The following is an 886,473-nucleotide window of genomic DNA, read 5'->3' as shown; positions in this document are numbered from 1 at the left end:
GTGACCGAGGAGCTGTGGGATTGCGTTCAAGCCTTCGTTAAACGACGTCAACAGGGGCCAAGGGATCGAGTCAGCGACACGCCTTCGTTGTTAGCCGGGTTGTTGTATGCCTCCGACGGACAGCGCATGTTGCCGCACTACACCAAGAAAAAGAACGGTCGGATGTATCGGTACTACGTGCCCTATCTGCATAAACGGAGGAACGCTGGCGCGGCGCTGGATGCCAGTCGAACCGATATTGGCCCCATCCCTGCAGGTGAGATTGAGAAAGCTGTGCTTGAGCAAATTCATCTCATCTTGAAACAGCCCGAGCATCTGATCGGCGTGTGGAAGTCGTGTCAGAAACATCCGCAGGGTTTCGGTCTTGGCGAAGATGAAGCCATCGTCGCGATGCAGCGCATTGGTGATGTGTGGGATCTGTTGTTCCCGGCAGAGCAAAAACGCATTGCGACCTTGCTCATTGAGCGGGTCAATATTCACGGTCGGGGTCTGGATATTTTGTGGCGCGATGATGGCTGGATGGGGTTGGGGGTTGATGTCACGACTCATCCATTTGTGCAGGAAACCCATGAACTGATGCGGGAGAGCGCTCATGCATACAACGCCTGAAGAAACGGCTTACAAAGGCAATCCTAGGCTGCGCGCCGTCCGCATTGAGGTGGGCCAGGATGTCCGTGACTACACCACCGGGAGTCAGCGCGTCACGGTCGTGCCGCTGACAATTCGTCGCAAGCAAAATCGCATAGTGCTGACACCTCCGCCCAATGGTGTGTCGTCGATGAAGTCTGGCGGCATGGATGTTTCGATGATCAAGACGCTGGGTAAGGCCTTTTATTGGCAGCGTCTTCTCGATGAGGGCAAATGCCCCACCGCCACGGATTTGGCGCGTGTTCTAAAGCTGGAGCCTGGCTGGGTCGCCGAAGTTTTACGGATGACCATGCTGGCGCCGGACATCGTCGAAGCCATCTTGGCCGGGGATCAGCCACGGCATCTGAATTTGCAGACGCTGCGTGGTCGACATGACTTGTTGCCACGGGACTGGGAGGAGCAACGGAAGTTGCTTGGGTTTTCGGCTTGAATCGGGGTGAAGTGATTCATTAACAAGGCAAGGGAGGTCATCTTGACTTGTTAATGAGTCGGGTTACTTGACTTTGTCTTGATTCGGCAAGACAATGGCCCATTAACGTTGCATTGTGCTACGTTGTGATTCGTTAATGGGTCTTCGTCATGGTTAAGCCAGTCTCCCGCCCTTTCTCTCAGTACAGCCTTGATGCGCTTGCGTTGTTGGGTCAACTCGTGCGTGAAGCCCGTATGGGCAAATCCATGACCACGACCGATCTGGCGACTCGCGCTGGTATTTCACGCGCCTTGCTGCAACGCATCGAACGCGGAGATCCTGGGTGTTCCATTGGCGCCGTCTTTGAGGTGGCCACCCTTTGTGGCGTGCCGCTGTTTGATCAGGAGCAACGGCAGTTGACCACCCATCTGGCACTGCATCGAGAAAAAATGGCCTTGCTGCCCAAAGCCGTGAGAACGCGTTCTAAGGGGGTTAAAGATGACTTCTGAGAAAGATGCCCAGTATTCAGAAGCCTACGTCTGGATCTGGCTACCGGGTGCAACCGAACCTGTGGTTGCAGGCTTGCTTACCCAACAAGGTGGGCAGTTGGTTTTCAACTACGGTCGCAGTTATCTGGCCCGTCAGGATGCCATCCCGATCTATGTGCCAGAGTTGCCGCTCCGCCCCGGAATCCTTCCGCTTTTGCCGGGGTTGAGTATGCCCAGCTGCATTCGCGATGCATCGCCGGATGCATGGGGGCGTCGCGTGCTGATCAATCGCAAACTGGGGATTAAAGGGGTGAATGCCGCCCAGGTTGAACTGGACGAGTTGACCTATTTGCTGGAGTCCGGCTCTGACCGAATCGGCGCGCTGGATTTTCAGCAGTCGGCGACTCAGTACGTGCCAAGGCACACGCAGCAACCCACGTTGGAGGAACTGCTAACAGCTGCCGAGAAAGTCGAGCGGGGTGTGCCGCTTTCACCCGAATTGGATCAGGCCCTGATGCATGGCACTTCCCTGGGCGGAGCCAGACCCAAGGTGTTGATTGAGGATGGCGCGCGCAAGTTCATCGCCAAATTTTCTGCGAGCAATGACCTCTACAGCGTGGTCAAAGCAGAATTCATTGCCATGCGTTTGGCCGACGAGGTGGGGCTCCATGTCGCGCCTGTGTATTTGCGCAGCGCTCTTGGAAAAGATGTCCTGTTGGTGGAGCGCTTTGACCGGGTGAGGTCTGATGGCCATTGGCACCGGCGCGCCATGGTGTCTGCGTTGACGATGTTCGAACTCGATGAAATGATGGCAGCCTATGCCAGTTACGAAAAGCTGGCAGAGATCATCCGCCACCGGTTCACTGATCCAAAGGCGACCTTGCGGGAATTGTTCTCTCGAATCGTCTTCAACATATTGTGTGGCAACACCGATGATCACGCACGCAACCATGCGGCATTTTGGGACGGACATCAACTGACCTTAACGCCTGCCTACGACATTTGCCCGCAATCGCGCTCAGGGCATCAGGCTTCGCAAGCCATGCTCATCCGTGGCGCAGAGCGAACCAGCCAAGTGGGGGCATGTATTGCTGCCGCATCGGTGTTTCTGCTCAACCAGGAAGAGGCCATCCAAATCGTCAATCATCAGGTCAAGATGATTGAGCAAAAATGGCAGGCCATCTGTGACGAGGCGGCCTTGAGTGAAGTGGACCAGGCGTTGTTCTGGCGCCGCCAGTTTCTGAATCCCTTTGCCTTTCTCAACGCCCCCGACGGCGTACATGTTCCGTTATCGGGCTGAGATCAACCAGTTGGTCATCTTGCAGGAATGAACGGCGAGCCAAGTGCTCGCCGTTTTCATTTGTGGCGACGCATTGGAGAACATGAAGTTTCCGTCTTGTTCTCCAATGCGTCCCTCGTATGTTCTCTACCCGAAATCTCCAATGACACCTGTTCCTCAACAACGTCAAAGGAGTATTTCATGCCAGCAAAGGCAACCTCACTTACCCGATCAGCCCATGAAGCGATCAACACCCTGTCACCCGGAGATCGCCGGGTACTCAACGAGAACGAACTGGCCCAGCGCTGGGGCATCAGCCCCAAAACACTTCAGCGCTGGCGCAGCGAAGGTCGTGGCCCCAAGTATCTGAAATTGTCCAAGCGCGTGAGCTATGCGCTCGAGATGATTTTGGATTTCGAGAAAAACGCTTTGCACGTTTCGACGTCCGAGCGTGTGACGGCCTGAAGGGAGGACAGAGATGAATGACTTGTCCATTTTCCCCGCCGACATCGCAGAGATGTCCGTCTCGCAACTGGCCAACCTGCCTGCGCAGCAAATGGTGGAGGTTGACACCAACCTTGACCAGGCCATCGCCTGGCTCAAAGCAGCCCGGACCAAACTGGATGCCGCTTTCGACCAGCGCTTTGGCGTGCAAGGTCGCGAGAGCCTCCACGCCTCTGGCCGTGACTTCGGGACGTCTCACATCAAGGCCGACGGTTTGCATGTGAAGTTCGATTTGCCCAAGAAGGTGTCGTGGGACCAGAAGAAGCTCAAGACCATCGCCGAACGCATCGTGGCATCCGGTGAGGCAGTTGAGAGCTATCTCGACATCAAGTTGACGGTGTCTGAGACCCGGTACACGAACTGGCCTCCCGCATTGCAGCAGCAATTCGCCGACGCACGAACCGTCGAGGCAGGCAAGCCCTCTTTCCACATTTCCCCTGACTCGGAGGTCTGATCATGAAACAGCAACTTGTCCCATTTGATTTTGAGGGCAGCCAGGTCCGTGTGGTCACCGACGCACAAGGCGAACCATGGTTCGTGGCAGCCGACGTCCTGTCGACTATCAGCCTTGATCGCAAGGCACTTGAGCGTCTGGACGACGACGAAAAGGGTGTGAATTCAATTCACACCCCTGGTGGAACCCAAGAAATGACCACGGTGAACGAGCCCGGGCTGTATGCCTTGGTGCTCGGCAGCCGTAAGGCCGAAGCCAAACGCTTCAAGCGTTGGGTCACCCACGAGGTGTTGCCTGCCATCCGCAAGACAGGCTCCTATGCCGTGTCCGCCATGGCCGCATTACCCACACCGACCCAGGACCGTGTCACTTCGCTGCTTCTGATTGGGGACGCTGTGGCCAAGGTGCCTGGCGTCAAGGTGGGCATCGCCATGGCGGCGACGCTGACCTGCATTCATGAAAACACCGGCCTGGCCATCGAGACATTGCGCCGTGCGCTGCCCGCAGCCAACGAGCCGATCTGCTCTCTCAATGCCACACAACTGGGCAAGCTGGTCGGCCTCTCGGCCAAGACCACCAACATGCGCTTGGCCAACCTGGGTCTGCAGGTGCGCAACGAGCGTGATGAGTGGGGGCTGACCGAACCGGGTGAGGCATGGGCGGAAGCGATGCCGTACTCGCGCAATGGCCACAGCGGTTACCAGATCCTCTGGAATCCGAGCGTCGCTCAAGAACTGCGTGAGGTGGCGTGATGGGACTTCCAATCATTACCGCTGATCAGCGCCTGCGCGAGAAGAAAGGCGTCAAGTTGGTTCTGCTCGGCAAGAGCGGCATCGGCAAGACCACACAGCTCAAGACCCTGCCTGAAGACAAGACCTTGTTCGTCGACCTCGAGGCCGGAGACCTGGCTGTCAAAGACTGGCGCGGTGACTGCGTGCGCCCAACCACCTGGCCTGAATTCCGTGACCTGGTTGTGTTCTTGGCTGGTCCCAACCCTGCACTTCCACCTGAGGCTCCATATTCGCAGGCGCACTACGCGCATGTCTGTGAGCAGTACGGAGATCCTGCTCAGTTGGCCAAGTACGACTGCTACTTCGTGGACAGCATCACGGTGCTGGCGCGACTGGCATTGATCTGGGCCAAGACACAACCCCAGGCTATTTCTGACCGCACAGGCAAACCTGATACCCGTGGTGCTTATGGCTTGCTGGGCTCGGAAATGCTGGGTGCGCTCATGCACCTGCAACACGCACGCGGCAAGCACGTCGTGTTCGTGGCCATCTTGGACGAGCGCCTGGATGACTTCAACCGCAAGGTGTTCGTCCCGCAGATCGAAGGTTCCAAAACGGCAGCCGAACTGCCCGGCATCGTCGATGAGGTCGTGACGCTCGCAGAGATCAAGAGCGATGACGGTGAGCCGTATCGCGCCTTCGTGACGCACACGCTCAACCCCTATGGCTTTCCGGCCAAAGACCGTTCGGGTCAGCTCGAAATGCTCGAACCACCAAACCTGTTCGCGCTCATCGAAAAGTGCGCAGCCGCAACCCAACCCCAAAACATCAAGGAGTAAACCATGTCCGCCTGGAACGATTTCAACGACGCTGAACAACAACAATCTTTTGACCTGATCCCCAAGGGCACGGTGGCACCGGTGCGCATGACGATCAAGCCCGGTGGCCATGACGATGCAGCTCAGGGCTGGACGGGTGGCTATGCAACCCAGAGCTTTGAGACGGGCAGCATCTTCTTGGCCTGTGAGTTCGTGATCCTGGACGGTGAATATGCCCCACGCAAGATGTGGTCGAACGTCGGCCTGCACAGCTCCAAGGGTCCCGCTTGGGGAAACATGGGTCGCACCTTCATCCGTGCGGTGCTCAACTCCTCGCGCAACATCCAACCGCAGGACAACTCCCCGCAAGCCGCTGCCGCGCGTCGCATCCAAGGCTTCAATGAGCTCGATGGCATTGAGTTCGTGGCGCGCATTGATGTGGAAAAGGATGGTCGCGGTGAGATGCGCAACGTTGTGAAGATGGCGGTGGAGCCGGATCAGACGGATTACCCCCGTGGGGCGACATCGGCTGCACCACGTCCTGCCGTAAGCTACCAAGCACCTCCTGCCAGCAGCGCACCCGTTCAGGCGCAGGCTCAACGCGCACCTGTCTCGGGCAAGCCGAGCTGGGCTCAGTAAGGAGGGTTAATGAAATGCTGGGTCTGCAACAGACAGGCCCGGGGTTTCGGTCACACCGACAACCGTCACGGTGTGGGCAATCCCCGGCGCTACCCAATCGACTGGGTTTTCTGCTCGAAAAAATGTCAGGACGTGTTCCATGCGATGTACGGGAACTGGCAGCGCGTGCTCGATGGGCGGATCGATATCAAGGAGGTCACCATGATCGATCCCTCTGATATCGAACTGGCCTCAATGAAGAAATGCCTCAAGGCATTCGGAGAGTCGGCTGGTGAGATTGGTTTTGCCAAACTCCTGGGCGATTACTCGGAAGCAGAAGCACTGCGCGTCATCGATGCCATCGTGACGTGCTGGACCGACGCCATGCTGGCGCACCACGAGCAGTCGAAGTTTCCGCCTGTGCGTGGAATGCAACCGACGCTCGATCCTCTGGCGCACCCGTTTGCCGACTTGGAGGATGACTTGCCCTGGGTAGTGGAGGGAGAGAAGAAATGATGGACTTCAATTCATCCTCCAGCATCTCGGGCCAGGTTAGCGCGCTGATCGATGCGGGACTGCAAAAGCGTCAAGCTGAGCAACGCCCAAGGACTTACCTGGGAGCGTCCCGTTTGGGCGTCTCCTGTGAACGGGCATTGCAATACGAATTTGCAAAGGCCCCCGTAGATCCTGGTCGTGAGCATCCTGGTCGACTGCTTCGCATCTTCGAGCGCGGCCATCTATCTGAAGACAGCATGATCAAGTGGCTTCGCGACGCAGGTTTTGATCTGCGAACGACGAAGGCTAATGGTGAGCAGTTTGGCTTTGCTGCACTGGACGGTCGACTGGCTGGACACATTGATGGCGTGATCGTCGGCGGTCCCGATGGCTTCAAGTACCCCGCCTTGTGGGAGAACAAGTGCCTCGGTTCCAAGTCGTGGCGTGACCTCGAAAAAAACAAGCTGGCCATCTCCAAACCGATCTATCACGCTCAGGTGGTGCTTTACCAAGCCTATCTGGAGCTGCACGAGAACCCTGCGGTTTTCACGGCGGTCAACGCCGACACCATGGAGATCTACACCGAGCTGGTGCCCTTTGATGCGGCGCTCGCGCAGCGCATGTCTGACCGTGCGCTCAAAGTGATCTCTGCTACCCAGGCGGGCGAGTTGCTCGTTCGCGCCTATCAAGACCCCACTCATTTTGAATGCCGGATGTGCGCATGGCAGGACCGGTGCTGGAGACAAAACAATGACGGACGTTAATCAAATCCTGACCGAGCGACTGGTCGATGCACGCGAGGCAGCGTTCTGCCTGAAGCTGCCGATGTACCTGCTCACAAATCCCAAAGATCGCCAGCGTCTTGGCCTGCCGCATTACCGCGTCGGCAAGATGGTCCGCTTCAAGGTGAGCGAGCTGATGGCTTGGATGCACGCGCAAGCGCAAGCAGAAGCCGAAGCAAACGCCGAAGCAAAAGCGCAGGGAGAGTCGTCGGATGCTTGATTTCAATGACAACGACTCACCCACGCACAAGGACACCGATGCCACCCGTGAGCATTTGCGTGCGGCGTTGATCGATCGCCTGGAATCGGTGCTCAGCACCCTGTTTCCCGCAGGCAAGAAACGTCGTGGCAAATTTCTGATGGGTGATGTGCTGGGCAGCCCCGGCGACAGCTTGGAGGTGGTGCTCGATGCAGAGAAGGCGGGACTGTGGACCGATCGCGCCACCGGTGATGGCGGTGACATCTTTGATTTGATCGCAGCCTACCTGGGCGTCGATGTGCAGACCGACTTTCCTCTGGTGTTGGACTACGCGGCAGACCTGGTTGGCCAGGCTGCTCCTGTCCACACCCGCAAGGCAAAGAAGGAAGCACCGGTCGATGAGCTGGGACCCGCCACAGCCAAGTGGGATTACTTCGATGCCGATGGCCACCTGATCGCCGTCGTGTACCGCTACGACCCACCCGGGCGCAAGAAGGAGTTCCGACCATGGGACGCCAAGCGTCGCAAGATGGCTCCACCTGATCCTCGCCCTCTGTACAACCAGCCGGGGATGGTTGCGGCTGAGAGAGTGATTTTGGTTGAGGGCGAGAAGTGCGCCCAGGCATTGATCGCCGCTGGCATCACTGCCACGACTGCCATGCATGGAGCCAATGCGCCGGTGGACAAGACCGACTGGTCACCGCTGGCAGGCAAAGCGGTGATGGTCTGGCCCGACCGGGACAAGCCGGGCTGGGAGTACGCCATGGCTGCGGCGCAGGCGGTGTTGAACTCGGGCGCGATCTCATGCGAAGTGCTTTTGCCTCCCGACGACAAGGCCGATGGCTGGGATGCAGCGGACGCTTTGGTCGAAGGCTTTGACGTCAACACGTTCATTGCCTCTGGGCCGCGCATGTCCGTGAAAACCACCAAGGCCATGAACACCAACGACGCCACGGTGTGGGCGACCGACGATGCATTGACGTTGGCGTTCACCTCCCGTTACGGCGAGGAGTGGCGCTATTGCGCGGCTTGGGGCAAGTGGCTGGTGTGGACCGGTTGCCGCTGGCAGCCCGATGAGACTTTGATGGCACATCACCTTATCCGCAACATCTGTCGTGATGCTGCGCTCAAGGTGGACTCGCATCGCCTGGCAGCCAAGTTGCTGGCAAGCAGTACCGTCGGCGGTGTTGATCGCATGGCTCGATCGGACCGTCGGCATGCATCCACCACCGAAGAGTGGGACGCAGATCTGTTCTTGCTCAACACCCCCGGTGGCGTGGTGAACCTGAAGGTGGGCGTGACGCGTCCGCACGACCGAGCCGACCGCATGACCAAGATTGCGACGGCTACCCCGAAGGGCGACTGCCCGCAGTGGAAGGCCTTCTTGGCCGATGTGACCGGCGGCGATGTGCTGTTGCAGGAATACCTGCAGCGCATGGCGGGTTATTGCCTGACCGGAGCGACCAGCGCCCACGCATTGTTCTTTCTGTACGGCACCGGTGCCAACGGCAAGTCGGTGTTTGTGAACACCTTGGCCAGCATCCTCGGTGACTATGCCACCAGCGCACCCATGGACACCTTCATGGACGCTCGGGGCGACCGTCACCCGACCGACCTGGCCGGTCTGCGCGGCGCACGCTTCGTGGCATCGGTCGAAACCGAGCAAGGCCGTCGCTGGAACGAGTCCAAGGTCAAAGCCATCACGGGTGGCGACAAGGTGTCGGCGCGTTTCATGCGCCAGGACTTCTTCGAGTACATCCCGCAGTTCAAGCTGCTGATCGCAGGCAACCACAAGCCCTCAATCCGCAACGTGGACGAGGCCATGAAGCGGCGTCTGCATTTGATCCCGTTCACGGTGACGATCCCGCCCGAGAGGCGAGATGGCAGGTTGACAGAGAAACTGTACGCGGAGCGTGACGGTATCTTGGCCTGGGCGGTCGAAGGCTGCCTCGCATGGCAGCGCGATGGCTTGCGTCCACCCGAGTGCGTGGTTTCAGCAACCGAAGAGTATTTCGAAGCGGAAGACGCCCTGGGTCAGTGGATGGACGAACGATGCGATGTCGTCAAAGAGGCAAAGACCGGCTCATCGGATTTGTATGCGGACTGGCGCGAGTGGGCCGAACGCGCAGGCGAGTACGTGGGATCTATCAAGCGGTTTTCTGAGCTGTTGATTACCAGGGGTTTTGAAGCAACGCGCCTTCACGGGGGCAAGCGGGGATTCAAGGGCCTCCTTGTCCGCCCCAAACCCTACAGCCGCAACTATTACGAAGCCAATGAATGAACTTGGTGACGGATGGTGACAAGCCTACTGATTAACCCCTCACGCGTGCGCGAGCGCACATATAGAGGAATAACCGGCAGGCCAGTCACCATCTGTCACCACCCCGAAATGGAGTGGAAATGAAAACGACGATTCTTGCCCTGGATTTGGGCACAACGACTGGCTGGGCCTTGATGGGTTCAGACGGTCAGATCACAAGCGGCAGCCAATCTTTCAAGCCCCAACGCTTTGAAGGTGGTGGCATGCGGTTCCTGAAATTCAAGCGCTGGCTCACAGACGTCAAGCAATGCACCACAGGCATTGACCTGGTCGTGTTTGAAGAAGTACGCAGGCATGTGGGTGTGGATGCTGCGCATGCATACGGTGGCTTCATGGGCCAACTGACAGCCTGGTGTGAGCACCATCAGATCCCCTACGAAGGCATACCGGTCGGCACGATCAAGAAGCATGCAACCGGCAAAGGCAACGCAGGCAAGGAAGAGATGATCACAAGCGTTCAAGCGCGAGGCCACCAACCTGTAGACGACAACGAAGCAGATGCGATTGCGCTGGTCTACCTGGCCCGTGATCGTCAGATGACGCAGGAGGTGTGAGATGAAAGTCCCCGCACAACCCTATCGCTGCGCTCTTGGACGAGTGCAGCCTGTCGTTACAGATCTGGATGCCGTGAAGCGTTCAGGCTGGCGTGAGCAACACATCCTGGTCATCTCTGACCAAGACGATCGACTCGACTTCCTCGAGCGAGAGTTCATCCGTCGCATTGGTGAGCGCCTCTATGGCCCAGGAGGCAAGCATGGCTAAGACGATCACCATCTGGACTGTTGACGATGTGGCCGCACGGTTTAGCGATGCAGCTCACACGTCATATCGCCTTCCACCCGTGCGGGTTCAGGGGTATGCCAGCCCTTGGATGAGCTTGGCCATGCAAGTGCCCAATCGCTACCCTGACCCCGAACGTGTTTACCGCCCCATGCCACCCGGTCCTGAGGCAGTGGAACGCATGCTCGAGACCATGCGCTGGGTTCAGTGGCTGGAGGAAGAGCAACGCCATCTGGTGTGGATGCGGGCCAAGCGTTACGAGTGGCATCAAATCGGTAGACGCTTTGCTTGCGATCGGAACACGGCAGCCAGGCGTTGGAAGAAGGCAATGGAGTTAGTTGTTGAGCGGTTGAATGCTCAGTTGCATTCTTTATCATCAGGTGATACACTTGGCTATGCGTGAAGACCACGGAATAGCCACCCTCATCGACCTCCATGATCAGATCATTGATCAAGGGGGTGGGTATTGGATCAAGATTGAGGCATGGGTCGTTGTTGTTTCGGCGGACATTCCGCACGGGATTCGCTATTCGCTGACATTGCATGAGCCCTATGGCAAACGAATTCTTGGCTATGACAATGCCCATGCGGTAAAGCCACCCAAGAAATTCAAATATGTGGGAACACGATTGCCGTATGACCACAAGCATCGGCATGTCAGTGATAAAGGTGTGCCCTATGAGTTCAAAGACGCACACCAACTTTTGTCAGACTTCTTTGTGGAAGTTGACCGCGTGTTAGAGGAGGTTAGGAAATCATGAAGACGATCGTTGTTGGAATCATGCCGCAAGAAAAAATTCGCGAACGCGTGCTGGCCATCGCTCGTGGTGACTACAAGCCCAAAGCTACTGAACCCAAAATCTGGTTCACCTCAATGCGTTCCCTGGCAGAGGTCTTGAGCGATGACAACCGTGCCTTGCTGAAGGTGATACAGGACGCCAAGCCACAGTCCATCTCCTCATTGGCTGACATCACTGGACGTAAGCCTGGCAACCTTTCTCGCACATTGAAAACAATGTCGAACTACGGCTTCGTTGAGATGAAGCGAGAGAACAAACATGTCCGTCCAATCGCCAAGGGTACGGACTTCCGCATCGTTGCGTGATCGCAAGTCGCCTTCTATATTTTTGGAAAGGAGCTTTTATGACTGACAACAAAAACAAGCGTGGGTCGCCAGACAGCAAGCGTATTGATGTCAAAGATCCGAATGAGCTTCGTTATTGGGCACAGGCGCTTCACGTCCCCAAAGAGCAGGTCATTGATCTCGTGAAGAAGCACGGTACGTCGGCACAGAAAGTACGCGACGCATTGAAGAAATGAAATGTCCTGTTTGCGGCGCAGCGGAATTGATCCACGACACTCGCGACATACCCTACACCTACAAGGGTGCATCCACCGTCATTGAGGCGGTAACGGGCGATTTTTGCCCTGCATGTGATGAAGCAGTTCTGGATATGGCCGAATCAATACGTACCAGTGAATTGGTGTTGAAATTCAACAAGGAAATCAACGCGGCATGACTGAGAAAAAGCCTTCTGAAAGCCAACTTGATCTGACGGCTCAACGTGCTGATCAGAATCGTCAACACCTGCGAGGCTTGTTGTTGGCTGGCGCTTCATCCCTGCCAACTCAAACGGCTGACGGTGCTTACTTCGATGCTCTGCATGACCGGGTTCGGGAAAGTCCGACCACGTAAGAAGGTATCGCATACTGGTCATCATGTCCCGATCGGATGGCCTCGGCACGCTCAAGTAAACAGCCAATGGGACGTAATTTGAGGATTTGTGATGAAACCCGCTGCTTTTAAAGCAACGACCCGCTTGGACGCAGAGGCGAGCCGAGCCTTACTCGAGGTGGTCGGTCGGGTTAGCTTATCTGAAAAACGACGCTCAGAGCTGGCCGCTTTTGCCGAAGCGGCTCGTCAAGCATTTGTCCGGCCTTTCCCCGCCAAAGCAATCAAAGAGGAGCTTTGAGCGCGATTACCTCTGCGAGTAATTTGGCGCGTTTCAAAGCATTTGTGCGGAAGAATTGCCCTTTGTGCGGGGATGAGCGGGTGAAGCACCGTTTTTCAGGTGCAGCATTTCACCCCGATTGAGCGTACATTTTCAGCTACGGTGTGGAAAGGAGTGCAGGACACTCCCTCCCACAAATTTCTGGGTCCTTCCTCGCCAAATCCCTATGCGGGGGGCAAAGGCCCGAGATTTCGATAGCGACAGATTCAAAAACCGGGTTTGCAGTTCGCACCGGGTTTGCACCTCCCCCTCACCCCCCCAAGGACTTTATGACTCCCGAGATCAGAATGATCGCGGTGGATGCGCTCATCCCTTATGCGCGCAACGCCCGTACACACAGCGACGGCCAGGTGGCTCAGATTGCAGCATCCATTGCCGAGTTTGGTTTCACCAACCCGATCCTGTCGGATGGTGAGCGCGGAGTGATTGCTGGGCATGGCCGATTGATGGCTGCCCGCAAGTTGGGGCTCACAGAAGTGCCCGTGATCGAGTTGGCCCACCTGACGCACACCCAGAAGAAGGCATACATCCTGGCTGACAACCGGATTGCCGAGAACGCAGGATGGGATGAAGAACTCTTGAAGTTGGAGCTTGCTGAGTTGCAGGCTGCCGAGTACGACCTGGACCTGATGGGTTTCAGTGATGAGGAAATCGACAAGCTGCTCAATGGCGATGAACAAAGCGATGGTCTGACCGACGAAGACGCAGTACCGGAAACTCCAGTAGAACCGACCTCAAAGCCGGGCGACCTGTGGATCCTCGGCAACCATCGCTTGCTTTGCGGCGACTCCACGGTCTTGGCAGATGTGGAGCGCCTGATGGATGGCCAACTGGCAGACATGGCATTCACCGATCCACCCTACAACGTGGACTACGGCAACAGCGCCAAGGACAAGATGCGCGGCAAGGACCGACGCATCCTCAACGACGCCTTGGGCGACGGCTTCTACCAATTTCTCTATGACGCCTGCGTCAACCTGCTGGTGGTCACCAAAGGCGCGTGCTATGTGTGCATGAGTTCATCGGAGCTACACACCTTGCAAAAGGCTTGGCTGGATGCTGGCGGCAAGTGGTCGACTTTCGTGATCTGGGCAAAGAACACGTTCACGCTGGGCAGAGCTGATTACCAACGCCAGTACGAACCGATCTTGTACGGCTGGAAACAGGGAACAGATCACTTTTGGTGTGGCGACCGAGACCAGGCAGATGTCTGGTTCTACAACAAGCCGCGCGTCAACGATCTGCACCCGACCATGAAACCAGTCGAGCTGGTTGAGCGAGCCATTCGCAATTCGTCCAAGAGCCGCGATGTCGTTTTGGATCTGTTTGGCGGCTCCGGCACCACCTTGATTGCGTGCGAGAAGACGGGGCGTCAAGCTCGCTTGATTGAACTCGATCCGAAATTTGTGGACGTGATCGTCAAACGCTGGGAGGACTACACCGGCAAGAAAGCCGTTCGAGAAAACGGTGGTTCAGAACTGGACCAGGCACCTCAGGCCAATGAGCAAGGGGCGGCGGATCAGCTGCAGTCTTGATCAATTCCGCTTTGGATCACAAACCCGGTGAGGTATGGCAGCCCTTTGGGGATGCCGTAGCTGCGCTGAGTCAAGCGTCCAATTTTCCAACTCATCCATTTCTCAATGGCCTCAGCGACGGCCTCGTGCATGTCATGGCTATTCAATAAGGCGTCTTGCACCGAATCGGCGAAGTGGCGGCCATGGCTGCTATCCAGAAACACGCGGATAGATTCAGGCGGCCCACCGGTGGCCTTGGATATTTGCGCCATGGCAATGGGCCAGGCGATGCTGGCGTGTCCGCCCATAGTTCCCCAAAAGCCCCACGACTCGTTTTCAGAGGCGGGGATTTTGACGAAGTCATTTGCTTGTGAAGATCGCATGGCTCAACCCAATCGAGCAACGTAGCGTGGGTAATCCCCGCCAGACGGATCGATGAACAGATAGGGGCGACCGGGCGCTTGAACTTGGACGCATAAGCGCCCTTGTCCCAAGTAGCCGCCCTTGCCCTTGAGCCAGTCGCGCGACTTAAAGAGATTCATCGCGAATCCGTCGAACTCTTCGGGTTCCATCTCGCGGACCTCGGTGACGTAGACGATGTAATCGCCGCTGCCTGCGATGTCGTTGATGTCGCTGGGTTTGCGTCCGAAGGGTAAGCGGATGCTCAGTTCTTGAACCTCAATCTCCTGGCCGTCGAAATCCACGGTCAAGGGTTTGCATTCGATGTTGAGGGTGATGTTATTCATGTGAACCTCAGGCAATGCGATAGGTGCGTTGTTGGCCATCGGTTTTCTCGGAAACGATGCTCAAACCGAGCTTTTTTTTCAGGGCTCCGGCCATGCAGCCCCTGACCGTGTGCTGTTGCCATCCGGTGGCCTGGACCATCTGCTCGAGCGTTGCCCCCTCCGGACGCTGGAGCAATTCGATCAGCGTGGCCTGCTTGGTGCCCTCTCGTTTGGAGGGTGTTGCCTTGGCTTCGATCGCAATGCCAAGGGCGCTGCGCCCTGCGTCTGTGATTGCAAATCGCGTGGTGCCGCCCTCGGCTTGGCTGTGGGCGGCAATGAGATTGGCGTTGGCCAGAGATGTCAAAACCTTAAGCCGCGCACCCCCTTTGAGATTGGCCGGGAATTCGGTCAGCAAGTGCTCTGGATGCTGGGCCGCTGCGGTGAGCAGATTGGTTTGGGTCTCGGAGAGTTTCATGGTTTTTCCTTTAAAAAATGGTGATGTGATGAACGCTTCATTCCGCTCGCTTATCAAGCGATTTCTGAATCTTTTTTCTTCCCCTGTTGCTTCTTCGTCTGTGCCTGCAGGCCAGCTTGATAAGCCGCTTGCAGAGCTGCCTCAATCCCCCAAACCGACACGTCGTGAAAGTCCAGCCGGTCCGAGTTCTGCGTCTGCAGCGTCTGGACAAAAAGGTGCTCGCGTGCGATCTGCTCCAAAAGGCAAGAAGGCGCGTTGATGGCGTTGGTGGTTTTCTTGTGGTTCATGCGGCGCTCCAAAAAACGTTGATTGATGACCGTATGAACGCTTCATTTCCGAACAACATCAAGTCAATTTCTTAGCCAGACTCTTTCACTTGGGTATGACCGATCGACTCTCAATTCGGGCCTATGCGCGCCACCGAGGGGTGTCCGATACGGCGGTGCGCAAGGCCATCGAGGCCGGGCGGATTACCCCCAACGCAGACGGCACGATCAATGCAGCGCAAGCCGACGCTCAATGGAGCAAAAACACAGACGCCGCGCAGCAACGGGGCAAACACAAGCCCGTCTCCAATGAGGCGATTGCGGGAATACGGGAAACGCTGGGTGAATCAGCGGGCGCGTTTGAACCCAAAGGCGGTGGCACTACCTTGCTGCAGGCCAAGACCGCCAATGAGGTGCTCAAGGCGCAGACCAACAGGGTTCGATTGGCCCGCCTCAAAGGTGAGTTGGTCAATCGTGACCAGGCCGTTGCACACGTTTTCAAGATGGCGCGCGCCGAGCGCGATGCCTGGTTGAACTGGCCTGCGCGGGTGGCTGCGCAGATGGCCGCTGACCTCAATGCCGATGGGCATACCTTGCATGTGCTGCTGGAAAAAGCCGTGCGCAATCACTTGATCGAACTGGGCGATTTGTCCGTTCGATTGGACTGAGCCCTGATTGGGGCTTGAGGCTTTACGGAATGCAGGAATGTGTTGGAACACTATGACGGATTTGATGCCATTGCTGAGGCGTGGCGCGAGGGGCTCACCCCCGACCCACTGCTGACCGTGTCTGAATGGGCGGATCAGTACCGAGTGCTCTCGGGAAAGTCGGCCTCGGAGCCGGGCAAGTGGCGAACCAATCGCACGCCCTATCTCAAAGAGATCATGGACTGTCTCTCGCCGACGTCACCCGTCGAGCGGGTGGTGTTCATGAAAGGCGCGCAGGTCGGCGGCACGGAGTGCGGCAACAACTGGATTGGCTATGTGATCCATTTGGCCCCTGGTCCCATGATGGCTGTTGCGCCGACGGTCGAGATGGCCAAGCGCAACTCCAAGCAGCGGATTGATCCACTCATTGAAGAGAGCCCGACGCTCTCTAGCTTGATCGCCCCCGCAAGGGCGCGCGATTCAGGCAACACCATCCTGGGCAAAGAGTTCCGTGGTGGCGTTCTGGTGATGACGGGCGCAAACAGCGCCGTGGGTCTGCGCTCAATGCCAGTGCGCTATTTGTTTCTGGACGAAGTTGATGGCTACCCGGGTGACGTTGAAGGAGAAGGTGATGCGATTGCACTGGCTGAGGCTCGAACCCGAACCTTTGCACGCAGAAAAATTTTCATTGTCTCGACGCCAACAATTTCTGGATCGTCGCGCATCGAGCGTGAGTACGAACAAACAGACCAGCGCCAGTTCATGGTCCCGTGCCCGCACTGCGAGCATGAACAAGTCCTGGCCTTCGAACAATTGATCTGGGAAAAAGGACTGCCCGAGACAGCGCACTACAAATGTGAGTCGTGCGAGCAGCCCATTTACGAATACCAAAAGACCGAGATGCTCGAACGGGGACGGTGGCAGTCAGCGATTCCGGATTACGTGGGCAAAACGGTGGGGTTTCACTTGTCCAGTCTGTACAGCCCGGTGGGTTGGCGCAGTTGGGCCGACATTGCCGCAGCCTGGGAAGCGGCGCAAGGATCTGCAACTGCCTTGAAAGCATTCAAAAACACAGAGCTGGGCGAGACCTGGGTCGAGCAAGGTGAAACCCCTGAATGGGAGCGTTTGCTCGAGCGCCGTGAGGACTATCGGATCGGCACCGTCCCACTGGGGGCGGCTTTGCTGTGCGCCGGGGTGGACGTTCAGAAGGACCGCATTGAGGTTTCTGTCTGGGCATTCGGTCGGGGCAAAGAAGCCTGGTTGGTGGAGCACCGTGTGCTGGCAGGCGACACCTCCCGCGAGGCGGTCTGGCAGCGACTGCGCGAAATGCTCGATGAGTCGTGGACGCATGCGTCTGGGGTGCAGTTGCGCCTCTCGCGCATCGGTTTGGACACTGGTTTTGCCACGCAAGAGGCCTATGCCTTCGTGCGCAAGTTGCGTGACTCCAGGTTGCTGCCCATGAAGGGCGTGGCCCGGGGCGCTGCTTTGGTCGGATTGCCGACGGCGGTGGACATGACCGTGGGTGGCAAGAAGCTGCGCCGGGGTGTTCGGGTCTATTCGGTGGTGGGTGGCATTGCCAAGCTGGAGTTTTACAACCACCTGCGCAAGACCCTGGAGGTGACCGAAGACGGCGAAATTCTGTATCCCGCTGGGTACATCCATTTGCCCAAGGTCGATGCCGAGTTTGTGCAGCAGTTGTGCTCAGAGCAGTTGGTCACGCGCCGGGACCGTAATGGTTATCCGGTGCGTGAGTGGCAAAAGATCCGCGAACGCAACGAAGCACTTGATTGCTACGTCTACGCACGGGCCGCTGCTAGCCTCGCTGGCCTGGACCGATATGAGGAGCGTCATTGGCGCGAATTGGAAAAACCGCTGGGCATAGCAGGACCACCTGAAGACGCCCAATCAACCAAGCAAGAAGCCACCCCCAGCGGTGGCTTCGTTGTTTCTAAAGGACCACAACGCGGCAGGCGCTTGATTCGCAGCCGTTGGATGAACTGATGACGACCTATACCCCTGAACATGCCCAAGCGCTGCGAGAAGCCATTGCCAGTGGCGAGCATCGGGTGACTTACGACGGCAAGACCATTGAGTACCGCACGGTCTCCGATCTCAAGTTGGCCTTGGCCGAAGTTGAGGCAGCGCTGGCATACGACAGCGGTAAAACCAAGACTCGACAAATCCGGGTCACCACATCTAAAGGGTTCTGAGATGGCCTTTTGGAAAAAACTCACAGCCTATGTGGGCTGGAATTCCGTTCACGAGGCTGCTGGCTCAGGTCGCAGGTCTCGTGTTTGGAATCCTGGTGATCCGGGAGCTGTCTCGGCGATGCTGGCCACGGGCAACCAACTGCGGGTCAAGTCTCGGGATCTGGTGCGCAGAAACGCCTGGGCGGCCAACGCGGTCGACAGCTTTGTCTCCAATGCCATCGGCACGGGGATCAAGCCGCAATCCTTGGTGGATGACCCCAAGTTCCGGGAGAAGGTTCATGCGCTGTGGTGGCAGTGGGTGGAGGAAGCAGACAGCAACAACCTCACCGATTTCTACGGCCTGCAGTCACTTGCTTGCAGGGCGATGGTCGAGGGCGGTGAATGCCTGATCCGCATCCGCAATCGGCGGCAAGAGGATGGCCTGAGTGTGCCGATCCAGCTGCAGATTCTGGAGCCCGAGCACCTGCCTTTGAGCCTGAACACGATCAGTGCATCGGGCAACCCGATCCGCAGCGGCATCGAGTTTGATGCCCTTGGGCGTCGGGTTGCCTACCACCTGTACCGCGAGCATCCGGGTGACCCGAGCTTGACGGTCAACGGCAACGATCTGGTACCGGTCCCAGCTGAGGAAATCGTCCACCTGTTTCGCCCCCTGCGACCTGGACAGATTCGCGGCGAACCCTGGCTGTCGCGGGCCTTGGTCAAGCTCAATGAGCTCGACCAGTACGACGACGCAGAGTTGGTTCGTAAAAAGACGGCGGCCATGTTCGCTGGCTTCATCACGCGTCAATCACCCGAAGACCAACTGCTGGGCGAAGGTGAAGCGGATGAAATGGGCGTGGCTATGACGGGTTTGGAGCCGGGCACCTTGCAAGTCCTGGAGCCCGGTGAGGACGTGAAGTTCTCCGATCCGGCGGATGTCGGCGGCTCCTACGCGGAGTTCCTGCGAGTGCAGTTTCGTGCGGTCGCTGTGGCCATGGGGATCACCTATGAGCAGTTGACGGGCGATCTGTCGGGCGTGAATTACTCATCGATCCGTGCCGGTCTCCTAGAGTTCCGTCGCCGATGTGAAGCCATCCAGCATGGCGTGATCGTGCATCAGATGTGCCGCCCGATCTGGCGTGCATGGATGGATGCCGCAGTGCTCAGTGGCGCACTGACAGCGACGGGTTATGCCAAGAGCCGTCAGTCCGCCAAAGCATGGCAGGCAGCGAAATGGATCCCGCAAGGCTGGCAGTGGGTAGATCCCGAGAAGGAATTCAAAGCCCTCCAGCTGGCCATTCGCTCCGGTTTGATGAGCCGGTCTGAGGCCATCTCTTCCTTTGGCTACGACGCGGAAACGATCGACAAAGAGATCGCGGCAGATAACGCACGGGCTGATGCGTTGGGGCTCGTTTTGGATACGGACCCCAGACAAGTGGCCCGCAATGGTGCGACCAACTCGGCTGCTCCCTCGCTCCCACCTGACTCACCAAGCGCGTCCTTGGTGGATCAGCAAACCTGAAACCAGAGGACTTATGAACCACATCTCGTCGATGCCACATTTGGCATCGCGAATCTTTGGCACGCCCCTACTGATCCACCCCAGAAAACTGGATGTGATTCTCTCGGTGCTTGGCCCCCGTTTGGGAGTGGCCATGTCAGATGATTCGCAACAACTCATAAAGCACTTGGCTGCGCAGGCCCCGCCTGCCAATCCAACCTCGTTGACATCGAACATCGCAGTCATCAGCGTGTCCGGCACTTTGGTGCGGCGAGCGGCAGCGGTCGATGCGGCCTCGGGCCTGACCAGTTACTCGGCCATTAGTGCGCAGCTTGCGCAGGCGGTTCGGGATCCTGCAGTCAATGCGATCTTGCTGGACATTGACTCACCAGGCGGCGAAGCCGGTGGTGCGTTTGATCTGGCAGACCAGATCGCGGCGGCTCGGCAGATCAAACCCATCTGGGCCGTCGCCAACGACGACGCATTCTCCGCAGCGTATGCCATCGCGAGCGCAGCCACCCGGGTCTATGTCACCCGAACCGGTGGTGTGGGCTCTGTTGGCGTGATAGCGCTGCATGTGGATCAGTCCCAGCGGGACGCCATGAGCGGGCTTCGCTACACGGCGGTGTATGCCGGGGATCGCAAGAACGACATGTCGCCTCATGCGCCTTTGTCCACCGATGCGGCGCAAGCCCTGCAGGCCGAAGTGGACCGGCTGTATGGCCTGTTCGTTTCGACGGTCGCAGTCAATCGAAACCTTTCTGCGCAAGACGTTCAAGACACCGAAGCCGGACTGTATTTCGCGCAAGACGCGATTGATGCCGGTCTGGCCGATGTGGTCGGGACGCTTGACGACGCACTGATCGCTCTGAGTGAAGAGCTCCAAACGAAAACGACATCCATCGCGCGAATTCAAGGTTCGGGCCGCGAGATGGGGATCTCCACGCCCGGGCCGTCCATGAAAAGGAGTGTTTGCATGCAAAACGATGCAACCCAAACTGCCGATGGGCAGACCAACCAAGAAGAGCAACACCAACCAGCCGACCAGACGGGCACTGGGCCTGCACAAGATAGCGATGCCGCGCAAAGCACGGGAGATCAACCCGGCGCTCAGTTGCAAGTCAGTGCCGTAGCCCAAGGCCACGACATCAAGGCGGCCAGTGCCCAGGTACTTGCCATTGCCGAGATGTGTCTTCTGGCGGGCAAGTCCGAGATGACGGCGGCACTGATCGAGCGTGGTGTCTCGGTTGACCAGGCACGCAAGGAGCTGTTGGCGGCCAAGGCCTGTGGTTCTCCCGAAATCTCCAGTCGCATCTTGCCCGAGGCAGGAACCCAAACCCAAGCCAAGCCCGAAGACAGCCCCGTCGTTCGTGCGGCGCAGCAGCGCGCTCAAAAGCAGCGTGACGCAGCGCAAGTCACCCACCGTTAATAGGAGAACCTGATGACTGCCATTACCAATGACCTCACCTTGGGCGACCTGCTCAAGTACGAAGAGGAAAACCTGTACTCCCGTGACCAGGTCACTGTGTTGTCCGGACAAAACCTCAAGCTCGGTGCCGTGATTGGCCGAGTCAGTGCGACCCAAAAGGTCAAAGCCCTCGACCCTTCGGCAACCGATGGTTCCGAGGTTGCCGCTGGCGTGGTGCTACAGAGCATCGATGCCAGTTCTGCAGAAAAAACCAACGGCCTGATCGTTTCGCGTCAAGCCATCGTGGCCGATCATGCGCTGATCTGGCCTGCTGCCATCACCACGGAAGAAAAAACCGCAGCCATCGCTCAGCTCGAAGCGATCGGCGTCCTCGTTCGCCAAGGAGTCTAAGCAATGAACAATCCTTTCCAGTCCCCCGCGTTTTCGATGACGGCGCTAACCGCTGCCATCAACATCCTGCCTAACCAGTTCGGCAAGCTCGATCAGATCAACCTGATGCCTGCTCGCCCTGTACGCTTTCGCCAAATTGCGGTGGAAGAGCGCAATGGCGTTCTCAACCTGCTGCCTACGCTGCCTGTCGGTGCCCCTGGCACGGTGGGCAAGCGTGGTCGCCGCACGCTGCGCTCGTTCATCATCCCGCACATTCCGCACGACGATGTGGTGCTGCCCGAAGAGGTGCAAGGCCTGCGCGCCTTCGGCTCTGAAACCGACACCGAAACCATCGCGAACGTGATGGCCGAGCATCTGCAGTCGATGCGCAACAAGCACGCCATCACGCTGGAGCATTTGCGCATGGGCGCACTCAAGGGCGTGATCCTGGACGCGGATGGCTCAGTCCTCTACAACCTCTTCGATGAGTTCGGCATTGAGCCCAAGGAATTCAACTTCGCGCTCAACAACGAGAAAACCGATGTCAAGAAGAAGTGCCTGGATCTCAAGCGCTACCTTGAGCTCAACCTCAAGGGCGAATACATGACCGGTGTTCGCGTGCTGGTCTCGCCGGAGTTCTTCGATCTTCTGACGGCTCACCCCAATGTGGTCAAGGCATATCAGTGGTACCAGGAGAGTCTGGCGCTGCGTGCAGATCAACGCACGGGCTTCACCTTTGCGGGCGTCACCTTCGAGGAGTATCTGGGCCAGGCTTCCGATGTGGATGGCAATGTGCGCAAGTTCATCGCTTCTGGCGAAGGCCATGCCTTCCCCGAAGGCACGGTGGATACCTTTGCCACGTACTTTGCACCGGCTGACTTCAATGAGACGGTCAATACGCTGGGCCAGCCCCTGTACGCCAAGCAAGAGCCTCGTGAATTTGGTCGTGGCACGGATCTGCACACGCAGAGCAATCCGCTGCCGATGTGCCATCGTCCGGGGCTCTTGGTCAAGCTCCTGGCCAGCTGATGCCACGCGATCCGTTTGCCTTGGGTGTCAAACGGCTGTTCGCAAGTTTGGGATCCCCGGCGCAGTACTGCACTGTGGCTGGGGAGACCATCGAACTCAAGGTCATCAGCAAGGCACCGGATTCTGTACAGGAATTCGGCCAGTCACATCTGGCGGTGACCTCGTATCGGTTTGACTTGCAAGCAGCCGATGTTGCCCGGCCTCAAGAGGGCGATCGCCTGACGTGGTGGGGTGTCATTTACGTGATTCAAGGCGATGCGCTGGTCGACCGTGATCGTTTGATCTGGACGGTGAGCGCCTACCCCTTGCCTGACTATCCCTCGACGGCGAGATCAGCATGAGCGTGAAATCGGGTGTGAGATTACTGGCTACCCTGCAGGGCGATCTCTCCAAGATGATGGCGCAGGAGCTGAACTCAGCTCGGGTGGCGGTGACCACAGGCGTGCGAGAAGCGACGCAAGGGCTCAAGAGTGAATTGCGCTCGCAAATCGAAGGCGCTGGTCTGGGCTCGCGTCTGGCCAATACCTGGCGTGGGGAGGTGTACCCGAAGGGCCGCCCCAGCTTGGGGTCGGCGGGGCTTGTGTACAGCCGAGCGCCTGTTGTCGTTGCGGCGCACGACCAAGGTGCGTTGATCCGTTCGAAAAATGGATTCTGGCTCGCCATCCCGCTCCCTGCAGCAGGCACTGGGCCACGCGGCAAACGCATGACGCCTGGTCTGTGGGAGCGCATGCGCGGTCAACGACTGCGCTTTGTGTATCGCTCGGGCAAACCGTCGCTACTGGTAGCGGACAACTTTCGGGCCAAAACAGGCAAGCGCGGAGGCTTCGCGGCAGCATCTGCCTCCGCTCAGAAATCAGGACGAGGGCTGACCACAGTCCCCATTTTTTTGCTGGTACCGCAAGCCCAACTCAAGAAGAAATTCGACATAGCCAGTGCTGCCCAGCGGTGGCAAGACAGGCTGATGGTGTTGGTCACGCAGTCGTGGCCAGAAGAAAGTTCGGACACATGAAATGACGATCAAAACCAGCCAACGAGAAGCGGCGCTGGGGGCTTTATTCACGCTGTTGGACGGCCTAGCCCTGCAGCCCAATGCCATACGCAGAAACTCATCCTTGCCGGAGCGGCTCAGCGAGCACGCCATGGTGTTCTTGCGAGATGGGGACATGACTCAGGTCGATGTCACCTTGTCGCCTGTGACCTATTTGTGGGAGCACGCGGCAAGCATCGAAATCTATGTTGCGCACCCTGAGGCATCTGCCAGAGACGCGCGCATGGATGAATTGCTTCATGCGCTGGGCACCCTGGTCTTGGCCGATCCGACCTTGTCTGGACAGATTGACCACACCGAAGTGATGCCGCCCAAATTTGAAGACGTCACACCCGAAGGGTCTGTGGGCATCAAGGCCTGCACGCTGGACGTGGTGATGCATTACGCGAGTAGCCATCCCTTGGCCTGATCGCCTCACAAACTTTAACAACCTGGAGATTCACCATGGCTCGTGCATATGGCGCGAACGCCAGCCTATTGGCTGCGTTTGAACCCACCTATGGCAACACACCGACCGGAGACTTTGGAAAGATTCCATTTGTCTCCACCACCTTGGGCTCAGAGCAAGGCCTGATTGCTAACGATCTGATTGGCCTAGGTCGAGACCCGAGTGCGCCCATCCGTGACGTGATCAAAGTCGAGGGTGACATCGTCATTCCCATCGACCTTCGCAACATCGGCATGTGGCTTAAAGCGCTGTTGGGAAGTCCAGTGAGCCTTGGAGACACCGCGCACACCCACACCTTCGTTTCTGGCAACTCAGGTCTGCCAAGCTTGTCACTGGAGACGGGACTGCCGGACATCCCAGCGTACTTCTTGGCCTCGGGCGTGATGGCCAACTCATTGCAGGTGAAGTTCGCGCGCTCTGGCGCAGCCGACGCCACCTTGGGCCTCATTGCCCAAGGGGAAGTCAAGCGAACCTCCAGCGCAGACGTGACGCCCACCACTTTGCCGATCACCCGCTTCAATCAGTTTCAGGGTTCGATCAAAAAGAATGGCCAGGCCCTGGGCAACGTGGTCGCCGCGCAGTTGACCTATTCGAACAATCTGGCGCGCATCGAAACGATTCGCTCCGACGGAAAGATCGAAGGAGCCGATCCCACAGTGGCCAGCTTGACGGGCAACTTGGAGGTGCGTTTTGCGGATACGGAATTGATCGACGCTGCAACCAACAACACCCCGCTGGAGTTGACCTTCAGCTATGTCATTGACGCAACCAAGAGCCTGACCTTCATAGCGCATGAGGTCTACCTGCCTAAGCCCAAGCTATCGATCTCTGGCCCCGGGGGTATTCAGGCCACCTTCGACTGGCAGGCTGCCAAGAACACCGCAGCCGGTCACATGCTGACCGTGCAACTCGTCAATGACGTGGTTGCGTACTGAACTTAAAAGGCAAAAATGCTCAAACTCAATCTGAAACGTGAGCCGTATTGGCTCGACCTGGTTCAAGGCGTGCGCATCAAAGTCAAGCCTGCGACCACTGCGCTGGTCATGGCAGCTCGCCATGCAGCGGCCCTGATCGATGGCAAAGACCACACTGCAGCCGGAGAGCGCACGGCCACCCTCATCACCGAGTTGGCCAAGGCTGCCATCTTGGCTTGGGAGGGCGTGGGTGACGACAAAGGCAAAGCCGCAGCCGTCACGCCGGACGGCATTGCTGCGCTCATGGAGCTGTGGCCAGTGGCCGATGCCTTCGAGCGTGAATACCTGGCCGCGCTCTATCTCTTGGACGCTGAAAAAAACGGCTGAAGGCCCGCACCGAATGGCACTTCGGTGGCGGGGCAACGTACTGCGAGGCATGCGAGACGACCTGTCCTGAGTGTCCGTACCGGGTGAATTCACCTAGAACCGAAGAGGGCTGGCAGGCCCTTGCGGTGCTTGATGTCTGTTCATCCCAAGTGCGCGCTGTTCAAGGCGCAGTACTGGGCATGGACTTCAACGCGTGGATGTCTGCCAGCCATGCCCTGGATGCAGACCCTGCTGCCATGACCCATTTATTCCCTGCCGTTGAGGCGGGCCTGACTCAAGCATTGAACAAACCATCTCCGGACAACCCAAATGGCTGAACGTAACCTATCGATTCGACTGGCTGTCATTGACGGCGGCAAAGTCAAAGCTGAACTGGCAGACGTGGGCGAAGCCGGAGAGCGATCGCTCAAAAAAATCGAGTCAGCATCGCAGCCTGCCTCTGCCGGTCTGAACCTGTTGTCCAAGGCGGCCAACGACGCTTTCGTGCGCATGGAGGACGCCACTTCACGCCTTGGGATGCTGGGCAGTGTGCTCGGTCGTCTTGGCCCCGCCGGGTTGATCGTGGGGGCATCCGTTGCTGCGCTCGGCTATGGCATGCATCAGCTGGTTGTTCCGGTTGCTGAGGTGGGCGAAGAGCTCAACAAGCTTTCTCAGAAAACCGCTGTTTCGGTCGAGGCCTTGTCGGCACTGTTGTATGCCTCCGAGCTGTCGGATGTGAGTGCTGAGAGTTTGACCAAGGCGCTTAAATTTCTCTCGACTGCCATGTTCGATGCCAAGGTCAAGGGTGGCGAAGGCAGTGCTGCGCTCAAGGCGTTCGGTGTGTCGGCGCTGGATGCGCAAGGGCAGATTCGACCAACTGAGCAGGTGCTCTTGGATCTGGCGGAGAAATTCGCAGCCATGCCCGACAGTGCAGAAAAGGCGGCGCTCGCGGTCAAGCTGTTCGGTAAGAACGGTCTGGACATGATCCCCATGCTCAACCAGGGGCGTGATGGGCTGACTGAAATGATGGAAGAGGCCAAGCGGCTCGGGCTGGTCATGTCTGCCGATGCAGCACGCGCTGCAGAGGAGTTCAACGACAACATGAAGCGTTTGCACGCGGTCAACGAAGGCGTGCAGCGCCAAATCGGTTCCGCGTTGCTACCGATCTTGGCGGACCTGACGGAGCAGATGTTCCTGGCCAAAACCGAGGCCGGTGGTTTCACGAGCGAGTTGCAGGCCATCACGCACAACCGCCAACAGGTTTTGTCCTTTCTAGAGGAAGTAGCGACCGGGTTGGGCTTCATTGCCGAGTCAGCGGTGCTTGCCAAGCGCGTGATCAGCCAGCCTTTTGACAGTCTGCAGGTTGTCGCCAAGGACGTGGAGACCTGGATCAAGACCGACATGCTGCGCTCCATGAAAACCATGGGCTATGACGAGACGCAGATCAATGCCGAAATCGCCAAGTTGCAAGCGGCGCGTGATCGGTTCGTCGAGGCTGCAAACGACCGATTGACGCATCTGACGGACAACCCTGGCTACGTCAACAAGATCGAAAAGTTCTTCGATGAGCAACGCCGAACGGTGCGCGTCATGGGGCAAAAGTTTGTCCTGGAAACGGCAGAGCAAGCTGCGCAGGTTCAGAAGATCTATGACGAGTTCTTGCCCAAGATGCCTCGTAAAAGACCCAGTGGGTTAGACCTGTCTGGCTTTGAGAAGAACAACGAAGGCTTGCAGTTTCTGAAGCAACTGGAGCAGCGTGCTCTGCGCGTCACCCAAGGTGAAGGTACTGAGTTGCGCGCACGGGCCTTAGAGCTGGAACGCAAGGGCTACGCAGGTGTCGTCAAGGAAGCAGAAAAGTACATCGAGGCCATCGAGCGGATGGAGAAGCAGAAGGAGGCCGACAAGAAGTTTGAGGAGTACGAGAAGGAGCTGCAAAAGGTTCATCAGATCACCGAGAACTACATCGGCAACAACCGCCTCAAGCAGGAAGAGTTGCAGTTGAAGCGGCAGCTTCTGGATGTCGGCGAAGTCGAGCGCGCTGCGCTGCAGACACGCTTCGATATGGAAAAAGCCGCTGTCATGGCGTTGCGCCAGGCTGAGCAAATCAACGATCCAGGACTCAAGGCCGAGGCCATCGCTGCCATCAACGACGCCTTGGCGCGGCAGTTGCCGATCGTGGAAGAACTCGCACGTGCCAACGTGGAATACCAGCGCAGCTTTGACTATGGCCTTCGTAGTTCCCTGCGCACCTACATCGAGGACGCGACCAATGCGGCCAAGCAGGCTGAACGTGCCGTAACCGGTGCCTTCAAGTCCATGGAAGACGCGATGGTTCAGTTTGTGACGACCGGCAAGGTGGACTTCAACAGTCTGGCCAACTCGATCATTGCGGACCTGGTACGCATCCAGATCCAAAAAATGATCACCTTGCCTTTGGCCGGGTGGATGAGCGGACTGAACCTGTTTGGTGGTTCAGGCGGCAACGGGTTGGGCGGTGCATTCCCTGCTGGAGCTACGGACCTGATGTCGGGCGGCACGATGGTGGCGCACACCGGTGGCCTGATTGGCAGCGATGTGCTGGCCACACGCACTGTCGGGCTGCAGCACTTCGATGGCGCTCAGCGGTTTCATACCGGTGGCTTGGTGGCGGGTGAGGTGCCCATCATCGCGCAGCCGGGTGAGGCGGTTTTCACGCAGGGGCAGTTGCGTGCACTCGGTGGCGCTTTGGCAAAAAACAATCCGTCGCCGGTCAAGGTGCTGGTGAATGTGACCAACCATGCGCCAGGCGTAGACGCGAGAGTTCAAACCACCCAGCAACCCGACGGTAGCACTCGGCTGGATGTGATCGTCGAGCAGATCGAGGCGCGCATGAATCGTTCCATCAACCAGGGTGTGGGTATTGCCCCCACGCTTGAGCGTCGCTATGGGCTTAACCCAGCGGTAGGAGCTTTGCGATGAGTGATGTGACCTTGCCTGCTGGCATCCCTGTTTGGCCGGACACCTTGCCGCTGCCGCGCATCGAGGGCTATGGGCTGGCCCCGCAATCGAATGCGGTGCGAACGGATATCGATGCCGGGGTGGCTCGGATGCGCTTGCGCTCCACTAGCACGCTTTATCGGGTGCGTGCGGAGTGGCGTTTCTCGCAACAGGCGTTTGCCGTTTTTGATGCCTGGTGGATGCATGTCCTCAACCAAGGCGTTCTCTGGTTTGCGATGCCCTTGGCGGGTGGCTTGGGTGTTCAGGCGGTGCAGTCCCGGTTCATTGTGCCGTGGGACACCGAGCTGTTGCCTGGCAACCGCTGGCAAGTCAAAGCGCAATTGGAAGTGCAGGAATTTCCACGGCTCACTGCCGATGAGACCCAAGTTGCTGCGGTGCTGGGGCCAGACGCCATTGCGCTGGGAGAGCGCCTGCACACCTGGCTCAACCAATCCATGGCGGCTGCTGATTACTGGTAGATCAATTAAAGGAACCCAATCATGACCCTCAAGACCCGGCTGGATGAAGCTGTGGGAACGATCGAGGGGGATGCCCAACTGCTCCATGAGATCGTCCACGGGAATGATCAGACGACCGTGGCCACGGAAGGTGGCCAGGTCAGGAGCGTGGCCAACGTCATTCATGGAGTTCAAACCCAACTCGATGCGTCCCGCCAAGATCTGACCAATCAGGTGGCCACGGCTACCCAACAAGCGAGTAATGCTGCTCAATCGGCTAGCAGTGCTTCGACGTCGGCCACAACAGCCAGTACCAAGGCAAGTGCGGCCAGTGATTCTGCAACCAGTGCGGCAAGTTCTGCGACGGCTGCGGCGACTTCGGCAACCACTGCCAGTACCAAAGCCAGTGATGCCAGCAGCAGCAAAACGGCTGCGGCGACTTCGGCGACCAATGCCGCAACCAGTGCCACCAATGCCGCGAGCTCGGCAACAGCGGCGGCAGCCTCGGCCACCACCGCAACGCAAAAGGCCAGCGATGCGGCCACCAGTGCCAGTTCGGCGGCGAGCTCCGCCTCCACGGCCAGCAGTAAGGCAACCGATGCACAGACCGCTTTGGCCTCGGCTCAGTCGCAGGCTTCGTTGGCGTCTGACTGGGCGCAAAAAACCGCTGCAACCGTTGACGGCACTGGGTATTCGGCGAAGTATTGGGCCGGTCTGGCAGCCAACTCGGCAGCCGTGGTGACCACCAATACGGTGATTCCGGCTGAAGTGTTTGCAGGGGATGGCGTCAAGACGGATTTCACACTCAGCCATCCCGTGGCCTATCCGGGTGCTGTGTTGGTGACGGTGGCCGGAGTTCCTCAAGCCCCGATAGATTCGTACTCGGTCCCCGCCAGTACAACCCTGCGCTTTGTGTCCGCACCGGCGACAGGTGTGGGAATCAGTGTTCGATATCTCGACAAGGAAGCTCAATCTGGCGCAGCGTCTGCACAGGAGTGGGCCACCAAAATCGGCGGTGTAGTCTCTGGCTCGACGGAATATTCGGCCAAGTACCACGCCCAGGCAGCTGCTGCGAGTGCCAATTCGGCATCGTCGTCTGCGACGGCGGCATCTGGTAGTGCAACATCGGCAGCAGGCTCAGCAACCACGGCCACGACCAGGGCTGCTGATGCTGGGACTTCGGCCACCAATGCGGCAATTTCAGCCACCACAGCCAGCACCAAAGCCAGCGACGCTGCGACATCGGCGACCAATGCAGCCAACAGTGCCAGCGGGGCATCTGCCTCTGCAACAACAGCAACGGCTAAGGCCACCGATGCAAACAGCAGCGCAACAGCTGCAGCAAGTTCGGCCAGCAGTGCATCTGGCAGTGCCATTCTGGCGCAGGATTGGGCGACCAAAACGACAGCCCCCGTCAGCGGCAGCGACTATTCGGCCAAGTACTACGCGCAGTCGATCTCTTCTTCAGCATCAACCGCCACGCAAAAGGCAACGGATGCGGCGGCCAGTGCGACAGCTGCGGCTGGTTCAGCAAGTACCGCCTCGACCAAAGCCTCGGATGCCGCAACGTCGGCGACCAATGCAGCGACTTCTGCCAGTTCCGCCAGTACGCAGGCGGCTGCAGCGGCAACCTCAGCCACGAATGCGGCGGGCTCCGCTACTGCAGCGGCAGGTTCTGCCACTACTGCAAGTGGTAAAGCGACGGACGCAGCCAACAGTGCCACAGCGGCAGCAACCTCGGCCAGCAACGCCAGCACGAGTGCCAGCAATGCGGCAACTTCGGCCACGTCGGCAGCTGGGTCAGCCACAACGGCAACGACTAAAGCTGGGGATGCAACGGCGAGTGCTACTGCAGCGGCCAATTCGGCGACTGCGGCGGCAGGCAGTGCCACAAGCGCAGCAGGGTCGTTGACGGCATCGCAGGCGCAAGCCGCTCTTGCTTCTGATTGGGCGCAAAAGACCACCGGTACGGTCGACGGCAGTGGTTACTCAGCCAAATACTGGGCAGGGCAAGCGGCAGGATCGGCAGCAGCGGTGACGGCCAATACGGTCATTCCCGCCGATGTGTTTACCGGCGACGGCGTGAAGACTGATTTCACAATCAGTCGGCCCGTTGGATATCCCGGCGCACTGATGGTGACGGTTGCCGGGGTGCCTCAGGCACCCTTGGATGCCTACACCACACCAGCCACGACAACGCTCAGATTCAGTTCGGCTCCTGCCAGTGGCGTGGTGATCAGCGTGCGCTACTTGGACAAGGAAGCGCAGTCAGGCGCAGCCGCAGCCGAGGAATGGGCGAACAAGACATCGGGGCCTGTTTCTGGCTCGACCGAGTATTCGGCCAAGTACTACGCACAGTCCATTGCCGCCAATGCGGCGACGGCCAGTCAGCAAGCAACCAGTGCCGCGAATTCGGCTGCGGCGTCGGCTGGCAGTGCGACCGCATCGGCGAACTCTGCGACAGCATCAGCAACATCTGCCACCCAAGCTCAGAGCTACATGAGTCAGGCGCAGGGGTATGCCGCTGCAGCGGGCGGCTCCAGCGTCGCTCCACAGGTCTTTACCGGCAATGGTTCGGCTACTGACTTCAGTCTGAGCACTGCAGCGTCCAGCGTCCACAAATTGATCGTGACGGTCAATTACGTGGTGCAGGACTCACTCGATGCCTACGTCCTGGTCAATTCCGGGGCGACTTTGCGATTCACATCAGCACCAGCCGCCAGCGCGCGGATTGTGGTGCGTTACATCTAACTAGGAGAAATCATGGCGATTACGCGCATCCCCAAAGCGGGGCTGGATGATGCCTTGCAGAACGAAATCAATGGCAAGTTGGACAAGGCCGGTGGAACCATGACGGGCTCCATCACGATGACCAATGGAGCCTTGTTTAAGAGCAGCGTCACAAGTGATGACGCTCGAAATACGGGCTACAAGATGGCCGACGGGCAGGACATCGGAGAGATGAATCGCTCAAGTCAGTACTACGACGACCGGGCCACCAACTGCAATGGATATCTGCCTAATGGCAACTGCGCCAGTAACGGGTACTGGAATCCACCCAATGGCAATTGGTGGACTTGGGGTGTGAGCGGCGTGCCGACAGGAAACTGTGCCAACTGGGGCAGCTATGACGGTGCAGGCGGCACCTCTCAGGTCTTCAACGCGGTGTCGGTCGGATTCAACTACGACGGGTACTACGAAGCCGCCAATGAGATCGGTGGTTCTGAATACCACCGTTGGTACCGCAACTGCAACTGTGGATCGTTCAACTGCCGAACCAATTGCAATTGCAACTGTGCATGTTGCGGCTGCTGCTGAGGAGACGCGATGAAGGTCTATATCACCCGTCCCCCGGCCTATGCGAGCTCGCCAGATCACGTGGTTCGAGTCCTGGTCGATGCGCCAAAGCAACGCGTAGGCGTGGAGATGTGCATTGTTTTTTCACCCAATCCCAGCGAACCAGTGCCAGATGATGGGAGCGTTGTCCAAAGCGGTGACAAGTTCTACAAGGTCATCGCTGCCAGCGAGTTTGACTATGAGCTGCTCAAAAGAAGTACGGGGTGGGCGGATCGTCAAGCCTGGCATCTGACATTCCGTTGGGATGTCCGGTCGTTCACTGATCCGATCCCGCTCTACACCTATTCCATGGCCACCAAGATGTCGGCCCCAGAGTTGTCCCGAACGACTTACCAAAACAATCTGTCGGTGGGCTTTGTGGTTCCGTTCTCGGACTCGGCCTTTGAAGACTGTGCTGTGACCGTGAACATCAACCCCGATGTGAACAAAGGCGATTGTGTGGTGATGGGCGTGGACGCCTCGGAAATCGAACGTACCGACTATTCGGCGAGTGCCCAGGTACGGGAGTTGATCCTTTTGCCTGGTGTCCAGATATCAGCGCCAACGAGCTGTACACCTGACGCCCAGGTCAACGTCCAGGTGCAAGTGCTTGATGCGAATGACATGCCTATTGAGCACGATGCTGAAATCTTTCTTGAGGCGGTCAATGGCTACCTTCCAAAGACCCGCATCAAAACAGTCAACGGCCAGGCAAGTGTCCCTTTCATAGCCTTGGGCCTTGTGGCGGGAGATTCAGCACGGGTCAAAGCCGGTTTCAAATATTTCAGTGGTGCTTCTGATGTCTCCATCCAGATCCATGACTAAGGAGCTGTTTGGAGCAAGGGTATATGTCGGTCTCCATCCATTTCCAGATGACGTGATGCTGGAGATGCGCAAACGGGCGCTGGCTTCACACGAGAGCATTAATCCTCATGGCATGCCATGGTCTCGATGCACACGGGAGAGTTTGCATGTCGTCGAACCATTTCAGCAGGTTGCGGAATTGATCGAGCAGGTGGTCGAGACCGAGTACGGATGCAGTGTGAGCCACCTGACTGGACGAGAAGTGGTCATACAGAAAGGGCAATGCTTGCCGCTGCACTGTGAGGACACCGATCTGTCAGCGGTATTCGTGCTGAGTACTGAAGCCAGGGCGAATCCTGAGCGCAGTGATTACTCCGGCGCATTCGTTTTGGTCAATCCGAGTGGAGCGTTTGGATTTAAGCGCCTGCCATGGGAGGGGCTGAGATCGGAAATGATTTATCCGGCAGCAGGAATGCTGTTGATTTTCCCGAGCTATCTGGCTCACCACACTCACCCCTACAACGCACAGGAGCCAGCGGTTGAGTTGCACTTCGAACTCAACGTGGTCGACAACCATGCCCATCAACGTTTACGACAACCCAGTTTCCCCCGAACTCTGTGAAGCAACGCGAGCCTGGCTTTTGTCGCAAAGCCCCATCTTCGGATGGCGAGCACACGCGAATGCACCAGGCGTGTTCTGGCATCGCAATTTCGTGTTGCCAGGAATACATCAACACCACTATGACGATGGTGCTTGGAATTCTGAGCTGAGTTACGAGGCCTTTTGTGCGTCGAAAAGCCCCTTGGCTGAGGTTGCCGAGATCGTTCGCCAGCAGCACTTTGGCGGAGAGGCCTTCACTCGGATCTGGGCTAACTTTCAGTCCTTTGGTGACGAGTCAGCATTTCACAGGGACTTCCCTGTGCAGTACGCACGGACTGCCCGCACAGCCGTTTGGTATCCAGTGATGAACTGGGAGAGGGATTGGGGTGGAGACTTCATCACGCTTTCCGAGGATGGAGAGGTCGATGCCTGCGCATTGGTCAAACCCAATCGACTGGTGGTGTTTAACGGGACGCAAACGCATGCAGCTCGTCCGATTTCTCGCTACTGCAGCGAGCTGCGAATTGCAGTTTCATTTGGATGTGAGGTGATCAATGCTTGAGCATCTATGGAGCACCCCAGTTCTCCATGAGGAATCGCCCTTCACCATGGACCAGCTCGAGGAGTTGAAGCAATTCACCACGGAGCGATTTCGCAATCACAAAGCCCATCCGCCTCGTCATGCATTGCCTGATGTGCCCGTGAAGTTGCGAACGCAGCTGAATCTGTTCTTGCCTGATCATGAGATGCATGCCCCTGTGGTCTGGTTTGAATTCAAACGCTGGGTTGATCGCACCTACCGCGCCTATCTGAAAGAGGCTCATGGGATTGGCAATGTGGACGAGCTGGAGGTGCTCGCTCGGTGCATCCCTGTTTGCTACCAAAAAGGCATGCGCGCGCAGCCCCATTACCACCACACGGGCGATCATGTGCTGTGTCTGTATTTAGATTGCGGCAACGACCGAATACCTCCTCAGGACCGTGATAGGACGGTCGGAGATGGTGAATTGCTCCTACAGGATCCCCGCCCCATGGCGGGGTTTCCATTTTGGGAGAAGGTTCGCTACATCGAAACATCTCCCGGCCTGGTCGTATTGCACCCATCGCGGGTATGGCATGAGACCAACCCCTTCAATGCCCCAAGCGGTCAACGCACCTTATTGGTCGTGACCCTGCGTGTGGCGTCCCACAACTACACCGAGCTGTACACCCGGCTATGAGCCGATTCGGAGATGACGATGATTGAGAAAACCATAGACCTCGTTGATGACGAGCATGTTTTGTTTACTGTGACGGTAGTCGAAGGCGAGCGCATCCGCTCCCGTCGTGAATACCACTTGGCCAAGTTCGCCCACCAAGACGCTGCAGAGGTTTGTCGTCAGGCTTGCCCCGAGGCTTTTGCACAAGAACCGTCGGTTCAGAGTGGAGGCATGTGATGGCCAAGTTCACATTGCTGGCACGCGATCGTGCCAATTCACCCGTCACTCTGATCTACGACAACCAGACCAGTGAATTGCTCGATGGGGATCTGATGCCTTGGCCTCTACCGTATGTGGAAAAAACCTTGTCGGTTGGTCACATTGAGGCGATCAGTCAGACGATGCCAGGGCGCAAAGAGAGTCCGAAAGTTCTGAAAATTCAGCTCGGTCTCTCATGCAACTATTCGTGTGACTACTGCAGCCAGCGATTCGTCCCTCATGCTGAAGAAACAACGCAGGCAGATGTGCCGCAGTTCTTGCATCTGCTCGAATCAAGTCTTGAGAGGGCTCCAGAGCGCATTGAGTTCTGGGGTGGAGAGCCGCTGGTCTACATCAAGACCTTGCGTCCATTGGCCGAAGCCTTGCGACAGCGATACCCGGCTGCTTCATTCAGCATCGTTACCAACGGCTCTTTACTCAACCCCGAGGTCAATACTTGGCTTGATGTGATGGGATTTGGGGTAGGCGTTAGTCATGACGGGCCAGGACAAGCCGCTCGCGGCCCAGATCCGTTGAATGATGAGGCGAGTCGCGAAGGAATCATGGATTTGTATCAACGACTTGCACCGAAGGGGCGTATTTCGTTCAATGCGATGGTCCATCGAACCAACACCAGCCGGGAAGAAATCGCCAAATTCTTCCTGCAGCTGACTGGTGACTCATCGTTGTCAATCGGCGAAGGTGCTTTTGTCGATCCCTACGATGCCGGTGGCTTAGCCAACTCGATCCAGTCTGAGCAGGAGGCATTTGCATTTCGACGTCAATCGCTTGATGAAATCCGTCGTGGTCGTATCGTCCATTTGGACGTGGCTCGATCCCGCATGCAGGAATGGGCGCGCAGTATCTTGGAGCGTCGTCCTGCCAGCGTATTGGGGCAAAAGTGCGGGATGGATACCGCGAATCAAGTCGCCGTCGACCTTATGGGTAATGTGCTCACCTGTCAGAACGTGAGCGCGGTTTCTGTTGCACCCAATGGGCAATCACATCACATTGGCCATCTCTCCAATCTCAAAGCAGTAGCGCTCAACACATCGACACACTGGTCAAAGCGTACTGAATGCCTGAATTGCCCAGTGCTTCAGGCTTGTAAGGGCGCTTGCATGTTCTTGGAAGGGCCGTTGTGGACAGCCGCCTGCGACAACGCGTACTCGGACCATGTGCCGTTCTTTGTGGCTGCCATTGAACACCTGACAGGGTGTGCCGTTTATCGTATCGAAGGCGATTTACCAGAGGATCGAGCCGACGTTTTTGGGTTGAAGTCGCAAGACCAAATATCACCGCGCCGCAAGTTCATCCCGATAGAGGTCTCGAATGCCTGATGCCGCACTCTCTGAGGCGCTTCGGGAAGCCTATGCAAGTGCTCCTAGTGATGTGGTCATACTGCATACCCTGGAGATCCGACATCCGGACTTCAGGGATGAAGCGGGTAACTCGACCGCTATCCGGGTAGTGCGTGATCAGCAAGACTTATTTGCAAGGCTTGAGGCGTCAGCGCCGATCAATGCGGGCCACCAGGTTCGCTTCGTTGCCATGGGCTTTGAGCTGGATCTGCCGCCGGTGGATATCGCGCCAGTTCCCGAAATCGCGATCACCCTGGACAACGTCACCCGGGAGATCGTGAAGCACTTGGACGAGGCATCGGCTTCGGAGTCATCCATTGAAGTGACTTACCGTCCGTACCTGTCCAACAATCTGAGTGGTCCGCAGATGGATCCACCGATCACGCTCGTGATCACCGAAGTTGAGGCCGACGTGCAGCGGGTCACTGCCAAGGCACGCATGGCGGACATTGGAAACAAGACATTCCCGTCACGCCTGTACACCGCAACCGAATTTCCAGGATTAGCCCGATGACAGATGAAGATTCACCGAGTTGGGCGATTCAGTACATCGGTCGTCCGTGGATAGCAGGTGAGAGAGGCCCCGAGTCATTTGACTGCTGGGGCCTTTTTCTTTGGGTCCAGAAGACCCACTTCGGTCGTGACTTGCCGGTGATCCCGGTGGACGCGCTGAATCTGCGAACGGTCCTTCATACGTTCAGAACCCACCCTGAGCGGCAGCGTTGGGTGGCAGTCGATGTGCCCAAGCAGGGCGATGCAGTGTTGATGCGTCAGTCTCGACACCCCGTACATGTGGGCGTGTGGGTCGATGCGGACGGCGGTGGTGTCTTGCATTGTGCCCAGCAAATTGGCGTGGTGTTTCAACAACTGAGTTCTCTTGCTAGTCACGGCTGGCAGGTGGAGGGGTATTACCGATGGAAGGAATTGCCATGACAGGCGTTTGCATGTCAGGCCTACCCAGTCCTGGACTGGTCATTTGGATGCGAAATCCGTTCGAGCCCAGTGATCGGCAGGTAAGCCATGTGTTTGGTTCGCCCACTATCGCTCAATGGATGAGTCGTGATGGCATCGAGCTCGATCAGCCCACCTTGATCCTCAAAAACGGCCAGCCGGTGCTGATGGCACACAGGGCGGTGACACCGATCGATGCGGGTGATGTTGTGGCGTTGGTCACTCTGCCGCAAGGAGGTGGAGGTGGCGGCAAGAACCCGCTGAGAACTGTGCTCATGATCGCCGTCCTGGTGGTTGCAAATGCATATGGCGGCGCTCTGGCTGCTTCGATGGGGTATTCAGGCACGCTGGCCACGGCGGTAGCGTCCACTGCGATCGCCGTCACGGGTTCTGTGTTGGTCAATGCGTTGGTGCCATTGCCAAATCAGTCTTTGCCCTCGGCATCGGCTAACACGACATCCCCCAGTCCGACCTACTCCTTGCAGGCGCGCGGCAACTATGGACGTCTGTCGCAACCAGTCCCCGTGATTTATGGCCATCATTTGGTGTACCCGGACCTGGCTACCATGCCCTATACCGAGTACGAGAACAACGAAGAGTATCTCCATCAATTGCACGTTATCGGTGTGGGCCAGTTCCAGTTTGAGGAGCTGTCCATCGATGACAGCCCAATCAGCTCGTTTGCCGAGGTGCAGGCTCAGGTGATTGAGCCTGGTGGCCAGAACACCTTGTTCAACCCCGATGTGGTCACGGCCCCAGAGGTGTCCGGGCAGGAAATGATTGCTGTCAGCGACGCCGGTGCCATCGTTGGTCCCTTTGCCCTGAACCCTGTGGGCACACTGATCAATCAGGTTGGTGTTGATGTGGTGATGCTTCGCGGACTGTATTACGCCAATGACAGCGGTGCATTGGAGAGCCGGTCGGTGCAATGGCGGGTTGAGGTACGAAGCATCAACGAAGATGGCGATGCCACCTCAGGCTGGCTCCATGTGGCTGACGAAACCTACTCAGCCGCCACGAATACCGCACAACGCTTGTCGTTCAAGTATTCGGTGTTGCCTGGGCGTTATGAGATTCGCCTGCAGCGCCTGGATGCGCGGGACACCAGCAACCGAGCTGGTCACGAGCTGCGTTGGGGCCAGGCCAAGGGCTATTTGGCGGGATCGAGTCTGCCCACTGATCTGACCTACTTGGCACTAAGGATGCGCGCGACAGACAACTTATCGCAGCGCTCATCTCGACTGGTCAACTGTCTGGTGATGCGCAAGCTCTCCATCTGGAACCCGAGCACTGGATGGTCTGCACTGCAACCCACTCGCTCGATTGCGTGGGCGTTTGCAGATGCGGTCAAGTCCAGCTATGGCGCAGGGTTGCCTGACCGGCAGTTGGACTTGGAGGCCTTGGCACGGTTGGATGCGGTGTGGTCGGCGCGCGGGGATACCTTCAATGCCGTGTTCGATCAGAACCAGACGGTGTGGGACGCCTTGGGACAGATTGCGCGGACGGGGCGTGCTGTGCCGTTCTTGCAGGGTGGGATTGTTCGCATCGTTCGCGATGAACCCAAGACCATCCCGGTGGCGCTCTTTTCTGCACGAAACATCGTGCGCAACAGCCTGAAGATTCAGTACCTGATGCCAGGCGATGCAACAGCGGATGCAGTCACGATCGAATATGTCAATCCCAAGAGCTGGAAACCCGATGAGTTCACAGTGGCCTTACGTGGATCCCAAGCTGCCAAGCCTGCGCGTGTGAGGTTGTTTGGCTGCACCGATAAGGCGCAGAGCGTGCGTGAGGGGAAATACATCGCAGCGGCCAATCGATATCGCCGAAGGATCGTCACCTTCCGGACCGAGTTGGAGGGTTTGATCCCGACCTACGGGGACTTGATTGCCATCAGCCATGACATTCCCCGTTGGGGCGTGAGTGGCGAGGTCTTGAGCTGGGACGGCGAGACGAAAACCGTGCGATGTTCTGAGCCGCTGAGTTGGCAGTCAGGAGCCGTTCACTACCTCGTTCTGCGAAAGCCCGATGGCTCGGTCTCCGATGCAATAGAGGTCACGTCGGGCTCAACTGTCGCCCATGCTGTCCTGAAAACCCAACCCGGCTTTGAGCCACAGGTCGGTGCTGACCGAGAGCGAACGCACTTTGCTTTTGGTGTGGGCCAGTCCTGGTCCCAGCTGGCGCGCGTCATGAGCGTTAAGCCTAGGGCTGAGCAGGTCGAGCTGACTTGCGTGGCCGAGAACGCGTTGGTGCATACCGCCGATCAATCCTGATCTGAACCTGATTTTTGTAACCGCCCGCCGAGGAGCAATCACGGCGGGTTTCTTTTTTGGAGAAATGAATGCCAGAACCGACAAGTAGTGGGGTTGCCGGAGCAGCAGTGGCCTACAAGGCGCTGGGAGGAACAGCAGCCGCTGTCGCGAGCGGGGCCACTTTGGCTGCCGTGGTGGTCATGCTGATGACCCCACCTCGGAATAAGCGGGAGTGGGCCGTCGGCTTGATCAGCACGGTGGTGTCCAGCATCGGCGGCGGTGCATTCACCGTCGAGCACTTCGATCTACATCACTGGGCGTTTTCAACTATCGGACTGTGCGCCATGGGTGGATTGATCTTTGCCTGTGGCCTGCCAGGATGGGCGATGGTGCGCTGGACCTTTGCTTTCATCGACAAGCGTCGGGATGACTCGCTTGATGCGGTGGCCAAGGACGTGAAGGAGCTGCTATGAAGCCGATTGAGTTCATCGCAATGATCGGATCTTCCGCGCAGGCTACTGCCAAACGCACGGGGGTATTCGCCAGCATCACGATCGCTCAGGCGGCCCTGGAGTCCGGTTGGGGTGAGTCGGATCTTGCTAAGGTGGGGAAGAACCTCTTTGGCATTAAGGCCGATAGCCGTTGGCGGGGGGAGACTTTGATCTTGCAGACCAAGGAATTCATCCGTGGCCAGTGGGTTGTGGTGCCTGCCAAGTGGCGCAAGTACGCCAGCTGGCAAGAAAGCATCGATGACCACGCAGCCTTTCTCAAGCAAAACCCACGCTATCAGCCGTGCTTCCAATGCCTCAAGGCAGAGGCATTTGCACAGGCACTGGCCAAGGCCGGGTATGCCACTGATCCAGGCTATGCCGACAAGGTGATCAATTTGATGAACCAACACAAGCTGCAAGCTCTGGACGGAGGTACGCCATGAGCTGGGTTTCCAGATTCATCTACGCCAACTGGAATTACCTGATGGGCGGTTTCGTGCTGCTGATGGTATTCATCTGCGGAGTTCAGATCGGAGAGTCCCGAATTCAACGGGAGTGGAATGCCGAGAAGTTACGAGTGGCGTTGGTCGTGGCTAAGCAAGAGCAACGCGCCGCTGATGTGCAGCAATCTCAAAGTCAAATCAATCAGGAGATTTCGAATGAATTTCAGACAAAAAAGGGCATATTGGCTGGCCTGCGGCCTGCTTGGCGTGGCGGTGATATCGGGCTGCGCATCCAGCCCAGCCATGATCCCAGCACCTTGCCCGCCGTTTCCGCCATTGCCGCAGGAGTTGAAGCAGGCGCCGCCGACGCTGTACCTGATTCCGCAGGCCATGCGAACAGTATTCAGTGTGAGCAATTAGCCCGAGATGCGGCTCAAACCACCCTGATGGTTTTGGAACTGCAGCAATGGCATGCCAGGCAGGCGGCAGCTGCAAGTGCGACCACACCATAACCCTGTACTTGGTACCTTAGACCCCGTCTTCTCGTTCCCATTTCCCATGGGCGCGACGAAGGCGGGGTCTTTTGTCGTTTCAGCCCAGAATTGACTTGGCTTCTGTTCGAAACAGAGCGTTCATGCTGGCATGGAAAACAAAGACCCAGCCAAAACGACCAGAATCCTGAGCAGTCAACAAGCAGCGGATCGCATGGGCTTGCCGGTGCAGGCCCTTTACAAATTGCGCGACGCCGATGAGCGCCTCTCTATCTCGCAGACTGGCTTGCAAATCGGCTACCAGCTCGACGACATCCAATCCTATGAGCGCAGCGAAATGCAACAGCTGGTGGAGACCGCGCTTGCCACCGAGCGGCCACTGCCATTGATTCGTGCCATGGCGCAGCTACTGCGTTCGCCTCTACCGCCTGCTCAAGAAGCGCCTGAAAAAGCACCGTCACACGCGGTCAAAACATTACCCTGTCCGGAGCCACTTAAAGCAGAACCTGAACCAGAGTTGGTGCTTGCGGTTGAATCAACGTCACCGCCGGTATCCACCGCCCATCACACGATGGATTGGTTTTTGGTACGCAGCAAGCCACACCAGGAGACTGTGGCGTTGACCAACCTGACTCGCCAAGGCTATGAATCGTACCTGCCGATGTTCGCAGCAGAAAAAATCGTGCGCCGCAAAAATGTCATTGTGCAAGAGCCCATGTTTGCGCGCTACCTTTTTGTGCGTTTGGACACCACCGGACAAGGGCAGAGCTGGAGTCCGATTCGCTCCACCATCGGGGTGAGTGAATTGGTCTGCTTCGGCAGCAAAGCGGCGAAGGTCGACGAGGCCTTGATTGCCATGCTGCGGGAGCGAGAGGCTTGGCAGAGCGAACAGCCCAAAGCGCTTTTTTCGGATGGGGAGAACGTCGTGATTACCAGGGGAGCATTCGCCGGTCTGCAGGCGATTTATCAGATGAACGACGCTGAAGGTCGGGCGATGGTTCTGCTTGATCTTTTGAGCAAACCGGTGGCCATGAAGATCGACGCAGCCAGCCTGCGCAAAGTGGGCTGAGTGGAAATGAGATTGGTCGCTTTATTTCCACACCTTTGTCGGAATGGACTTGATAGCTCTTGGCCTTCGAAGCAAACATGTCCGAAACAAAAATGCCACGAGAGAACATGACTTTGAATGAAAACCAAACCTTCCGCGCAGCGCAGTACGTGCGGATGTCTACCGAGCATCAACAATACTCCACCAACAACCAAGCCGACAAGATACTTGAGTACGCCCATAAGCGTGGTATTGAGATCGTGAGGACCTATGCTGATGAAGGTAAAAGCGGCCTGTCGATCGGCGGGCGGGCTTCTCTGCAAAAACTGATTGCCGATGTCGAATCTGGCGAAGCGGACTTCAATCTGATACTGGTCTATGACGTCAGCCGCTGGGGGCGATTTCAGGATGCAGATGAATCGGCGTATTACGAATACATCTGCAAACGCAACGGCATTGGCGTGGCTTATGTGGCTGAGCAGTTCGAGAACGATGGCTCCCCGGTATCTACCATCGTCAAAGGCGTCAAGCGCGCCATGGCGGGCGAGTACAGCCGGGAGCTCTCGGCCAAGGTATTTGCAGGCCAATGCCGCCTGATTGAACTGGGGTTCCGGCAAGGTGGCCCTGCCGGATTCGGTCTACGTCGGGTACTTGTCGATCAGACTGGTGCGATAAAGACCACCCTGAAAGCGGGCGAGCACAAGAGCCTGCAAACCGACCGGGTGATTCTGGTGCCAGGCCCTGACCACGAGGTGGCCACCGTCAATCAGATCTACCGTTGGCTGCTTGAGGATGACCTGCCCTTGGGCGAGATTGCCCACCGGCTCAATACCATCCCTGTCTACACCGATTTGAACCGGCCCTGGACATACAGTACTGTGCGCCAGGTGCTCACCAACGAGAAGTACATCGGCAATAACGTCTACAACCGCCACTCCTTCAAACTCAAGAAGAAGCACGTCGACAACCCGCCGCAAATGTGGATCCGCAAGCAAGGTGCATTCGAAGGCATTGTCTCGGTCGACAGTTTCATGGCCGCTCAGGAAATCCTGACCGAGCGCAGCCGACGCTACTCCGAAGATGAGTTGCTTGAGCATTTGCGGGCCTTGTACCAGGAGCGCGGCACCTTGTCGGGGTTGATCATCAATGAGGCGACCGCATTGCCCAGCGCCGCCACCTACATCCAGCGCTTTGGCAGCCTCAGCAAAGCCTACGAACTGGTGGGTTTTCGCCCTGGACGGGACCTGGAGTTTCTGGAAATCAACCGCCGACTGCGCCAACTCCATCCGGAAATCGTGGCGCGTACCGAGCACACCATTTCCGAGTTGGGCGGTGAGATCTGGCGCGACCCTAAGACCGATTTGCTGCATTTGAACCAGGAGCTGGTCATTAGCCTGGTGCTTGCGCGCTGTCAACAAATGCCCAACGGATTGCAACGCTGGCGCATCCGGTTTGACCCCAGTCGCTACCACCCGGACATCACCGTGGCGGTGCGCCTCGACCCAGGCAATGCGTCCGAACTCGATTACTACCTGTTGCCGCAACTTGATTTGCCCAGCCGGGAACTGCAGGTCACGGCCAGAAACAGCGCTGAGATCGAGTGTTTCCGCTTTGACGACCTCAATTTCCTCTACGGCATGTCAGAGCGGGAACGCTTGCAACGCCGAATTTGATCAACCCCAAGAAAGGAGCCTGCCCATGACCACCAACCATCATCCACAGACAAGGAGGGCATCATGTTGACCGGTACACCTGAATCCGTCGCCATGATCCCCATTGCGCGGATCGAAGTGTTGAACTCGCGAGAGCGCAACATGAAAATCTTCGAGGAGATCGTCGAGAACATCAAATCGATTGGCCTCAAAAAACCCATCACCCTCACCGAGCGTAAAGGTGACGATGGCCAGCCCAAATACCTGCTGGTCTGCGGCGAGGGGCGGCTGAACGCGTTCCGAATCCTGGGCGAAACGCACATCCCCGCGCTAGTGGTCGATGTCAGCGATGAAGACGCCTTTATCATGAGCCTGGCCGAGAACATCGCCCGGCGCGGCCACCGACCGCTGGAGATCCTGGCAGACATTGAAATCCTGCGCAAGCGCGGGTATGACGCCGAAACCATCATCCAGAAAACTGGCCTCTCACCGAAGTACGTCAAAGACATCGTCTTCCTGCTCGACCAGGGTGAAGAGCGCCTGATCGAAGGGGTGCAACGCGGTGCCATCCCGCTGACCACGGCCTTGGAAATTGCCCGCGCCAAAGACGACGACGAAAAGCTGGGGGACATGTTGCAAGAGGCCTATGAAAACGGCCAACTCAACCGCCGTCAGATCATCGAGACCAAACGCCTCGTCGAAAAGCGCCAGGCTTTTGGCCCAGGGTCCCCGAATGCCGGTCAGATTAAACCGCCCACTTCGAGCTACAGCCTGGTGCGCACCTACCAGCGGGAGGTGGAGCGGCAGCGCAAGATGGTCTTGAAAGCCGAGCACGCCCACCAGCGCCTGCTCCTGGTCGTGCAGGGCCTGAAAAAACTGTTTGCCGACGAGCACTTTGTGACCCTGCTACGTGCCGAGGGGCTCGACACCTTGCCCAAGTACCTGGCTGAACGCATCGACAACCTGAAAGGAATTCCCGCATGAATCTCGCGACCAACACCCAAGCCAACATCATGCCCATGTACCCGGGCATCGACCAACCCGGTGATGTCGACGATGGCCCGAATTTGCCCAAGGCCCCGCTCAACACTTTGCTGGGGTTTGATTTGGAAACCTACCAGATCCCGCTGGACACGCTCATGCCCAGCAAGCGAATCCCCGACGGGGTGATGAGCACCCGAAAATACAAGCAAATCGTCTCGTCCATCCATGAAATCGGTTTGATCGAGCCGCTGTCGGTGATCCAGCATGACCCGGCCAAGTCGGAATTTGTCCTGCTGGACGGCCATTTGCGGGTGCTGGCATTGAAGGACCTGGGTATCCATGAGGCTCCTTGCCTGATCGCCAAAGACGATGAAACCTACACCTACAACCACCGGATCAACCGGCTCTCCACCATTCAAGAGCACTACATGATCCGCCGCGCCATTGACCGGGGCGTCAGTAAAGAGCGCTTGGCCCGGGCCTTTGGTGTGAACCTGAGCTCCATCAACCGGCGCATCAACTTGCTCGAAGGCATTTGCCCGGATGCCATTGCTCGGCTGCAGGACAAACAGTTCACGCCTGACGTGACCCGGGTGCTGCGCAACATGAAGGCCGCCCGGCAAGTGGAGGCGGTGGAACTGATGATCGCCAGCAACACCATCACTGTGGCCCATGCCGATGCCTTGCTCAAAGCCACGCCGCCAGAACAGCGCACCGACTTCAAACCCGCCGAAAAGGACAACAAAAAAGCCCCTATCGAGCAAATCGTCATGCTCGAGAAGGAGATGAGTCAGGTTCAGACCCAGTACAAGGACGCTGAACAAAATTATGGCTCAGACTTACTGAACCTGGTCGTGGCCAAGGGCTACTTGACCAAGCTGGTCGGTAACGAGGCGGTCAAGAGCTTCATATTCCGGCATGAGCCGGAAATCCTCGAGCAGTTCGAACTGGTGGTGAACACCGTCAGTATGGAAGAGGCGGTCCAACAGCAGCAGGAGCTGACGGGCGAGATTGAGGACGACCTGGAGGGTGAGACTTTGCTGGTCGATGATGCGCAAGACGACCACCTAGGTGGTGCCGATCTGTCCGAAAAGGAGGGCGAAACACGCTGATATGACCAAAGTCATATGCGCCAAGCATTATTGATACCCTCACGAAGGAGAGTAAAATTACTCTAACAAAGATAACCTTCGGGGGTGGCGATGCATTGGTACCTTGTCCATACCAAGCCAAGGCAGGAAAAATGCGCTCTGGAAAACCTCGAGCGCCTGGGGTACGAGTGCTACCTCCCGACCTTCCCCAAAGAAAAGCTGTTGCAAAGTGGTGTGGCCATCGCCGACGAGCCCTTATTTCCGCGCTATCTGTTCATTCGCCTGGGTCAAGGCCATACCGACCAAAGCTGGGCCCCGATTCGCTCTACCAGGGGCGTCAGCCGCTTGGTGCGCTTTGGAGTGAACCCCGCCAAGGTGCATGATGGCCTGATCGATTGCTTGCGAGCAACAGAGGCCGCTGTGCAAGCGAATCCCGAGCCGTTGTTCACCTCGGGTGAACAGGTCAGGCTGACCGACGGGGCCTTCGCTGGCATCGAAGGGGTCTACCGCATGACCGATGGAGACCGTCGGGTCATGGTTCTGATTGAGTTTATGGGCAAGCCGGTGGTTGTGAAGGTGGATGCGGCCAGCTTGCAGAAAGTCATTTAGTCCGACTTTGGGCGACAAAAGAACGGCATCACCGGGCAAATTCATCGATTTATCAAAATCTCTTCTTAAAGTTACATGAATGTGAGACAATCGTTCGTCAGGTGAACGCGATTTGGCACAACAGCCATCCCTCTGTCTCACTCGGATTCCCTGACTGCTTTACCCCTGACCGCGCTTGCTGATCGTGAAACAGCACGGCGGTAGCGTGTCTGAACCGACCCGGTGTCGACTTGAGCCTTATATCCCCTGTACAACGACTCGCTGGTTTCCAAGAGGAAATCCAGTTCGAAGTCCTGCGTCGTCTGCATCAAAGCCCTGATCTCAGCCAGCGAATCTTGGCCAAGGAGCTGGGCATCAGCCTTGGCAGCATCAATTTCTGTTTCCAGGCCTTGGTGGAAAAGGGCTGGATCAAGATGCAGAACTTCAGTCAGAGCAAACACAAATTGCGCTATGCCTATCTGCTGACTCCAACGGGTATCGCGGAAAAATCCAAACTCACCGCTGAGTTTTTGAGGCGTAAGACTGCGGAATATGAGGCACTGCAGGCCGAGATCGACACCCTTAAATCAGAGATGGCATCTGCTTCGTTACAAGAAGAAGCGGGAATCAAAGCATGAATATTCTCCTGACTGGCGGAACTGGTTATATCGGCAGCCATACAGCGGTTGTGCTGTCGCAGCTGGGGCACAAGGTGGTCTTATTCGACAACCTGTCTAACAGTGAGGAAACGGTGCTTGAAAGACTCGCACAGATCACAAAGCAACAGTTTCCTTTCTTTAATGGTGACGTCCGCGATACTGATCTGCTGAAAAACACGCTTGCAGACAACAGCATTGATGCGGTCATCCACTTCGCGGGGCTTAAGGCAGTTGGCGAATCTGTTGCAAAGCCTGTCGACTATTACGCCAACAACGTACAGGGCACGGTCAGCTTGCTGCAAGCCATGCAAGCGCAGCACATTAAAACACTCGTGTTTAGCAGTAGCGCAACAGTTTATGGTCAGCCGCAGTACTTGCCGCTTGATGAAAGCCATCCCACCTGTGCCACCAACCCCTATGGCCGCAGCAAGCTTCACATTGAAGAGATACTCAATGACGTTGCAATATCGGACCCTCAGTGGCGTATTACCTGCCTGCGCTATTTCAACCCGGTGGGAGCACATGAAAGTGGCTTGATAGGTGAAAATCCAAGCGGTATTCCAAACAACCTGATGCCTTACATTGCGCAAGTGGCCACAAGGCAGAGAACTGAACTAAGTATTTTTGGCAACGATTACCCCACGCCTGATGGCACAGGTGTGCGGGACTACATCCATGTCATGGACTTGGCCGAAGGTCATGCGGCGGCATTGAACTTTTTGACCCAAAATCTCGGATGGCATGCCATCAATATTGGAACAGGAAAAGGCTATAGTGTGCTTGAGATAGCGAGGGCCTTTGAGAGCGTGTCAGGCATAAAATTGCCCACCATAATTGCACCGCGCCGCGCTGGCGACGTGGCAGAGTGTTACGCCAATCCTGTAAAGGCGAAAGAGCTCTTGAAGTGGGCAGCCAGACGGTCCTTGAACGATATGTGTGCTAGCACATGGCGGTTCCAACAGTCTGCTGAGAAAAGAGAAAACTCATGGACTCATGAGTGATGATCTCTAGTTGCGCAAATTTTTAGCAAAGAAGGTTTCTTATTTTCTCTTGGCGCATTAAATGTCCTGCCGCCTTGTTGTTTTAGCCCGTTCCAATTCACAGTCGGCGGCACCGGTGGTCGTGGCACGCCTCTTGGCAGCGGAAATGGCTCGCCAGGGGGTGAAAGTCGAATTACGTCACCTTGCGACGTGCGGAGAATTGATGCCCGGCGAGCTGCCATGGCGCGCCTCTATGCTCGACGCACTAGTACCCGGTGACGTGGTGCATACCCACGGCTTGCGCCCCGATCTGGTTATAGCGGCTGCGCGGCTCCGAGGCCGATTGAAACCAGGCGTACGCTGGATTTCCACCGTACATTGCGATATTCCTAAAGACATTGGTGATCTTGTCGGCGCGCGTCTTGGCCCTTGGGTGACTCGTTTGTGGTTAATGGTCCTCCGTCGCGCCGATCGGGTGGTGTTTCTCTCAGAGGCAGCGCGTAACTCAGCGTGTCTGCCCGACGATCGTACCAAGGTTATCACTAACGGATTGTCGGCCGAGGTGCCCGTGCCTGCGCACGAACCGCCCCCCGCGATGCAGGCGTGGTTGGGGCAGATACCCAAGGGCGCTACGGTGATCGCTACATTTGCCGTGCCACGGCCGCTAAAAGGTATTGAGCTAATGTTGCAGGCGGTGGCCGCCTGTGCTGATTTCCATTTTTTCCACGCTGGCGATGGCCCTGGCCTGCATACCTTGCGCAAGATGGCGCAGTCTATGGGAATCGAGCGACGTTGCCTGTTTCTGGGTTTCGTGCCGGCGGCGATGAATTTGCTGCCGTACTGCGACGTCTATCTAAATTGTTCCAGTTCGGAAGGTTCACCACTGTCGGTGCTTGAAGCAATGCGGGCTGGTGTGCCGGTGGTCGCACCGCGAATAGGCCCCTTTACTGAATTCCTTGATGTCCCGCCTCTGCGCCTTTATCGACCCGGCGAGGTCGATGATTTAGTGCATTGCATTTTGGCTACCAAGGCTATGCAAGGCGACGCCTCTGTAGCCGTACGCAGTATTTTCGAGCAGCGGTTCACGCTTTCCCAAACTGTAAAAAGTTACCTTGAGCTCCTTGCTGACTAAAAGTCTATGCCTACGCATGTTCGCCTTAGCGTCTGCAGGGCTGTGTGGGATCTTCGGCCTTAACGGTGAGTTGTCTTCCGCCACAACGTGGGGTAGTCTTGCGCTGGTGTTGGGCTTAGCGCTGGAGACGCTGCTGGCGCGCTGGCAACTTACGCCGATGTTGTTGCTGCTATCGGCTACTACGCTCTTCCTCGGTTCGCGCCCTTTGATGGTCGCGCTGGGATCCGAGGACGGCAAGTTACTCGAAATGATTGATGTATTTAGTCCATATTATTTCCACTATGACCACGCGTATGTCGCAGCGCAACTGTTCCTAGTCAATGCTTGTGTGCTGCTGGCTCTAGTGGCGTTGGTTGGTCGCAAAACTCGTTCCCCAGGAAGAGACCTGCGGCGACCAGCCCACGAGGCTATAGCAGCAAACGCCTGGCGCTTCGGGTTGCTATTGCTACCATTTGCCGTCTGGGAGGTGATGAGCAAGCTCCAATTTGCAATATCTAACGGCTACGTAGCCCTCTATACCGCCGCGTATAGCGCGAACCCTCTTGTGACCGTGGTGGCCAAGCTCTCGCCTAATTTTTTACGATCACCTTGGCCTATACAAGGGATCGCACCCTCGCTCGCCGTGCCATTATCATCACGGTGCTATTGTTGCTGGTCAAGCTTGCCACGGGCTTTCGCGGCGCCTTTGCAGTGTGGATTTTAGCTTTTATGGTCTATGCAATCCACCGCTTCCGCATCCGCATCAATCTGAAGTATTTGGCACCTAGTTTGATGCTGTCGGTGCCTGTGCTGTTCCAGGGGTTAATGTATTCACGCGATGGGATCGCTTTCGGGGCCAATATCGGTCAACTAATGTACCTTTTCTTTCAGCAGCAGGGCGTGACTTACGGAGTGCTGCCGCTGACGGTCGAGTATGCGACTAGTCATGCTTGGGGGTGGGGCAGTGTTTGGGCTTTTCTCTCTGCGCCAGCGAACCTGCTGTCGCAGATCTACCAACTGGCCGCAGGTGATTATCAGACCTACTGGGGCTCGGGCAATAGTCTTGAGCTACTTTCGGTAACGAACAGCTTGTCGGCCAAGCTCACTGCATATCTTGACGGCGAGCAATTCCTACTTGGGCGCGGTGTTGGAGACTCCGTGCTGGCCGGGGTCTATCTAGTTGCCGATGGCTCTATGTTTTTCGTGTCCATTGTCTTGGCTCTCTACTACGTGATTATGTTGCGTCTGCTTGACTTCCGACGCACTGGGCTTGTCGCCCTGCTAGCCTTCTATATCGCCAGCTCCCTGTTCTACAGCCCCCGGGCAGACGGTCTGTCTACTCTGCCGCTGTACTTTACGTCACTTTTTCTACTGGGCTCGTTGCAGCTAGTAAAGCGTACGCCACGGTCTGTTCAACGACCAGATTCAAACGACCCCTGTCTATGAATGACACCAACCACAGCCTGGGCGACATCAGCGTTGTATTGCCCGCCATGGCGCCTGACGCCTATTTAGAGGCTGCATTGCGCTCGCTAGCTGACCAGACACTCACTCCGGCCGAAGTTCTGATTGTCGGACCGGTCAAGTACCACGCACATTACGCCTCGTTGGCGGCTCAGTGTTGTCTTCCTTCGGTACGCCTGCTCGCAGATAAGGGGGCTGGTTTGGCGGCAGCTCTGATACTGGCGATTGGTGAATGTCGATATGAACTGATTGCGCGGATGGATGCCGACGATATCGCCCACCCAGAACGCCTGGCCCGCCAGCACGAAGCCATGATGGCGGATCCTAAGCTGGCAGTCTGTGGTACTGGAATCCGGTTGATTGATCAGAGCAGCCGCCTAATGGATATACGTGGGAAGGGCGCCGGGATTCAAACGCTGCGCTCGTTAGATCTACTTTTCCAGAATCCATTGGTGCATCCCAGCGTGCTGATGCGCCGTAGCCTGGTGGCTCCTACAGGTTTTTACCGCAAGGACTCTATTGCTGAGGACTATGACCTCTGGCTGCGCTGTGCCGGCCGAGGTCTACGTATGGCGCTACTCGGTGAGGTCTTACTGGACTACCGGGTACATGATGGACAGCTCTCGCATGCTGCTTCTGGGCTTTTGCGTGCGAGGCAGATTGCGGGTGCGGTGCGTGAGAGCCTAGGAGGCCAGCATCCAGTTGGCGTCTGGGTCGCAACTGCTGTTTGGGTGACACGGGGTGTCTTCGTCGAAGTCAAGAAACGGCTCTCGGCCGGCGGAGCACGCTGATGCGTTTGTTTTCGTATATGGCATTCGACCGTATGCTGCAGCTAGGATCGTCATTTGGAGCTCTGTTGCTCGCTGGTGGCGCTATGCCTGCCGAGGACTTTACGCGCTGGAGCGCAACGGTGGGTTTATTTGCCTCACTGTCTGCTTTCCTTTACGCCTTCCCGGCTGAGCCGCTGGTTCGCTCGCTGCTGCGTCGGCCGAGTCCGTTGCATGCCGCGCGGCTGCTACTTATGAGCTTGCTGGCTCGAGGTGCTTGGTCGCTTGCCCTGTGCCTAGGCGTCTGGGCGTGGTGGCAGATGGTGCCTGAAACTCCAGTGTTCTCGCGCGGTGCGCTACTGGTGCTGCTTGCCTGTGCGGCGCTGGCTGAAACGCTGGCTTTCGCGGTGACTTTGACGCTACGTGCCTCGGGCCTGCAAGTCCTATTACAGGCTCGGATGTGGGGGACAGTCGGCAAGATTGGAGGCATAGCCCTAGCCGTCGCGTGGTCGGCGCCTCTGATTTGGCTAGCTATCGCTTTCAGTCTCGACGCAATGGTTATTGTGTTTGTGTGCTGGCGCCTGGACCTGCGCCGTCGCCCCTCCTTTGTACGGCAGGCGGTAGGCCTCGCCTGCAGGGTCCCGGCCCGAAGCCTGAGTACTCTGGCAGTTAGGGCCTTCAGGTGCGCCTTATTCTCGACAATGTTGGTGATGACCTATAACGCGCTGCTGCGCAGTGACCGCCTCCTTTTATCGCAGAGCTCCGACCCGCAAGCACTGTCGGCCCAATCGGTGAGCATGCAGTTTATTGATCCTGCGGTGATGTTCTTCTCGGGATACATTAACAACCGTTTCGTTCAGGGCAGTGGTGTGACCAGACTTCAGGCAATGCAATGGCTGTGGGCCCTGTTTGCAGGCGGCGCAGTGGCTTCAGTATTCGGCCCCTGGATACTCGGCTGGTTGCCGCGCAATCTGGCTGAGGTCGGACCACGCTTCGCCCAAGCAGCCTGGCTCTTGCCAGCCTACGGGACCCTATCTCTGGCTTTCTATGCGCTGTACTATCGCTGTGGCGATCGCGCCGCCGCCTCAGCACTAATCATATTCGCTCTCGCCCAAGCAGCACTGCCAGGGGTCGCAGGGCTGTTACCTAATATGGTGGCGCAACCCTACTTGGTGCTTTGCTTGCTGACGCTGGGCGCCTTCGCCCTGCTCTTGATGCTGACACCGGTTTTTCCTCGTCGGGCTGGCGGTAACCTATGACTGCAGACTTTTTCCAAAGAAAACTATGAACACTGATAAATATATCCCTCCAGTCTCTCTCATCGCCGGCGGTGCTGGGTTTGTCGGTGCCAACCTATGTACCCTGCTGCTTGCGGAAGGACGTACAGTGGTTGTGGTTGATAACTTCTGCCGCGGCCATGAGCGCTACCTCGACATCGCACGGTCCACTGGTGGTGTACTGAAGGTGATAAGAGCCGACCTCTCTCGACGCAATGAATGTCTGACTGCGTTCAGCGAGGCCAGCGAGTTCGGTCGCATCGTCGAGGTTTGGCACTTGGCTGCCAACTCAGACATCCCCGCCGGCGTTGCTGATTCGGATGTCGACCTGAAGGACACTTTCCTCACCACCAGCGAGCTGCTGCGTGCGATGAAAATTAATGCCGTACCCGATCTTTATTTTGCATCCAGCTCTGCCATATACGGCGACCTAGGTGAGCAGTCGCTGCATGAGGCGATCGGACCGGTGCTGCCGATTTCTAATTACGGTGCCATGAAGCTCGCGTCTGAGGCGCTGATCAGTGCAGCTGCTGAAAGCTTCTTAGAGCGCGCATGCCTTTTCCGCTTCCCCAACGTAGTGGGCGTGCCTGCCACGCATGGCATCATTCTTGACCTCATACGCAAGTTACAAGCCGATCCTACGGTGTTGCCGGTTCTTGGGGATGGCTCGCAGCGCAAAGCCTACCTGCACGTGAGCGATCTGGTCGATGCCATGCTCTACATCGCTCGTCGGAAAGACACAGGCAAGATCCTGCCGATCAACATAGGGCCGATGGATGAGGGTGTCTACGTCCGCTGGATCGCTGAGCAAGTCGTCGCTCGCGTAGCACCGGCCGCCCGCCTGGTATTCGGAAAGGGAAATAAGGGCTGGGTTGGCGATGTGCCGCGTTTCCACTATTCCGTGGAGCGCCTGGTGAGTCTGGGCTGGAAGCCCAGACTGGATTCGACTGGTGCAGTGCTACGTGCAATTGAGGATATCGTCCGCCAGGAAAGCCAATGAGCCTGGAGCTATTAAAGAGTGATAAATCTCCTCGCGTTTCAGTCGTGGTGCCTTGCTTCAACGAAGCGCCGGATCTGATCCGAGAAAGCCTTGGCAGCCTGCGTGCCCAGAGCTTCACCGACTTTGAGTGCCTCGTCATTGACGAGAGTACGCAGCCCGAGCGTGCCGAAGCTTGCCGTGAAGAATGTGCACGGGACACTCGATTCACCTACGTGCATCCAAGCGTTAGGCTTGGTTTGGCGGCAAGTCTGAATCTGGGCGTAGAGCTTTCTCGCGGGGAGTATGTCGCACGCTTCGACTCAGATGACATCTGCTTGCCAGAACGCTTGACGCTCCAAGTCGGTTTCCTAGATGAACACCCCGAGATAGATGTACTTGGTGGCGCGATGGACATTATCAACGAAGCTGGTCAGACCATCGCGACACGCCTCTATCCATGCGAGCCAACGGCGGTAGAGCGGCGGATGCAGGTCACGAATGCCATTGCTCACCCGACGGTGATGGCTCGCCGTCAGGTGTTTGAGCGGCATGGTCACTATGACTCGTCCTTTCGCTTCTCCGAGGACTTGGAGCTTTGGTTACGCTGGTTGAACGCGGGCGTGACTTTTGCCAATCTGCCGCAGGTGCTGATCCGCTACCGGCAAAACTCGACCAATCGCTCCGGCGCGCATTGGCAATACAACCTACGGGCGCGACGTCGCCATCTTTCGGCTAATTTATTGCCCTATCGGCTTATCGGCATGATCGTAATCTTGGTTTGGATAGCTGTTCCGGCCGGACTTAAGGATCAACTCTTTCGCAAGATAGTCTTTTATCGAAACATGTAACCATGAATTCCAATGCCTCTACCAACGTCACTCCCAGCGATGCCAATGGCTGCACGGTCGCTATCCTAGCAGGCGGCCAGGGCACCCGACTAGCCTCGCGATCGGGCAACATGCCTAAGCCAATGATCCGAGTACTCGGGAAGCCGCTGCTGCAGTATCAGATTGAGGCCTGTCGCGATGCTGGCTTTACTGACATTGCTTTACTAGTTTACTTCCGCTATGAAGCCATTAAGGAATATTTCGGTGATGGTTCAGCCTTTGGCGTGCGTATCCACTACTTGATTGAGAAACACCCGCGCGGCACGTCAGGTGCGCTGCGCGACGCCCTGCCGTATCTTGCTAGCCGATTCCTAGTTCTGTATGGCGATACCTACCTCGACGTCGACTTGCGGCGTCTATGGGAGCGACATGCCAGCTCGAATGCTTGTGCCACGCTGCTCTTGCATCCGAATGATCACCCTCAGGACTCTGACCTCGTCGCGCTCGATGCACTTGGTTATGTCCTTGAAATTTTCCCTTATCCGCATCCTAACGGTCTCGACCATCGGAACCTTGTCAATGCGGCGCTGTATGTGCTCGAGCGAGAAGGACTGAATGAGTTTACTCCGGCCGAAGGTAAGGCAGATATTGCCAAGCACACGTTCCCAGCTATGTTGGCCGCAGGCAAGCGAATTTTAGGTTACGTGACGCCTGAGTATATTAAAGACATCGGTACGCCTGAGCGCCTCGATAAGGTCGAGTACGACATCGTCGCGGGCGTGCCGGATAGACTGTCGATGCGTACCCGAAGGGCGGCAGTCTTCCTCGACCGAGACGGTACATTGATCGAGGAAGTTGGCCACCTTAGACACCCGGACCAGGTTTGCCTGTTGCACGGCGCAGCCTCGGCGGTACGTCGTCTAAACCGCGCCGGCCGCCTGTCGGTGGTTGTGACTAATCAGCCTGTGCTCGCCCGCGGCGACGTGACGCCGAAAGATCTGGAGACTATCCACGCACGCATGGAGTCATGCCTGGGCGCAGCTGGCGCCTACCTAGACAAGATCTACCTCTGTCCACACCATCCTGACCGCGGTTTCCCAGGGGAGGTTCCTGAGCTGAAAGTGGTTTGCGAGTGCCGCAAACCTGCGCCAGGCATGCTCGACAAGGCTTGTCGTGAGCTTAACATTGCCCGTAGTGATAGTTGGATTGTCGGTGACAGTGCGGCCGACATTGAAGCAGGCCGTTATGCTGACGTACGAACTATCCTAGTTCGAACTGGCCACGCTGGCAGTGGTGACCAGTTGCCTCTGCGACCCGACTATGTGATGCCCGATCTCGCGGCGGCTGTCGATTGGATTCTCGAAGGTCACGCTCGTACTGCGCGATCACTTCTACCACTTGTGCAGCGTGCGCAGGAGGGAATACGGGTAGTTTTAGTTTCAGGCCAGGCCCGTGCTGGCAAGAGTTCGGCGGCTCAGGTTCTCAAAGAACAAATCACAGGGCTCGGTCGAACGGCTCACGTGATCCCGCTGGATGCTTGGCTAAGACCGGATGAGCAGCGTCCCGAAGGTGCCGGTGTTCTTGCCCGCTATGACCTGGGGGCTGCCTCTAAAGCACTAGCTGGCATCGCCGTATCGGCCTCGCGTGAGACCCTGGTCACGCGGGTCAACGACCGCCGTTCCAAACGCTTCTTCCGACACAGCCTGCAGCATTCGATCGGGCCGAAAGATTTGATAATTATCGAGGGAGTGCTGGCGTTCCACCTCGCCCCAGCGTTGTCGGCGATCCCGACGCTTAGTTTGTTTGTAGCAGTCGATGAGCAGACCCTGTTGTCCAGGTTGGAGGCGGATTACGCTTGGCGCGGCTTTGATGCACAGGCTATCCGTGATTTGCACGTTTCCCGCCTGGTTGACGAGGTACCCATAGTGGCTGCCGGCGCAGCCTCGGCTGATTTCACCCTTTCTTTGAGCCCATACGTATGATTGTTAGTAAAACTCCATTGCGCATGAGCTACGTGGGCGGTGGCAGCGACCTGCCAGCCTACTACCGTGAGGAACTTGGCGCAGTTCTGTCGACTTCTATCGACAAGTACATGTATATCTGTGTCAATCAGAAATTCGACGGTCGCATAAGGGTTAGCTACACGCGGACCGAGGATGTACAGACCCGTGCTCAGGTTGAACATCCACTGGTGCGTGAGGCGCTTGACATCGTTGGCATCGAAGGTGGTATCGAGATTGCTTCGATGGCAGACATCCCGTCCAAGGGTTCAGGACTGGGTTCCTCTAGTTCATACACCGTGGGCTTGCTCAACGCCCTATTTGCCTATCGCAACCAATTCGCCTCTAAGGAGCGCCTGGCACAGCTCGCCTGCGATGTCGAAATTGGCCGCTGCCGCGAACCCATCGGAAAGCAGGACCAGTACGCAGCGGCGTATGGAGGCCTGAACCTGATTCGTTTTCACCCTGATGAGAGAGTCTCGGTCGATCCAGTGATCTGCGCGCCGGCTTTGATGCGGCAACTGGAAGATTCCACACTGGTGTTCTTCACAGGACGCACGCGCAGTGCCTCAGCAGTTCTAGCCGAGCAGTCGCGAGCTATGCAGACTTCAGACCGCCGTGCACTGATGCGCCGCATGGTGGAACTGGCCTTCGAACTTAAGAGGGAGCTTGAAGGCGGACATCTGGAGAACTTCGGTCCCATCCTCGACGAAAATTGGCGCTTGAAGGCTCAGTTGAGTAGCGGCATTTCGGACAGTCAGATAGATAATTGGTATGCCTCTGGAATGGCTAATGGCGCTGTAGGCGGTAAGCTGCTCGGAGCAGGCAATGGGGGTTTTATGATGTTTTATGCGCCACCTGATCGGCATGAGCAGATTAAGGCTGCGCTATCCGGCTTAGAGCCTGTTAAGTTCCGATTTGACCGCTCTGGTGCCCAAATCGTTCACTATCAACCAACGGAGTAATATTTATGACAATAAATTTCAGTATCGGGCGCTATTTCGAAGCGCACCAAATCCTGGCAGGAAAAATTGATAAGGAGGCGCTTCAAAAAAGCATTGATACCGTTAAAGCTGCATTTGAAGCTGGTAAGAAAATTATTACTTGTGGGAACGGTGGAAGCGCCTCAACAGCCTCTCATTATATTACCGACTGGAACAAGATGGTAAATCTTGCGACTGGTAAAAAGTTTCGTGGCGTTTCACTTTGTGACAACATTGGTTTGGTAACAGCTTATGCCAACGATTTGAGCTATGACGACGTTTTCTCAGGGCAGCTCGCGGCAATTGCCGATGAGGGCGATTTGTTAATTGCTATTAGTGGCAGTGGAAATTCGCCAAATGTTCTGAAGGCTGTTGAATATGCTAAAGGGCATGGGGTTAATACGTTGGGTATTGTGGGCTATGATGGCGGTAAGCTAATGCCTATGGTGCAACACGCATTCTTAGTTCCTTCATTTGATATGCAGCTTTGCGAGGATGTTCACCTGATGTTTGGCCATATGGTTATGAAAACCCTGTGTGGTAGTGGCATTAGAAACTAAACTTAAACTATATTTAGAAAATCAGGTGGTCAAGGGGGTATTGTGCCCATTTTTATGGGATAGAGATCCCGAATTTGCGAAGCGTCGGTAAAAGCTTATTGATTTATATCTGAGCATTCTTGAAACGAGCGAAAATTATTAGCATGATGTTAATTACTGGTGCGAGTGGCTTTGTGGGTAATGCCTTATGTCTTGAGGCCGTTTCTCGTGGTTTAACTATAAGGGCTGCAAGTCGTTCTGAATCTACATTTCCTTCGGCTATTGAATGCGTGTTTGTGGAGGGTATTAATGGCAGCACAGATTGGCATGATGCGTTGACGGGTTGCGATGTCGTAGCGCACTTGGCTGCCAGAGCTCATGTGATGCATGACACCACAGCTGAACCATTCACCGAGTTTCGCAAGGTAAATGTGGATGGCACTTTAAATTTGGCTCGTCAGGCGGCAAGCGCTGGTGTTAAAAGATTTGTGTTTATAAGCTCAATCGGCGTTAACGGAGCAGAAACTTTCAGTACGCCATTTGTCACACAAGATGAGCCGGCCCCTCACTCACCTTATGCGGTGTCCAAGCACGAAGCAGAGTTGGGTTTGAGAGCGTTAGCTCTTGAAACTGGTATGGAAGTTGTCATCATACGTCCCCCGATCGTTTATGGTCCAAATGCTCCAGGTAATTTTGGTTCGTTGATACGTTGGCTGAGCCATGGGCTCCCGTTACCCCTGGGCGTCGTTACCCAAAATCGCCGAAGTTTGGTGGCTCTGGCTAACCTGGTGGATTTGATTCTGACTTGTATGCAACACCCCAAAGCTGCAAATCAAACATTTTTAGTCAGCGACGGAGAAGACCTCTCCACAACTGAGTTGCTGCAAAAAATTGGTAAGGCCATGAACCGCCCAGTGCGCTTGCTACCGGTGCCTGTAAGTCTTTTAGCCTGTGCAGCCCGTTTGCTGGGCAAAACGGCTGTGGCCCAAAGTTTGTTGGGCTCATTGCAAGTGGACATCAGCAAGACCTGTACTTTGCTGGATTGGAAGCCTCCCGTGTCGGTGGATGAGGGGTTGCGCAGAGCGGCCCAGCAAGGGTTGTGATGTTACGGCTATTTGATTTTTTGTTTTCTATAACGGGGTTGGTAGTTGGAGCGCCGGTGCTGATCGCTATCTATGTGGTTGGTCTGTTTGATACGGGTTCACCACTCTTTCGTCAAGAGCGGGTTGGCCGGGACCAAAGACCTTTTATTTTGGTTAAGTTCCGCACAATGCGACCTGATACCGCCTCTGTAGCTTCGCATTTGGCTGATGCGGCGGCTATCACGCGTTTGGGTGCATTTTTGCGTCGAAGCAAACTTGATGAATTGCCGCAGCTCTGGAATGTACTGTGGGGAGAAATGAGTTTGGTAGGCCCGCGGCCCTGTTTATTTAACCAGCTGGAGTTGATCAACGAGCGAGCGGCTCGAGCTGTATTTGACGCAAGGCCTGGCATAACAGGACTGGCCCAAGTAAGCAATATTGATATGTCCACGCCTAAGCTTTTGGCAGAGACTGATGCTCGCATGCTGCAAAGTCTCGATCTGAGTTCGTATTTCAAATACATATTTATGACGGTAGGAGGCAAAGGAGCAGGAGACAGGGTGAAAACAAAATGACCGACTCAGGACTCAGGACTCAGGACTCAGGACTCAGGACTCAGGACTCAGGACTCAGGACTCAGGACTCAGGACTCAGGACTCAGGACTCAGGACTCAGGACTCAGGACTCAGGACTCAGGACTCAGCGGGTTTCACATCATGGGTGAAATCATGATACGAGCTCTTCGTCGCCTTGCTGTGCCCGTGTTGGCCATTCCTCGTCCCGTCAAACGCGGGTTTGTGTTGGCACTTGACGCGAGTCTGTGCGTTTTGACCGTGTGGCTGGCGTTTTACCTGCGCCTTGGGACGTTTGTGCCGATGTCCAGCGTACCCATTTGGCCTGCCTTGGCATCGGTGGTGTTGGCGTTGCCTATCTTCATCACCTCTGGGCTCTACCGGGCTATTTTCCGTTACAGCGGGCTGCCAGCCATGGTGGCGGTGGCGCGTGCCATGTTGCTGTACGGGTTGGCGTTTGCAGGCATTTTCACGTTCTATGGCGTGCAAGATGTACCACGCACCATTGGGTTGATCCAGCCCTTGCTGTTGCTGGTGTTCATGGGGGCTTCGCGCGCTGCCGCCCGTGTGTGGCTGGGCGGGCTGTACCACCAGCATTTGCGCAAAGCCGCCATGCCCCAGGCCTTGATTTATGGCGCTGGCAGTGCCGGTCGGCAATTGGCATCGGCCATGGCCAACAGCCCCGAAATGCGCGTGGTGGGTTATTTGGACGATGACGATCGCCTGCATGGGCATGTGCTCAATGGCTTGCCCATCCACAACCCAGCCGACTTGGCAGAAATCTTGGCCGAGGCCTCGATCACCGATGTGCTGTTGGCCTTGCCTTCCGTTTCGCCTAAGCGACGCAACGAGATTCTGGATGCACTCAAATCCCACAAGATCGCCGTGCGCACCTTGCCGGGCTTGAGCGACATCGCCACCGGCAAAGTAAGCCTGAGCGATGTACGGGACTTGGACATCGACGACCTGCTGGGCCGTGAACCGGTGATGCCCAATCACCTCCTGCTGTCTAAGAACAACCTTAACAAGGTGGTCTTGGTCACTGGTGCAGGCGGCTCCATTGGCAGCGAACTGTGCCGCCAGATTCTGGCTGTTGGCCCCGAAAAGTTGCTGCTCGTTGATCTTAGTGAATTTGGGTTGTACGCCATTCATCAGGAATTGGAACAGCGACTCGCCGATAAAAAGACAATCCTGGTCCCTTTGCTGGCATCCGCCCAAGACGAAGACCGCATGCGCGAGATCATGTCCACCTGGCACCCGGACACGGTTTACCATGCAGCCGCCTACAAGCACGTGCCCTTGGTGGAGCACAACCCGGCAGAGGGCATCAAGAACAACGTGATGGGTACCTTGCGCACCGCGCAGGCCGCCGCAGAAAACGGCGTGGCCGACTTTGTGCTCATCAGCACCGACAAGGCCGTGCGACCGACCAACATCATGGGGGCCAGCAAACGCCTGGCAGAAATGGCGCTGCAGGCACTGGCTGCGACCAAGCCGGGAACCAAGTTCAGCATGGTGCGCTTTGGCAATGTGCTGGGTTCATCAGGCTCGGTGGTGCCCAAGTTCCGCCAGCAAATTCGGGACGGTGGGCCGATCACGCTGACCCACCCCGAGATCACCCGTTACTTCATGACCATCCCCGAAGCGGCCCAGCTGGTCATCCAGGCAGGGGCCATGGCCAAAGGGGGTGAGATGTTTGTGCTGGACATGGGCGAGTCGGTCAAGATCATGGACTTGGCCCGGCGCATGGTCGAGCTCTCTGGCCTGACCGTGCGAGACGAGCAGCACCCGGATGGCGACATCGAGATCGAGATCACCGGTCTGCGCCCCGGTGAAAAGCTCTACGAAGAACTGCTGATTGGCGACAACCCCAAGCCGACCTCGCACCCCCGGATCATGAAAGCCCATGAAGACTTCATGGCCTGGGCAGATTTGGAGTCCAAGTTGCGCACGCTGGAACTGGCGCTGAGCGTGAACGATGTGGGCGTCATTCGTGCCGTGATAGTGCAACTGGTTCCCGGTTACACCCCCAACGACGAAATCGTGGATTGGGTCCACATGGAACAAGAAGCCGATGCGGATCGCCTGGGGCTTGGGAATAGTTATTGAATCGGAACCAAGCCGATTCGATCAAAAAATAGGGACTGTCTATGACTGAAGAGAATGCACGAATTGTTGAGGCAACCGGTGATGAAATCAATATTTGGGAATTGATGGAGCACCTCAAGTCTGGATGGCATTGGTTGGCGGGTGGTTGTGCGGTTGGGCTGCTGGGAGCGACGGGTTTTCTGATGCTGGTGCCAGCCAAGTACGAGGCAACAGCAGTCATTCAACCAGCAACAATTGGCATGATCGTTGCGACGACGACGACGACGACGACGACGACGACGACTGTTGAGCCTGTTGCACAAACCATTGAGCGTTTAAAGCTAGTGACCTTTTATGGCGATGAACTTGTGAAGACATGCCAGGCAACTTCAGCCAAAGACTTGGCAGAGGATGTGAAGGCTTCTCTCGTAAGGGGAAACACGCTGCTTTCTGTTGGCTATCGTGCCAATTCCGTGGAGACAGCTCAGTCCTGTGTGGCAAAGATTGTTGGCCGTTTGGCGCAGTCGCAATTAGAAATTTCGTCCCCCCTTATTAAAGAATTGGAAAATCAGTTGGCTTCCACGAAGCAGCAGATAGAAGAAGCGGAGCGATTTTTAGCGCAGAACGAGAAACTGCTCTCGCCTGCCGCAAATGGCGCGGTGTTGCTCATGTTGAAGCGAGAAGAGTTGATGAATATGAAAAAACTCTATCGCGAGCAGCGCCTCCAGTTGATTGAGCCGCTCACTCGGCCTTTACAACTGCTAGAGCCGATATATGCTCCTCAAAAGGCTGTTTCTCCGAAGAAGCTGCTAGTCGTTGCCGGTGGATTGATGGGTGGTTTTTTTGCAGGACTGCTCGCCCTTTTTATCAATCGCGGCTGGCGTCGTTACAAAGCAATGGCGGTTTAATTTCGAAGGATTTTGGAGATGAATGAACAAGGATTTTTCGAGCGCATCCGTGATGGCGTGAAGTCGTACCTGAACCCGATGCATGGCACAGAAGACTGCCTGCTGTTCATGATCGAAGAAAACGTCAAACCGCGTGACACCGGCACGCTTTTTGTGGCGTGCGGGAACAAGACTGTGTTCGAGGTACCGATTCTGGCGCTTTACGGTTCGGACCCCGAGCCCGTGCTCTCAAAGCTGCGCATTCATGCAAATGCCCTGCGCGCTTGTTCGTTTCCCAGGATCGAGTTCAGGAACGTGTCTCCCTGGCTGCAGGGCGAAATCCAGAAAACGCTTACTGGCTTGCAGGTCGCCGCAACTGCTTGACCGAGGGCTTTACGCTTCCCGCTCTTCAATCCAATGGGTGTCGGGACCATACGCCTCATTGCCTGACTCCATGATGATGGTCAATTCTTTACGGATTTCGGGATTGTCGGGCGTCCATAGTCCACCTTGAATCGGCTCATTGACCAGGTTCTCTCTGCCCACAATGCTCCACGCGAGTCGGATTTCGTTCATGGTGACCTCGCCAGTTGATCGACTTGGATTGGATTATCGACTTTTGGGGGTGGAACCGCTATATGAACCTTGAGACGTATCTGTCGGTTGGATCCGCAGTGGCAGCGTTCATTTCGGCAGTGCTGTGGGTCGTCGCTGCTCGAGCGAGCGAGCCCCATGATCCCAAGCCTGACAAGGATGGATGGTTCCCAGCTTCGATTTTGGTCGAGGGCGATGACTTTATCGAAACCGTGAAAAAACAGGGTGAGTGGAATCGTTGGGCTGCCTACGCGGCAGCGTTTGCTGCTGCCTTGCAGGGGACTTCAATTCTGATTCCAGTATTGATCGAGTGGGCAAAATGAACTGCCCCAAGTAGTCAGAACGCCACCTGCGGGTGGCGTTCGTACATGATGCGAGGAGTTCGGTCACATCATTCGCGTAAGCCCAGGTTGAATATTGCCAAGTTGGATGATTCGAGGTGGCGTCTGTTTTTTGCTTTCAACTTCTGCCGTGCGTTGACGTGCCCAGCTCAAGATTTCCTCTAGTTTGAAGCGCACCATTTTCCCAACGCGATAGTGTGGCAGGCCAATCTTTTTGCGTTCACCAGGGTGCGTCAGCAGGTAAAGCGGGATGTCAATCTTGGCGGCAATCTCTCGGGCGGTCAGAAAGCTCGGGTTGTTAAATTGCTCGGGGTCGCAAGTGACTCCATCGGTTGACTCGTGTAAGGATTCAAACTCGAAGGTCAAAATTTCATCGATGGGATACGAAACCCGTTTCGACAGCTTGAAGTATTTGGGGCCGCGTCCTTCGCACCGCCAGCGTTGCAAGGTCTTGGGGCTGATCCCCCAGCGAGTTGCAAGCTCGTTTTCGTTCAGGGTGATTTTTTGGCCAAATTGAAATGTGTCCATTGGGTTGCTCCAGTAGTTGCAGGGATGACCATTCATGCGTACTGGCGGTAGAAAGCCAAGTGGAATGTGGCCGAGTTGCTGAAATCTGACTGATGTTTCTCTTCTCAAAATTGCTGTCCGCCGTCACGCAGCCGATGTTCTGGTTGGCCCTGTGGTGGGCCATTGCCCTGCTGGTGTCGAAGCGTTGGCGCAAACCAGCTGTGGTGATGCTTTGGACTGGCTTGGTTGCTCTTGGCCTGCTTGGATTCCAGGCGATTCCAGATGCTTTGCTGCGTCCGCTGGAAAATCGCTACTCAATCCCTGCGGCGGAATCGATTAATCGCCATGTCGGAATCATTGTGCTGGGTGGTGCGACCAATCATCCAGACAGCTTTGTCGCCCATGGCCAAGTGCCCCTGGGGGAGGCCGCAGAGCGCATGACCGTGCCGGTCGGTTTGCTGCAACAGCACCCGAAGATGGAGCTGGTGTTTTCTGGTGGAGAGGGACGCTTGGTGACCACAGGCGTGACCGAGTCAGAACTTGCCCGTGTGTTCTACAAAGAGCAGGGCGTGAACATGGAACAGGTCAAGCTGGAAGACGGGTCACGCAATACCCGTGAAAATGCTCAGCAAGTGGCCAAGCTGCTGGGCGACCGATGCAAGTCGCCGTGGTTGCTCGTCACATCGGCTTGGCACATGCCGCGCTCGATGGCGGAGTTTGAAGCCGTTGGATGCAATGTCACGGCATACCCTGTGGACTTCAGAACAGGCGATACAACTTCGCTTTCTGAATACTCGATGGCTCATAGCCTGCTGCGGTGGCAGGTTGCGTTGCATGAATGGCTGGGATTGTTGGTCTACGGCGTGACCCGATAGCCAAAAATCCGAACAATCTAGTAGGTGGTGGATCTAAGCTGTCTTGGACTTTTCTAGCTAGTGTCCCGAGAGCTTACTGCCACACCCGCTATCGTTTGGGATGAGCGTTTGGCGTAGTGCTATACTCCACCACCAAACAGAACCCTAGCAGCAGCAATGTTGCTAGGGTTTTCTGCTTTGTGCGAGCCTGCGTTTTGCACGACAGCTGTGGCTTGAGTGGTCAGATTGAGTTGCGCTGACTTGGGTTGAGCGCAGGTGACGCAACCATCAAGAAAAGTTGTCAACCTCTGGCAGGACGGGTCATCAACCAAAAAAAAGCCGCTGTGAAGCGGCTTTTTCTTGAGCAACTGAAATGATCAGTTGCGGTTGTCGCGGTAACCGCTGCCGTAGCCAGTGCTTGGCTCTTTGGGCTTGGAGATGTTCACCACGATCGAACGACCGCTGACTGACATGCCATTCAAGCCAGTGATGGCTGCTTGTGCTTCTTCAGCGCTGGACATTTCAACAAAGGCAAAACCTTTGGAGCGGCCGGTATCGCGGTCCATCATGACTTTGGCCGACAGAACGCCGCCAAATTCAGAGAAATTTTGACGCAAGCTGGCGTCGTCGATGGTGTAAGGCAAATTGCCCACGTAAATTTTGCTGCTCATGGTTGAGCCTTTCAGAGAGGTGGCGTGCAGGTTTTGAGGTAAAGCCTGCATGCAGGAAATGGCGGTTTCTTGAAGGATTCCGCCGGGAAAAGTGCGTCGCCTGACGGCGTCAGCACATTTGTTGGGGTGTGACAGGGCTTTGAAGCCAATCGCGAGTGGTGATGTCAATCACGCGATCGGCTTCTTGTCGAGTGGCGTGGCATTCGAGCCGAAAGGGCGCGTGTTTCAAAACCCAGCCTGCAGACGCAAAGCGTTGCGGGGTGTGAGTGCCAAGGCCTGAATTGAAAATGCTTGTCGTGGGCAAAGCGACTGGTGAGCCCGTGCGTATGGAAATGGAGGAAATCAAAGTCAATCAAGTCGCAAGCCGTCCAGGGGCTGCGCAGAGCGGTGAGAAAAATCAATGGCCTGCAGCTCAACAGGACATGGGTTCGAGGTCAATCGATACTGTGCAGGGTGCAGTGAATCACTGCCATCTGCGGATGCCAAAAACGGGTCAGGCAAGGAAATATTATATTTCCAAAATGCATATCTGTCAATTTTTTTATTTCCAATGGTTTTATGCAGACAGCTCAGCCCGAACAACCGTGTGCTGGGGATGGGGGCGCTAAGGTCCTGTTGCAGACAAGGTGTTCTTCATGGGGGACAATCTTGTTGCCAGTATGTTCTGGCCAATTTTGCTCAGGAGTGTCCGATGCTTTCACCTTGCATGTCTTTCAATTCCAGCCGCCGCGTCTTCATGATGCAAGTGGCTACTGCTGCCAGCGCTGTGATGGTGATGGGTGAGGCTTCTGCCCAAGCCATGGTCGACGAAAAGGATCCACAAGCTGCTGGCTTGTCCTACAAAGCCGATGCCACCAAGGTGGACAAGGCCAAAAATCCAAAATTTGTTGCTGGATCCAACTGCGCCAATTGTGCGTTGTACCAAGCCAAGGCTGGCGCTGCAGCAGGTGCTTGCCCCTTGTTTGCAGGCAAGCAAGTGGGAGCCAAAGCTTGGTGCTCTGCTTGGGCCAAAAAAGCCTGATCAGCCATGGTGCCTTTCGGGGTGTCTACCTGATTCAAACCGCCCTCGGGCGGTTTTTTTGTACCCGTCGCACTCGACTCAAGCATCGTGCAAGATGCCATCTCGCACTTCGAGCGCCCCGCTGCGCTCCAGCTCGGCCAACATCATGTCAATCCAGGTGCTTAAGGTGTGGCCTTGACCAAAACGTCTGTGCAGGTCATTCATGTAGGGCACTTGCAAGGCCCAGTCGCTGAACTCGGCTTTGGAAATGCGACCCCATTCCAGTAATTTGAATTTGAGCAGCACTTTGGTGCCGTAACGCGCATGGCGCTCTGGGTTTTTAGCAAAACCTTCCAGCTTGCTTCGGGCCAACGCCAAGGCTTGGGCAACTTCGGTGAACACAGCGCCATGCCCAGGAATGATGGTGACCGGGTTCAGTTGCTCGATCAAATCGAGTGTTTGTCCTACTTCATCAAATGCATCAATCCCCACCAGTTCGGGGAACACCACGCCAAAACCGTTCTGCCAAAGCGCATCGGCCGACATCAGCAAGCGGTGTTCAGGTGCGAACAAAATGACCGAGTGTGGATCGTGCCCCGGTGCTGCGTGGACTTCCCACGTTGTGTTGGCCCAATGGTGGCTGCTGCCGGGCTGGAGCAAGCCTGTAAATTGAAATGGGGGGCAGTTTTGCCCTGTAGGTTTGTAGCTCAGCGCGTCTTCACACCAAGTTTTGACATCAGGTGCAGAGCCGGGCGGTATCCAGGTTTGCAGGGCTGGGTAGCGGGTTTGCAGGGCATGGTTGCCGCCGCAGTGGTCGCTGTGCAGGTGGGTGTTGGCCAGTTGGTCCAGTGCCCTGCCCTGCAGAGCATGCTCGACCAAGGCCAGCGTTTGGGCTTGGTGCGTGACGTAGCCGCTGTCCACCAGCGTGGCACTGTTCGCGTCGCACAGCAGAACGTTGTTGGCGGATAGCCAGCCGCGTTCCAACACGGTCACGCCTGCAGGCAAAGAGACAAAGGCATGCATGCGCTTGCTGGTGCCTTATTTGTTGCTGCGCAATTCACGGCGCAGGATTTTCCCGACGTTGGATTTGGGCAATTCATCGCGGAATTCGATGTATTTCGGGCGTTTGTAGCCGGTCAGGTTTTCCTGGCAGAAGCGCGACACGGTTTCTTCGGTGAGCAAGGGGTCATTGCGCACCACAAACACCTTGATGGTTTCGCCTTGCATGGTGTCGGCAATGCCCACCACAGCGCACTCTACGACGCCAGGGCAAGTCGAGATGACGTTTTCCAGCTCGCTCGGGAAGACATTGAAGCCGCTCACGATGATCATGTCCTTCTTGCGGTCAACGATGCGCGTGAAACCCTCCTGGTCCATGATGCCGACGTCGCCCGTCCGCATGAAGCCATCGGCGGTGAAGGTCTTTGCGTTTTCTTCGGGCTGGTTGTAGTAGCCCGTCATCACGTTCGGACCCCGAATGCAAATCTCACCCGAGCTGCCAACGGGCAGGCTTTGACCGGCATCGTCTTTGATGGCGATGTCGATGCTGGGCAACGGCAAACCGATGTTGCCGCTGAAGTGGGTTTGCGTGACGGGGTTGTTGGTGCCGATGGCGCAGGTTTCGCTCATGCCCCAGCCTTCGATCATGGCGCTGCCTGTGGCGGCTTGCCAATGGCGTGCAGTGCCTTCAGAGGCGGCCATGCCGCCTGCCTGCGTCAATCGCAGCGAAGAAAAATCGATCGTCTTGAACATCGGGTGTTGCATCAAGGCGTTGAACAAGGTGTTGACGCCAGGCAGCATGTGAAACGGCCGCTGCTTGAGCACATCAATGAACTTGCCGAAATCCCGTGGATTGGGCACCAAGGTCAGGTGAGAGCCTTGGCGGATGGCCAGCAAGCACAGTGTCAAAGCGAAGATGTGGTACAGCGGCAAGGCGGCGATGCTGTTGACTTTGCGCAGATCACCAACGCTGGACAGTGCCGGGGTGAACCAGCCTTCGGCTTGCAAAATGGCCGCCACAATGTTCCGGTGGGTCAGCACAGCCCCCTTGGACAAACCCGTGGTTCCTCCGGTGTATTGCAAGAACGCAATGTCATCCAGCGTTTGAGGCGTCGCTTTAAGGTTCAGGTGACGGCCCTTTGCAATCGCTTTTTTGAAGGTTGTGACCGTGCGGCCGCCGTCGAGTGGCAACTCGAACTCGGGCACCATTTTGGCCAAATGGCGCACTGCAAACGTCATCCAGCGGCCATACCAAGCCCCCAGCAAATCGCCAATCGAGGCGACCACCACATGTTGAATATCGGCGTGCTCAATCACTTCCTGCAAGGTCGCAGCAAAGTTCTCCAGAATGACAATGGTCGTGGCACCCGAGTCTTTCAGTTGGTGCTGCAGTTCTCTGGCTGTGTAGAGCGGGTTGACGTTCACGCAGGTATAGCCGGCGCGCAGGATCGCTGCCATGGTCACGGCAAACTGAGGCAAGTTGGGCAGCATGATGGCCACCCGGCTGCCTGGAGCCAAGCCTTTGTCTTGCAACCAAGCGCCCAAGGCTTTTGAGAGTTCGTCCAGCTCTTTGTAGCTCATCCAGCGGTCCATGCAGACTGAAAACGGGCTGTTGCCGTGCTCACGGAAAGCCGTCTCCAGCAAGTCCGTCAAGCTGCTGTATTGGTTGGGTTCGATGTCGTGTGGGACACCGGGTGGGTAATTCTTTAGCCAGATACGTTCCATCGCTTGATCTCCTAGATTGCCCCATTGTGGCCATCTCCGCGCCAATGTGTGATCGGGCAATTCCTGAGTAAGGCCCGTCAACGTCTCAAAGGCGACAAACAAACGGCGCAGACAAATCCAAGTGGCTGGGTACGGATTAAGGGAAAACCCGTATAGTTGCACCATGTCACCTTTAAACCCCCGTCCAGGACTTTGGCGCCGACTTTGGCGACGTTGGGTGGCGTGCGTCGATATCGGGGCACATGTTGGGCGCGGCTCTGCGCGATCTTTTGGAGGCTGGATTCCCATCCGGTCCTTGTCGCCACGCCACAAGCCGCGCATCCTGAAACATTTGTTGTCTTTGGCACCCGAAGACCGTTATTTGCGCTTTGGTTATCCCGCGACCGATGAGCAAGTTGAGCGCTATGTGTTGGGCTTGAATTTTGACCGTGATGAGATTTTTGGGGTGTTCAATCGCCGCCTGGACTTGGTAGCGATGGCCCATTTGGCCTTTTCGGTCGATCCGCAGTGGGCCACTTGTGCCGAGTTCGGCGTGTCTGTGGCGTCACATCAGCGCGGCAAAGGTTTGGGTGCTCGTCTTTTTAACCATGCCGTGATGCATGCCCGCAACCAAGGGGTGAGCATGATCTTCATCCACGCGTTGAGTGAAAACGTGGCCATGCTCAAAATTGCGCGCCACGCCGGGGCCAAGGTGCAGCGCGATGGCAGCGAGAGCGAGGCTTACCTGAGCTTGCCCGAGGCCACGCTCGACAGTCAGTTGAGCGGCATGATGCAAGAACAGATGGCGGAGCTGGACTACCAATTGAAAAACCAGGCCCATCAATTCCGCGAGTGGTTGGCCACCGTGCAAGAGATTCGCCAGGGGGTGCGTCAAGCACGGCACAGTTCGCATAAGCCATAGTTTGGTGGTTTGTCATCTGAATCCGCTATCCTAGAGTCTTAGCCATAACAGCATGTCCTGCACTCCCTGACTGTGTCCGACCCCCATCCTGCGCGCCACCCCGAGCGCGAAGACAAGCGCAGTTTTCTGCAAAAGCTTGCCGAATTCATCCATCCCGGCCCTGACTCTACCGACGAGTTGATCGAAACCTTGGCCGAGGCCGAGGACAACCACATCATCAATGCCGAGAGCCGCCTGATGCTCGAAGGTGTGATTCGCATGGCCGACATGACGGCGGGCGATGTGATGGTGGCCGCCCCCCGGATGGATTTGCTGGACATTGAAGACCCGTTTGACCAGTTGCTGCACCAGGTGATTGAGACCGCGCACTCGCGTTTTCCGGTTTTTGAGGGCGAAAAAGAAAACATCATCGGCATCTTGCTGGCCAAAGACCTGCTCAAACTGCAGCGGGCCCCTGAACTCAACATCCGTGCCTTGCTGCGCCCGGCGGTTTTTGTGCCCGAGAGCAAAGGCCTGAACGATTTATTGCGCCAGTTCCGCGACAACCGCAACCATTTGGCGATCGTCATTGACGAGTTTGGCCGCACGGCAGGCCTCATCACCATCGAGGATGTGCTGGAGCAAATCGTGGGCGAGATCGAGGACGAGTTCGACATCGCCGATGACGAGGGTGATATTTTTGGCTTGCCTGACCGCAGCTTTCGTGTCAGCGGCGACACGTCGCTGGACCGCGTGAGTGAGGCTTTTGGCGTGAATTTGCAAGAGGCCCGAGAAGACGCAGAGGGCCCGGACTTTGACACCATTGGGGGTTTGATTGCCCATGAAATGGGCCATGTGCCGCGCCGGGGCGAAATGTACATTCTGGCGGGCCTGCAGTTTGTGGTCTTGCACACGCGTGCTGGCGCTGTGCGCTGGTTCAAGGTGTCGCCTGTTTCCGCGTTATCCACCGCCGAGCCCAAGGCATGAACTTCGGCCCTGAGCGAGCGCGCGGCCTGATGACCGTGTGGCCCGCTTTGGCCGGTGCCGCGCAGGCTGCGTCCATCGCCATGCCAGGCAGTGGCCAGGCGCAGGGTTGGCTACAGGTGCTGAGCCTCGCGGTCCTGGCCGCGGGTTTGTCTCGCACCGCACGGGCCCATGCCGACCACGCTAAATCCATGCTTCTCAAGCGCGCCGCCTGGCAAGGCAGCGTGTTTGCCGCCGTTTGGCTGGCGGGCTGTTTTTGGTGGTTGTATGTGTCCATGCACGACGTGGGCGGTTTGCCTGCGCCCTTGGCGGTGCTTGCTGTAGTGGCGCTGGCGGCGGCGATGTCGCTGTTTTATGCCCTGGCCTGTGCAGTTTGGGCGGGGCTGTCGCGTCATCGTGTGTGGGGCGCTCGGCCTTGGGGGCTGAGCGTGTTGTTCGCGGCCACTTGGACGCTGGCCGAACTCATGCGCGGCCAGTGGTTCACCGGCTTTCCTTGGGGGGCGGGCGGTTATGCCCATGTGGATGGCGTGCTGGCCGTCTGGGCCCCGTGGGTGGGCGTGTATGGCATGGGGGCCATCGCTGCTGCGCTGGCCATGCGGCTGGCACTGGCTGGCGTGGGCTGGCGCGCTGCCAAAACCCTGATGGGCGTGGGTGCCTTGTCTTGGGCTTTGCAAGCCTGGGTGCCTGCTTTCACGACATCGGCTGGGGTGGGGCAGGTGGAGCTCCTGCAAGCGAATATTTCGCAAAACACCAAGTTTGACGCAGGCAGTGGCATCCGCGATGCCTTGCAGTGGTACGACGCGCGGCTGCGAGAAAGCCAGCAGCCCTTGGTGGTGACGCCAGAAACCGCTATCCCTTTGCTACCCCGGCATTTGCCCGAAGGGTATTGGGCGGGTTTGCAGCAGCATTTCGCGCAAGCCGGTCGACCGCTGGCGCTGGTGGGCTTGCCTTTGGGCTCTTTGTCCGAGGGTTACACCAACTCGGTGCTGGCGCTGGGGCCGCAGGCGCTGCAAGGGCCGGGCGCTTATCGCTACGACAAATCCCATCTGGTGCCTTTTGGCGAATTCATCCCGCCCGGCTTTGTCTGGTTTGTCCGGCAAATGCAGATTCCGCTGGGTGACTTCCGCTCTGCGGGCCCCGAGCAGCCTGCCATCGAATGGCAAGGCCAGCGCTTGGCGCCCAACATTTGTTACGAAGACCTGTTTGGCGAAGAGTTGGCCATCCGCTTCAAAGACCCGGCCACAGCCCCTACCGCCTTGGTGAACGTGAGCAACATTGCCTGGTTTGGCGACACCTTGGCGATTGACCAGCACCTGAACATTTCGCGCCTGCGTGCCATGGAGCTGGGCAGACCCATGCTGCGCGCCACCAACACGGGGGCCACGGCCATCATTGACCATCAGGGTCGTGTGACGGACCAATTGCCACGTTTTACCCGGGGGAGCCTGGTGGGCCGTTACGAGGGGCGTCATGGCCTCACTCCCTTTGCCCGTTGGGCTTCGGCTTGGGGTTTGTGGCCGCTTTGGGGCTTGTGTTGTGCCGTCCTCGGGTGGGCGTTTTTGAGGCGACAAAGACCGTAAAATCAAGGGTTCGCGCAAAGTTTGCGCCCATCCAACCTCCGCCAGCTCGCTGCTGGCCTGCTCAGGCCATGTTGACCTTCCAGCAAATTATTCTCAAATTGCAGCAATACTGGGATGCCCAGGGCTGCGCCTTGCTCCAGCCCTACGACATGGAAGTCGGCGCGGGCACCAGCCACACCGCCACGTTTTTGCGCGCCATCGGCCCTGAGCCCTGGAAAGCCGCCTACGTGCAGCCCAGCCGCCGCCCCAAAGATGGCCGCTATGGAGAAAACCCCAACCGCCTGCAGCACTACTACCAGTTTCAGGTTGTGCTCAAGCCAGCGCCCAGCAACATCCTGGAGCTTTACTTGGGTTCGCTGGAAGCGCTGGGCTTTGATCTGAAGAAAAACGACATCCGTTTTGTCGAAGACGACTGGGAAAATCCCACCTTGGGTGCCTGGGGTCTGGGCTGGGAGGTCTGGCTCAACGGCATGGAAGTGACGCAGTTCACCTACTTCCAGCAAGTCGGCGGCATCGACTGCAAGCCGATCACCGGTGAGATCACCTATGGCCTGGAGCGGCTGGCCATGTATTTGCAGGGCGTGGACAACGTTTACAACCTGAAGTGGACCGACACCATGAGTTATGGCGACGTGTACTTGCAAAACGAGCAGGAACAATCCGCCTACAACTTCGAGCATTCGGACGCCGACTTCTTGTTTGTGGCTTTCAGCGCCCACGAAAAGCAGGCACAGAACCTGATTGCCAAGCAGCTGGCGCTGCCCGCCTACGAGCAGGTGCTCAAGGCCGCACACACCTTCAACCTGTTGGATGCGCGTGGCGCAATCAGCGTGACCGAGCGCGCCGCCTACATTGGCCGCATCCGCAACCTGGCCCGCAGTGTGGCGCAGAGTTATTACGAAAGCCGCGAACGTCTGGACTTCCCGATGGCCCCGCGTGAATGGGTTGCCCAAATGCCCAAGAAAGCCGCGTGAGGGAGAACGACATGACGATACAAAATTTGCTGGTTGAACTGTTTGTCGAAGAGCTGCCGCCCAAGGTGCTCAACAAGTTGGGCTTGGCCTTTTCGGGTGTGCTGGCCGAGCAACTCAAGGCCCAGGGCCTGGCGGGTGCTGATGCCGTGGTGACCGCATTTGCATCGCCCCGCCGCTTGGCCGCGCATGTGACGGCTGTGGCCGCGCAAGCTGCCGACAAGGCCGTGCAGCAAAAGCTGATGCCTGTGGCCGTGGGTCTGGATGCTGCTGGAAACGCCACGCCTGCCTTGCTCAAAAAGCTGCAAGCGCTGGGCGCTGACGTGAGCGATTCGGCTGCCGCTGTGGCCGCGCTCAAGCGCGCCCCCGATGCGTCCGGTAAGGCGGGTGCCGAAGCCCTGTTTTACGACAGCGTGGTCAAAGGCGCTTCGCTGCAAGTGGGCTTGCAAAAGGCGCTGGAAGAAGCGCTGGCCAAACTGCCTATTCCCAAAGTCATGCAGTACCAGCTGGAAACCGATTGCGAGTTACCCGGTTGGACCAGCGTGAATTTTGTGCGCCCTGCGCACAGCTTGATCGCCTTGCACGGTACCGCCGTGGTGCCGGTCAAGGCCCTGGGCTTGACCGCAGGCAACAGCACACAAGGCCACCGCTTTGAAGCCAAGGTCTCGCCCGTGGTTTTGCCGCACGCCGACCAGTACGACGAAGTGCTCAAGCGCGATGGTGCGGTCATTGCCAGCTTTGCCGAACGCCGTGCCGAGATCGTGCGCCAGCTGAACGCGGCCGCTGCCCAGGTGGGTGGGGGTGCGAAGCCCATCGAAGACGACGCCTTGTTGGACGAAGTGACCGCCTTGGTTGAGCGCCCCAATGTGCTCACCTGCCAGTTTGAGACCGAGTTTTTGGGCGTCCCGCAAGAGTGCCTGATCCTCACGATGAAGGCCAATCAGAAATACTTTCCGCTGCTCGACGCCTCCGGCAAGTTGACGCACCAGTTTTTGGTGGTGAGCAACATCAGCCCCTCAGATGCCTCGGCGGTGATCGGCGGCAATGAGCGCGTGGTGCGTCCGCGCTTGGCCGATGCCAAATTCTTCTTTGACCAAGACCGCAAAAAGTCGCTCGAATCGCGTGTCGAAGGCCTGTCCAAGGTGGTTTATCACAACAAATTGGGCACGCAGGGCGAGCGCATGGCGCGGGTTTGCGCCATTGCCAAGGCTGTTGGCCTGCAAGTGGGCGGTGATGCATTGGCGCAGCAAGCCGAGCAGGCAGCCCGCCTGGCCAAGACCGATTTGCTGACCGACATGGTCGGCGAGTTCCCTGAGTTGCAAGGCATCATGGGCGGCTACTACGCCCGTCACGATGGTCTGAGCACCGAGGTGGCCGAGGCGATCGAAGACCACTACAAACCCCGTTTTGCGGGCGACGAGTTGCCACGCAACAACGTGGGCTTGGTGGTGGCGCTGGCCGACAAGCTCGAAACCCTGGTGGGCATGTTTGGCATCGGCAATGTGCCCACGGGCGACAAAGACCCGTTCGCGCTGCGCCGTCATGCACTGGGCGTGATCCGCATGCTGATCGAAAAAAATGTGGCTTTGGGCTTGCCCGAGTTGCTGGCGCTGGCCATCCCCGTGTTCGGCGACAAGATCACCGATGCTTCGGGCGCGTTGATCGACTTCATCTATGACCGCTTGGCCGGCAGCTTGCGCGAGCAGGGCTTCAGCGCCCAAGAGGTGGATGCTGTGATGGCGCTGCGTCCCGCCCGTCTGGGTCAGATCGGCCAGTTTTTGTCCGCCGTGCGGGCCTTTGCCGCCTTGCCTGAAAGCCCGGCCCTGGCCGCCGCCAACAAACGCATTGGCAATATCTTGAAAAAAGCCGGTGAGGTGGACGCCCATGTGAACACCGCATTGCTGCAAGAAGACGCCGAGAAAAACCTCTACGCCGTCATGCAAAAGCTGTTGCCCGAGTCGGAAGCGCAGTTCAAGGCGGGCGACTACACCGCCAGCCTGCAGACCTTGGCTGCGCTGCGTGCCCCGGTCGATGCCTTCTTTGACGATGTGATGGTCAATGCGGAAGAAATGGACCTGCGCCTGAACCGCCAGGGTCTGCTCAAGTCGCTGCATGTGGCGATGAACCGTGTGGCAGATTTGTCGCGCTTGGCCGCCTGATCAAACCACGGCCATGCAAATCAAACTCGTCATTCTGGACCGCGATGGCACCATCAACCGGGCCAGTGACGAGTTCGTCAAATCACCCGAAGAGTGGCATCCTTTGCCCGGCTCCTTGGACGCGATCAGTCGTCTGAACCATGCGGGCTTTCATGTGGTGCTGGCCACGAACCAGTCGGGCTTGGGCCGTGGCTTGTTTGACATGGCCGCGCTCAATGCGGTGCACACCCACATGCTCAAGACCTTGGCCGCAGCGGGCGGCCGCATCGATGCCATTTTTTACTGCCCCCACGCCCCAGACGAGGCTTGCGCCTGTCGCAAACCCGCTCCTGGTTTGTTGCAGCAGATCGCAGAGCGTTACGGCATCGATCTGGCGGGTGTGCCTTATGTCGGCGACAGCCTGCGCGACATGCAAGCGGCGCAGACTGCCGGGTGCGTGCCGCATCTGGTGCTGACAGGGCGATCTTCTGATGTGCAAGGCCAGACGTTGCCGCCCAGTTTTCCGGCCCATACCCGGGTGCACGCCGATCTGGCTGCCTTTGTCGATCACCTCTTGGGTGACGCTTCTTCCATGTCGCTGACTTGAATCGCCCTTGTCCATGAAACTTCTTCGCTCGATCGCTCACCTTGTGTGGATGGCCATCACAGTCATCCCTTGGGCGCTGTTTGTGGTCGTGGTCTCTTACTTTGTCAGCAGCACCCGCCTGTATTGGATTTGTGCTGGCTGGCTGCGTCTGGCGGTGAACAGCGGCACCTGGATTCTGGGCATTGAAAACCGCATTCAGGGCATGGAGAACTTGCCCCAAGGCAGCAAAGACCCAGCGGTGTTGTTGGTCAAGCACCAGTCCACTTGGGAGACCTTTGTGATGCCCGCGATCATGCCGCACCCGCTGGCCTATGTGTTCAAAAAAGAGCTGCTCAGTGTGCCGTTTTTCGGCTGGGCCATGGGTCGTTTGGACATGATCCACATTGACCGCAAGCAGCGTTCGCGCGCTTTTGCCAAGGTGGTGCAGCAAGGTCGTCGCCTGATGGAAGAGGGTGTGTGGGTGATCATGTTCCCGGAGGGCACGCGCATTCCCCGTGGCCAAAAGGGCGAATACAAAAGCGGCGGTGCCCGCTTGGCCATTGCCGCGGGCGTGCCGGTCATTCCGATTGCGGTCACGTCGGCGCGTTGCTGGCCGACCCGCGCGTTCGTCAAGACCCCGGGCGTGGTCGACATCTCGATCGGCAAAGCGATTGCCAGCGAAGGCCGCAGTGCCGAAGAATTGATGCTCGAAGTCGAAACCTGGATCGAGTCTGAAATGCACCGCCTCGATCCCGAGGCTTATCCCGTCGCCACTGGCCTCTGAGTCGGCACAGGGCGAACCATGCGAGCGCCTTTGCAGTTTGTGCTGGATTTTTTCACGGGTGGCGATCCCGTGCAGCCCAAGTCCGTCACGCCTACCGCACAGCCCAGCGGGCTGAGTGCGTCGCCAACTGACCGTGCAGCTGACCGTTCTTCGCCAGCTGTCGATCAGGGCTTGCCCGGTGATGCGCAGGTGCCTGCCCCCATCGGGTTCACCCACCCCGCAGCCAACCGCCATGCGCAGTTGCAAGATGTCGTGGTGTCTTACCGCTTTGAGCGCTCGCGTCGCAAGAGCATTGGCTTCATGGTGGGGGCCGATGGCTTGGTGGTGCGCGCCCCCAATTGGGTGACGTTGCGCGAGGTGGATGCCGCTGTGCAGGAAAAAGGCCCGTGGATCGTGGCCAAGCTGCAGCAGTTCAAAGAGCGGCAAACCGAACAATTTCAAAAAGCCATCGAATGGCGTCATGGTGCTGAAGTGCCATTTTTGGGGCGCACCGTGCAGTTGTGTGTGCTGGAGCGCGGCGTGGGCCGCGTGCACGGGCAAGACATCGCGCCCGATCAAATTTTGCCTGTCACGGTGCCGCCAGGTGCTTCGGTCACGCAAGTGCGCGATGCGGCTCAGGTCTGGCTCAAGAGGCAGGCCAAGGCCTTGTTTGAGCAGCGCCTGCAGCACTTTGCGCCGCTGTTGGGGGTGCGCTGGCTCAAGCTCAGTTTGTCGAGTGCCAGCACCCGGTGGGGCAGTGCGCGCAACGATGGCCACATCCGCTTGAACTGGCGGCTCATCCATTTGCCTATCAGCCAGATCGACTACGTGGTGGTGCACGAGTTGGCGCATCTGCGCGAGATGAACCACAGCCCCCGCTTTTGGGAAACCGTGGGCGAGGTCATGCCCGACTATGCCCAGCGGCGCAAAGCCCTGCGCCAAGCGCCTGTGGACTTGGCTCAGGATTGAGCGGTGCTGAAGCGGTAAATGCCATCAGTGCCGCGGTGGCGCAGCAGCTTGCCTGCCAGCCACAGCAAGTTCAAGTGGGCCACGGCTTCGCCGATGGCAAAGGTGGTCTGGTGGACATCCAGCGTCCGTTTGAAAATCAAGGGCAGCACATCGTGCGCACTGAGCGCTTGTGGGCTGCAAGCTGCCAGCAATTCATCCAGACGGTCATGGTGGTGAGCATGCAATTGCGCAATGCGTGCAGCCGCGCCTCTGAAGGGGCGGCCATGCGAGGGCAGCACCAAGGTTTCGTCCGGCAGATGCGCCATCTTGTCGAGTGAGTCCAGAAACAGCTGAAGCGGATTGCTGTCGGGCTCCATGGCGTACACGCTGACGTTGGTGGAAATCGAGGGCAGCAACATGTCGCCGCTGATCAGCACCCCATGCTGTGCATCGTGCAAAGCCATGTGCTCGGGCGAATGACCAAAGCCGCTGATGCATTCAAATGCGTACTCGCCAACCTGGACCGTTGCTCCGGCCATCAAGCGGACATAGGTGCGCGGTATTTTCGGCACCATGCTGGTGTAGTAGCCCACCCGTGACTTGACCACTGCCAATTCTTCGGCCTTGTTCCAGCCGTGGGCGGCAAAAAATTGCACGGTGGCATCACCCCCGAAATTGGACACCCCCGTGCAGGCCAGCAATGCCGATTGGTATTCGCTGGTGCTCATCCACAAGGGCGCCTGCCAGCGCTCACACAGCCAGTGCGCCAAGCCCATGTGGTCGGGGTGCATGTGGGTCACCAGCACGCGCAGGATGGGCAAACCTTGCAGCACAGACGCTTCAATGTGCAACCAAGCTTCGCGGGTGGCGGGGTTGTCGATGCCGCAGTCCACCGCGGTCCAGCCCTCTTGCACCACGCCCGCTTGCGTGGGGTGCGGCCTGCGGTCACGCAACAGCCACAAGTTGATGTGGTTCAGCGCAAATGGCAGGCCCATGCGCAACCAGAAAATGCCCGGCGCCACCTCGATGGCCGCGCCCAATGCGGGCAGCTGTTCATCGAGAGGGTATTTCAAGGGGGCAGCCATGGGGAGCGGCTCGGCGCGTGCCGCAGGCATTTGCATCACGGGCGCTGTGGGCAAGGTGGACATGCGTCAGGTCGTTTGGGTTAGCATTCGGAACATTGACGTTAACGTAACGTCAAACATGAATTTGCATTCTAGGGGGCGGTTTTTGACCCAGCTGTCTCTCTTGTGCAAGCCAGCGAAGGACCCTGTACGCCATGGCGAACACTTACACGATCAGCGATTTGGCCCAGGAATTTGACCTGACCACCCGCGCCATCCGTTTTTACGAAGACATGGGCTTGTTGGAGCCCGAGCGTTCTGGGCCAGGCGGGCGCAACCGGGTGTATTCGGCCCGCGACCGCACCCGGCTGAAACTGACCTTGCGGGCCAAACGCCTGGGTTTGTCGCTCACCGAGGCCAAGGACCTGATCGACATGTACGACAGCCCGCGTGATACCGGCCCACAGCTGAAAAAGTTTTTGGTCGTGCTGGCCGAACACCGTCGCCAATTGGAATCGCAACTGGCGGACCTGGAGGCGACGCTGGACGAAGTCAAAACCCACGAAAAAGAAACCCGCAGTTTGCTGAACAAGACGTCCAAAGCCACCGGTCAGGCTTGAGTTGGGGTCTGCAGCGCAACGTGATCCGCGCATATTTCTAATTGACGTTGACGTAAACGTCAATTAAAGTCCGGGCTTGACTTGACCACAGGATTCATGTGACCACAGCCTCTTCTCCTCACGAGCGTGTTGCCCTCAGTCTGGCCCGTCAGGGCATGATGACCCACTTGGGGGTGCGCTTGCTGTCGGCCACGCCCGGCCAGGTGGAACTGGCCCTGTCCTACAGCGACAAGCTCACCCAGCAGCAAGGCGGCTTTCATGGGGGTGCCATTGGCGCACTGGCCGACATTGCTGGGGGTTATGCCGCCCTCACCGTGGCCCCAGAGGGCATGGAAGTGGTCACAGTCGAATACAAAATCAATTTTTTAAACAGTTTCCAAGGCGGTGAAATCCGGGCCATTGGCAAAGTGCTCAAAGCCGGTCGACGAGTCATCGTCACATCGGCCGAAGTGGTGCACATCGATGCCGATGGCAAAACATCGCCCTGCGCGGTGATGCAGCAGACCGTGGCACCCGTTGCCCAAACGTATTAACCCCTGTTTTTTTAATCACAGCGCATCGCGCTCAAGCCCCACAGCCCCTAGGAGCCCTCCCATGAACAACCTGCCTGGCCTGAATTTCCAACTCGGTGAAGACATCGATGCCCTGCGCGACGCGGTGCGTGACTTTGCGCAAGCCGAAATTGCCCCGCGTGCGGCACAGATCGACCGTGACGATCAATTCCCCATGGACCTGTGGCGCAAGATGGGCGACTTGGGCGTGTTGGGCATCACCGTGGGTGAGGAATACGGCGGCGCGAACATGGGGTATTTGGCGCACATGATCGCCATGGAAGAAATCTCGCGTGCCAGCGCCTCCGTGGGCCTGAGCTACGGCGCGCACTCCAACCTGTGCGTGAACCAAATCAAGCGCAACGGCACGCCCGAGCAACGCGCCAAATACCTGCCCAAGCTGATCAGTGGCGAGCACGTGGGCGCATTGGCCATGTCCGAACCCGGCGCGGGCTCGGATGTGCTGAGCATGAAACTCAAGGCCGAAGACAAAGGCGGTTACTACCTGCTCAACGGCTCCAAGATGTGGATCACCAACGGGCCCGATGCCGACACCTTGGTGGTCTATGCCAAGAGCGAGCCCGAGCTGGGCGCTCGCGGCGTGACCGCCTTTTTGATCGAGAAGGGCATGAAGGGTTTTTCGATCGCGCAAAAGCTCGACAAGCTGGGCATGCGCGGCAGCCACACGGGCGAGCTGGTCTTCAACAACGTGGAGGTGCCCGAGGCGAATATTTTGGGCGGCCTGAACAATGGCGCCAAAGTGCTGATGAGCGGCCTGGACTACGAACGCGCGGTGCTGACGGGTGGACCGCTGGGCATCATGCAGGCCGTCATGGACAACGTGATCCCCTACATCCACGAACGCAAGCAGTTTGGCCAAAGCATTGGTGAATTTCAGCTCATTCAGGGCAAGGTGGCCGACATGTACACCGTGTTGCAAGCGGGTCGCTCGTTTGCTTACACCGTGGCCAAAAACCTCGACTTGCTGGGTGTTGAGCATGTGCGCCAAGTGCGCAAGGATTGCGCGAGCGTCATTTTGTGGACGGCCGAAAAAGCCACCTGGATGGCGGGCGAGGGCGTGCAGATTTTTGGTGGCAACGGCTACATCAACGAATACCCGTTGGGCCGCCTCTGGCGCGATGCCAAGTTGTACGAAATCGGCGCGGGCACCTCAGAGATTCGCCGCATGCTGATCGGCCGCGAATTGTTTGCCGAAACCTGCTGAAATCCGCAGTCACAAAACGGCATTGCTGCACTGCGACAATCAAGGCATGAGCACATCACTACAGCACCTTTTTGACAACAACCGGGCTTGGGCCGAGCGCATGGTCACGGAGAACCCCGCGTACTTCTCGCGTCTGGCCAACCAGCAAAACCCCAAATATTTGTGGATCGGCTGCTCGGATAGCCGCGTGCCCGCCAACCAGATCACCGGCTTGGACCCGGGCGAAGTGTTTGTGCACCGCAACGTGGCCAACGTGGTGGTGCATTCCGACCTCAATGCCCTGTCGGTCATCCAGTACGCGGTCGATGCCCTCAAGGTGGAGCACATCATGGTGGTCGGGCACTACGGCTGCGGCGGTGTCTTGGCCGCCACGCGCGGCACCCGCGTGGGCTTGGCCGACAACTGGCTGCGCCACGTGCAAGACGTGCGCCTGCGCCACCGCCAGCGCCTGAACCATTTGCCCCAAGAACAGCTTGAATCGGTCATGTGCGAGATGAACGTGATCGAGCAAGTGGGCAACGTCGCCTTGTCCAACGTCATGCAAGACGCCTGGAGCCGGGGCCAAAAAGTCACCGTGCACGGCTGGATTTACGGCCTGGACAACGGCTTGGTCAAAGACCTCGGAGTCACCATGAGCAATGCCAGCGAAGTGGTTAATGTGTTTCGCAGTGCATTCAAGCGCTATCCGCGGGGCGGCATGTGAAGCCCATGACGGACATGCGTGGCGTACACCTTCAGGCATCTTTCCTTTGTGGCTTCAGCCAGCGAAAGTTGATTTCTTTTTGAATTTTTTGGAGAAACCCCATGTCCGATCCCATCGTCATCGTCAGCGCTGCCCGTACCCCCATGGGCAGTTTTCAAAGCGACTTCGCCAGCCTGGCTGCCCATGACCTGGGTGGCGCGGCGATCAAGGCCGCAGTCGAGCGTGCAGGCATCAGCCCTGAACTCGTTACCGAAGTGTTGTTTGGCAACTGCCTGATGGCTGGACAAGGGCAAGCCCCTGCGCGTCAAGCGGCCTTCAAGGGCGGCTTGCCCAAGAGCGCTGGTGCCGTGACGCTCTCCAAGATGTGCGGCTCGGGCATGCGTGCGGCCATGTTTGCGCACGACATGCTGGTGGCCGGCACACACGACGTGTTGGTGGCGGGTGGCATGGAAAGCATGACCAACGCGCCTTATTTGATGCTCAAAGGCCGCAGTGGTTACCGCATGGGCCACGACCGCATCTTTGACCACATGATGCTCGATGGTCTGGAAGACGCTTACGAGCCAGGTCGCAGCATGGGCACCTTTGGCGAAGACTGCGCTGCCAAATACAGCTTCACCCGCGCCGAGCAAGACCACTTTGCCACCACCAGCGTGCAGCGTGCCAGGGCCGCCACCGAGTCGGGTGCCTTTGCTGCAGAGATCACGCCCGTCACCGTCAAAGACCGCAGCGGCGAGCGCGTGGTGTCCACCGATGAAGGCCCCGGCAAAGTCAAGCTCGACAAGATCACCAGCCTCAAGCCCGCCTTCAAGAAAGACGGCACCATCACCGCCGCCAGCAGCTCGTCGATCAACGACGGTGCCGCCGCCATGGTCTTGATGCGTGCCAGCACCGCGGCCCAACTCGGCTGCAAGCCCTTGGCCCGCATCGTCAGCCATGCCACTCACGCGCAAGAGCCTGAATGGTTTGCCACGGCTCCGGTGGGCGCGACGCAAAAGGCACTGGCCAAAGCCGGCTGGAAAGTCGAAGACGTGGACCTGTGGGAAGTCAATGAAGCCTTTGCCGTGGTGCCCATGGCGCTCATGAAAGAGTTGAACGTGCCGCACGACAAAGTCAACGTCAATGGCGGTGCCTGTGCGTTGGGTCACCCCATTGGCGCGTCCGGTGCCCGCATCATGGTCACGCTGATCCATGCGTTGAAAGCACGTGGCTTGAAACGCGGCCTGGCCACGCTGTGCATCGGCGGTGGCGAGGGCACCGCTGTTGCCTTGGAACTGATCTGAACGAAAGAGACCCATGCTGCTGACCCCTGACCAGGAAATGATTCGCGAAGCGGTGCGCGACTTTGCCCAGCGCGAGCTGTGGCCCCACGCCGCCGAATGGGACAAAAAGCACCATTTCCCCAAAGATGTGCACAAGGGCCTGGCCGAGCTGGGCGCTTACGGCATCTGCGTGCCCGAAGAGCTGGGCGGTGCGGGCCTTGACTATGTGACGCTGGCGCTGGTGCTCGAAGAAATCGCGGCTGGAGATGGCGGTGTGAGCACCACCATCAGCGTGACCAACTGTCCGGTGAATGCCATCTTGATGATGTACGGCAATGCCGCCCAAAAAACGAAGTGGCTCACGCCCTTGGCCCAAGGCCAGATGCTGGGCGCGTTTTGCCTGACCGAGCCGCATGTGGGGTCCGATGCCTCAGCCCTGCGCACCACCGCCGTCAAGGATGGCAACGACTACGTCATCAACGGCGTCAAGCAGTTCATCACCAGTGGCCAAAATGGCGACGTGGCCATCGTGATTGCCGTCACCGACAAAGGCGCTGGCAAGAAGGGCATGAGCGCCTTCTTGGTGCCCACCAGCGCCCCGGGTTATGTGGTGGCGCGTCTGGAAGACAAGCTGGGCCAACACAGCAGCGACACCGCGCAGATCAACTTCGACAGCTGCCGCATCCCGGCTGAAAACCGGATAGGCCAAGAGGGCGAGGGCTACAAGATCGCCCTGTCGGCACTCGAAGGCGGGCGCATTGGCATTGCGGCTCAAAGTCTGGGCATGGCTCGCAGCGCATTGGACGTGGCGATCGATTACGCCAAGCAGCGCGAAAGCTTTGGTACCGCGATCTTCAACCACCAGGCGGTGGGTTTCCGTTTGGCCGAATGTGCCACCCAACTCGAAGCGGCGCGTCAACTGATTTGGCACGCGGCCAGCCTGCGCGATGCCGGTCGCCCTTGCCTGAAAGAAGCCGCCATGGCCAAACTGTTTGCCAGCGAAGCGGCCGAAAAAGTCTGCTCAGCCGCCATCCAGACGCTGGGCGGCTATGGCTATGTGAGCGATTTCCCGGTCGAGCGCATCTACCGCGATGTGCGCGTGTGCCAGATCTATGAAGGCACCAGCGATGTGCAAAAAATCATCATCCAGCGTGCGCTTTGACGCCTGTAAAAAAGCCCATCGATAACGGGAGAAAAAATGCCGATCACCAAAGGTTTCCAGGCACTCGTTGATGAGGCCATGGCGCAGGTCACGACGTACAGCGTGGACGAAGTTCGGGCCCGTCTGAACGACCCGAACGTGCAGATCGTCGACATTCGCGATGTGCGTGAACTTGAGCGAGAGGGCACGGTGCCCGGCGCATTGCTCGCGCCACGCGGTATGTTGGAATTTTGGGTCGACCCGGCGTCGCCGTACTTCAAACCGGTGTTTGCCGACGAAAGCAAGCACTTCATCTTGTTTTGTGGGGCTGGCTGGCGCAGCGCCTTGGCCACCAAAACCCTGCAAGACATGGGCATGACCAATGTGGCCCACATCGACGGTGGTTATGCCGCCTGGAAGAAGGCCCACGCGCCCATGGTCACGCTGGCGCAGCACAAGGCCGAAAGCGCTTCGCGAAAAGGCGCTTGATGTCCGACCTGCAAAACAAGCCTGTGAATTTGGCACCCTGTCCCTGCTGCCGCACCAACGCCAAAGGTCAGGCACTGCGTTTTGATGCTTGCTGCGGCCTGTACCACGCTAAGCCGAACGCCCCCGATGCCGAAAGCCTGATGCGTTCGCGTTACAGCGCTTTTGTGCGCGGGGATGTGGACTACCTGTTGGCCACTTGGCACAGCAGCCAGCGGCCCGCCGAATTGACGCTTGAAGCGGGGACCCAATGGCTGGGTCTGGAGATCAAGCAGCATCGCCAGACCGGTCATGACACCGCTGAAGTGGAATTCGTCGCCCGCTTCCGTGTGGGTGGCAAGGCCGTGCGCCAGCACGAACGCAGTCGCTTCGTGCGCGAAGACGGGCGTTGGTACTACGTCGATGGCGATGTGCTCTGAGCCTTTATGATTCGCCGCATGAACTTTGAAGCCATTTTGTTTGACTGCGACGGCGTGCTGGTGGACAGCGAAGCCATCACCTGTGGCGTGCTGCGCGACATGTTTGAAGAACAAGGCTGGCGCATGACGCTGGCCGAGTGCATGCAGCGCTTTGTGGGTCACACCGTGAAAAGCCAGCGCGACACCATCGAGGCCCGCACCGGGCAGCCTTTGACCGATGTCTGGCTGGAGCAGTTCTTTGCCCGGCGCAACGAGCGGTTGACGCAAAGCATCACAGCCATCGACGGCGTGCACGAAGCGGTGGCGCATTTGCATGACCACTGCCAGGGCCGCATCGCAGTGGCCTCGGGCGCAGACCGTTTCAAGGTCGAGATGATGCTCAAACAAGTGGGCTTGATGGACTTCTTTGAAGGACGCATATTCAGTGGGCACGAAATGCCTCGCAGCAAACCGCACCCCGATGTGTACTTGGCCGCGGCCGCACATTTGCAGATCGACCCTGCGCGCTGTCTGGTGATCGAAGACAGCACCGTAGGCATCACGGCGGGCGTGGCCGCTGGCGCGACGGTGTGGGCGTATGCCCAGCCGCCCGCTGAGCATGAACCGCTGCTGCAGGCGGGTGCACAGCGGGTGTTTGCCGGTATGCGCGAGTTGCGTTTGGCTTGAATCTGCCCCGCTTGGGTGCCGTTCAAGGTGTCCTGGCTTGCCGGAAGTCTTCGGGTGTTTGCCCCGTCCAGGTCTTGAACGCCCGCATGAAGCTTTTTTCGTTTTGAAACCCCACTTCTGAAGCAATCTGTTTGATGGCACGCGGCGTGCGCAGCAGCAGGTCCTTGGCCAGGTCGCGCCGCACCGCGTCTTTCAGTTGTTGCAAGCTGGCCCCTTCATCTTTCAGTTGCCGGTGCAGGGTGCGGGCCGACAAGTTGAGCCAAGCGGCCAGGTCATCGGCATTGCGAGTGCTTTGTGGGTGTTCGGCCAAGGCCTGGCGCACCTTTTCTACCAGCAGGCGGTCACGCCGATAAGGCCGCACCGTGAGCAACAGCGCCCGTTGCAGCATGCGTTGCAATGCGGCTTCGTCTCGGCGCACGGGCAGGCTCAGGTAGCCCGCATCGAACTGCAGGCTGTGCTCGGCCGTGTTGAATTGGGTGGGGCCGTCAAACAGCACGCGGTAACTGTCTGCGTGTTGCGGTGCGGCAAATCGCAGGTTGGTTTGCCGCAGCGAAATGCGCGAGTCGGTCAGCCAGCAGGCCACGCCCAGCACGTTGCGCAGTACCGACACCACGCAAAATTCCTGTAGCGCCCCCAAGGCTCTGTTTTCTTGCAATTGAAGACTGACCACGCCCTGTTCTTGGTTGATCTGCAAATGGATGTCGTCCGTCAGCAGGCCGTGGTGGCGGCACCAGCGCTGGAGCGCCACGCCCAAGGTGGGCGCGGTCAGCGAGGCCCGCACCAGCATGCCGTAGCTGCCCCAAGGCAGGCGGCGGCTGAACCAGCCCAGCGCCTCGTCGTCCAGTTCGCGCATGGCGGTGGCGGACAGCCACTCCATTTGTGTGGCGGTGATGCGTGCTTCGGTTTGTTGGAGTGAGCTTGGCGCAATTTGTGCCGTCGACAAGGCTGTTCTGGGGTCCAGGCCACGTTGTGTGTAAGCCATCACGATGGCTTTTACAAAGGCCATCGGGGTCTCGGCACGGCCAATGGCATTGGGGCTGGGAAGGGCGCTGATCGCGGTACTCATCGTGGCGATGATTGTGGCACGATTTGCAACCCAATTGACGCCATGCCAGACGCCTGCAGGCGCTAAGCTGGCGGGCATTGCACGATCGATGCGACCGCTGGGCGGTGCCGAGCGTCGCGCAGCCAAGGAAGCACCATGACCGTTTTGCACTCCCAACTGAACCCGCGTTCGGCTGATTTTCAGGCCAATGCCGCAGCCATGCGTGGCCTGGTCGATGACCTGCGCGCCCACCTGGAACGCGTGGCCCAAGGCGGTGGCGAGGCCCCGCGAGCCAAGCACACCGCTCGCGGCAAGCTGCTGCCGCGCGACCGGGTACAAATGCTGCTCGACCCCGGCACGCCCTTCCTCGAAGTCGCGCCACTGGCGGCCTTGAACATGTACAACAACGATGCGCCCAGTGCGGGCGTGATCGTGGGCATTGGCCGCGTGAGCGGGGTGGACTGCATGATCGTGTGCAACGACGCCACGGTGAAAGGCGGCACCTACTACCCGATGACAGTGAAAAAGCACCTGCGGGCGCAAGAAATCGCCCAGCAAAACCGCTTGCCCTGCATTTATCTGGTCGACTCGGGCGGGGCCAACTTGCCTAACCAAGACGATGTTTTTCCAGACCGCGACCACTTTGGCCGCATCTTCTTCAACCAAGCGAACATGAGTGCGCTGGGCATCGCCCAGATCGCGGTGGTCATGGGCAGCTGCACGGCGGGCGGCGCGTATGTGCCCGCCATGAGCGACGAGACCATCATCGTGAAAAACCAAGGCACCATCTTTTTGGGCGGCCCGCCTTTGGTCAAAGCCGCCACGGGCGAAGTAGTGAGTGCCGAAGATTTGGGCGGTGGCGATGTGCACACCCGCCTGTCGGGCGTGGCCGATCACTTGGCTCAAAACGATGTGCACGCACTGGCGCTGGCGCGTCAGGCTGTGAAAAACCTCAATGCCCAAAAGACGCCGCACATCACCACGCACGCCAGCGTGCCCCCACAATTCGATGCACAAGAACTTTATGGCGTGATCCCCACCGACACGCGCAAACCCTTTGATGTGCGCGAGATCATCGCCCGCATCGTGGACGGCTCTGACTTTGACGAATTCAAATCGCGCTTTGGCACCACTTTGATTTGCGGTTTTGCCCGCATCGAAGGCATGCCGGTGGGCATCATCGCCAACAACGGCATCTTGTTTTCTGAGTCGGCTTTGAAGGGCGCGCACTTCATCGAGCTGTGCTGCCAGCGCAAGATCCCGCTGGTGTTTTTGCAAAACATCACCGGCTTCATGGTCGGGCGCAAATACGAAAACGAAGGCATCGCCCGCAACGGCGCCAAGATGGTCACCGCCGTGGCCACAGCGGCCGTACCCAAGTTCACCATCATCATTGGCGGCAGCTTTGGCGCGGGCAACTATGGCATGTGTGGTCGCGCTTTCGGGCCGCGCTTTTTGTGGATGTGGCCCAACGCCCGCATCAGCGTCATGGGCGGCGAGCAAGCGGCCAGCGTGTTGGCCACCGTCAAGCGCGATGGCATCGAGGGCAAGGGCGGCAGCTGGAGCATGGAGGAAGAAGAGGCCTTCAAAGCCCCGATCAAACAACAGTACGAAGACCAAGGCCACCCGTATTACGCCACTGCCCGCATTTGGGACGACGGTGTGATCGACCCCGCCGACACGCGCCGCGTACTGGCCTTGGGCCTGAGCGCCTCGCTGAATGCGCCGATTCCTGAAACCAAGTTCGGCCTGTTCCGGATGTGATGGGGTTGCCATGACGACAGCCTTGACCCTTTCCACCCAAAACAGTGTGCACACCATCACGGTGTCGCGCCCCGATGTGCGCAATGCCTTCAATGACGAAGTCATTGCCGATTTGAAAAGCGCTTTCCTTTCTGTGGCGCAAGATGCCAGCGTGCGCTGCGTGGTGTTGGCCGCTGAGGGGCCTGCATTTTGCGCAGGCGCAGACCTGAACTGGATGCGCCGCATGGCCGATTACAGCCGCGAAGAAAACCTGGCCGATGCGGGCGAGCTGGCGGCCATGCTGCGCGCCATCTACGAATGTCCCCAGCCCACCATCGCCCGTGTGCAGGGCGATGTGTATGCGGGCGGCATGGGCTTGGTGGCCGCGTGCGACATGGCCGTGAGTGTGGACACGGCGAACTATTGTCTGAGCGAGGTGAAGCTGGGCTTGATACCGGCCACCATCAGTCCCTATGTGATCCGTGCCATGGGCGCGCGTGCGGCGCACCGCTACTTTTTGACCGCTGAGCGCTTTGGTGCCGCCGAGGCGCACCGCATTGGCTTGGTGCACGAGGTGGTGACTGCCGATGCGCTGGACGCCCAAGTGGCCGAACTGACGCAAGCACTGGTGAACGCGAGCCCCAATGCGGTACGCGCTTGCAAGCGCTTGGTGCAAAACGTGGCCGAGCGCGAGATCAACGACGCGCTGGTGGCACAGACGGTGGCGGGCATCGCCGAAATCCGTTCAAGTGCCGAAGGCAAAGAGGGCGTGCAGTCCTTCTTGCAAAAGCGCAAACCCCAATGGCTGGCTTGAGGAAGCAAACATGTTCAAAAAAATTCTGATCGCCAACCGTGGCGAAATCGCCTGCCGCGTGGCAGCCACCGCCCGCCGCATGGGCCTCAAAACCGTGGCCGTTTATTCCGACGCCGACGCCAGCGCCAAGCACGTGCAAGCCTGCGACGAAGCCGTTCATGTGGGCGGCAGCGCACCCAAAGACAGCTATCTGCGCTGGGAGCGGATTTTGCAAGCCGCCAAAGACACCGGTGCCGAGGCGGTGCACCCCGGCTATGGTTTTTTGAGCGAGAACGAAGACTTTGCCAAGGCCTGCGCTGCAGCTGGGCTTGTGTTCATCGGCCCACCGGCCTCGGCCATTTTGGCGATGGGCTTGAAGGCCGAATCCAAACGCTTGATGGAAGCCGCGGGTGTGCCTTTGGTGCCCGGCTACCACGGCGCAGACCAAGACCCAGCCTTGCTGCAACGCGAAGCGGACCGCATCGGTTACCCCGCCCTCATCAAAGCCAGCGCGGGCGGCGGCGGCAAAGGCATGCGGGTGGTGGAAAAGTCCGAAGACTTTGCCGCAGCGCTCGCGAGTTGCAAACGTGAAGCCATCAACAGCTTTGGCAGCGATGCGGTGTTGATTGAAAAATACGTGCAGCGCCCGCGCCACATTGAAATCCAGGTTTTTGGCGACACGCAAGGCAACTGCGTGTATTTGTTCGAGCGTGATTGCTCGGTGCAGCGCCGTCACCAAAAGGTGCTCGAAGAAGCCCCTGCCCCTGGCATGAGCGATGCCCTGCGCGCACAAATGGGCGCAGCGGCGGTGGCAGCGGCCAAGGCCGTCAACTATGTGGGTGCGGGCACGGTGGAGTTCATCGTCGAGCAAACGGCCTATGACCAACCCGAGTCGATGAAGTTCTTTTTCATGGAGATGAACACCCGCTTGCAGGTCGAGCACCCGGTGACCGAAGCCATCACCGGTCTGGACCTGGTGGAGTGGCAGTTGCGCGTGGCCAATGGCGAGCCCTTGCCTTTGCGACAAGACCAGCTGCGCATTCAGGGCCACGCCATTGAAGCGCGCATTTGCGCTGAAAACCCCGACAACCATTTCTTGCCCGCCACGGGCACGCTGCAGGTCTACCGCAAGCCACAAGCGAGCAGCTTTGAGCGTGCGAACATGAGCGACACAGGCGTCGCGGTCCGCATCGACGATGGCGTGCGCGAGGGCGACACCATCAGCCCGTTTTACGACTCCATGGTGGCCAAGCTGATCGTGCACGGCGACACCCGCGAACAAGCGCTGGCACGGCTGGACACCGCATTGGCACAAACCCACATCGTGGGTTTGAACACCAATGTGCAGTTCTTGCGCCATGTGGTGCGCTCGCCCGCTTTTGCCAAGGCGCAACTCGACACGGCGCTCATTCAGCGCGAAGCGGCCGTGCTGTTCAAGCAAGACCCGGTGGGTCTGGCAGCAGCTGCCGCCGCAGTGATCGCCGCGACCCTGTATGCGGAGGCCGATGTGAAAGGGAACGACCCGTTCAGTCGCCGTGACGGCTGGCAGTCGCACGGCACCACGCGCCGCCGATTTGAGCTGGAGTACGACGGCCAGCCCGTGCGTGCGGTGCTGACTTATGGCGATGTGCTGCGTTTGCAGGTGGGGGAAGGGGTTGAAGGGCGGGAGTCCGCTTTGCAGTTCACGCCACAAGGCGATGGTTTGTGGGTGCAGTTCAATGGGGTGCGCACTCACAGTACGGTGCACGCACAAGGCGAAGTTCGCCATGTGTTCACGCCCCAGGGCGCAACGCGCATCACCGTGCTCGACCCGCTGGCCCATGCAGGCGAAGCCGCGCAAGAGGGTGGTCGCCTCACAGCCCCCATGCCGGGCAAGGTCGTGTCGTTCGCGGTCAAAGCGGGCGACAAGGTCAAAGCGGGGCAGGCACTGGCCGTGATGGAGGCCATGAAAATGGAGCACACCATCAGCGCCCCCCAAGACGGCACCGTGGCCGAACTGTTGTATGCCCCTGGCGACCAGGTGGCCGATGGGGCGGAGCTGCTCAAGCTGGCGGTGTGAGTCGCTGGCTGTTGTCCCACGTGACAGCCCGGTTTGGCGCTTGCTGACAAAATCACGCCATGAAAATCACCATCTGTTTTACTGGCCTGTCACCAGAGCCTTGGGTGCAAGGCCTGCAGCAAGCTTTTCCGCAGGCTGCGGTTGATGCATGGGCCCCTGGCGCAACGCAAGCTGACCACGCCATCGTTTGGGCGCCGCCTCAGCAGTTCATCGACGAACAAGCTGGGCTGAAAACCCTGTTCAACATCGGTGCGGGCGTGGACGCCTTGCTGCAGCTGCGTTTGCCGGCCCACCTCAAGGTGGTGCGTCTGGACGACGCAGGCATGTCGGTGCAGATGGCCGAATACGTGTGCCACGCGGTGATCCGGCATTTTCGCGAGTTCGACGGCTACGAAGCTGACACCCAAGCAGGCAAATGGTCTTACCGCAAGCCGCGCAACCGCGCCGATTTTGCAGTCGGTGTGATGGGTCTTGGCGTGCTCGGCGAGCGTGTGGCCAAAGCCTTGCAGGTGTTTGACTTTCCGGTCAATGGTTACAGCCGCAGCGCCAAAAACCTGCCCGGCATCCGCTGTTTCAATGGGCCCCAGGGCTTGCCCGAATTTTTGGCGGCCACGCGGGTGTTGGTCAATCTGATGCCGCTCACGCCCGAGACCGAAAACATACTAAACCAAGCCACGCTGTCGACATTGCAGCCCGGTGGCTACGTCATCAACGTGGCCCGTGGCAAGCACTTGGTCGATGACGACTTGATCGCCCTGATCGACAGCGGCCATCTGGCCGGGGCCACGCTCGATGTGTTTCGCACCGAGCCACTGCCTGCCGACCACGTTTTCTGGCAACACCCGAAAATCACCGTCACGCCCCACACCTCAGCGCGCACCCTGCGTGAAGAAAGCATTGCGCAAATCGTAGGCAAAATCCAGGCTTTGCAGCGCGGGCAGTCGATCAACGGTGTGGTCGATCCCCAGCGCGGTTATTGAAAGTTTTCCACATGTCATTGCCCTCACGCGTTCAACTCATTGATGTTGGCCCCCGCGACGGTCTGCAAAACGAAAAGCAGCCAGTGCCTTCCGCCGTCAAGATTGAGTTGGTGCACCGCCTGCAGGCCGCAGGCCTGAAAGAGATCGAAGTCACCAGTTTTGTCAGCCCCAAGTGGGTGCCGCAAATGGCCGACAACGCCGAGGTGATGGCAGGTATCCAGCGCCAGAGCGGCGTGCGTTATTCGGTGCTCACGCCCAACTTGCAGGGTTTTGAAGCGGCCCTCAAAACACAGCCTGATGAAATCGTGGTTTTTGGTGCGGCCAGCGAGGCCTTCAGCCTCAAAAACATCAATTGCTCAATCGCCGAAAGCATCGAACGGTTTGCGCCCGTGGTACAGGCGGCCTTGGCCGCTGGCATCGCGGTGCGCGGTGCCATGAGCTGCACCGTGGGTTGCCCCTACGAGGGCGATGTGGCCCCTGAGCGTGTGGCGTATCTGGCGGGTTTGATGAAGCAAATTGGCGTGCAGCGCGTGGATGTGGCTGACACGATTGGGGCGGGTACGCCACTCAAGGTGCAAAAGGCCATCGAGGCAACGCAGCAGCATTTCGCGGTAGACCACATTTGCGGCCACTTTCACGACACCTATGGCCAGGCGCTGTCCAACACGCTGGCGGCGCTGCAAATGGGCGTCTGGAATTTCCAATCGTCTGTGGCCGGTTTGGGAGGTTGCCCTTATGCCAAAGGGGCCACGGGCAACGTGGCCACTGAAGAGGTGATTTACATGCTGCACGGCATGGGCATTGAAACGGGGATCGATCTTGACAAGCTGATCGACGCGGGGGCGTTCATCAGCGACTTTCTGGGCCGCAAAACCCAGTCGCGGGTGGCCACGGCCATCCTCAACAAACGGGCGGGCTGAAGCATGTGCGGATCAGAACTCCATGCGCTGCCCGAAGGCGTGCAGCGCGTTGCGCAGGCCTTGCAAGACGCTTCGCACCCCCATGTCCCGGTCATGCTCGATGGTGCGGCCCGCACCGCACAAGAGGCCGCCGATGGCCTTGGTGTGCAATTGGGCCAGATCGCCAAGAGCGTGATCTTCAAGCGCAAGGAAGATGGTGTGGCCGTGTTGGTGGTCACTTCCGGCGACCGCCGGGTGGACGAAAAGAAAGTGTCGGCCTTGGTGGGCAAGATCGGTCGGGCCGATGCCGATTTTGTGAAAGCGCAGACGGGCTTCACGATTGGTGGTGTCTCGCCCGTGGCGCACCTCAAGCCGCCAGTGACCTTGCTCGATCAGGACCTGTGGCGCTTTGACGAAGTCTGGGCCGCAGCCGGGCACCCGCACGGCGTGTTCCGCTTGCAACCCGAAGACCTGAAGCGCCTGACGGGTGCACCACTGGCCGATGTGGCGCAAGTCGCATCTGAGGCAGCTGATGCACCCGATTCAACAAAGGTACGTGCATGAGCCAGCACTATTGGAAAAAACTCAGTGAACGCGCCGAGCAGGTGTTGGCCGAGGCGATACCGCCTGCACCGAATTCGGTGCCATCGCCGTGTGTGTCGTTGTGCTTGATGCACCCCAGCGCGGGCTGGTGCGATGGGTGTTTGCGCACACTGCCCGAAATCGGTGGCTGGAGCCGGGCCACCGACGAAGAAAAGCGCCAGGTCTGGGCGCAAATTCCCGAGCGTTTGCGCCAGCGCCAAGCGATGGACCGCTGACGCGTTTGATTTTTTGGGCACTTGGCACCACACCATGAAAACCATTCATTTCTACCTCGACTTTATTTCTCCTTATGCGTGGCTGGCCTTCGATGCTTTGCCCCAAGCCTTGCAGGGCATCAGTTACCGGGTGGTGCACAAGCCGGTGGTCTTTGGTGCCATGCTGCACCACCACGGCCAGTTGGGCCCGGCAGAGATCCCCGCCAAGCGCGACTGGACTTACCGGCAGGTGCAGTGGCAAGCCCGCGCGCAAGGCACGCCTTTGCAGCTGCCCGCCAGCCATCCTTTCAATTCTTTGGGCTTGTTGCGGTTGGCCACGGCGTGCGATCCGGCTGGCGAGCCCAACCGCTTCGTTTGCGAGAAGATTTTTCGGCATGTGTGGTGCACCGGCCAAGAGGCCGCCGATGCCGTGCGTCTGGCTGCGCTCAATGCCGATCTGGCTCCTGTGGCCGATGTGGGCAGCGCCGAAGTCAAGCAGCGCCTGAAAGCCAATACCGACGAAGCGATCGCGCTGAACTTGTTTGGGGTGCCCAGTTTTGTGGTCGATGGGCAGGTGTTTTGGGGCAACGATGCCTTGCCTATGTTGCGGGCGTACCTGCAAGAGGACCCTTGGTTTCAGTCTCCGGAATGGACCGGGGTGGGCCGATTGCCCGTGGGTATTCAGCGCAAAGTCTGAGTTTTGTAGTCTGAGCGTGCTCGGTTGGATACAGTCGGGTATGTGCCTCAAACTTGATCTGGGGCAAGCTCTGCACCTCAATGGACTGTCATCATGGCAGCGAAGATCCCCATGAAACTGGCCCTGATTTCTGACATCCATGCCAACCGTCAAGCCTTGCAGGCTTGCCTGGCCCATGCGCGCCAGCAGGGCGTGGATCAGTTTGCCTTTTTGGGCGATCTGGTGGGATACGGCGCAGACCCTGTGGCGGTTCTCGACGAAGTGATGAACTTGGCCTTGCAAGGGGCGCTGGTGCTGCTCGGTAACCACGATGAAATGGCTTTGAATCCCCCTTCGGCGCAAGGCGCAGAGGCCACCCTGGGCTCACAGAGTGCACAGTGGACACACGAGCAGTTGAGCGCTGCACATCGGGAATTTTTGTCGCATTTGCCGCTCACCGTGGCGCAGGATGGGTTGTTGCTGGTTCATGCCAGCGCCGACCATCCGGCTTCGTGGCGCTATGTCGATGGCGAGGCTGCTGCAGGGCGATGCCTGGATCAGGCCTTGGCTAAACAACAAGGGCCGCACGTTTTGGTGGGGCATGTGCACCATCAGACGCTGTATTACCGAGGGGCTGGTCGCAACTTGATGCGATTTGACCCGACACCTGGCACGCCTGTGCCCACGCCTTTGCACCGGCCCATGGTGGGCTGTGTTGGTTCATGCGGTCAGCCGCGTGATGGCGATGCCCGCGCCATGTACGCGGTTTACGATCGCACGCTTCAAAAAATCACGTTTCACCGGGTGTCCTACAACCATGCCGAAGCCGCGGCTGCGATTCGACTGGCCGGATTGCCGGCATATTTTTCACAACGATTGGAGCGTGGACGTTGAAACTTTTGAATCCCGGACACCTGATCGATGGCTTTGAGGTCGAAGCCTGTTTGCATGCCGGTGGCATGGCCCACATTTACAAAGTGGTTTACGCCCCTTCGGATGACGGGACGCGCCGAGCAGCCGAGTTCCCAATGGCCATGAAAATTCCACGCATGACAGCGGGCGATGGCGCGGAAAACATTGTGAGCTTCGAGATTGAGTTGCAAATTTTGTCCGAGCTCAAAGGACCGCATGTGCCGCGTTTTGTGGCCGCCGGAGATTTGTCCCGAGTGCCCTATCTGGTGATGGAATATGTCGACGGCCATACCCTGCAGCATTGGCTCGACCGTCGCGAGACTTTGACGGTGTCCGAGATGGCGAGCCTAGGGGCTGCCACGGCGTGCGGCCCACAGTCTGCACCAGCAAAACGTGTGTCATCTCGACTTGAAGCCAGCCAATGTGCTGATTCGCCCCGATGGTTCTGCGGTCATGTTGGACTTTGGTTTGTCTTGCCACGCGCACTACCCGGATTTGCTGGCCGAGGAGTTGCGCAAAGCCGTGGGCTCGCCTGTCTGGATCTCGCCCGAACAAGTGGTTGGGGTGCGCGGGGATCCACGCAGCGACATTTTTGCCATTGGGGTCATGCTGTATGAATTGACCACAGGCGAGCTGCCTTTTGGTGAACCGGCGACCGCAGCAGGCATGCGCCAGCGTTTGTGGATGGACCCGCCACCGCCACGAAAACACCGCCCGGATTTACCAGAATGGCTGCAGGAAGTGATCTTGCGTTGTTTGGAGCCCGTGGCGGCTGACCGTTACCCGTCGGCATCTCATCTGGCGTTTGATCTGACCCATCCAGACCAAGTCACCGTGACCGAACGGGGTCGAAAAATAGAGGGCACTGGCTTTTGGACCCATTTCAAGCGCTGGGTTCGTGCCAGTGGCATGGCGTACCGTCCAAGCCCAGTGCCTGTGCAGCAAATTGAGCAAGTGCCGATCATCATGGTGGCGGTGCCGCACCACGATGTGAGCGACGCCACGCTGTATTCTTTGCGCGAAGCTGTGGCCCGTTCCATGGGCATTCGTCCCGGCGCTCGGTTGGCTTGCGTGACGGTGATTTCGCCGGGGTTGACCAGCAGCACCGATGCGGAAAAAGGCGAGACCCAAGTGCACCGCTGGCATTTGAGTCGTTTGCAGCAATGGGCCCAAGCGCTTGACCTGGGCGGGCACCAAACCTCTTTTCACGTGCTCGAGTCGGGTGATGTGGCGGACGCCTTGCTGCGCTATGCGGAAGGCAATCAGGTCAACATGGTCATCATGGGGGCCGCAACGCATGGTTTGCAGATGCAAAGGGTCTTGGCCACGGTTCCGATCAAGGTGGCCATGCAGGCGCCCTGTACGGTGATTCTGGTCAAGCAAAGTCTGCCCTTTGAGCGCTTGGCCGAAGTCGCCGTCTGAATGGGTTCAATGCGATGAAGGCGGCGCTTGTGCCTCTTCATCTTGAACCTCTTTTTCCCAGCGGTTAACCAGCCATGCGTTCACCACAGTGATCAGCAAAAAAAACAGAATGCTGCCTTGCGCAGCCACCCAGAAGTTGAGGGTCCAGTCACCGATGGTGAAGTCCAATGCCCTTGCAAACCAAACCCAACCAAAGCCCACCAACGCCCACGCCAGATACAAAACGCCTGTCAAAAAGCGAATTTTCAGGCGTGCAGACTGTGATTTTGGGGTTGCCACGGGTAATGAACGGTGGAATCAAGAAATGGAGTGGCCATTATCGGTGGGCGAAGCGCTAGGGATTACCCGTGAAAAACAGCTCATTTTCACAGTGCGGGAAAAATACCAAGGGTTTCTACTTGTAATGTAAGTATGTGTTGGCTCGCTGTCAGATGCGGGCAAGTGCTGCACCCAAGAATCGCGCTCAAGTCTCCGTGTCGGGGACTCTTTTTTGGAGACAGCTTCATGGCTACAACTGAACCCCGTCCGATGTCGGCGGAAGAGAAGAAGGTAATTTTTGCCTCTTCTCTGGGTACCGTCTTTGAGTGGTACGACTTTTACCTGTACGGCTCGTTGGCCGCGATCATTGCCAAGCAGTTCTTCAGCGGCTTGGATGAAGGTTCTGCCTTCATCTTCGCTTTGTTGGCGTTTGCTGCCGGCTTCATCGTGCGTCCTTTTGGCGCAATCTTCTTTGGCCGTTTGGGCGACATGATCGGCCGCAAGTACACCTTCCTGGTCACGATCCTGATCATGGGTGCATCGACCTTCATCGTGGGCATCTTGCCCAACTACGCCAGCATCGGTGTTGCCGCTCCCGTCATCCTGATCTGCCTGCGCTTGCTGCAAGGCCTGGCTTTGGGTGGTGAGTACGGTGGTGCTGCCACTTACGTGGCCGAGCATGCCCCTCACGGCAAACGCGGCGCCTACACGGCCTGGATCCAGACCACTGCGACTTTGGGCTTGTTCCTGTCGTTGATGGTGATTCTGGGCACACGGACCATCATCGGTGAAGAAGCCTTCGCTGACTGGGGCTGGCGCGTTCCGTTCCTCGTCTCGATCATCATGTTGATCATCTCGGTCTTCATCCGCTTGAGCATGAACGAATCGCCTGCTTTCGTGAAAATGAAAGCCGAAGGCAAGACCTCCAAGGCCCCATTGGCTGAGTCTTTCGGTCAGTGGAAAAACCTGAAGATCGTGATCTTGGCCTTGGTCGGTTTGACTGCTGGTCAAGCTGTGGTCTGGTACTCGGGTCAGTTCTACGCTTTGTTCTTCTTGACGCAGGCCCTGAAGGTCGACGGTGCAACCGCCAACATCATGGTGGCGATCTCCTTGATCATCGGCACACCCTTCTTCGTCATCTTTGGCGCCCTGTCTGACAAGATTGGCCGCAAGCCGATCATCTTGGCCGGTTGCTTGTTGGCTGCGTTGACCTACTTCCCTGTGTTCAAGGCACTGACCAAGGCTGCTAACCCAGACCTCTATGCTGCTCAAGCCGCATCGCAAGTGGTGGTGATTGCTGATCCAGCCGAGTGCTCGTTCCAGTTCAACCCCACAGGCACCAAGAAGTTCACTTCTTCTTGCGACATCGCCAAGCAACGTTTGGCTGGCGCTTCGGTGAGCTACTCCAACGAAGTGGCACCTGCTGGTACACCCGCCATCATCAAAGTCGGCGAGACCGTGGTGAACGTCAAGTACACAGCTGAAGATGTTGCTGCTGCCAAGGCCAAGGCCGAGGAAAAGCTGGCTGCTCTGAATGCTGCTGAACCCAAAGATGCCAAGGCCATCGCCGCTGCCGACAAGTCTGTCAAAGACCTGAGCAACGAGAAGACCGCTGGTGCGACTTTGCTGGCTTCGAATCTGGGTGCCGCACTGAAAGGTGCGAACTACCCTGTCAAAGCTGACATGGCTAAGTTCGACAAGGTCACCGTCATCATCATCCTCACTTACCTGGTGTTGTTGGTGACCATGGTCTACGGTCCTATTGCCGCCATGCTGGTCGAGATGTTCCCAACCCGCATCCGTTACACCTCCATGTCCTTGCCTTACCACATTGGTAACGGCTGGTTTGGTGGCCTGTTGCCTACGACTGCTTTCGCGATCGTGGCCCAGACCGGTAACATGTACAACGGCTTGTGGTACCCCATCATCATCGCCGGTGCAACCGTCGTGATCGGTGGCTTGTTCATCAAGGAAACCAAAGACGTCGACATCTACGCCGACGACTGATCGATCTTGTAAGCATCCCGGGGTGACTCGGGTGCTACATTCTGGGCCTTCCCTCTGTGGAGGGCCTTTTTCATTATTGGAGTTGAACTATGTGGAAAATTGCTGTTGGATTCGTGATCTTTGCTGCCTTGGGAATTTACGTGATCAGCAAGGGCGGTGACAAGTTGGACATGAGCGGTGAAAAGCATGGCGCTGACGCTATCCACTCAGAGCCAGCCAAAGCCGATGCACCTGCTGCCGCGCCCGCACCCGCTGCAGCCCCTGCTGCTGACGCCAGCGCTGCCAAGTAAGCACTGCTGACTGCGGGCACCTGGCTTCGGCAAGGTGCCAAGACCCAAAGCCACGCAGTCGCGTGGCTTTTCTTTTGGGCATCAGACATGTCACGGTCCGCGACCTAGAATGTTTGGCCTCCACCGAATAAAGCCAAGCATGCCCCAAGGTCTCATCCGCATCCGTGGTGCCCGTCAGCACAACCTCAAAAACATCGATCTTGACATCCGCACGGGTGAATTGACCGTGGTCACCGGCCCCAGCGGTTCGGGCAAGTCGAGTCTGGTGTTTGACACCTTGTATGCCGAAGGCCAGCGCCGTTATGTAGAGACCTTCAGCGCCTATGCGCGGCAGTTTTTGGATCGGATGGACAAACCCGCGGTGGACAAGGTCGAAGGCGTGCCGCCCGCCATTGCGATTGACCAGACCAACCCGGTGCGCAGCTCGCGCTCGACCGTGGGCACCATGACCGAGCTGAACGACCACCTCAAGTTGTTGTTTGCACGCCTTGGCCAGTTGTTTGACAAGGACACTGCACAAGCCGTTCGGCATGACACCCCTGAAACCATTTATGCCGAGCTGGCCCTGCGTGCGGCGCAGGCGCAAGACCCGCGCCTTTACCTGACCTTTCCGGTCGAGTTGCCCGCCAACACCAGTGCCGAGCAGGTCGAACAGTGGTTGTCTGCCAGCGGTTTTACCAAGGTGCAGGCCGAGCGCGAGGTGGCCACACCCACCGGCCCGCGCAAAGTGCTGGACGTGATTGCTGACCGTTTTCGTTTAGGCAAGGCCGAAAAAGCGCGTGTGGTGGAAGCCATTGAGGTGGCCCTCAAACGGGGTGGCCGCCTCAACGTTTACGTCGAAAAACAATCGGGGTCAGACTCCAGCTTGTCTTCGGCATCTTCTGACGCGACGTTCGACCTGTGGCGTTTTTCTACAGGCTTGCATTGCCCCGAAAGCGATCAGCGTTACACCGACCCGATCCCGTCGATGTTCTCTTTTAACTCTGCGGTGGGGGCCTGCGAGACTTGCCGGGGTTTTGGCCGTGTGATTGGGGTTGATTACGGCCTGGTCATTCCCAACGAGAAGCTCACTTTGCGGGCGGGTGCGATCAAGACCATCCAGACCCCGGCATGGAAGGAGTGCCAGGACGACCTGATGCGCCACGCCGAAACAGCGGGCATCCCGCGTGACACAGCGTGGGACAAGTTGACCGCCAGTCAGAAAGATTGGGTTATCAAGGGTTCGCCCGAATACAAGGGCAAATGGAACCAGCAGTGGTACGGCATCAAGCGGTTTTTTGAGTACCTGGAAAGCAAGGCCTACAAGATGCACATCCGTGTGCTGCTGTCGAAATACCGCAGTTACACCGAATGCCCCAGTTGCCAAGGTGCACGGCTGAAGACCGAGAGCCTGCTTTGGCGCATCGGTAGCCACAGCGATGCCGATGGCGTGTTGCCGGTTGAACAGCGCTTCATGCCCACGGGGGTGAAGTGGACGCGTGCGCAACTGGAGGCCCTGCCGGGCCTGAGCTTGCACGACATGATGATCATGCCGCTCGATCGGCTGCGTTTGTTTTTTGACCGGTTGTCGGCTTCTGGTCATTTGGGGCAGGCTGCTGCGGGTACGGCAGGGGAGGCTCTGGCCGGGGATGGGCTGGGCTCCTCATACGGCGGGGGTACGCCAAAATCGTCACCCAGCCCATCCCCGGCCGAAGCCGTGGGGGCGGGTGCGCAAACACCAGCACAAGCACAGGCAGCAACAGCAACAGCGACAGTGAAAACTGAGAGGGCATGGGACACTCGATCCACCACAAGGTCTGCGTCAGAGCGGGGGGCGGGCGACGATTTTGGCGTACCCCCGCCTCATGAGGAGCTCGCCCCCCGCTCTGACGCGGACCGAAGCGCCGAACAAACCACTGCAGCGAACCGTTCTGATGCAGACCCAAACGCCGAAGAAACCACTACAGCGAACCGCTCTGACACAGAACGCAACGCCGAAGAAGCCACCGAAGCCAGCCAGGCCAAAACCCAAGGCAAAAGCGCAGAACAAAAAGCCCTGCAACTCTTGCTCGAAGAAATCACCACCCGCCTGAAATACCTGTGCGACGTGGGCATTGGCTACCTCACACTCGATCGTCAAAGCCGCACGCTCAGCGGCGGCGAGGTGCAACGCATCAACCTGACCACGGCCTTGGGCACCTCGCTGGTCAACACCTTGTTTGTGCTCGATGAGCCCAGCATCGGCCTGCATCCGCGTGACATGAACCGCATCACCCAAGCCATGCACCGCCTGCGCGATGCGGGCAACACCTTGGTCGTGGTCGAGCACGACCCGGCAGTGATGATGGCCGCCGACCGCATGATCGACATGGGGCCTGGCCCCGGCGAGCGCGGTGGTCAGATCGTGTTCGACGGCACCACCGCCGACCTGCGCAACGCCGACACACTGACCGGCGCGTACCTGGGCGGGCGCAAGCAAGTGGGCCTGGGCTTCAAGCGCATGGTGAGTGACAGCACACCGCGTTTGATTTTGGAAGGCGCACGCGAGCACAACCTGCAAAACATCAGCGTGGACTTTCCGCTGCAACGCTTGGTCACCATCACGGGCGTCAGCGGTTCGGGCAAGTCGAGCTTGATCCAGGACGTGCTGGCTCCGGCGTTGATGCGCCACTTTGGCAAAGCCACCGAAACCCCCGGCGCACACGACCGCCTGTTGGGTGCTGACCACCTGAGCGATGTGGTGTTTGTGGACCAGTCACCCATTGGCAAAACGGCCCGCTCCAACCCGGTCAGCTATGTGGGCGCTTGGGACGCGATTCGCGAAATTTTTGCCACCGCGCCGCTGTCGCGCCAACGCGGCTACACCGCCAGCAAGTTCAGCTTCAACGGCGGCGATGGCCGCTGCCCCACTTGCGGCGGCTCGGGCTTTGAGCACGTCGAGATGCAGTTCTTGAGCGATGTGTATTTGCGCTGTCCCGATTGCGATGGCAAGCGCTACCGCCCTGAGATTTTGGAGATCACCGTGGAGCGCCAGGCTTTGGGCCCGGCGCAGGCGCGGCACCTGAACGTGGCCGATGTGCTCGACCTCACGGTGAGCGAAGCCGCCGCCTTGTTCGCGCAAGACCGCGATGTGATCCGCGCCCTGCAACCCATCGTGGATGTGGGTTTGGAATACGTGAAATTGGGCCAGCCCGTGCCCACCTTGTCGGGCGGCGAGGCGCAGCGCCTCAAGCTCGCCGGTTTCTTGGCCGAAGCGGCCAAGAGTGCCTCTAAAAGCCGCCAAAGTCTGGCACGCAAGGGCACGCTGTTTTTGTTCGACGAACCGACCACGGGTCTGCACTTTGACGACATCGCCAAGCTCATGCGGGCTTTGCGCAAGCTGCTTGAAGCAGGGCACTCTCTCATCGTCATCGAGCACAACCTCGACGTGGTCCGCGCCAGCGATTGGTTGATCGATCTGGGGCCAGAGGGCGGTTATGCCGGTGGCTTGATTGTGGCCGAGGGCACGCCAGAAGATGTGCGCCAACATGCGACCTCGCACACGGGGCTGGCGCTGCGCGAGTACGCCGAGTCGATGGGGGAGGTGTTGGGTGTGGCTGAGCGTTTGGGTTCTGATGGGGGCGAGTTCGATGTTCTGGCTGGGCGGTCGGGTGTTCGTGGGGGCGAGGCTGCGGTGTCAGCGGGTTCCTCATACGGCGGGGGTACGCCAAAATCGTCACCCGCTGACGCCGCAGCCTCGCTGGCGAGTGTTCGAGGTCGCGATGGCACAGGGGCACCCTTAATGCCTGCCAAACGTGCACCGGTGTTGAACAACCACATCCAGATCGTCAACGCGAAAGAACACAACCTCAAAAACCTCAGCGTGAACATTCCGCGCGGCAAGTTCAACGTCGTCACGGGTGTGAGTGGTTCGGGCAAATCCACCTTGGCGTTTGACATCCTGTTCAACGAAGGCCAGCGTCGCTATCTGGAAAGCCTGAACGCCTATGCGCGCAGCATCGTGCAGCCCGCAGGCCGCCCCGAGGTGGACGCGGTTTATGGCATCCCGCCCACCGTGGCGATCGAGCAGAGGCTGTCGCGCGGTGGCCGAAAATCCACCGTTGGCACCACCACCGAGGTCTGGCATTTCTTGCGTTTGTTGTATGTGAAGCTGGGCATCCAGCATTGCGTGCACGACAACACCCCGGTGCAGCCGCAAACGCCCGACAGCATCATCGCGCAGCTGATGACGCAGTTCCGTGGCCAACACATTGGCTTGTTGGCGCCGCTGGTCAGCAACCGAAAAGGCGTTTACACCGAGCTGGCCGACTGGGCGCGTCCGCGTGGCTACACGCATTTGCGCGTCGATGGCGACTTTTTGCCCACACAGGGTTTTCCGCGCATTGACCGTTTCAAAGAGCACAACATCGAGTTGCCCGTGGCCAGCCTTGATGTGCTGCCGGCGAACGAGACGACGCTGCGGCAGGCCTTGAGCAAAGCGCTGGAGCATGGCAAAGGCGTGGTGCACGTACTGAGCGATCTGGACGGCTTGCGTGAAGCCATGTTTGAGGGCCATTCCACCGCCCGCATCGGCCAGCACCGCGTGTTCTCGACCTTGCGCGCCTGCCCGGCGTGCGCCACCTCGTATACCGAACTCGACCCGCGCCTGTTTTCTTACAACAGCAAGCACGGCTGGTGCCCTGACTGTGTGGGCACGGGCGTGAAGCTGAGCAAAGACGAGCGCAAGGTGTTTGACGACTCGGTGCGTGACGACAAAGACAAAGGCCGAGAGCAAACCTTTGCCGAGCCGGAAATCGAGGATTTGGCCGATGTGGCTTGTCCCCGCTGCGAAGGTACCCGCTTGAACGCCACCGCGCGTGCCGTTCGCCTGGGCGTTGCGCCTGGTCAAGGCTGGCGCATCACCGACATTGCCAGCTTGTCGGTCAGCGATGTGAGGCTGTGGGTGGGGCAATTGCAGCTCGCCGGACGCGATGCCGACATCGCCCGCGATCTGGTGCCCGAGATCAAGAGTCGACTCGAATTCCTTGAAGAGGTGGGTTTGGGTTACCTCACGCTGGACCGGGGTGCGCCCACCTTGTCGGGTGGCGAGGCGCAACGCATCCGTCTGGCCGCGCAGTTGGGCAGCAATTTGCAAGGCGTTTGCTACGTTCTGGACGAGCCGACCATCGGCCTGCACGCCCGCGACAACCAGATTTTGCTCAACGCCTTGCACAAGCTGGGCGACAAGGGCAACACCTTGGTGGTGGTGGAGCATGACGAAGACACCATCCGCCGTGCCGACCACATCATTGACATCGGCCCTAGCGCGGGCAAGCGCGGAGGCCGATTGGTGGCCGAAGGCTCGGTGGCCGACATCACCGCCGCCGCCGATTCGCAAACCGGCCGTTATCTGCTGCATGCGATGAAGCATCCGATGCAGTTGCGACGTGTGGTGGATGCTTCTTTGTGGGGCGATGGCGCGGGCTCCTCATACGTCGGGGGTACGCCAAAATCGTCGCCCACGCCATCACCCCACAAAGAAGCTGCGGGTGGTGTGGATTTGCAATGGCTCACCTTGACGGGCGCCAATCTGCACAACCTGCGCCAAGTCGATGTGCAGATCCCTCTCAAGCGTTTGGTGGCCGTGACGGGTGTGAGTGGTTCGGGCAAGTCCACATTGGCGCGCGACGTGTTGCTGGCCAATGTGCAGGCGCTGGTCAGCCAGCGTTCGACCTTTGCGGGCCGCACCGCGCAAGACGCTGGCCAGCGCGTGCCCTTGACCGCGTGCAGCGATGTGCAAGGCTTTGAGACGATTGACCGAGTGCTCGAAGTCGACCAGACACCGATTGGTAAAACGCCGCGCTCTTGCCCGGCCACCTACATTGGTTTTTGGGACACCATCCGCAAACTGTTTGCCGAAACCCTGGAGGCCAAAGCGCGAGGCTATGCTGCCGGGCGCTTCAGCTTCAACACCGGTGAGGGCCGCTGCCCGAGCTGTGAGGGGCAGGGCCTGCGCACGATTGAGATGAGCTTTTTGCCCGATGTGAAAGTGCCGTGCGAAACCTGCCGTGGCGCACGCTTCAGCCCCGAGACATTGGCCGTGACTTGGCGCGGCAAGAGCATTGGTGATGTGCTGCAAATGGAGGTCGATGAGGCGGTGGACTTTTTTGCCACCATGCCCAGCATCGCGCACCCTTTGCAGTTGCTCAAAGACGTGGGCTTGGGCTACCTCACCTTGGGCCAGCCATCACCCACTTTGAGTGGGGGCGAGGCCCAGCGCATCAAGCTGGTGACCGAACTCACCAAGGTGCGCGACGAAGTGGGCAAGCGTGGCAACAAAGCGCCGCACACCCTGTATGTGCTGGACGAACCCACCGTGGGGCTGCACATGGCCGATGTGGACAAGCTCATCAGCGTGTTGCACCGTTTGGTCAATGCCGGGCACAGCGTGATCGTGATCGAGCACGATCTGGATGTGATCGCCGAGGCTGACTGGGTGATTGACCTGGGGCCAGAAGGCGGCAACGCCGGGGGCCGCATTGTGGCGGCCATGACGCCAGAGGCCTTGGTGCATTTGGGCACCCACACCGGTGTGGCCTTGCGGCCTGTGTTGGCGCGGGTGTGATCAGCCCGCCACGCCCAGCCGCCACAGCGAAGTGATTTCGGCTGAGCGGGCGGCGTGCAGCGGGTCGCTGGCGTCTTGGGCTTTGGCATGCACAGGCTTCACGTCCATGCGGCCCAACACCTCCAGGCCCGCGTCTGCGATCCAGCCCAGCAGGGCTTCGCGGGTGCGCAGGCCGAGGTGTTCGGCCAGATCCGACAAGATCAACCAGCCTTCGCCGCCTGTGCACAGGTGCGCGGGCAAGCCCGTCAGAAAACCTTTGAGCATCTGGCTGCCTTCGTCGTACACCGCTTGCTCCAGCAGCGTGGTGGGTCGCGCGGGCAGCCAGGGCGGGTTGCAAACCACCACGGAGGCTTGGCCTTCTGGGAACAAATGGGTTTGCTGCAAGGCCACTTGATTTTGCAGGCCCAGGCGCTGCAAGTTGTCCAGAGCGCAAGCCAAAGCGCGTTCCGACATGTCGGTGCCCACCACGTGGCTGGCACCGCGCCGTGCCAGCACAGCGGTCAAGACGCCTGTGCCCACGCCAATGTCAAAGGCCACCGGGTGGGCTTGAAAGGCTTCGGGCATGGGTGCGTTGGCCACCAATTCGACGTATTCGCCACGCACCGGCGAGAACACGCCGTAATGTGGGTAGATGCGCAAGGCCTCGCCCATGGCGGGCACTTCGACACCGTTTTTGCGCCACTCAAACGCACCGATGACGCCTTGCAAGCTGCGCAGTGAAACCACCGAGGCTTGTCCATCGGCTGGGCCAAATGCCTGCACACAGGCGGCTTTGGCATCGGGTGCACGGCGCAGGTCAATGCCATAGTCGCCATTCAATTCAATCAAGACCTGGCTCAGGATTCGCGTGCGCTGCGCTTGTGCCTGGCGGTGGGTGTGGAACACCGCACCTGGGATCACGGGTGCATTCGGGTCTTGCTTTTTAGCGCGAACCTTTTTGGGCTTGTCGATGCGGCGTGTCAGCGCTTGCAGCATTTGCCGTGCGTTCTGAAAATCGCTGCGCCACAGCAAACCGGTGCCGGCACAGGCCAGGCGATAGGCCGTGTCGGCGGTCATGGTGTCGTCGGCCAGCACCACGGTTTTGGGCAGCACTTGGTCGGAGCGCCACAGGGCAGAGCGTGGGGTGTCTTTTTCAGACCAAGTCAAAAGGGTGGGGGCGTTCATGCGCGGGTCCAGTCAGTGTGTGTTTGTGTGTATCGAGCAGATGGCCACGAAAGTGTGGTTTTCAGGTCTGACCTGTCAGCAGGTGCCGGGTCAGCTCTGCAAAGCCTGCGCCGCGTTCGCCTTGGGTGATGTAGCGCGGCGGGTGCGTCAGCTGCGCTTCAAAGCGTCGGATGTTGGCCACTCCCACAGTGTGTGGAAAGTGTTCAAACATCACTTGGTCATTGGTCGAGTCTCCCACATAAATCCAGCGGTCGATTTCGGCATCCAGATCACGGCCCCAGAGTTCACGCACGATCCAGCGTGCCCCCGTGAGTTTGCTGTGCGTGCCCAACCAGCCGTTGATGTGGATGCTGCTGACGGTGGCGGTCATGCCTGCCGCTTGCATGAGCTGCACCACCTCATCGATGGCGGCGGGGGGCAAGTGCGTGAATTCGCTGTGGTCGATGGCGATGTCGGTTTCTCGGCCTGCGCTGTCTTGTGAGCGGCAAGCCCCGCTCACCGTGCGCTCAATGTGCGCCAGCACAGCCTGCATACGGTCGAAGTTGGCGCTGCGTGTGGCCGCATCCTGTTGGTAAATCTTGTGCAAACCCTGTTCGGCTGAATGGCGCAGCCCGACCGCGCCATTTTCGGCCACGATGGCATCCACTGGCCAGCTTTTCGCAAAGGGTTCGCTCCAGCCCACGGGGCGCCCGGTGATCGGCACCACCTGCAGGCCCGCCGCCTTCAGGTCAGCCAAGGCTTGCAAGGCATCGGGTGTGATGCGCCCTTCGGTGGTCAGCGTGTCGTCGATGTCGGTGAAGATGCCAACGATTTTTGGGGGTGAGAAAAGCTGCAGAGTCTGCATCAGCGGTGTCAGCCCGCGCTGCCCAGCGCCAGGCCGGCATGCTCGCGCAGCGGGTGGAAATGGATTTTGGGGAAGCGCTCTTGCGCCAGGCGCACGTCGTAGGGGCTGGTGCACAAGTAGGCCAGCGTGCCCGCGGCGTCGAGTGACATGCGCTGCGGGTAGGCGTTGGTGAACTCGCGCAACTCCGCCGGGGTGTCGGCGGTGATCCAGCGTGCGCCGGTGTATTGGCAGCCTTCCAGGCGCACGTCGCAGTCGTATTCGGCTTTCAGACGGTGTTGCACCACCTCAAATTGCAGCTGACCGACCGCGCCCAGCAGCATGGGGCCGCCGATTTCGGGTTTAAACACCTGGATCGCGCCTTCTTCGCCCAGTTGGTCGAGGCCGGTTTGCAGCTGCTTGGTGCGCAGTGGGTTCTTCAAAATCACGGTCATGAAGAGTTCGGGTGCAAAAAACGGCAGGCCGGTGAATTGCAAGTTGGCCCCATCGGTGATGGTGTCACCCAACTGCACGCCGCCATGGGTGGTAAAGCCGATGATGTCGCCCGCGTAGGCTTCGTCCACCGCTTCACGCCGTTGCGAGAGGAAGGTGACCACGCTGGTAGGGCGCAGTTCTTTGCCCGTGCGCTGCACTTTGAGTTTCATGCCCGGGGTGTATTTGCCAGACGCCATGCGCACAAAGGCGATGCGGTCGCGGTGGTTGGCGTCCATATTGGCTTGCACCTTGAAGACCACACCCGAGAACGCGCTGTCTTCGGGCTGAATCTCTTTGACCACGGGCTGCTTGTTGACCAGCAGGTTGCTGGTGCGGGGGCGCGGTGGCGGTGCCAGATCGACCAAGGCGTCCAGCACTTCCATCACGCCGAAGTTGTTCACGCCGGAGCCGAAAAACACGGGCGTTTGCTTGCCCGCCAAAAAGGCGGCTTCGTCAAACGCGGGCGATGCGCCGGTGGCCAGTTCCATGCTGTCCATGGCGGTTTGCCACTCCAGGCCAAAGCGCTCGGCCAGTTGGGCTTGTTCGGTCAGCGGGATGGTTTCGAAGTCTTGCGGCAGGCGTTCGCTGCCCGAGTCAAACACCGTCATGGCCTGCGTGCGCAGGTTGATGATGCCGCCAAACGATTTGCCTTGGCCCACAGGCCAGGTCATGGGCACGCAGGGCATGCCCAGCTCGCGCTCGACTTCGTCCAGGATGTCGAGCGGGTCGCGCACTTCGCGGTCCATCTTGTTGACGAAGGTGATGATGGGCGTATCGCGCTGACGGCAGACTTCGATCAGGCGGCGGGTTTGTGCTTCCACCCCGTTGGCCGCGTCGATCACCATGAGTGCCGAGTCCACGGCGGTGAGCACGCGGTAGGTGTCTTCCGAGAAGTCTTTGTGGCCGGGCGTGTCGAGCAGGTTGATCACGTGGTCGCGGTACAGCATCTGCATGACCGAAGAGGCCACCGAGATGCCGCGCTGCTTTTCGATTTCCATCCAGTCACTGGTGGCGTGGCGTGAGGCCTTGCGGGCCTTGACCGAGCCGGCGATCTGGATCGCGCCCGAGAACAGCAGCAGCTTTTCGGTGAGCGTGGTTTTACCCGCATCGGGGTGGGAAATGATGGCAAAAGTCCGGCGGCGCCGGGTCTCGTTGGCGTAAGTCACAAGGGGTCCTGAGGTCATACGGGTGGCAAAGCTGCCCCCGTGGTGGCCAAGCCCTGACGGGCTGGCGGAGGGGTGATTTTACCGGCTGACTTCGTGCGACTGAGCTTTCTTCGTATAATTGCCGCTTCCGAGGAGCGTTGCAGCGCCCCCTGGCTTTGAACAAAGTCGGCAGCGGGGCGTGAGGCTCGGAACACTTCAACAGCAACGACGCTCATCCACTCGACGTGCGGTGAGCCTGTTTTTCCCATTCAGTGCTTTCATCCACGCGTGTGGTTCATTCACATTGCTTTGGAGCTTTTCACATGAATGCACGTTTGAACACCACCATCAACGCCGATTGCGTGATCGCCGACATCGGCTTGGCCGATTGGGGCCGCAAAGAAATCAAGATCGCTGAAACCGAAATGCCCGGCCTGATGGCCATCCGCCAAGAGTTCAGCAAGGCCCAGCCTTTGAAAGGCGCCCGCATCACCGGTTCCTTGCACATGACCATTCAGACGGCTGTCCTGATCGAAACCCTGCAAGCGCTTGGTGCCAATGTGCGCTGGGCTTCTTGCAACATCTTTTCGACCCAGGACCACGCCGCCGCCGCCATTGCCGCTGCCGGCACGCCGGTGTTCGCCATCAAGGGCGAGACCTTGGCCGACTACTGGGACTACACCCACCGTATCTTTGACTTCGGTGCTGCCAATACCGAAGGCGAAGGCCCCAACATGATTTTGGACGACGGCGGCGATGCCACTTTGTTGATGCACTTGGGCAAGCGCGCTGAAACCGACGCTTCTTTGATCGCCAACCCCACGAGCGAAGAAGAAACATGTCTGTTCAACGCCATCAAGGCCAAGCTGGCGGTGGACCCAACCTGGTACAGCCGCAAGGGTGCTCAGATCATTGGCGTGACCGAAGAGACCACCACCGGCGTGCTGCGCCTGAACGAAATGGCCGCCAAAGGCAGCCTGATGTTCCGCGCCATCAACGTGAACGATTCGGTGACCAAGAGCAAGTTCGACAACCTGTACGGCTGCCGCGAATCCTTGGTGGACTCCATCAAACGTGCCACCGACGTGATGATCGCTGGCAAAGTTGCGTGCGTGGCCGGTTACGGTGACGTGGGCAAGGGTTCTGCCCAAGCCCTGCGCGCTTTGAGCGCCCAAGTCTGGGTGACCGAGATCGACCCGATCAACGCGTTGCAAGCTGCCATGGAAGGCTACAAAGTCGTGACCATGGAATACGCCGCCGACAAGTGCGACATTTTTGTGTCGGCCACCGGCAACAAAAACGTGATCCGCTACGAGCACATGGCCGCCATGAAGGACGAAGCCATCGTTTGCAACATCGGTCACTTTGACAACGAGATCGACGTCGCGTCCTTGGAAAAGTGCCAGTGGGACGAAATCAAGCCCCAAGTCGACCACGTCATCTTCCCTGATGGCAAAAAGATCACCTTGTTGGCCAAAGGTCGCTTGGTGAACCTGGGTTGCGCTACCGGCCACCCCAGCTTCGTGATGTCGTCGTCGTTCGCCAACCAAACCATCGCCCAGATCGAACTGTTCACAAAGCAAGACCAGTACGATGCCGGCAAGGTCTATGTGCTGCCCAAGCACCTGGACGAAAAAGTGGCCCGTTTGCACCTCACCAAAGTTGGCGCGATGCTGACCGAGTTGAGTGACGAACAAGCCGCCTACATCGGCGTGTCCAAAAACGGCCCTTACAAGGCAGACACTTACCGCTATTGATGGGTGTTGCATCGCGCGCAGCGCTGCAAGCCAGTGATGGCCTGTGCTGCGAGCGATGGCTGCGCTTCTTGTTTGCCCAACTCAACCCCTCTCGTCAGAACCCCACCGAATGCGTATTGATCAACTTCTCGTCGAGCGCGGCCTGGCCGCTTCTCGTTCTCAGGCACAGCGACTGATCGCCGGGGGCGTCCAGTGGCAGCAGCCCGACGGGACGTGGCGCGCCATTGTGAAAAACCGCGATGAGGTGCCTGAAAGCGCTGCCCTGGAGTTGCTTGATGACGCCGAATCGCGCTACGTGTCGCGCGGTGGTCTCAAGCTCGAAGGGGCTTTGAAGGTCACGGGCGCTCAGGTTGAAGGTTTGCGGTGTCTGGATGTGGGCCAAAGTACAGGCGGTTTCACCGATTGCTTGCTGCAGCAAGGCGCTGCGCAGGTGGTCGGCATTGATGTCGGCCATGCCCAAGTGCATCCGCGCATTCGCGAAGACGAACGTGTGGTGTGCATTGAGGGTGTGAACGCCCGCGAGCTGGAGCCCGGAGACGAGCGCGTGCCCGATGCACTGGAGGGTTTTGACCTGATGGTGGGCGACGTCTCGTTCATCTCGCTCACTTTGGTATTGCCTGGCGTCGTGCATTTGCTCAAACCCACAGGACAGTTGCTCATGCTGGTGAAACCCCAGTTTGAATTGCAGCCCGGTCAGGTGGGCAAGGGCGGCATTGTGAAAGACGAGAGCTTGTATGGCTTCATCGAAAACCGTGTGCGCACTGCCCTGACCGATCTGGGCATGCAAGTGACGGCTTGGTTGAACAGCCCGATTGAGGGCGGTGACGGCAACCGTGAATTTTTTGTACAGGCCTGCTGGCCTGACCCGGCTGCGGTGCTGCCCGCACGCGAAGACGCCCGCCTGGCGCACGAGGCCGATCTGGCCGCCAAGGCCTATGCCAAGGCCAACGACTATTGAATTTTGGAAGGTGTTGTGATGTCTGGTTTGAAGTTGCCCATCAGCTTGGAGTTTTTCCCGCCCAAAACGCCTGAGGGCGCAGACAAGCTGAGAGGCGTGCGCGAGAAGCTGTACGCACTGAAGCCTGAATTTTGTTCAGTGACTTACGGCGCGGGCGGCTCTACGCAAGAAGGCACCTTTGCCACCGTGGGCGCGATCCTGGCTGAAGGCGTGGCAGCGGCTTCGCACTTCTCGTGCATTGGTGCCACCAAGGCTTCGGTGCGCGCCGAGTTGGCCACGCTCAAGGCCATGGGTGTCAAGCGCTTGGTGGCTCTGCGCGGCGATTTGCCAAGCGGCTATGGCGCAGGTGGCGAGTTCCATTACGCCAGCGATCTGGTGGCGTTCATCCGCGCGGAGACCGGCGATGACTTCCACATCGAAGTGGCGGCCTATCCCGAAATCCACCCGCAAGCCAAGTCACCAGAGTCCGATTTGCAGGCCTTTGCCACCAAGGTCAAAGCCGGTGCCAATTCGGCCATCACGCAATATTTTTACAACAGCGATGCGTATTTCCGCTTTGTGGACGATGCGTACAAACTGGGTGTGGATGTGCCTGTCGTGCCCGGCATCATGCCGATCACCAGTTCGTCGCAGTTGCTGCGCTTTTCAGACGCTTGTGGCGCAGAGATTCCCCGTTGGATCCGTTTGCGTTTGCAAGGTTATGGCGACGACATCGACTCGATCAAGGCGTTTGGTCTGGATGTGGTGGCCGACTTGTGTGAGCAACTCATCAACGGCGGCGTACCTGCTTTGCACTTTTACACAATGAACCAGAGTGCAGCCACGACGGCTATTTTGCGTCGGTTGTGAAGCGCACACAGCACGCTTCTTTGACGGACATGGTTGACATGAACCAAGCTCAGAGAAGATGGCGCTGCTTCGCGCTGAGAGGTTTGATCAACCTCAAATGAGCGGTGGCGGTTTGGACATCCAATGAACTTGAGCACAAAGCTCTTCTCTTCGTTCATAAGGAAAGTCAACATGAAAAAACTCACCATCGTTGCAGCCGTGCTGGCTGCTTGTTCTGCGACTGCCGCCATGGCTCAAGCTTCGGGTGAAGGCCCTTGGTTGGTGCGTGCCCGCGCTGTGCATTTGGACATGGCCAACAGAGACGGTACGGGGCTGGGCTTGTCGGTCAATAACAAGACCATCCCGGAAGTGGATGTCAGCTATTTCTTCACCCCGAACATCGCGGCCGAGCTGGTCTTGACGGTGCCCCAAAAACAGACCGTGTCCTTGGGCGGTGCACCGATTGGCACGTTCAAGCATTTGCCTCCGAGCTTGCTCTTGCAATACCATTTCACAGGGCTGGATGGCTACAAGCCCTATGTCGGCGCGGGCGTGAATTACACCAAGATCACCAGCGTTAATCTGCTGGATGGCGGCGCGACATTGGATGACCACAGCTGGGGCGGTGCTTTGCAAGTGGGCATGGACATTCCGTTGGACAAAAACTGGTCCCTGAACTTTGACATCAAGAAGGTGTACATCCGCTCTGATGTTTTTCTCGGCACGGCCAATCAGGGCACCTTGAAGCTCGACCCCGTTTTGGTGGGGGTGGGTCTCGGGTATCGTTTTTGACCTGGACTTTGGTTCAAAGCAAAACGCCCTGCAATGCAGGGCGTTTTTGATGCTTTTTAAAACAGACCGTGCATCAACGTTCGTCGAAGCTCACCACCACCCGCTTGCTGGTGGGGTGGGCCTGGCAGGACAGGATGAAGCCTTGCTCGACCTCGGGCTTTTCGAGTGTGAAGTTTTTCTCCATTTCGGTCGTGCCTTCGACCACTTTGCAGCGGCAGGTGCAACACACACCGGCTTTGCACGAGTAGGGCAGGTCCAAGCCCAATGACAAGGCGATGTCTAAAATTTTCTCGTTCCTGTTCATCGGCATGTCATAGGGCTTGCCGTCCAGCACCACCGTGAGCTGCACTTCGCCTGCATCGCGTGTGGCTTGGTGACCCAGCACGGCTTGGTTGCGCTGCTCTGGCGACAGCGCATCCAGTGTGGGGGAGCTGAAGCGCTCGGTGCGGATGCGTTCGGCCTTGACGCCTGCGTTCAGCAGCGCTTGCTCGGTGGCCTCGATCATGGCTTCCGGGCCACAGACAAAGACTTCGTCCATGCTGCCCACGGGCAAGAATGCGTCGATGATGGCGCGCACTTTGTCGCCATCGATGCGGCCTTCTAGCAAGGGCACCTCTTGGGCTTGGCGAGACAAGATGTGGATCAGTGTCAGGCGGTCGGGGTAGCGGTCTTTCAGGTCTTGCAGCGCTTCGTTGAACATCACGCTGTCCATGCGGCGGTTGCCGTAGACCAGGGTGAACTTCGATTCGGGAAGGTCTTCGAGCGTGCTCGATAAGATGGACAAGATGGGCGTGATGCCTGACCCTGCGGCAAAGCCCACGCGGTGAATGGCGCGGGGCCTTTGCACCACAAACCGGCCATCGGGCGGCATCACGCGCAAAGTGTCACCGGCTTTGAGTTGGGTCGCAGCCCAGTTGGAGAACACACCACCTTCGACTGGACGGATGCCCACTTCGAGCACGCCTTGTTTTTGCAGTTGGCTGTGGGCCGAACTGATGGAGTAGCTGCGGCGCACATCCTCACCGCCGATGCTGGCACGCAGGGTCAGGAACTGACCGGGTTGAAAGTCAAAGCGGCTGCGCAGGTCTTGTGGCACGACCAGTGAGATGGCGACAGCGCCTGCAGCTTCGGGTGCGACGCGTGCAACTTGGAGGTCATGAAAGCGGGTTGCGGACATGGTGCTTCACTGCGGCAAGGCAGCTCAGTAAGGTTTGAAGTAATCGAATGGTTCCATGCAAGCCAGGCACCGGTAAAGGGCTTTGCATGCGGTGGAGCCGAAGTGGGAGGTTTCGGTGGTGTTGGCCGAGCCGCATTGCGGGCAGTGCACCACCTCGGGTTTGGCGCCGCGCGCCGCAAACTGCACCACGTTGGCGCTGCCTGATGCTTGGCTGGCGCAGGCGTGTGGTGGGGCGATGCCATAAGCGCGCAGTTTGTCCTTGGCGACCTCGGTCATCCAGTCGGTGGTCCAGGCCGGGGCCAGTTGCGTGACCACACGGCCTTGCAGCCCATTGGCTTGCAGCAGGGCTTTCACATCGTCCTCGATCTGGCCCATGGCCGGGCAACCGCTGTAGGTCGGCGTGATGACCACTTCCAAACCCGCTGGGCCTTCGCGCACATCGCGCAAAATGCCCAGCTCGCGCAGCGTGACGACCGGGATTTCCGGGTCGGTCAGCGATTCGAGCAAGCCCCAAGCATGGGCCACAGTGGCTGTGCGTGGGGGCGAAATGTGGGGTGGCATTGGCGTGGGTTACCAGGTCGCTTGCGGGTGCGCGCGGGCCAAGCTTTGCATTTCGGCGAGCACAAAGCCCAGATGTTCCGAGTGCATGCCTTGCTTGCCCGTGGGCACAAAACCGCCTGCGGCGGGGCGTTGCAGCGTGGCTTCTTGCAGGGCTGCGTCCACGATCTGGTTCCAGTCGTTTTGCAGTGCCGCCATGTCAATGCCGGTGCCGTTGGCCAGCGCCGCAGCTTCTGAGGGGCTGGCGGTCCAGAACTCTTGTGTGTAAGACATGAATTGGTCGAGCGAGGTCTGTGCTTTGGCGTGCGATTCGTCGGTGCCATCGCCCATGCGCACCAGCCAGTCACGCGAATGGCGCAGGTGGTAGCGCACTTCCTTGAGCGACTTGGCCGCGATGGCCGCCAGTTGGGCGTCTTTCGAGCTTTGCAACTGGTCCCACACCAGCACCATCAAGCTGCTGAACAAAAAGTTGCGCACGATGGTGCTGGCAAAGTCGCGATCGCCCGCCGAGGTCGGGGCTGTCAGCGGCATGTGGGGCAATTCACACAGCGTGTAGTTGCGAAAATCCGGCACATCACGGAAATAAGCCAGCCTGTCTTCGGTGGCGCCGTCGCCTTGCAGTTCGGCCGCGTGCTGGTACAGCATTCGGGCCTGACCGATCAGGTCTAGGCTGTTGTTGGACAGCGCAATGTCTTCTTCAAGGATGGGGCCGTGGCCACACCATTCGGCGTTGCGCTGTCCGAGGATCAGCGCGTTGTCGGCCAAGTGCAGCAAGTATTCAACGGGTGCGTTCATGGTCGTGCTCACATGTGGCCGACTTCGTCGGGGATCACGTAGAAGGTGGGGTGGCGGTAGACCTTGTCGCTGGCCGGATCGAAAAATTCAGGCTTGTCATTGGGCTCGCTGGCCGAGATGCTGGCCGAGGGCACCACCCAGATGCTCACGCCTTCTTGGCGGCGCGTGTACACATCGCGTGCCATTTGCAGCGCGTGCTCAGAATCGGACGCGTGCAGGCTGCCGCAATGCTTGTGCTCGAGGCCTTGCTTGCTGCGGACAAAAACTTCCCACAGGGGCCATTCTTTCAATGCGGAGGTGCTGGTCGTCGTGCTCATGCTGCTTCTTTCTGTTGGCGCGCTTGTTGTTTTTGGGCGTGGGCCAAGGCGGCTTCGCGGACCCAAGCACCATCGTTCCAGGCCTTGACGCGGGCACCCAGGCGTTCCTTGTTGCAAGGGCCGTTGCCGTTCACCGTGGCCCAGAACTCATCCCAGTCGATTTGGCCGTAGTCGTGGGCTTGACGCGCTTCGTTCCATTTCAGGTCGGGGTCGGGCAAGGTCACACCCAGCACTTTGGCCTGCGGCACGGTGGCGTCCACAAACTTTTGGCGCAGGTCGTCGTTGCTGATGCGCTTGATGCCCCAGCGCATGCCTTGCGCGCTGTTGGGGCTGTCGGCGTCGGGTGGCCCGAACATGGCAAGGCACTTCCACCACCAACGGTTCACCGCGTCTTGCACCATGGCTTTTTGCTCGGCCGTGCCTTGTATCATCACCAAGAGGGCTTCGTAGCCCTGGCGCTGGTGAAAAGACTCTTCCTTGCACACACGCACCATGGCGCGGGCGTAGGGGCCATAAGAGCAGCGGCACAGGGGCACCTGGTTCATGATGGCCGCACCGTCGACCAACCAGCCGACCACGCCCACATCGGCCCAGTTCAGCGTGGGGTAATTGAAGATGGAGCTGTATTTGGCCTTGCCGCTGTGCAGGGCGTCCAGCATTTGGTCGCGGCTGGTACCCAAGGTTTCGGCGGCGCTGTAGAGGTAAAGACCGTGACCACCTTCGTCTTGCACCTTGGCGATCAGGATGGCTTTGCGCTTCAAGCTGGGTGCACGGCTGATCCAGTTGCCTTCGGGCAGCATGCCAACGATTTCGCTGTGCGCGTGCTGGCTGATCTGGCGCACCAGGGTTTTGCGGTAGGCCTCAGGCATCCATTCACGGGGTTCGATGCGGCCGTCGGCATCGATGCGGGCGTCGAACTGGGCCTGCAAAGCGGCGTCTTGCGCATTCAGGGCTTTGGGAACGGCCTTCAGGCCGACCGACTTGGCGTCGTCGGAACCGTCCGGGACGCTGAAAGATTGCGTGTACATGGTCTACTCCTGCGCCAAACAGGATGGGATGATCGCGGCGCGGGTGCCAGTATATCAATTAACCGACCGATCGGTCGGTTAATTTAAGTGCTGCGGGGTCAGTGCTTTCCCTGAGCTTGGTGGCGTGGCAGTGCCTGCCCGGTCAAGACGATTCGACCTGCCAGTTTTTGCCGGATCCACGCGCCAAGGCGGGGCCCACCATATCCAGCGCTTTGCGGATCTGGTCTTTCAGGGTGAAGGGCGGGTTGATGACAAACATGCCACTGGCCACCAAGCCGCCAACATCGTCAGGCCCCCGGCCAATGGACAAGGTCGCGTTGAGCCAGGGTTTTTGGGACTGGTTTGCCAAGGTGCGCAAGCGTTTTGGCAAGTCGTGTGCTTCGGGGCGTGGAATGATGGGGTACCAGACCAGATACGTGCCAGTTGAAAAACGCTTCAGGTATTCCTGAATGACGTTGGCGACTTTGGCGTAATCCGATTTGATTTCGTAGCTGGGGTCGATCAGCACCATCGCCCGCTTGGAGCCCGTGGCCGAGGCCGGTGGTGGCAGGAGTTTTTTGAGGGCTTCAAAACCATCTTCCCGGCTGACGGTGATGGTGCGCCCGGCATCAAGCTGCGCAATGTTGGAAGTCAGCGACTTGCTGTCTGTCGGGTGCAGCTCGAACAGGCGCAAGCGGTCTCGTGACTCGTGGCGCATCAGTTTGTGCATCAAAAAAGGCGAGCCGGGGTAAATTTTGGCTTGCCCGTTGGGGTTGAAGCTGGCAATTTGTTCCAGGTAGTCTTGCACTGGTTCTGGCAGGGCATCGAGCTTTTCTGCGGCCCCCAAGAGCTTGAACAGGCCGTCTTCGGCCTCAGCCCCTTTTTGCGAATAATCGCCGTCCAGTCGGTACAAGCCGGCCCCGGCGTGGGTGTCAATCAGGGTGATGCCTGCCTCTTTTTGCATGAGGTGGCGCATGGTGGCCAGCAAGGTGATGTGTTTGAGCACATCCGCATGGTTGCCGGCGTGGAAAGCGTGTCTATAACTGAACATGCTCCGATGGTAACCAATAAGCTTCCCAAGAACTGCCCCGCAAGTCCTTGATTTTTCGTATAATGGCAGGCTTCGCAGCGATTTAGTGGCCCCGCGGCGAAGACGCCAAGACCCTCAGGGTCGAAGCAATCTCCCACCTAAGAGGTTCCCAACAGAGGAACACCGACCGTGGAAAAGGGCCCGACAAACCTTTCTTTAAAGAGAAAACTCATGACAACAACTTTCAGCGCCAAACCCGCTGAGGTCGTGCACGAGTGGTTTGTGATTGACGCGACCGACAAGGTCCTCGGACGAGTAGCCAGCGAAGTTGCTCTCCGTTTGCGCGGCAAACACAAGGCCATTTACACGCCTCACGTCGACACCGGTGACTTCATCGTCATCATCAATGCTGCCCAGCTCAAAGTAACTGGCACCAAGACGATCGACAAAATTTATTACCGCCATTCCGGCTACCCTGGCGGCATCACTGCCACCAACTTCCGCGACATGCAAGCCAAGCACCCTGGCCGCGCACTCGAGAAGGCTGTCAAGGGCATGTTGCCCAAGGGCCCACTCGGTTACGCCATGATCAAGAAACTCAAGGTGTATGGTGGCGCTGAGCACCCACACACCGCCCAACAGCCTAAAGTGCTGGACATCTAAGGAGCCTTGAGATGATTGGTGAATGGAACAATGGCACAGGCCGTCGCAAATCCAGCGTCGCCCGCGTGTTTCTGAAAAAAGGCACTGGCAAGATCACGGTCAACGGCAAGGACATCCAAGCCTACTTCGGCCGCGAAACTTCGATCATGATCGCCAAGCAACCCCTCATGTTGACCAACCATGCCGAAACTTTCGACATCATGATCAACGTGCACGGTGGCGGTGAATCCGGTCAAGCCGGTGCATCGCGCCACGGCATCACCCGCGCTCTGATTGACTACGACGCAACGCTCAAGCCTATGCTGAGCCAAGCTGGTTTTGTCACTCGTGACGCTCGTGAAGTCGAACGTAAAAAGGTCGGCTTCCACTCAGCCCGCCGCCGCAAGCAGTTCTCGAAGCGTTAATCCGCTTTTCCTGTTTCGCCAAAAAGCCGCACCGGTTCCGCCGTGGCGGCTTTTTGCTTTTGGGGCGTGCGTCTTGGGTCTTTGGCCTGAAAAGCCCCCAAACCCAGTAGCGTTACTGGCCGCTCTAGGCGGTAATTCCCGACCAACGCGCTATACTATTTGGCATTGAACCCGGAGAAACACCATGAGCGCTGTTGCTGAAAACATCCAGACCGAAATGCCTACCCCGATTGTCTTTACCGACAGCGCGGCCGCCAAAGTGGCTGACCTGATTGCCGAGGAAGGCAACCCCGATCTGAAATTGCGCGTGTTTGTGCAAGGTGGCGGCTGCTCGGGCTTCCAGTACGGTTTCACTTTTGACGAAATCACCAACGAAGACGACACGACCATGAGCAAAAACGGTGTGTCGCTGTTGATCGACGCCATGAGCTACCAGTACCTGATTGGTGCTGAGATCGATTACAAAGAAGACCTGCAAGGCGCGCAGTTTGTGATCAAGAATCCGAACGCCACATCCACCTGCGGCTGTGGTTCGTCTTTCTCGACTTGACCAGATGAGCAGGCGAGCAGTGCTCGCCTTGTCTCAACGGGGGTAAATGGCCCCCAACACACGGGCGCCTCTGGCGCCCGTGACGCTTGGCAGGCTCGCTGTCTCGCGCCGCATGGTTTTGCAGGCCAGCCAGGCAAAAGCCGCAGCCTCGACCTGCAAGGGCGGCAAACCGCGTGTCTCGCTGCTGATCACTTTCAGCAGGGGCAAATGCAGGGCCAAGCGCCTCATTAGCTGACCGTTTAAGGCACCACCACCACAAACGACCAAAGACGCTGCTTCGTTGGCGTGCTGTTTCACATCGTTGGCACACGCCAATGCGGTGTATTCGGTCAATGTGGCCTGAACGTCAATGGCTGTTATGTCTGCGTGGTTTTGCAAATGCTGGGCCAACCAGGCAGGGTTGAACAAGTCTCGACCGGTGCTTTTGGGGGGCGTGCGCTGAAGGAAGGGGTCGGCCAGCAACGCCGCCAGCAAGGGGGCATTGATGTGGCCTGCTGCGGCCCATTCCCCGTCTTGATCAAAGGGCTGGCCTGTGTGGGTGGCGCACCAGTGATCCATCAGTGCATTACCGGGACCACAGTCCCAGCCGGTGACCAACGTACCGGGTTTGAGCACACTGAGGTTGGAGATGCCCCCGATATTGAGCACCGCCACGCAAGCATCAGCCTGCGCAAACACGCCGTGGTGAAAAGCCGGCACCAGTGGTGCGCCTTGACCACCCGCAGCCAGGTCGCGGCTGCGGAAATCCGCCACCACATCGATGCCAGTGAGTTCGGCGAGCAAAGACGGATTGAGCAGTTGTATGGTGTAGCCGACGGCGGGCTGTTGACGAGTGGCGTCGCTATCAAATTCAAGCGGGCGGTGCCGCACGGTTTGGCCGTGTGCGCCAATGGCCGTGATGTTTGGGGATCTCAAGCCAGCTTGCTGCAACAAAGTGTGCACCACCGTTGCATAGTGGCGTGCGATCTGGTTGCCCACCAGTGCGCTGCGGTGCAATTCATCGGGGCCGCTTTGGTTCAGGGCCATGAGTTCGGCTTTGAAAGGTGCATCAAAAGCCACAAAGGCATGGGCTTGAACTTGCAATTGCCCTCGTGCGTCCATGCGTGCCAGCACGCCATCGGCACCATCCAGTGAAGTGCCTGACATCAGGCCTATGAAATGTTCAGTCATTTGGATGGTTAAAGCAGGCGGTACTTGCGCGGGGTATCTTCCCGCGAAAAGATGAGGGCATGTCGCGTGGGGCGGTCATGGCATCAAAAAAGGGCCTTTCGGCCCTGGATGGTCACTGTGAAGTGACTTCTCTCATTTGTGCAGCCGCCAGCAGTTGCGCCTTGGCTTGCGCTGCAGCGGACTTGAATCGCGCCATGCCAGCCGGGCTGAGTGGTGTGCTTTGGGCTTGCTGAATGACTTTTTGCGGGTCAACGTGTGTGCCGTTGACTCGGAATTCGAAGTGCAGGTGAGGGCCTGTAGACCAGCCCGTCGAGCCAACGGCACCAATGGCTTGTCCTTTTTGAACAGTTTGTCCCTTGCGTACCTGGATGCGACTGAGGTGGGCATAGACGGTGGAGTGGTTGTTGCCATGGCGAACAATCACTGTGTTGCCAAAGCCACCTTGAACGCCCGCAAATTCGACCACGCCATCGCCCACCGTCTGCGCAGGTGTGCCGGTTGGGGCTGCATAGTCGACCCCCAAGTGGGCTTTCATGGTTTGGAATATGGGGTGCAGACGCATGCTGAAGCCACTGGTCTTGCGGGAGAAGGCTACGGGTGATGCCAAGTAGGTGCGGCTGAGACTTTTGCCGTCGATGCTGTAGTAGTTGCCTTTTTGGCCAGGCTCCTGGTGCCATACGGCTTCGAAGGTCTTGTTGCCATTGTTGAACTCGGCTGCCAGCACGCGACCCGTACGCACGGGCTCGCCGTCTGCCTCCAGCACCTCGTAGACCACCGAAAAGCGGGCTCCCTTGCGCAAGTTGCGATGAAAGTCGATTTGGTTGGAAAAAATCTGCGTCAGCTGGCCAATCACGGCATCAGGCAAGCGGGCTTCATCCGCAGCATCGTAAAGAGAGCTCGCCACAGTGCCACCCGTCATGCGGACACTGGTGTTCATTGGCGAGGTTTCCAGGGCCGCTTCCAGGCCTTGGTTTGTGCGCTTGATGGCCAAGCGCTGGAAGAAGGTGTCCGTTTCGTTGTTGAGCCAACGCACGTTGAGATTGAGCAAGCGCTGTTGTCCGTCGGCTTCAGCTACGACGGAACGGCCAGCCTGTTTGAGGGCCTGTTTGGCCACGGGGTTTTTGCGCAAGAAATTAGCCGCCTCCGGGTCCACCAGGCCCAGACGGCGCAGCAAGCTTTCGGGGGTGTCCGATGAGCGCGTGCTCTCGGTGCGCGACAGGCGCATCTGAGTCAGATCCAGAGATTGGGCCTGCTCTTGCAGTCGGTCAATCTCGACGGGCACGGTGAGTGTGACGACAGGTTGATCGGCAATATCGGGCCCCAAGTTGGCGATGGCGAATGCGCCACCACCGCCAGCCAGCAAAACCGAGGCCAGTGTCGCGCTGATGGCTTTGGGGTGGCGGCTTAACCAACGGGTTAAAGCCTGCAGCGTGTGTACGAGTTGGGGGTGTTGTCCGTCCAGCCAAGTCAGTGCGCGCTGGGCGGTCATCAGCACTGCGCCGAGCACCGTGGTGCAAAGGAACAAGAAGCCAATGAACAAGGAGGCCAGTCGGGACTGGATGGAAGCGAGAAAATGCATCAATTCGGAAGTGTTTCGTGTCGACCAAAGCTTTGGCGATATGGCGACACGATTTGTACAGTCAGCGCGCCTTTAAAATGGGCGATCCGGAGATAGCCAGTCATTGTACCGTTCTATACCCATTTGACTTTAGAAAAAACCCTTATGAATCAAGCGCTTGTTACAAAATTCCCGGTCACGGACAAGACCCGGAACGCTTTGGAAGTCACTTTGCGGGGCTGCGAGGAGCTGATTCCCAAGGAGGATTGGTTGCAAAAATTGGCCAAATCCGAAGCCACGGGCGTGCCTTTGCGCATCAAACTGGGCTTGGACCCCACGGCCCCCGACATCCACATTGGCCACACCGTGGTGCTCAACAAGATGCGCCAGTTGCAGGATTTGGGGCACCAAGTGATCTTTTTGATCGGCGACTTCACCAGCCTGATCGGGGACCCTTCGGGACGCAACAGCACCCGCCCGCCGCTCACCCCTGAGCAGATCAAGGCCAATGCTGAAACCTATTACAAGCAGGCCAGCCTTGTGTTGGACCCCGCCAAAACAGAAATCCGCTACAACAGTGAGTGGTCGCTACCGCTGGGCTCTATGGGCATGATCCAGTTGGCGGCCAAGTACACGGTGGCCCGCATGATGGAGCGCAACGATTTCCATGACCGCTTCAAGGCCGGCACGCCGATTTCGGTGCACGAGTTCCTCTACCCCTTGATGCAGGGCTACGACTCGGTGGCCCTCAAAAGCGATCTGGAGTTGGGCGGCACCGATCAGAAGTTCAACCTGCTCATGGGCCGCCACTTGCAGGCCGAGTACGGTCAGGAGCAGCAATGCATCTTGACCATGCCGCTGTTGGAAGGTCTCGATGGCGTGGACAAGATGTCCAAGTCGAAAAACAACTACATCGGCATCGCCGAAGAGCCCAACAGCATGTTCGCCAAGGTGCTCAGCATTTCTGATGTGTTGATGTGGCGCTGGTTCACCTTGTTGTCATTCAAGTCCATGGCCGAGATCGAGGCTTTGAAGCAAGAGGTGGCAGGCGGGCGCAATCCCAAGGACGCCAAAGTCATGCTGGCCAAAGAGATCACGGCGCGTTTTCACAGCGCAGCGGCCGCCGATGCTGCCGAGCAGGATTTCATCAACCGCAGCAAAGGTGGCGTGCCGGACGACATCCCTGAAGTGTCTTTGTCGGGCGCGCCCATGGGCATCGGGGCCTTGCTCAAGTCGGCGGGTTTGGCTCCTTCGACCACCGAAGCCGGGCGCTTGATTGAGGGCGGCGGTGTGCGTGTGGATTCGAGCGTGGTCAGCGACAAGGGCTTGAAGCTCGAAGCGGGCACCTACGTGGTGCAGGTTGGCAAGCGCAAGTTTGCCAAGGTGACGCTGTCTTGATCAGCCGCCAGAACCCGCAGGTCTTCATCGTCGGTTCATTTTCCAACGGTATCCTGCCAGCATGAAAAGCCTTGATTCCTGGATGACGCCCAAACGCATGCTGTGGGCTTCGGTGCTGGTCGCGTTGATCACCATTGGCCTCAAAACAATGGCTTGGTGGCTGACCGACTCGGTTGGTTTGTTGTCGGATGCGATGGAATCTCTGGTCAACCTGGCCAGTGCCATTTTTGGTTTGATGATGGTCACCGTGGCGGCCATGCCTGCCGACGAAGAACACCCCTACGGGCACCACAAAGCCGAGTACTTTTCTTCGGGCTTCGAGGGCATCCTGATCGTGGTGGCGGCACTGGGCATCATCTGGGCCGCCGGGCATCGCGTGTTTGACCCGCAACCCATCGAGCAAGTGGGTCTGGGTTTGGCGCTGTCCGTGAGCAGTTCGGCCTTGAACGGTCTGCTGGCTTGGCTGATGTTTCGTGCTGCCAAGCAGCACCGGTCGCTGGCGCTGGAGGCCGATGCGCGGCATTTGGTGACCGATGTCTGGACGTCTGCCGGGGTGGTGATGGGTATTGCGTTGGTCAGCGTGACGGGCTGGCTGTGGCTGGACGCGGTGGTGGCCATTGGCGTGGCCCTGAACATTCTGAAAGAAGGCTGGCACCTGATTTGGCTCTCTTCGCAAGGCCTGATGGACGAAGCCCTGGAGCCTGAAGTTTTGGCCGAAGTACAGAAGGTATTGGACGGTTTTGCCCATCAGCGCGGCGAGACCGAAATCATCCGCTTTGACCACCTGCACACCCGCAAAGCAGGGCAGCGTCGCTTTGTCGATGTGCACATGCACATGCCCGCCAGCTGGACCTTGGGGCGAGCGGCTGCCTTGCGGGGCAGTGTGGAGCAAGCCCTCATGAGCGAAGTGCCCGGCTTGCGCGCCACCATCCAGCTTTTGCCCAGCGACGTGGAAGCGCATTTTCACGACACGCGGGATTTGAAATGATCGCGGTGCTGCAACGGGTGAGTGAAGCCAGTGTGCGGGTCGAGGGGGCCGTGATCGGCCAAATCGGCGCGGGCTTGCTGGTGCTGTTGTGCGCCGAAAAAGGCGACACCGAAGCCGTGGCCGATCGGATGCTGGCCAAAATGCTCAAGCTGCGCATCTTCAGTGACGACGCGGGCAAGATGAACCTGAGCGTGCAGGATGTGGGCGGCGGCTTGCTGGTGGTCAGCCAGTTCACGCTGGCCGCCGATATGGCGGGCGGCAACCGACCCAGCTTCACACAGGCAGCAGCGCCCGAAGACGGGCGGCGCCTGTACGCGCACTTTGTGGCCCAAGCCCAGCAAGCGCACCCTCGGGTGCAGACCGGACGCTTTGCGGCTGACATGAAGGTGTCCTTGGTCAATGACGGGCCCATCACGATCCCGATGCGCATGAGCGCTTGAACGCGGCCACGCGTGTCGATCTGCAGCCACCATGCCCGCCCCCGATAATCGGGGCATGACTGCAAAAACACCAGACGCGAACGCCGTTCGCTTTGCCCAGCTCCAGCTGGCGCCCGCCACCCTCCAAAATCTCGAACAACTGGGCTACACCCAGATGACGCCCATCCAAGCGGCCAGCTTGCCGCTGACCTTGGCCGGGCAAGACCTGATTGCCCAAGCCAGCACCGGCAGCGGCAAAACCGCCGCCTTTGGCCTGCCCCTGATCGAACGCTTGCAAAGCGCGGGCTCACCCAGCGCGGCGATTCAAGCGGTGATCCTTTGCCCCACACGCGAGTTGGCCGACCAGGTCACACAAGAAATCCGCCGCCTGGCCCGCGCTCGCCAGAACGTGAAAGTCGTCACCTTGTGTGGTGGTGTGGCCTTGCGCGGTCAAACGGTGAGTCTGGAGCACGGCGCGGATGTGGTGGTGGGCACGCCCGGCCGCATCTTGGACCATCTGGAGCGCGGCTCGCTCAGCTTGGCAGGCGTGAACACACTGGTCTTGGATGAGGCCGACCGCATGCTGGACATGGGCTTTTTTGACGACATCGTCAAGGTGGTGCGCCAGTGCGCCAAAGACCGCCAGACCCTGTTGTTTTCGGCCACTTACCCCGAAGGCATTGCCAAACTGGCCGCGCAGTTCATGCGTGCGCCCCAAACCGTCAAGGTCGATGCGCAACACAGCGCGCACAAGATCCGACAGATCTATTACGAAGTCAGCGAGAGTCAGCGCTTGGACGCGGTGTCGAAATTGCTGGCGCATTTCCGCCCCGAGCGCACGCTGGCGTTTTGCAACACCAAACAACAGTGCCGCGATTTGGTGGCCGTGTTGCAGGCGCAGGGCTACAGCGCCCTGGCACTGTTTGGTGAGTTGGAGCAGCGCGAACGCGACCAGGTGCTGGTGCAGTTTTCGAACCGCAGCTGTTCGGTGTTGGTGGCCACCGACGTGGCCTCACGCGGGCTGGACGTAGAGGGCCTCGAAGCGGTGATCAATGTGGACGTGACGCCCGACGCTGAAATCCACATTCACCGCATTGGACGCACGGGGCGAGGCGATGCCGAAGGCTTGGCCCTGACGCTGGCCAGCATGGACGAGATGGGTTCGGTCGGCAAGATCGAGGTGATGCAGGGCCGCGAGTCCAAATGGGAGCCGTTGTCTGGCTTGACGCCTGCTGCGGGCGGGCCCTTGCAGCCGCCCATGCGCACTTTGCAAATCGTCGGTGGCCGCAAGGAAAAAATCCGCGCTGGCGACGTGATGGGGGCTTTGGCCGGTGAGTGTGGCCTGACCCGCGAACAGGTCGGCAAGATCAATGTGAACGAGTTTTCGACCTATGTGGCGGTGCAGGCTGCACTGGCCAAAAAGGTGGAGTCTCAGTTGTCACACGGCAAGATCAAGGGCAAGAGTGTGAAGGTGCGGTTGCTTTGAATTCGATGGGAGAGCGGCGAATGGGGCGATGCGGCGGTCACCTCATGACGGGGTACCGAAAATCGGTGACCGCCGCATCGCCCCATTCACCTCGGTGGTCATTCAAAATTCAAGAGTGGTTGATGTGCACAACGGTTTCGGTTTGGGTAGGGCCGGGTGACGATTTTCGGTACCCCGTCATGAGGAGCCCGGCCCTACCCAAACCGAAACCTCACTCCTTTACCGATAGGGGTTCTTCAATCCCAATCCCGCCAAGATGTCGATTTCATAGGCCTCCATCTCCTCAGCATCGGCCTCGCTGGTCTCATGGTCCCAGCCCTGCGCGTGCAAAGTGCCATGCACCAGCAAATGCGCGTAGTGCGCCGCCAGCGTCTTGCCTTGCTCCTTGGCCTCGCGAGCGACCACCGGAGCGCACAGCACCAAGTCGGCCATCACCACGGGTTCTTGCTCGTAATCGAACGTCAGCACATTGGTGGCGTAGTCTTTCTTGCGATAACTCTTGTTCAGCTCGCGGCCCTCATCTTCGCCCACGATGCGAACGGTGATTTCGGCGTCGTCCGCCAGCGCGTGGCGGATGGCGCGGGTCACGGCATGGCGGGGCAGGGCGGCGCGGTGGCGGGCTGCATAGGGAATGTCACCGAATTGCAGGGACAGTTGGAGTTGTTTCAGGGCCATTGTTTTTCGGGTGTCGTTCAAAGTGGGGGCGGAGCCTGCGTGGAAAAGGTCGAGATGTCGCAGCTGCGTCAATCGTCGGTGGGCAAAGGTTTGCGTCGGGTGTTCACACCCGCGCGCATGGCAGCACTGCCTTGTGCATCGTAAGCGTCCACGATGCGGGCCACCAGCGGGTGGCGCACCACGTCAGCGCTGCTAAAGCGGGTGAATGCAATGCCTTTGACGCGCTTCAAGACACGCTCGGCGTCAATCAGGCCGCTCAGTTGGCCCTTGGGCAAATCAATCTGGCTCACGTCACCCGTGACCACCGCCTTGGCACCAAAGCCGATGCGGGTCAGGAACATCTTCATCTGCTCTGTGCTGGTGTTTTGGGCTTCGTCCAAAATCACAAAGGCGTTGTTCAGCGTTCGTCCGCGCATGAAGGCCAGCGGTGCGATCTCGATCGCGTTGCGCTCAAACGCTTTTTGAACTTTGTCGTAGCCCATCAGGTCGTACAGCGCGTCATACAAAGGGCGTAAATACGGATCGACCTTTTGCGACAGGTCACCGGGCAAAAAGCCCAGACGCTCACCGGCTTCCACCGCCGGGCGCGTCAGCACAATGCGCTGCACGCTGGCGCGCTCCAGTGCATCCACCGCGCAGGCCACGCCAGATACGTCTTGCCAGTGCCCGCCGGGCCAATGCCGAAGGTGATGTCGTGGCTGGCAATGCTTTCCAGATAGGCCGCCTGCACCGGTGTGCGGGCCTTCAGGTCGGTGCGGCGGGTTTGCAAGCTGGGCAGGTCGGCTTCTTCGCCGCCGCTGTCGCCCACCAGCATGAGCTGCACCATGTCGGGTGCAATCGGGCGGTCGGCACGTTCGTAAATGGCCTGCAAAATTTCCATGGCCCGCAGGGCCACCGCTTTGGGTCCGTCCACCTTGAACTGCTCGTGGCGGTGTGCAATGCTCACTTGTAAGCCCGCTTCGATGGTGCGCAGATGGGCATCCATCGGGCCGCACAGGTGCGACAAGCGGGTATTGTTGTGCGGCGTGAAGGTGTGTCTGACGATCAAGTGGATAATCCTGTTCGTTGTGGTTTCGACCGGTTTGTTGCAGGCCGTGGAGCCTTGATTTTCCTCTATACCGCGCAACCCAAGGGCTCCCCTCCATGATTGGCAAACTCACCGGCATCCTGAGCGACAAAAACCCACCCGAGGTGATCGTGGACTGCCATGGCGTGGGCTACGAAGTCAATGTGCCCATGAGCACCTTTTACAACCTGCCTGCCACGGGTGAAAAAGTCAGTCTGGTCACGCATTTTGTGGTGCGCGAAGACGCGCAAATTCTGTATGGCTTTGCCAGCTTGAGCGAGCGCGAGGCCTTTCGCCAGCTCATCAAAATCTCGGGCGTTGGTCCTCGCACCGCCTTGAGCGTGCTGTCGGGCATGAGCGTGACCGATTTGGCCCAAGCCATCACGACGCAAGAGGTCGGGCGGCTGGTCAAAGTGCCCGGCATTGGCAAGAAGACCGCCGAGCGTTTGTTGCTGGAGCTCAAAGGCAAGCTGGGCGGTGACTTGGGCGGTTTGTTCGCTGTGAACACCAGCGATGCGCAAAACGACATCCAGCAAGCACTCATTGCCTTGGGTTACAACGACAAAGAAGCCGCTGCCGCCCTCAAGAGCCTGCCCGTGGATGTGGGCGTGAGCGAGGGCATCAAGCTCGCGCTCAAAGCCTTGAACAAATGAAGACGAACTGAGCCATGAGCATCCGCACCGACGATTTCGCCCCGCAACCCGAAGCTCGGGTCATTTCGGCGGCCCCCGTTTCCCACCAAGAAGAGGCGATTGAACGCGCTCTGCGCCCCAAGCTGCTCGACGAATACGTGGGCCAGGTCAAGGTGCGTGAGCAGCTGGAGATTTTCATCAGCGCCGCCAAGATGCGCGAAGAGCCTTTGGACCATGTCTTGTTGTTTGGCCCGCCGGGCTTGGGCAAGACCACGCTCAGCCACATCATTGCGGCCGAGCTGGGGGTGAACCTGCGTCAGACGAGTGGGCCGGTGCTTGAAAAACCCAAAGATTTGGCGGCGCTGCTGACCAATTTGGAGCGCAACGATGTGCTCTTCATTGACGAGATCCACCGCCTGTCGCCCGTGGTCGAAGAAATTTTGTACCCCGCGCTGGAGGACTACCAGATCGACATCATGATCGGCGAAGGCCCGGCGGCCCGCAGCATCAAGCTCGACCTGCAACCCTTCACGCTGGTGGGCGCGACCACCCGGGCCGGCATGTTGACCAACCCGTTGCGCGACCGCTTTGGCATCGTCTCAAGACTGGAGTTCTACACGCCTGAAGAGCTGACCCGCATCGTGACCCGCAGCGCCGGCTTGCTCAAAGCGCCGATTGACCCGGAAGGCTCGTTCGAAATCGCGCGCCGTTCGCGTGGCACGCCCCGCATCGCCAACCGCCTGCTGCGCCGGGTGCGCGACTACGCCGATGTCAAAGGCGACGGCACCATCCACAAGGGCATCGCCCAAAAAGCGCTGGTCATGCTCGATGTGGATCCTGAAGGTTTTGATTTGATGGACCGCAAACTGCTCGAAGCCGTCATCCACCGCTTTGACGGCGGCCCTGTGGGGCTGGACAACATCGCCGCCAGCATCGGCGAAGAGCGCGACACGATCGAAGACGTGATCGAGCCATATTTGATTCAGCAAGGCTATTTGCAGCGCACCCCGCGGGGTCGCATGGCGACCTTGGCGGCTTTCAAGCATCTGGGCGTGACACCGCCCAAGTCGTTTGGGCAGTGATGAGGGATGGGTCGATCGACGGCGTCAGCGCCGGTCATCTTTCCCCGATCGCCAATGCATGTTCGGGCAGAAGCCGCCGCTCGCACGTCTTTATCTTGCCGCTTAGACGGTTGTTTCGTCCTTGCCCAGCGACTCCAGGTGCGAGGTGTCGCCCCAGCCGACCAGTGACAGGCCTTGCGGCGTCCACAGCAGGCGGTTCACGGCGGTGTTGGTCAGTTGCCAGGTGCGCGGTGCCTGCAGCGCCAATCGGGTAGCGGCGCGGTACAGGATGTCCAGCACGCCGCCGTGCGCCACCAGCACGATTTGCTGGCCTGGGTGCCTGGCGGCCAGTTCGTCCACCGTGTTGACGATGCGTTCGCGCAGCACCATCAGCGATTCGCCTCCTTCAGGCGGCGTCCAGTCGGGGGTGCGCTTGCGCCAGTGCCAAGCGTGCTCGGGCAGTTCAGTCTCGATCTCTGCAAAGGTGCGCCCTTGGAACGCGCCAAAGTGGCGTTCGCGCAGGCCTGTGTGTGTGTTCACGCTTTGGCCGAGAAGCTGTGCAATCGCTTGGGCGGTGGTATGGGCACGAGACAGGTCGCTGGCATAAATGGCATCGATGGCATCGCGCTGCACCAGCGCCCTGGCCAAATGCTGCGCTTGGCGCAGGCCCACATCGTTGAGCGGGATGTCAAGATGACCTTGCAACCGTGTGTCCACGTTCCAGTCGGTCTCTCCGTGGCGAATTGCCAAAATGCGGGTGGGTTCCATGAATTCGATTTGGGTTCAACGGTTCAGCGCGGCAGTTCGATGTTCACCCGGCGCAAGCCTGCGGGCGGGTTGGGGAAGTTGGCCAGTGCGGCTTGGAACAGCGTGGCAAAAATCGGCACGCTGTCGCTCCATGGGCCAGCATGGCTGGCGCGGGTTTCGTAGACCACTTGGCCTGATTTCAAGTCGCGCATGATCACGCTGACCTCGCGGCGGTACTGAGTGGGTGGCGGAAATCGCATGCCCGTGCCCAGTCCGATGTGCGAGCCAGCACCAATGCCAATGCCAATACCCACGCCGACATTGCCGTAAGGTGTCCAGCCCGGCCCGATCGGGCGACCCCAAGGATCAGCTTGGTATTGGGTGCCACTGAAGCCCACCATCACGCTCAGGCTGGCGCTTGCATCGTCGCGCACCAAGCCCACGGCCGTCATGGCCGCCTGGGCTTGTTGTTCGGCCAGTCCGGCTTCGGGGTTGTTGGTCTGTGAAGGCAGGCGCTCAAAACGGTACTTGGCGCCCTGCAGGCTCATGCCCGGCGGAACTGCCGCCACGGAAACCACATCGCTGTCGATCAGGCGCATCGAGGCGCAGCCCGTCAAAAGGGTCAAGGCCAGTGCAGCCAAGGCCACTGAAAAACGCCGTGAGAGCTCTTGTGTTGCCTTGTGCATGGCGCACCTCCTGGATTTACATCGAGACCACTTGAATGCCGGGCAAGCCGGGTTCGGAGAATGTCTCTTCGTCAAAAGCCTTGTCGCCGTCATCCGATTCGATGCCAGTGATCTTCAGGTCCTTGAAGTCGTGCAGCTTGGCGTCCATCAAGTGCGAGGGCACCACGTTTTGCAGGGCTGCAAACATGTTTTCAATGCGGCCAGGGTGTTTCTTTTGCCACTCGCGCAGCATGTTGCCCACTTGCAGGCGTTGCAGGTTTTCTTGGCTGCCACACAGTGTGCACGGGATGATGGGGAACTGTCGGTGCGCTGCCCAACGGATCAGGTCGGTTTCGGCCACATAAGCCAGCGGCCGGATGACCATGAATTCGCCGTTGTCGCTGACCAGCTTAGGGGGCATGCCCTTGAGCTTGCCGCCAAAGAACATGTTCAAAAAGAAGGTTTGCAGCATGTCGTCGCGGTGGTGGCCGAGAGCCAGCTTGTTGCACTTCAGCTCACGCGCCACGCGGTACAAAATGCCTCGCCGCAGACGCGAGCACAGGCTGCACATGGTTTTGCCTTCGGGGATTTTGTCTTTCACGATCGAATACGTGTCCTGCGTTTCGATGTGGTATTCCACGCCCAGCTCTTTCAGGTAAGCGGGCAGGATGTGGTCGGGAAAACCGGGCTGCTTTTGGTCGAGGTTGACCGCCACCAGCTCAAAGTCCACCGGGGCGCGGGCCTTCATCTTGAGCAGGATGTCCAGCATGCCGTAGCTGTCTTTGCCGCCGGACATGCAGACCATGATGCGGTCGCCCGCTTCGATCAGGTTGAAGTCGCTGATGGCTTGGCCCATCTGGCGGCACAAGCGTTTTTCGAGCTTGTGGGTTTCGCGCTCGATCTTGACGGCTTTGGCCGCCGCTGCACTGGCTTCGGCTTCGGCGTCCACCCAGGTGTTGTCGGTTGTTGTGTTCATGGGGTTCACCACTGTCCTGTTTCCATGCGAATGGCCACTTCGCAATCTTCAAAAATTTCAAGTTTGGCAATCTTGACGCGCACGCCCAGCACGCCAGGCAGCTGCATCAGGCGATTCGAGAGTTTGCCGATCAGCGTCTCCAGCAAGTTGATGTGCTCTGCCGTGCATTCGTCGATGATGATCTTGCGCACCTTGCGGTAATCCAGCACATGGTGGATGTCGTCGTCGCTGGGCAGCAGGGGCTGCGTGCCCAGGTTCAGCTCGGCATCGACCTGAATCGGCTGAGGGTCGATTTTTTCGTGTTCGAGGATGCCCAGGTTGGCGTCAAAGCGCAAACCAGTCAGCTCCAGTGTTTGGTGTCCGGCAGGGGTTTTCATGAGGCTGGTTTGATCTGGAAAATTTCGACCCCGACGGCTTCACAGTCCGGGTACACATCGGGTTTGCAGGTGGACAGGCGCACCGCCTGAACCTGCGGGTGCGCGATCAGCTCGCGCATCAGGTCATCGCACAGGGTTTCTTGCAGCACCACATGCCCGAGGGCGATGCGCCGGGCTATCACGTGTCGGATGAAGTCATAGTCCACCACTTCAGACAGGTCGTCCTGTGTGGGTGTGGATGCGCTGTAGGGCACGAACAGTTCGACGTTGAAGACGATGCGCTGTGGGCCGAGTTTTTCAAAGTCGTGTGCGCCAATGCGCACGTCCACCGTGTGGTTGCGCAAAAAAAGGCGGCGGCAGTTGAGCGCCAATTCGGTCATGGCCGTGTTCAGTTTGTCGCTCATGACGCGTCTTTCGGGTGGGGCGTGTCGGCCAAGAACATCACATCGCGTTCCAGGGGCACCAAATGCTGGCCGTTGTCCACGCACACCGTGGTGCCGGTGATGCAAGGGTTTTGTGCCAGAAACAGGCAGGTGGCGGCCACCTGAGCTGGGTCGATCGGCTGGCGCATCAGGTTCACGCGGCTGGCGCGGTCAAAGTTGTCCTGCGTTTGCGGGCCGCTCAAAAACATCAGGCCAGGTGCCACCCCGCACACACGCAAAGGGGCCAGGGCCTGCGCCTGCAAGGCCACCGAGCGCTCCAGCGCCAGTTTGGAGACGGTGTATGAAAAATAGTCCGGGTTCAGATTGAACACCTTCTGGTCCAAGATGTGGATCACGCTGCGCTGGCCGGGCGTGGCCTCGGGTGCGTTTTGCCTTGCCATCAAAGATGCCAAAGCCAGTGGCGCGATCAGGTTCACCTCCAGTTGCTGGCGGGTGCCGGTCAGGTCTATTGCAGCCCCGGTGTCGGGCTCGAACAGCGAAGCGTTGTTGACCAGGCAATCCAGCGGTCCGTGGCTTTGCGCAATGCGGGCCACCATGCGTTCGACTTCGGCGTGTTCCGCCAGATCGGCCTGTACCAATTCGACGAAAGCCCCTTGGGCACCCAGTTCGGCCTGAAGCGCTTGCGCTGCCGTGGCCGAGCTTTGGTAATGGCACCACACGCGCCAGCCCGCCGCCGCAAATTGGCGAACGATCTCTGCGCCCAGGCGGTGAGCGCCTCCGGTGACCAGAACTTGTTTCATAAATGGTGGCTTGTTGCTAACTTGTGCTGTGTGCTGTGTGCTTGGGGTGTCACCCTGAAAAAGATCGGGGATAAACGCCTGTTTGTCACCTCGGACTTGGCCCGAGGGCATGCTTGTCGGTTCTTGGACGTCGGATCGCGTCAGGCATAACAAGGCATGAAACAAAACGCCAATTATCGGGCAAGCGGCCCATGCTGGAGTTCATTCGGACCAAAACCCTGAACGCCTTCGGCGACAATCCTCGGGTGTCCACGCCCAAGCCCACCCCTTCTTGTGAATTGACCCAGCGCATCCACCAGGCCATTGCCCAAGCGGGTGGCTGGTTGGGGTTTGACCGCTTCATGGCCATGGCGCTGTATGAGCCGGGGCTGGGGTATTACACCAATGCGCTGCAAAAGTTCGGCGCCATGCCCTCTTCGGGCAGTGATTTTGTGACCGCGCCCGGCATCTCGCCCCTGTTTGGCCAGACCCTGGCTGTGCAGGTGCGCCAGGCGCTGCAGGCCACGGGCACCGACGAGATTTGGGAGTTTGGCGCAGGCACGGGTGCATTGGCGTTGCAGTTGCTAGACAGCCTGGGCGACGACCTTGCCCGTTACACCATCATTGATTTGTCGGGCACTTTGCGGGCCCGCCAGGCCGATACCTTGTTGAAATATGCCGACAAAGTGCGCTGGCTCGACAACTGGCCCAAGGCCATCGAGGGCGTGGTGGTCGGCAACGAGGTGCTCGATGCCATGCCGGTGCATCTCTTGCAGCGCAAAGACGGCGTCTGGCACGAGCGCGGGGTGGTCAGCGCAGGCCAGGGTTTTGCTTGGCAAGACCGCCCGACCGACTTGCGCCCGCCCATCGACATCGAAGGCGAACACGACTACCTGACCGAAATCCATCCGCAGGCCGAGGCCTTCATCACCAGCCTGGCCGAGCGGCTGTTGGCGGGCAAGGGCGGTGCGGCATTTTTCCTTGATTACGGTTTCCCAGAGGCCGAATACTTTCATCCTCAGCGCCACATGGGCACCGTCATGTGCCACCAGCTGCATCAGGCCGACGACAACCCTTTGCTGGCCGTAGGCCAAAAAGACATCACCGCCCATGTCAATTTCACGGGCGTGGCGCTGGCCGCGCAAAATGCCGGGCTGGCCGTTTTGGGTTATGCCAGCCAAGCTTGGTTTTTGTTGAACCTGGGCTTGGCCGAACGCATGGCGCAAGCCTCTTTGGCCGAACGCAGTCAAGCTCAACGCTTGGTGAATGAGCATGAAATGGGCGAGCTGTTCAAAGTGATCGGTTTGACCACCTCGGCCGATGGTGTTGCCCAGGGCTTTGCCCGGGGTGACCGGTCGTATCGCCTGTAACCGGCAGCAAGGAACAGCATGTTGCGTTGGTTGATTGTGGTGTTCCTGGCGCTGGTCATCTTCAGTGGCCTGCAGCCGTGGCTTCAAAAACTGGGTTTTGGCCGTTTGCCGGGCGATTTCCGCTTCAGGCTGTTTGGGCGGGAATGGTTTATCCCTATCACCAGTACCTTGCTCCTGAGCATGTTGGCCGCGGCGGTGGCCCGCTGGTTGTGAGTCGGAAAGATTGCAAAAGCACTAAAACCGTGAACGTGGTACAGTGCGGCACGCCATTGGCGACTTATGCCCATCTCGCTCTTTCTGAGCCGATAGCGCATCCCGGCAGAGGGATGCCAGTCTTGTCCTCCACTGTGCACATCGCCCGCCATGCTCATTGAGAGCTGGGCCCAGACGATTTTTTGCTTCCTTTTGACGCACCTCTGCACGGTGATGTTCTGTGGCAGACCCCAGGGTTTGCACATCGGGGGCGTTTTTTGGCACCAGGACATGCCAATACCCTAGCCGCTGCAAAGCCCCAAGAGGCATTCAAAGCGGCAAGACCCCGTTAGTTAAAATACATGACCATTCATTACTGTTCACACCAACCCATCTCCATGGGAAAATTCCGAATTCAACCGTGCTCCAGGGCTTTGCCCAATGGCGCATTTGGCGCGCAAGTGTCCGTGGCCAGTGGCCGTGGTAGCGCCAGCACCGACCGTGTGATGCGTTTTGTGCCCGAATTTGCAACACCTGCCGCCGCCAGCCAATACGCCCTCGATGAAGGCATGTTGTGGGTGGAGCGCCAGACCTCCAAACCGATCCTGCTTTGAGAAAGACGTTTTAAATGGCTAAAGAAGAACTGATTGAACTGATGGGCGTGGTGAACGAAGTTTTGCCCGATACGCGTTTTCGTGTGACGCTGGACAACGGCCACCAATTGATCGCCTATTCTGCGGGCAAGATGCGCAAAAACCACATCCGCATTCTGGCGGGTGACCGTGTGACGCTCGAGCTCTCGCCTTATGACCTGAGCAAAGGCCGCATCAGCTTCCGTCATTTGGCTGGCCGTGCCCCGATGGCACCACGCCGCCCACCTGCACGCTAAATAAGCAAAGGACTCTGAGTCCACATTGGGCGTGCTTTCACCGGCACGCCCTTTTTGCGTTCAAGCGCTTATTTCTCGCCCATGCTCATGCTCATGGTCTTGCTCAAAGGCTTGATCAGGTAGCTCAGCACGGTGCGCTCCATGGCTTTGATTTCCACGTTGGCCGTCAAACCAGGGCGCACTTGAATTTGACTGGCTTTGTCGCCTTTGAACTCGGTGCCCGTGATCATGACGCGCACACGGTAGTAGGTCATGGGGCCTTGTTTGGTTTCTTCGGTCAACACGTCAGGGCTGATGTAACTCACATTGCCTTGCATGCCGCCATAAATAGAGTAATCGTAGGCGTCGAGTTTGACGCTGGCCGTCTGGCCGATTTTCACAAAGCCGATGTCTGAGGGCAAGATTTTTGTCTCGACAATCAGGTTGTTGCCACCGGGCAGCAATTCCATCACCGTGTCGCCCTGGCGCACCACGCCGCCCAAGGTGTTGACCTTGATGTTATTGACCACGCCGTCCACAGGGGCCACCAGCTCGGTGTGCTCCAACAAGCTGGTGCGGTCATTCAATTGCTCGGTCTGTGTACTCAAGTCTTCTTGGGTCTTGGTCATCTCAGCCTGTGCATCTTGAAAATACTTGTTGCGCTTGCTCGTCAACTGCGCCCCAATGTCGGCGCTGGAACGCTCCAGGCGCAAGAGCTCAGCCCGACTGACGTCGCCTGAGGCTTCGAGCAGGCGGTTGATTTTCAATTCATCGTCGGCCAGCGCCAGGATTTTCTTCAATGCACTGATCTCGTCTTTGAAAGCGCGTTGCCGCTTGTTGAACAGTTCGGTCTGGTTTTGAATGTAGCTGGTGTAAGACAGCAACGAGGGATCGAACTGCAAGGGTTTTTCAAAGATCTCAGCTTGGAGTCTGGTCAGGGTGATGCGCAAGGCGGCCACCTTGGCCTTGGTGTCAGATACGGCCGCTTGTGCGCGCTCTTTTTGCATGGTCGCCAGCAGTTGGCCTGCTTTCACCAGATCACCTTCTTTCACGTGCAATTCGGTCAAAATCCCGCCATCAGGGGATTGAATAATTTGCGTGCGCTCTGCCGCAATGATTTGGCCTTGTGCTCGCGTGACTTGGTCAATTTTTCCAACCGATGCCCAAAAGACCGCCGCAATCAGCGACAGCATGAATACCAACAAAACGGCACGCGAACGGTGAGGTGGTTTGAAGTCGCCGACCGGCATGGGCGACGTGGCAGGTTTGGCGGTCACGTCGCTGACGGGTTCTGAATGCAGGCCGACGCCCAAGGGGGCCGGTGCTTTGGGCAGATTGGAGGGGGTCAATGACATGTTCAGCTCGCAGGTTGCGCATTGGGGCGCTGTTGAAGTTGTTGCAGCACCGTGTCGCGCGGGCCATCAAGGACGATCGAGCTTCCGGCAACCACAATGATCCTGTTGACCAGTGCCAAGGTGCTGGGTTTGTGGGTCACGATCACGAGGGTTTTTCCTGCACGGGCTTCTTCTGCCAATACGGCCATGCACTGGCGCTCTTGCGTATCGTCCATGGTGGCGGTGGGTTCGTCGAGCAGCAAGATGTCGGGCTTGCACAAAATCAAGCGGGTGAAGGCCACGAGTTGCTTTTGTCCATTGCTCAAGCCTTTTCCGCCTTCCATGATGGGGCGCTCCAGGCCTTTGGGGTGGCTGCCGACGATGCGGTCCATGCCGGTGCGGTTCATGGCGGCAAAAATCACTTCATCGCCAGGGTCGGGCAGACCGATCAGCAAGTTCTCGCGCAAGGAGCCTTGGAACAGGCGGTGGTCTTGCTGCAGGAAACCGATTTTTTGGCTCAGCAACTGTCGGCTGATGTGACCCAGCTCCAAGCCATCAATGCTGATGTTGCCTTTTTGCGGGCTGTACATGCCGCTCAGCATGCGCAGCAGCGTGGATTTGCCTGCGCCAATCGGGCCGACAATCGCAATGCGTTCGCCGGGTTTGATTTCCAGTCTGGGCACCGCAATCACGGGTGGATTTTGGCCATAGGCGAACTGCACATCGGTCAAAAGGTAATGGCCTTTGATGTGGGTTGGCACCAAGGGGTGCTGGATGCCGTGGTTGTCCGATTCAAGGGTGTACAGGCGCTCTAGCCCCTCCAAGGCCGCGCTGGCGTGGGAGTGCTGCACCAACAAACCCGGCAAGGCCATGATGGGTGCCAAAATGCGTCCGCTCAAGATGGAGCACGCAATCAACGCACCCATCGTCATGTGGCCTTGCATCACCAGCAACGAACCCACCACCACCAAGCCGGCATAGCTCATTTGCTGCAGCACGACAGACAGGTAGCCCACATTCTCTGTGGCACCGCGCATGCGCAAGTCGCCTTGAATGGTCATCTTGTTGTAGTTGATCCAGCGGGACAAGAACTTCCAGCCGCCCGAACCGGCCTTGATGGTCTCAATGCCTTCTACCGCCTCGACCAGCAGACCGGTGCGCATATTCGACAGGGCGGCACTTTCTCTGGCCAGGTCTTTGACTTGGGTGCGAATTCTGAGCCCCAAGAACAGAGCCACGCCGCCAAACACCAGTGGCACCAGCGCCACCAGAGGGCTGGCGATCAAGGCAATGATCACCAAAAACAACAAACTCATGGGCAAGTCGATCAGGGTGAACAGGGTGTTGGCCGTGTAAAAACTGCGCACCTGTTCATACCCCCGCAATTGCCCTGCCAAACTGCCGACCGAGCTGGGTACCTGGTCCACGCGCAGGCTGAGCAGCTGCTGGAACACTTCACGCGAGAGACGGTGGTCAACCCCTGTAACCACATAATCCATCAAATGGGATCGGGCCAATTTCATGGCGTATTCAATCAAGATGCTGAGCAATACGCCTGTGCTGAGCACCACCAAGGTGTATTCACTGCGAGACGGAATCACGCGGTCATAGACCTGCATTGAAAACAGTGAGGTGGCCAGTGCGATCATGCCAATGAAGGCCGAGGCCAGCCCCGCTTCAATCATCGGCAGTCGATGCTGGCGCAGGGTCTGTTGCAGCTGCTGAGCGAAGGTTTTCATGGCAGGCTTCTCACCCATGGCCTGCGACAGTTTGTGCGCATCTGCTTGCGCGTTGAACTTGATCAAGGCCACTTGGCCTTGTAAGGCTGTGGGTGCCAAGCTGTGCTGCCCATCCGCATTGACCAAGATCCACTGGCCTGACGGATCGCAGTCGACCAAGACGACCCAGCCCAATTGAGCGGTGTGCCCCAGCAAAGGCAGGTGGGCGCGATCCGGTTGATCCATGTACAAGGGCGCTTGCAAGCCCATTTGGGATGCGACTTTTTGCAGCTGCAGCATGGGCGCGTCTGCCTGATCCAGGCTGGCCACACTGGCCCTGAGCGCTAAGACGTCGGCGACAGCGCCTTGCATTTGCGCCATGCGCAGCATGGCCCATTCAAGTTGAATTTTGTTGATCATGGCTGTGCCGTGGCTAAGGTGTTGGGGTCCATATTGATGTCAAGTCGCAAGCGCGAACCGACCAAGCTGGCTTGAGCGTCGACCAGCGCATATTCGTTTTGCGCCAGTTCGCGCACTTGGTTGAGCAGGTCCAGCCAGGTTTTCCGGTTGGCCTGAAACTGGCGTTCAAACGAGGCCAGCACCATGTCGGCACCCGAAACTGATTTTTCGAGCGCCGAAATTTGGGCATAGGCATTCAGGAATTCTTCACGGTCGTTTTGCAACGTTTCCTGAATATCCTTCATCGCAGTCGCTACGCCTTGATCGGATTTGGCGATGCGCTTGGTCAGTGCTTCGGCCTCTACTGCATTGGAAAATCCGGCGCCGGGTGAGTAGCTCAAACCTGCAAAAGCCACCGCTGAGTTGTTGGCGTTGAAGGCATTGTTGCCAACCGGTTTGTCTACGCGCACATACAAATGAGGCCATTTTTCGGCTTCTTTGGTGCGCAAGCGGTTTTGCGCTGAAACCACATCGCTTTTGGCGATCTGCACCGACGGCGAGCGCGTGGCCAAGTCCACCCAGTCGGTTTGCTGCAACTGTTGAAGAAATGCCACCGAGCTGGGCAATGCCGGAAATGGTGCCAAGGTCGGCAAGCGTTCACGCAGATTCACTTCGCCCGACAGTTGCTCCAGTTTGAGCAGTGCCACTTTCAGGTTTCTTTGGGCCGCATCCAATTCCACCTGCGTTTGCAGATGGCGGGAGTTGGCCAACACCAAGTCAATGCTGGAGGAGGCTTCAGCGTCGACACGCCGTTGCATTTGCACTCTAAAACCGTTGAGCCGTGCCATGGTTTTTTGCGCCACTTGCACGCGGGCATGGGCGGCTCTCATGGCTTGCCACGCCTGGGTGATTTGCAGGAAAAGTTGTCTTTGCTGCAATTGCACTTTGAATTGGCTGATGAGCACCTGGTTTTCGGCCTCGGTGACCCGCGATGAGTTCAGTCCACCATCCCAAATGATTTGCTGTACGCGCAAACTGCGTGACGGCTGCGACGAGGTGTTGCCGGTGTTCGACTCCAACACCGCAGAAAAAGTCGGCCAACGTTGACGTTCTACGGCTGTGACATCGATTTTTCCCGCATCCGCTTCCAAACGCGCCGCGACCAACAAGGGGTGACTCTGTTGGGCCGCTGCATACAACGCTTGGATCGTGAGGGCTTGCGAAGTGGGTGCTGGCATCGAAGTTTGGCCCCATGCGGGGCTGATGCAAAGCGCGATGCCTAGCCATCCCGTGCTCACCAAGCGCAGCTTTGCTCTTTTACTGAAGCTGCCGATGTTCAATTTTTGAAATCCCATGTTCATACCTAGTCTCAGACATCAAGCGAGCCGTACTCATGGTGAATTCGCGCAAAAAAGAAAATATAAGAAAATTTTTCAAGCTTAATTATAGCGAATTTGTATTAAAAATAATTCAAAGGCGGATTTTGATTTTTTTGGCAATTTGCTTGCGAATTTCCCATGACTTTGGGGTTTTTGCCCAGCGCAGACGTCGTCTGTGGTGTGTGCCATGGCCCTTTTGGGCATGTCCTTCCGCTTGGGTTGGTCAGGCCGTGCTCGATCACGATGGCTGGGCCAAGCTGCAAAGCCCTTGAATCGAGCAGCATGCCCCCCAAATAAGATCAAACACAGGGGATTTCATGACCGCCTCAGCCGACGCCTTGCACATTGTTTGTCCGCATTGCCACACCACCAATCGGGTGCGTGTGGCCGATATGGGCCATGCCCCCGATTGCGGACAATGTCACAAAGCCCTTTTTGACGGACATCCGCTGGCGCTGGATGCAGCCACTTTTGACAAGCACATTGGGCGCAGCCAAGTGCCTGTACTGGTGGATTTTTGGGCGCCTTGGTGCGGCCCTTGTCGCATGATGGCCCCTGCTTACGAGCAGGCGTCAAGCCTTTTGGAGCCCCAAGTGCGGGTGGCCAAACTCAACACCGAAGACGCACAGGCCATTGCCGCCCGCTTCAACATCCGCAGTATTCCCACCTTGGCCTTGTTTGTCGGCGGCAAAGAAGTCGCCCGGCAGGCCGGGGCATTTCGCACGGCGCAAGACATCGCTGATTGGACACGTTCGCACCTTTGAGACGGGCGTGCTCGTCAATGCGCCTTGCGCGCGATGGCCTCGATCCGTGCTTGGGCGATTTGCGCACCAATCTGAGGGCCTTTGAGGCCCTGCGCTGCAGCAGCTTGGGCAATGGGGGCCGTATCCACCGAGAGTGCCGCTTGCTGGGCTTGCCGCAATCGCTCGGCCTGCGGGTAAGCCGCTTCTTCAAAACCCAAGCGCCCTCGCGCATCGCATTCGCAGGCTTGCAGTACACGCTCAAAGCGCTCGGCTTGGCGGATGGCGTCGCAGCGTTCGAGCAGGCGCATCAGGGCCTCGGGGCCCAGTTCTGCGCTGCGGTGGATGTTGCCGTGCTCACGCGCTACGACCTCGGCCAGTTCTTTGCTGTCGCTCGGCACGCGCAGGCGGTCGCACACCTTTTGCAAAAGCCTGACGCTGCGGCCCTCGTGGCCGATGTGGCGCGGCAGCACGTCGGCAGGCGTGGTGCCTTTGCCCAGGTCGTGCATCAGGCAGGCCACGCGCACGGGCAGCGGCATGTTCAGCCGCGCGGTCATGTCCATCACCAGCATCATGTGAACGCCCGTGTCGATCTCGGGGTGGTATTCCGGACGCTGGGGCACGCCCCATAGACGGTCCAGTTCGGGCAGCAAGACCTTGAGCGCACCGCATTCGCGCAGCACTTGGAACATGCGCGAGGGTTTGTCGGCCATCAGGCCTTTGGCCAGTTCCTGCCAGACGCGTTCGGGCACCAAGTGGTCAACTTCGCCGTCTGCCACCATGGTCTGCATCAGTGCCATGGTTTCCGGCGCCACTTGAAAGCCGGTGAAGCGGGCCGCAAACCGGGCCACGCGCAAGATGCGCACCGGGTCTTCGGCAAAAGCCGGGGTCACATGGCGCAATTGCTGGGCTTGCAGGTCGGCAAGGCCGCCCCACGGGTCGATGATGTCGCTCAGCCAGTCTGGTGCGTGGGGCGTGTTGTCATGGCCTGTCGGCGCTGAAGCTTGGGCTGACGTTGAAGCTGGTGCGGGCGTTTGCAGGCACGCGGCCACGGCCTCTGGCACCGCCATCGCGTTGATGGTCAGGTCGCGCCGGGCCAGGTCTTCTTCGAGCGTGACGCTGGGATCGGCCTGCACGGCAAAGCCCTTGTAGCCCCGCGCGGTCTTGCGCTCGGTGCGGGCCAGTGCGTATTCTTCGCGCGTGCGGGGGTGCAAAAACACCGGGAAGTCTTTGCCCACTGGCGTGAAGCCCTGTGTGGCCATCTCCTCGGGCGTGCTGCCCACCACGACCCAGTCCCGGTCCTGCACTCGCAGGCCCAGCAGCGCATCGCGCACGGCACCGCCGACGGCGTAAATCTTCATGGGGAGGTTCTGTTGGCTCGCGGCGACACTCAACGCGCCACGCGGAAAGGCTCTTCAAAGTCGATGAAGTCCTTTTCGGCCAGGGCGTCGTCGATCCATGCTTTCACGCCGGGCAGGGCGCACACACGCGCCATGTAGGCTGCCACATCGGCAGGCACCGGCAGTGCATAGGTCTTCAGGCGCATGACCACGGGGGCAAAGTAGGCGTCGGCTACGGAAAATTCGCCAAACAGCATGGGGCCACCGTGTTCTTGGAGCAGCCCGCTCCACAGCTTGCTGATGCGTTCCAGGTCGGCACGAACAGCGGGTTTGTCGCGCAAGGCAAGTGCCCCGATCTCGGGCAAGTGCGCTTCGATGTTCATCGGGCAGGCGCTGCGCAGACCGGTAAAGCCACTGTGCATTTCTGCGCAGATGCTGCGGGCGCGCGCACGGGCAGCACGGTCATGCGGCCAGAGCTGTTTTTCAGGGAATTGCTCGGCCACATATTCGGCAATCGCCAAGGTGTCCCAGACGGCCAGACCATCGTGCACCAGCACGGGCACTTTGCCCACCGGGTTGACCGCCTTCATGCTGGCCTTGAAGTTGGAGTCGGGCGCGAAACTGTCAAAGCGGACATAGACCTCTTCAAAGGCAATGCCCGCCTGGCGCAACAGCACCCAAGGGCGCATGGACCAAGACGAGTAGTTTTTGTTGGCAATGTAAAGCTGGATCATTTTTTTCAGTCATTCAGCGCCCTGCGCCTGCGCGCCAGCGGTTTAATTTGCTGCGTGGTCCGCGATGACCCAAATAGCCGGGGGCCACGCCTGCAGCACTTGCTGCGCTGATGCCCAGCGCGGCCAGCCCCGGCAACTGACCCGTGGTCACGTTGTCCACCTTCATTGACGCCAGGTTGTCCCGGCTCATGAGCGGTTCGCCCGGTGCCAGTTCCATGGCCGCAGCTTGCAGCCAGCCCACCCAGTTTGGCAAAGGCAAAACAGGGCGACCTTGGCCGTGGTTGACACCGGCCCATTGACCGGCCCGTTTGACCAGATCGCCCAAGGTCAGCACATCTGGCCCGCACAGATCAAAGGTCTGGCCGACGGTGTTCGGCTGTTGCAGGCAAGCCACCACGGCGCGTGCCACGTCGGCCACCCACACGGGCTGAAAGCGTGTGCCACTGCCCGCCAGTGGCATGAAGGGCACCACGGCCTGCAGGTCGGCAAACAGGTTGAGAAATTTGTCTTCGGCCCCAAAGACCACGCTGGGGCGCAACACCGTGAGCTGCAGCCCCCTGCCTTGCAGTGCCGTTTCGCCTCGCGCCTTGCTGCGCAAGTACATCGAAGGGGCTTGCGCTTCGGCACCCAGTGCACTCACTTGCACCAGCCGCTGCACCGAAGCTTTTTTCATGGCGCTGGCGATTTTTCCGGGCAATTCGACGTGCACTTGCTCAAATCGTTCTTCGTTGCCATGCAGCACCGCCACCAGGTTCACGACCGCATCGTGCCCGGGCATCAAGCGGGCCAGGTCGGCTTCCTTGTGCACCGAAGCTTCGATCACGGTCAGCCCGGGCAGGCTTTGTACGCTGTTGGCATTGACAGCGCGGCGGGTGGGCACAGTGATCTGCCAGCCCAGCCGGGCCAGCTGTTCGCAAACATGGCGACCCACAAAGCCGCTGCCCCCCAAAACCAGAATGCGCGGCATGTTCATTTTTTCAATCCCTTGTTCAAACCTGTGGCGGCCTGCTGCATCGCTTCCATGGCCTGCTCGACGATCTGGGTGCGCCAAGCATCGGTGTCCACATAAAACGCGTCCATCAGATCCTGTTTGATCTGCTGACGCAACGCGGCAGGCGCTTCGGGGTGCAGTTGCAGCCAGTGGTCGCCACGCAGCGCGTGCATGACTTTGTCTGTGGGCTGGGTGCCATATTCCATGGCGATGCCGGTGTACTCGGCCTGCGGACATTCCTGGTAGGCCGACATCCACATCAGCCCGGTGAGCATGGGAGATGTGGAGGAGCCGTCATAGATGGAGGTGATGCCTTGGCCCCACCAGGCTTTGGCACGGCTGTAGGCTGCCGCGTCGTCGGCACACGCAAAAATGCGCTCGCCCACACCGCTGGGCCCCAAGCCCGTGTGCAGATCGATCCAGGCCAATTTTTTGCAAGCTTGGCCGTATTTTTGCAGCACCTTGCGCAGCGTCAGGTTGCTCCAGGTGGGGGCTTGTCCTCCAAAGAACAGGCCGTCCGGGAATTCGTGCTGGCCTTTGGAGATAGCGGCCTGAAAGGCTTTCATCCCTCGCTCAGCGATGAACTGGTTGGTTGCCGCAGTGTTGGCGGCATCGGGTGGCCACACTTCGGGCAACAGCAAGGGCTGGATTTCGCGGTAGGCCGGGTTGTCCGGCAGCGCTTGCGCGAAGTCTTGAAAGTTGCGGTTGATGTCCACGTTTTCGTGGGTCACGCGCCGCACATGCGAAAACCCGTGCGGGTTGAGCGCGTGGATGTAGAGCACCGCCACACCCTGGGCTTTGGCTGCTGCACGCCAAGCGGCGTTTTGCAGGGCATGGACTTGCACGCCCGAGCCGCAATAACCCTCCACCCCGTGGCAGGCGCTGCTGATGATCAGCAGCGCTTGGGCGCCGGGGGCACCATCGAACACCACGTCCATGGCGAGCGCTTCAGCGTCCCGGCCTTGGAGAGGGTGGGCGTGCGAGTCCACCGACAGGCCTGCCGACTGCGCCGCGATCAAGAATTTTTGTCGGGCTTGGGCATAGCTGCTTGAAAAGCCGCTCTGGACATCGGACATGGGCGTTCCTGAAGGGGTTTATTTTTGTGTCGGGTTGGCCAGCCACTGAGTGGCCAGTTCCACCCAGTAAGTGCCGCCCAGCGGGATCAGGTCGTCGTTGAAGTCGTAGCTCGGGTTGTGCAGGGTGCAAGGGCCACCGCCATGGCCCATTTCGCGGTGCGCGCCATCGCCGTTGCTGATGAAAACATAGGCGCCGGGTTTCGCCTGCAGCATATAAGAGAAGTCTTCTGCGCCCATGGTGGGCTCTTGGTCGATCACATGCTCTGCGCCCACGATGCCCGACATGACTTGGCGTGCAAAGTCGGCTTCGGCGGCGCTGTTGATGGTGGGGGGGTAGTTGCGCTCGAACTCGAATTCGCACTGCGCCTCAAAGGCCGCGCAAATCGACTCGGCCACTTGCTTCATGCGGGTCTCGATCAAATCCAGCACCTCGATGCTGAAGGTGCGCACGGTGCCTTGCAGTTCGCACGAATCGGGCACCACGTTGGTGGCTTCGCCCGCATGGATCATGGTGACCGAGATCACGCCCGCGTCCACCGGTTTTTTGTTGCGGGTGATGATGGTCTGAAAGCCTTGCACCATTTGGCAGGCAATTGGCACCGGGTCGATGCCGTTGTGTGGCAAGGCCGCGTGGCTGCCTTTGCCCCGGATGGTGATCTTGAACTCGTTGCTGGACGCCATCACCGGGCCTGCGCTCACGGCAAAGGTGCCCACGGCCGCGCCTGGCCAGTTGTGCATGCCGTAAACCGCCTGCATCGGGAATTTTTCGAACAGACCGTCCTTGATCATCTCGCGGGCACCGCCGCCGCCTTCTTCGGCGGGCTGGAAAATCAAATACACCGTGCCGTCAAAGTCGCGGTGCTTGGCAAAGTGCTTGGCCGCCGCCAGCAGCATGGCGGTGTGGCCGTCGTGGCCGCAAGCGTGCATCTTGCCCTGGTGCTTGCTGGCGTGGGCGAAGGTGTTGAACTCTTGCATGGGCAGTGCATCGATGTCGGCGCGCAGGCCGATGCCACGCCCGCAAGCACCACCATCACGCCCATGCACAATGCCCACCACGCCGGTGGTGCCCATGCCCCGGTGAACGGGAATACCCCAGTTGGTCAGTTGCTGGGCCACCACGTCGGCCGTGCGTACTTCCTGAAAGCACAACTCAGGGTGCGCATGAATATCTTTGCGAATGGCCGCGATGCTGGCCGCGTCGGTGAGGATGGAGTCGATGATTTTCATGAATACAGTCTAGCGGGACTTGCAGACCTTTGCCAAGCTGCAGCCTCAAATGTCCCGACTGTCACCTTGGCGGCTGGAACCCCGTGCAAAATCGGGCAAATACTGATTCTCGACTTGTATGCGTAATTCACCGACTTCAAGGCCTTGGCGGGCTGTGCTGGGCGCCCTAGGGACGCTCTTTTTTCTGGGCGTCGCGTCTGCCTCGCCTCAACTCAGCTGCCAGGTGACTTACGCCGGCACCACCCAAACCGTGCTGGCGCGCCCTGTGGCAGACCCTTACCCCGTGCCCTCGGTGGACATTGGGGGGCGTTTCTGGTTCAAGGCGGTCATGGTGGGTGATGCCGACCACATCAACCGAATCTTGTTGTATGCCTATCAAGACGCCAAGCCCCACCCGGTCTTGGTGCACCAAGCCAAATACCTGCCGCCCTACCCACGCAGCTCGCAGCCTTGGGCCATCACGGGGCAGCAGCATGTGTATGCCGGGCCACTCGAGCGGGAATTGATTTACAGCTGCACCTTGGAGGGGCTGACGCCATGAACATTGGCTTGGGACTTGTGTTGGCTTGTTGTTTGGGGGCCCCAGTGTGGGCGCAGTCTGGCCCTGCTGCAGACCCCACCGTGAGCGTGGTGTTTGCGGGCGACACCGTGCTCGATGACGCCCCCGGCGCTTTGATCGCCCGAGGCGGCGACCCCTTTGCCCCGTTCGCAGCGGTGTTTGCTGCCGCCGACATCCGCATGGCCAATTTGGAGTGTGTGGTGGCCACGGGCGGCAGTGCGGGCGATAAAAATTTCACGTTCCGGGCGCACCCGCGTGTGCTGCCCGTGCTCAAGACCCATTTCGATGCGGTGGCGCTGGCCAACAACCACTCGGGTGATTTTGGGCGCGAGGCATTTGCCGAGATGCTGGGCCTGCTCGATCAGGCGGGCTTGGGTAAGCTGGGGGGCGGGCGCAATTTGTCGCAAGCCCATGCGCCTTGGGTGGTGGAGCGCAAGGGCTTGCGGATCGCTTTCTTGAGCTACAACGAATTCATGCCACGCAGCTTTGAGGCCGACCACGATGCCCCGGGTGTGGCGTGGAGTGAGGATGAACAGGTGGTGGACGACATCCGCCATGCGCGTCGGGTGCACCGGGCGGATCTGGTGATCCCCATCATGCATTGGGGCTGGGAGAACGAACGCGTGGCCAATGCCCGCCAGCGGCAACTGGCGCGTTTGATGGTCGAGGCCGGGGCCGATGCCGTGATCGGCGGCCACCCCCATGTCACGCAAGACATCGAACACATCCAGGGCAAGCCCGTCATTTACAGCGTGGGCAATTTCGTGATGAAAGAGACCGACAACGACCACCAGCGCCGAGGCTGGGTGTTGCGCCTGGATCTCGATCGGCATGGGGTGCGGGGCTTTCACACCCATGTGGCCCAAATCCGCATGGACGGCGTGCCCGAGCGCGATGGCCGTGCAGCCAGCCCTTGTTGGCAGCGTGGCGATGCGGCGGTGGGGCAGTGTGTGGCGGGGCAAAAAGCCCCGGCACCTTGAAGCGGCAGGGCGTTGCCTGCCGGGCTGCGCGACAATCGGCTTTTGACCAGCCGCCTGCCCCCAACCATGAACCCCACTCCTGCCACTGCCGTGGTGCGCGGCGCTTGCCCGCACGATTGCCCCGACACCTGTGCCTTGCTGACCACGGTGGAAAACGGACGAGCCACCCAAGTGCAAGGCAATCCGGCCCACCCCATGACCGACGGCGTGCTGTGCACCAAGGTCTCGCGATACGTCGAGCGCACTTACCACCCTGAGCGCTTGCTGCAACCTTTGCGCCGTGTGGGCCCCAAAGGCGCGGGCCAGTTCGAACCCGTGGGCTGGGACGAGGCGCTGGACGCCATTGCCCAGCGCTTGAAAAGCATTGCCGCACGCGACCCGCAAGCAGTGCTGCCCTACAGCTATGCAGGCACCATGGGGCAGGTGCAAGGTGAATCGATCGCGGCGCGGTTTTTTCACCAACTGGGCGCTTCGCTGCTGGACCGCACCATCTGCGCCTCTGCCGGTGCCGAAGCCTTGACCCAAACCTTGGGCAACAAGGTGGGCATGAAGGTCGAGTTTTTTGCCGAATCCAAGCTGATCGTCATCTGGGGCAGCAACTCGATTGGTAGCAACTTGCACTTTTGGCGCATCGCCCAAGTGGCCAAGCGCCAAGGCGCCAAGCTGGTGTGCATCGACCCCCGGCGCAGCGAAACCGCCGACAAATGCCACGAACACATCGCCCTTCGACCCGGCACCGATGCCGCGCTGGCGCTGGCCGTGATGCACGAGTTGATCGTGCATGGCTGGCTCGACCAAGACTACATCGACCGCTACACCTTGGGCTGGGATGCTTTGAAGGCCCGTGCTTTGCAATGGACACCTGAACGCGCCGCCGAAGTCTGCGGTGTGCCGGTGGCGCAAATCCGGCAATTGGCACGCGACTGGGGCAGCACCGCGCCAGCGGCCATTCGCTTGAACTACGGCATGCAGCGTGTGCGCGGTGGCGGCAATGCGGTGCGGGCGATCGCGTGTTTGCCCGCGCTCACCGGCGCTTGGCGGCACCGGGCTGGCGGCTTGCTGCTCAGCAGTTCGGGCCATTTCCCGGTGCGGCGGGCGGCCTTGCAGCGGCCCGACTTGCTGGGCGAGCGACGCCCCCGCACCCTCAATATGACAACCATTGGTGACGACTTGTTGCGCCCGGCATCGTCGGCTTTTGGCCCGTCCATCGACGCCTTGATCGTCTACAACAGCAACCCAGTGGCGGTCGCCCCCGAATCGGGCAAGGTGGTCCAAGGCTTTGCCCGAGACGATCTGTTCACCGTGGTGCTGGAGCATTTTCAGACCGACACCGCCGACTACGCCGACTTCATCTTGCCCGCCACCACCCAGTTGGAGCACTGGGACATCCACACCAGTTACGGCCACACCGATGTGCTGCTCAACCGCCCGGCCATCGCGCCCGTGGGCCAAGCACGCACCAACACCGACATCTTCCGGGCGCTGGCTGCCCGCATGGGTTTTGATGACCCGTGTTTTGCCGAGAGCGATGAAAGCCTGTGTCGCAGCGCCATCGGCGATGGGCAAGATTTTGAGCAGTTGCTGGCGCATGGCTTTGCCTCTTTGCCACTGCCCGATGCGCCGTTTGCACAGGGCGGCTTTCCAACGCCTTCAGGGCGCTGCGAGTTTTTCAGCCAGCGCCTGGCCGATCAGGGCTTGGACGGCTTGCCCGACCACTTGCCCAACTACGAGCTGGCCACGCCGGGTGGTCGATACCCGCTGGCCTTGATCTCGCCGCCTGCCCGCCACTTTCTCAATTCCACCTTTGTCAACGTGCAAAGCCTGCGCGACATCGAGGCCGAGCCTGTGCTGGAGATGCACCCCGAGGACGCAGCGGCTCGCGGCATCGTCGACGGCGCGGTGGTGCGGGTGTTCAACGACCGGGGCATCTACCACTGCAAAGCCAGGTTGAACCAGCGTGCGCGGGCGGGCGTGGTCAATGGCTTGGGCGTGTGGTGGCGCAAGCTGGGCCTGAATGGCACCAATGTGAACGAGCTGACCAGCCAGCACCTGACCGACCTGGGCCGTGCGCCCGTGTTTTACGACTGTTTGGTGGAGGTGGCCGCCGAAACCCCAACGTCCGTGCAGATGACCGAAAAACCCGAACAGAAAGCGCAACATGCCTGAGCTGAAAATCGAACGCGAACACGCTTTGGGCCTGGCCGGTGCCCGTGCCGTGGCTGAGCGCTGGCGCGAACAGGCCGAGCAAGAGTGGGGCATGGCGTGTGTGTGCGAGCCAGGCGAGGCCACCGACCGCATGCGCTTTGAACGCAGCGGTGTCAGCGGTGAGCTGACGCTGAGCGAGTCCCGCTTTGACCTGCATCTGAAGCTGGGTTTTTTGCTGGGGGCCTACAGCGGCAAGATCGAGGAAAAAATCCGGTCCAATCTGGACGCCTTGCTGGGGCCCGCGCCGCCCGCCTGATCCTTTGTGCGCGGCCTGGCGACGCCGTGCGCCTCAGGGCAAATCCTTGTTCACCTCGGTGGTTTGTGCGTTGCGCGGCCCCACTTGGCCTAAGCGGGCTTTGAGCGACTGCGGCTGGCGCGTCAAGATGGCGGCGTAGTTGGTGGTGTTGGACAGCACTTTTTTCACGTAGTCGCGCGTTTCTTGAAACGGGATGTTTTCGGCCCAGATGGCCGCTTCGAGCACGGGGCCATTGCGCCAAGTGCGCGATCGCCCTGGCCCGGCGTTGTAGGCCGCAGTGGCCAGTGGCATCGAGCCTTCAAAGTCGTCCAGCACCAGCTTCAAATAACCCGTGCCAATGGCCACGTTGACTTCGCGGTCGGTGATTTGGTCAGGGGTGAAGCTGGTCAAACCGATTTTTTTGGCAGTCCATTTGGCGGTCGCGGGCATGACCTGCATCAGGCCCGAGGCGCCCACATGCGAGCGGGCATCCATGATGAAGCGGCTTTCTTGCCGGATCAGGCCATACACAAAAGCCGGGTCGAGTCGGATGTCACCTGCTTTGCGCACCACGATCTCGCGCAGCGGCATCGGAAAGCGTTGCTCAAAATCAATGGCCTCTTTGGTTCGGTCGCTGGTGTTGATGCAGCGGTCCCACACTTGGCGCTGGCAAGCCAGATCGGCGGCAGCCAAGAGATCGCGGTCGTTCATGCCGCCCGGGGTGTGCAAGTTGGTGCTGTAGTTCCACTCGCGGTTGCCTTCGGGGCGCAGGCCGATCTGGATGGCGTACAGGGCGCGTTGCAGTCCGGGGTTGATCAGGGCTGCGGCTTTTTCTTGCGGGTTGAGTGCGATGGGCCGTTCAGGCAGGGTGATGGCCTGGCCCAGTTCTTCGAGCGCCAGTTGTTCGTAAAAACCCCTCACGCTGGCGATGCTCCGCAGCAGACCTTGGGCTTCTTGTTTTTGGGCGTTGTCTTGCGCCGTGGCGCTCAAGGCGCGGGCGCGCCAGTAAACCCAAGTCGGGTCTTTTTGCGACTCGGGGCTCATGGCCTGGGTCGCGGTCAAGACCTGACGCCATTGGCCCATGCGCAAAGCGGCGCGCACTTTCCAGCTCAGCAAGTCGTCGTTCAGGTCGCTGTCTTTTTGCACCTTGGCAAAGTGGCTGCTGGCGTTGTCTTGCAGTTTTTGCGCGGCCTGTTTGCCAATCACGCCCCAAGTCCAGTTGCGTTCTTCTTGGCTCAGTTGGATGGACCAGCGCCGATTCAGCAAATCGGCGGCTTCGTCGGGGTCTTTGGCGGCCAGCCTGATCAGGGCCAGCACCGCCAGCTCTTTGCGGTTCTTGGTGATGGCGATGATGCGTTTGTCCAGGTATTTGGCTGGGTCGGCATAGATCAGGGCCACTTGTTCGGACAAACGCGGTGCTTCGATGTCGACCGCTGCTTGGGCCGGGCGAGGGCGGTTGGCGTCCATGGCCAGCCGCGCCTTGCGCCAAAGGTCCAAGCCATTGATCTGTTTGCCCGAGTGCAAATGCTCGGCCACATAGGTGCAGCCATCGTCGGCTTCGCGCAGGGCGTACCACAGGCGCTTGGCTTCTTCGGCCACATCGGCCTTGCTGTTCATGGCCTCGGTGGCCAGGGCGTAGCAGCGCACTTCGCGGTCATCGCGCATGCGGTAGCGCGGGTATTCGGCGGTGAAGTTGGCCCAGTCGCGGCGCTTGCCCAGTTGCAGCAGCCAGTCGGTGCGCAAGCGGTCTTCGTAGTAGCTGCCGGCATAGCTTCTCAAGAAGCTGCGAATCTCTGATTCGGGCGCGGTGTCGAGGCGGGCGCGCATGTCCCAATAGGCGGCCAAGGGCTCCAGCACATGGCCCCGGGTTTGGGGCAGCAGGGCCGACAAGCGGTTTTTGTCGCCTTTTTTGAAGGCTTGGCCCATCTCCAGGATGACGTCATCGCCCTTGTTGGCGGCCTGCACTTGGGCATGGGCGAGGGGGCTCCAAAGGCCTGTCATGGCCAATGCGTAAACCAGTGTCAGAATCTGAGTGAATTTCATGGGTCGATTATGGACAAAGCTGAAGCTAAAAAAGCCTTACGAAAAGCCTTGATTGAAGAAAGGCTGAACCTGCCCGACCGCCTGACAAGGGCCGAAGCCTTGCAGCGCGTCATGCGCATCTGGCTGTTTGACCGACCCGACACCGTGATCGGGGCCTATTGGCCCATCAAGGGCGAATTTGACCCGCTGCCTGTGCTGCACCGCTGGAAAGAAGACGGCGAATTGAATGGCGAGCCCCAACGCCGCCGCATTGGCCTGCCTGTGGTCAACAAGCTGCACAAAACCTTGACGTTCCACACCTGGTACCCCGGCTGCGCCATGGAGGAAGACGCCTACGGCATCCCCAAACCCAAAGACACCGAAGTCATCGTGCCCACCTTGTTGTTTGTGCCCTGCGTGGGCTACGGCACGGGCGGTTACCGTTTGGGTTATGGCGGCGGTTTTTACGACCGCACGCTGGCCACGCTGCAACCCAAGCCCTTCACGGTCGGTTTGGGATTTACCCAAGGCTTTGTGGACGACTTGGAGCCCGAAGACCACGACGAGCCACTGGATGCCATCTTGAACGACAACGGAGTGGTGTGGCCGGTTTGAGGGGTCAGTCCGGCGCGGCCAGGGTGTCAGGGTCGGGCACATCGCCAATCGCCAGGCGTGTTTCTGAGGCCTGCAGGCGCAACCAGTCACAAAAGGCGCGCACTTCGGGGCGCGTGCTGCTGCGCGTGGCGATCAACAGCCAATAAGCCAGCGGGGAATTGAGCCGCATGCTGGGTAACACTTCTACCAAACCGCCCTGCGCCAGGCTTTCGGCCACCAGTGGCAGGCGGGCCAATGCCACGCCTTGGCCGGTCAAAGCCGCTTGCACTATCTGGTGGGCGTAGTTGAAGTACAACCACCGCGCCGGAGACAGGGGCAGTGCTTGGCTGCTGCCCCCTGGGGGGCGTCGTGTTTCGGTGTGGGGCACCGGGCTGGCGCTGCCAGCGCCACGTCCATAGGTGTCCAGCCAGCGTTGCCAGCTGAGCCATTCCATGTGCCGGGTGCGGTAGGCGTCGCCCGATTCGATCAGCGTGCAGCGCATCAGGTCGTCCACGTTCTGGATGGGCTGTTGCTTCAACAACCAGGGGCTGGCGACCACCGTGAGCTGTTCGCCGAACAAGCGCTCGGCTCCGCTGTGTGGCGAGCGGGTGGCGTAGCGCAGGGCCAGATCGACATCGGTGTTGTGCATGTCGATGGCGGCATCGGTGGCGTCGATGCGGATGTCGATGTTGGGGTGGTCGCGCTGAAACGCCTCCAGCCGTGGGATTAGCCACATGCTGGCAAACGAGGCCCAGGTGGTGATCGAAACGCTCTGGCGTCCGGTGCTTTGGCGGATTTGCCGCACCGCCAAGTCGATGCGCTCGAGCGATGCGCCTGCAAAACGGTGCAGCAAGCTGCCCGCACTGGTCAGCTCCACCGAGCGGGTGTGCCGCAAAAACAGCGCGGTGCCCACCTCGTGCTCCAGCGCCTGAATCTGCCGACTGACCGCGCTTTGGGTCAGGGCCATTTCTTCGGCGGCCACCCGAAAGTTCAGGTGCCGGGCGACTGCGTCGAACGCCCGCAGGTAGCTCATCGAGATGGGGCGGGTGCGGGCAGCGGGAGCGGAACTGGGTGGCATGGTGACGTCAATGATACGGGTGCAGCACTTTGCCATTCATGCTTTTGGCACATCAATGGGTCACAGAGTTTTCATTGGACAGTGAATGCTTTGGCTTGCATCATGACTTGGCCGACGCAGTTGTCGGTGTTGAATCAACCCAGGAGATGGCGATGTCTGAACCCGAGCTGTGCGCTTCTTTGCAAGACTGTCAACAACTGAAAACTGCCCGCCGGGCAGGCACTTGGCGCCTGGCTCCCCAGCATGCCATGAGCCTGTTGCCCCGCAAAAACAGTCAATTGCTGATTGTGCAAGGATGCGCATGGATCACTTGGGAGAAACCCATTGAACACTGGGCCCGAACCGATGGCGACCATTTTTTTGTGGCTGGTCAAATCATCGACGTGCCGGCCGGAGCCCGCCTGGTGATGGAAGCGCGTTACGCCCATGAGGCCCTGCACTTTGACTGGCGGGAAATGCCGCCTGGGCTGGTGCTGCACCGATCTTCTAGAGCCAGCGTGCCCGAGTTGGCGCGGCAGTGGGGCCAGGCCTGGGGACAGGTGGGCTGGGCCACGGCCCGCCTGGTGTGTGGCCTGTGGCACGCCCGCTTGCAGGGTCGGCAGGTCGGCGACTTGCCGGTTTGAGCCGCAGGCCTGAATGGGGCTTGAACGGCATCTGGGCGGTGCTTGAGCAGCGTCTGACCTGCGCATGGTGCCATGGCTGGCAGAATGCCGCCATGGCCCGACCCAAATCAGCAACCCACGACATCAAGCGCGACGCCATCCTGGACATCGCCGCGCAATGCTTTGCCCAGCGCAGCTACCCTGCTGCCAGCATGAACGAGATCGCCGCTGCCTGCGGCACGTCCAAGGCGCGGCTGTACCACTATTACGAGAGCAAAGAAGCGATCTTGTTTGACTTGCTCGATCGGCACACCCAGCGCCTGCTGGCGCTGATTGCGCAGACCGAGGCCACGGCCCAGCGCAAAAACCTGGACGAACGCGCCACCCTGCACGAGCTGGTGCGGGCGTTTTTGCAGGAATATGAAACCTCGGCGACCCGGCACGCGGCCTTGCTCAATGACACCCAGTTCTTGAGCGATGCCCCCGATCCGGCCTTGCCCTCTGGCACGGTATCGCCGCGCGAATTGATCCTGAACCGCCAGCGCGACATCGTGGCCGCCATGACCCGCTTCATGAAACGCGCCTATCCCGAGCGCCTGACCCCCACCAACCAAACCGCCCTGACCATGATGCTGCTGGGCATGATCAACTGGACCTTCACTTGGCTGCGCCCAGGCGGCCCCATCAGCTATGCCGCCTTTGCCGATGAAGTGATCTCCATGCTCGAAAAGGGGCTGGGTTGAGTGGGGTGAAATTCAACAATGCGTAACGCATTTCGTTTAGGTAAAATTCAGCCCATTCATTGACCGGAGCCATTTTCATGTCCCAAGCCCCCAACAAAGCGCCCGCCAAGGCCCCTGTTAAAGCCTTTGCCAGCCAGGCCGACCTGAGCGAAAAAAAGATCACGTTCGAGCAACTCAGCCCGCATTGCTGGGCCTACACCGCCGAGGGCGACCCCAACTCGGGCGTCATCATTGGTGACCGCTTCATCATGGTGAGCGACGCCACGGCCACGCCTGCCATGGCGCAAGACCTGATCAAAAAGATCCGCACCGTCAGCGACCTGCCCATCAAATATGTGCTGCTGACCCACTACCATGCGGTGCGCGTGCTGGGGGCCTATGCCTACGCGGCCGAAGGCGCGACCGAGATCATCGCCAGCGAAGGCACGCTGGACTTGATCAAAGAGCGTGGCGCACAGGATATGAAAAGCGAGATGGAGCGCTTTCCGCGCCTGTTCCGCGGCGCGGACAGCATCCCGGGCCTGACCTGGCCCACCATGGTGGTCGGTGGCGGCAACCCCACAAAAGGCGAAGTGCCCGGCAAGCTCAGCATCAACCTGGGTGGCGTGGTGGTGCAAATTTGGCATCCGGGTCCTGGCCACACCCGTGGCGACACGATCGCTTGGGTGGAAGAAGAAAAAGTGCTGTTCTCGGGCGACTTGGTGGAATACGAAGCCGGTGTCTACACGGGCGACGCCCAACTCGAAGAGTGGCCCGCCACCCTCGAAGCCCTGCGCGACTTGAAGGCCGAGTTCATCGTGCCGGGCCGTGGTGAAGCCATGAAAGGCAATGCCAACGTCAACAAGGCGCTGGACTACACCCAGCGCTGGGTGACCACCTTGTTCCAAGCGGGCAAAGAAGCCGTGGCCGGCAAAATGGACTTGAAAGCCGCCATGGCCCACACCCGCAAGAGCATGGACCCGGTGTTTGGCCATGTGTTCATCTACGAACACTGCTTGCCGTTTGACGTGACACGCGCCTATGACGAGGCCAGCGGCATCAAGAACCCCCGCATCTGGACCGCCGAGCGCGACATGGAAATGTGGAAAGCGCTGCAAAGCTGACAAGCCATGGATACCCGGTCAAGCCGGGTATGACACAGTCTTTTGGCCCCATTTGTCACCCTTGACTTGATGAGTGCCCATGCTTCAACGGCCATGCATACCCGGTCAAGCCGGGTATGACAACGTTTTTTAGCCCCACCTGTCACCCCCGCGTGACAAAGCCTTTTAGCCCCATTTGTCACCCCCGACTCGATCGGGGGTCTGTGTTTTTGGGTGGTAATGCCTGTTGGTCCGCGCAGGCCGAGAGGCCGCGTGCTCAGGGTTTGATCAAGTCCCGGATATCCCTGTCGTAGGCGCGCAGCCTGCGAGCCACTTGCTGGCGTTGCTCGGGCGTGGCGGTGTTGTGCAACTGGGCCAGGTTGTCACAGGCGCGTTGCGACAGGCTTTGCATCATGGTGCGCTGCCCGGCGTCGGGCGGCAACAACCAGCGCTGCCAAACGCCCCATAACTGCGCTTGTGCTTGGGCTCGTGTCATGCCGTCTTGGCTGATGCGCTGCAAAGCCGACAGCAAATCCTGCTGGCGGCGCTGCCGGTCTTGTCTGCCCCACTCGGCGGTCCAGGGCGACTGTGCCAGTTGCGTCTTGATCAAGCCCTCTTGAGCCGGGTTCAACTCGCCATAAAACGAGCGGTAGCGTTCCAGTGTTTTGTCCAGTCGGCGCTGCAGCCGTTCGCTGGTGTTGCCTTGCAGCCACTCCTGTTCCCATTCTTCGTTTTGGCGCTCCCAGTGCCGTGCCATGTGGCTCAACTGGCGTGGTCCCAAAGCCATGGCCACCGGGGCCACTTGCACCACGGCCTCGCGCATCAAGGTGTCCAGTCGGGTTTGTACATCGGCCCAGACGCCGCACACCTGTTCAGACTGCACGGGGCCTGCGGTCAGTGGCAGCGCGCGTTGCAGCAGTTCGGCATAGGCGGGCAGCTCTTCGCGGCGATGCCATTGGTGCAGCTGGTCAAGGGCCTCTTTGGCCCCCTTGGACTGAGCGCCGCTGAACGATACCGTGCTGTCCAACCACCAATAAGACAGCGTGGGCAGTTGCTGGTAGCCCAGCTTGATGGTGCTGCAACCTTGTAGCAACACCAAGCAAAACACAAGCAGGGTCCGGCGGATCAATTGAAGTCCTTCACAGCGAACGACCAATCCTCAAAATGCCCCGAGCTTGTGTTGCTCACTTTATCTTCCAGGGCCAGCCGTTTGACTGCACAGTTTTGCATCGTCCAGTGCCAATGGGCAAGCCAAAGTGATGATCGCATCGAAAGCTCCGCATGGTGTCAATGGCGTGAATGCCTCAACAAGGTGCACCCAAGACCGAAGCCGCGATTGTCCATCAATACAGATCCCGACACTTCCTTGAGTTCAAGCGATTGACTGGCGCCGTCAATCAAGCCCTTCAGTCACCGGGTTGACTCTGGCGATAATGCATACCTGTATTTGCAGCCGCTGTTTGGCCACTTTAGAAAGTCGTTCATGAGCTTGAACACCCCGTTTCCCATTGATGTCGTCGTGATGGCCGCTGGCAAAGGCACGCGCATGAAAAGCCGCCTGCCCAAGGTCTTGCAGCGTTTGGCTGGCGTGCCGCTGGTGCAGCATGTGCTGAACACCGCCGCGCAGCTGAACGCGCGTTCGGCCGTGGTCATCACCGGGCACGGAGCCGACCAAGTCGAGCCCGTGTTGCTGGCCCCCGGTCAGGCGCTGGCGGTGCAATGCGTGCGCCAAGAGCCCCAGTTGGGCACAGGCCACGCCGTGCAACAGGCGCTGCCCGCGCTGGCCGATGATGGCGTGGTGGTCATTTTGTCGGGCGATGTGCCGCTGACGCAGGCGGACACCCTGCAAGCCCTGATCGCCCAATGCGGCGGTGACAAGCTGGCGCTGCTCACCATCGACTTTGCCGACCCCACCGGTTATGGCCGCATCGTGCGCGGTGCTCAGGGCCAAGGCCTGGGCGATGCGGTGCAAGCCATCGTCGAACACAAAGACGCCAGCGACGCGCAGCGCCAGATCAACGAGGTTTACAGCGGCATCATGGCCGTGCCTGCCAAATTACTCAAACACTGGCTGGGGCGCATTGACAACCAAAACGCCCAAGGCGAGTACTACCTGACCGACGTGGTCAAGTTGGCCGTGGCCGACGGGGTGCCCGTGGTGGCCCACAAAATTGCCGATGCGCTGCAAGTGGCTGGCATCAACAGCCCGGTGCAACTGGCCGAGCTGGAGCGTGCCCACCAGCTGCGCCAAGCGCACGGCCTGATGGCGCAAGGCGTGCGCCTGCAAGACCCGGCCCGCTTCGATTTGCGTGGCCAGCTCGATTGCGCGCAAGACGTCGAGATCGATGTGAACTGCGTGTTTGAAGGCCGCGTGGCCTTAGGCGAAGGCGTGAAGATCGGCGCGAACTGCGTGATCGCCAACTGCACCATCGCTGCGGGCGCGGTGATCCACCCCTTCACCCACATCGATGGCGAAAAATTGGGCGTGTCGGTGGGCGAGGGCGCACTCATTGGCCCCTTTGCCCGCCTGCGCCCAGGTGCGCAGTTGGGGGCCGAAGTGCACATTGGCAACTTTGTCGAGGTGAAAAATTCCACGATGGCCCAAGGGGCCAAAGCCAACCACTTGGCCTATTTGGGCGACGCCACCGTGGGCGAGCGCGTGAACTACGGCGCGGGCAGCATCACCGCCAACTACGACGGGGCCAACAAGCACCGCACCGTGATCGAGGCCGACGTGCACATTGGCAGCAACTGCGTGCTGGTGGCCCCGGTGACGATTGGCGCAGGCGGCACCGTGGGCGGCGGCTCGACCATCACCAAGAGCACCGAGCCGGGGGCTTTGAGCGTGGCGCGTGGCAAACAGATCAGCATCGCCCATTGGGCGCGGCCGCAGAAGAAGCCCAAGCCTTGAGCAGATGCACGTGGGTCAACCCCGCTCGCACACGGGGCCGTCATGACCGCGAAGGCGGGCATCCATCGCCGCCAACCACGGATACCCGATCAGCCCAGGTCTGACAAGAGTGGTATCGAATGCGGCAGCGACAGTGTGCGTTTATTTGAGCACCGGCCAAGTCGTTGTGAACTTGGCCCGTTTGGTGGCAAAAAAAGCCTTCACATTGCGCACATTGGCGTCTTGCGTGAACAGGGCTTGGCTGATGGCCAAATAGTGCGGCATGTCGCGGGCCTGCACCACCAGCATGAAGTCTGGCCCCGGCGAGACGCGCCAACACTGCTGCACAGCATCTTGGGCCACGGCCCGCGCCTCAAACGCGTCCAGGTGCTCGCTGCCTTGCTTGTCCAGCGACACTTCCACCAGGGCGGTCAGTCCGTGGCCCAGGTGGGCGCTGAGTTTGTCGGCATTCAGCACGGCCATTTGCCGCTCGATCCAGCCCGCATCCACCAGCCGCTTGACGCGCCGCAAGCAAGTGGGGGGCGACACATTCACTTGGCGGGCCAAAGCCACATTGCTCAGGCTGGCATCGTGCTGAAGGCTGTCCAGCAGTTGCAGGTCGATGGCGTCGAGTTCAATAGATTCCATGGATGGTATTTTATTGAAATTTAATTTCATGGAGATGATTTCATGAAATTAACGATGATTTGGATTTGATAATTGATCTGAAATTTCAAGCCAGCAGGTCTAACATCGCCGCAGTCCCATTCCAACACCATCTTCGGAGTTCCCCCTATGTGTGGCATCGTCGGCGCAGTCTCTTCTCGCAACATCGTTCCCATCTTGGTGCAAGGCCTGCAACGGCTCGAATACCGGGGCTATGACTCTTGCGGCGTGGCCGTTCATGCGGCCAGCTTGGGCGGCGGCACGGGCGGCTTGCAGCGTGCACGCAGCACATCGCGTGTGGCCGAGCTGATGGACCAAGTCAGCGCCGACCACATCGAAGGCGGCACCGGCATTGCCCACACCCGTTGGGCCACGCATGGCGCACCTGCCGTGCACAACGCGCACCCGCACTTCAGCCACGGCACGGGCGCGGCCGACGGCAAGCCGGGCAAGGTGGCTTTGGTGCACAACGGCATCATCGAAAACCACGAAGAACTGCGTGCTGCTCTGCAAGCCAAGGGCTATGTGTTTGCCAGCCAGACCGACACGGAAGTCATCGCCCATTTGGTCGACAGCTTGTACGACGGCGACATTTTTGAAGCCGTCAAAACCGCCATTCGCCAACTGCACGGCGCGTATGCGATAGCCGTGTTCCACAAAGACGAGCCGCAACGTGTGATCGGCGCGCGTGCCGGATCGCCACTCATCTTGGGCGCGGGCCAAGGCGAAACCTTCTTGGCCAGCGATGCGATGGCGCTGGCCGGTGTGACCGACCAGATCGTGTACCTGGACGAGGGCGACGTGGTCGACATCCAGCTGGGCAAATACTGGGTGGTGGACCGTGACCACAAGGCCGTGACCCGCGCTGTCAAGACGGTGCACGCGCACAGCGGCGCAGCCGAACTCGGGCCATACCGCCACTACATGCAAAAAGAAATCTTTGAGCAGCCCCGCGCCATTGCCGACACGCTCGAGGGCGTCGAAGGCATCACGCCCGAGTTGTTTGGCGACGGCGCGTACAGCACCTTCAAGGCGATTGACAACGTGTTGATCTTGGCTTGCGGCACCAGCTACTACAGCGGCTGCGTGGCCAAGTACTGGATCGAGGCGATCGCCAAAGTGCCCTGCCAGGTCGAGATCGCCAGCGAATACCGCTACCGCGAATCCGTGCCCAACCCCAACACCTTGATTGTCACCATCACCCAAAGTGGTGAGACCGCCGACACCCTGGCCGCGTTGCGCCACGCGCAAAGCCTGGGCATGACGCAGACGCTGACCATCTGCAACGTGTCCACCAGCGCCATGGTGCGCGAGTGCAAACACGCTTATGTGACCCGCGCCGGGGCCGAGATCGGCGTGGCCTCGACCAAGGCCTTCACCACCCAACTGGCTGGGCTGTTTTTGCTCACGCTGGCGCTGGCGCAGACCAAAGGCCGCTTGAGCGACGAAGAAGAGGCTGGGCACATCAAAGCCATGCGCCACCTGCCCGCCGCGCTGCAAGCCGTGCTGGCGCTGGAGCCGCAAATCATCAGCTGGGCCGAAGAATTTGCCAGCAAAGAAAACGCGCTGTTCTTGGGCCGGGGCACGCACTACCCCATCGCGCTCGAAGGCGCTTTGAAGCTCAAAGAGATCACCTACATCCACGCCGAAGCCTATGCCGCAGGCGAACTCAAGCACGGCCCGCTGGCGCTGGTGACCAGCGCCATGCCCGTGGTCACCGTGGCCCCCAACGACCAGCTGCTGGAAAAGCTCAAAAGCAATATGCAAGAAGTGCGCGCTCGCGGCGGCGTGCTCTATGTGCTGGCCGATGGCGACACCAAGATCGAAAGCAGCGAAGGCGTCAACGTCATCCGCATGCCCGAGCATTACGGCGTGTTGTCACCCATCTTGCATGTGGTACCGCTGCAGCTGCTGTCGTATCACACGGCTTGCGCAAGGGGGACGGATGTGGACAAGCCGAGGAATTTGGCCAAGAGTGTGACGGTGGAGTGAAGCGAAGCGCTTGCTTGTTTGCCGTCAAGCGAGACCTTTGAATTTTTTCCTGTACGATGCTCCTCATGTTTTTCATCGCCCCATCTTCCGCCGCATCCCGAGCCGCACGAGCCCGTCGCTCGTTGCCGTGTGCTGCGCGTGAGGTTCGGATGATGGTGTAAGACCCCCATTTTTCAGTTTCCCCACCAAGGCCACGGCTCACCCCCGTGGCCTTTTTCTTTGTCTCGTGTTTTCTTTAACCCCTCAGAAAGGACTTTCCCATGACACCCGAACCGCAACAGCCCAGCCCTATGTCGCCGTCGTTTCAGCATTTGATGCCCGTGACCGAACGCCCTGCGCAGGTCTTTGTGCGCGGCCAAGGGGCGTGGTTGTGGGACGCGGCGGGCACGCGTTATCTGGATTGGCTGCAAGGCTGGGCGGTCAATGCGCTGGGGCATTGCCCACCCGAAGTGGCGCAGGCCTTGCAAACTCAGGCGGGGCTGCTGCTCACCCCCAGCCCGGCCGTGCACAACCTGCCTTCTTTGCAATTGGCCGAGAAGTTGTGTGCACTCAGCGGCATGGACCAGGTGTTTTTTGGCTCGACCGGGGCCGAGGCCAACGAGGGCGCGATCAAACTGGCACGCAAGTGGGGGCGTTTGCATCGGGGTGGGGCGCACGAAATCATCACCTTCGACAACGCTTTTCATGGGCGCAATCTGGCCACCATGGCTGCCAGTGGCAAAGCGGGTTGGGATGCGCTGTTTCCTCCGAACATGCCCGGCTTTGTGAAGGCGCTTTGGAATGACATCGACTCGGTCAAGGCGCTGCTGAACGACAAGACCGCCGCCATCATGTTGGAGCCTGTGCAAGGCGAGGCCGGGGTTCGGCCCGCCACACAGGCATTCCTCCAAGCACTTCGCCAGCTGTGCGATGCGCAGGGTGTGCTGCTGATCTTTGACGAGGTGCAAACCGGCTGTGGCCGATTGGGGGCACTGTTTGCGGCCCAGCACTTTGGGGTGCAGCCCGACATCATGACTTTGGGCAAGGGGCTGGGCGGTGGGGTGCCGATATCGGCGGTGTTGGCGCGTTCGCATGCCTGTGTGTTTGCGCATGGCGATCAAGGCGGCACTTACGCGGGCAACCCGCTCATGTGCGCGGTGAGCCTGGCGGTGATGGACACCTTGAGCCAGCCCGCGTTTTTGGCCCATGTGCGGACGATGGGGGCTTTGCTGCGGCAAGGCTTGCAGTCTTTGTCTCAGCGCTGGGGCTTGGGCGAAGTACGCGGCGTGGGCTTGTTGCTGGCGCTGGAGTTGGGCAGTGACCGCGCCGCAGAGGTGGTGCAGGCTTGCCGCGAACGCGGCTTCTTGGTCAATGCCGCCCGTGCGCATTGCCTGCGCATGATGCCCCGGCTCAACAGCACCGAGGCTGAAATCTTGGAGGGGCTGGCGGTGCTCGATGCGTCGCTGGCGCAGGTCTTGGCCCCTGCCATGCAGAACGCTTGAGGCGGCTGGGGACGCAGGCCAAAGTCTTTATAGTTGCGGCTTTGCATTGAGAAAGTCACCTGGGCATGAAGCCTGTCTTGCGTTCCCTCCACGGCAGCGATGCGATCTGTGTGCAGTCCTCGGGCGTTCACGGCAAAGGCGTGTTCGCCACACGGCATCTGGCCGCAGGCGAGCGGATCATTGAATATGTGGGCGAGGTCATCACCATGGCCGAGGCGATTGCGCGTCACCCGCACGATGCCAGCAACCCCGACCACACGTTTTACTTCCATCTGGACGATGGCCGGGTGATCGATGCGCTGTATGGCGGTAACGATTCCAAATGGATCAACCATTCGTGCCGCCCCAATTGCGAGCCCGACCTGGTGAAGGGGCGCATTTTCATCAAAACCCGCAGGCCTGTTTACAGGGGCGAAGAGCTGACGTTTGACTATGGCTTGTTCAGCGACGAGCCGATGACCGAAGCGCTCAAGGCGCGTTATGTCTGCCGTTGCGGCGCGGCCAAGTGCCGGGGCACGATGCTTTCAACAGACTAAGTGGGCGTGCCGGATCGAGCGTTGCGCTCAAACCCCCGTCACCGGAGGTGGAGGCGGCGGCGTTTTGTTGGCTGGCTTGTGCTGTTCGCTGTGCGCATGCGCTGGTTTGGCGCACACGCGTTGAAGCAGCAATAACCAAGCGGGTTGCTGCATGGCCTGAATGCACAGCGCGCGTGACACCGCCAGGCGTTGTTCGGCAGACGGTGGCGTACTCATGGCTCTTGGTTTTGGCGCAAGGCCAGAATGTCCAGCGCAATTTGTGCTTTGAGTTTGCCAAATGGGCGCGCCACCTTGACGCGCCTGGCACGCGCCCAACAGGCCAACGAGAACAGACCCAGTGCCAAAGGCACAAACCACATGAGCCATGCACTGTGCGCATTGACCTCAGGCAATGCAGTCCAGAGCAGCAAGGACACCCCTGCCAAAAAGACCCCAAGCAGCAAGCTTGCCGTGCCCAAGGCATAAATCAGCAAGCGGGTTTGCCAAGCCCGCACATGCAGCGCCCATTCCTCGGATGCCAGATCGGCATAGCCGTGGGCGTGCATTATGAGCAGGTCCGGCGACAGCAACAAAAGCTTGAGCAGGCGCTTGTTCATCAATGGGTGCGTGAACGGATCAGCCAACTCACCAGTGTGGCCACTGCGGCGCCTGCGCCTGCCGCAATCAATATTGATTTGAAGGGTGCGCAGTGAATTTGATGCTCGGCCGTGGCGGCGATCTTGCGTGTCTTTTGTTCCAGCAATTTCTCGGCCTCGACGGCCGCGTCCCGGCTGTGATGGGCCATGTCGCTGATGCTGTCAGACAGACGATCGGCCAAGCGTTCAAAAGCCGGTTTGGATTCGTGCGCCGCAGCGTGCATGCCAGCCGCCGTGCCTGCGCCTGCAGCAGCCATTTTTTCTTGAGGATTTTGAGGGTCTGTCATGAGAACTCGCTTTGTCGGTGGATTAAAAACAGGCCTCCACCTTAAAAGCGACAGACAGCAGCGTCTGTTGGCTGACGCACTCAAACTCAGTCTTCAGGCCTTTGTTGGCGCTTTTGATCGCGCAGCATAAACAGGTACAGGCTTTCCACCTTGTCGCGGGCCCAGGGCGTTTTACGCAAAAATTTCAGGCTGGAACCCACGCTGGGGTCGTGTGTGAAGCAGCGGATCGGGATGCGCACACCCAGATCGGCCCAGCCGTAATGGTCTGCCAGTTGGGTGACGATGGTTTCCAGTGTTAAGCCGTGCAGCGGGTTTCGCGCTTGCTTGAGGTCAGGTGATGGAGCTTGCATGCCGTCATTGTCCCTTGATTTGGACAGCGTGATGCAGCACACGGAAAGGCTCGCAACCTTGTCTTAAATTGCCATCAGCAAAACAAGCAACTTGGCTGGCTTGAAACCGATGGAGCGTTTGAACATGGACCCGACCGCGCTAGCGACAGCGACCACAGGCCAAGGCTTTGAGTTGACAGCAGACCAGTTGCGCAAAACGGTCGAGCCCGACACCTTGGGTTTTTCTGACACGTCCGAGTTGCTGGACCAAGGCGTGCCCTGGATTGGACAAGAGCGCGCCAAGCAAGCGGCCCAATTTGGCATGGGCATGACCGAGCCGGATTACAACCTGTTTGTATTGGGTGAGGTGGGCAGCGGCCGCACAACGCTGCTCAGCCAGATGATGCACGCGCAGGCCGAACAGCGTCCGGTGCCACCCGATCTTTGTTATTTGCACAACTTTGACGAACCCGAGCGCCCCCGTGCGCTGCGTCTTCAGGCCGGGCAGGGGCGCGTGCTGCGCCAGTTGCTGTTGCAGTTGGCCAAGCGCTTGCAGACCGAGGTGCCGAAGCGCTTGGGGCAAGATGATTTCAAGGCCGAAAGCCAGCGGATTGAGGCGTCTTACAAAACCGAAGAGGACCGTGGTTACCTGGCCCTCAGTGCTTATGCCGAGTCCCACCACTTTGCTTTGATGCGCGATCAGGGGCACATGGTGTTCACTTTGAAAGACGCACAGGGTGAGCCGGTCACAGCGGGCAAGGCTTTGGCCTTGAGCCAGGAAAAACGCGCTGAAATAGATGTTGCCGAAGCTTCGCTCAGAGACGAGATCAGCCGCTACCTTGAAAAAACGCGAGCCATGGAGCGCGTGATGAACGAGGGCTTGTCTGCGTTGCGCAGGCAAACCCTCAAGCCCATGCTGGACCACGAAATGCAGGTGATCCGCAATGCGCTGAATCAACCTGTGCTGGACAGTGTCAAGTTGGGTGCATTTTTAGAGCAGATCCAGAACTGCGTGCTGGAAAACGTAGAGCTATTTGAGCCTGGGGATGACGAGGATGTGCGCTTGGAGGCGCTGGCTGCCGTGTTGTCGCTGTTTCGTGTCAACGTGGTGGTGGACAACCATGCGTTGCAAGGGGCACCTGTCATTCGTGAAGACAACCCCTTGTTCAGGATGTTGTTTGGCAGCATTGAATACGAGTCGGACAGTGGTGAATTGGTGACCGATTTTTCTCGCATTCGTGCGGGCAGTTTGCTGAAAGCGCATGGCGGATTTCTGATGCTGCACCTGCGTGACTTGTTGGCCGATTCGCATGTGTGGGAAAAATTGCGCCGTTTCATGCGCAGTGGGCGCGTGCAAATTGAAGAGCCCGGCATGATGTATGCGCCCATGGCTGCGGTCTCACTGGAGCCCGAGGCGGTGGATGTGGATGTGAAGTTGGTGCTGGTGGCTTCGGTGGATGAGTACTACGCGGTGCAAGAAGCCGACCCTGAGTTTGCCCGGCGCTTTCGCTGCAAGGTCGATTTTGCCGAGAGCATTCCGGTCACCAGCGCATCGGTTCACGCCACGGCGATTTTTGTGGGCCAGATTTGCAAGCGGATGAAGTTGCCGCATTTTTCGGCTGCGGCGGTCGCGGCCTTGATTGAAGAAACCCACCGCGAGGCCGAAGACCAGGATCGACAAAGCGCGATCTTCGCTTTGGCCGAGGCCTTGGTGATTGAGAGCGCTGCATTGGCCAGGCAGCGCGACATGCCACAGGTGGGGGCAAGCGACGTGAAGAACGCCAGGCAAGCCCGGATTCACCGCCACAACTACCCAGAGCAACGCCTGCAGGAAACCATTGTCGATTGTGAACGTTTGTTGGTGGTGTCTGGCGAACGGGTGGCGCAAATCAACGGCCTCACGGTGGTGGATTTGGGGGACTACCGGTTTGGCTTTCCCGTGCGGGTGACGGCCAGTACCTATGCGGGAGAAGAGGGCTTGCTCAACATCGAGCGGGAGGTCGAGATGTCTGGTCCCATCCACGACAAAGGGGTGCTGATTTTGCACAGCTATTTGTCTTCCTTGTTTGCCCACATTGCGCCGTTGGCCATGAATGCCGCCGTGGTCTTTGAGCAGGAATACAGCGGAGTCGAGGGCGACTCGGCTTCATGTGCCGAGTTTTATGCCCTCTTGTCGAGCTTGTCGGGGTCGCCCATGCAGCAAGGCATCGCGGTCACAGGCGCAGTCAATCAGCATGGCGATTTGTTGCCTGTCGGTGGCATCAACGAAAAAATAGAAGGCTACTTTCGGAGTTGCGAAAGCCTTGGCTTGACTGGCGATCAAGGGGTATTGATGCCCCGGCGGAACCTGCGCCATTTGATGCTGGATGAACGGGTGGTGCAAGCGGTGACCGCTGGGCGGTTCCACATCCATGTGGCCGACACGGCCAGCGAGGGCATGGCCCTTTTAACCGGCATGCGTTTTGGCGTGTTGGGGCTTGGGGGGTACGACGCGGACAGCGTGTTGGGGCGTGCGCAAAAAACCTTGCAACGCTTTCGCCATGCCTGTGAACACTTAGGTAAACCAGCCGTCAATCCAAACCACATGCGGCACCTCAAGCACAGCATTTACCGCTGAAGATTTCAGCGCTCATTTTGAGCGTGCCGATTGAATGGGAAAGACAAAAAACACTACCTGTTTTTAGGGGCTCACTGGTTTTTAAGTAGCTTGGCTCATTGATTCAGACGATTAAAGAAAAAGACAGATCGCCATATTCTGAGCACAAGGATCAGGTGATTCCTTGCTTGCTTAAGAGAATTTCTTGGTCCGTAAAACTATGAAAAGGACGATATTCATGTGCATTAATCTTGTGCTTGCCGATCCATATCCAGTGATGCTGGAAGGCTTGACCCACGTTTTTGAAAACACGCCTGATTTTGCGGTCAAGGCCTGCGTGACGAATGGCGATGCAGCGATGAAGGCCTTGTTGGAGCACGAGCCGCACATTTTGGTGATGGACTTGTCCTTGTCTCAAAAAAGCGGCTTGGCTGTGCTTGAGGAAATCAGGGCACAAAATTTGAAGACCCACCCAGTCGTGTTCACGGGTGCGCCGATTGGCGAGGTGATGCGGGCGCTGGACCTGGATGTTCCTGGCCTGGTGTCCAAAGAAAAATCAAAACAAGTGCTGATACGTTGCATCAAGTCTGTGCATCAAGGTGGCCAATGGCTGGATCGTGATTTGACTGTCAAAACGATGTCTTTGCTGCTTGAGCAAAAAAAGAAAAATGAACATGCATCGCATCTTTTGACACCGCGTGAAATGACCGTTGCACGCATGGTCACCGAGGGGTGGCCGAACAAGAAAATTGCCAGCAAACTGTTCATCAGTGAAGGCACGGCCAAGCTTCACTTGCATCACATTTATCAAAAACTCAACTGCCCTGGTCGCATGTCTTTGCAGCGTTATATGCAGTCGAATGGTTTGGTTTGAATTTTCATTCACACAGACAGAGCCTTGAAAGGAATGAACATGAGCCACGAAAATCAAATGCTCGAAAAAGCCTACGCTGAAAATATCGGTGACCACTACCGGCGTGCGTCGGATGATTTGCTTCATGCCTATCAGCGCAACAAAGAGGCTGCACGGCACCATGAGGCGGGGGCGTTCAAGGCTGCCCTGCACCACGCGAAGTTATCCAAACACCACTCCTTCAACGCCCACGAACATTTGAAAGAGGCACTCAGCATCAGTGAAAAAATGAGCAACTTGGAATTACCGGTCGCTGGAAAGTCCGGTGCCACTGGGGGAGGCTTGGTTCAGTGATGCTCAGAAATTATCTTTCTTGCTATGTGTCAAGCCGCACAGTCAAAGCTGAATCGGGTGGATACACTTTTTTTAACGCCTACTGCAATTGAAAGTTGAAATATTTTTCCCATAGTTGTGAGGCGCAACAAACTGTTTGACTTTTCAATGCTCATATTTTTCGGTCCATATTAGGAGCAACTAGCATGTCAATTCGAGTATTGCTTTCTTCCAAGCACAAAGTGGTTTCTGAGGGCATCGCAGCGGTCTTGCGTACGCACCATGACATGGATCTGGTGGGTATTTCCGATAACGGCGCGACGACCAATGCCTTGTGTGATCAGGTCGATCCCGATGTGGTGTTGATTGGCATGCAAGCCAACGACGCAAAAGACATTGAGTTGATGCATCAGATCGCGCACCATCAACCGGTCAAAAACATGGTGGCTTTTTCTGGCAACTCGGATCGCAATTCCATCATCGAAATACTCGATGCAGGCGCGAAAGGCTATGTCTCGACGACCAGCAGCATTGATGAGTTGCTGTCAGCGGTTCGCGCTGTAGCGGCAGGCCGTGTGTATTTGTGTCAGACCGCTGCCGCTGAAATGATGGAGAGTGTTCGCAAGGCCAGGTCTGGCGATATCACTTCGACCGGGCTTGGCGGCCGTGAAGGGCAGGTCCTGCGCTTGATCGCCGACGGGTATTCGTCCAAAGAAATAGCCCGTAATTTGCAGATTGCCCCCAGCACCGTGGAGGTCCATCGCCGCAACATCATGCGCAAGATCGGTTTGCACAAAGTGGCCGATTTGACGCGCTACGCCATTCGCAACCAGATGGTCTCTGTCTAGTTGTTCCTGCGTGGCGACTTCAGTGGTTTAACTTGATGTAGTTGTCTTGGTCATTTTTGATGATGTCGTAGCACTCGCATGACCTTTTTTCGAGAGACTTGCGGTCGTGCACAACAACATGGCCACGTGTGTAGCTGATGGTGTTTTCTTCCATCAATCGATGTGCTGCTTGCGTTATCCCCTCGCGCCTGACACCTAAAAATTTGGCCATGAGTTCATGCGTCATGGTGATGTCGTTGCCGTCCTGTCTGTCCAACACCATCAAAAGCATTCTGCAGAGTTGCTGCTCAAGTGTGTGGTGTCGGTGGCAAACAGCGCCTTGAGACATTTGAGTCATCAGGTTTTGTGTGAACCTCAAAAACACCTTTTGTACGGCATTGCCTTGGTTGAAGCTGTTCAACACCACGCTCAAATTGATTCGAATGGCAGATCCTGCTTTCAGGACAACAGCGCTGTTGTGAGGTTTGCTGGCACCCATCAACAAATAGATGCCGATCACGCCTTCTCTGCCAATGATGGCCACGTCGCTGGAAGAGCCGTTTTCCAGAACATGAACCCATGACACGATCGCCGTCAGTGGAAAGTACAGGTGTCTCAGTGCGCGGCCAGGTTCGTAGAGCACTTGACCTGTTTCTAAGTCGACACGCTCAAAATGCGGAACCCATTCTTCATGAACTAATTCTGGTAAAAATGAAATAATTTTATTTAAATCAGTGTTTTTATTCATGAATCACAACTTTGATCTATTTACTTTAATAAATATAGCAAAATTGATGAGCCATATGTTCTTTGTCGAACAAATCTCCCTCTCCTTGCAAAGGAGAAAGATCCAATTTGTTAATTTAAATTAATCTGCCGGGTTTCAGAGATTCTGAGCTCACAGTTGGTTGCAAACCGGCCAAATTGAGAATGTTGAGCACACCTCTTTGGTAAGCGATCAGACCCCGCTCTTTCAGCTCACCTGCTGCCAGCGTGATGCTGACACGTCGGACGCCCAGCATCTGTGCCAAATGTTCGTGTGTCAGGTGCAGCTGTTGCATTTGTGCGCGTTCTGCAGACAAAGCCAACCACCGGGCCAAGCGGGTGGTGACATCTTCGAATTGAACAGACGCCGATATGGCGGCAATGTGTTCAGTCAATTGCCACAAATGCTGTGAGATGACCCACAACATGCCGGGCCGTTGGTGCAGCAGAAGTGCGAAGTCGGCACTCTCTGCCATCCAGGCGCTTCCGCTGGTTTGCACAAGAAAGTGCAGGTTCTCTGAGTTGCTGTCCAGCACCGAGCCCAAGCCGATGGCGCCTTCTGAGCCGACCAAGCCCACAGCCAATGCGTTGTGCGCTTTGTTTTTGACGAGCAGTGCCACGCATGCGCCCGTTAAAAAATAAATCTTGGGTGTTTCATGGTGCACAGGTTTGCACAAAATTTGACCTGCAAACAGTTGAACCGGTTTGCAGATGTTCTGCACCCGGTTTTGATCTTCCTTTGAGAGTTGAAAGATGATTCCGTTGGTCAAAAGCGTCACTGAAATATACCCGTGTGGCAGGTTTTTTTAGGTGGGTTGCTGAGAGCGCGGCGTGTCATTGTGTGCGCTTTTAAAAAGCCCAACCAATATTTGCCATGAGTTTTGCAAGTTGACCATATACCGCCCCAAGAGCTGTGTTCGATAAAGAACATAAAATAAAAATGACCCCAATCATCTAACCCACAGAGTTTGAATACCCGTCAAAACAGGTGCCAGAAGTCATGCATATGCCGACTGAAAAAATGAAAAACACATTGCTGTCTCTGATGCTTGCAGACAGCGGTGCGGTGCCAGCGTTGAAGGTGGACTGCGTGCCATTGCCGGTGGGACTTCTGGCATCAGAATCTGACTTTTCAGTTTATTTTCCTGTTGATGCGTTGATCACGCTGGGGCCTGCACAAGTGACACCTTCGGCGCGGGGTGTCGTTGCGCTTGTCGGCCAGCATGGTTGTGTGGGGCCATTGCAGAAAGGCGCGGCACGCATGCAAGCCCATGTGATGGTGGCGGGGCACGCCTACCGCGTGAACTGGACGCCTGTGCGTGACGATCCCGCGCGTTATGCACCCTGGTTGTGGCACCAAACAGCGGCCATGCAAAGACGGGTCAGTCAAATCGCCCAATGGTCATTTTGTGTGCAGCATCACACGCCCATGCAGAGTCTGAGCAGTTGGCTTTTGCATTGTTTAGCGCAACACCCCCATGCCGGCCTGACCTTGAGCCTGAATGCGCTGCCGCAGTCCATGAGGCAATGGGTCGACCTGTCCCAAGCGGGCGCAAGGCGGGCACCTGATGCATTGGCTTTTAACGTGCGCGATGGGTGTTTGCGCATGCCGTCTGCCCCCGATCTGGCCGCGCTGGCCTGCCCCTGTCACGCGCAAATGTCGAGCGACGTGGCGTCCGCTTAGGGCCTTGTCTGCGGCGAGTGCTGTGCAGTGATGTGCCTTGCCAAAGACTCAGCCACTTTGATGCCGTCCACCCCCGCAGACAAAATGCCGCCTGCGTAACTGGCCCCTTCGCCAGCCGGGTACAGGCCTTGGGTGTTGGTGCTCTGGTGGTCGTCGCCACGCGGCATGCGCAGCGGTGACGAGGTGCGGGTCTCGACGCCTGTCATGACCGCATCGGCCATGTCATAGCCGCGGATCTTGCGACCGAACACCGGCAACGCCTCGCGCATGGCGGTCACGACGTAGTCGGGCAGCACATCGGCCAGGTCGACCAATTTCACGCCGGGCTTGTAAGAAGCTTGCACGCTGCCCCATGCCGTTGATGCGCGTTGTGCCAGAAAGTCGCCGACCAATTGACCGGGGGCTTCGTAGTTGCTACCGCCCACTTCAAAGGCGCGGCTTTCCAGCTGACGCTGCAACACGATGCCCGACAGCGGGTGGCTGGCGGGCGGTTGCTGGCTTGCGAGTGCCTGCGCCTCTTGTGCCAGTTGTGTGCCGTCGTCATGGCCAAAGGCGGCTTGCCAGGCTGCAATGTCCAGCGGGTAGTCGGGTGGGTCAATCGCCACCACCATGCCCGCATTGGCATTGCGCTCGTTGCGTGAATATTGGCTCATGCCGTTGGTGACCACGCGACCGGTTTCGCTGGTGGCGGCCACCACGGTGCCGCCGGGGCACATGCAAAAGCTGTAAACCGCTCGACCGTTTTGTGCGTGGTGCACCAGTTTGTAGTCGGCAGCGCCCAGCAAGGGGTGGCCCGCATGGCGGCCCCAACGCGCTTGGTCGATCACGCTTTGCGGGTGCTCGATGCGCACGCCAATTGAAAAGGCTTTGGCCTGCATGGCCACACCACGGCGGTGCAGCATGACAAAGGTGTCGCGCGAGCTGTGGCCCAGTGCCAGCACCGCGTGGCGGGTGTGCAGGGTTTGGCTTTGGCCTGTGTGCAGGTCTTGCACTTGCAAGCCGGTCAGTTGGTGGCCTTCGGCGGTGGTTGACAGCAACACGTCGCTGACACGCTGCTCAAACCGGATCTCGCCGCCCAGCGCGATGATTTGCTCGCGGATGTTCTCCACCACCTTGACCAGCTTGAAGGTGCCAATGTGCGGGTGTGCGGCAAACAGGATGTCGGCCGGGGCACCGGCCTGGACAAATTCATCCATCACCTTGCGGCCCAGGTGGCGCGGGTCTTTGATCTGGCTGTACAGCTTGCCGTCTGAAAACGTGCCTGCGCCGCCTTCGCCAAACTGCACATTGCTTTCGGGGTTGAGCACTTTTTTCCGCCACAAGCCCCAGGTGTCTTTGGTGCGTTCGCGCACCGGTTTGCCGCGCTCGAGCACGATGGGCCTGAAACCCATCTGCGCCAAGGCCAGCGCCGCAAACATGCCGCAAGGGCCAAAGCCCACCACCACCGGCCGCTCGCCCTCTTGCATGCCAAAGCCTTGCGGCGCTTGGCAGGGCGCATGCCAGGTCATGTCGGGCGTGGGCTGGATGTGCGGGTTTTGCTCGAACTGCTGCAGCAAGCTGGTTTCGGCCTGCGTCTTGCTCAGAGCGATGTCCACGATGTACACCGCCAACAAATCGGCCTTGCGTGCGTCAAAGCTGCGCTTGAACACCGTCAGCGTGGCGATGTCTGCGGCGGCGACGCCCAGCGCTTGCGCCGCCAATTGGCGCAAAGCGGCCTCAGGGTGGGGTGTGGGCAGGCGGTCTTCGTCGGTTTCGCTCGGCGCATCGGCGGCGCGGCGCACTTCGACGGGCAGGGCCGAGAGGGGGAGTTTGAGTTCTGAAATTCGGATCATGGCAACCTCTGTGGCTTGTGGTTATCAAGCAAGAAGCCCATTTTATCTGCGGTGCTGCAGCCACATGCTTGGGGTGCATGTCATTCCTGACGCAATGCGCTCACCCCTGGCGAAGACCCGGGGTCCATCTCCGCCGCAGCCATGGATCCCGGATCAAGTCTGGGATGACAACAGGGTCAAGTCTGGAATGACAAGGGGGTCAAGTCTGGAATGAGATGTTGACGTCAGAGGACTCAAGCGGGCAAGAACCCTTCAATCGACAAATAGCGTTCACCCGTGTCGTAGTTGAAGCCCAGCACCGTGGCCCCTGCGGGCAATTCGGCCAGTTTTTGCGCGATGGCCGCCAGCGTCGCGCCGGACGAGATGCCCACCAACAGGCCTTCTTCGCGGGCCGATCGGCGGGCGTATTCGCGTGCGGCTTCGGCGTCGACCTGGATCACACCGTCCAACAAGGATGTGTCCAAGTTTTTCGGAATGAAGCCCGCGCCAATGCCCTGGATGGGGTGGGGCGCAGGAGCGCCGCCCGAGATCACGGGCGAAGCCGCCGGCTCGACCGCGAAGACCTTGAGGTTTGGAAACTTGGCCTTGAGCACACGGGCCGTTCCCGACAGGTGGCCGCCCGTGCCCACACCGGTGATGATTGCGTCAATGCCATCGGGAAAGTCGGCCAAAATTTCTTGTGCGGTGGTGCGCACATGCACCTCGGTGTTGGCGGGGTTTTCAAACTGCTGGGGCATCCACGCGTCGGGGGTGTTGGCCACCAGCTCTTCGGCGCGGGCGATGGCGCCTTTCATGCCTTTTTCGCGCGGGGTCAAGTCAAACGTGGCGCCATAGGCCAGCATCAGGCGACGGCGTTCGATGCTCATGCTGTCGGGCATGACCAGCACCAACTTGTAGCCTTTGACGGCTGCGACCATGGCCAGACCAATGCCGGTGTTGCCCGAGGTGGGCTCGATGATGGTGCCGCCGGGCTTTAAGGCGCCTGACTTTTCGGCGTCTTCGACCATGGCCAGCGCAATGCGGTCCTTGATCGAGCCGCCGGGGTTGCTGCGCTCGGACTTGATCCAGACATTGGCGTTGCTACCAAACAGGCGGTTGATGCGCACATGCGGTGTATGGCCAATGGTGTCGAGGATGCTTTGGGCTTTCATGGGGTTTTCCTGGCTGATACGTTCAATGAAAAAAATCATTGTGCGTGAAAGTTCAGACACTTGGCGGTATGAGCTTATGCCCGCAGGCGATAATCACCCCGTGAAGCTCGCCAGACCGTCGCTGGTGCAAGACCCGAAAGGGTGCACTGGAGGAACGTCCGGACTGCACAGGACAGCGTAGGAGGTAACGCCTCTCCACCGTGAGGTGAGGATCAGAGCAACAGAGACGAGCCGATTGAGTTCGGGTGAAACGGGCAATCTCTACGCGCAGCAATACCAAGTAGGCCTTCCTGAAGTGAGGCGGTTCGCCGCATCGCTTCTCCCTGTGGTTCCGCGGGGTGAGTTGGCGGGTAGGTAGCATCGAGCCGGGTGGGCGACCCCCGGCCCAGAGTAATGGCGGTCACACAGCGGGCAACCGTTGTGCACAGAATCCGGCTTATCGGCGAGCTTCACACTTTTTCGATGGCCCAAGCCAAAGCCCATGCCCAAGCTCATGGCACCTGTTCGGTGTCCCGACAACAAAAAACCCGCCGAAGCGGGTTTTTGTGTTTTGGCGGCGCCAAGTTCAGCCGCGTGAAGGCATCAAGCTGCCCGCCAACGCAAACACCGAATTGGGCGCGGTGATCTTCAAGGTGCTTTTGGGCTTGGCGAACACGCCGCGTTTGATGGCCGCTTGGGGTGCTGGCTCGACGGTGACGCCCTTTGTCCGTTGCTCAGCCACCAATTGGCGCAGGCTGATGGATTGCAAATGGGTCAGCATTTTCTCGTTCAGGCTGGCCCACAGATCGCTGTTCATCCAGCCGCCATCGGCTGCCGCTTCTTCGTCAGAAGGCGCATCGACAGCGCCCACGATGTCGGCCATGGTGATTTTTTCGGCGCTGCGCGACAGCGAATAACCGCCGCCGGGGCCACGGGTGCTCTCGACCAAGCCTTGCTGGCGCAATTTGCTGAACAGCTGCTCCAGGTAGGACAGCGAAATTTGGTGACGCACGCTGATGGCGGCCAATGACACGGGGCCGCGGTCTTCGCGCAGCGCAACGTCAATCATGGCGGTGACAGCAAATCGACTTTTGGTGCTCAAACGCATGGTGTGCTCCTTTCTGCGTTGTACAAAGCCTTTTGGGGCTTTGCTGGGTCACAGGCTGTGGGTTCGCCGTTGTGACTGATCAGTCATTTTCTCAGACTTATCCTCTAATTGGGGATTGCCCGTTTCAATTCAAGGGTAAATCCTGTGTATTTTTGTCGGAAATTGATTAGAAGCGCTCGTAGCCTTCGAGCTGGCGCCACTGTCCGGGTTCCAGTGGGGCCAAACTGAGCCGGCCCACCCGCTGACGGCGCAGGTCTTGCAGCGGACATTGCTGGTCCAGCCAACGGCCCAGTTCCTGCCCGTCGATGTCTTTGCCTGCGATGCGCAGCACGGTCAGGGTGTCGGTTTGACGGTTGATGCTGGCGCGAATGCCGGGGCCGTTGAGGGCTTTCAGTGTGGCCTCGTTCACAGGGCCATCCAACGTGGCCATCCATTCTTGTTCCATCGGGCTGCGGCGGTCTTCCAGGTGGCGCAGCACGCCCACATCGTCCGAAAAAATACACAAACCGCTGGCGGGTTTTGCCAAGGGCAAGGGCATTTGCATTTTGGCCAGGCGTTCGTGTCCCCAAATGCCGGGTTGGGCGGCTTTCAGGCCCACTGTGTCTTGCAGCCAGGCCAGATTGGCCACCCGGTCGGCAGGCTTGAACAGCACCAAGGTCATGGGGGCCAGGGCGGCCATGGAGACCAGGCGGTTGACGGAGACGGTTTGTTCTTCTTGCACGCGCCGGGCCGGGTCGGTGACGACTTTGCCTGCGACCTGCACACCGCCAGCCACGATCAGGGCTTCGGCTTCGCGGCGTGAGCAGTTTTGGTCGGCGGCCACGCGTTTGGCCAGGCGAATGCCTTCTTCAGAGGAAATCATCAAATCTTTCAAAAAATCTTAAGTGGCTTCAAGACAGGGCTTGCTCGCGGATGTGGTCTACATGCGCTTGCAGTGAGCGTGCGGCCACGGGCCACAGGCGGGAAGGGACGTCGTCGTAAGCTTTTTCGACCCATTCTTGCAGGCTGCCTTGGGGCAGGACCTGCATGGCGGCGGCGATTTTGGCCTCGCGTTTGAGGCGGTGGGCCTTGAGCTGTGTGATGGCTTGGTGGGCAAAGCCCAGCACATGGCCGTGCGCGGGCAAGATGAATTCAATGTGGCCCGCCTCGCAGGCCGTGGCCAGTTTGTCGAGAGAATCCAAATAGTCGCCCATGTGGCCGTCGGGTGGGTCGATCACGGTGGTGCTGCCGTTCAGCACGTGGTCGCCTGAAAACAGCAGGCCGTCTTCTTCGAGCACCAGGCACAGGTGGTTGGCCGCGTGTCCAGGCGTGTGCACCACGCGCAGGGTGTGCGTGATCTCGCCTTCGACGCCTGTGCCTTGAAGCAACAGCTTTTCGCCGTCGGCCAATTCGCGATCGGGGGCGAAGCGGCTGTTGGCGCGGGCCGTGGGGCGTGAGGCCAAGCCCAAAATGGGCGGCTTGTTCGTGCACAGCGCTTGCAAGGGGGCCCCGCCGGGTGAGTGGTCCGGGTGTGAGTGGGTGCACACAATGGCTTTGATTTGCCCGCCCGCCGCCCGCCACAGCCTTTGCAGGTGCTCGTCGTCGGCCGGTCCTGGGTCGATGGCGATGAAGCCGGTGTTGGGGTCGCCCACCAGATAGCTGTTGGTGCCAGGGCCGGTCATCACGCCGGGGTTGGGGGCGGTGAGGCGCTGCACGTTTTTGAGCAGCGACACACTTTGATCGGTCTGCCAGTCCAGGTGGTGGTGGATCTGGCCATCGGGCGTGACCAGGGCCAGCTCGCCAAAGGGCGGCTCGTGCTCCATGTAACGCGCTTCGTTGCCCGCCAGCCAACCGGCCCGGGGGCAGCTGGTCCACAGCGGTTCGTCGTTCACGGCGCAGGCTTGCAGCACCGCGTCCACGTTGGCAAAGGCCTGCAGGCGTTCGAGCGTGCGGATGGTCGGGAAGATGATGTAGAAATCGCCTGCTTTGTGACGGGTCAGCGCGTCGACCGGGCGCACCCAGACGGGTTCAAACTGTTCGGATTCGTCGGCCACCGGCGTTTGGCCTTCGGGCATGCGGGCCACCAAAAACGGCACGTCAAAGCGGCGCGGCAAGTCGCGGTCGGTGATCCAGTGGGCCAACACAAACACCTGGTCGGCCGCCAGCGTCAGGCCTTGGGCTTGGCACTGTGCGGCGAAAGGGGCTTTTCGGTCAAGCTTGGCGATGTCGGTGTTGTCGGCCCAGCGGTCATCGGCGTGGCGTGCCAACAAAATCCCCAGTTCTTCAAAGCTCTCGCGGATCGCGGCGATGGCTTGGGTGAGGTGCAGGTCGCTTTGTGTGGGGCGCCGGCGTGCCATGGCATGGGCTTGCGCATCGGCTGTGTCCACGCCACCACCTGGAAACACATAGGCGCCGGGGGCAAAACTGGCCGTCATTGAGCGGCGTGTCATCAGCACCTCGATGCCTTGCGGGCCATCGCGCATCAGCAGCACGGTGGCGGCTGGGCGCAACGGGGCGGGTTCGCGTTGGGGATGCAGGAGTTGGGATGTGCGTGCCATGCCCCATTATCGGGCCGGGATGCGCCAGGGCTTGCCCGGTTCTGGGCAAGGGCAAAGGCGATAATCGCGGCCATGCACATTCGCTTTACCAAGATGCAAGGGGCCGGCAATGATTTTGTCGTGCTCGACGAGACGCGTGGCCGCCTGGGCCTGAACGCGGCCCAATACCGTTTTTTGGCCGATCGCCACTTTGGCGTGGGGGCTGACCAAATCCTGACGGTGCGGCCCTCGCCTGCGCCCGGACTGGACTTTGAATACGTGATCCACAACGCCGATGGCGGCGAGGTTGAGCACTGCGGCAACGGGGCACGCTGCTTTGTGCGGTATGTACGCGACAAGGGGCTGACCGACAAAACCACGGTGCGTGTGAAGGTGCAGCAAGGCGAGATCGAGCTGCGCATGAACCCCGATGGCCGCGTCACGGTCAATATGGGTGCGCCGGTGTTTGACTGGGAACGGGTGCCGTTCAACCCGATCGGCCTGATCAGCGACCAGGTCAACGGCTGGCCCGTGTTTGACTTGGCGCTGGGCGATCAGGGCATGGCCCGTGTGGGCGTGGTCTCTATGGGCAACCCGCACGCGGTGCAGCGCGTGGACGATGTGGACACTTTCCCGGTGCTGGCCCAAGGCCCGCTGATTGAAAATCACCCGGCTTTTCCCAAGCGTGTGAATGCGGGCTTCATGCAGGTGGTCTCGCGCAGCCAAATCAAGTTGCGGGTGTTCGAACGCGGCACGGGCGAGACCCTGGCTTGTGGCACGGGCGCGTGCGCGGCCGTGGTGGCTGGCATTCGCCAAGGCTGGCTAGACAGCCGCGTGGACGTACAGACCCGCGGTGGCTTATTGACCATTGAGTGGGCAGGTCAGGCAGACAGCCCTGTGCTGATGACCGGGCCCGCCACCTCCGTGTTTGACGGCGACATTCACATACCTGACACCTTTTGAATTTTTGGAGCCACGACATGACCACGCCCGAACCCATGAGCCCGATCACCGAAGACGACATCGCCGACTATTTGGTGAACACGCCTGATTTTTTCGAACGTCACGCTTCTCTTTTGGCCACGGTGCAACTGACGCACCCGCAAAGCCACCGCACGGTGGGCTTGCAAGAGCGCCAGGCGCAAATGCTGCGTGACAAGATCAAGGGGCTGGAGCACCGCATCATGGACATGATCCGGCACGGCAACGAAAACATGATCCTCACCGACAAGCTGCACCGCTGGTCGTGCGAGCTGCTGGTCACGCCCCACGACCAGCTGGCCGGGTCGGCGGTGGACAACATCCGCGAGCTTTTTCAGGTGCCCCAAGTCGCTTTGCGTTTGTGGTCTTTGCAGGGCGAACACGCCCAAGCGGCTTATGCCCAAGGCGTGACCGAGGCGGCGCAGGTGCTGGCCACATCACTGGACCGGCCTTATGTCGGGCCGAACTCGGGTTACGAAGCCGTGCAGTGGCTGGACGCGCCGGCGCAAGCGGCCTCTTTGGCGCTGCTGGCCTTGCGTGCTGCTCCTGGCCAGCCTGCTTTTGGCTTGCTGGTGTTGGCCTCGCCTGATGCCCAGCGCTTCAACAGCCAAATGGGCACTGATTTGCTCGAACGCTTGGCCGAACTGGCGGGCGCGGCCTTGTCGGTGCTGCAAAAGCCGCAGGCCTGAGCCCATGTCGCAGGTGCAGGCCACCGACCCGCTGGTGTCCCGCTATCTGGACCATGTGCGCTTTGAAAAGCGCCTGGCCGAGCGCACCTGCACCTTGTACCAACTGGACTTGATTCGCCTGGCCGACATGGCCGCCGCATCCCATGTGCTCTTGCTGCAGGTGCAAACCGGGCATATCCGCCGCTGGGTGGCGCAAATGCACAGCGCCGGGCGCAGCGGTCGCGGCATCGCCCTCATTTTGTCGGGCTGGCGGGGGTTTTACACCTGGCTGGGGCGCGAAGGCCTGGTTGCACAAAACCCGGTGGCCGATGTGCGGGCCCCGCGTGTGGCCAAGCCTTTGCCCAAAGCCTTGGGCGTTGACGAGGCGGTGCAATTGGCCGAGCACGAAGAAGACAACGACGACCCTTGGCTGGAAGCCCGCGACGCCGCCATGGTCGAGCTGCTGTATGGCTGCGGCCTGCGCATCGCCGAGCTGACCGGCTTGGACGTGGTGGCCAGCACCGAAGCCAGCCGGGCAGGGCGCGGCTGGATCGACCTGCAAAATGCCGAGGTGCAGGTGCAAGGCAAGGGCAGCAAGCGGCGCACGGTGCCCTTGGGCCGCGCCGTCATCGAGGCGCTGACGCATTGGTTGGCCGTGCGGCCCCAGTTGCCCGGCATGCTGACGCAGCCTACCAAGGGGGCGTCCAGTTTGGCGCTGGCGCTGTTTCCCGGGCAGCACGGCACGCGCCTGACGCCACGCGGCGTGGCACAGCGCCTGAAGCGCCGCAGCCTGTTGGCGGGTCTGGCCACCCCGGTGCACCCGCACATGCTGCGCCACTCCTTTGCCAGCCATGTGCTGCAGTCCAGCGGCGATCTGAGGGCGGTGCAAGAGCTGCTGGGACACGCCAACATCAGCACCACACAGGTCTACACACGGCTGGATTTTCAGCACTTGGCCAAAACCTACGATGCAGCCCACCCCCGGGCCAAGCGCAAATGAAGTCTTGATCCTTCAGAGCGCGTGTGGCGTGAGGCCAAGCCTGGCGTGCAGGCACTGCGCTTGAATTCGTCGCTAAACTCCCCAACTCTTGTTTTCTTGTCTTGAAGTGGAACCTCGCCATGTCTCTGATCCCCACCACCATCCTCACCGGCTTTTTGGGCGCGGGCAAAACCACGCTGCTCAAGCGCGTGCTGACCGAGGCCCATGGCCAGAAGATCGCCGTGATCGAGAACGAGTTTGGTGAAGAAAACATCGACAACGACATCCTCGTCTCGGACACCAACGAGCAAATCATTCAGATGAGCAATGGCTGCATTTGCTGCACCATTCGCGAAGACCTGCGCGTGACTTTGCAGTTGTTGGCCGCCAAGCGTCGCAAGGGCTTGCTCAACTTTGACCGCATCGTGATCGAGACCACGGGCTTGGCCGACCCCGGCCCGGTGGCGCAGACCTTTTTCATGGACGACGAGATCGCCGAGACCTTTTTGCTCGATTCCATCTTGACCTTGGTGGACGCCAAACACGCGGCCCAACAATTGAATGATCGCCAAGAGGCGCGTCGCCAAGTGGGCTTTGCCGATCAGATCTTCATCAGCAAGGCTGACTTGGTGTCTGCCTCTGAGCTGGATGCTTTGCAGCACCGACTGAAACACATGAACCCGCGTGCGCCGCAAAAAGTGGTGCATTTTGGCGAAGTGGCGCTCTCCGAAGTGTTTGACCTCAAGGGCTTCAACCTGAACGCCAAACTGGACATTGACCCGGACTTCCTGAAAGAAGACGACCACGCGCATGGGGAGCACTGCGACCACCCGTCGCACCAGCATGACCATGACCATGAACACGGCGAGCACTGTGATCACCCCTCGCACCAGCACGACGATGCTCATGAGCATGTCCATGGTCAAGGCCATCACCACCACCATGACGACGACGTGAAAAGCTTCGTCTTCCGGTCCGAGCGTGCCTTTGACCCGGCCAAGCTGGAAGACTTCTTGGGTGCGATCGTCAACATCTATGGCCCCCGCATGCTGCGCTACAAGGGTGTTCTTAATATGCGCGGCACCGAACGCAAGGTGATCTTCCAGGGCGTTCACCAATTGATGGGCAGCGATTTGGGGCCGATGTGGGTCGATGGCGAAGTCAAAACGAGCAAGATGGTATTCATTGGCATCGACTTGCCCAAAGACATCCTTTTGCAGGGCCTGGAGCAGTGCCTGGTTTGACCTGTGCCTGGATATTGACGTGCAAGGTCGGTTCACGCTAATTCGCGTGAACTTGCCTTTAATCGACAAGCTATCGTTTTTTGATCGTTCTTATCGTTACAATCGCCCGCCTGAAGCCCCCCTTTTAGGGCAGGCTGGTGAACCCCATAAGGTCTATAACAAGGGTTTGAAGTACAAATGAACAGGTTTTTCAATCGGTTGCTGCAGTGTGGCAAGAGGTTTAGGCCTGCCTTTTCACACGGCTAGGAGACAAGACGTGAAGACCTCGACTCAAAAAACAACGACCAAAGTAACTGCAGCCAAGGCACAATCCAAGGCTGTACCGGTTAAAAAAGGGGTCGCCAAGCCCGTGGCACCTGCTAAAGCGGTGGCCAAGCCAACAGCGAAGCCAAGTTCTTCGGCCGCATCGAAAACCAAAACGGCGGCACCAGCTTCCAAGTCAAGCAAGTCCCCTCAACCCTTGACGCCAGCCCCCAAAGCAGCGCCCGCGAAAACCAAACTTGTTGCATCGGCCCCTGCAAAGGCCGTTGCGGCAGCCCCTAAGCCGACCTCTGCCCCCAAGGCGAAGGCCGCACCCGCGCCGTCCCCTAAAAAGACGGCCTCTGTACCTGAAGCGAAACCTATGACTGTTAAAAAAGTGGCGACACCGACTCCCCCGGTCGCCCAACCTGCCGTGACGGCGGTGGCGACACCTGCTGCGCCTGACCAATTGATTCGTGCAACCCGGCCATCCGCACGTTTGGCTCAAATCACTGTGCCTTCCTTGCCTCAGGCGGTGGCCTCTACCGCCGCAAAGGCCAGCTTCATGCCGAGTGCGCCTGTGGCAACGGTTTCAGCCCCTTTTGCGCCGATCAAAAAGGACCCCAAGCTGGCCAACAACTGGAAGTCGAAACCGGTGGAAGAATTGGTCGATGCCGAACTTCTGGCCATGCCCGACACGGAATACATGAACAACGTGCAAATGGCGTATTTCCGCCGCAAGTTGTCCATCTTGAAGCAGGAAATCCTGAACAGCGCAGGAGCCACTACCGAGCACTTGCGTGAAGACACCGTGGTGGTGCCTGACCCGGCAGACCGTGCCACCATCGAAGAAGAGCACGCGCTGGAGCTGCGCACACGCGATCGCGAACGCAAGCTGCTCAAGAAAATCGAGCAATCCATTGGTTTGATTGATTCGGGTGAATACGGTTACTGCGATGAAACAGGAGAGCCTATTGGCGTGGGCCGTTTGCTGGCCCGTCCTACCGCGACCTTGTCTTTGGAAGCCCAGCAACGCCGTGAGTTGAAGCAAAAGATGTTCGGAGACTGAGCCGCGACCGCGCTGTCTTCGCATCCTAAAAAACCCCTGCTCAGGGGTTTTTTTTCGTCCGCATGAAGTTCGACCCGCTTAAAAAAGACTTTTTGCAGGGGCCGATTCAAGTGCATGGTGCAACACCGTGCAAGGCGTCATGCACCCCAAGTCCCCCTGTTTGTCACTGTATGGGACGTGCGTTGCGTGAGCATGTGGAAAGCCGTTACCAGGCTGCGCAGCACATCACGAGCGCTCAATGAAACAGGTCGAGGATGCCAGTTGAAATGGGCGAGATTGGTAGCAATGACTTTGGTTACTCTTAAATCTGGTATGTAGAATTTAATGGGCCACAAACAATTAAATTGATATATTTTGATTAAAATCGGTTAAATCTACACCGTATCAAATCGACCAATTTCACAAAAAGACGCCGTATGCAAAAAATCATCGCTACTTTGACATCGCCAGAAGGTGTTGTGACTCATCAAACCTTGGTCAAGCCCACAGGTCAGCCCGTTCAACTCAATGTGCCTGCTGGCAGCAAGCTTGACTTGCAGGTGCAAGGGCAAGCCCCAGGCAAAACCCTCAAGGCTGATGTAAAGCCGGACCTGAAGCTCAAGCAAGTGGGCAACAAATTGTTGGTTGAGGGTGACGGCGAGGTGCTGGTGGAAGTAGCCGATTTTCATGCAAACCCCAATTCGTCTGTTGGAAGTCTGAGCTGGGATGCTGCCGCGCTGCCCGCGGGCACCACTGCTCAGAACGTTGAGGGCACGGCCACTCCTGAAGTTATGGGCTCGAGCGTGTCCGAGGCGTCTAATGCGATGTCTTTTTGGGGTGGCTTGAGTGCACCTGCTGCTTTGGCTATTGGTGGGGTGGGTCTGGCGTTGGCCTCTGGCGGGGGTAATGGCGCGACGCCAATAAGCACCCCTGCCGCGCCAACCCTGTCCTTGGCCGCTGCCAGCCAAGTTTCGCCCAGCCAGACCAGCGCCACCCAGCTGGCCAAGCCGACCTTCACGGGTACGGCGCAAGCTGGTGCATCGGTCAGCGTGTACGACAGTGGCCTCTTACTGGGCACGGCGGTAGCCAATAGTTTGGGCGTTTGGAGTGTGACCAGCAGTTTGGATCTGGGGACGGGCAGGCACAGCAATGTGTACGCCGTGCAAACCGATCCGGCTGGCAACGTCAGCCCTGCATCGGCTGTCTATGCCGTTACCGTCTTACCTGTTGTCACCGCACCGTCCGCCTTTACCTCGCCCGCCGCCTATGTTTTTTCGATCAGCAGTGGCGATATCAACGGTGACGGTTCGGTCGATCTTCGGGTGAGCGCACAAGCTACGGGCGACGCCTTGCTGAAGGGCGATGGTGCAGGTAGCTTCGTAAACCTTACGCACAGCATGCCCGTCAAGTTGCCCAACACGGTGCATAACACTGCTGCTACGGGAATGGTGGACTTCAACGGCGATGGGCGTATGGATGTGATCACCCTGCCTTCACTCAACCAAGCCACAGCGGCTGAGGGCGCTTTGAGCCAGTCTTACTTTGTGAACCGGGGCGGCGCTGATCGTTTGATCAATGTCGCCAATGCCGCCGATGCTTACCTGCGTTCCAACGCTTCGGGTTTTAACGGTTACAACGCAATGAACCTGATGGGTGACATCAACGGTGACGGCTTCTTGGACTTCTCGGTCGGCTACTACGACACGGCCATGGCCAAAGGCAACATCAGCTACATGTTGTCAACCGGTGCGGGTGTGTGGCGTCAGGTGTTCAGCTTTGATGGCACGCCAACGCCTTCGGTACAACTGCCATCAGCTTTGTCAGTGGACCTCAATGGCGACGGTCTCTTGGACCGCATCACAGTCAACGTCAGCACAGGTGCGACCGCAGGCGATGGTTATGCATGGTTGGCCAATGCCCAAGGCGGTGGCTATACCTTGTCGGCCTCGACCACTTTGGCGGCTCTGTACCCATGGTCTTCCGGTCGGTCTATGGCGCTCAACGCACCGGCTGACTTGAATGGCGATGGTTTCTTTGATCTGGTGGGTGCCAACGGCAAGGTGTCTTATGGCAGTGCCAACGGACAATTCGCGGCACCTGCTGCCGTGACCGTGACTGGTTTGGGTGCTGCCAATGCCGCGTTGCCATGGCAGACCTTGGTGGCTGACGTCAATGGTGATGGGCGTCTGGACATGGTGTATGCCGAAACCGCCATCAAACTGGTGGTGGCTTTGGGCAATGCCGATGGCACTTACACCAACGCCGCTGCGACCATGGGTTGGGAAGTGGGAGCGGACTTGAATGCTCAGACCACAGGTCTGCAGTTGGTTGACCTCAATGGTGACCGCAGTCTGGATTTCGTGATGATGGGGACCAACTTGGCCGGTCAGACAGTCGGTCAATCGTCGGTCAAGCTCAACACCACCGCAGTGGCAGAGAACACCTTCTTGCGCGTGATGGTGGCCAATGACCACGGCGGTCAAGACGCCTACGGCGCGGTGGTGCGCTTGTACGACAGCGCCACCGGGGCCTTGGTGGCCATGCGCAGTGCCAGCAGCAGCAGTGCCTCACGCAATTCCAACTTTGGCAGCTACGGCGCTGACTTCTTTGGTCTGGACCCGGCCAAGACCTATGACGTGGCCGTGGTCTACCCCGGCAGCGACAAGCAAGTGACCGTGGTCACGGGCAAGGCGGGCCTGGGCGTGTCGGGCATCAACGGCGCAACGCTCAACGAGATCGTGGACAGCAGCCTGACGGGCGTGAGCGCAGGCGGCAAAGACGTGGTCTGGGTGGCCAAAGAAAACCGCGGCACCAGCACCACGGGTGGCTACTGGCAAGGTGCCAACCTGGCCGACCAGATGGTGGGCGACAAAGGCAACGACGTGTTCAAGCCCAACGGCGCACGCGCGGGTGAAGTGGGCGACACCCTGACCGGTGGCGGCGGCAACGACCGCTTCGTGTTCGATGTGAAGGCCACGCTCAACACGGGCGCGACCATCACCGACTTCACCGCCACGGCAGGGGCCGAGGCCGACAGCATCGACGTTGGCGCATTGCTCACGGCGCTTGGCTACACCGGAGCCCGCACAGCGGCAGGCGTGGCCGACTGGATCAAGCTGGTGGATGTGGGTGGCAAGACCACCGTGCTAGTGGATGCCCACGCGGGCACCGCAGGTGCGGCCTCGGGCTTTGTGGATCTGGTGACGCTCAACGGCGTGAGCGGCAAGAGCTTGGCGCAACTGGTCTCAGGCGGCTTTGTGCACCTGGGCGGGGTGCAAGTCAGCGGCGTGTTGGCCGACCAAACGGTGACCGAGGCGGCCTCGCAAGCGGGCGTGCAACTGGCCGCGGCGGCAGTGGTGGCTGCAGAAGGCGGACAGTGGGCGGCAGGCTTTAGCGGCGGCAAGCTGGTGGTCAGCCTGTCGGGTGCGACAGCGGCAGACAGCTTGGGCTTTGACACCAGTGTCAACAGCGTGGGCTACGACAGCGCCACGCGAGCGGTGAGCATTGGCGGTGTGCAAGTGGGCACGGTCAGTGCGAGCGACAACGGCGTGGGCGCGGTGGGCAAATTGGCCATTGCGTTTGACTTTGCAGCGGCAGGAGCCAGCTACGCCACAGAGGCGCAGCAGGCCCAGGCAGTGCAGGCCGTGATGCAGTCGCTCAAGCTGACATCGGCGAGCGAAGCGCCGACAGCGCTGGACCGTGCGATCACGTTCACGCTGACCGATGCACTGGGCGACACGCTGGATGTGTACAGCGGCTTGCGCATCACGCCGTTGGCCGATAACGCGACTTTGGGCGGCGTCAATTACGTCACAGGTACTGAGTCGGTGGAGACACTTGCCGGAACGGTGGCCGATGAAACCCTCATGGGTTACAACGGTGTGCCCACAGCCGCCAACCTGGCCAGCTTGAACACGGCCTTGACGTTTGGCGATACCTTGACCGGTGGCGGCGGCAAGGACACGTTCAAGTGGCTGAGCCAACAGCTGATGAACTCGGACGCTGGCGACAAGATCACCGACTTTGGCCTCAAGGGCGGCACGGGCTCCGGCCAGGGCACAGCCGAAGCCGACGTGCTGGACTTGTCTGCTTTGCTCAAGGGTTACACCGGCAGCAGCACCGTGTCTGACTATGTGCAGGCGGTGGCTGTGGGTGGCAAGGTGCAGATTCAGGTGGACTTTGATGGCAAGGCCAATGGCAGTGCGTTTGAGAAGACCTGGTTCATGACGCTGGACAACCTGAGTGTGGTGGGCGCGGACGTGCAGGCCAACAGCGCGACAGTGACGACGCTGGCCAACTTGGTGCAGCAGATGGTGGCTGACAGCCAGTTCAAGCTGCTGTGAGCACGATGATCACTGCAAGGTGATTGCAGCCACTCAGGCGGCATAAAGGACCCCCCAACGCTGAGAGGCGTTGGGGGGTTCTTTATTGAGGCACCCGTTGGTGAACAGCATCGGGTCTTGAGGCGGAGTCATATTTTGAGAGGATGCCGCTATCAGTAAGAAGTCAAACCGTTTTTACCCGAGGTGCGCGAAAGCGCCATTCAGCTTTCCTGAGGGGTGACCTGCCAGTCCTGCACGACTGGGCCGGTCGCTTCCCGCCAGCACGGTTTTGCGGATGTGGAGTCAATGCATCCGCCGCATGTGGGCGGCTAGCGCGCCTTGTTTATAGGGGTGCTGGTGTCCAACTGAGGTCATGTCGAGTCAAAAGCGGGCTTTGTGCATTTGATGTCTTAACTATTTTTAGTTTTTAACATCCTTCACAGGTTACTTTCATTGCCGCTTGTAAGTGCCTAATTTACATGGAAATTTCCCCTGTTGGTACGTTCGATTTCAGCGCTAAGCTATTGATTTCATTGAAAAAAATCGATCTATACCGGTTGAGTTGCATCGAATTCCTGATACAGTGCAAAAAAGTGCAATTAAGTGGGGAAAAGTGTCCCTGTCTGCATTTTTCAACTGAGAAAAGGTCGTTGTCGTGTTTCAAGGGGCTTCATCGCTGAGTCTGGATGCCAAAGGGCGGTTGTCTGTACCGACCCGGCACCGTGACGTCTTGAGTGCCACAGCACAAGGCCAACTGACCATCACCAAGCATCCCCATGGTTGTTTGATGGTGTTTCCCCGCACCGAGTGGGAGAAGTTCCGCGAGCGCATTGCCCAGTTGCCCATGTCTGCCCAGTGGTGGAAGCGCATTTTTTTGGGCAATGCGATGGATGTCGAGATGGATGGCACCGGACGCGTGCTGATTTCGCCCGAGTTGCGTCAGGCCGCCGGCATTTCCAAAGACACCGTGTTGCTCGGTATGGGCAACCACTTTGAGTTGTGGGACAAAACCACCTACGACGCGCAGGAAGCTGAGGCCATGCAGGGCGAGATGCCCGATGTGTTCAAGGATTTCTCGTTCTGAACGCCATGACCGACCTTGTACTGACCCACACCACTGTGCTTTTGAACGAGGCGGTGGACGAATTGCTCCAGGCTTCAGCAGGAACCGATGGCGCTTATGTCGATGCCACCTTTGGTCGAGGCGGTCACTCTCGCTTGATTTTGTCGCGCTTGTCGGCACAAGGGCGTTTGCTGGCTTTTGACAAAGACCTTGAAGCGATTGCCGAAGCCGGGCGCATTGACGATGCCCGCTTTTCGATCCGGCATGAGGGCTTTTCCAACCTGGGAGAGTTGCCACCCGCCAGCGTCGATGGTGTGCTGATGGACTTGGGCATCAGCTCTCCCCAAATCGACAGCCCCGAGAGGGGTTTTTCTTTTCGTTTTGAGGGCCCGCTGGACATGCGCATGGACACCACGCGCGGCGAAAGTGTGGCCGATTGGCTGGCAGCAGCCACGGTGGATCAAATCACGGAGGTGATACGTGACTATGGCGAAGAACGGTTTGCTTTTCAGATTGCAAAGGCGCTTGTGGCTCGCCGACAAGAGCGGGGCCCAATTTCAACCACCTCCGATTTGGCCCAGCTCGTGGCTGACACGGTCAAAACTCGCGAGCCGGGCCAGAACCCTGCAACGCGGACATTTCAGGCTTTTCGGATTTTCATCAACGCAGAGCTTGCGGAGCTCGAACAAGCGCTAGAGGCCAGCCTGCATGTGCTGGCCCCTGGTGGCCGTTTGGTGGTGATCAGCTTCCATTCGCTGGAAGACCGCATCGTGAAGCAGTTCATCGCCAAGCATTCCAAAGAAGTGGTGGATCGGCGTGTGCCCTTTGCGGAACCCGTGAAGATGCGCTTGAAAGCCTGTGGTCGCACTCGCCCAAGCGAGGCCGAGGTGCGCGGCAATCCGCGTTCGCGCAGCGCCATCATGCGCATGGCCGAGCGCACCGAGGTGCCCGCGTGACCCGCTTGAGTATTTTTCTGTTGCTGGCGGTGATCGCCAGCGCGCTGGCATTGGTGCACAGTCAGTATGAGACGCGGCGCTTGTTCATGGCGCTTGAGTCTGCCAACAAAGAAGCCAAGCGTCTGGCTGTAGACCAGGATCGCCTGCAGGTCGAGCGCCGAGCGCAAGCCACGCCTTTGCGTGTGGAGCAAATCGCACGTCAGCAGTTGCAAATGCGTGCGGCGTCGCCTGCCATCACCCAGTATGTGTCCAGCCAGGACGCAGCGGCTTCTGGGAAAGAGGCTCGCCCATGAGCCGCAGCGTCCAACTTTCATCCAGCCCTTTGCTGGCCAGCAAAACACCGGTTTGGCGCAGCAAATTCATTGTGGCTGCCATTGCTTTGGGCTTCATGGGCTTGGTGGCTCGTGCGGCTTATGTGCAGGTTTTTGCAAACGATTTCTTCATTCGACAGGGCGAAGTCCGGTTTGCGCGAACAATCACTTTGCCGGCCAACCGGGGCCGTGTGCTGGATCGCAATGGCATGTTGTTGGCGTCAAGCGTGCCTGCGCCCAGCATCTGGGCCAATCCTGAAGACATGGAGCGCGACCCGGCCAAATTGCGCGAGCTGGCCCGCCTGCTTGAGTTGACGCCTGCCGAGTTGACCAAAAAACTCAAGGACGATGAAAAAACCTTTGTCTGGTTGCGCCGGCAACTGGATGAGTCGGTGGTCAAACAAATTCTGGCGTTGGGCATCAAGGGTGTTTACGACATCAAGGAATACAAGCGCTTGTATCCCGAAGGCGAAGCGGCGGCCCACATTGTGGGCTTTACCAATGTGGAAGACCAAGGCCAAGAAGGTGTGGAGCTGATTTTCCAAAAGCAACTGTCTGGCAAGCCGGGTTCGCGCCGTGTCATCAAAGACCGCTTGGGCCGGGTGGTCGAAGACGTGGGCGAGGCGGTGCCGCCCGTTGATGGCGAAGACTTGCAGCTGAGCATCGACAGCAAAGTGCAGTTCTTTGCCTACCAGAAGTTGCGCGAGGCGGTGCTGGAGCACAAAGCCAAAGCCGGCAGCGTGGTCGTGCTGGATGCCCAGTCGGGCGAAATTTTGGCGTTGGCCAATTACCCCAGCTATTCGCCGGACAAGCGGGTCAACCTGAGCGGTGAACAACTGCGTAACCGGGCTTTGACAGATACTTTTGAGCCGGGCTCGACGATGAAGCCCTTTGCTGTAGCGCTGGCCTTGGAAAAAGGGCTGGTCAAGCCCGAAACGCCGATCCAGACGGCACCTGGCCGCATCACCATCACGGGCTCAACCATCACCGACGCGCATCCGCATGGCGTGCTCACGGTGAACGAGGTGATTCAAAAGTCCAGCAACGTGGGCACGGTCAAGATGGCCATGCAAATGCAACCGCGAGAGATGTGGGAAATGTATGCCCAGGTCGGCTTTGGGCAAAAGCCGCAGTTGCCGTTCCCGGGTGTGGTCAGTGGGCGTTTGCGCCCTTACAAAACCTGGCGTCCCATTGAGCAGGCCACCATGAGTTATGGCTATGGCATTTCTGGCAGCTTGTTCCAAGTGGCCAGGGCGTACACAGTCTTTGCCCGCGATGGCGAGGTGGTGCCAGCGACGCTGATGAAAGCCGACAACCAGGTGCAGGGTGTGCGGGTCATCAGCGCGGAAAACGCCAAAGCCATGCGCAAGATGCTGCAGATGGCCGCAGGCCCTGGCGGCACGGCCCAAAAAGCGCAGACCATGGGTTATTCCGTGGGCGGCAAAACCGGCACCGCACACAAACAAGAAGGCAAGGGTTACGCTGGCAAAAAATACCGGGGCTTTTTCGTGGGCATGGCACCCATTGAGGCCCCGCGCATTGTTGTGGCCGTCATGATCGACGAGCCCAGCAATGGCCGTTATTTTGGTGGCGATGTCGCCGCGCCTGTGTTCAGCCAGACCGTGCAACAGACCCTGCGTTTGATGGGTGTGCAGCCGGATATGGCGGTCAAGCCGCAGATCGTGGCCAAGTCGGTCGAGGAGTCTTTCTGATGCAGACGCTGCACAGCGCCCCCGACGCGGCCCTCTGGTTGCGCAGCCGCGTGACGGGAGCGTTGCGCACAGACAGCCGCAGAGTGCAGCCGGGTGACGCGTTCATCGCCTGGCCTGGTGCGGCGACCGATGGGCGTCAGTATTTGGTGCAAGCCTTGGCACGGGGTGCCACGGCCTGTTTGCTCGAAGAAGAAGGGCATGCCCCTTGGCTGAAGGCCTTGCCCGATGCGTCGGCCAATGCCGATCGCCTGGCTGTCATGAAGGGCCTCAAGGCCCAGACTGGTCTGGTCGCCGATGCGTATTACGAACAACCAAGTCAGGACTTGCAAGTGCTGGCCGTGACCGGCACCAATGGCAAAACGTCTACGGCCTGGTGGCTGGCCCAAGCCTTGGCTTCGCCAGTGTTGAATCAGGCCTGCGGCTTGATCGGCACCTTGGGTGTGGGCCAATTGCCCCATCTGGTGAGCACCGGCATGACCACCCCCGACCCGGTGCTGATGCAGCGGCAGTTCCGTGAGTTTGCCGATGGCGGTGTGACGCATTGCGCCATTGAAGCGTCTTCGATCGGGCTGGCCGAGCACCGCTTGGACGGCACTCAAATTCGCGTGGCCGTTTTCACCAATTTCACGCAAGACCATTTGGACTACCACGGTGACATGGCCCGCTATTGGTTGGCCAAAGCCGCTTTGTTCGGTTGGTCCGGTTTGCAGGCTGCCGTGGTCAACATTGACGACGCGCAAGGCCGCTTGTTGGCTGGGCAGTTGCAAGGCGGCTCGCTCGATGTCTGGACTTGCTCGCGCAAGGGCTCGGCCCGTTTGCAAGCCCGCAGTCTTCACAGTGCCGAGGGTTTGGCGTTTGAAGTCGTCGAAGGTGCCGATGTGCAGACTTTGCGCACAGGCCTCATGGGAGACTACAACATCGACAACCTGTTGGGCGTGATCGGCAGCTTGCGTGCTCTGGGTTTTGAGTTGGCGCAGGCGGTGCAAGCCTGTGCGCATTTGACCGCAGTGCCGGGCCGCATGCAGCGCGTGCTTTCCGGCCTGCAGGACATGTCGACACAGCAAGGTGAGCAGCAGGTCGAGCAAGGCCTGCCCTTGGTGGTGGTGGATTACGCGCATACACCCGATGCGCTGACGCATGCGCTGACCGCTTTGCGTTCGCAAGCTGCGGCGCGTGGCGGCCGCCTGTGGTGCGTTCTGGGTTGCGGCGGAGACCGCGATGCCCTGAAGCGCCCCATGATGGCGGCAGCCGCCGAGGCGGCAGCCGACCAAGTGATGCTGACCAGCGACAACCCTCGCTCTGAATCGCCGGAGGCCATTCTGGCTGCGATGGTGTCAGGCTTGAGCCGCCCTGCGCAGTCGCTTATCCAGGCAGACCGTGCGCTGGCCATAGCCCAAGTGGTGGCACAAGCCGCTGCACAAGATGTGGTGTTGGTGGCTGGCAAAGGCCACGAGACTGAGCAAGAGATCATGGGTGTGCGTCACCCGTTTTCGGATGTGCTGCAGGCACAAATCGCTTTGCAGCAACGTGCAACGCGGCACCAGGGAGCGACCGCATGAACGCCCTGAATTCCAAAATGAACCTGAAGCTCGACCTGGCGTTGAGTTGGCTGAGCCAAGCACGCGGCGTGAATATTCAGTCTGTGACGGCCGATCGCGTGCACACAGACAGCCGCAGCTTGCAAGCGGGCGACTTGTTTGTGGCTTTGCGCGGCGAGCGCTTTGACGGTAACGAGTTCATTGCGCAGGCCAAAGCGCAAGGCGCGGTGGCCGTGGTGTGCGAAGCCTCGGGTGAGGCGCAAGCGATGGCACACGATTTGCCGGCGTTGGTGGTACCTGATGCACGCATCGCTTTGGGCGAATTGGCCGCAGGCTGGCGCGCGCAGTTTGATTTGCCCGTGATTGCCGTGACCGGCAGCAACGGCAAGACCACCGTGACGCAAATGATCGCGTCCATCTTGCGTGCGCATGCGGGCAAAGACGCCTTGTCTACGCAGGGCAATCTGAACAACGACATTGGCGTGCCGCTGACCTTGTTCAACCTGCGGGCCCATCACCGCATTGCCGTGGTCGAGTTGGGCATGAACCACCCTGGCGAAATCGCCTATTTGTCCAAGCTGGCCCAGCCCAACGTGGCCTTGGTCAACAACGCGCAGCGTGAACACCAAGAGTTCATGGGCACGGTCGAAGCTGTGGCCCATGAAAACGGGGCTGTGCTGCAGGCCTTGCCCCTTGAGGGTGTGGCGGTGTTTCCGTCCGATGACGTTTACACACCCATCTGGCAGGCGTTGTCTGGTCACCGAGTGCAGCGCTGCTTTGCCATGGCCTCTGCCAATGAGGCCGACGTGCGAGCCACCGTGGTGGTCTGGCAGTCCGGAGCCTGGCAGTTCACCCTTAAAACGCCAGAAGGCACCGCGCCCGTGCGCTTGCACATTGCCGGTCGTCACAACGTGAAGAATGCATTGGCGGCCAGTGCCTGTGCTCTCGCAGCGGGGGTGCCATTGGCCGTCGTAGCGCAGGGCCTGTTGGCCTTTGAGCCAGTCAAGGGCCGTTCGCGTGCGCTGGTGCTGCACAGCGGCGGTGCCGACATCACCTTGATCGACGACACCTACAACGCCAACCCCGACTCGGTCCGCGCCGCCATCGACGTGTTGGCCGAGTTGCCCGCGCCGCGTTTGCTGGTGTTGGGTGACATGGGCGAGGTGGGCAACCAGGGCCCCGAGTTTCACGCCGAGGTCGGCGCCTATGCGGCTGAGCGCGGCATTGAGTCGCTCTTCACCCTGGGTGATTTGTGCGTGCACAGCGCACAGGCATTTGCTGCGGCTCGGCATTTTCCGGACATGGCCAGCCTGCTGGCGGCCGTTACCGCTCAGGTCGGCGAGTTTCAAAGTGTGGTGGTCAAAGGCTCGCGTTTCATGAAGATGGAGCGCGTGGTCGAAGCCTTGCTGTCAATCGGTGAGGCGCACCACACTCAACACAACAACAAAGGGGAGGCCCATGCTGCTTAGCCTGGCCCAATGGTTGCAAAGTTTGTCCCCGGAGTGGGGCTTTTTGCGTGTTTTTCAATACATCACTTTCCGTGCGGTGATGGCCGCGATGACGGCGCTCTTGATCGGTCTGGCTGCTGGCCCCTTTGTGATCCGTCGCCTCACATCGCTCAAGATCGGTCAGCCGATCCGTGGCTACGGCATGGAGTCGCACTTGGCCAAAAGCGGCACGCCCACCATGGGCGGCGTGCTCATTTTGTTGTCCATCGCCATCTCCACCTTGTTGTGGTTTGACCTTTCAAACCGCTTTGTCTGGATCGTGCTGGTGGTGACGCTGGCTTTTGGTGCCATCGGCTGGGTGGACGACTGGCGCAAGGTGGTCAACAAAGACCCAGAGGGCATGCGCTCGCGCGAAAAATATTTCTGGCAGTCGGTGATCGGCTTGTTGGCCGCGCTGTATCTGGTGTTCAGTATTTCTGAAGTCTCCAACCTGCGCGTGCTGGACCTGTTTGGCAAATGGGTCATGTCTGGTTTTGATGTGAACTTGCCTCCTAAGGCCGGTTTGCAGGTGCCGTTTTTCAAAGAGATCAATTACCCATTGGGTGTTTTGGGTTTTGTGCTCATGACCTATCTGGTCATTGTGGGGGCCAGCAACGCCGTCAACTTGACCGATGGCCTCGATGGTCTGGCCATCATGCCGGTCGTCATGGTCGGCTCGGCCCTGGGCGTGTTTGCTTATGTGACGGGCAGCTCGGTTTACTCAAAATACCTGTTCTTCCCGCACATTCCGGGTTCGGGCGAATTGATGATTTTCTGCGCTGCCATGGCGGGCGCAGGTTTGGCATTTTTGTGGTTCAACACCCATCCGGCCCAGGTCTTCATGGGCGATGTGGGGGCTCTGGCGCTGGGTGGGGCTCTGGGCACCATCGCGGTCATCGTGCGACAGGAAATCGTGCTGGCCATCATGGGCGGCATCTTTGTGGTCGAGGCTTTGTCGGTGATGGCCCAGGTGGCCTATTTCAAATACACCAAGAAAAAATACGGCGAAGGTCGGCGCATCCTGAAGATGGCTCCCTTGCACCACCATTTTGAAAAGAGCGGCTGGAAGGAAACGCAAGTCGTCGTGCGTTTCTGGATCATCACCATGCTGCTGTGTCTGGTCGGCTTGTCGACCCTGAAGCTGAGATAAGCCATGCAGCTCCAAGGTCAACACGTTCTGATTCTCGGTTTGGGTGCTTCGGGCCTGGCGATGGCCCGTTGGTGCGCCCATGCCGGGGCAGACGTGACCGTGGCCGACACCCGCGAGACGCCACCCCAGCTGGCCGCTTTGCAGGCCGAGTGGCCAGCTGTTCGATTTGTGGCCGGTCCATTTGTGGGCAGTTTGGTTGAAGGCACTTCGGTTCGTGCCGTGTTTCGCAGCCCGGGTTTGACCCCTGAAGTGGTGGCCCCGGTGGTCGACGCGGCTCAAGCCATGGGCCTGTGGCAAGGCGGTGAGCTGAGTTTGTTCGCAGCGGGTTTGCAGGATTTGAAGGACCGCTTTGGCTATGCCCCACAGGTGCTGGCAATTACCGGTACCAACGGCAAGACCACGGTCACATCGCTGACCGGGCAGTTGGTGGCGCGTGCCGGCAAGACGGTGAAAGTGGCGGGCAATATTGGCCCCACACTGCTCGACACGCTGACCGAAGCCATGGCGCAAGCCCAGTTGTGGGTCGATCAGCAAGCCGATGCACACGAGGCAGAACGGCTGGCCGAGCTGACATCCCAGTCCGACGCCCAGTCGCCATTGCATGCCCCTGAGCCAGTCAGCCAAGAGGTGATCGAAGTGGTCCAGGACGAGCCGCACGATCCGGCCGCCGCGGATGACGACGAAGAGGCTCCGCTGCTGCCGATGGCCCCCGTTGCCCCTGTCGCCGTTCACCCCATGGCGCAGGCCTTGCCGCAAGTCTGGGTGCTGGAGTTGTCCAGCTTCCAGCTCGACAGCAGCGACGGATTCGAGCCGACCGCGGCTACGGTGTTGAACATCTCGCAGGATCACCTCGACTGGCATGGCTCCATGGCGGCGTATGCCGCCGCCAAGGCCCGTATTTTTGGGGCACAAGCTTTGATGGTGCTCAACCGCGAAGACCCGCAAGTCATGGCCATGCGGCCCGCCCCTGTGCGCGTGAAACTGCAAAAGCCAGTAGAGCGTGCTTGTGTGACCTTTGGGGGTGACATGCCCCAGCGTCCCGGTGACTTTGGCATTGAAGTGATGAACGGCATGACCTGGTTGGTGCGTGCGCTGGAAGCTGACGAAACGCGTCGCCGTCGCAAAGACGAAGCCGAAGAGCTGCACATTCAACGGCTCATGCCCGCAGATGCTTTGCGCATTCGCGGACGGCACAACGCCGTCAATGCACTCGCTGCCTTGGCCTTGGCCGGTAGTGCGGGCTGTGCTTTGGGCCCCATGTTGTACGGCCTGCGCGAATACCGGGGTGAGCCGCACCGCGTGGAGCCTGTGGCCATCGTGGGCGAGGTAGAGTATTTTGACGACAGCAAAGGCACCAACGTGGGGGCCACCGTGGCCGCCCTGCAAGGCCTGGGCGCTGACCGCCGAGTGGTGGTGATTCTGGGTGGCGATGGCAAAGGCCAAGACTTTGGGCCCTTGGCCGATCCTGTCACGCGTTTTGCCCGTGGCGTGGTGCTGATCGGGCGTGATGCCCCGCGCATTCGCGAAGCACTGCAAGACCTTGGCGTGCCCTTGCACGATGCCGCAGACATGGCCGATGCCGTGGCGCAAGCGGCGGCGATGGCACAAAGCGGTGATGCTGTGTTGATGTCCCCTGCTTGTGCAAGTTTTGACATGTTTGACCACTATGGCCACCGTGCCGAGGTCTTTTGTCAGGCTGTGGCCCGCTTGGCCGAAGCGGCTGGTGTGACGATGGAGGGCGGACTGTGAGCGAAGTCTTGTCATTCAGTCAGCGCATGCAAGCCGGTATGGCGCGCATGGCCAGCCTTTTCACAGGTCGTGTGAGCGGACAAGGTGCCAGTTCACAGGGTTTGCCGGTGAATCTGGGCAGCTACGACTTTGCCCGCACGGCCTCTGGGTCCTCGACCCGCTTGCAAAGCGTGGACCAGGCATTGGTTTGGGTGGTCGTCGCCTTGCTCATGTGGGGCATGGTGATGGTGTATTCGGCGTCGATTGCCATGCCGGACAACCCCCGTTTTGCGCGTTACGCGCAGACCCATTTCTTGACCCGGCATGTGATCTCCATGTTGGTGGGCAGCGTCATGGCTTTGTTGGCCTTTCAGGTGCCCACAGAAACCTGGGAAAAAGTGGCCAGGCCTTTGTTTGTGATCGCTCTTGTGTTGTTGGCCATGGTGCTGATCCCTTTCATTGGCAAAGGCGTTAACGGTGCGCGGCGCTGGATATCCTTTGGCATCATGAACTTTCAGCCTTCCGAGTTGGCAAAGTTCGCCACCATCATTTATGCGGCCGATTACATGGTGCGCAAGATGGATGTGAAAGAGCGGTTCTTCCGCGCTGTGTTGCCCATGGGGGCTGCCGTCGCACTGGCCGGTGTATTTTTGCTGGCCGAACCGGACATGGGGGCCTTCATGGTGATCGCCATCATTGCCATGGGCATCTTGTTTTTGGGCGGCGTCAATGCCCGCATGTTCTTCCTGATCTTTGCTGTTCTGGTGGGCGCCTTTATGGTGATGATCGCCGCATCGCCTTGGCGCAGGGAGCGTATTTTTGCCTATCTGGACCCCTTCAGTGCCGAGCACGCTTTGGGCAAGGGCTACCAGTTATCGCATTCCTTGATCGCCATCGGACGCGGCGAAGTGTGGGGTGTGGGCTTGGGCGGGAGTGTGGAGAAACTGCACTGGTTGCCCGAGGCGCACACCGATTTCTTGTTGGCCGTGATCGGTGAAGAGTTCGGTTTGGTGGGCGTGTCCTTGGTGATTTTCCTGTTTTTGTGGCTCAGCCGCCGCATCATGGTCATTGGTCGTCAGGCCATCGCCTTGGACAAGGTTTTCTCTGGCCTGGTGGCGCAAGGTGTGGGCATCTGGATCGGCTTTCAGGCCTTTATCAACATGGGCGTGAACCTGGGCGCTTTGCCCACCAAGGGTTTGACCTTGCCCCTGATGAGTTACGGCGGCTCGGCCATCATGATGAATCTGATCGCCGTGGCGGTGGTGTTGCGCATCGACGCAGAGAACAAACAGATGATGCGTGGAGGGCGCTCATGAGCACCAAATGCGCATTGGTCATGGCGGGCGGCACCGGGGGGCACATCTTTCCGGGCTTGGCTGTGGCCGAGGCTTTGCGAGATGCAGGCTGGCGCGTGCACTGGTTGGGCGCACCTCACAGCATGGAAAGCCAGTTGGTGTCGCCGCGTGGTTTTGCGTTTGAGGCCGTTGACTTTGGCGGCGTGCGTGGCAAAGGCCTCAAGACACTGGCCGTGCTGCCTTTCAAACTGTTGCGTGCGTTCTGGCAAAGCCTGCAGGTGGTGCGCCGTGTGCAGCCTGATGTGGTGCTGGGCCTGGGCGGCTACATCACATTTCCGGGCGGCCTGATGGCCAGCCTGTGGGGTAAGCCTGTTGTGCTGCACGAACAAAATTCAGTGGCAGGCCTGGCCAACAAAGTGTTGGCGCAGGTGGCCGATCGCGTGTTCACCGCTTTCCCCGGTGTTTTCAAAACGGGTCAATGGGTGGGCAATCCACTGCGCCGGGCGTTTACTGAGCAAGCCAGCCCAGCCCAACGCTTTGTCGGGCGAACCGGCCCTTTGCGGGTTCTGGTGGTGGGCGGCAGCTTGGGGGCCAAGGCCTTGAACGACATCGTGCCGCAAGCCTTGGCTTTGTTGCCTGCCGCAACGCGCCCTGTGGTGACCCACCAAAGCGGGGCCAAACAAATCGAGGCGCTGCGTGTCAACTACGCGGCAGCGGGGGTGCAAGCTGACTTGACGCCGTTCATCGACGACACGGCCACGGCGTTTGCCCAAGCCGATCTGGTGATCTGCCGCGCAGGTGCCAGCACGGTGACTGAAATAGCGGCTGTGGGTGCTGCGGCCTTGTTTGTGCCGTTCCCGTTTGCGGTGGACGACCACCAAACCACCAATGCGCAGTTTTTGGTCGCGCAAGGTGGTGGCTGGCTGGTGCCGCAGGCTGAGTTGACAGCGCAGGCGCTGGCCGACCGATTGGCCGGACTGAGTCGCGAGAGCTTGTTGGCCTGTGCTGAAAAAGCGTACGAACAGAAAAAAACGAATGCCACTCGGGAGGTTGTGATGGCTTGTGAGGAGTTGGCAGCATGAAACACGCCATTCGAAAAATCCATTTCATCGGTGTGGGCGGCTCGGGCATGAGCGGCATCGCCGAAGTGCTGTTGAACCTCGGCTACCAGATCTCGGGTTCGGACTTGTCGGACAGCGTCACGCTGCGCCGCTTGGCGGATTTGGGCATCGAAACGCATGTGGGTCACACGGCCGACAACGTCAAGGATGCCGACGCCGTGGTCACTTCCACTGCCGTGAAAGCCGACAACCCCGAAGTGCTGGCAGCCCGTGAGCGTCACATCCCTATCGTGCCCCGCGCCGTGATGCTGGCCGAGCTGATGCGCATGAAGCAAGGCGTGGCCATTGCGGGCACGCACGGCAAAACCACCACCACCAGTCTGGTTGCGAGCGTGCTGGCCGAAGCGGGTCTGGACCCGACCTTTGTGATCGGAGGCCGCTTGAACAGCGCGGGCGCCAATGCCAAGTTGGGCACAGGTGACTACATCGTGGTGGAAGCCGATGAGTCCGATGCGTCGTTCTTGAACTTGTTGCCCGTGATGGCCGTGGTGACCAACATCGATGCCGACCACATGGAGACTTATGGCCATGATCTGGCCAGGCTCAAAGCGGCGTTTGTCGAGTTTTTGCACCGTATGCCTTTTTATGGCACCGCAATTGTGTGTTCGGACGATCCTGGCGTGCAGTCGATCGTGAACGACATCGCCAGGCCCGTGACGACCTATGGTTTGAACGAAGGTGCCCAAGTGCGTGCTGTGGATGTGCGTGCCGAGCATGGCCAGATGCACTTCACGGTGCAAAGGCGCAACGGCGTGATCCTGCCCGACCTGCCTCTGGTACTGAACTTGCCCGGCAACCACAACGTGCTCAACGCGCTGGCCGCTGTGGCCGTGGCGGTGGAGTTGGGTGTCGATGATGCGGCCGTGCAGCGTGCACTGGCAGGCTTCAAAGGTGTGGGTCGTCGTTTTCAGCGTTATGGCGATGTGGCTGTGCCCGGTGGTGCAGGGCATTTCACCGTGATCGATGACTACGGCCATCACCCGGTCGAGATGGCCGCGACGCTGTCAGCAGCCCGTGGCGCGTTCCCGGGTCGTCGCTTGGTGTTGGCGTTTCAGCCGCACCGTTACAGCCGCACCCGCGATTGCTTTGAAGATTTCGTGAAAGTCATTGGTCAGGGTTGCGACAGCGTCTTGTTGTCCGAGGTCTACGCTGCAGGTGAAGCTCCGATCGTGGCCGCGGACGGGCGATCCCTGGCCCGAGCCCTGCGCGTGGCGGGCAAGGTGGAACCCGTATTCGTCGATGCGATTGCCGACATGCCGCAAGCGGTACTGAGCAACGCCCGCGATGGCGACGTCGTGATTTGCATGGGTGCCGGCTCAATCGGTGCGGTGCCTGCCAAGGTGGTTGAGTTGGGAGGTGCCGCATGAGCGTTTTAAATTTAGGCAAGGTCGCCGTTCTGATGGGAGGCCGCTCCGCCGAGCGCGAAGTGTCCCTGATGTCGGGCCAGGGCGTGTTGCAGGCTCTGCGGGCTTCGGGTGTGAATGCCCATGCGTTTGATCCCGCTGAGCGAGACCTGAGCGAGCTCAAGCGCGAAGGCTTTGACCGTTGTTTTATTGCTTTGCATGGCCGTTATGGTGAAGACGGCACGGTGCAAGGTGCTCTTGAGCTGCTGGGCATTCCCTACACAGGTTCTGGCGTGATGGCATCCAGCATTGCCATGGACAAGACCATGACCAAGCGCGTTTGGCTGGCCGAAGGCTTGCCCACCCCCAACTATGTGCTGGTACGCCGTGAGCAGCTGGGCAGCGTGTCGATGGATGGCCTTATCCAGGCCTTGGGCTTGCCCATGATCGTGAAGCCTGCACGCGAAGGCTCGTCGATTGGGGTGAGCAAGGTTGAGAAAATCCAGGACTTGCCTGCGGCATTGGCGGCGGCAGCGCAATGCGATGCTGACATCCTGTGCGAGCAATGCATTGTGGGCGACGAAGTCACCTGCCCGGTCTTGGGCGAAGGCGACAGCAGCCGCGCTTTGCCGGTGATTCGCATCGTGGCCCCTGCAGGCAATTACGACTACCAGAACAAATACTTCACCGACGACACCCAGTACCTGGTGCCCTCGGGTTTGCCCGCTTCGGAAGAGGCTGCGATCGAGGCCTTGGTTGTCAAGGCTTACCGGGTGTTGGCTTGCCGGGGTTGGGGCCGCATCGACGTGATGATTGACGCGGCAACGCGCCAGCCCTACCTGCTGGAGATCAACACCTCGCCGGGCATGACCGGTCATTCTTTGGTGCCCATGTCCGCCAAGGCGGCGGGCCTCAGCTACGAAGCCTTGTGCTGCCAGTTGCTGGCTGCGGCTTCGTTGGACCATGTGCAGGAGGCTCGCGGGTGAAACCCACACTGCCATTGCCGCTGGATATCCGGCTGATGAACATGACAGCAGCCTTGCTGGTGATGGCGTTCGTCTTGCTGATTCTCGGGGGCGGGGCCTGGTGGTTGTTGCGACACCCGGTGTTTGCGATCCAGGCGATCACCGTGCAGGGCGAGGTCACGCGCAACAACGCGGTGACCTTGCGGGCCAATGTGATGTCGCAATTGAGCGGCAACTTTTTCACCATCGATCTGAAACGCACACGCGAAGCTTTTGAGGCCGTTCCTTGGGTTCGGGGTGCTGTGGTGCACCGGGATTTTCCAAACAGCTTGAGGACGGTTCTGGTCGAGCACCAGCCCATGGCGCTTTGGGGCGATGAGGGCACCAACAAGATGGTGAACCAGCAGAGCCGCGTGTTTGAGGCGAATGTGGAAGACGTGGATGTGGAGCACTTGCCGCGTCTGAAAGGTCCGGATGCGCAGTCGCAGATGGTGGTGCAAATGTACCGTCATTTGTTGCCGATTTTTGAGGCCATGGACATGGGCATTGAACAGCTTGAGCTGACGCCACGAGGCAGCTGGCGGGTGCTGACAGACGGTGGCGCACTGCTGGAGTTGGGACGGGGAACTGAAGCGGAAATAACAGCTCAGTTGAAATTGTTTTTCAAAACGCTCTCGCAGGTGACGGCCCGTTATGGGCGCACGCCGACCTCCCTGGCGGGGGCGGATTTGCGGCACAAAGATGGTTATGCCTTGCGCTTGCGTGGTGTGACCACGCTGGAAGCAGTGGGTCCCAAAAAGCCTTGAGTGATCAAGACAAAAGAATGAAACGGAAACGGTGATTCAAATGGCAAAAGAATACAAAGATTTGGTCGTGGGCTTGGACATTGGCACCTCCAAAGTGATGGCAGTGGTGGCCGAAGTGATGCTCGATGGCGGACTCAAAATCGCTGGCTTGGGGATCGCGCCGGGCAATGGCCTCAAGCGCGGCGTGGTGGTCAACATCGACGCCACGGTGCAAAGCATCCAGCAGGCGCTCAAAGAAGCCGAGCTGATGGCTGACTGCAAGATCACCCGCGTGAACGTGGGCATCACGGGCAGCCACATTCGCGGCATCAACTCCAGTGGCATGGTGGCCATCAAGGACAAGGAAGTCACCCAGGCCGATGTGGCTCGCGTGATGGAAACGGCCCGTGCCATCAACATCTCGACCGACCAGCGCTTGTTGTTGGTGGCCCCTCAAGAGTTCGTGATCGACGGTCAGGAAGTCAAAGAGCCCATTGGCATGAGCGGCATGCGCTTGGAAGCCAAGGTGCACATCGTGACGGGCGCACAAAGCGCGGCGGAAAACATCATCAAATGTGTGCGCCGCTGTGGCCTTGAGGTCGACCAGTTGCTGCTCAACCCGCAATCGTCGAGCTTGGCCGTGTTGTCCGAAGACGAGCGTGAATTGGGCGTGGTGTGTGTGGACATTGGCGCGGGCACCACCGATGTGGCCATCTTTGCCAACGGCTCGATCCGCCACACCGCGGTGATCCCGATTGCCGGAGACCTGATCACCAGCGACATCGCCATGGCCCTGCGCACCCCCACCAAAGATGCCGAAGACATCAAGGTTGAAAGCGGTTATGCCAAGCAGTTGCTGGCCGATCCGGATGCGCAAGTCGAAGTGCCTGGTCTGGGTGACCGGGGTCCGCGCATGCTGAGTCGCCAGGCGCTGGCCGGCGTGATTGAGCCGCGCATCGAAGAAATTTTCTCGTTGGTGCACCAAGTCATCCGCGAGTCGGGTTACGAAGAAGTGCTGTCCTCGGGCATCGTGCTCACGGGCGGCAGCGCGGTCATGCCGGGCATGGTCGAGTTGGGCGAAGATATTTTTCTCAAACCTGTGCGCCGTGGCCTGCCCAAATATGCAGGTGGCTTGGCCGACATGGTCAGCCAGCCCCGCGCAGCCACCGTGATGGGCTTGCTCGAAGAAGCCCGCTTGGCCCGTCTGCGCGGCTACAAAGTCACACAAAAGAAGAGTTCGGTGAACAACGCTTTTGGCCGATTCAAAGACTTCATCGTGGGGAACTTCTGATGAACTGGAAAAAACGCTTTCAGGCCAGAGGCAGCCCACCGACATGCCGACCGTGTCGATGTTGACACCCCTTTCCCGAACAAAAAAACGTATTTAGAAAATCCAAGCAACTGCAAACAATCTCAGGAGTAGCACCATGACCATCGAAATGATCCAAACCGAAGAATTCAACCAAGGCACCCAAATCAAAGTGATCGGTGTCGGCGGCGGCGGCGGTAACGCTGTCGAGCACATGATCGAGCGCCAAGTCCAAGGCGTTGAATTCGTCTGCGCCAACACCGATGCGCAAGCACTTGCGCGCAGTGCGGCACACCGCTTCATCCAACTGGGTCAAACCGGTCTGGGCGCTGGGAGCAAGCCCGAAAAAGGTCGCGAAGCCGCTGAGAGCGCCGAAGCCGACATCCGTGCCGCCATCGAAGGCGCGCACATGTTGTTCATCACCGCAGGCATGGGTGGCGGTACGGGCACGGGCGCAGCACCTGTGATCGCTCGCATTGCCAAAGAGATGGGCATTTTGACGGTGGGTGTGGTGACCAAGCCGTTTGAATTTGAAGGCGGTCGTCGCATGTCCAATGCCGATATCGGCATGCAGGAACTTGAAGCCAATGTCGATTCGCTGATCGTGGTGTTGAACGAAAAACTGCTGGAATTGCCCGGCGGCGAAGACATGACACAAGACGAGGCTTTTGCCCACGCCAACGATGTGTTGAAAAACGCTGTTGGCGGCATTGCCGAGATCATCAACGTGCCCGGCCATGTGAACGTCGACTTTGAAGACGTGCGTACCGTGATGGGTGAGCCAGGCAAAGCCATGATGGGCACAGCTGCAGCCAGCGGCCCGGATCGCGCCCGCATCGCGGCCGAGCAAGCCGTGGCTTGCCCGCTGCTCGAAGGTGTGGACTTGTCGGGTGCCAAGGGCGTGCTGGTGTTGATCAGTGCCGCCAAGGGGTCTTTGAAGTTGTCCGAGTCCAAGCAGGCGATGAACACCATCCGCGCTTACGCTTCGGAAAACGCCCATGTGATTTACGGCACAGCCTACGACGAAAGCCTGGGCGACGAGATCCGCGTGACCGTTGTGGCCACGGGCCTGTCCAAAGCCGGTGCACGCCGCACAGCGCCTCCCCTGCAAGTGTTGCGCACAGGTACCGACAACATGCCTTTCGCCATGGGTGGACATGACGCCGTAGCACCTTCGTTGAACACCCCATCGACGTTGTCTGCCAGTGGCATGAACACACCCGCCATCTGGCGCAGCAACCGCACGCATGCGGCGGCCCGAGTTGATGGCATGGCCAACGCTGGCATGGACGACATCGAGATCCCCGCTTTCTTGCGCAAGCAAGCAGACTGATCTGCAGATCTGACGGTTATTTCAGGTGCTTTGGGGCCTGACGGGTGCTTGCCTGTCAGGCCTCTTTTTGCTTGAGTTCAAACGAGTGGGTGGCAGAGCTTTGGAAATGGCTTTGGGTATGGTCCGTCCCGGTATGTTCCCCGGGGCCGTCGGGCTCGTCGTCGCTTCGCGCCTCAATATCGCCCGCCAGCCCCGGAGAGCACACCGGGACTGGTGTGTTGGCAAAGTCGGCCCTAAGCGCCAAGTTCAATGCCTTGTCAGCACCACACAACCCCATGCAATTAAAATAATTCCATGCTCGCTCAACGCACCCTCAAAACCTTGACCAAAGCCGTCGGCGTGGGTTTGCACAGCGGCCAGCGTGTCGAGCTGACCCTGCGTCCCGCAGCCCCCGACACCGGCATTGTGTTTCGCCGGATCGACCTGCCTGAGCCGGTCGATATTCCCGTCAACGCTGAGGCGGTGACCGACACCCGCCTGGCCTCCACCATTTCGGCAGGTCAGGCCAAGGTCTTGACGGTCGAGCACCTGATGTCGGCCTGTGCCGGTTTGGGGATTGACAACTTGTATGTCGACATCACGGCCGAAGAGGTGCCCATCCTGGATGGTTCGGCTTCTTCGTTCGTCTTCTTGCTGCAAAGCGCAGGCGTGGTCGAGCAACAGGCTCCCAAGCGCTTTGTGCGCGTGCTCAAGCCTGTGGAAGTGTCTGAGGGCGAGGGCCAAAACATCAAGTGGGCGCGTTTGACGCCCTACCACGGCTACAAGCTGAGCTTCGAGATCGATTTCCGACACCCTGCCGTGGACTCGACCGGACAGCAGGTGGTGTTTGACATGTCCGAAGGTGTGTACGCCCGTGACATTGCCCGCGCCCGTACTTTTGGCTTCACCAAAGATGTGGAAATGTTGCGTGCCAACGGACTGGCTTTGGGGGGCGGCTTGGACAACGCCATCGTGATGGACGATTACCGGGTGCTCAATTCGGACGGTTTGCGCTACGACGACGAGTTCGTCAAACACAAGATCCTCGACGCGATGGGCGATTTGTACATTTTGGGCAAACCGTTGTTGGCCTCGTACAGCGCATTCCGTTCCGGTCATGCCATGAACAACCAGCTTCTGCGGGCCTTGCTGGCCCAGCCTGATGCTTATGACATCGTGAGCTTTGATCGGCCCAGCGAAGCGCCACGAGGCTTTGCTGCACTGCAGCCTGCCTGGTGAGCCGGCTTAACGCACGCGCCAAATTGACCTGGATCATGGCGTTTTGTCTGGTTTGGCCATGACCCGCACCACGCACCTGCTTTACCTGCACGGTTTTCGCTCATCGCCCCAGTCGATGAAGGCCCGAAAAATGGCGGAGATCGTGCAAAACCAGCACCCTGACGTGACTTGGTGGTGCCCGTCGTTGCCAGCTTCTCCCCGGCAGGCCATGGCCATGGTGCTGTCGGGCGTGTCGGCGTGGCCGCGCCAGCACATGGCGATCATCGGCTCCTCACTTGGTGGGTTTTATGCGGCTGTTCTGGCCCGGCAGCTGGGCTGCCCGGCTGTGTTGCTCAATCCGGCTGTGTATCCGTCGCGTGATTTGGCCCGCCACATTGGCGAACACCCTGCATGGCACGATCCCGCGCAAAAAATATTTTTTGAGGCGACGCACGTACAGGAATTGGTCGATCTGGAGGCCCTGACCCCGATCGACTCGAGCCATCCACCCTCAAGCCTGGCGGTGATCGCCAAGGGGGATGAGGTGCTGGATTGGCGCGAAATGCTGGCCCGGCACGCATCGGGCCAAGTGCGCCTGTTGGAGGGCAGTGATCACGCGCTGAGTGATTTTGACGATGTCCTGCCAGAAATCTTGGAATTTCTTCACCTGGCCTGAGGCCCGGCCCCTGTCAAGGCGGCAGCGCATGGGAAAATCGGCCCATGTACGCATTATTTGAAGAAGCCGGCAAATTCATGGCCGGACGCATCCTGTCCGAAGCCGAGGCCTCCGCTCAGGTGGAGCTCGATTCGGGCAAACGGGTCAAAGTCAAGGCAGCGCAAATGCTGCTCAAGTTTGAAAAACCAAGTCCCGCTGCGTTGCTGAGCGAAGCAGCTGTCCTGAGCCAAAGCATTGAGCTGGAGCTGGCCTACGAATTTGCCTCGGACGAGGAATTCGGTTTTGCCGATCTGGCCAAAGATTACTTCAGCGAGGGTGCCAGCACGGTGCACCAGGTGGCCGCCTTGCTGCGCCTGCATGAAGCGCCGCATTATTTTCGCCGTGGTGGCAAAGGCCGTTACCGCAAAGCGCCGGCCGAAATCGTGCAACAGGCCTTGCTCGCGATCGAGAAAAAGAAGCAGCTTCAAGCGCAGATCGAGGCTTGGTCAGCCGAGTTGGTGGCCGGCGTGTGCCCGGCCCCGATCCGCGAACAGCTGTACAAAATCCTGTTCCGTCCCGACAAAAACACGCCCGAATACAAAGCCGTGGTTGAGGCCAGCAAAGCCAGCCAGACAGCGCCTTTGGACTTGTTGCAAAACGCTGGGGCCATCGCTTCGGCCTGGGATTTTCATTGGCAGCGTTTCTTGTTCGACCTTTTCCCCAAAGGCACGGGATTTCCGGCTTTGCAGGCTCCGGCCATCCACGACGAATTGCCGCTGGCGCCGGTGCAGGCTTTTTCGATCGACGATTCACACACCACAGAAATCGACGATGCTTTGTCCTTGCAAGGCTTGGGTACCGGCACCGTCACGGTGGGCATTCACATTGCCGCGCCCGGCCTGGCCTTGACGCCAGGCAGCGCCATCGACCAGTTGGGGCGTCAGCGTTTGTCCACGGTGTACATGCCGGGCTACAAGATCACCATGTTGCCCGATAGCGTGGTGCAGGCCTACACCCTGATCGAAGGCCGTGATTGCCCCGCGGTGTCTTTGTATGTGACCTTCAGTGAAGCCGATCTGGAAGTGCTGAAGACTGAAACGCGCGTGGAGCGGGTGTCCATTCTGGCCAACTTGCGCCACGACCAGCTTGACCAAACCATCACCCGAGAGTGGCTGGAAAGTGCCGAGGCTGAAACGCCCGCCGATTTGCCGGTGGACCGCCCCACGTTGGCGTTTTACTGGCGTCTGGCCCAAACCCTGAAAGCCCGACGAGAGGTGGTGCGCGGCAAGCCCGAGAGCTTCAACCGACCAGATTACAGCTTCAAGTTGGACCGACCCAGCAACGACGTGCCACCCACGGGCGAAGAGACGGTGTTGATCGGTGTGCGCCAGCGCGGTGCGCCGCTCGATCTGATGGTGGCCGAGGCCATGATTTTGGCCAACAGCACTTGGGGCCAGTGGATGGCCAGTTTTGGCGTGCCCGGTATTTATCGCAGCCAGGCCAGCATGGCGCCTGGCGTGAAGGTGCGCATGGGCACCAAGGCCTTGCCGCATGCCGGTATTGGCGTGCCCAGCTATGCCTGGAGCACATCGCCCCTGCGCCGCTACACCGACTTGGTCAACCAGTGGCAAATCATCGCGTGCGCGCGCCACGGCGCAACCGCGGCCTTGGCCGCGCCCTTCAAGCCGAAAGATGCCGAGTTGTTCTCCATCATCAGCGGCTTTGACGCGGCCTACAGCGCCTACAACAGCGTGCAGTCGAGCATGGAGCGTTACTGGACGTTGCGCCATGTCGAGCAGCAGGGCATTGAAGAGCTGGAAGCCAGCTTGGTCAAGGAGATGGGTGGCGGCAGCTGGTTGGTGCGGGCTGACAGTTTGCCGCTGATGTTCAGTGTGATGGGCGCCCAGGGTTTGATGCGCGGTGCGCGTGTGCGCGTCAAATTGGGGCAGGTCGACTTGATGGCACTGGATGTCAATGGCACGGTGACCGCGCACCTGGATGCGCCTGTGGTGTCGGCAGACCAAGAGAGCGACGAGGCAGAAGAAGACGAAGCCATGGCCGCAGGCCCACTCACCATCGCAGTCGATCTGAACGACAGCACGCAAAGCGATGGCGCTTGACGAGATTCAGCCCTTTGAAACAGGGCTTGTCTCGCGTCTGAAACGGGCGTTTACCCGCCACACCTTGTGGTGGGCCATCGGGTTTTCGGTGCTGCTTCATGCGGTGCTGATTGCTTGGCGCTTCGCTGATCCGGTCAGTTTCAATCGCGTGTTTGAAGACACGTCGCTGGAGGTGGTTTTGGTGAACGCCCGCAGCGACAGCCTCCCCGAGCGGGCGCAGGCCATTGCCCAGGTGCGGCTGTCGGGTGGCGGTCAAGCGCCTGGCTTGCAACGGGCCAGCACCCCTTTGCCACCTTCGGCCGTCAACGAATCGGGCACCGACATCGGGGCCATGCAGCGCCAGATTGAAGCGCTCAAGCTGCAGCAAATGCGCTTGTTGACCCAGCTTCAGCAAGAGTTGTCGGCCTTGACTCAGGAAAATACGGGCGAAGATGCCCAGGCACCTGAGCGTCAGGCCAGACAAGAGCGCCGGCAGCAATTGACCCGGCAATTGGCCCAGATCGAACCTCGGGTGGAAAAAACCCAAGGCGGCCCCCGCAAGCGGTACATCAGCCCAGCCACCCAAGAAGCGGTTTACGCCCTTTATTACGACAAATTACGGCGCACCATCGAAACGCGTGGCACCCTCAATTTTCCGCAGGTGGGCGGGCAAAAACTCTACGGGCAATTGAGCATGGTGATCACGGTCGATGGCCGTGGGCGACTGGTCCAGACCGAGGTGGTCAAGACCTCTGGTCAGCCTTTGCTGGACCAGCGGGCCGTAGCGATTGTGCGCAGTGCCGCGCCATTTGATGCGTTCAGCGCTAACATGCGGCGGCAGGCCGATCAGATTGTGGTGGTCACACGTTTTCAGTTCTCCAAAGATGGCAGCCTGGAAACGCGCATGTTGGCCGCACAACCCCGGCAGCCATGACCCGTTTGCCCTCTTTTTTAGACCATTCAGACAAAGGACATTGATGCGCGCTTTCGGACGTTGGTGTGTGCTGGTTTTGCTGGCTTGCTTGGCTTTGCAGGTGTTTTTTGCGTTGCGCATTGCCAGCATGGCGGTGTTGTCGCCTCAATCCACCAGCTTTGAACGCTCGCAGGTCTGGCAAATTGTGACCCGGCAAAGCCGACTGCCTTGGCGGCAGGAATGGGTCGACCGAAAAAGCATATCCCCCAGCTTGCAGCGGGCGGTGATCGCCTCGGAAGACAGCGTTTTCTCGCAACACGGCGGTGTTTGGTGGGAGTCTCTGGAAAAAGCCTGGGAAAAAAACGCCAAGGCCAAAGCCGTGGCCGAGCAACGTGCCCAGCGCCGACCCGATGCCAAGACACCTCACGTCAAAATTGTGGGCGGCTCGACCATCACCCAGCAATTGGCCAAAAACCTCTTTTTGTCTGGCGAGCGCACCTTGTTGCGCAAGGGCCAAGAGATGCTGATCACCCTGACCTTGGAGACCTTCCTGTCCAAGCAGCGCATTCTGGAGATTTACCTCAACAGCGTGGAGTGGGGGGAGGGGGTTTTTGGGGCCGAAGCGGCCGCGCAGCATTACTTCAGAAAAAGCGCCGCCCGTCTGAGCGACTGGGAGGCCGCTCGTTTGGCGGTCATGTTGCCCCGCCCTCGTTATTTTGAGCAGCGCGCGCAATCAGCCTATCTGGCCAGTCGGGCCGAAACCATCATGGCCCGCATGGGTGACGTGGTGTTGCCATGAGCACCTTGACCACCCCTGCACCCCAAACCCTGCGTATTTTGGGCATCGACCCTGGCTTGCAGACCACCGGGTTCGGGGTGCTGGACATGACAGGCTCGCGCTTGCAGTACGTGGCCAGCGGCGTGATCGAGACCACTCGCGAGGAAATGGGCAACCTGCCCGCCCGCCTGAAGGTGATTTACGACGGCATCCGCGAAATTCACGCCCGTTACCAGCCCGATGTGGCGTCGGTCGAGATTGTGTTTGTCAACATCAACCCGCAAGCGACCTTGCTCTTGGGTCAGGCACGGGGTTGTTGTGTCACGGCTTTGGTGTCTTGCGACCTGCCGGTTGCCGAATACACGGCCTTGCAAATGAAGCAGTCGGTGACAGGTCACGGGCGTGCCGCCAAATCGCAGGTTCAGGAAATGGTCAAGCGCTTGCTGCAGCTGCCAGTGGTGCCGCGCCAGGATGCCGCCGATGCTTTGGGCATGGCCATCACGCATGCGCACGCCAGTCCGTCCATGAACAAACTGGCCGCCCAAGGCGTGCTCAATCGCAAAACCCATGGCATGTTCCGCAGCGGGCGAAGTCATTGACCTGATGGCCTGGCCCATTTTTAAATTCAGCCTGAGATAATCCGCGCCATGGGTTCCGTCATTCACAAACCGACGCTGTTTCAGCGTGCGCGCTATCTGCTCAAGGGCTTTGACGGCCCTTTGGCGTTCGCCGTGTTCATGCTCGCCTGCGCCGGCTTGTTGATCATGTTCTCGTCGGGTTTCGACCATGGCACCCGTTTTGTGGATCATGGCCGCAACATGCTGCTGGCGGGGGGCATCATGTTTGTGGTGGCCCAAATGCCGCCGCAAAAACTCATGGCCTGGGCTGTGCCTATTTACACCGTCGGGGTGGTTTTGCTGGTGGCGGTGGCCATTTTTGGCATCACCAAAAAAGGGGCTCGGCGCTGGGTCAATCTGGGGGTGGTGATCCAGCCGAGCGAAATTCTAAAAATCGCCTTGCCCTTGATGCTGGCCACCTGGTTTCAAAAACGCGAAGGGCAACTTCGGCCCTCGGATTTCGCCGTGGCCTTGCTCATCTTGGGGGTTCCGGTCGGCTTGATCATGAAGCAACCTGATTTGGGCACCTCTTTGTTGGTGTTGGCGGCGGGCTTGGCTGTGATTTTTTTTGCCGGACTGCAATGGCGCTGGATCTTGCCGCCTGTGGTCTTGGGCTTGGTCGGGGTGGTGGTGCTGGTGGCCATGGAGCCCACCTTGTGCGCCGATGGTGTGGACTGGCAGGTGTTGCACGAGTACCAGCGGCAGCGCGTTTGCACCTTGCTTGACCCCACGCGTGACCCCTTGGGCAAGGGTTTTCACATCATTCAGGGCATGATCGCCATCGGCTCAGGCGGATTTTGGGGCAAGGGCTTCATGCAGGGCACGCAGACGCACCTGGAGTTCATTCCAGAGCGCACCACCGACTTCATTTTCGCCGCGTATGGCGAAGAGTTTGGGTTCGTCGGCGGCTTGTTCCTGATTTTCTGGTTCTTCTTTTTGGTCTATCGGGCGCTGGTTATCGCGGCCGAGGCGCCCACGCTGTTCAGCCGTTTGCTGGCGGGCAGCATGGCCATGATTTTCTTCACCTATGCTTTTGTGAACATGGGCATGGTCAGCGGCATCTTGCCGGTGGTGGGCGTGCCATTGCCCTTCATCAGCTATGGCGGCACGGCCATGGTCACCCTGGGTTTGGCCTTGGGCATCTTGATGTCGATTGCGCGCGCCAAACAGTTGGTGCAGACCTGAGCCACGCAGCGGAGGCGACCAGCACGGCCCCATGTTGCGGGGATCACTGGCCCATGATCCACACGAAGATTTTTTGGGCTTCCGCTTGGCTGACCACGGGGCGCTCCCAGCCGTTCGGCATGGAGGTGGTGGAACCCCAGTGCTGACCGCCTTGCTGTGTGCCATACAGGATGGTGGTGGTCAGCATCTTTTCTGCCACCGAGTTGCCGTTCCAGCGAAAGGCAATGCGCTTGAACGAGGGGCCGATCATGTCTTTGTCGACGGCATGGCATTGCAGACACTGTTTTTCCTGAACGAGCGCGAGGTTGGCGAAAGCGGGGGCGCTGGCGAGCAGTGCCATGATGAGTCCGACACGTGGGATCTTGGCCATGAAAATCTCCTAGGGTGGTGAATGCCAGCCCCCATTTAGTCAGCGTGTCCCATAACCGTCTGTGTGTTGCACCTCCATTTCACATGAGTACCCCGGCTTCATGCGTCGTTTGATGCAAGCGACGCCTCCTGGGGCGCTGTACGACGTGGCTCAAGCGCAAGCCACTAAAGAGCACGCAGGCAAGGGGTTTGCTCAGTGCCTACAATGCTTCCCATGATTTCACGCGAACCTACCATCGAACGCCTGGCCACTGCCAGGGCCCTTTTGCTCGAACCCTTTGGCTTGGATGAAACCCACCTGAGCCGGGCGCTGGCCGCCATCAAGGCGCACCAGGTCGATGACGCTGACTTGTATTTTCAGTACACCCGCTCCGAAGGCTGGAGCCTGGAAGAGGGCATCGTCAAAACCGGCAGCTTCAGCATCGACCAAGGCGTGGGTGTGCGGGCTGTGTCATGCGAAAAAACCGCGTTTGCCTACTCGGACGACATTTCCGAAGCCTCCTTGATGGACGCTGCGCTGACCGTGCGCACCATCGCGCAGGCCACGCAAAACAAGCGCATCAAGGTGCCTGCCCGCAAAATCTCTGCCAGCCGTTCGCTCTACCCTTCGCTGGACCCGATGTCCACGCTGGACAGCACGGCCAAGGTCAATCTGCTCGGTCGTGTCGAGAAAATGGCCCGCGCCAAAGATCCCCGTGTGGTGCAGGTCATGGCGGGCTTGGCCACCGAGTACGACGTGGTCATGGTCGCCCGTGCCGACGGCACACTGGCCGCCGATGTGCGTCCCTTGATTCGCCTCTCGGTCACGGTCATTGCCGAGCAAAACGGCCGCCGTGAAGTGGGCAGTGCTGGCGGTGGCGGTCGCTTTGGCCTGGCTTACTTTGACGATGCCATGGTCGAGAGCTACGTTCAAGAAGCCGTGTCGGCCGCGCTCATCAACCTCGAGGCCCGTCCTGCGCCTGCAGGTGAGATGACGGTGGTGCTGGGCAATGGTTGGCCTGGCGTGCTGCTGCACGAAGCTGTGGGCCACGGTCTGGAAGGCGACTTCAACCGCAAAGGCTCTAGCGCCTTCAGCGGCCGCATTGGCCAGCGCGTGGCGGCCAAGGGCGTGACGGTGCTGGACGACGGCACAATGGCCGACCGTCGTGGCTCGCTGAATGTGGACGACGAGGGCCATGCCAGCCAAAAGAACGTGCTGATCGAAGATGGCATCCTGCGCGGCTACATCCAGGATTCGATGAACGCCCGACTGATGGGCGTCAAGCCCACGGGCAACGGCCGCCGCGAAAGCTACGCCCATGTGCCTATGCCACGCATGACCAACACCTACATGCTGGGCGGCGACAAAACCCCCGAAGAAATCGTGGCCAGCATCAAAAAAGGCCTGTACGCCACCAACTTTGCGGGCGGGCAGGTGGACATCACCAGTGGCAAGTTCGTGTTTTCGGCCAGCCAGGCTTACTGGGTGGAAAACGGCAAGATTCAATATCCTGTCAAAGGCGCCACCTTGATCGGCAGCGGACCCGAATCGCTCAAGAAGATCAGCATGATCGGCAACGACATGAAGCTCGACTCGGGTGTGGGCACCTGTGGCAAAGAGGGCCAGAGCGTGCCAGTGGGCGTGGGTCAGCCGACTTTACGCATCGACGGCTTGACCGTCGGTGGCACGGCCTGAGCATGGGCCTGAGCTGATGTCGCTTGGCGGGTTCGGGGTTTGTCCCTGTGCCCGCTTGTCAGAAACCGTCATTCAGCTGTGCTACATTGAACCCATGTCTTCGCGCATCGCCTTTTACTTTTTTTATTTTTGGTTCTCAGTCCCCGGCGGACGAGAGGCGAGCGCATAAGCACCCGAACATCTCGATACATACCGCCGGAGCCTCAAAGCCCGGCGGTTTTTTTTCACCTGTTTTTTTCAATCTGAGGAGTCCACGATGAACGCCAAAACCGCAGCCCCAGACGCTGGGTATCCGAATGCTGTTGACCGCACCGGCCAGACCGACGACGAACGCATCAAGGACATCACCGTGCTCCCACCGCCCGAACATTTGATTCGGTTTTTCCCGATTGCCGGCACCGCCACGGAAACCCTGATTTCCAAAACCCGCCAATCGATCGCCAACATCGTGCACGGCAAGGACGATCGCTTGCTGGTCATCATCGGCCCTTGCTCCATCCACGATCCGGCGGCGGCACTTGACTACGCCCGCCGCCTGAAGCCCTTGCGTGAAAAATACGCCGACACGCTCGAAATCGTGATGCGCGTGTACTTCGAAAAACCCCGCACCACCGTGGGCTGGAAGGGGCTGATCAACGACCCCTACCTCGACGAGAGCTACCGCATCGACGAAGGCCTGCGCATCGCACGCCAGTTGCTGATCGAGATCAATCGCCAGGGCCTGCCCGCAGGCAGTGAGTTTCTGGATGTGATCTCGCCTCAGTACATCGGCGACCTCATCAGTTGGGGTGCTATCGGTGCGCGCACGACGGAAAGTCAAGTGCACCGCGAGCTGGCTTCGGGTTTGTCGGCCCCCATCGGCTTCAAAAATGGAACGGACGGCAACATCAAAATCGCGACCGACGCGATCCAGGCTGCAGCGCGTGGGCACCACTTTTTGTCGGTCCACAAAAACGGCCAGGTCGCCATCGTGCAGACGCAGGGCAACAAAGATTGCCATGTGATTTTGCGGGGCGGTAAGGCCCCCAACTACGATGCCGAAAGCGTTGCAGCTGCGTGCAAGGAGCTCGAAGCGGCCAAGCTGCCGGCCACCTTGATGGTGGACTGCAGCCATGCCAACAGCAGCAAAAAACACGAGCGTCAGATCGACGTGGCCAAAGACATCGCGGTGCAGATCAGCGGCGGCTCACGCCAGGTGTTTGGCGTCATGGTCGAGAGCCATTTGGTGGACGGCGCCCAGAAGTTCACCCCCGGCAAGGACGATGTGTCGAAACTGACCTACGGCCAGAGCATCACCGACGCCTGCATCGGCTGGGACGACAGCGAAGGCGTGCTGCAAGTGCTGTCGGATGCGGTGAAGGTTCGGCGCGCCCGCTGACCTTCGCGAGCGGGGGCTTGCTCCCGCGAAAGACCCGGCGGTTCAGTGGGTTTGCAGGGCTTGCAGGGCTTGCAGCAACTTGGCATGAATGCCGCCAAACCCGCCATTGCTCATGCACAGCAAATGGTCGCCGGGCTGCACTTGCGCCAGCACTTGGGCAATCACCTCATCAATGTTGGCGCCCACTTGCGCTCTCGAGCCCATGGACGCGAGGGTGGCTTGGGCATCCCAGTCCAGCCCACCCGAATGGCAAAAGGCCAGGTCGGCTTCTTCCAGGCTCCAGGGCAGTTGGGCTTTCATGGTGCCAAGCTTCATCGTGTTGCTGCGTGGCTCGAAAATCGCCAGGATCCGGGCCTTGCCCACCTGGCGGCGCAGGCCATTGACGGTGGTGCGAATGGCGGTGGGGTGGTGGGCAAAGTCGTCATAGACGGTGATGCCACCTCCTTCAAATGGGACGGTGCCGCGCACTTCCATGCGGCGTTTGACATTTTCAAACGTGGCCAGTGCTTGCGCCGCTGTGGCGGGGCTCACGCCCACATGCTCGGCTGCGGCGATGGTGGCCAGTGCGTTGAGTTGGTTGTGCAGACCGCCGATGGTCCATTGCACATCGGCCACCGTTTTTCCGGCTTGAAGCACATTGAAATCCGACGGTTCTCCTTCGGCAACAAAGTCGCTGACGGTTGAGCCAAACGTGCGTACTTCGCTCCAGCAGCCTTGCGCCAGCACGCGGGTCAGGCTTTCTTCCAACCCGTTGACGACCACGCGGCCCGAGCCGGGCACGGTGCGCACCAGGTGGTGGAACTGACGCTCGATGGCGGCCAGGTTATCAAAGATGTCGGCGTGATCAAACTCCAGGTTGTTCAGGATCGCGGTGCGCGGGCGGTAGTGCACGAACTTGCTGCGCTTGTCGAAAAATGCCGTATCGTATTCGTCTGCTTCTATGACGAAATACTTTCCACCACCGAGCCGCGCCGAGACGCCGAAGTTGAGTGGCACGCCACCCACCAGAAAGCCCGGTTGCAGTCCAGCTTGCTCCAACACCCATGCCAGCATCGAGGTGGTGGTGGTTTTACCGTGGGTTCCCGCCACCGCCAGCACATGCTTGCCTTGCAGCACGTGCTCGGCCAGCCATTGCGGGCCGCTGGTGTAGGGGGCGCCAGTCTCCAGAATGGCTTCCATCAGAGGAAATTTGGGGTTGCCATCGCCTAAGCGAGCACGGCTGACGACGTTGCCAATCACGTACATGTCGGGCTTGAGGTTCATCTGATCAACGCCAAAGCCTTCGATCAGGTCGATTCCCAAGGCCCGAAGTTGGTCGCTCATGGGCGGGTAAACGCCTGCGTCACAGCCCGTGACCCGATGACCGGCTTCGCGTGCCAGTGCTGCCAAACCACCCATGAAGGTGCCACAAATGCCCAGAATATGAATATGCATAGGGGGATTTTAGGGGGCAGCCACCCGAGCCTCGCATTCACACGGGCACAATCGACGCTCATGAACGATGTCGCTCTTGAAATCGCTGCCACCGCTGCTCGTATGGTGGTCGAAGAAGGCTTGGCCTTTGGCCCGGCCAAGCACCGAGCACTCAAAGAGCTGGGCTTGCCCAGCCGCACCGCCTTGCCAACGAATGATGTGGTCGAGGCCGAGGTGCGCGACTACATCGCCCTGTTTTGCGCCGACACACAACCTGGGGAGTTGCAGGCTTTGCGCGAATTGGCGCATGTCTGGATGCAGCGACTGGCCGAGTTTCGCCCGCATTTGGGTGGTGCGGTGTGGCAAGGCTGGGCCACGCGTTTGTGTGACATCGACTTGGCCTTGTTTTGTGATGACCCTAAGTCGGCCGAAATCGCGTTGATTAACCGGAACGAGCGCTACGAAGTCCAGACGGTCCGTGGTCTGCACGGGGACGATGTGGATGTGCTGAGCATGCACAGTTTTTGTGAAGCTTTGAACGAAGACGTGGGGGTGCACCTGCGCATTTACGACCTGGACGATCTGCGCGGTGCTCTGTTGCCTGATGCCCAAGGCCGCTCGCCCAGAGGGGATTTGGCGTCATTGAAGCGGCTCTTGGCAGCATGAATGACAATTTGTACATGAACAATCAAAGCTTTGGCGCTTCGAGGCGCAACCTGGTTTTAGGTGCTGGTGCAGCGGCTGCCGTGGCCGGCGCTGGGCTGGCCATGTGGCGTTACGCGCCTCAAGCGGTTTCTGACCCGGCGATCCACCCGTTTTGGGCACAGCAGTTTGAAACCCCATCGGGAGAGATGCTGGGAATGGCCGAATTCAAGGGGAAGCCGTTGTTGCTGAACTTTTGGGCCACTTGGTGCCCCCCTTGCATCGATGAGTTGCCCATGATTGACGCTTTTTGGCGTGAACATGCTGCCAACGGTCATCAAGTGGTCGCGGTGGCCATCGACCAGCCCAGTGCTGTGCGCCGCTTTTTGGTGCGCCAGCCGTTGGGCTTCCCCATCGCCATGGCCGGTCTTGCGGGGACCGATCTGTCCAAATCATTGGGCAATGCTGCGGGTGGGTTGCCGTTTACGGTATTTTTCAAGGCAGATGGCAGTATTTGGCGACAAAAGATGGGGCAGCTGTCGCAAGATGACTTGGTTCAATGGCGCGCTGCTGCTGCTTGACCTCGGCAGCGGCTTGTTTGGCCGTGGTTTTGACGAACAATTCGAGCGAATTTTTGTGAATTAAAGCTTCAGTGGCGCTGAATAGGTGCAGTTTTGAGCCGTTTTGATGAAAATTGGTGTAAATTCGATCCATTACATGTGCTTACAGCAATGGAGGATCTATGGATTTGCGCAAACTGAAAACACTGATTGACTTGGTATCGGATTCCAATGTCTCGGAACTCGAAATCACCGAAGCCGAAGGCAAGGTTCGTATTGTCAAAAGCATGGGTGTTGCTGCTCCCATGGTGATGCAACAAGCGGCACCGGTGGCCATGATGGCGGCACCCGTCGCTGCTGCTGCGCCTGCAGAGCTGCCTGCCGCGCCAGCCGGTCACCCCGTCAAATCGCCCATGGTCGGCACGTTCTATCGCTCTTCCAGCCCTGGTGCTGCGCCCTTCATCCAGATCGGCTCAGTGGTCAAGGAGGGTGACACTTTGTGCATCATCGAAGCCATGAAAATTCTCAATGAGATCGAATCCGACAAGGCCGGCACTGTGACGCAAATCCTGTGCGAAAACGGCCAGGCGGTTGAATACGGTCAGCCTTTGTTCATCGTCGAATAAGCAAACGGGGATTTCATGTTCAAGAAAATCCTGGTAGCCAACCGCGGTGAGATCGCTTTGCGCATCCAGCGCGCATGCCGAGAGTTGGGTGTCAAAGCGGTCATGGTGTACTCCGAGGCCGACAAAGACGCTAAATACGTGAAGTTGGCCGAAGAAGCGGTTTGCATTGGCCCTGCTGCTTCTGCTCTGAGCTATCTCAATATGCCCGCCATCATTTCGGCTGCCGAAGTGACCGATGCCGAGGCGATTCATCCTGGCTACGGGTTTTTGAGCGAGAACGCCGACTTCGCCGAGCGCGTCGAAAAAAGCGGCTTCCAGTTCATTGGACCCACGCCCGAGTCGATTCGCATCATGGGTGACAAGGTCTCTGCCAAGCAAGCCATGATCCGTGCGGGTGTGCCTTGCGTGCCTGGCTCTGAGGGTGAATTGCCCGATGATCCGGTTCAAATTCGCCGCATTGCCAAATCGGTGGGTTACCCCGTCATCATCAAGGCTGCCGGTGGTGGTGGTGGTCGTGGCATGCGCGTGGTACATACCGAAGCGGCCCTGATCAATGCGGTTCAGATGACCAAGGCCGAAGCCGGTGCTGCTTTTGGCAACCCTGCGGTCTACATGGAAAAATTCCTGCAGAACCCAAGGCACGTCGAAATCCAGATCCTGGCTGACAAGCACAAGAATGCGGTTTACTTGGGCGAGCGCGACTGCTCCATGCAGCGGCGTCACCAAAAAGTGATCGAAGAAGCGCCTGCGCCGGGCATTCCTCGCAAGCTGATCGAGAAAATTGGTGAACGCTGCGTGGCTGCCTGCAAGAAGATCAATTACCGCGGTGCCGGTACTTTTGAGTTTTTGTACGAGAACGGTGAGTTTTATTTCATTGAGATGAACACCCGCGTGCAGGTCGAGCATCCGGTGACCGAATGGGTCACGGGCGTGGACATCGTGAAGACGCAGATCATGGTGGCAGCCGGCGAAAAACTGCCCTTCACGCAAAAACAAATCGAAATCCGTGGCCATGCCATCGAGTGCCGCATCAACGCTGAAGACCCCTTCAAGTTCACGCCATCGCCTGGTCGCGTGACGTCTTGGCACATGCCCGGCGGGCCGGGTGTGAGGGTGGATTCACACGTTTACAACAACTACTTCGTGCCCCCGAACTATGACTCGATGATCGGCAAGTTGATTGTTCACGGCGACACCCGTGAGCAGGCCTTGGCTCGCATGCAGACCGCCTTGAATGAGACGGTGATCGAAGGCATCAACACCAACATCCCGCTGCACCGCGAGCTGATGGTGGATGCCAAGTTCATGCAAGGTGGCACCAATATCCACTACCTTGAACACTGGCTGAGCCAGCACAAACGCTGAGACTGTATGTTTGAACTGAGCTTGCTGTGCCCGGAAGACCGGGTTGACGTCTTGAGCGACGCGTTGGATGCCCTCGACGCCTTGAGCGTGTCGGTCGAAGATGCCGATGCCCAAACCCCTGCAGAGCAGGCCTTGTTTGGTGAGCCCGGCATGCCACCCCCCAAAGACGGTTGGCAGCGTTCGCGCATGGTGGCCTTGTTTGCACAAGAGTCTCAAGCCCAAGAAGCGGTTCAACTGTTGTCGGCACAAGACTTTTTTGAAGGCTGTCGTGTCGTGGGTGTTCAAGCCGTTGCCGATCAGGACTGGGTGCGTTTGACCCAGTCGCAGTTCGCGCCGGTTGAAATCACCCCCGATTTTTGGATTGTGCCCACCTGGCACGAGCCGCCAGCACAGGCGAGGCAGATCATTCGTTTGGACCCCGGCCTGGCTTTTGGTACAGGCACGCATCCCACAACGCGCATGTGTTTGCGTTGGATTGCACAGCACGGCGTGCAAGGTCAACGTGTTCTGGATTACGGTTGCGGATCAGGCATTTTGGCCATCGGTGCTGCGAAATACGGTGCCCTGAACATCGATGCAGTGGACATTGACGAGGCGGCTGTGACGTCCACGGTCTTGAACGCCGAAGCCAATGGCGTTGTCCTGCTGGCTGGCTTGCCTGACAAAGCAAAAGGGCAGTACCAAACGGTGCTCGCCAATATTTTGGCCACACCACTCAAAGTGTTGGCTCCGCTGTTGTGTTCTTATGTGGCCTCGGGCGGTTCCTTGGTGCTTGCGGGCATCTTGGAGCGCCAGGCCGATGAACTCAAGGCCGCTTATGCACCGTGGATTGAACTCGTGGTTGCTGACAGCGAAGACGGCTGGATACTGATGACCGCGACATCGCCTGCCGCTTCGGCTTGAGCACCACAGTGCAGACGTGGGCCATGATCCTGAACTTGTCATGAGCTGGATTACCCGCTGCCCGGCATGCGGCACAAGCTACAAAGTGGTGTCCGATCAGATCAAGATCGCGCAAGGCTGGCTGCGCTGCGGACAATGCCAACATGCTTTCGACAGCACAGGGTTGGTGGTGGTATGGCCCCACCTCATTCCAAGTGCCTTTGGTGTGATGCCTGTGCAAGAAATCGATGACCGCTTGGTGATCGAACAATTGTTAAAACAGGAAGACCGTTCGCCGCCCCAGTCCCCGCCCCCGTCGCCAACAGCGGTTGTGGCCTCCTTTGAAGAAGCGCTGTCGACTTTCAGCCCGCAGCTTCCCTCGGTTTTGCCGCCCGAAGCCTTGCCTGCGCTTTCGGGGGAATCGGTTCTGTCCGCCACACACCTGACGGCATCACACCCACCGCGATATTGGTGGCCGATCTCGGCTGTGCTTGCGCTGCTGTTGGCGCTTGCGCACCAGTGGCTCTGGATTGAGCGGCATATGCTGGCTGCAACGCAGCCGAGTGTTGCGCGCGTTTTGCATGCGGCCTGTCGTTTTCTCGGTTGCGAGATCTCGCCAGTGCAAGTTCGCGATGGTGTGGTGATAGAGAACTCCAGTTTGACGCCGACCGACGGTGGTTTTTTGCTCAGCTGGACTGTCCGCAACGCCACATCGCATGCCTTGCAGATGCCGGCACTGACGTTGACGCTGCTGGATGCGCAAGACAAAGTCCTTGTGCGGCGTGTGTTGTTGGTGGCACAACAGGGTGCGCCGGGTGCTTTGGCCCCTGGTCAAGTTTGGGATGGCCAGCTGAATCTCTCCCCCGAAGATGGCTTAGCGCCATCGGGTTATCGGCTTTTCAGCTTCTACCCCTGAGCCCTGCGGCTTGAATGCCCGTATCCTGCGCGGCACCTGAAGGCCGCCCACAAAAAAGCCCAACACCGTTTCCAGTATTGGGCTCTAGCGCTACTTGCGTCTAACGGTTGAATCAGGGCTTGGCGGCCGAAGGAAACGGCCATGCAGCTTGTGGATTCAGTGTTGTCTGTGCAGCGGGGGCAGCGGGTGCTTTAGATGCCTTCTTTGCAGCAGGTTTTTTAGCAGCTTTTTTCACAGCCGGCTTTTTGGCGGCTGGCTTTTTAGCGGCGGTTTTTTTAGCAGCTGCTTTTTTAGCTGGAGCAGCTTTCTTTGCGGCTGGCTTTTTAGCGGCAGCAGCTTTTTTGGCGGCTGGCTTTTTAGCGGCAACGGCTTTTTTAGCTGGAGCAGCTTTTTTGGCGGCTGGCTTTTTAGCTGCTGCTACTTTTTTAGCGGCTGGCTTTTTGGCTGCAACGGCTTTTTTAGCTGGAGCTGCTTTTTTAGCGGCTGGCTTTTTAGCTGCTGCTACTTTTTTAGCGGCTGGCTTTTTGGCAGCGACAGCTTTTTTAGCTGGAGCAGCTTTCTTCGCTGCGGGTTTCTTGGCTGCGGCTACTTTTTTAGCAGCAGGTTTCTTGGCCACAACGGCCTTCTTTGCGGGAGCAGCTTTTTTTGCCGCTACTTTTTTTGCAGTTGCCATGATTTTCTCCTTGATCAAGTTGAGAACTCAACGAAAAGGGAACGCTTGGTGCTTGTTGGTTTGCACAAAGCGATCCATGGTGCTGAGGAATCCCCCAACACCATGAACGCGGGAAAGCCACACGGCTCAATGCTTGAATGCATTGTGGCGTGTGGCTTGAAAAGGGGTTTCATTCGAGGGGTGTTCAGAAGATCAGTCCCAGGACAACGCCCCGCCAGATTGGTATTCGATGACCCGGGTTTCAAAGAAGTTGCGTTCTTTTTTCAGGTCAATCATTTCGCTCATCCACGGGAACGGATTCTCTTCGTTCGGGAAAAGCGCCTCCAAGCCAATTTGGGTGGCACGGCGGTTGGCAATGTAGCGCAAGTAGCCTTTGAACATGGATGCGTTCATGCCCAGCACGCCACGTGGCATGGTGTCTTCGGCATAGCGATACTCGAGCTCGACCGCTTTGATGAACAGCTCTTTGATTTCGGCCTTGAACTCGGCGGTCCACAGTTGGGGATTTTCGAGTTTGACGGTGTTGATCAGGTCAATGCCGAAATTGCAATGCATCGATTCGTCGCGCAGGATGTACTGGTACTGCTCGGCCGCGCCCGTCATCTTGTTTTGGCGACCCAAGGCCAAAATTTGCGTGAAGCCCACGTAGAAGAACAGGCCTTCCATCAAGCAGGCAAACACGATCAAAGACTTGAGCAAGGTCTGGTCGGTTTCCAGGGTGCCGGTCTTGAAGTTCGGGTCCATGATCACGTTGATGAACGGGATCAGGAACTCGTCCTTGTCGCGGATGGACTGGACTTCGTTGTAGGCGTTGAAGATTTCACTTTCATCCAGACCCAGCGATTCCACAATGTATTGGTAGGCGTGGGTGTGGATGGCTTCTTCGAAGGCCTGACGCAGCAAAAACTGACGGCACTCGGGCGCTGTGATGTGGCGGTAGGTGCCCAGCACGATGTTGTTGGCAGCCAGCGAGTCGGCTGTGACGAAGAAGCCCAGGTTGCGCTTTACGATGCGGCGTTCGTCTTCGGTCAGACCGTTGGGGTCTTTCCATAAGGCGATGTCGCGGTTCATGTTCACTTCCTGCGGCATCCAGTGGTTGGCGCAGGTGGCCAGGTATTTTTCCCAAGCCCATTTGTATTTGAAGGGAACCAGCTGGTTCACGTCGGTCCGACCATTGATGATGCGTTTGTCGGCCGCATTCATGCGGCGTGGGCTGGCTGTTGAAGATGCAGCAGCAGACGCTGTGGTTTCATCAGCGCCAGAAAAAGAGGGCATCGCAGGTTGCGATGCAGGTTTGACTTGTTCGTCCCAGGACAACATAAAAAATTCCAGTTCTCAAATTATGAAAGCAAGCGCACGAAATTCAAAGAAGCGATTCACTTTTTCGACACGCACAACTGTGAAGTGTTGTTCAATTGCATCGCACTTGGCTTGTCACAGCAAAGTGCAATGCTTTTTAGATCACTGGCAAGCTTCACAACCTGGATCATCGATCGCGCAAAACTTGACGTCGGTGGCTGGTGTCGCGTTCATTTGCGCTTGTGCTGAAGCTGCTGCGGCGTCCAATGCACTCATGCTTGAAGATGGCGCACCCGATGAAGAGACTGCGTTGTGTGAGCCGGCTTGCACGGTTGATTTTTCCACTTGCGTAGCGCTGGATGTGCGCAGGTAGTAGGTGGTTTTGAGACCGCGCAACCAAGCCAGTTTATAGGTGTCATCCAGCTTTTTACCCGACGCGCCTGCCATGTAGATGTTCAAGGATTGCGCTTGGTCAATCCACTTCTGACGGCGTGCAGCCGCTTCGACCAGCCACGTGGTTTCAACTTCGAACGCAGTGGCGTAAAGGGCTTTCACTTCTTGGGGGACGCGATCGATGGGGCGCAGTGAACCATCAAAGTGCTTCAGATCCATGACCATCACGTCATCCCACAGGCCCAAGCGCTTCAAGTCGCGCACCAGGTAGCCGTTGATCACAGTGAATTCACCTGACAAATTGGACTTGACCGACAGGTTACCAAAGCAAGGCTCGATCGAGGCATCGACACCAATGATGTTGGAGATGGTGGCGGTGGGCGCAATGGCCACGCAGTTGGAGTTGCGCATGCCGTCCGCTGCGATTTTCTTGCGCAGAGTGTCCCAGTCCAGTGTCGAAGAGCGGTCGACTTCGACATAACCACCGCGCTCACGCTCCAGCAGTTCCAGTGTGTCCAGCGGCAAAATGCCTTGGTCCCACAGTGAGCCTTTGTAGGTGGCGTATTGACCACGCTCTTTGGCCAGTTCGGTTGATGCCCAGTATGCGTAGTAGCAAATCGCTTCCATCGACTGGTCGGCGAACTCCACAGCCGCTTGTGAGGCGTAAGGGATGCGCATTTCGTACAGCGAATCCTGGAAACCCATCAATCCCAGACCGACAGGGCGGTGGCGCATGTTGGAATCACGGGCTTTCTTGACGGCGTAGTAGTTGATGTCGATCACGTTGTCCAGCATGCGCATGGCGATCGTGATGGTCTTTTTCAGTTTGTCGTGGTCAATGACTTTGCCGGTGGGGCTGTCTTTGAGGTGGCGCGACAGGTTGACCGAGCCCAAATTGCACACGGCGGTTTCGGTGTCGCTGGTGTTGAGCGTGATCTCGGTGCACAGGTTGGACGAGTGCACCACGCCGACGTGCTGCTGTGGTGAGCGCACGTTGCAAGGGTCTTTGAATGTGATCCAGGGGTGGCCGGTTTCAAACAACATCGACAGCATCTTGCGCCACAGGTCGGTCGCAGGCACGGTCTTGCTGGGTTTGATCTCGCCGCGCTCGGCTTTTTGTTCGTAAGCCACATAGGCTTTTTCGAAGGCCAAGCCGAACAGGTCGTGCAGGTCAGGCACATCGGAGGGCGAGAACAAGGTCCAGCTGCCTTTTTCCATGACGCGGCGCATGAACAGGTCGGGGATCCAGTTGGCCGTGTTCATGTCGTGCGTGCGGCGACGGTCATCGCCCGTGTTTTTGCGCAGTTCCAGAAACTCTTCGATGTCCAAGTGCCAGGTTTCCAGATAAGTGCAGACCGCACCTTTGCGCTTGCCGCCTTGGTTCACGGCCACAGCCGTATCGTTCACGACTTTCAGGAAAGGCACAACGCCTTGCGACTCGCCGTTGGTGCCCTTGATGTGCGAGCCCATGGCGCGCACGCGGGTCCAGTCGTTGCCCAAGCCGCCGGCAAATTTGGACAGCAAGGCGTTTTCTTTGATGGACTCGTAAATGCCATCCAAGTCGTCTGGCACGGTGGTCAGGTAGCAGCTCGACAGTTGTGAGCGCAAGGTGCCGCTGTTGAACAGCGTGGGCGTGGAAGACATGAAGTCAAACGAAGACAGGATTTCGTAGAACTCGATGGCACGGGCTTCACGGTTGATTTCGTTGAGCGACAGGCCCATGGCGACGCGCATGAAAAACGCTTGCGGCATCTCAATGCGGTTCTTGCGAACGTGCAAAAAGTAGCGGTCATACAGGGTTTGCAGACCCAGGTAATCAAATTGCAGGTCGCGCTCTGGCTTGAGGGCCGTGGCCAGTTTAGCCAGGTCAAATTGCAACAGTTTTTCATCAAGCAGGTCGTTGTCCACGCCTTTTTGGATGAATTTCGGGAAGTAGTTGATGTACTCCTCGGCCATTTGGTCCTGAGTCACTTCCTTGCCCAAAATTTCCTTGGCAATGGTGTGCATCAACAGGCGCGCGGTGACGTAGGTGTAGTCCGGGTCTTTTTCGATCAGCGTGCGCGAAGCCAGGATGGACGCCTTGTAAACCTCTTCCATGGGCACACCGTCGTACAGGTTGCGCATGGTTTCGGCCACGATGGGCTCAGGGCTGACATCTTTGCCCAAACCGGCACAAGCGTTGACCATCAGGGATTTGAGGTAATCCAGATCCAACGCGACACGCTGGCCGCCATCAATGACGTGCAGACGAGGCTCGGCGGTTACGGGGGTCGTTTCTTGTTGATGCTGGACGCGCTCTTGTGTGCGACGCTCGCGGTACAGCACATAAGCGCGTGCGACTTCGTGGTTGCTGCTGCGCATCAAGCCCAATTCAACTTGGTCTTGCACGTCTTCAATGTGGAAGGTGCCGCCGCCTGGACGTGAACGAACCAAAGCACGGACCACGTTTTGGGTCAACTCTTCGACCACTTCACGAACGCTGGCCGATGCGGCACCTTGCGTGCCGTGTACAGCCAAGAACGCCTTCATCAGTGCCACGGCGATTTTGTTCGGCTCGAAAGGCACCACAGCGCCATTGCGGCGAATGATCTGGTAGTGGGCCAGTGCTTGCAGGCCGGGAACGCTGTTTTGTCCTGCTTCAGGCTGGCGCATCAGGGCTGGTGATGGTGTGGCGATGTTTTGGTCTGTTTGCATGGTCATTTCTTTGAATTTTGATGATCTTTGGGTCCGGGGCAAGGCGCTTGAGCGGACATTTCGTTAGGGTGTGAAAATTTGTAATAGACACTATATCTGGTGTCTGGCATCTGCACAAGCCACTACAGGTAGTGTACCGGGCCGTTTTGCCCGCTTGCTCGAAATGGGCAAATAAATGTCTGGCCAGCCGTTTGGGCCTGTGTCTTTCATGTTCTGAAAAGATGCCCGCAAAGGCTTGTTTTTTCAGGCTTTCAAGCGGCCAATTCAGGCCCTATGCGGCTAGCCGAGCACATTTCGCTTTGAAAGCCTTGATTTGAGTGTTCGCTGGAGTGCGGGTGGACAGTCGGCCTGAAACGCGCCGCCCATTTTTGGTGCAGGGCGATACCGTGAAAATATTTTTCTGCCGTGGCTAGCAGGCCGAAATCAGGGAAAAACCTGAGGCGAAAAATCCAACAGTCGCTTCATGTGCGCCCAGTCGAAGCCGGGGCCTGGGTCTTGTTTGCGACCGGGGGCAATGTGTTCGTGCCCGGCAATGTGTGCGATGGGGTAGTTGCAGCGCAGCTCATGGCACAGCTGGGCCAAACACCGGTATTGGGCATCTTCAAAAGTGTCGCCTTCCAGGCCTTCGAGTTCGATGCCGATCGAGTCGTCGTTGCAGTTGGTCCGTCCACGGTAGGTCGACTGACCCGCATGCCAGGCCCGATCGTCGCAGCTGACGAATTGCCACAGGCTGCCATCGCGGCGTATATAGAAGTGTGACGAGACCTCCAGCCCCCGGATGGACTGAAAGTAAGGGTGCTCATCCCAATCGAGCCGGTTGGTGAACAGGCGCTGCACCGCATCGCCACCGTATTGCCCGGGCGGCAAACTGATCGAGTGGATCACCAGCAGATCAATGCAGGCTGGGGTCGGGCGTGGGCCGAAGTTGGGGGATTCGAGCCGCTGAGCTTGGGGGTGCCAACCTTGCTTCCAGGCTGAGGCGGCGCTGTTGTCGCAAGCAGGCAGGTGCATGGCCTTTGAGGTGTCAGCCCGGGTTGCGGTCTTGCGCCGCAGCGCGATGCTCGGCGCTGCAGTAAAGGCCTTTTTGCCCCGTGACCGCCTCTTCGTGGGGCAAATGGATGCCGCAGTGGGCGCAGGTCACCATTTCGGAGGGCTTGGGCGCTTGTGCTGTTGGGCCGGGTGCGGACTGTTTGGCGGTCCGACCTCGCTTGAGCGCCCAGATCACCACCAAGACGACCAGCAATAAAAACAGGTACTTCATCCCATGCGTCCCAGCAAAATTTCCATCACAAACCGGGAACCTGCATAAGACAGCAGCAGCAAGGCGGCCCCGATGTAAAGCACCCGCACGGCCCGGCGACCACGCCAGCCCCACTGGCTGCGCCCGATCAACAGCATGGCAAAGGTCAACCAAGACAACAGGGCAAAAATGGTTTTGTGGTCCCAGCGCCAATGGCCTTGTCCTTGGCCGTAAAGCGCGTCACCAAACAAAACACCGGCCACCAAGGTGGCGGTCAGCAGTGCAAAACCCGCAGAGACAAAACGAAAAGTCAGGCGCTCGAGCGTCAGCAGGGGCAAACCATTGTCGGCATCTTGTGCCAAGCGGATGTCGTGCTCGGCACGCGTCATCATCCAGGCATGCACCACGGCGGCGGCAAACATGCCGTAAGCCGATAGGCCCAAAGCCCAGTGCAGTGGCAACCAAGCCGATGCTTGGGCCGACAGCGGCGTGCCCGGAAAAAACCAGGCGAGCACGACAGCCAAGCTGCCCAAGCCCCCCATGGCCCAGCGGGCTTTGAACTTTGGGAAGAACTGGCTCTCCACCATGTAGGCGGTCACGACCAGCCAAGCGGTCACTGAAATCGCAGGCGCAAAACCAAAGTGAACCGGGCCAGACAGCAGACTCAGCAAAGCCACCGCATGGGCGATCCAAGCCAGCCAAAGCAGGCGGCGAGCATGCGCGTCATTCAGCCGCCCAGAGGCCAATGCAGGAAACCCATAGGCCACAGCGGCCAGCGCGGTGGCAGGCAGCATCCAAAATGGGGGACTCGCTAAAATCATGGGTCCGAGTTTAGCCTTTCAGGTGCAGCCACAGGGGCTTTGCCATCATGCTGAACCGGTTATTTCTGGATTCCCTCCCATGGCCTCCGCCCTGACCGACAAACTCTCGCGCCTCGTCAAGACCCTCAGTGGGCAGGCGCGCATCACCGAATCCAATGTGGCCGACATGTTGCGCGAAGTGCGCATGGCCTTGCTGGAGGCCGACGTGGCCCTGCCCGTGGTGCGCGACTTCATCGCCCGCGTGAAAGACAAAGCCCTTGGACAAGAGGTGATGGGGGCGCTCAAACCCGGCCAAGCCTTGGTGGGTGTGGTCAACCGCGAGTTGGCCGCCACCATGGGCGAGGGGGTTTCAGACATCAACCTGGCCGCTCAACCGCCCGCCGTGATTTTGATGGCGGGTTTGCAAGGTGCGGGTAAAACCACCACCACCGCCAAGCTGGCCAAGCACCTGATTGAAAAGCGCAAGAAGAAAGTGCTCACGGTGTCAGGCGACGTGTACCGCCCAGCCGCCATCGAACAGCTCAAGACCGTGACCGCGCAAGCGGGGGCCGAGTGGTTCCCCAGCACGCCCGAGCAAAAGCCGATTGACATCGCACGCGCGGCCATCGACTACGCCCGAAAGCATTTCTTTGACGTGTTGTTGGTGGACACGGCGGGCCGTTTGGCCATTGACGAAGCCTTGATGGCGGAGATCAAGGCGCTGCACGCCGAATTGAAGCCTGTCGAAACCTTGTTCGTCGTGGACGCCATGCAAGGTCAAGACGCGGCCAACACGGCTCGGGCTTTCAGCGACGCACTGCCTTTGACGGGCATTGTGCTGACGAAACTCGATGGTGATTCACGCGGTGGTGCTGCGCTGTCTGTGCGCCAGATCACAGGCGTGCCGATCAAGTTTGCCGGCACCAGCGAGAAGATTGACGGGCTGGAAGTGTTTGATGCCGAGCGACACGCTGGACGCATTTTGGGCATGGGCGACATCGTGGCGCTGGTCGAGCAGGTCACCGCAGGGGTGGACATGGAAGCCGCGCAAAAGTTGGCGGCCAAAGTCAAGAGTGGTGGCGGTTTTGACCTCAACGACTTTTTGGCGCAAATCCAGCAGATGAAGCAAATGGGCGGCCTGTCGAGTCTGATGGACAAATTGCCATCGCACATGACCGCCAAGGCCGGTGCCATGGACATGGACAAGGTCGAAAAAGACATCGGCCGCAAGCAAGGCATCATCCACAGCATGACGCCCAAAGAGCGCAGCAAGCCCGAACTGATCAAAGCCACCCGCAAGCGCCGCATTGCCGCAGGTGCCGGTGTTCAGGTTCAAGACGTCAACCGCATGCTCAAGGAGTTTGAGCAAATGCAAGACATGATGAAAAAAATGTCGGGCGGCGGCATGATGAAAATGATGAAACGCATGGGGGCCATGAAAGGCATGATGGGCGGCGGCGGGGGCTTTCCCGGCATGCCACGTTGAGCATGGCAGGCCATCCGAAGATGACGCGACTGTTCATTTACGGCACTTTGTTGCCCGGACTCCGATTGCAAGCTGAAATGCAGGGCGCGCGTTTTGTGGACACAGCCCAAGTGCCAGGTCGCTTGGTGGATGTGGGGCGTTTTCCGGGCTTGCTGGCGGGTGCAGGGTCCGTCACCGGCGAAGTCTATGAAGTGGATGACGCGCACCTGGCCCGATTGGATGGGGTGGAGGGCATGGTGCGAGGCGACCGTGAGGCCTCGCAATACTGGCGCGAAGCCGTCACCGTGCTCAGCGGCACGCTGCAAGGGCAGTCTGTGCAGACCTATGTGTACAACCGCCCGGTAGACGGCTATACACCCATCGCGCACGGTGACTACCGCCGCTACATCCGCGAAGTGGGCCGCGAATCCTGATGGTTTTCAGGTCGGCAGCTGTGGCCCCGATCCGCTGGCCTCAACCCTTGATCACCAACTCGCCGCGCAGCGAATGCGACAGGCCTTGGGTGATGCGCACATCGGCCATCTGACCGATCAGGCGGTCCATGTGGGGGCCGCCAGGGAAGTTGACCACGCGGTTGCACTCGGTGCGGCCGGCCAGCTCGGTGGCGTCCTTGCGTGAAGGGCGCTCCACCAAAATGCGTTGCACCGTGCCCACGCGGCTTTCGCCAATGCGCTGCACGTTTTCTTCGATGGTGGCTTGCAGGTGGTGCAGGCGGCGCAATTTTTCGGCGTGTGGCGTGTCGTCGTGCAGGTTGGCCGCAGGCGTGCCGGGGCGGGGGCTGAAGATGAAGCTGAAACTTGTGTCAAACCCCACGTCGGTGATCAACTTCATCATCTTGTTGAAGTCGTCCTCGGTCTCGCCGGGAAAGCCCACGATGAAATCGCTGCTGAGCGACATGTCGGGGCGGATCGCCCGCAGCTTGCGGATGGTGCTCTTGTATTCCATGGCGGTGTAGCCGCGTTTCATGGCCATCAAGATGCGGTCCGAGCCGTGCTGCACCGGCAGGTGCAGGTGGCTCACCAGTTTGGGGATCTTTTCGTAGGCGTCGATCAGGCGCTGGGTGAACTCGTTGGGGTGGCTGGTCACGTAGCGGATGCGCTCGATGCCCGGCATGTCGGCCACGTATTCCAGCAGCAGCGCAAAGTCGGCGATCTCTGATGTTCCACCCATCTTGCCCCGGTAAGCGTTCACGTTTTGGCCCAGCAACGTGATCTCTTTCACACCCTGCGCGGCCAGCCCCGCCACCTCGACCAACACATCGTCAAACGGGCGAGAGACCTCTTCGCCCCGGGTGTAGGGCACCACGCAATAGCTGCAATATTTGCTGCACCCTTCCATGATCGAGACAAAGGCTGTGGCACCGTCCACCTTGGCGGGTGGCAGGTGATCGAACTTTTCAATCTCGGGGAAGCTGATGTCCACCTGCGGGCGCTGCTTGCGCTCGCGCTCGGCCAGCAGCTCGGGCAGGCGGTGCAGGGTCTGCGGGCCAAACACCACATCCACATAAGGTGCACGCTTGATGATCTCGGCGCCTTCCTGGCTGGCCACGCAGCCGCCCACGCCAATCAGCACGCCCTTGGCTTTCAGGTGTTGCACCCGGCCCAAGTCGCTGAACACTTTTTCTTGCGCCTTTTCGCGGACCGAGCAGGTGTTGAACAAAATCAGATCGGCCTCGTCCACGTCCTGCGTCGGCTCATAGCCCTGGGCCGCGCCCAGCACATCGGCCATCTTGTCCGAGTCGTACTCGTTCATCTGGCAGCCAAATGTTTTGATGAAGACCTTCTTGCTCATGCGGCCTCCACGTATTCAAGGGAGGTGATGAAGTCAAGGCAAAGCAAAGAACGCCAAAGTAAAGCACGCCCGGAGAGGGCCAAAGTGCAGCGGTTCATGGTGTAGATCCAGAGGCTGTGAAAAAGAAAAAGCGCACATGCGCTTTGGAAGCTGCAGATTATCGCAGGCGAGCCTCTGTCAGTTACCAGTGACCTCAGCGGCCTTTGGTTTGTAAAACATCGGATACGCCCTTTGCACCGTCGGGCTGTCATAGGCCCAGCTGTGGCATTGGCCCAAATGAAAAGGCGGCTTGGTCACGGTGGGCTGGGGCATACCCGCCAGTTCAAGGCGCTGCCATTGGCCGGACGGCAGGGTCTGGTAAGCGGCGGTGGCCATGTTGAAGAGCATTTCGCGCAGGTGGGTGCAGCCTTGGGTGCCGCCCACGTGTTCGTTGATGACCTTGCGCCAGCCCGGGCCCATGGTGCAGCCGATGAGTTTGTGCATGCCGTGCGGCGCACCAGCACATTCGGGGTGCGGAATGTCGTCCATTGACGTGGCAACGTCCTGAATGACCATGTGGTCGTTCAGAGTGACGCGGATTTTCAGGCCGTGAATGGGGTCTTGGGCCGGGAACGGGCGTTCAGTGGACACCCGAAAATCATAGGTTTTGACGTCTGTCAGCGCTGCCTCGATGTCCCACAGGCCGTCTTCGCGGTCAAAGCCTTGGTACACCACGGTTCGCGTATGTGACAGTTTTCGGGGGGTAGGGGGTGGAAGTGCCAATGGAAATCTCGCAGGTCTGATGTTCAATCTTTCAATCATAGCCACGCAAGAACCCAGAACATGTCCCTCTTTTCCAAATCCACCCTCCACCCTGCCGCTCGCCGTCAGACCATCGCCGATGCCTTGCGTCGCACGGCCATCCGCTTGCCAGCCAAGACCGGCATTGTTTGCGGGGCCACCACTTGGACGTATGCCGAGTTCGATGCGTTGGTTTCACGCTTGGCCGCAGGCCTGGCCAGCATCGGCGTGGCCGAGGGTGACAAAGTGGCGGTGCTGGCACGCAATTCACATGGGTTTGCGGCCTTGCGCTTTGCATTGGCACGCCGTGGCGCGGTGATGGTGCCGATCAACTTCATGCTCAAAGCCGAAGAGGTGGCCTTCATATTGCGGCATGCGGGCGCCAAAACCCTCGCCACCGACAGCGGTTTGGCTGAGCTGGCGCAGGCTGCGGCCCAACTGGACACGGCAGTGGCCCAGTTCATTTGGCTGCCTTCCGAAGACCCGAGTCAGCCAGTCCCAGGCATGCACCGCTTTGATGTGCTGGTCGCTTGCACCGACCCGCTGCCCGATGTGCAACTGGGCAGCGGCGATGTGGCGCAGATCGTCTACACCAGCGGCACCGAATCTTCACCCAAGGGCGCTCAGCTGACGCACGATGCGGTGATGTGGCAGTACGTCAGCTGCGTGATCGACGCCGAAATCGCCGAGGCCGACGTGGCCTTGCACGCGCTGCCGCTGTACCACTGCGCCCAGCTCGATGTGTTTTTTGGCCCGGCCATTTACATGGGCAGCACCAACGTCATCACCTCCAAGCCCACGCCTGACAAGCTGCTGCCCATGCTCGATAAGTGCGGCATCACCAGCTTCTTTGCACCCCCCACGGTGTGGATTGCGCTGCTGCGTTCGCCGTTGTTTGATGCGGACAAGCTCGCCAAACTGGCCAAGGGTTACTACGGCGCATCCATCATGCCGGTCGAGGTACTCAAAGAGCTGGCCTCGCGCCTGCCCCAAGTGCGGCTGTGGAACCTCTACGGCCAGACCGAAATCGCCCCACTGGCCACTCTGCTTGGCCCGGATGACCAGCTGCGCAAACCGGGTTCGTGCGGCAAGGCGGTGCGCAACGTCGAAACGCGTGTGGTCAACGAAGACATGCAGGACGTGGCCGTGGGTGAGGTCGGCGAGATCGTGCACCGCTCGCCGCACCTGATGCTGGCTTATTTTCACGACGATGAGCGCACCCAAGCCGCGTTTGAGGGCGGCTGGTTTCACAGTGGCGATTTGGGCACCATCGACGAAGAGGGCTACATCAGCGTGGTGGACCGCAAGAAAGACATGATCAAGTCAGGCGGTGAGAATGTGGCCAGCCGCGAAGTGGAAGAAATGATTTACCGCCTGCCGCAAGTGAGCGAAGTGGCGGTCATTGGCCTGCCCGACCCCCAATGGGTGGAAGCGGTGACGGCGGTGGTGGTGCTCAAAGTTGGGCAGGTGCTGGACGAGTCCGCCGTGATCGCGCATTGCGCCCAGCACATGGCCAGTTTCAAGACACCCAAGCGCGTGGTCTTCACCGACACGCTGCCTAAAAACCCCAGCGGCAAACTGCTCAAGCGGGATTTGCGGCTGCGTTACGCATGAAGCCCTTGCAATCATCCCGGGCTTGACCCGGGGTGACATTTGCTTTGTTCCGTCATCCCTGACGCGATCAGGGCGCCATGGTTTTGGCTCAGCGATCAGGGAAATCCCCGACTAAATGTCCCATGCATAAGACTTGAATGTCCTATTGACAGGACAATGGGACTGTTTCACGATGGCGCTCATGGATGCCCATTTGCCCTTGCCCAAATACCACCAGATTTATCTGGTGCTGCGTGAGCAGTTGCGCGAAGGTCGGTTTGACGCCGGGCTGCCCGGTGAGCTGGCTTTGATGGGGCAGTTTGGCGTGGCGCGGGTCACGGTGCGTCGTGCTTTGTCCCAGCTGGCCGAGGAAGGGCTGATTCGGCGTGAACCCGGACGTGGCACGCGGCCAGTGACGGCGCGTGCACAAGAGGCACAGTCGCAGGCTTCGACCATGGCCACGGGACAGCAGGCCCGTTTGACGGGTTTGCTCGAAAACCTGGTCACCATGGGCATGCGTACCCAGGTCAATGTGTTGTCGGTGGAGCGCATGCGTGCCCCGGTGGATGTCGCCGCTGCCCTGAATTTGCCCGGCACTGCTTGGGTGCAAAAAGCAGAACGCGTGCGCAGCACACCCGAAGGCCCTTTGTCGCACATCACCACTTGGGTGCCGGATGCGATTTCTGCTGGCTTTGGCAAACGTGAGTTGGCGCAAAAACCTATTCTTGTGTTGCTCGAAGAATCGGGCGTCAAGGTGGGTCGGGCCGAGCAAACCATTTCGGCCCGTCTGGCCGATGTGGGCATGGCCCGGCACTTGGATGTTTCCGTCGGATCGGCCTTGCTGGCGGTGCGGCGTTTGATTTACGACGAGGACGAGCGTCCCGTCCAATGGCTGCATGGCTTGTACCGCCCGGACCGGTACGAATACCAGATGCAGTTATCCCGCGTTGGCAGCATTGATGCCAAGGTTTGGGTAAGCCAAGAGCTGTCCGCCAACTTTCATTGATTTTTTTAAAGGATGTTCTCATGACCACACGTCGCCATTTCATGGGTCAGTCCGCTGTTGCGGCCTCGGCACTCGCGTTTCCTTTGGTCGGCGGGGCGCAGCCCAAGCCCATCAAAGTCGGTGTCTTGCACCCCGTCACAGGTGCTCTGGCTTATTCGGGCCAACAGTGCCGCATGGGCGCCTTGATGGCCATCGAAGACATCAACAAGGCGGGTGGTATCAAGTCCTTGGGGGGCGCCAAGATCGAGGCCATGTTGGGTGATGCCCAGTCCAGCCCACAAGCGGGTACAGCAGAAATCGAGAAGATGAACGAAGCCGGTGTGAGCGCCGTCGTAGGTGCATTCGCTTCGGCCATTTGTCTGGCCACCACGCAAGCCGCAGCCAAATACAACCTGCCCCATGTGGTCGATGTCGGTGTGGCCGACCAGATCGTTGAACGCGGCCTGAAAAACACCTTCCGCTTTGGTCCTGGCTACAAAAAGTGCGCCGAAGTGGCCGTGGCCAGCCTGCACGCCCTGAACACTGCCGCAGGCAAGCCCGCTCGCACCGTGATGATCGTGCATGAAGAATCGCTGTTTGGTACAGGCACAGCCAACTTGCTGGCCAAAGAGCTGCCCGGTTACGGCTACGAGGTGAAAGAAATCATCAAGCACGCCAACCCCACGCGTGACTTCAACAACATCGCGCTGCGCATCAAGCAGGTCAACCCCGACATCCTGATTCCAGCCAACTATTACAACGAATATGCATTGCTGGTGCGCACTTTGCAGCAGCAAAAGATCACACCCAAGGCCATTTATTCGGTGCTGGGTGGCGCAGCGTCGAGCTACAAGTTTGTCAAGGAGTTCCCGGAAGCGGCCAACGGCATCATCGACTGCAACCACTGGTTCAACCCCAAGGACAAGCGATCGGCTGAACTCAAAAAGCGTGTGGAAGCGCAAGGCCAGTTCTTCAGCTACGAAGTGTTCATGACCTACACCGCCATGATGCTGCTGGCCGATGCGATCGAACGCGCCAAGTCGCCCGACCGCGCCGCCATCATCGACGCGCTGGCCTCGAGCAAGTTCCAAAATCACATCATGCCCTACGGTCCGACACAGTTCGTCAATGGTCAGAACATGGGCGCACAGCCGTTGATGACCCAAGTTCACAAAGGCGATATCAAGGTCATCGTGCCACGCGATTACCGTGAAATTGAGCCGATTTTCCCACTCAAGGCCTGATCTGCCCTGAGCAGAAAAAACACCGATGCTCGACTTGAACATCCTGTTCCCGTCTGTGCTGAACGGCATCACCACAGGTGCCGTTTATGCGCTGATTGCGCTGGGACTCACGCTGATTTATGGCGTACTGCACATCATCAATTTCGCGCATGGCGCGGCCTTGATGGTGGCGCTGTACGGCGTGTACATGCTCAAGGAAAAACTCGGCATCGATCCCTACATGGCCTTGCCCATCATGGTGCCCGCCATGTTCGTGCTGGGCTATGCGCTGCAACGTGGTGTCATCAACCGCGCCAGCCATGGCAAGGATGAAAACATTCTGCTGGTCACGCTGGGCGTGTCCATCGTGCTGGAAAACCTGGCGCTTTTGTTTTTCAAGTCCGACACACGCAGCATCGAAACTGCGTACACCCTGACCACCGTCGAGATCGGCCCCGCATTCATTGCCTTGCCCAAGTTGGTCTCCTTTGCGGGGGCTTTGGTGGTGTCGGTCGTGATGCTGCTGATCGTGCAAAAAACCGATCTGGGTCGCGCCATTCGTGCGGTGTCCAAAGAAAAGCAGGGTGCCCGTTTGATGGGCATCGATGTGGACCATGTCTATGCCATGTGTTTTGGTTTGGGCTTGGCCAGTCTGGGCGCTGCGGCTTGCTTTTTGATGCCAGCCTATTACGTGAACCCGCAGGTGGGCAATGGCTTTGTGCTGGTGGCTTTTACCATTGTGGTGTTGGGCGGCATGGGCAGTTTTGCGGGGGCCTTGCTGGGGGGCTTGCTGATTGGCGTAGTCGAGTCGCTGGGCGGCTTGATTTTGGGTGAATCGCTGGGACAGGTGGGTATTTTTGTGATCTTCATTGCGGTGCTGATGCTGCGCCCACAAGGTTTTTTTGGAGCGAAGGCATGAAAGACTTTCGCCGCATTGCCTTGTTTACACTGGTCATCGGGGTCATTCCGTTTTTCACCCAGTCGGGTGTGATGCTCAACTTCGTCATGACCGCGCTGTATGCCTGTTTGCTCTCGCAAGCCTGGAATGTATTGGGCGGTTTTGGCGGACAGTTTTCGTTTGGCCATGCGCTGTTTTTTGGCACGGGCGCTTATGTGCAGGCCATTGCGCAAATGCAGTGGGGCCTGAGCCCTTGGGTGGCCTTGCCGCTGGCCATGGCCTTTGCAGCAGGTGTGGGCGCATTTGTGGGCGCGGCCTCATTTCGCTACGGCCTCAAGGGTTCGTATTTCGCGTTGGTCACGTTGGCCTTTGCCGAAGTGTTTCGCATTTTGGCCACTTCGGTGCCGTTTACCGGGGCGGGTGTGGGCCTGATGCTGCCGCTCAAGGAGTCGGCCGCCAACATGCAGTTCGCCAACCGGGCCGGGTTCATCTGGCTGATGCTGGGCTTGGTCACGCTGGCGCTGTGCATCACCGCTTGGCTGCGTCACTCGCGCTTTGGCGCTTATTTACAAGCGGTGCGCGACAACGAAGACGCGGCCCGCGCCATTGGCGTCAACCCCTTCAGTGTCAAATTGATCGCAACGGTTTTGTCGGGTGGTCTGATGGGCGCAGGCGGCGCGTTTTATGTGCAGGTGTTTCAATACATCGACCCGGGCATTGCCTTTGGCTCGCACACTTCGGTCGAGGCACTGGTGGGCGCCATCGTGGGCGGCTTGGGCACATTGTGGGGGCCGTTGCTAGGGGCCATCAGCCTGCACATTCTGGCTGACCTTACGCGCAATTTGTTCGGCCAGTTGCCCGGCATCAACATGGTCATTTATGGCGTTGTGCTGATCGTCATTGTGATGTTCTTGCCCCGTGGCATGGCCGGGTTGGGCGTCATCACGCCGCTGCAGTGGCTGCGTGGCAGCAAGCGGTCTGACGGAGAAAAATCATGAACACGCTGCTGCAAATCGAGGGCGTGGGCAAGTCCTTTGGCGGCTTGAAGGCTGTGCAAAACGTGAGCCTGTCTGTGACCGAAGGCCGCTTGAGCGCCTTGATCGGCCCCAATGGCGCTGGCAAGACAACTTTGTTTGCACTCATGTCCGGCTTCCTGACGCCCGACACAGGCCGTGTGGTGTTTGCGGGGCAAGACATCACAGGCCAAGCGCCGCACCTGAACGCCCGCATGGGCCTGACGCGCACTTTTCAGATCGTGCAGCCTTTTGCAGCGCAAACCGTGCGCGAAAACATTGCTGTGGGGGCGCACCTGCATTTGCCGCGCCGCGCTCAAGCGCTCGGGTTTGCCGAGTCGGTGGCGCAGCAGGTGGGCCTGTCGCCTCAACTTGATAAATTGGCCAGCGACCTGACGGTGGCCGGGCGCAAGCGCCTCGAGCTGGCCCGTGCTTTGGCCACGCGCCCGCGCCTGTTGCTGCTGGACGAGGTGCTGGCCGGGTTGAACCCACAAGAGATTGCCGAGATGATTCCGGTGGTGCAGGGCATTGCCCAAAGCGGAGTGACCGTGTTGATGATCGAGCATGTCATGCAGGCCGTGATGACTTTGGCGCAAGAGGTCTGGGTGCTCGCCCAAGGCCAACTCATTGCCCAAGGCAGCCCCGCCGAAGTGACCAACAACAAAGCCGTGGTGGAGGCCTATCTGGGCCACGGCACGGCCGAGCGTTTGCAGAAAAATGCGGCCCGCGTAACGGCGGCTGCCCAGGAGGCGCAGACATGAATGCCCTCTTGAATGTGCAAGGCCTCAAGTCAGGTTATGGCGTGGTCGAGGTCTTGCGCGGTGTGGACCTGAAGGTCATGCCCGGCGAGTTGGTGGCACTGTTGGGCAGCAACGGCGCGGGCAAGACCACCCTCAACCTCACGCTCAGCGGACTGGTGGCCACACGCGCAGGGCAGGTGCAGTTTGACGGCCAAGACATCACGGCCATGCACTACCAGAAGGTCGTCACGCATGGCCTGATTCAGGTGCCCGAAGGCCGCAAGGTTTTCCCCAATTTGAGCGTGCACGAAAACCTGGAGCTGGGGGCCTTTACACGGGGGCGTGAGCGCCGGGCGCAAAACCTGGACAAAGTGTATGAGACCTTTCCGCGCCTGAAAGAACGCGTGGCCCAGCTGGCGGGCACCCTGAGTGGCGGTGAGCAGCAGATGCTGGCCATTGGCCGCGGCCTGATGGCCGAACCGCGCTTGTTGATCCTGGACGAACCTTCACTGGGTTTGTCGCCCTTGCTGGTGGAGGAGTTGTTTGCTTTGATTTCTCAGCTGCGCAGCAGCGGCTTGGCGATCTTGTTGGTCGAGCAAAACGTGGGTCAGTCGCTGGACATCGCCGACCGCGCTTATGTGATGGAAAACGGCCAAATCCGTTTCACCGGCACCCCGGCCGAGTTGTTGGCCAGTGACACATTGCGTCAAGCTTATCTGGGCATGTGATCGGCCTGTGATGCTCAAGACCTGAATGCACGCCTGTCCCATCTCGCATGGGTTGGATTGAATGATTGCAACGGAGAATTTTCCATGACACACACAAAAATGCCCATGCGAAGAGCCCTGGTTTTGAGCGCTGCGCTGGCCTGTTCGGGTGTGGTCGGTCTGGCACAGGCCCAGACGCAGCCGCCCATCAAAATTCTGGTGGGAGCCCCCGCAGGCGGCACCACCGACACCATGGCCCGTACGTTGGCGCAGGTGTTGGGCACGCAACTGGGCCGCACCGTGGTGGTGGAAAACAAGCCCGGTGCGGGCGGTAATCTGGCCGCTGATGCGGTGGCCAAGGCTGCGCCCGATGGCAACACGCTGCTCATGAGCTTCACCAGCCACGCCATCAACGCTTCGCTCTACCCCAGCTTGCCGTTTGACCCGGTGAAAGACTTCACACCGTTGACCATGGTGTCCACCTCGCCCTCGATGCTGGTGGCCCATCCCAAGGTGCCTGCCAACAACGTCAATGAATTGATCGCCTTGGCCAAATCCAAGCCCGGACAGCTGAACTTTGCCATTGGTGCATTGGGCTCGTCGCTGCACATGGCGGGCGATGCGTTCAAGATGAAGTCGGGCGCTTACATCGTCAATATTCCTTACCGGGGCACCGCCCCTGCTGTGCAAGACGTGCTGGCCGGTCAGGTCGAGTTGATGTTTGCCGCCATTGGCAACGTGCAATCGCACATCAAGGCCGGCAAGCTCAAGGCCTTGGGCGTGACCAGTGCCAAGCGACTGGTCGCTTTCCCGGACGTGCCCAGCATTGGCGAGAGCTTGCCAGGCTATGAATCGAGCGCTTGGTTCGGCCTGTTTGGCCCGGGGCGCATGAGCCCTGAGTTGAGCAAACGCCTGGCCGATGCAGCCCGTGCTGCGGTGCAGTCGCCAGAGGTCAAGCGCCGCATCGAGCATGAAGGCGCAACGCCCGTGGGCAACAGCCCCGAAGAGTTTGCCCGCTTTGTGGACAGCGAGATCGTGCGCTGGCGGGCCGTGGTGCAGTACGCCGGAGCCAAGCCCGAATGAGCGCGAACATGTCCCAACCGCAAACCTTGGCCCAAAAACTCATTGCACGCGCCGCAGGGCGCAGCCATGTGGCGGTGGGGGAGGTGGTCACCTGCAATGTCGACCTGGCCATGTTCCACGATTCGTCTGGCCCGCGCCGCTTGAAGCCCATGCTCGACGAGCTGGGTGCGCAGATTTGGGACACCCAAAAGGTGGTGCTGGTGCTAGACCACTATGTGCCCGCACAAGACGCCGACGCGCAGCAAATCGTGCAGATCGCGCGTGACACCGCCAAACAATGGAAGCTGCCGCACGTCATAGACAGTGAGGGCATTTGCCATGTGGTGCTGCCTGAGCGGGGGCATTTGAAGCCCGGCATGTTTTGCGTGGGCGGTGATTCGCATTCGCCCACGGGCGGCGCCTTTGGTTGCTACATGTTCGGCATTGGCGCGACTGAAATGCTGGGCGTGTGCGTTACGGGCCAGATTTGGGTTCAGGTGCCGCGCACCTTGCGCATGCACTGGTCTGGCCGCTTGCAGGCCGGCGTGTCGGCCAAGGACATGATGTTGCACATGATTGGCCGGTTTGGCATGAATGGGGGTCAATACCAAGCCGTTGAGTTTGCCGGCACAGCCGTGCAAGCCTTGTCCATGGCCGAGCGCATGACCTTGTCCAATATGAGCGCCGAGATGGGTGCGCAAGCGGGCTTGATCGCGGCCGACGAGACCACCTTGAGCCATCTGCGCAGTATTGGTGTTGCCCCTGAAAAATTGGCCGGTGTCGAGCAATGGTTCACCGACGAAAACGCCGAGTGTGAGCAGCAAAACTTTGATGCCAGCGCCCTCAGCCCGCAGGTGGCCGCGCCGCACAGCCCGGCCAACACGCGGGATGTGGGCGACTTTGCCGATGTCGCCCCTCACATTGCCTACATCGGTGCCTGCACCGGGGCCAAGCTCGAAGACCTGAGGGCTGCCGCTTCGGTGCTCAAGGGTCAGCGGGTTGCTGCGGGGGTGCAACTCATGGTGGCCCCTGCCAGTGCCCGCGAACAAGCGCAGGCCACGCAAGAAGGTGTGATGCAAATTCTGCAAGACGCGGGAGCCACGGTGCTGCCCAACAGCTGCGGCGCATGCGCGGGCTATGGCGCGACTTTCCCCGAAGGGGCCACGGTGATTTCGACCACCGCCCGCAACTTCAAGGGCCGCATGGGCCCGGCCAGCGTGAACGTGTACCTGGCCTCGCCTTACACGGTGGCGGCCTCGGCTTTGCGCGGGCGCATCAGCGACGCACGGGATTTGCTGGCATGAACAAACGAACCTTTCAAAACGCCCGTGTGTGGCGCTTGGGTGCCGACGTGGACACCGATGCCCTGGCCCCCGGCGCCTACATGAAGCATGGCCTCGAAGTGATCGGCTGGCATTGTCTGGAAGCGGTGCGCACCGACTTTGCCTCTGGCGTGCACGAGGGCGATGTGATCGTGGCCGGTGCCAACTTTGGCATCGGCTCCTCGCGTGAACAGGCGGCTGGTGTGCTGCGGCATCTGGGCCTGGCAGCGGTGATTGCACCGTCTTACAGCGGTCTGTATTTTCGCAACGCCTTCAACCTCGGTTTGATGCTGCTGACCTGCCCGGAGGCCTTAAAAATCGAAGAGGGTGAGCGAGTGGCGTTGCAGTTTGAAGGCGACACGCCCTGTGTGGTGCGACCCAACGGTCAACGTCTGGTCTGTGCGCCGATTCCCGGATTTTTGATGGACATGGTCGACGCGGGTGGCTTGTTGCCCCTGCTCAAAAAAAGAAAGCAAGGATGAACCCGATGGCTTCAGTTTCACAAACCCCGGCCGCCATGGACCCGGTCACTTTGGCCGTACTGCGCGGTCGCTTGGAGCAAATCGCCGACGAGATGGATGCGACCTTGTACCGCAGCGCCTTCAACCCCATCATTGCCGAGGCACACGATGCCTGCCACGGCCTTTACGACGCACAAACGGGCGATACCCTGATTCAGGGCAAGTCGGGCTTGCCGGTGTTTGTGGGGGCGATGGCCTTTGCTGTGCGAGCGGCCATGCGCGTGGCCGCAGAGCGTGGCGGCATGCAGCCTGGTGATGTGTGGCTGTTCAATGATCCGTACGAGGGCGGCACCCACGCCAACGACTTCAAACTGGTGAAACCCTGCTTTCGCAATGGGCAGCTGTATTGCTTTTTGGCCTCGGCCGCGCACTGGCACGACGTGGGTGGCGCGGTGCCTGGCAACTACAACCCGGCGGCCACCGAATGCTGGCAAGAAGCGGTGCAAATTCCGCCGGTGCGCATTTTGCGGGCCGGTGTACTGGACGAGGATGTCTTGGCTATCTTGCGGGCCAATACGCGTCTGCCCGACAGCCTGTGGGGCGACCTGAATGGCCAGTTGGCTGCACTCGAGTTGGGCGCACGTCGGCTGGACGGCTTGCTCGACGAATACGGCGACGCCAAAGTGGCCCAGGCCCTGATAGAGCTGCGCAGCCGTGCTGTGCGCCTCATGCGCTCACACATCGGCAGCCTGCCCGATGGCTGTTACAGCTTTGAAGATGTGCTGGACAACGACGGCGTAAAAGACGAACTGCTGACGATTGCGCTGGACATGACGGTGGCCGGCGACCGACTGACGCTGGACTTTTCGCGCACCTCGGCGCAGTGCGCAGGGCCCGTGAACATCTCACGGGCCACGGCGGTGGCCGCTTGCTATGTGGCCTTGAAGCATGTCTTCCCCGATGTTCCGGCCAACGCGGGCGTGCTCGATGCGGTGGACTTTGTGATCCCCGATGGTCTGGTCATCAGCGCCTCGCGCCCGCGCCCTGTAGGTGGTTACACCGAAACCATTTTGCGCATGATCGACGTGATCTTCAGTGCCACGGCCCTGGCCGATCCTCAGCGTGCCGTGGCCCATGCCTACGGCACCATCAACGCCTTGTCGATCGCGGGCCACCGCACCGACGACAAGCGCAAGGGTCAGCGCTGGGTGATGTTCAGCTTTTTTGGTGGCGGCCATGGCGGCCACTCGGATGGCGATGGCTTGTCGCACGGCAACGCGCCCATCTCGACCGCCACGATCCCGCCCATGGAGATTCTGGAAGCGGCCTATCCGGTTCGCTTCACACAGTGGGCCTTGCGCCCTGGCTCGGGTGGTGACGGCCAGCACCGGGGCGGGCTGGGGGCGATTTACGAGATTGAATTGCTCGAAGACAGTGCCGAGGCCTTCATCTTCGGCGAGCGTGGCAAGTCAGCACCCAAGGGCATTCACGGTGGCCAGCCTGCGCTGCCCAACGTGTTTGAGTATTGCCAGAACGGCGAATGGAAGACACCACCGATGGTGTCCAAGATGCTCGGCATCCAATTGAAGAAGGGCGACCGTGTGCGCCTGCAAACCCCAGGCGGTGGTGGGTGGGGCGCCCCCGCAGACCGCTCGGAACAAGACCGTCAAAACGACACCGCATTGGGCTACACCAAGGAAAAAGCATGAGCGAGCAATCAGTGAGCCAGCCCCACTGGGTGGTCGGCGTGGACGTGGGTGGCACCTTCACCGACCTGTTCGTGCTGGATGAGAAAACCGGCCAGGCCCGCATCGTCAAGGTGCCATCGACCCGGGGCGAAGAAGCCCGGGGTTTCATGAACGGCATCGCCAAGGTCACCGGCCATGTAGGCGCTGATGGTGCCAAAGATATCGCCACCATCGTGCATGGCACCACGGTGGGCACCAACGCCCTGCTGGAGCGCAAGATCGCCCGCACCGGCATCATCACCACACGTGGTTTTCGTGACGTGCTGGAGATGCGCCGCCGCGACCGTCCGCAAACTTGGGGCCTGCGCGGCAGCTATACCCCGGTGGTGCCCCGCGCCTGGCGTCTGGAGGTGGACGAGCGTGTGTTGGCCGATGGGCAGTTGCACACGCCGGTCGACCTGGACCAAGTCCGCGAACAGGCCCGCGCCCTGCTGGCCGAAGGCTGTGAGGCGGTGTGCATTTTCTTTGTGCACGCCTATGCCAACCCCAGCAATGAGCAAGCCGCGGTAGCGGCGGTGCGCGAGATCTGGCCCAACAGTTACGTGACGGCGGCCAGCGAAGTGCTGCCCGAAATTCGCGAGTTCGAGCGCTGCTCCACCGCCACACTCAATGCCGCCTTGCAGCCCGTGGTGGGCAGCTATTTGCAGCGGCTGGACGGTGATCTGCGGGCCCAGGGCTTTGGCGGCGAACTGCTGATCGTGCAAAGCAATGGCGGCGTCATGTCGCGCCAGACCGCGTGCGATGTACCGGTGCGCACCGCACTGTCGGGGCCGGCGGCGGGCGTGATGGCCTGCGCTGAGATCGCCCGCGCTTCGGGTTTTCAGAATGTCATTACTGGCGACATCGGCGGCACCTCGTTTGATGTGTCGCTGGTGGCGGGCGGCGAGGCTGCACTGGCCGCGCAAACGTCCATCGAATTTGGCCTGGTTGTGCGTTCGCCCATGATCCAGATCGAGACCATCGGTGCCGGTGGCGGCTCGATTGCTTCGGTCGATGCGGGTGGCATGTTGCAGGTTGGCCCAGAGTCGGCTGGCAGCATTCCAGGCCCGGCCTGCTATGGGCGCGGCAACACCCGCCCGACCGTGACCGATGCCAATGTGCTGCTGGGCCGCATCGCGGCCGACCGGCCTTTGGGTGGCGGTTTGTTGCAGGCGTTGGACGCTGGCCTGTCTGAAAAAGCCATCGCGCAACACGTGGCCGAGCCTTTGAGCTTGACGGCGCTGGCTGCGGCCGAAGCGATTTTGACGGTGGCCAATGCCCGCATGGCGGGGGCCATTCGCGTGGTGTCGATCGAGCGCGGGCACGATCCGCGCCAGTTTGCCTACATGCCTTTTGGTGGTGGTGGCGGTCTGCATGTGTGCGCCATGATGCGTGAGGTGGGTGTGACCACTGGCATCGTGCCGCGTTACCCGGGTGTTACTTCGGCGCTGGGCTGCGTGATGGCCGACATGCGCCACGACGCGGTGCAAACCCTGAACGTGGCGTTGGCTGATGTGGCTTGGTCCGGCTTGTTGCAACGCACAGACAGCCTGGCTGAAGCCTGCCAGGTCCGCCTGGATTCTGCCGGTGTTCACTTTGTGCGCGTGGACGAAGTCATCAGCTTTGACATGCTTTACATGGGCCAGACGCACACCCTGCAAGTGCCGGTGAAGCGTGAGCAGTTGAATGCAGCGGGTTTGCTGGCCGCGTTTGAAGCGGCTTATCAGCACGCCTTTGGCCGCGTGCTGCAAGGCCCGGTGATCCGCGTGATGAACCTGCGTTATGCCCGCATCGGGCGGCGTCCCAAGTTTGATCTGGCAGTGCTGGCCCCGCAAGGCGAGGGCCGCACGGCCCCTGTGGGTGAACAGCAGGTCTACCACCAAGGCCAATGGTGGACAGCGCAGCGCTACGAGCGACTGAGCTTGCCTGTGGGCGCCGTGGTGCAAGGCCCTGCCATTCTGGAGCAGCCCGACACCACGGTCTGGCTCGAACCAGGCTTTGAAGGCCGGGTCGACAAGCTGGGCAACCTCTTGGTGGAGCGCAGCGCATGAACTTGCAAAACGCCAAACTGGGCATGGTCATCGTCGACCTGCAAAACGATTTTTTGGCCCCCGATGGGGCTTATGCCCGGGGCAACACCCTGAGCGCTGAGGCGGTCAAGCTGCCCGAGCGCATGGCCCCTGTGGCCCGCGCCATCAAAGGCCGGGGCGAAGGGCGTGGCGGTTTGGTCACGGCCAGCCTGTTCACGCTTTGGCCCGATGCGCAGGGTGAGCCCATGATTTCGGCGCACCTCAAAGAGCGCCGCCCGTTTTTGCGCAAGGGCGATTTCGCGCCCGGCAGCCGGGGCCAGGCCAATGTGGACTTGCTCGCGCCGCTGGTCGATGTGTCGGTGTTCAAGGTGGCGTACTCGGCCTTTTTCAACACGCAGCTCGACTGGGTGCTCAAGAAATCGGGCATCGACACGCTGGTGGTCTGCGGCATCGTGACCAACGGCGGTGTGGCCAGCACGGTGCGCGATGCCCATGTGCGTGACTACCACGTCATTGTCTTGTCGGACGGCTGCGCGGCCTTCAGCGAAACCGCGCACCAGGCTGCGCTGGCCGACATGGCCTCGGTGGCCGAGGTCATGGACAGCGCTGCCTTTTTGAAACAACTGGGCTGAAGCCATGAGCGCACCTTGGCCTCAAGTTTGTCCTGCTAACGCGTTGCAGACCGACGATCACACACAGGTGGTGATCGTGGGCGCAGGCGCTTGCGGCCTGACGGCGGCGCTGGCCTTGCACCGGCTGGGTGTGGCGTGCGTGGTGTTGGAACGCGATGCGTTTGCGGCAGGCTCCACGGCGTTGTCGTCGGGCTTTGTGCCCGCGCCGGGCACGCTGGCGCAAGAGGCGCAGGGCATCACCGACAGCGTGGCATTGTTTGCTGCCGACATCCAAGCCAAAGCCCACGGGCAGGCTGCGCCGCATCTGGTGCAGGCCTATGCCCAAAACATCGGTCCGGCCTTGGACGCCTTGGCTGTCCACCACAGTCTGCCCTGGCAGGTGTTGGACAACTTTTTGTACCCCGGCCACAGTGCTCACCGCATGCACGCCGTGCCCGAGAAAACCGGGGCTGGTTTGATGAGCCGCCTGCAAGCCGCGGCTGACGCAGCAGGCGTGCTGGTGCTCACGCAGGCGCAGGTGACCGAGCTGTGGGCCGACGACGCGCAGCGCCTTCACGGTGTGGGTTTTGTGCGCCCAGACGGGCAAACTGAGCGCATCCGCTGCGATGCGGTGCTGCTGGCTTGCAACGGATTTGGTGGGGCCACGACCATGGTCAAAAACCTGCTGCCCGAGATGTCCGAGGCCACTTATGCCGGCCATGTGGGCAACGATGGCAGTGCCATCGCTTGGGGTCAACAACTCGGCGCGCGTCTGGCTGATCTGGGCGCGTACCAGGGCCACGGCTCATGGGCGGTGCCGCAAGGCGCTTTGATTTCGTGGGCGCTGATGATGGAAGGTGGCGTGCAGATCAACGCCAAAGGCGAACGCTTTCACGACGAAACCCAAGGCTATTCGGAAGCGGCAGTGCATGTGCTGGCGCAGCCGGGCGGCGTGGCCTGGAATGTGTTTGACGATGCGCTGCTGAGCTTTGCACAAGACTTTCCGGATTTTGTGGCTGCGCAAGGCGCGGGCGCGGTGCAACACGCCGCCGATACCGTGGCGCTGGCGCAGCTGATCGCTTGCCCGCATGAAGCCTTGCAAGCCACTTTGAATGCGGTGCAGTCTGGCACCGATCCGGTCACAGGGCGGCATTTCAAACGCGCACTCCAAACGCCGCTTCATGCGATCAAGGTCACCGGCGCCTTGTTTCATACCCAGGGCGGTCTGGACATTGACGAGCATGCCCGTGTGCTGCGCGAAGACGGTACGCCTTTGCCCAATTTGCTGGCCGCAGGCGGTGCAGCAAGAGGTGTGTCGGGCCAGGCGGTCTGGGGTTACTTGTCGGGCAATGGCTTGCTCAGCGCCATCGCGGGTGGGCACATTGCAGCACGGACAGCACAACTACTTTTGAAGGATTCGGCACCATGAGCCAGCCCCATCGCGCGACCCAAACCTTAGGCCAGCGGCTGCAACAAGCCGAAGCCTTGCTGGCCCCTGGCGTGTACGACGCACTCACCGCACTGGTGGCGCAGCAGGCCGGTTTTGGGGCCGTGTACTTGTCGGGCGCATCGATTGCCTACACGCGCTTAGGCCGCTCAGACATCGGCCTGACCACGGCCACCGAGGTGGCGCAGACCCTGGCCCACATCACCGACCGGGTGAGCATTCCGGTCATCGTGGACGCTGACACCGGCTTTGGCAACGCGCTCAACACGCAACGCACGGTGCGCGACTTCGAGCGGGCCGGGGCCGCCATGATCCAGATCGAAGACCAGACTTTTCCCAAACGCTGTGGCCACCTGGATGGCAAAGGCGTGGTGCCGGTGGCCGAGATGCAGGGCAAACTGCGCGCCGCACTCGACGCCCGGCAGGACAAAAATACCCTGATCCTGGCGCGCACCGATGCGGTGGCGGTCGAGGGGCTGGACGCCGCGCTGGAGCGGGCTGAGCGTTATTTGGAATGCGGTGTGGATGCGCTGTTCATTGAGGCCTTGCGTTCGGACGAGCAGATGAACCGGGCTTGCGCCCAGTTCGCCAAGCGCGTGCCCCTGCTGGCCAACATGGTCGAAGGCGGCAAGACGCCGGTGCAAAGCGCGGCCGAGTTGGGCGGGCACGGGTTCAAGATCGTGATTTTTCCGGGCGGCACAGCGCGGGCGGTGCTGCACACGCTGCAAGGCTATTACGCCAGCTTGCACACGCACCAGACCACACGCCCATGGCAAGACCAGATGCTCGATTTTGACGGTCTGAACGCGGTCATAGAAACACCGCAACTGCTGGCGCTGGGACAAGGCTATGAAGGAGGCCTGCACGCATGACACCCACATGGACACTGCGCGGCCTGCAAGTGGGTGACATCGGCTGGGTCACGCATCGCCAAGGCATTTTGTACGCACAGGAATACGGATGGGATGGCACGTTCGAGGCCTTGGTGGCTGAAATTGCCGCGCAGTTTGTAAAGAATTTTGACGCTGCCTGCGAGAACGCCTGGATCGCTGAAATCGAGGGCCAGATCGTGGGCTCGGCGTTTCTGGTCAAGGTCTCTGACGAAGTGGCCAAGTTGCGTCTGCTGTATGTCGAACCTCGGGCACGCGGCTTGGGGCTGGGCCATGCCCTGACGAATGAATGCATCGCCTTTGCCCGGGCCAAGGGGTACCAGACCCTGACCCTTTGGACCAATGACCTTCTGGTCGCCGCCCGCCACATCTATCAGGCCGCTGGTTTTGTGCTGGTGGCCGAAGAAAGCCACCATTCTTTTGGCCACGATCTGGTGGGCCAGAACTGGGATCTGGCCTTGCAGCCCGCATCAACCATTGACCCACAACCGCTCAATTGAGCGCAGGAGAATCCCCCATGAGCATTCATCACACCTTGCCCCAACGCCCCTATCGGCGCATTGCCACCGAGGAGGCGTTTTCGCCACCCGAGATGCTGGACATCTACAGGCGCATCCTCGCCAAAGACGATGTGGATGTGGGTTTCAAGCACCTGATGGGTTTTTACATGAGCAGCCCCAGCGAAAGGGCCCAGCACATCATGCGTTGTCTGGTTGATCTGGATGAACTGCGTCTGGCCCACATGGATGCGGCGGGTGTCGATGTGCAGGTGATCGGCCTGACCTCGCCGGGGGTCCAGATCATGGACAAGGATACGGCGGTGGCTTTTGCACCAGAAGCCAACGACGTTTTGGCAGCAGCCACGCGACGCCACCCTGATCGCCTGGTGGGCATGATTGCCGTCGCGCCGCAAGACCCGGCCGCTGCAGCCAAAGAAATCCAGCGAGGCGTGAACCAGTTGGGCATGCATTCGGTGGTGATCAATTCCCACACGCAGGGGGAGTACTTGTCGGACACCAAGTTCTGGCCCATCTTTGAGGCGGCCGAGGCGATGGACACGCCCATCTATTTGCACCCCAACGCCATGCCCGCCAGCATGATCCAGCACTTCATTGAGGCCGGACTCGATGGTGCCATTTATGGTTTTGGTGTCGAGACGGGTTTGCACGCGTTGCGCCTGATCACCTCGGGTGTTTTTGACCGCTTCCCCAAGTTGCAAGTCATTTTGGGTCACATGGGCGAGGCCTTGCCGTTTTGGGCGTATCGCCTGGATTACATGCACGCGGCGACCGTGCGCTCGCAGCGTTACCCCAGCGTGCAGCCACTGAAACGCAAACCCAGCGACTACCTGCGCGAGAATTTTCACATCACCAACAGTGGCGTGGCGTGGGGCGCAGCACTCAAATTCACACAAGACTTCATGGGCCCCGACCGCGTGCTTTACGCCATGGACTACCCCTATCAATATGTGCCCGAAGAAGTGGCCATGCTGGAAAACCTGGACATGGCGCCGCAGGTGCGCAAGGCCTTCTTTCAGGACAACGCAGAGCGGCTGTTCAAGATTGCACCCGCCACATGAACGTTTGAAGCATCACTGTTAATCACCCCAAGGAGACAAAAATGAAAACCATGGATCGCCGACAACTGCTGGCACTCACTGCGGCTGTGTTCGCTTTTGCCAGCCCGGGTGTTTTTGCACAAGGCATTTACCCCACCCAGACCCTCAAAATCATTGTGCCCTTCACGCCGGGCACCGGCATGGACACCATCGCCCGTGTGGTGGCGCCGCGCCTGAGTGAGCGTCTGGGGCAGTCTGTTGTGGTGCAAAACCAGCCGGGTGCCAGCGGCAATATCGGTGCGGAGGCGGTGGCCAAATCCGCGCCCGATGGTTACACCGTCTTGATGGGCGCCAACACCATGCTGATGGCGTCACAGATGTACAAAGGTGTGGCCTTTGACCCGGTCAAGGATTTCGCACCCGTGTCGATGGCCGCGTATGGCTCCTTGATGCTGGTGGCCAACCCCAAGACGGGCATCAAGTCATTGCCCGAGCTGGTCAAGCAGGCCCAGGCTCGGCCAGGATCCATCAGCTTTGGTTCGCCGGGTGTGGGCACCCCGCACCACATGGCCATGGAGCTGTTCAAGCTGGAGTCCAACACCTTCATGCTGCATGTGCCGTACCGCGGTTCGGCTGGATACACACAAGACTTGTTGGGCGGTGAGCTCAATGTGGGATTTTTGCCTGTGCACATTGCGCAAGGTTTTGTGAAAAACGGACGGCTGAATGCCTTGGCAGTGGGCAGCCCGAAGCGGCATCCAGTGGCCCCCGATGTGCCGACGTTCGACGAAGTGGGCGTCAAGCGCGTGGATGTGGACCTCTGGTACGCGTTCTTTTTGCCCGCCAAGACACCGGCTGCCGTGGTCACGCGTTTGAACACCGAGATGGCGGCCATCTTGCGCCAAAACGATGTGAAGGATATTTTGGGCAAGGCAGGCATGGACGCTGTGCCATCCAGCCCGGCAGAGCTGTCGGCCATTGTGGCCAAAGACCACCCGCGCTGGGGCGCGGTGATTCGCACCAAACAAATTTCAGCCGACTGATTGAGCCAACAGAAAGGACAGCATGAACATGCGAACAGCCGATATTGCCATTGTGGGTGGCGGCGTAGGTGGGCTGGCCCTGGCCCTGCATTTGCACCAAAGAGGGGTGGCTTGCGAGGTCTTTGAGGCGGTGGCCGAGGTGCGCGAGCTGGGGGTGGGCATCACACTGTTGCCGCACGCCATGCGCGAATTGGCTGCGCTCGGGCTACAAGCCGCCATTGAAGCGGCAGGCATTGAAAACTACGACAGTGCATTTTTCAATCGCCATGGTCAATTCATCTACAGCGAGTTGCGCGGGCGTCATGCGGGCTATCCGGTTCCCGAAATCGGCATTCATCGGGGCAAGTTACACAAGATCTTGTTCGACGCAGCGGTGCAGCGACTGGGGGCCGATCGCATCCACACCGGCCATCGCTTTGCAGGGGTGACACACAGCGAAGAGGCCGTGACGATTGCCTTCAATGACCCCCACGGGCAGGCGCTGCCGCCGGTTCACAGTCGCGTGCTGGTCGCAGCCGATGGGGTCAATTCGGCGGTGCGCCGGATTTTTTACCCCGATGAAAAAATGGTGTTCACGGGCATCAATACCTGGCGCGGCGTGACGCGTTTTGCCCCGATCCTGACGGGCAAGACCTACATGCGCATTGGCTCGATCGAGACGGGCAAGATGGTCATCTACCCGATCGTCGACCAGGTCGATGGACAAGGTCACCAGTTGGTCAACTGGATGGCCGAGATCCGCATGGAGGGCCTGACGCAAAACGACTGGAACCGGCAAGGCCGTGTGGAAGACGTGTTGCCCTTGTTCAAGGACTGGAATTTTGACTGGCTGAATGTGCCGGAGTTGATCGCCAATGCCGAGTCGATCCTGGAGTACCCCATGGTGGACAAAGATCCGATTCCGCAATGGACCTTTGGGCGTGTGACCTTGCTGGGCGATGCCGCCCATCCGATGTATCCCCGGGGGTCCAATGGTTCGGCCCAAGCCTTGGTCGATGCCCGTACGCTGGCCGATGAGTTGGCCGCTACCCCGTCCGGCGATGACCTGGCGCATGCCTTGTACCGTTACGAGGCCGTGCGCTTGCCCTTGACGTCCAAGGTGGTCCTGACCAACCGCAGCACACCGCCCGACTTCATCAACATCAAGGTCGATGAGCTCACACAAGGTCGGCCTTTCCGACACATCGATGACGTGATCAGCCAGGCTGAGTTGCGCCAAATCTCGGACGATTACAAAAAAATTGCCGGTTTTTCACTTGAAGCATTGGCCCACAAACCCTGAGCGTTCAGCGTTCGTGACGCAGTCAAGGTTTTGTGGCTGAAGTCCAGCCCATTTCAAGCCAGTGCGCATAGCCGGGTTTGAAGGGCCATGCGGTGTATTGCACCGGCGTGCCCTCGGGCAGCACGTGTTCGGTCAGGTGGTCCAACCAGGGGCTGATCGCGCCGATTTTCTGTAGCCAGTCTTGTCCTTCTGGGCTCTCCATGGCCAATCCGGCTGCACACCTGTGTGCCAGGGGCAAGGCGGAACCCGTTGCTGTGCGGCCTGACATGCGGTCGTGCACGCTGCCCCAAGCCACTGGTTTCAAAGTGTTTTGCAGCGCTTGTAAACGGTGGCCCACGGCATCAAGGGGGGCACCTGTGAAGCGCAGTTGCCCCAGCACGTTGTCAAACCAAAAAAAGGCGTCGGGCATGGTTTTCACTGCCGCTGGCAAGCGGGCAAGACCATCGCCCGTGTGCAGGTGCAAGGCCGTTCCTTGGCGCTTCAAATCGCGTTCATGACGCCATCGAAACAAGGGTGCCGCCAAAGGGTCAATGTCCCAGGCGTGGATTTCGTCAAATTGCGCCAACCAGGCAGTCGGCAGCATCCAGCCCGCACTGGCACCGATCAACACCAACTGCTGGCGCGGCAGGGTCTGGGCCATCAGCCATTCTGAAATTTGTGCAGACGCGGCTGCCCAGCGGTCTTGCGATCGCCATGCGCGCCAATGCCAATGCCATCCACCTGTCAAGTTCATGCCCGCACTTTATCCCGTTTGGCAGGCCTTGCGCCCGTCGTCAGCGGATGCTGGCGTGGATCGCGTCACGCACGCGCGGCCAGACGGCCTCGCTGAAGTCACTGCAAACCATGTGCCAGCGATTTGGCTGCATTCAGTGCTTCGGAAGCTCTTTGGTGCTGCATTTGGGCCACCAGATGCCCGGGTTTGATGTGGCTTGTGCCCAGCTTGGGGCGCTAGCTGCTGGCAAAAGTTGCGCCAAGCTCGCCTAGATTGGGAAATTTTGTGTATAATTTTTGGCTTGACGATGCAAGTCGTTCAGTTTCAAACAATGCGTTTTGAAACCAGCGTTTATCCGGTGATATAGCTCAGTTGGTTAGAGCGCAGCATTCATAATGCTGATGTCGGTGGTTCAAATCCACCTATCACCACCAAATCAAAAGCCCACAGTCTGACGATTGTGGGCTTTTTGGTTTTTGTGCCTGGATTGTCTGAGCGCGCTGCCAGATCTGCGTTCAGGCGAGAACGTCCACCGCATCGCCCAAGCCATTCCAGTTCATTTTTCGGCGCTTGCCGCCCAAGCGGCTGTTTTTGGCGGTGGCATCGTTTTGGCCCGCCGATAACCGACCACGCCCCGCCACGGCATCTGGGGCCCTGCGTTTTTCCACACGCCCGACCTGGTCGATCACCGGCGACATGGGGCGCATGGTCTGGCTGATGGAGATGGGGGTGATTCGCATAGCGGCTTTCAGTGGGCTTGATTCATGTATCGGCACGACAAGCCAAAAGTGAAGCGAACGTGGACGTGGGCTTGACCGCCAAGCCCATTAAAAAAGCCCGCCGTGCAGGCACGGCGGGCCGGGTATGGACTTTGAAACCGCTTAACCGTTGACAAAGTTTGGCGCACGCTTGTTCAAAAATGCGTCCATGCCTTCTTTTTGGTCGGCGGTGGCAAACAGGCCGTGGAACATGCGGCGCTCGAACATCACGCCGTCTGACAGGCCGCTTTCAAAGGCGCGGTTGACGCTCTCCTTGGCGGCCATGGTGGCCAGTTGGCCGTAACCACAGATCATCAGTGCCGCGCCCAGGGCTTCATCCATCAGCTTGTCCAGTGGCACCACGCGGCTCACCAAACCGCCGCGCTCGGCCTCGGCGGCGTCCATCATGCGACCCGTCAGTACCAAGTCCATGGCCTTGGATTTGCCCATGGCGCGGGGCAGGCGCTGTGTGCCGCCTGCGCCGGGGATGATGCCGATCTTGATTTCTGGCTGGCCGAACTTGGCGTTGTCGGCGGCGATGATGAAATCGCACATCATGGCCAGCTCGCAGCCGCCGCCCAGCGCAAAACCAGCCACGGCCGCGATCACCGGCTTGCGGATGCTGCGGATGGTTTCCCAGTTGCGGGTGATGAAGTCCTGTTTGTAGACCTCGTGAAAGTTGTACTTGGCCATGGCCGAAATGTCGGCACCTGCGGCGAATGCTTTTTCACTGCCGGTGATGACCATGCAGCCAATGGCTTCGTCGGCATCGAAAGCCTTGAGAGCCGCGCCCAGCTCGTCCATGAGCTGGCTGTTCAGCGCATTGAGCGCTTTGGGGCGGTTCAGGGTGATGATGCCGACTTTGCCGCCTTCGGTGCGGACTTCGATGGTTTCGTAGCTCAAGTGCTTCTCCAAAAGGGTGTGAAATTCTGTGTTCACTATAACCACGCGCCCTGAATACAGGCTGTCAACTCAGGCTCCCGTATGAGGGAAAACATTAACCAACCGAGCGGTCGGGTAATGGTACATTCACGGATTCAGGAGACATCACATGACCGAATCGACCGCATCGGTGTTGTACGAGGTGCGAGGCGCGGTGGCGCTGGTCACCCTCAACCGCCCCCAAGCCCTCAACAGCTTCACCCGCGAAATGCACCAAACCCTGTGGTCGGTGCTGGACCAGGCTGAGGCCAATCCTGCCGTGCGTGCGCTGGTGCTCACCGGGGCAGGCCGCGGTTTTTGTGCCGGTCTGGACCTGTCCGAACTCGACTTCACGCCCGGTCCCGGCTTGCTGGAACGCGCTGACCCCGGTCCGGTGATCCACGACGCTTTTAATCCCACCACGCGCCGCCTGCAATCGCTGGGTATGCCGGTCATTTGTGCGGTCAACGGCGTGGCCGCTGGCGCAGGCGCCTCGGTGGCCATGGCGTGCGACATCGCCATTGCCGCACCCACGGCCAGCTTTGTACAGGCCTTCAGCAAGATCGGCCTGATTCCCGATGCGGGTGGCAGCTGGCTGCTGGTCGAACGTCTGGGCCTGCCCCGCGCTTTGGCGCTGGCCATGACCGGTGACAAGCTGAGCGCAGACAAAGCCAAAGAGTGGGGACTGATCTGGGACGTGGCCGACGACTGCGTAGCCGCTGCTCTGGCGCTGGCCGATAAGCTGGCAGTGATGCCGACCAAGGCCCTGGTCGCCACCCGCCACCTGTTGCGCGATGCGGGCACTCGTTCCTTGGATGCGCATCTGAATGTCGAGCGCGACACGCAATCTGCTCTGGGCAAAACGCATGACTATATGGAAGGCGTCAACGCTTTCCTTGAAAAACGTGCCCCTCAATTCAAAGGCGAATGATGAACGACCCCAAAGCCTTGGCCCGTTTGGTGGGCGAAACCATGTTCGCCGTCGATGTGGCCTCCAAAGACACCATGGGCATGGCGCTGTTGGCCTGCGAGCCCGGCCGCGCCGTGATGCGCATGGTCGTCAAAGCGTTGCACCTGAACGGCCATCAAATTTGCCACGGTGGCTTTATCTTCACCCTGGCAGATTCGACTTTTGCCTTTGCTTGCAACAGCTACAACAAGAACGCGGTGGCCGCAGGCTGCAGCATCGAGTTTTTGAAGCCCGGCAAGTTGGGCGATGTGCTGACCTGCGAAGGCATAGAGCAAACGCTCAGTGGCCGTCACGGCATCTATGACATGAAAGTCACGAACCAGAACGGTGAAGTGATCGCCATGTTCCGTGGCAAGAGTGCGCAGATTCCGGGCACCGTGGTGCCGGAATGACGTGAGTCACTCCCGCGTGTCCTTGGTCATGCTCGCGTGTCCTTTGTCATTCCCGCGTGTCCTTTGTCATTCCCGCGCAGGCGGGAATCCATGCCTCCAAGCGCCCGCACCTGCATACCGCCCTTATTGAATTTTGATTTCGGAGTCACACATGACTGAAAAAGCTTTCCCCTTGGAGCCGATTGAAAAGGCCAGCATCGACGAGTTGCGCAGCCTGCAACTCAAGCGCCTGCAGCAGACGCTGCAGCATGCCTATGCCAATTCGCCGGTTTACCGTGCCAAGTTCGACGCCGCAGGCGTGCACCCGGACGACTGCAAAACGCTGGCCGACATCGCCAAGTTCCCCTTCACCACCAAGTCGGACCTGCGCGACAGCTACCCGTTTGGCATGTTCGCCGTGCCGCGTGAAAAGTGCGCACGCATCCACGCCTCTAGCGGCACCACCGGCAAACCCACGGTGGTGGGCTACACGCTCAAAGACATCGACACCTGGTCCACCGTAGTCGCCCGCAGCATCCGCGCAGGCGGTGCCAAGCCAGGCGACATGGTGCACATCAGCTACGGGTACGGCTTGTTCACTGGTGGCATGGGTGCTCACTATGGCGCCGAAAAGCTGGGCTTGACGGTCGTGCCTTTTGGTGGCGGCCAGACCGAGCGCCAGGTGCAGCTGATCCAGGACTTCAAGTCCAACATCATCATGGTCACGCCCAGTTACATGCTGGCGATTGCAGACGAGTTTGAGCGTCAGGGCATCGACCCCAAGACCAGTTCACTGCGCATCGGCATCTTCGGGGCCGAGCCTTGGACCAACGACATGCGTGCCGCGATCGAAAAACGCATGAACATCGACGCCGTGGACATTTATGGCTTGTCTGAGGTGATGGGACCAGGCGTGGCCAGCGAATGCATCGAGACCAAGGACGGCCCGACCATCTGGGAAGACCATTTTTACCCCGAAATCATCCATCCCGAAACGGGCGAGCCCGTGGCCGACGGCGAGATGGGCGAGCTGGTCTTCACCAGCCTGACCAAAGAAGCATTGCCCATCATCCGTTACCGCACCCGCGACCTGACCCGTCTGCTGCCCGGTACCGCCCGCAGCATGCGCCGCATGGAAAAAATCACTGGCCGCAGTGACGACATGATGATCATCCGGGGCGTGAATGTGTTCCCCAGCCAGATCGAAGAGCTGATCTTGAAACGCAGTGAGCTGGCCCCGCATTACCAGTGTGTGCTGACCCGTGACGGCCCGATGGACGACTTGAAAGTGTTGATCGAAACCCGGCCCGGCGTGTCACCCGACAGCATCGAAGCCCGTGCCGCAGCCAAGATGTTGCAGCACGAGATCAAGGTTTACATTGGCTCGAGCGTGGCGATCGAGCTGAAGGCCGAAGGCGGCGTTGAGCGCAGCCAAGGCAAGGCCAAACGCGTGGTTGATTTGCGCGGCAAGTGAAGCTCAGCTAGCCGATCAGACGGCGGGCCACTGGCCCGCTTTTCTTTGCGCAGGCATTGCCAGTTTCCAGCTGCTGGCCTGTGCGGGCACTTTCAGGTGCAAGCGCAGCAGGCGTTTGTCGCGCGAAACCAGCGCCACCAGTTGGTGTTCACGGCCCAACAAGGCGGGCAGGTCGTCCAGTTTGTTCAGACGCCAGCTGCCGCCTTGGGCGCGGGCTGCCGGTGTTTCCCCCACATCCAGCCCCAGCCATTCATCGCCCGCTGCCATCCCGGCCGCTTCGGCGGCGCTGCCACGCAGCACGCCTTTGATGTGCACGTTCCCCCCGGCTTCGCTCACGCGCAAACCCAGGCGCTGCGCCATGGTGGCGATCTCGGCGCTGACTTCGATGCTTTGTCCTGACAATAAATCGCGCAGCGGCAGGTCTGCTGTGCTGTGCACCCAGGTCTGGATTTCAGGTTGCCAGCTGCGTCCGGTGCGGGCGTGCAGTTCGTCCAGCAGGTCTTGTTCGCGCATGGGGCCGGCTTTGCAGCGTTTCCAGAGGCCACGCATCACGGCGTCCAGCGTGTGTCCTTCTTTGCGCAATGCCAGATCCAGGCACAGCGCCACCAGCGAGCCCTTGGTGTAGTAACTCACGGTCGCGTTGGGGGTGTTTTCGTCTTGCCGGTAGTACTTCACCCAAGCATCAAAGCTGGCCTGTGCCACCGTCTGTACGTGGCGGCCAGGGGTTTGCTGAACTTGGGCGATGGTTTTGCCCAGCAGCTTGAGATAGGTGGCATCGTCGATCAGGCCTGCGCGCCGCAGCAGCAGGTCGTCGTAATAGCTGGTGAAACCCTCGAAGAACCACAGCAGCTGTGTGTGGTTTTCTTGTGTGTAGTCGTAACGGGCGAAGGCATCGGGGCGCAGCTGTTTGACGTTCCAGGTGTGAAAGTATTCGTGGCTGATCAGACCCAGCAAGGTGGTGTAGCCCTCGTTGGTGTGCTGACTGGCATGCTGGTTTGTTTGGCGCGGCAGATCGGCTCGGTTGCAGATCAGGGCGGTGCTGTTGCGGTGTTCCAGTCCGCCGTAGCCGTCGTGCACGGCGTTGAGCATGAACAGGTAATTTTTGTGCGGCGCCTTGCTGCCCGCTTGTTTGCCTGCGCCGTGCCAGAAGCGGATTTCGGCTTCGCAGATTTTTTGCGTGTCGGCCAACAGTCGGCTGCCATCAAATGAGGGCAGGGCTCCGGCCACCACAAAGCGGTGCGGGATGCCGCAGGCCACAAATTGGCCGCTCCAGAATGTGCCCATTTCCACCGGGCAGTCCACCAGTTCGTCGTAGTCGGCTGCCTGGTACAAGCCAAAGCCTTTTTTGTCGGTCTTGATGGGGGTCAGGCCCGTTGCCGCTTGCCAATCGGCTTGGCCCTTGACTGGGTTCAGCTGCAGTTGGTGCGGCTGTGCTTCTTGCCCGTGCACCCGCAGGCACAGGCTGGTGCCGTTGAAAAAGCCGCGCTGGCTGTCGAGCCAGGCGGTACGCACCGAGTTGTCAAAGGCACAGACCTCGTAGCTCAGCACCAGCGGCTGGCCCGGCTTGCAGGCGATGTCCCAAGTGCATTTGTCACGTTGGGCCAACGCCAATGTGCGGCGGCCTTGTTTTGCCGTCAGGTTTTGCAGGTTTTTGGCAAACTCGCGCACCAGATAACTGCCCGGAATCCAGACCGGCAGCGACACCGTTTGCTGTGATGCGGGTTGGGTGATGGTGAGCGTCACCCGAAACAGGTGTGCATGCAGATCGGCAGCTTCAACGCTGTAGTGGATGGCGGTCATGCTTGTTTCGTGCGTGTTGTGGTGTCAGGTTGCGCCCGCGGCCAAAAAACAGCTCAGGCTGGCCACGATGGTCAGCTGCAAGCGCATGGGCAACCAAGGTGCCAGGCCCGCTGCAGGCCAGGTGCGGCGGTCCATGACATAACAGCCAATCAACACAAAGCCCAGCAGAGGCAAGCCGGCAAAGGCCGGCATCATCACGGCCACCCAGGCCAGCAAGGAGGGCACCACGCCCCAAGTGAAATGGATGCGCGGTGCGCTGGGGGTGATCAGCGCATTGCGAAAACCCACGCCCCAATGGATGCCGCCCAGAAACGACACGATCACCGCGCCGTAGCTTTGCATGGACAGCGCCACATAAGGGTGCAGGTCCGGGCCGACCAGCCACAGACACAAGGCCAAAAAGACGAACGGGATCAGTCCGGCGTAGCCGAGGCGGCGAATCAAGTGCCAGGTCGGATCTTCGGTGTGGGGTGTTTGCATCATTTGATTTCAGCCAGCATTTTTTCGACTTGGGTAATGGGCACGGCGCCCGGCAAGCGTGTGCCGTCGGCAAACAAGATCATCGGCGTGCCGGTGATGCGTTGCTTTTTGCCAAACTCCACGATGGTGTCGATGGAAGATGCATCGCAGTTGGCGGTGGCCGGTGTGGTGCCGTTGATCATCCAGTCGTTCCAGGTTTTGGCCTTGTCTTTGGCGCACCAAATGTTGCGCGATTTGGTGCGTGAATCCTCTCCCAAAATGGGGTACAGAAAGTGGTGAATGGTCACGTTGTCCAATTTTTGCAGGTCTTTCTCGAAGCGCTTGCAGTAGCCGCAGTTGGGGTCGGCAAACACGGCCAGTTTGCGTTTGCCATTGCCACGCACCTGAGTGAAGGCGGTTTTCAAAGGCAATTGGTCAAACGGAATGGACGACAGTTTCTCCATGCGTTCTTCGGTCAGGTTGCGCTTTTGCTTCACGTCGATCAGCGCCCCCTGAATCAAAAAGTTGCCCTCGGCATCGCTGTACATCACCTCGTTGCCCATGCGCACTTCATACAAGCCGTTCATGGGGGTTTTGCTGATCTCGTCGATTTTGGGCAGATTGGCCAAGCGCTCGCTCAGGTTTTTACGGATGGTGGCTTCTTGTGCAAAAACAAGGCTGGTGGACAGGGATGCCAGCGCCAACAGCGACACTTGCATCAAGCGGACAAACTTCATTGGATTTCTTTCGGATTCAAAAAGAGAGGGGTTCAGAGGGTCAACGCGAACCAGGTGCCGACTGGCCCATGGCTTGTTGCGTCATCCATTGTTTGATCGGGCCGCTGCGGTCAAAGCCATGCATGCCCCAGTTGCGCAGGTTTTGCCAGACTGGGCCAGGCTGAGCAAACAAGCGTTGCAGCCCGTCTGTCACCAGCCCCATGGCCTGCACATCGGCTTGGCGGGCGCGTTCGTAGCGGCGCAGCAGTTTCAGGTCGTGCAGTGGCCGCCAAAATTCTTTGGCCCGGATCACGCGCACCAACTCGGCCACATCGGCAAGGCCCATGTTCAGGCCTTGGCCCGCCAGCGGGTGCACAGTGTGGGCGGCGTCACCAGCCAGGGCAAAAGACTGTTTGGCGGAGCCGGGCATGGCACCGATCCAGCGCTTGGCGCGGGCCAGTTGCAGCGGCCATACCGCACGCGATGCCGACAATTGCATGCCTCCCAAAGCGTGTCCGCAGGCTTGGGCCAGCGCGGCGGCAAAGTCTTCGGGGGGCAGTGACATCAACTCTTGCGCCCGCAGCGGGTGGACCGACCAGACCAAGGCCACCTCGTGCCCGCCGTCATCTCCGCCCATGGGCAGCAAAGCCAGAATTTCGGCCTGGGCTTGCGACATGCCGGGCACTTGGCTCCAGCCAAACCATTGTCGTGCGATGCCCTGGTGTGCTTGTTCGCAGACCAAACGGGTCGCCACGGCATGCTGCTCGTAATGCGTGATGTCAAAGCCCACCCCCAGCTCGGCCCGGGTTTGGCTGGCGCGGCCTTCGCACACCACGGTGAGCGGCGCTGCCACCGGGGCATTCACCAGTTGAATGTGGGGCTGAAACTGCACGGCCTGGGCCAGCCGGTCTTGTAGCACCGGCACGTCCACCATCCAGTTGAGTTCACCTACACCGAGCGCGTTTGCGCCAAAGTTCAGCTGGCCGCCATGATCGCCCCACACCTGCATTTGGTGCACGGGCGTGACCGCAGGGCTTTCTGGCCAGCAGCGCAGGTCTTGCAGCAAAGCCATGGCTGCGCCGTTGAGCGAGTAAGCCCGCACGTCAGCGGTGGTCTCTGGGGTGGGGGCCTCGACCAAGGCCACGTTCAGCTGTTCACGGGCCAGCAACAAGGCCAAAGTGCGGCCCACAATGCCGGCACCACGGATGCAAATATCGGGAGGGTTTGCCATGCCCGCATTGTAGGTGGCCACCCGGGGCACACCCAGCCGTTAAAATCACAGGTTACTTCCCGAATCACCGAAAGCCTTCCATGAGCCTCAAATGCGGCATCGTGGGTTTGCCCAACGTTGGCAAATCTACCCTTTTCAACGCCCTGACCAAAGCCGGCATCGCCGCTGAAAACTACCCCCAAGGCAGGGGTGTTTGAAAAAGCCCTCTGGCTCAAGCACTTACATGGATTCATCGGGTTTCGGGAGCTGTTCCAGGACAAAGAAGCGCTGACCGAATCGTCAACGACAAGGCCATCTTAGGATGGCCTTTTGCTTTTGTCGGGTGTCTGAAGAGGTTGTTACGATGTCAACATGAGCATCAAGGAATTTACTGACTATGTGACTCTTGCAGGGGCTGTAATCGCTGCAACAGCAGGCGTCTGGAATCTGATTTTGCAAATCCGTGGTAAGCGAGATTTGTTCCTTGTCCGGCTGGGTTCGCTGGCCCCTGCGATAGAAGAGGAGACGATGCTGTCGGTTGTCAGTCGCTCAGATCACCCGATCCGACTGATCGATTGGGGCTTCATTGAGGCAAACGGGAGCTTCACCTCCTTCATCTTGGAGTGGGAGGTTGGCGGGTTACACAGTGAAGAAATCACAGCGCGTGGTACTCCTCGCCTAGAAAACTTCGGACAACACTTTGAAACTGGCTATGTGCGCCGAGAGAGTCCGATGGGTGCTTATGCGATCAGCGCTACACAACGAAGGCCAGTCCTCACGTTCGATACAGAAATGCCAATCTGGCGGAGGGGCTGGATTCGGCTGCGACTTGTTTTCCTGCCGAACTACTTGGCTTGGTGAACTCTGTACATTGTCTAGAAAATACGGGAGTGCAGAACCTTAGCTTTGGTTTCCAAGGTCGGCAGGTTTAAGATCAAACCCATAACCAATGTATTGTGCTTGCTCGTGCAATATTTCCCGAGCCATTAAAGAAAGAGCCAAGAAGAATGCCAGGACCCCGTGATCTGCTGAAACAACTCTTCGGGTACATCGAAGAACAACTCAAGGATGTGGACCCACGGGGTTATCACCTTAGCAAGATCAACGGGTTCAAGCTCAACCCAGAGGACCTGCGGCAGCTGCCAGGCATTGAACTGGACCTCAAAACCGAAGGCGATCACATTTGGTTCAAGATTGATCGGCTTGAGGTGACCCAGCCCCCACAGATCAGCGACAAGACGATGAATGGGCTGATTAACGTCAGCAACCAGCCCAACGGGCCGGCACCCAGCGCAGACGAAGCGGCCATCTTGCATCGCGTGGACTTGATGGCTGGAGCCGAGGCCACCCCCGAACAACGGCAGCAAGTTGAAGAGGAAGTGCGCGCTGAGACGACTGAGGTCCTGAAAAGCTACGGTCCACAGTGGCAACGCTGGGCGCAAGTCGAAACCCTGCGCCGCCGCACCATCGGTCTGTATTCGGACATCTTTTCGCTGATCCGCATCATTTCATCGACCGAGACCAGCAAGCCAATCGAGTTTGTCTGTGGCATGGGGGTGTCGGCCTGGCGCATCGCCACCGAGGGCAGCGCCGTCAACTTTCAATACCCCTTGCTCAATCACCCGCTGGAAATCACGCTGAATTCCAGCAGCATGGCCATCGAAGTGCGGCCTAGGGCCGTCGAAACTCGGGCCGAGCTGGATGCACTGATCGCCTGCGGCATCGATGGTGCGGCAGAGGTGGAAAAACAAGTCCGTCAACACCTGGCCTATCAAAAGGATCGTCCAGTCACGCCGTTTGACGCGTCCAGTTGCCAGGATGTGCTGAAGCTGATTGCCCGCAGTCTGGACAGCAAAGGGGTCTACCTGGAGCGTGGTGACACCAATGATTTTCCTGAGCCTGGCGAGCAGCTGGTGGTCAGTGAATCGTGGCTGCTCTATACGCGGCCAAAGAACAACAATTTCCTGGTGGAAGACCTGCGCCGGTTGCAGGACAACCTCGATGCTGGGGTTGAAATCCCCGGTGGCCCGCTGGCTTTGGTTAGCCCCCCCTCAGATGAGATGGTGAAGTTTCAGGCCGTCAACTTCCGTGGCATTTCCAGCCGTGGCGATGGCAGCTCAGCACCCCGCGAACTGTATTTCCCGTTGCCGTACAACCAGGAACAGGTGACGATCATCCAGCGCCTTGAGACCTCCAACGGCGTCACCGTTCAAGGGCCACCAGGCACCGGCAAAACCCACACCATCGCCAACATCATCTGCCACTACCTTGCCTCGGGAAAGCGCATCCTGGTGACCTCCCGGGGCGAACAGGCATTGAAGGTTTTGCAGTCCAAAGTGCCTGAGGAGCTGCAGCCGCTGACAGTGGCTTTGCTGACCAATGATCGGGAAGGCATTCGGCAATTCCAAGGCTCGATCGAGGCGATCCAGCATCAGGTTTCTCAGCTCAACCCCGAACAGGCATTACTCGATATCGAGCGCTTGAATCAGTCGATCGAACGCACCCATTCGGAATTGGTCAACATCGATCGTCGGGTCGATGAAATAGCCGCTAGCCAGTTAGCTGAGATAGAAGTCGATGGCCAGCCCATGCGGGCCCAAAAAATGGCCGAACTGGTGGTGTCAGGCCAGGTGAAATATGGGTGGTTTGACGATGCCCTGTCTCTGCAAGAGCAACACAAAGCAGGTATCACGGACGAAGAGGCCAATGAACTGCGCCGGGCTCGCCGTGTTCTGCAGGATCGTCTGGTCTACGTGACGGCGAAGGTGCCGCAGGCGCAGACGCTGCCCACCATTGCCGAAGTGGTTGAGCTGCATGGCATCCTGTCCAAGATCAAAGAAATTGCCAGTGCCGAGGAATCGGGTCAACTGCTGCCACTTAAAGCCATCACCCAGGAAGTTTTCGACAAGGCGCAAAGTCTGGTTACTCTTGTCGATGAATCTCTGGACATCCTGCGTGACATGGAAGCTGGCGAATCCGAATGGCGTCATACTCTTCGGTTGAACTTGCGACAAAAAGACAACACCAGCGAAATTGCTGCTTTGGAGGCGTTGTTTTCTGAGGTTGAAGAAATTGTCGAGGCCCGGTCTCAGTTCCTGCAAAAACCGGTAGACCTGCCCACACAGCTGTTAACTTCCAGCAAGGCCAAGGAAGCGGTACAAAAGGCGGCGCAAACAGGCAAACCGTTTGGAGCCTTCAGCTTCGGCAAAGGTGATTTGAAAGAGCAGCTGGCCAGCATCAAAGTTAACGGCCTGCCTCCTAGCACCACCGAAGACTGGTCTCAAGTGGATCGGTTTTTTGCTTTGGGTGAGCGTTTGATTTCTTTCAGCACCCGCTGGAATCGTTTTTCCGACGTGCTCAGCATTCCGGTGGTCAGCCAGGACATTAACAATCTGCGGGCCGTTGAAAAAATCGCGGTCGGTGCCAAGCGAACACATGAGTTATGCCTGCGGCTGGAAGTGGCCATGCTGCGACTGGCCGAGGAAGTCTTTCAAGATGCGCCGCAGACTTTGCTGCTGGGAAATTCCAGCCACCTCAACCAGGTCAAGAGCTACCTGCTAAGCCACATCACCAAAAACAAATTGGTTCACGCCTCCAGCCAACTGGTGAAGTTGCAGGAAAAACTGGCGAACTGCAGTGGCCCCATCACTGAAAAATTGCGGGTCTTCATCACCCACGAATTGGGCAACGAAGCGCTAGAAAGCACTCGCATCGCGTCGGCTTATGGTGAACTGCTCGAAGAATTGCGCAGCATCGCCGGCCATGCGCAGGATATTGCTGTGGTCAACGATTTGACCAATCGGATCGCCGAAAACGGCACCCCAAAATTTGCCAAGCGTTTGCGTACGCAGGCTGTATCGCAAACGGGTGAGGATCGAGTATTTCCTTCCGATTGGCGTCAGGCTTGGACCTGGTCACGGCTGCGCAGCCATTTGGAAGCGATTGAAGCCCGTCAAGAACTGATCGACATGGCTCAGCGCCGTACCACTCTCGAAATTGGTCTGTCACGCCTTTACAAAGAAGTGGTAGCCAAACAAGCATGGCTGGCAACAAAACGCAACGCCACCCCCAAGGTGCTGCAGGCTCTTGCAGGGTATGCAGTGGCAATACGCAAAATTGGACAGGGCACCGGTCCGAACGCTTTCCGCTACCGACGCGATGCGCAGTCTGCGATGCTGGAGGCGGCCGGTGCCGTGCCGTGTTGGATCATGAGTCACGCCAAGATTTCCGAATCAATGCCCCCCAACATTGGCGCGTTCGATTTGGTCATAGTGGATGAAGCCAGTCAATCGGACTTGTGGGCTCTTCCGGCGATCGTGCGCGGTAAAAAAATCCTAGTGGTAGGCGACGACAAACAAGTGTCGCCCGATGGTGGGTTCATTTCCAGCGGCAAGATCAATGATCTGATGACGCGGTTCTTATCCGATCAGCCGTACAAAGAGGAAATGACACCCGAGAAATCGCTGTATGACTTGGCCGCTCGTGTCTTTGCTGCTCAGCAGGTCATGCTGCGCGAACATTTCCGCTGTGTGCAGCCGATCATCAGTTATTCGAACCGAGTGTTTTACCGCGGTGGCATCCAGCCGCTGCGCATTCCTAAGGCTTCCGAGCGCATCGATCCGCCGCTGGTGGACATCCTGGTCGAGGGTGGCATGCGCGACAAACAAGACCGCAACCATGCCGAGGCCGAAGCCATCGCGCAGGAAATTGGCGTGATCTTGAATGATCCTAAATTCGCCGATCGCACAATTGGCGTGGTGTCTTTGCTTGGATTCGACCAAGCCAAACTGATCGACAGCATGGTGCGCGACCAATGTGATGCGGGCGAACTACAGCGGCGTGAGTTTGAATGTGGTGATGCGCGGACCTTCCAGGGCAGTGAACGCGACATCATTTTCTTGTCCATGGTTGTCGATCGCACCAGTGCCAAAGCGCTGTCTGGCAACATGTTCGAGCAACGGTTCAATGTGGCGGCCAGCCGTGCCCGCGATCGCATGTACCTGGTGCGATCCGTCAAAGGGAGTGAGCTGTCTGATAAAGACCTCCGCTTGTCTTTATTGCAGCACTTTGACAAACCAATCGTGATTGACCAGGATGAAAACGCTCAGCTGATCGACCTTTGTGACAGCGAGTTTGAAAAAGAGGTCTTCATTTTGCTGACCGGCAAAGGCTACAAAGTGACGCCGCAGGTCAAATCTGGAGCCTATCGGATCGACATGGTGGTCGAGGGCGCTGTTGATGCGCGCTTGGCGATCGAGTTGGATGGAGACGAGTACCACGGGCCCGACCGATGGCAGCACGACATGCAGCGCCAGCGCATCTTGGAGCGAGCCGGGTGGGTGTTTTGGCGGTGCTTCGCGTCAACGTGGACGCTGCGCAAAGATGAAGTGCTGGAAGAGTTGATCGCGTACCTGACCGACTTGAATATCCAGCCGATCGGGGCTATCAATTCAATCCCAAGCCTGGTGGAAAAGCGAACGTGGAAACGCGCTACTTATGACGATCGAGCCTCGCAAGAAGTTGAGGCTAGTCGCTGAACCTGCCCCAATGACCACGGTCCACCCATCGGTGCCTTGATGCCTAGCGCGTTCAGCCGTTCGACCATTGCCCGCCTGGTCAAACCTTGTGCCTTCATGCCCTCAAGTACGGGCTGCAGCCGCTCACGAAAATCCTGAGCATTTTGCTGGCGCTGGTCGTTGCAGGTCTTGAGGTTCGTGGGACCGGTAGCTCCCAGCACAACGCCACGAGCTTTCGCCGCAGCTAAGGCATCTCGGGTGCGTTCGCTTATGCGTCGGGCCTCATGCTCGGCAAATGCTGCCATGATGTGGATCGTCAATTGGTTCGCTTCGGGAAGGTCACACGCCAAGAAGCTGACCTTGCTCTCCATGAGTCCTGAAACGAAGTGAACGTTTCGCGCCAGTCGGTCCAGTTTTGCGATCAGCAAGGTGGCCCCGGTCTTCTTGCACAGGTCAAGCGCTAATCGAAGCTGTGGGCGCTTGGACAGCGGGTCAGCACCTTTGCCGGTCTCGATCTCCAAAAACTCGCCTACGGTCGTTCTATGGACTCCTGAGAGGTACTGGGCAACCGTCTGACGCTGGGCATCAAGTCCGAGACCGGATGCGCCCTGCCGTTGGGTTGAAACTCGATAGTAGGTGACGAACTTGTCGGGGGTGTTTTTCATGGTCTTCCTTGGTCTTGTCCACATGACAGGACGCTCGTCCTGTGTGAGTACAGACTGTAGGAAGGGCCCACCGGAAAGCCAAGGGTGGTGTTGTATCGGCGAGGATTTGATGCAAAAACTCGCAGGGCTTCGGTTTTGGGTGTAAGTGTCTTGAAACCCATGCAGCATGCGGGTTGTAGCAAAAATAGTCATCGCGCGGACTATAAGGAAAGCATAGTCAAACTGTAAGAGAAAACCTGATTTTGAAACCTTACATAAAGCCTGACGACGACGGTCAATCAATCCCGAGTGAGGGAAAAGTGGAAGTCCTAGACGGGAGCCGAAGTTCCGTGTGTATTGTGTTCATCATTCCGGTATCGGTGTGACGAATCCTTATACAGAACGCCGCAGCAGAGCGGAACCGGGGAGGGCGGTACGCCCTCGCGTTCCGGCTGCATACGTCAGGACTTTCATTCCGAGGTGGTAGCCCTTTCGGAGGAAGATAAAAACCTCGTGGCGCGTCAGCGCCGCTTTAGTTCATATCTTTCCTTTTTCGACATTTCATTACTTCTATTCTTTAGCGTCGGAAATGACCTTCCAGTTCATCGGACCCGCTCCAAATAAGGCTTTGCGAGGATCATCTACCCGAGAGGTGCCCGGGAGCTACCCCGAGAGGTCCCCGAGAAATACCCCGCAAGTACCCGACCCGTGCCCTCAACATCGTCACAAACTCCCTCCCAGTGCTGCCATGCCGCCTGTCGGAAGCCAGCTTTCCAGACTTTTCAGACTCTGCGACACCGTCTTCGCGTCTTGCGGTGGGGTGCCCGAGATGAAGCCAGCCAAGCGAGCAACTTGCGCCCCCGATGCCGTCTCGCCAAGGTAATACTTGGCTTGTGCACGGGCCAGCAGTCGGTCACTGTTGCCCAAGTTAGGCTGTCGTTCTCGCCAGCGAGCCAGAGCAGTTCGAATGACGGCCTGAGGTGACTGAATGCTGCGATTGTTTGGTCCTCGTGTCGGTTTTGAAAATGACTCCATATGTTTTTTCGTGCTGTCGGTCCGCAAGGAGAACATCTGGCATTGCTGATATGGCGTCAGGCCAAGCACCTCACCGGTTCGGTAGTTGTTGCTCCATACCTGCTGAGCGAATTGTTCTGCCAGATCAAAATCAAACGGCGTGGCGTGGTCAAACAGGGGAATCCATTGTTCACGTTCTGGGTCCACGTTGACGAACTCTTTCTGAGCATGAAGCCAGTGTGACTCGATCACGAGCCGGTCCCGCTGAATTGCGTGCTCATGATCGGCGCACTTGTCCCTTGGTCTTTGCGACAGCTTCGGCCAGGGGCGAAAGCAAGGTGACCACAAACCAAGCGTGTTGATCTGGATATGTAGGGTGCACCATTCCTCCCTCACGCTGTCGAAGGCGCTGTGGCTTGTGATGCGCGCTGCCAATTCATGCAACCTATGTGCGAGTTTCGAATGGTTGGTGGTTACCTGCACATCTGCCGGCGTTGGGAAACTGTAGCCAGAACGTGTGGCTGAAGGCGCTGTTGCGAACAAGGACGCGGGACGCGCTGCTTTCGGCGTTGTGACGGTCTCTGTACCAGCCGAATAAGCAGGTTCCGATGCAGTTGAGCTTGCTGGCGGAACTTTGTCAACAAGGTCGCCCAGCAAATCATCGAGCTCCTGCATGCGTTCGGCTTCTTTTGTCTTCTCCCACTCCTCGAGAGTCAAATGTGGCGCAACTCCTGGTGGACGGTAGATCATCGATGCACCTCTCTACTGTTGAAGGTATGAGTCATGCGCCCGCCCCAATCAGCAGATGAAGTCCATCCAAATTATGATTCTTGATGCAGATGAACGGTGTTTCGTCGTTGCCATTGGTTCCAACCAGCATCGTGAAGCCATCGCAACGATCGTCTTCAAGGTCGATTTCCGCGCCCAAGAGAAAAAGTTGCAGTTGCGCCGAAGTCAGCCGGTAGTACATATAGCCAGGCCGTGGGCAAGTCTCGGACAGCAGGTGCGGACCTGTACGCAGCCAAGCTCTGAACTCCTGAAGCCACGCGACGCTGATCTTTTGTCCGTCGGGCAGCATTGGCCTCGTGGCTTCAGGATCGAAAAGGGTGTCCAGAATCTCGCTTGAATTGGGCATTTCTGCTCCTCAGTTGTTGATGAGGACTGCAGTGGAGCATTCGATATTAGGCAGTTCAAGGGGTTTTGTAGGAGGAATGCACTTTCGATGCAAATCCTCCCATTCACGCTTTCGCAAGTCTTACAGGTGGCGTCAAGCTGATGCCCAACGCACCGCACTCACAATGCCCCAGCTACCGGATGCATTAGGCCGTCGCCACTTGGCAACACCCATGCGCCTCAGGTGTGCCAACGCCTCGTCGAAGTCCTCGAACTGAACTTCGTCGTCCTTCTCCCCCACTGTGAACTTGCCGTCACGCTTCAGGTGAGGTCCAAAGTGACTGCCATCAGCTGCATAGGGCACTAACGTGATCTCTGGAGGGCGTTTCTTGAGCTTTACGGGCGCGTCCGTGAACAAGTCCTTGATCTGTATACCCAACGCGACTGCCAGCACTTCAATCGCGTCTATGGATGGGTTAGCACCCCCGCGTTCGACGCGGCTCATGTATGACCGAGCAAAGCCGCACTTATCCGCGAAGGCTTCTTGGGAAAGACCTGTGGCAGCACGTAGTTCTTTGATGCGGGTACCTAGTTGCTGACGAATGTTGATTTTTTGCACAAATCAACTGTCATGCCATGTGATATAAAAGGCCACGCACCTAAAGTAGACGCACTATTCGGAACAATTTGATGAATATTCGAACAGCACTATTGATACTCATGCTGTCCTCTGTTTCTTGGCATGCAAAATCTGACCCGTACAGAGATTGGGCAAACGAAGTGAACAAGGCTACTAAAGGCTTGGAAATTTGCTCGCGTGAATATGCGAAGGCCATACAAGATAGAGAGCTCATGACATATGCCCAAAGAACTTGCGGCACTATGAAAGGTCTTTTTGATACGACCATGCTCACGGTCAGGTCGAACGTTAATGGAATTGATGATGTTCTAGCGTCATTTCATAGGCTTGGCAACGCTGCCTTCGATGAAATGAAGCCGAAGCAGAATGAATCACCTTTGACGTATCTCGATAGAGAACTGAAGGCGCGTTTTTTGGTTGCAAAAATGCAGTTGCAATTAACTGCCTTGGACGGTGGACATTGACCGAGCTCATAGGTCATATCAACGCTTCATCATCGAGTCCAGTTCCTCCTGAATACGTTGCAGCCCCTCCCGCACATCCCGATCGGTCAACCCGACATAGTGCCGGTTCAGCACATCGGTCTTGGGAGCCGTGTGGTTGAGGATGCGCCTCAGTACGGCATCTCCAAGCCCTAACTTCTGACCGACAGTCGCCACCATCTTGCGCAGATCATGCAGCATGAATCGTGGCGCGCCATGACGCATTGCCATCTCCCACATATGGTCAGCACTGACCCCCTTGAACAACAAGTCCTCGGGCTCCAGGTCCGCGCAACGGCGCTCTAGGATCGCTTTCATGCGTGGGGTTAGGGGTAGAGTGTGCGGACGCCCAGTTTTCGTCTCTGGCACGCTTAAAACACCTTCCGTGAGGTTAATGTCCATGTGTCGAAGGTCTCGGGCCTCGTTTCTGCGAAGCCCGGTGTACAGGACAAGATACAAGTAGTCACGCTGGCGCTGGCCCAGCTTGTCCACGGCTTCACGCCACTGGGGTAGCTCTGACTCCTGCAAGACCCGCGCTCGGGGCTGTGTGCGCTCTGGAAGTAGCCCCGCACCAGCCAAACGCACGAACGGCGACACCACGTTGAGACCATAGACCGCGTTCACGTACTTGATGACCGCGCCAATGACACCCCGACCGAGTTCCACCAGTGACTTCCCGGTATTTTGGGCAAAGTCATGGCAGTGCTCGGCAAATGCGCCATGACCCATGTGATCGACGGGGCGATCCAGCCAAGGCCCGAAGTGGGTTCGATAAAACGACTCGTAGCGTCGTTGGCTTGATGGTTTGATCCCTTTGGCTTTGCAGTAGGCGATATAGGCTTCCCGAAGCGTTGGGAGGTCTTGAGGCACCTTCCGGCTAGGTTGCTCACCGTTTCGACATTGACGGAGCACGTCCATCGCTTTGCTACGGGCTTCCTCGACGCTCATGAGGGGCCAGTAGCCCAGCATCATGCGGAACTGCTTGCCTCTGACGCTGGTTGCCACCAGAAAGGTGCGTTTTCGGGCATTCAGACGCACGCCAAAGCCAGAAAGCACCCGATCACGAAGGATGCGCCCATCGGTAGCGGTGGACCGCATCAGCAGGGATTCGCTGATAAGTACAATCATGACCATACACCCCAGGGCAAAACCAGGACAAAAAACGCGCGTTCGGCGCGGTTTTTGAAGGTATGACCTGCACTTTGGCTATCACGTATCTGCGCGGATCGGGCACTTCGACCACGCGGGTGTTGGGCTCGATGGTGCAACTGGGGTCTTGATTTACAAGGAAAAAATTCATGAGCCTCAAATGCGGCATCGTGGGTTTGCCCAACGTGGGCAAATCCACCCTTTTTAACGCCCTGACCAAAGCCGGCATCGCGGCTGAAAACTACCCCTTTTGCACCATCGAGCCCAACACCGGCGTCGTCGAGGTGCCCGATCCGCGTCTGCAGCAGTTGGCCGAGATCATCACGCCCGAGCGCATCGTGCCTGCCATTGTCGAGTTTGTGGACATTGCGGGCTTGGTGGCCGGTGCCAGCACGGGCGAAGGTCTGGGCAACAAGTTTTTGGCCCACATCCGCGAAACCGATGCCATCGTCAACGTGGTGCGCTGCTTTGAAGACGACAACGTGATCCACGTCGCCAACAAGGTGGACCCGATTGCCGATATCGAGGTCATTCAGACCGAGTTGTGCCTGGCCGATTTGGCTGCGGTCGAAAAAGCACTGCACCGCGTGAGCAAGACCGCCCGCTCGGGTGACAAAGAGTCCATCAAGCAGTTGGCGGTGCTGGAAAAATGCCAGACGGCCCTGAACGACACCCAGCCGGTGCGCACGATTGACTTCAGCAAGGAAGAACGCGCCCAGTTGCAGCAGTTTTTCCTGATCACGGCCAAGCCCGCCATGTTCGTGGCCAACGTGTCTGAAGACGGCTTTGAGAACAACCCTTTCTTGGACCGCCTCAAGGCCTTTGCCGCCAAGCAAAACGCGCCCGTGGTGGCCATCTGCGCCAAGATCGAAGCCGAGTTGTCCGAGATGGACGACGCCGACCGCCTGGAATTCTTGAAGGAAATTGGCCAGGACGAGCCCGGCCTGAACCGCCTGATCCGCTCGGCTTACACCCTGCTGGGCCTGCAAACCTACTTCACTGCTGGCGTCAAAGAAGTCCGTGCCTGGACCATTCATGTGGGTGACACCGGCCCGCAAGCGGCTGGCGTGATCCATACCGACTTTGAGAAGGGCTACATCCGCGCCCAGACCATCGCGTTTGATGACTTCATCGCCTTCAAGGGCGAGCAAGGCGCCAAAGACGCGGGCAAGATGCGCGCCGAAGGCAAGGACTACGTCGTCAAAGATGGCGATGTGATGAACTTTTTGTTCAGCTCTTGATTCAGCTCTTGATTCAGCTCTTGATTCAGCCCCGCTCAGCCAAAAACCGCTCCAACTGAGCGGTTTTTTTGTGGATGAACGGGCCTGCTGGTATTCAGCCAACCCAGAATGCCATGAGGATTCTGTCGCTGTCCCGCAAGCAGCAGCATCACCTGCATGTGCCCGTCTTGCGGACATTACACTTCGCCCTTTGTGGCAAAGCATGGCGACTTGTGCCGGAATCTGCGGCAAGTCGAGACAGGTTTGCCCATGCTTGTGCTCGTGCTGAACGTTGTCACTGTTGACGGACGCACAAAACAAACACCCGAAGGAGTTGCCATGGTCGAAAACGGATTTCTGAAAATTGAATCGATGCAGCCGCGTTGCTCACCGTCCGAGTGGCAGGCCCGTGTGGACTTGGCCGCTTGTTACCGGCTGGTGGCCATTTACGGCATGTCCGACATGATGGCCAACCACATTTCGTCTCGGGTGCCCGGAGAGGACGGTGCCTTTCTCATCAATGCCTACGGCATGATGTACGAAGAAATCACCGCCTCCAGCCTGATCAAGATCGACCACGATGGCAACATCTTGTCCACGCCTGATTTCGGCGCTTTGAACTACGGCATCAACAAGGCCGGTTATGTCATCCACAGCGCGGTGCATGCAGCCAGACCCGAGGTGGATTGTGTGATTCACACGCACAGCTGGGCCTCGATGGCGGTGTCTTCGCTCGAATGCGGCTTGTTGCCCATCACACAAACCGCGATGCGCTTCCTCAAGATCGGCTACCACGACTACCAGGGCGTGGTGCTGAATCTGGACGAACAAGCCTCGTTGGTGCAAGACCTGGGGCAGGGCGAAGCCCTGATTTTGCGCAACCACGGCGCACTCACCGTGGGGCGCAGCGTGGGTGAGGCCTTCAATTGGATGCACCGTTTGGAGTTGTCGTGTCACGCCCAGTTGGCGGCCATGGGCTGCAACACCCCATTTGTGAAAGTGGCGCCGGATGTGCTGGAAGAAACCTGGAACAACTACCAGCCCAGCACCCGCAGGCCCTATGGCCTGATGGAGTGGCCGGCCTTGCTGCGCAAGCTGGACCGCATGGACCCGAGCTACAAGACTTGAGGCCTCCGTTGAACCGACAACACCCCCAACCCCTGCGCATCCTGATGTCGCAGCCCAGCATGGCGCAACTGGGCGAAGCGGTGGCTGAGGTCATGGGCGCACAGCCTTATGAGTTGATGGCGCTTGACGCCGCTGTGGCTTCGAATCGCACCGACGCCGATGTGGCCTTCATCTCGCGCGAGGTCACGGGTGCCTCGACCAAGCACGAAATTCACCCGGCTCTGCAGCAGGTGTATGACTTGTTGAGCCAATCGCCAGGCTTGCAGTGGGTGCACATTCACTCGGCTGGAGCCGATCGTCAGATTTACCTGGACTTGCGCGCCAGGGGGGTGCAAATCGCCACTTCATCCGGGGCCAACGCGCAAGTCGTGGCGACCATGGCTTTGGCGGGGCTGCTGGCTCTGGCGCGGCGTTTTCCGATGCTGTGGGCCGAGCAACAGGCGCAGCAATGGATACCCATGCTCGGAGAGCGCATGCCACGCGACCTGCCGGGTCAGACGGCCACCATCGTGGGCTGGGGGCCAATTGGCCAAAAGCTCAGCAGTTTGTTGCAGGCGCTGGGGCTCAACGTGGTGGCGGTGCGTCAGCAGGCAGGGCCGCAAACCCCGTTGCAGGCCGATGCCGTGGAGAGGGTCACGTTTGAGCAGCTGCAGCAGGTGTTGCCCCGCACTGATTGGTTGATTCTGGCGTGCCCCTTGACCGACAAAACACGCCAGCTGGTCAATGCGCATGCGCTGGCCGCCTTGCCCAAAGGGGCACATTTGATCAATGTGGCGCGTGGTGAGGTGGTTGACCAGTCTGCTTTGGTTGCAGCGCTTCAAAGCGGGCACCTGGGCGGTGCGTTTCTGGACGTGTTTCAGCATGAACCCTTGCAGCGCGACTCACCGCTGTGGGCCATGCCGCAGGTCATGGTCACGCCCCATGCCGCGGGTCATTCGGACGGCAACGAAAAACGGGTCAGTCAGATGTTTTTGGACAACTTGCGCCGATTTGCATCGGGGCAACCGCTGCACCAAGTGGTGCGCTGACAGCGCGTGAAACTATCCGGGGAACACCCACAGCAGCAATGCCGTCATGACCAGATAGCGCACGAATTTACCAATGGCCATGTACAGGGTGCAAGGCCAGAATGGCATCTTGAGCCAACCCGCCACGGCACAAATCGGGTCGCCCACCACCGGCAACCACGACAGCAGGCAAGCTTTGGGGCCGAGTTTTTCAAGCCATTTCAGGGCCTGCCGGTCTGAGCTGGATTGTTTCCAGCGGTCCACCGCTTGGTGCGTGCCCCAGCCCATCCACCAGCTGAGCATGCCGCCCAGAGTGTTGCCCGCAGTGGCCACCCCAATGACGGGCCAGAACAGTTCGGGGTTGAGTTTGACCAAGCCAAATACGGCGGGCTCAGAGCCCATGGGCAGCAGGGTGGCCGAAATGAAAGACACCACAAACACGGTGCTGAGGCCGTGCTGTGGCAAAGCCAGCCATTGCAGCAATTGATTGAGCCAGATTTCCATCGGACTCAGTGTAGCGGGGTGCATAAGGCGTTGAGTGATGGGGCGTTTGCGTTGCATCAGCGCTTAGCACATTCACATGTCAGCTGCTGAAATATTAAGCAACTACAATCGTGCCTCCTATTCAGGCGCCCCCCACATTCCAGCACCTACCAGTCATGCAGATTGGCCCTTACCCATTGCCGAACAACTTGTTCGTTGCCCCCATGGCGGGCGTGACGGACCGGCCTTTTCGCCAGCTGTGCAGACAGTTCGGGGCGGGCTATGCCGTGAGCGAAATGGTGACATCCCGGCCCGACCTGTGGGCATCGCTCAAAACATCGCGCCGCGCCAACCACGATGGCGAGCCGGGGCCGATTGCCGTGCAGATTGCCGGCACCGAAGCGCAAATGATGGCCGATGCCACGCGTTACAACATCGACCGGGGTGCGCAAATCATCGACATCAACATGGGCTGTCCGGCCAAAAAGGTCTGCAACAAATGGGCGGGTTCCGCCCTGATGCAAGACGAGCCGCTGGCGCTGGAGATCATTTCTGCCGTGGTGGCGGCAGCACAGCCGCACGGCGTGCCCGTGACCTTGAAGATGCGCACGGGCTGGTGTGATGCCGAAAAGAACGCCCTGAGTTTGGCCCGTGCCGCCGAAAGTGCCGGCGTTCAAATGGTCACCGTGCACGGCCGCACCCGTGAGCAGGGCTACAAAGGTTTGGCCGAATACGACACCGTGGCCGCCGTGAAAGCCTCTTTGCGCATTCCGGTCGTTGCCAATGGCGACATCGATTCACCTGAAAAAGCCCGCGATGTGCTGAAGTTCACCGGAGCCGACGCCGTGATGGTGGGTCGCGCCGCGCAAGGCAGCCCCTGGATTTTTCGCGAAATCGAGCACTTTCTGGCCACGGGCGAGCACCTGGCCCCACCGCTGGTGGCCGAAGTGCGCCGCGCTTTGCTTGAGCACTTGCAAGACCATTACAGCCTGTATGGCGAATACACCGGAGTGCGTTCGGCCCGCAAACACATCGGTTGGTACGTGCGTCACTTGCCCGGTGGCGACGCATTTCGAGACCACATGAACACCCTGAACACCGCCCCGCAGCAGTTGGCTGCGGTGGCCCATTACCTGGACGGCTTGGCCAACCAGATGGACCGCTTGCCCGCACAGCGTGCACAACCGGTTTTGGAGACATTGCAATGAGCGAACCCCAATCGATTGAAACCTGCATCCGGGACAATCTGGACAACTACTTCCGCGACTTGGATGGCACCGACCCGACCGGCCTGTACGACATGCTGGTCAAGCTGGTGGAAAAACCCCTGCTTGATGTGGTGATGAGCCAGTCTGGCCAAAACCAGTCCCGCGCCGCCGAATGGCTGGGCCTTAACCGCAATACCTTGCGCAAAAAATTGCTGGAGCACGATCTCCTGAAATAAACAACGGCGCAAAACACGGTTCAAAAACCTGTGACTTGCGCGATCCGCTGATTTTTAAAAATACGCACCCTCCTCGCCGAAACCGTTTACCTCGGCCTATTTCCTGCCCTGATTCCTGATTGAGAAAGCTATTTATGCGCGCCCTGATTTCCGTCTCTGACAAAACCGGCATCGTCGACCTGGCGAAAGAACTGCATGCCTTGGGCGTGAGCCTGATTTCTACTGGCGGCACCGCCAAACTGTTGGCCGAGCAAGGCCTGCCCGTGACCGAGGTGGCCGAAGTCACCCAGTTCCCTGAAATGCTGGACGGCCGTGTCAAAACCCTGCATCCCAAAGTGCACGGCGGCCTGCTGGCGCGCCGCGACACGCCCGAGCACATGGCCGCTTTGCAGGCGCATGGCATCGATACGATTGATTTGCTGATTGTGAATTTGTACCCGTTTGAAGCCACCGTGGCCAAACCCGGTTGCACGCTGGCCGACGCGATTGAAAACATCGACATCGGCGGCCCCGCCATGGTGCGCTCTGCCGCCAAGAACTGGAAAGACGTGGGCATCGTGACCGACGCCAGCCAATACCCGGCGGTGATGGCCGAGCTCAAAGCCAGCGGCAAACTCAGTGACAAGTTGCGCTTTGCCCTGTCTGTGGCCGCGTTCAACCGCATCAGCCAATACGACGGCGCGATCAGCAACTACTTGTCCAGCGTGAACTTTGAAGCTGAAAAACTGAGTGAAGAATACGTGCCCGAGCGTGCCCAATTCAGCGGCCAATTCAACGAGCAATACGTCAAAGTGCAAGACCTGCGCTATGGCGAAAACAGCCACCAGCAAGCGGCGTGGTACCGCGACCTGTCGCCCGCAGCCGGTTCGCTGGCCACAGGCGTGCAACTGCAGGGCAAAGAGCTGAGCTACAACAACATCGCCGATGCCGATGCGGCATGGGAATGTGTGAAGAGTTTTGACACCTCTGCGTGTGTGATCGTCAAACACGCCAACCCCTGTGGCGTGGCCGTGGGCGCGACCGCCTTGGAGGCCTACAGCAAGGCCTTCCAAACCGACCCCACCAGCGCCTTTGGCGGCATCATCGCCTTCAATCGCCCAGTCGACAAAGCCGCGGCCGAGGCCGTGAGCAAGCAGTTCGTCGAAGTGCTGATGGCCCCCGATTTCAGCGCTGAAGCACTCGACGTGTTCAAGAGCAAAGTCAATGTGCGCCTGATGAAAATTGCGCTGCCTGCCAACTATGGTGACGTGCGCAACGCGCTCGAAACCAAGCGCGTGGGCTCAGGCCTGTTGCTGCAAAGCGCTGACAACCACGAGTTGGCATTGGCTGATCTCAAGATCGTCACGGTCAAGCAACCCACCCCCGAAGAACTGCACGACCTGTTGTTCGCCTGGAAAGTGGCCAAGTTTGTCAAATCCAACGCCATCGTGTTCTGCAAAAACGGCATGACCATGGGCGTGGGCGCAGGCCAGATGAGCCGCTTGGACTCCGCCCGCATCGCCAGCATCAAGGCCGAAGCGGCCAAGCTGAGCCTGCAAAACACGGTGGTGGCCAGCGACGCTTTCTTCCCCTTCCGCGACGGCTTGGATGTGGTGGTGGACGCAGGCGCGACTTGCGTGGCACAGCCCGGTGGCTCGATGCGTGACCAGGAAGTGATCGACGCGGCGAATGAGCGTGGCGTGGCGATGGTGTTCACCGGCGTGCGCCATTTCCGGCATTGAAGCGAAAAATCGCTTCTATTCCCACTGACAGAAAGATTGCATTGACATTTGAATCACTCGGCCTGACCCCCGCGCTCTTGCGTGCCGTGGGCGACATGGGCTTGTACGCCCCCACCCCCATTCAGGCCGAGGCGATTCCCGCTGTCCTGAAGTCTGCCGACGTGTGGGCCACCGCGCCTACCGGTTCGGGCAAGACGCTGGCTTTTGCGCTGCCGCTGTTGCAGCACTTGCTGGCCGCACCGCGCCAGACCAACTTTCGCCGTCCCGTGCGTACGCTGGTGCTGGTGCCGACGCGCGAATTGGCGGTGCAGGTGGGCGATGTGCTGGCCAATCTGGCTTACAAGCTGCCGCAGTCGCTCAAGGTGAACACCGTGTTTGGTGGCGTCTCGGTCAACCCGCAAATGATGGCGCTGCGCGGCGGTGCCGACATCGTGGTGGCCACGCCCGGCCGTTTGCTCGACCTGATCGAGCAAAACGCCGTGCGCTTGGCCGACGTGCAGCACTTGGTGCTGGACGAAGCCGATCGCTTGCTGGATCTGGGTTTTGCCGACGAGTTGCAGCGTGTGCTGGCGCTGCTGCCCGCCCAGCGCCAGACCTTGCTGTTTTCGGCCACCTTTGCGCCCGAAGTGGAAGCTTTGGCGGCCAAGTTGCTGCGCGATCCGCTGCGCATCACGGTGGAGGCCTTTGAGGGTCACAAGCCCGACATCAGCCAACGTGCCATCGCCGTGGACGAGAAAAGCCGCACCGCCTTGCTACGCCACCTGATCAGCGAAAACGGCTGGAAGCAGGTGCTGGTGTTTGTCGCCACGCGCTACGCCTGCGAGCATGTGGCCAACAAACTCTACAAAGCGGGCGTGTTCGCCACGCCTTTCCATGGCGAGATGAGCCAAGGCGCACGCCAGGAGGTTTTGAGCGAATTCAAAGCCGGCCGCTGGGACGTGGTGGTCACCACCGACCTGGCCTCACGCGGCATCGACATCGCCATGCTGCCCGTGGTCGTCAACTACGACCTGCCGCGCTCGGCCACCGATTACACCCACCGCATTGGCCGCACGGGCCGGGCCGGGGCGCACGGTGATGCAGTGAGCTTTGTCACTGCCGCTGCGCTGGCGCACTGGCAGCTGATCCAGAAACGCGAAAGCCTGGAACTGCCGCTGGAGCAATTGCCCGGCTTTGAGCAAACCGAAACCCCGCCTCCGCCTTCTCCAGGCAACGGTGGTATCAAGGGTTCACGTTTGAGCAAGAAAGACAAACTGCGGGCTGCTGCTGCTGCGGGTTCGAACTAACCCGATCAGAGCGAGAAATCGCCCCCTGGGTTTTGTCACACCCGATTTGATACGGTATCCAGGGTGATGGGTCATGGATACCCGCGTGCGCGGGTATGACAGTTTCTTGCCACGCCCGATTTGATACGGTATCCAGGGTGATGGGGTCATGGATACCCGCGTGCGCGGGTATGACAGTTTCTTGCCACGCCCGATTTGATCCGGCATCCAGGGTGATGGGGTCATTGATACCCGCGTGCGCAGGTATGACATTTTTTGTCATGCCCGACTTGATCGGGCATCCATTTCTTGGGGCTTTGTGGGGGCCTGAGCCCGGAAAATCAGGCGTTGTTCAGATCGTCGAAATGCGCATCAGCATCACCTTGATCCTGCGCCTTGAGCACGCGCACGCCGTGCTTGCTCAAAATCTCGACATACACCGAGGTCGCACCTGTCTTGGCCGCAGCGTCCACCGCTTCGATCACGGCACTCACGCGCACCACTTCGGCGGTGTCGGCGGATAAACCTACTTTGCAGTCAAAGTCCCAAAAGTCCACGCCTTTGGGCACGGCGCGGTTGCGCTCGCGCTTGAAGTATTTGCGAATCTCGTGCTTGACGGCTTCGAGCACGCGGTCGGGGTGCTTGCCTTCAGCTTGCAGGGGAAAGTTCTTTTTCATGGGGAAGTCCTTGGGGTGGGCAAGCGCCCGGTCCGGACGTGAATGCAGGGGCGGATTATCGCCGGTTTAAGGTCGGCCGATAGATGGCAAACGGTCAGTCAATCAAAGTGTTTTGAACACGTCGCCTGCCACCCGCACGGTTTCAGCGATGTCGGCTTCGGTGTGGGCGGCGCTCACAAAACCGGCTTCGTACAGGGCGGGCGCAATGTAGACGCCGCCATCCAGCAAACCATGGAACAGCTTGTTGAACTTGGGGCTGTCGCTGGTCATGACCTGGGCATAGTTTTGGGCCAGATCAGGCAGCAAGAAAAAGCCGAACATACCGCCTTGGCAGTCGGCACTGAAGGGCACGCCCGCAGCAGCAGCAGCGCCTTTGAGTCCGTCGACCAGGCTTTGTGTGCTAGCGCTCAAGGCGTCCCAGAAGCCGGGTTTGGCGATCTCGCGCAGCGTGGTCAGGCCGCAGGCGGTGGCCACCGGGTTGCCGCTGAGCGTGCCCGCTTGGTAAACCGGGCCGGTGGGGGCCAGCTGGCGCATGATCTCGCGCGGGCCGCCAAAGGCCGCTAAAGGCATGCCGCCGCCAATCACTTTGCCCAGCACCGTCATGTCGGGTTTGAAGCCGGGGATGGCTTGTGCATAAACGCTTTGCGCGCTGCCCAATGCGACGCGAAAACCGGACATGACTTCGTCAAACACCAGCAAGGCACCGTATTCGGTACACAGCTCGCGGCAGCGCTTCATGAAGGGCACGCTGGCCCGCACAAAGTTCATGTTGCCAGCGATGGGTTCGATCATCACGCAGGCCAGTTCCTTGCCGTGCAGGGCAAAGGTTTCTTCGAGGGCGGTGATGTTGTTGTACTCCAGCACGAGGGTGTCGCGTACCACTTCGGGCGGCACGCCCGCGCTGGTGGGGTTGCCAAAAGTGGCCAGGCCCGAGCCGGCTTTGACCAGCAGCGCGTCGGCATGGCCGTGGTAACAGCCTTCAAACTTGATGAACTTGCTGCGACCTGTGGCCCCACGTGCCAGACGCAGGGCGCTCATGCCCGCTTCGGTGCCCGAACTGACCAGGCGCACCATTTCCATCGAAGGTACGTGTTTCAGGATTTCTTCGGCCAGCTCGATCTCGCGCTCGGTGGGTGCACCGAAAGAAAAGCCGTCGAGAGCTGCTTTTTGCACCGCTTCGAGCACAGCGGGGTGGCCGTGGCCCAGGATCATCGGGCCCCAAGAGCCGATGTAGTCGATGTATTTTTGCCCGTTGGCGTCCCAAAAATAGGCACCTTGGGCGCGTTGCACAAAACGCGGTGTGCCGCCCACGGCGCGAAAAGCACGCACAGGCGAGTTGACACCACCGGGGATCACCAGGGCGGCGCGGTCAAAAAGGGTTTGGTTGCGGTCGGTCATTTCAGGTCTCAAAGCTCAGTGTTTGGTTTCGTTGAAAGGCACTTCAAAGTAGTCTGCACCGGGGTGCACTTCGGGGCCGTCTTCTGCGTCGGTGTCTTCGTCGTCGGGCAGTGCCCAGAATAGGCGGTCCGGAATGACCTGGCCCATGCCGGGCCTGAAGCCTTCGTCCAGGCAACGGTCCAGGTAATGCAAAGCTTCGTTGGTGGCTTCGGGCAAGTCCATGCCGGTGGCCAGCAGCGCAGCCAGCGCAGCGGTCAGGGTGTCGCCAGCGCCTGCAAAAACCGCTTCAATGCGTTCAAACTTTTCGTGGGCCATCACCGTTTCAGGCGAGGCCAGTGCGTTGTCTATGTGCTGGTCCGGCAGGGGCAGGCCGGTAACCAAGGTGTAGGGCACGCCCAATTCAGCGGCGGCCTTGGCAATGTCGCGGGGACCGGGGTTGCGCTCGCCGGTCCATTCGGGCAGCAGCCAGCGCCGTAAGGTGCTGTGGTGGCCCACCAGCACGCTGGTTTGCGGCAGCAGCAGTTCGCGAAAAGCGTCCAGATAGGCGTCGATCTTGTCGTCTTCCCACCAAGACAAGTTGGGCATGTAGGCCACTACGGGCACGCCGTCGTAGTCGTCGGCCAGCGCCGCAATGGTGGCCAGGCTTTCAGGTGTTCCAGCAAAGCCGACTTTGATGACTTGCACCGGCACGTCTTCGGCCACAGCGCGGGCTTGGTCGTTCACGGCTTCTTCGTCGAGCGGGTAAAAATCGGTGATGCTGCTGGTGTCGCGCACATAAGCGCCTGTGCACACAGGCAGGCAATGCGCGCCGACCGAGGCCATGGCTGTGGCGTCGCAGCTCAGGCCGCCCGCACCGCTGGGATCGTTCGCATTGAACGACAGCACGCAGGCCAAGCCGACAGATTCTTCCTCAGCGTTGAGGATCTCGGTTTCTGGGGGGGATTCGGGGTGGTGGTCGGTCATGAAAGGCGAATTGCAGGGGGCTTCAGAAGGCCTTCAGCCGGGCACTCGGCGGGGCCCGATACAATCAATTCATTCTATTCGACTCTTTGATTGCGACACTGTGATGGAACACAAAACCTGGATGTGCCTGATTTGCGGCTGGATTTATGACGAAGCCGAGGGCGACCCCGAGCATGGCATTGCACCGGGCACCAAATGGGAAGATGTCCCCATGAACTGGACATGCCCCGAGTGCGCTGCCCGCAAAGAAGATTTCGAGATGGTGGCCATCTGATCGGTATGGCATCCCGCAGGTCGGGACTAAAGCCGTCAACTGACAGTTCCTTTTTCTGCCAGTTAAGCCGTCTTATTCAGACGGCTTTTTCTTGACCACGGCATACCTTTCCAGCGTTTTTTCGCGGGCTTCGGCGTGGTCCACGACGGGCGCCGGATAGGTTTTGCCGATGACCACGTCTGCCGCTTGCAGCTCAAGTGGCTTGGCGAGCCAGGGGGCGTGCAGGTCTTTGGCCGGCAAAGCCGCCAATTCGGGCACATAGCGGCGGATGAATTTACCCTCGGGATCGAATTTTTCGCTCTGGCTGATGGGGTTGAAGATGCGGAAATACGGCTGTGCATCGCACCCACTGGAGCTGGCCCATTGCCAGCCACCGTTGTTGGCCGAGAGGTCAAAGTCGTTCAGGTGGGTGGCAAAGTATTTTTCGCCCCAGCGCCAATCGATGCCCAAATCCTTGACCAAAAAGCTGGCCACCACCATGCGCAAGCGGTTGTGCATGTAGCCGGTCTGGTTCAGTTGCCGCATGGCCGCGTCCACCAGCGGGTAGCCGGTGCGCGCTTCGCACCAGGCCTTGAACAGTTTGTGGGCGTGCGGGCCGTGCTCCCAGGCAATGGCGTCGTAGTCGGGCTTGAAGCTTTGGCCATGGCCCACATGGGCAAAGTTGTGCAGCACCTGCACATAAAAGTCACGCCAGATCAATTCGGACAGCCAAACACTGGCCCCCACGCTGCCCGCCAGCATGCGCGGGTGTGCCTCGCGGGCAAGTTGGCGAATCGACACGGTGCCAAAGCGCAAATGCACGCTCAAATAGCTGGGCCCCTTGACGGCCGGGAAGTTGCGCGTGTCTTCGTATGCATCGATACGCGTCAAAAAGTCGTGCAACAAGGCCTGGGCACCCGACTCGCCGGTCGGGATTTTCAGGACTTTGAGGTTGGTGGGCTCAAACCCGATGTCTTGCAAGCTGGGCACAGGTTTGGCCAGATCGTCGGGGCGCGGCGCCAGGCGCTTGGCCAGTGGGGCCACGTCAAAAGCTTGCAGGTCTTCAGGGGTGACTTTTTTCAGCCAGGCGTTTTTGTAAGGGGTAAAGACGCTGAAGGGCTTGGCCATCTGGGTCAGCACTTCGTTGCGCTCAAAGACCACATGGTCCTTGAAGGTGTGCAGCACGATGCCGTGGTCAGCCAAATGGCCGCGTACTTGAATGTCGCGCGCCAGCGCCTGGGGCTCGTCGTCGTGGTTGGCAAACACCGCTTGGGCTTGCAGGTGCTGGGCCAGTTTGACGATTTTGTCTTGGGCCACCCCGTGTCGCACGATCAGGCCCGCCTGGGGGTGTCCAGCCAGTTCGCGCAGTTGGGCATCGACTTCGACCAGAGATTCCCGGATGAATTCCACCCGGCGGTCGGCACGGGGCAGGGTGTCCAGTATTGCGGTGTCAAACACAAACACCACATGCACGCGTTGGCAATGCTTCAGGGCTTGGTACAGGGCCGCATGGTCGGTCACGCGCAGGTCGCGTCGCAGCCAGACCAGACCACAAGAAAAAGGGGTTTCCATCAGGGTTTGCCGGGTTGGATCAATCAAGGCACCTTCAGCCCAAGCCGCAGGGGCCAGACCGCTAAAATCGGTGCATGACAGATTGTGCCTCCATCGACCTCAAGCATCATTTCCTGATCGCCATGCCCGGGTTGGAGGATGAGACTTTCGCCCGCAGCGTCATCTATGTGTGCGAACACAGCGCCCGTGGGGCCATGGGCCTGATCATCAATAAACCGGCCGACATCAGCATGCGCCTCCTGTTTGACAAGGTGGATTTGCCTTTGCGCCGCGAAGACCTGGTGCAAAACCCGGTTTCGCAGGGCGGCCCGGTGCAGACCGAGCGGGGCTTTGTGCTGCACGACCCCGTGGTGATCGAAAAAACCGAAGAGGGGGGCGGCGCTGTCTACGCTTCCACCCTCACGGTGCCGGGCGGTCTCGACATGACCACCTCGCGCGATGTGCTGGAAGCCTTGTCTTCTGGGGCCGGACCTCGTCGGGTGTTGATCACGCTGGGTTATTCGTCTTGGGGCGAGGGCCAGTTGGAGTCTGAGTTGGGCGAAAACACCTGGCTTACGGTGCCAGCGTCGGCCGAGGTGATTTTTGACGTCCCCATGGCTGAGCGCTATGACCGCGCCTTGGACTTGTTGGGCCTCAAAAGCTGGATGCTCTCGCCAGAAGCGGGGCACGCATGAGTGCGTTGCCTGACCACGCTGTTCCTGCCAACCAGCAGACATTTCTGGCGTTTGACTACGGCCTCAAGCGCACTGGCGTGGCGGTGGGCAACCGTTTGATGAAAACGGCCACCCCGCAAGGCACGATTGCTGCCGAGGGCGATGCCCGGTTTGCCAAGATCGCTGAACGCATCAAAGAGTGGCAGCCTGATGCGTTGGTGATTGGTGTGCCCACCCACCCCGATGGCGGCGAACACGAAAACACCTTGCGCGCCCGCAAGTTTGGCCGTCAGCTGCGGGGCCGCTTTGGCTTGGCGGTGTATGAGGTCGACGAGCGTTACACCACCACCGAAGCCCATTCGCAAGGCGCGAAAGACGCCGACGCGGCGGCTGCTGCGATCATTCTGGAACAGTTTTTAAGGAATATCCCATGAGCGCTTTGGCCCTCGACGCACAGGCCTTGTACCTTGAATTGCTGCGCGGCGTGCGCAGCCTGTGCAAGCCCGACACCCGCCTGGTGGGCATCACCTCTGGCGGTGCCTGGCTGGCTGAGCGTCTGCAGCGTGATCTGAGCCTGAGCGGTGAAGCGGGTCAGGTGTCTTCTGTCATGCACCGTGACGACTTCGCGCAGCGTGGCCTCTCGGCAGGGGGCCAAACCCACTTGCCGTTTGAGGTCGATGGCGCTGACATTCTGGTGCTGGACGACGTGCTGTATACCGGCCGCACCATCCGCGCAGTGCTGAATGAGATTTTTGACTACGGCCGACCTGCCCGCGTGCAGCTGGCCGTGCTGGTGGACCGAGGTGGTCGCCAGTTGCCCATCCAGGCCGATTTTGCTGCCGCCCGCGTGGCACTGCCCGAAACGCAATCGCTGGCGCTGGCCCGTGATGCGGCAGGCAATTTCAGTTTTGAAGTGGAGATCAAAGCCCCGCTTTCTTGAAAGCGCAGCCACAAGCTACGAGGTGAAAACAACATGCTCTACAAACGCAACAACCCCCAACTCAACAAGAACGGCGAGCTGATCCACCTGCTCTCCACCGAAGGCCTGTCCAAGGACATCCTGACGCACATTCTGGACACGGCGGCCAGCTTCGTCAGCGTGAGCGACCGCGAAGTCAAAAAAGTGCCTCTTTTGCGCGGCAAAAGCGTGTTCAACCTGTTTTTTGAAAACAGCACCCGCACCCGCACCACCTTCGACATCGCGGCCACCCGCCTGTCGGCCGACGTTTACACCCTCGACATTGCACGCTCGTCGGCCAGCAAGGGCGAGTCGCTGCTGGACACCATCGCCAACCTGAGCGCCATGGCGGCCGATATCTTTGTGGTGCGCCACAGCGAGTCGGGTGCCCCTTATTTGATCGCGCAGCACGTTGCGCCGCATGTGCATGTGGTCAACGCAGGTGATGGCCGTCATGCCCACCCTACCCAGGGTTTGCTGGACATGTACACCATCCGGCACTACAAAAAAGACTTCACCAACCTCACCGTGGCCATCGTGGGCGACGTGTTGCACTCGCGTGTCGCGCGGTCTGACATCCATGCGCTGACCACCTTGGGTTGCGCTGAAGTGCGTGTGGTGGGCCCCAAAACCCTGGTGCCCGCTGACATGGCGCAAATGGGCGTGCGGGTGTTCAACAACCTGGAAGAAGGCATCAAGGACTGCGACGTGGTCATCATGCTGCGTTTGCAAAATGAGCGCATGAGCGGCGCGTTGCTGCCCTCCAGCCAGGAATACTTCGAGAGCTTTGGCCTCACCCCCGAAAAACTGCAGCTGGCCAAGCCCGATGCCATCGTCATGCACCCTGGCCCGATCAACCGGGGCGTCGAGATCGACTCTGCGGTGGTGGACGGCCAACAAAGCGTGATCTTGCCGCAGGTGACTTTCGGCATTGCCGTGCGCATGGCGGTGATGAGCATCGTGGCCGGTAACGAGGCATAAGGACAAGAACATGAAGATCCTCATTCAAAACGGCCGCGTGATTGACCCTGCCCGCGGCATCGATCAAGCGGCGGATGTGGCCATTGCGGCCGGACGCATTGTGGCGGTGGGCCAAGCGCCTGCCGACTTCGGCCCCAACCGCGTGATCGACGCCAAGGACTGCATCGTGGCCCCTGGTTTGGTGGACTTGGCCGCACGTTTGCGCGAACCCGGTCAGGAACACGCTGGCATGCTTGAAAGCGAAATGGCCGCAGCGGTTGCCGGTGGTGTGACCAGTTTGGTTTGCTCACCCGACACCGACCCGGTGCTCGATGAGCCGGGGCTGGTCGAGATGCTGCGTTACCGTGCCGAAAAATTGCACCAAGCCCGCGTGCTGCCTTTGGGTGCACTCACGCTGGGCCTGAAAGGCGATGTGCTGACCGAGATGGGTCAGCTGACGGCGGCGGGTTGCGTTGGCTTCAGTCAGGCCGAGGTACCGATCCCGAGCACACAGGTGTTGCAGCGTGCCTTGCAATATGCCAGCACGTTTGACTACACCGTCTGGCTGCGCCCGCAAGAGTTGCATCTTGGCAAAGGTGTGGCCGCCAGCGGCCCTCTGGCCACGCGCATGGGTTTGTCCGGTGTGTCTGTGGCTGCCGAGACCATCGCTTTGCACACCATTTTTGAACTGGTCCGCAGCACCCGTGCCCGCGTTCACTTGTGCCGTATCAGCAGCGCCCAAGGCGTTGAGTTGGTGCGCCAAGCCAAGGCCGAGGGCTTGCCCATCACCGCTGACGTGAGCATCAATTCTTTGCACTTGACCGATGCCGACATGGGCTACTTTGACAGCCGCGCGCGTCTGACGCCCGTGCTGCGCCAGCAGCGTGACCGGGACGCCTTGCGTGCGGGCCTGGCCGATGGCACTCTGGATGCGTTGGTGTCTGACCACACCCCGGTCGATGCCGACGCCAAAGCGCTGCCATTTGCCGAAGCTGAACCCGGAGCCACCGGCTTGGAGTTGCTGTGGAGCTTGGCCCTCAAGTGGGGGCAAGACGCTGGCGTGCCCTTGTCTCAGGTCATCTCGCGCATCACCGCCGATCCGGCGCGTGTGTTGGGCAAGTCGCTGGGCACATTGCAAGCCTCGGTGGGGCAGTTGGCGGTGGGTGGCGTGGCCGACGTCTGTGTGTTGTCAGCCGAAGGGCACTGGCCTGTGACCGCAGCCGCGTTGCGCAGCCAAGGCAAGAGCACCCCATTCTCGGGCTATGAGTTGCCTGGCCGCGTGCTGGCCACCGTGGTCAGCGGGCATGTGGCGTTCGAAGCTTGAGGGCATGACGCTCGCCTTGCGTGCGATCTGGAAACTGCTGCGCGGCGTGTGGCATGTGCTGGTCGGCATGTGGCTGATTTACGTCCGATTTCCCCAGTTGGCGCCTGAACAACGAGAAATGCGTGTGCAGGCTTGGGCCTTGCAGTTGCTGGCCTTGTGGGACATTCACCTCAAAGTGACGGGCCAAGCTGTTCCAAATGGGCCGGCACTCATTGTGGCCAACCACATCTCATGGCTGGACATCTCGGTCATCCATGCGGCGCGGCATTGTCGCTTTGTCTCCAAGTCCGACATCCGCGACTGGCCTTTGGTGGGCACCTTGGCCACAGGCGCAGGCACCCTCTACATCGAACGCACCAGTCGCAAAGACGCCCTGCGCATGGTCAAGGACATGGCTGATGCCATGAAAAACGGCGATGTGGTGGCGGTTTTCCCTGAAGGCACCACCAGTGACGGTCGCGATTTGTTGCCCTTTCACGCCAACCTGATCCAGTCAGCCATTCAGGCCAACGCCCCTGTGCAGCCGATGTCGATTCAGTTTGTGGATGCCCAAAGCGGTGAGCCGAGTTTTGCGCCTTGCTACATCGGTGACGACACCTTGCTGGGCTCTATTTGGCGCACGTTGACCGCGCCGCGCATCACGGCGGTGGTCCATTTTGGTCCATTGCAGTTTGCCCAAGGCCGTGATCGCCGCGCTTGGGCCAGTGACTTGCGCGAAGAGGTGATTCGCTTGCGTGACGCCGTCAACTGAGGGCACGGGCCTGAAGATCGGCAAGTGCCCGATTCAACAAATGCGATGGGCGATTTGTGAATGGGTGAGCTGGGGTCGATGTAGAACAAGCCTTGGTCATTGAGCGTGAGGGCTTCCCACTTGGTGCTGGCTGCAGCGCTTTGGCTCAGGACCAGTGAAAAGCCCAGTATGGGTGATGAACCACCGTTGGATGGCGGCTGTTGCGCTGGAGCCGAGATCGGCTCATCAGCGGCAAAAACGGTCAGGTTCTGCGGTTGAGCAGCTGAGACGCCAGCATCACCATGGCTTGACGGTGCGCGTTGTCTGGCAGTTGCATGGCGGCGACGATGGCGCGCTGGGCTTCGGATGCAGCCGCGTTGCGTGTGGCCTCTAGGGCGCCTGTTTCGCGCACGATGGCGACGATCTCGGGAAGTCGGTCAACGCTGCCGGTTTCAATGGCTTCACGAACGGTTTGGCGCTGAGCTTCGCTGCCGCGTTGCATGGCCAAAATCAGCGGCAGTGTGGCTTTGCCTTCGCGCAAGTCATCGCCCAGATTTTTGCCCATTTCAGCGGCATTGCCGTCGTAATCGAGCACATCGTCGATCACCTGAAAAGCGGTGCCCAAGGCTTGGCCGTAGTCAGCGCAGGCCGCTTCAACAGAGGCGGTGCTGCCTGCCAAAATTGCCCCCAGTCGTGCGCTGGCTTCGAACAATTTGGCCGTTTTTGAGCGAATCACCCGCAAATAGCCTTCTTCGTCGAGTGAGGCGTCGTGCATGTTCATCAGTTGCAGCACTTCGCCTTCGGCGATCACGTTGGTGGCATCGGCCAGTGTTTGCATGACCCGCATGCTCTCGGCATCCACCATCATCTGGAAAGCGCGGGAATATAAAAAGTCGCCCACCAGCACGCTGGCCGGGTTGCCAAAACTCTCGTTTGCGGTGGGGCGACCGCGCCGCAAGGTGGATTCGTCCACCACATCGTCATGCAACAAGGTGGCCGTGTGGATGAATTCGACCACGGCGGCCAGGTTGTGGCGCTGCTTGCCCGTGTAACCCAGTGCGCCGCAAGTCAACAGCAAAAGCACTGGGCGCAGGCGTTTGCCACCAGCAGAAATGATGTAACGCGCCACCTCACCCACCAAGGGCACGCCCGAATCCAGCCGTTGGGCAATCACCCGGTCGACTTCGGCCATGTCGGAGGCCACGAGGTCAAGGACGGCGGCAGTGCGGTGTTCTGAGTCAGACAAATGGAATATCCAGCAGGGTTACTCGGTTGGGCCGAGGCGGGAAGGACAGGAATACGGGCATATTTTGAATGCACACACATTATAGGGACTGCCCCTGAGGGCAAGGCCTCTGGCAGGAGGCCAGCTTGTTCGGTTTGTCCTGATGCTTGTCTTTTGGCAAGGGGCCGTGCTAGAATCTCGGGTTCCTTGGGGATTAGCCCTTGGAAACTTCCATTCAAAGAGGTCATTTATGTACGCGGTCATAAAAACCGGTGGCAAACAGTATCGTGTTGTCGCTGGCGAAAAAATTAAAGTAGAACAGATTGCTGCGGACGTTGGCCAGGAAATCGTGATTGATCAAGTTTTGGCCGTCGGTACCGGCGCTGAACTCAAGATCGGCACGCCCCTGGTGTCCGGCGCCACAGTCAAAGCCACAGTTTTGGCACATGGCAAGCACGACAAAGTGCACATCTTCAAGATGCGCCGTCGTAAGCACTATCAGAAACGTCAGGGTCACCGCCAGCAGTTCACAGAACTGCAAATCGGCGCGATCTCTGCCTGAGGAGAATAGGTCATGGCACAGAAAAAAGGCGGCGGCTCTACGCGCAACGGTCGTGATTCCAAGCCAAAGATGCTGGGTGTCAAGGCTTTCGGTGGTGAACTGATCAGCGCTGGCTCGATCATCGTTCGTCAACGTGGTACCAAGTTCCATGCTGGCAACAATGTCGGTATCGGCAAAGACCACACTTTGTTTGCCCTGGTGGACGGCCACGTGTCGTTCTCCACCAAAGGTGAGCTCAGCAAGCACATGGTGAACGTGACTCCGGCTGTTTAAGCCTGTCTCGCCCATTGCGAAGAGGAGCCCCGCAAGCCGGGGCTTTTCGCATTTTGGTCCGCTTGAATTTTGACGGCGGGCCCAAGCTACACTGGAAATCTCATGAAGTTCGTTGACGAAGCCTATATTGACATCTCCGCAGGTGACGGCGGGAACGGCTGCGTCTCGTTCCGCCATGAAAAGTACAAAGAATTCGGCGGCCCCAACGGCGGCGACGGTGGTCGTGGCGGGCATGTGTTTGCCTTTGCCGACATCAATCTGAACACCCTGGTCGATTACCGCTATTCGCGCCGCCATGATGCCAAGCGTGGCCAGCACGGCATGGGCTCTGACATGTTTGGTGCTGCCGGTGATGATGTCACCCTGAAAATGCCTGTGGGCACCATCATCACCGATGCCGAAACCGGCGAAGTGCTGTATGAATTGCTGGTGCCGGGCGAAACCATCATGATCGCCAAGGGCGGTGACGGTGGCTTTGGCAACATGCGTTTCAAAAGCGCCATCAACCGTGCCCCACGCCAAAAAACACCGGGCTGGCTCGGTGAAAAGAAAGAGCTCAAGCTCGAATTGAAGGTGCTGGCTGACGTGGGTCTGCTCGGCATGCCCAATGCGGGCAAATCCACTTTCATTGCGGCTGTTTCCAACGCCCGCCCCAAAATCGCCGATTACCCCTTCACCACTTTGCACCCCAACTTGGGTGTTGTCCGCGTGGGCCCAGAGCAAAGCTTTGTGGTGGCCGATGTGCCGGGCTTGATTGAAGGTGCCTCTGAAGGTGCCGGTTTGGGGCATTTGTTCTTGCGCCATTTGCAGCGCACCCGTTTGCTGCTGCATGTGGTCGACTTTGCGCCGTTTGACGAGAACGTCGATCCGGTGCAGCAAGCCAAGGCCATTGTGGCCGAGCTCAAAAAATACGATCCAGGCCTGTACAACAAACCGCGCTGGTTGGTGCTCAACAAACTTGACATGGTGCCTGCCGAAGAGCGCGAAGCCCGTGTCAAGGACTTCATCAAGCGCATGCGCTACAAAGGCCCGGTCTTCCAGATTTCGGCCTTGACCCGCGAAGGTTGTGAGCCGTTGATCAAAGAGATCTACAAGCACATCAGGGCGCAGCAGATCATCGAGCAAGGTGTTGTGGACATTGATCCCCGTTTCACGGAACAGGACAAGCCACAAGAGCCCGATGCAGACGATCCACGGTTCAAGACGATGCCTACGGATGCCGAGTAACACGGCGTTTCACGTCGGATTTTGCCGCCCGCTGTTTCAACGCCAAGCACACACCCGAGCATGACCTCTCCTGCCGTTTCCACCCTGTTGCGTGACGCCCGCCGCATCGTTGTCAAAGTGGGCTCTAGCTTGGTGACCAACGAGGGCAGGGGGCTTGACGAGGGCGCGATTGGCGAATGGTGTCGCCAGATGGCACTGCTCAGCGCCCAAGGCAAAGAGGTGGTGATGGTGTCCAGCGGTGCCATCGCTGAAGGCATGAAGCGCCTGGGCTGGACCACACGCCCCAGCGAAGTGCCTGCCTTGCAAGCGGCGGCAGCCGTGGGCCAGATGGGTCTGGCGCAGATGTACGAAACCAAGCTGCGCGAAAACGGCATGGGCAGCGCCCAAGTGCTGCTCACGCATGCCGACCTGGCTGACCGCGAGCGTTACCTCAATGCCCGCTCTACATTGCTGACTTTGTTGCAGCACCGCGTGCTGCCAGTCATCAATGAAAACGACACGGTGGTCAATGACGAGATCAAGTTCGGTGACAACGACACCTTGGGTGCTCTGGTGGCCAACTTGATTGAGGCGGATCTTTTGGTCATCTTGACCGATCAAAAAGGCCTGTACACCGCCGACCCGCGCAAAGACCCTGCCGCCACCTTTGTGCACGAAGCCCGAGCGGGTGATGTGGCGCTCGAAGCCATGGCCGGTGGTGCCGGTTCGAGCCTCGGCAAAGGCGGCATGATCACCAAAATTCTGGCGGCCAAGCGTGCTGCGGGTTCGGGGGCCTCAACCGTGATTGCCTGGGGGCGAGAGCCCGATGCGCTGCTGCGCCTGAGCCAGGGTGACAACATGGGCACTTTGCTGGTGGCCCAAACGGCCAAACAACAAGCCCGCAAACAATGGATGGCCGATCACCTGCAATTGCGGGGTTCGGTCACGGTGGACGCCGGTGCGGCCCACAAGGTGCTGACCGAAGGCAAAAGCTTGCTGCCGATTGGCATGACCGGGGTGGCCGGTGATTTTTCACGTGGCGATGTGATTGCCATCAAAGACGAGCAAGGTGCAGAAATTGCCCGCGGCCTGGCCAACTACGCCAGTGCCGAAGCCCGCTTGTTGTGCCGCAAGCCCTCGCACGACTACGAGGCGTTGCTGGGCTACACTGCCGAGCCCGAAATGGTGCACCGCGACAACCTGATCCTCAGTCGTTGAAGCCAAAAAAGCCCGCATGTGCGGGCTTTTTGTTGTTCACCCTTGCGGATTAGGGTCGAAGCTGGCGCCCGGGGGCAGTTCCATGTGCGGCGGGGCTTGCATCTCCATGCCGCCGTTTTCAGCTTCCATGCCTTCGCGTGGGCCACGATTGGCGCCTCTCAAATAGCGGTTTTGCCGGTCATTGCGTGGCAGAAAACGGGAGAGCTCGGTCAGCGCCATTTCATAAACCCCGCGCTTGAATTCCACGACGACATCGAGTGGTACCCAATAGTCGTTCCAACGCCAAGCGTCAAACTCTGGGTGGTCGGTGGCGCGCAGGTTCAGGTGGTGGTCGTGCGTGACCATCTGAAGCAGGAACCAGATTTGTTTCTGGCCCTTGTAAAAGCCGCGAGCATCCCTGCGGATGAAGCGGTCTGGCACCTCATAGCGCAACCAGTCACGGGTCCGGGCCACGATGCGCACATGCTCCGGATGGAGCCCCACTTCTTCGTGCAGTTCTCGGAACATGGCTTGTTCAGGGCTTTCGCCCCGGTCAATGCCACCTTGCGGAAATTGCCAGCTGTGGGTGCGTATGCGCTTGCCCCAGAAAACCTGGTTTCTCTGGTTGAGCAGAATGATGCCGACGTTCGGCCTAAAGCCTTCACGGTCAAGCATAATCAACCTCAAATTTTTAAATTGTGTCCATTATGCACGCCGTACAAGCGCTCGCTATTGGATGTTTCCCCTGATGCCCCTGTCATTGAGTCTGCCGCGATGAAAGCTTCCCAATTTCTTATTTCCACCCTCAAAGAAGCGCCTGCTGATGCAGAAGTCGTCAGCCACAAACTGATGACCCGGGCCGGACTGATCAAAAAATTGGGTGCTGGCATTTACAACTACATGCCCATGGGTTTGCGCGTGATTCGCAAGGTCGAGGCCATCGTGCGCGAAGAGATGAACCGTGCGGGTGCCATCGAGATGACCATGCCCGTGGTGCAGCCCGCCGAACTCTGGCAAGAGACAGGCCGCTTTGACAAGATGGGCCCAGAACTCTTGCGCATCAAAGACCGCCATGGTCGTGATTTCGTGATCCAGCCCACCAGCGAAGAGGTGGTGACCGACGTGGTGCGCCAGGAAGTGCGCAGCTACAAACAGCTGCCCAAGAATTTTTACCAGATTCAGACCAAATTCCGTGATGAGCGCCGTCCCCGCTTTGGCCTGATGCGCGGACGCGAGTTCACCATGAAAGACGCCTACAGCTTTGACCGCGACATGGCAAGCGCCAAGGCCAGCTACCAGGTCATGGCCGGGGCTTACCGCAAGGTCTTTGATCGTTTTGGTCTGACTTACCGTGCTGTGGCCGCTGACAGCGGCGCCATTGGGGGCGACTTGAGCGAAGAGTTTCAGGTGATTGCTGCCACGGGTGAAGACGCCATCGTGTATTGCCCCACCAGCCGCTATGCCGCCAACATGGAAAAAGCCGAGGCCTTGGCTCCGAGCCAGCCACGCGGTGCTGCCACACAAGCCTTGACGAAGACCGCTACGCCCGGCAAGAGCACCTGTGAAGACGTGGCCGCTTTGCTGAATGTGCCTTTGTCCACCACCGTCAAGTCCTTGGTGCTGGCCACCGACACCCTGAACGAGCAGGGCGAAATTGTGAAGTCGCAAGTTTGGCTGTTGTTGCTGCGTGGCGACCACGACATGAACGAGGTCAAGGTCGGCAAGCTGCCCGGCATGGAAGGTGGTTTCCGCTTTGCAACGCTCAGCGAGATCGAAGACCACTTTGGCTGCAAGCCTGGTTATTTGGGGCCGTTGAACCTGAAGAAACTGGTGCACCTTGTGGCTGACCGCGACGTGGCGGTGATGGCCGACTGGATCTGCGGTGCCAACGAAGTCGATTTCCACACCACGGGCGTGAATTGGGGCCGTGACTTGCCCGAGCCCGCCTTGGTGGCCGACATTCGCAACGTGGTGGCAGGCGACAAGTCGCCCGACGGCCAGGGTGAGTTGGCGATTGAGCGCGGCATCGAAGTGGGCCATGTGTTCTATTTGGGCACCAAGTATTCCAAGGCCATGAACGCCACTTTCTTGGACGAGAACGGCAAGCCACAGTTCCTGGAAATGGGCTGCTACGGCATTGGCATCACACGCTTGCCTGCCGCTGCCATTGAGCAAAACCACGACGAGCGCGGCATCATTTGGCCTGACGCGATTGCCCCTTTCACAGCCGTGGTTTGCCCTATCGGCATGGACCGAAGCGAAGCCGTCAAGGCCGAGGCCGAGCGCATCTACGGCGCTTTGCTGGCCGATGGTGTGGACGTGATCCTCGACGACCGTGGCGAGCGCCCCGGTGCCATGTTTGCCGACTGGGAGTTGATTGGTGTGCCGCACCGCATCACCATCGGTGACAAAGGTCTGAAGGACGGTTTGGTCGAGTACCAGCATCGCCGCGATGCAGAAGCGACCAAGGTGGCTGTGGCTGACATCTTGTCGCACATCCAAAGTCGCATGGCGGCTTGAGCCGTTTTGGGGCATCTCATCTGCCACTGCCCCTGGTTGTGAATTGAGGTCACGCCGTCAGGCCGTTCAGCGCCTGGCGAGCGCCGCCTTCGTGGGCGTTGGTCTCAGCGTTTTACCTTTCACGCCAGCCCATGCCCAATGGCTGCATGCCGTGGACTGAATCAGTCTTTGGTGGCGTGACGTTGCACGCACGCGATGTAGGCCTCGCCATCGGGCATGCGCCCTGAGCGCTGGCTTTCGTGGACCATGCGACCCAAGCATTCCATGGCTTGGTGGTGGGCATCGTGCAGCGAGTTGAGTCTGTGGGTCAGCAGTTCCACCGCCTGGCGGATACCGCGCGGCTGATCGATGCTGCATTGTTCGCTGATGGACAGGTGCATGGACAGGTGCAAAAAGGGGTTTTCCCTGTTCGGATCGGCTTGGTGCATGCTGGCCAGCGCGGCATCCATGTCGGCCAGTTCGGCGTGGTATTCGGGGTGCTCATCAATCCATTGGCTGACGAGCATTTCCATGGGTTCGAGCGTTGCAGCGGTTTTGGCCTTGGCATAGACGCCGCAAAAAAAGCGCCGCACATCGGCTTGTGAGGGTTGGATCAGCATGGTGCAATTGTCCTTCATGTCTGCACTGGGTAGCCTGAGATGGGGCCATAGGGAATGGGCTCAGAGGCGCTTCGCTTTGCCACATTACCCCGGCCCCTGACCCCATCACACTTGTGTGGGAGATTGCGATCACAAGGCCACGCAACGAGCCATGGGTACGGGCGGCGCTGTTCGGGCGATGTGGCAAAGCGAAGCGCCTCTGAGCCCGGGCAGTGCCGCCCGTACCCATTGCGGATTCAACACCTAAAATCAATTCAGCCCAGCATCAAAACATGCAATAAAATGCATGCAACATCAATTCGGAGACTCAAAACATGAACCAAGCCTACATTTGCGACGCGATTCGTACCCCATTTGGCCGTTACGGTGGCGCTCTGTCCAGCGTTCGCGCGGACGATTTGGGCGCTGTGCCCTTGCGTGCCCTGATGGCCCGCAACCCGAATGTGGACTGGGCCGCCGTGACCGACGTGCTGTACGGCTGCGCCAATCAAGCCGGTGAAGACAACCGCAACGTGGCCCACATGAGCAGCTTGCTGGCCGGTTTGCCGGTCGATGTGCCCGGCGCCACCATCAACCGCCTGTGCGGTTCGGGCTTGGACGCGATTGGCACCGCTGCTCGCGCCATCAAGGCAGGCGAGGCCGGTTTGATGATTGCCGGTGGTGTGGAGAGCATGAGCCGCGCTCCTTTCGTGATGCCCAAAGCCGAGAGCGCTTTCAGCCGCAACAACGCGGTCTATGACACCACCATTGGCTGGCGCTTTGTCAACAAACTGATGAAGGCGCAGTACGGCGTTGACTCGATGCCCGAGACCGCCGAGAACGTCGCGACCGACTACAAAATTGAACGCGAAGCGCAAGATCTGATGGCCTACAACAGCCAGCTGCGTGCGGTGGCTGCCATCAAGGCCGGCCATCTGGCCCGTGAAATTGTGGGCGTGAGCATCCCCCAGAAAAAGGGCGATGCTGTTTGGGTGGACACCGATGAACACCCACGTGAGACCAGCCTCGAAGCGCTGGCCAAGCTCAAAGGCGTGGTGCGTCCGGACGGCACCGTGACCGCAGGCAATGCCTCGGGCGTGAACGATGGCGCATGCGCCTTGTTGTTGGCCGACGAAGCCACCGCCGCCAAAAACGGCCTGACGCCCAAAGCACGCATCGTGGGCATGGCCACAGCCGGTGTGGCACCGCGCGTCATGGGCATTGGCCCGGCCCCTGCCACGCTCAAGGTGTTGGCGCAAACCGGCTTGACCATCGACCACATGGATGTGATCGAACTGAACGAAGCTTTTGCCGCACAAGGCCTGGCCGTGCTGCGCATGTTGGGTCTGAAAGACGACGATGCCCGCGTGAACGCCTGGGGCGGTGCGATTGCTTTGGGTCACCCGCTGGGGGCATCGGGTGCCCGCCTGGCCACCACGGCCATCAACCGTTTGCAGCAAACAGCAGGCCGCTATGCGCTGTGCACCATGTGCATTGGCGTGGGTCAGGGCATTGCACTGATCATCGAGCGGGTTTGAGGGATGGACCCTGGGTCAAGCCCGGGGTCACCATTCAGCTAAGCCAGGGATGACCGATCAGCCCCTGGATGCGCGTACATTGGACCGATGGCGTTTAAATGCCACCCGGATGCGCCAGCTCAGTTTGACCAACAGGTAAGACAAGACGGCGCCGCCGAATCCAAAAATCCCCATGCCCAGCAGGACAGGGCCACCGATTTCCCGCAAACTTTCACCCCATCCCATGGTCGGCAAGGCGTCAGGGGTGATCGGCAGCTCTAGAAAAAAGCTGCCAACAGGGTAAGCCAACCACAGCCAAAAACCGAATGTCAAAGGATTGGTGAGCATGGTCATGATGGCTGCCGCTGGAATATTGCCTCGCCACCAAGTGCAGTGTGCTGCCGCCGCAAAAGTTTGACCCAGCGGGATCACAAACGCCCAAAAAGTCCCAATCGCCACGCCCCTTGCCACCGACTCGTGTTGCAGTCGCCACAATTGTGGATGCAGCAGCTGGTGAGCGATCGGTTGGAGCCAGCTGTGTTGTGCAAGGGTTTCGCGGGTGGGCATGGCTTTTTGCACAAGCGACCGCAGTGAGTTGAAAAGGGACATGGCACATCCAGTGGACAGATTCCGTGCATGTTGCCCATTGCGAGCGTTATTTAACAGCACCAATTCCAAGTGCTACATTCTGTTTTTTCAAGAGTGTCATGTTAAGTAACTCAGTAAAATAAATGAGGTTAATCGGTGTAGTTAGCGCGTGACAGGGTGCCTCTTTCACCCGCTAATGCAGGTCTTTTTGACCGTTGAATTGTCTTTAATAACGCAAAGGTGTTTTATGGAAACCATCGCGCCCCTGTGGCTCTGGGCTTCTTTTGTGGCCATCGTGCTGGTATCGCTGTTTGTGGATTTTGTGGTGCTCAAAAAACAGGGCTCGCATGATATTGGCGTCAAAGAAGCGCTGAACTGGTCACTGATCTGGATCGCACTCAGCTTCTTGTTCAACGGTTTGTTCTGGTGGGCTATCAAGGACACCACGGGTTCGGTGGAGATCGCCAACACCAAATCTTTGGAGTTTCTCACCGGGTATCTGATTGAAAAATCATTGGCAGTGGACAACATTTTTGTCTTCTTGATGATTTTTACTTATTTCGCTGTGCCCACAAATTTCCAGAAGCGTGTGCTCATGATCGGCATCATTGGTGCCATCGTGCTGCGCACCCTCATGATTTTGGTGGGGGGCTGGTTGTTGTCAGAGTTCCACTGGGTGTTGTATGTGTTTGGCGCTTTCTTGATCCTCACGGGCGTCAAGATGTGGTGGGCAGCGGGCCAGGAGCCCGACCTAGAAGACAACCCAGCGCTGAAGTTGCTGCGCAAAGTTTTGCCTGTCAGCCAGAATTACGATGGTGAAAAATTCTGGACTTTTGAAAACGGCAAGAAGATCGCAACACCCCTGTTCATGGTCATTTGCTTGATCGCATTGACCGACGTGATCTTTGCCGTGGATTCGATACCGGCGATTTTTGCCATCACCTCGGACCCTTTCATCGTCTTGACCAGCAACGTGTTCGCTATCCTGGGTTTGCGTGCCATGTACTTTTTGTTGGCGGCTGTGGCCAACAAGTTCCACCTGCTCAACTACGGTCTGGCCGTGATCCTGGTGTTTATCGGCACCAAGATGTGCTTGATTGACGTGTTCAAGATTCCAGTGGGCATTTCCTTGGGTGTGGTGGTGGGCATCTTGGCCGCGACCATGCTGCTGAGCGTGCGCTCTGCCAAGTCCTGAAGCGCAGCGTGTCTCCAAAAGCCCCCGTGTCATTCGTACCGGGGGCTTTTTTCTTTTCAGTCGGCTGAGTTTGTGGCTTGCAAAAGCTGCTGAACCAGCGGGTGTTGCACTTTCTTTTCGGTGCCGATGGCGAAGAAGTTTTCTTTCACGCCTTCGCACGGTCCCAGCCGTTGCACGTCGTAGTGCGCCAATAACTCGTCGTGTACCCATTCGGCGGCTGGGAACACACCCATGCCACTTTCACCAAAGGTTTTGAGCAAGGCGCTGTCTTCGAACTCACCCACGATGCGAGGTGTGATGGCATGTTGCTCGAACCAGTGGTCCAGTCGGGTGCGCACCGCGGTGTGGCCAGTGGGCAGCAGCACAGGCACTTCGGCGAGGCTGGCTGGAAAATTGATTTTGGCCGACTTGACCAGCGCTGCGCTGCCATACCACGACACGGCTGACGAGCCCAGTGCATGGTTGTACAGCTTGATGTTGGCATTGCTCGGAGCGGGGCGGTCTGACAAGACCACGTCCAGGCGGTGCAGGGCCAAGTCACCCAACAGCCTGTCAAATTCTCCTTCGTGGCATATCAATCGTAAATTAGGTTCGCCCATCACGGCTTGCATCAGGCGGCGCACCACCAGCTTGGGCAGGCCGTCAGAGATGCCTGCCGCCAAACGCACGGTGGGTGAGCTGACGGCGTCTCGGACCTTGGATGGCAGGTCTTCACCCAACTGAAAAATTTGATCGGCTTGCTGCATGGCCGCCAGTCCCGCATCGGTCAGCACCAGTCCGCGCCCTGAGGGTTTGAGCAAGGCGTAACCCAACGAGCGCTCCAGTTCACGCACTTGGGCGCTGACGGTTTGCACGGCCATGTCGAGTTTGTCTGCAGCCCGGGTGATGCCGCCTTCCTTGGCAACAACCCAAAAATAATACAAATGCTTGTAGTTAAAGGTGGTGCGCATGATGAGGTTTTTCGGGATTATGAGTCAGCAATTATCTGCTTTTTCATTGCTATTTGGAGCGGTAAAATTCCAGCACCAATGACTCGAAAAATCACTGCTGAAAAATCTGCAACGGCTTTAAACCAATGCTTCGTTTGTCCAAATTCAAAGGCGTCATCATGAAATGTCCCACCTGCACTGACACCCCTCTCGTCATGGCCGAGCGCCAGGGTGTCGAGATCGACTATTGCCCAGCCTGCCGAGGCATTTGGCTGGACCGTGGCGAGCTGGACAAATTGCTCGAGCGCGCTGTCGCGGTGACACCGGTACAAGTTGCGCCGATGCATCAGGCCGGCCAAAGCGCCCCAACGCCGCCTCATCAGCCAGCTTATGGGGATCAGCGCTTTGGCTACGGAGACAGAGACGGGTACAAGCGCAAGAAGTCATGGTTGCACGAGATCTTTGACTGATGCTTGGAGATTGAAATGAGCAACTTCACCGATCCCGCCATTTTGTTCTTTGTGTTCGGCATTTTGGCCGGTTCTTTGAAGTCAAATCTGGAAATTCCCCCACCCATTTCCCGTTTCTTGTCTCTGTATTTGCTCATGGCCTTGGGCCTGAAGGGTGGGTTTGCTTTGGCTCAGTCGGGGCTGACCCCTGGCGTCCTTGTGGACTTAGGGGCTGCACTGGCTATGGCATTTTCTGTGCCGCTGATCGGTTACGTGGTGTTGCGCCGTTTCTTGTCAGGCTTTGATGCGGCGGCCGTTGCTGCCACTTACGGATCGGTCAGTGCCGTCACTTTCATCACGGCCTCGCAGTATTTGGACAACCACGGTGTGGCATTTGGTGGCCACATGGCGGCTGCCATGGCCCTGATGGAGTCGCCAGCAATCGTGTTCGCGGTGGTCATGGCCAACCATGTGCGTCGCCGCATGAACAGCCGTGCTGGCCCCGACTTGGCTGAGCGTGGCGAGAAGCCGCTGCTCGGCAGCAACCCGCCACTGGGGAAAATATTGCACGAAGCGCTGACGGACGGTGCACAACTGCTTTTGCTTGGCGCCATGCTGATTGGTTTGATGACGGGCGAAGCGGGTCAGTCGGCCATGAAGCCGTTTTCTGTGGACCTGTTCAAAGGCATGCTCGCCTTCTTCTTGCTTGATATGGGCTTGCTGGCGGCGCGCAACATGGGGCAGCTCAAAGGGCAATCGCCCTGGCTCGTGGTGTATGCCGTGCTGGGCCCCCTGGTTCATGCCGGCTTGGCATTGTTGTTGGCATGGACGTTGGGCATGTCGGCGGGTAACGGTGCCTTGTTGATGGTGTTGTCGGCCAGTGCGTCTTACATTGCGGTGCCCGCGGTCATCCGCCATGCCATTCCAGAGGCCAGCCCCTCGCTGTACTTTGGCATGTCCTTGGGGCTTACTTTTCCGTTCAATATTTTGTTGGGTATCCCGCTCTATCTGCTGGCCGCACAACAGGTATTGGCGTGAGGTTTTGAGTGCCCCACTTTTAAGTGCGGTGCCGCACTGTTTATTTGAATTGCACAGCTTATAAATTCACAACTGGCAGAGGCCGCTTGGTGCGGTGTTCTGCATCTTGGGCATCTGTCTTGGGTGCCGTGAATGGAGCGTTGGCTGTGAAAAAATTCTGGGCAGGTGTACTTTGCGGGCTCATGGGCACCTGTCATGCCTATGACGGGTTGAGCAGCGAACTGGCCCACGCCGCAGGCGGGGGCTTGTTGGCGGGAGCTGTCACACGGTTTTACAGCGATTCAGAGGACCGCGCATGGATCGGTTTTGCCGTCAGCAGCGCGGGCATCGTGCTTTCAGAGAGCTACCAAATATCGAAGGGTGCCAAGCGCTCGAGTGCCTATTTGGACATGGCCTCGCACATCGCGGGGGCGGCTTTGGGCGCGTGGTGGATGGACCGGTACGGGCTCATGCCCGTCATTGGCCGCCAGTCTGTGGGCTTGGTGGTGTGGCGTCAGTTTTGAGTGGCGTTGGCGTTGGTGCTTCAAACCGCTTTGACCCGCACGCCGCCAATCACCCCCGCCACCAGCAGCGCAATGCCGGTCAGCGTGAGTGGTTCGGGCCATTGGCCACGCAGCCAAAAGGCGTAAGCCAGCGCCGCCAAGGTTTCGAACACGATCAGTTGCCCGGCCAGCGCGGTGGGCAGGCGTTGGCTGGCCGCATTCCAGCACAGCGTGCCCAGCCAAGAAGCGAACAGGCCAATGGCCATCATGAGGCCGATGAATTCGAATGGGCGTGGCCCCAGCGGCATGGGCAGTGGGTCGTGGGTGACGCTCGTCCACAGCCAAAAAGCGGCATAACCCAGCAGGGCGAGCGGCAAGGTGGCCAGGCCTTGCGCTGTGGCCCAGACGCGGGGGTTGCGGTCGGGGTGGCCGCGCAGCCAGTCGGCGTTTTTCAGGGGGTACCAAGTCCAGCAAACCACCGCGCCCACGGCCAGCACGGCACCCGTGATGTAGCGCGTTGTGTCGCCCGCCGGGTTTTGCACGAGGGCCGTCCATTCCACATGGTTGACACAGGCAATGCCCAGCAGGATCAGCGCCAGCGGGGGGGCGAGTTTCAGCCAAGGAAACCGCCCGTCACGCTGGTGGTTGAGCACGTTGGCCGAGATGGCGATCACCACGGGCAAAGTGCCGATGATCATGGTGGGCAGCGCGCCACCGGCACGCTGAATGGCGCTGGCCAGGAACAGGTAATAAAGCACATTGCCAATAGCGGCCAGCTTGAGTGCGGCGAGCCAGTCGGTGCGGCTGAGACGTCGGATGTCAGCGCGGTCCACAAATGCCAGCGGCAGCGCGATGAGGCCAAAGGCCAAATAGCGGCCGAAGGTGTGCAGCGCGGCGGGGTACTCGGGCAGCATCAAGGGACCTACAAACACCAGACCCCACATGAGCCCGGCCGCCAGCGAAAACAGGAGGCCGCCAAGCAAGGCAGGGGCGTTTGGGTTCATGGGGTTTCAGGCGTCGGTGATTCAGGCGCGCCAGGCGGGTAATTGCCAGTTGCGCCAAAGCGCCAAGGCGCGCAAGCCCACGGTCACGACGAGACAGCCCAGCAGCGCCAACCAGCCGGGTGCATCGAGGGTCCACAGGCCCACATAGGTCCAGCCCCCTGCAAAGGCGCACACCGCATAGGGCCGATGGTCCTTGAAGGCGGTGGGGATTTCATTGCACACCATGTCGCGCAGTACGCCACCAAACACCCCGGTGATCAGGCCCATCAGCACCGCAACCACGCCGGGCATGAGCGCTTGCAGCGCGTGGTGTACACCCGTTGCGGTGAACAGGCCCAGGCCCAGCGCGTCGGGCCAGAGAATGGCTTTTTCTGTGACCTCAAAATGCCGTTGGCGCATGAACAACATGGCCATCACGCACAGGGCCAGCACGCCCCAGAGCATCTCGGTGTGTTGAACCCAAAAGAAGGGGCGTTGGTCGAGCAGCAAATCACGCAGCGTGCCGCCACCAAACGCAGTCAAAAATGCCACCACACACACGCCGACCGCATCGAGCCGCTTGCGCGCCGCTTCCATCAGGCCAGAAAGGGCAAAGGCTGCGGTCGCCGACAACTCGACCAGCAAGCGCAGGGTGTCACCCCAGGATTGAATTCCGTACATGGCTGGGATTATCGGGCTTGTTAATAACCTCGATCAGACTCACCGCCATGTGAATCCACGCACTTTCAAACTCCGCAACTTTAAAACAGCAAAGGATCATGAAATCGGTATTGGCGACCACGCTCGTTGACCGTGGCCAAATAATCCAGTGCGGGCTTGTCGCCAATGCCCTCTTTGCGTAATGCCGCATAAAGTTGGTAGAACTCGCCATTCAGGTCACCCGCAAAAATACCAGGGTCGTCCGAACCCAAAGACACCATGATTTCCGGATCACCCGACACCGCATGACCGGGCACCCGCATCCACCGCAAAGCGTGGTGTTCCTGAAAATTCTGGTAGTGGCTGATTCGCACATTGCTTGAGGGCAAGGTCTCAATCACCACCTTGCGGTAGCTCACCTCGGCCATAAGCACTTGTTGCAGGCGCAGCAGTGTCGGCGCATCAAAAAAGGCTGCTGGCACTTCGTGCATGGCCTCGCTGCGCTTCCAAAGACCAGGGTCACTTTGCCAGGTCCACAGCAAATCAAGGTCTTCCTGGCTGTGGCTTTTGGCCTCGTGAACCAATTTGGCTTCTGAACGCCAAAGATCGTTCATGGTTGCAGCTTGCCAGCTCCAGCGGTTGTTTTGCGAAGCCCTGACAAAGTGAGGGTTTAGGTGACGCAGCGCCATGGCACGCTCTAGCGCCGCACAGCTCACATCGCGCCCAAAAATAAAGCTGGCTGACTGTGCCAACGCGCATTCAACCCGGTTCACTTCTTTGCTTGCATCGGGCAAACGCCGCAGCAAACGCCAGGCGCCCAGCAAGTCCAGCATCCATTCGCCCTTGCTCAATAGCAACTCACCCGGCATGCGGCCCAGCCAGAGTTGTGGCGATATGCCCATGGCGGTGCCGTGCCCGATGCGGTTGCCATCGCGCAAATCAAGCAACTCCAGTGCATCCAGCATGTGCCGCAAGCCCGTTAGCAGGTGCGGAAAATCTTCGCCTGCGTGATAGGTACGGTGCGTCAAACCCGCTTGACGGCACATGCGAAAGCAACTTGCAAATACCTCTGGTGGCGCATGCAGTTCGTTTGCGGCTGCGTCTATGCCTCGTACCCATTGGCTTAGGCGAGGGTATGCCTTCAGAGTGCGCAGCAAAGCGGCAGCTCTCAACTCCACATCTTTGCGGAGTGCGAAAAACCGATAAGGCCCTGCTTTTTTTGCCGGTTCTGCGCTCCAGGGTTTTTTGACAAAGTGCGCCGCCAGTGCCAAGCGGTGACGGGCACGGTTATCGCGAACTTCATTTCCGAAATGCTCGTCCAGCTTTTCGAGCAACTTGCTCATCGTGTGGGGTGTTTTGCGTCGGTCTTCGCCCAGTTTTGGCTCAGGACCAAGGTATTGCCAATAACCGCCCAAAATGGACTGAAACAATTCGGTGTTTTTGATCAGACTGTCTTTGGGCGCAAAACGTCCTTCCAAATAGCCCGTTCGGCTGCGATGGGCTTGTTGGCCATGCATGACCTGAAAGCGGTGCAGAAAATTTTCCTCTGTCGGATCACGCAGCTTTGTGTAAGTGATTTTCTGAAATTGGTCAAAACCAAACTGCTCTTCGCTTTGCACCAATAACCGGTAATACTGGTTTTGCAACACCAAGTAGCACAGCAACATTCTGTCCAAAACCCCACTGGGCTTGCTTTGGAGGTGGGCCAGCAATGCGCTGATCCAGGCCACTTCATCTTGGCTGTTGCTGCTTGGAGAGAGCGCCCATTGCAGATGGAGCAAGTCGGACGCATCGAACTTAGACCCTGAAGCCAATGCGTCAAAACTCCTTGGCAATGGCTGGTCTGGGGCTATTCGGCCATTGGCCGCCAGCACCAACCATTGCCGCAATTTGGCGGCTATCCGCAACTGTTGTTCGAACACACTGGGGCTGAAATCTGGGTTGATGGCACGGATGAGCTCTTGCACCCTGAGCGTTTCTGCATCGGTCGTTTTGGCCCAAACCCTGGTGAAGTCTTTGGCTTCTGCCTTGGGCGCCCGCAAGGCCCTAAGCCAACAAGCCTCTGCATGGGTGCTTCCACTCAGGTGTAAATGTGTTTCATGGAGACCCTCGCGATCAATGTAGTCTTCCACCATGGCATCGTGCGGGCTGAGCAAAGGCGATGCCCAAAGCCCCCGGTTGGGCGTGTCGCGCAGCGACGGGCTTGCCGATTGAATACCCCGTATGCCGGCCTTAGTGACCGCCCCGTAGGCCGAGCCCACTGCGTCAAACTGTGCTGCCGCTTGCACGGGCACCCCGGATATGCGGCTCAACACACTTTGCTGCCAAGCGCCAAACTTGTTCAGCTTCACCACCATCGTGCCATGCTTGGGTTCCAAGAACTCTTGAGCAATCACACGCAATGCCATAGCTGCCCAATGCGGTTCATCGCCCTTGTCCTTGATGGGCAAAGCGGCCCGGCCATCGCTGACAAATTTCTCCCAGGCGCTGCGAAAAACGTGGTCCGGGTACCGCGCCGCCCAGGGTTGATATGTGAGGTAAACGGCTTCTTGAAAGTCGCTGTCGCGTATGGGCTTAAGAAACGGCCTGCCCATGATGAGATTCAGCACCCTGTAGCTGGATAGCAGCGAGGTGGCAAGTGTGCTGCACGCCGCGCACCCCAATTCTTCTAATTGGGGTGTCATGGGGCTTCTGTGGGTTCGTTTGGTCCCGACTCTGGATTGGTACGATTCCTTCCAATGATTTCAGCCATGGTTAAGAAATCAGGTGATTTTGCGAGTTTGGGTGCGGGCCATTTTTGGCCAGCTATATAAGACTTTTCGATGTGATTCCAGGCATTGATGTTGCAGAGATATTCTAGACTGGCTCCATACCCTGATAATTTTTCAATCATTACTTGGTAAATACTATTTGAGCTTACTGCTGCTTTACTCACCTTCTTCGTTTGGCTATTTTTGTCTTTCGAAAGTAAACCCAATACCAATGGGCAACTGGCAATCAAAAAGGTCAGGGGCAGCTCATTTTCATTAAACGTTGAATTGCTGAATTTGTTTGCAAATTCTTTGGGCGAGCTCACGGGGTTCTCCCTCTTCATTTGACCGTCAGCAGTTACCTGGGAAAGGTTGCCATTGGGCTCAGTCGTAATACTTCTCAGATCAAGTAAGTGGTGATCTAACTCTTCGACCAAAAAGGCATTGATCACGCACAGCGCAAATAACTCCATCAAGCTGGCCGCCCCCAGCTTATTACCCTCATCAGCGACTTTCTCAAGGCTGAAATACAGACGAGTCCAGATCTTTCCAATCATTACAGCTGAAGGCTTTAGGTTTGCTCGCAATTTATAAGTAGCGTTGAGCCAGTTGGTAACCCTCTCAGTCATATTTTCAAGCTGCTCGCCAACATCTTCGCTCGGTGCAACTTCTTCTGATTCATCATCCACCGTACTCTCCTCCCTGCCTTGCCATCCTGGGCGCGAGATGGTGGGTGTTTGGTAGACCTTGGCTAATTCTTTACCAATATCAACGTTCAACTCTTCTAGACTTGGACTCGTAAGACTTAACAGACGGCCCATCAATCCCAAAATATTAAAGATGGATGCATATTCACCAACACCTGGACCAGATGCATCAATCAGGCTGAATGCAAATGCAGGAAATGAATTGTTTCTCGCACACACCTTGATCGCTGACCTGGCGGTTTGTCCCCCTGTTGCATGTTTTGGTTGGCGCTTATTAAGTCCAATGACACCACAATAAATTACTTTTTTCTTGGGGCTTGCGGCATAGGGGTCGGTAAGTAGGGTGCTGGTGTGCCAGGCCCAATTCAAGGCATCTTCCCTGCGTCCGGTCCCAATGTAATTTTTGAACTCGGTGCGCAATTCATCGACCTTGATTTGCCCACCTTTGATTGCCTTATTATTTTGACTTACTACCTGACCCCAAAGTGCCACGCTGCCTGGTCCCCCAAACAAGTACAAAAGCAAGTTGTTTGGGTTGTTTGCGCAAAATCTTGACACGTCAGTGGCCAACGAAGAAAAGCTGCTATTGAGTGCTGCATCTCTGGACTGGGGGCGCAGATAGGCACCGGTATCAAACTCTCCATCGCGCACTACCAGCTCAAATACGGCATCGACCAAGGCGGGCATTTCCAGCGCGCCAATCGCATCTACATCCACTCCATATTTATAAAAACTGCCCAGTGCCATGGACCTCAAGCCTTCGCTGAGCTTTTCTGAAAGCGATTCATCCCAGTCTTTTGATGCATCGCCGGCATAGTCCGTCTTGGATAAATGTTCTGCGCAGCGTGAGAGCACCTGCAATATTGAACGAATCGGCTGTTTGAGCAAATACGAACGATACAACTCAATGTCGTGCGTGCTTTTTACCCGCAAACCTCGGCGAATCAACTCATTGATGACGCTTTTGATGGATCGAGAATTCGACACACCATCATGTTTCCAGCTCAGTTGGATGCTTTGTTCTTGGCTACGCTCTGATGCATCAATCAAATTCCAGATCGGCCCCAATTGGATGCGCCTTCGAATAGGAAAGAGTTTGAGAAGGTATTGGTCTTCCAGGTGGTCGACCATTTTGGTGCGCTGCACGCGCCGCTCGCCGTCCATTGATGTGAGGTGCCTGCCCATGCTTTCGTAAAAGTGGTCACGTACTTGTTGCGAGTACAACTCCATATCGCCCGTGACCAAGATCACCAGTTGCGGTGTGTCCAGGTATTTGCGGATGCACTCCAGCACCTTCATCGCACTGGATGCGTTGGTGTCGGCATCGTCAAAGGCTAGCAGCAAAGCCTTGGCTTTCAAGATTCTGCAGGTGATGCTGATTAACTTGTGCAGGTTGTCACGCAGTGCCGCGCTATCGCCCACACGCTCCAGGCCCCAGTCCAAAAACAAGTCTGCATCCAAGTCTTTCAGTTGGTCATGGCCATTTTGAAAGAGACTAAGACCGCCTGCAATGGCTTTGAAACTCTTGCGAAATTCAGCATAGTCAGTTTCAGCTTGACGTGTAGAAAGCCCTTGTAGTTGATCGTCCACTTGCTGCCTTAACTCCTTGAGAACAAACAGCAAGATGTTTTCGGATTGTTCGATGCGGCTGGGATCAATGTAGGCAAGTTGCTTTAGCTCGCCACTCACAGCACCGGCTGCCGATTCGTACACGGTCTGCAAAAAGGTGGTTTTCCCCGCGCCCCGGGTGCCATCGATAAAGTAAACGAAGCCACTGCCCATGGGGTAGCCTGTGTTCTGTTTGTGTTCGATTTTTTTGGCCAGATCGCGCTTGATTTCGTCAGTTAATTTCGTGTAGCAAGCCTGCTGCACGAGGCCCCCCTGATCGACGTTGCTATTGACATCAGATTCATCCAGATTGATGGTGATGTCTTTGGTGGCTTTTTGATCTTCTGACATGGGGCTCCCCGCTAGTTGTTTGTGCTGGGGATATTACCTTTTTTGCAATAATTATAATTATTAAAAAATTTGAAATAAATTAAAAATATTATTTTTTGTTGTTTTTCATGATATTTCTATATTTAGTCACTTCGGCCGATGAATCCATGAACATTTCTCCTGTCTCAATATCTGTCATCTCCATCTGATTGGGCGTCCATGGCTTCGGCAGCGATGGATGCCCGGTCGAGCCGGGCACGACAGTGATTAATGCCAAGCATGACGTTGGCTACGCAAGACATGTCTCTGCGTTAATTCTCCAGCCAGACCTTCTGGTAGCGGCCTTGGGGGTCGTGGTCTTGTGTTTGTTTGACGGGGTTGAAGCGCCTGCCCACACGCGGGTCGGTGCCCCGGCCACTGACATACAGCCAGTTGCCTTGGTTGCTGCAGACGTCAAAGTCGACCAGCTGCGACTCGAACCAGGCCGCACCCGCACGCCAGTCGCAGGACAGGTCGTGCACCAGATAGCTGGCCACGATCTGGCGCATTCGGTTGGAGGTGAAGCCCGTGGCGGCCAGCTCGCGCATGCCCGCATCGACGATGGGCTCGCCCGTATTGCCGCTGCACCAGCGCTGAAAGTCTTTTGGAAAATGGGAGGGCGCGGGCAGCCGCGACAAGCCCCGTGCGGCATACAGCTGGCGGCCCTGTTGCCGGTGCAAAAACCGAAAGTTGTCGCGCCACAGCAGTTCAAACCACAGCCAATAGGTGCCATCGTTGGCACCGTGTTGTTGCTCGTAAGCTTGCAACGCTGTCCACACAGTGCGCGCCGATACCGCGCCCGTGGCCAGCCAGGGTGACCAGTGGCTGCTGGTGTGTCGTCCTTGCAAGGCATTGCGGGTTTGCTTGTAGCGGTCGGGCCAAGGGGGCGTGAGGTAGTTTTGCAGGTGCGCCAAGGCGCTGCTTTCGCCGCCCCGGCAATGGGCTTGGGTGTAGGGAAAGTTGGCGCGTTCGTGCGCGGCATCTTGAGTGTGTGCTTGCAGCAGCGTGGCGGCGTCTGCTGTCCAGCCGGGCAGGGTGGTCAAGGCTTCCGGCGGCGCGGGCAGCTGCACAGGGGCTGGCAACGGTGGCAAGGGCTGAAGGCCCGCAGCTTCGATGCGTTGGCGAAACACCGTGAACACTTGCGGCATTTCGGTCACATCAAAAGGCAGGGTCTCGGGCTCGAGCAGGCTGGATTGCCACACGGTGTGCACCGTGAGACCGGCATCACGCAAGGCCTGTACCTGGGCTTGTTCTTCGGGTGCGGCGATGTCTTCGCCAAACACGGTGTCGGCTGCAAAGTGGCGTGCGCAGGCGGGCAGCACGTCGGCCACGGCACCGTGCAATAAAACCAGCTGTTGGCCCAGGGCGTGCAACGAAGCTTGCAGCTCATGCAGCGTGTCAGCCACAAAGCGCCTGCGGTGTTGACCCATGCGGCGAAAGCCCCATGCGGTCGCGTCGTCTTGCGCGGGTTCGTGCACATAGACGAGCAGCAGGCGCTGGCTGTGCGCAATGGCGTGTGCCGCCGCGCGTTGTAGGGCGCGCTGGTCGTGCAGGCGCAAGTCGTTTCGAAACCAGAAAAGGGTGGTGCGCATGTTCAAAAGTCAAAGCCCAGCTGCGGGCTGGGTGAGGTGTTGTCGGTCACTGATTGCCGTGATGTGCTGCGAGCACCTGAGCGGGTCGTGCCTTTTGTTTTTGTGGTTTTCAAGCCGTTGATGCGGCGCGAGGCGTGCTTGTCGACGATGGCTTTTTTTCCGGCTTTGACATCGGGCTCGGCCCGACGCGCGTGCAGCGCCGCTTTGGATGTGCGGGTGGCTTCGGCCAGATCGACCAGGGGCTCGGGAATGTCTGCGTCCGGCCCTGTGCCCACGGTCAGGCCACAGTGGCGCAGCACTTCGGGTGGCATACGCCACGGTTCAAAAAGCCAGGTGTCGGGCACGCGCCGCATGTGCGGCAGCCAGCGGCGCACAAAAATACCTTTGGGATCGTGGTCTTGTGCTTGTTTGATGGGGTTGTAAACCCGTGTGGTGTTGATGCCCGTGGTGCCTGACTGCATTTGCAACTGGCTCCAATGGATGCCCGGTTCGTAGTCCAGGAACTGGGTGGCCAGCCATTGGCCTACTGGCCGCCAGTCGAGCCACAACGGGTATGCCGCCACCGACACCAGCATGGCCCGCATGCGAAAGTTGAGCCAACCCGTTTCGTGCAGCATGACCACGCAGGCGTCCACCATGGGCCAACCGGTGCGCGCTGAAGTCAGTGCCGCAAAGTGCTCGTCTCTCCAGCCGTCTTCGCGCAGGCCGTCGTAGCCGGGGTGCATGTTGCGCCACTCGATTTCGGGCTCACTCTCGAGCTTCTGGATGAAGTGGCAGTGCCAATACAAGCGGCTCATGAAACCCACCAGGCCTGCCCGGTGCCGACCCGCTTGCGGCGGCAGGGCATCCAGCATGGCGCGCGTGCTTTGCACCACTTCGCGCAGACTGATGCAACCCCAGGCCAGGTAGGCGGACAGGCGTGAACACGCATCGGGCGAAGACAGCGGCGACGAGATGCCGCCCCGGTAACCCAGCGCCCGTGCGTCCAAAAAACTGTGCAGGGTGCTCAGTGCCGCGCTGCGTCCACCACGCTGGCGCTGCGCAGGGTTGTGCTGCAGGCCGGGCGGTGGGGCCATCACTTCAGGGCCGCTATTTTCAGACGAATTAAAAAAGCGTAAATCCGGCAATACGGCTTGCGGTGCGGCCATGTGGGCTTCCCAACGGGCTTGCCAGGTGTTGCGACTTTTCAGGCGTCGTACGACGCCAAACTGAGCCATTTCGGTCCAGGCAACACCTTGGTTTCGGCACCATGCACCCACTTGCAAATCACGTTCGAAAGTGAAGGCGTTGCCGGTTTCCTCGTGCGCCACGAGCTCGGCAAATGGCGCTTGCGCGTGCAGCGTGGCCAGCACCTGCACGGCATTGCCAGCGCGCACTTGCAAACTGCCGCCCAGTGTGTGCAGCGCGTGCTGCAGTTCCTGCAGGGATTCGTGCACAAATTCGAAGTGTTGCAAAGCCGCATCCGGCTGCGCCCACAAATCGGGCTCGACAATGTAGAGGCACAGCACGGGCCCTTGGCGTGCGGCGTGCGCCAGGGCGGCGTGGTCTTGTAGGCGCAGGTCGCGTTTGAACCAGACGACGCGGTAAGTCATGGGCGGTCTTTCACGCTCAGGTCGACAGGTCCGAGACCGCCCGGTCCTTGGCCGTAACGCACGAGGTCGATCTCGAAGCAATCGAGCAGGGATTCAGGCCACGTTTCATGCAATTGAGCCCAAATTGCGGGGGCTTGCTGGCGCAGGTAGCGGCGCACAAAATTGGCGGCATGCCACGGGGCGGTGGAGCCACTCCAGACCGCGCTGTCCTGGATTTGCCAGACACCCTCTGTCTGGCGCAAAAACAAGATGCTGGGGTTGAGTGTTTTGAAGGTCACCTCAGCCAAGGCCCAATTGCCCTGCTGGCGCAATTGCAAAAGCTGGGCCTCTTTTGAATCGGGCAGGCTGTGTTGCTGGATGGCCTGTAGCACCGCGTTGGCGGTGGCCTGGGGCACATCGCTGTTGACCCCTCGGCAATCCGTGTGAAGTTGCCGCCAGTGTTCCGATGCCCAGCCTTTGGGGTCAAACACGCGGCCACTCACTTCCAACAAGGTGCCGTCGTCATGCGGGACCCAGTTGACATGGCTGTCAACGACCAACAGGCCCAAAACCACCAAAAGGGTGGCTGCGACATGGCGTTTCATCAGGCTGACTTCGCGGGTGACGATGTCGGTAACTTGCTGGGGGTGCCGATCACGCCTGCTCTTGCAGCGAGATGCCTTCGTGTGCGGCCACCATTTGCAGCGCTTCTTCAAACAAGGCCCGCGCCGAGGCGGCCATGGTGTTCAGGTGGGTGTGCAGTTCGGTGTCTTTGGGGCTCTGGTTCAGACAGTCGCGGCTGTACTCTTCGAACCGACCCAGTTGCCCGATGAGCTCGGCCACATGTTTCGGGCATTCACACAGCACTTGGCTGGGGATGTTGGCCACACGCTGAAGCACCGCGTCGGAAAACTGCCGTGGAGGGATCGCTTGCCCGGTATCACGCCATGACCGTGTGGGCGCCACCCACGCAGGGCGGGCGCTTTGGACGATGTCGGCCAATGCTGAATCGTCCAGTGTGTTGCGGTGTACTTGGCATGCGGCGCGGCTCAGTTGAGCGAGCGCGTGGGTCTGGCCATAGCCATACAGCACCACCGTGAGTCTGGCGTTGTGGTGTTGCGACAGAGTCAGAATCTGCTGCGCTGCCTGGTCATTCAAACTGTTGACCGACACCAGCAAGACATCCAAGCGCTCGTCCGATGGGCCAGCCAGTGGGCCGTTCAGGGCTTCATTCAGGTCGGCCCACACCCGCCTCATGTGCAGGGCGTGACCCTGGCGCGATGCTTGGAAGTCTGTCGATTGCAATCGTTCGGCCAGGCTTTTTCCCACCACGCCCCACGCGCCCTGACTTGGGCTGGCGGCTTCTTGGCTTTGCAAGGGGGCTCGCGCCATATCGGCACTGGTTTGCAGCAGTTGTTGCAGCTGGGCGTTGGTCAAACCTGCAATCAAGCTGATGGCGTGACCCTGGCGGGTCAGGGTTTTGAGAAGCGCTGCCTTGCGTAAATCATCGTCGTTGTACAGCCGGTGTTGCCCTTGCGTTGTGGCGGGCGAAAACGCGTTGTAACGCGTTTGCCAGACACGCAAGGTCGGCACCGGGATGCCGCTGAGCTTCGAGATCGCGCCGATGCGGTAAAACGCCGGACTTTGCAAGTGCTGGGTGTTCATGTCTTTGTCTATGTATTGAATAGGTATTTTATGCCATAAAGATATTTATTTGGGGTAAAAACAGGTAATGCATGGTTTTTGTTTGTTTAAACAATACAATAACCACTCAAACTAGGAGCGAACCATGATCTTGAAGAAAACAGCCAAAGCCGTCGATATCGCGGTTTTTATTACTTCTCGTTCAGTCGTGGAACCCGTGACAACGGAAGAAATTGCCTCGGGTTTAGGGCTATCGTCCTCGTACACCGAGTCGATCCTGAAAGAGCTGCGCGAGGCCGGTCTGATCCGCGCGCACCGTGGTCCGGGCGGCGGTTACCAGATTCGTGGCAATCCGGAAGACATCACTTTGTGGGACGTGGTGAAGCACTTCGAAGTGGTGCACAGCTTTGACGAGGTGTACCCGGATGACGCACACCCGATGAAGTCGCTGGAGTCCGAGATTCAGCGGCATCTCCAGGAAGCCCTTTCGGAGCAGACCCTTGACGATGTGGCGGTGCCCTTGGTCCCCCGTGATGCGCGTGTCACATCCATGCTCGGTCAATTCCGACTGAAGCCCATGCCAGCGCCTTTCATCCCGAGAGCGCCCAACTCGGTATTCCAGTTGAGCATGATGCTCTGAACTTGGCCGGAGGGTCTGTACCCTCCGATGGGCATGGCATGCACCGATCGGTGAATGTTCAAAGGCCTGCGTGAGGCCTAGCATGGTGGTGTGAACATTCACCGCCACTCCCGCTCTGTTGATGTCCCGCGTCCCGGGCCCATGTTGGACCGCTGGGCACACACCCAGTTGTCGCCTTACACGCATGGTGTTTCTACAGCGTCTTTGCGGATGGCGTTTGACGACTGGGTGACACACCTGTTTTTGAACCCTGCTGAACAACTCAAGCTGCTGCAACTCGCGGTGCAAAGTCTGCAGCAGTGGACGCAATTCGTTGCCCTAGCCCAAATAGACGACTGCAAACCCTGCATTGAGCCCTTGCTGTACGACACGCGTTTTGTGCACCCGGCTTGGCAGGCATGGCCGTTCAATGCGATGAGCCAGTCTTTTTTGCTCACGCAACAATGGTGGCAAGAGGCGACGACTGGGGTGCGTGGGGTTTCGCCACACCACGAGTCGGTGGTCAATTTCGCGGCCCGCCAGTGTCTTGACATGGTCTCTCCCGCCAATTTCGTCATGACCAACCCCGAGGTGCTGGAGCGCACCCAGCAAACCATGGGGGCCAATTTGCGTCAGGGTTTTCAGAACTGGCTGGAGGACACCCATCGCTGGCAGACGGGCCAGCCACCCCATGGTGCCGAGGCTTACCAAGTGGGGCGCAATGTGGCCGTTACGCCGGGGCGGGTCATTTACCGCAACCCACTGATGGAGCTGATCCAGTACACACCCACCACCGACCAGGTGCACCCCGAGCCGGTGTTGATCGTGCCGTCGTGGATCATGAAGTACTACATCCTTGATTTGTCGCCGCACAACTCGCTGATCAAGTATCTGGTGGATCAGGGGCACACCGTGTTGGCCATGTCCTGGGCCAATCCCGGGGGCGATGACCGCGACCTGGATCTGGACGATTATTTGCGCATGGGCGTGATGGATGCCTTGGAGGTGGTGTGCGCCGTGTTGCCCAGACGCAAAGTGCATGCAGTCGGGTATTGCCTGGGCGGTACGCTGCTGAGCATTGCGGCTGCGGCCATGGCCAGAGACGCCGACGACCGCTTGGCCAGCATCACGCTGCTGGCAGCACAGACCGACTTTACCGAGCCCGGTGAGCTGGAGCTGTTCATCGATGACAGCCAGGTCGCGCACTTGGAAGACATCATGTGGGACCGAGGCTATCTGGACAGCACGCAAATGGCGGGTGCGTTCCAGTGGATGAACTCGAACGATCTGATCTGGTCGCGTTTGTTGAAAGATTATTTATTGGGCGAGCGCGCACCCATGAGCGATCTGATGGCCTGGAACGCCGATGGCACCCGCTTGCCCTACCGCATGCATGCCGAATATTTAAGGCGCATGTTTTTGAACAACGATCTGGCCAGCGGCCGTTACCCCGTGAACGGCAAGCCGGTGGCTTTGACCGCAATTCAATGTCCGATCTATGCCATTGGCACCGAGCGTGACCACGTCGCACCATGGCGTTCGGTGCATAAATTGCATCTGCTGACGAATGTGGACACCACCTTCTTGTTGACGTCAGGGGGGCACAACGTGGGCATCGTCAACCCGCCTGGAGTGCCGGGGCGCAGCTACCGAGTGCTGACCCGGCCACACGACGGGCCGTATCTGGACCCCGATGCTTGGCTACAAGCGGCAGCCAGGCTTGACGGTTCGTGGTGGCCGCATTGGCAGGCTTGGTTGCGAGACCATTCTGGCGAACTGGGGGCATTGCCCGGCATGGGCGCACCCGACATGGGTTTGTCGCCCCTGGACGATGCACCCGGACACTACGTAATGGAAAAATAAGGGGCACAGCACATGGACACCCGCCACCCTCCATTTCACGAAATTTTTGCGCAACTGGGCTTGCCCTGCGATGCGGTGAGCATGTTGCAAAACATCGCGGTGTCACAAAAAATTAACGCAAACGACTTTTCTGTGTCATTGCACCTTTGGATCATGGCGTCATTGATTCAAAGGAGAGCTGGACATGAAAGAGTTGCCAAATCCAACGTTCGCGTTGTCCCCGATCAGTTTGCCCAGGGGGTTACTTCATCCGGCGCAGTCCAACTCCGCTGTGGATTTCTTGCCTCGCCGCGCCCAAAACGCTATTCACGTCACTTGGGCAAAGCATCAAGACGAAGTCCGCGAAGCGCAAAGACTGAGGTTTGACGTCTTTGGCACCGAAATGGGGGCGCGCTTGTCGTGCAAGGTGCCCGGTCATGACATCGATTTATTTGACGATTATTGCGAACACCTGTTGGTGCGGCACAGCCAAACGGCGCGGGTGATCGGCACTTACCGTGTGCTCACGCCTGCCCAAGCCAAACGCGCAGGCAGTACTTACAGTGACACCGAGTTTGATTTGACCCGCCTGCGCGGCATGCGCAACCGCATGGTGGAGCTGGGCCGCAGTTGTGTGCATGCCGAGCACCGCCAGGGCGGTGTGATCATGGCCTTGTGGGGGGCTTTGTTCGAGTTCATGGACCGCAACCGTCTGGACACCATGATCGGTTGCGCCAGCATCCCCATGTTGCACAACGGCGTGGTCACAGGCAATGTGGCTGCCAGCATCTGGCACCAGTTGCGCCAAACCCACCTGGCCGATATCCAGCACCATGTCCGGCCCCGCCTGCCTTTGCCGGTGGAAGAGCTGGACCACAGTTTGCCGATCGAGCCGCCTGCGCTCATCAAAGGCTATTTGAGACTGGGTGCCAAGGTTTTGGGGGCACCCGCCTGGGACCCGGACTTCAATACCGCCGACTTGCCCATGATGATGCGCACGGCGGATTTGCCTGCACGCTACCGCAAGCATTTTTCGGCGGGTTCGGCATGATCCTCCCACCGGCCCCGCAGCAAAATACGGCACTTTTTAAAACCGCACATGCGGATCTTGAGAGTGCTTTTCGTCTGGATTCGCCAATGACGAATGCGGGCGGTGGTGAGGGTTTTGATGACCAAGATACGCCAGCAGGCCGACCGCGCTTGCGGGCGATTTTCATTTCAGACTTGCACATTGGCACGCCAGGTTTTCAGGCCGAGGCTTTGCTCGATTTTTTGAAACACCACCCCAGCGACATGCTGTACCTGGTGGGCGATATTGTGGATGGTTGGCAGTTGCGCAGACGTTGGTTTTGGCCGCAAAGCCACAACGATGTGGTGCAAAAACTGTTGCGCCGAGCGCGCAAAGGCTGCCGCGTGATCTACGTGCCGGGCAACCACGATGAATTTGCCCGGCATTTTGTGGGGCACGCGTTTGGCGGTGTCGAGGTGGTGCACGACACCGCACACACCACGGCCACGGGACTCAAGCTCTGGGTGGTGCATGGCGACCATTTTGATGGTGTGATCCAGTGCGCCAAGTGGCTGGCGCATGTGGGGGACTGGTTGTACGAGTTGACCCTCAAGATCAACCGGCACCTGAACAGCTTCAGGGCCCGCATCGGGCTGGAATACTGGTCTTTGTCAGCCTACCTCAAGCTCAAGGTCAAAAAGGCGGTCAACTTCATCAGCGACTTCGAAGTGGCCGTCGCGCACGAGGCACAGCGCCGTGGTTTTGATGGCGTGGTGTGCGGGCACATTCACCATGCCGAAATCCGCGATGTGAATGGCATTTTGTATTGCAACGACGGCGATTGGGTGGAAAGCCGAACGGCCTTGGTCGAGCATGCAGACGGGCGACTGGAGATCATCCACTGGGGTGCCCAGGCGCTGGTCGTGAACCGAGCGCTAGCGACCGAGGCGGTGGTCGCATGAAACTGGCACTGATCACCGACGCTTGGCATCCGCAAGTCAATGGCGTGGTCACGACCTTGCACGAATTGGTACGAGCGTTGGGGCCTTTGGGGGTGGATGTCTCGGTGCTGCACCCTGGTTTGTTCAAAAACCGCAGTTGCCCAGGCTATGCCGGCATCGACTTGGCGGTGCGTCCCTACAAAGCCTTGGCTGCGATGCTCGATGCCCTGCAACCCGACGCGGTCCACATTGCCACCGAAGGCCCATTGGGTTGGGCAGCGCGCAAACATTGTCTGAAAAAGGGGTGGAAATTCACCACCGCGTTTCACACCAAGTTTCCTGAAATTCTCAAGGCCGCATTGCGCGTGCCCCTGTTTTTGGGTTACGGCTTGTTTCGCCACTTTCACAGGCCGTCATCGGGTGTGATGGTGCCCACGCAAGGCGTTCTCAATATGTTGCAAAGCCGTGGCTTCAAGTCGCTCAAGCCCTGGACGCACGGTGTCGATCTGGATTTGTTTGAGCACCGTGCCGTGCCCTTGGAAATCCCAGAATTGCAAGGCCGGGATCGCCCCTATGCGCTGTTTGTTGGCCGTGTTTCGTACGAAAAAAACATCGATGCCTTTCTGGACTTGCAACTGCAGGGCACCCGCATCGTGTGTGGCGTGGGCCCGCTGGAGGCGCAACTCAAGGCGCGATACCCGGATGTGGTTTGGATGGGCGTGCTGCCACGCCAGCAGTTGGCCGATGTGTACGCCGCTGCCGATGTGTTTGTGTTCCCTTCGCGCAACGAAACATTCGGTTTGGTCATGCTCGAAGCCATGGCCTGTGGCACACCTGTGGCGGCCTTTCCGGTGGACGGGCCCTTGCAGGTTTTAGGTGATGGCGATGGCGAGGCCACGGGTGGCGTGTTGTCTGAAGATCTGAGCGCCGCGTTTCAACAGTGTCTGCAAGTGCCGCGCAGCGAAGCGCGTCAACGCGCCGAGGCTTTTGGCTGGCCGAGGACGGTAGAGATGTTCAAGTCGAATTTGGTTTCTGTGGGCGGAGACGCGCACCCACGTGCCTGATTCACTGACTTGTCATCAAATTGACACGGCACATTCCTAGAATAAATTTTTGATTCCTTCAAGCAACGCCATGGTTCATACAAAAGTCGAGACTTCAGCAGCAGACGATCGGCAAGCCCTGCTGGACCGCGATCTGAGCATTTTGGCCTTCAACGAGCGTGTGCTCGATTGGGCGCATCGCCCGGAAGTGCCGGTGTTAGAACGCCTGCGCTACCTGTGCATCGTGTCGTCCAATCTGGATGAGTTTTTTGAGGTGCGCGCCGAGCCGCATGTGATGGGCAGTTTGCAGGGTCTGAAATCGGGGCCCTACACACAAAAAAGTCTGGCCGCCATTGCCGAAAGAACCGGTGCCATGGTGGCGCGCCAATATGCGCTGTACAACGAGGATTTGTTGCCCACCTTGCAGCGCAAGGGCTACCGCATCTTGTCGCATGGTGAGCGCAATGCCGCGCAGCGCCAGTGGGTGCGCAGCTACTTTCAGCGCGAAGTCCAGCCCTTGCTGGTGCCTGTGGGCTTGGACCCTGCGCACCCCTTCCCTCAGGTGGCCAACAAGTCATTGAATTTCATTGTTCAGTTGTCCGGCAAAGACGCGTTTGGTCGGTCCAATGAAATTGCGATTGTCAAAGTCCCACGTGTGCTACCGCGCTTGATTCCTTTGCCGGCCAGGGTGTGTGATGGCACCACCGCTTATGTCTTGTTGTCCAGCGTGATTCGGGCGCACTTGGCCGAATTGTTTCCGGGTCGCGAAGTCGGGCAGTTCTCGCAGTTTCGGGTGACCCGCAACTCCGAATTGGCGGTGGACGAAGACGAAATTGCCAATTTGCGCATGGCCTTGCGCCAAGGTCTGCAGCACCGGCACTACGGTCAGGCGGTGCGGTTGGAGGTGTCTGCCAACTGCGCACCGCGATTGGCAGAATTTTTGCGCAAAGAATTCCAGTTGCCAGAGGAGGCCGTTTTCCGGGTCAACGGGCCGGTGAATTTGGTCCGCTTGATGCAGTTGATTGATCTGGTCAATGCGCCGGAATTGCTCTTTCCGCCTTACGCGGCCAGTTTCCCTGCGCAGGTGCCGCAACACGGTTCGGTGTTTGCACGTCTCAAAGCGGGCGACGTGATGATTCACCAGCCGTTCGAGAGTTTCGATGGCGTGCTCGCGTTTTTGCGCGAAGCCGTCATGGACCCGAATGTGCTGGCGATCAAGCAGACGATTTACCGGGCTGGTAGCGACCCGACCATGATGGATTTGCTGCGCGAGGCCGTTCGCCGTGGCAAGGAAGTCACGGCCGTGGTCGAGCTGAAAGCGCGTTTTGACGAAGAGGCCAACATCAACTGGGCCGAACAGCTTGAATCGATTGGCGTGCAGGTGGTGTACGGCATTGTCGGGCTCAAGACGCACGCCAAAATGCTGTTGGTCACACGCCGTGAAGGGCGATTTTTGCGGCGATATGGGCATTTGTCGACCGGCAATTACAACCGCCGCACGGCCGCGCTGTATACGGACATCAGCTACCTCACGGCCGATGCCGAGATCACGTCGGACATGGACCAGCTGTTTGGCCACTTGGCCAGCCAGAGCCGGTTGCCGAAAATGAAGCGTCTTTTGGTGGCCCCTTTTCAGCTGCACGCCGACATGCAGGCGCGCATTGCCGCCGTGGGTGAAGCGGCTGCGCGGGGCGCTTCAGGCCGCATTGTCATCAAAATGAATGCGCTGACCGACATGCCCTTGATCGAGGCTTTGCTCGAGGCGGGGCAAAAAGGGGCCCGCATTGATTTGATCGTGCGGGGCGCTTGCATGCTGCCTGCCCGCGTTGCGGGTTTGAGTGAAAACATCCGGGTGCGCTCGGTCATCGGCCGCTTTTTAGAGCATTCCCGTGTGTTTTATTTTTGCGCCGACCAAGACGAGTCGCTGTATTTGTCGAGCGCCGACTGGATGAGCCGCAACATGACGCGCAGGATCGAATTGGCCTGGCCCGTGACAGACCCGCTTTTGCGTCAACGCATCATCGACGAATGTCTGCTGGCCTACCTGCACGACGGGCTTGATGCCTGGGACTTGGCACCCGACGGTCAGTACCACCGGGTGGGATTGACTGCACCGGGCCATGGTGCTCAAAACGCCTTGATGCAGCGGTACAGCGCCGCGACCCGCCAGGAGTGAGTGCGATGGACTTGATTGTTTGGCGTCATGCCGAAGCCCATGATGCAGAGCCCGGTGACGACGACATGCAAAGGGCCTTGACGCCCCGTGGGCGCAAACAAGCCGAACGCATGGCGGCTTGGCTTGAAAGCCAATTGCCGCAAGGCACACGCATCTTGAGCAGCCCTGCCGTCAGGGCCGAGCAAACAGTGCGTGCCTTGGCGCGTAAATACAAAGTGCGCGATGCCTTGTCACCCGGTGCGTCGGTGCAGGATGTGCTCGAAACCTCAGGTTGGCCCGATGCCAAGTACCCGGTGCTGCTGGTGGGGCATCAGCCCGCATTGGGCGGCGTGATTGCCCAGTTGCTGCACATGCCGGATGACGCTTGCGCCATCCGCAAAGGGGCTGTTTGGTGGTTGCGTCGACGCAGCCGTGAAGGCCTCGACCAAACAGTGCTTTTGGCCGTGACCTCTCCGGAAAAACTCTAGCCTGCGTCAGTCTTTGGCGGGGCGACCGGTCTTGATGGTCGGAACGCTGGCCAGGGCCTTTTTGAAGGCGGCGTCGGTCATGCCGCTGAGTGCGCTCAAGCCCGCACGAATCAATTCGCTTTTCTTGACGCCAACGCCCAGCGTCAAAGCACGCTTTTTCATCTCGCCGATTTGCAGTAGCTCGGTTTTTGGGATGGTGAAGCTGTCACGCACGACTTTGACTTTTTTGTCTTTCAATGGCTTGGTGGGGCTTGTTGCTTGCTTGTTCACTGTGGGCTTGGTGCTTGGCTTTGGCGACACTGTTTTGGCCGATTTGGCGGGCGATTTTGCCGGCGCTGTTGCAGGCGATTTGGCGACAGGCTTGACCTTTTTGACGGCCTTTGGCTTGACGGCAGGTTTCACAGCAGGTTTCACAGCTGGTTTTACACTGGACTTGACCGTGGGCTTGACTGCTGGCTTCACGGACGCGGACTGCGTGCGCCGGGTTTTGGGGGCTGCCTTGGTGGGCGCAGCGCTTGCCGGGACGGCGGTTTTCTTGCTTGCTGGCGCCGTGGCTTTGCTGGTCACGGGGGCGTTGGCGGCGTTGGCCGAAGGTGTGGCTGGGGCGGATGTGGCGGAAGGTGAGTTCATGGTCAATGAGTTTTTGAAATTAACGGTGTATACAGTTTATACCGTTGATTAAAAAATCACAAGCCAGCCGTTCAATCTGTTTGAACCTGAAGCGCCCAGTCTGTTTTTTGCCAAGCGGTTTTTTCTTCACGCAAAAGGTGGGCTGACTGAGGCCACAGTTCGGCCCAGCTTTGGCTGATGCGCAGACGAGCGCTGCGGCGCAGTGGGTCGCAGTCGATGTTCAGACCCGACAAGTCCGGGTCCCTTCGTGCATGGCACAAGATGACCGCCAGCCGCAGGGCCATGAGCTGTTGCACAAAGCTGGCGTCCACCATGTTGACTTCGAGTTTGCGCAATTTTCCCCGGTGGCCCAGCACCAATTGGCTTAGTCGGTGCAACTCGTCCAGGGTGAAGCCGGGCAGGTCGGTGTTGTCCAGAATGTAAGCACCATGCTTGTGGTAATCGCTGTGCGAGATGCGCAGGCCGGTTTCGTGCAACTGGCAAGCCCAATGCAGTTTTTGCAAATAGCGCTGACGCTCGCCGGCGGGTGTGTCCGCGGTGTCTGGAATCAGGGCTGCCAGCACATGTTGGGCAGTTCGGGACACCCGTTCGGCTTGCAGTTTGTCGGTGCCAAAGCGCTGTGCCAGCCAATCGACCATCGAAGAGCGAACGTCTTGTGTGCCTTCGCGGTCGATCAGGTCGTACAGTGCACCATGCCTGAGCGCGCCTTGGGCGGCTTGCATTTCATCGATTTGCAGCAAGTCAAATACCGCTTGCAAGACGGCCAGCCCACCGCCAATGACGGGCTTGCGGTCTTCCTTGACGCCTTCGAGCCGAAGGTTGTCCGGCTTGTGGGCTTTGAGCAAACGGTCTTTCAGCCAGGCCAGACCTTCGCGGGTGATTTTGCCCTCAGGCCAGCCTGAAGCGGTCAAGACATCGGACACCGCCCCCACCGTGCCCGACGAGCCGTAGCACTTGTCCCAGTGGCTGCGGTTGAAAAAGGTCAAGGCTTCGTCCAGCACCGCTTTGGCTGCGATTTCGGCAGACTTGAAGGCCGATGCAGTCCACACACCCTCTGGAAAAAACTTCATCGACCACGCCACACTGCCCACGCGGTAAGACTCCAGGGTGTTGGCGCTTTCGTTCTGGCCCAAAATCATTTCGGTGGATCGACCCCCAATGTCCACCACCAAGCGCCGTTCAGGCGACTGTGGCAGCAAGTGCGAGACGCCCAGATAGATCAGACGGGCTTCTTCTTTGCCCGCAATCACTTCAATTGGAAAGCCCAGTATGCGTTTGGCTTTGGCCAAAAAAACGTCGCGGTTACGCGCTTCGCGCAGGGTTTGGGTGGCCACTGCACGCACCTGGCTGGGCCTGAAACCCGCAATGCGTTCGCCGAAACGGGCCAGGCAGTCCCAGCCCCGTTCCATGGCTTCATCGGTCAGGTTGCGATCGGCATCCAGACCGTTGCCTTGCCGAACGGTCTCTTTGATGTACTCCACGCGCCGTAACTGACCCGCATCCATTTGGCCGATTTCGAGCCGAAAACTGTTGGAGCCCAGATCAATGGCAGCGAAGAGAGACTTGGTTTGCATGGGGGAGAGCGACGTGGGCAAAAGAAGTTTCAGATTATGTGACGAACGTGTGTCGACTTGATGACAAAGCACCCTAAATCGAAACCCAGGCCGCTAAGGGCCGCAGGCACCAAGGGCCTTTGCAGCACTGCGTCCGATGTTCAGCCGTTGCGCTGTCCACAAGCTGCCAGAGGCATCTCGGCACAGGGCACACCTTGGCAGCAGTGGTCGGTCAAAAAACCGACCAAGCTTTGCATGGCGGGCATGTCGGCGCAGTAACGCAAAAATCGCCCTTCGCGTTGCACGCTGACCAAGCCAGCGTGGTGCAGTTCCTTGAGGTGGAAGGACAGGGTGTTGGCCGGTATGTCCAGCGTTTGAGACAACTGGCCCGGCTGCATGCCCTCAAGGCCCGCACCCACGATGGCCCGGAACACACGCAGGCGCGAGCTTTGTGCCAAAGCTGCCAGGGCCTTGACGGCCAGTTCTTCGTCCATGGTGCTCAACAGCGCGTTGGCGTTCATGGCGCACCCGATGGCTCAGAAAGAGCGCTTTGCACCCGCAAGCCCATAGGCAAGCGCAAGGTGGTGAGCCAGCACACCAGCAGCATGAGTGCCGAGCCCAACAAGGCATACAGCAGACCGCCCCATTGGTACAGCAGGCCCGACAGCAGCGTGCCCATGAAGCGTCCGAGCGCATTGGCGGCGTAATAAAAGCCCACATCTTCGGCGGCTTTTTCTGAGCCCGCATAGGCCAAGATCAGATAGCTGTGGACAGACGAGTTGATGGCAAAAGCAAAACCGAAAAGGCTCAGGCCGCCCACCACCCACCACTGCAAATGGGGTGCTTGCAGCCACAAGGCGGCGGCAATCCCCAGCGGAATGAGCGTGAGCACAGCCGACCACCAACGCGCTGCGGGCACCTCACGGCTCAGGCCATCGGCGCTGCGCCGCACCAGTTGTGGCGCCAGCGCCTGCACCAGGCCATAGCCAATGGTCCAGGCCGCCAAAAAGCCACCCACCATGGTGAAGGTCCAGCCCACGGAATACAAAAATACGGGCACACCCACCACAAACCACACATCGCGTGCGCCAAACAAGACCACGCGAGCAGCCGCCAGCGCGTTGATGCCGTCATTTTTGGCAAACAATTCTCGTGCCGAACTGGAAGGTTTGCTCTTGCCCATCATGGGTGGCAAGCTGCTCACCACCCCGATCAGCACCACACCCAACAGGCCCGACATCGCCCACAGAGAGCCTTGAAACCCCAACGTTTCCAGCAGCAAACCGCCCAGAAAAAAGCCAAAACCTTTCATGGCATTTTTGCTGCCAGTGAACCAGGCCACCCATTTGAACAACTGGCCGTTGCCCGTGTCTTTGGCTTGCGCTTGCGTGATCTTGATGGCCGACTTGCTGGCGGTCTTGGTCAGGTCTTTGGCCACACCGCACACCCCTTGCGACAACACGACCCATGCCACCGACATGCTGGCTGTCCAGTCGGGTTGCAGTGCTGACAGCAAGCCAAAGCCGATGATTTGCGTGACCAAGCCCACCGTGAGCATGCGGGCAATGCCATAACGTGTGGCCAGCCAGCCGCCGATCAGGTTGGCCAATACGCCTGCAGCTTCGTACAGCAAGAACAAAAAGGCCAGCGTGAAAGGCGAGTACCCCAGCTTGTAAAAATGCAGCAGCACCAACATGCGCAAAGCGCCGTCGGTGAGGGTAAAGCCCCAATAAGCGGCCGTCACGATGCCGTAATGGCGTTCAGCTGCGTTCATATCAGAGGCCGACTTCGTTCATGTGGCAGGCCAAGTCCACCATGCGGCAGGCATAGCCCATTTCGTTGTCGTACCAGGCATAGACCTTGAGCATCGTGCCATCGGTCACCAGGGTGGACAGCGCGTCGACGATGGCGCTGCGTGTGTCGTGGGCGTAATCGACGCTGACCAAGGGGCGGGCTTCGTAGCCCAAAATGCCCGCCAACGGGCCTTGCGCTGCAGCGGCAAACAAGGCGTTGACTTCTTCGGCGCTGGTCTCACGCTTCATTTCGAACACGCAATCGGTCAGCGAAGCGTTGAGCACGGGGGCACGCACGGCGTGGCCGTTGAGTTTGCCCTTGAGTTCAGGGTAGATCAGGGCAATGGCCGTGGCGCTGCCTGTGGTGGTGGGGGCCAGGCTGGTCATGGCGCTGCGGGCGCGGCGCAGGTCTTTGTGCGGCGCATCGACCACCAAGTTGGTGTTGGTGGGGTCGTGGATGGTGGTGATTTGTCCGTGCCGAATGCCAATGGCTTCGTGCACCACTTTGACCACCGGAGCCAGGCAGTTGGTGGTGCAAGAGGCCGCTGTGACGATGCGGTCTTTGGCGGGGTTGTATTGGGTGTGGTTGATGCCCACCACGATGTTCAACACATCGCCCACCTTCACGGGGGCGGCCACGATGACACGTTTGGCGCCTCGGTCCAGGTGCCCCTGAATGGTTTCTGGGGTCAAAAATCTGCCTGTGCATTCGAGCACCAGGTCCACACCCATGTCGCCCCACGGAATGTCGGCCGGGTTCGCGTGTGATGAAAAGCCCAGGGTGCGCTCGCCGATGTGGATCTGGCTCTCGCCTTCGGCTTCGATGCGCTCGCGCCACTTGCCCTGCACGCTGTCAAAGGCCAGCAAATGCGCTGTGGCCGCTGCGCCACCTTTGAGTTCGTTCAGGTGCACCACCTCCAGGCGGTTGCCTGCGCGGGGGTCATCTTGCTGGCGCTCGGCAGCGCCCATGGCCGCACGCAGGGCCAAACGGCCAATGCGGCCCATGCCGTTGATACCGACTTTCATGCTTGATCTTTCAATGATTCTGGAAATGTGGTCTTTGAATTTTGTCATGCATTTATGACGGTGCCATGACGCACCTGTTCGGTACTTGTTCGGCACCTTTTCAGCGCCTCTGCCCTTTGGGTGTCTTCAAATTGTCAAAATAAAGCCATGATGCCGTCACAGTAAAACCATGAAATCAAGTTTTTCTAACTGGAGCTTTTCATGTCCAACCACGACTTTGACCCTGTTTGTAACACCTCTGACAACCTACATTTTCAGGACGTATTGGCCCAGTCCTTGCAAAACCCCATGCGACGTGGCCTGTTGCGCGGTGGTTTGGGATTGGCCGGTCTGGCCATGTTGCCCGGCTGCGCAACCCTGACTTCTGGCATGGCCGCTGCGCCCAGTGCCTTGGGTTTTGCAGCGGTAGAAAAAAGCCTGCTCGACAACGTGATGCTGCCCCCGGGCTACCAATACAGCGTGTTGCACGCCACGGGTGATGCACTGGACTCGGCTCTGGCCGCTTACTCCAACCGAGGCCTCGAATCGGACGACTGGTCACGCCGTGTTGGCGATCACCACGATGGCATGGACATTTATTACATCGATGCGAATGGCCGTTATTCCGACAAAGAAACCGGCCGCGCCGTGCTGTGCGTCAACCACGAAAGCTCGGCCGACTCGCATTTTCTGCACCCCAATGGCCAGACGTCCAACAACGTCAGCGGCAAAAAATTCGACCAGTTTGGCGAATGGGATTTGGGCACCCGCCCCGAGTTGGAAGTGCTCAAAGAGATCAACCTTCATGGCGTTTCGGTGGTCGAAATTGTCAAGACTCCGCAAGGCTGGCGCGTCAAGCAAGACTCGGCGCTGAACCGCCGCATCACGGCGCAAACCCCCGTGCGCGTCAGCGGCCCCCGTGCGCACATCGAACACGTTCGCAACTTCATGGTCAGCCGCTGGGACACAGCAGGGGCCATGGCCCGTGGCACGCTCAATAACTGCGGCCATGGCAAAACCCCATGGGGCACTTATCTGGGTTGCGAGGAAAACTGGGCCTATTACTTCCAGACCACCGGCGCAGGCGCGGCATTGTCTGCCAAGGAAGTGGCATCGCGCAAACGCTACGGCGTGGCTGCAGCGGCACCCGCTGCGGGGGCCAAAAAAGCCGCCAGCCAAGGCTGGCACACCGTGTCGACCACGGACGACCGCTTTACCCGTTGGAACTTGGCGGCCTTGGGTGCCAATGCCGAGAAAGATTTCCGCAACGAAGCCAACACCTTTGGTTTCATCGTCGAGATCGACCCGCTGGCGCCCAATTCCACCCCTGCCAAGCGCACGGCCATGGGCCGCTTTGCACACGAAGCCGCTGTGTGTGGCGTGCCCAAGGCGGGCGAACCGCTCGCGTTTTACATGGGCTGTGACTCGCGCAACGAGTACATCTACAAGTTTGTGACCGCTGCCGTGTGGGACCCGCGTGATGTGGGTGGCGGCATGCTGGCCGGCGACAAATACCTGAGCGAAGGCAAGTTGTACGCCGCACGTTTTGACGCGAGCGGCCAGGGTGAATGGCTGGAGCTGAACATCGCTGACCCGCGCGTTGCTCAGCACGTGCCTTATCAATTTGCCAATCAGGCCGATGTGTTGATCAACGCCCGCCATGCCGCAGACGCGGTGGGGGCCACCAAGATGGACCGTCCAGAGTGGGGCGCAGTCAACCACCGCAATGGCGAAATCTATTTCGCGCTGACCAACAACAGCGCCGCCAACCGCACGCCCACCAAGGTGGACTCGGCCAACCCCCGCGCCTACATGGACTTGGACGGCAAAAAAGTGGCTGGCAACCCCAACGGTCACATCATCCGTTTCAAAGAGGCTGGCCACACCAGTACCGCCAAGACATTTGCCTGGGACATCTTTTTGTTTGGCGCTGAAGAAGATTCGGGCGATGCCAACTTGTCGGGCCTGACAGCCAAGAATGCGTTTTCGTCGCCTGACGGCTTGTGGTTCAGCAAAGCCACCGGCATCTGCTGGATCCAGACAGACGATGGTGCCTTCACCGACGAAACCAACTGCATGATGCTGGCCGCCATTCCTGGTCAGGTGGGCGACGGCGGCAAGGTCACGGTCAAAAACAAGATGGTGGTGGGTGGTGTTGAGCAAACAGGCACCCAAGAAACTTTCTTGGGCGCTGCTTTGGGTGATGCCAAATTGCGCCGCTTCCTGGTGGCCCCCAAAGGCGCAGAAGTCACGGGCATCACCGAAACCGCCGATGGCCGCACCTTGTTTGTGAACATCCAGCACCCAGGCGAGTTGTCCAAGCCCTTGTCGTCCGGCGAAGCGCTCCAGAGCACTTGGCCTGGCAATCAGGGTGTCGGTCCCCAGGGTCGTCCACGCTCAGCCACCATCGTCATCACCCGCCAAGATGGTGGCTTGATCGGCCTGTAAATCGGCTCATGTGCGCGTTGCCCGTTGTGGGTGCGCGCACATGAAAATACCCCCATGCCATTGGATTGACTGGGCGATGGGCTGTTCCATTTTGAGGTCTGTGCGCCTGGTCAGCTGGGGTAAGCCGACCAGCCGCTGGCACGTCGACCAGGCGCTAATGTGGGCCAGAAAAATGTGCATGTGACCCGCTTCAACCGAGGTGTTCCGGTCCGTTAATGTGATTTTTGACACAGTATTGTCACAATACACCGCTAAAGTTGCATCAGTCCCCACGAAAGCCTTGTGGGTGATATCTAGAATTTTCACCCCTGAACAGGAGTTGACATGTTGAAATTGAAATCATTTGTGGCCGCCATTGGCCTGAGCGCTGTTGCTGCTGCCAGCTTTGCCGCCGACATCACCGGCGCTGGTGCCACATTCCCATTCCCCATCTACGCCAAGTGGGCCGAAGGCTACAAAGCCGCCACTGGCACTGGCATGAACTACCAATCCATCGGCTCATCCGGTGGCATCAAGCAAATCCGTGCCAAAACCGTGACTTTCGGTGCGACCGACGCGCCCGTCAAAGGTGAAGACCTCGACAAAGACGGCATGGTCCAGTTTCCGGCCATCATCGGCGGCACTGTTCCTGTGATCAACCTGGACGGTTTCAAGCCAGGTGAACTGCGCGTGACCGGTCCTGTGATGGCCGAGATGTTCATGGGCAAGATCAGCAAGTGGAACGACCCCAAGTTTGCGGCGTTGAACCCTGGCAAAAATCTGCCCAACGAAATCATCACCATCGTGCACCGTGCCGACGGTTCGGGCACCACCTTCAACTGGACCGATTACCTGAGCGCCGTCAGCAAAGACTGGGCTGACTCGGTGGGCAAGGGCGCTGCGGTCAAGTGGCCAGCCCCGACATCGGTCGGCGGCAAGGGCAACGAAGGTGTGGCTGCCAACGTGAACCGCGTCAAAGGCTCTTTGGGTTACGTGGAATACGCCTATGTCAAGAAGAACAAGATGACATTCATGCAAATTCAAAACGCCGATGGCAAATACGTCAGCCCAGACGATTTGACATTCGCAGCGGCTGCTGCCAGCGCCGACTGGTTCAGCGTGCCGGGCATGGGCGTGTCCATGGTCAACGCCAAAGGTGCGACCAGCTGGCCTGTCAGCACGGCTTCCTTCATCTTGATGTACAAGAACCCCGCAGACAAAGCGGCCTCTGCCGAAGCTCTGAAGTTCTTTGACTACGCCTTCAAAAATGGCAAGAAAATGGCCGCTGACCTGGACTATGTGGCATTGCCTGACAGCTTGACCGATCAGATCCGTTCCAAAGTCTGGTCACAAATTCAGAAGTAATCCAGGCCCATGCCTGCCATCCGTCGGTTGTTATCCAGCGACCGGCGGATCTTTTTTTTAATTGGATGAGATTTGTTTGATGGGCCAAGACATGCAAACCCCCCTTTCCGGTGCAGACAGCGCAAGCAATATGCAGGCCGTGGTCAAGCGGCAGCGGCTGCAAGACATGGTGTTTCACCGCCTGACACAGCTGTTCTCTTTGTTGGTTCTGGTGGCTTTGGCGGGGATCATCGTGTCCTTGTTCATCAATGCGTGGCCCACATTTGCCAAGTTCGGCACCCACTTCATTTGGTACGTTGAATGGGACATCATCAACGCAGAATTTGGTGCAGCGATTGCCATCGTGGGCACACTGGCCAGCGCAGGCATTGCGATGCTGGTGGCTGTGCCCTTGGCCTTCGGCATTGCGGTTTTTCTGACCGAAACCTGCCCTGTTTGGTTGCGTCGCCCCTTGGGCACTGCCATCGAGTTGCTGGCGGCCGTGCCGTCCATCATTTATGGCATGTTCGGCCTGTTCGTTTTCGCCCCCTTGTTTGCCGATTACGTTCAAGTGCCCCTGCGTGATTTGTTGGGGGGCATGCCCCTGATCGGTTTCCTGTTTGGTGGCGCCCCCAACGGCATGGGCATCATGGCGGCCGGCATTGTGCTGGCCTTCATGGTCTTGCCATTTGTGGCCGCCGTGATGCGCGATGTGTTCGAAATCACACCGCCCATCCTGCGCGAGTCGGCCTATGGGCTGGGTTGCACCACTTGGGAGGTCGTGCGCAAAATCGTGCTGCCGTACACCCAAAAAGGTGTGATCGGCGGCATCATGCTGGGCTTGGGCCGTGCATTGGGTGAAACCATGGCGGTGACCTTTGTGATTGGCAACGCCAACCGCATGCCCACGTCCTTGTTTTCGCCAGGCACCTCCATCGCTTCCACGCTCGCCAACGAGTTTGGTGAAGCCGATGACCTCCATATTTCTTCTCTTTTTGCGCTCGGCTTCTTGCTGTTTGTGATCACTTTCGTGGTTTTGGCGGCTGCCAAAATCATGATCAACCGGGCTGAAAAAGCCAAGGGGTTCTGACATGGCGATGAACATGAATGAAGGTTTGTACCGCCGTCGCCGTCTGGCCAATGCATGGGGCATGGTGACTTCCATGGTCGCCATGGGTTTGGGCCTGACGGTCTTGTTGTGGATTTTGGCGGTGTTGTTTTCCAACGGTTTCGCCGCCCTGGATTTGAACTTGCTGACCCAAGACACGCCAGCTCCCGGCACCGAAGGCGGTGGCTTGCGCAACGCCATTGTGGGCAGCTTGATGATGGTCGGACTCACCGTGCTGGTGGCTACGCCCGTTGGCATTTTGGCGGGCATTTACCTGACCGAATACGGTGACCAGAGCAAGACTGCCGAGCTGACCCGTTTTGTCACAGACATCATGTTGTCGGCGCCGTCCATCGTGATCGGCTTGTTTGTCTACGCGATTGCGGTGGCCACTTTGGGCTCGTTTTCTGGTTACGCCGGCAGCTTGGCTTTGACCCTGATTGCCGTGCCGGTGATCATGCGGACCACTGAAAACATGCTGCGCCTGGTGCCTGGTAATTTGCGTGAGGCCGCTTTTGCACTGGGTGCACCGCGCTGGAAAGTGTCACTCTCGGTGACATTGCGTGCGGCCAAGAGCGGCGTGATCACTGGCTTGCTGTTGGCCGTTGCGCGCATCAGTGGCGAAACCGCACCTTTGCTGTTCACGGCGCTGAACAACCAGTTCTTCAATGCCGACATGAGCAAGCCCATGGCCAACCTGCCTGTGGTGATTTTCCAATTTGCCATGAGCCCCTACGACAACTGGATTCGTCTGGCTTGGGCGGGTGCCTTGCTGGTGACCTTGACCGTTTTGATCTTGAACATTTTGGCTCGCGCATTCTTCCGCGATAAAGCCCAAGCCTAATTTTTGAATGATGGGACCCACATGCCTGTAACTCAACCGCTGCCTTTGAAAAGTGCGATTCAAATTCGCAATTTGAATTTTTTCTACGGAACCTTCAAAGGCCTGAAAAACGTCAACCTCGATATTGCCGAGAACAAGGTCACGGCCTTCATCGGTCCTTCGGGCTGTGGCAAATCCACTTTGCTGCGCACACTCAACCGCATGTACAGCCTGTACCCCGGTCAGCGTGCCGAAGGCGAGATCAATTTTGATGGGCAAAACATCTTGGATGCCAAGCAAGACCTGAACTTGCTGCGTGCCCGTGTTGGCATGGTGTTTCAAAAGCCGACACCCTTCCCGATGTCCATCTACGACAACATTGCCTTTGGCATTCGCTTGTACGAAAAGTTGGGCCGTGCCGACATGGACGAGCGTGTGGAATGGGCTTTGACCAAGGCGGCCATCTGGAACGAAGTCAAAGACAAGCTGGGCCAAAGCGGTTTGTCGTTGTCGGGTGGTCAGCAGCAGCGTCTGTGCATTGCCCGCAGTGTGGCCGTCAAGCCTGCTGTGATTTTGCTGGACGAGCCCACTTCTGCGCTGGACCCCATCTCGACGGCCAAAGTCGAAGAGCTGGTCAGTGAGTTGAAGAAAGACCATACCGTGGCCATCGTCACGCACAACATGCAACAAGCGGCCCGTGTGTCAGATTTCACGGCGTACATGTATTTGGGCGAGTTGGTCGAGTTCGGTCAAACCGAACAGATCTTCATGAAGCCCGCCCGTCAAGAGACCGAAGACTACATCACTGGCCGTTTTGGCTGATCAGGAGAAGCACCATGGAAAAACACATTTCTAGCCAATTCGATGCCGATTTGACCAACGTGTCATCGCGCGTTCTGGAGCTCGGTGGTTTGGTGGAGTCGCAAACGCGCCATGCCGTCTACTCCCTGGCCCAGTTCAACATGGAAGTCGCCAACCAGGTCATTGCCACTGAAAAGCAAGTCAACACCCTCGAGGTCGAAATTGACGCCGAGTTGGCTTCCATCATTGCCCGTCGCCAGCCCACCGCACGCGATCTGCGCTTGTTGATGGCGATCTCTAAGATCACAGGCAACCTCGAACGCGCGGGTGACGAAGCCGAGCGCATTGCCCGCATGGTCAAACAAATTCTGGAACAAGGCAGCCCACGCAACCTGCCTTCATCCGAGTTGAGAATTGCTTCGGATTTGGCATCGGGCTTGCTGCGCAAAGCGCTGGACGCCTTTGCGCGTCTGGATGTCAACACCGCGCTGGTCATCCTGAAAGAAGACGATTTGATCGACGCCGAATTCAACGGCTTTGTGCGCAAGTTGATCACTTACATGATGGAAGATCCGCGCACCATTTCGGCCAGTCTGGATCTGTTGTTCGTGGCCAAGGCGATCGAGCGCATTGGCGATCACGCCAAGAACATTGCCGAGTTTGTGATTTACGTGGTCAAGGGTGCCGATGTGCGCCACACCGCATTGACGGACATTGAAAAAGCGGTCCAATGAGAAGCCTGCCCAGAATTCTGATCGTGGAGGATGAGTCCGCGATCGCCGAGCTGATTTCTGTGAACTTGCGCCACAACGGTTTTCAACCTGTGTGGGCCATGGACTCGGAATCGGCTCAGCGCGAATTGGACGACATCTTGCCCGATGTGATTTTGCTGGACTGGATGCTGCCCGGTGAAAGCGGTTTGGCATTGGCCCGACGCTGGCGCGCATCCGCACGGACCAAGGCTGTCCCGATTCTCATGCTCACAGCGCGAGGCGACGAAGCCGATCGTGTGGCGGGCTTGGACGCTGGCGCCGACGACTACATCGTCAAGCCGTTTTCACCGCGCGAATTGCTGGCCCGAATTCGCGCTGTGTTGCGCCGTCGGGTGCCTGAATCTGTGGGCGGGGCCTTCATGCTCGGTGGTTTGCAATTGGATGCGGACACTTACCGCGTGAGCTGGCAAGACAAGCCCATCAAGGTCGGCCCCACCGAATTCAAGCTCTTGCAATACCTGATGCGGCACCCGGAGCGTGTGCACACGCGCGGTATGTTGCTGGACAAAATCTGGGGTGATCACGTTTACATCGAAGAGCGAACGGTGGATGTGCACGTCAAGCGCTTGCGAGAATCCTTGGGTGAGGCGGGCAGTATGATCGAAACCGTTCGCGGTGCCGGGTACCGCATGACCGGTTCACCTTCGACATAACTTTGTATTTGAATGCTCGTCTCATTGCTTGAGCTTTTTTTGGGGACCGCCGTCGTCGCCCTGCCGGTCTGGTGGTGGACTGGCTTGACTGAGGCCGCTATGGCGGCTTTGCTGGCGGCGTTGGTTTTGGCGGTCTTTTTGATCTGGAAAACCTACCGTATTGAACGGTGGTTGTCCCAAGCTGACCTGCATACGCCGTTGCCTTGGACAGGTGTTTGGTCTGAGATCGCCCACCGCATTCAACGCTTGTTGAGGCAACGCGAAAAGCAGGCAGCCGCCGCAGAGCAGCGTTTGCAGTATTTCTTGCAAGCCATTCAAGCCTCTCCCAACGGGGTGACTTTGCTGGATGCCCAGGGCCGCATTGAGTGGTGCAATTCCACCGCATCGAGCCACTTGGGTCTGGATGCCCGACGGGATTTGAACCAGCACATCGTTCACTTGGTGCGCGACCCGATTTTTTCCAAGTATTTCGCCCTGGATGTGCACGACTCGGACGTGGTCATGGATGGCCGAGCCAGTTCCTTGGCACAAACCCCCAAGTTGTCGGTGCAGTTGCATGCCTATGGCGAGGGGCAGCTGTTGTTGCTGACCCGCGACATCACCTCCGTGACGTTGGCCGATGCCATGCGCCGTGATTTTGTGGCGAATGTGTCGCACGAGATTCGAACACCCTTGACGGTACTGAGCGGTTTTGTTGAAACCCTGCAATCCATTCCCTTGGAAGACGCAGAAAAACAGCGCTATTTGCAACTGATGGCTGTGCAAGCAGAACGCATGCAAAGCCTGGTGGCCGATTTGTTGACCTTGTCACAGCTCGAAGGCAGTTTGCCACCGGGTTTGTACGAAAAGGTGGACTTGCCTGGCTTGATGAGCCGCTTGGCCGCTGATGCGGTGGCGCTGTCCAGCGTGTTGTCCGGGCACGATGGGGAGGAACGCGGGCCGGTTCACGATTTGGTGTTTGAGCCTGCACCGCGTTGGGCCTTGTTGGGTGTGCAGTCTGAATTGCTCAGTGCCATGTCTAATTTGGTGAGCAATGCCATCCGCTACACCCCAGCCGGTGGTGTGATTCGTGTGGCTTGGTCCCGCACGTCGGACGGTGCCATTTTTTCGGTGAGCGACACTGGGCCAGGGATTTCGCCTGAGCACTTGCCACGCTTGTCAGAGCGGTTTTATCGCGTAGACCGCAGCCGATCACGCGAAACAGGTGGCACAGGTTTGGGGCTGGCCATTGCCAAGCATGTGGTTCAACGCCATGGCGGTGAGTTGCGTATCCAGAGCGAAGTGGGCAAAGGCTCGACATTCATGTTGGTTTTGCCCGCGAGCCGTATCGAAGCGTTGACCGACTGAGACGCCTGGTTTCGTATTTCAGTGCGATCTGAAATTCGGTGAATGAGCATCCGGTTCCCCTAGCCTTTTTGTCTGCAGCGCCCCTCAAGCTACCTTTGCAATAGGTCATCTTTTGTGATGTTGGCCGCTTGTGGCCGGTGCCCCCCTTTTAAGAGCCCCTTCATGTCAGGCCTTTAATCTTCAAGCTGAGATGAAAGGTCGATTTCATGTTGAATTTCAGAAAATTCCGGCGCATGGCCGTGGAAACGGGTATCGGGCTTGCTTTGATCGGCGGCTTGCCGGCCATGGCGGTCACACCTCAAACAGAATTGTTGCGTTGGCAACAAGCTGCCGGACAAACAGGTGATGCGGCCAAGGGGCAAGTGTTCTTTGGTCAGCGGCATGGTGGTGAATGGTCATGCGCGTCATGCCACGGTCAGCCACCGACCCGCGATAACCAACACGCGTCTACGGGCAAAAAGATCGCAGCTTTGGCCCCGGCCTTCAATGCCGAGCGCTTGACCGACAGTGCCAAGGTGGACAAATGGTTCAAACGCAATTGCAAAGATGTGTTGTCACGCGAGTGCACGGCCATTGAAAAGGCGGATGTGCTGGCTTACCTGATTGGTTTGAAATGAAGCGCCATTTTTTTTGGAAATCAGCGTCTTTTCATGGCTTGTTCTGTGCTGTAGTCTGGGCCGTGTCTGTCCCTGCTGTGGCCGATGGACGCCTCATGCCCACGCAGGTGCCAACGGTCTACAAGCAGGAATGTGCGGCCTGTCACATGGCCTACCCGCCGGGCATGTTGCCCGCGCCATCGTGGCGACGCATCATGACAGGGCTTGACCGTCATTACGGCACCGATGCATCGCTGGAGCCTGCTCAGGTGCAGCAAGTGTCTGCCTGGCTACTGGCCAACGCAGGAACCTACAAGCGTGTGCGCGAAGAGCCGCCAGAAGACCGAATCACCCGTTCGGCCTGGTTTGCCCGCAAGCACCGCGAGGTGGATCCGGCTGTTTGGAAGCGCGTCAGCATCAAGAGTGCCGCCCAATGCAGCACTTGCCACACCCAAGCCGAGCAGGGCAATTTTGATGAACATCAAGTGCGTATTCCACGCTGATGTTGGGCAAGGTTCACGAACACCAGGAGCTTGAAATGATGTCGAATACTTCTTCGTTAGGGCATGTGCAGACCGATGCACCGACACCCACCCGGCGGACGGTGGATGTGTTCACTCGCGTCTTGCATGCCTTGCTGGCTTTGAGTTTTGTGGGGGCTTACATCACTGCCGAAAGCGAAATATTCAGGCTGGTGCATGTGAGTCTGGGCTACACGCTGGGCGGTTTGCTGCTTGTTCGTGTGGTGTGGGGTTTGCTGGGGCCTCGCCATGCACGCCTGTCTGCGATGTGGGGCAAGTTGCGAGGTCTGGGCGCTTGGTGGAATGGCGTGCGCACAGGCCAGGCCTCTTGGCGGCAGACACAAAACCTGTACATGGCGCTGTCGGTGGTCCTTGTTTTGCTGACCATCGCACCCGTGGTTTTGTCGGGTTATGTCACCTACCAGGAGTTCACCGGGGAGTGGATGGAAGAGGTGCACGAGTTCTTTGGCAACGTGATGCTGCTGGCGGTGTTGGCGCACGTTTCGGGTGTGATCGGTCTCAGCTTGCTGCGCCGACGCAATCTGGCGACCCCCATGCTCACCGGGCGTGTGGAGGGCGCAGGGCCTGACTTGATCAAGTCGAACCACTCGATTTTGGCGCTTTTGCTGTTGGCTGCTGTGCTGTCTTTCTGGGGCTGGCAGTGGCAGACTTCTCCGCAGACCCCGTCTGACCCTGGCGTCAGTGCGCTGCTCGCTGCACCCGGGAAGGCACAATCTGAAGACCATGACGATTGATTTTTCATTCACCCATTCAGGATTCTCAGATGCGCGTTTTACTGGCTGAAGATGATGAATTGCTGGGTTCCGGCCTCAAGGCGGGGCTGCAGCAGCAGGGTTTCCTGGTCGATTGGGTGCGCGACGGTGTGGCGGCCGAACGCGAGTTGTTGACCGGTGTCTATCAGGCCTCGGTGCTGGATTTGGGCTTGCCTCGCCAAGATGGGATGCAATGCCTGTCGGCGGTGCGACGGCAAAAAATCACCACGCCGGTGTTGATCTTGACCGCTCGCGATGGTGTGCCCGACCGCATCGCGGGCTTGGATGCCGGTGCCGACGATTATTTGGTCAAGCCTGTCGATCTGTTGGAGCTGGCTGCTCGTTTGCGCGCCTTGGTACGCAGGGCCCATGGGGTCGCAGAACCCAGCTTGGAGGCGGGGGCTTTGCGCCTGGACCCGGTGTCCCGTCAGGTCTGGCTCGATGAGCGACTTGTGGAGTTGTCGTTGCGCGAATACGAGGTGCTGCAAATCTTCATGCTGCATGTAGGCCGTGTTTTGACGCGTGGGCAAATTGAGCAGCACCTGTACCAGTGGGGCACCGAGGTGAGCAGTAACACGGTGGAGGTGCACATTTACAACCTGCGCAAAAAACTCCGTGCCGATGTGATCGAGACCTTGCGGGGTGTGGGCTATATGTTGCCCCAGCAGATCAAGTCGCTTGCCCGGACAGACCCTCCTTTGGGTACCGCATGACAGCCTGGCGTACAACTTCTTTGCAGTGGCGTTTGACGCTGAGTTTGTTGTTCGTCACCACGCTGGTCTGGGCGCTGGTGTTGGTGATGACCTGGTTCAAGACCGAGCACGAGCTCAGTGAGTTGCTGGACGCCCATTTGGCGCAAACCGCGGCTGTGCTGGCGGTGCAAACCAGCGATGAGCACGATGACGACTTCACCACGGCGGCTGTGCTGCACAAATACCAACCGCGCGTGGCTTTTCAGATCTGGCACGAGAAGGACTTGATCTTCCGTTCAAACGAAGCCCCTTTGGTGCCCTTGGCACCCCTGGGGCAAAGCGGTATTTCCAATCAATGGCAAGCACAGCAAGCTTGGCGGGTCTTTGCCACACCCGGACGCGAAAGCGATGTTTGGGTGGTGGTGGCTGAGTTACAAACGGCGCGCAACGACATTTTGAACGCAGGATTGCAGTCGGCCATCGTGCCCATGTTGTTGGCTTTGCCGGTGTTGGCTTTGTTGATCTGGGGCACCATTTTTCAGTCTTTGGGCACTTTGCGCCAACTGAGTCAAACGGTCGCGCAGCGTCACCCCGATGCCCGTCAGCCTTTGAGCGAGGTGGTTTCTGCAGAGGTGCAACCGTTGGTGCGGGCGCTCAATCGATTGTTTGATCAGATGGCGCAACAAATGGACGGTGAACGCCGCTTCACAGCCGATGCCGCGCATGAATTGCGAACGCCGATTGCGGCCATTCGCATGCAGGCGCAAGTGGCCCGTGGCACCGACACGGGCAGCGAGCGCCAAAACGCGCTGGACGCTGTGCTGCAAGGCTGCGACCGCGCCACTCGGCTGGTGGCCCAGTTGTTGCAATTGGCCCGGTTGGATGCCGGTGGCGTGGCACAGGCGGCTGTGGCGTGTGATGCTGTGGCTGAAACCCGCGCGACCTTGGCCGACCTGGGGCCGCAGGCTGTGGCCAAGCAGCAAACCCTGAGTCTGGACGCCCCGGAGTCATTGCCCTTGTCGATGCCGCCCGGTTTGGTGGGGGTGCTGGTGGGCAATTTGGTGGACAACGCCCAGCGCTATAGCCCAGCAGGTGCCCGCATTCAGGTGGCATGGGATGCATTGCCCTTGCCGCGTCTGGTGGTGCAAGACAGTGGTCCGGGATTGAGCGATGCGGATCTGTCACGTCTGGGTGACCGGTTTTTCCGAGTGCCCGGCAATGGTGCCGATGGCAGTGGCTTGGGCTGGTCGATCGTGCGTCGCTTGGCGCAGCGTTATCGCCTGCACGTCCTGGTGGAGCGCAGCGCTGAACTGGGCGGCTTGCGGGTGGTGTTGACTTGGCCTGCGCCCTAGCAAAGTCTTGTCCGTGCCAGAGCAGGCCTTGCAGCGGCCACCCATTGCAGCAGCGACACGCTGACCCCACTGAGCAAGCCCGATGCTGTCGCGATGAGCGTTGGCCAGACGGGCAAAGGCTCGAACTTCAACGGCTCAGCCAACCAGGGCCAATGGATGGCCAGGGCCAGTAAGACCCAAGCCAGTCCGATCACCCCATAAGCCACGAAGTTGGGCGTGCGCAAGTGCTGCCAGAAATGGCCGCCACCCGCACGGTTGGACAAGATCAGGGCGGTATTGCCCGTGATCAAGGTGATGAAGACCATGGCACGTATTTGTGCTTCACTCAGCAAGCCCAGGTTCAGTTCGGCTGGCCAGTGGTTGCCCAAGGCGGTGGGCCATGCCCCCGAGCCCACCTGTGCCAAAGCGAAGGTCAGTGCCACACCGGCCAGCACGCACAGGCCTTGGCCCAAGGCCAAGAGGATGGCTTGGGCGCCGAACAGCGGTGCATGGGTGTCACGCGGTGGGCGCTGCATCACATCGGCTTCTTCGGGCTCGCTTTCAAAGGCCAAAGAGCAGGCCGGGTCAATCACCAGTTCCAGCAAGGCGACATGCAGGGGCAGCATCAGGGCAGGCCAGCCCATGACCATGGGGATCAGTGCGATACCGGCAATCGGGATGTGGATGGCAAAGATGTACTGCATCGACTTTTGCAGATTGCCGAAGATGCGTCGGCCCAAGCGTATGCCACGCACGATGGATGCAAAGTTGTCGTCTACCAGCACCAGGTCGGCGGCTTCCCGCGCCACATCGGTGCCGCGTGCACCCATGGCGATGCCCACATGTGCGGCTTTCAGGGCCGGTGCATCGTTCACGCCGTCGCCCGTCATGGCCACCACTTCACCGTTGGCTTGCAGCGCTTGCACAATGCGCAGCTTTTGGTGCGGCGAGATGCGTGCGCACACTGTGACGTGGCTCAAGCGCTCACGCAAGGCCGCATCGCTCAGGCGGTCGAGTTCTTCGCCGCTCAGCGTGGTGCCTTCGGGCAGCCCGGCTTGCCGTGCGATTTCGCGGGCGGTGACCGGGAAGTCGCCCGTGATCACGATGACCTGGATGCCCGCCGATTGGCAGTCGGCCACGGCTTGCGGAATTTCGGGGCGCAAGGGGTCGGTCAAGCCGATCAGGCCCAGCCATTCAAAGTCAAAAGCGTGCGGTGTATCTGGGTAGTCATCGCCTTCAAAGCGACTGTGCGCCACCGCCAGCACACGCAAGCCCTGCGCGGCCATCTGCGCGACGCAGGCCAGCCAACGTTGGCGCTCGCCATCACTCAGGTGGCACAGGTCCATGATGGCCTCGGGTGCGCCTTTGGCCGAAACAACGCGGTCCTCTGCTTGCTCAAATTGCCAGACATGCGACATGGCTTTGAGGTTGGGGCTGAGGGCGTAGCTTTGCACCAGTTGGCCCTCGCCGAACGCCCGGTTGGTGTCCTTGAGTTGGCGTTGGCCCATGGCATGGAATGCGGTTTCCATCGGGTCAAAGGGCGTGGGGGCGCTGGCCAAAATAGCGTGTTCGATCAAGGGGTGAAACGCCGCAGACAAAGGGGCCTCGGCGATGGGTGTTGGACAGGCCGTGCCCGAAGGATCGGTCCAGTGCACGATATCGCCAGGGTCCGCGTCTGGCCGACGGGGCACCGCGAGCGCGGTCACGGTCATGCGGTTTTGCGTCAGAGTGCCGGTTTTGTCTGTGCACAACACACTGGTCGCCCCCAGGGTTTCGATGGCATTGATGTGGCGGGTGAGCACGCCTTCGCGTGTCAGTCGGCGTGCACCCATGGCCGGAAACAGCGTGAGTACCACCGAATATTCTTCCGGCAGGATGGCCATGGCCAAAGCGATGCCCGCCAGCAAAGCGGGCAGCCATTGCCCGGTGCGCCAACCCAGGGTCAGCACCATCACAACACAGAGCACCCCCACCAGGCTGGCCAGCACTTTGACCAGCCGTGCGGTTTGTCGCTGCAAGGGGGTGTCGGCCTGCTGCACTTGGGCCAGCGCTTGGCCGATTTGGCCAATCTGGCTGTGCATACCAGTGGCGGTGACTTGTGCCCGCCCACTGCCGCGAACCACAAAAGTGCCGCCATGAACGCACGAGGCGGGTGGTGGGGTCTGGTCAGCCGGACGACCTGTGGCTGGCAGCTCGGGCAGCACCTTGTCAACGGCCATGGATTCACCCGTCAGCAGGGATTCGTCAATCTGCAGGTTGTTGGCCGTCAGCAGCCTGCCATCGGCGGCCACCCTGTCGCCCTCTGACAGCAACAGCCAGTCGCCCACAACGACGTTGGTGGCAGGAATCAGCTGCGTCTGCCCGTCTCGCAGCACCCTTGCCTGCGGTTGTGTGAGTTGCCGCAGGGCCTCGATGGCCGCTTCGGATTGCCCTTCTTGATAAAAACTGAGCACCAGCACCGCCAGCACAAACACGGAGAGGGTCATGCCCTCGGTCAGGTCCCCCAGCAGCATGTACAGCACTGCTGCCGTGACCAGCAAGGCAAACATGGGTTGGCGCAACATGTCGGCCAGGCGACGCCACACGGAGCGTTGGGTGGCTTGCTCGATTTCATTGGTGCCGTCTTGTGCCAGTCGTGTGGCCGCCTGGGCTGTTGTCAGGCCCTGTGTGGTGTTATGGTGATCCGCTGCCATGGTTCAGTGTGCGAGGCACGACGCCTGTAGGCTTTGACGAAAGTCAAGCAGGCCAAGGATGTGGCCCGCTTTGAACCGTTGTGTGAACCGGGTGTGTCTGCCCATGCCCGTGCAAGGAGCCCTCATGAACCCCAAAATTCAGGAATTTCTGGACCGCATTCAGCAACTGGAAGCGGCCATAGAGCAAGAGGCCAAAAGCCGACGTCAGCAGTGGCAGGCTGATTTTGAGGTGCACAAAGTGCGCTTTGAAAAAGAAGTGCTGGCCCAGCAAAAGCGGTTCAAAGCCGGTTTGTGGGGCTATGTGCTGACAGCTGAGTGGCGGCATGTGCTGTGTGTGCCCTTCATTTACCCGGTGCTTTTTCCGATGCTGTTGCTCGATGCTTTTGTCACGCTGTACCAGTGGGTTTGTTTCCCGTTGTGCGGCATTCCCCGAGTCAAACGGGCCGACTATTTTGTGTTCGATCGCACTCACTTGGCCTATTTGAACTGGCTTGAAAAAATCAATTGTGCGTACTGTTCTTACGGCAACGGCTTGATGGCGTATGGCCGCGAGGTGGTGGGCCTGACCGAGCAATACTGGTGCCCCATCAAGCACGCGCGCCGCACGATGCAGGCCCATGCGCACTACCACGGCTTTGCCGATTACGGTGATGCCGAAAATTACCGTGCCGAGCTGGCCCGCTTGCGTGCCGATTTGCTCAAAATGCGCACGGACGCAGCCGATTCAGTGCGCTGACGGGGCACCGCCGGTCGGCGCCGAAAAACGACAGCGGCGGCGACCGGACCTGTCAGGCTCAGCAGGTTCAGTGGCATTGGCATGCGGTCACAATCGGCGCAAGAGTAGGGGGAATTTTGACCATCTCATTGGCCAGTGTCCCAACATCGACAGCCCTGTTTTGACAAGCTGAATACAGTGGGCGCATGAAAACATTTGCAACCTTGGCCGATTTGGCCGCCTGCGTCGGCCAGGATGTGGCCGCGACCGAATGGGTGGAGATCACCCAACAGCAAGTCAACCAGTTTGCCGAGGCGACGGGCGATCACCAATGGATCCATGTCGACCTGGAGAGGGCCAAGCAAGGCCCCTTTGGTGCACCCATCGCGCACGGCTTTTTGACCTTGTCCTTGTTGTCGCAATTTTTTGACAAAACCATCGTCGTCACTTCGGCACGCATGGGGGTCAATTACGGCCTGAACAAGGTGCGATTCATGGCCCCCGTGCCGGTGGGCAGCCGTTTGCGAGCGCATTTGCATTTGCATTCGGCCACGCCCATTGAGGGCAATGGCTTGCAATTGCAGTGGAATGTGACCTTGGAACGTGAAGGCAGCGACAAACCGGTGTGTGCAGCCGAGTCGCTGGTGCGTCTTTACGGCTGAACAGCCCCGCTCGGGTCAGCGCTGGCCCCGCCAAACTCGTTTTGCCGCCAGGCTTCGAACACACTGACCGCCACGGCGTTGGACAGATTCAGGCTGCGCTGGCCTTCGCGCATGGGCAAGCGGATGCGTTGGGCTGGCGCAAACTGCTCGCGCAGTTCAGGTGCCAGACCCCGAGTTTCAGAGCCAAACACCAACCAGTCGCCGGGCGCAAAGGCCACGCCGTGGGCAGCGCGACTGCCTCGGGTGGTCAAAGCAAACATGCGTTGGGGATCGGGCTTTTCGCTGTTCAAAAAAGAGGCCCAATCGGCATGACGGCGCAAGTCGGCGTACTCGTGGTAATCCAGACCCGCGCGGCGCATGTGTTTGTCGTCCATTGAAAAGCCCAGGGGCTCAATCAGGTGCAGCGTACAGCCGGTGTTGGCGGCCAGCCGGATGACGTTGCCGGTGTTCGGCGGGATTTCGGGCTCAACCAGGACGATATGGAACATGGCCCGTATTGTGCCTTGGCTGTTGCGGTCACCTATGGGGGATTCAGGCGTCGTGGTGTGTTTCGGTCCGTGCCAGTACCAGGGCGCTGATGTGCACCACGCCAGCTTGGCGCAACACGCGGGCGGCAGTGTGCAACGAGGCGCCGCTGGTCATCACGTCGTCCACCAGAACCACCTTTTTGCCGCGCAGTTGTGCGGCCCGCAAGGGCTCTACCGCAAAAGCGCCTACCAGGTTGGCCAACCGATCGGCCCGGGGCAGGCTGCGCTGTGAGGGTGTGTCGCGGGTGCGCAGCAGCATATGGGCATCGGCATTGTGCGGGCTGAGCTGACGTGCCAGCAGCCATGCCTGGTTGTAGCCGCGCTCGGCCAGACGCTGTGCTGACAGCGGGATGGGCAGCACCCAGTCGGCCGCGTCCAAGGTGTCTTCTGCCCAAGGGGCGCTCAGCATCAGGGTGGCCAAAGGCCCGACCCATCCTGGCCTTTGGTGAAATTTGTAGTCGGCAATCAGGTCGACCCAGGGCCAGGCGTAGGCCGTGGCGGTCAGGCACAAATCCAGTGGGGGCGGGGATTTCAGGCAAGTGCCGCATCGTTCGGCCAGATGGGCCAAGGGCAGGGCGCAGGTGAGGCAGCGGTGCTGCGGTTGCGCAAAGCGACTGATGCAGGCATCACACAAGGGGGCTTGTGGCCAGCTTTGGCAGACTGCGCAGCGGCTGGGCAGCCAGCCCCAAGCACGGTCCGGTCGGTGCATCGTGGGCGTTGAGCCTATTGCCTTGAACCAGTTGGGCCACATGAAATCAATATACTGCCGCCACCCCCTGACCACAAGGATCGAACCTGTTGTTCGCCTGGAACAGGCTTCCTTTTTTTATTGCCTTGGCCATGTCTGCACCCGAACGCCCCCCGTCGCTGGACCCTGTTGCTGCTGCCCGTTGGGCGGCGTACCCCGTAGGGATGGCATCGCCCTGGCTGCACGAAGAGGTGGCCTCTCGCATGCAGGACAGGCTGGACTTCATCAAACTGCAGCCGACCACTTGGGCCCATTGGGAGCCTGCGCGTGGCGGCCTGTTGGCGCATAAGGCTTTGCAAAAACGCTACCCAAAGGCCCAGGTGTGGCTGAACAGCGCGTACGCTGACCAGGCGTTGGCGGCACGATCGGCGGTGCAGGGGCACTGGTGGCAAGCTGCTCGCTGGCTGGGGCCGCGCATTCAGGTGGGGCTGCCACCAGAGGGGCAAGTCCAGATGCTGTGGGCCAACATGCTGTTGCACACCGCTGCCCAACCTCAAAAATTGCTGAAAACCTGGCACAGCGCTTTGGCGGTGGATGGGTTTTTGATGTTTTCCTGTTTGGGCCCCGATACTTTGCGGGAATTGCGCAACGCCTATGCCCAGCAAGGCTGGCCGGAGCCCGCCCATGAATTTACCGACATGCACGATTGGGGCGACATGCTGGTCGAGGCGGGTTTTGCAGAGCCTGTGATGGACATGGAGCGCATCACCCTCACTTACGAAACACCCGAGCGCATGCTGGCCGAATTGCGTGAGTTGGGGCGAAACCTCCATGTTCAGCGTTTTGCTGGTTTGCGCGGACGCCGTTGGCGCGAGCAACTGGACCAGCTTTTGTTGACCCTGGCCCGACCCGAAGAGGGCGGGCGGTTGACGCTGAGTTTCGAAATTGTGTATGGTCATGCCCTCAAACCCCGGCCGCGCGTCAAAGTGAGTGCGCAAACAGAGATTGGTCTTGAGCAGATGCGGCAAATGTTGCACAGCACGACGGGTAAAGCCGACAAAGTTTGAGTTGAATCAAAACCCTTTCGTAACTCGGGTAAAATCCGCCCGGTTTTAGCCACAATACATGCTTGATAGCGTGTTAGGTTATTGAAAGTTGACGCGTGTCAAATCCCACATACCAGTTCGCACAAGAGTCTGGCCACGCCATTCATTGGCGGCTCAGGCGCAATTGCTCGGTAACACCCGCCCAGTTGGGTTGGCTTTACCTGTCTTTGTGTTTGGTGTCACTGGGGATTGGGCTGTTTTTCTGGCTGCAGGGTGCTACTTTGGTATTGGCATTTGCTGGCTTGGAAATCACGCTGGTTGGCTTGGCTTTTTTGGCCTATGCACGGCACGCGACCGATGGTGAGTGGATTTCATTGCAAGGCACCAGCCTGGTGGTGGAATGTGAATCTGCCGGGCGCCTTGAGCGGGCAGAGTTTGCGCGTCAATGGGTCAGAGTGGAGCCAAAGTCTGGCGACCACAGCCTGATTGAATTGTCGGGCGAGGGTCGTTCGATCGAGGTGGGGCGTTTTGTGCGCCCCGAGTTGCGCCAAGTGTTGGCGCGAGAAATCAGAAGGGCGTTGCGTTCGGCGTGATGCCTGGCGGCAAACGGGGCCTAGCCTGGTTTGCCAAGGGTGTGAGTTCAACAGAGTCTTGGAAGTTAGTGAGAACCATGAAGAATATTTCCAACCAATTGGCTTCGCTGCTATCCCGCGCGGGCATTTTTGCGGGTGCATGGCTGGCCACGGCTGCTCATGCGGTCAATGACTTGCCGGGCGGCCCTGCGGTCAATCAGCTCAACTTCGCACCTGCAGCGACCAAAATCGCTGAAGAGCAGCACTGGCTGCACTGGTTCATGTTGATCCTCTGCACGGTGATTTTCATTGCCGTTTTCGCGGTGATGTTCTATTCCATCTGGAAGCACCGCAAATCAGTGGGTCACAAGCCCGCGACTTTCACCGAGTCCATCACAGTCGAGGTGATTTGGACCGCAGTGCCTTTCCTGATCGTGATCCTGATGGCTTTGCCTGCCACCAAAGTGTTGGTGGCCCAAAAAGACACCACCAACGCCGATCTGACCGTCAAGGCCACTGGTTACCAGTGGAAATGGGGTTATGACTACATCAAAGGCGAAGGCGAAGGTCTGAGCTACATCTCCACCTTGGACTCTACTCAGCGCGCGATGTCCGATGCTGGCAAGCCCGAGGGCGACAACTACTTGCTGAAAGTGGACAACCCGCTGGTGGTGCCCGTGGGTCAGAAAGTGCGTGTGATTACCACCGCCAACGACGTGATTCATGCGTTTGCCGTGCCTGCTTTCGGTATCAAGCAAGACGCTATTCCGGGTTTCGTGCGCGACACTTGGTTCCGCGCAGAGAAGACGGGCGACTTCTACGGCCAGTGCCAGGAACTGTGCGGTAAAGAGCACGCTTACATGCCCATCCATGTGAAGGTGTTGTCTGCAGAAGACTACGCGGCTTGGGTTGTGGCAGAGAAGAAAAAACAAGCGGCAAAAGCCGATGATCCAGCCAAAGTCTGGGCCTTGGACGATCTGTCCAAGCGTGGCGAGAAAGTCTATGCGGCCAACTGTGCTGCCTGCCACCAGGCTAACGGCAAAGGCGCTGGCGCCATCAAGCCTGTAGACGGTTCGGCTGTCGTGTTGGATGCCGACAAGTCCAAGCAGATTGCTGTCTTGTTGAATGGTCAAAACAATGGCGCCATGCCCGCATGGAAACAGTTGTCCGACACCGAGATCGCTGCTGTGATCACCTACACCAAAAACAACTGGTCCAACAAGACCGGGCAAATCGTGCAACCGGCTGAAGTTCTGGCCGCTCGCAAATAAGCCGTACCGTATTCAAATCAAAGGAAATCAAGATGAGTGCCGTTCTAGACCATCACGATCACGCCCATGACGATCACGGTCACGCGCCTGCGGGCTGGCGTCGTTGGGTGTATGCCACCAACCACAAAGACATTGGTACTTTGTACCTGCTGTTCAGCTTCACCATGCTCATGATTGGTGGCGTGCTGGCACTTGGCATCCGTGCTGAGTTGTTCCAACCTGGCCTGCAAGTGGTCAACCCTGAACTGTTCAACCAGTTCACCACCATGCACGGCATCATCATGGTGTTCGGCGCGATCATGCCCGCCTTTGTGGGCTTTGCGAACTGGATGCTGCCTTTGCAAATCGGCGCGTCAGACATGGCTTTTGCCCGCATGAATAACTTCAGCTTCTGGCTGATGATTCCTGCCGCTGGCATGCTGGTCGGTTCGTTCTTCATGCCTGGCGGCGCACCTGCTGCTGGCTGGACCCTGTACGCACCCCTGACCCTGCAAATGGGCCCTTCGATGGACGCTGGTATTTTTGCCATGCACATCCTGGGTGCTTCGTCCATCATGGGTTCGATCAACATCATCGTGACCATCCTGAACATGCGCGCGCCTGGCATGACCTTGATGAAGATGCCCATGTTCGCCTGGACCTGGCTCATCACTGCTTACCTGTTGATCGCCGTGATGCCTGTTTTGGCTGGCGCGATCACCATGACACTGACTGACCGTCACTTCGGCACCAGCTTCTTCAACCCCGCTGGTGGCGGTGACCCGGTCATGTACCAGCACATTTTCTGGTTCTTCGGTCACCCCGAGGTGTACATCATGATCTTGCCGGCTTTCGGCATCATCAGCCAGATCGTGCCCGCTTTTGCACGCAAGAAGCTGTTTGGTTACGCCTCCATGGTGTACGCCACATCGTCGATCGCCATTCTGTCGTTCATCGTGTGGGCTCACCACATGTTCACGACCGGCATGCCCGTGACTGGCCAGTTGTTCTTCATGTACGCCACGATGCTGATTGCCGTGCCGACCGCTGTGAAGATCTTCAACTGGATCGCGACCATGTGGCGTGGCTCCATGACTTTTGAAACCCCCATGCTGTTCGCTGTGGGCTTCATCTTCGTGTTCACCATGGGTGGCTTCACCGGTCTGATCTTGGCCATGGCCCCGATCGACATTCAGTTGCAAGACACTTATTACGTGGTGGCTCACTTCCACTACGTGTTGGTGGCGGGTTCCTTGTTTGCTCTGTTCGCTGGTTTCTACTACTGGGTGCCCAAGTGGACCGGTGTGATGTACCACGAGACACGCGGCAAGATTCACTTCTGGTGGTCGTTGATTTCGTTCAACGTCACATTCTTCCCGATGCACTTCTTGGGTCTGGCGGGCATGCCACGTCGCTATGCCGACTACCCCATGCAGTTCACCGACTTCAACATGATTGCTTCGGTTGGCGCTTTCTTCTTCGGTTTTGCACAGGTTTACTTCTTCTTGTTCGTGGTGGTGCCAACCATGCGCGGTCAAGGCGAAAAAGCACCTCAAAAACCTTGGGAAGCTGCCGAAGGGCTCGAGTGGGAAGTGCCATCTCCAGCACCTTTCCACACCTTTGAAAACCCACCCAAGCTGGACGCCACTGCGACCCGCGTGATTGGTTGATCGATATGGCCGTGACACCTGAGCAAAGAAAAAGCAATGTGCGCCTGGGCCTGATTTTGGCCTCGGTGGCACTCGCCGTGTTGGTCGGGTTCGTGGCCAAGTTGCTGTTGCTGAACCGCTGAAAGACCCGAGATGAATCTGCGCGGCGAAAATCTGAAGATGGTGGGCAAGCTGGCGGTTGTGACCGCTGGCATGTTCTGCTTCGGGTACGCGCTGGTTCCCATCTACAAGGCCATCTGCGAGATGACAGGCATCAACATCCTGTCGATTTCAGAAACCCAGATCCCTGGCAATGCCAAGGCGGGTAAAGCGGCCGAAGTGCTGCGTAACAGCCAGGTCGACACCACACGCACCATCACCGTCGAGTTCGATGCCAATGTGCGCGGCCCTTGGGAGTTCAAACCCGAAAAGCGCTCCATGCAGGTTCACCCGGGTGAACTGAGTACCGTGATGTATGAGTTCCAGAATGTGCAAAACCGCCGCATGGCGGCTCAAGCCATTCCCAGCTATGCACCACGCGAAGCGGCCAACCACTTCAATAAGCTCGAATGTTTCTGTTTCAACCAGTACACATTGGAGCCGGGTGAGAAGAAGTCCTGGCCCGTCGCCTTTGTGATCGACCCCAAGTTGTCCAAAGACGTCACCACCATCACGCTGTCGTACACCTTCTTTGAAGTGGGCGGCAAGACACCTGCCGCACCCACAGCGCCTTTGGCCGCTGCTGTGCAGCCCGTGGCCGTCAAGTCGGGTCTGGGTTCATGAGCAATCCAAACCTGTCGCCTGAGCGCAAAACATCCTGGGTGCGTACCATTCAGGCGGTTTTGTGGTCATTTGTTGGCCTTCGCAAGAATGCCGACTACCAGCAAGATATTGAAAAGCTCAACCCGTTCCACATCATTGGTGTGGCCATCGGGCTGGCATTGTTATTTGTTCTGGGGCTCATCGCCCTGGTCAATTGGGTTGTGCTTCAGCCAACGGGTCTGTAAGCAGCAAGATTAGAGTTCGAAAGAAGAGAGCAGGAGTCCCCATGAGTTCAGCAGCACACGGCACCACGCCTTATTACTTTGTTCCGCACGAGTCGCGCCATCCCGTCATGGCGGCCATCGGCTTGTTCTTTCTGATCCTGGGTGCAGGTCAATGGATCAACGGTGCCGATTGGGGCATGTATTGCCTGTTTTTCGGCATGGCTTGGTGGTTGATTGTCTTGTACCAATGGTTCTCTGAGGCGGTTCAAGAGAGCGAAGGCGGCATGTACGGTCGCAAGATCGATTTGTCTTACCGCTGGAGCATGACCTGGTTCATCTTCTCTGAAGTCATGTTCTTCGGTGCTTTTTTCACTGCACTGTGGTGGGCTCGTTCGCATTCGGTGCCCGCACTGGGCAGCCTCGACAATGCACTGCTCTGGCCTGACTTCAAAGCGGCTTGGCCAAGCCTGATGGCCGGTGCCACAACATCGCCAGCAGGCATCATTGAGCCCTTCCAGACCGTTGGGCCATTTTGGTTGCCCACCATCAACACGGCTTTGTTGTTGACCTCGGGTGTGACTTTGACCATTGCGCACCATGCATTGCAAGTGGGTGACCGCAGCAAGACCATCAAGTTCATGTGGATGACGGTGTTGTTGGGTGTGATTTTCCTGATTGTGCAGGGCTATGAATACGCCCATGCTTGGGGTGATCTGAACCTCAAACTGTCCTCCGGCATTTATGGTTCCACCTTTTACATGTTGACCGGCTTTCACGGTTTCCACGTTTTTGTCGGCATGTTGATGTTGTTGTTCATCACTTTGCGTTTGCAAAAAGGCCACTTCACCCAAGACCGTCACTTCGGTTTTGAGGGCGCTGCCTGGTATTGGCACTTTGTGGACGTGGTGTGGTTGGGCTTGTACATCCTGGTGTATTGGATGTAAGTCCGATATTGCCGATGCAAAAAAGCGCCCTTGGGCGCTTTTTTGTTGGTGGAACGGCAGGCTTGGTTTGAGCTGGGCGAAATTTGTTCAGTCTGCAGGTGGCACCTTATTGGCAATCCCCGCAAAAACCCATCAAGCGCCTGGCGGAATGCCCGTGGGCTGTATCCAGCCCATCTTCCATGAAATCAGCACGCAAATGAAGAGGACAATCGAGAACCCAACGCGAAAGGCCAGCGCTGTGGCCATGTTGTTTTTTTTGGGCAGCTGCTCTTCAGACGATGCAGGGCGGCCCCGCATCATGTGGACCAAAGCCCAGACCAGACTCGCCAAGATGGCAACAAATGCGATGGCAACCAGAATTTTCATGAGCACATTATCCAATGACTGAGAAATCCCCGATCTGGCAAAGATGGTTGGTGCTTGGCATGGCCCTGCTGGGCATGGGCGTCACCTTTTCCTTGGGTCTGTGGCAACTGGGTCGCGCAGCCGAAAAAACAGCCTTCCAAGACGCCAAAACACAGCAAGCAGACAAAGTGGCCTTGGATGGCCGCACCTTGGGGTCTGCGTTGGATGATCAAGCGCAACGCGCAGGGTTGATACACCGGCGCATGGTGCTGATGGGCCGCTGGTTGCCGCAGCATTCGGTGTTCTTGGAAAATCGGCAGATGAATGCCAAGCCGGGGTTTTTTGTGCTGACGCCCTTGCAAATTGAGGGCACCAACGGGGTGGTCCTGGTGCAGCGCGGTTGGGCGCAGCGGTCGTTTACCGATCGGGCCGCGTTGCCAGCCATCCAGACACCCGAAGGACAAGTCGAGATTGAGGGGCATTTGGCCCCATGGCCATCAAGGCTCTACGATTTTGGCGGAGTTGAACAAGGCCCGATACGGCAAAATCTCGACCTGCAAGCATTTCGCCAAGAAACCGGTCTTGGTTTGCTGGATGTTTCCTTGTTGCAGTCGGGCCCGGCTTCTGAAGGGCTGCTGCGTGAATGGCCTGTGGTGGCCAGTGGTGTCGAAAAGCACCACGGATACGCTTTTCAATGGTTTGGCCTGAGTGGTCTGATCGCTTTACTTTATGTCTGGTTCCAAATTGTCCAACCCCGCCGCCAAAAAAGAACTGCCTGACAGCCCCTTGTCCATGACGGTGCATGACATGCCCTTGCCGGGCGATGTGGTGCAGGCCGATGCGCAACGCACGCGCATGGGCCGCTGGAAGATGATCGCCATGATGCTGATCTGCGCCTCGCCGGTCATTGCCTCGTATTTCACTTATTACGTGGTGCGCCCGGAGGGGCGTCGTGTTTATGGCGAACTGATTCAGCCGCAAAAAGACATGCCCCAAGCCACCGCTAAAAACCTGCAAGGCGAGCCAGTGACCTTGGACAGCCTGCGCGGTCAGTGGTTGTTGGTCACAGTGTCCTCGGGCGCTTGCGACGAGCGGTGCCAGCAAAACCTTTATTTCCAGCGCCAGTTGCGCGAAATTTTGGGGCGTGACAAAGACCGCGTGGACCGCCTCTGGCTGATCAGCGATGACGCACCTGTGGCACAAACGCTGTTGCCCGCACTGAGCACGGCGCATGTGCTTCGGCTGGACGAGGCCAGTGTGCAAAGCTGGATCAGCCCCGCTGCAGGGCAGCAACTGCAAGACCATTTGTATGTGGTGGACCCGATGGGTAATTTCATGATGCGTTTCCCGGCCCACATGGACGTGCCCAGTGCCTCCAAAGCCAAGCGCGATCTGGAACGTTTGCTCAAGGCGTCTGCCTCTTGGGACAAGGCCGGGCGATAAAACATGACCGAAGTTGACCTGTACAACCTCGCGCCGACTTTGCAGCTCATGGCTGTGGGCTTGGCTGTGGCGGCATTGCCCTTGGGCTGGTGGCTCTGGCGGCAACGCAGCGCCACGCCGTCCGGGCGTTTGAAGGCCCTGACCCTGATTACCTTGTTCCTGACCTTTGACTTGGTGTTGTTCGGCGCCTTCACGCGCCTGACCGATTCGGGATTGGGTTGCCCGGATTGGCCCGGTTGCTATGGCAGTGCCAGCCCGATGGGCGCCAGCACCCACATCACGGCAGCCGAAACTGCCATGCCCACCGGCCCTGTGACGCAAGGCAAAGCCTGGATCGAGATGGTGCACCGTTATCTGGCAAGCGGGGTGGGGGTGTTGATCCTGAGCTTGGCCATCATGACTTGGTGGCAGCGCCGCCAAAGCGACAGCATCAGCCCCTGGTGGCCCACCTTCACGCTGGTGTGGGTGTGTCTGCAAGGTGCATTTGGGGCGTTGACCGTGACCATGAAGTTGTTTCCGGCCATCGTCACCTTGCACCTCATGTTTGGCATTGGCTTGTTGGCCTTGCTGACGGCGCAAGCCGTGCGCTATGGCGGAGCAGGCTCAAGGCCCGTACCGGCGGGTTTGCGTGCGGGTTTATGGACCGGCTTTGTCTTGTTGTGGCTGCAAATTGCCTTGGGTGGATGGGTCAGCACCAATTACGCGGTACTGGCTTGCCCCGATTTCCCGACCTGCAACGGCCAATGGGTCCCTGCGATGGACTGGCAGGGGTTTAGCCTGTGGCGCGAGTTGGGCCACACACCCGATGGCCAGATCCTGCCCTTTCTGGCCTTGTCGTCTATTCACTTTGTGCACCGCTCGGCCGCATGGGTGGTGCTGGCGGTGTTGTTGTGGGTGGGTTGGCGTTTGCGCCAGCAACCAGGCCTCATCTCTGCTGGCCGCTGGTTGTTGCGTTTGTCGGCCCTGCAGTTCATCACAGGACTGAGCAATGTCGTGCTGGGCTGGCCTTTGCTGGCCGCCGTGCTGCACACCGGTGGCGCAGCCGCCATGGTCGTCACCTTGACCTGGGCGCTGTGCATCAGCCGCGCCGAACTTTCTTCTCGTTCACTTACCCCATCAAGGCCCGCCGCATGACCGCAGCCACTGCCCCATTGCCAACGTCCGCTTGGCGCCAGTACTACGCACTGACCAAGCCGCGCGTGGTTCAACTGATCGTTTTTTGTGCCTTGATCGGCATGGTCCTGGCCGTGCCGGGTGCACCCAGCATGGCCGAGTTGAGGTTGGGCCTGTGGGCTTGCGTCGGCATCTGGCTGGTGGCGGGTGCGGCGGCGGCTTTCAATTGCCTGGTCGAAAAAACCATCGATGCCAAGATGAAACGCACCGCCTGGCGTCCGACCGCCAAGGGCGAGTTGAGCGACCGCCAAGCCTTGTTGTTTTCGGGCGTTCTGTGCGCTTTGGGCTCGGCTGTGTTGTACGCGATGGTCAACCCGCTCACCATGTGGCTGACCTTTGCCACCTTCGTGGGATATGCCATCGTCTACACCGTGATTTTGAAACCGCTCACGCCACAAAACATCGTGATCGGTGGGGCCAGCGGGGCCATGCCCCCGGTGCTGGGGTGGGCGGCCATGACGGGCCAAGTGGGGCCAGAAGCGCTGATCTTGTTCTTGATCATTTTCTTGTGGACACCGCCGCACTTCTGGGCACTGGCCTTGTATCGGGTTGAGGATTATCGCAAGTCCGGCCTGCCCATGTTGCCTGTGACGCACGGCAACGAATTCACGCGTCTGCAAATTCTGCTTTACACCGTTGTTTTGATGGCATCTTGCCTCATGCCTTTTGTTTATGGCATGAGCTCGTGGTTGTATCTGGCCGTCGCCGTGGTGCTGAGCATCGGTTTCATTGGCTATGCGGTGGCGCTGTACCGTGAATACTCGGACGAATTGGCCCGCAAAACTTTCCGTTTTTCACTGATCCATCTGAGCGCTTTGTTTGCCGCCTTGCTGCTCGATCACTACATTTTTTAAGGCCTGACATGGTGCAACGCAGAATTTTCCCCCAGTGGGCCTTGGCGCTGGGCATGGTCAGCGGTCTGGTGGCTCTGGTGGGTTGTGGCCAGGACAAGCCCACATTTCGCGGGGTGGACATCACCGGTGCTGACTATGCACAAGGCTGGGAATTGAGTGACCAGAATGGCCAGGTCCGTACCTTGAAAGACTATGCAGGCAAGGCGGTTGTGGTGTTTTTTGGCTATACCCAATGCCCTGATGTCTGCCCTACGGCCTTGCAAGAGATGGCCGAGGCCAAGCAGTTGTTGGGGGCCGATGGGGCGCGTTTGCAAAGCATCTTCATCACGGTCGACCCCGAGCGTGACACCCCCGAGCTTTTGCAGGCCTATATGGCCAATTTCGGCGCCGACTTTGTGGCCTTGCGCCCCACAGCCGAGCAACTGCCCAAGGTCACCAAAGACTTCAAGATCTATTACAAAAAGGTCGAAGGCAAAACCCCTACCAGCTACACCATGGACCACTCTGCAGGCAGCTTCACCTTTGATCCGCAGGGCCGCATCCGTCTGTACAACCGCCACGCCAGTGGTGCGGCAGCGCTGGCAGCCGATGTCAAAATTTTGCTCAGCGGCAAGTGATGAAGGCGGGCACCGACGGCGCTTGCCCCCCCCTGAGCGCCACTGCAAAACGGACAGCACCGGCACCGGCACCCGCAGGCGATCAATTCAGTTCGATTTTTTGATGGCGAATGATCTCGCCCAAAGCCTGGGTGTCTGCATCGATGCGGTTGCGCAAACCTTCGGGCGAAGAGCCCACCACTTGCCAGCCCTGCTGGAACAAACGCGCCCGCATGTCAGGGCTGCGCACGATGTCGCTGACTAGCGCCGACAATTTGCTGGCCACGGCTGCTGGCATCGAAACGGGAGCGGCCACGGCATTCCAGATCTCGAGCTGGTAGTTTTTCACGCCGATCTCGGCCAGACTGGGCACCTCGGGTGCGACCGGGCTGCGCCCAGTGCTGGTGGTGCCGATGGCTCTTAATTTGCCACCTTTCACCTGAGCAGCCGCCATGGCCGGCGGCAGCAACGCCAATTGCACTTGGCCGCCCAGCATGGCTGTGATGATCTGTGGGTTGCCAGGGTAGGGCACATGCACGGGGGCGATGCCTGCTTTGCTTTTCAGCAGCTCCATGCCCAAATGTGCGACGGTGCCCACGCCAGGTGAGGCATAGCTGAGCGTGTTGCCCGCTTTTTGGGCTTGGGTCAGCCACTCGGCTGCAGTCTGGCCGGGCGCATTGGCAGGCACGGTGAGGACCAAGGGGGCTTTGCCGATCAGGCTGATCGGTGCCAGATGCTTCAAGGGGTCGTACGGTACTTTGGGGTTCAGGATGCGGGCAATCGTCATGTTGCCGTTGATCATCAAACCCAAGGTATGACCGTCGGTGGACTTGGCCACAAAATCGGCCGCGATGTTGCCACCGGCACCGACCTTGTTTTCCACCACGACGTTTTGGCCCAGTGCTTTGGCCAAAGGCTCTGTCAAAGCGCGAGCGCTCAGGTCGGGGCTGGAGCCTGCGGGAAAGCCCACCACCAGGCGCACGGTTTGGGTGGGCCAATCGGCGGCCCAAGCCGGGGCCATGCCCAGTGCCAACAAGGCGCAGGCGGCATGATGCGCCCAGCGAGGTGAAAGCTGTAACCGCTTGCCGATGTTCATGGTGAATTCCTCAAGATGCAAAACAGCCGTCACTTTAGCGCAGCGCGGGCACTTGTTTGGGGATCGTCCTTGGCCGTGACAGCCCAAAAAAATACCCGGTCAAGACCGGGTATGGCGCTCGGTGGCAGTGGCAAAAGCCAAGCTGCAGATCAGGCGAATTCGACCAAGGCTTTCTTCATTTTCTTCATGGCCGCCACTTCAATCTGACGGATGCGCTCGGCGCTCACGCCGTATTCGTCGGCCAGGTCGTGCAGAGTCATGCCACCGGAGCCGTTGTCATTCACTTTGAGCCAGCGCTCTTCCACGATGCGGCGACTGCGATCGTCCAGTGCATTGAGCGCAGTAGCCAAGCCATCGCTGGCCATCACGTCACGCTGGTGCGCTTCGATCATGGCCGTGGGTTCGTGGTTGACGTCGGCCAAGTAGGCAATCGGGCCAAAGGCCTGCTCGCCATCGTCAGAAGGTGCGGGGTCCAAAAGCACATCGCCGCCAGACATGCGCATTTCCATCTCGCGCACTTCTTCGCGCTTGACGTTCAGGCTGTGGGCCATCGAGTCAACCTGCGCTGGTGTCAGCGTGTCGCGGTGCGTGCCTTCATCGGCGTCTGCTTTGTAACCTTGCTTCATCGAGCGCAGGTTGAAAAACAGTTTGCGCTGGGCCTTGGTGGTCGCCACCTTGACCATGCGCCAGTTTTTCAGGATGTATTCGTGAATCTCGGCCTTGATCCAGTGCAGCGCGTAGCTCACCAGGCGCACGCCTTGGTCGGGGTCGAAACGCTTGACGGCCTTCATCAGGCCCACGTTGCCTTCCTGAATCAGGTCGCCATGTGGCAGGCCATAGCCCAAGTATTGGCGGGACACCGACACCACCAAGCGCAGGTGCGAGAGCACCAGCTTGCGGGCGGCTTCGATGTCGTCGTTGGCCCTGAGCTGGCGGGCGGCCTCTTGCTCTTCCTCAAGGGTGAGCATGGGCATGCGGTTGACCGCAGAAATGTAAGCGTCCAGATGGCCGAGCGAGGGCACCACAGCCCATGGATTGCTCAGCGTCATCGCAGTGGTGGGCGAACCAGTTTGAATGTTCATACCAGAACTCCTTTCAGAATACTGAGATATTAGCACTCCACAGGGGAGAGTGCTAAGTGGTGTGGGCTGATGCCGCGAGGGCATCAGGGTTTTCCATGATTTTGCAGGGCGTTGCAGGCGGTGGTCTGTGGGCTGGCTGACATTCCAGACCCTTATTTCGGCGTGATCTGTGGCTTGAATTCGGCTGGGCAATCAGCTCAAAAGGGCCTGTGCAAACTCCCGGGCATCGAAGGTTTCGAGGTCTTCCAGCTTTTCGCCCACCCCGATGAAATACACCGGAATCGGTTTTTCGCGGGCAATGGCGCACAGCACGCCGCCTTTGGCCGTGCCATCGAGCTTGGTCACGATCAGGCCGGTCAGGCCCAAAGTGTCGTCAAAGGCCCGCACTTGGGCCAGGGCGTTCTGGCCGGTGTTGCCGTCGATCACCAGCAGCACCTCGTGCGGGGCCGTGCTGTCGGCTTTTTGCACCACGCGCTTGATTTTTTTCAACTCTTCCATCAGGTGCGTTTGTGTCGGCAAACGGCCGGCCGTGTCCACCAGCACCACATCGCGGCCCCGGGCGCGGCCTGCGGTGACGGCATCAAAGCTGACGGCAGCCGGGTCGCCGCCTTGCTGGCTGACAATCTCGACAGTGTTGCGGTCGGCCCAAACGGCCAGTTGCTCCTTGGCCGCCGCACGGAAGGTGTCGGCCGCCGCCAACAGCACGCTCAGGCCTTCGTCGGCCAGGTGCTTGGTCAATTTGCCAATGGAGGTGGTTTTCCCTGCGCCATTGACGCCCGCCACCATGATCACGGTGGGTTGGTGGTCGCCAATCGACAAGGGTTTTTGCAGGGGCAAAAGCAGGTCGGTGATGGCATCGGCCAGCAAGGTCTTGACCTGTGAGGCTTCAGTGGTTTTGGTCTCTTTTACGCGGCGTTTGAGGTCTTGCAGCAAATGCTCGGTGGCTTTGACGCCTGTATCGGCCATCAGCAACGCTGTTTCCAGCTCTTCATAGAGTTCGTCGTCAATCCGGGTGCCGGTGAAGACGGTGGCGATGCTGGAGCCCGTCTTGCGCAAGCCCGCCTTCAAACGGTCCAGCCAAGCTTGGCGGGCCACAGGGGGTGCTGTCGGGGGTGCCGTCGGCGGGGTTGCTGCGGCGTTGGGCACCGGCGTGGCCGCCTCGATGGCGGTGAGCGCCGCGGGGCCAGTTACCGCGTCTGAGGCAGCAGCAGATGGCTGCGACACAGGCTCAGCTTGGGCTGCAGCAGGTGCTGCGACCAAGCCCGAGACCGGGGCTGGAACGGATTGAGCCTCGGGTGGTGGGGATTTTTTTTTGAAGAAACTGAACATGGTGTGGATTTCAAGGATCATGCATTCTATGAAACCGAACTTTCTCTGGGGTATCGCTGTCGCCACCGCCTTGCTGGTCGCAGCTGGGGGCGTATCGGCCCAAGCCCCTCAAGCCAGGCAGGCAGCCACCGGGCAAGCCAGCGGCACAGCCTCGGCCCAGGTGCACAACTTCACTTTGGCCAACGGCATGGCGCTGTGGGTCAAACCCGACCGCCGAGCCCCCACTGCCGTGCACATGGTCTGGCTACGGGTGGGCTCGATGGACGAGGTAGATGGCACCAGTGGCGTGGCCCATGTGCTCGAGCACATGCTGTTCAAGGGCACGCCCAATTTGGCTGCGGGTGAATTTTCGCGCCGGGTGGCCGCTTTGGGTGGGCGCGAAAACGCTTTCACCTCCAAAGACTACACAGGCTATTACCAGCAAATTCCGTCCAGCCAGCTGGAAGCTGTGATGCGCCTGGAGGCTGACCGCTTTGCCAACAACCAGTGGCCCGATGCCGAATTTGCCAAAGAGCTGGAGGTGGTCAAAGAGGAGCGTCGCCTGCGCACCGACGACAACCCCCGTGCCCAGTTGCACGAAATGCTGGCATCCACCGCTTTGTCGGCATCGCCGTATCGCCGCCCTATCGTGGGCTGGATGAGCGATCTGGAAGCCATGACGGCGCAAGACGCCCGAGATTTTTACCGCAAGTGGTACACACCGGCCAACGCGGTCGTGGTGGTCGCGGGCGATGTCGATCCTTTGCAGGTGAAAGCACTGGCCGAAAAATACTACGGTGTGATGCCTGCCCGGCCCGTGGCCGAGCGCAAGCCTCAGCAAGAGCCCGCTCAGCAAGGCTTGCGCCGGTTCGAGTTCAAAGCGCCTGCCGAACAGTCGTATGTCGCGCTGGCCTTCAAAGTGCCGCGCCTGGCCAGTCTGGAGGTCACACCCGAGCACGACGATGCCTTGGCCTTGACGGTGCTGGCGGCGGTGCTGGATGGCTACAGCGGTGCCCGCTTGGAGCGGGCCTTGACGCAGGGTGAGCAGCGTTTGGCCGACAGCGTGGGCGCACACAATGGTTTGATGGGCCGTGGCCCGCAGTTCTTTTATCTGGAAGGCGTGCCTGCTCCGGGCCAAACGCCCGAAGCGCTGGAAGTGGCCTTGCGTGCCCAGATCCAGCGCGTGGCCACCGCAGGGGTGACCGATGCCGAGTTGCAGCGTGTCAAGACCCAATGGGTGGCCAGTGAAATCTACAAGCTCGACTCGGTCTTCAACCAAGCCCGCGAATTGGGCGTGGCCTGGACGCTGGGCTTGCCAGCCGATCACGGCGCCCAATTGATCCAGCGCTTGCGCCAAGTGACCCCGTCCCAAGTGCAGGCAGTGGCTCAAAAATACTTTGGCGACGACAGCCTCACGGTCGCGACTTTGCGGCCGCAAGCGGTGTCGGGGCAGCCCCGTGCCAAGCGCGTTGTCCCTGGTGCGCGTCATTGAGTTGGGCATCGCCATTGGCCACTGACGTGAATGCACTTGCTTTGTTCTTTGCGGCGGGGTTCGGCTTCGGTTTTGACCGGTGTCTCGACCTGGATCTCGATGGCTGCCCCCAGCGAAACCCCGTGTGAAAGTAAACCCTCTATGTTGTTGATGTCTTCTGGTTCGCCTCACCCGCTTCGTTCATGGGGGCGACTGTCCCGTGTGGCCTGGCTGGCCAGTTGTTTGCTGGCCAGCACTTGGGCGCATGCCGCTTTGCCCATTCAACACTGGACACAAGCCAGTGGGGCCCGCGTGTACCTGGTCGAAAGCCACGCGATTCCCATGGTGGACGTGCAAATTGACCTGGATGCAGGCAGCCGCCGTGACCCCGCTGCGCAAGCGGGTCTGGCCTCGGTGATGGCCGGACAAATGTCCAGTGGTTTGCGTTCGGCACCTGCCAGGTCGGGGGCTTATGTGCAGGCACTGGATGAAAATCAAATCGGTGAAGCCTGGGCCGATCTGGGGGCCAGTTTTGGGGCCAGTGCGGGTGCGGACCGCATGGGTTTTTCGCTGCGCAGCCTGAGTTACCCAGACCTGCTGGACAAAGCCGTCGCGCTTGCCGCCCGGCAAATGGCTCACCCGTCGTTTCCCGAGGCCGTTTGGCTGCGTGACCGCGAACGCATCAGTGCAGCCATCCGAGAATCTCTGACGAAACCCGCCACCTTGGTGCAACAAAAATTTGCTTCGGCGGTGTACGGTGTGCACCCTTACGGTTACCGCACCACACCCGAGTCCTTGTCACGCATCGGTGTGCAGGACCTGCACACTTTGCATGCCCAATCCTTGCAAACTTGCCGCGCATCGGTGAGCGTGGTGGGGGCACTCACCCGGGCGCAGACCGATGCGCTGGTCACGCGTTTGCTGGCGCTGTGGCCCAACACCTCGGCGTGCAAGCCCTTGCCTACGGTGCCCGAAGTGGCCCCTTTGGCTGAAGCACAAAACCTGAGCGTGCCTTTTGATTCGGCCCAGGCCCACGTGTTGATCGGCCAGCCGGGTTACAAGCGCAATGACCCGGATTTCTTTGCCTTGTTGGTGGGCAACCACATTTTGGGTGGCGGGGGATTCGTGTCGCGCCTGAGCGAACAGGTGCGCGAAAAGCGCGGCTTGAGCTACAGCGTGTACAGCTATTTTTCACCCGGCTTGCATGCCGGGGCGTTCACGGTGGGTTTGCAAACCCGCCCTGACCAGGCCACCCAAGCCGTGGCCGTGGCCAAAGAAGTGGTGCAAGGCTTTGTGAGCGCAGGCCCAACCGAGGCCGAATTGATGGCCGCCAAATCCAATCTGGTGGGCGGATTCGCGCTGCGCATCGACAGCAACCGCAAGCTGCTGGACAACGTGGCCAACATCGCCTGGAACCGCTTGCCACTCAATTACCTGGACACCTGGACCCAGCAAGTCGAGCGCGTGAGCCTGGACGATGTGCGCCGCGCCATGGCCCGGGTGCTGCAGCCTCAGCGCATGGTCACCGTGGTGCTGGGCGCGCAGCCCTGAGGCGCGAATGTGGGGTCATGGCCTTTACACTTGCAGCCTATGCCCTCATCCAAATCTACACGCCAGGCGACCAGCGGCGCAGCCCGAAAGCCCGCCGCTAAAAAGCCCCAGCACCGGGTCCCCAAAGGCCCGCCTTCGCACGAAATCCGCATCATTGGCGGGCAATGGCGCCGCACCCGGCTGAAAGTCATCGACAAACCGGGTCTGCGCCCCACCCCCGACCGCGTGCGTGAAACCCTGTTCAACTGGCTGGGCCAAGATCTGAGTGGCTGGCGCTGCGTGGATGCGTTTGCGGGCACGGGTGTGCTGGGGCTGGAGGCTGCATCGCGCGGCGCGGCCCATGTGCTGATGGTCGAGCAAGACGCCGTGTTGGTGCGTGACTTGCAAGGCAATGCCATGCGCCTCAAAGCCAGCATGGTCAGTGTGCAGCGCGGGGATGCTGTGACCACGTTGGCCCGTTTGCCTGCGGGCAGCGTGGATTTGGTGTTCATCGACCCCCCCTTTGACGGCCCTTTGTTTGAACCCGCCCTGAAAGCCGCAGCCAAAGCGGTGCCTGCAGGCGGCTGGATCTACCTCGAAGCGCCCGTGCAGTGGCCGGACGAGGCCTTGGCTGCTTTGGGCTTGCAATGCGAGCGCCACCTCAAAGCGGGTGCGGTGCATGCCCACCTGTTGCAGCGCACCGCATAAATTCCCGATGTCACTTCATCTGCCCGCAAGGAGCCTGCCATGAGCCGATCCGCCTCTGTCACCGCTGTGTATTCCGGCACGTTTGACCCGCTGACCCTGGGCCACGAAGATGCGATCCGGCGTGCCGCGCAGATGTTTGACCAAGTCATCATTGCTGTGGCCCGTGCGCATCATAAAAACACCATGTTCTCGCTGGATGAGCGCTTGGCGCTTGCGCAGGCCGCACTGGTCGATTGCCCCAACGTGAAGGCGATGCCGTTTGACGGCCTGATCGTGGAGTTTGTGCGTGCGCAAAACGCGCAGCTCATCGTGCGCGGTTTGCGCTCGGTGACCGATTACGACTACGAAACTCAAATGGCGGGCATGAACCGCCATCTGGCCCCTGAGGTGGACACCGTGTTTTTGCACACCAGTGCGGGCGTGCAACACATCAGCAGCACCTTGGTGCGCGAGATCTCCAAACTGGGTGGTGATGTGTCGGGCTTGGTCTCAGCGCCGGTGCTCAATGCTTTGCAAGCCAAGGTGGCGACCAAGCACTGAGGCTCAAAGCTCCGCGCCTTCCACCAAAAATCGCACCCGCTTTTGGCCCTGCCACTCGTCGGCGTCCAGCCGATAAGCCAGTTTCACCCGTGCAGGCAAAGGCTCGGTGCGGCCAAACCAGATACCGTCGACCGGCTGGCCTTGGTGTTTCATCTTGAGTGACAGGTGCTTTTCGCCCACCAGCCGCTGCGACACCACTTCGATTTCTTCGCAAAACACGGGCGGCGCAAAACCTTGCCCCCAGACTTCGTGGTGCAGCATCTCCACCAAGTCCACCCGGCGGTATTCGGCGGGCAAGGGGCCGTCGGTTTCCAAGCGGCGCTGCAGCGTGGCGGCGTCCAGCCATTCCAGCGCCACTTGGCTCAGCGTTTCCTCGAACACATCCAGGTGTTCTTCGTCAATGGTGCAGCCCGCCGCCATGGCATGGCCGCCAAAGCGCAGCAGCACGCCGGGCGCGCGTTTGGCCACAAGGTCGAGCGCGTCGCGCAAATGGAAGCCTGCAATCGAGCGGCCCGAGCCCTTGAGTTCGTGTTCTTTGCCCGGTGCGCTGCTGGCAGCAAAGACAAAGGTGGGGCGGTGCAGTTTGTCCTTGATGCGCGAGGCCACGATGCCCACCACGCCTTCGTGAAAATCCGGATCGAACACGCAAATGGCGGGTGGTGGCTCGTCGCCTTCGTCAAAAAGCGACTCGGCCATCTCCATCGCCATCTCGCGCATGTCGCCCTCGATCACGCGGCGCTCGCGGTTGATCGCGTCCAGCTGTTTGGCCAGTTCGTCGGCGCGGCCCGTGTCGTCGGTCAGCAGGCACTCGATGCCCAGCGTCATGTCGGCCAGACGGCCTGCGGCGTTGATGCGCGGTCCCAAAGCGAAGCCAAAGTCAAAGGTGGTGGCTTTGGCGGTTTCGCGGCTGGCTGCACGCATCAGCGCCGCCATGCCCGGCGGCAAAGCACCCGCACGCACGCGGCGCAGGCCTTGCGCCACCAAGCGGCGGTTGTTGGGGTCGAGCTTGACCACGTCGGCCACGGTGCCCAAAGCCACCAGCGGCAGCAGGGCGTCCAGCCGGGGCTGGTTGCTGGCATCAAATACCCCTCTTTGGCGCAGCTCGGCCCGCAGGGCCAGCAGCACATAAAACATCACGCCCACGCCCGCGATGGATTTGCTGGTGAAGTTGCAGCCCGGTTGGTTGGGGTTGACGATGACTTCGGCGCTGGGCAATTCGCTGCCCGGCAGGTGGTGGTCGGTCACCAGCACCTGCAGGCCCAGCGCTTGCGCCGCCTGCACACCCGCCACGCTGGCGATGCCGTTGTCCACGGTGATCAAGACATCTGCGCCCTGGGCGTGCACCCGCTGGGCGATGGTGGGGGTCAGGCCATAGCCGTCCACCACCCGGTCGGGCACCAAATAGCTGACGTTTTGGGCGCCCAGCATGCGCAGACCGCGCACGCCCACGGCGCAGGCCGTGGCCCCGTCGCAGTCGTAATCGGCCACGATGCACAGGCGCTTGCTCTGCGCCATGGCGTCAGCGAGCATCTTGGCCGCTTCGTTGGTGCCCAACATGCCGGCCGGAGGCAGTAGCAAGTTCAGCGCGTCGTCGAGTTCGTCTTTGGACTGCACGCCACGGGCCGCATACAGGCGGGCCAGCAGCGGGTGGATGCCCGCTTGTTCCAGTGCCCAGGCGCTGCGGGGTGGCACATCTCGGGTGAGCAAATTCATGGGGTGATCAAGGCGGTCAATGCCGCCGCAGGTGAGGTTTTGTTGAAGACACGCGCAATGCGCTGGTGCCAGGCGGCAGGGGCGGGCGTGTAGGTGTGGGCGGTGTGCTCGCTGCACAGGCTGAGCGTGCCCTGACCGGTGGCTTTCAGGTGCTTGAGCATGTCGGCCACCGCTGTGGCGTCCAGCGTTTGCCAGGTTTTTCGCCAGGTTTGCATGTCGCCGTGCAAGGCGCTGGAGCGCAAGGCCTCTGACACGGTCACGGACTGCGCCGTCGCTTGGCTGCCCACAGGCAAGGTGCCTGCGCCGTGCATCCAAAAGGCATTGACGGTGTGCTGCCTGCGGGCGTCGCGGGCATCGTTGACCGGGTGGTTGTACAGCAGCATCTGCATCTCGCTTTGCAGACGCTGCAAAGGCCGCAAGGCCGGGTGCTCGGGCATCCAGTGCTTCACGTTTTGGCCAATCACACGGTCCAGCGAGGCGGCGGGCACGTCGGCCAGCATCTTGCCTTGGGCATGCCAGCGCAAAGCGCTGTGCCAGGTGACTTGCAGGCCGTCTTCTTGCAAAAACGGCTGCATGGCCTGCAGCAGTTGCTGTGATTCTTCGTCAGACAGGTGCAAATGCGAAGGGTCGGCCATCACCACTTGGTCCATGCCAATTTGCCAGTGGCAGGGCGTCATCCAGGCTTGTGGGGCGGCACTGACTGCGCCTTGCTGTGACTGGTGCCATGCGGCCCAGGGCAGGGTGTCGGTCTCGTGGGGCCAGCCCAGGGCTTGGGCTTGCAGGCGTTCGTGTGGCAGGTGCAGCGGTGTGCGTTCGGCGTCTTGCAGCACCTGCTGGCGCTGCAAAAGGGCCAACAGCGCTTGCAAATTCGGCAAGGGTAAGCCCGCCAAAGCCTCTTGGCCGTTGAAGCTGTGGCTGGCCGCGTAGGGAATGATCAGGTGCATGGGCCCGATTGTCGCAGGCCCCCTCTTTAGAGCCAGCGGGGCCTGATGAATTTCAGGACCGGTGCAAATGACGCAAGGACATGCGCTCGATGAGCTTGTCTTTCAAAATCCAGTGGTGACCCAAGGCGGCAGCTATGTGCAATCCGATCAGCCAATAGCTGACCACACCCATGGTTTCGTGCAAATCCTTGATTTGTTTGGAAAAAGCTTTGTCCGGTGCGATCAACGCAGGCAACTCAAACCCCAAAAATGGGATGGGTTTTCCGGCTGCACTCAGGGACAACCAACCTAACAGGGGCATGCCAATCATCACGACGTAAAGCGCAATATGGGCCAACTGAGCCAAGCCATTGACCAAAGCCCCACCCGGAATAGGGGCGGGTTTGGGCTGTGGAGTGAGGACTCGGCTTGCGATGCGCAACAAAGCCAGGGACAACACGACCAGGCCGACGATGAAATGAATGGTTTTCATCATCTCGCGCGGTTCAGTGCCTTTTTCAAACAGCACACGCAATTCAATGCTGGCAAATACGGCGATGAAAAGCCCAAACATGATCCAGTGCAATGCGATCACGGTGGGGCTGTAATGCGCTGCAGCGGGCGTGTTCGTGGAGGATGGGATTTTCATGGCAGTGGTTAAAAATGAGTTATTTGGTTTGTTAATTATTCTTGCGCTAGATGATGTCAGTCTGAAGACACAGGCCTTCAGAAGTTGGCCAGGGTCCGCGCCCTTGCACAGGGCGCTCAGCCTGCGTGTCCGGGTCTTGGGTCGATATGGGGCGATCCGCTTGGGGTATTCGTCACAATAGGGCCATGTCATTTTTCAAAAACATTCCCTACGAGCTGGTGCTGGGTTGGCGCTATACGCGTGCAGGCCGCGCCACCCGGCGCAATGGCTTCATTTCCTTTATCTCGGGTGTGTCCATGATGGGCATTGGCCTGGGCGTGGCGGCGCTGATCATCGTGCTGAGCGTGATGAACGGGTTTCAAAAAGAAGTGCGCGACCGCATGCTGGGCGTGGTCTCGCACATCGAGGTCTATGCCGCCGATGGCGCTGCCGTGGCCGATTTGCCTGCTTTGCTGGCTCGCCTGAAGGCCCACCCGCAGGTGGTGGGTGCGGCGCCCTTCATCACGGCGCAGGCTTTGCTGGCGCGGGGCGAGGACATGAAGGGCGTGCTGGTGCGCGGCATTGACCCGGCCTTGGAGCCTGAAGTCAGTGATTTGTCATCGGACACGCAGGTCGGGGTGTTGTCGCGTTTGCAATCGGGCGGTTTTGGTTTGGTGTTGGGGCGCGATTTGGCCAGCAACCTGGGGGTGCAGTCGGGCGACCCGGTGACTTTGGTCTCTCCTTCGGGCCAGATCACACCTGCGGGCGTGGTGCCGCGCATGAAACAGCTGGGTGTGGTGGGCACGTTTTCTTCAGGCCACTACGAATACGACTCGGCCCTGGCGCTCATGCACGTTGATGATGCTGCCCGCATGTTCCGCTTGGAAGGCCCCAGCGGCGTGCGCCTGAAGTTGCGTGATTTGCATTTGGCGCGTGAAGTGGCGCGTGACTTGCAATTGGTTTTGGGCCCGCAGTTTTTTGTGCGCGACTGGACCCAGCAAAACAAGACCTGGTTTGCTGCCGTGCAGGTCGAAAAACGCATGATGTTCATCATCCTCACCCTCATCGTGGCGGTGGCGGCCTTCAACCTGGTCAGCACGCTGGTGATGACAGTCACCGACAAGCGCGCCGACATCGCCATCTTGCGCACGCTGGGTGCCAGCCCACGCAGCATCATGGGCATATTTGTGGTGCAAGGTGCCACCGTGGGCGTGATCGGCACCATGAGTGGCTTGTTGTTGGGCCTGTTGGTGGCCTTCAACATTGACGTGATCGTGCCCGCGCTGGAAACGCTGTTCAATGCCAGCTTTTTGCCACGCGACATTTACCTGATCAGCCGCATGCCCAGCGAACCGCTGGCCAGCGACATTTTCCCGGTGGCGATCATTTCCTTGGTGCTGGCTTTTGTGGCCACGCTCTACCCCAGCTGGCGTGCCAGCCAGGTCAATCCGGCAGAGGCGCTGCGTTATGAATGAGATGAAAAACGAAGTGGTGCTGAAGGCCCAGGGCCTGACCAAGCGCTTCACCGAAGGGCGTTTGGACGTGACCGTGCTGCAAGGCGTCGATCTGGAGGTCCACGCAGGACAGACCTTGGCCATCGTGGGTGCTTCGGGTTCGGGCAAAAGCACCTTGCTGCATTTGCTGGGCGGGCTGGATGCGCCCACCCAGGGCACGGTGCAGCTCAAAGGGCAGTTGTTGTCGGCCTTGAGTGCCACCGAGCAAGGCCAGTGGCGCAACCGCTACCTCGGCTTTGTCTACCAATTCCACCATTTGCTGCCCGAGTTCAGCGCTTTGGACAACGTGGCCATGCCCTTATGGATTCGCAGGCAAGACCGCGCCGAAGCCGCCGCTGTGGCTACCCAGTGGTTGCAGCGTGTGGGCTTGGGTGAACGTGTTCACCACCGTCCTTCAGAGCTGTCAGGTGGCGAGCGCCAGCGCGTGGCCCTGGCCCGCGCCTTGGTGAACGACCCGGCCTGTGTGCTGGCCGACGAGCCCACCGGCAACCTGGACCGCGAAACCGCCGACGGTGTGTTTGCGCTGATGCTGCAACTGGCCCGCGAACGTGGCACCGCTTTTGTGGTGGTCACGCACGACCAGGCCTTGGCCGCACGCTGCGACCGGCAGTTGCACTTGGTCAAGGGCGTGCTGCAAGCACCTGTTTGAGTCCGCTAGAAAATTCTGACGCAGGATGTGGATCGACACCCATTGCCATCTGGATGCGGCCGAGTTTGACGCCGACCGCGATGCGGTGCGCCATGCGGCCCGACAGGCGGGTGTAGCGCGCTGCGTGATCCCGGCGGTGCACGCCAAACACTGGGCCGAAGTGGCGCAATTGGCCGAGCAGCATGGCGATGCCTATGCTTTGGGCATCCACCCTATGTATGTGCCGCAGGCCCAAGAGGCCGATTTGCTATTGCTTGACCGTGCCCTGACCGAGCGCTGTGGTGACCCGCGCTTGGTGGCGGTGGGCGAGATCGGTCTGGATTTTTTTGTACCTGCGCTGTGCACAGCCGAGATGCGCGCACGCCAATGGTTTTTTTACACCGCGCAACTGAAACTGGCGCAGCAGCACGGTCTGCCCGTGATCTTGCATGTGCGCCGTTCAGCCGATCTTTTGCTCAAAGGCTTGCGCCAGTGGCCGGTCACTTCGGGCATCGCGCACGCCTTCAATGGCAGCAGCCAACAAGCGCAAGCTTTTGTCGACCGGGGCTTTGCTTTGGGTTTTGGCGGCACGCTGACGTACGAGCGGTCTTTGCAGCTGCGCCGCTTGGCCTGCGATCTGCCTTTGAGCGCCATCGTGCTGGAAACCGATGCGCCCGACATTCCGCCGCACTGGCTTTACCAAACCGCAGAGCAGCGGGCGCAGGGCGCAGCACAAGGGCGCAACAGTCCGGCCGAGTTGCCCCGCATCGCGCAGGTGCTGGCCGAATTGCGGGGCGCATCGCTTGCCGATGTGGCCGCAGCCACCTGTTGCAATGCGCAGCGGGCCTTGCCCAAACTGGCGGCTTTATGACGGCGTGTGTACCTGGGGTGCCCCCGGTTGCGGGCACGCCCACCCGTTTGCAAGGGCTTCCGCCTTTGGTGGGGCCCCACACGCGGGTGCTGGTGCTGGGCAGTTTCCCCAGCGTCAAGTCCTTGCAGTTGCAGCAGTATTACGCCCACCCGCAAAACCATTTTTGGCCCATCATGCAGGCCCTGTGGCCCGATGCGCCTTGGCCGGGCGACAAAGATTACGCGTGGCGCTGCCAGTGTTTGCTGGCGCAGGGCGTTGGCGTGTGGGATGTGTATGCGCAATGCGAGCGCGAGGGCAGCCTGGACAGCGCCATTCGTGCGGCGCAGCTGAACGACTTTCCGGCTTTGCTGAAGCGCTGCCCCAACTTGGACGTTATCGCCCACAACGGCGGCGAAAGCTTTCGCCACGCCAAAGCGCTCGGAAAAATGCTGGCGTTGGCCGGTTTGGCCGAAAGAGTTGAGCTGCATCGCCTACCATCGACCAGTCCAGCGAATGCGTCGTGGACCTTTGAACAAAAACTCACTGCCTGGCGGGCAGTGCTGACCCCATGAGCCGAAAAAAATCCTCCACCCCCAGCCTTGAGCTGCCCGAAGTCAATTTCTCCGAAGACGGCGAGATCCGTTACCTGCACTTGGGCACCGAATGGATTCAGGGCTCGATGTTCCTGGACAGGCCCTTCGACATCGAGCTGGAATATGTACAGCGCATGTTTGGCTGGTTGCTCTTTTTCCCGCACGCGGAAGTCAAGGGCGCGCACGCCATGCAGCTGGGTTTGGGCGCGGGCACCATCACCAAGTTTTGCTACAAAAAACTCAAGATGACCTGCACTGCGGTCGAGCTCAACCCCGGTGTGCTGCACGCCTGCCGGGGCTGGTTCCGTCTGCCGCCGGACGACGAGCGCTTGCGTGTCGTGCTGGCCGATGCGGCCCTGGAAATTCAAAAGGACGAATGGCGTGGCACGGTCGATGCCCTGCAAGTCGATCTGTATGACGAAGAAGCGGCTGCGCCTGTGCTGGATACGCCCGACTTTTACCGTCACTGCCGTGAACTGCTGACCCAGCAAGGCTGTATGACTGTGAATTTGTTTGGCCGTTCGTCCAGTTATGGCGAAAGCGTTGAGAAGATTTGCGCGGCATTTGGCGAAGACGCGGTGTGGATTTTCAAACCCACCCGTGAAGGCAACGCCATTGTGCTGGCCCAGCGCACCGCCACTCGCCCGTCGCGCGATGCCCTGATGTCGGCTGCCGCCGCCATGGAGACCCAATGGGGTCTGCCCGCACCGAAATGGCTCAAGGTCTTCAAACCCTTGACCAAATAAGTCCACGCCAAGCCACGCCGTAGCATGTGCATGCACGAAGATTACCTAGGGTAAACCATGGGTTCTTTGCCCCTGAGGCATAGGTGTAAGCCACATCGCTGCAGCGGCAATGTTCACGCAGAATCTCAACAACTCAAATCAGAGGAGATATCTCGTGAACATCAAGAGTCAAAAAGACTTTTTTTCCGGACTGTTCTACACAGTCACAGGTGCAGCCTTCGCCTACGGAGCCACCAACTACACAGTCGGCAGTGGTGCCCGCATGGGGCCCGGCTATTTTCCGTTGTTGCTGGGCATTTTATTGGCCGTGATCGGTGCCTTCGTCATGTTCAAGTCTTTGACGGTCGAGACCCAGGACGGTGAAAAGATTGGGGCATGGGCCTGGAAGCCTTTGTTCTTCATCATTGCCGGCAACGTGCTGTTTGGCATTTTGTTGGGCGGGTTGCCCAGTTTGGGTCTGCCTGCCATGGGTTTGATCGTGGCGATTTTTGGCACCACCCTGGTGGTCAGCTTGGCAGGTGACACCTTCAGGCTCAAAGAAGTGCTGGTTCTGGCGACGATCTTGTCGATCGGCAGCTACGGCGCTTTCGTGTTGCTGCTCAAACTGCAGTTTCCCGTCTGGCCCACATTCATCACCGGTTGAGGAGAGAAATTCATGGAACTGTTTGACAATCTTGCTCTCGGTTTTGGGGTCGCGTTCACCTTTCAAAACCTGCTTTACGCGCTGATTGGTTGCCTTTTGGGCACCCTGATTGGTGTGTTGCCTGGTATTGGCCCAGTGGCCACCATCGCCATGCTGCTGCCTGCCACCTACGCACTGCCTCCAGTGGCTGCGTTGATCATGCTGGCCGGTATTTATTACGGCGCTCAATACGGCGGCTCCACCACCGCCATCTTGGTTAACTTGCCCGGTGAAGCCTCGTCGGTCGTGACCATGATCGATGGTTACCAAATGGCCCGCAAAGGCCGCGCTGGCCCTGCTTTGGCCGCGGCTGGTCTGGGTTCTTTCTTTGCCGGTTGCGTGGGAACTCTGGTTTTGGCGGCCTTCGCTGGCCCCTTGACCGAAGTGGCTTTCAAGTTTGGTCCTGCTGAATATTTCTCGCTGATGATTTTGGGCTTGATCGGTGCTGTGGTGCTGGCTTCTGGCTCCTTGGTTAAAGCGGTGGGCATGATCGTGCTGGGTTTGTTGATGGGCCTGATCGGCACCGACGTGAACTCTGGCGTGGCACGTTTCAGCTTCGATATTCCTGAATTGACCGACGGCGTGGGTTTCATCACCATCGCCATGGGCGTGTTCGGTTACGGCGAGATCATCTCTAACTTGTCCCAAAAAGAAGAAGACCGCGAAGTTTTCACCGCCAAGGTGACGGGGCTGATGCCGACCGCTGAAGACTTCAAGAACATGGTTCCAGCAGTCTTGCGCGGTACTTTCTTAGGCGCTGCTTTGGGCATTTTGCCCGGTGGCGGTGCCTTGCTGGCTTCTTTTGCGGCATACACAATTGAAAAGAAAACCAAGCTCAAACCAGGCGAAGTGCCTTTTGGTCAAGGCAACATCCGTGGTGTGGCTGCACCTGAGTCGGCCAACAACTCGGCTTCGCAAACCTCTTTCATTCCTTTGCTGACTTTGGGCATCCCACCCAACGCGGTGATGGCTTTGATGGTGGGTGCCATGACCATTCACAATATTCAGCCTGGCCCTCAGGTCATGACCAGCAACCCCGAGTTGTTCTGGGGCCTGATTGCTTCGATGTGGATCGGTAATGCGATGTTGGTGATCCTGAACCTGCCGTTGATTGGCATCTGGATCAAGTTGCTGTCGGTGCCTTACCGCTGGTTGTTCCCCGCCATCGTGCTGTTCTGTGCGATTGGTGTTTACTCGACCAACAACAACACCTTCGATATCTGGCTGGTGGCTTTGTTTGGTGTGGTGGGTTACAGCTTCATTAAGCTGGGCATGGAGCCTGCACCTTTGTTGTTGGGCTTCATCTTGGGCCCGATGATGGAAGAAAATCTGCGCCGAGCTATGTTGCTGTCACGCGGCGACTGGAGCGTGTTTGTCACGCGTCCTTTGTCTGCCAGCTTGTTGGCTGCTTCGCTTGTTCTCTTGGTGATCGTGACCTTGCCATCGATCAAGTCCAAGCGCGAAGAGGCTTTCGTGGAAGAGTGATTTTTTCCACTTGACTGTGTACAACGGCCTCTTCGGAGGCCGTTGTCATTGGTACTGCACGTATCGAGTGTGGCCATGTCACTTGGGTGCAGCATGCACGCACTGTGTCTGAGAAAATCGTCTTCTTTGTTGCTTGGCAAGTTCGTCTTGCAGAGGATTGCTTCCATGAAAAAAAGACATTTCCTGAGTGGTTTGTGTGTCGCGGCCCTTGCCTTTGGCAGTGGCGGCATGGCGCAAGCCCAGTCCTACCCCGTCAAATCCGTGCGTTTGATCGTGCCGTTCCCGGCCGGTGGTGCCACCGATTTGTTTGCCCGAACGCTGTCACAAAAGCTCGGCGAAAAAATGGGCACGACGCTGGTGGTCGAGAACCGCCCAGGCGCTGGCGGCACTCTGGGCTCCGACTTGGCAGCCAAGGCCAGCCCCGATGGCTACACCTTGTTGCTGTCCACCTCCAGCACGCACTCGATTGGCCCGAACCTGAACCCGCGCATGCCCTATGACGCGGTCAAAGACTTCACCCCTATCAGCCAAGTGGGCAACGCGCCCAGCATCATGCTGGTGCCCAACAGCTCCCCAGCCAAGACGGTGAAGGAATGGATCGAGTACGCCCAAAAAAATCCGGGTCGCTTGAACTACGCCTCTAGCGGCAACGGCACCATCGTGCAGTTGACGGCCGAGTTGTTCAAAGCCCAGGCCAATCTGTTTGTGGTGCACATACCCTACAAAGGCACGGCTTTGGCCATTCCCGACCTCGTCAGTGGCAAAGTGGACGTGCTGTTTGACAGCTTGCCCACCGGCTTGCCGCATGTGCGCGATGGCCGTTTACGTGCGCTGGGTGTGACATCGCTCAAAGCCACGCCGCTGGCTCCAGGTGTGCCGCCAATCGCCGATGTTTTGCCTGGTTACGAATCCACCACCTGGTTTGGCTTGTTTGGCCCCAAGGGTTTGCCGCCTGAGGTGGTTGCCCGCGTCAACACCGCTGCCAACCAAGTGTTGCAAGACCCAGAAGTCATCGACAAGCTGCAACGCTTTGGCATCGAGCCCGTGGGCGGCACGCCAGCGCAATTTACCAGCATGCTGGCCAAAGAGTCAGCCAAATGGAAAAAGACCATTACCGAACGCAAGATCACCCTGGACTGACATGCATTTTCAAAACCAATACCCCTACACCAGCACCCGCTTGCCCCTGTTTGCCCGCAACGTGGTGTCCACCTCGCACCCGCTGGCCGCGCAAGCGGGCTTGCGCATGATGCTCAAGGGCGGCAACGCGGTCGATGCCGCCATCGCCGCGGCGGCCGTCATCACCTTGACCGAGCCCGTGAGCTGCGGCCTGGGCTCGGATGCGTTTGCCATTTTGTGGGACGGCAAAGAGCTGCACGGCCTGAACTCGTCAGGCCCGGCCCCCGCCACCTGGACGCCTGATTACTTTCACCGCAAATACGGCACCGATGCCCTCACGCCACCCAAGCGGGGCTTTGACTCGGTCACCGTGCCCGGTGCGGTGGCGGGTTGGGTCGCTTTGAGTGAGCGCTTTGGCAAGTTGCCTTTTGCCGACCTGCTGGAGCCCGCCATCGAAGTGGCTGAGCGCGGTTATTTGATTCCTGTGGTGGTGCAGCAAAAGTGGGCAGCGGCCACGCCCGAGCTGCAGTCGCAACCCGGTTTTGCGCAGAGCTTTTTGCCTTGGGGCCGTGCGCCCGAGGTGGGTGAGCTGTTTCAGTTCAAAAACGCGGCGCGAGGCCTCAAAGCCATTGCCGCAACCAAGGGCCAGGCTTTGTACGGTGGCGAGATTGCCGAGGCCATTGAACGCTTTGCCAAAGAAAATGGCGGCAGCATCACCGCCAAAGACTTGGCCGACTTCAAGCCCGAGTGGGTCAAGCCGATTGCGCAAGACTACCGGGGCTACACCCTGCACGAGATTCCGCCCAACGGGCAGGGCATCGCCGCGCTGATCGCCCTCGGAATTCTGTCCAACTTTGACTTGGCCAGCCACGCTGTGGACGGTGTCGATTCGCAGCACCTGCAAATCGAAGCCATGAAGCTGGCCTTTGCCGATGTGTACCGCTATGTGGCCGATCCACGCTACATGGAAGTCACGCCTGAGCAGATGCTGGACCCGGCCTATTTGGCCAGCCGTGCCAAGCTCATCGACATGAAGAAGGCGCAAAACTTCCAGGCCGGCAACCCGGTCAAGGGCGGCACGATCTACCTCACGGCTGCCGATGAAAACGGCATGATGGTCAGCTTCATCCAGAGCAATTTCATGGGTTTTGGTTCGGGCGTGGTGGAGCCGACTTACGGCATCAGCCTGCAAAACAGGGGGCACGGTTTCAGCACCAACCCCCATGGCCCGAACATGGCCAATCTGGTCATGCCCGGCAAACGGCCTTTCCAGACCATCATCCCGGCCTTCCTGACCCAAGACGGCCAGCCGGTCATGAGCTACGGCGTGATGGGCGGCAATATGCAACCGCAGGGTCACATGCAAACCCTGGTGCGCATGCTCGACTACAAGCAAAACCCGCAAGCCGCTTGCGACGCACCGCGCTGGCGTTACAACACCGGCATGAACATCAACGTCGAAGCCGCGATGAATGGCCAGACCGTGCAGGACCTGATCGCCCGTGGTCATCAGCTGGACATCATCAACGACTCTTACCAAGACTTTGGTGCAGGCCAGTTCATTTGGCGCATGGGCGATCCAGCGGTAGAGGGCTACATGGCCGCCAGCGACCCACGCCGTGACGGGCAGGCTGTGGGCTTTTGATGCGCCCCTGCGCAACGCTACTTGCGCTCGTCCTTGCAGGTCTTTTGTCCGGCAGTCCGGCATGGGCCGAGCCGGTTTCTTGCGGCGTGGTGTTGATGCATGGCAAATGGGGAATGCCCCAATCGCCTAACCTCAAGCTTGTGGTGCAAAAGCTCGAGCCCGCTTGCCAGGTCAAGTTGCTGGAGATGCCCTGGTCTCGCCTGCGTTTGTATGACAAACCCTACGCCGAAGCTGTGGCGCAAATCCGCCAGGCTGTGAGCGAGTTCAGACAAGCGGGTGTGCAATGGGTCGCCGTGGGTGGGCAAAGTTTTGGTGCCAACGCCACGTTGGCGTACATGGCCCAAGTGGGTGATGTCGACGCAGTGCTGCCCATGGCACCGGGCCATGTGCCTGAAAACTTTTATCCGATACCTGAAGTTCGTCGCGGCATTGATGCCGCACGTCAAGCGGTGGCATCCGGGCAAGGCGATGCTTTGGTGGAGATGACCGACATCAACCAAGGCCAGCGCCGGGTGGTCAAGGCCCCTGCGGCTGCGTTGTGGAGTTATTTTGATCCGCAGGGCTGGGGCAATATGGCACTCAGCGCCCAGAACTCTCGCAAACCTGTACCGGTGTTCTGGGCCATTGGCACCCATGACTCGCTGTACCCTTCCAGCTCTGCCGCGATTTACCAAAAATTGCCTGCGCACGCTGACAGCCAATACCTGGTGGTGCAAGCGAACCATGCCACTACACCCGAGGTCGCGTCTGAAGCGTTGTTGAACTGGGTCAAAGCCCGCACGGGCCGTTGAACCATGCCTTCTTTCAAGTCTTCCAATATGACGGCCGGTTTGCTGATGGCCATGGCCGGTTCTATCGCCTTCAGTGGCAAGGCCATCATCGTCAAGCTGGCTTACCGTCATGGCGTGGACGCGGTCACGCTGGTCATGTACCGCATGCTGTTTGCCTTGCCCCTGTTTTTGCTCATGGCCTGGTGGGCCGGGCGCGGCAAGCCCCGCATCGCCGGGCGTGACTGGCTGGGCATTTTGGGCTTGGGTTTCAGTGGTTACTACCTGGCTTCATTTCTGGACTTTTGGGGGCTCGAATACATCAGCGCCTCGCTGGAGCGCTTGATCCTTTACCTCAACCCCACGCTGGTCTTGGTGCTGGGCTGGTTGCTTTATGGCCGCAAGATCAGTTATCGCCAAGGCGTGGGCATGCTGATCAGCTATGCCGGTGTGATGCTGGTGTTCGGACACGAAGCGGCTTTGGATGGCAAGAACGCCGTTTTGGGCGCAGCGCTGGTGCTGGGCAGCGCCATCAGTTACGCGCTGTACCTGAGCTACAGCGGCCAGATGGTGCAGCGCCTGGGTTCTTTGCGGTTGGCGGGCTGGGCCACCTCGGTGGCTTGCGTGTTTTGCATCGGCCAGTTTGTGGTGTTGCGCCCGTTATCGACGGCGCTGGTGGCCGAGCCCGTGCTTTGGTTGTCGCTGCTCAACGCCACTGCCTGCACGGCCGTGCCCGTGGTGCTGGTCATGATGGCCATCGAACGCATCGGCTCGGGCCTCACGGCACAGACGGGCATGATTGGCCCGATGTCCACGCTGCTCATGGGCGTGCTCATTTTGGACGAGCCCTTCAACATGTGGATTGTGGGCGGCACCGTGCTGGTGCTGTCCGGCGTTTTCTGGGTGACTCGTTCACCCAAAGTTTGAAATCAACTGGAGATCAAGATGGATTTAGGCATTGCAGGCAAATGGGCTTTGGTGGGTGGCGCGAGCAAAGGCTTGGGCTGGGGTTGCGCACGCGCCTTGGCCCTGGAAGGCGTGAACGTGGTCATGGTGGCGCGAGGCGCCGAGGTGCTGAACAAGGCGGTTGAAGACTTGCGTGCCGAAACAGGCGGCCAAGTGCAATTGATTGCCGTGGCGCAAGACATCACCACCGAAGCCGGGCGCGAAGCCATCTGGAACGTGGCCGGTGGCCCCGGCAAAGACTACGACATCGTGGTGACCAATGCGGGCGGTCCGCCTCCGGGCGACTTCCGTGACTGGGACCGTGAGGCCTGGCTCAAGGCCATCGACGGCAACATGCTCACGCCGATTGAGCTGATCAAAGCCACGGTCGACCGCATGGCGGCACGCGGGTTTGGCCGCATCATCAACATCACCTCCAGCGCAGTGAAAGCGCCCATCGATGTACTGGGCCTGTCCAACGGCGCACGCAGTGGCCTGACGGGTTTTGTGGCTGGCGCATCGCGCAGCAAAATCGCCACGCAAGGCGTGACCATCAACAACTTGCTGCCCGGCAAGTTCGACACCGACCGCATCCGCGCCACGCTGCCTGCGATGGCACAAAAACAGGGCAAGACGGTGGAAGAAATGCGTGCCATCCAGCAAGCGCAAATTCCGGCAGGGCGCTATGGCAACCCGCAAGAGTTTGGTGCGATCTGCGCCTTCTTGTGCAGCCAGCAAGCGGCCTACATGACGGGGCAAAACGTGCTGGCCGATGGCGGGGCTTACGCTGGGACGTTTTGACAGTGGCTTGGTGACTTGGCTGAGGGTTTGCAATGGCTATTGGGCCATTGCAGTGGCCCTGGTTTGTTTTTTAGCTTGAGGTCAGTGGTCTTTTTTAGGCTGGAAGCAGCCCTTGGAAGCTGTACGATTGACAGATAGCATTCGATCAATAGCTGACGCTCGAAGATGGCCGCCTTAGCCTAGAGCGCACGGACGCTATCCATTAGGCATGCTGATAATCAGTCACCACGAATCAACAAGGAGCCCGCATGCAACCAAAAACCATCGCCGAGCAGCTGTTCTTTACGACGGTGCGAATCGATACGATTGCCGGAAATGGTGCGCCTGGTTCTGGTACGGGGTTCTTTTTTTCTCACAAAATTGGCGAAGAAAACTACCCATTTGTGGTGACGAACAAGCATGTAGTGGAAGGCATGAATGAGGGGGCGTTGACATTCCTCCAACGTCGGGATGCTGCTCCCATTCTCGGAAATGGTTTTCGTCTCCGTATTGATAATTGGGCACAGGTTTGGTTCGGTCATCCGGACCCGAATGTTGATATCGCCATTTGCCCTTTCGCACCACTGGAAGCGCACGTGAAGCATCAGCACAATGTTGATCTCTTCTATCGCTATGTTTCGAATGACATGATTCCAACGCCGCAACAGATTTCAGAGTTGGATGCGGTGGAATCGGTAACCTTTATTGGCTATCCGAACGGTGTTTGGGATAGCAAGAACCTACTGCCTGTAGCACGCCGTGGAAGCACGGCGAGCCCCCTTGAAGTGGACTTCGAGGGTTCTCCGCGTTTCCTCGTCGATGCGTCAGTATTCGGTGGCTCTAGTGGCAGTCCAGTTTTCATATTGAATCAGGGCTCATGGGCCACGAAAGATGGTGGTCTTGTAGCAGGATCTCGCCTTCACTTCATAGGGGTAGTTGCTGCAGTTTTTTACCGTACCCATCTGAATCAAATCATTCCTGTTCCGATTCCCACACAAGTTCAGCCAATGGCACAACAGCAGGAGATGATCGACCTCGGAATCGTATTCAAAGCGCGTACTGTTGTTGAGACCATTGAAGCGTTCCTAGATGCGAATAACGTATCCATGGCTGCGCCCATCACGTCTTCGCTTGTCTAACAACAACATATTCCTGCAATAGGGGGTAGGCGTGAAAGCCAGAAAGTCGATCGCTGTACCGGAACTGCCTGCAAATATGAGCGACTTGACACGAGCGGCACTCCAAGAGCTGGAGCCCGCCGGGCCTCCGCGTTCGCCTGAGGAAGGACGCGGGCTAATGTTGTCGGCGCGAACAGAGGCCGGTCGAAGCCTTCCGCCCTACTACCTTGTCTATTTTCTTCTCGTTGATCTACTCAAGTTCCCGAGTCTTGGTCAAGGGGAAAAGACCGCGTGGACGGTACCCGTCAGGTTCCGCGGTCGCCTGTACGGCATAGAGCATCGAAAGATGGGTCTCGGCGTCTTCGAGCCCAATCTCGACCCTAACTCGAGAATGAGCGGTCGGCCAAGTCAGCAAGGTGAAAAGGACGCGACCGCTATTGTCGAAGCGATCAAGAAGGCCGTCTCAGTTGCAGCCCCATACTTCCAGTGGCGTGCACAGCAAGCAATTGCGACATCTGATCTGAACGTCGTCAACAAAAACTCTGATCTGTTCGAGCGCTACGAGTATTTTCGCGACCAATTCAACGCACAGATCGTTGAAAGCAAAGCGCTGGAAAGTAAGGCGAAGGACAGAGTAAGCGAATCCTCTGGGACGTTCAAATCCGAGCTCATCTCATCGTGGTTGTCGGTTAAGAAGCAAGTGAACTGGCATGCGCTGGCTGCCATTGAAGCTTTCTTCAGTTGGACTGAGCACGCGTTTATCCATCTCGCGATACTTCAGGGAAAGCTGAACGTCGGTACGCAAGTCGCGGAACTCGCCGAGGACAACTGGAATGCGAAATTCAAGGCCGCACTCGACATCTCGAATAAAGACACCAAAGCGCACTACGACAAGCTCTTGGATCTTCGTGCGCAGGTAAGGAACTTCGTGGCTCACGGGGCGTTTGGCAAAGAGGGCCAGGCGTTTCTTTTCCACTCGGGTGCGGGCTCCGTCCCCGTTCTGCTGAACAACGACCGAGACCATCAAGTGAGCTTCACAGGTCGCGTCGCCTTCGATGAGGTGGCGGCGATAACGGAGATCGGCTCGTTTCTTGACCACCTATGGGCGGGAGCACTGGTGCCCGCAAGGCACTATCTCTTCAGTGACCTTCCTAGCATTCTGTCGTATGCGACTGATGGTACCTACGCACGCGCTATGCAGTCCGAGGAGGACATGCTCAGTTTCGTTGACGGCCTGACTCGTCGGTTCGAGCAGGCTGCGGACATGGATTGGTAGACCCGCGATGCTGCAGAAACGCACGGTAGTATCGGCGCAAATGACTATTAAGATGCCTCCACTATGGGCGGTTTGAGTATGGCGGCTCGTTGATTTCGCGAGCAGAGATATTTGCTTGACCTCGACGGCTGGCGTCCGCTTTGCAGCGTCATCCTCCGGTCGCCTGAACAACTGGAAGACTGCAATCGCTGCAAAAGAGTCTTTTGCTAAATTACCACCTGCACTCGCAGCATGAATCCACTTCAGAAATTCCTGATGCAGCAGGACAAAATTCTTGTGGTTTATTGCCGGGCCGTCACCACAATCCCGCCCACAATCAGCGCGAACACAGCCACGTGATACAGGTGGTGCAACTCACCCAAAAATGCAGCCGAGAAGATGGCCTTAAACAGTGGTGTGAGGTTGGCAAAGAATCCGGCCACTGCAGAAATCCGCTTCCCCAAGTCGCCCGCAAAAAACTGTTGACGCGTACTTGGCCTGTGCCATCTGGTGCCACGCCTGCCATGGTTTGTTCTTGTCAGTTGTCCAGGGTGTCGGGCTTGTTGAGCGATTTCTTGTCTTCAGACTGCAAGCGCCGTTCGACCTTTTTGACGTCTTCTTCCGGGGGCAGGCTTTCGGGGCGAATGCCTCGTTCCAGCAGGGTGTTGCGCACCGCTTGGTTGTTGGTGATGTGCTCTTTGGAGATTTGCCCCTCTCGGTCCATCTGGTGTTGGCGGGCGTTGAAGATGGTGATTTCGGTGGCGAAGTCTTTGGCCTTGAGCAAAATCGTGGGCGCAAAGTCGGCCAGAGGGCGGCTGTCGGACACTTTCCACTGGGCTTTCATGGCCTGGGTGCTTTTGCCAAACAGGGCGTGGTCGCCTTTGCTGCGGATGAGCGCAAAGTCTTGGTTGCCGCCAGTCTGTTCGTAGATGACTTGTGAGAGTTCTTTTTCTGTCTCGGTGAATTTTTTGCGTGCGTGGATGCGTTCACCGTCCAGCATGCGTTGCTCGATCAGCTCGGCCTTTCGGGTTTGCACCGCAAAGTAGGTCTGGGCAAAAGCAATTTCGGCTTTGCGCGGGTCACCGTTTTGCGCAATCAGGTAACACGCATAGCGGGTGACCATGATGTCGTCGATTTCGCGCTGGCTACCCGAGCCCAAGTCGACCATTTTGTTGACGTCAACAAAATGGTCTGTGACCCGTTGACCACTCACTTCGCAGGCGGTCTTGGCCTTGCTGATCACGAGTCCAAAGTTGCGCCATTCCGCGTAGCCCAGGAGGTGCTGAATGTCTCTCGCCAGCCAGTACTCCACGCCAGTTTCGGTCTGTTGTGCATGGCCCTCAAAGGTGTCTGTGAGGGTTTGGATCAACTCTTTTTTCATGGTGCGGCTCCCTTTTGACCTCGTTCAGCATGGCGTTCAATTGCGCCTGTACCTTGCCTGCAAAGTCTTTTTGCATGGCGTACACGTCGGTGAATTCAGCTTGGCGACGTGATACTTTGATTTTTTGGGTGGGCTGTCCCGTTTCATCCAGCTCCCAGCGCTGACTTGGATGGTCTCAGGGCGAGTTGAGGATGGGTTTTTCGAAAAAGAGGTTGCTCATCCGGCTACAAGTTCTATTTTTAAAATGAGTTCTATCGTAATCGGAAAACACATTTTTCTAGTGACTCGCCCGGAAGTTAGGTCAATGCCTAGACGACACCCAAATCCCGCCAATGATCAGCGCAAATGCTAACGCGTGATACAGGTGGGGCAACTCACCCAAAAATGCAGCCGAGAAGATGGCCGCAAACAAGGGTGTGAGGTTGGCAAAGAAACCGGCCACGGCAGGTCCGGCTTGCTGCACGCCGATGCCCCAGCAGCGGTAGGCCAGCACCGCAGGTCCCACGGCCACAAAGGCAAGTGCGCTGATCAGTGGCCAACCCCAAGTGATGTGGGCGTCGGTCAAGGTCCATTCCAGCCCGGCAAACAGGCCTGACCAGACTAGACCAAACACCACTTGCGCCAGCAAGAAGGCGGCCCAGTCGTTGCGGATGGCATCGGGCTCGTCGCGGCGGCTGAGCAACCAGCTGTACCAGGACCAGCAAGCCACGGCCAGCAAAACGAACAGGTCGCCCGCCACCAGGCGGACCGCCATGAGCTGCGCCCAATCGCCCCGCGACATCACCACCAACACGCCGAGTATGGAGAGCGTCGCGCCATAGACTTGTGCGCGGCGCACCGGAGCCTGGAAAAAAAGCGCCCCGATGGCCAGCATCCACACGGGGCCACTGGCGGCCACCAAGGTCACGTTGAGCGGGGTGGATGTTTGCAAGGCCAGGTATTGCAGCGCGTTATAGCAACCCACGCCCAACAAGCTGAGCAGTGCAAAGCGCCGCCAGTGTGACCACAGTCCACTGCTGCGCCGCAACACCCAAGAGGCCAGTGGCAGCAAGATGAGCAAGGCGACGGCCCAGCGTAAAAAGTTGAGTGTGATGGGCGGCACCAAGGTGCTGACCAGTCGGCCCACCACCGCATTGCCTGCCCAAAGCAGGGGGGGGACCGTTAGGAGCAGGGCGGTCATGGGCGAGAGTTTTTGAGACATGCGGCACTGTATCGGCATTCGGGTTTTCCCGCTGTCGCGAAGCTGTCCCCGCCCCGCACACAGGCATGAGATTCGTGGCAAAGTCACGCATCGTTTGCTTTCACCCATTCAGGAGAATTCCATGAGCCTTGCAGTCCAGATCGACCAAAACGGCGGCCCCGAAGTCATGAAACTGGTCGATGTGACCGTGGGTGAGCCCGGCCCCGGCGAGATTCGCATCCGCCACAAGGCCATCGGCTTGAACTTCATTGACGTGTACCAGCGTGGTGGTTTGTACCCGCTGCCCATGCCGCTCAAGCTGGGCATGGAAGCCTCGGGCGTGGTCGAGGCGGTGGGCGAGGGCGTTACGCATTTGAAAGTGGGTGACCGCGCAGCCTATGCCAGCCAGCCGCCCGGCAGCTATTGCGAGGTGCGCGTGATGCCTGCCAAGTGTGTGTGCAAATTGCCCGATGCGATCTCGTTTGAGACGGGCGCGGCCATGATGCTCAAGGGCCTGACGGCGCAATATTTGCTCAAGCGCACGCTGCCCCAGGGTGGCCTGAAGGCCGGGGACTTTGTGCTGTTTCATGCCGCTGCCGGTGGTGTGGGCCTGATCGCTTGCCAGTGGGCCAAGGCTTTGGGCTTGCGCTTGATTGGCACAGCGGGCAGCGATGCCAAGTGCGCATTGGCCAAAGCCAACGGTGCCGAGTTTTGCATCAATTATTCGACCGATGACTTCCAGGCTCGGGTGAAAGAAATCACGGGCGGCAAAGGTGTGAAGGTGGTTTACGACTCGGTGGGCAAAGACACTTGGGACAAATCACTCGACTGCCTAGCCCCGTTTGGCCTGATGGCCAGCTTTGGCAATGCTTCGGGCGCGGTAGCGCCGTTCTCGCCGGGCATTTTGGGCCCCAAGGGTTCGGTCTATGTGACGCGCCAGACTTTGTTCAGCCACATCACCACGCGTGAAAGCACCCAAGAGATGGCCGATGATTTGTTCGAGGCGGTGACCAGTGGCAAGGTCAAGATCCACATCGACCAGACCTTCCCCTTGGCCAATATCCAGGATGCGCACATCGCCCTGGAAGCCCGCAAGACAACGGGTTGCACCATCATCACGCTGTAAAAACGAGTCTGAATTGAAAAAGCCCGCTTCGGCGGGCTTTTTTGTGGGCGGATGCGAATCAGCGACCGCGTCTCACCCGCAAGATTTCATCCAGGATCAGCAAGGCTGCGCCCACGCTGATGCCGGCATCGGCCACGTTGAAAGCCGGGAAGTGCCAAGCGCCCCAATAAAAGTCCAGAAAGTCGACCACGTAGCCGTGTAGCAGGCGGTCCACGACGTTGCCAATGGCCCCGCCCAAAATGAGCGCGATGGCCAGGCTGAACAGTTTTTGGCCCGCATGTGAGCGCAGCATCCAGACCATGAACAGTGCAGCGACTACGCCGATGCCCGTGAAGAACCAGCGCTGCCAGCCGCCTGCACCTGCCAGAAACGAGAAGGCCGCACCGTGGTTGTGTGCCCGTACCAGGTTGAAAAACGAGGTGATCGGCGTGCTGTCACCCAGCTGAAAAGCGCCCAGCACCAGCACCTTGGTGAACTGGTCTAGCAAGAGCACCAAAAGGGCAATGCCCAGCCAGAGCGCCATGCCCTGGCTTTTGCTGGAGCCTCCATTGCCGAATTTTTTGGAGCTGGCCATGGGCTTGCCTTGTCTTTTAGGAGGGGGTGAAATTCAGGCGATCAAGCGCGTTTCGCCTGCGCCGTGCAGGTTGCTGACGCAGCGGCCACAAATCGTGGGGTGAGCGGCGTCGTGGCCCACGTCGTCAGCGTAGTGCCAGCAGCGTTCGCATTTGGTGGCTTGGCTGGCGGTCACTTGCACCGCCAGAGTTTCGCCCGCCTGCAAAGTCACTTTGGAGGTGATGAACACGAACTTGATGTCTTCGCCCAGGCTGGCCAGCAAGGCATGGTCAGCGGCAGGCGCTTGCAAGGTGATATCGGCTTGCAGCGACGCGCCCACTTGGCCTGCGGTGCGCAAGGTTTCGATGTCCTTGTTGACCAGATCGCGGATTTCGCGGATGCGGGCCCATTTGGCCAAAAGCGCGGTGTTTTCTGCCGCATCTGCCGAGCCGAAGTCGCTGAAGGTTTCCATGAAGATGGATTCGGATGTGCCGAAAGTGCCCCAGGCTTCTTCGGCCGTGAAGGACAGGAAAGGTGCCATCCAGCGCAGCATGCCGTGGGTGATGCGGTAGAGCGCTGTTTGCGCACTGCGGCGGGCCAACGATTTTGGGGCCGTGGTGTACAGGCGGTCTTTCAGCACGTCGAGATAAAACGCGCCCAGGTCTTCTGAGCAATAGATTTGCAACTTGGAGACCACGGGGTGGAACTCATACGCGTCGAAGTGGGCGCGGATATCGGCTTGCAACTCGGCCGCACGGGCCAGGGCAAAGCGGTCGATTTCCAGCAGCTGGTCATCGGGCACGGTGTCGGTGGCCGGGTTGAAGTCGCTCACGTTGGCCATCAAAAAGCGCAAGGTGTTGCGGATGCGGCGGTACGCATCGACCACGCGGGCCAGGATCTTGTCGTCGATGTTGAGGTCGCCCGAGTAGTCGGTGCTGGCCACCCACAGGCGCACGATTTCAGCGCCCATTTTGCTGTTGATGGTTTGCGGCTCAACGGTATTGCCCAGCGACTTGCTCATCTTGCGGCCTTGGCCGTCGGTGGCAAAACCGTGGGTCAACAGGCCCCGGTAAGGGGCGCGGTCGTAAAGGGCGCAGCCCAGCAGCAGCGAGCTGTGGAACCAGCCACGGTGCTGGTCGTGGCCTTCCAGGTACAGATCGGCCTCCGGGCCTTGGCCATGGAAAGGTGGCACGCCGTACGCGTCTTTGTGGCTGCCGCGCAGCACATGCTGGAAGGTGCTGCCCGAGTCGAACCACACTTCCAGAATGTCGGTGCTCTTGGTGTAGCTGGGGGCGTCGGTCGCGCCCAGAATCTCTTCGACCGTGACACGGCTCCAGGCTTCGATGCCGCCTTTTTCGACAATGTCAGCGGCCTGGTCCAGGATGGCCATGGTGCGCGGGTGCAGCTCGCCACTGTCTTTGTGCAAGAAGAAAGGCACGGGCACGCCCCACGAGCGCTGGCGCGAGATGCACCAGTCGGGTCGGTTGGCGATCATGTCGCGCAGGCGGGTTTTGCCGTTTTCGGGATAAAACTGGGTTTGCTCAATGGCGTCCAAGGCCAGCTGGCGCAGGGTCTTGGGGGCTTTGTCTTGGGTGAAGACACCCTCGCCCTCGTCCATGCGCACAAACCATTGCGCCGCAGCGCGGTAGATGACGGGGGTTTTGTGACGCCAGCAGTGCGGGTAGCTGTGGGTGATTTCGACTGTGGCCATCAGGCGGTCGCTTTGGCCCAGCACCTCGATCACGCGGGCACAGGCTTTCCAGATGTGCTGGCCACCGAAGAAGGGCAGCTCTTCGGCATACACGCCGTTGCCTTGAACCGGGTTGAGGATGTCGTCGTATTTCAGGCCGTGGGCCACACAGGAGTTGAAGTCGTCCACGCCATAGGCTGGGGCCGAGTGCACGATGCCGGTGCCGTCGGTGGCGGTCACGTAGTCGGCCAGGTACAGCGGCGAGGTGCGGCGGTAGCTGTATTCACCGCCTTCTTCGGCGGTCACGGTGTCGTGCAGCGGGTGGCGAAACACCAGGCCGCGAAGCTTCTCACCCACGGCGGTGGCGATCACGGTGCCTTGCAACTTGTAGCGCTCAAGGCATTTCTCGACCAAGCTGGCGGCCAGCAGCAGCACGCCACGGGGCGTGTCCACCAGCGCGTATTCCAGCTCGGGGTGGGCGTTGAGCGCCTGGTTGGCTGGGATGGTCCAAGCGGTGGTGGTCCAGATCACGGCAAAGGCTTTTTTGCCGCCTGTGGCCAGTGATTCGGGCAGTGCGCTCAGGCCAAAGGCTGCAGCCAATGCGGCGGTGTTGTCGGCTTCAAAGGCCACGTCCAGCGTGTCGCTTTTCTTGTCGGCGTATTCGATCTCGAATTCGGCCAGCGACGAGCCGCAGTCAAAGCACCAGTAAACGGGCTTGAGGCCGCGATAGACAAAGCCGCGCTCAATCACGCGCTTGAAGGCGCGAATTTCACCGGCTTCGTTGGCCGGGTCCATGGTGCGGTAGGGGCGTTCCCAGTCGCCCAACACGCCCAGGCGCTTGAAGTCTTCGCGTTGCTGGTTGATTTGCTCAGTGGCAAAGGCGCGGCTTTTGGCCTGCATGTCGTCTCGGCTCAGCTTGCGGCCATGCAGTTTTTCAATGGCGTTTTCGATCGGCAGACCGTGGCAGTCCCAGCCGGGGATGTATTGCGCATCGAAACCAGCGAGCTGCTTGGACTTGACGATCATGTCCTTGAGCACTTTGTTCAGCGCGTGACCAATGTGCAGTTTGCCGTTGGCGTAGGGCGGGCCGTCGTGCAGCACAAACAGCGGGGCACCTTGACGGGCTGCGCGCAGTTTTTTGTACAGGCCGCCTTCGTTCCAGTCGTTCACCCAGCCTGGCTCGCGTTTGGGCAGGTCACCGCGCATGGGAAAGGGCGTGTCGGCCAGATTGAGTGTGGCGCGGTAGTCGGTGCTGGCTGGGGTTGTGGCTTCGGTCATGGTGCTTCAAGTCGGGAGGGCTTCGACAAGCTCAGCCCGAGCGGCGGGCCGTTCGGAGAGATCAAAAGGAGGTGGGCCGTTGAGGTCGTTCGCCCTGAGCCTGTCGAAGGGCAGCAAACGAGGGCCGGATCGTCAAATTCGGTCGCGGGTGGTCTGGCGGCTCAAAGACTGGGCATTGTCGCCACGGCGTGTCGCAAACCACGCTTGTGCGTCTTCGCAGTCTTTGGCAATGCCCTTTGTCAGGGCGTCCAGACCGTCGTATTTGAGTTCGTCGTGTAGTTTGTGCAGCAGATCCACGCGGATGATTTTACCGTAGCCCCCCTCGGGGCCCAGATCGGCGGGCCAGTCGAAGGCGTGGGTCTCCAGCAGCACCCGGCCACCGTTCACATCGGTGGGGTCCAAAGAGGGCCTGATGCCCAGATTGGCCACGCCTTTCAATGGGCTTTGAGTCAAGCCATGCACTTGCACCACAAAGATGCCGCTGGCAGCAGGTTTCCAGTGCGAAAAACGCAAATTCAGGGTCCGAAAACCATCCCCCGCGCCTTCTGCGGTGGCAGCCAGTTCGCGCCCGAGCTTGCGCCCATGCACCACATGGCCGCTGATGCTGTAGGGGCGACCCAGCAGGGCTTGCACATCTTGCAGGCGACCCTGACCCAGGGCATCGCGCACGGCCGAGCTGGATACACGCAGGCCATGCACTTCGTAGCTGTTCATGCGAGCCACATCAAAGCCCAGACGCTGGCCCGCAGCGTCGAGCATGGCGTAGTCGCCCGCCCGCTTGGCCCCAAAGCGGAAATCGTCGCCGACTTGCACATAGCGCACGCCCAGGCCCTGGAGCAGCACTTGCTGGATGAAGTCATCGGGCGATTGGCTGGCCAGTTCGGCATCGAAGGGCAAGACCACCACTTGGTCTACGCCGCAGCGCTCCAGCTCTTGCAGTTTGTCGCGCAGTGTGGCGATGCGGGCAGGGGCCAGTTCGGGCTTGTTCAGCGCCTTGGCAAAGTAATCGCGCGGGTGCGGCTCGAAGGTCATCACGCAACTGGGCACGCCCCGGTGGGCCGCTTCGCTGCGCAACAGCGCCAGCATGGCCTGATGCCCGCGGTGCACGCCATCGAAGTTGCCGATGGTCAGGGCGCAGGCGGGGGCCAGGTCAGGGTGATGGAAGCCGCGGAAAACCTTCATGTCGCTTGGGTGTTGCCCGCCTGGCCAGCAAAGCGCCAGCATTCACGGGATTGTCAAAGTAAGAGGGTATATTGTGACTGAGCCCGATCCTCTAGGCGGTGGCCTTTTGCAGCTTTGAAGTGAGACCTTTTTTCAAGCCATGCAGGACAGGATCGAGACGGAACTTTTCGTGTCAGTGGTTTTTGAACTGTTGAATGGAGGCGTCTGTGAAGGTTTTGAAACTCTCGGCCCAAGGGCTGCCGCAATCTTGGATTTCACTCGAGCAGGCGGTCACCCACTACGCCGCAGACGAAGTGCGTTGGGAAGCAGGGCAGCAAGTCGCTGTTTTTCGTGGCGGGCACAACGCGCTCACGGGTCAGCAATCCATCATCACCGTCAACAGCATCATCGGTACCCAGGGCGTGCCCCGCATCAACCCGTTTGACATGCGTTCGGGGCTGACCAATCCCAAACTGTTTGTGCGTGACCGCAATGTGTGCGCTTATTGTGGTGGGCATTTTCACGAATCGGTGCTGACGCGCGAGCACATTGTTCCGCTGTGCCAAAACGGCCCCGACCACTGGATGAACGTGGTCACGGCCTGTCGATCTTGTAACCACCGCAAAAGCAGTCGCACCCCCGAGCAGGCCCGCATGCCGCTGCTGTACGCACCTTATGTGCCCAGCCTCTGGGAAGATTTCATTTTGCGCAACCGCCGCATCTTGTCGGACCAGATGGCGTTCTTGATGGCGCATGTACCCAAGAATTCGCGTTTGATGGTTTGAGTGCGCCGGACCAGTGAGGCTGCTTGCACAGTGCGGGTGCTTGCACTGTCAGGCCAACAGCCGCATGATGTCTTTCTGAATATAAAAGGCCAAAATTAAAGGCCTTACACCCTCAGGGAGACACGCCATGCAGACACCGACATTTGTCCAGGCCTTGGGCACTGAACTGTTCTACCCACAAGACAAGCACCGGCACCCGTCGCTTGCCGTTGCCCCGACGCATGACCCGGTCTATGACGCGGTTAATGGCCCGGTTAATGGCCCGGTTAATGGCCCGGGCTTGAACCGGCGGCAGACTTTGTTCGCGCTGTGGATGGGTGCATGGCTGGCCCCTGACGCTGAGGCCAAAGATGACAGTGCGCCAGAAGCCCCGGCGCAAGTTCAAGTGCAAGTTCAAGTGCAATTGGCCACCTCCTGGCCCCTTGGTCGATCACCGCAAGGCTTTTCGGTCAGTGAAAAATTCGACGGTGTGCGCGCCGTCTGGGACGGTCGGGTTTTGCGCTTTCGCAGCGGACGTTTGCTGGCTGCTCCAAGCTGGTTTGTGTCGGCCTTGCCTGCCACCCCGTTGGACGGCGAACTCTGGATGGGGCGAGGGCAGTTTGACCGTTTGTCGGGCGTGGTGCGCCAAGCGGTACCCGATGACGAGGCCTGGCGTGCAGTGAAATACCTGGTGTTTGACACCCCTCAAAATACCGCACCGTTCAAAGACCGGGTGCGCCTTGTTCAATCAGCCGTGGCGGCTGCGCGAGTGCCTTGGTTGGTGCCGGTGGGACAAGAGCTTGTCAACGATGCACCGGCTTTGCAGGCGCTGTTGCAAGAGACCGTGCGCAACGGTGGTGAAGGCTTGATGTTGCACCGGACCGACGCCCTTTGGCGAGCCGGGCGATCAGATGCGCTTTACAAATTCAAGCCAGAAGCTGACGAAGAGGCTCGGCTGGTGGGATACCAGCCGGGCAAGGGGCGCTTGCAGGGGCAAACCGGGGCATTGCTCTTGCAAATGCCCTCAGGGCAGCGGTTTGCCTTGGGCGCAGGCTTAAGTGATGCGTTGCGGCGGGATCCGCCGCCGGTTGGCGCTTGGGTGACTTACCTCTACCGTGACCGCACCCCGTCGGGTTTGCCGCGTTTTGCCAGCTTTGTGCGGGTCCGAGATCCTGAATGAACAAGGGCTCCTTGCGGAGCCCTTGTTGAAGGTTGCAAGCCGGATCAGGCAAACACGCCTGCGGTTTCTTGCATGCGTGCCGACACCTCGCCCAGTTGGTGCAATGTGTCGCCAAAGCTCATGTCCAGCTGCGTCAATTTCTTGAAGTAGTGGCTCACGATGTATTCGTCTGTGACGGCAATGCCGCCGTGCAATTGCACCGCTTGCTGCCCGATAAAGCGCATGGACACACCCAGCTGGTATTTGGCGCGGGCCATGGCGCGACGGCGTTCATCGGCAGGGGCATGCAATTTCAGGCTGGCGTAGTAGCTCATGGAGCGGCCCAGTTCCAGTTGCATCTTCATGTCGGCTACGCGGTGGCGCAAGGCCTGAAAACTGGCGATGTTCACACCAAATTGCTTGCGCGTGTTCATGTAGTCAACGGTGATGGCCAAGGTCTTGTCCATCACGCCCACGGCTTCGGCACAAACGCAGGCCATGCCGATGTCCACTGCTTCTTCAAGGGCAGTCAGGCCATTCAAGGTGATCAGCTGTGCCGGGGCTTGGTTCAGCATCACTTCGGCGGCGCGTGAACCGTCTTGTGTGATGTAGCCCTGGGTGCTCACACCACTGGCGCTGCGTTCGACCAAAAACAGGGCGATCTGGCCGTTCACAGTGGCAGGCACCACAAAGGCATCGGCTTGGTCGCCCACGGCCACCACGCTCTTGGTGCCGCTGACCGACCATGAGCCGTTGGATTCGCTGCCTTGTGCAGCGCAGCGGCTCAGTTGGTAGCGTGCGCCACGTTCTTGGTGCGCCAAGACCACGATCGCTTCGCCAGCCGCCATGCGCGGCAGCCACGCTGATTGCAGTGCGGCAGGGGCATGGGTTTGCAGTGTGGCGCTGGTGATCAGGGTCTGTGTCAGGGGTTCGAGCACAATGCCGCGACCGAGCTCTTCCATGGTCACCATGGCTTCGGTGGGGCCCATGCCCATACCGCCGTGCTCTTCGCTCACGTACAGGCCGGTCAGGCCCAGCTCGGCCAGCTCGCCATAGGCAGCGCGGTCAAAACCGCCCGCCGCCACGATGGCCCGGCGACGGTCAAAGTCGTAACCCTTGTCCACCCATTTGCGCACCGCGTCGCGCAGTTGTTCTTGATCGTCAGAAAAATCGAAATCCATTTTGAAATCCTTTCGGGTCAGCCGAGCACGGTTTGCGCGACGATGTTGCGTTGCACTTCGTTGCTGCCACCATAAATGGTGGTCTTGCGCATGTTGAAGTAGTTGGCCGCCAAAGGCGCATTGGCGACCACGCCACCGGGGAAGTTGCCTTGCCAGCCAGCGTCCATGGCTTCAAAGATGTAAGGCAGGGCAAAGGGCCCTGCGGCTTGCATCATCAGCTCGGAGTAGCGCTGCTGGATTTCGCTGCCCTTGATCTTCAACAGGCCCGCGATGTCGAGCGAGTTCTTGCCCGATTTTTCGGCAGACAAGACGCGCAGCACCAGCATTTCGAGGGCGACGATGTCCACTTCGAGTTTGGCAATTTCGTCGCGAAAGCGCAGGTCGTCGTACACACCTTCGGCTTTGGCAATGCGCTTGAGGCGCTCCAACTCGCGCTTGGCGCGGTTGACATCGGCGATGTTGGTGCGCTCGTGGGCCAGCAGATGTTTGGCGTAGTTCCAGCCCTTGTTTTCTTCACCGACCAGGTTTTCGGCGGGCACTTCGACGTTGTCAAACCAGACTTCATTGACCTCGCATTCGCCGTCGAGCAGTTTGATGGGGCGCACAGTGATGCCGGGCGACTTCATGTCGATCAGCAAGAAAGAAATGCCGGTTTGCGGTTTGCCTTCGGTGCTGGTGCGCACCAGGCAAAAAATCCATTCGCCATATTGGCCCAACGTGGTCCAGGTTTTCTGGCCGTTCACGATGTATTTGTCGCCGACGCGTTCGGCTCGGGTTTTCAACGAGGCCAGGTCTGAGCCTGCACCGGGTTCGCTGTAGCCCTGGCTCCACCAAACTTCGCCGCTGGCGATGCCCGGCAAAAAGCGTTTGTGCTGCTCGGCATTGCCAAAAGCCATGATCACGGGCGCGACCATGACGGGGCCAAAAGGCACCACGCGAGGCGCTCCGGCCAGGGCGCATTCTTCTTCAAACAAATGTTTGTGAATGGCATTCCAGCCCGGACCGCCGAATTGTGTGGGCCAGCCCCAGCCTAACCACCCTTTTTTGCCCAAAATCTTGGCCCAGCGCTGCATGTCCTCGCGTGTCAGACGCATGGCGTTGTGCACTTTGTGTGAAATGTCGGCGGGCAAGTTGTCCTTGACCCAGGTGCGAATTTCGTCGCGGAAAGCGAGTTCTTCGGGTGTGAATGCCAAATCCATGGGGGACTTTCTCCGGTGGGGTGGGGCTGCTCGAATGCGCAGCTCAAGCAAAATCAAACGGTCGTGCTTTTTATCACGGCCCATCGGCGGGGTGCTGTCTTGGGTGCGACAAAACAGCCGCGCTCAGGTGTCTGAGGCGTCTGACCCTTTCATTTGGATGGCGCAGCGGTGCAGGGATAATTGGGCGCAAACCATGAAAAACATTGTCATTTTGATTTCCGGCTCGGGCTCCAACATGGCCGCCATCGTGCGTGCAGCAGAGCAAGGCCGTTGGGGTGAGCGCTTGCACGCTCGCGTGGCTGCGGTGGTGAGCAACCGGGCCGATGCGCAAGGGCTGGCCTTTGCCAAAGACCACGGCATCCCCACGGCGGTGTTGGACCACAAGGCGTTTGCCAGTCGTGAAGATTTTGACGCCGCGTTGATGGCTCAAATCGATCGTTTTTCTCCAGATTTGGTGGTGCTGGCGGGCTTCATGCGCATCCTCACGCCCGCTTTTGTGGCGCACTACACGGGGCGCTTGCTCAACATCCACCCATCGCTGTTGCCCGCTTTTGCCGGACTGAACACGCACCAGCGTGCCATCGATGCAGGATGCCGTTTTGCCGGTGCCACCGTGCACCAGGTCACGGCCGAGCTGGACCATGGCCAAATTTTGGCTCAGGCGGTGGTGCCTGTGCTGCCCGGTGACACCGCTCAGGCCTTGGCCGCGCGCGTGCTCACGCAAGAGCATCTGATTTACCCGCGTGCTGTCGCTGGTTTTTTCAGTCGCCAATTCGGGTGAATCGGGGCTGGACTTTTCCGTTGAACTCAGCCACATCCGCGAACATGGCCGCAGGCCTGACCCACAGGCCTTGCTCGCCATAAAGGGCTTGGTACAGCGTCATGGCTTGCAGGTCTTCGCTGTGGCGCACGGTGCCCAGCACGCGGTACAGACCGCCTTTGTAGTGCTGGTACAGGCCCTTTTGGGTTTCGATCAAGGGGGGCAGTGGCTCGGACATGGGGACTTTCTTGGAAAGAGGTCAATTGGCAAGGGTTCGGGATGGGACAATACGCCCCATGCATCCAAAAGCCCTTTTAGACGCCTGTGCCGATCTGGTCAGGCTGGTTCTCCAATTTGAACATCCCGCCGACGCTGTGGTGTCGCGTTATTTCCGTGAGCACCGCTCGCTGGGTCCCCGTGAGCGGGCCACTCTGGCTGAAACGGCCTTTGCCGTTTTGCGCAAAAAATTGCTGTTTGAGCAATTGGCCCGATCAGGCTCTGGCGGCAAAGAGCGCAAGCTGGCGATTCTGGGTTTTTTTGGCCCACGCGACTTTTTGGCCGCAGCCCTGAACGACACCGAAAAGCAGTGGTTGGCCACTTGCGATGCCATCCCGGCTGACGCATTGATGGCCCCACACCGCCACAACCTGCCTGAGTGGATGGCGCAGGCCCTGCAAGCCCAATTGGGCGAAGATTTCTGGGCCTTGGCCGAGCATTTGCAGCAACCAGGCACGCTCGACTTGCGGGTCAATATGTTTCAGGCCAAACGCAGCGATATCCAGAAAGAACTGGCGCAAGCGGGCATTCCGTCCAAAGTCACGCCTTACTCGCCTTGGGGTTTGCGCCTCGAAGGCAAACCCGCCTTGCAAAAGACCGATGCCTTCACCCGGGGTGCCATCGAAGTGCAAGACGAAGGCTCTCAGTTGCTGGCCTTGCTGGTGGACGCGCACCGCGGCGAAATGGTGGTTGATTTTTGTGCCGGTGCGGGCGGTAAAACGCTGGCGCTGGGCGCGGCCATGCGCAGCACGGGCCGTTTGTATGCCTTTGACGTGTCGGGTCATCGCCTGGACGCCCTCAAACCGCGCATGGCCCGCAGCGGTTTGTCCAACGTGCATCCTGCCGCTATTGCGCATGAGCGCGACGACCGCGTTAAACGGCTGGCAGGCAAGATCGACCGCGTGTTGGTCGATGCCCCTTGCTCGGGCCTTGGCACCTTGCGCCGGAACCCTGACTTGAAATGGCGTCAGAAGCCCCAAGCTGTGCAGGAGTTGACTGAAAAGCAGCAAGCCATCTTGCAAAGTGCCTCGCGCATGGTCAAGTCGGGTGGGCGGCTGGTTTATGCCACTTGCAGTGTCTTGCCAGAAGAGAATGAGCTGATCGCGCAAGCTTTCAGTGCCGCCAATCCTGACTTTGTGCCCTTGAACGTCGCCCAGGAGTTGGAGCGGCTCAAGGTGCCAGACGCGGCCAGTTTGTGTTCTCCAGCACCATCGGGCGATGCCAACCCCGATGCCCTGCCGGCTGGCACGTTTCTGCGCTTGTGGCCCCATCGCCATGCCACAGATGGATTTTTTGCCGCAGCTTGGGTCCGAATGTAAATTTTAAGACTCATTATTGGCGGATTCGGTCGAAAAAGCTGTCCTTTTGAGGACGGAAAACTTAAAATCGATAAATTGCCTGAAATCAGGCGTCAGTAGAAAGACAAACTCATGTTGTTGCCTGATTGGGCCTTTTGGGATTCTGTGATTCAGTGGATGGGCCACGGCTTGTTCGACTTCTCTTGGTGGCAAATGGTGTTCATCACCTTGGGCTTGACCCACATCACCATCGCCAGCGTCACGATTTTCCTGCACCGTCACCAAGCGCACCGCGCGCTGGACTTGCATGCGATTCCTTCGCACTTCTTCCGTTTCTGGCTGTGGTTGACCACGGGCCAGGTCACCAAAGAGTGGGCGGCTATTCACCGCAAGCACCACGCCAAGTGTGAGCAAGCCGAAGACCCGCACAGCCCGCACGTGCACGGCATCAAAACCGTGCTGTTCACGGGTGCCGAGTTGTACCGCAAGGAATCCAAGAACCTGGAAACCATGAAGCGCTTTGGCCACGGCACGCCAGACGATTGGATCGAGCGCAACTTGTACACCCGTTTTTCATGGCAGGGCGTGGCCTTGATGTTGATCATTGACGTGGCTTTGTTCGGTTTTCTGGGTTTGACCGTGTGGGCGGTCCAAATGGCCTGGATCCCGATCACGGCGGCCGGCATCATCAACGGTGCGGCGCACTATTGGGGTTACCGTAACTTTGAGGCCCACGACGCCAGCACCAACATTTCGCCTTGGGGCATCCTGATCGGTGGCGAAGAGTTGCACAACAACCACCACACTTACCCCACATCAGCCAAGCTGTCGGTCAAGCCTTACGAGTTCGACATTGGCTGGCTGTACATCCGCATCCTTGAAACTCTGGGCATGGCCACCGTCAAAAAGACGCCGCCCCGTCTGGCTTATGGCGATATCCGCCCTGTGGCCGACGAGAAGACATTGGAAGCCCTGATCGCCAACCGTTACGAGGTCATGGCCAACTACGCTCGCAATCTGCACAGCGTGTTGCAACAAGAGGCCAGCAAACTCAAGGTGGACGCCAGCGTGATGCAGGCGGCCAATCGCTGGTTGCACCGTGACGCAGCCAAGGTGCCTGCTGATGCCCAAGCGCAGCTCAAGCAAGCCCGTGCAGCCAGTCCGGTCCTCGACAAAATGGTGCAAATGCGTGAAGAACTCAGCCAGATTTGGCTCAACACCTCGCATTCGCGTGAGCAACTTGCTGCTGATTTGCAAGCCTGGTGCCGCCGTGCTGAAGAAAGCGGCATTGCTGCTTTGCGTGACTTCTCGGTGAAGCTGCGAGCTGTTCGCCAGACGGCCTGACGGCTTCCGGCGTTCAATCCAAAAGGGCCTTCGGGCCCTTTTTCTATGGAATTGATCAGGTTTTAACCCCTGCTTTGGATGCCGGCCTGGGCATTTGATGCCATTCCAGCAAGCGTGATGTCAGCCGGGCTTGACCCGGGGTCCATCTTTGGGTTTATTCAAAGTGCTGGCTCGGGCGCATGGTTCCCGGGTCCCTGTCCCCTGTCCCAGGTCAGGTTCGGGATGGCCGTTGTGGCGAGGGCGCTCTCAACAGCCACCGACCGGTCAATTCGACTTTGGATCAGACAACAAAAAACCCGCCAGAGGCGGGTTTTTTGTGAGAAGGCTCAGGCTGAATTACTTCAGCTTGATTTCCTTGTATTCAACGTGCTTGCGAGCTTTTGGGTCGAACTTCATGATCGACATTTTCTCGGGCATTGTTTTTTTGTTTTTGCTGGTCGTGTAGAAGTGACCAGTGCCAGCTGTGGATTCCAGCTTGATTTTTTCGCGTCCGCCTTTGGTTGCCATGGTGTATGACTCCTAATGTTCTGGGTTTAGGCTTGACCGCGTGCGCGCAGGTCTGCGAGCACGGCATCGATGCCGTTTTTGTCGATCAGGCGCAGAGCAGCGCTGGAAACGCGCAGACGCACCCAACGGTTTTCTGTTTCAACCCAGAAACGACGGTATTGCAGGTTCGGCAGGAACCGGCGCTTGGTTTTGTTGTTGGCGTGGGAAACGTTGTTTCCCGTCATTGGGCCTTTGCCCGTTACGTCGCAAACGCGTGCCATGTGGACACTCCGATACTTTTAAAACAGCTGGTGCCGATGGGTCTCATGCAGAACTGCATGGGGCCTGGCGTTCCAGCCTCACCTCGCCAAGATGGGTGGCGGTATCCCAGATCGCTGACTCTGTGATCCCGGTCGAAAAGTCCGGGCAGAAGCAGCAAAGCCTTGGATTATAGCCAGAAAGCCGGGGCTTGGGCTCTTGGGTTGGGGTTTGTGACAAATGGATGTTTGGTTTGCCCGCGCTGCTGAGGCGTTGCGGGTGCCTGCCGGGGTTCAGAGGCGCTTCGCTTTGACACATCATCCCAGCAGGCACCCGCAACGCCTTTGCTCAGGTGCGCAGGCGGCACCCAAGCGTCCTTTCAGCCTGCTGTACTGACCAAGGTGCAGCCGTCAACCGTTGTTTTGTTCCAGAAAGCGCTGAGCATCCAGCGCGGCCATGCAGCCCGTGCCGGCACTGGTGATGGCCTGGCGGTAAACGTGGTCTTGCACATCGCCGGCGGCGAAAACACCGGGTACCGAGGTTTGGGTGGCAAAACCTTTCAAACCGCTTTGGGTCACGATGTAGCCGTTTTCCAGTTCGAGTTGGCCCTGGAAAATTTCGGTGTTGGGGGCGTGCCCGATGGCAATGAAGCAGCCTTTGAGTTCGATGTCATGCAAGCTGCCATCTACCGTGCTTTTCAGGCGCACGCCCGTCACGCCCGATGCGTCACCCAGCACTTCTTCCAGAGTCTGGAAGGTTTTGAGCACGATCTTGCCTGCAGCGACCTTCTCCATCAGCTTGTCGACCAAGATCGGTTCGGCCTTGAACTTGTCGCGGCGGTGAATCAAATAGACCGTGCTGGCGATGTTGGACAAGTAGAGTGCTTCTTCGACGGCGGTGTTGCCGCCACCGACCACGCAGCACAGCTGTTCGCGGTAGAAAAAGCCGTCGCAGGTGGCGCAGCCGCTCACGCCTCGTCCCATGAAGGCGGTTTCGGAAGGCAGACCCAGGTATTTGGCCGAAGCGCCTGTGGCGATGATCAGCGAATCGCAGGTGTAGGTCCCGCTGTCACCGATGAGGGTGAATGGACGCTGGTCGAGTTTGACGGTGTGGATGTGGTCGAACACGATTTCGGTGTTGAAGCGCTCGGCGTGCTCCTGGAAGCGCTGCATCAGCTCGGGGCCCTGCACGCCATTCACGTCAGCAGGCCAGTTGTCGACTTCGGTCGTGGTCATGAGCTGGCCGCCTTGGGCCATGCCGGTGATCAACAAAGGCTTCAGGTTGGCGCGAGCGGCGTAAACGGCGGCGGTGTAACCGGCAGGGCCGGAGCCGAGGATCAGGACTTGGGCGTGTTTGGATGTGGCGGACATGGTGTGCAATCGGGTTAGGCGGTCGGTTGAAATACAAAGTCAATGCAATGCATCGGATGGGGTGATTGTAAGAAACCACCAAAGTCAGCAGGCCGAGAGGGTTTCATGCAGGCGCGTGCGCTGTCTGAACGGAGGCTTGATCGGGTAAGCTTGAGGCCTAATTTATGACCTATTCACTGCACACATTGATCAACCCCACGGCCCGAGCCAAGGAGGTTGAGGAACCTCAAACGTTTTGGGCGCGATTTGCCCAAGAAATCGCTTTGTTGATGGGCGGCGCCTTGCTTTTGCTGTGCATTTTGGCTTTGCTGAGTTATCAAGCATCCGATCCTGCCTGGTCCACCTCTGGGAGCGGACAAACGGTACGCAACTGGATTGGTCGGGGCGGGGCCTTGTTGGCTGACCTGGCTTATTTTGGACTCGGCTATTCCGTTTGGTGGTGTCTGGCGGCAGCTGCGCGCGCCTGGTTGGTGGGACTGGCTCGCTGGATGAGAGGTTCAGCGGGAGAGGACACGTCCCCTGCGGCCCACGAGCGGCGCAGTCGTTGGACTTTCTGGATCGGCTTGCTGGTTTTGCTGTCGGCAAGCGCCAGCATCGAGTGGGCCCGTTTGTACCGCTTGGAGGCGCATTTGCCTGGCCACAGTGGCGGCGCATTGGGTTATTTGGTGGGCACAGTCAGCGTGCGCTGGTTCGGCTTTACGGGTGCGGCATTGGTGGGGATCGCGCTGGTGGTCTCGGGCGTTGCGATGGTGTTCCGCTTTTCTTGGGGCCAGCTGGCCGAGGTGGTGGGCGGGCGCATTGATGGCTTGATCCAGTACCGCCACGAAAAGCGAGAAATTCAGGAAGACTTGGCACTGGGCCAGCAGGCTTTGCGCGAACGTCAACAAGCCATGCCCAAGCAAGCCATTGAGCCGCAGTGGGACATGGACCCTTTGGCCCCAGCGCCTGGGGGGCAGCTGGATCTGGAGCCGTTGCCAATCCCTGCACCGCAGCCCCCAGCGATGGTGATTGAGCCTGCCGTCATGGATGTGCCGCGCAGTGACCGGGTGGTCAAAGAGCGTCAAAAACCACTGTTCACAGAATTGCCCGACAGCAAGCTGCCGCAAGTGGGTTTGCTCGACAGTCTGTCGATCCGGCAAGAAACAGTGTCGCCCGAGACGCTGGAGATGACCAGCCGCCTGATTGAGAAAAAGCTCAAGGATTTTGGTGTCGAGGTGCGCGTGGTGGCTGCGGCCCCCGGCCCGGTGATTACGCGTTACGAGATCGAGCCTGCCACGGGCGTCAAAGGCTCGCAGGTGGTGAACCTGGCCAAAGACTTGGCGCGTTCGCTCAGCCTGGTGTCGATTCGAGTGATCGAAACTATTCCTGGCAAAAACTTCATGGCGCTGGAGTTGCCCAATGCCAAACGCCAGTCGATCAAGCTGAGCGAAATATTGGGCTCTCAGGTCTATCACGAGGCCAAGTCCATGCTGACCATGGGGCTGGGCAAGGACATCATTGGCAACCCGGTGGTGGCCGATCTGGCCAAGATGCCCCACGTGTTGGTGGCGGGTACCACCGGCTCGGGTAAGTCGGTCGGTATCAACGCCATGATTTTGTCGTTGCTCTACAAGGCCGAAGCCCGCGATGTGCGCTTGCTGATGATCGACCCCAAGATGCTGGAGATGTCGGTCTACGAAGGTATTCCGCACCTGCTGGCCCCGGTGGTCACCGACATGCGCCAGGCCGCGCACGGCCTCAACTGGTGTGTGGCCGAGATGGAAAAGCGCTACAAGCTGATGAGCAAGATGGGCGTGCGCAATTTGGCCGGTTACAACGTCAAGATTGACGAAGCCACGGCCCGTGAAGAGTTCATCTACAACCCGTTCAGCCTGACCCCAGACGATCCCGAGCCGCTCAAGCGTTTGCCGCACATCGTGGTGGTGATCGACGAGTTGGCCGATTTGATGATGGTGGTGGGCAAGAAGATCGAAGAGTTGATCGCCCGTCTGGCCCAAAAAGCCCGCGCGGCCGGTATCCACTTGATCTTGGCCACACAGCGCCCCAGCGTGGACGTGATCACCGGCCTGATCAAGGCCAATATCCCAACCCGCATCGCGTTTCAAGTGTCGAGCAAAATTGACAGCCGCACCATCCTCGACCAAATGGGGGCCGAAGCCTTGTTGGGCATGGGCGACATGCTGTACATGCCTTCGGGCACCGGTTTTCCGATCCGTGTACACGGTGCTTTTGTCAGTGATGAAGAAGTGCACCGCGTGGTGAACTACCTCAAAAGCCAGGGTGCGCCTGATTACATCGAAGGCGTGCTCGAAGGCGGCACGGTGGACGACGATGGCGGCATGCTGGGCGAGGGAGACAACGCAGAAAAAGACCCGATGTACGACCAAGCGGTCGAGGTGGTCCTGAAGAACCGCAAAGCCAGCATCTCCTTGGTCCAGCGTCATCTCAAGATCGGCTACAACCGTGCAGCCCGCTTGGTGGAGGACATGGAAAAAGCCGGCTTGGTCAGCAGCATGAGCGGCAGCGGTCAGCGTGAAATATTGGTCCCTGCACGGGCCGAGTGACCACGATGCAAAACAAATTTGGGTCGCGCCGCACGGTGCTGGTATTCATGGGCAAGGGCTTGTTGGCCGTGTCGACAATGGCTTTGGGCGTTCATGCCCAAGCCGATGGCGTTGACCTGTTGGCCCAGTTCATGAAACAAGCCCGCAGCGGGCGTGCGCAGTTCACGCAGGTGGTCACTTCGCCCAGCAGGGCAGGGCAGGTACCTCGCACCAAAACATCCAGTGGCAGTTTTGAATTCCAGCGGCCAGGCAAGTTTCGCTTTGATTACCGCAAGCCTTTTGTGCAAACCTTGGTGGCCGATGGCCAAACACTTTGGCTGCACGATGTCGAGTTGAACCAGGTCACTGCGCGCAAGCAGTCGCAGGTACTGGGCTCGACCCCGGCCGCCTTGTTGACGGCCGCATCGGACTTGCAAGCCTTGAAAGCCGATTTTCAATTCGCACCCGAGCCCGAACGGGATGGGTTGCAGTGGGTGCGTGCCACGCCTCAATCGCCGGACGGGCAAATTCGCGCTGTGATGGTGGGTTTGCGTTCTGCGGCCGCAGGGCCTGAATTGGCCGTGCTGGATGTGCAGGACAACCTGGGCCAGCGTTCGGTGCTGACGTTCTCGGGTTTTGAGATCAACCCGACCTTGCCTGCCCATACATTTGCATTCAAAGTCCCTGCCGGTGTTGATGTGATCAAGCCTTGATGTGTGAGCAGGTCGGATGAAAGCTGTCAATTTGTCGCCCCATGCCCCGTTGGCCGAGCGCCTGCGTCCAAAGCACCTGGGTGAGGTGATTGGCCAGCAGCATTTGCTGGGTGAGGGCATGGCCTTGCGTTTGGCGTTCGAGTCGGGCCAGCCGCACAGCTGTATTTTGTGGGGCCCGCCGGGGGTGGGTAAAACCACCATTGCCCGCTTGATGGCCGATGCATTTGATGCCCAATTTTTGAGCATCAGCGCTGTTTTAGGCGGTGTCAAAGACATCCGTGAAGCGGTTGAAAAGGCCGAGGCTGCCCGCACTGGCCTGCACCCGCAGCGCACCATCATGTTTGTGGACGAGGTGCACCGCTTCAACAAAAGCCAGCAAGATGCGTTTTTGCCGCACGTTGAAAGCGGCTTGTTTACTTTCATTGGTGCCACCACCGAAAACCCTTCTTTCGAGGTGAATTCGGCCTTGCTCTCGCGGGCTGCCGTGTACGTGCTTCAGCCCTTGACCGAAGACGACCTGCAAAAAATCGTGGTTCGGGCGCAAGGTATCAACGCGATTCCTTCAATCGAGCCCGAGGCGCTGGCCCGTTTGCTGGCCTATGCCGATGGCGATGCCAGGCGCTTGCTCAACACGCTCGAAACCTTGTCCATGGCGGCCAAGCAAGAGGCCATCGATCCGGTCACGGACACCTGGTTGATGCGGGTCTTGGGTGAACGCATGCGCCGCTACGACAAAGGCGGCGAGCAGTTCTACGACACCATCAGTGCCTTGCACAAGTCCGTGCGTGGCTCAGACCCCGATGCCGCCCTGTATTGGTTCGTTCGTATGCTTGATGGTGGTGCAGACCCGCGCTACATGGCCAGGCGATTGATCCGCATGGCCAGCGAAGACATTGGCTTGGCCGATCCGCGTGCCCTGCGCATGGCGCTGGACGCCGCCGATGTGTACGAGCGCCTGGGCAGTCCCGAGGGCGAGTTGACGCTGGCGCAGGGCGTGATTTATTTGGCCATGGCCCCCAAATCAAATGCCGCTTACAAAGCCTTCAACGAGGCCAAGGCATTCGTCAAAAAAGACGGTACCCGCCCGGTGCCCATGCACTTGCGCAATGCCCCGACCCAGCTGATGAAAAACCTGGATTACGGCAAGGGCTATCGCTACGCGCACGACGAAGAAGGCGGCTTTGCGGCGGGTGAGCGCTATTTGCCCGACGGCATGGCCGAACCAGGCTTTTACAGGCCTGTGCGCAGGGGGTTGGAGATCAAAATTGCGGACAAACTGGAAGAACTGCGAAAGAGAAATTCAGGCACAGGGTAATTCCCGAGTAAATTGAATACTGACGCGATACTTTCTTTCACTACAATCCCGCCACCCCGCCCGATGTTGCGCAGATCTGGCGGGTTTTTTGCTAGTGGTCAGGGCTTGCCCAAAAGGTGTGCCTGACTTGATAACAACAACCGACGCGAAGACCTGCTAAGCGCAGGTCAAAACACGGAGAAATATATGGACGTCTTCTTCCAGCAGGTCATCAACGGCCTGGTCATGGGCAGCATGTACGCCTTGGTGGCCTTGGGCTACACCATGGTCTACGGCATCATCAACTTGATCAATTTTGCACACGGTGAAGTGCTGATGGTGGGGGCTTTGACGAGCTGGACCGCCATCGGCATGATGCGAGACGCCATGCCGGGTGCACCAGGATGGGTCATCCTGATTTTGGCCACACTGATCGCTTGTGTGGTGGCCGTGGTCTTGAATTTTTCCATTGAAAAGATCGCTTACCGACCTTTGCGCAACAGCCCCAAGTTGGCTCCCCTGATCACCGCCATCGGCATGAGCATCTTGCTGCAGACGCTGGCCATGATCATCTGGAAGCCCAATTACAAGGCATACCCCACATTGCTGTCGAGCACCCCCATCAACATGGGCGGCGTCGTCATCACACCCACACAAATCATGATTTTGGGCGTGACCGCTGTCGCATTGGCTGTGCTGATGTGGTTGGTCAACTACACCCGCCTGGGCCGCGCCATGCGGGCCACGGCCGAGAACCCCCGCGTGGCGGGCCTCATGGGCGTGAAGCCTGACATGGTGATTTCGGCCACCTTTGTGATCGGTGCCATTCTGGCGGCCATTGCGGGCGTTATGTACGCTTCCAACTACGGCACAGCACAACATGCCATGGGCTTTTTGCCTGGCTTGAAGGCTTTCACTGCAGCGGTGTTTGGCGGCATTGGCAACTTGTCGGGTGCGGTGATCGGCGGCATTTTGTTGGGGCTGATCGAAGCCATTGGCTCGGGTTACATCGGCCAACTGACGGGCGGTGTGCTGGGCAGCCATTACACCGACATTTTTGCGTTCATCGTGTTGATCATCGTGCTGACTCTGCGCCCCTCGGGCCTGATGGGTGAGCGCGTGGCCGATCGCGCTTGATGGAGGTCGACATGAAAAACAACAAAACATTTCAATTCCTTCTGATCGGTGCGGCGCTCATCGCCTTGCCCTTGATCCTTCAGATCTTTGGCAACGCCTGGGTGCGCATTGCCGACATGGCTTTGCTCTACATCTTGTTGGCCATCGGCCTGAACATCGTGGTGGGCTATGCCGGTTTGCTCGATTTGGGCTATGTGGCCTTCTTTGCGGTGGGGGCCTACATGTACGGCCTGCTGTCTTCGCCACACCTGACCAACACGTTCGAGTGGATCGCTGCCGCGTTTCCTGCGGGCATGCACATGCCGATTTGGCTCATCGTGCCCGTCGGGGCCGCGTTGGCGGGCCTGTTTGGCATGTTGCTGGGGGCGCCCACACTCAAGTTGCGCGGTGACTATCTGGCCATCGTGACTCTGGGTTTTGGCGAGATCATCCGCGTGTTCATGAACAACCTGGACCATCCCGTCAACATCACCAACGGCCCCAAAGGTCTGGACCAGATCGATCCGATCTCGATCTTTGGCCTGAACCTGGGCAAGAAGCTGGTGATTGGCGATTTTGAAATCGCCTCGGTGTCGCTGTATTACTACCTGTTCTTGACCTTGGTGCTGGTGGCCATCTTGATCTCGCACCGCTTGGAAATCTCGCGCATTGGCCGCGCTTGGATGGCTATTCGTGAAGACGAAATCGCGGCCAAGGCCATGGGCTTGAACACCCGCAACCTGAAGTTGCTGGCTTTTGGTATGGGCGCCACTTTTGGCGGCGTGTCGGGTGCCATGTTTGCCGGTTTCCAGGGCTTCATTTCGCCCGAGTCCTTCAGCCTGATGGAGTCGGTGATGATTGTGGCGATGGTCGTGCTGGGTGGCTTGGGCTACTTACCGGGTGTGATTTTGGGCGCGATCTTGTTGTCGGCATTGCCCGAAGTGCTGCGCTACGTGGCGGGCCCTTTGCAAGAGTTGACCGGGGGCCGTCTCGATGCCTCCATCATGCGTCAGTTGTTGGTGGCGTTGGCCATGATCGTGATCATGTTGATGCGTCCTCGGGGGCTGTGGCCTTCGCCTGAGCATGGCAAATCGCTCAAGACGAAATGAAGGAGCAGAACATGAATCCAACAGCCAACAAAGACACCGTTCTCAACGTTTCGGGTATTTCCAAGCGGTTCGGCGGTTTGCAAGCCCTCACCGATGTGGGCATGACCATTCAGCGCGGTCAGGTCTATGGCCTGATCGGTCCCAACGGCGCGGGCAAGACCACGTTTTTCAACGTGATCACCGGTTTGTACACGCCCGACAGCGGCACCTTCGAACTGGCAGGCAAGCCTTACCAGCCCACGGCGGTGCACGAAGTCGCCAAGGCTGGCATTGCCCGAACGTTTCAAAACATCCGTTTGTTCGCTGAAATGACAGCGCTGGAAAACGTGATGGTGGGCCGCCATGTGCGCACCCACTCGGGTTTGCTGGGGGCGATTTTCCGCACACCCAGCTTCAAAGCCGAAGAGGCAGCCATTGCCCAACGTGCACAAGAGTTGCTCGACTACGTGGGCATTGGCAAATACGCCGATTACAAAGCCCGCACGCTGTCTTATGGCGATCAACGTCGCCTTGAGATCGCCCGCGCCTTGGCCACCGATCCTCAACTGATCGCCTTGGACGAACCTGCCGCTGGCATGAACGCGACCGAAAAAGTGCAGCTGCGCGAGTTGATCGACCAGATCCGCAAAGACAACCGCACCATCTTGCTGATCGAGCACGATGTGAAGCTGGTCATGGGCCTGTGTGACCGCGTCACGGTGCTCGACTACGGCAAGCAAATTGCCGAAGGCACGCCTGCCGATGTGCAGAAAAATGAAAAAGTGATTGAAGCCTATTTGGGCACGGGAGGACACTGAGATGGCCGACATCCTTTTGAAAGTCAAAGACCTGCAAGTCGGCTACGGCGGCATTCAGGCCGTCAAGGGCGTGAGCCTCGAAGTGCGCGAAGGCGAACTGGTGTCGCTGATCGGCTCCAACGGTGCGGGCAAAACCACCACCATGAAGGCGATCACGGGCACCTTGCCCTTGCAAGCCGGTGACATCGAATATTTGGGCAAGAGCATCAAAGGCCAAGGCCCTTGGGACTTGGTGAAGCAAGGTCTGGCCATGGTGCCGGAAGGCCGTGGCGTGTTCACCCGCATGACCATCACCGAAAACCTGCAAATGGGCGCTTACATCCGCTCGGATGCCGCTGGCATCGCAGATGACATCGAGAAGATGTTCACCATCTTCCCGCGTCTGCGCGAACGCAAGGACCAGTTGGCGGGCACCATGTCGGGTGGCGAGCAGCAGATGCTGGCGATGGGCCGTGCCTTGATGAGCCGTCCCAAAGTCTTGCTGCTGGATGAGCCTTCCATGGGCTTGTCGCCCATCATGGTCGACAAGATTTTTGAAGTGGTGCGCGACGTGTACGCGCAAGGCGTCACGGTGTTGCTGGTGGAACAAAACGCCAGCCGCGCATTGGCCATTGCCGATCGCGGCTACGTGATGGATTCCGGCCTCATCACCATGACCGGTGTGGGCAAAGACATGCTGGAAGACCCCAAGGTGCGTGCCGCCTATTTGGGCGAGTGATTTGCATTTGCCCGGCAACGGGCAGTTGACTCATCAGACCGTCACCCCGGACTTGATCCGGGGTCCATCTCCTTGGTTCGTTGGCAGCTAGCTCAGTCCACCCGTGCGCCGCTGGCCTTGACCACGTTTTCATAGCGAGCCAGCTCTTTCTTCATGAAAGCGCCAAATTGCTCGGGTGTGTTGCCCACGGGTTCGGCCAGCAGTTGTGCGAAGCGTGTTTTGGTTTCGGGCGCTTGCAGCGCGGCAACAAAAGCCCTGTTCAGCTTGTCCACCACATCGCGCGGCGTGTCCGCAGGTGCGACCAAACCCCACCAAGTGTCGATAGAGAAGTCTTTCAAGGTTTCGCTCATGGCCGGGATGTCGGGCAGTGCGCCGCTGCGTTGCGCCGTGGTCACGGCCAAGGCCTTGAGTCGTCCCGCTTTGATGTTGGCCGCTGCAGTGGCCAGGTTGTCGAAGTTGAAGTCGACCTGCCCTGACAACAAGGCCAACTGGGCCGGGTTGCCCCCGCTGTAGGGGATGTGCACCGCAAAAATGCCCGCTGCACGTTTGAACATTTCACCCGCCAGGTGGCCCGCACTGCCGTTGCCGCCAGAGCCAAAGTTCAGCTTGGCCGGGTTGGCTTTGGCATAAGCCACCAAATCGGCCAAGGTGTTGATGTGCAGGCGCTGCGCCGTTTCAGCATTCATCACCAGCACGTTGGGCACGCGCAGCATTTGCGTGATGGGCGCAAAGTCGCGGCTGGCGTCATACGGCATCTTGGCAAACAACCAGGGGTTGATGGCATGCGTGGCCGTGGCCGCGATGCCGATCGTCAGACCGTCGGGTGCGGCTTTGGCCACCAGGTCGGCGCCCAGATTGCCACCAGCGCCGGGGCGGTTCTCGATGATCACGGTGCCCAAACTGTCTTTGACCCGCTCTGCCAGTGCCCGCGCCGTGACGTCAATCGGACCACCCGGTGCATAGGGCACGATGATGCGGATCGGCTTGCCTTGCGCCCAAGCCGGGGCAGTCAAACTGGCAGTCAAAGCGCTCAGGCAAAAATCACGGCGATGCATGGTGTGTCCTTTTCATGTGGGTCGGTGGTTTGAGCTCTGCGATGGGCCTGAACCGATGCCATCGTGTCGTCGCGGAAACTCCGACCGACACGAAACGGCATCGCAGCATTCCCGTCAGCTTTTCGCCTTGTCAGCCTCAGACGTGAACGAGTCAGCGTAAAACTCTTCTTCGGGCAAACCGCCTTGGCTCACATAGTCGCGCTTGGCCGAGTCCACCACGATGGGTGCGCCGCAGGCATAGACCTGGTGGCCCGACAGGTCCGGAAAGTCTTGCAACACGGCCTGGTGTACAAAGCCCGTGCGGCCCGTCCATGAGTCTTGTGCCTCGGCATTCGAGATCACCGGCACATAGCGCAGGTTGGGCATCTCGGCCAAGCGGGCTTCAACCCAGTCGGCCATGTACAGGTCTGACGGACGGCGACCGCCCCAATACAGCGTGGCAGGGCGGGTGATGCCGCGGTGCTGCATGTGCTCAATCAAGGCCTTGATGGGCGCAAAGCCGGTGCCCGAAGCCAGCAGCACGATGGGTTTGTCGCTGTCTTCGCGCAGGTAAAAACTGCCGTACGGGCCTTCGGCACGCAAGATGTCTTTTTCCTTCATGGTGGTGAAAACCGGGTCGGTGAACTTGCCGCCGGGCATGTGGCGGATGTGCAGCTCCACCGTGGGCGGTGCCACTTCCAATGTGTGTGGGGCGTTGGCCATGCTGTAGCTGCGTCGTGAACCGTCGCGCAGCAAAAACTCGATGTACTGGCCAGCGTGGAACTTCATCACGTCGTTGGCCGGCAACTGCAGTTTGAGCACGATCACGTCGTGTGATTTTTTCTCCAGGCTGACCACGCGCACCGGCATCTTCTTGACGGGCAAGCCGCCTTCGGCGGTGACCTGCTTGGATTCGAGCACCACATCGCTTTGGGCGGTGGCGCAGCAAGTCAGCACCAGGCCTTGTGCTTCTTCTTCGTCACTCAGGGCTTTGGCCTGGTGTGCGCCGTGCACCACGGTGCCCGAGATTTTTTTGCATTTGCACGAGCCGCAGGCGCCGTCTTTGCAGCCGTAAGGCAAGCCGATGCCCTGGCGGATGCCAGCGACCAACAGGGTTTCGTTGTCATCGGCAGTGAAGCTGCGGCCACTGGGCTGTACGGAAATTTGAAAGCTCATCTTTTGGGTATCCTTGAGGGGTTGCATTCGACCCGGAACCCCTGATTTTGCCCTCAAACCAAACCCCCTTGGGCGCTTTGCCTGCCCGCTTCCGTCGCCAACGCATCCTGATCGTGGGTTGTGGCGATGTGGGCTTGCGCACAGCAGGCCAATTGGGTGCGCCTCAAAGTCAGCGTGTGCGCTTGATGGCGCTGACCTCTTCGCCCGAGCGTGTGCGTTTGCTGCGGGCCTGCGGCATCACCCCTTTGCAGGGCAATCTGGACGATGCGGGCAGTTTGAAACGCTTGGCCGGTATTGCCCACCGAGTGATTCACTTGGCCCCTCCACCCACCGATCGCCGTGGCGAGTCTGCACGAGACCCGCGCAGCCTGGCCTTGGTGCGTGCTTTGCGTTTGCGCACGCCGCCCTTGGTGCTGGTCTATGGCTCGACCACAGGGGTGTATGGCGATTGCGCTGGACAACGGGTTGGTGAAACGCGCCCTGTTAAACCGCATACACCCCGCGCACAGCGCCGGGTCGATGCCGAGAGTTTGATGCGATTTTTGGGGCGCAGCGGCGTGCGCGTGAGCGTGCTGCGCATTCCCGGTATCTATGCGCCTGACCGCGAGGGCGGCACGCCCCGTGAACGCTTGCTCAAGGGCACGCCCGTGTTGGTGGCCAAAGAAGATGTGTACACCAATCACATCCATGCCAACGATCTGGCGCGGGCTTGTGCCGCCGCTTTGTGGCGTGGCAAACCGCAGCGCGTGGTCAATGTGACCGATGACACCGATCTGAAAATGGGCGACTACTTTGACTTGGCCGCCAACTTGTACGGCTTGCCCAAGCCACCTCGCATTTCACGCCACGATGCCAACGCAGCCTTGCCTTTGATGTTGTTGAGCTTCATGAACGAGTCAAGGCGTCTGGACAACACCCGCATGAAGAAAGAACTGAAGATCCAGCTTCGCTATCCGCATGTGCGTGATGGCTTGAGCCCGCAAGGCGCCTTGTTTGCGAGGGCGCGATGAGCTCGCTGCGCATCGACAAATGGCTGTGGGCCGCACGTTTTTACAAAACCCGCAGCATCGCCAGCGATGAGGTGGGCAAAAATCGTGTGCAGGTCAATGGACAAGACGCCAAGCCTTCTAAAGAAATCAAACCGGGCGATACGGTGCGCCTGCGACAAGGGGCTGTTGAGCGCACGGTCGTGGTGCAGGGTTTGAGTGCGGTGCGCGGCCCGGCCCCGGTGGCGCAGTTGCTGTACACAGAAACCCCAGAAAGCATCGAGGCCCGCCAAAAAGCCGCCGAACAAAACCGCCTAGCCCGCGAGCCCGCCCACAGCATCGAGCAAGGCCGCCCCACCAAACGCGATCGGCGGCAAATCGAAAAAACGTGGGACAACCGTTGGAGTGCGGGGATCGATTGATTTGAAACGCCCAAGAAAAAAGCCGCAAGTTGCGAGAACTTGCGGCTTAGGTCTGGTGCCCGGGGCCGGACTCGAACCGGCACGCCTTGCGGCGGGGGATTTTGAGTCCCCTGAGTCTACCAATTTCACCACCCGGGCGGTATTCGTGAAGACGCAAATTATGGCATATTTTTTCGCCATTCCGGACGGTGTGCCGCAAAAATCAAAACTTCCTGCTCGCACCCATCGCCCTCTCAAGTCCCCAGAAGCCCAAGTCCCCTCTAATTCTTGTGCAGCGTCGCGCTCCGCACGGGGTTTTGGTCTTGGCCTTGGCCTTTAAACCACGGCAATCTTGCCTGCGGCGTCCCGTGCACGTTGAAGTGCGTTGCTGCCTTTGGCCAGGGCCACGGCCATGCGACGGTAGGGGCGGGTGGTGGGCTTGCCGAAGATGCGCACGTCCACGCCGGGCTCGCTTAAAGCGGACTCGACGCCGGTAAAGCGCGGGTCTTTGCCTTCTTTGTCGGCCAGCACCACGGCGCTGGCACCTTCCACACATTCGATCTGCGGGATAGGCAGGCCAAGAATGGCGCGCGCGTGCAGGTCGAATTCGCTCAGGTTCTGGCTGATGAGGGTGACCATGCCCGTGTCGTGCGGGCGGGGGCTCAGTTCGCTGAAAATGACTTCGTCTTTCGTCACGAAAAATTCCACGCCAAACAGGCCTGCGCCGCCCAGGTCGGTGGTGACTTTTTCGGCCATGACTTGTGCGGCTTTCAAATAGTCGAGCTTCATGGGCTGGGGCTGCCAGCTGTATTGGTAGTCACCGCGCTCTTGAACGTGGCCGATGGGCTCGCAAAACAAGGTCTGACCGTTGCGTTGACGGATGGTGAGCAGGGTGATTTCAAACTCGAAATTGATGAATTCTTCGACGATGACTTTTTGGCGATCACCACGCATGCCTGCGCAGGCGTAGTCCCAGCTGGCCTGCACGTCGGCGGTTGTTTTGGCCACGCTTTGGCCTTTGCCCGATGAGCTCATGACGGGCTTGATGACGACCGGGAAACCGATTTCGGTGGCACGGGCCAACAGCTCGGCGGCCGAGTCTGCATAGCTGAATTTGGCGGTGCGCACGCCCAGGCCCACGGCCACGTCGCGGATGCGGTCGCGGTTCATGGTCAGGTTGGCAGCGCGGGCGCTGGGGATGACTTCAAAGCCTTCTTTTTCGACATCGAGCAGCACTTCGGTGCGGATGGCTTCGATCTCGGGGACGATCAGGTCAGGCTGGTATTTGGCAATGGCGGCACGCAGTGGGGCTTCGTCGAGCATGCTGAAGACACAAAATTCGTCGGCCACTTGCATGGCGGGCGCACCCGCATAGCTGTCGCAGGCAATGACGTGGCAGCCCAGACGCTTGGCGCTGATGACAAATTCTTTGCCGAGTTCACCGGAGCCAAGGAGAAGGATTTTTTTCATGTTCAGACCTTTTGAAAATCGGTGTGAATCGCTTGCATTTGCGCCACCGTCAGGCGGTTGCCGTGCTGGCTGACCACGGCTGCCGCGGTGCGGTTGGCCAGCGCCGCAGCTTGTGTGGGCGTGTTGCCGTGGGTGATGCCGTACAAAAAGGTGCCGGCAAACATGTCGCCTGCGCCGTTGGTGTCCACCGCTTGGGTGGGTACGGCGGGCACTTCGGTTCGGTCGCTGCCGTGCACCACGATGCAGCCTTTGGGGCCACGGGTCAGGCACACGGTTTTGGCCAAGGGTGACAGCTGGCCGATGATGGCGTCGAGGTCGGTGGTGCCGCACCAGGTTTGCGCCTCTTCTTCGTTGGCAAACAAATAGTCCAGGCCGTCGCCGATCATGGCCTCAAGGCCCGCTTTGCAGAAGTTGATCATGCTCACGTCACTGAGCGTGAGGGCCGTCGCGACACGGTTTTCAATCGCGATCTGGCGGCCTTTGACGGCGGCGTCCAGGCCCGTGGGCGATGCGGCCAGATAGCCTTCCATGTAATAAATCTGAGACTTTTCAATGTCGTGCTGGTGCAGAGCGCTGGCGTCAAGCTGCGCAGTGGCACCTAAAAAGGTGCACATGCTGCGCTCGGCGTCGGGGGTGACCAGCACCATGCAGCTGCCGGTTTGGCCTTCGGGCGGGCGCGTGTGTGTCAGGTTGGTGGCCACGCCGTTGGCTTGCAGGTCTTGTGTGTAAAAAGCGCCCAGCTCATCGTCGGCCACGCGGCACGAGTAAAACGCCTGGCCGCCCAATTGCGCCAGTGCCACCACCGTGTTGCCTGCCGAGCCGCCGCCTGTGCGACGCGCGTGCAGGCCCTGTACATGGGTCAGCAATTCGGCGCGTTGGGGGGTGTCGATCAGCGTCATGTGCCGCTTGCTCACGCCCATGGCGCTCAGCAGTTCGTCAGAAACTTCGTATTCGGTATCGACCAAGGCGTTGCCAATGGCGTAGAGGTGGTAATGGGACATGGCTGCAGCGGAGAGGAAAAAACAACGAGTTTAGCGGCTGCACATGCCGGCTCTGCGGTCATGCCCGGCTTGACCGGGTGTCCACGACAGCCAAAGGCCTTACATCAAGCCTTGTTCCGCCATCGAAAATGCCTGTCCTTGCCCCACGATGATGTGGTCAAGCACTCGCACATCGACCAGAGCCAAAGATGCTTTCAATGTCTGGGTGAGGTGTTCGTCGGCCTTGCTGGGTTGCACCGAGCCGCTGGGATGGTTGTGGCTCAAGACCACGGCGGCGGCTTGGTGGTGCAGGGCACGCAGGACGACTTCACGCGGATAAACGCTGGTCTGGCTGAGGGTGCCGCGAAAGAGTTCTTCCAGGGCCAGCAGGCGGTTTTGGTTGTCCAGAAACAGCACGGCAAACACCTCGTGGTTTTTGTGGGCCAGCTGCAGCTGCAGGTAATGTTTGACGGCATCGGGCGTATGGAAGGCTTCGCGCTCTTTCAGCCGCTGGCTCAAAGCACGGCGGGCCAGCTCCAACACGGCCAGCAGTTCGGCCTGTTTGGCGGGCCCCAGCCCTTTGACCAATTTGAGCGACTGTGCTGTGGCTTGCAGCAGGCCCGCGATGCCGTCTGGCCCCAGCAGTTCTTCTGACAGTTGGAATACGTTTTTACCCGCCATGCCGGTGCGCAGCAAGATGGCCAGCAGCTCCACATCGCTCAGGGCCTGGGGGCCTCGGGCAAGCAACTTCTCACGCGGCCGCGCTTCGGCGGGCAAGTCCTTGATGCTCATCTGAAGCCCCTCCCCGGAGCTGCCGTCGGTCCTTCTTGTCCCTTTTACGGGGTGGGTCGGCCGGGCTTTTTACAATAGTGCCTTCTTTATGCCTGTTGGGCCGCGTTTGCGGCATTCCAGAAAACCCTTATGTCCATTGTCGAACCCGCATCTTTCTTGACGCTTCACTACCGCCTGGCTGGGCCGCAGGGGGACATCATCAACACGTTTAACGAAAAACCCGCGACCTTGTCGCTGGGCTCGGGCACTTTGTCACCCGCTGTCGAACAGCGTTTGTTGGGACTTTCCGAAGGCACCCGGGTGGTGATGGAGATTCCGGCAGGCGAGGCCTTTGGCGAGCACATTCCGGACATGCAGCAATGGGTGGCCCGCAAGTTGCTGAATGAACTGGGTGACCCGACCGAAAAATACGCAGCGGGCGATGTGGTGCAGTTTCCGACGCCCGATGGCCTGGGCTCTTATGCCGGCACGGTGCTGGAGGTGGGCGAGGCGGGTGCGGTGTTGTTTGACTTCAACCATCCTCTAGCCGGACAGCCTGTGACCTTTGAGGTTGAACTGATCGGGGTGCTGTAATGACCGAGATTTTTTTGGCCGAACCCCGTGGCTTTTGCGCCGGGGTCGACCGGGCGATCGACATTGTGGAGCACGCACTGGCCAAGTTTGGGCGTCCTATTTATGTGCGCCATGAGATCGTGCACAACACCTATGTGGTGAACGACTTGAAGGCCAAGGGCGCGATTTTCATTGAAGAATTGTCAGATGTGCCGCCGGGCGCGACGCTGATTTTCAGTGCGCATGGGGTGAGCCGGGCGATCCAAGACGAGGCCCAGGCGCGGGGCTTTCGCATTTTTGATGCGACCTGCCCTCTGGTGACCAAGGTGCATGTGGAGTTGGCCAAGCTGGACAAAGAGGGTTACGAGTTCATCATGATCGGCCACAAGGGCCACCCTGAGGTGGAAGGCACCATGGGCCAGCTCGACAGCGGTATCCACTTGGTGGAAGACGTGGCCGATGTGGCCAAGGTGCAGCCGACCCAGACCGACTTGCTGGCTGTGGTGACGCAAACCACCTTGAGTGTGGACGACGCCGCCGAGATCGTGGCGGCCGTCAAGGCGCGTTTTCCGCAGGTGCGCGAGCCCAAACAACAAGACATTTGCTACGCCACCCAAAACCGCCAGGACGCCGTCAAGCTGATGAGTCCGCAGGTGGATGTGGTGATTGTGGTGGGCAGCCCCACCAGTTCCAACAGCAACCGCCTGCGCGAGTTGGCCGACCGCTTGGGCACCCCGGCCTATATGGTGGACAGCGCCGCTGACCTCGATGGGGCTTGGTTTTCGGGTGCGCAAAAAGTGGGCCTGACGGCAGGGGCCTCGGCCCCGGATGTGTTGGTGCAAGAGGTGATTGCGCGCCTAAGGGCCTTGGGTGCCGTGTCGGTGCGCACGCTGGACGGCATTCAGGAAACCATCAAGTTTCCGCTGCCCAAGGGCTTGAAGCTTTGATGTTGTTTGACTGCTGACCAGCCCCGCCCCTCTGTCATGCACGTCCTGACCGGGTAACCCCAAATCCGTCATGCCCGGCTTGACCGGGTATCCACCGCCGTCGAAGGCATGGACCCCCGATCTAGTCGGGGGTGACGAATTCGGGAAGCCTTGACCTTAGATCACGCGGGGGGTGACGAATTCGGGGCATGGCCCCCCGATCAAGCCGGCGGTGACAACCGGTTTGCCATACCCGCGAACGCGGGTCACTACAATCTGTCCCATGCTTGATATTGTTCTTCTCCGCAAAGATCTCGACGCTGCCGTGGCGCGTTTGCAGACCCGTAAAAATCCCCAGGCTTTCCTGAACGTAGAGGCGTTTCGCACGCTGGAGGGCGAGCGCAAAGCGCTGCAAACCCGCACAGAAGAGTTGCAAAGCCAGCGCAACAACTTCTCCAAGCAAATTGGCATGCTCAAGGGCAAAGGCCAGCACGCTGAGGCCGATGCCGTGATGACCCAGGTGGGCACCATCAAGGAAGAGCTAGACGCTTCGGCCCAGCGCCTGGAGGTCATTCAGTCCGAATTGCAAACCCTGTTGCTGGCGGTGCCCAATTTGCCGCACGAGTCGGTGCCTGTGGGGGCCGATGAGCATGGCAACGTCGAGGTGCGTCGCTGGGGCACGGTGCCGAGCTTTGACTTCGAGGTCAAGGACCATGTAGACATTGGTGAAAAGCTGGGTCTGGACTTTGCTACCGGCACCAAGTTGACGGGTTCGCGTTTCACGTTCATGCGCGGACCTATGGCCCGCCTGCATCGTGCGTTGGCTCAGTTCATGCTGGATGTGCAGACCAACGAGCATGGTTACACCGAGTGCTATACGCCTTACATCGTGAACGGCGACACGCTGCGCGGCACAGGCCAGTTGCCCAAGTTTGAAGCCGATTTGTTTGCTGCCAACAAGGGCGGTCAGGATGGCAGCGAAGAAAACCAGGCGCTGTACCTGATCCCCACATCCGAAGTCACGCTGACCAACGTCGTGCGTGACGAGGTGCTGTCAGAGTCCGATTTGCCGATCAAGTTGACCGCGCACACGCCGTGCTTCAGGTCTGAAGCGGGTAGTGCCGGACGCGATACCCGTGGCCTGATCCGCCAGCACCAGTTTGACAAAGTCGAGATGGTGCAGATCGTGCACCCCGAGAAAAGCTACGAAGCCCTCGAAGCCATGACTGGCCACGCTGAGGCAATCTTGCAAAAGCTGGGCTTGCCTTACCGCGTGATGAGCTTGTGCACGGGCGACATGGGTTTTGGCGCCAGCAAAACCTATGACCTCGAAGTGTGGGTGCCTGCACAAAACACCTACCGTGAGATCAGTTCGGTGTCCAACTGTGAAGCCTTTCAGGCGCGGCGCTTGCAGGCGCGTTTCAAGAACGCGCAAGGTAAAAACGAACTGGTGCACACCTTGAATGGTTCGGGCTTGGCGGTGGGCCGTGCACTGGTGGCCGTGCTCGAAAATTACCAGAATGCCGATGGCTCGGTTACAGTGCCCGAGGCACTGCGCCCTTACATGGGTGGTGTGGCCTTGCTCAGTGCTTGACCTTCTTATTTTCACCCGGAGTGTTTGAATGAAGACCTTTCATCGTTGTTTGGGAACACTCTTGGTGGCGATTTTGGCGGGCGCAGGTTTGATCGGCTGTGCCAGTACGAACAACACGCCTGCTGTAGGTGTGGGTGCCGATGGCAAAGTTCAAAATCCTTTGCAGTTGCTGGGGCAGTTGCCTTTGCCGCCTGGTGCCATGATTCGTGCTGAGCAGTCCTTGATCATTGGCGCCGGAGACAACTGGGTGGGCCGTGTGGTGTTCGATGTGGGGCGCGATTTTGATGGGGCCTACCGGTTCTTCCTTGAGACCTATCCGGCACAAGGCTGGACCGTGGTGTCGGCGGTGCGAGGCAAAAATAGCTTCATGGTCATGACGCGGCAAGAGCGAACAGCCACGTTCGAGATGGTCGATGGCGGTATGTGGGCTGGCAGTGTGGTGGCGATGACCATGGCCCCGCGCAACGCGGCTGTGATGGTGCCCAAAAAGCCTTGAAACGCTCTGCTAGAATCACGGCTTCGACAAATACTCAGGAGGGGTGGCAGAGTGGTCGAATGTACCTGACTCGAAATCAGGCGTAGTGGCAACACTACCGAGGGTTCGAATCCCTCCTCCTCCGCCAGTTAAAAACCCCGCATTGGTTTGCCAGTGCGGGGTTTTTTTATGGCCTGCATGGCCTTTCATGCGGGCCAATGCTTTTTAAAAACTTTTACCTTTTCACCATGAAATCTCTGTTTGTGTTCTTGTCTTGCGCCGTTCTGGCTGTGGGCCTTTCAGGCTGCACGGTATTGGCCATCGCCGATGCAGCGGGCTCTGCTGTGGTCTATGGTGTGAAGACGACTGTGAATGTGCTGGACGCAGTGACGCCCGACATCATCAACAAGAAAAAGAACTGAGCTGTGCGGTCCTGACTGTCACAAGTCCGGCGCTCGATTCGGGCAATCGCAGTCGCAATGCAAAACCGGCACAGATGTGCCGGTTGTCAGAAAAAACAGGCACAAAAGGTGCCTGTTTTGCTTTAAATACCCAACCAGCCGTTGGTGCGTGCAAAGTGCAGCGCTTGTGTACGGCTGTTGACGCCCAAGCGGCGAAACAGGCGCCAGAAGTGCACCTTGACTGTGTGCTCGCTGATGTCGAGTTTTTCGGCAATTTCGCGGTTGGACAAACCTTGGTCCAGCATCAAGATCAATTGCTTTTGGCGCTTGGACAGTTTGGTCGGGCCTGCAGGTGCGGCGTCTTCACTGGCTTCTTCTTCTTCCGTGATCAGCAAACTGCGCAAGGCTGCAATGATTTGCGTCGGGCTGTTGGATTTTTCGATGAAAGCGTTGGCACCCGCCTCAAGGCAGCGTGCTTCAAACTCACTGGCGCTCGCGCTGGTGACGACGGCCAACGGCACATTTGGAAATTTGGCTTTCAGAACCTGAACACCTGACATGCCCAATGTGTCTGGCAGTTGCAAGTCAAGGCAGAAGAGTTCTGGGGCACCATTTTTTTCGACCGTGGATTCAACCACGTTCAATTTATGGATCGGGATGATTTTCAGTCCTGGCTTGACACGGTGCACGAGCATGGTCAGCGCATCGCGCATCAAGGGGTGGTCATCGATGACGTATACAGTCATGTTTTAGATCTCTGCATTAGGCTTAAAGTTTAAGGATACACTGGTTTGTGGTTTTTGGCAATACAAACCGGCAAATGTGTAAAAAATTATTTAACTGTTTTTTGTTGAGTTTGATAAATATTCCAGCGCCTGAGCCAGCAAAGGTTCTTTATCTGGCGTCAATGGGACCAGTACGTGGTTCAAATCCGGCAAGCTGGCAATGCCGTCTGTTTGCAAGCGGGCAATGGTCTGGCCCGCTTCTTTGGGCGAGGCAAAGCCCTTGCTTTGCAAGATCAGCAAGCCTTGCGCATCGACCAGTTTGAAGTAGAACTGTCCGTCTTTTTCGCGGTATTGCTTGAAACTGGGTGCGGTGGTTTTGGCTTCTTTGGCCGCTGGCGTGGCGGTGCCCGATGACAGGGCGCGCAAGCCGACCGCATGACGCACTTCGCGCATGAAGGGTGTGGCCAGTTGCCGGGCTTTGTCGGCGCCGGCCAACAAAATTTTGTCCATTTGGGCCGGGTTGTTGATCAGTGCCTGGTACTGCTCACGCATGGGCGCGATTTCGCGGTCGATGCGCTCAAACAGCATTTGCTTGGCGTCGCCCCAAGCAATACCGTCGGCATAGGCTTGGGCCATGGCGGCGGTTTCTTCGGCATTGGCAAAGGCCTGGTAAATCTGGAACAGCGCAGAACCTTCTGTGGTTTTGGGTTCGCCCGGGGCTTTGGAGTCGGTCACGATGCCGGCAATTTGCTTGCGCATTTGAGCGGCAGGGGCAAACAGTGGGATGGTGTTGTCGTAGCTCTTGCTCATTTTGCGGCCATCCAGGCCGGGCAACAGGGCCACGGATTCTTCGATCACGGCTTCGGGCAGCACAAAGTGTTCGCCGTACAGGTGGTTGAAGCTGGAGGCCATGTCGCGAGCCATCTCGATGTGCTGGATCTGGTCGCGGCCAACCGGTACTTTGTGGGCCTTGAACATCAAAATGTCAGCACCCATCAGCACCGGGTACATGAACAGGCCGGCGCTCACGTCGCTGTCCGGGTCATGGCCAGCGGCGTTGTTCTTGTCGACAGCCGCTTTGTAGGCGTGTGCGCGGTTGAGCACGCCTTTGCCGGTCACGCAGGTCAAAAACCAGGTGAGTTCGGCAATCTCGGGGATGTCGGATTGGCGGTAAAAGGTGACTTTTTCAGGGTCTAGGCCTGAGGCGATCCAGCTGGCGGCGATCTCGAGTGTCGAGCGCTGAATGCGCGCGGGCTCATCGCACTTGATGAGTGCATGGTAGTCGGCCAGAAAGTAAAAACCATTGGTCTGGCTGTCCCGGCTGGCTTGCACGGTGGGGCGGATGGCACCCACATAGTTGCCCAGGTGGGGCGTGCCAGTGGTGGTGATGCCGGTGAGGACGCGGATACGGGGCTTGGAGGTCATGGAAAAAAGGAATTCGAAAAAAATCAGCGCAGCAGGGCGGCGAGTGGGCTGAGCGTCAGCTTGAGCAAGTCAAAGGTGACGCCCATCAAGGGTTGCATCCACCAGGCGCTGATGACGCCCGTGATGACCAGCGCCATGACGATGAAAAAGCCCCAAGGCTCGACCCGGGAGAACAGCACAGCCTGCCGCCATGGCAGCAAGCCCACCAGAATGCGGCCGCCATCGAGCGGGGGCAGTGGAAACAGGTTGAAGGCGAACATGACCACGTTGGTCAGCATGCCGGCTTTGCACATTTCAAGAAAGAAGCGTTCGGTCATGCCGCTGCCCGCCAGCACGTAGAGCAATGCGCCCCAAAGCAGGGCTTGCAGCAGATTAGATGCTGGCCCCGCCAGTGCCACCCAGACCATGTCGCGTTTGGGGTGCCTCAGTTGGTCAAAGCGCACGGGAACGGGTTTGGCGTAGCCAAACAAAAAAGCACCTCCGGTGCTGAAGTAAAGCAGCAGGGGCAGCAAGATGGTGCCCATGGGGTCGATGTGGGGCAATGGGTTGAGCGTGACACGCCCCATCATGGCCGCGGTGTTGTCGCCCAGACGCTGCGCGGCATAACCGTGAGCGGCCTCATGCAGGGTGATCGCAAAGATCACTGGCAGGGCATAAATGAGGACGGTTTGGATGAGTTCAGACATGTTCACCCCTTGATTGTCTCAGACCTGGCTTTAAAGGCCCAAGAGCGCTGGATCACCTTGGCCGCGCCGCAGCACTTGGGTTTCGTCGCCACTCATGTCGATCACGGTGGTGGGCTCCAGCGAGCAGGCGCCAGCATCAATGACTGCGCCTACATGGTGCTCCAGGCGTTCACGAATCTCTTCGGGGTCGTTCAGTGGCAGGTCTTCGCCGGGCATGATGAGTGTGGCTGCCAACAGCGGCGCAGCGTGCAGGGCCAGCAGCGCTTGAAGCACTGTGTGATCGGGCACACGCAGGCCGATGGTCTTGCGCTGGGGGTGGCTGACCCGGCGCGGCACTTCTTTGGTGGCTTCCAGAATGAAGGTGAAAGGCCCGGGTGTGGCTTGTTTGATGGCGCGAAACTGCTGGTTGTCCACTCGGGCGTAGTTGGCCAGCTCGCTCAGGTCTCGGCACAGCAGCGTCAGGTGGTGTTTGTCGTCAACGCCTCGAATGCGGCGCAACTGGTCTGCGGCATTTTTGTCGTCCAGATGGCAGACCAGCGCATAGCTGGAGTCGGTGGGCACCGCCAAAACGTTGCCTTGGTTGAGCAGTTGCACGGCTTGCTTGAGCAGCCGGGCTTGCGGGTTTTCGGGTGTGAACAGTAAAAAACTGGGCCATAGGGTCTTGCGGTCAGGGGTAGGGAATGTGCGGGCGGTGTGCTCGAACCTCAGATCAGGATTCTGGTGGCTGGATGGCAATGCGGGTTTCGCGCACTGTGAGCCACGCACCCAAGGCTCCGCAAAGCGCCACCAAGCCCATGCCTACGATGGTCCATTGGTCTGGCAGGTGGTCAAAGACGAGCCAGCCACCCATCACGGCAAAACCAATTTGCGCGTACATATAGGGTGTGAGCGTGGCAGCCGGTGCTCGGCCATAGGCCAGGATCAGCAAGAAATGCCCGATTGAGGCCAACACACCCATCAACAGCAGTTGCAGCCAAACCGTCCAGTCATGCGGCATTTCCCAGACAAACGGCAGGATCAATGAGGACAAGATGGTGCCGATCCAGCCTGTGTAAAAGTGCATGGTGATCGGGTCTTCGGTTTGGGTCATCTTGCTGGTCAGGATCTGAAAGCCCGCATTGGTGGCCACCAGCATCAGCGGCAAGATCACGGTCCAGTCAAAGTGGTGGCTGCCGGGCCGAATGATGACCAACGTGCCCACAAATCCGCCAGCCACCAAGAGCCAGCGCAACGGGCGAATTTTCTCCTTCAGCATCCAGGCTGCCAGCAAGGTGATGACCAGTGGGGCCAAAAGCGCGATGGATGTGAATTCGCCGACCGGCATGTACTTGAGGCTGTAAAAAGCCAGGATGCTGCAGGCAAACAGCAACAGACCACGCGCCAGCTGGAAACGGGGGTGTTGGGTCAGCAGCACACTGCGGCCACGGCCTGGCCAGACCACGGCGGTGGTGATGAGTGCCTGGATGGCGTAGCGAAACCACAGTGCCACCAAAACAGAAAAACCCGCACTGATGTGCCGAGTGGTGGTGTCCAGCGTGGCAAAGCACGCAGTGGCCAGGACAGCAAAGCCGATGCCGTGAAGCGTATGGCGGGCGTGCGCTTGGCTCACTGGATGCGGTCGGCCAGCAGTTGCCAGACCGGGGTCAGTTGGCCCGGCAAGAGGGGCAGGGTGCCCAGGTCGATTCGGCTTTCAGTGGGGCTGTGAAAGTCACTGCCGCGAGAGGCTGCAAGGTCAAATTCGAGGGCGGTTTCCGCGTAACGCACGGCTTCTTGCGACGAGTGGCTGCCGGTGATGACTTCCACACCACGTCCGCCGTGGGCCTTGAATTCGCTGAACAGCGCGTACTCTTCGTTGGGCGTGAAACCGTAGCGTGCCGGGTGGGCAATCACGGCAATGCCGCCGGCATCGGTGATCCATTGCACCGCTTCTTGCAGACGCGCCCAGCGGTGGGGCACGTAGCCGGGTTTGCCTTCGGTCAGGTATTTGCGAAACACCTCAGAGGTGTCGCTGCACACGGCGGTTTCCACCAGATGCCTGGCAAAGTGGGTGCGTGAAATCAGTTCGGGGTTGCCCACATATTTCAGCGCGCCTTCGTAGGCATTCAGGATGCCGACCTTGGCCAGGCCGTCTGACATTTCTTGGGCGCGTTCGCTGCGGCCACCTCGGGTGCGGTGCAAACCTTCAACCAGGGCCGTGTTATGTGCGTCAAAGCCCAAGCCCACGATGTGCACGGTCTGGTTGGCAAATGTGACCGAAATTTCTGTACCTGTCAGGTAAGGCAGACCTTGTGAGCGCGCTGCGGCCAGTGCGCGGTCCTGCCCACCCACTTCGTCGTGGTCGGTCAGTGCCCACAGTTCAACGCCATTGGTTTTGGCGCGTTCGGCCAGGGCTTCGGGGGTGAGGGTGCCGTCAGAGACAACGGAGTGGCAGTGCAGGTCAGCGTTCATGATGGGGTTCCTGCATCTTATTTTAGGCGTTTGACGCCGGATGAATCTTGCCCCTAAGCAAAGGCCTGCCGACCTGAGCAGCCCTGCCGGTCCTCGGGGTGTTGTGGGTGGCCGATAATCGGGCCATGAATTTGACGCTTACCTGTGTGGAGCTTGTTGCATGGCACTGATGATCACCGATGAATGCATCAACTGCGATGTGTGTGAGCCCGAGTGCCCGAACCAGGCCATTTATCTGGGCGAAGAGATTTATGAAATCGACCCGTCCAAGTGCACTGAATGCGTTGGCCATTTCGATGAGCCCCAATGCGTGCAGGTCTGTCCAGTGGCTTGCATCCCGGTCAACCCGCAGCATGTTGAAAACCAGGAATCTCTGTGGGCCAAATACCGGCGCTTGCAGGGTCAGTGAACTGCGGGCTTCGTGCTTGATTAGGCCGAGCGTTTTGTGACCCATGCCGCCCGAATCACTCGGGTGCGCCTTCCTCTGCGGCAGGTGCTTTGACGGGTCTTGGCGGTTTGGGTCGAGGGGGCTTGCTGGTGTGAATTTGAACCATGGCCTTTTCCATTTCGCCAGCCAGCAACAGCGGCAAAGCCTTGACTGAGCGATGGATGCTGTCTTCGATGGCTTTTCGGTGCTCCAGCATCGGCTTTTTGAGGACCCAACTGACCACTTCGGCCTTGTCGCCCGGATGGCCCACACCAATGCGCAAACGCCAATAGTCTGCGGTGCCCAGTTGCGCATGAATGTCACGCAGGCCGTTGTGCCCGGCGTGGCTGCCACCCAGTTTGAGCTTGGCTTCACCCGGAACAATGTCCAGTTCGTCGTGGGCCACCAGTATTTCTTGTGGCTGAATCTTGAAGAACCGGGCCAAGGCACTGACCGATTTACCCGACAGGTTCATGAAGGTCTGGGGTTCGAGCAACCACACCGTTTGGCCGTTAACGGTGGTGCGTGCCATCAGACCGTGGTAACTGCGCTCGGGCACCAATGACACTTTGAGCTCGCGCGCGACCGTATCAATCCACCAAAAACCGGCGTTGTGGCGGGTGTCTTCGTATTCGTTGCCCGGGTTGCCCAGGCCGACTAAGAGTTTGATCATGGTGCGTGATTATCCTTGGCACTCGGTGAGCCGGCATGAGTGCCGGGGCACCAAAGCAAAAGGCCCGCAGTGCGGGCCTTTTGCAGGAAGGCGTTTCAGCCAAAGACGAGAAGATTACTTCTTGCCTTTGCCCTTGCCTTTGGCGTCTGCAGGTGCAGCGGCCACAGGGGCTGCCACAACTTCTTCCACAGGAGCCACCGCAGTCACCAAGACTGGGTTTTTCTTGCCGTGGGTCACAGGCTTGCAGCCAGCGGGCAAAGTGATGTCATTCAGGTGCAGCGACACGCCTTTGGTCAGGCCAGTCAAGCTCACAGCAATGAACTCAGGCAGGTTGGCGGGCAAGCAAGCGACTTCGATTTCGGTCACGACGTGGTTGATCGTGCACTTGTCGGTCTTGAAGGCTTCAGACTCTTCTTCGCCGCTGAAGTGCAATGGCACTTTCATGTGCAAAGTGGTGTTGGCATCGACGCGCTGGAAGTCGATGTGTTGCACCAACTGCTTGTAGGGGTGCATCTGGTAGTCACGCAGCAAAACCTGGGTGGACTTGCCGTCGAATTCCATCTCGAGAATCGAAGCGTGGAAAGCTTCTTTTTTCAGGGCGTGCCACAAAGCGTTGTGGTCCAGCTCGATGAGTTGGGGGGCCGTTGTGGAACCGTAAACGATACCAGGTGTGCGACCGGAATTGCGGAGACGGCGGCTCGCACCCGTGCCCTGCTTGGAGCGCTCAAAAGCGACAAATTTCATACATTTCTCCTTCTAGGGTCCACCGCGACCAGTGCGACCCTGACTCAAAAAAGCCAGCCAGTCCACAAGGACGGCTGGCCGCTGTTGGCCTCTTTCCGATCAGCTTGGATCGGAGAACAGGCTCATCACCGACTCACCGTGCGCAATCCGGTTGATCGTTTCGGCGATCAGCGGAGCCACGGAGAGTTGGCGAATCTTGGCACACGCTGCGGCTTCTGCCGACAACGGGATGGTGTTGGTGACCACGACTTCATCGAGGGCTTCGCCCTTGGCGATGCGGTCGATGGCCGGACCCGAGAAAATCGGGTGGGTGCAATAAGCGTAGACTTTTTTGGCGCCGCGTTCTTTCAGCACTTCGGCTGCTTTGACCAAGGTGCCTGCCGTGTCGATCATGTCATCCATGATCACGCAGTTGCGACCGTCGATCTCGCCGATCACGTGCATGACTTCACTGACGTTGGCTTTCGGACGACGCTTGTCGATGATGGCCAAGTCGCAGCCAAGTTGTTTGGCCAAGGCGCGTGCTCGCACCACGCCACCCACGTCTGGTGACACGACGATCAGGTCGTCGTAATTTTGCTGGCGCAGGTCGCCCAACAAAACAGGCGACGCATAAATGTTGTCGACCGGGATGTCAAAGAAGCCCTGAATCTGGTCGGCGTGCAAGTCCATGGTCAGGACGCGGTCAACGCCAACGGCTTGCAACATGTTCGCGACCACTTTGGCCGAGATCGGCACGCGGGTAGAGCGTGGGCGGCGGTCTTGACGGGCGTAACCAAAGTAAGGAATGACGGCACTGATGCGACCTGCCGAAGCGCGTTTGAGCGCGTCGACCATGATCAGCAGTTCCATCAGGTTTTCGTTGGTTGGCGCGCAGGTGGACTGAACCACAAAAACTTCGCGAGCGCGGACGTTTTGTTTGAGCTCGACGGTGACTTCACCGTCAGAGAAACGACCCACATCGACAGCGCCGAGCTGTGTGCCCAAGCAACGGGCAATTTCGGCCGCCAAAACAGGATTGGCGTTGCCGGTGAACAGCATGTATTCGGGGGGGAGTGAAGCAGGCTGCATGTGCATTCCAGCGATCAGAAAAAAGGGCCTGTACGAATGAACGTATTTGGCAGGGGAAGAAGGACTCGAACCTTCGCATGCTGGAATCAAAATCCAGTGCCTTAACCAACTTGGCGACTCCCCTACACGGGTTGACCGCTGAAACAGCGATCTACCGATCAACTTTCGCTGGATGCCCAGCCCAATAAAGGGTGAACCTCCATATTGCTGCATTTGCGCATTTGCCAGTGGTCTGGGACCGGACTCGGCGTCATGCCTGTTGTGCAATGTGCGAACACTGCACTGCCAGAACCTGTCATCTTGCTGTTCATGCCTGCTTTAGAAAGCACTTGAAGTGCCTTAGAAACATCAGGACAGATTGCTTGAGCAACAGGTTGCAGATCATTGTGACCGAAGTCATATGGCGCTGCAGCGAAGACCGAAATTATAGCAGGCTTTGTGGCGCGTTCAAGCTCTGGGTGCGTAAAAATTTGAGAAGTCTCGACACCTGAGTCGGGTTTGAGCACCCAAAACTGCGCCGGAGGCAAGGAAATCGGGGTGATTTGCTCGCCCACGCCCTCTACCCAAGCGTTGTGTCCACGCAAGAAAAAAGGCACGTCCGCACCCAGTTGCAGCCCCAGTTTTTCGAGCGTGGGCAGGCCCAGCTTCAATTCCCACAGCTGGTTGAGTGCCAGCAGGCATGTGGCTGCGTCAGAAGACCCGCCGCCCATGCCAGCTTGGGCCGGAATCTGCTTTTCGACGGCGATGTGTACGCCCTCTGTGCAGCCCGTGTGCCGTTGCAGCAGTCTGGCGGCGCGGGTGATCAGGTCGTCGGCAGGCAGAGCGATGGTCAGGTCTTCGCGACTGATGGCACCGTCTGAGCGTTTTTCGAAGTGCAGGGTGTCGCACCAATCAATGAGCATGAACACCGATTGAAGCAGGTGATAGCCATCAGGGCGTTGGCCTGTGATGTGCAAAAACAAATTGAGTTTGGCCGGTGCAGGCACGTCGTGCAGCTGTTTCATGGGCAAGATTATCGTCAGCGTCTGGGCGTGTCTGGTCAGCGGTCGAGCAGGATGCGCAAAACAGCTTCGGGCGCAGGGGTGCTTCTGCGTGCGGTCAAACGGCCTTCGGGGTGTGCGGAAAAGTTCACTTGCCAGCCGGGCACATCGGCGGCTTTGCCCTCCAGCCATTCAAACAGAGCGGCAATGGGCAAGTCTGTGCCCGTTAGACGTTGGCTCAGGCTTTGCAGGTTGCTGCTTTCGGTCTTGTCTTGGCCTTGTTCTAGCCAGGCGGCGTGGGGCGTCCAGCTGAGGCGTGCCAAGGTGGTTCCGATGGGGCTGAGCAAAGTCATTTGGCCTTGTTCGGCTGAGCCTTGCAGTTCAAAACTGGCGCTCCAACTCTGCGGTGGCGTGCTGAGCAGTTGCAGCGCCAGACGCCCGGACCAGAACGTTGTGGTGTCAGTGGCTTGGGGACGCGGGGTGGCGCAGCCTGCCAAAGCCAGCATGCCCAAACCACACACGCTCAACCATGCTCGCCGCTGTGCCGCGTCTCGCTTCATGGTTTGAAGTTGAAGCGTTTGAGAGTTTCAACCAGGGTTTCGTTGTCGGCTTTGAGCAGCAGGCCTTCGCGCCAGATGGTGCCAGCTTCACGGGTTTGGCCTGTGGTCCAGAGTACTTCGCCCAAGTGGGCTGCAATCTCGGCATCGGGCCTGGATTTGTAGGCCGCCTGCAAAATAGCCAAAGCCTCTTTGTGCTTGCCCTGACGGAATGTGACCCAACCCAGGCTGTCTTGAATGTAGGCGTCCTGAGGAGACAATTGCACGGCTTTTTCGATCAGCTGTTGTGCCTCGTCCAGGCGAATATTCCGGTCCGCCAGCGAGTAACCCAGTGCATTGAATGCGTGGGCGTCTTGGGGGGCTTTGGCCATGAGTTGGCGCAGCAGGGCTTCCATCTCGTCAACGCGTTTGAGCTTTTCGCAAATCAGGGCCAACTCGGACAGCAACTCGGTGTCATCGGGTTTGTTGTCCAGCGCCGCTTTGACCAGTGTGTAAGCGGCTTGGGCTTCGCGGTGTTCACGCAGCCAGAACGATTGGGTCAAAACCTTGCGTCGGGCTTGTTCTGCGTTGGCAGGTTTGATCTGTGCCAGCACGCGTCGTGCTTCGTCCAAGCGACCTTGTTGGGCCAGCAGGTCGGCTTGTCGGCTGGCCAATTTGATGGGGTCTGCGCCAGCAGGCATTCGAGCCAGCCATTGGTTGGCTCGTTCCAGTTGTCCATTTTTTTGAGCGATTTGCGCCAGCGCCATCAACGCTTCGGCCAGTCCGGCTTGGTGTTCTGGTGTTTTGCTGTTGGCGATCAGGTCCACATACTTTTCGAGGCGTCTTTCTGCCTCGGGCAGCTGGCCGTTTTCCTGCAACACCAGGCCATGAATCAGCCAGCCTTCTGCGAAATCGGGGTGTTTGGCGTTGAGTTGCATCAGTTGCCCAACGGCCTCTGCAGAAAGCTGCAGGGTGAGCAAGGTCCTGGCATAGCCCAAGCGCAATTCAGGCACGACATCGGTTTTCATGGCCGCGTCGACCATCGGTTTGAGGCTGCTGTTGGCGCTGACCATCAAACTCAGGGCCAGTACCAATGGGCCTGTGGCCTTGGGATCTGCTGCGTGCCCTTTGGTGGCGGCATCGACCGCGCGGCTAATTTGACCTGCGTCGCGCCGCATTCGGCCCACGGTTGTCCACGCAGATGCAGACGTTCGGGGATGGTTGAGCGCTTGGGTCAAAGCTTTTTCGACCACGTCAGCGGCCAACTGCTTGTCTTGCACCACACCAAACAAACGCGGCACTGAGGCAATGGCACCCGGCTGCTCGTCGAGAGGTAGTTCATGAATCGATACAGCGAGGGCTTTGCCTGCTTCTTCGATGCGGTTCAAGGCAAGCAAAATTTGAAGCACATAGCGGTTGGCTTCAATCGCGGTGGGGATTTCTCTTTTCCAGCTCTGTGCCGCTTGCAACGCGGCATCGCCGGAGCGGGCTTGCAGTGCCATGTCGACGGCGCGTTGGAACAAGGCCGGGTCGCGGGTTTTACGGGCGGCGTCGAGCAGGATGGAAAAACCACTGCCTGGCGAGCCTTGGCGGGCATTCAACTCACCCAGCAAAATTTGGTAAAACAGGACGGCGTCGAGGGCCGACTGTGGGGGCGGAGCCTCTGCTTGGGGTGCTGCAGGCTGCGCCCAAGCACCGACGACGCACGAGGACAAGACAGCAAGTCGAAACCAGAATTTCATGTCGGCCATCATAATCCAGCCACCTTTTAATCAAGTGCGTCCAGGGCAGATTGCCCTCTTCGGCGCCTAACCCTTCGCATGCCAGAGCTCCCCGAAGTTGAAGTGACCCGTCGCAGTTTTGCGGACCGGATAGCCTCCGCCAAAATTTTGGCTTTGCACATGGGCAAACCCCTGCGCTGGCCCTTGGGGCTATCACCTCAAGGCTTAGTGGGGCAGCAGGTGCTGGGTGTTCGCCGACGCGGCAAATACCTGTTGCTCGATCTGGATCAGGGTTTGTTGTTGGTGCACCTGGGCATGTCGGGCAGCTTGAATTTCGCGCCCACTCAGCCCGAAGCCGGGCCGCATGACCACATGGATCTGGTCACCGACAGGGGGGTGTTGCGCTTGCATGACCCGCGCCGTTTTGGTGCGGTGGTCTGGGCTCCCTCAGAGGCATCCCCCGAAGCGCAGAAGTTGCTGGGGCGGCTGGGGGTGGAGCCGTTGAATGGCCAGTTTGATGTCGCCGCTTTTGCCGACGCCCTGAAAAAGCGCCAGTCCGCCATCAAGCAGGTGCTGTTGGCGGGCGATGTGGTGGTGGGTGTGGGCAATATTTATGCCTCAGAAGCTTTGTTCATGGCCGGTATCCGGCCGACCACCAAGGCGGCGCGTTTGTCCAGGCCGCGTGTGGCCAAGTTGCATGCCGCCATTGTTCAGGTGCTGACCCGCGCGGTAGAACAGGGCGGCAGTTCACTCAAAGATTTTGTCAGCGCCGAAGGCCGTACCGGCTACTTTCAGCTCGAGGCGGCCGTGTACGGCCGTGCGGGCGAGCCTTGCCGTGTCTGTGGCACCCCGATCCGGTCCATGCTGCAAGGCCAACGCACTACTTTTTATTGCCCCGTATGCCAGAAACCTTGATGCGTCCACTCCAAGATTTGCCCGAAGGTTTTGCCCGTCTCATGGTGGATTGGCAGCGCCAGCACGGCCGCCAAAGCTTGCCGTGGCAAAACACCCAAGACCCTTACCGCGTCTGGTTGTCCGAGATCATGTTGCAGCAGACCCAGGTGACGACCGTGCTCGACTACTTCCCCCGGTTCTTGACACGTTTTCCTGATGTGACTGCTTTGGCTGCTGCGCCACAAGACGATGTGTTGGCGTTGTGGAGTGGCTTGGGGTATTACAGCCGCGCGCGCAATTTGCACAAGTGTGCGCAAGAGGTGATGGGGCGCTTTGGCGGGGCGTTTCCCCGCCGTGCCGAAGACCTGCAAACCCTGCCGGGCATTGGCCGCTCCACCGCTGCCGCGATTGCGGCGTTTTGCTTTCAGGAGCGTGCAGCTATTTTGGACGGCAATGTCAAACGCGTGCTGACCCGCGTGCTGGGCTATGGCGATGACTTGGCTGTGCTCAAAAATGAAAGGGCTTTGTGGGCTCTGGCGCAAGAACTGTTGCCAGAAAAACCAGCCGACATGCCGCGCTATACCCAAGCCCTGATGGATTTGGGTGCCACCGTTTGTTTGCCGCGCAAGGTGCAGTGCGAAGCGTGCCCGGTCAGCGGTTTGTGCCAGGCCAAAGCGCAGGGTGAGCCTCTGGCTTATCCCGTCAAGACCCGCAAACTCAAGCGCTCCAGCGCCACTTTGTGGTTGCTGTGGGCGGTCAATGCACAGGGTCAGGTTTGGCTGCAAAAACGGCCCGACAAAGGCATCTGGGCGGGCTTATTCAGTTTGCCAGTATTTGATTCAGAAGATGAATTGCTGGCGGCTTGGGTGCAAGGGCATGGTACGAACTACATTGAGCCGTGGAAGCATGTGTTGACCCACCGTGATCTTTATTTGCACCCCGTTCGGATGACGGGCAGCGTTCAACATTTACCGGCCTGCGACGGTCAGTGGGTGGATGCTGCGATGTGGCCCAACATGGGCTTGCCTGCCCCGATCAGGACCTTGTTGATGGCCTGATTCACGGCAGATCCTTGGCTTTGGCCTCGACCTCCAAAACGAACGACGTCAGATGGCGTCAAGTTCGCGATGCCGTTTGAGTGTGAGCCAGCGGGCTCCAAAGTTGTGTGCCAATTGCTCGACCATGAAGACCGAGCGGTGTTGGCCCCCGGTGCAACCGATGGCCACCGTGACATAGCTGCGGTGATCGCGCTCAATGGCAGGAATCCATTGCTTGAGAAAGCCTTCAATCTGAAGCTGCATTTGGACGAATTCTTCTGACTGGCGCAGGTAAGCCTGCACAGGCTCATCACGTCCGGTCAAGGGTTTCAATGCGCTTTCGTAATGCGGATTGGGCAGCATGCGCACGTCAAATACATAGTCTGCATCGGTGGGAATGCCGCGCTTGAAAGCAAAGGATTCAAACACCAGCGTCAGTTGGGCCAAGGGGGCGCTGACCAGGGTTTTGATGTAGGTTTGCAGTTGAGCAGAGCGCAGCAAACTGGTGTCAATGACGTGCGCGCGTTCGCGCAAGTCGGCCAGCAATTCACGTTCGAACTCGATGGTTTCAAAAAGCGCTTTGTCACTTTGGGGCTTGCTGCCGCCCGACAAGGGGTGTTTGCGGCGCGTTTCTGAATAGCGGCGCTGCAAGGTGTCAGAGGTGGCGTCCAAAAACACAGATTTAACCGTCATGCCCATGTCGCGCAGCAGGGCCATTTGCTCGGGCATCAGGTGCAATGAGTTGGCACTGCGCACATCGATGGCAATGGCCAAGCGTTGCTCTTTTTGCTGCTCTTCGAGTTTGACAAAGGGGATCAACAACTCGGGTGGCAGGTTGTCGACGCAGTAGTAACCAGCGTCTTCGAGCGCGTGCAAGGCGACCGATTTGCCGGAGCCGGACATGCCGGTGATCAAGATGATGTCCATGCTCAGTTGTGTGTGGCTTTTCGGCCCGTGGATTTCAAAGGGGCATCGCCCAGCATTTCTCTGGCGTGGGCCAAGGTGGTGGCCGACAGCTTTTCGCCACCCAGCATGCGGGCGATTTCGCTCACGCGCTCTTCGCTTTCGACAGCCCGCACCTGGCTGCTGACTTGTCCATGGGCAGCAGCTTTGCTGACCAGCAAATGGTGGTCAGCACAGGCGGCTACCTGGGGCAGGTGAGTGACGGCCAACACTTGGCGGTGCACACCCAGCTGTTTCATCAGGCGGCCCACGGTTTCAGCCACAGCGCCGCCCACACCCGAGTCGACTTCGTCAAAAATCAGGGTGCCGGCCTCGCCCAGTTCGCTGGTGGTGACCGCAATGGCCAGCGCGATGCGAGAGAGTTCACCGCCAGAGGCCACTTTGCCCACCGGGCGGGGTGTGCTGCCTTCGTGCCCGGCGACCAAAAAGCTGACTTCTTCGAGGCCATGCTGCGCAGGCGCATCCAGCGCGTGCAGTTGCACTTCAAAGCGGCCGCCTTGCATGCCCAGTTGTTGCATGGCACTGCTGACGGCTTGGGCCAGTGGCTTGGCCGCCTGTTGGCGTTGGCGAGAGACCGCTTTGGCTTCTTTCATGCAGGCTGTTTGTGCGGCTTGTTCGGCTTTTTGTAGGCTGTTCAGATCGGCCGCGGCATCGAGTTGGGCCAATTCTTGACGCCACGATTGGCGTGTCAGAGGCAATTCGTCGGGTGTTTTTTTGTAGCGGCGAGCCAGCGACAACCACTGGCCCATGCGTTCGTCGAGTTGGGCCAGGTGTGCTGGGTCAAGGTCGGTTTTGCGCAAGTAGCTGTGCAGGCTGTGTGCCACGTCTTCGGTTTGGGCTTGGGCCGAGGTCAGCAGGTCGGCCAGCGCATGGAACTCAGGCTCAAATTGCCCCAGCGACTGCAGTGTTTGAATGGCGCGTGACAACTGGCGCAACGCGCCGCCCTCGTCATCGCCTTCGAGCAAAAGGGTGGCTTGGTTGGCCCCGTCGATCAAGGCCTGCGCGTTGGCCAAGCGGCTGTGCTGTGCGCTCAGGTCTTGCCATTCGCCCGCTTGGGGATTGAGTTTTTCCAGTTCACCAATTTGCCAGGCCAGCCGTTCGCGTTCGTTGGCCAATGTGCTTTGCGCTTGCTGGGCTTCGGCCAGGGCTTGTTGGGCTTGTCGCCAAACTTGCCACGCGGCTTTGAGTGGTCGGATATCGGTGCCCGCATAGGCGTCGAGCAGGCCACGCACCGCGTCGGGTCGGGTCAGGCTTTGCCAGGCGTGTTGGCCATGGATGTCCAGCAGTTGTTCGCCCAGTTCACGCAATTGTGTGGCGGTGGCCGGGCTGCCATTGATCCAGGCGCGGCTTTTGCCCGAGGTGTCCACCGTGCGGCGCAGCAGCAATTCGGCGTTGGCATCAAAACCGGCGGCTTCGAGCCAAGCTTGGATGGCGTGCGTGGGCTCGAATTCGGCGCAGACTTCGCAGCGGTTGGCGCCTTCGCGCACCACACCCGATTCGGCGCGGGCACCCAAGGCCAGTTGCAGAGCGTCAATCAAGATGGATTTGCCAGCACCGGTTTCGCCGGTCAGCACGCTGAAGCCGCTGCCCAGATCGAGTTCGAGTTCGTGCACGATCACAAAGTCGCGCAGGGTGATGTGCGTCAGTGCCACGGCTTAAACGCCCTCGTTCCAGTGCATTTTTTTGCGCAAGGTGTCAAAGTAGTTCCAGCCTGCGGGGTGCAAAAAGCGCACTTTGTGCTCGGATCGTTGCACCGTGATGCGGTCACCCAGCATCAGTTCGGCCAGCGATTGCATGTCAAAGTTGGCGCTGACGTAGCGCCCAGCCACGATTTCGATGCTGATCTCTGACGATTCTGGCAACACGATCGGGCGGTTAGACAAGGTGTGCGGTGCGATGGGGGCCATGACCCAGCCACCAATGGACGGGTGCATCAATGGGCCGCCCACCGACAGTGAATAAGCGGTGGAGCCCGTGGGCGTGGCGATGATCAGGCCGTCAGCACGCTGGGTGGCCACAAAGCGGCCATCGACTTCGACGCGCAGCTCCACCATGCCGGAGGTGCCGCCTCGGTTGACGACCACGTCGTTCATGGCCAAAGCGCTGAACACGCTGCGCTGGTCACGCATGACGTGAGCTTGCAACAAGCTGCGGTCTTCGGTCTGGTAATTGCCTTGCAGCATAGGCTGCAGCACATCTTGGTAGCTTTGAATCGGGATGTCCGTGATGAAGCCGAGACGCCCCTGGTTGATGCCGATCAGGGGCAGGGCGTAGCGGGCCATCTGGCGACCAATGCCCAGCATGGTGCCGTCGCCGCCAATCACCAAACCCAAATCGCACTGCTTGCCGATCTCGGCCATCTCCAGCATGGGGTATTGGTTCAGGCCGGTGTGCAGGGCGGTCTCTTTGTCCAGCACCACATCGCAACCTTGGCGTGTCAGGAACTGGGCCACATCGTCCAGAACACGTCGCGAACTCTCAAGCCCCCCACCGTGGGCGGTGGTGTGGTACTTGCCAAAGAGCGCAACGTGACGGAATTTGGATCTCATCCGCAAATTACATCATTAAAATGACCGGATGCTAGATGATCGTGCCAAGTTATTGCTCAAAGCGCTGGTTGAACGCTATATCGCGGACGGCCAACCCGTGGGCTCGCGCACGCTCTCCAAAGCCTCGGGCCTGGACTTGTCGCCCGCCACCATCCGAAACGTCATGTCGGACCTGGAGGAGCTGGGTCTGATTGCCAGCCCGCACACCTCTGCCGGGCGCATTCCGACCAGCCGAGGTTACCGGCTCTTTGTGGACACCATGCTCACGGTTCAGCGCGATGGTCTGGAGACTCCGGCGCTGACGCCAGACCAACCGCAAAGGGTGATTGCCAGCGCAGCCAATTTGTTGTCGAACTTGTCCCACTTTGTGGGCGTGGTCATGACGCCGCGCAGACCGTCTGTGTTTCGTCACATCGAGTTTCTGCGATTGTCCGAGCGCCGTTTGTTGGTGATCATTGTTTCCCCTGAGGGCGATGTTCAAAACAGGATCTTGTTGACGGAGACGGACTACTCCCAAAGTCAGCTGCTGGAAACTTCGAATTTCCTCAACTCGCACTACGCCGGCATGGCCATTGAGCAAGTGCGCAGCCGGGTGCAGCAAGAACTGGTCAGTTTGCAAAGCGAAATCGCCACGCTCATGCAGGCGGCCGTCAAGGTCAGCACCGAGGCTTTGGCCGAAGACCAAAACGAAGTGGTCATCGCGGGCGAGCGCAACTTGTTGTCGGTGAGCGACTTTTCCAGTGACATGGGGCATTTGCGCAGGGCGTTTGATCTTTTTGAGCAAAAAACCCAGCTCATGCGCTTGTTGGATGTGTCCAGCCAGGCCGAGGGTGTGCGTATTTATATAGGCGGCGAGAGCCAGATCGTGCCCATGCAGGAACTGTCGGTCGTCAGCTCCCCTTATGAGGTGGATGGCCAGATTGTGGGCACCTTGGGCGTGATCGGCCCGACCCGCATGCCCTACGACCGAATGATTCAGATCGTCAACATCACCTCGCGCTTGGTCAGCAACGCGTTGAGCCAGTCTAAATAAATGGCCGTGTGGCCCGACTACAATCAGCAGCTGTAGTGGGGCGTTAGCTCAGTTGGTTAGAGCAGAGGACTCATAAAAATTGTGCACCGAGGCAGGAAACTCCTCGCGTGAATGGCGTCAAATTCGGTGAAAGCTAAGTGCAGCGATGCATACGCCAATGCCGAGCCAAGCGCAGTGAGAAATCACTGTGAAGGTGTAGAGACTAGACGGCGCCCGTCTAAGGCGAAAGCTACGATGAAGGCATAGTCCAGGGAGTGGCGAAAGTCACACAAACCAGAATCCTTTGGTCCACGGTTCAAGTCCGTGACGCCCTACCATTTATCACCCGTGAACTGTTCTCCATACCGTTCATGGAGCCTGCTGTGGCCCTGTAATTGCGCCATTCTTGAAAAAATCTCTTGGCCGTGAATGGTCAGGAAATCGGGAACGGGCCATTTTTTGCCCAGAAATCTCTCTCTTTCTCTGTTTTCTCTTGGTCGTATCCAAGGGCGCGACCCAGGATTCATGCGGGTTCGGACTAGGGAGTTTGATGTGAATTTTGCGTCCCATAAATGACTAAGGTACAAAATTCATTGCTGATTTAGGACGGCAGAGCCCGAACAGGCGTGTTTAGGCTGAAGGCGGTCGGTCGAGTTGCGGTGGCCTATGTCGGCGATCGTGAATACACGACATTGGCCCACGTGCGCGGTTTAATCGTCGCAGTTGGCCACAGCACGGATGTTGATGTCGACGAGAACGGTCGTTGCCCGTCGAGTCAGCCAACTTCAGCAGCGACATGTCGCCGCAGTCGACAGGGAAGAAAGTAACTGAGGCGGCCATTATTGAGCCTCTTTGTTTTAATACATGCTAAAGTTAACTGCATCTTAGTATCCACAACAGATGGAACTCGACCAACTCTTTGACACATACAGTCTTCGCGCGCGGCACCTGCCGACCGTGCTCGTTATCGCGCCGCCGCTGATGGTCGCGTCGCTGCTGTTTCCGAAGGTTTACGACCGTATGGGCGCAAGCATTGTTGCCGCCGACCGAAAACTGACCATCTAAACCTAGGAGTGCCGACTCAAAATTGACCAGGGTGTTCAACTGGCCTGCTGAAATATTCAGCAGGAGAGATAGAAGGTGATCACCATGGAAATGATAGGTAAGGTCAGGCGCATGAAGTTGCGCGAGCAACTCTCCAACAGCGAGATTGCCAAGCGCACGGGACTGTCGCGCAACACGGTCAAAAAATGGCTCAAAGCCCCTGGCGACCAGGCTCCCAAGTACAAAAGGCAAAGCGGATTCACCAAGCTCAGCGCGTTTGAGGCGACGTTGGTGCAGGCACTCAAAGCCGATTCCCATCGACCCAAACATGCCCGGCGCAGTGCGCGGGCGCTGTTGGCGCAGTTGCAGGCGCAGGGCTATCGGGGCGGCTACAGCCGATTGACGGATTTCATTCGGGGTTGGCGCGAGCAAGAGGGCAAGGCGGCATCCAAGGCGTATGTGCCTTTGAGTTTCGAGCTGGGCGAGGCGTTTCAGTTTGACTGGAGCGAGGAAGGGTTGCTCATTGGCGGGGTGTACCACCACATGCAGGTCTCACATCTCAAGCTGTGCGCCAGCCGGGCGTTCTGGGTGGTGGCTTACCCCAGCCAGGGACACGAGATGTTGTTTGACGCGCACACCCGCAGTTTTGCGGCGCTGGGCGGTGTGGCGCGCCGGGGCATTTACGACAACATGAAGACGGCGGTGGACAAGGTCAAGAAAGGCAAAGGTCGCATCGTCAATGCCCGCTTCAATGCGCTGTGCAGCCACTACCTGTTCGAGCCGGACTTTTGCAACGTGGCCTCGGGTTGGGAGAAAGGGGTGGTGGAGAAGAACGTGCAGGACAGCCGCAGGCGTATCTGGATAGAGGCTGGCACCAAGCGGTTTGGCTCGTTTGCTGAGCTCAATGCTTGGTTGGCTGAGCGCTGCCGCTCGATCTGGGCCGAAACACCGCACCCTGAGCAAAAGCAGTTCACGCTGGCCGAGATGCTGGATTTGGAGCATGAGCACTTGATGAGCATGCCCGAGCCGTTTGATGGGTATGTGGAGAATCCGGCCCGGGTGAGCAGCACCTGTTTGGTCAATGTGGCGCGCAACAAATATTCGGTGCCGTGCGAGTGGGCTGGGCAGATGGTCAGTACAAGGCTGTATCCGGGCCGAGTCGATGTGGTGGCCCAAGACGCCATCGTGGCCAGTCACGCAAGGCTGACCAACCGGGCGCAAATCAGCTACGACTGGCAGCATTACATCGACCTGGTGCAACGCAAGCCGGGGGCGCTGAGGAATGGCACACCGTTTCTGGACTTGCCGCCTGCGCTGTTGAAGCTGCGGCAATCGCTGATGCGCCATGCTGGAGGTGACCGGGTGATGGCCCAGGTGCTGGCCGTGGTGCCGCAAGCGGGGCTGGACGCTGTATTGGTGGCGGTGGAGGTTTTGCTGGAAGGCGCCACCCCCAACGGTGGCATCAGCGTGGAGCATGTGCGCAACGTGTTGGCGCGCTTGAGCAGTCCACCGATGCCGCAGCAAGCCGAAACATCGCTGCAGCTCAGTGAGGTGCCGATGGCCAACACGGCGCGCTACGACGGCCTGCGGTCCAGCGTGGAGGTGACGCATGACTGAGTACAAGCCAACACAGCGGGACATCCAGGCCGAACTTAAAGGGCTCAGACTGAGCGGCATGGCCATGGCATGGGCGGATCTGGTGGAGCAAGGTGGCAATGCCGAGCTGCAGGCATCTCGCTGGCTGATCGAGCACTTGCTGCAAGCCGAAGCAGTCAACCGCCATATGCGATCGATTGCGCATCAAACCAAGGCCGCGCGGTTCCCGGTGCACCGGGATTTGGCGGGCTTCAACTTTGAGGCGTCACAAGTGGACCGGGCATTGGTGCACAAACTGGCCGATCTGTCGTTCACGCAGGATGCGCAAAACGTGGTGCTCATAGGGGGGCCGGGGACGGGCAAAACGCACCTGGCCACGGCGCTGGGCATCTCGGGGCTGACGCAACACGGCAAAAAGGTCAGGTTCTACTCGACGGTGGACCTGGTCAACGCGCTGGAACAAGAGAAGGCTCAAGGCAAGGCAGGTCGGCTTGCGTTGAGTTTGTCGCGCATGGACTTGGTGGTACTCGATGAGTTGGGGTATTTGCCGTTCAGCCAAGCCGGAGGGGCACTGCTGTTTCACTTGCTGTCCAAGCTGTATGAACGGGTGAGCGTGCTGATCACGACGAACCTGACGTTTGCCGAATGGTCTAGCGTGTTTGGGGATGCCAAGATGACGACGGCGCTGCTGGACCGGTTGACGCACCACTGCCACATTGTGGAAACGGGCAATGAGTCCTACCGATTCAGGCACAGCTCCAATGAGGCGAGGGGCCGAATTAAAGCCAGGGAGCAGGCAAGAAAAGCGGAGAGAAAGGGGATGCGGGACGACAATTAAACTTATAGTTATCCACAGCCAGCGGAGATAAAAGCTGGCTCAAGCCCCTGGTCAAAATTCAATCGGCACAGGTGGTCAATATTGGATCGGCGTCAACAGTCTAGCGGTAAGGTGGACGATTGGCAATCGACCTGATGCCGTGCTGGTCAACACTAAGTTGGATGCGGCCATCAAAACAGCTACGGTTCGTGAGGGCAGGCCTGTTGTTTATTAGGATAGTGGCGATCACAATCTCTGGAGCGGATGGCTCTTTCGCATGAATGATGCAAATTTGGTTTGGTCTCTGTCACGCAAGGGTGTTCGCCTGACAACGTCGAGTGTGAAGGATTCTTTGGGAAGTTGAAGACTGAAGTGTTCTTCCACCCGACTGGCAGAGCGTCACCGTCAAGCAGTTTATCCAAACCGTTCACGCTCATGATGTGACACACTAGTCCTTACTGCGCCAAGTAGAGGTGCGAACGCCCTAGGGGAGCGGCTTTCTTGGCAGTTTTGTTTCAAAACGTCGGTATTTAATAATAAGTACCTATGGTTTGAAATATCTGAAGCCAACGAGGGATGGTGGTCCGGATGATGAGTAGACCAGCCAAAGCGGTGGCTACGATAATCACCGCTCATTCACTCTCTAGCGCTACCCAGCATGATTGAGCGTGAATAGGAGGTTGGTCATTGGCCAGCCGCCCGCTACCACTTCTCTTCCTGACTGTTCATAAACAGTGCCCACGCCACAGCCTGTGGCGTGCAGATGCATCAGCGCGGCAACCCGCGCCCAGCCTTCAGCCCGTATTTCTCAAGCCCGCCGCAATCCCGTTGATCGAGATGTGGATACCGCGCTGCACCCGTTCGTCGGCCAAGCCCGCGCGGTAGCGGCGGATGAGCTCGACTTGCAGGTGGTGCAGTGGGTCGATGTATGGGAAGCGGTGGCGAATCGAGCGGTCCAGTGCCGGGTTGCTGGCCAGGCGGTTCTTTTCACCGGTGATCTGGGCCAGGGCGTCGGCGGTGCGGTGCCATTCGGCTTCGATGGCGGTGAAGATTTTTTTGCGCAAACGGCTGTCGCTGACCAACTCGGCGTAACGCGAGGCCAGCGCCAAATCGCTTTTGGCCAACACCATGTCCATGTTGGACAGCAAGGTGCGAAAGAACGGCCATTGGCGGTACATCTTTTGCAGCAGGGCCAGCGCGGCTTTGCGCTCGGCCGCTTCGGGCTTGTCCAGGTAGGTGGCCACCGCCGAGCCAAAGCCCAGCCAGCCGGGCAAGGTCAGGCGGCATTGGCCCCAACTGAAACCCCAGGGAATAGCCCGCAGGTCTTCGATTTTTTCGAGGGCTTTGCGCGAGGCGGGGCGCGAGCCGATGTTCAGTTGCGCCAGTTCTTTCAGCGGGGTTGCGCCAAAGAAGTACTCGGTGAAGCCGGGTGTTTCGTAGACCAAGGCGCGGTAGGCGTCCATGCTGGCTTCGGACAGTTCGGCTGCGGCGTCCAAAAAGGCCCGGGTGGCGGGCTTGGTTGGTTGCAGCAGTGTGGCCTCGAGCGTGGCGGCGACCAAAGTTTCGAGGTTGCGGCGGCCAATCTCGGGGTTGGCGTATTTGGAGCCGATGACCTCGCCTTGTTCGGTCAGGCGAATCTGGCCGCGCACGGTGCCCGGTGGCTGCGCCAAGATCGCTTGGTAGCTGGGGCCACCGCCTCGGCCCACCGTGCCGCCACGGCCATGGAACATGCGCAAAGTGATGCCGTGGCTGCCTTGGAGTTTGTCAAACAGGTCCACCAAGGCGATCTCGGCGCGGTAAAGCTCCCAGTTGCTGGTGAAGATGCCGCCATCTTTGTTGCTGTCCGAATAGCCCAGCATGATGTCTTGCTCACCACCGGAGCGTTGCAGCAGCGCGGCCACCCCGGGCAGGGCATAAAAGTCGCGCATGATGGGTGCGGCATTGCGCAGGTCTTCAATCGTCTCAAACAGCGGCACCACGATCAGGTCGTTGCGGGCTTCGCCGTCGAGCGTGCCGCGCAGCAGCCCGGCTTCTTTTTGCAGCAACAGCACTTCCAGCAAGTCGCTCACGGTTTCGGTGTGGCTGATGATGTAGTGGCGAATGGCCTGTTTGCCAAAGCTGGCAAGCATGCGTCGTGCCATCTCAAAAATTGCCAGCTCAGATGTGGCGTGGGCGCTGTAATCGGCACCCGGCACGCGCAGCGGGCGGGCGTCGTTCAGCAGGCCCAGCAGCAGGGCTTGTTTGGCGTGTTCGTCGAGTTGGCTGTAGTTCTTTTCCACCCGCGCGGTGGTCAGCAGTTCGGCCACCACCTCTTCGTGTTTGTCCGAGCTTTGGCGCAGGTCCACGGTGGCCAGGTGAAAGCCGAACACCTCAACGGCGCGGATCAGCGGGTGCAAGCGTTGTGCCGCCAGCGCTTCGGCGTGGTGGCTGCACAGCGATGCCTCGATCACGCGCAGGTCGGCCAAAAATGCTTCGGCGTTGGCATAAGGGTTTTGCGGTGCCACGGCGTGGCGTGCTGCTTCGCCCCCAGTCAAGTGGGTCAGCGTGGCGGCCAAGCGGGCATACATGCCGGTCAGTGCGCGCCGATACGGCTCGTCCTGGCGGTGTTCGTTGGTATCGGGCGACTGCGCGGCCAGGGCTTGCATCTCGGGGCCAAAGGGCACCAGCATGGCCGACAGCGACAGTTCGCTGCCCAAGAAATGCACTTCGGTCAGGTAGTGGCGCAGGGCCACATCGCTTTGGCGGGTCAGCGCGTGTTCCAGGGTTTGCGCGGTCACATTGGGGTTGCCATCGCGGTCGCCACCAATCCATTGGCCCATGCGCAAAAAGCTGGCAATGGGCTGTCCCGGCAGGGCTTCTTCAAGCTCGGCATACAGCTTGGGGATTTCGCGCAGGAAAGTGGCTTCGTAATAGCTCAGCGCGTTTTCAATCTCGTCGGCCACCGTGAGTTTGGTAAAGCGCAGCAAGCGGGTTTGCCACAGCTGCATCACACGGGCACGCATTTGCAACTCATTGGCCGCCAGCTCTTTGGGGGTGAGTGCGTCTTTGGCCGCATTGACGGCCGCAGCGCGGGCCTTGATGGCGTCGCGCTCGGTCAGCAGGTGGGCGATGTCGCGCTCGGCATCCAAAATGCTTTTGCGCTGGACTTCGGTGGGGTGCGCGGTCAGCACCGGGGCCACGTAGCTGGTGGCCAGCATGTCCGAGATGCTTTTGGGGGTGATGCCCGCCCAGCGCAGGCGCTGCAGCGCCACATCGATGCTGCCTTCTTGAGTGTGGCCAGCGCGTTCGTGGATGGCGCGGCGGCGGATGTGATGGCGGTCTTCGGCCAAGTTGGCCAGATGCGAAAAATAGGTGAAGGCACGGATCACGCTCACGGCCCGGTCGCCGGGGAGGCTTTTGAGCAGTTTTTTCAGGGCCTTGTCGGCCTCGTGGTCGGCATCACGCCGAAATGCCACCGACAGCTTGCGTATCTGCTCGACCAGCTCATAGGCCTCAGGGCCTTCCTGTGTCCGGATCACGTCACCCAAGATGCGACCCAGCAATCGGATGTCTTCAACCAATGGCCGTTCGCTGTCGCGTTTTTCCGTGCGTTGGCTGGTGCGGGTTGTTTGGGTTGTGCCGAGAGTGTCTGGGGAGGCCTGTTTCATCGGGATCGGTTCGGTGAAGGGGTGGTTTGGCTGAGGCGTGTCGAGGCTTGTGGCCTCGTTACCTCATGCTAGCATCGCCCGGACCCTATTAATTACCAACTGGTTTCATCGTGATGAGGCCTATTCAACGAGAAATTCAACGTGTCTTCGACTTCTGCCCCCTCCATCGTGATCGCTACCCGTGAAAGCCGTTTGGCGCTTTGGCAAGCAGAGCATGTCAAAGCCCTGCTCGAGGGTTTGGGCTGTCGTGTCAGTCTGCTGGGCATGACCACGCAAGGTGACCAGATCCTGGACCGCAGTCTGAGCAAGGTCGGCGGCAAGGGCTTGTTCGTCAAGGAACTCGAAGTTGCCCTGCAGGAGGGGCGTGCTGACATTGCCGTGCACTCCCTGAAGGATGTGCCCATGGACATGCCAGAAGGATTTGATCTGGCCTGTGTGATGGAGCGCGAAGATCCCCGCGATGCCTGGGTGTCTGCCGCTTATGCCCGTCTGGAAGACCTGCCACAAGGCGCGGTGGTGGGCACATCGAGTTTGCGTCGCACGGTGTTGCTGCGCGCTTTGCGCCCCGATTTGAAGATCGAACCTTTGCGCGGCAATCTGGACACCCGTTTGCGCAAACTCGACGAAGGCCAATACGCAGGCATTGTGTTGGCCGCTGCGGGCCTCAAGCGGCTGGGTTTGACCCAGCGCATTCGGCACATTTTTGAAACCGACCAGATGCTGCCTGCTGCAGGCCAGGGTGCTTTGGGCATTGAAATTTGCAGTGACCGTGCAGATTTGCGCGCCTTGCTGGCACCGCTGGCCGACGCGCCGTCGTGGCGTCGGGTGGCGGCCGAGCGTGCCGTGAGCCGGGCCATGGGCGGCAGTTGCTCCATGCCTTTGGCGGCCCACGCCACCATCGAAGGCGGCGTGCTCAAGCTGCGTGCCGCTTGGGGCGAACCGGAGGGCGCGACTGAGCTGGTCATGGCCAATGACGAGTCGCCGGTGGCTGACCTGCCCGCTGCAGAGGCTTTGGGCCTGCGCGTGGCCCAGGCTTTGCGCCAGGCTGGCGCGCATTGACCCTTCAAAAATCGCATGGCTGAAACCCCTGTGGTGATCGTCACCCGGCCAGAGCGTGAGGCCGAGTCTTGGGCGACGGCCTTGCTCGCTTGTGGTGTTCGCACCGACATCCTTCCCCTGATTCAGATCGCCCCTTTGCCCGATGCATCGGCTTTGCGTGCCGCTTGGGCCAACGTGCCCCGGCATTTGGCGGTGATGTTTGTGAGCGCCAATGCGGTGCGGTTTTTCATGGCTGAGCGCCCTGCGGGGCTGGGCCTGCAAGCTTGCCGTGCCTGGTCTACCGGGCCTGGCACCCATGCCGCCTTGTTGGCCTGCGGTTGGCCAGCCGATCAAATCGATTCGCCCGATGCCGATGCAAGTCAGTTTGATTCGGAGGCCTTGTGGACGTTGGTTGCAGGGCGCGTGCAATCAACAGAGCGGGCTTCGGTGCTGATTGTTCGCGGGGCCGATGCCCAGGGCCAGTTGGCCGGGCGTGACTGGTTGGCACAAAAACTGGCAGACGCTGGCATTCAGGTGACGCAAGCCGTGGCTTATGTGCGCCAGACCCCCGTGCTGTCGCCCAGCCAAAAGCAAAGGGCTGCGCAGGCGATGACCGATGGCAGCTGGTGGCTGTTCAGCAGCTCCGAGGCGGTGCATCACTTGTTGCAGCTTTGCCCTGACTTGCCATTGGGGCAGGCTAGAGCGTTGGCCACGCACCCCCGCATTGCCCAAAGACTGTGTGCCATGGGCTGGGGGCGGGTGGATACGGTGCCCGCAGGTCTGGAAGCACAAGCCGAGTCTATAAAATCGCTCACATGACCTCCAAGCCCGAATCCGCATCTTCTCTTGTCGAGCCTGTGGCTACGACCTCCCGGCCCGTGCTTCGGGGCTGGTGGTTGGCTTTGGGCGTGGCCTGCTTGGCTTTGCTGGTGTCTGTTTTGCTGTGGCAAAAGCTGTCGCGGATTCAGGAGCAATTGGCGCGGCAAAGCGCCGATGCCGGGCAGCAGTCCATGGAAGCCAAAGCCTGGGCCAAGCAGGCACAAGAAACCGTGAAAGACAGTGCGGCTCGGCTGACGCTGTTGGAAACCCGCTTGGGCGAGGTGGCATTGCAACGTGGGCAGCTGGAGGAGTTGATCCAAAGTCTGTCGCGGTCGCGCGATGAAAATTTGGTCGTGGACATTGAAGCGGCGTTGCGCATGGCTCAGCAGCAGTCGCAGTTGACGGGCAGCATGGAGCCCCTGCTGGCTGCGCTCAAGTCGGCGCAGTTGCGTGTGCAGCGGGCCGCACAGCCCCGATTGGCGCCGGTGCTCCGCGCCCTTGAAAAAGATCAGGAACGATTGAACACCACGGCCGTGTTTGATTTGCCCGGTTTGCTGATCAAACTGGATGAAGGCGTGGCCTTGGTGGATGGCTTGGTGCTGGCCAATCAGGAATTGCCCACTGTGGCGATGAACCGGTCTGTGGCCCAAGAGGGGGTTGCCGGGCCTGCGCCCTCTTGGTGGCTGGCCGGCTTGATGCAGTTTGCCGATCAGCTCAAGGGTTTGGTGCGGGTGAGTCGCATCGAGCTGCCTGAAGCCGCGCTGATGTCCCCTGAGCAAGGGTTTTTCTTGCGCGAAAACCTCAAGCTCAAATTGCTCAATGCCCGTCTGGGCCTGCTGGCACGCCAAAAAGATGCGGCCCGGGCCGATCTGGCGTCTGCCGCCGTGACCGTTCGTCGCTATGCCGATGCTTCGTCGCGCAAAACCACCCAGTTGCTTCAGTTGCTGGAGCAATCCGGAACCCAATTAAAAGCCAGTGAGATGCCGCGCCTGGAAGGGTCGTTGACGGCATTGTCCACTGCGGCGGCAGGAAGGTAAGACCGCATGCGCGCAGCTCTTTGGCTCATCAGTTTGTTTTCTTTGGCTGCAGCTGCAGCATGGCTGGCTTGGCACAACAACGGCACAGTGGCCTTGTTCTTGATGTCCTACAGGGTCGACTTCTCACTCAATTTGGTTCTGTTGGTGCTGGGCCTTGTCGTGCTGGTGGTGGTGTTGGCCCAGCAGGCTTTGTCGGCCTTGCTGTCTTTGCCCAAGCACGCACACAGCTGGCGCTTGCAGCAAAAAGAAAGGGCTGCTCACGCCGCGCTGCTCGAGTCGATCAGCAGCTTCATGGCCGGGCGGTTTTTGCGGGCCCGAAAGGCGGCGCAAACGGCGCTTGAAAAGGAGTCGCATTTGAACGACGCTGGCCTTCAGCTAGACCATGCGGTTTCCTTGCGCACCGTGGCGCACATCATGGCGGCCGAGTCGGCACACGCGTTGCAAGACCGAGTGTTGCGTCAATCGCATTTGCAGGCAGCCCTCGAAACGGCGAAACAAGGCGCTGTTTCTGAGCGCCAGACCTTGACCGATGGGGCTCAATTGCGTGCAGCCAGGTGGTTGCTGGATGACCGTGATGCCTCGGGGAGCTTGGGCCTTTTGAAGGCTTTGCCCAATGCGACCGGGCGTCGCGTGGTGGCCATGCGCATGCAGCTGAAGGCTGCCCGATTGGCGGGGCAACCCGCGCTGGCTTTGGACACAGCTGTTTTGCTGGCCAAACACCGTGCGTTCACGCCGTCAACTGCTGACAGTCTGGTGCGTGGCCTGATCCTGGCATGGTTGTCGAACATGCACGATGCCGACGCTCTTGAGCGTTGGTGGCTCAATTTGAATCCCGTGCAACGCGCTATGCCGGACATTGCAGCGGAAGCCGCTTTGCGTTTTGTGGCTTTGGGTGGCTCGGGTGCGGTGGCCAGGCCATGGCTCCAGCCTTTGTGGACACCTTTGCAGTCGCAGCAGTCCAGTTGGACGCCCGATCAGTTGGCTCGCATGGTCCAAGCCATGGAGGCCAGTTTGGCAGATGCCCAGGCACCTGATGCCCGGCAATGGCTGGCCCGCATCGAAGCGACTCAGCAAGCCCAGCCTCAAGATGCGCGATTGCAGTATCTGGCTGGCATGGTGTGCTTGCGCCACCAGCTGTGGGGCAAGGCGCAAAGTCTGTTGAGCCAAGCGGTCAAGGGTTTGCAGACCCCCGCCTTGAAGCGTCGGGCTTGGTGTGCTCTGGCTGAATTGGCCGAACAACGCCAAGAGCCTGTTGCGGCAGCGCAGGCCTGGAAACAGGCTGCCTTGGTGGCCCAACCCTGAGGTTTTGTTGGGTGCCTCAAGGAAGGGCATTCTCGTCCTCGGTTGCTGGCACTTCCAGCAGACGGTGCTTTCATGCCCTCGATGCACATGGATAGCCGGTCAAGCCGGGCATGACAAAGCTCTTAAAGCCGGCTTGCCGCAGTTCAAGACGGTGACGCCAAAGCGATTAAAACGGTTTTGAGCGGACGAAAAAAAACCGGGCCATGAGCCCGGTTTTTTTGTCAAGCGCTCAAGCACTTGATGGGTTAGATCAGAACGGCAAGTTCATGTCCTTCAGGTCTTTGCGTGTTTCCACCAAAACCAAGGGGCCATCATTCAAGACAACCGCGGGTGGGCGTTCGCGCGGCACGCGAACTGGCTTGGGTTCTGCCGAAATGGCGGCTTGAACGGCGGCCACTTTGCCTGCGTCAGAGTTCACCCAAACCAAACCGGAGCCTTGCGCCACTTGGTGCAGGCTGTCGATTTGCAGGGTGTAGCTGGCCACGGACGGCAAGCCAGCGCGCGTTGCCTCTGGTGAGGTTGCCACTGCGGCGGGTGCTACTGCGGGTGCGGCGGCGGGTGCAGCAGGTGGCGTGACGGCAACAGGTGCGGCCACAGCGGCAGGCGCTTCGGTGTTGGCAACAGAGGTTTCGGCAACGGGTGCTGCAACTGTTGCGGCCATTGGTGCGGCCATTGGTGTGGTTGCGGCTTGCTGTGCACGCTCAAAGTAAGAGCGTGGTGCAGGACGGTCTTCACCAGTGGTTTGCGTGGCTTGAGTGGCTTGTGCGGCTGGCGCAGCGGCTGTGGTGTCGGTATTCAAGTTGCCTTGAGTTTCCTCGCCAGTGCTGTCCTGGCGTGGCTCGCCTGCGCGTTCGCGACGGTCACGGCCGTAGCGGTCACGCGAGCGGCGCTCACGGCGTTCGCCGTTGTTTTCAGACGCGGCACCACCTTCTTGAGGCGCGTTCGCATCTTGCCCTTCAGTGGCGATCACTGCTGACTCTGGGGCATTGGCATCGCTGGAAGCGGTGTCTGCCTGGCGGCGTTCACCACCACGCTCGCCACGTTCACGACGGCCTTCACCACCGCGCTCACCACGTTCACGGCGACCTTCGCCACGGGGTGCACGTTCATTGCGCACTTCGGTGCCATCGGCGCTCAGCTCAGGCTGCGCATCGCTGCGGTCTTCGCTTCGGCTTTCATTTCGGTTATCGCTGCGACCATCACGACGGCCTTCGCGGGGCGCACGCTCGCCAGCAGGCCGCTCTGCGCGTTCACCACGCTCAGAACGTTCGCCGCGTGCGGGACGGGCTTCGCCTTCGCGCAATTCATTGCGACCCTCTGATCGGCCTTCACTGCGTTCACCGCGGCCTTCGCCACGGCGACCGCCTTCGCGGGGTGCGCGGATCTCGCCTGCGGTGCCTTCGCTGCGTTCGCCACGGCGGCCATCGCGACCACCACGGCGGCCATCGCGACCACCTTCACGGCGTTCGCCATCGCGACCACCTTCGCGGCTTTCATTGCGGCGTTCACCGTTGCGGCCTTCGCGTGCCTTGTCGTCTTTTTTGCCCACGGTGGCTGGCGCTGCTTCAGTGGCGCTGCCACCGAACAGGTTTTTCAGCCAGCCGAAGAAACCGCCTGTGGCTGCTGGAGCGGCCACGGGTGCTGCTGCAGCCTTACGGGCAGGTTTGGCTGCGGCCACCGGGGCTTCTGGCTTGACTGGCGCGATCGGCGCTGGCGCATCGGGCAAAACACCCTTGATGACTGGCGTTTGCTTGTTGGTAGGCTCTTGCGAACGGCGCGTCACGGTGGTGGCGTCTTCGATCTCTTCGGCCATCTTGTAGCTGGCTTCGATGCGGTCCAAGCGTGGATCGTCGTGCTTCAAACGCTCGAGTTTGTAATGCGGTGTTTCCAGCGACTTGTTGGGCACCAGCAGCACGTTGATGCGTTGCTGCAGTTCGATCTTGGCGATTTCTGAGCGCTTTTCGTTCAGCAGGAAAGACGCCACTTCGACCGGCACTTGGGCGTGCACAGCGGCGCTGTTGTCCTTCATGGACTCTTCCTGGATGATGCGCAGGATTTGCAATGCCGAGCTCTCGGTATCGCGAATGTGGCCAGCGCCGCCGCAACGTGGGCAGGGGATGGACGCACCTTCTGACAGGGCTGGCTTCAAGCGCTGTCGGCTCATTTCCATGAGGCCGAACTTGCTGATGGTGCCGAACTGCACGCGGGCACGGTCTTGGCGCAGTGCGTCGCGCAAGCGGTTTTCCACTTCGCGGCGGTTCTTCGACTCTTCCATGTCGATGAAGTCGATCACGATCAGGCCACCCAGGTCGCGCAGGCGCATCTGGCGGGCTACTTCATCAGCGGCTTCGAGGTTGGTGCGGGTGGCGGTTTCTTCAATGTCACCGCCCTTGATGGCACGGGCCGAGTTCACGTCCACCGACACCAAGGCTTCGGTGTGGTCAATCACGATGGCGCCGCCAGAAGGCAGTTGCACGGTGCGGGCGTAGGCCGATTCGATCTGGTGTTCGATCTGGAAGCGGCTGAACAGCGGTGCGTCGTCGCGGTAGCGCTTCACGCGGTTCGCAAACTCAGGCATGACGTGGCTCATGAACTGCTGAGCCTGGTCATAGATGTCATCGGTGTCGATCAGGATGTCGCCGATGTCGTTGTTGAAGTAATCGCGGATGGCGCGGATCACCAAGCTTGATTCCTGGTAAATCAGGAATGCACCTTTGCCGCCTTTGGATGCGCCGTCGATGGCGGTCCAGAGCTTGAGCAAGTAGTTCAGGTCCCACTGCAGTTCGGGCGCGGAACGGCCAATGCCTGCGGTGCGCGCGATGATGGACATGCCTTTGGGATATTCCAGCTGGTCCATGGCTTCTTTGAGCTCGGCCCGGTCGTCACCTTCGATGCGGCGGCTGACGCCACCGCCACGCGGGTTGTTGGGCATGAGCACCACATAACGGCCAGCCAGGCTGACGAAGGTAGTGAGGGCTGCACCCTTGTTGCCGCGCTCTTCTTTTTCGACCTGCACCAAGAGGGACTGGCCTTCTTTGATGACGTCCTGGATGCGTGCTTGGCTGACGGACACGCCTTCAGCAAAGTATTGGCGGGAGATTTCCTTGAAGGGCAAAAAGCCGTGGCGGTCTTCGCCGTAGTCCACAAAGCAGGCTTCGAGCGAGGGCTCGACACGGGTCACCACCGCTTGGTAGATGTTGCCCTTGCGCTGTTCGCGGCCTTCGATTTCGATTTCGTAGTCGAGGAGTTTTTGTCCATCGACGATGGCCAGGCGGCGCTCTTCAGCTTGCGTGGCGTTGATCAGCATCCGTTTCATGATGCGTTCCTTCTCTTGTCAGCGTGGTCCAGTTGCAGAGAAATGTCTGCGGCCTGGAGCCTGTTTACACAACTGGCTTTGGATTCCTGGGAACCTCAAAGCCTCCGTTGCCGGAGCTGACGCCTGAAACGAAGGGAATTGCCGAAGGTGATCGCCATTCAGCCGTGCGTGAGCACAGGAATGGGGATCGTGGCGCGTGGATGGGGCGAGGCAAAAGGCGTGTAAAGGTTTGTCCACTGCCGGGGGCTTCCCCCGGTGTCCAAGACAAACTGTTGGGCACAAGGCGTGACTGTGGAGCCCGGCTTCGTGAGCCACTCCAAACACATCAGCAAAGTTCCGAACAACACAACCATCTCGCTTTGATCCGTCCAACAGCCTGAAGGGCTATTGGACTTGGGGTATTCCGTATCTGGGTTTCTGGACGTCGGCCCAACCTCCGGGGCGATTGGCCACTGTTGGCGTTGGCCTTCAGTCTGCAAATCGTGCCGAGGGTGGCATCGACCATCTGGTTTGGCGCGGTGGTGGTGGACTAAACTCCTGTCTTCAGGAATTCATTTCCATTTGAATCAACCACTTACAGCCAATTGCCAGTGAATCACATTATAGGGGCCCAAACCGCTGCCGCGGTGCCCGCCGTCAAATGGTTGTTGGTAGACGAAGAGTCTGCCGGTCAGCGATTGGACAACTTTTTGCTACGGCATCTCAAGGGCGTGCCCAAAACCCATGTTTATCGAATCATTCGCAGTGGCGAGGTTCGCGTCAACAAAGGACGAGCTTCCGCTGAAACGCGGGTCGAGACCGGCGACCAAGTGCGTTTGCCGCCCGTGCGCATTTCTGAAAAAGTAGCCGAAAAGGCCGCGCATCCTGCACCTGGGCGTGAATTTCCGCTGTTGCTGGAAGATGACAGCCTGATGGCGATCAACAAACCGGCGGGTGTGGCGGTGCACGGTGGCTCGGGGGTGAGCTTTGGTGTGATTGAGCAATTGCGGCAGGCGCGACCTCAGGCGAAGTTACTGGAATTGGTGCATCGCCTGGACCGCGACACCAGCGGCATTTTGTTGGTGGCCAAAAAGCGCAGTGCCTTGAAGCAGCTGCAAGATCAGTTTCGTGAGCGCGAAACAGGCAAGACTTATCTGGCGCTGGTCAAAGGCGAGTGGCCCGCTAAATTGAAGGTGATCGACCAGCCGCTGCACAAATTTTTGCTGCCCAACGGTGAGCGCCGCGTCAAAGTAACCACGCCAGAAGACCCGGAGGGCATGCGCTCGATTACCTTGGTCAAGGTGTCCAAGCGTTTGCCGGGGGCGACCTTGCTGGAGGTGACCATCAAGACCGGGCGCACCCACCAGATCAGGGTGCATTTGTCTTCGCAAGGTCACCCAATTGCCGGTGATGACAAATACGGTGACTTTGACTGGAATCGCCAGCTTCAAAAGCCAGGCACCAGCCCCAGTCTTAAACGCATGTTTTTACACGCCTGGCGCTTGCAGTTCAACCACCCGGTGACTGCCGAGCGCGTGGCCTTGCAAGCCGATTTGCCCCCTGAATTGAAAGCGTATGTTGACCATGTCAGCCCATCTGAATGAATTTCGGCCTCGCCAGTTTGACCTGATCGCATTTGATTGGGACGGCACGCTGTTCGATTCCACGGCCATCATCACCCGCTGCATCCAGCGGGCCGTAGTGGATGTGGGCGGGCAGGAGCCGACCCGCGAAGCCGCCTCTTATGTGATTGGCATGGCCTTGATGCCTGCCTTGGCCCATGCTGCGCCGGATGTGCCAAAAGACAAGTACCCCGCTTTGGGTGAGCGTTACCGCCACCATTACATCCAACACCAAAACGACATCAGCCTGTTTGATGGCGTGCTCGAATTGTTGGACGACCTCAAAGCCCGACACCATTGGGTGACGGTGGCCACCGGTAAAAGCCGCCAAGGCCTGAACGAGTCCTTGCAGGCGGTTGAGCTGCGCCACCGCTTTGACGGCTCTCGCACCGCCGATGAAACGGCAGGCAAGCCTCATCCGCTCATGCTGCATGAACTGATGCGCGAGTTTGGCGTGGACCCCGAGCGCACCCTGATGATCGGCGACACCACGCATGACCTTCAGATGGCTGTGAACGCCGGTTGTGCCAGTGTGGGCGTGAGTTACGGTGCGCACGAGCCCGACGCCTTCCACGCCCTGAATCCGCGCCATGTGGCGCACAGCGTGCGTGATTTGCACGACTGGTTGCTGCAAAACGCCTGAAAAGGAGCTTTTCATGGAGCCAATAGTCCCTTTGTGCAACAGTGCAGATTTGGTCAATGGTGGCCGTGCTGTGCCTTTCGACATCGTTTATGCCGGGCAGACCTGCCGCGCATTCGCCATCCGTTACCAAGGCCAGGTGCATGCCTACTTGAACCGCTGCACCCATGTGGCGATGGAAATGGATTACCAGCCCGCCCGTTTTTTTGACGACACCGGGCGCTGGTTGATGTGTGCCACACACGGTGCCACTTACCAGCCCGATACCGGCGCTTGCTCGGGTGGTCCTTGCCGCGGAGGCCTTGTGCAAATAGACCTTTCAGAGCGGGACGGCGTGGTTCACTGGCATACTGCCTACAACTTGAAACCCCTTGAATTTTGACCATGCAAGACCCTCTGGACAACACGTCCGCCTCGGCCTCCAATGAATCTGTGAAAGCTGCTGCTGCCGCCCTCGATGAAGGCTGGGCGCGTGACACGCTGGCGCAGTTGGCCTTTGCCAATCTGAACGAGCAAAAAACCGCCCGCCGCTGGAAGGTGGGCTTGCGCATGGCGTGGTTGTTGTTGCTGGCGTTGGTGTTTTGGCAGGCGTTCAGCTTCAACTCACCGACCAGTAACCCCAGCTTGCCGCACACGGCGATGGTGTCCATCGTGGGTGAAATCGGCTCGGAAACCCAAGCCAGTGCAGAAAATGTGATGTCTTCCATGCGCTTGGCACTGGAAGATTCCGGCTCGCAAGCCTTGGTGTTGTTGATCAACTCACCCGGTGGCAGCCCTGTACAAGCGGGTCTCATCAACGACGAAATCATCCGCCTGCGGGCTTTGCACAACAAGCCCATTTACGCTGTGGTGGAAGAGTCTTGCGCTTCTGCTGCCTATTACATTGCGGCTGCCGCTGACCAGATTTATGTGGACAAGGCCAGCATCGTGGGCAGCATTGGTGTGCTCATGGACGGTTTCGGCTTCACGGGCCTGATGGACAAACTGGGTGTGGAGCGCCGCCTTATGACGGCTGGCGCCAACAAGGGTTTTCTGGACCCATTCAGCCCACAAACCGAGGCGCAGCGCAAACACGCTCAGGCCATGCTTGACCAAATCCACACCCAGTTCATTGACGTGGTCAAAAAAGGCCGGGGTGACCGCCTGAAGGAAACGCCAGAGATGTTCAGCGGCTTGTTCTGGAGCGGCCAACAGGCCGTGGACCTGGGTTTGGCCGACAGTTTGGGCAGCCTCGATGGCGTGGCGCGCGAAGTGGTCAAGGCGCCGGATGTCATTGATTACACCCAGCGCGAGAACGTGGCCGAACGCTTGGTCAAGCGCTTTGGTGCGGCAGTGGGCGAAGGTTCTGTCCGCGCCGTGCGCGCGAGCACCGGACTGCGCTGAGCCGCCTGAGCTGTTCAGTGCTTTAAGGCCCGATGGCGTAGACCGCGGGCGTGTGACCGTCAGGGCCTTTCAGGCCCTTTTTCCATTGCGCCACAGTGTGGCTTTGAATGTGGGCCGAAGGCAGTGTCAGCCCGCTGGCAATCGCCAGGCGTGTGTTGGCCTGCAGGCTTTGCAGCAGGCCGCTGAGCATGGCGGCGTTGCGGTAGGGCGTTTCGATCCACAGCTGGGTCTGGCCGGTTTTCAGTGCCAGTGATTCCAGTTGTTTCAGGCGTGCCCCGCGTTCAGCGGCGTCCTGCGGCAAGTAGCCTACAAATGCGAAATTTTGACCATTGAGGCCGCTGGCTGCCAAGGCCAGTAGCAAGGACACAGGCCCGACCAATGGCACCACGGTGATGCCCAGGTCGTGCGCCGCACGCACCACGGAGCTGCCAGGGTCGGCTACGGCCGGCATGCCTGCTTCGCTGATCAGGCCCACATCGTGACCTTGCAAGGCAGCAGTCAACAGCGGTTTGCCGTCAAAGCCGGATTGGTGGTCGCCTTTTTTGTGCACATGGCGCGGCAACTCGGTGATGGTTTGCTCAGGCAGTGGCGCGATCAGCGGGTGGGTTTCGCCCACGCGTTTCAAAAAGGCGCGTGTGGTTTTGGCGTTTTCGCAGACCCAATGCCGAATGCCTGCGGCCGAGGCCAAGCTGGCTTCTGGCAGCACATGGGTGATCGGAGCTTGTTCGGTGCAGCCAAAGTCCAGTGGCGTGGGCACCAGAAACAGACGGCCTTGAGATCGGGGGGCGTTCACAGCAGTTTCACTCCAGCTTGGCGCAGCAGGCGGGCTGTGCGGATGAGGGGCAAGCCGACCAAGGCGGTCGGGTCGTCGTTGTCGATGGATTCCAGCAAGGCAATGCCCAAGCCTTCGCTTTTGGCGCTGCCTGCGCAGTCGTAAGGTTTTTCGGCTTGCAAATAAGCCTCGATCTCGTCGTTGCTGAGATCGCGAAACACCACCCGAACTTCGGCCAAATCGACCTGCTCAAAGCCGGTGGCCAGGCAAACCACGGCCAGCGCGGTTTGGAAAATCACGGTTTGGCCGCGCATTTGGCGCAGTTGTTGTACGGCGCGACTGTGTTCACCGGGTTTGCCCAAGGGTTGACCCGCCAGATCGGCCACTTGGTCTGAACCGATGACGACCGCCTCGGGATGCAATGTCGCCACGGCCTTGGCTTTGGCCAAAGCCAGCCGGAGGGCTAAATTTTTAGGAGTTTCGCCTGCCTGCGGGGTTTCGTCCACTTCGGGCGCGGTCACACTGAAGGGGATGCGCAAACGCTCCAGCAATTCGCGCCGATAGCGCGAGGTGGAGCCCAGCACGACCGGGCGGCTGGGTGTATTGAGAGAGAGGGCAGGGGCAAAAGTCGTTGTCAAAGCGCAAACCCAGGTTGAAATTCGGATGGGTGATTCTCTTACACTGCAGCCATGGAAAAAAAATTGGACCCCCAACACCTGGACATGGTGTCTTTTGCCCGTGATGCCATCAGCCTCAAGGGCGAGGGCCACTTGGCCGATTGGCTTCGTTTGGCCGATGAACGATACGGTGATGTGCTCCCTGCTGGCCCGGTAGTTTGGCATTTGCAAGGCCGATCAGTCCCTCAGCCTGATGGCGTTGACCAAATTTGGCTTGACTTGAAAGCTTCGGTTGATTTGCCCATGCAGTGCCAGCGTTGCCTGACGCCTGTGCTCGAGCCTGTGGAGGCCGAGCGTTCGTTCCGCTTTGTGGCCGATGAGGCGACTGCGGCGGCCCTGGATGACGAAGCAGAGGAAGATATTTTGGTCATCAGCCGTGACTTCGATGCATTGGCCTTGGTCGAGGATGAGCTGATTTTGTCTTTGCCGTTGGTGCCTTTGCACGAGGTTTGCCCTGAAACAGTGCCCATGTCCGCAGTCGACCCTGAATTTGAAGTGGCTGCCGAACGTCCTAACCCGTTTGGTGTTTTGGCGGGCCTTAAAACGGGCATTTCCAAGTAAGTGCTCAATGAAGTCCTTCCAAAGGTCTTCGGCTTAGGCTATAATTTATGGCTTCGCCCAGTTTTTTCTGGGTGACATTCTCATCAACCAGAAGCTGCGTCTTGATTAGCGCGGCATCCAAGCTTCCAAGGAGCCATCATGGCTGTTCAGCAAAACAAAAAGTCGCCTTCCAAGCGTGGTATGCACCGTTCGCACAATGCCCTGAACGTGCCGGGCATCGCTGTCGAGCCAACAACAGGCGAAATCCACCTGCGTCATCACATCAGCCCCAACGGTTTTTACCGTGGCCGCCAAGTGTTGAAAAACAAGTCAGAAGCCTGATCGGCGTCAGCCCTCAAGCCTGAAGAGGCCCGGCGCTACTTTATAAGTAGCATCGGGCTTTTGTTTTTGTGGCTTTGAATTTTTCTCTACGGTTTTGAGCTCAAGGATTCCATGACCTCGCCCACCCCGATCACCCTGGCTGTCGATTGCATGGGCGGCGACCACGGTCCCCGCGTCACGCTGGGGGCATGCCGCCGTTTCTTGTCCACTCACCCTGATGCCCGGCTGCTGCTGGTGGGGCGTGCAGAAGCGCTGGCCGGTTTTGCCGATCCCCGAGCCGTTGTGGTGGCTGCGACTGAAGTGGTCGAGATGGACGATTCGCTCGAAATCGCCCTGCGCAAGAAAAAAAACTCCTCTATGCGCATTGCCATCGAGCAAGTGCGGGATGGCCAAGCTGCGGCGGCCATTTCAGCAGGCAATACGGGTGCCTTGATGGCGATTGCCCGTTATGTGCTCAAAACCATGGACGGCATTGACCGTCCCGCCATTGCAGGCCAGATGCCCAACTTCAAAGGCGGCGGCACCACCATGCTCGATTTGGGGGCCAATGTCGATTGCACACCCGAGCATTTGTTGCAGTTTGCTGTCATGGGGTCGGCGCTGGTCTCGGTGCTGCAAAACAAACAAAATCCCACTGTGGGCCTGCTCAATATCGGCGAAGAGGCGATCAAGGGCAATGAAATCATCAAAAAATCGGGCGAATTGCTGCGATCTGCGGCCAGTTCGGGTGATTTGAATTTCCACGGCAATGTGGAAGGCAACGACATTTTCAAGGGCACGGTGGATATCGTGGTCTGTGATGGCTTTGTCGGTAATGTGGCCTTGAAGGCCAGCGAAGGGCTGGCAACCATGATTGGTGGTTTTTTGAAAACCGAGTTTTCGCGCAATATTTTCACGAAAATTGCCGCGATCTTGGCTTATCCGGTCCTTTCTGCCTTTAAAGATCGTGTAGACCATCGTCGTTACAACGGCGCAGCCCTGCTGGGTTTGCGTGGCTTGGTGTTCAAAAGCCACGGTTCGGCTGACGAGGTGGCTTTTGAGACCGCCTTGAACCGGGCTTATGATGCAGCTCGAAACCAATTGCTGGACCGCGTTCGTGAACGCATCGCCCATGCCGCCCCTTTGTTGATGGGCGCGCAGGCCGATCGGGCTGAACCAGCGGTCACACCCGTATGAGAATTTATTCCCGCATTTTGGGCACCGGCAGCTACCTGCCGGAAAACCGCCTGACCAACGCCGATCTGGCCGCCCAACTGGCGCAGCAAGGTGTTGAAACCTCCGACGACTGGATCGTGGAGCGTACGGGCATCCGTGCCCGCCACTTTGCTGCCGACAACCAAGGCTGCAGCGATTTGGCGACCGAAGCAGCCCGTAAAGCGCTGGCCGCCGCCGGAATTTCCGCCGATGAACTTGATTTGATCATCGTGGGCACATCAACACCTGACATGGTCTTTCCGTCTGTGGCGACCATGGTGCAGCACAAGCTGGGCACCGCAGGCTGCCCCGCGTTTGACGTGCAGGCCGTGTGCAGCGGCTTTATTTATGCCCTGACGATCGCCGATTCGATGATCCAGTCCGGCTCGGCCAAGCGCGCCTTGGTGATCGGCGCCGAAGTGTTCAGCCGTATCCTCGATTTCAAGGACCGCACAACCTGCGTGTTGTTCGGTGACGGCGCAGGCGCTGTGGTGCTCGAGGCTGCTGACCAGCCCGGTATTTTGGCCACCGATTTGCATGCCGATGGCAAGTACAAAGACATTTTGTGTGTGCCTGGTCATGTGAACCGGGGCGGTATTCTGGGCGACCCGGTACTCAAGATGGACGGCCAAGCCGTCTTCAAGCTCGCCGTGGGCGTGCTCGAGGAAACTGCCCGTGCCAGCTTGGCAAAAGCCAACCTGACCGATGCCGATATCGACTGGCTGATCCCTCACCAGGCCAATATTCGCATCATGCAAAGCACGGCCAAGAAGCTCAAAATGAGCGCTGACAAAGTGGTGGTGACAGTCGATCAGCACGGCAACACCTCGGCCGCATCAATCCCACTGGCACTGGACACCGCCGTGCGCGATGGCCGCATTCAGCGCGGCCAGACCCTCATGCTCGAAGGCGTGGGCGGCGGCTTCACTTGGGGCTCGGTGCTCTTGCGTTATTGACGCGCTATTGATTTGACAGGCCCGGGTCAGCGATGCGCGGCACGCTCATCCGGATTCTTTCCAGATACAGAATTTGCACATGAACACATTTGCTTTTGTTTTTCCCGGTCAGGGCTCCCAGTCGGTGGGCATGCTTGATGCCTGGGGTGACCACCCCGTGGTGCTCGAAACCCTGAAAGAAGCCTCTGAAGCCCTTGGCGAAGACGTGGCTCAACTGATCCACGAAGGACCCAAGGAAGCGCTGGCCATGACCACCAACACCCAGCCTGTGATGCTGGTGTCGGCCGTGGCGGCCTATCGCGCCTGGCTGGCCGAAGGCGGTGCCAAGCCGTCCGTGGTGGCTGGTCACTCGTTAGGTGAATACAGCGCTTTGGTCGCTTCGGGCGTGTTGACGCTGGCACAAGCAGCGCCATTGGTGCGCTTGCGTGCCGCCGCCATGCAAGAAGCTGTTCCCGTGGGTGTGGGGGCCATGGCCGCCATTTTGGGGCTGGCCTCAGACAAAGTCATTGCAGGCTGCAAAGAGGCGCAGGCCACATTTGCGGCAGGCAGCGCTGAGGTGGTTGAGGCTGTGAACTTCAACGACGCAGCGCAAACGGTGATCGCAGGCAGCAAGGCAGCGGTCGACAAGGCCTGCGAAGTGCTCAAGGGCATGGGCGCCAAGCGCGCGTTGCTGTTGCCGGTGTCGGCCCCTTTTCATTCGAGCCTGATGAAGCCCGCTGCTGAAAAGCTGCGTGAAAAACTGGCCACCCTGACTTTGGGGGTGCCGCAGATCCCGGTGCTCAATAACATCGACGTGGCCATCGAAACCGATGCTGACCGCATCCGGGACGCGCTGTACCGTCAGGCTTTTGGCCCGGTGCGCTGGGTCGAGTGCGTGCAGGCCATCAAGGCCCGAGGCGTGACGACATTGGTCGAATGCGGCCCCGGCAAGGTGTTGGCTGGCATGACCAAGCGCATAGATGCCGAACTGACTGGTGTGGCTCTGTACGATCCGGCCACTTTGGCCGAAGTAAAAGGACTCCTCGCATGAGCGAAGTACAAAAATCTGAAAATAAACAGGTCGCGCTGGTCACGGGTGCTTCCCGTGGCATCGGTGCAGCCATTGCCCTGCATTTGGCCCAAGCGGGTTATGTCGTGATCGGCACAGCCACCAGCGATGACGGCGCCGCCAAGATCAGCCAAGCCCTTGCCGCGTATCCCGCAAGTCGTGGTGCGAATCTGGATGTCAATGATGCTGCTGCAGGCGAAGCCCTGATTGACGCCATTGTCAAAGAGCACGGCGGCCTGCAGGTGCTGGTCAACAACGCGGGCATCACCCGTGACCAGCTCGCCATGCGCATGAAAGACGACGATTGGGATGCGGTGCTGGACACCAACCTCAAGGCGGTGTTCCGCATGAGCCGCGCCGTGATCCGTCCCATGATGAAGCAGCGCTATGGCCGCATTATCAGCATCACCAGCGTGGTGGGTGCCTCTGGTAACCCCGGCCAGGCCAACTACGCTGCCGCCAAGGCGGGTGTGGCAGGCATGACCCGTGCGTTGGCTCGTGAGCTGGGCAGTCGCAACATCACGGTCAACTGCGTGGCCCCCGGTTTCATCGAAACCGACATGACCGCCAGCCTGCCCGAAGAACAACAAAAAGCCTTGCTGGGCCAGATTCCTCTGGGCCATCTGGGCAAACCCGATGACATCGCTCACGCGGTGGCCTACCTGGCCGGAAGCCATGCGGGCTATGTCACTGGACAAGAATTGCATGTCAATGGTGGCATGTTCATGGCCTGATTTTCGGAAACCCCTTCCGGACAGGTAAAATCTTCATTTTTCACAACCCTCAGAGGGACCCCATGAGCGATATCGAAGCACGTGTCAAGAAAATCATTGCTGAACAACTCGGCGTTGAAGAGTCACAAGTTACCAACGAAAAAGCCTTTGTGGCCGATCTGGGTGCCGACTCCCTGGACACGGTGGAACTGGTGATGGCACTCGAAGACGAGTTTGGCATCGAAATTCCTGACGAAGACGCAGAGAAAATCACGACAGTGCAAGCGGCGATCGACTACGCCCAAAGCAAGAAGGCCTGATCGAAGATGACCCGGCGCCGCGTTGTTGTCACGGGTTTGGGATGTATCAGCCCCGTGGGCAACACGGTCGCTGATGCATGGTCCAACTTGCTTGCCGGTCAGTCCGGCATTGGTCCCATCACTCGTTTTGATGCTTCAGCCATGTCCTGCCGGATAGCGGGTGAAGTTAAAAACTTTGACCTCGAGTCCTACATGTCCTCTAAAGAGGCCAGGACGATGGACCGTTTCATCCATTACGGCGTTGCTGCTGCCGCGCAGGCCATTCAAGATTCGGGCTTGCCTACGGGCGATGCACTGGATGAAGAAGCTGCATGCCGAATGGGTGTGGTGATTGGTTCTGGTATCGGTGGCTTGCCGCTGATTGAAGACACCCACACCGAATACACGGCGCGCGGTGCGCGTCGAATTTCCCCATTTTTCGTGCCGGCCTCGATCATCAACATGATCTCAGGCCATGTATCGATGCGCAGTGGTTTCAAAGGCCCTAACCTGGCCGTCGTGACCGCTTGCACCACAGGTTTGCACTCCATTGGCGAAGCCGGTCGTTTGATCGAATACGGCGATGCCGATGTGATGGTCGCTGGAGGATCTGAAGGCTGCGTGTCGCCGCTGGGTGTGGGTGGCTTTGCAGCCATGCGCGCTTTGTCGACCCGCAACGACGACCCCTCGGCGGCATCGCGTCCTTGGGACAAAGACCGTGATGGTTTTGTGCTGGGTGAAGGTGCTGGTGTGATGGTGCTCGAAGAGTACGAACACGCCAAAGCCCGTGGTGCCAAGATTTACGCCGAGCTGTCGGGCTATGGCATGAGCGCGGATGCTGGTCACATGACCGCCCCGAACATGGACGGCCCCCGCCGCGCCATGATCAACGCCATGCGCAATGCCGGTGTCAACGCAGACCAGATTGACTATCTGAATGCCCACGGTACCTCAACGCCGCTGGGTGACATCAACGAAACCAGTGCCATCAAGGCGGCTTTGGGCGATCATGCGTATAAAACCGTGGTCAGCTCGACCAAGTCCATGACGGGTCATCTTTTGGGTGGCGCGGGCGGCATTGAGAGCGTGTTCACCGTGTTGGCACTGCACCATCAAAAAGTGCCGCCAACGATCAACCTGGTCAACCCTGACCCGGAGTGTGATCTGGACTACTGTGCCAACACAGCACGCGATATGAAAATCGATGTGGCCCTGAAAAACAACTTTGGCTTTGGTGGTACCAACGGTTCTCTGGTGTTCAAACGCATCTGAACTGAGTCGTCATCATGCACAACGCCCCACCTGTGGTTTTCCCGGTGGGGCGTTTTGTTTGGGGGCGCTGGATTTTGGTCCTGCTGGCGTTGATCGGTGCCTTCGGCTTGTACTTTGTGCAGAGCTTGGGGGTTACCGCTTCGCTGCCATGGGCCTGGGCATGGGCTTCGGCCTTGTGGGCCGTTCTGGTCATGGTGTCGCTGTTTATTTACTTGAAAGAATGGTTGACTGAGGGCTCTCTGGCCTGGAGCGGAGAGGCTTGGTGCTGGCGTGATGCACGCGGGCATGAAACAGGGATTCAACTGGTGGTTCTGGCTGATGTGGGCTCGGCGCTTTGGGTGGCTGTGCGCATGCTGAATAACGCGGGGTGGCCCACCCAGCGCTTTGCCTGGATGGTGGGTCGTGAAATGCCTCAGGCGTGGCACGGATTTCGCTGCGCGGTATATTCGTGCCCAAGGCCTGAGCGAAAGATGGCCGAGCGTGAAGTCGATGAATATTGAAGACTTGAAGTCGACGCTGTTGACATTATTTATTGTTGAATCAGCAGATGGTTATGAAGCCCAAGGAGGCATTGGTGTTCAAAAAAATTTGTAAAAAATGCACAGTGACTGTGCTGGTTGCCGCAAGCTGGTTCGGCGTATTGAGCTTGGGCGTTTCTGGTGCAGCCATGGCGCAAAGCGCCGGGTCTTCCGTCAGGGGCTTGCCGGATTTCACTGAACTGGTGGAGCAGGTAGGTCCTTCGGTGGTGAACATTCGCACACTGGAGAAAGCACGGCCAAGCGAAGTCAGCCCGGGTGGCTCTGACGAAGAAATGCAGGAACTGTTCAGGCGTTTCTTTGGTGTGCCCATTCCCAACGTTCCGCGCCAGGCACCACGACAAAACAGACCGCAGGAAGACGCGCAACCGAAAGGGGTGGGCTCTGGTTTTATCTTGAGCGCCGATGGTTTCATCATGACCAATGCCCACGTCGTGGAGGGCGCAGACGAAGTGCTGGTGACACTGACCGACAAACGGGAATTCAAGGCCCGCATTGTGGGGGCTGACAAACGCACCGATGTTGCAGTGGTGAAAATCCAGGCCACTGACTTGCCTGCGGTGAAGGTGGGTGACGTGAACCGCTTGCGGGTGGGTGAGTGGGTGATGGCCATCGGCTCGCCCTTTGGCTTGGAGAACACGGTCACGGCGGGCATTGTGAGCGCCAAGCAGCGCGACACAGGCGACTACCTGTCATTTATTCAGACCGATGTGGCGATCAATCCGGGTAATTCGGGGGGCCCTTTGATCAATATGCGCGGTGAGGTGGTGGGCATCAACAGTCAAATTTATTCCCGTTCGGGTGGATTCATGGGCATCTCGTTTGCCATTCCCATGGATGAGGCGATGCGAGTCAGTGAGCAACTGCGTGCGAGTGGCCGCGTCAGCCGTGGTCGCATTGGTGTCCAGATTGCGCCGGTGACCAAAGACGTTGCCGAGTCCATCGGTCTGGGCAAGGCGCAAGGTGTTTTGGTGCGCGGTGTTGAAGAAGGCTCGCCCGCAGAAAAGGCGGGCTTGGAAGCCGGTGACATCATCACGCGCTTTGATGGCAAGCCCATTGAAAAGCCCGCAGATTTGCCCCGTGCGGTTGGCAATACCAAGCCGGGGAGCAAAGTGGGCATGACGGTTTTCCGTCGTGGTGGCCATAAGGAGTTGAGCATCACCGTGGCCGAAATCGAGGTCGACAAAGTGGCTGCGGCGTCGCCCGAGAAAAAAGCACCCGTCGCCACTGGCCAGCATTGGGGTTTGGCGGTCAGTGGTTTGACTGAGGCACAAAAGAAAGAGTTTCGTGTCCGTGGTGGCGTGCGCGTTGACGCGGCCACCGAAGCGGCCGCCCGAGCGGGTATTCGCGAAGGTGATTTGATCGTGGCCATTGCCAATGCCGAAGTGACTTCGCTCAAGGAGTTTGAGCTGATCATGTCCCGTGTGGATAAAAATCGCCCCATCAGCGTCCTCATTCGCCGAGGTGATGGGGCGCAATATGTGCTGATTCGACCCGCTAAATGAAAGCGCCGACTTGTCAAAAGCCCACAGCACTCAGGAGGGCATTGGGCTCAATTCAAGGCTTTCAGCGGGCTGAGTTCAAAAATTTTGGGTTTCTTTAAAAGATTTTTAAAGTTTGCGCCAACTGACTTTGTTGGGCTCTCATAACGAATTTGGATAAAATTAGGGGTCTTGACCATTGATTGATGGCATAAAGCGCAGGGGTGAATTCACGATGCGAGATTCCACACAGGAGTCCACCGCTGATCCACAGATGGCCCACAAGTTGTTCAGCAAGATGTTATGTTTGCTGTGGATAACATGTGCATAAAATCCATGTTGCAAAGCAGCAACGACCTGCCAAACGTGTTTTTGGGGCTGTGCGTGTGGGCCAATTTGCCTACAATGAAGTCCCAACTATCGCAGTTGCCATAGATTGTTGGTTCAGGGCGCGTCGACACCAGACGCGCCCTTTTTTCTTTTACGGATCCTAGATCCACAAACACTTGCAGACGTTGCTTGATGAATCACATCAGAAATTTTTCGATCATTGCCCACATTGACCATGGCAAATCCACGCTGGCCGATCGCTTGATCCAACGCTGTGGGGGTCTCGAAGCGCGCGACATGGAAGCCCAAGTTCTGGACTCGATGGACATCGAGAAAGAGCGCGGCATCACCATCAAGGCGCAAACCGCTGCGCTGCAGTACAAAGCCCGTGACGGCCAGGTTTACAACCTGAACTTGATTGACACGCCTGGCCATGTGGACTTCTCATACGAAGTGTCGCGTTCGCTGTCAGCCTGCGAAGGTGCCTTGCTGGTGGTGGATGCCAGTCAGGGTGTAGAAGCCCAGACGGTGGCCAATTGCTACACCGCGCTCGATTTGGGTGTGGAAGTGGTGCCGGTGCTGAACAAAATGGATTTGCCCAACGCCGATCCCGATAACGCCAAGTCCGAAATCGAGGACGTGATTGGCATTGATGCCGATGATGCGATCCCTTGCTCGGCCAAAACCGGTATGGGCGTTGATGAGATTTTGGAGGCGGTGGTCGCCCGTATTCCGCCACCCAAAGGCAACCCCGATGCGCCCTTGCGGGCCATGATCGTCGACAGCTGGTTTGACAGTTATGTGGGTGTGGTCATGTTGGTGCGTGTGGTCGATGGCCAGTTGCTTAAGGGCGAGCGCATTCGGATGATGGCCAGCAATGCCGTCTACGAGGCGGGCAGTCTGGGCGTGTTCACCCCTGCCAACCAGCCACGCGAATCGCTCAAGGCGGGCGAGGTGGGTTACATCATTGCCGGCATCAAGGAATTGCAGGCCGCCAAGGTGGGCGACACCGTCACACTGGAAAAGAAGTTGCCCAACAACCAAGGCCCAGCCACAGAGGCGTTGCCCGGTTTCAAGGAAATCCAGCCTCAGGTGTTTGCGGGTCTCTACCCCACCGAAGCCAACCAATATGACGGGCTGCGTGATGCGCTCGAAAAGCTCAAGCTCAACGACGCATCTTTGCATTACGAACCCGAAGTCTCGCAAGCGTTGGGCTTTGGTTTCCGTTGCGGCTTTTTGGGTTTGCTGCACATGGAAATCGTGCAGGAGCGTCTAGAGCGCGAATTCGACCAGGACCTGATCACCACAGCGCCCAGCGTGGTTTACCAAGTGGTCAAGCCGGACGGCGAAGTTGTCATGGTCGAAAACCCGTCCAAGATGCCCGATCAAGGCAAGATGCAGGAAATCCGGGAGCCGATCGTCACGGTGCACCTGTACATGCCGCAAGATTACGTTGGCCCTGTCATGACGCTGGCCAATCTGAAGCGCGGCGTGCAACTCAACATGGCCTACCACGGTCGTCAGGTCATGCTGACTTACGAAATGCCTTTGGGTGAAATCGTGCTCGACTTCTTTGACAAGCTCAAATCGGTCAGCAGAGGCTATGCGTCCATGGACTATGAGTTCAAGGAGTTCCGCGCATCGGACGTGGTGAAAGTCGATATTTTGCTCAACGGCGAAAAGGTCGATGCGTTGTCCATCATCGTGCACCGCACCCAGTCTCAGTACCGTGGTCGCGCTGTGGTGGCCAAAATGCGCGAAATCATCAGCCGCCAGATGTTCGACGTGGCCATTCAAGCGGCGATTGGTGCCAACATCATTGCCCGTGAGAGCATCAAGGCGCTGCGCAAGAACGTGCTGGCCAAGTGTTACGGCGGCGATATTTCGCGCAAACGCAAGCTGTTGGAAAAGCAAAAAGCGGGTAAAAAGCGCATGAAACAAATTGGTTCGGTCGAGGTGCCTCAAGAGGCGTTCTTGGCCATTTTGCAGGTGGAAGATTGATGCAGTTTTTAACGTCTTTGGTGCTGGCTGCTTTTGTGGGTTATGCCGGCAGTTGGTACCTTGGGTTCATTGAGGGCAACTTCGCGCTGCTCTTGCTCTTGGCTACAGTCGTCACGGGCATTTACTGGCTGGCTGAGCGCTTTGTTTTTCTGCCCCAGCGCCAAAAGGCGGCAGCCCAGCTTGAGGCCGAAACCGCGCAGCGCCGTGCAGAACTGACCAAGATGGGCATCGATAAGGTGGACACCGATATTCAGGAGGCCCGTGAAAAGCTGTTGATGCAGCCGTGGTGGCTCGACTGGACTGCAGGTCTGTTCCCGGTCATCGTGGTTGTTTTCATCTTGCGCTCGTTCCTTTTCGAGCCCTTCAAGATTCCCTCGGGCTCCATGATTCCGACCCTGCACATTGGCGACCTGATTCTGGTCAATAAGTTTCATTACGGTGTCCGTCTGCCAGTGGCCAACATCAAGCTCACCGAGGGCACGCCCGTGCAGCGCGGCGACGTGATGGTGTTCCGTTACCCGCCCAAGCCCACAGTCGACTACATCAAGCGTGTGGTGGGCGTGCCGGGTGACGAGGTGGCTTATCTGAACAAGAAGCTCACCATCAACGGCAAGCCTGTTCCAACCCAAGACTTGCCTGATTTTTTTGATGAATCCACCATGCGGTATTTCAAACACCGCAGCGAAACATTGGGTGTCAAGCCACACCAAACTATCCAGGACGATGACCGTCCCGCCTTCATCCCCGGCGCTGATCAGTTCGCAGGGCGCGAAAACTGCAACTACACGGTCGAAGGTGTGACCTGCAAGGTGCCTGCGGGCCATTACTTCATGATGGGCGACAACCGCGACAATTCGCTGGATTCTCGCTATTGGGGTTTTGTGCCCGATGCCAATATCGTCGGCAAAGCCTTTTTTGTCTGGATGAACTTTGGCAACCTCAAGCGCATTGGCGCTTTTGATTGAGGTGAGCGTGGCCACATCCTCCGCTGTACCTCCTGCCTTGTCCGAGCTGCAAATTCGCTTGGGCTATGCCTTTCGCCAAGTGGGTTTGCTGCAGCAGGCACTGACGCACCGCAGTTTCAGCGCCGATCACTACGAGCGTTTGGAATTCCTGGGTGATTCCGTGCTCAATTTGGCTGTGTCGCACATGCTCTATGCCCAACTGGTCGACATGCCCGAAGGTGATTTGTCGCGTGTCCGGGCCAATCTGGTCAAACAAGACACCTTGCATCAGTTGGCCAAAACGCTGGATGTTTCTGCCGTGATGCGATTGGGTGAAGGCGAGATGCGCTCGGGTGGGCAAGGCCGGCCCTCCATATTGGCTGACATGGTCGAAGCCATCATCGGTGCGGTGTACCTCGATGGCGGTTACAAAGACGCACAAGCCTTGGTCGAGCGCCTGTTTGCCAAGGTGGACATCAAACCCGATATGCAGGCAGTGGGCAAAGATCCCAAGACCGAGCTGCAAGAGTGGTTGCAAGGACGTAAGCTCGCGCTGCCCAAATACACGGTGGTCGGCACCTCCGGGGCCGCACACCGCCAGCAATTCGAGGTCTCTTGTGAAGTGACCGAATTGCGCCAAACACAACAAGGCTCGGGCGCGTCGCGTCGCGCTGCCGAACAAGCAGCGGCAGCCGCCATGCTGCAAACTCTGAAATCCGAAAGCGCCGCATGAGCACCGACAAAAAAACCGCCCAATCCGAATCTGAACCCGAACGCATGCCGCAAGAACAAGCCATGCGCCGTCCCGTTCAAATCGCGGGTGTGACCATTCAGCCGCGTGATGCGTCGGAAGACGCTGCTTTGCCCGCTGTGGTGGTGGCTGCCCCCGTGCCCGTGGCAGGCCAGCGCTGCGGCTTGGTGGCCATTGTGGGCAAGCCCAACGTGGGCAAGTCCACTTTGCTCAACGCCTTGGTCGGCCAAAAAATCAGCATCACCTCGCGCAAGGCACAAACCACGCGCCACCGCATCACCGGCATCCGCACGCAGGGTGCGGCGCAGTATGTGTTTGTCGATACACCGGGGTTTCAGACCATCCACGGCACAGCGCTCAACAAATCGCTGAACAAAACCGTGGTCGGTGCTGTGAGCGATGTGGACCTGGTGCTGTTCGTGGTCGAAGCGGGCAGTTTCACCACGGCCGATGCCAAAGTGCTGGCGCTGCTCAAGCCCGGTATCCCGGTTTTGCTGGTGGCCAACAAGCTCGACAACGTGCACCGCCGTGGCGACATCGCGCCTTGGTTGCAAAGCATGCAAGAGCGCCACGCCTTCACCGAGTTCGTGCCCATGTCGGCCAAACAGCCCAAAGACATCGTGCGCTTGCTCGACATCTGCGAAAAATACCTGCCCGAGCAAGCTTGGTGGCATGCCGAAGACGAGTTGACCGACCGCAGCGAAAAGTTCTTGGCCAGCGAAATGGTGCGCGAAAAACTCTTCCGCCTGACGGGTGACGAGTTGCCCTACACCTCCACCGTGGTGATCGACAAGTTCGAGGAAGAAGCCGGACGCACCTCTAAGCGCATGTTGCGCATTGCGGCCACCATCGTGGTCGAGCGCGAAGGCCACAAGGCCATGGTGATTGGTGACAAGGGCGAAAAACTCAAGCGCATCGGCACTGAAACGCGTGTCGAGCTGGAAAAACTGCTGGACGCCAAGGTCTTCATCGAGCTGTGGGTCAAAGTGCGTTCAGGTTGGGCCGACGACGAAGCGCGCGTGCGCAGCTTCGGCTACGAGTAATTTCAGCGCCAATGGCCACCCAGCGGATCGCAGACGAGCCAGCCTATGTGCTGCACCGCTACGACTGGAGCGAAACCAGCCTGATCCTGGAGGTCTTTACCCGCCACCACGGTCGGGTGGCGCTGGTGGCCAAGGGCGCCAAGCGACCCACCTCGAGCTTTCGTCCTGTGTTGTTGCCCTTGCAGCCGTTGTCGCTGGCTTTTGGCGGTGATGGCGACATCCGCACCCTCAAGTCTGCCGAATGGGTGGGTGGGCACGTCATGCCCACCGGTGAGGCGCTGCTGTCGGGCTATTACCTCAACGAATTGCTCATGCGCTTGACGGCGCGAGATGACCCGCACCCGCAGTTGTTTGACGTGTACGCGGCTGCTGTGCGCTTGCTCGCCAGCGGCGACCCCGACGCCCTGCAATGGGCTTTGCGTGGGTTTGAGCTGTTGTTGCTCAAAAACATGGGCTTGCTGCCCGCACTCAACTTGCAAACCCTGACCCTCAAGCCACTGGAGCCGGAAGGCTTTTACACCCTGGTGCCCGAGGCCGGCTTGCAATGGGTGCCCGAAGACAGCCGACACGCTTTGCGCGGTGCGCAGTGGCTGGCGCTGCAAACGGCACTGGACGACCCCAGTCCGTTGGCCGCCTTGCTGCGCGCGTGTGCCGACTTGCTCGGGCCGCTGCAGCGCCCTTTGCGCTTGATGCTCAACTACCATTGCGGTGTCGGCGCATTGCGCACCCGTCAAATGATGCTGGACTTGCAAACCTTATGAACACAAATTCTGAACGCGTGGCCTTGTCGGTCAACGTCAACAAAGTCGCCTTGTTGCGCAACTCCCGTCACCTGGGCATTCCCAGTGTGGTCCGAGCCGCCGAAATGTGCCTCCACGCGGGTGCGCAGGGCATCACCATCCACCCCAGGCCCGACGAGCGCCACATCCGTGCCAGCGACGTGGCCGAGCTCAATGCCTTGATGCAGGCCTGGCCCGACCGCGAGTTCAACATTGAAGGCAACCCCTTTCACAACCTGATGGACCACGTGCGCGTGGTGCGTCCGCAGCAAGTGACCTTTGTGCCCGACAGCGAAGGCCAGTTCACCAGCGACCATGGCTGGACTTTCCCGCAAGATGCCGAGCGCCTGAAGCCCTTGATCGACGAGTGCAAGGCGCGGGGTGTGCGGGTGAGCCTGTTCATGGACCCGCTGCCTGAGCAAATGGCAGCGGCCCGTGCCGTGGGCGCAGACCGTGTTGAGCTGTACACCGAGCCTTATGCCGCCAGCTGGGGCACGCCCGATAACGCCGTGCAGTTGCAACGCTACGCCGATGCGGCAGCCGCGGCCACGCAAGCGGGCTTGGGCCTGAACGCAGGGCACGACCTCAACCGTGACAACTTGCCCGCCTTTGTGACGGCGGTGAAGGGCTTGCAAGAAGTCTCGATTGGCCACGCCTTCATGGCCGACGCCTTGGAGCTGGGTTACAGCGCCACGGTACAGGCCTACTTGGCTTGCCTTGCAAAATGATCTACGGCATTGGCACCGACATCTGCGACATCCGCCGCATTCAAGCCAGCCTGGACAGGCATGGTGAGCGCTTTGCGGCCAAGGTGCTGAGCGACGCCGAAATGGCCACCTGGAAAGCCCGCAGTGCCCGCTGGCCCGAACGTGGTGTGCGCTATCTGGCCACACGCTTTTCGGCCAAAGAGGCCTTCAGCAAAGCCATTGGCTTGGGCATGCGCATGCCCATGACTTGGCGCTTGTGCGAAATCGGCAAACTGCCCAGTGGCCAACCGGTCATCGTGTTGCACGGCGTGTTGAAAGAATGGTTCGAAGCCAAAGGCCTGAGCGCACACATCACCGTGACCGATGAATCGGAGTACGCCGCCAGTTTTTGTGTGGTCGAGACCGCACCCTCGGCAGCTTTACCGATTGCCGTCAGCGCGGCCCCTTGATATGGGGCGGTTCACCCCGAACTGCCTGTTGAACTTGAAACACCCATGAACCTTCACGCCCCCCTGATTCTGGACATTGCCGGCACCACATTGACCGACACGGATCGCCGCCGCCTGGCGCATCCGCTGGTGGGCGGCATGATCCTGTTTGGCCGCAACTGGCAAAACCGTGCGCAGTTGAGCGACTTGTGTGCCGACATCAAAAACACCCGCTCTGACCTGCTGATTGCGGTGGACCACGAAGGTGGCCGCGTGCAGCGCTTTCGCACCGATGGCTTCACCCATTTGCCACCCATGCGCGCCCTGGGCGAACTTTGGGGCCAAGACGACAAGGGTCAACCCGGCTCGGGTGTGCTCAAGGCCTGCGAAGCGGCCACATCGGCTGGCTTTGTGCTGGCCAGTGAGTTGCGCGCTTGCGGTGTCGATTTCAGCTTTACCCCGGTGCTCGATCTGGACCACGGCGAAAGTGGCGTGATTGGCGACCGCGCTTTCGCCCGCGACCCACGTGTCGTGAGCCTGCTTGCCCGCAGCCTGATGCAGGGCCTGCTGCAGGCCGGTATGGGCAACTGCGGCAAGCATTTCCCCGGGCACGGCGCGGTCAAGGCCGACTCGCATGTGGCGCTGCCCGTGGACAAACGCGGCCTCAAAGCCATCTTGGCCGACGACGCGCAGCCCTACCGCTGGCTGGGCAGTGTGCTCACCGCCGTCATGCCCGCCCATGTGATCTACAGCAAGGTCGACAGCCGCCCGGCGGGTTTTTCGCCGCGTTGGCTGCAAGACATCCTGCGCGGACAGTTGGGCTTTCAGGGCGTGGTTTGTACCGACGACTTGTCGATGGCGGCCGCCCGTCAGCTTGATGGGCGCACGCTCAGCTACACCGAAGCGGTGATCACTGCGCTGCACGCGGGCTGCGACTTGGCCTTGCTGTGCAACCGCTCGGCAGTGAACGAGGGCATTGAGCTCGACGAAGTTCTTGATCAATTGGCCGAAGCCCAGCTCAAAGGCCACTGGAAGCCCAGCGAAATCAGCGAAGAACGGCGTTTGAATCTCTTGCCCCGATCACCCGCACGCCCTTGGGACGAGTTGGTCCGCTCGAGCGACTACATGCAGGCGCTGGACCGCTTGCCTTGATCTGAACAGGACACGTCAATGAACTGGATTGCGCGCATCGTCATGGGACTCTTAGGTCTCGTATTTCTGGCGGGCCTCTTGGCCGCGCTGGGCCTTTACATCGTGTTCGCCACCATCCGCTGGCTGCTCACGGGCCGCAAACCCCAAGTGGTGATGGTTTGGCAGCAGTTCAATGCCATGCGCAAGAGCCCACGCTGGGGCGGCCCGCGTGGCTTTGAAACGGGTACGCCATCCGGGTTCGAAGCGCAAAGCCAAGGCGATATCGTCGATGTAGAAGTGCGCGAGGTGGTGGAAGACGCGCCACGCTTGCCGCCCCGCCAGCAGAGCTGAGGCCTAACACCCTGAAACAACAAACCCGGCTAAGGCCGGGTTTGTTGTTGGGGCTTTGCGCGTTTATTCCTGAATGTGCCTCAGGGCCGGGAACAGGATCACGTCGCGGATGCTGGCGCTGTCGGTCAGCAGCATCATCAGTCGGTCAATGCCGATGCCGCAGCCGCCCGCTGGCGGCATGCCGTATTCGAGGGCACGCACAAAGTCGTGGTCGTAGTACATGGCTTCGTCGTCGCCGTCGTCTTTGGCGGCCACTTGCGCGTGAAAGCGTGCAGCTTGGTCTTCGGCGTCGTTCAACTCACTGAAGCCATTGCCAAATTCGCGGCCTGTGATGTAGAGCTCAAAGCGCTCAGTCACTTCGGGGCGGCTGTCGTTGGCGCGGGCCAGCGGGCTGATTTCGGTCGGGTGTTCCATGATGAAGGTCGGCTCCCAGAGCTTGTCTTCCACGGTTTCCTCGAAATAGAACACCTGCAGGCTGGCCAGGGTGCGGGTGGACAGCTTGTTCTTTTCTTCGTTCATGCCCAGCTTTTTCAGGGCGTTGATCAGCCACTCGGCGTTGTCCACGTTGTCACCCGCTTCGGTGTGCTTGACGATCGCTTCGCGGATGGTCATGCGGGCAAAAGGCTTGTTCAGGTCAACCGGCTTGCCGTTGTAGCTCAAGTCCAACGTGCCCGCCGCGATCATGGCGGCGTCGCGAATCAGCTCTTCAGTGAAACCCATCAGGTCCTGGTAGTTCCAATACGCCGCGTAGAACTCCATCATGGTGAATTCGGGGTTGTGGCGCACCGAAATGCCTTCGTTGCGGAAGTTGCGGTTGATCTCGAACACGCGCTCAAAGCCACCGACCAGCAAGCGCTTGAGGTACAGCTCGGGTGCAATGCGCAAGAACATCTCTTGTTCGAGCGCGTTGTGGTGCGTCACAAAGGGTTTGGCGTTGGCACCACCGGGAATGGGGTGCAGCATGGGCGTTTCAACTTCGAGGAAGCCGTGCTTGACCATGAATTCGCGGATGCCACTGACGGCCTTGCTGCGGGCCATGAAGCGCTTGCGAGCGGCTTCGTCGGTCATCAAGTCCACGTAGCGTTGGCGGTATTTGACCTCTTGGTCGGCCACGCCATGGAACTTGTCGGGCATGGGGCGCAAGCTCTTGGTGAGCATGCGGATCGAGGTGGCATGGATCGACAACTCGCCCGTGCGGGTTTTGAACAGGTGGCCTTCGACGCCCACGATGTCGCCCAGATCCCAGTGCTTGAACAGAGCGTACAGATCTTCGCCCACGTCGTCGCGGGTGACATAGACCTGGATGCGGCCAGTGGCGTCTTGCAATGTGGCAAAGCTGGCCTTGCCCATCACGCGCTTGAGCATCATGCGGCCAGCCACTTTGGCCGTGGTTTTGGCCACGCCTTCACCGTTCAGCGCTTCGGCGGCTTTTTCGCCATGGGCTTGGTGCAGGTTGGCGGCGTGGTGCTCGGGCTTGAAATCGTTGGGAAAGGCCACGCCCTTGCCATCGGCCTGCGCTTGGCGCATGGCCTTGAGTTTTTCGCGGCGCTCTGCGATCAGTTGGTTTTCATCCTGGAGCGCGTGGACTTGCGCGGCAGCGGCGTTGGCAGTCGTGTCAGACATGGCGAGGTGCGGTTGGGCTCGGGTGCGGCTGGCCGCCCGATCCGGGGTTGTAAAGGTGCGCGAATGCGCAAAGCCTTCTATTTTAAGAGTTTGCGGGCGGTTTCTGGTCGGCGCTGCCGCCAGAAGGTGTTGATTCCACCATGTCGCCCACCAATTCCAGACGCATCAAGGGTTCTCGCAGCGTGAACAGGCGGTATTTCATGGCCAGAGGCAGGGGCAGCAACTCGCACCAGCGGTGAGACAGCCATGCGCAATCGTCCAGCGCCCAAGGCTGTGGCCAGTGGGGCAGGACGCTGTCCTGCGCGCTCAATGTTGCCAGCGCTGCCTGGATTTGCGGGATCAGATATTGAAGGTGATCCGGCACGGGCATGTGGGGCTCGGTTGGCAAGTCTTGCACTTGGCCGCGCCACAGACCGTCGCTGCGCTGTTGGGTGCTGTGAATCTCAAACCGTTCTACACCCCGGCACCACACCAGCACCACGCCTGCTTGTGGGCGTTCGATGCGCTCGATCTGGACCCGCGTGCCGATGGGTTCGAACTGCTCTGCCACAGCGCCTGGGCGGTGCACTTCACGGCCTTGTGTCAACGTGACCACTCCAAAACCGGTGCCCAGGCGCTCGCATTCGCCAATCATTTGCAGGTAACGCAGTTCAAACAATTGCAAAGGCAACAAGGCGCCAGGAAACAGCACGGTGCCCAGCGGAAACAAGGGCAATTCCGTCAAGGAGGCGGGAGATGGGGCGTCGTTGTCAGGCATCTGGGTATCATCGCACGAGCAGGAGAAATTCAATGTTGTTTCAGATGGTCAGTATGGTGTTGGACATGGTTGCGGGCTTGATCGCAGGCACATGTTTGCTGCGGTTTTTGATGCAGTGGCAGCGCATTTCCTTTCATCAGCCCTTGGGCCAGTTTGTGTTTGCGGTGACCGACTGGCTGCTGTTGCCGCTGCGCCGGGTGATTCCGGCATGGTCGGCCTGGGATTTGTCGAGCCTGGTGGGGGCGTTTCTCATCAAATTGGTGCAATACACCTTGTTGTGGTTGGTCGCAGGAGGCCAAGGGGCCTTGGGCTTGTTGCCTTTGGTGAGCCTGGTCGGTTTGGCCCAGTTGGTGGTGTCTGCCCTGAGCGCGTTGGTGCTGGTGCTGGCGGTGTTGTCGTGGATCAACCCCGGCTCGCCTATGTACAGCCTGGTGGCACGCTTGGGTCAACCATTCTTGCGGCCTTTTCAGCGGCTGGTGCCTCTGATTGGCGGGGTAGATTTGTCGCCCATAGCCCTGTTGCTGGTGCTGCAGCTATTGGGCATGGTGTTCGCGCGGTTGCAGATGAGCTGGATGTACTGAGCCGCCTAACTCCCGCCTAACACGCGCCCAAAACGAAAGGCCCTCCGAAGAGGGCCTTTGTTTTTGAGGGGCAGAGCCGGTCAGCTCACCGCATCGGCGCTCTGGCGTTGCAGCATGGCCAGTGTGCTGGCGATGGTTTTGCGCAGTTCGCGGCGGTCACAAATGAAGTCCACCGCGCCCTTGGTTTGCAGGAACTCGGCGCGCTGGAAGCCTTCGGGCAGGGTCACGCGCACGGTGCTCTCGATCACGCGGGGGCCTGCAAAACCGATCAGGGCTTTGGGCTCGGCAATCACCACATCGCCCAAAAAGGCAAAACCGGCCGATACGCCACCCATGGTCGGGTCGGTCAGCACGCTGATGTAGGGCAGGCCTTTTTTGGCCAGTCGGGTCAGGGCCGCATTGGTTTTGGCCATTTGCATGAGCGACAGCAGACCTTCTTGCATGCGGGCACCGCCTGTGGCGGTGAAGCAAACGAAGGGCACTTTTTGTTCGATGGCGGTTTCGACACCGCGCACAAAACGCTCACCCACCACGGAGCCCATAGAGCCGCCCATGAAATCGAATTCGAAGCAGGCCACCACCAGGGGAATGCTGTGCACCGCCCCACCCATGACGACCAAGGCGTCTGTTTCGCCCGTGTTGTTCATGGCTTCTTTGAGGCGTTCGGGGTATTTGCGGCTGTCCTTGAACTTCAGGGCATCGACCGGCAACACTTCCTGGCCGATTTCGTAGCGGCCTTCACCGTCCAGAAAACCGTTCAGGCGTGCGCGCGCACCAATGCGCATGTGGTGCGAGCAACCTGGGCAAACGTTTTGGTTTTCTTCGAGCGCGGTCTTGTAAAGCACGGTCTCGCAGCTGGGGCATTTGATCCACAAGCCTTCAGGCACAGACCGGCGATCGGCCGGGTCGGTGTGCTGGATCTTGGGGGGGAGCAGTTTTTCAAGCCAACTCATTTGATTCTCCTGTTGGGGGGATTATCGTTGAAGCCTTCCGAGGAAGGCCGTAGTGCTGACCGACGTGTCAGCGGAGCACGTTCAGTCGCCGTGGCAGCCTGTTGCAAGGCCGCAGGGTCATTGGTCTAGAGCCTGGCGGATGCCCGAGAGAAATTCACCTGCCACGGCGTTGATGCTTCCTGCCGGTGCGGCGTCGATCAGCTGGATCAGGCGTGAGCCGATCACCACCGCATCGGCGACTTTGCCAATGGCTTTGGCGGTGGCCGCATCACGGATGCCAAAGCCCACGCCCACGGGAATGTGCACATGCTGGCGAATGCGCGGCAGCATGGCCTCGACCGCATCGGTGTCCAACGTGCCCGAGCCCGTGACGCCTTTGAGCGACACGTAATACACGTAGCCGCTGGCCACTTGAGCCACTTGCTGCATGCGTTCTTCGGTGCTGGTGGGGGCCAGCAAAAAGATCAGATCCATGCTGTGGGCGCGCAGTTTGGCGGCAAATTCCACGCATTCTTCGGGTGGGTAGTCGACGATCAACACGCCGTCCACACCTGCAGCCGAGGCATCGCGGATGAAGCTGTCTGTGCCGTGTTTCTGGTCATAACGCTCTACCGGGTTGGCGTAACCCATCAACACCACGGGAGTTGTGTTGTTGGTCTGTCGAAACTCGCGAACCATGGCCAGCACCTGCACGGTGCCAATGCCCAAGGCCAGCGCTTTGTCGCCGGCTTTTTGGATCACCGGGCCGTCGGCTGAAGGGTCAGAAAACGGCACACCCAGCTCAATGACATCGGCCCCGGCTTGGGCCATGGCGTGCATCAAGGGCACGGTGGTTGTGGCTTGGGGAAAGCCTGCCGTGACATACGGGATCAGGGCTTTACGTCCCTGGGCTTTCAGGGCGGAGAGGGTGGCGTCAATGCGGCTCATGGGTGACCTTGGATTTTTGTTGGGGACCGCCCCTGCGCGTGAACGCTGGGGGCGAATCCTTCGCGAGCATGGGCTCGCGCCTAGAGGGTTATTTGACGAAGTTCACCGGCTGCTCAGCGCCTTTGACCGACTGGCCTTGGCAGCTGGGGCGGCAGTAAAAGTCGGCATTCGACAGATCGGCCACCGTGCCGATGTCCTTGTCGCCACGGCCAGACAGGTTCACCAGAATCGATTGGTCCGGGCGCATGGTTTTGGCCAGCTTCATGGCATAGGCCACGGCGTGGCTCGACTCCAGGGCGGGGATAATGCCTTCGGTTCGGCACAGGTAGTGAAACGCTTCCAGTGCTTCCTTGTCGGTGATGCCCACGTACTCGGCGCGGCCAATGTCCTTGAGGAAAGCATGCTCGGGGCCAACGCCTGGGTAGTCCAGACCGGCGCTCACGCTGTGCGTTTCTGTGATCTGGCCATTCTCGTCTTGCAAAATATAAGTGCGGTTGCCGTGCAGCACGCCGGGTGTGCCCAGTTGCAGTGAGGCAGAGTGCTTGTTTGTGTCCATGCCTTCGCCCGCCGCTTCCACGCCGATCAGACGGGTTTTTTCGTGCGAAATGTAGGGGTAGAAGATGCCCATCGCGTTGCTGCCACCACCCACGCAAGCGATGACCGCATCAGGCTGCTGTTCGGCCATTTTCAAGCTCTTGAACATCTCGGGCATTTGCGTCAGGCACTCTTCGCCGATCACGCTCTGGAAGTCGCGCACCATCATCGGGTAGGGGTGTGGGCCTGCCACGGTACCGATGATGTAGAAGGTGTTGTCCACGTTGGCCACCCAGTCGCGCATGGCTTCGTTCAGGGCGTCTTTGAGGGTTTTGCTGCCCGACTCAACTGGCACCACGGTCGCGCCCAGCAGTTTCATGCGGTACACGTTGGGGCTTTGACGTTTGACGTCTTCAGCCCCCATGTACACCACGCACTCCAGCCCGTAGCGGGCACAGATGGTGGCGGTGGCCACGCCGTGCTGGCCAGCACCCGTCTCGGCGATCACACGCGGCTTGCCCATGCGCTTGGCCAGCATGGCCTGGCCGATGGTGTTGTTGATCTTGTGGGCGCCGGTGTGGTTGAGGTCTTCGCGCTTCAAGAAGATTTGTGCACCGCCCATTTCACGGCTCATGCGCGCCGCGTGGTAGACGGGTGAGGGGCGGCCCACAAAGTGGGCCAGTTCAGACTTGAACTCGGCGATGAATTCGGGGTCGTGCTGGTACTTGGCGTAGGCCGCTTTGAGTTCGTTGATGGCGTGCGTCAGGGTTTCGCTGACGAAGCTGCCGCCATAAATGCCGAAATGGCCCTTGGCATCGGGTTGTTGGTAGTCGTACATGGCAGATGGTGCCGGGGTTGAAGCCGGAAAAATTTCAAAGGAGGTCAGCATCAGCGGCACGGACGGCCGCCACAAATTGCTGGATTTTTTCGGCATCTTTCAGGCCTTTGCCTGCTTCGATGCCTGAGCTCACGTCAACGGCCAGAGACAGGCCGTGCGAGCGCAGCGCCCGAATGCCATCGGCCACGTTTGCAGGTGTGAGTCCACCAGACAAAACGAGGTGAGCATTGACGTTTGGTGGCAGCAGTGACCAATTGAATGTTTTTCCGCCCCCGCCGTATCCGTCGACATGGGCGTCGAGCAAGAGGGCTTGGGCTTTTGGGTGAATGAGGGCAAATTCTAGCAAGTCGAAGTGGGCCGCTTCCGACAGGGGGATTCGGGCCGCCTTCAGGTGCGGGCGGCCGGTGAGTTGGCTCATGGCTTCGCAAAATTCGGGCGTTTCGTCGCCGTGAAACTGCAGCAAAGCGCCTGGCACTGCCGCACAAGCGGTCTTGATGCGCTCGGCCGTGTCGTTGACGAACAGCAATACCGGCGTTGCAAAGGCCGGCAGCAAGCGGGCGAGTTCGGCTGCGCGCTCGATGCTCACGTTGCGCGGGCTGGGCGGGTACAACACAAAGCCAATGGCGTCTGCCCCAGAGGCACAGGCCGCCAGCACATCGGCTTCGCGGGTGAAGCCGCACATCTTGATGCGGGTGCGTTGCTGAGGTGAGACGGCTTGCGGCTTGTTCGGCTGGGTCATGGCAACCAATCAAAAGCGGGGGTGGTGTCGGGCAAGCCCCATTCCGGGCTGTAGATCGGCCCGGCAAAGTAGAGGCCATCGGGCGAAAACGTGGGGGCTGCGGCATCGCGGCTTTTGGCCAGCAACACCTCGCGCATCCAGTCTGGCGACTGGTTGCCTTGGCCAATGCTGACCAGGCAGCCCATGATGTTGCGGATCATGTGGTGCAAAAAAGCGTTGCCTTCAAACTCAAAGCGCCAATAAGCACCGCGCTTCGAAATCTGGATGTGCCGTAGCGTCTTGACCGGTGACAGGGCCTGGCAACTGCTGGCCCTGAAAGAAGAAAAGTCGTGTTCACCCAATAAATGCAAGCTGGCTTGGCGCATGGCATCTTCGCTCAGTGGGCGATAAATCCAGCCGACGCGGCCGGTCTCCAGACTGGGGCGCACCGCTGAATCCAGCAGGATGTAGACGTAACGGCGGCCAGTGGCACTGGCGCGGCAGTGAAAGCTCTCGGGCACCACTTGGGCCCATTGCACGGCGATGTCGGAGGGCAAATACCGGTTGGTGCCGCGCACCCAAGAGGACGCATCGCGCTCCAGCGGGGTGTCAAAGTGCACCACCTGCATCAGGCCGTGCACGCCCGCATCGGTGCGGCCTGCGCACAAGGTGCTGACGCGGGCAACATCGCAAAATTGCGCCAGGGCTTTTTCGAGCTTGTCCTGGATGGTCAAGCCCGAGCTTTGGCTTTGCCAGCCTTGGTAGGCTGTGCCTGAATAGCAGACACCAAGCGCGAGTCTCACGTTTTGGAACCCGATGGTGTGAACACATTTGGGGCTTCTTTGGCTTCAGGCGAGGGTGTCAGATTCAAGTCCAGATTGGCAAACTGAGGCGGCAAGCCCGAGCTGAAGAGGGGTGGCGTGGGGGTCGATGCCGGTGCTTTTTCGGGCGTGCCCTTGCTGCCAAACAAATCGACATTCGATTCCCTGTTGCGCCTGACAAGCCACACCGAACCCACCATGGCCGCCAAAAGACCCACCACCCACGCCCAGGTGGACTGGTTGTGGCTGACCTGCTCCAGCAAGGAGCGGGGTGCCGCTTGTGCGGCTGCCGTGGGCAGCTTGGGTTTCAAGGCCGATGGCTCGTCAGGGTTTGTTTTTTCGGTATCCGGGCTTGCCGACAGAGACTTCAATGTTTCCAGGTTCTTTTTCAGTGCGGCCAGTTGCTCGGTTTTGTCCTGTATTTCACGCTCAACCGCCAGACGGGCTTCGTCGCTGTCGGTGGTGACTTCCCGTTTGCTCAGGGTCAATTTGTCTTGCGCGGGCTCGGCCGGTGCCGGCGTGGGTAATTTGGGGGCGATTTTGCCGGTCATTTCACGGTTGGCGCTGTCTGTGGCTTTCAGCGTGGATTGCGCCAGGCGGCGGGCATAAGCCACAAAGTCCACGGTTTGCGCGATGACCGTTTGCCGTGCTTCTTCGGCAGAAATCTGCGCCGCTTCTTGCGCGTTGGGCAGAAGAACCTGAACGCCTTCGCGCAACAGGTTCACATTGCCTTCAATGAACGCCTCAGGGTTGGCGCGCACCATGGCCAGCAGCATTTGGTCGAGTGACACACCCGCAGGCATTTTTTGCAAAACCAGCCTGGAGGCAGTGTCGCCAGCACGCACCGTGATGGCGTCTTCAGCGCCGCGGACTGCGCTCGGCATCACAGGCGCTGCAAGGGGGACCAAAGCCTGGGGCGAAACCACTGGAGCGATGACTGTGGCATCGCCCTTGGGTTTTTCAGCGGAGTTTTTCAGTGCACCAACAGGCGAGACCAGCAGCGTGTAGTTCATGGCCAAGCGGCCTGAAGGCCATTGCGCTTCCACGATGACATCCACGAAGTGGTCGGTCACAGGTATTTGCCCGGCCAAGGCGATGTAGGGCTTGCCATCGCCCCGAAACTCAAGACGCGCTTGCAAGCCGTTCAAGGCGGGGTTGAACGCCATGCCTGCTTGCTCAAAACTGGCGGATTCAGCCAGCTGGATCTTGAGTTTGCGAAGGTCTTCTACTTTGTATTGCGTGATTTCAATGGCGGCCCGAAGTGGTTGGCCCAAACCTGACTCCACCGAAAGCGGGCCCAGAGTCACCGCATTGGCCAACAAGCTGGCGCAGGCCAGCGCCGACGCCATGGCCCAAGACCTGGCAGGGTGATGGGCCGTGTGGGGGTAGCAGCTCGTGCGCAGCATGTTTAGGATGCCGTTGGACGCAAGACCATCACGCGTCCAACAAGATGCGCAACATGCGGCGCAGCGGCTCTGCCGCGCCCCACAGCAGTTGGTCACCGATGGTGAACGCGCCCACATATTCAGGGCCCATGGCCAGTTTGCGCACGCGGCCCACTGGGATGGTCATGGTGCCGGTCACGGCCACGGGGGTCAGGTCTTTCACCGTGGCTTCGCGGGTGTTGGGCACCAGTTTGACCCACTCGTTGTCGGCGGCGATCATGGCTTCGATGTCGGCCACGGGCACGTCTTTTTTCAGTTTGAAGGTCAGCGCTTGGCTGTGGCAGCGCATGGCACCCACACGCACGCAGAAGCCGTCGACGGGAATGGCGGCAGAGTTGAAGCCTTCGCCTAGCCCCAAAATCTTGTTGGTTTCGGCCATGCCTTTCCACTCTTCTTTGGACATGCCGTTGCCCAGGTCCTTGTCGATCCAGGGGATCAACGAGCCGCCCAGTGGCACGCCAAAGTTGGCGGTTTCAGTGGCGGTCAGCGCACGTTGCTTGGCCACCACCATGCGGTCGATTTCCAGAATCGCGCTCTTGGGGTCGTCCAGCAGGGCTTTGACTTCGGCGTTCAGGGTGCCGTATTGGGTCAGCAGCTCGCGCATGTGTTGTGCACCGCCGCCGGATGCGGCTTGGTAAGTCTGGGTGCTCATCCACTCCACCAAACCGGCTTTGTACAAAGCGCCCACGCCCATCAGCATGCACGACACCGTGCAGTTGCCACCCACCCAGTTGTTGCCACCGTGGGCCAAGGCGTTCTTGATCACGGGCATGTTGACCGGGTCCAAGATGATGACCGCGTCTTTTTCCATGCGCAGGGTCGATGCGGCATCGATCCAGTGGCCGTTCCAACCGGCAGCGCGCAGCTTGGGGAAGACTTCTGAGGTGTAGTCGCCACCTTGGGCGGTGATGATGATGTCGCAGCGCTTGAGCTGCTCGATGTTGAAGGCGTCTTGCAGCGTGGTTTCGTTCTTGGCCATCGAGGGGGCTTTGCCGCCCGCGTTCGATGTGGAGAAGAACAAGGGCTCGATCAGGTCAAAGTCTTTTTCCTGAATCATGCGGTCCATCAGAACCGAGCCGACCATGCCACGCCAGCCAACCAAACCTACTAACTTGCTCATTTCAACGCCCTTTCAGTTTTTAAAACAGTGTTTGACCAGACTGTTTGCCCGGCTCGTCTGGCCGGGGGGGCGCACGACGAACCAGGCCGGATCAGCCCTTAATGGTCGTGGTTTTTGTGGAAGTTGCACGCGCGCCGACGACTGCCGTAGAGGCAGAAGCGAAGTTCAGGGAGAACAAGCGGGCGTGGAACATGGCCGAAATTGTAATGGATGCTGCCTGAGTCATTCCTGACAGTTGCACTGGCAGCATCCATGGGGGCAATCAGCCCAGAGCCTTGACCACCGCATCACCCATTTCACGGGTGCTGACTTTGGTGGTGCCAGCGCTGTAAATGTCGCCGGTGCGCAGGCCTTGGGCCAGCACTTTTTGCACAGCGGCTTCGATGCGTTCGGCCGCTGCACCTTGGTTCAGGCTGAAGCGCAGCATCATGGCCGCACTCAAAATGGTGGCCAGTGGGTTGGCGATGCCTTTGCCGGCGATGTCGGGGGCGCTGCCGTGGCTGGGCTCGTACAGGCCTTGGTTCTTCGTGTTCAGGCTGGCCGAAGGCAGCATGCCGATCGAGCCCGTGAGCATGGAGGCTTCGTCGCTCAGGATGTCGCCAAACATATTGCCCGTGACCACCACGTCAAAGCGCTTGGGCTCCTTGACCAGCTGCATGGCGGCGTTGTCCACGTACATGTGATCGAGTGCAATGTCGGGGTACTCTTTGCCGACTTCGGTGACCACGTCTTTCCAGAACTGGAAGGTTTCCAGCACGTTGGCTTTGTCGACGCTGGTCACACGGCCCTCAAAGCCAGCAGCTTTGCGCTTGCGGGCTGCCTGGAAGGCCACATGCGCGATGCGCTCGATCTCTGGCTTGGAATAGCGCATGGTGTCAAACGCTTCTTCGGCACCGGGGAAGTGGCCGTCGGTGGCGATGCGGCGACCGCGTGGCTGGCCGAAATAAATGTCACCCGTGAGCTCGCGGATGATCAGGATGTCCAGACCCGAAATCAGCTCGGGCTTGAGGCTCGATGCGCCGACCAATTGCTCGTAGCAAATGGCGGGGCGGAAGTTGGCAAACAGGCCCATGTTTTTGCGCAAGCCCAAAATGGCTTGCTCGGGGCGCAGAGGCCGTTCGAGCTTGTCGTATTTCCAGTCGCCCACCGCGCCAAACAGCACGGCATCACTGTCCATGGCCAGCTTGAGCGTGGCTTCGGGCAGGGGGTGGCCATAGGCGTCGTAAGCGGCACCACCGACCAAGGCGGTTTCCATCTCGAACTTCAGGTCGAGCACATTCAGGACTTTGACGGCTTCGGCGACGATTTCGGTGCCGATGCCATCACCGGGGAGGACTGCGATTTTCATGGGTATTCCAGGGTACTTTTATGCGTTGACAGCGGTGTGCGCCAGCCAGGGCTTGGTGGCCAAGCGTTCGGCTTCAAAGGCCTTGATCTTGTCGGCATGGCGCAGGGTCAGGCCAATGTCGTCCAGGCCGTTGAGCAGGCAGTACTTGCGGAAGGCCTGCACTTCGAACGGGATTTCTTCGCCTTGGGGCTTGACGATCACCTGGCGCTCCAGGTCCACCGTGAGTTGGTAGCCCGGGAAGGCGGCGATTTCGTCGAACAACTGGGCCACGACGGCTTCGGGCAGCACGATGGGCAGCAGGCCGTTTTTGAAGCAGTTGTTGAAGAAGATGTCGGCAAAGCTGGGTGCGATCACGGCGCGAAAACCGTATTGGTCAATGGCCCAGGGCGCATGCTCGCGCGAGGAGCCGCAGCCAAAGTTTTTGCGGGCCAACAAAACGCTGGCACCTTGGTAGCGCGGTTGGTTCAGCACGAAGTCTGGGTTGGGCTTTCGGCTGGCCGGGTCCTGGCCGGGGTAGCCCACGTCCAGATAGCGCCATTCGTCGAACAGGTTAGGGCCAAAGCCGGTTTTGCGGATCGACTTCAGGAATTGCTTGGGAATGATGGCGTCGGTGTCCACGTTGGCGCGGTCCATCGGGGCCACCAGGCCTTTGAGGAGAGTGAATTTTTGCATGGCTTTATTTCTTGGCAACGCCTTCAATGGCGGAGCCCAGTTTCTCAATATCTTGTCCGATGCCGCGCATGGTGTTGCACGCGGCCAGACTCAGCACAGAGGCGATCAGGATCAGGCGGATCAGGGTTTTCATGACCAGGCTCCTTGGGTTCAGGCGAATTTACGAATGTCGACAAAGTGGCCGTGGATAGCCGCAGCAGCAGCCATTGCGGGGCTCACCAAGTGGGTGCGACCCCCAGCGCCTTGACGGCCTTCGAAGTTTCGGTTGCTGGTAGAGGCGCAGCGCTCGCCTGCCTCCAGGCGGTCGGCGTTCATGGCTAAGCACATCGAGCAGCCGGGCTCACGCCACTCAAAGCCTGCGGCCTTGAAGATTTCATGCAAGCCTTCTTGCTCAGCTTGTACTTTGACCAAGCCGGAGCCCGGCACCACCATGGCCAGTTTGACGTTTTTCGCCACTTTTTGGCCGAGCTTTTTGACCACGGCAGCGGCCTCGCGCATGTCTTCGATGCGGCTGTTGGTACAAGAGCCGATGAAGACTTTGTCGATGGTGATGTCGGACAGCGCCTTACCGGGCTGCAGGCCCATGTAGGTCAGTGCCCGCTCGATGGCGTCGCGCTTGACATCGTCTTTTTCTTTGTCCGGGTCAGGCGTGTGGCCGTCGATGCCCAGCACCATCTCGGGCGAGGTGCCCCAGGTGACTTGCGGCACGATGGTGCTGGCGTCCAGCTCCACCACGGCGTCAAAGTGCGCACCAGCGTCGGATTGCAAGCTTTTCCAATAAGTCACTGCCTGGTCCCACTCCGCACCACCGACGAACTGGCCCGTTTTCGGATCGGTGCCTGGTGAGAGCAAACGGCCTTTGACGTACTCGATGGTCTTGTCGTCCACCGCCACCAAACCAGCGCGTGCGCCGCCTTCGATGGCCATGTTGCAGACCGTCATGCGGCCTTCCATGCTCAAGCTGCGGATGGCCGAGCCTGCGAATTCGATGGTGTAGCCGGTGCCGCCAGCGGTACCGATCTTGCCGATGATGGCCAACACAATGTCTTTGCCGGTCACGCCTTTGGCCAATGTGCCCTCGACCTTGATGAGCATGTTCTTGGCTTTTTTGGCCAGCAGGGTCTGCGTGGCCATGACGTGCTCGACCTCAGAGGTGCCGATGCCGTGGGCCAGTGCACCAAATGCACCGTGGGTGGAGGTGTGCGAGTCACCGCAGACCACGGTCATGCCGGGCAGGGTGGCACCGTTTTCCGGGCCAATGACGTGCACGATGCCCTGGCGTTTGGACAGGAAGGGGAAAAAGGCTGCCGAGCCGTATTCCTTCATGTTCGCGTCGAGCGTGGTGATTTGTTCTTTGCTGATGGGGTCTGTGATGCCGTCGTAGCCCATCTCCCAACCGGTGGTGGGGGTGTTGTGGTCGGCGGTGGCCACGATGGAGCTGACGCGCCAGACTTTGCGGCCCGCTTGGCGAATGCCTTCGAAGGCTTGCGGGCTGGTGACTTCGTGTACCAAATGACGGTCAATGTAGAGGACGGAGGTGCCGTCTTCTTCGGTGTGGACGACGTGTTCGTCCCAGATCTTGTCGTAGAGCGTGCGTGCCATGGAGCTTCCTTGCTGTGCAGCCTGCCATTTTATGCGGTTCGCATGACTTCTTTGTCGCGTTGGCTGATGCTGAGCCATGGTTTGTGGAAACCGACAGAAGAAGTGTCACCCTTGCGTGGACTTGAGTGGCCGAATCCGGGGTCTGGCAGGCCTCATTAGTCGCTTCGCGCCAGCAAATCGGCCAGTCAGGCCCCGGACCCGTCCCCTCAAGTTGTGGTGATTTGTAGGTCGGTGGCTTCAGTCCCGACAGCGGGTCAATGGCACCGTGCCGGGGGCTAAATCCGCCAACCTAGCGCGTTCCATGTGAGCGCAGTGATCATAAAAAAAGCCCGCACAAGGCGGGCTTTGGGCTTCGGTTAAAAACCGATCAACGCTGCACGTCGCGGCGTGGTGAGCCGGTGAACAACTGACGTGGGCGGCCGATTTTGTACTCGGGGTCGCTGATCATTTCGTTCAGTTGGGCGATCCAGCCGACGGTGCGGGCCAAGGCGAAGATGCCGGTGAACAGGTTCACAGGAATGCCGATGGCGCGTTGCACGATGCCGGAGTAGAAGTCCACGTTGGGGTAGAGCTTGCGGCTGACGAAGTATTCGTCTTCCAGAGCGATTTTTTCCAACTCTTTGGCCAACTTGAACAGGGGGTCGTTTTCCAGGCCCAGTTCTTTCAGCACTTCGTCGCAAGTTTCTTGCATCAACTTGGCGCGTGGGTCGTAGTTTTTATACACGCGGTGACCGAAGCCCATCAGCTTGACGCCGGAGTTCTTGTCTTTCACCTGGTTCATGAATTCACCGACCTTGGAGACGCCGCCCATTTTCTGAATGTCTTCCAGCATGTTCAGGCAAGCCTCGTTGGCGCCGCCGTGTGCTGGGCCCCACAGGCAGGCTACGCCCGCTGCAATGGCTGCAAACGGATTGGTGCCGGACGAGCCGCACAGGCGCACGGTCGATGTCGAGGCGTTTTGCTCGTGGTCTGCGTGCAGGGTGAAGATGCGGTCCATGGCGCGTTCGAGCACGGGGTTGACCTTGTACTCTTCGCAAGGAGTGCCAAACATCATGCGCAGGAAGTTGCCTGCGTAAGACAGGTCGTTGCGGGGGTACATGAAAGGCTGACCGACGCCATATTTGTAGGCCATGGACACCAGCGTAGGCATCTTGGCGATCAAGCGGATCGCGGCGATGTGGCGGTGTTCTGGGTTGTTGATGTCGGTGCTGTCATGGTAGAAGGCCGACAAAGCGCCCACCAGACCGGTCAACACGGCCATGGGGTGAGCATCACGACGGAAGCCGCGCAGGAAAAACTGCATCTGCTCGTTCACCATGGTGTGGTTGTTCACCAGCTTGTGGAAGTCCTTGCTTTGCTGACCGACAGGCAATTCGCCGTTCAGCAACAAGTAGCAGGTGTCCAGGTAGTCGGCTTTGTTGGCCAGTTGTTCGATGGGGTAGCCACGGTACAGCAGCTCACCTTTGTCACCATCAATGTAGGTGATCGCCGATTGGCAAGATGCCGTCGACAAGAAGCCAGGATCGTAGGTGAACATGCCGCTTTGTGCGTACAGCTTGCGGATGTCGATCACGTCAGGACCGATGTTGCCCGAGTAAACGGGCATGTCGATGCTGGGGCTGCCATTGGAGAACGACAGGGTGGCTTTGTTATCAGCGAGTTTCATGGTGGGTTTCCTCTAAATTTCCAGGTGTGAACCATTTCGGGTTCACGCTCTCAGCATGTCCAGGACTTCACGCACCTCTTCGGTGCTGATCTCGGGCTGCAGTGCCTTGCGGCGCAACAGCAAGTCCATGAGATCGTTGTCTGACAGGTCCATCAGCACGTACATGCCCCGGGCCTGACCAACCGTCAAGCAAGCTGCATGCCGGTTGAAGAAGCGCTCGATGAACAAATCGTTTTCGAGCAATCCGCGACGGCTGCGCCAACGCAGCTTGCTCAGCGACCGCTCGCTCAAAGGAGCGAGGCGGTCAGCGCCGACCAGAGACGCGTCTTCCAGGATAGGGGTGACGGTCATCAGACAGCGCGGCGAACCATCATCTCTTTGATCTTGCCAATCGCCTTGGTGGGGTTCAGACCCTTGGGGCAGACATCGACGCAGTTCATGATGGTGTGGCAGCGGAACAGACGGTAAGGGTCTTCCAGGTTGTCCAAGCGCTCGGCGGTGGCTTCGTCGCGGCTGTCGGCAATGAAGCGGTAGGCTTGCAGCAGACCGGCTGGGCCCACGAACTTGTCGGGGTTCCACCAGAAGCTGGGGCAGCTGGTCGAGCAGCTGGCGCACAAGATGCATTCGTACAGACCGTTGAGCTCATCACGCTCTTCCGGGCTTTGCAGGCGCTCGGTTTCGGGTGGGATATTGCTGTTGATCAAGTAAGGCTTGATCGAGTGGTACTGCTTGAAGAACTGGGTCATGTCCACGATCACGTCGCGAATCACGGGCAGACCTGGCAGCGGCTTCAACACGATGGTACCGGGCAGGGTGTTCATGTTGGTCAGGCAAGCCAGACCGTTTTTGCCGTTGATGTTCATCGCGTCCGAACCGCACACGCCTTCGCGGCAAGAGCGGCGGAACGAAATGGTGGGGTCAACTGCCTTGAGTTTCATCAGGGCGTCCAGCAACATGCGTTCGTTGCCGTCCAGTTCGACCTGGATGGTTTGCATGTAAGGCTTGGCGTCCTTATCGGGGTCGTAGCGGTAGATCTGAAAAGTGCGTAGGGTCATGGAAGAACTCCTGTTGGATTCTGGTGGTGGACCGCTGGCCTTGGGCGAGCGGTCCAGACAATCTTTAGAACGTGCGAACCTTGGGTGGCACAGAGTCCACGGTCAGGGGTTTGAGTTTCACAGGCTTGTAAGTCAGGCTGTTCGATTCGCTGTGCCACAGGGTGTGTTTCATCCAGTTGGCATCATCACGACCCAATGGTGCGATTGGATCGTCCACTGCACGCTCGTAGTCGCTTACGGTGTGGGCGCCACGGCATTCGCGGCGTGCTGCAGCCGAGACCATGGTGGCCTGTGCGCTTTCGATCAGGTTTTCCACTTCCAGCGCTTCGATGCGGGCGGTGTTGAACACTTTGGAAGTGTCTTTCAGGCCGATCGCATTGACACGCTCGCGGATGGCGGCGATCTTTTGCACGCCTTCGTCCATGCTGGCTTGTGTGCGGAACACGCCAGCGTGTTGCTGCATGACTGCACGCATGTCGTTGGCCACGTCCTGGGCGTATTCGCCGCCACGGCCTTCGAGTTTGTTCAGGCGTTCCAGTGTGAGGTCGGTGGCATCGGCCGGCAATGGCTTGTGCGATTTGGTCTTGGAGGCGAAGTCGACAATGTGGTTGCCTGCAGCGCGGCCAAACACCAGCAAGTCGAGCAGCGAGTTGGTGCCCAGGCGGTTGGCGCCGTGCACCGACACGCAAGAGCATTCGCCCACAGCGTACAAGCCGTTGACGACCGCGTTGTTGTCGGTGGCGTTTTGTGTGACCACTTGACCGTTGATGTTGGTCGGGATACCGCCCATTTGGTAGTGAATGGTCGGCACAACGGGGATCGGCTCTTTGGTGATGTCGACGTTGGCGAAGTTGACGCCGATTTCGTACACCGAGGGCAGGCGTTTGTGGATGGTGTCGGCGCCCAGGTGATCCAACTTGAGCAACACGTGGTCTTTGTTCGGACCGCAGCCACGGCCTTCCTTGATCTCTTGGTCCATGCAGCGGGACACGAAGTCGCGTGGGGCCAGATCTTTCAGGGTGGGCGCATAGCGCTCCATGAAGCGTTCGCCATTGCTGTTGAGCAAGATCGCGCCTTCGCCGCGGCAGCCTTCGGTCAACAACACGCCAGCACCGGCCACGCCGGTGGGGTGGAATTGCCAGAACTCCATGTCTTCGAGTGGAATGCCTGCGCGAGCCGCCATGCCCAAACCGTCGCCAGTGTTGATGAAGGCGTTGGTCGATGCGGCATAAATGCGGCCTGCGCCACCCGTGGCCATCAGCACGGTTTTGGCGTGCAAGACGTGCAGGTCACCGGTTTCCATTTCGAGTGCGGTCACGCCGACCACGTCGCCTTCGGCGTCACGGATCAGGTCAAGGGCCATCCACTCCACGAAGAAGCTGGTTTTGGCTGCGACGTTTTGCTGGTACAGGGTGTGCAGCATGGCGTGACCGGTGCGGTCAGCGGCAGCGCAAGCGCGTTGCACGGGCTTTTCGCCGTAGTTGGCGGTGTGGCCACCAAAGGGGCGCTGGTAAATAGTGCCGTCCGGGTTGCGGTCAAAAGGCATGCCCATGTGCTCCAGGTCATAGACGACCTTGGGTGCTTCGCGGCACATGAATTCGATGGCATCTTGGTCGCCGAGCCAGTCGGAGCCCTTGATGGTGTCGTAGAAGTGGTAGTGCCAGTTGTCGTCGGACATATTGCCCAGCGATGCACCGATGCCGCCTTGGGCCGCCACAGTGTGCGAACGGGTGGGGAACACTTTGGACAGCACGGCCACGTTCAGGCCAGCGCGGGCCAGTTGCAGCGAGGCACGCATTCCCGAACCGCCGGCGCCGATGATCACGACGTCAAACTTGCGGGTGGTGATTTGATCTTTGGTATAGCTCATGGTTTCTCAATCTTGTTATGAGTTCAGCTCAATCGCGGGCGATCACAGACGCCAGAGGGCTTGCACGGCCCAACCGGCACAGCCGATCAGCCAGACCAGTGTGAAAACGTGCAAAACCAAGCGCACAGCCAGGGGTTTTACATAGTCCATCCAGATGTCGCGCATGCCCACCCAGACGTGGTACAGCAAAGAAAGGATGACGCAGAAGGTCAGGACCTTCATCCATTGGGAGGCAAAGATGCCGGCCCATTCTTCGTAGCCGATAGGGCCGGAGGTGAAGATCACCTGGGCCAACAAGATCACGGTGAAAAGGGCCATCAGGGTGCCGGTCACGCGTTGTGCGAGCCAGTCACGAAAGCCGTAGCCTGCACCAGTGACGATGCGTTTGGAGCCGTAGTTGACGGACGACATAGGTCAGTTTCCTTTTGTTGTTCTGTGGGGCTGATCAGTACAGGCCAAACATCTTGGCACCCAGCACAGCGGTCAGGCCGATGCTGAGAGTCAAAGTGACGATGGCCGAAGATTTGCCGAATTCTTTGGTCACGGCATGGCACACGTCCATGTACAGGTGGCGCAAACCGGCGATGAAGTGGTGCAAATAGGCCCAGATCAAGGCCAAAGCCACCAGTTTCATGAACCAGCCCGGCACAAAGCCGATGCCGATATTGAAAGCGGCTGAGAGTTTCGCGAAAGAAATCTCTGACGTGATGGAACTGTCAAACATCCAGATGATGAGTGGCATCAACAAAAACATCAGGAAACCGCTGATGCGGTGCAGGATGGACACAATGCCAGCGACTGGGAGGCGGTAAGACGGGAGGTCTTTCAGGGCGTTGATGTTGCGGAATTCAGGCCGCTTTCGAGCGAGTTCAGTCATGTGGGTACTTTCTGGGTGTAACGCGTTCGTAATTTGGGTGACAAACCGGTGGATTCTATTGCAACGCAACAAACTGACATGAGCATTGCACACGAGGTGCACTGGGAGATTTTTTCAATCAAGCCGGGTGGGTCAGCTCAAGGCATTTCGGTAGTGGTGGCTTTCGGTGCGGTAAAAGCCGCGCCGCAGCTCCATGGGGGTGTCGTTGTAGGTATAAGCAATGCGTTCGACGCTCAGCAAAGGGGTTCCTGAGGCAATCTGCAGCAATTGGCTTTGGGCTTCGTCGGGCAGCACGGCGCGAATTTTTTCATCGGCACGGACCATGCGCACGCCAAATTCGGTTTCAAACAGGGCGTACATGGGGCCGTGGTATTCGGCCAGGCGCTCGGCTGTCAGGCCTTTGAAGGGGCCGCCGGGCAGCCACAAGTCTTCAAGAATGGTGGGGACGCCCGCAAAAGACAGCACACGGCGAACCTGCAAAACGGCATCGCCAGCCCTGAGGGCCAGTGCGCGAGCGATGTCGGCCGTGGCGCGTAAGCGCTTGCAATCGACGATTTCACGTTGGGCCGGGCCTTCGGCGTCGAGATTGCCGCTGTCCGGAACCAATTTGAGAAAACGGTATTGAACATGGTGCTCGGCATGCGTGGCGACAAATGTGCCTTTGCCTTGGCGACGCACCAGCAGGTTGTCGCCAGCCAGCTCGTCGATGGCTTTGCGGACAGTGCCCTGGCTGACCCGGTAGCGGGCAGCCAATTCCATCTCACTGGGAATCGACTCGCCGGGTTTCCACTCGCCAGACTGCAGGTTTTGCAGGATCAATCCCTTGATTTGCTGGTATAGCGGGCTGAACGCGGGTGTCAGCGCCGAAGATTCGGCGTCTGAAAAGCTGCTGTCTGCCGATGGGGATGTGTTGTTCATGGGGCTTGAATTTGGCGTGCAGGTCAGTTGCACGTCAGGAGCGACATCATATCTTATATAAGACATAAGACAAATTGACGAATCAGGGTTTTCGCGGGTACACTCCCCAGCTGTTTGCTTGCGGTCATCTCAACTTGGTCGGGATTGATGCGCGGGTCCGGTGCGCCGGACAGACCTGCTGACAAAAGTTGTCGGCCAGGGCTGCGACCCTTGTTTTCAACACTTCTGGAGTTTCCACCATGAGCAAAAAGCCCGTCCGCGTTGCCGTTACCGGCGCAGCAGGTCAAATCGGTTACGCATTGTTGTTCCGCATCGCCTCTGGCGAAATGCTGGGCAAAGACCAGCCCGTCATCCTGCAGTTGCTGGAAGTGCCCGTCGAAGGCCCCCAAAAAGCCCTGCGCGGCGTGATGATGGAATTGGAAGACTGCGCATTCCCCTTGTTGGTGGGCATGGAAGCCCATGGCGACCCGATGACGGCTTTCAAAGACGTCGACTATGCTTTGTTGGTCGGCTCGCGCCCACGCGGTCCAGGCATGGAGCGTGCCGAGTTGCTCGCCATTAACGGCGCCATCTTCACTGCACAGGGCAAGGCTCTGAACGCCGTGGCTTCGCGTGATGTGAAAGTGCTGGTCGTGGGCAACCCCGCCAACACCAACGCTTACATCGCCATGAAGGCCGCTCCTGATCTGAAGCCAGGCAACTTCACTGCCATGCTGCGTTTGGACCACAACCGCGCTGCTTCGCAAATCGCTGCCAAGACCGGCAAAGCCGTGGCCGATATCGAAAAATTGTGCGTGTGGGGCAACCACTCGCCCACCATGTACGCTGATTACCGCTTCGCCACCATCAAGGGCGAGTCGGTCAAGACCATGATCAACGACCAGGAATGGAACGCCAACGTGTTCTTGCCCACCGTCGGCAAGCGTGGCGCGGCCATCATCGAAGCGCGTGGCCTGTCTTCGGCAGCCTCAGCTGCCAACGCGGCCATCGACCACATGCGCGATTGGGCTTTGGGCACCAACGGCAAGTGGGTCACCATGGGCATCCCATCGCAAGGCTGGTACGGCATCCCCAAAGATGTCATGTTCGGCTTCCCTGTCACTTGCGAAAACGGCCAATACACCGTGGTTGAAGGTCTGGAAATCGACGCGTTCAGCCAAGGTTGCATTGACAAGACTCTGAAAGAGTTGACCGACGAGCAAGCTGGCGTTGCTCACTTGATCTGATTCTCAGCAGAGAAGCAGAGTGACCCATCCGCGCGATATTTTGCTGGGGGCGCAAGCCGGTAGCGTTCAGCTGCCGGTGTGTGACCATTACAGCGGAGTGGAGGCGCGGATGCGCAAAAGCCTGCAATTGCAGGCTGAAATGACCCAAGAATTCGGCACTTGCGTCTTTGATGTCACCCTCGATTGCGAAGACGGTGCGCCCATCGGTGGCGAAGCCGAACACGCGGCACTGGTCACAGAAATGGCGCTCGCCACGACCGCTGCCACACCGGATGCGCGCATTGCTGTGCGCGTTCATCCTGTCGATCACCCCAGTTTTGACGCCGACATGGCCCACGTTGCAGGTCGCGCGGGGCGGGTTTTGACGCACATCATGGTGCCCAAGGTCGAATCCGTGGCCGACGTCGATCGTGCCCAAGCTGCCCTGATCAACGCGGGTGCCGCAGACTTGCCTTTGCACGTGCTGATCGAGTCGCCCGCCGCCGTGCACCGCGCTTTTGACATCGCTGCCCATCCCCGCGTGCAGTCGATCAGCTTTGGCCTGATGGATTTTGTCTCCGCCCATGGCGGCGCGATTCCCGCCGATGGCATGGGTATCCAAGGCCAGTTCACCCACCCCTTGGTGCTGCGCGCCAAGCTCGAGATCGCCAGCGCCTGCCACGCGCACGGCAAGGTGCCTTCGCACTGCGTGGTCACTGAATTCAAAAACGCCGATGCTGTTCGCATGGCGGCCCAAAAAGCGGCGCAAGAGCTGGGTTACACCCGTATGTGGAGCATCCATCCTGATCAGATTCGCCCGATCTTGGAGGCCATGGCCCCCAGCGAAGCGCAAATCGACCAAGCCAGCGAGATCATTTTGGCCGCACAGGCCGCCCAATGGGCCCCCATTAGCCACGCCGGGCAATTGCACGACCGGGCCAGCTACCGGTTTTTCTGGCAACTGCTGGAGCGCGCACACCAAACCGGTCGCCCCTTGCTAGGGGCCATCCAGGCATTTTTTGCCGTGACAGGCAGGCGATGATGGGCTATTCGATGAAAGTGCTGCTCATGTTCAAAACCTTCTTGTTTGCTTTTGTGGTCTGGTCTGGCGTTTGCCTGGCCGAGACCGCCGTGGTCAAAAAACAGGCCGCACATCCCGTTGCAAAGGCGCGCACAGCATCGGCCAGCACCCGCGCCACCACCGCAGCGCAGGCCCGCTTGGCCGCCGAAGCCACAGCCGCTTTGCAAGCCCAAGCGATTTCAGACGCGGCCACCAGCCTTCGTACACCAGAGCGTAAGGCGGCGTCCTTGCCCCCAGTGCCAGCGGTTTCTGCGTTGGCACCGTCAGTTCGCCCAGGTGCGCAAACCGACCTGAACCTTGAAGAGTTGGCAATTGCCGAGCGCATCCATCAAGGTGTGATGCCCTGCGAACTGGGGGCCAGCGTCCGGCTCGAAGCCGATGCCGCCAAGCCCGGCTACTTCCATGTACTGGGCAAAGGTTTTCGCTATCACATGCAACCGGTACGTACCAGTTCCGGGGCCATCCGCCTTGAAGACAAAAAAGCCGGTGCAGTTTGGCTGCAACTGGCCAATAAATCCATGCTCATGGACCAGACCAAAGGCCGTCGCTTGGCCGATGAGTGTGCGAACCCCGAGCAAGTGGCCTTTGCCGAAACCATGAAAACCAATCCCCCGCCCAGCCTGATCGATACGACAGGCATGGGGCGATAAATCTTGAAACCTTGACTGACAGGAGAAAAAACCATGTTGAAAGCCTACCGTGACCATGTGACCGAGCGCGCAGCGCTGGGTATCCCGCCACTGCCTTTGGACGCCAAGCAAACGGCTGAATTGATCGAACTGATCAAAGCACCCGCCGCAGGCGAAGAAGCGTTCTTGATGGACTTGCTGACGCACCGCGTGCCACCGGGCGTGGACGATGCCGCCAAAGTCAAGGCGTCCTTTTTGGCCGCTGTGGCGCACGGCGAGATCCAAGTTGCTTTGATCTCCAAATCCAAGGCCGCCGAGTTGCTCGGCACCATGGTGGGTGGCTATAACGTGCACCCCCTGATCGAATTGCTCGACGACGCAGAAGTGGCCGCCGTGGCCGCGCAAGCCTTGAAGAAAACTTTGTTGATGTTTGACTTTTTCAACGACGTCGCTGAAAAAGCCAAGGCCGGCAACGCCAAAGCCAAAGAAGTCATGCAAAGCTGGGCCGATGCCGAGTGGTTCACCACACGCCCTGAAGTCGAGAAAAAAATCACCATCACCGTGTTCAAGGTGCCTGGCGAAACCAACACCGACGACTTGTCTCCAGCGCCTGACGCCTGGAGCCGTCCAGACATCCCATTGCACTACTTGGCGATGTTGAAGAACACCCGCGAAGGTGCAGCGTTCAAGCCCGAAGAAGACGGCAAGCGCGGCCCCATGGCCATGATTGAAGAGCTGAAGAAAAAAGGCAACTTGGTGTCTTATGTCGGCGACGTGGTCGGCACTGGCTCTTCACGCAAGTCGGCCACCAACAGCATCATCTGGGGCTTTGGTGAAGACATTCCGTTTGTGCCCAACAAGCGTTTCGGTGGTGTCACTTTGGGCGGCAAGATTGCCCCTATCTTCTTCAACACGCAAGAAGATTCGGGCGCGCTGCCGATCGAAGTGGACGTGACCGCACTCAACATGGGTGACGTGGTCGATGTATTGCCCTACGAAGGCAAGATCGTGCGCAACGGTGAAACCGTGACCACATTCCAGCTCAAGAGCGATGTGCTGTTTGACGAAGTGCGCGCTGGTGGCCGTATCAACCTGATCATTGGCCGCAGCTTGACCGCTAAGGCGCGCGAGTTCTTGGGCTTGCCCGTCTCCACTGTGTTCCGTTTGCCGACTGCGCCGATCAGTACCCAAGCCGGTTTCACATTGGCGCAAAAAATGGTGGGCCGTGCCGTTGGTTTGCCAGAAGGCCAAGGCGTTCGCCCTGGCACTTACTGCGAACCCAAAATGACCACTGTGGGTTCGCAAGACACCACAGGCCCCATGACCCGCGACGAGTTGAAAGACCTGGCTTGCCTGGGCTTCTCGGCCGACATGGTCATGCAATCGTTCTGCCACACAGCGGCCTACCCCAAGTCTGTTGACGTGAAAACGCACCGCGAACTGCCTGCGTTCATCAGCAACCGCGGCGGCGTGTCCCTGCGTCCCGGTGACGGCGTGATTCACTCCTGGTTGAACCGTTTGTTGTTGCCTGACACCGTCGGCACCGGCGGCGACTCGCACACCCGTTTCCCCATCGGTATCAGCTTCCCCGCCGGTTCGGGCTTGGTGGCCTTCGGTGCAGCCACCGGCGTGATGCCTTTGGACATGCCCGAGTCCATCCTGGTTCGCTTCAAAGGTGAAATGCAACCCGGCGTGACCTTGCGCGACTTGGTTCATGCCATTCCTTTGTACGCGATCAAGCAAGGTTTGTTGACTGTGGCCAAGGCCGGCAAGATCAACGAATTCTCAGGCCGTATCCTGGAAATCGAAGGCCTGCCCAACCTCAAGGTTGAGCAAGCGTTTGAATTGTCTGACGCGTCTGCCGAGCGTTCTGCCGCCGGTTGCTCAATCAAGCTCAACAAAGAGCCTGTGGCCGAGTACCTGAAGTCCAACGTGGTTCTGATGAAGAACATGATCGCCGACGGCTACGCCGATGCACGCACTTTGGCCCGCCGCATCGAGAAAGTCGAAGCCTGGTTGGCCGCACCCGAATTGCTCGAAGCCGACAAAAACGCAGAATACGCGCACGTCATTGAAATCGATTTGGCCGACATCAAAGAGCCTATCGTTTGCTGCCCGAACGATCCGGACGACGCCAAGTTCTTGTCTGAAGTGTCTGGCACCAAGATCGACGAAGCCTTCATCGGTTCTTGCATGACCAACATTGGCCACTTCCGTGCAGCCGCCACACTGCTCGGCGGTCAACGTGACATTCCCGTCAAGCTGTGGGTGGCACCCCCAACCAAGATGGACGAAAGCGAGTTGATCAAAGAAGGCCACTACGCCGCATTTGGCACCGCCGGTGCGCGCACCGAAATGCCAGGCTGCTCTTTGTGCATGGGCAACCAAGCACAAGTGCGCGAAGGCGCGACGGTGGTGTCCACTTCCACACGCAACTTCCCCAACCGTTTGGGCAAGAACACCAACGTGTACTTGGCCTCTGCTGAGTTGGCGGCCATCACCTCGAAGATGGGCAAGTTCCCAACGGTGGCCGAATACCATGAAGCCATGGGCGTGGTGAACAAAGACGGTGCTGCCATTTACAAGTACCTGAACTTCAACCAGATCGAAGAGTACGTGGAAAACGCCAAGGGCGTGACCGCCTGAGTCCGGTTGTGATCTCAATGCTTTGAGGTCAGAATGAAAAAGCCCCGCCAGTGCAAACTGTGCGGGGCTTTTCTTTTGGCGAACGCTGTAAGACGGGTTTTGCGGTCCGACCAGAATGGTCAAAACATCCGAGCGATCAGTGCGCCATCAGCCGGGCCCTGCATCGGAATCCACACCCTGAGTGGGCTGCCGGGGGCCACCTCAATGGCTTCTCCTTTGACGTTCTTCATGGCCTTGAGTTGCACCTTGCGGTTGCCGCTGGGGTGAATGATTTCAATCGTGTCGCCCACCGAAAACTTGTTCTTGGTTTCCACCTCGGCCCAGTCGCCTTGCACGCCGCGCACCTCGCCCACAAACTGGCTGCGGTGGCCGACCGAGTGGCCGGTTTCGTAGTTTTGATAGTCCTGCGCGGGGCGGCGCTCTAAAAAGCCCGAGGTGTAGCCGCGTGAGGCCAGCCCGTCGAGTTCGCTGATGAGCTCGGGGTTGAAGGGCCGGCCCGCCACGGCGTCGTCGATGGCGCGGCGGTACACCTGCGCGGTGCGGCTGACGTAATACAGGCTCTTGGTGCGGCCTTCGATCTTGAGCGAGTCCACGCCGATCTTGACCAGCCGCTCAATCAGCTCGACCGCGCGCAGGTCTTTGCTGTTCATGATGTAGGTGCCGTGCTCGTCTTCCATGATGGGCATGAGCTGGCCGGGGCGACCGGCCTCTTCAATCAGGTAGACCTTGTCGGCAGCAGGGTGGCGCTGGCCGTCGCCGCAGGCTGAGAAGTTTTTCTCGGCGGCTTCTTGCTCTTGCTCGAAGCTGAAGTCGCCGTCCATACGGGTCGGTTTGACCTCGCCCGAATCGGTCTCGTCGGTGGCTTCTTGTGTGCCATAGCTCCAGCGGCAGGCGTTGGTGCAAGTGCCCTGGTTGGGGTCGCGCCGGTTGAAGTAGCCCGACAGCAGGCAGCGGCCCGAGTAGGCGATGCACAGCGCGCCGTGCACAAAAACTTCGAGCTCCATGTCGGCGCATTCTTGGCGGATTTTTTCGACTTCGTCCAGGCTCAGTTCGCGGCTCAAAATGATGCGGGCCACGCCCATTTTTTGCCAAAACTTCACCGCCGCCCAGTTGACGGTGTTGGCCTGCACCGAAAGATGGATGGGCATCTCGGGCCATTTCTCGCGCACCATCATGATCAGGCCAGGGTCGGCCATGATCAGGGCGTCCGGCTGCATGGCGATCACTGGCTCGATGTCGCGCAGGTAGGTGCGCACTTTGTCGTTGTGCGGCAGCAAGTTGCTGGTGACAAAAAACTTTTTCCCACGCGCATGGGCTTCGGCAATGCCGATGCCGATTTGCTCCAGCTTGAATTCGTTGTTGCGTGCCCGCAGGCTGTAGCGCGGCTGGCCCGCATAAATCGCGTCGGCGCCAAAGTCGTAAGCGGCCCGCATTTTGTCGAGCGAGCCAGCAGGCAATAAAAGTTCAGGAGATTTGAGCATCGTCATGGTTTTCAATTGTCCAATCTTTGGGTGCAGTACGGCACCGTGCACAATTGATGTATGACAAGAAGCATGGCAAAAGGTGGGCTTAAACAGGTGTTGGTCGCAGGCGGCGGCATTGGTGGCTTGGCTGCTGCCGTGGCCTGTGCGCGGCAGGGCGTGCCGGTTCAGCTGCTGGAGCGGGCAACGCAGCTGAGCGAGGTGGGCGCTGGCATCCAGATGGGGCCGAACGTGACGCGCATTTTGCAGGCCTGGGGTTTGGGCGATGCCTTGGCGCAAGTGGCAGCGTTTCCCAAGCTTTTGCAAGCCCGCGATGCCCAAACAGGGCGGGTGCTGGGCAGCTTGCGTTTGGGCGAGCGGGCTCAGGCACTTTACGGCGCGCCATACGCCACCATCCACCGGGCCGACTTGCAGGGCCTGTTGCAGGTTGCAGTCAAGGCCGCAGATGTGGATGTGCAACTGGGGCAAACGGTGCAGGGCTGGCAAGCCGGTGCCCAAGGGCTGGATGTGCACAGCGCACAGGGGCAGCACTGGCAGGCCGATGCCTTGATCGGTGCCGATGGTGTGTGGAGCGCGGTGCGCCAGCAACTGCTGGGCGATGCGCCTGCCCGCTTCACGGGGCAGCTGGCGTACCGGGCCTTGGTGGCGCAAGCCGATTTGCCCGTGCATTTACGCACCCATGAAGTCACGGTCTGGATGGGGCCGCGCCTGCATGTGGTGCATTACCCGGTGCGCAGCGGCGAATGGTTGAATTTGGTGGCCATCGTGCACGGCGACAAACCCGCGCACGCCGAGGCTTGGGACGCAGCAGGCCACTCCCAAGCGCTGATGCAAGCGATGGGCGCCGTGTCGGGTGCAGTGGGACGAGATTTGCAGGAACGTCTGGCCTCGGTTTCGGCCTGGCGGCAATGGGCGCTTCACGACCGCGCTCCCTTGGCTTGCGCGCATGAAATGGCCCAAGGACTGGTGGCCTTGCTGGGTGATGCCGCACACCCGATGCGGCCCTTTTTGGCGCAAGGCGCGGGCATGGCGATTGAAGACGCGCAGGTGCTGGCGCAGTGCTTGGCCCACGGTGGGGGCCGCGTGCCCGACCGTTTGCAGTCCTATGCCGAGCAGCGCTGGGCGCGCAACGCCCGTGTGCAGGCACGCGCCATCCGCAATGGCCAGATTTTTCACGCCCAAGGCGCATTGGCCTTGGGCCGCAACTGGGGCCTGCGCTTGGGGGGCGAACGCTTGATGGATCTGCCTTGGCTGTACAGCGGTATCTTGTAACGCGGTCCTCGAAGCGCCTGCGTTGGTCCCCTTAAACCACCAAAGGCAAAGCCCGCAGCCGTTTGCCCGTGAGCGCAAACAGGGCATTGCCCACAGCCGGGGCCACGGGCGGCACTGCCGGTTCGCCCACCCCTGCGGGCGCTCGGGTGCTGGGTACGATGTGGGTGTCCACCTGCGGTGCCTGCGCCAAGGTGACCAGCGGGTAAGCCGGAAAGTTGCTTTGTTGGACCACCCCGCCCACGATGTCGATCTTGCCAAACAGGGCGGCACTCAGGCCATACAGCACGCTGCTTTCGACCTGCTGGGCCACGGTGTCCGGGTTGACCACGGTGCCGCAGTCGATGGCGCAGACCACACGGTGCACGCGGATCTGGCCGTGGTCGAGCGACACTTCGGCCACTTGCGCGGTGATGGAGCCAAACGACTCGTGCAAGGCCAGGCCCTGTGCATGGCCCGCAGGCAAGGCTTTGCCCCAGCCCGCTTTGTCAGCGGCCAACTGGAGCACGGCGGCATAGCGCGGCGCTTCTTTGAGCCAGTGCAGGCGAAAAGCCAGAGGGTCTTGTCGGCTGGCAAGGGCCAGTTCGTCGATGAAGCTTTCGGAGAAAAAAGCGTTGTGCGAATGGCCGACCGAGCGCCAAAAACCGACCGGTACGCCTGACCGGGTGGCCACATGGCTCATGTGTTGGCTGGCAAAGCCGTAGGGCAGGTCAAACAGGCCTTCCGATGCGGTTTTGTCGGGCATGTCGATGGGGCCAGACAGGTGGGGCGCTGCACGCGCCATCCAGCGCGGGGTGATGGCGTCACCCGCCGATTTGATGCGCAGGCTGGTGACCGTGCCTTGGGGATCAAGCGAGGCCTGGAACTTGGCCAGGTGCATGGGGCGGTAAAAGTCGTGCGCCATGTCTTCTTCGCGCGACCAGCTCAGCTGCACAGGGACGCCGTTGCAGGCCATGGCCACTTGCACGGCTTGGCCCACAAAATCGACTTCGAGCCTGCGGCCAAAACCGCCGCCCAACAAAGTCACATGCACAGTGACTTGCTCTTCTTTGACGCCCGCCACTTTGGCCGCCATGGCGCGGGCCATTTGGGGCACTTGGGTGGGCACCCAAATCTCGACCCGCCCGTCTTTGACCTGCGCGGTGCAGTTCATGGGCTCCATGGTGGCGTGGGCCAAATAGGGCGCTTGGTACAGGGCATCGATGCGGCTGGCCGCGGCTTTTTCGGCCTGGGTGGGCACGCCTTGTTCATGGAAGGTGAAGCCGCTTTCGGTGTTCAAGGCCTTGAGCAAATCGGCTTGGATGCGGGTGGTGTCTGCAGCGCCAGCTGCGGGGGGCTGCCACTGCACTTTGACTGCTTGTGCGCCTTGCAACGCATGCCAAGTGGTGAGGCCCACCACGGCCAGACCGGCGGTGCCGCCACCCCAGGCGTCGAGCGGAACCACCTTGGACACACCGGGCAGTGCCAATGCCGCTTGGCTGTCCATGGACGCGGCTGACCCACCCAGCATGGGGCACATTTGCACGGCAGCAAACAGCATGCCCGGCAGGCGCACATCGGCCCCAAAACGGGCCTCGCCTGTCACTTTGGCAGGAATGTCGGTGCGGGGCGCGGCTTGGCCAATGAGCTTCCACTGCGCACGTGGTTTGGTGCTGATGCCTTGGGGCGTGGCACCCGCAGCAGCTGCGGCCATGTCGCCGAAGTGTGCGGACTTGCCCGAAGCATGCTTCATCAGGCCGTCGGCGATGGTGATGTCGCTGGCAGACACTTGCCAGGCCAGTGCCGCTGTTTGCACCAGGCTGGCCCGCGCTGTGGCAGCTGCCATGCGCAAAGGCGCCCACAGGTCAGCGATGCTGGACGAGCCCCCCGTGGCGTTGATGCCCAACTCGCGGGCGATCTTGCCCACCAGCCATTCCCCCATTTTGATTTTGACGGGTTTGTGTTCGCCTTCGCTGTCCAGCGGGTGAAAAGGCAGGCTGGCCACCAGCATGGCCACGTTGCCGTAAATGCTGTCCGAGCCAGCTTGTTCCAAGCGCACGCGGCTCAGCGGCACATCGAGCTCTTCGGCCACCAGCATGGCCAGCGCGGTGTGCACGCCTTGGCCCATTTCGCTGCGGGGCATGGCCAAGATGACGCCGCCGTCTGCAGCGATCTTGATCCAGCCGTTCAGGGCCACATCGCCTTGACTGGGCAGCATCAAATCGGGGGAACCCAAGCGCGAGCGTGCAGGCATCGCGCCCCAGCCCACCACCAAAGCCCCGGTCGCGCCCAAGGCGCTCAAGATCCAGGTGCGGCGTTTCATGCGGCACCGCCTTTCTGGGCGTTTGGCGACTGCATGGTTTTTGCCGCGCGGTGAATGGCCGCACGCACGCGTTGGTACGTGCCGCAGCGGCACAAATTGGTCATGGCCGCGTCAATCTGGGCGTCGCTGGGCTGGGGTGTTTTGTCCAGCAAGGCGGCGGCGGCCATCAACATGCCGCTTTGGCAATAGCCGCATTGCGGCACTTGTTCTGCGATCCAGGCCGCTTGCAGTGGGTGGGGTTTTTCAGGGCTGCCCAAAGATTCAATGGTGCGGATGCGTTGGTGCGCGACCGCAGATGCTGGCGTGACGCACGAGCGCACGGCCTGTCCGTCGACATGCACGGTGCAGGCCCCGCAGGCGGCGATGCCGCAGCCGAACTTGGTGCCCGTGAGGTTCAGTTCATCGCGCAGCACCCACAACAAGGGCATGCCGGGCTCGGCTTGGCTGGTGCGGCTTTCGCCGTTGATGTTCAGTTGCACAGCGTCTCTCCAGTGGTGCGAGTCGGCATATTAGTGCAAATGAACGCACTTGTTTGTCGCCGGTTGATGCGCGCAGGCCGTGCCACTTCACAGCTGCGTGCGCAGCGTCCAGATTTCGGGGAAGAGCACCACATCGAGCATTTTGCGCAGGTAGCTCACGCCGCCGGTGCCCCCTGTGCCGCGCTTGAAACCGATCACGCGTTCCACGGTGGTCACATGGCGAAAGCGCCACAAACGAAAAGCGTCTTCCAGGTCGGTCAGCTCTTCGCCCAGTTGGTACAAGTCCCAGTGCTGTTGGGGGTCACGGTAGACCTGCAGCCAAGCGCTTTCTACGCCCTCGCTGGCCAGATAGGGCTGGCGCCAATCGCGCTGAGTGTGGCTGTCGGGCACAGCCAGACCGCGCCGCTTCAACAGGCGCAAACATTCGTCATACAGCGAAGGCGCTTCGTAGGCCGCTTGCACAATGGCAGACAGGTCAGGGCGGTGCGCGTGCGGTTGCAGCATGGCCGCGTTTTTGTTGCCCATGGCGAATTCGACACAGCGGTATTGCCAACTTTGGAAACCGCTGGACTGCAGTAGGTAAGGCCGAATGGCGCTGTATTCGGGCGGTGTCATGGTGGCCAGCACGTCCCATGCGTGCACGAGCTGCTCCATGATCTTGCTGACCCGTGCCAGCTTCTTGAACGCATCGGGCAGTTGGTCTGTCGCGATGCTGGCCACAGCCGCGTGCAACTCGTGCAGCATCAGCTTCATCCACAGTTCGCTGGTTTGGTGCTGCACGATGAACAGCATCTCGTTGTGGTCGGGCGAGAGCGGTGTTTGCGCGTTCAAGATGGCGTCAAGCTGCAGGTAGTCGCCGTAGCTCATGCGGCCATCGAAGTCGAGTTGCGCTTTTTCTTCGTGCACGATGCGCTCGCCTGCGGCGGTGCCTGCAGGGGGATTGCCGCTGACAGGGGCCGCATTGCCGTCGCTGGCGTGGAATGGACAGGCGCTCATGGTCGGGCTTTCAGGTGACAGCGTGTTTTTGGGCAAAGCGGGCGTCTTGCCATTCGCCGCTGGCCATGACTTGGCACAGCTGTTCGGCAGCGTTCCACACATCGGCAAATCCGATGTACAAGGGCGTGAAGCCAAAGCGCAAAATATCTGCGTGTTGGCCGCCATCACCGGCCCGGAAGTCGCCGATCACGCCGCGCGCGATCAGGGCTTGCACGATGGCGTAAGCGCCTTCGGCGCGGGTCAGGCTCACTTGCGAGCCGCGCAGGGCTTCTTGTGTGGGGGTGGCGATGCCAAAGCCGTGGCCATGCAAGCGCGTGCGCACCAACTGCATGAACAAGCCCGTCAATGCCAGCGACTTTTGGCGCAAGGCCGCCATGCCACCCAGCGGTTCAGCGGCCAGCATCGTGTCCAGACCACAGTCCAGCGCGGACAAGCTCAAGATGGGCTGTGTGCCGCACTGGTAACGCGTGATGCCCTTGGCGGGTTGGTAGTCGGGTGTGAACGCAAATGGCGCAGCATGGCCCCACCAGCCAGCCAGTGGCTGCCAGAAGCGGTCGGTGTGTTGCGGATGGACCCATACAAAGGCCGGTGCACCGGGGCCACCGTTGAGGTATTTGTAGCCGCAACCGACGGCAAAGTCGGCGCCCGAGCCATTCAGGTCCACCGGTACGGCACCGGCACTGTGGGCCAAGTCCCAGACCGTCAAAATGCCTTGTGCATGGGCTTGCGCCGTCACGGCTTGCATTTCGTGCATGGCCCCGGTGCGGTAGTTGACGTGCGTGAGCATCAGCACCGCCACGTCGGCTTGCAAAGCGGCAGGAATGTCTTGCGCATCGATCAACTGCAAAGTGAAGCCGCGCTCTCGGCAGAGGGCTTCGGCGATGTAGAGGTCGGTCGGGAAGTTGCTGCGTTCGCTGACGATTTTGGTTTTGTGGGGATGGTCGGCTTGGGCCATGTGCAGCGCGGCAGCCAGCACTTTGAACAGGTTGATGGAGGTGCTGTCAGCGGCCACCACTTCGCCCGCTTGAGCACCAATGACACGGGCGATTTTGTCGCCCACGCGCTGGGGCAAGTTGAACCAGCCTGCGCTGTTCCAGCTTTGGATCAGGTCTTGTCCCCATTCTTGGGTGACGGCGTGGGCCACACGGGCTGGGGCGGTTTTGGGCATCACGCCCAGCGAATTGCCGTCGAGGTAAATCACGCCAGTCGGTAAATCGAATTGGTCGCGCAGGCTGCGCAATGGGTCTTGCTGGTCCAGCAGTTCGCAGTCTTGCAAGGTGGGGGTGAGGTTCATCATGAGGGGGCTTTCAAAAAGGCTTCAAAGTTCGCGCAAAACCGCGCGCACCGGGCTGGCGTCGGCGGTCATCAGTTTCAAGGGCAGGGCGATCAACTCGTAATCGCCTTCGGGCACATCGTCCAGCAGCAGGTTCTCCAGCACGCGCAGACCGCGTTGGCGAATGACTTGGTGGCTGGGCAGCGGCTTGCTGTCGGCGGGGTCGATGCTGGCGCTGTCGATGCCGATCAGTTGCACACCCAGGTCGGCCAAGTGCTGCACGGTGTCGGGGTGAAAGGCGCTCAGTTGGGGATCAAACTGCGTCAGCGGAAATTGTGGGCAGGTGCGCACCAGCACCCGTGGCGGCACATCGGCCAGCGCGTGTTGCAGGTGCGCGATCGTGACCAGTGGGCCTGCCGCCAGTGCATGGATGACACGGCAGTGCCCCAAAAATGGGCTCAGATCAAGCACGCCCACGGCGGCACCTTGTGCGTCGTAATGCAGTGGGGCATCGGCGTGCGCGCCCACGTGCGGCGACAAAGTGATGCCGCTCACGTTGACTGGGCAGGTCTCAGACAGCGTGGCCGCCCATTGCTGGGTGTAGGGTGTGTCGCCCGGAAAGACCGGGCTGCTGGCATCCACCGGGGGGGAAATGTCCCAAAGTTTTTTCATGGTGAGCGAAGGTAGCACCTGAGAAAAAACCATGGTGTCGGTTATTTCCAACACCCGTCAAAAAAGAATTCAGAGCGGCAGTGGGGGCAAGCCATGACGGCGTCGCGCGTGTTCGCAAGCGGGGCTGCCTTCTTCGAATTCGCGGCATGGCGAGGGGCGCCATTCGTAGATGCCGCAAACGGCTTTTTCGCCGGTTTTGCCATACAGCGCCGCGCAGCGCGGCGGGCTGTGGTCGGTGCCGCGCATGCGGCAGGTGTGTTCGGTGAGGGGGGAGGCCAGGCCTGCGGGCACATCGCCACCGCCTTCTTCGTATTCGAAGACCGAGAAATCCACGCGAAAGCTCACGCAGCAAGCGCCGCAGGTGGTGCAGTGGGACATGACGTAAAGAGGGTGTGGACCCCGGATCAAGTCCGGGGTGACAGACAAAAGGGAGTCTGTGGTGACCGATCAGGCAGTCACGCGGCCCAGCAACAAAAACTCCATCAGCGCTTTTTGCACATGCATGCGGTTTTCGGCTTCGTCCCACACGACCGATTGCGGGCCGTCGATGACTTCGGCGCTGACTTCTTCACCGCGGTGGGCAGGCAGGCAGTGCATGAACAGGGCATCGGGCTTGGCCACTTGCATCATGGCTTCGTCCACACACCAATCGGCAAACGCTTTTTTGCGGGCTTCGTTTTCGGCTTCGTAGCCCATGCTGGTCCACACATCGGTGGTGACCAGATCGGCACCCCGGCAGGCATCTTCGGGGTCTTTGAAGATTTTGTAGCTGTCAGCACTTCGCAAACCGGCCACAGCTTGGTCCACTTCGTAGCCACTGGGCGTGCTCAGGTGCACCGTGAAACCGAGCAACTCGGCCGCCTGCAACCAGGTGTTGGCCATGTTGTTGCCGTCGCCCACCCAGGCCACGACCTTGCCTTTGAGGTAGGCCGGATCAGGCTTGCCTTGGGCGTCCAAGCCCCGGTGCTCCAACAAAGTGAACAGGTCAGCCAAGATTTGGCAGGGGTGAAATTCATTGGTCAGGCCGTTGATCACGGGCACGCGCGAGTGCGAGGCAAAGCGCTCGATCTTGTCTTGGCCATAGGTGCGAATCATCACCAAGTCGGTCATGCGGCTGATGACGCGGGCGCTGTCTTCGATGGGCTCTGAGCGGCCCAGTTGGCTGTCGCCCGTGGTCAGATGCACCACCGAGCCGCCCAGTTGGTACATCCCGGCTTCAAAACTCACGCGGGTGCGGGTGCTGGCTTTTTCGAAAATCATGGCCAGCGTGCGGTCGGCCAGTGGGTGGTATTTTTCGTAGGCCTTGAACTTGCGTTTGATCTCGGCGGCACGGGCAAACAGGTGCGCGTAGTCATCCGCACTCAGGTCGGTGAACTGCAGGTAGTGCCGAACCGGCACAGCTTGGGCGAGGCTCATGCGGACTCCGTTAAAAAGGTTTTGATCAAGGGCACCAAAATGGCCACCACTTCGTCGGCCTCGGCCTCGGTCATGATCAGGGGCGGCACCAAGCGAATCACGCTGTCAGCGGTCACGCTCAGCAGCAGTCCGGCTTCGGCAGCACGGCTCCAGACGGGGCCGCAGGGGCGGTCGAGCTCAATGCCCAACATCAGGCCTTGGCCACGAATTTCTTTAATGCCTTGAACACCAGCCAGAGCGGTTTCAAGGGCGCTGCGCAAATGCGCACCGACCCGCGCGGCGTTGGCCATCAAGCCGTCTTTTTCCATGATGCGGATGGTTTCGACCCCGGCGCGCATGGCCAGTGGGTTGCCGCCAAAGGTGGTGCCGTGGTTGCCGGGTTGGAAGATGTGGGCGGCTTTGGGGCCAGCGACCACCGCGCCAATCGGCACACCCGAGCCCAGGCCTTTGGCCAGCGGCATCACGTCGGGCACGATGCCAGCCCACTGGTGGGCAAACCACTTGCCGGTGCGGCCCATGCCGCATTGCACTTCGTCGATCATCATCAACCAGTCGTTCTGGTCACACAAAGCGCGCACTTGTTGCAGGTATTCGGCACGCATGGGGTTGACGCCGCCTTCGCCTTGAATGGTCTCCATGAACACCGCCACCACGTTCGGATTGCCTTCGGTGGCTTTTTTCAGGGCTTCGATGTCGTTGACTGGCACGCGCACAAAGCCTTCGAGCATCGGGCCAAAGCCGGTTTTGAGCTTTTCATTCGCTGTGGCGCTCAGGGTGGCAATGCTGCGGCCGTGAAAGGCTTTTTCGTACACCACGATTTCGGGCTTGTCGATGCCCTTGTCGTGACCGAATTTGCGCGCGAGTTTGATCGCCGCTTCGTTGGCTTCTAGCCCCGTGCAGCAGAAAAACACATTGGTCATGCCCGACAACTCGACCAATTTGGCCGCCAGCACTTCGGCGTTGGGCACGTGGAAGTAGTTGCAGCTGTGGATCATCTTGCCGATCTGGTCTTGCAGCGCAGGCACCAAGTCGGGGTGGTTGTGGCCCAAGGTGTTCACAGCGATACCGGCCAGCGCGTCCAGATAAGACTTGCCATTGACGTCCCAGACTCGGCAACCTTGGCCATGGCTGAGTGCGATCGGCAGTCGGCCATAGGTGTTCATGGTGTGCGGTGAGGCGGCTTCAATGAAAGCGGACATGCGTGAACTCCTGAAATAAAAATCGGCCCAACGAAGAGGGCCGCTGAAACCAGATTTTAGAGGCAGAAATACCGGGCCAACTTGTAGGGCGTCACGGCTGTCTTGCCAAGTTACAAGTGGGTTTCAAGTCTTATATAAGATACAATACCCGGGTAAACCAGAGGGCGGCGATCCCGAACTCTGTGCTCCCTTGACTAACCCCTCTATCCGATGGTCTCCAACTCTGCCAAAGAAGTCTTTATCCTGGGTTTGACCTTGGACGGAAAGACATTCCGCCCCAGCGACTGGGCTGAGCGTCTGGCAGGCGTGATGAGCCAGTTTCGCCCCGGTGGCGCTGTGCCCGGTAGCCACCTGAGCTATTCGCCTTGGTGCATTCCCACCACCATGGGCAACGTCAAATGTGTGGTGGTCCACCATGACCTGCGCGATTACGATGTGATGGCTTGGGACTTCGTGATGAACTTTGCCCGTGACAACCACCTGCAAGTGGCTGAGGCTTGTTTGCTGCCCGACCCACCGCCCAAAAAATAAGTCAACGCGACCCACCGCCTTCGGGCGGTTTTTTTGTGCCCCTGAGCTGCCGTTTTTTTTAACAGGTGTTCAGACGAGTCTCGCTGAGTTGGGGGTATCGCCGGGTTCCTCATGGCTCGCTTCGCTCGCAAAATCGTCACCCGGCGATACCCCCAACTCAGCCTGCGCCCCCCCAACTCAGCCTTTGCCGCCCCCAGACTCAGCCTGCGCCTTGCCAGAAATTGGGCATGAAAAAACCGCCGAGGTTTGCACCTGGGCGGTTTAGTTTTCGCGGACAGCGCACCCGTTTCAAACGGCAGCGAGGACAAAACCTCGCCGGGCTGTTGATCTGGTGGAGCGGATCAGGCTGCGGCGAGAGCCAAAGTCTTGACTTTGGCGCTCAGGCGGCTCTTGTCACGAGCAGCCTTGTTTTTGTGGAAGATGCCCTTGTCGGCAATGATGTCCACCACGGTTTGCATTTTGGCAAACAACTCTGTGGCTTTGGTCTTGTCGCCAGCTGCAACGGCTTTTTCGACGTTTTTCACAGCAGTGCGGTATTTGGAACGCAGCGAAGAATTCGCAGCGTTGATTTTGACGTCTTGGCGGACGCGTTTACGGCCGGAAGCAAGACGGGGGTTTTTCTTTTTTGGTTTAGCGGATGCCATATATAAGTTCTTTCAATGTCTGAGGATGATGTCCGGCGAACCCGGCATTCTAGCAGACGCATGGCCATTTGCGGGCAGTTGGCCCACTCAACCCGAAAGTGACCCCTTGCAAGGCCGCTACACTCGCCCACTGTGAGCCTCCTCCGTTCTGCCTCTGTTGTGTCGATTTTCACCCTGGCCTCCCGGGTGACGGGGCTCGTGCGCGAGTTGCTGATCGCCTCGGCTTTCGGGGCCAGTGCTTTGACCGATGCCTTCAATGTGGCTTTTCGGATTCCGAATTTGTTCCGTCGCCTGTTTGCCGAAGGGGCCTTCAGTCAGGCTTTTGTGCCTGTTTTGGCGGCCAACCGAGCCCAGCATGGTGACGAAGCCACCAAAGAAGTGATCGACAGCGTGGCCACAGCCTTGGCTTGGTCGGTTTTGGTGCTGTCGGTTTTAGGGGTGATGGCCTCGCCCTGGCTGGTCTGGGCATTGGCCAGTGGTTTGCAACAAGACCCCCGGGGCTATGCCTCGGCCGTCAACATGACGCGCTGGATGTTTCCTTACATCGCCTTCATGTCGATGGTGGCCTTGTCGGCTGGAATTTTGAACACCTGGAAACGCTTTGCTGTGCCAGCCGCTACGCCAGTTCTGTTGAACGTGAGCGTGATTGCAGCAGCCTGGCTTTTGTCGCCTTGGCTAGCCCGGCAAGGGTTTGAAGCCATCTATGCGCTGCCTGCGGGCGTCATGGTGGGTGGCTTTTTGCAACTGGCTGTGCAAATTCCGGCATTGCATCGTCTGGGTTTGTTGCCCCGGTTGGGTATGGGCCCCGCTGCTGTCAAAAAAGCCTGGACCAACCCGGCCACCCGCAACATCTTGCGCCTCATGGCACCGGCTTTGCTGGGCGTGGGCGTGGCCCAGATTTCCTTGCTCATCAACACGCAGATTGCTTCGCACCTGGCTCCGGGCAGTGTCAGTTGGCTGACCTATGCCGACCGACTGATGGAGTTCCCGACGGCCATGCTGGGCGTGGCGTTGGGTGTGGTGCTGATGCCGCAACTGGCCTCAGCCAAAGCCACAGGCGACAGCGAGCGCTACGCCGCCATGCTTGATTGGGGTTTGCGTCTGGTGGTGTTGTTGACCTTGCCCTGTGCGGCAGCTTTGCTGGTGTTCTCGCAACCGCTGGTGTCGGTGCTTTACCACTACGGCGCGTTCACTGACCGCGATGTCCAGCAGACCACTTTGGCCTTGACCGGCTATGGCGTGGGTTTGCTGGGTCTGGTGGCCATCAAGGTGCTGGCCCCTGGTTATTACGCCAGCCAGGACATCCGCACCCCGGTGCGCATTGCGGTGGTGGTGCTGGTGCTGACGCAAGTGTTCAACCTGCTGTTGGTGCCCTACTTGGCCCATGCCGGGCTGGCGTTGTCGATAGGTTTGGGGGCTTTGGTGAATGCGCTTTGGCTGTTGGTCGGCTTGTTGCGCCGGGGTAGCTACAAGCCGCAAGCCGGGTGGCTGCGCTTTGTGTTGCAGGTGCTGTTGGCCACGGGCTTGCTCACAGGTCTGCTGGGATACGCCGCGCACCACCTGCCTTGGGTGGCCATGCGCCAAGACGCTTGGCAGCGCATCGGGTGGATGGTCTTGACCCTGTTTGCATCTGCGCTTTTGTATTTTGGTGTTTTGTGGGTGACCGGCTTGCGGCTGAAGGCCTTTTTGAAGCGTTGAAGGCGCAGATTCATGAACCTCAACTTCGCCACACCGTCGCCTCTAGATTACTTTGCCAGTTTGGTGCAAAGCGATGCTGACTTTCCTGTGTTGGAGGCCGCTGCCAGTTTGGCTCAGGACGAGGAGCCCGCGCTGGATGTGCAGCAGGTGTTGGACGATGTGGCCCGTCTGCTTAAAAGAATCACAGCCCGTGTGCCCAACGATGCCGACGACCTGACGCGTTTGGCCATCTTGACCCAAGTGTTTTACAAAGAAATGGGTTTTGGCGTCAATGCCAACGATTACTACGCCCCAGAAAACAGTTATCTGAACGAAGTCTTGCGCACCCGGCGTGGTTTGCCGATTTCACTGGCCGTGATCTGGTTGGAGTTGGCCCAAGGCTTGGGTCTGCACGCGCAGGGCGTTTCGTTTCCGGGCCATTTTTTGGTCAAAGTCACGCTGCAAGGCGGCTTGGTGGTGCTGGACCCGTTGACAGGTGAGTCTTTGGGCATTGACAACCTGGCCGAACGCCTAGGGCCTTATCGCAGCGCAGAAGACAAGTCTTCTGCCGCTGATCTGGACGATGGCGAGACCCCCATGGGCCTGTATTTGCAGCCCTGTCCATCGCGTGATTTGCTGGCCCGCATGCTGCGCAACCTCAAAGAGGTTTTCCGTTCTCAACAAGACTGGCCACGCATGCTGAATGTGTTGGACAGGCTGGTCGTGCTCTTGCCTGCAATTTGGGCTGAGCGGCGTGACCGGGGCTTGGTGTTGGCCGAACTGGGCCGCAAGCACGAAGCTTTGCAAGACCTGCAGATGTATTTGCAAGCCGAGCCTTTGGCCCCAGATCAGGATGCGTTGAGAGACCGCATCAGCGAGCTCTCAAGCACCTGAGTTGTTGCCCTCTCAGGCCACCACGACCTGAGCGCCGCTGCCTTGAGGCGCGATTTGGCCGATGACGTACACCTGCTCACCCGCTGTACGCAAGGTTTGGGCGCAGGTTTCGGCGTCAGCAGCATCCACCACCACCACCATGCCGATGCCGTTGTTGAAAGTGCGGTTCATCTCGGTGTCGTCGATGCCCGCTGTTTGTTGCAACCAGGCAAACAGTTCGGTCTGAGGCCAGCTGCCCTTTTGCAGGTGAGCGGCCAGGCCTTCGGGCAGCACACGGGGAATGTTTTCGAGCAAGCCGCCACCGGTGATGTGGGCCAGCGCCTTGATGCCCGAAGACGACTCGGGGTTCGTGGGATGGGCCGCCAACGCGGCCAATACGTTCAACACGTACAGGCGGGTTGGCTCCATCAAGGCTTGCTTGAAGGGCTTGCCATCCAACGTGGCCGGGGTGTTGCTGCCTGCGCGCTCGATGCACTTGCGCACCAAGCTAAAGCCGTTGGAGTGCACGCCGCTCGAAGCCAGCCCCAGCACCACGTCGCCTGCCTTGACGTTTTGGCCCGTGAGGATTTTTGATTTTTCGACCGCACCGACCGCAAAACCGGCCAGGTCGTATTCGCCAGCAGGGTACATGCCGGGCATCTCTGCCGTTTCGCCGCCGATCAAGGCGCAGCCTGACAGCTCGCAGCCTTTGGCAATGCCACCCACCACCGCAGCGGCGGTGTCCACATCCAGCTTGCCGCAGGCAAAGTAGTCGAGGAAAAACAAGGGCTCGGCCCCTTGCACCAGCACGTCGTTCACGCTCATGGCCACCAGGTCGATGCCCACGGTGTCGTGCATATTCCATTCAAAGGCCAACTTGAGCTTGGTGCCCACACCATCGGTGCCGCTCACCAGCACGGGTTCTTGGTAGCGCTTGGGCACTTCAAACAGGGCGCCAAAACCGCCGATGCCCGCCAGCACGCCTTCGCGCATGGTTTTTTTGGCCAAAGGCTTGATGCGCTCGACCAAGGCGTCGCCCGCAACGATGTCGACACCGGCGTCTTTGTAGGAAAGTGGAGTTTGACTCATGGTTTTGGCCCGAAAGGGGCAGTAAATAAGGAACGGGGGGCCAATAAACGGGCTGGCAGACTAAAATCAGCGCTTATTTTAAGGGTTGACCCTGACCGATTTGGACAGCCCGCCGCAAAAGACGAGACCCCCTTGCAAGCACCCCTTCCATTTTTGATGACCCGTCTGGCCGCTTGGCTGGGGGTGGCCTTGGTCGTGGCCCTGGTTTTTTGGTTGCTGGCACCGGTCTTGGCCCCCTTTGTGGTTGCCGCCGTCATGGCCTATGTCTTGCACCCCTTGGTCCTCCGGCTGGAGGGCTTTTCAAAAGGCCGTTTGCCCCGAGCCCTGGCTGTTGTGTTGGTCGAAGCCTTGGCCATTTTGGCGCTGCTGGGCATCTTGTTGCTGTTGGTGCCCATCTTGGTCAGAGAGTGGCCCTTGCTGCAACAGCAACTGCCCGTCTTGTTGGACCGTTTGGGCGACGCCATTAACCCCTTGTTGACGCAGTTGGGTTTGAATGTGTCGCTTGATTTGCGTGACTTAAAAACCCAATTGGTGGCATATCTGAGTGCCAACCGCGAAGACTGGTGGGCACCGCTGATGTCTTCGCTCAAGCTTGGCGGCAGCGCGGCCTTGGCATTGATGGGCTACGCCGTGCTGGTGCCTGTGGCACTGTTCTATCTGCTGCATGACTGGACACGCCTGGTGAGCAGCGTGACCGAGTTGGTGCCGCCCGCCTGGCGTGCCACGTTTGACAGCTTCATGCAGGAAAGCGACTCTGTGCTGGGTGAATACCTGCGTGGGCAATTGGGGGTCATGCTGGCATTGGCGGTGTTTTACGCCGTGGGCTTGCGGCTGTTTGGTTTGGATTTGGCCCTGCCGATCGGCGTGTTCACGGGCTTGGCCGTGTTTGTGCCCTATCTGGGTTTTGGTTTGGGCTTGGTGCTGGCTTTGTTGGCGGGCCTGCTGCAATTTGCATCTGCCCAAGCGCTGGTCATGGTGGCCGTGGTGTTTGGCTTGGGTCAGCTGATCGAGAGTTTTGTGCTCACGCCCCGCCTGGTGGGTGAGCGCATTGGGCTGCACCCCTTGGCCGTCATTTTGGCCTTGATGGCCTTTGGTCAGGTGTTGGGCTTTGTGGGTGTCTTGATCGCGTTACCCGCCAGCGCTGTGTTGCTGGTGGCTCTGCGCCGCCTGCGCGTGCGTTATCTGCAAAGTGATCTGTACCAAAAAAGTGGTTCAGTGGATGCGGGTCCGGGGCCTGACTCGGCATGAAGCAACTGGCTTTGGACATCGGTCTGGCATCTACACCCACGCTGGACAATTTTTTCGCAGGGCCCAACGAGGCCGCAGTGGCGCACCTGCGTTTGTGGACCGCCTCCAACAGCCGTTCACCCGTGCCCAGTTACCTCTGGGGCGAGAGCGGTTCGGGGAAAACCCATTTGTTGCACGCGGTTCACCATGCCTTGAAAGAGCAGGGTGCGCAAGTGGGTTGGCTCGATGCGCACACGCTGAACCCGCCCGAATTCAACGACGACTGGACGGCGGTGCTGATGGACGATGTGCATTTGTACAACACCGAACAGCAGCACACGGCGTTCAACTGGTTTGTGAATGCACTGACACCCCGTACAGGCTTGCCGCGTTGGGTGTTGGCTGCAGGCGCTTTGCCGCCAGCCGATCTGAAGCTGCGCGACGATCTGCGTTCGCGCCTCGGCTGGGGCCACATCGACGCCCTTCAGGTGCTGGATGAACCCGAGCGCCGGGCCGTGTTGCGCCAAGAAGCCGATGCCCGAGGCCTGTTTTTGAGCGATGACGTCATGTCTTACATGCTCAATCGCTTTTCGCGTGATCTGGGCAGTTTGATGCAATTGCTCGACAACCTTGACCAATACGCCTTGCAAACGCAGCGCGCCCTGACCATTCCCTTGGTGCGCGCCATGCTGGAGAACGAATGAAACTCGCCTTGTTTGACCTGGACCACACTTTGTTGCCGCTGGACTCGGACCACACTTGGGGCGTTTTCACGACCGAGATGGGCTGGAACGACCCCGCTGTGTTCAGCCAGCGCAATGACGAGTTTTATGCCCACTACCAGGCCGGCACGCTCGATATCCATGATTACGTGCGATTTGCCACCCGTGCCGCCCGCGAGCGCGGGGCGACCGCCGCAGCGCAAGCCCACGCACGCTACATGGACGATGTGATCCGGCCACGCATCACGCCCGAGGCGCTGGCGCTGGTACGATCGCACCAGCACGCAGGCGACACGGTCATGATCGTGACGGCCACCAACGAGTTTGTGACCCGCCCGATTGCCCAGGCTTTCGGGGTGAGCGAGCTGATTGCGGTGGAGCTTGAGCGCGATGCCACAGGCTGGATCACCGGCGAGATCCAGGGAACCCCTTCATTCCGCGAAGGTAAAGTCACCCGGGTCGCGCAGTGGCTAAGCCAGCAAGGCTTGGATTGGGGCGATGTGGAGATGACTTTCTACTCGGACTCCATGAACGACCTGCCGCTGCTGGAAAAAGCCCACCATCCGGTGGCAACGAACCCTGACGCTCGGTTGCGTCAACTGGCCACAGAACGTGGCTGGCGCATCCTCGAACTCTTTCAAGAATGATCAAACAATTCATCGACAAGCTGATGGGCAAAGCCCCCAAAAGCAACAAGCCCCATTTTGGCCGCCGCACAGAAGTGCCTGCATCGGTGCATGGCATCGACCCCAATTTGGTCGACGAACGCGCCATCCATGTGACGCGCACCCTGCAGCAAGCCGGGTTTGAGGCTTACATCGTGGGTGGCGCGGTGCGCGACTTGCTGCTGGGCTTGCGCCCCAAAGACTTTGATGTGGCCACTGACGCTACGCCCGAACAGGTCAAAAACCTGTTTCGCCGCGCGTTCATCATCGGACGCCGCTTTCGCATCGTGCACGTGGTGTACGGCCGGGGGCGTGACAACGAGGTGATCGAGGTCTCGACTTTTCGCGCTCACCTGGACAATGCGGCGGCCGAGCAAGTCAAAGGCAATGAACGGACCAGCAAACGCCAGCTCGAAGGCATGCACCACGCTGTGGACTCGACGGGCCGTGTTTTGCGGGACAACGTTTGGGGCCCGCAAGACGAAGACGCCACCCGCCGTGATTTCACCGTCAACGCCATGTACTACGACCCTGAGTCGCAGATCGTGGTGGATTACCACGGCGGTATTCCCGATGCCAAAAAGCGCGTTTTACGCATGATCGGTGACCCGGTGGCACGCTACCGCGAAGACCCGGTTCGCATCATCCGTGCTGTGCGTTTTGCCGCCAAGCTCAGCCCGTTGGGCTTCAAGCTCGAAGCCAAAACCGCCAAACCCCTGACGCAGTCGGCCACCTTGCTGGCCGATGTGCCGCAAAGCCGCTTGTTCGATGAGATGCTCAAACTGCTGCAAACCGGGCATGCCTTGGCCTCTATTGAGCAACTGAAAAAACTGGGCTTGGCCACTGGCATTTACCCCTTGCTCGACGTCGTGGTCGAGCGGGCTGAAAGTGCCTTTGTGCAAGTGGCATTGGCCGATACCGACCGCCGCGTGGGCGAGGGCAAACCTGTTGCGCCGAGCTTTTTGCTGGCCTGTGTCTTGTGGGCCGATGTGCGCGAAGGGTGGGCCAAACGCCTGGCCCGCAAAGAGCACCCGTATCCGGCTTTGCAAGATGCGATTGACGAGGTCTTTGATGCCCGCATTGGTGATGTGTCCGGTCGCGGCAAGTTGGCTGCTGACATGCGCGAAATCTGGATGATGCAACCGCGCTTTGAAAAGCGCGTGGGCAGCACGCCGTTTGGCTTGGTCGAGCAGCCGCGCTTTCGTGCTGGCTTTGACTTTTTGCGCTTGCGTGCCGACATCGAAGAGATTGATGTGCGCTTGGCCGACTGGTGGCAAGAATTCAGCATGGCCAGTGACGCCGAGCGCGAAGACTTGGTGCAAGCGGCCAAAGCGGAGCAAGCGGTTTCGCAAGCGGCTAAACCCCGTGTGCGCCGTGCGCCCAGGCCCGAAGGTGCTGCTGCACCACGACCCTCGGCAGGTCCAAGTGATGCGAGCCCTGCAGCACCCTCACCCGAGGTGGGTGATGACGACGCGCCCAAGAAACGGCGCCGCCGTCGTCGCAAGCCCGGTGCAGCGGGTGAGCAAGCTGGGGATTCGGGCAGCGCTGAATAAGCTTGCGCCTTCTTGCTGATGGAGGCCAACATGCGAGATCCCGTGACCGCTTACGTGGCGCTCGGGGCTAATTTGGGCGATGCCCTGCAGACGGTGTTGCACGCGCTGGATGCGCTGGCGATGTTGCCCGGCACGCGCGTCACAGGGCGCTCCCGACTTTACCGAACGGCCCCCTATGAAGCCCAGGGACCTGATTTCATCAACGCGGTGGCGCAGATCGAGACCCGTTTGAGCGCCCCTGCTTTGCTCGATGCCTTGCAGGCACTCGAACAGCTGGCCGGGCGTCAGCGGCCTTACGTCAATGCACCACGCACGCTGGATTTGGACCTGCTCATCTATGGCCAAGCCAGCATGAGCAGCCCGCGCTTGACTTTGCCGCACCCGCGCTGGCATGAGCGCGCATTTGTGCTGCGGCCCTTGGCCGACCTGGCGCCTGGCTGGGTGACAGCCGAAGATTGGGCACGCGTAGCAGATCAGACCATTGGTGTTTTGCCGGAGCCACCGCCATGACGGTCTTCACCAATTTGCCGATTTCCTTGCAGACGATTTTGCTTTTGCTGGCCAGCAACGTGTTCATGACCTTTGCCTGGTATGGCCACTTGCGCAACATGGCCACCGCGCCTTGGTATGCGGCTGCTTTGGTGAGCTGGGGCATTGCTTCAATGGAGTACATGTTCCAGGTCCCCGCCAACCGCATTGGTCATACACAATTCAGCGTGGGCCAGCTCAAGATCATGCAAGAGGTGATCACCTTGAGCGTTTTCGTGCCTTTTGCGATTTTTTACCTTAAAGAGCCATTCAAGCTGGATTACCTCTGGGCGGCCTTGTGCATGGTTGGTGCGGTTTATTTCATTTTCCGCAGCGCGTAAGTATTTCTCCGCTGGTCAATGCAGACTGAGCGGTTAAACTCGTCGCTGTCACAAAACCGTCACATTAGACACTTTCTCTTCATCAGGAGCTCACCATGCTGTTTGGCAAATTGCTGCCCAAAGAAGGCAACTTCTTCGAACTGTTCAACCAACATGCAGAGCGCATTGTTGAAGCGGCTCGGGCCTTCTCGAATCTGGTGGCCAATTACAACGATGTGCACTTGCGTGAAAAGTACAACCGCGATGTGGACAACGCCGAGCACGCTGCGGACCGCGTGACACAAGAAGTCAATCGCTTGATCCACACCACCTTCATCACGCCGATTGACCGTGAGCAGATCCATGCCCTGATCAATCTGATGGACGACGTGGCCGACTTGATTCAGGACTCGGCTGAAACCATGGCGCTGTATGACGTGCGGCACATGACCGAAGAAATCACACGCCTGACCGATTTGTCGGTCCGTTGCTGTGAACGTGTGCAAGATGCGGTCAAGCTGTTGGCCCGCATTGGCGAGCCTGCGGTGGCCGAATCGGCGCTCAAAACTTGCGAGGAAATCGACCGTTTGGAGTCGGACGCTGACCGCGTGATGCGCAGCGCGATGAGCAAGCTGTTTCGTGACGAACCCGATGTGCGCGAAATCATCAAGCTCAAGGCCATTTACGAACTGCTGGAAACGATCACCGACAAGTGCGAAGACGTGGCCAATCAGATCGAGGGCATCGTCCTCGAGAATTCCTGATCTCCAACCGGACTCCTGACTATGGAAACCGTACAAGCCGCCTTGTGGGTGGTGATCTTGCTGGTCGCCCTGGCGCTGATTTTTGACTTCATGAACGGGTTTCATGATGCCGCCAACTCGATTGCGACCGTGGTTTCCACGGGCGTTCTCAAGCCGGCTCAAGCGGTGGTGTTCGCTGCCTTTTTCAACTTCGTCGCTATTTTCATCTTCCACCTCAGTGTGGCGGCCACCGTGGGCAAAGGCATTGTCCAGCCGGGCATTGTGGACACCCATGTAGTGTTTGGCGCCTTGGTGGGTGCCATCACCTGGAACGTCATCACCTGGTACTACGGCATACCCAGCAGCTCATCGCATGCACTGATTGGTGGCATTGTGGGCGCGGTCATTGCCAAGGCCGGGGCGGGTGCCTTGGTGTCCACGGGCATCATGAAAACGGTGGCCTTCATCTTTGTCTCGCCCTTGCTGGGGTTTTTGCTGGGTTCTTTGATGATGGTGGCGGTGGCGCACATCTTCAGGCGCGCCAGACCATCTCGGGTAGACAAGTGGTTCCGCCGTTTGCAGCTGGTTTCTGCTGGTGCTTACAGTTTGGGGCATGGCGGTAACGACGCTCAAAAAACCATCGGCATCATTTGGATGATGTTGATTGCCACAGGCTACGCCACCACAGCCGATGCCTCGCCGCCAGGCTGGGTCATTGTCAGTTGCTATCTGGCGATTGGCCTGGGCACCATGTTTGGGGGCTGGCGCATTGTCAAAACGATGGGTCAAAAAATCACCAAACTCAAACCAGTGGGTGGTTTTTGCGCCGAGACGGGCGGGGCCATGACCTTGTTCTTGGCCACTTCCTTGGGCATTCCGGTCTCGACCACCCACACCATCACGGGTGCGATTGTGGGTGTGGGCTCCACCCAACGCGCCAGCGCGGTGCGCTGGGGTGTGGCGGGCAACATCGTCTGGGCTTGGGTCTTGACCATCCCCGCCAGCGCTTTTGTGGCCGCTGTCGCTTATTGGGTCAGTTTCAGGGTTTTCGATTGAAACACTGAGCAGCTCAATCTGGTGTTATCAACCCGCATGGGGGAATCCATAAAAACCGCCTGAAGCGATTCAGGCGGTTTTTTTATTGGCTGATTTGTCGGGCCGCTTCAATTTGGTATTCGAAATACCGTTGAAAGCTGAAGGCCAGACTCGACATCAGCATGGCGGTGCCAATCAGCAGGGCGATGGCAATGCCGATGACCGTGCCCCAGTTCGTTTGCCCAGACGCGGCCAGTGCATCGGCTTCGGGGTTGAATTTGGCATTCCATTTTTCTGTTGACATCAGGCCATACACGATGGCATTCAAGGCGCAGCCCGCGATCGTGAAGCCCAACAAAGGAATCAACAACCAGCTCAGCGTGTCGTCCAGTCCCAGTTGCTGGACCCTCTCCAGCCCGTAAATCCCGAGTGCGGTCGGGATGGGCAGCAGCCACGCCAGCATGTCGGCAAAGCCGTAAAGATAAAAGCGGTGCAAGCCCAAAGGCCCACCCCAAAAAGCCAACCAGGTCGCGTTTGTTTTGTTTTTCATGGTGCCGATTATTGCGGAGCGGTGCTGTCGCCAGCGCCCAAAGGCTTTTCCATCATCACGACGTCAAGCCAGCGGTCGAATTTCCAGCCGCATGACTTGAGAACGCCCACATGGCTGAAGCCCAACGACGCGTGCACGCCAATCGATCCAGCATTGGCTGAGTCTCCAATGACGGCCAGAAACTTTCGCACGCCAACGCGTTCGGCCTGAGTGCACAACTCTGCCAGCAGAGCGCGGCCCATGCCTTTGCGGTGAGCGTCTGGGGCCATGTAAATGGAATCTTCGGCCGAAAACCTGTAAGCCGGGCGGGGCTTGAACCAGTTGCAATAGGCAAAGCCCATCACAAGACCCTCATCTTCGACCACCAAATAGGGCAATCCCTTGGCCAGCACATCGGCGCGTCGACTGGCCATGTCGGCCTCGCTTGGGGGATCGATCTCAAAGGTTCCGGTCCCCGTGAGCACATGGTGACGGTAAATGGCGGTGATGGCGGCGATATCTTCGTCGCGGGCAGGTCGGATCAGAGGCAAGGCAAGGCTCCCGTTGTATAATGGTGGGCTTTTCAGTGTGTCACTGGCCGGGTGGCCAGTTGCGTGTCTCAAACGCTGAAGGATACCGGGCGTCTCGGCATTTGTTCCGAAGATACCCAACCACCCAAGGATAAATCATGGTTGTTATTCGTTTGAACCGCGGCGGCTCTAAAGCACGTCCTTTCTTCAACATCGTCGTTGCTGACAAGCGCGTGCGTCGCGATGGTCGCTTCCTCGAGCGCATCGGTTTCTACAACCCCACAGCCAAAGGCGGCGAAGAAGGTCTGCGCATTGCACAAGACCGTCTGACCTACTGGAAGAGCGTTGGTGCTCAGGCTTCTCCCACTGTGGAACGTCTGATCCGTCAAGCTGGCAAAGTCGCCGCCTGATCGGCTCGCCTTGGCCATGCGTCCCTCTTTGGAAACAGCCGCACTGCCGGCTGACGCCATCGAAATCGGGCGCATAGCCGATGCTTGGGGCATCAAAGGCTGGTTCAAGGTCTTGCCCCACAGCGCCTCGCCAGAGGCGCTTTTTTCTTCCAAGCGCTGGTTTTTGTTGCCGCCCGATCGGCCCATGAAACCCAAACGCGCAAGCGAGGCCGCAGCTGCCGCCTCTTTGCCGCAGGCCTGGACAGAGCCGTTGCTCCTGAATATCAAAGAAGTCAAAGACCATTCCAACACGGTGGTCGCTTGTGCCCACGATCTCAATGACCGCAATGCGGCCGAGGCCCTGCGTGGTGCGCGCATCTTTGTGCCCCGTTCAAGTTTTCCTACCGCGGGTGATGGCGAGTATTACTGGGTCGACCTGATCGGCCTGCAGGTGCTCAACCGCGAAGGCGTTGACCTCGGCCAGGTGCGGGACCTCATGTCTACCGGGCCTCAAACCGTGTTGGTCATTGAAGCGGCCCCAGAAGCCGAAGGTGGCAAACCTGTCGAGCGCATGATCCCCTTCGTGGCAGCGTTTGTGGATGGCGTCGACTTGCCGGGCAAGCGCATCACTGTTGACTGGCAGCCCGACTATTGAGCGGCTCCCGGCCGTGGAGGGCCATCCCCATGCGCTTTGACATCATCACCCTGTTTCCTGAACTGTTTGCGCCGCTGTTGACCAGCGGTATCACACGCCGTGCCTACGAAAGTGGCTTGGTTGATGTGCGTTTGTGGAACCCCCGCGACCATGCCGAAGGCAATTACCGCAGGGTGGACGATCGCTCTTTTGGCGGCGGTCCTGGCATGGTCATGTTGGCTGAGCCCTTGTTCAAGTGCCTCACGGCCATTCGTGCAGAGCGTCAAGAAGTCGCAGCTGCGCCCTTGCTGCTGTTTTCCCCGATTGGTCAGGCCCTCAACCACACCGCCGTAGCGCAGTGGTCTGACAGCGCTGGTGCTGTGTTGTTGTGTGGCCGCTACGAAGGCGTCGACCAGCGTTTCATTGACCAGTATGTGGACCAGCAAATCAGCTTGGGAGACTTTGTGCTGTCGGGCGGGGAAATCGCAGCCATGGCTTTGCTGGACGCGGTGGCCCGATTGCAGCCGGGTGTGCTTAACGATGAAGGCAGCCACCAGCTGGACAGCTTCAATCCCGCACTGGATGGTTTGCTGGACAGTCCGCATTACACGAGGCCTGAGGTTTGGCAAAACCAATCCGTTCCGGCTGAGTTGATGTCAGGCCACCACGCACACATCGCACGTTGGCGACGCGAGCAAAGTCTTCGTTTGACGTCGTTGCATCGTCCGGAATTGCTGGAACAAGCCCGTTTGTTGGGCCAGTTGAGTCGCCAGGATGAGGCTTACCTCAAAACGAGCCAGAGCCGCGCGGATATCGAAAATCCCAGTCACGGTTCTAAAAAGCTATAATCAAAGGCTTTTCGATCCTCTACCCGCCGCGATTTGGCTCAGTCATGCATTTAGCATGGCCTTTACAGCACAGAACGCCCCTTGTGTAGCGAGGCATGATCGGACGGAGTTCAAAAATGAATTTGATTCAAACTCTTGAGCAGGAAGAAATTGCCCGTTTGGGTAAAGTGCTTCCTGAATTTGCCCCCGGCGACACCGTGATCGTCAGCGTCAACGTGGTTGAAGGCGCGCGCAAGCGCGTCCAGGCCTACGAAGGTGTTGTGATCGCCAAGCGTAACCGTGGTCTGAACAGCGGCTTCACCGTGCGCAAGATCTCCAGTGGCGAAGGCGTGGAACGTACGTTCCAGACCTACAGCCCTGTGATCGCTAGCATCGAAGTCAAGCGTCGTGGTGATGTTCGCCGCGCCAAGCTGTACTACCTGCGTGACCGCAGCGGCAAGTCGGCACGTATCAAAGAAAAGTTGCCACAGCGCAAAGCAGCACCCGCTGTCAAAGCGTAAAGCCTTTTCGGCCATGCGAAAAAACCGCCCGGGTTTACACCCAGGGCGGTTTTTTTATGGCCGGTTCTAAACCATGAGTCATGAAACCGTCAGGCCATGAAAAAAGGCCTTGCCGGTGAAGGCAAGACCTTTTCAAGGACCTTGAAGTCCAAGGCTTAGCCCTGGAACAGCATGATCAACCGCGTGTGATTTTCAGCACACGGGTGCCGCCGCGTTTGCCCGCAGGGCCTTCGCCAGCTGCGGCGTGGGGTTTGAAGTTGCTGGCACCAAATTGCTTGGGGCCACGACCAAACTTGTCACCAGCAGCGCCAGCACCAGCGCCGCGAGGTGCTGGGCGAGCGGCATTGCGGTTGTCGCCGCCGCGATCTTCCCAGCGACCGCCTTGGCGGGGACCATCTTGACGAGCGTCTTGACGTGGAGCAGGGCGGCTGTCACCGCGATCCCAAGGGTGGGCTGGGGCAGCACGCTGCTCGAAGCGGTCACCGCCACGGTTGTCATTGCGGTTGTCACCGCGGGGCGCGTCAAAACGGCCACCTTCTTTGCGCTGATCGAAGCGGGGTTCGCTGCGTTGCTCAAAACGGGGTTGTTCGTCGCGGAAGTTGCCTCGTGGGGCGCGGTTGTCGAAACCACCGCCATCGCGGTCACGGTTGCCGCCAAAGTCGCGACCACCAGCGGGTGGACGACCACCGCGGAAGCCGCCGCCTGCGTTGGCGTAGTTGCGTTCGCCACCAAAGCGGTCACCGCCACGGCCCATGGGCTTGCGTGCTTCGGGCATGCGCACTTTGGGCTCCAGGCCTGGAATCACTTCGGCCTTGAATGGCTGGCGTGTGTAGGACTCGATGTCACCGATCTTGCGACGGTCACGGATCTCGGCAAAAGTCACGGCCAGGCCATCGCGCCCAGCGCGGCCTGTGCGGCCGATGCGGTGGGTGTAATCCTCGGCCTTCATCGGCAAGCCGAAGTTGAAGACGTGGGTGATGGTGGGCACGTCGATGCCGCGAGCAGCCACATCGGTGGCAACCAGAATCTGGACTTGGCCATTGCGCAGCGCCATCAAACGGCGGTTGCGCATGCCTTGGCTCAAGGCGCCGTGCAGGGCCACAGCCGAGAAGCCGTCTTGCTGCAAGTCTGCGGCCAAGCCGTCACATTCGATTTGGGTGCTGGAGAACACGATGGCTTGGTCGATCGTGGCGTCGCGCAGCCAATGGTCGAGCATCTGGCGCTTGTGTTGCGCGTTGTCGGCCCAGAAGAGCACCTGCTTGATGTTGTTGTGCTTTTCTTGGGGGTTGTCGATCTGGATTTTCTGGACCGAAGAACCACCGTCGTGCATCACGCGCATGGCCAGTTGTTGAATGCGAGGCGCAAACGTCGCACTGAACATCATGGTCTGGCGACGCTGGCTGGTCATGTCGTTGATGTCGGCCAGGTCGTCCGAGAAGCCCAGGTCAAGCATGCGGTCGGCTTCGTCCACCACCAAGAACTGGACTTGGTCCAGCTTGATTTGCATGGAGCGTTGCAAGTCGAGCAAACGGCCTGGGGTGGCCACGACCAGATTGGCGTTTTGCAGCTTGGCAATTTGCAATTGGTAAGGAATGCCACCGACCACGTTGGCCACGCGCAGGCCACGTGTGTGCTTGACCAGTTCGATGGCGTCTTGCGCCACCTGTTGAGCCAATTCACGGGTAGGGCACAGGATCAGGGCGCCGGGTGTGGGGGCCTTGAAGTTGCGTGGGTTGGTCGGGTCTTTGCGCTTGGAACGCTTGGGGGCTGGCTCGCCTTTGGCAACGGCATCGGCGCAGGCTTGTTCAAACTCGGCGCGCTCAGCGGCTTCTTGTTCGGCCATCTGCTGAATCAAGGTGTGCAAAACGGGCAGCAAGAAGGCCGCGGTTTTGCCGCTGCCGGTCTGGCTAGAGACCATCAGGTCGGTGTAGCCATTCGATTTGCCGTCTTTGGAGCCGCCCGCAGTGGGCAAAGCCAAAGGAATGGCGCGCAGTTGCACGGCGGTGGGCTGTGTGTAGCCCAGGTCAGCCACGGCTTGCACCAGTTCCGGGGCCAGGCCCAGTTCGACGAAACCATTGGGCACGTCGGCGGCTGCTTCAACCTCGGTCACTGCTTCGGCGGAAGCCTCTGCAGCAGGGGTATCTGCAGGCGTGATTTCGGCAGCAGCAGCGACCATGATTTCAGTGGCCAAGTTGGCCGCTGGCGTCACGGATGCGGACTCGGAAGAGATGGAAATGTTTTCGGCAGGCGACAAGTCGTCCTGCACTGTGTTCAAAGTGTCAGTCATGTGTGTAAAAAAACTCGCACGGAACAGCGGCCGCAAGGTATTGCTTAGGCCGCAGGCACCGCAAGGTTGAAAAAACATCAACCATCAAACGGTGCTCGCGAGAGGCGCTGGGCGTGGAGCCTGGCCGCTGTGAGTGACCCTATCGTTGGGTCAAGGCGTGAAGGGAGATGTATGAAACGCCGCACTCTTGTGCAGCGAGCCGCAAATTATGGCATGGATCAGAAAAAAACGCTAGGGTTTTCCCTGAAAAATTCACAACTTGATGAAATGCTCGCGGTAATGCGCCAATTCATCGATGGATTCGTGCACATCGGCCAGCGCCGTGTGCTTTTGTTGCTTCTTGAAGCTGGAATACACCTCGGGCTTCCAGCGGCGTGAGAGTTCCTTGAGGGTGCTGACGTCGAGGTTGCGGTAGTGAAAAAAGGCTTCCAGCTTGGGCATGAACTTGACCAAAAAACGGCGGTCCTGGCTGATGGTGTTCCCGCACAAGGGCGATGCGCTCTTGGGCAGGTACTTTTTAAGGAACGTGAGAATTTGCTCCTCGGCATCGGTTTCGCTGGTAGTGGAGGCTTTGACTTTGTCGATCAAGCCGCTTTTGCCATGCGTGCCCTTGTTCCAGGCGTCCATCTTGTTCAACAGTTCATCGCTTTGGTGGATGACCAAAACTGGGCCTTCGATGCGGGGCGTCAAGTGGGGGCCGGTCACGATGACGGCAATTTCCAGCAGGCGTTCTTTTTCCGGATCGAGTCCGGTCATTTCGCAATCGATCCAGACCAAATTTTGGTCTGATTTGGGCAATTCAATCACTTCGGCTGCGGTGGAGGGGGTGTGGGCTTGAGACATGCTTGGATTGTCGCTGATGCCAATGGCCCGGAGCGTGATTTCAATCTGCCCTACACTTTGCGCCCATGAATGCATCCCTCACTTTGACCCTGACGCTCGTGTTTGCCTTGCTCGCGCATGTGGCGCTCAAGTTCTGGCTCAATGCCCGCCAGGTCAGGCATGTGTCACTGCACCGAAGTGCTGTGCCTGCCACCTATGCCGATACGGTATCGCTGGCAGACCACCAAAAGGCGGCTGATTACACCCTCGCCAAGGCCCGCTTGTCGCAAATAGACATTGCATTGGATGCCGCAGTGCTGCTGGGCTGGACACTGCTCGGAGGACTGGATGCCTTGAACCAGGTTTTGCTGGACTGGATGGGCCCTGGCATGGCGCAGCAAATCGCGTTGGTATTGGGGTTCAGTTTGGTGGGCGGCTTGATCGGCTTGCCCTTGTCGCTGATGCAAACCTTTGGCGTAGAGCAGCGTTTTGGGTTCAACAAAATCACGTCCAAACTCTGGCTGGCGGACATGGTCAAAGGCCTGGTTTTGGGCCTGGCACTGGGCATGCCGCTGCTGTGGGTGGTGCTTTGGTTGATGCAGGTCGGCGGGGCTTGGTGGTGGCTTTGGGCGTGGGGCGTTTTGGTGGGGTGGCAGCTGTTTTTGATGGCCATCGCACCCAATGTCATCATGCCGCTGTTCAACAAGTTCACCCCGCTGGACGATGAATCTCTCAAGACCCGTGTGCAGGCTCTGATGCAGCGCGCAGGCTTCACAGCCAAAGGCTTTTTTGTGATGGACGGCAGCCGCCGTTCTGCTCATTCGAATGCATTTTTTACTGGCTTTGGTGCCAGCAAACGGGTGGTGTTTTTTGACACCTTGCTCAAGCAACTGAGCCCATCCGAAATGGAAGCGGTGCTGGCTCACGAACTGGGGCACTTCAAGCACAAGCACATCGTCAAGATGATGGCGACGAGCTTTGCGTTGACCTTGGCTGGCCTGGCACTCTTGGGCTGGTTGGCCCAGCAGGTCTGGTTTTACACAGGCCTGGGGGTCATGCCCAGCTTGACAGACAGCAACAATGCGCTGGCACTGGTGCTGTTCATGCTGGTGACCCCTGTGTTCACTTTGTTCTTTGCCCCTGTTGCGTCCTGGCGCTCACGTCAACAAGAGTTCGAGGCCGATGCTTATGCGGTTTCTCAAACCCCCGGCCAGGATTTGTCGTCGGCCTTGCTCAAGCTTTACCAAGACAACGCATCGACTTTGACGCCTGATCCTGTGTACGTGAAGTTTTATTATTCGCACCCTCCTGCGAGTGAGCGTCTGCTGAGGATGAAAACCGCATGACCCAAGCTGAAGTTCGCGCCCTCAAACCCACTGAAATTGTCTTGGCGCTCAGCCAGGTGACGGGCTGGACATTGTCGGGCGATGGCGAGTTCATCGCGATTGAAAAAACCTTTGAATTTACCGCGCATGCCCATGCGCTGTTGTTCGTCAACAGCGTTGGTTGGTTGTCTGAAAAACTCAAGCACCACCCCGAGCTTGTGCTCAATCACCGTCGCTGTGTTGTCCGTTGGCGCACGCACGATGTGCGAGGCCTGAGTCGTCTTGACTTTGATGCCGCCACCCAAACCGATACCTTGTTACCGACATGAAACTTCATGAGTAAACCCAAACAACGCCCGATCACGCCACTGGCTGGCGATCTGGAGCCCGGTCTGGTGGTGGCCACTTACGGTCGGCATTGTCTGGTGGAGACACCCGAAGGCAGACGCCTGATTTGTCACCCACGTGGCAAGAAGAACCAAGTGGTGGTGGGCGACCAAGTGCTGTGGCAAATTGCGGGTGACGAAGGCAGCATCGAAAAACTGCAAGACCGTCGCAATCTGTTTTACCGCCAAGATGAAATTCGCACCAAATCTTTTGCGGCCAACTTGGACCGTGTGCTGATCTTGATCGCTGCCGATCCCGAGTATTCGGAAAGCCAACTGTCGCGGGCCTTGGTGGCCGCTGAGGCCGAGCGCATCACGCCCATCATCGCGCTCAACAAAAGCGATCTGGCGCAGCCCTTTGCCCAAGCCTGGGAACGCTTGGCCCCTTACCGCGCCATGGGTTACAAGGTGATGCCCATCAGCCTGAGTCCGCGCAGCCCAGTGGCCGATGACGGTGTGCAGGCTTTGTGCGCACTTTTACAGGGCCTGACGACCTTGGTGCTGGGGCCATCCGGCAGCGGCAAAAGCACACTCATCAACCGCTTGGTGCCAGATGCGCAGGTGGAAACGGGTGAAATCTCGCTGGCACTCAACTCGGGCAAGCACACCACCACCAGCACGCGCTGGTATTGGGTGCCCGCACTCGACACACCCAACGCAGCCCATGCCGCCAGAACGGCCTTGATCGATTCACCCGGATTTCAGGAATTTGGCTTGCACCACATCGAGCCGACCCGACTGGCCGACTGCATGCCCGACTTACGCGCCCATGTGGGAGGCTGCAAGTTCTACAACTGCACGCACTTGCATGAGCCCGGTTGCGCCGTGCTCGCACAGGTTGAAAACGAACAGCAAACCGGCACCATCAGCGTGCGGCGTCACCGCATCTATGCGCAGTTGTTTGAAGAGTTGAGTCAGCAGCGCTGGTGAAGACGCTGTGTCAGCCCACCAGATTGGCCATGGTGAGCAAGGCCACCAGCACCAACCACATGATCACTGTGCGCCAGACCAAGCCGACCACTTGGGCAAAGTGAGCCACCTCGGGCGTTCGGCCTGGAGTGCTGTTTCCGCCAGGGGTGACGTTGGTTTCGTCGTCTTCATCGGTCGCTTGCAAGGGCGCTCCACCAAGGCGGATGTTGATGGCACCCGCTGTCGCAGCCAGGATCACCCCATCGTTGTCGTCTGGAAAGTTTTGTGCGTGGTTGCGCCAGCCGTCCATGGCATCTTCAAAGCTGCCCACAATCGCAAAACCCATGGCGGTCATGCGCGAAGGCAGCCAATCCATGGCTTGCCATGCCCGCGAGGCCACGGATTGCAGCGCTTCACTCATCACGGAGCCGTCGTCTTCGGTCGGTTTTTGCCAGCGGCGTTGCGCCAACTCGGTCAGGCGATAAACCACGGCACCGACAGGCCCCAAGCCAATGATCGACAGTGCTGCGTACCAAAAGAAAACACCAAACACGTGCCTGTGCGCAGCGATCATGGAGTATTCGATGACATGCCGCACGATTTCGCTACGCGGTATTTGGCCGACTTGCACTTGTTGCCACTCGGCCAGTAATTCGCGGGCTTGGGTTTCATCGCCGTCTTCCAGAGCTTCGCGGATGGCCGTGAAGTGGTGGCTGAACTGCCTGAATCCCAAAGTGATGTAAAGCAGTGCGACATGCCAGATCACGGCAGACAACCAGCCCAAACCCCACTCGAGCCCCCAGTGCACCAGCATCGCCACAAGCGCCGGGCCAATCACCGTGATGCCCCAAGTGATCCAGGCCTGGTGTCGCACCCCTGCATCAAATGTGCGGGCCACCCAGGCGACCCAGCGTTCCACGGTGGTGTAGATCACATTGACGGCATTGAGCGGGCGCGCTTGCTCCAGTACCAAAGCCAACAGGATTGCAAAAAAACTCATGGCATTCTCATTCCACTGGGTTGACCACTAAAAATCGATAGAAGTTACGAAGCATAGCGGCTGTAGCACCCCAAATGAAGCGCTCGACAAGGTCGATCTGACCATCTGCTGCACACCGTGGCTCTTGGTATGGCATTGAAAACCAATGTCGCTGGGTACCTTGCCATTCAAAGGCATGGCGACGGTGGTGTGCCGGATTCATCAAGAAAGCCAAGGGCACCTCAAAAATATCCTGTACTTCGTCGGCGTTGGGTGCCAGCTCAAATTCGGGTGACACCAAAGCAATCACGGGGGTGACCCAAAAAGCAGTTCCGGTCACATAAACCGGCAATTCGCCAATGACCTGAACATGCTTGGGGCGCAGGCCCACTTCTTCGTGGGCTTCGCGCAGCGCAGTGGCGTGTCTGCTGGTGTCTTGCGGGTCGACTTTACCGCCAGGAAAAGCGATTTGCCCTGAGTGTGTCGACATGTGGTTGGCCCGCTGGGTGAGTAAAACCGTGGATTCCGAGAATTCAGGCCCACGCAGCACGATGGGTACCAAAACCGCGGCATGGGCGGGCGATCTGTTGGTGAAAGAAGTTTCCCGTTCGACTTCAGGCTGCCAGATGGGGGGCTGCGCGAACCGGGCTTTCAGTGCGGCAGGCAACAAGTGCGCAGACGGCACCGCTGGCATATCGTGATCGATGCGCCAAATCGGAACATTGCGGGGGTCAAAAGACAAAGGTTTTGGCACAGGCGGTATTTATAACCGACCGCGGACGGCCAGCTTTAGAATGGCCGACGTTGCACTTTTTAGCAGCGCTATTTTTATTGATTTAGGTTGACACCATGAAGCGTGATTATTTTTCTCCAAGCACCTCGTCCGATCGCCGTTTTGGCGAACACCGCTCCGGCACCTGCATGGCGCTGATCGATGGCCGGTTCCTGATCTGGATGGCGCAACAAGGCGCTGTGGGTGCCACGGGCGAGTCGGTGAATCGCCAAGGCTTGCTCAGTTTGCTGTCGCAAGCACTGTTGCATGCCGGGCTCGATGTCGACTTGCGCCGTATTTATTGGTACAGCGACCGATCGGATGGCTTGATCATCGACGACCAGATCGTGCGCCTGGTGCAAACCCACGATGCCGATGGTGGCGCTTCCTTGCTCCGTTCCTTGGGCCATGACCTCAAGCAACTGGCTGAGCACCATGCCTGTGACCATGTGTTGGTGGCCAGCGACGATGAGCGGTTTTTGGCCACCATCGACGAAGCCCAGTTGAGCGGTGTGAGCGTGCATTTGCTGGCCGATGAATCGGCGCGCAACATGCCTCAAATGGTGCGCACCGATCCGGGTTGGGCCCGCTTGTTGGCCCAAGGTGACCGCCGTGTGGTGGTCAACTCGCAAGCCCTGGCCGACATGCTGCAAGGCAAATTGCCCACAGGCATGGGTTTGGCACTGGAAGATGTAGAAGAGCTGCGCAAGTCGATGCATGAAGTCATCACCGCTTGGTGGGCCGATGAGCCTGAAGACCTGCGTGAAGACCTGCGCGATGCACTGCAGATCAGCCGAGGCATTCCGCAAGAAGTGGACCGCCAACTCTTGCTGCGCATGCGCCAGCGCCTGGCCCGCGCCTTGAGCTTGCCGGAGAAAAAGATGTTGCGTGAAACACTGCGTTCGGTGGTGGCCGAACCCTCCGTGGCCTCTTCAGCTGCCGCTGGATCGGCACCTGGATCGACGCCTGCAACGATATTGCCAGGCCCCGACTTTCCGCCTGACAGTGACGCGTAAATCAACGCTGCGGGCCGCAGGGTCTGCCGCACAAAAAAAGCCCTGACTCGCAAGAGTCAGGGCTTTTTGTTGGGGGTACTGAGCAGATGAAGGTCCGGACCCCATTTTTTATGTCGATGCAGTCGAACTCAAAAATGGCGCGGCATCGGCTGCTCTCTGCACCTTATGGTTTGGCGTGGTACTGCGTCAATCGCTCGACTTCATTTTTCGAGCCCAGCACCACGCTCACGCGTTCGTGAAGTTGGCTCGGTTGCAAGTCGAGAATGCGCTCCTTGCCGTTGGTGGATGCGCCTCCTGCTTGCTCGATCAGCCAGCTCATGGGGTTGGCTTCGTACAGCAGGCGCAGTTTGCCGGGCTTGTGCGGTTCGCGTTTGTCCCAGGGGTACATGAACACACCGCCACGGGTCAGGATGCGGTGCACGTCGGCCACCATGCTGGCGATCCAGCGCATGTTGAAGTCCTTGCCGCGTGGACCTTCTTTGCCTTGCAGGCATTCGTCAATGTAGCGGCGCACGGGCTCGTCCCAGTGGCGCATGTTGCTCATGTTGATGGCGAACTCTTTGGTGTCGGCGGGCACTTGCACGTTTTCCTGTGTCAGTACGAAGGAGCCTTGTTCGCGGTCCAGCGTGAACATGGCCACGCCATCGCCCACGGTGAGCACCAGGGTGGTTTGTGGGCCATAGACGCAATAGCCTGCAGCCACTTGCTGCTTGCCTGGCTGCAGGAAGTCCTGTTCCGTCACGCCTTGGCCTCCTTCGGCTTTTTTGAGCACGCTGAAGATGGTGCCAATGCTGACGTTGACGTCGATGTTGGACGAGCCGTCCAACGGATCAAACAGCAAAAGGTATTCGCCTTGCGGGTAGCGGTTGGGCACCAAATAGATGCTGTCCATTTCTTCGGAGGCCATGGCCGCGAGGTGTCCGCCCCATTCGTTGGCTTCGAGCAGCACTTCGTTGGCGATGATGTCCAGTTTCTTTTGCACCTCGCCTTGCACGTTTTCGCTTTCGGCGCTGCCCAAAACACCGCCCAGAGCGCCTTTATTGACGGCGTGGCTGATGCTTTTGCAGGCGCGAGCGACCACTTCGAGCAACAAGCGCAGGTCAGCCGGGATGTGGCCTTTGTCGCGTTGTTGCTCCACCAAGTAGCGGGAAAGGGAGATTTTGTTGCTCATGTTCATTCCTCGGGTTCAGTGTGCTGTCAGGTGCTGCTCAGGGCGCGGCTGATCACCTCGCGCACATCGTTGGAGAGGTCGGCCTTGGCCGCCACACGCTCGATCGCCACGCGGGCGGCGCTGCGGTAGGGCTCGGCCAGTCGGCTCCAGCGGTCCATGGCGCGGGCCAGGCGGGCGGCTACTTGCGGGTTGATGGCATCCAAGGCGAGCACTTGTTCGCTCCAGTAAACATAACCTGCTGCATCGGCACGGTGGAAACCGGCGGGGTTGGCGCTGCAATAGCTGAAGATCAAACTGCGTGCGCGGTTGGGGTTGCGCAGGCTGAAGTCGGCGTGCTGCATGAGTTGGCGTACACGGGGCAAGACATCGCCAGCGCGGTCGGGTGCTCCGGCTTGCAAGGCAAACCACTTGTCGATCACCAAGGCTTCGTGCTGGAACAGCTTGTGGAACAGGGCCAGTGCGTCTTGTGCCAGGACATGGCCGCTGACCACCAACGCCGACAAGGCGTTGAAGCGGTCGGTCATGTTGCTGGCGTCCTTGAACTGCTGGTACACACGGCCGGGTGTGACGGCGTCACCGCTGTGCACGGCTGCCACGCACAGCATGCCCATGGCCAACCCGGCCAATGCGCGGCGACCACTCGACTGGGCATCGGGTGAGTAAGCGCCGTTGTTCTTGTGTGCGTCCCAAGCCCATTGCCAGTCGGCTTGCAAGGCCGTGGCCAGTTGCAGGCGCATGTTTTCTCGCAGCGCATGCACGCGCTGTGGGTCCACCACGTCCAGCTGGTCGGCGATGTAGTTTTCTGACGGCAGTGTGAGCGCCAGGTCTTTGAACGCGGCATCCAGTGTGGGGTGGCGCAGCACGTTGCGCAAGGCCGCGACCAGCGCTTCGGACAGCACAGGCTGACCCTTCAGGTCCTTGTTCTGCTGGATGGCATCGGTGGCGCTTTGCAGCATCAGGCGTTGGCTGGCTTCCCATTGGTTGAATGGGTCGCTGTCGTGGGCCAGCAAGATCAGCAGATCGGCCGCCGACAAGCCGTCTTCCAGCACCACGGGGGCGCTGAAACCTCGCAGCAGCGAGGGCACAGGTTCGCTGTCAATGTTGATAAAACTGTAGCTGGCGCTGGCTTCGGTCAGTACCAAGGTTTGCTGCGGCACCTCATCAGATGCACCTGCCAGTTGCAAGGGCAGGGCCTGACCATCGCGGCTGAGCAGGCCCAGCGTGACCGGGACGACGAAGGGCGCTTTGCGGTCTTGGTCTGGCGTGGCGGGGCAACTTTGGCTGAGGGTGAGCGTGTAAGTGCGCTCGGCAGCGTTGTATGCCCCTGAGGCCTGAAGGCGTGGCGTGCCCGCTTGGCTGTACCAGTGTTTGAACGCGGCCAGGTTGTGCGCCAGTGCCGAGCCGGGGTTGGCATCGGCAATCGCTTGCGCAAAGTCGTCACAAGTCACAGCTTGGCCATCGTGGCGCTCAAAGTAGAGCTTCATGCCCTTGGCAAAGCCGTCGCGCCCTTGCAGGTCAGCGGGCGTGGCCACAAGAGTCTGCATCATGCGAACGACTTCAGAGCCCTTTTCGTAGATGGTGACGGTGTAGAAGTTGTTGATTTCCACATAGCTGTCAGGGCGCACCGGGTGGGCCATGGGGCCTGCGTCTTCGGCAAATTGCACCGTACGCAGCACGCGCACGTCTTCGATGCGCTTGACGGCGCGGGCGCTGGTGTCGCCTGCCATGTCCTGGCTGAATTCCTGGTCGCGGAAAACCGTGAGGCCCTCTTTGAGTGACAGCTGGAACCAGTCGCGGCAGGTGATGCGGTTGCCCGTCCAGTTATGGAAATATTCGTGACCGACCACGCTTTCGATGTTGCCGAAATCCATGTCGGTGGCAGTGGCCGGATTCGCCAAAACGTACTTGGTGTTGAAGATGTTCAGGCCCTTGTTCTCCATCGCGCCCATGTTGAAGTCGCTGGTGGCGACGATCATGAAGCGCTCAAGGTCCAGCGGCAGACCAAAGCGGGCTTCGTCCCAGGCCACGCTGGCCATGAGCGAGTTCATGGCGTGTTCGGTCTTGTCCAGGTCGCCGGGGCGCACGAACACCTGCAACAAATGTTCTTTGCCACTGCGGCTGATGATGCGCTGTTCGCGTGCGACCAGTTGGCCCGCCACCAGTGCGAACAAATAGCAAGGCTTTTTGTGCGGGTCGACCCACTTGGCAAAGTGGCGTCCGTCGTCCAGTGTGCCTTGCTCAAGCAAGTTGCCGTTGGACAGCAGCACCGGGTATTTGGCCTTGTCGGCACGCAAGGTGACGGTGTAGCTGGCCATCACATCGGGGCGGTCCAGAAAGTAGGTGATGCGGCGAAACCCCTCGGCCTCGCACTGCGTGAAGAACGAATCGTTGCTGACGTACAAACCCATCAGTTGGGTGTTCTTCTCAGGGTTGCAGGTGGTGAAGATTTCCAGATCGAAGCCCTCTTGGCCCCCATCTTCCAAGCTCGGCAGGTTTTCCAGCACCAGCTGGCCACCGTCCATCTTGAACGAAGTGCCCGCGCCATTCACCAGCACGCGTGCCAGGTTCAGGTCTTCGCCGTCCAGGCGCAGCGGCTGGGCCGCCACATCCGGATTGCGGCGCAGGCGCATTTTGTTCAATACGCGGGTCTTGGCCGGGTCGAGGTCGAACGTCAGATCGACCGTGTCGATCCAGAAAGCCGGGGCGGCATAAGCCTCCCGGTGAATCGCGGTGGGTTGTCCTTCACGCATCACTAACTCCGATTTGGTTGAGGTCTGACCGGGTCAGAGGCCTTGTTTCAGTGAGGCTTCGATGAACGCATCCAGGTCGCCATCGAGCACCTTTTGAGTGGCCGAGATTTCGACGTTGGTGCGCAAATCCTTGATGCGGCTGTTGTCCAGCACATAGCTGCGAATCTGGTGACCCCAGCCCACATCGGTCTTGGTGTCTTCCAGCTTTTGCTGCTCTTCCATGCGCTTGCGCATTTCAAAGTCGTACAGGCGCGAGCGCAGGCGCTGCCATGCCACGTCACGGTTGCTGTGCTGGCTTCGGCCGTCCTGGCACTGCACCACGATGCCCGTCGGGATGTGCGTCAGGCGCACAGCCGAGTCCGTCTTGTTGATGTGCTGACCACCCGCACCGCTGGCACGGAAAGTGTCGGTACGCACGTCAGACGGGTTGATGTTGATCTCGATCGAGTCATCGATTTCGGGGTACACAAACAGCGAAGCGAACGAGGTGTGGCGGCCGCCCGACGAGTCGAATGGGCTTTTGCGCACCAAGCGGTGCACGCCGGTTTCGGTGCGCAGCAGACCAAAGGCGTATTCGCCCTCAATCTTGATGGTCGCGCCCTTGATGCCTGCGGTGTCGCCGGGGGTTTCTTCTTCTACGGTGGCCTTGAAGCCTTTGCGCTCGGCGTATTTGACGTACTGGCGCAGCAGCATGCTGGCCCAGTCGCAGGCTTCGGTGCCGCCTGCGCCTGCCTGGATGTCCACAAAGCAGTTCAGCGGGTCGGCCTCATGGCGGAACATGCGGCGGAATTCGAGGTCTTCGACCAGGCTGGCCAATTTGGCGGTTTCGGCCTCGATGGTCTTCAAACCATCGTCATCGCCTTCTTCCTTGCTCATCTCGAAGAGTTCAAGGTTGTCGGCCAGCTCGCTGGTCAGGTTGGTGATGGTCACCACCACGCCATCCAGGGCTTTTTTCTCTTTGCCCAGCTCTTGGGCTTTTTTCGGGTCGTTCCAGACCGAGGGATCTTCGAGCGATGCGTTGACGGTTCTCAGCCGTTCAGATTTGGCATCGTAGTCAAAGATACCCCCGTAACTCGTGGGTACGAGCGGTCAGGTCTGTGAGGGATGCGCCGATTTGGTTGATGTGTTCTGCGTCCATGGGGAATGTGTCCGGTTCGGTAAACCGGGCATTTTCTCATGAGTTGGCTGGGCACGGCCTCGGGCAGTCGGTTAAAACTGCCGTCCGTAAGAGAACATCAACGCCGCGGTGCCCAAGAACTTGAGTTGAACCGAGTCGTGCTGCGTCAGTTTGTAGCCAAGGGCAGGGATGATGGCAGGCGAGAACCCGTGGTAATTGAGGGGCACTTTGTTTTCATAAGGCGCCACGTAACCGTACATCAGGCCGCCCGTGACTTTGGCAAACAGTTGCGGCACCCCCAGCAGATTGTTGAACTGACGCCCGGCGTACACATACACCGAGGGTTGGCCAAAGGAGTTGCTGAACACGCTGACACCGCACAAACGGTCGCCCGGCAATTGCTCATCGATGGCGACCAAGACCACTTGTTTGTGATCTGGGTTCTGGCTCCAGTGGTGGGTGTACGGTGAAAACGTGAATTCGCCCCGGTGTGTGGGTTCGGGTGCACCTTTGACGGCCAACAGGTCGGGGCAATAGCGCGGAGAGCTGTCTGCGTGTGCCAGTGAGAACAAGCCTGACAAGGCCACCGGCAGTATGAAACGCAGAATGTGTACGGAGTGCATGGCAAACGATGATCAATATTAAAACGGTTTGATTCTAGGGGCTTGTCAGGCCAAGAACTTTTGCAGCAGTGCTGCCAGTGTTTGTGGCTGATCGTGGTGAAGCATGTGGCCTGCGTCCTGAATCACGGCTGTCTCCAGCGTCGGTACGCTTTTTAAACGTTCGTGAAACTCGGCCAGTGTGTATTGGCCTTTCCACCATTGGCCCAGAGAATCGTCGGCCGCCTCCACCGCCAGCACAGGGGCCGTGATGCGGCGGTATATCTCCAGCGCTTCTTCGACGCGGAACAAATACGGGTTGATCACTTTGTGAGCCGCATCGCCCAAGATGCGCCACTGCCCATCGCTGCCGGGTTTCGCCCAATGCTGTGCCAGCCAGTTGGCTTTGTCTGCGCTCAGACGGCGGTTGGTTTTCATCAAGCGCGCCGCGACACCTGCGGCATTGGCATAAGGTTTCAGGTCGCTGGCACCATCGCGCAGCGCTTTGAGCTCATCGAGCCATTGGCCCATGCGACCCGGGGCTTGGGCAGGGCGGGTGGCGGGCATGCCAAAGCCTTCGAGGTTGACCAGCCGGCGAATGCGTTCAGGCCGTGTGCCTGCGTACATCATCACCACGTTGCCGCCCATGCTGTGGCCGACCAAGTCAATCGTTTGCCCCGGATACAGCTGGTCCAGCAAGGCGTCCAAATCGGCCAGGTAATCGGGGAACCAATAACTGTCGGTGGGCGGGGCCTCGGTCAGTCCGTAGCCACGCCAGTCCATGGCGATGATGGGGCGTTGCTGGGCAAAGGCTTGGCTGAACGCATCCACCATGAATTGCCAGGATGCTGCCACGTCCATCCAGCCGTGCGCCAGAACCAAAGGGGTGGCACCCGGCGTGGGTGTGCCCCATTGACGGACGTGGTAACGGCAGCCGCGCAGCGGCACCCACAGGCTTTGAGATTCGCGTTGAACTTGGTACATACTTTCGATCATAAGGAGACCCACCATGAGCGTCAGTCGCAAGCAGGACCGCCAAAGTCAAGCCGCCCCCCAAGCCAACCCTCGAGCTGTCACTGACCCTTACCAAGTCATCCACCAAGGCTTTGGCTGGAAGGTGCCCAAGCACTTCAACATGGCCCAAGCTTGTTGCACGCAGTGGGCCGCGCAGCCTGCGACGGCCAAACGCCAAGCGGTGCGTGAGCATGTGGCAGGGCATGGTTTGGGCCGCAGCTGGACTTTTGGGCAGCTGCAGCAAGACGCCAATCGCCTGAGCCGGGTTTTGCATGCGCAGGGCGTGCGGCGGGGTGACCGGGTGGCCATCGTGATGCCCCAGCGCTTTGAGACCGCGGTGGCCTACATGGCGGTGCTGCAAATGGGGGCGGTGGCCATGCCACTGTCCATGCTGTTCGGGCCTGAAGCGCTGTCTTTTCGCATCAACGACAGCCAAGCCCGAGTGGCGGTGTGTGACGAGTCGACCCTTGACGCTTTGCTGCAAGCCCGCCCCGATTGCCCGGGCTTGCAAACCCTGATCGGCCTGGGGCAGGCGGGTGCCTTGGCCGACCTGGATGGCCACCGTGCCATGGCCGCCAGCCCTGGGACTTTCAAATCCGTAAGCACCTTGGCCGATGACCCTGCGGTGCTGATCTACACCAGCGGCACCACCGGCAACCCCAAAGGGGCCCTGATCCCGCACCGGGCGCTGTTGGGCAACCTCACCGGTTTTGTGTGCAGCCAGAACTGGTTTGGATTTGACCCCTTTGACACCACCCAACCGTCCCAAGCGGTGTTTTGGTCGCCCGCCGATTGGGCGTGGACAGGGGGTTTGATGGACGCCTTGCTGCCCAGCTTGTATTTTGGACGGCCCATCGTGGCCTTCAATGGGCGCTTTTCGCCAGAGACGGCATTTGAGATTTTGCAAAGCCATACCGTCACGCACACCTTTTTGTTCCCCACCGCCCTCAAGGCCATGATGAAGGCCGTACCCGATGTGAAAGCCCATTACAAACTGCAGCTGCAAGCCATGATGAGCGCGGGCGAAGCGGTGGGCGATGCGGTGTTCGACTATTGCCAAAAGCAGCTGGGTGTGACGGTCAACGAGATGTTTGGCCAGACCGAAATCAACTATGTGGTGGGCAACTGCACCCGCTTGTGGCCCGCCAAACCTGGCAGCATGGGCAAGGGCTATCCCGGCCACCGGGTGGCGGTGATCGACGATGCGGGCCGCGTGTGTCCTGCAGGCACGCCCGGTGAGGTGGCTGTCCACCGTTGCGATGTGCACGGCCACCCGGACCCGGTGTTCTTTTTGGGCTACTGGAAAAACGACAAAGCCACCCAGGCCAAATACACAGGCGACTGGTGCCGCACCGGCGACATGGCGGTGGCCGACGCAGAGGGTTACCTTTGGTACCAAGGGCGCACCGACGACATGTTCAAGGCGGCGGGCTACCGCATCGGCCCGGGTGAGATTGAAAACTGCTTGGTCAAACACCCTGCGGTGGCCAACGCCGCCGTGGTACCCAAGCCCGACCCCGATCGCGGCGCACTGGTCAAGGCTTATGTGGTCCTTTCACCCGACTGGCAAAGCCGCAGGCCTGCAGGCGCAGGACGAGCCGCGTTTGAAGAGCAGGTCAGGCGTGAACTGCAAGCCCATGTGAAGGGCTTGTTGGCCCCCTACGAATACCCCAAAGAGATCGAGTTCATCGAGCAGCTGCCCATGACCACCACGGGCAAAGTGCAGCGCCGCGTGCTGCGCTTGCAAGAAGAAGCCAGGGCAGCCGGCAAAGGTGCTTTGGCATGACAAAATAAGCGCTCGACAGGGTGGTGCGCTGCCAATCTGCGCTCCGTCCGAGCAAGGCGCTCACCTCAGGCCTCGGCCACCCCCGATTCAGCACAGCACAGGAAACACCATGAAACTCGTTCAACTCGGCCAATCCGACTTGCATGTCACTCCCATTTGCCTGGGCACCATGACTTTTGGCGAACAAGTCAACGAGGCCGATTCGCATGCCATCTTGGACCGATCGCTCGAAGCCGGCATCAACTTCATTGACACCGCTGAGATGTACGCCGTGCCCGCCACCGCCGCCACCTGCGGTTTCACCGAAACCTACATCGGCAACTGGTTTGCCAAAAACCCCGGTGCCCGCCAGAAGCTGGTGCTGGCCACCAAGGTGGCAGGCCCATCGCGTGGCATGCCCTGGATTCGAGAGGGCTCGGGCATGAGCGGGCAGGACATTTTGAATTCGTGTGATGCCAGCTTGCGCCGCCTGCAAACCGAGGTGATCGACCTGTATCAAATTCATTGGCCCGAGCGCCATGTGCCTGCGTTTGGCATGGCGTATTTTGACCCGAGCAAAGACAAGCCACTGACCTCGATTCATGAGCAACTCGAAGCCTTGTCCAAATTGGTCAAAGCCGGCAAGGTGCGTTATGTCGGCCTGTCGAACGAAACACCTTACGGCGTTCACGAATTCGTGCGCCTGGCCGAGCAGCATGGCCTGCCCCGTGTGGCCACGGTGCAAAACCCTTACTGCCTGGTCAACCGCACCTACGACAACGCACTGGATGAAACTTGCCACCGCCTGAACGTGTCGATGCTGGCTTATTCACCGCTGGGCTTTGGCTTGTTGACGGGCAAATACGACAACACGGATTTGACGGGCCCGTTGCTGCCCGAAGGTGGCCGCATTGCCCGCTACGATTCGATGCGCAAACAGCGCTGGGGCCGCCCCGAGGCGCTGGTGGCTGCACGTCGCTATAACCAGCTGGCCCGCGACAACGGCATGACCCCCACCCAAATGGCCTTGGCGTTTTGCTACCACCGCTGGAGCGTGGCCAGCACCATCATTGGCGTGACATCGGTCGCGCAATTGAACGAAGACTTGGCCGCGTGGTCGACCGAGTTGTCGCCTGAAGTGCTCAAGGCCATTGATGCGATTCGGTGGGACATGCGCGACCCGGCTTTGTGATCCTGGCCCATGGCCAAAAAAGACAAAGTCAGCGAAACCCCGGCCACGGCGCTCTTGCGCCAGCAGGGGGTCAGCTTCACCGAACATCCCTACGAATACCTGGAGCACGGCGGCGCACAACACAGCGCACAGGTCTTGGGCATGGACCCATTTGCCGTGGTCAAGACCCTGATCATGCAAGACCAAGATGCCAAACCGCTGGTGGTGCTGATGCATGGCAACCGCAAGGTATCGACCAAAAACCTCGCGCGGCAGGTGGGGCTCAAAGCCATCGAGCCCTGCGCGCCCGAAGTGGCCAACTGGCACAGCGGTTATCTGGTGGGCGGTACATCGCCCTTTGCCACGCGTCGGCAGATGCCGGTCTACATCGAGCAAACCATTTTGGCTTTGCCTCGCATTTGCATCAATGGGGGCAGGCGCGGTTATCTGGTGGGCATCGACCCGCAAGTGTGCGTGCAGTTGTTGGGCGCGCAGCCCGTCCAATGCGCACTGGCAGAATGACGCCCGTACAAGAACAAGGGAGCTTTCGATGGATGTGTTGATTCCGGTGGCCGTGGTGTTGGCCAGTTATTTGGTGGGCTCGCTCAGCTTTGCCGTCATTGTGAGCCGCTTGATGGGGTTGAACGACCCGCGCAGCTATGGCAGCAAAAACCCAGGTGCTACCAACGTGCTGCGCTCGGGCAGTAAAAAAGCCGCCATCCTGACCTTGCTGCTTGATGCAGTCAAGGGCTGGCTGCCAGTGGCGCTGGTGCTGGCCTATGGCCCCCAGCACGGGTTGGGTGCAGGCGTGGCCGCGCTGGCTGGTCTGGCCGCATTTTTGGGGCACCTGTACCCGGTGTTCTTTGGCTTTGTGGGCGGCAAAGGCGTGGCCACGGCGGTGGGTGTGCTGGTGGGCGTCAATGGCTTGCTGGCGCTGACGACCGTGCTCACATTTGCCATCGTGGTGTATTTCAGCCGCTATGTATCGCTGGCGTCCATGGTGGCTGCGGTGTTTGCGCCTGTGTTTTATGTGTTTGGCAGCGGCGTGGCCTGGGATGTGAATGCGACGGAGGTTTTCAGCTTGGCGGTGATGGCTTTGCTGCTGGTCTGGCGTCACCGTGAAAACATCAACCGCCTGCTGGCAGGTACCGAATCCAAACTGGGACAGAAAAAAGCATGAACCAAGACTTGCAAAGATTGCATGTGGCAGCCCGCTACAGCGAGGCGGCCATCTTCAATGGGGTGGTCTATTTGGCGGGCATGGTGCCCGAATGCGAAGCCACCGACATCCGCAGCCAGACCGCCGATGTGCTGCGCCAAATCGAGCAACGCTTGGCCGAAGCGGGCAGCGACAAGACGCGCATCCTGCGCACCCAGATCTACCTGAAAGACATCACCGACATCGCTGCCATGAACGAGGTATGGGACGCCTGGGTGGTGGCGGGCAGCGCACCACCAAGGGCCACCGTGCAAGCCGCGCTGGCCGTCCCGGCCTATCGGATTGAGGTGGTGGTGACTGCGGCGGTTAAGGCTTGAGCGAGGGTTGAAGGGCGAAAAAAATGGGCATCTTGGATGCCCATTTTTTTATGCCAAAAAAATGCTTTGGTGTTGATCTTCAGTGCAGCGTCTTTTTGTTTTGACAACCGATCAATGACAGCTGGTCAGCCAATTTTTGACCTGGACTGTATGTTTTTAGGTGAAACAGCCGAAGACTGTTGCTGTTTGAGTAAAACCTCAAGGACAGCGGTAACCACTTGTTTGTTGGTTTCATTGAGCAACTTGAAATCTTGTGTCAAAGACTTTTCGGCATTACGCAGTTCTAGGCGATTCGAACTTACAAGTTGATCGTAACTCTGGTTAACAGGTTCATCCACTGACATCGCTCCCCAACGTAGCCAATCTTCAGACGCATTGAGCATATTTGCTAACACGGCCAGCTTGTCCATTGTAGGCATGGCTTGTCCCATCAGCCATTTGCGCGTGGCATTAACCGTTACCGGCATACCCCTCCATCTCAGATTGAAATCTCTTGCTAACGCGGTCGGGCTAAGGGTTTTGCCTTTTTTTTCTAAAAGCATTTCAAGTCGAAGTGTGAATGCTTTGAGATCTTGATTTTTGTTGTCGGACATGCCTACAACTTTAAAGATCTGTTTGTGTAAAATTGCAACCAAGGTAATATGATAAAGTAACAAAGGTTGCAATCAAATCAAGTATCAATAAGAGTTGTTGCCGAAAGTGTTTTGGTCAAACAAAACCTGCGGTAGCTATGGCGATCGACTTTATCAATTGAAACAAGAATCACATTTTTTGCAGTTTTGCAGTCCAAGAAACTTGGCGCTTCAGGAATTGCACACCCACAAGAATGTCTTGTTGCTACAAGGTCCTGTGGGACCACTGTTTGGAAAATTGGCGAAAAATTTGCAGGCGAAAGGTGTAGCCGTTAGCAAAGTTTGTTTCAACGCCGGCGACGCCTTTGATTGGCGTTTCGTTCCAGATATAGCGGCGCATCATTTCCGTTGCTCAGCGACTGAGTGGCCTAGCTATTTCGAATCTCTGCTGTCAGCGCAGACCGCCACAGCCATCGTGTTGTTTGGACAGGCGCGGCGTTACCACCGGCAAGCCATTTCATTAGCGCAGGCAAAGGGCATCAAGGTCTTTGTGATGGAAGAGGGCTACTTTCGGCCCGGTTACGTCACGCTTGAAGTCAATGGTGTCAATGCACATTCCACAGCGATGATCGATGTCATCGATCTTTTGCCAATGGTTCCGACCATGGCCAAACCCGTGCCTGAAACTGTTGCGTGGCATTTCGCAAAAATGGCCTGGGCTGCAACGCAGCACTATGTAGCCATGTCGCTAGGGCGGGCGCGCTATCCCCACTATCAGCACCATCGCCACACTTCGCCTTCAAGTTACGCCTTGTACTGGCTGCGTTCGTGGGTCAGAAAGGCCATGCGTTGGCATCTAGACCACACCTTTGTCAGACAGCTGGTGCGACAAAGCAGTCTGTATTTTTTTGTGCCCTTGCAAAGCCCAGAAGACAGTCAAATTCATCTGCACAGTCGCTTTGAGAATATTGAAAGCTTCATTGATGAAGTCATTGAATCTTTCGCTGCCTATGCCCCATCAAAAGTTCAGTTGTTGTTCAAGCAGCACCCCATGAACCGTGGTGACGTGTTGTTAGAGCAATACATTCGGCATGCGGCACAAACTCGGGGTGTTGCCACCAGAATTCACTACGTGACCGAAGCGCACAACCCGACGGTGCTCGATCATTGCCAAGGTGTGGTCCTCATTAACAGCACGTTGGGGCTCCAGGCGTTGGCCAGATTGGTTCCTGTCAAAGCCTTGGGTGAATCTCTTTATGGCCAGCCAGGATTGACGGACCAACAAGCCTTAGCCACCTTCTGGCAGCAGCCCCAACGGCCAAGTGCTCACACACGCGACTGGCTTCATCTTCTCAAATGTCGCACGCAGATTCCTTGTTCGGTATATGCGTTCAAGGGTGAGCCATGGAAAGCGCTGGGCTAATCCATGACTCTTCCGACAGTCAGGACCCCTTTGCAGGTCACTTTTTCCGTATGGAAAGCATTGTTACTTCGCGAAGCACTTGGGCGCTTGTTTTCTGCCCGTGGGGCCTGGTTTTGGCTGTTCGCAGAGCCAGTGTTTCACATGGCTTACATGCTGGTTATTTTCAGTGTTGTTCGCGTGCGGCATGTGGGTGGCATCGAAACGCCCATTTGGCTCATGGTGGGATTGGTGGCTTTTTTCATGTTCAGGCAAACAGGCACGCAAGGGTCCAATGGCATCAGCGCCAACCGCGCACTCTTTACTTACCGGCAGGTCAAGCCTGTAGACACCGTGCTGGTGCGCAGTGCCCTGGAAGCGGTGTTATTGCTCTGTGTCATGGTCATCACGATGACGGGGCTGGGGCTGTTGGGGTTGGACGCCTTGCCCGCTAATCCGTTGATCGTGTTGCAAGCATTTTTTGCGTTGTGGCTGCTGGGGCTGGGTTATGGGCTGGTTATCTCTGTGGTCAGTGAACTCTTTCCAGAGCTCGACCGCATTCTGGCTTTCGCCATGATGCCGCTGTACCTGATCTCTGGCGTCGTCTTTCCGCTCAGTGCCGTACCGCAGCCATACCGTGACTGGGTCATGCTCAATCCTGTAGCGCACGGCATAGAAGCGACTCGTCTGGGTTTTTCGCCTTATTACCATGCTGTGCCCGAACTAAGCCTGCCCTATCTATTCGCCTGCGTGCTGGTGATGTTGTTGACGGGCTTGGTACTGCATCGGCGCTTTGCGCAGCGATTGGTCGCAGCATGATCACCGTCAAAGACGTGCACAAACGCTACCAAACCCCACATGGACCCGGCAAGTGGGTATTGCAAGGCGTGACCTTCACCATCCCAAGCAAACTGAACGTGGGTTTGGTGGGGGCCAATGGTGCTGGCAAATCTACCTTGTTGCGCATCATCGGTGGCGTAGACCATCCCACCCGAGGCCATGTGCAACGTGATTGTCGGGTGTCCTGGCCGATGGGTTTTGGCGGAGGTCTGCAAGGCTCACTCACGGGGCGGCAAAACACCCGATTTGTCAGCCGCATCCATGGCCACGAACACGATATTCCTGACCGTGTCGCCTTTGTTCAGGACTTTTCAGAACTGGCAGAAGCTTTTGACGAACCTGTCAAAACCTATTCATCGGGCATGAAAGCCCGCTTGCAATTTGGCCTGTCGCTGGCTTTTGACTTTGATGTCTATATCTCGGATGAAGTCACAGCCACCGGTGATGCACGATTCAAGACCAAGGCAGCAGCAGCCTTTAAGCAGGTTGCTGACCATGCCGGACTCATCATGGTTTCGCACGGCGAGGGTACTTTGCGCCAGTTTTGTCAAGCAGGGATCTGGATAGACGATGGCCGCGCCCATTGGTTTGACCAAATTGATGACGCTCTCAGGGCCTACAAGCAAAGTCAAACAGCATGATCCGCCGCACAGTTTTTTTCATTAATTTATTGCCGCGCATGCGCAAGCATCCTTTGCTTGCTATCGCTTTGATGGCCACTTTGCTGGCAGCGGTTTATTGGTTGCTGATCGCCTCAGACCGTTATGTGTCTGAAGCCCGAGTCGTCATCCAGCGCACCGACCTGCCCGGAGGGCAAAGCATTGACTTTGCCAGTCTGCTCGGTGGCACCTCTGGCGGCAGTCGCTCAGATCAACTGCTCTTGCGTGAACACCTCATGTCGGTGGACCTTCTGCGCAAACTCGATGCCCGGCTCGACCTGCGCTCGCACTACAGCAACAGCCAGCACGACCCGTTGTCGCGCATGTGGTTTACAGACGCCTCTATCGAATGGTTTCATCGTCACTACCTCTCTCGCGTCAGCGTCAACCTAGATGAATATGCGGGCGTGCTGGTTATCCAGGCTCAAGCCTACGACCCCAGCATGGCGCAAGCCATCACCAGCCAACTGGTGCAAGAGGGTGAACAGACCATGAATTACCTGGCCAACCAACTGGCCCAAGCCCAAGTACAGTTTTTGGAGCAGCAAGTCGATACCCTGCACCGGCAAGTGCTGCTAACCCGCAGCGCTGTGCTCGACTTTCAAGACAAAAAAGGCCTTGCCTCGCCCCAGTCCACGGCCGAAAGCATTGCCTCCATCGTGGCCCGCTTGGAGTCGCAGCGGTCTGAGCTGCAAACACAGCGCTCTGCTTTGCAAGCCTATCTGGTGCTCGACCACCCCAGCATCGTTTTGTTGGACCAGCAAATCGCGGCCATTCAACAGCAGATTCGCCAAGAGCAAGCCAAGCTGGCCTCGGGTAGTGGCAAAACCCTTAACCGCACTGTCGAGGCCTTTCAACGCTTGGAGATGAGAGCCAGCTTTGCTCAAGACGTTTACAAAACGGCCTTGATTGCACTGGAAAAAGGTCGTGTTGAAGCGACACGCACCTTCAAAAAAATGAGCTTGTTGCAAGCCCCCAGCCTGCCCGAATACCCCCTGCAGCCCACCCGCGTTCACAACCTGTTGGTCTTTGCCATCGTTGCCTTGTTGCTTGCCGGTGTGGCGCACCTGTTGATGGCCATCGTCAAAGACCATACCGACTGATGTCCTGCAGGCACCAAACAACCTGCTGATTGACTCTCACACATGACCCCCGTAAAAATGCAGCAACTCTGCGCCTTAGCGATGCTGGCTTTGTCTGGTGTTTGCGCTTTAGCACAGACGCGTATGCCCATAACCGCACCCGTTGCTTCGCTAACTTCAAATCAGGTAGCAGCACCGCAGCTCAACCCCAATGCGCCAGTCACAAGTGCAGTTGCAACCTTGCCAGAACACCAAACCAACCAACACAGCGATGTGTTTGGGGCCAACCTGTTCACCGGCAACTTTGCTCGCCAAGGTTCCACCCAGTTCAACCCCGACTATGCCGTCAGCGCGGGCGACCGAATTCAGGTGCGCTTGTGGGGTGCTTTTGAATTTGAGCAACTGCTCACGGTGGACCCCAAAGGCAACATCTTCATACCAAACACCGGGCCCGTTTTTGTGCAAGGCGTGCGCAACCAGGAGCTGCAGCGCGTTTTAGAAGGTGCCGTCGCTAAAGCATTCCGGCAAAACGTGAGCAGCTATGCCAGTTTGGCCGCAGCACAGCCCGTGCGTATTTTTGTGGGCGGCAACGTGGCGCGTCCCGGTCTGTATGCCGGCACCAGCATGGACAGCCTGTTGCACTACTTGGATCAAGCCGGTGGCATCGACCCTGATCGTGGCAGTTTTTTACAAATCGAAGTCAACCGTGGCTCACAACTGCGCACCAGTGTCAACCTGTATGACTTTTTGCTGAAAGGCCGCATGCCGCAAGTGCAACTGGCCGATGGCGATGTGATCTTTGTGCCCCCACGCCAATACAGTGCCAAAGTCAGCGGGCTGGCCAGCAACGCCAAGCGTTTTGAATTTACCGCCACAGCCCCCCCCACCGTAGCTGACTTGGCATTGTTGGCAATACCTCGCGCAGAGGCAACGCACATGCGCATCACCCGCAACACCGGCATGGTGCGTAACGTGGAATCCTACCCAATTGAAAACGCATTGAAAGTGGCGGTCAACAACGGTGACGAGGTGGAATTTATCGCTGACAAAAAGCCCGGCACCATCACCGTGCGTGTGGAAGGCGAGCACAGTAACCCTCAAGAATACGTGTTGCCCTATGGCAGTCGCTTGAGTGCACTGTTGGCCAAGGTTGAACCTGGCCCAGACGCCGACACGGCCAGCATTCAGTTTTTTCGCCAAAGCGTTAAACAGCGCCAAAAAGAACTGCTGGCCACCAGTCTGCGCAGCCTAGAAACCACGCTGCTGACCGCCCGCAGCGGCAGCAGCGATGAAGCCCGCCTTCGCAAAGACGAAGCCGACCTGACACTGCAATGGATCGAACGCGCCAAACAGGTGGAGCCACTGGGTCAAGTGCAAATTGCCCAAAACGCCAACAAGGGTGACATGCTTCTGGAAAACGGCGACATCTTGCGCATCCCCCGCCAAGACGCCTTGGTCTTGGTCAGCGGCGAAGTGTTGTTTCCTAACGCGGTGGCCTACCAAGCACAGCTGCGCTTGAGCGATTACATCCAACGCTCGGGTGGTTTCACGCAAAGCGCGGACGACAGCCGCGTGGTGATCGCCCGGCGCGATGGCCGCTTTGAACAAGTGGACACCGACCGCTGGCTGCCCAGTGGGCAAGTCATGCCTGGTGACCAAGTTTTGGTTTTGCCCAAGGTGAACGAAAAGAACCGCCAGTTTGCCCTCGACATCACCCGCATTCTGTCGCAGATTGCAATCACGGCAGGGGTTGTTCTGGGTTTTAGATAAAAAATAAAATTCTGTTTTAAAAATAAATTGTGTCTAAATTTTCCAATTTTCTTCAATATCCGCGTACGTTTTTCGGAGATACCCGATTTGAACGTTTGACAGGAATTAGTTATGCGATCTCCGGTTACATACAACCTTGGCGCAGAACCGCTTGGGTATTTAATGTCGCAAAATGGAAAAGGCCACTTTTGCAAAAGTATTTTCCATTTTATCGAATGAGATTTATTGCACTAAAGGAACAAGTCTATAACCACGACATAGCCATTAAATTGTCTATAAATCCAGTATTTATTGTCTGGGGAATGACACAACCGCATGATTTAAATGAATACGCAGCTAAATTCGAGATTCCAATCATCCGGGTGGAGGATGGCTTCTTTAGATCCATCGGGCTTGGGGCTCAACACACCTTGCCGTACTCGTTATGCATCGATAAATTGGGTATTTACTTCGACTCATCTCGTCCCTCAGATCTTGAGATTATCCTGAATAGCCATAATTTCAATAAGGATTTCAAGTTAATTGAAAGAGCCCGGCGCTGCTTGGAGGAAATCCGAGTCCATGGGCTAAGCAAATATAACCAAGTTATTCCGCCCAAGGCGCATATGTTGTATGGACCAAAGACTAAACCGCGTATTCTGGTCATTGGCCAAGTTGAGGACGATCAGTCGCTGCTATACGGTTGTAATAAAATCAGAAACAACGTCGAGTTGATCGAGCTAGCTGCCTCTGAAAACCCAGACGCACAGATTATTTATAAAACTCATCCGGATATCGTAGCTGGCAAGCGTAAGGAAATATCTAATCCGAAAGATTTGGCACACCTAGCCGAGATCATATCCACTTCTCTCACCATTAAGGACGCGCTCCATGAGGTGGATAGGGTGTACACATTAACGTCGCTGGCGGGCTTTGAAGCGTTGATCCATGGCGTTTCTGTCACGACAATTGGTGCACCTTTCTATGCAGGTTGGGGCCTAACCGACGACCGACAACCCGTTAGCAGGCGAACCCGACAGTTGAGCCTAGAAGAGGTGTTTGCTGGAGCCTACCTGCTGTATCCACGTTACTACGACCCTGAATTGAGGGCGCATGTTGACTTGCCACATGTCATCGAGAACTTCAAGGAGCAACTCTCAGAGACCCGGGTGCTGACCGCAGAAGACGAACTTGAGCGTCTCAATCCGTACAACTTTGCCACACGCAGCGCTGTCCACTCGAGGTTCATATACAACTCGACTATCGAGTCTGTGGCCATCATCACTGACAGCATCAACGCACTTGAAATCGCCAAAGGATTTGCCGCGAAGGGTAAGAACGTCACGATCCTGACCACACGAGATGCGCTGGCCAACGCGAATGAAATGCTGCTGACCTACGAGGAGAGCCAAAGCATCACGATCTCGTCATTACATAAGCGTTACAGCGTAGCCATGTCCGAGATCGAGCGGCAATCGGTCGATCTGGCCAAGACTTTCTCGTTCGATCTTGCGCATGTGCTGCGCAAGCTAGCAGGCAAGTTCTTGTCCGATGGCTTGATCGAAGCCATCACTATGGGCTTGGAAGACCATGTCTACTTTGAGGCCGTCCGGTTCCATGGCACGAGGGCTTGCCTAGATGAATTTGATACTACTATTCTGTTAATCGATAACCACAAAGGAAATATTGACGTCATCAAGTCTACGGCATACCACGCCGGAATCAACGGAAAGCTTGGTAAGGTCTATTTCAAAGCAATCGATGGCACCACACGAGAGCTCGTTGCTGATCTGTTCCAGCCCGAGAAGCTTGGCTTCGACGGCTTACTCGATGAGGCTTTGTTGATTTCAGGGTTTGCGTCCTTTTGGCACGATCTGCAAGACGAACGGTTCGATGACTACGCAAGTCTAAAAAACTACGTAGCCGTGTGCGGCAACGTAGCCAAAGAAAACTATGCTTACTTGCCGGCTTCTATGAAGCTTGTAGAAACGATTGTAAAGAATACCAATCAGCAATTGCTTTTCTATTCCTCCGGTCTGCTGAATGCCGAGGGCCAAGAGGAGGTCAAGACCCTGACGCTGATCGAACAGCTTAGTCCGCGTTGCACGGTCTACAACGGCTGCTTACCTCGCTATTCTGAAAAATATCCTGCCACTATCACCGACAGAGCCGAAATGTTCGGCTCCGGGGTGAACGCATGGTTCGTACAAACCGCATGCAAGCGGTTGCCCCACCAATTCTTAGATATTTTTCAACCTCGGCTTCAAAAATTCATCCAAGGTTTGTTCGCACAGATCATCTTCATTTCAGAGTCGATGCGCACCATGAGCCGCTGCTCGGGATTTGCGACCGCGATGGACCGCAGTATGACCTCACGTATTCTTGCTGCGATTGCGGACAGTCGGGGCATTCGGACGATAGGCATCCAGCCTCAGATTATTTCATCGTCGCCTCGGTACACCAAACCATCGGTGAACAGGCTAGGTGTGATCGACGACTCGCAAATTGATATCTACGAATCTATGGGTGGTCTGCGAAGTGCATTGACTGTAATTGGTTCGGTCAACATCACTTCACGATTGCGTCGCATCGAAGAATGCGAAACTGCATTTGGTAAGCCAGCCAATCCAAGGCGAATCCTGTTTGCGATGCAGCATTCAACGAATTTTGAGATGGTTTCGACTGCCTTGGCTTTAAGGGATATTTCAGTACGACTGGATATGGCTGTCGTTGTTAAGCCCCACCCGCACCAGGAACTTCCTGTTCTGCACGAAATCCGGCGAATCTTCTCCAACAACGGTAATGTCACAGTGCTGTCTCGAGAAAGCGATACCTATGAGGCAGTGGCGGACTGCGGGATAGTGGTCGGTCTTTTCAGTAGCGTGCTTCTGGAGTCGGCCTTGAGCGGCAAGCCAGTGGTGGTGTCGGCCTTCAGAAATATCCATCCATCCATCGATTTTTCAGTACGCGGGCTTGCCATGAAGGCACTAAATCCCGAGGAACTGGAGGCTCATTTAAATGACATCGTCGCTGGTGGGCCTGTTTCAGCGGGTGTCAAGCAGTCAACCTCCGAATACATGGACCGCAACCCTCAATTTAAGCGGCCCTACTCTGACGCCACGATCGAGCAATTTATCGAATCTTACCTGCGCTGACTAGCTACTTCACATGAACAAGACTGTACTCATCACCGGTGCCGATGGATTTATCGGCTCCCACTTAATCGAACTTCTCGTGCGCGAAGGGTACGTTGTCAAGGCGCTGTCCCAATACAACTCTTTCAACTATTGGGGTTGGCTAGAGGACGTAGATTGCCGCGATCAAATCGAGGTGGTCAACGGCGACGTTCGCGACCCTCACTATTGCAAGTACATCACCAAGAATATCGACATAATTTTTCACCTTGCCGCATTGATCGCAATTCCCTACTCTTATGTCGCACCTGACAGCTACGTAGATACAAACATCAAGGGCACGCTGAATATCTGTCAGGCAGCACTTGAAAACAGTGTCAAGCGCGTTATCCACACTTCCACCAGCGAGGTTTACGGCACTGCTCAGTACGTGCCAATCGACGAAAAGCACCCCCTGCAGCCGCAATCGCCTTACAGCGCTTCAAAAATCGGTGCGGACGCAATGGCTATGAGCTTTTTCAACGCCTTCGACCTCCCGCTGACCATTGCGCGTCCGTTCAACACCTACGGCCCTCGGCAATCTGCCCGCGCCGTCATTCCAACCATCATCAGCCAGATTGCCAACGGCAAGAAGCAAATCAAGCTGGGCGATGTGTCTCCCACACGCGACTTCAATTACGTTACCGACACCTGCCGCGGCTTCCTGGAGCTGGCACGTTGTGACAAAGCCATAGGCGAGACCGTCAACATTGGTTCGAATTTTGAAATATCTGTTGGCGACACCCTCAACATGATCAAAGAGTTGATGGGCAGCGACGTTGAGTTTCTGGCTGACGAACAGCGCCTGCGCCCCGGCAAGTCTGAGGTTTTCCGCTTGTGGTGTGACAACTCCAAAATCCGCGAACTTACCGGTTTTGAGCCCGCCTACGACATCCGCACCGGGCTCAAAGAAACCATCGACTGGTTTACCCGCGCTGAAAACCTGGCCAAGTACAAGGCCGACATCTACAACGTGTGAACCATGTTTGAAGCCCTGATCAAGTTCGTCCGCGAACACTACCGAAGCTCAGACTTCATCCCGCTGCATGCCCCGATTTTTGCGGGTCGCGAGCGGCAATACGTCGTTGACACCATCGACTCCACCTTTGTCTCCAGCGTCGGCGCCTACGTCGACCGCTTCGAGCGCAACATGGTCGCCTACACCGGCAGTCCGCGTGCTGTTGCCACCATGAATGGTACGGCTGCGCTGCACATCGCTCTGAAACTGGCCGGCGTCCAGCAAGGCGATCTGGTGATCACCCAGCCCCTGACCTTTGTGGCCACCTGCAACGCCATCGCCTACTGCGGCGCTGAACCCGTGTTCACCGACGTGGACTGCCAAACCCTAGGACTGTCGCCCCGAGCCATGGACGAGTGGCTGCACAGCCATGCCCAAATGGATGAAGACGGCGTTTGTCGAACCCGCGCCGACAAGTTGGTCATCCGGGCTTGCCTGCCCATGCACACTTTCGGCCACCCAGCCGACCTGGACGGCCTTGTTGAAGTCTGCGCCCGCTGGAACATTGCCTTGGTCGAAGACGCCGCCGAATCACTCGGCAGCCTGTACAAAGGTCGCCACACCGGCACCATCGGCCTCTTGGGCACGCTGAGTTTCAATGGCAACAAGATCATCACCACCGGCGGCGGCGGCATGGTCCTCACAAACGAGACTTTGGGCACCCGCGCCAAACACATCACTACCACCGCCAAGCAGCCCCATCCATATGAATACGTCCACGACGAGATCGGCTACAACTACCGCCTGCCCAACCTGAATGCGGCACTGGGTTGCGCCCAACTGGAACAACTCGAAGCCTTCGTCGCCAACAAGCGCGAGCTGGCCGCGCAATACGCCGCGCACTTCAGTGGCAGCGACCTGCAATTCGTCACCGAACCCGAAGCCTGCCGCTCCAACTACTGGCTCAACGCCGTGGTCTGCGACAGCCGCGAGCAGCGCGATCACTTGCTCAAGTCGACCAACGACGCTGGCGTCATGACCCGCCCAATTTGGGCACTCATGAACCGCCTGCCAGCCTACGCCCACTGCCGCCATGGCCCATTGACCCAGGCCGAGTGGCTAGAGGCTCGCGTGGTCAACCTACCCAGCAGCGTGCTGCCGCAATGAGCGTGAAACGAGTCGGTATCTTTGGCACCTCTGGCATGGCCAGGGAGGCCGGTGACGTGGCCAGCGACCTTGGATATACACCGCTTTATGTTGCACGCGATCAGGCCGAACTGAATGCCTGGAAGTATCCAGCCGAAGCCATTCTTGAATCCGATGTTCTTCGCTATCAAACGATGCCTTTTGTTATCGGCATCGGGGAAAACAACATCCGAGAAAACGTCGCTAATCGATACCGTGAAAAGCTCACTTTCTGCAATCTGATCCATACAAGCGCAACGTTTGGATATCTGCAACGCAAGGCCATTGAATGTCATCAGGGCATCATCGTTTGTGCTGGTGTCAGGTTTACCAACAGCATTCAGTTGGGCGATTTCTGCATCTTCAACCAGAGCGCAACCATTGCTCACGATGTTGTCATTGGTGACTTTGCCCATATCGCCCCTAGCAGCACGATTTCCGGGAATGTTGATATTGGCAAGAACTGCTGGATCGGTGCCGGCGCCGTGATCAACCAAGGCACACCTGTAAACAAGCTTCTCATTGGCAGCCACACCACCATTGGCAGTGGTGCCGTGGTGATTCGCTCCTGTGAATCCAATGCAGTCTATGCAGGCATACCCGCCCAGAAAATCAAATGAAAACCTTGATCATTGCCGAGGCCGGCGTCAACCACAACGGCGATATTGAATTGGCAAAACAACTAATTGCGGCTGCCAAGGCTGCCGGTGCTGACATTGTTAAATTCCAGACCTTCAAGACCGCAAAGCTTGTGACAAAAACAGCTGAAAAGGCCACGTACCAGAAGGGCACCACCGACGCCGACGAAAGCCAATACGCCATGATCCGCAAGCTGGAACTCTCCAGGGCGGACCATAAGGTACTCATCGAAGAGTGCCGTCACCAAGGCATCGGCTTTTTCTCCACCGCCTTCGACACCGATAGCTTCGACATGCTCGTCGAAATGGGCCTCGACCAAGTCAAGATCCCGTCCGGCGAACTGACCAACCTGCCACTGCTTCGCTACATGACCCGACTGGGCATGCCCGTCATGTTGTCAACCGGCATGGCCACCTTGGGCGAGATCGAGGCTGCGCTGGCGGTGATCGAACAAGCGGGCACGCCGCGCCACCTTATTACAGTGCTGCATTGCACGACCGAGTACCCCGCCCCGATGGCCGACGTCAACCTGCGCGCCATGCTCAGCATGAAGGCTGCTCTCGGTGTTGAAGTGGGTTACTCAGACCACACGCAGGGTATTGAGATTCCAGTAGCTGCCGTGGCGCTGGGCGCACGCGTGATCGAAAAACACTTCACGCTGGACCGAACCATGCCAGGCCCGGACCACCAAGCCAGCCTTGAGCCCCACGAACTCAAGGCTATGGTTGACGCGATCCGCAACGCAGAGCTTGCACTCGGTGACGGCGTCAAACGCCCCAGCACTAGCGAACTGAAAAATAAGCTCATCGCCCGCAAGTCACTCGTGGCCATCCGTGCCATCCGGGCGGGCGAGTCATTCAGCGCAGACAACATCGGCACTAAGCGGCCCGGCACCGGCATCTCGCCAATGCGCTGGGACGAGGTCATAGGGCGAGTTGCACTGCGTGAATTTTCTATCGACGAACTGATCGAACTATGAGCCGCAAGATTTGCGTTGTTACCGGCACACGTGCCGAGTTTGGCCTGCTGCGCTGGCTGATGCAGGAGATCGTGACGTCCGATGCGCTAACTCTGCAGGTGATAGCCACTGGTATGCACCTGTCGCCCGAGTTCGGTTCGACCTACCGCGAGATCGAACAGGCCGGCTTCAACATCGACGCCAAGGTGGAGATGCTGCTAAGCGCCGACACCGCCAGCGGCGTAAGCAAGTCCATGGGATTGGGGCTGATCGGCTATGCGGACGCATTCGCGCGCTTGGCACCAGACCTTGTAGTGGTGCTTGGCGATCGCTTCGAGATCTTTGCTGCAGCCTCCGCGGCCATGATTGCGGGTATTCCGATTGCACATCTGCACGGTGGCGAGACAACCGAGGGCGCATTGGATGAGGCCCTCCGTCACTCCATCACCAAGATGTCGCACCTACATTTTGTTGGCGCTGAGCCATATCGGAAGCGGGTTGTACAGCTGGGAGAGCATCCGGACAGGGTATTTTTGGTTGGTGGCCTCGGTGTCGATGCGATCGAACGGATTCAGCTGCTCAACCGCGAAGAGCTTGAAGCCTCTATTGATTTCAAGTTTGCGGCTAGAAATCTCCTGATCACGTTCCATCCCGTCACACTTGAATGCGGCAGTTCGGGTCAACAGATGCAGGAGCTGCTGGTGGCTCTTGGCGAGCTTGAGAATACCCATTTGATCTTCACCTTACCCAATGCAGACACTGGTGGTCGTGAACTGATCCAGATGGTTGAGGCGTTCGTGGAGGCGCATCCTCATGCTAAAGCATTCCAGTCCCTGGGGCAGAAACGCTACCTGTCTTGCCTGCAGTTCGTTGACGGCGTAGTGGGCAATTCGTCGAGCGGGATCGCCGAAGCACCCTCCTTCAAGACCGGCACCATCAACATCGGCGATCGTCAGAAGGGTCGCCTCTCGGCAACGAGCGTGATCGACTGCAAGCCCGAACGTGCGGATATCGGTCGGGCTCTGTGCCTTCTTTTCGATGCAGATTTCAGGCAGTCATTGGGTACCACCGTCAATCCGTATGGCCGTGGCGGAACAAGTAAAAAAATCATCGATGTGCTGAGACGGCACCCGCTGGATGGGCTGTTAAAGAAGTCCTTTCACAACATTGCTTTTTGACTGGTCTGCGATCAGGTATATCGAAGTTATCTCACGAACCATGACCATTTCCGCTATCACGCCAAACTGGCAAATCACCTTGATTCCCCTCGGATCCACTATCCGACAGGCCATACACAGCTTGGAGCAGTCTGCGTTGCAGGTAGTCCTAGTAATAACAGCTGAAAACAGATTGGTAGGGACCTTGACCGACGGAGACATCCGCCGAGCTTTCCTGAAAGGGCACCAGATGGACAGCAACATAGACCAGATCGTTAAGACTAACCCCCTCGCCGTGCCGGCAGACATGGGGCGGGAGATGGTGCTGCAACTGATGAAGATCAACAAGATTCATCAGTTGCCTGTTGTTGACCACAACAATTCGGTCATCGGTCTGCATGTGTGGAATTTTGTGCTCGAGCCCGCTATACGCGACAACAGTATGGTGATCATGGCGGGCGGCAAGGGTACTCGCCTACGACCGCATACAGAAAACTGCCCCAAACCCATGCTGGAAATTTCAGGAAAACCCATGCTTGAACACATTATCGATCGAGCCAAGAAGGACGGTTTCCGAAACTTCGTGATTTCGCTCAATTACCTCGGGCACATGATCGAAGATCACTTTGGTAATGGAGAACGCCACGGCGTAAATATCCAGTACCTTCGAGAAGATAGCCCTTTGGGTACAGCGGGCTGTCTGGGGTTATTCGAGGACACTCCTAAATCTCCACTCGTTGTGACCAACGGTGATGTGCTTACCGACATTCACTACAGCGATCTTTTAGACTTTCATGTCCGTCACCACGCCGATGCCACCATGGCCGTGCGACAGCATGAAATTCAAAATCAGTTCGGAGTTGTGATGACTCAAGGGCTGGAGATCGAAGGTTTTGAAGAAAAACCAATTTACAGGAGTCATATTAACGCGGGAGTGTATATTATTAATCCTGAATCGCTTACTCTTATAAATCGAAATCAAAAATGTGATATGCCGACATTGCTTGAGATGATCAAGGAAAGCGGCGGTCGGACTATTGTCTACCCGATGCACGAACCTTGGCTGGATGTTGGTAGGCCTGATGATTTGGATACGGCGAAAAACAGTATAGAAGGACGCAGATAAAATCATGTCACGGACGATGGCTATCATAAGCGCTAGAGGAGGATCTAAACGCATTCCCAAGAAGAACATTCTTAATATAGCTGGTCAACCCTTGATAGCTTGGACTATTCAAGCAGCACTTGCCTCTCGTTGCATTGATAGACTGATTTTAAGTACCGATGACAAGGAGATTGCAGATGTGGCGACCTGTTATGGCTGCGAAGTCCCCTTTATTCGACCACCACATCTCGCGACCGACAGTACATCAAGCAGCGATGTAATATCTCATGTGTTGAATAATTTGCCAGGATATTCAAATGTAATTCTTTTGCAACCCACGTCTCCGCTAAGAAGGTCGGAGCATATTGATGAGGCCTTCAAAATCTTCATAGATCAAGCTGCCGACAGTTGCATTTCTGTTAGAAGAGTGCGTGACAATCCTAACTGGATGCAGGTAAAAGGGCACGATGGATTTATTAAAAAACTAAATAATTTGGAATGTGATAAATATCCCATCAATACATCAGGATTATTTATCCCTAATGGCGCTATTTACATAATTTCAGTCGCCAAGTTCAAAGAGTACGGCGGTTTTTATACAGATAGAACTATACCTTACATAATGGGGGATGCTGATTCAGTCGACATAGATAACTTCGAGGACTTGTCATCCCCCTACCTCGCGGCACTTAATAGGAAGAGATCTGAATTTGATGAATAAAATTTCGGTATACGGTACATTTTCCAGAGGAATTATTAATAATCCTATCCTGCCCAGCTTCGGCTTTGCAGACGTGAAATATCAGTCTCTTTGGACTAAGCCGTATGTTGATACTTTACTTACATGGGGCAAGAAACCAAATTCGGAGCGTGCTCATGCTGCCGATCGAAGGTGTGGAATAAATGTGATAAGAATCGAAGATGGTTTCATCCGCTCTTTCGGGACAGGCGATACTCACCTGCCGTTGTCAATAGTTGTGGATTCAATCGGGATTTATTACGACAGCACCAGCTCCAGCGCCCTCGAGGTTTTACTTGCCAGTCCGAGCGATGTGTTGGCTGGTCATGAGGTTCTGGCAGACCAAGCCTTGCACGCGTTACTGGCGCACGGTCTGAGCAAGTACAACCACGCGCCGGATGTGGATGGGGGGGGGCTTTGTCGCTTCGCTGCTCGCAATGACGCAGGGGAACAGGGCAATGACATTCCTATTCAGCGTGTGCTGGTGGTAGACCAAACCGCTGGCGACATGAGTGTTTCGCTGGGTGGCGCATCGGCCCAATCTTTTGCCGACATGCTGGCAGCGGCCAAGGCAGAAAACCCCCTGGCCACTATTTACGTCAAAACCCACCCTGAAGTGTCGTCTGGTCGCAAATGCGGTTACCTGACCCAGGTGCAGCCCGATGATCGAACCGTGCTGCTGCGCGATGCGGTCAACCCCATCAGTCTGTTGGCGCACATGGACAAAGTTTATGTGGTTACCAGCACCATGGGTTTTGAGGCTTTGCTGGCGGGTAAGCCGGTGGTGTGCTTTGGTGTGCCGTGGTACGCCGGCTGGGGCGAGACAGATGACCGCTGTGCAGATTCACCCGCTTGGGGGCGGCGCACCCGCCAGCGCAATGTGAGCGAGCTGTTTGCTGCGGCTTATGTCCATTACACCCGTTACCTGGACCCTGTCACCCACAAGCGCGGCAATATTTTGGATGTGGTGGGGTGGCTGGTGCGTCAAAAAAACATGGCCACTCTCATGCATGGCACTCAGCGCAAGAGTCGGGTGCTGGGCGTTGGCTTTAGGCGCTGGAAGGCGGCCAACCTCAAGCCCATGCTGGGTTTGCATCAGGATCTGGTGTCTTTTTTGCCCGATGTGCATGCGCTCCAAGCCATGCGCCCCCAATTGGGTGACAGGGTGGTTTGCTGGGGGGCCACGCCACCGGCCGGCTTGGCAGAACAGGCTCGCCAAAGCTGGGTACGCCTACTGCACGTTGAAGACGGTTTTGTGCGTTCGGTGGGGCTGGGTTCAGACCTCATTCGCCCCCAGTCGCTGGTGTTGGACGAGCGCGGTATTTACTTTGATGCCACCCGCCCGTCAGACTTGGAGGTGTTGCTGGCCTCCCGAGATTTTTCGGTCGAAGACTTGACTCGGGCGCGGGCTGTGCGTGCGTTCATCGTGCAGCACGGCATCACCAAATACAACCTGGAGCCGCGCGAGCCAGCGCCGTGGGGCGTGGCCGCTCGCGCTTCGGGCCGCACGGTGGTGCTGGTGCCGGGGCAGGTGGAAGACGATGCGTCCATTCGCCTGGGTTGCACCACGGTGCGTACCAACTTGGCGTTGTTGCAAGCGGTGCGTGCGGCGAAGCCTGATGCTTTCATTGTTTACAAGCCACACCCCGATGTGCTCAGTGGCAATCGCAAGGGACGGTTGGCATTGCAAGCGGCACGGCGGTGGGCCGATCAAGTCGAGGTGCGGGTGTCTGTTGTCAGCTGTATCGAGGCGTGTGACGAGGTGCACACCATGACATCCCTGACGGGTTTTGATGCGTTGTTACGCGGCAAGCCGGTCGTGACCTATGGGCAGCCTTTTTATGCGGGTTGGGGGTTGACGCAAGATCGTGCCGAAAATGCCACGGCCTTTTTTCGTCGGCAGCGCAACTTGAGTCTGGACGAACTGGCTGCGGGTGCTTTGCTGCATTACCCCATTTATTGGGATTGGGACTTGAAGGGTTACACCACCTGCGAGGCGGTGCTGAACCGGATATTGGAAGAGAGAACAGCGCTGGAAGAGGGCGCTGGTCTGGAGAGCTTGCGTACAGGTTGGTTGCGCCGCCAAGGCCGCAAGCTGGCCGTGCTGTATCGGGCGTGGACCCAAAAAATTTAAGGGCGAGCGTGCCCTCATAACGTATTTTTTGAAAGAATAGGATGAGTTACACGAAGTCAGATGGGCATGTTTTGAAGCGTGCAGTAACGTCAGGGCTGTTTGCATGCGCTGCAGTGGTGCAGGCGCAAACAGGTTCGGTATGGGCTGACTGGCGCGAAGACGTGCAGGCCACGCGCTGGGAAACCGGTGCCGCCGTTGCTGGCGTGACGGCCTTGGGCGCTTACAGCTGGGATTGGGGCAGCAGCAAAAAATTCAAAATGAATTCCGAGGGTTGGTTTGGGGACAACACGGGCTCTGGCGGTGCCGACAAATTGGGCCATGCGTTTTCCAGTTATGCCCTGAACAATGTGTTGACAGACCGGCTGGTGCGCAAGGGGCGACCTGTTGAGCGTGCGGCATTGAGCGCAGCGCTCACCACGCAGGCCATCATGTTGTATGTAGAAGTGTTTGACGGCTTCTCCAACGACCATGGTTTTGCGCGTGAGGATGTGGCCATGAATTTGTTGGGCTCTGGCTTGTCGTACGTTCGCGCGGTCAACCCCAAAGTGCGGGATTTGGTGGATTTTCGGTTGGAGTACCAGTCGTCTGGCTACAAGGGCTTTCGTCCATTGTCGGATTACGCCGGTCAAAAGTACGTGGTGGCACTCAAGCTTTCAGGTGTGGACGCTTTGCGTCAGACACCACTTCGGTATCTTGAGCTTCAGACGGGTTATTACGCTCGAGGGTTTTCCAAGGCTGAACGCGATGCGGGCATAGACCGGTCGCGCCATCATTTTGTTGGTGTCGGCATCAACCTGGGTGAGCTGCTTTTTGGTCAGCGATCTGAACGAGAAACTGAGTTGCGCAATGCCGGTCGGGTGTTCTTTGAGCACATTCAGTTGCCGTCCACTGCGGCCAGATCAGACAGTGTTTTGTAACGGTAAATTTGCTCTAGAGTTCAATTTTCATCCAGAGCCTTCGGATCAAGCCCTGGGTGACATAAAAGGGAATTTGTGATGCCCGCGAATGCGGGTATCCATGGCAGCCGAAGGCATGGACACCCGATCAAGTCGGGTGTGACAAAGTTAAAGAGGCATGGACCCCCGGTCTGGCCGGGGGTGACAAACAAGGGAAACTTGTCATGCCCGCGAATGCGGGTATCCATGGCAGCCGAAGGCATGGACACCCGATCAAGTCGGGTGTGACAAAGTTAAAGAAGCATGGACCCCCGGTCTGGCCGGGGGTGACAAACAAGGGAAACTTGTCATGCCCGCGAATGCGGGTATCCATGGCAGCCGAAGGGATGGACACCCGATCAAGTCGGGTGTGACAAAGTTAAAGAGGCATGGACCCCTGGTCAGGCCGGGGGTGACAAACAAGGGAATTTGTCATGCCCGCGAATGCGGGTATCCATGGCAGCCGAAGGGATGGACACCCGATCAAGTCGGGTGTGACAGAGTTAAAGAGGCATGGACCCCCGGTCTGGCCGGGGGTGACAAAAAACCAGGATCACATGCGCTCGAAAATCGCTGCAATGCCTTGGCCGCCACCGATGCACATGGTCACCAGCGCATAGCGGCCATTCACGCGTTGCAGTTCGTACAGCGCTTTGACGGTGATCAGTGCGCCAGTCGCGCCAATGGGGTGGCCCAGCGAGATGCCCGAGCCGTTGGGGTTGACTTTGGCTGGGTCCAGACCCAGTTCGCGGGTCACGGCGCAGGCTTGCGCAGCAAAGGCTTCGTTGGCTTCGATGACGTCCAGATCGTTCACGCTCAGACCGGTTTTCTTGAGCACTGCTTGTGTGGCCGAGATCGGGCCAGCGCCCATGATTTTGGGGTCCAAACCCGTATGGGCATAACCCACCAGGCGGGCCAGCGGCTTGGCGCCACGGGCTTTGGCGGCACCGGCTTCCATCAGCACCACGGCAGCGGCAGCATCGTTGATGCCCGAGGCGTTGCCAGCCGTCACGGTGCCGTTTTCTTTGACGAACACGGGCTTGAGCTTCGCCATGTCTTCGAGCTTGCAGCCGGGGCGGAAATGTTCGTCGGTGGCGTAGGCCACTTCGCCTTTTTTGCTTTTCAGCATGACCGGCATGATCTGGTCTTTGAAGTAACCGGCCAGTGTGGCGCGTTCGGCGCGGTTGTGGCTTTCAACCGCCAGCGCGTCTTGCATTTCGCGTGTGATGCCGTATTTGGCCGCCACGTTTTCGGCGGTCACGCCCATGTGGATGGTGTGGAAGGGGTCGTGCAGCGCACCGACCACCATGTCGACCATTTTGGTGTCACCCATGCGGGCACCCCAACGGGCGCTCAGGCTGGCGTAGGGGCCACGGCTCATGTTTTCGGCACCGCCGCCAATCGCAATGTCGGCATCGCCCAGCAGAATGGATTGGCTGGCCGAAATGATGGCCTGCAAGCCAGAGCCGCACAGGCGGTTGACGTTGAAAGCCGGCGTGCCCTCGGCGCAACCACCGTTGATGGCGGCCACGCGTGACAAATACATGTCTTTGGGCTCGGTATTGACCACATGGCCGAACACCACATGGCCGACATCCTTGCCGTCGGTGCCTGCGCGGGCCAGGGCTTCGCGCACCACTTGCGCGGCCAGCTCGGTGGGCGCAATGTCCTTCAGGCTGCCGCCATAGGTACCAATGGCGGTGCGCACACCGCTGACAACAACAACTTCACGGCTCATGGGATGTCTCCAGAATTTAAAAATAGGAATGGGATAACCCACACAGTGTCAAGGTCAATCACTACATTGACCTGACAGCATTCGCCCGAAAAATGAGGTGGAATCAGCCCCGCACGTCTGCGACCGCTTGCTCGCCAAAGTCGGGCCTGGCCAGAAAGGCAAGCACCTGGCTGGCTGCTTGTGTCGCAGAGCTGAGCAGGCCTTTTTCCTTGAGCTGTGCAAAGCGGGCTTGGTCCGGGAAGGCCGCGGTGGCGGCACCGCGCAGTTGCACTTGCATGTCGGTGTCGATGACGCCGGGGGCCAAAGCGCAGACTTTGGCGCCATGGGGTTTGAGTGCTTCGTCCAAAGCCATGCAGCGGGTGAAATGGTCCATGCCCGCCTTGGCCGCGCAGTAGCCCGCTTGCGAAGCCATGGCATTGCGCCCCAAGCCAGAAGAAATGTTGAGCACCTTGCGCGGAATGCCCCAGTGTTCGGTGGCCTCCAAAAAAGCGGCGCACAGCTGCATGGGCGCTTCCAGGCCCACGCGCAGGGCTTGCGCCAAGTCGGCGGCATCGGCTTGGCTCAGGGGGCCAATGCGTGGGATGACGCCCGCGTTGTTGATCAGGCTGACGCTGGCATAAGCCGATGCGTGCAGGCCCTTAAGCCAATCGCGCAGGCGCTGGCTGGCACCTTGCCCATCGCTCAGGTCATGCGTCCATTGCGTCAGTGGGACATGGTTTTGTTGGGCGGCTGTGGCCAGTCCATCGTGGCTGTGGCGCGAGATGCACAGCAGCTTGTTGCCGGGTGTGAGCAGTTGCTGCGCCATCGCCAAGCCCATGCCCCGCGAGGCCCCCGTCAGGATGTAGAGGTGTTGTGTCATGCCCGAAATGGTATCGGCCTGAACCTGTCCGAGAGGTGCCGCACATGACAGCTGCGGAGGACTGATCAGCAAGGCAGATGAGCCCTGCTGATCAGTGGCCTTGCGCGGCGCGGATGCGGTTGACTTGCAAGGGCGTGACGTCGCTGGCCTGGTTGCCCCATTGGGTGCGCAGGTGGGTGAGCACGGCGGCGATGTCACGGTCGTCCAGTTCGAGCACCGCTGGCGGCATGCCAAAGGGCCGTGGGTGCAAGGCGGTGGACGGGCCATAGCCGCCATACAAGACCATTTGCACCAGATTGGTTGGGTCGCTGAGCAACACGGCGCGGTTGCCTGCCAGCACCGGGTAGGCCGTTGCACCTGCCGCCGTGTCAATGCCTTGGCCTTGTTCACCGTGGCATTGCGCGCAATGTCGGTCATAGATTTGCAGGCCTTTTGCAGCCACAGCCAGGCTCACTTTGGCCTGCACGGGTGGTTTCGGGGGGGCGGCTGTGGCAGTCGCTTTTTGTGCGCGAGACTTCAGATACACGGCCATGGCCAGCAAATCGGCTTCGCTCATGTATTGGGTGCCGTGTTGCACCACTTCGGCCATCGGGCCGCTGGTCTGAGCTTGCGCTGACTCGCCCGTGCGCAGCAGTTGCACGATGCTGGACAAAGCGCTTGTGGCCAGCCCGGTTTCGTGGTCGCTGGTCAGGTCGGGTGCATACCAGTTGATCACGGGCATCAGCCCACCAGACAAATCATCGACAGCGCCGCTGGCCCCCAAAGCGTTGCGTGGGCTGTGGCAAGCGGCGCAATGGCCCAGGCCTTGCACGAGGTAAGCGCCCCGGTTCCAATCGGCGGTTTGGGTGGAGTCGGGTTTGAACGGCGTGGGGCTGAAAAACAGGCTGCGCCAAACCGCCAAGGCTGGCTGTGTGCCCAAAGGCCACATGAGGGTGTGGGCTGGGGTGGGCTGGTTCACGGGTGCCAGGCTTTGCAGCCAGGCCAGCAGGTCGTCACTGTCAGCGCGGGTGATCACGCTGGTGTGGTTGTAGGGGAAGGCGGGGGTCAACAGGCGGCCATCTTTGGATCGGCCGTGGTGCAGTGCCCGCCAAAAATCCTCGGGGCTCCAGCGGCCAATGCCGGTGTGGGTGTCGGGCGTCAGGTTGCTGCTGTAGACAGCCCCGAAGGGTGTGTCGATGCGTCGGCCCCCAGCCAGCGGTGCGGATCCGCGTGCGCTGTGGCAAGCCACACAGTTGCCCGCGCGGGCCAAGTATTGGCCGCGTTCAATTTGCGCGCTCTGGGGTTGCGCGTTGCTTGCGGTGTTGGGGGCTTGACTCGTGGCTGGGGTAGCCGGTGTCGTCCAAGCATCGCCCCAGTTGTCCACCACAACGTAGGCGGTCAATGCCAAAAGTGCGCAGGCGACAAGCCAGCCGATGTAGGCAGTGCGTGCGAAGCGTGGGGCTTTCATGGCTGTCCTCCAGCTGTGCGTGACAGCTCGGGGGCGCTGCCGCAGCGCAAGGCCGCAGGCAGGGCTGGGCCTTCGGGCGGGCGTGGGGCGGGGTGCGTGTCGTGAGGTAAAGCTTGGCGTGCCAGCCAGCTGGACACCGCGATCAGTTCGTCGGCCGGGATGCGCTTGACCACTTCGGCCATGCAATCGGGCGCGTGGGCCTTGCGCTGGCCGGTTTGCCAAGCGCCCAGTTGTGCGTTCAGGTAATCCAGTGGCAGGCCCAGCAAGCCGGGCACGTTGGGTTGCACCCCCGTCAAGCGCACGCCGTGGCATTGCGTGCAAGCGGGCAAGCCCCGCGACGCATCGCCTTGTGTGACCAGTTGTTGGCCTTTGGCCAAGCGTTCGGCCGAAATCGTGTTGTTGGTGCTGGGTTTCGGGTAGGGCAATTCGAGAGATGAAAAATAGTGCGCCATCTCGCCCAAGTAGGCGTCAGACAGTGGGTCGATCAGGCGGGTCATCAGCTCGTAATGGCGTCGCCCTTGTGAAAAATTACGCAGCTGGTTGTGCAAGTACCCTGCGGGTTTTCCAGCCAGGCGCGGGTAATAACCATCTGGCCCAGCCCGGCCTTGGTCGCCGTGGCAGGCGGTGCAGGCCCGGGTGCGTTCGGCCATGTTGTCTTGAAAACGGGCGGTGGCTGCAGGCGAGGGTGCGGGTGCAGACGAAGGTGCCGTTGCGATTGCGGTTGCGGGTGCGGGTGCGGGTGCGGGTGCGGGTGCGGGTGCGGGTGCCGTGGCACCAGGCAGGGCCTGTTTTTGGGCTTGGGCGGCAGCGCAGATGAGCAAGGCGATACCCACAGTCCAGACTTTGTGTAATTTCAATAAGTTCAATGTCATCCTCATGCCTTGAAGATAACCGAAGCGGCGACAATACCGGGTTTGGCGCTGGGCATACCCGCCTGGCCAGCCCTTGTTTTTGAGTCTTTTTTCATTCCCATTCAAGCCATGTCCGATATCCAAGTCCGATTTGCCACCCTCCAAGATGCCCCCGCCGTGGCCGCATTGCATGCGAGCGCCTGCCGCGCCGCCTACGCAGGCCAAGTGCCCGATGCCCATTGGGACGCCACCCCCATGCCCAAACGCGTCTCCTTCTGGAAAGAAGCCATCGAATACGGCGAACCCCAAGTCATGGTGGCCACAGACGGCAAAGAGGTCGTTGGTTTTGTGGGCTTTGACCGTTCACGCGATCCCAAGTCCAAAAACACCACCGGCGAAATCTGGGCCATTTATGCAGCGCCCGACCGTTTGGGCCAAGGCATTGGCTTGGCGCTGTGGGACGCGGCCCGCGAAGGTCTGGAAGACGAAGGCTGCACCGATGTCACGGTCTGGTTGCCCTTGTTGCATGAAAAAACGCTGCGTTTCCACGACTTGGCTGGCTTCAAGCGCGAGATGAACACCGCCCGCACCGTGCCTTTGGGCGGCGTGAAAGTCGAAGAAGTGCGCCTCAAGCGCAAATTAGCCTGACGTTTTGACCGCATGTCCATGAGCCATTTGGGGGCGCGTGTCTTGTTGGCCCCGATGGAGGGCTTGCTGGACCACACCTTGCGCGACGTGCTCACCCGCGTGGGCGGGGTTGATTTGTGCGTGTCCGAATTCATCCGCGTCACCAACACCGTGTTGCCGCGCCGCGCCTTCATTCGGGTGGCCCCTGAGTTGCTCAACAACAGCTGCACCGTGGCAGGCGTGCCCGTCAGGGTGCAATTATTGGGGTCTGACCCCGATTATTTGGCGGCCAATGCGGCGGCTTTGGCCGAGCTGCAACCTGCGGGGATTGATTTGAATTTTGGGTGCCCCGCCAAAACCGTGAACCAGCACCGTGGTGGCGCGGTCTTGCTCGATGAACCCGAGCTGGTGGGCCAGATCGTGGCGGCGGTGCGGCGGGCGGTGCCTGCACACATTCCTGTCTCGGCCAAGATGCGCCTGGGCTTCAACGACGACAGCCGTGCCGAAGACTGCGCTTTGGCCATCGAGGCCGCAGGGGCCAGCGATTTGGTGGTGCACGCCCGCACCAAGGCCCATGGTTACAGGCCGCCCGCTTATTGGGACCGCATCGCCGATTTGAGGCAGCATGTGCGCCTGCCTATGGTGGCCAATGGCGAAATCTGGACATTGGCAGACGCTTTGCGTTGTCGCGAAGTGACGGGCTGTGATCGGTTGATGATTGGGCGGGGCATGGTCGCCGATCCTGGCCTGGCTTTGGCCATCACGCAATACGACGCCTTGACCCAAGGCGGCTCCATGCAAAGCGCCGTGGCTTGGACTCAGATATTGGGTTTGATGCGCCTGTTCTGGCAGGGCATTGCCTTGCGGGTGGCACCCCGGCACCGGGCAGGTCGGCTCAAGCAGTGGCTCAATTATTTGCGCCGGGTTTATCCGGAGGCGCAAGAGGCCTTTGACCAACTGCGCTTGCTGCACGACCCCGAAAAGATTGACCAGTGGCTGGCCGCTCAGGCCGCCGGATGAAGCGTCAGGTGAGTGGCCACTTCGGTGCGCAGCGCTTCCAGCTGAGGTGCCAAGCGGTTGTAGGCCGCCCGGACTTGTGAAGACTCACCGTGCTTGCTCAGGTGTTCGACGCTCACCACCAGCTCCACCAGACTGTCCACACAAAACACGGGTGTGAAACCTTTGAGTTGGTGTAGCAAGCGGTTCACGCCATGCATGTCGTCTTGTTGCAGCAGCGCCTCAATGCGCGGCAGGTCTTCGCCGAGGGTCTGGTGCAGTGTTTTGAGCAGCGACAAGACCCCGCCGGCATCACCAATGAACTCCATGGCCCTTGCAATGGACAGGTAAATCGGGGCAGATGGTTGGCTCATAAAGGCAGGGGCGTATCCGTAAAGGTTACAAATTGTAATTGCCCCGATTTTAATCAAGCAAAGCGGCCAATCCCAATTCCGGCTCAAAGCGCTTGTTTTTAAACAACAAGCGGGTTGGGCCAGGAAACGCAGGCTGCTGCACCGAGTGACGAGGGTCGCCCGGGTAGCAAATGGTTCGGATACCGTCCTGGTCAAAGGGCTCGGGCTCGACCACGGGGGGGCGGCGGCTCTGGGCTTCGGTCAGCGCACTCTGGGTGTGTGTGTGCCGGGCCAGCTGAACCAAGCCCATGATTTGCGGCGGTGCCAGCTCAATTTGGTGGTCCCAATAGCGGATCAAGGCCTCGCGCGGGGTGGTCCACAGCGTTTCGGTGGCCTCAAAGTTGTCGTGCTCGGCGGTTTGGCCTTCGGGCACTCGGGTGATGAAAAAACGGGTGTCAAAGCGTTTGCTGGTCACCGATGCTTGTCGAGGCGTGATCCACCGGGTCCACGGCACCAAGTGGTCGGTGGACAGCTGAAGCGACAGATTTTGAAACGCCTCAGACCAGCTTTGTCCGCTGGCCAAGGCGTTTTGCAGTGCTTGCAGCTTGAGGGGGTTCGTTGTGGCTTGCCCCAGCAAGATGCGGCATTCTTCAAACGCCTCGCGAATGGCCGCCACAAACAGGCCCGCTGCCCGTTCGGTGCCCAGTTCGGGCTCTGCCAGACGTTGCTGCAAGGTGGCGGCATCTTGGCTGAGTTTGGCAAGCAAGGCGGGGCTTTGGTCTGCCTGATCAAGCTTGCCGCCCGGAAACACAAAGGCCCCGCCCAGCACATTTGACGCTTGGTGGCGCTTGAGCAGCAGCACTTGCATGCCTTGCGCACTGTCGCGCAGCAAGACCACCGAAGCAGAGTCCAGCGGCGGGGTGGTGATGATGTCGGTGTTCAGTTCCATCGCGAGGTGTCAATCGTGCAACACAGCAAAGTCGCTGGCTGTTTTAAAGTGAGTGAGGGCTTCAATTGCCAGCCAGATTAGCAGATGGTGCTGCAACGCCCTGTCACCCATTCACACGCATTCAAGCAAGGAAACTCACATGAGCATCGAATTCAAAGGCCGCGTTGCCATCGTCACGGGCGCTGGCGGAGGTTTGGGCAAACAACACGCCTTGGCCTTGGCCGCGCGGGGCGCCAAAGTGCTGGTCAATGACTTGGGCGGCGATGTGCACGGCGTGGGCGGATCGGTGTCGGCGGCACAGGCCGTGGTCGATGAAATCCGTGCAGCGGGCGGCGAAGCCATGGCCAACGGCGCATCGGTCACCGATGCTGAGGCCGTCAAAGCCATGGTGCAGCAAGCCATGGACGCCTGGGGCCGGGTGGACATTTTGGTGAACAACGCGGGCATCTTGCGTGACAAGAGCTTTGGCAAGATGGCACTGGCTGACTTCAAGCTGGTCATGGACGTTCACGTCATGGGCGCTTTCCATTGCACCCAGGCCGTTTGGCCCATCATGCAGGCGCAAAACTATGGCCGCATCGTCATGACCACATCGTCCAGTGGGCTGTATGGCAACTTTGGCCAGGCCAACTACGGCGCGGCCAAGATGGCGCTGGCGGGCTTGATGCAAACCCTCTCGATCGAAGGCGAAAAACACCACATCCGCGTGAACTGTCTGGCACCCACTGCCGCCACCCGCATGACCGAAGGCCTCATGCCCGAGCAAGTGCTCAAGGCCCTGGAGCCCAGCGCCGTGGTGCCCGCCATGCTGGTCATGGCCAGCGAAGACGCGCCCAACCGCACCATCATTTGCGCGGGTGCGGGCAGCTTTGAAGTGGCGCACATCACCCTGACGCAAGGCGTGCACTTGGGCGTGGGCCCCGACACCGCCGAGCGCCTGCTTGCAGCCATGACGCAGGTCACCGACCGCCAAGGCGAGACCGTGCCGCGTTCGGGTTCAGAGCAAGGGGCGCTGGAAGTGGGCAAGGCGATGAAGGCGCACGGGGCTTGATGTGGTCAGAGCGGTCACGGTCAGTGCCTGGGACATAGGCCGCTTTGTTTCGAATAAGGGTGCGCAAAAACACATTCACGCATTGAAAATGACGGTTGGGTCAGCCTGATGTCAATCAAGTGTCCATACACTTGTCAAACACAGGAGATGAAATGGAAAGGCACCAAATTGAGGCCGCTGTTTTGATATTTGTATCAGCGGTTTTGTACTGGTTAGGTTATGAGTTTCAGGGGTGGCTTTTTCAGTTCACCGAGCACGTACCAGGTGTCAATTGGTTCTATTTGCCTGCAGGGTTGCGAGTGGTGTTTGTGTTGGTGGCAGGGTTGAATGGTGCTTTGGGCATCTTTGCGGCTACCGTTGTGATCAACCTGCTGCACATGAAAGATCTCAACGGCACACTCCTGTTGCTGACAGCCGTCGCATCAGGATTCGGTGCGTGGCTTGCTTTGTTGTTCATGCGCTGGCGCGGAAAGATTGACGCAGGGCTGACGGTTTTAACCAGTGCTGTGTTGATCCAATATGCACTGATCTACGCGCTGTTTAATGCCGTTTTTCATCAAGCTGTTTGGTGGATATTCCAGCGAGATGGTGCCATTTTCATGGTGGATGTTTGGCCCATGTTCGTGGGTGATCTGCTGGGTGCGCTGTTCTTTTTGTATGCATTGAAAGTGGTACCCAAGTTCAAGTCCTAGGCCCGTAACCCTTGTATCACTCAAGCGCAGTAAGCAGGCAGAAACAACCAAACGCGCCGAGCATTGATGGTTCACCGCAAACAAGGGCGAGTTGGCTAAGGACAAGTCGTCAATTCAGGTGATTCCCGAATGGCTGCATTGATTGAATTTTTGTTGAATGCTAGATATTCTTAAATGAAATTCCTCAAAGTCTTATGAAATACCTCAAGTTGTTATTGGTGTGTGGATTTTTCCTTTGGAGCAATGCTTGGGCGCAAACTGATTGCAGTCCATCCAATCCAGAAGATACAAAAGTCGTGGATCGCGGTCCGGTTAAAACGGTCACTGGACCGTTGGCAAATTTTGATCCTTGTCATAAATCTGTTCGGCTTGAGACGCCTTCTTTTTTTGCTAAAAAGCGAGGCGACAAACCACCGCTCGTGCTTATTGCACACGGCGGTGGCGGACTAGGCGGCTATGAGCGCGAATTCGCTAAGTTGATGAATCAGCAGGGATTTGCAACGCTGATTTTCGATGCGTTTGAGATGAATGGACTTGTTCCGCAGTCTGACCTGCTGCTCTACTACATGAGCAATGGTGGTCGGCAGAGGATGATCTACAAAGCCACTTTGGGTGCTTATCGTTGGGCCCTCAAAAGTGACAAGGTGGATACCAGCAAAATCTTCATTCAAGGTCTATCGAATGGCGCTGCTGTAGCTATCAATATGGCTGCAGCAGTTGATGGTGCCAATGTTCGTGGTGTCATTGCTGAAGGTGGCCCATCAGCTGGGATTGGGTTTCCAGATGACATCAAGGTTCCACTGTTGTTGATTTACGGCTTGGCTGATAACTATGGCGGCGTACAACAAGACGATTTGATGCATCTGAGAGCGATGCCTTGTAGCTATAACGACAACTATCAACTTGCACCCGCAGGCTTTACCCAGACCTGTAGCCGTATGTCAAACCCGATCAATCCCATGCCATCTCCGCAAATTTGGTACGAGAGGATTAAAGCCAAGGGACAGGAAATACGACTTGAGTTGGTTGATGGTGGGGGACACGGAATGATGTTTGCAGATTTCGTTTCGTCCTCTAGGCAGCTGGGAGGAGGGCGATGGTTCTACCGATCCCACGGAGCATCAGCAGATACAAGGCAGAAGCTACAAAAGCTGACAATTGATTTCATTGAATCCAAGCTCTGAGCTGCGTTGCAACTGTCGTGTCAAAGGACAAGTTGACTGTTGCCGGCCAACTTTCCAATCGATCAAACCCAACCCTGCAGCCAAACACCATCGTCTTGCAGTTCTCGCCAAGCGATGATCTGCGTGGCCTTGGAGAACACCGCTTCAATTTCCACCGATTCAATGGGCTCGGTAGGCTGCTCAGGTTGAATGACTCTGCTGACCAAAAAGTGCTTTTGTTTGGCCACGGGTTTGACCGCAGTCCATTTGGTCAACAGCAGTTTTTTGGGGTTCAGTGGATTCATGGCTGTGTCGTCAATTTGTGGGAATGCCTAGCGACTTGGCAACTTGAAAACCTGAGCCAAGGCGGTTGCAGGTGAGTTTTAAGACGCACTAAATCAGGCTGGGTTATTGAGAGCCCCAAAGGCTTGTGAGCAGCCTGATCATGAATTCGATGGCATCTCAATCAGCTTTTTCAGATAACGACCCGCACCATCGGCTGCACCCAAATCAGGGTGATTCAAGCAAAAGTCATCAATGCCGATGATTGCCGCTTCATGCGCTTTGGGATCGTCGTTGTATTTATCTTCTTTGCTTTTTTGAAGGCCCTTGAGGGTCAAACTGAGCGGGGCCAGAAAGGCATTTGTCCACGTACGCTTTTCGGCATATTCAAGCTTATGCCAAGACGCGCAGGAATGGTCGCCAAACAAGCTGACGCCATGGCTTGTTTGTGCGGACAAAGCCATGAACATCCATCCCAGCTTCATAACGCAGCTGAATGTGGCCGTTGTCAATGGGATGCGCATCATGCCGCTTGGTTTCGTCATCAAGTTGTGAAGTTTCAGTGGGTCAGCGCTTGTTTTGCAATTCCCGCGCCACCGCCTCCGCCAGCTCAATCACCGCCATGGCGTAATAACTGCTCCAGTTGTATCGGGTGATCGCATAGAAATTTTCGGTACCGGCCACATAACTGGGTGGGTTGCTGGCGTTGCGCAGTTCAATCAGGGCGAGTGGTCCAGCATGGCTGAGTGCCGCACCTTCCAGTGCTGCGCCTTTGCCCACAAAACTGGCCACGCTGAAGGTGGGCAGGATGTCCGGGGCCATCAGGCTGTCCATGTCGGTTTGGCCTGGTGTGAGGGTCACGGGGTAGTGGGTGGGCATGCCGGTGCGCCACTGAAAGGCCTTGAAGTAGTTAGCGACCGAGCCTATGGCATCGGCTGGGCTGCCAAACAGGTCGATGCGGCCATCGCCATCAAAGTCCACCGCAAATTTGGACCAGCTTGATGGCATGAATTGCGGCAAACCCAAAGCGCCTGCGTAGCTGCCCCGAATGGTTAAGGGGTCTGCGCCGCTGCGTGAGGTCAGCAGTAAAAATTGCTCCAACTCGCTGCGAAAGAAGGCTTGGCGTTCTGCGGCTCTGGGGTGGGCCTGCGGAAAATGAAAGGCCAAGGTGCCCAAAGCGTCCACCACACGAAAGTTGCCGGTGTTTTGGCCATACAGCGTTTCGACACCGATGATGCCGACGATGATGGCGGCGGGCACGCCGTACTCGCGCTCGGCCCGATCCAGCGTGTCCCGGTGTTTCTGCCAAAAGCGCAGGCCGGCCTGAATGCGCACGGGCTCAATGAAGCGTGCACGGTAAGCGCTCCAGTCTTTGGCCACGGGGCTGGTGGGGGGCAGCACCCATTTTTCGATCACCGGCAAGCGCTGGGTTTGCGCGATGGTTTTTTGCACCCAATCGGCATCGAGCTGCAGACGCCGGGCGGCATCTTGTGCCCAAATTGATACTTCGGGGTTTTGGTTCAAGGACGTGCCCGGTGCCACAGCGGTTTTTTTGCCGGGGTGCTTGCGTGTCGGGACGGAAGAATGGGCCGGTTTTTTCTTGGATTTTTTACTGGCGTGTTCAGCGTGCTTGGTTTTGGGGGCTTGCGCTTGCGCCGCATCCAGCCAGGCCAGCGACAAAGTCAGGCCAAGCAGTCCAACGCAGAGGGCGTTCAGGCGGCGCGGGGCCAGCCAGCTAAAGGGGTGAAGAAGAAAATTCATGCGGCTGTCAGTTTAATCGCCCGAGAGCGGGCTTACTGGGGCGAGTGGGCTTGGCGTGATAAGCTAAAAACAGTTAATCAATGCCAGTCATTTAAGAAATTCAACAACATTGTCAAGATGTTGAGCATGCAGGAAGATAAACCGTATGGGCGCGACAGGTTATTTCACACACCCCACATGCTGGAAACACGAAATGGGCGCGGGGCATCCGGAGTGCCCGGAGCGGCTCGGTGCCATCGAAGACCGTTTGCTGATCACGGGTCTCGACATGGCTTTGCAGCGCCGAGAGGCAGGGCCTGCGGCCTTGGCCGATATCGAGTTGGCCCACGGGCGCATGCATGTGGCGGCTTTGCGCGGTTTGGGCGATGCCTTGCGAGAAGACATGGCGGCGGGCGGGCCTCGCCACACATCGCTGGACCCGGACACGATGATCAACGCCCATACGTGGGATGCGGCTTTGTTGTCAGCGGGTGCCGCGATCGAGGCCACCGATGCCGTGCTGGCGGGGGAACTGGAAAACGCTTTTTGTGCCATTCGCCCACCCGGACATCACGCGTGTCGCGACAAGGCCATGGGGTTTTGCTTTTTCAACAACGTGGCCATTGCGGCCAAGCATGCGGTGGAACGCCATGGCCTCAAAAGGGTAGCCATCGTGGACTTTGATGTGCACCATGGCAATGGCACAGAAGACATCGTGGCGGGCGATGAGCGCATTTTGATGGTCAGTTTTTTCCAGCATCCGTTTTACCCGGAAGGCGGTTCGCAATCGAACGCGGCCAACCTGGTCAACTTGCCTGTACCCGCCTACACCAAGGGCATGGACATCCGCGAGTTGATTGACATGATGTGGATACCTCGGCTGGAAGCGCACAAGCCAGAGCTGATTTTCATCAGCGCAGGCTTTGATGCGCACCGTGAAGACGATATGGGGCAGATGGGTTTGGTTGAGCAGGATTACGCCTGGATCACCCAGCGCATCAAGGATGTGGCGCTGCGCCACGCCAAAGGCCGCATCGTCAGTTGCCTGGAGGGTGGCTACAACCTGAGTGCCTTGGGGCGCAGTGTAGAAGCGCACTTGCGTGTGCTGGCCGATGTTTGAAAAGGTCGACTGGGTTTGCGCCTGAGCGGCCGATTTGACTTGTGGTTTAGGCACAATCGGGCGCATGACTGATTCAACTTTACCCATCGCGGCAGACCTGTTGTTGCACCAACGCGATGCGCGTGGCATACACAGCCTGACCTTGAACAGCCCCGCCACCTTCAACACCCTGAGCGAGGCCATGCTCGAGGCTTTGCAAACAGCCCTGAACGCCATTGCACAAGACGAACAGGCGCGTGTGGTGGTGTTGGCTGCGACAGGCAAAGCTTTTTGCGCAGGGCACAACCTGAAAGAAATGCGTGCCCAGCCCGAGCAGGCTTACTACCAAAAGCTGTTTGCCCAATGCAGCCGCATGATGCTGTCGATTCAGAATTTGCCGGTGCCTGTGATTGCCCGTGTGCAAGGTTTGGCCACGGCAGCTGGTTGCCAGTTGGTGGCGCAATGCGATTTGGCTGTGTCGGTGGACAGCGCCACCTTTGGCGTCAATGGCATTGATGTGGGTTTGTTTTGCGCGACGCCCAGCGTGCCATTGGTGCGCAATATGCACGCCAAACAGGCCATGGAAATGTTGCTGACCGGTGGTTTTATTTCGGCCGATGAGGCCCGCAGCCGGGGGCTGCTCAACCGGGTGTGTGCCGCGACCGAGCTGGATGCACAGGTCGATGCCTTGGTCAATGCCATTTTGGGCAAGCCCCGTGAAGCGGTGCGCATGGGCAAGGCCTTGTTTTACAAGCAGCGCGAAATGGGCATTGAAGCCGCTTACCAATTGGCCGGTCAAACCATGGCCTGCAACATGATGGACGATGTGGCCCAAGAGGGCGTTCAGGCCTTCATCGACAAAAGGAAACCGACATGGCGAATTTGAAATCCCTGCACATTGCCGACCCGCTGGCTTGGCTGGACACCTTGGCCCGCGCCGAGTCGCTTCAGGTGCTGGGGGCGTTCGCGGTTTGTGTGGCGCTGGCCTGGCTTCTTGTCTGGGGTGTGCGCCGTGTTTTTGCCGCGCAAGATTTGTCGGTCTTGTTGGGCAAGCGCCTGATTGATGGGGTCTTGTTTCCAACAGTGTTGCTGGGCTTGACTTTTGCTGCCCGTACGCTGTTGACGGTTGACCACCCAGTGGCCTTGTTTGGCATTTTGTTGCCGGTATGCATCTCGCTGGCCTTGATCCGTTTTGGCGTCAAGGTCTTGCAAGTGGCGTTTGGCGAAGCCCCTTTTGTGCGGGTTTTAGAACGCACGATCTCGTGGATCGCCTGGTTGGCTGTGGTGCTGTGGGTCACGGGCATCTTGCCGCTGGTTCTGGATGAGCTGGACCAGATTCGCTGGAAGGTCGGTGGCTCCATGTTGTCGGTGCGCACGCTGATCGAGGGGGCGCTCACGGCGGGTGCGGTGTTGATCTTCACGCTCTGGATTTCTGCAGCGCTGGAGTCACGTTTGCTCAAATCGGCCACGGGCAGTGACTTGTCGTTGCGCAAGGTCATCAGCAACACGGTGCGGGCCTTGCTGATGTTTGTGGGTTTGCTGCTGGCCCTGTCTTCGGTGGGCATTGACTTGACGGCTTTGTCGGTGCTGGGCGGTGCGGTGGGGGTGGGCATTGGCTTTGGTTTACAAAAGCTGGCGGCCAACTATGTCAGTGGCTTCGTCATCCTGGCCGAGCGCAGCATGCGCATCGGAGACCTGGTGAAGGTGGACAACTTTGAGGGCCGCATCACCGACATCAAGGCCCGCTACACCTTGATCCGATCACCCACAGGCCGAGAGTCCATCGTGCCCAATGAGATGCTGATCACGCAGCGGGTAGAGAACCTGTCGTTGGCCGATGCCAAGGTGGCGCAAAGCACGGTGGTCTCGGTCGCCTACGATTCGCCTGTTGACCAGGTGATGGCCCTGCTTCAACAAGCTTGCCAGGCGCAGCCGCGCGTGTTGACCGACCCGGCCCCTTTGGTGGCCTTGTCGGCCTTTGGCGCTGATGGCTTGGAGTTCACCGTGAGCTATTGGTTTGAAGACCCCGCCAGTGGCCAGCTCAACCTCAAGTCAGACATCAATCGGGCCATTTTGAGCACCTTGCGCGAACATGGGATCGAGATCCCGTTTCCGCAGCGTGTTCTGATCAGTCCATCAGGGACGGCAGCCACAAACTCAGGGCGGGGAAGGCCAACAACAGCCCCAGCGTGACGATGAGCACCACTACCAGCGGCCATACGCCACGGAAGATGGTGCCCAGCCCCACTTTGGGCAGCAAGGTGTTGAGCACGAACAGGTTCATGCCCACAGGTGGCGAGATCAAGCCGATTTGAATCACCATCACGATCAGCACACCAAACCAGACCGGGTCAAAACCCAGCTGGATCACGATGGGAAAGAACAAGGGAATGGTCAGCAACACCATCGTGAGCTCTTCCATCACGGTGCCCAGCAAGATGTAAACCAACATCATGGCGGCCACGATCATGATGGGGGACAGGCCCAATCCGGTGATCCATTCTTTGAGCTCAAAGGGCATGCTGGTGAAGTTGACGAAGTTGGCGAAGATGGTCGCTGCGATCAACAAGGTGAACAGCATGGCCGTGGTGCGGGCCGACTCCACTAACACATCGAACAAGGCTTTCCAGTTCAGCGCCCCGCGTGCCAGCGCAAACAAAAACGCCCCCATCGCCCCCATGCCAGCGCCTTCAGTGGCGGTGAAGAAACCGCCATAAATACCGCCCAGCACAATGACCACCAACAACAAAACGCCCCAGATGCCGCGCAGCGCCGCCCAGCGTTGAGGCCAGGTGAACTTTTCGCCAGCAGGCGCGTGCTCTGGATCGCGTGCGGTCATGATGACCACGGCCACCATCATCAAGATGGCGGTCAATACCCCGGGAATCACGCCTGCGGCAAACAGTTTGCCGATGTGTGTCTCGGTGATGATGCCGTAGATCACCATGATGGTGGAGGGCGGAATCATGATGCCCAGGGTGCCGCCCGCAGCGATCACGCCCGTGGACAAGGCATCGCTGTAGCCGAGCTTTTTCATGGACGGGTAGGCGACCTTGCTCATGGTGGCGGCGGTCGCGATGGACGAGCCGCAGATGGCACCAAAGCCTGCACAAGCCGCAATCGTGGCATGCGCCAAGCCACCTCGGCGGTGGCCAATGAAGGTGTACGCCGCATGAAACAGCTCGTGTGCCAAGCCAGCGCGGGCCACGAAATTACCCATCAAGATGAACAAGGGAATGACCGACAAGGTGTAGGCAAAACCGGTGTCATAGACCACTTGCGCGGTACTGGCCATGGCCGGCATCCAGCCGCGTGTCAGGCCAATGCCGACCAAGCCGACCAGACCCATCGAGAAAGCCAAGGGCATGCGCAACAACGCCAGGCCAAAGATGGCCGCAAATCCAATCAGTGCTTCGATCACAGTGCGCCTCCTTCGGCTTCTTCATGGTCCAAAGGCTTGAACATCATGCTCAGATGGATCAGGCCGGTGAAACCACACAGCAAGCCCATGCCATGAATGAAGGGGGCTTTCAGGATTTTCAGTTGTGCCGTGGTCTCGCCGCTGGTCACAAAATCATTGCCGGTTTGCCACATGAGCCAAGCCAAGCCGATCAAGGCCGCTGCGCACAGCAAATGCACCAGTGCCCGCTGAATTTTTTTCAAGGTATCGGGCAAGATGGCATCGAGCGAGTCAAACACAACGTGTTCACCCCGTTCAGACACCAAAGGCAGTGCGCCAAAAATAACCACCACCATCAACAACTCGGTGAGTTCCAAAGACCCGGTGATCGAGTGGCTCAGCAGTTTCCGGCCGCTTACGTCCAAAAAGGTCAAGACCATGATGGCAAAAAGGGCCAAGCCGGCCAGGATGCCGCAGGCCGTTTCCAAGAGTTTTTTCAAAATCATTCCTTGATACAAAAAAGCGGTATCTGCCAGTCAGGGCGGATACCGCTGTGGGCTGAGAGGTTCTCAGCCTACCCGCTGTGGTTTTGCTGCGGCTTACTTTTCGAGTTTGGCGATTTCTGCGCGTAACTCGCCCAACACTTTGGCCGCATTTTTCAGGCCTTTGTCTTCCGCGGCCTTGACCCAGCCTTGCTCCAGTGGGGCTGTTTTGGCTTTGATGTCGGCCACAAATTTGGCATCGGCTTTGGTCACTTGAACGCCGTTGGCTTGCATCAGGCCAAATGCGCGACGGTCCACTTTGTCCCAGCCACGGCCAAAGATGCGGGCTGCGGTTTCACCGGAGATCGCGTCCACGGCTTTTTTGTCTTCCGCAGACAATTTGTCGTATTTGGCTTGGTTCATCATGAACACAAAGCTGGTGTTGTACAGGCCGCCTGGGAATGTGGTGGCGTGCTTGATGATCTTGTCGATTTTGAACGACTCGGTCGATTCGGCCGGGAACAAAGTGCCATCCATCACGCCGCTGGACAGCAGCTCATAAGAATCAGGCGCTGGCTTCAGGGTCACGTTCATGCCCAGGGCTTTGGACATTTCATTGACCATGCCGCCGCCGACGCGGAACTTCAAACCGCTCAGGTCGTCTGTCTTGGCAATGGCGCGCTTGGTGTTGAACACAATGCCGGGGCCATGCGAGAACAAGGTGATGACCTTGACGCCTTGGTGCTCAGCTGCAAATTCAGGGTGTTTGCCAGTCACGCGGCTCAGTGCCACCGAGATGGTTTCTGCGCTGTTGCCCAAGAAAGGCAATTCCGACATTTGTGTCATGACAAAACGGCCTGGGGTGTAACCGTGCACTGTGTACGACAGATCAGCCAAGCCATTTTTGATGGCGTCATAGGTGCCGGGTGCGGGTGTCACGCCGCGAGGCAAGATGTTGCACTTGATGCGGCCCTTGGTGTTGTCGGTCAGCAGGTCGCACCATTCTTTTTGCGCCATGCTGGCTGTGTGCGTGGGCGGGAGCCAGCTGGAGACGGTCAGCACCGTCTGCGCTTGCGCCACACCAGTCAAGCTTGTCAGGGCGACTGCCGCCATGGAAATCAGGGTTTTCTTCATCAGGATGCTCCGTCAAATTGGTTACAAAACATAATCTAATCTAGATTCGGCCAGAACGCACTCCATGCTAACCCTGATTCGCCAACCGATTGGTCGGTGAATTCCCGGGGTTAGGATATTGAAAAATGCCAAAATGCGATCTGAAAAATACGAACGACCGTGCTTTTCTGCCGATAATTCATTGTTTTAAAAGTGTTTTGATGCACAATTGACGTTTACGTTAACGTCAATTGGTTTCCCTCAATGGCGTGTTTCAAAACATCGCTGGTTTTGATCTATCAATGGAGATGCTTTCATGAAAATTCTGGTTCCCGTGAAGCGGGTCGTGGACTACAACGTCAAGGTGCGCGTCAAGTCCGATGGTTCGGGTGTAGACATTGCCAACGTCAAGATGAGCATGAATCCCTTTGACGAAATCGCCATCGAAGAAGCTGTCCGCCTGAAAGAAAAAGGCTTTGCCACCGAAGTGATCGCCGTTTCTTGTGGCGTGACACAGTGCCAGGAAACCCTGCGCACCGCCATGGCCATTGGTGCCGACCGCGGTATCTTGGTTGAAACCCCCGCCGATCTGGACCTGCAGCCCTTGGCTGTGGCCAAGCTGCTCAAGGCCTTGGTGGACAAAGAGCAACCGGGCCTGATCATCTTGGGCAAGCAAGCCATTGACGACGACTGCAACCAGACCGGCCAGATGCTGGCTGCTTTGGCCGACTTGCCGCAAGCGACTTTTGCTTCCAAAGTGGAAATCGTGGACGGCAAAGCCCAAGTGACGCGCGAAATCGACGGCGGCCTCGAAGTGCTGTCCATCAGCTTGCCTGCCGTGGTGACCACTGATTTGCGACTGAACGAGCCGCGCTATGTGACGTTGCCCAATATCATGAAGGCCAAGAAAAAACAGCTCGACACCTTCAAGCCCGAAGACCTGGGAGTCGACGTGGCCCCCCGCATCAAGACCCTGAAAGTGGCCGAGCCTGCCAAGCGCAGCGCTGGCATCAAGGTGCCCGATGTGGCTACGCTGGTGGATAAGTTGAAAAACGTGGCCAAAGTGATCTAAGGACAAAAGAACATGACTTCTCTCGTTATCGCAGAACACGACAGCGCCTCCATCAAAGGCGCCACCTTGAATACCATTACCGCAGCGATTGCTTGCGGGGGTGATGTGCATGTGCTGGTGGCGGGGCACAACGCCGCTGCGGCTGCGCAAGCGGCCTCCAAAATAGCTGGCGTCGCCAAAGTCATCCATGCCGACAGCGAATCTCTGGCCCACGGACTGGCCGAAAACGTGGCGGCCCAAGTGCTCGCCATTGCTGGCAATTACAGCCACATCCTGTTTCCTGCCACTGCAGGCGGCAAAAACGTGGCCCCCCGCGTGGCGGCCAAGCTGGATGTGGCACAGATCAGTGACGTGACCAAGGTGGACTCGGCCGACACCTTTGAGCGACCGATCTACGCTGGCAACGCCATTGCCACTGTGCAAAGCACCGACGCCACCAAAGTGATCACCGTGCGCACGACCGGCTTTGACGCCGCAGCCGCAACGGGTGGCAGCGCAGAGGTAGAAATTGCGGCAGCGCAAGCTGACAGCGGCAAGAGCAGCTTCAAGGGCAGCGAGATCGCCAAGAACGACCGCCCCGAGTTGACTGCTGCCAAGATCATTGTCTCGGGTGGTCGTGCTTTGGGCAGTGCTGAAAAGTTCAACGAAGTGATGACGCCGCTGGCCGACAAGCTGGGTGCTGCCATTGGTGCGAGCCGTGCGGCGGTCGATGCCGGTTACGCCGCCAACGACTTGCAGGTGGGCCAGACGGGCAAGATCGTCGCGCCGCAGTTGTATGTCGCGTGCGGCATTTCGGGTGCGATCCAGCACTTGGCGGGCATGAAGGATTCGAAGGTGATCGTGGCGATCAACAAGGACCCTGAGGCCCCGATTTTCAGCGTGGCCGACTTTGGTCTCGAAGCCGATTTGTTTGCGGCAGTGCCCGAGTTGACACAGGCACTTTGAGCCATCGGCGTACAAAAAAAGGCATCGCACGCGATGCCTTTTTTGTAGCCCTTGAGCACAGCTACCGGTTTGTTGGATTTCCGTTTTCAATCTGTTGCAGGAGACAAAAATGAGCTACATCGCCCCCTTGAAGGACATGCTTTTCAATATCGAACATCTGGCTCGAATCGACCAGATCGCGCAAATTCCGGGCTTTGAAGATGCAGGTCTTGAAACCGCGCAAGCCGTTCTCGAGGAGTGCGCCAAGCTCAACCAGGACGTGATCTCGCCGCTGAACTGGGAAGGTGACAAGAACCCGTCTTTTCACAACGGCAGCGGTGTGACCACCACGCCTGGCTTCAAAGAGGCTTATCAGCAATACGCCCAAGGCGGCTGGCAAGGCTTGCAGCACCCGACGGAGTTTGGTGGTCAAGGCCTGCCCAAAACCATTGGCGCGGCTTGCGGCGAAATGCTCAATTCGGCCAACATGGCGTTTGCGCTGTGCCCCTTGCTCACCGACGGTGCGATCGAAGCTTTGATCACCGCTGGCTCTGACGAGCTCAAAGCCATCTACCTCGAAAAACTGATTTCCGGCCAGTGGACAGGCACCATGAACCTGACCGAGCCACAGGCTGGATCGGACTTGGCCGCTGTGCGTACCCGCGCCGAGCCACAGCCCGATGGTTCTTTCAAAATTTTCGGCACCAAGATCTACATCACCTACGGTGAGCACGACATGGCCGAGAACATCGTGCACCTGGTGCTGGCCCGCGTGGCGGGTGCGCCTGAGGGCGTCAAAGGCATCAGCCTGTTCGTGGTGCCTAAATTCAGGGTCAATGCCGATGGTTCCTTGGGCGAGCGCAACGACGTGCATTGCGTGAGCATCGAACACAAAATGGGCATCAAGGCCAGCCCTACAGCCGTGCTGCAGTTTGGCGACAACGGTGGGGGCGTGGGTTATTTGGTCGGTCAAGAAAACCGGGGCCTTGAATACATGTTCATCATGATGAACGCAGCCCGTTATGCGGTCGGCGTGCAGGGTATCGCGATAGCTGAGCGCTCTTACCAGCGTGCCGTGCAGTACGCTCGCGACCGCGTGCAAAGCCGCCCTGTAGATGGCAGCTTGCCTGCAGCGGGCCCCATCATTCACCACCCCGATGTGCGTCGCATGCTGATGACCATGCGCGCCTATACCGAGGGATGCCGCGCCATGGCCTCTACCGCTGCCGCTGCTTACGACGCCTCGCACCACCACCCCGATGCCGAGGTGCGCAAGCAAAACCAGGCGTTTTACGAATTCATGGTGCCGCTGGTCAAGGGCTACAGCACCGAGATGAGTCTGGAAGTCACCAGCTTGGGCGTGCAAGTGCATGGTGGCATGGGCTTCATCGAAGAAACCGGTGCGGCGCAGTATTACCGCGATGCCAAGATTCTGACCATCTACGAAGGCACGACCGCGATCCAGGCGAACGACCTGGTGGGCCGCAAGACTGCGCGCGATGGTGGCCAAACCGCCAAGGCACTGGCCGCGCAAGTGGCGCAGACCGAAAGCGAACTGACCGCCTCCGGCAACGCTGATGCGCAAGCTGTGGCCCGTCGCCTCAAGGCCGCGCGTGAAGCCTTTGTGGACGTGGTCGATTTCGTGGCGGGCAACACCAAGGCCTACCCCAACGACGTGTTTGCAGGCAGCGTGCCGTACCTCATGCTGGCTGGTAACCTGATGGCGGGCTGGCAAATGGGCCGCGCTTTGCTGGTGGCACTCAGCCCGCAAGCGCAGGCGCAAGATGCCGCCTTCATGCTGGCCAAGGTCACCACCGCACGTTTTTACGCGGACCACATCCTGTCCAAGGCCCCCGGCCTGCGCGACAGCATCGTGGAAGGCGCTGGCAGCGTGACAGCGATGGCGCTTGACGCTTTCTGAATTTTCTCGACCGCGGCTGAAGACCGGCAGGCCCAACCTTCGGGCGTGGCTTGTTGGCTTTTGCTGTTTTCAAACTGGCTGGCGTGTCCCCGCGCCGACAGCCATCCCTGTTTCGGTCTTAGACAATTCGTCCACCATTTGAGGAGACCCCATGTCCAAGTTGCCACCCGTTCTGGCGAAGCTGCCATTTCCTGTCATCGCATCACCCTTGTTCATCATCAGCAACCCCAAGCTGGTCATTGAGCAGTGCAAAGCCGGCGTTGTGGGCTCAATGCCCGCTTTGAACGCCCGGCCTGCCGCGCAATTGGAAGATTGGCTGATCGAAATCACCGAAGCCCTGGCCGCCTACAACGCAGCCAACCCGGACAAGCCCGCTGCACCTTTCGCGATCAACCAAATCGTGCACAAGAGCAATGACCGCCTTGAGCACGATATGGCCATGTGCGTGAAATACAAGGTGCCGATCATCATCACTTCGCTGGGTGCGCGGGAAGAGATCAACCAAGCCGCACACAGCTACGGTGGTGTGGTGCTGCACGACATCATCAACAACAAGCATGCACACAAGGCGATCGAAAAGGGCGCTGATGGCCTGATTGCTGTGGCCGCTGGTGCGGGAGGCCATGCGGGCGTTAAAAGCCCGTTCGCCTTGGTCCAGGAAATTCGCCAGTGGTTCGATGGCCCAGTGGCCTTGTCGGGTTCGATCGCTTCAGGCGATGCCATTTTGGCGGCGCAGGCCTGTGGCGCAGACTTTGCCTACATTGGTTCGGCCTTTATCGCGACCCACGAGGCGCGTGCCGCAGATGACTACAAGCAAGCCATCGTCGACAGCAATTCGGACGACATCGTGTACAGCAACCTTTTTACAGGTGTGCACGGCAATTACCTGGCCCCATCGATCCGCGCTGCAGGCCTGGACCCAGAGAACCTGCCCGAGTCCGATCCGACCAAGATGAACTTTGGCGGCGATGCCAAAAAAGCCTGGAAAGACATTTGGGGTTGCGGCCAAGGTATTGGTGCCATTCAGGCGGTGGTGAGCACGGCCGAACTGGTGGCCAAGTTCAAGGCGCAATACCAAGCAGCACGCGTGCGCTTGGCACTGTGATGACGGCGGTGTTTGTCTGAACCCGGTGGTTTCCACGTTCGCAAAGCGCCCTTCGGGGCGCTCTTTTTTGATTGATGCGATCAAGGCCTCCGGCTGCTTGCTCATCGTGCTGCACCACATGGCGTTTTATGGCCCCATGTCGGATGTGGTGGCCGTTGCCTGGCCTGCTGTGCTGGATTGGCTTTATGACCACGGTCGTTTGGCGGTGCAGTTCTTTTTGGTGTGTGCGGGTTTCTTGACCGCAGGCAGTCTGGCGCGGTATGAGGCACTGGATTTGTCAGAGGCCCTGAAACTGGCCTGGCAACGCTATTTGCGCTTGGCTATTCCTTTGCTGGCGGCGCTCAGTTTCACCGTCTTGGTCACCGAATGGGTACGCCCTGACTTTGACCATGCCAGCCTGTCGGCCACGCCCGATTGGGGGCAGGCACTGGCACACATGCTGCTGCTGCAGCATGTGCTGGACATGGAGGCGCTGTCGGCTGGTATTTGGTACGTGGCCATCGATTTTCAGTTGTACGCCATGACCTTGTTCAGTCTGATGCTGGTCAAAGCCTGTCGTTCGGCGCACGCGGTGCACTCGGCTCGGACTTTGCGCTGGGGCCTGTGGTTGTGCTTGACCTGCACTTCTTTGTGGGGGTGGAACTTGCACGCTGGTCTGGACAACCACGGCGTTTATTTTTTTGGCTCTTACGGTTTGGGTTTGCTCGCTTGGGAGGCGCGTCAGCATGCCAGCTCGGGCATGCCTGGTGCACCCAATCAGCGTTGGCTGGCGTGGGCGTTGATGCTGGTGATTGGTGCCGTCGCTTGGTGGCTGGAGCCTCGCTTGCGCATTGCAACTGCGTTGGGCGTGGCCTGTTTGTTGATGGGCGTGCCTGCAGCGTGGTTGTCCGGTGATTTCATCCGCTCTTCATGGTGGGTGCAAGCCGTGCACTGGCTGTCCACCGTGTCGTATTCGGTGTTTTTGATCCATTTTGGCGTGACCGTGGTCGTCAGCGCAGGGGTCAGCGCCGTGTGGCCCGATGTGCTGTGGGCCAACACACTGGGCATGCTACTCGCCCTGTTGTTGTCACTGGTGGGTGGCGCATTGCTCTACCGGCTGGTGGAACGCCAGTCAGCGACTTTGTGGCGATGGTGGCTGTGGGCCGGTGTGTTCAAGGCCAGTGTGGCACTGGCCTTGTTCATGAACCCAGCTGCTTGAGGTCAAGCGCCGCTGGCTTTGACTTTCTCGGTGATGTAGGCCAAAGCCTCTTCCACCTGGTCGATCAAAATCAGGCACAGGTCACCCGCTGACAGGCGGCTCAAGGCCGTGTCAATCGCGTTGAACTCGCCCTGAATGTCTTGCACATAAGTGGTCCGCGCAGCGCCTTGCAAACCTTCGCGCAACAAGGTGATGACTTCACCGTCTTCACGTCCGCGCTGGCAGGCGTCTTGGTAGAGCAAGACATCGTCAAAGGCTTGGCCCAAAATTTTGGTTTGGTCGCGGATGTCTTGGTCGCGTCGGTCGCCTGCACCGCTGATGACCACCATGCGCTTTTTGGCAGGCATGTTGTCCACCGCTTGCACCAGCGCCTGAATGGCATCCGGGTTGTGGCCGTAGTCGGCGATCAGGGTGGCACCTCGGTAGTCAAACACATTGAAGCGGCCAGGCACGCCCTGGATGTCGCTGATGAAGGTGGCCACACCTTGGGCTATTGCATCCCACGGCACACCCACGGCCCAGGCAGCGCCAATGGAGGCCATGACGTTTTCGGTCTGGAACCCGATCTGGCCTTGTCGGGTGAGCGGCACTTGGGACAGGGGAATGCGTAAAATCTGTTTGCCCTTTTGGGCCACGATGTGGCCGTCTTCGGTGAACACGACACGCTTGCCTTGAGCGCGGTGCGTGGCCAGCACGGGCTGGTTGGCATCGAGCGCAAAAAAGGTCACATCACCAGGGCAGTGCGGTGCCATCGAAGCCACAGCCGGGTCGGCTGCGTTGAGCACGGCCATGCCGTTTTGCTCGACGTTGAGCACAATCACACGCTTCAAAACAGACAGGTCTTCGAGCGTGGTGATGTAGTTCAGGCCCAAGTGATCACCGCCGCCCATGTTGGTGACGATGGCCACATTGCAGCGGTCAAAGGCCAGGCCTTCGCGCAGCAGGCCACCGCGCGCGGTCTCGAACACGGCCGCATCCACATCGGGGTGCATCAGCACATTGCGGGCGCTGCGGGGGCCGCTGCAATCGCCGGAATCGGTTTGGCGGCCATTGACGTAAACGCCATCGGTGTTGGTCATGCCCACGCGCAGGCCCTGCGCCTTGAGCAAGTGCGCCGTCAAGCGCACTGTGGTGGTTTTGCCATTGGTGCCCGTGACCGCGATCACCGGAATGCGGCCGGTTGCGCCATTGGGGAACATCTGGTCGATCACGGCGTTGCCCACGTCACGGCCCTTGCCGTAAGACGGGCTGATGTGCATGCGCAAGCCCGGTGCGGCATTGACTTCGACAATGCCGCCGTTTTGTTCTTCGAGTGGGCGCAAAACAGATTCGCACACCACGTCCACACCGCAAATGTCCAAGCCCACCATCTGAGCTGCCTCGACCACGCGGGCGGCCACTTCAGGGTGCACATCGTCGGTCACGTCGGTGGCGCTGCCACCGGTTGACAGGTTGGCGTTGTTGCGCAAAATGACCCTTCGGCCTTTTTCGGGCACCGACTCAGGCTCCAGATCTTGGGCGTGCAAGCGACCGATGGCAATGTCGTCAAAACGGATTTTGGTCAATGAGGTCGAGTGACCGGTGCCGCGGCGCGGATCGGCGTTCACCAGATCCACCAATTGGCGCACAGTGTGTTTGCCATCACCCACCACCAACGGGGGCTCACGGCGTGCGGCGGCGATGAGCTTGTTGCCCACCACCAGCAGGCGGTAATCATGGCCGGGCAAAAACTTCTCGACCATCACGGTGCCATAGCGCTCGGCGGTGGCATAGGCGTTGTCAAACGCGCTGCGCTCGGTGATGTTGACCGTGACGCCTTTGCCTTGATTGCCGTCTTGTGGTTTGACCACCACAGGCAGGCCCACTTCCATGGCGATGGCCCAGGCTTCGTCGGGCGTTTGGGCCGGACGGCCCAAGGGCACAGGCACACCGGCTGCGTGCAGCAGTTTTTTGGTCAGGTCTTTGTCTTGCGCGATCGATTCGGCAATCGCGCTGGTGGAGTCAATCTCGGCCGCTTGAATGCGGCGCTGCTGCGAACCCCAGCCAAATTGGACCAGGCTGCCATCGGTCAGGCGGCGGAAGGGAACACCCCGCGCCACCGCTGCATCGACGATCGAACCGGTGGATGGCCCCAAACGCACATCTTCGTCCAATTCGTGGAGCTGGGCCAAAGCGCTTTCCAGGTCAAACCCGTGACTTTGCATGGCGGACTGGCAAAGCTTTTCAGCCAATTCCAGCGCCAGACGGCCCACAGCTTCTTCAGAATATTGGACCACCACTTGGTAAACCCCGGCCTCTTCGGTGGCCGTGGTGCGGCTGAAAGTGACAGGGCAGCCCGCTTGGGCTTGCAGAGCCAGCGTGACTTTTTCGAGAGCATGAGCCATCGAGGGTGCTTGGCCTGAGCGGCTGCCCTCGATGGGGCCTACCTCGGGAAAGATGCGGCGCAGGCGCTGCTCGATCGGGTGGTTGGCCGACAGGCTGCGTTCGGCCTCCGGGCAGGTCACGATGGCTTCAATGGCCGTGTGACGGCTCCACAAATTGGGGCCGCGCAGGGCGCGAATTCTTGACACTTCCATGAACCAGGATTCCTGTGATGCGGTAAGGCCGAAGGGCTCGTCGGGTGTTAATGAGGGGTGTTCTGGCCGAAGCTCTTGACGCCAGCCCGGATCAGATCCGTGCTGATGTCCAGCGCCCAAGCCACACAGGAGGCAATCAGCATGTCGTCGGTGCTGAGTTTGCCGTTTTGCAGCAAGCGTGACACCGCAGGTCGTTTGGCGGACAACACGAGCGACTCGCGCGGGCCTTCACTCAAAACCAGTTGTCCGTCACGCCAGAAAGCCACGCGGCCCCCTGCGGCGAGGTGGGCCAAAAGGCGAGGGTTGTTTTCGTCGTCAGCGTAAAAAATCACACTGCCATCGCAATAGCGTGCCAGATCGGCCGCTTGTTCGTCAGCCGCATTCAGCACGGCCGTGCCATGCGGCAAGATCACGTCGATTTGTGTGCGCACGTAGCTCGGCATTTTCTCGTCGTTGCCTGCGTACAAGTCGTCCAGACCTTGGGCCTTGGGCATGCGTGTGACGACGCCCACTTGGCAACGGTCATAGGGCAAGCCCTCGGCCAGCAAATGGCGTACATCGCTTTCAAAAACAGCGACCTGAACAGATCGGTTGATTAAAAGTCGCTGGGCATTGTCCCAGTCCATACCGCCGTGGCTTTGCAGCTGGCGCTGGTTCATGTACAAGCCGTCCGCACAGGCCAATCCGGTGTACAGGCCTTTCAGGTGCAACAGCCAGTCCACCAATTGCGCTGGGCGGGTCGTGTCGCCATCGCCCATGAGGCCAACCACCGGAATGCGGCCGGTATCAGCTGGTTTGAACAAGTGATTGGCGATGGCCAGACCGACGGGGCGAGGCTGGCCGACCGCGGGTTTCAGGTGCATCAACAAGCCGGGCCCAGCATTGACCTCGACGATGGCGCCACCTTGTGCGGCCAAGGGCTGCGAAATGTCTTGTGCGACCAGATCAACGCCTGCAATGTCCAGACCCACGACGCGTGCGGCCAGCACGGCTTGCGCAGCCACTTCGGGGTGAACTTCGTCGGTCACATCCAGCGCCATGTTGCCGGTGCGCATGATGAGCACGGATCGGTCTTTGTCTGGCACGCTGTCAGCCGTCAGGCCTTGGCGTTTGAGTTCCAGCACCGAGGTGGTGTGTTCGTCCAGGCGGATGGTGTCGAGCGGAAAATCTTCTTCTTCGCCACGGCGGGGATCGGAGTTGATCTGCAACTCGATCAATTCGGACACGGTGTGCACGCCATCACCCACCACGCTGGCTGTTTCGCCTTTGTTGGCCGCGGCCACATGGTCGCCTACCACCAACAGGCGATGTTCTTCGCCCCGGATAAAACTTTCAACGATGACCTCACTGCCTTCGGCGAGGGCGATGTCGTAGGCGGCTTCGATGTCTTCCTGTTTGGACAGTTCGAGTGACACGCCACGGGCATGGTTGCCATCGGTCGGTTTCACGCACACGGGCAAGCCAATGTCTTGCGCTGCTTCCCAGGCCTGCGCGGGGCTGCCCACGATTTGACCTTGCGGCACAGGCACACCGCACATGCTGAGCAGTTGCTTGGTCAGGTCTTTGTCTTTGGAGATGCCTTCGGCAATCGCGCTGGTGCGGTCGGTTTCGGCGGTCCAGATGCGACGCTGCTGGGCACCGTAGCCCAGTTGCACCAGGTTGCCATCGTTCAAGCGAATGGCAGGGATACCCCGGTCGCTGGCTGAATCCACGATGCTGGCCGTGCTGGGGCCGATGCACAGGCTGTCGACCATCTGCTTGAGGCGGTTGACTTCGGTCTTGACATCAAAAGCACGGTCCTCGATGGCGGCCAGGATCAGCTCACGCGCTGTCTCCAGTGCGCTTCGGCTGACAGCTTCGTGGCGCGTGCGGATCACCACTTTGTAGACGCCTCGTGGGCCAGCTTCGCGGGCCTTGCCAAAACCGGTTTGCATGCCGGCCTGGGTTTGCAGCTCCAGTGCAACGTGTTCCAGTACGTGGCCAGCCCAAGTGCCTTCTTCCAGCCGTTGCAAGAAACCGCCACGTTCACCCACGCTGCAGCGGTGTTCAATCAAACCGGGTAGCCAGCTTGTCAGACGTTGGTTGAATCCTGGCAAGGTGTTCGAAGGGAAGTCTTCCAGCGCGCCAATGTCAATCAGCGCCTCCATGACAGGACGGTAAGTCCAGATGTTGGGACCGCGCAAATGGGTCATGCGCAGAAATTGGATGTTTTTGGCGTTCATGAATGAAAAGGGCGGCTATACAATGACCGGCCCGTCACGGCGCTGGGAGATTGCTCTGGATTCAAAAGAGTCATGGACAGTTCATGTGCAGTCGTGTGCGACATCAATGGTTGTTTTTTGTCTCGTCGGCCGCCGTGGTCGTTCGAGTCGCTTCCGGTTCATCCTTCAATGACATCAACTTCTACTTTGGCCTCTGCATCCCGTCAGGTTCTTCCCGACGCTTGGCAGGTTGAAGTCCATTCTTGTCTGCAACCCGATGAAAACGCAACAGCCTGGCTGGAGGTTGACTTGGACGGCAGCTTGCGATTTGCCAAAAGTGCCGTCATTTTGACCGATCAGCGGGTCTTATCCCGCCTTGAGGGTGAAAAAAACTGGTCCAGCTGGGCTTTGCAGCCGGGTTTGTCTTTGAAACTCACTGACCATGCGGGTGTCGGGTGTCTGGCCTTGACCAGCCCAGAGGGGCAATTGGCGGTTTGGCGCTTCACGCTGGGTCTGCAGGCCGCAGTCGCCCGCTGGGCCGCACAGTTTGAAAGTCAGTTGGCGCAGCAGCTGATGCCATCGGGCAGTCCATCGGAAGGCCGTCCCTTGCAGGCGGTGTTGTCCGGCTCGGTGTGCCCGGTTTGCCAGACCGTCATGAGTGACGAGGACGAAGACTGTCCGAGTTGTGGTCGGGAAGACCTGGCGCCGCCTTCGACCTGGACACTTTTCAAGCTTTGGCGTTTTGCGCGGCCTTATCAGCGCTCTTTGCTGGCAGGTTTCTCTCTCACATTGGCGGCCACGGCCGCCACTTTGGTACCGCCATACCTGACCATGCCGCTGATGGACGACATTCTGATTCCTTATCAGAACGGCAAAGAAATCGATCCCACGTTGGTGTCCATGTATTTGCTGGGCTTACTGGCTTCTGCTTTGCTGGCTTGGGGTCTGGGCTGGGCCAAAACCTACATATTGGCGCTGGTTTCCGAGCGCATTGGCGCTGACTTGCGCACCACGACTTATGAACATTTGCTCAAACTCTCTCTGGAGTATTTTGGCGGGCGGCGCACGGGTGACCTGATTGCCCGCATTGGCAGCGAGACCGACCGCATCAACGTGTTCTTGTCTCTGCACCTGCTCGACTTTGCCACCGATGTGCTGATGATCCTGATGACGGCGGTCATCTTGTTCACCATCAACCCGACTTTGGCGCTGGTCACCTTGTTGCCCTTGCCTTTCATCGCCTGGTTGATCCATGTGGTGCGCGAAAAACTGCGCACCGGCTTTGAAAAGATCGACCGCGTCTGGGCCGAAGTGACCAACGTGCTGACCGACACCATTCCCGGCATTCGGGTGGTCAAAGCGTTTGCGCAAGAAGACCGTGAGGCCCAACGCTTCAAGGACGCCAACAAACACAACCTGTTGGTCAATGACCGATTGAACCGGGTGTGGTCGCTGTTCTCGCCTACGGTCACCTTGATGACCGAGATCGGCCTCTTGGTGGTCTGGGGTTTTGGCATCTGGTTGGTCTCGGACGATCAGATCACCGTCGGTGTGTTGACCGCCTTTTTGGCCTACATCGGCCGCTTTTACAGCCGCCTTGATTCGATGAGCCGGATCGTCTCGAACACGCAAAAGGCCGCTTCGGGGGCCAAGCGCATTTTTGACATCCTGGACCATGTGTCCAGCGTGCCCGAGCCCGTGAACCCGGTGGCTTTGCCGCCCCAGGTGCAAGGCCGCATTACCGTGCGCGATGCGGGGTTCCGCTATGGCAACCGCGCGGTCATTCGCCAACTCAACCTCGATATCCAGCCCGGCCAGATGATTGGTTTGGTGGGCCACAGCGGTTCGGGCAAGAGCACCTTGGTCAACCTGATTTGCCGTTTTTACGACTTGACCGATGGCGCGATTGAGCTGGACGGCACCGACATTCGCCAGCTGAAAGTCGCCGACTACCGCCGTCAAATCGGCTTGGTGTTGCAAGAACCATTCTTGTTCTTTGGCACCATCGCCGACAACATTGCCTATGGCAAGCCCGAAGCCACCCGCGAAGAAATCGTCGCGGCGGCCCGTGCTGCACATGCCCACGAGTTCATCTTGCGCATGCCGCAGGGTTATGACTCGCTGGTGGGTGAACGCGGTCAGGGTTTGTCAGGCGGCGAGCGCCAACGCATTTCGATTGCCCGCGCCTTGCTCATCAACCCGCGTATTTTGATTTTGGACGAGGCCACCTCCGCCGTGGACACCGAGACCGAAAAAGAGATTCAAAAAGCGCTGGACAACTTGGTGCGTGGTCGCACGACCATCGCCATTGCCCACCGCTTGTCGACCTTGCGCAAGGCCGACCGTCTGGTGGTGATGGACAAAGGCGTGGTGGTCGAAGAGGGCACGCACGATGTGTTGATCGAGGCCCAAGGCGCTTATTGGCGTCTGTACGAAGCCCAGCAGCGCCAGGCCGAAACCGAAGCGGTTTTGGGCGGGAGCCTTGAAGCTGCAGAACAAAAGGTGAGCGCATGAGCCCGTTTGACTTGCAACGCGATGCGTTTGGCCGCTGGGTGTTGACGATGCCCGACGGCACGCGGTATGTGCCTGTGACGGCTTTGCGTGCCTATCCCGTGTCGGCCCCTGACGCGGGCGTGGCGCTGATGGACGCGGACGGGCGCGAGATCGTCTGGATCGATGAGCTGGCGCAACTCGAAGCGCCACTGCGGGCCAGCGTGGTGCAAGCCCTGAACGAACGCGAGTTTTTGCCCGAAATTTTGCAGTTGACCGATGTCAGCAGCTTTGCCACACCCAGCACCTGGTCGGTGGTGACTGACCGGGGTGTCACGCAATTTTTGCTCAAAGGCGAAGAAGATATCCGTCGCCTGACTGGCACGGTGCTGCTCATCAACGACGCCAATGGCGTGCAATTCATGATCCGCGACCTGGCGGCCATGGACAAGCACTCGCGCAAACTGCTCGACCGCTTTTTGTAGGTCGGGCGTCGGCGCCGACCATGACAGCTTCTGCCGAGAAGCTGCAGCTTGTCCTGGACCTTGAAGTGCCTGTGCAGAGCAGGGTAGATCAGAGCAAAGTCAATCTACCGTTTGGCTACAAAGGCCAGACCGAACCGTGCTCGGGCACCATGGCGCGCCACTTGATTTCATGTTCGATGCGTTGGCGCAGCATGTCGGACGCCTCGCGTTCACCGTGGACCACATACACCTGACCTGGCGCACTGGGCATTTTGTGCAGCCAACTCAAAAGTTGGTTCGCGTCGGCGTGGGCCGAGGCCGATTCGATCTGTGCGACTTCAGCACGCACCGCGATATCCTGCGCATGGATGCGCACGCTGGATTGCCCGTTGGCCAGCGCCGCGCCACGGGTGCCAGGGGCCTGATAGCCCGTCAGGATGACTAAGTTGCGGTGATCGCCCAAGTATTGCGCCAAGTGGTGCAAGACCCGCCCGCCCGTGGCCATGCCGCTGGCTGCCAAGATCACCATGGGCCCGTGTCGGCGTGCCAGCGATTTCGATTGTTCGGGCGTTTCCAGCATGGTGGCCGCATGGTCCATGTTGCGCACCTCTTGTGCGTTCAGTCGGTGCTCACCAGGGTGGCGTTCAAACAAAGCGGTGGTGTGGATGGCCATGGGGCTGTCCAGAAAAATCGGCAAGCCTCGGGGTATTTCCCCTGCCGCCTTGAGCTGCGCGATGGTGTGCAGCACAGCTTGCGCTCGCCCTACTGCAAACACTGGCACCACGGCCACACCGCCACGAGCAGCCAGTTTTTTCAACAGAGGGCCGAGTTCTTCAAACAGTTTTTCTTTGGGGTGCTGGCGGTTGCCGTAGGTCGATTCGATCAAGACGGTGTCGGCCTGCGGCGGTGGCTCGGGCGGGTTCATCAAGGGGTCATCGGGGCGGCCCAGATCGCCTGAAAACAAAATGCGCCGACCGCCCACATCCAACAACAAACTGGCGGCACCCAAAATGTGACCGGCCGGCTGAAAGCGGGCCTTCCAGCCGCGGATGGGTTCGAACCACTGGCCCTGATGCTCTGCGTGCAATTGCTTGAGGCTGTGGATGGCCTCTTGTTGGGTGTACAGCGGCAGGGCGGGCGCGTGTTTGGAAAAGCCGTGCCGGTTGGCAAAAAAAGCATCTTCTTCCTGAATGTGCCCACTGTCAGGCAACAAGATGCTGGCCAAATCGCAAGTGGCTGAGGTGGCATGTACCCGGCCCCGAAAACCGTTTTTGACCAGCAAGGGCAGATACCCGCTGTGGTCGAGGTGTGCATGGGTCAGCACCACCGCATCGATGTGCGCGGGGTTGGCAGGCAGAGGGTTCCAGTTGCGCAAGCGCAGCTGTTTGTAACCCTGAAACAAGCCGCAATCGACCAGCAGCCGCTTCTGGTTGTGCTCAATCAGGTATTTGGAGCCGGTGACGGTGTCGGCCCCTCCAAGGAAGGTGATGGTGGCGCTCATGCTGGCATGCTGCGCTCAAAATATACAAGGGCGTTTGAGGCAAGTCATGTAGACGCTTGTTTTGCCAAACCGACGCACTGATAGTCATACCCGCGCACTAACTGTCATAGCGGCGTTCTAGCTGTCATAGCGGCGTTCTAGCTGTCATAGCGGCGTTCTAACTGTCATAGCGGCGCTCTAACTGTCATAGCGGCGCTCTAACTGTCATACCCGCGCATGCGGGTATCCATGGCGGCCGAAAGCATGGACCCCCGATCCAGTCGGGGGTGACCATTCACGTGTCATGCCCGCGCCCTATTTGTCATGCCTGCACCCTATTTGTCATACCCCCACCCTATTTGTCATACCCGCGGATGCGGGTATCCATGCAATTCGAAGGCCTAGACCCCCGATCGCGTCGGGGGTGACAAAGGTAAGGCAGGTCGCAGGTGACAAGCGCAGATCAACCGCCGAAAAAGCCTTTCAGCTTGTCGGTCCAGCTCTCGCCACTGGGCTGGTGTTTGCCGCCGCCTTTGGACAGCGACTCGTCAAATTCCTTGAGCAACTTGCGTTGGTGCTCGGTGAGCTTGACGGGGGTCTCCACTGTGATGTGGCAATACAAGTCGCCCGGGTAGCTGCCGCGCACGCCTTTGATGCCCTTGCCGCGCAGGCGGAACTGCTTGCCGGTCTGGGTGCCTTCGGGGATGTCGATGGCCGCTTTGCCGCCCAAAGTGGGCACATCGATTTCGCCGCCCAGGGCCGCTTTGGTGAAGCTGATGGGCACGGCGCAATGCAGGTCGTCGCCATCGCGCTCAAAAATAGAATGCTTCTTGAGGCGGATCTCGATGAACAGATCGCCCGGAGGCCCACCGTTGGTGCCCGGTTCGCCATTGCCCGCGCTGCGAATGCGCATGCCGTCGTCGATGCCCGCCGGGATTTTGACTTCCAGCGTCTTTTGTTTTTTGACCTTGCCTTGTCCGTGACAAGTGCCGCAGGGCTCGGGGATGATTTTTCCGGTCCCTCGGCATTGCGGGCAGGTTTGTTGCACGCTGAAAAAGCCCTGACGCATTTGCACTTGGCCTTGGCCATGGCAGGTCGAGCAGGTTTTGGCGCTGGTGCCTGGCTTGGCTCCGGTGCCGCTGCAGGTGTCGCAGGCGTCCCAGCTCGGGATGCGCAGTTGCGAGTCCTTGCCGTTGGCCGCTTCTTCGAGCGTGATTTCCATCGCGTAGCTCAGGTCTGCGCCACGGAAAACTTGACGGCCACCGCCGCGTCCGCCCCGGCCCTGGCCACCAAAAATGTCACCAAAGATGTCGCCAAAAGCGTCACCGAAACCACCGAAGCCTTCGGCACCACCGCGCATGTTGGGGTCGACGCCGGCGTGGCCGTGTTGGTCGTAGGCGGCACGCTTTTGCGCGTCCGACAGCATTTCGTAGGCTTCTTTGACTTCTTTGAATTTGGCCTCGGCTTCTTTGGCCTTGGCGTCTTCGCCCTGATTGCGGTCAGGGTGGTACTTCATCGCCAGCTTGCGATAAGCCTTTTTGATGTCTTCGTCCGAGGCGTTTTTGGCAACGCCCAGCACTTCGTAAAAATCTCGTTTTGTCGCCATGACTCTTGACCCTGGCCTTCAGGCCGTTTCATGCAAAAAGCGTCCCGAGCCATGCTCGGGACGCTGCAGCTTGTGGGTGGGAGGCCGCTCCTGCGGCCGAATGCATTCGCGAGCGGGGGCTCGCTCCCACAACATCACAGAGGGCGATCAGCCCTTTTTGACTTCCTTGACTTCAGCGTCCACGACGTTGTCGTCTTGTGGGGCTGCGGACTCTGCGGCACCTGCACCTGCAGCAGCTTGCTGGGCTTGCATGTCGGCATAGACCTTTTCGCCCAGCTTCTGGCTGGCCGTCATCAGGGCTTCGGTTTTGGCTTCGATGGCGTCTTTGTCTTCGCCCTTCAAAACTTCTTCCAATTCCTTGGTTGCCGCTTCGATGGCTTCTTTTTCAGCTGCTTCGATCTTGTCGCCGTGCTCGGCCAGGCTCTTCTTGACGCTGTGGGCAGCGGCTTCGCCTGCGTTGCGCGCTTGCACCAGTGCCAGTTTTTTCTTGTCTTCTTCGGCGTTCAGCTCGGCGTCTTTCACCATTTGCTGAATTTCGGCTTCGGACAAACCGGAGTTGGCCTTGATCGTGATCTTGTTCTCTTTGCCGGTGCCTTTGTCTTTGGCGCCCACATGCAAGATGCCGTTGGCGTCAATGTCAAAAGACACTTCAATTTGGGGTGTGCCGCGCGATGCTGGCGGAATGCCTTCGAGGTTGAACTCGCCCAGCGCTTTGTTGCCGCTGGCGATTTCGCGCTCACCCTGGAACACCTTGATCGTCACTGCAGGCTGATTGTCTTCAGCGGTCGAGAAAGTTTGTGCAAACTTGGTCGGAATGGTGGTGTTCTTGGTGATCATCTTGGTCATGACGCCGCCCATGGTCTCGATGCCCAAAGACAAAGGGGTCACGTCGAGCAGCAACACGTCGGTGCGGTCACCCGACAAGACCTGGCCCTGAATCGCAGCGCCCACGGCCACGGCTTCGTCGGGGTTCACGTCTTTGCGTGGCTCTTTGCCAAAGAATTCTTTGACCTTTTCTTGCACCTTGGGCATGCGGGACATGCCGCCGACCAAGATGATGTCGTCGATGTCACCGACAGCCACGCCAGCGTCTTTGATGGCCATGCGGCAAGGGGCAATGGTGCGCTCGATCAGCTCTTCGACCAACTGCTCCAGCTTGGCGCGGGTCAGTTTGACGTTCAGGTGCTTGGGGCCTGTGGCGTCTGCGGTGATGTAAGGCAGGTTGACATCGGTGGAGGCCGAGCTGGACAGCTCAATCTTGGCTTTTTCAGCGGCTTCTTTCAGGCGCTGCAAGGCCAGCACGTCTTTGGCCAGATCAACACCGGATTCTTTCTTGAACTCGGTGATGATGAAGTCGATGATGCGCTGGTCGAAGTCTTCGCCGCCCAGGAAAGTGTCGCCGTTGGTGGACAACACTTCGAACTGCTTTTCGCCATCGACATCGGCGATTTCGATGATGGACACGTCAAACGTGCCGCCGCCCAAGTCATACACGGCGATCTTGCGGTCGCCCTTTTCGGTCTTGTCCAAACCAAAGGCCAAAGCAGCAGCCGTGGGCTCATTGATGATGCGCTTGACGTCCAGACCGGCAATGCGGCCTGCGTCTTTGGTGGCCTGACGTTGTGCGTCGTTGAAGTAAGCGGGCACGGTGATGACGGCTTCGGTCACTTCTTCGCCGAGGTAGTCTTCGGCGGTTTTCTTCATCTTGCGCAGGATTTCAGCGCTGATTTGCGGTGGGGCCAGCTTGTTGCCGCGCACTTCCACCCAAGCGTCGCCGTTGTCGGCTTTGGCAATGGTGTAAGGCATCAGGTCGATGTCTTTTTGGACTTCTTTTTCAGCAAACTTGCGACCGATCAGGCGCTTGACTGCGTACAAGGTGTTGCGGGGGTTGGTGACCGCTTGGCGCTTGGCCGATGCGCCGACCAAGATCTCGCCGTCTTCTTGGTACGCAATGATCGACGGGGTGGTGCGAGCGCCTTCGGCGTTTTCGATCACTTTGGTCGTGTTGCCTTCCATGATGGCCACGCACGAGTTGGTGGTGCCCAGGTCAATACCGATGATTCTTCCCATTTTGATGCTCCGAAAATTAGTGAAAGTGCAGATGGTCTGCAAGTGGGGTGTCGCAGGGACTTTTCAAGTCCCCTTGCACGCGAAAATGCCCCAAAAAGGCCGAAAAGGTGTTTATTTGGGTGCTGTGACAGTCACCAAAGCAGGCCGCAAGACACGGTCAGCAATGGAATAGCCTTTTTGCAGCACATTGACCACGGTGTTGGCTTCCTGGTCTGCGGGCACCACGCTGATGGCTTGGTGGTGGTGCGGGTCGAATTTAGTGCCTGCTGCAGGCGCGATTTCGAGCACTTTGTTGCGCTCCAGCGCGCTTTTGAGCTGACGTAAGGTGGCTTCAGAGCCTTCGCGGATTTGCTCGATCGTCACATTTGGGATGGCCAAACCGGCTTCCAGGCTGTCCAGTACAGGCAGCAGGCTGTCGGCAAAACCTTCTACGGCGAACTTGCGGGCCTTGGCGATTTCGTCGTCGGCACGGCGGCGGGCGTTTTGCACATCGGCTTGGGCACGCAAAAACTGGTCGGCCAGATCGGCGTTTTGGGCCTTCAGGTTGACCAGCTCAGCTTGGGCATCGGCCAATGGGTCGGTCGAGGTGGCGGTCTGCGCGCTGGCAGTTGCAGCAGACTCTTCGTCGCTCAGTGCTTGGGGATTGGGGTTTTGAGTGGTGTCTGACATGAACAATGTCCGCAAAAAATGAATACCCCTCTTAAATAGGGGCGATGTTTCAGGCTTCAAGAGGGGTTTTGCGTTTGGAATCTGGCAGCGCAGGGCAAGAAAAAACCCGCCAAACGGCGGGTCCGGCTGAGCCAAGCACTGATCGGGATCAGTTCAGTGCCAGCAATTCCACGTCAAATTTGAGCGTTGCATTGGCCGGGATCACCCCGCCAGCGCCGCGTGCGCCGTAGCCCAATTCGGAAGGGATGATCAGGGTGCGCTGGCCGCCGACTTTCATGCCGGCCACGCCTTCGTCCCAGCCCTTGATGACCATGCCCGCCCCCAAACCAAACACAAAGGGGTCGCGGCGGTCGCGGCTGGAGTCAAATTTGGCACCTTGCTGGCCATCTTTGTACAGCCAGCCTGTGTAGTGCACGGTGACGTCTTGGCCCGGGGTGGCTTCGGCGCCTTCGCCCACGACAGTGTCTTCGTATTGCAGGCCGGAGGGGGTGGTGTTCATGGTGTTCTTTCAGGAAAAGGGGCCAGATGCAGCCCTGTTGCAAGCCGAAATTATGCCAGCAGGCCTCGCCGGGCCAGATCGCGCATGAGTGCGCTGACGCCATAGCGCCATGGCGGGGCTTGGTCGGAGGTGGTGACCCGGTTGACCAAGCTGCCCAAGTGAGGTGTGGAGACGCTCACCACATCCCCCACGACATGGGTGAAACCTTGGCCGGGGCCGTGGCGGTCTTGCGTGGGGGCAAACATGGTGCCCAGAAACAGCATCATGCCGTCGGGGTATTGGTGGTATTTGCCCATGGCCTGGTTGACCAGATCCAATGGATCGCGGCTGATCTGGGACAGGGCGCTGCTGCCTAGCAGAACAAAGCCTTCGGGGCCTTCCACTTTCAGGCTGAGGTCGCATTGGCGCACATCGTCCATGCCAAAGTGGGAGTCGAACAGGCGAATGAAAGGTCCAATGGCGCAACTGGCGTTGTTGTCCTTGGCCTTGCCCAGCAGCAATGCGCTGCGGCCTTCAAAGTCGCGCAGGTTCACGTCGTTGCCCAGCGTGGCCCCCACGACCTCGCCGCGCGAGTTGACCGCGAGCACGATCTCGGGTTCGGGGTTGTTCCATTGACTGGCTGGGTGAATCCCGACCATGGCACCCGTGCCGACCGCGCTCATGGCTTGCGCTTTGGTGAATATTTCGGCATCCGGACCGATGCCCACCTCCAAGTATTGCGACCACATGCCTTGGGCCAGCAGCACCTCCTTGAGCTTGACCGATTCGGGCGAGCCGGGTTTCACGCTGCGCAGGTTGTCACCAATGACTGCCACCACGGCCTGGCGCACGGCCTCGGCTCGGCTGGCATCGCCTCGGGCTTGCTCTTCGATCACCCGCTCCAGCATGCTGGCCACAAAGGTCACGCCTGCGGCCTTGATGGCTTGCAAATCGCAAGGGGCCATGAACCACGGCATGGCCGGGTCACGAACTGCCTCGTTGCTGTTGGCCAAAACCGCGTCCGTATCGGCCAGCCATGTGGCTTGCTCGTGGGCCATCCATTGCCTGACCCGCTGCGCGGGCTGGTCTTGTTCTAGCAAGGCACTGCAGGTGGGGGCCAATTTGGACAGGTCCAGCACGCTTTGAGGCGTGACTGCTACCAAAACGGGGCCGGTGTCGGGCAGCCAAAGGCGACCGATCAACAAGGCATGTTCACAAGACTGGGGCAAAGAGGTGGTGTTCATGGGCTGGTGGTGTTCATGGGCTGGTGGTGTTCATGAGCTGTATGTGCGAAGCAGTGTGGAATATCTTGACAGATCAAGAGGCGGCAAGCTGTCACGCACGGGCTTTCTCAAATCAGGGTGGGCGCTGATTTCAGAAGCAATTTGTTGCAAGCTTGTGCGGTGCGGCACCGAGACTTTGCGCAATTGACCCTAGAGTGGCTGACTTGGATTGAAAGGATCTTCCAGATGAACACGATGACTGCATTCAAAAGCGCTGGTGCGTTGACCTGTGCCTTGGCCATTTTGCTGACGGGTTGCGCGACGGCCACCCCCGAGCAAAAGGGCGCGGGGACCGGTGCCGTGATTGGCGCTGTGGCGGGGCAAATTTTGGGGCGCGACAGCAAGGCAACCGCCATTGGCGCGGGCTTGGGCGCCCTGGGCGGTTATATCTGGTCCAAAAACATGGAAGACAAAAAGCGCGCCATGGAGCAAGCCACGGCCGGTACCGGTACGGTGGTCACGCAAACGGCAGACAACCAGCTCAAGCTGAGTATTCCAAACGACATCTCGTTTGACACGGGCCGAGCCGACATCAAACCGAATTTGCGCCCGATCTTGGACCAGTTTGCCCAAGGCTTGGGCCAACAACCCAGCATGGAAGTGCGCATCGTGGGCCATACCGACAACACCGGCAGCGATGCCATCAACAACCCTCTGTCGGTGAACCGTGCGCAAAGTGCTCGGGATTACCTGGTGGCTCGGGGTGTGAGCAGCAGCCGCATTGCGATTGATGGACGCGGTTCGCGCGAACCGATTGCCGACAACACCACAGAGGCGGGTCGCGCACGCAACCGCCGCATTGACATTTTTCTGGCCGAACGCGGTCAGAGGTAAATTTTTTGCAGCAACGCCAGCAGCGTTTTGCGCTGCGCTGGCGTGAGCTTGGCGGTTTTTTCGATTTCCAGGTCGCTCGCGGTTTGCTCGGCTTGCACCATCAGGGCTTGGCCCTTGGGGGTGGCGTGCAGGCCCACGGCGCGGCCATCGTGCGGATGCGGTTTGCGCTCGATCAGGCCGCGTGACTCCAGTGACTGGATCAAGCCGACCAAATTGGGCGGCAACAAGTTGAGCGTGGCGCACAACTGGCGCGAGGTCACGCCCGGGTTGTGCTGGATGGTGGACATCACAGAGAAGTCCACCGGTTTCAGGCCGTAAGGGGCCAGCCGCTCCAAAAACAATTCGATGATGCTCAGCGCAGCACGGCGGGCGTTGTAGCCCATCAGAGTTTGCAGATAAGTGGTGTCCACTTGGTCTACGCACACGACAGAGGGCTTGGCCGCACTGGCTTGCTGGCGAGCCGTTTTGGCTGAAGCGAGCCGCATTTTTTTCTCTGCAGTGGTTGTCACCGCCACTTTTGCCGCTTTCTTGCGCGGTGTTGGGTTGGGCATGCGCTCGCTCATTTTGCGTCGGCACACTGCTGCGCGATGATGGCGCTGCGCATCTGGAACTCGGGCAGCACCCAACTGCGCAGGGCCTTGGCCGGGCTGAGCCAGCGGATATCGGCTTGGGGCGTGTCGGCGTCCACACCGGCTTCGATGCGCAACCAGGCCCAGTCCATCAGCACCAGAGCCACGGCACGCAGGTAGTCGTCGGCCACACGAAATGCCAACGCCGCGTCTTGCGGTGCCGCTTTGACGATCTGCTCGGTCACGGTGCGCAAGGTTTGAATGCGGATTTGTGCGGCGGCGCTGGCGTGGCCCGCTTGGGGCATGTCCGATGCGATGGTGTCCAGCAGGGCGTTGATGCTTTGGCCGCCATCGGCCAGCACCTTGCGCACCAGCAGGTCAATCGCTTGGATTTCGTTGGTGCCTTCGTAGATCATGGCCACGCGGGCATCGCGCACGATTTGCTCAATGCCCCATTCGCGCACATAGCCGTGGCCGCCAAACACCTGCAGGCAGTCGCTGCCGCCATGAAAGGCCTGGTGCGTGAAGACCGATTTCATGACCGGCGTGACCAAGGCGCACCAGCGCTGGGCAGCGGCTTGCGTGGCGGCATCGGTGCTGTGTTTGATCAGGTCGAGTTCGAGTGCGGTGCGGTAGGCCAGCACGCGCCCGGCATCGACCCAGGCCCGTTGTGTGTCCAGAATGCGGCGCATGGCGGGGTGCTCGCCAATCAAATCGGCTTCGCCCGCCGATTTGCCTTTGCCGGGTGCACGCATCTGGCGGCGTTCTTGTGCATAGGCATCGGCCTTTTGCCATGCAGCATCGAGCAGACCAATGCCTTGCAAGGCCACATGCAAGCGGGCGGCGTTCATCATCACAAACATCGCATTCAGGCCCTTGCCGGGTTCGCCCACGATGGCGCACACCGCTTCGTCAAAACGCATCACGCAGGTGGGGCTGCCGTGCAGACCCATTTTTTCTTCGATGCGGTCACAGTGCACGCGGCTGCGCGAGCCGTCGGGGTAAAACTTGGGCACCAAAAACAGCGACAGGCCTTTGGGGCCGGGTGGGGCGTCGGGCAGGCGTGCCAGCACCAGGTGCACGATGTTGTCGGTCAGGTCGTGTTCACCGCCCGAGATGAAAATTTTGGTGCCGCTGACGGCGTATTGGCCATCGGCCAACGGCACGGCTTTGGTGCGGGCCAAGCCCAAATCAGAGCCTGCATGGGGCTCGGTCAGGCACATGGTGGCCAGCCATTCGCCGGTGGCGACTTTCTCTAAATACAAGGCTTTGAGATCGTCGCTGGCGTGGTGCTTGATGCACTCATAAGCGCCGTGCAGCAAGCCTGGGGCCATGGTCCAACCGTGGTTGGCCGCTGACAGCATTTCGTACAGCATGGCTTCGAGCACGCTGGGCAGGCCCTGCCCACCGTCTTCGGCGCTGGCCGACAAGGCAGGCCAGCCCGATTGCCAAAAGGCTTGGTACGCGTCTTTGAAGCCCGGTGGCATGGTGACCACGCCGTCTTTCCATTGCGCACCGATCTCGTCGCCATCGCGGTTGAGGGGGGCGATCACCTCGCCCACGAACTTGCCCGCTTCATCCAGCACTTGCTGCATCAAGTCCGGGTCCACCTCGGCAAAGGCGGGCAGGGCTTGCAATTGGGCGGGCGCGTTCAGCACGCGGGACAACACAAACTGCATGTCGTCGGTGCGGGGTTGGTAGGCGTTCATGGGAGCACTTTTAACAATCAATAATGCCGGAGCACCCTCGCGGTGCTCCGGACAGGATCAGCCCGGTGGGCAGATCAGGAGTCGACGCTGAAGCCGATGCGCTTGATCAGTGGGCCCCAACGTTCGAGTTCAACTTGCGAGCTCTTGAGCTGGTCGGCAGGTGTGCCGCCGAAGGGTATCAGGCCGACCACGGTCAAGGCGTCTTGTACGCCTTTGTCTTTGAGTGCGGCATTGATGGCCGCATTGGCCGCTTGGATCACGGGCGCGGGTGTTTTGGCGGGGGCGTAAAAACCAAACCACTCTTCGACCGTCAGTTCGGGGAAGCCTTGTTCGGCAAAAGTGGCCACATCAGGCACAAAAGGCGAACGTGTTTTGCCCGAGGTGGCAATGATGCGCATCTTGCCGGCCTTGTGGTTGGCAATGAAGTCACCGTGCGGGGTGAACATGCAGGCGATCTGGCCGCCGACCACATCGGTCACGCCGGGCACCGAGCCACGGTAGGGCACGTGCTTGAACTCGAAGTTCTGGTTCAGGCCCAGCAAAGCGCCAATGAAGTGGGGCGTCGAGCCTGCGGCGGGTGAGCCATAGCTGGCAAGAGCTGGGTTGGCCTTGGCCCAGGCGATGAAGTCTTTCACGTTTTTGACGCTGGCAGGCACCATGGGTCCCACCGCAAAGCCGTGGTGAATCATGGAGGCTGTGCCCACGGGAGTGAAGTCTTCAAAAGGCTTGTATTGCAGATTTTTGAAGATGTGGGGGTAAAGCGAAATGGCCGAGAACGGGGTCATGGCCAACACCGAGCCGTCGGCGGGTGCGCTTTTGAGCAGGTTCAGGGCAATTTGACCGCCAGCCCCTGGGCGGCTGTCGATGATGCCGGCATTTTTGCTGTAAGGCGTGCCGCCAAATTTCTCGGCCACGCGGCGGGCGCAGATGTCGCCCGAGCTTCCGGGTGGGAAGCCATAGAGCACTTTGACTTGCTCGATGGGCAGGCCGCTTTGTGCCCAGGCTTGCTGGAAGGCGGTGCTGCCCAAAATGGCCGCTCCGATGGTGGATTGAATGAATTCGCGTCGGTTGCTCATGGTTGTCTCCTCTTTGGGGTGGTTGGAAAACGGGGGGGTCAGCTGCACAAAGCCTTGATGTCTTCGGGCACCGGGATGGCTTTGATGCGGTCCGGGTCTTCGGGGTGCTTGATGCAAAAGGCGCGCACTTCGGTGCCCTCGCACAGCACGGTGTCGCCGCGCATGACGACATGTTTGTGCACGATGACTTTTTCACGCCACTCCTGCACGCTGGTGTGCACCTGGATGGTTTCGCCATAGGTGGCAGGGCGGATGAATTTGGTGTTGATCTCGAGCAGTGGCGTGCCGATGATGCCGCGCGTCTTGACCAGCTCGCGCCAGGGCGGCACGCCGCATTGGACAAAGAAGTTCAAGGATGAAGCGTCCATCCACTTGGAGAAATTCGGAAAGAAGACGATGCCTGCGGGGTCGCAGTCACCGAACATCACTTGCACTTCGTAAACAACGGTTTTGCTCATGGGTGTTCTTTCAACGGGGGGCCATGCGCAAAGCACCGTCAAGGCGGATGACTTCGCCATTCAGGTGGTCGTTGCTGACAATGTGGCAGGCCAGTTCGGCAAATTCGCTGGGCTTGCCCAAGCGCGCGGGAAAGGGGATGCTGGCGGCCAGCGATTGCTGCACCGGCTCGGGCAAGCTTTTGAGCAAAGGGGTGGCAAACAAACCGGGGGCGATGGTGCACACGCGGATGCCGTGTTGTGCCAAGTCGCGTGCCATGGGCAAGGTCATACCCGCCACGCCGGCCTTGGATGCGCTGTAGGCTTGCTGGCCCACTTGGCCGTCAAATGCAGCGACCGAAGCAGTGAAAACCATCACGCCACGAGCGCCATCGCTTTGGCCATCTTGCGCCAAGGGGGCGAGCTTGGCGCAGGCGGCGGCAAACAGGCGCGCGGCGTTGTAAGTGCCGATCAGGTTGACGTTGATGACTTTGGCGAAATCTTCGAGCGGGGCGGCGTTGCCGTCTTTGCCAACCACGCGCTTGGCGCTGCCGATGCCAGCGATCTGCATCAGGATGCGGGCCGGGCCATGCGCTGCCGCAGCCGTTTCGATGGCATGCTGCATGCTGTCCGGGTCACTCACGTTGCACAGCACCGCAAGGCCGCCGATGTCTTGGGCCACGCGCTGCGCGTTGTCCATGTTGAGGTCGAGCACCGCGACCTTGGCGCCCAGACGGGCCAGTTCGCGCGCTGTGGCTTCGCCCAGGCCCGAGCCACCGCCGGTGACCAGAGCTGCTTGTCCTTGTATGTTCATGTTGGTTCCTTTAAGTAGGCGTCGTTCAGGTATTTGTCATGCCCGACTTGATCGGGCATCCAGGCTCAGCGAAGGCATGGATTCCCGCATTCGCGGGAGTGACAAAAAATTGAGAATGACATAGGTAGGGGAAGTCAAAGTCAATCGCATCAATTCAAGTGCCTTCTGGGTTTTCGATCAAGAGCGCAATGCCTTGGCCGCCGCCTACGCAGGCGCTGGAAATGCCGTAGCGCAGACCTGAGCGCTTGAGCTCACGTGCCAGCGTAATGGTCAAACGCACACCGGTTGCGGCCAGCGGATGGCCCAGCGCAATCGCGCCGCCGTTGACGTTGAGCTTGGACAAATCGAGACCGAGCTCACGGCCCACAGCCAGGGTTTGTGCGCCTTGGGCCTCGTTGATTTCAAAGCGGCCGATGTCGGACAGCTTCAAGCCTGTGCGCTCGAGCAACAAACGGATGGCGGGCGCCGGACCGATGCCCATGATCTCGGGTGGCACACCCACCGCTGCCGCGGCGACCACGCGCGCCAAAGGCTTTTTGCCGTGGGCAGAGGCATACGCGCCGGATGTGACCACGCAAGCCGCAGCAGCGTCGACCAAGGCCGCGCTGTTGCCCCCGGTTTGTACGCCGCCTTCATAGACTGGCCTGAGCTTGGCCAGCACTTCCACAGGCGAAATGCGGGCGTGGGTGTCAGCGTTGATTTCGGTGACTTTGCCTTGCAGCTTGATGCCACGGGCCTTGTAGCCTTCGAGCTCAAATTTTTCGGTGATCACCGGCACGATCTCGCCCGCATGAAATCCGGCTTCTTGCGCAGCCACCGCTTTGGCGAACGAGTCGGACGCAAACTGGTCCACTTCTTCGCGGGTGATGTTGTATTTTTTGGCCAAGTTCTCTGCGGTCTGGATCATGTTGATGCCAGCGGCCGGGTCTTTCAGTGCTTCCCACATGTAGTCCTTGAAGCCCACGGGCGCACCCAGCTTGAAGCCGGTGCGGTGGTCAAAGGCGGCAATCGGATTGCGCGTCATGCTCTCGGTGCCAACCACCAGCGCGGCTTCACAGGCGCCTGCTTCGATCTGTTCACCGGCTTGGCGGAACAACTCGAAGCCCGTGCCGCAAATGCGCTGGGTCATGATGGCGGGCACTTCTTGCGGCACACCCGCGTAAAGGCCGATGTGTCGGGGAAGGAAGAACTGGTCAAAGTCGCCAGGGGCCATGTTGCCGGTGATGACCGAACCGATTTCGGTGGCGGCGATGCCCGCGCGCTTCAGTGCCTCGCGAGCGGCCTTGATGCCCAGGTCGGTGGGCGAGATGTGACCCAATGCGCCGCAGTAATCGACCATGGGTGTGCGCACACCTTCGTGCATCCACACATCGGCAAACGCGTTGAAAAATCCTTTGGCTGTCATTATTTTTCCTAGAGTTTTGTCATGCCTGACTTGATCGGACATCCATGTTCATTGAAGGCATGGATACCCGCGTTCGCAGGTATGACAAGTGAATGGTTTACGTTTGGGGCTTGACGATGCAGTGCAGCGTGTCGCCATGCAAGGCGGCCACGGTGTCGGCCCGGTGCGTCAGCACTGAGCGCTGGTTGATCGAGCCTTTGTCGGTGATTTCGCCTTTGTCGATGGTGGGCGGTTCGGACAGCAGACACAGGCGGGCGATGCGGTTGGCACTGCCCGTGCCGGATTTGGCCAGTTCATTGACGATGACCTGAAATTTGGCCAGCACCGGGGCTGACGCCAGCACGTCTGCCATCGGCACCTCTGCGCCCAAGCCGCTCAACGCTCTGACGGCAGGCGTTGGGAAGATCATGGCGCCGACTTCTTTCATGTTGATGCCGGTGAGCACCGCGTCTTGAATGTAGGGCGCACCCGCGGCAATGATCTTGCCGCGCAGTGGGCCAACGCTGACAAAGGTGCCGGTGGCCAGCTTGAAGTCTTCGGCAATGCGGCCATCAAATTTCAGACCCAGGTGCACATCGGTTTCGTCGATCCACTTGACGGCATCACCGGTTTTGAAAAAGCCTTCTTCGTCAAAAGCGCCCGCGGTTTCCTCGGCGTTGCGCCAGTAGCCGGGTGTGATGTTGGGGCCACGGTAGCGCACCTCGGTTTTGCCCTGCATGTCCACCAGTTTGAGTTCCAAGCCAGGCGTGGGAACGCCCAGATCACCGGCCTGGACGAAGGGGGTGGTCACGAAGATGCCGAATGGACCTGACTCGGTCATGCCTAAACCTGTGCCCATGACGATGCGCTCGCCCACTTCACGTTCTTGCGATTCGTAGAGACTGTCCCAGATCGGTTGCGCCAGCGCGGCACCGGCGTAGAAGAACATCTGCACGCGCGACAACAGCGTCTTGCGCAGGGCATCGTCGGTCTTCATGGCGTTGGCAATCGCTTCAAAACCGGTGGGCACGTTGAAATACACCGTGGGGGCGATCTCGCGCAAATTGCGCAGCGTTTCGTTGATGAGCGCGGGCGTGGGCTTGCCGTCGTCAATGTACAAAGTGCCCCCGTGGTAAATCACCATGCCCACGTTGTGATTGCCACCAAAGGTGTGGTTCCAAGGCAGCCAGTCGACCAGTACCAGCTCTTTCTCGGCCAGCACGGGCATGGACTGCGCCATTTGCTGTTGGTTGGCACACCACAAGCGCTGGGTGTTGATGACGGCTTTGGGCAGCTTGGTCGAGCCGCTGGTGAACAAAAATTTGACGATGGTGTCGGGGCCAGTGGCGGCCATGGCGGCCTCAACGGCGGGTGTGGCAACGGTGGCACACAGGCTCTCGAATGTTGACACGTCGCGGCCTGTTACGTCGCCTTCGACCATCACCACTTCCATGTCATCACTGACGGTGGCTGCAATGGCTTTGGCGTAGCGGGCATCCGATGCGAACACCAGGCCCGGTGTGACCGTGCGCAGCACATGCTTGAGCTTGTCGTAGTCCACGCTCACCAAAGAGTAGGGCGGCGAGGTGGGCACATAAGGCACGCCCGCCACCATGGCACCCAGCGCGAGCAGGGCGTGTTCTAGGCTGTTTTCGCTCAAGATGACGATGGGCCGTTCGGCATTCAGCCCTCGGTTGATCAGGCCTTGTGCAATGCACCTGGCCGTGTCCCAGGCTTGGACGTAGCTGATGTGTTTCCAGTCACCCAGAGTGCCGTCGGCTTGCTTGACACGCCGCGCCATGAAGGTGCGCTCGGGTTTGGTTTGGGCCCAGTGCTGCAGGCGGTCGGTCATGCGTTGTGCAAACGGCTGCAAAGGCTGTTCTGCCGTCAGGTAATGCGTGCCGGGCACGCCGTCACGCAGATTGACACGGGTGACGCCGAACTTCAGGGGGCGGAATTTGGGGGCGCTCATATTTGTCTCCTGCGACCGTTGTTCAGTCGGCTTTTTTAACTTTGGCGGCCTTGCCTTCTAAAAAGGCACGCACGCGCGCTTTGGCTTCGGGCGCGGCCTGGGCGATCGACGAGATCAATGCCTCGGTGAAAAAGCCATGGTCAGCGGGTTGCTCGGCAATGCGGGGCAGGGCGTGCATCAGGGCGAAATTGGTCAGCGGTGCATTGGTCGCGATGCGTGTGGCCAGTTCCAACGCCTTGGCCAAGCTGGTGCCAGCAGGCACCAGGTATTGCGACAAGCCCACGCGCTCACCGTCTTGCGCGTTGTAGACACGGCCCGTCAACATCATGTCGGTCATGCGTGCAGCGCCAATGAGCTTGGGAATGCGCACCGAGCCGCCACCGCCTACAAAAATGCCGCGCGTCCCTTCGGGCAATGCAAAGAAGGTGCTGTCATCGGCCACGCGAATGTGGCAAGCACTGGCCAGCTCCAGACCACCACCCACCACAGCGCCGTGCAGGGCTGCGACCACAGGCACGCGGCCTTGCTCGACCGCGTTCAAAGCCACATGCCAGCTGCGCGAGTGGTGAATGCCTTCACCTGCATCGCGCTCTTTGAGTTCCGACAAATCGAGTCCGGCACAAAAGTGATCGCCTTCACCGTGGATCACGGCAGCACCGGCTTGGGCGGGCAGATTTTGAAACACATCGCGCAGCGCTTCAATCAGGCCGTCGTTCAAGGCGTTGCGCTTGGCTGGACGGCACAAACGCACCACGGCAACAGCACCTTGCATCTCCAAAGTGACGCCATGGGCAGCGGCGCGGTCGTAAATGGGCGTGTTCAAGTCAGTCATGTGCGTTGTGTCCGTTCAGGGCTCGGGTCAAACCGAGGGTGCTTAAAAGGTTATTGTTGATAACGATTATTGTGCGTGGTTCGTGCGTTTTATGAGCTTGGTGGTTTCCCTAGGTTGGACGCACTTCCATTTGAAATAGCCCACTTTGAAGTACCTCGCAGCAGCTTGCCCGCGGTCTGCGCGTCTGCCTTTTCCTTGTCTCAAGGGCGGCTGCTTTGGCGACCGTGCTGTCTATACTTGCCTTCCTCAGGACGTGATGTGTACCCGGCGCGGACGGGTGTGGGGTGACACCCAAATGGGAACTTTTTGATCATGGCGGCGGCCTTGTCCGCAGCCCACCGTTCCATCCTCTTGAAATTTTGGAGTGACCCCATGAGACACGAAGATCTGATCGCCATCGACATTCACACCCATGCCGAAGTGAGTTGCTGGAACCCCTTTGACAACTACGGCGAGGAATACGACCGAGCCGCCGACAAGTTTTTTGGCAGCAACCGCCGTCCAACCATTGACGAGACCGTGGCTTATTACCGCCAGCACAACATGGGGTTGGTCATGTTCACGGTGGACAGCGAATCTCAGTTGGGTCGCCGTCGCATTCCCAACGAAGAGATTGCCAAGGCCGCGCGTGAAAACAGCGACATGATGATTGCCTTTGCCAGCATTGACCCCCATAAGGGCAAGATGGGCGCACGCGAAGCCGAGCGCTTGATCAAGGAAGAAGGCATCCGGGGCTTCAAGTTTCACCCCACGGTGCAGGGCTACCACCCCTACGACAAGATGGCCTGGCCGATCTACGAAGTGATCAATGCGCACAAAATGCCAGCCATTTTTCACACGGGTCACAGTGGCATCGGGTCGGGTATGCGCTGTGGCGGTGGCCTGCGACTGGCCTACAGCAACCCCATGCACCTGGACGATGTGGCGATTGACTTCCCCGACATGCAGATCGTCATGGCTCACCCCAGCTTTCCGTGGCAGGACGAGGCGCTGAGTGTGGCTACGCACAAGCCCAATGTCTGGATCGACCTGTCGGGCTGGAGTCCCAAATACTTTCCCAAACAACTGATTCAGTACGCCAACACGCTCTTGAAAGACCGGATTTTGTTTGGCAGCGATTACCCGCTCATCACTCCGGAGCGCTGGATCAAGGACTTTGAAGTGGCGGGGTTCAAACCCGAAGTGATGCCCGGCATCTTGAAGGGCAACGCCGTGCGTTTGCTGGGCTTGGACAAGGCGAGTTGATGGCCACTCAGCGCGATGGCCCCCATGGCGTGAGCTTCACGGCAGCGGCTGTGACCACGCCATAAAGCACCATGGCCACTGCCACCAGCACGTAAAAATGGCCTGCAGTGGCCTGTTGTTGCGCCAGCCAGTAGCCTGCGCCGGCTACCAGAATCAGACGCACCGTGCCCGCCAGCACCGGCCCGATGACCTGTCCTGCGCCTTGCGATGCAAAGTAGAGCGTCAGGCCCAAGCCAAAAAATGCAAAGGCCGGACCGGTCGTTACCAGGTATTGCCTCGCATAGCTCAATACGGCTTCGTCTTGTGTGAACAAGCGCGCCCAAGCATCAGGGGCCAGCGTGACCACTGCACCGATCAGCCCCAAATTGAAAGCCGATACGGCACCTGCCACCCAAGCGACGCGCCTTGCCCGTGCCACCTGGCCCGCACCGATGGCCATGCCCACCATGGGCACCGAAGCCACGCCAATGCCGAAGGCAATGGGGATCAACAAAAATTCCAGCCGCTGACCGATGCCGTAACCGGCCAGTGCTTCCGTGCCCTTTTGGGCCAACAGGCCAGTGAAAATCAAAATCGCCAACACCGATTGCACGGGCGACAGGCAGGCCACAGCGCCCACTCTGAGGATGTCGGCAAACATGCGTCCTTGCAGCTGCAAGCTGTCCAGCTTGAGCGTCAGACGGCCTTGGCCGCTGACCAGGTACCAGAGGAAATACACCACCCCCGCCGCAGTGGCGATGATGTGCCCAAGCGCCACACCCACCATGCCCATGGCCGGCACGGGGCCCGCACCTAACGCAAGCACGCCGCCCAATGCGATTTGCAAAACCGCTGTGGCCACCAGTGCCACAGACGGCGCACGCATATTGCCCGTGCCCCGAACAATGGACGCCAGCGTGTTGATGAGCCAGACCAGCAAAGCGCCTGCAAACAAGACCTGGCCGTAGCGCACGGCTTCTGTGAGCACTTGGCCTTGGCCGCCCAGCAGGGCATAAAAAAATGGCCCCCAGATCAAAAAGATGGCGCTGTACAGCACACCCGCGCCCAAACCAATCACCAAGGCATGCAGCAGCAAGGTGTGTGCTCGCGGCAAGTCCGATGCGCCCAAGGCACGGCTGATGGCCGCCGACACACCACCGCCCATGGCCCCGGCCGACATCATTTGCGTGAGCATGGCAAACGGAAACACCAAGGCCATGGCCGCCAGTGGGGCGGTGCCCAGACGGCCTACGTAGTAAGTTTCGGCAATGCCCACCAGCACGGTCATGACCATGGCCATCACATTGGGTGCGGCCAAGCGCAGCAAGGTGGGCAAGATCGGGGCGGTCAGCAGGCGCTGCAGGTCATGGTGCGGAACAGTCATGCCAGCATCTTGGCAGCTTGCGAAGCCAGGGCGTTAGCTTAGGTGACAGGCTTGATCGGCTCTTTGGGGATTGGCGACTGCAGTAACTGGGCCATCGGCCAGTTGAGCAACTCCGCCAGGCGACACACCACCCAGCGTGCTTCGGCGGGCGAGACCACGGCGGGCTCGGCCAGCAGTCCCAGCTCGCATTGCTGCAGCACCAGTTCTTCGGTGATGCCCAGGGTGAATTGCATGTTGGCTGCTTTTTCGGTCAACAGGTTGGCCAGGTCTTCGCACAGCTCATAGCGTTCGACCATCTCGTGCTGGCCGATGCGCGGTTTGATTTTGCCGGGCAGCACATACAAGGCCGTGAAGCTCTCCGGCATGTCAATCTGGTTGTCTTCGCTCATGCCGATATCAGACTTTTTTCACAAACTCGGTTTTGAGCTGCATCGGGCCAAAGCCGTCAATCTTGCAATCAATGTCGTGGTCACCTTCGATCAGGCGGATGTTTTTGACCTTGGTGCCCACTTTCACGACCGAGGACGAGCCTTTGATCTTCAGGTCTTTGACCAAGGTCACGGTGTCGCCGTCTTGCAGCACATTGCCGTTGGCGTCTTTCCAGATTTTGGCGGCTTCTGCCGTGGGCGCTTCAGCGGGGTTCCATTCATGGCCGCAACTGGGGCAGATCAGCAGTTCGCCATCGGGGTAACTGAATTCGTCTTGGCATTGGGGGCAAGGGGGCAAAGTGTTCATGGTGGTCTGGTCAGGCGAAACCCAGATTGTCCTCTGCAAACACCCTGAAATCAGGCGGACGTTTTTGCCGGTATGCTCGCAACGACCATTTTTCGATGACTGCTGCCCATGTCCGCCTCTCCCAAATCGCTATCGGGCCTGGTCCCTTTTTTGAAGCCCTACCGTCTGGCCTTGGCTTTGGCCGCCTTGTTTTTGTTGTTGGCAGCGGGTACGACGCTGGCTTTCCCTTGGGTCTTGCGTCAGCTCATTGACCAAGGCCTGTCCACCGGGGCGTCGGTCGAACAGTTGTCGGGTAACTTTTTGCAGCTTTTTGGCGTAGCGGCGGCTTTGGCGGTGTTTTCTTCTGGGCGTTATTACACCGTCAGCTGGTTGGGTGAGCGCATCACAGGCGACCTGCGCAATGCGGTGTACAGCCATGTGCTCCGGCAAAGCCCTGCCTTTTTTGAAACCACGCAGTCGGGCGAAGTGCTGTCACGTTTGACCAGCGACACCACCCTGGTGCAAACCGTGGTGGGCTCGTCTTTTTCAATGGGCTTGCGCAACCTGGTCATGGGCGCTGGGGCCTTGGGCATGCTGGTCTGGACCAACCCCATTCTCATGCTGCAGGTGGTCGCGGTGCTGGTGGCGGTTATTTTGCCCAGCGTGTACCTTGGCCGCCGGGTGCGCCGTTTGTCGCGCGCCAGCCAGGACAGGGTGGCCGACTCCAGCGCCATCGCCTCCGAGGTGCTGAATGCCATCACCGTGGTGCAAAGCTACACCGCTGAGGGACGCGAAACCCGCCGCTTCATCGATTCAACCGCGCGCGCCCTGGGCACGGCGCTGGGCCGTATCCGTGCACGGGCGGTGCTGGTGGGTTTCATCATCATGGCCTCCAGCGCGGTCTTGCTGTGGGGTTTGTACATGGGCACGTTGGCCGTGCGGGCAGGCACCAGCACGGCGGGCCAGCTGGGCGAGACGGTTTTTTATGTCATCTTGCTGGCCAGCGCCTTTGCGGTGCTGGGTGAGGTTTATGGCGACATGCTGCGGGCCGCCGGCGCGACCGAACGCTTGATGGAATTGCTGCACACCGAGTCGAACCTGAAGATCGTCGCACAGCCGCAACAGCCCGCTTGGCCGCAGGGCGGTTCGTCTTTGCAGCTGGAGTCGGTTCGGTTTCACTACCCCTCACGCCCAGACACGTGGGCGCTGGACCAGCTCAATGGGCAAGTTCACCCGGGTCAAACGGTGGCGGTGGTCGGCCCTAGTGGTGCGGGCAAAACCACTGTGTTCGATTTGTTGATGCGCTTTCACGACCCACAGTTCGGCCGCATCGTGCTCGACGGCGTGCCGATTGACCAGATGGACCTGCACGATCTGCGCCAGCGCATGGCCATCGTGCCGCAAGAGCCGGTGATTTTTTCGGGCTCGGTGATCGAGAACATCCGTTACGGCAGGCCCGATGCAAGCCTGGCAGAAGTGCAGGCCGCAGCCGAAGCGGCCTATGCGCAGGAGTTCATTCGCGATCTGCCCGAGGGCTTTGACACTTACCTGGGTGATCGGGGCGTGCGCTTGTCGGGCGGCCAGCGTCAGCGCATCGCCATTGCGCGGGCGATTCTGAAAAACCCACCGCTCTTGTTGCTGGACGAAGCCACCAGCGCGCTGGATGCGCAAAGCGAAAAAATGGTGCAGGCTGCGCTGGACAAAGCCATGGTGGGCCGCACCACACTGGTGATTGCGCACCGCCTGGCCACGGTGCAACGCGCGGACGTGATCTGGGTGCTGGAGCGTGGTCGCCTGATGGAGCAGGGCACCCATGCCGAGTTGCAAGCCAAAGGCGGGCTTTACGCGAGCCTGGCTGCGCTGCAATTCAATGCCGCGAGTTGAGCCAGTTGGTGCAAGCCGCAGGGCTTACAACAAGGCATACCTCAGCAAACCGAGCACGACACAGGCTGCCAGCACGCGCACCACGGCATAGCCTTTCTTGACCAAGGCCCATGTTGCCAGCAGGGTCAGCAAGAGCGCGCTCAGGTCGGGCAGCATGTGCCAGCCGCCAGGCAGCCAGGTCTGGCGGGCAAACACACCAGCCAGGTGCACGATCACGCCGATCACGGCCGCCGTGATGCCTTGCAGTGGCCCGGTCAGCGAAGGCATATGACGTGTCGATTCGACCAGCGGCCCACCTGCCAGGATGAACACGAACGAAGGCAAAAACGTGAACCAGGTCACCACGCAAGCGGCCACAATGCCGCCCAGCAGTGGATAGCCCAGCAAGGCTTGGCTGTGCCCACCCAAAAAACCCACGAATGCGACCACCATGATCAGCGGTCCGGGTGTGGTCTCGCCAAGCGCCAGGCCGTCCATCATTTGCGCTGCCGTCAGCCAGCCGTATTGCACCACCGCTGCCTGCGTCACAAAAGGCAGTACGGCGTATGCGCCACCAAAAGTTAGTAAAGCCGCTTGTGTAAAAAAGCCACCCATTTGCGTGAGGGTGTGGCCTGCGCCGAACAGCAGGGCAATCAGCCCCAAACTCAGCGCCCACAAACCCACACCCAGGGCCAGTGCGCGCCATAAACGGTGCGGACTGAAATGGGTGTGTGGCTGCTGGGGCGAGTGGTCATTCAGCCAAGCGGCGGTCTCTGCGGCAAGGTTTGGCGTGGCGGCGTTCACTGGCACTGCTGCGGCAAAAGACGACACGTTTGCCGATGGGCGTGTGCGCTGCTCTGGATGCGTGCGTGACATCCAATAACCCACGCCTGCCGACCCCAAAATGATCAGTGGAAACGGCAAACCCCACAACATGCCCAGCAGGGACAAACTGGCCAGAACCCACAGCCAGCGCGCTTTCAGGGTGCGTTGGGCCATGCGGTGAGCGGCGTGCAGCACCAGTGCCGTCACGGCGGGCTTGAGGCCCCACAGCAGTGCCTGAGCCCAGGGGTGGTTGCCCCAAGCGGTGTAGGCCCAGCTCAACACCATCAACAACACCAAGGACGGCAGCACAAACAAGGCCCCCGCAGCGATACCGCCTCGGGTGCCGTGCATCAGCCAGCCGATGTAGGTGGCCAGTTGCTGCGCCTCGGGGCCGGGCAGCAGCATGCAGTAATGAAGTGCATGCAGGTAGCGCTTTTCCGATATCCAGCGGCGGCGCACCACCAGCTCTTCGTGCATCAGGGCGATCTGTCCGGCGGGCCCGCCAAAACTGATGCAGCCCAGCCGAAACCAGAATTGAAGTGCCTGCTTGAAGCTGACGGGCGACGGTGTGTGTGGCGTCATGGCGCACCCCAATGGTCGCGAAAGGCCTGTGCAAAGCTGGGCGTGCCGCTCAGGCTCAAGCTCAGTTCGATGCGCTGGTCTGAGGCCGGGGGCGTGATGGTGATGTCGCGGGTGACCGGGCTGAACGTGATGACCGCAGTCACCGGAGGCTGGCCGCTCGGGTGCAGTGTGGCTTGCAGGTCAAAGTCCCAGTTCGCACCGTCTTCCAGCGAACCGGGGCCTTGCGCGTCAAAACAGAAGGCCCAAGCCAACACCTGCGACACCTCTTGCAGCAGCGCGCTGTTGTGATGGGTTTGTGGCTGCGCCAAGGCGTCCCAGCAGACCACGCCATCGGCGTCTTCGCTGCAGTCAAAGTCCAGTAATCGCAAATCCATCAGGGCGCTCCTCGAATGAGGGCTTGATTGTCGCCGCCCTGAATCGCCACGCGAGGCATCTTGCTGAATACATAAACTATGTTTAATGCTTAAAAATTGGGCAAAAATCGAGGATTAAGGGATTGCCTGTATACAGGTTTGGCCTTCTTGGTGGTTTAATGCCATTTTTACCAGCCTGTCTATGTCTGTACCATCCGTTCGCATCCAGGAGTCTGAAGCTGCCGAAGAAGGCGGCTCGCAAGCCGTCAAGGCACAGCAACGCCTGCGCGAATGGATTTTGGCGGGCGACTTGCCCGGAGGGAGCCGGATCGCCGAATTGGCCTTGGTGGAGCGATTGGGCATGTCGCGTACCCCCATCCGTGCGGCCCTGATGCGCTTGGGCCAAGAAGGCTTGCTTGAAGCCCTGAGCAGTGGCGGTTATGCGGTGCGTACCTTTTCCGAGCGCGAAGTCGCCGATGCGATTGAGTTGCGCGGTACGTTGGAAGGCTTGGCCGCTCGCTTGGCAGCAGAGCGCGGTGTGCGCCCGGCGGTGCTCAAGCACGCCACAGAATGCCTCGACCAGATTGATCTGCTGCTGCGCCAAGGCGCACTGGACGACGACAGCTTTTCGGCTTATGTGCGTCTGAACGGGCAGTTTCACAAGCTGCTGTCTGGCATGGCCGACAGCGCGGTGCTGGCACGCGAGATCGAACGCGCATCGAGTTTGCCTTTCGCCTCTGCTTCGGGCTTTGTCGGTGTACAAGCCCACAACCCTGATGCCCGCGACATGCTGATGGTGGCGCAACACCAGCACCGGCAAGTGCTGGACGCCATTGCGCAGCGTGAAGCCGGTCGCGCAGAAGCCTTGATGCGAGAGCATTCGCGCTTGGCCAGGCACAACCTGGGCCTGGTCATGCAAAACCCGCAGCAAGGGGGCATGCCGGGTGTGCAGCTCATTCGCACGCAAAAGAACACACCGCTTTCTCAACGCTGACTTTTTAATTCTGCTTTCAACAACTGGAGACCTGCATGCAAAAACGATTTTTCCTCCGTGCCATCGCCTGCGCCGCTGTCGCGGCCAGTGCCACGACGGCCATGGCGCAAGACAAGTTCAAGATCGGCCTGATCTTGCCCATGACAGGCCCCTTTGCCTCGACCGGCAAGCAGATCGAAGCCGCAGCGCGCCTGTACATGGCGCAAAACGGCGACATGGTGGCGGGTAAAAAGGTGGAGCTGATCGTGAAAGACGACACCAGCGCCCCCGACGTGACCAAGCGCATTGCGCAAGAAATGGTCGTTAATGACAAAGTCAGCGTGCTGGCCGGTTTTGGTTTGACGCCGTTGGCGTTTGCCACGGCACCAATCGCCACCCAATCCAAAACCCCTTTGGTGGTGATGGCGGCAGCGACTTCGAGCATCACGCAAGCCTCTCCGTTCATCGTGCGCACCAGCTTCACCTTGCCCCAAGCCGCCGTGGCGATTGCCGATTGGGCACCCAACAATGGCATCAAGAAAGTTGTGACTCTGGTGGCCGATTACGGCCCAGGCATCGATGCAGAAAAGTACTTCAAGGACCGCCTGATCTTCAATGGCGGCCAGGTGCTCGACACCCTGCGCGTGCCCATGCGCAACCCCGACTTTGCCCCTTTCCTGCAAAAAGTACGTGATTTGAAGCCCGATGCGGTCTATGTGTTCGTGCCCTCGGGCGCAGGTGCTGCGCTGATGAAGCAATTCGCCGAGCGCGGCATGGACAAAGCGGGCATCAAGCTGATCGGTACCGGCGACATCACCGATGACGATATTTTGAACAGCATGGGCGATGTGGCCAATGGCGTGGTCACTTCGCACCACTACTCGGCATCGCATAACTCGCCCTTGAACAAGAAGTTCGTGGCTGCTTTCGAGAAAGCCAACAACGGCCTGCGTCCCAACTTCATGGCCGTGGGCGGTTACGACGGCATGCGCGTGATTTATGAAGCGGCCAAAGCCACCAAAGGTGCGGGCGGCCAGGCCTTGCTCGACGCGATGAAAGGCCAGGTGTTTGAAAGCCCCCGTGGCCCGATGTTCATCGACGCGCAAACCCGCGACGTGGTGCACAACATCTACATCCGCAAGGTGGAAAAGGTGGGCGGCCAGCTTTACAACCAAGAGTTCGCGACCATCAAGGACGTGAAAGATCCGGGCAAGGCCCGCTAATCTGGCAGATGACTGTCATGCCCGATGCGTTCGGGCATCCATCTCTTGCAGGCTCGCGCTGCGTGTGCGCAGCGTGAGCCGCACCCAACTTCAAAACACATGTTGACCATTCTTTTCGACGGCATCGCCTACGGCATGCTGCTTTTCATCCTGGCGGTCGGCTTGTCTGTGACCATGGGCTTGATGAACTTCATCAACCTGGCGCACGGTGCTTTTGCCATGGCGGGCGGGTATTTGACGGTGGTGCTGATGCAACGCTGGGATGTGCCCTTTTTGTGGTGTCTGCCCTTGGCATTTGCGGGCGCTGCCTTGTTGGGCGCGGTGCTCGAGCGCACGCTTTACCGCCACATGTACCGCAAGCCACACCTGGACCAGGTGTTGTTTTCGATTGGTTTGGCCTTCATGTCGGTGGCCAGCATGGATTACTTCATGGGTTCGCAGCAACAGATCATGCAGCTGCCCGAGTGGCTGCGCGGTCGCACCGAGTTGTGGGATGGCGCTTTGGGCATGGGTCATTACCGTTTGTTCATCATCGCCGTGTGTGCGGCGCTCACGGTGGGCCTGCAATTCATTCTGGCCAAGACCCGTTTTGGCAGTCGCTTGCGTGCCAGCGTGGACGATGCCCGTGTGGCCTCAGGGCTGGGCATTCGGGTGAACCTGGTGTTTGCCGCCACCTTTGCCGTGGGCTCTGGCCTGGCTGGTTTGGGCGGGGCTTTGGGCGCCGAAGTGCTGGGACTGGACCCCACCTTTCCGCTCAAGTTCATGGTGTACTTTTTGATCGTGGTGGCCGTGGGCGGCACCTCGTCGATCACCGGGCCGCTGTGGGCGGCGCTGTTGCTGGGCGTTGCCGACGTGGCGGGCAAGTACTACATGCCCAAGCTCGGTTCGTTCATCGTTTACTCGCTCATGATCGCGATCCTGATCTGGCGTCCGCAAGGGCTTTTTGTGCGCAAAGGAGGCCGCTGAAATGGAGGCTCGTCAACAACTTTTATCCAGCGCCCGCATTCGGGGCTGGGAGCCATTGGTCTGGCTGGTGGCTTTTGTCTTGCCTTTCGCATTGCCAGGTCATGCCCTGATCGTCAACGAGGTGGCCATCGTCGCTTTGTTTGCGGTGTCGCTTGACCTCGTGTTGGGCTATACCGGCATCGTGTCGCTGGGGCATGCGGCGTTTCTGGGTTTTGGTGCCTATGCCGCGGCCCTGTTTGCCAAGCATGTGATGCCCGACCCTTTGGCAGGACTGATTTTTGGCACTTTTTGCGCCACGCTGCTGGGCGCGGTCTGCTCGCTCACCATTTTGCGCGGCACCGATCTGACGCGACTCATGGTCACGCTGGGCATGGCGCTGATTTTGATGGAGCTGGCCAATAAGCTCGATTGGCTCACGGGCGGCTCGGATGGTTTGCAAGGTGTGGTGATGGGCCCGGTGCTGGGCCGGTTCGAGTTTGACCTGTATGGCCAAACCGCAGCCTGGTACTCGCTGACCGTCTTGCTGGCGCTGTTTGTGCTGGCGCGGCGCTTTGTGCATTCGCCCTGGGGCGCCACGTTGATGGCGGTGCGCGACAACCTGCTGCGGGCCATGGCCATTGGCATCCCGGTGCACAACCGCCTGGCTGTTGTCTATACCGTGGCGGCGGCTTTGGCTGGCGCAGCGGGTGCGTTGATGGCGCAGACCACTGGTTTTGCTTCGCTCGATGTGTTTGCGCTGGAGCGCTCGGCCGACGTGATGCTGATGCTGGTCATCGGCGGCGTGGGCTGGCTCTATGGCGGGGTGGTGGGTGCGGTGGTGTTCAAGCTCATGCACGACGTGATTTCCGGCATCACGCCGCAATACTGGACCTTCTGGATTGGCCTGTTTTTGGTGGTACTGGTCATGGTCGGGCGTGAACGCCTGATCCGCCCATGGCTGTGGGTTGGCCGTGCGGCTGACCAGAAAGGCGGTGCGCAATGAACGCATCAGTTGTTAACCCACCCATCGTGTTGAAGGCCCAAGGTCTGGTCAAGCAGTTTGGGGGCATCACGGCCACGGACAAGGTGGATCTGGCGTTGCGTCTGGGCGCACGCCATGCGCTGATTGGCCCAAACGGGGCGGGCAAGACCACGCTCATCAATTTGTTCACTGGCGTTTTGCCGCCCACTTCGGGCCGCATTGAGTTGCTGGGCGAAGACATTAGCCAGTTGGCCCCTTACCAGCGCGTGCGCCGAGGCCTGGTGCGCACCTTTCAGATCAACCAGTTGTTTGCCAGCATGACGCCTTTGGAAACTCTGGCCATGGTGGTCTCGCAGCAGCGCGGCCTGGGCGGGCGCTGGTGGCAGGTCTTGGGCCAAGACAGGGCGGTGGTTGAGCGCTGCGAAGCGCTGCTCGAATTGTTTCGCCTGACCGAAGTCATGCACCAGCGCACCGAGTTTTTGGCTTATGGCAAGCGCCGTTTGCTGGAGATGGCGATCGCGCTGGCCTGTGAGCCCAAGGTCTTGTTGCTCGATGAACCGGTGGCGGGCGTGCCCGCAGGCGAGCGCGAAGAGCTGCTGCAGACCGTGGCGGCCTTGCCTGCCGAGGTGTCGGTCTTGTTGATCGAACACGACATGGATCTGGTGTTTGAATTTGCCGACCGCATCACGGTGCTGGTCAATGGCGCTGTGTTAACCGAAGGCACACCCGAAGCGATTGCGGCCGATCCGCAAGTCAAAGCGGTGTACCTGGGGCATGGCGAGGAGGTGGCCCATGGCTGAATTGTTGAAAGTTGAAAACCTGCGTGCAGGTTATGGCGAAGCGGTGGTGTTGAACGACATCAGCCTGTCGCTGGGCGAGGGTGAAACCCTGGCCTTGCTGGGCCGCAACGGCACGGGCAAAACCACCCTGATGGACACGCTGGCCGGGGCCACGCGCCAACATTGCGGGCAGATCTTTTTGGGTGGCCAGCCGCTGCACACACTGCCTTCGCACGAGCGTGCTGCGGCGGGCATTGGCTGGGTGCCGCAAGAGCGCAATATTTTCAAATCGCTCACGGTGCACGAGAACCTGACGGCGGTGCAGCGGCCTGGGCGCAAAGGGCCAGGTGGGCGCGAGAGCCGAGCCTGGACACCCGAGCGCGTGTACGAGATGTTCCCGCGCCTGGCCGAGCGCAAGACCAACCTGGGCACGCAACTGTCGGGTGGCGAGCAACAAATGCTGGCCGTGGGCCGTGCGCTGGTACTCAACCCGCGTTTGCTGCTGCTCGATGAGCCGCTCGAAGGGCTGGCCCCGATCATCGTGGAAGAGCTGCTGCGTGCGATTGCCCGCATCACCCGCGAAGAGGGCTTGTCGGCCATCATTGTGGAGCAGCACCCGCAAGCGATTTTGCGCATCAGCCACCGCGCTGTGGTGCTGGACCACGGCAACGTGGTGCACGCCAGCGCTGCTGCCACCTTGCAGCAAGACCCCGAATTGCTGGACCGCTTGCTGGGCGTGGCCCGCAAGCTTTGAATTTTTTTGATCATCAAGAGGTGAAACATGTTCATTAAAAACACCTGGTATGTGGCCTGCGCCATGACCGAACTCGATGCCTTGGGCAGCAAGCCCCTGGGTCGCACCATTTGCAACGAAAAGATGGTTTTTTTTAAAGGCCCCGAGGGTCGGGTCGCGGCGGTGGAAGATTTTTGCCCGCACCGTGGTGCGCCCTTGTCTTTGGGCAATGTCTGTAACGGCAAGCTGGTGTGCGGCTACCACGGCCTTGAGATGGGCTGCGAGGGCAAAACCGTGCACATGCCCGGTCAGCGTGTGCGCGGTTTTCCGGCGGTCAAGAGCTATGCCGTGGTCGAGCGTTATGGCTTTGTCTGGGTCTGGCCCGGCGATCAAGCCCTAGCGGATGAGGCGCAAATGCCGGTGTTCGAATTTTTTGACAACCCGGCCTGGGCTTATGGCGGGGGGCTGTACCACGTGCAGGCCGACTACCGCCTGATGGTTGACAACCTGATGGACCTGACGCACGAGACTTATGTGCATGCCACCAGCATCGGCCAGCCCGAAATCGACGAGACGCCTTGCACCACCACGGTAGAGGGCGACAAAGTCATCTTGCAGCGCCACATGGAAGGCATTCAGGCCCCTCCGTTTTGGCAAATGGCCATGAGCGCCAACGGTCTTGACCCGCAGGCCAAGGTTGACCGCTGGCAAATTTGCCGCTTCAGCCCGCCCAGCCACATCATGATTGACGTGGGCGTGGCCCTTGCAGGCAAAGGTGGCTTTGACGCCGCGCCCGAGCACAAGGCCTACAGCGTGGTGGTGGACTTCATCACCCCCGAGAGCGAAACCTCGCATTGGTACCACTGGGGCATGGCCCGCCAGTTCAAGCCCGAAGACACGGCCTTGACCGACAAGATCCGCGCGGGACAGGGCGGCATTTTTGGCGAAGACATGGAAATGCTGCAATTGCAGCAAAAGAACATCACGGCTTGGCCGGACCGTAAGTTGTTGATGCTCAACATCGACTCAGGCGGCGTGCAATCGCGCCGCATCATTGACCGTTTGCTGGCCGAAGAAAACAAGCCCGGAGTGACCGCATGAACACCACAGACCTGACCCAAAGCCCCCTCACTGACGATGGCAGTTTTGAGGTGCAACTTGAAAAGAGCGGGCAAATTCTGCGGGTCACCAAAGACCAGTCGATTCTGAAGGTGCTGCAAGACGCGGGGCACGACGTGCCGTTTTCGTGCTCAGAAGGCATTTGCGGCACCTGCTTGACCAAGGTGGTCGCGGGCACACCTGACCACTGGGACATGTTTCTGACGCCCGAAGAACAAGAGGCCAATGACCAGATGCTGATTTGCTGCTCACGCAGCCAGACAGCGAGGCTGGTGCTTGATTTGTAAATTGGGCCAAGCGCTTGCCTGATCGCGTTCACACACACCACGATGAACTCAACTCTGGAAATTCTGGGCATCACCGGCCCCATTTACCTGGCCATTGCGCTGGGCTATGTGTTCACCCGACAAGGGGTGTTCGCCAAAGCCGACATGCAGGTGTTTGGCAAGTTCACCCTCAATTTGGCCTTGCCTGCGCTGCTGTTCAATGCGCTGTCGCAGCGCAGCATCGGTGAGATCCTCAATGCCCACTACCTGCTGGCCTATGCGCTGGGCTCGATGGGGGTGATTCTGGGCGGGCTGTTTTGGGCTCGCAAAGTCAAAGGCCACAGCCTGAGCTACAGCAGCATGATGGCCATGGGCATGTCTTGCCCCAACAGCGGCTTTGTGGGTTATCCGATCATGTTGCTCACTTTCGGCCCGGTGGCCGGGGTGGCGCTGGCGCTGAACATGGTGGTCGAGAACCTGTTGATGATTCCCTTTTTGTTGGCGGTGGCTGACGCAGACGGCGGCCATCCCGGTCAGTGGAAGCAGGTGCTGTGGCAAACCCTGAAGAACCTGGCCAAGAACCCCATGATCTGGGGCATCGTGGGCGGGTTTTTGTTCTCACTTTCAGGCTGGGCCATGCCCGCACCCCTGGGCCGCACGGTCAATTTGTTTGCACAGGCCAGTGCGGCCTTGTCGCTGTTTGTGATCGGCGGATCGCTGGTGGGCTTGAAGGCCGACGGCCTGCGGGGCACGGTGTCGCAAATCGCCTTCGGTAAATTGTTCTTGCATCCACTGGCCATGTGGGTGGTGTTGGTGTGGCTGGTGCCGATCGCCGATCCGGCTCTGCGCTCAGCCGCCTTGCTGACCGGGGCCTTGCCCATGCTGGGCATCTACACCATCTTGAGCCAGCGCCATGGGCACGGTGCCATCAGTGCCGCTTCCTTGCTGGTGACCACCGTGGTGTCGTTTTTCACGCTCAGTGCTTTGTTGTGGGTGATGCGGCTCTACCCCTTCTGAGCCGGTTTCAGTGCGGGGTGAGCCATTCACGGGCCATCTCGTCAATCAAGGTCAATGTAGCCTGCTGGGTCAAGGTGGTGGGCCGCAAAGAGCTGACAGCCGTGGTCAGTTGAATGGTCAGCGCTGGCGCTGACACCTGCCGCACCGAAAACGCCGAGGGCCGCACCGATCGCATGACGGCGTTGCGTGACAAGATGGCGTAGCCTGCGCCATCGGCCACCAAGTCCAGGATGGCGCTCACGCCGTCAATCTCCAATGCAATCTGCGGGCGGCAGCCAATGGCGGCCATTTCTGACTCGACATGCATGCGGATCGCGTTGGGCCGGGTGGGAATCACCAATGGCAGTCCGGCAACGTCTTGCAAGCGAATGGGCGGTGGAGGAGGGTCTTCTTGCAGGCCTGGTGGGCGTGGTTGCACCAGCAGCAATTCTTCTTGCACCAAGGGCCGGTGTTCGATGCCGGGCACTTGGCTCGGGTTGTAGAGCACGGCGATGTCCAGGCGTCCGTTTTGCAGGTTTTCTTGCATCGCACTCGACAGGCCTTCGCTGATGGACAGTTGGGCTTCTGGCATCTTTTGGCGGAACGCCCGCGTCAATGGCACGGTGAGCACCCGCGCCACACTGGGCGGCAGGCCCAAGGCCACACGTCCCGTCAGGCCGGTGCGCACCCGACCCAGCTCTTCGCGGGCACGCTCGACCTGGTGCAAGATGCCTCGCCCGTGCTCCAGCAACAACTGCCCGGCTTGCGTGGGGGTGGCGCCCCGGCCATTGCGGACCAGCAGGTTTTGCCGCAGCTCCACCTCCAGCAGGCGCACCTGGCGGCTGAGCGCGGGCTGGGCGACGTTCAAGGCCTGCGCGGCGCGGGTGAAACTGCCCAGTTCGGCCACGCGCACAAAGTATTCAAGTTGTTTGAGGTCCATGGGCATTCTTTCCGTTGCCATGATTTTGTCATATCCACGGCTTGGTTATGCGAATTTGTTCTAGCTGGTAGTGGGGACGGGTGCTGGGTTTTGGCCGAGTGAGCCTGCACAATCTGCGCTTGAAATCTTGCAGATCGCTGGCTTGAGCCCCGAAGATCTGTGCCCCGAAAACCAGGCCGAGGCTCAAGCCAGCGAGCTGCAGCCGTCGACCCAAAAAATGCCATCTACCGAGGAATCCGACATGAGCCAAACCAAGCCCTTGATCATTGACGTGCACGGTCACTACACCACCGCGCCCAAGGCGCTCGAAGACTGGCGCAACCGCCAGATCGCGGGCATCAAGGACCCCAGCATCAGCCCCAAAGTGTCCGAGCTGAAAATCAGCGACGACGAACTGCGCGAAACCATCGAAACCAACCAACTGGCCAAGATGAAAGAGCGCGGATCGGACATCACCATCTTCAGCCCCCGCGCCAGCTTCATGGCCCACCACATTGGCGATTTCAATGTCTCGTCCACCTGGGCGGCGATTTGCAACGAGCTGTGCTACCGCGTGGCGCAACTCTTTCCCGACCACTTTGTGCCTGCGGCCATGCTGCCCCAGTCGCCCGGTGTGGACCCGGCCACCTGCATCCCCGAGCTGGTCAAGTGCGTTGAGCAATACGGCAACGTCGGCATCAACCTCAACCCCGATCCGTCGGGCGGCCATTGGACATCGCCACCCTTGTCCGACAAAGCCTGGTACCCCATTTATGAAAAGATGGTCGAGTACGACATCCCCGCGATGATCCACGTGAGCACCAGCTGCAACAGCTGCTTTCACACCACCGGCGCGCACTACCTGAACGCCGACACCACCGCCTTCATGCAGTGCCTGACCAGCGACTTGTTCAAAGACTTTCCGACGCTGAAATTCTTGATCCCGCACGGCGGCGGCGCAGTGCCTTACCACTGGGGCCGTTTCCGCGGTTTGGCGCAAGAACTCAAAAAGCCCTTGCTGTCTGAGCACCTGCTGAACAACATCTTCTTTGACACCTGCGTTTACCACCAGCCGGGCATTGATTTGCTGACCAAGGTCATCCCGGTCAAGAACATTTTGTTCGCGTCTGAAATGATCGGCGCGGTGCGCGGCATCGACCCCGAAACCGGCCACTACTTTGACGACACCAAGCGCTATGTGCAAGCCACGGCCAACCTGAACGACCAAGAGCGTTACATGGTGTTTGAGGGCAACGCCCGCCGCGTGTTCAAGCGCCTGGACGACCAGTTGACGGCCAAGGGCCAGTGAGCAAGATCTTGTCAGTCACCTCGTTTTGTCGCTCTGCTGCCCTGTTGTCATGCCCGACTTGATCGGGCATCTATGCCCCTCGATCCCCGCCTTCTTGGGGATGACAAACACAGGATGCGTGCCCAATACGCGTTTTTCTGGCGTGATCGCCTAAATTTGAATCAGGAGAAAACCATGTACGAACTCGGCGTTGTTTACCGCAACATCACCCGCGCAGACCGCGCAACCGCTGACGGCTTGGCCGCTTTGGGCTCGGCCACGGTGCACGAAGCCATGGGCCGTGTCGGTCTCATGAAACCCTATATGCGCCCCGTCTATCCGGGCGTGCAAGTGTCGGGCACCGCCGTGACCGTGCTGCTGCAACCGGGCGACAACTGGATGATGCATGTGGCCGCTGAGCAGATTCAGCCAGGTGACATCGTGGTGGCGGCAGTGACTGCTGAATGCACCGATGGCTATTTTGGTGACCTGTTGGCCACCTCGTTTCAGGCTCGGGGTGCCCGCGCCTTGATCATCGATGCCGGTGTGCGCGATGTGAAAGAGCTGCAAAAAATGAATTTCCCGGTCTGGAGCAAAGCCATCTCTAGCAAAGGCACGATCAAGGCCACCTTGGGTTCGGTCAACGTGCCTGTGGTGTGTGCCGGCATGATCGTGCAGCCCGGTGATGTGATCGTGGCCGATGACGACGGCGTGGTGTGCGTGCCTGCCCACTTGGCCGCCAAGACCTTGGATGCCGCCCAAAAGCGCGAAAGCTTCGAAGGCGAAAAACGCGCCAAGCTCGCCTCTGGCGTGCTGGGCCTGGACATGTACAAGATGCGCGAGCCCTTGGCGGCAGCGGGTCTGAAGTACATCGATTGATCAACCTGCAACGACACAAAGGACAAGAGGCTGTGCAGCCTCTTGTCCGTTCACGAAGGAGCGAAGATGAGCAAACCCACAACAGGTGATTTCACCAAAACCGCTGGCTGGATGGACTGGTACAACGGTCCGAGCAAGCCGGCCTTCAAAGTGCCCGCAGGTGCGGTGGATGCGCACTGCCACGTCTTTGGACCCGGTGCCGAGTTTCCCTATGCGCCCGAGCGCAAATACACGCCTTGCGATGCCAGCAAGCACCAGCTGTACGCACTGCGTGACCACCTGGGGTTTGAGCGCAACGTGGTGGTGCAAGCCACCTGCCACGGCGCTGACAACCGCGCCATGGTCGATGCACTGCTCAACTCAGGCGGCAAAGCGCGTGGCGTGGCCACGGTCAAGCGCAGCGTGACGGACGAAGAAATCCAGGCCATGCACGACGCCGGTGTGCGCGGTGTGCGCTTCAACTTCGTTAAGCGTCTGGTGGATTTCACACCCAAAGACGAACTGATGGAGATTGCAGGCCGCATTGCCCAATGGGGCTGGCATGTGGTGATTTACTTTGAAGCCGTGGACTTGCCCGAGCTGTGGGACTTTTTCACCGCTTTGCCCACCACCGTGGTGGTGGACCACATGGGCCGCCCCGATGTGTCGCTGCCCGTGGACGGCCCGCAGTTTGCGTTGTTTCAAAAGTTCATGCGCGAGCACAAAAACGTGTGGAGCAAAGTGTCTTGCCCAGAGCGTTTGTCGGTGACTGGCCCCAAGGCTTTGAATGGCGAGAAAGACTTGGAGTCGGGCGCCTACAAAGACGTGATCCCGTTTGCCAAGCGCATCGTCGAAGAGTTCTCGGATCGCGTACTCTGGGGCACCGACTGGCCACACCCCAACCTGAAAGACCACATGCCCGATGACGGCCTGTTGGTGAACTTCATCCCGCACATCGCGCCAACTGCCGAGCTGCAAAAGAAGCTGCTGGTGGACAACCCGATGCGCTTGTATTGGCCCGAAGAGGGGGTCTGAGTCTTTATCCCTCATCTCCGTGACAGCGGGCATCCACTGAGTGCTGGGCCATTCTTGTAAAAACAGGCATCCATTGCCGTGGGGTTGTCCTCCTTGCGAAGGCGTGGGTCCTTGGTTTTAAAGGCATGAATTTCCGCACTCTCGAAAATGACAGAGAGACGAAACGATGACACAGACAACAGCGTTGCTTTGCTGAACAGAAACTGAAAGGAACTCGATATGGCTTTAGACAAACCCTACAAAGACGTGCCCGGCACCATCATTTTTGATGCCGAGCAGTCCCGCAAAGGCTACTGGATCAACCAGTTCTGCATGTCCCTCATGAAAGCCGAAAACCGCGAACGGTTCAAGGCCGACGAACGCGCTTATGTGGATGAGTGGCAAATGACCGAAGAGCAAAAGCAGGCGGTGCTGGCCCGCGACCTGAACTGGTGCATGCGCACGGGTGGCAACATTTATTTTCTCGCCAAGATTGGTTCAACCGACGGCAAGAGTTTCCAGCAGATGGCGGGCTCGATGACCGGCATGACCGAAGAGGAATACCGCAACATGATGATCAACGGTGGTCGCAGCGCAGAAGGCAATCGCTACATTGGCGAAAACGGCGATGCGCAGGCGCACAACCAGCCCCAAGGCGCCGCCGGTCAGCAGATTCACGCAGCGGCTCAATCGGCCCTCGCAGACGCCAAGAAAGGAAACTGAACATGGCCAAAATCACCGCCTCTGTTTTCACCTCGCATGTGCCCGCCATTGGCGCCGCCATGGATTTGGGTAAAACGCAAGAAGACTACTGGAAACCCGTTTTTGCGGGCTATGACTTCTCCAAGCAATGGATGAAGGACAACAAGCCCGATGTCATTTTTTTGGTCTACAACGACCACGCTACGGCGTTCAGTCTGGACATGATCCCGACTTTTGCCATCGGCACCGCCGCCGAGTTCACGCCCGCCGATGAAGGCTGGGGCCCACGCCCTGTGCCCGTGGTCAAAGGTCATCCCGAGTTGGCTTCGCACATCGCGCAGTCGGTCATTCAGCAAGACTTTGACTTGACCATCGTCAACAAGATGGACGTCGACCACGGCCTGACGGTGCCGCTGTCTTTGATGTGCGGCGAGCTGGATCCGGTGAAGGATGCTTGGCCTTGCCCGGTGATCCCCTTTGCGGTCAACGTGGTGCAGTACCCCGTGCCCAGCGGCCAGCGCTGCTTCAACTTAGGGCAAGCCATCCGCAAGGCGGTGGAGAGTTACGACGAAGACATCAACGTGCACATCTGGGGCACGGGCGGCATGAGCCACCAGCTGCAAGGTGCGCGTGCGGGCCTGATCAACCGCGAGTGGGACAACGCCTGGTTGGACCAGTTGATCAACGATCCGGTGGCGGCTGCAGCCACACCGCACATCGACTACGTGCGCGAAGCCGGCAGTGAGGGCATCGAGCTGGTCATGTGGCTGATCGCCCGTGGCGCGATGAGCGACATCCAGGATGGCAAAGTGATAGGCCCTGCGCCTAAATTGCGCCACCGCTTTTATCATGTGCCCGCCAGCAACACGGCGGTGGGGCACGCGATTCTGGAAAACAGTTGAACTGAATGGTCATCCCCGCGAATCTGGGCATGCATGAATGCATCGACCCTGTATCAAGTCCGGGGTGACAAGCCATTGTCAAACCCCCTATTGGAGAAAAGCATGAGCAAAACCATCAAAGTCGCCCTGGCGGGCGCGGGTGCCTTTGGCATCAAACACCTGGACGGCATCAAGAACATCGATGGCGTGGAAGTCGTCTCGCTGATCAGCCGGGACATTGAAAAAACCAAGGAAGTCGCTGCGCAATATGGCATTGCGCACGCCACAACCGATCTTGAAGAGTCGCTGGCTTTGAAAGAAGTTGACGCCGTGATTCTGTGCACGCCCACCCAGATGCACGCCAGCCAGACCCTGGCTTGCCTGAAGGCGGGCAAGCATGTGCAGGTCGAAATCCCGCTGTGTGACGTGTACAAGGAGGGCCAAGAAGTCCTGCGTGTGCAAAAAGAATCCGGCCTGGTGGCCATGGTGGGCCATACCCGCCGCTTCAACCCCAGCCACCAGTGGGTCAACCACAAGATCAAGGCCGGAGAGTTCAACATCCAGCAGATGGATGTGCAGACCTACTTCTTTCGCCGTACCAACATGAATGCGCTGGGCCAAGCCCGCAGCTGGACAGACCACCTGCTGTGGCACCACGCTGCCCACACGGTGGACCTGTTCGCCTACCAGTGCGGCAGTCCCATCGTTAAAGCCAATGCGGTGCAAGGCCCGATCCACCCCGCTTTGGGGATTGCCATGGACATGAGTATCCAGCTCCAGGCCGCCAATGGCGCGATCTGCACTTTGTCGCTCAGCTTCAACAACGATGGCCCTCTGGGCACCTACTTCCGCTACATCGGCGACACCGGCACTTATTTGGCCCGCTATGACGACTTGTTTACCGGCAAGGAAGAAAAGATCGATGTGTCACAAGTGGCCGTGTCGATGAACGGCATCGAGCTGCAAGACCGTGAGTTTTTTGCCGCGATCAAGGAAGGCCGTGAGCCCAATTCGAGCATTGCACAGGTCTTGCCTTGCTACCAGGTCTTGCACGATCTGGAGCAACAGCTGAACAGCTGATCGATGACCCCAGCGCAAACTGAGCGCAGCAGCTTGCGCGTGATGGGCCTGGCAGGTTTTGCCAGCATGGCTTCGATGCGCTTGTGCGATCCGATGCTGGTGGTGCTGGGTCAGGAGTTTCAGGTCACCACGGGCGAGGCCTCGCGCGTGGTGTCGTCTTTTGCAGTAGCTTATGGCGTACTGCAGTTGTTTTATGGTCCTCTGGGCGACCGATTTGGCAAGTTGCGCGTCATTGCTTTGGCCGTGCTCGCATGCGCCGTGTTCAGTGCCATCACCAGCATGGCTTCAGACCTGAAGCTGCTGGTGGTCATGCGCGGTCTCATGGGCGCTGCAGCGGCGGGCATCATCCCCTTGTCGATGGCCTGGATTGGCGATCAGGTGGCCTATGACCGCAGGCAAGAAACCTTGGCCAAGTTGATGGGCTACACCGTCAGCGGCATGATGGTCGGTCTGTGGTTTGGCGGCTTTGCAGCCGAGCACCTGGGCTGGCGCAATGCCTTTGCGGCGGTGTCGGCACTTTTTGCCACGGCCGCGTTCATGTTGTGGCGCAAGTTGCGCAGCACCCCTGCACCCGTTTTGCTTGCCGCAGCGCCCAGTGTCATGGCGTCTTTTGCCAACACTTTCCAGATGCTGAGAGTGGTGCGTGTGCGCCATGTCTTGACCGTCACGGCCATCGAAGGTGCCCTGGTGTTTGGTTCGATGGCTTTCATTCCCACCCACTTGCACCAGCAGTTCGACATGAGCGTGGTCTTTGCGGGCTCGGTCATGATGCTGTACGGCGTGGGTGGTTTGCTCTACAGCCAGCTGGCGCGCCGTTGGCTGGGCTGGCTGGGCGGTGAGCGCGGGTTGGTCAGAGCTGGAGCTGCCAGCATTGTGCTGGGTTTGCTCACGCTGGCTTGGGCGCATCAGCCCGCTTTGGGCATGTTGGGCTGTTTTGCAGCTGGTTTTGGCTTTTACATGCTGCACAACACCTTGCAGGTTCAGGCCACCCAAATGGCCCCCGCATCGCGTGGCACCGCAGTCACGTTGTTTGCCTGCCTGCTGTTCTTTGGCCAGTCCAGCGGTGTGCTGCTCATGGCCGAGAGCGTCGATCGTGGCTGGCTACCGCATGCCTTCAGTCTGGCTGCGGCGGGTGTGGCGGTGTTGGGTTTTTTTGTGCACCGGCTGGTGGGGCGGCACTGAGCCAGGTCATTGAGTGCTGCACGTCAGGCCCTGGCTGCGCCATCAACGCGCCGGTGGGCGCAGCGCCCCAAGTGTGGCATCGGTCAAGCCCGTCAGTTTGTCTGCATGCCCAGGCGATAAGATCACAGTCCAGATAGCCGGAACCTTTTTTCATGACAGACCGTTACGCCGTCATCGGCAACCCCATTGAGCAGAGCAAGTCGCCGCTCATCCACACCGCTTTCGCCCAAGTGACTGGGCAAGACATCGAATACACCAAGCTGTTGGCCCCTTTGGGCGGCTTTGCCGAGGTGGTGGACGCGTTTCGCACGTCGGGTGGCCGTGGCATGAATGTGACGGCGCCTTTCAAGTTGGACGCCTTTGCCTATGCCACCGATCTCGCGCCCAGTGCGCAGATGGCCGGTGCCGTCAATGCCATGAAGTTCGAAGGTGGCAAGGTCTATGCCGAAAATTTTGATGGCGTGGGCTTGGTGCGCGATCTGTTGCACAACTTGGCGTGTCCGCTGAAAGGTCGGCGGGTGTTGATTTTGGGTGCGGGCGGTGCCACACGTGGCGCTTTGCTGCCTTTGTTGGCCGAAGAGCCCGCCGAGCTGGTGATTGTCAACCGCACGCTCGCCAAGGCCGAGACCTTGGCCACTTTGGCCCAGAAGCACCAGACGGCCTCGGTGCCCGTGCAAGGTCTGGGCTACGCCGCTTTGCAAGGGCAGGCTTTTGACGTGGTGCTCAACGCCACATCGTCGAGCTTAACCGCCGAGTTGCCGCCCCTGCCTGCCAGTGTGTTTGCCCCGGGGTGTCTTGCTTATGACCTGACCTACGGAAAAGGTCTTACGCCATTTCTGAAGCTGGCCAGCGAGTCTGGCGTGACGCGCTTGGCCGATGGCGTGGGCATGCTGGCCGAGCAAGCCGCTGAGGCGTTTGCCTGGTGGCGAGGTGTGCGCCCTGACACCACGTCTGTGATCCAGCTACTCACGATTCCTTTGCGCTGACGGTCATGCCCCCCGGGGGGGCGGGGTCAAACCTGTGTGACGCCGTCTGGCGCATGCAGGTCGATGTACCTGCCAGCCATGAATGCGGTGAAAAATCCATTGAACCAATCCATGTTGATGGGTTTGGCCATGAAGATCGTGCCTTCTGGCAAGCCGCCTCTGGTTTCAATTTCTTCGGGTGTCAGTGCTGACAATACCAGCGTGGTCATTCGACTGAACTGCGAATTTTGACGCAAGGTGCGCAGCAATTCGAACCCGTCTACACCGGGCATGTCGAGATCGGTGATCAGAACGTCCGGTTTGATGCTGGAGATATCGATCAATGCTTCCAGCCCAGAAGACATGGCCATGCAATCAACCGGCATGCTGGATCGGTTGCAGTAACCACGCAGCATTTCGCGGGTAACGGCATCGTCCTCGACCAACAAGACACGCAGCCGGTTGTCACGCGGCTCGTTTTGGATGGTCAGCATGTTGTGCTTTCGCTGGTATTCGCGAATGGAGGGCATCGAAATCCGACGATGGCCTCCTTGCGTTTTCCAGGCTTGTAGCTCGTTCTTTTCGACCAAAGTCTGGATCGTACCGACCGACAGCCCCAATAATTTGGCTGCATAAGTGGTGCCGCAATAGTCTTCGGGAGTGTCAGGTGTGGTGTTTGTTTGCATGGTTGCTCATTTTAGTAATAAAAACGCAAAAAATAATCTTAAAACACTCTTAAAATTTGTTGAATAGAGTACTAAAAGGCAAAAAATGCTAAATAGTTGGTGTTTTCCCTTAAAAACACCTTATTGCACCCGTCTTCAGCCGCCCGGTTTGGTCCCCCCAGTGACAATCTCACGCCAGCCTCAAGTGCGCGTGGCGATTAACATGCAGCACAACATCATTACAGGAGACGGCTGATGCCCGCACATGCTGCTGTTTGGCCCGCGCGTTTGCCAGCCAAGATCACCGCGCCCGCGACATCGCTTTGGATGAATCTGGCCATCAGCGCTCTGCGATACCCGAACAAAGCCGCCTTGGTGTTCATGGGGCGTGTCTGGACGTTTCAAGACTTGGTGTCGAGCGCCGAACAAATGGCCAAGCAGTTGGCCGCAATCGGCGTCAAAACGGGTGACCGTGTGGTGCTCGACATGCAAAATTGCCCGCAGTTGGTGATCACCCATTTCGCGATTTTGCGGCTGGATGCGGTGGTGGTGCCGGTCAACCCGATGAACCGTGCCGAAGAGTTGAAGCACTACATCACCGACCCTGACACCCGAGTGGCGGTGACCACCGCAGATTTGGCCCCAGATTTGGCACAAGCCAGCGATGCGCTGCCGCCAGAGCAACGCTTGCAGCATCTGGTCGTGACGCAATTTACCGATGCGTTTGATCCCGCCGCCGTTGGCCCCGAAGATCTGCCTGATGCCTGGCGTGCCTGGCTGTTGCCTGTGCGTGCGTTGCCGATCATGGCGTCGGGCCAAGCCCATGCCTGGCATGCGCTGATGGCTGCGCCCTCAACAGCGCAGTTGCCTGCGGTCATGGCTGGCACGGATGATTTGGCGGTGCTGCCTTACACCAGCGGCACCACGGGTCTGCCCAAAGGCTGCATGCACACCCACGGCACCCTCATGCACAACGCGATGGCCAGTGGCCTGTGGGGCAGTGGCACACCCGAAAACGTGACGTTGTGCGTGGTGCCCATGTTCCACATCACCGGCATGGTGAGCGTGATGCACACCAACATCTTGTTGGGGTCCAGTTTGGTGATCATGCCGCGATGGGACCGCGATGTGGCCGGGCATTTGATCTCTAAATGGCGTGTGACGCACTGGACCAACATCCCGACGATGGTGATCGACTTGCTGGGCAGCCCGCACATGGGTCGCTATGACCTGAGTAGTCTGGTCTACATCGGCGGTGGCGGTGCGGCCATGCCTGAAGCTGTGGCCCAGCGTTTGCTTGACCAGTTTGGGCTGCGTTATGTCGAGGGCTATGGCCTGACCGAAACGGCGGCTCCTTCGCACACCAATCCGCCCGATGCCCCCAAAAAGCAGTGTTTGGGCGTCCCTTTCATGAGCGTCGAGTCTCGCATCGTGGACCCCGAGACCTTGGCCGAGTTGCCTGTGGGTGAGTCGGGGGAAATCGTGATCAGCGGCCCACAGGTGTTTAAGGGCTACTGGAAGCGCCCCGAGGCCACGGCGGCCGCGTTCTTTGAGCTTGATGGCCAGCGCTTTTTCCGTTCGGGCGACATGGGGCGGGTCGATGAAGAGGGGTACTTCTTCATGACCGACCGACTCAAACGCATGATCAATGCCAGTGGCTTCAAGGTCTGGCCCGCCGAGGTCGAGGCCTTGATGTTCCGCCACCCGGCCATCCAAGAAGCCTGCATCATCGCCACGCGGGATGCCTATCGGGGCGAATCAGTCAAAGCGGTGGTGGTTTTGCGGCAGGACCACAAAGGCCAAGTCAGCGCGCAAGACATCATCGACTGGTGCCGTGAGAACATGGCGGTTTATAAAATGCCCCGCGCTGTGAGCTTTGTCGATGCTTTGCCCAAGAGCGGCAGCGGCAAGGTGATGTGGCGGGCGCTGCAAGAGGCCGAAATGGCGGCCTTGGACACCCATACAAAACCTGAATGAGCCTGAAACTTTCCATCCTTGACCAATCCGCTGCAGCCTCCGGGCGCGGGCAAGACGCGACCATTCGCCAGACGCTGGCGTTGGCCCAACAAGCTGAGGCCTGGGGCTACCACCGCTTTTGGGTGAGCGAACACCACAGCCACCCCAGCATCGTGGGTTCCGCCCCTGAGGTCTTGATGGCCGCAATCGCCGCACGCACGCAGCGCATTCGCTTGGGCAGCGCGGGCGTCATGCTGCCGCATTATTCGGCCCTCAAGGTGGCCGAACAGTTTCGCGTACTCGACGCGCTGGCGCCCGGGCGCATCGATCTGGGGGTGGGGCGAGCGCCCGGCAGCGACGGCCGTACAGCGCAATTGCTCAACCCAGACCGCAACGCGTCCGAGCGTTTTCCCCAGCAGGTGATGGAACTGCAAGCTTGGGTGAATGGGCAAAACCTGCCCGCAAACCACCCCGGACACAACGTGTATGCCTACCCTCAGTCGGACACCGCGCCCGCGGTATGGATGCTGGGCAGCTCTGACTACGGCGCCCAATTGGCTGGCCATTTGGGCTTGCCCTATGCGTTTGCCTACTTCATCACCGACGGGCAGGGCGCTGACGAAGCGCTGCAGATTTACCGCGACACCTTTCGCCCCAGTGCGTCACTGCAAAAGCCCGCCGCTACCGTGTGCGTTTGGGCTTTGGCTGCTGAGACAGACGAGGAAGCGCTGCGCCTGTTCGAGAGCCGCGCCCGCTGGAAGCTGGACCGCAACCAGGGCCGCATCGGGCCACTCTTGCCACCTGAAGCAGCAGCGCGTGAATACAGCCCTGCCGAGCAGTTGGCACTGGCGCGCTTGCGTGACTCTGCGCTCATCGGTTCGGCAGCCACTTTAGGGCACAAGTTGCGCCAACTGGCTGCGCGGCTGCAGGTCGATGAACTGGTGCTCATCACCTGGACGCATGACCCTGCGGCCCAAATGCGTTCTTACGAGCTGCTCGCCCAAGAATTCGCCCTTGCGGCAAACTGCTGAGCATTGATTTTTTAACCCAAGGATTTTTGACATGTTTACCACCGCGATTGCTGGCAGCTTGCCCAAACCCGCCTGGCTGGCCGAGACCGAAAAACTCTGGCCCCAGTGGACCACCCAAGGCCCTGAGCTGCAACAAGCCAAAGCCGATGCCACGCTGTTGTGGATCAAGGCGCAAGAAGACGCAGGCCTTGACGTGATCGGTGACGGCGAGCAGGCCCGCCAGCACTTTGTGCACGGCTTTGTCGAGCAGGTTGAGGGCATCGACTTTGTCAACAAGGTCACCATGGGCATCCGCAACAACCGTTACGACGCGCAGGTGCCCCAGGTCATCGCGCCGCTGCGCCTCAAAGGCCGTGTGCACGCCTTCGAGGCCCAGTTGGCCCGCGCCCACACGCAAAAGAAACTCAAATTCACCTTGCCAGGTCCGATGACGATTGTGGACACCGTGGCCGACCGCTTTTATGGCGACAAGGTCAAGATGGCCATGGCCTTTGCCGAGCTGTTGAACCAAGAAGCGCTGGCCTTGCAGGCCGATGGCGTCGACATCATCCAGTTCGACGAACCCGCCTTCAACGTCTACATGGACGAGGCCGCTGACTGGGGCGTGAAGGCGCTGGAGGTTGCCGCGCGGGGCCTGACCTGCACCACGGCGGTCCACATTTGCTATGGCTATGGCATCGAAGCCAACAACAAATGGAAAGAGACCTTGGGCCAAGAGTGGCGTCAGTATGAAAAGGTGTTCCCGGCCTTGGCCAAGAGCAGCATCCAGCAAGTCAGCCTCGAGTGCATGCACTCGCATGTGCCGATGGAGATGATGAAACTGCTGGAAGGCAAAGACGTGATGGTGGGGGTGATCGATGTGGCTAACCCGGCCATCGAAACGCCTGAAGAAATCGCCGACACCATTGGCCGCGCCTTGCAGTTCGTGCCCAAGAACCGACTCATTGCCTGCACCAACTGCGGCCTGGCTCCCATGAGTCGCGCCGTGGCTGAAGCCAAGCTCAAGGCACTGGCTGAAGGTGCCAAGCTGGCCAGCCAGCGTTACGCTTAAACCCGAGACCCTTCATGCCCCAACAGTTATTGCCGCCCCCGTTGACATCACCCGACCTGCTGAGTGCTACTTTGGCCGATCAGGGGTTTGCGGTCTTGGGTTCTGCCAGTGTGTGCGCTTTGTCTGGCGTTTCGATAGAGTCCTTGCAAGCACTGGAACCGAGCTGGAACGATTTGCCGCCCGACCAGTACCTCAAGGACGGTGGGCGCTACCGCCGCCGCCGTCATGCCAGTTTTGAGGTCACGGCCGACAAGGCCCTGGCCATGCCGCACCGCGCCCATTGGCAGCCCGTGTCGTACAACGCCTTGCACGGCGGCATGCAGCGCTGGTTTGACCCCATGGCACCCGAGGTGGCGCAAAAAGATGCGTGGCAAAAATTGTTGGCTTGGTTGGCCCGTGTGGCCTCTGCTGCACAGGGCGATCAAACCTGGTTCACTGAGGCGCACCAGTTTCGCATCGACACCACCGACGGCATTGGTCGCCCCACGCCCGAAGGCGCGCACCGCGATGGAGTGAACTGGGTGGCGGTGTTTTTGGTGGGCCGCCACGGCATCAAAGGCGGCGAAACCCGGGTGTTCGACATGGACAGCCCACGGGGCCAGCGCTTCACATTGGCCGAGCCTTGGTCATTGCTGCTGCTGGACGACAGCCGAGTGATCCACGAAACCACCCCGATCCAGCCGGAGCAACAAGGCGGCTGGCGCGATACCTTGGTGATCACATTGCGCTCGGGCGGCTTTCTGGACGACCCTGCCTGAGCTGTTGGTGGGGCTTCCTGTGGCAAAGTCCTTGCGCATGGGGCCGTAGAGTTGTGGTGGTGGTGGTGCTCGGGGGCGCTTATTGCTGACGGATGCGTCATACCCGGCTTGACCGGGTATCCACGGCGATCAAAGGCTCAGCCCCATCAAGTCAGGGTGAAAGCAGGGGCTGTGTGGCCTTGAGCTGCGCGATAGCCACAAGCGAGGGCATGATGCCCCGCGCCATCAATCCCTGAAGTTGTCGAACGACAGGGGCAGATCGGGCATGTCTTTGCGCAGCACGGCCATGGCCGCTTGCAGATCGTCACGCTTAGTGCCAGTCACACGCACGGCATCGCCCTGAATGGACGCCTGGACTTTGATTTTGCTTTCCTTGATCAGCTTGGTGATCTTTTTGGCGTCTTCGGTCTCAATGCCGTTTTTCACCTTGATCACCTGCTTGACCTTGTCGCCGCCGATTTTTTCGACTTTGCCAATGTCCAGAAATCGCACATCCACGTTGCGCTTGGTCAGTTTGTTGCGCAGGATGTCTTCGACCTGCGTCAGTTGAAACTCGGCATCGCCGAACATCGTGATCTCTTTGTCCTTGAGTTCAATGTTGGCGGAGGTGCCTTTGAAGTCAAAGCGGGTGCCGATTTCTTTGGCGGAAGTGTCAACGGCGTTGCGCACTTCGACCATATTGGGTTCGCAAACGGTATCAAACGAGGGCATGGCAGAAAAAATCCGAGGTTGAGAATGCGACAATTCTCCCATGAACCTGGAGAAAAATGTCCCCCTGCAGCCGTACAACACGTTCGGCATCGCCGCCAAGGCCCAGGCTTTGGTGCGGGTGCACTCTGAAGCCGACCTCTTGGCCGTGCTGGCCGACCCGCAATTGGCCACCTTGCCCCGGCAAGTGTTGGGCGGCGGCAGCAACATTGTTTTGACGGGCGACGTCAAGGCGCTGGTGCTCAAGGTCGAGGTGCCCGGCTTGCGCCTGGCCTCTGAGACCGACAAACACTGGGTGATCGAGGCCGGTGCCGGTGAAAGCTGGCACGACTTGGTGGCTTGGTCACTCGACAACGGCTACCCCGGCCTGGAAAACATGGCCTTGATCCCTGGCACTGTGGGCGCATCGCCCGTGCAAAACATCGGGGCTTACGGCGTGGAGCTGCAAGACCGCTTCGACTCGCTCGACGCGATGGACATGTTCAGCGGCGAGCTGTTCAGTCTGAATGCGGCGCAGTGTGGCTTCAGCTACCGAGATTCGGTGTTCAAGCACGCATCGGGTGGCCCCGACGGTTTGGGCTTGGCTGGCCGAGCGGTGATTTTGCGGGTGCGCTTTGCGCTGGCCAAACGCTGGAAGCCTGAGTTGGGCTACCTCGATTTGGAGCGCAAGATGGCCGAGACGGGCATCCACAACCCCGATGCCCGGCAGATTTTTGACTGGGTGGTGGCGATCCGCCGCGCCAAACTGCCCGATCCACAGGTAATCGGCAACGCGGGCAGTTTCTTCAAGAACCCCACCGTGACCCCCGAGCAGTGTGCCGACATCATCGCCCGCGACCCGAAAGTGGTGCACTACCCCATGCCCGACGGCAGCATCAAATTGGCCGCAGGCTGGCTGATCGACGCTTGCGGCTGGAAAGGCAAGACCGTGGGCCACGCCGGGGTGTATGAAAAGCAGGCGCTGGTGCTGGTCAACAAAGGCGGGCGCGAAAACCCCTGTACTGGGGGCGAAGTGATGACCCTGGCCAAGGCGATTCAGACCAGTGTGTATGAGCGGTTCGGGATTCGGCTGGAGCCTGAACCTGTGGTGATTTGAGTTTTTTGGCGGATGTTTACGTTTTGTGTCATGGGTACTTCGCTCCGGTTCCGCGCCGGATTGGGGCCTGAGCGGTCGTCTTCATCACTCGCTTCGCTCGCCAAATCGGCCGATCCGCTCAGGCCCCAATCCGGCGCTGCGCTGCCAGAGACCTCAATACCCGCTTGTGTTTCAACGGATGCAGCCTTGGTGCGGGTGCCTGCCGGACTCACCGATTTGGCGAGCGAAGCGAGTTATGAGGTGAGCCGGCAGGCACCCGCGCCAAGGCGGAAAACACCCACAAAACCAAGCACACAACAAAAAACGGCCCGAAGGCCGTTTTTCATTAATGCTCAACAAGCATCACTTCTTGCCGCTGCCATCCAACTTGTAGATGTGGGGGCCTTCGCCCACCGACAGCAATCCAGCGTGCGCGTAGATGCCCAGCTTGGCGCGGGTGTCCACGATGTCGAGGTTGCGCATGGTCAGCTGGCCGATGCGGTCGAGCGGGCTGAACGGCGCGTCTTCCACTTTTTCCATGCTCAGGCGTTCTGGCTGATAAGTCAGGTTGGCGCTTTCGGTGTTCAGGATGCTGTAATCGTTGCCACGGCGCAGTTCCAGCGTCACGGTGCCGGTCACGGCGCGGGCCACCCAGCGCTGGGCAGTTTCGCGCAGCATGATGGACTGCGGGTCGAACCAACGGCCTTGGTACAGCAAGCGGCCCAAGCGCAGGCCGTTGATGCGGTACTGCTCGATGGTGTCTTCGTTGTGAATGCCGGTGACCAAACGCTCGTAGGCAATGTGCAGCAATGCCATGCCGGGGGCTTCGTAGATGCCGCGGCTCTTGGCTTCGATGATGCGGTTTTCGATCTGGTCGCTCATGCCCAGGCCGTGACGGCCACCGATTTCGTTGGCCTTGAGGAACAGCTCGACCGGGTCGGCGTATTCCACGCCATTCAGGGCCACGGGCATGCCTTCTTCAAAGCGCACGCTCACTTCTTCGGCTTTCACTTCGACTTCGGGCTTCCAGAACGCCACACCCATGATGGGGTTGACGATCTTCATGCCGCTTTGCAGGCTTTCCAGGTCTTTGGCTTCGTGGGTCGCGCCCAGCATGTTGCTGTCGGTGGAGTAGGCCTTTTCGGCGCTCATCTTGTAGCCAAAGCCGTTGGCGGTCATGAAGGCGCTCATTTCGGCGCGGCCACCCAACTCGTCGATGAACAGCTGGTCAAGCCAGGGCTTGTAGATCTTCAGGCTCGGGTTGGTCAGCAAACCGTAGCGGTAAAAGCGCTCGATGTCGTTGCCTTTGAAGGTGGAGCCGTCGCCCCAGATGTTGACGTCGTCTTCCTTCATCGCGGCCACCAGCATGGTGCCGGTCACGGCACGGCCCAGCGGGGTGGTGTTGAAGTAGGTGATGCCGCCGGTGCTGATGTGGAAAGCGCCGCACTGGATGGCGGCAATGCCTTCGTGTGCCAGTTGGGTGCGGCAGTCGACCAAGCGGGCTTTTTCGGCGCCGTATTCCATCGCCTTGCGTGGAATCTCGTTGTAGTCGGCTTCGTCAGGCTGACCCAGGTTGGCGGTGTAGGCGTAGGGCAGGGCGCCCTTTTGCTTCATCCACAAGAGGGCTGCGGAGGTGTCCAGGCCGCCGGAGAAGGCGATGCCGACTTTTTGCCCTTTGGGCAGGTTTTGCAAGATGGTGCTCATGTTCTGAATCCGATCAACCGAAGTGGCAGATGTAGTGGTAGGGCTCGGTCACGCGGATCTCGAACTTGGAGTTTCCAGGCACGTTGAACTCTTCGCCCGCGCTGGACTTGACCCATTCGCTGCTGCCATCGAGTTTGTATTCGCAATAACCGGCCACGCATTCCATGATTTCGGGTGCGCCGGTGTTGAAGGTCAGGGTGGCCGGCAGGATCACGCCGACCGACAGTTTGGTGCCGTCGGCCAGGGTCAGGCCGTGGCTGACGCATTTGCCGTCAAAGTAAACATTGGCTTGGGTGTTGACGGAGACGCCGTCGATTTTTTCGGTGGTCATGGGTGGTGCTTCCTGGGGCGGGATGGTCCCGCAGCTGTGAAAAAGGCGTCTTCAGACGCCCTTTGTGTCAAATCAAGCCCCCATTTTAGGGCAGACGGCCAGTCGGCCCCGAGACTGGTGTGCAGTGCTTTCAGCGCCAGTGACCGTGGCGCAGGCCGCCGTTCCAGCCCCAGCCCAGGTTGACGCTGGTGTAAACAGGTGGGTAACTGCGGTAGACCGGGGTGGGCACATAGACCACGCGGGATTCGTTGATCACGGTGGTGGGGACTGTGGCAGTGGCCACCACCACATCGGCTGCTGCGCCCGATCTGGGGGCGCTCATGGGCGTGACTTGCAGCGGAATGGTGGGGCCGGGGTCTTGTGGCAATTGCACGTTGTATTGTTTGCCCGCATATTCATAGACCACGTTGTAGCCAATCGGGCGGTTTTCGTACACCGTTTGCGTGGTGCATGTGGTTTGAGGTGGCGGTGGGTTGCCTTGTCCCTCGACTTTGTTGCCCAACACGGCACCACCAATCACTCCAGCCATGGTGGCGATGCCTTGGCTGTCGCGGCCACCCAACTGGCTGCCGATCAATCCCCCGGCGATCGCACCCACGATGGCGCCACCCCCTGATGTTGGCGTGGGGGGCTGAGGTGCGTTTTGCGTGCAGGTCTGGCGTGGCACCGCCACTTGTTGGTAAACGGCGGTGCGGGAGATCACTTGCCCCACTTCTTGCGCTTGTGCCCATACGGCTGTGAAGCACAACAAAGTGGCGGTGGCGAATGTTTTCATGGATGAAGTAGGGTGATGTTGGCGAGCTTGCAGTTTATGCCGGGGAATCTGCCGGTGTGCATGTGCTTGGGTAAAGTTTTGTGACAGGCGGCTTAACCCGGTTTGCCCCGACTTAGAGAGCCAGCCGTTCAAGCAGGCCATTGCTCGGGCGAAAAACCCACGGTGACTTGGCCAGAGGGCCAGGTGATGACGGGGCGTTTGATGGTGCTGGCGTGTTCGAGCATGACTTTTTTGGCGCTGCCGCTGTCGGTCACGCGGGCTTGCACGGCGGCGTCCAGCTTGCGCCAGGTGGTGCCTTTGCGGTTGAGCAGGGTTTCCCAGCCTGCAGCTTCCAGCCAGGTGTCCAGTTCGGCCGATGGCACGCCTTGCTTTTTGAAGTCATGGAAAGTGAATTCAATGCCATGGTCTGCCAGCCAGGTGCGGGCTTTTTTGACGGTGTCGCAATTGGGAATGCCGTAAACAATAGAGTGCATGGGGTTTGTTGAAGTTCAAAGGGACAAGACTGGGCGACAATCGCCGCCTATGAAGACTCTACAGGAATGGCTCGACTGGTGCGAGCAGCTACACCCCGTGGCCATTGACATGGGGCTTGACCGTGTCAAAACCGTGGCCGACCGCATGGATCTGCGGTTTGACTGTCCGGTGATCACCGTGGCGGGCACCAATGGCAAGGGTTCGACTTGCGCCATGCTCGAGGCGGTGTTGCTGCAGGCCGGTTACCGCACGGGCGTGTACACCTCGCCGCACTTGGTTCATTTTGAAGAACGCTGCCGTTTGCACGGGGAATCGGCCTCTGCTGAGGCGTTTGCCGAGGCTTTTGCGTCGGTTGAGGCCGCGCGCGGCGATGTCAGCCTGACCTATTTTGAGTTCAGCACCTTGGCCATCCTGCACTTGATGGCCCGATCCAATCTGGATGTGGCCATATTGGAAGTGGGCTTGGGCGGACGTCTGGACGCGGTCAACATCATCGATGCCGATTGCGCCGTGATCACCAGCATCGACATCGACCACACCGCCATTTTGGGCAAAGACCGGGAAAGCATTGGCTTGGAGAAGGCGGGCATCATGCGCAGCGGGCGTCCGGTGATCGTGAGCGACCCCGTGCCACCGCAAAGCGTGACCGACCATGCAGCCGCCATCGGGGCCGAGCTGTGGCAATTTGGCAAAGATTTCAATTTTTCGGGCGACAAGCTCCAATGGGCTTGGGCAGGGCGCGGCCGCCGTTACAGCGGCATGGCTTACCCCGCCTTGCGCGGCGCGAACCAGTTGATCAACGCATCGGGCGTGCTGGCGGCGCTGGATGCCTTGCGTCAGCGCATCCCCGTGACCGCGCAAGCCGTGCGCAACGGTCTGGCCATGGTGGAGCTGCCCGGCCGCTTCCAGATCGTGCCGGGTCAGCCGGTGCTGGTGCTGGATGTGGCGCACAACCCGCACTCGGTAGCGGCATTGGCCGTCAATCTGGATGCGATGGGCTTTTACCCCACCACCCACGCGGTGCTGGGGGCCATGGCCGACAAAGACCTTTTGCCCATGCTGCAGCGTGTCAATCCGATGGTTGACAAGTGGTATTTCACCGATTTGCCTTTGCCGCGGGCCGCCAAGGCGGTTGATTTGCAGACAACTTGGCAGACCCAAAACACCCGCACCGATACCCAGTCCAGTGTCCACGCCGACCCCATGCTGGCCCTGCAGGCGGCCATCGATGCCGCTGACCCGGCTGATAGAATCGTTGTCTTTGGCTCCTTCTATACCGTGGGTGGTGTTTTGAAAGACGGCATCCCGCGTCTCCAAGCCAAACACCTCACCCCGTGAGCACCCGTCATGGCCTTTTTCAAGTTTCGATTTCCTGGTCAAACCGCTTCAGTTGAGGCTGTAAGTTCTAGTCCCAACGAAAACATCGAAGTTGTCCGCCGCCGTGCGCGCCACCGCTTAATGGGGGCTGTCGTGCTGGTATTGACGGCCGTTGTGGGTTTTCCGCTGCTTTTTGACACCCAGCCCCGCCCTGTTGCTGTCGATACCCCTATCGTGATTCCCGATCGACAGAGCACATCGCCTTTGTCCAGTGCGTCGCCTGTGCCCGCTGCACAAGCGCCAGCCAAACCCTTGCTTCCCGCATCAGAGGCCGTATCGCCTCAAGCAAGTCTGGACGCTCGCGAAGAGGTGGTGCCTCCCGCAGCGCCCGTGGTGGCTGCGCCCGTGCCAGAGACACCCAAAGCGATCCCGTCCGCAGACAAAGGCAAAGAAAAAGAAGCAGTTGCACCAAAAACACCGGCAGCTCCTGTCAAGACCGAAAAGCCGGCACCTGCAGCCAAGCCCAAAGACGATGGCGGGAAAGCCCAATCATTGTTGGATGGCAAGTCTGCCAAGGCCACTGCGGGCCGCGCAGCCATTCAGGTCGGTGCGTTCAGCGATGCGGGCAAAGTGCGAGATGTCCGGCAGAAGCTGGAGCAAGCCGGTCTGAAAACCTACACCCAGGTGGTAGAAAAAGACGGCAAGAGCACCACACGAATCCGTGTGGGCCCCTATGAAACACGGGAAGAGGCGGACAAAGTCGCCGCGCGTATCCGCAAGCTCGATTTGCCGGCATCGGTTTTGAAGCTCTGACATGGCGATTGCCCTGACCGATTGGATATTGCTGGGGGTGTTGCTCGCCTCCATGGTGATCGGTCTTTGGCGTGGGCTGGTTTATGAGGTTTTGTCATTGGCCGGATGGGTCGCGGCTTTTGTCGTCGCCCAGTGGCTGGCTTCCGACGTGGTTGGGTGGTTGCCTTTTATCAAGGGTGCACCTGCTTCGGTGCAATACGCGGTGGCTTTTGCGGTGGTCTTTGTGGTCACCGTGTTTGTGGCGGGTCTGGTGTCTTGGTTGATCAAGAAACTGGTGGAAACCGTGGGCTTGCGTCCGGTTGACCGTACTTTGGGTGGTGTGTTTGGCTTGGCCCGTGGGCTGGTGCTGCTGCTCGCTTTGACGGTGGTGTTGCAGTTGACAGGGCTTTCGCGCGACGCATGGTGGACCACGGCACAAGGGCCTGTCTGGTTAGAGCTTGTCCTGACCGGGTTGAAGCCACTTTTGCCCCAAACCTTTGTGGAATATTTGCCCTGAATTTTTCGGGGTGGTTCGATTTTTGAACGGATAAAAGTATGTGTGGAATTGTCGGCGTTGTCAGCAGCGCACCGGTCAATCAGTTGATTTATGACGCCTTGTTGCTGTTGCAGCACCGTGGCCAGGACGCTGCGGGCATCGTCACGCAGTTGGACCGCAAGTTTTTCATGCACAAGGCCAAGGGCATGGTGCGCGACGTGTTTCGTACCCGCAACATGCGCAGCCTGCCTGGCAACTGTGGTTTGGGCCAGGTGCGTTACCCCACGGCAGGCAACGCTTTCAGTGAAGAAGAAGCGCAGCCGTTTTATGTGAACGCCCCCTTTGGGTTGGTGCTGGTGCACAACGGCAACCTGACCAATGCCCATGCGCTGAAGGCCGAGTTGTTTTCCAACGACCATCGCCATATCAATACCGAAAGCGATTCCGAGGTTTTGCTCAACGTGTTGGCCCACGAACTGGAGAAAACCACGCGCGGTTTGCCGCTCAAGCCCACCGATGTGTTTGAGGCGGTGCGCGGCGTCAACCGCCGTGTCAAAGGCTCTTATGCCGTGATCGCCTTGATCGCAGGCCATGGTTTGGTGGCCTTTCGCGACCCGCACGGCATTCGCCCTTTGTGCATGGGCCGAAGTGAAGATGGTTCCATCATGTTGGCCAGCGAGTCGGTTGCGCTGGATGGCACAGCCCATCAGTTTGAACGTGATGTGGCCCCAGGCGAGGCCATTTTTGTGGACTTGGAAGGCCAGATGCACACCCAGCACTGCGCTGAAAAGTCGCAGCTCAGCCCTTGTATCTTCGAATACGTGTACCTGGCCCGCCCGGACTCCACCATGGACGGGATATCGGTCTACCAAGCCCGCTTGAATTTGGGTGAGACTCTGGCCAAGCGCGTCATCTCGACCGTGCCGCCCAGCGACATCGATGTGGTGATTCCGATTCCGGAGTCCAGTCGCCCCAGCGCCACGCAGTTGGCCCATTTGTTGGGCATTCCTTACCGCGAAGGTTTTGTCAAAAACCGTTACGTGGGCCGCACCTTCATCATGCCCGGCCAAGCCGTGCGCAAAAAATCGGTCCGCCAAAAGCTCAACACCATCGTGAGCGAATTCAAGGGGCGCAATGTGTTGCTGGTGGATGACTCCATCGTACGCGGCACCACCAGCCGCGAGATCGTGCAAATGGCGCGTGACGCGGGTGCCCGCAAGGTCTACATGGCCAGCGCCGCGCCGCCAGTGCGCTACCCCAATGTGTATGGCATCGACATGCCCACCAAAGAAGAGCTGGTGGCCCACGGTCGCAGCATCGAAGAAATCCGCGAGATCATTGGTTGTGATGCGCTGATTTACCAAGATGTGGACGCCATGAAAACCGCAGTGGCCCAAGCGCGTGTCAACGCAGCCGGTGTGCTTTCGGACTTCGATGCCTCTTGCTTTGACGGGGTTTATGTCACCGGCGATATTTCGGCCGATGACATCAACCGCTTGAACGAAACCCGACTCCAGGTGGAAGAGGGTGACGATGACAATTCGCGTTTGGCACTGCCCAACGCCAGCGTGTGAGAACTTGCCATGAACGAATCTTCACGATTTGACGATCTGCACATCGAAACCCTGGCGGTGCGTGCCGCTGTTGAGCGAAGCCAGTATGGTGAAAACTCTGAAGCGCTCTACCTGACCAGTGGCTATGTTCAGCCCACGGCAGAAGCTGCGGCACGGCGTTTTGCCGGGGACGAAGAAGGCTTTACCTACGGCCGCTACGGCAACCCCACGGTCAGCAGCATGGAAATGCGTTTGGCTGCCTTGGAGGGCACGGAAGCCGCCATGGGCACAGCGTCGGGCATGTCGGCCATTTTGATGATGTGCATGGGCTTGCTCAAGGCGGGTGACCATGTGGTGTGTTCACGTTCCATGTTCGGCTCGACCATCAAACTCATCGGCTCTGATTTGGCCAAGTTCGGTGTCGAGTCGAGCTTTGTATCGCAGACCGACTTGAAAGAATGGCAAGCGGCGATTCGCTCCAACACACGCTTGCTGTTTGCCGAAACCCCCACCAACCCGCTGACCGAAGTTTGCGACATCCAGGCTCTGGCCGACATGGCCCACAACGCCGGTGCTTTGCTGGCGGTTGACAACTGCTTTGCCACGCCCGCCTTGCAACGCCCAGCCGCGATGGGCGCCGACATCATCATGCATTCGGGCACCAAGTACCTCGATGGTCAGGGCCGAGTGATGGCCGGTGCCTTGTGTGCTTCGCAGCAAATGATCACCGAAAAGTTTTTACCGGTGCTCAAAAGCGGTGGCATGACATTGGCGCCTTTCAATGCTTGGGTGGTGCTTAAAGGCCTTGAGACACTGGACTTGCGCATGCGTGCGCAGACCGCCCGCGCACAAATTCTGGCCGAGTGGCTGGAAAAGCATCCATCGGTGGCGCGCGTTTACTACCCCGGTTTGGCAAGCCACCCTCAGCACGATTTGGCCATGCGCCAAATGTCGGGCTTGGGCGGCGCGGTTTTGTCTTTTGATGTGAAAGCCGATGGCCCTGAGCAATCTCGCGCACGCGCATTCCATGTGCTCGATTCGATGCAAATGCTGTCCTTGTCCACCAATCTGGGCGACACCAAAACCTTGGTGGCTCATCCTGCCAGCACCTCGCATGGCCGCCTGACCGAGGCCCAGCGCCAAGCTGCGGGCATTGGCCAGGGGCTGGTCCGCGTAGCGGTTGGCCTCGAATACCCGCAAGACATCCAAAAAGACCTCTCCCGTGGTCTCGATACCCTTTGATATGACAACCACTGCACGCACGCGCACCCGCTTTGCCCCATCGCCCACCGGCTTCATTCATCTGGGCAACATCCGCTCGGCTTTGTACCCTTGGGCTTTTGCCCGCGCCACCGGTGGCGACTTCATTTTGCGCATCGAAGACACCGATCTGGACCGTTCCACACAAGCTTCGGTCGATGTGATCATCGAAGGCATGGCCTGGCTCGGCCTGGACCACGACGAAGGCCCGTTCTACCAAATGCAGCGCATGGACCGCTACAAGGTGGTGCTGACTGAATTGATCGATGCAGGCCATGTCTACCCTTGTTACATGAGCATGGCCGAGCTTGACGCTTTGCGCGAGCACCAGATGGCCAACAAGGAAAAGCCCCGTTACGACGGCACATGGCGGCCCATGCCGGGTAAAACTTTGCCCGCGATCCCTGAGGGCGTGAAGCCGGTGCTGCGTTTCAAAAATCCGATCGGTGGTGTGGTGGCTTGGGACGACAAGGTCAAAGGCCGCATCGAGATCAGCAACGATGAACTGGACGACCTGGTCATTGCCCGCCCGGATGGCACCCCCACCTACAACTTCTGCGTGGTGGTGGATGACATCGACATGCAGATCACCCATGTGATCCGTGGCGACGACCATGTGAACAACACCCCCCGCCAGATCAACATCTTTCAAGCTTTGGGCAAGGAGACGCCGATCTATGCCCATCTGCCTACCGTGCTCAATGAGCAAGGCGAGAAGATGAGCAAGCGCAACGGTGCCAAGGCGGTCACGGCTTACCGTGATGAGGGCTATTTGCCCGATGCCATGGTCAACTATCTGGCGCGTTTGGGTTGGAGTCACGGTGACGACGAAATTTTCAGCCGTGCACAGTTTTTGGAGTGGTTCAACCTCGACCACTTGGGCCGCAGTGCCGCGCAGTTTGACGAGGCCAAACTCAATTGGGTCAACGCCCAGCACCTCAAGGCCATGGACGATGCAGAACTGGCCGAACGCGTTCAGCCATTCTTGGCCAAACTGGGTGTGGTGGCTGATCAGCGCTTGTCCAGTATTTGCGGCTTGTTCAAAGACCGTTGCGATACCTTGGTGGTTTTGGCCCAGTGGGTCTCGGCCTTTTATCTGGACGTGGTTCCCAACGCAGACGAGAGAGCCCAGCATGTGACAGACGCGGTCAAACCTGCATTGGCCGTGTTGTCAGGCAAGTTGGCTGCATGTGCGTGGGACAAGCCAGCCATCGCTGCGGCGATCAAGGAAACCTTGGCCGAAACCGGCCTCAAGATGCCGCAAATTGCGATGCCTGTAAGGGTGTTGGTGATGGGCACAGCACAGACCCCATCGCTGGATGCGGTGCTCGCGTTAAGTCAAAGAGAAAAAATTATCGGCTGCTTGAAAAACGCCTAAATTTCTGTCTATAATTCAAGTCTCGACACCAACGAGGCATAACGAAAAAGCAGCAATGCTCGACGTTGTACCAAAGGGGGTATAGCTCAGCTGGGAGAGCGCTTGCATGGCATGCAAGAGGTCAGCGGTTCGATCCCGCTTACCTCCACCAAAGTGTCGAAAATGTTCGCAAGAACAAGATTCGAAAGAATCAGTCCAGGTTATGACCCTATCGTCTAGAGGCCTAGGACATCACCCTTTCACGGTGAGTACCGGGGTTCGAATCCCCGTAGGGTCGCCAAGTTTTGTAGCACTTGGTCAGTTTGCATAAGCACTCTGACAAAAGTTACAGCTACCAGGAGTGGTAGTTCAGTTGGTTAGAATACCGGCCTGTCACGCCGGGGGTCGCGGGTTCGAGTCCCGTCCACTCCGCCAAAACGTAAAAACCCTTGTAAGTTTGACTTGCAAGGGTTTTTTACTTTCTGGGCCACCTCTTCACCCGCATTTGCACTTGCGCCAGAGGCTTGCAGCCCAGCAATGCGCGTGGCCGGTGGGCATTCGCATCGCTGTGAAGGCCTATACAGCGGTGATGGACAACTCAAATTGCTTGTCGCTTGACCAATAAGCTGATCAGCTCGGGCATCAGCGCTTGCGGGGTGCCTTCTTGGCAGGCTTTTTCCAATGTGTTTTTTACTGCTTGCGCTACGGAGTGGTCGGCGTGGGTGTCTATGGCCATTTGGTTGTAGTAACTCAGGTCTTTCAGTGCGTTGCTCATCGAAAATCTCAGACCCGAGGTGTCGCCGTTGGCCAGCGTCGGTTTGAGGCGCTCCAATGCTGCGCCCCAGCCGCCGCCCATGGCCAGCACGTCGACAAAGGTTTGCGCGTTCACGCCTGACAGCTGGGCGCAGGCAGCGGCCTCGGCCAACAAAGTCACGGTGCCCAGTGACACGTAGTTGTGCAAGAGTTTCATGCGGTGACCGGAGCCGATCGGGCCGGTGTGCACGATGTTTTCTGCAAAACAAGACAAGATAGGTTTGCAGGTTTCGAACAGGGCCGCATCGCCACCCACCAGCAAATTCAGGCGCCCTTCGGCGGCTTCTTTGGGTGTGCGCGTCATCGGCGCGTCCAGAAACTGGCCGCCTTGTGCGATCACCAGGGCGGCGACTTTTTCGGTGGAGGCGGGCACGGCCGTGGAGCAGTCGATGAGGATGGTGCCGGGCCGCAGTCCCTGGAGCACACCATCGTCGCCCAAAAGCACAGCCTCGACCTGCGGCGTCCCCGTGACGCACAGAATGATGACGTCGGATTGTTGCGCCAATGCTTGAGCTGTTTGGAACGTGCGTGCCCCAGCTGACAGCAGGGCGTCGAGTGGCTGGTTGCCCGGGTGTTCCAGTACCGACAGACTTTGCCCGTGCTTAAGCAAATTGCTTGCGATGCCGTGACCCATCATGCCGATGCCGATCATGCCGATTGTTTTCATAGGTGCTTTCGAAAATAAAAACGTCTCTGCGGCAAATATAACCACAGTGAAGGGATTTACCGCAGCAGCCCAAAGTCTTGGGCCAACTGTTGGTATTCCTTTGTTTGGTGCTGGATCAGTTGCTCCAGTGCGGCACCCGTGAGTGCTGTTTTCTGCAGGCCTGCACGCGTGAGCAATTGTTCGAATTTCGGGTTAGCTGTGGCGCGTGACAGTGCCTCGCCCCATTCTTTTCGCTCGCCTTCGTTCACGTCAGGCCCCAGATAAACGCCTCGCAAAATAGGCCAACGGATGTCGTAGCCCTGCTCTTTGGCTGTGGGCACTTGCGACCAACGACCGGGCAGACGTGTGTCTGCCAGCACGGCCAAAATCCTGACTTTGGCACCCTGATCGACTTGCTGCCCCACTTCTGCGGCATCTCCTGCGAGAACCTGGACATGCCCACCACTGAGTGCAGAAAGGGCTTCACCACCGCCCTCAAAAGCCACAAATCGCATGGTCTTGTGGCTGATGCCCGCAGCGCGGGCGAGCAAGGCGGCTTTGAACCAGTCTTGGCTGCCAATGGAGCCGCCGGCTCCAAAAATCATGTTTTGTGGTGCCTCATTCAGTGCGGCCACCAGTTGTGCCAAATTTTTGTAGGGGGCATTTTGGCGTACCGCGATCACGCCGTAGTCCATGCCAACGCTGTAGAGCCAGCGTACGTTAGCAGCGGTGTAGGGCCCAAAGCGACCCTGTGCAAGGTTGAGCAGGGAGCCTGATGAAAATGCCACGACGGTTGTGCCATCGGCCGGGTTTTGTGTCACCACGTTTTTGAACGTTAAGGCACCAATTCCTCCGGGTTGGTATGTGATGCTGAGGGGAGATCGCGTCACACCGCTGGCCTGCAGGCTGTCTCTTAGCAATTGACAAGTCAGGTCAAAGCCTCCGCCAGGCTTGGCGGGTGCGATGCATCTGGCATTTTTGGCGGGTCCGGCCTGTGCCAAAGCTGCCGAGAGAGTCAACAAAAGAATGAAGCGTTTTATGGGCATGGCCACTCCAGGGTGACGGTGTGACTGGGGCCCGGTGTTGGGGGCTGGGATTGCAAGCGGCCACCATGGCGTGTCATCACCGAATAGGCAATGGCGAGCCCCAGCCCCGAACCTCGGCTGCTTTGGCTTTTGACAAATCGTTGCCCTATCCGGTTGATAACTTCTCTTGGCATTCCCGGGCCATCGTCGCTGACTTGTAGCCATTGCACTGGTTGTGCGATGCCGGCTTTCAGGGTCACTGTGCCTTGTGGTTTGCCGTGTTCGATGGCGTTGTGGGTGATGTTCAGCCAGGCTTGTTCCAGCAGATGACGGTCGCCTTGGGCGAACAAAGCCGTGTCGGGCATGTCAACGCCCAAATCGATGCGCTTGGCGCGCGCGAGTGGCAAAAGGGCCATGGCCACGGCCCTTGCCAGTTGGCTCAGATCAACGGTTTCGTATTGTGCGATGCCGGCTTTCAGGGTCACTGTGCCTTGTGGTTTGCCGTGTTCGATGGCGTTGTGGGTGATGTTCAGCCAGGCTTGTTCCAGCAGATGACGGTCGCCTTGGGCGAACAAAGCCGTGTCGGGCATGTCAACGCCCAAATCGATGCGCTTGGCGCGCGCGAGTGGCAAAAGGGCCATGGCCACGGCCCTTGCCAGTTGGCTCAGATCAACGGTTTCGTATTCAATTCGACTGGCATCGCTTTGACCCAGTGTGAGCAACTGGTTGGTTGCACGGATGGCATGGGTGAGTTCGTCTGATAAGGCTTGTATGGCAGCTTTTTGTCGGTCTGGCTGGCTTTCACGCAGCGTGTAATCCACCTGCGTTTTAAGAACAGACAAGGGCGTGCGCAGCTGATGAGATGCATCGTCAATGAAGCTTCTGCGCTCAGCCATCAGGTCTTGCGTGCGGGCCAACTGCTGGTTCACGGCGTCAACTAGCGGTCGCAGATCGTGTGGCAACCCGTCCGTCGGCAGTGCGCGCAAGTCATCGACCTGGCGTGCCCTTGTTTGTGCTGCAAGTCGTGTCAACGGGCGCAGGGCCAGAGTCAGACCCAAGATCACGGCCAGGCTCATGGCGAGCCATAACCAAAAATCACGCCATGCGGCCCGGCGCATCAGGTCTGCCGTGAACCGTTCTCTGGATGCGGTGCTTTCCGCCACTTGAATGACCAGCTGCCCGCCCTTTGCGCTGGCTGGCTCCAACGGGCGCGAGAATGCCCCGATGCGGACCGTTTCTCCGAAATAGACCGCATCGTAAAAAACGGGTTGGCCTGTCTGGAGTGGCACGGGCGGCTGAGGCAGGTCGGGGTTGCCGATTTCAACCAAGCCATCGGCCGTGGCCACCCGGAAATACACATTCCCGGTTGCTGTGAGCTGGAAGAACTCAAACAGGCGGTAAGGCAGTTCGACTGACAACCCGCCCGATGCGGTGGAGGTGTTGAGATCCAGCGATTTGATGGCGCCCAGCAAGGAACGGTCGTAAGCGGCATTGCCCGAGTTGAGCGCGTCGGTGTGCGTAAACCACAAGCTGGTTGCAGTCACCAGGGCCATGGTGGGAAGCAGCAGGGCCAAAAGCCTGAACTTGATGCTGGCTTGCTCAAGCTTTTTCCAAGACATAGCCTAAACCCCGGTAGGTTTGTATGCACACGCCACTGCCTTCCAGTCGCTTGCGCAAGCGGTGCATGAGGACATCGATGGCGCTGGATTGCACATCGTCTTCATCCTTGAAAATGCGGTCCAAAATTTGTTGGCGAGACAAAGGTTCGCCGCTGCGCTGAATCAACAGCCGCAGCAGGCTGTGTTCGCGTGGAGACAATGACAGGTGTTCTTCGCCAAGCGAGAACAGTCGGCTGATCGCGTCGTAAGTGAGTGGCCCCAGGCTCATCCGGGGGTGTTCGTTGCCTCTCGCTCGGCGGATCAATGCACTCAGCCGGGCTTCCAGTTCGGCCATTGCAAACGGTTTGGCCAGAAAATCGTCGGCGCCCTTGTTCAGGCTGTTGACACGGTCAAGCAGCGAGTCCCGCGCCGTCAGAATGAGCACTGGCAGTCGCAAATCCTTGGCCCTCAGGCTTTGCAGAATGTCCTGACCCGATCGACCAGGCAGGCCCAGGTCCAGGATCAAACCATCGTAGTCGTGGTCGATCAGTGCGCGCTCCACCAGACGGCCATCAGTCAGCCAGTCCACCCGGTAGTCACTTTGCGCCAAGGCTTTGCTCAGCCATTCGCCCAAGGCATGTTCGTCTTCTGCCAACAAAATTTTCATGCCTCAGATTATGGCGGGACGCAGCGTGGCGTCGGAAGCCTGCGTTGATAGGCAATTGAGAGGTGGTGCGTGGCACGATAAAGAACTTCATTTTTTAAAAACACAGGAGATATGACATGACCCATGCCCATTTCAACCGCCGGGATTTTTTGGCGACCGGTGCCGCCTCTGCCGCAGGACTGTGGCTGCCGCAGTCGCATGCACAGTCGGCTTGGCCAGCGAAGCCTTTGCGCTTGGTGGTGCCGTTTGCCACAGGTGGCAGCTCCGAAATCGTCGCCCGCGCTGTGGCGGGTGAACTGGGCAAAACCATTGGGCAAAGTGTGTTCGTTGACAACAAGCCGGGAGCTGCCGGCAATATCGCGATGCAGGAAGTGGCCAACAGCACGGACGAGCACACCCTGATCCTGGGGCACATCGGCACACTGGCCGTTAACCCTTACATTTTCCCTAAATTGCCTTACGACGCCAACCGTGACTTTGCCCCGCTGACCTTGGTGGCGAAGGTGCCCAGCCTGTATGTGGTGCACCCCGACCTGCCGGTCAAGAACCTCAAAGAGTTTGTCGCTTATGCCAAGGCCAAACCTGGCCAGCTCAATTACGGCTCCGCAGGCAATGGCAGTGCCGGGCATCTGGCGTTCGAGTACCTCAAGATGGCCAGCGAAACCTTCGTGTTGCACGTGCCTTACCGGGGAACAGGCCCCATGCTGACCGACTTGATGGCCGGTCGACTGCATGCGGCCTCTGTCGGAGCCCCTGCACTGATGGCGTTCATCAAGGCGGGAAAATTGCGCTGCATTGCTACAGGCACTTCGCAGCGTTTGCCACAGTTGCCCGATGTGCCCACTGTGGCCGAACAGGGTTTCAAGGGCTTTGAGATGACCCAGTGGTATGGCCTAATGGCCCCCTCAAAGTGGCCCAAAGCCAACTTGGCCCGCATCGAGGCCGAGTCGATCAAGGCGGCACGCAGTTCATTGGTCAAAGAAAAACTCGCCCATGAAACGGCCGTGGCGGTTGGCAATTCTGGCGCTGAGTTCGATGCATTCATCAAGACCGAGCAGACCCGCTGGAAGCAAGTGATTGCACGCGCCCAGATCAAACCCGAAGGGATGGGTTGAACGAACTCAGCGATTGAGGTCCAGAGAAAGCAGGGCCCCGGATCATCAGGGCAAGCCCTGATGATCCGGGGCCTGCAGGCCACCTATACTTGTCCAATGAACCAGTTGGTACATTTTAAAAAATCCAAAGCAACCGAGCCCGAGGTGCCCAGAGAGACCGGGCGCACCAACGACCCGGCGCGCACCATGGCGGAGATCCTCACGGTCGCCACGCACGAGTTTGCCGACAAGGGTCTGACTGGCGCGCGCATCGACGAGATCGCAGCGGCCACGCGCAGCAGCAAGCGCATGATTTATTACTACTTCGGCAACAAGGATGGTCTGTACCTTGCCGTGCTCGAAGAAGCCTATCGGCGCATGCGAGCCATTGAGGCTGATTTGCATCTTGACGACTTGTTGCCCCTGGCCGCCTTGCGCAAGTTGGTCGAGTTCACCTATGACCATCACCGGGACAACGAAGATTTCATTCGGCTGGTGATGAACGAGAACATCCAGCGCGGCGACTATTTGCGCCAGAGCAAGAGCATCCAGGCCCTCAACAGCAACGCCATTCAGTCAGTGCGCGCGGTTTACGAGCGCGGGGTGGCGCAGGGGGTGTTCAGGCCTGGCCTCGATCCGGTGGACATTCATTCGGCCATTTCGGCGTTCACGTTTTTTAATGTGTCCAACCGGCACACCTTTGGTGTGATTTTTCAGGACCGAGCGAGCCAAGACAAAGCCCAAACCCTCAAGCGTGAGCATGTGGTGGAGTTGATTTTGCGATTTGTTGGCCATTCCGTTTCGGCATAACTGATAGCGAGTTGTTCAATTCGCGAGTTAGGGAAACCCCTTATCTCAAAAAACTAACCAGTTCGTACATTATTGGTAACCCTTTTCAGGAGATGTGTGGTGGTTCAAAAATTCATTGACGGGTTTTGCAAAGCCCTGAACGCCGTGATTGCGGTGTGTCTGGCCGTGATGGTGGTCCTGGTGTTTGGCAACGTGGTCATGCGCTACGGCTTCAACTCGGGCATCACCTTGTCCGAAGAGTTGTCGCGTTGGTTGTTTGTCTGGATGACCTTCATGGGCGCGATCGTGGCCCTGCGCGAGCATGGTCACTTGGGCACCGACATGTTGGTGGGCAAGCTGGGGCCTGCGGGCAAGAAGTTTTGCCTGGGTTTGTCTTACGTGCTTATGTTGTTCATTTGCTGGTTGCTGTTCAGCGGTGCCTACCAGCAAGCCATGATCAACCTGGACAGCACCAGTGCGGTGATGGAGGTGTCCATGGCCTGGATTTATGCCCCCGGTGTGGTGTTTGCGGTGTTGGGCGGCTTGATATTGCTGACTGAATTGCTGCGTTTGTTGACGGGGCAAATGCGTGAAGAAGACCTGGTCATGATCCAGGAATCAGAAGAGTCGCCCCACGGCGGCGCTGACAAAGCCTGAGTGACTGGAGACTGAGATGACGATTGCTATTTTTGTTTTTTCATTGATCGGTGCGATGGCCATTGGCATCCCGATCGCATTTTCTTTGCTGATCTGCGGTGTGGCCTTGATGTGGCACATGGACATGTTCGATGCCCAGATCCTCGCGCAAAACCTGCTCGAAGGCGCCAACAGCTTTCCTTTGTTGGCGGTGCCGTTTTTCATGCTGGCGGGTGAAATCATGAACGCGGGCGGTCTGTCGCGCCGCATTGTGAACTTTGCGATGGCTTGTGTCGGCCACATCAAAGGCGGTCTGGGTTATGTGACCATCATGGCGGCTGTGATCATGGCTGCCTTGTCGGGCTCGGCTGTGGCCGATGCGGCTGCGCTGGCCTCGTTGTTGTTGCCCATGATGGTGGCCGCAGGCCACGACAAAGGCCGATCGGCTGGACTGATTGCATCGGCCGGCATCATCGCCCCGGTCATTCCGCCCAGCATTGGCTTTGTGATTTTTGGCGTGGCGGGCAACGTGTCCATCTCGAAGCTCTTCATGGCCGGTATCTTTCCGGGCATCATGTTGGGCGCATCGCTTTGGATGACCTGGTGGTGGCTGGCGCGCCGCGAAGTGGTGCAAGTCCCTCCGCGCAAATCCATGGGCGAGATCATGGTGGCCATGCGCGAGGCCACTTGGGCCCTCGTGTTGCCGCTGATCGTGGTGTTCGGCCTGAAGTTTGGTGTGTTCACCCCGACCGAGGCGGCTGTGGTGGCCGCCGTGTATGCCTTGTTGATCTCGACCTTCATTTACCGTGAATTGAGCCTCAAAGACCTGTACCCCTTGTTTGTGGCCTCGGCCAAAACCAGTGCCATCGTCATGTTTTTGGTTGCAGCGGCCATGGTCTCTGCCTGGTTGATCACGGTGGCCAATTTGCCTGCCGAGTTGATCTCTTTGCTGCAACCGCTGCTCGACAGCCCCCGTCTGCTCATGTTGACCATCATGGTCATCACCATGGTGGTGGGCACGGCGCTGGACATGACACCGACCATCTTGCTCTTGACGCCCGTGCTGATGCCGGTGGTCATGGCCGCTGGCATTGACCCGGTGTATTTCGGTGTGTTGTTCATCATCAACAATGCCATCGGCTTGATCACCCCGCCTGTGGGCACGGTGCTCAATGCGGTGGCCGGTGTGGGCAAGATCAGCATGGACGAGGTGACCCGTGGGGTGATCCCGTTCATGATCGCGCAGTTCGCCATCATGTTTGCGATGGTGGCATTCCCCGCTTTGGTGATGGTGCCAGCCCGCTGGTTCTATTGATGCTTGGCCTTGTGGTCTGACCGGGTACGCCAGACGACAAGCCTTTTGATGGTGGCGTACGTCCGATTCACTTTATTTTCTGGAGACCTCTCATGAAACGTGTATTTATCAAATCCCTGATCGCAACCGTCGCATTGGCGGCTGTGGGCGTGGCATCGGCCCAAGACAAAACCATCAAGTTCGCCAACCAGAACGTAGCCGGTCACCCCATCGTGCTGGGCATGGAAAAGTTCAAGGAAATCGTCGAGAAAAACTCCGGCGGCAAGATCAAGGTCAATGTGTTCCCCGGTGGCGCTTTGGGCAGCGACCAGGCCAACGTGTCCGCCATTCAGGGCGGCACACTGGAGATGGCTTCGATGAACTCGGGCATCTTTGCTTCGCAGGTCAAGGAATTCGCCATTTTTGATTTCCCCTTCATGTTCGGCTCCGGCAAAGAAGCTGACGCCGCTGTGGACGGTGCATTCGGCAAGAAGCTGCACGCCAAGCTGGAAGACAAGGGCATCATCGGCCTGGGTTTTTATGAGCTGGGTTTCCGCAACATCACCAACAGCAAGCGCGCCATCAACAAGGTGGAAGACCTGGAAGGCCTGAAGCTGCGCGTGATCCCCAACCCGATCAACGTGGACTGGGTCAAAGCCTTGGGTGCCAACCCCACACCACTGCCATGGCCTGAGGTCTATGCCGCTTTGGAACAAAAAGCGGTTGACGGCCAGGAAAACCCTGTCGCCACCATCAACGGTGCCAAGTTGTACGAAGTGCAAAAGCACCTGGCCCTGACCGGTCACCAGTACAACCCACAGTCGGTCATCATCAGCAAGAAATTCTGGGAAAAGTTGTCGGCTGCCGAGAAAAAAATTGTGGGTGACGCGGTGACCGAGTCGGCCAAGTTCCAGCGTGAGAAAGCACGCGCCCTCGAAGCCAGCATTCTGGACAACCTCAAGAAAAACGGCATGCAAGTGTCGCAGTTGCCAGAAGCCGAAATGGCCAAGCTGCGCGACAAGATGCGCCCTGTGACCGCCAAGTACGGCGTGACCGTGGGTCAGGATCTGGTCAAGGAACTGCAAGCTGAAATCGACAAGGTGCGTTCGGCTGCCGCTGCACCCGCCAAGAAGTCGGGCAAGTAATTGCGCGGTTGAAGGCTTCGCCGCGTGTGCGGCGAAGCCTTGTTTGTCTATTTAAAGGATTTGTCATGAAAGTCTTGATGCTGCACGGCGTGAACCACAACATGTTCGGCAAACGCGATCCCAAGCAATACGGCACCATCACCTTGGATGAGATCAACACCAACTTGCAAGTGCTGGGCAAAGAACTGGGCGCCCAAGTTGAGTGCTATCAGACCAACCATGAAGGTGACATGTGCGAGCGCATTCACCAGGCTTATTTCGACCAGGTCGATGCCGTGCTGATCAACGCCGGTGCCTGGACGCACTACAGCTATGCGATTCGCGATGCGCTGGCTGTGCTGACCTGCCCCGTGGTGGAGTTGCACATGTCCAACATCCATGCGCGCGAAGAATTCCGACACAAATCGGTGTTCGCCGAGATCGTCAAAGGCCAGATCTGTGGCTTTGGCGCTGACAGCTATTTGCTGGCTTTGCGTGCAGGCGTGTCTGCCGCTCAAGCCGTTTGATGTGACAGGCCGGGGCTGGCAAATGTCCCGCGCTGCCCCAGTCTGAATGACCGAAATTTTTACCCCATGATCAACGGCAACACAGAAATCATCGCCCACATCGGCTACCCCACGCACACCTTCAAGTCGCCGATGATCTACAACCCGTACTTCGAAGAAGCGGGTATCAATGCGGTGGTGGTGCCTATGGGCTGCAAGCCCGAGAACTACCCGACGTTCCTCGAAGCGGTTTTCACGCTCGAGAACATCCGGGGCGCCCTGATCACCATGCCGCACAAAGTCACCACCGTGGCTTTGCTCGACGAAGTGACCGCCACCGTGCGTGTGGCGGGTGCTTGCAATGCGGTCAAGCGTTTGCCCGATGGCCGCTTGGTGGGTGACATGTTTGATGGCGCTGGTTTTGTGCGCGGCGTGCAGCGCAAAGGTTTTGAGCTGACCGGCAAACGCGTGCTGGTGGTGGGCACCGGCGGTGTGGGTTGCGCTATTGCGGCCTCTCTGGCGGGCGCGGGCATTGCCGCCATCAGCTTGTTCGATGTGAACACCGCTGGCTGCGACGCCTTGGCGCAGCGCCTGAAAGCCAATTACCCCCACATCGATGTGCGCACCGGCTCAAATGACCCGGTCGATCACGATCTGGTGGTGAACGCCACGCCCATGGGCATGAACGAAGGCGACCCGCTGCCCATGGACGTGTCGCGCCTGTCGCCCGACACCTTTGTGGGGGAAGTCGTGATGAAGGCTGAGACCACCGCATTTTTGGCCGCTGCGCAAGCCCGTGGCTGCCGTACGCAGGTGGGCACCGACATGTTGTATGAACAAATTCCAGCGTATCTGGAATATTTTGGTTTGCCGACCACCACCGCAGAAGTGCTGCGCCGTGGTGCCAAGTTGAGCTACTGAACCCCTTGCGTTTGAATTCCCCAGATGGAGTGCACAGATGAGCCTGAACAAAGTTGACCGCGAAGCCGTCCCTGAAATGCCCAACCGCTTGGGGCTGTCGGGCATTGAGTTCATCGAATACGCCACCAGCCGCCCGCAAGCGCTGGGCCAGGTGCTCGAAAACATGGGTTTTCGCCCTGTGGCTCGCCACCGCTCGCGTGAGGTGACCTTGTACCGTCAGGGCGACATGAACCTGGTGGTCAATGCCAACCCCGACGACGCTCGCGTGAGCGGCACTGTCGATGGCCAGCCGGTTATTTCTGCCGTGGCTTTTCGCGTGCAAGACGCACTGAAAGCGCACAACCGTTGCATGGATCTGGGGGCTTGGAGCGTGGGCAGTCACGCGCAGGCCATGGAGCTGCACATCCCCGCGATCCATGGTCCGGGCGGCAGCCGCTTTTACTTTGTCGACCGCTGGCAAGAATTCTCGATCTACGACATCGACTTCAAGCCGATTCCGACCGTTGATCCCAACCCGCCTGCACTGGCGGGCATGGGCTATTTTGGCGTCGTGCAATACATCGGTGCGGCCCGCAGCGCCGACTGGCAAACCTATTACGAACACATGTTCGATTTCAGCAGCATCCCTGACGAAGAGCGCTTTGGCATCTTGCCCAAGGGCAAGTTGATGAAAAGCCCTTGCGGCACCTTCTTGTGGCAATTGGTGGAGCCCGACATCTGGATGGATGGCGACGACAGCCCCGAGTGCCTGCAACGCATTGGCTTTGGTGTGCCGAACGTGGCAGAGGCTGTGGCCGCGCTCAAGGCGCGTGGCGTCGAGTTCGTTGAATCGACCCAGCTGCACCCCGAAGACCGCGGGGCCTTGACGCGCAACACGCTGGGTTCTGTTGCGTTTGAACTCGTCCACAAATAAGCCAGGAGCTGTTATGAACTTGCTCGACGGCTACGGCATGGACACCATCACCATGGCCGGCACCCTGGAGGCCAAGCTGGCCGCCATGAAGGGCGTAGGCTTTTCTCAGGTGATGCTGATGGCCCGTGATCTGGTCACGCACCCTGGCGGCGTCAAGGCCGCTGTGGCCGCTGTGCACGCCAGCGGCATGCGGCCCACAGGCTTTCAGGTGCTGCGCGACTTTGAAGGGCTTTCGGGCCATCTGCACAGCTACAAGCTGGACATCGCCAAGTCGATGCTGGAGATGTGCGCGGCCACAGGCAGCAAGGTCTTGCTGGCTTGCTCGTCCACCTCGCGTCATGCCACACAAGACCTGGATCTGATCGCCGCCGATCTGAAAAAGCTGGCCATGCTGGCAGTGCCACTGGGCATCAAGGTGGCTTATGAGGCGTTGTCGTGGGGCCGCACGGTCAACGAATTCCCCACCAGCTGGGATGTGGTTTGCCGCGCCGACTGCCCCAATCTGGGCATTGGTCTCGACTCCTTCCACATCTTTGCAGCCAAGACGCCGTTGGATGCGATCGAGGAACTGGACCCGTCCAAAATCTTTTTGGTGCAGCTGTCGGACTTCATGTGGCAAGAAACACCGACCTTTGAAGAGCGCATGACCACGGCCCGCACTTTCCGTGTGTTTCCGGGAGAGGGCGTGCACAGCGAACAACTGGCCGATTTGGTGCTGCGACTCGACCGCATTGGTTACCGGGGCGACTACAGCTTCGAGGTCTTCAACGACGACTACCAGCAACTGCCATTGGAAACCGTGGCCGAACGTGCCCGCAAGAGCGCGACCTGGTTGCACCAGGACGTGCTGCACAAGTCGGCACCGCTGCCGGACTGGGCGCGCCAGCGGGCTTGAGGTCTGCGCTCATCGCGCAGACAGAGACTGCCTGGCTAGCGGAACAAGCTGGGCGGAGAGACCACGCCAAAGTCAGGACCGATGCCGCCTGACGGGGGTTGTGGGCACTGCGTGCTCAGCTGGATGGTGATGGTTTTGTCCTTTTTCGAAGCGTCAACAATGCGCGCGCAGGCAAAGCTGGAAATGGGCAGGTCGGCATGTGCCGCGATGCTGGTGACCATGGGCAAAGTCACATATTCACATGACTTGTCGTTGGCGGCACTGCAGTCGTCCACTGTGTCGAATAAGGTGGTTTTTGAGCCGGGCTCGATCCAGATTTTGTCGCCGATGCTCAACTCGACCGGGTTTCTGTCTTCGACCAAATCCCTGAAGGTGTTGACATCGTTTTTATCAGTCAGCAGCGATGACCACTGAAACGTTTTGCAGGGGTCAACAGGTTTGTCATCGAAGGCCTGCAGCACCAGCAAATAGGCTTGTCCTGTCAATGGGTTGATGGTGGGCGCTGGCGGTTGGGCGCTGCTGTTCCAGTAGGTGTCGTAAACACACTGGTTGGCGACCAAGGGAAACAAGCCACCAGGTTCAATGGTGCCTGGGCTGGTCATGCCCGCGACGGCCGTGACGGACAGGGGGGTGGAAAAAATATTCCAAAGGCGTGCAAAAAAAGTGGCCACCTCGCCGTCGTTTTGCCCAGAGCCTTTGGTGAGCGTGACCTGAACGGCTGGCACATCGTTGGCTGTCGGTGTCATCGGCAGCAGTTGCAATGCCGAATTGACTTGCTTGGGGTTCCAGTAGCCCGATTGCACGGTACCGGTCGACAGCATTTTTCCATCTGCGGCATTGAATGCGATGGCGTTGAATGCCCTTGTCTCAGCGGTGGACCACTGTGGTGTGGCCGAAGTGGTGCTGCGCAAATGCCGGGCTCCCGCGAGCGCCGCGGCATCGGCGTCGTTTTGCAGTTCATTGCGAACGATCTGCACATAGGCCACGTCGATCACCAGGGCCGCAATGCTGAGAAACACCGGGATCATGAAGGCCACCAACACGGTGACTGCACCGCGTTCGGCGCGTGGGTGTGTTTTCATCATTCCCTCACCATGACTGTGGTTGATGTCAATACCAGGGGTGAACCCATGGCACTCAGCAAATTGCCCAATGCCAAACCCCTGAAGGTGTAGCTCACGCGGACGGCCAGATGCTCGGGGTTGGTTTGAACAGGAAAGTCAACCGTGATCGGGCTGGCCGCACCCAAAGTCAACAAGGCGTTGCCCGTGTAGTTCAACACGCGTGTCGAAATTTCGTTGGTGCTGACGGGTGGCACCCGCAACACAATGCCTGCACGCGCCCCTTCGCGGCTGGCGTTGGTGATCACGGCTTTGTCGTACAGCGCCATGCCGAATTCAACAATCCCCGAGACGATCAACAGCAGCAAGGGCAATAACAAACCGAATTCAACCGTGGCCGTGCCCCTTTGCGCTTGTGCCAGCTTGTGGGGGGGCGATAGAGGGCGAATGAATGATTGCCCCCGAACATCAACCATGCTTTGCGTCATTGGTGAAATCCTTTTGTCATAGACATGATGGGTTGTGGGCCGCCGGACGATTGGCTAGCCCCAATGCAAACCATATGAAAAAAGCAGATCAGGCACCGTGGTCTGTCGCACAAAAAATCAAAAAAATGAGCACGGCACGCCATAACGGTGCCCTGTGCAACAGACGGTTGCGTCAGCCGCTCATAAATTCATGACCACACAGATGCAGCAAGTGTCTGTGTTGGAGGGGCACTCTGCTTGACCATCTCTGCCATTCAAGGGCAATCACGAAGAGCGGAATCGGCACCCAATTTTTCAAATCAAAAAGGAGTTTTGTCATGAAGCATGTCATGCGCGTATTTAAGAATTTCACACACGACGAGGGTGGGGCGACGGCCATTGAATATGGCTTGCTTGCGGCACTGGTGGCCTTGGGCATTGCCGTGGGTGCAAGCGCATTGGGCGCTGAATTGGGTTTGTTTTTTGGTCGCATTGCCACACGGCTTTCTACGGCCGCATGAAATAAGAGCTTCGCCGATGTGCGTGAACCTGCCCATCTTTGCCGGTGGGTACGGTAGCTAACAGACGCGAGGCTTTCATTTTTTTAAAGTTCAAGCACGGTGATCGAAAAAACCACCGTTGCAAAGAAGGCGTCTTTGTTATTGATGAGCGCAGAGCGCCATCGCTGGCAAGTGAACGTCTCTTGAAGTTCATCAACCTTGATCTGGAGTTAGTCAATATGAAAACGCAAATCCAAAACTTTATCAACGACGAGTCGGGTGCAACGGCCATCGAATACGGCTTGCTGGCCGCTTTGGTTGCATTGGGCATTGCGGCCGGTGCCACAGCGCTGGGTACGCAATTGGGTGCACTGTTCACCCGCATCTCGACACGCCTTTCTGCTGCCGTATTTCCTGCTTGAACCGCATCAGCAGAACCCAGGAACCGATCATGCCGACCTTGTCATTGGAGTTTGTCAGCTTGTTGGCCTTGACCACATTGCTGGTGCTCGCCGGTTGGCACGACTTGCGCATGCGACTGATTCCCAACACCTTGGTGCTCTGGGGTTTGATCAATGCGCTGGTCTTGTCGATGACCCCTCGGGGCATTGGGCTGTCGTCCGCAATGCTGGGTGGTATGACCGGTTTTCTGGTGTTTTTGTTTTTGCACTTGTTCAAGATGGTCGGTGCTGGCGACGTCAAATTGGTGGCAGCGGTCGGCATGTTCGTCGGTTGGCCAGACATGGCGAAGGTCTGCTTGACCATCTTGATTGCAGGCGGTCTGGTGTCCGTGGCGTGGGCACTCTGGACATCGCGGTGGCAGACGGTTTTAAAAAATCTGCAGACCGGTGTGATGCAACACCTTCGGTCTGGGCTGATGCCGCAAATCGGTCAGCCCCTGATCACTCAGGTCTCCCCCGAGCGTGTGCCTTATGCCTTGGCCGTTGGTTTGGGCACAGCGGCTTATTACGCCGTGCCATTGTGATGGCGTCGTCACGGAATTTGGAAGAGGAACAACATGATGAACAAACGTCCGGTTTTGATGATGGTTGCGGCGACCACCGCGGCCTTGGCAACCGTTTCTATGGCCGCTATCTGGTTGAAGCAAAAAGACGATAACAACACCATCAAGGTGGTGGTCGCGACCAGGGACCTGCAAATCGGCACACGCTTGCAGCCTGCCATGCTGGAGACAGTGAGTTGGCCCATCGCTGCGCCCATCAAATCGCCTTTGCAATCAACCGAGCAGGCGTATGACCGCGTGATCAACATGCCCATCTTGAAAGGTGAGCCGATACAAGAAACCAAATTGGCGGCGCTGGGGCAACAAGGCGGTCTGTCCTCGGTCTTGAAAGACGGCAAGCGTGCTGTCACTGTGAAAGTCAATGAAATTGTGGGTGTGGCCGGATTTGCTTTACCCGGTAATTTTGTGGATGTGATGGCCAACATCCCAGACAAAGACAACAACCCGGTTTCCAAAATTGTGCTGGAGCGGATTCAGGTACTGGCTGTTGCACAAGATGTGGCCAGCACTGAAAACAAGCCGCGTGTGGTGAGTGCAGTGACTTTGGAGGTCACCCCGCAAGAAGCTGAAATCATTGATTTGGCCCGAAGTGTCGGTGCCTTGTCTTTGGTCTTGCGCAGCCAGGTGGATGTTGCCAGCGTGGAAACACTGGGCTCACGCAAAGCAGATTTGTTGCAACGGGCTGGGCAACTTCAATCCAAGTTGGCCGATGCGTCTCCAACGGCTTTGCAAAACGCCGCTTCGCGTTCAGCACCTGTGCGTGTGGTCAGACGTGTGAGCACGACTGCGCCGTCCAAAGGGATGGAAAAAATGGAAGTGATTCGTGGGATTAAAAAATCCCAAGAGTCGGCCGAATAAAACCGCTTTTTTGTCTGTGGATCACATCAGTATGAAAAAAATCATCTCAACATTTTCGGCACATGGATTGGCCATCGCATTGAGTTTCGCTTTCCCCTTATTGGCCGCTGAAATCGAAACAGCACCGCCTAAAAAAATAAGCAAGCCGGTGGCTACTGCCCCATCAGAAAAGTCGCTCGCGTCGCAGGGGCCCGTCGAGTTGTTGCCTGGCGTCGATCTGAGCACGGGAAAGTCCACCCTGCTCAAGCTGTCAGAACCGGCGCTGCGCATCTCGATCGGTAACCCGGATGTGGCCGATGTCACCTTGATCAACGCCAAAGAGGTGTATGTGCTGGGTAAAAAATCCGGCGTCACCAATTTGATCGTCTGGTCTGCCAATGGAAAAACCACTTTGCGCGATGTCACCGTGGGGCTGGACACTGCCATGCTGGAGTCCAGACTGGCCAAGTGGGTCCCTACCAAAGAGCCCTTGATGGTCGATGTGATGGCCGACACGGTGGTGTTGCGCGGGCGCGTGCCCGATTCAACCAAAGTGCACCGGATTGTGAGCTTGGCCGAGGCCTACACGGGGGGCAAAAAAGTCATCAACATGCTTCGTGTGGAGGGCTCTCAGCAGGTCATGCTGGAAGTTAAGGTGGCCGAGGTGTCGCGTACGCTGCTCGATGAATTGGGGGTGGACATCAACCTCACCCGCACAGCGGGCAGCACCTCGGTGTCCTTGCTTTCGCAATTCTTGTCCAGTGGTGCAACGGCCTTGACCACGGCACGGGCCAATGGCAATACCACCATCACACTCACGGCAGAAATGAAAAAGGGTTTGGTCAAAATCCTGGCCGAACCCACCATCACCGCCATCAGTGGGCAGGAAGGCTCGTTTCTGGCGGGCGGCAAGATCTTCATCCCTGTCCCGCAGGGGGGCTCCAGCAACAGCATTACCCTCGAAGAAAAAGAGTTCGGTGTCGGCTTGAGTTTCACGCCCACCGTGTTGGAGGAAGGGCTGATCAATCTGAAAGTGACGCCCGAAGTGTCTGAGCTGTCCCAGTTGGGGGCAACGGTCAAGGCGCTCAATGGTCAGGTCAGTGTCTTGCCTTCCATCACCACCCGGCGAGCCTCTACCACCGTGCAGCTGAGAGACGGTGAAAGCTTCGCCATTGGCGGCTTGATCAAAAGCAATGTGACTGAGGCGATTCGCGCATTGCCCTTGTTGGGGGAACTGCCCGTGCTGGGGGCCTTGTTCCGCAGCAATGCGTTCCAAACTGAAAAATCCGAATTGCTGTTCGTGATCACGCCTCGATTGGCCAAAACAGCTGAGCAGACATTGGCCTTGCCCACGGACCATTTCAAGCCGCCCACCCGAGCCGAATTCATGGTCGAGGGCTTGATGGAACCCACACCATCGACATCCGCAGACAAGCCAGCCGCTGCCCCTGCCCCAGCAGATGAGGCTGCTGCCGTGCCCCCACAAACCTCGACTCCAGGAGAGATGAAATGACCGCAATCACTATCGGCAAAGTCCAAAACCTGTGCGCGTGGCTGCTGGTGAGTTTGGCTGCAACGGGTTGTGCCAACACGCCTTATGCGGACGCACCGCAAGCAGGGCAATCGGTTCGCCAGGCGTGGGCTGCGCAAACACTGAATGTGGAGGCAGGACAAAAAAAATGGCCACTGGCTGACAGCGATGGCGTTGCCATGAAGTCGGCCATTGACCGCTACCAAAGTTCCTTTGACAAGCCACCCGCTCCGGTGAATGTCATGAGCATTGGAATCGGTGGCTCGTCCAGCGCTGCTGGTCGTTGAAAGGACTGACATGAACACGTATTTACTGGCACCGGATGCCGCCACGGTCGAATTGTTGCGCAACACAGTGCAGTCGCAGAGTTTGACGGTCAAGTCGGCCCTTGTACGCGCCGCAGGACAGTCGTTGCTGCCTCTCCTCCAAAATATCGAGTCGGGCATTTTGCTGCTGTGCAGTAGCCAAGCGCAATTGGCCGAAGACCTCGAAACACTGGAATCCATGACCTGGTCCAACCCGCAGCTCAGTGTGGTTCTGATCAGTGACAGTGATACCAAAGAGGGTTTGATGCGTGCCATGCGCGCGGGCATTCGCGAGGTGGTGGCGTCACCACCCGCCCAGTCTGATCTGATTGCCGCTTTGCGCCGTGTCGTGGGGCATCATGGAAAAACCCGCAATGCCGATGACAGTTTCGTTGGGACCGGAAAAGTCGTGGCCTTCATTTCGTGCAAAGGTGGCAGCGGATCGACTTTTTTAGCCACCAACATGGCTTACTTGATCGCCGACACGTTCAACCGCCGGTGTGTTCTTGTTGATCTGGATCTGCAGTACGGCGATGCCTCGTATTACATGAGTCAGGACGATGCCAAAAACAACATCAGCGACTTAACGCAACAAATTGATCGCCTTGACGCGCAGTTGTTGAGCAGTTGCATGCAGCGTATTACCCCAAGGCTGAATTTGCTGGCAGCCCCCAATGAGCCAGGTGTGGCCTTGGCCATCACCGCCAACCAACTTGAGCAGGTCTTGACATTGGCCAAACGCATGCATGAGTTTGTGGTGCTCGATTTGGACAGCGCCATTGATGCGGTCACGCTCAAAGCATTGGACATGGCAGATGTTGTCTTTGTGACGATGGAGTGCAACCTGCCCGTGGTGCGCAACGCCAAACGACTGGTCAAGCTTTTCCACTCTTTGGGGTATGGCGACGACAAGCTGAAATTGCTGGTGAACAAATTCCAGTCTGATGGTGTGCTGGATGTCAAAAGCATCGAGCAAGCCGTGGCCATCAAAGTTAACCACACCATTCCCAATCAGGTCGAGGCAGTGACCGAGGCTTTTAATTTGGGTCGACCGCTGGAACTGTTGCACCCACAGAACGGCGTGCTCAAAGCCTTGCGCGAAATCACATCGTCGCTGTTGCACACCCCATTGCCCAAAACCCGTGGCTGGATGGATCGTTTGATGGGTAAAGCCGCCTGAATGGCGATCCGCAACAAAAGGAGACTGCTTTGAAAATGGACATCCGCCAGCATTTTGAGTCGCACGCATCCATTCCGATCGCGCTGGCGACTGCACAGTCTCCCAACAGGGTGACCGCGGTTCGGCTTGAATCCATCAAGTCTCAAATACACCGAGAAATTCTGGCGCAGGTGGATCTGCGGCGCATGGAGACGATTTCGCCCGAAGCCCTGCGCCAAGAGCTCAAGGGGCTGACCCAAAGGTTGCTCGATGAAAGCGGCTTGGCCATCAACGAAGCAGAGCGTCGGCAGATTGTCCAGGGCATCCAGGATGAAATGTTGGGCTTGGGCCCCATTGAGCCTTTGTTGGCAGACCCCACTGTGTCCGACATATTGGTCAATGGTCCGCACAGTGTGTATGTCGAGCGCAAAGGCAAGATCGAGTCGACCAACATTGAATTTGACAGCGAGGCGCATCTGATGCGCGTGATCGATCGCATCGTCTCTCGCATAGGCCGCCGTGTGGATGAGATGAATCCCATGGTCGATGCCCGATTGCCGGATGGTTCCCGCGTCAACGCGGTGATCCCCCCTTTGGCCATTGACGGCCCCTTGCTGTCGATTCGCCGTTTTTCGGTGGTACCTTACACCATGATGGATTTGCTGGCGTTTCACACCCTCAATGCAGAGATGTCTGAACTCATCAATGGTTTGGTCAAGGCCAAGATCAATTTGTTGGTATCGGGTGGGACAGGCAGCGGAAAAACCACTTTTTTGAATGTCATTTCGGCCAGCATTCCCCATGATGAACGGATTGTCACCATCGAAGATGCGGCTGAATTGCAATTGCAGCAACCGCATGTGGTGCGCATGGAAACCCGGCCTCAAAACATCGAGGGCAAGGGAGAAATCAGCCAACGTGCCTTGTTGCGAAACAGCCTGCGCATGCGACCAGACCGCATCATTTTGGGCGAGGTTCGCGGTGCTGAAGTGCTAGACATGTTGCAAGCCATGAACACCGGACACGATGGCTCCATGACCACCATCCATGCCAATTCGCCGCGTGATGCCATCACCCGTCTGGAGCACATGTTGGGCATGGCCGGACTGAACGTGGATGCGCGCTCGATGCGTCAGCAAATCAGTGCTGCATTGACCGTGATCGTGCAGGTTTCTCGCTTGTCAGATGGTCGGCGCAAGGTGACCAGTCTGCAAGAAATCACGGGCATGGAAGGAGATGTGCTCAGCATGCAGGAAATTTTTAAATTTGACCAAACAGGCATCTCCCCTGAAGGCCAGGTTCAGGGCCGCTTTGTGGCCACGGGGATTCGCCCCAAGTTTGTGCAGCGCCTGAAAACACGCGGCATTCAATTGCGAGAAGACTTGTTTTATCCTTTGAACTTTCGAGGTACATGATGGACTTGGCCTATTGGTTCATTTTGGGCTCGTGCGGCATCGCCAGTTTTTTGATGCTGTTGGGCTTGTACGAGGCTTGGCGTATTCACTGGAGCCCCCGTCAAAAATTGCTCGACCACAGGATGCACCAGATGTTCAGGCACGAGCAGCAGCATGCTCATACGCCCCTTGTTCACAGACGCACACTGAGTCGTTTCGACACGCTGGATCGTTGGTTGAGTCAAGTGCCCGGCATAGACGGTTTCGACCGCTTCCTTCGTCAAACCGATTTGCCCCTGGATGTTTCTCAGAGCCTGATGATGGGTTTGCTGTTGGTTGTAGCGGCTGGCCTTGTGGGTGTGGGGCTGCACTTGCCTGTGCTTTTGACGGGCCTGTTGGTGCTGGGTACTTTGGGCAGCGCCCTGTATTACCTCAAGTACCGCGGCGTGCAAAGGATCATCGCCATCGAAAAACAACTGCCCGATGCGCTCGACCTCATGGTTCGGGCTCAGCAATCGGGCCACGCCTTTATCAGCGCCCTGCAGATCACTGCGACCGAGTCCCGCCCGCCCATTTCGCTGGAGCTGCGCAAGGTATTTGATGAGATCAATCTGGGCATGAGTGTCCAGTCGGCCATGAACCATTTGGCTGAGCGCATCGACAGCAAGGAGATCCGCTATTTTGTGGTGGCTGTGCTGATTCAAAACGAGACGGGCGGCAATCTGGCCGATGTCTTGCGCAAGACAGCCACTTTGATCCGGGAGCGTCAAAAGATTGCGGGCGTGGTTCGGGTTTTGTCAGCCGAGGGCCGTATCTCTGCCTGGATCTTGTCTGTCATGCCATTTTTGCTGGCATTTTTGTTGCACCTCATCAATCCCGAGTTCGTTTCGGCTCTTTGGAAAGACCCGATGGGTCTGGCCATGCTGGGTGTTTCTTTGGGTTTGATGTTGGTGGGGATTTTTTGGATGTCCCGACTGGTTCAAATCAAAGTCTGAAAGCGTGTCATGTCCACCTTGAATTTTCTTTTTCTGGGCTTTTTGTTCCTGCTTGTAGCCTCTTTGGTTTATCTCGCCTTGAACCAATGGACCTCCGATGATTTCGAAAAGCGCCGATTGGGCTTGGTTCAACCCAGCCGACCTGCAGAACACGCTTGGCTCAAGCGCATGCAATCGAAGATGATGGCCTTGCTTTTAAGGATGAGCCCCTGGGCTGGCACGGCGGCACCAGAAGATGTTTTGCAGCCAAGCGCTTTGCAGATGCGGCTGTTGAATGCGGGCATTCGGTCCGGTCTGGCGGTACCGGTTTTTCTCGGCTTGAAGACATTTTTGACTTTTTTTCTGCCCGCGTGTTTCGTGATGCTGACGTGGTTGTTGCAGTTGTCGTGGTCTGAGCTGATGTTTTGGACCGGCGTTATGGCTGCGGCTGCGCTGGGGTACTACACGCCCAATGCGGTTTTGCACCAGCTGGTCAAGAAGCAGCAAAAGATCTTGTTTCATGCCGTGCCGGATGCACTGGATTTGATGCGTTTGTGCGTGCAGGCCGGCTTGGGCTTGGATGCCGCCATTGAAAGGGTGGGGCGTGAGATGCGTTTGTCTTATCCACAGTTGTCGGACGAGTTCGCCTTGACGGGGCTCGAGCTGCGAGCTGGGTCTTCACGCGCAGAAGCGCTGCGCCATCTTTCCCAGCGCATGGGTTTGCCCGATATCGAAGGCTTGGTGGCCATGCTCATCCAAGCAGACCGGTTTGGCACCAGCATTGCGGAGTCACTCGAGGTGCATTCCGATGCGCTCAGAACCAAGCGCCGGTTGATTGCCGAAGAAGCTGCGGCCAAGTTGCCCATCAAACTGTTGATCCCCTTGATTTTTTGTGTTTTTCCTGCCTTGATGACGGTCCTTCTGGGGCCGGTCGTGATCAGCATCACGCAGCACTTGTTTCCTTTGGTCAATGGGTAAGCCTCGCTCAATGCGAGTGGGGCCGCATGAAGGGGGGCATTGCCCCCCTTTTTTATTGTCCTTTCAACAAGCCAATGTTGGGATGGAATCAGGCGAGTCGGATTCTGACTCGCCTGAGGTCTCCGGGGTTTCAAACCACAAAGTGCTCAATGTCCAGGCTGGCCGCGTCAACGCCCAGCAAAAGGATGGACAACTCGGCGGGGTTGCCGCCCGAGACTTGGCCGTCGGTGTCCAGGTAGAGCATCGCACCGTCCATGTGCTGTTCCGCCCAGATGGCGTGCGCTTGCGGACCGTCTGCCATCTGGAGTTCCAGACCCAAGGCACTGAAATCGATGTGGTCGTTGGCCATGTCGAAGTCGGTGATGGTTTCCAGGCGGCCGGCGTGTTCACTGCCATGGTCACCAGCTTGTTCATCTCCGCCGTCCGATTCGCCTCGTGAGGGCGCATCGCTGGTGGCCTGGTAGACAAACACATCGGCACCCCGACCACCGGTGAGCTGGTCTGGACCTGCGCCTCCGATCAGCACGTCTTTGCCATTGCCCCCCATCAGCACATCGGGGCCGCCTTCGCCCATGAGCAGGTCTTTGCCGTTGCCAGCGTCCACCCAATCCGGCCCGCCGCCAGCCCAGACCTCGTCTTGGCCGTTGCCGGTGTGGATGGTCTGGCTGCCGCCGCCCGCTTCGATCAGGTCGTCAAATTGAGTGCCGGTGATGACCGCAGCTTCATCGCCAAAGTCGCCGCCATGATCATCGCCATGATCGCTGTCCTGGCCATCGCCTTGTGCTTCGTCACCATCGGCACCGCTGTCGTCATCGACGCTGGCCAAGGCCAATTCGTCCGCACTGAAGGCCAACACAGGCTCGGCCATCGGCACCGCAGGCGTTGCGATTAGAACGGCCCCTGTTTCGTGCATGAAGTTGATCACCGCGCGGGCATCATCGGCCGCTTGCGCAAAGTCATTCACACCCGACGCCGTTGCAGCTTGGGACTCGAATGTCTTGCCATCTGCGCTCAGGCTCAGATAGGCATCGGTCCACTCGGCATTTTTAAACACGGCTTCGAGCAGGCTCATCTGCACCTGTTCCAAGTCTGTGCTGTCGCCGTCGGTATCGGCATACCACTGCAGCCAGACCCCTTCAAAGCGGGCCTCGCGGTCGTAGTTGTAGGTTTCTAGGGTGCCATTGCTGAAATCAAAATAGTCCACCTGCGGCTGGCCACCCACTTGGGTGACTGTGTTCACACCCAGCACCGTGTTTTGGTAAAGCACGGCATCTAAGCTGATGGGGGCTGATTTTGAAAAAGCGGCACCCAGCAAACTGGCAGGATCCCAGTCGGGCGATGTCTCATTGGGGCCCAGCAGGCCTTGCAGCGATTCGGGCCAAAATTCGATGACCGCTGGCCATGATGACTTGCCGCCTGCGGTCATCAGGGATTGATAAAGCGCCAGGTTTTCCAGGGGCGAATCGATGGTCACGCCATCGCAAACGATGCGACCCGCCGGATCGACACTGAGCACGGTGGCGGCGTCAATTTTGGCCATGGCAGCGTCGAGTGATTTTTCCATCACTTTGTCGGGGGCGCGGGCCACGTTGGCGCGTTCGAGGTCAACCGTCTGGGTCAAGGCCACTTGATCGGCCGGGATTTCATAGTCGCCATCGATGTTGGCAACATAGTAAATAGGCAAGCCGTTGGAGCCAACCAAGATTGGCTGCCCGTTGGCATCCAGAACCGGCTCTCCGTTGCCGCCGCCGTCAGTGGGGTTCACATCGCGCAGCAGCACGTATTGGTCACCGTACAAGTCGCCTTTTTTGCTGCCAGCGCCTTCCGGTTTTCCGCCGCCTGAGCCGCCGCCCTCACCGTCGCCGCCGCCAGAGCCGCCGCCGCCAGAGCCGCCGCCGCCAGAGCCGCCGCCGCCAGAGCCGCCGCCGCCGCTGCCACCGCCACCGGTGCCGGTGCCGGTGCCGGTGCCGGTGCCGGTGCCGGTGCCGGTGCCGCCGCCAGAGCCGCTCCCGCCGCGTGCAGCGGCCGCCAACCAATCGCTGGGCGTGGCTTCGTTCATCATGGATGTGTCTGTGATTTTTTTCATGGTCTTTACCTTTGAAGTTTCAGTTTGGAAAGAAGGTGCTCAGCCTGAATGGCGAGCATCGGAACAGCCATACGAGGATGGCGAGATGGGCTCAGCGCGTGCGCAGTTGTTACTGTTCCTGGCTGCGCATTTGCGTTTGCGTTTGTGCCAAGGTTTGCTTTTGCGTGCGGTGCTGGTTTTGCATCTGAGCGGCGTTGCCCCGCGATGCGTTGGGCCCAGCCCCCAGGACCGCGCCCGAAGGACTTGCCGGACCACCCGCACCTGATCCCGTGCCGGAGCCTGCACTTCCCCCTGCGCCACCTCCAGAACCATCACTCGCCCCACCTGCGGCTTGCAAGCTGGCGCAAGCGAGCAAGGTGAGCATGGCCCCGAGTTGTTTCAAATGCTTTGTGTTCATGGATCGTTCATTGGTTGATTTCAGAAAATTCGCGCAGTTCATCCGCTTGTGTGCCGGTTGTTGCGCCTTGAAACGCTGCTTGCAGCGTTCACTTCAGTCCGGTGCGATGGCACGGCGAAGTGGCTTCATTCTGAAAAAAAGGAAGCGATTTTTGAATTGATCTTCGGGTCTGTTTGGCTATGCAGTTCGGCCTAAATCGGGTCTGGATCAAAGGGTGTGCACACCGTCAAAAAGCCTCAGCTGTGCAACTGGTGCGTGATGCCATGGGGGTGTACGTGCACTTCCAGCACCTGTCCGTCGGGCCAGACTGGCAAGGCTTGTAGACCCGCAGGCAAAGCCGCCGGGTGGCTAGACCAGGCGAGCAAACCGGGGCTTGCCGCTGCATGCAAGTCACCTCCGCGCCGCACGGCAAACACGCGCTCAGGGTGTTCGTGGAACAGCACCCCCACACACACCTGGCCTTGCACCAAGCCCAGCGCACGGTGCAGGGCTTGCACCGGATCGCTCTGGCAGGAGGCGTCGATCAGGTGGGCCAGCAGTTCGGCATCGCTGTCGCTTTTGAAGTGGTAGTCCCGTTCGGTCAAGGCTTCGCGCAGCGCGGGGCTGGCTTGCAGCATGCCGTGCAACACCACGGCCACGCGGGTGGGGCTGTTGAGGTGGGCCTTAGGGCCGTGGCTCAGTTGGGGCAAGGCTTGTTGCAAGTCCTGCGGGCCGGTGCCGCCAGAGGGCCCGGTGTGGCCCAGGGCCACGCAGCCATGCAAGCCGTTCAACCCGTTCAGGCTCTGCGCGCTGTTCGCGTTCAAGGGCGACTCGTTGAAGGGCTGTGCCAGAGGACTTTCGCGCAGTGGTTGCAGCCAGGCGGCCGCGCCTTGCGCACGGCGGTGGCGGTGCAGACGTGGTGGGCTGGGCGTGTGGCCCTGGCGACCGTGCACCACCAGACCGCAGTGATGGTGACCGCTTGGGGCCAGTTGCTGCAAGCCTTGCAAGCCTTGCAACACGCCGTGCAGGGCGTTGCCCGTGGATGCGATGCCGATGATGCCGCTCATGGGACTTTCCTCTCGCGTTGGGCTGAGGTTTGGCTGAATGGGCCTGCGCCCTCGGAGGGGGCGGGTTCAACCGCAAAAAAATCAACGCTCGCGCAGTGCCTGCGTGAGGGCTTGCACCGGGCGCAGCAGGTATTCCAGAACGGTCTTTTGGCCGGTCTTGATTTCCACCAGCGCCGACATGCCGGGGCTGGCGCGCATGTCCATGCCATGGCGGTGCAGTTGGGTGTCGGTGATGCGCACCAAAATCCGGTAGTGGCCTTCTTCGAGGTTCACAGGCGGACTGCCAGGCGCTCGGCCCTTGCCATCGCCGGTCAAAGTGTCGGGGCTGATGTGCTCGAGCACGCCTTGCAGGCCGCCGTATTTGTTGAAGTCAAAGGCGCTCAGCTTCACAACGGCGGGCTGGTTGACTTTCAGGAAAGCCACTTCTGAGGGTTTGACATAGGCCTCCACCACCATCTCGTCTTGCACCGGCACGATCTCCAGAATACTTTGGCCGCTCTGGATGACAGCGCCCAAGGTGGTGTATTGCACGTTTTTCACGATGCCATCCATAGGGGTTCGAACCACCGTTTTTCGCAGTGCGTCTTCGCGAGCCAAGGTGTTCTCACGCGTTTGTGCCAGATCTGACTCGACGCGCACCAACTCGTTGCTGGCCTCGGTCAGGTAGCGGTTGCGCCGCTCTGACATGGTCGACTGCAAGTCGGCTTGCTGGCGCTTGAGGCGCAGCAATTCGACCTGCGACATCACGCCCTGCGCCACCAGTGGGGCGACCAGGTCCAGCTCGGCACTCAGTTGTGTCAGAGACTGCTGCATGGCGGTCATTTGCTCGTTCAGGGCTTGCCTGCGGGCCCGAAAGGCCTGGGTTTCGCGCTTGACAATGTCGGTCTGGCTTTGCACATGGACCGGAAAACGCAGCGGCATGCCATAGGCCTCGGCCTGCAGCCGTGCGGCTTGAGCTGACAGCGCCAGCCATTTTTCGCGCGCTTCGCGGAACATCGGGCCAGTCCGCGCATCGTCGATGCGCAGCAGCACCTGGCCTTTGACCACTGCGTCGCCTTCGTGCACCAGCATTTCGGCCAAAACGCCCGTGTCCAGGCTTTGAATCACTTGCTCGCGGCTGGAGGGGATGACCTTGCCCGTGCCCCGCGTGATCTCGTCGAGCTGAAAGCTGGCGGCCCAGATCAATGCGACGGCCAGCACCAGGGCCATGGTGCGGATGAGGTAGCGGCTGGTGCGCCGCTCGTCGTCTTCGATGCTGCGCCCGGACAGGGCTGCAGCGGCTGAGGGTTTGCGTGAAAAAAGGGACATGTGAACTCCTGGGGCTTCAAGCGGCGGCTTGGGCGGGGGCTGTCTGTGCTGACGCCTGCTCTGGCGCATGACCTGGAGAAGGTGGGCTGCTGCCCGCCTTGGCCGGGGTTGTTCTGGCCTTGCGGGGTGACGGCGCTGCGCTGAGTTTTTTCACCATCTCGTCGCGCGGGCCTTCGGCCAACAAGCGACCGTGTTCGATCAGGGCGATCCGGTCGACCCAGGCGAGCAGCTGCAGGCGGTGGGTGCTCAAGACGAGGGTGCGCCCTTTCAGCCAATGGCCCAGCACCTCGATCACCCGCGCTTCGCTGGCCTGGTCCATCATCGAGGTGGGCTCGTCCAAGAACACCAGGGCTGGATCGCGCAGCATCAGCCGGGCCACTGCCAGCATTTGCCGCTGCCCGCCCGACAGGCCACCACCGGCCTCGGTCAGGGGCATGTCCAGGCCTCGGGGGTGTTGTGCCACCAAGCTGTAAAGGTCCAGCTTCTGCAGCACCTCGGTCACGCGGGCATCGCTGATCCAGCTGTCTGACAGCACCAGGTTGTCACGCAGCGTGCCCAGAAACAATTGCGCCTCTTGCCCCACATAGCCAATGCGGCCGCGCAGCTCTGCCGGTTCGATTTGTTGCAGGTCGATGCCGTCGATCAGCACTTGGCCGCTTTGCGGGGTGTAGAGCCCGGCCAGCAAACGCAGCAGCGTGCTTTTGCCACTGCCGATCTTGCCCAGCATCGCCAGGTGTTGGCCCGCGGGCAGCGTCAGTGATATTTCTCGGATGACCGGAATCGGTTGTTCGGCGGGGTAAGCAAAGGACAGCGCCTGCGCTCGCAGTTCACCGGCGATGTGCTGGGGTACCACATAGCGGCGCGAGCCGTCGCGGTCACGCGGGCGTTTCATGAGTGCGTCCAGCGTGTCCAGTGCGGTGCGCGCTTGCTGGTAGCGTGCTGCCAGCGACATGACGCTGCCCAGCGGCGTGATGGCGCGGCCGGCCAGAATCACGCAGGCGATCAGTCCGCCCAGGGTGAGCGTGTTGTCACCGATCATGTAAACGCCAAAGACCACCATGCCCACGGTCACCAGCTGCTGCATGCTGGCCGTCAGGCCCAGCATCAGGTTGCTCAGGGCGCGAATTTTTTTGTATGAATCGGTGGTGGCCAGGTTGGCTTTTTCCCAACGCCGTTGCAGGTAGCTTTCGGCGTTGTGGGCCTTGAGCAGTTCCAGATTGAGCAAAGACTCGACCAGCACGCTTTGCTTGTCGCCGCTTTCTTTCATGTTCTCGCGCATGGCCCGCATCAGGGGCCGCTGTGCCCACACGCCCACCAGCACCAGCAAGGGCACGGCCAGCACCGCGATCCAGGCCAAGGGCCCACCGATCAGGCCGATCAGGGCCAGGAACAGCAAAATAAAGGGCATGTCCACGAGCATCACCATGGAGGCCGAGGACATGAAGTCGCGCAGCGATTCGAAGTCGCGCATGGAGCTGGCAAAGATGCCAATCGACTGGGGCCGGTGCTCTAGCCGGATGGCCATGATTTCGCGCAGCAGTGTGGCGTTCAGGCTCAGGTCGGCCTTGCGCCCGGCCAGATCGACCAAGCGTGCTTTGAGCCAGCGGATGCCGAACTCCAGCACGATGGCCAGCGTGGTGCCCAGAGCCAGGGTCCACAGCGAGGTGTAGGCCTGGCTGGGCACTACTTTGTCGTAGACCGTCATGGCAAAAAACACGGCTGCGAGGGTCAACACATTGGCCACAGCAGCGGCCAGCATGGCTTCGATGTAGAAGCCTTTGTGCCGCCATACCGTGCTCCAGAACCAGGCCAGCGCTTCGCCTTGGTAGGGCACCATTTGCTGGGCCGAGCTTTGCGCGGCGGGCTTGACCACCAAGACTTCGCTGTGTGCCAGCGCTTGCAGCTCTGGCAGGGGCATTTCAATCTCGGTCATACCCGATTCGGCCAGCAGCACGCGTGCGGTTTGTCCGCTTTGCGCCAGCAGCACAGCGGCGCGGCCGTCGAGCAGAGGCACGATGACGGGCAGCACATAGGGCGGCAGGGTCGCCAGCGTGGTGCGTGACCACAGCGCCACCATGCCGTGCAGTCTCGCCAGGTCGGGGTAGGCGCTCCAGGGGATGCGGCCTTCGTCGTCCACCGCAAAACCCGCACGCAGTGTTGACAGGTGTACCTCGCGGTCGATGCGTTTGGCCGTGAGCGCCAGGCACACCAGCAGTGGGTCGCGCTCGGGCGGCGCCACGCGGTGCGGCGCGAGGGCCTTGTCCAGAAGCGACGTGGCAGTGGAAATTGAGCTTGGCATGTCCATGGTGTTACCGGGGTGTGGTGGGTGTATCGGGGCTGACTGCAAAGGCGTCGGCCAGCTGGCCGAGCGTGGCCAGCACGCGGGCCTGTGCGGTGCGTGCTTCGTGGCTGGCCGTGAGCGCGGCGCTTTGGTAGGTGTAAAGGTCGCTCTGGATGTTGAGCAGGTCCAGCAAGGCGCGGCGGCCCACCCTGAACTGCTGCGCGTAGCCGGTGGCCAGTTGCTGGGCTGTCAGGGTTTGTTGCTGGCCCAGTTCGGCGCGGGTGATCGCTGATTGCCAGTCGCTCCAAGCGATGGCCAGTTGCTCTTGCAGCACCAGTCGGGCTTCTTGCAGCTGTGACTCGATGACTTGCACCCGCGCCAAGGCGGCTTCTTCGGCCCCTTGTGCGCTGCCACCGTCCAGCAGTGGCAGGTTGAGCTGGAGCTGCGTGACAAAGCGGCCTTCGTCCACACCGTTGGTGGCCAACTTGCTGTGTGTGAGGTTGAGCGTGGGCGCACTTTGGGCACGGGCATAGCGCACGCTGGCCAGCGCTGCGTCGCGCTGGGCCAGCCACTGCGCCAACACCGGGTGCTGGTCGTGCAGGTCTTGTTGCGCTTGGGCCAGATCGGCGTGGCGTGTGGGCAGCGCAAAGTCAAGGCCTACCGGCTCGGCTGGCAGCGGTGCCATCAGCAGGCGGGCCAGGCGCTGGGCGGCTGCGTCCAGTTCGGTCAGGGTTTTAAGTTGGATCAGTCGGGCGTTGTCGTGGCGCACGCGGGCCTGGTCCAGGTCGATGCGGCGGCCGGTGTCGACTTGGGCAATTTTTTCGAAATCGTTCAGAATGCTCGCGTGCTGGGCCAAGTTGTCTTGCGCCAGGGTCAGCATGCTTTGTTGATGGGCCCATTGCAAATAGGCTTCGGTGCTCAGCAGGGCCACCTCGTCGCGGGTGATGTGCTGCTGCTTCTGGCTGGCCAAGGCCAGCGCTTGGGCGCGTTCCACATCCGACTGGATGCGGCCGCCGGACCACAGGTTCAGGCTGAGATTGGGGGTCTGGAACCAGCGCTCGGTGCTGCCTGCAAGAGGGTGGCTGGCGTATCGGGCCGACCAAGAGAGCTGAGGCCAGTGTGCGGCACGGGCGCGAGCGATGTCGGCCTGAGCTGCCTCGCTTTGGTAGCGCGCTGCGCTCACGCTGGGGTAGTCGGTCAGGGCTTTTTGGACGGCTTGCTGCAGGCTTTGCGCGGCGCCAGTGCCGGGCAGGCTGGCCAGCAGTCCCGCCGCCAGCAGGCTGGCAACGCGTGTACAGGGCGGCAGCCACAAGGGTGTGCAGTGGTGGGGCAGGGTGAGGGTCATGAAAGAAGAGGGGCAATGCAGAAAAAATCCGGAAGCTTCAGCTTAGGCGGGCGGCATGGCTGGGGGCATTCCGGAAAATGACTAGGGGGCTTACCGGCAAAACGGTAAACCCCCTGTCAAACGGGTAAGCCCAAGCGATGGGCTTTGACTCAGGCTTTGTTTGGCCGTGTCAAGGTAGCAACAAAGCGTGATTCGGTCATGACCCTGTCATCACACGCCCAGGTAGTAAGCGTTGTCGATGTCCTGCACCGGCGCGTAAGCGGTGCTGGCCATGACTTGGGCATCGCCCGAGTTTTGTCCCAAGGCGAAAGGCGCCTCGAAGATGTATTCGGCCAAGTCTCCTGGTGCCAGATCGCCCCACAGCCAATCGCTGCCATCGGCCCCGCCATTGAGGTCAAAGGCCTCATCGCTCAACGTCAAGTTTTTCAGGGTGACGGTCCCGTTGTTGAGCGCCGTGTACTTGAACAGAGGGTCGATGCCCGAGGCCTGCGACAGCAGGGGGCCTGTGAGCGCATTCGCGTCCTGCCAACTCTCGCCTCCGTCCACCGAGACGTACTTGGTCAGGTCGATCTGCGCGTCATAGATCACCGTCACGCCTTCAGAGTCGGTCAGTGGAGCGGTTTGGTCGGTGTCGGCTGTGGCGTAGTTTTCGATCTGGCGATTGCCGCCGCCATCGCTGTCCAGATCCGACTGCTGCAGGACGTAGCTGCCCGTGTAGGTCTGCGTGGCACCCGGTGCGAGTGTGGCGAGGACCTGGTCAAGCTTGGTCAGATCGTCCACCACATGCAGGTTGGTGACGGTGACGGTGCCCAGGTTGGTGACGGTGAAGCTGTAGTTCAGCACATCGCCTGCAAAGTCGGCCAAACCGTTGTTGTTGCCGCCGCTCACGCCCTCAAACTCTTTATCAAAAGCCATGCCGATGCTGCGCAGCAGGGGCACCGATTCGGTGTCGCTGGCGGTCGGGGTCTCCAAGCTGTCTGCTGTGACGATGTTGTCCACATAACCATCACCGCCGCCGTTGTCGTTCAGATCGGCTTGCGTCAGGGTGTAGGTCACGTTGTAAACCTTCACATCACCGGGGTCCAAGACCAAGCCCTTATCGGTCAGGCCCGTCAGGTTTTCAACGAGCGACACATCGGTGAGCGTGACGTTGCCAGGGTTGGCCAGCAGGATCTGGTAATTGAGTTGGTCTCCCACCGCATCGACCAAGTTGTTGCCGTTGCCACCGGTCACGTTCACAAATGATTTGTTCACGAACAAGATGGGCTTGGCCAGCAACTGCACGGTTTCGGTGTCGGTGACGGGCATGGTTTCGTTTGAATCGGCGACCGAGGTGTTTTCCAGATAACCGTTGCCGCCGCCGTTGTCGTCCAGGTCTGCTTGCTTCAGTGTGTAGTCGGCGGTGTAAGTGGTGCTTTCGCCCGGTGCCAGGCTGGGAATAGTTTGTGCCAGGTCGGTCAAAGCGTCGGTGACGGTCACACCGGTGAGGGTCACGGTGCCGGCGTTATAGACCCGGATGGTGTAGTGAATGATGTCTCCGGCCGAGTCGGCAAACTGGTTGAGGATTCCCCCTTCGATGCTGGTGACTTTTTTCTCCAGTCCCAGCCCGACGGTGCGCAACAAGGCAGTGGACTCGGTGTCGCTCAGTGCCAAGGTCTGGTCCGAATCGGCAGTGGCGGTGTTGTCGATGTAGCCATCGCCGCCGCCTCCGCCGCCGCCGTTGTTGTCCAAGTCAGCCTGGGTTATCACATAGCTTGTTTCAACCACCTTGCTTTCGCCGGGGACCAAGGTCAGGCCCTTGATGTCCAAGCCGGTACTGGGGTCCACCACACTGACGTTGGTGAGTGTCAGTACGCCCAGGTTGCTCACGGTCACGCTGTAGTTCAGTCGATCACCTGCGGCATCGGCCACGCTGTTCAGATTGCCGTTGGTGATGCTGATCAAGGTTTTGTCGATGGACAAAGCGGCGCGCACAAAAAGCTCAATCTCTTCGGTGTCGCTGACGGCGTTTGTCTGGAGGCTATCGGCCGTGGCGGTGTTTTCGATAAAACCATCGCCCCCGCCATAACCGTCCAAGTCGTCCTGCGTCACGCTGTAGCTGGTTAGATAGGTTTGGCTGGCACCGGGGGCCAAGGTCACGCCCGTGATGCTCAGTCCGGTCAAGGGGTCGTTGACGGTGACCTGACTCAGCGTCTGGTTGCCGGTGTTGCTGACCGTGACCGCGTAGCTGATCACGTCGTTCACGGCATCCACACTGCCGTTGCCATTGCCACCCGCCACACCCAGGATGGCCTTGTCGATGGCCAAGCTCGGTTTTTGTTCAACAGGCACCGAAGCATCGTCGGTGTCGGGGGCGGTTTGGTCCGAGTCGGCTGTGGCGACGTTGAGGATGTTTTGGCTAGCATCGATTTCGGCCTGCGTGACGGTGTGGCTGCCGGTGTAAGTCCAAGTCTCGCCAACGCCCAGTTTGCCGTCTTCAGATGCGGCATCCTCCACCAAGGTCAGGTTTGTGATGAAGGGGTCGGTCACGTCCACACCGGTCAGGGTCTGGTTGCCCTGGTTTTGCACCGTGACGGTGTAGTTGATGATTTCTCCAGCGCTGTCGGCGGTGCCGCCATCGATGCTGGCTTGCTTGACGATGTTGAGCAGGGGTTTTTGATCAACAGGCACCGAAGCATCGTCCGTGTCGGGGGCGGTTTGGTCCGAGTCGGCTGTGGCAACGTTGAGGATGTTTTGGCCGACATCGATTTCGCCCTGCGTGACGGTGTGGCTGCCGGTGTAAGTCCAGGTCTCGCCCACGCCCAGCTTGCCGTCTTCAGATGCAGCATCTTTCACCAAGGTCAATGCGCCGATGAAGGGGTCAGTCACGCTAACACCGGTCAGGGTCTGGTTGCCCTGGTTTTCCACTGTGACGGTGTAGTTGATGATTTCTCCGGCGCTGTCGGCGGTGCCGCCATCGATGCTGGCTTGCTTGACGATGTTGAGCAGGGGTTTTTGTGCAACAGGCACCGAAGCGTCGTCAGTGTCAGACCCGGTCTGGTCCGAGTCGGCTGTGGCGACGTTGAGGATGTTTTGGCCAGCATCGATCTCGGCTTGTGTGACGAGGTGCGTGGCGCTGTAGTACCAAGTTTCACCCACGTCCAACTCGCCGTCTGCAGTGGTCGCTGGATCGACCAGCAGAGTCAGGTTGCTGATGAAGGTGTCGGTAACTGTGACACCCGTCAATGCCTGGTTGCCGGTGTTTTCAACTGAGATGTTGTAGTTGATGACATCGCCTGCTGCATCGGCGAAGCCACCATCAATGGCCGCGTCTTTGACAATGTTCAGACCTGGCTTAAGCATCATGTTGCCAAAGTCCACATTCATTTCTTTGGGATCCAGCGCCGTGATGAGGATGGGCGCTGGGTTGGTGGTGGTCTGTACCCAGCCAGCTTGCTGCACTTCGCGAACGGTGTAGGGGTCGTTGTCGGTGTCTGTGCGGTCCGAGTCTGGGACCACCGACAGGGCGTACTTGCCATCTGCACCGGTCAGAGCGAATTGTTCGTTCGAATCCCAAACGCCATCCTTGTCATGGTCAATGTAGATTTTCCAGTTGGTGAGGCCGACTTCGTCATCGGCTGTGCCCAGTTGGTTGTCGACGCCATCGGCATCGCGAATGCCGTTGCCGTCCATATCGCTGTATTTCACGCCGCTGATCTCGCCCACGATGATGGCCGAAGGTGCCAGCTGGATAGACGTGGCACCGCTGCCTCCAATGTCCACTGTGGTTTGCAGGGAGCCACCTGTCCACGCGTTGGCGCCATCGGTCATGCCTTTGCCTTGGTCGGGCACATCACCGGGGGCGGCAATCAGCAGACCGTACTGGATTTCGGCACCGCCATAGGTGGTGTTGGGGCCGGTGTAGACAAATGAGATGGTGACGACGGCGTCTTTAGAACTGCTCGAGCTGCCGTTGTAGGTCACGCCACTGACGTTGGTGATGTTGGCGTTGACCGTGTAAAACGACCCCTGCATGCCGCCACCGTTGGTGAAGGTGCTGTCGGGTAGCGTGTCCCCACCAGCAAAGCTGCCCGGGCTGCGGTCAGCGTTGGGCGATGTCATGTAGACAAACCCGCCCGCATTGGTGTTGCTCTGGTAGTAGTTGTAGGTCACGTTGAACGAGTAGGTCTGACCGTTGATCAAGGGTGTGTTGTTACTGGCCTTGTAGAAATAGGCATGAGGGACCACTTCGCCTTCGAAGTAATCCGATTTGCTGTCCGAGAGGATGTTGTTGTTCCATTCGGGGGTGGTTCCCTTGGCGGCATCGCCATCGGCCCAATGCTGGTAGACCTTGCTGACGTTGGTGCTGGGGTAGGTGATGGCGCTGGGTGTGGGGGCTGACACTGTGAGGGTCGGCACCGATGCCATGCTGCTGAGGGCTGCGATGCGTTGTCCATCAAGAGATGAATCGCTGGTGTCGGTGTCGTCGTGTTCGGCTTTCAGCGAGAAAGGTTTTTTACCGAAGGTGGCATGTTTGGTCATGATGAACTCCTTGTGCTGTCGCGGCTCTCGAGGCCGACAAATCTTGATCTGTTTCCCGATCAGGGAGCTGCAAGTTTCTGGCTGGCGGCACAAGCATGTTCTTCACTCGAGGGGCGTCTGCCCATTCAGCATTGGGTGTGTTTTGACTGAACCGAGGTTGTCAGCCTGTGGTTATGTACCGGTCGCTAGAAGGCGATATGCCAAAAGAAACACACCATGCGTGATCTTGATTTGTGAGGCACATCCGATGTCGAATCGGAACCCCTTTTCCGCCTATCAAAAACGATGACGTATATGCCTTGTTAAATCAAGCCATTACCGTTTTTTGATTATCTTTTTCGGGTAGCCAATGCGCCCGAAAGCCGTTTGATCGTTGGATATATGTCTGCATGCATACACGATCAAATCATTTGATCAGTGGTGATTCATTTTCAATTGAACCAATATGAAGTCAAGCGACGGGGGATGTATTGATCCTTTGTTGAATTTCCCCAAGTTAATGACTGGATTGACCATGCTTTCAAAACCTTTGCCATCAACAGCGTCATGGCCAAAAGCCATTGTCAGCCCGGAGGAAATCGATGCTTTGTTGCACGGCATATTTCCTTTGAGTCCATCCCCGCTGATTGCAAACCCTTGCGGGCCTGCAGGCTTGGGGGGGGTGTCATGGCCGGATTTTGGCGAGCAACGCCAGAGCGTTGCAGAAATTTCAGTTGGTTTGATTTTGTGAATGGAAGCGCCTTGGCGCGAGAAAGGATTGTTATGTCTTACCCCATCACCGACAGTGCCCGTCAAAACCGAATTTTGGCGGGTATTCCCTTGAGTCACTATGCACGCTTGTCAGAGCAACTCAAACCCGTCCATCTGGCGGCAGGACAGGTGATTTGCGAGTCTGGAGAATCGTTGGAATTTGTTTATTTTCCAACCACCTGCACCGCCTCATTGGTTTCACACACCGCCGATGGCGACAGTTCAGAGTTGGCCATGACCGGTCGGGATGGCATGGTGGGTGTTTCCTTGGTTTTGGGCAGCGGCTCTATGAACCACCGAGCCGTGGTCCAGTGTGCGGGTCAGGCCTACAGAATGCCGGTCGACGTCTTTCAAGCTGAACTCAGCCGGTGCCGCGAGTTACAGCAACTGGCCCTTTGTTATGTCCAGTCCCTGATCATGCAAATGTCCCAGAGTATTGTTTGCGTAACCCACCACTCGGTCATCGAGCGTCTTTCTTATTGGCTCTTGTTCAATCAGGATGCTGTTGGCAGTGACCAATTGAACGTGACCCATGAAACGATTGCCAATATGTTGGGTGTGCGCCGTGAGTCGATCACGCAGGCCTTGGGCAAATTGCAGACGGCAGGGCTGGTGTCCAGTGGTCGCGGCAAAATCCATATTCGGGATCGGGATGGTTTGAGCGACACGGTTTGTGAGTGTTTCTCGTTGATTTGCGCTGAGACACGGCGTTTGTATGAGCGGCAGGCGCGTTCACAGGAAGTCGCCGAGGAATTGCAACTGCAAGGCCATGAATCCGACGGGCAAGACCATGCGCTTTTGCACAAATACCAAGACGCCTACGATTTTGCCCCGGTCGGATTTGTCAGCCTCGATCGACAAGGTCGGGTGGTTCAAACCAATTTAGCCGGCGCGATCATGCTGGACATCCAGCGTTCGCAGCGCACGCTGAGCCCGCTGATGGACTTTGTGGTGCCATCCGATCGGGCCACGCTGATGGATTTCCATCAGGAAGTTTTGAGTGGCAAGTGCCGTCGCTATTGCGAGGTGACTCTCTGTGCCACCGCGCACCGTGCAGAGGTGGTCGTCAGAGTCGATGCCACGCTTGACGAATTGGGCGATGAGTGCCGCCTGGTAATGATCGATATGACCGAAGAGAAAAAAATCACGGCCCAAGAACTGGCGATCGAGCGTCAGCAGCAAGAGTTGTTGGCCACACAGCCTTTCATGCTGTGGTTCAAAGACCCCCAGGGGCGTTTGATCTCGGCCAATGCGACCTTGGTCCAAGACTGGCGGCACTTTGCACAAGATGCTGCATTGGAAAAAATTGATTTTCAGAGCATGCCGACGCCGTTTTTCCATCCTGCCGGTCCAGGCTTTGCTGCAGAGGCCAGCAAGTCCACCTGAGTCTGCTGGCGGCCTCGTTGGCAGGCCTGGCCTATCGGGGCCGTTTTGTGCCTGTTGCCATGCCATGTCAGGCCATGAGTGAGGACACGGGCTGTTTCGGTCGATTTGTATCCTTGGCGTTACATCTGTGCCCTCCGATCGCCGAAAATCGCGCTTGTTGTTCTTTACCAAGAGTCGATCATGAATGTGGGTCTCCTGCAGCGCTGGCAGCGTCGGGTTTTGTTTGTCGTACTCGGCGTGTGGGTGCTGTGGGCGATCAGTTGGGCGGCAGTGCCGGCACTGGTTCAGTGGCAAATTGAAAAGCAAGGCACCCAAACGCTGGGGCGTGTGGTCACGGCTGAGCAAGTGGTTTTCCGGCCTTGGTCAATGCGCTTGATCGTGCGTGGTTTGCGCGTGGCTTCAGCCGGTGCTCCAGATCCGTTGCACCAAGCCCAGTTGAGCATCGACGAGGTCGAGGTCAATGTCTCCATGCAGTCGCTGTTCTTGTGGGCACCCGTGGCCGATGCTGTGCTGGTGCGCAATCCGCAGCTGCAGCTGGCGTACCGAGGGCAAGGCCGTTTTGACATCGACGATGTGCTGGCCGTTTTTGCGGCTTCGGAAACCCAAGGCGCGGGTGTTCCCCGTTTTTCCTTGTTCAATATTCAGATTGCTGGCGGAGGCGTGCAGTTTCGTGATGAGCCCAAATCCGTCACCCACACACTGAGCGACGTGCATCTGGCGATTCCCTTTTTGAGCAACATCGGCGGACGGCGCGAGGTGGCCACCCACCCCAGGCTGGCCTTCCAGTTCAATGGTTCTGCCTTTGACACGGATGCAGAAACAACCCCCTTTGTTCCGGACAGGCACACGCAAGCCCGCTTTCAGGTCAAGGGGTTCGATGTCAAGCCCTATCTGCCCTATTGGCCTGCAGTCTGGCCTGTACGGCTGGTAGACGGGCGGCTGGAGATGGACATTCGCCTTGATTTCCGGCAACAAACTGCGCCCGAGTTGTCTGTGTCGGGCCATCTGGCTTTGCAAAACCTGCAACTCCATGAGACGCTCAAGAGCACCGATTGGCCTTTGTTGCAGTTGGGCAGGATGGATTTGAAAATCGATGCGTGGCGTCCTTTGGAAGGTGTTTTCAAACTGGACACCCTGAGGCTGGACAAGCCGGTGTTGAGCCTTCGGCGTGATCCTGATGGTGAATTGAACTGGGTCCGCTTGCAGCGGTTTTTTGTGCCGCAAACGACGATTGCGCAGGCCCCCGCAAGCAAGGGGGCTGACTTCGCCCTCAAGCGGCTTCAGATCAGTTCAGGACAACTCAATTGGCAAGACGCTGCAGTCGCCATGCCGGCCAGTCTGGCACTGACTGAGCTGGCGATCGAAGGCCAGGACTTCAGTTGGCCGAGCCGCCAGCTGGCCTCCTTCCACGGTCAGGCCCTGTTGCAGGGGGCGAATGTGTCTTGGGATGGAACGACCGACCTGAGCAGTGCCCAGACACGCATGACGTGGCGCGATGTGCCTTTGATAAGCGTTGCGCCCTATTGGTACGAATTGTTTCGCCCGGGCTTGTCTGGCAAATCTTCTGCAGAGCTGAGTCTGGACTGGCGAGCCGCAGCAGGCACCCTACCGGCTTCTTTGCTGCTCAAGGCGCCCCAGATCCGCATGACCGACGTGTTGCTGGGCACGCCTGAGCAGCCCGAGGCCGGGTGGGCCGAATTGGCCCTCGAACAGGTCGAGTTGGATGTCTTTGCGCAGCAGGCGCGTGTGGGACGCGTGGCCTGGAGTCGGCCGTTGTTGAATGCCCGCCGCAACCCCCAGGGTCGCTGGATGGTCGAGGACTGGCGGGTCGAAACCCCCTCGGGCCCCTCACAAGAGGCGATCGCCAAGCCCTGGCAACTGGTGTTGGGGCCGTTGCAAGTCACGAGCGGCGTACTGAATCTGGATGACCGTTTTGTGCCCGGTGGTGCCAAGTTGGATGCGCGGGATTTGAACCTCAGTGTGGGTGCCTGGCAGCCCTTGGCGACATCGCCGCAAATGACCACAGTCAAAGTTGATTTCACCACCGGAACCCAGCGCCGTCAGTCGGGCAAGCTGGGTTTTGACGGGGCTTTTCGATTGCCGTCTGTGGCCGCCGGGCAAGCCAAAGCCACGCCGCTGCAGCTGAAAGGGCGTTTGGAGCTGAGCCGTTTCCCCTTGCACAGGCTGCAGGCTTATTGGGCGGACCGGGTTCATTTCGATCTGCGAAGGGCTGAGTTGAGTTACTCGGGTGGGCTGAATCTGGCGCTGCCCGATGCAGGGCTGGGGCTGGATGTGCAGGGCAATCTGACGCTTGATCAGCTGCATGCGCTGAACCGCTCAGACGCGGAGACCTTGCTGGACACCCAGGCCTTGAGCCTGCGCGGGGTTGAGCTGAAGGTTGACGGCGGGGCGATGAAGCGGCTGAAAATTGCAGAAACGGTCTTGAGCGATTTCTTGGCCCGCGTGGCCATCGATGACCAGGGCCACCTCAACTTGCAAAATCTGGTCAAGACCGAGCCGTCCATTGCGGCGCAGACACCCGATGTGCCGGCTTTGATCGAGTTGGGTCCAATCGGCGTGCTCAAAGGCCGGGTTTTGTTTTCTGACCAGTTCATTCGGCCCAACTATTCGGCAGACATCACCGAGCTGGCCGGCAGTTTGGGTGCCGTTTCTAGCCAGGTAAAGGGTGCCGATGCGGCCTTGGCCGACTTGAGTTTGCGCGGGCGGGTGGCCGGCTCAGGCAGCCTGGATGTCACGGGGCGCATCAACCCGCTCACGCGCCCTGTCGCTTTGGATGTGCGTGGCCTGGTGCGCGATCTCGAGCTGCCCCAACTCTCGCCCTACAGCAGCAAATATGCGGGCTACGGCATTGAGCGAGGCAAGCTTTCGGCTGAAGTTAATTACCAGATCGATGCTGCGGGTCAACTTGAAGCAAAGCATCAAATTGTGTTGAACCAATTGCGTTTCGGTGAGCGGTCGGACAGTGCGGATGCCCCCAACTTGCCGGTCAAACTGGCGGTCGCCTTGCTGGCCGACCGCAACGGGGTGATTGACATCAACCTGCCGGTCAGCGGCTCCATCAATGACCCCGATTTCCGTGTGGGGCCCATCATCTGGAAAATGGTTCTTAGCCTGATTGGCAAAACCGTCATCGCGCCTTTCAGTTTGATTTCGGGCGCTTTTGCGACCGAAGACCCGTTGCAGCAAATGAACTTTGCACCCGGCCGTGCCGAGTTGGACGATGAGACCCAGCAGAAACTGAAGACGGTGGCGCAGTTGATGCTGGACAAACCTGCGCTGCGTCTGACCATCGTGGGTGAGGCCCATCTGGACAAAGAGCGCGAGGCTTTGCGCAAGTTGCTGCTGCACGAATCGGTGTTGGCAGAAAAACGGCGACGCATGACCCGGGATGGTCAGGACGTCTCGGCGGTGACCGACGTGAGCCCAGAGGAATATCCTGCTTTGCTCAAATTGGTTTACAGGCGCTCGCCGATTCCGAAGCCGCGCAATCTGCTGGGCCTGGTCAAGGATTTGCCGTCAGCCGACATGGAAGCCTTGTTGCTGGCGGCCATATCGGTAGACGACGCGAACATGCGCAAGCTGGCACAAGCCCGCGCCAGTCATGTTCGGTCGGTTTTGCTTGCGTTGAATGTGCCCGCAGAGCAGTTGTTCCTGGGCGCGCCGGTGCTGGCATCCACATGGGCCCCTCGGGTGACATTGGTGGTCTCAAGCGATTGAGCTGACCGCTCTCGCACAAGGTGAATTCAGGCCTTGAAGTGTGCGCAGTCCATCACCTTAAGGTCTCAGGCTTGTACAAATGGGCGGCTTTTGGTCAGGCATTCGGCGGCCCAATCGTGGACTGATGTGTTCGCCTCGCGACCAAAGTTCACCACCTCTACGCTCACCGGAAGGTCTGCGGGCAGGGCGTCAAAAAGGCCTTGCACATCGATGTTGCCGTCGCCGGGCAGCAAACGCTCGCAGCGGGCGGTGTGGATCATTTGCTCTGTGCTGAAGTTCAGCCCGGCCTGGGCGTCGCAAATTTGTGCGTAGTGCAGCAACTCACGCGGGATGGCGCGGATGTCATCGAGCGTGGTGGTGGACCGGCCAAAGTGCAGCGCATCTACCAAAATGCCGGCGTTGGCAGGCATGCCCGCACCTTGCACGATGCGCAGCGCTGACTTGGCGTCTTTCACCGCAGTCCAGGGCATGAACTCCAGATCGGCGCTCATGCCAAACGGCTTCATCACCTCGCACAGGCGGGCGTAGTGGTCGGTCAGCCGGGCTTCATCGGGGTCATCACCCGCCACCAAAATGGCCTTGGCTTTGAGGGCAGCACCTGCGTCGTAAAGCGCGTCCCAGGTGTGAGGGTCAAACTGTTCGCCGATGCGGATGATCTCCAGATCAAACACGCCCACGCCGGTGTCGCGTTGCGCCGCCAGGGTTTCGCGCAAAACCTCAGGCTGGCCGAGCAACTGCTGCTGTGGGGCGCCCGCTGCGTTGGGCCACAGGCGCAGGCCCACAAAGTGGTAGCCGGTTTGCGCGGCGACCCCGATCGCCTGTGCCGGTGTGCAACGGTGCGAACTGAGGTAGGCCAGAGAGTAGATGCGTTGGCTCATGACGGTTGTTTTGTGGGGGCTAAGGCGTCTAGAGGGCCATGGTCATTTCAAAGGTGACACGGCTGTGGGCATGGCGATGGTGGAGACCATGTGCGTGGTCAGGTGGGCGGGGCCCCCTTTGGGCGGCCAGATGCCTTGGGCCACGGCCTCGCCGCGAATCTGGCTGCGGGCGTTCAGGCTGTCATAAGCCCAGATGTTGGTGAAGCGCAGCGGGCCGTCCAGTGCGACCATGGCCACGACGCATGGCGAGAGTTTGTCGCGTGCGGGCACGTACTGTTCCCACAGGTCGATGGTGGGCTGCACGCCGCCGGTTCGGATGCCATAGGTGCGGATTTCGTACACCGGGCCAGCGATGCCCGACTCGGCGCTGGGGCGCACCGGCTTCATCCAGGGGAAGCCTTTGTAGCTGTGCTGCTCCAGTGTCTGGAAAATCTCGCCGCAACCAAAGGGGTTGCTGTGTTTTTGCGTGCGATCGCGTTCGGCTTGCAAAGCGTCGAGCGTGGCAAAGCCGCGCAGCACGACCATCTGGTTGAGCACGCCGATGTCGGTGAACCAGCAGCCCAGCAGTTCGCCCTGCGCTTCGGGGGCGCTGGCAAAAGCCTGCACCTGGGTGGCGGCTTGGCCTGCGGTGCCAAAGGGCAAAGTCATGGTAGCGAGTTCGTAGTACATGGTGTTGTCTTTCGGGGTGTTGGTGGATGTGTTTGGAACCGGAAATTCGCAGGTGTCTGACGGGTCGCGCCCTGCGGCATGGTGTGCGGCAATGAAGCCAAAAGTCATGGCCGGGCCCAGCGTGATGCCGCCCGCCGGGTAGTGGCCACCCATCATGCTGCTCAGGTCATTGCCGCCGGCATACAGGCCGGCAATGGCTTGCCCATGTGCGTCGATGACCTGTGCATGGTCGTTCACACGCAAGCCGGCAAAGGTGCCTAAGCTGCCCATGACGACTTTGACCGCATAAAAGGGGCCCTGCGTGATGGGGCCCATGCAGGGGTTGCGCAGGCCGTGACGAGCGGCCCTGATGGCGTCGCCCTGGATGCGGTTGTAGGGTGTTTCGCCTTTGCCAAAGTCGCGGTCTTTGCCGTCTTGCGCCAGCGCGTTGTAGCGCTGCACAGTGGCTTGCAAGGCTTGGGCGTTGATGCCGCAGTTCTTGGCCAATTCGGTCAGGTTATGGCCGCGTTTCAGGTAACCGTTTTTCAGCCAGGGGCTCAGCAGCATGGGCGCGGGTTTGACGGCACCCAGCCCGTAATAGCGGATGAAAGCGTGGTCGCAGACCAACCAGGCTTCAGGTGCTTGGCCAGCAGGCGTGGTGGCCAGCAGACCTTGCATGAAGTCGTGGTACGAGTTGGCCTCGTTGGTGAAACGTTGGCCTTGCACGTTGACCGCGATCAGGCCGGGCTTGGCGCGTTCGATCAGGTGCGGGAAGTGGGCCACGCTGCCCTGGTTGCGCTTGCTGCCCGGGTTCGCGCGGGGCACCAGCGAAACAGGGGCCAGCGCGGCGGCTTGCACCAGATCGTCCGCCACCACACCGCCAGCGCTTTCGCCCATTCGCAGACCGTCGCCGGTGTTGCCCCGGTTGCCCGCCGACCAGTGTTCGTGGCCCGTGGGCGCGTGGGGCAGCAGTTGCTGTTTGCGCGCCGGGTCGTGCGGAAAGCCGCCAGTGGCCAGCACCACACCGCAACGCGCACGGATGCTTTGTTCACCTTGCGGTGTTTGAACCACCGCCCCGTTCACCCGGCCTTCGCCGTGCAGCAGGCGCACAGCCGGACTGTTCACGCGAATGTCGACGCCCAAATCGAAGGCGGACTTGGCCAGTGCGCCAATCAGTGCGTTGCCATTGACCAAGCGCGTGCCACGGCGGTGCACCAGCAGGTCACGCCAGTGGCGCAGCACCAGCTGGCTGACGATCCAGAACGACGAGGGTTTGCTCAGGGCGTTCAGAAAGTGGCGCAGTTCTGCGCCCGAGGCGATGCCCATGCCCCACAGCGTGGTCTCGTGCAGCGGGGGCTTGAGGTCGTGCAAGCGTGCGCCCAGCTGACGGGCGTCAAACGGCGCTGCGCAAATCGAGCGGCCACCCAAGGCCGCGTCAGGGGTGTGGCCGTGAAAGTCGGGAATGGCGTTGCCGTCGATGAATTGCAGTGCGGTGTGGCGACGGAAGAACTCGACCATGCGCGGGCCGTTGTTCAAGAAGGCGAGGGCGCGGGATTCATCGAACTTGTCGCCCAGCTCGCGGCGCAGGTAAGACAGGGGTTTTTCGATGCGCTCCAGCAGGCCCGCTTGCACGGCCAGCGGGTTGCGCGGCACCCACATCCAGCCGCCCGACCAGGCTGTGGTGCCGCCGTATTGCGTGTCTTTCTCGACCACGATGACTTTGAGCCCCAGGTGCGCTGCGGTCACGGCGGTCGACAGCGCGCCCGCGCCAGAGCCCACCACCAGCAGGTCGCAGGTGTCATCAGGTGGGGGGGTCGAAGGCATGGGCAATTCGCTGAGGTCAGACTGCGTAAATCGGCTTGCGTCCATCGGTGGACGCGGCGCTGCCGGTTTCGGCGGTGAGGCTGAAGAAGGGCGACGCGCCACTCGACGCGGCCAGTTGCTGCGTGATGCTGATCAGCTCGGGCGCGAGGGTTTGCATTTTTTCGGGCGTGAAGCGCACAGTGGGGCCGGCAACGGTCACCACACCAAAAGCGGCCTGACCCGCAAAACGCACCGGGGCCGACATGGCCGACAGGCCGATGCTGTAGGTGTCGGTGGTCATGCTGTAGCCGCGCTCGCGGGTTTGGGCCACCGCCGCCATCACCGCTTGCAGGCTGGTGGGGGCGGCAGGGCCGAATTGTTCGCGCAGGCCCAGACCTTGTTTGGCGACCAAGGCCAAAGCCTCGTCATCGCTCAGCGTGGACAGCAAAGCCCAGCCCGAGGACGAGCATGACAGCCGCGCATCACTGCCCATGTCGGGGTCGTAGCGCAGACCTTGCCGGGCACCTTGTGCACGCGCCACCCAGGTCAGGCGCTCTCCGTCGACCACCGACAGGCGCACCAGCTCGCCCGAGACTTCGGCCAGGCGGTTGAGCAGTGGCTGCGCAATGTCCACGATGCCGCTGTTGCTCAGGTAGGACAGGCCCATCGACACCAGTTTGGTGGTCAGCAGGTAGTCGCCGTGGCCGCGTGTCTGGCGCACATAACCCAGGCGCACCAGGTCGGTCAACAGGCGGTGCGTGCCGCTGCGCGGGATGTCGAGTTGGTCGGCAATGGCCGCCAGCTCCAGGCCTTCGCCGTGCTGCGACAGCAATTCCAGTATGCCCAGGGTTCGTTCGAGTACGCCGCTCATGTGTTTTCCTTCATGGCTGGAATGCCGGACAGATGTGCCGCTGCCCGGTGCGGGCCGCTTGCAGCAAGGCCTGTGTGGCCTGCAAGGTGCGCCAGCCATCCCGTGCCGAGCAGATCGGTGTTTCGCGCCGCTCGGCCACGGCACGGAAGTGCCGCAGTTGTTGCACGTACACGTCGATCTCGTGCAGATTGCTTTGTTCGCGGGTCATTTCGTGGTGCCAGTGACGCTCGCCGGTGTAGTGCCACAGCGCTAAGTCGGGCAGCGACAACGCGCCCTGAGTGCCCGACAGGAAATGCGACTGCACGTTTTGGCGGGGGTACTGGCTTTGCTCGCCTGCACACAAGTCCCAGCACCAGGGGGATGCAGCGGTGTCTGACACCGTCATCACCGCTTGTGTGCCGCAGGCAAATTCGAGCAAGGCCGCACCGGTGTCTTCGACCTCAAAGCCCCGCACCGCGCTGGACAGACTGCCTTGCACCGCGTGCACATCGCCCAGCAAATACACCAGCATGTCGATGTCGTGGATCAGGTTGATCAACACCGGTCCACCACCGGCCTGGCGGCGCCAGGCCACATCGAAGTAGGCGGCAGGTTTGTAAAAGTGGGCCATCACGTTGGCGCTGACCACCTGGCCCAGGCGTCCATCCTGAATGATCTTGCGGGCTTTTTGCAAGATCGGATTCTGGCGGCGGTGGTGCCCCACCAGCACCGGCACGGCAGTGTCTTTTTCGAGCCGGATCAGACGCTCGGCGGCAGCCAAGGTGTCGGCCACGGGTTTCTCAATCAGCACCGCAATGCCCCGCGCCATGCAGTCGGCGGCCACGTCCACATGGGTGGCGTTGGGCGTGGCAATGACCACGCCTTGGGGCTGGGTGGCGTCCAGCAAAGCGGCGTGGTTTTCAAAAGTGGGGATGTTGCGCTCGGCACACCACTGGCGGCCTGCCTCGCCCGGTTCAGCCACGCCCACCAGAGTGAAATCGGGTGTTTTCAGGATGCGTTCGATGTGGGTCCGGCCAATCACGCCAGCGCCAATCACGGCCAGAGGGAACGTGTGCATGTGTTTTGTGTGCGGTGTGGTGCGTCGATGGCCGCAGTATATTGATTTTTGGAAATAAATTCAAAAATGGAATCAAATTCCGTTTTTATGTATCATCCCGGCCATGAACTCGAGCCATTCTTTGAATCTTGACGGCGCATCGCGCATCCATTTCATCGTGGGCGACCCGATTGCCCAGGTCAAATCGCCCGCAGGCGTGAGTCAGGCCTTTCAGGCAGCAGGCCTGAATGCCTTGTGCATCCCGGCCCATGTGGCCCCGGCCGATCTGGCGGCCTGGACGGCGGGCGTGTCCTTGTGCCAAAACGTGGACGGCATCATCGTCACGGTGCCACACAAGTTTGCTTTTTTTGACGTGTGCGCCACCACCTCGGACCGGGGCGCTTTCCTTCAGTCCATCAACACCTTGCGCCGCAACGCCGATGGCAGCTGGCATGGCGACATGTTTGACGGCATGGGCTACGCCCAGGCTCTGGCGCTCAAGGGCTGCACCCTGAAAGGCCAAAAGGCTTTGCTGGTGGGCGCAGGTGGGGCGGGTTCGGCGATTGCTTATTCGCTGGCCACAGGTGGCGTGCGCGAGCTGGCCATCCACGACGAAGACACCGCCCGGCGCGACGCGCTCGTCCAGCGCCTGGCTTCGCTGGGCCAATGCCGTGTGGTGGTGGGCAGCAGAGACCCAACGGGTTTTGACGTGGCCATCAACGCCACACCGGTGGGCATGAAAGCAGGTGATCCGCACCCAATCGATTCAAGCCAATTCACGCCCAGCATGTTTGTGGGTTGTGTGATCACCGCGCCCGCCGTGCCGCCCATGATCGCGGCGGCGCGGGCTGTGGGTTGCAACACCCTCACGGGCGCTGACATGTTCGCGCAGGTGAAAGGCCTGATGGTCGAATTCTTGATGGGGGCGTGAGATGCAAGTCCTGAAGAACGGTCTCGACCGTCTGGCTGGTGGTTTGCAAGATGGTGCCGAATTTGATCTGGTGGTCATCGGTGCTGGCGGTGCGGGCCTGTCGGCAGCAGTGTTTGCCGCCATCGACGGTGCCAAGGTGCTGGTGGTCGAGCGCACCGAGTTCGTGGGCGGTACCACCGCCTGGTCGGCGGGCACCACTTGGGTGCCGGGCACGCACCACAGCGCCGCGGTCAATCCGGCAGACACATTGGCCGATGCTGAAAAATACCTGAACCACGCCGTGGGCGAGCAAGCCCCGGCCGCTTTGCGTGAAGCCTTTTTGAAACACGGTGCCCAAGCCGTGGCGAAAATCGAAGCGCAGTCGTCGGTGCAGTACCGGCCTTACGCCAAACACCCCGACTACATCAGCGATTTGCCGGGCGCTACCTTGAGTGGCCGTGCATTGGAGCCGCTGCCTTTTGATGGCCGTTTGCTCGGTGAGTTGTTCCCTTTGCTGCGTCCGCCAATCCCTGAGTTCACCGTGCTTGGCGGCATGATGGTTGACCGCACCGACATCAACCATTTGTTGGCGATGACCCAGTCCTGGGCTTCGCTCAAGCACTCGGTGCGCATTGTCTTGCGCCACCTGAGTGACCGTTTGAGCCACGCACGCGGCACGCGCCTGGTCATGGGCAATGCGCTGGTGGGCCGCTTGCTGCATTCCCTGTCGCAGCACGCCCACGCCACATTGGCACTGAACACTTCGGTCGATGCGCTGGAGCGCGATGCCAGTGGCCGCGTCGTGGCTGTGGGCTTGAGCAGCGCCACTGGCCAGGCCCGTGTGTTGGCCAAAAAAGGCGTGGTGCTGGCCAGTGGCGGGTTCAACCGCGACCCGGTTTTGCGTTCACAAAAATTGCCCGGCATTCCCGCCGAGTGGTGCCCGGCAGCGCCCGGCCACACGGGCGAGGCGCTGGCCCTGGCGCGCAGTCTGGGCGCGGTAGAAGGGCAGGGCGCACAGAGTCCCGCGTTTTGGGCACCTGTGTCTTTGCGTCGACGTGCCGATGGCAGCACCGCCGCCTTTCCACACTTTGTAATGGACCGCGCCAAGCCCGGCATGATCACCGTCAACCAAGCCGGCGAGCGCTTTGTCAATGAAAGCACTTCGTACCACCTGTTTGCGCTGGGCATGCAGACGGCCCAGCAAGCGGTGCCTGCTTATTTGGTGGCTGACGCCAAAGCCCTGCGCCAATACGGCATGGGCATGGTGCGCCCCGGTGGTAAAGGACTGAAGCCGTTTTTGGCCGATGGCTACCTGACCGAAGGCCTGAGCTTGGCCGAATTGGCCAACAAGCTGGGCATTTCGGCACAAGGGCTGGCCCAAACGGTGGCTGACCACAACGCTTTTGCCCAAACGGGTGTGGACACACAGTTCGGGCGCGGCGTGACCGCTTACCAGCAGAACATTGGCGACGCCACGGCCGGTGGTCGCAACCCCAATCTGGGCGAACTGAGCCAAGGGCCTTACTACGCCGTCAAGCTCTACCCTGGCGACATTGGCGCGGCGCAGGGCTTGCAGACCAACGCGCACGCGCAAGTGCTGAACGCACAAGGCCAGGCCATTGCGGGTTTGTACGCGGTGGGCAACGACATGAACGCCATCATGGGCGGCGTGTACCCGGCCCCTGGCATCACGATTGGGCCGGGTCTGGTGTTTGCCTACGCAGCGGCGCTGCACGCTTTGGCGTCCCCAGTGACCCTCGGGTCTAACCCCTAATACGTACGATCATTGAACGTATTTGAGCGATTATCGATCGTATCTGCTCTTTAAATTGACAAGATTATTCAAATTCCCCCTACATTCATTTCACCTTGCCTTGCATGGAAAAAAGTTTTTCAACCCCACGGCCTTGCCTATTGGCCTGATTCCACCCCCGAGGAGACCTTTGTGAAAGCAACCCTGAAAACCTTGGCCATCTGCGCCGCATTGTCTGTATCCGGCATGGCTCAAGCCCAAGACATCAAAATCGCCAACATTGTTGAAATGTCTGGACCCGGTACCACTTCTGGCGTGATGTTCAAACAAGGCGTTGAGATGGCCATCAAGGAAATCAACGCAGCGGGTGGTATCTCGGGTCGAAAAATCAGTTTCACCTCCGAAGACACGCAAACCAACCCGGGTGTGGCCAAAGGCTTGACGCAAAAAGCGGTTGACAATGATGTGTTTGCCATCATGGGGCCCGTTTATTCGGGCTCCATCATGGTTTCCATGACCGAAAGCAAGCGCGGCGAGATTCCTAACTTCACGGGCGGTGAAGCAGCTGCCATCACACAGCAGGGCAATCCCTGGGTGTTCCGTACGGCTTTTGGCCAAAGCGTTTCCTTCCCCAAATTGGCTCGCTACGTTCAAGGCAAATCCAAAAAGTTGGCCGTCTTGTACGTGAACAACGACTTCGGCAAAGGTGGTCAATCCACCATCAAAGGTTTGCTGGCAACGGGTCCTACGCAAATCGTGGCTGAAATTTCTACAGAATCTGGCCAAGTGGACTTCTCTGCTGCCGTGATTCAAGCCAAGCAATCTGGCGCTGATGCTTTGTTCGCTTACACCAACGAAGAAGAATCCGCACGTCTGTTGCGTGAATTGCGCAAGCAAGGCTGGAACAAGCCCATCATTGGTGAAACCGTGTTGACCAGCGCGAAGGTGGTTGAGTTGGCAGGTGAAGCCGCTAATGGTGCAGTTGCCCACGTGGGTTTGACGGTTGAAGCTCCTCAGCTCCAAGCTTGGGGCAAGAAGTACCAAGCCATGTACAACACGGCCTCTGATCACAACGGCGTGAAAGGCTACACAGCGGTTTATGTTTTGAAAGCCGCTATTGAAAAATCTGGCAAGGTTGACCGTAAGGCTGCAGCTGCGGCCATTCGCAACAGCTGTTTCTCAGCCAAACAACATCCTGGCATCTTGATGGACGTTTGTTTTGACGACAAAGGCGACATTGACCGCGAAAGCTTCATCACTGAAATCCGCAATGGCAAAACAGTGGTGGCAGAGACATTGCCGCCTTTGAACAAGAAGTGATCGCGCGGCGTTAACTTTGCACAGGTACTTGAAATGTCTGACAAGCGATTTGTTTTAGCGGGGGTCATGGGTTGGCCCGTGGCTCACACCCGGTCTCCCGCCATTCACAACCACTGGATTGCCAAGCATGAGCTCAAAGGTGCGTATGTGCAGTTGCCAGTGCAACCCGAGAAACTGGAAGCCGCCATTCGCGGACTGTCTGCTCTGGGTTTTGCGGGTTGCAACGTCACAGTGCCTCACAAAGTTAACGCCATGAAACTCATGGACGAGTTGACGCCTGCGGCGCGTCACATCGCAGCCATCAACACCATTGTGGTTCGCCCCGACGGCAGTTTGCTGGGCGCCAACAACGATGGGAATGGCTATATCCAAAGCCTTCGGGACGCCAACCCTGCTTGGCGCGGTGATGCTGGTGCCGCTTTGGTCTTAGGTGCCGGCGGTGCAGCACGAGCCATCGTCGTAGGCTTGCTTGAACAAGGCGTGCCCGAAGTACGGATTGCCAATAGAACCCAAGAACGTGCACAAGCTTTGGCGGACGCATTTGGCCCTCGCGTGAAAGTTGTTTCATGGGCAGAGCGCAACGAAGCCATGGCCGATGTCAAGTTACTGGTGAACACCACCACACAGGGCATGCATGGCCAACCCGCACTCGATGTGCAATTGGATGCACTGCCCGCCAACGCCATGGTGTCGGATGCCATCTACATTCCACTGGAAACACCTCTGCTGGAACAGGCTCGTCAACGCGGCCATGTCACAGTCAATGGTCTGGGCATGTTGCTCAATCAAGCTGTGCCTGCTTTTGAAGCCTGGTTTGGTGTGCGGCCCGAAGTCACGGCCGAATTGCGGGCCATTGTTCAAGCCACTTTTTAATTGCAGCTTGACCGATGAATATCTTCGATCGACCTAAGATCGATGGCCATTGTCATGTCCTCGATCCAGTGCGTTTTCCATACCCTGCAGAGGTTCCTTATCACCCACAGGGCCAAGAAATAGGGACGGCCGACTATTACAAGCATGTCATGGACGCGTATGGCACGCGACATGCCTTGCTGGTAGGCCCTAACTCTGGCTATGGCTTGGACAACCGTTGTTTGCTGGATGCCATAGCGCAGGGCGGTAACCGGTTTAAAGGCATCGCAGTGGTTCGTGCCGACATCAGCAAGCAAGCGCTGAAAGATTTACAAACCCAAGGCATTGTGGGCATTGCCTTCAACACCTCATTTCATGGCCTGGACTATTACGCCGACATTGACCCCTTGCTTGCGCATTTGCGCGAACTGGACATGTGGGCGCAGTTTCAAGTGTCTGCCAATCAACTTGAGGCCTTGTGGCCGCGCATTCAACGCATTGGCGTCAAAACCATGATTGACCATTGCGGCAGACCGAACTTAGCCGACGGCCCCAATGCGCCGGGGTTGCAAGCACTTTGGAAATTGGCTGACAGCGGCTTGGGTGTGATCAAAATTTCTGGCTTTGGCAAATTTTCTGAAACAGGTTTCCCATTTGACGACACGCATGAGCACGTCATGAAAGTGTGGAGTGGTTTTGGCCCTGATCGTTGTATTTGGGCTTCTGACTGGCCGCACCTTCGAGGCACCTACCGCCTCGATTATGGAACCCTACTCAAATTGACGGAGCGTTGGTTCGCCCCGGCGCAACTTCAATCCATGATGTGGGATACCCCCGCCAAAATTTTAGGATGGTGAAAAGACGATGACCGATTTTCTGCAACTCTTTTTTAGCGGCCTGGCAACAGGCAGCATCTATGCGCTTGCTGCGCTAGGTTTTACTTTGCTATGGCAAGCCTCAGGCACCATCAACTTTGCCCAGGGTGAATTTGTCATGTTGCCCGCCTTCATCATGGTCATCATGTTGCACAACGGCATGGCGTTGTCTGCCAGTTTTGCCATCAGCGTGGTGTTATCTGTCTTGGTGCTGGGTTGGTTATTCAAGCGCGGCTTGGTTGACCCCCTCTTCAAGTACGGCATGATGCCGATTGTGGTGGCCACCATTGGTTTGTCCATTGCCATGCGCAATGGTGTGCGCGCGGGCTACAGCTCCGAGCCTCAACCCTTTCCCATGATCTTCCCTGACCAAGTCTATAACTTGGCTGGTATCAATATTTCAGCGTCCGACATTGGAACCTTCATCATGGCGCTGGGTCTAGTGCTGTTGACACAAGCCTTCTTGGCCAGAACTGTCACAGGCCGTGCCATGCAAGCGGTGGCACAGAACACCGAAAGTGCATCGGTACTGGGCATCAATGTCCCTCGTATGATTTTTTATACCTTTGCTATCAATGCCATTTTGGCAGCGGCAGCGGCACTCTTGGTCACGCCCATTTATTTGGCGAAGTTCGACATGGGTGAGTCATTGGGCACCAAGGCTTTCTTTGCCGCCATCATTGGTGGCTTTAACAACACGCGCGGTGCCTTGCTGGGCGGTTTGATTGTGGGTGTCTCCGAAAATCTGGCAGCGGCATACATTTCGTCAGCCTACAAAGATGCGGTGGCCTTGATTATTTTCATGGTGGTGATTTTGTTTAAGCCACAAGGCCTCTTGGGTCGCAAAGAGGAGCGCAAAGTATGAAAAAGTTGAATCTATTTTTAGGCTTGGCTTTGTTGCTTGCCATGGCCATTGCGCCGGCCTATTTTAAAAATTATGGGATTCACATCTTCACAACATGGCTGGTGTTCATCATTGCCACCATGGGTTTGAATTTGACTGTCGGTTATGCCGGCCAAAAATCTTTGGGGCACGCGGCTTTCTTTGGTATTGGCGCTTACACAGTGGCTATTTGCTTGAAGGCCGGAATCAGTTTCTGGTTGGCCTTGCCCGCTGGTGGCTTGTTGTGTTTCTTTACCGGCTTGGTTGTAGGCTTTCCTGCGCTGCGTGTGCAAACCATTTACTTGGCATTTGCCACCTTGGGATTCAACACCGCTGCCTGGTTGGTGATGCGCAACGAAGAGTGGCTCACAGGCGGCACCTTCGGTATCAACAACATTGCACGGCCTAGTTTGGGCGGTATCAGCTTTGACGGCAATTTGGCTTACTACCGCATGGTCTTGGTGTTCACCGTGATACTTGCTGTGTTCATGTGGGCGCTGTTGCGATCGCCCTGGGGCAAGGCCTTCACGGCCCTTCGTGACAACCCTATTCGTGCGGAGAGTTTGGGCATTGACACACGAAGCTACACACTGCTGAGCTTTGCCATTGGCGCCACCTTTGCTGGCCTTGCAGGTGGACTTTATGCATCGCAAGTAGGTTTCATTGACCCGGCTTTGTTCACCGTCGGCGCGTCCATCATGATGTATTTGATGGTGGTGGTGGGCGGTCCAGGTTATTTCCTCGGCCCCATCCTCGGTTCTGCGGTGGGTGTGGTATTGCCCGAATGGTTGCGTTTTGCACAAGCCTGGTATTTGTTTGTCTTTGGCGCCGCTGTGGTGGTGCTCATGATCTGGCTGCCCGATGGCTTGCTCAGCATCCCCGACCGGATCAAGGCGCGTCGCCAATCACGCGCAGCTTCGGCTGCCCGCGCTGCACAAGGAGTCAAAGCATGATCCAGCCTGTTCTCAAAGTCACCAACATGAAGAAGGCCTATGGTGCGATTCAGGCCGTGGGCGGTGTGTCGTTTGAAGTGCGCCCTGGCGAAATCTTCGGCGTGATCGGCCCCAACGGTTCGGGCAAGACCACCTTGTTCAACAGCATGCTGGGCCAGATCACCCCTGACGAGGGCAAGATCGAACTCAACGGGGAAGACGTGACCACACTGGGTCCGTTTGAATTGAACCGCCGTGGTGTGGGCCGCACTTTTCAGACGCTGCAGGTGTTTGGCAAGATGACCGTGCGCGACAACCTGATCGTGGCCGCGCAAGAGCATCACGGCAGCATGTTCAGCCGCATGTTCGCGCCCTCCGATTCGGGTCTGGGGGACAAGGCCGATGCCCTGATCGACCAGTTTCACATCCGCCATGTGGCCGACAAAAAGGCGGGCGAGTTGAGCTACGGTCAGCAAAAACTGGTGGACATCGCCATGGCCTTCATGAGCGAGCCCGATCTGGTTTTGCTCGACGAGCCATGCGCCGGTGTGAACCCGTCGTTGGTGGGGGGCATCAGTACCTTGTTGAAAGAATTGAACCGAAGCCGAAGAGCAGACGGCAAGTCCAGCAGCTTCGTCGTGATTGAACACAACATGGACTTTGTGATGGACTTGTGCCACCGCATCATGGTCATGGTGGAAGGTCAGGTCTTGGCAATAGGCACGCCCGATGAAATTCGTGCCAACAAGCAAGTGCTTGACGCCTATTTGGGGAACTGAAATGACAGCACACACCACCGCAGACACCTGCATCGAGTTCGACGATGTGGTCGCAGGTTACAAGGACTTCATGATCCTGAACAACCTGTCCTTCAAAGTGCCCAAAGGCTCCATTACTTTGTTGATTGGCCCCAACGGTGCAGGCAAGTCCACCGTGCTCAAAACCCTGTTTGGTTTGCTCAAGCCCCGCCAGGGCAAGGTTTACCTCAATGGCAAAGACATCACGGGTGCTTCGCAAAAGTCTTTGCTGGCCGACGGCATTGCCTTTGTGCCCCAGGGCCGAAATCTGTTTGGTCAGCTCAGCGTGTATGAAAACCTGGAGCTGGGCGGTATCACGCTGGGCATGAAGACCACGCACGAGCGCATCCCTGAAGTGCTGGAGTTTTTCCCCCGCGTCAAAGAGCGCATGAATTCGCGTGCCTCGGCCTTGTCGGGCGGTGAACAAAAGCAGCTCGAAATCGGTCGCGCTTTGTTGCTGCGCCCCAAGGTTTTGTTGATCGACGAACCCTCTATTGGCCTGTCGCCCATGGTGGTGCAAGACGTGTTCAAGTTGCTGCGCAAATTGGCCGACCAAGGCACCACGGTGTTGATGGTCGAGCAAAACGTCAAGAGCGCACTCAAGTACTCGGACAACGCCATTGCGCTGGAGTCGGGTCGTTTGGTGTTGTACAAATCGGCGGCTGAAATTTTGGCCGATCCGCAGATGGAGCGCCTGTTCTTGGGCGGTGCGCACACCACCACGGCAGCAGCAACGGCGGCCTGACGTCAGTGCAAAATTCTGGTGCCCGTTGCCGGAGCCCCTGCGCTGGCTTAGAGCAAGCTCAGAGCAGTGGGCGTAGGCTATGCGCCGACTCTTGCAAGACGGGCAGTACACGGTTTAGGGCGTGGTCTGACTCTTCGCGGTTGATGGGCATGGTGATGCTGATCGCACCGAGCACATTGCTTTGCCGGTCCAGTAAGGGCACGGCAATGCCGCGGTAGTTCAACTCCAGTTGCTCTTCGGACACGGCCCAACCCTGACGCTTGAATGCGAGCAGGGTTTTTTTCAAGACGGCTTTGCTGGACAGCGTGAACGACGTGAAGGCTCGCAAGTCGTATGTCTTGAGCCATTCATCAATGAAAGCCTCGTCGCTGTAGGCCAGCATGATCATGCCTGCTGCTGTCACTTGGGTGGGCACCCGGGTGCCCGTCATGTAACCGCTGGCCATGTGCCGTTGCAGTCCACTGCGTGCAATGAAAATGGTGTCGCCACCGTCAAGAACGCCCAAGTAGGCAATTTCTTCTGTTCCCGCTGTGATGCGTTGTAAAAACGGCTGAACCAAGCGCGGTAGTCGGGCCGACTCCAGATAAGCGTGACCTAATCGCAAGATTCGAGGCATCAGCCAGTACAGCTTGCCATCAGTGCCAACATAGCCCAAATGGGCCAGAGTTTTCAAATAGCGTCGGGCTGCGGTTCGTGTCATGCCGCAACGTTCTCCCATTTCGGTCGACGTCAGGCGCGGGTGTTCGGCGTCAAAAGCCTCAATGATGGCCAGCCCTTTTTCCAGGCCCGCAATCCAGTCGCGTGCGTCCAGGGTCTCGGACTTGGGGTTGAGAGGGTGGGATTCAAGCATCTTGCGATCGATTGTCGCTCATTCGCGTGCGTTTGTGGATCACGTGAAGCCCACCCATGCCTGTTTGAGCGTCTAAGATAATGCCCATGAAAACTCGAAAAATTGCCTCTTTCAACGTCAGCGCCATCGGGCTGGGCTGCATGAACTTAAGCCATGCCTATGGCGCGCCTGTTTCGGCCAAACAAGGCGAACGGGTGCTGCTCACGGCCCTTGACCAAGGGGTGGACTTTTTTGACACGGCAGGCCTCTACGGCTTCGGGGCCAATGAAACCCTGGTGGGTCAAGTCATGAAACCGCATCGCCGAAAATTCACCCTGGCCAGCAAATGCGGCATGCAAGGGGTTGAGCAAAGCGACGGCAGCAAAGTGCGCGTGATTGACGGCCGTCCCGAGACCCTCAAAAAGACTTGCGAAGACGCGCTGCGCCGTTTGCAGACCGATGTGATCGACCTGTATTACCTGCACCGATGGGACAAGAAAGTGCCGATCGAAGACAGCGTTGGCGCACTCAGCGACTTGGTGCGCCAGGGCAAGATCCAGACCATTGGTTTGTCCGAAGTGTCTGCCGGCACGCTGCGCAAAGCCCACGCCGTGCACCCAATTGCCGCCGTGCAGACCGAGTATTCGCTGTGGACGCGCAACCCCGAGATCGCCGTGTTGCAAGCCTGCCGTGAACTGGGTGTGGCGTTTGTGGCCTTCAGCCCTGTGGCGCGGGGCTTCTTGTGCGGCCCGCTCGATGTCGCGGGTTTTGATGCCAAAGACATCCGCCGCAGCATGCCGCGTTTTGCGCCCGACCATTACGCGGCCAACCTGAAGCTCTTGCCCGCCTACAACGCACTGGCTCAAGAAGTTGGCTGCAGCCCTTCGCAGCTCGCGCTGGCCTGGTTGCTGCACCAAGGCGAAGACATCATCCCGATCCCAGGCACCACTTCAGTTGATCACTTGCTGGACGATTTGGGCGCCGTCCAGGTGCAGCTCGATGCCGGTTTGATGGCACGTCTGAACGCTCTCATTAATGAGCGCACCGTGGCGGGCGACCGCTACAACGCCCAGGCCAACAGCGAAGTCGATACCGAGACCTTTGCCTGCCTTTGAAGCAGGCCGGGCATGTGTGCTGTATGAGCTCAGGCGTCGGGTTGCGCCATCGGCGCTGCGAGCTTGAACGCATCCAGCTCGCCGCACGCTTTGTCGACCGCACTGATCAGTGGCCACCGGGCCATGTCCACTTTGAAGCGGCGAGCGCTTTCGACTTGGGGAATCAGATACACATCTGCGATGGAGGGCGCGTCACCGAAGCTGAAACGGCCACGTTGGCTGTCTGTCGCCATCAACGCTTCGTAGGCGTCAAATCCGGCGCTGATCCAGGTGCCGCACCAGGCGTTGATCGCCTCTTCGTTGGCACCGAATTGCTTGCGCAGAGTTTCCAGAATGCGGCGGTTGTTGATGGGGTGGATGTCGCAACCCACGATGGCGGCCAGCGCTCGGACATGCGCGCGTGCGTTGGCCCCTGCTGGTAGCAGGGCGGGCGTGGGGTATTTTTCTTCCAGCCACTCGATGATGGCGGGCGACTGGATCAGCACCTGCTCGCCGGTGTCAAGCGCGGGCACCAGTTGCTGTGGGTTGACCGATTTGAAGGCGTCTTTGAGGTGTTCTTCGACGCGCAAGTCCACCGCCACGTAATCGGTGGCGATGCCCTTGAGGTTGAGCGCAATGCGCAGGCGGTGCGAGGTGCCGCTGCGGAAAAAGTTGTAAAGCTTCATGGTGAGGTCCTGTTCAAGGGCGTGCAGACACCAAGGTTTGGCGTCTGCGTGGGTCTGATTATTCTGCAGCGCCGACGGTCAGGGCCACTTCGGCCACACCTTCGACCCGGCCTGTGATCTTGTCGCCGGTGACCACAGCGCCCACACCCTCGGGTGTGCCGGTGTAGATCAGGTCGCCGGGCTGCAGGTGGTAGTAGGTGGACAGGTCGGCGATGATTTCACGGATGTTCCAGATCAGCTTGTCCACGTCGGATGACTGCTTGGTGGCGCCGTTGACTTCGAGGGCAATGGCACCGCGCTCGATCACCACGCCGGGCATGGGCACGATCTCGGAGCAAACCGAGCCTTGCTCGATGTCCTTGCCCGTGTCCCAAGGGCGGCCCTTGTCGCGCGCGACCAATTGCAAGTCGCGGCGCGTCATGTCCAGGCCTACGGCGTAGCCATAGACCAGCTCATGCGCGTTGGCTTCGCTCACACGAAAGCCCGCTTTGCCAATGGCCAGCACCAGCTCCATTTCGAAGTGGTAGTTGCTGGTGCGGGGAGGGTAGTCGACCACCGCAACAGAGTCCACGCCGCTTTCCACCAAGGTCTGGGGCGACTTGGTGAAGTAAAAGGCCTGCTCGACGCTCTTGTCGACCGGGCGGCCCATCTCGACGGCATGCGCGTGGTAGTTGCGGCCCACGCAAAAGATGCGGTTGATCGGGAAGCGCTCGGTTTTGCCACGGATGGGCAGGGATTGGACGGCAGGGGGATTGAAGAGGTATTGGGTCATAAGGTCGTTCAAAGAAAAGGCAGTCATGCCAGGAATGGCAGTCATGTCGGGAATGGCAGTCATGCCGGGAATGGCAGTCATGTCGGGAATGGCAGTCATGCCGAAAAAAATTCAGCTGTCATGCCCGACTTGATCGGGCATCTATGGATCCTCGGGTCAAGCCCGAGGATGACAGCTTGCGCTTTAGCCGCGGTTTTCGTACACACCCAGCTTGCGGTGCAGAGGCGATTCGTCGGCGATGAAGATGAAAGCGGGCTGATCCGCATTCAAATTGGTCAGCGTCACGGCTTCGTAGCCCGGCGCGCAGCAGGTGTCGGCCTCGGCCAGCGTGAAGGTGCTGGCCACGATCTGCGCCTGCACCGCGCCTTCGATGACGTGGAACACCTGCGCGGGCGAGCGTGCAGGCAATCGCAGCGTTTGGCCTGGGCGCAGCATCAGGGCGTAAAAGCCCAAGATGTTTTCCGCATCACCCCCGGTTTCGGGGTTGGTGTAGGTCACTTGCACTTGCTCGGGCGCGGATTCGTCTGCGGCCAGGGCTTCAAGCGCCGCCTTGGCATCTGCCCAGGCATAGCGCAGCATGGGGTAGGCCTTTTTGCTGCGATCAAACACATGCGAGGGCACCACGCCGCCACGGGCGTATTGCTTGTCGCCTTGGCCGGGCACCACGGTCTGGCGCTCGCCATTGATGTGGTAGCTGGCCTCCATGTAATAGACCAAGGGCAGGTCCAGCACATCGAGCCAGATGACCGGCTCGGTACCGTCATGGCCGTGTTCGTGCCAAAGGCCGGTGGGCGTGAGGATGAGGTCGCCCCGGCTCATGGGGCATTTTTCGCCATCGACGGTGGTCCAAGCGCCTTCGCCTTCGACGACCATGCGCACCGCGTTGGGGGTGTGGCGGTGGCTGGGGGCCCACTCGCCGGGCATGAGCAGTTGCATGCCCAAATACATGGCGGCAGAGGCCTGCATTTTTTCAAGGCCGTGGCCTGGGTTGGCCAGCACCAGCACGCGGCGCTCGGCTTTTTCGATCGGGGTCAGCTCGCCGGCTTTGAGCAGCAGGGGCTTGATGTCACGATAGGCCCAGCAGGTGGGCTGGGTTTGGCGGGTGGGCACTTTGGGGGGCAGCACGCCCCGCAGGCTGGGCCAAAGGGGCACCAGGTTCAGATCGCGCAAATCTTGCACGTAGTCCTTGGGCAGGTCTTCGAGTCGTCCGAGTTCGTTCATGGGGTGTCTCCGTGCAATCAAGTGTTTTGGGCGGCGTCGAGGCAGTTGTCCACGTTCCAGCCATACAGCCATGCCATCGCATCATAAAAGCGCTCTGCGCTGCGGCCGCGCCACAGGTCATTGCGCACCAGGCGTTCGACCCCTTTGGCGTGGTAGATGCGGCCCATCTCGCGGCTGGACAGCACGATGCGCGCGGTGCGGGCCACGCGGGCGCGCTGGTACATGTCCAACGCTTTGGGCCAGTCGTTGTGGTGGGTGCGCAGGGCTTCGCCCAGTGTCACGGCGTCTTCCATGGCCATGCAAGCGCCTTGTGCCATGTATTGCGTGGTGGGGTGGGCGGCGTCGCCCAGCAAGGTCACGCGGCCATAAGTCCATTGGCCAATGGGCTCGCGGTCGGCGGTGGCCCAGCGCTTCCAGGTCTTGGGCAAGTCAATCAATTGCCGCGCTCTGGGGCAAATGCCCTGGAAGTAGCTTTGCACTTCTTCCTTGCTGCCATCGGTCACGCCCCATTCTTCTTGTTGCCGGCTGTGAAAGGTCACGACCACGTTGTATTGCTCGCCACCACGCAGCGGGTAGTGGACCAGGTGGCAGTTCGGGCCGACCCAGATGGCGGCGGCGTTCCATTGAAGGTCTTGCGGAAAGTCTTTTTTGTCGACCACGGCGCGGTACACCACATGGCCGGTCACGCGAGCCAGATCGCCCACAAACTGTTCGCGCACCACCGACTTCACGCCATCGGCACCAATCAGTGCGCAGCCGTGGAAGGCTTTGCCGTTTTGGTCCCACACGGTCACGCTGCTGTCGTCTTGCTCGATGCGCACCACGCGGGTGTTGGTGTGAAATTCGACCTGTCCGGTTTCCTGGGCGCCTTCGAGCAAAGACAAATGCACGTCGGCTCTGTGGATCACGGCGTAGGGGTTGCCAAAGCGTTGGCGGAATTTTTCGTCGGTGGGAATCTTGCCCACCTGGTATTCGTCAATCGCGTCGTGCATGACCATGTAGTCGGTGTAAACCGCACGGCTCCGGGCCTTGTCGCCAATGCCCAAAGCGTCAAACGCGTGGAAGGCGTTGGGGCCCAACTGAATGCCCGCACCGATCTCACCGATCTCCGGTGCTTGTTCCAGCACGGTGACTTGAAAGCCCTGGCGCACCAAGGCAAGCGCGGCGGCCAAGCCACCAATGCCACCGCCAGCGACGATGACGGGAAGTTGAGAAGGGGCAGTGCTCATGGGGGGCTCCAACAGGTGAACATGAAGAAAGTGTTGAGATTATATGCATGCTTATTAATTTAGAAAGACCCCAAAGGATTCCCTTCGCTCATCGAAAACCCTAGGAGGCTTCCCGGATGGGCGTGCGCTCAAACCGACTAGAATTTCCCGACCGCCCGGTTGGTTAATTCAAGCAGACCGGGTTTGAACTTCACAGAAAGCGCATTCCCATGTCCCAAGTCCTGCAAAGTTTCATCGGTGGCCAATGGATCGGCCAGCAAGGCGCACAAAACTTGCGCAGTGCCATCAACGGCCAAACGGTGTACCAAACCCATGCCGAGGCCATCGACTTTGGTGATGCCGTGCACCACGCACGCACGGTGGGCTTGCCCAATTTGCTCAAGCTCGATTTCCAAGAGCGTGCCCAGCGCCTCAAAGCCCTGGCCAAGTACTTGGGGGAGCACAAAGAAACGCTGTACGCCATCTCGGCCCACACCGGTGCCACCCGCGCCGACAGCTGGGTCGATATCGAGGGCGGTGCGGGCACCTTGTTTGCCTATGCCGGCATGGGCAGCAATGAGTTGCCCAGCGGTAACCTGATCCACGAAGGCCCAGCTTTTGCGCTGGGCAAAAAAGGCGGCTTTGCGGGCACGCACATTCTGGTGCCGCGTGGTGGCATTGCAGTGCACATCAACGCCTTCAACTTCCCCATCTGGGGCCTCTTGGAAAAGTTTGCGCCCAGCTTTTTGGCGGGCATGCCCTGCATCGGCAAACCCGCATCGTCCACCAGCTATCTGACCGAGGCCATGGTGCGTTTGGTGGCGCAATCGGGCATCTTGCCTGAGGGCAGTCTGCAGTTGGTGATTGGCTCGACCGGTGATCTGCTCGACCGCCTGAACGGTCAGGATGTGGTGACCTTCACCGGCTCGGCCGACACCGCCGCCATGCTGCGCGTGCACCCCAATGTGGTCAAGCACAGCATCCCTTTCAACGCCGAGGCCGACTCGCTCAACTGCGCCATCCTCGCGCCCGATGTCTCGCCCGATGACGAAGAGTTTGACCTGTTCGTGAAAGAAGTCGCCCGAGAGATGACGGTCAAAGCCGGACAAAAATGCACGGCGATTCGCCGCGCCATCGTGCCGCGTCAGCACCTCGATGCGGTGGCCGAAAAGCTCAAAGCACGGCTTGCCAAAGTGCTGGTGGGCGATCCGTCGGTCGAAGGCGTGAAGATGGGCGCATTGGCCTCGCACGCCCAGCAGGCCGACGTGGCCGAGCGCGTGGCCTTGCTGCGCCAAAGCGCTGAACTGGTGTTTGGCGGCGGTGCCGATTTCAAGCCGGTGGGGCAGGGCGTCGAAGGCGGCGCTTTCTTTCAGCCCACGCTGCTGCTGTGCCAGAAACCTATGCACACCGACAGCGTGCACGACATCGAGGCCTTCGGCCCGGTCAGCACCCTCATGCCTTACGACGGCATGGACGAAGCCCTGCAACTGGCCGCACGCGGTCAGGGCAGCTTGGTCGGCACCTTGGTTACCAAAGACCCACAAATCGCTGCCCGCATGATTCCGGTGGCCGCCGCCTTGCATGGCCGCCTGCACATCCTGGACCGCGAATCGGCGGTCGAATCCACCGGTCATGGATCGCCGCTGCCGCCGCTCAAGCACGGCGGCCCCGGTCGCGCAGGCGGTGGTGAAGAGCTTGGTGGCATCCGCGCCGTCAAGCACCTGATGCAGCGCACCGCGCTGCAAGGCTCGCCCACCATGATCGCTGCCGTCACCGGCGAGTACATGCGGGGTGCCAAGCTGATCGAGACCGAGGTTCACCCTTTCCGTCGTTACTTCGAAGAGTTGCAAATTGGCGAGAGCCTGCTGACCCACCGCCGCACCGTGGGCGAGGCCGATATCGTGGCCTTTGGTGGTTTGTCGGGTGACTATTTCTACATGCACTTCGACGAAATCGCGGCCAAGGATTCGCCCTTTGGCAAGCGCATCGCGCACGGCTACTTTGTGCTGTCTGCCGCTGCGGGCTTGTTTGTCTCGCCCGCACCCGGCCCGGTGCTGGCCAACTACGGCTTGGACACCCTGCGCTTTGTGAAACCTGTGGGCATTGGCGACACCATCCAGGCCCGCTTGACGGCCAAGCGCAAGATCGACCGCAACAAGAAAGACGCCAACGGCGTGGGCCAGGGTGTGGTCGCATGGGATGTGGAAGTCACCAACCAGTTGGGCGAAGTTGTGGCCAGCTACGACATCTTGACCTTGGTGGCCAAGCGGGGTTGACAGGGCTTGATCGCGTCATTCTGTGTGTCCTGAGCGCGGTGACAATACGTACATGAACTGGTACGACCGTCACTTGCTGCCCTATTTGATCGACTTCGCCTGCGGCTTGCCTATGGTTCAGCAGCAGCGCCGCCAACTGGTGCCCAAGGCCCATGGCCGGGTGCTGGAGATCGGCATGGGCACCGGGCGCAACTTGCCGTTTTATGACCGCAGTCGCGTCACCCGTCTGGTAGGCGTAGACCCGGCCATGCAAATGCACCACTTGGCTCAAAAGCGCAGCCAAAAGGCGGGCATTGATGTCGAACTGATGGGTCTGTCGGCTGAGCAGCTGCCCACCGCCGACGCCAGTTTTGACACGGTGGTCTGCACCTATACCTTGTGCAGCATTCCCGACGCGGTTCAGGCCCTGCGTGAGATGCGCCGGGTGCTGGTGCCGGGCGGCCAGCTGCTGTTTTGCGAGCATGGCCGGGCACCTGATCCGGGCGTGCGGCGCTGGCAAGACCGGCTGCAGCCGCTGTGGGGGCCTTTGGCCGGTGGCTGCCAGTTGGGCCGTGACATTCCCGGTTTGCTGGCCGAAGCAGGCTTTACGGCCAACACGCAATCGGCTTATCTCGCCGGCCCACGCCCAATGACTTTTCATTATTGGGGTGAGGCGCAGGCCGATTGAATGTTCTGTTGTTTGGCAAGTTGGCCGCGCACATCCGGGGATAATCAGCCCCATGAGATCCCCCATTGCCGTCGTTGACGTTGACCGCTGCGAAACCTGGACCCGTTACAAAAACGGCTTGTGCGACACCTGTGCGGCCAACTGCTGCACCATGCCGGTCGAGGTCAAGCTGGCCGATCTGGTGCGGCTGGAGCTGGTTGACCCTTTTGAGGCCGAGCACGAAGACCCCAAGCAGATCGCCAAACGCCTGAGCAAAGCCGGACTGATCGAGCACTTCAACTTCAAAAACAGCATCTTCAGCTTGGCCCGCCGCGCCAGTGGCGACTGCCAGTTTCTCGATGCCAAGACCCGCCGCTGCACGGTGTACGACAAGCGGCCCAACACCTGCCGCTTGCACCCCCAAGTGGGGCCGCGCCCCAACCACTGCCCTTACGGCAACAAAGCACAGTCGCGTTGAGCGCTCGCAGGTGAGAGAGCTGTCCCCTTTTGCCCAGCTCATTCATGTCATCCAAAGATGACTTGGTGTTTCTCTGGATTTTCAAGCCGAGTCTGTTGTTGATAATCCTTGTATGACAGAAATCATGGGGCACTACGCCGAGCTCATCTCGCCAGACAAGCACAGATTCCGGGCGTTTGTTGCACATCCGTCAAAGCCAGCACGAGGGGTTTTGGTCTTGTTGCATGAGATGGATGCACGATCGGCCAATCGCGATTCAAGTGCCTACCAAAACCCCATGCCCGGGCTGAGTCAGCGCATCAGGGCTTTGGTCAACGAACATGCGGCCAGGGGTTATCTTGTGGTTGCGCCATCGCTCTTTGGCCGTGGCAGGGCGGGGCAGTATCATGGCTATAAATACCAAATGGCTTCCATGGGCGAGCAACTACTGAAGCCTTTGCAGCCCGTTGATTCAAGCCTTGCGATGATGGACATCGAGACTGTCGTGGCTTGGGCCCAAGCCCAGATCCCGCAGGGCAGAGTGGGCATCATGGGCTTTTGCTGGGGGGGCTTGCTTGCTTGGCAAGCGGCGTGCACTTTGCCGCAAGTTTTCGCGGCGACTTCATTTTATGGAGGGGGTATGACCAACCCGGAGGTGCGCAGTTGGCGGCCCATGTGTCCAGTTCTGATCCATCTGCCCTCAAAAGGCGCATTGATGACGCAAGAATCCATGGATGAATTCATCGCTGTACAGCGTGAACACTTTTCGTCGCATGGCCAGACCAGCCCTGGTCAAAAAATGTCCATGGTGCAAATTGAGCAGTACAACGCAGCTTATGGGTTTGATCACGCCGGCAGCCGACAGCACGATCCGCATGCATCGCAATCGGCCAGACTGAAGACCTCTACCTTCTTTGACCGTTACCTCAACGGCTAAGCGTTTCAGAAAGCGGCTTCACACGCTTTCGTTGGAACCAAATGGGTTGGTAAGGCGATCAGTTGCTGGAGCTTCAAAGGCTTTGAATAAAAATAACCCTGTGCTTGTTGGCAACCCAGGCTGATCAGAGTGTCTTGCTGGAATTGGTTTTCCACGCCTTCTGCTGTCGTCTCCAGTTGCAGAGATCGGGCCAGCGCCAAAATACCGGAAATGATTTTGATGTTCTCTTCGCGCTGCATTCCGGCAGTGAAAGACATGTCAATTTTTAATTTTTGAATGGGCATGCTTGCAAGCCGGGAAAGAGAAGAATAGGACTTGCCGAAATCGTCAATGGCGATTCGCACGCCTAAACCCATGATGGCCTGAAGTTGACTCGCCAGCTCTCCTTGGCTGATAGAAAAGTCCGTTTCCGTGATTTCGAGAACAAACCCTTCCAATCCGTTTTCATGCTCCGCTGCCAGATGTGAAAGTATCGTCAAGAGACGCTTTCCGGACAGCAACTGAGGTGATGAATTCAAGGCGATCTTCGCGTCAGGAAAGTAGTTTCGGATCGTGTGACTGTCTTTGACGACTTGGCCAAACAGGCTCTGTGTCAGCGGGTCTATGGCCCCAGACTGCTCAGCCAGAGGGATGAACTCAGCAGGACTGACCATGCCCAGTTCTTCGTCGTGCCAACGTGCCAAGGCCTCAAACCCAATGATTTTCCCGGTCAGCAAATCCACCTCGGGTTGGTAATGCGGATGGATTCGACCTTCGCGAATGGCCACGGCCAGCTTGCTATCGACTTTGGTTTTTCGGGAAGTGGCCGTCATCATCTGGGCATTGAGCCATTTGATTTGATTGCGCCCAGATTCCTTAGCGCTCAGCAAGGCTGTGTCCGCATAAATGAGGAGCTCATGGATCGATTGAGAGTGATCGGGAAACAACGCAGCCCCAGCACTGAAGGTGGCTGTGATGTGCACGGTACCCATGTGATTGACGGTGAAAACAGCCGATTTGAAGACCTGTTTCAACTTTTCCTGGAAATCAGTGATCGGTTGATGAACATCCAGAACGGCAATGAATTCATCCCCTGAACGTCGACATAAAAAATTCCCAGCGGGCAATTCGGTCTTGAGATGTTGCGCGATTTGTCGAATCACCTCATCGCCTTGATCGTGCCCAAAGGTGTCGTTGATGTTCTTGAAGTTATCCAGATCGATGAACAATATCGCGAAGTTAGCGCCAGCCCCTTTGCTCTGGATATATTCCAGAAACCCCCTGTAGTTGGGTAGGCCTGTCAGCTGGTCTTCATTGAGAAGATCCTTGAGTCTTTTCTCAGCGTCACGAATCGCTCTGATGTCTGAGAAAACAGAAACATGGCCTTGGCTCATGCCATCGGCATCCAGCAAAGTGGACACCGAAAGCAGTACGGGCAACTGGGTTTTTTGCTTGCTTAAAAAATAGGTTTCACCTCGCCATGCACCGTGTCTGCGAACGGATTCAGCGATGGTGGGCAAATCAATGCCGATCTCGTCCTTGATATACAGCCGACCTGCGGGCTGGTTGACCAACTCCTCTTTGGTATAGCCGGTCATGTCGGTCAATGCCGCATTGACATCCATCACCAGCCCCTGTTTGTTGGTGATCAAAATGGCCTCGGCAGCGGTCTCGAACACCCTGGAAAAAACAGCCTGCTTCTGCGTTGCGATTCTTTGCTTTTGCAGCATGCTCTGCAGGGCGGTTGAAACTTTGGAAATTTCATCGCCTGAGTTGTCCATCAAGCTTTGATTGCTGCGCCCTTGGACGGTATCGGATGCCAGTTGCACAAGGTCATCGAGTCGTTGTGTGGTGCGTTCTGAAAATTGGCGTGTCCAGCGCCTGAGCCTGATGAACAGCAGGCCACCAAATGCCAATGAGACCGCCAGACCTGTCATGACGAACAGAAAGGCCGACAAATAGCTTTGCTGGAGTTGAATATGGATGGCGTAGTCATGGCCGGCATCGGTCCATTTAAATTTGAATGCTTCACTGTGTTTAGAAAGAGCGGACGCATCTTGGACAAATGGGATCAGGCTGTAATTGACTTCCAGGTCATCAGGAAAGTTCAAAGTCGCCATGATCCTGTCCAGATCAAGCTGGAGCAAAACCATGCCGATGGTGCTGTCCGTGAAATTGGCTGTGACAGGGACGCTGACCGTCAGGTAATCAGACTGGTCGATGGTCACCAATTCCAGATGGGTCTGGCTGTCCTCGATTGTTTTCTGGATGTTGGCAGGCGTGTCCAAAAGCAAACCCGCTGTGTTGTCGCTCTGAATAAAAAATCTGCCGAGGTAATCCAGAAGGTCAAATTTGTAGTTCTTGTGTTGATTGGCTTTTTCCAAAAGAGGCAGGAGATACGATCCCCGTCCTGACGAGTCAGTCAGCCCAGTCCAGACCTCGGGTGAATGGGCCAAGTCGTTGGCTTGCCTGAAGGATGCACTGATTTCAGAATCCAGTCGGGTCGATACCAGCGCCTTGTAGTGCTTGAATTCTTCTTGTTGGTAGAAAAAAATGCCATACACGGCCAACAGCATGCTGATGGATGTCACGCCGAAGATGTAGGTTCCAAACAACCTGAAAACGTCATGGCTGATCTGGGCTTTGAGCGTTTTCAAGCGGACCATGTCAGTCTTGCGGAATCAATTGACCGGAAGGGGTTAATTTCACAAAAAGGACTTGCGATTTGTCCAGGGCATCATGTCGCTGGCTTGTGAAGGGCTTGGCGTAGTGCCTGACAGCACCATTGAATGCAGGCAATTTTTCCAATGCATCCCTGACTTTCTGGGGCGATGTAGTTTGTGCGATTTCAATGGCTTTGGCCAGAAGATGGACCGTGTCATAGGCATGAGCGGCCCCAACGGGACTGGGAATCTCGAGTGTGCTTTTCAGGCCGTTGTTTTTTAAGATCCACTCGGCCAGAAAGACGGCACGAGGACGCTTGTTGTTGATGAACGTGAAAGTCTGGATGAAATCAATGCGGACCATCGACAGTTCTTCTTTCACCAGCTCGTGCAATGTGCCGCCCACAGCGCCCCAATGGGCAACCACGGGCAGGCGCATGGGCGGAGTTTGCGTCGCAATTTCCTTGACCAAAATCGCACCTTCTTTTTCATTGCCTACAAACAAAAGACCTTGTGTGCGTGAATCCAGGCACGCCTTGTAATGCTCCTTTAAGGATGCGTCGCCCCAGTTGTACCAACGCACCACCGAGAATTTTGTGGTGCTTTGCGCTGACTTTTCCTGAATCACTTTCTCTGCTGAACGGCCCCATGCCGTGTTGGGCAAGATGGCGCAGGCTTGCCGGACCATGTACTTTGAGGACAGCCGTTTCATCATCGCTTCGACACCCCAGTCATCCTTGAGTGAGACGCGAAACGAGTAAGAGGGTTTCTGGTCGTGGTCTGTGATGGGGTCTGCTGAACCCCAGACGCTGATCAAGGGGACGTTCAGTCGATGCGCTTCGGGCAGCATTTCCACGCTGATCGGACTGTATTTGCCACTCAAAACGGCGACCAGATCCTTGGTGCCAGCCAGTTGGACAAAATTGTCCTTGCCTCTGGCGGAGACACCTTTGTTGTCAGTGGTCATCAGTTTCAGGGGCCGCCCATTGAGAACGCCCCCGTTGTTGTTGATCTCTTCCATAGCGGCTTTGATGCCCCACTCGCTGACGATGGCGGATGTGTTGGTTTTCACGCCATAGGCATCGTCAAAACCGATCCATACAGGCGGGTTTTGTGTGAGGGCCGGACTCTGAGCCAATGCCTGAGCGGCCCATGCGCCGACAAGAAAAACCAGAACCTGTGCCATTTTTAGCCGGCCAACACACGGGCCAGGCAACGGTGTTGAAAAATGCTTAGCCATTGAACGTTTTCTCCCATAAAGACGAAATGAGCTGCCTGGTAGAGCTGTTCGCTGGGCTCACCGTTGTGTATCGCCCTGAAAAAAGTTTGCAGATCATGGCGTTGCGCTGTGCTTTGCTGTCGTATTCAAAAGTGGCAGCCAGCAGGGCTTGGTTTTGACGCACGGGTTGGATCATCACGCGACCCACGTTTTGCACTGTCAGGCTGGCCGTTCCTTTTTTGAAAAGGGCACTGCTTGTTTGTGGCATGGCCAATTTGCACCCATCGACACTGGCATCGATGATTTGAACCGGGTAGTTGGACTCGCCATCGTGGGCGACCCCCGTTTCAGCCAAGAAGAACCGCTCTTCTTTTCGCAAGCGTGGGCCCTCAAAACAAAGTAACGCAGCCAAACCGAGGGTGACGACATTCAGCATCGACCAAAACATCGCGATGGGGAAAAATTCATCGTGTGACACCACCGCCAGTTCTGGCACCACGTTCAGCAACAAGCCCATCAGTGTCAGAGCCATGCACCCCAAAATCATGCCGAGGCTGAAGAAATCCACTTGCCGACCATTGGCTGCATCCGACCCCTTTGGGGTCACCTTAAACGGTTTGCCAAAGGGTTTGATGAGCGAGGCCACCACCGTCGGCCCCAGTCTGAAACTGGAAAACAAACCGACAGGCCCCGAGACCAACGGAGAAAAATGTCCCCCGACCAGCCAGCGCATGGCGAGAAAAAATGACAGGAAAACGGGCAGTTGATAAAACACCATGTCTGCTGTGTCCGTGAAATGGAAAGGCAGCCAGCCCAATAGCAAATAAGCCAGGGGAATGGCGATCAACATCAGACGAACGGTGTATTGCGTCAACCAGCTGGTGGGGAAGAACAGGATACGTTGCATGGTGCTCAGGCCCGGACCCAAGGGACCTGCGGTCAGGAACAAAGACTGAATAGCGCCACGACACCAGCGTTCGCGCTGGACAAAGAAGCCTTCGATCGATTCAGCGGCCAGTCCCATACTCAATCGCTCGTTGAGGTAAATCGTTTGGTATCCCTGGCGCAACATCACCAAGGTGGTCAGCAGATCCTCAGTGATGCTTTGCGTGGGGATGCCCCCAATGGCATCGACGGCTTGGCGACGCATGATGCTGCATGAACCGCAGCAAAACGCTGCCTGCCATGCATCTCGGGAAGCGGCCATCTGGTCAAAAAACAAGCGTTGTTCGTCAGGGTAGATTTGCATCAAGCCCAAGTTGGTCTGGATCGGATCCTTGTTGTAAAAATGTTGTGGCGTCTGCACGATGCCAACTGACGGGTCGCTGAAAAAGCCCAATGTGCGCCGGATGAAGTTCTGAGATGGCACAAAGTCCGCATCAAACACCGCAATGAATTGCCCCTGAGCATGTTTCAACGCGTGGTTCATGTTGCCGGCTTTGGCATGCAGCTTGTCTGCTCGGGTCAGATAGCGAACGCCCAACTCTTCGCAAAACGTGCGCAACCAATCGCGCTTGCCATCGTCCAGAACCCAGACGGTTTTGTGCGGGTAGTCCACGGCTGTAGCGGCCACGATGGTTTTTTCCAAAACATCCAGGGGCTCGTTGTATGTCGGAATGAAAATGTCCACCGCAGGCAGGGGGCTGGGCATCTGGTGTTGATCGGCTTGCTTGCTGCGGGTGTTGGTTCGGCTCATGATCAATAAGAAGACCGCCACTTCGATGCAGGCCAAAACTTCAACGCTCCATACGCCCCATATCCACGATTGCGCCAAGAGGCTGTCATCGCTTTCGGTCCACACCGTGCTGACCAAACGCCAGGTCATGTATTGGATGCAGAGCAAGACGGGCAACAAGCACACCATTTGTCTGAGCTTGTGATGGGTTCGAGGGGCGTCCCACACCCACAGGAAAAATCCGGAGACCAACAACAAGGGGATGTAGTCCATGGTCAGGTTCACATCAGGAATGAACTGATTCGGCTGAACCACACCGATGGACGCCATTCACGGGGGACTTTGACGTCCACTTTGCGGCCAGCAAAACACAAATTCTCCTCAGGCTTGCCAAGGTCAGAAGACTGGATCTTGACGAAAATCCTGGCATCCTTTTTTTCCCGTTGCAGTTGCGCGACCAAGGTCACATCCTGCAAGTTGTTGCCGCTGCCCGTGACCGCTTGGATGTGACCCAGCAGCCACTTGGCGCTGCCAATCAGGCGGTATTGCACAGGTTTGCCGATTTCAAAAGATTCGAGGGACGATTCCGGCACCGCCACATCCAGAAACACGTTGTCGCAGGTGATCACATGCGCCAAGTCTGTACCAATGACGACCTCGGTTCCGTTGCCGCCGAATTTTCTCCACAAGACACCGTTGCTTGGCGAATGTATGAGTACCTCGCGGGACGCGGCCATGTTGTCCCTCTCCTTGCGGATCTGCAATTGGACATCCGAGCTGCGTTGCTCGTTCTCGCGCAAGCGCGCTGCGACATCGGTGATTTGCAAGCGCACGTCATCGAGCCGCTGCTGTGTGTATGGAACATCGTTGCGCCCCTCACCAAGGTAGACAAATTGTTTGACCGCTTGCTTCTCGGTTTCAAGCAGTCGGATTCGGGCCTGGTAGATTTCCAGTCGGCTTCGAGTGACCTCTAGTGCGTATTGCGCAGCCTCGTTTTGGGCTGAAGAGATGAAGTTTTCTTTCAAGAGCAAGGTGTTGCGTTGTGCGAGCACTTGCTGTTCACGGATCAGGCTTTCTTGTGCTTTTTTCTCGGCTTGTGCTTGGGCCAGTTGTTCTTCAAGGCGAAGAAATTCGTGCGTGCGGTGGACGGAGACCCGGTTATCCAACTCTTTTTGCAATTGCTGAAGATTTTTGAGGTGTTGCTGCAGGCCTAGGCTTCTTTTAGCCAAGGTTTTTTGTTCCACCTCCATTTCATTGACCGCACTTTCCTTGAATCGTGGGTTGCTGATCCTGACCAATTCCTCACCTTGCTTTATGGGCTGGCCTGGCATTTTTGAAAAGTCGTGCAGGGCCCCTTCGATGGGTGTTTTGATCACCACATAGTGTGTGTTCACGATGGCGTTGATGCTTTGAAAACTGGCCATTGCCGGAACCAGCACCACTGCAGCGATGAAGGCAATGCCCAAACCCATGGCACGTTTTGAGTTTTTCAAAGAGGTCAACATGCCCATGATTCGAAGTGCTTGTTTGTTGCTTTTCAATGCTGCATGGCAGGGTGCATGACCCGATAGCATTCACAGGCTTTTGCCTCCAGTCCCGGTCGGTCCAGAACCTCCAATTGGCCACGAGTGACTTCGATCAGTCCCTCTTGGCTCAATTTGCCAGCCGCCAGAGTGACTGATTCCCTGCGTATGCCCAGCGTGTCTGCAATCTCTTGGTGGGTGATTTGAAGCGTGTGCCCCTGGGTTTTGTCTAGGGTGTTCATGATCCAGCGAACGATCTGTTGTTCATTGCTGTGTTTGCTGCTGCAGACGGTGGGCATGGCAATTTGCAAAATCATTTGACGTGTGGTGGCCATCCAGATTTTCAAAAATGAGGTGTCCTGGCTCAGTTCAGTCTGGAATACGCTCAACGGCAATTTGTAGGCAAAACCTGGAAATCTGACACGCGCCCGGCTGAAGTTCTGGTTGCCGCCCATGACGCCACTGCCGACCATGCCTTCTTTGCCGATCAACACAATGTCGGCCGAGGAACCGTCCGAGATGTCGATTTGCATAGCGATGATGGCGCTGACCGGAAAGAAGACGAACTGAATGGCTTCGTGGGGCCTGAAGATCAACTGGTCCGTTGACAAGCAAACCAGTTGAAAAGACGGAAGCAATTTTTCATACTTTTCAGCAGCTAATTGCTCAATCATTGAATTATTTGCTGGACTTAACATTTGGTTTATTTTTTACAACTGTTGACATTATTTTTAATGAAAACCACATTTTCTAATGTTCGCCATCGAACATACAAATTGACTATTTCGTGATAAAAGATAAAAAATCCCCTTATTCGTCCCTGCAAATAGTTATTTCAAGCCAGCGCCCTGCGCGGACTGTGTTTTGCAGCCGGTTGCTGTCCAGGAGAGTGGCCGTCTGTTGTCGCACCGACACCCCGCACAGGCAGGCGACATGATGGATTTGTGACGCACTGGCTTTTGCTTCGCTTTGACGGCTTCCGTCAGCGTCAAAAGCACTCAGGTTCGTTGCTGATTGATCAAGGAGCCATGATGGGCAAACTACTGACGGCAGGGGGGATTTGCAAACGCAAAGTCAGCGTGGGCTACCGGCAAACCAGTTTGGTGGCCGCCGCGCAGCTCATGCGCGAAGACCATGTGGGTTGTTTGGTGGTGGTGGATGACGCAAATGGCAGCCGCCAAGTGTGTGGGCTGATCACGGACCGAGACATTGTGATGGCGGTGGTGGCCACGGGCCTGGACCCCGAACCGCTGTGCCTGGAGGACATCATGGCGCAGCGGGTGGTGACGGCCAACGAAGCCGACTCCTTGCTGGACCTGATGCGTGCCATGCGCGAGCACGGTGTGCGCCGTGTGCCTGTGGTCGGCTTGCAGGATGAGTTGATGGGCATGGTCACGATGGACGATGTGCTCAAACTGCTCGCTCAGGAAATGAACATGCTCGTCGGAGCCATGGGCGCGGGCATCCAAATGGAGCGCATGCGCCGTCAGTGACCTCGGTGGGTTGCAATCTGCAATCTGAAATAGGCCTTGTCGCATGGTTGCCGCGTCCATGGACGCCTGCAAGGCGCTTGACTGGCAGAGCTTGGTTTTGTCTCTGCCGCTGTTTCGCCGAGGCCCAAGGCGCTGTGCGTGCGTTATTTGCCCGCTTCGGTTTTGGTGCTGACTCTCTGACCGTCGGTGATGGTGCCAGGGTAGAGCAGCACCAAATCGCCAGCACGCACGCCCCCTTTTTCATCGGCTTGAACCCAGGCCACGTCGGCGTTGCGTTCTTTGACGGTCACATTTTTGGCATGTGCACGGCCGTTTTGGACCACCAAAACTCGCCAGCCCGTGCCTTCGCGCAAGAGTGCGGCACTGGGCACCAGCAGGGCGTTGTCTTGCTCGAACAGCGTGATGTGCGCGTCTACCCGAAAGCCCTCACCCAGGCGTTGCGTACTGTCCGGCAAGCGGTCCATGTCGATGATCACATTGACCCGTTGTTCTTCGATTCCCAGTGCTGATACTTTTGTGAAGGCCACGGGTTCAATCCGGGTGACATGGCCAGAAAAGGGCGGTGTGCCAACGCCTGCTGAAATGAGCACGGTGGCCCCCGTTGTCATCTGCCGTGCATCTGATGACAGAACATCCACGACAGCCTCCATGTCACGGACATCACCGATCTCCAGCAAAGCTTGCCCTGCCAAAACCGGCGCACTGCTGCTCAGGTGCAGTTTGACCACCTGACCATCGACCGGGCTTTTGAGCGACAAGGTGTTTGTGGGCGTCAGGCTCGAAGGGTGTGATTGGGTCAACGCCGCTTGAGACTCGGCCAGCGTGAATTCTGCTGCGCGCAATTGGGCCTGCCCCGCGGCCAATGCCTGCGCTGCGGCACGTTGGGCCAGCAAAGCCTGGTCCAGCGCTGCAGTGGCAATGAAGTTTTCGCTGGCGAGTTTTTGGGCCCGTTGCGCTTCCAGTTCGGTTTGGGTCAAAGTGGTTTGCAGGCGTTGCAGTTGCGCTGCGGCAGCCATGCGTGCGGCGTCGTCTCGGCCTACACGTTGTTGCAGCACCCGTTGGTTGCGGTCGTCGATCATGTTAGGCGCCAGTGGTGTCAGCCTGGCCACCACATCCCCCGCGTGAATGTTGTCACCGACTTTGAGTGTGGGTCTGACCAGTTCGGCAGGCATGGGGGCTGAAATGACATAACGGTTTTTCACGCGCAACTGGCCGTCTTCGTCAATCGCCTGCTCAAAGCGTCCGGTGCTGACCGTGCCGACCTCTGCGACCAAGGGGCGCGGCATCAGTGCCCAGTACATCAGGGCGATGACGCCCAATGCAGCCAAGCCCCAAGGCCCCCAGCGTTTCAGAAAACCAGGTGAGGTGTTCGGGTTCATTCGCGTACTTTCAAAACGGCGACCAGATCCAGCTGGTCAATTTTTCGACGCACCAGCAAGGCGCTGACCAAGCCAGCCGCCAAGACAATCAGCCCAGCCGAGGCATAAGTTGATGGTGCGATGACGACGGGAAAATCGATGTTGTCGGAAGACATCAAGCGCATCAGGACTGTGGCCAGTCCCCAACCCGCTGCCGCGCCCAGGGGCAGGGCCAGCAAGAGTTCGGCAGCCAGTTGGCCCAGCAACAAGACCGAGACTTCGGCGCGTGTCATGCCCAGCACCCGCAGACTGGCCAATTCCCAGGCACGTTCTGACAGGCTGATGCGTGCGGCGTTGTAGACAATGCCCACTGCCATGGCGACAGCAAACAGCGTGAGAATGCTGCTGAAAACCCCCATGCTCCTTGATGTGGTTTCCTGGAAGCTGGCCAGTGATGCGGCCTTGTCGAATACGGCGGTGATGAGCGGGGCTTGTTTGACGGCTTGCCAAAACGCACCCATGGCCAAAGGGTCGACTTGCAGGGTGGCTTCACTCGCGACCGAGCCATCACGCGACAAAGTGTTCATGGTGGCAAAGTCCATGAAGGCCTGCTTGCCCATCAGGGTGTGCACGATTTCGACCACCTCGACCGTGGCGCGGGCCTGATGCCACATGCGGAACTCCACCTCGACCCGATCGCCCACCTGCAACCCCAGTCTTTTGGCCAACAGCCATGAGACCGCCAGGCCTTGAGGCGGTATTCGGACAGGGCCGCGCTGTTCGTCCACCGGCCGCAGCAGCCGCGTGGTGCCCAGCAAGCCCAGCAGATTTCCGTCTTCGGCCAGGCCGCGCCAGTGCAGGCGCACGGCTTCACTTCGGTAGGGTTCGGCGTGGATCACCCCTGGCAGTCGTTTCAGTTCTTGCGCCACAGTGGGGGCGACGGGGTGCTGAAAATTCACCACCACATTGCCGCGCTGGGTTTGGCGAAACTGGATGTCCACGATGTGTGCGATGGCATCCAGCCAGAAGGCCCCCGAAATTTGCAAGGCGACCGCCAAGGCAATGCCCGTGACGGTGAACACCGAACGCCAGGGGCGTCGCTCAAAGTTGCGCACCACCATGAGGGTCCCCACACTGACGTGTCGGCCGAGGCCCAGTCTCTCGATCAGTGTTTGCTGGTAAGTCGGGGGCGATGGCGGCTGCATGGCAACGGCGGGTTTCAGCCGCACCACGGTGCGTATGGCCCCCCAGGTGCCCATGATGGCGGCGGCCAGTGCGACGCTTGCGGCGGCGACGACCAGCCAGGGCTTGGTGCCATATGCCAACTGGTTGAAGCGAAAAATGTCGTCATACATGTCCAAAACGAGCAGGCCGATCCATCGGCTGAGCAGCAAGCCAGCCAGCAGACCGAGGCCGGCGATGGCCATGGCCAGGCCCAGGTAATGCCAGACGATCGCGCTGTCGTCGTACCCCAAGGCCTTGAGCGCCGCGATTTGGCTGCGTTGCGTTGCCACTTGGCGGCTCACCACGACATTCAGGATGAACATGGAGACAAGCAAAAAAATCGAGGGCAATACCGTGCCCATGACCTTCAGTTGCGAGAGTTCGTCGCTCACAATCCGCGCAGAAATTTGTTGGTCGCGCCCCACCGCACCCCGTGTGCCATAGGCGTCCAGCAGGCGGTCTGTTTGGACAATCACCGCTTGCAGCCAAGCAGGATCGTGCAGGCGCAGCGCGGCCTGGTTGAACGCGCCTTGCATGTCAAACACTTGGGTCATGCGTTCTTGGTCAACCCACCAGACGCCAAATGTCCGGTCATCTGGCGCACCACCCCGCGAGGCAAACACGTATTCGGGTGACACGACGGTCCCCACCAGATGAATGTTTTGCAGCCGACCGTTCAGGATGGCATTGACACGATCGCCGGGTTTCAGCTGCCTGGCGACAGCGAAACGGTCGCTCACCACAGCCTCCATCACATGCCCCCGCTCTGGCCAGCGACCACTGCGCAGGCTCAGGGCGTTCAGGCCTTGCCGTTGTCCATGCACCCGTGTCAGGTCGATGCCGATGAAGCGGCCCGTCACGGGCGCCTGTGCATCGGGCAGGGCGATTTGTGCGTCCATCACCACACTGAGCTGGACTTCGGCGACGCCTTCGATGGCTGCAAGGTGATCACGCAAGACCACTGGCGCCCGTTTCAGGTGAATGAACACATCGGCCAGACGGTTGTCACGGTAAAAGCTGTCGCGAGAGCCTTTGAGCGATTCGTGCACCGAGAACATGCCCACAAAACCGGCTACGCCAATGGCCACCACGACAGCAATGGTGAGCACCTGCGCCCACAGTCGGTGCAGGTCGCGCCACAGTTTGGTGTGCAGTGCTGTCATGGCCAGATCACCATCGCAGCGTGGCTGCGGCGACTTTATGGGGGTTCAAGCGGATGTCAACGATGCGGCCATCGGCCATGCGCATCACGCGGTCGGCCATGTCGGCAATGGGCGCATTGTGCGTGATGACCACAGTGGTCGTGCCCAGTTCGCGGTTGACTTTTTCGATGGCCTGCAACACCACGATGCCGGTGGCACAGTCGAGCGCACCCGTGGGTTCGTCGCAAAGCAGCACCTGAGGCCGTTTGGCGATGGCGCGGGCAATGGCCACGCGTTGCTGTTCGCCACCGGAGAGTTGAGACACAAAGTGGTTCATGCGGTCCCTCAAGCCCACCAAAGCCAAAGCGTCTTCAGGACGCATGGGATCTTGTGCAATGTCTGTGACCAGCGCCACGTTCTCCAGCGCTGTGAGGCTCGGGATCAGGTTGTAGAACTGGAACACAAAGCCCACATGCTCGCGCCGGTAACGGGTGAGTTCCGCGTCACTGGCTCCCGTCAGGTCGTGTGTTTCACCCTGATGGACCCATTGTGCGGTTCCGGCCGTGGCGCTGTCTAAGCCTCCCAGAATGTTGAGCAAGGTCGATTTTCCGCTGCCAGAAGCCCCCAGTAAGACCACAAACTCGCCCGGCGTGATGCGCAGATCCACCCCGCGCAGAGCCTGAACCGCAGTAGCCCCTTCGCCATAGACCTTGGTGAGGTTTTGGGCAATGAAAACGCATTCGGTTGGCGTGGTCTGTTGGGGCATTTCAGGGGTGTGGACGTTGCGGGCATACATCAGCTCAGGAATGCACAAGCGCAGGCAGAGCAGCAACTTTTGCCAAATCTTTGGATTGGCGCATGAACCCGTTTGCAAGGGCTTGATGTCGATCAACCTAAGGCCAGACATGACCGAGAGGTGATGGTCGCGATGCCAAAAGCGCTATGCCGTCAGATCAATTGACCCCTGAGTGGTCATCCCAAAAAATCAACACATCATTCACCCGAAAAAAAAAAGGATCAGGCCATGCCTCAAAAACATTGGATCTTGGTGGCCAACGCTTCGCATGCAAGGGTTTTTGAGCGCGCCTCCTTCACCGCGCCTTTGGTGGAGCTGACCGACTGGCTTCACCCGGAAAGTCGCATGCCCGCCAGAGACACCGAGCGCACGCCATTGGGGCATTCGGAGGCGGGGCGGGCGGGTCTGGCGCCCCGGTCAGACCTCAAGCATTTGCACCGCAGCGAGTTTGCAACAACGCTGGCCAAGTATTTTCATGAAGCCGTTTTGAACCACCGCGTCAATGCCTTGGCCTTCTTCGTTTCCAACCCATTGATGGGGGAGTTGTTGTCGCACCTGGACGCTTCAGTGCAACACACCCTTGTGGCCAAACATGTGCTGGATTTGACGTCCTTGAGCGTGACCGAGCTGGATAAACGCCTACGCCGTGAATTTCGTTTGTAGCAACGCCAACACCTGTGCATCGTCTATCTGTGGGAACTCTTGGTAAAACTGCGCTACGGCCATGAAGTCTTCAGGGGCAGACAGGCAGACCGTTTCATCGGCCAGCGGTTTGATGTTGGCCAAGGCATCCGGGCTGGCCACCGGAATGGCGCAGACCAAACGCTGTGGATGGTGTTGGCGCAGGGCCTTCAGTGCGGACATCATGGTGGCCCCTGTGGCCAAGCCATCGTCCACCACGATGACCACGCGCCCCTGGACCGGAATGGGGGGTCGGATTTGGCTGTATTGCCCGCGCCGCGACTTCAGCGTTTTCATCTGGCGCTTGATTTCATCTTTCACATATTGCGGGTCGAGACCCCATGTCGTGGCACAGGGCGATAAATAAGCCAGCCCTGTTTCGTCCACTGCGCCGATGGCCACTTCGGGCTGAGACGGTGCGCGCAGTTTGCGCACCAGCACCACATCCATTTGCCCATTCAAGGCATCGGCGATCCATGCGGTCATGGGCACAGCGCCCCGCGGAATGGCCAGCACCAAGGGGTTTTGGCCTCGGTATTTTTTCAAAGCCAGGGCCAATTGGCGGGCAGCATCAAGGCGGTCTTTGAACATGGGGGGGCTTCCGTTGGCGTGGTTTGGCTGGATTGTCCAAACAAGCCGCCCCGACTGTCTGTGTCGGCTGCCACAAACCAGGCATCCGCCAACACGTCGTTGATGCGGGACGTTTCGGCGATGCCCAACTTGAACGCAAAAAGCCGCTCAACGGGTGTTGAGCGGCTCTTGCTGGCCCCTGATCTCGTCTGGGGCTTGGCGTTTGCTTGGGGCTTACAGACCCGCAGCCGCTTTCAGTGCGGCAGCGCGGTCGGTGCGCTCCCAGGTGAAGTCGGGCTCGTCGCGGCCAAAGTGGCCATAAGCGGCGGTCTTGCTGTAGATCGGGCGCAGCAGGTCCAACATCTGGATGATGCCTTTGGGGCGCAGGTCAAAGTGCTCAGCCACCAGTGCCGACAACTTGTCGTCCGAAATCACGCCAGTACCGGCAGTGTTCACGGTGATGTTCATCGGGCGGGCCACGCCAATCGCGTAAGCCACTTGCACTTGGCACTGGGTGGCCAGACCGGCCGCCACGATGTTTTTGGCCACGTAGCGTGCAGCGTATGCAGCCGAACGGTCGACCTTGGACGGGTCTTTGCCAGAGAACGCGCCACCACCGTGCGGGCATGCGCCGCCGTAGGTGTCGACAATGATTTTGCGACCGGTCAAGCCGCAATCGCCCTGAGGGCCGCCGATGACGAAACGGCCTGTCGGGTTGATCAGGTATTTCGTGTCTTGCAGCCACTCTTTGGGCAGCACGGGCTTGATGATCTCTTCGATGATGGCTTCGGTGAAGCTGGCCTTCATCTTGGTGGAGGTCTCTGACTGGTCGGGGCTGTGTTGGGTGGACAGCACCACCGTGTCAATGCTGTGCGGCTTGCCATCGACATAGCGCATGGTCACTTGGCTTTTGGCGTCGGGGCGCAAGAAGGGCAGACGGCCGTCTTTGCGCAGCTGGGCCTGACGCTCGACCAAGCGGTGTGCGTAGTAAATGGGGGCGGGCATCAGCTCAGGCGTTTCGCTGCAAGCGTAGCCGAACATCAGGCCTTGGTCGCCCGCGCCGATGTTCAGGTGGTCATCCGAGGCGTGGTCCACGCCCTGGGCGATGTCATTGCTTTGCTTGTCATAGCAAACCATCACCGCGCAGCCTTTGTAGTCGATGCCGTATTCGGTGTTGTCGTAGCCGATGCGCTTGATGGTGTCGCGCGCCACCTGGATGTAGTCCACATGCGCGTTGGTGGTGATTTCACCGGCCAGCACCACCAGACCGGTGTTGGTCAGGGTTTCGGCGGCCACGCGGCTGCGGGGGTCTTGCTCGAAGATGGCGTCCAAAATCGCGTCAGAGATTTGGTCGGCGACCTTGTCGGGGTGGCCTTCGGAGACGGATTCCGAGGTGAAGAGGTAGTTGCTGGACATGAAAAAGGCTCCTTTGTTTCAGTGGTTTGTCGGCGTTGCCGACCCTGAAAACCCGGAGCCTGGCGAACGCTTTAGCAGGTTTTGTGAATCGCCCTGCAAGTAGTTCAGATAACTCGGCGATGCGCGAATTATAAAAGATGCCAAATTCCCGTTAGAAATCATGTCCAATACAGCCCATGGACATTCCAACCCCTATTGAAAACCGCCTGGTCGACTTGGAAATCAAGGCAGGATTTACCGAAGACTTGCTGGACCAGCTCAACGCGCAGGTCTACCGCCAGCAGCAGCAAATTGACGCGCTCATTCAAGAGCTGCGCCAGATGCGTGATCGCTTGCCCGAGTCGGGCGGTGGCGCTGAAATGCGCAATTTGCGCGACGAAATTCCGCCGCATTACTGAGCGCCTTGGGCTTGAAGTCGATGCACAGCGTTCAGGACATCCGCGACCACTTGCGCGCCTTAGGGGCCAATGAGCGCCACGAACAACGTGTACTCCGGCTGTGGGCGCAAGCCAAACCGCAAGACAGCGGGCGTCGAGCGCTGGAGAGTTTCATGCCCGCCGCTGTGCGCGATGCGCTGCCTGCTTTGAGCCATGCTTTGGCGGGCCTGGCCACGCTGCGCGAGCAGCATCCGGGGCAAGACGGTTCGGCCCGTTTGCTGGTGGGTTTGCACGATGGCCAAACCGTGGAAAGCGTGTTGTTGCCCCGCGACGGCGTGTGTGTGTCGTCGCAAGTGGGCTGTGCCGTGGGTTGTGTGTTTTGCATGACCGGGCGAGAAGGCCTGATCCGGCAGGTGGGCAGTGCCGAGATCGTGGCGCAAGTGGTGCTGGCCCGCACACTGCGGCCGGTCAAAAAAGTCGTTTTCATGGGCATGGGCGAGCCCTCGCACAACCTGGACGCAGTGATGGACGCCATCGATTTGCTTGGCACCGTCGGCAACGTAGGGCACAAAAATCTGGTGTTTTCTACCGTGGGCGATGCGCGGGTGTTTGAGCGTTTGCCACAAGGCCGCGTCAAGCCCGCATTGGCTTTGTCATTGCACACCACCCGCGCCGATTTGCGGGCGCAGTTACTGCCACGAGCCCCACGCTTTGATCCGCAGGATTTGGTTGAGGCGGGCGAGGTTTATGCCCGTGCCACAGGCTATCCAATTCAATACCAGTGGACGCTGATCGAAGGCGTGAACGACAGCGCCGAAGAAATCGATGGCATCGTGCGTTTGTTGAAGGGCAAATACGCGTTGATGAACATGATCCCCTACAACGCCGTGCCGGATTTGCCTTATGCCCGGCCCACATGGGAACGCGCAGCCGAGATCGCCCGCACGCTGCACCAACGCGGCGTATTGACCAAGTTGCGCCAATCAGCAGGGCAGGATGTCGATGGAGGCTGTGGACAGCTCAGGGCGCGCGATGTGGTGCAGCGCGAGCATCGGGTGCACATTCACGCCAAACTCAACGCCCCGGCAGCTTGACCAGGCCACTGGACAGGGCGGTGCCCACCAAGATCACCGCGCCGCATAACAACATCCAGGCGGTCACGGCCTCGCCCAAAAACAGCACACCGTAGGCGATGGCAAAAACCGGCACCAAAAAGGTGACGGTGAGGGCCCGCGCAGGCCCTGATTTTTCGATCAACTTGAAGTACAGGATGTAGGCCACCCCCGTGCACATGACGCCCACCACCAGCAATGACCACCATGCGGATGCGCTGGGCCAATGGTCGGGGCGAAACCACAGCGCCGGCAAGGCCAAAGCCAAAGTGGCACCGATTTGGCTGCCGGTGGCCGTGACCAATGGCGGCAGGCTGGGGATGTGTTTTTTGGTGAAACTCGCAGCCAGCGCATAGCAGGTGGTGGCCCCCAGACAGGCCAGCACCGCCCAAGCCGGCGCAATGCCCGATGCGTTGGGCTTGAAGCTGGCTTGTCCGCCTGCCAAAAGCACCACACCGCCAAAGCCGATGGCCAGACCCACCGTGCGCGACAAGCTGGGCTTGTCACCCAACCAAATCCAGGCCACGACCGCGCCAAACAGGGGCACGGTGGCGTTCAAAATGGACGAAAACCCCGTGGTGATGTGCATCACCGCAAACGAATACAGCGCGAAAGGCACGCCGCTGTTGAGCACACCCACAAACAGCACAGGCTTCCAGTGTTGACGCAACTCAGCCCAATGGCCTTTGGCCAACATCAGGGGCAACAGAAAAACCGAGGCAATGGCCACCCGAATGGCAGCCGTCGGCAACGCGCCCAGCTCCAGGGCTGCCACACGCATGAACAAAAATGAAGAGCCCCAGATGGCGGCCAAGATCAAGAAATCGGCCAGCCAGCCTTTGGCATGTGAAGTGGTCATTGAGGGGTGTTATTCAGACAGCCGTGTGGCCTTCGAGTTTCAGCAGCGCTTGTTTGCGCCATACCCCACCTGCATAGCCGGTGAGTTGGCCGCCTGCCCCCAAAATGCGGTGGCAGGGCACGATGATACTCACCGGGTTGCGTCCCACCGCCCCGCCCACGGCGCGCACGGCATGGGGCTTGTCAATCTGTTTGGCCAGATCGCCATACGACTGGATTTGCCCGCAGGGGATGCGCAGCAAGGCATGCCAGACCGATTGCTGGAATGGGGTGCCCGTCGACAGGTCCAGCGGCAAATCGAAATGGCGAAGTGAGCCTGAGAAATAGGCGCGCAATTGATCGGCAGCCGCTTGCAACAGCGCGTTGGCGGCGTTGGGCGTCCAGCTTTGCATGCGTTCTGCGCTGGGGCCATGGCGCTGACCTTCAAACCAGACGCCGCTCAAACCCTGGCCCGTGGCCGTCAAAATCACAGTCCCCAAGGGGCTGTCGAAGTGGAGGGTGTCGGTGGGTTTCATGGGCTTGCGGCTCGGCTTGAAGACGAAAGGCGCAGTTGGCAACTGCAAGAGGGGCCATGTTAGCGACAAATGCAGCTTACGGGTGAATGCAGAGGTCTTGGGGTCGTCGGCGGAAGTGCCGTAGGGCCAAGTCCCCCGCCTACAATGCGGGGGCAATCCTGTGGCCGGCCTCAGTGGCCCTTTTATTTGGTTCAACCATGCAAGTGACCCCCTCGATTTTTAAAGCCTATGACATCCGTGGCGTGGTGCCGTCCACCTTGAACGAGGCTGTGGCCGAAGGCCTGGGCAAAGCCTTTGGCACCCGGGCGCTGGCCGAGGGCCAAACCACGGTGGCGGTGGGGCGCGATGGCCGATTGAGCGGGCCAAGCCTTTCGGCTGCTTTGATTCGCGGCTTGGTGGCGGCGGGTGTGCAGGTTATCGACATTGGTCTGGCGACCACACCCATGCTGTACTTTGCAGCCAACACCGCCTGCCAAAGTGGCATTCAGGTGACGGGCAGTCACAACCCCAAGGACTACAACGGCTTCAAGATGGTGTTGGCGGGCCGCGCCATTTATGGCGATGAAATTCAGGCCCTGCGCCAGATGATGGAAACCGAAACCTGGCAACTGCAATCGGGCGGCAGCGTCACGCAGATGGATGTGCTGGCCGATTACACCCAGCGCATCGTGGGCGACATCCAGTTGTCTCGCCCCATGAAAATCGTGATCGATTCTGGCAACGGCATTGCAGGGGCTTCGGCCCCCGGCATCTTCCGGGCGTTGGGCTGCGAGGTGATCGAGCTGTTCAGCGAGGTTGACGGCGAGTTTCCCAATCACCATCCCGACCCCAGCAAACCCGAAAACTTGCAAGACCTCATGCAGGCCCTGAAAACCACAGGCGCTGAATTGGGCTTGGCCTTTGACGGTGACGGCGACCGCTTAGGGATCGTCACCGCCGATGGCCACAACATCTACCCTGACCGCCAGATGCAATTGTTTGCGCAAGACGTGCTCAGCCGCGTGCCGGGTGGCACCATTTTGTTTGACGTGAAGTGTTCACAACGCTTGGCCCCGGCCATCGAGGCTGCAGGCGGCAAGCCCCTGATGTACAAAACAGGCCACTCGCTGATCAAGGCGAAGATGCGGGCCATTGAGGCCGCCGGCGGGCAAGCCCCTTTGGGCGGCGAGATGAGCGGGCACATCTTCTTCAAGGAGCGTTGGTACGGCTTTGACGATGGCACTTACGCAGGCTGCCGTTTGCTCGAAATCGTGAGCCAATCCCCCGATGCCAATGCCGTTTTGAACGCCTTGCCCACCAGCTTCAGCACGCCCGAGCTGAACGTGTCTTGCGCCGAAGGCGAGCCGCACAGCGTGACCAAAGCCTTACAAGCCAAAGCCGCTGGCGCCTTCCGTGCACCGGCTCAGGTGTCCGACATCGATGGCCTGCGCGTGGACTGGCCCGATGGGTTTGGTTTGATCCGCGCTTCCAACACCACGCCAGTGTTGGTGCTGCGCTTTGAAGGCCAGACCGAAGCCGCACTGCACCGCATTGAGGCCGATATGCTGGCGCTGTTGCGCACGGTCAAACCCGATGCGCTGATTCAGGCTTCGGCGCATTGAGCGGATCAGCCCAGGAAAAGCATCCATGAACACACCTGATTCTTTGTTGAGCAATGACCCGGAGGTCATCGTTTTCAACCTGAAGCAGCGCTACACCGGCGTGTCCGCCACCATCAACGCGCTGGTGCCTTTACAGGCCAAGCAGTGGCGATTGGGCTTTTGTGGCACGCGCATGTCCAATGGCATCGATGGCATGACGCTGAGCCAGGCGATTGGCTTGTCACGCAAACCGCCAGCAGGGCGGCCTTTTCGCATCTGGCATGTGCGGCGCGACCCTGAAATGATGGCGGCGATTTTTGCGCGTGATGTGTTGCGTCTGCCGATCAAGCTGGTGTTCACTTCGGCAGCTCAGCATTTGCATGGGCGCTTTCCGCGTTGGTTGATTTCAAAAATGGACGCAGTGATCTCGACTACGCCATTGGCAGCCAGCTTTGTGCCCAACACCACCGCCGTGGTGCCGCATGGCATCGATCTGTCTCGCTTCAGCCCGCCACCGGACAAACTGACAGCTTGGGCCGATTCGGGCTTGCCCGGTCAATACGGCATCGGTGTATTTGGCCGGGTTCGCCCCGACAAAGGCAGCGATGTGTTCGTGCACGCCATGATCCAGGCCTTGCCCCAGTTACCGGGTGCGACAGCCGTCATTGCGGGCTTGGCCCAAGCCCAACATCAGGCCTATCAGCAAGACTTGCAGCGACAGATTGACGAAGCCGGTCTGCACGATCGCATTGTCTTTCTGGGCGAAGTGCCCGCAGGCGATGTGCACCGTTGGTACCAGCGTTGCTTGCTGTGCGTGGCTTGCCCGCGTTATGAACCGTTTGGTCTGACGCCGTTTGAGGCGGCGGCGACGGGATGTGCGCTGGTCTGTTCTCGGACGGGGGCTTTTGACCAGTTGGCCATACCCCAGGTGACCGGTGAAATGGTGGACACCGACGACGTGCAAGGATTGACCCAGGCGGTGTTGTCTGTACTGCGCGATCCACAGCATGCAATCCAAATGGGTGAGGCTGCGCGAGCGAGGGTGACCGAGCGCTTTTCGCTGGACCGAGAGGCCAAGGGCATTGGCCGTGTGTACCAGCAACTGTTTGATACCGCATGCGCCTGAGCTTGCTGCAACGTGCATCCCTGTGGCTCTATGGCTGGGCCATGTGGCTCTTAGTGCCTGTGCTCAAACGCAAGCTACGCCGCCGTGGGGCACAAGAGTCCGGCTATTTGAAGCACATCGAGCAGCGCTGGGGGACTTACCCCGGCATACCAGCTTGCACGGGCGCTGTATGGGTGCATGCCGTTTCTTTGGGTGAAACGCGTGCAGCTGCCATTTTGATCAAGGCCTTGCGCCAGCAATCCCCTGGAATTCGCATCTTACTCACCCATGGAACTGCCACGGGGCGCGCCGAAGGGCTGGGGCTTTTGCAAGCGGGTGACGTGCAAGCATGGCAACCGTGGGACATGCCCAGCGCGGTGCAAGGCTTCTTGGACCATTTTCAGCCGTGCATGGGTGTGCTGCTGGAAACCGAAGTCTGGCCGCAACTCATCCACACGTGCGCGCAGCGAGGCTTGCCTGTGCACTTGGTCAACGCCCGCATGAGCGAGCGCAGCTTGCGTAAAGCGCTGCGACAAAGGGCCTTGGCTTTACCCGCCTATGGCCGTTTGACCAGCGTCTTGGCGCAAACCGAAGCCGATGCCCAGCGCTTGTGCCAGTTGGGCGCACCCGTGACGGCGGTGATGGGCAATCTCAAATACGACATCCAGATCGACCCAAGCCAAGCAGCCTTGGGTCAGCAGTGGCGCGCCGGCGCCCAACGTCCGGTGGTGATGTTCGCCAGCAGCCGTGAAGGCGAAGAGGCACAGTGGCTTGCCTTGCTGGACCAGATCAGCCCCCAAGAGCAAGCGTCGGTACAGTGGTTGGTGGTGCCGCGTCACCCGCAGCGTTTTAACGCCGTGGCTCAATTGATCGAAGCAGCCGGTTGGTCGGTGCAGCGCCGCAGCCATTGGCCTGTCGAGTCAGTCCCCGCAGCCAAGCCCAAGACCGTGTGGCTGGGCGATTCGCTGGGCGAGATGCAGGCTTACTACCAACTGGCCAGCGTGGCTTGGCTGGGGGGCAGCTTTGAGCCACTGGGTGGGCAAAACCTGATCGAGGCCGCAGCCTGCGGCTGCCCCATCATCATGGGACCGCACACCTTTAACTTCTGCGAAGCCGCCATTCAAGCCGAGCAGCATGGGGCAGCCGTTCGCGTGCACAGCATGGCCGAAGCTTGGGTGGCCACGCAGCGCTCGGTCAACCAGCCTGAAGCAGCGCAAACAGCCCAAGACGGTGCACGCCGGTGGCTGGCCCAGGGGCAGGGCGCTGCCCATGCCTGTGCACAATCACTGCTAATCACCACACACCCATGAGCCCCTCCGCCCCCGCCCTTTTGAACCTCGTGACAGTCATCGTGGTCACGTACAACAGCGCCCATTGTTTGGCCGCGCTGCACCCGCTTTTGCAGCATTGCCCACACATCATCGTGTCGGACAACGCCAGCGGCGATGACACCGCAGCCCAAGCTCAAGCGCGCTGGCCGCAAGCCGTTGTGATGAAGCACGAGCGCAACCTTGGTTTTGGGGCCGCGAACAACCGCGCCTTGGCCCAAGTGCAAACCCCTTTTGCTTTGCTGCTCAACCCCGATTGTGAAATGTCGGTGGCGCAGTTGCAGCAGCTGTTGGCCGTAGCCGATCAGTTCCCAGAAGCCGCCATGCTGGCACCGCAGTTGGTCGATGCCCATGGTCAGCCCGAGGTGAACTACCGTTGGCCCAGCACCCTGTGGGTCTCCAAAGGGCCAGCAGCAAGCGGCCCGATCAGCGTGGGCTTTGTGTGCGGCGCGGCCATGTTGCTGCGCATGGGTGTTTGCCGGCCCACAGGTTTTTTTGATGAAACGTTTTTCTTGTATTACGAGGACGACGATCTCTGCCTGCGCTTTTTCAAAGCCCGTTTGCCCATGGTCATCGTCCCACAGGTGCAGACTTTGCACCGTTCGCGCGGCTCGGTCAAAGGCAAGTCGCCATGGCGCAGCGAGTACTGGCGCGGCTATCACCATGCGCAGTCCAAGATCACTTTTGTCGCGAAGCATTTTGGGGGGCATGAAGCTTCCAAGAAGCGTTATCGCCTTATCGGAATAACCACGGTGGCCTTGTGCATCCGCGTCTTGTTGCCTTCACCCAAACATATTGCCCGAATGGTGGGGCGGTTTCGTGGGCTTATCAACTACCAAAATCCTTTTCAATGATCGAACTACAGACCTATGTGATCAATTTGGATCGATCCAAAGACCGATTGGATGCGATTACCCGTCAGTTGGGTGAGATTGGTTTGTCTTTCTCGCGAATTCCAGCAGTCGATGGCAAGCAAGCCAGTCCAGAGCAAATGGCTTGTATTGATGAGCAGTCTTATCAAAGAAAGCACGGGAAACCTTCGTTGCCTGGTGAGTTGGGTTGCTATTTATCGCATGTGAAGGCCATTCGGACTTTTTTATTGTCAGAGGCCCAGTTTGCTTTGATCCTAGAAGATGATGCGATCTTTGACAGAGGACTCCTTGATGTCGTCGATGAATTGATCCGACATCCAAAGAGCTGGGACATGGTCAAGCTCTCCGGCGTACACTCAGGCACGCCTGTTTCAGTGCTTGCTTTGAATTCCAAATATGATTTAGCAGTTATGTTCAGCAAATGCACATGTTCCAGTGCATATTTGATCAATCGTGAAGCTGCTCAAGCTTATAGTGAAAAACTTTTGCCGATGACGCTGCCATATGATCATGAATTCGATCGTGGGTGGAAGTATGGAATTCAAGTCAGAGCAGTTCGTCCTTTTCCAGTGATTCACAACGAAGCAGCCCCAACAACCATCGTTGGCGGTTCTGTACCCAACTTGAAATTTCGTGGCCGCAAACGATGGCCAACCCATTTGTACAGGCTTAGGACTGAGTTTTCACGCTTTACTTACGCTGTTTTCAATTATTTGCGCTCCCGACTATGAGCTACCAAATTGCAATTTTTTCTTATAACCGTGGTCCCTATCTGCGCAACTGCGTGGAGTCGGTGCAACGGCACTGTCCCGGGGTGCCATTTACGGTTTACGACGATGGCAGCGATGAACCTCAGTTGGTCAATTACCTCAAAGGCTTGGGCTCATCGGTCCGCCATATGCAGGCCGCAAACACGAGCCGCCACGGCGGCTTCTACACCAATATGCAAGCGGCCTTGGACGAGTCCAAAGCAGACGTGCTGTTGCTCTTGCAAGACGACGTTCAAGTAGTGCGCGATGTCAATAACTCGGATGTGCAAGCTTGGTCTGCCTACTGGGGCCAGCACCCTGACTGTGCTTTTTTAAACCCCGTGTTCATGAAGGGTGGCCGCCGCGCAGACTTTCTTCGTCATTACCAGCCTGATCCCCAAGAGCGCGTTTACCACTGGGTGGAATTTCCGGAAAATCCCAGCAAAGACGGTCCAGTGCCTCGTTTTTACATGGATGTGTGCTTGTGTAACGCCAAGCGCTTGAAATCGACTTCCTGGCATTACCACTGCAGTGAGTTCCTCAATGGGCAGCAAGCGGGGGCCAATTTCGCGCACGGTATGCCTCAGTTGCCAGAGCCGTTTGTGTTTTACGTGCCGGAGGAGCCGGTTTACCGGGAGCGAGTCAAGACCAAAGGCACAGCCATGGCCGAGCGCTTGCTGGTCAAGCGGTTAAACGTTTTGTGAGCATGAGCCCCTTTGAGGTCGAACGTTTTCGGGCTCGAGACTTGTCGACGTACCCTTTTGCTGAAGACTTTATTCACACCCAAGACCCGAGCGTTCAGCGTCCGTACCGCTTCAATGTGTATCGCACGCATTGGCTGGCACGGGTGGTCAACAAACTAGAAAAATTATGGAAAAAATAGACACCCCTTACCGGTATTTCCCATGGTTCACGGGCGCGCTTATGGCTGGCGTATTGGTCGTTCCAGGGTTTTATGCCTTGCTGTCGCTGTGGCTAGCTCTTTTTGGAGCTTGGCACGTAAGGGGTTGGACACAGCGTATTTGGCGACCTTCCTTGGCCATCGGCGCCATGCCTATTTGGGTGGGTATGGCCGTGTATGTGTTGTTTGGGGTGACAACAGGCTTGTTCCATGGCTACAAAGCAGCCTACTTTGAAGCCTATGTCCCTATGTTTTTGGCTCCGTTCATTGTTAATGCTGTCGTGGTCGCGCGTCCGCCGGTGAAGATGCTTTGGCTTGGGGCCGCCACTGCCGCCGTTCTAGCGGGTCTCGTGGGTAGTTACCAGTCTTTGTACTTGCTAATGGGCAGAGCAGGTGGGGTCATGAACAACGTCATCATGTTTGGTGATTTGGCGGTGGTGCTGGCAATGGTTTCCGCTTTTGGCGCTTTTTTTGGCGTTAATGATGCGGACCCGAAGTGGATGCGGCGATTCATGTTTCTGGGTGCGGCCATGGGTGTTTGGGCTTCACTACTCAGCGGGTCTAAGGGGGGGTGGATCTCCATTTTGATGTTATCTGTGATTTTGGTTTGGATGGCTTTACGTCATTGGCATTGGGTTCGGCGTGTAGCGGTGGCAGGTGCCGTGCTCGGTGGCGTCGTGGCGGCTGCTTTTTTGGCTCCGCCGGATTTAGTCGTCAATCGGATTTCTCAAGGGTTGCAAGGAGCGAGTGCTTGGTTCACGACAGGGCAAATCACGGAAGGCTCTGTCAGTATCCGTTTAGAAAAATGGAAGCAAGCAATTGGCATGGTTGCCGATAAGCCCTTGACGGGCTGGACGACAGAGGGGTCCGTGATTGAAATTGACAAACGACTTCGCCAAACCAGCGCGGGTGCATATCCTGGTGGTGGTCGGTGGACTCAAACCGAAAACGACCTTTTGCAAGCCGCCATTGTTCATGGCGTACCAGGTTTGGCATCTTGTTTGTTTCTTTACATTGGTTTTTTATGGGGGTTCATTCGAATTCGTCAACAAGATGTACAAAATGCACTGTGGGTTGGGGTGGCTGCTGTGGGCGCACTGTTGGTTGTACTGATGTTGGAATTTGGTCTCTCGGTTGTGGTTCTGGGGCGCAATGCCTTTAGGCACACCCTGATTGCTTGGGCCATGTTGGCCCTGGCCTACTTGATTCTTTTTCGGTCACAACGGCCTGCGCAAAAATGAAACTGATTTGGCTGTGCCACCCCATCAAAAAAGCCGTGGGTGGGGTGAAGGTGATCTACCGACAAGCTGAGTTGGTTGATACTTTGCTGAAGCCTTTGGGTCACCAGTCTGTGGTCATGCACCCCAATACTTGGTCATTCAGGGTCAAGTGGTTTGATTCCACGGTTTCTGTCGAACACCAATTTTTTAAATGGCGCTGGGTTGGAAAACCCTCTATGTCAGGGATTGAGGGGCGTTTTGACCCCGAGCAAGACCTGGTGGTTTTGCCGGAATTGTGGGCGCGCAAGTACGGTGATCAGCTCGCTCATATGGGCGTGCCTTATGCCATTTATGTGCAAAACGGCTATTACATAAGCAAAGGTGCCCCGGCTGTTCTGAATGTGGCTTATGCGGGTGCTCGGTGCATCTTGACGATTTCGGACGACGCGAGTCGCTGTGTCGCCATGGCATTCCCTCGCACGGACGGCCGGATTTTGCGGGTTCACTACTCGGTCGACGCTGCGCGTTTTAACCCCTATCAAACCAAAGAGAACCTCATCACCTACATGCCACGCAAGTTGGCTGATCACTCATCCAAGGTTTTGTTTTTCTTGCGCAACCATTTGCCAGCCCATTGGCGAATTCAAGCCATCGATGGCTTGAACGAGGTGGGCGTAGCTGACTTACTTCAGCGCTCCAAGATCTTCATGTCGTTCAGCCATTTCGAGGGTTGCCCCTTGCCCCCGTTGGAGGCAGCGCTGTCGGGTAACCAAGTTATTGGCTACACGGGGCAGGGAGCCCAAGAATATTGGGTTCCTGAGATCTTTGAGGCCGTCGAGTCTGGCAACGTGGTGGGCTTTGCGCAGAGCGTTTTGCGCAAGGTAAAACAGCTTGATGCTTTGTCGTGCTTTCCAATCGAGGTCCAAGCGATTGACACCTTGAGCAAGCGGTACAGCCCCACCCAAGAACGCGCAGATATGCAAGCCTTTATTCAGTTGATGGGGTTGACCGCTTAAGTCCGTTTGGTATGCGATTGTTCCCAGACCCATGCATGCCGCACCATGGTCTCAAGGTCGGTATATTGGGGTTGCCAGCCCAGTTGCTGTCTCGCCAGTGTGGCGTCCGCCACCAGTCTAGCCGGGTCGCCGTCTCGTCGAGCTGCGTCGCGGACGGTAACCGGTCGGCCCGTCACCCGTTTGGCTGTGTCGATCACTTCTTGAACTGAAAATCCGTTGCCATTGCCCAAGTTGTAGCGCTGGCTACCACCACCTTTCATCAGGCTTTGCAGCCCCAGCCAGTGCGCGGTGCAGAGGTCGTTGATGTGGATGTAGTCGCGGATGCAGGTGCCGTCGGGTGTATCGTAGTTGCGGCCAAATACCTCAATATGGGCACGCCGCCCCGATGCGGCTTGCAATACCAGGGGGATCAGGTGTGTTTCGGGCTCATGTCGCTCGCCCAGTTCACCGTCTGGGTCGGCCCCTGCTGCGTTGAAGTAACGCAGACACACGGACTTCAAACCGTATGCCCGGTCATAGTCCTCCAGCACCTGTTCGATCATCAGCTTGCTGCGGCCATAAGGATTGATGGGATTCTGAGGGTGAACTTCATCAATCGGCGTGTACTGCGGCGCGCCAAAAGTGGCGGCAGTTGACGAGAAAATGAACCGCTTTACATCCGCCGTTCGCATCGCATCCAACAAATTCAGCGTGTTTGTGACATTGTTTTCGTAATATTTGGCCGGGTCCTTCACGGACTCGCCAACTTGGATAAACGATGCAAAATGCATGACAGCGTCATAACAGCCTGATTGCAACAATTTAGCTAACAAGGTGCGGTCGGCCAGATCGCCCTCTACAAACGCACCGAACAACACGGCCTCACGATGGCCGCTGCTCAAATTATCCAATGTGGTCACTTCGCAGCCCATGCGGCCGAGCAGTTTGACCATGTGAGAGCCTATATAGCCTGCACCACCAATCACCAAAATATTCATTCTTGTATTTCGTATTCAAGAGCGCCCTCAAAGGGCATATTCAATTCAATGATGGTGAAAAGTGCTTGGGGTGAGCGAAGCACGCATTACTGCAAGAAATGGACCCCACGCCATTTATTTCAGCAACTTGCTGATGTTGAGCACATCCTCGTCCTTCAACACCCCCGCCGCCTGACGCAGCTTCAACTGGCCCAGCAGCACGTCATACCGGGCTTTGGCCAAATCGCGCTTGGTCTGGAAGAGTTGGCTTTGGCTGTTGAGCACATCGATGTTGATGCGCACGCCCACTTGGTAACCCAGTTTGTTGGCATCAAGAGCGCTTTGGCTGGAGGCTTCGGCCGCTTCAAGGGCTTTGACTTGTCCGAGGCCTGACTGCACGCCAAAGAAAGCGGTGCGGGTGGCTTGGGAGACGCTGCGCTGCGCCGCGTCGAGGTCGTTGCGGGCTTTTTCTTCCAGCGCCACGGTTTCTTGGATGCGATTTTGGGTGGCGTTGCCTGCGTACAAGGGCAGGTTAAAGGCCAAGCCAATGGTGGTGGCGTTGTTGTCTACCCGAGATGTCAAGTTGCCGTTGCGAAAGCGCGTGCCGCCATAAGAAGCGGTCAAGTCCAATGTCGGCATGTGGCCGGCTTTGGCTTTTTCGGTTTCGAGTTGGGCCACTTCCAAACCAATGCGGGCTTGCTCAATGGCCGGGCTTTGTTCGGTGGCTTGTTGAACCCAGGTTTGTGCATCACCGCCAGCGGCTGCGTTAAGGGCTGCGTCCGCCTTGAGTGCCAAGGGCTGCGCGTTGGTGGTGCCGACAGATTGGTCAAGTGCCAACTTTTTGACCCGCAAATCGTTCTCGGCTGCAATTTCTTGCGCCGTCACCAAGTCAAAGCGCGCTTGCGCTTCGCGCGTGTCGGTGATGGTGGAGGTGCCCACTTCAAAGTTGCGCTTGGCTGCGGCCAATTGTTCGGACACCGCTGACTTTTGCGCTTTCACGAAGGCCAGGCTTTCTTGGGCGGTGAGCACATCGAAATAGACTTGGCTCACACGCACGATGAGCTCTTGCTCCGCCGCCTTGAGCTGGGCTTGGGCCAAGTCCAATTGTTTTTGGCCTTGGCGGTAGCCAGCCAAGTTGGCCGGGCGATACAGTGGCTGGCTGGCGCTGAGCGTGGCTGTGCGTGTGCCGTATTGGGCATCCGCATTGGTGCTGGTTCGGTTGTCAAAGTCGGTCTCACTGACCGTTGCCCCCAGTCCGGCGCTGGGGCGCAGCAAGGCTTTGGCTTGTGCTGCTTTGGCCAAGTTGGCTTGGTATTGCGCCTGCGCAGCTTTGAACGACGCGTCGTACACCTTGGCGGCCTCATAAAGTTGGACCAGACTTTGGGCTTGAGCTGCGCCTGTGAAAACAGCGGCCAGGGAAAGGGTCAAGGGCAAGATGCGCAGTTTCATGGGGGATTCTTTCAAAACTCAGTGAGGCCAGCCGGCTCAATAAACCGGGATGGTGGGGTCGACTTGCATGGACCATGCATGGATGCCGCCCGAGACGTTGGCGACTTGGTAGCCGTGTTGGCTCAAAAAGGAGGCCACTTGCATGCTGCGGCCACCGTGGTGGCACAGGCAGGCAATGGGGCGGGACTTGTCCAGTTCGTCCAATCGAGCCGGTATGGTTTGCATGGGCATGTGCACCAGGTCCAAGCCTTCGGTTTGGACGCTAGCCGTTTGCACTTCCCAGCCTTCACGCACATCGAGCAAGACAGGGCGCAGCGCTTGGCCTTTGGCCCATTCGGCGACTTGTGCAGGGCTGATTTGTTCCATGGTGCGCCTGCGTCAGAACTGGAAGCGTGAGGGCTCGGCAAAACCCGTCAAACGTGGGGCGTTGCAATCCCAAGGCTCGGTGGTTGTCCAGCTGCTTTCGCTGGTGCGGGTGATGACGGTGGCACGCATCATGGGCTCGTCCCCCACGATGGCGGCCAAGCGCCCCCCCACGCTGAGTTGCTGCAACAAGGCGCTGGGCACTTCGGCCACAGAGCCGTTGAGCAAAATGACATCAAACGGGCCATCGGCCACGGCGCCTTGGCTGCCATCGGCGTGGCGCACGGTGGCATTGCTCACGCCGGCTTTTTGCAAGTTGGCTTGGGCTTGTGCAGCCAGATCGGCATCGACCTCCAGGCTCAACACGTGCGCCGCTTGGTGGGCCAGCAGGGCGGCCATGAAGCCCGAACCGGTGCCAATGTCGAGCACTTTGTCGGTTTTTTGCACAGCCAGGTCTTGCAGCAAGCGAGCCTGAACCCGTGGTGCCAGCATGACCTGGTTGGGCGCTGCGCCCAGGGGGATTTCCATGTCCACAAAGGCCAGTGCTTTGTGTGCCAAGGGCACAAAGTCTTCACGGCGCACGACCGAGAGCAGGGCCAGCACTTGCGGGTCCAGCACTTCCCAAGGGCGGATTTGCTGTTCGATCATGTTGAATCGGGCTTGATTCAGATCCATGGGGTACTCCTGAAAGGGTTATCGCTAAATGAGGGTGATTTTAAGGGGCGGGAGCGTCATGTCCCTGACGGCTTGGGGGCAAGGCCCGCTTTACGGCGAATCCATTGCGCCAGGTCATCCATGTAGCAATACACCACAGGGACCACCACCAGGGTCAGCAGCGACGAGGTGATGACACCACCGATCACGGCCTGGCCCATAGGGGCGCGTTGTTCCGAGCCTTCGGTCATGGCAAAAGCCAAGGGCACCATGCCGAAAATCATGGCCAAAGTGGTCATCAAAATCGGGCGCAAACGCACCTTGGCGGCCATCAAGAGCGCAGCGCTGCGCTCCATGCCGGGGATGCGTCGGCCATCGGCGTCCGTTTGGTCCTCTCGGGCGCGAATGGCAAAGTCCACCAGCAAAATGGCGTTTTTGGTGACCAAGCCCATCAGCATGATGACCCCGATGATGGAGAACATCGACAAGGTCGAGCGGAAAGCCATCAGGGCCAGCACCACGCCGATCAAGGTGAGTGGCAGGGCCGTCATCAAGGCCAAGGGTTGCAAAAAGCTCTTGAACTGGCTGGCCAAGATCATGTAGATGAAGATCACCGCCATCGCCAAGGCCGACACCGCATAGCCAAACGACTCGGCCATGTTTTTGGTGGAGCCACCAAACTGGAAGCGGTAACCCGGTGGCAGGCTCACGCCCTCCATGACCTTGCGGATGTCTGCAGATACTTCGCCAGCAGCTCGGCCGTAGGTGTTGGCGTTGATGGCCACTTCGCGCGTCAGGTCGCGGCGGTTGATTTGGTTGGAGCCCGTCGATTCGGTGATTTTGGCCACTTGGCCCAAGCGCACCACACGCGGGTTGCCATCGGCCCCGGCAGCCACGGCAAAGGGCAGGCGTTTCAGGTCTTGTGGGGCATTGCGGCTTTCGGGTGACAGACGCACATTCACGTCATAGGTCTGGTCGTCGGGCGCGCGCCAGTTGCCCACGGTTTGGCCTGCGACCAAGGTGCGCAAAGGCCCAGCCAATTGCCCGGTTCCCAGTCCCAGGTCGGCCGCCGAGTCGCGCAGCACCTCCACGCGGATGGTGGGTTTGTTGGCCTTGACGCTGGAGTCCAAGTCCACCAGTCCGGGGATGTGGCGCACTTTGTCCATCACGCCCAAGGCCAGTCGCTCCAGCTCGCGCTGGTCTGGGCCTTGCAGCGAAAACTCGACTTGCTTGTTGCCACCCACCGAGTCCAGCAGGCCCACATGCGTGACGGTGATGCCGGGAATCTTGTTGAGCCGATCGCGCAACACGCCCGACATCTCGTCCACGCTGCGCTGTCGGCTTTTGCGATCGACCAAGCGAACATAAATGCTGCTGTTGTTTTTGCCCAAGGCGTTGCCGGTGTTGAGGGTGGCCAAGGTGTAGCGAACCTCAGGCAACTCACGGATGATGGCTTCGACTTGCCGGGCTTTGGCTTCGGTGGCTTGCAGCGAGCTGCCCACAGGCGTCTGGAAACTCACGGTGGTTTCTGAAAAATCGGCCTTGGGCACAAACTCGGTGCCGACGAAGCGGATCATGAAAATGCTCAGTGCAAAAACACCGACCGCCATCAGCACGGTTTTGCGTTTGTGCACCAGCGACCAAGCCAAGATTTTTTGATAGCCCTCGGCCAATTGGTCGGTGCCGCGCTCAAACCAGCCCGTTACCCGACCAATGGTTTTGTCGTAAAGGGTCACGGGCGCATGGTGCTTGCCATGCGCTTCGATGCTCGGGTCGTGCCAGATGCTCGACAGCATGGGGTCGAGTGTGAAGCTCACAAACATCGAGATCATCACCGCTGCCACGATGGTGATGCCGAACTCGTGGAAGAACTTGCCGATGATGCCTTCCATGAAGCCGATCGGCAAAAACACCGCCACGATGGACAGTGTGGTGGCCAGCACAGCCAAGCCAATTTCTTGCGTTCCGTCGAGCGAGGCATTCCAGGCATTTTTGCCCATTTGCACATGGCGCACGATGTTCTCGCGCACCACGATGGCGTCGTCAATCAGCAAGCCCACGCACAGCGACAAGGCCATCAGCGTGATCATGTTGATGGTGAAGCCAAACATCTGCATGAACATGAAGGTGCCGATCAGCGAGATCGGCAAGGTCAAGCCCGTGATGACGGTGGAGCGCCAAGAATTCAAAAACAGGAAAACAATCAGCACCGTCAGGATGGCCCCTTCGATCAGGGTGCGCCGAACGTTGTCGACCGCCACGCGGATGGGGCGCGAACTGTCCGTGATGGGCTCCAGTCGGATGCCCGCAGGTGCCTGGCTTTTCATCTCGGCCACGGTCTTGATCAGGCCATCAATCACGTCGATGGTGTTTTCGTCCTGGGCTTTTTGCACCGTCATCAGCAGCGTGCGCTGGCCGTTGTACAGAGCCATGGTTTCAAGCTCTTGGGCACCGTCTTGCACCCGAGCCACCTGAGACAAGCGCACCGAAGTGTTGCCTTTGCGGGCCACGATGATGCGTTCAAAGTCCTCGGGGCGCTTCACGCGCGATTCGATTTGAACCATGCGCTCTTGCTCCAGCGAGCGGATCGCGCCCACAGGTAAGTCCTGGTTCTCGTTGCGCACCGCATTGACCACTTGCTCAGCGGTCACGCCCAAGGCCTCCATGGCAGTCGGCTGCAAATACAAATTGATTTCGCGCCGGGTGCCGCCCACCAAGGACACCGAGCCCACGCCGCGCACGTTCTCCAGGCGTTTTTTGAGTACTTGTTCAGACCAGTTGGTCAGCTCCACCGCACTCAGCGCGGGGCCTTTGGCTGTGTTGGTGCTGGCATCAGGCACCACAGCCAGCGACCAGATGGCGCGGGCCGACGGGTCGAAGCGCAGCACTTTGGGTTCTTTGACTTCGCTGCGCAGGCTGGGGCGAATGGCGGCCACTTTTTCGCGCACATCTTCAGCGGCCTTGCGACCGTTGATATTCAGCTGAAACTCAATCACCACCACCGATTGGTTTTCGTAGCTGCGCGAGGTGAGGGCGCTGATGCCCGCGATCGAGTTGACGCCTTCTTCGATCTTTTTGGAGACTTCGCTCTCGACAATTTCAGGCGATGCACCGGGGTACTCGGTGCTGACCACCACCACCGGGAAGTCGATGTTGGGAAACTGATCGACTTTGAGCCGTTGGTAAGAGAACAGGCCCAGCACCACCAAGGCCAGCATGACCATGGTGGCAAAGACGGGGTTTTTCAGGCTAACGCGTGTGAACCACATGAGTCGGCCTTTTTCAGCGCACGCCAGCGGTGAACTTCACCTGCGTGCCTTCGCGAACCGCGCCTGCGCTGGCCGTGAGCACTTGGGCCCCTTCGGCAAGCCCTTGCACTTCGACCCAGGTCAGGGTGATGTTTTGCGTTGTTTTTTCAGAACGGGTACCGGTTTGCACGGTCACATGACGCACTTGGTCTGCCTCGACCACTTGCACATAAGGCTGCGGCTTGTCGGTGCGCACGCTTGACAGCGGCACGGCCAAGGCCTTGACGGTGCGGGTGCCCAAGGTGCCTTCGGCAAACAAGCCCTGTCGCAAGCCATCTTGCCCGACCACACCCAGATAGACCAAGACACTGCGGCTGCCAGCTTGGGCGGCAGGGCTGATGCGCAAAACCTTGGCCGTGACGGGTTCGTCCATGCCTTCGATCTTCAACTGCGCTTTCATGCCTGCGCGCACCAGACTGGCGTCGGCGGAGGGCAAAGCCGCTTCGAGTTCGAGTTGGCTGAGGTTGACCACTTCCACAATGCGGGCGTCCAGTGCCATGCGCTCGCCGGGTTGTGCCAGGCGCTGGGCAATCTGCCCGCTGATGGGCGAGCGGATGCTGGCATCGTCCAAAGCCTTGCGGGCCACATCCAGTGCCGCCATGGCGGCCATGTGGGTGGCCTTGGCGCCATTCAGGCTGGCGGATGAGTTTTGCAAAGCGGTTTGCGAGATGAAGCCCTGGTCCACCAGCGCTTTGTTGTTGTCGAACTGCTTTTGTGCAATCTCGACTTGGGCCAGTGCGGCATCGGCTTGCTGTTTGGCTTGGCGTTCACGCGCTTGGTACTCGGTCGGGTCGATGCGGGCAATTACCTGGCCGGCTTTGACCTCGTCGCCTTCACGCACCACCAAATCCATCAACTCACCTGCCACGCGGGCTTTGACCATGGCGCTTTGGCTGGCCTTGAGCGTGCCCGAAACCGGCAAACCCAGCACCATGTCCATTTGGGTGGCCGGTACCACATCGCTGGCACTCAGCTCAATCTGGTTGGCGACCGGGGTCGTTTGGACCACGTTGGCTGCGGGCTTGCGCTGGCTGGCCCAGCGTGCTGTGCCAGCGATCACGACGGCCGCAGCCACGGCTGACAGGATCCAGAGGGTAGAACGTTTCATGGGGATTCAGACAATGAAAGACCACGCACCAGCAATCGGGCGTGTTGGGAGATGAATTTTTCGGGCTGGATTTGCTCTGACACCGGGCAGCATGGGCCCATGGAATGTTTCCACATCACCAAGAACAGCAAGGGTGCCATGACCGAATGCAAGGCCAACTCGACATCCACCGGGCTGAATTCACCTTGGTCGATGCCGCGTTGCAAAGCGTTGCGCACCAGCGTATGACCGGGCTCAATCACTTCGGTACGGTAAAACTGGGCCAGTTCCGGGAAGTTACTGGCCTCGCTCATCACCAGTTTGGAAATGCCCGATGCCTTGGTGTCGCCATAGCGGTGCCACCATTGCAGCATCATCCACTCCAGCAGTTCGCCTATCGTGCCTTTGAAGTTCGCCATTTCAGCGGCACCTTGGCTTACCGGCTCAATGACATTGGCACGCACCACGGCTTTGAACAGGTCTTCCTTGCTGGGAAAGTACAAAAACAGCGTGCCTTTGGACACGCCAGCGCGAGCGGCTACTTCTTCTACCCGGGTCGCGGCAAAGCCTTTTTCGACAAACAAGTCCAAAGCGGCATCGAGCAGCTCGCCGGGGCGGTCTTGCTTGCGACGTTCGCGCTTGTGCGCGACTGGGTGGTCGGAGGGGTTCACAAAGTCCTATTAATGACTGACTGGTTAGTAATGTAAGCCTTGGCTGGCACTTCGTCAAGCCGTCAGCGCACACTGCTGGGTAAAGCGCAGATCAAGAAAAAAGGGGCCGAAGCCCCTGGGTGTTGCAGCTGAGTGCTTGTCAATAGAAAGCCTGCAAGCCGGTTTGGGCGCGACCCAAAATCAGCGCGTGCACATCGTGCGTGCCTTCGTAGGTGTTGACGGTTTCCAGGTTGATCATGTGGCGGATGACGTGGTATTCGTCGTGGATGCCGTTGCCGCCGTGCATGTCGCGTGACATGCGGGCGATGTCCAGCGCCTTGCCGCAGCTGTTGCGCTTGATCATGCTGATCATCTCAGGCACCGCTTTGCCCTCGTCCATCAGGCGGCCCACGCGCAGGCAGGCTTGCAGACCCAAGGTGATTTCGGTTTGCATGTCGGCCAGTTTTTTCTGGATCAACTGGTTTTGCGCCAGCGGGCGACCAAACTGCACACGGTCCAGGGTGTATTGGCGGGCACGGTGCCAGCAGTCTTCGGCAGCACCCAGTGCGCCCCAGGCGATGCCGTAGCGCGCCTTGTTCAGGCAACCGAACGGGCCTTTGAGGCCGTTCACGTTGGGCATCAGGTTTTCGGACGGCACAAACACATCGTCCATCACGATCTCGCCGGTGATGCTGGCGCGCAGGCTCATCTTGCCTTCGATCTTGGGGGCGGTCAGGCCCTTCATGCCTTTTTCGAGGATGAAGCCGTGAATGGCTTCCTGGCCACCGACGGTGCCGTCTTCGTTTTCCAGCTTGGCCCAGACCACAAACACGTCGGCAATCGGCGAGTTGGTGATCCACATCTTGGCCCCCTTGAGGATAAAACCCCCGTCTACCGGCTTGGCGCGGGTCAGCATGCTGGCTGGGTCAGAGCCGTGGTTGGGTTCGGTCAGACCAAAGCAGCCCACCCATTCGCCCGTAGCCAACTTGGGCAGGTATTTTTGGCGCTGCGCTTCGCTGCCGTATTCGTTGATCGGGTGCATGACCAGTGAGCTTTGCACGCTGATGGCGCTGCGGTACCCGCTGTCCACGCGCTCGACTTCGCGGGCGATCAGGCCATAGGCCACATAGCTCAGGCCCGCACAGCCATAGCCTTCGATGGTGGAGCCCAAAAAGCCCATGGCCCCGGCCTCGTTCATGATCTCGCGATCGAATTTTTCATGGCGGGCCGCTTGCAGCACGCGGGTTTGCAGGCGTTCCTGGCAAAAGGTGTGGGCGGCTTCGACGATGGCGCGTTCGTCATCGGAAAGTTGCTCGCTCAGCAAAAAGGGGTCATTCCATTGGAAAGTAGGCTTCATTTTGGGTCTCCTGGGTCAGTGCTTAACTATTAGATCAGTGTGTCATACCCGTCACAGCGGTGATCCATGGCTTTTTTAACGCCATGGAGGGCTTTCCATTGCGACGGAGCGCCTTCTATCAAGACGGAGCGCTTTTTATCGATACAGAGCGCTTTTTATCAAGACGGAGCGCTTTCTATCGAGACGGAGCGCTTTCTATCGAGACGGAGCGCTTTCTATCGAGACGGAGCGCTTTCTATCGCGGTGGAAGGCTTTTTTACACGGTGTCATGCCCGCGAATGCGGGTATCCATGACTTTGCAACGGTGCCATTGTTGGCACTTCATGAATAGTTGTCTAATATTGATTATCGATGCAGCAATACATTTTTTAAATCCATGGAATTCCGTCACCTGCGTTACTTCCTCATGCTGGCCGAAGAGCTGCATTTTGGCCGCGCCGCCCAGCGCCTGTCGATTTCGCAGCCGCCTTTGAGCTTGAACATTCAACAGCTTGAAGCCTCGGTTGGGGCGCAATTGTTCAACCGCAACAGCCGGGGTGTGCAGCTCACCGCAGCGGGTTTGGCCTTTGTGCCTGCGGCGCGGGCTTTGTTGGCGCAAGCCGGTGCGGCGGCCCGCGAGGCACGCGATGTTGCCGAGGGCCAATCGGGCCAGTTGCTCATTGGCTTTCCCGGCACCATGCTGTATTGCGGTTTGCCGCAAGTCCTGAGCCGCTTTCAGGCCAGTCACCCGCGTTTGCGACTGGTGTTGCGCGAGCTCAGTTCGTCAGAGCAATTGTCCGAGTTGCTGCGCGACCGACTGGATGCGGGTTTTGTACACACGCCCCGTGTGCCGCCCGGGTTTGAGCATATTTTGGTGGCCAGCCAGCCCTTGGTGGCCTGCTTGCCTGCCAGCCATCCCTTGGCGGGTGCGGCCAGTCTGAGCTTGAATGCGCTGTCAGGGCAAGACTTGGTGGTGGTGTCCCGCACTGTATCGCCCGATTACCACGAGCGCATTGTGATGTTGTGCGAGCAAGCCGGCTGGATGCCACCTGTGGTGCACGAGTTGCGCCACTGGCTGAGCGTGGTGTCCTTGGTTTCGCAGGGTTTGGGTGTGGCGCTGGTGCCGCAGGCGTTGCAGCAATCGGCGCTGGCGGGCGCGGTGTTCGTGCCGCTGCGCGAGGTGGAGGTGCGTTATGACACGCGATGCCTGTGGCGCAGCGACCGAGACCAAACGGCGCTGGGGGACTTTGTTCAGGCGGTGCAGGCTGGGCTTGTGGGCGACCGATAATTCAAATGGCTTTGGGTGGGCTCGGGGCGCCTTGGGGGGCATTGGGCAGGGGATGGATCCCGCATCCAGTGCGGGATGACAAGCAAACCCATCACCCCTGACTCGATTCAGAGGTTGATCCGGACTCGATTCGGAGTTTGTACTCTGTCACCCCGGACCTGATCCGGGGTCCATCTTCAAAATCGCAATAGGAACAAACATGACAGAAACTTTGGTTTTGGGCGGCGGGTGCTTTTGGTGCACCGAGGCGGTGTACGTCAAGGTGCAGGGCGTGGCCGACGTGGAGTCGGGCTATTGCAACGGCCAAACCACAGCGCCTACTTACGAAGCAGTGTGCACAGGCCGCACCGGTCACAACGAGGTGGTCAAGCTGGCATACGACCCGACACAGATCAGCACCCGTGAGTTGCTGGAGATTTTCTTTGTCATCCACGACCCGACCACCCTCAACCGCCAGGGCAACGACACAGGCACACAGTACCGCAGCGGCATTTACTTCACCTCGCCCGAACAGGCCGAGGTGGCTCAGGCGCTGATCGCCGAGTTGACGGCTGCCAACGCGTTCGGTCAGCCCATCGTGACCGAGGTGCTGGCGCTGAACAACTACAGCGCGGCCGAGGATTACCACCAAGACTTTTTTGAGCGCAACCCCTACCAAGGTTATTGCATGGCCGTGGCTGCGCCCAAGGTGACCAAGTTCAAGAAGACGTTTGCGCGTCTGGTGCGTGAGTGAAAATACCGGCTGTCAATGTCAGCTGATACCCCACTTGAACGCAGTTGCTGCAACGGTGATCAGCCCATTTTCAAAAGGAAACGCATGCAAAAAATAGCTTTTTTTCTCATCGCCCTGACCTTGTCTTGGGGAGCCTCAGCCCAACACAGCAGCAAAGAAACCCAAGAAGACATCACGCGCCACCGCGCCATGGCCACGGCCCATGAGGCGGCAGCCAAATGCCTCGAATCCGGCAAAAAGCCTGAACAATGCACCAAGGAATTGCAAGCCGCTTGCAAGGGTTTTGCGCTGGGCAAGAGCTGCGGAATGAAGCACGTCCACTGAACGCTTATAGCCAGAAGAGCGCGCCAAGCCTTTGGTTTGGATGTGGCGTGTGCGGTTGCTGTGCTGGGGGGCTAAGTGGTTTCCGCTGAGAAATGACGCTGGCAGACCGGGATAATCCAGTCATGAACCTTGATCACCCCGTCCTGTCCTCGCTGCTGCCTGTGGTGTTGCTGATCTTCATTGGCTTTGTCGCCGGCAAGGCCAAGTTGGTGCGCGGTGAGTCGGTGCGTGATTTGTCCAATTTGGTGTTTCTGGTACTGACCCAGGCCTTGCTGTTTCGCACCATGAGCAGCGTGCACATCGAGCAGCTCGATTTCAAACCCGTGATGCAGTACTTCCTGGTGGCGGGGTCTTTGTTTGTTGCCATGCTCTGGCTCTACGGCAGCAACAGCCGTGCTTCGGTATTGGCATTGGCCAGCATTTTCAGCAACACCTTGATGATCGGCGTGCCGCTGATCGGTCTGGCTTATGGGCAAGAAGGGCAGGTGCTGCTGTTCACCCTGATTTCATTGCACGCCTTGGTGTTGTTGAGCGCGGCCACACTGGTGCTTGAGTTGCAAGTCGCACAAGAACAGGCGGCCTTGTCGGGTGAGCGACGGCCCATCTGGCGCACCGTGGCGTCGGCTATCCGCAACGCCATCATTCACCCTGTGCCGCTGCCGATTTTGGTAGGGCTGGCTTATGCGCAGACCGGCTGGGGCTTGCACCCCATCGTGGACCGCCCATTGGCTTTGCTGGGCAGTGCTTTTGGGCCCGTGGCCCTGGTGTTGGTAGGCATCACTTTGGCGCTCACGCCCATCGGACGGCAGCTCGGTCTGGCGCTGCGTTTGTCCTTGGTGAAAACCGTGTTGCACCCGATGCTCATGTTGGCGGCGGGCTGGCTGTTGGGCCTGCGTGGGCTGCATTTGGCGGTGATGACGGTGGCAGCGGCACTGCCGATTGGCGCTAATGTCTTTTTGTTTTCGCAGCGTTACCGCAAGGAAGAAGATGCCGTGACAGCCGGCGTGGCCGTGTCCACCGCCATGGCGGTGTTGAGCGTGTCGGCGGTCATGGCGGTGCTGCCCTTGTTACCCGCCTGAATACCTGTCTGATTACCCGCCTGATGCGGCCAGTTTGGGTCAGGGTGCCAGGCGCTCGCGCAACCAATCGCCGCCATCCTGGGTGTAACGCAAACGGTCATGCAAACGGCTTTTGCGTCCTTGCCAGAACTGCCATTGGTCGGGTACCAGGCGGTAACCGCCCCAGTGAGGCGGGCGAGGTGGTTGCAGCATGAACTGCGCGGCATATTTGGCGGCGTTGGTCACCAGCACAGTGCGACCGTCGATCACCTGGCTTTGAGGGGAAGCCCAAGCACCGATGCGCGAGTCCAGCGGGCGGCTGTGAAAGTAAGCATCGCTCTCTTCGGCGCTGACTTTTTCCACGCGGCCTTCAATGCGCACGACGCGCTCTAACTCGACCCAGTGGAACTGCAAAGCCGCAAACGGATTGCCACCCAGTTCCTGGCCTTTTTGGCTGTCGTAATTGGTGTACCAGACGATGCCGCGATCGTCGTAGCCCTTGATCAACACCACCCGTGTGCTGGGTCGCAGGTTGTTGGCCACGGTGGCCAGCGTCATGGCGTTAGGTTCGGGCACTTCGGATGAGATGGCTTCTTGCAGCCATTGCTCAAATTGCTTCAAGGGGTCGGCGTGGGAGGCGTTTTCGTTGAGCTCGGCTTTTTCGTAGCTCTTGCGCAGGTCGGCGATGTTCATGGCTTGAGTATAGGCAGAGCTTGTGTGTGCAGACCGACTTGGGGCGGGTGGGCTTGGGGTGGACGGGGGCTTGGTGAGCGGGCGGCCACGGGTGCTTCAGTCGGCGTGGCGCAGCAGGGCGGCCAAAGCCCGGTCTTCAATGCCGTGGGCCAGCAGGCTTTCATGGGTTTTGCGGGCATAGTCCAGCGTGGTGCCAAATCTGCCACAGGCTTGCTGAAAGATCTGCCGGTACGTTTGAGCGGGTAAATGCCCCGTGAAGCTGGCGCTGCTGCGGGGAAGGGTAAAGGCCAGCGCTTTGACCGGGCCATGTGGTGTCGCGCAAGACAGCCAGTTGGGGGTGTAAACGTCCATGGGCATCTCGCGTTCCCAGAGCCGTACCAATACCTCGTCGGCCTGATCTTGGGCCACCCGGTAGACCACGCCTTGGCAACTGCCGCCAGGCAACAAGGCAAACACCAAGCCTGGACATTCCGGGCTGCCCCGGTTCAGTCGGCTCCACATTTTCAGGGCGCGGTGCCAGCCCCAAACGCGGGTGATGTGCTGCTCTGTTGCCTCGAATTCGGGCCGCCAAAGCAGCGAGGCATAGCCGAACACCCACAAATCCTGACCTGCTGCTTGTGTTCGAAAGCGGTCGAGTAAATCACCCTGAAATCCCGCACATGAAGTCGCGGGAGCGGGCTGAACTTGGGAATCCAGTTCTGTGTCAGTCATGTGCAAAGAGGCCCCATTACAATCTGGCCACTATTTTCGGAGAAAACAAACATGTCGACCCCTCAAGATGACAACCAACCCGTAGTTTGGGCCGTTCTGGTGGCCGTGATCGTGCTGACCATTGGCTTGGCCGTCGGTTTTGGCATTGCCAAAAGCAAAAAGGCCGCCCCAGCAGCGCCCGCTGCTGTCACTGTACCTGTTGCAGAAGCTTCTGCGCCAGCCCCAGACGCGTCTGCACCCGCCGCTGCCGCACCAGCAGCCGATGCTTCTGTTGCCAAGTAATTCAGCACGTGACGCAACAAAAAACCCGCTTCGGCGGGTTTTTTGTTGCCTTATCGGTTTCGCTCACGACTTGTACCCAGTCTGTAACCGCCCAAACGAACCAAAACAGGGGAACACGGTTACCATCGGTCATGTAATTTAGTTACCACGTCTGACCCGACGTCAAAACATGACCCTCCACCCCATACTGGTCGCTGTGACCGCCCGCATCACTGAGCGCAGCCGTCCGACCCGACAGGCCTATTTGCAACAGGTCGATGCAGCCGCCCACAAAGACCCCGGTGCCCAGCGCCTGGGCTGCGCCAACGTGGCCCACGCCTTTGCCGCCATGCCCGAAGGCGACAAAGGCCGCGCCACCGCACTCGACAAAATCAAGGTGGTGGCCCCGCGTGCCCCGAATATCGGCATCGTCAATGCCTACAACGACCTGCTGTCTGCCCATGCGCCGCTGCAGCACTACCCCGACCTGATCAAGGACGAAGCCCGCAAGCTGGGCGCCACCGCCCAAGTGGCGGGCGGCGTGCCCGCCATGTGTGACGGCGTGACCCAAGGCACCCCCGGCATGGAACTGAGCCTGTTCAGCCGCGACGTGATCGCCATGGCCACGGCGGTGTCGCTCAGCCACGATGTGTTTGACGCGGCCTTGATGCTGGGTGTGTGCGACAAGATCGTGCCCGGCCTCTTGATTGGCGCTTTGCAGTTTGGCCATTTGCCCACGGTGTTTGTGCCCGCAGGCCCCATGACCAGCGGTTTGTCCAACAGTGAAAAGTCCAAGGTGCGCGAGAAAGCCGCACTGGGGCAGGTGGGCCGCGCCGAGCTGTTGGAAGCCGAATCCAAGGCTTACCACGGCGAAGGCACTTGCACTTTTTATGGCACGGCCAACAGCAACCAAATGCTGCTCGAAGCCATGGGCTTGCACGTGCCTGGCACGGCCTTCATCAACCCCGCCGAGGGCGTGCGTGCCGAGCTGACCCGCGAGGCGGCCCGCACCGTGCTGGCGCTGGTCAAGGGGCAAAACTTCACGCCCATTGGCCGTTTGGTCGACGAGCGTTGCATCGTCAACGCCATGGTCGCCTTGTTGGCCACGGGCGGCTCGACCAACCACTTGATCCACTGGGTGGCGGTGGCCCGTGCAGCGGGCATCGTGATCGACTGGGACGATTTTTCGGCCCTGTCGGACGTGGTGCCCTTGTTGACCCGCGTCTACCCCAACGGCAGCGCCGATGTGAACCAGTTCCAGGCCGCAGGCGGGCCGGGCTATGTGATCCGCGAGTTGCTCGACGCCGGGCTGATGCACGCCGATGTGCTCACGGTGCGCCCCGGTGGCCTGCGCGAATTCACCCGCATCCCCTCGGCACCAAACGGCCAACTGCTTTGGCAGGACGCCGGTGCCAGCAAAGACGACACCGTGGTGCGCCCCGCCAGTAGCCCCTTCAGCACCACGGGTGGCCTCAAGCTTTTGCAAGGCAATCTGGGCCGCAGCGTGATCAAAATCTCGGCCGTGCCTGAAGAGCTACACGTCATCGAAGCGCCAGCCCGCGTGTTCAGTTCGCAAGACGAGTTGCATGCCGCCTTCAAGGCAGGCGAGTTGGAGCGCGACATCGTCTGCGTGGTGCGCTGGCAAGGGCCACAAGCCAACGGCATGCCTGAGCTGCACAAACTCACACCGCCGCTGGCCGTGCTGCAAGGCAAAGGCTTCAAGGTGGCACTGGTCACCGATGGCCGCATGAGTGGTGCCTCGGGCAAAGTGCCTGCGGCCATCCACATCTCGCCCGAAGCCGCTGCCGGTGGCCCCTTGGCCAAGGTCCAAGACGGTGACCTGATCCGCCTCGATGGCGTGGCGGGCACCTTGCAAGTGCTGGTGAGCGAGGCCGAATGGGCCGCTCGCCCCTTGGCCCAAATGCCCGCCGAACTGTCCGCCGCCAATGGCGTGGGCATGGGCCGTGAACTGTTTGCCAACCTGCGCCGCAACGCGCTCAAAGCCGAAGAAGGAGCCTGTACATGGCTGTGAATCTGAATGGTCCTCTGACCGCCCTGCAAGTGATGCAGGACGCCCCCGTGATCCCCGTGATCGTGCTGAGCGACGTGGCCCACGCCGTGCCCATGGCCCGTGCCCTGGTGGCGGGCGGCATCCGCATGTTGGAAGTCACCCTTCGCACCCCGCAGGCGCTGGCCTGCATGGAAGCCATTGCCAAAGAAGTGCCCGGCGCTGTGGTCGGGGCAGGCACGGTGCGCAGCCCCGCGGATGCGGCAGCAGCGGCCAAAGCCGGTGCGCGTTTTGCGGTCAGCCCGGGCTACACCAAACTGGTGGGCCAGGCTTGCCGCGACAACGGCCTGTCATTGTTGCCCGGTGTGGCCACCGGCAGCGAAATCATGATGGCCCAAGAAGACGGCTACACCGAACTCAAATTTTTCCCGGCCATGCAAGCGGGTGGCCCAAACATGCTCAAGGCCTGGAGCGGCCCGTTCTTTGATGTGAAGTTTTGCCCCACGGGCGGTGTCACGCAGCAAAACGCCAACGACTTGCTGAGCTTGCCCAATGTGGCTTGCGTGGGCGGCTCGTGGTTGGTGCCTGCCGATGCGCTGGCAAAAGGCGACTGGGCTCGCATCGAAGCTCTGGCCCGAGAAGCCAGCCAGTTGCTGCGCTGATTCTCGGTGTGTCATACCCGACTCGACCGGGTATCCCTGTTTAATTCTGTCATACCCGGCTTGACCGGGTATTTATGTTTCAGTTTGTCATACCCGGCTGGACCGGGTATCCATGGTGGTCGAAGGTATGGACCCCCGATCGGGTCGGGGGTGACAGGGTTTGGTCATGGACCCCCGATCAGGTCGGGGGTGACTGGGGTTCTGGGTTTAGCGCAGCCCTTGTCCACCTGCAAACTCGGCTCGCTGAATCAGCTCGACCTTGTAACCATCGGGGTCGGTCACAAAGGCGATCACGGTGCTGCCGCCTTTGACCGGGCCGGCCTCGCGCGTCACGTTGCCGCCGTTGGCCTTGATTTTTTCGCAGGCGGCATACGCGTCGGGCACGCCTAAAGCGATGTGACCGTAGGCGGTGCCCATCTCATAGCTCTCAACGCCCCAGTTCCAGGTCAGCTCCAGCTCGGCGTGGTCGGGGTTGCTGCCGTAACCCACAAAGGCCAGCGAGTATTTGTACTCGGGGTTTTCGGAGGTGCGCAGCAGTTTCATGCCCAGCACCTGCGTGTAAAAGTCAACTGAGCGTTGCAGGTTGCCCACGCGCAGCATGGTGTGAAGAAGTCTCATTTTTGAGTTCCGGTGGTGGCTGAAGTGGGCATGTCAAACACCAGGCAGGCGGTGCTGGCATGGGCATAGAGTGTGCCATCCGGCCCGACCAATCGCGCTTCGGCGGTGGCCAGCTGACGGCCGCAGTGCACCACTTGGCCAATGGCCCGTACGCGCTGGACTTTCGGGGTCAGGGCCTTGACCAGTTTCACGCTCAGATCGGCCGTGGTGTAGCCGCGTCCCGGCGGCATCATGGTGTGCACGGCGCAGCCCAGAGCCGAGTCAAGCAAGGTGGCAAACCAGCCCCCATGCACCGTGCCCAGTGGGTTCATGTGCTGCAGGCCGGGCGTGCCCTGAAAAATCGCCTGGCCCGGGCTGACCTCGATCAACACAAAGTCCAGTGTTTTGGCGATGCTGGCGTAGGGCAGCTCGCCAGAGAGCAAGCCTTGCATGACCTCTAAGCCTGTTTTGCCCGCGATTTGGTCGGGGCGGGCCACGCCGGGGCCTGCGCCCGCATTCAGGCGGGTTCGTATTTCTTGTTCTTGCGCCATCCAGGCGTCGAGCAAATTGACCGGTGTGTTCATGGTGTTGTCGAGATCAAAAAAGAAGGATGTTTCATGCCCGAGGGCAGCTGTTTGTGCTGACGATTTCATCAAAGACTCAGCTTGCCTCGGTTCAGGCCCCCAAAGCAACCACATTGGCGACTTGCCGGGGTCTGTTCACGGGCTTTCTCACGCGTCGCTTCAAGTACCATTACCCGAATTCAATTCGCCCGATGCCGGGTATTAACGGAGAAAGCCATGTTCAGCCATGTGATGTTGGGTGTGAATGACCTCGAGGTCTCCAAAAAGTTTTATGACGCCGTGCTCGGCACCCTGGGCCACGGCCCCGGCGTGGCCAACAAAAACCGCTATTTTTACCGCAGTCCCACGGGCACCTTCGCCATCACCACGCCCATCAACGGCGAGCCCGCCTGCCACGGCAACGGCAGCACCATTGGGTTCACCGTGCCATCGGCCGAGCAGGGCGATGCCTTCCATGCGGCGGGCGTAGCCAACGGCGGCACCACTTGCGAAGACCCACCCGGTTTCCGTGAAACGCCAGCGGGCAAGCTGTACCTGGCTTATTTGCGCGACCCGGACGGCAACAAGCTCTGCGCCTTGCATCGCCCTGGATGAAGGCTCCCCCCAGACTGCAGACCCTCGTCGACGAGGGGCTGATCGACACCGTGGTGCGCCAGCTCATGAGCGGCAAAGAGGCCATGGTGTTCGTGGTGCGCTGCGGTGACGAAACCCGCTGCGCCAAGATTTACAAAGAAGCCACCCACCGCAGCTTCCGGCAAGCGGTGGACTACACCGAAAACCGCAAGGTTAAAAATTCGCGCTCTGCCCGTGCCATGGCCAAGGGCAGCAAGTTTGGCCGGCAAGAACAGGAAGCCGCCTGGCAAAGCGCCGAGGTCGATGCGCTTTACCGCCTGGCTGCAGCTGGGGTACGTGTGCCCAAGCCCTTTAACTTTTTTGATGGCGTGCTGCTGATGGAGCTGGTGACCGACGCCCATGGCGACGCCGCGCCGCGTCTGAACGATGTGGCCTTCACGCCCGAGCAAGCGCGGCAGCACCACGCCACCCTGATCGCCGAAGTGGTGCGCATGCTTTGCGCGGGGGTGGTGCACGGTGACTTGTCCGAGTTCAACATCTTGTTGGCGCACTTGCCGGGTGAAGGCGACCAGCCTGGGGTGGACGAGCCGGTCATCATCGACCTGCCGCAGGCGGTGGATGCTGCGGGTAACAACCACGCCCAACGCATGCTGCTGCGCGATGTGGGCAACCTGCGAGATTTCTTTGGTCAGTTCGCGCCCGAACTGCTCCAGACCGAATACGGCCCCGAAATCTGGAGCCTGTATCAGGCCGGACTGTTGAGCAACGAGACACCGCTGACAGGTCACTACGAGCGTTCAACTGCCGATGTGGACATGCAGGCCGTGTTGCGCGAAATCGACGACGCCCGCGACGAAGAGGCTGCACGTCGTTTGCGCATGGCCACGCCTGCAGCTTGAGGATCGGCCATTCTTCCCATGTCGCCCACGCCCATGCCTGTCGCAGTGCCTGTCGCCGTGCCTGCATCACGTTCTGCGCTGGAACCCCATGCCGTTTCGCGCCTGCGCACCGCGCGTCTGGCCCGAAGCGCCAAACCCTTCATGGCCCGTGGTGGCATCAAGGGCGAGCGCTGCCCCGGTTGTCGTTTGGTGCCCAGCCATTGCTTGTGTGACGTGCGTCCCGAAGTGCCGACGACGTCAGGCATGTGTTTGCTGATGGCCGACATCGAACCGCTCAAGCCCAGCAACACCGGCTGGCTGATTGCCGATGTGGTGCACGACACCTTTGCTTTTGGTTGGGCCCGCACCGAAGTCGACCCTGCTCTGCTGGCGCTGCTGGCCGATCCCCAGTGGCAACCTTATGTGGTGTTTCCGGGTGAGTTTGTTGCGCCCGAGCGTGTGGTGCACTCGGTACCAACCACGCCATCAGGCAAGCGGGCACTGTTCATTTTGCTTGACGCTACTTGGCCCGAGGCGCGCAAGATGTTCCGCAAAAGCCCGTACCTGAATGCCTTGCCTGTGCTCAGCCTGAACCCTGAACAGGTCTCGCGCTACCAGCTGCGCCGCTCGCGCCGTGATGACCATTTTTGCACCAGCGAAGTCGCATCGCTTTGCCTGGAGCTGGCAGATGAATCCCATGCCGCACACACCTTGCAGGCCTATCTGGACGTGTACACCCACCATTACCTGCAAGCCAAACACCAGTTGCCGCCTGACTTGAACGGGCCTGCGCATTCACAGTTACGAGCATTGAATCTGGCGTGAACCGCCCCCTTAAGTTGAAAGGAGACCTTTGTGTCCAACAATGCATCTACTCACCCAGTCGTCATTGCCCGCACGGTCGAGCGCCTGGTCATTGGCCAGGCCACATCCGATGGCGCAGGCGTCAAGCTCAGCCGCATCCTCACACAAGATTTGCAGCACCGGCTTGACCCATTTTTGATGCTCGATGCCTTTGGCAGCGACAAGCCCGATGACTACATTGCCGGTTTTCCTGACCACCCGCACCGGGGCTTTGAAACCGTGACCTACATGATTGCTGGGCGCATGCTGCACCGCGACAGCGCGGGCCACGAAGGCCTGTTGCAAAACGGCGGCGTGCAATGGATGACCGCAGGCCAAGGCGTGATCCATTCCGAAATTCCGCAGCAAACCGATGGCGTGATGGAGGGCTTTCAGCTGTGGCTGAACTTGCACAGCTCAGAAAAGATGAACGCCCCTTGGTACCGCGATTTTCAAAACGACCAGCTGCCGCAGTTCCAAACGCCTGAGGGCGTGGCGGTCACGGTGATCGCCGGGGCCAGCCACAGCGTGCAAGGCGCGGTCAGCCGCGAGATCACCCAACCGGTTTATCTGGATGTGCACATGCCCCAAGGCACGCGCTTTGAGCAGACGCTGCCCGCTGGGCACAACGCCTTTGTGTACGTGTACCGGGGAGAAGTCAGCATCGCAGGGCAAACCGTGCCCGTGCAGCGCATGGCGATTTTGGCCAACACGGCTCAATCCGACGGGGTGGTCATCGAGGCCAGCGCCGATGCCAAGCTCATCTTGGTGGCGGGCCAACCGCTCAAGGAGCCCATCGTTCAATATGGCCCGTTTGTGATGAACACCAAAGAAGAGATCTACCAGGCTTTGGCCGATTTTCGGGATGGGCGCTTGGGCGAAAAAGCCTGAGGGGTGGCGTGTGAGGCGTCAGGCCTTGAACGCGCGTACGAATTCGGCGGCGTTGTCACGCACCTGCTGCGCAGAACGCCCCGGCGCGTACAAGGCCGAGCCAAGGCCAAACCCGCTGGCCCCAGCGCTTTGGTAAGCGGCCATGTTGCCGGGCGTGATGCCACCGACTGGCATCAAGGCGGCTTCTGGGGGCAGCACGGCCCGAAGGGCTTTGACGGTGGCCGGTGAAATCATTTCGGCTGGGAACAGTTTGAGCCCGTGTGCCCCCGCATCGAGTGCCGCAAAAGCTTCGCTGGGTGTGGCCACACCAGGCAGCACCACCATGTTCAGGGCCAAGGCTTGCGCCACGACCGCAGGGTTGAAGTTGGGGGCCACGATCAAGCGGCCCCCGGCTGCGTGCACGTCTTTGACATGCTGCGCGTTCAGCACTGTGCCTGCGCCAATCAGGGTTTGCGGAAATTGCTGCGCCAGCGCGGCGATGCTTCGCAAAGGCTCGGGCGAGTTGAGCGGCACTTCGATGATGGCAAAGCCGCTGGTCACCAACGCTTCGCCGATGGCCGGTGCCTCTGCGGGCGTGAGGCCGCGCAGGATGGCGATCAGGGGCAGTTGGGTCATGGCTTGTGCCAAGAGCGCATGCGGGGTGGATGTGGGGTTCAAGGTGTTCATGGCGTGCGCGTTAAATTGACGGCCAAGGCATGCAAACCTGCCCAAGTGGCTTCGGCCCCCCGCCGCTGGCAGGTCAAGCCCAAATGTTGCAGGGCGAGGGTGTAACGCCGCGTGAGGGCATCGCTGCCCATCAAAATCAATGGGGCTGCATTGGCCTTGTTGGCTGTATCGACCTGTGTGCGCAGCTCTTCGCCAATCAGCAAGCCCGACAAATAGCTAGGCAGAACAGCTGCGCTCATGCGTTCAAACAAGCCCAGTGTGCGCACCGCAAACAGTTTGTTGAGCACGCTGCCCGCTTGCTGGCTTTGGTCTATACCGCGTAAGAAAGCCGTTTCATCAAAAGCACCGTTCAAGTCCAGCGTCTTGCCCAAAATTGAATGCTGGCTCATCAGGGCAAACACCTCACCCGTCATGAAGGTCTGGAAACGCGTGACGCGGCCGCCTTGCACTTGCGCCCACTTACTGTGTGTGCCGGGCAGCACCAGTGTGGCGCTGTCGCGGCCTGCCAGTTGCAGTGCCCCAAAAATTTGCACTTCTTCGCCACGCATCACGTCGGGAATGTTCAAAGGGCCGCCCGACATGCAGCTCAAGCCGGGCACCAAGGCGATCCGATCGGCTTGCAGCCACAAAAGGTGTTGACCCAGTTCGTCAAAGCCAGCGGGGCAGGGGCAGTAGGGCGCTTCTTGCCAGCCCTGTCGGCTGCCTGCCATGCCCGATATCAGGCATAGCGCATGGGGCGAGTCCATCCAGTCGCCAAAGAGGTCATTGAACACGGCTTCAAACTGACCAGGTGGCACGCTCAGGATGCCTCGTGCAAATTCACGCGATTCAAGCACCTGACCGGCGGGCCCAAGGCGCGCACCACGCAGTGAAGTGGTACCCCAGTCGATGGCGATCAAGGCGCGCTGGGCGAGGTTCATGCTTGGGGGGCTTTCGCCGAGCTCAGCACCTTCAGCACGGCTTCACGTTGCGGCAAGGGCGCGACCGCGCCGTAACCTTGCACAGACAAAGACGCTGCAACGTTGGCGTAAGCGGTGGCGTCCCACAAGGATTGGCCACACGACAAACGCGCCAGCAAGTTGCCCGCAAAACAATCACCTGCACCTGTGGCGTCCACGGCCTGAACTGCATGGCCGGGCACCAGGCGCTGCTGATGCCCGTCGCTGGCCAGGGCACCGTCGGCGCCTAGCTTGAGCACCACTTGTGCTGCGCCTTGGGCGTGGCTCCAGCCGATGATGTCTTGCGCTTGCGTGAGGCCGGTGAGCGCCGTCATGTCTTCCATGCTGGGCAAAAACAGATCGCACAGGCTGACCGCGTGGCGCATGCAGGCTTGAGCGCGGTCGAGTGGCCAGAGCGACAAACGCAAATTGGAGTCGAGTGCCACTTGCGTGCCAGCGGTGCGGGCATGGCGCATGGCCGCAAAGGCCGCGTCGCAGGCCGATGCCGAAATGGCCAATGAAATCCCTGACAGGTGCAGCCACTGGCTTTGAGCAATGGATTCGCCCCAGTGCTGCGCCACATCTTGCACTTGCATGCGGCTGGCGGCTGATCCGGCGCGGGCGTAGCTGAAGTGGTGGCCCTGCGCATCGTGACTCACAAAGTACATGCCCGTGGGCGCTTGGGCGTCGCGCACCACGGCGGTGGTGTCGACGTTTTCGCGCTGCCACAAATCCATCAGGCGATCTCCCCAGCGGTCTGTGCCCAAGCGGCTGAGGTAGGCCACACGGGCACCCGCGCGGGCGGCGGCAATGGCGGCGTTGCTGGTGTCGCCGCCGAAGCCTTGCAGGTACATGGGTGGTGCGTCAACTGGCTGGTTTTTGGTCTGGTTGAACTCGACCATGGCTTCGCCCAAGGCGACGATGTCGAGTGCTTTGATGGAGGTTGTCACTTCAAACCGTTCAAGGCTTCGGCAGGGTAACCGGGCCGGGTTTTGCAGTCTGCGATGTACTGTTCGATGATGGCCTCGAAGCTGGCATCGGCTTTCAGGCCCAGGGCATTGGCGCGGTCAAAGGTCGAACCCTTGGCCCAGTTGGCCACAATGCCCGCAACGCGTTCATCGCGTTCAAACTTCACGCGTGCGCGAACGGTCGGGCCCGCCACTTTTTCAAGCGCAGCCAGCATGTCGCTCACCTTCACATTCAGGCCCGGCAGGTTGAGTGCCATGCGCCCACCCAGAGCTTCACGGCTGGCTTCGAATACGGTGATCAGGCCGTGGATGGTGTTGCCCGGCGATGACACGGGGTGCGATACATCCGGGTCCACCGGGCAGGTGGTATCGGTGCCCGCCAGAGGCTCGCGGATGATGCCGCTGAAAAACGAGGACGCCGCGCCATTGGGTTTGCCGGGGCGCACTGTCACCGTCATCAGGCGTGCTGCACGGCCGTCGATGAAGCCTTTGCGGGTGTAGTCGGCCACCATGTACTCGATCATCAGCTTGTGCGTGCCGTAAGAGGTTTGCGGCGTGGGCAAGGTGGTGTCGGTCACGCGTTCTGGCATCGGGTTGCCTACGTCGGGGCCGAACACCGCCACCGAGCTGGCAAATACAAAGCGCGATGCTTTGCCCGATGCCCGAATGCTGTCCAGTAGCAAGCGGCTGCTGTCTACGTTGGAGCGCAGGCCCAGATCAAAGTCGAGTTCGCATTCGCCCGACACGGCCGATGCCAAATGAAAAACGCCGTCAAAGCCGCTCTTGAACAAATCGCCTTGTTCCAGCATGGGGCCAGCGTGGCCCTTCACGCGCGGATCGGCCAGCAGGTCGGCAGGGGCCGGGAAAAGGTCGGCAATGACCAGTTCGCTCACGCTTTGGCCATTTAATTGACCACGTTTCAAAATTTCACGGGCCAGGCGGGCACCTATAAATCCGGCACCGCCGGTGATCAAAATACGCATAAAAATTCTCCTGAATGAGGGAACGAATAAGGGGTATCAAAACCCGGATGTCATACCGGGCTTGATCGGTTCAACGTATCGGGCTGTCATGCCGGGCTTGATCGGCTTAACGAACCGGTCTGTCATGCCAGGCTTGATCGGGTTAACGTACGGGTCTGTCATGCCGGACTTGATCCGGCATCCATGGTGGTGCACAGATGGATCCCGGGTCAAGCCCAGGATGACAAAGTCATTGGAGCCGGGGATGACAAAGTCATTAGAGTTCACGATGACAAAGTCATTGGAGTCCGGGATGACAACGTCATTGGCGCTCGGGACGACCATCTCAATGGTTGTCTTTGGGCACGGCTGCGCCGCGTTGGCCAACCAGAAAGTCCATGTCGGCGCCTTCGTCGGCTTGCAGCACATGGTCGATGTAGAGCTTCCAATAGCCCGACTGCATGGCAGGTGCTGGCTTTTCCCACAAAGCCAATCGGCGCGCCAGCTCTTCGTCACTGATGAGCAGTTGCAGCTTGCGCTCGGGCACGTTGAGTTCAATCATGTCGCCGTTTTGCACCACGGCCAGCGGGCCACCGGCAGCGGCTTCGGGCGTGGTGTGCAGCACCACGGTGCCATAGGCGGTGCCGCTCATGCGGGCATCGCTGATGCGCACCATGTCGGTGATGCCTTTGCGCAGCACCTTGGGTGGCAGTGGCATATTGCCCACTTCAGCCATGCCGGGGTAGCCCTTGGGGCCGCAGTTCTTGAGCACCAAAATGCAGTTTTCGTCCACATCCAGGCTCTCGTCGTCGATGCGCTTGTGAAAGTCATGGCTGTCCTCAAACACCACGGCACGCCCGGTATGCACCATGAGCGCAGGCGTGGCCGCGCTGGGCTTGATGACCGCGCCACGCGGGGCCAGGTTGCCACGCAAGATGGCGATGCCCGCTTTTTCCTTGAAGGGTTCGTCGAACTTCTTGATCACGCGCGGGTCGTAGTTCACTGCGCTGGCAATGTTCTCGCTGACGGTCTTGCCGCTCACGGTCACGATGTTTTTGTGCAGCAGGTGTTCGATCTCTTTCATCACCACCGGCAGGCCACCGGCATAACAGAAGTCTTCCATCAGGTGCTCGCCAGACGGCTGCAGGTTCAACAGGCATGGCAACTCGCTGCCCAGTCGTTCAAAGTCGTCCACAGTCAGCTTGAGGCCCAAGCGGCCGGCAATGGCGATCAGGTGGATCACCGCGTTGGTCGATCCGCCAATGGCCGCCAGGGTGCGGATGGCATTTTCGAACGCTTCACGGGTCAGCACTTGGCTGATGGTCTGGTCGGTGTGCACCATCTCGACGATGCGGCGACCCGATTCCCGGGCCAGCACATTGCGGCGTCCATCGACGGCGGGGAAGGTGGCGTTGCCCGGCAAGCCGATGCCCAAGGCCTCGACCATGCTGGCCATGGTGCTGGCGGTGCCCATGGTCATGCAATGGCCGTGGCTGCGGTGCATGCAGCTTTCGGCTTCAAAAAAGTCCGTCAGTTTGAGCGTGCCTGCACGAACCTGCTCGCTCATGCTCCATACGCCAGTACCCGATCCGAGTTCTTGCCCGCGCCATTTGCCATTCAGCATGGGGCCACCCGAGACGCCAATGGTGGGTAAGCCAGCGCTCGATGCGCCCATCAGCAAGCTGGGCGTTGTCTTGTCGCAGCCCATGAGCAGCACCACGCCGTCAATCGGGTTGCCGCGGATGGACTCTTCGACGTCCATGCTGGCCAGGTTGCGGTAGAGCATGGCGGTGGGGCGCAGCAGGGTTTCGCCGAGCGACATGACCGGGAATTCGAGCGGGAAGCCACCGGCCTCGTACACACCGATCTTGACCTGCTCGGCCAGCGTGCGGAAGTGCGAATTGCAAGGGGTGAGTTCGCTGAAAGTGTTGCAAATGCCAATGACGGGGCGACCGTCAAACTGGTCGTGCGGAACGCCCTTGCCCTTGACCCAACTGCGGTAGGCAAAGCCATCGCGGTCTTGACGGCCAAACCATTGCTGGCTGCGGAGCTCTTCGGGTTTTTTGCGGGGCAGATCGTCAGATTCTTTGCTCATTTTGAGGTTCGCAGTCTTGCTGTTTGAATGTTGATAGGGTGGGTTTTGGAGCCGATTTTCAGATGTTGATCACCATTCAGCAAAGCTGCCGTCGGTGTGTCGCCAAACGGGATTGCGCCAGCGGTGTCCTTTTTGTGCACGTTCACGCACGTAGTCTTCATTGACGTCGATGCCCAGACCCGGGCCTTTTGGAATGCCTACCATGCCATCTTCGTAGGCAAAGACTTCCCTGTTGGTCACGTAGTCGAGCAAATCGTTCGAACCGTTGTAATGAATGCCCAAGCTTTGCTCTTGAATGAATGCGTTGTAGCAAACCGCGTCGAGCTGCAAATTGGCCGCCAGCGCAATCGGTCCCAGCGGGCAGTGCAAGGCCAACGCAACGTCATAGGCTTCGGCCATGCTGGCGATCTTGCGGGTTTCGGTGATGCCTCCTGCATGCGAGGGATCGGGCTGAATGATGTCTACATAGCCTTCGGACAGAATCCGTTTGAAATCCCAGCGTGAATAAAGCCGCTCACCCAACGCAATGGGCGTGGAGGTCAGTGGGGCGATTTCCTTGAGCGCCTCGTAATGCTCGCTGAGCACGGGTTCCTCGATGAACATCAGGCGGTACGCTTCGAGTTCTTTGACCAGTACTTTGGCCATCGGCTTGTGCACGCGCCCGTGAAAATCCACGCCGATACCCACGTTGGGTCCAACGGCCTCGCGCACGGCCGCCACGTTTTGCAGGCAACGGTCTACCTTGTCGAAAGTGTCCACGTATTGCAATTCTTCGGTGCCGTTCATCTTCACTGCTGTAAAACCGCGTTCTACAGCGGCTTTGGCCGCAGCTGTCGTTTCGCTGGGGCGGTCGCCGCCAATCCAGCTGTACACGCGAATGCGGTCCCGCACCGGGCCGCCCAGCAGATCGGCCACCGGGACACCCAAGGCTTTGCCTTTGATGTCCCACAGTGCTTGGTCGATGCCTGCAATGGCGCTCATGTGGACGCCGCCGCCCCGATAAAAACCGCCCCGGTACATCACTGTCCAGTGGTCTTCGATGTGACGCGGGTCTTTACCGATCAGGTAGTCCGAGAGTTCTTCTACGGCAGCCGCGACGGTGTGGGCGCGGCCTTCCAGCACGGGTTCACCCCAGCCGGTGATGCCTTCATCGGTTTCGATTTTGAGGAAACACCAGCGGGGGGGCACCAAAAAGGTGGTGAGTTTGGTGATTTTCATGACAAGTCTTTGTCAGGGCAGCACGGGCATGGTGTGCGAGACTGCTTTGCGTGGGCTTGTCGCACGCGCAGGCACTAATTCGCGCAGGTCTTCCTCGGCACCGGCGATCAGAATTAGCGCAGCCTGTTCAGCGGCATCGGCATCACCTCGTTCAATTGCTTCGCACAAGGCCTCGTGCAGAGGCAACGAGTGTGCAGGGCCACCGGGTTTGGTTGTAATGACATCAAAATTTACGCGCAGCAAGGCGGCCATGGCGTCTTGCATCTGACGCACAAACTGGTTGCCACAGGCCGACAAAATGATGGTGTGAAAGCTCAGGTCGGCTTTGACGTAGTCGCCCTTGCCTGCTACAGCGCGGGCCATGGCCATGTAGGCCGACCGCAGATTGCGACGGTCTTCGTCACTGGCGCGTAGTGCCGTCATGCGCACAGCTGCTGGCTCGATGATGCGTCGTATTTCCATCAGGTCACGCGAGAGGGTGGGGTCAAACACCGCCGATTGCGCACGCCAGCCGATGATGTCCGGGTCAAACAGGTTCCAGCGGGTGGGCTCCAGCACCAATGTGCCCACGCGCCGGGTGACTTCGATCAGGCCCTTGGCAGCCAATGATTTGATGGCCTCGCGGATCACGATGCGACTGAAGCCAAATCGGCTGCACAGCTCGGGCTCTGGGGGCAGCAATTGACCAGGACGAATCTTCCCACTGCAAATATCCCGCCCCAGTGCCTCCAAGACTTGCTCTTGAAAGGTGGCTCGGGGTGCGGGTGATTTGAGGTTCATAGATTGCTAATAAGGTATGACCAAAGATTTTTGAATCATTTTCAATTGCCGTAAGTATCTATCAGGAATGACGTTTGAACATCTAAGGGTTTTCTATAGGTATTTAAACGTCATACGTCATATACATTTGCGGGCATGAAATCGACCAGCTCTCCTGCATTTTTTGATCTGAGAGGCCGCACGGCCTTGGTCACTGGTTCCAGCCGAGGTATCGGCTTGGCCTTGGCCCGTGGTTTGGCCGAGTCCGGTGCCAAAGTGATCCTCAACAGTCGCCAGACTGCGGCGGTCGATGAGGCAGTGGCTGGGCTTCGGTCTCTTGGCTTGGATGTCCAAGGCGCAGCCTTTGACGTGGCCGATCAGGCCTCGGTTGATGCGGCCTTTGCCCAGTTTGACCGTGCTGGCTTGGCCATTGACATCCTCGTCAACAACGCCGGCATCCAGCACCGCCAGCCGATGCTGGATGTTTCGCTGGAAGACTGGAACCGCGTCATCAACACCAACCTCACGGCGGCTTTTTTGGTGGGTCGGGCCGCGGCGCGCCGCATGATCGACCGGGGTACCGGCGGCAAGATCATCAACATCGGCTCGCTCACCAGCGAGGCGGCACGCGCCACGGTGGCGCCTTACACGGTAGCCAAGGGCGGTATCAAAATGCTCTCTAAAGCCATGGCGGCCGAGTGGGCGCAGCACAACATTCAGGCCAACTCGATTGGCCCGGGCTACATCCTGACCGACATGAACGAGGCGCTGGTGAACAACCCTTCGTTTGACGCCTGGGTCAAAAGCAGCAACCCTGCGCAGCGCTGGGGTCGCCCTGAGGAGCTCGTGGGCACCGCCATTTACCTGGCCTCGGGCGCATCCAACTACGTCAACGGCCAGATCATCTATGTGGATGGTGGCTGGCTGTCGGTGCTCTGATTTCCTCGTCACGCATTTCATCTAAGACAAACTTCATGAGCACGCTGATCACCGACGTCAAAGTCATCCTGACCGCCCCCGAAGGCATCAACCTGCTGGTGGTCAAGGTCGAAACCAACCAGCCCGGTTTGTATGGGCTAGGTTGCGGTACTTTTGCTTATCGCCATCTGGCGGTCAAGTGCCTGATTGAAGAGTATCTGCGGCCTTTGGTGGTGGGGCGTGATGTGCACGCCATCGAAGAAATCTGGCAGCTGATGCACCAGAACGCCTACTGGCGTAACGGCCCGATCGAGAACAACGCGATCTCTGGCATCGACATGGCCCTGTGGGACATCAAGGGCAAGCTGGCCAACATGCCGCTATACCAGCTTTTTGGTGGCAAGGTGCGTGAAGCCGTGCCGATTTATCGCCACGCCGACGGCCAGGATTTGAGCGAGCTGTGCGACAACATCCAGAAGTACCGAGAGCAGGGCATCACCCACATCCGTTGCCAAAGCGGCGGTTATGGCGGTGGTGCTTATGGCGCGGCCCCGGCCCACGCGCCCAGCAATGCGCCGGACGGGGTGTACCTCGATGCGCGCAAGTACATGCGCGAAACCGTCAAGATGTTTGACGGCATCCGCAGCCGCGTGGGCTTTGATGTGGCGTTGTGCCACGACGTGCACGAACGACTCAAGCCCATTGAGGCGATCCGTTTTGCGCAATCCCTTGAGCCGTTTGACTTGTTCTTTCTGGAGGATGCCATTCCGCTTGAAGAGGGTGAATGGATTCGCCAGTTGCGAGACAAGACCAATATCCCATTGGCGCAGGGTGAGTTGTTCAACCACCCCTTTGAGTGGCGCAACCTGATCGCTGAGCGCTTGATTGATTTCATCCGCGTGCATCTGAGCCAGGTGGGTGGCATCACACCTGCCCGCAAGCTGCAGTTGTTTGCCGAGCAATACGGTGTGCGCACCGCTTGGCATGGCCCGGGCGACATGTCGCCACTGGCCCATGCGGCCAATATCCACATCGATCTGGCGTCGCGCAACTTCGGGGTGCAAGAGTGGTCAGGCACCGAGCCACCCAACTTTGTGATCCAAGAGCTCAAAGGCCCCAGAGACGCATTGCTGGATGTTTTTCCCGGCTTGCCCGAGTTTCGAAAAGGCTATGTCTATGCGAACGATTTGCCCGGTTTGGGCGTGGACATCGACGAAGCCCAAGCCGCCCAATACCCTTGTGAAAGTGGCCTCACCACCTGGACTCAGACGCGTTTGGCCGATGGCACATTGCACACCCCTTGATTTTCCCGTTGCAGCAGTGTGAGCGCTTGGGCTGGCGCTGCTGATTCATTTCAAACCACCAAGAAGGAGACATTCCATGATTCAAAAGACTTCCTCCCTGCGCCGATCCACACTGTTGGCGGCTGCTTGCCTCGCCCTTTGCTCTGGTGCGGCTTTTGCTGAGGTCAAGGCCAAAATCGGCCATGCCATGCCCGATTCCCATCCTCAAGCGATGGCAATGAACAAGTTTTCTGAACTGGCAGCCCAATACACCGGCAACAACGTGAAGGTTCAGGTTTTCCATGGCGCTGTTTTGGGCAGTGACGAGAAGCAGCTGCAAGCTGTTCAGGCTGGCACGCAGGAGCTGTACATCGGCACATTGGCCCCGCTGTCATCCAAGGTCAAGGAAGTGCAGATCTGGGATCTGCCTTTCATGTTCGCCAATGAAAAAGAAGTTTACGCAGTGCTCGATGGCGCTTCGTCCAAAACGATTTTCCAGAAAATCGAGCCCAGTGGTCTGGTCGGTCTGACTTGGACTGGCATGGGCTTTCGCAATTTGTCCAACAGCAAACGCGCTGTTACCAAACTCGAAGACGTCAGTGGCTTGAAGGTGCGCGTGATGGCCAACCCCGTGGCGCTGGAGACCTGGAAAACCATCGGCGCCAACGCTGTGCCCATGGCGTTCTCTGAAGTCTTCCCCGCACTGGAAACCAAGGCTCTGGATGGTCAAGAGAACCCGCTGGTGCACATGTACGCCAACAAGATGCAGGAAGTGCAAAAGCACATTTCCCTGACCAACCATGTGTACACCCCTGTCGCGCTGGTTGCTTCCAAAAAATTCTGGGATACCTTGTCGGCCAGTGACAAGGCCGGTGTGCAAAAAGCTGCCACCGAAGCCGGTTTGCTGCAACGCAAATACCTGGAAGAGGGCGACAAGGATGTGGTCGGTAAATTTGCCAAAGCCGGTGTGACCGTGAGCTCCGTGCCTGCAGCTGAACTCGCCCGCATTCAGGACAAAGTCAAATCGGTTGTGACCAAGTTTGCCCCGATCATTGGCGAAGATTTTGTCAAGCAGTTTTATGCCGAAATCGACAAGGCCCGTTCGGCCAAGTAAAGCCTGAACCCTGATCGTCCCGAGGATTAATCCATGAGCAAAGCAATACAAACAGTCATCGACGGCATTTTCAAAATTTTTGAAACCGTGATGGTGATCTGCATCGCCACGATGTTGGTGATGGTGTTTGGCAACGTGATGTTGCGCATTTTCTTCAACACGGGCATAGACCTGTCCGAGGAAATTCCGCGATTTGCTTTTGTGTGGATGACGTTCATCGGGGCGATTGTGGGCATGCGGAAGCATGCACACTTGGGAGTCGATGTCATCACCCAACTGCTGCCTTTGGCAGGCAAAAAAGTCTGCTGGGGCATCAGTCAATTCATCATGGCCGTGTGCTGTGGCTACATCGTGTATGGCACTTGGTTGCAGCACGAAATTCTGGAGGGCAATGCCTCACCGGTGGCTCAGATCAGCATGATCTGGGTATTTGGCGTGAGCTATTTGACCGGGACATTCATCGGCATCATGTGTCTGTTCAATTTGTACCGTTTGCTCACAGGACAGGTCGATGAGTCTCAACTGTCTGACGTGATGGAAGAGGGCATGTCGGAGATTGACGATCTGAATGCCCAAGTAACCAAGTAACGACAAGAAAAAAAATACCATGACTATCCTCGTTTTTATTGGTTCTTTGCTGGGGTTGATGGCGCTGGGCATGCCGATTGCTTTTGCCTTGATTGGTTGCGGTCTGGCGATGATGTACTACATGGGCGTTACCGATCCGCAAATCGTGATCCAGAACATGTGGGACGGCTCTAACAGTTTTCCTTTGCTGGCCGTGCCCTTCTTCATGCTGGCTGGCGAGTTCATGAATGCGGGCGGCATGACCCGCCGCATCATCAACATGGCCATGGCCTGGATCGGTCACATTCCTGGCGGTCTGGGTTATGTGGCAGTTACTGCGGCTGTGATCATGGCCTCGCTGTCGGGATCGGCCGTGGCCGATACAGCGGCACTGGCTGCCGTGTTGGTGCCCATGATGCGTAAGGCGGGCTACGACGTGAACCGTTCTTGTGGCCTGATCGCCTGCGGCGGCATCATCGCCCCGGTGATCCCGCCATCGATTGGCATGATCATTTTTGGCGTCGCTGGTGGCGTCAGCATCACCAAGCTGTTTATCGCGGGCATCGTGCCCGGTATTTTGATGGGCGTGGCCATCATGATCGCCTGGCGTTGGTCCATCAAACGCGACAAGATATCGGTCGAGCCCAAGCGCAGCATGGAAGAACGCTGGTCTGAAACCCGCAAGTCGCTGTGGGCGTTGACATTGCCCTTGGTCATCATTGGCGGCCTGAAGATTGGTTTTTTCACCCCGACCGAAGCGGCGGTCATCGCTGCAGCCTATTCGTTGATTGTCGGCTTGTTTGTTTACCGCGAGATCCATTACAAAGAGCTGTTTCATCTCTTCTACCGTGCTGCAGAGACGACAGCGATCGTGATGTTCCTGGTGGCCGCTGCCGGTGTCTCAGCCTGGTTGATCACCACAGCCAGCATCCCCCAGCAAGTCGCCGATCTGGTTCGACCTTTCATGGACAACAAGATGCTTTTGATGTTCATCCTGATGCTGATGGTGTTCATCATCGGCACTGCCTTGGATTTCACCCCCACGGTCTTGATCATGACACCCGTGTTGATGCCGGTGGTCAAGGAGGCGGGCATTGATCCGGTCTACTTTGGCGTGCTGTTCATCATCAACAACGCCATCGGCTTGGTGACACCGCCTGTGGGCACGGTATTGAACGTGGTGTGCAGCATCGCAAAAATTCCCATGTCGGGGGCGATCAAAGGGGTCATGCCTTTCATGATTGCTCAGACGACGGTCATGTTGTTGTTGATCATTTTTCCTCAGATCGTCATGTGGCCTTTGCACATGATGACTCGTTAAGCCTGAAATTTCCCCACCCCATCTAACCTAGGAGACATCATGAAAAAACCATCTCGCAGACTGCTCTCTCAATCCTTGCTGGCCTTGGCCAGTGCCACTTTGCTTTGGGGTGCTGCCCCATCGGCTGGGGCGCAAGAGGTAAAAAAGGCCAAACTTGGCCATTCATTTACCGACGCGCATCCACGTGCCTCAGCGATGAAGCAATTCGCTGCATCAGTGTCCAAGGCGACCCAAGGAAAAGTGGTTATCGAAGTGTTTGGAAATGCCACGCTTGGCTCTGAAGACAAAATGCTGATCGCTACCCAAAGCGGTGTCCAGGACCTTTACATGGGGGCTATGGCGCCTATTGCCGCTCGCAAAAAGGAAATGCAGATTTTCGATTTTCCTTTTATTTTTGGCAGCGATGCTGAGGCTGCCTTTGTTCTTGACGGCCCTGTCGGTCGCAAGATGCTCGACGGTCTTAACGACATGAGCATGCATGGCTTGGTTTGGGCGGGCGGGGCTTTTAGGAATCTTTCCAATAGCAAGCGCCCTATTGGTACCGTCGCCGAAATGAAGGGCCTTAAAGTTCGTGTGATGCCCAGCCCCATGGCGCTGGCGAGTTTCAATGCCATGGGTTTGAATGCCGTACCAATGGCGTTTACTGAGGTGTATCCCGCGTTGGAAACTAAAGCCTTGGATGGCTATGAGCATCCTTTCGTGGACATGTACGCCAATAAAATGTACGAGGTGCAGAAATACCTGACTGTTACCAATCATGTGTACACCCCTGTTGCGCTTGTGGCCTCATCAAAGTGGTGGGCAGGCTTGACGCCTGATCAGCAAACAGCGGTGCAAAAAGCTGCAGAGGAAACACGCACTTTTCAGCGCAAGGCTGAATTGGCTGATGCAAGCAACGTTGTGAGTCAGCTCAAAGCCAAAGGCATGAGCGTGACAGATATGCCTGCTGTCGAGCTCGATAAGATCCGTGTGGCAGTGCAGCCGGTACTTGACAAGAACAGCGAGGCGATTGGTTCGGAGTTTGTGCAGTCCTTCTACGCTGAGCTCAAAAAATTCCGGACACGCAAGTAAAAAAATCTTATTTAAATGTCCGTTCGTAAATTAAAACCCCGCCAAGACGTAAGCCTTGGCGGGGTTTTCTATGTGGGCATCGTCGCAAGGGTGTTCAGTCGCTCCAGCGCGTGTGGAACTTGCCTGGACGGTCCACCCGTTGGTAAGTGTGTGCGCCAAAGTAATCGCGCTGTGCTTGCAGCAAATTGGCGGGTAAGCGGGCGGAGCGGTAGGCGTCGTAGTAGCAGAGGGCGCTCATGAACGAGGGCACCGCCACGCCATGCAAGGCACCCATCGCCACGACTTCTCTCAGGTCTTGTTGGCAGCGTGCCATCACGCCCGAAAAGTGGCTGTCCATCAGCAGGTTGTCCAGTGCAGGTGAGCGCTCGTGTGCGTTTCGAATGTCTTCGAGCAATCGCGCGCGAATGATGCAGCCCGCTCGCCAGACCGAGGCCACCGTGCCCATGGGCAGTGCCCATTGGTGCTCTTTGTCTGCGGCTTTGAGCAGGCTGAAGCCTTGGGCATAAGCGCAAATCTTGGCGGCCAGCAAGGCTTTCTGAATGCTGCCCAGCACCGTTTGCCGGTCACCCGCGGTCAGGGTAATGGGCCCGGCCAACACCTTGGATGCTTTGACGCGTTCGGGCTGCAAGGCACTGATGGTGCGTGCGAACACGGCATTGGCAATCGTGGGCGCGGTCACGCCCAGGTCGAGTGCGACCTGACTGGCCCATTTGCCCGTGCCTTTTTGTTCGGCGGTGTCGAGGATCAGGTTGACCAGAGCGTCGCCTGTTTCGGGATCGGTGTGCGCCAGAATGTCGGCTGTGATGCCCATCAGGTAGCTGGCCAGCTCACCCTTATTCCACTCCCGGAACACGTCACTCATCTCGGCCGGGCTCATGCCCAGCAAGTTGTGCATCAGCCAATAGGCTTCACAGATGGTTTGCATGTCGGCGTATTCAATGCCGTTGTGCACCATCTTCACAAAGTGGCCCGAGCCACCGGGACCCATCCATTCGCAGCAGGGCTGGCCGTCTTCTGCTTGGGCTGAAATGGCTTGCAGCATGGGCTTGAGCAGCGGCCACGCTTGTGTCGACCCACCCGGCATCAGGGCAGGGCCGCGCAGTGCACCTTCTTCACCACCGCTGACACCCGCACCCACAAACAAAATGCCGGTGCCCTCCAGCGACTGGATGCGGCGCTGTGTGTCTGTGTAGAGCGTGTTGCCACCGTCCATCACCACGTCGCCAGGGCTCAGCAGTGGGCGCAACTCGGCCAACACGGCATCGACCGCAGCGCCTGCAGGCACCATCAGCCAGATGCGGCGTGGCTGTTGCAGGCTGTTCACCAGTTCGGTCAGTGACTGGACCGCTTGTGCATTCAGGCCTTGTGTGCGCTGGCCAAAGCTGTCGCGTTTGCCTGAATCCAGGTCAAAGCCACTGACAGAAAAACCATTGCGCTCCAGATTGAGCGCCAGGTTTTCACCCATGACGCCCAGGCCCACCAGGCCGATGTCCATTTTCTGCATAGGCTGATTTATCCCCGACCCACAAACGGCATGTTGGTGGCCATCACGGTGGTGAACAAGATGTTGGCAGACAGTGGCAAGCGAGACATGGAGAGGAAAGTCTCGACCACGGCCGACATGTCCATGCGCGGTTCGGCCTTGATGGTGCCATCGGCTTGGGGCACACCTTTGGCCATTTTTTCGGTCATGTCGGAGGCCACGTTGCCAATGTCGATTTGGCCCACGGCGATGCTGAAAGCCCGGCCATCCAGCGATGCGGCACGGGTCAGACCCGAAATGGCGTGCTTGGTGGCGGTATAGGCAATCGAGCCATAGCGCGGCACATGGGCCGAGATGGAACCGTTGTTGATGATGCGGCCCCCTTGCGGGCTTTGCTCTTGCATCAGCTTGAAGGCGTGTGACAGGCAATAAAAAGCGCCGTTCAAGTTGACATCGACCATGCGACGCCAGTCGTCACCCGACACATCACCGGGCAAGGTGGTGGGCAGCGAGATACCGGCGTTGTTGAACAGCAAGTCGAGGCGACCGAACTGGGCGCGGACCTTGTCGAACAGGGCCTTGACCTGGGCTTCGTCAGAGACGTCTGCCGGCATGGCCACGCCATTGGCGGCGTTGGCACCGGCTTTGGCGATGGTTTCTTGCAAGGCTTCGGTGCGGCGACCGACCAGCACCACATGCCAGCCTTCTTGGAGTAAACCGAGTGCGCAGGCCTGACCAATGCCAGAACTGGCGCCTGTGACAAGAGCCACTTTTTTCATGAGAAATTCCTCGTTTGAAATTTAAAAAATCAAGCCAGGGCGTCGGCAAAGGCAATTTGCACTTTGAGCGACTGGCTCTTGTCGGCTGCCAGATCGAAGGCTTCGATGGCGCGGTCCACAGGCAAGATGCCCGTGATCACCGGCTTGCCGTTGACCAGGCCTTCGTTCAAAAAGCGCACGGCGGTGGCAAATTCGGCATGGAATCGGAAGGTGCCACGCATGTCGACTTCCTTGGCCACGATCTGCGTCATGGGCAGGCTGATGTCGCCGCCCATGCCCACGGTGATCAAGACCCCACGCGGTGCGATGGTGTCCAGGCCTACGCGCAAGGCCGCTTCGCTGCCCGAGGCCTCGAACACGGCGTCGAACTGGCCCTTGTCCACCTTGTAGCGGTCGAGTGCGTCGGCCTGGGTCTTGAGGTTGATGGTCTCGTCTGCGCCCATTTCTTTGGCGCATTTCAAAGGCAAATCGGCAATATCGGCGGCCACAATGCGGGCCGCACCGGCGCGGCGCAATGCGCCGATCAACAGTGAGCCGATGGGGCCGCACCCGGTCACCAACACCTGCTTGCCCAGCACGCTGCCCGCACGCTGAATGGCATGCAAGCCGACCGACAAGGGTTCTGCCAAAGCGGCTTGAGACAGGCTCAGGTGGTCGGCGATCGGGTGGGCTTGGTAGCCCTCGATGATCAACTGTTCGCTGAAAGCCCCCTGGATGTGAGGGAAGGGCATGGCGCTGCCGTAAAAACGCATGTTCAGGCAGTGGTTGTGCTGGCCTGCTTGGCAAAAGCGGCAGTGGCCGCAAGGGCGCGAGGGCGAGATGGCGATGCGCTGGCCTATCTTGACGCCGGTGACCGCTGTGCCGAAACCATCCACAACGCCCGAAATTTCGTGGCCCAGAGCGATGGGCTGTTTGATGCGCACAGTGCCAAAGCCGCCATGCTGGTAGTAATGCAGGTCGGATCCGCAAATGCCGCCAAAGGCCACATTCACGCGCAACTGGTGCTCGCCCAAAGCGGGCAATTCGGTGTGTTCAACGCGAAGGTCTTTGGCCGAGTGACAGACAACGGATTTCATGGCAGTTTCTTTGAAATAGATGAATGGATTTTAGAGTGTGGCGGTCACGCCACCATCGACATAAAGGACATGGCCGTTCACAAAGCGTGAGGCGTCAGAGGCCAAAAAGACCGCCGCACCGCCCAGGTCTTGCACATCGCCCCAACGGCGGCTGGGTGTGCGGCCCAGCAGCCAGCCGCTGAAGGTGGGGTCGTCCACCAGCTTTTGATTCAACTCGGTTTTGAAGTAGCCCGGGCCGATGCCGTTGACGTTGATACCGAACTGGCCCCAGTCAATCGCCATGCCTTTGGTCAGCATCTTCACTGCGCCTTTGGTGGCGGTGTAAGGCGCAATGCCGGGGCGGCCCAGCTCGCTTTGCACCGAGCAAATGTTGATGATCTTGCCGCGACCCCGTGGGATCATCTTTTTGGCCACCGCCTGACCCACGTAGTACACGCTGTCCAGGTTGGTCTTCATGATGGTGTGCCAGTCGGCATCTTGGTACTCGTGCAAAGGTCCGCGAATTTGCATGCCCGCGTTGTTGATCAGGATGTCGATCGGGCCTTGCGCTTCAATTTGATCCACGGCGGCACGCACACTGTCGGCATCGGTCACATCAAATACCGAGGTGCTGACGGACAAGCCTTGCGCATTCAGGGTCTGGGCTGCGGCATCGACCTTGCTGGCCGTGCGGCCATTCAGAATGACGTGGGCTCCGGCTTGTGCCAGCGCCTCGGCCAAGGCCAAGCCAATACCAGCCGAAGAACCAGTGATCAGGGCGCGACGGCCCTGAAGTTGAAAAGTGTCAAGGACGTTCATTTCATCAGCAACCATTTGAGGGGCATCATCACCAGGCTCGGGAAGGCAATCAAGGCCCCCATGACGACCACTTGGGAGAACAAGAATGGCATGACGCCACGAATGACGTCGTGCATCGGGATGCGGCCCACACCGCACACCACATTGAGCACGGTGCCCACGGGCGGCGTGAGCAAACCGATGGCGTTGTTGACGATGAACAGAACGCCAAAGTAAACCGGGTCAATGCCCGCTTCGCGCACCAAAGGCATCAGCACTGGCGTGAGGATCAGCACGGTGGGCGCAAAGTCGAGCGCTGTGCCCACAATCATCACCAACAGCATCAACATGACCATCAACAAGGTCTGGTTGTCGATGAAGGGGCGCAGGATTTCGACAATCTGTGCGGGAATGTTGGCCACGGTGATCAGCCAGGCCGATACCAGCGCAGCAGCCACCAGAAACATCACGACGGAAGATGTTTTGGCCGCAGCCAGGATGATGCCGTAGAGGTCTTTGAACTTGATTTCGCGGTAAATGAACAGGCCCACTACCAACGAATAAACCACAGCCACCACAGCCGCTTCGGTGGGCGTGAAGATGCCCATCTTCATGCCGCCGATGATGGTAATAGCCAGCAAGAAAGACCAAAACGCGTTGATGGTCACAGAGATGCGTTTTTTGAACGGCACCTTTTCGGCCACCACCACTTTGTCTTTTCGGGCCACGACCCACCAGGTCACGATCAGGGCCAAGCCCATCAGGATGCCCGGAAAGATGCCCGCCATGAACAGCTTGGAGATCGACACGCCGCCGATCACACCGAACAGGATGAAACCAATCGACGGGGGAATCACGGGTGCGATGATGCCGCCCGCGGCAATCAGGCCGGCCGAGCGGTCCATGCGGTAGCCTGCGTCGCGCATCATGGGCATCAACACGGCCGCTAATGCGGCTGTATCGGCCACGGCCGAGCCTGACAAGCTGGCCATGACGATGGCGGCAAACACCGCCACATAACCCAGACCACCTCTGAAGTGGCCAACCCAGACCATGGCCGAGTTGACGATGCGGCGGCTCATGCCGCCTGCGTTCATCAGCTCACCGGCCAGCATGAAAAAGGGCACGGCCATGAGCGGGAAGTTGTCGGCACCATTGATCAGGTTTTGCGACACGATTTGCGTGTCGAAGTTGTCCAGGTGGAGCATGAGCGCCACACCTGAGACCAGCAATGAAAAGGCCAAGGGCATGCCCAGCGCCATGGCCGCGAGCAGGGAAACAATGAAAACAAGAACGGTCATTTGGCAGCCTCTTGGGTATGGGCAGTCACGACTTCTTCAGAGTCTTGCACCTGAATCAGATCGGCCTCGTTGAAGTTGCCTTTGGCCAGCTGAACCAGCTTGCCGATGATCATCAAACCCATGGCCACGCTGGTGATGTAGCCCACACCGTACACCCAGCTCATGGGTATTTGGGTGACTGCGGAGGTCGTGCTGGCGTTGATGCCGTGTTGCTTGAGGGTGCCGTAAAACATCAGGCCGCAGCAACCGAGCATGAGCACGTTGGACACGGCAAAGGCTATTTTTTTGCCGCTCAAGCTGAGCTTGCGCACGATCGAGTCCAGTCCCAGGTGACCGTTTTCACGCATCGTGACGATGGCCCCCAGGAAGGTGATCCAAATGAATAAAAATCGCGACAACTCTTCCGAGCTGATGATGCCGTCGTTGAAGCCGTAACGCAAAACCACGTTGCCAAACACCATGATGACCATGGCTGACAACATGATGACCAGCGTGAACTCCGCCAGCCGAAAGAACAGGTCGTTGATTTTTTTCATACATTCATCAAAAAAAGCCCCCTCCGAAGAGGGGGCGTGATCACACTCAAACCATCACTTGGTGTCTTCAATGGCTTTCAGCAAAGCGGTGCCGCTTTTCTCGCCAAAGGTTTTGGCGATTTCAGCCGACACGATCTTCTGGAACGGCGCCATGTCCACGTTCTCGATCACTTGCATGCCAGACTTCTTCAGCTCGGCAATCACCTTGCCCGCGTTTTGTGCGTTCAGGTTGCGTTGGTAAGTGGCGGCTTCACGGGCGGCATCGACCACGACTTTTTGATAGTTCGCAGGCAGTGTGTCGAACTTGGCCTTGTTCATGGCCACGACCAGCGGCGAGTAAACGTGGTTGCTCACGGTCAGGTGCTTTTGCACTTCGTAGAACTTGGACGACCAAGTCACGTTGATCGGGTGCTCTTGGGCATCAAAGGTGCCGGTTTCCAAGGCGGTGTACAGCTCGGCGATCGGCATGGGCGATGGGTTCATGCCCAGCAGTTTGAAAGCCTGGATGTGGTACGGGTTGGGTGTCGAGCGGATCTTCAGGCCCTTGAGGTCTTCGGGCTTGTTGACTGGACGCTTGTTGTTGGTGAAAGCGCGCCAGCCGTTTTCCCAATAAGCCAGACCCTTCATGCCGTGGGGGGCCAGTTCGTTCAGAACGCCAGTACCCACAGCACCGTCGAGCACGTTGTAGGCATGTTGCGCGTTGCGGAACACAAAGGGCAACTCCATCGCTGCCGTGTTGGGCACGATGCCGTTGTAGTTGGATGCACCGCTGGAGACGATGTCGATCGTTCCACCGCGCACGCCGTTGATCATGGCCGCGTCATTGCCCAGCTGGTTGGCAGGGAAGATGGTGATTTCAACATCGCCGTTGGTGCGTTGCTTTACCAACTCGGCCAGCTTCATGGCGGCGGCATGTTGGCCGTCGGTCGTGTTGACCGCGTGGCCCATTTTCAGGTTGAACTTGGCGGCGTAAGCGCTGGAGCCGACGGCAGCCACGAGGCAGGCGAGAAGGATGCGGGAAAGTTTCATGGTTTTTGTCTCCTGGTTAAAAAAAGGTCTGTCGAAAAAACTCAATCGGTGGGCAGCGCGTATTCGTCCGCGCTGAAGACGGTGTGAAACACGGTGCCATCGAACATGGCGATCAGGTCTTTGGACACTTCGCGGCTTTCCATGCGCACAGCCGAGGCCAATGCGATCTCGATCGATTCGCGGCTGGGGTAGCGCACCGACAGCACCATGCCAAAGTGAGGATCTGCCACATCGCTCTCGACTTGGCGCAGTACACGCACTTCCTGTGCGCCGGGAAAGCGGGTCCACAGGGGCACCAGTTTCTCGCGGATGTAGCGGTTGAACGCGTCTTCCATGCCGGGTTTGACGTTGCCTTGGAAGAATGCACAGCGGATGAACATGAGGGAGCTTTCTAAAAAATCAGAGGGCAGGGTGCCGGTGTGTCTGCAAAGCGGCAAGCGCTTGCATGACCATGTCCTGCACCGGTTCGGTGATGGGCAGACGGATCACGTCGGTCTCATCGGCTTCGGGTTTTTCGAGGGTGCGAAACTGGCTGTCCAGCAAGCCTGGCTGCATGTAGTGGCCGACGCGCTGCTGCATGCGTTTTTGAATCAGCTCAAAGCTGCCGTCGAGGAAGACAAAACAGACATCGCCGGCTTGCTCGCGGATGCGGTCGCGGTAAACACGCTTGAGCGCCGAGCAGGCCACCACGCGGCCTTGCGCATGGGGCTGTGACAGGTACTCGCCAATGCGGTCCAGCCAGGGCCAACGGTCGTCGTCCTGCAAGGCGATGCCTGAACGCATTTTTGCCACGCTCGCGCTCAGGTGCAGGTCGTCACCGTCCACCATGTCCAGGCCCAGACGTTCGCCCAGAGCGGCAGCCATGGTCGATTTGCCGCAACCGGACACACCCATGACGATGAGGCGCAAAGGCAGTTGATTCATAGGGGCTCGCAGCCTGTCACTTCACCAGCGCCGCGCACTCGGGCACGGGCGTGCGCAAGGCTTGCCCTGATGTGCCCGCCTGCATGTTGGCAAATGCCAGATCGGCCATGGCTTGGCGGGTTTCGGTGGTGGCACTGGCCATGTGCGGCGTCAGCACCACGTTGTTCAGGGTCCAGAGCACTTCGGGCACGTTGGGTTCGTTGGCAAACACGTCAAGGCCTGCGCCTGCGATGGTGCCGTTTTGCAGGGCTTCGATCAACGCTTGTTCATCGACCACACTGCCTCGTGCTACGTTGATCAAAAAGCCGCGAGCGCCCAGTGCCTTGAGCACCTCGGCATTGATCAGGTGTTTGGTGCCTGCGCCACCGGGCGTGATGACGACTAAAAAATCCACATTCGCGGCCAGCTCGGCAGCCGATGGGAAGAATTTGAAGCCGGAATCGGCTTTTTCGGTGCGTGCGGTATAGGCAATTGACATGCCAAAGCCGCTTGCGCGTCGTGCGATGGCCTTGCCAATGCGGCCCAAGCCCACGATGCCCAAACGGGCACCCGACACCTTGCGGCCCAAAGCCATCGGGCCGCTGGGCCATTGGCCGGCACGCACAAATTTGTCGGCTTGCGGGATGGTGCGGCCCACCGACAGCACCAAGCCCATGGCCAGATCAGCCACGTCGTCGGTCAGCACATCGGGTGTGTGCGTGACGGGAATACCGTGCTCAATGGCTGCAGCCACATCCACGCCGTCATAGCCCACGCCAAACACCGAGACCACTTTGGCGTTCGTCACCTGTGCCAAAAGGCTGCGCGGCACGCTGGCCTCGCCGGTGCCGGCAACGCCCACAATGCGCGGAGCCAATGCAGCAAATGCGGCAGGATCGGTGATGTGGGTGCGGTCGTGCACCGTGTAGACCGACTCCAGTGCTTTTTGATAGAAGGGGTGGAGTTTGGCGACAGCCAGTACATCGGGTTTGGACACGTCAATCACTCCAGTGAAAACAGCTTGCTTGGACAGCGCTGTCCAAGACATTCAAAAAAAATGACCAGCGAAATTTGAAATTTTTCAAGGCAAATCAGGGTTTTCCACGAATCTGCAAAATTTCCGCTGAAAACTTTGGGATAGCGCTATCCTATCGGCAGCTGAAATGAATTTTCCTCCGGATTAACCCTTGCCCAACGCTGTTTCTTCACCTCCAAAGACCGTCAAAAGCCACCGAGCCACAGGCCGCGTCACCCTGAGTGATGTGGCCCAAGCCGCTGGCGTCAGCCCCAGCACGGTGTCGCGGGCTTTGCGGGGTGAGCGTGCGGTCGATCCCGCCTTGATTGAGCGCGTCCAGGCGGTCTCCAGCAGGCTCGGCTATGTACCCGACCCCGCGGCGCGTGCCTTGGCTTCGCAGCGCAGCAACCATGTGGCCATTTTGATTCCCTTGCTGTCGAATGCCCTGTTTGTTGACCTGCTGGATGCGGCACAAAAAACCTTGCGGGCAGCCGGTTTCCAGACCCTGATGGGTGTGACCCACTACGACGCCAGCGAAGAAGAACAATTGCTGCGCGAGCAATTGCTGCACCGCCCGGCGGGTCTTTTGGTCACCGGGCTGGACCACAACCCGGTCACGCGCAAACTCATGGACGGCAGCCAGGTGCCTTGTGTGCACTTGATGGATCTGCCCACCAGCAACAGCAACAGCAACAGCAACAGCACCAACGACGCTGCCCCTTATTGCGTTGGGTTTCGTCAAACCGAAGCGGGCGCTGCACTGACGCGGCATTTGTTGGCGAGCGGTCGCCAGCGGATTGCGTTTGCGGCAGCACAGCTGGACCCGCGCGTCATGCAGCGGCTGTATGGCTGGCGCAGTGCATTGCAAGAAGCGGGGGTTTATGAGCCCACCCTGGAGTTCCTCAACCCCGCCCCCTCGTCCCTCGCTTTGGGCGGCGTGATGTTTGAGCAAATCATGCAGCAGCGCCCGGCGGTCGATGCGATCTTTTTTTGCAACGACGACTTGGCCCAGGGTGCTTTGATGGCGGCGTTGCGCCTGGGTATTTCGGTGCCCTCACAAGTGGCGATTGCGGGCTTCAACGACCTGACGGGCAGCGACCAGATGTTGCCTGCCCTGACCACGGTGCGCACGCCACGCGCCCGAATTGGCGAGGCGGCAGCCCAAATGTTGCTCACGCTCATGCGGGGTGAGGCACCTGAATTGCCGCAACTTGACCTGGGCTTCGAAATCATTCAACGCCAAAGCAGCTGAGCCATTTTGGGGCTTGGTGAGGCCTGCAGGTGCCAGCACCTGAGGCTGTGGGAGCGAACTCCCCTCTCGCGACGGCTTGTTCAGCGCGGACCGTGCAGCACGTTGATCAGTGCCTCGCCCCGACTCAGTCGGGCAATGTTGTCAGCCAAAGTTTCTTGACGTCGGCGCACCGTGCCCGAGGTCCAGCCTGACATGTGTGGTGTCATCAGCACATTGTCCAGCGCCGCAAAGTCGTATTGCGACGGTGCGCATTCGGTCTGTGTGGGCGTGGGGTATTGGTACCAGGTGTCGATGACGGCCCCGCCGATTTGACGCGAGGCGAGTGCGTCGTAAAGTGCTTTTTCGTCAATCACCGCGCCGCGGCCTACGTTCATCAACACAGCATCGGGTCGCATGGCAGCGATGGCCTGCGCATCCACCAAGCCTTTCGTGTTGTCGGTCAGCGGCAAGCTCACCACCACAGCGTCGACCGATCCCATGAAGTTGTGCAGCGCGTCGAGCGTCCAGCTTTGGTCAACGCTGGGGTGTTGAATGGGACTGCGGTTGGCTACATGCACCCGCATGCCCATGGCTTTGGCGCGTTGTGCCACGGTTTGGGCAATGTGACCGAAACCGAGCAGGCCAATCGTTTGCGAACCCAGCTCGGTGCGCAAAGCGGTAGGACGGCCTGCCCAGTAGGTCCAGCGTTGCTGGCGCAAGTCTTGGTCTGCCCGTGCCAGCGGCACATGGCGCATCAGCAGGGCGGCGATCACGTATTCGGCAATGGCGTTTTCGTGGCCAAAGCAATTGGCCAGGGTGCACTGCACGGGCAGCAATGCGGTGTTGACCGCATCCGTCCCTGCGGCCGGGGCATGGAACAAACGGGCCTTGAGCGGCACGGGCATGCCGCTTTGCAGCTTGATGCCCACCACCACATCGGCGCTTTCGTAGTGCGCCTGTTCTCCGGGCAGGTCGAGCGCATCGCTCAAGTCGAGGATCTGGTGCTCAGCGGCAATCAGGTGTTCAAAGCCTTGACGAAAATTGGCGGCGTTTTGGCCGTGGAAAACGATTTTCATGGGAGAGGTGGTCCTGTTGTCTCGTGTCGGTATTAGGGGTGCATGGACATCAACTGTGTGTGACTATGCCAGATGCACTGCGCACGTCCTCAGGCCCGGTGACGGCTCGGCGACAATCGTGCTTCCCTATTTCTCACGAGACACACAGTCATGACGCAGCTGAAAAAAGTCATTCTCTTTACCGATACCGATGGCCGCGCACGCTTTCGCGATGAATTTGTGGCCCTGACCGAAGGCACGCCACAAAGCCAGTTGTCGGCCTTGATGCCGGCGGCTGCGTGCCAGTTGCGACAAAGCCCGGTGGGTTTTCGCAGCTCGTTTCATTGCTCGGGAAATCCGCAGTGGCTGTTCGTGCTGTGCGGGCAGATGGAGATTTTTTTGCAAGACGGCAGCTCGCGTGTTTTTGGCCCCGGTGAGTTTTTCTATTCAGCCGACACCTTGCCTGAAGGTGCCACGTTTGACCCCACGGTGCATGGGCACTGGAGCCGTCAAGTCGGCCCCGATCCGCTGGTGACTTTGTTCGTGCGCGATTGACTGACCCTAGGCTGGAGCGCGCGATTTTGTCATCCCGGGCTTGACCCGGCATGACCCATAAAAAGAGCCCGCATGTTGCGGGCTCTGTTCATGGGGCAAGGCGCTGATCAGCGACCGAAGCCACGGCCACCGCCGCCAAAGCCGCGGTTGCCACCGCCGCCATTACCGCCATTGCCGCCACCGTTGCCGCCGCCATAACCACCACCACCGCCACGGCGGCGGTTGCCGCTGGCCAGGCTGTCAATGCTGGTGCGTGTCGGGTCAGGCTGGCCGCTGGTGCGAACGGGGTTGCGGTTAGGCAAGTCCAAACGCGCAAACTGCGTGGTTTTCAACGGGTCAATGTGGCGAGGCAGCTCGTCGCTGTCGTTGCGGCGACGGTCTTGACCACCGCCTTGGCCACCTTGTGCACCACGGGCCGGGCCACGGCCCTCAGGACGTGGACCACGGGGAGCGGGACGACCTTGGCCATCGCCACGGTTGTCAAAACGGGGATCGCCACGTTGTTCTTGACCGCGCCCACCTTCACGGCCACCATCGCGACCGCCTTCACGGCGGCCATCGCCCTGGCCTTCAAAGCGGGGTGCGCCTTGAGGGCCATTGCGGCGTGAAGGTGCTGGACCGTTGCGTGATGGACGGGCAGGGCCCTGACCTTCGCCACGCGCTTGGCGTGGGCCTTGTCCACCACCGCCACCGCCGACAGCGACTTTGTTGTCTCGGATGCGCTGCATCATGTCCTGGCGAGCGGCCTTGGCGGCTGCGGCCATCACATCACGGCCTGGTGGCTTGCCTGCGCCGCCCCACAAGGTCTGACGACCCATGGCGATGGGCTCGGCCACTTCACCTGTGTCGGGGCCAAAACCTTCGAGCAGTTGCACTGGAATCTCTTGCTTGGTGAAGCGCTCGATGTCCATCATGAAGCCTTCTTCGTCCAGACAGACCAGGCTCACGGCCTCGCCGCTGGCGCCCGCACGGCCTGTGCGGCCAATGCGGTGCACGTAGTCTTCGGACACGTTCGGAATTTCAAAGTTCACGACGTGCGGCAAGTCTTCGATGTCGATGCCGCGAGCAGCGATGTCGGTGGCCACCAGTGCGCGGATCTCGCCACTCTTGAAGCCAGCCAGCGCCTGTGTGCGGGCGGTCTGGCTTTTGTTGCCGTGCAAAGCCATGGACTTGACGCCATTTTTGGTCAAGAAGTCGGCCACATTGTTGGCACCAAACTTGGTGCGCGTGAACACCAGCACCTGGCTCCAGTCGTGCTTCTGGATGATGTGCAGCAGCACGTCTTTTTTCTTGTTGCGGCCCACAGGGTGAATCACCTGCGTGATGCGCTGCACCGTGGTGTTGCTGGGGGTGACCTGGATGCTTTGCGGGTTCTTGAGCAAGTTGCCCGCCAGTTCGCGGATCTCGTCGCTGAAGGTGGCCGAGAACAACAAGCTCTGCTTGTCTTTGGGCACCAAAGCCAGCACTTTTTTCACGTCGTGGATGAAGCCCATGTCCAGCATGCGGTCGGCTTCGTCGAGCACCAGAATTTCGATGCTGGACAAGTCCAGGAAGCCCTGGCCTTGCAGGTCAAGCAAACGTCCCGGTGTAGCCACCAGAATGTCCACGCCTTTTTTGATCTTGCTGATTTGCGGGTTCATGCCCACGCCGCCAAAAATCACGGTGGAGTCGAGTTGCAGGTATTTGCCATAGTCTCGCACCGACTCTTCGACCTGAGCGGCCAATTCGCGGGTGGGCGTGAGCACCAAAGCGCGGATGGCTTTGCCGCCAAAGCGGTTTTTGCCCGGCTCACTCAAGCTCAGCTTGTGCAGCAGGGGCAAGGTGAACGCGGCGGTTTTGCCGGTGCCGGTTTGCGCACCTGCCAACAAGTCTTGTCCGGCCAGAACGGCAGGAATCGCTTGCGCCTGAATAGGCGTGGGGGTTTCATAGCCGAGCTCGCGCACGGCTTGCATGATGGCCGGAGCCAGATTCAATTCTTCAAAGTTCATTTTTCACAGAGCGCCACGTCCGGCGCAGGTATCGGCTCATTCAACTGCGTTTGGCAGTTACCAGAGTTGGCCGATAAGTCTTAAGGTGGGCATGGAAACCGCAGGCGCTTGTTTTGAGCGTTGCCCGGGTCAGGCCCCAGCAGAAGTGCTGATGTTGTAGCAACTGGAGGCCACAACGGCGTGCATTGTCGCACAAAGCCCGGCAAAGCCGCGATGTGATCATTTGTTGGTGAGCGTGTCGTCTTCGGGTCATGGGTTCAAACCCCAATTCAAATGTGCAGGCGGTGGCCATAGACTGCTATTTTTATTCTTCTGTTTTCTCACCGGTCAATCCCTATGCCCATGCAACAAAACAAGCCACGCCGACATTTCCTGAAAGCCGCCACAGCGGTGGCGACCACCGCCTTGGGCAGCAGTGCGTTGCTGAGCCCCGCTTGGGCGCAAGCTAAGTGGCCTTCCAAGCCCATTCGGATCATTGTGGCTTTTCCGCCCGGTGGCTTGACCGACGCTTTGGCCCGCAGCTATGGCGAGCACCTGTCAGCCAAGCTGGGGGTGCCGGTGGTGATCGACAACAAACCCGGCGCGGGAGCCATCATCGGCATCGATGCGGCCGCCAAATCACCCGCCGACGGCTACACCTTGGTCATGAGCACCTCGGGCACGTTCTGGCAAAACCGCATCTTGTACTCCAAGCTGCCCTACAACCTCGACAAAGACCTGACGCCCGTCACCGTGTTCCCTTCGGGCCCCTTGGTGGTGGGCATCAACGACAAAATCCCGGCCAACAACATGGCCGAATTTGTGGCCTGGGCCAAAAAGAACCCCACCTCCATGGGCACGTATGCACCGGGTTCTTACCCACACATGGTGGCCGACCAGACCAACCGCATCCACGGCACCCAAATACAGTCGGTGCACTACCGGGGCGAAGCGCCCATGTGGCTTGACGTGGCCTCGGGTCAATCGCAAATTGCGGTGGGCAGCTACCTGGCCTTCAATGCCGTGGCCAGCCGAGGCGTGCGTGCCATTGGCGTGACCGGCAGCTACCGCTCGCCCAAGCTGCCCAATGTGCCCACCCTCATGGAACAAGGCGACATGGCCAAGCTCGTCACGCTGGAAGGCGGACTGCCGCTGGTGGCCCCAGCGGGCACGCCCGAGGCTGTGCTCAAACTCTTGGCCGATGAAGCCGTGGCCTGGTCCAACACCGACAAAGCGGCCAAATTGCGCGAAACCTTTGCCATCCCCAACAAGCCCAAAAACCTGGCAGACACCCGCAAAGACTGGGAAGGCGAAGTGCCCGTCTGGATCAAGCTGGCAGTCGATCTGGGGATCAAGCTCGACTGATTGCGGCGCGTGTGCAAGAGAAGCGCCACCTTGTGGTGCTGATCTTGCTGAATGTTGGTGGTTTTGGCCCCTCCAGGCGGTCAGCCTTGCGGTTTAATCTCGACCTATGAACAAAACCGACCAACTGAGTTTTTTCGACTTTGATGCTGCACCCGTTGCCGCGAGACCCGTCAAATCGGCCAAGCCAGGCAAAGCTGCTGTGCCCACCAGCGCGTCTGAGCCCGTGGTCACGACGGTGGACATGCCCGCAGAAATGCCTGCTGAAGTGCCCGCAGAGATTCCTGAGTTGAAGGTGCCTGAACGGGCATCTGAAAAGTTGACTGAACGGACCCAGCCAATGGTCGCTGCGGCCCCTGCTGTTCCCCCACCCGAGCGTTCGGGCGACGCCGACCCCGAAGCCATGGCCCAAACCCTGGCGCAGCACCCGGACTTTCGGGTTTTGCGCCGCCTGGTGCCTCACACAGATTACGGTGCATTGACCGGCCAGGCCACCCAGCGCGTGGTCGTTTTGGACACCGAAACCACCGGGCTCGACAGCAAGACCGAAAAAGTCATTGAGCTGGCCATGTTGTCGGTGTTGATCGACGCCAACACGGGTTTGCCTGTGGGCCCTGTGTCGATTTACGAGTCGTTTGAAGACCCCGGCAAGCCGATTCCGCCCCAGATCACCGAGATCACCGGGATCGACGACAGCATGGTGCAGGGGCAGCGCATCGACGATGCCGCTGTGACGGCGATGGTGGCGCAGGCCGACTTGATCGTGGCGCACAACGCCGGGTTTGACAGGCCATTTGTTGAAGGCCGCTGGCCCGTCTTTGCGGGCAAGGCCTGGGGCTGTTCTTTTCAAGGCATCGACTGGAAGAAAGAGGGCAGTGGCTCGGCCAAGCTGGAGTTTTTGGCGTCCGAGCGCGGTTGGTTTTACGACGCGCACCGGGCGCAGGTCGATTGCCATGCCTTGTTGCAGGTGCTGGCTTCGCCGCTGGCCGATGGTCAAACCGGTTTGTCGCGCCTTTTAGCGGGTGCCGGACAGACGCGCTACAAACTGCGTGCCACGGGTGCGCCGTTTGAGGCCAAAGACAAGCTCAAGTCGCGTGGTTACCGCTGGGATGGCGAGGGCCGTGTGTGGTGGTGCAGTCTGGCCTCAGACGAGTCGCTGGACGCCGAATGCGACTGGCTGCGGGCCGAGGTCTATGGCACGCGCAGCGCCCGGGTTCAGCTCGAAGCGTTGAACAGCCTGGTGCAGTTTTCCAGCCGTTCAGGCAAGTTGTCCGAGCGCTCGCTCTGATTTTTCTTTGTGCAGCCTGGCAAGCTGGGATAATGCCGGGTTGCATACACCGCAACAGAGCCCATATGCAGGGCTGCGGTGCAGAGCTGACGCCCTTGGGGTGATGGGTCTCTGCCCTTTTTTATTCAGGTTTACACATGGCTCAATACGTATTTTCGATGAACCGGGTTGGCAAGATCGTGCCGCCCAAGCGTCACATTCTCAAAGACATTTCGCTGTCTTTCTTCCCCGGTGCCAAGATTGGCGTGCTGGGCACGAACGGCTCGGGCAAGTCCACTTTGCTCAAGATCATGGCCGGTATCGACAAGGAAATCGAAGGCGAAGCCATCCCGATGGCGGGTCTGAAAATCGGGTATTTGCCCCAAGAACCCGTGATGGACCCCGAGCAGACTGTGCGCGAAGCCGTTGAAAGCGGCATGGGCGAAGTCAAAGCCGCACAAGCCCGCCTGGAAGAGGTTTATGCGGCTTACGCCGAAGAAGACGCCGACTTTGACGCCTTGGCTGCCGAGCAGGCCCAGCTCGAAGCCATCATTTCGACCGCAGGCGACGCCTCCGAGCACCAATTGGAAATCGCCGCTGACGCGCTGCGCTTGCCCGCTTGGGACGCCATCATCGGCAAATTGTCGGGGGGTGAAAAACGCCGCGTGGCCCTGTGCCGCTTGTTGCTGTCGCGCCCCGACATGCTGCTGCTCGACGAACCAACCAACCACTTGGATGCCGAATCGGTGGACTGGCTCGAGCTGTTCTTGCAGCGTTTTTCGGGCACTGTGGTGGCCATTACCCACGACCGTTATTTCTTGGACAACGCCGCCGAGTGGATTTTGGAACTCGACCGGGGCTCCGGCATTCCGTACAAAGGCAACTACTCCAGCTGGCTGGAGCAAAAAGACGCCCGATTGGCCACCGAGCAGCGCACCGAAGATGCCCGCTCCAAAGCCATGAAGAAAGAACTGGAATGGGCCCGCTCCAACCCCAAAGGCCGTCAGGCCAAGAGCAAGGCGCGTCTGGCCCGCTTCGAAGAGCTGTCTGACCACGATTACCAAAAACGCAACGAGACCCAGGAGATCTTCATCCCCGTGGCCGAGCGTCTGGGCAATGAAGTGTTTGAGTTCAATGGTGTCAGCAAGTCTTTTGGCGATCGCTTGTTGATCGACAACCTGAGCTTCAAGGTGCCTGCGGGCGCCATCGTCGGCATCATCGGCCCCAACGGGGCTGGTAAATCGACTTTGTTCAAGCTGATCGCCGGTAAAGAGCAGCCCGACAGCGGTGAAGTCACCATCGGTCAGACCGTGCGCATGGCCTTTGTAGACCAGAACCGCGACGACCTGGACAACAACAAAACCGTTTGGGAAGATGTCTCGGGCGGTCTGGACATCATCAACGTCGGTAAGTTCCAGATGGCCAGCCGGGCTTATTGCGGGCGTTTTAACTTCAACGGCGGCGACCAGCAAAAAAAGGTCGGCATGCTGTCAGGCGGCGAGCGCGGCCGTTTGCACCTCGCTAAAACGCTGATCGAAGGCGGCAACGTGTTGCTGCTGGACGAGCCATCAAACGATTTGGATGTGGAAACACTGCGCGCCTTGGAAGATGCGCTGCTGGAATTTGCGGGCTCCATCATGGTCATCAGCCACGATCGCTGGTTCCTGGACCGCATTGCCACCCACATCCTGGCCGCCGAGGGCGATAGCCAGTGGGTGTTCTTTGACGGCAACTACCAGGAATACGAAGCCGATAAGAAACGCCGTCTGGGTGAAGAGGGTGCCAAGCCCAAGCGCGTGCGCTTCAAGGCTTTGAAGTAATTCACTGCTTTGCACAATGACAACGGGCCCTTCGGGGCCCGTTGTCATTTGGGGTGGCTTGTCGCTTGGTGGCTTCAGCCCCGAAGCGCGGTGGCTTTTTTAGGGCGCCATGTCCGGGCTGAAGCCGCCGACCTTGTGACGCATCATGGCCGCCAATTGGCTGCCAATCTACTGAGCTGAGAGCTTGGCCCGTGCCTTGTCGGCCCACAATTGCAGGTTATCGAACAGGTCTTTTTGGCTGAACGAGCAGCTTTCGCCGCTGAACAGGGCGCTGGCTTCCAAGCGGTCGAGTAAATCACCTAGCACGTGGCCATATTTGTCGGGCAAGGCCAGGCTGGCCGCGCCGCTGCGCCACAGCTGGATCATCTCTTGTTGTGGCGATGCACCTTGGCTGCAGGCGGCCAAGGCATTGGTCATGCGGGTGAGGGTTTCAAGGGCTGCGCTCATGGGCGGTGTCTCCTGCAAAAAGTGGGGCCGTTTCGCGGCGACAATCATGCCCCATGAAAGCCAAATCTCTCAAACCCATGCGCCTTGAAGACATCTTGTACTGCCAGGGCTTTGGCACCCGCCGCGTGTGTGCCGGACTGGTTCAGCAAGGCCATGTGCAAGTCAACGGCGAAACCGTGACCGATTCGGGCGAATTCTTCGAACTCGAAGACCTGCATTTCAAGGTGCAGGGCACAGACTGGCCGTTCAAGGAAAAAGCCTATGTGCTGTTGCACAAGCCCGCAGGCACCGAGTGTTCGCAAAAACCGTCGACATGGCCGAGCATTTACACCTTGTTGCCAGCCCCTTTGCGCCAGCGCCCCCAAAAAGCGGCGGTGCAGGGCGTGCAGGCCGTGGGTCGACTCGATCAGGACACCACGGGCTTGCTCTTGCTGACCGATGACGGCCAATTCATCCACAAAATGAGCTCTCCAAAGCACCATGTGCCCAAGGTGTACGAGGTGACCACCAAACACCCGATCACGCCCGAGATGGTCGACAAACTGTTGACCGGTGTGGTGCTGGACGATGACCCCAAACCCGTCAAAGCCGCTGCCTGCGAGGCGGTGGGCGAACTGCACCTGAAGCTGACCCTGACCGAAGGCAAATACCACCAGGTCAAGCGCATGCTGGCGGCGGTGGGCAACCGGGTCGAGGGCCTGCACCGTTCGCAAATTGGCGGGTTGGTGTTGAACGACTTGGCACCAGGCCAGTGGCGCTGGTTGAACGACGAAGACTTGGCTTTGCTCAAGCCCTGACTTACAGAGCGCTCATGAAGGCCTGTACCGCTTGCGCCACCGCTTCGGGCTGGTCGCGGTGGGGGGAATGGCCGCAATGGGCCAGCTTGAGCAACTGCGTTTGGGGCACGGCCCGGGCGATGTCGTCGATCTGGGCCATCGTGCCGTAGGGGTCGGCCTCGCCCTGAATGGCCAGCAAAGGTGCGCAAATGCCGCCCAGCTCTGGTCGGATGTCAAATGGGCGAAACGTGTCGCTCAACCACACATCGTTCCATTGCCAAAATGCGCAGTCCACATCGGCGTGGTAGGGCTCTAGACGCTGGCGCAGGGGGCCGTTTTGGTAGGCGTCGCGGGCAGCCGTGATGGCTTTGACTGAAATGTCTTCGACCACCACATGCGGGGCCATGACCACGCACCCTGCCACGTCGAAACGGCTGGCATGGATCAGCGCAATGGTGCCGCCGTCCGAGTGGCCCAGCAGCACCGGGCGCTCAATGTCCAATGCCTGCAGCAAGGCAGGCAAGATCTCCAGCGCTTCGCGGTGCATGTAGTCGGGCAGCAAACGGCCGTGGCGTTGGCCAGCCGCTTGAGCCGAAGGTCCGCGCACATCCGGCACCGCATCTGACTGGCCATAACCCTGCCTTGAATACACCAACCCTTGGCAGCCCAAGCGCGCGCACAGCTGGGTGGGCCAGTCACGCCACATGGCCACGCTGCCCAAGCCCTCATGCAAAAAAACCAGCACGGGAGCGCCTGGACCGTTTGACTCGGCGATGCGCTGAACCTCCAGCGCAATGCCATGAATTTTGATTTTTGATGAAAGGTTGACCTGCATCTGAATTCCTGTGGAGGTGGGCGATTACACTCAAGCGCGATTAAAGAAAGCGTTTGTGAACTTGTTGTCTCTATTTTTCCGATTTTTGGCTTCTGGTCTGTTGGTGGTTTTGACCCATGCGGCCTCGGCCCAGACCCCGGCTCCGGTTTTTGTTCTCAACTCGCTTGAAGGCAATGTGAGCGTAATCGATCCGGTCACCTGGACCGAGAAAAAACGGATACCTACAGGCAAAGAGCCGCACCATCTGTACATGACCCCCGATGAAAAATCGGTCATTGTCGCCAATGCCCTGAGCGATTCGCTCACTTTTATTCATCCGCGCACAGCCGAGGTGCAGCGCACGGTGACCGGCATTCTGGACCCGTATCAACTGCGTTTTTCGCCCGATATGAAATGGTTTGTCACGGCGGCCAACCGACTGAACCACGTTGATATTTACCGTTGGGACGGCCAAACCCCTACGCTGGCCAAGCGCATAGCCACCGGCAAAACGCCCAGCCACCTCTGGATCGACAGCAAAAGCACCACCATCTGGGCCACCATGCAGGACAGCGACGAGCTGGTCACGATTGATTTGGCCACTCAAACCCTGAAGAGCCGGGTGCCCACCGGACCCATGCCCGCTGATGTCTTTGGCACGCCCGATGACAAAACGCTGCTGGTGGGGCTGACGGGCGGTGAAGGCGTCGAGGTTTACGACGTGAGCAGCGGAACACCGCGCAAGGTCAAGATGTTGCCTACGGGCAAGGGGGCCCACGCTTTCAGGGCGTTGGGCGACAAGCGCCATGTGTTGGTCAGCAACCGCGTGGCCAATACGGTCAGCCAGATCGACTACGTCAGCATGGTCGTGGTGGCCGAGCTGCCCGGCCCCTCGGGCCCGGACTGCATGGACGTGAGCAAAGATGGCAAAACATTGTTGTTGGCTTCGCGTTGGGCCAAAAAGCTCACCGTGATCGACATCGCCAGCCGCCAGGTGGTGCGACAGGTGCGTGTGGGCAAATCGCCTCATGGGGTGTGGACGCTGGACCATGCGGGTCGCAACTGACATCCTGACAGGCCTGTTGCTGGCCATCGCATGGCCGTTGTCTGCGCTTGCACAAACGCCTTCGCCATCGTTGGCTTCATCGCCGAGCTGCACGCACCCGGTCTACCTCACGTTTGACACCGGCCACATGGGCGTTGCGCCCTTGATTGCCGAGGTGTTGCAGCGCCAACAAGTGAAAGTCACTTTTTTTGCGGCGCATGAAAAGACCCGAGAGGGCGATGGCACGCTGGGCCAGCACTGGGCCTCTTGGTGGAAAGCCCGAGCATCGGAGGGGCATGCATTTGCCTCGCACACCTGGGACCACGCCTACTGGCGTGGCGATGTGCAAGAAGGCGGTATTCAGAAATTTCGCATGCGTCCCAGCGCGGGGGCACAAGCAGGCCAAAGCCTCACATGGACGCCGCAACAGTACTGTGACAACTTGCGGCAGGCAGCCCGGCGTTTGCAAAACATGACCGGACAAGCTCCGTTGCCCCTGTTCAGGGCCCCTGGCGGAAAAACCTCGCCTCGCCTGATTGAGGCGGCGCGGCAATGCGGCTTCGATCATGTGGGTTGGGCCGATGCCGGTTTTTTGGGTGACGAACTGCCCAGCGACAGCTACCCCAACGCGCAGTTGCTGCAAAAAGCCTTGAAAAACATCCGGCAAGGTGACATTCTGATGGCGCATCTGGGCATTTGGTCACGCCAAGACCCGTGGGCGCCGACTGTGCTGGAGCCGCTGATCGTGGGCCTGAAGGCCCGTGGCCTGTGCTTTGCCACTTTGCGCGAACACCCCGCTTACCGCGACTGGGTTCGCCAGCACCCCTTGGCACTGCCGGGTTTGCCCGATTCGCGACAATAAGCGCATGGACTTTTTGCTTGACAGTTTTGCCTGGTTGCAAGAGACGCTTTACGAAGTGGTGGTGCAACCCATCGCCTTTGCCGCAGGGCAGGGCCACCTGCTGGAAAAAGCCTACGAAGGCACGGGTTGGGTGGTGGTGGGCCTGCTGCAGATTGCCGTCATGCTCGTGGTCATCGGCCCACTGCAACGCTTGTGGCCTGTAGAGGCACAGACCCACGCCAAGGCAGCACGGGTCGATGTGCTCTACACCCTGATTCACCGCCTGGGCCTGTTCAAGCTGGGCATGTTTTTCACGCTCGATTACGCGTTTGAGCAAGGCTGGGGCGTGCTGCGCGGCATGGGCTGGCCCACCTTGCACCTTGATGGCCTGTGGCCCGGCGTGACCGACCAAGCGCTGCCTGGTTTTTTGCTTTATTTGGTGGTGTTCGATTTTGTGCATTACTGGATTCACCGGGCGCAGCACCAGTCCAACACTTGGTGGGCTTTGCATTCGCTGCACCACGCGCAACGCCAAATGACCATGTGGACCGACAACCGCAACCACTTGCTGGACGACATCGTGACCAGCCTGATCTTGTCCACGGTGGCCGTGCTGATCGGTGTGGGGCCGGGGCAATTTGTGGCGCTGGTGGCCATCAGCCAGTTGAGCGAAAACTTTCAGCATGCCAATTTGCGCGTGTGGTTTGGCCGCATAGGCGAGCGCCTGTGGGTTAGCCCGCGCTTTCACCGCAGGCACCACAGCATTGGCATCGGCCACGAGTCGCACTTTCAAGGTCGAACCGTTTTGGGCGGCAGCAACTTCGGGGTGTTGTTGCCATGGTGGGACATGCTTTTTGGCACCGCAGATTTTCAGCTGCGGTATGACCCCACCGGCGTGCGCGACCAGGTGGAGCAGGGGCGCGACTACGGGAGCGGCTTTTGGGCTCAGCAGCGGCAAGGCTTGCTGCGGCTGCTGGGTCGGGCCTGAGCTTCGGGGCTGGCTGCCAAGCCCGGTTCAACTGTTAAGCTTTGAGCCATGAAACTGTTGATCGATTCTTTTTGGCGTGCTGCGATGTATTGCCTCTACCCCCGGGTGATCGGCTTGTCGGTTTTGCCGCTGGTGTTGATCGTGGCCCTGTCCTGGTTGCTGGGTTATTGGTACTGGGACATCGCCGTGACTTGGGTGCGGGCCTGGCTGGATGCGTCCAGTTGGTTGGCGGTGGTGTGGCGTTGGCTGGAGGGCATTGGCTTGCCCGACCTGAAAACCGTGGTGGCCCCGTTGTTGGTGATTTTTTCAGTCACGCCCCTTGTTGTTGTCGCGTGCTTGCTGGCGGTGTCTTTTTTGATGACGCCATCGCTCACGCGTTTGGTGGCCGATCGGCGCTTTGCGGGCCTGCAGCGCAAACAGGGCGGCAGTTGGCTGTTCAGTTTGTGGTGGACTTTTTTGTCTTTGCTGCTGGCCTTGGGTGCTTTGTTGTTGACCTTGCCCATGTGGCTGGTGCCGCCGCTGGCCATGCTTTTGCCCGCACTGATTTGGGGTTGGCTGACCTACCGCGTCATGGCCTTTGAGGTGTTGGCCGAATTTGCCAGTGCCGACGAGCGCCACACCCTGATGGCACGCCACCGCATGAGCCTGCTGGGCATGGGTGTGGTCACGGGCCTCATGGGTGCAGCACCCAGTTTGGTGTGGGCCTCGGGTGCTTTGTTTGCCGCAGCGTTTGTGATTTTGGTGCCTGTGGCCATCTGGATCTACACCTTGGTGTTTGCCTTTTCCTCGCTGTGGTTTGCCCACTTTGCCTTGGCTACTTTGTCCGCGCTGCGTGATGAACCTCAGCACGCCGCAGTCGATGAGGTTTTGCCCGCCGTGCCCCCTTCGCCCCATGTTGCCGCCCGATTGGGCGAAGACGCGGGCGACACGCCGGACGGTGTGACCGATGTCGTACCCCGACCCAGCCTTTGAATTCTTAGAACCCTTTGAGCCAACTCCAACTCCCCATGACCAGCACGACCCCCACCTTTGGCCTGATCATCATTGGCGACGAAATCATGTCCGGCAAACGCCAGGACAAGCACATGCCCAAAGTCATTGAGCTCATGTCGGCCCGAGGGCTGACGCTGAGTTGGGCCGACTATGTGGGCGATTCGCCCGAGCGCATCACCGCCACACTGCAGCGGGCCTTGGCTTCGGCCGATGTGGTGTTCAGTTGCGGCGGCATTGGCGCCACGCCTGACGACCACACCCGGCAATGCGCCGCACGGGCCCTCGGGGTGCCTTTGGCCTTGCACCCGCAAGCCAAGCTGCTGATTCAAGAGCGCATGCAAGACACAGCCAAAGAGCAGGGCACGGCCTACGAGCCAGATCGCCCTGACAACATCCACCGGCTCAACATGGGCGTGTTCCCTGAGGGCGCGACCATCATCCGCAATCCTTACAACAAGATTCCCGGCTTCAGTTGCCAGGGCGCGGGTGGCGGTGCGGTGCATTTTGTGCCCGGTTTCCCGGTCATGGCCTGGCCCATGATCGAGTCGGTGCTGGACACCCAATACAGCGCCCACTTTTGTCAGAACGCCTACGTTGAAAAATCGGTGGTCATTTTGGGCGCCATGGAGGCCACGCTGACCCCGCTGATGGAAGCCATCGAAGCCGCGCACCCCGGCGTCAAGGTGTTCAGCTTGCCCAGTGTGGATCACCCGCAGTGGGGCCGCCACATCGAATTGGGGGTCAAGGGAGAGCCCGGCCGTGCCGACGCGGCCTACGCAGACTTGCGACTGGGGCTGAATGCGTTCCAGCTGAAATATGGCCCTGAATTGGTGCGTTGATTTAAAATTCACCAAAATAGTGCGGTTTTGCACAATTTTAGTGCAAATTGACGAGGGCTCTGGAGACGTTGGCACTGGGTGTTCCCTGAAAACCCGTGCTGCAAGGGCCCATGTTGGATCGCAAAACCCGGTTGGGGTACTTTTTTTACAGCGGGCAGATGCGCAAGCGGCTTGGGTCAAGGCACAATCTTGGACTGTTCGGGTGTGGTCCGCTGAGCCAAGTTGGCATAGAAACTGCAAGACCTGTACGACAGCTTTTTAACCCCCTTTCCATTCAGGAGAATTTGATGGCCAAGACCGTCGCAGACGTGATGAAGATGGTGAAAGAGAACGAAGTCAAGTTCGTTGACTTCCGTTTCACCGATACCCGTGGTAAGTGGCAGCACATCACTGCACCCGTGTCGCAGTTTGACGAAAGCAAGTTCGAAGAAGGCCAAGCCTTTGACGGCTCTTCGATCGCTGGCTGGAAAGGCATCGAAGCTTCGGACATGTTGTTGATCCCCGATGCCAACAGCGCCATCATTGACCCCTTCTTCGAAGAAGTCACTTTGGTCCTGATCTGCGACGTGATCGAGCCCACAGACGGCAAGGCCTATGAGCGTGACCCACGTTCCATTGCCAAGCGTGCCGAGACTTACCTCAAGCAATCGGGCCTGGGCGACACCGCCTACTTTGGTCCCGAGCCAGAATTCTTCTTGTTTGACGACGTGCGCTGGAGCACCGAGCCGAACAACACCTTCTACGCCATCGACGAAGCCGAAGCCCCATGGAACAGCGGCACCAAGATGGACAACGGCAACAGCGGTCACCGTAACCGCGTCAAAGGTGGCTACTTCCCAGTGCCTCCCGTTGACAGCACGCACGACATGCGCAGCGAGATGTCCTTGATCCTCGAATCCGTGGGCATCCCGGTCGAAGTTCACCACCACGAAGTGGCTGGCGCAGGTCAGTGCGAAATCGGTACCCGTTTCTCCACACTGGTGGAGCGCGCCGACTGGACATTGCTGCAAAAGTACGTGATCCACAACGTGGCCAACGCCTACGGCAAAACCGCCACCTTCATGCCCAAGCCTTACGCTGGCGACAACGGTTCCGGCATGCACGTTCACCAGTCCATCTGGAAAGACGGCAAGAACCTGTTCGCAGGCAATGGCTACGCTGGCTTGTCTGAATTCGCCCTGTACTACATCGGCGGCATCATCAAGCACGCTCGCGCCCTGAACGCGATCACTAACCCTGGCACCAACAGCTACAAGCGTTTGGTTCCACACTACGAAGCCCCTGTGAAATTGGCCTACTCGGCCAAGAACCGCTCGGCTTCGATCCGTATCCCCAACGTCGCCAGCGACAAGGGCCGTCGCGTGGAAGCCCGCTTCCCCGATCCATTGTGCAACCCTTACCTCGGCTTCGCAGCCTTGTTGATGGCTGGCTTGGACGGTATCGAAAACAAGATCCACCCCGGCGAAGCAGCGACCAAAGACCTGTACCACTTGCCTCCAGAAGAAGACAAGTTGGTCCCCACTGTGTGCTCCAGCCTCGACCAGGCACTGGACGCGCTCAATGCAGACCGCACTTTCTTGACCAAGGGTGGCGTGTTCACCGACTCGTGGATCGACGCTTACATCGAATTGAAGATGCAAGAAGTCAACCGCAGCCGCGTTGAAGTGTCGCCTGTCGAATACGACATGTACTACTCGCTGTAAGAGGCATGACATTGCACATTCCAGTGCAATACCAAAAGGACGGCTTTGGCCGTCCTTTTTTTCTGGTTCAGTGCCATTCGAATTTTGCAAAAATCAGCCCACATCGGAGTCGCAAGATGAAGCATCAGGCGGTCATTGAGCGCTGTGGCACCGAATACACCAATGCCCCACGCGACATGACGCAGTGTGAGCGTTTGACCGAACAGGCCGTCACGGTCATTTCGGGTTTGCGCCCTTCATCCGCACGCACCAGTGTGATGGCCGATGCGCCTGGGGTGTACGAACTGCGCACCAAAACAGAGCCTGCTCGGCCTGTAACCGCCCTGCAAGGTGAGCGCGATGTTCAGGCGCGCACCATTCTGGATCAAGAGCTGCAGCGGGTGCAGAAACAGCACCAAGGTTTGGTGCAAGAGTACAAGCAGGGCGCGCCAGTCAAATGGGCAAGCGAACAGGCCGCGCCCCACAAATACCAGGACCGCGTGACCGCGCTCAAAGCCGCCATTGACCGGGCACAGCGCGATATCGACAGTTTGCAACGCGAGTTGGCACATCGCCCACTGGCCATGAAAACCTTGAAGCCATGACCACGTCAGTTCTCCGATTTCAGGCCTTTGATTTGTTGGCCACTCCCGTGGCCGTGTTGCAGGGCCAAGGTCGTGTGCGCTTTGTCAATGCGGCTCTTGAAGACGCCTTGGGCATGTCCCGGCGCACCCTTTACGACACCTACCTGCCCGACTGCTTTTTGGACCCGCAGCCTTTGGCTGCGGCCCTGGTGGGGGCGCAGTCCAACGAGTTTGCCGCGCTGCGCTACGAAGCCCAGCTGCGCCGACTGCACCACGAAGACCCCTTGCCTGTGCATGTGATCGTAGCCCCGTCGGACCAGGCTGACGAAGTGATCGTGGAGCTTTTGCCCGTTGAACAGCAAACCCGCCAAGAGCGCGAAGAGCGTCTGCTGGAGCAGGCCCAGGCCAACAAAGAACTGATTCGCAACCTGGCCCACGAGATCAAGAACCCTTTGGGCGGCATCCGGGGATCGGCCCAGCTGCTGGAGATGGAGCTTGAAAACAAAGAGCTGACCGAATACACCCAGGTCATCATCCACGAGGCCGACCGCCTGCAAACCTTGGTGGACCGCCTGCTGGCGCCCCACCGCCGCCCGCATGTCGTGGGTGATGTGAACATCCATGAGGTGTGTGAGCGGGTGCGCACGCTGATCCTGGCCGAGTTTCCTCGGGGGCTCAAAGTGGTGCGCGATTACGACATCTCGATTCCTGAGTTTCGCGGTGACCGTGAGCAGCTGATTCAGGCGGTGCTGAACATCGCGCACAACGCTTCGCAGGCCCTGCAAGAGCGCATTGCGCAAGGCGATGGCCAGATCATACTCAAGAGCCGCATCTTGCGGCAAGTCACATTTGGCAAGCAGCGTTACCGCCTGGCATTGGAATTGCATGTCATCGACAACGGGCCTGGTGTACCAGACTCGATCAAGGACCGCATTTTCTTCCCGTTGATCTCGGGGCGCGAAGGCGGCTCCGGCTTGGGGCTCACATTGGCGCAAACCTTTGTTCAGCAACACCACGGCATGATCGAGTGTGACAGCGAGCCCGGCCGTACGGATTTCAAGATTTTGATTCCGTTGCCTTGAGAACCACAGAAAGTGCCACGTTGATGAAGCCGATCTGGATCGTAGACGATGACCAATCCATTCGCTTTGTGCTTGAAAAAGCACTGCTACGCGAAGGCTTGCCCACACGCAGCTTCACCAACCCGCGCGAGGTCCTGAAGGCGCTGGACTCAGAAAGCGAAGCCGATGGCCCGCAGGTGCTGGTCAGCGACATTCGCATGCCCGGCGGCTCGGGGCTGGATTTGCTGGCCACCATCAAGCAGCGCATGCCCGGTTTGCCGGTCATCATCATGACCGCGTTTTCCGATCTGGACAGCGCCGTGTCTGCCTTCTCCAGCGGCGCCTTCGAATACCTGCCCAAGCCCTTTGACCTGCCCAAGGCGGTGGAGTTGATCCGTCGTGCCGTGGGCGAGAGCCAGCGCGAAGACGTGGCCGAAGAAAAGATGGCCGATGCGCCAGAAATGCTGGGCCAAGCCCCGGCCATGCAAGATGTGTTTCGCGGCATTGGCCGCTTGGCGCAAAGCCATGTCACGGTGCTCATCACGGGCGAATCGGGCTCGGGCAAAGAGCTGGTGGCGCATGCGCTGCACAAACACTCGCCCCGCGCCAACCAGCCCTTTGTGGCCATCAACACCGCCGCCATTCCCAAAGATTTGCTTGAGAGCGAACTGTTTGGGCACGAGCGCGGTGCCTTCACGGGCGCTCAGGCCTCGCGCCGGGGTCGCTTTGAACAGGCCGATGGCGGCACGCTGTTTTTGGACGAAATTGGCGACATGCCGTTTGACCTGCAAACCCGCTTGCTGCGCGTTTTGTCAGATGGCAATTTTTACCGAGTCGGTGGGCACAGCGCCGTCAAAGCCAATGTGCGCGTGATCGCCGCCACGCACCAAGACCTGGAGCAACGCGTCAAGGAAGGCGTGTTCCGCGAAGACCTGTACCACCGCCTGAACGTGATTCGCCTGCGCCTGCCGGCTTTGCGCGAACGGCGCGAAGACGTGCCCGTGTTGGCGCGTTACTTCTTGCAGCGCAGTGCCCAGCAGTTGGGTGTTGAGCCCAAGCGCATTGCCGACGCAGCCCTTGAACGCTTGAGCCATTTCCAGTTTCCAGGCAACGTGCGCCAGCTGGAAAACATCTGCCATTGGCTGACCGTGATGGCCCCTGCGCAAGTGATTGAAGTCAAGGACTTGCCACCCGAAGTGCTGGAAAGCCGCCCCAGCTTGGCCCCGGCTGCAGTGCCTTTCACCGCACTGTCGTCGGGTGTCACCGCCTCTGTGCTTGCCTCTGGGACGCAGCCGAGTGGCGCGGGGCTGGATGTGTCGATGGACGCCCATGAGGCGACTTCGTCGGCTGTGTCTGAACTCTCAGCCACCGGAGATGTTTTTGCGCTGGGTGTTTCTGGTGCGTCTGCGGTGACCGCTTCGACATGGGAGCCGAGTTTGGAGCAAGAGGCGTTGGCCCTGCTGAATGCCGGGCGCACCGATGTCTGGGATGTGCTGACCCGCCGGTTTGAGACCAGCCTGATTCAAGCTGCGCTGGCCACAACACGGGGCCGCCGCATCGAAGCTGCACAGAAGCTGGGTATTGGCCGCAACACCATCACCCGCAAAATTCAGGAACTGGGCATCGACGACTGACGGTTGCTCAGTTCTTGCGGGCCACCCAATAGGTGGCGCCTTCGGGGCCGTATTGCTCTGCATGGGGTTCGTCGCGGGACAACGCGAACTCGTCGCCCGGAGTCAGGTAGCGCTTTTGGTGGCTGCCGTCTGGCGCTGTGCAGCTCAGCCACATTTGCCCAGCAATGAGGCGGGCTTTGACCGCAAACGGGTGGGTGTGCACATCCAGCACCACATGGGGCTCCCAGTGTCGTTCCAGTACCTCGTCAAAACCTTCGGCCAAGGCTTGTTGTTGGAAGTCTTCAAAAGTCATCATCGGTGCCATCTTGAATGCGCCGTATGGGGCATGGGCTGACCAATCCGTCGGGGCAGAAAACGCCATCGGCGCATCGGTGAACGGGTGCGGAAATGCCAGCGACTGCGCGTGCAGCATCAAGCGCGGGCTGAGGGCCCGCACGGGAGCAGGGGCGTAGAGTGCATCGCCCAGCATGGGGTGGCCAATGCTTTGCAGGTGCACGCGCAGTTGGTGCGTGCGGCCTGTGACGGGTTCCAGTTCTAGCAGCGTGGCGGTGTCGCTGCTTTGCAAAGCACGCCAACGGCTGCGGCTGGGTTTGCCATCGGGGTGCACGATGTGAATTGGGCGGCGCTCCCAGTCCAGCAGGATTGGCCCGTCGATGGTGCGCCAGCCGTCTTCGTCGGTGGGCACCTCGTGTTGGGTTTGCAGCACTTGCCCGGCCACCACGGCCACATAGCGTTTGTGTACCTGGCGGGTTTCAAACAGGCGGCTCATGCGGCGTTGCGCCTCAATGCCACGGGCCATGACCAGCAGGCCCGAGGTGTCTTGGTCCAGGCGATGCACCACCAGCGCTTCGGGGTAAATCGCTTGCACACGGCTGGCCAGGCAGTCTTGCTTGTCGGGGCCGCGACCGGGCACCGACAACAAGCCGCTGGGTTTTGCCAGCACCAACAGGTGTTCGTCTTCGTGGATCGGGGTCATGTGTTGCAGCGCCAATCAAACCGCCGTGGCGGCAGGCTGTTCCAGCACCACGTTGGACATGGGCCGTGCCACGCAGGGCAGCACCAGCCCCTCGGCCTTTTCTTCGGCCGACAGGCCAGGCCATTCCACGGTGTAAGTCACTTGGCCGCTCACCAGCTGGCAAATGCAGGTGCGGCAGGTGCCGTTCCGGCACGAGCTGGGCAATTGCACCCTCGACATTTCGGCCGCTTCGAGCAGGGTCAGGTCGCCCTCGACATCGAATTGCAAGTCAGCGGGCAGCACCCGGGCAGTGAAGATCTGGAAATTCTCAGGCATGTGCGGAGGCGTGTGCAGGCAGGCTGGCTGGCCCAGCCATGCTGGGCAGTGGTGCGCTTTGTCTGTGCGCTTTATTTGTCTTTGACTTTGCCGCGAGGCGCCACAAAGGTGGCGGGTGCCATCGGGCGGTCCGATGTGAACGTCTTGGGGGGAGACGTGTCTTTCTTTGGCTTCTTGGCCATTTTGTTGCTGCGTTGTTCGCCTTTGGCCATGTTCGTTTCCTTGTAGACCTTCCCGAATTGGGAGCCCTCTGATGTTAAAGCACAAAGCCGCAGGGTCTGCGGCTTTGTACAGGGCTTCGTGTGGCGATGGCTTGCCGTTACAGCGGCAGGCACCCCGTCACGTTACTTCACTTCGGTGACGAATGTTTCACGCGGACGGCGGACCTTTTTCAGGTTGGCCAACCAGTCGCCTTCACTGGCGCGGTAACCCAGGGGCACGATCACCACGCTGCGCAGGCCGCGAGCGCGCAGGCCCAGAATCTCGTCCACGGCTTTGGGGTCAAAGCCTTCCATCGGGGTCGCGTCGACTTCTTCAAAAGCGGCAGCAATCAAGGATGCGCCCAAGCCAATGTAGGCTTGGCGAGCGGCATGCTCGAAGTTGACTTGTTCATCGCGTGCGGGGTAGTTGTTGAGCAACATTTGGCGGTAGTTTTCCCAGCCTTCGTTGGTGCCGCCGCGCTGCGCGTTGGTGAGGTCAAACATCATGTTGATGCGATCGGCCGTGTAGTTGTCCCAAGCCGCAAACACCAACAGGTGCGAGCCGTCGGTAACCTGACCTTGACCCCAGGCTTTGGGCTTGATCTGCTCGCGCACGGCAGTGTTGGTGACCACGAAAACTTCAAACGGCTGCAAGCCGCTGGAGGTGGGGGCCAAACGGGCGGCTTCGACAATGCGGTCCACTTTTTCTTGGGGCACGACCTTGGTCGGGTCCATTTTTTTGCAGGCGTAGCGCCATTCGAGTTTGTTCAGCAATTCAGACATTTGGGTTCCACTCAGGTGTTGACGATGCGTGATTGTGTCTGAAGACGCAGGACGTCGTTGTCACGCGTTTTCAAGCACTTTTTAGAGGCGTGTGCTCAGGCCGATACTTCTTGCCAGGTGCCGCTGGGCAGCCCGTCCAGGTTGTAGGGCCCCACGGCGGTGCGAATCAAACGCAGTGTGGGCAAGCCCACGGCAGCGGTCATTCGCCGCACCTGGCGGTTGCGGCCTTCGCGAATACTCAGTTCCAGCCACGAAGTCGGAATGCTCTGCCGCTCGCGAATGGGCGGATTGCGCGGCCACAGGTCGGCAGGCGCTGGCACTGCACGGGCGCGGGCGGGCAGGGTGGGGCCATCGTTCAGTGTCACGCCCCGAGCCAAGGCGGTCAGGGCTTTGTCGTCCACCACGCCCTCCACCTGCACCCAATAGGTTTTTTCCATCTTGAAGCGCGGATCGGCAATGCGGGCCTGCAATGGACCATCGTCGGTCAGCAGCAGCAAGCCTTCGCTGTCGGCATCCAGCCGTCCCGCCACGTACACGCCGGGCAGGTCGATGTGGTCTTTCAGCCCGCGCCAGCGACCCTCGGGGGTGAACTGGCTGAGCACGCCATAAGGTTTGTTGAAGCGGATCAGCATGGGCAAGTCATGAGGTGCATGGGCAAGGGCGTGAGCGTATCAGGTCGGTTAGCATCCAAGCATGAGCACCCAATACGAATGCCTGAAAAGCGCAGACCTGTACGCCGAAGCCTTTGGCATCGCCCCCCCTGAAACCTTGCTGGGCAAAGAAGTCTGGCCACGTCAACAAGGCTTTTTCATCCGCAAAGCCTTTGTGCCTGGGCAGCCAACCCCAGAAACCGGCGCTGAACCCACTTCGGAGGCTGGCGCATCCGCTGCCAACATTTCAGACGCCATGACAGACCCTGTTCCTGCCCCCACCAGTCCGCTGGTGATGGAGCTGGCGCAAGGCCAGTTTGGTTTGGTGCCCACTTGGGTCAAGTCGGCCTCAGACGCCAAACTGCGCTCGACCAAGTTGGCCGTCACACGCTACGAAACCATGAGCACCGCGACGCCCACGCGTGAGACTTGGCTCAACGCGCAGCGGTGCATCATCCCGATGCAAGCCTTTATTGAAGACGACTGGCGCAATCGCAAAGCCGTGCCCACCCGCATTGCCCGCGTGGACGGTAAACCCATGGGCGTGGCAGGCCTGTGGGAGCGCTGGACCCAGGACGGCGAAGAAATCATCAGCTACACCCTGCTCACGGTCAACGCCAACAGCCACGCTTTGATGAACCGTTATGGGCAAAACGGCAACGAGAAACGCATGCCAGCCATCCTGAATGAGGGCGCTTATGGGGCCTGGCTGACGGCACCGCTGGAAAAAGCCCGTGAGTTCATGCGGGCCTACCCGACCCAATTGTTGCTGGCCAACCCGGTGCAAAAAAAGTAAGCCCCTGCGGCACAGCCAACCCGTTCGGGCGCTTCAAGCGCTTTGCACCACAGCCACATTGGCCAGCGCCAAGGCCCTAAAGCCCTCAGAAATACGCCCATCTGTGGCAGCCGTTTGCCAAAACTGTGCCGCCAAAGCCTTGGCTTGCGGCCACACCGCCAAGGTGCTGGCGCTGGGGTGCAGAGGTCGGGCAGCAAAATCCCGCGCCACGACTTCGCCTTGGATGGGCGCATACAGCATGGGCAACATGTCGTAGGTGGGCGACAACTGCCAATCGTCCTTGTGCAGCAAAAAGGAAATGTTGCCGTAATGCCGGTCAGTGTTGCCAATCAGCTGGCCATAGGCGTCAAGCAGCTTCAGGTGCCCGGCATCTTGCGCGGTGACCAATTGCCGCGCTGCCATGCGCTGCGCCGTGGCGGCCCAGTTGTCCATTTGGCCCACGTATTGCGCGTCGTAGACCAGCAGCGACACCATGCCCAGACGCCCTTGTGCCGTGCGGTCAAAGCGCGTGGACTCCAAAAACACCCGCCCGCCTGCCGCCACGATGCGCGTTTGCGCAGCGGGCAAGCCGGCATCGGCCAATGTTTGCAGCGCCAAGTGCTCGCACACCAGCAGATCTCGGGTGCGCTGATCGGCCGGGGCATCGCCTGCGGGAGAAAACTTCACCAACACCGGGCGTTGATGGGCGGGTTCGTCCAAGCGGGCGCAAAACTTGGGTTGCTCACCCCCGGCCGATGAACCCGCTTGCGTGCCCTGCATCACCAAATCGGCCAAGCGCGGGTAATCGAGATCGGGCTGCGCCACATCGGCTTGGGGCGGTACTTGCCGCAAATACCGGTCCAGCGCAGGCTGCCCTACGATCAGGTTGCCCGGCAGGTCGTCGCCCATTTGCACCAAGGCCCTGAGCGCATCGTCATCGCTCCAGTAGCGCAAGTCGGCGGGCAAATTCAGCTCGGGGTGGGCCTGCACAAAAGTGCGTCCCATGAAACCCTGGGGCCGCATGTCGCTCAAAAACCAGGGCAAGCCGTCGTGCAGCTCGGTCACACCATCGGCCTCATCGACCCAAAACCGCCCACCCTGCAAAGCCACCATGCGCCCAAAGGGGCTGACCTGACCGTGCACATCGACCCGCATGATGGGCACTTCGGCCCCCACGCCATCGATCGGGCGCGGCAACAAATAGCGCTGCGACCGAGCCGCCCCGACCTTGAGCACCGTGCCCGCGCGCAGCAAGCCTGACAGCGCCCGTGACACCGTGGCCTGGCTCACGCCCAAGCGCGTTTGCAGCTCGGCGCTGCTGGCGGCGCCGCCCAGCTGGCGCAGTGCGTCGGTCAAGCGGGTGCTGAGGTCGGTGGTGGCGGGCATGGCATCTCTTGGTGAATAGATAGTGAATGCCTAATTTAACACGGCTCAGTGATTGTTTGAATTGATTTATGAATAGATATTTTTAATCTGAACATGTCAGCATGCTGCGCACGCATGGCCAGTCTTCCTGGCTCTCGAACCCCCCTTCGACCCAGTGCCTGTTGAACAGGCACCGCCTGCCAAGCCATGCGGGGCAAGGGTTTGCGCGGATGTCCACGGTGTTGTCCACAGCTTCATGCACAGACATCTGGAACAACTTGGTCCCCTTGCCGGTGCACAGACCTCAAAGCGACTGCTGGTAGCGCTCCAGCATCTGGGCCTGGGTTTCGGCTTCGGTCTCTTGGCCATGGAAGGCCCGCATCTGATCACGCAACATCTCGCCCATGCTGGGCATCTGCGACCGGTCTGTGTGTTGCGAAGCGTCCCAAAGCTTGGAGCGCATGAAGGCCTTGGCGCAATGCAAGTACACCGACGCCACCGCCAGACGGATCACCAGAGCGGGCGTGCGCCGCGCATCGGCACACAGCGCCAAATCGGCCGGGTCGGTGGACAGCACGGCGCGGCCATTCACACGCAAGGTTTCGTCAAAGCCCGGCACCATGAACAAAGTGCCCAAGCGGCCCGTGGCAACAATGTTTTCGAGTGTGTCCAACCGGTTGTTGCCCGGCGCATCGGGGATCAGCAGGGTTTGCGCGTCCAGCACCTTGACGAAGCCCGCATCGCCCCCGCGAGGCGAAGCGTCCATGTGCCCGTGCGCATCGCTGCTGGCCAGCACAACAAAGGGCGACAAGCCGATGAACTGCACCGCATGCGCGTCGAGCGCCGGGATTTCTTTTTTGACCGAACGCTCACGGGCAGGGCCGTAGAGCTGGCGCAGGGCGGGGAGGGTGGTGATGTGCATGGATAACTTCAGCGAAATCAATTCACACGGCATTGCCAATACGCAGGCCGACGGTGCAAATGGGCGACGGCCACGATCAGAATGCCTTGTTCATCTTGGCTGTAAATCACGCCGTATGGAAATCTCCGCAGTCGGCAGCGACGCGTCTGGTTTGAAAGTGGATGCCAGCCAGTTGGATGGCGCTCAATGAGCTGGATGGTGCGAAGAAACTCCACCAAGAACGAATCGCCCAAGCCTGGCGCTTGTTGAGCGTACCAATGGATGGCCTCGTCCAGCTCAACTTGAGCGGCGGGCAGCAGCCTCACGCTCATGTCGTTTTGATTTGGTATTTGGCAATGACGTCGTTCAGTGGGATGGCTTTAACCTCACCCCGGCGGTAAGCGGCCAGACGACTTTCTGCTTCTTGTGCCCATTGCGCGTCCAGTGAGCTGTCACGTTCGTCCAACGTATCCAAAATTTGATCGACCAAGGCCATGCGCTCTTCTGGGGGCAGTTGTGATGCTTGATCGCAGAGTTGTTTGGCGGTGGGCATGTGGGGCTCCAAAAGGCAGTGGAAAGTCAGTTTAGCGAAGTTCAGCGCTCATGGAAATTCAAGCCGTTATCTGACCAAGTTCTGCAGCATGGCCGCACCTGAATACCAAGCTGTGAGGGTTAAAACCCCGACCCCGACCCACTCAAAAACGCCAGCTTCTCAGGCGTGGACTCGCGTACCAACATGGCACAGATTTGGAATAAATGGGTGGGGGTAGCGGCCAAAGCGCAGGGTGTGTGGCTGAGCCAGAAATGATGGGCGAGCTTTATGTGTCAATATCCGCACGGTGAGCGAAGACCTGAAAAACATATTTGCTGACAACGAGTTAGAGGAAGCGGCAGTTAGCCGGAATTTCCGGATAACTGGTGCTCTACGCAGCCATGGAAGCCCAAGAGACGGTGGTCCTGCTGACCCTTCGGCAGCATCGGCAACTCTCGTTTGACTTTGCGCGGCTGTGGCCGGGAGGTTCTTAAACGAATGGGTGTTCAATTCGGTATTAATTCTCACTTTGTGAAGGAATACATTCAATGTGACGAATAAACTCTTTGATCATCATTTTTTTTGAAGTACTTCAAAAAATTTCAATCGACTTCAACCAAATCGTTTACGTGTTGACCAACCCCGCCATGCCAGGGCTGATCAAAATTGGCATGACCACCCAAATGGAGGTGGAAGCGCGGATGAAGCAGCTCTACAGCACGGGTGTGCCGGTGCCCTACGACTGCGCGTTTGCGTGTCAAGTCAAAGACGCCAGCGAGGTGGAGCGCACCTTGCACTATGCGTTTGGCAAAGACCGGATCAACCCCAACCGGGAGTTCTTTCGAATCGAGGCGGACCGGGTGATCGCGGTCTTGAAGCTCTTGCAGGTCGAGGACATCACCGACGCGGTGGAGAAAACCATCGAGGCGGACACCGATGCGGCAGACAAACAATCCGCCGAGGTGATGAAAGAAGCCCGCCGCCCGCGCATGAATTTTCATGAGCTGGGCATCCCCAGCGGCTCGGTGCTGGTCTTCAAAGACGGCAGCCGCCAAGTCACCGTGGCGAGCGACAAGAAGGTGATGTTTGAAGGGCACGAATGCTCGTTGTCGGCGGCCACTCGCGTCGTTTTGGGTTTGCCCAAAGACTATGCCATTCAGCCCTCACCGCACTGGACGTTCAACGGCAAGTCGCTGCACGAGATCTACGACGACACACACAGCGGCCAAGAATGACCTGAGCCTCGCGCTTGATATGCTTACCTGCAACGGGCGAGGTTCAAAAAGTCGAGCCAAACGCCCCCGATTCACCCCAAAAAACGACAAGGTTTCAGTATGACGAGCATCCTCGACAAGTTCGACGCCGACAGCAAAGTCAAGCTGTTCGAATCGCAGAACATTCGCAGCGAATGGGATGCCGAGGCTGAAAAATGGTGGTTTTCGGTGGTCGACGTTGTGGCGGTGCTGACCGATCAGCCGGACTACACGCGGGCGCGCAAGTACTGGAGCGTGCTCAAAGTTCGCCTGAAAAACGAAGGCAGTCAGTTGGCTACAAACTGTAGTCAACTGAAATTGACCGCCGCCGATGGCAAAAAATACCTGACCGATGTGGCGGACACCGAGCAAATCTTGCGGCTCATCCAGTCCATCCCCAGCAAGCGGGCCGAACCCTTCAAGCTCTGGCTGGCCGAAGTGGGCAGCCAGCGCCTGGACCAGCTGCAAGACCCGGAGCTGAGCATCGAGCAGGCCATGCTCGACTACAAGCGCCTGGGGTACACAGACAATTGGATCAACCAGCGGCTCAAGAGCATCGAGATCTGCAAAGAGCTGACCGACGAGTGGAAAAAGCACGGCTTGCAAGAAGGGCCGCAATTCGCATTTTTGACCGACGTGATTTACAAAACCTGGGCCGACAAAACCGCCAAGGAATACAAGCAGCACAAGGGCCTGAAGAAAGAAAACCTGCGTGACAACATGACCAACAAAGAGTTGATCATGAGCATGCTGGCCGAGCTGTCCACCAAGGAAATTTCAGAAGCCGTGCAGCCGCAAACGCTAGACGACCACGAAGACGTGGCCAAGCGCGGCGGCGGGGTGGCCCGGCAGGCGCGGCTGAAGCTTGAAGCCGAAACTGGCAAAAAGCTGGTCAGCCCGCAAAGCGCCAAGCAGTTGCGTACTTTGGGGCAGAACCCCAGCAAAAAAGCAGGGGGCAAGAGGTGAACACGTACAAGTTCACCACGCGCGAGCAAACCACCGAGTTTCTGCTTTAAAGCTCTAGGCACTTTCTGGTCAGTCAGCATTTGTGCTGATGACGCCTTGCCGCTTGACCTCGTCCAAAGTCTTGCCGGATGCCGTTTTCCATTCAACCCAGCCATTTGCTGATCGGCCCATGACTGCCATGGCGGCTGTGCTGGGGCTTGAAAACAGGTGGTCGCGTGTGAAAACCAGCAGAGATCCAGCACTGCCAGCGATTTCGGTCAGAACGCCTTCAGTAATTAACTGGCTGCGCATGCGCTCGTGAGAAGTTCCCTGAATTGAAGGAACGATCTCTGCTCGCCCCTTCGAACCTTTGTGCACCACAAAACCTTCGGTGGTGTATTCGCCCACGCCGTCGGCCCCCGAGCCCTTGCAATAGAACAATTCGACGATGCCTTTAGCGGTTGGGGCACTGGTCAAGGGTTCAAAAATGGGCTGGCCCAACGTGGCCAACAAAGTGGCTGAGGTTTCGTGAATCTCATGACAATCCGCTTGCAAAGGAGCAGGTGTGTAGGGCTGCGAACCGGTGTTGCCATTCTCTAGACCATAACGTCCTGCCTTGGTGGCTTCTGCAATAGCCAGCCATTCCAAAAACAATGCATGAGTTTGCGTCAAGCTGTTGGTCAGCGAGATGACCACGAAAGCGCGGTTCCAAAAATCTTTGTTCTGATGGTGTTGCTCCAAGCGCTTGCCCACACTGCCTGACTGTCCGATGTAAGTGCGAGGTAAACCCGCCTCAGACAATTCGCCCATCAAAAAGTACACGCCCACTTGCTGGGCCTCTGGCATCTTCAGGAAGTCGGCCAGTTGGCTGCGCGGCACCTCGATCACACGAACAATGCGGGTTGTGATCTCGGCCACGCGCATGCCGCGTGGGTCGCCGGATGGGAGAAATATTTGGATGGTTTGAGGGCGTGAGCTCAATTCATTTGCCCCAACTGTCCTTCAACCCCGTCACCCGATTGAATACCGGCTTGGCTCCCGCCACATGATCCAAGCGGTCCGCCACAAAGTACCCAAACCGCTCAAACTGAAACTTCTGGTCCGGCTGCGCCCCGGCCAATGACGGTTCCACGTACGCGGTGACAACCTTCAAGCTGTCCGGGTTGAGCGATTGCAAGAAGTCTTTGCCGCCCGCATCAGGATGCGCTTCTGCAAAGAGGCGGTCGTACAGGCGCACTTCGGCTTGCACGCCGTCGGCCACGGCCACCCAGGTGATGGCGGCTTTGGCTTTGACGCTGTCGGCACCGGGTGTGCCGCTCTTGGTGCCAGGGATCACTTTGGCGTGCACCTCGGTCACATTGCCCGCCGCATCGCGTGCGCAGCCGGTGCATTCGATCACGTAGCCGCCTTTCAGGCGCACCACGTTGCCGGGGAACAAGCGTTTGTAGCCCTTGGGCGGCACTTCTTCAAAGTCTTCGCGCTCGATCCACACTTCTTTGCCGATCAGGAAAGAGCGGTCGGCTGGCGGCGTTTGGCCCTCGGCCACTGCGCTGTGGGGCAGGGCGGGTTGGGTGCAGGCCTCGGTGTAGCCGTCGCTGCCAAAGGCCTCGGCCCAGTTGCTCAACACGAGCTTGACGGGGTCGAGCACGGCCATGCCGCGGTGGGCTTTGTTTTCCAGATCTTCGCGCAGGCACCCTTCGAGCGTGCTGTAGTCGATCCAGCTGTCGCTCTTGGTCACGCCAATGCGGTCGGCAAACAGGCGCAGACTTGTCGGGGTGTAGCCCCGGCGGCGCAGGCCCACGATGGTCGGCATGCGCGGGTCGTCCCAGCCGTTGACTTTGCCTTCGGTCACCAGTTGCGCCAGCTTGCGTTTGCTGGTGATGACATAGGTCAGGTTCAGGCGGGCAAATTCGTATTGTTTGGGGCTGGGCGCAGCCAGCAGGCCGCATTCGCACAGGCGTTCCATCAGCCAGTCGTAAAACGGGCGCTGGTCTTCAAACTCCAGCGTGCACAGGCTGTGGGTGATTTGCTCCAGCGCGTCCTCAATCGGGTGGGCAAAGGTGTACATCGGGTAGATGCACCATTTGTCGCCCGTGTGGTGGTGGGTGGCGCGGCGGATGCGGTAGATGGCCGGGTCGCGCAGGTTGATGTTGGGGGACTGCATGCTGATCTTGGCGCGCAGTACGGCAGCGCCGTCGGCCAGCTTGCCATCACGCATTTCGCGAAAGCGTGCCAAGTTTTCGGCCACGGTGCGGGTGCGGAAGGGGCTGTCCACGCCGGGTTTGACAAAGTCACCCCGGTTGGCACGCATGTCCTCGGCGCTTTGCTCGTCCACATAGGCGTGACCGGCTTCGATCAGCGCCTCGGCTGCGCGGTACATGAAGTCGAAGTAGTCGCTGGCCTGGTAGGGCGCGGCGTCGGCTGCGCCATTCCAGTCAAAACCCAGCCATTTCACGGCATCGATGATGGAGTTGACGTATTCGGTGTCTTCTTTTTCGGGGTTGGTGTCGTCAAAGCGCAGGTGGCACACGCCGCCGTACTCTTGCGCCAAGCCAAAGTTGATGCAAATGCTTTTGGCGTGTCCTACATGCAAATAGCCGTTGGGTTCGGGCGGAAAGCGGGTGCGGATCTTGGCTGGGTCCGGTTCGCCTGCTGCGTGGTGCGCGGCATCGCCGGGGCTGCCTGCCCAGCGGCGAGCGGCGTAGGTGCCTTTTTCCAGATCGTTTCCAATGATTTGGCGCAGGAAGTTGCTGACTTTGTGTTCGGCGGGAGCAGCAGCGGCGCTGGCGGTGGCTTTGTCGGTGGGGGAGGTCATAGCGCTTGATTTTAGAGGGAAGCGCGTGCGTGCTCTGGGTGATCTGGTTACGACTGGAAACCATTGTGAAGCCCGCTTTGTCCGCGAAAAATGCGCTTGAAGCGCTACAGGTGCAGGCGGATCAAGGGTTCGCCGTCACTTTCAAAGGAATGCACATGGCCACGTTGGCTCTCAAAACCTGGACCCGAAAATCGCTGTTGCTGTGCACTCTGGCCTTGGGCCTGTCGCAAGTGGGCTGCGCCCATCCGGTGGCGGTGTCGCCATCGGTGGTGTTTTCTTCCCAAATCGGCCATGCCCCGGTCTATGCACAGGTCGGCATCCATGGCCCCATGGTGGTCATGCCGCAGCCTCGCGTCTTTTATGCACCTACGCCGCCACCTCGGGTTGTTTATGTGCCTCAGGTGTACCGGCCAGCGCCAAGCTGGGGGCGTGACCATGGCCGTCGGCATGAGGGGCGTGATCGCCGAGATGATCGCGACCATGACGGTGGCCGTGGTCATGGCCGCGGTCATGGCCATGTACAGCGCTGAGATCGCTGGCTTCAGCCCTGACTGACAGAGGCAAGGGCGTGCGCAGACCTGAATCAGGTGTGCTGGTCTTGGTGTGTGTTGAGTTTCAACAGCCGCAGGGCCCTTGCGTTTAGCACCCCTGAAAAAAAGCCGTACAGGGCGCTGATGCCGATGGCCGTTTGCAGGCTGTGCAAGCTCTCTGGGGCCGTCGCGGCCAGCATGCCCACCACAAACTTGCAAGCAAAAATGGCCATGAACAGGGCCAAGGGCATCCAGCTGCCGGGCACGGTGTAGTGACGGGTTTCTTGGTCGTAGCGGGCCCCGCCTGGCGCGGCACCTTGACCGAGCGCCCATGCCACCAGCAAACCCATGGCGGCCCAGCTGAGGAGGCTCGTTGTCAGCCACGGCGTCAGCCGCCACTGCTGGACCACGCCCACCAAGGTGAACACGGTCAGTGCGATGTTGATGCCCAAAAGGCGTTGCTTGCGAACACGGCGTGTGCGCGTTTGTACCAAACCCAGAGCAATGAGACCGATCAGTAAAGCGAAGACCCAAACGGGGATGTGTTGCAGTGTTTGCATGGCGACTTTTTTGAATCCAGACTTGGTTAGTTTGACCAGATCAAATTACCCAGGTAACGCCCAGGGACCAATGTGAATGCACCTGCAACTAGGCACGCACTGACGTACAGCCATTGCATGGTTTTGCGGTGACCTTGGATGTTGCCTTGAAGCAGGTAGACAAATGCGCGGTACAGGCTGAAAAACGTGAGCGGAATCAGCAGGTGGATCGGTGTGTACCCCATGGCATTGGGCAGTTGGAAGTCACGGATGAATATCGCGCTCAAGGCTGCTGTGATCATGCAAGTTACCCAGGCATAGCCCAGGGCGCGGTGCAGGCGCGGACGGGTGGTGCGGCCTAGCCGGGCCCACAGCGCAACTGGCCCCAACAAGACCGCCGTGATGGCGGCGCTCATGTGAATGGCGATGGTGGGGGTCATTTGCATGGTGTGGGTGTTTTCAGAACGGTTGGGAACGGGGCCAAGGGTGGCCTTGAATGTAATTCAAAGTAACTCTTACCTGTGTCTGATTGCGATGAAACGGTGTTGCCGTGGTGAGAAACGCCTGAAAGGCGACTTTTCAAGTCGCCCCAGCGTGGCGCAGGTCGGATCGCCAGACTGGGCTTGTGAAGTCGCGATAATCCTGCATTCTTCAAAGGATTGTTCGTGGATTCAATGCTGTTGTTCAAAGCCGCCGTGATGGGCGTGGTCGAGGGTTTGACCGAGTTTTTGCCGATTTCGTCCACTGGGCATTTGATTTTGGCGGGTGCCTTGCTCGGCTTTGACGATGACAAGGCCAAGGTGTTTGACATCGCCATCCAAACCGGGGCGATTTTGGCGGTGATCATTGTGTATTGGCAAAAGATCAGCTCGACCGTTCGCGCCTTGCCGCGCAATGCCGATGCGCAGCGTTTTGCGCTCAATGTGTTCATCGCTTTTGTGCCTGCCGTCGTGCTGGGCCTGTTGTTTGGCAAGGCCATCAAGGCCAATTTTTTTACGCCCGAGGTGGTGGCCACCACCTTCATCTTGGGTGGCTTGGTGATTTTGTGGGCCGAGCGGCGTCCGGCCAGCACGGTGCGCATCCAAGAGGTCGAAGACATGCGCGGGCGCGATGCGCTCAAAGTGGGGCTGGTGCAGTGCTTGGCCATGATTCCGGGCACCAGCCGCAGCGGGGCCACCATCATTGGTGGCATGTTGCTGGGCATGTCGCGCAAGGCGGCGACCGACTTTTCTTTTTACCTGGCCATTCCCACCTTGATCGGCGCAGGGGCGTACAGCCTCTACAAAGACCGCGCCTTGCTCAGCGTGGCCGATGCGCCGCTGTTTGGCGTGGGCTTGGTGTTTTCGTTCTTGAGCGCTTGGGTGTGTGTGCGCTGGTTGCTGCGCTTCATCTCCAGCCACAGCTTTGAGGTGTTTGCCTGGTACCGGATCGTTTTTGGTCTGGTGGTGCTGGGCTCCAGCTACAGCGGGCTGGTGACTTGGGCGGCTTGATCAAGCCCCGATGTTGCGCAGCGATGCTTCGATCGCTGCTGCCGTGGCCAGCGGTTTTTCCATGGGGAACAGGTGTGAGCCGTCGATCATCATGACGCGGCCCTTGACCACCTTGTGTGTCAGGTCAACGCCCGCTTGCTGCATTTCAGCCGAATGGGTTCCGCCGATGAAGGCCGCTGGGCATTTGAGCGGGTGGCGCTTGAGCAGGCTGTCGAGTTTGTGTGGCAGACCATTGTAGATGGCGGTTTCCACGTCGCGGTCAAAGCTCAGATGACGTTGACCGCCGGCATCGTGCGTGCCGTGTTCGATGTAGTCGCGCAGCACCTGCGGGTCCCAGCGGGCAAACGATTTTTTCTGCTGAAAGCTTTCGAGCGCTTCGGTCGCGTTGGGCCAGTGTTGGCGGCGTTTTTGGCTGATGCGCCCCGGCGACAGTGAGCCAATGAGTGGCGTGCGTTTGGCCAAACCCAAGGTGGTGGCACGCCAGCCGCCAATGACGGGCGAGTCGATCAGCACCACGCCACGGGCCAGCTCGGGGTGGCGGGCCGCACACATCAGGCTCAGGATGCCGCCCAGCGAATGCCCGATCAGAAAAGCCGGTTCGCCATCGCCTTGTTTGGCGCGGGCGAAGTCAGCCAGTTGTTGCACCAGATGGGGCCAGTTGTTGGTGACCGGGTACTGCGGATCATGGCCATACATCTCCACCGCATCAACCTCAAAGCCGCGCTGGCGGAGGCTGCCCAGCATCACCTTGTAGGTGCTGGCTGGAAAACTGTTGCCGTGCGAGAAAACGATGCGAGGGGTCATTGATTAGTAGTGTTAGTCAGTGGTGTGCTGTAAACCACAGTTTCATCTATTGCATAGAGCAGGCAGGCCTGTTTGGCTCTTTCGGCACAGCGCGACAAGGCCGATTTCACTGATTCTTCATCACCGGTGTTCCATGCCCAAAACTGTCGATCAGGCGCCACGGCAAATGCTTTTGGTGTCATTGCGTTCAAGTATTTTTGGTAATTATCGATACCAGCTTTCAGGTCAAGTGGAACTTTGCCGATTTCGTCTGCTGTTGCATATCCAGATGCGGATGGTGCTGGCATAAATGTTTGACGTAACTGCACTTGGTCTGGACTGGGTTTGAGCGATAAATCAGTGATGACACCTCTTGTGAGCGCATTCGTTTGAAGTGCTTCGCAACCCAAGGGGCGTTTGCTTTCCGTGCCTTTGCAAAAGTAAGTCATTGGCAATTCAGCTTTACGTTGTGGCATGAATGCAACCATGCCTTGGGCGATTGCAATGTTGATCCATTGATTAACCAAGACTTCGTCGGCCTTGCCGTCTGAATGTTTGACTATCCATCGAAATAGCCCCTGATCTTGAACACTTTTTGAGTTCAGCTGACCCTCGTTGTTGTAGTGGCCGTGAAATCCTACAAATGTTTTCTCGGGCGAATAGTCGTCTGAGAAGTACCGCTTGATCCCGCCTAAAAACATCCGAGAGCATGAGGAAACGCAATAGCCGGATACGCTGGTCTCAATGCGTTGATCTCGAAAAATTTCACCAACACGATACCCCGTCCAAGCATCGCCACCCCAGGAGTTCCTGAGAACGACGTGCTGAATTGTTGGCGTTTCTTGCAGAATATTCTTCAGTTTGACAAGGTCACCTGTGACCACTGCACCAGACATGATCAATGTGCGCTCATGACCTTGGAATTCCATGCCTAACGCATTTGAAAAATTGAAACTGCTCAATATCAATAACACCAACCCAAAGACGCGGTTCATTTTTCCACCCGTGTTTGATCAGATCAGCTTCTCATCCGGCGTGGTGATTTTTTTGAGCAAGGCGTTGCGAGTGGGCGGCACCATCAGCGGGATGTCAGTCGCGCCGCCGTGCCACATTGGGTCTTCGATGCTGTCGAACATTTGGCGCAGTTTGTCGCCCCAGCTGGAGCGCAGCATTTGGAAGTAGGGGTTGTGCTCGTCGATGCACATGATGCGGTCGGTTTGCAGGCTGCCCGCTTGGTAAACCACCATGTCCAGCGGCAGGCCGACCGACAGGTTGGATTTGAGGGTCGAGTCCATCGACACCAAAGCGCATTTCGCGGCTTCATCCAGCGGCGTGTCGGGGGTGATGACGCGGTCGAGCACGGGTTTGCCGTATTTGGATTCACCAATCTGGAAGTAAGGCGTTTCGTCGGTGGCTTCGATGAAGTTGCCGGGCGAATAGACCTGGAACAGGCGCATGCCTTCGTTGCCGATTTGGCCGCCAAAGATCATGGAGACGTTGAACTCCACACCCGAGGCTTTGAGGGCCGCTGCATCGCGCTCGTACACGCGGCGCACAGCGGCACCCAACACGCGGGTGGCATCGAACATGCTCTTGGCATTCCAGATGGTCAACGGTTCGTCTTGGCCGGGTTCGACCAATTTTTCAATTTGCAGCACCTCGCGCACCGACTGTGAAATGCTCAGGTTGCCCGCTGACAGCAGCGTCATGAAGCGGTCGCCTGCTTTTTCGTAGACGATCATTTTGCGGAAGGTGCTGATCTGGTCCAGGCCCGCATTGGTGCGGGAATCGGACAAAAACACCAGACCGGCGCGGGTTTTGACGGCAACGCAATAAGTCATGAATCAACTCTTTAATTTTTGGGCAGCAAGCGCTGCAAAGCATACAGGGCGTCGAGCGCTTCGCGGGGGCTGAGCGCGTCGGGATTGATTTGGGCCAGCGCCACTTCGATGGGGCTTGGCCCGCTGGCTTCGGATTCGGGTGGTGCGGCAAACAGGTCCACTTGCTGTCGGCTTTCGCTGGCACCGGCTTCGAGCGCACTCAGGGCGTGGCGGGCATGGGTCAGCACACCCGCAGGCATGCCCGCCAAACGCGCCACTTGCACGCCGTAGCTTTTGCTGGCCGGGCCGGGTTGTAGCTCGTGCAAAAACACAATGGACGCGCCCGATTCGGCTGCGCTCACGTGCATGTTTACCGCCGCTGTGTGCGTGGCCGGGAACTCGGTCAGCTCAAAGTAGTGGGTGGCAAACAGCGCAAAAGCTTGCGTTTTGTTGTGCAAGTGCGTGGCAATGCCGCTGGCCAAGGCCAGGCCGTCAAAGGTGGAGGTGCCGCGACCGATCTCGTCCATCAGCACCAGGCTGTGCGGCGTGGCGCTGTGCAAAATTTGCGCGGCCTCGGTCATCTCCAGCATGAAGGTCGATTGGGCGTTGGCCAGGTCGTCGGCAGCGCCAATGCGGGTGTGGATGGCGTCGATGGGCCCTAAGCGGCAGCGGCTGGCGGGCACATGGCTGCCGATGCTGGCCAACAGCACGATGAGTGCCACTTGGCGCATGTAGGTCGATTTACCGCCCATGTTGGGGCCGGTGATGATTTGTAAGCGCTGGCGCTGGCCCAGCACCGTGTCGTTGGCGATGAAGCTGGCGCCAGACATTTCGGCCAAGCGTGCCTCCACCACCGGGTGGCGCCCTTGTCGGATTTCAATGCACGGCTCTTTAGCAAACTCGGGGGCGCACCAGTTCAGGGTGAGTGAGCGCTCGGTCAAGGCACACAGCACATCGAGCGAGGCCATGGCCTGCGCCAAAGCGGTGAGCGCGGGCACAAAGGGTTGCAGTTGGTCAAGCAAGCCTTCGTACAGCCATTTCTCGCGGGCCAAGGCGCGCTCTTGCGCCGACAGGGCCTTGTCTTCAAAGGTCTTGAGCTCGGGCGTGATGAAGCGCTCGGCGTTTTTCAGGGTCTGGCGGCGGCGGTAGTCGTCCGGCACTTTGTCGAGCTGGCCCTGCGTGACCTCGATGTAAAAGCCGTGCACTTTGTTGAATTGCACGCGCAAATTGGCAATGCCGGTGCGCTCTTTTTCGCGGGTTTCCAGGTCGAGCAAAAACGCATCGCAGTTGGTCTGGATGTTACGCAGCTCGTCCAGCTCGGCGTCCAGGCCGTCGGCAATCACGCCACCGTCGCGCACCAGCGCAGCGGGCTCTTCGAGCAGGGCCATTTGCAGCAGCTCGGCGCAGTGGGTGGGTGGCGTGAGCCAGCGGGCCATGCCTGCAAGCAGGCTGCCTGCTTCGGGTTGCAGGGCTTGCAATTGCAACGACAGCGAGGCCGCACGCACCAGCGCATGGCGCAGCGCCACCAGCTCGCGCGGGCGCACTTGGCGCAGCGCGGTGCGGGCGGTGATGCGCTCCACATCGCTGGCGCCTTTGAGCTGTTCGCGCAGGCGTTTGTAGGCGGGACCGGCATGGTGCAGGTCGTCCTCGCGTCTGGCGTCCTGAATGCCATCCTCGGGCTTGACCCGAGGAGCCATGTCTTCCCGCGTGCTGGGCAATGCCGTGAGCATGGCGATGGCGTTCAGCCGTTGTTGAGCCACATTGCGATCACGCGGCGGGCTGAGCAACCAGCTTCGGAGCAAGCGGCTGCCCATGCCGGTCATGCAGGTGTCGAGCAGGGCAAACAGCGTGGGCGAGTTGGCCGCGCTTTCACCGCGCAGGGTTTGCGTCAGCTCCAGATTGCGGCGGGTGCTGGCAGGCAGGTCGATCAGCGCGTCCGAGCGCTGCACTTGCACCCGCTGCACATGCGGCAGACTGCGGCCTTGGGTGTGTTCGGCATAGGTCAGCAAGGCGGCAGCGGCGGCGTGTGCGTCGTGCAGGGTGTCGGCGCTCCATGCTGCCAGCGATGCCGCTTGCAGTTGCTCCAGCAGTTTGCGTTGGCCCAGACCGGCATCAAACTGGAAGTCGGGTCGCAGGGCAAAAGCCCAAGCACCACGTCCGCCGGTTTTGAGGCCGCGCAGTTTTTGCTCAAAGGTGGGCGTCATGCCCGCGCTGGCCAAAAGCTCGCTCGGGCTGATGCGGTCGATCCAGTCGGCCAGTTCGTCCTGGGCGCATTCGGCCAAGTGCACCACGCCTTGCGTGACGCTCAACCAGGCCAAGCCGCAGCGGTTTTTGGCGGCTTGGTGCACAGCCAGCAAGATGGCTTCGCTTTTGTCGGGCAGCAACTCGGTGTCGGTCAAGGTGCCAGGGGTGACCACGCGCACCACTTTGCGCTCGACCGGGCCTTTGGCCGTGGCCACATCGCCCACTTGTTCGCACAGTGCCACCGATTCGCCCAACTTGATTAGCCGGGCCAGATAGGTTTCGACCGAGTGAAAGGGCACACCTGCCATGACCACGGGCTGGCCCGCAGATTGACCGCGCCGGGTGAGGGTGATGTCGAGCAGGCCAGCGGCTTTTTCGGCATCGGCAAAGAACAACTCATAAAAGTCGCCCATGCGGTAGAACACCAGCGTGTCAGGGAACTCCGCTTTGATGCCCAAGTACTGCGCCATCATGGGCGTGTGTCCGGAATAGTCAGCGGGGTTAAGGGCAGGGGAAATGTCGTTTGGCATCAATGACTTGGCCGACCCTGAAGAAAACGTGCGTACAAAAAGGCTGCAATGGCTTCAGGGATGATTTGAATGGGTTTTACTGCTGAAATTATCTTTAAAAATCAAGCACTTATCTTTGGTCTTAGAAATTTATTTCCATCCTCGTGTTGGCCGGATCATCGGGGTCTTGAGGTGTAGCGCTGAATGGCCCGTGTGACGGCGCATCATTGGCTACCATTGGCCATCGAACAAGGGGTAAAAAACCGTGGATTTTCTGAAAAATTATTGGCCCATGCTGGCCTTGGTGGCTTGGTTTGGCTACAAGTGGTGGAACGCCCGGCGGGTGGTGGCTTTGTTGCCCGCTTTGAAGCAGCAGGGCGCTACTTTGTTGGATGTGCGGTCCATGGCCGAGTTTGCGCAGGCCAGCGCACCGGGCACGGTGAACATTCCGTTGCAAGAACTGGCTACCCGATTGGACGAAATTCCCAAGGCATTGCCCGTGGTGGTCGGCTGTGCCAGCGGTACACGCAGCGGCATGGCCAAGCTGTTGCTCAAAAAGAAGGGCTATTCGGCGGTTCACAACATTGGGGCTTGGGGCAACTTCTTGAAGTGATGGCCGATCAGGCCTGGCAAGGGCCTTGGTGGCGATCTCGTGAGCGGTATGCCGCTCCAGGCACAAAAAAAGCATCAGGTAACTGATGCTTTTTTGGTTTGTACTCTTCAGCCTGTAAGCCACTCAGCCACTCAGCCAATCAGCGAGCAGGCGATGGCTGGGCCGGCACACTGGTGGTGCCCGTGGCGTCCTTAAAACGGCGCGTCTTTGTGTGCGTCGGTTTCACCGCTGGCGTCGTCGTCTTGACCTTCGGCGTCCATGTCGTGGCTGTCTGAGGTGCGTTCGCGGCTCAGGGTTTCGACCGCCGAGCGCACAGCAGCTTTGTCGCCTGCACTGGCGAACTTGCTGAATTTGCCCAAGATGCTGACCAACTGGCCGTAAATGCGTGGCGCACCGGCCAGGCATTCTTTTTGTTCCAAAAAGTCGGACTCGCCCGTGAAGTTGCCAATCAAACCACCGGCTTCGGTGACCAACAGCGATCCTGCGGCCACGTCCCAAGGCGACAGCCCAGTTTCAAAGAAACCGTCGGTAAAGCCTGCGGCTACATAGGCCAAATCGAGTGCGGCGGAACCTGGGCGGCGCAGGCCGGCGGTGCGTTGCATCACGTCGCCCATCATGCGCAGGTATTGGTTAAAGTTGTCGCCCTTGCGGAAAGGAAAGCCTGTGGAAATGATGCATTCCTGCAGACGAATGCGCTTGCTCACGCGCAGGCGACGGTCGTTCATGAACGCGCCACGGCCTTTGGTGGCCGTAAACAGGTCGTTGCGGGTGGGGTCGTAAATGACGGCTTGCTCGATCTTGCCGCGCACTTGCAGGGCAATGCTCACGCAATAAACAGGGAAGCCGTGGATGAAGTTGGTGGTGCCGTCCAGGGGGTCGATGATCCAGATGTGGTCAGCGGCCGGGTTGCCGTGTGTGCTGCCCGACTCTTCGGCCAGGATGCCGTGGTCAGGGTAGGCGGTCAGCAAGGTGTCGATGATGACTTTTTCACTGGCATGGTCGATCTCGGTCACAAAATCGTTGACTTGTTTTTGCGAGATGCGAACCGCTTCAACGTCAAGCGCGGCACGGTTGATGATGGCGCCAGCGGCGCGTGCAGCCTTGATGGCCACGTTGAGCATGGGGTGGAGATTGGACGACATAAATTGTTGGAAGAACCTGGCTAGCCCACGCACGATCGCGGCGGCGAAGCGGGCATTTTCTCATGAAAAAAGGGTGTGTTCGTCATTTTGGCGTCATGAAGCGCATGTGACGCGTCTCAGTGGGTGTCTCAGCATGGACAATCGGGGCATGAAGACGCGATTTATCTTGATAGAGACCAGCCATGCTGGCAACGTGGGCGCTGCTGCCCGTGCCCTGAAGGTCATGGGTTTTGACGAGCTGGTGCTGGTGGCACCGCGATGGCCCAATGTGCTGCGCAAAGAAGAAACCATTCAGCGGGCCAGCGGGGCCAATGATGTGCTGGCCAAGGCCCGGGTGGTCGACACACTGGACGAAGCGCTGGATGGCGTGACCCACCTGTGCGCTACCGCCATGACGCCGCGCGATTTTGGTCCACCCACACGTTCGCCGCGCGAGCACTTTGCCGAGCTGACGAAACCCGGTGCGCCCGAGCAGTGCGTGGCATTTTTGTTTGGCTCTGAGCGCTTTGGCATGAAAAACGAAGACGTTTACCGTTGCCATGTGGCGCTGTCGATTCCCACGAATCCGCAGTTTGGCTCGCTCAATTTGGGTTCGGCCATTCAGGTCATTGCTTACGACTGGCGTGTGGCTTTGGGCGGATTCCCGGTGCAAGACGCCGTGGCACCCGCCGACAAGGCGGATGCCCAGCAGGTCGCGGGCATGCTGACGCACTTTGAACAGGCGCTGACCGACATTGGCTTTCTGGACCCCGCCGCGCCCAAAAAGCTCATGCCACGTTTGAACCAATTGTTCAACCGCGCTGATCTGAGCCCGGAAGAAATCCACATATTGCGCGGGGTGGCCAAGGCCATGATCCAGAGCGCTGAATCTAAAAGCCCGACCAAGCGATAGACTCAGTGCCTATGTTTTCTCGCCTTCGCTCCGACATCCAATGCATCCTTGACCGGGACCCTGCTGCCCGCACCGCTTGGGAGGTGCTGACCTGTTATCCGGGGCTGCACGCCTTGGTGCTGCACCGCCGCGCGCACTGGTGCTGGAACCACGGCTTCAAGTGGCTGGGCCGCTTCATTTCTCATGTGTCGCGGGGGTTGACGGGTATCGAAATCCACCCCGGCGCCAAGATCGGTGAACGCGTTTTCTTTGACCACGCCATGGGTGTGGTGGTGGGCGAAACCGCCGAGATTGGCGACGGCTGCACGATTTACCAGGGTGTCACGTTAGGCGGTACATCGCTCTACAAAGGGGCCAAACGCCACCCGACGCTGGGCCGCGATGTGGTGGTCAGTGCCGGGGCCAAGGTGCTGGGCGGCTTTGAGGTGGGCGACGGGGCCAAGATCGGCAGCAATGCGGTGGTCATCAAGCCGGTGCCTGCCGGGGCCACGGCGGTGGGCATTCCGGCCCGCATCATCCCGTCCAAGGCGGGTGAAAGTGCCGATGTGTCGGGCACCGAGCGCAAGTTCAGTGCCTATGGCATCACCCAAGACGATGACCCGGTGAGCCAGGCCCTGCGCGGCTTGATTGACAATGCAGCCGGCCAAGAGCACCAGATCGCCATGATCTGGAAAGCGCTCGAGCAGCTGTGCGCCCAGCAGCCAGCGCAAATGCCGGGTGACGCGGCCACCCGCGAAACCTTCGAGGCCGACAAGCTCAACCAGCTATTGGACAAGTGATTTCGACCTGAGCTCGTTTTTTATTGGGCTGCTTGCAGTGCAGCCGCTGCGGCCATCAGCTCTTTGCGCCGTTCGTGCAGGCTGCGCCAGCGTTGTTGGGCTTCGGGGTCTTGCCCGGTGCTGGCTTGGCTCAGGGCTTCGGTTTCGAGCTGCTTGAGCCGGTCGATCATCAACATGGTGAGCAGACGGCGCAGCTCTTGTCGGGCTTCTTGGGGGTCGGGCGGGGCTGCAGGGTCTTGGCCTGACGTGTTGCCCAGGTTTTCTTGGGCCATCCAGCGTTTGGCATCTTCTGCAAAAGTCAGGCCTTGCATTTCGCTTTGCAAGGCGGACCAACCCAAAGCCCCTTGTTCGTGAAACTGCGACTCCAGCCAAGCAAACAAAGGGCCGTGGGGCGCCGGCAAAGCGCAGAGCATGGCGTGGTCTTCGCTGGCCAGCGTTTCCCACAAGGCCATATTGCCCAGCAGCAAGCGGACAGCATGGTCGGCCCGACTCGCGGGCACTGTGCGAGGTCCGGTGTACACAGGGGCTTGGTCGCGCTTGTACCGGCTGTTGCCGAATTTGCTGTTGGGCGTCCAGTTTGAAGTCTTGCGCTGGCCTGAGTTGCCGTATGAGCTGCCACCGCCGTAACCACCAGTCCCACCGTTTGAATAGGCACCGCCTGCATAACCACCGCCGGGTGCGTTGGTTTGTCCATAACCGCTGTCGCCCGCCCAGGCCGGGGGCTCGCCGTATTGCGGCTCAAAGTGTTGTGGGTCCGCCCCTGCGCTGGCGGCTTGGCTGAAGGCGGCATTGGCCGCTTGCATGGGCGAGGGCGCAGGCGCGTTGGGGCTGCGGCCTGCGGGTGCAAAGCGTTGCTCACTGGCCGCTTGCTGGCCCCAGAGTTTTTCGAGTCCGGCGGTTTCGAGCTGAATCAATTGCGCCAGCTCGGACAGCAGTTGTTGCTTGAGTGCGCCGTCGGGCAAGAGTTGCCACAGGGGGCGTGCTTGGCTGGACAGGCGGGCGCGGCCTTCGGCGGTTTGCAAGTCGCAGTCGGCACTGGCCGCTTCGATCAAAAAGCGCGACAGCGGCATGGCCAGCTTGATCTGCTCGGCAAAAGCCTCTTGGCCAAATTCGCGCACATAGCTGTCGGGGTCATGCTCGGCGGGCAAAAACAAGAACTTGATGCTGCGCACATCGGTGGCGTAGGGCAAAGCGCCGTCCAGCGCCTTGCGTGCGGCGCGACGGCCTGCGCCGTCACCGTCAAAGCTGAAGACCACCGCATCGGTGAAACGAAACAGTTTTTGCACATGGTCGGGTGTGCAGGCCGTGCCCAAGGTGGCCACAGCGTTGGCAAAGCCCAGCTGGGCCAGCGCCACCACGTCCATATAGCCTTCGGTCACCAGCACGTAGCCCGCGTTGTGCAGGGCTTCGCGGGCTTCGTACAGGCCATACAGCTCACGGCCTTTGTGGAACACCGGGGTTTCGGGCGAGTTCAAATACTTGGGTGTGCCCGAGCCGATCACTCGCCCACCAAAGCCGATGCACTCACCTTTGATGTTGCGGATCGGGAACATGATGCGGTCGCGAAAGCGGTCATAGCGCTTGTCGTCTTCTTCGTTGACGATGACCAAGCCCGATTCGGCCAAGAGTGGGTCGTCGTATTTGGGGAAGATGCTGGCCAGCGAACGCCAGCCTTCGGGCGCATAGCCCAGGCCAAAGCGCTTGGCAATTTGGCCCGACAGGCCACGGCCCTTGAGGTATTCGATGGCGCGGGGCGTGGATTTGAGTTCTTCTCGGTAGGCGCTGCCCGCTTTTTCGAGCACGTCGCTCAGGCTGTCTTGCTTGGCTTTTTGCGCGGCGGCTTTGGCGCGGTCTTCGGGCGATTGCTGCTCTTCGGGCACGACCATGCCCGTTTGCTGGGCCAGGTCTTTCACCGCTTCGATGAAGGTCATGCCGGCGTGCTCCATCAGAAAGCCGATGGCGTTGCCGTTTTTGCCGCAGCCAAAGCAGTGAAAAAACTGCTTGGTGGGGCTGACGCTGAAGCTGGGCGATTTTTCGCCGTGAAAGGGGCACAGGCCCATGAAGTTGGCGCCGCCTTTCTTGAGTTGCACGTATTTGCCCACGATGTCGACCACGTCGACGCGGGACAGCAACTCCTGGATGAAAGACTGGGGGATGGCCATCGGGCTATTTTCGCCGATAAGACGGGTCCTTTTCGGGGCAAACCAGCATGGATTTCAGTCCCAGGTCAGGCAAACTGATTCCAATCAAATCGCAACATGACTCAGGAATTCGCCATGAACCCCAGCGCCATCAGCATCTTTGACCAGGATTTGCCCCCCAACCCGGCCAACCACGCCCCGATGTCGCCGCTGGCATTCATTGAGCGCACAGCCGAGGTCTATCCCCAGCGCTTGGCCATCGTGCACGGTGATGTGCGGCAGGACTGGGCCACCACTTACCGGCGTTGCCGCCAGTTGGCCAGTGCCTTGGTGCAGGCGGGCATTGGCAAAAACGACACGGTGGCGGTGATGTTGCCCAACACCCTGCCCATGGTAGAGGCGCATTTTGGCGTGCCCATGGCGGGGGCGGTGCTCAATGCCCTCAACACCCGTTTGGACCCGGAAACCATCGCCTTCATGTTGGACCACGGCGAAGCCAAGGCGGTGATCGTGGACCCGGAGTTTTCGGGGGTGATGAAAAAAGCGTTGGCCCTGCGCCAGTCCGCCAAGCCTTTGTGGGTGGTGGATGTGGAGGATGCGCTGTACACCGGCCCGTCTGAAAAACTGGGCTCGATCGGCTACGAGGCTTTGGTGGCCAGTGGCGATGCGGCGTTTGCCTGGAGCTTGCCCGCCAACGAGTGGGATGCGATTGCCCTGAACTACACCAGCGGCACCACCGGCAACCCCAAGGGCGTGGTGTACCACCACCGGGGGGCGGCCACGAATGCGATCTCCAATATTTTGGAATGGGACATGCCCAAGCATGCGGTGTATTTGTGGACGCTGCCGATGTTCCACTGCAATGGCTGGTGCTTTCCGTGGACAGTGGCGGCGCGTGCGGGGGTGAACGTGTGTTTGCGCCGGGTCGATGCACAGGCGATTTTCGACGCCATTCGCCAGCAAGGCGTGACCCATTACTGCGGTGCGCCCATCGTGCATGGCTTGCTGGTCAACGCACCGGTAGCGATGAAGCTAGGCTTGCCCTCGGGCGTCAAGGCGATGGTCGCGGGTGCAGCGCCTCCAGCTTCGATGATCGAGGGCATGGAAAAAATGGGCTTTGATTTGACCCATGTGTATGGCTTGACCGAGGTGTATGGCCCTGCGACGGTGTGTGCCAAACACGATGACTGGAATGCATTGGACATTGGCGAGCGCGCCCGCCTGAATGCCCGCCAGGGCGTGCGTTACCACTTGGAGCGCGACGTGCGTGTGCTCAACCCCGACACCTTGCAGCCGGTGCCCCAAGACGGCGAGACCATGGGCGAGATCATGTTCAGGGGCAATATCGCGATGAAGGGTTATCTGAAGAACCCCAAGGCCACGCAAGAGGCTTTTGCGGGCGGCTGGTTCCACAGCGGTGACCTGGCGGTGCAGTACCCGGATGGCTACATCAAGATCAAGGACCGCAGCAAGGACATCATCATCTCGGGCGGTGAGAACATTTCATCGATCGAGGTCGAAGATGTGCTTTACCGCCACCCCGATGTGCTGGCCGCTGCGGTGGTGGCCAAAGCCGATGCGCGTTGGGGCGAGACGCCTTGTGCGTTTGTCGAGCTGAAAGCCGGTGCGCAGACCACGCCCGAGCAGATCGTGGCGCATTGCAAGCAGCATTTGGCCAGCTTCAAGGTGCCGCGTGCGGTGGTGTTTGGCGAGTTGCCCAAGACGAGCACGGGCAAGATCCAGAAGTTCGAATTGCGCAAGCAGGCCGGCTCGGCTGCGGCCATCGATGTTTGAGTTGTTGTGGCTTATTTGGCGCCGATCCTGTCGTTCCAAAAGCAAAGGCCACCCGCGGGTGGCCTTTGCTTTTGGGTTTGATTTTTTTCAAACCTGAATTGAAGAGGTTGACACTTTAATTATTTGGCTTTGCTCTTCTTTGATTTTTTGCTTTTCTTTGTGGCCTTGTGGGCCGCCTTTTTCTTGGCAGGTGCTTCTGCTTTCACCTTAGCGGGTACTGGAGCAGGTGTGACGGCCGGTACTGCTGTCACGGCAGGCGCCACAGCAGGTGCTGGCGCTGGTGTAGCGTTTTGGGCCATGGCGGCGGCAGCCAACAAGCTGCTCAGAACGGTTGTGATGGACTTGATCATGCTAAGCCTTTGGAAAATCCGATGAAAGTAAGAAAACGCAATCGTATTATGAGAGCGCATGAGCGGCTTTTGGCCTAGGGCTTTTTATTTTTTACGAGATGTCAAATGCGTGGGTGACAAAGTGACCTGCACGCCGGTCGGCAAAATAGTGTTCCAAAGTTTCTTTGACGGTTCTGAACGCCAAATCATCCCAAGGAATTTCAGACTCTTTGAACAGCCGCGCTTCCATGGTTTCGTGGCCGGGATCGAACACATCGCTGGTCAAGCGGGCGCGGTAGTACAAGTGCACTTGGCCCACGCGGGGCACGCTCATCACGGTGAACAGGTCTTCCATGATGAACTGCGCGCCGGCTTCTTCGGTGGTTTCGCGGGCCGCGCCCTCTGAGGTGGATTCGCCCAACTCCATGAAGCCTGCGGGTAGAGTCCATTTGCCTTTGCGCGGCTCGATGTTGCGCTTGCACAGCAAGACCTGGTCGCCCAGCCAAGGCACGGTGCCCACCACATTGAGGGGGTTTTCGTAATGGACTGTGTTGCAGGCGGTGCAGATGGCCCGCAGCTTGGTGTCGCCGTCGTCAGGCAAGCGGCGGGCCACGAGGGCACCGCATTGGCGGCAATGACGGATGGTGCGGTCAAACATCATGAAAGGGGCTCGAAGTGGGTGAGGGCGGAGGGTGAGGAGGAGGGGGCGCAGGTCAGTGCCAGAGTCTAACCATTTCGGCCAGAAAAAAAGCCCCCGTGGCGAGAACCCCGGAGGCTTGGCTGGGCCATGTTGTGAACCGGCTCAGGTCAGGTATTGGATCAGGAACAGCGAGATGCCGGGGAAGAACAACAACAGCAAGGTGCGGATGGTGTCGCTGATCAAGAAGGGCATGATGCCTTTGTAGCTTTCGCTCAGCGGCACGTCTTTGGCCATGCCGTTGACAACATACACGTTCAGCCCCACTGGCGGAGCCAGCATGCCAAAGCCCACGGTCATCAGCACCATGATGCCGAACCAGATCGCAGTGTGTTCCGGGGTCATGCCGAAGTCGAGCTTCATGATGATCGGGAAGAAGATCGGGATGGTCAGCAGCAGCATGGACAGCTCGTCCATCACCGCGCCCAACACCACGTACAGCAGCAAGATACCGCCCACCACCATCAAAGGTGCCAAGTTCATGGCGACCACCATTTCAGCCAACTGACCTGGTACTTGTGTGCGCGCTAAAGCGGCATTCATCACGTCAGCGCCCATGAAGATCATGAAGATCATGGCCGAGCTGATGGCGGTCGCATGGAAGCATTCTAGGAACTTGGCCCAAGTCAGTTCGCGTTTGAGCAAAGCTGCCACAAAGGTGGATGCTGCCCCCACGGCTGCCCCCTCAGTCGGCGTGAAGAAGCCGGCATAGATGCCACCGAACACGATGATGAAGATGGTGGCGATGGGCAAGATGCCTTTGAGCGACTCGAACGTCAGTCTTTCACGCTCTTCCTGATCCGGTGCCTGGCCAGGCACTACGCGCACGTAAATGGCGATGGCGATCATGTAGCCGACCATGGCGATGATGCCGGGCATCATCGCTGCAGCGAACAGTTTGGCGATGTTTTGCTCGGTCAGGATGGCGTAGATCACCAGAGGCACCGATGGCGGGATCAGGATCCCCAGGGTGCCGCCTGCGGCCAAGGTGCCCGTGGCCAGTCGGCCTGAGTAGCCGTGGCGCTTCATTTCTGGCAAAGCTACACCGGTGATGGTGGCAGCTGTCGCCACAGAGGAGCCACAAATGGCGCCAAATGCGCCGCAAGCGAGCACAGCGCCCATGGCCAGACCACCTTTGAAGCGGCCCATGACCGCTGCGGCAAACTGGAACAAGGCTTTGCTGATGCCGCCCTGGGTGGCAAAGTGGCCCATCAGGATGAACAAGGGAATCACCGACAGGTCATAGTTGGCCAGTCGGGCAAAAGCGAGGTTGTTCAGGAAGTTCAAAAAGGGTTGCACACCTGTCTGGATGACGAAGCCTGCGGTGCCCGCCAAGAACATGGCGCCCGAGATAGGCACGCGAACCACCATAAGGAGCAGCATGATGCCGAAAATCAGCAAAGCCAGAGTGATCGGAGTCATGATGTGGCCTTGTTTTTGTTAAATTGAGAGAGTGCTTGCATGGCGGCAATCAATGCCGTGATGCCAAAGGGAATGGACATGCTGGTGAAGACGATCCAGTCGGGGAAGCCCAGCAACATGGATGCCCCCATGGTTTCCTTGGCGTTGATGGCCGCAGCGCCGCAACGCCAGGCCAGCAGAAAGAAAATCACGGTCATGAACAGGTCACCCAGTCGGTCGAGGCGGAAGTTGAAGGCCTCACTCCGGTTGGCCGTGAAGAAGTCCACGATGATGTTTTCACGCTTGAATTGGCAAATTGGCATGAACAGGGCGATGGCGGCACCTGCGCCTACGCCGGTCAGCTCAAAGTCGCCGATCAAGGCCGAGTCGAAAAAATTTCGGCCAATCAGGCTATAGCAGGTCATCAGCATCAAGCCGGTCATGACCAACCCGCCCAATATGCTGCAGAGACGGGCAACCCGCTCCAGTTCGTTTGAAAACATCATGGTGTGTGCAAAAGGTAAATAAAAATGAAATCAGGGCTGCATACCGGCAGGATATTTCGGCCGTTCGAAGGCGCCGCAAGCCATAAAAAAACCTGAGCAGACCGTCAGGGACTGCTCAGGTTAACCGAGACACGAATTTACTTCGTATATTGCTTGATCATATCGGTGGCCGTTTGCAACATGCCTTTGCCGTCAAAACCTTTGCCGGTCATTTCTGCCACCCATGCATCGTCCAGTGCGTCAGTGGCTTTTTTCCATTTTTCCAGTTCGGCTTTGGGAATCACGCTGATTTTCTGGTTGGCAGAAGCTTCAAACACTTTCTTGCTGGGAACGTCTTGCCCGGCCTGTGTTTTGCCCAAGAAGGCCGAGAACTCGCGGCCCGAGTTCTTGTCGATGACCGCTTTCAGATCGGCTGGCAGCGAGTCGTACTTGGCCTTGTTCATGGGCACCACAAACACGGTGGTGTAAAGCGCGTTGTAGCTGCGATCGGTCTCGGCTGTGAAGTTGGTCAACTCGTTGACCTTCAGGCCGGGGGCCACTTCGTAAGGGATCACCGCGCCATCAATCACCCCTTTAGACAGCGCTTCGGGCACTTGTGGCACAGGCATGGCCACGGGGGTTGCGCCCATCATGGCGACCATCTTGTTGACCTGGCGGGTCGGGGCACGCACTTTCAGGCCCTTGAGGTCGGCCATGGTGTTAACGGCTTTGCTTTTGGTGTAAATGTTGCCTGGACCGTGAACGTGAACGGCCAGCATCTTGACGTCCTTGAAGTCGTCCTGAGCATATTTCTGGGCATAGTCCCAAGCCGCACGGCTGGTGGCTTCGGCGTTGGTCATCATGAAGGGCAGCTCGAACACTTCCAGCTTGGCCAGCTTGGGTGTGTAGGCTTGCAGTGTCCAAGCCACATCGATCACGCCGTCACGGGCTTGTTCATAGAGCTGCACAGGGGTGCCGCCCAGTTGCATCGCAGGAAAGATGTCGCACTTGAGGCGGTCTTTGGAGTCACGCGCGATGTTTTTGCACCAGTCACCCATCATGGTGGTGTGCTGGATGGACTGTGGTCCTAAGAAGTGGTGAACTTTCAGGGTGATGGTCTGGGCGTGAACGCCAAAACCAACAGCCAAAAGACCTGCTGCCAGAGCGGTGTGGTTCAAAAGCTTTTTCATGGGATGGTCTCCTTGATTTGCGTATTAATGGATTAAAAACCAACCGATGGGTCGGTTAATTGCGCCGAATGTGAATTATGTTGCAAGAAATTAGCGCGGAAATAAGGGTAAACGCCAAGTATTTCAGGTTTCTTGCACTTTTGTTCATTATTTGATGGCTACTTTCAGTTGACCCAAACCGGCCACTTCGCCAACCAGCATGTCGCCAGAGACCACGGCAGCAACCCCTTCTGGTGTGCCCGTGTAAATCAGGTCGCCGGCTTGCAGTTCCCAAGCGGCAGACAAATGCTCGATGGTTTCAGCCACGTTCCAGATCAGTTTGGCCACGTTGCTGCGCTGGCGATCTGTGCCGTTGACCAGCAGACTGATCTCGGCGTTGTTCACGTCGCCAGCTTGCGCGATGGGCGTGATGGGGCCGATGGGGGCCGAATGGTCAAAAGCCTTGCCAATGCACCAAGGGCGACCTTGTTTTTTCATCTCGTTTTGCAAGTCGCGGCGGGTCATGTCCAGACCCACGGCGTAGCCGTAGATGTGCTGGGCCGCATCGGCCGCCAAAATGTTGCGCCCGCCTTTGCCGATGGCCACGACCAGTTCGATCTCGTGGTGCAGGTTCTGTGTCAGGCTGGGGTAGGGCATTTGGCCGGTCTGGCTGCTTTCGACCACGACCAAGCTGTCAGTGGGCTTCAGAAAGAAGAAGGGCGGCTCGCGGCCGGTGAAACCCATCTCTTTGGCGTGTTCTTCGTAATTGCGGCCGACGCAATAAATGCGGTGCACTGGAAAGCGTTCAGCATGGCCCAAGACGGGCACTGAGACCGTGGGCGTTGGGGGGACTACAAAACTCATGAAGCACTTTCTAAAGTGGAGGATGTGAGAGGTGGGTCAAAAAATTTACTAAGCGCGCTTACTATAGGAGCCAGCGCCAGCACAGCGATTGGTGATAACCCTTGCGATCCATGGAGAAAACCAGAAATGACCACCAGCTTTGATTTGAACGCCGCGCCGGGACATCTGATCAGGCGGGCGCACCAAATTTCTGTGGCTGTTTTTAACAGGCATTTGGCCGCAGCCGATGTCACGCCTGTTCAGTTCGCGATCTTGAATGCCTTGCTCGATACCCCTGGCATTGACCAGAGCACTTTGGCCAAGCATGTCGCGTTTGATCCGGCCACATCCGGGTCGGTGATTGGCCGTTTGGAAAGCAAGGGCTGGGTTGAGCGCCGTGCTGATGAGGTCGACCGCCGTCGCAAGTTGCTTGTGCTGACACCGCTGGGCTTGGAGGCATTGGCGGGCATGCAAGCCGATGTGGCGCAGGTTCAGGCCGACATCCTGTCGCCGCTTGCGGCGCATGAGCAAGCGCAGTTCATGCACTTGCTCAGACAGTTCGTGGCAGGTCACGAGACGCCTTGACAACGATGGCTTGCCTTGGCCGGTGGACTTATTGGGACTTGGCGGTCAGCTCGAAGTGTTCGACGTGAGGCGGTGCGGCAAAGAATGGACCGACGATGGCACGCCACTCAGTGAACAGCGGTGATTGACGGAAACCCACGGTGTGGTCTTCCAGCGTGTCCCAGAAGATTTGCAACACATAGCGTTCAGGGCTTTCAATGCCGCGGTTGACTTTTCCACCTTGAAAACCTTTGGCTTTGCTGGCCACGGTGTTCAGGCCCAGTTCAATGGCTTGTTCAAATGCAGCTTGTTGGCCGGGGTGGATGCGGATATCGGCGAGTTCGAGGATCATGGTTTGATTCGTGTCGAAGTGAATTGACCCTCCACCTTAACGCATCTTGGAGGGCGAATGGCCTCCGGCTTGTCAACTTCCGAGGGTCATGCCCGTGATTCAGGCAGGGGTTGTTCGGGTTGGTGCGGGGCGAGATGCATGCCAGACCATGGCCGCAAAAAGCACCGAAACCAAAGCCAGTGCCGCCGTGCTGGTGATCCAGAATGTGTCCACGCTGGCACGCCGAGGCCAGCCCGCCCAATCGACGCCTTGATAGGCCAAGCGATAGCCGCCGTACAAGCCCACACCCCACAGCAGTGCGGTGTAGACCACCAGTGGCATAACAGTGATGCGGTAACAGCGCAAAAGATAGGCGCACACCGCTTGCACGGCATCGGCCAAGTGATAAAGGGCGACCCAAGCCAGCCAGACTGTGGCCGCTTGCACCACGCTGGGATCGTTGCTGAATGCGTTGGCCAACGCTTCGCGGCCCATGAACAAGAGGGCCGCCCCTAACAATGCCGCGCCAATGGCCAGACCAATCCCTGTGCCTGCCGCGCGGCGGGCCTTGTGTGCCTGCCCCGCCCCGAGCCAATAGCCTGTGCGTGCGCTGCTGGCAATGCCCAAGGCCAGAGGCACCATGTAGAGCACTGCGGCCAGGCTGGCAGCAATTTGGTGGCTGGCCAATGCCACAGCGCCCAGACGTGCGATGAACAAGGCCATCAATGTGAACGAAGTCACCTCGACCATGATGGACAAACCGGCAGGCACACCCAGTGCCAAAAAGCGCCGGATCACGGGCCAGTCTGGTCGTTCGGGGCGTATCCACAATCGGTAGGGTTGGTAAATATCTTGCGTGCGCAACAGCCACAGGCCTGCCAGCAGCATGAGGGTGTTGACCACCAGCGTCGCCCAAGCACAGCCCACGACCCCCATGCCGCCCAAACCAGCAGTGCCAAAAGTCAATGCAAACGACAGCGGCACCTTGACCAACAAGGCACCCGCTTGCAGCCAGGTCACCAAGCGTGGATGCCCCAGGCTTTGGTTGAGGGTGCTGTACATGCGAAACAGCAGCGAGGGCACCAAGGCCAGCGCCAGGATGCGCAAATAAGCCCGCACATCGGGCCACAGAGCCTCAGGCACCTCGGTGGCCGACAGCCAAAGGTCTGGAAACCACAAGCCGCTGATGCCGATCACGGCAGCCCCTGCCGCAATGTAGAGTGCCTGCCGCACCGAGCGTCCTACCTCGGCTTGGCGGCCACCGCCTTGCAGCTCAGCCCAAACAGGCAGCAAAGCTTGCAGCAGCCCGTTCAAAGCCACATAAATGCTGATGTAAATGGACGAGGCCAAGGACAAAACAGCCAAGGCCTGAGGGCTGTAGCGGCCCGCGATCAAGGTGTCGGCGATGCCAAATGACATCACGGCCAGTTGCCCCACCAGCACGGTGCCTGCATGGCGGGCGATGATGCGCAGCTCGGACATGGCTCAGCGCGCGGACGGGTCTGAAGGGGTGCTGGGCGTTGTGGCTGGCCGAAAAATGACCAGGGTTTCAACTTTGTCGGTGGGCCGCTTGATGGCCGCCACTTCCTCCCAACCCAAGGACTTGATTTTGGCCGACAGCAAAGACCGGTTGGCGTTGTCGATGACCAGCCAGGCGCAGCCAGGCTGCGGTGTTTGCATGGGCACGAGCCGAGCTGGGGCGTGGTACATCAACGCCGCGCCTTGTGCTTTGGAGATGCCTGCGTACTGGAGGCACGCGGTGGGGCCGGTAGTGCGCGTGATTTTTTGGACCAAGGGCGCGTAGCTGCGGGCGTAGTCGAGCAAGGGCAGCCACAAAGTGGTCAACAGCAACCAGCACAACACTGCGCCACCTGCGGGCAACACCAGGCTTTTCCAGATGGCGGCGCGGTGGTAGCCCGTGCGCCACTTCACCAGTGCCGCCCAGGCCAGCGTGGCCAGCAGTGCAACGGCAAAAGCACCGACAGAAAACGACGGTATAAATTCGGGCGCCAGCCGTGCCACATTGGCCGCCGGTCTGGCCGGGGTGCCCGTTTGCATGGCCACCCAAACCACCCAAATGGTGAGCGCGCAGACACTGAAAAACAGCAAAGTGAACCAGTCAATCAGTGCGCCCAAACTGCGTTTGAGGGTGGGCAGCGCCAAGGCTGCCAAAGCGGCAATGGCGGGGAGCGAGGTCAGCAGCGCCCGGTCAGACAGGCCCGTGAACCAAGTGGCGCCCACCGTCACCAACACAAACCACAGCGGCAAACCTAAGTGCGGGTAGCGCCAGCCCTGTGACAACTGACCGCGCCAGCGCCACAAAGCCCACAGGGCCAAAGGCCAGGCGGGCCAAGTGAACCAGGCGATCAACTTGGCCAGAATGTGCACGTCAACCATGGTGTGAGGCACAACGCGCCAACGCCACAAATCCAGCGCTCCGGCGGTGGTGATGCACAACAGGCCAATGAGGGCCATCAGGCCCAAGTCGAGCATGCTCAAACGGCGTTGTGCCGGATCTGCTTGCGCACTGGCGCAGATGACCGAGCCACCGATGCCCAGCCACAGCGCCAAAGTCGGCGCGCCAGACAAGGTCAGGCCCAGCATGCCGATGGCCACTGCGGCGGCACTCTGAATGCGGTGGCGGGCCCAAGTTGCCAAGCCGAAAAACAACAAAGCCCCAAAGCACAGCTGACTGAGCGCGGGCGTGGTTTCGTGTGCAAGCCGGGCCAGGCCCAGGCAAGCCAACAGCGCCAGCAAACCCCCATCGGCCATGGCGCGGGCGTAGTCCGCTGGTTTGGCCTCGCCGCCAAACGCAAAGGCCACCGGCTGTGCTGCGGGGTGGCGCGTCAGTGCATACACCGCGTACCAAGTGGCGGTCAGTGTGGCGATCAGCATGCCGATAAATGGCAATCGGGCAAAGAGGTCTTCGAAGCCTGCGGGTGCCAGTCGAATGAAGGCGGCACCCAACCAATAGGGCAACAAGGCCAGGTTGCTGTCGGTGCTGCCCAGCAGCGTGGGTTTGAGCCAGCTGATGGCTTCGCCTGCTGCAGGTTGCGCCAGCTGCAGCATGTAGCCGAAGGCTTCAATGTCTTGCGCTTTCCAAAGCGATCGGCCCCAAAAGCCAGGCAACACATAGGCCGCGCACAACAAAAGCAAGGCCACACGCGGCAGCCTGCGCACGGCACTTTGTGCCACGATGGCGGGGGTAGGGAAGTTCACAGGATCTAAGATATCAGGTCAGGTTTGGGCCAGGCATGGGATTGTCTTTGCAAAGCGTGCGTCGGCGGCTTTGGCCAGCCCACGGGCTTAGCACCCTACTTTCCACCATACAAAAAGGGCAGGCCGGTTGCCCGGGCTGCCCTTTGCGGTACACCAAGAATGAATTACTTGGCGATGGTGGTTGTCTTGCCGAAGCGGTTGCGGAATTTCTCCACGCGGCCACCCATGTTGTCGACCGACTTTTGTGTGCCGGTGTAGAAGGGGTGCGACTCGCTGGTCGTGTCCAGCTTGTACAAAGGCAACTCGCGACCGTCTTCCATTTTGATCATTTCTTTGGTGTTAGCGCATGAGCGAGTCACGAACTTGAAACCATTGGACATGTCCTGGAAGCAAATTTCACGGTAGTTGGGGTGAATGCCGTCTTTCATGGGGAAATCCTTTTATTTTCGCTACGGTAGCCACACTTCAGCCTATCTGAGTGCACTTTCCGCAAAACCTGTCGATTATAGGGCATCAGCCGCCGCGTCGCATCATGTCAAAGAACTCAGAGTTGTTCTTTGTCGCTTTCATGCTCTTCAAGACCATTTCCATGGCTTCGATTTCGTCCATGTTGTACATGAATTGACGCAAGATGCGGGTTTTTTGCAGCACTTCGGGCTGCAACAGCAGTTCTTCACGGCGTGTGCCACTGCGGTTGAGGTTGATGGCGGGGAACACACGTTTTTCGTACAAACGGCGCTCGAGGTGGATTTCGCAGTTGCCCGTGCCCTTGAATTCTTCAAAGATCACTTCGTCCATGCGGCTGCCGGTGTCGACCAAGGCGGTGGCAATGATGGTCAGGCTGCCGCCTTCTTCCACATTGCGGGCCGCGCCAAAGAAGCGCTTGGGGCGCTGCAGGGCGTTGGCGTCCACGCCGCCAGACAGCACTTTGCCCGACGAGGGCACCACGTTGTTGTAGGCGCGGGCCAGACGGGTGATCGAATCCAGCAAGATGACCACGTCTTTTTTCAGCTCAACCAGGCGCTTGGCACGTTCGATCACCATTTCGGCGACGTGCACATGACGCGAAGCGGGTTCATCGAAGGTGGAGGAGATGACTTCGCCGCGCACGCTGCGCTGCATCTCGGTCACTTCTTCTGGGCGCTCGTCGACCAGCAACACCATCAAATGCACATCGGGGTAGTTGGCGGTGATGGCGTGCGCGATCTGCTGCATCATCACGGTCTTGCCCGACTTGGGCTGCGCCACGATCAGGGCGCGTTGGCCGCGGCCGATGGGGGCAATGATGTCAATCACGCGGCTGGTGATGTTTTCTTCACCTTTGATGTCGCGCTCCAGACGCATCTGCTCTTTGGGGAACAGGGGCGTCAAGTTCTCGAACATCACCTTGTGTTTGTTGTTTTCCGGCAGATCACCGTTGACTTGGTCCAGCTTAGTCAAGGCAAAGTAGCGTTCGCCATCTTTGGGGATACGGACTTCGCCTTCGATCATGTCGCCGGTGTGCAGATTGAAGCGGCGCACCTGGCTGGGGCTGATGTAGATGTCGTCGGTGCTGGCCGTGTAGCTCGAGTCGGGGCTGCGCAAAAAACCAAAGCCGTCGGGCAAAATTTCGAGCACGCCGTCGGCAAACACCTGTTCGCCCGCTTTGGCTCGCTTTTTGATGATGGCAAACATCAGCTCCTGTTTGCGCATGCGACCGGTGTTCTCGATTTCGAGTGTGTCGGCTTGCTTCAGGAGTTCGGACACATGAAGTGCCTTGAGTTCATTCAAATGCATGGATTTGGCCTGTGGCGAATCGGTCCGTCGGGGACCGTTTTCAGATAAGCGGGTGGAAATGTTCAGAACCGGTTGCCGCCCGGGGTTGGGGGCTGGTGCTTCCGGCAATCAAGGCGCTGGTCCCTGTTCGGGTTGCCTTGCGGAAATTATGACAGGTTTTGAAGTAGGCCAAAAAACAAAAAACCGGGCCATTGGGGCCCGGTTCTGGAGGCTTGGCCTGAGTCAGTCAGGCCCAAGTCGACATCAAGCCAATTGCTGGTCGATGAAAGCGGTCAATTGTGACTTGCTCATGGCACCCACTTTGGTGGCGGCCAATTGACCATCCTTGAAGATCATCAGGGTCGGGATGCCGCGGATACCGAACTTGGCGGGAATGTCGCGGTTGTCGTCCACGTTCATCTTGGTGATCTGCAGCTTGCCTTCGTAGGTGCCCGCCACTTCGTCCAAAATGGGTGCAATCATTTTGCAAGGGCCGCACCATTCAGCCCAGAAGTCGACCACCACGGGTTGGCTCGACTGGAGAACGTCGGCTTCGAAAGTGGCGTCGGTAATGTGTTTGATCAGATCGCTGGCCATGGCCTTTTCCTTGTGAACATTGAAGATGCGGCTAAAGTTGCGGCTATTTTGACAGAATCCCAACGCGCTCGCCTGTCGCGCAGGCGTTGCCATCACATAAATTCATGACTTCCTCTGCTGCTGCTTCCTCCGCTTCGTCCGATTTTCCCGTGCTCGAGGCCCAGGTGGCCATTGTGGGCGGTGGCCCCGCCGGACTGATGGCCGCAGAGGTGTTGTCGCAGGCGGGCGTTTCTGTTCATTTGTTCGACGCCATGCCGTCTGTTGGCCGTAAATTTTTGTTGGCCGGCAAGGGGGGCTTGAACCTCACGCATGCCGAGGCGCCGGAGTTGTTTCGCACCCGTTATGGCGATCAGCAAATCCAAGCAGGCCAATGGCTTGACCAGATGGATGCTCAAGCCGTTCGTGATTGGGCCAAGGGCCTGGGGGTGGACACTTTTGTGGGCACTTCAGGTCGGGTGTTCCCCGAGGAAATGAAGGCAGCGCCTTTGCTCAGGGCTTGGTTGCATCGTTTGCGGCATCCGGCTTCAGGCGTGCCGGTGCAATTTCACATGCGCCACCGCTGGCAAGGCTGGGTAGGAGAACATCTGGTTTTTCAGCCCACAGGTCAAGTGGGCGTGACGCGTGTTCATGCCCGCGCGACCTTGCTGGCTTTGGGGGGCGCCAGTTGGCCGCGCCTGGGTTCCGATGGCGCCTGGGTACCGCTGCTGGCAGAACAGCATGTGCCCATCACCCCACTGAAGCCTGCCAATTGCGGGTTTGATGTTTTGGGCCGGGAAGGCCAGGGTTGGACTGAACACTTTCGCAGCCGCTATGCGGGCCACCCGCTCAAATCGATCGCACTCAGGGTTGAGGCCGCTGTGGACCCGCAGGGTCAGCCGGAGGGCGAAGCCCGATTTGAGCGCAAAGGCGAGTTTGTCGTCACCGACACCGGGGTGGAAGGCAGCCTGATTTACGCTGCATCGGCTTGGTTGCGCGATGACCTGGCCCAAGGGCCTGGGCAATTGGTGCTGGATTTGTTGCCCGATAAATCGCTGGATCAGGTCCGTTCAGAGGTGCGCTGGCCGCGCGGTAGCCGCAGTTTGTCCAGTCATCTCAAAAGCCGCTTGGGCATTGATGGCGTGAAGCTGGGGCTTTTGTATGAGCTTTGCTCGCCTGAAACCATCGCCAACCCGGAGGCTTTGGCGCTCAGCTTGAAGGGCTTGCCTGTCCCTCTTAAAAGCGCCAGGCCGGTGGAAGAAGCCATCAGCACGGCGGGTGGGGTCGATTTGGCAGGATTGACACCTGAGTTGATGCTGACCCAAAGACCTGGTGTGTACTGCGCTGGCGAGATGCTGGACTGGGAAGCCCCGACGGGCGGCTATTTGTTGACCGCTTGTTTGGCGAGCGGCTACCGTGCAGGTTTGGGTATTTTGACGAATTTGTAACAATTCAACACAAATGGTGTATTCCAAGAGGTCATGTGCTGCGTTGTTGTTCTGTGAGTAACTTCATCCTTAACGAGGTCGACATGACGCCAGAAGCTTCCCAGGAATACCAGCGTGCCGTTGAAGAGGCCGCCAACGCCTTCATGAAAGTGATGGCATTGCGTGGTTTCAATGTTCGCGATTACCCCCAAAATTTTGTGGCTCAAATGGCGAATCAGACGCGCTTGACCTTTGAGACCAACCGAAATGGGGCTCACAAAAACGCCGATCACTTGGTGTCTGAGTTGCTGCGCGCTGCCCCGGCTGCCCCTCAACTGGTGACCGCGGCCAAAGTCAAATCTTTGCCTTTTCCAGCGCTGCGCCGTCGCATGGCCTGATTCTTTGCTGACCCACTTTCGAATCGGTGGTGTCGGCAGTATCGGCGGACGGCAAGATATTGGTGACAATAGCCGCCATGCAATGGCACTTTTGGACTGAACGCCTTTACCTGATGAGCTGCCGTTTTGCCGGCTACGTCATGCTCAATGTGGCAGACGATGCGGCGATGCTGGCTTTGGTTTTTTGCTGAGGTGACAGCAAAAAAGGGCTTGTTTGCAAGACTTGTCGCGCTGAAAGTCCTTGAAATCGCCCGAATAAATGTAAGTTGACGAGCCTTGACCCCGGCACTGGCTCCACAGTTAGGGCTGCTTGGTTCCCCACCTGACCCGGTTGGCCGCTTCACCATGCGGGAAGGCCCGTCGGGATCCATTGTAGGCGAGCTTGCTGGTGCTTTTTTGTCTTTGGCCGTTTTTTCCTGTTTTCCACAAGGCCAAGCTGCGGGCTTGACCGATTGCACGCGACGTGCCAAAACAAGCCCCAAATAGTGCCTCGTCAGCCCGATAGAATCAGGCCCATGTCTTACCTTGTTCTCGCGCGCAAATACCGCCCTCGCAATTTCACCGAAATGGTGGGGCAAGAGCACGTGGTTCAGGCCCTGACCAATGCTTTGGTGCAGCAGCGCCTGCACCATGCCTACTTGTTCACGGGCACTCGGGGGGTGGGCAAGACCACCGTGTCGCGCATTTTGGCCAAGTCTCTCAACTGCCAGGGTGCGAACGGGCAGGGCGGCATCACCGCCGAGCCCTGCGGTGTTTGCCAGGCCTGCCGCGACATCGACGCGGGTCGTTTTGTGGATTACACCGAGCTGGACGCAGCCTCTAACCGGGGTGTGGACGAGGTGCAGAGCCTGCTGGAGCAGGCGGTCTACAAACCCGTGCAAGGGCGCTTCAAGGTCTTCATGATCGACGAGGTCCACATGTTGACCAACACCGCGTTCAATGCGATGTTGAAGACGCTGGAAGAGCCGCCTGAGTATTTGAAGTTTGTATTGGCCACAACCGACCCGCAAAAAGTGCCTGTCACGGTGCTGTCGCGTTGTTTGCAATTCAACCTGCGCCCGATGGCCCCTGAGACCGTGTTTGAACACCTGACGCAGGTGCTGGCTGCAGAGCAGTTGCCTGCCGAGCCTTTGGCGTTGCGTTTGCTGGCCCGTGCAGCCCGAGGCTCCATGCGCGATGCTTTGAGCCTGACCGATCAGGCGATTGCCTTCGGCAATGGCTTGGTGCAAGAAGCCGGTGTGCGGCAAATGCTGGGCAGCGTGGACCGCAGCCATGTGCTGCACATGATCCGTGCGCTGACCGATGGCGACGGTGCTGCCGTGGTGGGCCAGGTCAATGCTCTGCGCTTGCAAGGCGTTTCGGCTGCCGCCACCCTGGAAGACATGGCCATGCTGCTGCAACGCATGGCGGTCATGCAGATGGTGCCCAGCATGGCGCAAGACGGCGATGACCCCGATACCCAAGGTTTGGCCGAACTGGCCCAAGCCATGCCAGCCGAAGAAACCCAGCTGTTGTATAGCCTGTGCCTGCACGGTCGCACCGAGTTGGGCTTGGCCCCGGACGAATACGCGGCGCTGACCATGGTATTGCTGCGCTTGCTGGCTTTCAAACCCCAGGCGGGATTGGCTGAAAAAAAAAGCCCGCGAATCAACACCCAGTCAGTAACTGAAACGCTATCGCGAGGGCCGACCACGGTCGTTGCACCTGCTGCCCCCCTTGTAACTGCGCCTCTTGTAACTGCCCCCGCAGCGGCCCCTGTCGTTTTGCCAGCCATGGCGCCAAAGCAGCCAGAGGCGGTTGGTATGTCGCCAGCAGCAAAGCCAGACCGCATGGACAAGCCGATGGCGGCAGCCGCCCAGATGACCGACCGCCATCCCATGGCTGAACCACCGCCTTGGGAGGACTGGCCCGACACGACCGACTACGCCGATCAAGGTTCACACGCCGCGGCATCCGGACACACTGAGGCTCTTGCCCCAGCGTTGCGGTCTTTGCCGGTGCGCGAGGCTTCCGAGCCTTCGGCCCGGGTGGACATCCCTCGGCAAACCACGCCTGCGGCTGTGGAGACGACCCCTGAAGGCAGTGTCTGGCTCGAGGCGGTGCAAGGCCTGATGGCGCAAGAGGCCATCACTGCCTTGGTGCGCGAGTTGGCTTTGCAGTCTCAATTGCTGGCCCGCGATGCGGAGCAATGGCACTTGCGCGTAGAGCGTGAGACCCTTAACCATGCGGCAAGCCGGGAGCGTTTGCAAGCCGCTTTGCTGGCCGCAGGGCATGGCGATGTCAAATTGCACATTGAAATCGGTCCTGTTACTGACAGCCCTGCCAAGCGTCTGGCCGTGCTGGCAGCTGCCAAAATGGTGGCCGCCCAGGAACTGATCCAGAGCGACCCGCTGGTGCAGGCCATGGTGCGCGACTTTGGCGCACGCATTGTGCCCGGCAGCATCCAGCTGATTTGATTTTCCCGCAACACTTTTCATATCCCCCTTAAAGGAAACCCCCATGTTCAACAAAGGACAACTCGCCGGCTTGATGAAACAAGCCCAAGCCATGCAGGACAACCTTAAAAAAGCCCAGGACGAACTGGCTTTTGTCGAGGTGGAAGGCCAATCTGGCTCGGGCATGGTCAAGGTGCTGATGACCTGCAAGCACAGCGTGCGTCGCGTGACCATCGACCCCAGTCTGCTGGCCGATGACAAAGACATGCTGGAAGACCTGGTGGCAGCGGCTTTCAACGACGCTGTGCGCATGGCTGAAGAAGTCTCACAACAAAAAATGGGCAAGCTGACCGCCGGTTTGCCGCCCGGCATGAAGTTGCCTTTCTGATCGACTGACCGCTCGATATGGCCGATACCCACGCGCTTGCCACTTTGGTCCAGGCCCTCAAGGGCTTGCCGGGGGTGGGCATCAAGTCGGCTCAACGCATGGCTTTTCAGCTGTTGCAAAACGACCGGGCCACGGCACGGCAGTTGGCCGCTGCTTTGGGCAATGCCGTCGAGAAAATTCGGCATTGCGCCTGTTGCCACACCTTCACCGAAGCCGAGTTGTGTGACACCTGCCTGGACATGACGCGCGACCGCACGCTGTTGTGCGTGATCGAGACCCCCGCAGACCAATCGGCCATTGAGCGCACTGGCACGTATCGGGGTTTGTATTTTGTGCTTATGGGCAAACTCAGCCCTTTGGATGGCATTGGCCCGCACGACATTGGTCTGGCCAAGCTCAAGCAGCGTGTGGCCGATGGGGTGCTGACCGAGGTGATTTTGGCCACCAACTTCACGGCCGAGGGTGAGGCCACGGCCCATGTGATCTCGGAGATGATCCGCCAGCAAGGCTTGAAAGTGACCCGACTGGCTCGTGGCGTGCCCGCAGGCAGCGAGCTGGAATATGTGGATTTGGGCACCATTGCCCATGCCTTGGTCGATCGGCGCTGAGGAGCCGCACAGCCGGGAGCGACGTCACGGCTTGGGGGCGGCTCTTTGGACAGCAACACCGGCTTGCACGAGGTGCGCTCCTAGTTGAAATCCATTACGTGAAAACCCGCTTGGGATCAATCCTGATGCGTGATTCCGGGCTTGTCCTTATGCTCAAGTCATCGAATTTTCGATGGTCTTTTGGAGCCCAGTTGTGTCTGACCTCGTGTGGCGGCGACGTTCTTTTTTGCTGTCGGCGATGGCCGCCTTGGCAGGGCCGTCGGCATCTTGGGCCGCGGTGGATCCTTTGCGGGGCGTGCAGCGTGTCACCATCGCTTTGGCGGCCAGGCAAAGCCTGTATCACTTGCCACTGACCCTCGCAGAGCACTTGGGTTATTTCAGGCAGGCGGGCATCGCGGTCACATGGTTGCCCCAAGAATCGGGTGCCAAGGCCTTGGCCAGTGCATTGCAAGGGCAGGCCGATGTGGTGGCTGGCGCATTTGAGCATTTGTTTGGCTTGCAGCACAAAGGCTTGAGTTACCAGGCGTTTGTTCAGATGGGACGAACCCCGCAGGTCAGTTTTGGCGTGGCGCCCCGTTTCGAGTTCCGTTCGGTGATGGCGCTGAAGGGTGCCCGTGTAGGGATTACTTCGCTGGATTCCAGCACCCACTGGATGACCTGTCAGTGGCTTTTGCAAAATGGATTGCTGCCCGAAGACGTGGTTTTTGTCGAGGTCGGCTCCTCTGCTGGGGTGGTCGATGCACTGCGCACAGGCGCTATCGACGCGTTATGCAACCCCGATCCGGTCATGTATGGGCTTGAGCAAAAAAACGAAATACGTGTGATGGGGGAAACGCGCACCCTGGTGTCCACCCGCAAATTGATGGGTGGTCCGGTCCCAGGGGCCTGCTTGTTTGCAAGGGCTGATTTTTTGCAGCGTCAGTCCGATGTGGCGCAGGCTTTGAGCGATGCCGTGGTGCACGCCCTGAAGTGGTTGCAAACGGCCGGTTTGACCGACATTCTGAAGACGGTCCCCGCACCGCACTGGTTCGGAGACCGGGCGGTTTACCTGGGCGCGTTTGAGAAGTTGCGTGAGTCGTACGCGCTGGATGGCCTGATCGATGGCGATGCCGTGCGCACTGCCTGGCGAGCCCATTCCCGTTTGCCCGGTCGTTTGAATGGGGTGCGCTTGTCTGTGGCACCCACTTACACCAATGCGTTTGCCGTCAAATCCAAAAGCCGCTTCTCCGCTTGAGGGCCGTTTGGCCCGCAAGTGACCGCTTGTTCAGCGTTGGTTTTTGGGCTTGTTGGCCTGCTTGCGCTTTGGCGCGGGTGCTTTGGTGGTGGCTGGCTTGTTGGGTGTTGAACGGCTCACCCGACGTGACCCTTGGGAAGGCACCAGGATGGTCAGGTTTTGACCGGTGGCCACGCGCGCATTGGCTTTGAGGCTGTTCCAGGCGAGCATGTTCGCCTCAGATACGCCATGCCGAGCAGCCAGACTCGCCAAGGTGTCGCCCTTGCGTGCTTTGACCGCAATCCTTTTGAGCACCACTTCGGGTGCAAGCCCCAGCTGACCGTTGTCTGCCAGATGCTCAGTCACGTCGTTGTCCAGGCGTCCTTTGCGGTGCACCAGCAAGGTGGAGCCCGAGGTGACCATCATGCGCGGCGGTATGCCGTTGACTGAGCGCAGTTGGTCGAGGGGCATGTCCAGTTGTTGCGCGACATCTTCGAGCTTCATGGTTCTGGGGGCTTGCCATGCGGTCCACGTCGCCAATGGTCGGTTGGCGTGGGCTTGCAGGTTGCGCTCAAAAATCTTGGCGTTGTCCCACGGCAGCAAAATTTGGGGTGTGCCGGCAGCCAGGATCACTGGGCGATTCATCGATGGGTTGAGTGCCTTGAAATCCTCCAGACTGACGGCGGCTAGTTTCACGGCGATCGCCACATCAATGTCACGCTCAATCGGGACGCTTTTGAAATAGGGGTGGTTTTGGATCAGTGGCAGCTGCGTGTTGAAGGTCTCGGGTTGAGCCACGATGTTTTTGACCGCTTGCAGCTTGGGCACGTAGTAGCGGGTTTCGTTGGGCATGTTCAGGTCGCTGTAGGTCAGCGGCTTGCCCTGGGCTTTGTTGCGCGCCAAGGCACGACCCACGCTGCCTTCGCCCCAGTTGTAGGCGGCCAAGGCCAGGTGCCAATCGCCGAACATGCCATAGAGTTTTTGCAGGTAATCGAGTGCCGCGCGGGTGGACTCGAGCACATCTCGGCGGTCGTCGCGGAACAGGTTTTGCTTCAGGTCAAAAAATTTGCCTGTGGCGGGCATGAACTGCCACATGCCGGCGGCTTTGGCGCTGGACACGGCTTGGGGGTTGAATGCGGATTCGATGAAGGGCAGCAAGGCCAGCTCGGTCGGCATGTTGCGGCGCTCCAGTTCTTCCACCACATGGAACAGGTAAGGGCGTGAGCGCTCGGTCATGCGCAGCATGTAGTCGGGGCGACCCGAATACCACTGCTCACGGTTGCGCACCAGGTCGCTGTCCAGATCGGGCATGGCAAAGCCACGGCGAATGCGTTCCCACACATCGGTCGGCGGGGTCAGCCCCAAGTTGCTGCGGGGTTTGAGGGGCAGCACGGGTTCTTGTGGGTTGATCACCGCTTTTTCGGCGGCGGCTGGGGTGTCCTTTGCCTCGGTTGACGGTGCCGCAGATGGCGGCGGGGTCAACTCGGGTGTCGACGAAGGCGCGGTGGCGCAAGCGCCCAACAACAGGGTCAGGCCCAAACACAGGGCCGTGGCCCAGTGCCGTCCGTCCGCTAGAGAGGAAACAAGGCCAGTGGTGCCCGGCGGGGTGAGAGAGTTCATCAAAATTCGTTTTTCCATGTGCGCAGTGCTGCAAAGGTGGTCACGACATCCAGTGCACGTGCGTCGCGTTGCCTGACGGCGGTCGAGACAGCGCTGCTGCGGCTTCGCAAAAAAGGGTTGATTGCCAGTTCAGTCGACAAGGGAACGGGCAGGGTGGCTTGGTTTTGTTGGCGCAGCAGGGCGCAGGCCTGAGCGTAGGTGCGCAGGCTGCTGTTGTCCGGGTCAACCGCCAAGGCGAATTTCAGATTCGACAGCGTGTATTCGTGGGCACAGCAGACACGGGTGTCGCCCGGCAGTGCCGCCAAACGGTCGAGTGAATCGAGCATTTGGGCGGGCGTGCCTTCAAACAGCCGACCGCATCCACCCGAAAACAGGGTGTCGCCACAAAAGAGAAGAGGGGCTTGCCCGGCAGGTTGAGCCCAAAAAGCAATATGGCCTGCGGTGTGGCCAGGCACATCGTGCACATTCAGCGTCAGGCCATGCCAGTAAACAAGGTCATCTTGCCGCAAGCCCGTGGCCGCTGTGGGCAATACTTCGGTGGCCGGACCCCAAACGGCGGCTTGCGTTTGCGCGACCAAGTCGGCGATGCCGCCAGTGTGGTCGGCATGGTGGTGCGTGACTAAAATCGTGTCCAGCTGCACGCCCGGATGCTGCTGCAACCAGGCCATGACAGGCGCACTGTCGCCGGGGTCGACCACCAGCGCTTGGTGGTCGTTGTGCAACAACCAGATGTAGTTGTCAGAGAATGCGGGCAGTGCAATGAGTTTCATGGAGAGTCAGATTATAGAAAGCAAGCATTCGCGAGACACTTGGTTGGCCCATTTAGGTCAGCCGGTAGCGTCACGCTTGCTGTCATGGGAGCAGCAACAGGCCGATGAGTTGTTGGCCGATGTCTTTGGCTACCATGCGGTGCAACTGGGTTGGCCCGATTTGCGGGCTTTGCGCTGCAACCGAATGCCTCACCGCTGGCAAGCGCAGGCCGAGTTCGAATGGCCCGATGCGAGCCATGATCTGGCTGTGCCCAGCGTGGGCCACTTGTCCATGGGTGAGTCGGATGTCTGGATCGACAGTCGGGCCTGGCCTTGGCCGGCTGACAGCCTCGACTTGGTGGTTTTGCCCCACACCCTAGAGCGTTCAGCCGACCCCCATGCTTGTTTGCGCGAAGTGGAGCGTGTGCTGATTCCTGAGGGACAGGTGTTGATCACAGGCTTGAATCCCTTCAGTTTGTGGGGCTGGCAGCAATCGCGTGCCGGCCAGGGTGGTCAGACCGGTGCGCCGGTGCAGCCCTTGATCGCTTATCGGCGCTTGCGGGATTGGTTGCGTTTATTGGGTTTTGAGGTTCAGGTCAGCCGTTTTGGGGGCTGGACTCCCGCCTTGCGCCGTGAAACCTGGATGCAGCGTCTGGGCTGGATGGAGGCTGTCGGTGCGCGTTGGTGGCCGATTTTTGGCGGAGCCTACCTGTTGATGGCGACCAAAAAAGTGCCCGGCGGCCGCCTGATCGATGCGCGTCGCTGGCGCACGGTACGATCGCCCGCTGCGGCGACTGCACCTGTCGCTCGCGCCGACACCACCATGAGCCGTCAGCCGGCCCCGAAAGACACCGTTGAACCACGTTGAAATCCACACAGATGGCGCCTGCAAAGGCAATCCCGGCCCCGGGGGCTGGGGCGTTCGCCTTCAGTCCGGCCAGCATGTGCAAGAGTTGTTCGGTGGCGAGCTGAACACCACCAACAACCGGATGGAGATGACCGCTGTCATCGAGGGCCTGATGGCCCTCAAGCGGCCCTGTCAGGTGACCTTGTATCTGGACAGCGAATACGTGCGCAAAGGCATCACCGAGTGGATTCATGGCTGGAAAGCCCGTGGCTGGCGCACAGCGGCCAAGCAAGCTGTCAAAAATGCCGATCTGTGGCAAAAATTGGACGCCGTCGTGTCTACTTCGGGACACCAGATTGACTGGCGCTGGGTCAAGGGCCACAACGGCGATCCGGGCAACGAGCGGGCCGATGCGCTGGCCAATCAGGGCGTGGACAAAGCGCTGGGCCGCTGACAGACTGAAATTCGGAGACGGCGGTCTTGTTGGACGAGGTCTTTCAACCCCCCAAAAAAACCCACAATTTCCGCAAAATGTCCCATTGGGTAAATTGAGCGGCGCTGTTACATTCTGTCAGTCTTGGTGAATTCAACCTAAAAGAGATCTTTGAATGGCTTACAAGAAGAAATACGCCGTGATGGCGTTGTTGGGTGTTTGTGCTGCTTCGGGTGTGGCTTGGTGGGGTCAAAACAAATCGGCACCATCGGGCGATGCGGCAAAACCTGCCGTTACGGCGGCGCCTGGTGCCGGTCCTGCCAAAGCCACCGCTGTCGAGGTGGCCAAGGTGGACACCATGACCTTGGTGGACGAAACCCAGGCCGTGGGCAGCTTGCGGTCTCGCCAGGGTGTGATGTTGCGCCCGGAGGTGGGTGGGCGCGTCAAACAAATTTTCTTCGCTGACGGCCAACGCGTGCGCAAAGGGCAGGTGATGGTCCAGTTTGAAGACCAGCTCCAGCAAGCCCAGTTGTCACAGGCCAAGGCCGAGCTGTCAATTGCCGAGGCCAATCACAAGCGCAACCAGGAATTGGTGACGCAAAACTTCATCAGCAAGCGTTCGCTCGACGAAAGCGGCGCGGCACTCGAGGTCTCTCGCGCCAAGTTGGCGCTGGCCGACGCCACTTTGCAGCGTCTGAAGGTGCTGGCCCCATTTGATGGCATCACGGGCCTCAAGCAGGTCAACGTGGGCGACTACCTGAAAGACGGCGCGGACATGGTCAACGTCGAAGACATGGATGCTGTCTTGCTCGATTTCCGTTTGCCAGAGCGCTTTCAGGCCAAGATTCGCGCAGGACAAAAAGCACAGCTGACCGTTGACGCCTTGCCCGGCCGCCCTTTCAGTGCCATCGTGCAGGCCGTGGACCCCTTGATCGAGGCCAATGGCCGTTCGGTGGGGGTACGAGGTTGTATTGACAACCGCCAGCAGCAACTGCGCCCGGGCATGTTTGCCCGTGTGAACGCGGTGTTTGGCTCGCGTGAAAACGCCATGGTGATTCCTGAAGAAGCGATCATCCCTCAGGGGGGGCGCACCTTTGTGGTCAAAGTGGTGGCGGGCGAAAAACCCGACACCCTGGTTTCCGAGCGCGTGCCCGTCAAAGTCGGTTTGCGTCAACCGGGCAAGGTCGAGATTCTGGAAGGTCTGGCTGCAGGTGACACCGTGGTCACCGCAGGTCACCAGCGCTTGCAAAAAGACGGCACAACAGTTCGCGTGGTTGACCTGTCTCAGCCCGGTGCTGGCAAGCCTGCCGGTGGTCCTGCCGCGGCGGGTGCACCAGCTGCACCAGCTGCACCAGCTGCACCCGCCGCAATGTCCAAGCCGGGCGCGGCTGCCAAAAACGTGGCCTTGACAGGCCCCAACCCTTGCCTGAGGGGTGCCGATGCAGCTCGCTGAAACCTCCATCCGGCGGCCTGTTCTGGCCGTCGTGATGTCCTTGCTGATTGTGCTCATTGGTGCGGTCAGCTTCAAAAGCCTGTCCTTGCGTGAGTACCCCAAGATCGATGAACCCACGGTCACCGTGACCACCCGTTATGTGGGCGCTTCGGCCGAGGTGATCGAATCTCAGGTGACCAAACCGCTGGAAGATTCGATTGCGGGCATTGACGCGGTGGACGTCATCACCTCCATCAGCCGTGCCGAGCAGTCGCAGATCACGGTGCGCTTTCGCCTCGAAAAAGACGCCGACACGGCGGCGGCTGAAGTGCGTGACCGTACCTCTCGCGTGCGCAACCGTTTGCCGCAAGCCATTGAAGAGCCTGTGATTGCCAAAGTCGAGGCCGATGCGTTTCCGGTGATCTGGCTGGCTTTTTCGAGCGATACGCTGAATGCATTGCAAATCAACGACCTGGTCAACCGCATCGTCAAACCCCGTTTGCAAACCGTGACGGGTGTGGCCGATGTGCGCATTTTTGGTGAGCGCAAATACGCCATGCTGGTGTCGCTGGACCATGCCCGGTTGTCGTCTTTCAAACTGACGCCGCAAGATGTCGAAGATGCCATCCGGCGCAGCAACCTGGAGTTGCCTGCTGGCCGAATCGAGTCCAGCAACCGCGAGTTCAGTGTGTCGTCGCAAACCGACCTGGCACGTCCTGGGCAGTTTGGCGATATCGTGATCCGCAGCGTCAATGGTTTTCCGGTCAAGCTGCGTGATGTCGCTCAGATCAAGGAAGACGCCGCCAACGACCGAAGTGTGGTGCGGCTGAACGGTCAACCGGCCATTTCTGCGGGCGTGATCCGGCAGGCAACCGCCAACCCGCTGGAATTGTCCAAGGGTGTGCGAGAGATGATTCCGCGTTTGAAGGCCGACTTGCCCGGCGACATGTCGATTGATGTGGCCAACGACAACTCGGTGTTCATTGACCGCTCGGTCAAGAACGTGTTCCAGACCATCGTGGAAGCGGTGGTTTTGGTGGCTTTGGTGATTTTTGTTTTCTTGCGCACCATTCGCGCATCGATCATCCCCATCATCACCATCCCGGTCAGCTTGATTGGCGCTTTCGCCATGATGGCCTTGGCCGGTTTCACCATCAACACCCTGACTTTGCTGGCGCTGGTGCTGGCCATTGGCCTGGTGGTGGACGATGCGATTGTGGTGCTGGAGAACATTTACCGGCACATTGAAGAGGGACTTGATCCGTTTTCTGCGGCCATCAAAGGGGTGCGAGAAATCAGTTTTGCGGTCGTGGCCATGACCATGACGCTGGCGGCGGTGTTTGCGCCCTTGGCCTTCACACCTGGGCGCACAGGCAAGCTGTTTGGCGAGTTTGCGCTGGCGCTGGCCGGGGCTGTGATTGTGTCGGGCTTTGTGGCATTGACCCTGGCCCCCATGCTGAGCTCCAAATTGCTGCGCCACAACCCCAACCCCAGCTGGTTTGACCGGAACATGGAGCGTTGGCTCACGGCGCTGTCGAACGGCTATGAAAACCTGCTGCGTCTGATTTTGACCCGCGCCCGTTGGGCGGTGGTCTTGGTCATGATCGGCTCGGGCGTGGGTATTGCGCTGATTTACCCGACCATGAAGCAAGAACTCGCGCCGCTGGAAGACCGGGGCACGATTTTGGCCACCGTCAACGCGCCCGACGGCTCCACCTTGCAGTACACCGATCGCTATGCCCGTTCGCTGGAAAAGTTCGGCCAAGCCTACCCGGAGTTCGACCGCATTTTTGCCAACATCGGCAACCCTACGGTGGGCCAGGGCACGGTGGTTTACCGCGCGGTCGACTGGGACGAGCGCAAGCGCACGACCTTGGAGATTGCCCGTGAAATGGGTGCCAAGTTCAACAGCCTGCCCGGAGTCAATGCTTTTCCGATCACACCGCCTTCGTTGGGCCAAGGTTTCCGTGAACGGCCTTTGAACTTCGTGATTCAAACCTCTGACAGTTACCAAAACTTGAACTTGCTGACCCGCCAGTTGATGGACGAGGTGGCCAAGAACCCGGGCATTTTGTCACCCGATGTGGACTTGCGCTTGAACAAACCCGAGTTGCGGGTCGAGGTTGACCGCGTCAAAGCCGCCGAACTGGGCGTGAGCATCGAGGTGGTTGCTAAAACCATTGAGACCATGTTGGGTGGGCGCGTGGTGACGCGTTACAAGCGCGATGCAGAGCAATACGATGTGATCGTGCAAACCCTGCCGTCGGCCCGCAACACGCCGGACGACATTGACGTGATCCAGGTGCGTGGCCGCAACGACACCATGATCCCCTTGTCGAGTTTGGTGAAGGTGCGTGAGAGCGTGTCGCCGCGCGAGTTGAACCACTTCGGTCAGCGCCGCTCGGTGTCCATCACAGCCAATTTGGCCCCTGACTACTCGCTGGGTGAAGCCCTGAAGTTCATGGACGAAACCGCAGCCAAAGTTTTGAAGCCAGGCTACACCACCGAGCTGAACGGCACTTCGCGCGAATTCAAAAATTCGCAAGGCGCTTTGGTGATCGTGTTTGTGCTGGCGCTGTTCTTCATCTTTTTGGTGCTGGCAGCCCAGTTCGAAAGCTTCATCGACCCCTTTGTGATCATGCTGTCGGTGCCACTGTCGATGATTGGTGCGCTGTTGGCGCTCAAGTTCACGGGCGGCTCGCTCAACGTGTACTCCCAAATCGGCCTCATCACGCTGGTGGGCTTGATCACCAAGCACGGTATTTTGATTGTGGAGTTCACCAACCAGTTGCGTGAGCAGGGCTTGGCCATGCAAGAAGCCCTGATCAAGGCTTCTGCCCAGCGCTTGCGTCCGATCTTGATGACGACCGGGGCCATGGTGCTGGGGGCGGTGCCGTTGGCGCTGGCCACTGGCGCAGGGGCCGAGAGCCGCACGCAAATCGGTTGGGTCATTGTGGGTGGCATGAGCCTGGGCACTTTGCTGGCCATCTTTGTGGTGCCCACCATGTACTCGTTGCTGGCACGCAAGACAGTGCCGGGGCCGAACAAAACCATTGCCCTCGACGAACCTGTGGCCGATGGCCATTCGGCCTCGCATTGATTGTTCGGGGTTGACCATTCAAAAGGGCTGCATGTGCAGCCCTTTTTTTGGGGAGAAGTGGTCGGCTTTATGACGGACGTTGTGTCGGGGCCGACCTTAAAGGTGCCCATCAAACATCATCACATCCACTTCGTCGCCCACAGCCACATGGCCTTGCGTGTGGCCCAGTACGATCAGGCCATTGGCCTGCACCATGGAGCTGAGCACGCCCGAGCCCTGGTTGCCGGTGATGCTCACTTGCAGTTGGCCCGCCGCGTTGGTGCTGACGATGCCGCGCTGGTACTCGGTGCGGCCTGGTTTTTTGCGCAAGGCCTCCGTGCTTTTGGCCTTGAGCAAAGGCAAGGGCGGGGCTTGCCAGCCCATGAGTTGTTGCAGGGCAGGGCGCACAAAGGCGGCAAAGGTCACCATCACCGCGACCGGGTTGCCCGGCAATCCAAACAGAGCGGCGGCGCGTTCACCGCGTTGGATGCGGCCCACGGCCATGGGGCGGCCCGGGCGCATGGCGATGCGCCAGAAGGCCACATCGCCGAGCTTTTTCATCATGGCTTTGGTGTGATCGGCTTCACCCACGCTCACGCCGCCGCTGGTGATGATGGCGTCGGCCTTGTCGGCAGCGTTACGAAAGGCTTGCTCTAGCGCCGACGGTTCGTCGCGCACCACGCCCATGTCGATCAGCTCGCAGCCCAGCGCCTGCACCATGCCGGCCACGGTGTAGCGGTTGCTGTCGTACACAGCACCTTCTCGTGGCGCTTCGCCCAGGCTCAGAATTTCGTCACCCGTAGAAAAGTAAGCCACCTTGGGCCTGCGCCAGACCGATACCGTGGGCAAGCCCAGGCTGGCCAGCAAGCCGCAGGCAGCCGGGGTCAATCGGGTGCCTGCGCGCAGGGCGGGCATGCCCGCCATCAGGTCTTCGCCAGCCAAGCGGCGGTTGTCGCCCGTTTGCAGCAGGCCGGGCGGAATGTGCACGGTGTCGCTTTTGGGGTCCGCGATTTTTACCAGCTCTTGCGGCGCCACAGTGTCCAGGCCTGCAGGCATGATGGCGCCGGTCATGATGCGCACGCATTCACCCGCTTGCACCGTGCCTTGCCAGGCTGCACCCGCGAAGGCCGTGCCCACTACTTTCAAGGGGGTGGGCTGGTTCGTCAGCAGTTCCGTACCCCGAAATGCGTACCCGTCCATGGCCGAGTTGTCGTGAGGCGGCACGCTGATGGGCGAGACCACATCCTGCGCCAGGATGCGGCCATGCGCCTGCATCAGGGGCACGCTGTCTTGCTCGCACACGGGTTGCACCAGTTGGGCCAAAAAATCGTTCACATGGCGGGCTGACAGGGCTTGCGGGTCGTAGCCTTGCAGGCGCTCGGCGATCTCACTCAGCGACAAGGCGGGTGACATGGCGTTGAACAAGTTCGGGGTCGGTGGCGTGGTCATGGTCTGCGCGGTCACTGCAAGAGAGACGGGGTGGTCAAAGAGATTCGAGTTGCTGCAGTTCGGCCAGCGTGTTGGCGTTGGCAAAGGCTTGGGTGCTGTCGCCTGGCAAATCAAAGGTCACGATGGCGCAGCGGTGCTGGCCAGTCCAGGCGTCGATCTTGCGGCCACCGCCTTGGGTGAACTTGACCAGACTTTCAAGCAGGTCAGTTTTGAGCAGACAAAACACCGGCTGTGGGCGCAGCGTGCCATCGGCCTCGGTCGCGGCGGCCATGGCGATGTCGGCTTCTTGCGCCTTCATGGCCGAGTAAAGGCGCTCGACCAGATCCAGTGGAAACAGGGGCGTGTCGCACGGCACAGTCAGCAAGAGCGGTGTTTCGCAGCGTTCCAAACCCGTCTGAAAGCCCGCCAGCGGACCGGCAAAACCATCGATGCTGTCGGGCCAGACTGGTACGCCCAGCGATTCGTAGGCGGCGAGGTTGCGGTTGGCGTTGATGAGCACTTCTTGCAGCGGCAGGCTTTGCAGTTGCAGCCGCATCAGGGTTTGCAAGGCCAGTGGCAGGCCGTGGAAGTTTTGCAGGCCTTTGTCGGTGCCGCCCATGCGCGAGCCGCGCCCGCCCGCGAGGATCAGGCCGGTGATGCCTGGGTTGTTGTCATTCATGGCGCTTAGCCTCCGATGTAGCTCATTTCCACCCGGCGGCCGGGGCCGCTGGCGGTGTCCGGCCCGCGCAGGCTGCGCAGCACCGAGTATTGGTCGGTGCGCCCGCGCCAGATGGCGTCCACCGTGGCGGCCAGCGCCGTGTCGCTCTGCGTTGGGTCGCGCAGCAAGTGGCGCAGGTCGTAGCCCTGGCTGGCAAACAGGCACAAATACAAGCGGCCTTCGGTCGACAAACGGGCGCGGTTGCAGTCGCCACAAAACGCTTGCGTCACGCTGCTGATGACGCCAACCTCGCCCAGGGCCGGGTCGTATTCGCCTTGCGCGTTGGCATAACCCCAGCGCTCGGCGGTCTCGCCCGGGGCTGCGGGGTCCAGTTGCACCAAGGGCAGCTCGGTTTGCAGCAGTCGGATCACCTCGGCGCTGGGCAGCACCTCGTCCATGCACCAGCCATTCGTCGCGCCCACGTCCATGTATTCGATGAAGCGCAGCACAATGCCCGTGCCCCTGAAGTGCCGCGCCATGGGCAAAATTTCGTGCTCGTTGGTGCCACGTTTGACGACCATGTTGACCTTGATCGGCCCCAGGCCCGCAGCTTGGGCCGCGTCGATGCCGGCCAGCACGTCGGCAACCGGAAAGTCCACATCGTTCATTTTGCGGAAAACCGCGTCATCCAGTCCGTCCAAACTGACCGTCACGCGCTGCAGTCCGGCGTCTTTCAGGCTTTGGGCCTTGCGTGCCAAAAGCGAGCCGTTGGTGGTCAGCGTCAAATCCAGCGGGTCGCCGTCGGGCGTGCGCAGCGCGGCCAATTGCGCGATCAGGATCTCGATGTTTTTGCGCAGCAGCGGCTCACCACCCGTCAGGCGGATTTTGCGCACCCCTCGGCCCACAAACACAGTGGCGATGCGGGTGATTTCCTCAAAGCTCAAAAGGTGGCTGTGCGGCAGGTAGGCGTAGTCCTTGTCAAAGACTTCTTTGGGCATGCAATAGCTGCACCTGAAGTTGCAGCGGTCGGTCACGCTGATGCGCAAATCGGTCAAGGGGCGGCGCAGGCCGTCGAGCGGCAGGCTGCTCAGATCTTGCTCCGCGACCAAGACGGGCAAAGGCAAGCTGGGGTGGCGCTGGTCAACCAGCGGAATGACGCGTTCAGACATAGCCGCTGATTGTGCCCGAGTGCCCACCCCCTGCGAGTGCAGGGGTCAAGCCTAGGGCCATGTCAGCCGCGCCCCGGTTTTTCATGTCCGACCTGATGGGGCATCCATGTCTTCTGGGTTTTTAACCGTGGGCAATCGCCACGGTTTTGAGGGTGGTGAAGCCCAGCAGCGCCTCAAAGCCTTTTTCGCGGCCGTAGCCCGATGATTTGACGCCGCCAAACGGCAGCTCCACCCCGCCACCTGCGCCGTAGTTGTTGATGAACACCTGGCCGCTGCGCAAGCGCTTGGCCATGCGAAATTGGCGTGCGCCGTCGCGTGTCCAGACACCCGCCACCAGCCCGAATTCTGTGGCGTTGGCCAGTTCCACGGCGTGGTCTTCGTCGGTGAAAGACATGGCCGACAGCACGGGGCCGAACACTTCTTCTTGCGCCAGACGGTGCATTACCGGCACATCGCGAAGCAAAGTGGGGGCTTGGTAAAAACCACCAACGGGCACACCCGGGGCAATTTGCCCCTGCGCCACGGTGGCAATGCCATCGGCTTTGGCTTGCGCCAAAAAGCCGGTGACGCGTTCCAGTTGGCTGGCGCGAATCAATGGCCCCAGATCGAGGTTCATGGTGGCCGAGCCCACTTGCAAGCGGCCAAAGGCCTCGCCCAGGCGTTGCAGCAGGGCTTCGTAAATGCTTTGCTGAATCAAAACGCGCGAGCCCGCGCTGCACGTTTGCCCTGCGTTTTGCACGATGGCGTTGACCACCACGGGAATGGCCGCATCCAGGTCTGCGTCTTCAAAGATGATTTGCGGGCTTTTGCCGCCCAACTCCAGCGTGACCGGGCAATGGCGCTCGGCCGCCACCTGCTGAATCAGCGTGCCCACGCGGGGGCTGCCGGTGAAGCTGATGTGGTCAATGCCCGGGTGGCGTGCCAGCGCATCGCCCACTTCGTGGCCGTAGCCGGTGACGATGTTGATGGCACCGGGCGGAAAACCCACCTCGGCGGCCAGTTGGGCCACCCGGATCAGGCTCAGGCAGGCGTCTTCGGCGGGCTTGACCACGCAGGCATTGCCCGCTGCCAAAGCCCCGCCCACGCTGCGGCCAAAAATCTGCATCGGGTAGTTCCAGGGAATCACATGGCCCGTGACGCCATGCGGCTCGCGCCAGGTCAACACGCTGTAGCCGTTTTGGTAGGGCAAGGTCTCGCCATGCAGCTTGTCGCACGAGCCAGCATAAAACTCAAAATACCGGGCCAAGGCCACCGCATCGGCGGCGGCCTGCTTGGTTGGTTTGCCGCAGTCGCGTTGTTCCAAGGCGGCCAGCTCGCTCGCATGCTCGCTCACTTTTTGCGACAACTTCATCAGCAAACGGCCACGTTCCATGGCGCTCAATTTCCCCCAAGCGCCGTTGAAAGCGGCGCGGGCTGCTTGCACGGCTTGGTCCATGTCAGCCGCTTGGCTGCGTGGGATCTGCTCGAACACCTGCCCGTCAGACGGGTCGAGCACGTCGATGGTTTGGCCTGCCAGGGCGGGGGTGGATTGGTTGGCGATGAAATTGAATTGCATGGGACGATTGTCCGCTGGCTGCAGGTCTTGGAAATCACGCAAGGGACAGGCGCTGACCCGCAAGCCCTGTGAAAGTAAAATCGGGGTTAATCCCTAAGATTCGCATTCCCCTTAACTTTTCCAACGAGACACCCATGTCCCTGAACAAAGTCACCCCCGGCAGCAAAGTGCCCGAAGCATTTAACGTGATCATCGAAATCCCGATGAACGCCGACCCGATCAAGTACGAAGTGGACAAAGAGTCCGGCGCTTTGTTTGTGGACCGTTTCATGGGCACCGCCATGCACTACCCCACCAACTACGGTTATGTGCCCCAGACCATTGCCGGTGACGGCGACCCGGTCGATGTCTTGGTGATGACCCCCTTCCCCTTGCCTCCGGGTGTGGTCGTGCCTTGCCGCGCCATTGGCATCTTGTTGATGGAAGACGAAGGCGGCATGGACGGCAAAGTTTTGGCTGTGCCCACCGAAAAAATCTTGCCCATTTACGCCAACATCAAGTCCTTGGCCGATGTGCATGAGTTGCAACTCAAGCAAATCGCCCATTTCTTTGAGCACTACAAAGACCTCGAAAAAGGCAAGTGGGTCAAGGTCAAGGGCTGGGAGGGCGTGGAGTCCGCAGCCAAGGAGTTGTTGGACGGCATCGCCAACTACAACAAGGCTTGATCGCTGGCCTCAAGGGTTTGCGTTGCAAACCCTTGTCGCCCACAACGCCTGCCCGGTTTGCACCGCGCAGGCGTTTTTCATGGCGGTTTTTTCAGCGGAGAATGCTGGTGCAATGCGTCCAAGTAGTTGTCAACGCCCGCTTTTTCGCGCTCCAAAAACCGCGCCACCGCCTCTGAAAACGATGGGTTGGCCAGCCAGTGGGCGCTGTGCGTGGGGGTGGGCAGCAAGGCGCGGGCCATTTTGTGCTCGCCTTGAGCCCCGCCTTCAAAGCGCTGCACACCCTGCGTGATGCACCATTCGATCGGCTGGTAGTAACAAGCCTCAAAGTGCAGACAGTCCACCCGCGCCAATGCGCCCCAATAGCGACCGTAGGCCACTTCCGCCTGGCCCTGCGCATCCAGGTGCAGACCGATCAAGCTGATGCCCATGGGCAGACCCGCCCGCTCGGCCACAAACAAGAGCCAATGCTGCGCCATGTCGGTGCGCATGGTTTCAAAAAATGCGGGTGTCAGGTAGGGCGCGTTGCCGTGTTCCCAATAGGTTTGCTGGTAGCAGCTCAGCAGCAAAGCCCAGTCGGCTTCACTCATGTTGGGGCCACGCGCAGCGCGGAACGTGACGCCCGCTTCTTGCACTTTGCGGCGTTCTTGCCGGATCTTTTTGCGTTTTTCTTGCGTCAGGCTGCTTAAAAAATCATCAAAATCTCGCCAGCCTTGGTTTTGCCAGTGGAACTGGACTTGACCACGCTGCAACAAACCCGCGTGTTCGCAGGCTTGCAGGTCTTGGGGGCTGGCAAACAAAATATGCAACGACGGGATGTCGTTGGCTTGGCAAAGCTCCAGCAAGCTGGCCAGCAGGGCTTGGCGGGCGGCGTCTGATTCGGCCAGCAAACGGCTGCCAGGCACGGGCGTGAAGGGCGATGCGACCAGTGCTTTGGGGTAGTAGGGCAGGCCATGGCGCTCATAGGCATCGGCCCAGGCGTGGTCAAACACGTATTCGCCGCGCGAATGGGTCTTGAGGTACAGCGGGCATGCCGCCGCCAACACAGGGCCTTGCGGGGTGTCGCGCCACAGGCTGATCAGTTGCAAGGTCCAGCCGGTCTCGGGCGTGGCCGATTGACTGGTCTGCATGGCCGACAAATAAGCGTGCCGCATGAAGGGGCTTGGCGCGTCTTGCTTCGAGAGCAAGTCGTCCCAAGCTGAGGGCTCGATGCCGCCCAAGTCATCCTGCACCCGGGTGACATAATTCAAGCTCACATTTTTCAGCACCTGTATGACTCTCCAAATTCGTGTGGCCCAGCTCAACTTTGTCGTCGGTGACATGCCGGGCAATGCCCGCAAAATCATTGATGCCGCCATTCGCGCCTATGCCGATGGTGCACGCTTGCTGATCACGCCCGAGCTGTCGATTTGCGGTTACGCCGCCGAGGACTTGTTGCTGCGCCCGGCCTTCATTGACGCCTGCGATGATGCCCTGAAAACAGTGGCCCACGCCTTGGCCGGGTTAAAAGGCTTGCATGTGGTGGTGGGCCACCCCGAAGGCGGCGGCCTGCACACCCGCAGCGTGGCGGTGACGCGCCGCCACAACCGCGCATCGGTGTTGTGCGAGGGCCAGGTGGTCGCGCATTACGACAAACGTGAACTGCCCAACTACCAGGTGTTCGATGAGCGCCGTTATTTCACGCCGGGCCAAGGCGTGGGGGTGTTCGAGGTCGAGGGCGTTCAGGTTGGCTTGCTCATTTGCGAGGATGCTTGGTTTGACGAGCCTGCTCGATTGGCCCGTGACGCCGGGGCCCAGGTGCTGGCGGTACTCAACGCTTCACCTTTTCATGCGGGCAAAGGCGCTGAGCGCGAGCAACGCATGCGCGAGCGGGTGGCCGATTGCGGTTTGCCCTTGATTTATGCGCATTTGGTGGGGGGGCAAGACGAGGTGATTTTTGAAGGTCGCTCGTTTGCCTTGAATGCCCAAGGCCAGGTGGTGGCGCGGGCCGAGGGCTTTCGCGAGGCCGACATGGCGGTGCAGGTGACCCCTTCGGCCGGTGGCCCCAAAGGCATTGATTTGATCGCCTCGGCCAATGCCTTGGTGCCTTTGGCCACACCCGATGCCGAACTGTGGGACGCACTGGTGCTGGGTGTGCGCGACTATTTGGGCAAGAACGGCTTCAAAGGCGCGATTTTGGGGCTGTCCGGTGGCATCGATTCGGCGCTCGTTTTGGCGATTGCGGTGGATGCCATTGGGGCCGACAAGATCCACGCGGTGATGATGCCTTCGCCCTACACCGCAGACATCAGCTGGATCGATTCGCGTGACATGGTCAAGCGCCTGGGAGTGCGTTACGACGAAATCTCGATTGCGCCCTTGTTTGACGGCTTCAAGCAAGCGCTGTCGGCCGAGTTTGAAGGGTTGAAAGAAGACACCACCGAAGAAAATATCCAGGCCCGCATTCGCGGCACTCTGCTGATGGCGCTGTCCAACAAGACGGGCGCCATTGTGCTGACGACGGGCAACAAGAGCGAGATGGCCACCGGTTATTGCACTTTGTACGGCGACATGGCAGGCGGCTTTGCAGTGATCAAAGACGTCGTCAAAACGCGGGTTTTTGACTTGGCTCGCTGGCGCAACCAGAACGATCCCTATGGCACGGGCAGCCAGCCGATTCCTGAACGCATCATCACCCGCCCCCCGAGCGCTGAACTGCGTCCGGACCAGAAAGACCAGGACAGCCTGCCCGCTTATGAGGTGCTCGACGCCATCATCCAGCGCTATATGGAAAACGACGAAGGCGTTGAAGCGCTGATTGCGGATGGGTTTGAGCGCGCTGATGTGGAAAAGGTCACCCGCCTGATCAAGCTCAACGAATACAAGCGCCGTCAATCTCCGGTGGGCATTCGTGTGACGCACCGCAGTTTTGGCAAGGATTGGCGTTATCCTATGACCAACAAATTCCGCGCCTGAACTCAGGCTGAAACCCCTTATTCGAGGACATTTCCCCATGAAACAAATCACCGCTGTCATCAAGCCTTTCAAACTCGAAGAAGTCCGTGAAGGCTTGGCCGAATGTGGCGTGACCGGTCTCACGGTGACCGAAGTCAAGGGCTTTGGCCGTCAAAAAGGCCACACCGAGCTCTACCGTGGTGCCGAGTATGTGGTCGACTTTTTGCCCAAAGTCAAAGTGGAGGTGGTGGTCAAGGACGAGGACGTGGACACCTGTGTGGACGCTATCGTCAAAGCCGCCCGTACTGGCAAGATCGGTGACGGTAAAATTTTTGTCACCTCGGTCGAGCGCGTGGTCCGCATCCGCACAGGCGAGCAAGACGAAACCGCGATTTGAGCGGAATGGGGGCAGGATCACGCCCCAAAAAATGGGTCTTGCCTTGTGAGTTTGAGTCTCGGGGTGGTTCTGGGTGGCTCAGGCTGGCTTGGGCACCCGCCGTTGCCTACTCAGCCGGTCAGATCAAATTAGCTCAGTGTGGGCGCGGGGCGAAAACCCCGCTTTTTGCACCAAGGCCTGTAACAGCGCCTCAGGCTCGGTGCCCAGCGTCACCAGCCCTGTTTGCCAATCGGCCATGAAACCGTCTTGGACCACTTGGTCAATGAAAGTCATCAACCCGTCGTAGTAACCCAGGCTGTTGAGGATGCCCACGGGCTTGTCGTGGTAACCGAGCTGACGCCAAGTCCAGACTTCGAACAATTCTTCAAACGTGCCAATGCCGCCGGGCAAGGCCAAAAACGCATCCGCCTTATCGGCCATCAGGCGTTTGCGTTCGTGCATGGTGTCCACCACATGCAGCTCGGTGCAACCGTGGTGCGCCCATTCCTTTTCGACCAAGGCGGTCGGAATGATGCCGACCACAGTGCCACCCGCGGCCATGGTGGCTTCGGCCACCAAGCCCATCAGGCCATTGCGCCCGCCGCCGTAGACCAATTGACCGCCGTGAGAGCCAATCCAGCGACCGACTTGGACCGCGATTTGGGCAAATTCAGGCTTGTTGCCAGGCTTTGAGCCGCAATAAACACAGACCGAAAAGGCGGGTTGATGGTTTGTTTGATTCATGGCGGTCAAGCGAATCGATGCCAAACGGCAGCGGACCAAATGCCGACGCACAACAGCAAGCTGAGCAGCACAGCTGCGCTGCCCATGTCTTTGGCACGCTTGGACAAATCGTGCCATTCAGGGCCGATGCGGTCGATGGCAGATTCAACGCTCGTGTTCAGCAGTTCCACGATCATCACGAGCAACACCGAGCCTGCCAACAAGGCGGTTTCAGTCCAGTTTTGGCCCAACCAGAAAGCCAGTGGCACCAAGACCACAGACAAGATGGCTTCTTGGCGAAACGCGGTTTCGCCCCAGCCCGCAAGCAAGCCCTGAACGGAATAACCACCTGCATGCAGGATGCGGTCCATGCCTTTGCGGGCTTTTTGAGGGTTGACTTCGTGGGCTTGAAGTTTTGACGGTTCTTGCATGAGGCAGCTTCGGGTGGGGTTAGCGCACGGAAATCAGGCGTGTTCCAGCCAGGGCATCGTGCCAGAACTGGCGCTGTGGATGAAATCGGCTCAGCAAAGCCCAGATGGCCACCCAGCCGAGGGTCAGGATGGTGACTTCGATGACCGACAAATGCAGAGGTGCCGAGGCGGCCATGGGTGGGATGAACCAGAGCCAGCTGGCCATATAGCGCTTGAAAGCCATTTTGTGACTTACTTTTTGCCCCCGTGCGTCCACCATTTCAATGCGCCATGTTTTCATGGCCAAGGTCTGTCCACGGTGCCACATCCAGATGAAATACACGCCCAACACCAAAAAACTGATGGCTTGCAGGCCTGATTTGAGCAAGGGGTGGATGTTCATGTCGCCGGGTGCGATGCCTGTCAGCCAATAAGCGGCGATGAAGTAAACCAGCCCAGAAGACACCATGACCCCAAAAAGGAGCATGCCTTCGTACAGCCAGCAGGCCATGCGGCGGGTGAGAGCGGGCGGGGTGAGATCCAGTGCGGGCGAAGTTGCCGTGCCGATTTGCGTCATGAAGGGGCTGATCCAGTGGCTTGCTGCACGGTGTCGGTTGTTCCCGGCTGCTTGGGTGCAGTAGGGGCCGGGGCCGTCAAAGAGGGTGTTGGGGGCAAAAGCGTTTTTCGGTCAATCGCGGTGGGCTGTGCCTGGTCTTTGGAGGTCGGGCGCACGGTTGTTTTGACCACACGATGGGCTTCTAGCGGTTTGGCTGTGGGCGCTGCACTCTTGGTTGGCGCCGCCGAACCCGCGGAAAGCAAACGCCTTTCTTCGGCTGAAAGGGCTTGATAAGCCTCCCATTGGGCTTTTTTATCTTCTTTTGGAAGCTTTTGAATGGTGTTGAAGTTCAGTCTCGCCAAATTGCGTTGCTGTGGACTCAAGGCGACCCAGTCAGCCATTCTCGCGTGCATGGTGATTTGTTCGGGCACGGACAGCTGCGCAAAATTCTGCGAAATGGCCAACCATTTGTTTTGCTGTTGCCCTGTCAAAGCACCCCATTGCGCACCCAAGGGTGCCAAGGCCTGTTTTTGCTGGGGGTTGAGTTGCTGCCATGCAGTCGATGCTGGTGGGGTCGGCACTTTCTGCGCACTGGCATTGGTTTGCATGAGTGGTGATACTTCTTGTGCAACTGTTTGCGCGAAAGCGCTGGCCAAACAGGCCGAAACAAGCCATGCACA

Annotated in this window: 868 protein-coding genes, 7 tRNA genes, 2 other RNA genes, 8 pseudogenes and 1 riboswitch (1 of these 886 running past the window's edge); of the genes and pseudogenes, 538 read left to right on the top strand and 347 right to left on the bottom strand. The window is 59.0% G+C overall.

The window, feature by feature from the left end; genetic code table 11:
• The 22 genes and pseudogenes from ACZ5RG_RS12070 to ACZ5RG_RS11965 form a co-directional block, all read left to right on the top strand.
• Positions 1-609 carry the 3' portion of a recombinase family protein gene (locus ACZ5RG_RS12070; RefSeq protein WP_464447173.1) on the top strand. The gene continues 822 nt to the left of window position 1, outside the view, so only the last 609 of its 1,431 coding nucleotides appear in the window; the start codon falls outside the window, past its left edge; its stop codon occupies positions 607-609.
• Positions 593-1,078, top strand: a complete 486-nt coding sequence (locus tag ACZ5RG_RS12065) for a hypothetical protein (protein ID WP_464447172.1) — start codon at positions 593-595, stop codon at positions 1,076-1,078. Before ACZ5RG_RS12070 ends, ACZ5RG_RS12065 begins: the two co-directional genes overlap by 17 nt.
• A 149-nt stretch (positions 1,079-1,227) precedes the next feature.
• Positions 1,228-1,566: a helix-turn-helix transcriptional regulator gene (locus ACZ5RG_RS12060; RefSeq protein ID WP_464447171.1), complete on the top strand. Its 339-nt coding sequence runs from the start codon at positions 1,228-1,230 to the stop codon at positions 1,564-1,566.
• Positions 1,556-2,845, top strand: a complete 1,290-nt coding sequence (locus ACZ5RG_RS12055; protein WP_464447170.1) for a type II toxin-antitoxin system HipA family toxin — start codon at positions 1,556-1,558, stop codon at positions 2,843-2,845. Before ACZ5RG_RS12060 ends, ACZ5RG_RS12055 begins: the two co-directional genes overlap by 11 nt.
• Positions 2,846-3,025: 180 nt before the next feature.
• The gene (locus ACZ5RG_RS12050) at positions 3,026-3,289 is read left to right on the top strand and encodes a helix-turn-helix transcriptional regulator (RefSeq protein WP_464447169.1); all 264 of its coding nucleotides are present in this window, start codon (positions 3,026-3,028) and stop codon (positions 3,287-3,289) included.
• 13 nt (positions 3,290-3,302) lie between these two features.
• Entirely contained in the window at positions 3,303-3,782 is a 480-nt protein-coding gene (locus ACZ5RG_RS12045) for a hypothetical protein (protein WP_464447168.1), read from the top strand.
• A 2-nt stretch (positions 3,783-3,784) separates the two neighbouring features.
• Positions 3,785-4,534, top strand: coding sequence for a BRO-N domain-containing protein (locus ACZ5RG_RS12040; protein WP_464447167.1), 750 nt, complete (start codon positions 3,785-3,787; stop codon positions 4,532-4,534).
• Positions 4,534-5,352 (top strand): ATP-binding protein, encoded by an 819-nt coding sequence (locus ACZ5RG_RS12035; protein ID WP_464447166.1) that lies wholly within the window; start codon positions 4,534-4,536, stop codon positions 5,350-5,352. The genes ACZ5RG_RS12040 and ACZ5RG_RS12035 overlap by 1 nt, the downstream gene beginning before the upstream one ends.
• 3 nt (positions 5,353-5,355) lie before the next feature.
• A complete protein-coding gene (locus ACZ5RG_RS12030) occupies positions 5,356-5,970 on the top strand; it encodes a hypothetical protein (RefSeq protein ID WP_464447165.1) in 615 nt (204 codons plus the stop codon).
• A gap of 9 nt (positions 5,971-5,979) precedes the next feature.
• The gene (locus ACZ5RG_RS12025) at positions 5,980-6,465 is read left to right on the top strand and encodes a DUF6511 domain-containing protein (protein ID WP_464447164.1); all 486 of its coding nucleotides are present in this window, start codon (positions 5,980-5,982) and stop codon (positions 6,463-6,465) included.
• Entirely contained in the window at positions 6,462-7,208 is a 747-nt protein-coding gene (locus tag ACZ5RG_RS12020) for a PD-(D/E)XK nuclease family protein (protein WP_464447163.1), read from the top strand. Before ACZ5RG_RS12025 ends, ACZ5RG_RS12020 begins: the two co-directional genes overlap by 4 nt.
• On the top strand, positions 7,195-7,446 hold the full coding sequence (locus ACZ5RG_RS12015; RefSeq protein ID WP_464447162.1) for a helix-turn-helix domain-containing protein: 252 nt from the start codon (positions 7,195-7,197) through the stop codon (positions 7,444-7,446). The genes ACZ5RG_RS12020 and ACZ5RG_RS12015 overlap by 14 nt, the downstream gene beginning before the upstream one ends.
• Entirely contained in the window at positions 7,439-9,706 is a 2,268-nt protein-coding gene (locus tag ACZ5RG_RS12010; protein ID WP_464447161.1) for a phage/plasmid primase, P4 family, read from the top strand. The genes ACZ5RG_RS12015 and ACZ5RG_RS12010 overlap by 8 nt, the downstream gene beginning before the upstream one ends.
• Before the next feature lie 119 nt (positions 9,707-9,825).
• Entirely contained in the window at positions 9,826-10,299 is a 474-nt protein-coding gene (locus ACZ5RG_RS12005; RefSeq protein ID WP_464447160.1) for a crossover junction endodeoxyribonuclease RuvC, read from the top strand.
• 1 nt (position 10,300) lies between these two features.
• Positions 10,301-10,507, top strand: coding sequence for a hypothetical protein (locus ACZ5RG_RS12000; protein WP_464447159.1), 207 nt, complete (start codon positions 10,301-10,303; stop codon positions 10,505-10,507).
• Positions 10,500-10,928, top strand: a complete 429-nt coding sequence (locus tag ACZ5RG_RS11995; protein ID WP_464447158.1) for a DUF6362 family protein — start codon at positions 10,500-10,502, stop codon at positions 10,926-10,928. Before ACZ5RG_RS12000 ends, ACZ5RG_RS11995 begins: the two co-directional genes overlap by 8 nt.
• Entirely contained in the window at positions 10,921-11,286 is a 366-nt protein-coding gene (locus ACZ5RG_RS11990) for a toxin-antitoxin system TumE family protein (RefSeq protein WP_464447157.1), read from the top strand. The genes ACZ5RG_RS11995 and ACZ5RG_RS11990 overlap by 8 nt, the downstream gene beginning before the upstream one ends.
• Positions 11,283-11,630, top strand: coding sequence for an HVO_A0114 family putative DNA-binding protein (locus ACZ5RG_RS11985; protein WP_464447156.1), 348 nt, complete (start codon positions 11,283-11,285; stop codon positions 11,628-11,630). The genes ACZ5RG_RS11990 and ACZ5RG_RS11985 overlap by 4 nt, the downstream gene beginning before the upstream one ends.
• A 38-nt stretch (positions 11,631-11,668) precedes the next feature.
• Entirely contained in the window at positions 11,669-11,845 is a 177-nt protein-coding gene (locus ACZ5RG_RS11980; protein ID WP_464447155.1) for a DUF3606 domain-containing protein, read from the top strand.
• Positions 11,842-12,039, top strand: a pseudogene (locus ACZ5RG_RS11975) (type II toxin-antitoxin system MqsA family antitoxin); the annotation flags it as partial. The gene ACZ5RG_RS11980 and the pseudogene ACZ5RG_RS11975, both read left to right, overlap by 4 nt.
• A gap of 273 nt (positions 12,040-12,312) precedes the next feature.
• Complete coding sequence (locus ACZ5RG_RS11970; protein ID WP_464447154.1) at positions 12,313-12,498, top strand: hypothetical protein; 186 nt, start codon at positions 12,313-12,315, stop codon at positions 12,496-12,498.
• Positions 12,499-12,806: 308 nt separating this feature from the next.
• Complete coding sequence (locus ACZ5RG_RS11965; protein WP_464447153.1) at positions 12,807-14,072, top strand: site-specific DNA-methyltransferase; 1,266 nt, start codon at positions 12,807-12,809, stop codon at positions 14,070-14,072.
• Here the strand turns inward: ACZ5RG_RS11965 and ACZ5RG_RS11960 are convergent.
• Genes ACZ5RG_RS11960 through ACZ5RG_RS11945 form a run of 4 tightly spaced genes read right to left on the bottom strand, consistent with a single transcriptional unit; the run spans position 14,057 to position 15,538 of the window.
• Positions 14,057-14,434, bottom strand: a complete 378-nt coding sequence (locus ACZ5RG_RS11960) for a hypothetical protein (RefSeq protein WP_464447152.1) — start codon at positions 14,432-14,434, stop codon at positions 14,057-14,059. The genes ACZ5RG_RS11965 and ACZ5RG_RS11960 overlap by 16 nt on opposite strands.
• 3 nt (positions 14,435-14,437) lie before the next feature.
• On the bottom strand, positions 14,438-14,797 hold the full coding sequence (locus ACZ5RG_RS11955; protein ID WP_464447151.1) for a hypothetical protein: 360 nt from the start codon (positions 14,795-14,797) through the stop codon (positions 14,438-14,440).
• A gap of 7 nt (positions 14,798-14,804) precedes the next feature.
• Complete coding sequence (locus ACZ5RG_RS11950) at positions 14,805-15,251, bottom strand: DUF3489 domain-containing protein (RefSeq protein ID WP_464447150.1); 447 nt, start codon at positions 15,249-15,251, stop codon at positions 14,805-14,807.
• A gap of 53 nt (positions 15,252-15,304) precedes the next feature.
• The gene (locus ACZ5RG_RS11945) at positions 15,305-15,538 is read right to left on the bottom strand and encodes a DUF6900 domain-containing protein (protein WP_422169421.1); all 234 of its coding nucleotides are present in this window, start codon (positions 15,536-15,538) and stop codon (positions 15,305-15,307) included.
• A 95-nt stretch (positions 15,539-15,633) separates the two neighbouring features.
• Between ACZ5RG_RS11945 and ACZ5RG_RS11940 the strand changes: the two genes are divergently transcribed.
• The 15 genes from ACZ5RG_RS11940 (at position 15,634) to ACZ5RG_RS11870 (ending at position 28,915) form a co-directional block, all read left to right on the top strand.
• Entirely contained in the window at positions 15,634-16,185 is a 552-nt protein-coding gene (locus ACZ5RG_RS11940) for an elements of external origin (protein WP_464447149.1), read from the top strand.
• Positions 16,186-16,227: 42 nt separating this feature from the next.
• Entirely contained in the window at positions 16,228-18,165 is a 1,938-nt protein-coding gene (locus ACZ5RG_RS11935; protein ID WP_464448206.1) for a phage terminase large subunit family protein, read from the top strand.
• Positions 18,165-18,374, top strand: a complete 210-nt coding sequence (locus ACZ5RG_RS11930; RefSeq protein ID WP_108401945.1) for a phage head-tail joining protein — start codon at positions 18,165-18,167, stop codon at positions 18,372-18,374. Before ACZ5RG_RS11935 ends, ACZ5RG_RS11930 begins: the two co-directional genes overlap by 1 nt.
• A gap of 1 nt (position 18,375) precedes the next feature.
• A complete protein-coding gene (locus ACZ5RG_RS11925) occupies positions 18,376-19,878 on the top strand; it encodes a phage portal protein (RefSeq protein ID WP_464447148.1) in 1,503 nt (500 codons plus the stop codon).
• Positions 19,879-19,891: 13 nt separating this feature from the next.
• Positions 19,892-21,286 (top strand): S49 family peptidase, encoded by a 1,395-nt coding sequence (locus ACZ5RG_RS11920; protein WP_464447147.1) that lies wholly within the window; start codon positions 19,892-19,894, stop codon positions 21,284-21,286.
• A 12-nt stretch (positions 21,287-21,298) separates the two neighbouring features.
• Positions 21,299-21,676: a head decoration protein gene (locus ACZ5RG_RS11915; protein WP_464447146.1), complete on the top strand. Its 378-nt coding sequence runs from the start codon at positions 21,299-21,301 to the stop codon at positions 21,674-21,676.
• Between the two features lie 3 nt (positions 21,677-21,679).
• On the top strand, positions 21,680-22,684 hold the full coding sequence (locus tag ACZ5RG_RS11910) for a major capsid protein (RefSeq protein WP_108401942.1): 1,005 nt from the start codon (positions 21,680-21,682) through the stop codon (positions 22,682-22,684).
• Complete coding sequence (locus ACZ5RG_RS11905; RefSeq protein ID WP_464447145.1) at positions 22,684-23,025, top strand: head-tail joining protein; 342 nt, start codon at positions 22,684-22,686, stop codon at positions 23,023-23,025. Before ACZ5RG_RS11910 ends, ACZ5RG_RS11905 begins: the two co-directional genes overlap by 1 nt.
• Positions 23,022-23,693: a DUF6441 family protein gene (locus ACZ5RG_RS11900; protein ID WP_464447144.1), complete on the top strand. Its 672-nt coding sequence runs from the start codon at positions 23,022-23,024 to the stop codon at positions 23,691-23,693. The genes ACZ5RG_RS11905 and ACZ5RG_RS11900 overlap by 4 nt, the downstream gene beginning before the upstream one ends.
• Position 23,694: 1 nt before the next feature.
• On the top strand, positions 23,695-24,141 hold the full coding sequence (locus tag ACZ5RG_RS11895) for a hypothetical protein (protein WP_464447143.1): 447 nt from the start codon (positions 23,695-23,697) through the stop codon (positions 24,139-24,141).
• Between the two features lie 35 nt (positions 24,142-24,176).
• On the top strand, positions 24,177-25,115 hold the full coding sequence (locus ACZ5RG_RS11890; protein WP_464447142.1) for a phage tail tube protein: 939 nt from the start codon (positions 24,177-24,179) through the stop codon (positions 25,113-25,115).
• A 15-nt stretch (positions 25,116-25,130) separates the two neighbouring features.
• Positions 25,131-25,481 carry a hypothetical protein gene (locus tag ACZ5RG_RS11885; RefSeq protein ID WP_464447141.1) on the top strand — a complete coding sequence of 117 codons (351 nt, stop codon included), beginning with the start codon at positions 25,131-25,133 and terminating at the stop codon, positions 25,479-25,481.
• A gap of 83 nt (positions 25,482-25,564) precedes the next feature.
• Entirely contained in the window at positions 25,565-25,798 is a 234-nt protein-coding gene (locus tag ACZ5RG_RS11880) for a DUF7697 family protein (protein WP_464447140.1), read from the top strand.
• Positions 25,791-28,418: a phage tail tape measure C-terminal domain-containing protein gene (locus ACZ5RG_RS11875; protein WP_464447139.1), complete on the top strand. Its 2,628-nt coding sequence runs from the start codon at positions 25,791-25,793 to the stop codon at positions 28,416-28,418. The genes ACZ5RG_RS11880 and ACZ5RG_RS11875 overlap by 8 nt, the downstream gene beginning before the upstream one ends.
• Entirely contained in the window at positions 28,415-28,915 is a 501-nt protein-coding gene (locus tag ACZ5RG_RS11870; protein ID WP_464447138.1) for a hypothetical protein, read from the top strand. The genes ACZ5RG_RS11875 and ACZ5RG_RS11870 overlap by 4 nt, the downstream gene beginning before the upstream one ends.
• Positions 28,916-29,163: 248 nt before the next feature.
• Here the strand turns inward: ACZ5RG_RS11870 and ACZ5RG_RS11865 are convergent, their stop codons facing one another.
• From ACZ5RG_RS11865 to ACZ5RG_RS11855, 3 genes are all read right to left on the bottom strand, one after another.
• Positions 29,164-29,472 carry a hypothetical protein gene (locus tag ACZ5RG_RS11865; protein WP_464447137.1) on the bottom strand — a complete coding sequence of 103 codons (309 nt, stop codon included), beginning with the start codon at positions 29,470-29,472 and terminating at the stop codon, positions 29,164-29,166.
• A gap of 390 nt (positions 29,473-29,862) precedes the next feature.
• Positions 29,863-30,270 carry a hypothetical protein gene (locus ACZ5RG_RS11860; protein WP_464447136.1) on the bottom strand — a complete coding sequence of 136 codons (408 nt, stop codon included), beginning with the start codon at positions 30,268-30,270 and terminating at the stop codon, positions 29,863-29,865.
• A 66-nt stretch (positions 30,271-30,336) separates the two neighbouring features.
• Entirely contained in the window at positions 30,337-30,786 is a 450-nt protein-coding gene (locus ACZ5RG_RS11855; protein WP_464447135.1) for a hypothetical protein, read from the bottom strand.
• Positions 30,787-30,802: 16 nt separating this feature from the next.
• Between ACZ5RG_RS11855 and ACZ5RG_RS11850 the strand changes: the two genes are divergently transcribed.
• The 35 genes from ACZ5RG_RS11850 (at position 30,803) to ACZ5RG_RS11680 (ending at position 63,043) form a co-directional block, all read left to right on the top strand.
• Entirely contained in the window at positions 30,803-31,645 is an 843-nt protein-coding gene (locus tag ACZ5RG_RS11850; protein WP_464447134.1) for a hypothetical protein, read from the top strand.
• Between the two features lie 12 nt (positions 31,646-31,657).
• Positions 31,658-32,212 carry a hypothetical protein gene (locus tag ACZ5RG_RS11845; RefSeq protein ID WP_464447133.1) on the top strand — a complete coding sequence of 185 codons (555 nt, stop codon included), beginning with the start codon at positions 31,658-31,660 and terminating at the stop codon, positions 32,210-32,212.
• A 9-nt stretch (positions 32,213-32,221) separates the two neighbouring features.
• Positions 32,222-33,055, top strand: coding sequence for a hypothetical protein (locus ACZ5RG_RS11840; RefSeq protein ID WP_464447132.1), 834 nt, complete (start codon positions 32,222-32,224; stop codon positions 33,053-33,055).
• Between the two features lie 55 nt (positions 33,056-33,110).
• Positions 33,111-33,656, top strand: a complete 546-nt coding sequence (locus tag ACZ5RG_RS11835) for a 2OG-Fe(II) oxygenase family protein (RefSeq protein WP_464447131.1) — start codon at positions 33,111-33,113, stop codon at positions 33,654-33,656.
• A complete protein-coding gene (locus ACZ5RG_RS11830) occupies positions 33,610-34,197 on the top strand; it encodes a hypothetical protein (RefSeq protein ID WP_464447130.1) in 588 nt (195 codons plus the stop codon). The genes ACZ5RG_RS11835 and ACZ5RG_RS11830 overlap by 47 nt, the downstream gene beginning before the upstream one ends.
• Positions 34,198-34,243: 46 nt before the next feature.
• Positions 34,244-34,855, top strand: coding sequence for a 2OG-Fe(II) oxygenase family protein (locus ACZ5RG_RS11825; protein WP_464447129.1), 612 nt, complete (start codon positions 34,244-34,246; stop codon positions 34,853-34,855).
• A gap of 18 nt (positions 34,856-34,873) precedes the next feature.
• Positions 34,874-35,071 carry a hypothetical protein gene (locus ACZ5RG_RS11820; protein WP_464447128.1) on the top strand — a complete coding sequence of 66 codons (198 nt, stop codon included), beginning with the start codon at positions 34,874-34,876 and terminating at the stop codon, positions 35,069-35,071.
• Positions 35,071-36,432: an SPASM domain-containing protein gene (locus ACZ5RG_RS11815; RefSeq protein ID WP_464447127.1), complete on the top strand. Its 1,362-nt coding sequence runs from the start codon at positions 35,071-35,073 to the stop codon at positions 36,430-36,432. The genes ACZ5RG_RS11820 and ACZ5RG_RS11815 overlap by 1 nt, the downstream gene beginning before the upstream one ends.
• A complete protein-coding gene (locus ACZ5RG_RS11810; RefSeq protein ID WP_464447126.1) occupies positions 36,425-36,967 on the top strand; it encodes a DUF1833 family protein in 543 nt (180 codons plus the stop codon). Before ACZ5RG_RS11815 ends, ACZ5RG_RS11810 begins: the two co-directional genes overlap by 8 nt.
• Positions 36,964-37,386: an NlpC/P60 family protein gene (locus tag ACZ5RG_RS11805; protein WP_108418267.1), complete on the top strand. Its 423-nt coding sequence runs from the start codon at positions 36,964-36,966 to the stop codon at positions 37,384-37,386. The genes ACZ5RG_RS11810 and ACZ5RG_RS11805 overlap by 4 nt, the downstream gene beginning before the upstream one ends.
• Before the next feature lie 119 nt (positions 37,387-37,505).
• A complete protein-coding gene (locus ACZ5RG_RS11800; RefSeq protein WP_464447125.1) occupies positions 37,506-39,677 on the top strand; it encodes a host specificity factor TipJ family phage tail protein in 2,172 nt (723 codons plus the stop codon).
• A gap of 68 nt (positions 39,678-39,745) precedes the next feature.
• On the top strand, positions 39,746-40,129 hold the full coding sequence (locus ACZ5RG_RS11795; protein ID WP_464447124.1) for a hypothetical protein: 384 nt from the start codon (positions 39,746-39,748) through the stop codon (positions 40,127-40,129).
• A 20-nt stretch (positions 40,130-40,149) separates the two neighbouring features.
• Complete coding sequence (locus tag ACZ5RG_RS11790; RefSeq protein ID WP_464447123.1) at positions 40,150-40,590, top strand: glycoside hydrolase family 73 protein; 441 nt, start codon at positions 40,150-40,152, stop codon at positions 40,588-40,590.
• A complete protein-coding gene (locus ACZ5RG_RS11785) occupies positions 40,587-41,102 on the top strand; it encodes a hypothetical protein (RefSeq protein ID WP_464447122.1) in 516 nt (171 codons plus the stop codon). The genes ACZ5RG_RS11790 and ACZ5RG_RS11785 overlap by 4 nt, the downstream gene beginning before the upstream one ends.
• A 130-nt stretch (positions 41,103-41,232) precedes the next feature.
• Entirely contained in the window at positions 41,233-42,150 is a 918-nt protein-coding gene (rfaH, locus tag ACZ5RG_RS11780) for a transcription/translation regulatory transformer protein RfaH (RefSeq protein WP_464447121.1), read from the top strand.
• Positions 42,151-42,257: 107 nt separating this feature from the next.
• Positions 42,258-43,802, top strand: a complete 1,545-nt coding sequence (locus ACZ5RG_RS11775) for a recombinase family protein (RefSeq protein WP_464447120.1) — start codon at positions 42,258-42,260, stop codon at positions 43,800-43,802.
• 63 nt (positions 43,803-43,865) lie between these two features.
• On the top strand, positions 43,866-44,765 hold the full coding sequence (locus tag ACZ5RG_RS11770; protein WP_464447119.1) for a ParB N-terminal domain-containing protein: 900 nt from the start codon (positions 43,866-43,868) through the stop codon (positions 44,763-44,765).
• On the top strand, positions 44,762-45,877 hold the full coding sequence (locus tag ACZ5RG_RS11765) for a plasmid partitioning protein RepB C-terminal domain-containing protein (RefSeq protein ID WP_464447118.1): 1,116 nt from the start codon (positions 44,762-44,764) through the stop codon (positions 45,875-45,877). The genes ACZ5RG_RS11770 and ACZ5RG_RS11765 overlap by 4 nt, the downstream gene beginning before the upstream one ends.
• A 90-nt stretch (positions 45,878-45,967) precedes the next feature.
• Entirely contained in the window at positions 45,968-46,465 is a 498-nt protein-coding gene (gene rfaH / locus ACZ5RG_RS11760) for a transcription/translation regulatory transformer protein RfaH (RefSeq protein ID WP_464447117.1), read from the top strand.
• A gap of 230 nt (positions 46,466-46,695) precedes the next feature.
• On the top strand, positions 46,696-47,082 hold the full coding sequence (locus ACZ5RG_RS11755; protein ID WP_464447116.1) for a MarR family EPS-associated transcriptional regulator: 387 nt from the start codon (positions 46,696-46,698) through the stop codon (positions 47,080-47,082).
• Positions 47,079-48,104, top strand: a complete 1,026-nt coding sequence (gene galE, locus ACZ5RG_RS11750; RefSeq protein WP_464447115.1) for a UDP-glucose 4-epimerase GalE — start codon at positions 47,079-47,081, stop codon at positions 48,102-48,104. The genes ACZ5RG_RS11755 and galE (ACZ5RG_RS11750) overlap by 4 nt, the downstream gene beginning before the upstream one ends.
• Positions 48,105-48,165: 61 nt before the next feature.
• Positions 48,166-49,215, top strand: coding sequence for a glycosyltransferase family 4 protein (locus ACZ5RG_RS11745; RefSeq protein WP_464447114.1), 1,050 nt, complete (start codon positions 48,166-48,168; stop codon positions 49,213-49,215).
• A 588-nt stretch (positions 49,216-49,803) separates the two neighbouring features.
• A complete protein-coding gene (gene wzy, locus ACZ5RG_RS11740; protein ID WP_464447113.1) occupies positions 49,804-50,640 on the top strand; it encodes an O-antigen polysaccharide polymerase Wzy in 837 nt (278 codons plus the stop codon).
• A complete protein-coding gene (locus ACZ5RG_RS11735) occupies positions 50,637-51,449 on the top strand; it encodes a glycosyltransferase (RefSeq protein WP_464447112.1) in 813 nt (270 codons plus the stop codon). The genes wzy and ACZ5RG_RS11735 overlap by 4 nt, the downstream gene beginning before the upstream one ends.
• Positions 51,450-52,126: 677 nt before the next feature.
• Positions 52,127-52,684 (top strand): hypothetical protein, encoded by a 558-nt coding sequence (locus ACZ5RG_RS11730; RefSeq protein ID WP_464447111.1) that lies wholly within the window; start codon positions 52,127-52,129, stop codon positions 52,682-52,684.
• Positions 52,685-52,709: 25 nt separating this feature from the next.
• Positions 52,710-53,702: an NAD-dependent epimerase/dehydratase family protein gene (locus tag ACZ5RG_RS11725; protein ID WP_464447110.1), complete on the top strand. Its 993-nt coding sequence runs from the start codon at positions 52,710-52,712 to the stop codon at positions 53,700-53,702.
• Positions 53,699-54,529 (top strand): glycosyltransferase family 2 protein, encoded by an 831-nt coding sequence (locus tag ACZ5RG_RS11720; protein WP_464447109.1) that lies wholly within the window; start codon positions 53,699-53,701, stop codon positions 54,527-54,529. Before ACZ5RG_RS11725 ends, ACZ5RG_RS11720 begins: the two co-directional genes overlap by 4 nt.
• A gap of 2 nt (positions 54,530-54,531) precedes the next feature.
• Entirely contained in the window at positions 54,532-56,490 is a 1,959-nt protein-coding gene (locus ACZ5RG_RS11715; RefSeq protein ID WP_464447108.1) for an HAD-IIIA family hydrolase, read from the top strand.
• Positions 56,487-57,473, top strand: a complete 987-nt coding sequence (locus ACZ5RG_RS11710; RefSeq protein ID WP_464447107.1) for a GHMP family kinase ATP-binding protein — start codon at positions 56,487-56,489, stop codon at positions 57,471-57,473. The genes ACZ5RG_RS11715 and ACZ5RG_RS11710 overlap by 4 nt, the downstream gene beginning before the upstream one ends.
• Before the next feature lie 5 nt (positions 57,474-57,478).
• Positions 57,479-58,051, top strand: a complete 573-nt coding sequence (locus ACZ5RG_RS11705) for a D-sedoheptulose-7-phosphate isomerase (protein WP_464447106.1) — start codon at positions 57,479-57,481, stop codon at positions 58,049-58,051.
• A 119-nt stretch (positions 58,052-58,170) separates the two neighbouring features.
• Positions 58,171-59,133, top strand: coding sequence for a UDP-glucose 4-epimerase family protein (locus ACZ5RG_RS11700; protein WP_464447105.1), 963 nt, complete (start codon positions 58,171-58,173; stop codon positions 59,131-59,133).
• Positions 59,133-59,687 (top strand): sugar transferase, encoded by a 555-nt coding sequence (locus ACZ5RG_RS11695; RefSeq protein WP_464447104.1) that lies wholly within the window; start codon positions 59,133-59,135, stop codon positions 59,685-59,687. Before ACZ5RG_RS11700 ends, ACZ5RG_RS11695 begins: the two co-directional genes overlap by 1 nt.
• A gap of 153 nt (positions 59,688-59,840) precedes the next feature.
• Positions 59,841-61,793, top strand: coding sequence for a polysaccharide biosynthesis protein (locus tag ACZ5RG_RS11690; protein WP_464447103.1), 1,953 nt, complete (start codon positions 59,841-59,843; stop codon positions 61,791-61,793).
• Positions 61,794-61,834: 41 nt separating this feature from the next.
• Positions 61,835-62,680, top strand: coding sequence for a hypothetical protein (locus ACZ5RG_RS11685; RefSeq protein WP_464447102.1), 846 nt, complete (start codon positions 61,835-61,837; stop codon positions 62,678-62,680).
• An 18-nt stretch (positions 62,681-62,698) separates the two neighbouring features.
• Positions 62,699-63,043 carry a hypothetical protein gene (locus ACZ5RG_RS11680; protein ID WP_464447101.1) on the top strand — a complete coding sequence of 115 codons (345 nt, stop codon included), beginning with the start codon at positions 62,699-62,701 and terminating at the stop codon, positions 63,041-63,043.
• Positions 63,044-63,052: 9 nt separating this feature from the next.
• Here ACZ5RG_RS11680 and ACZ5RG_RS11675 read toward each other — a convergent pair whose 3' ends face one another.
• Positions 63,053-63,235 carry a hypothetical protein gene (locus tag ACZ5RG_RS11675; protein ID WP_464447100.1) on the bottom strand — a complete coding sequence of 61 codons (183 nt, stop codon included), beginning with the start codon at positions 63,233-63,235 and terminating at the stop codon, positions 63,053-63,055.
• Between the two features lie 62 nt (positions 63,236-63,297).
• Between ACZ5RG_RS11675 and ACZ5RG_RS11670 the strand changes: the two genes are divergently transcribed.
• Positions 63,298-63,576, top strand: a complete 279-nt coding sequence (locus ACZ5RG_RS11670; RefSeq protein ID WP_464447099.1) for a hypothetical protein — start codon at positions 63,298-63,300, stop codon at positions 63,574-63,576.
• A gap of 63 nt (positions 63,577-63,639) precedes the next feature.
• Here ACZ5RG_RS11670 and ACZ5RG_RS11665 read toward each other — a convergent pair whose 3' ends face one another.
• Positions 63,640-64,122 (bottom strand): hypothetical protein, encoded by a 483-nt coding sequence (locus ACZ5RG_RS11665; protein ID WP_464447098.1) that lies wholly within the window; start codon positions 64,120-64,122, stop codon positions 63,640-63,642.
• A gap of 92 nt (positions 64,123-64,214) precedes the next feature.
• Here ACZ5RG_RS11665 and ACZ5RG_RS11660 point away from each other — a divergent pair, with 92 nt between their 5' ends.
• Complete coding sequence (locus tag ACZ5RG_RS11660; RefSeq protein WP_464447097.1) at positions 64,215-64,976, top strand: YdcF family protein; 762 nt, start codon at positions 64,215-64,217, stop codon at positions 64,974-64,976.
• A gap of 356 nt (positions 64,977-65,332) precedes the next feature.
• Here ACZ5RG_RS11660 and ACZ5RG_RS11655 read toward each other — a convergent pair whose 3' ends face one another.
• Positions 65,333-65,626 carry an RNA recognition motif domain-containing protein gene (locus ACZ5RG_RS11655; protein WP_036075510.1) on the bottom strand — a complete coding sequence of 98 codons (294 nt, stop codon included), beginning with the start codon at positions 65,624-65,626 and terminating at the stop codon, positions 65,333-65,335.
• Between the two features lie 706 nt (positions 65,627-66,332).
• On the opposite strand from ACZ5RG_RS11655, the gene ACZ5RG_RS11650 reads away from it, so the two are divergent.
• Positions 66,333-66,647, top strand: coding sequence for a high-potential iron-sulfur protein (locus tag ACZ5RG_RS11650; RefSeq protein ID WP_298601384.1), 315 nt, complete (start codon positions 66,333-66,335; stop codon positions 66,645-66,647).
• Between the two features lie 78 nt (positions 66,648-66,725).
• Here ACZ5RG_RS11650 and ACZ5RG_RS11645 read toward each other — a convergent pair whose 3' ends face one another.
• Positions 66,726-67,649, bottom strand: a complete 924-nt coding sequence (locus ACZ5RG_RS11645; protein ID WP_464447096.1) for an MBL fold metallo-hydrolase — start codon at positions 67,647-67,649, stop codon at positions 66,726-66,728.
• A 15-nt stretch (positions 67,650-67,664) separates the two neighbouring features.
• Complete coding sequence (locus tag ACZ5RG_RS11640) at positions 67,665-69,350, bottom strand: AMP-binding protein (protein WP_464447095.1); 1,686 nt, start codon at positions 69,348-69,350, stop codon at positions 67,665-67,667.
• Between the two features lie 163 nt (positions 69,351-69,513).
• Here ACZ5RG_RS11640 and ACZ5RG_RS11635 point away from each other — a divergent pair, with 163 nt between their 5' ends.
• From ACZ5RG_RS11635 to ACZ5RG_RS11600, 8 genes are all read left to right on the top strand, one after another.
• The gene (locus ACZ5RG_RS11635; RefSeq protein ID WP_298598349.1) at positions 69,514-70,251 is read left to right on the top strand and encodes a GNAT family N-acetyltransferase; all 738 of its coding nucleotides are present in this window, start codon (positions 69,514-69,516) and stop codon (positions 70,249-70,251) included.
• A gap of 72 nt (positions 70,252-70,323) precedes the next feature.
• Complete coding sequence (locus ACZ5RG_RS11630; RefSeq protein ID WP_298598352.1) at positions 70,324-71,217, top strand: HlyC/CorC family transporter; 894 nt, start codon at positions 70,324-70,326, stop codon at positions 71,215-71,217.
• Positions 71,214-72,794: an apolipoprotein N-acyltransferase gene (gene lnt / locus ACZ5RG_RS11625; protein ID WP_464447094.1), complete on the top strand. Its 1,581-nt coding sequence runs from the start codon at positions 71,214-71,216 to the stop codon at positions 72,792-72,794. The genes ACZ5RG_RS11630 and lnt overlap by 4 nt, the downstream gene beginning before the upstream one ends.
• A gap of 68 nt (positions 72,795-72,862) precedes the next feature.
• Entirely contained in the window at positions 72,863-73,768 is a 906-nt protein-coding gene (gene glyQ, locus ACZ5RG_RS11620) for a glycine--tRNA ligase subunit alpha (protein ID WP_298598357.1), read from the top strand.
• A gap of 11 nt (positions 73,769-73,779) precedes the next feature.
• Complete coding sequence (gene glyS / locus ACZ5RG_RS11615; protein WP_464447093.1) at positions 73,780-75,924, top strand: glycine--tRNA ligase subunit beta; 2,145 nt, start codon at positions 73,780-73,782, stop codon at positions 75,922-75,924.
• Positions 75,925-75,937: 13 nt separating this feature from the next.
• On the top strand, positions 75,938-76,510 hold the full coding sequence (gene gmhB / locus ACZ5RG_RS11610) for a D-glycero-beta-D-manno-heptose 1,7-bisphosphate 7-phosphatase (protein WP_298598363.1): 573 nt from the start codon (positions 75,938-75,940) through the stop codon (positions 76,508-76,510).
• 13 nt (positions 76,511-76,523) lie between these two features.
• On the top strand, positions 76,524-77,273 hold the full coding sequence (locus ACZ5RG_RS11605) for a lysophospholipid acyltransferase family protein (protein ID WP_298598366.1): 750 nt from the start codon (positions 76,524-76,526) through the stop codon (positions 77,271-77,273).
• 18 nt (positions 77,274-77,291) lie between these two features.
• Positions 77,292-78,221: a M48 family metallopeptidase gene (locus ACZ5RG_RS11600; RefSeq protein WP_464447092.1), complete on the top strand. Its 930-nt coding sequence runs from the start codon at positions 77,292-77,294 to the stop codon at positions 78,219-78,221.
• Here ACZ5RG_RS11600 and ACZ5RG_RS11595 read toward each other — a convergent pair.
• Positions 78,212-79,348: an MBL fold metallo-hydrolase gene (locus ACZ5RG_RS11595; protein WP_315235895.1), complete on the bottom strand. Its 1,137-nt coding sequence runs from the start codon at positions 79,346-79,348 to the stop codon at positions 78,212-78,214. The two genes, ACZ5RG_RS11600 and ACZ5RG_RS11595, sit on opposite strands and share 10 nt — an antisense overlap.
• 131 nt (positions 79,349-79,479) lie before the next feature.
• Between ACZ5RG_RS11595 and ACZ5RG_RS11590 the strand changes: the two genes are divergently transcribed.
• The 9 genes from ACZ5RG_RS11590 (at position 79,480) to ACZ5RG_RS11550 (ending at position 86,337) form a co-directional block, all read left to right on the top strand.
• A complete protein-coding gene (locus ACZ5RG_RS11590; protein ID WP_298598375.1) occupies positions 79,480-79,884 on the top strand; it encodes a MerR family transcriptional regulator in 405 nt (134 codons plus the stop codon).
• 98 nt (positions 79,885-79,982) lie between these two features.
• Positions 79,983-80,417 carry a PaaI family thioesterase gene (locus ACZ5RG_RS11585; protein ID WP_312260532.1) on the top strand — a complete coding sequence of 145 codons (435 nt, stop codon included), beginning with the start codon at positions 79,983-79,985 and terminating at the stop codon, positions 80,415-80,417.
• Between the two features lie 61 nt (positions 80,418-80,478).
• Complete coding sequence (locus ACZ5RG_RS11580; protein ID WP_464447091.1) at positions 80,479-81,660, top strand: isovaleryl-CoA dehydrogenase; 1,182 nt, start codon at positions 80,479-80,481, stop codon at positions 81,658-81,660.
• 46 nt (positions 81,661-81,706) lie between these two features.
• Positions 81,707-82,363, top strand: coding sequence for a carbonate dehydratase (can, locus tag ACZ5RG_RS11575; RefSeq protein WP_036075513.1), 657 nt, complete (start codon positions 81,707-81,709; stop codon positions 82,361-82,363).
• A 101-nt stretch (positions 82,364-82,464) separates the two neighbouring features.
• Positions 82,465-83,646 (top strand): acetyl-CoA C-acyltransferase, encoded by a 1,182-nt coding sequence (locus ACZ5RG_RS11570; RefSeq protein ID WP_312260531.1) that lies wholly within the window; start codon positions 82,465-82,467, stop codon positions 83,644-83,646.
• A 13-nt stretch (positions 83,647-83,659) separates the two neighbouring features.
• Entirely contained in the window at positions 83,660-84,787 is a 1,128-nt protein-coding gene (locus tag ACZ5RG_RS11565; RefSeq protein WP_298598387.1) for an acyl-CoA dehydrogenase family protein, read from the top strand.
• Positions 84,788-84,823: 36 nt separating this feature from the next.
• The gene (locus ACZ5RG_RS11560) at positions 84,824-85,255 is read left to right on the top strand and encodes a rhodanese-like domain-containing protein (RefSeq protein WP_312260530.1); all 432 of its coding nucleotides are present in this window, start codon (positions 84,824-84,826) and stop codon (positions 85,253-85,255) included.
• Entirely contained in the window at positions 85,255-85,671 is a 417-nt protein-coding gene (locus ACZ5RG_RS11555) for a YchJ family protein (RefSeq protein WP_298598393.1), read from the top strand. Before ACZ5RG_RS11560 ends, ACZ5RG_RS11555 begins: the two co-directional genes overlap by 1 nt.
• Before the next feature lie 18 nt (positions 85,672-85,689).
• Complete coding sequence (locus ACZ5RG_RS11550) at positions 85,690-86,337, top strand: HAD family phosphatase (RefSeq protein WP_315235903.1); 648 nt, start codon at positions 85,690-85,692, stop codon at positions 86,335-86,337.
• A gap of 22 nt (positions 86,338-86,359) precedes the next feature.
• Here ACZ5RG_RS11550 and ACZ5RG_RS11545 read toward each other — a convergent pair whose 3' ends face one another.
• Positions 86,360-87,403, bottom strand: a complete 1,044-nt coding sequence (locus ACZ5RG_RS11545) for an AraC family transcriptional regulator (protein ID WP_464447090.1) — start codon at positions 87,401-87,403, stop codon at positions 86,360-86,362.
• Between the two features lie 135 nt (positions 87,404-87,538).
• Between ACZ5RG_RS11545 and ACZ5RG_RS11540 the strand changes: the two genes are divergently transcribed.
• The 10 genes and pseudogenes from ACZ5RG_RS11540 to ACZ5RG_RS11495 all read left to right on the top strand — a co-directional run bounded on the left by ACZ5RG_RS11540 (position 87,539) and on the right by ACZ5RG_RS11495 (position 97,663).
• Positions 87,539-89,146, top strand: coding sequence for a carboxyl transferase domain-containing protein (locus ACZ5RG_RS11540; protein WP_298598402.1), 1,608 nt, complete (start codon positions 87,539-87,541; stop codon positions 89,144-89,146).
• Between the two features lie 10 nt (positions 89,147-89,156).
• A complete protein-coding gene (locus ACZ5RG_RS11535) occupies positions 89,157-89,939 on the top strand; it encodes an enoyl-CoA hydratase/isomerase family protein (protein ID WP_464447089.1) in 783 nt (260 codons plus the stop codon).
• Positions 89,940-89,949: 10 nt separating this feature from the next.
• Positions 89,950-91,977 (top strand): acetyl/propionyl/methylcrotonyl-CoA carboxylase subunit alpha, encoded by a 2,028-nt coding sequence (locus tag ACZ5RG_RS11530; protein WP_464447088.1) that lies wholly within the window; start codon positions 89,950-89,952, stop codon positions 91,975-91,977.
• A 59-nt stretch (positions 91,978-92,036) separates the two neighbouring features.
• A complete protein-coding gene (locus ACZ5RG_RS11525; protein WP_464447087.1) occupies positions 92,037-92,957 on the top strand; it encodes a 2-hydroxyacid dehydrogenase in 921 nt (306 codons plus the stop codon).
• 11 nt (positions 92,958-92,968) lie between these two features.
• Positions 92,969-93,877: a hydroxymethylglutaryl-CoA lyase gene (locus tag ACZ5RG_RS11520; protein ID WP_464447086.1), complete on the top strand. Its 909-nt coding sequence runs from the start codon at positions 92,969-92,971 to the stop codon at positions 93,875-93,877.
• A gap of 3 nt (positions 93,878-93,880) precedes the next feature.
• Positions 93,881-94,420, top strand: coding sequence for a YbaK/EbsC family protein (locus ACZ5RG_RS11515; protein ID WP_298598418.1), 540 nt, complete (start codon positions 93,881-93,883; stop codon positions 94,418-94,420).
• The gene (locus ACZ5RG_RS11510) at positions 94,417-94,674 is read left to right on the top strand and encodes a DUF1289 domain-containing protein (RefSeq protein ID WP_298598421.1); all 258 of its coding nucleotides are present in this window, start codon (positions 94,417-94,419) and stop codon (positions 94,672-94,674) included. Before ACZ5RG_RS11515 ends, ACZ5RG_RS11510 begins: the two co-directional genes overlap by 4 nt.
• A 34-nt stretch (positions 94,675-94,708) precedes the next feature.
• On the top strand, positions 94,709-95,350 hold the full coding sequence (locus ACZ5RG_RS11505; protein ID WP_298598424.1) for a 2-hydroxychromene-2-carboxylate isomerase: 642 nt from the start codon (positions 94,709-94,711) through the stop codon (positions 95,348-95,350).
• 111 nt (positions 95,351-95,461) lie between these two features.
• Positions 95,462-96,223: a metallophosphoesterase family protein gene (locus ACZ5RG_RS11500; RefSeq protein ID WP_464448205.1), complete on the top strand. Its 762-nt coding sequence runs from the start codon at positions 95,462-95,464 to the stop codon at positions 96,221-96,223.
• Positions 96,220-97,663 (top strand): annotated as a pseudogene (locus ACZ5RG_RS11495) (serine/threonine protein kinase). The gene ACZ5RG_RS11500 and the pseudogene ACZ5RG_RS11495 overlap by 4 nt, the downstream one beginning before the upstream one ends.
• 6 nt (positions 97,664-97,669) lie before the next feature.
• On the opposite strand, the gene ACZ5RG_RS11490 reads toward ACZ5RG_RS11495, so the two are convergent.
• On the bottom strand, positions 97,670-97,942 hold the full coding sequence (locus ACZ5RG_RS11490; protein ID WP_298598430.1) for a DUF4212 domain-containing protein: 273 nt from the start codon (positions 97,940-97,942) through the stop codon (positions 97,670-97,672).
• A 225-nt stretch (positions 97,943-98,167) separates the two neighbouring features.
• Between ACZ5RG_RS11490 and ACZ5RG_RS11485 the strand changes: the two genes are divergently transcribed.
• The 3 genes from ACZ5RG_RS11485 (at position 98,168) to ACZ5RG_RS11475 (ending at position 106,801) form a co-directional block, all read left to right on the top strand.
• On the top strand, positions 98,168-99,928 hold the full coding sequence (locus ACZ5RG_RS11485) for an MFS transporter (protein WP_312260519.1): 1,761 nt from the start codon (positions 98,168-98,170) through the stop codon (positions 99,926-99,928).
• Between the two features lie 89 nt (positions 99,929-100,017).
• Positions 100,018-100,218: a hypothetical protein gene (locus tag ACZ5RG_RS11480; RefSeq protein ID WP_298598436.1), complete on the top strand. Its 201-nt coding sequence runs from the start codon at positions 100,018-100,020 to the stop codon at positions 100,216-100,218.
• Positions 100,219-100,663: 445 nt separating this feature from the next.
• Positions 100,664-106,801 carry an excinuclease ABC subunit UvrA gene (locus tag ACZ5RG_RS11475; RefSeq protein WP_464448204.1) on the top strand — a complete coding sequence of 2,046 codons (6,138 nt, stop codon included), beginning with the start codon at positions 100,664-100,666 and terminating at the stop codon, positions 106,799-106,801.
• Here ACZ5RG_RS11475 and ACZ5RG_RS11470 read toward each other — a convergent pair whose 3' ends face one another.
• The 3 genes from ACZ5RG_RS11470 to ACZ5RG_RS11460 form a co-directional block, all read right to left on the bottom strand.
• Positions 106,802-107,965: a methyltransferase gene (locus ACZ5RG_RS11470; protein WP_464447085.1), complete on the bottom strand. Its 1,164-nt coding sequence runs from the start codon at positions 107,963-107,965 to the stop codon at positions 106,802-106,804. It abuts the gene before it with no gap.
• A 61-nt stretch (positions 107,966-108,026) separates the two neighbouring features.
• Positions 108,027-108,809, bottom strand: coding sequence for an HAD-IIB family hydrolase (locus ACZ5RG_RS11465; protein ID WP_464447084.1), 783 nt, complete (start codon positions 108,807-108,809; stop codon positions 108,027-108,029).
• Positions 108,810-108,817: 8 nt separating this feature from the next.
• Entirely contained in the window at positions 108,818-110,464 is a 1,647-nt protein-coding gene (locus ACZ5RG_RS11460; protein ID WP_409418252.1) for a peptide chain release factor 3, read from the bottom strand.
• A gap of 105 nt (positions 110,465-110,569) precedes the next feature.
• A riboswitch (S-adenosyl-L-homocysteine riboswitch) is annotated at positions 110,570-110,666 on the top strand.
• 82 nt (positions 110,667-110,748) lie between these two features.
• Between ACZ5RG_RS11460 and ahcY the strand changes: the two genes are divergently transcribed.
• The 4 genes from ahcY (at position 110,749) to ACZ5RG_RS11440 (ending at position 114,760) form a co-directional block, all read left to right on the top strand.
• Positions 110,749-112,182 (top strand): adenosylhomocysteinase, encoded by a 1,434-nt coding sequence (ahcY, locus tag ACZ5RG_RS11455; RefSeq protein WP_298597404.1) that lies wholly within the window; start codon positions 110,749-110,751, stop codon positions 112,180-112,182.
• A 109-nt stretch (positions 112,183-112,291) separates the two neighbouring features.
• Positions 112,292-113,140: a TlyA family RNA methyltransferase gene (locus ACZ5RG_RS11450; protein WP_019431006.1), complete on the top strand. Its 849-nt coding sequence runs from the start codon at positions 112,292-112,294 to the stop codon at positions 113,138-113,140.
• An 18-nt stretch (positions 113,141-113,158) separates the two neighbouring features.
• Positions 113,159-113,989, top strand: a complete 831-nt coding sequence (gene metF, locus ACZ5RG_RS11445) for a methylenetetrahydrofolate reductase [NAD(P)H] (RefSeq protein WP_312260515.1) — start codon at positions 113,159-113,161, stop codon at positions 113,987-113,989.
• 171 nt (positions 113,990-114,160) lie between these two features.
• Positions 114,161-114,760: an OmpW/AlkL family protein gene (locus tag ACZ5RG_RS11440; protein ID WP_298597396.1), complete on the top strand. Its 600-nt coding sequence runs from the start codon at positions 114,161-114,163 to the stop codon at positions 114,758-114,760.
• A 73-nt stretch (positions 114,761-114,833) separates the two neighbouring features.
• On the opposite strand, the gene paaE is transcribed toward ACZ5RG_RS11440, so the two are convergent.
• The 6 genes from paaE to ACZ5RG_RS11410 all read right to left on the bottom strand — a co-directional run bounded on the left by paaE (position 114,834) and on the right by ACZ5RG_RS11410 (position 119,665).
• On the bottom strand, positions 114,834-115,937 hold the full coding sequence (paaE, locus tag ACZ5RG_RS11435; RefSeq protein ID WP_464447083.1) for a 1,2-phenylacetyl-CoA epoxidase subunit PaaE: 1,104 nt from the start codon (positions 115,935-115,937) through the stop codon (positions 114,834-114,836).
• 24 nt (positions 115,938-115,961) lie between these two features.
• The gene (gene paaD, locus ACZ5RG_RS11430) at positions 115,962-116,498 is read right to left on the bottom strand and encodes a 1,2-phenylacetyl-CoA epoxidase subunit PaaD (protein WP_312260513.1); all 537 of its coding nucleotides are present in this window, start codon (positions 116,496-116,498) and stop codon (positions 115,962-115,964) included.
• A 9-nt stretch (positions 116,499-116,507) separates the two neighbouring features.
• Positions 116,508-117,290: a 1,2-phenylacetyl-CoA epoxidase subunit PaaC gene (paaC, locus tag ACZ5RG_RS11425; protein WP_464447082.1), complete on the bottom strand. Its 783-nt coding sequence runs from the start codon at positions 117,288-117,290 to the stop codon at positions 116,508-116,510.
• Between the two features lie 8 nt (positions 117,291-117,298).
• A complete protein-coding gene (gene paaB, locus ACZ5RG_RS11420) occupies positions 117,299-117,607 on the bottom strand; it encodes a 1,2-phenylacetyl-CoA epoxidase subunit PaaB (RefSeq protein ID WP_036075505.1) in 309 nt (102 codons plus the stop codon).
• Positions 117,604-118,635: a 1,2-phenylacetyl-CoA epoxidase subunit PaaA gene (gene paaA, locus ACZ5RG_RS11415; RefSeq protein ID WP_464447081.1), complete on the bottom strand. Its 1,032-nt coding sequence runs from the start codon at positions 118,633-118,635 to the stop codon at positions 117,604-117,606. The genes paaB and paaA overlap by 4 nt, the downstream gene beginning before the upstream one ends.
• A 142-nt stretch (positions 118,636-118,777) precedes the next feature.
• Positions 118,778-119,665 (bottom strand): 23S rRNA (adenine(2030)-N(6))-methyltransferase RlmJ, encoded by an 888-nt coding sequence (locus tag ACZ5RG_RS11410; protein ID WP_298597368.1) that lies wholly within the window; start codon positions 119,663-119,665, stop codon positions 118,778-118,780.
• A 210-nt stretch (positions 119,666-119,875) separates the two neighbouring features.
• Here ACZ5RG_RS11410 and rplM point away from each other — a divergent pair, with 210 nt between their 5' ends.
• The 3 genes from rplM to erpA all read left to right on the top strand — a co-directional run bounded on the left by rplM (position 119,876) and on the right by erpA (position 121,261).
• Entirely contained in the window at positions 119,876-120,307 is a 432-nt protein-coding gene (gene rplM / locus ACZ5RG_RS11405; protein WP_019431015.1) for a 50S ribosomal protein L13, read from the top strand.
• 11 nt (positions 120,308-120,318) lie between these two features.
• Entirely contained in the window at positions 120,319-120,711 is a 393-nt protein-coding gene (gene rpsI, locus ACZ5RG_RS11400; RefSeq protein WP_019431016.1) for a 30S ribosomal protein S9, read from the top strand.
• 184 nt (positions 120,712-120,895) lie between these two features.
• Positions 120,896-121,261, top strand: a complete 366-nt coding sequence (gene erpA, locus ACZ5RG_RS11395; RefSeq protein WP_298596893.1) for an iron-sulfur cluster insertion protein ErpA — start codon at positions 120,896-120,898, stop codon at positions 121,259-121,261.
• Between the two features lie 33 nt (positions 121,262-121,294).
• Here erpA and ACZ5RG_RS11390 read toward each other — a convergent pair whose 3' ends face one another.
• Together ACZ5RG_RS11390 and ACZ5RG_RS11385 are read right to left on the bottom strand one after the other, a co-directional pair.
• Positions 121,295-122,431, bottom strand: coding sequence for an anhydro-N-acetylmuramic acid kinase (locus ACZ5RG_RS11390; protein ID WP_298596891.1), 1,137 nt, complete (start codon positions 122,429-122,431; stop codon positions 121,295-121,297).
• 112 nt (positions 122,432-122,543) lie between these two features.
• Positions 122,544-124,010: a M23 family metallopeptidase gene (locus tag ACZ5RG_RS11385; protein ID WP_298596889.1), complete on the bottom strand. Its 1,467-nt coding sequence runs from the start codon at positions 124,008-124,010 to the stop codon at positions 122,544-122,546.
• A 144-nt stretch (positions 124,011-124,154) separates the two neighbouring features.
• On the opposite strand from ACZ5RG_RS11385, the gene tyrS reads away from it, so the two are divergent.
• From tyrS to dbpA, 4 genes are all read left to right on the top strand, one after another.
• Complete coding sequence (gene tyrS / locus ACZ5RG_RS11380) at positions 124,155-125,387, top strand: tyrosine--tRNA ligase (protein WP_312261430.1); 1,233 nt, start codon at positions 124,155-124,157, stop codon at positions 125,385-125,387.
• Between the two features lie 61 nt (positions 125,388-125,448).
• Positions 125,449-126,375: a cation diffusion facilitator family transporter gene (locus tag ACZ5RG_RS11375; protein WP_312261428.1), complete on the top strand. Its 927-nt coding sequence runs from the start codon at positions 125,449-125,451 to the stop codon at positions 126,373-126,375.
• Positions 126,372-126,815 (top strand): D-aminoacyl-tRNA deacylase, encoded by a 444-nt coding sequence (gene dtd, locus ACZ5RG_RS11370; protein WP_464447080.1) that lies wholly within the window; start codon positions 126,372-126,374, stop codon positions 126,813-126,815. Before ACZ5RG_RS11375 ends, dtd begins: the two co-directional genes overlap by 4 nt.
• 55 nt (positions 126,816-126,870) lie before the next feature.
• A complete protein-coding gene (gene dbpA, locus ACZ5RG_RS11365; protein ID WP_464447079.1) occupies positions 126,871-128,280 on the top strand; it encodes an ATP-dependent RNA helicase DbpA in 1,410 nt (469 codons plus the stop codon).
• Between the two features lie 219 nt (positions 128,281-128,499).
• Here dbpA and ybeY read toward each other — a convergent pair whose 3' ends face one another.
• Together ybeY and ACZ5RG_RS11355 are read right to left on the bottom strand one after the other, a co-directional pair.
• A complete protein-coding gene (gene ybeY / locus ACZ5RG_RS11360; protein WP_298600517.1) occupies positions 128,500-128,955 on the bottom strand; it encodes an rRNA maturation RNase YbeY in 456 nt (151 codons plus the stop codon).
• A gap of 68 nt (positions 128,956-129,023) precedes the next feature.
• Positions 129,024-130,003 (bottom strand): annotated as a pseudogene (locus ACZ5RG_RS11355) (PhoH family protein).
• A 95-nt stretch (positions 130,004-130,098) separates the two neighbouring features.
• Between ACZ5RG_RS11355 and ruvA the strand changes: the two are divergent.
• Together ruvA and ruvB are read left to right on the top strand one after the other, a co-directional pair.
• Complete coding sequence (gene ruvA / locus ACZ5RG_RS11350; RefSeq protein ID WP_464447078.1) at positions 130,099-130,674, top strand: Holliday junction branch migration protein RuvA; 576 nt, start codon at positions 130,099-130,101, stop codon at positions 130,672-130,674.
• Between the two features lie 14 nt (positions 130,675-130,688).
• Positions 130,689-131,735, top strand: a complete 1,047-nt coding sequence (ruvB, locus tag ACZ5RG_RS11345; protein ID WP_019430155.1) for a Holliday junction branch migration DNA helicase RuvB — start codon at positions 130,689-130,691, stop codon at positions 131,733-131,735.
• 102 nt (positions 131,736-131,837) lie between these two features.
• On the opposite strand, the gene ACZ5RG_RS11340 is transcribed toward ruvB, so the two are convergent.
• From ACZ5RG_RS11340 to ACZ5RG_RS11315, 6 genes are read right to left on the bottom strand one after another with little or no spacing between them, the layout of a single operon-like run.
• Positions 131,838-132,482, bottom strand: coding sequence for a histidine phosphatase family protein (locus ACZ5RG_RS11340; RefSeq protein WP_298600453.1), 645 nt, complete (start codon positions 132,480-132,482; stop codon positions 131,838-131,840).
• Between the two features lie 23 nt (positions 132,483-132,505).
• Positions 132,506-133,147 carry a DUF4136 domain-containing protein gene (locus ACZ5RG_RS11335; protein ID WP_298600456.1) on the bottom strand — a complete coding sequence of 214 codons (642 nt, stop codon included), beginning with the start codon at positions 133,145-133,147 and terminating at the stop codon, positions 132,506-132,508.
• A 16-nt stretch (positions 133,148-133,163) separates the two neighbouring features.
• On the bottom strand, positions 133,164-134,102 hold the full coding sequence (gene ttcA / locus ACZ5RG_RS11330) for a tRNA 2-thiocytidine(32) synthetase TtcA (protein ID WP_464447077.1): 939 nt from the start codon (positions 134,100-134,102) through the stop codon (positions 133,164-133,166).
• Between the two features lie 5 nt (positions 134,103-134,107).
• Positions 134,108-134,479 carry a dihydroneopterin aldolase gene (locus ACZ5RG_RS11325; protein ID WP_019430159.1) on the bottom strand — a complete coding sequence of 124 codons (372 nt, stop codon included), beginning with the start codon at positions 134,477-134,479 and terminating at the stop codon, positions 134,108-134,110.
• Entirely contained in the window at positions 134,476-134,883 is a 408-nt protein-coding gene (locus ACZ5RG_RS11320) for a dihydroneopterin aldolase (protein WP_409418270.1), read from the bottom strand. Before ACZ5RG_RS11320 ends, ACZ5RG_RS11325 begins: the two co-directional genes overlap by 4 nt.
• The gene (locus tag ACZ5RG_RS11315) at positions 134,880-135,662 is read right to left on the bottom strand and encodes an SDR family oxidoreductase (RefSeq protein WP_464447076.1); all 783 of its coding nucleotides are present in this window, start codon (positions 135,660-135,662) and stop codon (positions 134,880-134,882) included. Before ACZ5RG_RS11315 ends, ACZ5RG_RS11320 begins: the two co-directional genes overlap by 4 nt.
• A 191-nt stretch (positions 135,663-135,853) precedes the next feature.
• Here ACZ5RG_RS11315 and ACZ5RG_RS11310 point away from each other — a divergent pair, with 191 nt between their 5' ends.
• The 4 genes from ACZ5RG_RS11310 (at position 135,854) to infA (ending at position 138,092) form a co-directional block, all read left to right on the top strand.
• Entirely contained in the window at positions 135,854-137,011 is a 1,158-nt protein-coding gene (locus ACZ5RG_RS11310; RefSeq protein ID WP_464447075.1) for a class I SAM-dependent methyltransferase, read from the top strand.
• Positions 137,012-137,029: 18 nt separating this feature from the next.
• Positions 137,030-137,224 (top strand): DUF2905 domain-containing protein, encoded by a 195-nt coding sequence (locus ACZ5RG_RS11305; protein WP_298600471.1) that lies wholly within the window; start codon positions 137,030-137,032, stop codon positions 137,222-137,224.
• A 377-nt stretch (positions 137,225-137,601) separates the two neighbouring features.
• Complete coding sequence (locus ACZ5RG_RS11300) at positions 137,602-137,817, top strand: hypothetical protein (protein ID WP_233253626.1); 216 nt, start codon at positions 137,602-137,604, stop codon at positions 137,815-137,817.
• A gap of 14 nt (positions 137,818-137,831) precedes the next feature.
• Positions 137,832-138,092, top strand: coding sequence for a translation initiation factor IF-1 (gene infA, locus ACZ5RG_RS11295; RefSeq protein ID WP_019426546.1), 261 nt, complete (start codon positions 137,832-137,834; stop codon positions 138,090-138,092).
• A 68-nt stretch (positions 138,093-138,160) separates the two neighbouring features.
• Here infA and ACZ5RG_RS11290 read toward each other — a convergent pair whose 3' ends face one another.
• From ACZ5RG_RS11290 to ACZ5RG_RS11280, 3 genes are read right to left on the bottom strand one after another with little or no spacing between them, the layout of a single operon-like run.
• Positions 138,161-139,426, bottom strand: coding sequence for a putative HlyD family type I secretion protein (locus ACZ5RG_RS11290; RefSeq protein ID WP_298600477.1), 1,266 nt, complete (start codon positions 139,424-139,426; stop codon positions 138,161-138,163).
• Between the two features lie 2 nt (positions 139,427-139,428).
• The gene (locus tag ACZ5RG_RS11285; RefSeq protein ID WP_298600480.1) at positions 139,429-141,543 is read right to left on the bottom strand and encodes an ATP-binding cassette domain-containing protein; all 2,115 of its coding nucleotides are present in this window, start codon (positions 141,541-141,543) and stop codon (positions 139,429-139,431) included.
• Positions 141,540-142,877 carry a TolC family protein gene (locus ACZ5RG_RS11280; protein ID WP_464447074.1) on the bottom strand — a complete coding sequence of 446 codons (1,338 nt, stop codon included), beginning with the start codon at positions 142,875-142,877 and terminating at the stop codon, positions 141,540-141,542. Before ACZ5RG_RS11280 ends, ACZ5RG_RS11285 begins: the two co-directional genes overlap by 4 nt.
• A gap of 38 nt (positions 142,878-142,915) precedes the next feature.
• Here ACZ5RG_RS11280 and ACZ5RG_RS11275 point away from each other — a divergent pair, with 38 nt between their 5' ends.
• Both ACZ5RG_RS11275 and trxC read left to right on the top strand, forming a co-directional pair.
• Positions 142,916-143,173 (top strand): hypothetical protein, encoded by a 258-nt coding sequence (locus tag ACZ5RG_RS11275; protein WP_464447073.1) that lies wholly within the window; start codon positions 142,916-142,918, stop codon positions 143,171-143,173.
• 45 nt (positions 143,174-143,218) lie between these two features.
• Positions 143,219-143,665, top strand: a complete 447-nt coding sequence (trxC, locus tag ACZ5RG_RS11270; protein WP_315235942.1) for a thioredoxin TrxC — start codon at positions 143,219-143,221, stop codon at positions 143,663-143,665.
• 14 nt (positions 143,666-143,679) lie between these two features.
• On the opposite strand, the gene ACZ5RG_RS11265 is transcribed toward trxC, so the two are convergent.
• The 5 genes from ACZ5RG_RS11265 to ACZ5RG_RS11245 are packed head-to-tail and all read right to left on the bottom strand — an operon-like array spanning position 143,680 to position 149,009.
• Positions 143,680-145,002 (bottom strand): multifunctional CCA addition/repair protein, encoded by a 1,323-nt coding sequence (locus tag ACZ5RG_RS11265; RefSeq protein ID WP_464447072.1) that lies wholly within the window; start codon positions 145,000-145,002, stop codon positions 143,680-143,682.
• Positions 145,003-145,031: 29 nt separating this feature from the next.
• Positions 145,032-145,715, bottom strand: a complete 684-nt coding sequence (locus ACZ5RG_RS11260) for a glutathione S-transferase family protein (RefSeq protein ID WP_298600495.1) — start codon at positions 145,713-145,715, stop codon at positions 145,032-145,034.
• A gap of 13 nt (positions 145,716-145,728) precedes the next feature.
• On the bottom strand, positions 145,729-146,688 hold the full coding sequence (locus ACZ5RG_RS11255) for a complex I NDUFA9 subunit family protein (RefSeq protein WP_464447071.1): 960 nt from the start codon (positions 146,686-146,688) through the stop codon (positions 145,729-145,731).
• Positions 146,685-147,782, bottom strand: coding sequence for a M14 family metallopeptidase (locus ACZ5RG_RS11250; RefSeq protein ID WP_464447070.1), 1,098 nt, complete (start codon positions 147,780-147,782; stop codon positions 146,685-146,687). Before ACZ5RG_RS11250 ends, ACZ5RG_RS11255 begins: the two co-directional genes overlap by 4 nt.
• Positions 147,783-147,800: 18 nt before the next feature.
• Positions 147,801-149,009 carry a M20 aminoacylase family protein gene (locus ACZ5RG_RS11245; protein ID WP_464447069.1) on the bottom strand — a complete coding sequence of 403 codons (1,209 nt, stop codon included), beginning with the start codon at positions 149,007-149,009 and terminating at the stop codon, positions 147,801-147,803.
• 223 nt (positions 149,010-149,232) lie between these two features.
• Here ACZ5RG_RS11245 and ACZ5RG_RS11240 point away from each other — a divergent pair, with 223 nt between their 5' ends.
• The 4 genes from ACZ5RG_RS11240 to ACZ5RG_RS11225 all read left to right on the top strand — a co-directional run bounded on the left by ACZ5RG_RS11240 (position 149,233) and on the right by ACZ5RG_RS11225 (position 153,009).
• A complete protein-coding gene (locus ACZ5RG_RS11240; RefSeq protein ID WP_298600506.1) occupies positions 149,233-149,550 on the top strand; it encodes a hypothetical protein in 318 nt (105 codons plus the stop codon).
• Positions 149,547-150,548: a CapA family protein gene (locus ACZ5RG_RS11235; RefSeq protein ID WP_298600509.1), complete on the top strand. Its 1,002-nt coding sequence runs from the start codon at positions 149,547-149,549 to the stop codon at positions 150,546-150,548. Before ACZ5RG_RS11240 ends, ACZ5RG_RS11235 begins: the two co-directional genes overlap by 4 nt.
• A 66-nt stretch (positions 150,549-150,614) precedes the next feature.
• Positions 150,615-152,714 (top strand): molybdopterin-containing oxidoreductase family protein, encoded by a 2,100-nt coding sequence (locus tag ACZ5RG_RS11230; RefSeq protein WP_464447068.1) that lies wholly within the window; start codon positions 150,615-150,617, stop codon positions 152,712-152,714.
• Positions 152,707-153,009 carry a polyhydroxyalkanoic acid system family protein gene (locus ACZ5RG_RS11225; protein ID WP_312261371.1) on the top strand — a complete coding sequence of 101 codons (303 nt, stop codon included), beginning with the start codon at positions 152,707-152,709 and terminating at the stop codon, positions 153,007-153,009. The genes ACZ5RG_RS11230 and ACZ5RG_RS11225 overlap by 8 nt, the downstream gene beginning before the upstream one ends.
• Before the next feature lie 33 nt (positions 153,010-153,042).
• Here ACZ5RG_RS11225 and ACZ5RG_RS11220 read toward each other — a convergent pair whose 3' ends face one another.
• Positions 153,043-155,031 (bottom strand): lytic transglycosylase domain-containing protein, encoded by a 1,989-nt coding sequence (locus tag ACZ5RG_RS11220; protein ID WP_464447067.1) that lies wholly within the window; start codon positions 155,029-155,031, stop codon positions 153,043-153,045.
• A gap of 9 nt (positions 155,032-155,040) precedes the next feature.
• Here ACZ5RG_RS11220 and ACZ5RG_RS11215 point away from each other — a divergent pair, with 9 nt between their 5' ends.
• Positions 155,041-155,625: a 5-formyltetrahydrofolate cyclo-ligase gene (locus tag ACZ5RG_RS11215; protein ID WP_298603311.1), complete on the top strand. Its 585-nt coding sequence runs from the start codon at positions 155,041-155,043 to the stop codon at positions 155,623-155,625.
• A 4-nt stretch (positions 155,626-155,629) separates the two neighbouring features.
• On the opposite strand, the gene ACZ5RG_RS11210 is transcribed toward ACZ5RG_RS11215, so the two are convergent.
• On the bottom strand, positions 155,630-156,682 hold the full coding sequence (locus tag ACZ5RG_RS11210; RefSeq protein WP_464447066.1) for a LysR substrate-binding domain-containing protein: 1,053 nt from the start codon (positions 156,680-156,682) through the stop codon (positions 155,630-155,632).
• Positions 156,683-156,834: 152 nt separating this feature from the next.
• Here ACZ5RG_RS11210 and ACZ5RG_RS11205 point away from each other — a divergent pair, with 152 nt between their 5' ends.
• The 3 genes from ACZ5RG_RS11205 (at position 156,835) to ACZ5RG_RS11195 (ending at position 159,130) form a co-directional block, all read left to right on the top strand.
• A complete protein-coding gene (locus ACZ5RG_RS11205; RefSeq protein WP_464447065.1) occupies positions 156,835-157,305 on the top strand; it encodes a DUF2917 domain-containing protein in 471 nt (156 codons plus the stop codon).
• A gap of 92 nt (positions 157,306-157,397) precedes the next feature.
• Entirely contained in the window at positions 157,398-158,027 is a 630-nt protein-coding gene (locus ACZ5RG_RS11200; protein ID WP_298603314.1) for a TetR/AcrR family transcriptional regulator, read from the top strand.
• A 77-nt stretch (positions 158,028-158,104) separates the two neighbouring features.
• Positions 158,105-159,130: an MBL fold metallo-hydrolase gene (locus ACZ5RG_RS11195; RefSeq protein WP_464447064.1), complete on the top strand. Its 1,026-nt coding sequence runs from the start codon at positions 158,105-158,107 to the stop codon at positions 159,128-159,130.
• 256 nt (positions 159,131-159,386) lie between these two features.
• Here the strand turns inward: ACZ5RG_RS11195 and ACZ5RG_RS11190 are convergent, their stop codons facing one another.
• Positions 159,387-160,238 carry a DUF6279 family lipoprotein gene (locus ACZ5RG_RS11190; protein ID WP_464447063.1) on the bottom strand — a complete coding sequence of 284 codons (852 nt, stop codon included), beginning with the start codon at positions 160,236-160,238 and terminating at the stop codon, positions 159,387-159,389.
• Between the two features lie 354 nt (positions 160,239-160,592).
• Between ACZ5RG_RS11190 and glmU the strand changes: the two genes are divergently transcribed.
• Positions 160,593-162,020, top strand: a complete 1,428-nt coding sequence (gene glmU / locus ACZ5RG_RS11185) for a bifunctional UDP-N-acetylglucosamine diphosphorylase/glucosamine-1-phosphate N-acetyltransferase GlmU (protein ID WP_464447062.1) — start codon at positions 160,593-160,595, stop codon at positions 162,018-162,020.
• A gap of 141 nt (positions 162,021-162,161) precedes the next feature.
• On the opposite strand, the gene ACZ5RG_RS11180 is transcribed toward glmU, so the two are convergent.
• The gene (locus ACZ5RG_RS11180) at positions 162,162-162,647 is read right to left on the bottom strand and encodes an Lrp/AsnC family transcriptional regulator (RefSeq protein ID WP_298600340.1); all 486 of its coding nucleotides are present in this window, start codon (positions 162,645-162,647) and stop codon (positions 162,162-162,164) included.
• A gap of 147 nt (positions 162,648-162,794) precedes the next feature.
• On the opposite strand from ACZ5RG_RS11180, the gene glmS reads away from it, so the two are divergent.
• The 3 genes from glmS (at position 162,795) to ACZ5RG_RS11165 (ending at position 166,674) form a co-directional block, all read left to right on the top strand.
• Complete coding sequence (gene glmS, locus ACZ5RG_RS11175; RefSeq protein WP_464447061.1) at positions 162,795-164,657, top strand: glutamine--fructose-6-phosphate transaminase (isomerizing); 1,863 nt, start codon at positions 162,795-162,797, stop codon at positions 164,655-164,657.
• A 260-nt stretch (positions 164,658-164,917) separates the two neighbouring features.
• On the top strand, positions 164,918-166,138 hold the full coding sequence (locus ACZ5RG_RS11170; protein WP_464447060.1) for an acetylornithine transaminase: 1,221 nt from the start codon (positions 164,918-164,920) through the stop codon (positions 166,136-166,138).
• 65 nt (positions 166,139-166,203) lie between these two features.
• A complete protein-coding gene (locus tag ACZ5RG_RS11165; protein WP_464447059.1) occupies positions 166,204-166,674 on the top strand; it encodes an SET domain-containing protein in 471 nt (156 codons plus the stop codon).
• Between the two features lie 27 nt (positions 166,675-166,701).
• On the opposite strand, the gene ACZ5RG_RS11160 is transcribed toward ACZ5RG_RS11165, so the two are convergent.
• From ACZ5RG_RS11160 to ACZ5RG_RS11145, 4 genes are all read right to left on the bottom strand, one after another.
• Positions 166,702-166,890, bottom strand: a complete 189-nt coding sequence (locus ACZ5RG_RS11160) for a hypothetical protein (protein WP_464447058.1) — start codon at positions 166,888-166,890, stop codon at positions 166,702-166,704.
• Positions 166,887-167,270: a hypothetical protein gene (locus ACZ5RG_RS11155; RefSeq protein WP_312260096.1), complete on the bottom strand. Its 384-nt coding sequence runs from the start codon at positions 167,268-167,270 to the stop codon at positions 166,887-166,889. Before ACZ5RG_RS11155 ends, ACZ5RG_RS11160 begins: the two co-directional genes overlap by 4 nt.
• Positions 167,270-167,596 (bottom strand): hypothetical protein, encoded by a 327-nt coding sequence (locus ACZ5RG_RS11150; RefSeq protein ID WP_298600360.1) that lies wholly within the window; start codon positions 167,594-167,596, stop codon positions 167,270-167,272. The genes ACZ5RG_RS11155 and ACZ5RG_RS11150 overlap by 1 nt, the downstream gene beginning before the upstream one ends.
• Before the next feature lie 86 nt (positions 167,597-167,682).
• On the bottom strand, positions 167,683-167,946 hold the full coding sequence (locus ACZ5RG_RS11145) for a VF530 family protein (protein WP_298600363.1): 264 nt from the start codon (positions 167,944-167,946) through the stop codon (positions 167,683-167,685).
• A 91-nt stretch (positions 167,947-168,037) separates the two neighbouring features.
• Between ACZ5RG_RS11145 and ACZ5RG_RS11140 the strand changes: the two genes are divergently transcribed.
• The 4 genes from ACZ5RG_RS11140 to ACZ5RG_RS11125 all read left to right on the top strand — a co-directional run bounded on the left by ACZ5RG_RS11140 (position 168,038) and on the right by ACZ5RG_RS11125 (position 172,555).
• Positions 168,038-170,542 carry a Lon protease family protein gene (locus tag ACZ5RG_RS11140; RefSeq protein WP_464447057.1) on the top strand — a complete coding sequence of 835 codons (2,505 nt, stop codon included), beginning with the start codon at positions 168,038-168,040 and terminating at the stop codon, positions 170,540-170,542.
• Between the two features lie 217 nt (positions 170,543-170,759).
• Positions 170,760-171,395 carry a response regulator transcription factor gene (locus tag ACZ5RG_RS11135; protein WP_464447056.1) on the top strand — a complete coding sequence of 212 codons (636 nt, stop codon included), beginning with the start codon at positions 170,760-170,762 and terminating at the stop codon, positions 171,393-171,395.
• Between the two features lie 39 nt (positions 171,396-171,434).
• On the top strand, positions 171,435-171,728 hold the full coding sequence (locus ACZ5RG_RS11130) for a hypothetical protein (RefSeq protein WP_315135257.1): 294 nt from the start codon (positions 171,435-171,437) through the stop codon (positions 171,726-171,728).
• Between the two features lie 185 nt (positions 171,729-171,913).
• A complete protein-coding gene (locus ACZ5RG_RS11125; protein WP_464447055.1) occupies positions 171,914-172,555 on the top strand; it encodes a LuxR C-terminal-related transcriptional regulator in 642 nt (213 codons plus the stop codon).
• Between the two features lie 19 nt (positions 172,556-172,574).
• On the opposite strand, the gene ACZ5RG_RS11120 is transcribed toward ACZ5RG_RS11125, so the two are convergent.
• Together ACZ5RG_RS11120 and ACZ5RG_RS11115 are read right to left on the bottom strand one after the other, a co-directional pair.
• On the bottom strand, positions 172,575-173,282 hold the full coding sequence (locus ACZ5RG_RS11120) for a Crp/Fnr family transcriptional regulator (RefSeq protein ID WP_464447054.1): 708 nt from the start codon (positions 173,280-173,282) through the stop codon (positions 172,575-172,577).
• A 115-nt stretch (positions 173,283-173,397) separates the two neighbouring features.
• A complete protein-coding gene (locus tag ACZ5RG_RS11115) occupies positions 173,398-173,919 on the bottom strand; it encodes a Crp/Fnr family transcriptional regulator (protein WP_298600378.1) in 522 nt (173 codons plus the stop codon).
• 401 nt (positions 173,920-174,320) lie between these two features.
• Between ACZ5RG_RS11115 and ACZ5RG_RS11110 the strand changes: the two genes are divergently transcribed.
• A complete protein-coding gene (locus tag ACZ5RG_RS11110) occupies positions 174,321-174,983 on the top strand; it encodes a cyclic nucleotide-binding domain-containing protein (RefSeq protein ID WP_464447053.1) in 663 nt (220 codons plus the stop codon).
• Here ACZ5RG_RS11110 and ACZ5RG_RS11105 read toward each other — a convergent pair.
• Positions 174,980-176,815, bottom strand: coding sequence for an NAD(P)/FAD-dependent oxidoreductase (locus ACZ5RG_RS11105; RefSeq protein ID WP_464447052.1), 1,836 nt, complete (start codon positions 176,813-176,815; stop codon positions 174,980-174,982). The two genes, ACZ5RG_RS11110 and ACZ5RG_RS11105, sit on opposite strands and share 4 nt — an antisense overlap.
• A 233-nt stretch (positions 176,816-177,048) precedes the next feature.
• Positions 177,049-177,966: a cysteine synthase A gene (cysK, locus tag ACZ5RG_RS11100; RefSeq protein ID WP_315135262.1), complete on the bottom strand. Its 918-nt coding sequence runs from the start codon at positions 177,964-177,966 to the stop codon at positions 177,049-177,051.
• 102 nt (positions 177,967-178,068) lie between these two features.
• Between cysK and rnpB the strand changes: the two genes are divergently transcribed.
• Positions 178,069-178,421: RNase P RNA component class A (gene rnpB, locus ACZ5RG_RS11095), an RNA gene on the top strand.
• A 110-nt stretch (positions 178,422-178,531) separates the two neighbouring features.
• On the opposite strand, the gene ACZ5RG_RS11090 is transcribed toward rnpB, so the two are convergent.
• The 3 genes from ACZ5RG_RS11090 to ACZ5RG_RS11080 form a co-directional block, all read right to left on the bottom strand.
• On the bottom strand, positions 178,532-179,053 hold the full coding sequence (locus ACZ5RG_RS11090; RefSeq protein ID WP_019430202.1) for an Rrf2 family transcriptional regulator: 522 nt from the start codon (positions 179,051-179,053) through the stop codon (positions 178,532-178,534).
• Positions 179,054-179,219: 166 nt separating this feature from the next.
• Entirely contained in the window at positions 179,220-179,915 is a 696-nt protein-coding gene (locus ACZ5RG_RS11085; RefSeq protein WP_036075190.1) for a S4 domain-containing protein, read from the bottom strand.
• A gap of 28 nt (positions 179,916-179,943) precedes the next feature.
• Positions 179,944-181,590 (bottom strand): MBL fold metallo-hydrolase, encoded by a 1,647-nt coding sequence (locus ACZ5RG_RS11080; protein ID WP_464447051.1) that lies wholly within the window; start codon positions 181,588-181,590, stop codon positions 179,944-179,946.
• Positions 181,591-181,662: 72 nt separating this feature from the next.
• On the opposite strand from ACZ5RG_RS11080, the gene dapF reads away from it, so the two are divergent.
• The 4 genes from dapF to ACZ5RG_RS11060 all read left to right on the top strand — a co-directional run bounded on the left by dapF (position 181,663) and on the right by ACZ5RG_RS11060 (position 185,441).
• Positions 181,663-182,532 (top strand): diaminopimelate epimerase, encoded by an 870-nt coding sequence (dapF, locus tag ACZ5RG_RS11075; protein ID WP_298600399.1) that lies wholly within the window; start codon positions 181,663-181,665, stop codon positions 182,530-182,532.
• 17 nt (positions 182,533-182,549) lie between these two features.
• Positions 182,550-183,239 (top strand): DUF484 family protein, encoded by a 690-nt coding sequence (locus ACZ5RG_RS11070; RefSeq protein ID WP_298600402.1) that lies wholly within the window; start codon positions 182,550-182,552, stop codon positions 183,237-183,239.
• A gap of 4 nt (positions 183,240-183,243) precedes the next feature.
• On the top strand, positions 183,244-184,218 hold the full coding sequence (locus tag ACZ5RG_RS11065; RefSeq protein ID WP_298600405.1) for a tyrosine recombinase XerC: 975 nt from the start codon (positions 183,244-183,246) through the stop codon (positions 184,216-184,218).
• 119 nt (positions 184,219-184,337) lie between these two features.
• Positions 184,338-185,441, top strand: a complete 1,104-nt coding sequence (locus ACZ5RG_RS11060) for a CobW family GTP-binding protein (protein ID WP_464447050.1) — start codon at positions 184,338-184,340, stop codon at positions 185,439-185,441.
• Positions 185,442-185,711: 270 nt separating this feature from the next.
• On the opposite strand, the gene ACZ5RG_RS11055 is transcribed toward ACZ5RG_RS11060, so the two are convergent.
• Positions 185,712-185,888, bottom strand: a complete 177-nt coding sequence (locus tag ACZ5RG_RS11055; protein ID WP_315135269.1) for a hypothetical protein — start codon at positions 185,886-185,888, stop codon at positions 185,712-185,714.
• Between the two features lie 13 nt (positions 185,889-185,901).
• On the opposite strand from ACZ5RG_RS11055, the gene dksA reads away from it, so the two are divergent.
• The 24 genes from dksA to rodA all read left to right on the top strand — a co-directional run bounded on the left by dksA (position 185,902) and on the right by rodA (position 216,591).
• Complete coding sequence (gene dksA / locus ACZ5RG_RS11050) at positions 185,902-186,750, top strand: RNA polymerase-binding protein DksA (protein ID WP_409418240.1); 849 nt, start codon at positions 185,902-185,904, stop codon at positions 186,748-186,750.
• 416 nt (positions 186,751-187,166) lie between these two features.
• The gene (locus tag ACZ5RG_RS11045) at positions 187,167-191,072 is read left to right on the top strand and encodes an FG-GAP-like repeat-containing protein (RefSeq protein WP_464447049.1); all 3,906 of its coding nucleotides are present in this window, start codon (positions 187,167-187,169) and stop codon (positions 191,070-191,072) included.
• A gap of 634 nt (positions 191,073-191,706) precedes the next feature.
• Positions 191,707-192,135 (top strand): division/cell wall cluster transcriptional repressor MraZ, encoded by a 429-nt coding sequence (gene mraZ, locus ACZ5RG_RS11040; protein WP_298600686.1) that lies wholly within the window; start codon positions 191,707-191,709, stop codon positions 192,133-192,135.
• A 5-nt stretch (positions 192,136-192,140) separates the two neighbouring features.
• Entirely contained in the window at positions 192,141-193,070 is a 930-nt protein-coding gene (rsmH, locus tag ACZ5RG_RS11035) for a 16S rRNA (cytosine(1402)-N(4))-methyltransferase RsmH (RefSeq protein ID WP_464447048.1), read from the top strand.
• Positions 193,067-193,363, top strand: coding sequence for a cell division protein FtsL (ftsL, locus tag ACZ5RG_RS11030; protein ID WP_298600681.1), 297 nt, complete (start codon positions 193,067-193,069; stop codon positions 193,361-193,363). The genes rsmH and ftsL overlap by 4 nt, the downstream gene beginning before the upstream one ends.
• Entirely contained in the window at positions 193,360-195,093 is a 1,734-nt protein-coding gene (locus ACZ5RG_RS11025; protein WP_298600678.1) for a peptidoglycan D,D-transpeptidase FtsI family protein, read from the top strand. The genes ftsL and ACZ5RG_RS11025 overlap by 4 nt, the downstream gene beginning before the upstream one ends.
• Positions 195,093-196,652 carry a UDP-N-acetylmuramoyl-L-alanyl-D-glutamate--2,6-diaminopimelate ligase gene (locus ACZ5RG_RS11020; RefSeq protein WP_464447047.1) on the top strand — a complete coding sequence of 520 codons (1,560 nt, stop codon included), beginning with the start codon at positions 195,093-195,095 and terminating at the stop codon, positions 196,650-196,652. The genes ACZ5RG_RS11025 and ACZ5RG_RS11020 overlap by 1 nt, the downstream gene beginning before the upstream one ends.
• Positions 196,649-198,100: a UDP-N-acetylmuramoyl-tripeptide--D-alanyl-D-alanine ligase gene (locus tag ACZ5RG_RS11015; RefSeq protein WP_464447046.1), complete on the top strand. Its 1,452-nt coding sequence runs from the start codon at positions 196,649-196,651 to the stop codon at positions 198,098-198,100. Before ACZ5RG_RS11020 ends, ACZ5RG_RS11015 begins: the two co-directional genes overlap by 4 nt.
• Positions 198,090-199,268 carry a phospho-N-acetylmuramoyl-pentapeptide-transferase gene (mraY, locus tag ACZ5RG_RS11010; RefSeq protein WP_464447045.1) on the top strand — a complete coding sequence of 393 codons (1,179 nt, stop codon included), beginning with the start codon at positions 198,090-198,092 and terminating at the stop codon, positions 199,266-199,268. Before ACZ5RG_RS11015 ends, mraY begins: the two co-directional genes overlap by 11 nt.
• A 3-nt stretch (positions 199,269-199,271) precedes the next feature.
• On the top strand, positions 199,272-201,017 hold the full coding sequence (gene murD / locus ACZ5RG_RS11005) for a UDP-N-acetylmuramoyl-L-alanine--D-glutamate ligase (RefSeq protein WP_464447044.1): 1,746 nt from the start codon (positions 199,272-199,274) through the stop codon (positions 201,015-201,017).
• A gap of 38 nt (positions 201,018-201,055) precedes the next feature.
• Positions 201,056-202,312: a putative lipid II flippase FtsW gene (gene ftsW, locus ACZ5RG_RS11000; RefSeq protein ID WP_409418241.1), complete on the top strand. Its 1,257-nt coding sequence runs from the start codon at positions 201,056-201,058 to the stop codon at positions 202,310-202,312.
• Entirely contained in the window at positions 202,309-203,373 is a 1,065-nt protein-coding gene (gene murG, locus ACZ5RG_RS10995) for an undecaprenyldiphospho-muramoylpentapeptide beta-N-acetylglucosaminyltransferase (RefSeq protein ID WP_312260082.1), read from the top strand. The genes ftsW and murG overlap by 4 nt, the downstream gene beginning before the upstream one ends.
• Positions 203,370-204,779, top strand: coding sequence for a UDP-N-acetylmuramate--L-alanine ligase (gene murC / locus ACZ5RG_RS10990; RefSeq protein ID WP_298600662.1), 1,410 nt, complete (start codon positions 203,370-203,372; stop codon positions 204,777-204,779). The genes murG and murC overlap by 4 nt, the downstream gene beginning before the upstream one ends.
• Positions 204,776-205,741, top strand: a complete 966-nt coding sequence (locus ACZ5RG_RS10985) for a D-alanine--D-alanine ligase (RefSeq protein ID WP_464447043.1) — start codon at positions 204,776-204,778, stop codon at positions 205,739-205,741. The genes murC and ACZ5RG_RS10985 overlap by 4 nt, the downstream gene beginning before the upstream one ends.
• A 35-nt stretch (positions 205,742-205,776) precedes the next feature.
• Positions 205,777-206,526, top strand: a complete 750-nt coding sequence (locus ACZ5RG_RS10980) for a cell division protein FtsQ/DivIB (protein WP_464447042.1) — start codon at positions 205,777-205,779, stop codon at positions 206,524-206,526.
• Between the two features lie 40 nt (positions 206,527-206,566).
• The gene (gene ftsA / locus ACZ5RG_RS10975; RefSeq protein WP_464447041.1) at positions 206,567-207,796 is read left to right on the top strand and encodes a cell division protein FtsA; all 1,230 of its coding nucleotides are present in this window, start codon (positions 206,567-206,569) and stop codon (positions 207,794-207,796) included.
• A 136-nt stretch (positions 207,797-207,932) separates the two neighbouring features.
• Positions 207,933-209,147: a cell division protein FtsZ gene (gene ftsZ, locus ACZ5RG_RS10970; protein ID WP_315135292.1), complete on the top strand. Its 1,215-nt coding sequence runs from the start codon at positions 207,933-207,935 to the stop codon at positions 209,145-209,147.
• Between the two features lie 294 nt (positions 209,148-209,441).
• Positions 209,442-210,365 carry a UDP-3-O-acyl-N-acetylglucosamine deacetylase gene (gene lpxC / locus ACZ5RG_RS10965; RefSeq protein ID WP_298596384.1) on the top strand — a complete coding sequence of 308 codons (924 nt, stop codon included), beginning with the start codon at positions 209,442-209,444 and terminating at the stop codon, positions 210,363-210,365.
• Positions 210,366-210,423: 58 nt separating this feature from the next.
• Positions 210,424-211,020 carry a YqiA/YcfP family alpha/beta fold hydrolase gene (locus ACZ5RG_RS10960; protein ID WP_315135296.1) on the top strand — a complete coding sequence of 199 codons (597 nt, stop codon included), beginning with the start codon at positions 210,424-210,426 and terminating at the stop codon, positions 211,018-211,020.
• Positions 211,021-211,064: 44 nt separating this feature from the next.
• Complete coding sequence (locus tag ACZ5RG_RS10955) at positions 211,065-213,119, top strand: ribonuclease catalytic domain-containing protein (protein WP_315135298.1); 2,055 nt, start codon at positions 211,065-211,067, stop codon at positions 213,117-213,119.
• The gene (locus ACZ5RG_RS10950; RefSeq protein ID WP_298603323.1) at positions 213,109-214,032 is read left to right on the top strand and encodes an energy transducer TonB; all 924 of its coding nucleotides are present in this window, start codon (positions 213,109-213,111) and stop codon (positions 214,030-214,032) included. Before ACZ5RG_RS10955 ends, ACZ5RG_RS10950 begins: the two co-directional genes overlap by 11 nt.
• 43 nt (positions 214,033-214,075) lie before the next feature.
• Positions 214,076-214,810: a monofunctional biosynthetic peptidoglycan transglycosylase gene (mtgA, locus tag ACZ5RG_RS10945; protein WP_298603321.1), complete on the top strand. Its 735-nt coding sequence runs from the start codon at positions 214,076-214,078 to the stop codon at positions 214,808-214,810.
• A 29-nt stretch (positions 214,811-214,839) separates the two neighbouring features.
• The gene (ruvC, locus tag ACZ5RG_RS10940; protein WP_026036691.1) at positions 214,840-215,388 is read left to right on the top strand and encodes a crossover junction endodeoxyribonuclease RuvC; all 549 of its coding nucleotides are present in this window, start codon (positions 214,840-214,842) and stop codon (positions 215,386-215,388) included.
• 48 nt (positions 215,389-215,436) lie between these two features.
• Positions 215,437-216,591, top strand: coding sequence for a rod shape-determining protein RodA (gene rodA, locus ACZ5RG_RS10935; RefSeq protein ID WP_464447040.1), 1,155 nt, complete (start codon positions 215,437-215,439; stop codon positions 216,589-216,591).
• Between the two features lie 43 nt (positions 216,592-216,634).
• Here the strand turns inward: rodA and ACZ5RG_RS10930 are convergent, their stop codons facing one another.
• Positions 216,635-216,961 (bottom strand): c-type cytochrome, encoded by a 327-nt coding sequence (locus ACZ5RG_RS10930; protein ID WP_298603317.1) that lies wholly within the window; start codon positions 216,959-216,961, stop codon positions 216,635-216,637.
• A 213-nt stretch (positions 216,962-217,174) separates the two neighbouring features.
• On the opposite strand from ACZ5RG_RS10930, the gene tldD reads away from it, so the two are divergent.
• Positions 217,175-218,635, top strand: a complete 1,461-nt coding sequence (tldD, locus tag ACZ5RG_RS10925; protein WP_464447039.1) for a metalloprotease TldD — start codon at positions 217,175-217,177, stop codon at positions 218,633-218,635.
• A 256-nt stretch (positions 218,636-218,891) separates the two neighbouring features.
• Positions 218,892-220,013, top strand: a complete 1,122-nt coding sequence (locus tag ACZ5RG_RS10920; protein ID WP_464447038.1) for a 3-deoxy-7-phosphoheptulonate synthase — start codon at positions 218,892-218,894, stop codon at positions 220,011-220,013.
• Between the two features lie 42 nt (positions 220,014-220,055).
• Here the strand turns inward: ACZ5RG_RS10920 and mpl are convergent, their stop codons facing one another.
• Positions 220,056-221,447, bottom strand: coding sequence for a UDP-N-acetylmuramate:L-alanyl-gamma-D-glutamyl-meso-diaminopimelate ligase (gene mpl / locus ACZ5RG_RS10915; protein ID WP_298597062.1), 1,392 nt, complete (start codon positions 221,445-221,447; stop codon positions 220,056-220,058).
• Between the two features lie 60 nt (positions 221,448-221,507).
• Here mpl and ACZ5RG_RS10910 point away from each other — a divergent pair, with 60 nt between their 5' ends.
• From ACZ5RG_RS10910 to ACZ5RG_RS10885, 6 genes are all read left to right on the top strand, one after another.
• A complete protein-coding gene (locus ACZ5RG_RS10910) occupies positions 221,508-222,092 on the top strand; it encodes a hypothetical protein (RefSeq protein ID WP_464447037.1) in 585 nt (194 codons plus the stop codon).
• Positions 222,089-222,649 (top strand): TlpA disulfide reductase family protein, encoded by a 561-nt coding sequence (locus ACZ5RG_RS10905; RefSeq protein WP_464447036.1) that lies wholly within the window; start codon positions 222,089-222,091, stop codon positions 222,647-222,649. The genes ACZ5RG_RS10910 and ACZ5RG_RS10905 overlap by 4 nt, the downstream gene beginning before the upstream one ends.
• A 161-nt stretch (positions 222,650-222,810) precedes the next feature.
• The gene (gene accB, locus ACZ5RG_RS10900; protein WP_298597052.1) at positions 222,811-223,254 is read left to right on the top strand and encodes an acetyl-CoA carboxylase biotin carboxyl carrier protein; all 444 of its coding nucleotides are present in this window, start codon (positions 222,811-222,813) and stop codon (positions 223,252-223,254) included.
• Positions 223,255-223,269: 15 nt separating this feature from the next.
• Complete coding sequence (accC, locus tag ACZ5RG_RS10895) at positions 223,270-224,619, top strand: acetyl-CoA carboxylase biotin carboxylase subunit (RefSeq protein ID WP_019430240.1); 1,350 nt, start codon at positions 223,270-223,272, stop codon at positions 224,617-224,619.
• A 6-nt stretch (positions 224,620-224,625) separates the two neighbouring features.
• Positions 224,626-225,522: a 50S ribosomal protein L11 methyltransferase gene (gene prmA, locus ACZ5RG_RS10890; protein ID WP_312260069.1), complete on the top strand. Its 897-nt coding sequence runs from the start codon at positions 224,626-224,628 to the stop codon at positions 225,520-225,522.
• Positions 225,523-225,562: 40 nt separating this feature from the next.
• A complete protein-coding gene (locus ACZ5RG_RS10885) occupies positions 225,563-226,417 on the top strand; it encodes a zinc-ribbon and DUF3426 domain-containing protein (RefSeq protein WP_464447035.1) in 855 nt (284 codons plus the stop codon).
• Between the two features lie 112 nt (positions 226,418-226,529).
• Here ACZ5RG_RS10885 and ACZ5RG_RS10880 read toward each other — a convergent pair whose 3' ends face one another.
• The 6 genes from ACZ5RG_RS10880 to ACZ5RG_RS10855 form a co-directional block, all read right to left on the bottom strand.
• Positions 226,530-227,090, bottom strand: coding sequence for a histone H1-like repetitive region-containing protein (locus ACZ5RG_RS10880; protein WP_312260067.1), 561 nt, complete (start codon positions 227,088-227,090; stop codon positions 226,530-226,532).
• A 192-nt stretch (positions 227,091-227,282) separates the two neighbouring features.
• Positions 227,283-228,410: a ribonucleotide-diphosphate reductase subunit beta gene (locus ACZ5RG_RS10875; RefSeq protein ID WP_298596299.1), complete on the bottom strand. Its 1,128-nt coding sequence runs from the start codon at positions 228,408-228,410 to the stop codon at positions 227,283-227,285.
• Positions 228,411-228,551: 141 nt separating this feature from the next.
• Positions 228,552-231,476, bottom strand: a complete 2,925-nt coding sequence (locus ACZ5RG_RS10870) for a ribonucleoside-diphosphate reductase subunit alpha (protein WP_464447034.1) — start codon at positions 231,474-231,476, stop codon at positions 228,552-228,554.
• 423 nt (positions 231,477-231,899) lie between these two features.
• Positions 231,900-232,487 (bottom strand): 1,6-anhydro-N-acetylmuramyl-L-alanine amidase AmpD, encoded by a 588-nt coding sequence (ampD, locus tag ACZ5RG_RS10865; RefSeq protein ID WP_315236011.1) that lies wholly within the window; start codon positions 232,485-232,487, stop codon positions 231,900-231,902.
• A gap of 13 nt (positions 232,488-232,500) precedes the next feature.
• Positions 232,501-232,737, bottom strand: a complete 237-nt coding sequence (locus tag ACZ5RG_RS10860; protein WP_298596305.1) for a PP0621 family protein — start codon at positions 232,735-232,737, stop codon at positions 232,501-232,503.
• A complete protein-coding gene (locus ACZ5RG_RS10855; protein ID WP_464447033.1) occupies positions 232,734-233,537 on the bottom strand; it encodes a cytochrome C assembly family protein in 804 nt (267 codons plus the stop codon). Before ACZ5RG_RS10855 ends, ACZ5RG_RS10860 begins: the two co-directional genes overlap by 4 nt.
• 79 nt (positions 233,538-233,616) lie before the next feature.
• Between ACZ5RG_RS10855 and ffh the strand changes: the two genes are divergently transcribed.
• Positions 233,617-235,002 carry a signal recognition particle protein gene (gene ffh / locus ACZ5RG_RS10850; RefSeq protein ID WP_464447032.1) on the top strand — a complete coding sequence of 462 codons (1,386 nt, stop codon included), beginning with the start codon at positions 233,617-233,619 and terminating at the stop codon, positions 235,000-235,002.
• A gap of 20 nt (positions 235,003-235,022) precedes the next feature.
• A complete protein-coding gene (locus ACZ5RG_RS10845) occupies positions 235,023-235,415 on the top strand; it encodes a gamma-glutamylcyclotransferase family protein (protein ID WP_464447031.1) in 393 nt (130 codons plus the stop codon).
• A 40-nt stretch (positions 235,416-235,455) separates the two neighbouring features.
• Here the strand turns inward: ACZ5RG_RS10845 and miaB are convergent, their stop codons facing one another.
• Positions 235,456-236,793: a tRNA (N6-isopentenyl adenosine(37)-C2)-methylthiotransferase MiaB gene (gene miaB / locus ACZ5RG_RS10840; RefSeq protein WP_312260060.1), complete on the bottom strand. Its 1,338-nt coding sequence runs from the start codon at positions 236,791-236,793 to the stop codon at positions 235,456-235,458.
• A 177-nt stretch (positions 236,794-236,970) separates the two neighbouring features.
• Complete coding sequence (locus tag ACZ5RG_RS10835; protein WP_464447030.1) at positions 236,971-237,507, bottom strand: DUF2889 domain-containing protein; 537 nt, start codon at positions 237,505-237,507, stop codon at positions 236,971-236,973.
• 108 nt (positions 237,508-237,615) lie between these two features.
• On the opposite strand from ACZ5RG_RS10835, the gene ACZ5RG_RS10830 reads away from it, so the two are divergent.
• The 19 genes from ACZ5RG_RS10830 (at position 237,616) to ACZ5RG_RS10740 (ending at position 258,165) form a co-directional block, all read left to right on the top strand.
• Entirely contained in the window at positions 237,616-239,187 is a 1,572-nt protein-coding gene (locus ACZ5RG_RS10830) for an acyl-CoA synthetase (protein WP_464447029.1), read from the top strand.
• Positions 239,188-239,368: 181 nt separating this feature from the next.
• Positions 239,369-240,172: a GntR family transcriptional regulator gene (locus ACZ5RG_RS10825; RefSeq protein WP_298602340.1), complete on the top strand. Its 804-nt coding sequence runs from the start codon at positions 239,369-239,371 to the stop codon at positions 240,170-240,172.
• Positions 240,173-240,192: 20 nt separating this feature from the next.
• On the top strand, positions 240,193-241,395 hold the full coding sequence (locus ACZ5RG_RS10820) for an ABC transporter substrate-binding protein (protein WP_298602337.1): 1,203 nt from the start codon (positions 240,193-240,195) through the stop codon (positions 241,393-241,395).
• Between the two features lie 25 nt (positions 241,396-241,420).
• A complete protein-coding gene (locus ACZ5RG_RS10815) occupies positions 241,421-242,293 on the top strand; it encodes a branched-chain amino acid ABC transporter permease (RefSeq protein ID WP_298602334.1) in 873 nt (290 codons plus the stop codon).
• A complete protein-coding gene (locus ACZ5RG_RS10810) occupies positions 242,290-243,270 on the top strand; it encodes a branched-chain amino acid ABC transporter permease (RefSeq protein ID WP_464447028.1) in 981 nt (326 codons plus the stop codon). Before ACZ5RG_RS10815 ends, ACZ5RG_RS10810 begins: the two co-directional genes overlap by 4 nt.
• Positions 243,267-244,046, top strand: coding sequence for an ABC transporter ATP-binding protein (locus tag ACZ5RG_RS10805; RefSeq protein WP_464447027.1), 780 nt, complete (start codon positions 243,267-243,269; stop codon positions 244,044-244,046). Before ACZ5RG_RS10810 ends, ACZ5RG_RS10805 begins: the two co-directional genes overlap by 4 nt.
• Positions 244,043-244,753: an ABC transporter ATP-binding protein gene (locus ACZ5RG_RS10800; RefSeq protein WP_298602328.1), complete on the top strand. Its 711-nt coding sequence runs from the start codon at positions 244,043-244,045 to the stop codon at positions 244,751-244,753. Before ACZ5RG_RS10805 ends, ACZ5RG_RS10800 begins: the two co-directional genes overlap by 4 nt.
• 84 nt (positions 244,754-244,837) lie before the next feature.
• Entirely contained in the window at positions 244,838-245,815 is a 978-nt protein-coding gene (locus tag ACZ5RG_RS10795; protein WP_464447026.1) for a Bug family tripartite tricarboxylate transporter substrate binding protein, read from the top strand.
• Between the two features lie 8 nt (positions 245,816-245,823).
• Positions 245,824-247,098 (top strand): 3-isopropylmalate dehydratase large subunit, encoded by a 1,275-nt coding sequence (locus ACZ5RG_RS10790; protein ID WP_298602322.1) that lies wholly within the window; start codon positions 245,824-245,826, stop codon positions 247,096-247,098.
• Entirely contained in the window at positions 247,095-247,598 is a 504-nt protein-coding gene (locus ACZ5RG_RS10785) for a LeuD/DmdB family oxidoreductase small subunit (RefSeq protein ID WP_298602319.1), read from the top strand. The genes ACZ5RG_RS10790 and ACZ5RG_RS10785 overlap by 4 nt, the downstream gene beginning before the upstream one ends.
• Before the next feature lie 5 nt (positions 247,599-247,603).
• Complete coding sequence (locus ACZ5RG_RS10780) at positions 247,604-249,286, top strand: hydantoinase B/oxoprolinase family protein (protein ID WP_312260052.1); 1,683 nt, start codon at positions 247,604-247,606, stop codon at positions 249,284-249,286.
• The gene (locus ACZ5RG_RS10775; RefSeq protein ID WP_464447025.1) at positions 249,283-251,355 is read left to right on the top strand and encodes a hydantoinase/oxoprolinase family protein; all 2,073 of its coding nucleotides are present in this window, start codon (positions 249,283-249,285) and stop codon (positions 251,353-251,355) included. Before ACZ5RG_RS10780 ends, ACZ5RG_RS10775 begins: the two co-directional genes overlap by 4 nt.
• Positions 251,352-251,966, top strand: a complete 615-nt coding sequence (locus ACZ5RG_RS10770) for a cysteine hydrolase family protein (protein WP_464447024.1) — start codon at positions 251,352-251,354, stop codon at positions 251,964-251,966. Before ACZ5RG_RS10775 ends, ACZ5RG_RS10770 begins: the two co-directional genes overlap by 4 nt.
• A gap of 4 nt (positions 251,967-251,970) precedes the next feature.
• Positions 251,971-253,374 carry an FAD-dependent oxidoreductase gene (locus ACZ5RG_RS10765; RefSeq protein ID WP_464447023.1) on the top strand — a complete coding sequence of 468 codons (1,404 nt, stop codon included), beginning with the start codon at positions 251,971-251,973 and terminating at the stop codon, positions 253,372-253,374.
• A complete protein-coding gene (locus tag ACZ5RG_RS10760) occupies positions 253,371-254,264 on the top strand; it encodes an isocitrate lyase/PEP mutase family protein (RefSeq protein WP_464447022.1) in 894 nt (297 codons plus the stop codon). The genes ACZ5RG_RS10765 and ACZ5RG_RS10760 overlap by 4 nt, the downstream gene beginning before the upstream one ends.
• Entirely contained in the window at positions 254,261-254,782 is a 522-nt protein-coding gene (locus tag ACZ5RG_RS10755) for a GNAT family N-acetyltransferase (RefSeq protein ID WP_312260047.1), read from the top strand. The genes ACZ5RG_RS10760 and ACZ5RG_RS10755 overlap by 4 nt, the downstream gene beginning before the upstream one ends.
• A gap of 17 nt (positions 254,783-254,799) precedes the next feature.
• The gene (locus tag ACZ5RG_RS10750) at positions 254,800-255,861 is read left to right on the top strand and encodes an amidohydrolase family protein (protein ID WP_312260046.1); all 1,062 of its coding nucleotides are present in this window, start codon (positions 254,800-254,802) and stop codon (positions 255,859-255,861) included.
• Between the two features lie 41 nt (positions 255,862-255,902).
• On the top strand, positions 255,903-256,883 hold the full coding sequence (locus tag ACZ5RG_RS10745; RefSeq protein WP_464447021.1) for a Bug family tripartite tricarboxylate transporter substrate binding protein: 981 nt from the start codon (positions 255,903-255,905) through the stop codon (positions 256,881-256,883).
• A 22-nt stretch (positions 256,884-256,905) separates the two neighbouring features.
• On the top strand, positions 256,906-258,165 hold the full coding sequence (locus tag ACZ5RG_RS10740; protein ID WP_464447020.1) for a flavin-dependent oxidoreductase: 1,260 nt from the start codon (positions 256,906-256,908) through the stop codon (positions 258,163-258,165).
• Between the two features lie 22 nt (positions 258,166-258,187).
• Here the strand turns inward: ACZ5RG_RS10740 and ACZ5RG_RS10735 are convergent, their stop codons facing one another.
• Positions 258,188-258,898 (bottom strand): hypothetical protein, encoded by a 711-nt coding sequence (locus ACZ5RG_RS10735; protein WP_464447019.1) that lies wholly within the window; start codon positions 258,896-258,898, stop codon positions 258,188-258,190.
• Between the two features lie 336 nt (positions 258,899-259,234).
• Between ACZ5RG_RS10735 and ACZ5RG_RS10730 the strand changes: the two genes are divergently transcribed.
• A tRNA-Met gene (locus ACZ5RG_RS10730) sits at positions 259,235-259,311 on the top strand.
• Between the two features lie 81 nt (positions 259,312-259,392).
• Here the strand turns inward: ACZ5RG_RS10730 and ACZ5RG_RS10725 are convergent.
• Together ACZ5RG_RS10725 and ACZ5RG_RS10720 are read right to left on the bottom strand one after the other, a co-directional pair.
• On the bottom strand, positions 259,393-259,617 hold the full coding sequence (locus tag ACZ5RG_RS10725) for a hypothetical protein (RefSeq protein ID WP_298596649.1): 225 nt from the start codon (positions 259,615-259,617) through the stop codon (positions 259,393-259,395).
• Positions 259,618-259,758: 141 nt separating this feature from the next.
• Positions 259,759-260,538: an enoyl-CoA hydratase gene (locus ACZ5RG_RS10720; protein ID WP_298596647.1), complete on the bottom strand. Its 780-nt coding sequence runs from the start codon at positions 260,536-260,538 to the stop codon at positions 259,759-259,761.
• A 148-nt stretch (positions 260,539-260,686) separates the two neighbouring features.
• Between ACZ5RG_RS10720 and ACZ5RG_RS10715 the strand changes: the two genes are divergently transcribed.
• The 3 genes from ACZ5RG_RS10715 (at position 260,687) to paaK (ending at position 263,371) form a co-directional block, all read left to right on the top strand.
• Positions 260,687-261,487 carry an enoyl-CoA hydratase-related protein gene (locus tag ACZ5RG_RS10715; protein WP_298596645.1) on the top strand — a complete coding sequence of 267 codons (801 nt, stop codon included), beginning with the start codon at positions 260,687-260,689 and terminating at the stop codon, positions 261,485-261,487.
• On the top strand, positions 261,484-261,918 hold the full coding sequence (gene paaI, locus ACZ5RG_RS10710; RefSeq protein WP_298596642.1) for a hydroxyphenylacetyl-CoA thioesterase PaaI: 435 nt from the start codon (positions 261,484-261,486) through the stop codon (positions 261,916-261,918). Before ACZ5RG_RS10715 ends, paaI begins: the two co-directional genes overlap by 4 nt.
• Positions 261,919-262,069: 151 nt before the next feature.
• The gene (paaK, locus tag ACZ5RG_RS10705) at positions 262,070-263,371 is read left to right on the top strand and encodes a phenylacetate--CoA ligase PaaK (protein ID WP_019430628.1); all 1,302 of its coding nucleotides are present in this window, start codon (positions 262,070-262,072) and stop codon (positions 263,369-263,371) included.
• Positions 263,372-263,386: 15 nt separating this feature from the next.
• Here paaK and ACZ5RG_RS10700 read toward each other — a convergent pair whose 3' ends face one another.
• From ACZ5RG_RS10700 to ACZ5RG_RS10685, 4 genes are read right to left on the bottom strand one after another with little or no spacing between them, the layout of a single operon-like run.
• A complete protein-coding gene (locus ACZ5RG_RS10700) occupies positions 263,387-265,171 on the bottom strand; it encodes a M61 family metallopeptidase (protein ID WP_464447018.1) in 1,785 nt (594 codons plus the stop codon).
• A gap of 24 nt (positions 265,172-265,195) precedes the next feature.
• Positions 265,196-265,654 (bottom strand): DUF3429 domain-containing protein, encoded by a 459-nt coding sequence (locus ACZ5RG_RS10695; RefSeq protein WP_409418246.1) that lies wholly within the window; start codon positions 265,652-265,654, stop codon positions 265,196-265,198.
• Positions 265,651-266,367 carry a DsbC family protein gene (locus tag ACZ5RG_RS10690; RefSeq protein ID WP_464447017.1) on the bottom strand — a complete coding sequence of 239 codons (717 nt, stop codon included), beginning with the start codon at positions 266,365-266,367 and terminating at the stop codon, positions 265,651-265,653. The genes ACZ5RG_RS10695 and ACZ5RG_RS10690 overlap by 4 nt, the downstream gene beginning before the upstream one ends.
• Positions 266,368-266,407: 40 nt before the next feature.
• On the bottom strand, positions 266,408-267,577 hold the full coding sequence (locus ACZ5RG_RS10685) for an FAD-dependent monooxygenase (protein WP_464447016.1): 1,170 nt from the start codon (positions 267,575-267,577) through the stop codon (positions 266,408-266,410).
• 80 nt (positions 267,578-267,657) lie between these two features.
• On the opposite strand from ACZ5RG_RS10685, the pseudogene ACZ5RG_RS10680 reads away from it, so the two are divergent.
• Both ACZ5RG_RS10680 and ACZ5RG_RS10675 read left to right on the top strand, forming a co-directional pair.
• A pseudogene (locus ACZ5RG_RS10680) lies at positions 267,658-267,756 on the top strand (GTPase); the annotation flags it as partial.
• 172 nt (positions 267,757-267,928) lie between these two features.
• Complete coding sequence (locus tag ACZ5RG_RS10675) at positions 267,929-268,417, top strand: hypothetical protein (protein ID WP_464447015.1); 489 nt, start codon at positions 267,929-267,931, stop codon at positions 268,415-268,417.
• Positions 268,418-268,542: 125 nt separating this feature from the next.
• On the opposite strand, the gene ACZ5RG_RS10670 is transcribed toward ACZ5RG_RS10675, so the two are convergent.
• A complete protein-coding gene (locus tag ACZ5RG_RS10670) occupies positions 268,543-268,872 on the bottom strand; it encodes a hypothetical protein (RefSeq protein ID WP_464447014.1) in 330 nt (109 codons plus the stop codon).
• Between the two features lie 240 nt (positions 268,873-269,112).
• On the opposite strand from ACZ5RG_RS10670, the gene ACZ5RG_RS10665 reads away from it, so the two are divergent.
• A complete protein-coding gene (locus tag ACZ5RG_RS10665; RefSeq protein ID WP_464447013.1) occupies positions 269,113-273,093 on the top strand; it encodes an AAA domain-containing protein in 3,981 nt (1,326 codons plus the stop codon).
• Here the strand turns inward: ACZ5RG_RS10665 and ACZ5RG_RS10660 are convergent.
• From ACZ5RG_RS10660 to ACZ5RG_RS10645, 4 genes are all read right to left on the bottom strand, one after another.
• Positions 273,051-273,737: a recombinase family protein gene (locus tag ACZ5RG_RS10660; protein ID WP_464447012.1), complete on the bottom strand. Its 687-nt coding sequence runs from the start codon at positions 273,735-273,737 to the stop codon at positions 273,051-273,053. The genes ACZ5RG_RS10665 and ACZ5RG_RS10660 overlap by 43 nt on opposite strands.
• Positions 273,738-274,439: 702 nt before the next feature.
• Complete coding sequence (locus ACZ5RG_RS10655; RefSeq protein ID WP_464447011.1) at positions 274,440-275,480, bottom strand: hypothetical protein; 1,041 nt, start codon at positions 275,478-275,480, stop codon at positions 274,440-274,442.
• A gap of 31 nt (positions 275,481-275,511) precedes the next feature.
• On the bottom strand, positions 275,512-275,865 hold the full coding sequence (locus tag ACZ5RG_RS10650) for a hypothetical protein (protein WP_464447010.1): 354 nt from the start codon (positions 275,863-275,865) through the stop codon (positions 275,512-275,514).
• A 132-nt stretch (positions 275,866-275,997) separates the two neighbouring features.
• Positions 275,998-276,462, bottom strand: coding sequence for a helix-turn-helix domain-containing protein (locus ACZ5RG_RS10645; RefSeq protein ID WP_464447009.1), 465 nt, complete (start codon positions 276,460-276,462; stop codon positions 275,998-276,000).
• A 101-nt stretch (positions 276,463-276,563) separates the two neighbouring features.
• Between ACZ5RG_RS10645 and ACZ5RG_RS10640 the strand changes: the two genes are divergently transcribed.
• Positions 276,564-276,947 (top strand): hypothetical protein, encoded by a 384-nt coding sequence (locus ACZ5RG_RS10640; protein WP_464447008.1) that lies wholly within the window; start codon positions 276,564-276,566, stop codon positions 276,945-276,947.
• Positions 276,948-276,965: 18 nt separating this feature from the next.
• Here the strand turns inward: ACZ5RG_RS10640 and ACZ5RG_RS10635 are convergent, their stop codons facing one another.
• Positions 276,966-278,093, bottom strand: a complete 1,128-nt coding sequence (locus ACZ5RG_RS10635; RefSeq protein ID WP_464447007.1) for a tyrosine-type recombinase/integrase — start codon at positions 278,091-278,093, stop codon at positions 276,966-276,968.
• A 170-nt stretch (positions 278,094-278,263) separates the two neighbouring features.
• Here ACZ5RG_RS10635 and ychF point away from each other — a divergent pair, with 170 nt between their 5' ends.
• The 3 genes from ychF to ACZ5RG_RS10620 all read left to right on the top strand — a co-directional run bounded on the left by ychF (position 278,264) and on the right by ACZ5RG_RS10620 (position 281,490).
• Positions 278,264-279,355: a redox-regulated ATPase YchF gene (gene ychF, locus ACZ5RG_RS10630; RefSeq protein WP_298596628.1), complete on the top strand. Its 1,092-nt coding sequence runs from the start codon at positions 278,264-278,266 to the stop codon at positions 279,353-279,355.
• Between the two features lie 318 nt (positions 279,356-279,673).
• Entirely contained in the window at positions 279,674-280,462 is a 789-nt protein-coding gene (locus tag ACZ5RG_RS10625; protein WP_298596625.1) for a class II aldolase/adducin family protein, read from the top strand.
• Between the two features lie 8 nt (positions 280,463-280,470).
• On the top strand, positions 280,471-281,490 hold the full coding sequence (locus tag ACZ5RG_RS10620) for a D-2-hydroxyacid dehydrogenase (RefSeq protein WP_312260235.1): 1,020 nt from the start codon (positions 280,471-280,473) through the stop codon (positions 281,488-281,490).
• A gap of 12 nt (positions 281,491-281,502) precedes the next feature.
• Here ACZ5RG_RS10620 and ACZ5RG_RS10615 read toward each other — a convergent pair whose 3' ends face one another.
• Entirely contained in the window at positions 281,503-281,973 is a 471-nt protein-coding gene (locus tag ACZ5RG_RS10615) for a YqaA family protein (protein ID WP_298596619.1), read from the bottom strand.
• 155 nt (positions 281,974-282,128) lie between these two features.
• Between ACZ5RG_RS10615 and dusB the strand changes: the two genes are divergently transcribed.
• From dusB to ACZ5RG_RS10595, 4 genes are all read left to right on the top strand, one after another.
• A complete protein-coding gene (gene dusB / locus ACZ5RG_RS10610; RefSeq protein ID WP_298596616.1) occupies positions 282,129-283,160 on the top strand; it encodes a tRNA dihydrouridine synthase DusB in 1,032 nt (343 codons plus the stop codon).
• The gene (locus ACZ5RG_RS10605; protein ID WP_019430618.1) at positions 283,157-283,396 is read left to right on the top strand and encodes a Fis family transcriptional regulator; all 240 of its coding nucleotides are present in this window, start codon (positions 283,157-283,159) and stop codon (positions 283,394-283,396) included. The genes dusB and ACZ5RG_RS10605 overlap by 4 nt, the downstream gene beginning before the upstream one ends.
• 134 nt (positions 283,397-283,530) lie before the next feature.
• Positions 283,531-285,117, top strand: a complete 1,587-nt coding sequence (purH, locus tag ACZ5RG_RS10600; protein ID WP_298596612.1) for a bifunctional phosphoribosylaminoimidazolecarboxamide formyltransferase/IMP cyclohydrolase — start codon at positions 283,531-283,533, stop codon at positions 285,115-285,117.
• 41 nt (positions 285,118-285,158) lie between these two features.
• Positions 285,159-286,403: a DEAD/DEAH box helicase gene (locus ACZ5RG_RS10595; protein ID WP_464447006.1), complete on the top strand. Its 1,245-nt coding sequence runs from the start codon at positions 285,159-285,161 to the stop codon at positions 286,401-286,403.
• A 320-nt stretch (positions 286,404-286,723) separates the two neighbouring features.
• Here ACZ5RG_RS10595 and ACZ5RG_RS10590 read toward each other — a convergent pair whose 3' ends face one another.
• The 3 genes from ACZ5RG_RS10590 to thiD all read right to left on the bottom strand — a co-directional run bounded on the left by ACZ5RG_RS10590 (position 286,724) and on the right by thiD (position 289,420).
• The gene (locus tag ACZ5RG_RS10590; RefSeq protein ID WP_298596606.1) at positions 286,724-287,059 is read right to left on the bottom strand and encodes a DUF6172 family protein; all 336 of its coding nucleotides are present in this window, start codon (positions 287,057-287,059) and stop codon (positions 286,724-286,726) included.
• A 102-nt stretch (positions 287,060-287,161) separates the two neighbouring features.
• Positions 287,162-288,457 carry a glutamate-1-semialdehyde 2,1-aminomutase gene (gene hemL / locus ACZ5RG_RS10585; RefSeq protein ID WP_464447005.1) on the bottom strand — a complete coding sequence of 432 codons (1,296 nt, stop codon included), beginning with the start codon at positions 288,455-288,457 and terminating at the stop codon, positions 287,162-287,164.
• A 15-nt stretch (positions 288,458-288,472) separates the two neighbouring features.
• Positions 288,473-289,420, bottom strand: a complete 948-nt coding sequence (thiD, locus tag ACZ5RG_RS10580) for a bifunctional hydroxymethylpyrimidine kinase/phosphomethylpyrimidine kinase (RefSeq protein ID WP_298596600.1) — start codon at positions 289,418-289,420, stop codon at positions 288,473-288,475.
• Positions 289,421-289,523: 103 nt separating this feature from the next.
• Here thiD and ACZ5RG_RS10575 point away from each other — a divergent pair, with 103 nt between their 5' ends.
• Complete coding sequence (locus ACZ5RG_RS10575; RefSeq protein WP_019427587.1) at positions 289,524-289,694, top strand: rubredoxin; 171 nt, start codon at positions 289,524-289,526, stop codon at positions 289,692-289,694.
• 72 nt (positions 289,695-289,766) lie between these two features.
• Here ACZ5RG_RS10575 and ACZ5RG_RS10570 read toward each other — a convergent pair whose 3' ends face one another.
• Complete coding sequence (locus ACZ5RG_RS10570) at positions 289,767-291,245, bottom strand: cryptochrome/photolyase family protein (protein ID WP_464447004.1); 1,479 nt, start codon at positions 291,243-291,245, stop codon at positions 289,767-289,769.
• Positions 291,246-291,319: 74 nt separating this feature from the next.
• Between ACZ5RG_RS10570 and ACZ5RG_RS10565 the strand changes: the two genes are divergently transcribed.
• From ACZ5RG_RS10565 to ACZ5RG_RS10540, 6 genes are read left to right on the top strand one after another with little or no spacing between them, the layout of a single operon-like run.
• Entirely contained in the window at positions 291,320-291,919 is a 600-nt protein-coding gene (locus tag ACZ5RG_RS10565; RefSeq protein WP_298596589.1) for a YqgE/AlgH family protein, read from the top strand.
• A complete protein-coding gene (ruvX, locus tag ACZ5RG_RS10560; RefSeq protein ID WP_298596585.1) occupies positions 291,916-292,332 on the top strand; it encodes a Holliday junction resolvase RuvX in 417 nt (138 codons plus the stop codon). Before ACZ5RG_RS10565 ends, ruvX begins: the two co-directional genes overlap by 4 nt.
• Positions 292,329-292,838 (top strand): bifunctional pyr operon transcriptional regulator/uracil phosphoribosyltransferase PyrR, encoded by a 510-nt coding sequence (pyrR, locus tag ACZ5RG_RS10555; protein WP_298596582.1) that lies wholly within the window; start codon positions 292,329-292,331, stop codon positions 292,836-292,838. Before ruvX ends, pyrR begins: the two co-directional genes overlap by 4 nt.
• Positions 292,839-292,871: 33 nt before the next feature.
• The gene (locus ACZ5RG_RS10550; RefSeq protein WP_464447003.1) at positions 292,872-293,837 is read left to right on the top strand and encodes an aspartate carbamoyltransferase catalytic subunit; all 966 of its coding nucleotides are present in this window, start codon (positions 292,872-292,874) and stop codon (positions 293,835-293,837) included.
• 10 nt (positions 293,838-293,847) lie between these two features.
• Entirely contained in the window at positions 293,848-295,140 is a 1,293-nt protein-coding gene (locus ACZ5RG_RS10545) for a dihydroorotase (RefSeq protein ID WP_464447002.1), read from the top strand.
• Between the two features lie 4 nt (positions 295,141-295,144).
• On the top strand, positions 295,145-295,891 hold the full coding sequence (locus ACZ5RG_RS10540; protein ID WP_298596571.1) for a lysophospholipid acyltransferase family protein: 747 nt from the start codon (positions 295,145-295,147) through the stop codon (positions 295,889-295,891).
• Positions 295,892-296,132: 241 nt separating this feature from the next.
• On the opposite strand, the gene ACZ5RG_RS10535 is transcribed toward ACZ5RG_RS10540, so the two are convergent.
• Complete coding sequence (locus ACZ5RG_RS10535) at positions 296,133-297,062, bottom strand: polyprenyl synthetase family protein (protein ID WP_464448203.1); 930 nt, start codon at positions 297,060-297,062, stop codon at positions 296,133-296,135.
• A 283-nt stretch (positions 297,063-297,345) separates the two neighbouring features.
• Between ACZ5RG_RS10535 and rplU the strand changes: the two genes are divergently transcribed.
• The 4 genes from rplU to proB all read left to right on the top strand — a co-directional run bounded on the left by rplU (position 297,346) and on the right by proB (position 300,354).
• Entirely contained in the window at positions 297,346-297,657 is a 312-nt protein-coding gene (gene rplU / locus ACZ5RG_RS10530) for a 50S ribosomal protein L21 (protein WP_019426390.1), read from the top strand.
• 12 nt (positions 297,658-297,669) lie between these two features.
• Positions 297,670-297,930 carry a 50S ribosomal protein L27 gene (gene rpmA, locus ACZ5RG_RS10525; RefSeq protein WP_019430604.1) on the top strand — a complete coding sequence of 87 codons (261 nt, stop codon included), beginning with the start codon at positions 297,670-297,672 and terminating at the stop codon, positions 297,928-297,930.
• A gap of 102 nt (positions 297,931-298,032) precedes the next feature.
• The gene (cgtA, locus tag ACZ5RG_RS10520) at positions 298,033-299,157 is read left to right on the top strand and encodes an Obg family GTPase CgtA (RefSeq protein ID WP_298597901.1); all 1,125 of its coding nucleotides are present in this window, start codon (positions 298,033-298,035) and stop codon (positions 299,155-299,157) included.
• Between the two features lie 60 nt (positions 299,158-299,217).
• A complete protein-coding gene (gene proB / locus ACZ5RG_RS10515) occupies positions 299,218-300,354 on the top strand; it encodes a glutamate 5-kinase (RefSeq protein WP_298597904.1) in 1,137 nt (378 codons plus the stop codon).
• A 36-nt stretch (positions 300,355-300,390) separates the two neighbouring features.
• Here proB and ACZ5RG_RS10510 read toward each other — a convergent pair whose 3' ends face one another.
• Positions 300,391-301,008, bottom strand: coding sequence for an RNA pyrophosphohydrolase (locus ACZ5RG_RS10510; protein ID WP_298597908.1), 618 nt, complete (start codon positions 301,006-301,008; stop codon positions 300,391-300,393).
• A gap of 99 nt (positions 301,009-301,107) precedes the next feature.
• Here ACZ5RG_RS10510 and ACZ5RG_RS10505 point away from each other — a divergent pair, with 99 nt between their 5' ends.
• A complete protein-coding gene (locus ACZ5RG_RS10505) occupies positions 301,108-302,853 on the top strand; it encodes a proline--tRNA ligase (protein ID WP_464447001.1) in 1,746 nt (581 codons plus the stop codon).
• Positions 302,854-303,014: 161 nt separating this feature from the next.
• Here ACZ5RG_RS10505 and ACZ5RG_RS10500 read toward each other — a convergent pair whose 3' ends face one another.
• Positions 303,015-303,449 carry a DUF1841 family protein gene (locus ACZ5RG_RS10500; protein WP_193364668.1) on the bottom strand — a complete coding sequence of 145 codons (435 nt, stop codon included), beginning with the start codon at positions 303,447-303,449 and terminating at the stop codon, positions 303,015-303,017.
• 317 nt (positions 303,450-303,766) lie between these two features.
• On the opposite strand from ACZ5RG_RS10500, the gene pcaF reads away from it, so the two are divergent.
• Positions 303,767-304,969, top strand: coding sequence for a 3-oxoadipyl-CoA thiolase (gene pcaF / locus ACZ5RG_RS10495; RefSeq protein ID WP_464447000.1), 1,203 nt, complete (start codon positions 303,767-303,769; stop codon positions 304,967-304,969).
• 57 nt (positions 304,970-305,026) lie between these two features.
• On the opposite strand, the gene ACZ5RG_RS10490 is transcribed toward pcaF, so the two are convergent.
• Entirely contained in the window at positions 305,027-305,557 is a 531-nt protein-coding gene (locus tag ACZ5RG_RS10490) for a DUF2062 domain-containing protein (RefSeq protein ID WP_464446999.1), read from the bottom strand.
• A 226-nt stretch (positions 305,558-305,783) separates the two neighbouring features.
• Between ACZ5RG_RS10490 and ACZ5RG_RS10485 the strand changes: the two genes are divergently transcribed.
• The gene (locus ACZ5RG_RS10485; protein ID WP_298597917.1) at positions 305,784-306,731 is read left to right on the top strand and encodes a TerC family protein; all 948 of its coding nucleotides are present in this window, start codon (positions 305,784-305,786) and stop codon (positions 306,729-306,731) included.
• A 56-nt stretch (positions 306,732-306,787) separates the two neighbouring features.
• Here ACZ5RG_RS10485 and ACZ5RG_RS10480 read toward each other — a convergent pair whose 3' ends face one another.
• Together ACZ5RG_RS10480 and ACZ5RG_RS10475 are read right to left on the bottom strand one after the other, a co-directional pair.
• Positions 306,788-307,681, bottom strand: coding sequence for a LysR family transcriptional regulator (locus tag ACZ5RG_RS10480; RefSeq protein ID WP_464446998.1), 894 nt, complete (start codon positions 307,679-307,681; stop codon positions 306,788-306,790).
• 17 nt (positions 307,682-307,698) lie between these two features.
• Positions 307,699-308,007 (bottom strand): hypothetical protein, encoded by a 309-nt coding sequence (locus tag ACZ5RG_RS10475; RefSeq protein WP_464448224.1) that lies wholly within the window; start codon positions 308,005-308,007, stop codon positions 307,699-307,701.
• On the opposite strand from ACZ5RG_RS10475, the gene ACZ5RG_RS10470 reads away from it, so the two are divergent.
• From ACZ5RG_RS10470 to ACZ5RG_RS10460, 3 genes are all read left to right on the top strand, one after another.
• A complete protein-coding gene (locus ACZ5RG_RS10470) occupies positions 307,900-308,130 on the top strand; it encodes a TFIIB-type zinc ribbon-containing protein (RefSeq protein WP_464448202.1) in 231 nt (76 codons plus the stop codon). The two genes, ACZ5RG_RS10475 and ACZ5RG_RS10470, sit on opposite strands and share 108 nt — an antisense overlap.
• A gap of 15 nt (positions 308,131-308,145) precedes the next feature.
• The gene (locus ACZ5RG_RS10465) at positions 308,146-309,147 is read left to right on the top strand and encodes a sodium-dependent bicarbonate transport family permease (RefSeq protein WP_464446997.1); all 1,002 of its coding nucleotides are present in this window, start codon (positions 308,146-308,148) and stop codon (positions 309,145-309,147) included.
• A 182-nt stretch (positions 309,148-309,329) separates the two neighbouring features.
• Positions 309,330-309,650 (top strand): hypothetical protein, encoded by a 321-nt coding sequence (locus ACZ5RG_RS10460; RefSeq protein WP_298597930.1) that lies wholly within the window; start codon positions 309,330-309,332, stop codon positions 309,648-309,650.
• A 20-nt stretch (positions 309,651-309,670) separates the two neighbouring features.
• Here the strand turns inward: ACZ5RG_RS10460 and ACZ5RG_RS10455 are convergent, their stop codons facing one another.
• The 8 genes from ACZ5RG_RS10455 to ACZ5RG_RS10420 all read right to left on the bottom strand — a co-directional run bounded on the left by ACZ5RG_RS10455 (position 309,671) and on the right by ACZ5RG_RS10420 (position 321,534).
• Positions 309,671-310,633, bottom strand: a complete 963-nt coding sequence (locus ACZ5RG_RS10455) for a DMT family transporter (RefSeq protein WP_409418245.1) — start codon at positions 310,631-310,633, stop codon at positions 309,671-309,673.
• Positions 310,634-310,654: 21 nt separating this feature from the next.
• Positions 310,655-311,293: a trimeric intracellular cation channel family protein gene (locus tag ACZ5RG_RS10450; protein WP_298597933.1), complete on the bottom strand. Its 639-nt coding sequence runs from the start codon at positions 311,291-311,293 to the stop codon at positions 310,655-310,657.
• A gap of 80 nt (positions 311,294-311,373) precedes the next feature.
• Complete coding sequence (locus ACZ5RG_RS10445) at positions 311,374-313,956, bottom strand: hypothetical protein (protein WP_464446996.1); 2,583 nt, start codon at positions 313,954-313,956, stop codon at positions 311,374-311,376.
• Complete coding sequence (locus tag ACZ5RG_RS10440) at positions 313,953-316,688, bottom strand: hypothetical protein (RefSeq protein WP_464446995.1); 2,736 nt, start codon at positions 316,686-316,688, stop codon at positions 313,953-313,955. The genes ACZ5RG_RS10445 and ACZ5RG_RS10440 overlap by 4 nt, the downstream gene beginning before the upstream one ends.
• Positions 316,689-316,978: 290 nt before the next feature.
• On the bottom strand, positions 316,979-318,298 hold the full coding sequence (locus ACZ5RG_RS10435; protein ID WP_464446994.1) for a DASH family cryptochrome: 1,320 nt from the start codon (positions 318,296-318,298) through the stop codon (positions 316,979-316,981).
• 2 nt (positions 318,299-318,300) lie between these two features.
• Entirely contained in the window at positions 318,301-319,890 is a 1,590-nt protein-coding gene (locus ACZ5RG_RS10430; protein ID WP_464446993.1) for an FAD-binding domain-containing protein, read from the bottom strand.
• Entirely contained in the window at positions 319,887-320,474 is a 588-nt protein-coding gene (locus ACZ5RG_RS10425; protein WP_315237153.1) for a hypothetical protein, read from the bottom strand. The genes ACZ5RG_RS10430 and ACZ5RG_RS10425 overlap by 4 nt, the downstream gene beginning before the upstream one ends.
• A gap of 49 nt (positions 320,475-320,523) precedes the next feature.
• Positions 320,524-321,534 (bottom strand): MerR family transcriptional regulator, encoded by a 1,011-nt coding sequence (locus ACZ5RG_RS10420; protein ID WP_464446992.1) that lies wholly within the window; start codon positions 321,532-321,534, stop codon positions 320,524-320,526.
• A 124-nt stretch (positions 321,535-321,658) separates the two neighbouring features.
• Here ACZ5RG_RS10420 and ACZ5RG_RS10415 point away from each other — a divergent pair, with 124 nt between their 5' ends.
• The 7 genes from ACZ5RG_RS10415 to sixA all read left to right on the top strand — a co-directional run bounded on the left by ACZ5RG_RS10415 (position 321,659) and on the right by sixA (position 329,610).
• A complete protein-coding gene (locus ACZ5RG_RS10415) occupies positions 321,659-322,153 on the top strand; it encodes an RrF2 family transcriptional regulator (RefSeq protein ID WP_298597947.1) in 495 nt (164 codons plus the stop codon).
• A 141-nt stretch (positions 322,154-322,294) separates the two neighbouring features.
• Positions 322,295-323,995: a PHA/PHB synthase family protein gene (locus ACZ5RG_RS10410; RefSeq protein WP_464446991.1), complete on the top strand. Its 1,701-nt coding sequence runs from the start codon at positions 322,295-322,297 to the stop codon at positions 323,993-323,995.
• A gap of 184 nt (positions 323,996-324,179) precedes the next feature.
• Positions 324,180-325,025: a GNAT family N-acetyltransferase gene (locus tag ACZ5RG_RS10405; RefSeq protein WP_315135437.1), complete on the top strand. Its 846-nt coding sequence runs from the start codon at positions 324,180-324,182 to the stop codon at positions 325,023-325,025.
• A gap of 86 nt (positions 325,026-325,111) precedes the next feature.
• Complete coding sequence (locus ACZ5RG_RS10400; protein WP_464446990.1) at positions 325,112-325,945, top strand: UDP-2,3-diacylglucosamine diphosphatase; 834 nt, start codon at positions 325,112-325,114, stop codon at positions 325,943-325,945.
• Positions 325,942-326,988: a glycosyltransferase family 4 protein gene (locus ACZ5RG_RS10395; RefSeq protein ID WP_464446989.1), complete on the top strand. Its 1,047-nt coding sequence runs from the start codon at positions 325,942-325,944 to the stop codon at positions 326,986-326,988. The genes ACZ5RG_RS10400 and ACZ5RG_RS10395 overlap by 4 nt, the downstream gene beginning before the upstream one ends.
• Before the next feature lie 70 nt (positions 326,989-327,058).
• Positions 327,059-329,143, top strand: a complete 2,085-nt coding sequence (ppk1, locus tag ACZ5RG_RS10390; protein WP_464446988.1) for a polyphosphate kinase 1 — start codon at positions 327,059-327,061, stop codon at positions 329,141-329,143.
• A gap of 5 nt (positions 329,144-329,148) precedes the next feature.
• A complete protein-coding gene (gene sixA, locus ACZ5RG_RS10385; RefSeq protein WP_312260213.1) occupies positions 329,149-329,610 on the top strand; it encodes a phosphohistidine phosphatase SixA in 462 nt (153 codons plus the stop codon).
• Positions 329,611-329,616: 6 nt separating this feature from the next.
• Here the strand turns inward: sixA and ACZ5RG_RS10380 are convergent, their stop codons facing one another.
• Positions 329,617-329,772 (bottom strand): hypothetical protein, encoded by a 156-nt coding sequence (locus ACZ5RG_RS10380; RefSeq protein WP_464446987.1) that lies wholly within the window; start codon positions 329,770-329,772, stop codon positions 329,617-329,619.
• A 31-nt stretch (positions 329,773-329,803) separates the two neighbouring features.
• On the opposite strand from ACZ5RG_RS10380, the gene ACZ5RG_RS10375 reads away from it, so the two are divergent.
• On the top strand, positions 329,804-330,292 hold the full coding sequence (locus ACZ5RG_RS10375) for a hypothetical protein (protein ID WP_464446986.1): 489 nt from the start codon (positions 329,804-329,806) through the stop codon (positions 330,290-330,292).
• 19 nt (positions 330,293-330,311) lie between these two features.
• On the opposite strand, the gene ppx is transcribed toward ACZ5RG_RS10375, so the two are convergent.
• The 4 genes from ppx to ACZ5RG_RS10355 all read right to left on the bottom strand — a co-directional run bounded on the left by ppx (position 330,312) and on the right by ACZ5RG_RS10355 (position 334,612).
• On the bottom strand, positions 330,312-331,814 hold the full coding sequence (gene ppx / locus ACZ5RG_RS10370) for an exopolyphosphatase (RefSeq protein ID WP_464446985.1): 1,503 nt from the start codon (positions 331,812-331,814) through the stop codon (positions 330,312-330,314).
• Between the two features lie 140 nt (positions 331,815-331,954).
• Positions 331,955-332,287 carry an ArsR/SmtB family transcription factor gene (locus tag ACZ5RG_RS10365; RefSeq protein ID WP_464448201.1) on the bottom strand — a complete coding sequence of 111 codons (333 nt, stop codon included), beginning with the start codon at positions 332,285-332,287 and terminating at the stop codon, positions 331,955-331,957.
• Between the two features lie 23 nt (positions 332,288-332,310).
• A complete protein-coding gene (gene arsJ / locus ACZ5RG_RS10360) occupies positions 332,311-333,567 on the bottom strand; it encodes an organoarsenical effux MFS transporter ArsJ (RefSeq protein WP_464446984.1) in 1,257 nt (418 codons plus the stop codon).
• 1 nt (position 333,568) lies between these two features.
• Entirely contained in the window at positions 333,569-334,612 is a 1,044-nt protein-coding gene (locus tag ACZ5RG_RS10355; protein ID WP_464446983.1) for an ArsJ-associated glyceraldehyde-3-phosphate dehydrogenase, read from the bottom strand.
• 201 nt (positions 334,613-334,813) lie between these two features.
• On the opposite strand from ACZ5RG_RS10355, the gene ACZ5RG_RS10350 reads away from it, so the two are divergent.
• The 13 genes from ACZ5RG_RS10350 (at position 334,814) to ACZ5RG_RS10290 (ending at position 347,801) form a co-directional block, all read left to right on the top strand.
• Complete coding sequence (locus ACZ5RG_RS10350) at positions 334,814-337,039, top strand: PhoX family protein (protein WP_464446982.1); 2,226 nt, start codon at positions 334,814-334,816, stop codon at positions 337,037-337,039.
• Between the two features lie 324 nt (positions 337,040-337,363).
• On the top strand, positions 337,364-338,383 hold the full coding sequence (pstS, locus tag ACZ5RG_RS10345) for a phosphate ABC transporter substrate-binding protein PstS (protein WP_315237360.1): 1,020 nt from the start codon (positions 337,364-337,366) through the stop codon (positions 338,381-338,383).
• A 91-nt stretch (positions 338,384-338,474) separates the two neighbouring features.
• Entirely contained in the window at positions 338,475-339,452 is a 978-nt protein-coding gene (gene pstC, locus ACZ5RG_RS10340) for a phosphate ABC transporter permease subunit PstC (protein ID WP_298602996.1), read from the top strand.
• A 7-nt stretch (positions 339,453-339,459) separates the two neighbouring features.
• Positions 339,460-340,314, top strand: coding sequence for a phosphate ABC transporter permease PstA (gene pstA, locus ACZ5RG_RS10335; RefSeq protein WP_298602993.1), 855 nt, complete (start codon positions 339,460-339,462; stop codon positions 340,312-340,314).
• A 21-nt stretch (positions 340,315-340,335) separates the two neighbouring features.
• The gene (pstB, locus tag ACZ5RG_RS10330) at positions 340,336-341,115 is read left to right on the top strand and encodes a phosphate ABC transporter ATP-binding protein PstB (protein WP_298602990.1); all 780 of its coding nucleotides are present in this window, start codon (positions 340,336-340,338) and stop codon (positions 341,113-341,115) included.
• A 14-nt stretch (positions 341,116-341,129) separates the two neighbouring features.
• A complete protein-coding gene (gene phoU / locus ACZ5RG_RS10325) occupies positions 341,130-341,828 on the top strand; it encodes a phosphate signaling complex protein PhoU (RefSeq protein ID WP_464446981.1) in 699 nt (232 codons plus the stop codon).
• Entirely contained in the window at positions 341,825-342,520 is a 696-nt protein-coding gene (gene phoB, locus ACZ5RG_RS10320; RefSeq protein ID WP_464446980.1) for a phosphate regulon transcriptional regulator PhoB, read from the top strand. Before phoU ends, phoB begins: the two co-directional genes overlap by 4 nt.
• A 12-nt stretch (positions 342,521-342,532) precedes the next feature.
• Positions 342,533-343,867, top strand: coding sequence for a phosphate regulon sensor histidine kinase PhoR (gene phoR / locus ACZ5RG_RS10315; RefSeq protein WP_464446979.1), 1,335 nt, complete (start codon positions 342,533-342,535; stop codon positions 343,865-343,867).
• A gap of 206 nt (positions 343,868-344,073) precedes the next feature.
• Complete coding sequence (locus tag ACZ5RG_RS10310; RefSeq protein ID WP_312260181.1) at positions 344,074-344,484, top strand: DUF1924 domain-containing protein; 411 nt, start codon at positions 344,074-344,076, stop codon at positions 344,482-344,484.
• Positions 344,485-344,579: 95 nt separating this feature from the next.
• Positions 344,580-344,966: a diheme cytochrome c gene (locus ACZ5RG_RS10305; RefSeq protein ID WP_298597204.1), complete on the top strand. Its 387-nt coding sequence runs from the start codon at positions 344,580-344,582 to the stop codon at positions 344,964-344,966.
• Positions 344,967-345,001: 35 nt separating this feature from the next.
• Complete coding sequence (locus ACZ5RG_RS10300) at positions 345,002-345,739, top strand: cytochrome b/b6 domain-containing protein (protein WP_312260180.1); 738 nt, start codon at positions 345,002-345,004, stop codon at positions 345,737-345,739.
• 29 nt (positions 345,740-345,768) lie between these two features.
• Positions 345,769-346,470 (top strand): response regulator, encoded by a 702-nt coding sequence (locus tag ACZ5RG_RS10295; protein WP_464446978.1) that lies wholly within the window; start codon positions 345,769-345,771, stop codon positions 346,468-346,470.
• Positions 346,467-347,801, top strand: a complete 1,335-nt coding sequence (locus tag ACZ5RG_RS10290; RefSeq protein WP_298597195.1) for a histidine kinase dimerization/phospho-acceptor domain-containing protein — start codon at positions 346,467-346,469, stop codon at positions 347,799-347,801. Before ACZ5RG_RS10295 ends, ACZ5RG_RS10290 begins: the two co-directional genes overlap by 4 nt.
• Here the strand turns inward: ACZ5RG_RS10290 and ACZ5RG_RS10285 are convergent.
• A complete protein-coding gene (locus tag ACZ5RG_RS10285) occupies positions 347,798-350,473 on the bottom strand; it encodes a cation-translocating P-type ATPase (RefSeq protein WP_464446977.1) in 2,676 nt (891 codons plus the stop codon). The genes ACZ5RG_RS10290 and ACZ5RG_RS10285 overlap by 4 nt on opposite strands.
• Before the next feature lie 124 nt (positions 350,474-350,597).
• Between ACZ5RG_RS10285 and ACZ5RG_RS10280 the strand changes: the two genes are divergently transcribed.
• A complete protein-coding gene (locus tag ACZ5RG_RS10280) occupies positions 350,598-351,209 on the top strand; it encodes a hypothetical protein (protein WP_298597199.1) in 612 nt (203 codons plus the stop codon).
• Between the two features lie 185 nt (positions 351,210-351,394).
• Positions 351,395-351,850: a MaoC family dehydratase gene (locus ACZ5RG_RS10275; protein ID WP_464446976.1), complete on the top strand. Its 456-nt coding sequence runs from the start codon at positions 351,395-351,397 to the stop codon at positions 351,848-351,850.
• On the opposite strand, the gene trmL is transcribed toward ACZ5RG_RS10275, so the two are convergent.
• Positions 351,841-352,338, bottom strand: coding sequence for a tRNA (uridine(34)/cytosine(34)/5-carboxymethylaminomethyluridine(34)-2'-O)-methyltransferase TrmL (trmL, locus tag ACZ5RG_RS10270; protein ID WP_464446975.1), 498 nt, complete (start codon positions 352,336-352,338; stop codon positions 351,841-351,843). The two genes, ACZ5RG_RS10275 and trmL, sit on opposite strands and share 10 nt — an antisense overlap.
• Before the next feature lie 43 nt (positions 352,339-352,381).
• A complete protein-coding gene (locus ACZ5RG_RS10265; RefSeq protein ID WP_464446974.1) occupies positions 352,382-353,086 on the bottom strand; it encodes a ComF family protein in 705 nt (234 codons plus the stop codon).
• Between the two features lie 131 nt (positions 353,087-353,217).
• Here ACZ5RG_RS10265 and ACZ5RG_RS10260 point away from each other — a divergent pair, with 131 nt between their 5' ends.
• From ACZ5RG_RS10260 to ACZ5RG_RS10225, 8 genes are all read left to right on the top strand, one after another.
• Positions 353,218-354,132 carry a biotin synthase gene (locus ACZ5RG_RS10260; protein ID WP_312260176.1) on the top strand — a complete coding sequence of 305 codons (915 nt, stop codon included), beginning with the start codon at positions 353,218-353,220 and terminating at the stop codon, positions 354,130-354,132.
• A 95-nt stretch (positions 354,133-354,227) separates the two neighbouring features.
• Positions 354,228-354,704, top strand: a complete 477-nt coding sequence (locus tag ACZ5RG_RS10255) for a DUF2244 domain-containing protein (protein ID WP_298601181.1) — start codon at positions 354,228-354,230, stop codon at positions 354,702-354,704.
• A gap of 77 nt (positions 354,705-354,781) precedes the next feature.
• Positions 354,782-355,954, top strand: coding sequence for a cytochrome c oxidase subunit II (coxB, locus tag ACZ5RG_RS10250; protein WP_298601184.1), 1,173 nt, complete (start codon positions 354,782-354,784; stop codon positions 355,952-355,954).
• A gap of 32 nt (positions 355,955-355,986) precedes the next feature.
• A complete protein-coding gene (gene ctaD, locus ACZ5RG_RS10245; protein WP_298601187.1) occupies positions 355,987-357,603 on the top strand; it encodes a cytochrome c oxidase subunit I in 1,617 nt (538 codons plus the stop codon).
• 5 nt (positions 357,604-357,608) lie between these two features.
• Positions 357,609-357,725, top strand: coding sequence for a cytochrome oxidase small assembly protein (locus ACZ5RG_RS10240; protein WP_298601190.1), 117 nt, complete (start codon positions 357,609-357,611; stop codon positions 357,723-357,725).
• Between the two features lie 10 nt (positions 357,726-357,735).
• Positions 357,736-358,365, top strand: coding sequence for a cytochrome c oxidase assembly protein (locus ACZ5RG_RS10235; protein WP_298601193.1), 630 nt, complete (start codon positions 357,736-357,738; stop codon positions 358,363-358,365).
• Complete coding sequence (locus tag ACZ5RG_RS10230) at positions 358,362-358,589, top strand: DUF2970 domain-containing protein (RefSeq protein ID WP_298601195.1); 228 nt, start codon at positions 358,362-358,364, stop codon at positions 358,587-358,589. Before ACZ5RG_RS10235 ends, ACZ5RG_RS10230 begins: the two co-directional genes overlap by 4 nt.
• Positions 358,590-358,630: 41 nt before the next feature.
• A complete protein-coding gene (locus ACZ5RG_RS10225) occupies positions 358,631-359,512 on the top strand; it encodes a cytochrome c oxidase subunit 3 (RefSeq protein WP_315135504.1) in 882 nt (293 codons plus the stop codon).
• A gap of 132 nt (positions 359,513-359,644) precedes the next feature.
• Here the strand turns inward: ACZ5RG_RS10225 and ACZ5RG_RS10220 are convergent, their stop codons facing one another.
• Positions 359,645-359,878, bottom strand: a complete 234-nt coding sequence (locus tag ACZ5RG_RS10220) for a twin transmembrane helix small protein (protein ID WP_298601201.1) — start codon at positions 359,876-359,878, stop codon at positions 359,645-359,647.
• 14 nt (positions 359,879-359,892) lie between these two features.
• Here ACZ5RG_RS10220 and ACZ5RG_RS10215 point away from each other — a divergent pair, with 14 nt between their 5' ends.
• The 5 genes from ACZ5RG_RS10215 to ACZ5RG_RS10195 are packed head-to-tail and all read left to right on the top strand — an operon-like array spanning position 359,893 to position 363,944.
• A complete protein-coding gene (locus tag ACZ5RG_RS10215; RefSeq protein ID WP_298601204.1) occupies positions 359,893-360,636 on the top strand; it encodes an SURF1 family protein in 744 nt (247 codons plus the stop codon).
• Positions 360,587-361,300, top strand: coding sequence for an SCO family protein (locus tag ACZ5RG_RS10210; RefSeq protein ID WP_298601208.1), 714 nt, complete (start codon positions 360,587-360,589; stop codon positions 361,298-361,300). Before ACZ5RG_RS10215 ends, ACZ5RG_RS10210 begins: the two co-directional genes overlap by 50 nt.
• A 3-nt stretch (positions 361,301-361,303) precedes the next feature.
• On the top strand, positions 361,304-362,434 hold the full coding sequence (locus tag ACZ5RG_RS10205) for a COX15/CtaA family protein (RefSeq protein WP_464446973.1): 1,131 nt from the start codon (positions 361,304-361,306) through the stop codon (positions 362,432-362,434).
• A complete protein-coding gene (gene cyoE, locus ACZ5RG_RS10200) occupies positions 362,431-363,327 on the top strand; it encodes a heme o synthase (protein WP_298601214.1) in 897 nt (298 codons plus the stop codon). The genes ACZ5RG_RS10205 and cyoE overlap by 4 nt, the downstream gene beginning before the upstream one ends.
• 53 nt (positions 363,328-363,380) lie before the next feature.
• Positions 363,381-363,944: an SCO family protein gene (locus tag ACZ5RG_RS10195; RefSeq protein ID WP_298601233.1), complete on the top strand. Its 564-nt coding sequence runs from the start codon at positions 363,381-363,383 to the stop codon at positions 363,942-363,944.
• A gap of 82 nt (positions 363,945-364,026) precedes the next feature.
• On the opposite strand, the gene ACZ5RG_RS10190 is transcribed toward ACZ5RG_RS10195, so the two are convergent.
• The 3 genes from ACZ5RG_RS10190 to ftsY form a co-directional block, all read right to left on the bottom strand.
• Positions 364,027-365,019 (bottom strand): Bug family tripartite tricarboxylate transporter substrate binding protein, encoded by a 993-nt coding sequence (locus tag ACZ5RG_RS10190; protein ID WP_464446972.1) that lies wholly within the window; start codon positions 365,017-365,019, stop codon positions 364,027-364,029.
• Between the two features lie 149 nt (positions 365,020-365,168).
• Positions 365,169-366,101 carry an RNA polymerase sigma factor RpoH gene (gene rpoH / locus ACZ5RG_RS10185; RefSeq protein ID WP_312261488.1) on the bottom strand — a complete coding sequence of 311 codons (933 nt, stop codon included), beginning with the start codon at positions 366,099-366,101 and terminating at the stop codon, positions 365,169-365,171.
• A gap of 192 nt (positions 366,102-366,293) precedes the next feature.
• Positions 366,294-367,430 carry a signal recognition particle-docking protein FtsY gene (gene ftsY, locus ACZ5RG_RS10180; protein ID WP_464446971.1) on the bottom strand — a complete coding sequence of 379 codons (1,137 nt, stop codon included), beginning with the start codon at positions 367,428-367,430 and terminating at the stop codon, positions 366,294-366,296.
• A 28-nt stretch (positions 367,431-367,458) separates the two neighbouring features.
• Here ftsY and ACZ5RG_RS10175 point away from each other — a divergent pair, with 28 nt between their 5' ends.
• The 4 genes from ACZ5RG_RS10175 (at position 367,459) to coaD (ending at position 371,658) form a co-directional block, all read left to right on the top strand.
• Complete coding sequence (locus tag ACZ5RG_RS10175; RefSeq protein ID WP_464446970.1) at positions 367,459-368,901, top strand: M16 family metallopeptidase; 1,443 nt, start codon at positions 367,459-367,461, stop codon at positions 368,899-368,901.
• 150 nt (positions 368,902-369,051) lie between these two features.
• Complete coding sequence (locus ACZ5RG_RS10170; protein ID WP_464448200.1) at positions 369,052-370,431, top strand: M16 family metallopeptidase; 1,380 nt, start codon at positions 369,052-369,054, stop codon at positions 370,429-370,431.
• Positions 370,432-370,470: 39 nt separating this feature from the next.
• Complete coding sequence (rsmD, locus tag ACZ5RG_RS10165; RefSeq protein WP_464446969.1) at positions 370,471-371,118, top strand: 16S rRNA (guanine(966)-N(2))-methyltransferase RsmD; 648 nt, start codon at positions 370,471-370,473, stop codon at positions 371,116-371,118.
• Positions 371,119-371,157: 39 nt separating this feature from the next.
• Positions 371,158-371,658 carry a pantetheine-phosphate adenylyltransferase gene (coaD, locus tag ACZ5RG_RS10160; protein WP_298601230.1) on the top strand — a complete coding sequence of 167 codons (501 nt, stop codon included), beginning with the start codon at positions 371,158-371,160 and terminating at the stop codon, positions 371,656-371,658.
• A gap of 3 nt (positions 371,659-371,661) precedes the next feature.
• On the opposite strand, the gene recJ is transcribed toward coaD, so the two are convergent.
• Genes recJ through ACZ5RG_RS10145 form a run of 3 tightly spaced genes read right to left on the bottom strand, consistent with a single transcriptional unit; the run spans position 371,662 to position 374,943 of the window.
• The gene (gene recJ / locus ACZ5RG_RS10155; RefSeq protein ID WP_315135532.1) at positions 371,662-373,371 is read right to left on the bottom strand and encodes a single-stranded-DNA-specific exonuclease RecJ; all 1,710 of its coding nucleotides are present in this window, start codon (positions 373,369-373,371) and stop codon (positions 371,662-371,664) included.
• Positions 373,368-374,315, bottom strand: coding sequence for a hypothetical protein (locus ACZ5RG_RS10150; protein ID WP_312261479.1), 948 nt, complete (start codon positions 374,313-374,315; stop codon positions 373,368-373,370). The genes recJ and ACZ5RG_RS10150 overlap by 4 nt, the downstream gene beginning before the upstream one ends.
• 52 nt (positions 374,316-374,367) lie before the next feature.
• Positions 374,368-374,943: a cytochrome b gene (locus tag ACZ5RG_RS10145; protein WP_464446968.1), complete on the bottom strand. Its 576-nt coding sequence runs from the start codon at positions 374,941-374,943 to the stop codon at positions 374,368-374,370.
• 185 nt (positions 374,944-375,128) lie between these two features.
• On the opposite strand from ACZ5RG_RS10145, the gene ACZ5RG_RS10140 reads away from it, so the two are divergent.
• The 14 genes from ACZ5RG_RS10140 to ACZ5RG_RS10075 all read left to right on the top strand — a co-directional run bounded on the left by ACZ5RG_RS10140 (position 375,129) and on the right by ACZ5RG_RS10075 (position 389,070).
• Positions 375,129-376,397, top strand: coding sequence for a lipoprotein-releasing ABC transporter permease subunit (locus tag ACZ5RG_RS10140; RefSeq protein ID WP_464446967.1), 1,269 nt, complete (start codon positions 375,129-375,131; stop codon positions 376,395-376,397).
• Complete coding sequence (lolD, locus tag ACZ5RG_RS10135) at positions 376,390-377,085, top strand: lipoprotein-releasing ABC transporter ATP-binding protein LolD (RefSeq protein WP_298601000.1); 696 nt, start codon at positions 376,390-376,392, stop codon at positions 377,083-377,085. Before ACZ5RG_RS10140 ends, lolD begins: the two co-directional genes overlap by 8 nt.
• Positions 377,086-377,110: 25 nt before the next feature.
• The gene (locus ACZ5RG_RS10130; RefSeq protein ID WP_464446966.1) at positions 377,111-377,935 is read left to right on the top strand and encodes a TatD family hydrolase; all 825 of its coding nucleotides are present in this window, start codon (positions 377,111-377,113) and stop codon (positions 377,933-377,935) included.
• The gene (locus tag ACZ5RG_RS10125) at positions 377,932-378,486 is read left to right on the top strand and encodes a DNA-deoxyinosine glycosylase (protein WP_464446965.1); all 555 of its coding nucleotides are present in this window, start codon (positions 377,932-377,934) and stop codon (positions 378,484-378,486) included. Before ACZ5RG_RS10130 ends, ACZ5RG_RS10125 begins: the two co-directional genes overlap by 4 nt.
• Positions 378,483-379,253, top strand: a complete 771-nt coding sequence (locus ACZ5RG_RS10120; protein WP_298600991.1) for a class I SAM-dependent methyltransferase — start codon at positions 378,483-378,485, stop codon at positions 379,251-379,253. Before ACZ5RG_RS10125 ends, ACZ5RG_RS10120 begins: the two co-directional genes overlap by 4 nt.
• Before the next feature lie 154 nt (positions 379,254-379,407).
• On the top strand, positions 379,408-379,896 hold the full coding sequence (locus tag ACZ5RG_RS10115) for a tripartite tricarboxylate transporter TctB family protein (protein ID WP_464446964.1): 489 nt from the start codon (positions 379,408-379,410) through the stop codon (positions 379,894-379,896).
• Positions 379,897-379,908: 12 nt separating this feature from the next.
• The gene (locus ACZ5RG_RS10110; protein ID WP_464446963.1) at positions 379,909-381,420 is read left to right on the top strand and encodes a tripartite tricarboxylate transporter permease; all 1,512 of its coding nucleotides are present in this window, start codon (positions 379,909-379,911) and stop codon (positions 381,418-381,420) included.
• A 165-nt stretch (positions 381,421-381,585) separates the two neighbouring features.
• Positions 381,586-382,560: a Bug family tripartite tricarboxylate transporter substrate binding protein gene (locus ACZ5RG_RS10105; protein ID WP_464446962.1), complete on the top strand. Its 975-nt coding sequence runs from the start codon at positions 381,586-381,588 to the stop codon at positions 382,558-382,560.
• A gap of 1 nt (position 382,561) precedes the next feature.
• Complete coding sequence (locus ACZ5RG_RS10100) at positions 382,562-384,184, top strand: gamma-glutamyltransferase family protein (RefSeq protein ID WP_298600980.1); 1,623 nt, start codon at positions 382,562-382,564, stop codon at positions 384,182-384,184.
• A gap of 113 nt (positions 384,185-384,297) precedes the next feature.
• On the top strand, positions 384,298-384,975 hold the full coding sequence (locus ACZ5RG_RS10095) for an alpha/beta hydrolase (RefSeq protein ID WP_464446961.1): 678 nt from the start codon (positions 384,298-384,300) through the stop codon (positions 384,973-384,975).
• A gap of 3 nt (positions 384,976-384,978) precedes the next feature.
• Positions 384,979-385,878 (top strand): DMT family transporter, encoded by a 900-nt coding sequence (locus ACZ5RG_RS10090; protein WP_464446960.1) that lies wholly within the window; start codon positions 384,979-384,981, stop codon positions 385,876-385,878.
• Positions 385,879-385,896: 18 nt separating this feature from the next.
• Positions 385,897-386,697, top strand: a complete 801-nt coding sequence (locus tag ACZ5RG_RS10085; RefSeq protein WP_019430520.1) for an SDR family oxidoreductase — start codon at positions 385,897-385,899, stop codon at positions 386,695-386,697.
• Between the two features lie 248 nt (positions 386,698-386,945).
• Positions 386,946-387,815, top strand: coding sequence for a S1 family peptidase (locus ACZ5RG_RS10080; RefSeq protein WP_464446959.1), 870 nt, complete (start codon positions 386,946-386,948; stop codon positions 387,813-387,815).
• A 76-nt stretch (positions 387,816-387,891) separates the two neighbouring features.
• The gene (locus ACZ5RG_RS10075; RefSeq protein WP_464446958.1) at positions 387,892-389,070 is read left to right on the top strand and encodes a hypothetical protein; all 1,179 of its coding nucleotides are present in this window, start codon (positions 387,892-387,894) and stop codon (positions 389,068-389,070) included.
• Positions 389,071-389,351: 281 nt separating this feature from the next.
• On the opposite strand, the pseudogene ACZ5RG_RS10070 reads toward ACZ5RG_RS10075, so the two are convergent.
• The 3 genes and pseudogenes from ACZ5RG_RS10070 to ACZ5RG_RS10060 all read right to left on the bottom strand — a co-directional run.
• A pseudogene (locus tag ACZ5RG_RS10070) lies at positions 389,352-389,495 on the bottom strand (EamA family transporter); the annotation flags it as partial.
• A gap of 92 nt (positions 389,496-389,587) precedes the next feature.
• The gene (gene dinD / locus ACZ5RG_RS10065; protein ID WP_464446957.1) at positions 389,588-390,430 is read right to left on the bottom strand and encodes a DNA damage-inducible protein D; all 843 of its coding nucleotides are present in this window, start codon (positions 390,428-390,430) and stop codon (positions 389,588-389,590) included.
• Positions 390,431-390,731: 301 nt separating this feature from the next.
• Positions 390,732-391,631 carry a DMT family transporter gene (locus tag ACZ5RG_RS10060; protein WP_464446956.1) on the bottom strand — a complete coding sequence of 300 codons (900 nt, stop codon included), beginning with the start codon at positions 391,629-391,631 and terminating at the stop codon, positions 390,732-390,734.
• A gap of 121 nt (positions 391,632-391,752) precedes the next feature.
• Between ACZ5RG_RS10060 and ACZ5RG_RS10055 the strand changes: the two genes are divergently transcribed.
• Complete coding sequence (locus ACZ5RG_RS10055; protein ID WP_019430515.1) at positions 391,753-392,736, top strand: quinone oxidoreductase family protein; 984 nt, start codon at positions 391,753-391,755, stop codon at positions 392,734-392,736.
• Positions 392,737-392,794: 58 nt separating this feature from the next.
• Here ACZ5RG_RS10055 and lspA read toward each other — a convergent pair whose 3' ends face one another.
• From lspA to ACZ5RG_RS10040, 3 genes are all read right to left on the bottom strand, one after another.
• Positions 392,795-393,310 carry a signal peptidase II gene (gene lspA / locus ACZ5RG_RS10050; RefSeq protein WP_298596908.1) on the bottom strand — a complete coding sequence of 172 codons (516 nt, stop codon included), beginning with the start codon at positions 393,308-393,310 and terminating at the stop codon, positions 392,795-392,797.
• A gap of 33 nt (positions 393,311-393,343) precedes the next feature.
• Positions 393,344-396,256 carry an isoleucine--tRNA ligase gene (gene ileS, locus ACZ5RG_RS10045; protein WP_464446955.1) on the bottom strand — a complete coding sequence of 971 codons (2,913 nt, stop codon included), beginning with the start codon at positions 396,254-396,256 and terminating at the stop codon, positions 393,344-393,346.
• Between the two features lie 132 nt (positions 396,257-396,388).
• Positions 396,389-397,438, bottom strand: a complete 1,050-nt coding sequence (locus ACZ5RG_RS10040) for a bifunctional riboflavin kinase/FAD synthetase (RefSeq protein ID WP_298596750.1) — start codon at positions 397,436-397,438, stop codon at positions 396,389-396,391.
• 206 nt (positions 397,439-397,644) lie between these two features.
• Here ACZ5RG_RS10040 and ACZ5RG_RS10035 point away from each other — a divergent pair, with 206 nt between their 5' ends.
• Both ACZ5RG_RS10035 and ACZ5RG_RS10030 read left to right on the top strand, forming a co-directional pair.
• On the top strand, positions 397,645-398,202 hold the full coding sequence (locus ACZ5RG_RS10035) for an HNH endonuclease (protein WP_298596747.1): 558 nt from the start codon (positions 397,645-397,647) through the stop codon (positions 398,200-398,202).
• Between the two features lie 127 nt (positions 398,203-398,329).
• Positions 398,330-399,361: a DNA ligase gene (locus ACZ5RG_RS10030; RefSeq protein ID WP_464446954.1), complete on the top strand. Its 1,032-nt coding sequence runs from the start codon at positions 398,330-398,332 to the stop codon at positions 399,359-399,361.
• Between the two features lie 44 nt (positions 399,362-399,405).
• On the opposite strand, the gene ACZ5RG_RS10025 is transcribed toward ACZ5RG_RS10030, so the two are convergent.
• The gene (locus ACZ5RG_RS10025; RefSeq protein WP_464446953.1) at positions 399,406-400,521 is read right to left on the bottom strand and encodes an acyl-CoA dehydrogenase family protein; all 1,116 of its coding nucleotides are present in this window, start codon (positions 400,519-400,521) and stop codon (positions 399,406-399,408) included.
• Between the two features lie 17 nt (positions 400,522-400,538).
• Positions 400,539-401,720, bottom strand: coding sequence for an acyl-CoA dehydrogenase family protein (locus tag ACZ5RG_RS10020; RefSeq protein WP_464446952.1), 1,182 nt, complete (start codon positions 401,718-401,720; stop codon positions 400,539-400,541).
• 193 nt (positions 401,721-401,913) lie between these two features.
• Between ACZ5RG_RS10020 and purN the strand changes: the two genes are divergently transcribed.
• The gene (gene purN, locus ACZ5RG_RS10015) at positions 401,914-402,501 is read left to right on the top strand and encodes a phosphoribosylglycinamide formyltransferase (protein WP_464446951.1); all 588 of its coding nucleotides are present in this window, start codon (positions 401,914-401,916) and stop codon (positions 402,499-402,501) included.
• On the opposite strand, the gene ACZ5RG_RS10010 is transcribed toward purN, so the two are convergent.
• The gene (locus ACZ5RG_RS10010) at positions 402,482-402,718 is read right to left on the bottom strand and encodes a DUF1653 domain-containing protein (RefSeq protein ID WP_298596732.1); all 237 of its coding nucleotides are present in this window, start codon (positions 402,716-402,718) and stop codon (positions 402,482-402,484) included. The two genes, purN and ACZ5RG_RS10010, sit on opposite strands and share 20 nt — an antisense overlap.
• A 58-nt stretch (positions 402,719-402,776) precedes the next feature.
• On the opposite strand from ACZ5RG_RS10010, the gene ACZ5RG_RS10005 reads away from it, so the two are divergent.
• Together ACZ5RG_RS10005 and ACZ5RG_RS10000 are read left to right on the top strand one after the other, a co-directional pair.
• Positions 402,777-404,075, top strand: a complete 1,299-nt coding sequence (locus ACZ5RG_RS10005; RefSeq protein WP_464446950.1) for an RsmB/NOP family class I SAM-dependent RNA methyltransferase — start codon at positions 402,777-402,779, stop codon at positions 404,073-404,075.
• A 111-nt stretch (positions 404,076-404,186) separates the two neighbouring features.
• Entirely contained in the window at positions 404,187-405,398 is a 1,212-nt protein-coding gene (locus tag ACZ5RG_RS10000) for a DesA family fatty acid desaturase (protein ID WP_464446949.1), read from the top strand.
• Positions 405,399-405,734: 336 nt separating this feature from the next.
• Here the strand turns inward: ACZ5RG_RS10000 and rpmG are convergent, their stop codons facing one another.
• From rpmG to trxB, 3 genes are all read right to left on the bottom strand, one after another.
• Positions 405,735-405,905 carry a 50S ribosomal protein L33 gene (gene rpmG / locus ACZ5RG_RS09995; protein ID WP_006298735.1) on the bottom strand — a complete coding sequence of 57 codons (171 nt, stop codon included), beginning with the start codon at positions 405,903-405,905 and terminating at the stop codon, positions 405,735-405,737.
• A gap of 26 nt (positions 405,906-405,931) precedes the next feature.
• Entirely contained in the window at positions 405,932-406,165 is a 234-nt protein-coding gene (rpmB, locus tag ACZ5RG_RS09990) for a 50S ribosomal protein L28 (protein ID WP_026039317.1), read from the bottom strand.
• A 387-nt stretch (positions 406,166-406,552) separates the two neighbouring features.
• Positions 406,553-407,512, bottom strand: coding sequence for a thioredoxin-disulfide reductase (gene trxB / locus ACZ5RG_RS09985; protein WP_315236976.1), 960 nt, complete (start codon positions 407,510-407,512; stop codon positions 406,553-406,555).
• Positions 407,513-407,676: 164 nt separating this feature from the next.
• On the opposite strand from trxB, the gene ACZ5RG_RS09980 reads away from it, so the two are divergent.
• From ACZ5RG_RS09980 to ACZ5RG_RS09950, 7 genes are all read left to right on the top strand, one after another.
• Complete coding sequence (locus ACZ5RG_RS09980; RefSeq protein ID WP_464446948.1) at positions 407,677-410,076, top strand: DNA translocase FtsK; 2,400 nt, start codon at positions 407,677-407,679, stop codon at positions 410,074-410,076.
• A gap of 47 nt (positions 410,077-410,123) precedes the next feature.
• On the top strand, positions 410,124-410,768 hold the full coding sequence (lolA, locus tag ACZ5RG_RS09975; RefSeq protein ID WP_464448199.1) for an outer membrane lipoprotein periplasmic chaperone LolA: 645 nt from the start codon (positions 410,124-410,126) through the stop codon (positions 410,766-410,768).
• 16 nt (positions 410,769-410,784) lie between these two features.
• The gene (locus tag ACZ5RG_RS09970) at positions 410,785-412,083 is read left to right on the top strand and encodes a replication-associated recombination protein A (RefSeq protein WP_464446947.1); all 1,299 of its coding nucleotides are present in this window, start codon (positions 410,785-410,787) and stop codon (positions 412,081-412,083) included.
• A gap of 186 nt (positions 412,084-412,269) precedes the next feature.
• Complete coding sequence (locus tag ACZ5RG_RS09965; RefSeq protein WP_464446946.1) at positions 412,270-413,199, top strand: branched-chain amino acid ABC transporter permease; 930 nt, start codon at positions 412,270-412,272, stop codon at positions 413,197-413,199.
• Positions 413,200-413,210: 11 nt separating this feature from the next.
• Positions 413,211-414,287 (top strand): ABC transporter permease subunit, encoded by a 1,077-nt coding sequence (locus ACZ5RG_RS09960; RefSeq protein WP_312260655.1) that lies wholly within the window; start codon positions 413,211-413,213, stop codon positions 414,285-414,287.
• Between the two features lie 11 nt (positions 414,288-414,298).
• Positions 414,299-415,084 (top strand): ABC transporter ATP-binding protein, encoded by a 786-nt coding sequence (locus ACZ5RG_RS09955; protein WP_233253773.1) that lies wholly within the window; start codon positions 414,299-414,301, stop codon positions 415,082-415,084.
• Between the two features lies 1 nt (position 415,085).
• Positions 415,086-415,802 (top strand): ABC transporter ATP-binding protein, encoded by a 717-nt coding sequence (locus tag ACZ5RG_RS09950; protein ID WP_108312747.1) that lies wholly within the window; start codon positions 415,086-415,088, stop codon positions 415,800-415,802.
• A gap of 92 nt (positions 415,803-415,894) precedes the next feature.
• Here the strand turns inward: ACZ5RG_RS09950 and ACZ5RG_RS09945 are convergent, their stop codons facing one another.
• Both ACZ5RG_RS09945 and ACZ5RG_RS09940 read right to left on the bottom strand, forming a co-directional pair.
• Positions 415,895-416,857: a Bug family tripartite tricarboxylate transporter substrate binding protein gene (locus ACZ5RG_RS09945; protein ID WP_464446945.1), complete on the bottom strand. Its 963-nt coding sequence runs from the start codon at positions 416,855-416,857 to the stop codon at positions 415,895-415,897.
• A gap of 114 nt (positions 416,858-416,971) precedes the next feature.
• A complete protein-coding gene (locus tag ACZ5RG_RS09940; RefSeq protein WP_464446944.1) occupies positions 416,972-418,012 on the bottom strand; it encodes a CDP-6-deoxy-delta-3,4-glucoseen reductase in 1,041 nt (346 codons plus the stop codon).
• A gap of 47 nt (positions 418,013-418,059) precedes the next feature.
• On the opposite strand from ACZ5RG_RS09940, the gene ACZ5RG_RS09935 reads away from it, so the two are divergent.
• Both ACZ5RG_RS09935 and ACZ5RG_RS09930 read left to right on the top strand, forming a co-directional pair.
• Entirely contained in the window at positions 418,060-419,022 is a 963-nt protein-coding gene (locus tag ACZ5RG_RS09935) for an SDR family oxidoreductase (RefSeq protein ID WP_298597797.1), read from the top strand.
• Positions 419,019-419,420, top strand: a complete 402-nt coding sequence (locus tag ACZ5RG_RS09930; RefSeq protein WP_315236962.1) for an RNA-binding S4 domain-containing protein — start codon at positions 419,019-419,021, stop codon at positions 419,418-419,420. The genes ACZ5RG_RS09935 and ACZ5RG_RS09930 overlap by 4 nt, the downstream gene beginning before the upstream one ends.
• A gap of 53 nt (positions 419,421-419,473) precedes the next feature.
• Here the strand turns inward: ACZ5RG_RS09930 and ACZ5RG_RS09925 are convergent.
• The 4 genes from ACZ5RG_RS09925 to radC form a co-directional block, all read right to left on the bottom strand.
• A tRNA-Leu gene (locus tag ACZ5RG_RS09925) sits at positions 419,474-419,558 on the bottom strand.
• Between the two features lie 177 nt (positions 419,559-419,735).
• Positions 419,736-420,869 (bottom strand): formate-dependent phosphoribosylglycinamide formyltransferase, encoded by a 1,134-nt coding sequence (gene purT / locus ACZ5RG_RS09920; protein WP_464446943.1) that lies wholly within the window; start codon positions 420,867-420,869, stop codon positions 419,736-419,738.
• Positions 420,870-420,871: 2 nt separating this feature from the next.
• Positions 420,872-421,870 (bottom strand): adenosine kinase, encoded by a 999-nt coding sequence (locus ACZ5RG_RS09915; protein WP_464446942.1) that lies wholly within the window; start codon positions 421,868-421,870, stop codon positions 420,872-420,874.
• Between the two features lie 99 nt (positions 421,871-421,969).
• The gene (gene radC, locus ACZ5RG_RS09910) at positions 421,970-422,641 is read right to left on the bottom strand and encodes a RadC family protein (RefSeq protein WP_464446941.1); all 672 of its coding nucleotides are present in this window, start codon (positions 422,639-422,641) and stop codon (positions 421,970-421,972) included.
• A gap of 129 nt (positions 422,642-422,770) precedes the next feature.
• On the opposite strand from radC, the gene ACZ5RG_RS09905 reads away from it, so the two are divergent.
• From ACZ5RG_RS09905 to ACZ5RG_RS09880, 6 genes are all read left to right on the top strand, one after another.
• The gene (locus ACZ5RG_RS09905) at positions 422,771-423,214 is read left to right on the top strand and encodes an FKBP-type peptidyl-prolyl cis-trans isomerase (RefSeq protein WP_298598259.1); all 444 of its coding nucleotides are present in this window, start codon (positions 422,771-422,773) and stop codon (positions 423,212-423,214) included.
• Positions 423,214-424,140 carry a 4-hydroxy-3-methylbut-2-enyl diphosphate reductase gene (gene ispH / locus ACZ5RG_RS09900; RefSeq protein ID WP_298598262.1) on the top strand — a complete coding sequence of 309 codons (927 nt, stop codon included), beginning with the start codon at positions 423,214-423,216 and terminating at the stop codon, positions 424,138-424,140. The genes ACZ5RG_RS09905 and ispH overlap by 1 nt, the downstream gene beginning before the upstream one ends.
• 262 nt (positions 424,141-424,402) lie before the next feature.
• Complete coding sequence (gene serS / locus ACZ5RG_RS09895) at positions 424,403-425,713, top strand: serine--tRNA ligase (protein ID WP_464446940.1); 1,311 nt, start codon at positions 424,403-424,405, stop codon at positions 425,711-425,713.
• A 28-nt stretch (positions 425,714-425,741) separates the two neighbouring features.
• Positions 425,742-426,209 (top strand): hypothetical protein, encoded by a 468-nt coding sequence (locus ACZ5RG_RS09890; protein WP_464446939.1) that lies wholly within the window; start codon positions 425,742-425,744, stop codon positions 426,207-426,209.
• Between the two features lie 37 nt (positions 426,210-426,246).
• Positions 426,247-426,336, top strand: a tRNA-Ser gene (locus ACZ5RG_RS09885).
• A 100-nt stretch (positions 426,337-426,436) separates the two neighbouring features.
• On the top strand, positions 426,437-426,610 hold the full coding sequence (locus ACZ5RG_RS09880; protein WP_298598271.1) for a hypothetical protein: 174 nt from the start codon (positions 426,437-426,439) through the stop codon (positions 426,608-426,610).
• Between the two features lie 122 nt (positions 426,611-426,732).
• Here the strand turns inward: ACZ5RG_RS09880 and ACZ5RG_RS09875 are convergent, their stop codons facing one another.
• The 6 genes and pseudogenes from ACZ5RG_RS09875 to ACZ5RG_RS09850 form a co-directional block, all read right to left on the bottom strand.
• Positions 426,733-427,335 (bottom strand): response regulator transcription factor, encoded by a 603-nt coding sequence (locus ACZ5RG_RS09875; protein ID WP_298598274.1) that lies wholly within the window; start codon positions 427,333-427,335, stop codon positions 426,733-426,735.
• 90 nt (positions 427,336-427,425) lie between these two features.
• Positions 427,426-428,739 carry a tryptophan--tRNA ligase gene (locus tag ACZ5RG_RS09870; protein ID WP_464446938.1) on the bottom strand — a complete coding sequence of 438 codons (1,314 nt, stop codon included), beginning with the start codon at positions 428,737-428,739 and terminating at the stop codon, positions 427,426-427,428.
• 23 nt (positions 428,740-428,762) lie between these two features.
• On the bottom strand, positions 428,763-429,425 hold the full coding sequence (locus tag ACZ5RG_RS09865; RefSeq protein ID WP_312260624.1) for a site-2 protease family protein: 663 nt from the start codon (positions 429,423-429,425) through the stop codon (positions 428,763-428,765).
• Positions 429,426-429,455: 30 nt separating this feature from the next.
• Positions 429,456-430,080, bottom strand: a pseudogene (locus ACZ5RG_RS09860) (L-threonylcarbamoyladenylate synthase).
• A 54-nt stretch (positions 430,081-430,134) separates the two neighbouring features.
• On the bottom strand, positions 430,135-431,034 hold the full coding sequence (locus ACZ5RG_RS09855; RefSeq protein ID WP_298598288.1) for a DMT family transporter: 900 nt from the start codon (positions 431,032-431,034) through the stop codon (positions 430,135-430,137).
• The gene (locus tag ACZ5RG_RS09850; RefSeq protein ID WP_298598290.1) at positions 431,031-431,873 is read right to left on the bottom strand and encodes a 3',5'-nucleoside bisphosphate phosphatase; all 843 of its coding nucleotides are present in this window, start codon (positions 431,871-431,873) and stop codon (positions 431,031-431,033) included. The genes ACZ5RG_RS09855 and ACZ5RG_RS09850 overlap by 4 nt, the downstream gene beginning before the upstream one ends.
• A gap of 160 nt (positions 431,874-432,033) precedes the next feature.
• On the opposite strand from ACZ5RG_RS09850, the gene ACZ5RG_RS09845 reads away from it, so the two are divergent.
• Positions 432,034-432,282, top strand: a complete 249-nt coding sequence (locus tag ACZ5RG_RS09845; RefSeq protein WP_019430476.1) for a YfhL family 4Fe-4S dicluster ferredoxin — start codon at positions 432,034-432,036, stop codon at positions 432,280-432,282.
• Between the two features lie 55 nt (positions 432,283-432,337).
• Here ACZ5RG_RS09845 and pth read toward each other — a convergent pair whose 3' ends face one another.
• The 7 genes from pth to ACZ5RG_RS09810 form a co-directional block, all read right to left on the bottom strand.
• Positions 432,338-432,973 carry an aminoacyl-tRNA hydrolase gene (gene pth / locus ACZ5RG_RS09840; protein ID WP_464446937.1) on the bottom strand — a complete coding sequence of 212 codons (636 nt, stop codon included), beginning with the start codon at positions 432,971-432,973 and terminating at the stop codon, positions 432,338-432,340.
• A gap of 114 nt (positions 432,974-433,087) precedes the next feature.
• Positions 433,088-433,717, bottom strand: a complete 630-nt coding sequence (locus tag ACZ5RG_RS09835; protein WP_298598297.1) for a 50S ribosomal protein L25/general stress protein Ctc — start codon at positions 433,715-433,717, stop codon at positions 433,088-433,090.
• Positions 433,718-433,816: 99 nt separating this feature from the next.
• Positions 433,817-434,794: a ribose-phosphate pyrophosphokinase gene (locus tag ACZ5RG_RS09830; RefSeq protein WP_298598301.1), complete on the bottom strand. Its 978-nt coding sequence runs from the start codon at positions 434,792-434,794 to the stop codon at positions 433,817-433,819.
• 41 nt (positions 434,795-434,835) lie between these two features.
• Positions 434,836-434,912, bottom strand: a tRNA-Gln gene (locus tag ACZ5RG_RS09825).
• A gap of 34 nt (positions 434,913-434,946) precedes the next feature.
• Complete coding sequence (ispE, locus tag ACZ5RG_RS09820) at positions 434,947-435,792, bottom strand: 4-(cytidine 5'-diphospho)-2-C-methyl-D-erythritol kinase (RefSeq protein ID WP_298598304.1); 846 nt, start codon at positions 435,790-435,792, stop codon at positions 434,947-434,949.
• Positions 435,793-435,827: 35 nt separating this feature from the next.
• The gene (locus tag ACZ5RG_RS09815) at positions 435,828-436,328 is read right to left on the bottom strand and encodes a lipoprotein insertase outer membrane protein LolB (protein ID WP_464446936.1); all 501 of its coding nucleotides are present in this window, start codon (positions 436,326-436,328) and stop codon (positions 435,828-435,830) included.
• Positions 436,325-438,046: a tetratricopeptide repeat protein gene (locus ACZ5RG_RS09810; RefSeq protein WP_298598309.1), complete on the bottom strand. Its 1,722-nt coding sequence runs from the start codon at positions 438,044-438,046 to the stop codon at positions 436,325-436,327. Before ACZ5RG_RS09810 ends, ACZ5RG_RS09815 begins: the two co-directional genes overlap by 4 nt.
• Before the next feature lie 78 nt (positions 438,047-438,124).
• On the opposite strand from ACZ5RG_RS09810, the gene mutM reads away from it, so the two are divergent.
• Entirely contained in the window at positions 438,125-438,940 is an 816-nt protein-coding gene (gene mutM, locus ACZ5RG_RS09805; RefSeq protein WP_312260621.1) for a bifunctional DNA-formamidopyrimidine glycosylase/DNA-(apurinic or apyrimidinic site) lyase, read from the top strand.
• On the top strand, positions 438,925-439,977 hold the full coding sequence (gene mutY, locus ACZ5RG_RS09800) for an A/G-specific adenine glycosylase (protein ID WP_298598314.1): 1,053 nt from the start codon (positions 438,925-438,927) through the stop codon (positions 439,975-439,977). Before mutM ends, mutY begins: the two co-directional genes overlap by 16 nt.
• A 48-nt stretch (positions 439,978-440,025) precedes the next feature.
• Here the strand turns inward: mutY and rapZ are convergent, their stop codons facing one another.
• The 3 genes from rapZ to ACZ5RG_RS09785 are packed head-to-tail and all read right to left on the bottom strand — an operon-like array spanning position 440,026 to position 443,468.
• Positions 440,026-440,889 (bottom strand): RNase adapter RapZ, encoded by an 864-nt coding sequence (gene rapZ, locus ACZ5RG_RS09795; protein ID WP_298598341.1) that lies wholly within the window; start codon positions 440,887-440,889, stop codon positions 440,026-440,028.
• On the bottom strand, positions 440,886-442,571 hold the full coding sequence (gene recN, locus ACZ5RG_RS09790; RefSeq protein WP_464446935.1) for a DNA repair protein RecN: 1,686 nt from the start codon (positions 442,569-442,571) through the stop codon (positions 440,886-440,888). Before recN ends, rapZ begins: the two co-directional genes overlap by 4 nt.
• Before the next feature lie 3 nt (positions 442,572-442,574).
• On the bottom strand, positions 442,575-443,468 hold the full coding sequence (locus ACZ5RG_RS09785; protein WP_298598319.1) for an NAD kinase: 894 nt from the start codon (positions 443,466-443,468) through the stop codon (positions 442,575-442,577).
• 28 nt (positions 443,469-443,496) lie between these two features.
• On the opposite strand from ACZ5RG_RS09785, the gene hrcA reads away from it, so the two are divergent.
• From hrcA to ACZ5RG_RS09760, 5 genes and pseudogenes are all read left to right on the top strand, one after another.
• Complete coding sequence (hrcA, locus tag ACZ5RG_RS09780) at positions 443,497-444,501, top strand: heat-inducible transcriptional repressor HrcA (protein ID WP_019430464.1); 1,005 nt, start codon at positions 443,497-443,499, stop codon at positions 444,499-444,501.
• Positions 444,502-445,380: 879 nt separating this feature from the next.
• Positions 445,381-445,545, top strand: coding sequence for a hypothetical protein (locus tag ACZ5RG_RS09775; RefSeq protein ID WP_464446934.1), 165 nt, complete (start codon positions 445,381-445,383; stop codon positions 445,543-445,545).
• An 84-nt stretch (positions 445,546-445,629) separates the two neighbouring features.
• Complete coding sequence (istA, locus tag ACZ5RG_RS09770) at positions 445,630-447,141, top strand: IS21 family transposase (protein ID WP_298596769.1); 1,512 nt, start codon at positions 445,630-445,632, stop codon at positions 447,139-447,141.
• Complete coding sequence (istB, locus tag ACZ5RG_RS09765) at positions 447,134-447,958, top strand: IS21-like element helper ATPase IstB (RefSeq protein ID WP_464446705.1); 825 nt, start codon at positions 447,134-447,136, stop codon at positions 447,956-447,958. Before istA ends, istB begins: the two co-directional genes overlap by 8 nt.
• 106 nt (positions 447,959-448,064) lie before the next feature.
• Positions 448,065-448,365: pseudogene (locus ACZ5RG_RS09760) on the top strand (IS3 family transposase); the annotation flags it as partial.
• 366 nt (positions 448,366-448,731) lie between these two features.
• Here the strand turns inward: ACZ5RG_RS09760 and ppc are convergent.
• The gene (gene ppc / locus ACZ5RG_RS09755) at positions 448,732-451,584 is read right to left on the bottom strand and encodes a phosphoenolpyruvate carboxylase (protein WP_298598326.1); all 2,853 of its coding nucleotides are present in this window, start codon (positions 451,582-451,584) and stop codon (positions 448,732-448,734) included.
• A 141-nt stretch (positions 451,585-451,725) separates the two neighbouring features.
• On the opposite strand from ppc, the gene hemC reads away from it, so the two are divergent.
• The 4 genes from hemC to ACZ5RG_RS09735 are packed head-to-tail and all read left to right on the top strand — an operon-like array spanning position 451,726 to position 455,780.
• Positions 451,726-452,643 carry a hydroxymethylbilane synthase gene (gene hemC / locus ACZ5RG_RS09750; RefSeq protein ID WP_298598329.1) on the top strand — a complete coding sequence of 306 codons (918 nt, stop codon included), beginning with the start codon at positions 451,726-451,728 and terminating at the stop codon, positions 452,641-452,643.
• 15 nt (positions 452,644-452,658) lie between these two features.
• On the top strand, positions 452,659-453,441 hold the full coding sequence (locus tag ACZ5RG_RS09745) for a uroporphyrinogen-III synthase (protein WP_464446933.1): 783 nt from the start codon (positions 452,659-452,661) through the stop codon (positions 453,439-453,441).
• Entirely contained in the window at positions 453,438-454,478 is a 1,041-nt protein-coding gene (locus ACZ5RG_RS09740) for a uroporphyrinogen-III C-methyltransferase (RefSeq protein WP_312262412.1), read from the top strand. The genes ACZ5RG_RS09745 and ACZ5RG_RS09740 overlap by 4 nt, the downstream gene beginning before the upstream one ends.
• Before the next feature lie 6 nt (positions 454,479-454,484).
• A complete protein-coding gene (locus tag ACZ5RG_RS09735; RefSeq protein WP_298598338.1) occupies positions 454,485-455,780 on the top strand; it encodes a heme biosynthesis protein HemY in 1,296 nt (431 codons plus the stop codon).
• Positions 455,781-456,030: 250 nt separating this feature from the next.
• Here the strand turns inward: ACZ5RG_RS09735 and ACZ5RG_RS09730 are convergent, their stop codons facing one another.
• The gene (locus ACZ5RG_RS09730) at positions 456,031-459,096 is read right to left on the bottom strand and encodes an Rne/Rng family ribonuclease (protein ID WP_464446932.1); all 3,066 of its coding nucleotides are present in this window, start codon (positions 459,094-459,096) and stop codon (positions 456,031-456,033) included.
• Between the two features lie 590 nt (positions 459,097-459,686).
• Here ACZ5RG_RS09730 and ACZ5RG_RS09725 point away from each other — a divergent pair.
• Genes ACZ5RG_RS09725 through ACZ5RG_RS09710 form a run of 4 tightly spaced genes read left to right on the top strand, consistent with a single transcriptional unit; the run spans position 459,687 to position 462,720 of the window.
• Positions 459,687-460,679, top strand: coding sequence for an RluA family pseudouridine synthase (locus ACZ5RG_RS09725; RefSeq protein WP_312262100.1), 993 nt, complete (start codon positions 459,687-459,689; stop codon positions 460,677-460,679).
• A complete protein-coding gene (locus ACZ5RG_RS09720; RefSeq protein ID WP_312262102.1) occupies positions 460,651-461,340 on the top strand; it encodes an HAD family hydrolase in 690 nt (229 codons plus the stop codon). Before ACZ5RG_RS09725 ends, ACZ5RG_RS09720 begins: the two co-directional genes overlap by 29 nt.
• A gap of 13 nt (positions 461,341-461,353) precedes the next feature.
• The gene (locus tag ACZ5RG_RS09715; protein ID WP_464446931.1) at positions 461,354-461,719 is read left to right on the top strand and encodes a Rieske (2Fe-2S) protein; all 366 of its coding nucleotides are present in this window, start codon (positions 461,354-461,356) and stop codon (positions 461,717-461,719) included.
• Positions 461,720-461,721: 2 nt separating this feature from the next.
• On the top strand, positions 461,722-462,720 hold the full coding sequence (locus ACZ5RG_RS09710) for a S49 family peptidase (RefSeq protein WP_298600432.1): 999 nt from the start codon (positions 461,722-461,724) through the stop codon (positions 462,718-462,720).
• Positions 462,721-462,742: 22 nt separating this feature from the next.
• Here the strand turns inward: ACZ5RG_RS09710 and ACZ5RG_RS09705 are convergent, their stop codons facing one another.
• Together ACZ5RG_RS09705 and ACZ5RG_RS09700 are read right to left on the bottom strand one after the other, a co-directional pair.
• Positions 462,743-463,513 (bottom strand): SAM-dependent methyltransferase, encoded by a 771-nt coding sequence (locus ACZ5RG_RS09705; protein WP_464446930.1) that lies wholly within the window; start codon positions 463,511-463,513, stop codon positions 462,743-462,745.
• Positions 463,510-464,076 carry a Maf family nucleotide pyrophosphatase gene (locus ACZ5RG_RS09700; RefSeq protein ID WP_464448198.1) on the bottom strand — a complete coding sequence of 189 codons (567 nt, stop codon included), beginning with the start codon at positions 464,074-464,076 and terminating at the stop codon, positions 463,510-463,512. The genes ACZ5RG_RS09705 and ACZ5RG_RS09700 overlap by 4 nt, the downstream gene beginning before the upstream one ends.
• Positions 464,077-464,181: 105 nt before the next feature.
• Between ACZ5RG_RS09700 and ACZ5RG_RS09695 the strand changes: the two genes are divergently transcribed.
• From ACZ5RG_RS09695 to ACZ5RG_RS09605, 19 genes are all read left to right on the top strand, one after another.
• Entirely contained in the window at positions 464,182-464,730 is a 549-nt protein-coding gene (locus tag ACZ5RG_RS09695) for a YceD family protein (protein WP_464446929.1), read from the top strand.
• Between the two features lie 138 nt (positions 464,731-464,868).
• Positions 464,869-465,051: a 50S ribosomal protein L32 gene (rpmF, locus tag ACZ5RG_RS09690; RefSeq protein WP_019575026.1), complete on the top strand. Its 183-nt coding sequence runs from the start codon at positions 464,869-464,871 to the stop codon at positions 465,049-465,051.
• A gap of 111 nt (positions 465,052-465,162) precedes the next feature.
• The gene (gene plsX / locus ACZ5RG_RS09685; RefSeq protein WP_312262123.1) at positions 465,163-466,227 is read left to right on the top strand and encodes a phosphate acyltransferase PlsX; all 1,065 of its coding nucleotides are present in this window, start codon (positions 465,163-465,165) and stop codon (positions 466,225-466,227) included.
• Complete coding sequence (locus tag ACZ5RG_RS09680) at positions 466,224-467,201, top strand: beta-ketoacyl-ACP synthase III (protein ID WP_464446928.1); 978 nt, start codon at positions 466,224-466,226, stop codon at positions 467,199-467,201. Before plsX ends, ACZ5RG_RS09680 begins: the two co-directional genes overlap by 4 nt.
• 79 nt (positions 467,202-467,280) lie before the next feature.
• Positions 467,281-468,231 (top strand): ACP S-malonyltransferase, encoded by a 951-nt coding sequence (gene fabD / locus ACZ5RG_RS09675; RefSeq protein WP_298596789.1) that lies wholly within the window; start codon positions 467,281-467,283, stop codon positions 468,229-468,231.
• Positions 468,228-468,983, top strand: a complete 756-nt coding sequence (gene fabG / locus ACZ5RG_RS09670; RefSeq protein WP_298596792.1) for a 3-oxoacyl-ACP reductase FabG — start codon at positions 468,228-468,230, stop codon at positions 468,981-468,983. The genes fabD and fabG overlap by 4 nt, the downstream gene beginning before the upstream one ends.
• Before the next feature lie 62 nt (positions 468,984-469,045).
• Positions 469,046-469,282 (top strand): acyl carrier protein, encoded by a 237-nt coding sequence (acpP, locus tag ACZ5RG_RS09665; RefSeq protein ID WP_019427049.1) that lies wholly within the window; start codon positions 469,046-469,048, stop codon positions 469,280-469,282.
• Between the two features lie 6 nt (positions 469,283-469,288).
• Positions 469,289-470,533, top strand: coding sequence for a beta-ketoacyl-ACP synthase II (gene fabF / locus ACZ5RG_RS09660; RefSeq protein ID WP_298596795.1), 1,245 nt, complete (start codon positions 469,289-469,291; stop codon positions 470,531-470,533).
• Between the two features lie 14 nt (positions 470,534-470,547).
• Positions 470,548-471,033 (top strand): hypothetical protein, encoded by a 486-nt coding sequence (locus ACZ5RG_RS09655; RefSeq protein ID WP_464446927.1) that lies wholly within the window; start codon positions 470,548-470,550, stop codon positions 471,031-471,033.
• A 47-nt stretch (positions 471,034-471,080) separates the two neighbouring features.
• A complete protein-coding gene (locus ACZ5RG_RS09650) occupies positions 471,081-472,574 on the top strand; it encodes a DegQ family serine endoprotease (protein WP_464446926.1) in 1,494 nt (497 codons plus the stop codon).
• A 498-nt stretch (positions 472,575-473,072) separates the two neighbouring features.
• Positions 473,073-474,881: a translation elongation factor 4 gene (lepA, locus tag ACZ5RG_RS09645; RefSeq protein ID WP_019430442.1), complete on the top strand. Its 1,809-nt coding sequence runs from the start codon at positions 473,073-473,075 to the stop codon at positions 474,879-474,881.
• Entirely contained in the window at positions 474,881-475,846 is a 966-nt protein-coding gene (gene lepB, locus ACZ5RG_RS09640) for a signal peptidase I (protein ID WP_464446925.1), read from the top strand. Before lepA ends, lepB begins: the two co-directional genes overlap by 1 nt.
• 1 nt (position 475,847) lies before the next feature.
• Entirely contained in the window at positions 475,848-476,558 is a 711-nt protein-coding gene (gene rnc, locus ACZ5RG_RS09635) for a ribonuclease III (RefSeq protein ID WP_464448197.1), read from the top strand.
• 62 nt (positions 476,559-476,620) lie between these two features.
• Positions 476,621-477,619, top strand: a complete 999-nt coding sequence (era, locus tag ACZ5RG_RS09630; protein ID WP_464448196.1) for a GTPase Era — start codon at positions 476,621-476,623, stop codon at positions 477,617-477,619.
• 11 nt (positions 477,620-477,630) lie between these two features.
• Positions 477,631-478,380 carry a DNA repair protein RecO gene (gene recO / locus ACZ5RG_RS09625; RefSeq protein ID WP_298596812.1) on the top strand — a complete coding sequence of 250 codons (750 nt, stop codon included), beginning with the start codon at positions 477,631-477,633 and terminating at the stop codon, positions 478,378-478,380.
• Positions 478,377-479,126, top strand: coding sequence for a pyridoxine 5'-phosphate synthase (locus ACZ5RG_RS09620; RefSeq protein WP_464446924.1), 750 nt, complete (start codon positions 478,377-478,379; stop codon positions 479,124-479,126). The genes recO and ACZ5RG_RS09620 overlap by 4 nt, the downstream gene beginning before the upstream one ends.
• Positions 479,123-479,554: a holo-ACP synthase gene (acpS, locus tag ACZ5RG_RS09615; RefSeq protein ID WP_464448195.1), complete on the top strand. Its 432-nt coding sequence runs from the start codon at positions 479,123-479,125 to the stop codon at positions 479,552-479,554. Before ACZ5RG_RS09620 ends, acpS begins: the two co-directional genes overlap by 4 nt.
• Before the next feature lie 45 nt (positions 479,555-479,599).
• Positions 479,600-480,685, top strand: a complete 1,086-nt coding sequence (nagZ, locus tag ACZ5RG_RS09610) for a beta-N-acetylhexosaminidase (RefSeq protein WP_464446923.1) — start codon at positions 479,600-479,602, stop codon at positions 480,683-480,685.
• 18 nt (positions 480,686-480,703) lie between these two features.
• Positions 480,704-481,015: a hypothetical protein gene (locus tag ACZ5RG_RS09605; protein ID WP_298596820.1), complete on the top strand. Its 312-nt coding sequence runs from the start codon at positions 480,704-480,706 to the stop codon at positions 481,013-481,015.
• A 63-nt stretch (positions 481,016-481,078) separates the two neighbouring features.
• On the opposite strand, the gene lysS is transcribed toward ACZ5RG_RS09605, so the two are convergent.
• Positions 481,079-482,638, bottom strand: coding sequence for a lysine--tRNA ligase (gene lysS, locus ACZ5RG_RS09600; protein WP_464446922.1), 1,560 nt, complete (start codon positions 482,636-482,638; stop codon positions 481,079-481,081).
• An 82-nt stretch (positions 482,639-482,720) separates the two neighbouring features.
• Positions 482,721-483,395: an LON peptidase substrate-binding domain-containing protein gene (locus tag ACZ5RG_RS09595; RefSeq protein ID WP_464446921.1), complete on the bottom strand. Its 675-nt coding sequence runs from the start codon at positions 483,393-483,395 to the stop codon at positions 482,721-482,723.
• A gap of 32 nt (positions 483,396-483,427) precedes the next feature.
• Between ACZ5RG_RS09595 and ACZ5RG_RS09590 the strand changes: the two genes are divergently transcribed.
• Positions 483,428-483,976, top strand: a complete 549-nt coding sequence (locus ACZ5RG_RS09590) for a YggT family protein (RefSeq protein ID WP_315235733.1) — start codon at positions 483,428-483,430, stop codon at positions 483,974-483,976.
• A gap of 80 nt (positions 483,977-484,056) precedes the next feature.
• Here ACZ5RG_RS09590 and accD read toward each other — a convergent pair whose 3' ends face one another.
• The 18 genes from accD to ACZ5RG_RS09500 form a co-directional block, all read right to left on the bottom strand.
• Positions 484,057-484,929, bottom strand: coding sequence for an acetyl-CoA carboxylase, carboxyltransferase subunit beta (accD, locus tag ACZ5RG_RS09585; RefSeq protein WP_298596136.1), 873 nt, complete (start codon positions 484,927-484,929; stop codon positions 484,057-484,059).
• A gap of 117 nt (positions 484,930-485,046) precedes the next feature.
• Positions 485,047-485,856, bottom strand: a complete 810-nt coding sequence (gene trpA, locus ACZ5RG_RS09580; RefSeq protein WP_298596138.1) for a tryptophan synthase subunit alpha — start codon at positions 485,854-485,856, stop codon at positions 485,047-485,049.
• Positions 485,857-485,944: 88 nt separating this feature from the next.
• The gene (gene trpB / locus ACZ5RG_RS09575) at positions 485,945-487,228 is read right to left on the bottom strand and encodes a tryptophan synthase subunit beta (protein ID WP_298596180.1); all 1,284 of its coding nucleotides are present in this window, start codon (positions 487,226-487,228) and stop codon (positions 485,945-485,947) included.
• Positions 487,229-487,262: 34 nt separating this feature from the next.
• The gene (locus ACZ5RG_RS09570) at positions 487,263-487,967 is read right to left on the bottom strand and encodes a phosphoribosylanthranilate isomerase (RefSeq protein ID WP_315235736.1); all 705 of its coding nucleotides are present in this window, start codon (positions 487,965-487,967) and stop codon (positions 487,263-487,265) included.
• Entirely contained in the window at positions 487,964-488,749 is a 786-nt protein-coding gene (gene truA / locus ACZ5RG_RS09565; RefSeq protein ID WP_298596142.1) for a tRNA pseudouridine(38-40) synthase TruA, read from the bottom strand. Before truA ends, ACZ5RG_RS09570 begins: the two co-directional genes overlap by 4 nt.
• Entirely contained in the window at positions 488,746-490,173 is a 1,428-nt protein-coding gene (locus ACZ5RG_RS09560; protein ID WP_464446920.1) for a type IV pilus assembly protein FimV, read from the bottom strand. The genes truA and ACZ5RG_RS09560 overlap by 4 nt, the downstream gene beginning before the upstream one ends.
• 28 nt (positions 490,174-490,201) lie before the next feature.
• Positions 490,202-491,332, bottom strand: a complete 1,131-nt coding sequence (gene asd, locus ACZ5RG_RS09555; RefSeq protein ID WP_464446919.1) for an aspartate-semialdehyde dehydrogenase — start codon at positions 491,330-491,332, stop codon at positions 490,202-490,204.
• Positions 491,333-491,594: 262 nt separating this feature from the next.
• Positions 491,595-492,680, bottom strand: a complete 1,086-nt coding sequence (leuB, locus tag ACZ5RG_RS09550; RefSeq protein ID WP_464446918.1) for a 3-isopropylmalate dehydrogenase — start codon at positions 492,678-492,680, stop codon at positions 491,595-491,597.
• A gap of 18 nt (positions 492,681-492,698) precedes the next feature.
• Positions 492,699-493,352 (bottom strand): 3-isopropylmalate dehydratase small subunit, encoded by a 654-nt coding sequence (gene leuD / locus ACZ5RG_RS09545; RefSeq protein WP_019430421.1) that lies wholly within the window; start codon positions 493,350-493,352, stop codon positions 492,699-492,701.
• Between the two features lie 4 nt (positions 493,353-493,356).
• Positions 493,357-493,485: an entericidin A/B family lipoprotein gene (locus ACZ5RG_RS09540; RefSeq protein ID WP_464446917.1), complete on the bottom strand. Its 129-nt coding sequence runs from the start codon at positions 493,483-493,485 to the stop codon at positions 493,357-493,359.
• A 17-nt stretch (positions 493,486-493,502) separates the two neighbouring features.
• Positions 493,503-494,954 (bottom strand): 3-isopropylmalate dehydratase large subunit, encoded by a 1,452-nt coding sequence (leuC, locus tag ACZ5RG_RS09535; RefSeq protein ID WP_464446916.1) that lies wholly within the window; start codon positions 494,952-494,954, stop codon positions 493,503-493,505.
• A gap of 367 nt (positions 494,955-495,321) precedes the next feature.
• Positions 495,322-496,620 carry a citrate synthase gene (gene gltA / locus ACZ5RG_RS09530; protein WP_019430418.1) on the bottom strand — a complete coding sequence of 433 codons (1,299 nt, stop codon included), beginning with the start codon at positions 496,618-496,620 and terminating at the stop codon, positions 495,322-495,324.
• 42 nt (positions 496,621-496,662) lie between these two features.
• A complete protein-coding gene (locus tag ACZ5RG_RS09525) occupies positions 496,663-496,971 on the bottom strand; it encodes an FAD assembly factor SdhE (protein WP_019430417.1) in 309 nt (102 codons plus the stop codon).
• Entirely contained in the window at positions 496,971-497,675 is a 705-nt protein-coding gene (locus tag ACZ5RG_RS09520; protein WP_019430416.1) for a succinate dehydrogenase iron-sulfur subunit, read from the bottom strand. Before ACZ5RG_RS09520 ends, ACZ5RG_RS09525 begins: the two co-directional genes overlap by 1 nt.
• A 64-nt stretch (positions 497,676-497,739) precedes the next feature.
• Entirely contained in the window at positions 497,740-499,545 is a 1,806-nt protein-coding gene (gene sdhA / locus ACZ5RG_RS09515) for a succinate dehydrogenase flavoprotein subunit (RefSeq protein WP_019430415.1), read from the bottom strand.
• Between the two features lie 42 nt (positions 499,546-499,587).
• Positions 499,588-499,956: a succinate dehydrogenase, hydrophobic membrane anchor protein gene (gene sdhD / locus ACZ5RG_RS09510; RefSeq protein WP_019430414.1), complete on the bottom strand. Its 369-nt coding sequence runs from the start codon at positions 499,954-499,956 to the stop codon at positions 499,588-499,590.
• 34 nt (positions 499,957-499,990) lie between these two features.
• Positions 499,991-500,422, bottom strand: coding sequence for a succinate dehydrogenase, cytochrome b556 subunit (sdhC, locus tag ACZ5RG_RS09505; protein ID WP_312261549.1), 432 nt, complete (start codon positions 500,420-500,422; stop codon positions 499,991-499,993).
• Between the two features lie 132 nt (positions 500,423-500,554).
• Positions 500,555-501,340, bottom strand: coding sequence for a GntR family transcriptional regulator (locus tag ACZ5RG_RS09500; protein ID WP_298596164.1), 786 nt, complete (start codon positions 501,338-501,340; stop codon positions 500,555-500,557).
• A 239-nt stretch (positions 501,341-501,579) separates the two neighbouring features.
• Here ACZ5RG_RS09500 and ACZ5RG_RS09495 point away from each other — a divergent pair, with 239 nt between their 5' ends.
• From ACZ5RG_RS09495 to acnB, 4 genes are all read left to right on the top strand, one after another.
• A complete protein-coding gene (locus ACZ5RG_RS09495; RefSeq protein ID WP_298596166.1) occupies positions 501,580-502,566 on the top strand; it encodes a malate dehydrogenase in 987 nt (328 codons plus the stop codon).
• A 109-nt stretch (positions 502,567-502,675) separates the two neighbouring features.
• Positions 502,676-503,587, top strand: a complete 912-nt coding sequence (locus ACZ5RG_RS09490; protein ID WP_464448194.1) for an HpcH/HpaI aldolase/citrate lyase family protein — start codon at positions 502,676-502,678, stop codon at positions 503,585-503,587.
• 26 nt (positions 503,588-503,613) lie between these two features.
• Positions 503,614-504,276 carry a hypothetical protein gene (locus ACZ5RG_RS09485; RefSeq protein WP_464446915.1) on the top strand — a complete coding sequence of 221 codons (663 nt, stop codon included), beginning with the start codon at positions 503,614-503,616 and terminating at the stop codon, positions 504,274-504,276.
• 33 nt (positions 504,277-504,309) lie between these two features.
• Positions 504,310-506,901, top strand: a complete 2,592-nt coding sequence (acnB, locus tag ACZ5RG_RS09480; RefSeq protein WP_312261542.1) for a bifunctional aconitate hydratase 2/2-methylisocitrate dehydratase — start codon at positions 504,310-504,312, stop codon at positions 506,899-506,901.
• Between the two features lie 119 nt (positions 506,902-507,020).
• Here the strand turns inward: acnB and trhP are convergent, their stop codons facing one another.
• Positions 507,021-508,388, bottom strand: a complete 1,368-nt coding sequence (trhP, locus tag ACZ5RG_RS09475) for a prephenate-dependent tRNA uridine(34) hydroxylase TrhP (protein WP_464446914.1) — start codon at positions 508,386-508,388, stop codon at positions 507,021-507,023.
• A gap of 66 nt (positions 508,389-508,454) precedes the next feature.
• Here trhP and ACZ5RG_RS09470 point away from each other — a divergent pair, with 66 nt between their 5' ends.
• On the top strand, positions 508,455-509,654 hold the full coding sequence (locus tag ACZ5RG_RS09470) for an FAD-dependent monooxygenase (RefSeq protein WP_464446913.1): 1,200 nt from the start codon (positions 508,455-508,457) through the stop codon (positions 509,652-509,654).
• 31 nt (positions 509,655-509,685) lie between these two features.
• Here ACZ5RG_RS09470 and ACZ5RG_RS09465 read toward each other — a convergent pair whose 3' ends face one another.
• The 8 genes from ACZ5RG_RS09465 to ACZ5RG_RS09430 all read right to left on the bottom strand — a co-directional run bounded on the left by ACZ5RG_RS09465 (position 509,686) and on the right by ACZ5RG_RS09430 (position 517,988).
• A complete protein-coding gene (locus ACZ5RG_RS09465) occupies positions 509,686-511,953 on the bottom strand; it encodes a xanthine dehydrogenase family protein molybdopterin-binding subunit (RefSeq protein WP_464446912.1) in 2,268 nt (755 codons plus the stop codon).
• The gene (locus tag ACZ5RG_RS09460) at positions 511,950-512,432 is read right to left on the bottom strand and encodes a (2Fe-2S)-binding protein (protein ID WP_315235752.1); all 483 of its coding nucleotides are present in this window, start codon (positions 512,430-512,432) and stop codon (positions 511,950-511,952) included. The genes ACZ5RG_RS09465 and ACZ5RG_RS09460 overlap by 4 nt, the downstream gene beginning before the upstream one ends.
• An 87-nt stretch (positions 512,433-512,519) precedes the next feature.
• Positions 512,520-513,428 carry a tryptophan 2,3-dioxygenase gene (gene kynA, locus ACZ5RG_RS09455; protein ID WP_464446911.1) on the bottom strand — a complete coding sequence of 303 codons (909 nt, stop codon included), beginning with the start codon at positions 513,426-513,428 and terminating at the stop codon, positions 512,520-512,522.
• Positions 513,429-513,438: 10 nt separating this feature from the next.
• Positions 513,439-514,725, bottom strand: coding sequence for a kynureninase (kynU, locus tag ACZ5RG_RS09450; RefSeq protein WP_464446910.1), 1,287 nt, complete (start codon positions 514,723-514,725; stop codon positions 513,439-513,441).
• 21 nt (positions 514,726-514,746) lie between these two features.
• Entirely contained in the window at positions 514,747-515,373 is a 627-nt protein-coding gene (gene kynB, locus ACZ5RG_RS09445) for an arylformamidase (protein ID WP_312261528.1), read from the bottom strand.
• Positions 515,374-515,442: 69 nt separating this feature from the next.
• On the bottom strand, positions 515,443-515,751 hold the full coding sequence (locus ACZ5RG_RS09440) for a YkgJ family cysteine cluster protein (protein ID WP_298599937.1): 309 nt from the start codon (positions 515,749-515,751) through the stop codon (positions 515,443-515,445).
• A gap of 69 nt (positions 515,752-515,820) precedes the next feature.
• A complete protein-coding gene (gene argF, locus ACZ5RG_RS09435) occupies positions 515,821-516,789 on the bottom strand; it encodes an ornithine carbamoyltransferase (protein ID WP_298599940.1) in 969 nt (322 codons plus the stop codon).
• Complete coding sequence (locus ACZ5RG_RS09430; protein WP_464446909.1) at positions 516,786-517,988, bottom strand: acetylornithine/succinylornithine family transaminase; 1,203 nt, start codon at positions 517,986-517,988, stop codon at positions 516,786-516,788. The genes argF and ACZ5RG_RS09430 overlap by 4 nt, the downstream gene beginning before the upstream one ends.
• A 210-nt stretch (positions 517,989-518,198) precedes the next feature.
• Here ACZ5RG_RS09430 and ACZ5RG_RS09425 point away from each other — a divergent pair, with 210 nt between their 5' ends.
• Positions 518,199-518,519, top strand: a complete 321-nt coding sequence (locus ACZ5RG_RS09425) for a DUF3579 domain-containing protein (RefSeq protein WP_298599946.1) — start codon at positions 518,199-518,201, stop codon at positions 518,517-518,519.
• Between the two features lie 341 nt (positions 518,520-518,860).
• Here the strand turns inward: ACZ5RG_RS09425 and rpsT are convergent, their stop codons facing one another.
• Positions 518,861-519,163 carry a 30S ribosomal protein S20 gene (gene rpsT / locus ACZ5RG_RS09420; protein ID WP_019430397.1) on the bottom strand — a complete coding sequence of 101 codons (303 nt, stop codon included), beginning with the start codon at positions 519,161-519,163 and terminating at the stop codon, positions 518,861-518,863.
• A gap of 132 nt (positions 519,164-519,295) precedes the next feature.
• Here rpsT and murJ point away from each other — a divergent pair, with 132 nt between their 5' ends.
• On the top strand, positions 519,296-520,861 hold the full coding sequence (gene murJ / locus ACZ5RG_RS09415; protein WP_464446908.1) for a murein biosynthesis integral membrane protein MurJ: 1,566 nt from the start codon (positions 519,296-519,298) through the stop codon (positions 520,859-520,861).
• A gap of 12 nt (positions 520,862-520,873) precedes the next feature.
• Positions 520,874-521,734, top strand: coding sequence for a SirB1 family protein (locus tag ACZ5RG_RS09410; RefSeq protein WP_298600191.1), 861 nt, complete (start codon positions 520,874-520,876; stop codon positions 521,732-521,734).
• A gap of 12 nt (positions 521,735-521,746) precedes the next feature.
• On the opposite strand, the gene purM is transcribed toward ACZ5RG_RS09410, so the two are convergent.
• Positions 521,747-522,802: a phosphoribosylformylglycinamidine cyclo-ligase gene (gene purM / locus ACZ5RG_RS09405; RefSeq protein ID WP_312261521.1), complete on the bottom strand. Its 1,056-nt coding sequence runs from the start codon at positions 522,800-522,802 to the stop codon at positions 521,747-521,749.
• A 156-nt stretch (positions 522,803-522,958) separates the two neighbouring features.
• Here purM and ACZ5RG_RS09400 point away from each other — a divergent pair, with 156 nt between their 5' ends.
• The 8 genes from ACZ5RG_RS09400 to ACZ5RG_RS09365 all read left to right on the top strand — a co-directional run bounded on the left by ACZ5RG_RS09400 (position 522,959) and on the right by ACZ5RG_RS09365 (position 529,616).
• Entirely contained in the window at positions 522,959-524,050 is a 1,092-nt protein-coding gene (locus ACZ5RG_RS09400) for an AI-2E family transporter (RefSeq protein WP_298600235.1), read from the top strand.
• A complete protein-coding gene (gene hda, locus ACZ5RG_RS09395; RefSeq protein ID WP_298600196.1) occupies positions 524,047-524,733 on the top strand; it encodes a DnaA regulatory inactivator Hda in 687 nt (228 codons plus the stop codon). Before ACZ5RG_RS09400 ends, hda begins: the two co-directional genes overlap by 4 nt.
• Positions 524,730-525,398, top strand: coding sequence for a histidinol-phosphatase (locus ACZ5RG_RS09390; protein ID WP_298600201.1), 669 nt, complete (start codon positions 524,730-524,732; stop codon positions 525,396-525,398). The genes hda and ACZ5RG_RS09390 overlap by 4 nt, the downstream gene beginning before the upstream one ends.
• Positions 525,395-526,969 (top strand): polynucleotide adenylyltransferase PcnB, encoded by a 1,575-nt coding sequence (gene pcnB, locus ACZ5RG_RS09385; protein ID WP_464446907.1) that lies wholly within the window; start codon positions 525,395-525,397, stop codon positions 526,967-526,969. The genes ACZ5RG_RS09390 and pcnB overlap by 4 nt, the downstream gene beginning before the upstream one ends.
• 30 nt (positions 526,970-526,999) lie before the next feature.
• The gene (gene folK / locus ACZ5RG_RS09380) at positions 527,000-527,479 is read left to right on the top strand and encodes a 2-amino-4-hydroxy-6-hydroxymethyldihydropteridine diphosphokinase (RefSeq protein ID WP_464446906.1); all 480 of its coding nucleotides are present in this window, start codon (positions 527,000-527,002) and stop codon (positions 527,477-527,479) included.
• Positions 527,476-527,838 (top strand): DMT family protein, encoded by a 363-nt coding sequence (locus ACZ5RG_RS09375; RefSeq protein WP_298600212.1) that lies wholly within the window; start codon positions 527,476-527,478, stop codon positions 527,836-527,838. Before folK ends, ACZ5RG_RS09375 begins: the two co-directional genes overlap by 4 nt.
• A 95-nt stretch (positions 527,839-527,933) precedes the next feature.
• A complete protein-coding gene (locus ACZ5RG_RS09370; RefSeq protein ID WP_108312848.1) occupies positions 527,934-528,581 on the top strand; it encodes a DUF47 domain-containing protein in 648 nt (215 codons plus the stop codon).
• A 21-nt stretch (positions 528,582-528,602) separates the two neighbouring features.
• Positions 528,603-529,616: an inorganic phosphate transporter gene (locus ACZ5RG_RS09365; protein WP_298600217.1), complete on the top strand. Its 1,014-nt coding sequence runs from the start codon at positions 528,603-528,605 to the stop codon at positions 529,614-529,616.
• Between the two features lie 82 nt (positions 529,617-529,698).
• Here the strand turns inward: ACZ5RG_RS09365 and ACZ5RG_RS09360 are convergent, their stop codons facing one another.
• Positions 529,699-530,145 (bottom strand): TM2 domain-containing protein, encoded by a 447-nt coding sequence (locus ACZ5RG_RS09360; protein ID WP_298600221.1) that lies wholly within the window; start codon positions 530,143-530,145, stop codon positions 529,699-529,701.
• 8 nt (positions 530,146-530,153) lie between these two features.
• Positions 530,154-530,675 carry a GNAT family N-acetyltransferase gene (locus ACZ5RG_RS09355; RefSeq protein WP_298600223.1) on the bottom strand — a complete coding sequence of 174 codons (522 nt, stop codon included), beginning with the start codon at positions 530,673-530,675 and terminating at the stop codon, positions 530,154-530,156.
• A gap of 137 nt (positions 530,676-530,812) precedes the next feature.
• On the opposite strand from ACZ5RG_RS09355, the gene rpsP reads away from it, so the two are divergent.
• The 4 genes from rpsP to rplS all read left to right on the top strand — a co-directional run bounded on the left by rpsP (position 530,813) and on the right by rplS (position 533,025).
• The gene (gene rpsP / locus ACZ5RG_RS09350) at positions 530,813-531,064 is read left to right on the top strand and encodes a 30S ribosomal protein S16 (RefSeq protein WP_298600226.1); all 252 of its coding nucleotides are present in this window, start codon (positions 530,813-530,815) and stop codon (positions 531,062-531,064) included.
• A gap of 16 nt (positions 531,065-531,080) precedes the next feature.
• On the top strand, positions 531,081-531,698 hold the full coding sequence (gene rimM, locus ACZ5RG_RS09345; RefSeq protein ID WP_298600229.1) for a ribosome maturation factor RimM: 618 nt from the start codon (positions 531,081-531,083) through the stop codon (positions 531,696-531,698).
• A gap of 29 nt (positions 531,699-531,727) precedes the next feature.
• Positions 531,728-532,525: a tRNA (guanosine(37)-N1)-methyltransferase TrmD gene (gene trmD, locus ACZ5RG_RS09340; protein ID WP_464446905.1), complete on the top strand. Its 798-nt coding sequence runs from the start codon at positions 531,728-531,730 to the stop codon at positions 532,523-532,525.
• A gap of 116 nt (positions 532,526-532,641) precedes the next feature.
• Positions 532,642-533,025, top strand: coding sequence for a 50S ribosomal protein L19 (gene rplS, locus ACZ5RG_RS09335; protein ID WP_019430381.1), 384 nt, complete (start codon positions 532,642-532,644; stop codon positions 533,023-533,025).
• Between the two features lie 175 nt (positions 533,026-533,200).
• Here the strand turns inward: rplS and ACZ5RG_RS09330 are convergent, their stop codons facing one another.
• Positions 533,201-535,312, bottom strand: a complete 2,112-nt coding sequence (locus tag ACZ5RG_RS09330) for a DEAD/DEAH box helicase (RefSeq protein ID WP_312261772.1) — start codon at positions 535,310-535,312, stop codon at positions 533,201-533,203.
• A gap of 252 nt (positions 535,313-535,564) precedes the next feature.
• Positions 535,565-536,155 carry an oligoribonuclease gene (gene orn / locus ACZ5RG_RS09325; protein ID WP_298600170.1) on the bottom strand — a complete coding sequence of 197 codons (591 nt, stop codon included), beginning with the start codon at positions 536,153-536,155 and terminating at the stop codon, positions 535,565-535,567.
• 65 nt (positions 536,156-536,220) lie between these two features.
• Here orn and ACZ5RG_RS09320 point away from each other — a divergent pair, with 65 nt between their 5' ends.
• Genes ACZ5RG_RS09320 through rsgA form a run of 3 tightly spaced genes read left to right on the top strand, consistent with a single transcriptional unit; the run spans position 536,221 to position 538,775 of the window.
• Entirely contained in the window at positions 536,221-537,480 is a 1,260-nt protein-coding gene (locus ACZ5RG_RS09320) for a M48 family metallopeptidase (RefSeq protein WP_312261770.1), read from the top strand.
• Positions 537,477-537,788, top strand: a complete 312-nt coding sequence (locus ACZ5RG_RS09315; protein WP_298600165.1) for a 4a-hydroxytetrahydrobiopterin dehydratase — start codon at positions 537,477-537,479, stop codon at positions 537,786-537,788. The genes ACZ5RG_RS09320 and ACZ5RG_RS09315 overlap by 4 nt, the downstream gene beginning before the upstream one ends.
• Before the next feature lie 6 nt (positions 537,789-537,794).
• Positions 537,795-538,775, top strand: coding sequence for a ribosome small subunit-dependent GTPase A (rsgA, locus tag ACZ5RG_RS09310; protein WP_464446904.1), 981 nt, complete (start codon positions 537,795-537,797; stop codon positions 538,773-538,775).
• A 10-nt stretch (positions 538,776-538,785) separates the two neighbouring features.
• On the opposite strand, the gene ACZ5RG_RS09305 is transcribed toward rsgA, so the two are convergent.
• Positions 538,786-539,754, bottom strand: a complete 969-nt coding sequence (locus ACZ5RG_RS09305) for a CobD/CbiB family protein (protein WP_298600159.1) — start codon at positions 539,752-539,754, stop codon at positions 538,786-538,788.
• Between the two features lie 7 nt (positions 539,755-539,761).
• Entirely contained in the window at positions 539,762-540,427 is a 666-nt protein-coding gene (locus tag ACZ5RG_RS09300; protein WP_464448193.1) for a CoA pyrophosphatase, read from the bottom strand.
• Positions 540,428-540,582: 155 nt separating this feature from the next.
• On the opposite strand from ACZ5RG_RS09300, the gene ACZ5RG_RS09295 reads away from it, so the two are divergent.
• Entirely contained in the window at positions 540,583-541,521 is a 939-nt protein-coding gene (locus ACZ5RG_RS09295) for a hypothetical protein (protein ID WP_312261767.1), read from the top strand.
• Between the two features lie 163 nt (positions 541,522-541,684).
• Here ACZ5RG_RS09295 and ACZ5RG_RS09290 read toward each other — a convergent pair whose 3' ends face one another.
• The 5 genes from ACZ5RG_RS09290 to ACZ5RG_RS09270 form a co-directional block, all read right to left on the bottom strand.
• Complete coding sequence (locus tag ACZ5RG_RS09290) at positions 541,685-542,692, bottom strand: class 1 fructose-bisphosphatase (RefSeq protein ID WP_464446903.1); 1,008 nt, start codon at positions 542,690-542,692, stop codon at positions 541,685-541,687.
• Between the two features lie 26 nt (positions 542,693-542,718).
• The gene (pepN, locus tag ACZ5RG_RS09285) at positions 542,719-545,442 is read right to left on the bottom strand and encodes an aminopeptidase N (protein ID WP_464446902.1); all 2,724 of its coding nucleotides are present in this window, start codon (positions 545,440-545,442) and stop codon (positions 542,719-542,721) included.
• A 33-nt stretch (positions 545,443-545,475) separates the two neighbouring features.
• Positions 545,476-546,580 (bottom strand): peptide chain release factor 2 gene (prfB, locus tag ACZ5RG_RS09280; protein ID WP_298598142.1). Its coding sequence is split into 2 segments (ribosomal slippage): positions 545,476-546,498 and positions 546,500-546,580, totalling 1,104 coding nucleotides; the frame shifts between segments, so codons are not numbered across the junction.
• A 71-nt stretch (positions 546,581-546,651) separates the two neighbouring features.
• Entirely contained in the window at positions 546,652-547,182 is a 531-nt protein-coding gene (locus ACZ5RG_RS09275; protein WP_464446901.1) for a hypothetical protein, read from the bottom strand.
• Between the two features lie 45 nt (positions 547,183-547,227).
• Positions 547,228-548,142, bottom strand: coding sequence for an alpha/beta fold hydrolase (locus ACZ5RG_RS09270; RefSeq protein ID WP_464446900.1), 915 nt, complete (start codon positions 548,140-548,142; stop codon positions 547,228-547,230).
• A gap of 25 nt (positions 548,143-548,167) precedes the next feature.
• On the opposite strand from ACZ5RG_RS09270, the gene ACZ5RG_RS09265 reads away from it, so the two are divergent.
• From ACZ5RG_RS09265 to ACZ5RG_RS09245, 5 genes are all read left to right on the top strand, one after another.
• Positions 548,168-549,958, top strand: coding sequence for an acyl-CoA synthetase (locus tag ACZ5RG_RS09265; RefSeq protein WP_464446899.1), 1,791 nt, complete (start codon positions 548,168-548,170; stop codon positions 549,956-549,958).
• Positions 549,959-550,067: 109 nt separating this feature from the next.
• Positions 550,068-551,129, top strand: a complete 1,062-nt coding sequence (locus tag ACZ5RG_RS09260; protein WP_298596234.1) for an aldo/keto reductase — start codon at positions 550,068-550,070, stop codon at positions 551,127-551,129.
• Positions 551,130-551,138: 9 nt separating this feature from the next.
• Entirely contained in the window at positions 551,139-551,630 is a 492-nt protein-coding gene (locus ACZ5RG_RS09255; protein WP_464446898.1) for an aminoacyl-tRNA deacylase, read from the top strand.
• A 28-nt stretch (positions 551,631-551,658) separates the two neighbouring features.
• Positions 551,659-552,288, top strand: a complete 630-nt coding sequence (plsY, locus tag ACZ5RG_RS09250) for a glycerol-3-phosphate 1-O-acyltransferase PlsY (protein WP_298596237.1) — start codon at positions 551,659-551,661, stop codon at positions 552,286-552,288.
• Complete coding sequence (locus tag ACZ5RG_RS09245) at positions 552,285-552,644, top strand: RidA family protein (RefSeq protein ID WP_464446897.1); 360 nt, start codon at positions 552,285-552,287, stop codon at positions 552,642-552,644. Before plsY ends, ACZ5RG_RS09245 begins: the two co-directional genes overlap by 4 nt.
• Positions 552,645-552,769: 125 nt before the next feature.
• On the opposite strand, the gene ACZ5RG_RS09240 is transcribed toward ACZ5RG_RS09245, so the two are convergent.
• Positions 552,770-553,237, bottom strand: coding sequence for a hypothetical protein (locus ACZ5RG_RS09240; protein WP_464446896.1), 468 nt, complete (start codon positions 553,235-553,237; stop codon positions 552,770-552,772).
• Positions 553,238-553,343: 106 nt separating this feature from the next.
• Between ACZ5RG_RS09240 and ACZ5RG_RS09235 the strand changes: the two genes are divergently transcribed.
• From ACZ5RG_RS09235 to ACZ5RG_RS09165, 15 genes are all read left to right on the top strand, one after another.
• Positions 553,344-554,639: a capsular polysaccharide export protein, LipB/KpsS family gene (locus tag ACZ5RG_RS09235; protein ID WP_464448192.1), complete on the top strand. Its 1,296-nt coding sequence runs from the start codon at positions 553,344-553,346 to the stop codon at positions 554,637-554,639.
• Positions 554,640-554,642: 3 nt separating this feature from the next.
• The gene (locus tag ACZ5RG_RS09230) at positions 554,643-555,434 is read left to right on the top strand and encodes an ABC transporter permease (protein ID WP_464446895.1); all 792 of its coding nucleotides are present in this window, start codon (positions 554,643-554,645) and stop codon (positions 555,432-555,434) included.
• Entirely contained in the window at positions 555,431-556,096 is a 666-nt protein-coding gene (locus ACZ5RG_RS09225; RefSeq protein WP_464446894.1) for an ABC transporter ATP-binding protein, read from the top strand. The genes ACZ5RG_RS09230 and ACZ5RG_RS09225 overlap by 4 nt, the downstream gene beginning before the upstream one ends.
• A 38-nt stretch (positions 556,097-556,134) precedes the next feature.
• Positions 556,135-557,217 carry a KpsE/RkpR family capsule polysaccharide export protein gene (locus ACZ5RG_RS09220; RefSeq protein WP_464446893.1) on the top strand — a complete coding sequence of 361 codons (1,083 nt, stop codon included), beginning with the start codon at positions 556,135-556,137 and terminating at the stop codon, positions 557,215-557,217.
• Between the two features lie 219 nt (positions 557,218-557,436).
• Positions 557,437-558,966, top strand: coding sequence for a polysaccharide biosynthesis/export family protein (locus ACZ5RG_RS09215; protein ID WP_464446892.1), 1,530 nt, complete (start codon positions 557,437-557,439; stop codon positions 558,964-558,966).
• A gap of 29 nt (positions 558,967-558,995) precedes the next feature.
• Entirely contained in the window at positions 558,996-562,100 is a 3,105-nt protein-coding gene (locus ACZ5RG_RS09210; protein WP_464446891.1) for a capsular polysaccharide export protein, LipB/KpsS family, read from the top strand.
• A 13-nt stretch (positions 562,101-562,113) separates the two neighbouring features.
• A complete protein-coding gene (locus ACZ5RG_RS09205; protein ID WP_464446890.1) occupies positions 562,114-563,097 on the top strand; it encodes an NAD-dependent 4,6-dehydratase LegB in 984 nt (327 codons plus the stop codon).
• A 3-nt stretch (positions 563,098-563,100) separates the two neighbouring features.
• Positions 563,101-564,243 carry a LegC family aminotransferase gene (locus ACZ5RG_RS09200; RefSeq protein WP_464446889.1) on the top strand — a complete coding sequence of 381 codons (1,143 nt, stop codon included), beginning with the start codon at positions 563,101-563,103 and terminating at the stop codon, positions 564,241-564,243.
• Positions 564,244-564,245: 2 nt separating this feature from the next.
• A complete protein-coding gene (locus ACZ5RG_RS09195) occupies positions 564,246-564,881 on the top strand; it encodes an acetyltransferase (protein WP_464446888.1) in 636 nt (211 codons plus the stop codon).
• Complete coding sequence (gene neuB / locus ACZ5RG_RS09190) at positions 564,878-565,879, top strand: N-acetylneuraminate synthase (RefSeq protein WP_464446887.1); 1,002 nt, start codon at positions 564,878-564,880, stop codon at positions 565,877-565,879. The genes ACZ5RG_RS09195 and neuB overlap by 4 nt, the downstream gene beginning before the upstream one ends.
• Complete coding sequence (gene neuC / locus ACZ5RG_RS09185; protein WP_464446886.1) at positions 565,876-567,036, top strand: UDP-N-acetylglucosamine 2-epimerase; 1,161 nt, start codon at positions 565,876-565,878, stop codon at positions 567,034-567,036. Before neuB ends, neuC begins: the two co-directional genes overlap by 4 nt.
• Positions 567,037-567,076: 40 nt before the next feature.
• Positions 567,077-568,141 carry a nucleotidyltransferase family protein gene (locus ACZ5RG_RS09180; protein ID WP_464446885.1) on the top strand — a complete coding sequence of 355 codons (1,065 nt, stop codon included), beginning with the start codon at positions 567,077-567,079 and terminating at the stop codon, positions 568,139-568,141.
• A gap of 4 nt (positions 568,142-568,145) precedes the next feature.
• Positions 568,146-568,841, top strand: coding sequence for an acylneuraminate cytidylyltransferase family protein (locus ACZ5RG_RS09175; RefSeq protein WP_464446884.1), 696 nt, complete (start codon positions 568,146-568,148; stop codon positions 568,839-568,841).
• The gene (locus ACZ5RG_RS09170; protein WP_464446883.1) at positions 568,834-570,993 is read left to right on the top strand and encodes a capsular polysaccharide biosynthesis protein; all 2,160 of its coding nucleotides are present in this window, start codon (positions 568,834-568,836) and stop codon (positions 570,991-570,993) included. Before ACZ5RG_RS09175 ends, ACZ5RG_RS09170 begins: the two co-directional genes overlap by 8 nt.
• Positions 570,994-571,034: 41 nt before the next feature.
• Positions 571,035-571,910, top strand: a complete 876-nt coding sequence (locus tag ACZ5RG_RS09165; protein ID WP_464446882.1) for a DUF2279 domain-containing protein — start codon at positions 571,035-571,037, stop codon at positions 571,908-571,910.
• A 571-nt stretch (positions 571,911-572,481) separates the two neighbouring features.
• Here the strand turns inward: ACZ5RG_RS09165 and bktB are convergent.
• The 4 genes from bktB to ACZ5RG_RS09145 form a co-directional block, all read right to left on the bottom strand.
• A complete protein-coding gene (bktB, locus tag ACZ5RG_RS09160; RefSeq protein WP_298596241.1) occupies positions 572,482-573,666 on the bottom strand; it encodes a beta-ketothiolase BktB in 1,185 nt (394 codons plus the stop codon).
• A 103-nt stretch (positions 573,667-573,769) separates the two neighbouring features.
• Positions 573,770-574,525 carry an SDR family NAD(P)-dependent oxidoreductase gene (locus tag ACZ5RG_RS09155; protein WP_464446881.1) on the bottom strand — a complete coding sequence of 252 codons (756 nt, stop codon included), beginning with the start codon at positions 574,523-574,525 and terminating at the stop codon, positions 573,770-573,772.
• A gap of 91 nt (positions 574,526-574,616) precedes the next feature.
• Positions 574,617-575,972, bottom strand: coding sequence for a cytochrome c (locus tag ACZ5RG_RS09150; protein ID WP_464446880.1), 1,356 nt, complete (start codon positions 575,970-575,972; stop codon positions 574,617-574,619).
• Positions 575,969-576,844 carry a c-type cytochrome gene (locus tag ACZ5RG_RS09145; protein ID WP_464446879.1) on the bottom strand — a complete coding sequence of 292 codons (876 nt, stop codon included), beginning with the start codon at positions 576,842-576,844 and terminating at the stop codon, positions 575,969-575,971. The genes ACZ5RG_RS09150 and ACZ5RG_RS09145 overlap by 4 nt, the downstream gene beginning before the upstream one ends.
• A 108-nt stretch (positions 576,845-576,952) precedes the next feature.
• Between ACZ5RG_RS09145 and ACZ5RG_RS09140 the strand changes: the two genes are divergently transcribed.
• Together ACZ5RG_RS09140 and ACZ5RG_RS09135 are read left to right on the top strand one after the other, a co-directional pair.
• Positions 576,953-577,471, top strand: coding sequence for a GNAT family N-acetyltransferase (locus ACZ5RG_RS09140; protein WP_312261749.1), 519 nt, complete (start codon positions 576,953-576,955; stop codon positions 577,469-577,471).
• 12 nt (positions 577,472-577,483) lie between these two features.
• Positions 577,484-578,470 (top strand): tRNA dihydrouridine synthase, encoded by a 987-nt coding sequence (locus ACZ5RG_RS09135; RefSeq protein WP_464446878.1) that lies wholly within the window; start codon positions 577,484-577,486, stop codon positions 578,468-578,470.
• Here the strand turns inward: ACZ5RG_RS09135 and ACZ5RG_RS09130 are convergent.
• Positions 578,455-578,820: an Hpt domain-containing protein gene (locus tag ACZ5RG_RS09130; RefSeq protein ID WP_298596253.1), complete on the bottom strand. Its 366-nt coding sequence runs from the start codon at positions 578,818-578,820 to the stop codon at positions 578,455-578,457. The two genes, ACZ5RG_RS09135 and ACZ5RG_RS09130, sit on opposite strands and share 16 nt — an antisense overlap.
• A gap of 49 nt (positions 578,821-578,869) precedes the next feature.
• Positions 578,870-579,748, bottom strand: coding sequence for an NUDIX hydrolase (locus tag ACZ5RG_RS09125; protein ID WP_464446877.1), 879 nt, complete (start codon positions 579,746-579,748; stop codon positions 578,870-578,872).
• A 139-nt stretch (positions 579,749-579,887) separates the two neighbouring features.
• Here ACZ5RG_RS09125 and ACZ5RG_RS09120 point away from each other — a divergent pair, with 139 nt between their 5' ends.
• From ACZ5RG_RS09120 to ACZ5RG_RS09110, 3 genes are all read left to right on the top strand, one after another.
• Positions 579,888-580,799: an SDR family NAD(P)-dependent oxidoreductase gene (locus ACZ5RG_RS09120; RefSeq protein WP_315235789.1), complete on the top strand. Its 912-nt coding sequence runs from the start codon at positions 579,888-579,890 to the stop codon at positions 580,797-580,799.
• A gap of 152 nt (positions 580,800-580,951) precedes the next feature.
• The gene (locus ACZ5RG_RS09115; RefSeq protein ID WP_464446876.1) at positions 580,952-581,491 is read left to right on the top strand and encodes a hypothetical protein; all 540 of its coding nucleotides are present in this window, start codon (positions 580,952-580,954) and stop codon (positions 581,489-581,491) included.
• Positions 581,492-581,685: 194 nt separating this feature from the next.
• The gene (locus tag ACZ5RG_RS09110) at positions 581,686-582,675 is read left to right on the top strand and encodes a dienelactone hydrolase family protein (RefSeq protein ID WP_464446875.1); all 990 of its coding nucleotides are present in this window, start codon (positions 581,686-581,688) and stop codon (positions 582,673-582,675) included.
• A gap of 62 nt (positions 582,676-582,737) precedes the next feature.
• Here the strand turns inward: ACZ5RG_RS09110 and ACZ5RG_RS09105 are convergent, their stop codons facing one another.
• From ACZ5RG_RS09105 to mltB, 3 genes are all read right to left on the bottom strand, one after another.
• The gene (locus ACZ5RG_RS09105; RefSeq protein WP_298599453.1) at positions 582,738-582,959 is read right to left on the bottom strand and encodes a TIGR02450 family Trp-rich protein; all 222 of its coding nucleotides are present in this window, start codon (positions 582,957-582,959) and stop codon (positions 582,738-582,740) included.
• 138 nt (positions 582,960-583,097) lie between these two features.
• Positions 583,098-583,481 carry a hypothetical protein gene (locus ACZ5RG_RS09100; protein WP_464446874.1) on the bottom strand — a complete coding sequence of 128 codons (384 nt, stop codon included), beginning with the start codon at positions 583,479-583,481 and terminating at the stop codon, positions 583,098-583,100.
• Between the two features lie 22 nt (positions 583,482-583,503).
• Positions 583,504-584,697 carry a lytic murein transglycosylase B gene (gene mltB, locus ACZ5RG_RS09095; RefSeq protein WP_464446873.1) on the bottom strand — a complete coding sequence of 398 codons (1,194 nt, stop codon included), beginning with the start codon at positions 584,695-584,697 and terminating at the stop codon, positions 583,504-583,506.
• Between the two features lie 145 nt (positions 584,698-584,842).
• Here mltB and ACZ5RG_RS09090 point away from each other — a divergent pair, with 145 nt between their 5' ends.
• The 3 genes from ACZ5RG_RS09090 to ACZ5RG_RS09080 all read left to right on the top strand — a co-directional run bounded on the left by ACZ5RG_RS09090 (position 584,843) and on the right by ACZ5RG_RS09080 (position 587,968).
• A complete protein-coding gene (locus ACZ5RG_RS09090; RefSeq protein WP_298599450.1) occupies positions 584,843-585,796 on the top strand; it encodes a histone deacetylase family protein in 954 nt (317 codons plus the stop codon).
• 64 nt (positions 585,797-585,860) lie between these two features.
• On the top strand, positions 585,861-586,661 hold the full coding sequence (locus ACZ5RG_RS09085; RefSeq protein WP_464446872.1) for an enoyl-CoA hydratase: 801 nt from the start codon (positions 585,861-585,863) through the stop codon (positions 586,659-586,661).
• Entirely contained in the window at positions 586,649-587,968 is a 1,320-nt protein-coding gene (locus ACZ5RG_RS09080) for a mechanosensitive ion channel family protein (protein ID WP_315139068.1), read from the top strand. Before ACZ5RG_RS09085 ends, ACZ5RG_RS09080 begins: the two co-directional genes overlap by 13 nt.
• On the opposite strand, the gene ACZ5RG_RS09075 is transcribed toward ACZ5RG_RS09080, so the two are convergent.
• From ACZ5RG_RS09075 to ACZ5RG_RS09065, 3 genes are all read right to left on the bottom strand, one after another.
• Positions 587,904-589,196, bottom strand: coding sequence for a TRAP transporter large permease (locus tag ACZ5RG_RS09075; protein ID WP_464446871.1), 1,293 nt, complete (start codon positions 589,194-589,196; stop codon positions 587,904-587,906). The two genes, ACZ5RG_RS09080 and ACZ5RG_RS09075, sit on opposite strands and share 65 nt — an antisense overlap.
• Positions 589,193-589,681 carry a TRAP transporter small permease gene (locus ACZ5RG_RS09070; RefSeq protein ID WP_298603082.1) on the bottom strand — a complete coding sequence of 163 codons (489 nt, stop codon included), beginning with the start codon at positions 589,679-589,681 and terminating at the stop codon, positions 589,193-589,195. The genes ACZ5RG_RS09075 and ACZ5RG_RS09070 overlap by 4 nt, the downstream gene beginning before the upstream one ends.
• Positions 589,682-589,774: 93 nt before the next feature.
• Positions 589,775-590,791 (bottom strand): TRAP transporter substrate-binding protein, encoded by a 1,017-nt coding sequence (locus ACZ5RG_RS09065; RefSeq protein ID WP_315139064.1) that lies wholly within the window; start codon positions 590,789-590,791, stop codon positions 589,775-589,777.
• 295 nt (positions 590,792-591,086) lie between these two features.
• Here ACZ5RG_RS09065 and ACZ5RG_RS09060 point away from each other — a divergent pair, with 295 nt between their 5' ends.
• The 5 genes from ACZ5RG_RS09060 to ACZ5RG_RS09040 all read left to right on the top strand — a co-directional run bounded on the left by ACZ5RG_RS09060 (position 591,087) and on the right by ACZ5RG_RS09040 (position 596,990).
• Entirely contained in the window at positions 591,087-591,842 is a 756-nt protein-coding gene (locus ACZ5RG_RS09060) for an electron transfer flavoprotein subunit beta/FixA family protein (RefSeq protein WP_298603088.1), read from the top strand.
• Between the two features lie 12 nt (positions 591,843-591,854).
• Entirely contained in the window at positions 591,855-592,787 is a 933-nt protein-coding gene (locus ACZ5RG_RS09055) for an electron transfer flavoprotein subunit alpha/FixB family protein (RefSeq protein WP_298603091.1), read from the top strand.
• 109 nt (positions 592,788-592,896) lie between these two features.
• Positions 592,897-594,687 carry an acyl-CoA dehydrogenase gene (locus ACZ5RG_RS09050; protein WP_464446870.1) on the top strand — a complete coding sequence of 597 codons (1,791 nt, stop codon included), beginning with the start codon at positions 592,897-592,899 and terminating at the stop codon, positions 594,685-594,687.
• 151 nt (positions 594,688-594,838) lie between these two features.
• A complete protein-coding gene (locus ACZ5RG_RS09045; protein ID WP_298603096.1) occupies positions 594,839-595,792 on the top strand; it encodes an NAD(P)H-dependent flavin oxidoreductase in 954 nt (317 codons plus the stop codon).
• 67 nt (positions 595,793-595,859) lie between these two features.
• Positions 595,860-596,990 carry an acyltransferase family protein gene (locus ACZ5RG_RS09040; protein ID WP_315235804.1) on the top strand — a complete coding sequence of 377 codons (1,131 nt, stop codon included), beginning with the start codon at positions 595,860-595,862 and terminating at the stop codon, positions 596,988-596,990.
• A gap of 2 nt (positions 596,991-596,992) precedes the next feature.
• Here ACZ5RG_RS09040 and cphA read toward each other — a convergent pair whose 3' ends face one another.
• Together cphA and ACZ5RG_RS09030 are read right to left on the bottom strand one after the other, a co-directional pair.
• Positions 596,993-599,566, bottom strand: a complete 2,574-nt coding sequence (gene cphA, locus ACZ5RG_RS09035) for a cyanophycin synthetase (RefSeq protein WP_464446869.1) — start codon at positions 599,564-599,566, stop codon at positions 596,993-596,995.
• A 47-nt stretch (positions 599,567-599,613) separates the two neighbouring features.
• The gene (locus tag ACZ5RG_RS09030; protein ID WP_464446868.1) at positions 599,614-601,788 is read right to left on the bottom strand and encodes a cyanophycin synthetase; all 2,175 of its coding nucleotides are present in this window, start codon (positions 601,786-601,788) and stop codon (positions 599,614-599,616) included.
• Positions 601,789-601,956: 168 nt separating this feature from the next.
• Between ACZ5RG_RS09030 and ACZ5RG_RS09025 the strand changes: the two genes are divergently transcribed.
• Positions 601,957-604,281, top strand: a complete 2,325-nt coding sequence (locus tag ACZ5RG_RS09025) for a cyanophycin metabolism-associated ABC transporter (RefSeq protein WP_298603108.1) — start codon at positions 601,957-601,959, stop codon at positions 604,279-604,281.
• Positions 604,278-604,742: a cyanophycin metabolism-associated DUF1854 family protein gene (locus ACZ5RG_RS09020; RefSeq protein WP_298603111.1), complete on the top strand. Its 465-nt coding sequence runs from the start codon at positions 604,278-604,280 to the stop codon at positions 604,740-604,742. Before ACZ5RG_RS09025 ends, ACZ5RG_RS09020 begins: the two co-directional genes overlap by 4 nt.
• Before the next feature lie 115 nt (positions 604,743-604,857).
• Here ACZ5RG_RS09020 and ACZ5RG_RS09015 read toward each other — a convergent pair whose 3' ends face one another.
• From ACZ5RG_RS09015 to ACZ5RG_RS08990, 6 genes are all read right to left on the bottom strand, one after another.
• On the bottom strand, positions 604,858-606,222 hold the full coding sequence (locus ACZ5RG_RS09015; protein WP_312261268.1) for an MBL fold metallo-hydrolase: 1,365 nt from the start codon (positions 606,220-606,222) through the stop codon (positions 604,858-604,860).
• 442 nt (positions 606,223-606,664) lie between these two features.
• Positions 606,665-607,807 (bottom strand): molecular chaperone DnaJ, encoded by a 1,143-nt coding sequence (gene dnaJ / locus ACZ5RG_RS09010; RefSeq protein ID WP_019430331.1) that lies wholly within the window; start codon positions 607,805-607,807, stop codon positions 606,665-606,667.
• 147 nt (positions 607,808-607,954) lie between these two features.
• On the bottom strand, positions 607,955-609,877 hold the full coding sequence (gene dnaK, locus ACZ5RG_RS09005) for a molecular chaperone DnaK (RefSeq protein ID WP_312261271.1): 1,923 nt from the start codon (positions 609,875-609,877) through the stop codon (positions 607,955-607,957).
• A 111-nt stretch (positions 609,878-609,988) separates the two neighbouring features.
• A complete protein-coding gene (grpE, locus tag ACZ5RG_RS09000) occupies positions 609,989-610,546 on the bottom strand; it encodes a nucleotide exchange factor GrpE (RefSeq protein ID WP_298599506.1) in 558 nt (185 codons plus the stop codon).
• 148 nt (positions 610,547-610,694) lie between these two features.
• Positions 610,695-611,045 (bottom strand): FKBP-type peptidyl-prolyl cis-trans isomerase, encoded by a 351-nt coding sequence (locus ACZ5RG_RS08995; protein WP_019430328.1) that lies wholly within the window; start codon positions 611,043-611,045, stop codon positions 610,695-610,697.
• Between the two features lie 50 nt (positions 611,046-611,095).
• The gene (locus tag ACZ5RG_RS08990) at positions 611,096-612,268 is read right to left on the bottom strand and encodes a fumarylacetoacetate hydrolase family protein (protein ID WP_464446867.1); all 1,173 of its coding nucleotides are present in this window, start codon (positions 612,266-612,268) and stop codon (positions 611,096-611,098) included.
• A gap of 225 nt (positions 612,269-612,493) precedes the next feature.
• Between ACZ5RG_RS08990 and ACZ5RG_RS08985 the strand changes: the two genes are divergently transcribed.
• On the top strand, positions 612,494-613,141 hold the full coding sequence (locus tag ACZ5RG_RS08985) for a YiaD family glycine zipper/OmpA-like lipoprotein (RefSeq protein WP_312261276.1): 648 nt from the start codon (positions 612,494-612,496) through the stop codon (positions 613,139-613,141).
• Here ACZ5RG_RS08985 and ACZ5RG_RS08980 read toward each other — a convergent pair.
• The 8 genes from ACZ5RG_RS08980 to ACZ5RG_RS08945 form a co-directional block, all read right to left on the bottom strand.
• A complete protein-coding gene (locus tag ACZ5RG_RS08980; RefSeq protein WP_298599497.1) occupies positions 613,132-613,626 on the bottom strand; it encodes a MarR family winged helix-turn-helix transcriptional regulator in 495 nt (164 codons plus the stop codon). The two genes, ACZ5RG_RS08985 and ACZ5RG_RS08980, sit on opposite strands and share 10 nt — an antisense overlap.
• Positions 613,627-613,700: 74 nt before the next feature.
• Positions 613,701-615,419 carry an acyl-CoA dehydrogenase family protein gene (locus ACZ5RG_RS08975; RefSeq protein WP_464446866.1) on the bottom strand — a complete coding sequence of 573 codons (1,719 nt, stop codon included), beginning with the start codon at positions 615,417-615,419 and terminating at the stop codon, positions 613,701-613,703.
• Positions 615,420-615,493: 74 nt separating this feature from the next.
• Positions 615,494-616,495 carry a tripartite tricarboxylate transporter substrate-binding protein gene (locus ACZ5RG_RS08970; RefSeq protein WP_298599491.1) on the bottom strand — a complete coding sequence of 334 codons (1,002 nt, stop codon included), beginning with the start codon at positions 616,493-616,495 and terminating at the stop codon, positions 615,494-615,496.
• Positions 616,496-616,533: 38 nt separating this feature from the next.
• The gene (locus tag ACZ5RG_RS08965; RefSeq protein ID WP_283222777.1) at positions 616,534-616,953 is read right to left on the bottom strand and encodes an acyl-CoA thioesterase; all 420 of its coding nucleotides are present in this window, start codon (positions 616,951-616,953) and stop codon (positions 616,534-616,536) included.
• Positions 616,954-616,963: 10 nt separating this feature from the next.
• Entirely contained in the window at positions 616,964-617,743 is a 780-nt protein-coding gene (locus ACZ5RG_RS08960) for an SDR family NAD(P)-dependent oxidoreductase (RefSeq protein WP_298598530.1), read from the bottom strand.
• A gap of 154 nt (positions 617,744-617,897) precedes the next feature.
• Positions 617,898-619,148, bottom strand: a complete 1,251-nt coding sequence (locus ACZ5RG_RS08955; protein ID WP_298598528.1) for a thiolase family protein — start codon at positions 619,146-619,148, stop codon at positions 617,898-617,900.
• Between the two features lie 97 nt (positions 619,149-619,245).
• A complete protein-coding gene (locus ACZ5RG_RS08950) occupies positions 619,246-621,099 on the bottom strand; it encodes a feruloyl-CoA synthase (protein WP_464446865.1) in 1,854 nt (617 codons plus the stop codon).
• 22 nt (positions 621,100-621,121) lie between these two features.
• Positions 621,122-621,931, bottom strand: coding sequence for a crotonase/enoyl-CoA hydratase family protein (locus ACZ5RG_RS08945; protein ID WP_298598522.1), 810 nt, complete (start codon positions 621,929-621,931; stop codon positions 621,122-621,124).
• A 372-nt stretch (positions 621,932-622,303) separates the two neighbouring features.
• Here ACZ5RG_RS08945 and ACZ5RG_RS08940 point away from each other — a divergent pair, with 372 nt between their 5' ends.
• A complete protein-coding gene (locus tag ACZ5RG_RS08940; protein WP_298598520.1) occupies positions 622,304-623,176 on the top strand; it encodes an amidohydrolase family protein in 873 nt (290 codons plus the stop codon).
• Between the two features lie 7 nt (positions 623,177-623,183).
• Here the strand turns inward: ACZ5RG_RS08940 and ACZ5RG_RS08935 are convergent, their stop codons facing one another.
• From ACZ5RG_RS08935 to ACZ5RG_RS08925, 3 genes are read right to left on the bottom strand one after another with little or no spacing between them, the layout of a single operon-like run.
• Positions 623,184-624,539, bottom strand: coding sequence for an MATE family efflux transporter (locus tag ACZ5RG_RS08935; protein WP_298598518.1), 1,356 nt, complete (start codon positions 624,537-624,539; stop codon positions 623,184-623,186).
• Positions 624,540-624,577: 38 nt separating this feature from the next.
• On the bottom strand, positions 624,578-624,928 hold the full coding sequence (locus ACZ5RG_RS08930; protein WP_298598515.1) for an ATPase with chaperone activity: 351 nt from the start codon (positions 624,926-624,928) through the stop codon (positions 624,578-624,580).
• 7 nt (positions 624,929-624,935) lie between these two features.
• Complete coding sequence (locus ACZ5RG_RS08925; RefSeq protein WP_298598513.1) at positions 624,936-625,274, bottom strand: zinc ribbon domain-containing protein YjdM; 339 nt, start codon at positions 625,272-625,274, stop codon at positions 624,936-624,938.
• A gap of 108 nt (positions 625,275-625,382) precedes the next feature.
• Between ACZ5RG_RS08925 and ACZ5RG_RS08920 the strand changes: the two genes are divergently transcribed.
• The gene (locus ACZ5RG_RS08920; RefSeq protein ID WP_464446864.1) at positions 625,383-627,137 is read left to right on the top strand and encodes an ABC transporter transmembrane domain-containing protein; all 1,755 of its coding nucleotides are present in this window, start codon (positions 625,383-625,385) and stop codon (positions 627,135-627,137) included.
• Positions 627,138-627,161: 24 nt separating this feature from the next.
• On the opposite strand, the gene ACZ5RG_RS08915 is transcribed toward ACZ5RG_RS08920, so the two are convergent.
• Both ACZ5RG_RS08915 and ACZ5RG_RS08910 read right to left on the bottom strand, forming a co-directional pair.
• Positions 627,162-628,523, bottom strand: coding sequence for a chromate transporter (locus ACZ5RG_RS08915; protein WP_315235821.1), 1,362 nt, complete (start codon positions 628,521-628,523; stop codon positions 627,162-627,164).
• On the bottom strand, positions 628,520-628,897 hold the full coding sequence (locus ACZ5RG_RS08910; protein ID WP_298598507.1) for a hypothetical protein: 378 nt from the start codon (positions 628,895-628,897) through the stop codon (positions 628,520-628,522). Before ACZ5RG_RS08910 ends, ACZ5RG_RS08915 begins: the two co-directional genes overlap by 4 nt.
• 181 nt (positions 628,898-629,078) lie before the next feature.
• On the opposite strand from ACZ5RG_RS08910, the gene ACZ5RG_RS08905 reads away from it, so the two are divergent.
• The 9 genes from ACZ5RG_RS08905 to ACZ5RG_RS08865 all read left to right on the top strand — a co-directional run bounded on the left by ACZ5RG_RS08905 (position 629,079) and on the right by ACZ5RG_RS08865 (position 636,913).
• The gene (locus ACZ5RG_RS08905; RefSeq protein ID WP_464446863.1) at positions 629,079-629,870 is read left to right on the top strand and encodes a GntR family transcriptional regulator; all 792 of its coding nucleotides are present in this window, start codon (positions 629,079-629,081) and stop codon (positions 629,868-629,870) included.
• Positions 629,871-629,905: 35 nt separating this feature from the next.
• Positions 629,906-631,072 (top strand): ABC transporter substrate-binding protein, encoded by a 1,167-nt coding sequence (locus ACZ5RG_RS08900; RefSeq protein WP_298598501.1) that lies wholly within the window; start codon positions 629,906-629,908, stop codon positions 631,070-631,072.
• Positions 631,073-631,171: 99 nt separating this feature from the next.
• Positions 631,172-632,038: a branched-chain amino acid ABC transporter permease gene (locus ACZ5RG_RS08895; RefSeq protein ID WP_298598498.1), complete on the top strand. Its 867-nt coding sequence runs from the start codon at positions 631,172-631,174 to the stop codon at positions 632,036-632,038.
• Position 632,039: 1 nt separating this feature from the next.
• Positions 632,040-633,020, top strand: coding sequence for a branched-chain amino acid ABC transporter permease (locus ACZ5RG_RS08890; protein WP_464446862.1), 981 nt, complete (start codon positions 632,040-632,042; stop codon positions 633,018-633,020).
• The gene (locus ACZ5RG_RS08885; protein WP_298598493.1) at positions 633,017-633,799 is read left to right on the top strand and encodes an ABC transporter ATP-binding protein; all 783 of its coding nucleotides are present in this window, start codon (positions 633,017-633,019) and stop codon (positions 633,797-633,799) included. Before ACZ5RG_RS08890 ends, ACZ5RG_RS08885 begins: the two co-directional genes overlap by 4 nt.
• Positions 633,792-634,532 carry an ABC transporter ATP-binding protein gene (locus tag ACZ5RG_RS08880; protein ID WP_464446861.1) on the top strand — a complete coding sequence of 247 codons (741 nt, stop codon included), beginning with the start codon at positions 633,792-633,794 and terminating at the stop codon, positions 634,530-634,532. The genes ACZ5RG_RS08885 and ACZ5RG_RS08880 overlap by 8 nt, the downstream gene beginning before the upstream one ends.
• A gap of 27 nt (positions 634,533-634,559) precedes the next feature.
• The gene (locus ACZ5RG_RS08875; protein WP_298598487.1) at positions 634,560-635,612 is read left to right on the top strand and encodes an aromatic ring-hydroxylating oxygenase subunit alpha; all 1,053 of its coding nucleotides are present in this window, start codon (positions 634,560-634,562) and stop codon (positions 635,610-635,612) included.
• Positions 635,609-635,917 (top strand): 2Fe-2S iron-sulfur cluster-binding protein, encoded by a 309-nt coding sequence (locus ACZ5RG_RS08870; RefSeq protein ID WP_298598484.1) that lies wholly within the window; start codon positions 635,609-635,611, stop codon positions 635,915-635,917. Before ACZ5RG_RS08875 ends, ACZ5RG_RS08870 begins: the two co-directional genes overlap by 4 nt.
• Before the next feature lie 42 nt (positions 635,918-635,959).
• Positions 635,960-636,913 carry an AEC family transporter gene (locus ACZ5RG_RS08865; RefSeq protein ID WP_464446860.1) on the top strand — a complete coding sequence of 318 codons (954 nt, stop codon included), beginning with the start codon at positions 635,960-635,962 and terminating at the stop codon, positions 636,911-636,913.
• Positions 636,914-636,920: 7 nt separating this feature from the next.
• Here ACZ5RG_RS08865 and ACZ5RG_RS08860 read toward each other — a convergent pair whose 3' ends face one another.
• Positions 636,921-637,832: a LysR substrate-binding domain-containing protein gene (locus ACZ5RG_RS08860; protein ID WP_298598479.1), complete on the bottom strand. Its 912-nt coding sequence runs from the start codon at positions 637,830-637,832 to the stop codon at positions 636,921-636,923.
• A gap of 259 nt (positions 637,833-638,091) precedes the next feature.
• Here ACZ5RG_RS08860 and ACZ5RG_RS08855 point away from each other — a divergent pair, with 259 nt between their 5' ends.
• The 8 genes from ACZ5RG_RS08855 to aroE all read left to right on the top strand — a co-directional run bounded on the left by ACZ5RG_RS08855 (position 638,092) and on the right by aroE (position 645,802).
• The gene (locus ACZ5RG_RS08855; RefSeq protein WP_298598534.1) at positions 638,092-639,120 is read left to right on the top strand and encodes an amidohydrolase family protein; all 1,029 of its coding nucleotides are present in this window, start codon (positions 638,092-638,094) and stop codon (positions 639,118-639,120) included.
• Positions 639,121-639,294: 174 nt separating this feature from the next.
• Entirely contained in the window at positions 639,295-639,978 is a 684-nt protein-coding gene (gene ligK, locus ACZ5RG_RS08850) for a 4-carboxy-4-hydroxy-2-oxoadipate aldolase/oxaloacetate decarboxylase (RefSeq protein WP_464446859.1), read from the top strand.
• A 66-nt stretch (positions 639,979-640,044) separates the two neighbouring features.
• Complete coding sequence (locus ACZ5RG_RS08845; RefSeq protein WP_464446858.1) at positions 640,045-640,992, top strand: amidohydrolase family protein; 948 nt, start codon at positions 640,045-640,047, stop codon at positions 640,990-640,992.
• A gap of 219 nt (positions 640,993-641,211) precedes the next feature.
• Positions 641,212-641,694, top strand: coding sequence for a protocatechuate 4,5-dioxygenase subunit alpha (gene ligA / locus ACZ5RG_RS08840; RefSeq protein ID WP_298598470.1), 483 nt, complete (start codon positions 641,212-641,214; stop codon positions 641,692-641,694).
• A gap of 2 nt (positions 641,695-641,696) precedes the next feature.
• Entirely contained in the window at positions 641,697-642,575 is an 879-nt protein-coding gene (locus tag ACZ5RG_RS08835; RefSeq protein ID WP_464446857.1) for a class III extradiol dioxygenase subunit beta, read from the top strand.
• A gap of 102 nt (positions 642,576-642,677) precedes the next feature.
• Positions 642,678-643,634, top strand: coding sequence for a Gfo/Idh/MocA family oxidoreductase (locus tag ACZ5RG_RS08830; RefSeq protein WP_298598464.1), 957 nt, complete (start codon positions 642,678-642,680; stop codon positions 643,632-643,634).
• A gap of 3 nt (positions 643,635-643,637) precedes the next feature.
• Positions 643,638-644,816 (top strand): MFS transporter, encoded by a 1,179-nt coding sequence (locus ACZ5RG_RS08825; RefSeq protein WP_464446856.1) that lies wholly within the window; start codon positions 643,638-643,640, stop codon positions 644,814-644,816.
• A gap of 152 nt (positions 644,817-644,968) precedes the next feature.
• The gene (gene aroE / locus ACZ5RG_RS08820; RefSeq protein WP_298598459.1) at positions 644,969-645,802 is read left to right on the top strand and encodes a shikimate dehydrogenase; all 834 of its coding nucleotides are present in this window, start codon (positions 644,969-644,971) and stop codon (positions 645,800-645,802) included.
• 26 nt (positions 645,803-645,828) lie between these two features.
• Here aroE and ACZ5RG_RS08815 read toward each other — a convergent pair whose 3' ends face one another.
• Positions 645,829-646,467, bottom strand: a complete 639-nt coding sequence (locus ACZ5RG_RS08815) for a response regulator (protein ID WP_298598457.1) — start codon at positions 646,465-646,467, stop codon at positions 645,829-645,831.
• Between the two features lie 234 nt (positions 646,468-646,701).
• Between ACZ5RG_RS08815 and ACZ5RG_RS08810 the strand changes: the two genes are divergently transcribed.
• Genes ACZ5RG_RS08810 through ACZ5RG_RS08795 form a run of 4 tightly spaced genes read left to right on the top strand, consistent with a single transcriptional unit; the run spans position 646,702 to position 651,242 of the window.
• The gene (locus tag ACZ5RG_RS08810; protein ID WP_464446855.1) at positions 646,702-648,423 is read left to right on the top strand and encodes a long-chain fatty acid--CoA ligase; all 1,722 of its coding nucleotides are present in this window, start codon (positions 646,702-646,704) and stop codon (positions 648,421-648,423) included.
• On the top strand, positions 648,420-649,433 hold the full coding sequence (locus tag ACZ5RG_RS08805; protein WP_464446854.1) for an LLM class flavin-dependent oxidoreductase: 1,014 nt from the start codon (positions 648,420-648,422) through the stop codon (positions 649,431-649,433). The genes ACZ5RG_RS08810 and ACZ5RG_RS08805 overlap by 4 nt, the downstream gene beginning before the upstream one ends.
• A gap of 31 nt (positions 649,434-649,464) precedes the next feature.
• Complete coding sequence (locus tag ACZ5RG_RS08800; protein ID WP_298598450.1) at positions 649,465-650,484, top strand: methionine synthase; 1,020 nt, start codon at positions 649,465-649,467, stop codon at positions 650,482-650,484.
• A 14-nt stretch (positions 650,485-650,498) separates the two neighbouring features.
• On the top strand, positions 650,499-651,242 hold the full coding sequence (locus ACZ5RG_RS08795) for a 2OG-Fe dioxygenase family protein (protein WP_312261858.1): 744 nt from the start codon (positions 650,499-650,501) through the stop codon (positions 651,240-651,242).
• A gap of 225 nt (positions 651,243-651,467) precedes the next feature.
• On the opposite strand, the gene ACZ5RG_RS08790 is transcribed toward ACZ5RG_RS08795, so the two are convergent.
• Positions 651,468-651,953, bottom strand: coding sequence for a YajQ family cyclic di-GMP-binding protein (locus tag ACZ5RG_RS08790; RefSeq protein WP_019430282.1), 486 nt, complete (start codon positions 651,951-651,953; stop codon positions 651,468-651,470).
• Between the two features lie 40 nt (positions 651,954-651,993).
• On the opposite strand from ACZ5RG_RS08790, the gene murB reads away from it, so the two are divergent.
• Positions 651,994-653,046, top strand: coding sequence for a UDP-N-acetylmuramate dehydrogenase (murB, locus tag ACZ5RG_RS08785; RefSeq protein ID WP_464446853.1), 1,053 nt, complete (start codon positions 651,994-651,996; stop codon positions 653,044-653,046).
• Between the two features lie 342 nt (positions 653,047-653,388).
• Here the strand turns inward: murB and argG are convergent, their stop codons facing one another.
• The 4 genes from argG to ACZ5RG_RS08765 all read right to left on the bottom strand — a co-directional run bounded on the left by argG (position 653,389) and on the right by ACZ5RG_RS08765 (position 656,308).
• Positions 653,389-654,729 carry an argininosuccinate synthase gene (gene argG, locus ACZ5RG_RS08780; protein WP_298598989.1) on the bottom strand — a complete coding sequence of 447 codons (1,341 nt, stop codon included), beginning with the start codon at positions 654,727-654,729 and terminating at the stop codon, positions 653,389-653,391.
• A 13-nt stretch (positions 654,730-654,742) separates the two neighbouring features.
• Complete coding sequence (ppnP, locus tag ACZ5RG_RS08775; RefSeq protein ID WP_298598986.1) at positions 654,743-655,060, bottom strand: pyrimidine/purine nucleoside phosphorylase; 318 nt, start codon at positions 655,058-655,060, stop codon at positions 654,743-654,745.
• A 130-nt stretch (positions 655,061-655,190) separates the two neighbouring features.
• Positions 655,191-655,835 carry a glycine zipper 2TM domain-containing protein gene (locus ACZ5RG_RS08770; protein ID WP_464446852.1) on the bottom strand — a complete coding sequence of 215 codons (645 nt, stop codon included), beginning with the start codon at positions 655,833-655,835 and terminating at the stop codon, positions 655,191-655,193.
• A gap of 128 nt (positions 655,836-655,963) precedes the next feature.
• Entirely contained in the window at positions 655,964-656,308 is a 345-nt protein-coding gene (locus tag ACZ5RG_RS08765) for an ArsC family reductase (RefSeq protein ID WP_464446851.1), read from the bottom strand.
• Positions 656,309-656,357: 49 nt separating this feature from the next.
• Between ACZ5RG_RS08765 and folC the strand changes: the two genes are divergently transcribed.
• From folC to ACZ5RG_RS08720, 9 genes are all read left to right on the top strand, one after another.
• Positions 656,358-657,647, top strand: coding sequence for a bifunctional tetrahydrofolate synthase/dihydrofolate synthase (folC, locus tag ACZ5RG_RS08760; protein WP_464446850.1), 1,290 nt, complete (start codon positions 656,358-656,360; stop codon positions 657,645-657,647).
• A 9-nt stretch (positions 657,648-657,656) separates the two neighbouring features.
• Positions 657,657-658,439, top strand: a complete 783-nt coding sequence (locus ACZ5RG_RS08755; protein ID WP_464446849.1) for an SPOR domain-containing protein — start codon at positions 657,657-657,659, stop codon at positions 658,437-658,439.
• Between the two features lies 1 nt (position 658,440).
• The gene (locus tag ACZ5RG_RS08750) at positions 658,441-658,935 is read left to right on the top strand and encodes a CvpA family protein (RefSeq protein WP_298598972.1); all 495 of its coding nucleotides are present in this window, start codon (positions 658,441-658,443) and stop codon (positions 658,933-658,935) included.
• Between the two features lie 38 nt (positions 658,936-658,973).
• Complete coding sequence (gene purF, locus ACZ5RG_RS08745; protein WP_315235849.1) at positions 658,974-660,488, top strand: amidophosphoribosyltransferase; 1,515 nt, start codon at positions 658,974-658,976, stop codon at positions 660,486-660,488.
• A 9-nt stretch (positions 660,489-660,497) separates the two neighbouring features.
• Entirely contained in the window at positions 660,498-661,709 is a 1,212-nt protein-coding gene (locus ACZ5RG_RS08740; protein ID WP_464446848.1) for an O-succinylhomoserine sulfhydrylase, read from the top strand.
• Position 661,710: 1 nt separating this feature from the next.
• Positions 661,711-663,105: a glutamate--tRNA ligase gene (gltX, locus tag ACZ5RG_RS08735; RefSeq protein WP_464446847.1), complete on the top strand. Its 1,395-nt coding sequence runs from the start codon at positions 661,711-661,713 to the stop codon at positions 663,103-663,105.
• Between the two features lie 75 nt (positions 663,106-663,180).
• Positions 663,181-663,256 (top strand) — tRNA-Ala (locus ACZ5RG_RS08730).
• Positions 663,257-663,309: 53 nt separating this feature from the next.
• Positions 663,310-663,385 (top strand) — tRNA-Glu (locus ACZ5RG_RS08725).
• A gap of 57 nt (positions 663,386-663,442) precedes the next feature.
• Positions 663,443-663,519, top strand: a tRNA-Asp gene (locus ACZ5RG_RS08720).
• A 163-nt stretch (positions 663,520-663,682) separates the two neighbouring features.
• On the opposite strand, the gene ACZ5RG_RS08715 is transcribed toward ACZ5RG_RS08720, so the two are convergent.
• The 4 genes from ACZ5RG_RS08715 to ACZ5RG_RS08700 form a co-directional block, all read right to left on the bottom strand.
• Entirely contained in the window at positions 663,683-664,564 is an 882-nt protein-coding gene (locus tag ACZ5RG_RS08715) for an NAD(P)-dependent oxidoreductase (protein ID WP_464446846.1), read from the bottom strand.
• 56 nt (positions 664,565-664,620) lie between these two features.
• Positions 664,621-665,331 carry a tripartite tricarboxylate transporter substrate-binding protein gene (locus tag ACZ5RG_RS08710; RefSeq protein WP_464446845.1) on the bottom strand — a complete coding sequence of 237 codons (711 nt, stop codon included), beginning with the start codon at positions 665,329-665,331 and terminating at the stop codon, positions 664,621-664,623.
• 248 nt (positions 665,332-665,579) lie between these two features.
• The gene (locus ACZ5RG_RS08705) at positions 665,580-667,187 is read right to left on the bottom strand and encodes a sensor histidine kinase (protein WP_464446844.1); all 1,608 of its coding nucleotides are present in this window, start codon (positions 667,185-667,187) and stop codon (positions 665,580-665,582) included.
• A complete protein-coding gene (locus ACZ5RG_RS08700) occupies positions 667,168-667,833 on the bottom strand; it encodes a response regulator (protein WP_312259630.1) in 666 nt (221 codons plus the stop codon). The genes ACZ5RG_RS08705 and ACZ5RG_RS08700 overlap by 20 nt, the downstream gene beginning before the upstream one ends.
• A 116-nt stretch (positions 667,834-667,949) precedes the next feature.
• On the opposite strand from ACZ5RG_RS08700, the gene ACZ5RG_RS08695 reads away from it, so the two are divergent.
• The 9 genes from ACZ5RG_RS08695 (at position 667,950) to ACZ5RG_RS08655 (ending at position 676,005) form a co-directional block, all read left to right on the top strand.
• On the top strand, positions 667,950-668,948 hold the full coding sequence (locus tag ACZ5RG_RS08695) for a Bug family tripartite tricarboxylate transporter substrate binding protein (RefSeq protein ID WP_464446843.1): 999 nt from the start codon (positions 667,950-667,952) through the stop codon (positions 668,946-668,948).
• Positions 668,949-669,044: 96 nt separating this feature from the next.
• Positions 669,045-669,737: a TetR/AcrR family transcriptional regulator gene (locus tag ACZ5RG_RS08690; protein ID WP_464446842.1), complete on the top strand. Its 693-nt coding sequence runs from the start codon at positions 669,045-669,047 to the stop codon at positions 669,735-669,737.
• A gap of 99 nt (positions 669,738-669,836) precedes the next feature.
• A complete protein-coding gene (locus ACZ5RG_RS08685) occupies positions 669,837-670,373 on the top strand; it encodes a TRAP transporter small permease (RefSeq protein WP_464446841.1) in 537 nt (178 codons plus the stop codon).
• Between the two features lie 16 nt (positions 670,374-670,389).
• Positions 670,390-671,667, top strand: coding sequence for a TRAP transporter large permease subunit (locus ACZ5RG_RS08680; RefSeq protein ID WP_464446840.1), 1,278 nt, complete (start codon positions 670,390-670,392; stop codon positions 671,665-671,667).
• A gap of 92 nt (positions 671,668-671,759) precedes the next feature.
• Positions 671,760-672,791: a TRAP transporter substrate-binding protein gene (locus tag ACZ5RG_RS08675; RefSeq protein ID WP_464446839.1), complete on the top strand. Its 1,032-nt coding sequence runs from the start codon at positions 671,760-671,762 to the stop codon at positions 672,789-672,791.
• A 65-nt stretch (positions 672,792-672,856) separates the two neighbouring features.
• Positions 672,857-673,297, top strand: coding sequence for a type II 3-dehydroquinate dehydratase (gene aroQ, locus ACZ5RG_RS08670; RefSeq protein WP_464446838.1), 441 nt, complete (start codon positions 672,857-672,859; stop codon positions 673,295-673,297).
• 66 nt (positions 673,298-673,363) lie between these two features.
• Entirely contained in the window at positions 673,364-674,197 is an 834-nt protein-coding gene (locus tag ACZ5RG_RS08665; RefSeq protein ID WP_464446837.1) for a shikimate dehydrogenase family protein, read from the top strand.
• 37 nt (positions 674,198-674,234) lie between these two features.
• Entirely contained in the window at positions 674,235-675,110 is an 876-nt protein-coding gene (locus ACZ5RG_RS08660; RefSeq protein WP_298598925.1) for a 4-hydroxyphenylpyruvate dioxygenase, read from the top strand.
• A gap of 13 nt (positions 675,111-675,123) precedes the next feature.
• Positions 675,124-676,005: a sugar phosphate isomerase/epimerase family protein gene (locus tag ACZ5RG_RS08655; protein ID WP_464446836.1), complete on the top strand. Its 882-nt coding sequence runs from the start codon at positions 675,124-675,126 to the stop codon at positions 676,003-676,005.
• Between the two features lie 35 nt (positions 676,006-676,040).
• Here ACZ5RG_RS08655 and ACZ5RG_RS08650 read toward each other — a convergent pair whose 3' ends face one another.
• Together ACZ5RG_RS08650 and ACZ5RG_RS08645 are read right to left on the bottom strand one after the other, a co-directional pair.
• Positions 676,041-677,087: a pilus assembly protein TadG-related protein gene (locus ACZ5RG_RS08650; protein WP_464446835.1), complete on the bottom strand. Its 1,047-nt coding sequence runs from the start codon at positions 677,085-677,087 to the stop codon at positions 676,041-676,043.
• Complete coding sequence (locus ACZ5RG_RS08645) at positions 677,087-677,554, bottom strand: TadE/TadG family type IV pilus assembly protein (RefSeq protein WP_464446834.1); 468 nt, start codon at positions 677,552-677,554, stop codon at positions 677,087-677,089. The genes ACZ5RG_RS08650 and ACZ5RG_RS08645 overlap by 1 nt, the downstream gene beginning before the upstream one ends.
• A 317-nt stretch (positions 677,555-677,871) precedes the next feature.
• Here ACZ5RG_RS08645 and ACZ5RG_RS08640 point away from each other — a divergent pair, with 317 nt between their 5' ends.
• The 10 genes from ACZ5RG_RS08640 (at position 677,872) to ACZ5RG_RS08595 (ending at position 686,235) form a co-directional block, all read left to right on the top strand.
• Positions 677,872-678,054, top strand: coding sequence for a Flp family type IVb pilin (locus ACZ5RG_RS08640; RefSeq protein WP_315136234.1), 183 nt, complete (start codon positions 677,872-677,874; stop codon positions 678,052-678,054).
• A gap of 218 nt (positions 678,055-678,272) precedes the next feature.
• Positions 678,273-678,455 carry a Flp family type IVb pilin gene (locus ACZ5RG_RS08635; protein ID WP_464446833.1) on the top strand — a complete coding sequence of 61 codons (183 nt, stop codon included), beginning with the start codon at positions 678,273-678,275 and terminating at the stop codon, positions 678,453-678,455.
• 29 nt (positions 678,456-678,484) lie between these two features.
• Complete coding sequence (locus tag ACZ5RG_RS08630; RefSeq protein WP_464446832.1) at positions 678,485-679,018, top strand: prepilin peptidase; 534 nt, start codon at positions 678,485-678,487, stop codon at positions 679,016-679,018.
• A gap of 33 nt (positions 679,019-679,051) precedes the next feature.
• Positions 679,052-679,915, top strand: coding sequence for a Flp pilus assembly protein CpaB (gene cpaB / locus ACZ5RG_RS08625; RefSeq protein ID WP_298599304.1), 864 nt, complete (start codon positions 679,052-679,054; stop codon positions 679,913-679,915).
• 31 nt (positions 679,916-679,946) lie between these two features.
• A complete protein-coding gene (locus ACZ5RG_RS08620; RefSeq protein ID WP_312259639.1) occupies positions 679,947-681,407 on the top strand; it encodes a type II and III secretion system protein family protein in 1,461 nt (486 codons plus the stop codon).
• Entirely contained in the window at positions 681,404-681,712 is a 309-nt protein-coding gene (locus tag ACZ5RG_RS08615) for a hypothetical protein (protein WP_464446831.1), read from the top strand. Before ACZ5RG_RS08620 ends, ACZ5RG_RS08615 begins: the two co-directional genes overlap by 4 nt.
• A 10-nt stretch (positions 681,713-681,722) precedes the next feature.
• Positions 681,723-682,910 (top strand): AAA family ATPase, encoded by a 1,188-nt coding sequence (locus ACZ5RG_RS08610; RefSeq protein WP_464446830.1) that lies wholly within the window; start codon positions 681,723-681,725, stop codon positions 682,908-682,910.
• Between the two features lie 35 nt (positions 682,911-682,945).
• The gene (locus tag ACZ5RG_RS08605) at positions 682,946-684,304 is read left to right on the top strand and encodes a CpaF family protein (protein ID WP_464448191.1); all 1,359 of its coding nucleotides are present in this window, start codon (positions 682,946-682,948) and stop codon (positions 684,302-684,304) included.
• Complete coding sequence (locus tag ACZ5RG_RS08600; RefSeq protein WP_298599316.1) at positions 684,304-685,278, top strand: type II secretion system F family protein; 975 nt, start codon at positions 684,304-684,306, stop codon at positions 685,276-685,278. Before ACZ5RG_RS08605 ends, ACZ5RG_RS08600 begins: the two co-directional genes overlap by 1 nt.
• Positions 685,279-685,287: 9 nt before the next feature.
• The gene (locus tag ACZ5RG_RS08595; protein WP_298599330.1) at positions 685,288-686,235 is read left to right on the top strand and encodes a type II secretion system F family protein; all 948 of its coding nucleotides are present in this window, start codon (positions 685,288-685,290) and stop codon (positions 686,233-686,235) included.
• 130 nt (positions 686,236-686,365) lie between these two features.
• Here the strand turns inward: ACZ5RG_RS08595 and ACZ5RG_RS08590 are convergent, their stop codons facing one another.
• The 7 genes from ACZ5RG_RS08590 to ACZ5RG_RS08560 all read right to left on the bottom strand — a co-directional run bounded on the left by ACZ5RG_RS08590 (position 686,366) and on the right by ACZ5RG_RS08560 (position 699,219).
• On the bottom strand, positions 686,366-688,321 hold the full coding sequence (locus ACZ5RG_RS08590) for a calcium-binding protein (protein WP_464446829.1): 1,956 nt from the start codon (positions 688,319-688,321) through the stop codon (positions 686,366-686,368).
• A 109-nt stretch (positions 688,322-688,430) separates the two neighbouring features.
• A complete protein-coding gene (locus ACZ5RG_RS08585; protein ID WP_298599336.1) occupies positions 688,431-688,718 on the bottom strand; it encodes a hypothetical protein in 288 nt (95 codons plus the stop codon).
• Between the two features lie 236 nt (positions 688,719-688,954).
• On the bottom strand, positions 688,955-689,764 hold the full coding sequence (locus tag ACZ5RG_RS08580) for a class II glutamine amidotransferase domain-containing protein (RefSeq protein ID WP_464446828.1): 810 nt from the start codon (positions 689,762-689,764) through the stop codon (positions 688,955-688,957).
• 81 nt (positions 689,765-689,845) lie between these two features.
• Positions 689,846-691,072 (bottom strand): hemolysin secretion protein D, encoded by a 1,227-nt coding sequence (locus tag ACZ5RG_RS08575; protein WP_464446827.1) that lies wholly within the window; start codon positions 691,070-691,072, stop codon positions 689,846-689,848.
• A gap of 16 nt (positions 691,073-691,088) precedes the next feature.
• Positions 691,089-693,377, bottom strand: coding sequence for a type I secretion system permease/ATPase (locus ACZ5RG_RS08570; RefSeq protein WP_464446826.1), 2,289 nt, complete (start codon positions 693,375-693,377; stop codon positions 691,089-691,091).
• A 4-nt stretch (positions 693,378-693,381) separates the two neighbouring features.
• Complete coding sequence (locus tag ACZ5RG_RS08565) at positions 693,382-694,698, bottom strand: TolC family protein (RefSeq protein WP_464446825.1); 1,317 nt, start codon at positions 694,696-694,698, stop codon at positions 693,382-693,384.
• 210 nt (positions 694,699-694,908) lie between these two features.
• On the bottom strand, positions 694,909-699,219 hold the full coding sequence (locus ACZ5RG_RS08560) for a beta strand repeat-containing protein (RefSeq protein WP_464446824.1): 4,311 nt from the start codon (positions 699,217-699,219) through the stop codon (positions 694,909-694,911).
• A gap of 445 nt (positions 699,220-699,664) precedes the next feature.
• Here ACZ5RG_RS08560 and ACZ5RG_RS08555 point away from each other — a divergent pair, with 445 nt between their 5' ends.
• The 3 genes from ACZ5RG_RS08555 (at position 699,665) to ACZ5RG_RS08545 (ending at position 705,093) form a co-directional block, all read left to right on the top strand.
• Complete coding sequence (locus ACZ5RG_RS08555) at positions 699,665-699,949, top strand: hypothetical protein (protein WP_464446823.1); 285 nt, start codon at positions 699,665-699,667, stop codon at positions 699,947-699,949.
• 32 nt (positions 699,950-699,981) lie between these two features.
• Complete coding sequence (locus ACZ5RG_RS08550) at positions 699,982-701,355, top strand: helix-turn-helix domain-containing protein (protein WP_464446822.1); 1,374 nt, start codon at positions 699,982-699,984, stop codon at positions 701,353-701,355.
• A 180-nt stretch (positions 701,356-701,535) separates the two neighbouring features.
• Positions 701,536-705,093 (top strand): DUF748 domain-containing protein, encoded by a 3,558-nt coding sequence (locus ACZ5RG_RS08545; protein WP_464446821.1) that lies wholly within the window; start codon positions 701,536-701,538, stop codon positions 705,091-705,093.
• A gap of 65 nt (positions 705,094-705,158) precedes the next feature.
• Here the strand turns inward: ACZ5RG_RS08545 and ACZ5RG_RS08540 are convergent, their stop codons facing one another.
• From ACZ5RG_RS08540 to ACZ5RG_RS08520, 5 genes and pseudogenes are all read right to left on the bottom strand, one after another.
• Complete coding sequence (locus ACZ5RG_RS08540; protein WP_312259654.1) at positions 705,159-705,971, bottom strand: sugar phosphate isomerase/epimerase family protein; 813 nt, start codon at positions 705,969-705,971, stop codon at positions 705,159-705,161.
• A gap of 42 nt (positions 705,972-706,013) precedes the next feature.
• Positions 706,014-706,640: an NIPSNAP family protein gene (locus ACZ5RG_RS08535; protein ID WP_409418227.1), complete on the bottom strand. Its 627-nt coding sequence runs from the start codon at positions 706,638-706,640 to the stop codon at positions 706,014-706,016.
• Between the two features lie 69 nt (positions 706,641-706,709).
• Positions 706,710-708,443, bottom strand: a pseudogene (locus tag ACZ5RG_RS08530) (FAD-dependent oxidoreductase); the annotation flags it as partial.
• A gap of 16 nt (positions 708,444-708,459) precedes the next feature.
• Complete coding sequence (locus ACZ5RG_RS08525) at positions 708,460-709,293, bottom strand: IclR family transcriptional regulator (protein WP_298599360.1); 834 nt, start codon at positions 709,291-709,293, stop codon at positions 708,460-708,462.
• Between the two features lie 10 nt (positions 709,294-709,303).
• The gene (locus tag ACZ5RG_RS08520) at positions 709,304-710,350 is read right to left on the bottom strand and encodes a Gfo/Idh/MocA family protein (protein ID WP_464446820.1); all 1,047 of its coding nucleotides are present in this window, start codon (positions 710,348-710,350) and stop codon (positions 709,304-709,306) included.
• A 103-nt stretch (positions 710,351-710,453) separates the two neighbouring features.
• Here ACZ5RG_RS08520 and ACZ5RG_RS08515 point away from each other — a divergent pair, with 103 nt between their 5' ends.
• From ACZ5RG_RS08515 to ACZ5RG_RS08475, 9 genes are all read left to right on the top strand, one after another.
• The gene (locus ACZ5RG_RS08515) at positions 710,454-711,260 is read left to right on the top strand and encodes a shikimate dehydrogenase family protein (RefSeq protein WP_464446819.1); all 807 of its coding nucleotides are present in this window, start codon (positions 710,454-710,456) and stop codon (positions 711,258-711,260) included.
• 1 nt (position 711,261) lies between these two features.
• On the top strand, positions 711,262-713,013 hold the full coding sequence (locus ACZ5RG_RS08510; protein ID WP_464446818.1) for an FAD-dependent oxidoreductase: 1,752 nt from the start codon (positions 711,262-711,264) through the stop codon (positions 713,011-713,013).
• A 171-nt stretch (positions 713,014-713,184) separates the two neighbouring features.
• A complete protein-coding gene (locus ACZ5RG_RS08505; protein WP_298599372.1) occupies positions 713,185-714,312 on the top strand; it encodes an ABC transporter substrate-binding protein in 1,128 nt (375 codons plus the stop codon).
• A gap of 33 nt (positions 714,313-714,345) precedes the next feature.
• A complete protein-coding gene (locus tag ACZ5RG_RS08500) occupies positions 714,346-715,185 on the top strand; it encodes a shikimate dehydrogenase (RefSeq protein ID WP_464446817.1) in 840 nt (279 codons plus the stop codon).
• A 14-nt stretch (positions 715,186-715,199) separates the two neighbouring features.
• Positions 715,200-716,021 (top strand): amidohydrolase family protein, encoded by an 822-nt coding sequence (locus ACZ5RG_RS08495; protein ID WP_298599378.1) that lies wholly within the window; start codon positions 715,200-715,202, stop codon positions 716,019-716,021.
• A gap of 7 nt (positions 716,022-716,028) precedes the next feature.
• Positions 716,029-716,904, top strand: a complete 876-nt coding sequence (locus tag ACZ5RG_RS08490; RefSeq protein ID WP_298599380.1) for a branched-chain amino acid ABC transporter permease — start codon at positions 716,029-716,031, stop codon at positions 716,902-716,904.
• Entirely contained in the window at positions 716,901-717,875 is a 975-nt protein-coding gene (locus ACZ5RG_RS08485; protein WP_298599383.1) for a branched-chain amino acid ABC transporter permease, read from the top strand. The genes ACZ5RG_RS08490 and ACZ5RG_RS08485 overlap by 4 nt, the downstream gene beginning before the upstream one ends.
• Positions 717,872-718,633, top strand: a complete 762-nt coding sequence (locus ACZ5RG_RS08480; RefSeq protein ID WP_298599386.1) for an ABC transporter ATP-binding protein — start codon at positions 717,872-717,874, stop codon at positions 718,631-718,633. Before ACZ5RG_RS08485 ends, ACZ5RG_RS08480 begins: the two co-directional genes overlap by 4 nt.
• Before the next feature lies 1 nt (position 718,634).
• Complete coding sequence (locus ACZ5RG_RS08475) at positions 718,635-719,396, top strand: ABC transporter ATP-binding protein (RefSeq protein WP_298599388.1); 762 nt, start codon at positions 718,635-718,637, stop codon at positions 719,394-719,396.
• Positions 719,397-719,454: 58 nt separating this feature from the next.
• Here ACZ5RG_RS08475 and ACZ5RG_RS08470 read toward each other — a convergent pair whose 3' ends face one another.
• Positions 719,455-720,246 (bottom strand): IclR family transcriptional regulator domain-containing protein, encoded by a 792-nt coding sequence (locus ACZ5RG_RS08470; RefSeq protein ID WP_298599394.1) that lies wholly within the window; start codon positions 720,244-720,246, stop codon positions 719,455-719,457.
• 86 nt (positions 720,247-720,332) lie between these two features.
• On the opposite strand from ACZ5RG_RS08470, the gene ACZ5RG_RS08465 reads away from it, so the two are divergent.
• Positions 720,333-721,340 carry an aldo/keto reductase gene (locus ACZ5RG_RS08465; protein ID WP_464446816.1) on the top strand — a complete coding sequence of 336 codons (1,008 nt, stop codon included), beginning with the start codon at positions 720,333-720,335 and terminating at the stop codon, positions 721,338-721,340.
• Positions 721,341-721,369: 29 nt separating this feature from the next.
• Here ACZ5RG_RS08465 and maiA read toward each other — a convergent pair whose 3' ends face one another.
• From maiA to ACZ5RG_RS08445, 4 genes are all read right to left on the bottom strand, one after another.
• Positions 721,370-722,005, bottom strand: a complete 636-nt coding sequence (gene maiA / locus ACZ5RG_RS08460) for a maleylacetoacetate isomerase (protein ID WP_464446815.1) — start codon at positions 722,003-722,005, stop codon at positions 721,370-721,372.
• 58 nt (positions 722,006-722,063) lie between these two features.
• On the bottom strand, positions 722,064-722,777 hold the full coding sequence (locus ACZ5RG_RS08455; RefSeq protein ID WP_464448190.1) for a fumarylacetoacetate hydrolase family protein: 714 nt from the start codon (positions 722,775-722,777) through the stop codon (positions 722,064-722,066).
• A gap of 183 nt (positions 722,778-722,960) precedes the next feature.
• On the bottom strand, positions 722,961-723,998 hold the full coding sequence (locus ACZ5RG_RS08450) for a cupin domain-containing protein (protein ID WP_315136292.1): 1,038 nt from the start codon (positions 723,996-723,998) through the stop codon (positions 722,961-722,963).
• 17 nt (positions 723,999-724,015) lie between these two features.
• Positions 724,016-725,227, bottom strand: a complete 1,212-nt coding sequence (locus tag ACZ5RG_RS08445; protein WP_464446814.1) for a 3-hydroxybenzoate 6-monooxygenase — start codon at positions 725,225-725,227, stop codon at positions 724,016-724,018.
• A 209-nt stretch (positions 725,228-725,436) separates the two neighbouring features.
• Between ACZ5RG_RS08445 and paaZ the strand changes: the two genes are divergently transcribed.
• From paaZ to ACZ5RG_RS08425, 4 genes are all read left to right on the top strand, one after another.
• The gene (paaZ, locus tag ACZ5RG_RS08440) at positions 725,437-727,482 is read left to right on the top strand and encodes a phenylacetic acid degradation bifunctional protein PaaZ (RefSeq protein ID WP_464446813.1); all 2,046 of its coding nucleotides are present in this window, start codon (positions 725,437-725,439) and stop codon (positions 727,480-727,482) included.
• 52 nt (positions 727,483-727,534) lie between these two features.
• Positions 727,535-728,149, top strand: coding sequence for a class I SAM-dependent methyltransferase (locus ACZ5RG_RS08435; RefSeq protein ID WP_298602372.1), 615 nt, complete (start codon positions 727,535-727,537; stop codon positions 728,147-728,149).
• A gap of 52 nt (positions 728,150-728,201) precedes the next feature.
• Entirely contained in the window at positions 728,202-728,606 is a 405-nt protein-coding gene (locus ACZ5RG_RS08430; protein WP_019430691.1) for a YkgJ family cysteine cluster protein, read from the top strand.
• Between the two features lie 112 nt (positions 728,607-728,718).
• Positions 728,719-729,522 (top strand): dienelactone hydrolase family protein, encoded by an 804-nt coding sequence (locus tag ACZ5RG_RS08425; protein ID WP_464446812.1) that lies wholly within the window; start codon positions 728,719-728,721, stop codon positions 729,520-729,522.
• A gap of 5 nt (positions 729,523-729,527) precedes the next feature.
• Here the strand turns inward: ACZ5RG_RS08425 and ACZ5RG_RS08420 are convergent, their stop codons facing one another.
• The 5 genes from ACZ5RG_RS08420 to ACZ5RG_RS08400 are packed head-to-tail and all read right to left on the bottom strand — an operon-like array spanning position 729,528 to position 737,219.
• Positions 729,528-732,167: a putative bifunctional diguanylate cyclase/phosphodiesterase gene (locus ACZ5RG_RS08420; protein WP_464446811.1), complete on the bottom strand. Its 2,640-nt coding sequence runs from the start codon at positions 732,165-732,167 to the stop codon at positions 729,528-729,530.
• Position 732,168: 1 nt separating this feature from the next.
• Positions 732,169-733,350: an ABC transporter substrate-binding protein gene (locus ACZ5RG_RS08415; RefSeq protein WP_464446810.1), complete on the bottom strand. Its 1,182-nt coding sequence runs from the start codon at positions 733,348-733,350 to the stop codon at positions 732,169-732,171.
• 46 nt (positions 733,351-733,396) lie between these two features.
• The gene (locus tag ACZ5RG_RS08410) at positions 733,397-735,388 is read right to left on the bottom strand and encodes a glycosyltransferase family 2 protein (RefSeq protein ID WP_464446809.1); all 1,992 of its coding nucleotides are present in this window, start codon (positions 735,386-735,388) and stop codon (positions 733,397-733,399) included.
• Positions 735,340-736,563 (bottom strand): HlyD family secretion protein, encoded by a 1,224-nt coding sequence (locus tag ACZ5RG_RS08405; protein WP_298597026.1) that lies wholly within the window; start codon positions 736,561-736,563, stop codon positions 735,340-735,342. The genes ACZ5RG_RS08410 and ACZ5RG_RS08405 overlap by 49 nt, the downstream gene beginning before the upstream one ends.
• Positions 736,564-736,595: 32 nt before the next feature.
• Positions 736,596-737,219 (bottom strand): Crp/Fnr family transcriptional regulator, encoded by a 624-nt coding sequence (locus ACZ5RG_RS08400; protein ID WP_315136317.1) that lies wholly within the window; start codon positions 737,217-737,219, stop codon positions 736,596-736,598.
• A 393-nt stretch (positions 737,220-737,612) separates the two neighbouring features.
• Here ACZ5RG_RS08400 and ACZ5RG_RS08395 point away from each other — a divergent pair, with 393 nt between their 5' ends.
• The gene (locus ACZ5RG_RS08395; protein ID WP_298597021.1) at positions 737,613-738,074 is read left to right on the top strand and encodes a CBS domain-containing protein; all 462 of its coding nucleotides are present in this window, start codon (positions 737,613-737,615) and stop codon (positions 738,072-738,074) included.
• Positions 738,075-738,217: 143 nt separating this feature from the next.
• On the opposite strand, the gene ACZ5RG_RS08390 is transcribed toward ACZ5RG_RS08395, so the two are convergent.
• Genes ACZ5RG_RS08390 through ACZ5RG_RS08380 form a run of 3 tightly spaced genes read right to left on the bottom strand, consistent with a single transcriptional unit; the run spans position 738,218 to position 742,564 of the window.
• Entirely contained in the window at positions 738,218-739,453 is a 1,236-nt protein-coding gene (locus ACZ5RG_RS08390) for an efflux RND transporter periplasmic adaptor subunit (RefSeq protein ID WP_464446808.1), read from the bottom strand.
• Complete coding sequence (locus ACZ5RG_RS08385; protein WP_464446807.1) at positions 739,450-741,819, bottom strand: ABC transporter permease; 2,370 nt, start codon at positions 741,817-741,819, stop codon at positions 739,450-739,452. The genes ACZ5RG_RS08390 and ACZ5RG_RS08385 overlap by 4 nt, the downstream gene beginning before the upstream one ends.
• Positions 741,820-741,826: 7 nt before the next feature.
• Positions 741,827-742,564: an ABC transporter ATP-binding protein gene (locus ACZ5RG_RS08380; RefSeq protein ID WP_298597038.1), complete on the bottom strand. Its 738-nt coding sequence runs from the start codon at positions 742,562-742,564 to the stop codon at positions 741,827-741,829.
• 258 nt (positions 742,565-742,822) lie between these two features.
• Between ACZ5RG_RS08380 and ACZ5RG_RS08375 the strand changes: the two genes are divergently transcribed.
• Complete coding sequence (locus tag ACZ5RG_RS08375; protein WP_312259675.1) at positions 742,823-743,257, top strand: host attachment protein; 435 nt, start codon at positions 742,823-742,825, stop codon at positions 743,255-743,257.
• Here the strand turns inward: ACZ5RG_RS08375 and ACZ5RG_RS08370 are convergent.
• Both ACZ5RG_RS08370 and metK read right to left on the bottom strand, forming a co-directional pair.
• Positions 743,234-743,866, bottom strand: coding sequence for a phosphoribosyltransferase (locus ACZ5RG_RS08370; protein ID WP_315236521.1), 633 nt, complete (start codon positions 743,864-743,866; stop codon positions 743,234-743,236). The two genes, ACZ5RG_RS08375 and ACZ5RG_RS08370, sit on opposite strands and share 24 nt — an antisense overlap.
• A gap of 213 nt (positions 743,867-744,079) precedes the next feature.
• Complete coding sequence (gene metK / locus ACZ5RG_RS08365; protein WP_298597006.1) at positions 744,080-745,261, bottom strand: methionine adenosyltransferase; 1,182 nt, start codon at positions 745,259-745,261, stop codon at positions 744,080-744,082.
• A gap of 176 nt (positions 745,262-745,437) precedes the next feature.
• Between metK and ACZ5RG_RS08360 the strand changes: the two genes are divergently transcribed.
• Together ACZ5RG_RS08360 and ACZ5RG_RS08355 are read left to right on the top strand one after the other, a co-directional pair.
• Positions 745,438-745,659 carry a SlyX family protein gene (locus ACZ5RG_RS08360; protein ID WP_019430677.1) on the top strand — a complete coding sequence of 74 codons (222 nt, stop codon included), beginning with the start codon at positions 745,438-745,440 and terminating at the stop codon, positions 745,657-745,659.
• A 20-nt stretch (positions 745,660-745,679) separates the two neighbouring features.
• Entirely contained in the window at positions 745,680-746,732 is a 1,053-nt protein-coding gene (locus ACZ5RG_RS08355; RefSeq protein WP_298597035.1) for an RNA methyltransferase, read from the top strand.
• Here the strand turns inward: ACZ5RG_RS08355 and ACZ5RG_RS08350 are convergent.
• Complete coding sequence (locus ACZ5RG_RS08350) at positions 746,713-747,609, bottom strand: DMT family transporter (protein WP_464446806.1); 897 nt, start codon at positions 747,607-747,609, stop codon at positions 746,713-746,715. The two genes, ACZ5RG_RS08355 and ACZ5RG_RS08350, sit on opposite strands and share 20 nt — an antisense overlap.
• A 13-nt stretch (positions 747,610-747,622) precedes the next feature.
• The gene (locus ACZ5RG_RS08345; protein WP_464446805.1) at positions 747,623-748,123 is read right to left on the bottom strand and encodes a methylated-DNA--[protein]-cysteine S-methyltransferase; all 501 of its coding nucleotides are present in this window, start codon (positions 748,121-748,123) and stop codon (positions 747,623-747,625) included.
• 197 nt (positions 748,124-748,320) lie between these two features.
• On the opposite strand from ACZ5RG_RS08345, the gene ACZ5RG_RS08340 reads away from it, so the two are divergent.
• The 8 genes from ACZ5RG_RS08340 to ACZ5RG_RS08305 all read left to right on the top strand — a co-directional run bounded on the left by ACZ5RG_RS08340 (position 748,321) and on the right by ACZ5RG_RS08305 (position 756,894).
• On the top strand, positions 748,321-749,724 hold the full coding sequence (locus tag ACZ5RG_RS08340) for a phosphomannomutase/phosphoglucomutase (RefSeq protein WP_464446804.1): 1,404 nt from the start codon (positions 748,321-748,323) through the stop codon (positions 749,722-749,724).
• 25 nt (positions 749,725-749,749) lie between these two features.
• On the top strand, positions 749,750-750,829 hold the full coding sequence (locus tag ACZ5RG_RS08335; RefSeq protein ID WP_464446803.1) for a glycosyltransferase family 4 protein: 1,080 nt from the start codon (positions 749,750-749,752) through the stop codon (positions 750,827-750,829).
• Positions 750,820-752,118: a 3-deoxy-D-manno-octulosonic acid transferase gene (locus tag ACZ5RG_RS08330; protein WP_464446802.1), complete on the top strand. Its 1,299-nt coding sequence runs from the start codon at positions 750,820-750,822 to the stop codon at positions 752,116-752,118. The genes ACZ5RG_RS08335 and ACZ5RG_RS08330 overlap by 10 nt, the downstream gene beginning before the upstream one ends.
• A complete protein-coding gene (locus tag ACZ5RG_RS08325; protein WP_464446801.1) occupies positions 752,115-752,990 on the top strand; it encodes a glycosyltransferase family 2 protein in 876 nt (291 codons plus the stop codon). The genes ACZ5RG_RS08330 and ACZ5RG_RS08325 overlap by 4 nt, the downstream gene beginning before the upstream one ends.
• Positions 752,987-753,739 carry a glycosyltransferase family 25 protein gene (locus ACZ5RG_RS08320; protein WP_464446800.1) on the top strand — a complete coding sequence of 251 codons (753 nt, stop codon included), beginning with the start codon at positions 752,987-752,989 and terminating at the stop codon, positions 753,737-753,739. Before ACZ5RG_RS08325 ends, ACZ5RG_RS08320 begins: the two co-directional genes overlap by 4 nt.
• On the top strand, positions 753,736-754,461 hold the full coding sequence (locus ACZ5RG_RS08315) for a glycosyltransferase (protein WP_464446799.1): 726 nt from the start codon (positions 753,736-753,738) through the stop codon (positions 754,459-754,461). Before ACZ5RG_RS08320 ends, ACZ5RG_RS08315 begins: the two co-directional genes overlap by 4 nt.
• A 166-nt stretch (positions 754,462-754,627) precedes the next feature.
• Positions 754,628-755,899, top strand: a complete 1,272-nt coding sequence (locus ACZ5RG_RS08310; protein WP_464446798.1) for an O-antigen ligase family protein — start codon at positions 754,628-754,630, stop codon at positions 755,897-755,899.
• Positions 755,896-756,894, top strand: coding sequence for a glycosyltransferase family protein (locus ACZ5RG_RS08305; RefSeq protein WP_464446797.1), 999 nt, complete (start codon positions 755,896-755,898; stop codon positions 756,892-756,894). Before ACZ5RG_RS08310 ends, ACZ5RG_RS08305 begins: the two co-directional genes overlap by 4 nt.
• Here the strand turns inward: ACZ5RG_RS08305 and galE (ACZ5RG_RS08300) are convergent.
• The 8 genes from galE (ACZ5RG_RS08300) to ACZ5RG_RS08265 all read right to left on the bottom strand — a co-directional run bounded on the left by galE (ACZ5RG_RS08300) (position 756,891) and on the right by ACZ5RG_RS08265 (position 766,718).
• Positions 756,891-757,871 carry a UDP-glucose 4-epimerase GalE gene (galE, locus tag ACZ5RG_RS08300; RefSeq protein ID WP_464446796.1) on the bottom strand — a complete coding sequence of 327 codons (981 nt, stop codon included), beginning with the start codon at positions 757,869-757,871 and terminating at the stop codon, positions 756,891-756,893. The genes ACZ5RG_RS08305 and galE (ACZ5RG_RS08300) overlap by 4 nt on opposite strands.
• A 114-nt stretch (positions 757,872-757,985) precedes the next feature.
• Positions 757,986-759,299: a TolC family outer membrane protein gene (locus tag ACZ5RG_RS08295; RefSeq protein ID WP_464446795.1), complete on the bottom strand. Its 1,314-nt coding sequence runs from the start codon at positions 759,297-759,299 to the stop codon at positions 757,986-757,988.
• Between the two features lie 36 nt (positions 759,300-759,335).
• Complete coding sequence (locus ACZ5RG_RS08290; RefSeq protein WP_464446794.1) at positions 759,336-759,665, bottom strand: rhodanese-like domain-containing protein; 330 nt, start codon at positions 759,663-759,665, stop codon at positions 759,336-759,338.
• 12 nt (positions 759,666-759,677) lie between these two features.
• Positions 759,678-760,337 carry a protein-L-isoaspartate O-methyltransferase family protein gene (locus tag ACZ5RG_RS08285; protein ID WP_464446793.1) on the bottom strand — a complete coding sequence of 220 codons (660 nt, stop codon included), beginning with the start codon at positions 760,335-760,337 and terminating at the stop codon, positions 759,678-759,680.
• A 56-nt stretch (positions 760,338-760,393) separates the two neighbouring features.
• On the bottom strand, positions 760,394-763,585 hold the full coding sequence (locus ACZ5RG_RS08280; protein WP_464446792.1) for an efflux RND transporter permease subunit: 3,192 nt from the start codon (positions 763,583-763,585) through the stop codon (positions 760,394-760,396).
• A gap of 13 nt (positions 763,586-763,598) precedes the next feature.
• On the bottom strand, positions 763,599-764,732 hold the full coding sequence (locus ACZ5RG_RS08275; RefSeq protein WP_464446791.1) for an efflux RND transporter periplasmic adaptor subunit: 1,134 nt from the start codon (positions 764,730-764,732) through the stop codon (positions 763,599-763,601).
• The gene (locus tag ACZ5RG_RS08270; RefSeq protein WP_315236505.1) at positions 764,729-765,382 is read right to left on the bottom strand and encodes a TetR/AcrR family transcriptional regulator; all 654 of its coding nucleotides are present in this window, start codon (positions 765,380-765,382) and stop codon (positions 764,729-764,731) included. Before ACZ5RG_RS08270 ends, ACZ5RG_RS08275 begins: the two co-directional genes overlap by 4 nt.
• 139 nt (positions 765,383-765,521) lie before the next feature.
• A complete protein-coding gene (locus ACZ5RG_RS08265; RefSeq protein WP_298597257.1) occupies positions 765,522-766,718 on the bottom strand; it encodes an acyl-CoA dehydrogenase in 1,197 nt (398 codons plus the stop codon).
• A gap of 376 nt (positions 766,719-767,094) precedes the next feature.
• Here ACZ5RG_RS08265 and ACZ5RG_RS08260 point away from each other — a divergent pair, with 376 nt between their 5' ends.
• The 4 genes from ACZ5RG_RS08260 to ACZ5RG_RS08245 all read left to right on the top strand — a co-directional run bounded on the left by ACZ5RG_RS08260 (position 767,095) and on the right by ACZ5RG_RS08245 (position 770,121).
• Positions 767,095-767,985, top strand: a complete 891-nt coding sequence (locus ACZ5RG_RS08260) for a LysR family transcriptional regulator (protein WP_298597254.1) — start codon at positions 767,095-767,097, stop codon at positions 767,983-767,985.
• 199 nt (positions 767,986-768,184) lie between these two features.
• Entirely contained in the window at positions 768,185-768,718 is a 534-nt protein-coding gene (msrA, locus tag ACZ5RG_RS08255; protein ID WP_464446790.1) for a peptide-methionine (S)-S-oxide reductase MsrA, read from the top strand.
• Positions 768,719-768,802: 84 nt separating this feature from the next.
• The gene (locus ACZ5RG_RS08250; RefSeq protein WP_315236499.1) at positions 768,803-769,042 is read left to right on the top strand and encodes a hypothetical protein; all 240 of its coding nucleotides are present in this window, start codon (positions 768,803-768,805) and stop codon (positions 769,040-769,042) included.
• A 122-nt stretch (positions 769,043-769,164) separates the two neighbouring features.
• Positions 769,165-770,121 (top strand): AEC family transporter, encoded by a 957-nt coding sequence (locus ACZ5RG_RS08245; RefSeq protein WP_298597247.1) that lies wholly within the window; start codon positions 769,165-769,167, stop codon positions 770,119-770,121.
• A gap of 39 nt (positions 770,122-770,160) precedes the next feature.
• Here the strand turns inward: ACZ5RG_RS08245 and pdxH are convergent, their stop codons facing one another.
• Positions 770,161-770,793 (bottom strand): pyridoxamine 5'-phosphate oxidase, encoded by a 633-nt coding sequence (gene pdxH, locus ACZ5RG_RS08240; protein WP_315136374.1) that lies wholly within the window; start codon positions 770,791-770,793, stop codon positions 770,161-770,163.
• A 96-nt stretch (positions 770,794-770,889) separates the two neighbouring features.
• Positions 770,890-771,504 (bottom strand): gamma-glutamylcyclotransferase, encoded by a 615-nt coding sequence (locus ACZ5RG_RS08235; RefSeq protein ID WP_464446789.1) that lies wholly within the window; start codon positions 771,502-771,504, stop codon positions 770,890-770,892.
• Positions 771,505-771,555: 51 nt separating this feature from the next.
• On the opposite strand from ACZ5RG_RS08235, the gene ACZ5RG_RS08230 reads away from it, so the two are divergent.
• The 3 genes from ACZ5RG_RS08230 to eda all read left to right on the top strand — a co-directional run bounded on the left by ACZ5RG_RS08230 (position 771,556) and on the right by eda (position 774,435).
• Positions 771,556-771,786 carry a hypothetical protein gene (locus ACZ5RG_RS08230; RefSeq protein ID WP_464446788.1) on the top strand — a complete coding sequence of 77 codons (231 nt, stop codon included), beginning with the start codon at positions 771,556-771,558 and terminating at the stop codon, positions 771,784-771,786.
• A 169-nt stretch (positions 771,787-771,955) separates the two neighbouring features.
• Positions 771,956-773,797, top strand: a complete 1,842-nt coding sequence (gene edd, locus ACZ5RG_RS08225) for a phosphogluconate dehydratase (protein ID WP_464446787.1) — start codon at positions 771,956-771,958, stop codon at positions 773,795-773,797.
• Positions 773,788-774,435, top strand: a complete 648-nt coding sequence (gene eda, locus ACZ5RG_RS08220) for a bifunctional 4-hydroxy-2-oxoglutarate aldolase/2-dehydro-3-deoxy-phosphogluconate aldolase (protein ID WP_464446786.1) — start codon at positions 773,788-773,790, stop codon at positions 774,433-774,435. The genes edd and eda overlap by 10 nt, the downstream gene beginning before the upstream one ends.
• Before the next feature lie 207 nt (positions 774,436-774,642).
• Here eda and gloA read toward each other — a convergent pair whose 3' ends face one another.
• Together gloA and ACZ5RG_RS08210 are read right to left on the bottom strand one after the other, a co-directional pair.
• Positions 774,643-775,053, bottom strand: a complete 411-nt coding sequence (gloA, locus tag ACZ5RG_RS08215) for a lactoylglutathione lyase (RefSeq protein ID WP_315136383.1) — start codon at positions 775,051-775,053, stop codon at positions 774,643-774,645.
• The gene (locus ACZ5RG_RS08210) at positions 775,050-775,616 is read right to left on the bottom strand and encodes a PaaI family thioesterase (RefSeq protein WP_298601906.1); all 567 of its coding nucleotides are present in this window, start codon (positions 775,614-775,616) and stop codon (positions 775,050-775,052) included. The genes gloA and ACZ5RG_RS08210 overlap by 4 nt, the downstream gene beginning before the upstream one ends.
• Positions 775,617-775,832: 216 nt before the next feature.
• On the opposite strand from ACZ5RG_RS08210, the gene ACZ5RG_RS08205 reads away from it, so the two are divergent.
• Genes ACZ5RG_RS08205 through ACZ5RG_RS08190 form a run of 4 tightly spaced genes read left to right on the top strand, consistent with a single transcriptional unit; the run spans position 775,833 to position 778,801 of the window.
• Positions 775,833-776,210 (top strand): VOC family protein, encoded by a 378-nt coding sequence (locus tag ACZ5RG_RS08205; RefSeq protein WP_298601909.1) that lies wholly within the window; start codon positions 775,833-775,835, stop codon positions 776,208-776,210.
• Entirely contained in the window at positions 776,207-777,088 is an 882-nt protein-coding gene (locus tag ACZ5RG_RS08200) for a PA4780 family RIO1-like protein kinase (RefSeq protein ID WP_298601911.1), read from the top strand. Before ACZ5RG_RS08205 ends, ACZ5RG_RS08200 begins: the two co-directional genes overlap by 4 nt.
• Before the next feature lie 33 nt (positions 777,089-777,121).
• The gene (locus ACZ5RG_RS08195; RefSeq protein ID WP_464446785.1) at positions 777,122-777,892 is read left to right on the top strand and encodes a tRNA-uridine aminocarboxypropyltransferase; all 771 of its coding nucleotides are present in this window, start codon (positions 777,122-777,124) and stop codon (positions 777,890-777,892) included.
• Between the two features lie 30 nt (positions 777,893-777,922).
• Complete coding sequence (locus ACZ5RG_RS08190; RefSeq protein WP_464446784.1) at positions 777,923-778,801, top strand: pirin family protein; 879 nt, start codon at positions 777,923-777,925, stop codon at positions 778,799-778,801.
• Between the two features lie 18 nt (positions 778,802-778,819).
• On the opposite strand, the gene ACZ5RG_RS08185 is transcribed toward ACZ5RG_RS08190, so the two are convergent.
• The 7 genes from ACZ5RG_RS08185 to ACZ5RG_RS08155 form a co-directional block, all read right to left on the bottom strand.
• Positions 778,820-779,467: a 2-dehydro-3-deoxy-6-phosphogalactonate aldolase gene (locus tag ACZ5RG_RS08185; RefSeq protein WP_464446783.1), complete on the bottom strand. Its 648-nt coding sequence runs from the start codon at positions 779,465-779,467 to the stop codon at positions 778,820-778,822.
• Positions 779,464-780,387: a 2-dehydro-3-deoxygalactonokinase gene (locus tag ACZ5RG_RS08180; protein ID WP_464446782.1), complete on the bottom strand. Its 924-nt coding sequence runs from the start codon at positions 780,385-780,387 to the stop codon at positions 779,464-779,466. Before ACZ5RG_RS08180 ends, ACZ5RG_RS08185 begins: the two co-directional genes overlap by 4 nt.
• On the bottom strand, positions 780,384-781,355 hold the full coding sequence (locus ACZ5RG_RS08175) for a sugar kinase (RefSeq protein ID WP_464446781.1): 972 nt from the start codon (positions 781,353-781,355) through the stop codon (positions 780,384-780,386). The genes ACZ5RG_RS08180 and ACZ5RG_RS08175 overlap by 4 nt, the downstream gene beginning before the upstream one ends.
• Entirely contained in the window at positions 781,352-782,356 is a 1,005-nt protein-coding gene (denD, locus tag ACZ5RG_RS08170; RefSeq protein WP_312259701.1) for a D-erythronate dehydrogenase, read from the bottom strand. Before denD ends, ACZ5RG_RS08175 begins: the two co-directional genes overlap by 4 nt.
• Positions 782,357-782,681: 325 nt before the next feature.
• The gene (locus tag ACZ5RG_RS08165; RefSeq protein WP_464446780.1) at positions 782,682-784,430 is read right to left on the bottom strand and encodes an IlvD/Edd family dehydratase; all 1,749 of its coding nucleotides are present in this window, start codon (positions 784,428-784,430) and stop codon (positions 782,682-782,684) included.
• Between the two features lie 69 nt (positions 784,431-784,499).
• Positions 784,500-785,648, bottom strand: a complete 1,149-nt coding sequence (dgoD, locus tag ACZ5RG_RS08160) for a galactonate dehydratase (RefSeq protein WP_464446779.1) — start codon at positions 785,646-785,648, stop codon at positions 784,500-784,502.
• 12 nt (positions 785,649-785,660) lie between these two features.
• On the bottom strand, positions 785,661-786,428 hold the full coding sequence (locus ACZ5RG_RS08155) for a FadR/GntR family transcriptional regulator (protein WP_464446778.1): 768 nt from the start codon (positions 786,426-786,428) through the stop codon (positions 785,661-785,663).
• 135 nt (positions 786,429-786,563) lie between these two features.
• Here ACZ5RG_RS08155 and ACZ5RG_RS08150 point away from each other — a divergent pair, with 135 nt between their 5' ends.
• The 6 genes from ACZ5RG_RS08150 (at position 786,564) to ACZ5RG_RS08125 (ending at position 792,681) form a co-directional block, all read left to right on the top strand.
• The gene (locus tag ACZ5RG_RS08150) at positions 786,564-787,346 is read left to right on the top strand and encodes an SDR family oxidoreductase (RefSeq protein ID WP_464446777.1); all 783 of its coding nucleotides are present in this window, start codon (positions 786,564-786,566) and stop codon (positions 787,344-787,346) included.
• A 35-nt stretch (positions 787,347-787,381) separates the two neighbouring features.
• Entirely contained in the window at positions 787,382-788,629 is a 1,248-nt protein-coding gene (locus tag ACZ5RG_RS08145) for an enolase C-terminal domain-like protein (RefSeq protein WP_464446776.1), read from the top strand.
• Positions 788,630-788,705: 76 nt separating this feature from the next.
• Positions 788,706-789,722: a TRAP transporter substrate-binding protein gene (locus ACZ5RG_RS08140; RefSeq protein WP_464446775.1), complete on the top strand. Its 1,017-nt coding sequence runs from the start codon at positions 788,706-788,708 to the stop codon at positions 789,720-789,722.
• A 33-nt stretch (positions 789,723-789,755) separates the two neighbouring features.
• Positions 789,756-790,310, top strand: a complete 555-nt coding sequence (locus ACZ5RG_RS08135; protein WP_464446774.1) for a TRAP transporter small permease — start codon at positions 789,756-789,758, stop codon at positions 790,308-790,310.
• Between the two features lie 19 nt (positions 790,311-790,329).
• Complete coding sequence (locus ACZ5RG_RS08130) at positions 790,330-791,610, top strand: TRAP transporter large permease (protein WP_464446773.1); 1,281 nt, start codon at positions 790,330-790,332, stop codon at positions 791,608-791,610.
• A gap of 39 nt (positions 791,611-791,649) precedes the next feature.
• A complete protein-coding gene (locus ACZ5RG_RS08125; protein WP_464446772.1) occupies positions 791,650-792,681 on the top strand; it encodes a DctP family TRAP transporter solute-binding subunit in 1,032 nt (343 codons plus the stop codon).
• 94 nt (positions 792,682-792,775) lie between these two features.
• Here the strand turns inward: ACZ5RG_RS08125 and gndA are convergent, their stop codons facing one another.
• From gndA to ACZ5RG_RS08075, 10 genes are read right to left on the bottom strand one after another with little or no spacing between them, the layout of a single operon-like run.
• Entirely contained in the window at positions 792,776-794,185 is a 1,410-nt protein-coding gene (gene gndA, locus ACZ5RG_RS08120) for an NADP-dependent phosphogluconate dehydrogenase (RefSeq protein ID WP_464446771.1), read from the bottom strand.
• A gap of 8 nt (positions 794,186-794,193) precedes the next feature.
• On the bottom strand, positions 794,194-794,943 hold the full coding sequence (locus ACZ5RG_RS08115; protein WP_298601954.1) for an SDR family oxidoreductase: 750 nt from the start codon (positions 794,941-794,943) through the stop codon (positions 794,194-794,196).
• Positions 794,944-794,972: 29 nt separating this feature from the next.
• The gene (locus tag ACZ5RG_RS08110; protein ID WP_464446770.1) at positions 794,973-796,019 is read right to left on the bottom strand and encodes an L-idonate 5-dehydrogenase; all 1,047 of its coding nucleotides are present in this window, start codon (positions 796,017-796,019) and stop codon (positions 794,973-794,975) included.
• Positions 796,020-796,049: 30 nt separating this feature from the next.
• On the bottom strand, positions 796,050-796,832 hold the full coding sequence (locus ACZ5RG_RS08105) for an SDR family oxidoreductase (RefSeq protein ID WP_464446769.1): 783 nt from the start codon (positions 796,830-796,832) through the stop codon (positions 796,050-796,052).
• Positions 796,814-798,097, bottom strand: coding sequence for a TRAP transporter large permease subunit (locus ACZ5RG_RS08100; RefSeq protein ID WP_464446768.1), 1,284 nt, complete (start codon positions 798,095-798,097; stop codon positions 796,814-796,816). Before ACZ5RG_RS08100 ends, ACZ5RG_RS08105 begins: the two co-directional genes overlap by 19 nt.
• Positions 798,094-798,633, bottom strand: a complete 540-nt coding sequence (locus ACZ5RG_RS08095; RefSeq protein WP_464446767.1) for a TRAP transporter small permease — start codon at positions 798,631-798,633, stop codon at positions 798,094-798,096. The genes ACZ5RG_RS08100 and ACZ5RG_RS08095 overlap by 4 nt, the downstream gene beginning before the upstream one ends.
• A gap of 54 nt (positions 798,634-798,687) precedes the next feature.
• On the bottom strand, positions 798,688-799,662 hold the full coding sequence (locus tag ACZ5RG_RS08090; RefSeq protein ID WP_298601971.1) for a TRAP transporter substrate-binding protein: 975 nt from the start codon (positions 799,660-799,662) through the stop codon (positions 798,688-798,690).
• Between the two features lie 41 nt (positions 799,663-799,703).
• Positions 799,704-800,042: a hypothetical protein gene (locus ACZ5RG_RS08085; protein WP_108286462.1), complete on the bottom strand. Its 339-nt coding sequence runs from the start codon at positions 800,040-800,042 to the stop codon at positions 799,704-799,706.
• A 19-nt stretch (positions 800,043-800,061) separates the two neighbouring features.
• Positions 800,062-800,586: a gluconokinase gene (locus ACZ5RG_RS08080; protein ID WP_464446766.1), complete on the bottom strand. Its 525-nt coding sequence runs from the start codon at positions 800,584-800,586 to the stop codon at positions 800,062-800,064.
• Positions 800,587-800,602: 16 nt separating this feature from the next.
• On the bottom strand, positions 800,603-801,613 hold the full coding sequence (locus ACZ5RG_RS08075; RefSeq protein ID WP_409418225.1) for a 2-hydroxyacid dehydrogenase: 1,011 nt from the start codon (positions 801,611-801,613) through the stop codon (positions 800,603-800,605).
• 139 nt (positions 801,614-801,752) lie between these two features.
• Here ACZ5RG_RS08075 and gntR point away from each other — a divergent pair, with 139 nt between their 5' ends.
• Positions 801,753-802,832 carry an HTH-type transcriptional regulator GntR gene (gene gntR / locus ACZ5RG_RS08070; RefSeq protein WP_464446765.1) on the top strand — a complete coding sequence of 360 codons (1,080 nt, stop codon included), beginning with the start codon at positions 801,753-801,755 and terminating at the stop codon, positions 802,830-802,832.
• A gap of 80 nt (positions 802,833-802,912) precedes the next feature.
• On the opposite strand, the gene ACZ5RG_RS08065 is transcribed toward gntR, so the two are convergent.
• The gene (locus ACZ5RG_RS08065) at positions 802,913-803,887 is read right to left on the bottom strand and encodes a 2-hydroxyacid dehydrogenase (RefSeq protein ID WP_464446764.1); all 975 of its coding nucleotides are present in this window, start codon (positions 803,885-803,887) and stop codon (positions 802,913-802,915) included.
• Positions 803,888-804,037: 150 nt separating this feature from the next.
• Here ACZ5RG_RS08065 and ACZ5RG_RS08060 point away from each other — a divergent pair, with 150 nt between their 5' ends.
• Positions 804,038-804,421 carry a cupin domain-containing protein gene (locus tag ACZ5RG_RS08060; RefSeq protein ID WP_464446763.1) on the top strand — a complete coding sequence of 128 codons (384 nt, stop codon included), beginning with the start codon at positions 804,038-804,040 and terminating at the stop codon, positions 804,419-804,421.
• Between the two features lie 107 nt (positions 804,422-804,528).
• On the opposite strand, the gene ACZ5RG_RS08055 is transcribed toward ACZ5RG_RS08060, so the two are convergent.
• The gene (locus ACZ5RG_RS08055) at positions 804,529-806,409 is read right to left on the bottom strand and encodes a DEAD/DEAH box helicase (RefSeq protein WP_298601992.1); all 1,881 of its coding nucleotides are present in this window, start codon (positions 806,407-806,409) and stop codon (positions 804,529-804,531) included.
• A gap of 336 nt (positions 806,410-806,745) precedes the next feature.
• On the opposite strand from ACZ5RG_RS08055, the gene ACZ5RG_RS08050 reads away from it, so the two are divergent.
• The 3 genes from ACZ5RG_RS08050 to ettA all read left to right on the top strand — a co-directional run bounded on the left by ACZ5RG_RS08050 (position 806,746) and on the right by ettA (position 810,837).
• Positions 806,746-807,753 (top strand): Bug family tripartite tricarboxylate transporter substrate binding protein, encoded by a 1,008-nt coding sequence (locus ACZ5RG_RS08050; protein ID WP_464446762.1) that lies wholly within the window; start codon positions 806,746-806,748, stop codon positions 807,751-807,753.
• Between the two features lie 106 nt (positions 807,754-807,859).
• Positions 807,860-809,038 carry a 3'-5' exonuclease gene (locus ACZ5RG_RS08045; RefSeq protein ID WP_464446761.1) on the top strand — a complete coding sequence of 393 codons (1,179 nt, stop codon included), beginning with the start codon at positions 807,860-807,862 and terminating at the stop codon, positions 809,036-809,038.
• A gap of 137 nt (positions 809,039-809,175) precedes the next feature.
• Positions 809,176-810,837 (top strand): energy-dependent translational throttle protein EttA, encoded by a 1,662-nt coding sequence (gene ettA / locus ACZ5RG_RS08040; protein ID WP_298602001.1) that lies wholly within the window; start codon positions 809,176-809,178, stop codon positions 810,835-810,837.
• A gap of 168 nt (positions 810,838-811,005) precedes the next feature.
• On the opposite strand, the gene ACZ5RG_RS08035 is transcribed toward ettA, so the two are convergent.
• Positions 811,006-811,284 (bottom strand): hypothetical protein, encoded by a 279-nt coding sequence (locus ACZ5RG_RS08035; protein WP_315236460.1) that lies wholly within the window; start codon positions 811,282-811,284, stop codon positions 811,006-811,008.
• Between the two features lie 77 nt (positions 811,285-811,361).
• Here ACZ5RG_RS08035 and ACZ5RG_RS08030 point away from each other — a divergent pair, with 77 nt between their 5' ends.
• A complete protein-coding gene (locus ACZ5RG_RS08030) occupies positions 811,362-812,081 on the top strand; it encodes a pseudouridine synthase (RefSeq protein WP_298602029.1) in 720 nt (239 codons plus the stop codon).
• Position 812,082: 1 nt separating this feature from the next.
• Here the strand turns inward: ACZ5RG_RS08030 and ACZ5RG_RS08025 are convergent, their stop codons facing one another.
• Complete coding sequence (locus ACZ5RG_RS08025; RefSeq protein WP_464446760.1) at positions 812,083-812,895, bottom strand: alpha/beta fold hydrolase; 813 nt, start codon at positions 812,893-812,895, stop codon at positions 812,083-812,085.
• Between the two features lie 64 nt (positions 812,896-812,959).
• On the opposite strand from ACZ5RG_RS08025, the gene ACZ5RG_RS08020 reads away from it, so the two are divergent.
• From ACZ5RG_RS08020 to ntrC, 9 genes are all read left to right on the top strand, one after another.
• Positions 812,960-813,940: a YncE family protein gene (locus ACZ5RG_RS08020; RefSeq protein ID WP_464448189.1), complete on the top strand. Its 981-nt coding sequence runs from the start codon at positions 812,960-812,962 to the stop codon at positions 813,938-813,940.
• Positions 813,924-814,781 (top strand): polysaccharide deacetylase family protein, encoded by an 858-nt coding sequence (locus ACZ5RG_RS08015; RefSeq protein ID WP_464446759.1) that lies wholly within the window; start codon positions 813,924-813,926, stop codon positions 814,779-814,781. The genes ACZ5RG_RS08020 and ACZ5RG_RS08015 overlap by 17 nt, the downstream gene beginning before the upstream one ends.
• A 4-nt stretch (positions 814,782-814,785) precedes the next feature.
• The gene (locus ACZ5RG_RS08010) at positions 814,786-815,748 is read left to right on the top strand and encodes a sterol desaturase family protein (RefSeq protein WP_464446758.1); all 963 of its coding nucleotides are present in this window, start codon (positions 814,786-814,788) and stop codon (positions 815,746-815,748) included.
• 48 nt (positions 815,749-815,796) lie between these two features.
• Entirely contained in the window at positions 815,797-816,720 is a 924-nt protein-coding gene (locus ACZ5RG_RS08005; RefSeq protein ID WP_464446757.1) for an EI24 domain-containing protein, read from the top strand.
• Positions 816,721-816,755: 35 nt separating this feature from the next.
• Entirely contained in the window at positions 816,756-817,580 is an 825-nt protein-coding gene (locus ACZ5RG_RS08000; protein WP_315236454.1) for a competence/damage-inducible protein A, read from the top strand.
• A gap of 287 nt (positions 817,581-817,867) precedes the next feature.
• Positions 817,868-819,283, top strand: a complete 1,416-nt coding sequence (gene glnA, locus ACZ5RG_RS07995) for a type I glutamate--ammonia ligase (protein WP_464446756.1) — start codon at positions 817,868-817,870, stop codon at positions 819,281-819,283.
• Positions 819,284-819,399: 116 nt separating this feature from the next.
• Complete coding sequence (locus tag ACZ5RG_RS07990) at positions 819,400-819,867, top strand: hypothetical protein (RefSeq protein ID WP_464446755.1); 468 nt, start codon at positions 819,400-819,402, stop codon at positions 819,865-819,867.
• Positions 819,864-820,928, top strand: a complete 1,065-nt coding sequence (glnL, locus tag ACZ5RG_RS07985; RefSeq protein WP_464446754.1) for a nitrogen regulation protein NR(II) — start codon at positions 819,864-819,866, stop codon at positions 820,926-820,928. The genes ACZ5RG_RS07990 and glnL overlap by 4 nt, the downstream gene beginning before the upstream one ends.
• A 23-nt stretch (positions 820,929-820,951) precedes the next feature.
• Positions 820,952-822,541 carry a nitrogen regulation protein NR(I) gene (gene ntrC, locus ACZ5RG_RS07980; protein ID WP_464448188.1) on the top strand — a complete coding sequence of 530 codons (1,590 nt, stop codon included), beginning with the start codon at positions 820,952-820,954 and terminating at the stop codon, positions 822,539-822,541.
• A gap of 7 nt (positions 822,542-822,548) precedes the next feature.
• Here the strand turns inward: ntrC and ACZ5RG_RS07975 are convergent, their stop codons facing one another.
• From ACZ5RG_RS07975 to ACZ5RG_RS07955, 5 genes are all read right to left on the bottom strand, one after another.
• The gene (locus ACZ5RG_RS07975) at positions 822,549-823,517 is read right to left on the bottom strand and encodes a pseudouridine synthase (protein ID WP_464446753.1); all 969 of its coding nucleotides are present in this window, start codon (positions 823,515-823,517) and stop codon (positions 822,549-822,551) included.
• Positions 823,518-823,532: 15 nt separating this feature from the next.
• Complete coding sequence (locus tag ACZ5RG_RS07970) at positions 823,533-823,832, bottom strand: 2Fe-2S iron-sulfur cluster-binding protein (protein WP_298600263.1); 300 nt, start codon at positions 823,830-823,832, stop codon at positions 823,533-823,535.
• Between the two features lie 71 nt (positions 823,833-823,903).
• Positions 823,904-824,044 carry a hypothetical protein gene (locus tag ACZ5RG_RS07965; RefSeq protein WP_298600266.1) on the bottom strand — a complete coding sequence of 47 codons (141 nt, stop codon included), beginning with the start codon at positions 824,042-824,044 and terminating at the stop codon, positions 823,904-823,906.
• A gap of 132 nt (positions 824,045-824,176) precedes the next feature.
• Positions 824,177-824,815, bottom strand: coding sequence for an NAD(P)H-dependent oxidoreductase (locus ACZ5RG_RS07960; protein WP_298600269.1), 639 nt, complete (start codon positions 824,813-824,815; stop codon positions 824,177-824,179).
• 95 nt (positions 824,816-824,910) lie between these two features.
• Positions 824,911-825,447: a pseudouridine synthase gene (locus ACZ5RG_RS07955; protein WP_298600272.1), complete on the bottom strand. Its 537-nt coding sequence runs from the start codon at positions 825,445-825,447 to the stop codon at positions 824,911-824,913.
• A 61-nt stretch (positions 825,448-825,508) separates the two neighbouring features.
• Between ACZ5RG_RS07955 and ACZ5RG_RS07950 the strand changes: the two genes are divergently transcribed.
• Positions 825,509-826,261: an SOS response-associated peptidase family protein gene (locus ACZ5RG_RS07950; protein WP_312261317.1), complete on the top strand. Its 753-nt coding sequence runs from the start codon at positions 825,509-825,511 to the stop codon at positions 826,259-826,261.
• Positions 826,262-826,294: 33 nt separating this feature from the next.
• Here ACZ5RG_RS07950 and yjjJ read toward each other — a convergent pair whose 3' ends face one another.
• The 4 genes from yjjJ to ACZ5RG_RS07930 form a co-directional block, all read right to left on the bottom strand.
• On the bottom strand, positions 826,295-827,626 hold the full coding sequence (gene yjjJ / locus ACZ5RG_RS07945; RefSeq protein ID WP_464446752.1) for a type II toxin-antitoxin system HipA family toxin YjjJ: 1,332 nt from the start codon (positions 827,624-827,626) through the stop codon (positions 826,295-826,297).
• Positions 827,627-827,909: 283 nt separating this feature from the next.
• Entirely contained in the window at positions 827,910-828,527 is a 618-nt protein-coding gene (locus ACZ5RG_RS07940; RefSeq protein ID WP_298600280.1) for a pyridoxamine 5'-phosphate oxidase family protein, read from the bottom strand.
• Positions 828,528-828,544: 17 nt separating this feature from the next.
• Entirely contained in the window at positions 828,545-828,838 is a 294-nt protein-coding gene (locus tag ACZ5RG_RS07935; protein ID WP_464446751.1) for a type II toxin-antitoxin system RelE/ParE family toxin, read from the bottom strand.
• On the bottom strand, positions 828,835-829,059 hold the full coding sequence (locus ACZ5RG_RS07930; RefSeq protein WP_464446750.1) for an addiction module protein: 225 nt from the start codon (positions 829,057-829,059) through the stop codon (positions 828,835-828,837). The genes ACZ5RG_RS07935 and ACZ5RG_RS07930 overlap by 4 nt, the downstream gene beginning before the upstream one ends.
• 545 nt (positions 829,060-829,604) lie before the next feature.
• Between ACZ5RG_RS07930 and ACZ5RG_RS07925 the strand changes: the two genes are divergently transcribed.
• Both ACZ5RG_RS07925 and ACZ5RG_RS07920 read left to right on the top strand, forming a co-directional pair.
• Complete coding sequence (locus ACZ5RG_RS07925; protein WP_464446749.1) at positions 829,605-830,273, top strand: GIY-YIG nuclease family protein; 669 nt, start codon at positions 829,605-829,607, stop codon at positions 830,271-830,273.
• A gap of 99 nt (positions 830,274-830,372) precedes the next feature.
• Entirely contained in the window at positions 830,373-831,257 is an 885-nt protein-coding gene (locus ACZ5RG_RS07920; RefSeq protein WP_464446748.1) for a BRO-N domain-containing protein, read from the top strand.
• Between the two features lie 69 nt (positions 831,258-831,326).
• Here the strand turns inward: ACZ5RG_RS07920 and ACZ5RG_RS07915 are convergent, their stop codons facing one another.
• Positions 831,327-832,217: a GIY-YIG nuclease family protein gene (locus ACZ5RG_RS07915; protein ID WP_464446747.1), complete on the bottom strand. Its 891-nt coding sequence runs from the start codon at positions 832,215-832,217 to the stop codon at positions 831,327-831,329.
• A gap of 1 nt (position 832,218) precedes the next feature.
• Positions 832,219-834,051 (bottom strand): glutamine--tRNA ligase/YqeY domain fusion protein, encoded by a 1,833-nt coding sequence (locus ACZ5RG_RS07910; RefSeq protein WP_464446746.1) that lies wholly within the window; start codon positions 834,049-834,051, stop codon positions 832,219-832,221.
• Between the two features lie 155 nt (positions 834,052-834,206).
• Between ACZ5RG_RS07910 and ACZ5RG_RS07905 the strand changes: the two genes are divergently transcribed.
• A complete protein-coding gene (locus tag ACZ5RG_RS07905) occupies positions 834,207-834,581 on the top strand; it encodes a hypothetical protein (RefSeq protein WP_312261327.1) in 375 nt (124 codons plus the stop codon).
• A gap of 53 nt (positions 834,582-834,634) precedes the next feature.
• Here ACZ5RG_RS07905 and ACZ5RG_RS07900 read toward each other — a convergent pair whose 3' ends face one another.
• A complete protein-coding gene (locus tag ACZ5RG_RS07900; RefSeq protein WP_464446745.1) occupies positions 834,635-835,141 on the bottom strand; it encodes a DUF6622 family protein in 507 nt (168 codons plus the stop codon).
• Positions 835,142-835,167: 26 nt separating this feature from the next.
• Positions 835,168-835,566, bottom strand: coding sequence for a DUF2306 domain-containing protein (locus tag ACZ5RG_RS07895; RefSeq protein ID WP_026036530.1), 399 nt, complete (start codon positions 835,564-835,566; stop codon positions 835,168-835,170).
• Positions 835,567-835,785: 219 nt separating this feature from the next.
• Here ACZ5RG_RS07895 and ACZ5RG_RS07890 point away from each other — a divergent pair, with 219 nt between their 5' ends.
• Positions 835,786-836,610, top strand: a complete 825-nt coding sequence (locus tag ACZ5RG_RS07890; protein ID WP_464446744.1) for an undecaprenyl-diphosphate phosphatase — start codon at positions 835,786-835,788, stop codon at positions 836,608-836,610.
• On the opposite strand, the gene ACZ5RG_RS07885 is transcribed toward ACZ5RG_RS07890, so the two are convergent.
• The 4 genes from ACZ5RG_RS07885 to mutS are packed head-to-tail and all read right to left on the bottom strand — an operon-like array spanning position 836,611 to position 841,987.
• A complete protein-coding gene (locus ACZ5RG_RS07885; RefSeq protein ID WP_464446743.1) occupies positions 836,611-837,414 on the bottom strand; it encodes an alpha/beta fold hydrolase in 804 nt (267 codons plus the stop codon).
• Positions 837,411-838,388 carry a hypothetical protein gene (locus ACZ5RG_RS07880; RefSeq protein ID WP_312261337.1) on the bottom strand — a complete coding sequence of 326 codons (978 nt, stop codon included), beginning with the start codon at positions 838,386-838,388 and terminating at the stop codon, positions 837,411-837,413. Before ACZ5RG_RS07880 ends, ACZ5RG_RS07885 begins: the two co-directional genes overlap by 4 nt.
• Before the next feature lie 18 nt (positions 838,389-838,406).
• The gene (locus ACZ5RG_RS07875; RefSeq protein ID WP_298603164.1) at positions 838,407-839,234 is read right to left on the bottom strand and encodes a proteasome-type protease; all 828 of its coding nucleotides are present in this window, start codon (positions 839,232-839,234) and stop codon (positions 838,407-838,409) included.
• 11 nt (positions 839,235-839,245) lie between these two features.
• Positions 839,246-841,987 (bottom strand): DNA mismatch repair protein MutS, encoded by a 2,742-nt coding sequence (mutS, locus tag ACZ5RG_RS07870; RefSeq protein ID WP_464446742.1) that lies wholly within the window; start codon positions 841,985-841,987, stop codon positions 839,246-839,248.
• Between the two features lie 244 nt (positions 841,988-842,231).
• Between mutS and ACZ5RG_RS07865 the strand changes: the two genes are divergently transcribed.
• Positions 842,232-842,579, top strand: a complete 348-nt coding sequence (locus ACZ5RG_RS07865) for a rhodanese-like domain-containing protein (protein WP_464446741.1) — start codon at positions 842,232-842,234, stop codon at positions 842,577-842,579.
• Between the two features lie 191 nt (positions 842,580-842,770).
• Here ACZ5RG_RS07865 and ACZ5RG_RS07860 read toward each other — a convergent pair whose 3' ends face one another.
• Entirely contained in the window at positions 842,771-843,721 is a 951-nt protein-coding gene (locus tag ACZ5RG_RS07860; RefSeq protein ID WP_464446740.1) for an inositol monophosphatase family protein, read from the bottom strand.
• A 148-nt stretch (positions 843,722-843,869) separates the two neighbouring features.
• On the opposite strand from ACZ5RG_RS07860, the gene ACZ5RG_RS07855 reads away from it, so the two are divergent.
• Together ACZ5RG_RS07855 and cysE are read left to right on the top strand one after the other, a co-directional pair.
• Positions 843,870-844,613, top strand: a complete 744-nt coding sequence (locus ACZ5RG_RS07855) for an RNA methyltransferase (protein WP_298603152.1) — start codon at positions 843,870-843,872, stop codon at positions 844,611-844,613.
• Positions 844,614-844,624: 11 nt separating this feature from the next.
• Positions 844,625-845,392 carry a serine O-acetyltransferase gene (cysE, locus tag ACZ5RG_RS07850; protein ID WP_312261342.1) on the top strand — a complete coding sequence of 256 codons (768 nt, stop codon included), beginning with the start codon at positions 844,625-844,627 and terminating at the stop codon, positions 845,390-845,392.
• Between the two features lie 20 nt (positions 845,393-845,412).
• On the opposite strand, the gene dnaG is transcribed toward cysE, so the two are convergent.
• Positions 845,413-847,554: a DNA primase gene (dnaG, locus tag ACZ5RG_RS07845; RefSeq protein ID WP_298603146.1), complete on the bottom strand. Its 2,142-nt coding sequence runs from the start codon at positions 847,552-847,554 to the stop codon at positions 845,413-845,415.
• A gap of 96 nt (positions 847,555-847,650) precedes the next feature.
• On the opposite strand from dnaG, the gene ACZ5RG_RS07840 reads away from it, so the two are divergent.
• On the top strand, positions 847,651-849,327 hold the full coding sequence (locus ACZ5RG_RS07840; protein ID WP_464446739.1) for an acyl-CoA synthetase: 1,677 nt from the start codon (positions 847,651-847,653) through the stop codon (positions 849,325-849,327).
• Between the two features lie 119 nt (positions 849,328-849,446).
• Here the strand turns inward: ACZ5RG_RS07840 and ACZ5RG_RS07835 are convergent, their stop codons facing one another.
• The 6 genes from ACZ5RG_RS07835 to ACZ5RG_RS07810 all read right to left on the bottom strand — a co-directional run bounded on the left by ACZ5RG_RS07835 (position 849,447) and on the right by ACZ5RG_RS07810 (position 854,272).
• The gene (locus ACZ5RG_RS07835; RefSeq protein WP_464446738.1) at positions 849,447-849,677 is read right to left on the bottom strand and encodes a hypothetical protein; all 231 of its coding nucleotides are present in this window, start codon (positions 849,675-849,677) and stop codon (positions 849,447-849,449) included.
• Between the two features lie 91 nt (positions 849,678-849,768).
• Entirely contained in the window at positions 849,769-850,317 is a 549-nt protein-coding gene (locus tag ACZ5RG_RS07830) for an NUDIX hydrolase (protein ID WP_464446737.1), read from the bottom strand.
• A 141-nt stretch (positions 850,318-850,458) separates the two neighbouring features.
• Positions 850,459-851,775: a TRAP transporter large permease gene (locus ACZ5RG_RS07825; protein ID WP_464446736.1), complete on the bottom strand. Its 1,317-nt coding sequence runs from the start codon at positions 851,773-851,775 to the stop codon at positions 850,459-850,461.
• Positions 851,772-852,260 carry a TRAP transporter small permease gene (locus ACZ5RG_RS07820; RefSeq protein WP_464446735.1) on the bottom strand — a complete coding sequence of 163 codons (489 nt, stop codon included), beginning with the start codon at positions 852,258-852,260 and terminating at the stop codon, positions 851,772-851,774. The genes ACZ5RG_RS07825 and ACZ5RG_RS07820 overlap by 4 nt, the downstream gene beginning before the upstream one ends.
• 137 nt (positions 852,261-852,397) lie before the next feature.
• A complete protein-coding gene (locus tag ACZ5RG_RS07815) occupies positions 852,398-853,429 on the bottom strand; it encodes a TRAP transporter substrate-binding protein (protein ID WP_298603135.1) in 1,032 nt (343 codons plus the stop codon).
• 147 nt (positions 853,430-853,576) lie between these two features.
• Positions 853,577-854,272: a fumarylacetoacetate hydrolase family protein gene (locus ACZ5RG_RS07810; RefSeq protein WP_312261346.1), complete on the bottom strand. Its 696-nt coding sequence runs from the start codon at positions 854,270-854,272 to the stop codon at positions 853,577-853,579.
• A 126-nt stretch (positions 854,273-854,398) separates the two neighbouring features.
• Between ACZ5RG_RS07810 and ACZ5RG_RS07805 the strand changes: the two genes are divergently transcribed.
• Entirely contained in the window at positions 854,399-854,836 is a 438-nt protein-coding gene (locus tag ACZ5RG_RS07805; RefSeq protein ID WP_464446734.1) for a MarR family winged helix-turn-helix transcriptional regulator, read from the top strand.
• Positions 854,837-854,864: 28 nt separating this feature from the next.
• On the opposite strand, the gene ACZ5RG_RS07800 is transcribed toward ACZ5RG_RS07805, so the two are convergent.
• From ACZ5RG_RS07800 to trxA, 6 genes are all read right to left on the bottom strand, one after another.
• Positions 854,865-855,167 (bottom strand): antibiotic biosynthesis monooxygenase family protein, encoded by a 303-nt coding sequence (locus ACZ5RG_RS07800; protein WP_019429336.1) that lies wholly within the window; start codon positions 855,165-855,167, stop codon positions 854,865-854,867.
• A 99-nt stretch (positions 855,168-855,266) separates the two neighbouring features.
• Positions 855,267-856,628, bottom strand: a complete 1,362-nt coding sequence (locus tag ACZ5RG_RS07795) for an MATE family efflux transporter (protein WP_298603126.1) — start codon at positions 856,626-856,628, stop codon at positions 855,267-855,269.
• A gap of 3 nt (positions 856,629-856,631) precedes the next feature.
• Positions 856,632-858,365 carry a hypothetical protein gene (locus ACZ5RG_RS07790; protein WP_315136527.1) on the bottom strand — a complete coding sequence of 578 codons (1,734 nt, stop codon included), beginning with the start codon at positions 858,363-858,365 and terminating at the stop codon, positions 856,632-856,634.
• Positions 858,366-858,529: 164 nt separating this feature from the next.
• Positions 858,530-858,793 carry a type B 50S ribosomal protein L31 gene (locus ACZ5RG_RS07785; RefSeq protein ID WP_019429339.1) on the bottom strand — a complete coding sequence of 88 codons (264 nt, stop codon included), beginning with the start codon at positions 858,791-858,793 and terminating at the stop codon, positions 858,530-858,532.
• Positions 858,794-858,878: 85 nt separating this feature from the next.
• Entirely contained in the window at positions 858,879-860,141 is a 1,263-nt protein-coding gene (gene rho, locus ACZ5RG_RS07780; protein WP_312259812.1) for a transcription termination factor Rho, read from the bottom strand.
• A 243-nt stretch (positions 860,142-860,384) separates the two neighbouring features.
• Positions 860,385-860,717 (bottom strand): thioredoxin TrxA, encoded by a 333-nt coding sequence (trxA, locus tag ACZ5RG_RS07775; protein ID WP_019429342.1) that lies wholly within the window; start codon positions 860,715-860,717, stop codon positions 860,385-860,387.
• 104 nt (positions 860,718-860,821) lie between these two features.
• Between trxA and ACZ5RG_RS07770 the strand changes: the two genes are divergently transcribed.
• Positions 860,822-862,141: a BaiN/RdsA family NAD(P)/FAD-dependent oxidoreductase gene (locus ACZ5RG_RS07770; RefSeq protein WP_464446733.1), complete on the top strand. Its 1,320-nt coding sequence runs from the start codon at positions 860,822-860,824 to the stop codon at positions 862,139-862,141.
• A gap of 83 nt (positions 862,142-862,224) precedes the next feature.
• Positions 862,225-862,518, top strand: a complete 294-nt coding sequence (locus ACZ5RG_RS07765; protein ID WP_298599468.1) for a hypothetical protein — start codon at positions 862,225-862,227, stop codon at positions 862,516-862,518.
• 265 nt (positions 862,519-862,783) lie between these two features.
• Here the strand turns inward: ACZ5RG_RS07765 and ffs are convergent.
• An RNA gene (gene ffs, locus ACZ5RG_RS07760) (signal recognition particle sRNA small type) lies at positions 862,784-862,880 on the bottom strand.
• 153 nt (positions 862,881-863,033) lie between these two features.
• Here ffs and dnaX point away from each other — a divergent pair.
• The 4 genes from dnaX to ACZ5RG_RS07740 all read left to right on the top strand — a co-directional run bounded on the left by dnaX (position 863,034) and on the right by ACZ5RG_RS07740 (position 867,183).
• Complete coding sequence (gene dnaX, locus ACZ5RG_RS07755) at positions 863,034-864,974, top strand: DNA polymerase III subunit gamma/tau (RefSeq protein ID WP_464446732.1); 1,941 nt, start codon at positions 863,034-863,036, stop codon at positions 864,972-864,974.
• A 43-nt stretch (positions 864,975-865,017) separates the two neighbouring features.
• On the top strand, positions 865,018-865,341 hold the full coding sequence (locus tag ACZ5RG_RS07750; RefSeq protein WP_019429347.1) for a YbaB/EbfC family nucleoid-associated protein: 324 nt from the start codon (positions 865,018-865,020) through the stop codon (positions 865,339-865,341).
• A 17-nt stretch (positions 865,342-865,358) separates the two neighbouring features.
• Positions 865,359-865,949, top strand: coding sequence for a recombination mediator RecR (gene recR / locus ACZ5RG_RS07745; protein WP_298599477.1), 591 nt, complete (start codon positions 865,359-865,361; stop codon positions 865,947-865,949).
• Positions 865,950-866,142: 193 nt separating this feature from the next.
• The gene (locus ACZ5RG_RS07740; RefSeq protein WP_464446731.1) at positions 866,143-867,183 is read left to right on the top strand and encodes an ABC transporter substrate-binding protein; all 1,041 of its coding nucleotides are present in this window, start codon (positions 866,143-866,145) and stop codon (positions 867,181-867,183) included.
• Between the two features lie 30 nt (positions 867,184-867,213).
• Here ACZ5RG_RS07740 and ACZ5RG_RS07735 read toward each other — a convergent pair whose 3' ends face one another.
• Both ACZ5RG_RS07735 and gloB read right to left on the bottom strand, forming a co-directional pair.
• Positions 867,214-868,782: a transglycosylase SLT domain-containing protein gene (locus ACZ5RG_RS07735; protein WP_464446730.1), complete on the bottom strand. Its 1,569-nt coding sequence runs from the start codon at positions 868,780-868,782 to the stop codon at positions 867,214-867,216.
• Positions 868,782-869,552: a hydroxyacylglutathione hydrolase gene (gene gloB, locus ACZ5RG_RS07730; RefSeq protein WP_464446729.1), complete on the bottom strand. Its 771-nt coding sequence runs from the start codon at positions 869,550-869,552 to the stop codon at positions 868,782-868,784. Before gloB ends, ACZ5RG_RS07735 begins: the two co-directional genes overlap by 1 nt.
• Before the next feature lie 43 nt (positions 869,553-869,595).
• Between gloB and ACZ5RG_RS07725 the strand changes: the two genes are divergently transcribed.
• The 4 genes from ACZ5RG_RS07725 (at position 869,596) to ACZ5RG_RS07710 (ending at position 875,343) form a co-directional block, all read left to right on the top strand.
• Positions 869,596-870,399: a class I SAM-dependent methyltransferase gene (locus tag ACZ5RG_RS07725; protein ID WP_464446728.1), complete on the top strand. Its 804-nt coding sequence runs from the start codon at positions 869,596-869,598 to the stop codon at positions 870,397-870,399.
• Entirely contained in the window at positions 870,386-870,832 is a 447-nt protein-coding gene (rnhA, locus tag ACZ5RG_RS07720) for a ribonuclease HI (RefSeq protein ID WP_019429353.1), read from the top strand. The genes ACZ5RG_RS07725 and rnhA overlap by 14 nt, the downstream gene beginning before the upstream one ends.
• Before the next feature lie 154 nt (positions 870,833-870,986).
• Positions 870,987-872,264, top strand: a complete 1,278-nt coding sequence (locus tag ACZ5RG_RS07715; protein ID WP_464446727.1) for an efflux RND transporter periplasmic adaptor subunit — start codon at positions 870,987-870,989, stop codon at positions 872,262-872,264.
• Positions 872,251-875,343, top strand: a complete 3,093-nt coding sequence (locus ACZ5RG_RS07710; RefSeq protein WP_464446726.1) for an efflux RND transporter permease subunit — start codon at positions 872,251-872,253, stop codon at positions 875,341-875,343. Before ACZ5RG_RS07715 ends, ACZ5RG_RS07710 begins: the two co-directional genes overlap by 14 nt.
• Before the next feature lie 96 nt (positions 875,344-875,439).
• Here the strand turns inward: ACZ5RG_RS07710 and moeA are convergent, their stop codons facing one another.
• From moeA to ACZ5RG_RS07690, 4 genes are all read right to left on the bottom strand, one after another.
• On the bottom strand, positions 875,440-876,771 hold the full coding sequence (moeA, locus tag ACZ5RG_RS07705; RefSeq protein ID WP_464446725.1) for a molybdopterin molybdotransferase MoeA: 1,332 nt from the start codon (positions 876,769-876,771) through the stop codon (positions 875,440-875,442).
• A gap of 34 nt (positions 876,772-876,805) precedes the next feature.
• Entirely contained in the window at positions 876,806-877,429 is a 624-nt protein-coding gene (mobA, locus tag ACZ5RG_RS07700; RefSeq protein ID WP_464446724.1) for a molybdenum cofactor guanylyltransferase MobA, read from the bottom strand.
• A 5-nt stretch (positions 877,430-877,434) separates the two neighbouring features.
• Positions 877,435-878,577 (bottom strand): GTP 3',8-cyclase MoaA, encoded by a 1,143-nt coding sequence (moaA, locus tag ACZ5RG_RS07695; protein ID WP_298598095.1) that lies wholly within the window; start codon positions 878,575-878,577, stop codon positions 877,435-877,437.
• A 121-nt stretch (positions 878,578-878,698) separates the two neighbouring features.
• Positions 878,699-880,132 (bottom strand): aldehyde dehydrogenase family protein, encoded by a 1,434-nt coding sequence (locus ACZ5RG_RS07690; protein WP_464446723.1) that lies wholly within the window; start codon positions 880,130-880,132, stop codon positions 878,699-878,701.
• A 134-nt stretch (positions 880,133-880,266) separates the two neighbouring features.
• Here ACZ5RG_RS07690 and ppa point away from each other — a divergent pair, with 134 nt between their 5' ends.
• A complete protein-coding gene (gene ppa / locus ACZ5RG_RS07685) occupies positions 880,267-880,797 on the top strand; it encodes an inorganic diphosphatase (RefSeq protein WP_019429360.1) in 531 nt (176 codons plus the stop codon).
• Positions 880,798-880,874: 77 nt separating this feature from the next.
• On the opposite strand, the gene ACZ5RG_RS07680 is transcribed toward ppa, so the two are convergent.
• Positions 880,875-882,062, bottom strand: a complete 1,188-nt coding sequence (locus ACZ5RG_RS07680; protein WP_464446722.1) for a GNAT family N-acetyltransferase — start codon at positions 882,060-882,062, stop codon at positions 880,875-880,877.
• 4 nt (positions 882,063-882,066) lie between these two features.
• On the opposite strand from ACZ5RG_RS07680, the gene ACZ5RG_RS07675 reads away from it, so the two are divergent.
• Positions 882,067-883,749 carry an NAD+ synthase gene (locus ACZ5RG_RS07675; protein WP_464446721.1) on the top strand — a complete coding sequence of 561 codons (1,683 nt, stop codon included), beginning with the start codon at positions 882,067-882,069 and terminating at the stop codon, positions 883,747-883,749.
• Between the two features lie 37 nt (positions 883,750-883,786).
• Positions 883,787-884,125, top strand: a complete 339-nt coding sequence (locus ACZ5RG_RS07670; RefSeq protein ID WP_298597322.1) for a P-II family nitrogen regulator — start codon at positions 883,787-883,789, stop codon at positions 884,123-884,125.
• Positions 884,126-884,248: 123 nt separating this feature from the next.
• Here ACZ5RG_RS07670 and ACZ5RG_RS07665 read toward each other — a convergent pair whose 3' ends face one another.
• The 4 genes from ACZ5RG_RS07665 to ACZ5RG_RS07650 are packed head-to-tail and all read right to left on the bottom strand — an operon-like array spanning position 884,249 to position 886,401.
• Complete coding sequence (locus tag ACZ5RG_RS07665) at positions 884,249-884,848, bottom strand: LOG family protein (RefSeq protein WP_464446720.1); 600 nt, start codon at positions 884,846-884,848, stop codon at positions 884,249-884,251.
• Between the two features lie 5 nt (positions 884,849-884,853).
• The gene (locus ACZ5RG_RS07660; protein WP_298597316.1) at positions 884,854-885,258 is read right to left on the bottom strand and encodes a diacylglycerol kinase; all 405 of its coding nucleotides are present in this window, start codon (positions 885,256-885,258) and stop codon (positions 884,854-884,856) included.
• Positions 885,259-885,277: 19 nt separating this feature from the next.
• Positions 885,278-885,814, bottom strand: coding sequence for an RDD family protein (locus ACZ5RG_RS07655; protein ID WP_312259834.1), 537 nt, complete (start codon positions 885,812-885,814; stop codon positions 885,278-885,280).
• Positions 885,811-886,401 carry a DUF3106 domain-containing protein gene (locus tag ACZ5RG_RS07650; RefSeq protein ID WP_312259835.1) on the bottom strand — a complete coding sequence of 197 codons (591 nt, stop codon included), beginning with the start codon at positions 886,399-886,401 and terminating at the stop codon, positions 885,811-885,813. The genes ACZ5RG_RS07655 and ACZ5RG_RS07650 overlap by 4 nt, the downstream gene beginning before the upstream one ends.
• Positions 886,402-886,473: the final 72 nt, after the last annotated feature.

Source organism: Limnohabitans sp. TEGF005 (genome assembly GCF_055394835.1).
This window is presented reverse-complemented; position numbering and strand designations above follow the sequence as displayed.

Excerpts from the sequence above, each read along its gene's own strand:
- ACZ5RG_RS12065 (WP_464447172.1), top strand. The coding sequence starts at position 593 with ATGCATACAACGCCTGAAGAAACGGCTTACAAAGGCAATCCTAGGCTG.
- ACZ5RG_RS12060 (WP_464447171.1), top strand. The coding sequence starts at position 1,228 with ATGGTTAAGCCAGTCTCCCGCCCTTTCTCTCAGTACAGCCTTGATGCG.
- ACZ5RG_RS12055 (WP_464447170.1), top strand. The coding sequence starts at position 1,556 with ATGACTTCTGAGAAAGATGCCCAGTATTCAGAAGCCTACGTCTGGATC.
- ACZ5RG_RS12050 (WP_464447169.1), top strand. The coding sequence starts at position 3,026 with ATGCCAGCAAAGGCAACCTCACTTACCCGATCAGCCCATGAAGCGATC.
- ACZ5RG_RS12045 (WP_464447168.1), top strand. The coding sequence starts at position 3,303 with ATGAATGACTTGTCCATTTTCCCCGCCGACATCGCAGAGATGTCCGTC.
- ACZ5RG_RS12040 (WP_464447167.1), top strand. The coding sequence starts at position 3,785 with ATGAAACAGCAACTTGTCCCATTTGATTTTGAGGGCAGCCAGGTCCGT.
- ACZ5RG_RS12035 (WP_464447166.1), top strand. The coding sequence starts at position 4,534 with ATGGGACTTCCAATCATTACCGCTGATCAGCGCCTGCGCGAGAAGAAA.
- ACZ5RG_RS12030 (WP_464447165.1), top strand. The coding sequence starts at position 5,356 with ATGTCCGCCTGGAACGATTTCAACGACGCTGAACAACAACAATCTTTT.
- ACZ5RG_RS12025 (WP_464447164.1), top strand. The coding sequence starts at position 5,980 with ATGAAATGCTGGGTCTGCAACAGACAGGCCCGGGGTTTCGGTCACACC.
- ACZ5RG_RS12020 (WP_464447163.1), top strand. The coding sequence starts at position 6,462 with ATGATGGACTTCAATTCATCCTCCAGCATCTCGGGCCAGGTTAGCGCG.
- ACZ5RG_RS12015 (WP_464447162.1), top strand. The coding sequence starts at position 7,195 with ATGACGGACGTTAATCAAATCCTGACCGAGCGACTGGTCGATGCACGC.
- ACZ5RG_RS12010 (WP_464447161.1), top strand. The coding sequence starts at position 7,439 with ATGCTTGATTTCAATGACAACGACTCACCCACGCACAAGGACACCGAT.
- ACZ5RG_RS12005 (WP_464447160.1), top strand. The coding sequence starts at position 9,826 with ATGAAAACGACGATTCTTGCCCTGGATTTGGGCACAACGACTGGCTGG.
- ACZ5RG_RS12000 (WP_464447159.1), top strand. The coding sequence starts at position 10,301 with ATGAAAGTCCCCGCACAACCCTATCGCTGCGCTCTTGGACGAGTGCAG.
- ACZ5RG_RS11995 (WP_464447158.1), top strand. The coding sequence starts at position 10,500 with ATGGCTAAGACGATCACCATCTGGACTGTTGACGATGTGGCCGCACGG.
- ACZ5RG_RS11990 (WP_464447157.1), top strand. The coding sequence starts at position 10,921 with ATGCGTGAAGACCACGGAATAGCCACCCTCATCGACCTCCATGATCAG.
- ACZ5RG_RS11985 (WP_464447156.1), top strand. The coding sequence starts at position 11,283 with ATGAAGACGATCGTTGTTGGAATCATGCCGCAAGAAAAAATTCGCGAA.
- ACZ5RG_RS11980 (WP_464447155.1), top strand. The coding sequence starts at position 11,669 with ATGACTGACAACAAAAACAAGCGTGGGTCGCCAGACAGCAAGCGTATT.
- ACZ5RG_RS11970 (WP_464447154.1), top strand. The coding sequence starts at position 12,313 with ATGAAACCCGCTGCTTTTAAAGCAACGACCCGCTTGGACGCAGAGGCG.
- ACZ5RG_RS11965 (WP_464447153.1), top strand. The coding sequence starts at position 12,807 with ATGACTCCCGAGATCAGAATGATCGCGGTGGATGCGCTCATCCCTTAT.
- ACZ5RG_RS11960 (WP_464447152.1), bottom strand. The coding sequence starts at position 14,434 with ATGCGATCTTCACAAGCAAATGACTTCGTCAAAATCCCCGCCTCTGAA.
- ACZ5RG_RS11955 (WP_464447151.1), bottom strand. The coding sequence starts at position 14,797 with ATGAATAACATCACCCTCAACATCGAATGCAAACCCTTGACCGTGGAT.
- ACZ5RG_RS11950 (WP_464447150.1), bottom strand. The coding sequence starts at position 15,251 with ATGAAACTCTCCGAGACCCAAACCAATCTGCTCACCGCAGCGGCCCAG.
- ACZ5RG_RS11945 (WP_422169421.1), bottom strand. The coding sequence starts at position 15,538 with ATGAACCACAAGAAAACCACCAACGCCATCAACGCGCCTTCTTGCCTT.
- ACZ5RG_RS11940 (WP_464447149.1), top strand. The coding sequence starts at position 15,634 with ATGACCGATCGACTCTCAATTCGGGCCTATGCGCGCCACCGAGGGGTG.
- ACZ5RG_RS11930 (WP_108401945.1), top strand. The coding sequence starts at position 18,165 with ATGACGACCTATACCCCTGAACATGCCCAAGCGCTGCGAGAAGCCATT.
- ACZ5RG_RS11925 (WP_464447148.1), top strand. The coding sequence starts at position 18,376 with ATGGCCTTTTGGAAAAAACTCACAGCCTATGTGGGCTGGAATTCCGTT.
- ACZ5RG_RS11920 (WP_464447147.1), top strand. The coding sequence starts at position 19,892 with ATGAACCACATCTCGTCGATGCCACATTTGGCATCGCGAATCTTTGGC.
- ACZ5RG_RS11915 (WP_464447146.1), top strand. The coding sequence starts at position 21,299 with ATGACTGCCATTACCAATGACCTCACCTTGGGCGACCTGCTCAAGTAC.
- ACZ5RG_RS11910 (WP_108401942.1), top strand. The coding sequence starts at position 21,680 with ATGAACAATCCTTTCCAGTCCCCCGCGTTTTCGATGACGGCGCTAACC.
- ACZ5RG_RS11905 (WP_464447145.1), top strand. The coding sequence starts at position 22,684 with ATGCCACGCGATCCGTTTGCCTTGGGTGTCAAACGGCTGTTCGCAAGT.
- ACZ5RG_RS11900 (WP_464447144.1), top strand. The coding sequence starts at position 23,022 with ATGAGCGTGAAATCGGGTGTGAGATTACTGGCTACCCTGCAGGGCGAT.
- ACZ5RG_RS11895 (WP_464447143.1), top strand. The coding sequence starts at position 23,695 with ATGACGATCAAAACCAGCCAACGAGAAGCGGCGCTGGGGGCTTTATTC.
- ACZ5RG_RS11890 (WP_464447142.1), top strand. The coding sequence starts at position 24,177 with ATGGCTCGTGCATATGGCGCGAACGCCAGCCTATTGGCTGCGTTTGAA.
- ACZ5RG_RS11885 (WP_464447141.1), top strand. The coding sequence starts at position 25,131 with ATGCTCAAACTCAATCTGAAACGTGAGCCGTATTGGCTCGACCTGGTT.
- ACZ5RG_RS11875 (WP_464447139.1), top strand. The coding sequence starts at position 25,791 with ATGGCTGAACGTAACCTATCGATTCGACTGGCTGTCATTGACGGCGGC.
- ACZ5RG_RS11870 (WP_464447138.1), top strand. The coding sequence starts at position 28,415 with ATGAGTGATGTGACCTTGCCTGCTGGCATCCCTGTTTGGCCGGACACC.
- ACZ5RG_RS11860 (WP_464447136.1), bottom strand. The coding sequence starts at position 30,270 with ATGGCACTGCCAGATGCACTGCTGGCCGAACTTGCTGCAGCTGTTGCG.
- ACZ5RG_RS11845 (WP_464447133.1), top strand. The coding sequence starts at position 31,658 with ATGGCGATTACGCGCATCCCCAAAGCGGGGCTGGATGATGCCTTGCAG.
- ACZ5RG_RS11840 (WP_464447132.1), top strand. The coding sequence starts at position 32,222 with ATGAAGGTCTATATCACCCGTCCCCCGGCCTATGCGAGCTCGCCAGAT.
- ACZ5RG_RS11835 (WP_464447131.1), top strand. The coding sequence starts at position 33,111 with ATGCTGGAGATGCGCAAACGGGCGCTGGCTTCACACGAGAGCATTAAT.
- ACZ5RG_RS11830 (WP_464447130.1), top strand. The coding sequence starts at position 33,610 with ATGCCCATCAACGTTTACGACAACCCAGTTTCCCCCGAACTCTGTGAA.
- ACZ5RG_RS11825 (WP_464447129.1), top strand. The coding sequence starts at position 34,244 with ATGGACCAGCTCGAGGAGTTGAAGCAATTCACCACGGAGCGATTTCGC.
- ACZ5RG_RS11820 (WP_464447128.1), top strand. The coding sequence starts at position 34,874 with ATGATTGAGAAAACCATAGACCTCGTTGATGACGAGCATGTTTTGTTT.
- ACZ5RG_RS11815 (WP_464447127.1), top strand. The coding sequence starts at position 35,071 with ATGGCCAAGTTCACATTGCTGGCACGCGATCGTGCCAATTCACCCGTC.
- ACZ5RG_RS11810 (WP_464447126.1), top strand. The coding sequence starts at position 36,425 with ATGCCTGATGCCGCACTCTCTGAGGCGCTTCGGGAAGCCTATGCAAGT.
- ACZ5RG_RS11805 (WP_108418267.1), top strand. The coding sequence starts at position 36,964 with ATGACAGATGAAGATTCACCGAGTTGGGCGATTCAGTACATCGGTCGT.
- ACZ5RG_RS11800 (WP_464447125.1), top strand. The coding sequence starts at position 37,506 with ATGAGTCGTGATGGCATCGAGCTCGATCAGCCCACCTTGATCCTCAAA.
- ACZ5RG_RS11795 (WP_464447124.1), top strand. The coding sequence starts at position 39,746 with ATGCCAGAACCGACAAGTAGTGGGGTTGCCGGAGCAGCAGTGGCCTAC.
- ACZ5RG_RS11790 (WP_464447123.1), top strand. The coding sequence starts at position 40,150 with ATGATCGGATCTTCCGCGCAGGCTACTGCCAAACGCACGGGGGTATTC.
- ACZ5RG_RS11785 (WP_464447122.1), top strand. The coding sequence starts at position 40,587 with ATGAGCTGGGTTTCCAGATTCATCTACGCCAACTGGAATTACCTGATG.
- rfaH (WP_464447121.1), top strand. The coding sequence starts at position 41,233 with ATGGAAAACAAAGACCCAGCCAAAACGACCAGAATCCTGAGCAGTCAA.
- ACZ5RG_RS11775 (WP_464447120.1), top strand. The coding sequence starts at position 42,258 with ATGACTTTGAATGAAAACCAAACCTTCCGCGCAGCGCAGTACGTGCGG.
- ACZ5RG_RS11770 (WP_464447119.1), top strand. The coding sequence starts at position 43,866 with ATGTTGACCGGTACACCTGAATCCGTCGCCATGATCCCCATTGCGCGG.
- ACZ5RG_RS11765 (WP_464447118.1), top strand. The coding sequence starts at position 44,762 with ATGAATCTCGCGACCAACACCCAAGCCAACATCATGCCCATGTACCCG.
- rfaH (WP_464447117.1), top strand. The coding sequence starts at position 45,968 with ATGCATTGGTACCTTGTCCATACCAAGCCAAGGCAGGAAAAATGCGCT.
- galE (WP_464447115.1), top strand. The coding sequence starts at position 47,079 with ATGAATATTCTCCTGACTGGCGGAACTGGTTATATCGGCAGCCATACA.
- ACZ5RG_RS11745 (WP_464447114.1), top strand. The coding sequence starts at position 48,166 with ATGTCCTGCCGCCTTGTTGTTTTAGCCCGTTCCAATTCACAGTCGGCG.
- ACZ5RG_RS11735 (WP_464447112.1), top strand. The coding sequence starts at position 50,637 with ATGAATGACACCAACCACAGCCTGGGCGACATCAGCGTTGTATTGCCC.
- ACZ5RG_RS11730 (WP_464447111.1), top strand. The coding sequence starts at position 52,127 with ATGTTGGTGATGACCTATAACGCGCTGCTGCGCAGTGACCGCCTCCTT.
- ACZ5RG_RS11725 (WP_464447110.1), top strand. The coding sequence starts at position 52,710 with ATGAACACTGATAAATATATCCCTCCAGTCTCTCTCATCGCCGGCGGT.
- ACZ5RG_RS11720 (WP_464447109.1), top strand. The coding sequence starts at position 53,699 with ATGAGCCTGGAGCTATTAAAGAGTGATAAATCTCCTCGCGTTTCAGTC.
- ACZ5RG_RS11715 (WP_464447108.1), top strand. The coding sequence starts at position 54,532 with ATGAATTCCAATGCCTCTACCAACGTCACTCCCAGCGATGCCAATGGC.
- ACZ5RG_RS11710 (WP_464447107.1), top strand. The coding sequence starts at position 56,487 with ATGATTGTTAGTAAAACTCCATTGCGCATGAGCTACGTGGGCGGTGGC.
- ACZ5RG_RS11705 (WP_464447106.1), top strand. The coding sequence starts at position 57,479 with ATGACAATAAATTTCAGTATCGGGCGCTATTTCGAAGCGCACCAAATC.
- ACZ5RG_RS11695 (WP_464447104.1), top strand. The coding sequence starts at position 59,133 with ATGTTACGGCTATTTGATTTTTTGTTTTCTATAACGGGGTTGGTAGTT.
- ACZ5RG_RS11690 (WP_464447103.1), top strand. The coding sequence starts at position 59,841 with ATGATACGAGCTCTTCGTCGCCTTGCTGTGCCCGTGTTGGCCATTCCT.
- ACZ5RG_RS11685 (WP_464447102.1), top strand. The coding sequence starts at position 61,835 with ATGACTGAAGAGAATGCACGAATTGTTGAGGCAACCGGTGATGAAATC.
- ACZ5RG_RS11680 (WP_464447101.1), top strand. The coding sequence starts at position 62,699 with ATGAATGAACAAGGATTTTTCGAGCGCATCCGTGATGGCGTGAAGTCG.
- ACZ5RG_RS11675 (WP_464447100.1), bottom strand. The coding sequence starts at position 63,235 with ATGAACGAAATCCGACTCGCGTGGAGCATTGTGGGCAGAGAGAACCTG.
- ACZ5RG_RS11670 (WP_464447099.1), top strand. The coding sequence starts at position 63,298 with ATGAACCTTGAGACGTATCTGTCGGTTGGATCCGCAGTGGCAGCGTTC.
- ACZ5RG_RS11665 (WP_464447098.1), bottom strand. The coding sequence starts at position 64,122 with ATGGACACATTTCAATTTGGCCAAAAAATCACCCTGAACGAAAACGAG.
- ACZ5RG_RS11660 (WP_464447097.1), top strand. The coding sequence starts at position 64,215 with ATGTTTCTCTTCTCAAAATTGCTGTCCGCCGTCACGCAGCCGATGTTC.
- ACZ5RG_RS11655 (WP_036075510.1), bottom strand. The coding sequence starts at position 65,626 with ATGAGCAGCAAAATTTACGTGGGCAATTTGCCTTACACCATCGACGAC.
- ACZ5RG_RS11650 (WP_298601384.1), top strand. The coding sequence starts at position 66,333 with ATGTCTTTCAATTCCAGCCGCCGCGTCTTCATGATGCAAGTGGCTACT.
- ACZ5RG_RS11645 (WP_464447096.1), bottom strand. The coding sequence starts at position 67,649 with ATGCATGCCTTTGTCTCTTTGCCTGCAGGCGTGACCGTGTTGGAACGC.
- ACZ5RG_RS11640 (WP_464447095.1), bottom strand. The coding sequence starts at position 69,350 with ATGGAACGTATCTGGCTAAAGAATTACCCACCCGGTGTCCCACACGAC.
- ACZ5RG_RS11635 (WP_298598349.1), top strand. The coding sequence starts at position 69,514 with ATGTCACCTTTAAACCCCCGTCCAGGACTTTGGCGCCGACTTTGGCGA.
- lnt (WP_464447094.1), top strand. The coding sequence starts at position 71,214 with ATGAACTTCGGCCCTGAGCGAGCGCGCGGCCTGATGACCGTGTGGCCC.
- glyQ (WP_298598357.1), top strand. The coding sequence starts at position 72,863 with ATGTTGACCTTCCAGCAAATTATTCTCAAATTGCAGCAATACTGGGAT.
- glyS (WP_464447093.1), top strand. The coding sequence starts at position 73,780 with ATGACGATACAAAATTTGCTGGTTGAACTGTTTGTCGAAGAGCTGCCG.
- gmhB (WP_298598363.1), top strand. The coding sequence starts at position 75,938 with ATGCAAATCAAACTCGTCATTCTGGACCGCGATGGCACCATCAACCGG.
- ACZ5RG_RS11605 (WP_298598366.1), top strand. The coding sequence starts at position 76,524 with ATGAAACTTCTTCGCTCGATCGCTCACCTTGTGTGGATGGCCATCACA.
- ACZ5RG_RS11600 (WP_464447092.1), top strand. The coding sequence starts at position 77,292 with ATGCGAGCGCCTTTGCAGTTTGTGCTGGATTTTTTCACGGGTGGCGAT.
- ACZ5RG_RS11595 (WP_315235895.1), bottom strand. The coding sequence starts at position 79,348 with ATGTCCACCTTGCCCACAGCGCCCGTGATGCAAATGCCTGCGGCACGC.
- ACZ5RG_RS11590 (WP_298598375.1), top strand. The coding sequence starts at position 79,480 with ATGGCGAACACTTACACGATCAGCGATTTGGCCCAGGAATTTGACCTG.
- ACZ5RG_RS11580 (WP_464447091.1), top strand. The coding sequence starts at position 80,479 with ATGAACAACCTGCCTGGCCTGAATTTCCAACTCGGTGAAGACATCGAT.
- can (WP_036075513.1), top strand. The coding sequence starts at position 81,707 with ATGAGCACATCACTACAGCACCTTTTTGACAACAACCGGGCTTGGGCC.
- ACZ5RG_RS11570 (WP_312260531.1), top strand. The coding sequence starts at position 82,465 with ATGTCCGATCCCATCGTCATCGTCAGCGCTGCCCGTACCCCCATGGGC.
- ACZ5RG_RS11565 (WP_298598387.1), top strand. The coding sequence starts at position 83,660 with ATGCTGCTGACCCCTGACCAGGAAATGATTCGCGAAGCGGTGCGCGAC.
- ACZ5RG_RS11560 (WP_312260530.1), top strand. The coding sequence starts at position 84,824 with ATGCCGATCACCAAAGGTTTCCAGGCACTCGTTGATGAGGCCATGGCG.
- ACZ5RG_RS11555 (WP_298598393.1), top strand. The coding sequence starts at position 85,255 with ATGTCCGACCTGCAAAACAAGCCTGTGAATTTGGCACCCTGTCCCTGC.
- ACZ5RG_RS11550 (WP_315235903.1), top strand. The coding sequence starts at position 85,690 with ATGAACTTTGAAGCCATTTTGTTTGACTGCGACGGCGTGCTGGTGGAC.
- ACZ5RG_RS11545 (WP_464447090.1), bottom strand. The coding sequence starts at position 87,403 with ATGAGTACCGCGATCAGCGCCCTTCCCAGCCCCAATGCCATTGGCCGT.
- ACZ5RG_RS11540 (WP_298598402.1), top strand. The coding sequence starts at position 87,539 with ATGACCGTTTTGCACTCCCAACTGAACCCGCGTTCGGCTGATTTTCAG.
- ACZ5RG_RS11535 (WP_464447089.1), top strand. The coding sequence starts at position 89,157 with ATGACGACAGCCTTGACCCTTTCCACCCAAAACAGTGTGCACACCATC.
- ACZ5RG_RS11530 (WP_464447088.1), top strand. The coding sequence starts at position 89,950 with ATGTTCAAAAAAATTCTGATCGCCAACCGTGGCGAAATCGCCTGCCGC.
- ACZ5RG_RS11525 (WP_464447087.1), top strand. The coding sequence starts at position 92,037 with ATGAAAATCACCATCTGTTTTACTGGCCTGTCACCAGAGCCTTGGGTG.
- ACZ5RG_RS11520 (WP_464447086.1), top strand. The coding sequence starts at position 92,969 with ATGTCATTGCCCTCACGCGTTCAACTCATTGATGTTGGCCCCCGCGAC.
- ACZ5RG_RS11515 (WP_298598418.1), top strand. The coding sequence starts at position 93,881 with ATGTGCGGATCAGAACTCCATGCGCTGCCCGAAGGCGTGCAGCGCGTT.
- ACZ5RG_RS11510 (WP_298598421.1), top strand. The coding sequence starts at position 94,417 with ATGAGCCAGCACTATTGGAAAAAACTCAGTGAACGCGCCGAGCAGGTG.
- ACZ5RG_RS11505 (WP_298598424.1), top strand. The coding sequence starts at position 94,709 with ATGAAAACCATTCATTTCTACCTCGACTTTATTTCTCCTTATGCGTGG.
- ACZ5RG_RS11500 (WP_464448205.1), top strand. The coding sequence starts at position 95,462 with ATGAAACTGGCCCTGATTTCTGACATCCATGCCAACCGTCAAGCCTTG.
- ACZ5RG_RS11485 (WP_312260519.1), top strand. The coding sequence starts at position 98,168 with ATGGCTACAACTGAACCCCGTCCGATGTCGGCGGAAGAGAAGAAGGTA.
- ACZ5RG_RS11480 (WP_298598436.1), top strand. The coding sequence starts at position 100,018 with ATGTGGAAAATTGCTGTTGGATTCGTGATCTTTGCTGCCTTGGGAATT.
- ACZ5RG_RS11475 (WP_464448204.1), top strand. The coding sequence starts at position 100,664 with ATGACCGAGCTGAACGACCACCTCAAGTTGTTGTTTGCACGCCTTGGC.
- ACZ5RG_RS11470 (WP_464447085.1), bottom strand. The coding sequence starts at position 107,965 with ATGAACGCCCCCACCCTTTTGACTTGGTCTGAAAAAGACACCCCACGC.
- ACZ5RG_RS11465 (WP_464447084.1), bottom strand. The coding sequence starts at position 108,809 with ATGCAGACTCTGCAGCTTTTCTCACCCCCAAAAATCGTTGGCATCTTC.
- ACZ5RG_RS11460 (WP_409418252.1), bottom strand. The coding sequence starts at position 110,464 with ATGACCTCAGGACCCCTTGTGACTTACGCCAACGAGACCCGGCGCCGC.
- ahcY (WP_298597404.1), top strand. The coding sequence starts at position 110,749 with ATGAATGCACGTTTGAACACCACCATCAACGCCGATTGCGTGATCGCC.
- ACZ5RG_RS11450 (WP_019431006.1), top strand. The coding sequence starts at position 112,292 with ATGCGTATTGATCAACTTCTCGTCGAGCGCGGCCTGGCCGCTTCTCGT.
- metF (WP_312260515.1), top strand. The coding sequence starts at position 113,159 with ATGTCTGGTTTGAAGTTGCCCATCAGCTTGGAGTTTTTCCCGCCCAAA.
- ACZ5RG_RS11440 (WP_298597396.1), top strand. The coding sequence starts at position 114,161 with ATGAAAAAACTCACCATCGTTGCAGCCGTGCTGGCTGCTTGTTCTGCG.
- paaE (WP_464447083.1), bottom strand. The coding sequence starts at position 115,937 with ATGTCCGCAACCCGCTTTCATGACCTCCAAGTTGCACGCGTCGCACCC.
- paaD (WP_312260513.1), bottom strand. The coding sequence starts at position 116,498 with ATGCCACCCCACATTTCGCCCCCACGCACAGCCACTGTGGCCCATGCT.
- paaC (WP_464447082.1), bottom strand. The coding sequence starts at position 117,290 with ATGAACGCACCCGTTGAATACTTGCTGCACTTGGCCGACAACGCGCTG.
- paaB (WP_036075505.1), bottom strand. The coding sequence starts at position 117,607 with ATGAGCACGACGACCAGCACCTCCGCATTGAAAGAATGGCCCCTGTGG.
- paaA (WP_464447081.1), bottom strand. The coding sequence starts at position 118,635 with ATGTACACGCAATCTTTCAGCGTCCCGGACGGTTCCGACGACGCCAAG.
- ACZ5RG_RS11410 (WP_298597368.1), bottom strand. The coding sequence starts at position 119,665 with ATGTTCAGTTATAGACACGCTTTCCACGCCGGCAACCATGCGGATGTG.
- rplM (WP_019431015.1), top strand. The coding sequence starts at position 119,876 with ATGACAACAACTTTCAGCGCCAAACCCGCTGAGGTCGTGCACGAGTGG.
- rpsI (WP_019431016.1), top strand. The coding sequence starts at position 120,319 with ATGATTGGTGAATGGAACAATGGCACAGGCCGTCGCAAATCCAGCGTC.
- erpA (WP_298596893.1), top strand. The coding sequence starts at position 120,896 with ATGAGCGCTGTTGCTGAAAACATCCAGACCGAAATGCCTACCCCGATT.
- ACZ5RG_RS11390 (WP_298596891.1), bottom strand. The coding sequence starts at position 122,431 with ATGACTGAACATTTCATAGGCCTGATGTCAGGCACTTCACTGGATGGT.
- ACZ5RG_RS11385 (WP_298596889.1), bottom strand. The coding sequence starts at position 124,010 with ATGCATTTTCTCGCTTCCATCCAGTCCCGACTGGCCTCCTTGTTCATT.
- tyrS (WP_312261430.1), top strand. The coding sequence starts at position 124,155 with ATGAATCAAGCGCTTGTTACAAAATTCCCGGTCACGGACAAGACCCGG.
- ACZ5RG_RS11375 (WP_312261428.1), top strand. The coding sequence starts at position 125,449 with ATGAAAAGCCTTGATTCCTGGATGACGCCCAAACGCATGCTGTGGGCT.
- dtd (WP_464447080.1), top strand. The coding sequence starts at position 126,372 with ATGATCGCGGTGCTGCAACGGGTGAGTGAAGCCAGTGTGCGGGTCGAG.
- dbpA (WP_464447079.1), top strand. The coding sequence starts at position 126,871 with ATGACTGCAAAAACACCAGACGCGAACGCCGTTCGCTTTGCCCAGCTC.
- ybeY (WP_298600517.1), bottom strand. The coding sequence starts at position 128,955 with ATGGCCCTGAAACAACTCCAACTGTCCCTGCAATTCGGTGACATTCCC.
- ruvA (WP_464447078.1), top strand. The coding sequence starts at position 130,099 with ATGATTGGCAAACTCACCGGCATCCTGAGCGACAAAAACCCACCCGAG.
- ruvB (WP_019430155.1), top strand. The coding sequence starts at position 130,689 with ATGAGCATCCGCACCGACGATTTCGCCCCGCAACCCGAAGCTCGGGTC.
- ACZ5RG_RS11340 (WP_298600453.1), bottom strand. The coding sequence starts at position 132,482 with ATGGAACCCACCCGCATTTTGGCAATTCGCCACGGAGAGACCGACTGG.
- ACZ5RG_RS11335 (WP_298600456.1), bottom strand. The coding sequence starts at position 133,147 with ATGCACAAGGCAACACAAGAGCTCTCACGGCGTTTTTCAGTGGCCTTG.
- ttcA (WP_464447077.1), bottom strand. The coding sequence starts at position 134,102 with ATGAACACAACAACCGACAACACCTGGGTGGACGCCGAAGCCGAAGCC.
- ACZ5RG_RS11325 (WP_019430159.1), bottom strand. The coding sequence starts at position 134,479 with ATGAAAACCCCTGCCGGACACCAAACACTGGAGCTGACTGGTTTGCGC.
- ACZ5RG_RS11320 (WP_409418270.1), bottom strand. The coding sequence starts at position 134,883 with ATGAGCGACAAACTGAACACGGCCATGACCGAATTGGCGCTCAACTGC.
- ACZ5RG_RS11315 (WP_464447076.1), bottom strand. The coding sequence starts at position 135,662 with ATGAAACAAGTTCTGGTCACCGGAGGCGCTCACCGCCTGGGCGCAGAG.
- ACZ5RG_RS11310 (WP_464447075.1), top strand. The coding sequence starts at position 135,854 with ATGCTGGAGTTCATTCGGACCAAAACCCTGAACGCCTTCGGCGACAAT.
- ACZ5RG_RS11305 (WP_298600471.1), top strand. The coding sequence starts at position 137,030 with ATGTTGCGTTGGTTGATTGTGGTGTTCCTGGCGCTGGTCATCTTCAGT.
- ACZ5RG_RS11300 (WP_233253626.1), top strand. The coding sequence starts at position 137,602 with ATGGGAAAATTCCGAATTCAACCGTGCTCCAGGGCTTTGCCCAATGGC.
- infA (WP_019426546.1), top strand. The coding sequence starts at position 137,832 with ATGGCTAAAGAAGAACTGATTGAACTGATGGGCGTGGTGAACGAAGTT.
- ACZ5RG_RS11290 (WP_298600477.1), bottom strand. The coding sequence starts at position 139,426 with ATGTCATTGACCCCCTCCAATCTGCCCAAAGCACCGGCCCCCTTGGGC.
- ACZ5RG_RS11285 (WP_298600480.1), bottom strand. The coding sequence starts at position 141,543 with ATGATCAACAAAATTCAACTTGAATGGGCCATGCTGCGCATGGCGCAA.
- ACZ5RG_RS11280 (WP_464447074.1), bottom strand. The coding sequence starts at position 142,877 with ATGGGATTTCAAAAATTGAACATCGGCAGCTTCAGTAAAAGAGCAAAG.
- ACZ5RG_RS11275 (WP_464447073.1), top strand. The coding sequence starts at position 142,916 with ATGGTGAATTCGCGCAAAAAAGAAAATATAAGAAAATTTTTCAAGCTT.
- trxC (WP_315235942.1), top strand. The coding sequence starts at position 143,219 with ATGACCGCCTCAGCCGACGCCTTGCACATTGTTTGTCCGCATTGCCAC.
- ACZ5RG_RS11265 (WP_464447072.1), bottom strand. The coding sequence starts at position 145,002 with ATGAAGATTTACGCCGTCGGCGGTGCCGTGCGCGATGCGCTGCTGGGC.
- ACZ5RG_RS11260 (WP_298600495.1), bottom strand. The coding sequence starts at position 145,715 with ATGATCCAGCTTTACATTGCCAACAAAAACTACTCGTCTTGGTCCATG.
- ACZ5RG_RS11255 (WP_464447071.1), bottom strand. The coding sequence starts at position 146,688 with ATGAACATGCCGCGCATTCTGGTTTTGGGGGGCAGCGGCTTTGTGGGT.
- ACZ5RG_RS11250 (WP_464447070.1), bottom strand. The coding sequence starts at position 147,782 with ATGTCCGATGTCCAGAGCGGCTTTTCAAGCAGCTATGCCCAAGCCCGA.
- ACZ5RG_RS11245 (WP_464447069.1), bottom strand. The coding sequence starts at position 149,009 with ATGAAAATCATCGACTCCATCCTCACCGACGCGGCCAGCATCGCGGCC.
- ACZ5RG_RS11235 (WP_298600509.1), top strand. The coding sequence starts at position 149,547 with ATGAACATTGGCTTGGGACTTGTGTTGGCTTGTTGTTTGGGGGCCCCA.
- ACZ5RG_RS11230 (WP_464447068.1), top strand. The coding sequence starts at position 150,615 with ATGAACCCCACTCCTGCCACTGCCGTGGTGCGCGGCGCTTGCCCGCAC.
- ACZ5RG_RS11225 (WP_312261371.1), top strand. The coding sequence starts at position 152,707 with ATGCCTGAGCTGAAAATCGAACGCGAACACGCTTTGGGCCTGGCCGGT.
- ACZ5RG_RS11220 (WP_464447067.1), bottom strand. The coding sequence starts at position 155,031 with ATGAAATTCACTCAGATTCTGACACTGGTTTACGCATTGGCCATGACA.
- ACZ5RG_RS11215 (WP_298603311.1), top strand. The coding sequence starts at position 155,041 with ATGGACAAAGCTGAAGCTAAAAAAGCCTTACGAAAAGCCTTGATTGAA.
- ACZ5RG_RS11210 (WP_464447066.1), bottom strand. The coding sequence starts at position 156,682 with ATGCCACCCAGTTCCGCTCCCGCTGCCCGCACCCGCCCCATCTCGATG.
- ACZ5RG_RS11205 (WP_464447065.1), top strand. The coding sequence starts at position 156,835 with ATGTCTGAACCCGAGCTGTGCGCTTCTTTGCAAGACTGTCAACAACTG.
- ACZ5RG_RS11200 (WP_298603314.1), top strand. The coding sequence starts at position 157,398 with ATGGCCCGACCCAAATCAGCAACCCACGACATCAAGCGCGACGCCATC.
- ACZ5RG_RS11195 (WP_464447064.1), top strand. The coding sequence starts at position 158,105 with ATGTCCCAAGCCCCCAACAAAGCGCCCGCCAAGGCCCCTGTTAAAGCC.
- glmU (WP_464447062.1), top strand. The coding sequence starts at position 160,593 with ATGAGCTTGAACACCCCGTTTCCCATTGATGTCGTCGTGATGGCCGCT.
- ACZ5RG_RS11180 (WP_298600340.1), bottom strand. The coding sequence starts at position 162,647 with ATGGAATCTATTGAACTCGACGCCATCGACCTGCAACTGCTGGACAGC.
- glmS (WP_464447061.1), top strand. The coding sequence starts at position 162,795 with ATGTGTGGCATCGTCGGCGCAGTCTCTTCTCGCAACATCGTTCCCATC.
- ACZ5RG_RS11170 (WP_464447060.1), top strand. The coding sequence starts at position 164,918 with ATGACACCCGAACCGCAACAGCCCAGCCCTATGTCGCCGTCGTTTCAG.
- ACZ5RG_RS11165 (WP_464447059.1), top strand. The coding sequence starts at position 166,204 with ATGAAGCCTGTCTTGCGTTCCCTCCACGGCAGCGATGCGATCTGTGTG.
- ACZ5RG_RS11160 (WP_464447058.1), bottom strand. The coding sequence starts at position 166,890 with ATGAGTACGCCACCGTCTGCCGAACAACGCCTGGCGGTGTCACGCGCG.
- ACZ5RG_RS11155 (WP_312260096.1), bottom strand. The coding sequence starts at position 167,270 with ATGAACAAGCGCCTGCTCAAGCTTTTGTTGCTGTCGCCGGACCTGCTC.
- ACZ5RG_RS11150 (WP_298600360.1), bottom strand. The coding sequence starts at position 167,596 with ATGACAGACCCTCAAAATCCTCAAGAAAAAATGGCTGCTGCAGGCGCA.
- ACZ5RG_RS11145 (WP_298600363.1), bottom strand. The coding sequence starts at position 167,946 with ATGCAAGCTCCATCACCTGACCTCAAGCAAGCGCGAAACCCGCTGCAC.
- ACZ5RG_RS11135 (WP_464447056.1), top strand. The coding sequence starts at position 170,760 with ATGTGCATTAATCTTGTGCTTGCCGATCCATATCCAGTGATGCTGGAA.
- ACZ5RG_RS11130 (WP_315135257.1), top strand. The coding sequence starts at position 171,435 with ATGAGCCACGAAAATCAAATGCTCGAAAAAGCCTACGCTGAAAATATC.
- ACZ5RG_RS11125 (WP_464447055.1), top strand. The coding sequence starts at position 171,914 with ATGTCAATTCGAGTATTGCTTTCTTCCAAGCACAAAGTGGTTTCTGAG.
- ACZ5RG_RS11120 (WP_464447054.1), bottom strand. The coding sequence starts at position 173,282 with ATGAATAAAAACACTGATTTAAATAAAATTATTTCATTTTTACCAGAA.
- ACZ5RG_RS11110 (WP_464447053.1), top strand. The coding sequence starts at position 174,321 with ATGAAAAACACATTGCTGTCTCTGATGCTTGCAGACAGCGGTGCGGTG.
- ACZ5RG_RS11105 (WP_464447052.1), bottom strand. The coding sequence starts at position 176,815 with ATGATCCGAATTTCAGAACTCAAACTCCCCCTCTCGGCCCTGCCCGTC.
- cysK (WP_315135262.1), bottom strand. The coding sequence starts at position 177,966 with ATGAAAGCCCAAAGCATCCTCGACACCATTGGCCATACACCGCATGTG.
- ACZ5RG_RS11090 (WP_019430202.1), bottom strand. The coding sequence starts at position 179,053 with ATGCGTTTGAGCACCAAAAGTCGATTTGCTGTCACCGCCATGATTGAC.
- ACZ5RG_RS11085 (WP_036075190.1), bottom strand. The coding sequence starts at position 179,915 with ATGATTTCCTCTGAAGAAGGCATTCGCCTGGCCAAACGCGTGGCCGCC.
- ACZ5RG_RS11080 (WP_464447051.1), bottom strand. The coding sequence starts at position 181,590 with ATGGCACGCACATCCCAACTCCTGCATCCCCAACGCGAACCCGCCCCG.
- dapF (WP_298600399.1), top strand. The coding sequence starts at position 181,663 with ATGCACATTCGCTTTACCAAGATGCAAGGGGCCGGCAATGATTTTGTC.
- ACZ5RG_RS11070 (WP_298600402.1), top strand. The coding sequence starts at position 182,550 with ATGACCACGCCCGAACCCATGAGCCCGATCACCGAAGACGACATCGCC.
- ACZ5RG_RS11065 (WP_298600405.1), top strand. The coding sequence starts at position 183,244 with ATGTCGCAGGTGCAGGCCACCGACCCGCTGGTGTCCCGCTATCTGGAC.
- ACZ5RG_RS11060 (WP_464447050.1), top strand. The coding sequence starts at position 184,338 with ATGTCTCTGATCCCCACCACCATCCTCACCGGCTTTTTGGGCGCGGGC.
- ACZ5RG_RS11045 (WP_464447049.1), top strand. The coding sequence starts at position 187,167 with ATGCAAAAAATCATCGCTACTTTGACATCGCCAGAAGGTGTTGTGACT.
- rsmH (WP_464447048.1), top strand. The coding sequence starts at position 192,141 with ATGACCGACCTTGTACTGACCCACACCACTGTGCTTTTGAACGAGGCG.
- ACZ5RG_RS11025 (WP_298600678.1), top strand. The coding sequence starts at position 193,360 with ATGAGCCGCAGCGTCCAACTTTCATCCAGCCCTTTGCTGGCCAGCAAA.
- ACZ5RG_RS11020 (WP_464447047.1), top strand. The coding sequence starts at position 195,093 with ATGCAGACGCTGCACAGCGCCCCCGACGCGGCCCTCTGGTTGCGCAGC.
- ACZ5RG_RS11015 (WP_464447046.1), top strand. The coding sequence starts at position 196,649 with ATGAACGCCCTGAATTCCAAAATGAACCTGAAGCTCGACCTGGCGTTG.
- mraY (WP_464447045.1), top strand. The coding sequence starts at position 198,090 with ATGCTGCTTAGCCTGGCCCAATGGTTGCAAAGTTTGTCCCCGGAGTGG.
- murD (WP_464447044.1), top strand. The coding sequence starts at position 199,272 with ATGCAGCTCCAAGGTCAACACGTTCTGATTCTCGGTTTGGGTGCTTCG.
- ftsW (WP_409418241.1), top strand. The coding sequence starts at position 201,056 with ATGGCGCGCATGGCCAGCCTTTTCACAGGTCGTGTGAGCGGACAAGGT.
- murG (WP_312260082.1), top strand. The coding sequence starts at position 202,309 with ATGAGCACCAAATGCGCATTGGTCATGGCGGGCGGCACCGGGGGGCAC.
- murC (WP_298600662.1), top strand. The coding sequence starts at position 203,370 with ATGAAACACGCCATTCGAAAAATCCATTTCATCGGTGTGGGCGGCTCG.
- ACZ5RG_RS10985 (WP_464447043.1), top strand. The coding sequence starts at position 204,776 with ATGAGCGTTTTAAATTTAGGCAAGGTCGCCGTTCTGATGGGAGGCCGC.
- ACZ5RG_RS10980 (WP_464447042.1), top strand. The coding sequence starts at position 205,777 with ATGAACATGACAGCAGCCTTGCTGGTGATGGCGTTCGTCTTGCTGATT.
- ftsA (WP_464447041.1), top strand. The coding sequence starts at position 206,567 with ATGGCAAAAGAATACAAAGATTTGGTCGTGGGCTTGGACATTGGCACC.
- ftsZ (WP_315135292.1), top strand. The coding sequence starts at position 207,933 with ATGACCATCGAAATGATCCAAACCGAAGAATTCAACCAAGGCACCCAA.
- lpxC (WP_298596384.1), top strand. The coding sequence starts at position 209,442 with ATGCTCGCTCAACGCACCCTCAAAACCTTGACCAAAGCCGTCGGCGTG.
- ACZ5RG_RS10960 (WP_315135296.1), top strand. The coding sequence starts at position 210,424 with ATGACCCGCACCACGCACCTGCTTTACCTGCACGGTTTTCGCTCATCG.
- ACZ5RG_RS10955 (WP_315135298.1), top strand. The coding sequence starts at position 211,065 with ATGTACGCATTATTTGAAGAAGCCGGCAAATTCATGGCCGGACGCATC.
- ACZ5RG_RS10950 (WP_298603323.1), top strand. The coding sequence starts at position 213,109 with ATGGCGCTTGACGAGATTCAGCCCTTTGAAACAGGGCTTGTCTCGCGT.
- mtgA (WP_298603321.1), top strand. The coding sequence starts at position 214,076 with ATGCGCGCTTTCGGACGTTGGTGTGTGCTGGTTTTGCTGGCTTGCTTG.
- rodA (WP_464447040.1), top strand. The coding sequence starts at position 215,437 with ATGGGTTCCGTCATTCACAAACCGACGCTGTTTCAGCGTGCGCGCTAT.
- ACZ5RG_RS10930 (WP_298603317.1), bottom strand. The coding sequence starts at position 216,961 with ATGGCCAAGATCCCACGTGTCGGACTCATCATGGCACTGCTCGCCAGC.
- tldD (WP_464447039.1), top strand. The coding sequence starts at position 217,175 with ATGATTTCACGCGAACCTACCATCGAACGCCTGGCCACTGCCAGGGCC.
- ACZ5RG_RS10920 (WP_464447038.1), top strand. The coding sequence starts at position 218,892 with ATGAACGCCAAAACCGCAGCCCCAGACGCTGGGTATCCGAATGCTGTT.
- mpl (WP_298597062.1), bottom strand. The coding sequence starts at position 221,447 with ATGCATATTCATATTCTGGGCATTTGTGGCACCTTCATGGGTGGTTTG.
- ACZ5RG_RS10910 (WP_464447037.1), top strand. The coding sequence starts at position 221,508 with ATGAACGATGTCGCTCTTGAAATCGCTGCCACCGCTGCTCGTATGGTG.
- ACZ5RG_RS10905 (WP_464447036.1), top strand. The coding sequence starts at position 222,089 with ATGAATGACAATTTGTACATGAACAATCAAAGCTTTGGCGCTTCGAGG.
- accB (WP_298597052.1), top strand. The coding sequence starts at position 222,811 with ATGGATTTGCGCAAACTGAAAACACTGATTGACTTGGTATCGGATTCC.
- accC (WP_019430240.1), top strand. The coding sequence starts at position 223,270 with ATGTTCAAGAAAATCCTGGTAGCCAACCGCGGTGAGATCGCTTTGCGC.
- prmA (WP_312260069.1), top strand. The coding sequence starts at position 224,626 with ATGTTTGAACTGAGCTTGCTGTGCCCGGAAGACCGGGTTGACGTCTTG.
- ACZ5RG_RS10885 (WP_464447035.1), top strand. The coding sequence starts at position 225,563 with ATGAGCTGGATTACCCGCTGCCCGGCATGCGGCACAAGCTACAAAGTG.
- ACZ5RG_RS10880 (WP_312260067.1), bottom strand. The coding sequence starts at position 227,090 with ATGGCAACTGCAAAAAAAGTAGCGGCAAAAAAAGCTGCTCCCGCAAAG.
- ACZ5RG_RS10875 (WP_298596299.1), bottom strand. The coding sequence starts at position 228,410 with ATGTTGTCCTGGGACGAACAAGTCAAACCTGCATCGCAACCTGCGATG.
- ACZ5RG_RS10870 (WP_464447034.1), bottom strand. The coding sequence starts at position 231,476 with ATGCAAACAGACCAAAACATCGCCACACCATCACCAGCCCTGATGCGC.
- ampD (WP_315236011.1), bottom strand. The coding sequence starts at position 232,487 with ATGCACCTGCCTGCTTGCGACAACAGCGCCGCCTCAGCCTGGAAGCAA.
- ACZ5RG_RS10860 (WP_298596305.1), bottom strand. The coding sequence starts at position 232,737 with ATGAAGTACCTGTTTTTATTGCTGGTCGTCTTGGTGGTGATCTGGGCG.
- ACZ5RG_RS10855 (WP_464447033.1), bottom strand. The coding sequence starts at position 233,537 with ATGATTTTAGCGAGTCCCCCATTTTGGATGCTGCCTGCCACCGCGCTG.
- ffh (WP_464447032.1), top strand. The coding sequence starts at position 233,617 with ATGGCCTCCGCCCTGACCGACAAACTCTCGCGCCTCGTCAAGACCCTC.
- ACZ5RG_RS10845 (WP_464447031.1), top strand. The coding sequence starts at position 235,023 with ATGACGCGACTGTTCATTTACGGCACTTTGTTGCCCGGACTCCGATTG.
- miaB (WP_312260060.1), bottom strand. The coding sequence starts at position 236,793 with ATGAGCAAGAAGGTCTTCATCAAAACATTTGGCTGCCAGATGAACGAG.
- ACZ5RG_RS10830 (WP_464447029.1), top strand. The coding sequence starts at position 237,616 with ATGTCCCTCTTTTCCAAATCCACCCTCCACCCTGCCGCTCGCCGTCAG.
- ACZ5RG_RS10825 (WP_298602340.1), top strand. The coding sequence starts at position 239,369 with ATGGATGCCCATTTGCCCTTGCCCAAATACCACCAGATTTATCTGGTG.
- ACZ5RG_RS10820 (WP_298602337.1), top strand. The coding sequence starts at position 240,193 with ATGACCACACGTCGCCATTTCATGGGTCAGTCCGCTGTTGCGGCCTCG.
- ACZ5RG_RS10815 (WP_298602334.1), top strand. The coding sequence starts at position 241,421 with ATGCTCGACTTGAACATCCTGTTCCCGTCTGTGCTGAACGGCATCACC.
- ACZ5RG_RS10810 (WP_464447028.1), top strand. The coding sequence starts at position 242,290 with ATGAAAGACTTTCGCCGCATTGCCTTGTTTACACTGGTCATCGGGGTC.
- ACZ5RG_RS10805 (WP_464447027.1), top strand. The coding sequence starts at position 243,267 with ATGAACACGCTGCTGCAAATCGAGGGCGTGGGCAAGTCCTTTGGCGGC.
- ACZ5RG_RS10800 (WP_298602328.1), top strand. The coding sequence starts at position 244,043 with ATGAATGCCCTCTTGAATGTGCAAGGCCTCAAGTCAGGTTATGGCGTG.
- ACZ5RG_RS10795 (WP_464447026.1), top strand. The coding sequence starts at position 244,838 with ATGACACACACAAAAATGCCCATGCGAAGAGCCCTGGTTTTGAGCGCT.
- ACZ5RG_RS10790 (WP_298602322.1), top strand. The coding sequence starts at position 245,824 with ATGTCCCAACCGCAAACCTTGGCCCAAAAACTCATTGCACGCGCCGCA.
- ACZ5RG_RS10785 (WP_298602319.1), top strand. The coding sequence starts at position 247,095 with ATGAACAAACGAACCTTTCAAAACGCCCGTGTGTGGCGCTTGGGTGCC.
- ACZ5RG_RS10780 (WP_312260052.1), top strand. The coding sequence starts at position 247,604 with ATGGCTTCAGTTTCACAAACCCCGGCCGCCATGGACCCGGTCACTTTG.
- ACZ5RG_RS10775 (WP_464447025.1), top strand. The coding sequence starts at position 249,283 with ATGAGCGAGCAATCAGTGAGCCAGCCCCACTGGGTGGTCGGCGTGGAC.
- ACZ5RG_RS10770 (WP_464447024.1), top strand. The coding sequence starts at position 251,352 with ATGAACTTGCAAAACGCCAAACTGGGCATGGTCATCGTCGACCTGCAA.
- ACZ5RG_RS10765 (WP_464447023.1), top strand. The coding sequence starts at position 251,971 with ATGAGCGCACCTTGGCCTCAAGTTTGTCCTGCTAACGCGTTGCAGACC.
- ACZ5RG_RS10760 (WP_464447022.1), top strand. The coding sequence starts at position 253,371 with ATGAGCCAGCCCCATCGCGCGACCCAAACCTTAGGCCAGCGGCTGCAA.
- ACZ5RG_RS10755 (WP_312260047.1), top strand. The coding sequence starts at position 254,261 with ATGACACCCACATGGACACTGCGCGGCCTGCAAGTGGGTGACATCGGC.
- ACZ5RG_RS10750 (WP_312260046.1), top strand. The coding sequence starts at position 254,800 with ATGAGCATTCATCACACCTTGCCCCAACGCCCCTATCGGCGCATTGCC.
- ACZ5RG_RS10745 (WP_464447021.1), top strand. The coding sequence starts at position 255,903 with ATGAAAACCATGGATCGCCGACAACTGCTGGCACTCACTGCGGCTGTG.
- ACZ5RG_RS10740 (WP_464447020.1), top strand. The coding sequence starts at position 256,906 with ATGAACATGCGAACAGCCGATATTGCCATTGTGGGTGGCGGCGTAGGT.
- ACZ5RG_RS10735 (WP_464447019.1), bottom strand. The coding sequence starts at position 258,898 with ATGAACTTGACAGGTGGATGGCATTGGCATTGGCGCGCATGGCGATCG.
- ACZ5RG_RS10725 (WP_298596649.1), bottom strand. The coding sequence starts at position 259,617 with ATGCGAATCACCCCCATCTCCATCAGCCAGACCATGCGCCCCATGTCG.
- ACZ5RG_RS10715 (WP_298596645.1), top strand. The coding sequence starts at position 260,687 with ATGACCGAATCGACCGCATCGGTGTTGTACGAGGTGCGAGGCGCGGTG.
- paaI (WP_298596642.1), top strand. The coding sequence starts at position 261,484 with ATGATGAACGACCCCAAAGCCTTGGCCCGTTTGGTGGGCGAAACCATG.
- paaK (WP_019430628.1), top strand. The coding sequence starts at position 262,070 with ATGACTGAAAAAGCTTTCCCCTTGGAGCCGATTGAAAAGGCCAGCATC.
- ACZ5RG_RS10700 (WP_464447018.1), bottom strand. The coding sequence starts at position 265,171 with ATGACCGCCATCCACTACAGCGTTGAAGCTGCCGATCTGCATGCACAC.
- ACZ5RG_RS10695 (WP_409418246.1), bottom strand. The coding sequence starts at position 265,654 with ATGATGCAAACACCCCACACCGAAGATCCGACCTGGCACTTGATTCGC.
- ACZ5RG_RS10690 (WP_464447017.1), bottom strand. The coding sequence starts at position 266,367 with ATGAAGTTTGTCCGCTTGATGCAAGTGTCGCTGTTGGCGCTGGCATCC.
- ACZ5RG_RS10685 (WP_464447016.1), bottom strand. The coding sequence starts at position 267,577 with ATGGCAAACCCTCCCGATATTTGCATCCGTGGTGCCGGCATTGTGGGC.
- ACZ5RG_RS10675 (WP_464447015.1), top strand. The coding sequence starts at position 267,929 with ATGAGCATCAAGGAATTTACTGACTATGTGACTCTTGCAGGGGCTGTA.
- ACZ5RG_RS10670 (WP_464447014.1), bottom strand. The coding sequence starts at position 268,872 with ATGCAAGATGGCCGCTTCGTCTGCGCTGGGTGCCGGCCCGTTGGGCTG.
- ACZ5RG_RS10660 (WP_464447012.1), bottom strand. The coding sequence starts at position 273,737 with ATGAAAAACACCCCCGACAAGTTCGTCACCTACTATCGAGTTTCAACC.
- ACZ5RG_RS10655 (WP_464447011.1), bottom strand. The coding sequence starts at position 275,480 with ATGATCTACCGTCCACCAGGAGTTGCGCCACATTTGACTCTCGAGGAG.
- ACZ5RG_RS10650 (WP_464447010.1), bottom strand. The coding sequence starts at position 275,865 with ATGCCCAATTCAAGCGAGATTCTGGACACCCTTTTCGATCCTGAAGCC.
- ACZ5RG_RS10640 (WP_464447008.1), top strand. The coding sequence starts at position 276,564 with ATGCTGTCCTCTGTTTCTTGGCATGCAAAATCTGACCCGTACAGAGAT.
- ACZ5RG_RS10635 (WP_464447007.1), bottom strand. The coding sequence starts at position 278,093 with ATGATTGTACTTATCAGCGAATCCCTGCTGATGCGGTCCACCGCTACC.
- ychF (WP_298596628.1), top strand. The coding sequence starts at position 278,264 with ATGAGCCTCAAATGCGGCATCGTGGGTTTGCCCAACGTGGGCAAATCC.
- ACZ5RG_RS10625 (WP_298596625.1), top strand. The coding sequence starts at position 279,674 with ATGGTCGAAAACGGATTTCTGAAAATTGAATCGATGCAGCCGCGTTGC.
- ACZ5RG_RS10615 (WP_298596619.1), bottom strand. The coding sequence starts at position 281,973 with ATGGAAATCTGGCTCAATCAATTGCTGCAATGGCTGGCTTTGCCACAG.
- dusB (WP_298596616.1), top strand. The coding sequence starts at position 282,129 with ATGCAGATTGGCCCTTACCCATTGCCGAACAACTTGTTCGTTGCCCCC.
- ACZ5RG_RS10605 (WP_019430618.1), top strand. The coding sequence starts at position 283,157 with ATGAGCGAACCCCAATCGATTGAAACCTGCATCCGGGACAATCTGGAC.
- purH (WP_298596612.1), top strand. The coding sequence starts at position 283,531 with ATGCGCGCCCTGATTTCCGTCTCTGACAAAACCGGCATCGTCGACCTG.
- ACZ5RG_RS10590 (WP_298596606.1), bottom strand. The coding sequence starts at position 287,059 with ATGAAAAAGAACTTTCCCCTGCAAGCTGAAGGCAAGCACCCCGACCGC.
- hemL (WP_464447005.1), bottom strand. The coding sequence starts at position 288,457 with ATGACCGACCGCAACCAAACCCTTTTTGACCGCGCCGCCCTGGTGATC.
- thiD (WP_298596600.1), bottom strand. The coding sequence starts at position 289,420 with ATGACCGACCACCACCCCGAATCCCCCCCAGAAACCGAGATCCTCAAC.
- ACZ5RG_RS10575 (WP_019427587.1), top strand. The coding sequence starts at position 289,524 with ATGGAACACAAAACCTGGATGTGCCTGATTTGCGGCTGGATTTATGAC.
- ACZ5RG_RS10570 (WP_464447004.1), bottom strand. The coding sequence starts at position 291,245 with ATGGAAACCCCTTTTTCTTGTGGTCTGGTCTGGCTGCGACGCGACCTG.
- ACZ5RG_RS10565 (WP_298596589.1), top strand. The coding sequence starts at position 291,320 with ATGACAGATTGTGCCTCCATCGACCTCAAGCATCATTTCCTGATCGCC.
- ruvX (WP_298596585.1), top strand. The coding sequence starts at position 291,916 with ATGAGTGCGTTGCCTGACCACGCTGTTCCTGCCAACCAGCAGACATTT.
- pyrR (WP_298596582.1), top strand. The coding sequence starts at position 292,329 with ATGAGCGCTTTGGCCCTCGACGCACAGGCCTTGTACCTTGAATTGCTG.
- ACZ5RG_RS10550 (WP_464447003.1), top strand. The coding sequence starts at position 292,872 with ATGCTCTACAAACGCAACAACCCCCAACTCAACAAGAACGGCGAGCTG.
- ACZ5RG_RS10545 (WP_464447002.1), top strand. The coding sequence starts at position 293,848 with ATGAAGATCCTCATTCAAAACGGCCGCGTGATTGACCCTGCCCGCGGC.
- ACZ5RG_RS10540 (WP_298596571.1), top strand. The coding sequence starts at position 295,145 with ATGACGCTCGCCTTGCGTGCGATCTGGAAACTGCTGCGCGGCGTGTGG.
- ACZ5RG_RS10535 (WP_464448203.1), bottom strand. The coding sequence starts at position 297,062 with ATGGCCGAAGTCGACCGGGTGATTGCCCAACGGCTGGATTCGGGCGTG.
- rplU (WP_019426390.1), top strand. The coding sequence starts at position 297,346 with ATGTACGCGGTCATAAAAACCGGTGGCAAACAGTATCGTGTTGTCGCT.
- rpmA (WP_019430604.1), top strand. The coding sequence starts at position 297,670 with ATGGCACAGAAAAAAGGCGGCGGCTCTACGCGCAACGGTCGTGATTCC.
- cgtA (WP_298597901.1), top strand. The coding sequence starts at position 298,033 with ATGAAGTTCGTTGACGAAGCCTATATTGACATCTCCGCAGGTGACGGC.
- proB (WP_298597904.1), top strand. The coding sequence starts at position 299,218 with ATGACCTCTCCTGCCGTTTCCACCCTGTTGCGTGACGCCCGCCGCATC.
- ACZ5RG_RS10510 (WP_298597908.1), bottom strand. The coding sequence starts at position 301,008 with ATGCTTGACCGTGAAGGCTTTAGGCCGAACGTCGGCATCATTCTGCTC.
- ACZ5RG_RS10505 (WP_464447001.1), top strand. The coding sequence starts at position 301,108 with ATGAAAGCTTCCCAATTTCTTATTTCCACCCTCAAAGAAGCGCCTGCT.
- pcaF (WP_464447000.1), top strand. The coding sequence starts at position 303,767 with ATGAACCAAGCCTACATTTGCGACGCGATTCGTACCCCATTTGGCCGT.
- ACZ5RG_RS10490 (WP_464446999.1), bottom strand. The coding sequence starts at position 305,557 with ATGTCCCTTTTCAACTCACTGCGGTCGCTTGTGCAAAAAGCCATGCCC.
- ACZ5RG_RS10485 (WP_298597917.1), top strand. The coding sequence starts at position 305,784 with ATGGAAACCATCGCGCCCCTGTGGCTCTGGGCTTCTTTTGTGGCCATC.
- ACZ5RG_RS10480 (WP_464446998.1), bottom strand. The coding sequence starts at position 307,681 with ATGCGCACCACCTTTAACTACAAGCATTTGTATTATTTTTGGGTTGTT.
- ACZ5RG_RS10475 (WP_464448224.1), bottom strand. The coding sequence starts at position 308,007 with ATGCATCGGCGCAACTTGTACCGGTGTCACCGCGACAGCGCGCTCGAG.
- ACZ5RG_RS10465 (WP_464446997.1), top strand. The coding sequence starts at position 308,146 with ATGAGCAACTTCACCGATCCCGCCATTTTGTTCTTTGTGTTCGGCATT.
- ACZ5RG_RS10460 (WP_298597930.1), top strand. The coding sequence starts at position 309,330 with ATGGGCACCTGTCATGCCTATGACGGGTTGAGCAGCGAACTGGCCCAC.
- ACZ5RG_RS10455 (WP_409418245.1), bottom strand. The coding sequence starts at position 310,633 with ATGAACCCAAACGCCCCTGCCTTGCTTGGCGGCCTCCTGTTTTCGCTG.
- ACZ5RG_RS10450 (WP_298597933.1), bottom strand. The coding sequence starts at position 311,293 with ATGTACGGAATTCAATCCTGGGGTGACACCCTGCGCTTGCTGGTCGAG.
- ACZ5RG_RS10445 (WP_464446996.1), bottom strand. The coding sequence starts at position 313,956 with ATGACACCCCAATTAGAAGAATTGGGGTGCGCGGCGTGCAGCACACTT.
- ACZ5RG_RS10440 (WP_464446995.1), bottom strand. The coding sequence starts at position 316,688 with ATGTCAGAAGATCAAAAAGCCACCAAAGACATCACCATCAATCTGGAT.
- ACZ5RG_RS10435 (WP_464446994.1), bottom strand. The coding sequence starts at position 318,298 with ATGCGCACCACCCTTTTCTGGTTTCGAAACGACTTGCGCCTGCACGAC.
- ACZ5RG_RS10430 (WP_464446993.1), bottom strand. The coding sequence starts at position 319,890 with ATGACTTACCGCGTCGTCTGGTTCAAACGCGACCTGCGCCTACAAGAC.
- ACZ5RG_RS10425 (WP_315237153.1), bottom strand. The coding sequence starts at position 320,474 with ATGAAACGCCATGTCGCAGCCACCCTTTTGGTGGTTTTGGGCCTGTTG.
- ACZ5RG_RS10420 (WP_464446992.1), bottom strand. The coding sequence starts at position 321,534 with ATGAACACCCAGCACTTGCAAAGTCCGGCGTTTTACCGCATCGGCGCG.
- ACZ5RG_RS10415 (WP_298597947.1), top strand. The coding sequence starts at position 321,659 with ATGATCTTGAAGAAAACAGCCAAAGCCGTCGATATCGCGGTTTTTATT.
- ACZ5RG_RS10410 (WP_464446991.1), top strand. The coding sequence starts at position 322,295 with ATGTTGGACCGCTGGGCACACACCCAGTTGTCGCCTTACACGCATGGT.
- ACZ5RG_RS10405 (WP_315135437.1), top strand. The coding sequence starts at position 324,180 with ATGAAAGAGTTGCCAAATCCAACGTTCGCGTTGTCCCCGATCAGTTTG.
- ACZ5RG_RS10400 (WP_464446990.1), top strand. The coding sequence starts at position 325,112 with ATGACGAATGCGGGCGGTGGTGAGGGTTTTGATGACCAAGATACGCCA.
- ACZ5RG_RS10395 (WP_464446989.1), top strand. The coding sequence starts at position 325,942 with ATGAAACTGGCACTGATCACCGACGCTTGGCATCCGCAAGTCAATGGC.
- ppk1 (WP_464446988.1), top strand. The coding sequence starts at position 327,059 with ATGGTTCATACAAAAGTCGAGACTTCAGCAGCAGACGATCGGCAAGCC.
- sixA (WP_312260213.1), top strand. The coding sequence starts at position 329,149 with ATGGACTTGATTGTTTGGCGTCATGCCGAAGCCCATGATGCAGAGCCC.
- ACZ5RG_RS10380 (WP_464446987.1), bottom strand. The coding sequence starts at position 329,772 with ATGAAAAAGCGTGCTTTGACGCTGGGCGTTGGCGTCAAGAAAAGCGAA.
- ACZ5RG_RS10375 (WP_464446986.1), top strand. The coding sequence starts at position 329,804 with ATGGTGAAGCTGTCACGCACGACTTTGACTTTTTTGTCTTTCAATGGC.
- ppx (WP_464446985.1), bottom strand. The coding sequence starts at position 331,814 with ATGCAAACCAAGTCTCTCTTCGCTGCCATTGATCTGGGCTCCAACAGT.
- ACZ5RG_RS10365 (WP_464448201.1), bottom strand. The coding sequence starts at position 332,287 with ATGGACGAAGAACTGGCCGTCAAGGCCCTGGCAGCTTTGGCACAAAGC.
- arsJ (WP_464446984.1), bottom strand. The coding sequence starts at position 333,567 with ATGAACGCAGCTGAACGCCATTACGGCATCGTGACGGCCGCTTATTGG.
- ACZ5RG_RS10355 (WP_464446983.1), bottom strand. The coding sequence starts at position 334,612 with ATGAAAGTCGGTATCAACGGCATGGGCCGCATTGGCCGTTTGGCCCTG.
- ACZ5RG_RS10350 (WP_464446982.1), top strand. The coding sequence starts at position 334,814 with ATGTCCAACCACGACTTTGACCCTGTTTGTAACACCTCTGACAACCTA.
- pstS (WP_315237360.1), top strand. The coding sequence starts at position 337,364 with ATGTTGAAATTGAAATCATTTGTGGCCGCCATTGGCCTGAGCGCTGTT.
- pstC (WP_298602996.1), top strand. The coding sequence starts at position 338,475 with ATGCAAACCCCCCTTTCCGGTGCAGACAGCGCAAGCAATATGCAGGCC.
- pstA (WP_298602993.1), top strand. The coding sequence starts at position 339,460 with ATGAACATGAATGAAGGTTTGTACCGCCGTCGCCGTCTGGCCAATGCA.
- pstB (WP_298602990.1), top strand. The coding sequence starts at position 340,336 with ATGCCTGTAACTCAACCGCTGCCTTTGAAAAGTGCGATTCAAATTCGC.
- phoU (WP_464446981.1), top strand. The coding sequence starts at position 341,130 with ATGGAAAAACACATTTCTAGCCAATTCGATGCCGATTTGACCAACGTG.
- phoB (WP_464446980.1), top strand. The coding sequence starts at position 341,825 with ATGAGAAGCCTGCCCAGAATTCTGATCGTGGAGGATGAGTCCGCGATC.
- phoR (WP_464446979.1), top strand. The coding sequence starts at position 342,533 with ATGCTCGTCTCATTGCTTGAGCTTTTTTTGGGGACCGCCGTCGTCGCC.
- ACZ5RG_RS10310 (WP_312260181.1), top strand. The coding sequence starts at position 344,074 with ATGTTGAATTTCAGAAAATTCCGGCGCATGGCCGTGGAAACGGGTATC.
- ACZ5RG_RS10305 (WP_298597204.1), top strand. The coding sequence starts at position 344,580 with ATGCCCACGCAGGTGCCAACGGTCTACAAGCAGGAATGTGCGGCCTGT.
- ACZ5RG_RS10300 (WP_312260180.1), top strand. The coding sequence starts at position 345,002 with ATGATGTCGAATACTTCTTCGTTAGGGCATGTGCAGACCGATGCACCG.
- ACZ5RG_RS10295 (WP_464446978.1), top strand. The coding sequence starts at position 345,769 with ATGCGCGTTTTACTGGCTGAAGATGATGAATTGCTGGGTTCCGGCCTC.
- ACZ5RG_RS10290 (WP_298597195.1), top strand. The coding sequence starts at position 346,467 with ATGACAGCCTGGCGTACAACTTCTTTGCAGTGGCGTTTGACGCTGAGT.
- ACZ5RG_RS10285 (WP_464446977.1), bottom strand. The coding sequence starts at position 350,473 with ATGGCAGCGGATCACCATAACACCACACAGGGCCTGACAACAGCCCAG.
- ACZ5RG_RS10280 (WP_298597199.1), top strand. The coding sequence starts at position 350,598 with ATGAACCCCAAAATTCAGGAATTTCTGGACCGCATTCAGCAACTGGAA.
- ACZ5RG_RS10275 (WP_464446976.1), top strand. The coding sequence starts at position 351,395 with ATGAAAACATTTGCAACCTTGGCCGATTTGGCCGCCTGCGTCGGCCAG.
- trmL (WP_464446975.1), bottom strand. The coding sequence starts at position 352,338 with ATGTTCCATATCGTCCTGGTTGAGCCCGAAATCCCGCCGAACACCGGC.
- ACZ5RG_RS10265 (WP_464446974.1), bottom strand. The coding sequence starts at position 353,086 with ATGCACCGACCGGACCGTGCTTGGGGCTGGCTGCCCAGCCGCTGCGCA.
- ACZ5RG_RS10260 (WP_312260176.1), top strand. The coding sequence starts at position 353,218 with ATGTCTGCACCCGAACGCCCCCCGTCGCTGGACCCTGTTGCTGCTGCC.
- coxB (WP_298601184.1), top strand. The coding sequence starts at position 354,782 with ATGAAGAATATTTCCAACCAATTGGCTTCGCTGCTATCCCGCGCGGGC.
- ctaD (WP_298601187.1), top strand. The coding sequence starts at position 355,987 with ATGAGTGCCGTTCTAGACCATCACGATCACGCCCATGACGATCACGGT.
- ACZ5RG_RS10240 (WP_298601190.1), top strand. The coding sequence starts at position 357,609 with ATGGCCGTGACACCTGAGCAAAGAAAAAGCAATGTGCGCCTGGGCCTG.
- ACZ5RG_RS10235 (WP_298601193.1), top strand. The coding sequence starts at position 357,736 with ATGAATCTGCGCGGCGAAAATCTGAAGATGGTGGGCAAGCTGGCGGTT.
- ACZ5RG_RS10230 (WP_298601195.1), top strand. The coding sequence starts at position 358,362 with ATGAGCAATCCAAACCTGTCGCCTGAGCGCAAAACATCCTGGGTGCGT.
- ACZ5RG_RS10225 (WP_315135504.1), top strand. The coding sequence starts at position 358,631 with ATGAGTTCAGCAGCACACGGCACCACGCCTTATTACTTTGTTCCGCAC.
- ACZ5RG_RS10220 (WP_298601201.1), bottom strand. The coding sequence starts at position 359,878 with ATGAAAATTCTGGTTGCCATCGCATTTGTTGCCATCTTGGCGAGTCTG.
- ACZ5RG_RS10215 (WP_298601204.1), top strand. The coding sequence starts at position 359,893 with ATGACTGAGAAATCCCCGATCTGGCAAAGATGGTTGGTGCTTGGCATG.
- ACZ5RG_RS10210 (WP_298601208.1), top strand. The coding sequence starts at position 360,587 with ATGTCTGGTTCCAAATTGTCCAACCCCGCCGCCAAAAAAGAACTGCCT.
- ACZ5RG_RS10205 (WP_464446973.1), top strand. The coding sequence starts at position 361,304 with ATGACCGAAGTTGACCTGTACAACCTCGCGCCGACTTTGCAGCTCATG.
- cyoE (WP_298601214.1), top strand. The coding sequence starts at position 362,431 with ATGACCGCAGCCACTGCCCCATTGCCAACGTCCGCTTGGCGCCAGTAC.
- ACZ5RG_RS10195 (WP_298601233.1), top strand. The coding sequence starts at position 363,381 with ATGGTCAGCGGTCTGGTGGCTCTGGTGGGTTGTGGCCAGGACAAGCCC.
- ACZ5RG_RS10190 (WP_464446972.1), bottom strand. The coding sequence starts at position 365,019 with ATGAACATCGGCAAGCGGTTACAGCTTTCACCTCGCTGGGCGCATCAT.
- rpoH (WP_312261488.1), bottom strand. The coding sequence starts at position 366,101 with ATGAACATTCAAACTGGTTCGCCCACCACTGCGATGACGCTGAGCAAT.
- ftsY (WP_464446971.1), bottom strand. The coding sequence starts at position 367,430 with ATGTTCAGTTTCTTCAAAAAAAAATCCCCACCACCCGAGGCTCAATCC.
- ACZ5RG_RS10175 (WP_464446970.1), top strand. The coding sequence starts at position 367,459 with ATGAAACCGAACTTTCTCTGGGGTATCGCTGTCGCCACCGCCTTGCTG.
- ACZ5RG_RS10170 (WP_464448200.1), top strand. The coding sequence starts at position 369,052 with ATGTCTTCTGGTTCGCCTCACCCGCTTCGTTCATGGGGGCGACTGTCC.
- rsmD (WP_464446969.1), top strand. The coding sequence starts at position 370,471 with ATGCCCTCATCCAAATCTACACGCCAGGCGACCAGCGGCGCAGCCCGA.
- coaD (WP_298601230.1), top strand. The coding sequence starts at position 371,158 with ATGAGCCGATCCGCCTCTGTCACCGCTGTGTATTCCGGCACGTTTGAC.
- recJ (WP_315135532.1), bottom strand. The coding sequence starts at position 373,371 with ATGAATTTGCTCACCCGAGATGTGCCACCCCGCAGCGCCTGGGCACTG.
- ACZ5RG_RS10150 (WP_312261479.1), bottom strand. The coding sequence starts at position 374,315 with ATGCACCTGATCATTCCCTACGCGGCCAGCCACAGCTTCAACGGCCAA.
- ACZ5RG_RS10145 (WP_464446968.1), bottom strand. The coding sequence starts at position 374,943 with ATGAAAATCCCATCCTCCACGAACACGCCCGCTGCAGCGCATTACAGC.
- ACZ5RG_RS10140 (WP_464446967.1), top strand. The coding sequence starts at position 375,129 with ATGTCATTTTTCAAAAACATTCCCTACGAGCTGGTGCTGGGTTGGCGC.
- lolD (WP_298601000.1), top strand. The coding sequence starts at position 376,390 with ATGAATGAGATGAAAAACGAAGTGGTGCTGAAGGCCCAGGGCCTGACC.
- ACZ5RG_RS10130 (WP_464446966.1), top strand. The coding sequence starts at position 377,111 with ATGTGGATCGACACCCATTGCCATCTGGATGCGGCCGAGTTTGACGCC.
- ACZ5RG_RS10125 (WP_464446965.1), top strand. The coding sequence starts at position 377,932 with ATGACGGCGTGTGTACCTGGGGTGCCCCCGGTTGCGGGCACGCCCACC.
- ACZ5RG_RS10120 (WP_298600991.1), top strand. The coding sequence starts at position 378,483 with ATGAGCCGAAAAAAATCCTCCACCCCCAGCCTTGAGCTGCCCGAAGTC.
- ACZ5RG_RS10110 (WP_464446963.1), top strand. The coding sequence starts at position 379,909 with ATGGAACTGTTTGACAATCTTGCTCTCGGTTTTGGGGTCGCGTTCACC.
- ACZ5RG_RS10105 (WP_464446962.1), top strand. The coding sequence starts at position 381,586 with ATGAAAAAAAGACATTTCCTGAGTGGTTTGTGTGTCGCGGCCCTTGCC.
- ACZ5RG_RS10100 (WP_298600980.1), top strand. The coding sequence starts at position 382,562 with ATGCATTTTCAAAACCAATACCCCTACACCAGCACCCGCTTGCCCCTG.
- ACZ5RG_RS10095 (WP_464446961.1), top strand. The coding sequence starts at position 384,298 with ATGCCCCAATCGCCTAACCTCAAGCTTGTGGTGCAAAAGCTCGAGCCC.
- ACZ5RG_RS10090 (WP_464446960.1), top strand. The coding sequence starts at position 384,979 with ATGCCTTCTTTCAAGTCTTCCAATATGACGGCCGGTTTGCTGATGGCC.
- ACZ5RG_RS10085 (WP_019430520.1), top strand. The coding sequence starts at position 385,897 with ATGGATTTAGGCATTGCAGGCAAATGGGCTTTGGTGGGTGGCGCGAGC.
- ACZ5RG_RS10080 (WP_464446959.1), top strand. The coding sequence starts at position 386,946 with ATGCAACCAAAAACCATCGCCGAGCAGCTGTTCTTTACGACGGTGCGA.
- ACZ5RG_RS10075 (WP_464446958.1), top strand. The coding sequence starts at position 387,892 with ATGAGCGACTTGACACGAGCGGCACTCCAAGAGCTGGAGCCCGCCGGG.
- dinD (WP_464446957.1), bottom strand. The coding sequence starts at position 390,430 with ATGAAAAAAGAGTTGATCCAAACCCTCACAGACACCTTTGAGGGCCAT.
- ACZ5RG_RS10060 (WP_464446956.1), bottom strand. The coding sequence starts at position 391,631 with ATGTCTCAAAAACTCTCGCCCATGACCGCCCTGCTCCTAACGGTCCCC.
- ACZ5RG_RS10055 (WP_019430515.1), top strand. The coding sequence starts at position 391,753 with ATGAGCCTTGCAGTCCAGATCGACCAAAACGGCGGCCCCGAAGTCATG.
- lspA (WP_298596908.1), bottom strand. The coding sequence starts at position 393,310 with ATGGCCAGCTCCAAAAAATTCGGCAATGGAGGCTCCAGCAAAAGCCAG.
- ileS (WP_464446955.1), bottom strand. The coding sequence starts at position 396,256 with ATGACCGAAGCCACAACCCCAGCCAGCACCGACTACCGCGCCACACTC.
- ACZ5RG_RS10040 (WP_298596750.1), bottom strand. The coding sequence starts at position 397,438 with ATGAAGGTTTTCCGCGGCTTCCATCACCCTGACCTGGCCCCCGCCTGC.
- ACZ5RG_RS10030 (WP_464446954.1), top strand. The coding sequence starts at position 398,330 with ATGCAGACACCGACATTTGTCCAGGCCTTGGGCACTGAACTGTTCTAC.
- ACZ5RG_RS10025 (WP_464446953.1), bottom strand. The coding sequence starts at position 400,521 with ATGGATTTCGATTTTTCTGACGATCAAGAACAACTGCGCGACGCGGTG.
- ACZ5RG_RS10020 (WP_464446952.1), bottom strand. The coding sequence starts at position 401,720 with ATGGATTTGGCATTCACACCCGAAGAACTCGCTTTCCGCGACGAAATT.
- purN (WP_464446951.1), top strand. The coding sequence starts at position 401,914 with ATGAAAAACATTGTCATTTTGATTTCCGGCTCGGGCTCCAACATGGCC.
- ACZ5RG_RS10010 (WP_298596732.1), bottom strand. The coding sequence starts at position 402,718 with ATGTCCGAGCCACTGCCCCCCTTGATCGAAACCCAAAAGGGCCTGTAC.
- ACZ5RG_RS10005 (WP_464446950.1), top strand. The coding sequence starts at position 402,777 with ATGCATCCAAAAGCCCTTTTAGACGCCTGTGCCGATCTGGTCAGGCTG.
- ACZ5RG_RS10000 (WP_464446949.1), top strand. The coding sequence starts at position 404,187 with ATGTTGTTGCCTGATTGGGCCTTTTGGGATTCTGTGATTCAGTGGATG.
- rpmG (WP_006298735.1), bottom strand. The coding sequence starts at position 405,905 with ATGGCAACCAAAGGCGGACGCGAAAAAATCAAGCTGGAATCCACAGCT.
- rpmB (WP_026039317.1), bottom strand. The coding sequence starts at position 406,165 with ATGGCACGCGTTTGCGACGTAACGGGCAAAGGCCCAATGACGGGAAAC.
- trxB (WP_315236976.1), bottom strand. The coding sequence starts at position 407,512 with ATGTCCGCCACATCCAAACACGCCCAAGTCCTGATCCTCGGCTCCGGC.
- ACZ5RG_RS09980 (WP_464446948.1), top strand. The coding sequence starts at position 407,677 with ATGACCTATTCACTGCACACATTGATCAACCCCACGGCCCGAGCCAAG.
- lolA (WP_464448199.1), top strand. The coding sequence starts at position 410,124 with ATGGGCAAGGGCTTGTTGGCCGTGTCGACAATGGCTTTGGGCGTTCAT.
- ACZ5RG_RS09970 (WP_464446947.1), top strand. The coding sequence starts at position 410,785 with ATGAAAGCTGTCAATTTGTCGCCCCATGCCCCGTTGGCCGAGCGCCTG.
- ACZ5RG_RS09965 (WP_464446946.1), top strand. The coding sequence starts at position 412,270 with ATGGACGTCTTCTTCCAGCAGGTCATCAACGGCCTGGTCATGGGCAGC.
- ACZ5RG_RS09960 (WP_312260655.1), top strand. The coding sequence starts at position 413,211 with ATGAAAAACAACAAAACATTTCAATTCCTTCTGATCGGTGCGGCGCTC.
- ACZ5RG_RS09955 (WP_233253773.1), top strand. The coding sequence starts at position 414,299 with ATGAATCCAACAGCCAACAAAGACACCGTTCTCAACGTTTCGGGTATT.
- ACZ5RG_RS09950 (WP_108312747.1), top strand. The coding sequence starts at position 415,086 with ATGGCCGACATCCTTTTGAAAGTCAAAGACCTGCAAGTCGGCTACGGC.
- ACZ5RG_RS09945 (WP_464446945.1), bottom strand. The coding sequence starts at position 416,857 with ATGCATCGCCGTGATTTTTGCCTGAGCGCTTTGACTGCCAGTTTGACT.
- ACZ5RG_RS09940 (WP_464446944.1), bottom strand. The coding sequence starts at position 418,012 with ATGAGCTTTCAAATTTCCGTACAGCCCAGTGGCCGCAGCTTCACTGCC.
- ACZ5RG_RS09930 (WP_315236962.1), top strand. The coding sequence starts at position 419,019 with ATGAGCTCGCTGCGCATCGACAAATGGCTGTGGGCCGCACGTTTTTAC.
- purT (WP_464446943.1), bottom strand. The coding sequence starts at position 420,869 with ATGAAAAAAATCCTTCTCCTTGGCTCCGGTGAACTCGGCAAAGAATTT.
- ACZ5RG_RS09915 (WP_464446942.1), bottom strand. The coding sequence starts at position 421,870 with ATGTCCCATTACCACCTCTACGCCATTGGCAACGCCTTGGTCGATACC.
- radC (WP_464446941.1), bottom strand. The coding sequence starts at position 422,641 with ATGAGCATCAAGGACTTGCCCGCCGAAGCGCGGCCGCGTGAGAAGTTG.
- ACZ5RG_RS09905 (WP_298598259.1), top strand. The coding sequence starts at position 422,771 with ATGTCCATTGTCGAACCCGCATCTTTCTTGACGCTTCACTACCGCCTG.
- ispH (WP_298598262.1), top strand. The coding sequence starts at position 423,214 with ATGACCGAGATTTTTTTGGCCGAACCCCGTGGCTTTTGCGCCGGGGTC.
- serS (WP_464446940.1), top strand. The coding sequence starts at position 424,403 with ATGCTTGATATTGTTCTTCTCCGCAAAGATCTCGACGCTGCCGTGGCG.
- ACZ5RG_RS09890 (WP_464446939.1), top strand. The coding sequence starts at position 425,742 with ATGAAGACCTTTCATCGTTGTTTGGGAACACTCTTGGTGGCGATTTTG.
- ACZ5RG_RS09880 (WP_298598271.1), top strand. The coding sequence starts at position 426,437 with ATGAAATCTCTGTTTGTGTTCTTGTCTTGCGCCGTTCTGGCTGTGGGC.
- ACZ5RG_RS09875 (WP_298598274.1), bottom strand. The coding sequence starts at position 427,335 with ATGACTGTATACGTCATCGATGACCACCCCTTGATGCGCGATGCGCTG.
- ACZ5RG_RS09870 (WP_464446938.1), bottom strand. The coding sequence starts at position 428,739 with ATGACCTCCAAGCCCCGTATCCGCGTCCTCACCGGCATCACCACCACT.
- ACZ5RG_RS09865 (WP_312260624.1), bottom strand. The coding sequence starts at position 429,425 with ATGTCTGAACTCATCCAAACCGTCCTCATTTATGCCCTGCCAGTGATC.
- ACZ5RG_RS09850 (WP_298598290.1), bottom strand. The coding sequence starts at position 431,873 with ATGAACGCTGACCTGCACTGCCACTCCGTTGTCTCTGACGGCACCCTC.
- ACZ5RG_RS09845 (WP_019430476.1), top strand. The coding sequence starts at position 432,034 with ATGGCACTGATGATCACCGATGAATGCATCAACTGCGATGTGTGTGAG.
- pth (WP_464446937.1), bottom strand. The coding sequence starts at position 432,973 with ATGATCAAACTCTTAGTCGGCCTGGGCAACCCGGGCAACGAATACGAA.
- ACZ5RG_RS09835 (WP_298598297.1), bottom strand. The coding sequence starts at position 433,717 with ATGAAATTTGTCGCTTTTGAGCGCTCCAAGCAGGGCACGGGTGCGAGC.
- ACZ5RG_RS09830 (WP_298598301.1), bottom strand. The coding sequence starts at position 434,794 with ATGCACATGCAGCCTGCTTCACTCCCCCCCGAATACATGCTGTTCACC.
- ispE (WP_298598304.1), bottom strand. The coding sequence starts at position 435,792 with ATGAAACAGCTGCACGACGTGCCTGCACCGGCCAAACTCAATTTGTTT.
- ACZ5RG_RS09815 (WP_464446936.1), bottom strand. The coding sequence starts at position 436,328 with ATGAAGCGAGACGCGGCACAGCGGCGAGCATGGTTGAGCGTGTGTGGT.
- ACZ5RG_RS09810 (WP_298598309.1), bottom strand. The coding sequence starts at position 438,046 with ATGAAATTCTGGTTTCGACTTGCTGTCTTGTCCTCGTGCGTCGTCGGT.
- mutM (WP_312260621.1), top strand. The coding sequence starts at position 438,125 with ATGCCAGAGCTCCCCGAAGTTGAAGTGACCCGTCGCAGTTTTGCGGAC.
- mutY (WP_298598314.1), top strand. The coding sequence starts at position 438,925 with ATGCCAGAAACCTTGATGCGTCCACTCCAAGATTTGCCCGAAGGTTTT.
- ACZ5RG_RS09785 (WP_298598319.1), bottom strand. The coding sequence starts at position 443,468 with ATGAGATCCAAATTCCGTCACGTTGCGCTCTTTGGCAAGTACCACACC.
- hrcA (WP_019430464.1), top strand. The coding sequence starts at position 443,497 with ATGCTAGATGATCGTGCCAAGTTATTGCTCAAAGCGCTGGTTGAACGC.
- ACZ5RG_RS09775 (WP_464446934.1), top strand. The coding sequence starts at position 445,381 with ATGGAACTCGACCAACTCTTTGACACATACAGTCTTCGCGCGCGGCAC.
- istA (WP_298596769.1), top strand. The coding sequence starts at position 445,630 with ATGGAAATGATAGGTAAGGTCAGGCGCATGAAGTTGCGCGAGCAACTC.
- istB (WP_464446705.1), top strand. The coding sequence starts at position 447,134 with ATGACTGAGTACAAGCCAACACAGCGGGACATCCAGGCCGAACTTAAA.
- ppc (WP_298598326.1), bottom strand. The coding sequence starts at position 451,584 with ATGAAACAGGCCTCCCCAGACACTCTCGGCACAACCCAAACAACCCGC.
- ACZ5RG_RS09745 (WP_464446933.1), top strand. The coding sequence starts at position 452,659 with ATGGCTGAAACCCCTGTGGTGATCGTCACCCGGCCAGAGCGTGAGGCC.
- ACZ5RG_RS09740 (WP_312262412.1), top strand. The coding sequence starts at position 453,438 with ATGACCTCCAAGCCCGAATCCGCATCTTCTCTTGTCGAGCCTGTGGCT.
- ACZ5RG_RS09735 (WP_298598338.1), top strand. The coding sequence starts at position 454,485 with ATGCGCGCAGCTCTTTGGCTCATCAGTTTGTTTTCTTTGGCTGCAGCT.
- ACZ5RG_RS09730 (WP_464446932.1), bottom strand. The coding sequence starts at position 459,096 with ATGAAACGGATGCTGATCAACGCCACGCAAGCTGAAGAGCGCCGCCTG.
- ACZ5RG_RS09720 (WP_312262102.1), top strand. The coding sequence starts at position 460,651 with ATGTTGACCATGTCAGCCCATCTGAATGAATTTCGGCCTCGCCAGTTT.
- ACZ5RG_RS09715 (WP_464446931.1), top strand. The coding sequence starts at position 461,354 with ATGGAGCCAATAGTCCCTTTGTGCAACAGTGCAGATTTGGTCAATGGT.
- ACZ5RG_RS09710 (WP_298600432.1), top strand. The coding sequence starts at position 461,722 with ATGCAAGACCCTCTGGACAACACGTCCGCCTCGGCCTCCAATGAATCT.
- ACZ5RG_RS09695 (WP_464446929.1), top strand. The coding sequence starts at position 464,182 with ATGGAAAAAAAATTGGACCCCCAACACCTGGACATGGTGTCTTTTGCC.
- rpmF (WP_019575026.1), top strand. The coding sequence starts at position 464,869 with ATGGCTGTTCAGCAAAACAAAAAGTCGCCTTCCAAGCGTGGTATGCAC.
- plsX (WP_312262123.1), top strand. The coding sequence starts at position 465,163 with ATGACCTCGCCCACCCCGATCACCCTGGCTGTCGATTGCATGGGCGGC.
- ACZ5RG_RS09680 (WP_464446928.1), top strand. The coding sequence starts at position 466,224 with ATGAGAATTTATTCCCGCATTTTGGGCACCGGCAGCTACCTGCCGGAA.
- fabD (WP_298596789.1), top strand. The coding sequence starts at position 467,281 with ATGAACACATTTGCTTTTGTTTTTCCCGGTCAGGGCTCCCAGTCGGTG.
- fabG (WP_298596792.1), top strand. The coding sequence starts at position 468,228 with ATGAGCGAAGTACAAAAATCTGAAAATAAACAGGTCGCGCTGGTCACG.
- acpP (WP_019427049.1), top strand. The coding sequence starts at position 469,046 with ATGAGCGATATCGAAGCACGTGTCAAGAAAATCATTGCTGAACAACTC.
- fabF (WP_298596795.1), top strand. The coding sequence starts at position 469,289 with ATGACCCGGCGCCGCGTTGTTGTCACGGGTTTGGGATGTATCAGCCCC.
- ACZ5RG_RS09655 (WP_464446927.1), top strand. The coding sequence starts at position 470,548 with ATGCACAACGCCCCACCTGTGGTTTTCCCGGTGGGGCGTTTTGTTTGG.
- ACZ5RG_RS09650 (WP_464446926.1), top strand. The coding sequence starts at position 471,081 with ATGGTTATGAAGCCCAAGGAGGCATTGGTGTTCAAAAAAATTTGTAAA.
- lepA (WP_019430442.1), top strand. The coding sequence starts at position 473,073 with ATGAATCACATCAGAAATTTTTCGATCATTGCCCACATTGACCATGGC.
- lepB (WP_464446925.1), top strand. The coding sequence starts at position 474,881 with ATGCAGTTTTTAACGTCTTTGGTGCTGGCTGCTTTTGTGGGTTATGCC.
- era (WP_464448196.1), top strand. The coding sequence starts at position 476,621 with ATGCGCCGTCCCGTTCAAATCGCGGGTGTGACCATTCAGCCGCGTGAT.
- recO (WP_298596812.1), top strand. The coding sequence starts at position 477,631 with ATGGCCACCCAGCGGATCGCAGACGAGCCAGCCTATGTGCTGCACCGC.
- ACZ5RG_RS09620 (WP_464446924.1), top strand. The coding sequence starts at position 478,377 with ATGAACACAAATTCTGAACGCGTGGCCTTGTCGGTCAACGTCAACAAA.
- acpS (WP_464448195.1), top strand. The coding sequence starts at position 479,123 with ATGATCTACGGCATTGGCACCGACATCTGCGACATCCGCCGCATTCAA.
- nagZ (WP_464446923.1), top strand. The coding sequence starts at position 479,600 with ATGAACCTTCACGCCCCCCTGATTCTGGACATTGCCGGCACCACATTG.
- ACZ5RG_RS09605 (WP_298596820.1), top strand. The coding sequence starts at position 480,704 with ATGAACTGGATTGCGCGCATCGTCATGGGACTCTTAGGTCTCGTATTT.
- lysS (WP_464446922.1), bottom strand. The coding sequence starts at position 482,638 with ATGTCTGACACGACTGCCAACGCCGCTGCCGCGCAAGTCCACGCGCTC.
- ACZ5RG_RS09595 (WP_464446921.1), bottom strand. The coding sequence starts at position 483,395 with ATGCCTGACAACGACGCCCCATCTCCCGCCTCCTTGACGGAATTGCCC.
- ACZ5RG_RS09590 (WP_315235733.1), top strand. The coding sequence starts at position 483,428 with ATGTTGTTTCAGATGGTCAGTATGGTGTTGGACATGGTTGCGGGCTTG.
- accD (WP_298596136.1), bottom strand. The coding sequence starts at position 484,929 with ATGAGTTGGCTTGAAAAACTGCTCCCCCCCAAGATCCAGCACACCGAC.
- trpA (WP_298596138.1), bottom strand. The coding sequence starts at position 485,856 with ATGAGCCGCATTGACGCCACCCTCTCCGCCCTGAAAGCCCAGGGACGT.
- trpB (WP_298596180.1), bottom strand. The coding sequence starts at position 487,228 with ATGTACGACTACCAACAACCCGATGCCAAGGGCCATTTCGGCATTTAT.
- ACZ5RG_RS09570 (WP_315235736.1), bottom strand. The coding sequence starts at position 487,967 with ATGACCCAGCCGAACAAGCCGCAAGCCGTCTCACCTCAGCAACGCACC.
- ACZ5RG_RS09560 (WP_464446920.1), bottom strand. The coding sequence starts at position 490,173 with ATGCTGCGCACGAGCTGCTACCCCCACACGGCCCATCACCCTGCCAGG.
- asd (WP_464446919.1), bottom strand. The coding sequence starts at position 491,332 with ATGAGCAAGTTAGTAGGTTTGGTTGGCTGGCGTGGCATGGTCGGCTCG.
- leuB (WP_464446918.1), bottom strand. The coding sequence starts at position 492,680 with ATGAAAATCGCAGTCCTCCCCGGTGATGGCATCGGCACCGAAATCGTC.
- leuD (WP_019430421.1), bottom strand. The coding sequence starts at position 493,352 with ATGCAAAAATTCACTCTCCTCAAAGGCCTGGTGGCCCCGATGGACCGC.
- ACZ5RG_RS09540 (WP_464446917.1), bottom strand. The coding sequence starts at position 493,485 with ATGAAAACCCTGATCCGCCTGATCCTGATCGCCTCTGTGCTGAGTCTG.
- leuC (WP_464446916.1), bottom strand. The coding sequence starts at position 494,954 with ATGGCACGCACGCTCTACGACAAGATCTGGGACGAACACGTCGTCCAC.
- gltA (WP_019430418.1), bottom strand. The coding sequence starts at position 496,620 with ATGAAACTCGCTGATAACAAAGCCACCCTGTCGTTCTCCAATGGCAGC.
- ACZ5RG_RS09525 (WP_019430417.1), bottom strand. The coding sequence starts at position 496,971 with ATGACCGTCACCCCTATCCTGGAAGACGCGTCTCTGGTCGGCGCTGAC.
- ACZ5RG_RS09520 (WP_019430416.1), bottom strand. The coding sequence starts at position 497,675 with ATGACCCTACGCACTTTTCAGATCTACCGCTACGACCCCGATAAGGAC.
- sdhA (WP_019430415.1), bottom strand. The coding sequence starts at position 499,545 with ATGAGCTATACCAAAGATCAAATCACCACCCGCAAGTTTGACGTCGTG.
- sdhD (WP_019430414.1), bottom strand. The coding sequence starts at position 499,956 with ATGTCGTCCGTCAACTACGGCTCCAAACGCATCGTCACTGGTGCAGGC.
- sdhC (WP_312261549.1), bottom strand. The coding sequence starts at position 500,422 with ATGACTGAACTCGCTCGAAAGCGGCCTGAATTCCGCAACATCAACGCC.
- ACZ5RG_RS09500 (WP_298596164.1), bottom strand. The coding sequence starts at position 501,340 with ATGAACAACACATCCCCATCGGCAGACAGCAGCTTTTCAGACGCCGAA.
- ACZ5RG_RS09495 (WP_298596166.1), top strand. The coding sequence starts at position 501,580 with ATGAGCAAAAAGCCCGTCCGCGTTGCCGTTACCGGCGCAGCAGGTCAA.
- ACZ5RG_RS09490 (WP_464448194.1), top strand. The coding sequence starts at position 502,676 with ATGCGCAAAAGCCTGCAATTGCAGGCTGAAATGACCCAAGAATTCGGC.
- ACZ5RG_RS09485 (WP_464446915.1), top strand. The coding sequence starts at position 503,614 with ATGTTCAAAACCTTCTTGTTTGCTTTTGTGGTCTGGTCTGGCGTTTGC.
- acnB (WP_312261542.1), top strand. The coding sequence starts at position 504,310 with ATGTTGAAAGCCTACCGTGACCATGTGACCGAGCGCGCAGCGCTGGGT.
- trhP (WP_464446914.1), bottom strand. The coding sequence starts at position 508,388 with ATGACGATGCTCAAATCTCCTGAACTTTTATTGCCTGCTGGCTCGCTC.
- ACZ5RG_RS09470 (WP_464446913.1), top strand. The coding sequence starts at position 508,455 with ATGGCAAAAGGTGGGCTTAAACAGGTGTTGGTCGCAGGCGGCGGCATT.
- ACZ5RG_RS09465 (WP_464446912.1), bottom strand. The coding sequence starts at position 511,953 with ATGAAACGCCGCACCTGGATCTTGAGCGCCTTGGGCGCGACCGGGGCT.
- kynA (WP_464446911.1), bottom strand. The coding sequence starts at position 513,428 with ATGAGCGCCTGTCCATTCCACGCCAGCGACGGCAATGCGGCCCCTGTC.
- kynU (WP_464446910.1), bottom strand. The coding sequence starts at position 514,725 with ATGATGAACCTCACCCCCACCTTGCAAGACTGCGAACTGCTGGACCAG.
- kynB (WP_312261528.1), bottom strand. The coding sequence starts at position 515,373 with ATGAAAAAACTTTGGGACATTTCCCCCCCGGTGGATGCCAGCAGCCCG.
- ACZ5RG_RS09440 (WP_298599937.1), bottom strand. The coding sequence starts at position 515,751 with ATGTCCCACTGCACCACCTGCGGCGCTTGCTGCGTGAGCTTTCGCGTG.
- argF (WP_298599940.1), bottom strand. The coding sequence starts at position 516,789 with ATGAGCCTCGCCCAAGCTGTGCCGGTTCGGCACTACCTGCAGTTCACC.
- ACZ5RG_RS09430 (WP_464446909.1), bottom strand. The coding sequence starts at position 517,988 with ATGTCCGCTTTCATTGAAGCCGCCTCACCGCACACCATGAACACCTAT.
- ACZ5RG_RS09425 (WP_298599946.1), top strand. The coding sequence starts at position 518,199 with ATGGTCTCCAACTCTGCCAAAGAAGTCTTTATCCTGGGTTTGACCTTG.
- rpsT (WP_019430397.1), bottom strand. The coding sequence starts at position 519,163 with ATGGCATCCGCTAAACCAAAAAAGAAAAACCCCCGTCTTGCTTCCGGC.
- ACZ5RG_RS09410 (WP_298600191.1), top strand. The coding sequence starts at position 520,874 with ATGAACCTCAACTTCGCCACACCGTCGCCTCTAGATTACTTTGCCAGT.
- purM (WP_312261521.1), bottom strand. The coding sequence starts at position 522,802 with ATGAGTCAAACTCCACTTTCCTACAAAGACGCCGGTGTCGACATCGTT.
- ACZ5RG_RS09400 (WP_298600235.1), top strand. The coding sequence starts at position 522,959 with ATGACCCGTCTGGCCGCTTGGCTGGGGGTGGCCTTGGTCGTGGCCCTG.
- hda (WP_298600196.1), top strand. The coding sequence starts at position 524,047 with ATGAAGCAACTGGCTTTGGACATCGGTCTGGCATCTACACCCACGCTG.
- ACZ5RG_RS09390 (WP_298600201.1), top strand. The coding sequence starts at position 524,730 with ATGAAACTCGCCTTGTTTGACCTGGACCACACTTTGTTGCCGCTGGAC.
- pcnB (WP_464446907.1), top strand. The coding sequence starts at position 525,395 with ATGATCAAACAATTCATCGACAAGCTGATGGGCAAAGCCCCCAAAAGC.
- folK (WP_464446906.1), top strand. The coding sequence starts at position 527,000 with ATGCGAGATCCCGTGACCGCTTACGTGGCGCTCGGGGCTAATTTGGGC.
- ACZ5RG_RS09375 (WP_298600212.1), top strand. The coding sequence starts at position 527,476 with ATGACGGTCTTCACCAATTTGCCGATTTCCTTGCAGACGATTTTGCTT.
- ACZ5RG_RS09370 (WP_108312848.1), top strand. The coding sequence starts at position 527,934 with ATGCTGTTTGGCAAATTGCTGCCCAAAGAAGGCAACTTCTTCGAACTG.
- ACZ5RG_RS09365 (WP_298600217.1), top strand. The coding sequence starts at position 528,603 with ATGGAAACCGTACAAGCCGCCTTGTGGGTGGTGATCTTGCTGGTCGCC.
- ACZ5RG_RS09360 (WP_298600221.1), bottom strand. The coding sequence starts at position 530,145 with ATGAAAAACAAAACAAACGCGACCTGGTTGGCTTTTTGGGGTGGGCCT.
- rpsP (WP_298600226.1), top strand. The coding sequence starts at position 530,813 with ATGGTTGTTATTCGTTTGAACCGCGGCGGCTCTAAAGCACGTCCTTTC.
- rimM (WP_298600229.1), top strand. The coding sequence starts at position 531,081 with ATGCGTCCCTCTTTGGAAACAGCCGCACTGCCGGCTGACGCCATCGAA.
- trmD (WP_464446905.1), top strand. The coding sequence starts at position 531,728 with ATGCGCTTTGACATCATCACCCTGTTTCCTGAACTGTTTGCGCCGCTG.
- rplS (WP_019430381.1), top strand. The coding sequence starts at position 532,642 with ATGAATTTGATTCAAACTCTTGAGCAGGAAGAAATTGCCCGTTTGGGT.
- ACZ5RG_RS09330 (WP_312261772.1), bottom strand. The coding sequence starts at position 535,312 with ATGACTGACACTTTGAACACAGTGCAGGACGACTTGTCGCCTGCCGAA.
- orn (WP_298600170.1), bottom strand. The coding sequence starts at position 536,155 with ATGTCTCAAGCCCACACCCCCTCCACCGCAGCCGAAGTGATTGAATTG.
- ACZ5RG_RS09320 (WP_312261770.1), top strand. The coding sequence starts at position 536,221 with ATGAATGCATCCCTCACTTTGACCCTGACGCTCGTGTTTGCCTTGCTC.
- ACZ5RG_RS09315 (WP_298600165.1), top strand. The coding sequence starts at position 537,477 with ATGACCCAAGCTGAAGTTCGCGCCCTCAAACCCACTGAAATTGTCTTG.
- rsgA (WP_464446904.1), top strand. The coding sequence starts at position 537,795 with ATGAGTAAACCCAAACAACGCCCGATCACGCCACTGGCTGGCGATCTG.
- ACZ5RG_RS09305 (WP_298600159.1), bottom strand. The coding sequence starts at position 539,754 with ATGAGTTTTTTTGCAATCCTGTTGGCTTTGGTACTGGAGCAAGCGCGC.
- ACZ5RG_RS09300 (WP_464448193.1), bottom strand. The coding sequence starts at position 540,427 with ATGCCAGCGGTGCCGTCTGCGCACTTGTTGCCTGCCGCACTGAAAGCC.
- ACZ5RG_RS09295 (WP_312261767.1), top strand. The coding sequence starts at position 540,583 with ATGAAGCGTGATTATTTTTCTCCAAGCACCTCGTCCGATCGCCGTTTT.
- ACZ5RG_RS09290 (WP_464446903.1), bottom strand. The coding sequence starts at position 542,692 with ATGAGCAACAAAATCTCCCTTTCCCGCTACTTGGTGGAGCAACAACGC.
- pepN (WP_464446902.1), bottom strand. The coding sequence starts at position 545,442 with ATGCGTGAAGGACAACCCACCGCGATTCACCGGGAGGCTTATGCCGCC.
- ACZ5RG_RS09275 (WP_464446901.1), bottom strand. The coding sequence starts at position 547,182 with ATGCACTCCGTACACATTCTGCGTTTCATACTGCCGGTGGCCTTGTCA.
- ACZ5RG_RS09270 (WP_464446900.1), bottom strand. The coding sequence starts at position 548,142 with ATGTACCAAGTTCAACGCGAATCTCAAAGCCTGTGGGTGCCGCTGCGC.
- ACZ5RG_RS09265 (WP_464446899.1), top strand. The coding sequence starts at position 548,168 with ATGAGCGTCAGTCGCAAGCAGGACCGCCAAAGTCAAGCCGCCCCCCAA.
- ACZ5RG_RS09260 (WP_298596234.1), top strand. The coding sequence starts at position 550,068 with ATGAAACTCGTTCAACTCGGCCAATCCGACTTGCATGTCACTCCCATT.
- ACZ5RG_RS09255 (WP_464446898.1), top strand. The coding sequence starts at position 551,139 with ATGGCCAAAAAAGACAAAGTCAGCGAAACCCCGGCCACGGCGCTCTTG.
- plsY (WP_298596237.1), top strand. The coding sequence starts at position 551,659 with ATGGATGTGTTGATTCCGGTGGCCGTGGTGTTGGCCAGTTATTTGGTG.
- ACZ5RG_RS09245 (WP_464446897.1), top strand. The coding sequence starts at position 552,285 with ATGAACCAAGACTTGCAAAGATTGCATGTGGCAGCCCGCTACAGCGAG.
- ACZ5RG_RS09240 (WP_464446896.1), bottom strand. The coding sequence starts at position 553,237 with ATGTCCGACAACAAAAATCAAGATCTCAAAGCATTCACACTTCGACTT.
- ACZ5RG_RS09230 (WP_464446895.1), top strand. The coding sequence starts at position 554,643 with ATGACTCTTCCGACAGTCAGGACCCCTTTGCAGGTCACTTTTTCCGTA.
- ACZ5RG_RS09225 (WP_464446894.1), top strand. The coding sequence starts at position 555,431 with ATGATCACCGTCAAAGACGTGCACAAACGCTACCAAACCCCACATGGA.
- ACZ5RG_RS09220 (WP_464446893.1), top strand. The coding sequence starts at position 556,135 with ATGCGCAAGCATCCTTTGCTTGCTATCGCTTTGATGGCCACTTTGCTG.
- ACZ5RG_RS09205 (WP_464446890.1), top strand. The coding sequence starts at position 562,114 with ATGAACAAGACTGTACTCATCACCGGTGCCGATGGATTTATCGGCTCC.
- ACZ5RG_RS09200 (WP_464446889.1), top strand. The coding sequence starts at position 563,101 with ATGTTTGAAGCCCTGATCAAGTTCGTCCGCGAACACTACCGAAGCTCA.
- neuB (WP_464446887.1), top strand. The coding sequence starts at position 564,878 with ATGAAAACCTTGATCATTGCCGAGGCCGGCGTCAACCACAACGGCGAT.
- neuC (WP_464446886.1), top strand. The coding sequence starts at position 565,876 with ATGAGCCGCAAGATTTGCGTTGTTACCGGCACACGTGCCGAGTTTGGC.
- ACZ5RG_RS09180 (WP_464446885.1), top strand. The coding sequence starts at position 567,077 with ATGACCATTTCCGCTATCACGCCAAACTGGCAAATCACCTTGATTCCC.
- ACZ5RG_RS09175 (WP_464446884.1), top strand. The coding sequence starts at position 568,146 with ATGTCACGGACGATGGCTATCATAAGCGCTAGAGGAGGATCTAAACGC.
- ACZ5RG_RS09170 (WP_464446883.1), top strand. The coding sequence starts at position 568,834 with ATGAATAAAATTTCGGTATACGGTACATTTTCCAGAGGAATTATTAAT.
- ACZ5RG_RS09165 (WP_464446882.1), top strand. The coding sequence starts at position 571,035 with ATGAGTTACACGAAGTCAGATGGGCATGTTTTGAAGCGTGCAGTAACG.
- bktB (WP_298596241.1), bottom strand. The coding sequence starts at position 573,666 with ATGAGCCGTGAAGTTGTTGTTGTCAGCGGTGTGCGCACCGCCATTGGT.
- ACZ5RG_RS09155 (WP_464446881.1), bottom strand. The coding sequence starts at position 574,525 with ATGACACAACACCTCTACATCCTGACGGGGGCCTCGCGGGGCATGGGC.
- ACZ5RG_RS09150 (WP_464446880.1), bottom strand. The coding sequence starts at position 575,972 with ATGAAAGCCCCACGCTTCGCACGCACTGCCTACATCGGCTGGCTTGTC.
- ACZ5RG_RS09145 (WP_464446879.1), bottom strand. The coding sequence starts at position 576,844 with ATGACATTGAACTTATTGAAATTACACAAAGTCTGGACTGTGGGTATC.
- ACZ5RG_RS09140 (WP_312261749.1), top strand. The coding sequence starts at position 576,953 with ATGTCCGATATCCAAGTCCGATTTGCCACCCTCCAAGATGCCCCCGCC.
- ACZ5RG_RS09135 (WP_464446878.1), top strand. The coding sequence starts at position 577,484 with ATGTCCATGAGCCATTTGGGGGCGCGTGTCTTGTTGGCCCCGATGGAG.
- ACZ5RG_RS09130 (WP_298596253.1), bottom strand. The coding sequence starts at position 578,820 with ATGAGCCAACCATCTGCCCCGATTTACCTGTCCATTGCAAGGGCCATG.
- ACZ5RG_RS09125 (WP_464446877.1), bottom strand. The coding sequence starts at position 579,748 with ATGGAACTGAACACCGACATCATCACCACCCCGCCGCTGGACTCTGCT.
- ACZ5RG_RS09120 (WP_315235789.1), top strand. The coding sequence starts at position 579,888 with ATGAGCATCGAATTCAAAGGCCGCGTTGCCATCGTCACGGGCGCTGGC.
- ACZ5RG_RS09115 (WP_464446876.1), top strand. The coding sequence starts at position 580,952 with ATGGAAAGGCACCAAATTGAGGCCGCTGTTTTGATATTTGTATCAGCG.
- ACZ5RG_RS09110 (WP_464446875.1), top strand. The coding sequence starts at position 581,686 with ATGAAATACCTCAAGTTGTTATTGGTGTGTGGATTTTTCCTTTGGAGC.
- ACZ5RG_RS09105 (WP_298599453.1), bottom strand. The coding sequence starts at position 582,959 with ATGAATCCACTGAACCCCAAAAAACTGCTGTTGACCAAATGGACTGCG.
- ACZ5RG_RS09100 (WP_464446874.1), bottom strand. The coding sequence starts at position 583,481 with ATGACGAAACCAAGCGGCATGATGCGCATCCCATTGACAACGGCCACA.
- mltB (WP_464446873.1), bottom strand. The coding sequence starts at position 584,697 with ATGAATTTTCTTCTTCACCCCTTTAGCTGGCTGGCCCCGCGCCGCCTG.
- ACZ5RG_RS09090 (WP_298599450.1), top strand. The coding sequence starts at position 584,843 with ATGGGCGCGACAGGTTATTTCACACACCCCACATGCTGGAAACACGAA.
- ACZ5RG_RS09085 (WP_464446872.1), top strand. The coding sequence starts at position 585,861 with ATGACTGATTCAACTTTACCCATCGCGGCAGACCTGTTGTTGCACCAA.
- ACZ5RG_RS09080 (WP_315139068.1), top strand. The coding sequence starts at position 586,649 with ATGGCGAATTTGAAATCCCTGCACATTGCCGACCCGCTGGCTTGGCTG.
- ACZ5RG_RS09070 (WP_298603082.1), bottom strand. The coding sequence starts at position 589,681 with ATGATTTTGAAAAAACTCTTGGAAACGGCCTGCGGCATCCTGGCCGGC.
- ACZ5RG_RS09065 (WP_315139064.1), bottom strand. The coding sequence starts at position 590,791 with ATGAAGAAAACCCTGATTTCCATGGCGGCAGTCGCCCTGACAAGCTTG.
- ACZ5RG_RS09060 (WP_298603088.1), top strand. The coding sequence starts at position 591,087 with ATGAAAATTCTGGTTCCCGTGAAGCGGGTCGTGGACTACAACGTCAAG.
- ACZ5RG_RS09055 (WP_298603091.1), top strand. The coding sequence starts at position 591,855 with ATGACTTCTCTCGTTATCGCAGAACACGACAGCGCCTCCATCAAAGGC.
- ACZ5RG_RS09050 (WP_464446870.1), top strand. The coding sequence starts at position 592,897 with ATGAGCTACATCGCCCCCTTGAAGGACATGCTTTTCAATATCGAACAT.
- ACZ5RG_RS09045 (WP_298603096.1), top strand. The coding sequence starts at position 594,839 with ATGTCCAAGTTGCCACCCGTTCTGGCGAAGCTGCCATTTCCTGTCATC.
- cphA (WP_464446869.1), bottom strand. The coding sequence starts at position 599,566 with ATGGAAGTGTCAAGAATTCGCGCCCTGCGCGGCCCCAATTTGTGGAGC.
- ACZ5RG_RS09030 (WP_464446868.1), bottom strand. The coding sequence starts at position 601,788 with ATGAACGCCAAAAACATCCAATTTCTGCGCATGACCCATTTGCGCGGT.
- ACZ5RG_RS09025 (WP_298603108.1), top strand. The coding sequence starts at position 601,957 with ATGACATCAACTTCTACTTTGGCCTCTGCATCCCGTCAGGTTCTTCCC.
- ACZ5RG_RS09020 (WP_298603111.1), top strand. The coding sequence starts at position 604,278 with ATGAGCCCGTTTGACTTGCAACGCGATGCGTTTGGCCGCTGGGTGTTG.
- ACZ5RG_RS09015 (WP_312261268.1), bottom strand. The coding sequence starts at position 606,222 with ATGAGCGCCACCATCACCTTCCTTGGAGGGGCCGACACCGTCACCGGC.
- dnaJ (WP_019430331.1), bottom strand. The coding sequence starts at position 607,807 with ATGGCGACAAAACGAGATTTTTACGAAGTGCTGGGCGTTGCCAAAAAC.
- dnaK (WP_312261271.1), bottom strand. The coding sequence starts at position 609,877 with ATGGGAAGAATCATCGGTATTGACCTGGGCACCACCAACTCGTGCGTG.
- grpE (WP_298599506.1), bottom strand. The coding sequence starts at position 610,546 with ATGTCAGACACCACTCAAAACCCCAATCCCCAAGCACTGAGCGACGAA.
- ACZ5RG_RS08995 (WP_019430328.1), bottom strand. The coding sequence starts at position 611,045 with ATGAACACCACCCCCTCCGGCCTGCAATACGAAGACACTGTCGTGGGC.
- ACZ5RG_RS08990 (WP_464446867.1), bottom strand. The coding sequence starts at position 612,268 with ATGAACACCACCTCTTTGCCCCAGTCTTGTGAACATGCCTTGTTGATC.
- ACZ5RG_RS08985 (WP_312261276.1), top strand. The coding sequence starts at position 612,494 with ATGAACACGATGACTGCATTCAAAAGCGCTGGTGCGTTGACCTGTGCC.
- ACZ5RG_RS08980 (WP_298599497.1), bottom strand. The coding sequence starts at position 613,626 with ATGCGGCTCGCTTCAGCCAAAACGGCTCGCCAGCAAGCCAGTGCGGCC.
- ACZ5RG_RS08975 (WP_464446866.1), bottom strand. The coding sequence starts at position 615,419 with ATGAACGCCTACCAACCCCGCACCGACGACATGCAGTTTGTGTTGTCC.
- ACZ5RG_RS08970 (WP_298599491.1), bottom strand. The coding sequence starts at position 616,495 with ATGAGCAACCGACGCGAATTCATTCAATCCACCATCGGAGCGGCCATT.
- ACZ5RG_RS08965 (WP_283222777.1), bottom strand. The coding sequence starts at position 616,953 with ATGAGCAAAACCGTTGTTTACGAAGTGCAAGTGATGTTCGGTGACTGC.
- ACZ5RG_RS08960 (WP_298598530.1), bottom strand. The coding sequence starts at position 617,743 with ATGAACATACAAGGACAAGCAGCTCTGGTCACCGGCGGTGGCTCGGGC.
- ACZ5RG_RS08955 (WP_298598528.1), bottom strand. The coding sequence starts at position 619,148 with ATGACAGCCAAAGGATTTTTCAACGCGTTTGCCGATGTGTGGATGCAC.
- ACZ5RG_RS08950 (WP_464446865.1), bottom strand. The coding sequence starts at position 621,099 with ATGAGCGCCCCCAAATTCCGCCCCCTGAAGTTCGGCGTCACCCGTGTC.
- ACZ5RG_RS08945 (WP_298598522.1), bottom strand. The coding sequence starts at position 621,931 with ATGACTGACTTGAACACGCCCATTTACGACCGCGCCGCTGCCCATGGC.
- ACZ5RG_RS08940 (WP_298598520.1), top strand. The coding sequence starts at position 622,304 with ATGAGACACGAAGATCTGATCGCCATCGACATTCACACCCATGCCGAA.
- ACZ5RG_RS08935 (WP_298598518.1), bottom strand. The coding sequence starts at position 624,539 with ATGACTGTTCCGCACCATGACCTGCAGCGCCTGCTGACCGCCCCGATC.
- ACZ5RG_RS08930 (WP_298598515.1), bottom strand. The coding sequence starts at position 624,928 with ATGAGCGAAGACAACCAGATTGACATGCCGGAGAGCTTCACGGCCTTG.
- ACZ5RG_RS08925 (WP_298598513.1), bottom strand. The coding sequence starts at position 625,274 with ATGAACACTTTGCCCCCTTGCCCCCAATGCCAAGACGAATTCAGTTAC.
- ACZ5RG_RS08920 (WP_464446864.1), top strand. The coding sequence starts at position 625,383 with ATGTCCGCCTCTCCCAAATCGCTATCGGGCCTGGTCCCTTTTTTGAAG.
- ACZ5RG_RS08915 (WP_315235821.1), bottom strand. The coding sequence starts at position 628,523 with ATGACGCCACACACACCGTCGCCCGTCAGCTTCAAGCAGGCACTTCAA.
- ACZ5RG_RS08910 (WP_298598507.1), bottom strand. The coding sequence starts at position 628,897 with ATGGATTTGCGATTACTGGACTTTGACTGCAGCGAAGACGCCGATGGC.
- ACZ5RG_RS08905 (WP_464446863.1), top strand. The coding sequence starts at position 629,079 with ATGTCTGTACCATCCGTTCGCATCCAGGAGTCTGAAGCTGCCGAAGAA.
- ACZ5RG_RS08900 (WP_298598501.1), top strand. The coding sequence starts at position 629,906 with ATGCAAAAACGATTTTTCCTCCGTGCCATCGCCTGCGCCGCTGTCGCG.
- ACZ5RG_RS08895 (WP_298598498.1), top strand. The coding sequence starts at position 631,172 with ATGTTGACCATTCTTTTCGACGGCATCGCCTACGGCATGCTGCTTTTC.
- ACZ5RG_RS08890 (WP_464446862.1), top strand. The coding sequence starts at position 632,040 with ATGGAGGCTCGTCAACAACTTTTATCCAGCGCCCGCATTCGGGGCTGG.
- ACZ5RG_RS08885 (WP_298598493.1), top strand. The coding sequence starts at position 633,017 with ATGAACGCATCAGTTGTTAACCCACCCATCGTGTTGAAGGCCCAAGGT.
- ACZ5RG_RS08880 (WP_464446861.1), top strand. The coding sequence starts at position 633,792 with ATGGCTGAATTGTTGAAAGTTGAAAACCTGCGTGCAGGTTATGGCGAA.
- ACZ5RG_RS08875 (WP_298598487.1), top strand. The coding sequence starts at position 634,560 with ATGTTCATTAAAAACACCTGGTATGTGGCCTGCGCCATGACCGAACTC.
- ACZ5RG_RS08870 (WP_298598484.1), top strand. The coding sequence starts at position 635,609 with ATGAACACCACAGACCTGACCCAAAGCCCCCTCACTGACGATGGCAGT.
- ACZ5RG_RS08865 (WP_464446860.1), top strand. The coding sequence starts at position 635,960 with ATGAACTCAACTCTGGAAATTCTGGGCATCACCGGCCCCATTTACCTG.
- ACZ5RG_RS08860 (WP_298598479.1), bottom strand. The coding sequence starts at position 637,832 with ATGGACCTCAAACAACTTGAATACTTTGTGCGCGTGGCCGAACTGGGC.
- ligK (WP_464446859.1), top strand. The coding sequence starts at position 639,295 with ATGTACGAACTCGGCGTTGTTTACCGCAACATCACCCGCGCAGACCGC.
- ACZ5RG_RS08845 (WP_464446858.1), top strand. The coding sequence starts at position 640,045 with ATGAGCAAACCCACAACAGGTGATTTCACCAAAACCGCTGGCTGGATG.
- ligA (WP_298598470.1), top strand. The coding sequence starts at position 641,212 with ATGGCTTTAGACAAACCCTACAAAGACGTGCCCGGCACCATCATTTTT.
- ACZ5RG_RS08835 (WP_464446857.1), top strand. The coding sequence starts at position 641,697 with ATGGCCAAAATCACCGCCTCTGTTTTCACCTCGCATGTGCCCGCCATT.
- ACZ5RG_RS08830 (WP_298598464.1), top strand. The coding sequence starts at position 642,678 with ATGAGCAAAACCATCAAAGTCGCCCTGGCGGGCGCGGGTGCCTTTGGC.
- ACZ5RG_RS08825 (WP_464446856.1), top strand. The coding sequence starts at position 643,638 with ATGACCCCAGCGCAAACTGAGCGCAGCAGCTTGCGCGTGATGGGCCTG.
- aroE (WP_298598459.1), top strand. The coding sequence starts at position 644,969 with ATGACAGACCGTTACGCCGTCATCGGCAACCCCATTGAGCAGAGCAAG.
- ACZ5RG_RS08815 (WP_298598457.1), bottom strand. The coding sequence starts at position 646,467 with ATGCAAACAAACACCACACCTGACACTCCCGAAGACTATTGCGGCACC.
- ACZ5RG_RS08810 (WP_464446855.1), top strand. The coding sequence starts at position 646,702 with ATGCCCGCACATGCTGCTGTTTGGCCCGCGCGTTTGCCAGCCAAGATC.
- ACZ5RG_RS08805 (WP_464446854.1), top strand. The coding sequence starts at position 648,420 with ATGAGCCTGAAACTTTCCATCCTTGACCAATCCGCTGCAGCCTCCGGG.
- ACZ5RG_RS08800 (WP_298598450.1), top strand. The coding sequence starts at position 649,465 with ATGTTTACCACCGCGATTGCTGGCAGCTTGCCCAAACCCGCCTGGCTG.
- ACZ5RG_RS08795 (WP_312261858.1), top strand. The coding sequence starts at position 650,499 with ATGCCCCAACAGTTATTGCCGCCCCCGTTGACATCACCCGACCTGCTG.
- ACZ5RG_RS08790 (WP_019430282.1), bottom strand. The coding sequence starts at position 651,953 with ATGCCCTCGTTTGATACCGTTTGCGAACCCAATATGGTCGAAGTGCGC.
- murB (WP_464446853.1), top strand. The coding sequence starts at position 651,994 with ATGAACCTGGAGAAAAATGTCCCCCTGCAGCCGTACAACACGTTCGGC.
- argG (WP_298598989.1), bottom strand. The coding sequence starts at position 654,729 with ATGAGCACCATCTTGCAAAACCTGCCCAAAGGGCAAAAAGTCGGCATC.
- ppnP (WP_298598986.1), bottom strand. The coding sequence starts at position 655,060 with ATGACCACCGAAAAAATCGACGGCGTCTCCGTCAACACCCAAGCCAAT.
- ACZ5RG_RS08770 (WP_464446852.1), bottom strand. The coding sequence starts at position 655,835 with ATGAAAACATTCGCCACCGCCACTTTGTTGTGCTTCACAGCCGTATGG.
- ACZ5RG_RS08765 (WP_464446851.1), bottom strand. The coding sequence starts at position 656,308 with ATGCACTCTATTGTTTACGGCATTCCCAATTGCGACACCGTCAAAAAA.
- folC (WP_464446850.1), top strand. The coding sequence starts at position 656,358 with ATGAAGACTCTACAGGAATGGCTCGACTGGTGCGAGCAGCTACACCCC.
- ACZ5RG_RS08755 (WP_464446849.1), top strand. The coding sequence starts at position 657,657 with ATGGCCTTTTTCAAGTTTCGATTTCCTGGTCAAACCGCTTCAGTTGAG.
- ACZ5RG_RS08750 (WP_298598972.1), top strand. The coding sequence starts at position 658,441 with ATGGCGATTGCCCTGACCGATTGGATATTGCTGGGGGTGTTGCTCGCC.
- purF (WP_315235849.1), top strand. The coding sequence starts at position 658,974 with ATGTGTGGAATTGTCGGCGTTGTCAGCAGCGCACCGGTCAATCAGTTG.
- ACZ5RG_RS08740 (WP_464446848.1), top strand. The coding sequence starts at position 660,498 with ATGAACGAATCTTCACGATTTGACGATCTGCACATCGAAACCCTGGCG.
- gltX (WP_464446847.1), top strand. The coding sequence starts at position 661,711 with ATGACAACCACTGCACGCACGCGCACCCGCTTTGCCCCATCGCCCACC.
- ACZ5RG_RS08715 (WP_464446846.1), bottom strand. The coding sequence starts at position 664,564 with ATGAAAACAATCGGCATGATCGGCATCGGCATGATGGGTCACGGCATC.
- ACZ5RG_RS08705 (WP_464446844.1), bottom strand. The coding sequence starts at position 667,187 with ATGTCTTGGAAAAAGCTTGAGCAAGCCAGCATCAAGTTCAGGCTTTTG.
- ACZ5RG_RS08700 (WP_312259630.1), bottom strand. The coding sequence starts at position 667,833 with ATGAAAATTTTGTTGGCAGAAGACGAACATGCCTTGGGCGAATGGCTG.
- ACZ5RG_RS08695 (WP_464446843.1), top strand. The coding sequence starts at position 667,950 with ATGACCCATGCCCATTTCAACCGCCGGGATTTTTTGGCGACCGGTGCC.
- ACZ5RG_RS08690 (WP_464446842.1), top strand. The coding sequence starts at position 669,045 with ATGAACCAGTTGGTACATTTTAAAAAATCCAAAGCAACCGAGCCCGAG.
- ACZ5RG_RS08680 (WP_464446840.1), top strand. The coding sequence starts at position 670,390 with ATGACGATTGCTATTTTTGTTTTTTCATTGATCGGTGCGATGGCCATT.
- ACZ5RG_RS08675 (WP_464446839.1), top strand. The coding sequence starts at position 671,760 with ATGAAACGTGTATTTATCAAATCCCTGATCGCAACCGTCGCATTGGCG.
- aroQ (WP_464446838.1), top strand. The coding sequence starts at position 672,857 with ATGAAAGTCTTGATGCTGCACGGCGTGAACCACAACATGTTCGGCAAA.
- ACZ5RG_RS08665 (WP_464446837.1), top strand. The coding sequence starts at position 673,364 with ATGATCAACGGCAACACAGAAATCATCGCCCACATCGGCTACCCCACG.
- ACZ5RG_RS08660 (WP_298598925.1), top strand. The coding sequence starts at position 674,235 with ATGAGCCTGAACAAAGTTGACCGCGAAGCCGTCCCTGAAATGCCCAAC.
- ACZ5RG_RS08655 (WP_464446836.1), top strand. The coding sequence starts at position 675,124 with ATGAACTTGCTCGACGGCTACGGCATGGACACCATCACCATGGCCGGC.
- ACZ5RG_RS08650 (WP_464446835.1), bottom strand. The coding sequence starts at position 677,087 with ATGAAAACACACCCACGCGCCGAACGCGGTGCAGTCACCGTGTTGGTG.
- ACZ5RG_RS08645 (WP_464446834.1), bottom strand. The coding sequence starts at position 677,554 with ATGACGCAAAGCATGGTTGATGTTCGGGGGCAATCATTCATTCGCCCT.
- ACZ5RG_RS08640 (WP_315136234.1), top strand. The coding sequence starts at position 677,872 with ATGAAGCATGTCATGCGCGTATTTAAGAATTTCACACACGACGAGGGT.
- ACZ5RG_RS08635 (WP_464446833.1), top strand. The coding sequence starts at position 678,273 with ATGAAAACGCAAATCCAAAACTTTATCAACGACGAGTCGGGTGCAACG.
- ACZ5RG_RS08630 (WP_464446832.1), top strand. The coding sequence starts at position 678,485 with ATGCCGACCTTGTCATTGGAGTTTGTCAGCTTGTTGGCCTTGACCACA.
- cpaB (WP_298599304.1), top strand. The coding sequence starts at position 679,052 with ATGATGAACAAACGTCCGGTTTTGATGATGGTTGCGGCGACCACCGCG.
- ACZ5RG_RS08620 (WP_312259639.1), top strand. The coding sequence starts at position 679,947 with ATGAAAAAAATCATCTCAACATTTTCGGCACATGGATTGGCCATCGCA.
- ACZ5RG_RS08615 (WP_464446831.1), top strand. The coding sequence starts at position 681,404 with ATGACCGCAATCACTATCGGCAAAGTCCAAAACCTGTGCGCGTGGCTG.
- ACZ5RG_RS08610 (WP_464446830.1), top strand. The coding sequence starts at position 681,723 with ATGAACACGTATTTACTGGCACCGGATGCCGCCACGGTCGAATTGTTG.
- ACZ5RG_RS08605 (WP_464448191.1), top strand. The coding sequence starts at position 682,946 with ATGGACATCCGCCAGCATTTTGAGTCGCACGCATCCATTCCGATCGCG.
- ACZ5RG_RS08600 (WP_298599316.1), top strand. The coding sequence starts at position 684,304 with ATGGACTTGGCCTATTGGTTCATTTTGGGCTCGTGCGGCATCGCCAGT.
- ACZ5RG_RS08595 (WP_298599330.1), top strand. The coding sequence starts at position 685,288 with ATGTCCACCTTGAATTTTCTTTTTCTGGGCTTTTTGTTCCTGCTTGTA.
- ACZ5RG_RS08590 (WP_464446829.1), bottom strand. The coding sequence starts at position 688,321 with ATGAAAAAAATCACAGACACATCCATGATGAACGAAGCCACGCCCAGC.
- ACZ5RG_RS08585 (WP_298599336.1), bottom strand. The coding sequence starts at position 688,718 with ATGAACACAAAGCATTTGAAACAACTCGGGGCCATGCTCACCTTGCTC.
- ACZ5RG_RS08580 (WP_464446828.1), bottom strand. The coding sequence starts at position 689,764 with ATGAGCGGCATCATCGGCATCGCATCCACGGGCAACGCCCTGCACGGC.
- ACZ5RG_RS08575 (WP_464446827.1), bottom strand. The coding sequence starts at position 691,072 with ATGTCCCTTTTTTCACGCAAACCCTCAGCCGCTGCAGCCCTGTCCGGG.
- ACZ5RG_RS08570 (WP_464446826.1), bottom strand. The coding sequence starts at position 693,377 with ATGGACATGCCAAGCTCAATTTCCACTGCCACGTCGCTTCTGGACAAG.
- ACZ5RG_RS08565 (WP_464446825.1), bottom strand. The coding sequence starts at position 694,698 with ATGACCCTCACCCTGCCCCACCACTGCACACCCTTGTGGCTGCCGCCC.
- ACZ5RG_RS08560 (WP_464446824.1), bottom strand. The coding sequence starts at position 699,219 with ATGACCAAACATGCCACCTTCGGTAAAAAACCTTTCTCGCTGAAAGCC.
- ACZ5RG_RS08555 (WP_464446823.1), top strand. The coding sequence starts at position 699,665 with ATGAAGTCAAGCGACGGGGGATGTATTGATCCTTTGTTGAATTTCCCC.
- ACZ5RG_RS08550 (WP_464446822.1), top strand. The coding sequence starts at position 699,982 with ATGTCTTACCCCATCACCGACAGTGCCCGTCAAAACCGAATTTTGGCG.
- ACZ5RG_RS08545 (WP_464446821.1), top strand. The coding sequence starts at position 701,536 with ATGAATGTGGGTCTCCTGCAGCGCTGGCAGCGTCGGGTTTTGTTTGTC.
- ACZ5RG_RS08540 (WP_312259654.1), bottom strand. The coding sequence starts at position 705,971 with ATGAGCCAACGCATCTACTCTCTGGCCTACCTCAGTTCGCACCGTTGC.
- ACZ5RG_RS08535 (WP_409418227.1), bottom strand. The coding sequence starts at position 706,640 with ATGTACTACGAACTCGCTACCATGACTTTGCCCTTTGGCACCGCAGGC.
- ACZ5RG_RS08525 (WP_298599360.1), bottom strand. The coding sequence starts at position 709,293 with ATGAGCGGCGTACTCGAACGAACCCTGGGCATACTGGAATTGCTGTCG.
- ACZ5RG_RS08520 (WP_464446820.1), bottom strand. The coding sequence starts at position 710,350 with ATGCACACGTTCCCTCTGGCCGTGATTGGCGCTGGCGTGATTGGCCGG.
- ACZ5RG_RS08515 (WP_464446819.1), top strand. The coding sequence starts at position 710,454 with ATGAACTCGAGCCATTCTTTGAATCTTGACGGCGCATCGCGCATCCAT.
- ACZ5RG_RS08510 (WP_464446818.1), top strand. The coding sequence starts at position 711,262 with ATGCAAGTCCTGAAGAACGGTCTCGACCGTCTGGCTGGTGGTTTGCAA.
- ACZ5RG_RS08500 (WP_464446817.1), top strand. The coding sequence starts at position 714,346 with ATGTCTGACAAGCGATTTGTTTTAGCGGGGGTCATGGGTTGGCCCGTG.
- ACZ5RG_RS08495 (WP_298599378.1), top strand. The coding sequence starts at position 715,200 with ATGAATATCTTCGATCGACCTAAGATCGATGGCCATTGTCATGTCCTC.
- ACZ5RG_RS08490 (WP_298599380.1), top strand. The coding sequence starts at position 716,029 with ATGACCGATTTTCTGCAACTCTTTTTTAGCGGCCTGGCAACAGGCAGC.
- ACZ5RG_RS08485 (WP_298599383.1), top strand. The coding sequence starts at position 716,901 with ATGAAAAAGTTGAATCTATTTTTAGGCTTGGCTTTGTTGCTTGCCATG.
- ACZ5RG_RS08480 (WP_298599386.1), top strand. The coding sequence starts at position 717,872 with ATGATCCAGCCTGTTCTCAAAGTCACCAACATGAAGAAGGCCTATGGT.
- ACZ5RG_RS08475 (WP_298599388.1), top strand. The coding sequence starts at position 718,635 with ATGACAGCACACACCACCGCAGACACCTGCATCGAGTTCGACGATGTG.
- ACZ5RG_RS08470 (WP_298599394.1), bottom strand. The coding sequence starts at position 720,246 with ATGCTTGAATCCCACCCTCTCAACCCCAAGTCCGAGACCCTGGACGCA.
- ACZ5RG_RS08465 (WP_464446816.1), top strand. The coding sequence starts at position 720,333 with ATGAAAACTCGAAAAATTGCCTCTTTCAACGTCAGCGCCATCGGGCTG.
- maiA (WP_464446815.1), bottom strand. The coding sequence starts at position 722,005 with ATGAAGCTTTACAACTTTTTCCGCAGCGGCACCTCGCACCGCCTGCGC.
- ACZ5RG_RS08455 (WP_464448190.1), bottom strand. The coding sequence starts at position 722,777 with ATGACCCAATACCTCTTCAATCCCCCTGCCGTCCAATCCCTGCCCATC.
- ACZ5RG_RS08450 (WP_315136292.1), bottom strand. The coding sequence starts at position 723,998 with ATGAACGAACTCGGACGACTCGAAGACCTGCCCAAGGACTACGTGCAA.
- ACZ5RG_RS08445 (WP_464446814.1), bottom strand. The coding sequence starts at position 725,227 with ATGAGCACTGCCCCTTCTCAACTTCCCGTCATCGTCGCTGGCGGTGGC.
- paaZ (WP_464446813.1), top strand. The coding sequence starts at position 725,437 with ATGTCCCAAGTCCTGCAAAGTTTCATCGGTGGCCAATGGATCGGCCAG.
- ACZ5RG_RS08435 (WP_298602372.1), top strand. The coding sequence starts at position 727,535 with ATGAACTGGTACGACCGTCACTTGCTGCCCTATTTGATCGACTTCGCC.
- ACZ5RG_RS08430 (WP_019430691.1), top strand. The coding sequence starts at position 728,202 with ATGAGATCCCCCATTGCCGTCGTTGACGTTGACCGCTGCGAAACCTGG.
- ACZ5RG_RS08425 (WP_464446812.1), top strand. The coding sequence starts at position 728,719 with ATGACAGAAATCATGGGGCACTACGCCGAGCTCATCTCGCCAGACAAG.
- ACZ5RG_RS08420 (WP_464446811.1), bottom strand. The coding sequence starts at position 732,167 with ATGGTCCGCTTGAAAACGCTCAAAGCCCAGATCAGCCATGACGTTTTC.
- ACZ5RG_RS08415 (WP_464446810.1), bottom strand. The coding sequence starts at position 733,350 with ATGGCACAGGTTCTGGTTTTTCTTGTCGGCGCATGGGCCGCTCAGGCA.
- ACZ5RG_RS08410 (WP_464446809.1), bottom strand. The coding sequence starts at position 735,388 with ATGGCGTCCATCGGTGTGGTTCAGCCGAATCAGTTCATTCCTGATGTG.
- ACZ5RG_RS08405 (WP_298597026.1), bottom strand. The coding sequence starts at position 736,563 with ATGTTGACCTCTTTGAAAAACTCAAAACGTGCCATGGGTTTGGGCATT.
- ACZ5RG_RS08395 (WP_298597021.1), top strand. The coding sequence starts at position 737,613 with ATGGGCAAACTACTGACGGCAGGGGGGATTTGCAAACGCAAAGTCAGC.
- ACZ5RG_RS08390 (WP_464446808.1), bottom strand. The coding sequence starts at position 739,453 with ATGAACCCGAACACCTCACCTGGTTTTCTGAAACGCTGGGGGCCTTGG.
- ACZ5RG_RS08385 (WP_464446807.1), bottom strand. The coding sequence starts at position 741,819 with ATGACAGCACTGCACACCAAACTGTGGCGCGACCTGCACCGACTGTGG.
- ACZ5RG_RS08380 (WP_298597038.1), bottom strand. The coding sequence starts at position 742,564 with ATGCCCCAACAGACCACGCCAACCGAATGCGTTTTCATTGCCCAAAAC.
- ACZ5RG_RS08375 (WP_312259675.1), top strand. The coding sequence starts at position 742,823 with ATGCCTCAAAAACATTGGATCTTGGTGGCCAACGCTTCGCATGCAAGG.
- ACZ5RG_RS08370 (WP_315236521.1), bottom strand. The coding sequence starts at position 743,866 with ATGTTCAAAGACCGCCTTGATGCTGCCCGCCAATTGGCCCTGGCTTTG.
- metK (WP_298597006.1), bottom strand. The coding sequence starts at position 745,261 with ATGTCCAGCAACTACCTCTTCACCTCGGAATCCGTCTCCGAAGGCCAC.
- ACZ5RG_RS08360 (WP_019430677.1), top strand. The coding sequence starts at position 745,438 with ATGGACATTCCAACCCCTATTGAAAACCGCCTGGTCGACTTGGAAATC.
- ACZ5RG_RS08355 (WP_298597035.1), top strand. The coding sequence starts at position 745,680 with ATGCACAGCGTTCAGGACATCCGCGACCACTTGCGCGCCTTAGGGGCC.
- ACZ5RG_RS08350 (WP_464446806.1), bottom strand. The coding sequence starts at position 747,609 with ATGACCACTTCACATGCCAAAGGCTGGCTGGCCGATTTCTTGATCTTG.
- ACZ5RG_RS08345 (WP_464446805.1), bottom strand. The coding sequence starts at position 748,123 with ATGAAACCCACCGACACCCTCCACTTCGACAGCCCCTTGGGGACTGTG.
- ACZ5RG_RS08340 (WP_464446804.1), top strand. The coding sequence starts at position 748,321 with ATGCAAGTGACCCCCTCGATTTTTAAAGCCTATGACATCCGTGGCGTG.
- ACZ5RG_RS08335 (WP_464446803.1), top strand. The coding sequence starts at position 749,750 with ATGAACACACCTGATTCTTTGTTGAGCAATGACCCGGAGGTCATCGTT.
- ACZ5RG_RS08330 (WP_464446802.1), top strand. The coding sequence starts at position 750,820 with ATGCGCCTGAGCTTGCTGCAACGTGCATCCCTGTGGCTCTATGGCTGG.
- ACZ5RG_RS08325 (WP_464446801.1), top strand. The coding sequence starts at position 752,115 with ATGAGCCCCTCCGCCCCCGCCCTTTTGAACCTCGTGACAGTCATCGTG.
- ACZ5RG_RS08320 (WP_464446800.1), top strand. The coding sequence starts at position 752,987 with ATGATCGAACTACAGACCTATGTGATCAATTTGGATCGATCCAAAGAC.
- ACZ5RG_RS08315 (WP_464446799.1), top strand. The coding sequence starts at position 753,736 with ATGAGCTACCAAATTGCAATTTTTTCTTATAACCGTGGTCCCTATCTG.
- ACZ5RG_RS08310 (WP_464446798.1), top strand. The coding sequence starts at position 754,628 with ATGGAAAAAATAGACACCCCTTACCGGTATTTCCCATGGTTCACGGGC.
- ACZ5RG_RS08305 (WP_464446797.1), top strand. The coding sequence starts at position 755,896 with ATGAAACTGATTTGGCTGTGCCACCCCATCAAAAAAGCCGTGGGTGGG.
- galE (WP_464446796.1), bottom strand. The coding sequence starts at position 757,871 with ATGAATATTTTGGTGATTGGTGGTGCAGGCTATATAGGCTCTCACATG.
- ACZ5RG_RS08295 (WP_464446795.1), bottom strand. The coding sequence starts at position 759,299 with ATGAAACTGCGCATCTTGCCCTTGACCCTTTCCCTGGCCGCTGTTTTC.
- ACZ5RG_RS08290 (WP_464446794.1), bottom strand. The coding sequence starts at position 759,665 with ATGGAACAAATCAGCCCTGCACAAGTCGCCGAATGGGCCAAAGGCCAA.
- ACZ5RG_RS08285 (WP_464446793.1), bottom strand. The coding sequence starts at position 760,337 with ATGGATCTGAATCAAGCCCGATTCAACATGATCGAACAGCAAATCCGC.
- ACZ5RG_RS08280 (WP_464446792.1), bottom strand. The coding sequence starts at position 763,585 with ATGTGGTTCACACGCGTTAGCCTGAAAAACCCCGTCTTTGCCACCATG.
- ACZ5RG_RS08275 (WP_464446791.1), bottom strand. The coding sequence starts at position 764,732 with ATGAAACGTTCTACCCTCTGGATCCTGTCAGCCGTGGCTGCGGCCGTC.
- ACZ5RG_RS08265 (WP_298597257.1), bottom strand. The coding sequence starts at position 766,718 with ATGAAGCCTACTTTCCAATGGAATGACCCCTTTTTGCTGAGCGAGCAA.
- ACZ5RG_RS08260 (WP_298597254.1), top strand. The coding sequence starts at position 767,095 with ATGGAATTCCGTCACCTGCGTTACTTCCTCATGCTGGCCGAAGAGCTG.
- msrA (WP_464446790.1), top strand. The coding sequence starts at position 768,185 with ATGACAGAAACTTTGGTTTTGGGCGGCGGGTGCTTTTGGTGCACCGAG.
- ACZ5RG_RS08250 (WP_315236499.1), top strand. The coding sequence starts at position 768,803 with ATGCAAAAAATAGCTTTTTTTCTCATCGCCCTGACCTTGTCTTGGGGA.
- ACZ5RG_RS08245 (WP_298597247.1), top strand. The coding sequence starts at position 769,165 with ATGAACCTTGATCACCCCGTCCTGTCCTCGCTGCTGCCTGTGGTGTTG.
- pdxH (WP_315136374.1), bottom strand. The coding sequence starts at position 770,793 with ATGAACATCGCCGACCTGCGCAAGAGCTACGAAAAAGCCGAGCTCAAC.
- ACZ5RG_RS08235 (WP_464446789.1), bottom strand. The coding sequence starts at position 771,504 with ATGACTGACACAGAACTGGATTCCCAAGTTCAGCCCGCTCCCGCGACT.
- ACZ5RG_RS08230 (WP_464446788.1), top strand. The coding sequence starts at position 771,556 with ATGTCGACCCCTCAAGATGACAACCAACCCGTAGTTTGGGCCGTTCTG.
- edd (WP_464446787.1), top strand. The coding sequence starts at position 771,956 with ATGACCCTCCACCCCATACTGGTCGCTGTGACCGCCCGCATCACTGAG.
- eda (WP_464446786.1), top strand. The coding sequence starts at position 773,788 with ATGGCTGTGAATCTGAATGGTCCTCTGACCGCCCTGCAAGTGATGCAG.
- gloA (WP_315136383.1), bottom strand. The coding sequence starts at position 775,053 with ATGAGACTTCTTCACACCATGCTGCGCGTGGGCAACCTGCAACGCTCA.
- ACZ5RG_RS08210 (WP_298601906.1), bottom strand. The coding sequence starts at position 775,616 with ATGAACACACCGGTCAATTTGCTCGACGCCTGGATGGCGCAAGAACAA.
- ACZ5RG_RS08205 (WP_298601909.1), top strand. The coding sequence starts at position 775,833 with ATGTTCAGCCATGTGATGTTGGGTGTGAATGACCTCGAGGTCTCCAAA.
- ACZ5RG_RS08200 (WP_298601911.1), top strand. The coding sequence starts at position 776,207 with ATGAAGGCTCCCCCCAGACTGCAGACCCTCGTCGACGAGGGGCTGATC.
- ACZ5RG_RS08195 (WP_464446785.1), top strand. The coding sequence starts at position 777,122 with ATGCCTGTCGCAGTGCCTGTCGCCGTGCCTGCATCACGTTCTGCGCTG.
- ACZ5RG_RS08185 (WP_464446783.1), bottom strand. The coding sequence starts at position 779,467 with ATGAACACCTTGAACCCCACATCCACCCCGCATGCGCTCTTGGCACAA.
- ACZ5RG_RS08180 (WP_464446782.1), bottom strand. The coding sequence starts at position 780,387 with ATGAACCTCGCCCAGCGCGCCTTGATCGCCATCGACTGGGGTACCACT.
- denD (WP_312259701.1), bottom strand. The coding sequence starts at position 782,356 with ATGCGTATTTTGATCACCGGCGGTGCCGGATTTATAGGTGCCCGCCTG.
- ACZ5RG_RS08165 (WP_464446780.1), bottom strand. The coding sequence starts at position 784,430 with ATGAGCAAAGAATCTGACGATCTGCCCCGCAAAAAACCCGAAGAGCTC.
- dgoD (WP_464446779.1), bottom strand. The coding sequence starts at position 785,648 with ATGAAAATCACCAAACTCACCACCTTTTTGGTGCCCCCCCGCTGGTGT.
- ACZ5RG_RS08155 (WP_464446778.1), bottom strand. The coding sequence starts at position 786,428 with ATGAACCTCAAATCACCCGCACCCCGAGCCACCTTTCAAGAGCAAGTC.
- ACZ5RG_RS08150 (WP_464446777.1), top strand. The coding sequence starts at position 786,564 with ATGAAATCGACCAGCTCTCCTGCATTTTTTGATCTGAGAGGCCGCACG.
- ACZ5RG_RS08145 (WP_464446776.1), top strand. The coding sequence starts at position 787,382 with ATGAGCACGCTGATCACCGACGTCAAAGTCATCCTGACCGCCCCCGAA.
- ACZ5RG_RS08140 (WP_464446775.1), top strand. The coding sequence starts at position 788,706 with ATGATTCAAAAGACTTCCTCCCTGCGCCGATCCACACTGTTGGCGGCT.
- ACZ5RG_RS08135 (WP_464446774.1), top strand. The coding sequence starts at position 789,756 with ATGAGCAAAGCAATACAAACAGTCATCGACGGCATTTTCAAAATTTTT.
- ACZ5RG_RS08130 (WP_464446773.1), top strand. The coding sequence starts at position 790,330 with ATGACTATCCTCGTTTTTATTGGTTCTTTGCTGGGGTTGATGGCGCTG.
- ACZ5RG_RS08125 (WP_464446772.1), top strand. The coding sequence starts at position 791,650 with ATGAAAAAACCATCTCGCAGACTGCTCTCTCAATCCTTGCTGGCCTTG.
- gndA (WP_464446771.1), bottom strand. The coding sequence starts at position 794,185 with ATGCAGAAAATGGACATCGGCCTGGTGGGCCTGGGCGTCATGGGTGAA.
- ACZ5RG_RS08115 (WP_298601954.1), bottom strand. The coding sequence starts at position 794,943 with ATGAAAAAAGTGGCTCTTGTCACAGGCGCCAGTTCTGGCATTGGTCAG.
- ACZ5RG_RS08110 (WP_464446770.1), bottom strand. The coding sequence starts at position 796,019 with ATGAAATCCGTTGTCTGTCACTCGGCCAAAGACCTTCGCGTTGAACAC.
- ACZ5RG_RS08105 (WP_464446769.1), bottom strand. The coding sequence starts at position 796,832 with ATGGTTGCTGATGAAATGAACGTCCTTGACACTTTTCAACTTCAGGGC.
- ACZ5RG_RS08100 (WP_464446768.1), bottom strand. The coding sequence starts at position 798,097 with ATGACCGTTCTTGTTTTCATTGTTTCCCTGCTCGCGGCCATGGCGCTG.
- ACZ5RG_RS08095 (WP_464446767.1), bottom strand. The coding sequence starts at position 798,633 with ATGAAAAAAATCAACGACCTGTTCTTTCGGCTGGCGGAGTTCACGCTG.
- ACZ5RG_RS08090 (WP_298601971.1), bottom strand. The coding sequence starts at position 799,662 with ATGAAACTTTCCCGCATCCTTCTCGCCTGCCTCGTGGCTGCCGTCGGC.
- ACZ5RG_RS08085 (WP_108286462.1), bottom strand. The coding sequence starts at position 800,042 with ATGTTCATCCGCTGTGCATTCTTCCAAGGCAACGTCAAACCCGGCATG.
- ACZ5RG_RS08080 (WP_464446766.1), bottom strand. The coding sequence starts at position 800,586 with ATGAATCAACTGCCTTTGCGCCTCATCGTCATGGGTGTGTCCGGTTGC.
- ACZ5RG_RS08075 (WP_409418225.1), bottom strand. The coding sequence starts at position 801,613 with ATGTCTTGGACAGCGCTGTCCAAGCAAGCTGTTTTCACTGGAGTGATT.
- ACZ5RG_RS08065 (WP_464446764.1), bottom strand. The coding sequence starts at position 803,887 with ATGAAAATCGTTTTCCACGGCCAAAACGCCGCCAATTTTCGTCAAGGC.
- ACZ5RG_RS08060 (WP_464446763.1), top strand. The coding sequence starts at position 804,038 with ATGACGCAGCTGAAAAAAGTCATTCTCTTTACCGATACCGATGGCCGC.
- ACZ5RG_RS08055 (WP_298601992.1), bottom strand. The coding sequence starts at position 806,409 with ATGAACTTTGAAGAATTGAATCTGGCTCCGGCCATCATGCAAGCCGTG.
- ACZ5RG_RS08050 (WP_464446762.1), top strand. The coding sequence starts at position 806,746 with ATGCCCATGCAACAAAACAAGCCACGCCGACATTTCCTGAAAGCCGCC.
- ACZ5RG_RS08045 (WP_464446761.1), top strand. The coding sequence starts at position 807,860 with ATGAACAAAACCGACCAACTGAGTTTTTTCGACTTTGATGCTGCACCC.
- ettA (WP_298602001.1), top strand. The coding sequence starts at position 809,176 with ATGGCTCAATACGTATTTTCGATGAACCGGGTTGGCAAGATCGTGCCG.
- ACZ5RG_RS08035 (WP_315236460.1), bottom strand. The coding sequence starts at position 811,284 with ATGAGCGCAGCCCTTGAAACCCTCACCCGCATGACCAATGCCTTGGCC.
- ACZ5RG_RS08030 (WP_298602029.1), top strand. The coding sequence starts at position 811,362 with ATGCGCCTTGAAGACATCTTGTACTGCCAGGGCTTTGGCACCCGCCGC.
- ACZ5RG_RS08025 (WP_464446760.1), bottom strand. The coding sequence starts at position 812,895 with ATGCAGGTCAACCTTTCATCAAAAATCAAAATTCATGGCATTGCGCTG.
- ACZ5RG_RS08015 (WP_464446759.1), top strand. The coding sequence starts at position 813,924 with ATGCGGGTCGCAACTGACATCCTGACAGGCCTGTTGCTGGCCATCGCA.
- ACZ5RG_RS08010 (WP_464446758.1), top strand. The coding sequence starts at position 814,786 with ATGGACTTTTTGCTTGACAGTTTTGCCTGGTTGCAAGAGACGCTTTAC.
- ACZ5RG_RS08005 (WP_464446757.1), top strand. The coding sequence starts at position 815,797 with ATGAAACTGTTGATCGATTCTTTTTGGCGTGCTGCGATGTATTGCCTC.
- ACZ5RG_RS08000 (WP_315236454.1), top strand. The coding sequence starts at position 816,756 with ATGACCAGCACGACCCCCACCTTTGGCCTGATCATCATTGGCGACGAA.
- glnA (WP_464446756.1), top strand. The coding sequence starts at position 817,868 with ATGGCCAAGACCGTCGCAGACGTGATGAAGATGGTGAAAGAGAACGAA.
- ACZ5RG_RS07990 (WP_464446755.1), top strand. The coding sequence starts at position 819,400 with ATGAAGCATCAGGCGGTCATTGAGCGCTGTGGCACCGAATACACCAAT.
- glnL (WP_464446754.1), top strand. The coding sequence starts at position 819,864 with ATGACCACGTCAGTTCTCCGATTTCAGGCCTTTGATTTGTTGGCCACT.
- ntrC (WP_464448188.1), top strand. The coding sequence starts at position 820,952 with ATGAAGCCGATCTGGATCGTAGACGATGACCAATCCATTCGCTTTGTG.
- ACZ5RG_RS07975 (WP_464446753.1), bottom strand. The coding sequence starts at position 823,517 with ATGACCCCGATCCACGAAGACGAACACCTGTTGGTGCTGGCAAAACCC.
- ACZ5RG_RS07970 (WP_298600263.1), bottom strand. The coding sequence starts at position 823,832 with ATGCCTGAGAATTTCCAGATCTTCACTGCCCGGGTGCTGCCCGCTGAC.
- ACZ5RG_RS07965 (WP_298600266.1), bottom strand. The coding sequence starts at position 824,044 with ATGGCCAAAGGCGAACAACGCAGCAACAAAATGGCCAAGAAGCCAAAG.
- ACZ5RG_RS07960 (WP_298600269.1), bottom strand. The coding sequence starts at position 824,815 with ATGTCTGAATTGCTGAACAAACTCGAATGGCGCTACGCCTGCAAAAAA.
- ACZ5RG_RS07955 (WP_298600272.1), bottom strand. The coding sequence starts at position 825,447 with ATGCTGATCCGCTTCAACAAACCTTATGGCGTGCTCAGCCAGTTCACC.
- ACZ5RG_RS07950 (WP_312261317.1), top strand. The coding sequence starts at position 825,509 with ATGAGCACCCAATACGAATGCCTGAAAAGCGCAGACCTGTACGCCGAA.
- yjjJ (WP_464446752.1), bottom strand. The coding sequence starts at position 827,626 with ATGCCCGCCACCACCGACCTCAGCACCCGCTTGACCGACGCACTGCGC.
- ACZ5RG_RS07940 (WP_298600280.1), bottom strand. The coding sequence starts at position 828,527 with ATGCACATCACCACCCTCCCCGCCCTGCGCCAGCTCTACGGCCCTGCC.
- ACZ5RG_RS07935 (WP_464446751.1), bottom strand. The coding sequence starts at position 828,838 with ATGAGCGTGAGGCTGCTGCCCGCCGCTCAAGTTGAGCTGGACGAGGCC.
- ACZ5RG_RS07930 (WP_464446750.1), bottom strand. The coding sequence starts at position 829,059 with ATGCCCACCGCCAAACAACTCTGCGATCAAGCATCACAACTGCCCCCA.
- ACZ5RG_RS07920 (WP_464446748.1), top strand. The coding sequence starts at position 830,373 with ATGACGAGCATCCTCGACAAGTTCGACGCCGACAGCAAAGTCAAGCTG.
- ACZ5RG_RS07910 (WP_464446746.1), bottom strand. The coding sequence starts at position 834,051 with ATGACCTCCCCCACCGACAAAGCCACCGCCAGCGCCGCTGCTGCTCCC.
- ACZ5RG_RS07905 (WP_312261327.1), top strand. The coding sequence starts at position 834,207 with ATGGCCACGTTGGCTCTCAAAACCTGGACCCGAAAATCGCTGTTGCTG.
- ACZ5RG_RS07900 (WP_464446745.1), bottom strand. The coding sequence starts at position 835,141 with ATGCAAACACTGCAACACATCCCCGTTTGGGTCTTCGCTTTACTGATC.
- ACZ5RG_RS07895 (WP_026036530.1), bottom strand. The coding sequence starts at position 835,566 with ATGCAAATGACCCCCACCATCGCCATTCACATGAGCGCCGCCATCACG.
- ACZ5RG_RS07885 (WP_464446743.1), bottom strand. The coding sequence starts at position 837,414 with ATGACCCCTCGCATCGTTTTCTCGCACGGCAACAGTTTTCCAGCCAGC.
- ACZ5RG_RS07880 (WP_312261337.1), bottom strand. The coding sequence starts at position 838,388 with ATGAACCGCGTCTTTGGGTTGGTGTTATTGATATTGAGCAGTTTCAAT.
- ACZ5RG_RS07875 (WP_298603164.1), bottom strand. The coding sequence starts at position 839,234 with ATGACTTATTGCGTTGCCGTCAAAACCCGCGCCGGTCTGGTGTTTTTG.
- mutS (WP_464446742.1), bottom strand. The coding sequence starts at position 841,987 with ATGCCAAACGACATTTCCCCTGCCCTTAACCCCGCTGACTATTCCGGA.
- ACZ5RG_RS07860 (WP_464446740.1), bottom strand. The coding sequence starts at position 843,721 with ATGTCGTCCAATCTCCACCCCATGCTCAACGTGGCCATCAAGGCTGCA.
- ACZ5RG_RS07855 (WP_298603152.1), top strand. The coding sequence starts at position 843,870 with ATGAAGACGCGATTTATCTTGATAGAGACCAGCCATGCTGGCAACGTG.
- cysE (WP_312261342.1), top strand. The coding sequence starts at position 844,625 with ATGTTTTCTCGCCTTCGCTCCGACATCCAATGCATCCTTGACCGGGAC.
- dnaG (WP_298603146.1), bottom strand. The coding sequence starts at position 847,554 with ATGGCCATCCCCCAGTCTTTCATCCAGGAGTTGCTGTCCCGCGTCGAC.
- ACZ5RG_RS07840 (WP_464446739.1), top strand. The coding sequence starts at position 847,651 with ATGACTCAGGAATTCGCCATGAACCCCAGCGCCATCAGCATCTTTGAC.
- ACZ5RG_RS07835 (WP_464446738.1), bottom strand. The coding sequence starts at position 849,677 with ATGATCAAGTCCATCACAACCGTTCTGAGCAGCTTGTTGGCTGCCGCC.
- ACZ5RG_RS07830 (WP_464446737.1), bottom strand. The coding sequence starts at position 850,317 with ATGATGTTTGACCGCACCATCCGTCATTGCCGCCAATGCGGTGCCCTC.
- ACZ5RG_RS07825 (WP_464446736.1), bottom strand. The coding sequence starts at position 851,775 with ATGACTCCGATCACTCTGGCTTTGCTGATTTTCGGCATCATGCTGCTC.
- ACZ5RG_RS07820 (WP_464446735.1), bottom strand. The coding sequence starts at position 852,260 with ATGATGTTTTCAAACGAACTGGAGCGGGTTGCCCGTCTCTGCAGCATA.
- ACZ5RG_RS07815 (WP_298603135.1), bottom strand. The coding sequence starts at position 853,429 with ATGAAAAAGCTTTTGAACCACACCGCTCTGGCAGCAGGTCTTTTGGCT.
- ACZ5RG_RS07810 (WP_312261346.1), bottom strand. The coding sequence starts at position 854,272 with ATGAGTTTTGTAGTCCCCCCAACGCCCACGGTCTCAGTGCCCGTCTTG.
- ACZ5RG_RS07805 (WP_464446734.1), top strand. The coding sequence starts at position 854,399 with ATGACCACCAGCTTTGATTTGAACGCCGCGCCGGGACATCTGATCAGG.
- ACZ5RG_RS07800 (WP_019429336.1), bottom strand. The coding sequence starts at position 855,167 with ATGATCCTCGAACTCGCCGATATCCGCATCCACCCCGGCCAACAAGCT.
- ACZ5RG_RS07795 (WP_298603126.1), bottom strand. The coding sequence starts at position 856,628 with ATGTCCGAGCTGCGCATCATCGCCCGCCATGCAGGCACCGTGCTGGTG.
- ACZ5RG_RS07785 (WP_019429339.1), bottom strand. The coding sequence starts at position 858,793 with ATGAAAGACGGCATTCACCCCAACTACCGTGAAATTTGCTTCCAGGAC.
- rho (WP_312259812.1), bottom strand. The coding sequence starts at position 860,141 with ATGCATTTGAATGAACTCAAGGCACTTCATGTGTCCGAACTCCTGAAG.
- trxA (WP_019429342.1), bottom strand. The coding sequence starts at position 860,717 with ATGGCCAGCGATCTGATCAAACACATTACCGACGCCACTTTCGAAGCC.
- ACZ5RG_RS07770 (WP_464446733.1), top strand. The coding sequence starts at position 860,822 with ATGACTTCCTCTGCTGCTGCTTCCTCCGCTTCGTCCGATTTTCCCGTG.
- ACZ5RG_RS07765 (WP_298599468.1), top strand. The coding sequence starts at position 862,225 with ATGACGCCAGAAGCTTCCCAGGAATACCAGCGTGCCGTTGAAGAGGCC.
- dnaX (WP_464446732.1), top strand. The coding sequence starts at position 863,034 with ATGTCTTACCTTGTTCTCGCGCGCAAATACCGCCCTCGCAATTTCACC.
- ACZ5RG_RS07750 (WP_019429347.1), top strand. The coding sequence starts at position 865,018 with ATGTTCAACAAAGGACAACTCGCCGGCTTGATGAAACAAGCCCAAGCC.
- recR (WP_298599477.1), top strand. The coding sequence starts at position 865,359 with ATGGCCGATACCCACGCGCTTGCCACTTTGGTCCAGGCCCTCAAGGGC.
- ACZ5RG_RS07735 (WP_464446730.1), bottom strand. The coding sequence starts at position 868,782 with ATGAACTCTCTCACCCCGCCGGGCACCACTGGCCTTGTTTCCTCTCTA.
- gloB (WP_464446729.1), bottom strand. The coding sequence starts at position 869,552 with ATGAAACTCATTGCACTGCCCGCATTCTCTGACAACTACATCTGGTTG.
- ACZ5RG_RS07715 (WP_464446727.1), top strand. The coding sequence starts at position 870,987 with ATGGCTTACAAGAAGAAATACGCCGTGATGGCGTTGTTGGGTGTTTGT.
- ACZ5RG_RS07710 (WP_464446726.1), top strand. The coding sequence starts at position 872,251 with ATGCAGCTCGCTGAAACCTCCATCCGGCGGCCTGTTCTGGCCGTCGTG.
- moeA (WP_464446725.1), bottom strand. The coding sequence starts at position 876,771 with ATGACCACGCCACCGACCCCGAACTTGTTCAACGCCATGTCACCCGCC.
- mobA (WP_464446724.1), bottom strand. The coding sequence starts at position 877,429 with ATGAATGACAACAACCCAGGCATCACCGGCCTGATCCTCGCGGGCGGG.
- moaA (WP_298598095.1), bottom strand. The coding sequence starts at position 878,577 with ATGTCTGAACGCGTCATTCCGCTGGTTGACCAGCGCCACCCCAGCTTG.
- ACZ5RG_RS07690 (WP_464446723.1), bottom strand. The coding sequence starts at position 880,132 with ATGCAATTCAATTTCATCGCCAACCAATCCACCCCCGCCCTGGCAGGC.
- ppa (WP_019429360.1), top strand. The coding sequence starts at position 880,267 with ATGTCCCTGAACAAAGTCACCCCCGGCAGCAAAGTGCCCGAAGCATTT.
- ACZ5RG_RS07675 (WP_464446721.1), top strand. The coding sequence starts at position 882,067 with ATGACTCTCCAAATTCGTGTGGCCCAGCTCAACTTTGTCGTCGGTGAC.
- ACZ5RG_RS07670 (WP_298597322.1), top strand. The coding sequence starts at position 883,787 with ATGAAACAAATCACCGCTGTCATCAAGCCTTTCAAACTCGAAGAAGTC.
- ACZ5RG_RS07665 (WP_464446720.1), bottom strand. The coding sequence starts at position 884,848 with ATGAATCAAACAAACCATCAACCCGCCTTTTCGGTCTGTGTTTATTGC.
- ACZ5RG_RS07660 (WP_298597316.1), bottom strand. The coding sequence starts at position 885,258 with ATGCAAGAACCGTCAAAACTTCAAGCCCACGAAGTCAACCCTCAAAAA.
- ACZ5RG_RS07655 (WP_312259834.1), bottom strand. The coding sequence starts at position 885,814 with ATGACGCAAATCGGCACGGCAACTTCGCCCGCACTGGATCTCACCCCG.
- ACZ5RG_RS07650 (WP_312259835.1), bottom strand. The coding sequence starts at position 886,401 with ATGCAAACCAATGCCAGTGCGCAGAAAGTGCCGACCCCACCAGCATCG.